The organism is Bacillus cereus group sp. MS39 (assembly GCF_040448665.1).
In the GTDB taxonomy this organism is placed as follows: Bacteria; Bacillota; Bacilli; order Bacillales; family Bacillaceae_G; genus Bacillus_A; species Bacillus_A wiedmannii.
On the sequence record NZ_CP123058.1, the window covers coordinates 3,911,787 to 4,834,532 of the forward strand.

Sequence of the window (922,746 nt, forward strand, 5' to 3'; positions counted from 1 at the left end):
AAAAAGGCGTATGATATACAACTGCTTCTGGTTGATGGAATGCCCCTATCATATTTTTACCTAACGGGTGATTAATTGCTACTTTCCCACCTACTGCGCTATCGTGAGCTAATAAAGTCGTTGGAACTTGAACGAAGCGAATTCCACGCATAAACGACGCAGCAACAAAACCAGCTAAATCTCCAATCATCCCGCCTCCAAGTGCAATAATTAAAGAATTTCTATCTAATTTATTTTCAAGAGCTGACGTATGAGCCGCATAGAAATTTTCAAAAGACTTCTCTTTTTCGCCACTCGGTACGACAAATGAAAATACTTTTTGCTTTATTTGCAATGCATCTACAACTGTCTGTAAATGTAAAGTTGCAACAACTTCATCTGAAATGATCATGATGTTTGATACAGATGGCTGCATGTTTTGAATGATTGTTGTCAAATGTGACAACAATTCTTTTCCTACATGTACATCATATTCTTTTGATTTCGTTTGAATATGTATGTTTCCCATTAAAATCCCCTCGCATATTCATTATGTTTCTCAATATTTTCACGAATAAGGTCCATACGATCTAATCCGAATTGTTCTATTAAAGCTGTCGCTAATTCCCAAGCCACAACCGCTTCTGCAACGACACTAGCTGCTGGCACAGCACAACTATCTGAACGTTCAATGCTCGCTGTAAAAGGCTCTTTCGTTTCAATATCTACACTTTGAAGAGGTTTATATAGTGTAGGGATCGGTTTCATCACACCGCGCACAACAATTGGCATTCCAGTCGTCATACCGCCTTCTAATCCACCTGCATTATTTGTTCTTCGTGTATATCCATGTTCCTCATTCCACAGAATTTCATCATGAACTTCACTTCCCGGTCTATGCGCTGCTTCAAAACCAATTCCAATCTCGACGCCTTTAAAAGCATTAATGCTCATAATTGCAGCTGCTAATTTTGCATCCAGTTTTCGATCATAATGTACATAGCTACCGACCCCAATTGGCATTCCTTCCACAATCACTTCAACGATTCCACCTATTGAATCACCATTTGCTTTCGCATCATCAATTGCTTTCATCATTTGGTTACCTGCTTCTTCATCTAAGCAACGTACAGGTGATGCTTCTGTAATACTTTTTAATTCTTCAATTGAACTATACGTAATTTCCTGAGCCTCAACACCACCAATTTCAATTACATGGCCCGCCACTGTAATACCAAGTTCTGCTAACACTTTTTTAGCAACCGCACCAGCAGCAACACGCACTGTCGTTTCGCGTGCTGAAGAACGCTCCAATACATTTCTCATATCTCTATGACCATATTTAATCGCACCATTTAAATCAGCATGCCCAGGTCTTGGTTTTGTTACTTTCCTTTTCATTTCTTTTTCTTCTTGTTCCGTTAAAGGCTCTGCGCCCATAATTTTTGTCCAATGTGCAAAATCACGATTTTCAACAACAAGTGCAATTGGAGAACCTAATGTCTCTCCATGTCTAACACCACTTACAATTTGCACTTGATCTGTTTCAATTTGCATGCGTCTACCACGCCCATGCCCCTTTTGCCTTCTAGCTAACTCTTCATTTATATCATCCGCTACTAAAGGCAGTCCTGCCGGAACACCTTCTATAATCGTTGTAAGTTGTGGACCATGAGATTCACCAGCTGTAATATATCGCATACGTTATTCCTCTTTTCGTATATGTATTTATCTCGCTATATTAAGCAATGATATTATCTTTCCTTACTCTAAAAATATGAAAGAATTTATATATTTGATCAGCCATTCGCTTATTCTCCAATAGGCCTTTTACTTTACATATCAATATATCATAACAGCTCTAACTTCGTAACTAATTGCAACAAAAAAAGTGCAAGAAGAATACCCCTATTCTCCTTGCACTTTCTACTATTATCACAGTGATTAAAGCGTTTACAAATTATTTCAAAATAATTAGTAAATCCATTCATTCATTAATTTTGAGTAGTCAACTAATTCTTCTTCCTTAAAGAAAATAGCAATCTCGCGCTCTGCACTTTCTAACGAATCAGAACCATGGATAATGTTTTTCGCAACAGTTACACCGAAATCTCCACGAATTGTTCCAGGAGCTGCTTCATGTGGTCTTGTTTTACCCATCATGTTACGAGCTGTATCTACTACACCTTCACCTTGCCATACCATTGCGAATACAGGTCCAGATGTAATAAAGTCTACTAATTCACCAAAGAAAGGTTTCTCTGTGTGCTCAGCATAGTGTTGTCCAGCAATTTCCGGAGTGACTTGCATTAATTTTGCACCAACTAATTGAAAGCCTTTTTTCTCAAAACGAGCTACGATTTCCCCAATGAAGGCACGTTGTACACCGTCTGGTTTTACCATTAGAAATGTTTTTTCCATAAAAAATCTCTCCACTTCTGAATTATGTATGTAATTGTATATCCCCACACACATATTAACACCCTTATCACAATTGCGCAATAGTTTTGAAATAGAGAGATTATTTTATTTTTTAGAAAAAACACTAAAATTTTCGTTTCCCAATATACTTTGCTACATTTTGTAATGCATACTTCGCTTGTCCACGCGGAAGTGGTTTTATGATTTCTAATGCTTTATGTAAATAACGTTCACTAAACGCAAATGCTTGATCAATAGCGTCACTATTTTTTACAGCCTCAATAATTTCTTTCATTTCGTCCGCTGTTGTATTTTCATGTACAGATGTGATTTTCTTACGAAGCACGGGATCTTCCATAGCGTATAGGGCAGGAAGCGTAATATTCCCTTGTAACAAATCACCACCAGCAGGTTTTCCAAGCTTCTCTTCTGTGGAAACGAAGTCTAAAATATCATCAATAATTTGATACGACATTCCTACAAAATACCCATACCAAAATAGTCGATTTACCGTATCACGATTAGCGCCAGCAGCAATTGCTCCTAGTTGACAACTCGCAGCAATTAATAATGCTGTTTTTCGCTTTATTCTTCTTAAATACGTTCGTAAATTTTGGTCATAATTGTACTTATCTTTAATTTGTTCAATTTCACCTTTACACACTTCTAGAATGGTATGCGATAGCGCCTGATGCGCCTCTGGAATTTCGATATTTGTTATACATTCAAGAGACTTAGCGAACAAATAGTCCCCTGTATACATTGCAATACGATCTCCCCATTTCGCATTCACAGTTGCACTACCACGTCGTAAAAATGCAGCATCAATAACATCATCGTGAACAAGAGAAGCCATATGAATAAGTTCTAACGCAACAGCTACATGCTTAATTGCATCTAACTTATAATCTCCAAATTTTCCCGCAAGCAACACAAATACAGGACGAATTCGCTTCCCACCAGCTTCAATAAGTTGTAATGCCGCCTCTTCTACCAATGGCTGTTCAGAAGCAACTGTCTTTTTTAATTCTTTTTCTATCACATTAATATCCGATCGTAAAAAAGAGTACATAAGTTGTAACTTCATATTGTTCACCTTAACCTAAAACTTCTTTTTTCTTTTTTCTTTTTTCTTTTTTCTTTTTTCTTTTTTCTATTTTGATTCTGGTTTCATACCCAAATGCATCGCTGCTACCCCAAAAGTAAACGGCTTCACTTGTACACGTTCAAGTCCAGCTTCTTCAAACATATGAGCCAATTCTTTCATACCCGGGAATGTACTAGCAGATTCTTGCAGCCATGAATATTCTTTAAAACTTTTCGCAAATAACTTTCCAAATAACGGCATGATATATTTAAAGTATAAAATATATCCTTGTCGAAAACCAATCATTGTTGGTTGAGATGTTTCTAAACAAATTACTTTTCCACCTGGTTTTACTACACGCGTCATTTCTTTTAATACGTGCATATAATCCGGTACGTTACGTAAACCAAATCCAATCGTTACATAATCAAATGTGTTATCTTCAAATGGAAGTTCCATTGCATTCCCGTGTAAAAGTTCTACTTGTTTTAATTGTAACGCCTCTACCTTTTGCTTACCGACAGATAACATATTTTCACTGAAGTCTAAACCAACAACCTTGCCCTGTTCACCTACCGCTCCAGCTAGCGCGATTGTCCAGTCCGCTGTCCCGCAGCATACATCAAGAGCTTTGCTACCTGGTTTTACATCCATAATGCGCATCGTCTCTTTACGCCACGCTTTATGTCTTTGAAAACTAATGACAGAATTCATCACATCGTATTTATCAGAGATTTTCTCAAATACATCATGTACTCTTTCTTCTTTTGATTGTTGCATGCTCGTACCTTCTTCCAATGTAAAATTGCTTATGTCTTCGATTTATCTCTTAACACAGAGTTTATTTCGCTTATATCTGTGTGGTTTTCCAAATATTGATTTTCTTTCTTTCTGAGTGCCATCATCCATCCATGAATAACTGTTTCTACCTCCGCTTTATCCTTCATAATCCCTTGAACTGCTTGAAAAACAGGTGAATGTTGTTTATCAGCGTGCAGTTCACATTCTTTTTGAAGACGGTTTTTTCCTAGTACATACGTTATAAATGGCTTCCAATGCGATACATGAAAATGATCACATGTTTTTTGCAAGAGTGCAGACTCAATCGTTACTACACTTTCCATTATGTCATCCATCGTTTCATGCGCTTTTTGATATAACATTATTTTGTGTTCATTAATTTCTTTAATTCCTTCAGCAAGCGCGCGAATTAAAACAATATCACGATTCATAGACAGTAAGTAATAATATAACCCACTATAGTAATCACCAGCAAGTACTGTTAACTGGCGACGTTTATGCGATTCAACCGCTTCTTCCCCTGCTTTATTTGATACTCTTTCATGTGTATCAAGCGCAATTTGCACAAGCATAATCGTTACTACATAATGCTCAATTTGTTCTATATGTAAATTTTCACTTTTTAAAGCACCATATAACAATGCTATTTTTTCTTCATCAATAAATGGTTCTTCAATATAGTTTATAAAATAAGGATGGCGTAATTTCTCCATCAATTTCTCTCTTATACCCGCATACCCTCCGTAGATGTCACACACAAAAATCACCCTTGTTTTCTAATTCATAAAACTTATTATAACACATACATTCTATTTTCTATAACCAAAACTTGGCTACTCTTTCCAAACTTCCACCGAACTAAATAACATCTTCCATTCTTTTTAGTAGTCTTTCTATTCTCACTCTGCCTTGCTAAAACTATATCATTTATTTACATAAAAAAAAAAGAAAAGCAGTTTCCTACTTTTCTTTACCTTGTTTTAATAAAAGATAAAATTTCACTACGTGCCGCTGCATCATTTTCTAACACACCACGTACTGCTGTTGTTACAGTTTTCGCGCCCGGCTTTTTCACACCACGCATCGTCATGCACATATGTTCCGCTTCTACTACTACCATTACACCATGCGGCTCTAGTACTTCCATAATAGAGTTCGCTACTGTTGATGTAATACGTTCTTGCAGTTGTGGACGACGTGCAATTGTATCTACAGTTCGAGCTAATTTACTTAACCCTGTCACTTTTCCGCCTTGCGGAATATATGCAACGTGAGCAACTCCATAGAATGGAACTAAATGATGCTCACACATCGAATAAAACGGTATATCTTTTACTAGTACAAGCTCCTCGTGATCTTCTCCGAACACTTTATGCAAATGTTCTTTCGGATCTTCATGCATACCCGCGAACACTTCTGCGTACATTTTTGCCACACGCTTTGGTGTATCAAGTACTCCCTCACGATTTGGGTCATCTCCGATTGCCTCTAAAATAAGGCGTACTGCATGTTCAATTTGTTCTAAATTAACTTTTGCCATCCGCTAGCCCTCCCGAAAACCTAAAAGTGATACGAACACATTCTAGCATATTTATGTTTTTAAAAGCAAAAAGAAGAGTTCCCAAAAAGGAAACTCTTCTTCCCTGTTAATATGTAAGGATTATTTAACCGCATCTTTTAACGCTTTACCAGGTTTGAATGCAGGTACTTTACTTGCAGCGATTTCAATCTCCTCACCTGTTTGTGGGTTACGACCTTTACGAGCCGCACGCTCACGAACTTCGAAGTTACCGAATCCGATCAGTTGTACTTTATCACCTTGTTTTAAAGCTTCTAAGATAGAATCAAAAACAGCGTCTACTGCTTTTGTTGCGTCCTTTTTAGAAAGGGAACTTGCTTCTGCAACAGCATTGATTAAATCTGTCTTGTTCATGCCATTCACCTCCTCCCAAAGATAAGACTGTATAATGATCATAAAATGAGTCTTACTTTCATTTGTAGGCAATTTTTACAAATTCTATACTACAAAGATGTAGATAAATCATTATCAACGCCTATATTATACGATTCTCCTTTATAATTCAATATTTTTAAGGAAATTGTTACTCTTAAAATGTGAAAATCTGATGAAACTTGACAATTTACAACAATATATTAGATAATGACTGTTTATTTTGCTATTCTATACGCGAAAATCAAAAAAAAATCCCTCTACGATGAGAGGGATTTTTTTCTTATAATATAATCGCAATTAATCCGCCAGATCCTTCATTAATAATTCTTTCTAGCGTTTCTTTTAATTTATATCTCGCATTTTCTGGCATTAAAGATAGTTTCGCTTGAATACCTTCTCGAACAATAGAGCTAAGTGAACGTCCGAATATATCAGAATTCCAAATTGATAATGGGTCATCTTCAAAATCCTGCATTAAATAACGAACTAATTCTTCACTTTGCTTTTCAGTACCAATGATTGGCTCAAACGTTGACTCCACATCTACTTTAATCATATGAATAGACGGAGCTACAGCTTTTAATTTCACACCAAACCTTGAACCGTGACGAATAATTTCTGGCTCATCTAAGCTCATGTCAGCTAACGCAGGCGCTGCTACACCATATCCTGTTTGCTTTACCATACGCAGGGCATCCGCCACTTGATCGTATTCTATTTTCGCATGAGATAAATCGAGCATAAGCTTTAATAAATGATCTTTCCCTCGAATTTCTACTCCTACTACTTCTTTTAAAATTTGATCATATAATTCATCTGGTGCATATAAATCAATCTCTGCTACACCTTGCCCCATATCAATGCCAGCTAAGCTCGCTCGATCAATAAATTCATACTGACTAAACTGCCAAACGACACGGTCCACATCACGAAGACGTTTTATATCCTTCACAGTCTCTTGAACAGCTTCTTGATAACTTTGGCGTAACCAATGCCCTTCATTTAACACCATCACCCAGCTCGGAAGGTTAACATTCACTTCTAAAACCGGGAACTCAAATAAAGCCTCTCGAAGCACATTGTACACATCTGTTTCCCTTAAACTTTCTACACTCATCGCAATGACTGGGATATCATATTCTTCAGATAAACTTTGGCGCAATTGCTCTGTATCTGGATGATACGGCTGTACAGTGTTGATGATCATAATGAAAGGTTTTCCGACTTCTTTTAACTCATTTACTACGCGTTCTTCTGCTTCTATATAATCTCTTCTTGGAATTTCACCAATCGTTCCATCTGTTGTAATTACAACACCAATTGTGGAATGTTCTTGAATTACTTTACGTGTTCCGATTTCTGCAGCTTCATGGAATGGAATAGGTTCTTCATACCAAGGAGTATTAATCATGCGCGGGCCATTCTCATCTTCATAGCCTTTTGCTCCTGGAACCGTATATCCAACGCAATCTACCAATCGAATATTCACTTCAAGACCTTCATCTACTTCGATAGAAACCGCTTGGTTTGGAACAAACTTCGGTTCCGTCGTCATGATTGTACGACCAGCAGCACTTTGAGGCAGTTCATCCTGCGCCCTTTGACGGTCAGACTCATTCTCAATATTAGGAATAACTACAAGTTCCATAAATTTTTTAATGAATGTTGATTTCCCTGTTCGAACAGCTCCTACAACTCCAAAATAAATATCACCGCCTGTGCGTTCCGCAATATCTTTAAAAATATCTACCTTTTCCAAGTGATTCCCTCCCTCAATATTTTTGGGAATAATTCCACATTTATAGTCAACTAATACCTTCTCTAACGTTGCCTATAATATCTGATATAATATAATGGTATTCTAGAAGTTCGGACAATATATCATATAATTTTGTCCAATTTCATATGACTATTAAAAAATACCTTTTGTTTGCATCGCAAGTTGTGTAACATAAAAAACCTTTCTTCTAGAACTTATTCACTAAAAGAAAGGTTCATGACTTATGATTTTAAAAAAATTGGTTCTCCATTCTTTACCGTATACGGTAAAGAATACGCAGGTACAAATGGAGAATCTTTCGAAAGTATATTCCGAATATCTTCCCCCTCCTTAAATTGCCCTTCATTTTTTTTCAACGCTTCATATAAGTCGATTCGATAATCAACATAAATTTCTCCCTTTTCATTGATTACAAAAGGAAGCCCTTTACCAGAATACGGACTTGTCACTTGCGGCACATCTTTATATCCTAGTTTTTTGAAATCTAATTCATACACACCATCTGAAATTACCTTTTTAAAAGGCGGATATTGATGTTCATCCCGATACATCCTAAGCTTTAATGATAATTCCTGGATTTGTTCAGCCATCCTAACATCAATTAACTTTACTGTTGGGTTTGTTTCAACGTCTATTAATACGTATTGGTATACTCCTCCGCTTTCATACGCATTTCCTGGCGCTTCTTGTATGTAACGCGGAGCAATCTTTTGAAAATCGATTGGATACTTTTGATAAATAGGCGTACTCATATCCCGCGTCTTAATTGGCAATATCCCCTCATTTTGCTCCTTAAATGTCACTACAGCTTTTTGAACAACCTGTATCTGATCTTCATAAGGAACGGCATTTTGTTTCATATTTTCTTTCGGATACAGACATCCTGTTAAAAGGCTCATACAACAAAATATTAAAATAATATGGACTTTTTTCACTAGCAATCACCTTTTCATACTAATATAACTTGCTCCGTATGTAGCATTTTCGAGACCATTCCCTTTACTGCTGTACAGGTCCACTAAATACAACAAGAAAAATAACAATTCCTGACACAATCATAAGGGTGTACGCTACTAACGCTGTAATCCCTTTCAAAAATTTATTCTTTATTTTGTATCTACTTAGTAAAATAAAACTTACTGCAAAAAACATAAATCCAATTGCTCCTAAAGCAAACCACATTTTTATGAGCCCTTCTGACATATACACACCCCTTTTTATTAATCTATTTTTATACTATTTTAACAAATTAAAATCTTTAAACAAATACAAAAAGAACATTTTACTACAAATTACGAATATATAATTTTAATCAACAGGTTTTTTCGCATCTTCCACTAATCTAAATAAAAATAAAACCGAAGCGAGTGTATCTCTCGCTTCGGTTGACCAAATATGCCCAAAACAGCTCTATTCCCATACTTTCATGGCTATCATATGCAATCTACAAACTCTTTGTTTCTTATATTTATTTTTTAAACATTTTGCTTAACGAGCCAAAATCTGCGGGCATATTATTGTTAATGATCGCTTTTACAATTTGATCCTCTTGTTCTTTCGGCACTTCACGTCCTGCCATAAGAGCCACTTGATGAATCAATTGACGAAGCACAGTCTCATCACGTAAATTCGCATTCTGTACAGATGATGCTAATTTAAAAATATCTTCTTTATTCACTTTCGCTTCTTTTTCAATGTTATTAAAAATGTTATTATCCATTCTTTTCACCCTCTCCTCAAGTTACTCTTCATCCTATGCAAAATTAAAAAAATGGTGAAAAGACCCATAAAAATAAAAAGCGACAGAAGTACAAATGTACTTCTGTCGCTTTTCTTTAAAGTAAGTCAGGTATAGCTTCCACTTCATGTTTTCGAACACGTCCCATTAATGAGCCTACTGCATCTTTCACATTATTCCCATTGAATAGCACGTCATATAAGGCAGCTGTAATCGGCATTTCAACTTCCATTTTCTCTGCTAATTCGTGAGCAGCTTTCGTTGTTCTTACACCTTCTACAACCATACCCATGCTTTCTAACACCTCTTCTAAAGAGTGTCCTTTTCCAAGCATATTTCCAGCGCGCCAATTTCGGCTATGAACACTTGTACAAGTTACAATTAAGTCTCCCATACCAGTTAGACCAGCAAACGTTAATGGATTTCCGCCCATTTTTCTTCCTAAACGAGCAATCTCCGTTAAACCACGTGTCATTAATGCCGCTTTCGCATTATCACCTAATCCAAGTCCATCAGTTATCCCAGCAGCTAATGCGATAATATTTTTTAACGCACCACCAAGCTCAACTCCAACGATATCTGGATTTGTGTATACACGGAAGTAACTATTCATAAACAAATCTTGTACTTCCTCAGCCGCTTCCATACGCTTTGCTGCAGACGTAACCGTCGTCTCTTGACGTAAACCGACTTCTTCAGCATGACTCGGTCCAGACAGTACAACAACGTCTTTAATCAAGCCCTCTGGAATTTCTTCCTCAATCACTTCCGAAATACGTTTTGACGTACCAGGTTCAATCCCTTTACTTGCATGAATCCAAGTAGTCGGACCCGCTACATATTTCTTCATATCTTGTAATACCTCTCTATACGCTTTCGTTGGTACTACAAGAAGTACTACATTTACATCTACTAATGCTTCTTCTAAAGAAGAGTAGGCTGCGATTGTGCTTGGCAATGTAATTCCTGGAAGGTATCGACTATTCTCATGTTTTGTATTAATCTCATCCATAAGTTCAGAACGATTTCCCCAAATACGTACATCATGTCCATTGTCAGCTAATACCATCGCTAACGCTGTTCCCCAGCTACCTGCTCCAACTACTGTGATTTTTGTCATAAAATCACATCCTCTCCATTAGTCTCTTGCTCTAGCGATAATGTGAATCGGCGTTCCTACAAAACCGAACGCTTCACGTAAACGATTCTTTAAGAAGCGCTCATATGAAAAGTGCATTAATTCTGTATCGTTTACAAATATAACAAATGTTGGTGGTTTTACCGCAACCTGTGTCGCATAGAAGATTTTCAGACGGCTACCATTATGAGTTGGTGTTGGATTCATCGCTACCGCATCCATAATTACATCATTTAATACGTTCGTTTGAATACGGATACTATGGCTTTCATTTACTTCATTAATAACTGGTAATAATGTTTGTGTACGTTTTTTCGTTTTCGCAGATAAGAATACAATCGGTGCGTACTCTAAAAATTGGAAATGAGCACGGATGTTTTCTTCAAATGCTTTCATTGTTTTTTCATCTTTTTTCACTGCATCCCATTTGTTTACGACGATAATAACAGCACGTCCTGAATCATGAGCATATCCAGCAATTTTTTTATCCTGTTCAATAATTCCTTCTTCTCCGTCTAAAACGACTAAAACAACGTCAGAACGTTCAATCGCTCTAAGCGCACGAAGTACACTATACTTTTCTGTGCTTTCGTATACTTTCCCTTTTTTACGCATACCAGCTGTATCGATGATTACATAATCTTGACCATCTTTACTATATGGTGTATCAACAGCATCACGTGTCGTTCCCGCTATATTACTTACAATTACACGTTCTTGACCAAGAAGTGCATTTACAAGTGATGATTTCCCTACATTTGGACGTCCAATTAAAGAGAAACGGATTGTTTCATCATCATACGCTTCTTCTTCAATCTTTGGAAAATGATTTGCAGCTTCATCTAACAAATCACCAAGTCCTAAACCGTGTGTACCTGAAATCGGGAATGGCTCGCCAAATCCTAATGCATAAAAATCATAAATATCACTACGCATTTCTGGATTATCAACCTTATTTACCGCAAGTACAATTGGTTTTTTAGAACGATATAAAATTTTAGCAACTTCTTCATCTGCTGCAGTTACACCATCGCGACCATTCGTCATAAAAATGATAACATCTGCTTCATCAATCGCTACTTCCGCTTGTTGACGAATTTGTGTCAAGAACGGCTCGTCTCCAATATCAATTCCACCTGTATCAATAATGTTAAATTCATGATTTAACCATTCTCCCGCACTATAAATACGGTCTCGTGTTATACCTGGTATATCTTCTACGATTGAAACTCTTTCTCCAACAATTCTATTGAAAATAGTAGATTTTCCTACGTTCGGGCGGCCTACTATTGCTATTACTGGTTTCGGCATATACTTTCATCCTTTCAACTTGCTTCTGTTTATTATGTAAAAAACCCTTCTTTGTGCAAGAAGGGATTTGCATTCCAGAATATTTCTCAGCGTATCAAAACACCTCACATTATACCACACGTTACTAATGTTTCACAATAATATATACATTCTCTTGTAAGCGATGCGCAATACCATCTAAAATTGCCTCTAAATTATTTGCAACAAATTCTAACTCATCTGTCGATTCACAAGTAAACAAAGGGGCACCACCAGCAAATTTCTCCGGCGTTGTTGTAATAACCGCGAGAATTACACTTTCTAACATCATCTTTTATCTCCCCTTCCTTTCGGGGCTTCCGATGACATATGAACAGCACTTTCTAACGTCGGCACATTCCCTATGACACCTATCGCTTTCTCTGCATCTTGATCTTGTGGCAAGACAAAAATCCCAACCCTACCATCTTCTAAATCACGCTTTGCCAACGGCACAAGCGCTGGCGTACCAGAATCTCTATAAATCCCTAAAGCAACAGAAACATCATGTAAAATAGCTTGTCGTTGTCCTAAGTTTGAGATTGTCACCATCGCATCAATTGTTTTCGGCCTTAAAATAAAGCCCATTCCATATTTCATAATTTCCTCTTGCCTTGCTGGCAATCCAATATTCATAATGTAAATATTATCAATATACAGCCCCGCTCCTTCAAAACGAAGTGGAACATGCTCGATATCAACAAGATCATGTAACCTTCTGCCAGACATTAATTTTTTCGCGATAATAAATGCGATTATAGCCATAATTACTCCAGCAATCCACGAATGGAATCCTATATACGCAAACGTCGTTGCAAACGACGTTAACATCGCCAAATAGTTTCGACTTTCAAAAACTAACGCAATCCCTTCAATATATGTATTTCCACGCGGTACGAGCTCATATCCATCTAATTGTTGAAGGGTATTTCTTTCCATATTACGCACATCACGAAACTGTGTTGCTGCTAATGTAAGAAATGTAATAGCAGAAAAATCTTTTTTCAAAATTGACGGAATCGCAATCGCTCCTAAAGCCGCTGCAATTAACCCCATCGCAACGTGAATAATTTTCCCGTGGAGCCTCGTCGGATATTGACGCGTATCCGTCCGGAGCATTAGCACTCTCGTTACTGTCCCCGCTATTACTCCGCATAAAATGGCCGGTGTATATTCAGTCATGTATTACCCTCGCCTTTCTTTTACGTGCTTTCCTCTTGAACTGTTCCATGTATACTGATGCTTTTGCAATCCAAAACAAAATTGCCATGAAAAATGTAGCAACGGCGACGATATCAAAAAACGCTAAACTTCCGTAATCATAAGGGAAATGTAGTTTTCGAAAAATAAGTGTCACTAACAATTCCCCCTGTAACATTCCTATATAAAGAGAACATAATCGCAATATGCGATCCTCATGCAATAAAACCGATGCATACACAAGAGCACCACTTACCAAAAACAACCTGTCCACCACAATCCAAATCGGATCATATACTTCTAACAAATGAAAACTTGTATATAACATTGCAATAATAAGTGCCGAAAGTAAGCTATATAATTTTTTCCAAATAGAATATAGTGCGATTCCTATAAAAGCAACAATACAAAGCAAAAGTGCATTTACTGATACCGTGAATGAAGCAATCGTTACATGTAACGGAGAGCAAATAATAAAAATCAATATACAAGTGCTTATCTTCCACCGCATAGAGTCCTTTTTCATAAAAAAAGTTACAACAATCCACCCTATCCAAGCTAAAAAATAAAAAGTACTCCCTTCCATCATTTCACCTCCTATGTTTTCCATTATGGGAACTTTTTATGAAAGTTAATCCACTTTCTTCGCGCATAGTTTTTTCATATAACAGCAACACTTTTAATAAGGAGGTGCTATTCATTATGGGTAAAGATCGTCAAGAACGAAAACTAAGAGAATCACGTCGCGTTGAATCTGATCGTGACCAATCACTACAATATCCGGGTGCAACTGGACTGGATACACCAGAGCAAGCCCGAAAACAAAATCAGCACTAATGAACACAAAAAGACGGTTTCGATATTGTACGAAACCGTCTTTTACATAATTATTTTAATGATTTTTACTTATATCAAAATAACATTTAACATCCGAATTTTTCTATGGTTTATTTTTATCTCTACCTATTTTTCCTTTGCGAAATTAAACCCTCCCCAATAATTCAGTAGCAAACTATCTACATTTTCCAGCCTCTTTTTCAGTCGCAACTTGCACAAGATAGTGTTTATATAGAAATAATTTTGTTTTGATAGAATATTAATTCCATTCCTCACCTTATATTACTAAAACGAACAAAAACAAAAAAATCAACCAAACGGTTGATTTTTTTATCTTCTACTATAATGCGTCGTATCAATACCACGCTGTGTTAACCAATGATACGTTTCGCCCTTTACAACAAGAGGTACAGCCTGTAACTCTTCTATCGTCTTTGCACCAAGAGCTGTCATAATAAATTTCAAATCTGTATGTAAAAGATCAATTTCATCCACTAACTTCTCGATACCATCTTGCATTAAAATACGTAAAAAGTATCCAGCAAACGCAGTTGTATTCGCCCCTAATGCGATTGCTTTCGCTACGTCAAGCGCTGTTTGTATACCCCCAGATGCAATAAAAGAGAGGTTATTATTTGTAGAGGTTGCTTCAATAATCGAGGTTGCTGTTCGTATGCCCCAGTTATTAAAATAAGAAAGCATTCGCTGTCTTCTTTCATTTTCAACAGCAGCAAAATTTGTACCACCTTGTCCACCAATATCAATTGCCGTTACACCTATGCTCGCTAACTGTTGTACGGTTTCCTTACTCATCCCAAATCCAACTTCTTTCACAATGACAGGAACTTTACTATTTAATACAATTTTCTCAATGCGCTGAAGTACACCAGTAAAGTCACGGTCTCCTTCTGGCATCGTTAACTCTTGTATGACATTTAAATGAATTTGCAATGCACTCGCTTCAATCATATCAACGGCACGCTCTGCTTGTTCGATGGTTGCCTCACTACCTAAATTAGCAAAGAAAACACCATTTGGGTTTACCTTTCTGATAATCGTATAAGAAGCAGCCTCACTTTCATCTTTTAACGCCGCCATTTGCGACCCTACAGCCATAGCAAGATTATGATGTTTCGCTACATATGCTAATTGCTCATTAATATGTAACGTTTTCTCTCCCCCACCACCAGTCATCGCATTGATAAAAATCGGCGAACTTAGTGAAAGTTCGCCGATTTTTGTTTCACATGTTATTGTGTCATAACTTGAATTTGGCAATCCTTGATGCACAAAATCAATATCATGAAAGCCATGCGTACGAGACTGACCAGTAGAAAGAGCGTATTCAATATGATCTAATTTACGTTTTGCCCTTACCACTTGTACCCCTCTTTATTTCTTTAATTTTTTCAGTTGTTCACCAATAATATCACTTAATTGGAAAGTAGCAGAATCAGCATTTGGTTCATACTGACTGTAATCCTCAATTACATTATTTTCCTCAAGCGTTTCTTTTATACTTAAAGAAATACGTTTCTCTGCAACATGGACTTCAAGCACTTTCACTTTTACTTCTTGTCCCATTTCCAATACTTCATTTGGATTTTTCACGTGACGATTTGCAATTTGAGATACATGCACAAGACCTTCAACGCCAGGTAAAATTTCAACGAATGCACCGAATGTAACAAGACGTTTTACTACTCCCTCACGAATATCTCCAGCTTTTATTTCGCCAGCAACATTCTCCCAAGGTCCTGGCTGTGCTGCTTTAATTGATAAAGAAATACGTTGTGTATCAGCATCAACAGATAATACCTTTACCTTTACCTTTTGACCTTGCTCTAATACTTCAGAAGGTTGCTCTACACGTTCGTGTGAAATTTGTGAAATATGAACTAAACCGTCTACACCACCAACGTTAACGAAAGCACCAAAATCCGTTAATCGTTGCACTGTTCCTTCAACAACGTCTCCCTCTTTTAATGAAGAAATCGCTTCTTTTTTCTTAGAATCTAGTTCTAATTCTACTACTGCTTTATGCGAAAGGATTACACGATTTTTTTCGCGGTCTAATTCAACAATTTTCACGGCTAATGTTTTGCCTTTATAGTCAGTAAAATCTTCTACATAATGTACTTCTACAAGTGAAGCTGGGATAAAACCACGAACACCAAGGTCCACAACTAATCCACCATTCACGATATCTTTTACAGTAACATCAAACACATGACCAGAAGTAAATTTCTCTTGTAATTCTACCCATGCTTTTTCTGCATCAACAGCACGTTTAGATAAGACAAGATCATCTTCTTCTAATTTAATAATTTTTAATTCTAGTATTTGATCTAATTCTACAACATCGCTTGCTTTTTCAATATGAACGTTAGCTAATTCACTAATTGGAATTACGCCATCTGTTTTGTATCCAACATTTACAAGCACTTGTTTCTCTTCAACTTTCGTTACAGAACCTGTAACAACGTCACCAACTTGTAATTCTTTTGAATCCATAACTTCTTCATTCATTTTCTCTACCATGGAAATACCTCCCTACAGAATTGACAAAGCATTTTTTATGTATATACGAAATGAAAACATATGTTTTCATTTGCATGTTTAAGAATTTATCATCACATACTCAGTTTTCATACATTTCACTAGAAAATATATTAAACCTATATAAATAGTATACAGCAAAATCATCTTGAAGAAAGTATGTTTTGAAATATAATAGCGAATATATTCTGAAAGTTTTATCCTTCTTTTACTAACTTCTTACAAATCCGATCATTTGTCAAGGAAAGAGACTCACAATTCACGCATCCTTTACATTTCTATATAAACAAAAAAAAGAAAGAGGTTATCCCCTTTCTTTATTTCGCAAACACTCCTGAAACAATACTCATAATTTTTTGGACAACTTCTTCAATTGATAAAGAAGTTGTATCTAATTCCAATGCATCATCAGCTTTCTTTAGAGGAGAAACCTCGCGTTCTGAGTCTAATTTATCACGCTGAGCAATTTCTTTTTTTAACTGCTCTAAATTAGAATCGAAACCTTTATTTATATTTTCTAAATGTCTTCTTTCTGCTCTTTCTTCAACAGAAGCAAGCATAAAGATCTTCACTTCAGCATCTGGTAACACATGTGTACCAATATCACGGCCATCCATTACAACGCCGCCTTTTTCCGCTAACTCTTGTTGACGACGTACCATTTCTTCACGAACAAGGCGATGTTTCGCTACAATAGATACTCGATTCGTCACCTCAGGTGTACGAATTACTTCAGAAACATCTTGTCCATTTAAAAATACAAGTTGTGTATTTTCTCCTTGCTGAAACTCAATATTTACATTCTTTACAACTTCCATTAACTTCTCTTCATTTTCAATGTCCACTTTTTGTTCAAGGGCTGCATATGTAATCGTGCGGTACATTGCGCCTGTATCAATATAAACGTAAGAAAGTTTCTTTGCCACAACTTTTGCAACCGTACTTTTTCCAGCAGCTGCTGGACCATCTATAGCAATTGAAATTCGTTTATCCATTGTAACACCTCATTTTTTCACTTATAAAACAAAACGAAAAGCAGGTATTCTCCTGCTTCTTCTCATTTGCTTCACGTCATTAAATCCTCAATTATTGTAGCATAATCCTCCATAGAAGAAAATGAAAACTACCTATTCACCTGTAAGATTTCTGCTTTGTTTTTTACCATGACACCTTCATAATAAACAATTTTAGATAAATATTTCACTGATGACTTATGTATAAATAACAATTGCACAACAGAAAGACAAATGAATTGTATTACTAATATACGAATAAAAATTTTCTCCATCTTTTTCAATGTAATTGCTCCCTCCTATCCTACATTTACACATTTCGTTTCGTGATTTTATACATCGTATATATAGCAGCTAACTTTATTGTCATTTTCGAGGCATACTTTTATACATTTCCATTGTCGAATTTACTCAAAACATGTTATGTTCTAAATGTATTTTTCAACTTGAAAGGGGTATAAGCATTGAAAAGAATCCTAGTTTTACACACAGGTGGAACAATTGCAATGGAGGAAGATAAAGAAACTGGGGTCGTACAACCAGGTGAAAAAAATCCTCTTTTAAAATTTATTCCTGATTTAGAAGGCGATGTTGATTTAATCGTTGAAGACGTGTTCCATCTACCATCTCCTCATATGACACCGAGCGAAATGTTACAATTACAAGTCATCATTGATGAAAGAGTAAAACAAGACAACATTCATGGCGTAGTCATTACGCATGGTACGGATACATTAGAAGAAACAGCCTATTTCTTAGATTTAACAGTGCAAGCAACTATTCCAATCGTTGTAACAGGTGCAATGCGTTCTAGTAATGAATTAGGTGCTGATGGTCTATATAACTTCTTATCGGCTGTAAAAGTAGCTAGCTGTAGTGAAGCTGCTGAAAAAGGTGTTTTAGTCGTATTAAACGACGAAATCCATTGCGCTACAAATGTAACGAAAACACATACAAGTAACGTGGCAACATTCCAGAGTCCACAGTATGGACCAATTGGTATGGTAACAAAGCGCGGCGTTGTATTCCATCACGCTTTAGTACACCATGAAACATATTCAGTAAATAAGGTTTCTAAAAACGTAGTTGTTCTAAAAGCATACGCTGGTATGGACGATACATTGTTAGCAGCAATTGAAAACCTTCCAGTAGATGGGATTGTTATTGAAGCACTTGGACAAGGTAATTTACCTCCAAGAACACTTCCTAGTCTAGAACGATTAATCGACAAAGGAATTCCTGTCGTATTAGTTTCTCGCTGTTTCAATGGCATCGTGCAAGATGTATATTCATATGAAGGTGGCGGCAAACAATTAAAAGATATGGGTATTGTATTCACATACGGTTTAAATGCTCAAAAAGCACGTATTAAATTATTAGTTGCATTAGAAAATACAAATTCTCATGAAACAATCCAAAATATGTTTATGCACAATTAAAAAGAAGCTGTCGAAGTTTATTTCGACAGCTTCTTTTTATATTTCCCTTGACGCAATGGTTTGCGCAATCGCATCCCCATGAAATCGACCGTTCTCAATAAATATTTCATTTGCATTATTTCCAGCAGCAATTACACCTGCAATGAAAATATTTTCAGCGTTCGTTTCCATTGTATCCTCTGCATAAATCGGACGTCCTGTTTCTTCATCAATCCGAACACCCATCTTCGTTAAGAAACTATGATCAGGATGGTAACCAGTCATCGCAAATACAAAATCATTTTGGATTGTATATGCCTCATCATCGACTGTAAACGTTACTGTATGTTCAGTAATTTCTTTCACGTGAGCCCTGAAATGCATTTGAATTGTGCCGCTTCGTACTAACGCCTCAAACTCCGGCAAAATCCACGGCTTAATGCTTGGTGAATACTCACTTCCGCGATATAAAACCGTTACACGCGCACCGGTTTTAACAAGTTCTAACGCAGCATCTATACTCGAGTTTTTCCCACCTATAACTACTACATCTCGATCAAAATAAGGATGTCCCTCTTTAAAATAGTGAGCTACTTTCTTCAGTTCCTCGCCGGGAACATTCATATAATTTGGATTGTCATAATATCCAGTTGCTACAACAACATATTTCGCTATATATATTTCTTTACTTCCGTCACGCTTTGTTGTCTCAACATGAAAAACTTCTCCATCTTTTTGTACTTTCTCCACTCGCTCAAAAGCATTTACACGTACAGATTTACGCTTTACTACTTCACGATAATACGCAAGCGCTTGATTTCGAACTGGCTTACGATTTTCTGTAATAAAAGCTACATCACCAATTTCTAATTTTTCACTAGAAGAGAAAAATGTTTGATGAGTTGGATAATTATAAATCGCATTTACAATGTTTCCTTTTTCAATTACTAACGGATTTATCCCTACCTTTTGCAACGAAATTGCTGCTGCTAATCCGCACGGACCGCCTCCAATTATGATAGCTGTTTCTTTCTGCATACTCAGCTCACTCCTAGTCTTCTACCAATACGCTAATTATAAAAACAAGAAAAAACCTACTTACAGCAGTAGGCACCTATCTTTATTGTATTCATTTTTCATATATTTGTCATCTAAACGAAACGTACATCCGATAGACATCTGCTAAAAACTGCTGAAATTTAATACCTTGTTTCCCTAATACATTTTCAGGATCAATCTTTCTAGCTGGGTCAAGTGTTTTATGTGATACGATATCTTTCTTCGGATTCAAGCCGAAGTTTTGACATAAATACGCATGATACCACGTAAAACGGGTATATGCTTCCCAAAAGTTAACATCACCGCCATAACAAAGTTCCACTCCAATGGCAGCCTTATTAGCATCATAACCATATAAGTCATTATCTGTCGGCACACCATATCGAACGTGATAGGCAACTTCATTTATAGGAACAATTTCCAATATTGTTTTATCATCTATAAATGTATGTGCCGAAGCTTTCGGTTGTATTTCATTAAAATAATCCCGATTTCCTATCGCATTGCTACCAGGGTTCCCCGTATCATGACTTACAATAAACCTTACTTTAGAAAGAGGAATTCCCGGTCGTGAACTTCCATACCCAATATAGTTACGCTCTATAGGAAACATCGCCATTACTACCAACTCCCGCTTCAGAAGATTACCTTACTTCTTTATATATGTATTCGGTAGCAATGTCCTTATCGCATATTTCTTACGCGAAGAGAAAATCGAAAATATTTGATGTGAACACCATAAATAATAAAATACTTACAGCAACTCCATAAAAACCGTAAAACCAAACACAATCTTCTTTCGTATCTAAACCGAAAAATTTATTTACAGATTGTAATAATGTGCCGCGCTTACTTTGTTTGTTTCTTAATACTTCCACTCGTTCTACAACATCTGCTGGCATCATAAATCTTTGGTCTACTGTCATTTTCATCATTTATCTCTCCTTAAAATCATTTCCGTTTTGTTTATCTAAGGAGAGTATAGCACGTTTGTTCGTGTAGAACAAGCGTTCTTTTTTGTTTTTATTTTATTTTTCAACAATCCAAGTAAGAATTGAGATTACAAAAGCGATAATCGGCCCTACTACAACTGCACCAAATATTAAAAACAGTAGTCCTTCTCCGAACATCCGAACGTTACTTGTTTTTCGGGCTTTCATCGTTCTTGAGAGTTCTCCCTCTAACCTCTTAACCTTTTCTTCTAATTGTTCTACTCGTTCCATCATTTCATTTTCCATATACAACACCTCAAACTAATACTTCAACAAAAAAACGTGATTCCCTCGAAAGGAATCACGTTTTCTCACGATATAATATTATACCCAACCTCTGAAGCGACTTGCTTCAGCCATTTTACGAACACCGACCATATACGCAGCTAAGCGCATGTTCACTTTACGAACTTGTGCTGTTTCATAAATAGAATCAAATGATCTTACCATTACTTTTTCTAAACGTTGTTCTACTTCTTCTTCAGTCCAGTAGTAACCTTGGTTATTTTGTACCCACTCAAAGTAAGATACTGTTACACCGCCAGCACTTGCTAATACGTCTGGAACAAGTAAAATTCCGCGATCTGTTAAAATTTTAGTTGCTTCTAATGTTGTTGGACCATTTGCAGCTTCAACAACGATTTTTGCTTTAATATTATTAGCATTTTCTTCTGTAATTTGGTTCTCAATTGCAGCTGGAACTAAAATGTCGCAATCAAGTTCTAACAATTCTTTGTTTGAAATTGTATTATTAAATAGTTTTGTTACTGTACCGAAGCTATCACGACGGTCTAATAAATAATCAATATCTAATCCGTTTGGATCATGCAATGCACCGTAAGCATCCGAGATTGCAATAACTTTCGCGCCTGCATCATGCATAAATTTAGCTAAGAAGCTACCAGCATTACCGAATCCTTGAACAACAACGCGTGCACCTTTAATATCAATGTCGCGTTTTTTTGCAGCTTCGCGAATACAGATTGTTACACCTTTCGCCGTTGCTGTTTCACGTCCATGTGATCCACCTAACACAAGTGGCTTACCTGTAATAAATCCCGGTGAATTAAATTCATCAATACGGCTATATTCATCCATCATCCATGCCATGATTTGAGAGTTTGTGAATACATCTGGAGCTGGAATATCTTTCGTCGGTCCTACGATTTGGCTAATTGCTCGTACATAACCGCGGCTTAATCTTTCTAACTCACGGAATGACATTTCACGTGGGTCACAGATAATTCCACCTTTACCTCCACCGTATGGTAAATCAACAATACCACATTTTAAACTCATCCAGATTGAAAGTGCTTTCACTTCATTTTCTGTTACATTCGGATGGAAGCGAATTCCACCTTTCGTTGGACCAACAGCATCATTATGTTGTGCACGATATCCTGTAAATATTTTAACAGTCCCGTCATCCATACGAACTGGTATTTTCACTGTCATCATACGAATTGGTTCTTTTAATAATTCATATACTTCGTTTGGATAACCCAATTTTTCTAATGCTTCACTAATAACAATTTGTGTCGAATTCAATAGTTCAAAATGTTGTTCCCTTTGTTGTTGTGTTTTTGTTTGAGTTCCCTTTTCGGCTACCATAGTAAGTAAACCCCCTGTAATTTCACTTGTTTAGTAAACCTTCATTGCCTAGTATACACCGTTAAATTTGGAATGCAATAGAAAACGCTAACAAATATATACAAACTATTTCCTGTTGCAAGCGTTTTCACTATCATTATAGTCCTTTTATTGCTTTTAGAAAAGTAAAATACTTAAATATTTAAATATTTTTTATTTTACCTATATATAACAACTTAAGAAGATATTTTTAAGTATAGTAAAGAGCGCCCAAATATTTATGATTCCCGCTATACCATTAATCGTTTTGACATTTTCAGACCAACATTTTAGGTTTCTCCAAATAAAAAACAAAACCTTAGCTTTGTTATATTAGCTAAGGTTTTGTTTTTTCACAAAGTAATTGTGTATTTGTTCAATTGCTTGAGAAGCCATTAATTCTTTACCATACTCCATTAGACGATAAATAGTTGCTGTAGACGGATTACCATATTCCGCTAAAATAGCTATAAAATTTGCCTTCAGTAATTGAACTTGCTCCTCTTCTTCCATCCAAAGATAGAAACGCTCATCCCACGTATATAGTTTTCCGCCAGTTACATCAAGGTTATATAAACGATTCGACAGGTTAATTACGTCATCTAGTGTAGCAAACTCATAAAGTATATGCTCGCTTTCATCTAGAGTCACTTGCATTTCAATAAACTCGTCACGGAACTCATCATCTGTATCCACATCTTGATGTTCTTTCGTTACAATTACGACCATTCCTTGCGCTTGTAGAGAAAATACTTCAACTGCAATCGGGCCATCCGCTTCAAACCCTAGTTCCTTATTTGCTTCTTGCATCATATCACGAAATAATTGCTGTACTTTCGGTGCATTTCTCCACAAATCTTCTTTCGTTAACCCTCGTTCAGATAAATCATCAAATGTTAAGAAAATTTTTATCTTATTGTAATTTAATCGTTCCAGCCTCATCTCATACCCTCCCTACGTAACCAATGAATATAATTTTTATTATATGAAATAGAAAATAGATGGTTCTTTTCGAACAACTATTCTAACATTTTTAACCAATCATCCCATTCTTCTTTCGTATCACCAATTAGGCATGTTTGAATGTTCAACTGATCTCGAGCACCTATTTCTCCTATAAATCCAACAGAAAGTTTCTCACTTTTTTCTTGCAACAAATTCATGTCTTTCATCGCGTTCTTAAGTTCTCGTTCCTCATCAAAAGAGATTACTACATATGTAGGTTGTATTTGCTCAACAGCTAACAAAATACCATCTTCCACTAAGCTTGACCTAATATATATCACCTCATATCCTTTTAAACGTAAATACGTTGAGAAAACAAACCCTTTCAACATATTATTTTCTAACACGACAACTTTGTGTATAGAAGAAAATGATGATGCATTATGATACACCATTCCTAGACGAGTTTGTAAAAATGATACGACATATTGGAATTGCACCATTGTAACTTCATTATTATTTTTTAACGTTAACAATTTATTTGACACTTGAAGAACAATACTTGCTATGACTTTTTCTGTTGCATAAATACTGAAAGCCTCGTTTAACAATGCAGAAGTTGTAATTTCATCAAATTTTAACAAAGCTTGCAGTAAATCGTCCACTAAAACAACTTCTCTATCGTAATGTATTTCTTTTTGAACATTACTCTGCAAACGATTCTCTTCTAATAATTGAACTGCTTGTCCAATCATCATGCCGGAAGAAACCTTGTCCATTAACCATTTCAAAATTTGAATATGCTCTTCTGTATATAATCGATGCCCCGCATGATTCCGCTTTGGGGCAATAATTTGATATCGTCTTTCCCATGCACGAAGCGTACTCGGCTGAATTCCAATTATATTCGAAACAGCTTTTATGTTATATTTCCCGTTTAGAGTTGGCATCATTTCCCTCCGCACAACGTAATAATATGTGTTTGAGCAGGTGCTCGGAAGCGAAGTGGAATCAACGTTGTTCCATACCCATTACTAACAAAAAGAGTCATATTTGAATGCTTATATACGCCACCTTTTAAATATTTTTTAGATGGGAATAATCGAATCTGTCCTCCATGTGTATGTCCACTTAACACAAGTGAAATTTGTTCTTTTCCAGACATTTTATTTATTATATCAGGGTTATGACTAATTAATATGCGAAAACCATCTTCTTTGCAATCAGCCAACGCTAAATCTAAACGATCACGCTTCAAACCAACATCATCTACACCGAGTAAACAAATTTTTTCTCCTAGTTCAGACTCAAATACAACTCTTGTATTATCTAAAACTTTCACATTATTTTCTAATAACAAAGCATCTAATTCATGATATTCAATCTCATAATCATTATTTCCCCACACAAAATATACAGGAGCTATCGCTCTTAACTTTTGTATATTTGCAGAAATTTTCGAAAAAGGGACACCTCTTTCCGCTAAATCACCGCCAATAATCACAAGGTCTACTTTTCCTTTTACTTGTTCAATTAATGAACTTGAAATGACCCTTCTATGAATATCAGAAATAAAAAACACCTTTACTTTTTGAAAACTTTTCGGAAATTCTTCAAAAAGTAAAGTATGTTCTAACACAGTATTACGCATCGCTTCTGTATACATTACAAGAAGAAATATAATACCAATACATATGAGAGCACTTAATAAGATAATCCATATCATATATTTTTTACTCCCTTCCTCATAAAGATAATCCTCCGTTTTTATAGTAGGTATGTTACTAGCTATCCTGCTTTGCGGACTTATCTTTTATCGGAATTTTTATTTCTTGACCTACATTCACGTCATCTTCTTGTAAATCATTATACTTTTTAATCACTTCAATCCCAGTTTCATCTGAAAAATATTGCTTCGCTATACTTTCTAAAGTTTCTCCTTCTTTTACCGTATGCGTTACTACTTTCTCAGATGTTGCCTCAGACTCAGATTTAGCTGAATCAAAGAAAATGACCTCAAACGCACTTTTCCCAGCGTTATTACCATCACTTTTCACCTGAATATATTTATCTGTATACCATAAGATACTAATTGGTAGTAATATGAATAGAAATGTTAAAACTCGGACAAAAATATGATTCATTTTAAACTTTTCTTTTTTCTCTTTATTTCTATGAATTTCACTACGCGGCGGTAAACTTTCTTTTTCTTCCACTCGCTCAACTTCTAATTCCTCTTCGAAATCAGGAATTCGTTTTCTCATGTTGTTCACCACCACCTTCCATTTATTTTCTTAATTGGAGTCCCATTATAAAATCAACAAGAAAGTGTGCAAAGATTGTTATAAACAAATTTCCTGTCCATTCAAATACATAACCAAAGACAAAACTAATGAAACAGACGAAACAAAACAAAAATGGCTTTGTTATATACCGAATATGTAACACTGCAAATACTAAACTCGCTATTACAATTCCAAAGTGAGTCTGCACTACACCTCTAAATAAAAATTCTTCTGCAAAGCCGATAATGAACGTAATAACGAGTAGGTGCATAACTGACATTCCTTGAAACATCCTATCGTTAATACCACCATCATCAAACCAAGACTCTGGAAATACTCGCATTGCAACATAATCTAATAACACAATACCAATCGCCAACAAGCCGCCTATTATAAGTATAGATACCGGTTCCCACTTCCACAGACTATACACCGATTTTATATCTCGGAATAATATATATGCTAGTAAACAACCGATACCGATAATAATGAACTGTGTGATATACAGATTCAGCCTTATTTCTTTCGGACTCATATCTTCAATATTATGCCTTTGAATGTTCATCATTCCCCCATCTTTTCTAGACCGAAAAGCTTTTGTAACTCTGTTTCCCAATTATAGTCGAAATCCGATTGTTGCGCTTGTCTTTTTTTATAATCTGTTTTTGTAATACCACAATAGTCACAGCAATTTTTCAACTCGTTCTCTTTTCTATAACCGAACTGTTGTAACAAATATTCACGCCTACATTCTTTCACTTGTATCCACGATTTCATGTTTTCTAGCTCACTATATTTATTACGTATCCTTATTTCTACTTCAGCTATTAATCTGTTCATAATTTCATCTGACAAGCTCTCTAATTTTAATTTTCGCTGTTGTATGATTCCAAGCTGTTCAAGATGATAGCGGATAAAACGCCAATATTGTTCATTAAATCTTGCTGCATTATAACAAATTTCTTCTACCTCTTCTATTGGTAATTCTTTCGTTTGAAACATTCTTTCTTGTAGTAAAGAGAATAAAAATTGTATTTGCGACTGACTTGGCAATTCATCTTCAATTATTGAAATTGGTAAATCGTGATCTAACGGACTACATAGTAAGATAGCTATACTCGGTTCACCATCTCTTCCAGCTCTTCCGATTTCTTGTAAATAGGAAGCTATATTAGTCGGATAATGAAAATGAATAATATAGCTCGTATTCGACTTATTTACTCCCATACCAAAAGCACTTGTACATATTACAAGCTGCAACTGGTCATTCATAAACTGCTGTTGAATTAACATACGCTCTTCATGTTCCATACCACCATGATAAAAAGCGACACCAGTCACGCCTTTTCCTCTTAAATACTCCGTTAAACGTTCTGTCCACGCTCTGCTTGAACAATATACAATCCCTGGCCCTTGTAAATACATCACCTGGTCCAAAAGCGCTTCTTTCTTCTCTTCTATCGTCTCCACAAATTGTACTTCCATAGCAATATTTGGACGATCAATAGAGTATACATGCTGCGTCACTTTCTTCAAATCTAAACTCTCTGCTATATCTCGGAGTACATCTTTTGTCGCTGTTGCCGTTAATGCTAGCACGGTAGGAGACCCGATATTTTCAATGACTACATTTAGTTTTTTATAGTCTGGCCTAAAATCATAACCCCATTGTGAAATACAATGAGCCTCATCCACGACAAATAATGAAATATGAACTTTCTTCAATTCTCTTATTAACACTTCCGACTGCAACATCTCTGGTGAAACAAAAATAAATTTATATGAAGCTAATTTTTTCATCGCTTCTCTTTTTTCATGTAATGTCCGAAAACTATTAAATGCTATTACTCGGTTTTTCACAACATACTTTAATTGTGTAACCTGATCTTCCATCAAAGATAATAATGGTGATACAACAAGCACGGTTCCTTCTTGCATTAGCCCTGGAAGTTGATAGCACATAGACTTCCCTCTTCCAGTCGGGAGCATTGCTATAACATCTTTTCCTTCTAATAAATCTGTAATTACCCCTTTTTGCCCTGTACGAAATTCAGAATATCCAAACCATCTATATAAATATTCCTCAAGCTTCATTTATACCCTCCATCCGCGCCAATACAAGACGAACTTCAAAATAAGAGATACCCTCTCCAACCGCTTGTTTCAACTCACGCAACTTACGTGTTTGTAATGCCTCAATTACTTTTGTTACTTTATCTATTTTATCTTTTTCCATAAACATCTCGATTGAAAACTCTTTTTCCCGCAAAGCAATTTCAACAAAATGATCTTCTATCGTTGCAACCTTTAAATTTCTAATTGTCGCTATTTCATCTAAAGAGCGTCCTTGTCTCCAAAAATTATATGTTTTTTTCGTTGATAAACTAAATAATTCAGCTCTCTCATTTGGATAAGAGATAATCTCAGCTAATAGCGGAAATTCATTTTCTTTATCGTGAACTTCTTGTATAAAGAAGTGAATTGTACCCCAAAATAAAAAATACACCCGGAATATATCTTGTTTCGTAATTTCCGCTAATTGCTGCAATGTACAACCGATACGTTCATATCCTGTTAATCTATATGTTACAATCGTCGCTTCTACCACATCACCTTTTCCTAAAAGATTATGTATTTCTTTCCATAATCTTTTAGCCAATTCACTTCGCCTATATGGTATACCTGTTAAAAAACGTTTTACCCACATCATTATTTCTGTATCTTGTTGAATGGGAATAAACTTCGTATTATTCTGTTGTAAATTAGATATAGTTTGAATAATTAATGATAATCGTTTCCAAAATGTTTCACCTAATTCACCATAGTGTAAACCATGTAAATGCGTGGGAAAAGCATACACTTCCTCCCATGTATGTAACTGCATTTTACCTTTAGATGTTAACAAATATGTATTTTCATGTATTTCTCGAATCAAATCTGCTTGCAACAACTTTGCAACTTCACGATCATAGTCTGTTCTATTTAACGATTTATATATTCCAAACAAAAATGAAATTCGGAACATATTTCCATCTTGTAACGTTTGCGAAGATCGTTTTCCTTTTAATAAATAATAAATAGAAGAAACGGTCCTTTCACCATTCAATTGTTTTAAACAATACAATAAAGTATATTGTAGTTGCATTACCGCTTCCACCTTTCAATCTAGCTTAATTACTTTTTAGTACGATTGCACCATTCTATGTTACTCATTAAACTTATCATATCGGCACTATGTACTTGTATATAGTATATTGTACCAAACGAAATAACATTTACGTATTTTGAAAATCTTATGACATAATGCAAAAATTAGTTGACACTCTAATTGATAAGGATTATCATTATAATTTTATGTTGAAAAGTTTTAAAAACCGTTTTACAATAAGGTTATAATTTTTATGGCGAGCTTTTCACATACATATTATCAGGAGGGAAAAAAGATGGCAAAATATACAATCGTTGATAAAGATACTTGTATCGCATGTGGTGCTTGCGGCGCTGCTGCACCAGACATTTATGATTATGATGATGAAGGTATTGCATTTGTAACGTTAGACGATAACCAAGGTATCGTTGAAATTCCAGATGTATTAATTGAAGATATGATGGATGCATTCGAAGGTTGTCCAACTGACTCAATTAAAGTTGCTGATGAATCATTTGATGGCGACTCTTTAAAATTCGAATAGTCTTTTATTAACTTCAAAAAATATCCCTCATTAATATGAGGGATATTTTTTGTTTTCTATTTTCATTCTACTTAATAAAAAAACACTAGTAGTTCCATACTACTAGTGGTTTTATTTTATATTTTATGCATTTTTCATTTTTGCAAACACCCATACTTTCAGGCGTGAGAATAACGCTACAAATACAATTGTCACAACAATTCCTTTAATTAAATTAAATGGTAAGATTGCCGTTACAACCGTTGTTCTTATAGCCTCGCTAGACATAGCTGGTGAATTTAAAAACCAAGTGTAAGCTGGGAATATAATGATGTAATTTAATACACTCATAATGAGCGCCATTGTAATTGTCCCTAGCATTAATCCTGTCGTTAAACTCTTAACAGTACGATACTTTCTAAATAAGAAAGCTGCCGGTCCAATAAATAAACATCCTGCAATAAAGTTAGCAATTTCTCCAACTGGCACTCCCGTTAAACTCCCTTGAATTCCGTAATGTAAAATATTCTTTATCGCCTCTACAATTATACCTGCAACTGGCCCGAAAATAATTGCTGCAATTAGAGCTGGTACATCACTAAAATCAATTTTTAAAAATGGCGGAAGCCCTGGAAACGGGAAATCCAACATCATCAGTAAATATGCAATACTACTTAGCATCGCTACACTCACCATCTGCACTACACTGTTTTTTTGTTTCATCTTTCTCTCTCCTTTTCCATCGATCATCTCATGGAAAGTGGAAAGGTTCTGCTATGCCTACTTTTTCATAGAACGAAAAAACCCTTTGTGTTTTACACAAAGGGAGAATTTAAGGCACATCAAACAGACGTTCAAATCCATATCTTTTTTGAACGCTTGAACCTCCATCTTCTCCCATCCAGACTATACTGTCGGCTTTGGAATCACACCAAATCCTGCCTTAACGGCTCGCGGGCTTAGAACAAAATCACATATAGTTCATCACCGCCGGTCGGGATTTTCACCCTGCCCCGAAGATAGACCGATATTCTATTTTCCACTTTATTATACAACAACATAATCGTATTGTGAACAAAAAAAGCGTAACTTATTAAAAATAAGTTATTAATTTTATATAATCAAAACCAATCACTATATTTTACAATACACCCCAGATTTTTTAGTATTCGGCATTTCCCCTATGAATCCCCTAGTCATATATAATGAAAAGTGATAAGATGTTGAATTGTTAAGATAAGAACATTTTCTGGATTATGGAGGAAATGTCATGAAAAAAGAAAAGAGACACTCTATTCGAGAAGCAATGAAAAAAAACTTAAGAAAAGAATACTTTTACTTAAAAAAAGAATTACTTTTCTACTGTCCAATTGATTTAGGCACATTCTCAAGCGAGACATACTATGCTGCTTTCGATGAAGATGGCATCAGTATTTATCAGTATGATAAAAAAACAGAGAGTAAATTAAAACTGTGTGAGCGTCACCCATGGAAGAGTTGGAATAAAGTGAAGGTGGATCATTATTTGACAACTTCTCAATTTATTTTTCAAGGTGAGCGAAACTGGATATTATCCCTTTTCCAAAAAGGAAAAGAAGCTCAAAAAATAATTGAAGAGCACACATCTTTACAAACTGAAGTTGTTTCCCGCTCTTTCTTAAAAAAACTTCCAGGATTCCGTTCTAATGCACCGTTGAATAAATACATCGGCAGCATTTGCTACACTGCACTTATTGCATTTTTATTAAAATGGATGATTCCATTTCAAGCACCACAAATCGCCCTGTACTCCATTTCAATCGGTTGTATGCTTCTTGGTTTACTTTGTTTGACAATCGGTTTAATTGAACCGACTATTGTACTATTTCGAACGAACGAAAAAACAAGAACGAAAGTATTTTACTTATATAGCTACTTAGCTATTTCTGGATTTATATGTGTCTTTATTTTTTGGTAAAAAAAAGAGCTAGTTTAACTAGCTCTTTTTTTACTTTACGTATAATTGTTGATTTGGATAAATCCGATCTTGCTGCAGTCCATTTTTATCTTTAACTTCCTTAACTGACATACTAAATTTCCGTGCAATACTAACTAAAGTGTCCCCTTTTTGGACGACATATAAGGATGAGGAAACAACTTCATTTCTCTGTTCATTTAGAACAAGCAATGGATTCATCGCATTCTTTTTCGCCATCGTCCATCTTCCTTGATGAACTTCTAAATGTAAGTGTGCACCTCTCGATTCTCCTGTATTTCCTACTTCTCCAATTATTTCTCCTTTTGAAATATAATCCCCTTGAACTACATATCTCTTATTTAAATGCGCATACACGGCCTCATATTCTCCATGTTTAATAAATACAACGTTTCCATAACTACTTGAATAATAAGACTTTGTTACCTTACCTTCTTGAATAGCTGCCACAGGCGTGCCAATCGGTGCCGCTATATCTATACCGTAGTGTTTTCCATGCCTTGTCCCAAAATAATCACTTATCTGCCCTTCAACAGGCCATGTCCATTGATTTCCCTCTGCGTACACATGTAATTGAGATAAAAACAATACCGTCAATAACATGACGCCACATTTTAACACTTTCATATACATCCTCCGTTTTCTAATTAACACCATACCTTCTCTTATTTTGGTATATTACAGAAAAAAGTATACAAAAAAAAAGAAAGTGAATCACTCCACTTCCTTCTCGTTTTTATCACGAAAAACGATTGCACTGCGATTATACTCCACATCTTTTACTTGTAATCGAGCGTTTATTACTCTAGCTACCGCAAACAAATAATCAGATAATCTATTTACATACTTTAGAACAACTTCATTTATTTCCCCTTCTTTTTGCAAGGACACTACACATCGTTCTGCTCGCCTTACAACTGTACGCGCAATATGAATAGCAGCTGCGGCTTCGCTTCCACCTGGTAAAATAAAACGCTCTAACGGCGGTGCTTCTTCTATATACGAATCAATCCTTCTTTCTAAGCTTTCAACCATTTCAACCGTTACTTTATAAGGAATTTTCCCCTCTACTATCGCCAAGTCTCCCCCGCAATCAAATAGTTCATGTTGAATATTTTCAAGTTCATTGTAAATATCTCCAAAAGATCCGCCTTGTAGCTTAGTCATTGCATATCCAATATGAGAATTCGCCTCATCTATCGTGCCATATGCTTCAACTCGGATATTATCTTTATCCACTCTGCCGCCTATTACACTTGTTGTCCCTTTATCTCCTGTTTTCGTATATAATTTCATCGCTTCACGACACCCCTCTTGCTATTCTTCATTCGACTAAGATAGAAAAAAAGTTCTACTGTTATTTATTTAATTGATTTTACAAAAAAATAAAAAACAGTAGAACTTTATTCATTATCAACTTTAAAAACGTATATCTAAATTATACGATTCGGTAAATATACAGAGAATGTAGTTCCCTCTCCAACAACACTTGAAACAGCAATTTTACCATCATGGCCTTGCACAATATTTTTTGCAATCGCAAGCCCGAGCCCCGTTCCACCTTTTTTCCCACGTGTTCTTGCTTTATCAGCTTTGTAGAAACGATCAAATAAAAATGGAATATCTTCTTCTGGAATACCAGCGCCCGAATCTTGTACTTCAAAAGTAAGACCATTATTTTTCGTATTAATTACAAGCGTTACATGTCCGCCTGCATTCGTATGACGAATTGCGTTATCAATTAAATTCGTCAATACTTGTTCCATACGATCTGCATCAAACGGGTATTGTTCAATTGGATTCTGGAAATCAACCGTTAATGCGACTTCTTTATCCTTTGCAATTCCTTGGAATTTACGACCTATTTTTTCAACGAAAGGATGAATATCAACTTCACCTATATGTAACTCTACATTACCACTTTCCATACGCGCTAAATCTAATAGTTCATTTACAAGTTTACCTAAACGAACAGATTCATCATAAATGATTTGAACGAACTCATTAATTTCTTCTTTCGTTTGCACAATATCATCTAAAATCGCTTCACTATACCCTTGAAGCATTACCATCGGTGTACGAAGTTCATGTGATACGTTTGCAATAAAGTCTTGACGCATCTTCTCAAGACGGCGTTCTTCCGTCATATCACGTAATACAGCTACAGCGCCACGAATTTTCGTTTGGTTGTAAAGCGGCGTCATAAGAACTACATAGTTCCCTTTTTGTAAATTAATTTCAACCACTTGTTGTTGTTCACTTTCTACAACGAGATGGAATAGTTCAACAAGTTCAGAAGGTAGTTTTTTACTGAGCTCTACTTCCTTTTCCTCTTGCCAAACTTGTAAGAAATGTTCAGCCGGCGGATTAATTACAACGACTTCACCTTCTTGATTTAACGTAATAACCCCATCTGCCATACTACTTAAAATACTTGCTAACTGTTCTTTTTCTTGCTGCAAGGCATTCATATTAAACTTCAACTGTTTCCCCATTTGATTTAAGGCCGTTGCAAGCTCACCAATCTCATCCTGAGATACCATAGGTGCTTTCGCATCAAACTTCCCACGCGCGACCTCAAAAGCAACCTCACGCATTTTACGGAGTGGTGCTGTAATTCGAGTAGATAAGAAGAATGCAAAGAACGTTGTTAATATAATCGCAATCCCTGCTGATAAGAATATAAAATCAGTCGTTCTCTCCATACCTTGTATCGGTACTTGTAAAGATTCGTATACGAACACTGCACTTTGATTTTTTGAATGCACTGGTTTTCCGACAATCATAATATCATTTTCAGTGTTTTTATTCTTTCTACTATTAGAGGCTTTTCTAATGTTATTCTTAATTTCTTTTTTGTCTGTAAAAACAGCCGCTAATTCTTTATCTTCTTTCAAATCATCCATTGTAAGAGTGACTAACCCTTCTTGTTTCGGCGAAGAAGATATTTCTTTACCATCTTCTACAATAATAATCCTTGAAAGGGGATCAGAGAATTTGTACGCGATATTCTCAATCGTTTTTACATCGGCACCTTCTTCAATTAACTCTGAAACACTTGTTGCAACTTTTTGAAGCCTAGCTTCACTCATATCAACATAATATGTTCTAAAAAACTGTGAAAGTAAAATCGCAACAAATCCAAGAACAAACGAAACGAGAAGTAATATAGTCATCCATAACTTCCCTACTACACTTCTCCAAAGCATCAGTCGTTCACAACCTCAAATTTGTAACCTACGCCCCAAACGGTAACAATCATCTTCGCAGCATCTGGTGATTTTTTGCTTAACTTCTCACGTAAACGCTTTACATGCGTATCAACTGTACGTAAATCTCCGAAGAATTCATATTGCCATACTTCTTTTAACAATTGCTCACGATCAAATACCTTATCAGGCGCTTTCGCTAAGAATAATAGTAATTCGTACTCTTTCGGTGTTAAGTTTACTTCATTACCATCTGCTGTAACACGGTGTGCATCATTATCAATTGTTAAATGAGGGAACACAGTAACATCTTTTGTCGTTGTATCTTGTGTAAAGAACGTTGTTGGTACAGAACGGCGTAAGACCGCTTTCACACGAAGCACTACTTCACGTGGGCTAAATGGTTTCACAATATAATCATCAGTTCCTACCTCAAACCCTTGTACTCGGTTTACTTCTTCACCCTTCGCTGTCAACATAATAATTGGCGTCGCTTTTTTCTCACGAACCCCTTTACACACTTCAATACCATCTTTACCTGGCATCATAAGATCTAATAGGATTAAATCGTAATCATTTTGTAACGCCATTTCTAAAGCTGTATCACCATTGTCCGCTTCTTCAATTGTGTATTGTTCTCTTTCTAAATACATTTTCAACAAACGACGAATACGATCCTCATCGTCTACAATTAAAATTCTTGATTCATTTTCCATTTCTACCCGTTGTGTACTTTTACCACAACGGTTTACACCTACCCTTCTACACTAGTATGTTGCGCTATTCTCGTTTATTTAAGCAATCTTCTAAATGTTTCACTTCCCATATTATGCTTCACAAGAATAATAAAGTTTGTTCAATTTTTTTCCAAAACTATGTATTTTTTTTGAACAGGATATAATGTCCTCGACATCATTTTACAAAATCAACCGCTACTTTGTCATGTTTTTCTCAAAAAAGAAGAAAAATTGACAAAAATAAAATAGGAAAGTGACATTCACTCTCCTATTTTATTTCTCTATGCGTATGAATGTAAACCCGCGATAATTAAGTTTACTACAATAAAGTTAAACATAATGATTGCAAAACCAATTACCGCTAACCACGCTGACTTCTCTCCGTGCCACCCTTTTGATAAGCGTAAATGTAATACCGCCGCATAAAAGAGCCAAGTAATAAGCGCCCAAACCTCTTTTGGATCCCAACCCCAAAAACGTGTCCACGCTATTTGAGCCCAAATCATGGCAAAAATTAATGCACCTAATGTGAAAACCGGGAATCCAATTGCAATAGAACGATATCCGATTTCATCCAGTAAATCACTATTTGTATTCTTTACTAACGGCTGAAGTGCTGCCGATACTCGTTTGCGTAAAACAAGTCTTAATACGATATAAAGTAATGTCCCAACTAACACAGACCAAATTACTGTATTTAATTTTTTCGCATTTACAATCGCCGGAACTTCAACTGTCGGCTCTAATTTATTTTCTGTCAATAACTTTCCTTCGTGCGGTCCCACTAAAGCCGGAAGATTGTACTTCATTTCCACTTGTTGTTCATTTTTATCAACCCATTGAAACTTCGCTTCATATTTCATACTAGAAAATACCGTTGTCACTCCAATAAAACCAACTGTACAAACAAGTGTGAACACTACCGTTTCTAACCAAAATGTACGTTTGCTTCTCGTTGATTGATCTACATTCTTCAATAAATACATAACGCCCGTAATAAAACTAATTGCTAAAATTGCTTGTCCTGCTGCTGCAGTCGTCACGTGAATATGCAACCAATTACTTTTTAAAGAAGGAATAAGCGGAGATATTTCCCTCGGAAACATACTTGCATAGGCAATTAATAAAAGTGCAACTGGTAATGCAAAAAGTCCGATTATACTTACGCGATACATAAAATACATGACAATAAATGCTCCGACAAGCATCATGCCAAAAAATGTACCGAATTCAAAAAAGTTACTAACTGGTGCATGTCCTGATGCAATCCATCTTGTAACAAAATATACTGTTTGTGCAATAAACCCTAAAATTGTAATCGTTATTCCTATATTTGCCCATTTATGACCTTTTTCTTTAATTGCTCCCCCGAAAAATAGAGTTGCAATTAAATATAAAATAAATGCGGTAAAGAGAAAGTTACTACTTATTTGCACCATATCGTTTCCCCACCTTAACTAATTTTTTTATCCACTACTTTATCGCTTGGCTGCGGAATTGCCGTACCTTCTAGTACTCTTTCAATATCTTTCTTTAAACCGAACCAATTTTTATTCGTGTGTCCTGCAATCCACCATTCATCATTAACGCGTTGTATCCAAATACGACGATGATTCCAATACATCCCTTGAATGACACCAACCATAAATATAAATCCTCCAATACCGAGAATCCAAAGCGTTAAATCTTTCCTTACAGTAAGTGCTGTTGCATTTTGCATTTCCACACCTGCAAACGACATTTTATATTTATTATTTCCATCAGGTTCTATATTTTGCTGAATACCAACAAAACTCACTTCACCATCTGGTGTTTCAGGCGTAAACATTTTAAACACAAATGCAGGGTTGTTTGGTAATTTCGTTTTCGTATTTGGTCTTCCATTCTCGTCAAAATAAAAATCTGGGAAATAGCTTAATAGTTCTAAAGAATAACCTTTTCCTAAATCATATTTTTCTGTAGGGTTCGTTAAATCAACTTTGATCGGTCCCCACTTTTGATTATTTTCTTTGTTTTGCAGGTTAAAGGACATACTTTTAAATTCATTTTCTTTATAATCCACTTGATAAACAGCAAATTGATCAAATTTCAGCGGTTCATTCACTCGAATTTCCGATTCTTTTACTTTTTCTAATTTCGGTTTTTGTCCTGCTATATTTTCGCCGACCGCTTTATATAATACAGCATTCGTTTGGAAGTTTTTCGCAATCACTTTATCGCCTACACGATCAATCGCTTCATCAAAAACTTCCTTGTCCTTACTTTTATCATAAACTTCCTTAATAAATTTCTCGTTTTTTAAATAGTATTGACCATCCGTTCCTGGTATTTCTTTCGTTTCACCGTCACGTAACCAAAGGGCTTCGTCTACGTACATACTCGGTAAAAAACGGAGCATTGCACCGAATAAAAAGATAATGAGACCAATATGATTCACATATGGACCCCAGCGTGAAAACCGTCCCTTTTCCGCCAAAATATTTCCGTCTTCCACTTTCACGTTATAGTTTCTTTTCTTTAAATTCTTTTGCACTCTTTCAAAATCACCATCTTGCGGTGTACCAGTACCGTATAATCTTTGTCTCTTTAAAAAGCTAGTGTGTCTTTTCACCCCTTGCTTCTTTAAAGCTTTATAAAGTGGAATGACACGGTCTAAGCTACATATCACAAGTGAAATACCAATTGAAGCAATTAAAATCATATACCACCATGAACCGTATAAATTATTAAATCCTAATTGATAGTATAGTTGCCCTAAAAATCCGTATTCTTGCTTATAATATTCAGCTGGTGCAATTCCTGGAGTTATGTACATTTCTTGCGGAAAAATAGTTCCTATTGCTGATGCAGCTAAAGTGATTACAATGAGCCATACACCCACTTTTACAGAAGAGAAAAAGCTCCAAATTTTATCGACTATCGTTTTTGTTTGTGTGAGAGATCTCCGAGCACTCCCCTCATAACGCATATCCAATAGTTTTATATTTTCATTGCTTTCAAATGGTTTCCCACATGCTTCACAAAAAACAGTTCCTATCGGATTCACATGTCCACATTCACACTTAATTTCTTTCAACACTCTCACCGCCCCTATATCTATATGTACTATTGTATATTCTACCCTCAAGTTACCGCAATACTCAGAATTTTTAAATCAGAGGCACTATAAGGATGCACCTCATATGTAAAGGCTTTCTTTATTACGGAGTAATTTTCTTTAAATACTCTTCCAATTGTTCTATCGTTTGTTCACCTTTAATCTCTTGAATCACCTTACCATCCTTATCAATCAAGAAGCTTGTTGGTAACGGTATTACTCCATACGTTTTTATAATTTCTCCACCTTTATCAATTGCGACTGGGAACTTAAGATCGTATTGTTTCACAAAATTCTTAACAGCAATATCCGTTTCATCTGCATCTAACGCAATAATTTCAACGCCTTTTTCTTTATACTTTGGATATAATTCGTTCATATAAGGCATTTCTTTTTCACACGGTTTACACCAAGTGCCCCAAAAGTTTAAAAATACACCTTTTCCCTTTAAATCTTTTAATTCAATTTTCTTTCCTTCTAAATCTGTTACAACAAAATTAGGTGCTTCTTTTCCGATTTGCATTTTCTCTTCTTTAGTGAAATATCCTTGATAAAGTGTAAATCCTACAGCACCGCATAAAATGAGTAGAATCATAACGCGAAATAATAAGCGATTTTTTTTCATATTGTCTCCCCTCTCTTCGACGAGTGATAAATATATGTATTTTTTAATAAATCACCAGCGGAGCATTCCACTGGTGAAAGTTTCACACTATCGATTAGCGCGGCTTTGTAGAAGCCAATGCACGTAATTGTTTCACCTCATGTGGTGACAATTCTCTCGCATCACCAGGGCGCAAGCTACCCACTTCTAAAAAGGCGTAGCGTTCACGCTTTAGTTTCACTACTTTACAATCTAACGCTTCAAACATGCGGCGTACTTGACGATTACGTCCTTCATGAATCGTTAATTGTACAATCGCAGTCTCTTTACGCTTGTCCCAAGAAATAATTTTCACTTGTGCTGGTGCTGTTTTCCCATCTTCTAATGCAACACCTCGTTCTAACATGCGAATTTTCTCACCTGTTAATGGCCCTTTAATTTTTGCAACATACGTTTTTTCAACTTTATATCTTGGATGCATTAATACATTTGCAAATTCCCCATCATTTGTCATCAATAATACGCCAGACGTATCATAATCTAAGCGTCCGATTGGGAATAAACGTTGTCTAATTTCAGGGAAAAAGTCTGTTACAACACTTCTTCCTTTATCATCTGATACACTTGAAATTACGCCAGTTGGTTTATATAGTAAAAAATAAACAGGTTCTTCTTTTTCAAGAGGGATGTTATTTACTTCTACTTTATCTTGAGGAGTTACTTTCGTTCCTAACTCCTTCACTATTTTTCCATTCACTTTTACTTTTCCTTGCTGAATTAATTCCTCAGCCTTTCTTCTCGATGCAATACCTGCTTGCGCAATCACTTTTTGTAATCGTTCCATTTCTTTTTTTCACCTCGAATTTATCTTACCTTACATTAGAAAGACTTGGCAACCGCATACGCTTGACGGCTATTCGCTTCATCTTACTTAAACAACATAGCGATGATAATAAACATATAAAGGGCAAATCATGTTTTTACCTTTTATTATTGTCCATACTCTTCATATTGCTCACAATAAAAGTTCATCATTTTGTCAAAAATACCGCATAAAAAAACCACTATTAAGCAACACCTTAATAGTGGTCGTATACGTATTATAAGCGAAATAGCATAAAAAATGAATAGCCGCCTTACTTAAACATTAAAGAAACAAACACAATTGAACAAATAATCCCGATTAAATCGGCAAAAAGTCCTACTTTTAATGCATCTCCCATTTTTCTAATTCCAACAGCTCCGAAGTATACTGTTAAAATATAAAAAGTCGTATCTGTACTCCCTTGCATCGTAGAAGCCAATCTTCCAATAAACGAGTCTGGCCCATATGTGGCAATTAAATCGGTCGTAATACTTAAACCAGCAGAGCCTGAAATAGGGCGTATAAGTGCTAGTGGAACAATTTCTGCTGGGACATGAATTAAATCTAACATCGGCTTCATTACTGATATCATTGCATCTAACGCTCCAGATGCCCGAAAAATCGAAATAGATACAAGCATTCCAACCATAAACGGTAAAATAGAGATCGCAATTTGAATCCCTTCTTTTCCCCCCTCAACGAACGATTCATACGTCGGCACTTTCTTTATCGTGCCATATAAAAGGATAAAACCGATTACACAAGGGATTACCCATAATGATATCGTATTGACAATACTCATTTTTTCCGCCCCTTCCTACTCCTTCTTCGGTAAAAATAGCGGTCAATCCAAATCGCTCCGATCATAGAGAGTACTTGTGCAATGAATGTTACCCCAACAATTTCAGTAGGATTCGCTGATTCATACGTCATTCGAATCGAAATGACAGTAGTAGGAATTAAAGTAATCGCTGATGTATTTAATGCGAGAAACGTCACCATAGAACGGCTCGCCGAATCCTTCCCTCCATTTAACTCTTTCAATTGTTCCATCGCTTTAATACCAAGAGGGGTTGCTGCATTCCCTAATCCAAAAAAGTTCGCCATCATATTCGATAAAATAAATCCCATTGACGGATGATCTTTCGGTATTTCTGGAAACAACCTTTTTACTATCGGCATAAAAAGTGACACTAACTTTTTTAACAACCCTGCTTCCTCTGCAATTTTCATTAAACCGAGCCAAAATACTAATACACTAATAAGTCCTATACAAATTGTTACTGCATCTTTTGCTCCGTCAAATACGGCTTTATTTATTGCTTCCATCGTTCCATTTATCATGGCATATACAATCCCTATGACTGCCATCGCTACCCATACGAGATTAACCATCGCTCCCAACACCTATCATATGAGAAAAAATTTCTTTCACATTATTCCAATACATTCCCGTTGTAGCTACTAACTTTCGTTTACTATAAAATAAATTCCGTTCTCCAACTTTCTCATTGCCAACATAAATTTCCGTCTTCCCAACCTTTACTCCATCTTTAAGTTTTGCACTTTTATCGAGTTCAACTTTTAATACGACATTCTTTCTTTCCTGCTCAGTTAATGGCACCGCAAAACTATTTTTCGTATATACATGGTTGGCATATTTCTTTTCAGTTATTTCAGCAAGAGCTCCTTGTCCTACAACGTTCGTTTGCTTGAAACGTTCAAAACCTTTATCAAATAAATTCATATGATCATCCCAATCGCTAGAAGCGCTCAAAGTTACGACAATTAGATCTAGTCCATCTTTTGATGCTGTTGTAACAAGTGTCCGTCCTGCTTTCTTCGTAAAACCTGTTTTTCCTCCTGTCGCAAATTCATAATAAGATGTCACGAGTTTATGTTTGTTTTTCCACGGATAATCCCACGAATCTGATTTATACGTTTTTGTCCCAAAAATCTTCTTAAAGGTTTCATTCCCCATTGCATACTTTGTTAAAAGTGCCATATCATAGGCTGATGAATAATGGGATCCATCTCCATCCAAACCATGTGGGTTTGAAAAGTGAGTATCTTTCATTCCAATTTGTTTCGCCTTTTCATTCATTAAATATACGAACCCTTCTATACTTCCTCCTACATTTTCAGCAATTACTTGTGCTGCATCATTACCAGATCTAAGCATGAGTCCGTATACTAAATCCTCTAACTTCACTTTCTGTCCAGGTTTTAAATAAATTGCTGATCCTTCTACTCTCACCGCTTCATTACTAACCGATACCATTTCTTTCATTTTTCCTGATTCAGCAGCTAACAAGGCTGTCATAATTTTTGTTATACTAGCAATTTTTTGTGGCTCATGTTCTGCTTTTCCGTATAATACACGACCGGACTGTTGCTCCATTAATACAGCATTTCGAGCACTGACATTACTGTTCATCTTTGCATATGTAGGAATTGGTATAACGCTTGCGTACATAATAAGAAGCGTGATTATTACACAAATTCGTCTCATATTTCCCCCCACGTCCTTTTGGCACTTTTTGTACAAGTGTATGCTTGGCCTTTTAAAATATGAACGAAATCTCTTTCTCCTTCTAATAAAAAAGACGCAGAGAACCTGCGTCTAATACGGTGTCCATTCAATTTGTTTCGCACTTTCAAATCTTTTTTCTACATCAGGCCAATTTACAACATTCCACCAGTTTTTAATATATTCATCTTTTCGATTTTGGTATTGTAAATAATACGCATGTTCCCACACGTCTAGCACGAGGAGCGGTATCGTATCCCATTGTGTAAATAATTGATGAAGTGTACTCTGCAAAATTTCTAATCTTCCAGATCGTGGTACCCAAACGAGAAGCGCCCAGCCTGATCCTTCCACTTTAGAAGCTGCTTCTGTGAAATGTTTTTGAAAACGTAAAAAACTCCCAAAATCTTGTTCAATCTGTTGTGAAAGAGCCCCTCTTGGACTTCCGCCACCATCTTTTTTCATGTTATTCCAAAATATCGTGTGTAAGTAATGACCTGATCCATGAAAAGCCGCTTCTCTTTCCCAATGCTTAATTAAATCAAATTGATTTGTTTTTCTCGCTTCTTCCATCATTTTCTCTGCCTTATTTAATCCTTCCACGTAACTGCGATGATGTTTATCATGGTGTAACATCATAATTTCTCTAGAAATATACGGTTCTAACGCATTATACGGATAAGGTAATGGTGGAAGTGTATGCCCTCCAATTGGAACAGCTCGTTCACTATCCCCTCTTTCATATAGTTCATATTCCTCTTCTCCTTGCACGAATACTTCCTGCAAATGATGCTGAATATGTTCTACATCATCACTTATTTCATACATAAACTCTGCATCTGTATCATACTCATGCTCTTTCATACGATCTAATAACGTTTGAATTTTATAGGCAAGCATATGGACATCATACACTTCCATTGCACGGCTATCTAATACGTGAAGAACACTTTCACACCAGCTTTCTACTTCATGAAAGTAATCTGTAAATACACCTTGCTGACTCATGTTACACCTCCTTAATGCTATCCCCATAAATATATTCAAAGGAAATCCCTTATATAACTTTACAAAAGGAAAAGAAGCTAAGTCCCCTTAGCTTCTTTTTCGCAATTAATATTTGTGTAACATCTTTGTTTGGTAATCCGTCTCATAATATTCTAGTTCTTCACGCATCAATTGAAATTTTCCTTCTAAACTCTTCATCACTTGCTCTATAGATGCTGGTGGCGTTTGTTGAAAAACGATGGAGTTTTTCCCTGTATAGGCAGACCGACTATTTTCATACCAATGATCACCCTTTGGTGAGAAAAACTCTGCAATTACTTGATGATAAATTTTATATAAAATTTTCTCAGCTGCTGTTTTTCGAAATGGCTGGCTATTTAACAAAACAAAACATGCATCATGTCCTTCTTCACAAAAAACGAGAAGACGTCTTATTGATGCTAATAACCCTTTATAATATTGCTCGTTCCCTGCTGGTTTTTCTTCTAATAAAGAAGGCAACGTATGATAATTTACATAATTGGTTATCAAAGTAATAACGTCTTCTAAAAACATAGAAACTTGTTCTGTTTGATTTTCAACCATTAGATTAGACATTTTTCCCTCTCCTTTGCCATTTCACGCTATTTCTACTCTTTTATTTTTATGTAATTCAGCTAATATTTCTTGTACTTTCACCACTGTTTCCTCATCAAAATATTGTTGGAATGCTTCTATATTATTTAAATATAAACGTTTTTGCATGCGATGCTCATTCTCTTTCAGTAAACAACATATCGCTACAATATCCCGTAAATATATGTCTTGTTCTTCTACTTTACATACTGGATTTCCTTCAAAAGGAGTAATTTCTTGTAAAACTTCTTCAAAATATCGAACGTATAAAACGGAAAAAGTTCTCTCTTTATTATTTAATATATATGTCACTTCAGATCTATTAAAGAAATCTTCTGATGTATTAGGTTTCGCTTTCTCTAACTCATATCCCGCATAACCTATTATAATCATCTACTTCCCCTCTCTTCCTTCTTTCAATTCATTTTAACTTAACTTTCTGATAAACGAAATACTCTTTTAAATATAACCCATATAAAAAATAGCTTCCCTATACAGGAATTTACCTTTTTATTTTTCTTGAAGTTTGTCATAATAATATTATTGTCTCAGTTTTCTTATACAAGGAGAGTTGTATTTATGTCGTTTTCATGGAAACGTTTCTTACAAATCGGGAAAATTATCTTCCCATTTGTTGTATTAACAATTGTATTCTTTCAAGCAAAAAAAGAATTAGCAGGCATTTCTTTTTTAGAAGCAATCAATACAATTAAAAACATTCCAACCGGAGGAGTCTTTTTAGCAATTACACTTGGTGCATTTGCCGTATCAACAATGTTCTTTTATGACTATGTTATGCTTCGTTATTTAAAAGCTGATATACCAGTCCAAAAGATTTTTCGTATCTCATGGATTGCTAATACTTTAAATGGATTTATTGGGTTTGGTGGTCTCGTTGGAGCTGGTGTACGCACAATGCTTTATCGTCCATACATAAAAGAAAATGGCAAACTTATTAAAAGTATCGCCTGGATGACAACTGCTTTTATTAACGGACTCGCAATTCTTTCTTTCCTCGGTCTTATTGGAATATTAGACACAAGTTTTATTTTGCATGAAAAACCGTGGCTATGGCCTGTTCTTATTTTCTTCGCCCTTTTCGTCCCTATATACATTGGCTTTTCTAAACTAAAAAATAGAAAACCAAAGCAAACCGAAGGGCAAGAAGAAGGGGAAGAAGAAAAAAATCCAACTGTTTTATACTCATTAGTTTCATTAGTTGAGTGGGTATCTGCCGGTATTGTTATGTACGTCATACTAATATTATTTGGTATCGATATCGAATTTCAAAAGTTTTTAGGTGTGTATGTAATTGCTGCTTTAGCTGGTGTTGTTAGTCTTGTTCCTGGTGGACTTGGTTCATTTGATCTTGTCTTTTTAACTGGGCTCGGACAATACGGCATTGATACAGGCGTATTACTACCTGCTATGTTATTATATCGCCTCGTCTATTACATTTTACCTTTCTGCCTTGGTCTTATTTTTGCAGCTTTTGAAATGACAGGCGTGGCCATTAAAAAGTTTGAAGATAAACCTTTTATTGCGCCTGCATTAGAAACAACTGGTGTTATATGGACTTTGCAGCGTGATTTTCTAGGAAAACTAGGTTCATGGGCCTCTGCTGCTTTAACAGTATTTGCTGGATTAATGGTTATTTTATCAACCATTCTACCGACAAGTATAAACAGAGCACACGCCTTACATATTCTAGCTCCAAAACATCTTATTCAATTTTCTTTTAGCTTATCACTAACATTTGGTATTCTCCTCCTGATCCTTTCGCGAGGGATATATTATGGAACAAAGCGTTCTTACTATATGACGATTGTTTCTTTAATCGGAGCAGCCATCTTTAATACGCTAAAAGGGATTGATATTGAAGAGACGTTTATTTTATTAATCGTACTCGCTGTATTATATATGCTTCGTAAAAGATTTGTACGCGAGAAAATGGAAGTCTCACTTTCTGATATGGTAAAAGTTTTTATATTCTTACTCATAACTTTATATTTATATAAAAACTTAGGTATTTTATTTGCAGGTGCAAAAGAAGCTTTTAAACCTGATTTTGTCGTTCGTAATATTACGCAAGTGAAACGAAGTGCATTAGCAGCTGCCTTTTTCGTTCCTACATTTTTACTGATTGGCTCACTCATTGCCAATCGTTATCGAAATGAATTTCCCGGGCAACCAGCTAATGATAAAAGGTTGCAAAACTTTTTAGATGAACACGATGGTAATGTACTTAGTCATTTAGGATTTTTAGGAGATAAACAATTTTTCTTCAGTAGTGATGGGAAAGCGCTCCTTCTCTTCTCTATAACTGGAAAACGTCTCGTTGTGCTAGGTGATCCAATTGGGGATCCTTCCTCCTACCGTACTGTGTTACAAGAGTTTTTAACTGAGGCTGATCGATTTGGATACATTTGTGTATTCTACCAAATAGAAAGTAAATGGATGAGTTTATATCATGATTTTGGTTACAACTTCTTTAAACTTGGTGAAGAAGCTGTCGTTGATTTGAACACATTTACAATAACAGGAAAAAAACGAGCCGGTATGCGAGCGACTTTCAACCGTTTCGAACGAGAAGGCTATACATTCTCTATTCATCAGCCACCATTCTCAAACGAATTATTTGAAGAGTTAAGAAAAGTTTCAGATGCGTGGCTCGGCGGAAAAAAAGAGAAAGGTTTTTCACTCGGATACTTTGATCGTGAATATATTAGCCGAGCACCTATCGCTACATTATGTGATGCTGATGGAAAAATCATTGCATTTACAACCTTTATGCCCGTATATCAAGACGGATCATTGTCTGTTGATTTAATGCGCTATTATCCAGATGCACCTAGCGGCATTATGGATGCAATTTTCATCCACCTATTCCAGTGGGCAAAAGAAAATGAATACCACTCCTTTAATATTGGTATGGCACCACTTTCAAATGTAGGTTTATCGACACAATCTTTTTGGTCCGAACGAGTTGCTGCTGCCATCTTTAATAATGTTCGTTATACGTATAGCTTCAGCGGGCTACGTCATTTTAAAGAAAAATATAAACCAGCATGGAGCGGTAAATATTTAGCATTTAGAAAGAATCATTCTTTACCAATTACAATGCTCTCTGTAACAAAATTAATAGGAAAAAGAAAAAACAGCTAAACATTTAGCTGTTTTTTCTTTTTTGAACTTGTACAATAAATTCTTTTTCATATTTCTTACCATTTATATAGAAATCTCCCCATATTTTATACGTTCCTTCTATAGGAAATGTAATACGGTATTGTAATTGCTCATCTGTATCAACAGGTATTGCGTATAAAAAGTTTTCTCTCGTTTCGTCCACGATATAGAGCGCTTCCACTTCTCCTCTCTCTGAATGTAATTTCAATTTCTCACCCTTTTTCGCTTGGAATTGAAATGTTAACGTCGCTGGTTCATTCGGATGCAATGCACCAAATAATAGAGAAACTTCATACTCCCCTATTTTTTTTGTAAGCACACTATCGATTGGAAATTTTACTTTTTTCTTATTTTTCTCCTCTATTTCTCTCCCAAAATCTTTCTTCGCAAATGATTTCACAGACTTGTTTTTGTCTTCATATAAAAATATTGTATATCTTTCATCTTTCGCTATTTTGGAAGATACCTTATATGATCCATTCCCTGCAAATGTAGGTTTCATTTGTTGTACATGTTTTAATTGTCCGTCTACAATAACTGCCCGAATTTGATCATTCACACCACGAACTTCGTTATTTTTATTATTTAGCAATTGAAACAAAATATCTACTTTCTCATTTCCTTTTCCATTTGACACATCCCATTTCACTTCCTGAACATCACCTACAGTCTCTGTAGTTTCCTGATACTTTTTTATGTAAAATCCGCCTACTACAATAAATAGCAAAGCAACAAGTCCAATGACAAGATTTTTCAAAACATCACCTACCATTTTTATTGTCTCTGTTCATACAAAACTTCTTACATATATATTCTAGATTATGATTTATGAAATCCTCCTGCTTTGCACATATTACAAATAATTAAAAGATTTTAATTGAAAGGATTGATAGTGTATAATGCAAATGATATTGATTTCTATCAATACATTATAAGGAGGGCTTTTCATGAGTGTACATATTGAAGCAAAACAAGGCGAAATTGCTGAATCTATTCTATTACCTGGTGATCCATTACGTGCAAAATATATCGCTGAAACATTTCTAGAGGACGTTACTTGCTATAATAACGTGCGTGGTATGTTAGGTTTCACTGGAACTTATAAAGGAAAACGCGTATCTGTTCAAGGTACAGGTATGGGTGTTCCTTCTATTTCTATTTATGTAAACGAATTAATCCAAAGCTACGGAGTTAAAAATTTAATTCGCGTTGGAACTTGCGGTGCGATTCAAAAAGACGTAAAAGTACGTGACGTTATTATTGCAATGACAGCTTGTACGGATTCTAATATGAACCGTTTAACATTCCCAGGTTTTGATTTTGCCCCAGCTGCAAACTTTGACCTTTTAAAGAAAGCTTACGATGCTGGAACTGAAAAAGGCTTACACGTTCGTGTTGGTAATGTTTTAACAGCAGATGTATTTTACCGCGAAAGCATGGACATGGTTAAAAAACTTGGAGATTATGGTGTACTAGCAGTAGAAATGGAAACAACTGCTCTTTATACATTAGCAGCGAAATACGGTGTAAATGCGTTATCTGTATTAACAGTAAGCGATCACATTTTCACTGGTGAAGAAACAACATCTGAAGAGCGTCAAACTACATTTAACGAAATGATTGAAATCGCTTTAGATGCAGCAATTCAACAATAATACATTAAAGAACTCGTCATACGTCTGTCGAGTTCTTTTTATGTGACTTTTTATTAAAAACTACTTTCAGAAGAGACAGATTTTCTCCTCTACTTTTTTGTAACGTTTGTTATAATTAAGAAATCATTTACAGTATTTCTCACAAGAGGTGACGCAGTGAAAAACAGAAGTATAGTCTTTAAACTATTTTTATTAACATCAACATTATTTACAATCATATTCCTCCTTTTTTTCTTAGGACAATCTCTATTTTTAGAGAAATTTTACATTAATAAAAAAGTAAAAACAGTTCAAACTGCTTTTGAGAAGTTCGTAAATACTTACGAAGAAAGTGGTAAAACTTATGAGGAAATTCGAAAACTAAAACAAGAATTTCATGATAAAACAAATGCTGAAATGCAGTTTTTAAATACGAACGGCATTATTAAAAGTGACAATAATTTCTACATTGATGTAATTAATCCTAAAAATAATAAAGCATATTCCATTCCACTCAATAATGTTTTAACGCCAGAAGAATATAATAAATTCGAAAACTTAGGATTGAAAAAAGATGGGATGATAAACGTCGTCGGTTTTGTACAAGATTCCACCATAACACCACTAGAATTGACAACAAACTATAATCGATGGCAAAACGAAAATGTCAACTCAGATTTTCAATCCATTAATGGAAACCCTGCTAAAAATAGACTTACAAGCCGATCCAAAACTGTGACTCAAATTGAGTTTACTGGTATCGTATCTAAGTTACAGCTTCCATCCAAAGCAGATGTTCGTCTTGCAAATGATTTTGAAACATTACAAGCCGTTCAATATTTTGCAGAGATTATTAGAAATGGCACTGCTAACTCACACCAATTAAACACTTATATAATAGATGGTGGAGAGAATATAAAAAATAGTATCTTTGTAAAACCTATTGTGGAAAATGGAAAAATTACAGAATACGCTTTTGCGATAGCATCTTTACAACCTGTTAATGAAGCGATGCTCGTTTTAAAGGATTATTATGTTTATGCCTTAATCATCGTATTTCTCGTAATTATTTTATTATCTTTCTACTACTCAAAAATCATTGTGAAACCATTAATTAAAATGAATCGCGTTACAAAAAAAATGGCCAATTTTGATTTTAGTGAAAAATTACCTGTGACAGCAGACGATGAAATTGGCGGGCTTTCCGGTAGTATTAATACGTTATCTGTAAACTTAAAAGACCGAATCGATCGATTAAATGTTGCCAATACAAAATTACAACAAGATATTGAACGTGAACGTCAATTAGAGAAAACGCGAAAAGAATTCATTTCTGGTGTATCACACGAATTAAAAACACCACTTAGTGTAATTAGAAGTTTCGCAGAAGGAATTAAAGATGGCGTTAGTAAAGATACGATGTATTACACAGATGTTATTTTAGAAGAAACAGAAAACATGAACAGACTTATTGTTGAAATGTTAGAATTAGCAAAACTAGAATCTGGTACGTACAAACTAGATATGACGACATTCTCAATCGGTGAATTAATTCAACAAGTCTATACAAAGTTATTATTTAGCATGGAGGAAAAGCATTTACAAGTGAACGTAGATGTAGACTCTTCTATATTCGTTAAAGCGAATCGTAGTCGTATTGAGCAAGTCGTTGTGAACTTACTTAGCAATGCAATTCGCTATACGCCAGATGGAGAAAAAATACATGTCTCCGTTATAGAACTGGAAGATATAGTAAAAGTCAAAATCGAAAACACAGGAAACCCTATCCCTGAAGAAAGTCTTGAAAAAATTTGGGATCGTTTCTACCGTTTAGATGCATCTCGTAGCCGTCATACTGGAGGTACCGGTCTCGGGTTATCTATTGTAAAAAACATTTTAGACCTCCACCATGCCGAGTACGGTGTATATAACACGACTAATAGTGTTGTATTCTACTTTAATTTACAAAAAGTAAAAGAAGTCAAATAATTTGTCTTAATTTCACTAGGAGTTCACATGAAATTCACACTCTCCCTTTATAGTAGGAAACAAGTTAATCCTTTCCTTTACACACATAAAAGAGGAGAGTGCGTGAAATGAAACAAGCAGGACAACCTATTCAAAATGAAAAACAATTAGAAACTATCAAAAATATACTTTTACAATCTTCGAAACGTGATGGCTTATTATTCGTATTAGCTGTAAATTCTGGCTTAAAAGTAAGTGAAATCTTACAATTAAAAGTTAGTGATGTAATCGATGAACATGAAAATGTTCGCCATTCCATTTTATTTTACAATGAAAAAGTAAAGAAACATAAATGGTTTGCTGTAAATGAAGACTTGCAGCACGCGATCGAAGACTACATGAAAGAACGTAAAACTTGGAAACGTAATGAACCATTATTAAAGTCTCAAAAAGGAACAAAATCTATTACGAGACAACATGCATGGTACATTTTAAACAAAGCTGCAAAAGAAGTTGGATTAGAAGGGATTAGCTCACATACACTTCGAAAAACTTGGGGATATTGTGCATACAAATCAGGTGTTGATATCGCATTTTTACAACACTTCTTTGATCATAGTACTCCATCAAAAACTTTAAAGTATATCGGTATTGCTTAATAACTCTTATACATAAAAAAGGTTACCATTTATAAATGGTAACCTTTTTTATGTTTCACATTCTCTTTTCTTGTCTCTCCTATATTGTAGTGGTACTCTAATAGTAAGGGGGAGAAATTATGAACACATTAACAATTGAATTACCGAAAGAAACGGCTGAAAAACTTGATTTATTAAAACAAGCTTATGAAAAGAAAACAGGTGCTTCCATTTCTGAGAGTACTCTTGTTCAAACACTTATCTCAAAAGAGTTTATCCAAGCGATAACTCCTTTTGATTTACAACAATTCGTCACTGGAAAAGAACAGCATTAATTGCTGTTCTTTTTTTTGATATTTTATTAGGAGTTTACTAGCATTCTCCCCCGAAAAACTTCTTTGCTTCAGCCAAACCTTTTATCAAGAATCTTCCTACCCGTTAATGTCTCATAAAAAGTTTATTATTTATTTTTCGGAAAACTATTGACAATGATAATGATAACCATTATCATTTATTACGAAGCCAACAATTGATGAATCAACCAAACGCTCAGTAACATTGTTACCCCTCTTTTTCATATAGAAAGGCACTGTACATTCCCCCTGTTTGTACAGTGCCTTTCTTGTTTATTATCATTCAAACAAATTTAATTGCTCAGGCTTCGGCTCACCATATGTAATGTTCATCATTTTCATAAGCTGTTTCGCATTATCCGCTGCATCTCCGCCCGAATTATTGTTAAATAGTACATATATGTCCTTTGTCTTCTTTTTTAATTGCTCTAGTCTTTCTACCCATTCTTCTAATTCTTTATTGTTGTAGCGATATAAGCAACGAACCGCTCTCCAATTTTCCCCTTTATCAAGCCACCCATGAACATTCCTACCATGAAAACGTATTAACACCATCTCTGCATTCGTTACTTCTAATACGAGCGGTACCGAACCTATCCCGGCCTGCGGCTCATCGCAAATGGTATGAATCCATTTCTCATGTTCTAGAAACTGTATCGTCTTATCTTTCATTTCGGGATAAAACCATGTTTGATTTCGAAATTCTATGGCACACGGTAAACCTTCCATTTTTTCTTTCGTATATCGAAGAAAATCCACATTTTTCTTTTTACAATCAAACCATGGTGGATATTGAAATAAAATCATTTTTAATTTATCAGCTTCTATTAAAGGCAGAATAGATTGTTTGTACACATCAAACATCTCATCAAACGTAGAAAAAGGGATTTCACCTTTCATATGTCCTGTCATTCCTTGATATGCTTTTACTATAAAAGCAAAATCTTTCGGTGTTTCCATTGCCCATTTTGTATAGTTTCGTGCAGGTTGCATCGCATAAAACGAACTATCCACTTCCACTATAGGAAAATACTCACTATATGTTCGTAATTTATTTCTATTTTCATAGGGATCTATATATAAAGAATCATGATCTCCCCACCCTGTCACTCCAATGAAAAGCAAATATATCCCTCCCTTTTTAACTTCACCTTCTATTCATTCTACTCACTTCCCGAACACTTCAGCTAATCAATTTTATTAAGTAGCCCCTTCTTTCAGAGTATCCGTATAAAAATATGATATACTAGATGGAAGAATTTTTAAATTGAGGGGTTATTTATTTATGCTTCCAAACGATGATATTGTATCTCATGAAAAACGAATAGAAGAATTAGAAAATAAAGTACGTTTTTATGAAGAACTTGTGAATCAATTACCACATCATTTCACATACAAAAATCCACATATTGGTTTACAAATAAAGAAAACGAGAACGACTCATTCCATTCAAAACATAAAAAAAGAAAATAAAGAGGCTGATTTTCAACTTACTTGCGATTCATTATTTTTATTTGAGCAACTTGAAACATACTTCATTCATATTTTTGATGCTTTTTCACATCATGTAACCTTTGTTGATGCTAAAGGAAATATCACTTTATGTAACCAAGCTGCAGCAGATGATTTTGGTGTAGTACGAAATGATATAATCGGAAAGCCAATTCAACAATTACTACAATTGCCAGAAGAAAAAATTAAAGCTCTTGAAACATTAAGGACGGGAACAGAAATATATAATGAAGAAGTTTTAGACAAAAACTATGGCATTTTAAATAACCGAATTATTCGTGATTATAACGGAGAGATTTTTAGAGTTATTAGTGTCTTTCATTATTTAAACACAGAACGTGATGCAGAGAAATTTTCTTTAGCAGGGCGAATTGCAGCTGGGATTGCACATGAAGTACGTAATCCTCTTACAACCGTACGAGGTTATTTACAATTTTTACAAGAAACTGTTTCTCCATCTAATAAAGAATTATTTAAAAACTTACTTATTCCCGAATTAGACCGCGCAAATAGTATTATTACAAAATTTTTAGCTATTTCAAAAACACGCGAATTTACAAGAGAACCGTTTCCTATTAATACATTTTTACGTGAGTATATTCAACAGTTACTAGCTAGTGAAGTCTTTTTACATAATATTTCAATTGATTATAATTTTTCTACCGAATTAGATGATGTATTAGTCCATATTGATCGTCATGAACTTGTACAAGTTTTTTTAAACCTATTTCAGAATGCTGTCGATGCTCAAGGTGAAAAAAAACTTTCTATCCAAATTACTAGTTATCGTCTAGATAATTTTGTTCGTATTACTTTCACTGATAATGGAATTGGTATTCCAACAGCCATTCAAGAGTATATCTTTGATCCATTCTTCTCAACAAAAGATTCGGGCACAGGACTGGGCTTGTCAGTAACGAAGAAAATTATTCAAAATCATAACGGTACATTAAAAATGACCAGTAATCAAGATGGTACAACTTTCACTATTTCAATTCCAATTTTACCTAAAACAACCCTTGAAAGATTAAATGACTACAAATGAGGTACTCCTCCACAAACTGCATGCCAATTGTTAAATACCTACAACAATTAGCATGCAGTTTTTTATGTTGAATTTTTCGTCTTTACATTATATAAACTTTCTCTTTATCTTACTTATTTTTGCTAAGAGGGCCGATTTCTTATTTTTTTAGAAATGGTAGTTTGTCCATCACGAATTTAGTATAAATTTCATTTTAATATATAGTAACGACTATTGATTCTATGAAAGAAAGGAATGAAAAGAGGAACAATAAAAATAAAGGAAAAGTATTTTATGGTAATGATTGTTGCGAAGTCAGAGCTTGTAGTTATATTAACATCTCTAAGTCCGAACTTACAGAATTCGTTAGACTTCTTCAATCTCTTGGCCAAGCTATTCAAGCTGTCTTTCAAAACCCTTCTCAAAATAATATCGATAACTTGATTGCTGCCCTAAATAACCTACAAAAATTCCTCAATTGCTTAGATTTATCTCCAGCACAAAAACAAATTGGAAATTCTATTATCGCTAATCTATTAACTATTTTAAAAACAAAACCTTTCTCATGCGGAGCATTGTACGTTGAGCTACAAAGCTTGCTTAATTATTTATTGTATATCGCTAAGTTATTCAAAGTAGATTGCTGCACTATCGACAAACTAGTTAAACTCATAACAGAGATCCAAACTATCCTAGTTCAATACGGGTCAGGTTGCCTTGGAGGAGGAGCAACAGGAGCTACTGGGGCTACTGGACCTCAAGGTGCTACTGGTGCTCAAGGACCAGCTGGCGCTACTGGTGCTCAAGGTCCGGCTGGCGCTCAAGGTGCTACTGGCGCAACAGGTGCCGCGGGTACTCCAATTCCTGTAACTATCGCAGCTATCGGAAACTCAAATCCACAAACTATATCCCCTGGAACAAACATCCAATTCAATCAAGTTTTTGAATTAACTAATATCTCTTTCAACGATACTTCAGATACTTTAACAATTTTAGAAACAGGCGTATATGATATTAGTTTCTCAGCGTCTACAACTTTCCCAGGATCTTCACCATTCGGATTCGGTATTTCATTCAATGGCCAACCACCTAATCGTAACTTCTCAACTAACGTTATCGGTAGTGCTGTTTCTTTCTCTACAATCGTTACTTTACAAGCTGGTACAACGATTGCTGTACAGCCTACAGCAAACACTATTTCTATTCCTAACACAGGCGATACGACTGCAACACTATCCGTATTCCGAATTTACTAATTTTCAATCAATAAGTATATTTATAATAATATGTATCGTTTAACCGTGCATTAAATCTCTCTTTATATAGAAAGGAGCACTTATTTGGGAGGATAAGTGCTCCTTCTTTACGTTTCTTTACCTCAAATTTACTCTATCTTAATCCTCATTTTGTATGATAAATAGTGAAGTCAAAGATATGAAAGAGGGATGAAAATGAGAGTTATGTCACTAATACGCATTTGGTTTTCTCTTATGGTATGCATTATTTTATGTGTAGGATTTTTTTTAACTCTAAAATATTCCACTATATCAAAAGCAGAGAGAAAAACTGTTCCATACAAACTTTTGTATACAAAACAAAGCAACATCCCTTATTCCAATACCACAAAGAATGAAAAAAAGGTTATAAACGGAATGCTTATTACGAAAGCTTCTAGTTCCGAAGCGTTACTTCAAATTGCTGAAACGATTAAAGATCAGTATACAAATAAAAAAATCGATGAAATCACACTTTCTATCCACAATGAAAACAATGGTAATTACGAAGAAGAATTACTTTACGAGCCTATTAGTAAAGGAAAAATAATCGTCACATACGATTCTCAATCCTTTGGCAGTACAAATGTTACACTTAACGAGTAATACTATTTATCCCAATTGATATGGGCTAACAACTCGTAGAGATAGATACAGCTCCTCCCACCGATTAAAAGTTCACTTAATTTCTCATACGAAAAAGAGGCGAATTTCGTTATTCGCCTCTTTCTTTTACCAAAATGAAGGAATCCATTCTTTCACTTTATCAATCCACTCTTGTTGCTCTTCTTTTCTTTGCTGTTCCTCTTCTTTTCTTCTCTTCTCTTCTTCTTTTCTTCGTTTTTCCTCTTCTATTGTATTCAATTGTTTTTTATAATCAGCCTCAGATATGAGCGATAACTGGAATGCTTTTTGAGCTGGATTGGCATTCGCTTTTTTCATAATATCCCGGAACATTGTCGTCGTAATTTGACTCCCCCCTGGAACATAATGATCGCTATCTGTTTTATCAAACCCTACCCAAATCGCACCTACTAAATCTGGTGTGTATCCAACAAACCATGAATCCTTTGCACCGGTGCTTGGTCCATTTACAATTTGAGTAGTTCCTGTCTTACCAGCCGTATCAACATTATTAACTTTCGCCTTTTCGCCCGTTCCCTTTTCGACAACACCTTTTAATAAATATGTCATCTTTTGAGCAATTTTCTCGCTCGTCACTCGTGTCTCTTTCTTATACCACTTTCCAATTGTTTCACCTTCAGCATTTTGTATCTCTCTAATCGCATGAGCTTCCACTTGGACACCATCATTTGCAAATGTACTGTATGCTTGAGCCATTACAAATGGAGAGGTCCCAACATGCATCCCGCCTAAAGCAATTGGATACGTACGATCTTCTGGCACTAATGGAATACTAAATCGCTCTAAAGATTTCAATCCTTTATCCAATCCAATTTGTTCCAATAGCCAAACAGCCGAAACATTGTACGACTTTGCCACGGCTTCATACATTGTCACATCACCGTGAAAAGTGTGATCACTATTTTGCGGTTTATATTCTTTAATATTAAATGGTTCATCTTTTAATATATCGTATACTTCATACCCTTGCTCTAAAGCTGGTACATATACAGCCAGAGGCTTTAACGTTGAGCCAGGTTGTCTTTTTAATTGGGTTGCATGGTTAAACTGTAAAAACTGATACGGTCCTCTACCTCCAACTAAAGCTGGTACACCACCTGTTTTTGGATTCATAAGAACTACACCCGTTTGCATAAGCTGGTCTGAGCCATTATCTTTGAAATAACTCTCATTATTCACAACGTCTTCTACAGCCTGTTGTTTTTTCGGATCAAGCTCTGTGTAAATACGATAACCACCTGCTAAAATTTCATTTTGTGTTAATTCGTACTTGTCCATAGCTTCCCTAACAATATAATCTACATATTGAGAGTATTTCCCCTTGTATTTATCATCCACACCACGTTTTAGCACAAGACCGCTCTCTTTTTCTTTATTATACTGTTCGTCAGAAATATATCCTTGCTCTTTCATTAAACTTAATACAACATTACGTCGTTCGATTGACTTATTAAAGTTTTTATATGGTGAATACGCAGACGGTGCTTTAATCAAGCCAGCAATCGTTGCAGCCTCTGAAACCGTTAAATCTTTTACATCTTTATCAAAATAAGATTTAGCTGCCCTTTTTATACCCCAAGCACCTTCACCAAAATAAATTTGGTTCATATACATTTCAATAATTTCATCTTTCGTATACGTACGCTCTATTTTTTTTGTTAAAAAATATTCCTTTATTTTTCGAGAGTATGTGCGGTCTTGTGTCAGAAATACATTTTTCGCAAGTTGTTGTGTAATTGTACTTCCTCCTGCTACAACTTCTCCTGCTGTAATATTTTTAAAAACTGCACTTATAATTCCACTATAGTAAATACCGTGATGGTTAAAAAACTCCTTATCTTCTACTGCAACAATTGCCTGAACCATAATGTCAGGAATATCTTTCCTTTTAACACCTTCTGTTTTAGAAGAAGCTAATTTAGTCGCAACTTCATTATTTGCATCATAAATTAAGGTCGGTTGCGGAACAGCTTGTTTTAATTCAGATATGTCTTGAATGGAAATTATTATATTTATAGCAACAAATAGAGTAGCGAGTAAACTCCCTAATACAATTAATGAATTACGAAATTTCTTCCTCTTGTTGAACCACTCCTGCATTTTTTTTAAGTGAGTGTTCTTCAATTTCATTCGTTCACTTCCTTCGTTTGTTTACACTCTTCTTTTCAAAAGGAAGAATATACCTCCTTTTAAATTTATTATAATAACGTAGTCGTTCCTATAGTGTAAAGCTTTTCTTTCACATTCATACTTTTTGCAAGAAAAGGACATTCTACAAGTAAGATATTCATTATTGATTATTAATATTATTAATACAACAATGAGAGTTATGTTAAGTTTTTGTAAACTTTTCGATAAAATGTTTTAAAAAACGACAGTTTTTTGTTAGAATTGATTAGCCAATATATTTTACATATATTACTTTTGTGGGGGTAACTAATAATGGTATTTAAATCAAAAAAAGATAAATTTTCTGAAATGTTAATGAATGTTTCAGAAAATTTAAAAGAAGGCGCGCAGTTTTTCGTGGAGTATAAAATTAAAAATGCTAGCGATTTAAAAGAGTTTTCTATGCGCATGAAAGAGTATGAGTCAAAAGGTGACTCATTTATTCACGAAATCATTATGGAGCTAAACAAAGCGTTTATTACTCCAATTGAACGTGAGGACATCCTACAACTTGCAATGAGTATGGATGATGTATTAGACGGATTAGATCATAGTGCTGGTCTATTCGAAATGTATTCTATTACAGAAGCTGATGAATACATGATTAAATTCGTTGAAGCAATTAATCAATGTGCGATTGAGATTGCAAATTCTGTTGAACTACTGTCTAAAAAGAAGTTAGTCGACATTCGTACGAACGCGATTAAGATTAAGGATTACGAATCACAATGTGATGATATTCGCCGTCATGCAATTAAGCACTTATTCTCTCGTGAGAAAGATCCGATTAAGATTATTCAATACAAAGAGATTTACGAAGAGCTTGAAGAAGTAGCGGATAGCTGCCAAAGCGTTGCAAACGTATTAGAAACAATTATTATGAAGAACGCGTAAGGAGTTTGATCATGGATACACTCTTGATACTGACCGTTTTAGTAGTCATTTGCGCTTTAGCTTTTGACTTTATCAATGGATTTCACGATACAGCAAACGCTATTGCAACGGCTGTTTCAACGAAAGCTCTAAAGCCTAGACATGCAATTATTATGGCAGCTATTATGAACTTTTTAGGTGCGATGACATTTACAGGTGTAGCAAAAACGATTACAAAAGATATCGTTGATCCATTTGCCTTGCAAAATGGTTCGCTTGTAATTTTAGCTGCTTTGCTTGCGGCAATAGCTTGGAATTTAATTACTTGGTACTACGGTATTCCAAGTAGTTCTTCGCATGCAATTATCGGCTCAATCGCAGGTGCAGCTATCGCTGCTGCCGGTATTAGCTCGTTAAATCTTAAAGGGTTCATAAAAATTCTTGAAGCTTTAATCATTTCACCGATTATCGCTTTTGTTATTGGTTATATCGTATACAGTATTTTTAAAGTGGTCTTTAAAAACTTTAATTTAACGAAAACGAACAAAAACTTCCGTTTATTCCAAATTTTCACTGCAGCATTACAAGCTTATACACATGGTACGAATGATGCACAAAAAGCAATGGGAATCATTACGATGGCTCTTATGGCCAATAACTATCATACTTCTGACGACATCCCGTTCTGGGTACAATTATGTTGTGCAATCGCAATGGGTCTTGGTACTTCTGTTGGCGGATGGAAAATTATTAAAACTGTCGGTGGACAAATTATGAAAATTCGTCCTGTAAATGGTGTAGCTGCTGATTTATCATCATCACTTGTTATTTTCGGCGCAACATTCATTCACTTACCGGTTAGTACAACGCACGTTATCTCTTCTTCTATTTTAGGGGTTGGTGCTTCACATCGTGTGAAAGGTGTAAAATGGGGAACTGCAAAACGCATGTTAATTACATGGGTTATTACACTTCCTATTTCAGCTTCGTTAGCTGCATTATTTTTCGCTTTATTACACTTAATCTTTTAATTAAAAGTCGTCTTCCTTATTTTTCTAGGAAGACGACTTTTTTGTGAACAAACCTTTTTCTTATTAAAAAGCGTGTATAATAATTGGTGGATAAGTTATATAGAGGAGTTGGCAATTTTGGAATACATCATGTTACTTTTCATCGGGTTAATCGCCGGGACAGTCGGGAGTCTAGTCGGGCTTGGTGGCGGAATTATTATTGTTCCGTTATTAATCGGATTACACAGTCTATCACCACAACTTGCAGTAGGAACTTCAATGGTAACAGTCGTTTTTACAGGACTATCTTCCACCCTTACTTATATGAAGCATAAACGAGTAGATTACAAAAGTGGACTTATTTTATTTATCGGGAGTGGCCCTGGTGGTATCATCGGCTCGTGGGCAAACAAATTTTTAAACCAAGATACATTTTCTTTATATTTTGGGATTTTCCTTATTTTTGTCTCCATTCTTCTTATGTTACGAGACAAATTAAACCCCCTTTCTTTATCAAATATGACGGTAATTAAGCGTTCTTTTACAGATAACGAAGGAAACACTGTACACTATCAATTTCCACCGCTTCTCGCAATCTTTATCGCCTTTATAGTTGGTTTTATATCTGGATTATTTGGAATTGGCGGCGGTGCCTTACTTGTTCCAGCAATGATGCTACTTTTTGCATTCCCAGCACATATTGCTGTAGCAACTTCGATGTTTATCGTATTTTTATCAGCAATTGTAAGTTCTGCAACTCACATCTCCCTTGGAAATGTCAGCTGGGTTTACGCATTAATTCTTATTCCTGGTGCATGGATTGGCGGGAAAATCGGGGCTTATATTAATACAAAATTAAGTGGTAATGCCGTAATTAATTTATTACGTATCACATTAATTATTCTCGGAACTAGATTAATCATTACTTCTTTTTTATAACGCGTTCTTTTTAGAATGCGTTTTTCTTATACACATGAATATAAAAATCCTCCTAAGAGAACAAATAAAATTAAACAAACACATAATAACATATAGTTGGAAATATGTACTTTCTTCAAGTTGACCACTCCTATAACTGCGACTGTTATCTTTATGATAGCGAAAAAATAATTCCCTTGCAGTTACAAAGTGCTAACAATGCAAAATCATTTATTACAAATTTTATCCTTATATTTCATTTCTTTGTATATTCTATCGTTTTAATAAAAAAAGATGTCATATTGACATCTTTTTTAGTGAAGAAGTGACCATCCCATAAAATCCTCATGTACTTGGCACGCCCTCTTATCGTTTCGATCATATAATTCAGCATAACTATCTGTTTCTTCATCATAAGCCATCGTATAAATAATTTGGCCGTCTACTTCAACGGATAACACGACTCCACCTTTCATCTCTTCTACATGAATGATAGCATTCGCCGGAATTCTCATATCCGTCATTTTTATCGCATCTAACAATATACTAAACCCCCTACAGCGTATTCATTGCTAGTACTATTACACACTAAATAGTATACTACTGTAATAGCATATATTTCGTCAATGAAATTGCTATTTAAAAGCATATTGTCTTTATACATATACGCTAAAATAGAAGAAATAGAAATGTTTAAATGGGGGGCTAACATTGATTCTACACAAAGGAGATGTACTATTCCGTCAAGGCGAGGACGGTCCTTTATATTTTATAAAAACAGGTTTATTAAAAGTAGTACGGATAGAAAAAGATGGAACACCATTTCTATTCAACATTATCGTTCCAGGTGAAACGATACCTCACCATTCTTTAATTTCACCGAAGGAATATCACGGTACAGCAATCGCTTTAATGAAAACAGAAGTTGAACCTATAATTAGTAATGAATGGTACGATCAACTTCAGGCAAATCCTGCATCATATGCAAATATTGCTATGCAACTACAATCAAAATTAAGAATGATGCAACAGCGTATCGATCAATTGACAACCGTCTCTCCGAAAGAACGTCTACATCGTTTACAAGAATGGTTCACACTATATTTAGGTGACATTCCTATATATGAAATATTAACACAAACTGAAATCGGTCAACTCATAGGTATACGCCGTGAAACGGTAAATCGGCTGTTACGAGAACAAATAAAAAACGAGGTAAAATAATACCTCGTTTTTTACTTATTTCAAACTTCATCTATTGTAAGCTTGCTGCTGGACCGAAAAATTCATAATGAATATGCTCTTGTTCCACACCTAAATTAGTTAGTGCAGCATTTATATGCTTCATAAATGGTACGGGACCACAGAAATAAAATTCTGCTTCAGTTGTCGGAATAATAGTTTGTAACCATTCAGCTTCAATGAAACCTTCTTTATCAAAGTTCTTCATTTCCAAATCTTTTTCAGTTGGTGCAGAATAGCAAGTGTATGCTTTAACTTGTTCGTATTCATTATCTACTGCCTCAACGTGTTCTTTCATTGCATGTGTATTACTATTTATCGCTGCATGAACAAAACATACATTACGTTTTGAGTTTTGTTCAATTAATGTATTTAGCATACTCATCATTGGTGTAATACCTACTCCACCACTAATTAGCACAACTGGTAATGTTGAATCCATATTTAATACGAAATCTCCTGCTGGTGCACTTACTGGTAACATATCCCCTTCTGCTACATGATCGTGTAAGTAGTTAGATACTTTACCGTCCGTTGTATCTACACCTTTTTCTTTCTTTACACTAATACGATAATATTCTTTTCCAGGAGCATCTGATAAACTATATTGACGATTATGTGTATACGTTTCACCTTCTATATTTATTTGAATCGTTACATATTGTCCTGGGATGAATGAAGAAACTTGCCCTCCATCTTCAGGTTTTAAATAAAATGATGTAATAACGTCGCTTTCCGTAACTTTTTTAACAACCACAAAGTTACGGAAATCTTTCCATCCACCTTCTTTATGTGCCGCTTCTTCATACATCTCTGCTTCAATGCTAATGAATGCATCAGCAATGACACCATAAGCTTCTCCCCATGCATTTAAAACTTCATCAGGTGCACCTGCAACCTCTTTAATTGCACGTAGTAAACATGTACCTACAATCGGGTAATGCTCTGCTTTAATACCTAAACTTCTATGCTTATGACCAATTTGTTTTACAACCGGAATAATAGCTTCTAAATTATCAATATACGTTGCAGCTGCATAAACAGCATTCGCTAGCGCTTGTTGTTGTCTTCCCTTTTTCTGATTTGTATGGTTGAAAATATTTAATAACTCCGGATGTTCCGAAAATAAAATTTGATAAAATCTCGTTGTAATTTCAACGCCTTTTTCTTGTAATAATGGTACTGTTGACTTTACGACTTCAATTGTTTTTGCACTTAACATTGTATCCCACTCCTCTATTTCCTTAACTGTTTTTAGTTTAACTGAATTGTATAGTACATATTGTGATTTTAATCACTATTAACACGGTGTTTTTGTGAATAATATATGAACATTGCACTTACAAAAGAAAATAAGCCAACTAGAATTTCTAGCTAGCTTATTATTTGGACTGTATAGCTTGTTCAATTACCCTTATATCTTTTCCATCTCCAAACTCTGTATACCCCCAGATGTTCGTTTCACCTCTATATTTATTTACTATAATATCTAAGTCATGGTATACACGATGTGCATAAACTACATACTCAATATTTTGAAGTTCCACACCTTTTTTTACAATTTCATAGCTTCTATTTACATCACGTTTTATTTTTTCATTCTTTATTTCTGTATGTATATTTTTTAAAGATGATTCTTGTTGTTGAAACCATTGTTTAAATTGGTTCCAGTCCCCTTCTGTATAATTCTCTGCTTTACCGTAATTTAAGAAATTATTATAACTTTCATGCGTCATACGAATAAAATCTAGCACTTTTGTCTCTTCTTGCACATCTTCTATTTGAGCTATTGTACTTACCTCAGCAGGCTTATTCGCATAATGTAATAGCAATTTCATAAGACTATAGCTCGCAATGATCATTACGATAATAATCCCGAATACAATTAACAATTTCTTCATATACAGAACTCCTTCTCTACTAAAGATATTACAATGTATGACTATACTTGTAACATTCTCTCGTAGAAATATAATTCCTGTATAAATTCTTCCTATCATTTCGACAATATTTTTCTATACATTTCTCGTTGGTAAATGTTCTTGTAAAACAATGTACCCTTCATAAGCTGTGTAACCGAGTATAGCCATTAATCCGATATAACAAGCAAAGACTGTCCATTTTGTTTTCATATCAACTTTATAATAGTTTTCCTGTTGTCTCTTTTCTGTTTCCCATTCCTGTAATTTTCTTTCTGACATTTCAAATGCTTCTCTTATATGAATTGTATGCGTTTCTTTTTCATCTTCATATGGAACGTAATCAAGCGGCTCAAACTTTGGTAAAAGATGCTCTAACACTTCAATCTTTTGAAGTTCTCCTACTTTTAATTCTTTCTCTCTTTCTTTTTGCCTTAATATATTTATTTCATGTTGCATCATATATATATTTCGATGCACCGCACCTGTTTCTTTTAACTCCTCTTCAAGTCTTGCAACATATTCTTTCATTCCATCAATTCTATATCCTAATTCCTTAATTGGCTCATCTCTCTTTATTACTCTATATAATTCCATACAGCCGATAATAAAAATAAATCCTCCCAAAATACTTTTAAAGTAAATGGCATAACAGAGCAATACAATAAGACCCGCTCCCCAAATCTTTGTACTTACAACTGAGATAATTCGTCCACCATCTAATGGAGAAACCGGAATCAAGTTAAAGAAGTTAATCATACTTCCAAGTAAAATAATTAATGCCCAAAATGGCTCTTTCGTTATTATATAAAGTGGAATCGCAGGTAAAAATGACAACAATCCGAAAAGAGGTCCCATGAAGGCGATGTAAGCTTCATCTTTTGCATTTTTCGGCATCTCTTTCATCCCAATAAGAGCGCCCATAAATGGAATAAATATTGCTGGCGATGTTGGTATACCTTTTCTTTTCGCAGCCCATAAATGGCCCATTTCATGAATAAACAACAAATAAATGAGCGCTACCCCAAATTTCCAACCATATATAACCGCGTATGCTCCAAGTGATAGAAACATACTAAATACCGTTGAAAACTTTGCTAGTTTAAAAATTGCAAATACCCACTTTAACTTAGAAAGTAAAAATAGCCCTATTGCAACAATAATTCCCCATAATCCTTTTTTATTATTTTTCATATTCCTCTCCTTTATCTCTCATTAATGAATCATATTTATTCATCAAAACTATTCTTTTCTCTATTATGACATATTTTTTTCTATCGTTAGAAATAATGTTTATTTAATCCATTTTTAGCCAAAAATATAAATATAAGGAGGTGTTTGCAAATGAATTTACAATCTCTCATAATAGGCGCTCTATCGTTTTTAGCTTCAACTCTTATTTTTTATACCGTTAGTTACGTATTATTATTAGATTTGTTGCCCAATCACGTATTTATTGCCCTTGTCATCCTTTCCGCTCTTATGATTTCTTTTCTTATTACACGAAAATCAATGAATGAGCCCTCTGCAAAAGCAAAGTAATAGAGAGGGGGGTTTCCCCTCTCTATTATCATTTCCTAGGAAAGGCCATATAAACTTTACTAATTACCTTCATCCCGATCCGTAAGGGCTAATTAAAGTTTCATTTTATCTTTGTAAATCCATTTTTTCACCATACTCTTTAACAATTTGAATGATATTTTGAAAAACACCTATTTTTTCTTTTTTGCTATTTAATATTTTCAAATCATAATTTTCATAATATGTTTCTAATGACTTTAATTGTGATTCTGAAGCATCTTTTACCGGAACAGTAGCATGCAATTCATATTGTTTATACCCTTCCTTTACCTTTTCACCTGAAATTTTTTCACTCTCTTTTGCTCCAATTAATTTTTGAACTTTTTCTGGGAAAACGACTTGTAAATAATACTCTTGTTCCTTCTCTAACTTGTTGTATAGTGATTGTGAAATCGTATACCGCACCGTATAATTCACTTTTTGATCGCCTGCTTTAATATGAAACGCAGTAATCTGCAAATCTTTTTTTGTTACTTCCGTTAAAGGACCTACCTGCATCTCATCTTCTTTTTGTTCTAAAATATTTGGAAATATAGCCAAAAGCTTTTCTGTATCTTTTTTATTCAGCATATACATAGCTTTTTTATATTGTATCCATCCTCTTCTGTCTTCTCCTCTTAGCCATGCATAATATGTTTCTTTTTTTCCACCCCTATTAATTTGTATTTCATATTCCGGTTCACCAAAACTACCTGTTACTTCTTGTTTTTCCGTTTTATCTATAATGTCTATTACTAACTTAGCTTCTGATTCCTGTAACTTTTTCTCTTTATGTTTTTTTGGTATAACGGTTACCCCTATCGTTTCTTTCACTTCATTCACCGTCTCTTCCACTTTTTTTGTTTCTTTTTTTTGCTCTACTTGACCACAAGACGCTAGTAACATAGCAAATAACAATAATACATATTTCCTTTTCAACTTAATCCTCCTTTTACAATAAGAAATTCTTATACTCTTCATATAAAAAACAAAAACGTGACACACTATAAAATACGCTATACTAAGTATTGAAAGGAGGTCTTTTTCATGTCCATTAATTTTCACGATGCAAATAATAAATACACATACGCACAGCGAAACGCCCATATTTCTTGGGGAGAAATGATAAAAAGTATTACAAATATACAAAACAAGCAAATAATTGATATCGGCTGTGGTGGCGGGATTTATACGAAAGAACTTGCTCTTATGGGGGCCAAAAATGTCATTGGACTTGATTTTTCAAAAGAAATATTACAAGCTGCAAAAGAAAATTGTAGCGGCTTTCCAAATATTTCATTCATTCACGGTGATGCACATAGCGTCCCATATCCTAATGATACATTCGACATTGTTATTTCGCGCGCAGTGATTCATCATTTACAAGACATTCCTACATTTCTACGTGAAGCTTCTCGTATATTAAAGAAAAACGGTGTACTTATTGTACAAGACCGAACTATTGAAGATTGTACAATTCCTGGAAGCCCCGAACACATTCGTGGATATTTTTTCTCTACCTTTCCAAAACTCATTGAAATAGAATCAAAAAGGCGGCCAAAAACCACCACGATACAGCAAGAATTACAAAAACATTTTCTTCACGTGTTCCCCTCTCAAACACAATGGGAAGTACGAAAAATACATGATTCTGTAGAAGCATTGCTACAAGATTTATCACCTCGAACAGGTCGATCCATTCTATATGAATTAACAGATCATGAACTTTCTCAACTTCTACAACAGATCCAGACCGCATTACAAAGTATCTCTCCTATTATCGAAAGAGATCGGTGGACAATTTGGAGCGCCATGAAATTGTAAGGAAGGAAGCCTCACAACATAATGTGAGGCTTCCTTCTTTCATAATCTAATTTTGCAACACTCTTGATATCCTCCACTTCTGGCCTGTGCACTTCCACACTTCGGACATACTAAATATCTAGACTGATTTGTCAACAAACTACCTTTTTGAAAGAGTAAAACTTCTGCTTGTTTAAACGAACGCGAATAATATAACCACATAAAACCAATTATAGCAATAATGCCAAATAATACTCCCATCGCAAGCATTCCAGTCACCTCTTTTGGTTTGTTCTTTCCAGCAAGTGGATTGTTGTATTATTCTCTGTAAATTCAAACAATACCTTCTTTACTCCTATAAATATCAACTTTCTCTATAAGTTTTACAATTCTCTACAACTTTTTACTCCCGTTTTACAATTCACCATTCCCTTTACAATAACGAATATCACATTCGATATTTCCATATATAAATACATCTTTCAAAAAAATGTTGACTTTCAAAAAAAAACATGTGACAATACTGTCAGAATACTTGAATAAAAATTCATTGACGAGAACGAGTACGTTATAGGACTGTCCCCCAGAGAGTTGGCGATTTGCTGAAAGCCAACGTTCAGTGCGTAACCGAAAATCATCTCCGAGAAGTAGAACCGAATGTTACAGTAAGTTCTTACCGGCTGTCCCCCGTTACAAGGAACACGTATCATGTTGTACGTTGTAAAGCCGTATACATATAGACTCATTTCTACATGTATAAATTAGGGTGGTATCGCGGGTAAATATAACTCGTCCCTTTCTTTAGGGACGAGTTTTTGTGTTCTTACAAATGAATTTAAAAAAGGAGGAAAAACAATGAACACTGTATCAAAAAAACATATTTTTTTCACGGGTCTTATGCTATTTTCTTTATTTTTTGGGGCAGGTAATTTAATTTTCCCTCCCATGCTTGGACAAAATGCAGGTGAAAACTTTTGGCCGGCAATGATTGGATTTTTACTAACAGGAGTCGGTTTACCATTATTAACTGTTATTGCAATTTCTTTATCAGGAAGCGGCATGCAACAACTCGCAAGTCATGTTCACCCATTATTCGGAATTTTCTTTACTGTAGTTGTATACATCGCAATCGGTCCTTCTATGGGAATTCCACGCGTTGCAAATGTCGCTTATGAAATGGGTGTTAGTTCTTTCTTACCAGAAACAATTCGTTCTAGTAACCTAGCACTATTTTTATACACAGTCGTCTTCTTCGCTATCGTATTTTGGCTTAGTTTAAATCCATCTAAACTTGTCGATCGCATCGGAAATATTTTAACACCTATTTTATTACTCTCTATTTTCTTACTATTTGTTAAAAGTGTATTTACACCACTCGGGCAATCAGGACCAGCGATGCAAGAGTATCAAACTTCTCCAATATTCAAAGGCTTTATGGAAGGATACTTAACGATGGATACCATTTCTGCGCTTGCATTTGGAATTATCGTTGTAAATGCCATTCGCTCTAAAGGTGTGAGTGATCGTAAATCCATTGCCATCGCAACAGCGAAAGCAGGACTTATTGCCGCTACTGGTCTCGTACTTGTATATGGTGCACTTGGCTGGCTCGGTGCAACTAGCGTCTCGCTCGGATATGCACAAAATGGCGGACAATTACTTACTGTTATCGTACAGCAATTATTCGGTCCATACGGTTTACTTCTATTATCTCTAATCGTTACACTCGCTTGTCTAACGACTTGTGTTGGACTTGTATCTGCGTGTAGTCAATATTTCTCAACATTATTGACTAAATTTTCATACAAAATGTTCGCGATTATTATTTGTGCGTTAGGATTATTAGTTGCCAACTTAGGTTTAACGAAAATTATTGCCATCTCTGTTCCAATTCTACTTGTTGTATATCCAGTTGCAATTGTACTCGTTCTACTATCGTTACTTCATAAATATTTCGGTGGATATCGCTCTGTTTATGTAGGTGCTTTAATTGGAGCAGCAATCGTAAGCGTATTTGACGGATTAAAACAAGGTGGCATTTCAGTTTCATTTATCACACCATATTTTGAATTTATCCCTTTATATAATGAAGGAATTGGCTGGCTAATACCAGCATTAGCCGGGGCTATTATCGGCCTTACAATCGCTAAGTTAAGCGGTGCGAAAAAAGTTCCCTTAATAACCGATTCCCGCGAAGTAAAAGCATCCTAAAAAACTCCCGAAAGGGAGTTTTTTACTTTTGATAAGCAGTATGATTAAAACTGCTTATTTTATATGCTTTCGTATAATATTCGATATTTGTATCCACTGTTTCTACTTTGACAACATCGTAGCAATCTTCTTGCTTTACTAAAAATAAATAGTACTCTTCTGTCGCCTCAACAATTGCAATTTTATCTGTTTCAACATTATATTGTTCACAAAGCGCTTGTAATGCGTTCACATAATCCCCTAATTTTTTAGACTTATCCATGCCAAATATCGTTTGAACTAACATACACTCTCTCCCCTTTGTATGTACTGTTAACAGTTTAATGATAACGCTTACATTTATTGACGTCAATAAAAAAATTTGGCGTAAACTAATAATCAGTGGGATAGCCCCCCACTGATTAAAGTTTCACTTTATCATTTCGTCAATTGATGTCTAAACGCATAAATAACCGCCTGTGTCCGGTCACTGACATTTAGCTTATTTAAAATATTACTCACATGTGTCTTTACTGTTTTGAGGGCAATAAACAATTCATCTGCAATCTCTTGATTACTTTTCCCCTCTGCAATTAATAACAAAATTTCAGACTCTCTTTCTGTTAACTCCTCGTGCAAAGGTTGTTCTTTCTTCTGACGCATACGAGACATCATTTTACCAGTAACTTTTGGCTCTAATACCGTTTCTCCATCATAAGTAGCTCGTACAGCGTCTGCTATATCACTTGCTCTTGATGTTTTTAATAAATAACTTGTCGCTCCAGCCTCAATAACAGGGTACAATTTCTCATCATCTAAAAAGCTCGTTACAACTACAATTTTCGCTTCTGGCCATTCCTGAATAATAGCACGTGTTGCTTCAACCCCATCCATCTCGTCCATGACAAGATCCATCAAAATAATATCTGGTCTTAATTGCAGTGCTAACTCTGAACCTTTTCTTCCATTTTCAGCTTCTCCAACTACTTCGATATCTGGCTGCGTTGATAAATATGCTGATACACCCATTCGAACCATTTCATGATCATCAACAAGTAACACTTTTATCATGATTCTCCCCCTCTCTCAATCATAATCGGTACTTTTACTTCTATTTGCGTCCCTTTAGCCGGGAAACTAAGTACTTTTAATGTCCCACCAATTTCATGAACACGCTCTTGCATTGATCTTAAACCATATGAACCAGCCTTATTCACTCCAACTTCAAATCCAACGCCATCATCAATAATTTTTAGAATTGCATATTGATCAATTTTCCGAAGACGTACTTCCGTTTTCTTCGCTTTCGCATGTCGTAAAGTATTGGATAAAGCTTCTTGCACAATACGAAATAAATGATCTTCTACACCTTTTTTCAATTCTATTGGCTCGATTAGCCATTCAATTTTCATATGTTGCTTTCGCGATAATTCCGTCAATAATTCCTCTATACCTTGTGTCAGTTTCTTACCTTCTAATTGTACAGGCCGTAAATGAAGAAGCAATGCTCTCATTTCTGATTGCGCATTTACAACCATATTTTCAACGAGCTGCAACTGCTTGTTTGTCGTTTCTGGAATTTCAGCTACTTGTTCATTAATAGCCGACATCATCATCGACATTGCAAAAAGCTGCTGACTTACAGAATCATGCAGCTCCCTCGCCAATCGATGCCTTTCTTGGGATATCGCTTCTTGTCTCATCTCTTCATTCCAATGAGCTCGTTCATTCGTTACTTTTTGAAAGAGTCCAGCTTGCTCCTCTAATCGACGAGCAAGACCGATTACTTTTCGTTCTACTTCATGAAATTCATCATCTGCAGTAAACGAAACATCGCTCGGAAAATTCCCTCGCTCCACTTCAAATAGAAAAGTATTTAATCCTTGTATACGCTGCTCTATATAGTAACCGATTGCATACCCTACAATTCCCCCGATAAGTAAACTTGTAGTCATAATAAACAAGCCAATTGGAACAGAAGCGATGGATTCCTTCCATAATAAATCATACACTTGTTGCTCGCTTTTCCATACATATACAATTGTACAAATGAGTGCGATACTAACAGAAGACAACATAGAATAACGAATATACATCCACGAAATATTTTTTTGTTTCTTCATTATACTTTCCTCACTTCCGTATCGCCTACGACAAGCGAAGAAATAATTTTAATACGACGAGGAGCTTCTTTATACTGCTCTGTTCTAAATGTAACATTACGATTAAATCCTGTCTCTTCATGTCCTGGCAGGAGCACACGTCCGACAATAACAGAATGATTTAAAGACAGCTCAATATCATATGGCACGTATAAACGAATATTACCAACGATACCTCGGATAACAATTACCGTTTCTCCTTCTGGAATCATAGCAGTTGTTAAATCTATTTCCACATCACAAGCACCATATTGAACATTAATATCCTCAAGTTCATAAATATGATCCATCATTCGCACATTACCTACAAACATGTTTTTTAAATATGGTTCTGTACGATAAATTTGCTTCTCTTCATCTATATATCCTTGTTCTTTAATTTCAACCTTCATTGCTTTTTTCTGATGTCCTTGTTGAATCAATTGATAACCAATTAAAGCTAAACAAGCAAAGACGACAAGAACAAATGCTGCTGATGAAAATAAGAAGAATAAAAATACGATACCACCAACAAATAAAAAGACATTTCCCCTTACATAACGATTTTTCTTACGATAATGCCTTCCAAACATAAGCATAATAAATGCAAAAATGAGACCACCTGGTTCAAAATGTCCAAGTATCATATCAAGAAAAAGACCGAATCCAAATATGATGAGGAGCATCCCCATTAATTGTGTTTTTGAAAATTGTTTCTTCATTTCAGCTCCCCCCTTCTTGTTACATATACATAGAAGAAAAGGCATTGCTTTCCAACACCTTTTCTCCTATCACTATATCATAAGCCTGTTTTATAATATACTACTATTATTTTGTTAACTCTTTCGTTAACGATACATCATTCTTCTCTTTCATTTCACGCTCAAGCTTTGCAATCTTCATATCAAATGTGTCACGTTCATGCTCCTCATTTATACGAGATTCTAAGTCGCGAATATGATCTTCAATTTCTTCAAAGCGTAAGAACGGATTATTTTCATCCATTTTATGCATCGCTGTATTCATACGACGATTTGCATGTGCCATATTTTCACGTGCCATTAATTCCATACGTTTTGCGTGCATTTCTTTTAATTTATTTTTCATCTCAGCAAGACGACGCTCTAACTCATCAATTTGATCTACAACACCTGCATACATTTCTTCTAATCGAGTTACTTGCCCTTCATAATACGCTACTTCTTGTAACGCACGCTCATGTAGTTGTAATTCGCCTGCTTCTTGAGCGACGATCGCTTGCTTTGATCTTTTATTAACGAAATAACGTGCTTGCTCAAGCTCACGAGCGAAATTAGATTTTAATGTTTTATGGCGCTCAATTAACTTCTCAATTTTTGTTATTTCACGCTCACTATCGCGTAAATATTGGTTTAACATCGTGATTGGATTTTTTCTTTCTTTCTCATCTAACACATTATGAAAATCTGCTAAAATTGCATCGCGTACACGTCCGAATAAAGATTGTTTCATTATAATCTTCCTCTCTTCTACTTTATCAATTTGATTTGGTTTTTATTAATTTTTTATTAGTTTTTCATTAACTTGTTCCACTCATCTTCAAAGTTGCTATATGGTTTAGAACTTTCTGTTGCAGAATCAACAACTACATTTTTTTCTTTTTTCCACTCACGGTATCCGTAGTATAAAACTACTAATGCTGCGATACCGATTAATGCTGGGGAATGAGAAAGGGCGATGGACAAGCCGATCAAACCAACAATACCCCAAGCTAACTTTCCAAAAAATGATTGTGCTCGCACAAATGATTTATAGCTCCAGTACACAACTCCTGCTCCAATTGCGAATCCTATAATACCAGCAAGACTGCCAAGAGCAATTAAAGCTAAAATACCAGCCGCGATAAACGCTAGAAATTGTTTCATCTTGTGCTTGCCTCCCTTCGATTTGATACTCTTATCTTAACTATTTTTTCACTTTTCCATAACGAGCTTAAGAACCGTTTTCGACTCAGACTTAAGACTGAGTTGCATTCAGCCTTTTGTAAAAATATGCGGTAGGATAGGATGATTCACTCTTTTATCGCAAAAAAAGCCGTACAGAGAACATTCTCTGTACGGCTTTCGTTATTATTCATAAACTTCATTTTAAATTATGCTGTTTTGTGATACTCTTTCTTTCCCGCTACTTTAGAAAACTTCGGGAAACCAATTAATATAGAAATAATTCCACATACTCCAACTAAAATCGGATAAAACGCATATGGTAACAATTCAATCGGAGATAACGCCGCAAATCCTGCTGCCGTTAACATTTGCGCACCATACGGAATTAATCCTTGCACACAGCATGAGAAAAGATCTAATACACTCGCTGATTTACGAGGATCAATTTCATATTGATCTGCAATGTTTTTCGCAAGCGGACCTGTAAAGATAATAGAAATCGTATTATTTGCTGTACACATATTCGTCATACTCACTAAGCCAGCGATACCGAACTCTGCTCCTTTTTTTGAACGAATGTTACGCGTTAAAATATTCATTAAATATTGAATGCCACCATTATATTGAATCAGTTCGACCATACCGCCAATTAAAATAGCAAGTAATACTAACTCCATCATACCGCCCATTCCAGCCGTTACACTTTTAAAGAAACTCTCTAATGTGTAACTCCCATCTAAAAGACCGATAACGCCAGATAGTACAGTTCCACCAGTTAACACAATAAGTACATTCCAACCAAGTAATGCTGTAATAAGTACTCCTGCATACGGTAAAATCTTTATCCAGTCAAAGCTATGCGCTTTAATCTGCGTGTCGCTTCCTAAAGTAACGATTACTAATAGTACAATTGTAATAATAGCTGCTGGTAATACAATTAAAAAGTTCGTTTTAAACTTATCTTTCATTTCCGTTCCTTGTGAACGTACAGCTGCGATTGTTGTATCTGAAATAAATGATAAATTATCACCAAACATCGCCCCGCCAACAACAGTAGCCATCGTAAGTGCAATTGAGATATCAGTTTGTCCACTAATACCTACAGCAATTGGTGCTAATGCAGCAATTGTTCCCATTGAAGTTCCCATTGCTAATGAAATAAATGCCCCTATAACAAAAATTCCAGCTACGATAAATCCTTGCGGTAAAATGGATAACGCTAAGTTAACTGTAGAATCAACGCCACCCATCCCTTTTGCCGTTTCAGAAAACGCTCCTGCCAGTACAAAAATTAAAACCATAATCATAATATCCGGGTTCCCTGCACCTTTAGCGAATCGTTCTACTTTTACATTAAAACTTTCTTTACGATTCATTGCTAAAGCGACTCCTACAGCAATTGAAATTGCTACAAGTATCGGCAATTTATAGAAATCACCTGTAATAATTCCAGAACCAATAAATAGCGCCAAAAATATCCCAAGTGGTAATAAAGCCAAACCATTTCCTCTCGTTTCTTTCAAAGTACCATCTCTCCCTAGTTTCAACCTTTTTCTAATGAATAACAAAAGACCTCTTCCAATGAGAAGAGGTCTTATACATCTATAAGGAACGCTCTTCTCATCTTTCAAGCACAATGCTTGCTGGATTTGGCACAGCACTCTGAAATCGAGTCCGCTGCCGAGGCATCGTAGGGCCAGTCCCTCCGCCTCTCTTTATAAGAAGGTTTCATATTTATTTTTTAATAATAATTTCTTCCCTAACTTTACTCGCTTACAAAACAAAAGTCAATTATTTTTTGTATAGATTTTTTTGGTAATTATACAAAAATTTGAATACAACAATCATTTTAACTTTTTGATTTCTTCTTCCAATATTGAAATCCAATAAAATTCGCTATTTTTTATTGCATCTATTATCCATTTCGTAGTGTACCAAGCTAACTCATACTCTTCTTTTGTAACATCGCCACTTTTATAAGCATCCTCTAGCTCATCTTCATCCAATATATACATTTTACCGTTCGGTAATAACACTACATCTAAATATAAATCATCAAAATACGGTAAACCACGTTCATCTATTTCATATTCTTTCGCCACATCGATATAATATTGCACTAATTTTTTCTGATCATCTAACATAGCTGTAATCGCAAAATTTTTCCCGTCTATGAAATATTGAATCCACGTATATTGATTCCCTGCGATACAAAGTTCTTTACCATTATATTCTTTACAACTAGGTTCTCTTACCTTTTTTATTTCTAATATTCCTAGCATTCCTTCTTCCACTTGCTTAACCACATAATCCTTCTCTATTAGTCGCTTCCACGAAGAACCGTCACCATATTTACGTTTCATTACGTCCGCTCCCCTTCTATATAGAAAAGCCCCCACATATTATGTGAGAGCTTGTTCAAATTATAATTAAGCTGCTTGACCTTTTTCAGAAATCTCTTTCAAATAAGCTTGTCCTTTTTCAGCGTCATACTGACCTTCCCACTTAGACATAACTACAGCTGCTAAAGAGTTACCTACAACGTTAACTGCTGTACGAGCCATATCTAAAATACGGTCAATACCAGCGATAAAGGCTAAACCTTCAGCTGGAATACCTACTGTACCAAGTGTCGCTAATAATACAACGAATGATACGCCCGGTACACCCGCAATACCTTTTGATGTAACCATTAATACGAGTAATAATGTAATTTGTTGTGTAATGGATAAATCAATACCGTACATTTGCGCTAAGAAAATAGCTGCAATTGCTTGATATAAAGTTGATCCATCTAAGTTAAATGAATAACCTGTCGGAATAACGAAAGATGTAATTGCCTTCGGACAACCGAACTTCTCCATTTTCTCCATGATTTTCGGTAAAACTGTTTCTGAACTTGCTGTAGAGTATGCTAAGATCAGTTCGTCTTTTAAAATCTTAAAGAATTGGAAAATGTTAATTCCAAATATTTTCGCTGTAAGTCCTAGTATGACTACAACGAAGAAAATCATCGCACCATATACAACTATGACTAATTTCCCTAATGGAATTAATGAAGATAAACCAAACGTCGAAACTGTTACACCAATTAATGCGAATACACCAAACGGTGCAAATTTCATAACTTGGTTAGTCACGTAAAACATCGCATCTGCTACACCTTGGAAAAATTGCAGAACCGGTCTTCCTCTTTCACCAATCGCCGCAACTCCTAAACCAAATAGTACAGAGAAGAAGATAATCGCAAGCATATCGCCCTCAACCAATGATTTCATAATATTCGTTGGAACGATATTCACAAATGTATCTGCAAACGAATGACTTTGTACTTGAGCTGTTGTTTCTGCATATTTAGAAATATCAGTCTTTGTTAATTGATCCATATTCACGCCTTTTCCTGGTTGGAAAATATTCGCTACCAGTAGACCAACAACAATTGCAATTGTTGTAATAATTTCAAAATAAAGAATTGTTTTCCCGCCTAATCGGCCTAGTTTTTTAACATCGCCAACACCAGCAACTCCAACAACAATACTTGCTACAACAATCGGCACAACGATCATTTTAATTAATCGGATAAAAATATCACCAATTGGTTTTAGGTACCCTACAACTGTGCTATCGCCATAAAAAATTGCCCCCACCGCGATACCTAGGGCAAGTCCAATTAAAATTTGCCATGCAAGTCCTATTCTTTTCATATTTGTTGTAACCCCCTCTTCGATGTGTCACTCTACCTCTCATTCTATATCTATAAAACTTGAAATTAAGAGTATTACATATTATTCGACAATTCACTACATTTTGTCCCTGTTAAAAATCATAAATCAAAAAATTAAATCTGACAACAAAATAACTTTTCCTGAACACAAATAATTTTCTTGACAAAAATAAAACCCATGTCAGAAAACCTAACATGAGAACGATTCCTCACTAGTATTTTAGTGGGTTTTCAACTTGATTTTCACTATATAAAATCACGATTGTTTCCCTTTATTTTACAGATAAAATCTAGAATACAGCTTTGTTGCACAAACTAAAAAAATAAAATCACCATTACAAATACTGTTGAAAAATGATAAATTCCGACAAAACTTAGCAACTTTATAAAATTTTCTTTACATTATGGTTACAACGATAGACACTCTTCTTCTTATGATATATAACATTCATAGGGAAAGGAGCCAGACAACCATGAAAAAGAAATTTGCAGCGTTTAGTGTTTTAGCAGCAGGAACACTTTTTGTTTCTCCGTTACTTTCACCCGTATACGCTGAAACGAATCAAGATAAATTATCTAATATTCAATCTGAATTAGAAGGAAAACAAAATGACTTACAAAATAAATCAGCTGAGAAAGAACAAATAGAAAAAGAAATTCAAGAATTACAAAAGAAAATTGATGACTTAACTACTTCTATTAATAAAAACGAAGCTGAATTAAACGATACAAAAAAAGAAATTAGTAAAACACAACAAATAATTACTGAAAAAAAGAAACATATAGAGCAATTACAAACAAACATAGATACGCGTCAGGAAGTTATTAAACAACGTTTACAATCTATGCAAGAAAAACCTCGTACAAACATCATTACAGAGGTATTAACAAATTCTACAAACATTGCTGATCTTGTTGATAATATGTACTCTGTAAGTTTAATTTTAAACAATGATACAGATATTGTGAAAAAACAAACAAATGACCAAAATGCTGTGGCGAAAGAAAAAGAGGCTGTTGAGAAAAAAGAGCAACAACTGAAAGAATCCGAGCAAAAATTAGAACAAAAACAGCAAGAATTACAAAATAACCAACAACAGCAGCAAACCTTTATTAGCGATCTACATACGAAAGTAGCAAAAGTAGATTCAGAGATTGAAGGATTAGAAGAATCTAAAGGCATTTTAGAAAATCAGCGTCAAGCTGTTCAAAAAGCAATTGAAGAAGAAAAACGTGCCGAAGAGGCTCGTAAAGCTGAAGAAGCTCGCAAGGCGGAAGAAGCTCGTAAACAAGCTACTACATCTGCTCAAACAGCTCAAGCAGCTCCAACACCACACGATACAAATATTGGTGGGTTTATTAAGCCAGCAGCTGGATCAAAAACTTCTGGGTTTGGCGTGCGCTCTATAGATAACCATAAAGGAATCGATATCGCAGCTTCAGGAACCGTTCCAATTATTGCCGCTGCTGATGGCGTTGTTATCCGCTCGGAATTATCATCTAGTTACGGAAACGTTGTGTACTTATCTCACCGTATAAACGGAAAAACATATACGACAGTATATGCTCATATGAGTAGCCGTTCTGTATCAAATGGACAAACCGTAAAACAAGGTACTCAACTTGGATTTATGGGTAATACTGGCCAATCATACGGACAACATTTACACTTCGAACTTCACCTTGGAGAATGGAATGTCGGCAAGACAAATGCAGTTGATCCATCTCCTTATATCGGATTATAGAAAAAAACTCGGTGCACACCGAGTTTTTTCTTTACTTTTCACACACTATAGGCATTCCACATAGACTACAACTAAATGCCTATATTTTACGAGGTGAATCATATGAATACACAATTACAACAGAAAATAGAAGAAGCTAGAGAAACTTACATTGGCCGGTTATTTACATTTGGCGGCTCAGCACTATTTTTAATCGGATCATTCATTGCAGTCGTCACAGCCTATAAAGCGTATAATCGTTTAGTGAATACACCTACAACATAATAAAAAGACGGAGAAATCTCCGTCTTTTTATTATGCAAACATTTTAAATACGCCTATCGCATTTAAGAATACAATAATTACCGTTACTGGAATAACATAACGAAGCAAGAAGAACCAAATATTAAATAATGTTTTCCCTTTCGTTTCCGTAACTTCTAATTCTTTCATTAACATTTCTTTACTCATTTTATTTGGTACGAATAGCGAAATGGCTAATACTCCGAGCGGCAGTAATACATTACTTACCGAAAAATCAACGAAATCAAAAAATGTCTTACCAAATATTTTCACATCACTCATAATTCCAAACGATAATGCTGACGGGATTCCAACTGCAAAAATAAGAATACCAATTAATAATGATGCTGACGGACGCTTTTTCTCATTATCTTTCGCAACAGATGCTACTACAATTTCAAGCATGGAAATCGCAGATGTTAAAGTTGCAAAGAAAAATAAAACTAAAAACATAATGAAGAAAAATTGTCCAAATGGTATTTTCGCAAATACTGCTGGAAGGACGATAAACAGTAGTCCTGGTCCTTCAGTCGGCTTAACGCCTAATGCGAAAATCGCCGGGAAAATTGCTAATCCTGCAAGTACTGTAATAAAAACAGTTAAACTTACAATAGATGTTGCTGATTTAGCTAAATGTTCTTCTTTCTTCAAGTACGAACTATACGTGACCATTACTGAGGCACCTACTGTTAGTGAGAAGAACGATTGTCCCATCGCGTATAAAATCGTATCTGCTGTCAGCTTTGAAAAATCTGGTTTTAAGAAGAACTCTACCCCAGCAAAAGCACCATCGAGTGTTAACGCACGAATAATGATTGCAATAAACAAAATAAATAATAGCGGCATCATATACTTACTTGCCTTTTCTATTCCCTTCTCTACACCTTTACTTACTACAAAAATAGTACAAAGCATAAAGATAAATTGCGCTCCAATCGCACTTACTGGATTTGAAATCGTTTCACCAAATAATTTTCCATAATCAACAACACCATTCCAAAAGCTTCCTGTAACACTATAGTATAAGTACAATAAAATCCATCCACCTACAACACTATAAAAAGAGAGTACACTAAAACAAGTTACAACTCCCATACGACCAATCCAAGGATATAATTTACTATTTGGTACTAGTACTTTATAAGCTGTAACTGCCTCTTTTTGGGTGCTACGTCCAATGACAAATTCCGCTATTAGAAGGGGCATACCTATAAATAAAGTTAATAGTAAAAATACAAGGAAGAATGCGCCTCCCCCACCATTACCTGCAACATACGGAAATTTCCATATGGCACCAAGACCTACTGCGGCTCCGGCTGCTGCGAGTACAAAGCCTATTTTCGACGTCCATTGCTGTGTTTGTTTCATCATAAATTCTCCTTTTCTGAATATTTAAACTTTTGTTAATTATACACTTTCATTTCATACTCGCACACCTCCTTTAGAAAATAAAAAAGTCCCCTACACGCAAATATGCATGTAGAGGACGATATATGTAATGTAAATACCGTGGTACCACCTCAATTGGATTGATAAATCCCACTTGTTCAAGTACAGGAAAATTCCGATACTCTATCCTTTTAACGGCGGAACCCGGGTTGCCTACTACAATGTTCAACATACCTCTCGCAAGCCCATTCTGTATATTTTATCGTACCGGGCTCACACCTTCTCCCAGCTCTCTGAACGTATCAAATATACATACTCTTCTTGCTCATCGATTTCATTTATTGAAGTTACTTGTGATTATAAATTATATTTTTATAGTTGTAAAGTACAATTTATTCATTATCCTATATGAACTCTTCTCTCTAATTCTTGTAAAAACAATTCTCTTTTTTGTTCATTTTGAACATATATCGACTTTAATACTTCTTGCAACAATATATTTCTCTCTCTTTTCTCTATTTGTAATTCTTTCACTTTTATTCTAACTTCGTATAAAAAATCAAGATACGATCCATACGCCTCATCATATTTATTTGCGATATCATCACGAATTTTTTTTGCCAGTTTCGGACTTGCTCCTCCAGTAGAAACAGCCACATTCAATAATCCACGATGAATCGCCGCCGGAAAATGAACATTGCCACTTTCCGGGTTCGTAATAACATTTACTAATTGATTCTCTGTGCTATCTTCAGCAATTTGTTCATTTAATAAGGCATCACTACTCGCTGCAACAACTAAAAAAGCACCTTGAATATCACTTTTTTCATACTCCCTTTGATACCAACGAATTTGCTTTTCTTCCACTAGTTTCACTAAATTCGCATTCAATTCAGGACTTATCACAACTATATCCGCACCTTGTTTTAGTAAAGGAATAATTTTGAATCCCGCGACTTTTCCTCCACCAATGACAACAACACGTTTCTTCTCAACTCGCACTGTAAGTGGATACATATTGATCTCCCTTCAATAATTTCTTCGTTTTCTGAATTAACATATATTGAAATGCTTCATTCTTTCCTAAATACGGACTTATTTTTATCTCATCCAACTCATATTGGCGCACTTCTTTTTCAATATGTTTCATAAGTAAACCTGTAAATAATAAGTAAGGCAGTACAACGATATTCTTTTCTTTTCGTTCAACAACTTCCTTTAACTTCTCCTCAAATTTCGGCTCGGCAGCCGCTAAATAACAAACCTCTACTTTTTTAATTTTCTCTTCATGTTGAAATAAAGAAGCAATCCAGTTTATATCTCTTAATACTTCAGGATCACTACTCCCTCTTGCAACGAGAAGTAGCGTCACTTCATTCTTATCTTCCTGTTCAATGCCACTTCCGCTATACACCGATTTCACAAGTGTTTCTGATACACCAAACGGGTTACCGTAGTTCACTTTAACATTCGAAAATTGATTATTTAACTTTTCCAATTCAAACGGTATATCTTTTTTCACATGACCTGCCGCTAATAAAAAAACTGGAATAACAATAATCTCTGTAGCACCACGCTTCACACATGTACGGAACCCTTCATCAATCGTTGGACTCGCTAACTCTAAAAAACAAACTTCTTGAATACTTGCCTCTACACGGTTCATGCATGACGTAATAAATGCAACCGCTTCTTCTTTAGCTGCTTTCAAACGACTTCCATGGCATATATATAAGATGGCTTTCATTTTATAACACTCCACTTACTTGATAGGTACTTTCTGTCTGTTTCTCAAACCAATGGATTTTTTCTCTAAAACGGACCACTTCTCCAATTACAATCATGCTCGGATTTTGAATTTGTTCTTTTTTTGCAACATCCACAATTGTTCCTAACGTCCCAACAACTGTGCGCTGCATTGATGTCGTTCCCCGTTCAATAATAGCAGCAGGTGTACTTTTGTCTTTTCCATGCTTCATCAGTTGTTCACTTATGTAGGGTAAATTGCTAACCCCCATATATACAGCTAAAGTCTCTACACCTTTCGCTAAATTTTCCCACTTCACTTCTTCTTCAGCACCTTCTTTCCTATGCCCTGTCACAATAGCAAAACTTGCACTTGCATCACGATGTGTCACTGGAATGCCAGCATAAGCAGGAGCAGCTATTCCAGCTGAAATACCAGGAACGATTTCAAATGGTACACCTTGCTTTGCTAGCGCTTCAGCTTCTTCTCCTCCTCTACCAAATACAAATGGATCGCCGCCCTTAAGTCTCGTTACAACTTTTCCCTTTTTCGCATATTTAATAAGAAACGTGTTAATCGTCTCTTGCTTCATCGTGTGATAATTTGGTAGTTTTCCGCAATAAATTAAATCTGCTTCAGGCTTTGCGTATGAAAGTAACTCTTTATTCACGAGACGGTCGTATAAAATAACGTCTGCCTTCTCAATACATTTCAACCCTTTCACAGTAATTAACTCTGGATCACCAGGACCTGCACCAACGATATAAACCTTCCCCATCATCTCTCCTCATTTCTACTATTAAAGTGAAACTTCCATCCTTATATACGAATGGAAGTTTTCATTATTTCTTATTACCTTTTCCCTACTCATGAATAACAAATGCTGCACCTTTTCGAATCTTCTTTTTTTCAAATAGGGAAATCTCCTTTACTTCTGGTAACGGTAAAAAATGCTTTTCAAGCTCTATCTCCGCGAGCTTAAATGCCTGTTCTTCACTTTGAGCAACAACAACAATCGGAACAATACTATTTACTAACACAGCTTCAAATCGATATAAGTCCATATTGTCCCTCCTAAGACGCTATTACTTCTTCTAACACGGTATTTAACGCTATTTGTAATGTCTCTATACCAACACGACCGACAAAATCATAAAACGTTTCAGCTGGTAATTTATTCTCTTTGAAATAACTTATAAATGATGCAAGTACTTCAGGTAGATCCTCGCCATCTATTTTCCCTTTTAACTTTTGATTGTAAGCACCGCCATCTAACAACGTTCCACCTACGTATATTTCAAATGCTTCAACAATTCCTTTTTCCTTCGTTTTCATTTTCACCCCTTGTAATCCAATGTCAGCAATTTGACGTTGCCCACATGAATTCGGGCATCCTACCATATGAATACGAACTGGAACATCGAGTGCAATTTGTGTATCTAAGTACTCTGCGATTTTGCGTAATCTTTCTTTCGTTTCTACTAAAGCAAGATTGCAATATTCAATACCGGTACAGGAAACCGCATGACCAATAAATGATTTCGGACTTGCTGATATCGCTTCAAACAACGGCTCATTTAGTAAACCTTTTACATTTTTCGGCAGAATATTCGGAATAATGAAGTTTTGCGAATTACATGTACGAATCTGTCCATTTCCATACTGCTTAGCAATTCTTGCAATCTCAAACATTTCTTCTGCATGTAGACGTCCTACCGGCACATTAAAACCTACATATTTTAGTCCATCTTGTTTTTGATCTTGAACACCATAAAAGTATCCCGCATTCCATCCTTTGAGAGCACTTTCTCCTTTACTTTGCAATGGTCCTATATACTCTATTAGTTTCTCTTTAAATTTCTCTGCTCCCCAGTCTGCAACTAGAAATTTCAAACGAGCTAAATGACGTTTTTCACGGTATCCAAAATCACGGAATATCGTAGCAATCGCAATCGCTACCGTCTTCACTTCTTCTGGTAAAACGAATACATCTAATTCATCAGCTAAATATGGACGAGCTGATAATCCACCACCTACTTTTATATGAAAACCAACTTTTTTCTCACCATCTATTTCTTTCGTAGCAGGTGTAAATGCAACACAGTTAATCTCTGCGTTTGCTGAGTTATAAATGTTAGAACTAATAGACATTTTAAATTTACGTGGTAAGTTAGAAAACTCTTCATTATGTTGGAAATAGTCATATACCTCTTTCACAATACCAGTTGTATCAAACAGTTCATTTGCATCAATACCAGCAAGTGGATTCCCTGTAATATTACGCGTTATATCACCACAAGCCCCAGCTGAAGATAACCCAACTCTTGCTAATCTTTTAAAAACATCTGGAATTTGATGAATTTCTAACCAATGAAACTGAATCGCCTGTCTTGTCGTAATATCTATTACGTCACGCCCATAATCCTCAGCGATAGAAGCAAGCACTTCTGCCTGTGCATTCGTAATAATCCCTGAAGGAATATTTACACGCATCATAAAATATCCAGCTTCTTTCGGTCTTTGTAAATATAACCCTGCCCATTTGAATGCGTCCCACTCTTCTTTTGGAATAGATTCGAAGCCATTTTCTGCATAGTAAGGAATATCATTAAAGATTTCCAATCCATCTTTTTTTAATTTATTTTTCTCAGTCTGATTTAATTTTTCATTGTTAGCCCATACTTTTTCATAACTCATTTTTTATCCCCCTATATAAAGTGAAACTTTAATCAGTGGGGAGTGTTCATCCCCCACTGATTATTAGTTGAACCAATCGGGCATTAATGGGCAGTTCATCTCCCACCTAACTTCTTTGCCCTAGCCAAATTTTGAGATGGGAGTTCTACTTCCCGGCAAATAGCGGGGTAAAACTACGCTCTTGTAAGTACTTCACGATTTGTTCTGCACATTCTTCAATAGAATACTTGTGCGTTTCTACAATTAACTCTGCTTTCTCTGGCTCCTCATACGGTGAATCAACACCAGTAAACTCTTTAATATCACCCTGTCTTGCCTTTTTGTATAACCCTTTTGGATCACGTTTTTCACACTCTTCAATTGGACATTTTACAAACACTTCTATAAACTCATCTGCTGCTAATAGATCTCTTACTTGTTTTCGGTCTACTCGAAACGGTGAAATAAACGCTGTAAGAACAACAGTACCTTGATCTACAAATAGCTTCGCCACTTCACCAATCCGTCTTATGTTTTCCATACGATCACTTTCAGAAAAACCTAAGTCTTTATTTAAACCGTGGCGTACATTATCTCCATCTAGTACATAGTTTCCAATATTCTTTTCAAATAGTTTACGAGCAACCGCGTTCGCCACCGTAGATTTACCTGAAGCTGATAGACCAGTAAACCAAACTACAAAACTATGATGCCCATTTCTTACTCTTCTCTCATCTTTTGAAACAGATGCTGTATGCCAAGTAATATTCGTATCCATGTCATTCTCTCCCTATTCTGTTACTACTTCTTTTTTCAAACCTTTAATTAGCACTTCCACTACTTCTTTACGACTAAATGTACTCGGCGGAACCTCACCGTTTCTTAATAGTTCTCTTACTTTCGTACCTGATAAAATGACATGATCCTCTTTTCCATGTGGGCATGTTTTCGTCGAAGCCATCGCTTCACATTTCGTGCAGTAAAAGCTATGTTCAAAAAATAACGGTGTAATCCCTAACTCTTCCACTGTAAAGTTTGTAAAAATTTCTTGTGCTTCATAAGTCCCGTAATAATCTCCTACTCCTGCATGATCGCGCCCTACGATAAAGTGGGTGCATCCAAAATTCTTTCTGACTAATGCATGGAATATCGCTTCCCTCGGTCCTGCGTAACGCATTGCTGCAGGAAATACACCTAAAAAGACACGATCTTTCGGATAATAGTTTTGAAGTAATACTTCATAGCTTTCCATCCTTACATCAGCAGGAATATCGTCCGACTTCGTTTCCCCAACGAGTGGATTTAAAAAGAGACCATCTACAATTTCAAGGGCAGATTTTTGAATGTATTCATGGGCACGATGTACCGGATTTCTCGTTTGAAATCCAACCACTGTTTTCCAACCACGTTTTTTAAATTCTTCTCTCGTTTCAATTGGATCTAAATGATAAGAAGGAAACGGATTATTTTCAAAGCGTTTTGTAAGAATAATGGCTCCCCCGACATAAACGTTCGGTCGTTCATATAATTTTTTCACTCCTGGATGAGCCTCATCCGTCGTTTTATACACAAGTAACGCTTCTTTTTCCTTGTCAGGTACAAAAATATCTTCTATTTGAATGACACCATATACATTTTCAGCATTAACAAGTTTTACTTCCTCTCCAGCTTTCAGACTCTCTGCTACTTCTTCTGTTACTGGTAATGTAATCGGTATACTCCATACGCTCCCGTTTGCTAAGCGAAGCGTTTCTACGACCGAATCATAATCTTTCTTTCCTAAAAAACCAGTAAGTGGGCTATATGCCCCTGTCGCTAATAGCTCTAAATCACTTAACGCAATGTTGTCTAGTTCAATTTCTTTTTCGATTTGTGATACGTCGTATGTCTCGTCTATACGATTTATTAATTCGTTTCTTGTACTCATTTTCTATTTCCTCTCTTAGCTTTATTTTCAAACTCATCTTATTGGTAATGAAGACCACATTCTGTTTTCACTTTCCCAGACCACCTACCATCTCTCGAATCGCCACCCTCACCTACAGGTAACGTACATTTCTCACACCCAATACTTGGATATCCAACATCATGTAGCGGGTTATACGGCAAGCTATGTTTGTATACATATCGCCACACTTCTTTCCACGTCCAATGAATAAGTGGACAAACTTTAATAGATTGAAAGCGATGATCTTGATTTATAAACTTTGTATGCTTACGCGTTTCTGATTGTTCCCTCCTTAAGCCCGATATCCACGCTTTTTCCGCTGCTAATGATTTTTCTAACGGTAAAATTTTTCTAATTTTACAACAAAGGTTCGGATTATTTTCCCATAATTTCTCACCATGCAACTTCGCTTGTTCATCAAGCGTAAGTTCCGGCTGTTTTTCTATAATATTTAATAAAGGAAATCGTTTCCGCACTTTTTGAATTAATTCATACGTTTCTTGAAAATGAACATTCGTATCTAAAAATACAACTTTAGCAGATGGATTTACTTGGTTTATAAGATGCAGCAATACCATCCCTTCCACTCCGAAGCTACATGCGTATACAATTTCACTTTTATATTCTTTATAAGCCCAACTTAATACTGATAGCGCGCCTTTCGTTTCATCTTCTTCTGAAAATGAAACATTATTTTCTTCCCACGTTTCATACGTCAACATGTTCTTTCCCCCTGTAAAAGCAAAAAGACGGTTTTAACCTAATATAATAGGTTAAAACCGCCTCTAGTTTTTCTAGTCAGCGCTTTTTACTTTAAACGTACCTTTTCACTTTTCTCTAATTGAATGACTTTCCCATCTTGCACAACAATTGTAATTGAACCATATTTCATATCAGCAAGCATCGCTTGAATTTTCTCAGATACTTCCTCAAAATGTTCCCGTACACTCACGCGAACAGCCCCCCTTTTTATTCATAAAAAAAATCTTTCCCATTTCGAAAAGACTGTTCGGTAATATATTTTACCTTATCTTTCAAAATGGATTCCATTTTGCTGGATTTAGCACCTTGCTTTCTATAAGCAGGTTGCCGAGCTTCTTCGGGCCAGTTCCCTCCGCTTCTCTTGATAAGCTTTGTATTTGTATTTTATCACAATTCTGATTTTTTTCAATCCTAGTTTTCCGATATATTTTAATTATTTTATAAAAAAGGAATTGCCCATCCGAACAACTCCTTTTCTCTATTTAAACAAGTTCTTTAATACGTATGCGATCGTTCCCAATAATATTTTCATATGTTTCACGTTCTACAACAATTTGTGATGTGCCGCCTTTCGCGAAGACGACAGCTGGTCTACGAATCCGATTATAATTATTCGCCATCGAGTACCCGTATGCCCCTGTACAAGAAATTGCTAGTAAATCGGCAGAAGCAACTTTCGGTAGAGCAATATCCCAAATTAACATATCTCCACTCTCACAGCACTTCCCAGCAATCGAAACAAGTTCCTCATTCTCATCATTCCCTCGATTCGCTAACATCGCTTCATAACGAGCGTTATATAAAGCAGGTCTTAAATTATCAGTCATCCCACCATCCACTGATACATATTTCCGAATACCAGGAATGTCTTTCACAGATCCGACTGTATAAATTGTCGTTCCAGCATCCCCTACAATACTACGGCCTGGTTCAACCCATATTTCTGGCAGGGGATAATTACATACTGTAAATTGTTCCCTCACAGCACTTGTTACAGCTCGCACATATGTCTCAAGAGTTAATGGTGTATCTGACTCTGTGTAGCGTATTCCGAATCCTCCGCCTACATTTAGCACTTTTACTACATAGTTTGTTCGCTCTCTCACTTGTTCTAAAAATTGACGAAGAACTTCAATCGCTCGCACAAAGCCGGCCGTTTCAAATATTTGTGATCCGATATGTGAATGAATTCCTAACACATTGTAATTTGATTTTTGTAAAGCAATCTCAATCACTTGCATCGCTTGACCATTTGACACGCCAAATCCAAATTTCGAATCATCTTGGCCTGTTGTAATATATTCATGTGTGTGCGCCTCTACTCCGGGCGTTACACGAATTAATATGTTCACAAATTTCCCATGTTGCACTGCTAAATCATGCAAAATTTCTAATTCCAAGAAATTATCTACGACAAAACAACCAATATTCGCCTGAAGAGCCATCACAATTTCTTCTTCTGTTTTATTATTGCCGTGAAAATGAATGCGTGATGCCGGAAATCCTGCTTGCAGCGCAGTATATAATTCTCCTCCAGAAACAACATCTAATGACATATTCTCTTCACGAGCTACTCGGCACATCTCCATGCACAAGAACGCCTTGCTTGCATATGCTACTTGATAAGAGAAACCACTTTCTTTAAACGCACGATGAAACGCGCGACACTTTCCTCGAATTGACTCTTCATCGTATACATAAAGTGGTGTTCCGTATTGTTTTGCTAGCTGCGTCGTATCGCACCCTCCAATTTCTAAGTGTCCTTGCCCATTGATTCGGCTTGTGCCGTGTAAATACATTTGAATTCCTCCCTTATTTCCTCTAAAACTCATAACCCCAATCTTCTATTCATTGCAGCACGCTTTTAGATAGACAAAAAACGCGCGGAACAATGTTCACACGCGTTTCTTATTAGGAAAAATATATATTGAAAAAATAAACGAGTTGTTATCTCCTCAAAATAAGAAACCGCATCAACATCTCCAAATAGCTCTCCATAAAATAAATATTATGACAGTACTACATTTATTCAATGCAGTCCCAATATATGAATAAGATGGTTATTCGTATATTTCGGCAATAGTCCCTTTCAACCTATGATCACAGATTCCATTAAATCTCCCATAGCTTACTCTTTCCTATCGCGGCCTCTACCTTTGAGAGTAGATGAGGTAAGTCTATTTAATTTTCAAACATCTAATTGTTGCTATTAACAATACCAAAGGACCATTTTATTTGTCAAACAATTTTTTATATTGTTTTTTTACAGTTTAATTTCGTATCATTTGGTAAGCGCTTTACTGAAATCTTTGACACTTCCCATTCCCCTTCTTCATTATTAAATGTAATCGTTACCTTCTCAAATGGTGGAGCAATTTTCCCAGCAACTCGTTCATACTTCGTTACTTCAATACTTGCTTGAAATAAATATGTACCGCTATACACTTTTTTTAAACTAATAATTTTAGGACATTGATAAGGCTTCAAGCTCCCATATTGTTTTTCAATTGCTTTATTTATTTTCGGAAATAAAACAGAATAAAGGGCATCTTCCATAAGAGGTGCATCATATTGGGCTACCGACACACTCGGTGAAGCAAAAAGTATAACACTACTGCATACTATAAAATATAATAATTTTCGCATTATAACCTCCGTATTATTACACGATTCTTTCTGCGCACGATAATTATCATACATAGAAACTCCGTTTTATTGTCTCCCACTGCCCTTTTTCTACTCAATTATTATAAAAAAGTCCACAACTCTCTTTTATTTTCGTATAATGATACTCATAGTATAATAAACATAATAACAAAGGACTGTTCGTATATATAAAATGAGGCGCTAATCAAACCGGCTCACAAGAACTGTCATGCTTTTTAGGAGAGGAGTATATTATGCTACAACATCTGTTTCCAAAACTGCGATTTGCACTCGTTGCAGTCGTTTTATTATGGATAAAAACATATATTGTGTACAAGCTAGCATTTGATATTAAAATTGATAACTTCTTTGAAGAATTTATGCTTTTTATTAATCCACTAGCTGCGTTACTTTTATTTTTCGGTTTTGCTTTACTTGCATCTAAACACCGAAACCGCATTATAGTTGGAATCAGTTTTATACTGTCCTTTATTTTATTTGGAAATGCAATGTTTTATGGGTTTTATAACGATTTCGTTACGTTCCCAGTTTTATTTCAAACAAATAATATGGCTGATTTAGGGACAAGTATAAAAGAACTCTTTACGTACAAAACATTACTTTTATTTGCAGATGCAATTATTTTAATGTTTCTTTCACGTAAATTCCCAGCATTTTGCGACAAGACGCCACTTTCTCGCTCTGAGAAGCGAACTTTCTTTAGCGGTGTAACAGCTCTATTAGCATTACAAATTGTCGTTTCAGTTATTTATAAGCCACAAATGTTCTCACGCTCATTTGATCGTCAAACTGTCGTGAAAAATTTAGGTTTATACACATATCATCTATTTGATATTACACTTCAATCTAAATCTTCGGCTGAACGTGTATTTGCAAGTGGTGACGGGTTCTCTGAAATTAAAAACTATACAGACTCAAAAGATAAGCAAGTTGATAAAAACTTATTTGGAGCTGCAAAAGGTAAAAATGTAATTTTGATTTCAATGGAATCTACACAAAGTTTTGTTATTAATAAAAAAATAAATGGAAAAGAAATCACTCCATTTTTAAATGAATTTATTAAAGATAGTTTTTATTTCGATAACTTCTATCATCAAACGGGACAAGGTAAAACTTCTGATGCTGAATTTATCGTTGAAAATTCACTTTATCCGCTAGACCGCGGTTCTGTATTCTTTACTCACGCAACAAATGAATATACAGCTACACCAGAACAATTAAAAAAATACGGATATTCTTCTGCTGTCTTCCATTCAAACGATAAAACGTTTTGGAATCGTGATGTAATGTATCCTGCACTTGGATATGATCGTTACTTTAATTTAAATGATTACGTAGGCACAGAACAAATGTCTGTCGGTTGGGGATTAAAAGATAAAGGGTTCTTTGAACAATCAATTCCAAAGCTAAAATCTTTACCACAACCGTTCTATACAAAATTTATTACTTTAACAAATCATTTTCCATTTCTTCTAAATCCAGAAGATCAATATGTTGATGAGTTTAATTCGGAAAGTGGTGTTGTAAACCGCTACTTCCCAACCGTTCGTTACACGGATGAAGCTCTTAAACTATTTATTAAACAATTAAAAGAGGAAGGACTGTATGATAATTCCGTTATTGTCATTTATGGAGATCATTACGGTATTTCTGAAAACCATAATGCAGCTATGGCTCAGTTCCTTGGGAAAGACGCTATTACACCGTTTGATTCTATGCAATTACAACGCGTCCCTCTCATTATTCATGTACCTGGTCAAGAAGGAAAAGTCATTTCTAAAGTATCTGGTCAAATTGATATTAAACCGACGCTACTTCATTTACTTGGTATTAAAACAAATCAATCAGTTGAATTTGGGACTGACCTATTTATTAAAGAAGAAGATCCACTTATGGTAATGCGTGATGGTAGCTTCGTTTCGGAAAACTATGTTTATACAAAAAACATGTGCTATAAACGAAATACAGGTGAAGAAGCGGACATTTCATTATGTCAACCAAATATTGAAAAAGCAAAAACTGAATTGAAACTCTCCGACAAACTCATTTATGGAGACTTATTACGTTTCGACCCTAACAATCGTTATAAAACCGGAACAATGACAACGAAATTTGAATAGCGCCAGAAGCAACTTTTATAAAAGTTGCTTCTTTTTTTACTTATTTTTCAAATCATTCCGCTATGAAATCTTTCACAAATTGGGAATTTTTTTCGTATGAGGAAGAAATTTATGGTATGATAAAATAAGTAAAATTTCATAAACTAATTAAGAATTTATTACAGAAAGCAAGGGATCAGATTTTGTATAGAGCAGCTATTCCAAACTTATTTACGCTCGGAAATTTATATAGTGGATTCTTGTCAATCGGCTATGCATCTTTAGGATATTATAAATCAGCTGCTATTTTAGTACTTATCGGGATGATGTTAGATAGTCTTGATGGGCGTGTTGCTCGTTTATTACGTGTTGATTCACAAATGGGAAAAGAGCTTGACTCGCTGGCGGATGTCGTAACATTTGGTGCAGCACCTGCTGTTCTCATGTATTACACATCTTTCTCCAATTACGGAATCATCGGACTATACATAGCGGGACTATTCCCTCTTTTCGGAGCATACCGTTTAGCAAGATTTAATGTAACACCATCTTCTACTTCAATGAAATATTTCACTGGGGTACCGATTACAGCAGCGGGAGGGCTTGTTGCTTTCTTAACATTATTTTCACATACCATTCCCAAAATCGTTCTTATTACAGTATTTGTAACGTTCGCATTTTTAATGGTGAGCCGCATTCGTATCCCAAGTTTAAAAGATGTACCAATTCCACGATATAGCATCATTATTACACTATTTCTAGTCGGAATCATTATCACAATGTACCAAACAGGGTTCGGTAATTTTTCTGTTTTCTTATTCATTGCTATTCCACTATATATTTTGTATATGCTATCTCAATTTCTTAGACAAAGACCATCTAAAAGAGCAAATAAAGAAAAATAAGAAACCTTCCGATTCCGGAAGGTTTCTTTTTATTTTGTAACTACTACTTTTTGATTTACAGGTGTTACAGGCTCTTCACCGTTTAATACGGCTAAAATATTTCTTACTGCCATTTCAGCCATCGCATCACGAGTTTCGAATGTTGCATTTCCTACGTGAGGAGCAAGTACTACATTCTTTAATCCTTTTAACTCTTCTGTAATTTTCGGTTCAAATTCAAACACGTCAAGAGCTGCTCCTTCAATTTCATTCGTTTTTAATGCATGAGCAAGTGCCGCTTCATTCATAATTGGTCCACGTGAAGCATTTACAATATACGCTGTTTTCTTCATCATTTTAAACTGTTCATCATCAATCATATGATGCAATTTCGGATTATAAGCACAGTTAATTGTAATAAAGTCTGCTGTTTGTAATAATTCTTCCAATGTTACATATGTTGCTTCCAGTTCACTTTCAGCTTCAGGCTTTCGATTTGGACCTGTATATAAAACATTCATTCCAAACGCTTTCGCACGCTTTGCAACTGCCTTTCCGATTTCTCCAAGGCCAATAATTCCAATTGTTTTACCATGTACTTCACGGCCTAAGAAAAATAATGGCGCCCATCCATTAAATCCAGTTGTACGACATAATGTATCGCCTTCAGGAATTCTACGTGCAGCTGCTAAAAGAAGTGCAAATGTTAATTCTGCTGTCGCTTCAGTTGATACTTTCGGTGTATTCGTTACCGCAATCCCTTTTTCTCCGGCATACGAGTAATCAATATTATCGTAACCAGCACCGTAGTTTGCAACAATCTTCAAATTAGGTGCCGCATCAATAACTTCTTTTGTCACCTTTGTAGAAAGTAGACTTAACAATGCATCTTTATCTTTTACACGATCTGTTAATTCATCTAAAGAAATTAACGCATCTTTATCGTACATTTCTACATCATGATCCTTTAATAGTTCTAATCCGATTGCTGGAATTTTCCCTGCTACTAATATTTTTGCCACTACTAACACCTCTTCTATAAAAAATAAGATATCTCTTATCTTTCATTGTAAGAAATCCACCTATAAAAACCAAGGAATTTGATCATAGTTTTGAAAATCGACATTTTTTACCCATAAGAAAAGAGGAGATTCATCTCTCCCCTTTTCTTACGCTTTCTCTTGCGATTCTTGTCCAAGCTTTGCATCGATCGTTCCTTCTGCAACTGTATCGCTAATTTGTTCCTCAATAACTGATTGAGATGTAGCATTCGTTTCAGAAGTATAAGCTTGTTGCTGTGCATCTTGTACATTTTGTTTATTTTGTTGTTTCGCCATTTCTTACCCTCCTTTTTATTCTTTCTTATTTTGAACAAAAAGGGTGGTTTTCATCAAAAAATCGTGATCATTTTGAAATTGTTACTTCTTCTTCCAGTAATCTCATCGTTCTTACTCGTTTCGTAAATGTAGCTACGTGAGAAATATCATGATTACGTAACGTCTTTATATTCTCTGCCACATATTTTCCTAAATCATTCGGATAATGAGCATCTGAGGAGAGAGTAACCGGAACGCCATGCTTAGCTAGTACTTGTAAATATAGCGGACTCGGACACATTTCGCGCACAGGATAGCGATAGTACAATCCCGCATTTATTTCCGTTGCCGTATTTGTTTCTACTAACGCACGCGCAATTTCCTTATAATAAGAAAGTTGTTCATTTTCATCTAACCGATAATTAAATACTTTTATGTTATCAAGATGAGCTATAATATCAAATAAATTAGAGCGAACTGCACACTCAACCGTTTTGAAAAACGTATCATATAAAGCATATAAGTCATGTTCCTTAAAATATTCTTTCGTATCTGGATTATCAAATCCCCATCCATTTAAAAAATGAACAGAGCCAATTACATAATCAAAATCTCCTAATGCGAGTAAAGATTGTAATTCTTGTTCACCACCAATAAAATAATCCGCTTCAATTCCAAGTTTTAGCGTCACGCCTCGTTTACTCCATCGTTCTTTCGCCTCTTCAATTGCCTTTGTAAAATCATGCAGTGACGTTACCCTTACTTGGTCTAACCATCCCTTCTGTAAACGACCAAGCCCTGAATTACTTATATCGACATATCTTTCATAGTATTCTTTCGCTTCATAAAAACGGTATAAATGATCGACAATACCAACTTCTTTTATACCTTTTCGCAAAGCTTCTTCTAAATATAAATCAATCCATTTCGTTGTAAATGGCCCTTCTTTCACACGTCTTTGCAGGCGTTCTTGTGTTTTCACAAGCCATTCCATAGAATGTTTTTCTTCTTTAAGTGGTTCATAATGTTGTAACACTTCATTTATTTTAGCTAGCCATCCTATTGAATATGGCCCTTCTTCTAAATGAATGTGATAATCCACCTTCATCTACATTTCCCCCTTATAACGTATCTATTTCACTTCTGTCCCCTACTCGCGAAAGCTTCCCATTTCTTTCTGTCACTTCCTCCATAACATCTTCTAATGATATATTTTTTTCAGCTAATAAAACAAAGCAGTGATACAATACATCAACCATTTCTTTCACTAATTCTTCTTTGTCATTATTTTTAGATGCGATAATTACTTCCGTGCATTCTTCACCAATTTTCTTTAAAATTTTATCTTCTCCTTTTGAAAATAAATAATTTGTATACGATTCAGGAAGTGGATTTCCCTTTCGTTCTTCAATTGTTTCAAATAGTAATTTAAAGGCATTTTCCATATGTATCCCCCTATATAATTTGGTAGTGAAAACATGTTTTCTCTCCTGTATGACAAGCAGGTCCCACTTGCTTTACGACAACAACAATTGCATCTTGATCACAATCTAAATAAAGAGATTGCACATATTGGACATTTCCTGATGTTTCTCCTTTATTCCATAACGATTGTCTTGAACGAGAATAAAACCATGTTCTTTTCGTTTCTAGCGTTTTTTCATATGCTCCTTCATTCATATAAGCTAGCATTAAAACTTCTTTTGTCCCTTCTTCAATTACAACTGCTGGTAATAATCCTTTTGAAAAGTTAGGTTTCATAACCGCACCTCAACATTTGCATTTCTTAATTTTCTCTTTACGTCCTGCACTGTCGCCTCACCATAATGAAAGATGGATGCCGCAAGTGCTGCATCAACTGTTGTCTTTTGAAAAACTTCTATAATGTGATCAACGTGACCACATCCGCCTGACGCGATGACTGGTACGGAAACGCTTTTTGAAATTTCTTCTGTTAAACGAAGATCATACCCGTTTTTCGTTCCATCTGCATCCATACTCGTTAACAAAATTTCGCCTGCCCCTAGCTCGGCAACGCGTTTTGCCCACCCGATTGCATCCATACCCGTATCAACTCTTCCGCCGTTCACATAAACATTCCACTTTTCTTCTGCTACTTTTCTAGCATCAATTGCTACGACAATACATTGTGAGCCAAAGTGTTCTGCCCCTTCTTCAATTAGCTTTGGATTTCGCACTGTCGCTGAGTTGATTGAAACTTTATCCGCTCCAGCTCTTAGTAAATTGTACATATCTTTAACACTTGAAATCCCCCCGCCAACTGTAAGAGGAATAAATACTTTCGAAGCTGTTTTTTCTACAACATCTATAATTGTTTTTCGTCCTTCATGCGTTGCTGTAATATCTAAAAATACAATCTCATCTGCTCCCGCTTCATTATATAAAGCGGCTATTTCAACAGGATCACCGACGTCTTGTAACCCTATAAAATTTACACCCTTTACGACTCGGCCCTCTTTCACATCTAGACATGGAATAATGCGTTTCGCTAACATAACTTTGTTACCTCTAACACTTCTTCTAAATCAATCGTTTTCTCATAAAGAGCCTTACCAATTATGACGCCGTATATATTCATATCATTTAATTTTTTCACATCTTGAATAGATGCCACTCCTCCAGAAGCAATAAGACGAATGCTCACGCTTTTTTGTAGTAACTCCAATTGCTCTAAATTCGGTCCTGCAAGTGTCCCGTCTTTCGAAATGTCTGTAAACACAATCGTTTGAACACCTACATTCTCCATTTGCTTTGCTAAATAAATGTAAGAAATTTCAGACACATCAAGCCAGCCTCTCGTTGCTACGAAACCATTTTTCGCATCAATTCCAACAATGATTTTCTCTTTATATAGAAGAACTGCTTCTTCTAAAAATTCCTTATCATAAAGAGCAGCTGTTCCTAAAATCACTTTATCTACACCTACTGACAATAACTTCTCTACCGCTACAAGTGATCGAATTCCTCCTCCAACTTGCACAGGAATACGTACTGCCTTGCAAATTCTTTCAATAACGAGCAAATTTACTGACTCGCCAGCAATTGCGCCATCTAAATCAACAATGTGCAACTTTTTCGCTCCCAATTTTTCGAATATAATCGCTTGCGCAACCGGATCTTCATTCATTACTGTTTCTTTACTAAACTCTCCTTGATAAAGTCTAACGCATCGCCCCTCTTTTAAATCGATAGCTGGGAAGATTTCCATGCCTCTACCACCCCTTTGAAATTTTTCAACATTTGCATTCCAATGTCACCGCTTTTTTCAGGATGAAACTGTGCGCCGTATATATTTCCTTTTGCTACAAAACCAGGTACTTTCACTCCATATTCACTTATCCCATACACAATTTCATTTGGACAATCTGCATAATAAGAGTGAACATAATATACGAAAGAACCGTCCTCTACTCCATTCCAAAGTGCTATTTCTCCCTCTTTCTTTAACTCATTCCATCCCATATGTGGAATTTTATAAGGAACCTTTAACTTTCGAATAACACCTGGCAATAAACTTAATCCGTTACAGTCTTGTAGTTCCTCACTTTTTTCAAATAAAAGCTGCATCCCTAGGCAAATGCCCAGAAGCGGTTTTCCTGAACGCCCGACTTCTTTTAACACACGCACTAAATTTTTTTCTTCCAATACATCCATCGCTTTCGGAAATGCACCTACTCCTGGTAAGATTACTCCATCACTTCTAAAAATCTTTTCTTTATCACCCGTTACGATGTACTCTGCTCCAATATATTGTAATGCTTGTTCCACACTGCGAATATTTCCCATTCCATAATCTATAATAGCAATCAATTACAACATCCCTTTCGTGGAATTTACACCAGTAATGCTGGCATTTCTTTCGACTGCTTCTCTAAGCGCTCTACCAAACGCTTTAAATAACGCTTCAACTTTGTGATGTGTATTGCTTCCGTATAAAATGCGAGCGTGTAATGTAATATTGGCAGCATGAGCAACTGCTCTAAAAAACTCTTCTGTTAGTTCTGTATCAAAATCCCCTAGCTTCGGATTCGTTAATTCTCCTTGAAATACAATATATGAGCGCCCGCTAATATCAATTGCGACAAAACCTAAAGATTCATCCATCGGTACATATGCGGAGCCATAACGGTTAATCCCCTCTTTATTTTGCAATGCTTCTTTCAAACAATTTCCGAGTACAATTCCAACATCTTCAACTGTATGATGCGAATCAACGAATACGTCGCCTTCCGCCTCCACTTGTAAACCGAATCTTCCATGCCTTGCAAATAAAGTTAGCATATGATCAAAAAATCCAACTCCCGTTTGTACAGAAACGTTCTTGCCTTCATCAAGCTGCAAACTTAATTTGATTTTTGTTTCTGTCGTCTCACGTATTTGACTGCACTCACGCATTATTCTTCCTCCTCAAATCTTATTTGAATTGCTCTCGCATGCGCATGTAATCCTTCTTTATTGGCAAGTTCTACAATATGATGTTGTACATCTCTTAACGCTTCCTCCGTATAAGACAGAAAGCTTGATTTTTTCACGAAATCATCGACTGATAACGGTGAGAAAAACCTTGCCGTTCCACTTGTCGGTAACACGTGATTCGGTCCTGCTAAATAATCACCGAGTGGTTCCGGTGCATATGGACCAAGAAAGATAGATCCTGCATGTTTCACATAAGCTAGAGCATTCATCGGTTCTTTTATATGTAACTCTAAATGTTCTGGAGCGATTTCATTCGATAATTGTAGCGCCTCATCTAAAGAAGGAACGATAAAGATAGCTCCATTTCTATTTATCGATTCACGTGCAATTTCGCTTCTTGGTAATGTTTCTAACTGTCTTTCTATCTCTCTTTCTACTTCTTTTGCTAACTCTATATTCGTTGTAATACAAATTGCTGTTGCTCTCTCGTCATGTTCTGCTTGTGATAATAAATCAGCAGAGATATATTTTGCATTACCGGTTTCATCAGCAATAACTACAATTTCTGACGGTCCAGCAATCATATCGATATTTACTATTCCGTATACTTCTCGTTTCGCCAGAGCAACGTACAAATTTCCTGGTCCAACTATTTTATCCACTTTTGGAATCGATTCCGTCCCATATGCTAAAGCAGCAATTGCTTGCGCACCACCTATCGTATAAATTTCATCTACCCCTGCAAGGCTTGCAGCAACTAAAATATGGGGATCAATCCCCCCTTGCCTTGGTGGTGTTACCATTACAATCTTTTTCACACCAGCGAGTTTTGCTGGCAATACATTCATTAATACTGACGAAGGATACGAAGCAGTTCCGCCCGGCACATATACCCCTATATTTTCTAACGGCCGAATGATTTGCCCTCTAATAATGCCTTCACTCGTGCAATCGAATATGGATTGCCTTTTTTGCTTTTCGTGATAAGAAATAATGTTTTTCTTCGCCTCTTGTAACGCTTCTAAAAATGAATTCTCTACAAACATACCTGCTCGTTTTATTTCTTCCTCACTTACACGAAACTCTTTAATCTCCACACCATCAAACTTTTTTGTATAAAAAGATAGAGCCTCATCCTTACTCTTCCTTACCTTTCGAACGATTTCGCTTACACTTCTTTGAACAGTTTCTTCTATTATATTAGCGTTTTCTCGTAGCAATTTTATTTTCGATAACGCCTTTTGAAAATCTTCAAAAACTATCTCCATTACAAGTCCCCCTATTTTCCTGACAAAATTTCTTGCTCCATCATATTTACAATACTGAATATTTCGTCTTTTTTAGTTTTTAATGCAGCCTTATTTACAATCATTCGAGCAGATATAGAACACATTTCCTCAAATACAATGAGCCCATTTTCTTGTAATGTTTTTCCTGTTTCCACAATATCAACAATCGCATCTGCCAATCCAAGAATAGGAGCGATTTCTACAGAACCTTCTATTTTTATAATTTCTACATCCTCCCCTTTATCATGAAAATAGTTAGAAGTAATATGTGGATATTTCGTCGCAATGCGTTTCTTCCGGTAGCTCTTCGGATTATAAGTAGGAATAGAAGCAACACAAAACTTACACACACCTACTCCTAAATCTAACATTTCATAAATATCTTTCTCGTTTTCCATTAAAATATCTTTTCCAACGACCCCAATATCAGCTACTCCATGTTCTACATAAGTAGCAACATCTACTGCTTTCACTAAAATAAATGAGATATCTGTATCTTTACTTTGAAAGACAAGCTTTCGTCCTTTATTTTTGAGCTCCGAACAATCAATTCCAATCTGCTCAAAGAGCGGAATCACATGTTTTTCTAATCTTCCTTTCGTTAACGCAATTTGAATGTTACGCATGGATTTTCTCCTTCTTTCTGGACTATCCATTTCTCTTTCCATACATATTCCACTAATGATTCGTTCTTTGCCTCAACGACCGTTACTATTTGGTTTTTTCTTGCAAATTGAAAGGTGTCTTTTACATTAGAGAATAAGGATAGCTCTACTTTTTTCCCGTCCTTTTGAAGTAAATTTCGTAATCTTTCCGCTTCTGCTAATCTATTTAACTCATAATGAATAATAATATCTATTCCCTTTCGTTCATATGGTTCTTGTTGCTCTTGCAGTGCCTTCACAATTTGATTGACTTGCACCGCGAGTCCAACAGCTGGCAGCATCTCTCCAAAATTTCCAATTAACTCATCATATCTTCCGCCACTAACAATTTCTTCTCCTATTTCATATATATACCCTTTGAAAATAACTCCCGTATAGTAATCTAAATGTTGGATCATACCTAAATCAATTGATATGTAAGATCCATACCCTAGTTTTTCAATTGCTTCATATATTTCTTTCACTCTTGCAATCGCCATTTTCATTTCATTACTTGAGGCGAGTTTTTCTGCTTCCTCAATCACTTCTAAATTCCCAAATAGCCTTGGTAATTTCTCAAGTAATCTTACTGTTTCATCACATCGATCTAATTTCTTTTCTCTAATAAAATTTGATAGAGCCGCATAATTTTTACTTTCAATGTATGTCCTAAGTACTCTCTCTTCTTCCTCATGAATGGAGAGTTTTTTTACAATACATTTATATAACTGCACTTGCCCAATCTCTATTGTAAAAGATTGCACCTTCACCTTTTGAAGTGATTGAATGACGCTTATGACGCATTCAATTTCAGCTCTTACATTATCAATCCCTATAATTTCAATACCACTTTGTACAATTTCATTATATTTTCCAGTAAGGGACTCATTCGCCCGAAATACATTCCCGCCATACGTCAGTTTAAGCGGCGTATCCCACCTCTGCGTTCCCATCACTCTCGCTAAAGGAATTGTCATATCTGGACGTAACACGATAATCCGTCCCTTTTCATCAAAAAATTTATACATCTTTTCTTCATCTATCGGTCTATTTTGAAAGGCAAAAACATCATAAAATTCAATTGTAGGTGTCCTTATTTCCTCATAACCTCGCCCTAAAAAAGTACGTCTTAATTTTTGCTCCACTTCTTCAATTAACGTACATTCTTCGAATAAATAGTCTCTCGTTCCATTTGGGTTTGCCCGTTTCCATTTTGTCATCTAAATTCTCACACCTTTCCCTTTCTAATGTATGCCCATTTCATTCACCTAAACCGAAAATAAAAAGAGCCTTGTAGACAAAATACCTACAAGGCTCTTTAGTAGAGTGTAGGTACAACGGGAATAACCCTTGTGCCTACACGTTTTCACGCTAGGTTCAAGGGCTTTATGTATGATGATGTAGTTGTGTAAGCATTTTAATAGATTGCATGATATTCATAATACTTACTCCCTTTCTCCTCTGATTTTTACATAGTATATAATACTTCATTCTGAATGTAAATATTTTTTGAACATTCCGTTTTTTAAATATAAAGCTACTTTCCTTTCATACTCTACAATTTCTTGATGATATTGCATCGTAATACTAATTTCGTCTAGACCATTTAATAATTTCTCTTTCCACATTTTCTCGATTGTAAAATAAAATCTGTGCGTACTTGTTTTAATTACCTCATTCTCTAAATCTACTTCTATTTGTTCTCTCGCATCCGTTTTGGCAAGTTGTTCTCGCATTTCTTTATCCATTACAATTGGTAACATACCATTTTTCATACAATTCATATAAAAAATATCCGCAAACCCGCCGGCGATAATAACGCGAAAACCATAATCAGCAAGCGCCCACGGAGCATGTTCTCTTGAAGAACCACAACCAAAATTATCACCTGTAATTAATATACTTGCTCCTTTTCTATTTTGTGCATTAAGCGAAAAATTAGGGTTTTCATGGCGGTTATTATCATAACGCCATTCATCGAATAAATATTTTCCAAATCCCGTCCTTTCAATTCTCTTTAAGTATTGCTTCGGAATAATTTGATCTGTATCAATGTTATTATTCATCAGTACTGCAGCAGTACCTTTATGAATACGAAATGGCTCCATCATAACTCTCCTTTCTAGTATCAACAAAATGACCGTATAACGCAGCTGCTGCCGCCATTGCTGGGCTAACTAAATGTGTTCGTGCCCCTTTTCCTTGTCTTCCTTCAAAATTACGATTTGAAGTCGAAGCACAATGTTCTCCTTCAGGTACTTGATCTGGATTCATTCCAAGACACATTGAACATCCAGGTTCTCTCCATTCAAATCCAGCTTCTTCAAATATGTGATGTAGCCCTTTTTGCATCGCAGCTTCTCTTACTCTTTTCGATCCAGGCACAACGAGCGCTCGCACACCTTCTTTTACCTTTCTCCCTTTCACAACAGATGCAGCAATTTCTAAATCAGAAAGCCTGGAATTTGTACAAGATCCAATGAAAACATGCTGAACAGGAATGTCATACGTGCTTTGTCCAGGGCTTAATCCCATATAAGAAAATGCTCTTTCGTCATTTGCATCCTGCTTTTCTGGCAATTTTTCATCAATACGAACACCCATACTCGGATTTGTTCCCCATGTAACGTACGGTGCTAAATCCGTCACATCTATCGAAATATGCAAATCATAAATTGCATCTGAATCTGTATAAAGTTCAGACCATTTCTTCTCGAATGTTTCAAAGTCTTTCGGTGCATATTTACGTCCTTTTACATAAGCAAATGTTTTTTCATCTGGTGCTATAATACCAGCCTTTGCTCCTCCTTCAATTGCCATATTACAAAGCGTCATTCTCTCTTCCATCTCCATAGCCTCAATCGTCTCTCCGTAAAATTCCATTACATACCCAGTTCCAACTGCTACACCGTACTTTGAAAGGAAATGCAAAATAATATCTTTTGCGTAAACACCTTTCTGTAATTTTCCTTTTAACTCAATACCCATCGCTTTCGGCTTTCGTTGCCATAACGTTTGCGTTGCCAATACGTGCTCCACTTCACTCGTACCAATGCCAAATGCTAGCGCGCCAAACGCACCATGCGTTGCTGTATGACTATCACCACAAACAATTGTTTTTCCTGGTTGTGTAAGTCCGAGTTCTGGTCCGATAACATGAACAATCCCTTGCTCTTCATCTCCGATATCCGCTAACGGCACCTGAAATTGTTTACAATTTTCCCGGAGTGTATCTAGTTGCTGCTTCGCAATACGATCTGTAATATTCCAAACATCTTTCGTCGGAATATTATGATCCATCGTTGCGAATGTTAAATCAGATCTGCGAACCGTTCGATTTGTAAGCCGCAAGCCTTCAAAGGCTTGCGGTGACGTTACCTCATGAACAAGATGAAGATCGATATATAATAAATCTAATCCATTTTCGTTTGTCGTAACTACGTGTCTTTCCCAAAGTTTATCTAGCAGCCTTTTTCCCATTATCTCCCTCTCCCTACTAACGCTTGCTCTTCCATCTCTTGTATAACTGCCTTCGTAAATGAAGTTGTCGTTTCAGTTCCCCCGATATCTGCTGTACATTTCCCTAATTTAAGGACTGCTGAAATTGCTTCTTCAATTGCACACCCTTCTCTCGTTAATCCGAACGATTGCCCAAGCATCATTGCAACAGAGCGCATCATTGCAATTGGATTTGCCTTATTTTTCCCCGCAATATCCGGTGCTGATCCGTGAATAGGCTCGTATAATGAAGGTCCCTTTTCCGCATGACTTGCTGATGGAAGCATTCCTAATGATCCCGCTAATACTGAAGCCTCGTCACTCAAAATATCCCCAAATAAATTTTCCGTTACAATTACATCAAACCGTCCTGGATTCCGAATTAACTCCATCGCAGCTGCATCTACTAAAATATGTTCTAGTTCAACGTCTGGATAACGAAGTGCTGCTTCGTCCGTAACAGTTCTCCATAGTTTACTAGATTCTAAAACATTCGCCTTATCAATAGATGTTACTTTCTTCTTCCGCTTACTCGCTAATTGAAAGGCATAAGAAACGATCCGTTCAATTTCATGACGATGATACGTAAGTGTATCTGTTGCTACTTCGTCCGTTCGTTCTTTCGGATAAGAAAAATAAATTCCGCCTGTTAATTCACGAACGACAACGAAATCAATTTCATCAGCGTTTTTTAATGGCGATAAATGTGCCGTTGCGCTTTCTACCGTTACAGGGCGAACATTTGCAAATACTCCAAGTCCTTTTCTTAGAGCTAATAATCCTTTCTCCGGTCTTTCTTTCGCGCTATCCCACCTTGGTCCACCAACCGCTCCAAGTAAAACCGCATCACTTGCTAAACAAGCGGCAAGCGTTCGTTGCGGTAATGGTTGCCCATTTAAATCGATAGCACTCCCGCCAAAATACTCATCTTGCAAATGAAAATGATGCCCATATAACCTCTCTACCATATGCAATACTTCCTTCGCACTTTCCATAACTTCCGGGCCAACACCATCACCAGCTAAACAAACGATACGTTTTTCCAATTTCAACACTCCTTTTAACTGAATTTTCAGAACTTTATTTTGATAGGTGAGGAAAGCTTCTCTCACCTATCAAACACTTATTTCACAAGCTGGATAAAAGATTTCAATTTCCCTGCTGCATGGACATATGCTCTCGCCGAAGCTTCCAATACGTCTTGTGCAACACCAAAACCTGATACTTGATGCGTTCCTTCTTTTAATTCAACATGAACATGAGCCAGTGCATCTTGACCTTGTGTAATAGATTGTATGCGATAATCCGCCAATTCACATTCTAATCCTAAAATTCTTTGGATTGCATTATAAATCGCTTCAATACTACCAGAACCAGTGGCTGCATCTTCGTATACATTTCCTTCTTCGTCTTTTAGCACAACTGTCGCGCATTGTGTACTATTTGAGACAAAATGTACTTGTAGTTGCGTAATGTTATATTGCTGAGCCGCAAATGCTGATTCCCCAAGCATAAGTGCACGTAAATCTTCCTCAGTAATTTCCTTCTTACGATCAGCTAATTTTTTAAAGGCTTCAAACACCGCATCTCGTTCTTCCTTTGTAAATTCATAGCCAAGCTCTTTCATTTTTTCTGTAAACGCGTGACGTCCAGAATGTTTTCCAAGTACGAATAGATTTTGAGATTCGCCTATTAGCGCTGGTTCAATAATTTCATATGTTGTCACTTCTTTTAAAACACCATCTTGATGAATTCCGGATTCATGAGCAAATGCATTCGCTCCAACAATCGCTTTATTTTTCGGTACAACCATACCTGTTAATCTGCTTACTAATGTACTCGTCGCTTTAATCTCTTTTAACGTCATAGAAGACTCCGCTTTATAGAGATCTTTTCTAATATGAAGAGCAACTGCGACCTCTTCTAGCGCCGCATTACCTGCTCTTTCTCCAATTCCATTAATTGTTCCTTCTACTTGCAACGCTCCGCCTTCAACCGCAGCTAATGAATTTGCTACTGCCATCCCAAGATCATCGTGACAATGACAAGAGAAAATTGCTTTTTCATATGAAGGAACGGATTCTTGTAAGTATTTAAAAAGAGAATAATATTCTTCTGGATTCGTATATCCAACTGTATCTGGAATATTAATTACATTCGCTCCTGCACGAATCGCAACTTCAACTGCTTCAGCTAAAAAATCTCTTGCTGTTCTTGTCGCATCTTCTGCAGAAAATTGTACTGTCGGAAATAATGATTTCCCGAGTGTAACCGAGCGGTGAATACTATCTAATACATCTTCTTTTGACATACAAAGTTTATATTTCATATGAATATCACTTGTAGCTAAAAATACGTGTAGACGAGGAGATACAGCACCTTTCACCGCTTCATATGCTCTTCGAATATCACTTTCTTTCGCTCTAGCTAAACTCATAACTGTAGCATTTTGAATGGTATTTGCGATGCGTTTTACCGATTGAAAATCCCCTTCGGAAGCTGCTGCAAAACCAGCTTCCATGACATGAATACCTAGTCTCTCTAATTGCCTTGCAATTTGCAATTTCTCTTGTTCATTTAAATTTACTCCTGGTGATTGTTCGCCATCACGTAGCGTCGTATCCATGAACAAAATCTGCTTCATATTATTTGACCCCTGCCTTTACTCGCGGCTGTACAAACGGCATCATTTCACGTAATTTACGTCCAACTACTTCAATTTCGTGTTCATTCTCTTTCTCATTTGTCGCATGGAAATTTGGTTTTCCTGCTTTATGCTCTGCAATCCAGCCTCTTGCAAATGTACCATCTTGAATTTCTGCTAGCACTGCACCCATCGCTTTCTTCGTAACTTCCGTTACAACGCGTGGTCCTGATACGAAGTCGCCCCACTGCGCTGTATCTGAAACTGAATATCTCATATTTTCAAGTCCGCCTTCATACATAAGGTCAACGATTAGTTTTAGTTCATGTAAACATTCAAAATATGCAAGTTCCGGTTGATAACCAGCATCAACTAACGTTTCAAATCCAGCTTTTACTAGCGCAGTTACTCCGCCGCAAAGCACAGCTTGCTCTCCAAATAAATCTGTTTCTGTTTCTTCTTTAAATGTCGTTTCTAATACACCAGCTCTCATCGCTCCAATTCCATCGGCATAAGAAAGTGCCTTTTCAGTCGCAACTCCTGTTGCATCTTGGTATACTGCAAATAATGCAGGAACAGCTCCGCCTTCAGCAAATGTACGGCGCACAAGATGACCTGGCCCTTTTGGCGCTACTAGAAATACATCTACATTAGCTGGTGGTTTCACTTGATCAAAGTGAACATTAAATCCGTGTGCAAAAACGAGAGAATTTCCTGCCTTTAAATTTGGCGCAATTTCCGCTTCATATACTTCTGGCTGGAGTTCATCTGGTAGTAGAATCATTACTACATCAGCTTTTTCCGCTGCTTCTGCTACTGTATATACAGAAAAACCATCTTCTTTCGCTTTATCCCAAGACTTCCCTTTTCTTAAACCTACTACTACATCAAATCCGTTATCACGTAAGTTTTGCGCATGCGCATGACCTTGCGAACCATATCCAATGATTGCTACTTTCTTTTCTTTTAATACATTTACCGTTACATCTTTCTCATAATAAACTTTTGTCATTTTCATTTCCCCCTATATTTAAATGATTATTGAATTAACATAACTTGCTTATCTTGTTTTTTCATACTACGCGTAAATGCTGTTACACCTGTTCTAGCAATCTCTTTCAAACCATACGGACGAAGTAATTCAATTAATGCTTCTACTTTCTCCTGCGTACCAGTTACTTGCACAACTATGGAATCCTTCCCAACATCTATTACAGCGGCTCGAAACGGTTCAATTAAACTATATAATTCTGCTCTTGCTACTGATGTTGCTACTTTAATAAGTGCAAGTTCTCTTGCGATCATCGCTTCTTCTGTAATATCTGATACTTTCAGAACATCAATTTGCTTATGAAGTTGTTTAATTAACTGTTCCACTTGCTGTTCATTTTCAACGTGTACAACAATCGTCATCCGCGATATGTCTGATGATTCCGTATGACCTACTGAAATACTTTCAATATTAAAATGTCTTCGTGTCATAACACCCGTAATTCGGTTTAACACACCACTTTGATTTCGAACTGTCGCTGTAACAATTCTCTTCACCTTTTTTCCACTCCCTCCATTTGGTGAACACCTTTCCCTGGCGCAACCATCGGCATTACCTTTTCTGATTGAAGTACACGGCAATCAATTACGACTGGTTCTTGTAATTTAATCGCCTGCTGTATTTGCTTCTTTGCAAGAAGTGGATCATCTATACGAACTCCTTTTATGCCATACGCATTCGCAAGAGCGACGAAATCTGGTTGACACGACAGTAAAGAGTGCGAGTATCTTTGATTATAAAATTCATCTTGCCATTGTCTTACCATTCCTAAAGCTTCATTATTTAAAATAAATACTTTAACAGGCAATGAGTGTTCTTTTAACACACTTAATTCTTGCAAGGTCATTTGAAATCCAGCGTCACCTACAATTGCAATAACTAGTTCCTCAGGCTTTGCAATTTGCGCACCAATTGCTGCTGGAAATCCGAAGCCCATCGTTCCTAATCCTCCTGAAGTTACCCATTTATCAGGAGTTTTGAGCGGATAATATTGGGCTGCCCACATTTGATGTTGCCCAACATCTGTTGTTACAATCGCTTCTCCTTTCGTAATTTCATATAACATGTCAATTGCGTATTGAGGCTTAATACTTTCCGAATTCCTTTTATAAGATAGTGGATACTTTTCTTTTCTACTCTTTAATAAAGAGAGCCACTTATGATGATTTTCTTTCCTTCCTTCTGGTTGAAGTAATACTTCCAGCGCTCGCTTAGCACTTGAAACAATTGGAATTTCAGTCGGCACATTTTTTCCGATTTCTGCTGGATCAATATCAATATGCGCAACAGTCGCCTTTTTAGCAAAATAAGCTAAATTCCCAGTAAGACGATCGTCGAATCTTGCACCTATATTAATAAGTAAGTCGCATTCATATAACGCCATATTGGCTGTGTAAGAACCGTGCATTCCTCCCATCCCTAGAAAAAGTTCATCATCTGGCGGAAACCCACCAAGACCAAGTAATGTATGCACAACAGGAATTTCATATTTACGAGCAAAACTTGTTAACTCTTTCGAAGCCTTCGCATGCAATACACCTGCTCCAGCTAAAATTAACGGCTTGTTTGCAGCCTTAATTGCTTGTAATAATTTGTTTATTTGGAGTAAATTCGGTTCATAATTAGGGTTGTATCCTGGTAAATCCATTTGTACGTCATTACATCGTTCTCCTTGCTCTACTACCATATCTTTCGGAAGGTCAATAACGACTGGGCCTGGTCTTCCTGTTCTAGCAATATGAAATGCTTCTTTAATAATTCGAGGTAAATCTGAAGCCTTTCGCACTTGATAGTTATGTTTTGTCACTGGCATCGTAAGCCCCATAATATCCGCTTCTTGGAAAGCATCACTTCCAATTAACGTCGTTGCTACTTGCCCTGTAAATACAACAAGTGGTAATGAATCAATCATCGCATCTGCTAAACCGGTAATAACATTTGTAGCACCTGGCCCACTCGTTGCAATGACAACCCCTGGATTGCCAGTAATTCTGGCATACCCTTCCGCGGCGTGAATAGCTCCTTGCTCATGCCTTGTTAAAATATGCGGAATTTCACAGTCATAGAGTGCATCATAAAGAGGTAAAACAGCACCACCAGGATAACCGAAAATCACTTCTACTCCTTCCTTTTCTAACGCTTCTAACAATAGCTGTGCACCAGTTGCCAGTTTCTCTTCCGTTTTTGAAGACATTGTTCTTATAAGCCCCCTTTTTGAAAACTTTTATCAATAAAAAAAATCCTACGTCCACACTCCAGCTATGTGCTGAAGGGACGAAAGATTTCGCGGTACCACCCTTCTTCGCAAGAATACTCTTGCCTCAGTGACCCATAAATGAGTCTAGCTAATAACGGAGCTACCGTCTAAGCCTAGACAAATGCTTCAGCTTAGCACTCAAGGGCGATGTTCGTCGACGTGAACCATCGGTTTTCAGCAACCACCGACTCTCTGTGAGGCTTCACAATCAACTACTCCTCCCTCTCAACGCTTTCTTATGTTATAAAAAGTTGCTATCCAACTTTATTTTCTTCGTAAATCTTCTCTCCATCTTCTATAACTAACTTTCGGAATTCTTCTAATAAACGATTCGTATGTGGACCTGTTTGCCCTAAACCAATCGTTCTACCATCTACTGTCGTAACAGCAATTACTTCAGCAGCCGTTCCTGTTAAAAATACTTCATCAGCTACATATACATCATGTCTTGTAAATAACTCTTCTCTAACGTCATATCCAAGTTTTTCACCGATTTCTAATATAGCGTTTCGTGTAATGCCTTCTAACGCTCCAGCAGAACTTGGTGGTGTAATTAATTTATTTCCTTTTACAATAAACACGTTATCTCCTGAGCCTTCAGCTACGTATCCTTGATCATTTAACATAAGTGCTTCTTGTACTCCAGCTAATTTCGCTTCAATACGAACTAAAATATTGTTTAAGTAATTTAAAGATTTTACTTGAGGCGACAAAACATCTGGACGGTTTCGGCGCGTTGCAACTGTTACAACCGGAATCCCCTTTTCATAGTATTCTTGCGGGAATAAAGATAGTTGTTCTGCAATTACTACTACATTCGGTTTCTTACAAGAATCAGGATCTAATCCAAGATTTCCTGCTCCTCTCGATACAATAAGGCGAATGTATCCATTAGATAATTTATTTTGTCGAATCGTCTCAACAACAATATTCGTTACTTCATCTAAAGAATATGGAATTTCTAACATAATGGATTTTGCTGATTCATATAACCGGACAAGATGCTCTCTCAAACGGAAAACATTACCGCTATAAACTCTAATTCCTTCAAATACTCCATCGCCATATAAATAACCATGATCATATACTGAAACTTTTGCCTCGTCTTTTGGAACAAATTCTCCATTTAAGAAAATCCATTGCTCGTTCACTGGAAAGCGCCTCCTATGTTCTATGAATTTTTTATTGTTTCCTAGTTTACTCTCCTTTCTAAATAAATCAAGTGAATTTTTAGAAAATTTATAATTTTTAATCGTACGTACATCTTTGATTATATTGATTTAACAGCATTGTTAACGTTTACAAAAAGTCAAAAAATTTTTTTCGCCAATTTTCACTAAAAAAAATATTTGTTTAAAAGAAGGATTTTCATCAATTGATACGAATCTATTGTATTCAATAAACGGACGTCCGTTTTTATAAATTCGGGAATATATAACGACTTTTGCTGAAAAAGGGGGAAAATAATAAAAATAACGCTGTCTAAAAATAACATTCATATTTTTCATTTCGTAATCATAATCCTATTTTTAAAAAACAATTTGTCAAAATGAAGGAGGAAAACAATATGGCGTGTGTACAAATTAAAGGAACGAGACAAGAGGTAGTAGAAATGCTTCAACTATTTGATCTAATGGATACGAAAGGTTTTTGTAAATTCGATAATTATGTAGAGGTAGAACCAAATAATAAAGAACATAATAATTTTATTGCTTCAATTGACATTCACTCAAATACTTCTTCCAGCCAAGATACTTTAAACGATCAATTCGTAAGTCAAATGCTTACTGGTGTATATAACGACTAAACAAAGATTTACTTCCTACCGTCTTTTCATAAATATATGCAGTGGACTTGAGCATACTAGCAACTAGATGGTAGGAGGTGAGAATTATGGCTAGAATTGTTGTTGAAAACTCATTAACAGATGTTCAACAAGCTCTTCAGCAACAGGGACATGAAGTTGTTACCCTGGGTTCCGAACATGATGCACAAGGGTGCGATTGTTGTATTGTAACTGGGCAAGATTCTAATATGATGGGTATTGCAGATGCATCAATTAAGGGATCGGTAATTACAGCTCATGGTTTAACAACAGATGAAATTTGTCAGCAAGTTGAGAGCCGCACTTAAATTTAATATACAAAAAGAAAGAGGACTCCTTTTGAAAAGGAGTCCTCTTTTTTATATTCACCTAACGGGAAAGTAACATATACTGGATGAAAGCCCTACCTCTCTCTCATCATTACGGTTCCACTGACCGCTCCTTGATTCACTAGTATACATATAAAGCCTACAATAATAATTTATAGGGTTTGTTCACAAAAGTTGTTGGTAAGACTACCCGATCTTTCGCAAACTTTTCGTATTATATTTATAAGGTTTATTTACTTTACACTAGCTGTAACCGAGACACGAATTAAAATTTTAACACCAATACAATAACTTGTCAACATTTTTTACAAATTAAAAACAGACAGTAACGGTTTGTCTGTTTTAGAATGGAGCTTTTTCTTTTATTACATATACAACAAAACCGCTTACTAACATACATAAGCCAACTACTAAGTTTTTGATATTAATCATAAATTCCTCTCCCTTATTCCACACATCATATATATTTACAGTTCAATTATTCCGATCATCATAAAGCGCACTTTTTCTAATATATCACAATTCCTAAAAAATGCAAGTTCACTTTTGGCGACCATTTACAAATTTATCTACAGTGCTTGGTACAGTATTTAAAGCCTTCTCAATTAAATGTGTACTACTATTGAGGTGTAATACTTGCACACCGTTAGAACCAACTACTAAAAAAGCAACTGGGCTAATGGAAACCCCAGCCCCGCTTCCGCCTCCAAACGGATGGCTTTGCTTGTTCTCTTTATGCTGCCCTTGTCCGTTATTATGCTTTTCGGAAATAAAATCACCTTTAAAGTCACTTCCGCCGGCACCAAAACCAAAAGCCACTTGAGATACTGTTAATACTACATTTCCATCAGCCGTTGAAACTGGACTTCCAACAATCGTATTTACATCTACCATCTCTTTTAAATTTGTCATTGCTGTTTTCATTAAATTTTCAATTGGATGTTCCATTATGTATTGCACCCTTTCCTCATTATTCTTTTTTATACTTTCCAAAATAGAGGAAGTCATACTAACTTTTCCTATTTCAAAAAAACAATTCCACTCTTCTAAATGGAATTACGCCTTGTACTCGCTCGGATAAAGTGAAACTTTAATCAGCAGGGCTTTGTTCATCACCCACTGATTATTAGCCTTCAGCAATCAGGCGTTTGCGGGCCACAAATAGCGGGATAAAAAAGAACAAGAGATGCATACTACTATTGAACCTTGTTATGAAAGGAGTCATGACTTTGACTGAGAAATTTGATGAGTATAAAAAAAGAGATAGAATAGATAGTGATTATAGTGACTACAAAGAAGAATATGCAGCTGAGGTTGCACCACAGCGCATTGATTATGATTACGATGAGAAAGATAATAAAGATGATGTAAGATCGTCCGCCGCTGGATCAACGGCTGGCTTTATCGCTCTTGCCTTATCTATCTTATCACTATTTACCTTCCCAACATTATTTGGTCTTGTTTCTGTATTACTAGGGATCTACGCTTATAATCGCGGAGCTACTGTAACTGGTGGTATCGCTGCGATTGTCGGCGGAATTGCAGCACTCATTGCAATTTTATTCCGAGTAGCGCTTATCGGTTTATTGTTCTCCCTTTTTTAAAAAGAAAAAGGTATCTCGCTTATGCGGGATACCTTATCCTGTAAATACATCTTCCGATGGATATTTAATTTTTTGTTTTGCTGGTCGTGCTAAAGAAAAGACAAGTGTTAACGGTCCGATTAATCCACAAAACATAACAAACATAATAATACATTTTCCAAACGCTGATAACTTTGCAGTAATCCCCATCGTTAACCCTACTGTGCCGAACGCTGAAATTGTTTCAAATAGTAACTGAATAAAGCTGAAGTTTTCTGTAAGCATTAATACAAATACCGCTGCAAAAATGAGTATTTGACTGGCAACAGCAATCGCTAACGCTCTCGTTACTGTCGACATTTTAATTGTGCGCTGAAATAAAACGATTTCCTCTTTTTTTCTAAAGAAAGAAAGGACAGATGTAACTAAAATAACAAACGTTGTTAATTTAATCCCTCCACCCGTTGATACACTTCCTGCACCAATAAACATTAAAACCATCGTAAATAATATAGATGATTCTTCCATTCCCCCGTAGTCAACTGTATTAAATCCAGCAGTACGAGGAGTAATACCTTGGAAGAAAGAAGCCCATAACTTTTCATTTAAAGGTAAATTCCCTAACGTCTTCACATTATTATATTCCAATACAAAAATCACAATCATCGCTATAACATTTAGCGCTACTGTTCCGACAATCATGATTTTGGAATGAAGTGATAATTTTCGAAAGCTACGACTATACCATATATCAATTAATACTGTAAAACCGAGACCTCCTATTACGATTAATGAGCAAATCCCAATATTAATAATAGGATCTCCTACATACCTTGTTAAATTATCCGGCCATAGAGCAAATCCAGCATTATTATAAGATGCAATAACGTGAAAAATGCTATAATATACACCTTTTCCAAAACCAAACTCTGGAATAAAGCGAAACGATAAAAAAATGACTCCAATAAGCTCAATACAAATAGAAAATATAAAGACACGTTTTACTAATTTTACAAGACCACCTATATTTGTCTGATTAAATGCCTCTCCGATTAATAATCGATGGCGTAATCCGATTTTTTTACCTAATACCCAAACAATTAAAATGGCAATTGTCATAAGACCTAAACCACCCGTTTGAATTAAAAACATAATAACAATCTCGCCAAACATCGTAAACGTACTTGCAGTATCTACTACTCCCAATCCCGTTACAGTTGCTGCTGATGTTGCCGTAAAGAAAGCATCTACCCAGCTAATATGTACTTTCGTTGCAAATGGTAACTTTAATAACAAACCGCCAACCACAATTAAGCAGAAAAAACCTAGTGCTAATATTTGTGGTGGATTTAATCGTATAAAACGATTATACAGCCCTTGTCTTTTTGTTACTTCCATATTCACTAACTCCCTTTTCCCCTCATAACTAAAGGCTTATAAGAAACCTTACATAGCGGGATAAACCTTATATTCTTATAATATAGTTGAGCATAATCCTTTTTTTTAAAGATTTCAACTTTTATTTATACTCGAACTCCACTTCATTTTATGACAAGAAACTTTCTATTATATTTATTCGTACTCTACAACTCTCGCAACAATCATTTTATATGTATCATTTCTCAAATTCTCATACCTTTCACTCTATGTTCACATCAAGGTCACATCCAACTTTTATAGTATATGTATCGGAGCTGTTCCTCCCTAATTTATAAGACATTCCCAGTGTCTTGAACAGCTTTCCATCCTAATTAAATTGACATAAATTGTCCCCTTCCTTTGACCATCTCATATGCGATGGTCTTATTTTTTTATTTACTCTATCTTCTACTTAAAACTCCCTCTCTCTTTCACTCTATGTTCACACCAGGGTCACATCCAACTTTTATAGTATATGTATCGAAGTTGTTCCTCCCTAATTTATAAGACATTCCCCAGTGTCTTGAACAGCTTTCCATCCTAATTAAATTGACATAAATTGTCCCCTTCCTTTGACCATCTCATATGCGATGGTCTTATTTTTTTATTTACTCTATCTTCTATTTAAAACTCCCTCTCTCTTTCACTCTATGTTCACACCAGGGTCACATCCAACTTTTATAGTATATGTATCGAAGTTGTTCCTCCCTAATTTATAAGACATTCCCCAGTGTCTTGAACAACTTCCATCCCTAATTAAATTGACATAAATTGTCCCCTTCCTTAGGCCATCATTTGTGATGGTCTTATTTTTTTGTTTACTTTATCCTTTATGTAAAACTCCCTCTCTCTTTCACTCTATGTTCACACCAAGGTCACATCCAACTTTTATAGTATATGTATCGAAGTTGTTCCTCCCTAATTTATAAGACATTCCCCAGTGTCTTGAACAACTTCCATCCCTAATTAAATTGACATAAATTGTCCCCTTCCCTAGACCATCCTATGTGATGGTCTACTTTGTTTTCTAACTAGATTCCCCAACTTTTTTGCTTACTTTAGCAAAAGCAATCTATATTTAAATACATATTTTTATACAAAATATTCAGAAAATACTGTCAAAATAGGTAGTTTTTTTGTACAATTAATGTAGAAAGTAATTTTACAAAAATAAAGGGGGGGTTTTATTGAAACAAACAAAAGCAATCTTAATCGCATTATTTCTCGGTTTAGTTGTCGGACTCACTTTAAATTTAGCTGCACCATCCATTTTTGAACCATTAAATCAATATGTGTTCAATCCACTTGGTCAATTGTTTATTCGCCTCATTAAAATGCTAGTTGTTCCTGTTGTATTCATTTCTATCGTGCTTGGTTCTGCTGGGCTTGGAGACCCGAAACAACTTGGAAGAATCGGCTTAAAATCAATTTCATTCTTTCTTGTAACTACAGCCGTTGCCATCTCTATTGCAGTTACATTTGCACTGATTATACAACCAGGATCTGGCGGTAACTTTAAAACCGAAGGGCTTAAATATGAAGGGGCAAAAACCGAAACATCTTTCGTCGATACATTGCTAAATATCGTACCAGATAACCCAGCAAAAGCGATGGCTGATGGAAACATGTTACAAATTATTGCTTTTGCCGTATTAATCGGACTCGGTATAGCTATTTTAGGAAAACGGGTTCAAGGTATCCATTCATTACTTGAACAGGGCAACGAATTAATGATGTATCTTGTTAATCTCGTTATGAAATTAGCTCCAATCGGAACATTTGGATTGCTCGCTTCATCCGTTGGTAAAATGGGTCTTGCAGGCGTCGCTGCGATGTTCAAGTATATGATTGTCGTTATGCTAGTACTTATTATTCACGGCGTCTTCGTGTATGGCGGATTATTAAAGGTATTAGCAAAAGAAAGTATTGTCCGTTTCTTTAAACATTTCGGACCGGTAATGGCAATTGGGTTTAGTACATCTAGCTCTAATGCATCTCTTCCATTTGCAATGAAAACAGCACAAGAAAAACTGGGTGTTCCAAAAGCGATAAGTTCTTTTGTACAACCACTAGGTGCAACGATTAATATGGATGGCACTGCCATTATGCAAGGTGTAGCAACTGTATTTATCGCTCAAGTATACGGAGTTGAGCTTACTATGTCCCAATTAGCTGTCGTCGTATTAACTGCTGTACTAGCTAGTATCGGTACTGCTGGTGTACCAGGTGTTGGACTTGTAATGCTTACGATGGTTTTAAATCAAGTAAATCTACCCGTAGAAGGTATTGCCTTAATTATCGGTATTGATCGCATTTTAGATATGTCACGAACAGCTGTAAATATTTCCGGTGATGCAATTTGCGCAATGATCGTCGCAAAATCAGAAGAAAAATATAATACGGATCAATCCGCAGCATCTTAAATCAAAAAAGGAGTGAATTATTTCACTCCTTTTTTGATTTACTTCCTTTTTTCGAACGATATTCTTTTCCTTTGTTATCATTACCAGTCTCAAATTCCGCACTAAACTCTTGCTGAAATTGCCCTGATTTTGGTGAGCCTTGATTTCCGCTTCCTTTACTACCATTTCGATTTGTCATATTTCTGCCCCCTTCCTTTATTAATAGTATGTTACATATTTTCTTTTTTATAATCTTTTACATACGAAAGAAGACCTTCCTCACATAGGGAAGGTCTTCTCCTTTATTACGTAAGCGTTTTCTTACTTGTAATGAATTAAATAAGTTTTTTAGAAATTGATATCATTATATTCATTTCTTCTTCTGAAAGCGCGGAGAATCTTTTTTGTAAATATTTCTTTTTCTCCCCTTCCATTTTCGCAACTAAATCTTTTCCTTGCTCTGTAATCTCTAAATATACAACTCTGCGATCTGATGTAGAACGCGAACGGGTTACAAAGCCTTTATTAATTAATTTTTCTGTAACAGCTGTAATATGACTATTCGACACATTTAACTCATTAGCTACACGTGATACCATTTCTTTATTCGTACGGTTCAATATTCTAAGGACGATGAACTCATTCCACGGTATGTAACCACCAAATATTTTTCCAATATCATTACGCAACGTGCGAAACATAGCAAAAACATTTGTCGATAGTTCTTCCATTAATTGCTCTCGATTTTGAGACAATTTTGACAGCCCCTTTTACTTCATTTAGTTAAATAAAAACCTTATTAATAATTTTACATGAAATCTTACTTTTTGTCACCTTATTTCCCCATAATTCGTAGTTTTTTAATATACATTTCATGATACAATAAAGTTGATTTTCCAGAAAAAGGAGATGGAATAGTGAGTGAAGAAGACAAATTTTCTAATCTCAATCTAAAAGATAAGACTTTGATTATCGGTTTTGTTATTCTGTTGCTCATTATAATTTTTGCATTTATATTCTTTGTATATGTAGGAATCTTTCATATTACAGGTATAGAGTATAGATCACGCACTGCTTTACTTCTATTTTTTTTATTAATCACTTTCTTAGACGGTATTACATTCTTTATCTTCGGTTTCCTCAAGGCATTGCTATATCCAATGACAAAAAACATGCCAAATTGGCTGGCTATTACTCTTTTTGCAATCATTGAAATTACGCTAGTTTGGTTCGTCATTCATACTGCCGACGGTTGGATAGAGAGTGTTCAACTGTCCAACATTGCTGAATTATGTGTCGTACTATTCCTTTTCCTATTAAATCAATTATTAAGTGACAAGAAGGAGTAAGAATACAAGCTTTTCTATATAAAAATTGGTACAATGAAAACAAATCATACTAAAGAGGTGTTACTTATGAACTTACAACAATGGGCTGATAAAGGTATGTCTTTTGATACATATGTGAATGAAATGAAAGTAAATCAATACGAGCTACTGCACATTTACAATAACTTTTTAATTCCAAATGAATTACTTCCTGTATTAGAAGAACGCCAAAATGATGGCTGGCGTGTTATCGTATTAACAGCTGATTGGTGTGGTGACGCTCTTTTATGCGTACCTGTTATGAAACGAATTTCTGAAGTTGCAAATATTGATATGAGATTATTAATTCGCGATGAAAACTTAGAATTAATGGATCAATATTTAACAAATGGAACAGCACGTGCCATTCCAATTTTTATTTTCATTGATAAAGATGGAAATGAACAAGCCGTTTGGGGACCACGCGCTCCAAAAGTACAAGAGTTAGTAACTTCAATGCGCGCTACATTACCTGAAAAAGAAGATCCAACATTCGAAGAAAAACAAAAAGAAATGTACGCTAATTTCCGTGCTACATTAGCGGATGATACTTCTCTTTGGGAACATGTAATGGAAAGCATGATGGAAAAAGTAATAAAATAAAAAAACTGCCGAACTCGGCAGTTTTTTTATTACATAATGAAGAAATAGAATACCGCAGCTAAAATGAAACGGTAGTAAGCGAACGGTGTTAGTTTTACACGACCTAATAATTTTAAGAATGAAACAATTGCAAGCATCGCAACAACGAATGCTGTAATAAATCCTGTTGCAAATAACGGAATATCAGCCGCACTTAATATATCCCAGCTTTTAATTAAATCTAAACCACTTGCAGCTACCATCATTGGTACTGCTAAAATAAATGTATATTCAGCCGCCGCTGTATGTGACACGCGAGCTAATAAACCACCACTTATTGTAGAACCAGAACGAGAAAATCCTGGCCAAAGCGCTAAACATTGGAACATCCCAATTGTAAATGCTTGCTTATATGTGATTTCATCTAATGTTCTTGCTGTACTTGGTTTCGAAAACTTCTCAGCAACAATCATTAAAATACCACCAGCCACTAAACTGATGACAACTGGGCCTGGCCCAAATAAAACTTCTTTAATCGCACTATGGAACAATACGCCAAGTATGCCAGCAGGAATCATCCCGATAATAATATGTAATAAATTTAACGATGGTCCATCTGTTACTTTCCCTATACCTACTAAAGACCATAGACGCTTCCAAAATATAACAACAACTGCTAAAATCGATCCCAATTGAATAACAACTTCGAAAACTTTCGCTCTCTCGTCGTCAAATCCAAGTAAATGACCTGTTAAAATCATATGTCCTGTTGATGAAACTGGTAAAAACTCTGTTAACCCTTCAACAGCACCCATGATTATTCCAATTAACCAATCAGCCACGAGTAGTGCCTCCTTAATAACGAATATGTAATTTTTCACACCTTATCATAATACCTTATCCCCTTTTAAAGTGCATCTTTTTTTTATTGATTGTACATGTTGTATGCGCGTATTTCTTTTCTATTTGTTGATTAAATTGTATGATAGTAAGAGTTTGTTTTTTTAGCGGAAAGGGGATTTTATGAAGGAAACTAATTCATTCTCACAAAAATTAAAGCAATTTGTATTACTATTTTTCCCGATTTTCGTAACGCAAATGTCATTATTTGCAATGAGTTTTTTCGATACGACAATGTCAGGGCACGCAAGTCCTATTGATTTAGCTGGTGTTGCTATCGGAACAAGTATATGGCTTCCCGTTAGTACCGGATTAACAGGAATTTTAATGGCTACTACTCCAATTGTTGCGCAGCTCGTTGGATCAAAGAAAAAAGAGGATGTTCCCCAAGTTGTCATACAAGCAGTATATTTAGCAATTTGTGCTAGTTTCGTGGTCATCCTTATCGGTTTCTTCGCTGTTTCACCTATTTTAAACGGCATGCGCCTGGAAGAACCTGTGGAACGTATTGCAGCACAATTTTTAAGTATTATTGCAATTGGAATTATCCCTTTATTTACTTACACTGTTTTGCGCGGGTTTATTGATGCATTAGGAAAAACTCGCACAACGATGATTATTACATTACTATCATTACCAATTAACGTAATATTAAATTATGTATTAATTTTCGGTCATTTCGGTTTTCCAAAACTCGGTGGTGTTGGAGCGGCAATTGCTTCTGCAGCAACCTATTGGTGCATTTTAATTATTACCGTTATTATTATTCGTACGAAAGAGCCTTTCGCATCTTTCAATATATTTAAACAATTATATCGTCCTTCTCTTTCAAGTTGGACTGAATTCTTAAAACTTGGCGTCCCTATCGGATTTGCTATCTTTTTTGAAACGAGTATTTTTGCTGCAGTGACACTTATGATGAGTAATTTTAGTACGACAACAATCGCAGCTCATCAAGCAGCTATGAACTTCGCTTCCTTGTTATATATGACTCCTTTAAGTTTAGCAATGGCAATGACCATCGCTGTTGGATTTGAAGTTGGAGCAAAGCGATACAATAACGCAAAACAATATGGATTTATCGGGATTGGCTTAGCACTTGCATTCGCCCTATTATATTCAATTCTTCTCTACTTCTTTGATGATGCAATTGCTTCAATTTATACGACAGATGCAAATGTTCACCATTTAGCAAAAGAATTTCTTATATTTGCGATTTTATTTCAAATTTCAGATGCAATTGCAACTCCTGTACAAGGGGCACTACGTGGTTATAAAGACGTAAATGTTTCCTTAATTATGACATTAATCGCTTATTGGGTAATAGGTCTCCCTCTCGGTTACATATTAGCAACTTACACTGACTGGGCAGCAAAAGGATATTGGATCGGTCTTATTATCGGTCTAGCATTTGGCGCCACCTTCCTTCTTGTCCGTCTCTTTCAAGTTCAAAGAAAATATACAACAGAAAACCGCCACTCACGATAGAGGGACGGTTTTCTTTATGCATATTTTTTCTTTGAACGTATAACATAATGAAAAAGAAAGGTGGATACATATGGACGAAAAAGAAAAAAAGCAATCATTCGATGAAGAATTCGCCCCTGAAATTTCACCTGGATATCGGCAAGATGTACATAAGACACCTAAATATAAAAACACCTCGTTTTTAATGGGCATTACCATTTTTGCCGCTGTGTTACTCGTACTCATCATTTTCGTTTATTTTTGATGGAGGGTGGTCTATTATATGAAGAAACAAAATTCCAATCGTTCAAAAAGAACTGTGCAAACAGAAAAAGGGTATGCAGGTGATTCTGTTCTTACTCAAAAACAAGTCGAGCAAGGAAATTTATATATTGCTCAAAAAGAACTTGGTCAACAAAATGAAAACCTTTAGAATCCCTCAAAGAACTGGGGGATTTTTTTATCCGCTATTTGTAGCACTGATTCATGTTTCACTTTATTGTACATACTGTTTTTGTTCTAACACCTTAAATATATTATTAACCTTTACAATTTTCATTTCATAATTCAATTTCATTTCGCTTCTCTTACCATTTTCAGTACCCGCAACGTACGCTGCAGTTTGATAACGAAAACTTTCATCCGTCACTTCACGTATGTCCTCGTTTATAAATTTATACTCTAAATCCCGAAACCGATTTGGATAATAATTTCCTATTAATTGTTCATATCCTCTATTTACAAATAGTTCTTCACCTTTTCGTTTCACATCTTCTTTATTATTAAGCTCAAACACTGATAATTGCTCTGTCACAAAATGTTCTCCTACCTTTTTCATTTCATTATGAGTTAAAGTTTCTATACTTTTGTTCTTTAATTCATTATTTAATCCGTACTGATCAATCGGTTTAAAGCTAGCAAAAACCTCTTCTTTATATGACCAAAACAATCCAAAAGCGATACATAGAGAAATGATGAATAGTCTTTTCTTCGTGATACTCCCGCCCTTCTTCATAATGATAGTTATATTTTAACATATAGAAAGAAAATTCTGATATCATAAAGTGGAATAACTTAACTTAGAAATGAGGAACAATTATGGACTCTTACAAACAGTATATAAAAGAAGCTTTGCCTAATCTTTCTATACATTCATATAAACAAAATGAAGAAGGATGGGATAATGTAGCGGTTATAGTAAATGAGGAGCTACTGTTTCGTTTCCCGCGAAAACAAGAATATGCAATGCGAATTCCTTTAGAAAAAGAACTGTGCATAATTCTCTCTCATTTGCTACAAGAAATCGAGGTTCCAAAGTATCACCTATTATATAAAAATGATGCTGATACTTTTCCACTTTGTAGTTACTATACTCTCATTCATGGTGAACCTTTTAAAAAAGAAATAGTTACCAAGCTAGAGAAAAAAGAACTTGAAGTAATTATTACACAATTAGCGACTTTCCTTACGGCTCTACATAGTATTCCTTTAAAGCGTGTGAAGGCATTAGAATTCCCTATAGAAAAAACACTCACCTACTGGAAAGAGCTACAAACAAAATTAACCCAATATCTTACTAACAGTCTTACTTCATACCAGAAATCAGCGTTAAATTTTTTATTCGAAAAATTCTTTACATGTATGGATACATCCACTTTTCAAAATACAATTATTCACGCTGACTTTACACATCATCACATTTTATTTGATCACCAAAATAAAACCATTTCAGGTATTATCGATTTTGGTGATGCTCAAATTGGAGATCCCGCCTTTGATTTTGCTGGGCTATATTATGATTTCGGACATGAATTTACTACATCAGTATATGAACAATACAGTAGGCTTAGTTCACACCATGATCCATTACTCATTCACCGCATCACGACCTTTTATCAATACAGTCCTTTACTACATAATATGATTTATAACTTTGAAACAAAGAATGAACTTAAATTCCTAGAAGGTACTGAACAACTGAAAGTAATACTACAGGGATGACATTAAATTCTCTCCCGATATTCTCTCTCTTCATACATCATTAACTTTTTATCCATTTCAACAATGATTTGATACAGTTGAAACGCTTGTAAAATTTGCAGTTGAATTCCAAAAGGAGCATTCTGTTCTTTTAACCATTGAAATACTTTCGTTTCATCTTCCATTGATTATTCCTCCCTTTATTAAAATCTGCTACAAATATACGTTAAATGATGAAAAGCTTTTCATGTCAATAACAAAAAAGGATGCAAAATTGCATCCTTTAATGTACGATATTTTTCTTCTGCTTCGCTTCTTTCTTTACTTCTTCCCTTTGGCATTCACTACGAAACGCACAACTCATACACTCAGAACGAAAATGACGCTCTGTATAATGCTCAGGTTGTTGCAACATTTCTTTCATTCTAGATAAATCAGCCATGCCAGTTATAATATCTTCCTGTTTCGGAATGTACTCATACTTAGTTCCTTCTATTAAATTAATAACTTCAATTTTTCCTGGAAGAATATCGAAAGCTTTATAACTGAATACTGTCATTAACTTTTGACAAAGAGCAAGCATTTCCTCATCCGCATCGACAACATACTTTTTAATTACAAACGACTCAGTACTCCACTCACCAACTTCTAATGTCAATGACATGTGGACACCTAACTCTTCCATATATGTTTGAAATTTTTCATATAAAAATAACGGCGGTGTCTGACTATCATCTCTTTCAACAAACTGTAATAAGTGATCCGTTAACTTCGCTAACACAATATAATACTCCGTCTTTGAAGCAAACATATTAATCCTTACCTTTTTCCAATACTTTTCTATTAATATTAAAAGTACGATTTTCGTTTGTTGGCCCGCAGGTAGTGTGTAATATTCATTAATAATTCGATTCACAATCATTTGTGCGATTTGTTGCCATTCAAATGAAGAAGGTTCTCTTCTTTTTATATGACGGAAATAAAATTTATGCGGACAACGCATAAAATCATACAAATGATAATCTGTCATCGTTTTGATTGCGATTTTCTCATGCACTTGCTCTTCATCTCCCTTCTGCCATTAAGAAAGGTGTTTTACAAATTCAGCTCCAAACTGTAAACATTTTTCTACATCTTCATCTTCTGGCGTTAATTCTACTTTTAGTCCTTCTAACACAACTGCAGCTCCGCGCTCTTGTAGCTTTTCTATTAAAATGTCAACCGCCACGCCGTATTTCGGATAAGCCGAATCACATGATCCGAATACTGCCGCTTTTTTCCCGGTTAAATCAATAGAATCCATTGCATCATAAAAATCTAAGAAATCATCAGGAAGGTCACCATCTCCCCAAGTGTAAGCACCTAAAATAATTCCATCATACTGTTCTAGTATAGAAGCTTCTGGTGAATCCATAATATCGATAACTTCAATTTCATTTTCTGTTTCACGAATTGCACCCGCAATATGATCAGCCATTTCCTCTGTATTTCCACTCATACTTGCAAAAATCATTACTAACTTACTCAACTGAATCTCTCCTTTTACCTTGTATCTCTTTTTCTGTTGGAAGCGTACTCTTCTCATCTACATATTCAGAACGAATTACATTTCGTTGCCATTCCATATGCTGATCAACATCTTTATTTTTATCTTTTAATCCCCTCCGCAGAAGGTGAAATTTTTTTCTCATTAACATTTCTCATCCATCCTATTGATAATAATTATCAATTTCAACTACCCTTAGATTAATTGACAGTGATTATCAATGTCAATAACTATTTTTTAAAAAATGATTAAAATGTACAAGCTTGTCCGTTAGCTATTCATATACTATAAATGAGCATAGTTCTTTCTCAGCCCTCTCTGACGGAAAGAAATAAAAGCAACTGCGATAGAGCGCAGTTGCCTTTTTTTATACTTTTCTATGATTTTAGTAGTCTTATCGCTGTCTCTAAAAATAATTCCACTCCATAAATTAAAGCTGATTCATCTACATCAAATTTCGGATGATGATGCGGATAACAAGTATCTACCTTTTCATTCCCCGTCCCCAATTTAATGAAGCAACCCGGTGCCTTTCTTAAATATGCTGAAAAATCTTCTCCTCCCATAGAAGGTTCAAGCTTCACAATGCGCTCATTCCCAAACAAATGTAGTGCACTTTCTTCTACTACTTTCGTAATATATTCATCATTAATAACCGGATCATATCCGTATCGATACGTATATGTATACTTTCCTCCATGTGCCTTTGTAATTCCTTTCACGATTTGCTCAATTTTCTCTTCTGCTTCTATTCTTAACACTTGATTAAAAGAACGCACAGTCCCCATTAAAGTTGCTGCATTAGGAATAATATTATCAGCCATTCCCCCATGAAACTGCGTAACTGAAACAACTCTTTGCATGAAAGCACTTGTATTTCTTGATACGATATGTTGTAAATTTGTAATAATCTGCGCTCCGATAGCAATAGGATCTATCGTTTCTTCTGGCCTCGCCGCATGCCCTCCTTTCCCTTGAATTTCAACTGTAAATACGTCTGGTGCCGCCATCATCGGTCCATATGCAATTCCGATTTTCCCGCTCTCCAATCCAGACATAACATGTAAACCTATTACATAATCAACACCATCCATCACGCCTGCCTCAACCATTTCTTGTCCCCCGCCAGGATATACCTCTTCTGCGTGCTGAAAGAAGAGACGAATCTCACCTACGAAATCTTCCTTTATATTTGATAGCACCTCTGCTGTACTTAACAAAATAGCTGCGTGAGCATCATGCCCACATGCATGCATCATTCCTTTATTCACAGACGTATAAGATTTCCTTGTCTCCTCTTGAATTGGTAAAGCATCTATATCAGCTCGAATCGCAACTACTTTCCCTTGTCCCGTCCCTCTTTTAATTGCTAGTACACTATATTCCGTCGGTCTCGTTACTTCTAAAGAAGAAAACGAGCATAATGTTTCATATATAAATTGTGAAGTTTCTTTTTCATGAAATGATAATTCCGGATATTTATGAAAATGCTGTCTCCATTTAATAATGTTTTCTTCTGAAATAAGATCCTTCCACATCCTCTTCATCAGAAATTCCTCCTCTTATGAAACTTTAACAATTCATACATTAACTATGAAAAACTCAAACAAATATTACATTTCTATACATTCTCCCAGACCACTTTTATACATTCACACAATCCACTTCCTATTTACATGTCAAACCCGTTACAAATTCATGCTGAATGTAATATAATTGCTAAGTTAGGGATTTTCTTTTTTAGTATTTAGTGCTAATATCAGAAAAGAGCCTTTTGACTTATTTTTACCTAAAATGTGGAATTTTGTTTTTTTCACAATAATGTAGGACATGATACCTACAAAGAGCTATCATTTCATTAAGAGAGGGAAAGACATGGAAAGATTAAAAGAGATATGGTCTCGACCACTCACACAATGGGTTGCAAAGACGGTTTATTACCTTGCAATTTTATTTGCATTGCTTTGGTTGTATGGATTCCATGATACAAACACAAGTACATTTATTTACAACGAATTTTAGGGTGGGAACGTTATGAAGTTATTAGAACAAATTGAAAAGTGGGCTATTGAAACGCCTGATCAAACTGCTTTTGTTTGGCGAGATGCGAAAATTACGTACAAACAATTAAAGGAAGATTCTGATGCGTTAGCACATTGGATTTCTTCTGCGTATCCAGATGATCGTTCACCAATTATGGTGTATGGTCATATGCAACCTGAAATGATTATTAACTTTTTAGGATGTGTAAAAGCTGGACATGCTTATATTCCTGTAGATTTATCTATCCCAGCTGATCGTGTACAACGTATCGCTGAAAATTCTGGTGCGAAACTACTTTTATCAGGAACTGAAGTAACTGTAACTGATTTACCAGTTCGCATTGTAAGTGAAGACAACTTAAAAGATATTTTCTTTACTCATAAAGGGAACACTCCAAATCCTGAACATGCGGTAAAAGGTGATGAGAACTTCTACATTATTTACACATCAGGAAGCACAGGTAATCCGAAAGGGGTTCAGATTACTTATAACTGCCTTGTAAGTTTTACAAAATGGGCTGTAGAAGATTTCAACTTACAAACAGGGCAAGTATTCTTAAACCAAGCACCTTTCTCATTCGATTTATCTGTCATGGATATTTACCCATCATTAGTAACAGGTGGTACACTTTGGGCAATCGATAAAGATATGATTGCACGTCCAAAAGACTTGTTTGCTTCTTTAGAGCAATCGGATATACAAGTATGGACTTCGACACCATCTTTCGCAGAGATGTGTTTAATGGAAGCATCTTTCTCTGAGAGTATGCTACCGAACATGAAAACATTCTTATTCTGCGGTGAAGTGTTACCAAATGAAGTAGCTAGAAAATTAATTGAGCGTTTCCCGAAAGCGACAATTATGAATACGTACGGTCCAACAGAAGCTACTGTCGCTGTAACAGGTATTCACGTTACAGAAGAAGTGCTTGATCAATACAAATCACTTCCAGTTGGCTACTGTAAATCAGATTGCCGCCTTCTTATTATGAAAGAAGATGGTACGATTGCACCTGATGGTGAAAAAGGTGAAATCGTAATTGTCGGTCCAAGCGTAAGCGTTGGATATTTAGGAAGCCCTGAATTAACAGAAAAAGCATTTACTATGATTGACGGTGAGCGCGCCTATAAAACAGGTGATGCTGGCTATGTTGAAAATGGTCTTCTATTCTATAATGGTCGTCTTGATTTCCAAATTAAGCTGCATGGTTATCGAATGGAATTAGAAGAAATTGAGCATCACCTTCGTGCGTGTTCTTACGTAGAAGGAGCAGTTATCGTTCCAATTAAAAAAGGTGAGAAATACGATTATTTATTAGCGGTTGTTGTTCCTGGGGAACATTCATTTGAAAAAGAATTCAAACTAACATCTGCAATTAAAAAAGAACTCAATGAGCGATTACCAAACTACATGATTCCACGTAAATTCATGTATCAATCTTCTATTCCAATGACACCAAATGGAAAGGTAGATCGCAAAAAATTATTGAGTGAGGTTACAGCATGACCGCATATGGATCATTTTATTTTTTCGCTATAGTGGGCATTTTATTAATACCTACTATCATAGCTGGATTAAAAGGTAAAATGTTGCGTAAATATAATGCCGTTTTAACATTAGTCATGATTGCTATTATCTTCTCGGATAAACCGAAGCAAGCGATTATGTTAGCCGCATTTATTATTTGGCAATATGCCCTAATTAAAGGCTATTTAATTTTAAGAAAACAAAATAATAGTACATTCATGTTTTGTATAGCTGTTATTTTATCGATTTTGCCACTTATTTTGGCAAAAATCGCACCATTTGTGCCTGAATTACATTTTATTGTTTTCGCAGGTATGTCTTACGTAACATTTAGAGCAGTACAAATGGTCTTTGAAGTTCGTGATAATTTAATTAAAGAACTTTCCTTCTTTAATTTCTGGGAATTCGTTTTATTCTTCCCTGCGATTTCAAGTGGACCTATCGATCGTTACCGTAGATTCCAAAAAGATATCCAAAAGCCACCTAGCGCTGAGGAATATCAAAAGTTACTATATACAGGGCTTAACCGTATTTTCCAAGGTTTTCTGTATAAATTTATAATTGCGCACTTGATAACAACATATCTTGTAAAGGCAGTATTCGCCAATCAAGATACACTTTTATCTAATGCGATTTTTATGTACGCTACTAGCATGCAATTATTCTTTGACTTTGCAGGTTATAGTGCATTCGTAATTGGTATCAGTTACATGATGGGAATTAAAACTCCTGAAAACTTTAATAAGCCATTCCTTAGTCGTAACATTAAAGACTTCTGGAACCGCTGGCACATGAGTTTATCATTCTGGTTCCGTGATTTTATTTACATGCGTTTCGTCTTTTTTGCAACGAAGAAAAAGTTAATTAAAAACCGCTACACAATTTCGTATATCGGTGCATTTTTAAACTTCTTCATCATGGGAATTTGGCACATCCAAGGAAGCGCTGTTGCGCAGTATGTTATTTATGGTCTATATCATGCCGCACTGTTTATTTTATTCGATATTTTCGAGCGAAAAAACAAGAAGCATAAGTTTTGGCCAAACAATAAATTTACACATGTCCTTGCGATTGTAATTACGTTCCACGTTGTATGTTTCGGTTTCCTAATTTTCTCTGGACACCTTAACAGATACTTTTAATGCACCCTTCTTATACTAGTAAGAAGTTGCACATATAATATATTTCGGATATAAAGGAGATTTTAAAAATGGCAGAATTTAAAGATCAAGTATTAGATATTTTAGAAGAAGTATGTGAAAACGATATTGTGAAAGAAAACTTAGATGTTCAATTATTTGAAGAAGGTATTCTTGATTCTTTCGCTGTAGTATCTTTATTAGTTGAATTCCAAGAGCGTTTAGATATTGAAGTTTCTATTTCTGATTTTGACCGTGACGAGTGGGCTACACCAAACATGGTTATTAAGAAGTTGGAAGAAATCCGATGAACAAAGCAAAATTTGGTCCGATGCTTTTAGCATTGGCCCTTTTTGCTGTATTCTTACTTATTCCAACGCGCTTCCTACTTCCACTTTTAAGTGATGAAAAAGTAGAACAAGCTGCCACTTCTTTAAAAGAAGAAAAGATTCAAAGTATGATATTACAGCAAAAGATGTTAGCAGACCCGAAATACCTTCCGATGTACGGTTCATCGGAATTCGCACGTATGGATGCTTTCCATCCATCAAATTATTTCAAAGTAAAGCCTGAAGGGTTCACACCATTCCTACTTGGACGCGGAGGAACACAAGACCTTGTACATGTGTTAAACTTTGCATCTACTATGGATCAATTGAAGGATAAAAAAATGGTATTCGTTCTTTCTCCTCAATGGTTTGTACCACAAGGTATTGATGAAACACACTTTGCACCTAACTTTTCAAAACAACAAGGCTATCACTTGCTTTTCAATGATGACTTAAAGCCTGAAATGAAAAAGCAAATTGCAAAACGTTTATTAAACTTTGAAATCGTCAAGAAAGAAACTTTACTAAAAATTTCGCTTGAAGGTATCGTTTATGATGATACAAAGCATAAAGTAAAAGCACTTGCTGCTAAACCTTTCGCTTATATTTATCGTAACATTTTAGATCGTAAAGATTTATTTACAGCAATGTTTGATATTAAACCGCATAAAGAAAAACTTGACCCTTCATTAAAACAAATGAATTGGGACGAGGCTCGTAAACATGCAGATCAAACTGGTGCAGTAGAATCAGGTTCTAACGAATATGGTATCGAAGATGATTACTTCAACAGCAAAATCAAGAAGAAATTAAAGCAACGTGAAGGCTACTTAAAAAATGATGCTTATGATCAATCGCCAGAATATGAAGATTTACAAATTGTACTTGATTTATTAAAACAATCTGGTGCAAAACCACTCTTCATTTCTGTTCCTGTAAAAGGTCCTTGGTACGATTACGCTGGCTTCCCGAAAGAACGTCGCGAATTGTACTACAAGAAAGTTCATGAGCAAATTGAGAAAGCTGGCTATCCAATTGCCGACTTCTCAAATCATGAGTATGATAAATACTTCTTAAAAGATCATATGCACTTAGGTTGGAAAGGCTGGGTTTATATCGATGAGGCCATCCAACAATTTTATAAAGCAAACTAATGAAAAGACCACTTGAATTATTCAAGTGGTCTTTTTCTATAAATATTTTGTAATTGTTCGATTACGTTCTCTGCTTCTTTCATAACTCGCTCCACTACATGCTGAGCTGATTCTATTCGTGCTAATGATGACGCTTGCCCTGCCCAAAGCGACATGTATTCTCCTTTATTTTGTTTTGCTGCTTCTTGGCGTATTTTAGAGGTTAATACATTTTGCACTGGATACATCGGAAGCCCTTCTTCTTTCCCTTCATGTCTCTCTATAAATTCATTACGAATACCCCGCGCATATTTCCCGGAAAACGCACGGGTCACAGTTGTACTCGTATCTGTACTATGTAAAACTGCTTCTTTATACACATCATGCGTAATACTTTCTTCACTCGTTAAAAAGGCCGATCCCATTTGAACAGCTTCTGCCCCCAGTGAAAATGCCGCAACAAGCCCTTGTCCGTTCATTACACCACCTGCTGCAACAATTGGGATATGCGGGACTGCTGCTACTAACTGCGGAATTAATGCAAACGTCCCAATCATAGCGTCCTGTTCTTTCCCAATAAACGTTCCTCTATGCCCTCCTGCCTCACTACCTTGACCAACAATAATGTCTACTCCTAATTCAGCAAGCACCCTCGCCTCTCTCACATGAGTAGCTGTTCCTATGACTTTTATTCCTCTTCTTTTTAAGTCATCTATTTCTTCTTTTTCTAACGTTTGAAATGCAAAGCTAACGACTGGTACGTTTTCTTCTACTAACACTTGTAATTGTTCTTTATAGCTTTTAGGAAGCTTTATCGTCTCTTCTTCCTCTATACCGAATTCTCTATTCACTCCGCTAAGTAATACCTTTGCCAAGTTTAATTTCTCTTCTTCTATCTGTATCTCTTTCGTTAGCAGTAAATTAACACCGAAAGGCTTATCAGTTCGTTCCCTTATTTTATTAATTGCTTCACGAATTTGCTCAGGGCTCATATAGCCTGCTCCAAGCGTTCCTAGTCCTCCGCTATTACTTACAGCTGCAACAAGCTCAGGCGTCGTAATCGCACCTGCCATACCTGCTTGAATGATGGGATACTTAATTTGTAATAGATCTATTACGCGACTTGTAAACATCATTTCTCCTCCTATTCCCCTTATATCTTCTTTATTTGACAAACTTTCCCCTTCTTTTACAAGGGTTGAACTTCATAGGAAGCGAATATATTAAAAGGGAAGGAGGCTAAAAACAATGATATATCCAAATGCGTTACAACAAGGTGATACAGTAATGGTTATTGCACCGTCCGGCCCACCAACAATTGAAAATGTATTAAAAGGGGTAACCCTATTACAAGAAATGGGTTTATCTGTAGTAATCGGGAAGAGTGTTTATGAGAAATATGGATATTTAGCTGGAAGTGATCAAGTTCGGCTCGATGATATACATGAAGCATTTACAAATAATGAAGTAAAGGCCATTTTCTGTGCACGAGGTGGTTACGGAAGTGCTCGTCTCCTCCCTCACATTCAATATGAAATCATTCAGCAGAATCCAAAAATCTTTTGGGGATATAGCGATATTACAGCTTTACATACGGCCTTTTCACGTTATGCAAAGCTTGTTACTTTTCATGGTCCAATGGTTGAAGAACTAGGTAAAGGTGTAGATTCTCTTTCTTTATCTTCTTTCAATCAACTATTCCATCCGTATTCAACCATCTTATCTGCTTCAGAATGTATCGTACCTACCTCTCCATGTACAGTTACAGGCACATTGGCGGGAGGAAATTTAACTGTATTAACAAGTATAATTGGCTCACCCTATGAGATAAATACGGCTAATAAACTTTTATTGCTTGAAGACATTGGGGAAGAACCGTATCGCATTGACCGTATGTTAAATCAGCTACTTTTATCTGGCAAGTTTAATGAATGTAGCGGTATTATTTTTACAAGTTGTCACGACTGCACTCCTTCTAAACCATCTCAATCATTGCAAACAATACTATATGAATATTTCGCACCATATCATATACCTGTTCTATTCGGTTTATCGATTGGACATATAAGCCCAAACATCGGGATTCCTCTTGGAGCTACAGCGACAATAAATACAAATAATAAAACACTCTCTATTTCTTCTGGCGTAGCCAATCCGTATTCAAATTAAAAAGGAAAAGCGATTCCGCTTTTCCTTTTATTTATAATAATTAAAAATTCGTCCAGATGCGATATCTGCAACTTCTTCTGGAATAAATGTTTTACTTATATCAGTGCCAACATTTAATACTGCTGTAGCATCTTTCTCAATGCTACCAAATAATTCTTTTCCACGTATCGTAATAAGGGGCGTTCCTTCTGGCAACACGTCTTTTACAAATTCCATTTGCGTAAAGAACGGAACAATCCATCTACCCTCTCCTTGGAAATGACGCAAACGAAGTATTCCTTCTGTTGCCCCGTCCTCTGCTTCTAGTGAACCAGCAACATAAAACTCAGTAGATAAGAGCAATTCATAAAATTCCTTTTGCTTCTGTTTATCGTCCCCTGCTACAACAAGTACTTCTTCTATTCTCTTTACCGGAATTTGCTCCATATGATGCCACCCCTATTTCAAAATGATTGTACTTAAATTATACGAAATATTCTTATTTTTTTCTACATAATTCGCAATTATTTTCTTAAAATAATTTTAATGCTTCTTTTGTCGTCACAATCGTAGCAAACTCTTCATGTAAATTTACAAGTGTCATATTGTGAATATCCTCTGCATTATACTCTTTACCATCTAGACCTTTACGGTTAAAAGTAGCCGTTGCATCACTCACTAAATACGTTGTAAATCCTAAATTTCCTGCCATTCGTGTCGTAGTCTCCACACAATGATTTGTCGTTAATCCTACAACCACTACTGCATTACATTTGTTCTCTCTTAATTGCTCTTCTAAATTTGTCCCAATGAACGCGCTGTTAACGAATTTCTGAATAACCACTTCACCTGGTAGTGGTTGCACCTCTTCTTTAAAGTTTACCGTTTCCGCTCCCTCATAAAACATCGACTGAGCATTTTCTTTATTTACATGTTGAATATGAAAAACTGGTCGTTTCCTTTTTCTCCATTCTTCTAATAACATTCTCATGTTTTCTTCAGCAAAAAGATTATTTCTCTGGCCCCAATATGGTAACCGAAACGCCTTTTGTACATCAATTATAATAAGTGCTATTTGATTAATCATCATTTTCTCCTTCATTTGGCTGTAATTGAAACAGAAAACCAAGTTGTTGCGACGCAGTGATAAAACAAATATAAGCGCAAAGCTCTACAATTTCTTTTTCCGTCCAATATTGTTTCAATGCATGAAACATATTATCATCTATTGCCTTTTTATCATGGACAAATGTATGTGCAAAAGTAACTGCTACACTCATTTCTTCTACCTTTTGCATATCATCAGGTCTTCCCTTTGCCATACAGTACGGACATTCATTCCCGTACGCTAATGTTCTTCTTACTTGCTCCTTTAGCTCTGCCGACAGAGTTCCTTTACTATACAGTGTATTCTCTACCATACTCCATGAATGTAATAGATCTGGATTATGCCCTAATAACTTTTGAAACTTTGTAACTCCTACATTTGATAATGAAATTCTCTCCATCATTTCCCCTCCTATTTCCTTCTTTTTTATTGTAAAATAAATAAAGTTCACTTTACATTTCATATGAATCTTAATTTATATTTTTTCTTTACAAAAATTATTATTTTACTGGAGGTATATTTACAAATGCAACTAGATCGTGTTGATCGAAAAATTTTAAATGAATTATATAATGATAGTCGCCTTTCCATGCGTGAATTGGCGAAACGAGTAAACTTATCTGCTCCGTCTACTGCAGAACGTGTTCGTAAACTTGAAAGTGAAGGCGTTATTCAAAAATACACAATCGATATCGATTATAAAAAAGCAGGACTTGTTTTAGATTGTATTTTAGAAATCACTTTAAAAAATGGTGATACAACACGTATGCAACAGTTTATTCAGTCTTATCCATCTGCAAGTTTTTGTTACCGAGTAACAGGAAGCTTATGCTACATTGTAAAAATTTCTGTTCCTTCACTCGTTGAACTTGAAGACTTTATCAATGATGTTTCTTCATATGCAACGACAGTTTCTCATATCGTATTATCAGAAGTATCTCTTACTCCTGATATCGAACACATCTTCCCAGAAGATTAATTTATTTTTATTCATAAAATACAAAAAAACCCCTTACAATAAGAATAAAAATGATATATTATGTATTAAAATACATAAAGTTCGAGAAAGGGGCTTTACATTGAAAATCTGGTTTTATGAAAAAACAGCACAATTAGATGATTTACTTGGCATTTGGGATAATGTTCCCACTATCCCTCGAATTGGTGAAAAAGTGGAGATTTTAAAAACAGTCCGCACTGTTACAGATATTAAATATGTAAAGAACGGTAATAATTTTCGTGTAGAAATTATTACAAATTAAAAAGTAGCTCCTAAGGAGCTACTTTTTAATTATCTATCAAGTGCTTTCTTTATAACGATTTTATCTTCTTCTACAGATACTGTTACATAATCATTTTCTTCTAATCGAAGCTTATTTACTGCTTCATCTGGTAGCTCTACAGCCATCAGTCTATCTGTTACGATCACTTGACTATACACTTCATTTTCTTGTAATGCACTCACCACTTTTTCCTCATTTATAAAGCGTACTGTTGGCACACCTACTTCTTTTACTGTACGCCATTGCTTCCAAACGTAAGGAATTAACCAAAGTAATCCAACAACTGTCAGACCAATACCGATCCATAAATTACTTTGCGCTTGTAATTCAAGAATTGAAATTGCACTACTCTCTTCTCCACCGACAAATTGCATACTTGTTGCAATCAAATTATTTAGAGCGTGTACAGCGATATTCGTCCATATATTTTTCGTCTTTATGTATAAAAGACACATTACAATACCAAACATAAATGCACCAATAACATCAAAATGTCCTAAACCAAAAATAAGTGAAGATATGATTACAGCTTTTTTAATTCCCCATTTATGAGCCATTCGCTGTAAAAAGAAGCCCCTAAAAATAACCTCTTCCATAATAGGTGCTAATACACATGCTGAAATGAAAGTAAATATCGTCATATATATGTTACTCGTATTAATAACATTTACGTCTTCTAACATGGTAACTAAGAAATTCGGTAACGTATGTGCTAATATGTAAAATTGAATATGAGATATACCAACTGAAAAAATCATTCCCATTATCGTTGCTAATACAATTAATCCCCACGGTAAACGTCCTGGCTTATCAAAAAAACTGTTAAACACAACATTATTTTTATTTGTTTTTACGTATAACCAAAATAATGGAAATACAAAAAATACAGTTATTTGTGAAATAACCTCTAGCGCATTCTCAGAAACATTTGCTAGATCTAATGGAATCATCGTAAGGAACAACCCTATAATCATCCATCCCAAAAAACTGCGTAGTCTTATGCGTGAAAATGCATAATGCATGTAGAACACCCCCAAAGATAATAAAAACAAATGGTCTGATAACTAAATTATAATTTGGATATAGTCGAAATTCCTCCTATTTTTCTCAATTACTTTCAAACAACATATCTCTTAAAATACCATATCACTGTTCTTCAAGCTGCCATTTAAGAGGAGGTTATGTAATAAAAAATCCCCGTTTCTACAAGCGGGGATTTCTTTTATTATAATACGTCACGTTTTTGGAATAATGCACTTGATGCTATTAGCAATACAACAAAGTATGCAGCTACAAGTAATAATGAAGTTGTAAATGTAAATTCTGTAAATGTAGGTTCCATTCCGCCACTTACTAATTTATTGCTATCGTACACACTTAAATTTAAATGGAAAAACACTACAAATTTCGCTACACCTTTTGCAAACATCATTAATACCATATTAATTGGTCCTTGTAAAAAGAAGAGGAACATCGTAATAATCAATGGTAATACAGACTTTCTAAATACGTTTGCTAAGAAAAATGCAAGCGTCGCAAAGAAGAACGGTGAAAGTACTTGATATAAAGTAGATTTCATTACGATTCCTACCGTTAATTCTGTTTTACTACCATCCATTACAATTCCGCCAATAATCATTGTAATTAACGTGCTAGCAAATATGATAAATACTATAGTAAGTAGCACTGTAATATATTTAGAGAATAAAACTGTAATTCGTTTTCTTGGACGGATTAATAACTGCTTAATTGTGCCTTTTTGGAACTCATCAGTAATCATACGAGAAGCAATCGTAATTCCAAAAATTGTTGCAAACAAAGTAATTAAACCAATCTCTGAACTTGCAAAATCTAAATATGATCCTTTAAATTCACTTCCGTCTCCCCATTTCAGCATCGCTAAAACTCCCAAAATCTCCAATATTGCAATTACACCAATTAAAATATACATACCTTTTTTCGCATGTAACTTTAAAAATTCATTTTGAATTAATTTAAACATTACGCTTTCACTCCCCCTGTAATCGCTAAGAACTCATCCTCTAACGTTTTATTTTGAACAGTAACTCCGTATACAAGCACATCGTCATTTACAAGTTTTTTTACAAGTTGTGGGATTTCTTCTTTCATTACAGATACTGCAATTATATTTCCTTGCGCCTTACCTTTAATGATTTCATTTGCTTTCTGTACTTGATCTACTTCAAACGCTACAACTACTGTCTCATCGTGTTTCGCTTGTTCATGTAAGTTGTACTCTTGCACAAACTCACCTTGCTTAATAATAACGACGCGATCACACATGAGTTCAATTTCACTTAATAAGTGACTTGATACGATTACAGCAATATTCTCTTCTTTCGCTAAACGTTGTAAATAATCACGAATTTGGCGAATACCAGCTGGATCTAATCCATTTGTCGGCTCATCTAAAATTAAGATTTTTGGCTGATGAAGTAATGCCTGTGCAATTCCTAAACGTTGTTTCATACCAAGTGAATATGTTTTCACCTTTTTATGAATTGCATGCTCTAATTCAACAAGCTTTACAATCTCAGCAATGCGCTCTTTACTAATTGGTGTAATTGCCATATTCGCAAAATGCTTTAAGTTTTGCATTCCAGTCATATAATCATATAGTTCAGGATTTTCTACAATCGCTCCAATTTGCTCTAGCGCCTTTTCACGCTCCGTGCGAATACTATGACCACAAATTGTAATATCGCCCTCTGTCATTGATATAAGACCTGTCATCATACGAATTGTCGTCGTTTTACCACTACCGTTCGGTCCAAGAAACCCGTACACTTCCCCTTCGCGAACTTCAAATGATAAACCGCGGATAATTTCCGTTCCACCAATCTTTTTTCGAACATTCTCTAACTTTACTACTACGTTTCCCAATGTCGATTCCTCCTTTAGACTTCTAGTTTTTTATCGATTATGCGACCTGTTATATAAACAAGTAGAACAAATATACCGATTGAAAAAGTAAGACTATATAAATTCATAAGTCTTTCTGGATATAGTATGAGATTCATATCCGCTGATTCATCTATATAAACTAATTTTTTAATAAAAGTAGGTATAGGCGCAAGTCGGCCCAGCATTTCATATATCAGATTGATTACTTTCGTTACTAGTAAAAATAGGAAGAAAATAATTACGTACTCCATTTTTTTCTTTTTCAAAGAAAATACTTTCACACCAGCTACTGTAAAAAGTAAGACTAACAATATACTTGATAAATTAAATACATATAACACGCTACTAAATAACTGCTTTACCATATCTAGCGTAAGTGTACTTTCGGTAAATAACAATTCATGGAGTTCTGTACCTTTTATTACTTTCATCGAGATACTATAGAAAAACATAGCACCTATTACTTCAAAACACATTAAGCTAATTGCTGCATATGACAATATTGCTAAAACAATTTTTTTACCAGATATCGGTGTTAACCGAAATAATTTACTTTCAGTCATTTTCCCAAACGCAGACATCGCCTGCAGAAATACTAATACCGCAAAAATTAAATAAACTAAGAATACTAAAGCAATTGTAATCATTTGCCTTACTTCTCCTGATTCTTGTTTAATATAATTCCCCATACTTACAAAAGCGACAGCTGCAATAAATATGAATGACAATAACGAAATGAAAATTTGTTTTTTATTCGCATTGTACATATATATTAAACTGGCCTTCATCTACTAAACACCTCCTTAAACAAATCCGTAACAGCTTTTCCTCGTTGGAAACGTAATTCTTCTACATTTTCATGCAGTACACTTTCACCATCTTTTAAAAAGATTACTTCGTCAAAAATATTTTCCACTTCTCCAATTAAATGTGTTGCAATTAAAATCGTACAATCTTCGCGATAAAACTGTAAAATAAGTTCTAATACGTGTTCTCTAGAAACAAGATCAATTCCGCCAAGCGGTTCATCTAGTACGTATAACTTTGCTTTCCTCGAAAATGTTAAAATAATTTGTAGCTTTTCAACCATACCTTTTGATAAAGCTGTAATTTTTTCTTCTAACGGTATTTTAAATTCCGCAATCGTATCTACCGCTTTTTGAATGTCGAAGTCTTTATAAAAATCTCGATAGAAGAATAAAGAATCTTTTACCGTCATCCAATCATCAAATACTGGTTTATCCGACATAAAAGAAACAATTTCTTTCGTTTCTAATCCTACTTTTTTACCAGCGATTGTAATACTGCCTTTAGAAGGATGCTGCAGACCGGCAATCATTTTCAATAACGTCGTTTTCCCACTCCCGTTATCTCCAACGAGTCCTATAATTTTCCCTTCCGTAATCTCTATGTTTAATTCACGAATCACTGCTTTTAATCCGTATCTCTTCCATAAGTTTTCTATTTTTAATAACTCTGTCATTCGCTCTCCTCCCTCTTCTCATGTAATGAAGAACGAAGGATTGTAAGAATTTCTTCTTCTGAAAAACCTAAATTGTCCATTCCATCTATAAAAGAATGAAGTAATTCTTTCGCCATCTCTTTTCGCAGCTCCATAATTTTCTCCCCTTCATTCGTTACATATCGTCCCATTCCTCTACGCGTTACAACAACCCCATCCCGTTCTAGCTCTTGAAATGTACGCTGAATCGTATTTGGATTTACTTGTAATTCACTCGCTAATTCACGTACAGAGGGAATTTTATCACCAGGCAATAAATGTCCTGTTACGATTTCTTTTTTTATGTATTCCATTACCTGAATGTAAATTGGTGTATTTGGAGAAAACTCTATTTTCATTTCTTCCCTCCTTTTGTATCGGTGTACTAGTTAAATAATACACCGATACAAAAGGCTTGTAAATACCCATTTAATTACAAAAAAGTTCTATCCAGCTAATGGATAGAACTTTTTTAACGAAAATCGTTATATGAAAATAATAGTGTTATGTAAACAAATCCATAAAGAAAAGCTGTCTTATCAATGAATAAGACAGCTTTTCTTTATGATCGTATATTAAAAATTAAACACGAAGTCATCGTCAGATAACTTTTCAACGTTCGTTGCTTTTACGTAACCATTCCCTTTTACAGAGAAGAAATCATGGTTTTTCGTATCTGTACGTAAACCATTTAAAACGATTGGGTTAATTTCTTCTTCTTCAAACTTCGGCTCAAGTCCTAAGTTCATAAGTCCTTTATTCGCATTGTAACGAACGAAACGATTTACATCCTCTACAAGACCGATAGAAGTGTAAATTTCTTCTGTGTATGCCATTTCAATTTCATATAGTTCCATTAATAACTCTTGTGTTTCTTTTTGCACTTCTTGTTGATCTTCTGCAGAAAGTTCTGCGAAGAGTTGTTGTGCTAAAATACCGACGAATACGCCGTGGATTGACTCATCACGAATTATTAGGTTAATAATCTCACCACTTGCCGTCAATTTACCTTGACCTGCTAAGTAAAGTGGGTAGAAGAATCCACTATAGAATAAGTAACTTTCTAAAAATACACTTGCTACCATCGCCATGTATAACTCTTTTTTCGTTACTTCAGGCTTTAATAAACGACGATAATAACTAGTAACAATACCAGCCTTTTTCTCAAGTAATGGATGTTTATCTACCCATTCAAAAATATCATCGATTTCTTCTTCAGTAGCTAACGTTGTGAAAATATGACTGTAACTCTTCGCATGTACTTCTTCCATAGCTCCCATGAAAGCTAATACACTTTTCGCTTGTAAATTTTCAAGATGAACAAGTACAAGTGGCATCCCTTCGCCACCTTGTTTCGTATCTAAAAGTGTTAAACCACCTAATACACGCTTATAAGCAATTTGCTCTTCTTTTGATAATTGCGCCCAAGTATTTTTGTCAGAAGACACTGCGATTTCTTCTTCTGTCCAAAACTGAGCGATGTTTTGCTTCCAAAACATTAAACTAAAATCATCTTCTTTTTTGTTCCAGTTTACCGCACGCATTCAATCGCCCCTTCTCTAAATAAACATGAAAAATTGATAACTAAGCATGAGCAGGGTTCAGAAAACCCTGCTCATCATGTCTCACTTTTTATATTAAACGGTACAAGCCACGCACTCTTCCACGCTTAATTTACGTGTTCTCGTATAATACAGACTCTTTAAGCCTTTTTTATGTGCATAGATGTAGTAACGTGCTAATTCACGTGTTGAAATATCACTATTAACGTAAAGAATTGTACTAATTCCTTGGTCAATATGTTCTTGAATTTCTGCGATTAAATCAATTAATTTAAACTGATTCATATCGTAAGAAGATTTATAGTACCAGAACGTATCTTTTGATAAATACGGCATTGGATAATATGTTGTCGCATTCGCATATGTTCTTGATTCGATTTGACTTACGATTGGCATTACGCTTGAAGTTGCATTTTGAACGTAACTGATAGATTGTGTTGGAGCAATAGCAAGACGGTAGGAATTATATAATCCATTCTTCTTCACTTGCTCTTTTAAACTTGTCCAATCTTCTTTTGTTGGAATATGAATTCCTTCAAATAATTGCTGAACTTTTTCAGTTACTGGGCTGTAATCTGTCGTTTCATACTTTTCAAAGTATGTGCCGTTCGCATAATCAGACTTATCGAAGTCTTTAAATGTTTCGCCTTTTTCTTTAGCGATTTCCATACTTTTCTCAATAGAGTAGTAATTTAACATCATAAAGAATGTACGAGCGAACTCTTTCGCTTCTGCACTTTCATATGCGATTTTGTTTTTTGATAAATATCCGTGTAAGTTCATTGCGCCAAGTCCAACTGAATGAAGCTCATCATTTGCTTTTTTCACAGTTGGTGCATTCGGAATGATCGTCATATCAGAAACAGCTGTTAAAGCTTCCATTCCCGCATGAACGGCTTCACGAATTTCTTTATTTTCCATTACATTCACGATATTTAACGATCCTAAATTACAGTTAATATCACGACGGATAATATCATCTGTACCATAATCATTTATTTCAGAAGTTTCTTGAAGCTGGAAGATTTCTGTACATAAGTTCGACATCTTCACAGTTCCAATATCCTTCAATGGATGTTGATTATTTGCATTTGATTTAAACATTAAGTATGGGTAACCAGACTCAAGCTGAATCATAGCGATTTTAATAAGCATATCACGTGCACTAATATCTAGCGGCTTCTTCTTCACTTTCGGATTGCTCATTAATTCATCGTACATTTCATCGATATCAATATCATCTAAATGCTTTCCGTATTCTTTATACACCGTATAAGGCGCGAAAACATGGAAAGGTTCGTTTTTCTCAGCTAGCTCAAAGAACTTACTTGGCACGATAATTCCGATTGATAGAGACTGAATACGGCTCTTCTCATCAGCATTTATTTTTTTGGTCAACTCGTCTTCATATTTCTATGAAGGTTGGACTATATCATCAACCTGTAACTGGTTGCCTTGCACTTCGACTGGTACCTATTTCCAGCCTACTCTACTAGCTTTCGTCTAATGACGTGCGTTCGATAGTCTCTACACCTTCTTGAAAGTATTGATAATTAGGAAAGTTATTGGATAGTACTCTATATTTTATCGTATTAGCAGGCACATTAAACGCTCGGCCGGCTTCCGCTAAAGACTCATAGTAAATGTCATTTATAACAATTGGCTTTTTTTGTTTTTCTCTTCCAGAATTATATTGGTTTTTTTGAGCTTTACTTATCTTCATACATGTTTCTTTTGTATGTTTTTTACCTTTACGAGACCTAGACATTTTTTCTTTTGTTTCATCAGTATGTTTTCTACCGTGAAATCGTTTAGTAATCTTAGATCTCATATTCTCCATATGTTGAGGTTTATCATACCAATAATTATTAGGACCAGTATTAATTTCAGAAAGAAATTTTTTTACTTCCTTTGAGTGAGTTTTCCCATACATATGGTTCTTTTCCCCACTCAACGCCCCACCTCTAGCGATGGGATGTCCGTTGTAGCAATACTGTTTCCCATAATATTGACTTAGTAAACTTTGCTCTATCTTATGAAGAATGTTCTTATCATCTGGTAACTCGATTATCCCTTTAAACTCAAATTTATTCTCACCATATAAATTCCAGGCTGCTTGTAAATGTTTACTATGATGCCGATTAGCATTCAATTGATTTCTATGAGTTTTAAATCGTACTTTAAAATTATTAGAACTACCAATATAAAACTTCCTATTTTCCTTATTAATTATCAAATAAATTCCACAGTTCATGGAATCTCGCCTCCGGTGAATATAAGATTCCACTTCACCCAAGTAACATTTCTTTCAAGCTTGGCACGGTATTACCTGCTATCCATGTACATGGACCGTAGGCTCTCTTAGTCAGCTTCTTCGCGGGTTCTTTTTCTTTTACCCCTTATTCAACTGATACCGTTAGCCGCTACTGCGACACCCTATTGGTTAGGTTCACAAGGTTTTCTCATACACATTACTGCGTAGAGGGACTACCAATTAATCCAAGAATTCAATAATATCCCAATGGAAAATGTTTAAGTATACTGCGCCGGCACCTTTTCGTTGCCCAAGTTGATTCGCATATGAAAACGAATCTTCAAGTAATTTCATAACAGGTACTACACCACTTGCAGCGTTATCGATACCTTTAATTTGCTCACCGCGTGCACGTAGCTTAGACAAGTTTAAAGCTACTCCACCGCCGATTTTTGATAATTGCATTGCAGTATTAATGTTAAAGCCGATTGAATTTAAGCTATCATCCATCTCTAACAAGAAACAAGACACCATTTCTCCTCTTCTGCTTCGTCCCGCATTTAAAAAGGTTGGTGTCGCTGGTTGGTAGTTTTGTTTTACAATCATGCTTGCGAAGTGTTTTGCCTTCGCAACATCACCGCGTCCTAAGTATAATGAAACAATTGCTACACGATCTTCATAGCTTTCTAAGTATTGTTTTTGATCATTTGTTTTTAACGCATAATCTTTGTAGAACTTAGATGCCGCCATATAGGATTGGAACTCGAAGTTTTCACCATAAGCGATGTTATATACCTCTTCTACTTCCTCCAAGCTATACTCGTCCAGAACGTTGTAATAGTAATCATATTCTTTCATATACTCCATTCGCTCTGCCACGCTATTAAAATGAACGGTATTTTCTCTAGCTTCTTCCATAAAGACTTCTAATGCCTCTTTATCTTTATGAAGCTGATAAAAACCGTCCTGCATTTGCGTGATTTCATTATTCAGTTCAATGTGTCGCAATCTCCCGCACCCTTTCCTTAAAATATTCTACATCATTATTTGTTCCTGATAACTCAAATTTTGATACAATAGGCACTTCATATTTAGCAGAAATTTTGTCAGCACTTGCACCGAACATGTCTCCCCAGTTACGATTGCCGCTTGCAGATACGCCTTTTAATTTTTCATTATTGCGCTCTAAAAATTCTAAAACACGTTCTGGTACATTGCCAAAACCTGTTGTATACGTAATTAAAACAAAGTCTTCATCTATTACTAGATCTTCACCAATTTGAACGGCCGGCATATTTAATTTGTGAATGAAACGCTTCACGTTTCCTGTCATAGAATCATATGCAACTATCATTTCCGACCCTCCCTCTCCAATCTATACTCTCTGTATGTTGTTTCTTGTTTTCTCTATATATTGTATTACGTTTCAAAATAAGACACAAGATATATGTATAAATTCTTTCTTTTTTTAAATTTTACTTTTCGACAAGACAGTCGATTTTTTTCAATACAATGACTATGAAACAACATTCTAAAACTCATGTCAATAAAGTGCTTTTCAAAAAAGTTGTCAACGAATTTAACCTTATTTTTAAAAAAGTTACCAATATATTTTGTCATAAAACGGCAAATGCTGGAGGAATATATTTCTCCAGCATCACGCAAAAAAGAACAGACATGAAACGATAATCTGTTCTAAAAAACGATTACATTTATCAGTTTTACTTTATTAAATATTATACATATACTTTCGGTTCGCGTTACATACTAAAAGATAACTATTATAGAAAAAGATTATTATTATGGAAATTCAACTTATTTATGAAAAGATTATTCTGAGTGCTCAATGCGCAAAATATCTTTTACAAATATATGATGTGGATTTTCATCTTTATCAATCATTGTACATACAGGAGCTTCTTCATCAAAGTACACAATCATTCCTTCTACGTACTGATATGTATGTTGAACTTGTATGGTTACTTTAATTTCTATAGCCTCTTCATATGCTCTTTTTATTTTCTGAAGCATTTTTGCCGAACACTTTCGTTTCTCTGGATACATGACCATCCCCATAAACCTATTGCCAGCTCTATCTTTCCACATATAATCCCAATGCGGTAATATGCCTTGTTTAAAATCGCCCATAATTCTCCTCCCTATATTCTTCTAGTTACGAACGTGGCGTTTCTGAATATGTATAAATTACTTGTCCGCCGCGCTGTGCGTTCCCAATAATATGTTTAAAATCTTCTCGACTTACTACAACTTCTCTGAACGTATAAAATACATCTTTCGTAACAACATACTCCTTTATTTCACCATTTTTCAGCTGATCCAAAATTGCATTTGCTAATTCTTTATCCATGTATTTCACCTCTATGCAATATTTTATTTTATCGTATATTCTATAGGTCAACAACTGTAAAATTATCCAGGTGCTATACCTTCATTTCATTTTCATTATTTCGCAAACGATATCACTTTACTATATGTCCACTAAATATCATATACTAACATAGCTACTTCTCTATATCAAACATTTCGACATTCAATTATGCAAAGTTCTATACCACTATGTTACACTATATAAATAAAACTAGGAGGGATACTATGATTCGGAAAGCAAAAAAGACAGATGCGAAGGCAATTGCACCTTTATTATATAACGCTCTGCACGAAATTGCTGAAAAAATCACAGGCAGCACAGTTGAGACAGAAGTATTACTAGGACTTGAAACATGGTTCTCAAAAGAGAGAAATCGACTGAGCTATGAAAACTGTTTTGTATATGTACAAGACGGGGTTGCAGTTGGGGTTATTGTCGCTTATCACGGTAGTGAAGCAACAAGTCTTGATGCACCAATTGTACATTACTTAAGAGAATTACATAAAGATGAATCAATTACATTAGAAAAAGAAGCTGAACTTGATGAATATTACATTGATACATTATCAGTTTCAAGTGCATATGGCGGAAAAGGAATCGGTTCTCAATTAATTGAAGCTGCTGAAATCCATGCAACTGAAAAGGAGCATGAAAAAATCGCATTACTTGTTAATTTAGAAAACAAACGTGCCTATTCACTATATGAAAAACTAGGTTATAAAAAAGATAAAATCGTTATGCTTGTAGGCGAACCTTATGCACATCTCGTAAAAACATTAAACATCAAAATTTCTATATCTTAAAAAGAAAGCACACGATTTATATATAAATCGTGTGCTTTTATGTTAATTTTGTATTTAATATATTTCCATCCATCGCTTCGTGGAATGTATAGGTTGTACATCCCCATGGCTTCCTATGTAAAATAGGAGCACCAGACCATCCCATCGCTCTCAGCTCCGCACCAACCATTGCATTAATGTAATTATGACCTACAAGAGCAATACTTCCATGTACGAGAGCATAACGGTGTAATAAGTAAGCCGCTTGCCTCGCCCTCTCTCTTACTTCCTTATAAGACTCAACACCTTTATGGTAACCAAGTATCCATAATGTTCGCCCGATAAACATCCATACGTTAGGTTTACATTTCAACCATGTTGGAGCATAAAAATTCGTCGAAATTTCAGCTTCCCTAAAAAGAGAATTTTGCATAAAAGATAAAGAATTCATTAATTCAGCTGCTGACTGTATAGCACACCTTTGATCACTCGTTACAATCAACTTTGCTGCTTCAATCGCTTCCATTGTTTCCATTGGTATAGGTGCTTTTTCTGTTATAGCATGTAAGTCATATCCTTTCATCCATTCATGAAAGGATGTAACCGTCATTGGTTCTATAGTACGATCTAAGCGGCCATGACGAATAAAAGAAATCTTCATTCTTTCCACTCTCCATTCATCACTTACGAACTCTATTATGTACTATTTTTAAATATCATACCACGCAAAAAAAGAAAGTTATACACCTTTACTTATCCCCGCCACTCTCATGTGTGACCCCAGCATGTATACCATCCATCCCATCAAAATATGTAGTCGTTTCATGATGACGAATCTTTTTTAAATTTATATAAGAAAATACAAATAAAGTTAATGCTATAACACTCCCCACAAATTCAAACATCATTTTACCGCCTCTAATTTCCCCCACTTTAGTAGGTTATTGTATATTTTTCATTATACCCCTATATAAAGATGCACGCATTAAACCGTTCTTTTTTTCTAATAACTTGGGGTTCTTGCATATTTTCTTACAAAATGTGAATATTTTTCGAATTTTTACTTTGGAAACATTTACAAACTAGACAATATGGTTCAAAATAAGAGGAAATAAAAAAAAACCAAAATTATTCTTTTTTTGGAAAACTGTAACAAGGAGAGTTGCTTATGCAGATCGCAGAAACTGGAGATATCATTGAATTTAAAGGTGGAATGCAAGGCCGTGTTCAAAAAGTAAATCAAAACTCCGTTATTGTAGATATAACAATTATGGAAAATTTTAGAGAACTAGATATGGAACCTCTTACAGTTGTAAGTCATAAAAACTATACTGTCATTAATCAAAATGCATAATATAATAGAAAGAAAGGATCTGTATATCATACAGATCCTTTCTTTCTATTATATATTAACGATTATCAATTGTTTCTGGATATAGATCATGGTTCATCATGCGGTAGTCTGCCATTTGTTCATACTTCGTGCCTGGGCGACCGTAGTTGCAGTAAGGATCAATTGAAATCCCTCCACGTGGTGTGAATTTCCCCCATACCTCAATGTAACGCGGATCCATTAATTTAATTAAATCATTCATAATAACGTTCATGCAATCTTCGTGGAAGTCACCATGATTGCGGAAACTAAATAAATATAGCTTTAAAGATTTACTCTCTACCATTCTTTGTTCTGGAATGTAGCTAATATAAATTGTTGCAAAATCTGGTTGTCCTGTTTTCGGACATAAGCTTGTAAATTCAGGACAATTGAATTTCACAAAATAATCACGGTTTGGATGATTATTATCAAATACCTCTAAAATTTCTGGGCTATATTCAAATAAATATTTTGTATTTTGATTTCCTAATAATGTTACATCTTTTAAATCTTCATCTAATCTTCCTGCCATTTTAAACATCCCTTCTCATTATACTCCGCGTTTATTTCCCCATACTAACGCATGAAGCTGCGGCAATACTTTTGCATTATTCATCTCTTTACAATTTACAGCTTTATCGATCAGCCACTCATACTTATCTAATAATTTTTTAATCAACATCGTATCATCCACCGTTTTTGTATCATCATTTCCTACTTGTAAGAAAAATGGCACATCTGGATAACGTTCGTGCATATTAACTGCATACTCAAAGTCATAATCGTCAAATACTACTACCTTTAAACTAATATCTTTTCCTGCTAGTTTCTGAATAACAGCATCTAACTTCTGAAAATCAGTATTCATTGCCGAACTTGGTGGTTTTGGAGAAATCGTTATCTCATCAATTTGAAGTAACCAATCTTGCCATTTACTCCCTTGCGTTTCGATTGCTGTTCGCATTCCATTCTCTTTTAATATAGAAAGAAGAAACTCAATATTTTTCAGCAATGCTGGATTTCCACCTGAAATCGTAACATGAGAAAAATTTTCGCCACCAATTTCTACAAGCTCGTTCCAAACGTCCTCTGCTGTCATCTGTCTAATTTGATCTTTAGCCGATCCATCCCACGTAAAAGCAGAATCACACCAAGCACAACTATAATCACAACCAGCCGTACGAATAAACATCGTCTTTTGTCCTACAACCATTCCTTCACCTTGAATAGTCGGACCAAATATTTCTAAGACAGGGATTTTACTCATCAAGCATCCACTCCCGTCTTACTTCCGCATAACTAGTCGGCGTCTCAAATAGACGAACAAATTCAACGCGAGCTCCTTTATATTCGTTCGCACGATTATCTTTTAGTAATGCTTCTGCCATCTTTTCATAAATCCAAACGACCATGTTTTCAGCAGTCGTATTCATTGCTGGTAACGTTTCGTTTAAATAACGATGGTCTAAATAAATTTCTATTTCATTCTTCCAAATTTCTTTTATATCTCCAAAGTCAATCGCAAGACCTATTTCATTTACATATCCACTAATCCCAAATACAACTTTATATGTGTGACCATGTAAGTTTTTACATTTCCCCTCATAACAGTGTAAATGGTGTGCTGCATCAAATGTAAATTCCTTGCTGACCATTACTCTTTTATTATGATATTTGAGCTGTTTACGCTGAATATCCTTGTCCATTTTTTGCAAATTTTCTACGATGCGAAATCCAAAGAAATTATCCATTAGTTATTTGCTCCTTCGCGTTCTTGTAGGTACGTATCTAATCCTGCTTTACGAAGCTGACATGCTGGACATTCACCGCAACCATCACCAATGATTCCGTTATAACATGTTAATGTTTTTTCTCGAACAAACTCGAATGCTCCAAGTTCATCTGATAATTTCCATGTTTCCGCTTTATCAATCCACATAAGTGGTGTATGAATTACGAACGGATAATCCATGGATAAATTTAAAGTAACGTTTAACGATTTCACAAACACGTCACGGCAATCTGGATAACCACTAAAATCAGTTTCACATACACCCGTTACAATATGACGTGCTCCAACTTGTTTTGCTAATACAGCAGCAAATGATAGGAATAGTAAATTTCGTCCATCTACAAACGTCGATGGCAATTCACCTTCTTCATGTGTAATCTCCATATCCGTTCTCGTTAACGCATTTGGAGCAAGTTGATTTAATAGACTCATATCTAGCACCGTATGTTTAATTCCTAGCTCTTTCGCAATTTCCGCTGCACAATCAATTTCTAGTTTATGACGTTGATTGTAATTAAACGTTACAGCTTCTACTTCTGCAAACTGCTTTATTGCCCAAAATAAACATGTCGTACTATCTTGTCCTCCACTAAAAACAACAACTGCCTTTTCTTTTTTCATTTCACTCATTCTCCTTCTCTACTACGAATAAGAAGAAAGAACGTTCTTGAACTGTCACAATAAAAAAACAAAACAATACCTAAAGATATTGTTGTTTCCATAGTTTTTTATAGAGGGAGTTCGCGAACCTCTCCCGTGCAATGCACGGAATTCCTTCTTTCATTGACAAAGCTTATTGTAACATATTGTATACTACCAGCAAAAATTTCTGATTTTTCCGCTATTTTTCCATTTCATTTCTTTCATTTTATAGTATGATGAATTTAATGCGAGAAGAGAAGAGAGGAGGCACACCACTGAAACCCTTTATTATTTATCTCTTTTTAAATATATTATTCATCCTTGTTACAATGCTCGTATACCATTTATTTTGGAATCAAAAAGGGAAACGTTCTCCTAAATTAAATTCAGCTATATTTATTGTATTATGTTGCCTCGTTACTATACTGTGTATCACTTTCGCAGCAAAAACAAATTATGGATTTCAATTTGATATGCGTCATATCGTATTAATTGTCGGTACATTAACCGGAGGTCCTATTGCTGGTGGATCTATATTAGTTGTATTAAATATATACCGCTTCTTATTAGGAGGAATAGGTGTTTTCCCATCGGTTATCGGTTCTATCCTTCTATTTATTGTCCTATTATTTACATACAAATTTTTCAACCGAACTTCTAATCGTATAAAAATAGCACTTGCTATTATCTACAGTCTCACATACGGATTTAGTTGGATACCTTTCTTCCTTTCAAAGGTTACAAACAAGGCCGATTATATACCACATATTATTGTGTATGAGTTATGTACGATACTTGGTACGATCCTTATTTTATATTTACTACACATATTACAAACTCAAGTTCGTCTCCAAAATGAACTTATGAATGCTGAAAAATTTCATTTAATTGGTGAAATGGCAGCGTCTATCTCTCATGAAATTCGCAATCCATTAACTTCAACGAAAGGATTTTTGCAACTTTTACAATCAGATACATGTACTGAGCAGGAGCGAAAATTATATATCGACATAGCCATCAACGGAATCGAACAAGCAAACCACGTTCTTACAGATTATTTAACCTTTGCAAAACCAAGTATTGAAAAAGAACAAAGATTACAGTTAGAAGAAGAACTACTACATGCATTATCGTTAATTACACCGCTTGCTAATTTAGCAAATGTGCGTACGCATTATATAAAGCAAAGCACTTCTTTTTTTATCGCGGGAGAAAAACAAAAACTAAATCAATGCTTGTTAAATATTTTAAAAAACTGCATTGAGGCCATGCCAAAAGGCGGTGATCTTTATTTCACATTAGTTCCTGATCATAAGCATATTCAGTTGTATATAAAAGATACAGGAATCGGTATGGATACCGAACAAGTGAAACGTCTTGGCTCTCCTTTCTACTCAACGAAAGAAAAAGGAACTGGTCTTGGAATGATGGTCGTGTTCAGTGTTGTTCAAGCTATGAACGGAAAAATCGATATTATAAGCGAAAAAGGTACAGGTACAACCTTCTTATTAACTTTTCCACTCATACAAAAAACGTGATGAAATAATCATCACGTTTTTTCTGTTCCTTCAACTAATTCAGCAAAGGCTTTCACTTTGCCATGTGGTTTTTGATTTTCTTTACGTGCTTTCCAAGCGCGCTCTTCTTCTTTCTTTTTCTTGGACATACTTTTCAACTCCTTCTTTTCTTTCTCCATGTAGTATTCCAAAATAAGAAAGAAAACTATGCACGTATCAAAAAAGAAGTGGTCTCCCACTTCTTCCTACTTATCGCTGTAAAATTGCATGTTTCGCCTCTTTTAACTGCGTAAGATGTCTTTGTTCATGCAATTCAAGAAATTGAACCCACTGATACAAATTCAACTCATTAAAAATAGGATGCTTTAATCCATTTTCAAATAGATCTTTTTCATCTATAACACTATGAAGCGCGTGTAATAGTTCTTGTCGTGAATGTTCTAGCAATTGAATTCCTTGCTGTTTTTTCATTAACGTTTCTGTTGGTTCCATTTGCTGAGGAGCTTCTCGTTTATGTGTGCGATCAAGCGTAAGTTGGAGGTCTTTAAATGGAGTCGTGTTTCTTTCATTTTTTTGTAAAGCATATACAAGGGCAGATGTAACTGATTGTTCAACTAAATGCAAGTGATGCAAAATTTGAATAATACTCCATTTATCACGGCGTGGCTTTACATTCACTTCTGTATCATTTAACATTTCAATTTCTGATAATAGCGTGCTTCGAGTAGACTGTAATGAGTTCACCAAACTTTCTAAACTCACATCCATATTAGATTGAAGCATACTTCTTTCCCCCCTTTTTGTTGGTGAAAAGAGGTGCTCCTTATTAGAAACACCTCTTTAGTATTCTGAATTTTCTTTTATTATCTCATCATTTTCTCGTTATGTCGATGTTAAACATGTGAAAAAAAGCGCATGTTTTTTACAATTTTGTGTCGTCAATCGCATGTAGCCACGCTTCAATTTCTGTAATGACACTTTTCACACAACCTTCAGCAAATGGTGATGTTAAATTTGCAACTTCTACTAATTCCAAGAATGATTTACTTCCACCTTGTTGACACAGATTCACATAATCTTCCCATGCCTCTTGTCTATTATCTCTTGCACGTTTCCAAAATTGCAGTGCGCAAATTTGTGCTAATGTGTAGTCGATATAGTAGAACGGCGAGCTATAAATATGTCCTTGACGTTGCCAGAATCCACCGCGCTCTAAATAATCATTATCTTCATAATCACGATGCGGCAAATACTTTTTCTCTATATTACGCCATGCTGTCTTACGCTCTTCTGGTGATGCTTCTGGATTTTCATATACATAATGTTGGTATTCATCAACAGATACACCATACGGTAAAAACAGAAGTGCTGAACTTAAGTGAGAGAAATAATATTTATCTGCATCTTCTTCAAAGAATGACTTCATCCATGGCCATGTAAAGAATTCCATACTCATAGAATGAATTTCACATGCTTCATACGTTGGCCAATTGTATTCTGGAATTTCAAACTTTCGACTTTCATATACTTGGAAAGCATGACCAGCTTCATGTGTTAATACATCAATGTCGCCAGATGTTCCGTTGAAGTTTGAGAAAATAAATGGCGCTTTATAATTCTCAATATATGTACAATATCCGCCACCAGCTTTTCCTTTTTTCGCAACTAAATCTAATAAATCATTATCTAGCATGAAATTGAAAAATTCATCCGTTTCAGTCGATAACTCTTTATACATCGTTTTCCCATGATTAACAATCCAATCCGCATCTCCTTTTGGAGTTGGATTACCAGTAGCAAACTCAAAGTTTTCGTCGTAATATGCTAACTTCTCTACACCGATACGTGCTTGTTGTCGCTTTCTTAATTCCGTTGTAACGGGAACGATATAATCAAGTACTTGCTGACGATAATTCGCCACCATTTCCGCATTATAATCTGTACGGTACATTCTTGCATATCCAAGTTCAACAAAGTTTTTGAAACCTAAAGATTTGGCGATTTTCGTTCTCACTTTAACAAGCTCATCATAAATACGATCTAACTCTTCCTCATTCTCAGCTAAAAATCCGTAATATGCTTCACTTGCTACTTTACGTTCATTTCTTTCTTTCCCTTGCATAAATGGAATCAGTTGCGATAACGTTCTTTCTTCTCCTGCAAAGTCAATTTTTGCAGATGCTAATAACTGCGTATATTGTGAAGACAATTTATTCTCTAATTGTAAATCTTTCACAACTTCATCAGAGTATGTTTTCAAATCACACTCCGCTAAAGCAAATAATTGCTTTCCATAATACGCTTCTAATTCTTCACGGAATGGAGAATGAATTAACGCATTATAATACTTTGTACCATATCCTTGTACAACTGGAGAGAATTCATCAAAGAAATCTTGCTCTTCCTTATAAAAAGCATCTGTCGTATCAACAGAATGACGAATGTAACAAAGATTCCCCATTGTACCGAAGTCGTTGCGAATTTCGTTAATTGAATTGATGACTTGTTTTTGTTCTTCTACAGTTTTTGCATTATCAAACTTCTCTAAAGCAACAGTAAACTTTTCTTTTAATTCTTCAATATTTGGCCGTTTATATTCATAGTCTTTAAATGACATGAACGAGCCTCCTCTCCATTATGTGCATCCTTACTATAATTCAATGCTTACTTACAAATCTCCTCTTATTCTTCAACAAAATACGGCAGATGCTGTCATAATTACATGTAAACAAAAGAGCCTTGGATTTCTTTATCCAAAGCTCTTTTGGAACATACTATTATTTTTCATATTTCCCAATCTTTTTTAATAGAGCAAGTAATTCATCCTTTTCCTCTTTCGTTAACATTTCAAAAGACTGATGTATAACTTGCTCATGCCCTGGAAAAATAGAAGCAATAAAGCTCTCTCCAGATTCAGTTAGTTGTGCATAAATAACACGTCTGTCATTCGGGCACGGAATTCTCTTTACTAGCCCCTTTTTCTCTAGCTTATCTACAACATATGTAATGCTGCCACTAGCTATTAAAATACGCTCACCAATTTGCTGAAGTGGTTGACCGCCTTTATGATATAACAGTTCTAATACAGCAAATTCAGTTGGATTTAACCCGTTACTTTGTATAGATTTATTTGTAGTATCCATAACAGATCGATGTACACGAGATAATGCAATAAATACTTTTAAAGATTGAGAAATATCTTCTCGTTCATTATTTGATGTCATACAACTTTCAACCCTTCACTTAAATTCTCAGTAATAAAAAGAAAAAACAACTTAGTACTTCATGTAAATTCCGAATGAGTATTCACTCATTCATTTCCTCTCCCCAAATATATTATGAATGATTCTTGAATAAAAACATGACAATTTTAACATAGTTTATATATAATGATAATAAAAAAGAAGGAGTACCAAATTTGAAAGTCAAATTCCACAGCATAGTTTTATATATGGTGCTTGTTATCCTACCAACGATAGGAATTGGTGCTACATTTTATTCATATCATTCGTATAAAATGGAGCAGGAAAACAAACTATCTGCTCACACGGTTCTCTTTTTATATAGAGACTATTTAGATCATCACCTTGGTGAAGCAATTTCCGCATTAGAAATGCTCTCAAAGGTCGTAGGAACCGAGACTGGAAATATAAATGGAGTTAAACAAATTGTACATGATACAGATGGAAACGATACACGTTTTTCTGGTTTATATTACGCTACATCAGAAGGCATCATTACAATCGCATCCGAAGGCGACCGACCACCTGTTGATGTCTCAGATCGCAAATATATTCAAGACGTATTGCAAACGAAGAAAACAACTGTATCATCAGCCATTACAGATCGTGTTCTTGGACATCAAGCTATTATGATTGCTTCTCCCATTTTCAATAAACAGAAGGAAATCTCAGGCTTATTGTTAGCAAGTTTACGCTTTGACTACATTTCAGCATCTTTAAATGCCATTAAGCCACAATATCATTTTGAAGTAACTGATAAACATGATGTAGTTTTTCTCACCGATGATAATAACGAAACAAGTGATGCGCATTCTAATATGCTTACTACCCCACTCCAAAGATTAAATTGGAAGGTCTCTGTTTCTCCATTGCCTATCCATCAAAAAACTTTATATCAGTGGGTTGCAATAGAGTGTATAGCTACTTTATTTTTAATGTCTATTTTATTTTTACTTGCTCAATATATGTTGTTAAAACGTCAAACAAAACTGGAAAGACAACAAAATGAACTACAAAAAATTGAATTAGTTGGAACTTTTGCAGCTAGTACAGCCCACGAAATCCGTAATCCTCTTACCGGAATTAAAGGGCTCGTCGCTCTATTAAAAGAGAAATATAAAGATGAACAAGATCAGTTTTATTTTTCCGTCATCGAACAAGAAATAGAACGGATTAATGAAATTGTAAGCGAATTTCTTATTCTTGGAAAGCCAACTGCTATCATTGAACAAACATATGATGTGAGAACCATTCTAAATGAGGTAGCATTAATTATTCAATCTGAGGCGAATCTACATAACATTGTATTCCATTTACATTTGCCAGACCATTCTGTTCATATCCGTTGCTCAAAAGACCATATGAAACAAGTGGTTTTAAACATTACAAAAAATGCAATTGAAGCCATGAATTCTGGTGACACACTGATCATTTCCGTAACAAACAATGAAACACACGCACAATTGCAAATTACAGATACTGGAAAAGGTATTCCAAAACATATTCAAAAACACCTCTTTCATCCGTTCTTTACTAATAAAGATACTGGAACCGGTCTTGGACTTGTCATATGTAAACGAATTGTAGAGATGTACAATGGGCATATTTTTATTGACAGTATAGAAAACGAAGGAACGACAGTTCATATCGAAATTCCGTTACACCTAGTATAATTATCCTTATCCCAAAAGGGTAATTATACTTATTTCATAAAACCAGCCACAAGCATTCGCCAAAAATTACTTGATTTCCCTTCATATCCAATTTGAAAAATAGGTACCTTTATAATTGATAACCATTTTGGTGTTTGTTTTTCTTTATAACGCTGGTACTGTAAAATAAGCTTGTCCAATTCTTGACTCACTTGAATTGTCTCCATACTATTTAACCCACTTGTTAAACCTAATTGAATCATTTCTTCACGTTTCATATGAATATCACGTGAAAGCTTTTCTAATGTGTACTTCCTTTTTACAGTAAACATTCATATCCCCCTTATTATACTTCCATGCTCTCAACTTTACTTCTCCATTGGCCTTTTAACTACTTAATCATATTTGAAGAATCAGAAAATTTAACATTTTCTCCCTGTAATTTACAAATCTTTACCCTCACTTTGAGAATTATTACAAATTATTCTATCTTTGTAAATACATTCGCAATAATAGACATTTTTTTCATCTTCTTTTTTTACAAATACCAATTAAATAGCGGATTCTCTATTTTCCATATACTTTTCTTCGACATTTTTTGTTTAATTTTTATAAAAACGCAAAACATAATGATGATTGATAAAGTGAAATTTAATCATTGGGGATTTTGTCCTTCCTCACTGCTCGCAAATAGCGGGATAAAATAGAAAGGAAATATTTATATGCGCAAATATACGATTGCATTGCTTATATTTACTATGTTCTTACCATCCTTCTTGTTTCCTGTTCAAGCAAAGGCCCATACAAACAAAGTCGCTATTGTCATTGATGACTTTGGCAATAATATGAAGGGGACTGATAAAATGTTATCACTTCCTATTCCACTGACTGTTGCCGTTATGCCTTTTCTCCCTTCCACAAAGGAAGATGCGATAGCGGCTCATAAGAAGGGGCACGAAGTTATTATACATATGCCAATGGAACCTATTAAAGGTAAAAAAGAATGGCTTGGACCAAAAGCAATTACAACTGATTTAAGCGACGAAGAAATAAATAACCGACTCGAACAAGCGATTCAAGAAGTACCGCATGCAATTGGCATGAACAATCATATGGGATCAAAAGTGACCGCGGACGAAAGAATTGTACGACTTATACTTGCAGCTTGTAAAAAACACGGTTTATTTTATTTAGATAGTAAAACAAATCCTAAGAGTGTTGTCCCAAAAATCGGGAAAGAATTAGGAGTGCCTATTATTGAAAATCAATTATTTTTTGATGATGTGTATACAGCGGCACATATTTCAAAACAAGCCCAATTACTTATTAAAAAACTTCAAGAAAAACCGATTATGGTAGCTATTGGACACGTTGGACCTCCAGGTGAAATTACATCACGTGTTATAGAAACTTCTATTCCTAAAATTCGCGAACATGCAGATTTTATTTTTTTATCTGATTTAGTATTATCTCCACCTCCTGTTTCAAAATAAGATTCATTACTCGCACTAAAAAAGGTACCAATCTGCATATAGCAAATTGGTACCTTTCCTTTTCACCTTAAATATAATCTACATGACTCACCCTGAATCCTTTTTTCTCTATTTTTTCAATTAATTGCTTTAATCTTTTTTCATTTAACTCATCTGCTATATTTACGATAACGCGGCGAATATATTGATCACCGTTATCTAGCGTAAATAATCCACCGATATTAAATGCTTTCAACAATGTCCCAAGTTCTTTAATCGTTCCCTTACAATCTTGTGTTGCAATTGTTAATATATAACCACCCGTCCGCATACCGAATGAATCTTCGATAACATCAAATATATTGGAATGCGTTAAGATACCGACAAATTCATTATAGTCATTTAGCACAGCTAAAAATGGAAGTCGACGAATAACATAAAATGCTCTAAAAAAAGAATCCTTTTCAAAAATAAATGCAGAGGAATCTCCCAGCATATGTTCCGTACTTAATTTCTCTAATCCGCTATTACACTTCTTTTCTAAAAGATCTACTTTATAAATAATCCCTATGAATTTCTTTTCATCTTCTGCTAATACAGGGATTGCTCGAAATCCCGTTTCATTCATAATGTGCAAAGCCTCTTCACCTGAATCGTTCATTTTGCAAAATGTTACTTGCTGTTTTGGCAGAAAATGATATTTAACTCGCAAAATATGTTCCTCCTTACATGTCAACATGTAATCTATATATAATAAGGAGACCTATATTTTATGAGTGAAATTATTTTTAAAACGCTTTCATTTTTTATTGACTTGTAACGACATCACAAACATTTTATATAACAGAGCTCTTTGCACCTTTTATCATTAACAACTTTACATGGTAATTCATTAAATATTCTATACCCTCTAGCCATTTTTTCGCTTCTTCTGGAGTTTTCCCCCACACAATCATGCCATAATTATGAACAAGAACTACTCCTCCACCTTCAATAAAATTCGGTACATTACTTTCTAATAAATCAGCAAATTTCTTCTCATCTTCTACAATGGGAATTGTCATTTCTGTTATACCTTCTTTTCCAAAAACACGTTCCACGCTACGTTTATCGAATGTTACTTCTCCTTCTTCTCCATATAACTCTGATATTAAATGGCTATCTACAGTCTGCACTTGTAAAATACATTCTGCACTACTTTTTTTATAAATATCCGCATGCATAAACGATTCTGCAGCTGGTTTTTCTTCATTTTCAAATACTGGCTCACACATACAATTAACAACAATAAAGTCTTCTTCTGAAAATAACCCTTTATCTCTTCCCTCAACGTTTATTAAAAAAGTTAACGGCTCTTTTGACGTACAGAGTGATAAACTAATTTTTGTACCATAAAACCAATCACGAAGTGCCAATTCAGATTTCACATCTTTTAATTCATTCCATTTCTTTAGAAAAAATAACATTTCGTCACCCCCGGCATAATATTTATATAATGTTCGAATCCTTTCTATGTAAAAGGAGTATTTTTTGATTATTCTAAAAATTTAATTGAATTATCACATGAGAACGCCTTTTTGTCAATATAGTTTCACAGCTCTTCTTTAAAATGGGCCATTCATATATCTATACTTCTGTCTATTACCTATTTCATTTTGTACATAAAAAATACGTTATTCTTTTTAAATCAAAGAATAACGTATTTTCTCATCTTTTATTTCTTTATTGCATTATATAAAAACTGTGCATATTGTTCACGTGTTACGAAATCATCACCTAAAAAGTTTCCTTTTCCATCACCTTTTGATATATTATTATCCGCTAAAGCTTTCACATAGCCTTCTGACCAATGACCCTTTGGTACATCTTTAAACTCTATTACTTCTTCAGCTACTTTTTCATTTACAACCTTTTGAATCACAGAACCAGTGAAGAAAATACCTGTATCATTAAATGGATCTTTCACTCCAAATTCATATACTTTCTCACCTGGTGTACTCCATTTCACTACACCATTACTATGCGTACCACCATCACTCTTCAGACGGATTTTTGTAGATACCTCACCGTCTTTTTCGTATATAGGTACTTTTACTTCTTTATTTACTTCTGTATCCTCTAGAAAGACTTTTTGGTTTTGAACATTAATATAAGCTTTCTTACTTAGTTCTATTACTGGTCTAACATCGCGGATTTCATTTGCAACAAAACTTAAATATACTAACTTATTCAACTTACTAACTGGCGATAAGTCTGAAATATAATTTGCTTCTAAATCAAGTTTTTGTAAGTTTACTAGATTTGATAATGGAGTAATATCCTTTAACTCATTATTAGGTAAATCTAATTCTGTAAGCTGAGTCATTTTAGCAAGTGGTGTCACATCTTCTATTTGATTTTTCCCGATAAATAATTTATTTAATTGCTTCATTTGATCAATACCCGATAAATCTTTAACTTTATTACGCGTTAATACTAAGTCTTTTAAAGGTAATGAATATAACGGTTTAATATCTTCAATTTGATTACCTGCTAAAGTTAAGTATGTTACATTTTTCAACGTGCTTAATGGAGCAACATTCGTAATTTTATTATTTGCTAAATTCAAGTAATCTAGTTGTTCCATTTTCGCTAATGCTGTTACGTCTTCTATTTGGTTGCCTGATAGATATAAACTTTTTACATTTTTCATTTCAATGAGTGGTGCAACGTTTGTAATTTTATTATTACTCAAATCAAGAGATGCTAAATTATCCATCTTAACAAGTGGTGTTACATCTGAAAATTCCTTACCACGTAAAGCTAAATGATTTAATTGCTTTAAATTCGCAAAGAACGACGGATCTGTTATCTTCGCATTCGCAACTGTTAAAGATTTTAAATTTGGCATATATTTTAATGCACTATAATCAAGAATCTCATTCGTGTTTAAAAACAAGTCCTTTACTTGTAATAACTCCTCTTTCGTAATTGGTGTATTTAAATCTTTTCTATTAAATACTTTTTTATTAACAAGTTCTCTTAATTTGTTATCTGTTATCATATTTTGACTTTCAACTGGATGATCCGTTTCCGTATTGCCTGAATTAGAGTTATCATCTGGTTTCTCTGTTTCTTTGTCACCTACAATTGGATCTTTAATTTCAAATTGAACTTGATATTTGTGATCATATCCGATGGCCGGAATAAGTATATGCATATTATGCTTCTTCTCAAACTCACCAATTTCAAATTGGACTACTTTCGTTCCATTTTTCCTCTTATCTTCTGATAAAACTTTCACATCTTGAAATACACCAGGTTGGTTTTTATCCTCTATTCTAAGATATTGAAAATAATCGCTATCTTGTATTGTTACAGTAACGATTTTTTTCCCATCTTCAATTGCTACTTTAGGATTTTTTATGTACTGAGAAACCATAGATGGCTCATCTTGTTGATCCTTATATATTTTAATCTCAGTATCGTATGTACGTTCACTAGCTGCTGCCACCGACTGGTTTGCTTCAGCTTTTAGTGCTGCTAATGCTGGAGTAGTATGTAGCAAATGGAATTGCTAATGTTGTGGCTACTACTAGCGCCTTAATATAACTTTTTCAAAATAATATCCCCTATCATACATAATTTTTATAATTGATAAATGTTATCAATTATCTACAAATAAATGATAATATTACATTAAGTTTATATTTCCAAAGATAAAAAATAAAAAAACCCTTTAATCAAAGGGCCTTTTTACCTAGCGTATGAAGAATTTCACTTTTTTCTTTTTCATTAATAAAACCAATTTTTTGCAAAATATTTGCATACAATACAAGTTTATTATATATCCGTTCTGACATGCTTCTCCCTTCTTTCCTTCGACCAACTTTTTTTGTATTGGTAAATTATATGAAAGAGATGAGAAAATGTGTCCACTTTTTGCATACATACAAATCTTTTATCCCGCTATTTGCGGACAGTAAAACTCCCACCTCAAAAACAGGTGGGAGTTCAATTTATTTAACAAATTGTCCATTGAATATTATGCTTTTTGACTTCCTCTTCAAAACTATAGGGCATTTTCTTATCACAAATTACATGTTGAATACGTGAAAATGCTGCTATTCGGTAATTTCCTTTTACCCCTACTTTTGTATGATCACATAAAATATATGTTTTCTCCGCTAATTTCAGCATCGCTTCTGACAGTTTCGCCTTTTCTAATTCAAAACTAGAAACCCCAAAACCAGGTAATAATCCATCAATTGAAACGAATGCTTTATGAAAATGAAATTGCTGGATTACTTGCTGCGAAATAGACCCTGACACACGTGAATGCTTTGGAGAGACTTTTCCACCAATAAATAAAACTTCACCGTGAAACATCTTTTTATTAATAGAAGAAATTAATTGTGTAGCGACTGGAAATGAACTTGTTACAATCGTTAAATTTTTACGATGAACAAGATATGGCACCATTTGAAGTGGTGTACTTCCATCATCAATCGCAATCACATCTCCATCTTCCACAAACGTTGCTGCTTTATACCCAATTCTCTTCTTCTCTTCTATATGCAGCATCTCTCGTTCTAACATTGGTGCCTCTATTCCAGCTCCCGGAAGTTGGACGGCTCCGCCATACACTTTCTTCAACTTCTTTTCACGATCCAATTCTTCTAAATAACGACGAATCGTCTCTGTTGATACAGCAAACTCTCTCGCTAACTCTGAAACTTTTACTTTCCCTTTAAACTCTACCTTCTCAAGAATGGTTCGCTTTCTTTCTTCACCTACTACAGACATAGATTCACCCCATTGATTTCTACCTCATACACTGCCTTACTTATACAAAGTTATGACCTTCTTTTTCAGTGAAAACTTCTTCATGAATATGAATATCACGCTTTTTTAGTTCATCAAAAATAATTTGTGGATTTACAAAAGCTTCCTCAGGTGTCACAACACCAACTTTGTTTACACTCCCTTTTGCGATTAACTCTGTAGCAATCCCAAATGGAATACCGACGTTTCTCGTATAAGCTCTTAATTTTTCCCATCCTACAACAGAACCATCAGATAACGGGTGTGTATGATATAATACGTGCCTTTGTTTCTCATTATTTTTCATACCTATTACTTCTACATGAAGCGCATAACCGTAAATTTCTGTTTCTTGCCCTTCTTTCGATTGCAATAAATACTTCGAAATACAATCCATAATGCCAATTTCTTTCCCATTTATGTCAACCCGATCATTACGCAATATACCATAATCATATAAAGCACGTACGAGCTGCATATTTTGCTTTGGCCAAGTTCCTCTCGTCTCTATCAGTTTGACCCCTTTATTTTCTAGTGCTTTTGCTAACGTAATCGTTTCAGAATGCGGTATTATATACTGCGTTTCCTTACCATAAGGCGCCGGTAATTCAATTTCTCTCGGACGCGCAAACGGCGGTACTTGCTTAAACTCACCATCTTCATATACTGTACGCGATGGTAAATGTGGATCATATTCATATGTCGTTGTTTCTGTAATTGATGCAGAAAAAGCAATTGGACGGTACGAGCCATGACTTACACGTACTGACTCTACAGTATCTAGCTGATTTGCTGCATGCATTGCCATCATTTGCGTTACACCTGGCGTCATACCAAAACCAGGTAAACACGTTTTTTCATTTTGAGCAAATATAGAATGAGATTCATTTTCTTCACCAAATCCATTCAAATTCACACCGTGACAACCTGCTTCTGCAATACATCGAGTAGACAATCCATTTAACTTAATTGTCGTACCGTCCATTACAATGTCATAACCTTTCATTTTTGCAACCGTATCCTCGTGATTCGTTACATCTACTTTCACAAAATCAACACGAGGATCGTTGAGCCATTCTACTACTTTCAGGCCCTCTTCTTCATTAAAATCAGCTACTGTAATCGCCTCAAAAGATGAAAATTGCACTAAATCTAAAATTGCTTCACGACAAATTTTACCTGCTCCACCTAAGCAAAATACTTTCAACCTATAACAACTCCTTTAGCGATACTATCAACTAAGCGATTGATATCTGCCTCATGTACATCACCGATATTTCCAATGCGGAATGTATCTACTTTTGAAATTTTACCTGGATAAATAACAAACCCATCACACTTTAATTCATTATATAACTGCCCAAAATCGAACCCCTCTTCTGGATAAATGAAGGATGTAATAATAGGCGATTGGTATTTTTCATCTACTAGTGGCTTAAATCCGATTTCTCTCATTCTATTCACTAATATTTTTTGATTGTTATAATATCGATTGTAACGTGCTTCTACTCCGCCCTCTTTTTCTAATTCAAGTAGTGCTTGATAAAAAGCGTGTACAACATGTGTAGGTGACGTAAAACGCCATTTCCCATTTTGATGTTCCATCGTTTCCCACTGATCAAATAAGTCTAATGATAATGAACGTGCCTGCCCTTTACATTTCACCAATTCATCGCGCTTCGCAATAACAAAGCCAAATCCAGGAACCCCTTGAATACATTTATTCGCACTACTAATTAGAAAGTCAATTTGCAACTCAGCGATATCTATTTCAATACCACCAAAACTACTCATTGCATCAACCAGTGTTACTTTTCCGTATTGCTTCCCTAATTTACATACATCTACAATTGGATTGATAATACCTGTTGTTGTTTCACAATGAACAACTGCAATATGTGTAATCTCTTTATCTCGTTGCAATATCTTTTCTACTGCTGCAATATTAGTGGGCTCCCACTCTTCTGTTTGACTGACCACCACATCTATATGTAACATCTCTGCCATTTGTACAATTCGCTTACCATACGCACCATTTGTACATACGAGCAGCTTTCCATTTTTAGGAACGACAGATCCAATCACTGCTTCAACTGAAAACGTACCGCTTCCTTGCATGAGAACAGTTGTATATGTCTCTTTTTCCTTCGTTGCTAACGATACAAGCTTAGCTCTTACCTCTTGTACCATTTTGTTATATTCAGCATCCCACGTACACCAATCGTATAACATAACTTCTTTTACTGTTTTGGTTGTTGTTAATGGTCCAGGTGTTAATAATAAATAGTGATTTTCAGTCATGATCCTATTCCCCTTTTATGAAATAATAAGTTCTTGTTTCTCGATATGTTCCATTACGTTTTCGAGTTCCTGCATCGTTTCTATCGTAAAGTGCGCCCCATTTTCAACGAAACGATTGCGAACTACTTCTATTTTTTCACGAAGTTCTACCGGATCCATATTCTCCACTTCCTCTTCAGTTAAGCCGAGTTCGCTACTGCCGAGAATTACACCCACTGTCCACATACCAGCATTTCTTCCCTCTTTCATATCTGATACTGTGTCTCCAACTTTTATCATATGATTCATTGGATATACACCAAGCTCCATCCCATTTTTATAGCACATCCACGGATACGGACGACCTGCTGGAACATCATCTGGTGTTACAAGAAAATCAGGTTTATACCCTTGTAGTGCTGCTTCTTTTGCTACAATATCCATCATTTCTCTCGTATAACCAGTCGTTGAACCAATTTTAATTCCTCTTTCACGTAAAGAAGCAATCACTTCTTTTACTCCATTAATCGGAGACGCATAGCGCGGTAAAATAGCGAAGAGAATCTTTTCGAATTCTTCATACATCTCCTGAATGTCTGCTTCTGTTGGTAATTGTCCGAAAATACGATTCCACTCACTCGCAATACGAGGCATCTCTGTTAATGCCCTAACATGATCAATTTTCAATAATCCCATTGGCTTACGGGCTTCTTCTGCAGTAATTGCCACACCACGTTTATGGAAAATCTCCATAAATACTTCCAGTGGTGCAAAACATCCGTAATCAACTGTTGTACCTGCCCAATCAAAAATAACTGCTTCTACTTTCATCTAATCCATCACCCTTCTTATTTATCTTTTTTGCCATTGTGACGTTCGGTTACGAAGTGCTTTCGTTCCCCATTCATATACAACTCTCACTACAATATTTGTAACAACAATAAGTACACTCATTGCAGCTGCTGGTGCTACATTTCCTGCATCATCCATATTTACAATTGATACGGCAGCTAGTTTAAAATCAGCTGCATACAGGAATACAACTGCTGAGACAGTTACCATTGAATTTACGAAGTAGTACATTACCATTTCTAAAATGGCTGGTAAACACATCGGTACCGTAACTCGAAAGAATGTTTTATAAAACGGTATCCCCATCGACTGTGAAACAAGTTCAAACTCTCGATCTAATTTCTTTAAAGCTGTCGTTGCCGTAACAAATGTTACAGAATAAAAATGAATGATATTGACTAGTACTAGCACAGCAATTGTTCCGTATAGAGAATGGAACGGGTTCGTTACGGAAAGTCCAAAGATTTGTATGGTTGGTTGACTAAAGAAGAAGACGTAGCCTAACCCAAGTACTAAACCTGGTATCGCTAAAGGGACGATAGAGAAAAAGTAACCTACTTTTCGGAAAAATTGTAGCTGATCTATTTTCTCAATCGCATAAGCGAACATAAATGTTAAAACCGCTCCAATAGCCGCAGTAATTGCTGAAACAATTACGCTATTTTTAAATGCTTCCAATCCATCTCCTGTTAAACTGGAAAAATTAAAATGCTCAAATGTAAAGCTCATATTATATGGCCATACTTTCACACTTGCAGCAATACCAACTGCCACAAATAATAGAATGATCATAAGCGTTACTACGCTACAATATACGAATGAAATAACATCTCGTTTCTTATTATTTATTATTCTGTAAGGTACTGATTTGGAAGATAAGAGATTCGCCTGCTTTCTTTGCGTAATGCGATCAACTGCAAAGGCAAATATAGCTGGGATTAATAAAATCATTCCGACAGTTGCACCCATCGGCATATTTTGCTGCCCAATTACTTGCTTATATACGTCAGTAGCAAGTACATTATATTGCCCACCAACAATTTTTGGTGCCCCAAAGTCAGTGAAACTAAGTGTAAACACAACGAACATCGCACTAATTAATCCGTACTTTACACTAGGTAAAGTAACAGTGAAAAATTGCTTTGTTTTACTCGCTCCTAACATATTAGAAGCTTCATATAAACGATAATCAGAGCCTTGAAAAGCAATTAATAATATAAGAAATGCTTGCGGAAATGTATACATGACTTCAGCCATTACAATTCCTACTGGTCCATATAAAGGGATTTGTATCCCTTCAAACAAACCAAACATTCCTTTCGTTACTAACCCTTGATTACCAAATAAATATGTAAGTGCGATACCATGCATCATCGTTGGTGCGAATAATGGTAACAACGCAATATATTGGAATACACGCTTTCCAAACACATTCGTACGAGCGATCGCATAGGCGTAAGCGAAAGCAAGTGTCACTGCAATAATTGTTGTCGCACCCGAAATCCATATCGTATTTTGTAATGATTGAACTAGCGTTGGTGTTGTGAAATATTTACTGAAATTCGCAACACCAATGAAAGCTCCATCTTTATCATAAAAAGCTTGTGTAAACAATTGTAATAGAGGTAATACAAGCATGATCAAAAACGCGAGAAGCATACCAATAATTAATAGTCTTTGTATCCACTCTTCTTTACCGATACGTCTCTTAATCTTTTTTTTCGTACTTTCTACCTTAAAATCTTCTAACATCTCCATCTAGACAATGACCTTCTTTCCATATGACAACATATGATTTTCTGAGAAAGAGATTTGAATCGGCTTTCCTTTTCTAATTGCGGTTGCTTCTACTTCTGATGCCAATATATCCACTACAATTTTCTCGTTATAAAGATGTGTTTTTTCTTCTACGACCCGCACTTCCGTCCGATATACAGATCCGCGAAATTCCATACTTTCCACAACCGTTTTAATACCATCCTTTTGTACAACTGTTACATGCTCAGGACGAATTGCATGTTCTTCATTGTTTTTCGAAAAGAAATTAATAGAACCAATAAAATCTGCCACAAATGGATTGGCTGGTCTTTGATAAATCTCCTCTGGTGTGCCAATCTGCATAATTTCCGCATGATTCATTACAACAATTTTATCGGCCATCGTTAATGCCTCTTCTTGATCATGCGTAACCATAATAGTTGTTACTCCTACTTTTTCTTGCAAATCACGCATTTCTCTACGTAACTTTTCACGCACTTTTGCATCTAAAGCAGATAATGGCTCATCGAGTAACAAAATATCCGGAGACAGAGCGAGCGCACGTGCAAGTGCTACTCGCTGCTGTTGTCCACCAGACATTTGAGCAGGATATTTATCTTTTACATTCAGCAAATCTACAAGTTCTAACACCTCTAGCGCTTTCTCTTTTACTTCTGCTTTTCCATATTTTTTTGTCTTTAAGCCATATTCAATGTTTTCAAGTGCTGTTAAATTCGGAAATAATGCATATGATTGAAACACCATTCCGAAATTCCTCTTTCCAGGAGGTAATGCTGTAATATCTTTTCCCTCCACAGCTATACTACCTGTTGTTGCCTCTTCTAGCCCTGCTAAAATTCGAAGCAATGTTGTTTTCCCACAACCACTTGGGCCTAATAAACATACAAACTCATTTTTTTTCACAGTAAAAGAAATATCTTTTAACGCTGTAAATGCATCAAACTGTTTTTGAATGTGTTGAATTGATAAATATTCGCTCATTTTTTCTCTCTCCCACTCACTTACTTTTTCGGTTCTGCTTTTTGGCCAAACTCTTTTTCCCATTTTTCTAAAATTTTGTCACGATTTTCTGCTGCCCATTTAAAGTCATTCTTTTTGTATAACTTTTCTGTCACATCTTTAGGGAATCCATCTGGAAGTTTATAATCATTTTTAATTGTCGCAAATCCATTTTTCTCGAAGTATAACTTCATTACATCATCAGTAATTGCCCAATCTAAAAATGCTTGCGCTAATTTTTCATTTTTTGCATTATCTTTTTTAATAAGTGCGTTCGCTTCTACTTCCCAACCTAATCCTTCTTTCGGCAATACAACTTCAACTGGTGCACCTTTTTGTTTCTCTTTCAAAGCACTATAAACCATTGATACGCCAACTGGATATTCACCTGCGCCTGCTAATTTCGCTGGTTTTGAACCTGAATGAGTATAAGTTGCTATATTATCATGAAGTTTCTTCATGTAATCCCAGCCTTTATCTTCACCCATAATTTGTAACCATGCAGAAACTGTTAAAAATCCTGTTCCAGAAGAAGCTGGATGTGGCATAACAAGCGTTCCTTTATATTCTGGTTTCGTTAAGTCTTCGTATGATTCTGGCATCGGTAAATTTTTCTTCTTTAATTCTTCTTTATTTATAGCAATCCCCGTCATAAATGCCGTATTACCTACCCATTTTTCTGGTTGCTTATCATCTTTAAATTGCGGAAGAACACGATCCGCTCCTTTTGGAGAGTATCCTTTTAACATATCTTTTTTATCTAAAGCTAATAGACTAGACGCTGCTGTTCCCCATACAACATCTGCTTGTGTATTTTTTCCTTCAGCTAGCAATTTCGCTGTAATAACCCCAGTTGAATCACGAACAATGTTCAGTTTCACATCTGGATACTTCTGTTTAAAAGAATCAAGGTAAATTGGTACAAGTTCTTCTTCAATCGCTGTGTAAACAGTTAATGATCCAGATAATTTATCATCCTTTACTTTTGCCCCAGCACTCTCTTCTTTCTTTGCACCACACCCCATTAATAACGAAAATACCATTCCAGTTGCTACAGCTTTAAAGATTGTTTTTTTCACTGTCTCTCTCTCCTTTTATAAATCTTATGTACAACTCTAATATAAACAACTAGTGTAAAAGCAGTATTAAACCAACATTAATCTTTTGTTTGTTGTTTGTTTTTGTGTAATACGTTGCTACTTCTATGTTTTTTCGCATTTTTCTGCCAATAATGAACACTAAATTTACAAATAATTAAAAAAACCTTTATAATCCCACAAAAAAATGAGGCGTTTGTAAAAAACGCCTCATTTTTGTTTACCTTTTTTTGAATTACGATTTGCATACTTCGCGCTATTTTCTCCTTCATACTCTAATGCAAATTCTGCATCTGGTAAGCTTTCTTTCGGAGTTTTATTATTGTTGATTGCCGCATTTTGTTTCACTTTTCTTTTTACCAATACATTCACCTGCTCTCAAGAATTCACTTTCTACTCTAGTTTAAAACAACATTAAATAATTATTACTGGCAAGTGTTAACAAGTACATAAGGCCGCTAGATGGAAATACTACCTATGAAGAAAGCATTAGAAAAGGGGCGATTATTTTGAAGAAGAAAGATAAAATTCAGTCACCAATTTTAGATGAAACGCTCCCGCATCAAATGAATTTCCCATCTTTTAAAGGAACAGGAAAGAAGATGCAACAACCTTTCATAAATCAATATGACGTCGTAATCGGAGACAGTAAATATGATTCCGAGAATAGTCCACTTCACAATTGGACTGATGAAGTAGACCCTGCCATTATGGCTGGAGAAGAATGGATTCATCCTACAAATGATATTGGGTGGATTTCAGAAGAAAATCAAGAGTTGCTAAAAAAAGAAGTGGATAATAAGAATGAGGCTTTTATGCATCCGCAATTTGGCATTAACGACTAAAAAACCATTCTACCTCACATAGGTAGAATGGTTTCATACTATCCAATAATAATTCTCTCTTTCGGGTATTTATAGCGAGGTGGCTGTTCTCTTCCCCCACTAGCCAGTATAAATGTTAAAATACCGACACGCCCAATAAACATAAGTACAATGAGTACAAGTTTACCAACAGTTGTTAAATCTGGCGTAATACCTGTCGATAGCCCTGTCGTTCCGAAAGCAGAACACACTTCAACAATTAAACTCATAAGCGGTACATTTTCCGTAATAGATAAAATAAAGAGTGCTGTGGCACATAATAAAATCCCCATTGTCATAACGACAGATGCTTTTAGCACGTCTTCTTCATGTAACTGACGTTTGAAGACTCTAACCGTTCTTCCGCCTCTTGCAAAATTGTATAACGATAATATACTAACAGCGAATGTTGTTGTACGTATTCCGCCCCCAACCGAACTTGGAGATGCCCCTATAAACATTAATATACTCATAAATAAAAGCGTCGGTTGTGACAATTCACGTATATCCATTGTAGCCAGTCCACCGCTTCGCGTCGTCACAGATTGGAATAATGTATAGAAAACTGTTTCATGCCATGACTTTCCTGCTAAAAATTGATTTCGTTCTAGTAAAAAAATCATAATGGTTCCAACGATAACGAGGGCAAAAAATGTTGTTGTCGTCAATTTTGTAAATAACGAAAAACGAAATAGTTGCTGTCTCTTTTTACTAAGGAATTGCTTTACTTCCATTAATACAGGGAAACCAATTGCCCCTAAAATAATGAGTAACATATGAATCATTTGCACAATATAATCTTTCTTATACGGAATTAGCGATTGTCCTGTTAAATCAAATCCGCCGTTCGTGGTTGCACTAACAGCGGCAAAGAAACCGTGAAAATAAGCTTCTTGCCAAGTTGGAAAATAAAGTAGAAATCTTGTACCTAATAGTATCGCTCCAATAAGTTCTATCGAAATAATTACAATTAAAATAGAACGCATCAATTCTACAAGGCCTGATAAATTCCCTTGATTATGGTCTGCCATAATGAGTCTTCTTCTCTGCAAACCGATCTTTTTCCCCGTTATAATCCAAACAAACGTACCAAGTGCCATAATTCCTAAGCCGCCTAATTGTAAAATAAGGGCTAACATAATAATTCCTGCCGTAGTAAATGTATCTGAAATCGTAACAACAGACAGTCCCGTAACACTTACCGCACTAACAGATGTAAAGAGGGCATCGATAAATGTCCATTTCACACCAGACTTCGTAACAAACGGGAAACTAAGCAATATCACCGATACAACTACTGCTAATAAATAAAATAAAACAATGAGTTGTACAGGACGTAATTTTTGTAAAAACTTTTTTATATCTCTCATTCCATCACTTCGCTACCTTTTTTTCTATCGATTAAATAAAGAAAAATCTTCACTTTCTTTATTTGTAAATAACTGCTCAAATAATTTGGCAAATACCATTCCATACACAGTTCCATTACCTCCATATGGCAATGCGTAAAATAAATTATGTATCTTTTTGTCTTCTTTTAAAATAGGGAGACCATCATGACTACCGCCAAATGCTGCCGCCCAATAGTACTCTGCCTGTATATTCTTATACTGCGGGAACATCTCTTTTACAATGTTAATAAGGATATCACGCTTATGCAATAATTTCGTATCACCAATTGTTTGAATTTGCATCGCTTCATCTAATCCGCCTACAATAATACGATTTTGATACGTTCGAAAATATAAGTAAGGCCGTGCTGTTTCCCAAATTAATGATCGTTCATGCCAGCCTTCAAATGAATCTACCTTATTTGTCACCACTGCATATGATGTTTCCACTGTTGTATTTTTTTCTTTCTTTCCGAAAAGTGCTTCATAACCTGTCGCCATAATAATATTCTTTGCTACAATTTGATTTCCTGTTTTCGTGTAACAAATTAAATCATTTTGGCGTTTTTTTATATGTATGGCCTCTGTATGCTCAAGTATAGTAGCTCCCATTTGATTTGCTTTATGCAAAAGGCTATGCGCTAATAAATACGGATTCACTTCGGCATCACCATGCGTATATAACGCTGCTTGTTTTATAAATGAATACTTCTTCTTCATATGTGAATCGGTAAAATATTCAACCGGGAATCCATAATGGCGTAACGTATTATATTCTTCTTGTAAAAACGATACATCCTCATTTCTACTTGCATAATACAAACTACTTCGCGGAATAAACTGAGGATCAATATCGAGAGTCGGTACAACTTGCTCCATTGTTCGTAGCGCTTCGTAACAAAGCTTATATGCTCGTACCCCCTTTTTTTCACCAAATGTATGGATAAGTGAGGTTAGCGATTTATCATGAAGAAATTGTAGTAAACCTGTATTAGCAGCTGTGCTACCACATGCGATTGCTCGTTTTTCAATGAGCGTAACACGCATTCCAATTTTCGCTAACGAATACGCTATATGAGCACCTGCTTCTCCGCTTCCGACTACAAGCACATCACATATCATATCATTTTCTAATGATGGATAACAAGGTATAGAAACTCCTGTATTCCAAAACAACTTACCAGTCATAAGTTTCATAATTATACTCCTAAAATATAAATTTCTCCTTTCTATCTTTTGTTATTTCCCATAAAAAAATCCAACTAACATACGCTAGTTGGACTTTTTATTTTTAATTAGAACGCTCCTCAAGCCAATTTCCAACCGTCGGATATGTTTGTTTTACCGCTGTTCCACCGTAAACGATCGACATATGTCCCGTTGGTAAACATACATATTGTTGATCTGTGCTAGAAATATGGTCTAGCAAAGCTTCTACTTGGCATGGCAGGGCGATATGATCACGTTTCGCAGAAATATTCAAGACATTCGCCTTAATATTTGCAAGGTCTACCTTTTGTCCACGAATAACGAGTTCACCTTTCACTAATTTATTATTTTGATAAAAATCACGAATCCATTGTCTATACGATTCACCCGGGAATGGAATACCGTCACCAACCCACTTTTGAACTAATTTCCAGCTTTCGACGAAGCGCTCATTTTCTGAACGATCAAGTAAAGCGACATATGGACCTACAAAGTTTGTAATTGGTTTTAACATCTTATTTCCGAAATCAATCATTTCTGGCGGAATATTTCCGAATGTATCAACCGCTTTATCTAAATTGAAGTATTTCTCATCTAATAAAGGACCGTATAATCCTGTTTCAGAGAAATCAAAAGGACTTGTCATAAAGATTAAGTTGCGAATTGGCATGTGCGGATGAAGTGCTGCATAAATAGAAGTTAGCGTTCCACCCATGCAATAACCAAGTAAAGAAATCTCGTCCGATTTCGCAGTTCTCATTACTTTCTTCACTGCTTTTGCAATATAATCAAACACGAAATCATCAAATTTCAAATGACTATCTTCTAAACCAAATGTGCCCCAATCAAGCATATACACATCAAAACCACGATCTACTAAATATTCCACTAAACTATTTCCTGGAGTTAAATCCATAATATACGGTTTATTAATAAGCGCGTATATTAATAAGATTGGAACTCTCTGTGTTTTTTCTTGTTTTGGAATGTAACGATACAGCTTCGTTTTATTCTTCGTCCAAATAACTTCTTTTGGTGTTAAACCAACTTGTGGTTCTGGTTCGCGCAATAAAACTTCGCTCGCTCTTTTCACACGGCGATATGCTTTACGATATTCTTCTGGGTACAACTCCAATTGCTTTTCCCATTCCGTTACGAATGTAGTCATTTTTCTATCTCCTTTTCGGTCGATTTATTTCTAAAAAAAGAAGTGCATTCCTGCTATGGATATGCACTTTTTTCTCGCTTCATTACATGTATAATCCACCGTTAATGTTTAATTGCTGACCTGTGATATATGCACCGTCACGGCATAGGTATACTACACCTTTTGCAATTTCATCAGCTTGACCAAAACGTTTTTTCGGGATTTTCGCAACGATTTTTTGACGTACTTCTTCTGGTACTTCTGCTACCATTTCAGTATCAATAAATCCTGGGCAAATTGCGTTTACAGTTACATTTGTTTTTGCAAGCTCTAATGCTAATGATTTTGTAAATCCTAACATACCTGCTTTTGCTGCAGAGTAGTTTGTTTGTCCAAATCCACCAGCTTGGCCAATAATAGAAGAAATACTAATGATTCTTCCTTCTTCTGCTTCCGATATGTATGGCAGTACCGCGCTTGTTGTATTAAATACACTGCTCAAGTTCACGTCAATTACGCGCTCCCAATCTTCACGATTTAATTTTTTGAATGTACGATCTCTTGTAATACCAGCATTATTAACAAGAATATCAACTTTACCAAAATGATTCACAGCTTCTTCTACAAGTCGGTTTGCATCTTCTACTTTCGAAACATCCGCTTGAACTGCATAAACGTCATGTCCTTCTTTTCCTAATTCATTTACTAAGTTTTCAGCTGCTTCTTTACTGCTGTTATAGTTAATAACTACTTTTGCTCCCTCTTGTGCTAATGCTACTGTAATTGCTTTTCCAATTCCTTTTGCCCCACCTGTTACGATTGCTACTTTGCCATTTAATTGAACCATTTCTTTTCCCCCTTAAATGAATTTGTGAACGATTGTTATGAATCATTTTGGTACTCATATGAATAGAGTCCATATATTAATTATGTTTCGTTGTTTATACATGAAAAAGAGATTCTCCCTTTCCCTTTTACACGTTATAAACAAACGCTATTATCATTTTTTATTTTCCGGCTTATTCGCAGGTTTTACTTCTTCTTTTGCAGGTACTTGTAGTTTCGCTAGTACTGCATTTTGCTTTTCTAGTAACTCTAAAATTTGATCAACTTTCGTTTCTAGCGTGCGAATATCTTGTTTTACTTTCGTAACATCACGCTTTAATGTAGGAGCTTGTCCTAATGAATCCACTTTCTCTTCTAGAATTTCCTCAATGTTATCAACTTTATTTTCTAAATTGATAACAAGCGTAGCTACTCTAGCGATATCCTCTCTCGTCGGCACATTCACCTGTTCTAAATAATTTTTTGTCGTATCATTTAATGCTTTTTGATAAAACAAATTCAAATCTAGAACGCTGCCCATCCAAGCAGAATATTCTTCTGTTTTAATTGTTTCATTGAGCGCTTTTCCCCAAAATGTTTCGGTTTGTTCATAAGCATTTTTCCATGCTTGCAATGGATCGAATTTTTGATCAATCACTTCGCCTACACTCCCTTTTTCGTTTTTGAAACAATTCAACCTATTCACTATTTTCTAATATTCTGAATAAAACTTCAAGTCTATATTTTATTTTTCTTTATTTTCCAATAAATGTGTTGACATTAAAAACAGATAGGTGTAAATTGCACTTATAAGCAAAAAAATTCCATCTAACTGATTCATGAGGTGATGCACAATCATGCTACATAATGAACCAGAACACCCAGAAAGTTTGGAAAAAAACCAAGCGAAACAACCAAACTCCATGCCCAAAAACTTCTTAGTTCCTTTCTTACTTCTCTGTCTAAAAGACTGGAGTCTTCATGGTTACAAACTCATTCAAATGCTAATGGACATCGGCTTTTCTTCTGTTGACCAAGGTAATGTGTATAGAACATTGCGCAAGTTAGAAAAAGAAAATCTCATTTCTTCCACTTGGGATACAAGTGAAGGCGGGCCAGCGAAACGAATTTATTCTTTAACAGAATATGGAGAGCAATATTTAACAACATGTGCAACTTCTTTTGAACATTATCAAAATATGTTGCGGACGTTTTTTACGTTATACACCAATGCGTTCTTTCCATTTTCTACTTCTCCAGAAAAGGATGAAAAGGATTCTTCATCTTCACCTGGTGGTACAGCAGAGTAATCTGCGTTCACAATATGTAAAAAAACATTTGGAGGTCAAACAATGGAAACTAAGCCATACGAATTAGTCGATGCATTTTGGAAAAACTGGTCTCAATCTCTTTCCCTCTTCTCTTCAGCTGGGAAACAATTAGAGCAACTTACTTTAGAAACTTTAAAACAACAACAAGACGCTTTGCATAAATTAACATCAGGAGTAGATGAACTAGAAAAAGAACTACAACAATTCACTGCTCAGTTCAATAACCAATATACAGATTACGTGAAGCAATTAACTGGAAACTCCTTAAATGATCAAATTAACGAGTGGCAAGGGAAATGGAATGAACTTTCTAATCAAATGCACCAACTGACTGTTTCTCCTACGAAAACATCTTTGTCTATTCTTACTCAAACTAGCGGTCAATTTGAAGAAACAACAAAACAATTTATTGAACAACAACAATTACAACGTGAAGAGGTTCAAAAACAGTTAGAAGTTTTTTTGGGAGAGTTCAAGTCCAAACAACTAGAACTCGCAAAGCAGTTCGAGGAAAACTCAAAAAATTTATTTACTTCCATCAAGTAAGAAAAATGTGGGAGCTAACTGCAGCACAAACAAAACTCTTTCTTCCTCCTACTACATCAAGATGGCTAGCATTTTTCGATATGGAAAAGAAGGAGGCAAAAATGAATCCATTCCAAGAAGCACAAACTGTTCCGGAGCTTCGTTATGATGAGATTCAAGTCGGTGATCAAGCATCCCTTACAAAAACTATTACGGATGAGGACGTTATTAATTTTGCAAAATTAACTGGAGATGTGAATCCTATTCATATTTTAGATTCTTTTGCAAAAACGACAATGTTTAAAGAACGTATTGCTCATGGCATGCTCGTTTCCAGTTTCATTTCGACGATTCTTGGAACGAAACTCCCTGGCAAAAACACGATTTATTTATCTCAAAACGTTTCATTCCGTGCTCCTGTCAAAATCGGTGATACACTTCGCGTTGTGGCAGAAGTCATTAAAAAACGAGACGATAAAAAAATCATTACGTTGCAAACAAACATATATAATCAATCCGGTGATATTGTCGTGGAAGGTACAGCGACAATACTGAAAAAAGAGTAGCAAATTTGCTACTCTTTTTTCTATCCAATAACTTCTAATCACACCGATTACTTCCGCGTATGAGTACGTCGTTTCCACATAAAATAACGTTACCAGTTTAGATAAGTATTTAGCTGAATTGGACTACTCATAAGGATGTGTATCAACATGGTAAAAACAAACAAATTACTAGTTCCAGGTGCAGAACAAGCGCTTGAACAATTTAAATATGAAATCGCACAAGAATTCGGTGTTAGCTTAGGTTCTAATACAGCATCTCGTTCTAACGGTTCAGTTGGCGGTGAAGTAACGAAACGACTAGTCGCTTTAGCTCAACAACAATTACGTGGATAATACAATAACCTATGGCTTAGAGGCAGATATTCTCTGCCTCTTTCTATTTTTAACATACATAATCGTGCTTTTTCACATACTAGTAAGAGCAAACTGAAAGGAACGATATGTGACATGAAACGGATTAATATTAGCATGAGTCCTCCCCGTGTTCTTACTTTGTCTTTTATTATGTTATCAGTTATCGGTACATGCTTATTAAAACTACCAATTGCTACAACAACTTCTATTTCATGGATCGACGCTTTATTTACAACAGTTTCTGCTTGTACTGTTACTGGGCTTGGTGTTGTAGACACCGGAAAAGTATTTACTTTGTTTGGACAGTGTGTCATTTTAACGCTTATACAAGTAGGCGGACTTGGCATTATGAGCTTTGCCGTTTTAATTGCGATTATGCTCGGCAGAAAAATTGGTCTTCAAAACCGAATTTTACTGCAACAAGCGTTAAACCAAACGAACATTGGTGGCGTCATTCGTCTTGCCAAAGCATTATTTTTATTCTCTTTTACAGTCGAATGTATCGCTACTTTGATTCTTTCTTTTGAATGGGTACCAAAATACGGGATTTCTAAAGGGATCTATTATAGCTTTTTTCATTCGATCTCTGCTTTTAACAATGCTGGTTTTTCTGTGTGGAGCGATAATTTAATGTCCCATTCTCATAGCATTCTTGTCAATCTCGTTATCTCCTCCCTCATTATTTTAGGTGGGATTGGTTTTACAGTAATCGTAGATATAAAAAGAAAGAAAAATTTTAAAAACCTTACATTACACTCAAAACTTATGCTCTCTTCTACTCTAATCGTCAATATTATTGCGACTGTTTTTATTTTTATATTCGAGTTCCACAATTCCCTTTCTATGAGAGGATTTACCCCATTTGAAGAAGGAATGGCCGCTTATTTCCAGGCGGTTTCAACTCGTACTGCCGGGTTTAATACTGTTGATATTTCTGCATTATCAAAGCCTTCCCTACTATTAATGATGCTCCTTATGTTTATTGGCGCTGGTAGTGCTTCAACCGGTGGTGGAATTAAGTTAACAACATTTTTAATCATGTTTTTTGGGGTATTTAAATTTTTACAAGAACAAGATGATATTGTCGTGTTTAAAAAATCTATTAAAGATACTCTCATTGTCAAAGCATTAACCATCACTATTATTTCCATTTCATTTATCTTTTTTGCTATTTTAATTTTAAGTATTACTGAGCGAGTTCCTCTATTGATGAGTGCTTTCGAAGTATTTTCAGCATTTGGGACTGTCGGTCTCAGTATGAATTTCACACCACACTTAACTATGATCGGAAAAGCCATTATCATCTTTATGATGTTTTTTGGGAAAATGGGACCTTTAACATTGGCTTTTTCATTTGCACGTAAAAAGAACCGAAAAATAAAATATCCGAATGAAGATATTTTAACAGGTTGACAACCGTATACATTATCCATATAATGAGAGTACAATAGCATATCTCCAAAGGGGAGTAGCGTCCAAGAATATTTCTTGGAAACAAAGTCGTCATTACGTAGAACTTAGTTCTTCCGGCTTTGTTGGCATTTTCATTACATATGTCTAGCAAGACCTTTGCCTATTAACGGCAGAGGTCTTTTTTGTATTAATTTCCAAATCCTTCCAAAGTTAATAGGCAGGAGTATGGGGAAACTAAATAGTGGGGAAATTCTTCACTTATTTAGTACTTATAGAAATGAGAGGAGAATGTACATGGATGTATCATTATTATTGGAGTATGGTTGGGTATTACTCATCCTAATTGCACTAGAGGGGATTTTAGCGGCTGATAACGCTCTCGTTCTTGCAATTATGGTAAAACATTTACCAGAAGAAAAACGAAAGAAAGCACTATTTTACGGATTAGCGGGGGCATTTGTTTTCCGTTTCGGATCGTTATTTATGATCTCGTTCTTAGTCGACGTATGGCAAGTGCAAGCAATCGGTGCCATTTACCTTATGTTTATCGCTGGTAATCACTTATTTAAAACGTATGTTAAAAAGAATACGGATGAAGAAACAGAAGAAAAAGAAGCAAAGAAAAAACAAGAGAACTTTTGGTGGACTGTATTTAAAGTTGAGGTTGCTGATATCGCCTTCGCAGTTGATTCAATTTTAGCTGCAGTTGCATTAGCAATGACTTTACCAAAAACAGGATTAGGTACAATTGGTAGTCTTGATACTGGGCAATTCGTTGTTATCTTTGTAGGTGGACTTATCGGGTTAATCATTATGAGATTTGCAGCAACTGCTTTCGTACAAATCTTAAAACGTAAACCAGGACTTGAAACTGCAGCATTCTTAATTGTAGGTTGGGTTGGTGTGAAACTAGCAGTTTATACATTAGCACACCCTGCATTAAATGTAATTCCGCATTCATTCCCAGAATCTACACTATGGAAGCTTACATTCTGGATTGTATTAGTGGGAATCGCAGTTGGCGGTTGGTTCTTCTCGAAAGAAGTAGAAGTAAAAGTAGAAAAGAATTTAGACGAAAAAGCGCTGTAATTACAGCGCTTTTTCTTTTTCCCTTCCCCCCCTCAATGTCCAGAAAAAATTCTATTATACTACCATTTGTAAGCGTTTTCTCGATGTATGTATGTCCTTTTTGTGAAACATTGCACAAACTTATTGAAACTGAGAACAATTCCATGTACTTTATTCATATAAGGAGTATTTATAGATGATGTACTAAAGGAGCGTATTACTCATGCTAGAACAAGGATTAGATTATGTTGTCAAACTGGCTAAGAGCAAAAAACAAATGCTAGATACAAACCCGATGCAATATTTCATTCGTGCCGCACTTGCGGGTATTTATATCGGTTTTATTATTGTACTATGTTTTAAATTAGGTAACTTTTTTCACATTGCAGATTCACCAGCAACTTATTTAGCTGCTTCTATGTTTTTCGGAATTGCCCTCGTACTTATTATATATGGCGGTGCTGAATTGTTTACTGGAAACACAATGTACTTTACTGTAGCAACTTTAAGAAAAGAAACAACGATTTCTGATACACTTCGTAACTGGATCGCTTGTTATGCAGGGAATTTAGCTGGAGCTTTATTCTTTGCCTTACTATTTTATGCAACTGGAATTTTCGAAGCAATTGATCACGGCCATTTCATGAATAAAGTAGTAGAAGGAAAAATGAATACACCTACAATACAATTATTCTTTAAAGCAATTTTATGTAACTGGCTTGTATGTCTTGCGTGTTTCTTACCTTCTCAAGTTAAAGGTGATACAGCAAAAATTATGATGATGATGCTACTCGTTTTCACATTCTTCTTATCTGGTTACGAGCATAGCATTGCAAACTTATCACTGTTTGCTCTATCTTTAGTTTCACCGCATCCGGAGACAATTTCTTTTGCAGGTGCTATTCATAACTTAATTCCAGTTACAATCGGTAACATTATTGGCGGGTCCGTCTTTGTCGGTATGGTATACCATTACTTAACAAAGAAAGGACCTGACGTGAAACAAGAAGAAACTGAATTAGTAGCAGCTCAACAAGAAGAAATCATTCCGTTACAAGCACATATGAAACATTAAAAACTCCAAAGTTTCACTTTGGAGTTTTTAGCTCCCCACATATTTAACAACAAGGTGCGGATTAATTTCTCCTTCTTCCTTTCCCTTATTAATTCTCTGTTTCATCTTGTGCATACCGATGACATCATTCGTATGAAGGTGAATTTCATTTACATATAACCCCTCTTTACAAAAAGCCTCTACAAAATCTAATCCATTTCTTTCCCCCCATCCCATATTAAAATCAAGGGAAAGAATATTCACATCATAATCCCGAACCATTTGCAAGGCACATTCTACTGTAGTGGCGGGCACATACCCGTACGGACAACTTCTTTGATCATCCATATATACATTCATGTTCTATCCCCTCTCTATTTTGTATACGTGACCAACATGTAACATATTGCCCCAAGGCTAATAAAAGGACCGAACGGAATTTGGCTCCTCATTTTCATACGTTTTAATACTATACCAACTCCAAAGAAACAAAGACTAAAGCAAGATGCTAAAAATAAGATCATAAAAATCCCTTTCAGTCCCACTATAAATCCAAGTAACGAAAGTAATTTTATATCCCCTCCACCAAGCCCTTCTGGATATATCTTTTGCATGCAATATAACAAAATGAATATAACGCCACTACCAACTATACTATCTGTCCAAGTCACTAATGGCACAAAAACACATTCTAAAATGAGTAAACAGGCAAACCAAGCTAAAATACGATTGGGGATTAACATATATATGTAATCTGTAACTGAAATAATAAGAAGTAGCGAAAAAAGCGATAAAATGATGATAAGCTCTCGTTCCACCCCAATCATATATACAGTAAGAAGAAATATCATTCCTGTTACAAGTTCAAATACTACGTACAAAATTGAAATTTTCCTCTTACAATTCGTACAACGTCCTCTTTGTATACAAAAAGAAATGATTGGAATCAATTCTTTTGGCTTTAGCACATACTTACAATAATGACAATGTGAACGCGGGGTAATGATAGACTCACCTAGCGGCACTCTCATTGCAATTAACATAAAAAAAGAACCAAACACCATCCCCACTAACAATGCATATAAATAAGTGAACATCCCTTCCTCTCCTTTCCAGAAGAACATAGCAAAAAAAGGAGAGAACTTCTACTTCATATTATTTCTATTCTATTAAAAAAGCAGGCCATTTTCCGGCCTGCTTTCCCCTCTTTTATACGATGAAATATACTGCTTTTAATGGTCCGTGTACTCCGACAACAAGATTCATTTCAATATCTGCCGAGTTACTAGGTCCTGTAATAAAGTTAATACAAGATGCTACTGCCTCGCCATTTTCTACACGTGTGTTCATATCCTGAACTGCTTGTGTAATACGAGGCACAAGTGTTTCACGTGGAATAATAGCAAAGTATACAGTCGGTAAAAAGTGTAAAGAACGACCTTGGCCTTTATGACTTTGTACAACAATCGTACCAGATTCAGCTAAAGTATAATCACTAAATGCGATTCCAATATTCGCTCTTTCTGCGATACGCATATTCTCTTCTTTTTTCTCAGGATCCCATACATTCACTTCAACATTTTGCTTTGGAAGCTCTTCTTTAAATAAAGAAGTCAATCCATAAGAATCAAAACGTTCGTCTGCCGATAACATAATAGGTCCCCCACCGTTTTCCACGATTACTTTTTGAATATCTTCACGTAAACGGTCGTTTGTCGTTTCCACTACAGTTGTATGAATGTTTGTACATTGATTTTTAAATACTTCTAACAATTCTTCTTTTGAATAATCTTTTAGCGTTTCTACATTCACATTACTTTTCCATGCTGGACGCTTTACGCCTTCTGTTTTCCGCTCACGTCCAAGTTCTTTTGCAATATTATCTAGAAAGGACTCACGGTTTTGAATTAATCCTGTCATTATTTGTCCCCGCCTTTCTTATGATCTTTATACCAATCACGGAATCGTTCTTTACTTGGAGCCGGGAATTCACGAATATCTGTCCAGTTTTTAAGTGGCCCAACACCTTTTGATACACGGTTGCCCGATGTAAATGGACTCATTGCTGCTGGCGCCATTTTTGATCCCATTTTATATAAAGCTGCTGAAGATGCACCCATACTAAACATTTTCATTGCTAATTTTTCTGCAAGTGGTGCACGTCCTTCTTGCTCAACAATTACTTGACGATGTTTTAATAATAAATCATGCAATGGTATTTTTACTGGACAAGCTTCTGTACACGCTCCGCATAAACTAGAGGCATATGGAAGCTCTTTGTAATCATCGTATCCACCTAAAAGTGGTGTTAATACCGCACCGATTGGTCCTGAGTATATAGAACCATACGAATGTCCACCAACGTGACGATATACAGGACATACGTTAACACAAGCAGCACAACGAATACATTGCAATACTGAGCGGAATTCAGATCCAAGAATTTGAGAGCGGCCATTATCAACAACAACTAAGTGGAATTCTTCTGGTCCATCTACTTCCTCTTCTTGAATTGGTCCCGCTACAGTTACATAACTTGTTAATTTTTGCCCTACTGCACTACGACATAGTAAACCAACTAAAACATCTAATTCTTCCATTGTCGGAACCATACGTTCCATACCCATTACTGCAATTTGAGTTTTCGGAATCGACATAACAAGATCGGCATTACCTTCGTTCGTTACTAAACAAAGAGAGCCAGTATTTGCAACTGCAAAGTTACAACCTGTCACACCAATTTCTGCATCCATAAATTTCTCACGAAGTTGTTTACGAACAAACTTTGTCATTTCATATGGATCATCAGAATTTTCATAGCCAAGCTTTTCTTTAAATACATCACGAATTTGCGTTCTGTTTTTATGAAGTGCGGGCGCAATAATATGTGAAGGTGGATCGTTATCTACTTGCAAGATATACTCTCCTAAGTCACTTTCTAACACTTCACAACCAATCTCTTCAAGGGCATGATTCATACTAATTTCTTCAGTTACCATTGATTTTGATTTTACAACTTTCTTCGCTTGTTTCTTTTTTGCAACGTCTTGAATATACTTTGCTGCTTCCTCTTTCGTTTTCGCAAAGTACACATGTCCGCCTCTTTTTGATACATTTTCACTTAACTGCATTAAGTAATAATCAAGGTTTTCTAACGTATGTTGGCGAATTTGTTCACCTAGTTCACGCCACTCTTCCCAGTTTCCTAATTCTTCCGCTGCTTTTAAGCGATTCGTATATAAGCGCGTTTGCGCAGAAGATACTGCTCCGCGCATAAAAGAATCTTGAATTCCATCGCCAACGCGATCATTAAATTTTTTCTCACTGATTTTCATAGACATAGCTTATGTTCCCCCTTCATGAGCGACTATTTAGTACCTCAGCAATATGCATTACTTTTATTTCTTTTCCTAAACGCTCAATACGTCCGCCAATGTTTAACAAACACCCACAATCTGCACCGATTAAATAATCAGCACCTGTTTCCATTGCACTATCTACCTTTTCATCTACCATTTGCTCAGAAATTGGAGTCATCTTCACTGAAAACGTTCCCCCAAACCCACAACAATTTTGTTCGTTTGGCAGTTCTCTCACAGTTAATCCTTTTACGTTTGATAATAAAATTCCTGGTGCCTCTTTTACTCCAAGCAGGCGTGTCATATGACAAGATTTATGAATAGTAGCTATCCCTGGTAAGCTTGCACCAACATCTGTCACTTTTAAAACATCTACAATAAATTGTGTAAATTCATATGTTTTATCAGCAACCTTTTGTGCACGTTTAGCCCACTTCGGATCATCTTTAAAAACATGCGGATACTCATGAAACATTGTCGCACAAGAACCAGATGGTGTAACGATATATTCTGCATCTTCGAAAGTTTCAATCATATGTTTCATCGCTTCTTTTGCTGCTTCTACATGGCCGCTATTATAAGCAGGCTGACCACAACAAACTTGTGCTTCTGGAAATTCAATTTCACAACCTAAACGCTCCAACACTTCAACTGTTGCTTTGCCGACGTTTGTTTCAAACATATCGACTAAACAAGTAACAAATAAAGTAACTTTCATAATTATTACTCCCCCTTTTTACAACTCCACCAACAAACATATGGTCATCAGATGACTGAGAAAAGAAGAAGTAGGCTCAACCATGGCCTATCCTCTCCCTCTTCTAAAGAAAACGCTTACTTAATCTTTCTCTATTTTATCAAAAAATTTGATTTTTAAAAGATTAAATTACGAATTTATATCGTTTTTACCTGTGACAATATGTTCTACATTTGTTAAATGATCTAGCATTGCTTGCTGCGCTAATTCTACATCTTGCTTTAACACTGCATCATATATAACTTGATGCTCTTCTATAAGTCGTTCTGATGTTGTTTGTTCACCATATAAAATAATGCGTCTTGATTCACCAATCGTTTCAGCAATCATCTCTGAAACGTGATTCATGAGTTCAATCAAAATGTTGTTATGCGAAGACTCCGCAATTCCCATATGGAACTGAAAATCTGCTTTTTCGCCAGCCTTTTCATCTCCAATGCTCTTTGCCATTTCATCTAACCAATGCTTCATATTTTGCAAATTATCTTCCGTACGTTTTGCCGCAGCTGCTCGAACTGCCCCCACTTCAAGCACCTTTCGTACTTCTAATAAGTTTAAAATATCTTCTTTCTTCATTAATAATTTATTGTTTAATGATTTTGTTAATGAAGAAGAATCGAAATTCTTCACATATGTACCTTCTCCTTGTTTCATCTCAATTAAGCCCATTGCTCTTAGCGCACTTAGCGCTTCACGAACAGCAGATCTACCAACTTGAAACTGCTCAGCTAATTGATGTACAGGAAGTAGTTTGTCACCAGGTTTTAACGTACCATTTTTAATCATTGTTAAAATAGCTTCAGATACTTCTTCGTAAATCTTTTTCGGTTTAATAGATTTGTACTCCAGTTAAATCACCTCAGTATCTTCCAAACAACAATTGAAACGATTTATAAGAACTTTGCATCATAACTATTTTAGAACGAATTGGTAAGAAGTACAAATGTTTTGTTCATAAAATCGTCAAATTTTTAATATTTATTTGATATTAATTTATATTTATTCCTCTATTCGTTTGCACTCATGAAGAAAAGCATGTCCTTCACGTTAGAACATGCTTTCTTCAACTTGTATTTTCAATTTAAAACTAACCGTCGTTCCATGCCCTTTTTCACTTTCAATTCGCCACTGTCCATCATGTATATGAACAATTTGTCTGACAATGGCAAGGCCTAAACCTGTTCCCCCATGTTGACGACTTCTCGCTTTATCAACGCGATAAAAACGTTCACCAAGATTTTCTAAATGCTCTGTTTCAATACCGATTCCTGTATCTTTTATGTTTAATTCACAGTAATCATCTATCTGCCTGAGTGTTATCATAATATCCCCGTTTTGATTTGTATACCGTATCGCATTATCTAACACGTTATGAAGCACTTGTTGCATGCGATCCTCATCAATCATTACAATGATTTCTGGATTTAAATTTGTTGAAATACGAATTTTCTTTTCTATAAACTTAATCTCATACGTATCTAACACATCTTCAATCAGTTGTGAAAAAACGATAGGTTGTTTCTTTAACGGAAAATGTTCACCTTCTAATTGTGCTAAATCTAATAAATCATGAACGAGACGCTGCATACGACCCGCTTCTTTATGAATGAGCTGTGTTACTTTTTCCTGCTGTGGTCCCTTCGCTACACCATCTAAAATAGCTTCACTATATCCTTTTATATAACTAAGCGGTGTTCTTAGTTCATGCGAAACGTTAGCTAAAAATTCCTTACGCTTTACGTCTTCTGTCTCTAAAGAATTTGCCATTTTATTAAATGCTTTTCCTAATCGTCCAATTTCATCTTCGGAAGAAATTGTAATCCGTTCTGAGAAATCTCCCGTAGCCAAATGATTGGCAACTCGTTCCATTTGCGAAAGCGGTCTCGTAATAGCAATAATAATCTTTCTACCAATCCATATTGTCAGTAAAGTCATAGCAAGTGCTAACGGTGCTAAAATAAGGCCCATATCATATATTAAGTCTTTTATACTTTTTAAAGGAATATAAGAATATACAATGCCAACTAACTTTTTATTTTCTAAAACAGGGATGACAACCCCCATAATATTTCGGTCAAAATGTTCCTCATACCCTATCTTTGTCACAGTTTTTCCATCTAATAATGCTTGCCTGTCCCCTTCACTTATAAGAGAGTGATGATGCACATCAAAAGGTAAACACGCGCTTAAATCACGCGGATTAGATACGAAAAGAACATCTGAACTCGATATTTGATCAAATGCCCTTACTTTCTCTTCAAAAGTTGCTATTCCTTCACGCTTATCATATTGCGCAGCAAGACGCTTCCCTTCCATTACTAATGAATCTTTTAAATTATCAACGTATAGTTTTTCATACGAGTATAAAGATACAAAATAAAGAAAGGAAACTGTTACACATACTGCACATACTACTGTAAGCCAAAGCTTCTGTACCATCGTAAACATACGTTACACCTCAAATTTATAGCCTACACCCCAAACCGTTTGAATGTAGTTTCCACTTTCTCCAAGCTTCAAACGCATCGTTTTCACGTGCGTATCCACTGTTCTTGTACTTCCGGCATAATCATATCCCCATACCTTTTCCAGCAATTGTTCCCGGCTAAATACTTGTCCCGTATGTTGGCAAAGAAAATAGAGTAAATCAAACTCTTTTACTGTAAGAGAAATCGGCTCACCATCAGCCTCAATCTTCCTACTTTTTTCATTAATAAGTATCGGTCCAAACTGAATCTCCTCTTGTTGCTCTTGCTTTGTATAACGTCTTAACACAGCTTCCATACGAGCAATTAGTTCTCCAGGACTAAAAGGCTTTACAATATAATCATCTGCTCCCATACGCAAGCCGTTCACCCTATTCCACTCTTCACCTTTTGCTGTTAAAAATATAATTGGTACATCTGACGTTTTTCTAATTTCTTTACAAACTGAAAGTCCATCCATCTCTGGCATCATAATATCTAATACAACGAAATCATAATGATCAGTCTCTAATTTTTTTAGAGCCTCTTTTCCATTTTCAGCTTCTCCCCACTCGTATCCGAAATTATCTAAGTACATTCCAACAAGCTGCCTCATATCACTTTCATCATCTACAACTAGCACCCTATATTTACTCATTGTCCTTACCTTCCCTCTCTATGAGTTGAAACGGCCCTTTTCCGACTTTAATTGTTTGTTTTATTTTCAAACTCTTCATATCCATGACGCACACTTCATCACTATCATAGCTTGCTACGTATCCTTCTGCTCCGCTCTTCAAAAATGCAAATGGATTCGATCCTACTTCTACAGAAGCCACCTCTTTATACGTGCTAACATCAAACTTTCTAAGCGTATTCGAACCGTGACTTAATGCATATACATACTTATTATCCTTCGTTATATTCACAGGCATAAACGGAGCATGTAAAGAACGTACCATTTCTCCGCTCTTCAATGAATACACTAATACTTTTTCATTGACTTGATTTCCATCACCATGTCCGCCAATCCATATTTCTTTCCCATCTGGGCTAATTGTCGCTCCCGTTGATGCTGGGGGAATCATAAAGGATTGTATCACTTCTTTTTTCTTTATATCAATGGTCGTTAGCTTCGTATCATAAAAGTTTAATACCGATAACTGGTTATCGTGCTCTACCATCGTAATTGGTCCTTTTCCTGTTGATACACTCCCTGTCTCTTTCCCTTTTATCGTAAAGAACCTTACCTTTTGGGCAGTTTGATCGGCAGCAAATAATTGTTTTTTATCCTCGGATACAATCACATTTACAATGCCTTTTCCCGTTTTATATTTGTCCACTTGCCTTCCTTCTGCTAGTGAATATACATACATGTACTCTAACTGCTTGCCATATACAAGTATGTCCTCACCGTTTGGAAGTAGTGCAACTCCTGCCATTGGTTCATTAAGTTCCCATGTCGTAATTAACTTTTTATTTTTTTCATCAACAAAACTAATACTACCTTCTTTTATATTCGTTGTTATAATAACACTTTTATCTTTAGCAATCGGTGTATATGAACTTCCTTGACACCCTACTAATAGAAATAAAAAACAGAGAAGAAAAACATACTTTCTCAAAAGATTCCCTCCATCTTCGGATGATTTCGTTATAATTGTAAAATAACAAATAAATGTGTGGAAAGTGTGAAATTTTCCTTTCTTACTTCATTTACATATATAATGTACAACAAATAGAATTTGAGGTGTGCAAATTATGCTTTTTCCTGATTTAGCGAATAAAATTGTACGAGAAGTACGCAGATTAATTAAAGAAAATATCATTATCATTAATATACAAGGCGTTATTATCGCAAGTACAGATGTAGAAAGAATCGGCCAATTTCATGAAGGTGCACTCCGATGCGCGAAACAAAAGAAAACTGTCATTATTACAAAAGCAGATGAACGACGTTTGCAAGGCGTAAAGGCGGGTATGAACCTCCCCTTACTATTTCATGACGAAGTAATTGGTGTCATTGGAATTACAGGCGAACCTGAAAACATTTCGCAATACGGAGAAATATTACGTAAAATGACCGAACTACTCATTCACGAAAACTACTTTTTAGAACAACTAGAACTTGAACACCGTTCTTATGAAGCATTTGTCTTTGATTGGCTTCAAAATACAGACTGGTCTCCAAGCTTTCTCGATCGCGCAAAAACACTTGGTATTGATTTATATAAGAAGAAACAACTTATTTTGTTCTCTATCGATCAAAATGACACGATGCTTCAGCGTAAGATTTGGCAACACGTACGCAATCTATTAACAAAGGAGCATCTATTTGTTCGCTGGGGAAATGATCGATTCATTTTATTTACAGCCACAAACTCCAAAGAGCAAACGTATCAATTTTTAAAAAGATTAAAGCAAGACTGTGAAACTTTGTTTTCTATTCCTTTATATATTGGGATTGGACAATCCGTTACACCAAGCAATATGAACTTATCGTACGAACAAGCATTACAAGCTCTTTCCGTATCACTTGAAACGAAAAAAATTGTATTTAATGAAGATTTACGTTTAGAAATGTGCTTACAAGATATTTCTGGTGAAACGCGGGAACAGTTTCTAAGGCGCACCATCGAAAACTTACTATCATCTCCTGAGCTTATGCACACTTTACGCTTATTTATTGATTATAACCAATCCTATAAACAAACAGCTGAACAATTACATATACACATTAACACATTGCATTACAGACTTAAAAAGATTGAGGAGCATACAGGACTTGACCCGAAACAATTCAAAGACTTAAACATTTTATACTTCTCGCTCCTCTTATTAGATAATCACACAAAAAAGAATGATAAAAAAGATTAATCTTTAGATGATTATACATAGAAAGAATCCCCCAACTTTTTTATCATTATAATGAAAGCACTGTTACAACGTTTTTTATTATGATCAAATACGTTAACAGTTTGAGGGGGATTTCCAATGTTAGAAAAGCAAATTATTCATTCATTCGTATCCATTGTTGGCGAAGATAATGTAGATACATCCAATATGGGGCGTTTAACGTATAGTTATGATGCCACTCCAAACTTCCAAGCAATGCCTGATGCAGTCGTTGCTCCTCGTAATACAAATGAAGTAGCTGAAGTGTTAAAAATATGTAACACTCACAAAATTCCTGTATATGTTCGTGGTTCTGGAACAAACCTTTGCGCGGGGACATGTCCACTTGAAGGCGGTATCGTCCTTATCTTCCGCCATATGAATAACATTTTAGAAATTGATGAAGAGAATTTAACAATTACTGTACAAGCTGGTGTAATTACACTTGATATTATTAAAGCGGTAGAAGAAAAAGGTTTATTTTATCCACCAGATCCAAGCTCGATGAAAATTTCTACAATCGGCGGTAACATTAATGAAAACTCAGGTGGATTACGCGGATTAAAATATGGCGTAACACGTGATTATGTGATGGGTCTTGAACTTGTCTTACCAAATGGCGATATTATTCGTACTGGCGGTAAATTAGCAAAAGATGTAGCTGGTTACGATTTAACTCGTTTATTTATCGGTTCTGAAGGAACACTTGGCGTCGTAACAGAAGCAATATTAAAACTTGTTCCTATGCCTGAAACGAAGAAAACGATGCTTGCACTATATGAAGATATTAATGAAGCTGCACGTGCTGTTTCTTCTATTATTGCAAATAAAATCATTCCAGCGACACTTGAGTTTTTAGACCAGCCGACAATTGAAGTAGTAGAAGAGTTTGCACAAATCGGTTTACCAACTGATGTAAAAGCAATTTTATTAATCGAACAAGACGGTCCACCTGAAGTTGTCAATCGAGATATTGAAAAAATGGCTAACGTTTGCCGCTCCATGAATGCAGTCGATGTTCGCATTGCAAAAGATGAAGCGGAAGCAGATGCACTTCGGACAGCTCGCCGTAGTGCACTATCAGCACTTGCAAGATTAAAACCTACTACAATATTAGAAGATGCAACGGTACCACGCTCACAAATAGCTCCGATGGTTGAAGCTATTAATGCGATTGCAAAAAAATATAATATTCCTATTTGTACGTTTGGGCATGCTGGCGACGGCAACCTACACCCAACTTGTATGACAGATGCTCGTAATGAAGAAGAAATGCACCGAGCTGAACAAGCTTTTGCTGAAATATTTGCGAAAGCAATTGAACTTGGTGGCACAATTACTGGTGAACATGGTGTTGGTGCGATGAAAGCTCCTTATTTAGAAATGAAATTAGGTAAAGAAGGTATTGCTGCCATGCAAGGAATTAAACAAGCCTTCGATCCAAATAACATTATGAACCCTGGCAAGATGTTCGCGAAAGACACTCGCAAAAGAGTGGTGGTTGAGCGATGACAACATTAAATAAAGAAAACATTCAAAAAGAATTTAAAGAAAGATTAAGTGAAGATGAACTACTAAACTGTATGCGATGCGGTTTCTGTTTACCTACTTGTCCTACTTACATTCAATCTGGATATAAAGAATCACATTCACCACGAGGACGTATTGCATTAATGAAAGCGGTCGTTGACGGTTTAATTGAACCAGATGAAGATGTTGAAAATACCTTGAATGTTTGCCTCGGCTGCCGTGCTTGTGAACCTGTTTGTCCATCAGGTGTAAATTACGGACATTTATTAGAAGAAGCTCGTGATATTATAAATCAAAACAAGAAGTTCTCGGTGCCAGTGAGAGCCGTTCGTAAAGTCGTTTTTGAAGGGCTCTTCCCCCATCAAAATCGAATGAGAACATTAACAGGATTAATCGGATTTTACCAACGTTCTGGTTTACAAACGCTAACACATAAAATGGGTATTATGAAGTTATTCCCTGAAACACTTGCAACAATGGATCTCGTTTTACCAAAAGTCCCTAAAATGAAAGCAATGAAAGATCGTCCTGCATTTTTACCTGCTGAGAGTACAAAAAAGAAACAAGTTGCATTCTTCACAGGCTGTTTAATGGATACGATGTTTTTAGAAACAAATAACGCAACGATGAAACTTCTTCAGTTAGCTGGTTGTGATATCGTTATTCCGAAAACACAAAGTTGCTGCGGTGCATTACATGGGCATGCTGGTGAAAAGAGCGGAGCGAAAGAATTAGCAAAACGAAATATAAAAGCATTCGAGGATTTAAATATCGACTATATTATTACGAATGCAGGTGGTTGCGGAGCTTACCTCGTAGACTACGATTATCTTTTAAAAGATGATCCACAGTGGGCTGAACGCGCAAAGCAGTTTGTTTCTAAAATTAAAGATATTACTGCTATTCTAGTAGAACTAGATTTCCATAAACGAAATGACTTACGACTTCCATCGCAAATTATTACGTATCAAGACTCTTGTCATTTACGCAATGTTATGCGAACATCTTCAGAACCTCGTATGTTACTAGAAGCAATTCAAGGCGCAACATATCGTGAAATGAAAGATGCGGATCGCTGCTGTGGTTCTGCTGGTATTTACAATATTGTTCATTCAGAACTATCCATGGAATTTCTAGATTATAAAATGGACCGTGTACATGAAACAGAAGCAGCAACTATTGTTACTGCAAATCCAGGTTGTCTACTACAAATGAAATTAGGCATTGAACGAGAAGGAATTTCTCATAAAATGAGAGGAATTCACATTGTAGATTTATTATTAGAAGCAATTGAAACCAACTCGTAATAACTCGTAACATACGTAATAATAGGAAAACGGCTATCTCCTTCGTCTATGTAAAGAGATAGCCGCTTTTTTGTCCGCTACAAGATTAAGAATATGTTACTTTATTATAAAAAAGAACAACAGAAACATTACAGTTTTGTAAAAATCAATCCATTATATTCCTCAAAAAAACGCTCAAATCATTGATACAATAGGATTCTTCATTTTCAATATAGGTACATTTATCCAAAAACCCCCTCTTAAAACGAAGTATAAAAATGCTGAAAATTCCTTTTATACTCTATGTTTCTCTTATTTTTCCCCTTTTCTTCAATTAGGATAAATTAGGTAATTTTAAAGTCTATGAATTTTTTTCCATCTTTTTTCTCACAAATTGTATGCTACGATGAATTTGTCAGTCAGACAGGCTGTCAAAACAAATCGTGTGAAAACAAATTAAAACTTTATATAGGGGGACACACATCATGAAAAAACGTGTTTTATTATCTGTAGCTGCTGCAACAGCTCTTACTTTAGGAGTATCATCTTTAGATGCACAAGCTGCAACAGTACAACCATCTAACGCAAAGGTTCAAAATATTCAGCATTCAAAAGTGATGATGAAGCAAATGAGCCAACAAGAATTACAAGCATTCTTACAATCTATGGGCGTTGAGTCATTAGCACAATGGCAACAAGGAAATTTCCAACCAAACTGCTTCATTCCTGGTCAACAACCAACTGAAAATGTTGTAACTGAGCAACCAACAGCTAAGCCAGAAACTCAAAAGCCTGCTGAGCAAAAACCAGTTGAGCAAAAGCCTGCTGAAGAAGTTCAAAAACCAGAAGCTCAAAAACCTGCTGAAAACAACAATACTCAAAAACCTGCTGAACAAAAACCTGCTGAGCAAAAGCCTGCTGAAGAAGCAAAATCTTTAAGCGAATTCGAACAACGTGTTGTTGAATTAACAAACGCTGAACGTGCAAAACAAGGCTTACCAGCACTAAAAATCGATACTGAATTAAGCAAAGTAGCACGTGTTAAATCTGAAGATATGCAGAAGAATAACTACTTTGATCATAACAGCCCTACATACGGGTCTCCGTTTGACATGATGAAGAAATTTGGTATTTCTTATACATCTGCCGGTGAAAACATCGCTCAAGGCCAACGTACACCTGAAGAAGTAGTACAAGCTTGGATGAACAGTGCTGGACACCGTGCAAACATCTTAAATAACGGCTTCACTCACATCGGTGTTGGCTATGTAGAAAGCGGCAACTACTGGACACAACAATTTATTACGAAGTAAATAGATTAAAAGAGTCTTCTCATAATGAGAAGACTCTTTTTTATGTTTCATAACTTTCTATTATGTATGAGTATAAAATGTAAAACATGAACAAAATAGAACCACTACTTATTACACTAAGTAATACATAAAACCCCCACTTCAAGTTCAAAAATAATGAAAATAATATACTACATGCCATTATTTGAAAAATCCGCCTACTCACTAAACGGATCTTTTGTAATTTGATTGGGTCTTTTTCCGTACTCTGAACTTGTTTAAACAACTTACTAAGCATAAAAAGAAACATACTAATTCCAATTGTTAGTCCTGTTTGAAAGGATATCATACTTCCAAAATTAATAAAGAGAATGAGCATATGGATAAACAACATAAATAAAGTAATCGTCTTTAGAAATCCACTTATAATGACATGCTCGCCTTCATTCAACTTATATATATTATGTGAAATAATATACATCAATCCATGTAAAAAAATAAGAAAAAAAGGAATAAATGCTATAACAACTTGTTTGCTCATAAAATCGTTCGGCCCACCATTTTCATCCCAATGTACAGCCATCTCATTTGGTAAATATGGATAGAGGCATAGAGTAACTAAAAGACAAACGAAAAATATTCCTAGTATATATTTATATTTGACCAAGCAATTCTCACCTCTCTTTTCTCTTAACGGCTTCGCTTCTTTTAGAGAAATTCCTGCAAGAATCTACTTTTCTCAAATTTAAACTTACACTTTACGCCTTCATTCTTTGAAATTCTTTCATTGTATGATTTAATTTTGCAGGGAATGGTACATCCACTTCGATCTCTTCTTTCGTAATGGGATGTAAGAAGTTTATCTTCATCGCATGTAATGCTTGCCCAGACATATATTGCGTTTGTCCACCATATAATACATCCCCAACTAATGGATTACCATTATAGCTCATATGAACACGAATTTGATGGGTTCTACCCGTTTCTAATTGTAACGTTACGAACGTAACATTTTGGTTTTTAAAATACTTCTCTACTTTATAAAATGTGATGGCTTGATCTCCCTTTGGAGAAACACGTCGTCTCGTCGCATGATGGCGATCTCTTCCAATAGCTGCGTCAATTGTTCCTTGCTTACCTTTTACTTTCCCTTCCACAAGCGCCGCATATGTTCTTTTAATTTTTCGTTCCATTAATAAACGATCCATAATTGCACCAGCAATTCTATGCTTAGCAAACACGACACCACCTGTCGTATCTTTATCTAACCGATGAATATGACGAACCTTCGTCTCTAAACCTTGCATTTGAAAATGAAAGGCAACAAGGTTTGCAAGTGTTCCCGTTCCACCTTTTTCCGCAGGATGCGTATCCATCTTCTCAGGCTTATTTACGATGAGTACGTGATCGTCTTCATATACTACATCTAATTCACCATATTCAGGCTCTACATCGTATTCTTCTTCCATAAACATATGTACTTGTAACTTATCGCCTTCTTTTAAAAGCTCATTCCATCTTCTCTGTTCTCCGTTAACGGTAATACCTTTTTCCATACGAAGCTGATGTAACAACTTTTTCGGTATTTCCCATTCTATTTTTAATAACGAATCAATACTTATGCCATTCCATTTCGCTGGAACAGTAATTTCACACCATTCGCCCTTCTTCTTCGTTTCCATACTGTATCACCTTATTTCTATTGATTCTCTCATTGTAACGGAAAATACAATTTGATGCACCGTCAAAAATAGAGGACAGTCTTATAGTAGACTGTCCTCCTCACGCTCTACGCCGTTTCATTTCCTGCAATACTTCTTCCGCTTTTTGCTCATACGATAAATCTTTAAAGAAATCCGCCAATCTTTTATAATCATTATACGTATCTAATAAGTCATCAATTTTTTCTACTTTCATCACTTGTTGTTTTTGCTTCATTTTTACTGGATAACGATAGCCCGATACTTCTTGTATTTTGTAATACTCATCCTCTACTTGAATGACCTTTACAAGTTCCTCCTCTTCCGCATCCATCGTATACCCATCAAAATCTCTAAGTAATTCATAAATGATATGAGTCCATTCATCTTTTGGATAAAATCCTTTTTCTAATCGATAACCGACAATGCGATACATATGCCCATCGTTTTCTGCAAACTGTACTGTATCATTTAGCTTAAACTTAAAATAACGAAACATTGCCTTCACCTACTTATATGTAATGTTCTTATCACATACTATTTGCAAAATGTAGGCCTTGCTATTCATAAAAAAATACTCATCTATAAGATGAGTATTTTTTACGATGATTTTTCTCTTTTCTTTCGAAATGGTAACCACCAGTTCCAATCTCCAAACAGTTTCATTAAACTTGGTACAAGCATAAGACGAATAATTGTTGCATCAAGGAATATTGCTAATGCAACACCAAGCCCCATTTGCCGTACTGGTAAAATATCAGTAAAGGCAAACGCACCAGTTACAACAATCATAATTAATGCAGCTGATGTAATGATTCTACTTGTTGACACAAGTCCTTCTAACGTCGCTTGATCGTTATCTCCTGTTTCTTCATACAGTTCATGAATACGTGAAATAAGAAAGACTTCATAATCCATGCTAAGCCCAAATACGAGACCGAAAATGAAGATTGGTAAGACAAATAGAACAGGACTCGCATCTAAACCAAAATGCCCACCTTCAAATAACCAAACAACAATTCCTATTGTTGCACTTAAACTAAGTATATTCATAATAATCGCCTTAATCGGAATGAGTATAGACCGGAATGCAAATAATAATATAACAAAGGTCGATCCAAATATAACAGACATACCAATTGCAACTTTATCTTTAATTTCATCTTCTAACTCTTGTTGGAACGTCGTCATCCCGCCTAAATAATACGTTACATCTGTTTCTTTATAATTTTGTTTAAAATCACGAACCCACTGTTTAGCAGTTTCAGTACGTGGTTTTGTTTTCAAAAAGATTTCTATCGTCGTCTTATTTCCTTTCGTATACGCTTCAAATATAGGAGCTAGTTTCGCCGCTTCTGGCGACTCTAACATTCCAGCAACTTGATCTGCTTTCATACGAGTTAACCCGTCGTATAAGCTTCTAACTTCATATACTTTCTTATCATCTTTTAAGTTTTGAACGACTTCTTCTATCTTTTGTAAACTTTCTTTTTCTTTCATATCTTTTTTCGTCTCTACCACTAACGTAACATCAGCATGTTTTTTTGCAGTATTATTAAATGCCTCTTCGTACTTCTCATATGCAATTCTTGTATCACTTTGTTTAGGTAGAGCTTCTACGTCAGGGAACTGCAAATTAGCTGTACGTAACGGTAATAAGCAAATAACAATAAACGTTGTAACAATAATAATCATTGCGATTGGATGTTTCATTACAAATTGCGCAAATTTACGCCACGCCTTTGCCGGCGTATGTGCTACTTGATTCTTTTTTAATATTCGTTTCCCAATTAATGATAATAGCGCTGGAAGAAGTGTGAGTGAGAATAAAATACTCATAATCACAACAATCATTCCGCTAATTGCGACAGACTGAATATAATCGATCTTAAAGAAAAACAAGCCGGATAATCCAACAAATACACATAATCCTGAAAATACGATAGCGCGCCCTGCTGTTTGATATGTAATTGCTATCGCTTCTTTTACCGTTCGCTTTGCAACTTCCTCTCGAAAGCGATTTACAAATAATAGCGCAAAATCAATAGATAGCGCAAGTCCAATCATCGGTGCAACATTTAACACAAAGATAGATAGTTCCTTATCGCTACCTATAAAGTATAATATGCCCATCGTACTAATAACACTAAGTGCCCCATTTACAATTGGTAAAATAGATGCCAAAAGGCTACCAAATGAAAATAGTAATACGAGAAATGCAATTGGTAATCCAATCATCTCTGCTACTTTTAAATCATTTTGCGTTCTTTCATTAATCTCTTGATTAATTTTTGGAAACCCTGTAGGCGTTACTTTTAATGCTGCATTACTTTCCTTTTCGATTTTATCAGCAAATTGCAATGTCTTTTCCATTCGTTCTTTATTTGTTTTCCCGGAAAATAAAATTGTCGCATAGCCGATATCATCTTGTAACATTTCTTTATTTTGCACTGGGTGATGGAAAGATTCATATGTCTCTTTCTCTTTTACATTCTTTACAATTCCCTCTACTTGCTTTTGAAATTCCTCATGTGAAGCACCCTTATTTTTTTCAAAAACGAGTAGAAGTGTGTCTTGAGACCTCTTAAAATCTTTATCTAAAATTTCTTTCGTTTTTTGATAGTCCCCTTCCGTTTGGAAACCATCACCGCCCAATACTCCCGGCAGCTTTGGAGCGAAAATACCGAGCGCGATCGCAACCAATAGTAACGCTACAATTACTGTATAACGAAACTGATACAAAAAAGCTCCTAATTTCCCCCACTTATCTACTTTATGTACATTTGTTTTCACACATTTTCACCTACTTTAAATAATTCAATTGTCATTTATACTGTATCACATCTTCGTACAAACAAAAAACGTCTGGAAACACTATAATGATAGTTTTTCCAGACGTTTTTTATCTCTCTTTATTAAGTCCCAATCTCTTGGTAAGTAAACGATGGCAGTAAATCGCCATAATTAACAAAATACCACCTACGCAATAACCAGCTAAAATATCAGTTGGATAATGTACATTTAAAATAACTCTACTTAATCCAATCGATACAATTACAATTCCCATCAAAATCGTTATAACATATTTTCCAGTTACACTCTTCAAATTTGCCGCAATAATATAAGTAAGAAACCCGAATGTCATAATAGATAACATTGCATGTCCACTAGGGAAGCTATACCCAAGCGCATCCAACGTTTCATTTAACGATGGGCGCTCCCTTTTCACAATTTCTTTTATCCCTTTATTAACAAGATGTGTTATTAAAATGCCCATTGGATACACGATCATCGCAGCATAATAACGTTTTCTCCAAAAAACAAGTAAACTTATAGCCAGCGTAGTTACGATCCCGATAGCAGAACCTAATTTTGTATAGTGTGAGAAAAATGTAAGCGAACCTTCTGTTTGTAATCCTTTTACTAATGCTCGGACATATGTATCCATCACTGTAACGCCACCCGCATGTACGCGCCAAGCAACAATGCCAAATACAGCAAGTAATAAAACGATACATACTACCTCATATTGATGCAACTTCTTTTTCAAGCGATTTCCTCCTACTATGAAAAAATGCGATTTCTATTTTAGAAACCGCATTTCCTTACTTATTTACCTTTTGTTTTTAACTCTGTCCAGTAACGATCATAGTCTTTTAACTTATCGTCTACATCAACAAGCCATTCTGTACGATCTAATTCTTCTTTCGTTAAGAAGATCATGTGGTTTTCACGATATTCTTTACTATGAAGAGGATGAGCTTTTTCATTTGGATTACTGTATCCAATTGACTCGTAGTTTTTCACACTTACTTTCTCATCTAATAAGTAGTTCATAAACTTCTCTGCAAGCTCTTTGTTTTTCGCACCTTTTGGAATCGCTAACGTATCAGCCCAAATTGTGCCGCCTTCTTTTGGTACAACATACTCTACATCTTTATTATCTTTTGCGATAAATGCTGCATCTCCAGACCAAACTGTTCCGATCCAAGCATCTTCTGTAATGAATTTTTGTTTAATATTATCTGTATCAAATGCTAATAAGTTTGGAAGTAGCTTCTGTAAATCATTCGCAGCTGTCTTTAACTGTGCATCGTCTTTCGTGCTGTTTGAGAATCCATGCTTCTTAAGACCCATTCCTAACACTTCACGAGAATCATTTAATAAAGTTACATGCCCTTTATATTTCTCATTCCATAAATCAGCCCAGCTTGTAGGTGCTTCTTTCACATACTTTTTATTGTATGCAATTCCTGTTACGCCCCAAGTATATACTAAAGAATATTTATTCTCTGGGTCAAACGCAGGTGTTTTGAAATTAGAAATCATATTTTCGATATTTGGGATATTCTTTTTATCTAACGGCGCTAATAAATCCATTTTTGCCATTGTTTTAACCATGTAATCAGATGGCTGAATTAAATCATACTTCGCGCCACCAGCTTGTAATTTCGCAAGCATTTCTTCGTTACTTGCGTACTTATCATAGTTAACTTTCACGTTATATTTCTTTTCAAAATCTCTTAGCACTTGCTCATCAAAATTATCAGCCCAGCTATAAATATTTAACTCTTCTTTCTTTTCACCACAACCAGCAAGTACACCAGCAACAAGGCTAAAGCTAATTGCTGCGCCGGCTAATCTTTTCATTAATTTCATCGATTTATTACCCCCTCGTACTTTCTATATCGTTCGTATTATAAAGGAAGGTGTCCTCCAGAGTTTTCTTCACCATCTGCACCTTTGTTACGGAAGATTTCAGATAGAACCATTAATCCTACGATAGCCACAATTAAAATTGTAGAAAGTGCATTAATTTCTGGTGATACTCCGCGCTTAACCATACTGTAAATGTATAATGGCAATGTTGTTGATCCTGGTCCTGATACGAAGAAACTAATTACAAAATCATCAATTGATAATGTGAATGTTAATAATGCGGCTGAAATAACTCCTGGTGCAATTGCTGGGAACGTTACATAACGAAACGTTTGCCACGGCGTTGCTCCTAAATCATTCGCAGCCTCTTCTAAATCACGCCCCATACCAGAAAGACGTGCTGCTAAAATAACGACAACAAATGAAATACTAAATGTAATGTGCGCAATAATAATTGTTGTCTTGCCAAGCTCCATACCTAATTGACTAAATAAGATAAGTAAAGATAACCCCATTAAAATATCAGGAATTAATATTGGTAAATACACAAGACCGTTAATAGCCCCTTCATAACGATATTTATAACGATGTAATGCAATGGCGAAAATCACACCAAGAACTGTCGTTACAATCGTCGTTACGATCGCAATCGTCATACTATTTACAAACGCATCAATAACATCTTGCTTTTGAAATAAATCTGTATACCAATGGAATGTAAAACCTTCCCATTCCGCATTAATGCGAGAATCATTGAAGGAATATACCATTAAAACCATCATTGGAAAATACAAGAACAATAAAATTAACCAAGAATAAGAAACTAAAAACTTCTTCATCTTTGCTTATTCCCCTCCGTTCCCATCATATTTATATACTTTCGTTGCACGATAATATAAGTAAATTAACAGAACAGAGAATAGAACAACAATCATAGATAACGCAGATCCAAACGGCCAGTCACGCGCTCCTAAGAATTGATTTTGAATTACGTTTCCGATTAATGCTACTTTCGATCCACCCATAACGTCTGATACAACAAACATTCCGATAGAAGAAACAAACACTAAAATAGAACCAGTAGCAATTCCTGACATTGTCATTGGTACTGTTACATTCCAAAATGCCTTTGCTGGTGTTGCTCCTAAATCATAAGCTGCTTCTAGCTTACGTTTATCAAGCTGCTCAATCGCTGCATACACCGGTAAAATCATAAATGGTAATAAAGAATAGACCATTCCGAGTATTACAGAAGGTGTATTATATAGTAAATTTAAAGGTTCACTAATAATACCTAGTTTCAACAGCAATGTGTTTACAAGACCTTGTGAACGTAAAATAACAATCCATGCGTATGAACGAACAAGGAAGTTAATCCAAAACGGGATCGTTGCCAATAATAAAAGAATGGAACGGTATTTACGATCAACAATTGTAATTGTATAAGCAAATGGATAACCAATTACTAAACAGATTACTGTTGTAATAACTGCAATCTTAACAGTTTCCCATAACGTTCCCATGTATAGTGGATCAAACACACGAGCTATATTCTCTAACGTAAATTGCATTTCCACTGTTCCGTATGCTCCGCGTTGCATAAAGGCAAATGCCAATACAAACAGAAGGGGAATTAGGAAGAAGATTAACAGCCACGCAACTGTAGGTAGTGCGAGTAATTTCCCTTTTTTCAATTTAAGGTCACCTCGTCCTCTTGCTCCCAGCCTACGTATACATTATCTCCAATGCTCCACTGCGCTGCTTCTTCAGCAGTTTGATATGCCATTAGTAATTCTGATGTTTTCTCGTCACGTACATACAGCTTTTCCATATTTCCAACAAACTCAACGTCTTCAATATGTCCAAGATGGTATTCTTTTAAAATCGGCTCTTCAACCGAACGTACTTTTACGTTTTCAGGGCGAATTGCTACATAGCCTTCCCCATTTTTCACAATATTATTTTCACCGATAAATGTCGCAACGAACATTGTTTTCGGCTTATTGTAAATTTCTTTCGGCGTTCCAATTTGCTCAATATGTCCTTTATTCATAACGACAATACGATCACTCATGCTCATCGCTTCTTCTTGATCGTGCGTTACGTATATGAATGTAATTCCTAAATTACGTTGTAAGTTTTTCAATTCACGTTGCAAATCTTTTCTTAACTTAAAGTCTAACGCCCCAAGTGGCTCATCTAGTAATAATACACGCGGGTTATTTACAATCGCTCTCGCAATTGCTACACGCTGCTGCTGTCCACCAGAAAGCTTTGCAGGTTTACGATTACGGAACTCAAGTAACTGCGTTAAAAGCATTGCCTCTTCAGCACGCTCTTTCTGCTCTGCTGCCGGTACTTTCTGCATTTTCATACCGAAACAAATATTTTTCTCCACATTCATATGTGGGAATAGCGCATAATGTTGGAACACTAAGTTCATATGACGCTTATATGGTGGCAAATCGTTAATCTTTTCATCATCTAATAAAAGATTCCCTTTAGTTGGTGTTTCAAAGCCTGCGATCATGCGAAGTAACGTTGTTTTCCCGCAACCACTCGGCCCTAAAATCGTTAAAAATTCCCCTTCTTTAATGTCTAAAGAAAGAGGTGGGATAATCACTTGATTTCCAAAATGTTTTTCTACTGCTTCAACTTTAATAATCTTTTTCATTTTCCCGTCCTATCTACCTTAAATTTTAATTTTTATATTCATGAATAAATATTTATGTTCTATAGACTATTTTTTGTTTCGATCCAAACAAAAATGGTTGTTTAGCGTTCTCTTCTATTCTTTATGTAGTATGTTTGATTCATTTTTGCATGATACATATGTCGAACAGAAAAACCCCTTCCATTACGAAGGGGCTATTATCATACGGCTACGCCTACTGATAAACACCATCATCATTTTAACAACTTTCGTATGAATTTTAAAGCACTTTTTGTAGAAGAGTAACGAATTTTCATATCAAATGCCGTAGATTGGGCTAAAATGCTTTTATAATGTGAAAAAGTCCGAAAACTTTCTTCCCCATGATAACTACCTAATCCACTACTTCCAACACCACCAAAAGGTAAATATGGCGTTGCAAGATGATAGACAACATCATTAATACAGCCTCCACCATATGAAATATTACTTGTCACTTTCTTTTGTACTTCTTTATCTTCAGAAAATACATATAACGCTAACGGCTTCGGATGTTGCTGAATTGTGCCAATTACCTCTTCTATGTTGTCGTATTCTATAATTGGTAAAATCGGACCAAAAATTTCATCTTCCATAACAGTACTTTGCCATGTAACATTCGTTAACACTGTTGGTTCTATATGTAAAGTTTCTTTTTTATAGTTCCCGCCGATTACCGTTTTACCATCTTTCAAAAATGAACATAAACGTTCAAAATGACGTTCAGTCACAATTCGTACATAATTGTCATTGTTTAGTGGATCTTCTCCATACTGCTCCGCAATCTCGTGTCGTAATGCCTCGATTAACTGTTCTCTCACCGAAGCATGCACATACATATAATCAGGTGCTACACACGTCTGCCCTGCATTTAAAAATTTCCCCCACACAATTCTTCTTGCTGTTACATCTATTTTTGCATCTTTATGTACAATACATGGGCTTTTTCCGCCAAGTTCTAACGCGAGTGGTGTCAACCGTTTCGCAGCTGCTTCCATCACAACTTTTCCAACACCGACACTACCTGTAAAGAACATATAATCAAACGGTTCCTTTAACAATTCCGTACTCTCTTCTACACCGCCTTCTACTACCGCTACAAGCTCTTCTTGGAATAATTCCTCTAACATTCTCGTAAGCACTTTGGAAACGTTCGGCGTTAGCTCTGACGGCTTTAAAACGATTGTATTTCCAGCCGCCAACGCTCCTACAAGAGGTGCGATTGCTAATTGAAATGGATAGTTCCACGGTGCAATAATAAGTGTCACACCGTACGGTTCAGGTACGACTTTCCCCTTTGATCCAAAATGAGTGAGTGCTGTTCGAACTCGCTTCGGTTTACTCCACGATGAAATATGCTTCAATTGAAAAGAAATTTCTTTTAATACATATCCAACTTCCGTTGTAAACGACTCATGAACTGACTTATTTAAATCTAATTTCAATGCCTGAAATATTTCTTCTTCAAAGCGCTGAATGCCTTTATAAAGCTTCTTCAAATTATTCTTTCTCACTTCTATGCTTCTCGTATGGCCGTTATAAAAATATGCCTTTTGTTTATTTACAATAGAAGAAACACTCATTCATTCACCTTCTCCCACTATTTTTATCCAATTCTTTCATTATTTATATAGACTTCATATATAATAAATTTCTATTCGTAAAGTTACATTATATATAATTTTTTCTTGTATATAAAATTCATTGCTCACAAAAAAACTACCGAAAGAAAATCTTTCGGTAGTTTTACTGTATTAACGATATAAACGAACAGCACCTGCAGAATTATCATCGGCTTGTCCTACTACTTCAAACTTCAGGCCAAGATTCGGTAAAATACGTCCTGCATCTGGAATCTGTTTATTAATATACGTTTTCGAATCATCAAACTTCGGTACGCCTGCTAAGCCATTATACGTATACGTTCCGCGCGTTGGAGATACAACTTTCCAAGCTGGCGTTTTATCGAATGAGAACGCTGCATCAGCGATTTGGAATCGTGTACTACTTGCTACTGTTGGTTTACCATTTAAAGTTCCAACAATTGCTTCTGGATGAGAATCAACTACGCCAAGGAAACCATGTCCTGGATGTAAACCAACCCAGTTATCTGTATAAGCTGAGTCTGCATACCATACAACCATACCTGTGTTGTATTCTGGACCGCGAGCATATTTCAATGCGTTATCCGAACCAGCATAGTTTCTCCACTCTACATAATAGTTATGTTTTTTCTTCTCTGTTCCATTAGATACGGCGAATCCATCTAATTTGAACTGCGGTGTACCTTCTGCATCATCAGAGAATACTACTTTACCGTCTACATTTAGTGATGCATTATCAAGTAGGAAACCGTTTAATGCTAAACCACCATCTGTAATGTACTCAAATGTTAATTTTACTTTCTTACCTTTGAATTGACTTAAATCGTATGATTTGTCAATCCATTTTCCATTTGTTGAATGTGCATTTCCACTATTTGCTTTCTCACCAAGTTTTTCGATTAATGTTTGTTGACCATCTTCTGTTACAGCATGTACTTCAAGAAAATCATACTCTGCTTCAATTTCATACAATGACTTGAAATCAAATTTCGCAGTCGTTGCATTTGTTAAATCGAACAGTGGCGTCTCCATTTTTGTGTGAAGATTGTCACCTTTTGTGCTGTAGTAATACTGCTTACCAAATGCTGGAGCAATTGTTTTTATATCTTTATCTGGCAAGTTAACACGAATCATACCTGGGCGGTTAGATTTCGTAACACTTTGGTCTAAATATGTTGCTAGACCGATACCTTTATTTAATTTCTCGTAATCTACTTCTACGATATTTGCCCAGTTACCACCGATTGTTTTTTGGAAAAACTCTTTATTTTGTGGTGAGAAACTCGTTGGCGTTGTTCCTGCAATGTTACCAGCCCAGCTTCCGCCACTCATAACAGACCAAGCTTGAATTGGTTCACCGTCACCAGTATAGTCTGTATCATACTCATCTGGAAGACCTAAATCATGACCATATTCATGTGCGAATACACCAACTGCGCCATCTTCTGGTTCAATTGTGTAGTCGAATGCTGCGATCTTTCCGCCCCAATATGGAACTTTCGCTTGTGTGCCTTCGATTGGGAATGGTTTTGGTCCAACAGTCCAGCGATGTGACCAAATTGCATCGTCACCTAATTTACCGCCACCTGCTTCTTGTCCAACACCCGCATGGATAATCATTAAGTGATCGATTAAACCGTCCGGTTGTTTTTGATTTCCATCGCCATTTACATCATATTGATCGAATTGGTCAAACTCTGATAAATCAATACCGCTATCTACAGCTGCTTTTAATGCATCTTTTACTAAATCACGTGGTCCTTTTGGCCCTTTATTATCATGACCTGTCGCACCATCTGCACCGTAATCAGCAGCTTTACCAGGAACTGTTAACCATTTTGTAACTGTTCCGTCTACTGTATAACTACCGCCAGATTGCTCTTCGTAATATTGTTTAAACGTTTCGATTTTGCTGCCATCCTCTAATGCGAATGGCTCATTACCGAATAACATTTTTTCATAATGTTCTTTGTTAAAATCGTCAGTATACATATAACCAGGTTCTTTATCAATATTGTTATGTTTAAAGTCAGCGTACTCTACAAGTAAAACGAGTACTTTATCTTTACGAACTTCACCGTTATATTCTTTTCCCTTTGCTGGAGAAGTTGGTACTTTACCATTTAGACCACCCTTAACTGGGCCTGTCGCTGCAGGTGTTCCTGTTGCTGGTTTGTCTAACTTTTCTTTCGTATCAGCTTTCGCATCTTTCACTTTCTTTAAAAAGTCAGATGCTTCTTTCGTAAGTGGGTCCCCATTTGATACTTCTTTCCCAGGATTTTCACCCTTTTTGTTCTCTACGTATTTTTCGACGGCTTTCTTTGTTTCTGTCTCTGAAGCCTTCGAATCAATTACCCCACGGTTTTTTAGCGCATTTGCTAAACGTTCTTCTGGAATTAAATGATCATCGACTGGACTCGTAGCTGTCTTATTCACAGGTGTTTCAGCATATGCAGACTGGCCACCCGCTCCGAATGAAAGACCTAACACAGCTGTCAAAGCGATTGATGACAAAACTTTGAACGGTTTCTTGTTCATCCCTTATTTCCTCCCCTAATAAAAAATATGTATTACAAATTGAATTTTATTAAAAATTCAATATTTTTTCAATATTTAGTTATATTATGTAATTTTTTTAACATATTTGTAAAAATTCCATAGTTAGCATACGAATATATCACAATTCAACAATGTTTTCTGAAAATATTGAAAATATTTGTCAGAAACTTTATAATCGCCATAGAGGGAATTTAATGGGGATTTTATCTTTGTTTTATCTACAAAATATTTGATAATTCACTATATAAAACACAAAATGAGATTGCATTATCATCTATTCTGTAGCAGCAGTTATGACCGATAATTAGGGAGGAATTACATTTGTACAAAGATAAGACTGACGCACTGGACCAAGAATGGATTGATTTAATACTTGAAGCTCTAGACGCTGGTATCGCCCTGCAAGATATCGAACATTTTTTCCAACGTATGAAGCCATCCAGTCAGGCTCAATAGGCTTGTTCTTTTTAACGAAGTTTATGTTATAATAATGACATCATAAGACGACTACATATTGATAGAAAGGTGCGCAAATATGATTGGAGAACGTATAAAACGCCTTCGCTTACAAAAAGGTATTTCATTAACTGAGCTTGCCGAAAAAGCTGGTGTTGCTAAATCTTACATTAGTTCTATAGAACGAAATTTACAAAAAAACCCTTCCATTCAGTTTCTTGAAAAGATCGCAGCAGTTCTACAAATTCCAGTTGACACTCTACTTCATGATGAAACAACAAAGGAAAATCATTTAGACTCCGAATGGACACAACTCGTTAAAGATGCGATGAGCTCCGGCGTCTCCAAAGAACAATTTCGTGAATTTCTTGAATTTACAAAATGGAAGCAAGATCAAAAATAATAAATAGAAAGAAGTGCTTACAATTGGCACTTCTTTTTTCTTTATAAAAAAAAGCGGGGGATACCCGCTTTTTTATTATTTTTCTTCTCCAGCTTCTTGGTTAGCATTGAATGTCCATTCTAAGTTCAATGAATCACCTTGGAAGATATTTTGTTCTTTCCCATTATCTACAAATTCAAATTGTACCCACAGATAATCCTCTGTGCCTGCTTCTAATCCACCCTTTTCTCCCCACTCAGGAGCAAAGATATCCTTCGCTAAAAGATCTGGATCAGCATTTTGTAAATCAGCTAAAGTTGTTTCATATACAGGCTCACTTTGTTTATCCCAGTTCCAAAGGAATTTTACTTTAACGTGCTTACCAAAGTCTTCACCAGCATTATCACCTTTTGCATCTTTTACAGTATACTTTGTCGCTAGTTTAACATCTTTAATTGTTAATGAACCGCTATTCTTTAATAAGAACTCTTTCTTAATAGAGTCCCCTGGTTTTAAATCTTTAATATCTACAAGCGTTTTAGGGTCTAATGTAAGATCTAACGTCCCAGCTGCAAATGTATTGTTTGATACTTCTTTATCGCTAAAGTAAGCGAATGTTCCTCCACCAATTAAAGATAACCCCAATGCTGCTGATGCAACTCCCATACCTAATTTCTTTTTCAGACTCACAATCAATTCCCCCTAGCTGTTTTTTGTATTTTTATATTGTTATCTCTTATTTCGAAATAAGAGGTGTAACTAAAAATAGATTGGTCTAAATAACATTTGTTCTTTTTTAAAAACCTTAAGTTCATTATAACGAACGACACTATATAAATACAACACATATTTATTAATATTTTCAGTTATTTTTATTTCTCAGTATTATTCTGATTTTTCTGAAGTTTATTTTTTATATTGATACATAGACAATAAGTGTGAAGGAAAATACTCCCTCACACTCCTATATATCATCCTTTTTCATGAATTCCCTACTCAGACTTTTTAACTGTTTCTACTTGTTTCTGCTCTTCTACTTTTTTCTGTTCTTCTTCTTTTTTCTGATCCTCTGCTTTCTTCTGCTCTTCTACTTTTTTCTGTTCTTCTTCTTTTTTCTGATCCTCTGCTTTCTTCTGCTCTTCTACTTTTTTCTGTTCTTCGGCTTTCTTTTGCTCTTCTACTTTTTTCTGTTCTTCTACTTTTTTCTGTTCTTCCGCTTTCTTCTGTTCTTCTACTTTTTTCTGTTCTTCCGCTTTTTTCTGCTCTTCTGCTTTTTTCTCTGCATCTATCGCATCTTTTAATTGTTTATCAAGAGCCTGAATTTGTTCATCAATCGCTTGTAAACTAATTTCTTTCTCAATATAATCACGCTTATCTTTTATACTATGAAAGCCTTCATTCACATATAAAGCTACTTGCTGAATTGACTTACTTTTATTCACTTTTAATTCTTCCTGTATTTGATTGTAAGGACCCTCTATTTCAGTATATACATTTTGCAAGGCTTCCTTCTCAGAAACAATTTTCTCACGCCCTTGTTTCCATATAGTAATTGCCTGTTCTATTTCTTTAATAGAAGTTACTGCTAATTTCTCCTTCATCGCCCCATACTCATGTTCAATAAACTGTTTATGTTGCTCAGCCTGCTCTTTAAACGTATTTACTGTTTTCGGAAATATAATCGCTGTAGAAAGAGCGGCTTCCACTTTCGTTTCATGAATAAATGCAGCTTCTGTATACGTCATTATTTGAGAGCCTAAATAAAACGTAATGGAGCACATACAAGGCAATATAAGCATCTTTTTTAATTTGCGAGGTGTTTTCAGCATCTTAATCTCTCCCATCGAACAATATGTTCTTTATACAGAACGTTAACTTTATTATAATAAAGAACGATACAAAATGATAGCTGTATACTAGAAAAATAGAAAAAGGGCTATCCATATGATAGCCCTTTTTAATATTATCTTGCTTCACCTTCTGTTTGTTGTGCATCAAACGTCCAAGTTAAATTTAGTTTATCGCCTTGGAATTCATTTTGGTCTTTTTTATTATCAACAAACTCGAATTTCACTGTGAATTTATCAGACTTACCTGCAGAAATACCTTTTTCATCCCAGAACCAAGCAGCTAAATCATTATCTACCGCTGTAAGTGTGTCACCCTTCAATTTATCTAGCGTTGTTTCTTTTACGATTGTTTCATGCTTGTCTACATTTTTTAAGAATGTTACTTTAATATGTTTACCAAAATCATCTTTATTGTCGCCCTTCGCATCTTCTACCTTATAATCTGTTTTCAATAGAACCTTTTTAATATCTAAAGATCCTTTATTTTCTAGTTTAAAATCTCTTTTAATTGTATCGCCAGGTTTTAAATTCGATACATTAACAACTGTTGATGGATTTAATGCTAAATCCAGTGTACCAGCCGCAAATGTATTGTTTGACACTTCTTTATCACTGAAAAATGCAAATGTTCCTCCGCCAACTAATGCAGCTCCTAATACAGCTGATGCGATACCCATTCCTATTTTTTTCTTTAAAGTCATGTCCATATCCCCTTAATCTATATATTTGTTAACTTCCTAAACGGAAAGTATAACCAAACGAACTAGACGGATTGTTCTACTTTTTTCTCTTTCTTTTCTCCGTCAATGCTGCGAATCGCACCAAAAATAGAAATCGCAGAATAGCCTAATAAAAAGATTCCTGGAATAATAAGAAGCAATGCAGCTCCAGCCTTTGAACTAGCATAATTTAATGCATATCCTGCATAAGGAACTGTAATATCTGCATATTTTCCAATTACATTCTCCGCGCGTACTGGTTCTAAATCAGGACCGTTGTTGTTATCACCTTTTGTTTCATACATTACTTTTCCATTTGTATCTTTCACACCGATAATACGGTGAGTGATAATTTTTTCATCTTTCTCTTTAAAGGTAATCACATCACCTTTTTGATATTTAGAACCATCTTTCGTCGGTTCTATCGCAATGATTGATCCTGTTAAAAACGTCGGTTCCATTGATCCTGATAGCACGGATTTAAATTGATATCCCATCACTGTTGGATCTCCGCCACTCGCTTTTGACGAAATAACTACAAAAGCTAAAAAAACCATTAATGCAAATAAAACAAATGAGATAACGTTGCTAATAATCTTCCAAACGAATTTCATCATCTCTCTCCCTCTCCGTTGTTTTATATTATTTGAAGTATATAATATCCACTTCGTTCTTTAACAAGAACACAACTAAATAATATAACGAACAAAAAATAAATGCAATAAGAAAATTTACAATTATTAGTTATTTATTAGCGAATAGATGAAAACAAAAAAGACTGTGACAAAATCTATTCACAGCCTTTATACTAATAATTTATTTTTCTTCTGATTTCATTCCTTGTGTATTTCGGCGTATCACTACATATAAAATGAAGCCAAATAATACAATGGCACCTATCCCAATACTTATCATTTTCACATTTGATTCTTTTACTTCTGGCTCAACCGTATCTTTTTTAGGCATTGCAAAAGTAACATCTTCTTTAGAAAGAACATTTACCGTCGCAATTGTTTGATTATTTTTCGTAATATCAACTGCCCCAACTACCTCACCACGATGAATTCCTTTATGATACAAAGAATCTTTATCTAATGATGCCGCACGGAAAGTCGTCCTCACATTTTTCCCTTCATCTTTCTTAAGCATAAGTTCTGCACTTTGTTCCAGTTCGCTATCAATATCTTTATTTAAATATGTTGTCTTTTGGTGCCAACTATGTTTATCTAGTACAGTTTGCTTCACAAATTGACCAAAAGAATATTCCGCCATCTGCTTCAAATCTTCATAAATTTCAGGTCTTTGAGAAGCCATTACTACATTTATAATACGATTTCCATCCTTCTCATTTAATAAAACGAGTGTATTGCGGGCTTCATTTGTAAAACCCGTCTTACCACCAATGCTATATGGATTTTCAAAATAAGTAGACTTATTAAAAATAGAAACCGTCTGGCTAGATGTCGTAACCGTCGTCCTTTTCGTATTCATCGCTTGTAAAATCTCAGGATACTTTTGTACACCTCTCGTAATCATAGCCATATCATACGGCGTCGTATAATGGTTCGGATCATGCAATCCATTTGGCGTTACAAAGTGGCTATCTGTAGCCCCTAATTGCTTTGCTTTCTCATTCATCATATGAGCGAACTTCTCAACATTTCCGCCAATACGCTCCGCAATCGCATACGACACATCATTCGCACTCAGCACCATTAGAATCATAAGCGCAGTATTTCTATTAATCGTCTCACCAGGTTGAAACTCAATTTGATAATTACTCTTCTCCTGATCTAATGCTAATTGTGAAAACGTAAATTGATCCTCTGGCTTCGTATGCTCCATAAGTAAAATCGCTGTTAATACTTTCGTCATACTAGCCGGAAATGCACGATGATGTGCGTTTTTGTCATACAAAACATCACCAGTTTTCCCATCAATCGTAGCTGCAAACTGACTAAAAACATTTGGTCCTTCCGCAGGTGGTGGTGCCACTTGTTCTGGATTCACTCCAATATTCGTCTCAGCACGTAACGTCATAGGTGTCAAAAAAAATAAACAAATAACGGTAATAAAAGCCAAAATTTTCTTAAAATTTACCATATGACTCTCCCTTTTCACTATACTCTCACAGTTAAAAAACTGAATCTACCAATCTATATGTAATTTGTATTAAATTGGAAGAATATTCACTGTTTTTTACTATATCATACTTTTACGATGAAGAACATAAATATACAATAAAAAATAAGAAGGAATTACTCTTTCTTATCCTTCTCATCAATCAATGAATCTATTAAATTTTGACTAGCTTCTTCAGGCGTGATCTCATCTGTCATCCCCATAAACGACCAACCTTTAGAATCGACCCACTCAACAAACTCTTGTAAAAACTCATCATGCGTAACATCCACATCAAGAATTGAGCCATTAATCGAAATCGTTCTATTTCTAGATACGCGCATCTTGAACGTTTTTCTTACCATTACAATTATTCTCCCTCTACTTCTGAATATTTATGAAATAATCTTGTATCTCTGTTATACATGATTTTAAGTAAATTGTAAAAAGGATATATTGGCCAATTTGCATATTAAAACTGAAAACCTATCACCCTGCAAAAAGATTAAACGATATGTAAATGATCATAAATGACCTAATAGATGCACATAAAAATAAAACAAATTACATTTTATCACACAAAATACAAATGACTTTCGTACAATGAAATGGAATATACTAGAAGAAATCTTAAAATGAGGAGGAACCCCATGGCGCGTTGTACATATTGTAAAACGAAGTGGACAATAAAAGATGTATGGTCGATACTCGTGACATTCGAAAAAGATTGCCCGTATTGTCTCAGAAGACAATATCTATCAAAGAAAACATTGAACGCTATGCCAGAACTTATAAGCTTACCTTTACATTTCTTATTTCCTTTTCTAGTTGATTTGAGTGATGAGGGGCCTTTGGATTGGTATCGGAAGTCATAACACCTCAGTATCTTCTATTTATTACATATAAAAACATACATACTAATACACCTCTAAAATAAAAACTATTTTCTATTACACTACCTCTTTAAAAACTTACTACACAAAAAAAATATTGTAAATTTTCAGTTAATTATGTATAATTGCTTTAACATAATGATTAAAATTACAAATACATAATTATTTTTGAAGATCCCGTAGCTCAGCAGGGAGAGCGCCACCTTGACAGGGTGGAGGTCGCTGGTTCGAACCCAGTCGGGATCATATGAAAAACCCCTTGATAGTCAAGGGGTTTTCTTTATGTAGCAGATCTTTGTCTTTTTTTAAAAGGTAAATTCTTTGCTTCTTGGTCAAGATTTGGTCAATAACTCTCTTTTGGTCAACGGTTGCTTCTCTACTCATTCACTTCCGCATAAACTTCATTCATCATATCTTCCATAATAAAGTTTTTGAATTCCTCGTTCTCTAAAATCTTCATAAAGAATTTTTCGTTACTACTCATACGATCAATTACGAAATCCATGAATGATTTTTCGAAAGCAAATTTGAAATTGTCTTTTGTATTGTTTTTCGCTTTTTGTTGAATATCTTCACTGTTTAACATGTCTTCTTTTACTTGGTCACGTGAAAGAAAATCAGTTTCCGTAAACTCTGTGCCAAACCGTTCATTTAACTTCTCTAAAATAGATGATAAACGAACCTTCTCATCTTCCACTGCACCACCTGTACCATGTGAAGTTGGCTTTAAATTTACGCCTCCTGTTTTCTCTAGTTCAATGCTGCCTTCAAACACCTTCTGATTACGATAATATTGAAGTGCAACATCATCTGCCATATATACGTCTTTATCTTTACTACTGCGCGGTAGCTTACGTAATAGATAGTTTAAATAAATATAAAGCTTGTGCAAATCAACATCAATGAACATCGCAATTTGTAAAATAAATGCATATGTACGTACGAACTTCGTTACCGATGCTTTAAACGCTTCTTTTTCTTCCTCATTTAATCGCTTAAAGCGTTCTACACCTTTATCAATCCATGCATTAAGTTCCGTTTGTGCCTTCGTTGACTTTTTGAATCCACCTTTTATCTCCAGCTCATTTACAGCTTGCACTTCTTCCTCTGTAAAAACTTGATACGGCTCTAGTTCTGCTTGTAAGTCATATAAAATGTTCGGATCCGTCACTTCCTCCAAACCTGTCGTTTCATAATAAGGTTGGAACGAAGCTTTAATATCTTCTGTATCATTAACAAAGTCGAGTACAAACGTATCTTCTTTTCCTGGACAAGTACGATTTAAGCGAGATAAAGTTTGAACCGCTTTAATCCCGCTAAGAGGCTTATCTACGTACATCGTATGCAGCAATGGCTCATCAAAACCTGTTTGATATTTTTCTGCCACAAGTAACACTTTATACTCATCTGAATTGAACTTATCAGGTAATTCCTTTTCACTAAATCCGTTCATATCTGGCTCTGAATACGGTATTTCACCATCTTTGACAATACCCGAGAAGGCAACAACCGTTTTTAAATCATCATAGCCCATTTTATCGATGTACCTGTCAAAAGCGATTTTATAACGTACCGCATGCAAACGACTTGCTGTTACGACCATTGCCTTGGCACGACCACCGATTTTATGACGAGTAAAGTTACGATAATGCTCAATAATGATTTCTGTCTTTTGCGCAATATTATGTGGATGAAGCGACACATATTGAGCAAGCTTTTTCGTCGCTTGTTTTTGTGAAACTAATGGATCGTCATCAACCTGCTTCGCAATTTTATAAAATGTCTTATATGCTGTGTAATTACTTAACACATCTAAAATAAAGCCTTCTTCAATGGCTTGGCGCATTGTATATTCATGGAAGGCATGTGGCTTGCCGTCTGTACCGATCGTACCGAACTTTTCAAGTGTTTTCGGCTTTGGTGTTGCCGTAAAAGCAAAGAATGAAACGTTATCCTGCTTCCCGCTTTTCATAATCGTTTCAACGATTTGTTCATCTAAGTTGTCCATATTTTCTTCCGCAATCCGGTCTTCCTCGTATGCATCCTCTAACGTCTTATCTGATAAAATATTCGTTAATGCCGTCGAAGCTTTCCCGCCTTGTGAAGAATGCGCTTCATCGATAATAACCGCATACTTTTTACGGTCAAAATCCGATACCTTCTCCATAATGAACGGGAACTTTTGCAGCGTTGTAATAATAATGCGTGTCTCACCTGTAATCGCTTGAGCGAGCTGATTCGAATCTTTGTTAATACGCTCAACCATACCAGCTTTATGTTCTAGCTGATACACAGCATCTTGCAACTGCTTATCTAAAACACGACGGTCTGTAATAACAATTACACTACTAAACACCGCATTATTTTCTTCATCATGCAGCTTTGCTAAACGGTGCGCTAACCAAGAGATAGAGTTTGTCTTCCCACTCCCAGCACTATGTTGAATGAGATAATTTTGACCGACTGATTTCGCTTGTACATCTTCCTCAAGCTTACGCACAACATCTAATTGATGAAAACGTGGGAAAATCAACATTTTACGCTCACCAATCGTTTCACCATTTGAATCTAAAATATCATCCTTCTTCACAAAGACAAAACGGAATAAAATATCTAGCAAACTATCAGGAACTAATATCTCTTCCCATAAATAATGCGTACGGTAGTTATTGTAAACAGTTGGATTCCCTTTCCCGCCATTATTCCCATTATTAAATGGCAAGAAATATGTTTTTTCCCTTTTCAACTCAGTTGTCATAAACACTTCATCTGGATCAACTGCAAAATACACGACAACACGCTCATTGAATGTAAACAACTGCTCTTTTGGATCCCGATCCCTTTTTAACTGCTTCACTGCATGCTCAACCGTTTGGCCTGTCAATGGATTTTTCAGCTCCATCACAACAAGCGGTAAACCATTGATAAATAGTACCATATCTAAACTATTATTATGTTTATCGCTATAATACACTTGGCGGCTTACTGTGAATCTATTTTTGCGATACAACTCATTCATTAACTGATTCATCCTGGTTGGCGGCTTGTTATAAATAAGCTTTAGTGTTACACCACGGTCTTTAATCCCGTGGCGTAAACAATAGATCAATCCTTGCTTTTTCAGTTGGTCACAAATGCGATTTATCACCTTCTGCTTATACTCTGAACCATACGATTTCTCTAACGCTCGAAGTGCTTTTTCTTGTGTATCTTCTAAAAACGCAAAAAGTTGCTCAACATCAAGCGCATATTGCTTAAATAGACGACTTGCTTCCCCTTCAAGCATACGTTTCGTATACCCGTTCGCTATGAACGAATCTTCAATATTCGTCTCAAACCCTTTTTCCGTTGCATCAATCGCCATACCATCACCTCATTACGATTCTACTTCAAAATCACGCACATCGATCTTACCTGTAACCGCCTCGTAGATTAGGGATTGGCGGTAGTCTTTTAGTTTTTGGATTTGAACTTTTACTGTTTCTATTAGAGAATCTAAGTTTTCTACTTGTTCATCTATATACTTTGCAATTTCTTTTTGTTCACACAATGGAGGCAAAATAATAGGGAATTTTTTTATATCTGCTTGAAACAAATGAGGCACACCCATACCGTCCTTAATTTGATTAATAATATCTTGAATATAAGTTGAAGATAAGTAATAGTAGAAATAAATACTATCAATTAATTCCTTAGGTCTTAAAACAGCAATAGAACTATTTACAGTTGCTTTAGAAGGTAATTCTCGAACAACATTCGTAATTCCTAATGTACTACCATCTTTAGCTAATAGTACATCTCCTTTTTCTAACATAATCTCTGGAGATTCTAAATAACGTTCTTCCGTGATGTAATTGACATTTTTAAAATCAATATTTCTACCTTTTAAATTAGGTGTAGACAAGAAAATGTACCCTTCATCTACATATTCCTCGGCTTTTAAACCTTTCCAACCTAATCTTGCCTTAACTCTTGCTATAAAATCCAGACGAGTTTTTTCCCAATGCTCAGGTATTTCACCAATCCATTCCACTCCTGAATCTTTCATTTTCACATTTGGATTTAAGCCTTTTGTTACAGCTTCGGTAATCATTGATTGGCGTTTTTCTTCGAAAATCTGTATCATTTTTTCTAAATTTCCGATTGAACTATTTAGCAATTGAACTTTAGCTTCAATATACCCTACTATAGACTTTTGCTCTTGCAAGCTTGGTAACAGTGCAAATAAGTTCCCCATATCTCCCCATCTGAAATCTGTTGATCTTTCTCGGATTCCTTTAGCTAACGATTCCACATATCCACTATTTGACATAACCCTTAATGTGTATGTGAGATAAGGTAGATGAATTTCACTATCATTTATTGCTTCACACACTGTATAAACTGGTGAACCTTTCCCTTCCGAATCTGATATACCTATCGCACCTGCGAATGCGTCCATTTGATGAACAACTAAGTTACCTTTAGAAATATGTTGGTATCCTATTTCTTTCAGTGAAAAAGTAAATCCATCTTGTCTTCTATTCTTCCTTAATGTAACTTGTCCATCTCTAAATGCTGTAATTACTTCATCGGTTAGTTTAGGAGTTTTATTCAATCTCTTTACTAAAAATTTTATTTTCCTCACTTTCCAATGTGATGGTAATTCTCCTATCCAAGGTAATTCACTATTCATATATGTTTGATATCTATTTGCCATTGTTAATCCAGCACCCTTTTCATTTGATCAAAGATTAACTCCTGTAAGCTTTTTATTTCTTCCATAATTTCAGACGAACTACGAAGCTCTGTGTATTTATAGAACTGACGTGTAAACGGAATTTCATAACCCACTTTTGTTTTTGTTTCATCAATCCATGCATCTGATACATGTGGTTTTACTTCACGCTCGAAGTATTCATAAATTCCCTCTTTTAACGGTACGTTTTCTGTATCACGTAAGTCTGTATCTGGTTCGGTATCTGTTTTATTTTTCATACAAATATCCGCTGTTTCATCCTTCTCAGAAAGACCGGCTAATATTACTTTTAATACTGATGCACCAATTGCTACATCTGCCTTTTTAAATTCATCTTTTAATAATTTTGTGAACTCATCGCGATTTTTAAATAACTGCTGACTTTCTAAACTACGTAAAACGTCAATGATTTTCTCTTGTTGAGCTTTACCAGCTTCTATTTCAGCTAATCCGTTGTCACCTTTTTTCTTAGATTTTGCAAGGTTTTGGAACGCTTTTTGTTCTGCTACACACTGAATGCGTTCTTCAGAGATAAGGAAGTTTAAACGTAATGGACGTTCCACTGTGATTTTTCGGTAACCAAAGTCTTCGTTATCAAAGATTTTAGCGTACTCACCTTCTTTAAAGTTTCCGTACAAACGAACAATTTCATCAATTTGTTCTTGCGAAATTTCATTACGTTTACTACCCATACTCTTTTTCATTTTTTTCGAGAAGCCTACTGCATTCACAAGCTGTACTTTTCCTTTGCGAATAGCAGCCTTATTGTTTGTTAAAATCCAGATATACGTAGCAATACCTGTGTTGTAGAATAAGTCGTTTGGCATAGCGATAATGCCTTCTACTAAGTCATTTTCAAGTACATAGCGACGAATCTCACTTTCACCTGAACCTGCATCACCTGCGAATAATGGAGAACCGTTCATAATAATTGCGAGTCTAGATCCTTGTGGATTTTCCACTGTTACTGGTTTCATTTTTGAGATTAAATGAAGTAAGAATAATAGTTGTCCATCACTTGTACGAGGTGTACCTGGACCGAAACGTCCAGCATATCCTTGTTCTTCATGTTCCGCTTTAATCGGCTTTTCGTATGATTTCCAATCTACACCGTACGGAGGATTTGAGATTAAGTAGTCGAATTTATCCCCTTTAAACTGATCGTTTGATAACGTGTTTCCTTGACGAACGTTTTTAGCATCTGCCCCTTTAATAAGGATATCTGCCTTACAAATGGCATAAGATTCATCGTTAATCTCTTGAGCGAAAAATTCAAGATCAGCTGTTGGATTTAGCTCTATTAAATACTCCTGTGCAACAGAACCCATTCCACCTGTTCCAGCAGCACAGTCATATAATGTTTGTGTTAGACCATGCTTCGTTAAAATGTCATTGTCTTGCATGAATAATAGACTAACCATTAAGCGTACAACTTCACGAGGCGTGTAATGATCCCCTGCTTCGGCGTGCTCTGAGAAACGGCGAATTAATTCTTCAAAGATATAACCCATTTCCACGTTTGAAACGACTTCTGGATGTATATCAAGCTCACTAAAGCGTTTAATCGTTAAGTATAAAAGATTATTATTATCTAATTTATCGATTTGGCGGTCAAAGTCAAAGTGATCCATAATATCACGAGCTGTTTTCGAAAATCCGTTAATATAATCACGTAAGTTATCTGCGATGTTATCTGCATCACTTAGTAATTTCGTGAAGTTATAGTTACTTACATTATGGAAATTTTGCTTTGCAATACGATTTAAAATCGGCTCACGAGCATCTTCATTCATTGCTTTAAAATTTTCAAAGTTAGATAGTACTTCATCTTTTGTACTATCTAACACGCAATCAAAGCGGCGTAAAACGGCTAAAGGTAAAATTACCTTCCCGTAATCTTCTGGTTTATATGGTCCACGCAAAACTTCTGCAATTGACCAAATGAAACTTACTTTATCTTGGAAGTTGATCATTATATATATCTCCTCTTTATTATATAGTCCTAGTGTCTTCACAAAGACATGGAATCAATGACTTACGTATGTCCATTATATTTTAACAAAAAACGTCTACAAATGTTGCTGCTTTTAAATATGAAGATGTTTTTATTATCATAAACTTGACGACTTAGTAATATCACAAAAATTCGATAATAACTATACACTTAATTCCTATGCAACAGATTTCAACCAAAAATTAGATGTAAGAGCTAATACATTTCACCATATCAATGCTATTTAATATTATGAGTGATATTAAAATTCTACTTTGTTAGCGCACAAGTCTTCCAAGCCTTCTTTACTGTATTAAAAAAAGAAGAACCTTGAAAAAATCAAGGTTCTTCTTTTGCTCTAACGGCTACCCAAAATAATTATTTCTTTAACATTGCCCTATCGTTCATACTTTGGTCATATCTTTATTCTATTTTCCTTAGCAATAATCACCTTTACTTTAGCGTCTAACAATTCTCCATAGATAAGAAATAAAATAACTTTGTTTAATATGAAAAAATGAGTACCAAAAACTCATCTCTTCTAAGAGAAATTGAGCCAATTTAATCTAAATTAATTTCTACATAATACTTATCATCCTCACCAAACAGCATTTTACCAAATTTAATTGCTGTATCTTTCTGCATACTCGGCAGTAAATGGCTATATGTATCGAGTGTAATTCTTACATCAGCATGACCCAAACGTTCTGATACAATCTTAGGATTTACTCCTTGTAACAGCAGCAGTGTCGCGTGAGTATGACGCATATCATGAAATCTAATCTTTGGAATTTTAGCTTTTTTGATTATAGAATTGAAGCTCCTCCGAATATTACTTTTATTGGTCGGTGTACCTAGCTCAGTACATACAACTAGATCCCAGTTATTGTAGACTTCTGATCCTCCCTCTAACTTTTCTGATTCTATTAGCTTCCGATGCTTTTTTAATTGAATAATAGTTTCCTCTGGCAAATCTACTGTCCTTGATCCTGATTTCGTTTTGGTATACGGCAAAATTTCTTTTCCGTCACTACTTAAAGTTTGTGTAATTCGTATACAACCTGTTTCAAAATCAACATCTCTCCAACGAAGTCCTAATATTTCCCCCTGCCTCATTCCTGTTGTCAACGCTAACAAAAAAGCAACATAGTATCTGCTATGGCTTTGAGCATGCTTTAGAAAAGTTTGCACTTCTTTTACATCCCAAACTTTTATTTCTTTCTTCTCTGCTTTGGGTCTATCAACTAAAGAAGCTGGATTTTTAGAAATGAGTCCCCATCGCTCTGCTTTTTTTAAAGAGTCATTTATTAATGTATGTACTTTTTGTATATTTTCATCAGATAATGCCTTCTCTTTAGTTAGTTGATTATACAGCTTTTGAATTGCCATTGGTGTAAGTTGAAGAAGCTCTACATTCCCTATCGCAGGTACGATATGCTTTTCTACAAGCCATCTATATGTTTGCAACGTTTGTTTCTTTACTTTAGTTTGCTTATCTTCAAGCCACTGATTTAATAAGTATTCTCCATAAAGCATCTTTGTCGGAGCAATATATGTTCCTGTCATTAATGAATGTTCAAGTTCATGAAGCGCTTTAAGAGCCTCCTGCTTTGTTTTAAATCCACGTTTTTTTAATTGTCTAGGTTTACCGTCTTCTTTTTTTCCATGTGTCAAAACAAAATACCAAGTTTTTGTCTTATCATCTTTTTTTACCGTTCTACCTGCCATTTCATATTCCTCCTGTTTTACAAGAAATTAAAAACAGCGACTATTAGCCGCTGTCCTTTTTGTAAGATATTAATTTTGCTATTTATACTCTTCTATTTGAATTTGCACTTTAGCAAACACATAATTTTGAATACACATCTTGGGTATTCTATACGATTTTCCAACTTTAAAAGATTTAATTTGTCCGGATTTTAATAATTCGTATGCCTTATTTCGTCCTATATCCAACATTTCCATTAGATCCTCAATAGGAACTACATCATCATATGCATCAAACATAAAATATTCCCCCTTTTTTATTTACCTCAAACTAATAATATACAATTCAAATTCTTGTATTTACTCTATTGTTTATTGAAAATTAAATTTAATTACCTTTTACTTGTTGGCCTTATTTTCATTTACTTTCTACTACTTTGTATAATAAATGATTTATATTAAACTTCTGTTTTTCACATTATAATCGTTGCTCAGTGTTGCCTATATAGATAATATATGTATAAGAAAACCGTTGGAACTTCAAGGGAACTGGTTGGGAATTTTTATTTTTTAATAAAACAAAACCTTCCTTCTTAAGGTAGAAAAAACGGAGATTCCCGCATTCCCAAAGTTCCTTTGTTCCCAGAGTGAATTATGCTATCTTTGTAAACCCATTATATAAAAAGAAGTTTAGTTGATTTATTATTAAGTTATACACCTATTAAAATTTAATAACACGGAGCTGATGAATAGGATGAAAAGTAATAGCAAACTCTCCCACTACTTTATTGATAAGTACATAGAAAAGATTAATCTCAAAGACTTCCCAAATGAGATTCGGGATAATCGTCGGCACTTAAATCGTGTCCTCAAGAGGGAAAACTTAGGTGTTGATTCGTCTGGCAACACAGTACTGTATAATCCTACTGTTCAAGAGAATATAAATTACGAAACTGATGAGTCTGAGGAGATCATAGAAACAAAACTCTCCAATTTTTTTATTGTTCCTACCCACAGACTCTATATAAAAAATGGCGACAACATACAAGAAGATGGTATAGGTGTAAAGGTATATACGCAGATCAGTAAGAAAAAATATAAATGTATTCACCTGAATCTCAATAATGAAATGATTGAGAAGGGATTTTGGATAAACTCCTCTTACTTAGATCATGATTTATACCTTTATAATAAATCCTTTCAACATTACTTGAAAATGGCCATTAAACTTTCAACAAGAATACTTTCCAAAAGTGAGTTTAAAATATTTGATGGAGAATGGTGGTTAGAAAATCGATTTGCAGATGTTACAATTTCTGATTTTGAAGACTACGCTGAATCTAGATATACACGTATACTTGACCATCCCTCAAAAACAAATGGAGCATTGAAGCCATACCATGATGATTTGGATAGTGAAGAGTCTCTTAAAGAAACCGACAAAGTTATCAAAAAAGATACTTTTTACTTTCTACGCGCATTATTAGAGCTTGTTAAGGAGCTGGACTTGCTACAAATCTTCACTATTCCCGAAAATAGCGAAGAAAATGTAGGCTGGGAAGATGACCAAAAATACTATTTACCTTACAAGAAAACATGGGAATGGATTGACAACTGGTTGCAAGCTTCAAAGTATCCTATCTCTGTAAAACAGAAAGAACTTGACATCTTTCTACATGAAGAGAAAATTATCGAAATTGAGGTAGAAAAAAGTAGCGGCAGGAAAAGGGCCGACTGTAATGTTACCTTATATCCCAAACATAAAGAACGGGTGTTCAAAATTTCAAAGGCCCGTATTACCGAATATATTAATGCATACTCCAATTTATAAATCGTAAAAAATACAAAGATAGCTATTAAGCCGTCTTTGTATTTTTTTAATTTCTTAGTAACAGTACTTTGACTTAAATAATATACCCCCTCCGCTTACTATGTCTGTACGATGTAGCATACTGCGCTATTGGGGAAATTGAGTGAGGTATTGTTAAATGATTGATATGATGTATATAAGTTATAAACTGACGAAACCCGAGTATAATAACCTTTTTAGACAATTACAAACTTATTTAAAAGAGTATAGAACCTCTCAGCAACTTCGCAAAGACTCTTCGGATAAGGGCGCTTACATTTCTAACGCACTATCCAAATTCGGATTTCAGGAAATACGATTAAGAAGTAATAAGTGGGGATACAGATCTATTGAAATTAGACTACGCCCTCAATTATTAATCGATCCCAACGGTTATTATAGATTGACAAAGTTATCAGAATTTAAAATGGTTCAAACTAATTTTAATTATGTACTTAGAGATATATTATCATTAAATGTCCCCGATTTTTTTGAATGGAAAGCGAAGAGAATTGAACCAGCAATAGACTTAAATGTTGACGAAGTTTTAATATCTAAGTATTTGTTCTTATTCAAAAAGGGAAGTATACCTGACTATTTTCTTGACAATAAACAAACTCAAAAACATTGGAATTCTAACACTAATGTGTACTTGATGTCTAAGCATAAAGCAGTCAACTGGTATAACCGATACGAGACTCTACTACTTAAAGAACAGAAAGCAAATAAGAACTTTTTAGATTTTTCAGAGACTAGGGGGATTTTACGCTTCGAGACCCAAGCCAGAAATAGCGATGAATTTGTCATTGATGTGTTGAATCAGCAACGTTGCAAAAAGGAAATCATGAAGTTTTATAAGCAAATTGTTGGAAAAGGTGACTATTATAAATTGGAGAATGCTATAGAACTAGTAAATCAAAAGGTAGACACTGGCCATATGCAGATGTCATTAAAAATGATATTAAGATTGATTGATAAATGCGGCAGTATTGTTATGGCAAAGAATAGCTATATACAAGGAAAGGATATTCATAAGGCAGCAGACGCGTTTAGTAAACGAATTAATCTATTAAGAAATCTAGGAATAAATCCAGTTACATTACCGTCAGATTGGGAGATTTCCTATCTCGAAAACTTACATGATAAAATTGAGGAGAGATTAGATGAAGAAGAAACATCTTGTATTTCACTCTAATCACTCCTCTCTAATAAAAGACGATATCATTCATGAAGGAGATAAAAATCACTAGAAAAACAATCGTTATTTTAGTTCTTTCTAAATGCTCATTTTTACTCTTTCGTGCTGTTATCGTCTACTTTTCCATTATTATATTTTTCGTGTTTTCAAAATAAAGTCTAGTGTTAGAATTAGTTTTTCACTCGTAATTACAGAAAACACATTTGTAAAATGTATATTCACTTATCTTTCGTACCAATTATGTGTAGAATAATTTTTATTACTTCAATTGCAACCTCACTTGGTTTAGAACACATCCTCTTCACCTCTACTTTCAATGTTATACCTTATCAATAATCTGATGGTAAAAGCATAGTTGCATATTCTCCATTGTCTACCAGCCATACATTACAGTTAATCACCCCCTTAGAATTCAACTTAAATTTGTATTCCAATTGCAAAGGTGAAGACTCCTGTGTATTACAGACAAGTTGATGTTCATGATCTGATCGCAACTCAAATACTTGCAAGTAGTCCCGTCGATCTCCAGCGGCTTTTCGACAATCAATAATAAGCCATAAAAATTGTTGCAATTCTAATGGAATTATATTCTGTACCGCTTTTGTAGCAAAACGGCTCTGATTTACATCAAACATATATGTCCTACCTCCCTTTTATTTAAATAACATGGGCAAATTATATTTCTTCTTACATATGACCTTTTTCTTTAAGTGAAATAAAACTCTCCTCACAAACAATAAGATGGTCTAACACATCTATACCTACAACTTTTCCTGCTTCCATAAGTCGTTTTGTAACGTCAAGATCTTCTCTGCTTGGAGTAGGATCATTGCTAGGGTGGTTATGCGCAACAATAATTGAAGCTGCATTTGAAATTATTGCTGGTTTCAGAACTTCACGTGGATGTACAATACTAGAATTCAAACTACCAATATGACAAACATTGATAGCAGTAGGCTGATTTTTAATATCCAGACAGAGTACAATAAAATACTCTCGATCAGCCCCATCTAGAAATTGCTTAAACAACAAACTTGCATCTTCGGGAGATTTCACTCTTCTTTCTTTGTAAAGAAGGCTGCTCTCTTTTACCATTTTTAGTTTTACGATTTCAACTCGTTTTGCTGGTTGATTTATACCAACAGGTGATTCTAGCACTCCTTGCTTTCCTGTTCTACTCTCACGATATATCATTTTTTATTCCTCCAGTCATAAGAAAAAGGGCTGCTCTTCATCTGAAAAGCAACCCTTTTTACATTAATTCATATAAATAATATATATTTATTAAATCGGAGTTTACCGCATCACTTTCACAGTGTGTTTAACCTTTCCCTGTTAAGGCTACTCAATTCTAATCCTCCCTCTTCACACTCATTCATTTCCAAATACAAAATAGGGGACAGTCACAGGATTTATTAGGGTATCCCCCATGTTCTTATAGTTTCAATTGTTACTAACAGTAAGTTAATTCATAAAACCTTTCGAGTCAATTCGATCTTTATCTAACATCACACATCATGCCTTAATTCCCTTAGGAATAAGGACAATCAAGGGATATTACACTTGCTTACTCTTAAATTTCCCATTACAAGAAAACCATAGAACCATATATTAATGTATGCTGAAAGTTCATTTTGTCTTTGACTCTAAAATGAGGAATTATGATTATCTATGGATTCAATCCACCCTAAAATGAATTTCTTAAGTTGATGGGCATGCATCAGTCCCCCCCTGTAGTAAACATTCCATACATTAGTAATGAAATTTTTATCAAAGAGCATTGGGGGGAAGTTCACAAGTGGTTATTTCAACAGGACTATTTCATTATGACTGATTAGGTGATAAAATTAATTTCCAGGAAAAAATTGATAAAAATCTAGGAGATATCATAAATACAAACATATAAAGACATCTACTAAGTTAATAGATGTCTTTAGCTATATAAGAGGTGCTGAATGGAATATAAAATTGATGAAATTTCTAAATTATTATTGAAGAATTTTTTCTTTAATAAGAAGACTTTTGCACGTCAAACTGTTAATGAGGATGGTAAACCTATATATTTGAGAAAGCGTAATAAAATTACAGCCGCGGTGTTAACAGATATGTTGAAAAATCGTAAAAGTATAATGGCTTATCAACAAGTACGCCACGCTTTGAAATGGATTTGTCTCGATTTAGATATTGCAAAAAAATATTTGAATGATGACTATGATTTTTTCGGCGATAGTGAATCGAAGGACGCATTATTTGAAGTATATAAAAATGTTATAGAGGTATTAGAAGATAACGAGATCCACTATCTTTCTGAGTTTTCAGGCAACAGAGGCGTTCATATTTGGATTGCATTTGATACATATGTTACTAAAAATATTGGGTATGAGATTGTAAAAAGAATTGCGGATTTAGCACTTGAAAAGTCGGATATGTCTGTCAGAGATCGAATTTTAATAGATAAATATCCGAAGAATGGAGATTCTAAATCAAATTCAATAGGTTTAGGCGTGAAGATACCACTATCCTATCATATAAAAAGCAGTCGATACTCTTTTATGTTTCATAGCTTAGCAGAGGTTAGGGCAATTACCGAATTAACGGAAGAGTTGTTGAATCAACAAATTGGGATTTTGAAAAAATTAAAAGAAAATGCACCATATGACATTATTCGAAAATTAGAAATTAAAATAGAAGATACGACAAAAGAAGATTTTGTTAGAACCGACACAGTAATAAAAGATGAGGTTACATTAGCAGATGTTGTAAGCACTTTGAAAAAGAGTATTTATTTTGAGGACCTTTTTAATAAACCTTTAGTTGATTGGAATGAGAGAGACCGAGTTCTATTAGTTGCTACACTATGTAGAGTGAGAAGCCCTCAAAATGAAGACTTAGGATATAATCTTTTGAAACAATTTTTCGCTTCAGAAACAGAGATATATGATGAAGCATTAACAATTCAGAAGCTGGATAAGCTCAAGAATTTGTACCCGCCTACTATAGTAAATTTGAAAAAGGTGTTCGGGAAACATTGTCCTTATTGTGAAGCAGAAAATATAAAAAATGTGATTGAGCTTTTGAATAAAAGCTTCGATATAGAAGTTAAGAGTAGAGAAAAACAAGATACACGAAATATTATTGAGGCAGAGAGGCGTTATCTTCATCAAAATGATGAGGTACCTTTAAGTTTTATTGAAGCGGATTTACTCAATTTGAATGATTTAGAAGTAGAAGAAAATCTTAAACAAATTGAAGATGGTGAATATAAAGAACCTGTTGAGTTTTACAAATATATTCGTTTGGAGAACGAGGACAAGCAAAGAAGTTTATATAGTTTAGGTGCTAAGGATCGAGTTATTACAACTAGTTTAGCTTTCAAATTAAATAGCTTTATGTATAGCGATTTTTCAATGAATAGTTACGGATATCGATTGAACTATTCAAGCCAGCCATATATTTTCGAAAACTGGAGTAAATCTTGGCTGGAATATGTTTACAATATCGAATCTAATTTGAATGATGGTAGTTATGATGATTACTATTTAATCAAGTTAGATATACAATCTTTCTACGACTCTATTAATCACATCCATCTAAGGGAAATATTAGCAGAGAAAGTGAAAGAAAATTTTAACGAAGAAAATGTATCAAAGCTTATTAACATTATTGACTACTTAATTAATACAACTGCGCAAATTGTAGGCAATCGAGATAAGGGATTACCTCAAGGTCCTGCATATGCACGAATATTAGCAGAATTATATTTGACAATGCTGGACGCTAAAATAGAGCAACAATTAGACTTAGATTTTGAATGTTATTATAGATATGTGGATGATATCATCTTGATAGTTAAAAATAAAGAAAAAGCACAAAGCATAAAAGAAAAAGTTTTAGAAAAGATTGCTGCGTTAAAACTTTCTGTCAATACTAATTCTGATAAGTATTTAGAAGGCTACGTTAGAGATTTAAAATACAGTGTTATTACAAAAAGTTTTGAGAAATATTTTATTGATGGGCTAGACAAGGAATTTGTCAGCCAAGAAATTTTGGATATTTCAGGACAAATGTTGGAAAATATTTTAAAAGATGATCTTAACGATGTAGATGTTAAGCAGCTGCCATTTTATCTTACACATTTAATTGATGATGAGGTTGTAGAGAGTAAAAAAAGAGAAATACAAGAATATGTTTTGAATACCCCATATGGCAGAGGGAGTATATTCAAACATTATTATAATAATTTAATGTTAAGAAACAAAAATACGTATCTATATTTAGAATTATTAATTAATTTGAAAGGATTGTCTCGGAGTAACATAATCACAGCATTAATTCACAAAAATGATCATGTAGATAAAAAACAACTAAAAACACTTATAGAATCATATTTAAAATTAGGTGATTTAGAGTCTTATGAAAGGAAAGAGCTTATAAGACTAATATTATTTTCAAAAATTAACATTGACGAAAGTTTATTAAATCAGCAAGATAAAGAATATTTAATTCTTAATATAAAGTTTGTAGAGTCATTCTATTTATCGTCTAATTTAGAAACTGCTTGTCTACAGAGGTTTCAATATTTAAATAGGCAAAAAAATATAGATGTTATTTCGATTTTAGATGCTTACTTAAAGAAAGTAGATAAAATTCATAATTTAGATGATTTTATCACCACACTTGAAGCTATCTTAAATACGGACAATGAAGAAACCTTTATTACAGAAAGTGAGCAAGAATTAGCAAATCTTATTTGTTTTATAACTCTATATACTCAAACTACGGATAGAGCGTTGCAAGGAATGTGGAAGCGTTTCTTAAAGTCCAATTTTGAAAATATATCAATGAAAGATTGGTACAAATACGAACGTAATATATCTTTTGATAAAATGAATGACCAGGTAGTAAGCTTTTTTATTACAAATGTAAGTCAAGGAATATCTTTCAATCCTGACGAGGAACTAAGTGACTACGAAAAGTTATTTGCTTATTACTTAATAGCTTTTTTATTTAAAGAAAAAACAACATCAAATGTTATCTCAGAAGATTTGAAAAAGTCATTAAAAAGCTTAATTAGTGACAAAAATTTAAAATTTTTAGAATGGTGTTTGGACGATAACAGTCGATATTATCCTGATAATGGATTAATTGCTAGCAGAAATATTTATTATAATAATCGGATAGTATTGCGAAATGATACGAAGCTATTAGTACGTGGAGAAAAAACAATATTTGATGCAACGCCAACAAATGAAATTTATGAAGAAACATGGTTTAGTGGCAAAAACTATGCGTATCAGATATTAGAAATACCTAGGAATGCTTCTTTGAATGATATTAGAGGAAAACTAAAAGGTTTGAATTTAATTCAAGCAATTAAAAAAGTTTATTTTTACTTAAATATGGTTGATAAAGAATCCGTGAATTATTTTGAATTAGGTACCTTAAGCGATGTAAATGATGACATTAAATTTAAGTATTCTAAATTTGATAAACAGATTATTTTAAATGAAACAATTGATTTCCCTAATGAACCAAAGAGAATGAAAGAAGAAATTGTTAATCTATTAAAAGATAGTAGTTTGATTGATACTAATGCAGATTCATACATATATGATTCAACAAAATTTGAGGAAGAATTTGTTCCGGTTTTACAAGGGAAAAATAAAATTAATTTAGTTGATTATATTCTAATCTTAGGGAAATATCTAACTGAGAATTTAGACAATAATGAAATTGATGCTATAAAAATTGAGGATGCAAAGATAAGGGCTATTGAAGAATACTTAAAATTAATGCTTCGTAGGAAAGCTAAGGCTATGGACGTTATTTCGGTGTATAGCACGTTATGTAGAAATAATACAAATCGATTAATCGCTTTTAAGCAACAGGAAATTAGAAAAGAGAATGCTTTAGAGTTTATAGATGATATTATTGCCTCTATAAAATTTGATCAATTTACTAGTTTGCAAGGCTTCTTGAGCTATCTGCAAAAAGGATACAAGCAAATTGAAACTTTGGAGAAAAGTTCAGGTATAAAAAGTAAAATATTTGTAAGAATCAATCGTTTTGAAGAACAGACAAATCAATCGGACATGGTAAGGGTTAACGACAAGAGTATTGAGATAGATCATTTAAAAGTTATACGACCATTTGATGAGATGGATTTAGGGGGAACATTTGAACAACTTATTAAATCTCAAATTAAGGAATTAAGGGTAAAATATTTGTTGTATACTGACGGAGTACAATTTATTATTGCTGTACCCAGAATTTTAGAGAAAATTGGAGAAAAGATAGAAAGTATCACAGAAGCATTTGAAGATGGAAAGGATAGAGCACTGGCTGCTTTAAAGAGTTTACGTTGCTTTGACCAAGCTAGAGAAGTCGTTAGTGAACAGAATGATATCTCACTAAATGAAGCGGAAATTAAGCTATTCAGTTTTTTGAGAAATTTTGAAAATCATGAAATGGAGCCAATGGTCAAACTAATCTCTAAGTATACGGTAATGAAACACGACAAGATCAAAAAGTTTACATTTGAGATTAAAGATTTTATGGAAGAAAGTTCAACATGTGTACTACCATTAAAAAAGCAGACAGACGATAATGGCTTTACACTTATTATTAATTCTAAAAGTAGAGATATAGGTTTTGATAGAAACAGCCCTTACTTAGACAGGTTGTGGAATGACTATAAAAAAATTTGTGAAGGTCATACTATAAAAACTTTGATTACTGTGTCTGATATTGGTTGCGGGGGAACACAATGGACTAGAATTTTTAAGGGGTATTTATCAGATAATAAGAATGATCCTGAAGCATTTGAAGAGATAACTTCAGAAAAATTTATTGAGATGCTTCTTAAGATAGAAAAATTTATTGTTAAAAATGTGATTTATACTGACAGATATAAAAGTAACATAGAAGAAGAAATTAAAACTTTTTATAAGAGTCATGAATGTGAAATTCCTGAAATAATATTTGAAGGAGAACTTTTAGAAGTCACAAAACACTGTTTTGCAAATGCTTTTGATGTGCACAAAGATAAAGCAGATGTAAAAAAGATTTTAAGCAAAGAGTTTTATGCCAATCTTCCTGTATACCATAAAGCAAAATGTAAGTTTAATAGTACTGTAGAAAATTTAGAAGTAGAGCAAACGAGTAATCTTTTGGTTGCTAGATATAAAAGTATGCCTAAGGCACATTTAGTACCATTAACAGTTGATAATGCAATATTCAGATACAGAAAAGATCGGAAATAGACTTTTTATCGTTGTAGTCCTCCGTTTATATGAATGCTACAATGAGGTGATTCTTACGTGAACTTGTTAAAAGGACACGAGTAATTGTATGTAGGATATGATTCATTTTTTGGTTCTGGTACAAAAGAGACATAGAACCTACATGTGGCCTGTTCAATAACAAATTATGATGCAATTCCAAACAACTTATATATGAATTTGACTTCATTTGGGGCAGACTTCACCCGTTGGTGAAGTTGTCCTTTTTTCATCATATGCATTACTTCAATGCCACTTAATATAGAAGTGGCTGTTTCATGCGATTTGAATCCCAACATAGAACGCACATGTTTCTTTAATGAAACGATGATTTTGTTCCACTATATTGTTAAGGTACCGTATTCGTCTAATTTTGACGCCTTCGTTTTTAATTAATTCCATTTATTCTTCATTTTTAGCTCCATAGTTATTCCTGATAATTCCTCCATATTTTTCTGTTAATTGTATTTATAATCAGTAATAGATATAAATGAGTTGAAAAGAGGAGGATTCTCTTTTCAACTCATTTAAGCTACCTCTTTTTCTACTATATCTATTTTATTATCTTCCACCTTCATAAATTAAGTTTAAAATATAATAGGGCAGCATCTGGAAATATTCTTAGTTTGGTAAATCTGCATTTCCCTGATACTACCCCATATTTAGGTATCCCCCTTATTGGTCTAATAATTTTTCAGTAACTTTCATAAAAATTTCATTATCCTTATATTTATTTCGATATGCATTTATGAGGAACCTATTCATTCCAGCAAATTCAGATTTTGCTTCTAACCTTTCTTGCAAAGCATCTGTATATTCGTCAATGAGGTTTTTATTTTTCTTTAGTTGTTCGTTAATAGCTTCACTTTTCACGTTGTCTGGTAAATCAATAAGTAAAGTAGAAGTACTTATTACATTTAGCATCATGCCTATAAGCCTTTTTATCTCATTAACATTTCTAAGACGGTCTACTTTTAAATCCGGTCTATCTAGCCCATAAACCTCTACAGATTTTTCACCTTTATCAGTAGTACCAATGATAAATCCCTCATAAGTATATTCCAAATGCAACTCTGGATTTTCTTCACATGGGTTTATTAATAAGGAGGCCTCAAAACTTATATCATCTGAACTTTTAAACGCATAATTTGAGCCAGCTATTAATGGGAATTTATTACCTTTATTCCCTTGAGAATTACATATTAGACATGCCCATAATAAATTTCCCCACTCAGACGCTAACCAATAGTAACCTTTATGCTCTCTATTTTCAGTCACCTTTTTTGGGGCCGCCAGTGTTCTATATGCCCAGATGCATTTTTTATAAAAACACTTTCGCAATATGCGCATTTTCCATGAAATAATTCTTTTAATGCCCTTTTCACTTCATTACATGAATAAATAGTAAAATCAAAATCTTTTAGATTCTTTTCTTCTATCTCTACATGGTTAATTACTGGAGCCCTTCCTCCTTGAGAATTTAAGTTATCATTTATTAAAACAGACGGTTCTTGTACTCTAGAACGCTTAATTTTAATCATTTCAATCATTACATATTATTGATTTTATATATGGCTAATAAATTCAAATTACATACTCGATGTTTTAAAACTTATAAGAAACTAAATAAAATTTGGTCAAGATTCTGGTCAAGAAATTTCATTTTTTTACGTTACAGGATTTGCACAAGAAAATATAGAATACTCTATAAACCCTTGATACAACTAGCTTTACGATCGATATTCCCGAAACGTAAAACACATGTTTCTTATCTTGACAGGGTGGAGGTCGTGAGTTCGAGCCTCTCCGGGGTCATAATTTTAGCCCCCTTGATAATCAGGGGGGCTTTATTTTGTAAATATATGTTTATTGTTAAAACTATTTTTTTACTTACTGGTCATGATTTTGTAAATAACTGCTTTTTGATCAACGATTAGATTTTTCTGTGAAAATAATATATTTTACTAGTTCTTACTTAACTTGTTATTATTAAATTTCTGGTTTTCCCTTTACATTTACTACAATAAACTCTTTCTTCTAGCTCTTCCATTAGTTAATCACCCTATAATATTATAAAGGAAGAATTCTAAGATATGTAAAATTTGGTACAAGGATATCTTTAATTTTCTCTTCTTTAATTGTTACAAGAATTTAGATTAGTATCAAAAAATCGATGTTGATATGCTACGTTTCATAATTCAATTTGATATCATATAATATTACTCAAACCCCTACTCTGTATTTTCACAAAATACATCCCGAAAAGTTTACCTTTTTATATGTATGATGAGTTGGACACCTTCTAATAAATACTTATTTTTACACGAGGGAAGGCTTTAGAAAAAGGATTAATTAAAGGATACATAAAAATACGCCCACATTACTTAGAAAGGTTTTATTTCTCTTTAATCATTTACATAAAGTCAGACTAAAATTTATAAGTTACCTAACTTCTTCTAAAAGATACATTGCTTCGATTCGAGAGGATAGTTTTCGGTTCAATTCATACTCGGATTCCCAAACGATTGTGTTTGTGCTACATCAAAATGTCTTTTTTCAAATTCATCTTTCTTACAAGTGAAAATCACCTGTTTGCCAATGCCTTTTGCATATCCCGCTTTATGATGAGTTAAATCGGCGATGACAAACTCTGCCCTTTCAATTTCATAAAATATCTCAGGAACAATTTGATTATTATGTTCTTTAGAGTCAATGATAATTGGCTTAAACCCATTTGTTTCGATAACTTTACAAAGTTGTTTTCTTAATCCCTTTAATTCATCATTAAATGACATTGCAACAAATACCCTATTTCCATAATTAGGTATTTTGATATTTAATTGTCTTAAGACCTTTTTAACCCTTAAAGCAATGCCACTCCAAATCTCATACTCTTCCATATTCTTTGCTTTATAAACCATAGTTACAAAGTATGTGAAAGGATCTAATTCTTTGAACAATTTTAGAACATCTTGATAATCATACAAATACATTGTTTCCTCATAATCTCCATCTCTATCGTAACTCTTATACGGATAAGAGGGTATCCTTTCGATATATATATTTAAGCCATTTATTAAAGGGAGGACTTCATCAAATGTACTCCTATCACACTCAAACTTATGATCCTCAAGTGCTTCTTCAACAGTTTTACCATCCTGCACATGTAGACCCGCTAGGATATCAGCTTCAATAGCTTTTAAATGCATATTTAAAAGCTATTGTTCATTTGCAACTCCATTATAAAATATTTGTAATAACTCTTTGTTTTCACTGTAATGTAATAATTTCTCTTTTAGTTGAAGCAATTATAACACCCCTTGATAATGAATTTTTTTACAATACACTCTTAGATTCATAAGTAATTATGTAAAATACTTTCTTTTTTAATATAGCTTTTTTTTAGCAACATTATATAAATTGCATATTCATTACCGGTTATTATTATCAAACTTCCTCAATTTATCATTATATATTTTAGGGATAAACTTATCATAGATAGAAACTACCCTCCAATTGGATACTTTTCATCTCTATTTAATTTATATTAATCGCTAAATAGTTTTTTAGAAAAAATCGTAAAACGCACATTAAATAAGGAAGTAATTTAAAATATTAACAGCATAAAGGCTTCTTTTCTTTAAATTCAGGCTACTATTTATGACATAAGGTTAATTTTTACAATATTTTATATAAACCTAAAGAAATCGTATTTACTTCGTTTATCTTTCAAATCATAGAATGGATTATGTTTAAACTTGGCCAGTACAACTTCTGAATGTAGTTTTACATATAGCCTTTGAGTATCAATTTCTACAGAAACATAATCTACATTTTCTTTAAATAAATCAGAATACTCAGTATGCTTCTTCGAAGGAAATCTATACTTCATTATGTCATTATATTTTGGTTGAAAATATCTTATCAAAGCAGCTTCAGTAAAATTTATCTCTTGTTTCTTTTGAATTAATTCATACGGCCTTTCCGACATTTCAAATTGTTTCATAAAAATCTCAGCACTTTTTTGATCATCCGGTTCTACAGGAGAAATAAAACATAGAGTGTTTCTAGTAAAGTCCCAAGATGATAAAAAAATACTTTTATCATCTTCCTTCTCTGCATAAATTTTTTGTAAAGTTGAATGAGACTTTAATCTATCATAAACCGTCCTCTCACCATCCTTACCAAAAGAACGTCCTATATATACTACTTCACAATCCATTACATTTCCATTTGAAATCAAGCACAGAAATGAATTAGCCTTAAATACATAATTTCCTAAAACATCTCTAATTTCTATATCATCTTTATTCGGACTTAATACTACATCTAATTCTAGTTTTTTTAAGTTATTAATTATCCTAAACTCAATTTCATTATCTACTCTTTCATCGATAATCCTAATTTTTAAAGTGATATATTCTTTATTTATACTTATACTATCTTGAACAAAAATTGTTTTAGGTACTTTGACCACCATATAAATATGCATTTTAGGTATTAGATTGTACTTACTTTCAAGCTGCAATAATTTTTTGAAATCATAATGACGAAAAAACATTCCATATGATTCCACCATTGAAATCCCAAAGTTTGAGCCAACATTTAATGCAGGTTTATCTTCCATTGTACCTCTCCCCATCTCTTTAATTCATTTCACATTGTCTTGCTGTATGCTACTTCTCTTCTTTATATAACAAAAATTAAATATTACGCTACAACATTAAATTTGCTATTGGTAAGAACATTCTATAACTTTATTATATCAAGATATAGGTTATCTGCATAATTTCCATATGTTAATTTAGACTCTATTTCTCTAGGTTATTTTTTGAAATCGAACTTCTAATTTTGAAATGTGTATATAGAAAATTCTTTTTACTTTAGTGTCTTTTACAAGTATATCAATAACAATAAATGATATATTTATCCGCTTATTAATTCGAAAACACTTTAAATTCCCAGTGCTTCATAAATTGTACAATTAAAATAGCCTTTTAAATTATAATTATTTTCCATTTTCCCTTTATAGGTAACAAACTCTTTTAAAAAAAGAAAAATACCTCCTAAATTTGCATACTAAATATGCAAATTTCAAAGATATTTTTTAGTACCACTATTGAGACCACTCCAACATAAGAAAGAAGCCTTTATTTTCCTTATTTATCTTTCAAGCGAAACATCCATTTCCAACAATCATGGAATTTAGTATCTCTTAAATATCTTGTCTCAGTTATTCCTACTGAGACATTGTCTAGCCCTCGAATCATTATAAATAAAGCCCCAAAAAATTGAATATAGCTATTACCAAAATTGTTAATGTCAAAGATTTTATATGCAATAAATAATCCAAAGAAAAATTCCGCCCCGCCATAACCAAACCTTAAGTTACACCTTACCCAAAAAATCAAAGCAGATAAAACTATAAGTAATATTAGGGTCCCCCAAACATTTATGTAAGAAATTATTGCCGTATAAAACTTTCCAACAAAAAACATACTTATCCCAAAAAACAACAAAAATAAAATATTAAACAGCAGTTTATTTCGTGATTTTTGCTCTATTTTTTTTACTGCTTTGTCTATATGAATATTTGAAGACTTACTCTCTTCATTCGAATCTTTTTCAGACATAGTTTCTTTTTGGTTACCTACTAAATTAACCTCTTCTTCTATTTTGTTGCTAAGAGTGTGGTAGTGGTCAACTTGCTCTTTTAACTCCTGTAAGCCTATAACTGACATTCCATACAATTGAGCGATTTTCTTCAAGTTTTTATCCTCAGTTACAAGTATGGATTCCTCGCCATTATCTGTTAATTCTTTCATGATACTTAATATTTGCCATTCAGCAAAACTTATATCTCCCGCTCCTTCAATTATAGGAGCCTCTGGTTTTAAAGGAATTAAAGATACAATTCTGTTTTGTATTGAGTTAGTAAGTAGGTTATTTATCATTCTCCAATCTTCACTTTTATTAGCTAAATTTCTTAGTTCCAGCAATACTGTACTAGGTACAGAAACTTTTATATCCTCCAATCTAGTCCCTAATATAGATGGATATCTAAAAATTATATTTGTATCTAATACAAGGTGTGTATTTTGCAAATAATAATTATCAATACTCATTAATTTTACTCCCTAAAATAATCTTTTTTCATATTATTCTACCAATTTATCAGGATTAATTGCAATAGAATTTTTGATATTTGGAGAAAAATTCTATTACTATTAATTCTGAATTGTTCTTTTTCAAATCCATGAATATTTGCACATTAAAAATTGATTCACAAACAATTACTTATTCGTATTCAGACATAATAAATATTTAATATTATTTCGAGAGCACAGTACATAAAAGGTACCTTTGTCTATTTTTCCTTTTTAAATTATACAGTTACTATGGATTACTTAATAGATTAATTTTACATTTAGCTCCACTCCCCGTTTCCATTTAAATAGCAAAATAAAAACCAGCAACTTTAAGGTCGCTGGCTTATCTCTTATTCATATTCGAAAAAACAATTACAATTGCTCCAAGTACATAATGCCCCGCTACCATCCACATACTCCGATCAAAGATCATAAGCGATAACCAAAGCGATATATTAATAGCAGCAAATAATACATATAAAATGAAGTCTCTTTTTTGTAGCGCCTCTCTATTCATCAAAATATAAATTGCACCGATAGGAGGCAGGATGAAGCAAAGGAAAAAAACAAACATTTTTCTTAACGACCATGGATATGAAGTTACTGTCTGCATATGAGTCTCCTTTTCACTTTATAGTACATGTAACATCGGTCTTACTATTCTATATTCGTCACTATAAGGCTCCTTTATGATTAAAGGGGAGTGAGGACCTTTTTCTTCTTCTATCACTGTGAATAGTTCTGTTTTTTCTTGTAATATATTGGATTCACTATTTTTAGTAGGTTTTTTACTTGTTTCAAGTTTCTTTGTTACTTCTCCGAGCCTTTGCCCAACTTCTTCTGCTTTGGCAGGTTCATTCGTTACGTAGTATTTCTGGCCCTCCCATACTAACATAGGTGGCACTTGTTCTCGTTTGTTACATATTATATAAGTAATACTAGCTATAAGTAGTAGGCATGTTAATAAAAAGAAGATAGTTTTTTTATTCATATACTATTCTCCCTATCTATCATTTTATTAAATTATATAATATCGATTATATGTAGTAAATGGATTATGTGGGAAATTTCGGATTTTAAACCAAAAAGAAAAACCTTACTACAGTAAGGTTCCATTTTTAAATTCTATAGTGACTGATTTATTAAAACGATCATTACGATAATCGCTATAAACATAACAACTAAACAGCCGATCATTTTATAAAAGCCTCTTTTCGTTAACGTCCCACCTTGAACGTCTTTACGAATAAATAAGAATACGGCTAAAAATAATACAAGCCCAATGCCAAAAGCATACATCATTTGCATATGTTAATCTTCCTTTCTCTCTTCCATCTTAATATCTTTTCGCTAAAACAACAAATGAGATAAAAACTGTACTCATCGTAAGTGCCATCAGTATGTTCAATAGTTCAGTAGCAGATAGTGTAAGTATTTTTAAGTTTAAGCCGATAGAGAAAAGAAGGTAATATGCTGTTAATGCAAAAAAGCTGAAGAACATTCCTTTATAACGAATAAGTTTCATTCGCTCATCTTTTTCTTTAAATTGCGGGTGTAAGTAACTTAAGCAAAAACACATAATCATCATCGCAAGCAATGTATACGTTGGAGCCGGTGGTGCAGAATGCGTCATTATGCCCGCTAATACCATGGTTCCACTCATAATAAAGAAAATAATTCCCATAATTAAAAAGTACTTTTGTGAATAATTCATTCCGATTCCTCCTCTTCTTTTCCTTCATAAATAAATACATGTTCTATCGTTGTCTGAAATGTTTTCGCTATTTCAAATGCTAACGGAAGTGATGGATCGTATTTCCCCTTTTCAATTGAAATGATGGTTTGTCTGGAAACTCCAAGTTTCTCAGCCAATTTTTCTTGAGATAGTCCAAATTTTTTTCGGTATTCGACCATTTTATTTTCCAAGGAAATTTCTCCCTCCTCCCTTATATCGAGTATATATGTAAAGGAAACTTTACGTCAAGTTTCCTTTACATTCATTTTGTTTATTTTTCGTTCTATTTATATAGAAGAAACTTTTTCATTTTCAGCACGTCTATTTTGAAATGAAACATGGAACACTGTAATGAACCGTTACTATATCTCCTCCTCTCTTTTTTTAAAATTTAATATCTCCCTATTTGTTTTATCCTTTTAAAATATTTCATTTATCTCTTTATTCCACGAAATGCGTTATTGGTTTTACGGTGTTTTTCGGCATATTTATAGAAACTAACTGTTTATGAAGCATTTTTTATGTTTAGCAACTTTTTTTGTAGAAATCCTTCACTTTCCTTTCAATATTTAACACTATCTAAATAAAGTTTACGATAAATTCATAATTTTTTATTTTTTATACTATATTCCGTTATATTGTTGTATAATATCAATGAAAGCGCTTATTATTTCAATATACATAATTCGAACTCTTTTTTACCGAAACATTCTAACTATTATATTTATATTTACATGCAACAATTTTAGTTATTTGTATAGGTATACCAAATATATCCACCCCATTTTTCTGTAGAATTACTTTATAACATGAAAGATTAACTTGGGTGATAAGTTATTGTGAATGTTTTTTTACAAAACAGATAAGTAATAGTGTTTGGTATTATGTAAATTATTGTAATAACATAAGAGTAAAGAAAACATTTACATTGATTATTGGTTCATCAATTATTGAAAAGAGCAAAATGCACCTTTTGTATGGAAAAAGGATTATATGCATTGGGAGGTTTAAACAAATGACGAGGAAGAATACAACGACAAACCCTTGGGCCAAGTTCCATGGTCCGAACCTTGGTTATGTTATTGAGCAGTATGATCTTTACGTAACTGGAGCAGGTTCTGTTGATCCGGAATTACAAGAGCTTTTTGAAATTTTTGGAGCTCCTTCGTTTCAAGATGATGTCGTAACAGGGGACAACACAGCAACACATTTTTCTCCTCAAAACACAGGGAACATTGAAAAAATTCTTAAAGTCGTTCAGCTTGTTGAACAAATTCGTTCATTCGGGCATACGTTGGCTCACATCAATCCGATGGAAGATGCTGCTAATGGACAATCTCTTCTTGAGAAAGCAATGAACGAACTGAGCGACGCTGACTTGAAAGCGATTCCAGCAAAAACAGTATGGCAAGATGCGCCAGAAGGTATTCACACTGCACTTGATGTAATTCATAGATTAAAAGACGTTTATACAAAATCTTTAGCTTATGAATTTTCTCATATACAAGATAGTGAAGAACGCGCGTGGTTACATCAAATGGTGGAATCAAATTCATTGCGTCAACCACTATCAAATAAAAAACGAACTGCTCTTTTAAAACGTTTAACAGCTGTTGAAGGTTTCGAGCAATTCTTGCATAAAACATTCGTTGGGCAAAAGCGTTTCTCTATCGAGGGCGTTGATATGCTTGTACCTGTTCTAGATGAAATTGTTCTCGAAGGTGCAAAGGGCGGCGTAGAAGATGTCATGATTGGTATGGCTCACCGCGGTCGTCTAAGCGTACTTGCACACGTATTAGAAAAACCATATAGTCACATGTTTGCTGAGTTCAAACATGCAAAAATAGAAGGCGCAGTGGCAAATTCTGGATGGACTGGCGACGTGAAATACCATTTAGGTAGAGAACAAGTCGTTAGTAACGAAGAAGTTAGCACTCGCGTTACATTAGCAAATAACCCAAGTCACCTTGAGTTCGTTAACCCTGTTGTAGAAGGTTTTGCACGTGCGGCTCAAGAGAATCGTAAAAAATCTGGTCTTCCAGAACAAGATACTTCAAAATCATTCGTAATTTTAGTTCATGGTGATGCTGCATTCCCTGGTCAAGGTATTGTATCTGAAACGTTGAACTTAAGCAGATTGAACGCGTACCAAACAGGCGGAACAATTCATGTTATCGCAAACAATGCAGTTGGCTTTACGACTGATAGCTATGATTCTCGTTCTACGAAATATTCAAGTGACCTTGCAAAAGGTTTCGATATTCCGATTGTTCACGTGAACGCTGATGATCCAGAAGCTTGTCTTGCTGCTGCTAACCTTGCGATTCAATATCGTATATTGTTCAAAAAAGACTTCTTAATCGATTTAATTGGTTACCGCCGCTACGGTCATAACGAAATGGATGACCCAGCAGTTACGCAACCACAAGTGTACAAAAAGATTAAAAATCATCCAACTGTAAGAGCGATTTATGCAGATCAATTACAAGCTGCTGGTGTTCTAAATGCAGATGAGGTTGAAACAATGACTCAGTTTATACAAGAGCAATTAAAATCTGACTATGCACAAGTACCGCCAGCTGATACGAGCGCTGCAACAATTGACGTTAAAGTGCCAGATGTTGTTGCAAAAGGCATTCAGCCAATTGATACTGGTGTTGAGATTGACTCACTTCGTGCAATTAATGAAGGTCTACTATCTTGGCCAGAAGGCTTTAACGTATATCCGAAAGTGAAGAAAATTCTTGAACGCCGTAAAGACGCTCTTGAAGAGAACGGTAAAATTGAATGGGCACTTGCTGAGTCATTAGCATTCGCTTCTATTTTACAAGAAGGTACGCCAATTCGTTTAACTGGTCAAGATTCACAGCGTGGTACATTCGCGCACCGTCATATCGTATTACACGATACTGATACAAATGAAACATATTCACCATTACATCGCTTACCAAACATTAATGCATCCTTCTCTGTTCATAACAGTCCGTTATCAGAAGCTGCTGTTGTTGGTTACGAGTATGGTTATAACGTATTCGCTCCAGAAACTCTTGTTATGTGGGAAGCTCAATATGGTGACTTCTCAAATACTGCGCAAGCATTATTTGATCAATATGTTTCAGCAGGAAGAGCAAAATGGGGTCAAAAATCTGGTTTAGTTCTTCTATTACCGCACGGTTATGAAGGTCAAGGACCAGAGCATTCTAGTGCACGTCCAGAGCGATTCTTACAGTTAGCTGCTGAGAATAACTGGACAGTGGCAAACTTAACGAGCGCGGCACAATACTTCCATATTTTACGTCGTCAAGCATCTATCTTAGGAACAGAAGCTGTTCGACCATTAGTATTGATGACGCCAAAGAGTTTATTACGTCACCCACTTACGCTTTCAACTGCTAGTCAGTTAAGCGAAGGACGTTTCCAACCTGCTCTAGAACAAGAAAACCTTGGCATGAAACCAACTAAAGTAAAACGTCTTGTTTTAAGCACAGGTAAAATGGCGATTGACTTAGCAGCAGAAATTGAGTCTGGTAAACATGAGTATAACTTAGATGAAGTTCATGTCGTTCGTATTGAACAGCTGTACCCATTCCCTGCTGAGAAAGTTCAATCTATTATTAAACGCTTTAAAAACTTAGAAGAAATTATTTGGGTTCAAGAAGAACCTCGTAATATGGGCGCATGGCATTACATGGCTCCAATTCTGTTCGAACTTGCTGGAGATAAAGTGAAAACAGGTTACATTGGACGCCCAGATCGCTCTAGCCCATCTGGCGGCGATCCATTCGCTCACAAAGCTGAGCAAGAACTAATTGTTGCACACGCTTTAGATGTGAAGTATAACTTCCGTCAAGATAAACAAGAAATTGAAGTTTTCAGCAACTGAAAGTAACAATGAAGGTTTCTAGCTTGTTCCCCGGGCAGATCTTCTGCCCAGGGGCAGGCTAACAAATGGAGATTACCGAAGACAAAAGAAGAAAAAACACACCGTTAGGCAAATAAGGGGAGGACATTTAAAATGATCGAAATTAAAGTACCTGAGCTTGCAGAATCTATTACTGAAGGAACTATCTCACAATGGCTTATCAACGTAGGCGACAAAGTTGAGAAAGGTGGCAGCGTTGTTGAGCTTGAAACTGATAAAGTCAATGTAGAAATCATTGCAGAAGATTCAGGTATTGTATCGAAGTTACTAGGCGAACCTGGGGATACAGTTGAAGTTGGCGCAACTATCGCAATTTTAGATGCAAACGGAGCACCAGTTGCAGTAGGTACACCTGCACCGGCTGCTGAACAGCCAAAACAAGAAACAACTGAGGCACCGAAAGCTGCGGCTCCAAATGCTGAGCAAGCTGCAACTTTACAAGGTTTACCAAATACGAACCGTCCTATCGCATCACCAGCAGCTAGAAAAATGGCTCGTGAATTAGGAATCGACTTAAACGACGTACGTAGCACAGATCCACTTGGACGTGTGAGACCACACGATGTACAAGCTCATGCTGCAGCTCCAAAAGAAGCACCAGCTGCTCCAAAAAGTCCAGCTCCTGCTCCAGTTGCAAAAACGGAATTCGAAAAACCAGTTGAGCGCGTGAAAATGTCCCGCCGCCGTCAAACAATTGCAAAACGTCTTGTAGAAGTTCAACAAACATCTGCAATGTTAACAACATTTAACGAAGTTGATATGACTGCAATCATGGAATTACGTAAAGAGCGTAAAGACGCTTTCGAGAAAAAACATGATGTACGTCTTGGTTTCATGTCATTCTTCACAAAAGCAGTTGTTGCAGCATTAAAACAATTCCCATTATTAAATGCTGAAATTCAAGGCGATGAGCTTATCATTAAAAAATTCTATGATATCGGTATTGCAGTAGCAGCTCCAGATGGATTAGTTGTTCCAGTTGTACGCGATGCTAACCAATTAAACTTCGCTGAAATCGAAAGCGAAATTCGTAATTTAGGTATGAAAGCACGCGATAACAAACTTTCATTAAAAGAGTTACAAGGTGGTACATTCACAATTACAAACGGTGGTGTATTCGGTTCTCTAATGTCAACACCAATTCTAAACAGCCCACAAGTAGGTATTTTAGGAATGCACAAAATCCAAGTACGTCCAGTTGCAATTGATGCAGAACGTATGGAAAACCGTCCAATGATGTACATCGCTTTATCTTACGATCACCGTATTGTTGATGGTAAAGAAGCAGTTAGCTTCCTTGTTGCTGTTAAAGATATGCTTGAAGATCCAAAATCATTATTATTAGAAGGTTGATAGATTAATAATCTATTACAGGCTGTAGAATGAATTATTCTACAGCCTTTTTTTATTGCGTTCATATGGGACAAATTTCATAACATAAGCTAATAATGTATGCCTAAAACGTAAGGAGGATTAAAATGAATAACCTTCCAATTGATGCAAAACTTAAAGCAAATAAGGATACTTTTTTCCTCCCCGACTCAAACGGGGGTGTCTATTTTCGAAATAATGCCAGTTCATTTCGTATGGACGGTGATGGAATTTACAACTGGATTGAAAAATTAATGCCAATGTTTAACGGGAATTATTCTTTAGCAGAAATAACCGATGGTCTCCCTCTCCCCTATCAAAATCGTGTATTTGAAATTGGAGAGATTTTATATGAAAATGGTTTCGTTCGGGATGTAAGTCAAGATGCACCTCATGAATTAAATAGCGCATTACTTGATAGATACGCTTCACAAATTGAATTTTTAGAAGCTGATTCTCATTCAGGCGCTCTAAAATTCGAAACGTATCGCGCGGCAAACGTCCTTATAATTGGTTCTGGAGATATGCTTACTTCCTTAGTTTCTTCTTTATTAGAATCAGGATTACCTACCTTTCATTACCTTGTTACAGATTATGAGGAAACAAATTACGATCGCATTCATGAGCTAGTAGAACTTGCACATGAAGTTGATGATCATGTCCTTGTTCAGGAAATAGATACGACAATTGATCGTCCCCTGCATGAAGTGTTCGAGCCTTTCGACTGGATTTTGTATGTTTCTCAAAATGGAGATATTGAAGGCCTAAGAGCAGTTCACACGATTTGTAGAGAAGTAGGAAAGAACTTCATACCTGCCGTCTGTTTATCAGCACTTGGTATAGCCGGCCCTATCGTAACAGCTAATCGTGAAGAATGCTGGGAATCCGCATGGCACCGGCTACATGAAACGACTTTACAAAATGAACATTCATCAGCATCATTTTCACCACTCCCATCTGCAATGTTAGCAAATATAATCGTATTTGAATTACTTAAGCATGTCGCTGATGATTCTTACCGAGAAAAAGAACCACAATTCTTTTTATTAAATTACGAAACACTCGAAGGAGCATGGCATCCTTTTATAAAACATCCTCTCGCAACTGATGAAAGTTTTACAATTGATACGATAGAAAATCTTTCTGAACAACTTGAACAGCGGTCCAACCAACATACCTCAACTGATTTATTCCGCTTTTTCGACTCATTAACTTCTAAAGAAGCTGGTTTATTCCATGTATGGGATGAAAAAGATTCATATCAATTACCGTTATCACAATGCCATATTCAAGTAGCTACCCCACTATCAGATGGTCCTGCTTCCCTCCTGCCTCTTATGACTTGTGGTGGTTTGACTCATAATGAAGCGCGCCGAGAAGCTGGTTTAGCAGGAATTGAAACATATGTAGCAGAAATTATGCACCGACTTATTCCGGAACATAACGATATCGGTATCGGTGCTGGAGAAACGATGACAGAAGGTGTATACCGGGCACTGCAACAACATTTAAATAACAAATTGTATGAGCGGCAGTCACATATGCTAGAAGAAATTACGACGATTGATTTAACTGCAATTCATGATAAACATTGTAGATTTTATTACGATGCTCTCTCTACAATTCATGAAACACCTAAAATAGCAGTAAGCGAAGAGATTCTCAGCTTTCCTGTCGTTTGGGTCGGTATAAATGATCGCTGGTACGGTGCATCTAATATTAATATGACGTTAGCCTTACGAAACGCACTACAACTATCACTTCTTCATATTCAAAATGAAGAGACTCCTTACAGAGCTAATATCTTGCCTGAATCCTCTATTATTTTATATGACACGGATTCTTTTAGAGTGGAAATACAAGCGGAAGAAGAAGTTCCAGGTGTGCAATCTGTGCAGCTTGCCTTGCAACATTTAGAAGAACATAATTTTTATCCATTCGTGTTTGATTTAGCCATTGAATCATTTTTGAAAGAAAACTTAGATGGTGTGTACGGTGTATTAATTGCAAAGGAGGACAGTCTATGACTCAAAATATATTGCTTATAGGAGATGGCTTACTTGCAAACTATGTACATGATCAACTATGCAAACAATATTCTATCATTCGCCAACATAACCTTACAGAAGAACTCCCTGAAAATATTCATCTCGCTCTCGTATTACATGATGGCTCTCCTTCTACTATTCATCATGATGCCGAGCTAATGTTTCGGTCGAATCATATTCCATGGCTACGTGCATTCACTTCATTTGGTGAAGGTATTATCGGTCCTTACATTCATCCTCTTGCAACTGGCTGTTCCAACTGCTCTGATGGACGCCGATTTATCGCTGGATTTGATCAACAAGAAATGTGGGCACTACAGCGGAAATATGCGTTAAAGGCAGATAATGTAACAAGGCGTGATGTACGTGCCACCCAAAATGGTATGTTACAAATGTGCCATCTTATTCGTGCAGAAACAGAGAAAATATTAACTCTTAACCATTCTTCTTTAGAAAATGAACTCATTTTACTAAACTTACAAACACTGCAATGTACGCGGCATTCTTTTCTTCCCGATCCGCTCTGCCCTGTATGTAGCAATTTGCCTGATGATACGGCAGATGCAGCTGCGATTTCGTTACAACCGAGCTTAAAAACAAGCGAAGCAGCATATCGCTGTCGTTCCATTCATGAACTAAACACATTTTTAACGAGAGATTATTTAGATTATCGCGTCGGTATGTTGAACGGAAAAATGCAGCATTCTTTATTACCATTTGCTGACGTTATTATAAACATGCCATTAATGTTTGGAAACGAAGGTGTTGCAGGCCGAACTCATTCATTTGCAATGAGTGAAGCGACTGCTATTTTAGAAGGTTTAGAACGATATTGTGGTATGTCACCTCGAGGAAAAAAGACAAATGTACACGGCAGTTTTCGTGAGTTAGAGGATCATGCACTTAATCCCCTCTTGCTCGGTGTACATACAAATGAACATTATAATCGTAATAGTTTTCCGTTTAAACCGTTTGATCCTGACTATGAACAAAACTGGGTATGGGGCTACTCTTTATTACAAAACCGGCCACTTTTAGTTCCTGAATCAATTGCTTATTATAGTCTCGGTCATCGAGATGCTTTCGTGTATGAAACATCAAATGGATGTGCAATTGGTGGTAGTTTAGAAGAAGCAATTTTTCACGGCATTTTAGAAATTGTAGAGCGTGACGCCTTTTTGCTCACTTGGTATGCCGAATTACCTCTCCCCCGCCTTGATCTTAGTTCAGCAAATGATACGGAATTACAATTAATGATTCAGCGGCTGTACACGATTACTGGGTATGAATTACATGCTTTTAACGCAACGATGGAACACGGTATCCCAAGCTTATGGGTAATTGCGAAAAATACGCGTGAAAATGGAATGAACGTTGTTTGTGCGGGAGGCTCTCATTTAGACCCTGTCCGCGCTTTAAAGAGTGCCATCCATGAAATAGCAGGCATGTTACTAATAGCAGACGATGAACTCGAACAAAAAAGAGAGCATTACGAAAACTGCTTACACGATCCTTATCTCGTTAATAAAATGGAAGACCATAGTATGCTGTACGGATTGAAAGAAGCAGAAGAACGTCTTCACTTTCTTTTACGTGACGATGCCCCGGTGCAGTCGTTCCAAGAAATGAATGCATTACAATCAGTTGATCTAGATTTAACATCCGATCTTCATCAACTTTTAAACCGTCTGCAGCAATCTGGACTTGATGTAATCGTTGTAGATCAAACAGTACCTCTTATAGAAAAAAACGGATTACATTGTGTAAAAGTCATTATTCCAGGCATGTTACCGATGACGTTCGGCCACCATCTTACTCGGGTTACAGGACTAGATAGAGTATATACTGTGCCGATGACACTTGGATATACAAACGAACCTTTAACGAATGAACAATTAAATCCACATCCGCATCCGTTTCCATAGTAAAGGAGGGGATTCTATGCAGCTAGATACTTTTTTACATCATCTCCATTTTTCAATTGATGAAATTATGCCAAATCATGAAGTGGACTGGGAAGATGCACCGCTTCCTTATAAATTATATCGAAATGTACCTGTCATCCCTCTCCCTTTAGAAATACCATTCTCTGTACCTAACTCTTCTACTACACCAACTTTGAAGGAAATTGGTCATTACCTTTGGTACTCATTCGGTTTAACCCAGTTATGCCAACTAAATAGCGAAAAAATTTTATTCCGAAGATCTATCCCTTCAGGCGGCGCTTTATATCCAAATGAATTGTATATATATTTAAAGATTGACGATTATCCAGACGGCATTTACCATTACGATGCCGCGCATCACCGGCTTGTTTTACTTCGTGAAGGAAATTTCGATTCTTATCTTTCGGAAGCACTTGGCAATCGTTGTAACATACAGTCTTGTTTTGGTGCTGCATTTGTATCCACTATGTTTTGGAAAAACTACTTTAAATACAATAACTTTTCATATCGACTTCAAGGGTTAGATAGTGGTGTTCTCATCGGCCAATTACTTGCATGTGCCAAACAATTCGGTTACACAAATGGCGTATATTTTCAGTTTCTAGACCGTGCAATCAATCATTTACTCGGACTATCAGAAAGCGAAGAAAGTGTGTATGCTGTTGTTCCTTTAAGTACAGAACCGCAAACTAATTGGTTTCACAATGATTACCGTGAAAATAAAACAGTTACTTCTCATGAGTTGTTACAGCAAATTCCGCCGTTAGCACACGAATATTTCGTTCGATCAAAGCAAGTATATAAACATCCTATGATAACAAAAATAAATGAAGCTTCTATGATCGAATCGACAGCACACTTCCACACACTACATCATGAAGAGCACTATCAACATCATGCCCACGCTGTACAGTTGCCACAAGTAGAACGGTTATCGTATGATTTCTTACAACTTTGTAAAGAACGGTATTCCCCTGATGCTGACTTCACTTTAACGAAATGGGATGCAACAGGGCTCGCTACTTTACTACAAGAAGCGAGCCTCGCCTTCCCTTATTACAACGACCTTGATGGTCAGTATGTAAATGAAAATACGCGCGTCTCCTTATATGGATGTTTTTATAACGTAAAAGATATAGAAAACGGCGCTTATTCTTATAACAGCAAAAATCATTCCATACAACCACTTCGATACGGAGACCTTCGTTATCCCCTTCAATCTAGTATGACGATGGATAACGTGAATCTTTTTCAAGTACCGCTTTGCCTACATGTAGTCGGAAAGAAAGATTACTATACAAATGCATTAGGCTATAGAGGATACCGTATTCACCAAATGGAAGCTGGTATACTCGTTCATAAACTCGTTTTTGCTGCGACCGCGATGGGGATGGGCGGGCATCCATTACTAAGTTTTGATACAAATTCATGTGATCAGTTATACGGGATAGATACTGGAAATGAAACGTCTCTTATTCAAATTCCTGTTGGGGCGTATCGAGCGCGGAATTGGTTAAAAGGGGATTTGCGTAATTAGAAGCACGCCGGTGGACGGCGTGCTTTTTTTAAAGGACTTAATTTATAAAAAGCGAAATGAGTATATATTCTTACATAAAAGGAGAGTTTAACTTGAGCATTTTACAACGATTAATCCAGCAAGCAAAAAACCCTCGCGGGACAATTGGTTCTTCCATGCTTTGTATTATGAACAGTGCACATACGGGGCTAACAAATTGGGCATTACAGAAATTACATATAAAGAAAGATGCAATCATATTAGATATCGGTTGTGGCGGAGGTAAAACGATACACACTCTTTCAAAACGAACTCCACTTGGGAAAATATATGGGATTGATTACTCCAATCAAGCTGTAAAAAATTCTCTACAGACGAATATAAAGGATGTTCAAAAACAAAAAGTCATTGTTCAACAAGCAAGCGTTTCTTCTATTCCCTATCATACGAACTTCTTCGATCTCATTACCGCTTTTCAAACACACTACTTTTGGCCTGATGTGGAACAAGATATAAAAGAAGTATTTCGCGTCCTACAACCGAACGGATCCTTTTTATTAGTGGCTGAAACTTTCAAAATTCAATATCATATGGAAAAATGTAAAACGAATGAAGAATTAATAAACCTATTTTATAAAACAGGATTTAAAAGTGTGAAATGTTACGAAGAAAGAGGATGCCTTTGTGTAATAGGAAACAAATAAAAAAGCAGACCCTTTGAGGTCTGCTTTTTTACTAGATTAACTTAAAAATACTCTTAATTTGTCTCGCGAATAACCAATTTTTCGTACCGTAGTTATCATTTAAACTATCTAAATTGATAGATTGTCCATTAGCAAACTTTAATTCTAACGTTGTATTTTTGTCATTTGTTTTTAAGTTGCTATGTGTAATTTCTTCATACTTTAATTTTTCGATTTCAACATATTCATCTTTCTCTTGCCCAATCACGACATGATCTTGGAAGAAGAACAATACTTCTACTTTCTTACCGAAACAAAATACATTTTTCGTATAAATTAATGTCGCATTATCAAGTCCGACGCATACTTCTTTCATCTCTTCTACAACGTTTCCAAAGTCTTCTTCTTGTCTTGCATTTGATTCAGCAATCCATTCTTCGATTGTTTTCATATTAATTGCCATACTGTACCCCCTGGTTCGTCCATTGCTTTATTTAAAAATAAATACTATATGAAAATATAAGCGATAAGCACTATGTTTTCAAGGGTGAACGGTATATTCGAAATAAAGTGAAACTTTAATTAGTGGAGGTTTTCTTCATCCCCCACTGATTATCAGCCCTCACTAATCGGGCTCTTACTGCCCGCAAATAGCGGGATAAAGTTACATTTCAAAGTAATATACTAGGAGCATCGATTTCATTATATTTTAAACGTTTGAACGAGGCATTCTTCATCATCGATTAACTGTGTTTTCTCATCAAATTCGATATTTAACTCCCTATATACTTTCTTCCAAAAAGAAACTGCTGGTACATTTTTCACAAGTTCGATAACGAAATATTGCCCTCGTTTCTCTTTTAGTACATTCTCAATAACTTGTTTACCGATTCCTTTCCCCTTGTACTGATTCAATATGAAAATGTCATTTATGCCAAAGTCATTTTCTTTTTTCAAATATGGACGTTCCAATAGTAATAAAAAACCTACAATATCATTATCACTTTTAATAAAATACGGAGTGATTCCGTCATTTCCCCAAAACATATGCAAATCTTCGTATTCAAAAAATCCATTTGCCCCAATCTTTATATTAGGAGTGAATGTAGAGAGATCATGAAGATATAGTGCGTACAAATTACGTAATATTTCTTTTTCAGATTCTTGAACAGTTTGAAGTGCTACAAACATTTTTAATGATCCCCTTCCCTATATGTAACTGTTTCTTCCTCTTTATTATTCGCTAAAAAAGTTTACCTACCTTTGCAAAAAAAATAGCACTTAAAAAGTGCTATTCTGCTCTCCTTGCCGCTTGCTGAATTGGATCCCAAACGCTGTTATATGGTGGTGCGTAACTTAAGTCGACATCTTCTAAATCGTGAATGCTCATTTTATTGAAAAGTGCCATTGCGATCACATCAATTCGTTTATCTACACCTTCTTCTCCAATTACTTGTCCACCTAATAATTGTTTCGTGTCAGAACGATATAATAATTTCAAGTAAAGTGGTTTCGCATTTGGATAATAGCCCGCCATATTTGTGGAGTCTACTTTGACTGTTTTATACGGAATATGTAGCCCTTTTGCTTCTTTTTCATTTAAACCTGTTCTTGCGAGCGTCAAATCCATAAATTTAATAATACCTGTACCTAACGTACCTTTAAATGCTCTTCGTTTATCAAGCATATTCAGTCCAGCGAGTCGGCCTTGTTTATTAGCAGTCGTTCCGAGCGGGATATGATCATGAATTTCCTTTATAACGTGGTAATGTGTTGCGCAATCACCAGCTGCATATACGTCCTGCACATTCGTTTGCATATATGCATTTACTTCGATTGCCCCTTTATAATTTGTACGTATATTTGTTCCTTCAAGAAAATCAGTATTTGGCTTCACTCCAACCGATACTAAAACAAGATCTGCTTTATACGTCCCTTTATCCGTTTCAATTTGTTCCACTCTTTCATTTCCTTTAAATGCTTTCACATTTTCATTCGTTAAAATTTCAATATTGTGTTTATCTGCTTCTTTATGTATATATTCAGCCATATCTGCATCATAAATCGTACCGATATGATCATTTCGCTCAATCATTCTTACTTTCTTACCAAGTTCGACGAATGTTTCTGCCATCTCCAGTCCAATCGCACCGCCGCCAATAATCGTTACATCTTCAACTTTACTCGTTTCTAGCGTTTTTAATATGCGCTCAGCATCCGGAATTGTTTTTAAAAGATGAACGCCTTGCAAATCTCGACCTTCCCATTCTGGCATAACAGGACGCACTCCAGTCGCAATTAATAATCGATCGTACGGAAATTCAAAAACATCTTTCGTCTTCGTATGCTCTGCGTACACCGTTTTCTTTTCCGTATCTACTTTCGTTACTTCATGACGCACTTTCGCATCAATTCCGTATTTATCACGAAACGTCTTTACATTACGCGCGATTAATTTTTCCGTTGAAGTGATAGCACCACTAATGACATACGGTAATCCACACTGCGCGTACGAATAAATTTCACCTTTTTCTAACGTTACAACATTTGCATTTTCATCGTTTCTAACAATTTGCATAGCTGCACTCATACCAGCTGCATCTCCGCCAATAATGACATAGTTCACTTTACCACTCCTTCTTTTTTACATACTCTTTACGTTTTCCATATTTTTTAGAAATAACACCTACTTCCATTGTAAAGAAAGAGAATTTCAACTTCAAATTTGGTGCACAAACCTATGCCTTAATAGGTAAGTGTCGTGTCTTATAAACAACATGTTTAATATGCTATAACAGTAACTATTGAAAGTAGGTGAAACATACATGTGCGCCGGCCTTCTCGCTCAAACTCCAGAGGAACCGAAAGAACCAAAACCCGCCTTGTCGCTTGATCAAGAATTTTCTATTAACGCAACTATTTATAGTGCTCGTGCTTGGTTATCTAATGATGAAACTTTCCCACAAACGATTTGGAAAGGCTCTCACTTCGCTTCAGCATCACACGCTGGCAAGTCCATCTTACCAATCGGTACTGTAAAAATTTTGAACTTATCCGATGATACAATAACAGTTACTGCATCATCAGAATCAGATGATACTCTCAAAATAGTCGTACCCCCTCATTCTGAAGGTGTGTTAACATCTAGCGCATTATCTGATGTGCAAGCAAGTACATCAGGAGGAGCAAGTAAAGTCACATTCCTCTTTCATATCTTTTTCTCAAGGGATCCTGGTTCAGATAAAAAACCATAAAAAGGTACAGTTATGCACTGTACCTTTTTTCACGTGTTCTATTCTCTTGATTTGATGAGTTCAACATTATAAGATTCAATATCCGTTAGCTTTCCTGTAAAATACGGATTCTCTCTATACCAAGACTGTTTTGAAAAATACGCTTGCATATCTTTCGTTTGAAACATATGTCCATGTCTTGCGTATATTTCGTTTCTCGCTATTTTCAATTGTTCTTTCGATAAATATGCTAAGTCCGTACTCGTTAATTTTCGACTATCACTATCAGGAAAGATAAAACCATTATATACATACCGAGTCGTAGGTGGCGGAGTAACATTGTAAACAACGTTTTTTTCTGTACCTTTCTTTTCGAATGGAAGATTATAAGACGAAAGTGCCGTTACCGTTTCTACCTTCGTCGTTTCCCTTCCGTTTTCTCCATTTCGTTCTAAATAAATTGTCGCACTTCCATCAGTTGCTACAGGCCCCCACGTAATTTCTTCTCCAGCCAGCGCTGTAACTGGCTTTTGATTCACATACAATGTTGCACCAGGCGCGTTCGTTTGGACAGTAATATATTGAGCTTGCAACGTTAAATCTATCGTTACGTTATTTTGATCTTGTTTCATAAGTACAACCTTTTCTTCACGTGATAGTTTCACATAATCATTTTTATATTCTGATTGAAACACTTGAGTTCCTGGAAGAAACGGTCCATATTGCTTCTCGAACTTTTTGTCATCTGTCTTATCAATTTCCTTTCCGTTCATTTTTAAAGTTGTACCTTTTTCATTTGTAAGCAACGTCGTATAATACGTCTTCGCTTTCAATTTATATCGATCAAATAAAAAGAAATACTTTCCGTCTTTCGTTAACGAAAAATCTGCTCTTTCAATTCCGTTCCCTTGTTTTTCACCTATCCTCAAATTTCCTTTCAATTCATTCACGTAGGATGGATTTTCTTTTATATATGAAAATAAAGGCGTTAAACTCTCTCTCGTTACAGTAACTGATGGATCATCTGCTGTGATGATTTCAGCTAACTTCTCCCCGTCCTTCTCTTGTAAAATCGTAATCATCCGGTCTACTTGTGCCACCTGCTTATAATACGATGATCCGTACAAATACAGTCCCACACTCGCTATAACAAATAGCGTTAACAACGTAATGCCAATCTTTGCACCGCCGCTCATGTTCTTCTTTACTACTGGACTTCCCCTCTTCATCCCGCAGTTTTGACAAAATTGCACACCGTCTTCAAGCTGAGTCCCACACTTTGTACATACATTCATCCATTCAACCACCTTTTCTTTAGAGGCCAGTTAATCCCTGTGTAAAGGTTTGAATTATCGTGTTTATGTAAGACCAAAACACGATAAACGTTGCAATTCCGATGAAAACATTTGCGATAAAAAGAGTGTAAACAAGATCTAATCCACCGTTATCTAGTTTTACTGTAGCTACAATTATACTAATTCCCATATATGTTGTAGCTAGCCCTAATAAGATTGGTAAGAAGAAGATTAATAAAAAACTAAATAGAAAAGAAAGCACTAATATAGCAATTGCCGGAGTTGCTATCGTTCCCCATATTCCAAATACTTCAAGAAACGAAAAAGATGATTTCATCATCTTCCCACTTACAAAAATAATAAATCCGACAAATAAAGTTAAAATTAGTAAAAATAAAAAGACCGTTACAGAGTCCAAAAAGAATGTAGGAGTAGGTATATCTGGTGCAAATGTTTTCGTAACAGCTGCTGCAGCACTCATCATTCTATAAAAAAGACATGCTCCTAAAAAACAAATAAGAACAAGACTTACAATTCCATTTCGCACTTCAATATTCCCACTTTTCATAATGGCCGATGGTGATTTAAAAGCATTTTTAAAGAACTGAAAATAGCCACTTGCAAATCGCTTCGCTTGCTCTACCGTTTCATTTGGTCGAGCTTCCTTTGCTGGTGCTACGCGTGCCTGTTGCTCACCTTCTTCCTGTGCACCACTCGCTACTGCTCCCTCTGTTAACGAATGTCCACAATTCCCGCAAAACTTTGCCTCTGTTGTATTTTCCGTATGACACGCCGGACATTTCATTCTCTCATCCCTCCTTTAAGCATATACCTTATAGGGTGTTACAAATTCAATATATGACTTTGTACATAAAACATGACTACAAGAAAAAGATTATGAAATCCTTCTTTCAAATGAAAATATATGTGCTAGCAATCTTGAAAAAAAATGCTATTATGAAACAGAATAAATAATATTTTTAACAGATTGGATGAAAAACAATGGAATTTGTAAACTCAATTTTTCAAATACTCCTTACAAGCATAATCCAATTATTTTCTTTAATTGGCGTTATCATTGTAATTGGATTTCTATTAGGCTATTTAGAAGCATTAACACGCATGTATTGGTCGAGAGCTTTCGGAAGAAAAGGATTCCTTTTAACGGCGTGGATCGGTGTTCCTATTCATGAACTTGGACATGCCATTATGTGTGTACTTTTTCGTCATAAAATTGTAGCAACGCAGTTTTTCCCAACAGATACAAGTCAAGGTGCTTTAGGCTACGTACAACATCAATACAATCAAAAAAGTGTATATCAACGAATTGGGAACTTCTTCATTGGAATCGGTCCTATTATTTCCGGTATTACTGCGTTAATCCTTTTAATGCGCTATTTCGTACCAAATTCATATTTCTTATTTAATACAACTCTCGAAAAAACAATCGCTTCTACTTCTATTAATGTAGAAATGGTTCAAAACATGCTCTTATCGACGTTTGTATTATTGAACAGCTTATTTACAATAAGTAATTTATTGAATCCTTCCTTTTGGCTATTTTTATTTATCGCCATTTGTATTTCTGCACATATCGCTTTAAGTAAACCAGATATTAAAGGATCAATAGACGGTGTTATCGTCATGTTTATCGTATTATTTTTATTCAACATAATCGCAGGACTATTTCAGTACGACAGTAACCAGCTCATTGGAAAAGTGATGAAGTATAATATGTACCTCATTGCGTTTTCTAGTGTGGCTCTGCTGTTCTCTTGTCTTTCTACACTTGTTAGTTTTGGATTTTATAAAATAAGAGGAGGGCGTTCGTTTTGAACGCCCTCCTCTCATCACTTATTGTTCTTATAATCACAATGCTCAACCGGAACGCGAGCATGTCCTTCTTCATCTGTACACCATGACTGCGACTGGAAGGCAAGAAAAATACCGATCCATGATTCTTCCTTTTCGAAGTGAATGAGTATACCTCCGTCTTGCCATATACCATTATCACCTTTCCATTTCTCTACATTCCCTTGGTTCATATGAATATCGTGTATACCGTTTCCTGGTTCGAAATGGAAGTAAGAATCGGGTGTATTTTCTTCTGGTCCCCATCTTTCACCGAACGCGTAAATAATTGCTTTTTCTTCTATTGCTCGTTTTATATAACGTTCTATTTTTTCATTTAAATCATTATCCACTCCTGCTTTTTCAGCAGGTAAAGGAATCATTTGTTTCGATTCAAATACATTACCTCTTACGTAGTCTAAAGCTACTTTCGGTTCATTGTTTTTTATTTCTGTAAAACCGAATGGTAATGTCGGTATAATATGAATCGCCTCTGACCGAATATCGTTACTCGCAAAATATAAAACTTCTGACGGATAACTTTGCGATTTCACATTAATTGCAATACGATAATCTACTTCTGCTTCGCCTTGTAAATGAACTTGATAATGAGGTGTTTTCCCTTTTCCAATCTTTGATTGTATAACTGTACCTTTTAACACGCCGTAGTTTTTTAGGGGCATACATTTCATCTCCTATTCATTTAGTAGAAGCTTTTCATATTTAAAACATTATCCAATCATAAAGAAAATCCTCCTATGTTAGGAGGATTTTTAATTTCTCAACATATACCAAACAATAACCTCTACCACTACTAGCAAAATTGCACCAAAGATCATTAACGTCGTCTTCTTTAATAGTTCATTTTCACGATAAGGAATGTTACATAAATACGCCCCTAGTGTAATCCGTGACGGGCAAGCGATTGTCGCTACTGACGATGCGGTGTTTTGCAGTGTTGTGACGTATTGCCACGGAAGCGCTACGTTTTGCGCAGTTTGCATTTGTAGTTTTATAAACATCGCATTTGATCCGGCGTTACTACCTGTTAAAAAGCCGCCGATTCCGCCGATAAACGGGGCAACGAAAACGAAAAACGTTCCAAATGTTTCACCAGCTGTTTTTGCCAGTAATGAATGCATGCCAGATGCACCCATTAGTTCTGAAATGGCGATAAACATCGTCGTTGTAATCGCAAAAGGAATCCATTGTTTTATCGTTTGCGAGAGTGATTGTTTAATAATATGAGATGGTATACGGAAGAAGATAATAGTAAATAAGCATGTCATACCGAGCCAAAATCCTGGTGAATATAGTAGCTCTAGCTTGTAAGAGTATGATTTCAAATCAAGAACGGCATATGATCTGAATACATCATGTAATGCTGGTACGAGGCGAGAAAGTAAAATACAAACAGTTAAGAATATATAAGGGCTAATAATTTTTATAATAGATACTTCTCTCTCCGTTGCTGCAGCATGCTCTGTTATTAGATTTTGCGCATTTTTTCCTTTTAATTTAATGATAAGAAAGCCAAATGTAATGGTAACGATAGAACTTAATATACCTGCTAGTTCCACACTTACATATGCGTTAGAAAGATAAATTCCGAGAGAAAATAATAGAAAGAAACCGCATCCTTCCTTCCACTTTTCAATAACCGCCTGCCAACCGCCAACAACGTGTAAAGAAAGAATGATGAAATAAGCAAACATCGGAATGCTTAGTAGTGCCGTATTCGTGCCAAGTGTTGTAAGCGGCATATTTATAAGCTGCGAACCGATAATCGTACCAGTTGCCATTGCGCCCCATGAACTAGCTAGTAAACCAATAAATGAAAGTAGTACAGCTTGAAACGGTTTATAGCCTAATGATAGAAAGATAGGTGCTGCAACCATGAAGCCAATTCCGAATCCACTTACTGATTCGATTAGCGGACAAATACCAAAACACATAAGGAGCATTTGTAATAAACGATCGTGCGTCACTTCTTCTAAAAAACGCGCTACTTGATCGATGTACCCCCTTTTGTTCATGAGGTGAAATAAAAAAATACCGAAAAACAACACGTACCCGACAATAAAACAAATTAACCAACCTTTAATCGTTGCGTGCACAGTTTCACTTATCCCTAGTTGAAACGTTGGCGAGAGTAAAACGATTCCAACAGACACAACGTAAGCGATTAAAGAGGACCTTAATGACGTTTGTTTAAATAAAAATAAACAAATGAAAATCATCATAATTGGGATAAGTGCCAACAATATGGCCATGTTATCATCTCTTTTCATTAAAAATACAATTTTTAACTATTATATAACAGATGTCATAAATTTCAATTGTTTTTGCAACAGATTCAAAAAAGGAGCCAAATGGCTCCTTTCACTCCCATTTTCTTTTATCCTGAAAAACGCTCTGCTGTCCGACTATTTTATCTAACACAACAAACACAATATAAGCACATATTACTTGCAATACAACATTTCCAAATTTCATTAATTCAAATGAATGGATCCAGCGAAATAATTCGTTTAATAATACAATTGAAACGATACTAAATAGTTCTATACTAATCGAAAATATACATATTTCTAAAATAGATTGCTCTTGAATGCGATTTAAGTTGGAAAAGATGAATACATATCCTATAAATAGAGCCATCAATTCTATTTTCGTCATGCTAATGAGCCAAGCGTATAGTGGTACAGTTAAAAGAAGATATAGTAGTTTCCGTCTTAGCATGCTTTCTCACCCTCTAAGTTATATGTATTTTCTGTATATTTTAACATTTATTACGTAAAACAAAAAGAAGAGACTTATGCCTCTTCTTTTTGTTTTGTTGCCTGTATTAATTCACATATTTCTTCTCGCTTTTCATTTTCTAACAGCTCGATGACTTTACTTCCAACGACTACTCCATCACATATTGTAATCATTTCTTCTACATGTTCCTTCGTTGAAATACCGAACCCTGCCACTACCGGTAAATGTGTATGTGATTTTACTTTTTCTAAGTAACTATGAATCTCACCTTTAAAGTTTTGACGTACTCCTGTTACGCCCGCTACTGTAACAGCGTAAACGAACCCTTCTGATTCACTCGTAATTTTTTCAATTCGCTCAATTGGGCTCGTTACTGTAACGAGTGGAATTAGCGCAATGTTTGCCTCTCGAAGTAACGGGGCAATAATATTTTGCTCTTCATACGGTAAGTCTGGAACGATGATGCCATCTACACCTGCTTCTATACAGTTTTCGATGAATCGTTCTTTTCCGAATGCGAGTACCGGATTTAAATATGTCATGAGTACAAACGGAATTTGTACTTCTTTCCTTACCTCTATTAATGCTTGAAAAATACCTTTTACTGTTACACCGCTATCTAACGCTCGTTTCCCTGCTCTTTGAATCGTTGGACCGTCTGCGACTGGATCTGAAAACGGAATGCCGATTTCAACGATACTCGCTCCTGCTTCGTCTAGAAAACGAATTCTTTCTTTTAATTTTTCAAGGCCACCATCTCCGCCCATTACGTACGGAATAAATGCTTTCTTACCATTTTCAAACGCTGCTTTAATTTTTTCTACTCCCATTTTTTACACCTCTTCCATATAACGTTTTATACTCTCTACATCTTTATCCCCGCGGCCAGATAAACAAATGACAAGTCCTTCGTCTTTATTCATTTGCGGCGCTAATTTTAATGCGTATGCGACAGCATGTGAGCTTTCTAACGCCGGAATAATCCCTTCTTTTTTCGTTAATAATTGAAATGCTTCTAACGCTTCTGCGTCTGTTATCGAATGATAAGAAACGCGGCCAATATCTTTTAGCAAGCTATGTTCTGGCCCAACACCTGGATAATCGAGTCCCGCTGAAATAGAATGCGCTTCTTGAATTTGTCCTTCTTCATTTTGCAGAAGGTACATCATCGATCCGTGTAAAACACCAACGCCTCCTTTCGTTAAAGTCGCTGCGTGCTTTTCTGTGTGAACACCTTTTCCAGCTGCTTCTACGCCGTAAAGAGCGACTTCTTCATCGTGTACGAACGGATAAAACATGCCCATCGCATTACTACCACCACCAATACATGCAACGACTGCCTCTGGTAATTTCCCTTCTAACGCTTCATATTGTTTTTTCGTTTCTTTCCCAATTACACTTTGGAAATCACGAACAATTTTCGGGAATGGATGTGGTCCAAGAACGGATCCCATAATGTAGTGTGTATCGTGTACATGTGAAACCCAGTAGCGAAGCGCCTCGTTTACCGCATCTTTTAATGTACCGCTACCTGCCGCTACGCTTTCTACTTTAGCTCCGAGTAATTCCATTCGGAACACATTTAATTTTTGACGTCTCACATCTTCTTCTCCCATAAAGATGACGCATTCTAATCCGAGTAGGGCACATACAGTAGCGGTTGCCACTCCGTGTTGTCCTGCCCCTGTTTCAGCGACAACTTTTTTCTTGCCCATTCGTACTGCAAGTAGTGCCTGACCGATTGTATTGTTAATTTTATGAGCTCCTGTATGGTTCAAATCTTCACGTTTTAAATAAATCTTTGCACCGCCGCAATACTTCGTCATATTTTCAGCGAAATAAAGCGGTGTTTCTCTTCCGACGTACGTTTTTAAATAATGATTTAATTCCTTTTGAAACGCTTCATCTTGTATCGCTTCTTTATATGCTTCTTCTAGCTCTAATACAGATTGCATTAACGTTTCTGGAACGTATCGTCCTCCGTATATACCGTAGTGACCTTTTTCATCTGGATATGCGTAGTTCATTTGGAACACTCCTTCGCTTTTATAATAAATTGTTTTATTTTCTTTAGATCTTTCTTTCCTTCTGTCTCCACTCCGCTACTTACATCGACCATGTATGGCTGAATCGTTCGAATCGCTTCTTCTATATTAAAAGCGTTTAATCCACCAGCTAATATCGTTTTCTCTCGCAATTTTTTTGACATATGTGCGAGTAACTCCCATGAAAATTGCTTTCCATTTCCTCCGTGAAACTTTTCTTTCGGGCTATCAAACAATATATAATCCGTTTCATATGTCTGAGCATTTTTCATATCACTCTCTGAAGTTACCCCAAGTGATTTTATAGACGGAATATTCAATCTTCTGATTTGATGATTGTCTTCATCCCCATGTAGTTGCACATGCGTTAACCCACATTCATCTGCAATTTTCTCGATCACTTCTACTGATTCATTTACGAAAACACCAACCTTTAACACGTTTGTTGGAAGCTCCTGAATGATTTCTTTCGCTAGCACTGGAGTGATTTTTCGCTTACTTTCTGCAAAAACAAATCCGAGTGCATCAGCTCCGTATTCGCAAGCACGTTTTGCCGTTTCAACATCAGTGATGCCGCAAATTTTCACTTTCATATGTTCACCTTACAGTCTTCAAAAAAGGTATAAATAGAAGATGATGTCATAAGTGCCTCTCCAACTAACACACCTTTTGCTCCAGCTTTTTTAACACGGATAATATCTTCCTTCGAATGAATCCCACTTTCACTAATCCAAAGTAATCTCTCCTCGTTTAATCGTTTTCCAAGCTTTTCTGTTTGGCTTAAATCGACTTCGAATGTTTTTAAATTACGGTTGTTAATGCCGATAACGTGCGGATTTAATTGGATTGCAATTTCTAATTCCTGCTCATCATGAACTTCAACAATTGCTTCTAATCCTTTTTCTAGTACGTAGCTGTACAGCTCTTTTAATTTTTCTTTCGTTAACGCCGCTACAATTAATAAAATAATATCTGCTCCAGCTTCATACGCCCTATCAATTTGAATCTTATCAATTATGAAATCTTTACATAAAAGCGGAATGTTACTTTCTGCTCTTGCCGTTTGTAAATCGTGAAACGACCCTTTAAAAAATTGACCGTCTGTTAAAACAGATACTGCTCCTGCGCCGCATTCTTCATATATTTTCACTTGTTTTTGTACATCAACGTGTAAATTAATATCTCCTTTTGATGGTGATGCTCGCTTTACTTCTGCAATGACAGTAAACTGCTGTAATGCTTCTACAAGTGAATATGTCTTTCTACTTTCTTTTAATGGTGTATACGTTTCATATAATGCCGCAACTTCCTTTTTCTTTTGGTCTACAATTTTATCTAAAATCGTCCCCACGTTAATTCACCCTTTCTAATTTTTCATTACTTGCTGCAATTAATAAGTTTAGTTTGGCTAATGCTTTTCCAGAGTCAATGCTATATGCCGCTAGTGTAATTCCTTCTTCAATCGTTTCTGCTTTTCCATTTGCAAAAAGGGCTAGACCTGCATTTAATAAAACTGTATCGCGGTAAACATTCTTTTCTCCGCTTAATACTCCGAGCGTAATCTTTGCATTTTCTTTCGAATCCCCGCCTCTAATCTCTTCGTTTTTCACTATTGAGAAACCATATTTCTTAGGTTCAATACTCGTTTCTACTATTTCATTATCTTTCAAAATGACAACATAATTCTCTCCTTGTAATGATGCTTCATCTAAAAACCCACTTCCGTTTACGACAAGCGCTTGTTTTCTGCCTAGTTTCTGTAATACTTGCGCAACTGGTAGTAACATATCTCGTTTATAAATGCCGACAAATTGTGTTTCTAAATTTACCGGATTTGTTAAAGGACCAATTAAGTTAAAAATCGTCGGCACATTCAATTCTTTTCTTATTTTCATAATGCGTCTTAATGCTGGATGCATCGCTGGTGCGAATAAAAATGCGATGCCGACATGCTCTAATAAATAATCAATTTCGTTTGGCGTACTGCTAATATTTACACCGAGTTCTTCTAATAAATCTGCACTTCCTGTTTTACTAGAAACAGCTCGATTACCATGTTTTGCAACCTTTACGCCAGCTCCTGCCAGTACAAATGCCGATGTTGTACTAATATTAAACGTTTGGGCACCGTCACCACCTGTCCCGCAATTGTCCATTGCTCCTTGTATATGGTTCGAAAACGGTAATGCCTTTTCACGAAGAGCTCGAACAAGGCCGTATATTTCTTCTGCCGTTTCACCTTTCGCTTTCAGTAATACTAAGAAAGCTGCAATTTCACTCTCCAATATGTTTTCATTTAATAAAAGAAGCCCTGCTCTATACATCTCCTCTTCTGTTAAATGTTGTCCCTCCACTAATTTACGAAGATAGTTATTCATACTCTTTCCTCCTCCTTCACTTCTGTTAAAAAGGCACGTATTAACTTTCCACCTTCTTCTGTCGCGATTGATTCCGGGTGAAACTGTAATCCGAATAGCGGATAATAATTGTGACGAACTGCCATAATTTCTCCATCGTCCATCGCTGTCGCTAGTATGTCAAAACACTCTGGCAAGCTCGTTTGCGCTGCAACAAGGGAATGGTAGCGCATCGCCGTTAATGGCTGTGTTACATATGAAAAGATTGAAGTTCCATTATGTTTTACACGTGATGTTTTACCGTGTTTAATGCGTTCTGCTCTTACAATGTCTCCTCCAAATGCTGATATAATTGCTTGATGACCAAGGCAAATCCCTAATATGGGAACGTTCTTATAAAAATGACGAATCACTTCGATACAAATGCCAGCATCCTCTGGTTTTCCTGGTCCTGGTGAAAGCACAATTCCTGTTGGATTCATCCCCTCTAACTGTTCTATCGTTATTTGATCATTTCTTACGACTACAATATCTTCTTCGTATTCACCTAACAGTTGATACAAGTTATATGTGAATGAATCATAATTATCAATTAGTACAATCATTTCATTACCTCCAATAGCGCTCTCGCTTTATTTAACGTTTCTTCATATTCAGCTACTGGGTCTGAATCATAAACAATTCCCGCTCCTGCCTGAACATATGCTTTTTCATCCTTTACGACCATCGTTCGAATGGCGAGCGCCATATCAAGATTCCCTGAAAAACTAACGTATCCAACTGCACCTGCGTATACATTTCTTTTTTCATTCTCTAGCTCATTTATAATTTCCATCGCTCTAATTTTCGGAGCGCCTGACACTGTTCCTGCTGGTAGACAATACGCTAATGCATCAAATCCGCTCATCTGTTTTCGCAATGTTCCGTAAACTTCAGATACAATGTGCATAACGTGAGAATATTTTTCTACTTTCATATATTTATCTATCGTCACAGATCCAATTTCACTTACTCTGCCAATATCATTCCGCCCAAGATCCACAAGCATCATGTGCTCCGCTCGTTCTTTCTCATTTTCTAACAGTTCTTTCTCAATTTCCGCATCTTCCTGCTTCGTTTTCCCTCTCGGCCTCGTACCGGCAATTGGGTTCGTCATCACTTTATCGTCTCTTACTGATAACAAACTTTCTGGCGAGGAACCGAGTACAACATAGTCTTGAAAATCGATATAGAACATATATGGTGATGGATTGGCGATCCGAAGTTTTCGGTATAACGCGAATGGATCACCGATACATTCACTTTGCAAACGCTGTGACAGTACGACTTGGAATATGTCCCCGGCTCTTATATGTTCTTTCGCCGTTTCTACCATCACGCGAAATTCTTTTTCAGTTATTGAAGAAGTAAATGATAATGTTGATCTTATTTCAGTTACTTCAGATTCTTCTCCCTGTAATACTTCCTCTTTGTATACTTGCAATCTTTCATATACTTCTTCATAAGAAGCTGAATCGTCTTCCCTGCATACATATACAAATGATAATTTTTGGCGTAAGTGGTCATACACGATAAACTCACGGTACAGTAAAAGGTGTACTTCCGGAATATTCAATGGATCGTGTAAATCTGCTCCAATGTTTTCATATTGCCGAATGACGTCATAACCAATATAACCAACTGCTCCTCCGCAAAACGGGAATGGACTGTCTACTTGAGCTGACGCGATTTCTTCTTCTAACACTTGTAGTACGTTACTTTGCAGCTTTTCTGTTTGGCCGTAAATCGTTCGTTCTACTTCCGTACCAACACTTTTCACTTCACCATATGGATTACATCCTAAGTAAGAATAGCGTCCTTTATCTTGATGAAGCTGCGAACTTTCTAATAAAAACTTTTTCTTTCCTTTCATACGTCTATATAAAGAAATTGGCGTAATGCTATCTCCTTCTTCTTCAGCGATTACTAAAAATGCTCTTCCCTGTTCTTTTTGCTTCATAAATTCCTCTTTTGTCATCATGCCTTTCACCTCAATCTGAAAAATAAAAAAGTCCCCTACATATCGAAAATATGTAGAGGACGATAATTTTACCGTGGTACCACCTCATGTTGGACGCAAAAGCATCCCGCTTTGTTCAGGTACAAAATATATACCTTATCCTTGTAACGGCGGAACCCGGGTTGCCTACTGAAAATAATTGTTCAGCATACCTCTCGTAAGCCCATTCCGTATATGGCACCGCACCGGGCTCCCACCTATCCCCGGCTCTCTGTAACGTCTCCAATATACGTACTCTTCTTACTTAAACGATTTCATTTATTTAATTTTTTGTACACAAAAAGGGAGTACTCATCCTATAGAAAGGACGGGTACTCCCGTGGTGCCACCTTAATTCGTTACAAATGTAACGCACTTTACCGTATCAAAAACAATACGTGTCTCTTGTATCGATGAGATCATGTCGCCAAAGCCTACTTCTTTCGTTTCGGTTTGGAAGCTCCGAAGTCCATTCCACATCAATCCCATACTGATTCGCACCAACCATCAGCTCTCTGACATGTTCATCATGTGTACTCTTCTTCATCAACGCTTGCATTTTTTTAAGTTGCACTCATTATAGACCTAACTTTTTTCATAAGTCAATACTTTTAAAAGAATTTTATTTTTCTCTCCTTTCAATATTATATTGACAAAACAACCTCTTTTTATGTAAATATAATAAATACTCTATTAAAAATAAGGTTTTTTGCATGAATATTATATATTAAAAAAGTAAAACAATGTCAAAAAACGCTTACATTTCTGAAAATTCGTATTTCTGTATGGATTTTTCAGAATAATCATGATAGATTATAAATATGCATAACGCATCAAAAGACATGACAAAAGGAAGGGGAACTACATGAGTACGCAGATGTTAACTTTAACTTCTATCTCTATTTACATGCTCGGGATGTTAGTAATTGGCTATTTCGCCTATAAACGAACGTCCAACTTAACAGATTATATGCTTGGCGGGCGTACATTAGGCCCCGCAGTAACAGCATTAAGCGCTGGAGCATCCGATATGAGTGGTTGGCTTTTAATGGGCTTACCCGGTGCAATGTTTAGCGTTGGATTAAGTAGTAGTTGGATTGCGATCGGCCTGACACTAGGCGCATACGCAAACTGGCTATATGTCGCTCCTCGCTTACGTACCTACTCTGAAATTGCAAATAACTCTATTACTATCCCAGAATTTTTGGAACACCGTTTCCACGACAAATCTCACATGCTACGTTTAGTATCCGGACTTGTTATTATGATTTTCTTTACTTTCTATGTAGCTTCAGGATTAGTTTCAGGCGCTGTATTATTTGAAAATTCATTTGGCATGAACTATCATGTTGGATTATTCATTGTTGCAGGCGTTGTTGTCGCTTACACATTATTTGGTGGTTTCTTAGCAGTAAGTTGGACAGACTTCGTGCAAGGAATCATTATGGTAGTCGCTCTTATTCTTGTTCCTATCGTAACAATTATGAATTCGAACGGACTTGGACCTGCATTTGATACAATTCAATCTGTAGATCCAACACGTTTAGATATTTTTAAAGGTGCCTCTACTTTAGGAATGATTTCTTTATTCGCATGGGGCCTTGGTTATGTTGGACAACCTCATATTATCGTACGCTTTATGGCAATTTCCTCTGTAAAAGAAATTAAAAGCGCACGAAGAATTGGTATGAGCTGGATGATTTTCTCTGTTGTCGGAGCTATGTTTACTGGTCTTATCGGTATTGCTTACTATTCACAACAAGGGTTGACATTATCTAACCCAGAAACAATTTTCCTTGAACTAGGAAAAATTTTATTCCATCCACTTATTACTGGATTTTTATTAGCCGCTATTTTAGCAGCTATTATGAGTACAATTTCATCTCAGTTACTCGTTACTTCTAGTGCTATAACAGAAGATTTATATCGTACATTCTTTAAACGTTCTGCTTCTGATAAAGAACTTGTATTTGTCGGTCGTATGGCTGTACTTGTTATCGCATTAGTCGGATGCGCTTTAGCGTTTAAACAAAATGATACGATTTTAGCTCTTGTTGGATACGCTTGGGCTGGATTTGGTTCTTCATTCGGACCTGCTATTTTATTAAGCTTATATTGGAAACGTATGACGAAGTGGGGCGCACTTGCTGGTATGATTTCTGGTGCGGCTACAGTAATTATTTGGACCCAATTCAAATTCTTAAAAGAATTCTTATATGAAATGATTCCTGGTTTCACTATTAGTTTACTAGTAATCGTTATTGTTAGTTTACTAACGCAACCTTCAAAAGAAGTTGAAGAGCAATTTGAGAATTTCGAAAAACAACATAGTCATAATCTATAAGGGAAAAGCTCTGCTGTTATCGTATCAGCAGAGCTTTCTTTTTATGAAAGTTCGACAATCTTCTACTCGAATTTAACAATTTCTTTATGTTTCGTTAAATTAAACATAACACTACTCCTTTATAGTATTACTATCAGCACTTATACAGAAAGGGGACTCCAACATGTTAGCAGCTTTCCAGCAACAACAAACACGAAAATTTTCACCTATTACAAATACTTCTGCGTCTTGTTTGAACATACAACCTAACCCACCTAAAATTTCAATCGCTCCTTCTGTTATTTCAGTCATTGGTGTTCATATGGAAAAAAATAAGTTGAAAGTAAGAACTGGACAAAGCACTGAGTTATCAGCTTCCGTTTTGCCAGTGCAAGCAACGAATAAAGAACTTATTTGGACAAATATGAATGCTGATGTTGTCACAATGTATCCAAAAGGTAATACGGTAACGATTACTGGAAAAAGTGCCGGAAGAGCAGTCGTAATTGTCACAACTACTGAAGGAAAGTTCCGTGACCTATGTATTATTCATGTACAACCTTATATGACAAATCCAAAGTAAAAGAGTGGCTTCCTAGCCACTCTTTTACTTGATTTCAATGTGTGAATTTTTACTTGTAACAAGATTGATGAATTGGTCTTTATCTTTAGGAGAAATAACTTCTGTTTTATGTGCGCCATAAACAATTTCAAGTCGATCCAATGACAATGCATGAGCAGCTATTGGATTTTTCGTATTTGAAATTTGTTTTATATCTCGTATAAATATGCTTTTTTTAACGAGACCTGATCTAATTGTAATTGTTTCTTCTCCGACGATGTATTTTGTCGAAAACCAACTCCACATAAATAATATTGCTAACGGAAGTGTAAAAAATAAAAGAAAATACTCTTTTCCTGCAAATAGAGGAGCAACACACGCTCCAATGACAACGAAAAAAATCGGATATAACCATATATCTTTTTTTGATGGAAATTCCATTAAACTTCCCTTCCTCCCCTATATTTCTGTAAAACAAAAAGAGAAGTATCACAACTTCTCTTTTCTCCTCTAACATTATAATTCCTGTGTATACGCAGGCTCATTTACTACATTTTTTGCTGTTCGTTTTTGTTGCTGTAGTAAGAAAACAGATACACCAAACAATACGAGCATGCTACCGATAATTTGCATGGCATTTAGTCTTTCACCGAGTAAGAAGAACGCTAATATAGATGCTCCAACTGGTTCACCTAAAATACTCATCGAAATTGTTGTTGCATTTACGTAGTTTAATAACCAATTATTAATGACGTGTGACACTGTCGGCACAACCGCAAGTAAAAGAAAAACGGTCCAATCCCACTTCGTATAACCTGTAAAAGGTACTTGCAATACTATATTATAAATCCCCATAAAAATACCGGCGAATGCAAAAACTGTAAAGCTATAAATCCAGTGTGATACTTTCTTTACTGTTGTTTGCCCGATAAATAAATAACCGACAACCGCTATGACACTTAAAAAGGATAATATATCTCCATAAATCGCTTGTTCACTTAGCCCTAAATCTCCCCACCCAATACACATTACGCCTAGTATCGCTATTCCCATTGTCGCAATGGCTGAGTATGTTGTTCTTTCTTTAAATAAGAAAAAACCTCCAACTAAAGATACGATTGGTTGAAGCGCTAAAATAATCGTCGAACTAGCAACTGTCGTATGCTTTAAAGATTCAAACCACAAAAGAAAATGAAGCGCTAAAAAGAAACCAGATCCAATTAAAAATCCCCAATCTTTTATTTGAATCTTACTAAACTCTTCACGTTTTTTCCAAACGATAGGCAGCATAATAAGTACGATAATCCATAATCGATACATACTTAATATTGAAGATGGTGCTGAGGACATCTTTACAAAAACTGCTGCGAATGAAATGGCTATAATGGAAATTGCTAATGGTAGTGCGATTGATCTTTCCTGTTTCAAATTCCGTCTCCCCTCTCACCTGTCAAAAATCCCACTTCATTATATCCGTTTTCTTTCATAACTTAAATACTAATTTTTTAGATTCTTCGTACCATTATGGTAAAATAGAAACGAAAGCACCTATTAGTGAATATTTCTTTCTTTTTCACTACAAGCGTCGCTCTTACAATCATTACAGTAAATTTTTATTTAGGGGGATCTACATGAATCAAACAATAGGGAGAATTGAAGAAATTTCATTTTATAGCGCATCACTTCAAGAAGATGTTACACTTCTCGTTTACTTACCAGTAAATTACACACCACTGCACAAACATACAGTTGTAATTGCACAAGATGGTAGAGATTATTTTCAGCTTGGTAAAGCGCACCGTGTAATTGAGCGCCTTCGTGAAACTGAAGAAATTGACCGTACAATTATTGTCGGTATTCCATATAAAAATGTACACGATCGTAAAGAAAAATATTTCCCAAATGAAGTGAAAAACGCTGCGTATATTCGTTTCCTTGCTCATGAACTTGCACCATATATCGATGAAAATTATCCAACGTACCAAATGGGAAAAGGTCGTGTGTTAATTGGTGATTCTCTTGGCGGGACAGTTTCCTTCATGACTGCACTTATGTATCCGCATACATTCGGTAAAGTCGTTATGCAATCACCATTTGTGGATGAAACAGTGATGAGCTTAGCAAAAGACTTTAAAAATCCGGAGGCGCTAGACCTTTATCACGTCATTGGGACAGAAGAAACAGCTGTAAAACGCACTGATGGACAAGTATCCGATTTCGTACAACCGAACCGTGAGCTCAATACGCTTCTGACAGATAGAAATTTCATCACACATTACGAAGAATTCGAAGGTAACCACACGTGGAAATATTGGCAAACTGATTTACCGAAAGCTTTCTCTCATATTCTATCAATGAAATAATAGAGAGCAGTATTCAGAATAATTTGATATAATAGATTAAGAGAGTTATTTTCTCAAAATCTAACTAGACTTACAAAGGGAGGAATTGGAACATGAAATTAGGCATTGTAATTTTTCCATCTAAAATGATTCAAGATAAAGCGAACGGATTGCGTAAACGTTATGATCCGCACTACGCATTAGTTCCGCCACATATTACATTGAAAACACCCTTTGAGACGCAAGATGAACAATTAGAATCGATTGTAAAAGAGTTACATACAATCGCAAGTAAAACGAACCCTTTCACCCTTCATGTCGGAAAAGTTGGTTCATTCGCACCTGTTAATAATGTTCTTTATTTTAAAGTAGAAAAAACACCTGAACTTACTTTCTTAAATGAGGAGATGCATAGCGAATTCTTTATACAAGAACGCGAGTACGCTTTCGTACCTCATTTAACAATCGGACAAGGCTTATCCGATGCAGAGCATGCTGATGTATTAGGTCGATTACGTATGAAAGATTTCTATTATGAACAACCAATTGATCGCTTCCATCTTCTATATCAATTAGAAAACGGAACGTGGACTGTATACGAAACATTCCACCTTGGAAAGGGGAACAACTAATTTGCACGCACAGATCGTACAAACGGACGAACAACTAAGAGATGCATTCTCTGTACGTAAGCAAGTATTTGTGAATGAGCAACAAGTTTCTGCTGACGAAGAGTATGATGAGTTTGAAGAAACTTCAACACACGTTGTTATATATGATAATGATGTTCCAGTTGGTGCTGGTCGTTTTCGCATACTGGATGGAATAGGAAAAATGGAACGCATTTGCGTACTAGCTTCCCATCGTAAAAAAGGCATTGGAAAAATTGTTATGGATGCACTTGAAGCGTATGCGAATGAAAACTCGCTACCAAAATTAAAGCTGCATGCCCAAACACATGCTGAAGATTTCTATAAGAAACTTGGATATGTAACGCATTCTGATGTATTCATGGAAGCAAATATTCCTCACATCGTTATGATAAAAGAATTGTAATTTGAAAACAGGAGGTATCCCCTCCTGTTTTTTACATTGCTATTTTCTTTTTCTTCCGCTAAAGTTAAATGTTGATGCTATAGTTTTGAAGGTGAATATATGACACAAGAAAAATTTTCACAAAAATCATTAACGCACGCTGACATTCCGCGTGCAACATATCATATTCCGAAAACATCTACCCATTTAATTATGGAAGAAGATGCAGATGCGGCGTATTTTCGCGCTCTCGAACAACAAAATGTTTTTTTAAATGAAAAACAATTAGAGGCTGTGCGAACGACAGAAGGCCCTGTCCTTACATTGGCTGGTGCCGGAAGCGGGAAAACATCTGTTTTAACAACCCGCGTAGGTTATTTAGTAAATGTAAAACAAGTTCATCCACGAAATATTTTATTGCTTACATTTACACAAAAAGCAGCTGAAGAAATCCGAAACCGTGTAGCAAATTTACCAGGTATGAATCGTGCTGCAAGTAGCTACGTTGTTGCTGGTACATTCCACTCTGTCTTTTTAAAATTGCTTCGTAGTCAAGGATATAATCAGCAAATTTTAGCAAACGAAAAACATAAACAAATTATGATAAAGAAAATCTTGAAAGAATTGCGTCTAAAAGACGATTATGATGCTGAAACAATGCTCGCCATGATTTCACTTGAGAAAAACAAATTGAATCGTCCGAAAGATGTAAAAGCAAAAACACCCGTTGAACAAGAATTTAAAGAAGTATACGAGCGTTTTGAAGAAGTAAAACAACGATATAATTATATTGATTTCGATGACATCTTATTAGAAACATATTATATGTTAGAAAATAACGTTCCTTTGCTTACCCAATTACAACAACGTTTCCACTATATTGAAGTAGATGAGTTCCAAGATACATCGTATGCACAATATGAAATTGTAAAATTGTTAGCCACGCCAAGAAATAATTTATTTATCGCAGGTGATGACGATCAGGCGATATATGGCTGGCGAGGAGCAAGTCACCAAATTATTTTATCTTTTCCAAAAGAATTTGATAACACTACGATTATCGCACTTAATACGAATTATCGATCCAATCCTTTTATCGTCGGGCTTGGAAATGAAGTTATCAAACTAAACCAGGAGCGTTTTGATAAAGAGCTCTATTCTGTGCGTGAAGAAGGTGTACAACCTTTTTACGCAAGACCTGCTACGACTCTTGATGAAGCAAATCAAATTTTGCAGCTCATTCAAGAAAAAGTAGATAGCGGCGAACGCAACTTTAAAGATTTTTGTTTACTGTATCGCACACATTCTGTAAGCCGTTCGTTACTTGATCAGCTTACAATTCACAAAATCCCGTTTATTAAGCACGGGGCGAGTCAATCATTTTATGAACATTCTTTAATTAAGCCTGTATTAGATCATTTAAGACTGGTGATTGAACCGTTTCGACTAGAATCACTTTCAAATATATTGCCAACGATGTATATCGGGCGTGATGATTGTATTTCATTTATTGAACGTGAACAATGGAAATATGGCGAGGGGCGGTTCCCTTCTCTTCTTCATTTCTTATTATTAAATCCGAGCTTGAAACCTTTTCAAGTAAAAAAGGTAAATGAGCGTATCGATTTTATTAAATTTATAAAAGAATTAGAACCGAAAAAAGCATTAAAAGAAATTATTCATGGTAAAGGAAAGTATTTAGAGTACTTACAAAGTAACGATCGTTCTTCCTTTACGATGCATAAAGATATACAAGAAGAAATGTTAGAAGAATTAATGGAGTCAGCAACTCGTTTCACCGATATTCCAGCATACTTACAATTTATTGATGAAGCAATTCAAGGTCAAAAAGAAATGGAAGCATTAAAAACAATGCCGGAAAAAAATGCTGTTTCGCTTATGTCTATTCATAACGCAAAAGGCCTTGAATTTCCATGCGTCTTTTTACTTGGAGCGAGCGATGGTATTCTTCCCCATACTTCTTCTTTAAAAGATGCAAATGATCGTGTTACAGAGACTTCTGAAGCTTTAGAAGAAGAACGTCGACTACTTTATGTCGCAATTACACGTGCGAAAGAAGAACTTTACATTTCCTCTCCGCAATTTTTTAGAGGAAAAAAATTAGATATATCTCGTTTTTTATATACTGCGCGAAAAGATTTACCTGAAAAGACATCCACTAAATAAGGATGTCTTTTTTTATATTGCATTATGTACATCCCTACTATATAAATTCCCTGCTTTTATCGTAAGAATTAACGTAATATCAACCATATCTCATTCATATTGTAATAGTGTATGTCAGAACTCACGATAAGGAGTGAACATAATGAGCTGCAATTGTAACGAAGACCATCATCACCATGATTGTGATTTCAACTGTGTATCGAATGTCGTTCGTTTTATACATGAATTACAAGAATGCGCAACTACAACATGTGGATCCGGTTGCGAAGTTCCATTTTTAGGTGCACATAACAATGCATCAGTAGCGAATACACGTCCTTTTATTTTATACACAAAGACTGGAGAACCTTTTGAAGCATTTGCACCATCTTCAAGCCTTACTAGTTGCCGATCTCCCATTTTCCGCGTAGAAAGTATAGATGATGATGACTGTGCTGTACTCCGTGTATTGACTGTAGTTTTAGGTGATGGTACCTCTGTACCACCTGGTGACGACCCAATCTGTACGTTTTTAGCTGTACCAAATGCAAGGCTAGTGTCGACATCTACTTGTATTACTGTTGATTTAAGTTGTTTCTGCGCTATTCAATGCTTACGTGATGTTTCTATATAAAACTAAATATTAATTTAAGCATGGATTGGGTGGCAGAGTTTTCTGCCACCCAATCCATGCTTAAAAGCTATTATTATGTATTTTTCATAAAATTGGGAACTTGTCTAGAACATAGAACCTGTCCTTTTCATTAACTGAAAGTAGAAACAGATAAAGGAGTGAAAAACATGTTCTCTTCTGATTGCGAATTTACTAAAATCGATTGCGAGGCGAAACCAGCTAGTACACTACCTGCCTTCGGTTTTGCTTTCAACGCGTCTGCACCTCAGTTCGCTTCACTATTCACACCATTACTATTACCTAGCGTAAGTCCAAACCCAAATATTACTGTTCCTGTAATAAATGATACAGTAAGTGTTGGAGATGGCATTCGAATTCTACGAGCTGGTATTTATCAAATCAGTTATACATTAACAATTAGTCTTGATAACTCACCTGTTGCACCAGAAGCTGGTCGTTTCTTCTTATCATTGGGTACGCCAGCTAACATTATTCCTGGATCAGGTACAGCAGTTCGTTCTAACGTTATTGGTACTGGTGAAGTAGACGTATCCAGTGGTGTTATTCTTATTAACTTAAATCCTGGTGATTTAATTCAAATTGTACCAGTTGAGTTAATTGGAACTGTAGATATTCGTGCTGCAGCATTAACAGTTGCACAAATTAGCTAGTAAAAAGCGGTATTTCTTCATTAGAAATACCGCTTTTTATATTTATAATAAAAAACACTCACAGTAATATGAGTGTTTCATTCTTCATAATGTTTTATTGTGTTCTTCTTTTTCCCGCAATTACATCCCTTTTTCTTCACAAACCCTTGTTGTTGTAATTGTTCTTGGTATGCCTGTTGTTGTGCTTGGTGTTGTTGCTGTATATGATACCATTGCTGCAGGTCATATGAATTTTGCCTTGGACTATTACTCACAGCAAACATCTCCTCTACTGTCAATTCTGTCTATTCACTATATGAACAACTCTTTATTTCCGTTCCCTCATTCTTTTAAACTCCGCTTTTTCTCGTATTATGAAAATATATTATTCTCCCATAAAATATCCTGTAATCGTTTCAATGATTGCTGCTGCTCCTGCAATAGCTAATAATGCAAGTAACGGCTCTGCAACGATAGGGATCCAATTATATAAAACTAATAAAAAAGCACTAACCCATACACCTGTACACCAATAGCAGCTTAATAATTCGCCAATCCACTTTCTTAATCCTTTACCTTTTACTTTTGTAAAAGTTGATACACTTCCATCCGGCTCTGTAATCTCTACTTCGTCAATAAACGGTCTTCGCAAAAAAGCTGTAATTTTATCATAAACAATTAAACGGGTTAGCCTAAAGGCAGCTAACGCAAAAATAAAAAATAAAAGCCAGCTTGTAAACAGCATGATTCCACCTTCCCTTATCTTCTTTCGCCTATTTAAAAAAAAAGCTCTTGAGATTGTGACCAAATCTCCTCGACTCCAATATCTTATTAATGTAAATACAAACAAGAAGATAAGGAGTGACATTAATGAGTTGTAACGAAAATAAACACCATAGCTCTTCTCATTGTGTAGTTGACGTTGTAAAATTCATCAATGAATTACAAGATTGTTCTACAACAACGTGTGGATCTGGTTGTGAAATTCCATTTTTAGGTGCACACAACACTGCATCGGTAGCAAATACACGCCCTTTTATTTTATACACAAAAGCTGGAGCACCATTTGAAGCATTTGCACCATCTGCAAGCCTTACTAGCTGCCGATCTCCAATTTTCCGTGTGGAAAGCGTAGATGACGATAGCTGTGCTGTACTACGTGTGTTAACTGTAGTATTAGGTGATACTTCCCCTGTACCACCTAATGATGACCCAATTTGTACGTTTTTAGCTGTACCAAATGCAAGACTAGTATCGACATCTACTTGCATTACTGTAGATTTAAGCTGTTTCTGTGCGATTCAGTGCTTACGCGACGTTTCTATCTAATAAATGAAGTAAACTAAAAAACTATTGGGGTGGTAGAAGCTTTCTACCACCTTTACATATTTAAAAACCTGCCATACTAATCGATTGGATATCATCTATAGACAACTTAATATCTCGCATACTATTTGGCGGCATAATAGCTACAATTCCATTACGATACGATATAATTGATCCAACATATGAGACTGTAGCTGTTTTTATTCTGCACCTTATTTTCGGAATATAATGAGGGCGGTTTAATAAAAAATGAATCTTCTCTTCATTATTCATATCCTTAAATGATTTATTATACGGGACAGTTTTCACTGGCTCATGCTGTTCTTTCTGTTCTTGCTGCTCTTGTACTTGTTCCTCTTCTTCTATTTTTTCTTCTACTTGTTGCTCTTCTTGTTGCTCTATTACCTCTTCCACAGCACTACTTACAATATTTTCGTTTCTATTACTTTCCTCTTTTCGATCTTCATTTTCAAAGTTTGTTAAGATAATTCTTTTTATTTTCGGTGCAGCAAGTTCCAAATTTACTTGCGCAATATATAACAACGGTTTTCCAACTGTTGAACTTTTATTTTTATTCTTCACACTCGTCCCTCCCACTTCCATACGTAGCTGAATAAATTGTGTACTATTATAGTTATATTCATAACGTGGTAAGAACTTTCGTTAAAAATTGTTCTTTCTAAGAACAAATAAAAAGGACAATCTCAACATTTAGAGATTGTCCTTTAAAAATTAATATTATATTTATCCTAGGATATGATACCCTGAATCAACGTGAATGTTTTCTCCTGTTACGCCTCGTGCTAAATCACTGAATAAGAATACTGCCGTATCCCCAACTTCTTCTGGAGTTGTTGTACGACGAAGTGGTGCGCGCTCCTCAATTTCTCTTAAAATTGAGTTAAAGTCGCCTACGCCTTTTGCAGATAACGTACGAATTGGTCCTGCAGAAATAGCGTTAACGCGAATGCCGTGTTGGCCTAAATCGTTAGCTAAATATTTTACGCTCGCTTCTAATGAAGCTTTCGCAACACCCATAACGTTATAGTTTTTCACAACGCGCTCGCCGCCAAGGTATGTTAACGTTAAAATATTTCCGCCTTCTGTCATTACTTTCTTCGCTTCTCTTGCTACAGCTGTTAAAGAGAATGCACTAATATTTTGTGCAAGTAAAAATCCATCGCGAGAAGTATCTACAAATTCACCTTTTAAATCATCACGATTTGCAAAAGCAATACAGTGTGCAACACCGTGAATTGTACCAACCTCTTGCTTGATTGTTTCAAAGCAAGCTGTAAGTTCTTCATCATTTGTTACATCACAAGGTAATACAAGTGATTCTTGCCCTTCTAATGTTTCCGCTAATTCACGAACGTTTCTTTCTAAACGTTCTCCTGCATATGTGAATATTAATTTTGCACCTGCATTATGCAAAGAGCGAGCAATTCCCCACGCAATACTTCTTTGGTTCGCAACGCCCATAACAACAAATGTTTTCCCTTGTAATAGTTCCATGATATATCCTCCCAGAATTGCTTATACTTGTTATTAGTACCTGATACTATAATTATAGTACCATAAAACCTCTTAAAGGCAAACAAAAAAGTCATTAACTTAAATTTTGTTAATGACTTTTTGTTTCTATAAAAAACCGCTCTAATCCTTCTTCCCAAGAAGGCATTTGTGAAAAACCATTTAATCGTAGCATGTTATGTTGGAAAACAGAATATTTCGGTCTCGCTGCCGCCGATCCAAATTCTTCGGTTGAAACAGGTAATACATTCACTTTCATATTTGCATCCGAGAATATTTTTTTTGCAAATTCAAACCAAGAACATGAACCTCTATTTGATACATGATACGTACCGTATAAAGAAGTGTGAATGAGCTTATTAATCATCACATTTAAATCCGCCACATAAGTAGGAGAACCAATTTGATCCGCTACAACAGATAATTCTGCTCTTTCTTTTCCTAACCGCATCATCGTTTTCACAAAATTGTTTCCATACTTACCATATAACCACGATGTTCGAACGATAAAATATTTATTATGTAACTCTTTGACAAACTGCTCTCCCGCATACTTAGAAGCCCCGTATACATTTATCGGTGATGGATTATGAAACTCATGATAGCCATCTGGTCTGTCACCTTGAAATACATAATCGGTACTAATATAAACTAATTTCGCCCCTACTAATTGTGAAGCAACCGCTACATTTCGAGCCCCTATTGCATTTATTACATAAGCAAGATCTTGTTCTTTCTCGGCATGATCAACCTTCGTATACGCTGCACAATGAATAATTATGTGTGGCCTTATTTCTTGTACCACTTGCTGCATTCGGGATATATTTGTTATATCTAGTAACTTTTTATCAAATGGATATATGTCATATTCTTCAGGATTTAACTCTTCTTGTAGTTGCTTTCCCAATTGACCATTTGCTCCCGTTATGATAATCCGTTCTTTCATTTATATGCCCCTTATTTTTCTTTTAATGGTTTCCACCATTCTATATGATGTTCATACCATTCCACCGTTTCTTTTAGCCCCTGTTCAAACGTATACTGCGGTTCCCACCCGAGCTCATTCTTCATCTTTTGTGCATCAATCGCATAACGACGATCATGCCCTAAACGGTCTGTAACATACGCAATATCTTCTTTCGTTTTTCCTAAGAGAGAAATAATTTGTTCCACAACATCTACATTGGTTTTTTCATTATTTCCACCTATATTATATACTTCTCCTATACGTCCCTTATGCAGAACAACATCAATCGCACTACAATGATCCGTTACATGTAACCAATCTCTTACATTTAATCCATCGCCATATAACGGTAATTTTTTCCCTTCCAGCGCATTCGTAACCATTAATGGAATTAGTTTTTCAGGATATTGATACGGCCCATAGTTATTGGAGCAACGCGTTACTAAAACTGGTAATTGATATGTTTTATAATAAGATAAAGCTATCATGTCGGCGCTCGCTTTACTTGAAGAATATGGACTATTTGGAGCTAATGGAGTTTCCTCGGTAAATCGACCTGTTTTCCCTAAAGAGCCGTACACCTCATCTGTTGATATTTGCACGAGTTTAATATGTGGATATTTTTTTACTAATTCTAATAATGTGACTGTCCCAATTACATTTGTATCATAAAAAGGAATCGGATTTTCAATACTACGGTCCACATGTGATTCAGCTGCGAAATTTACAATCACATGGACGTCTCGCTCTTTTATGACATGCTCTAGCAGCTCTCCATTTTGAATTTCCCCTTTTACAAAAGAGTAATTCGGATGATCTTGAAGAGACTGTACATTATTTAAGTTTCCACTATATGTTAATGCATCGTAATTAATAATTTTATATGTTTCATAGCTTTGTAACATGTAATGAACAAAGTTACTTCCAATAAATCCAGCCCCACCTGTTACTAATATATTCATAAACAACTCTCCTACTCAAAAGCTATCTTCACATTCCTGAAGCAACGGTAATATTCGATCTTTGTCAGACAAAATAGGACTTGTTACCGGCCATGGAATTGCTAAATCTTTATCTTCCCAAAGTACCCCTGAGTCATGATCGGCACTATAATACTCATCTACTTTATACATAACAATAGTATGCGGCACAAGTGTACAAAAACCATGTGCAAATCCTTTCGGCACTAACAATTGCCGATGATTATCCGCGCTTAAAATATATCCTCTCCACTGTTTAAACGTTGGTGAATCTTTTCGCAAATCAACGATAACGTCATAGATTGCTCCTTGCATAGCTTGAATAAGTTTCGTTTGTGCTTTTGGATTTTTTTGAAAGTGTAGTCCCCGAATCGTTCCCGCTTCTGCTGAATAAGAAACATTATCCTGCACAAACGAATACGTAACCCCTAATGCTTCTAGCACCTTCTTATTATAACTTTCAGTAAAAAAGCCACGCTCATCTCCAAATAACCTCGGTTCTAACAATTTTGCGTCGGTAAAGTTTGTTTCTACAACTTTCATATTCTCACCTATTCTCCGTTAAACTGTTTACCAAAGTTTATATCCCGCGCTAACGTATTCGCCTTTTGAAGAGAAATATGAGTTCCCGCATCAGTCCACCAACCGCTCATTTCATTATAAGTAAGTACCCCTCGTTTTAAATACCAATTATTAATATCAGTAATCTCAAGTTCTCCCCTTGCAGAAGGTTTTAATTCTTTTATATAAGAAAAAACTTTCGAATCATACAAATAAATTCCTGTAACTGCATAGGAACTTTTCGGCTCTTTCGGTTTTTCTTCAATTTCAATTATTTTTCGGTTTTGAATATTCGCTACACCAAATCTCTCCGGATCATCTACAGATTGCAGCAGTACTTTCGCACCTTCTTTTTGATTTGCAAACTCTTCAACATACGGACGAATGTCATCAGAAAAGATATTATCCCCTAATATAACTACCATGCGATCATTCCCAACGAAATCCTCACAAAGCCCTAATGCTTGTGCAATTCCGCCAGCCTTATCTTGCACACGATACGTAAAGGACACGCCAAACTCTTGACCGCTCCCTAAAAAACTAACAACATCCCCCATATGCTCTTTACCTGTAATAATCATAATATCTGTAATCTCGCATTGTTTTAGCTTATATACCGCATGATAAATCATTGGGTAACGTCCAACAGGAAGCAAATGTTTATTTGTTACTTTCGTTATTGGATATAATCTAGATCCAGTTCCACCTGCTAAAATAATTCCTTTCATCCTGCATCTCTCCCTTATGATGGAGATAGTATATCTTTGTAATGTTCTACAAACACTTTCCGATACTTCTCATATGTATCCGCATCAAACTCATCCCCGTTGTAATGTATACACCATAAATTTGCTTGATTAGGGATACCAATTAAATAACCCGCCTTTTGAAACTCTAAAGACTGCGACACATCATAAAAGTGGAATCCTTGAAACAAGTCTTCTCGCCATGGAATATCATATTGTGTGGCCATTAATAATCCATCAATTGCCTGAACTGACATAAATGATTGATTCTTATAAAACAGCTGATCCAAATTTAATAATTGATAATTCTGTCTCCTGTACTCAATCACTTTCCCTACCAAATTTTTTCCTTCCCACCATATCCCGTTGCTCGGTAAAAATTGAGCACCAGCTACGCCAATTAAACCAAGTTTTTCATTATCTTTAAAAAGAGAAATGAGTGTATAAAACATCTCTCGATTAATAAGATAAGTATCTTGATGTATATAAACCTTATACTTCGCGGGATATGAAAGTGCTCGGTTATATGCACTTGCCATACTTTTCGCATCTCGTATCGGAAAAATTTGTACGACATAACCAGGGGGAACAAAAAGGTTTTGTATTTGTCTCTCGCATTGTTCAAATAGCTCTTCATTATTTATACAAACAACGACTAATATTGTATGATCCTTCATCTTGTAGCCCCTCTATTCGTCTTGATTTACATCTGACATATAGTGCTCCACAAATATCTTTCTGTACTTTTCATAGTTGGTCATATTCACATCAATATGATAATGAATGCACCACGCATCACGCTGTACAGGAACCCCAACTGTATAGCCAGCTTTTCTAAATTCAAATGATTGAGATACATCATAAAAATCAAACCCATCAAACAAGTCTTCCCGCCACGGAATATCGTATTGCGTTGCCATTAATAATCCATCAATACATTCTACAGGCATAAATGTTTTTGACTCATGGTACGGCTTTTCTTGACTTGCCATATAATATAAATCATTCATATAACCAATTACTTTCCCAACAACTCCTCTGCCTACATTCCATGTTCCATTTGGAGGAACATATTGGGCTCCAACCATACCGATCATTCCAAGATGTTCATGTTCCTGAAACAATTGAAGTAATCCATATAAAAATCCTACATTTACAATGAAAACATCTTGATGTATATACACTTTATATTTTGCTGGATGCGAAATTGCTTGATTATATCCGCTCGTCATACTTTTCGCATTCCGAATCGGCATAAACTGTATCGTATATCCTGGAGGAACTGGCAATTGTAATATATGTCGCGCACATTGTGCATACATTTTCCGATCATTTATACACGTAACAAATAATATTGTTTTATCTGCCGTACTCATAATTGTGATTTTTCTGCTTCAATAATATATTGAAATACAACCGTCTCAGCCATGAAGCCACTTCCAAGACGATATTTTTTACAAATTCCATATAACTCCTCGATAAGCGGTTCATACATTTTATGATCAACATATACACGATCTACTTTACTAATCGAATAACCTGCTTTTAAAAACATTCGTAGCATTTCATTAAATGTAAAGAAACGAATATGTGTTTTATCTAATAGACCATATTCTGTATACGTCCAGTTTCCAGCGAGTAAGGGAGCTAATACTGAAATGTGAGAAATGTTCGGTATACTAGCCAAAATTACACCATTTTGCTTTATATATGGTTTTACTTTTTCTATTACAGCCCACGGATCAAATAAATGCTCTAATACGTCCCCAAATATAACGCAATCAAATTGCTCCTCCTCATACGGCATATCCATTGTTTCTATATCACCTAAAATAACATGATCTAGTTTTTCTTTTGCTTTTTCTGCCGCCTCTGGGAATGCCTCAATTCCAGATACACGTGTGCCATTTTCTTTTATGGCAGCTCCCAATGCACCACTCGAGCAACCGATATCAAGAACTTCTTTCCATTCCTTTTTTATATGCTTTAATAAATTCGGATTCACTGCATTATAATAATGCCCAGACTTTTCTTCATATAAAGAATTTTTTGGGGAATTCATTTCACACACTCCTTATGCAAATTGAATTTGAAATATAAACTTCATATGAAGTCTATAGATGTAACCAGTACTGGTTACATTACCGATACTTTACTATATAACCAATCTATTAGAGTTAGAATCGTAATAAAAACGCAACCTATAACTATTTATATTGTTCATCAAAAACACTCCGAAAATATTTGCGATTGTATTCAATTGCAGCATTATTCGGAACATAAGAAGCTGCTAATTCATTGTAATAATAAGCTTTATCTTGCTCGCCTAACTTGCTATAACAAATACACATTTGTAAATAGGGAATCCATGTGTAGCTAGCTGGACTGTGAAAAGGACTCTCTGTTGCCATTGTCACTTCTGTTGCAAGTTTAAACCAAAAAATTGCCTCATTATATTTTTGTTGATCCATATATATATATCCTATTCTTGTACAATTCTCTCCTCTAGGGACATCATACCGAAATGACTTTACACAAGATTCAACTGCCTTCTCCCACATTCCAAGCTTTGCATAGCAATCTCCTAATTTACCACATGCATAAATTTTCTCTTCATACCAACCTTCGTCTTGATTAAGAAATGTTTCATATAGCAGAACTGCATCATCATATTTTTGATTATCCATAGATTCATTCGCGTAATAAAACAAATCTCTCGGACTCAATTCCTCTCCAGCTGCCACGGCATCTTGAAAAATCTTCAAATTGCGGTTCGTTACTTTCTTTTCTTTTTTATGCGTAATCGCAACATTACTATTAAAAATCTCACCAAAAATAGCTAAATACTCATGCACCTTTCCAAACCATTGAAATTCTTTTTCACGCTTTACAAGCCGATATCTTTTTGTACAGTATAAAGGTTTCCCATTAGAATCCATTACAAGATGATAAGGCATCGAAACAGCATCCACATTAGAATCTAATTCTTTTTTTAATAGCTTCAATGCCTCTTGAGCATCTTCTAATAACACATCATCAGCATCTAGCCATAATATATATTCTTGCGTTGCTTTTGAAAAAGAAAAATTTCTAGCTGCCGCAAAATCATTAATCCATGGAAAGTCATATATGTTAGAGGTATATTGAGCTACAATTTCTTTCGTTCGATCAATGGAACCTGTATCAACTATAATAATTTCATCAACGATTTTTTCTACTGCGTCTAAACATCGACCGATTGTATCTTCCTCATCTCGAACAATCATACATAAACTAATTGTAATTCCTTGCTTGTTCAACATAATCACCCTCTTCCAAATCAATCATATGTTATACATACAATAAACTTTCCACTTTTTTAACTTGCACAAGCAGTTTAAGATTTCTTTTCAATAATTCAAATGTCCGTGTCATTTTCTTCCGGTTTTGCATCTACTATATAATGAACGCTTTATGGAGGTGAATTTATGTCAAATAATAATTATTCAGATGGATTAAATCCCGATGAATCTTTATCAGCTAGTGCATTTGACCCTAATCTTGTAGGACCAACATTACCACCAATACCACCGTTTACCCTTCCTACCGGGCCGACTGGACCGACTGGACCGACTGGGCCGACTGGGCCAACTGTACCAACTGGACCAACTGGACCGACTGGACCAACTGGACCAACTGGGCCGACTGGACCGACTGGACCGACTGGACCGACTGGACCGACTGGGCCAACTGGACCGACTGGACCGACTGGACCGACTGGGCTAACTGGACCGACTGGACCGACTGGGCCAACTGGACCGACTGGACCGACTGGACCGACTGGACCGACTGGACCGACTGGACCGACTGGACCGACTGGGCCAACTGGTGCGACTGGTGCTACCGGACCGACTGGACCAACTGGGCCGACTGGGCCAACTGGGCCGACTGGGCCAACTGGACCTTCTGGCTTAGGACTTCCAGCAGGATTGTATGCCTTTAACTCAGCTACAGTTTCTTTGGCTCTTGGGATTAATGATCCAGTACCATTTAATACCGTTGGATCTCAGTTTGGTACGGCAATTTCTCAAATGGATGCCGATACTTTCGTAATTAGTGAAACTGGCTTCTATAAAATTACTGTTATTGCTTATACAGCGGCAGTAAGTTTATTAGGAAGTCTTGGGATTCAAGTTAATGGAGTTAATGTACCGGGTGCGGGCACAAGCTTAATTTCACTTGGAGCTCCTATCGTTATCCAAGCCATTACACAAATTACTACAACACCATCACTAGTTGAAGCAGTTGTTACAGGAATTGGATTATCGCTAGCTCTTGGTACAAGTGCATCAATTATCATTGAGAAAATCGCTTAATTTTGTACGTAGCAGTAAGACTGATATCAGTTTTACTGCTTTTTCATTGTTAAATTCAATCATTAAATCTTTCTTTTCTACATAGTCATAATGTTGTATGACATTCCGCAGGAGGCACTTATATGGAAAATAAATCAGCTGTTCAGCTTTATCTTGAGCTATTAAAGAAAACAATTTTATTTGAAATATGGTTAGAATACGAACCATACTTACCTGCTTCGTTACATATATCTAAAGAGCTATCATATGAACCAGTTACAGTTCCGCTTCCTTTATTTCTTAAGCAATACGTAGAAAATCACAATTTGAAAATCGTTGATCCTAACGTTTCAAAAAGTGAGCGTCAAGGTGGTAAGGATTGGCCAAGAGCAGCACACAGTATGGTTGGCCGAAAACGTATGAATCAATTACATGAGGCTATGGAAACTGTTGTAAGGGAAAATATAGAAGGTGATTTTATTGAAACTGGTGTATGGCGCGGAGGATCATGCATTTTTATGAATGGTTTTTTACAAGCAAACAACATTACGGATCGTACTGTATGGGTTGCCGATTCGTTTGAAGGTCTGCCAGCACCTAACTTAGAACAATATCCGAAAGATTACGGTGATTATTTGCACACATTCGATTACTTACGAGTTTCTTTAGAAACAGTGCAAGAAAACTTTAGAAAATACGATTTATTAAATGATCAGGTGAAATTTTTAAAGGGTTGGTTTAAAGATACCTTGCCTTCAGCACCGGTAGAAAAAATTGCAATTGCTCGCCTTGATGGTGATATGTATGAATCAACGATGGATAGCCTTGTAAACTTATACGATAAAGTTTCAACAGGCGGCTATATTATTATTGATGATTACGGATTGGTAACATGCGCAGAGGCTGTAACAGATTTCAGAAATGAAAGAAACTTAAAAGCTCCTATTACTAAGATTGATGATTTCGGTATTTATTGGCGAAAAGAATAGAATACAATTTTATTTTTTGAGGGGTTCTATTACACTACTTATTCATAAGAACTAATTGTGTAAAGTTCCCCTCACTATAAATGATTAACTTATATATACAATAGAAATCCCCTACTTTACTACAAGGACGGAGTGAATGTATGAACGAAAACGAGAAAAAAATCACATTAATTCCACCCCCAGAACTCGTTCAATATGTAGGTGGTAATTTTGAAGAAGTTGGAAAAGAATTTATGCAGTATTTTATTGAAATTGGCAATTTAAAATCAAATGAAACAGTGTTAGATGTAGGCTGTGGCATTGGCCGAATGGCGGTTCCATTAATGAATTATTTAAGCGATGAAGGTACTTATTATGGCTTTGACTTATTCAATACGGGAATTACATGGTGCAAAAATAACATTTCTACACGCCGTAACAATTTCCATTTTGAACATGTCGATATATATAATCAATTCTACAATCCCGATGGAAAAGAAGATGCTTCCCAATACAAGTTTCCATATGAAGATGAATCATTCGATTTTATTTTTTTAACGTCTGTATTTACCCATCTCCTTCCGAAAGAATTAGAACATTACGTATGCGAGATTGCACGAGTTCTGAAAAAAGATGGGAGATGTTTTATTACTTTCTTTTTAATTAACCCTGAATCATCCTATTACTTAAATGCAGGACTAAGTACGTTAGGTTTTTATCATCAAATTGACAATTGTTATGTTCTAAATAAAGATATCCCTAATTTCGCAGTTGCCTATCCTGAGGAAGATATTCGTGCCCTATTAAATAAACATGGGCTAGAAATACAGTCCCCCCCTCATTATGGTTCATGGTGTAGCAGAACTGAACACACAAGTTATCAAGATATTATTCTTACACAAAAAACTTCTGAAAGGTAGTTGTATATGAATAATATAAAAAATCCGCCTCTCGTTTCTATCCTTATTCCCACCTATAATCGACCACATTATTTTAAAATTGCTTTAGAAAGTGCATTAGCGCAAACGTATTCAAATATTGAAATTATTGTAGGGGACGATAGTACAAATAATGAAACAGAAAAATTAATATACAGACATTATTTACATAAGCATAAACATATAACATACATTCGAAATGCCTCTACTCTAGGACAATTTCATAACGCCCTCATGCTCTTAGAACAGTCAAATGGAGAGTACATAAATTTCTTAATGGACGATGATACATTTTATAATAATAAAATCGAAAAAATGATGTTTCATTTTCAACAAGACTTAAATAAGAATCTCGCGCTTATCACATCCTATCGCACTTGGATTGATGATAATGGAGATATAATTGAACAACATCCCTCCATGAAAAAATTATATGATGAAGATACTCTACTAAATGGGAAAGATTTTGGAAACCGTATGCTTCTAGCAGGACAAAATATTATCGGTGAGCCTACAATCGTACTCTTTAGAAAAAACCTATTAACGGAACCTTTCGGCACTTTAAATGGCAGAAAATATGGTTGTAGTGTTGATATGGCCTCTTGGATAAGTTTACTTTCAAAAGGCGATGCGATGTATATAACTGAGCCCTTAAGTTCATTCCGTCTTCATACTGGACAGCAAGTACGTCACAAATTCCTTGAGGGCTGTGAAGATTTTTCTCAGCTCGTTTTAACCTCGAAAAAGTATGGTTTCTTACAAGACGCCAAATATTATAAAAAAGGTTTGATAAGAGCTTACGGATGGTATAAAAATGCGACCAAATTTTACGATCTATTTCCAAACCTCATTCCAGATAAAAATACACATGCACGACTTTCTTATTGTTTAAATATCATTACAAAAGAGCTCCGTGCAATATAGTCCATCACAAGGGAGGAGCTATTCCTTCCTCGTGATGTATGACTTCCTACAAATAGTGGAATAAATGTATGAATAGTCTGCTTGTATATTATTTTTTTCATGACATGATCCATTATACTTACTAGGCGATAGAAAGGAATACATACATTGAAAGATCCAAATTCTCAATATCAAATAGACTACGTATTACTATTCATCTTATTTGCCATTGGGACTGTTAGTTGCTTTGCAATTGCAAGTGCACAAGCCTCTTTACCACCATTTTTGCAAAATGTAAATTTTGTATTAAAGCAAATCCAATGGTACTTCATTGGATTTATAGCCATCGGTTTTATTATGATTATCGATTTCGATCGTTATCAAAAAATTGCTTGGTATTTATATAGCTTTGCATTGGTACTACTAATTGGACTAGAACTTCAAGTACCAGGTGCCGTTACAATAAAAGGTGCGACCGCTTGGTACAGGCTTCCAGGCATCGGAAATTTCCAGCCTTCTGAAATTATGAAATTGTTTTTAATTATCGTCACCGGACGAATTATAGCAAATCACAATGAGAAATATTTTTTCCGAACAATACACGACGATTTTTTATTACTCGGAAAAATATGTGCAACAAGTTTGCCACCCCTACTACTTGTTGCAAAGGAACCTGATTTAGGAAACACAATGGTAATTTCAGCTATGCTCGCAGCAATGATACTAGTTTCTGGTATACGTTGGCGTTTTATTTTCGGATTAGTTTCTGGTATTTTTGTAGCTGGCGTTACATTAACGTATATTTTTTTTACTCATACAAAATTCTTTAAAGCACACATTTTACAAGAATATCAACTAAATCGCTTCTACGGCTGGTTAGCGCCATACAAATATGATGCGCAAGGCTATCAATTAAGACAAGCTTTCTTAGCTACTGGATCAGGGGAAATGCAAGGAAAAGGTTGGGAAAATGGACAAGTATACTTTCCAGAACCACATACAGATTTTATTTTCACCAATGTCGCTGAGCAATTCGGCTTCTTAGGTGCAAGTGTCATTATTTCACTTTTTTTCCTACTTATTTTCCGCATGATTCATATCGCTTTAGAAAGTAATGACCCTTTCGGTAGTTACATCTGTGCTGGTACAATCGGAATGTTTACCTTTCAAGTATTTCAAAATATCGGGATGACCATCGGATTACTACCTATTACAGGAATTACATTACCCCTTATGAGCTACGGAGGAAGTTCCTTACTCACATACATGATAGCGATTGGATTCGTTTTAAATGTTCGCTCAAGAACGAAAATCTTTATGTTTAAATGACGAGCAAAAACAGTATATTTTTATCTCTATCCTTTTTTAGATATACTAATGAAAAATATGGTGGAGGTTTAAATATGAAATTTGACATTATAGGGGATATTCATGGATGCTTTCAAGAGTTTCAAGATTTAACGACGAAACTCGGATACAACTGGAATAGTGACCTGCCGTTTCACCCTGACCAACGTAAGCTTGCTTTTGTTGGTGATATTACAGATCGCGGCCCTCATTCATTACGTATGATTGAAATTGTATGGGAACTTGTCATAAATAAAAAAGTAGCTTATTACGCTCCGGGAAATCACTGTAATAAACTATACCGTTTTTTCCTTGGGCGTAATGTGACAATCGCTCATGGACTCGAAACAACTGTTGCCGAATATGAAGCACTGCCTTCTCATAAACAAAACATTATAAAAGAAAAATTCATCACACTTTATGAGCAATCCCCTTTATATCACGTACTCGATGAGAAAAGGTTAATTGTATGTCACGCTGGAATTCGGCAAGATTACATAGGAAGACAAGATAAAAAAGTACAGACCTTTGTATTATATGGCGATATTACAGGAGAAAAACATGCTGACGGCTCTCCTGTCCGTCGCGACTGGGCACAAGAATATAAAGGAAAAGCTTGGATTGTATATGGACATACACCCGTTAAAGAACCTCGCTTCGTAAATCATACAGTCAATATTGACACTGGCGCTGTATTTGGTGGCAAACTAACCGGACTACGTTATCCTGAGATGGAGACCGTTTCCGTCCCTTCCTCCCTGTCTTTTGTCCATGAGAAATTCCGCCCAATTTCATAACGACCCTTATTTAGATATCATTCACAAATTACGAGGATTACCGTATCATTTAGGAGGCTCTCCTATAAAAACTAGGTAAAGTAATTAAAAAAAGATGCAATAAAGTGCATCTTTTTTTAATTACACGGCATATACTGTCGCAGGAGGTGACAGAATGAAGAAAAAATCTTTTAAACAAAAAAGAAAATGCCCGCCTTTTTATCTGCCCATGTACGGAATTAACAACTGGTGCAGCATTCGAGCTGCAGCTTTAGAAGAACTGGACGGACAAGGGGCTTCCCCCAAAAACAAAGCTAAACCAAAATATGTCTCTTTAGAAAATGCTGTAATGAGCCGCATAATCGATAATAGAAAAACAAAGATGCAGCAAAAAAATAAACCTCTCTCTACTCACACTGAACAGGTTGTGCCTTCTGAGCAAACAGAGAAAAATACAGAAGAAGACATCCCTGTAGCAATAAATAAAAAAGCAGAATCAGAAATTCCAGCTGCTATTATAAATCAAGTGAAAAAAATAAGAGAAGCATTAGCACCATCCAATGATATACAAACAGAAAAAACGATCATAATTCAAACTCCTACACCTGAAAATACAAAAGTAAAAAAAGGGGGACGATATGCACATGCAGAGGGGCTTCACTCTAATGCAGAGGGTACAGCTTCACATGCAGAAGGACTTCTTACACACGCAAAAGCTTCTTTCTCTCATGCGGAAGGATCAAAAACGAAAGCAACTGGACATAGTTCCCATAGTGAAGGAAGTGAAACGACAGCAGGTGGCTCTTATTCTCATGCGGAAGGTAAACATACAATTGCTTTAGGCGAAGCAGCACATGCAGAAGGAACCGCGACTATCGCTAACGGATTCTCTTCTCATGCGGAAGGTAATCATACATCAACAGCTCATTTTGCAGGTAGCCATATTATGGGGCGCTTCGGCACAGCAGAAGAATCTTATTCTTGGTTTATTGCAAACGGCACAAATGAAACCGATCATAATATCGGTGCAAAGTGGCTTGCTCATAATGGGGAAATGTATATTGATGGCGCTTCTTACAATGCAAGTGGAACTGATTTTGCACAAATGTTTGAAACAACAGACAATCATTTTATTGATGTAGGTTATTTCGTTACATTTAGTAGCGAAGAAAAAATTCGGATCGCTACTTCAAACGATTCATTCATTTTAGGAATATCTAGTGCAACCCCCGCCCTTATAGGAAATAGCGGTGCTTTAAGTTGGCAAAAACGCTATAAAACAGATAACTTTGGAAAACGCCAATATGTACGTACGGAATCGCAAGACATACAACCTCTTTTAAATACAGAATGGGATCCAACTTGCAAATATATAGCAAGAAAAGATCGTACCGAGTGGCTTCCTGTCGGGTTAATTGGACAAATGTTAGTACGCGATGACGGTACTTGCGAAACGCATGGATATTGTCGTCCAAATAACGATGGCATTGCTACAAAATCCGAAAGTGGCTTTTTCGTTATAAAGCGCACGGGTGAAAATCAAATTTTAATATTATTCCGCTAAGAAAAAAGGGAACAAAATTCTTCGTTACATAAGAATTTTGTTCCCTTTTTAAGTATGCCTTAATACCTCTTCCATATCGCTTGGAATCGTTGTAGTGAAAGACATTTCCTTCTCTAAAATAGGATGATAAAACGTCAAAGATGTACTATGAAGTGCTTGACGTTTTATCACATCTCTTCTTCCTCCATATAAATCATCACCAAGTAACGGATGGCCTATATGAGCCATATGTACACGAATTTGATGCGTTCTTCCGGTCTCAAGCTCAAGTGATACATGTGTCTTATGATTGGCGCTATCCATCACTCTAAAATGAGTAACTGCTCTTTGCCCATTTTCACAAACGGTTCGCTCAATAATGCTATCCGATTTCCGTCCAATCGGTGCATCAATCGTTCCTTCTCGTTCTATCATCTCACCGTGAACAATTGCTTCATATGTCCTTTTCACAGCTTTTTGTTGATGCTGTTTCGATAAAAGATGATGCACGAAACGATTTTTTGCAATAAGCATAAGCCCTGAAGTATCACGATCTAATCTTGTTACGATATGCACCGTACTTGCAAGATGCTGCTTATCATAATGAGATAAGAGCGCATTCGCAACACTACCTGCCGGATGTTCTCTAGACGGAATCGTTGACATGTTCGCCTCTTTGTTTATGACAAGAACCGCATCATCTTCATATACAATACATAAAGGGATATCTTCTTTAATCATCCCTTCACTTCTTTCTTCCACTGGAAAAAAGACACGTAATTCTTCACCAGCTTGCAACTGATGACGAACACTGGCATGTTGATTATTTACTTCAATAGCTCCGCCGCGAAATTTTATATCCGTTAAGGCGGCTTTAGAAATCCCTTTTGTTTTTAAAAATTCTCTAACTAAAGTTCCCTCTTCAGCCGATTCTATATCCCATTTCAATGTAAATCTGTTCAAATATATAAACCCTTTCTATTTATCTGCAACAAACGAGTCACGAACTCGTTTCCAGAACGGGAACGGACGGAAACGAACAAATCGTACTTTCTCGTTTGCAACGCGATACTGGATTGATTTCACATCTTGATGAACCATCGTTAAATGGTCCACCGTAATTTGTAAGTTCATTCCTGCAGCCGGCTTCAACACACATGTATGATGCTTCGGCAATACGAGTGGCGAGCCTACAGTACGAAACACACGGTTATTAATAGATGCCATTTCTGCAATTTGAATCGCTTCAATAGAAGGGTGAATAATCGCTCCGCCAAGCGCCTTATTATACGCAGTACTTCCCGAAGGAGTAGAAATACAAAGGCCATCCCCGCGGAACGTTTCAAAGTACTCTCCGCGTATTTCCACTTCTGTTACTAATGTACCTTCCGCACTTTTAACAGTTGCTTCATTCATCGCCAAATACTGTGACTCTTTACTCCCATTCACATAGCGAATAATCACTTCTAAAAGCGGATATTCCACCACTTGGAATGGTGTTTTAGCAATTGCAATTACTAATTTCTCTACTTCTGTCGGTAACCAATCTGCATAGAAACCTAAATGCCCTGTATGTACACCAACAAATGCTGTTTCATCCAATCGATTATAATAACGATGAAATGCATATAAAAGCGTTCCATCTCCCCCAACAGAAATTACAATATCGGGTTCCTTTTCATCCATTATAAATCCAAAATCTAGCAAGTATTCTTTCATCGTGCTTGCCAGTGTATCTGATGATTGATCTCCCTTTGACATAATTGTAAATTTCATCGCCCAACACCCTTTAGTTTATGATTCGGAATCTTTCGTTTCTTGTTTTCTTGAAAAAGCTTTCTGCGCTTCTTGAATCTCAAGACGAATAGAAGACATTTCTTCATCTAATAAAAACGCCGCTTCCGCTGCGCGTTGCAAGCGTATTTTAATATCTTCAGGAAAACGTCCACTATATTTATAATTTAAAGAATGCTCAATTGTTGCCCAAAAATTCATTGCTAACGTGCGTATTTGGATTTCTACCAATACTTTTTTTTCTCCCTGAATCGTTTGAACGGGGTAACTAATGACAACGTGATAAGAGCGATAGCCGCTATCTTTCTTTTGCGTGACATAATCACGTTCTTCCACGATTTCAAAGTCATTTCGTTTTCGAAGATATTCTACAACAGGCTTAATCTCATCAACAAATTGACACATCATTCGAAGGCCCGCGATGTCTTGCATATCTTCTCTCAGCCGGTCTAACGGTACATTTCTCTTCTCCGCTTTATCAATAATACTAGCAACCGACTTTACCCTTCCTGTTACAAACTCAATTGGAGAATGCTCTGTTAACATTGCAAATTGAGTACGCATTCCTTTTAGTTTCACTTTCAGCTCTGCCACCGCTTGATGGTAAGGTGCTAAAAATTCTTCCCAATTTCGATTCATTTCAACCACCACCAAAATCAATCCATTTGCTTATAGAAATACTTTTTCTACAGCAGTTACTAGTTCTTCTCCGTAATTTGCATTACCTTCAATATTTTCAACTAAATATTCTACTTCTTCTTTTAAATTTTCTAATTCCATTTCAACGTCGTTCACACGAACGAACATTACTATATCGTTATTCATCGCTTCATGCATTGATTCCCAGCATGTGTGCGGAATACTTACATAAATGAAAGATGATTCGTTTTCTAAAATATATAAAAATGATAAATTGTCTGAGTCTACAAGTACGTGATTACGCGCACTTAGCTCCTTTACCTCTATTTCATTATTTTCCGCACAAAAAATAAGCGCATTCTCTCTCTTTTCTACGCTCTTAACTTGAATTTTATTTTGCATGCTCTAACTCCTCCATCTCAACTTCCTGTCTTACTTAACAGTATTATTGTATCATAACATGGACGCAAACAAATAAAACATTGAACCAAATTTATGAAAAAGCGATAATGTGTAAAGAATTATTTTTTAAAAGGAGCGCACATACAATGACACAAGAAATTGAAATTGAATTTAAAAATATTGTTACAGAAGAAGAATTCGATACATTATGTAAATCATTCTCTATTGAGGTATTTACGAAACAGGTGAATCACTACTTTGAAACACCGGGCTTCTCGTTAAAAGAAGCTGGCTCTGCACTTCGTATTCGTCATAAAGGAGAAACTTATACATTAACATTGAAACAACCTGCAGAAGTCGGCTTGTTAGAAACGCATCAAATCGTAACAGAAGACGAAGCAAGAATGATGATGAAAACAAACGTAATCATTCCAGGGGCTGTAATGGATCAACTACACAAATTACAAATTCCTGTTTCCACTTTAACTTATATGGGTAGTTTAACAACTGAAAGAGCCGAAACACTATTTGAAGGCGGAACGCTTGTCTTTGATCATAGTTTCTATTACAATCACGATGATTATGAAATTGAATTTGAAGTGCAAGATGAAGAAACAGGAAAAGCTGCGTTTATTCATTTATTAAAACAGCACGACATACCAATCCGTCATACAAATAATAAAGTAAAACGCTTTTTCCTTGCCAAACAAAACAAAGCACGCTAAAGTGAAAATTCCACTAGTGAATACGTTCTACTAGTGGATATATCTCACTTTTTAAAAGGAAAAGATTCTTTTACATTTGAAAAATAAGCAAAGAACGTTATGAAGGCTGTTTATTTGCCCTCTGGAACATTCCATTGCTACAATAGATATACATTTCATGGAAAAAGGAGTTTATAAAGGATGAGCAAGCAACCGATGACACCATTTGAAGCAATTGGCGGTGAACAATGCATTGCAATATTAGTAGACACGTTTTATTCCTATGTCAGTAAACACCCTGACCTATCTCCCATCTTCCCAGATGATTTAACAGAAACCGCTAGGAAGCAGAAACAATTTTTAACGCAATATTTAGGTGGTCCTAATTTGTACACTGAAGAACATGGTCACCCTATGTTAAGAGCACGCCATCTTCCGTTTGAGATTACTCCAAAACGAGCAGAGGCTTGGCTATCATGTATGGAGCAAGCAATGGATGACACAGGAGTGCACGGTCATATAAGAGAGTTCGTTTTTGAACGTTTAGCGTTAACTGCTCAGCATATGGTTAATACTCCAAACGAAACAGGTGAAGTGTAATGGATAAGCAGGAAGCAACGCATATAAATATGCCATCTCCTTCCGCATGTGAGCATAAGTCTGTAGAAGCATATTTATTTATTGATCCACTTTGTAAAGATTGCTGGGAAATTGAGCCCTTTATTATTAAACTATGGCTTGAATACGGGAAATACTTCTCTATTCGTCATATCGTAACTGGAAAAGTGGACGGAACGAACGCTTCCTCACACAAATGGAATAAACCTGCTAATATTCGATTTGTGTGGGAAAAGACAACAAGTTTACAAGGTTTTTCATGTGATGGAAAGGTACATATGCAAGAAGCATCGTCAACACCATATTTAGTTTCGATGGCAATTAAGGCAGCGGAGTTACAGGGCCGAAAAGCAGGTTCGAAGTTTTTGCGAAAACTCCAAGAATACATTTTCCTTGAAAATGTATCAAACCCTGACTGTGAATTATTACTTGCATGTGCAAGAGATAGCGATATTGATGTAGAAGAATTTAAAAAAGACCTACATTCCGCTAGCGCAAAAAAAGCTTTCCAATGTGACTTAAAATTTACAAATGAGATGCATATTACAGAAATACCTTCTCTCGTATTCTTTCATGCGAATTCAGATGAAGAAGGTATTAAAATCGCTGGAACTTATTCCTACGACGTATACGTACAATTATTGAAAGAACTTGTAAAATGTGAAATTGAGCCAGAACCATTACCACCTTTAGAAGTGTTACTAGAAGCAACGCAATTTATATCTTCAAAAGAAGTAGCATTTATATATGACTGCTCGCAGCAAGAGATCGAGCGTGAACTGAAAAAATTACAACTGAAACGAAAAGTACAAATGATTGACGTAAAATGTGAGCGTTATTGGAAATGGATAGCAAAAGAAAAAGACCTGGTGTAAAACACCAGGTCTTCTTCTTTACGGCTTATAAAAATATTAAAGGGGATGGGAGAAATTTTCACGTTCAAACAAAGGGGTATATGTTTGTATGTGAATTCGTTCACGCTTATTATATTACAAGATTCGACGTCAGATGACAACCCCTTTTGTCGAATTTCACACTTTTGTCACATTCTAAACGTTTTCATTTCTGAATAAGCTATAAAAAAGCTATTTTGGAGGTGTTCTGTATGAAAAAAACGTATATTTTACTTATCTTACTAGCTGTCATCGTTTCTTTTTTCTTGTACATCCTCTCTCTACTACAAGCTTTTCCTAAAATTATTGCCTTCCCTCTTTTATTTGGAGTCATTGTCATCGCTCTCTCTTATTTCAACCATAAAAAACGATTTAAAGGTTTTAACTACAAAAATCACCTGTAAAAATGCCTTCTAATTTAGAAAAAAGAAAGAAATTCACCTTATTTTTTCGACAAATATCGACAAAAATATTTAAAACAAAAAAAGACGAGGTAAATTCCTCGTCTTTACAATTAATTCTCTTCAAATAATAGTGCTTCTAATTCATTTAATTTCTCTTCAAATACTTGTAGCGCTTCTTTTACCGGTTCTGGAGATGCCATATCTACTCCAGCTTTTTTCAGCACTTCAATTGGATAATCTGAGCTTCCTGCTTTTAAGAACTCATTAATGTAACGTTCTACTGCTGGTTGCCCCTCTTCTAAAATTTGTTTAGATAAAGCCGTTGCTGCACTAAATCCTGTTGCGTATTGGTATACGTAATAGTTGTAGTAGAAGTGCGGAATACGAGACCACTCTAAACCAATTTCTTCATCGATTACTAAAGCATCACCGAAATATTTCTTATTTAAATCATAGTAGATCTCCGTTAACATGTCTGGCGTAACCGCATGTCCTTCTTGTACTTTCTTATGAATAATATGCTCAAACTCTGCGAACATCGTTTGACGGAATACAGTACCACGGAATCCTTCTAAATAATGATTTAATAAGTATAGACGCTCTTTCTTATCTTCTGTCGTTTTTAATAAATAATCGTTTAGAAGTGCTTCATTACAAGTTGATGCTACTTCCGCAACGAAGATTGAATAATCACCGTATACGTGCGGCTGCGTCTTTCTTGTATAGTAACTATGCACGGAATGACCGAACTCATGAGCAAGTGTATATAAATTATTTACATTATCATGCCAGTTCATTAAAATATACGGATTTGTTCCATAGGCACCAGATGAATATGCTCCGCTTCGCTTTCCTTTATTCTCATACACATCTACCCAGCGATTTTCATATGCTTCTTTTAAAATGTCAACATACTCATCACCAAGTACGTTTAAAGACTTTAATAACATGTCTTGTGCTTCTTCATACTTCACGTTCATTTTCACTTCTGGTACAAGTGGTGTATATAAATCATACATATGAAGCTCATCAAGTCCTAGTGCACGCTTACGAATATCAATGTAACGATGTAGCAAGTGTAAATTATCATTTACAGATTCAACAAGTTGATCATACACCGCTTCAGGAATATTATTATTACTTAATGCCGCTTGACGTGCAGAATCGTATTTACGAACACGCGCATTGAAATTATTACGTTTCACAGCTCCGCTTAACGTGCTTGCAAATGTGTTCTTATATTTCCCGTACGTTTCATATACAGCTTTGAATGCATCTTCGCGCACACGACGATCATCACTTTCTAAAAACTGAATGTAACGACCATGTGTAATTTCCACTTCTTCTCCATCCTCACCTTTAATAGATGGGAATTTCAAATCCGCATTATTCAACATACCAAATGTATTACTTGACGCACTCATTACTTCAGATGCTTCTGCTAATAGAGCCTCTTCCGCTTCAGATAATACGTGCGGGCGTTGACGCGTAATTTCTTCTAATGCATGTTCATATACACTTAAGTCTCTATTTTCTGTCAAGAATGTTTGCAGTGTATCTTCTGCAATCGATAAAATTTCAGGCACAATATATGCTGTGCTACTAGATACTTGTGAATATAAATTTGTTGCGCGGTCATTTAACGCTTGATACACAGAGTTTGTTGTATCTTGATCGTAACGCATATGTGCATATGTATATAGCTTACCTAATCGCATTGAAATTTCGTCTTCATATTGCAATGCCTCAAGCAAATTGTCCGCAGAGTCACCAAGTTTCCCTTTAAATTCAGTTAACTTCGGTAATAGCCCTTTAATAGCTTGGAATTCTTTTTCCCATTCTGCATCTGTTTGGAAAATATCTTCTAATCGCCATGTGTTTGATTCTTCAATCTCACTGCGATTTGGTAATGTTTTTGTTGTGTTTTGTTCAGACATCCTTTAAGCCCTCCTTTAAATATCTCTACTTACATACAATTCGATTTTTCTTATGTAATTCCTTCACGATCAGTCTTTATTATATCCCCTTTTCCTTCTCTCATGTTGTACTTTGCCTCAAATAAAGATAAGGCATACGTTAAGCAAATTTCATCATATTTTATAACTTCCTCCTCTGTTTTTAACATAACTACTTCTCTTTTTTTCCGGTACTTATAAGTCCCTACTTTCTGCAATACACCTGCATAACATAAAAATGTCATATATTCAGCAACTGCTACTTTCCATATATGCCGTGAAAAGTACGGGAGCATGCGCCTTTTCGTATACGTTTTCACATAACTACATACATATTGAAGAGAAATACAATCCCCTACCGTAAGCTCACCTATACACTTTATATATAGAAAAGCTTGCCATATAAATGGATTTGTTTGAAAAGCAAATGAGGACGGGAGTGGCACACCGATTTCAGAAGGAAAATTCGCTGGGGTACATTTACATTGATATAAAAGGCGTAATAGTGACTTATGATTGTAATTCCAAATCGGCAGAGCATTTTGCCGAAAATAGCTCTTTCGCTTTTTCCATTCCTCACCTAATGTTTCTTTTCGGAAAGAGACGGGAGAAAAGAGCATTTCAAAAGTAGTCGTTTCAGTTGGTAAATAGATAATATGTGAGAAAGAGACGCTTGTAGAAAATGAAGTGAGAAACGCGCATTTCATAAATGATTTTTGTTTCGAACAGAAGAAAATAAGAAATGGCTGAGGATAAGATTGTAAGGAGAAAGCCATAAGTGAGGAGAATTTCATCCAATATGCTGATTGCCTCTTCAATTGATTTCCACCAATGATCCAAATGACCTGTATACCAGCTCGCCAATACGAATAGGTTCGTTTGTACAGCTGCTCTATAGAGAGATTGGCGCATTGGTATTCAATCGCAATTGTTCTCCCTGCTCTCTCTATGAAAATATCTGGTCGTTGCTGAATTTCTGGAAGATAGTGCTCTATATACACAGGAAAGTTTTGACGTTTGAACCACCTATATAACAATTCTTTACCGTGCATATGATACATAGATTCTGCTTCATAAAAGGCAAGACACGCGTCCATTTTCTTATGAGCAAAATGCCAACTTTTTTGTTTCCCTAATTTCATTTGCACTTCCTTCCCGCAAGCTATGCAAAAGAAGATTTCCATTTTACGCATACGATGTAACAGCTCTTCATCATGATGATAGAGTAGATGAATTTTTTCTCCATTTTCTCTTTTGGCGATAAACATCGGAATCACACCCTTTCAGCTCCTTATATTCTACAATTTATTACAAATTCCTTTTAAAAAAGAGATGTCCCAATTTCGGACATCTCTTTTTATAATAAAGGTGATAATAATCGATACGTCGATTCAACAATTCGTCTATGAAGACGCCTTTTATGAAAACGATCGACATGAATTTCACTTGATTCTTCTATATCCTCTTTATAATCTTGAACAAGTTTTCGAATGCTGTCTGTATCATATAAAAAGGCATTTACTTCAAAGTTCAAATGAAAACTTCTCATATCCATATTAGCAGTCCCAATTGAAGCTAAATCAGAATCGACAATGACAACTTTACTATGAAGAAAGCCTTTTTCGTATTCATATATCTTTACCCCTGCATCTAATAGCTCTGGGAAGTACGATCTCGATGCGTAAAAGACGGTGCGCTTATCAGGCTTACTCGGCATTAACAAACGGACATCAATACCAGCAAGTGCAGCTACCTTTAATGCGGATAAAATATCATCATCTGGAATGAAATACGGCGTCGCAATCCAAATTGATTTCCGTGCAGATGAAATCATGGCAAAGTATAAATGTTTAATTGTTTCCCATTTATTATCTGGTCCACCTGCAACGAGCTGTACGCCTCCCCAATGATCACCCTCAACTGCTTTCGCTTGTAAATATTCAGGGGCCAGCACAGCCTCACCAGTCATATAAAACCAATCTTGAAGGAAAATAAGTTGCAAGCTTTGAACAGCTTCACCACGCAAATATAAATGCGTGTCTCGCCAAAAACCGAAATATTTATCCTTCCCTAAATATTCATCACCAATATTTAATCCACCGACAAATCCTTCATTTCCATCAATAATAACGATTTTCCGGTGGTTTCGATAATTAATCTTATCGTTTAAAATCGGAAAGCGCACAGGGAAAAACGGAATCATTTCTACTCCTGCATCATTCAATTCTTCAATATATGAATTCGATAATCTAAAACTTCCAACCGCATCATATAAAAAACGAACGACAACACCTTCTTTTGATTTCTGTATTAAAATATCTTTAATTTCTGTTCCAAGCTTATCATCACGCACAATGTAATATTCCATATGAATGTGGTGTTTCGCTCGTTTTAATCCATCTAAAATGGCCTGAAACGTTTCATCTCCATTTGTTAATGTTCTCGTTTCAGTTTGAAATGAAATATTTAAAGCGCCTAAGCGGTCCGCTAAACGAAATAACAGCTCTTGGTGCTTATGATTGCGCAAAATCCGTTCTTCGTAATCTTCATGCCCTTTATATTGTAAAAATGCTTGTTCATCGAGCAACGCCTTCTTTTGGAACATTCTCTTCCTCCGAAAGTTCTGTCCAAATAATAAATAAGCGAAGAATCCAAATACCGGAAAAATACCTAACACAATGAGCCATGTAAGTGTTTTAGACGGATGACGGTTCTCTAAGAAAATAACGCAGCCAATTAAAAATGCAGATACCGTAAATAAAATACTAATAATACCTAAAATCGAAACATCTTTTATACCAATTACATCCGAATAAAATGCTACATCAATAAACATACGTAACGAAACAAATAACGCGAACAATAGTAAAACAAAGAAAATCAACTTTAACGTATTTTTCATCTCTTACCTCCTTACTAAGAAAGCTTTCCTATTCTTCATATAAAAAGCCGATTTCATACTACAGAAATCGGCCTACGTTTTAGCAGGAAAATTATTGCGAATTGTTTCAAGCGCATGCTCTTTCACAATTTGTTTCCCATACTCACTTACACGATGAATTGTTAAAGTTGATTCTTCTCCGTATTCTAAAACAATACTTAAAATACGATCAATTTCTTCTTCATCATGTAGCACTTCATCGAATTCCACATATACATAATAGCGGTTCTCAAATGAATACAGCTCATCTTTTATATCTTCAAAGATAAGACGGTGGCTTAATGAAATGACATCTTCAAAATCATTAAATTTAATTAAAAATCCAAACGTACCATCTTCGTTAAAGTTTGTTCCTGCTTGTTTCTCTACCTCTTCCACTAATTCTTGCTGGAATAATGATTCAATGCCTTCATCTAGAGGAATGTCTATAATTTTATCTACACCTATTGGTAGTTCTAGCTTTTGTCCATCCTTTGAAAGCTCTGCTTTCGTTACAAGTACTTCAATCCCTTTATCGACTGCTTGCACTTGAATCCATAACGGTCCATCAATAAAGAAATCATCATGATCACGAGCTTCGTCCATCATCTCCCAAAAGAGCTCTTCACTTCGTTCGCGGTCATACCAAATTTCTTCACGATTAAACCCTCTATCCTCTATATCAATGTACGTAATAAAAAATTTCATCGTATGGTCATTAATTCTTTCAATATCCAAAATACAACTCTCCCTTCCTGCTTAGAATTGTTATGAAGGGATTCCCCACTCATATGACAAATCAATAGATTCTTGTACTCTCATTTTATGATAAGATTCTCCAGAATGGAAATAAAATCGATTTATTTTACAAAAATAGTTATATGCCTATCTTTATTCGACCATCTACACAAATATATCATTATAGCGATTTCTCACTCATGAAAAATTTGGACATACATTTCCACCCTCCCCCGTACACTGTAATAAAGTGAAACTTTTATTAGAGAAGATTATTTAGTCTCTCTCTTCACCACATACATACAGTTCGCTTATTAAAACATCATAAATGGAGGCAGACGAATGGACTTAGAGTTTTTAACATCTGTACTAATGATTGTCGGTATCGATGTTGTATTAGGTGGTGACAACGCAATCGTCATCGCACTAGCTAGCCGAAATTTACCTGAATCGAAACGAAATAAAGCCATTTTGATTGGTACTCTTTTAGCAATCGTACTAAGAATTATCCTTACTATACTAGCTGTCTATTTACTCGACATTCCATTTCTACAACTTATCGGGGGCGTTTTACTTACATTAATTGCAGTAAATTTACTAACTGATAATAGCAACGATCTTTCTGCTATTCAGGGGAAAACAACTTTATTTCAAGCTGTGCGTACAATTGTATTCGCGGATCTCGTTATGGGGTTTGACAACGTTATTGCCATTGCAGGTGCAGCTCACGGAAGATTTTTACTCGTAATAATCGGCTTACTCATTTCTATCCCGATTATTATTTGGGGCAGCAAACTTATTTTAATACTTATGGAACGCTTTCCATTCCTCATTTATTGCGGAGCAGCGATTCTCGCCTATACAGCAGGAAAAATGGTTACACATGAAGACAGGCTTGCAACGTTCTTTCATAATAATCCAAATTTCACCACAAGCATGCCTTTCTTATTCATTTTCACTGTTCTATGCATCGGTATTATCGTGCAACAAGTTCGATTACGAAATGTGAAACATTAAAAAAAACCTTCTACTATATAATAGGTAGAAGGTTTTCATGTTATTATAATTAATTTACAAGACGCTGTGCTTCACGTAATTGAAACGTTCTTACTGTACGTGGTAAGAAACGGCGGATTTCGTCTTCATTGTAACCTACTTGAAGGCGCTTCTCGTCAATCATAATTGGACGACGTAAAATCCCTGGATAGTCACGAATCATCTTATATAAATCTTGAAGTGGTAAAGACTCTAAGTTTACATTTAATTCTTGGAAAACTTTCGAACGAGTAGAAATAATCTCATCCGTTCCGCTTTCTGTCATACGTAAAATCTCTTTAATTTCCTCAATCGTTAATGGATCTGAGAAAATATTACGTTCTGTATAAGGAATATGATTTTCCTCTAGCCATAATTTCGCCTTTCTACAAGACGTACAGCTTGGAGAACTATATAATGTTACCATACAAAGCTCACTCTCCTTAAAGAGTACAAATTCTGTACTAATTACAGTTTAAATTTCTAAATTCAGCAATTTTTTACGATACCTTGTCTTATAACAAAGTGCAAAAAATCTCATTTCATGTAAGCAACAACTTTGAGCAAACAACAATTACTTTTAATAAGTAACTTCTATAATCATTATACAATAGATTTTGCAAGAAATATACAGTAAATTTCCTTCTAATTGAGAAAACTCTTCCGTGTATTCCACTGCTATGTAACATGATCAAACTCACTTCAGCTGTAATTTAACAATAACCTTCAACCCTCTTAATACTGGCTTGTCATAGATTTTTCATGTGATATACAGTTATTTCCCCATAATCTTCTCTATAAAAAAGAGAACGTTTTCTTACCTTTTCTTCATAAATCAATTAAGAAATGTAAGACTATAAAAGTGAGAATCAAAAGGAACACTTGTTCTTATTTTAACAAACATCCTCATCCATGTCTATACGATTTCTAAAATAAATCAATTATTTTTCTGACATTTCTTTCTTTTTTATCTTTTATCTCATACAATAAACATACAGACAGGCAAAGGGGGAATTTGCAAATGATTGCTTTTTTTATTGATTTTGTCACTGTTGCTGCCCTCATCATCGGAATCACAGCATTGATTGGTGTCATTACAAATAGCATTGGTGAAAAACTCTTTGGCGGAAAAGAAAAAATGAAGTTTGTTAATAAAAGCTTGGATGTCCAATCCGGCTGGAACCAAGTTGGCGGGAAAGGTATTTATAAGAAACGTACGTATTAAAAAAAGCAGGCGGTTAGCCTGCTTTTTTTATTTTTCTACAGATGCCCACTTAAAGCTTAATTCGCCGCCATATTTGTGGATATATACATCTTTAATTGTTTCTCTTTCTAATATAGATCTACCTCGTTGGAATACTGGTGCAATTGCTGCATCCTCAAATAAGATTTTTTCCGCTTTTAACAGGTCATTCCAACGTCCTTTTACATCTGAACCTTCTTGCTTTGCCTTTTTAATAAGGCCATCATACTGGGCATTAGAATAACTCATTTTATTTTGTGAACCATCTGTTATAAACATATCAAGGAATGTGATTGCATCAGGGAAATCAGGTCCCCATCCAGTAAATGAAATATCAAACTGTCCACTATCTTCAAGTTTTAATTTTTGTGCAAATGGTTGCATCTTAATCGTTACTGTTAAACCTGGTAAATTCTTTTCTAATTCTCCCTTTACATACTCACCAATTTTCTTAGATTCTTCATTATCAAAGTTTAAAAATTCTAGTTCTATTTTATCCTTACCTAATTCTTTCTTTCCTGCTTCCCAGAATTTTTTAGCTTCCTTCACATCTACTTTTGAAAGTTTTCCATTTTCTTTTCTGAAATCCTGCTTATCTGGTCCCTTAACAAAATCAGATGGTACTAAACCATAAGCTCCCTTAGAACCATTGTTTAAAATAACCTCACCAATACCATCTCGATCGTATGCACTAGAAATAGCCTTACGAATATTTTTGTTAGCTAACGCTGGATTTTTTTGATTAAAACGCAAGAAGAACACAGTTGGATCATTAATTGTTTTAAAATCTTTTTGCCCTTTATACTTATCAACTAATTCCGCTGATAAACCAACTCTGTCAATCGCATTCGTATTATATAAATTAACAGCTGCTCCTGTATCTTTTACAACATTAAAATTAACTTCTTCTAATTTCACTTCTTTTTGATCCCAATAACCTGGATTTTTCTTTAGTTGGAAACTTTGTTCATGCTTCCATTCATTTAATACAAATGGACCGTTATACAACGTTGTATTTGCTTCCAAACCAAATTTTTCTCCCTGTTCTTTCATATACTTCTCATTTAATGGGAAAAATAGTGGATACACCGTTAAATCAAGAAAATATGGAACTGGGTTATCCAATTCAACTTCTAATGTATAATCATCTATCGCTTTTACACCTAATTGATCCGGTGATAGCTCTCTTTTATTAATTTTCTCTGCATTTTTCACATCTAACATAATATATCCTGATTTCGCTGCCGTATCCGGGTTAACAGCTCTTTGCCATGCATATACAAAATCTTTTGCTGTTACAGGATCACCATTCGACCATTTAGCGTCTTCACGCAATTTAAATGTATATTTTTTACCATCTTCAGATTTCGTATGGGATTTCGCTACACCTGGAACTAACTTATCGCCTTTCCCAAGTCGATATAGCCCTTCCATTGTATTATTCATAACTTTTGAAGAAGCAGCATCCGAGGCAAGTGTTGTATCCATTGTCGGAATTTCAGACACTTCTGTTAGATTAATAACTTGCTTCGCACCGCTTTTCCCGCTATCCCCTTTTGCGTTCGCTTGCGGTTCATCTTTTTGATAGCTACATGCCCCTAACATCATGCTCATTGCTACTGTTGATGCTACAAAAACTGGTATCTTTTTTTTCATACTTCCACCCTCCAAAAAATGTTAGCCCTTTCATTATCAAACAGAAAGAAATATATATATGTTCTAATAATTCATATTATACACACAAATATATTTTTTGTATATTTATATTTCTATTTTATTAAAATTTTCTGTTAAAAAATGTATCCATGTAAACGTTTTATATTACTATTTTTCCTCGCTAAAGTGTCGATAATGACTATTTTTATATTTTTCTAAATTATCAGAGAAAAATAAATTTTATATTTCATAATACTTTGTGCATAATTATCCTTCTCTTTTTAACATAAAATTGCAGGCCCTTCATATTAAAAATATGTAGGCTCAAATGGGTGCAAAGGATAAGAAAGTATGTTACGATACACCTTGCTAAAAATAGATATCGGTAAAGAGGGGACGGACATGACAGCAATTCAGGCAAAAAACGGGCCAACAGAGAAATTAAGTTTATTCTTATTAACATGGCCTATTTTTCTAGAAGTTTTTCTATTTATGTTAATGGGGATCGCTGATACTTTCATGTTAAGTGCATTATCAGACGATGCTGTATCTGGGGTTGGTGCAGCGAATCAATATCTCCATATCGCTATTTTGGTACTAGAAGTCATCGGGAACGGCGCAGCTATCGTCGTATCTCAATACCTCGGTTCCAAACGTTTTATGGAAGCATCTAAAATATCAGCTTTAGCCGTCACATTAAATTTAGTGGTCGGACTCGTTATAAGCGCTGGTTTTCTTTTATTTTCAAAACATATGATGATGGCAATGAACTTACAAGGCGATGTACTCATGTATGCACAAAACTATTTATCCATCGTCGGGGGAGCTATTTTCCTTCAAGCTATTATTAATTCATTAGCCGCAATTATCCGCGTACACGGCTTCACAAAGCAAGCGATGTTTATTTCACTTGGAATGAATATTATTCATATCGCTGGAAACTATGTACTCATTTTCGGGAAATTTGGTTTCCCAGAACTCGGTGTACAAGGGGCTGCCATTTCTTCTGCTGTCAGCAGATTAATCGCTCTTATCGTTTTCTTCTGGTTACTGTACCGCGTTATGGAATACCGTGTGAAAATACAATATTACTTCACCTTATCAAAAGAATACATCGGGAAAATTTTAAAAATCGGGATTCCCTCTGCATTTGAGCAAGTTATGTATCAAGCTTGCCAAATTGTCTTTCTGTATTATGCAACGTACTTAGGAACGGAATCATTAGCGGCTAGACAATACGCTACGAATATTTCTATGTTCACTTATTTATTCGCTATTGCAATCGGTATGGGAACAGCAATTATTATCGGGCGCCTCGTTGGCGGTGGTGAAAAAGATGAAGCATATGAACGCGTATGGAAAAGTGTGAAATGGGCAATTGGCGTCACTTTATGTATGGTCGCTCTCGTTATTACATTCCGCACACAATTAATGGGACTATTTACAGATAATCCGCACATTATTACATTAGGTGCATCAGTTCTTTTACTAAGTATACTACTTGAAACGGGACGCACGATGAACATCGTTATTATCAATTCACTTCGTGCAGCTGGTGATGCAAAATATCCTGTTTTAATCGGCGCATTCTCTATGGTGTTAATGAGTTTACCACTCGGTTATTTTTTCGCCTTCCATTTAGATATGGGGCTCGTTGGTATTTGGCTAGCCATTGCTATCGATGAATGGACACGTGCCATTATTATGTTCTTCCGCTGGAAAAGTAGAGCGTGGGAGCGTTATGCACTTGTTAAACCTGAAGAAAAAGAAGAGATTGTTTCTGTTCAGGCGCAATAATACTCGTTTGATTAAGGTGTAGTCTTTAGTAAATGAAACTTATATGAGCGATGCTTTAAATAAATCGACTTACCGAGAAATGTTGACAACTCTTTTATATAGTAGAAAAAAGCCAATCTTCCATAACGGAAGATTGGCTTTTTTATTATTGATAAATCTCTTTATATTTCTTATACTCTGCTTCAGAGCATAGTACGAAATGTCCTGGGCGAATTTCACGCATTGTCGGTGCTTCACTAGCATAATCATGCTGAGATGGATCGTATACGATACGTTTACGATTGCGCTCATAATCTGGATCTGGAAGCGGAATTGCTGATAATAGTGATTTCGTATATGGATGAATTGGATTCGCATATAACTCTTCACTTGTTGTTAGCTCAACGATTTGACCACGGTACATTACGCCAATGCGGTCACTAATGTATTTTACCATTGATAAATCATGGGCAATGAATAAGTATGTTAAACCTTTTTCCTTTTGTAACTTTTTCAGTAAGTTTACAACTTGCGCCTGGATTGATACGTCAAGTGCTGAGATTGGCTCATCGGCAATGATAAATTCAGGCTCTACAGCAAGTGCGCGGGCGATACCGATACGTTGACGTTGTCCACCTGAGAATTCATGCGGGAAACGGTTTGCGTGCTCTTTATTTAAACCAACTGTGATTAATAATTCATGAACACGGTCCATACGCTCTTTTTTACCTTTTGCTAGTCCGTGAATATCAATACCTTCTGCAATAATATCCCCTACTGTCATACGAGGGTTTAATGATGCATATGGATCTTGGAAAATCATTTGCATTTTACGGTTGAATTTCTTCAGCTCTGCACGTGATTTTTTACCATGTACATTTTCACCATCGAACAACACTTCACCAGCAGTTGCATCATATAAACGAATAATCGTTCTTCCAGTTGTCGATTTACCACAACCTGATTCTCCTACAAGACCAAATGTTTCTCCGCGGTAAATATCAAATGAAATATCATTAACCGCTTTGACAACACCACCACTCACGTCGAAGTGCTGTTTTACATTTTTTACTTCAATTAATTTCTCACGTTGTTTAGTCATGTTGTTCACCTGCTTTCATTTGAAGAATGCGTTTTTCAACGACTGCCGGTGGTTTTACTTCTGGAGCTTGCTCGTGAAGTAACCAAGTTGCCGCATAGTGTGTATCACTTACTTTAAATAAAGGTGGGTCCATTTCAAAATCAATTTTCAATGCCTGTGGATTACGTGGTGCAAAAGCATCTCCCTTTGGCGGCTTTAATAAATCTGGAGGCGTTCCAGGGATTGCGTATAACTCTTCTTCTGAACCATCTAAACTTGGCATAGATGCGATTAAGCCCCAAGTGTATGGATGTTTTGGATTGTAGAAAATTTCATCAACCGTTCCAATTTCAACAACTTTACCTGCGTACATAACTGCTACGCGGTCCGCAACGTTTGCCACTACACCTAAGTCATGTGTAATGAAAATGATTGCCGCTTCTGTTTTTTGCTGAATGTCCTTCATAAGCTCTAAAATTTGCGCCTGAATTGTAACGTCTAGCGCTGTTGTCGGCTCATCGGCAATTAATAATTTCGGGTTACAAGCTAACGCCATCGCAATAACTACACGCTGTCTCATACCACCTGAGAATTGGTGAGGATATTGTTTTAAACGCGCTTCTGGATTCGGAATACCTACAAGGTCGATTAATTCTAACGCAACTTTACGTGCGTCTGCTTTACTCATCCCTTGGTGTTTAATAAGACCTTCCATAATTTGATTCCCAATTGTCATCGTTGGATTTAATGATGTCATTGGATCTTGGAAAATCATCGCGATATCTTTCCCGCGCACTTGCTGCATTTCTTTTTCTGTCAGTTTCGTTAAGTCACGACCTTCAAATACGATTTCACCGTTTTTAATACGCCCTGGAGGATTCGGAATTAATCCCATTAACGCTTTAGAAGTAACTGATTTACCAGAACCAGATTCTCCTACAATCGCTAATGTTTCTCCTTTTTTCAAATCAAAAGTAACACCGCGTACAGCTTGTACTTCACCTGCATGTGTATCAAAGGAGACTTGCAAATCTTTTACCTCTAGCAATGTTTTCATTTTTACTTCTCCCCTCTTTTACTTACGCATTTTTGGATCTAACGCGTCGCGTAATCCGTCTGCCATTAAGTTGAATGCTAAGATTAACATACTGATGACAACCGCTGGGATGAACATCATATGTGGATACGTTTGAATTGATTTATAACCATCGTTTACAAGAGAACCAAGTGATGCGAATGGTGGCTGAATACCTAAACCGATGAAGCTTAAGAACGCCTCACCAAACACTGCTGTTGGAATTGTAAACATTGTCATTACGATAATTGGTCCCATTACGTTCGGGATTAAGTGTTTTACAATTAATTGTGTATTTGTTGCACCTAATGTACGAGATGCTAATACATATTCTTGATTTTTTAATTTCAGGATTTGTCCACGAACGATACGTGACATCCCTATCCAACCTGTAATCGCCATTGCTAGTGTAATTGACCATATACCAGATCCCATAATGATTACCATTAAAATAACGATGATTAAGTATGGAATACCGTTAATAATCTCCATAACACGTTGCATAATATTATCTACTCTACCGCCATAGAACGCTGAAATACCTCCATAAGCAACCCCAATTACTAAGTCAATCGCCGCTGCTAAAAGAGCGATATATAATGATACACGCGTACCTTCCCATGTTCTTGTCCATAAATCGCGGCCAAGATCATCTGTACCAAACCAGAAATACTCTTTAATATCACGTTTTTCATATTGGTCAACACCATATTGATCTGTACCGTCAAATGGTAGCCAATGAACATTTTCAATAACAGGAATTTTCGGTGGTAATTTCGCACGACCTAAGTCTTGCTCTTTATAAGAATGCTTACTTACCATCGGTCCTAAGATTGCTAGTAATATAATAAGCGCTAATAAAACGAAACCGAACATTGCTCCTTTATGTTGGAACAAACGTCTTCTTACATCTTGCCAAAACGTTAAGCTTGGACGGGCAATGACTTCATTATCAACATTATTTTGATTGGCTTGTTGAAATAAATCTGGAGATAATTTTTGTACATCTTTCATCATTTTTTCCCTCCCGCTAAACGAATACGAGGATCAATAATTCCGTATAAAATATCGACAATGAAAATAACTAAGATGAAAATCGCACTATAGAAAATTGTAGTTCCCATAATAACTGTATAGTCATTCACTGTAATAGATTTAACGAACTGTTCCCCTAGTCCTGGTACAGCATAAATTTGCTCAATAACTAATGTCCCTGTAATTAAACCTGCAACCATTGGTCCTAAAATTGTTACTACTGGAATTAACGCGTTACGAAGTGCGTGTTTAATAATGATAACACCTTGGCTAATTCCTTTCGCTTTCGCTGTTAAAATGTAATCAGCTTGCATAACTTCAATTAACTCTGCACGAGCAAAACGTGCGATTGTTGCGATAACTGCCATCGATAAAGCGATTGTAGGCATTACGGTAAACTCTGGTCCTTTCCAGAATGCTACTGGGAACCACCCAAGTTTTACCCCTACGAAATATTGTAGTAATGCGGCGAATACGAACGATGGTACCGACATCCCGAGTACGGAAATAATTGTCGCCCCATAATCGACCCACGTATTGTTACGAAGTGCCGCAACGATTCCTAAAATTAAACCGATAAATGTTCCTAATATAATCGCTTGTAAACCAAGTTGTGCTGATGGTCCAATGCGATCCACGATCATATCTGTTACTGGACGGTTATCATATTGGAATGATACCCCTAAATCACCTTTTGCTAAGTTACCTAAGTAACGTGCATATTGAACTGGTACTGGATCATTTAAGCCATATTTTTCAAGAATGATTTCTTTTTGTGCCGGTGATAGTTTCTCCTGGTTTTTAAGCGGAGAACCCGGAAGTAATTTCATCAAAAAGAAAGTCAGTGTAGTAATTAAAAATAATGTCAAAGCCATGTACACGAAACGTTTTAATACATAACGTCCCATAGTCAAGCACCTCCCCGTTTTTCTCAAAAGCAATAAGATAGTTTAAAATATTCTTACTTTTATTTTTTTAAAATAAGAGCATATGCCCATCATAGGCATATACCCTTATTCATGATGGAAACCATTTTTAGTTTTTTAGTTCAACCCACTTATAGCTAAATTCTCCGCCATATTTATGTTCTAATAGGCCAGTAATTGAGCCACGTTGTAAATAAGCTTTTCCTGGTTGATATACTGGAGCAATCGCTGCATCTTCAAGCAGTTGTTTTTCTGCTTGTAATAATGCATCCCAGCGAGCTTGTACATCAACTTCTGTTTTCGCTTTTTTAATTAAATCGTCATACGCTGCATTTGCGTAATTTACTTTGTTTTGCGCATTACCTGTCGTATACATTTCAAGGAATGACATTGGATCCATATAATCTGGACTCCATCCCGCGTATGACATTGCGTAATCTCCACTTGCTTCAAGTTTTAATTTTTGTGCAAATGGCTGCATTTTTGTTGAAACTGTTAAACCTGGTAAGTTCTTTTCAAATTGGCCTTTTAAATACTCTCCGATTTTTTTAGCATCATCAGTATCAAAGTTTAATAGCTCTAACTCTACTTTGTCTACACCAAGTTCTTTTTTACCAGCTTCCCAGTATTTTTGAGCTTCTTTAATATCCTCTTTGATAAGCTTTCCGTTTTCTTCACGGAAGTCTTTTCCATTCGGACCTTTTGCTAAGCCTTTCGGAACAAAACCATATATCCCCTCTGAACCATCGTTTAAGATAACTTTCCCGATATTTTCACGCTCAAAGGACATTGCAATTGCTTTTCGGATATTTTTATTTGCTAAAAATTTATTCTTTTCATTTAAGCGAATAAATTGTGTAGATGGTCTCTTAATCGTTTTAAAGTCAGCATCTGATTTGTATTTGTCTACAAACTCTGATGTTAAGACTACACGATCAATGGCTTTCGTTTCATATAAATTTATAGCAGTTGAACGATCCTTAACAATATTGAAGTTTATTTCCTCAAGTTTTACTTCTTTATTTTCCCAATACGTTGGATTTTTCTTAAGTTGGAAACTTTGTTCATGCTTCCATTCATTTAATACGAATGGACCATTATACAGTGTCGTATTGGATTCTAATCCAAATTTTGCTCCTTGTTCTGTTACAAACTTCTCATTCAAAGGATACAATGTTGGATAGACTGTTAAACTTACAAAATAAGGAACAGGGTTATCTAATTCCACTTCAAGTGTATGATCATCAATTGCCTTTACACCAAGTTCTTCAACTGGTAATTCTTTTTTGTTAACTTTCTCCGCATTTTTAACATCAAATAGTATGTAAGCAAACTTGGCACCCGTGTTTGAATCTACAGCTCTTCGCCAAGAATAAACGAAGTCTTTCGCTGTTACAGGTTCACCATTAGACCATTTCGCATCTTCACGTAACTTAAATACATACTTTTTGCCATCTTCTGATTTCTCATAAGATTTAGCGACACCTGGAACAAGCTTATCGTCTTTCCCCAGACGATATAATCCTTCCATTGTGTTATTCATGATGTTAGAAGATGCTGCATCTGTTGATAACGTCGTATCCATAGTTGGGATTTCAGCTGTCTCGGTTAGATTTAACACTTGCTTGTTTGAGGATTTTTCTTTTGCGCCTGCTTTATTATCCTCTTTTTGGTAACTACAAGCTCCTAACATACTGACAGTCAACGTCGATGCAAGTAATAACGGTATCTTTTTCTTCATGTTGTGTTGCCTCCCCTAATTGCACTTCCTGTACCCTCACTTGTAAAAATGTAGAATTGAAAGAATAATCTCCAAGTTTCTACAATTTTCATTATACATATAATATAACAATTGTGAATATAGTTTTTTGTTTTTTTGTTAAAATTTTTAATAAAATGTTTATTTTTTTATTTTTTTGTAAAGGGATACGTTAACATTGCTACCATCATCTTGAAATCAGACCTTTAATTGCGTATAATTTTCAAAAAATTAATTCTAGTACATATTATAGCTTTTATAGTATAATAATTCTAGTAATATTTTGACGGAGGGGAACATTTTGAATAAAGTTTTTTTTCATACTTGTATACTAATTTCCATAGCGATAATCGCTTCTAGTATTGGCGCATTCCTCGTTTCATCGCAATTTTTGTTGAATTTTGTCAATATATCGTTTTATGTCGCACTATTTTTTATTCTTATAGGCGGTTTTTTATTCATATTTCAAAATGGATTTTTTAACGTAACAATTTACGCCTTCCAAAGAGTATTTGGTACGAACAAAAAAATTGAGTCTTTAATTGAAGAAGTAGAGGAACCTGCCGATAAGAAAGAACGTATTTATAAAACATATTCATTCAAATGGACGTATCCAATTTGCATTACCGGTATCGTTCTTGGGTTGTTCTCGACCCTCATTAGTTTTACTATTTTGATGTAGTTTGCAAACACTATCCCATATGATATAATAATCAGCAAAACATTTTGTTATAAAACTTTAGTTCTTTCATATTAAAAGAGCTTAGGTAACAATAAATAAATTTATATGTATGCGATGATAAAGAAGAGTACATATTGAGGCAATTTCAGAGAGCTTGTGGCTGGTGTGAACAAGTAATTGCGCAGTATGGAATGGGCTTTTGAGCACCAAACCGAACCGAAGGTAGTAGGCTTTGGCGTTATATCCAAACGTTATTATGGATTAGAGAGATTTCACAGTAGTGAAATAATTAGGGTGGTACCGCGGTCCATTCGTCCCTATAGTTTTTGGGATGAATGGGCTTTTTTGTTTGCCTTCTCTTCCCCATCACGCATTCAAATTTAGGAGGAATTACTTATGTCAGTTATCTTTTCTGGTATTCAGCCGAGTGGAACGATTACACTTGGAAACTATTTAGGAGCTATGAAGCAATTTACGGAGCTTCAAAATGAACACGACTGTTATTTCTGTATTGTAAACCAACATGCGATTACAGTACCTCAAGATCCCGTACAACTTCGTAAAAACATTCGCAGTCTTGCTGCACTTTATGTAGCATGTGGCATCGATCCTGAAAAAGCTACTTTATTTGTACAATCAGAAGTACCAGCACACGCTCAACTAGGATGGATTATGCAATCAGTTGCTTACGTTGGAGAATTAGAGCGTATGACGCAATATAAAGATAAATCTTCTGGTAGAGATTCAGTTCCAGCTGGATTACTAACGTATCCACCATTAATGGCTGCTGATATTTTACTTTACAACACTGAAATCGTACCTGTTGGTGATGATCAAAAACAACATATGGAATTAACACGCGACCTAGCAGAGCGTTTTAACAAACGCTTCCGTGAAGTGTTCACTGTTCCTGAAATTCGTATTCCAAAAGTAGGAGCTCGCGTTATGTCATTAACAGAACCTACGAAAAAAATGAGCAAATCTGATCCGAATCCAAAAGCAATGATCAGTATGCTTGATGAACCAAAAACAATTGAAAAGAAAATTAAAAGTGCTGTAACTGATTCTGAAGGTATCGTGAAATTTGATAAAGAAAACAAACCTGGCATCTCTAACTTATTAACAATCTACTCTTCATTCTCTGGAAAAACAGTTGAAGAAATTGAAGCAATGTACGAAGGAAAAGGATACGGCGATTTCAAAGGCGACCTAGCACAAGTAGTCGTAGAAGCAATTCGTCCAATCCAAGACAAATATAACGAACTAATCAACTCACCAGAACTAGACGAAATTCTAGACAAAGGTGCAGAAAAAGCAAACCGCGTTGCATTCAAACAACTACGCAAAGTAGAAAACGCAATGGGACTAAGCAGAAAACGTAGGTAACTTATAAAGCGGAGGCAGCTCGTTCAGCTCTGACTGGCTAAGGTTCTTTCGCATAGAAGACGCTTTTTGTCTTCTTATGCGGAAGGTTCTTAGACGCGAAGGGCTAGGAGCCGGAGCTAAGTTACAACAAATTAAAAAAACCGCCAATTGGCGGTTTTTTAATTTACCTTTTGCTCGTTTTCCATTTCCCATAACTTTTCAAAAAATGGCTGTCCTTTTACGAGACGCTCGCATAATTGTTCGTGCTTCTCAGACCAGCCTGTTTTCGCTTCATCATACAGTTTAGCCCAAATATCTTCAAATTCCATATGTTGAACCATTCCGTATGCTGATGGATCCCACTCTGTGAACCAATAGCGAATTTCTGCTGTGTTTTTCGTTGTATGTAATTGATCTAACGCCATAAATAATAATTGTTTCAGCTGTCTTTCTTTACGAGTTAAGCCATTCATAATGAAAGGTGATGGTGATAAAATATGATGTTCTTTTTCCATTTCTTCTACTTGGAACTCATACTTTTCTGCTTGTACATTTTCTACCATCTCATATACCATCTGCTCTTGGCGCGGTATAAGTCTGCTCTTTCGAATTGGTACATTGTAACCAATTGTGTCGATCGCAATAATTCCTTTTCCATCTGTAACAACAAAGCAATACTCCTGCTGCAAACGTTCATGATTTTTACGAATATATGCCTTATGATGTACGTCTTCCAACAATTTTTGCGGAAGCTCTAACAATTCGTCCTCGATGTAATGATATAATGTGGCATCTACTTTTAATAATGGCACTTGATCTAATAGCTCAATCGTATCATCTTTCCGCCATTCGTAAAAATGACAAACGTTATACCCATTCTCTTCACCTTCAAACCAATTTACCCATACATCATGTAGATATAACATTCACTACCCCTCACTTCACTACTGTTTGTATCAATCATTATGTTCAATTTTTCTTAACTTTATTCCACCTAAGGAAATATATTCTAATTATTATTTTTTCTTCTATTAATACTAAAAAAAAACAGGAAATAGAGCTCCTGTTTTTTATATATGAAATGTATTTGCTTTATTCAATATTTCTTTTGCATCTATAGATAATAAAGAAAGTGTATCTTCTCCTTCCAATGTTACACAATCTTTGACAATATGAAATCCAAGCGCATAGCCAAGCATCTTTGGATAAGAGTGAAATCCATTTAATAAGATGTCGTGCTCCCTTGTTCCTCGTTTTATACTTATTCTTTCATGTACAACATTTTTCCAATAATAAATAGCCTCTTCTTTTGAAAGATACATCGTCCACGGTGCATTGTTTTTTTCTGAATATCTTTCCGTTACCGCTTGCTCAGCTAGCCCTTCCATAATCATCGTATCAAGTAATGTATATTCTGTTTCTTTCGTCTCAATTTGATGTAACCTGCATATGTGATGATATTCATGCGCCAATAACACCTTTAATTCTTCCACCGAATTCCGTCCACATACGAATAAGAAAATAACGTGACGCATAGATAATCCCGCCCTACCGTTATACTCTTCTTGTATAGTTCGATTATAGGAATCTGATAATAAAATAAAGACAGGGACATCTGGACCTTTTAACCAGGTTTTCAGTTTCTCATACTCCGTACGTAACTCTTTCCAAACTTCCTTTTCCTCTAACTCTTTAATTTCTCGTTCTCCTCGCATAACAGGGCGATACATACCTTTAGAAATTAAAAAGCGATACAACCTTTCTTTTGGCAGCGGGATATACTTCGTAAACTTCTCACACAGCTTTTCTGGCCGTCCATAATATAGATGTAACCACTCAGCAGTTTCAACAATCCCCATCTTTATCCCTCCTTTTTCTTATGTATATGCAAAAGGAGAAAAAGACGTAAAAATAAATAAGGAGTTTTTTCGCAATATATTGCGAAAAAACTCCTTATTTTATCTATTATTTATACGATTTAAATACTAATACTGCGTTATGACCACCGAATCCTAATGAATTACTTAACACCGCGTTTACTTCTTGATGTCTCGCATTATTCGGTACGTAATCTAAGTCACATTCTGGATCTGGTGTCTCATAGTTTATTGTTGGAGGGATTACTCCGTCTGTAATTGATTTAATAGAGAAGATTGCTTCAACAGCACCAGCTGCTCCTAATAAGTGACCTGTCATTGATTTCGTTGAGCTGATTGCTACTTTGTACGCATGCTCACCGAACGTTTCTTTAATTGCCATCGTTTCATACTTTTCATTCGCATCCGTACTTGTACCGTGCGCATTAATGTAATCAATATCTTCTGGCTGTAGACCTGCATCTGCTAAAGCTTGACGCATTGCACGCACGCCGCCTTCACCGCCAGGAGCCGGCATTGTAATATGGAATGCATCACCAGTTGCACCGTAACCAGCGATTTCCGCATAAATGTGAGCACCACGAGCTAATGCGTGCTCTAATTCTTCAAGAATTAAAATACCTGAACCTTCACCCATTACGAAACCACTACGGTTTTTATCAAACGGACGGCAAGCTGTTGCTGGATCTTCATTAAATGTTAATGCTTTCGCTGAACTAAATCCTGCAAATGCCATACTTGTTAACGGCGCTTCAGCTCCGCCTGTTATCATCGCATCAGCATCACCACGCTGAATTGCTTTAAATGCATCACCAATTGAGTTTGCACCAGATGCACAAGCCGTTACAGAACAAGTGTTAATTCCTTTTGCTCCTGTTGCGATCGATACTTGACCTGCTGCCATATCTGGAATCATCATCGGTACGAAGAATGGGCTCACGCGGCGCGGACCTTTCTCAGTAAAAATCTTAAATTGTTCTTCGTATGTTTCCATACCGCCAATACCAGAACCAATCCATACACCAATTCGAGGTCCGTTTTCTTCTGTAATTTCAAGCTTTGCATCTGCAACTGCCATTTTCGCTGCTGCTACTGCATATTGTGTAAAGCGATCCATACGGCGCGCTTCTTTTTTATCAATATATTTCTCGACTTCAAAGTCGTTAATTTCTGCTGCTACTTTTGCTGGAAACAGTTCCGGATCAATTCTTGTAAGTCGTCCGATTCCAGATACACCCTTTTTAATGTTTTCCCACGCTGTTTCAACATCTGTTCCGATCGGTGTAACAGCTCCTAGTCCTGTAATTACGACCCTCTTTTTCTCCATACAAAATACACTCCTTTTTTTCTCTCAGTCCTTATTTACCCCAACGAAGAGCAACTGCTCCCCATGTTAATCCGCCGCCGAAACCAACAAGTATAATTAAATCACCATCTTGAATACGTCCATTTTGCAATTCCTCTACCATTGCAATTGGAATTGAAGAAGCTGATGTATTACCAAACTTTTCAATTGTCATACTCATTTTTTCTTGTGGTAAATTTAATCTCTCTCTTGCAGATTCCATAATACGAATATTCGCTTGATGTGGTACTAAAAAATCCACATCCTCTTTCGTAAGTCCCGCTTTTTCTAACACGCGAAGACAGGAATCACCAAGTTGGCGAACAGCAAATTTAAAGACTTCTCTGCCGTTCATCATAACATACTCGTCTTGATAAAGATGCTTACCGCCGCTTCCGTCTGCTCCTAATTCGAAAGATAGAACGCCTCTTCCTTCTGAAACAGCCCCCATTACGATTGCACCAGCTCCGTCTCCAAATAGTACTGCTGTATTTCGATCATTCCAGTCTACAATTTTAGATAGTTTATCACTACCAACTACTAATACATTTTTATAAGTTCCCGTTTGAATAAATTGCTGCGCTGTAATCATTCCGTACATAAAACCAGCACACGCTGCACTTAAATCCATTGCGGCTGCGTGTTTTGCGCCAATGGCTTCTTGAATGACACAAGCTACTGCTGGGAATGCGCGATCTGGTGTTACTGTTGCCACTAAAATCAGATCGATATCCTCTCCGCTAATCCCGGCATCTTCAAGTGCTTTTTTAGAAGCCTCTACCGCCATATATGAAGTATCTATTGTATCATCGGCAATGCGTCTTTCTGCAATTCCCGTTCTCGTACGAATCCATTCATCAGATGTATCTACGATTTTCTCTAAATCGTGATTTGTGACTACTTTTTCTGGCACATATCTTCCGATCCCTAAAATGCCCACGTTCACATCGCAGCCCTCCGTTTTATATCAATTATTATGACTTGGTACTAATTTTAAAACATAAATGTATTTTTGTCTAGAATATATTTCAGCTAAACCATAAATCCAGCATTATTCACTTTATTGTTTATTAAAAGAAACAGAAACATACCTTTCCTGTTTCTTTTGAAATATAAAAAGGCCCGAACCGCTTCTATCCACGGTTCGAGCCTCTCTTCCCTTCCAAAAAAGAAAATTTTATTCTTTATCTGCTTTCCCAAGCTCATATGCTTCGTTCATAACTTTCATCAATAACTCTAATACTGGTTGTGCTTTCTCCATATCAAGCGCAATTCCATTCGAATCTAAGATGGCCTTTGCTTCTGGTAAATGCTTCATTGCGATTTGTAAAAATTGCATGCTTTTCTCATTCATATTATGTTCTTCCTCTCCATTAAAACTTTCACATACATAGTGTAACACGCTCGCTATCCTTCGTATAACTCTTTATATTTTTTCATATGTGCCAATTGTTTATTTAAACCGTATTCTAACGGGGTATTTCTTTTTATCGAAATAACCTCGACAGCATCATTTCGTTCTTCCTCATTCTTTTTATTCACTTTATCCGTTGCACGTAAAAGGTTCATACCTATTTTCCATAATGACTTTTTACCACTAAGTAAATTGTATATGCCGAGATGCTCCTCGTTCATTCCATTTTCCCATAAGTATTCACATACATCTTCCACGTACAATAGATCACTTCCATTTTCCTCACTCGCATAATAGCACTCTTTCTCATCCAGTTCTGATAAAATGAGCTGATGATACATCATAAAAGATGGTTGCCATGGCCCATATAATGTAGGAACTCGAAATACACTATATGGTGCCTCTCCTTTTTTCAATCCTTCTTCCACTTTCAAAAATAAACGTTTATTTTCAGATTCATCTGCGTTTCCTACTTCAATAGAAGAAATTAGATTTAACTTCACTTTCTGCTCTGCACACATTCTTATAATCCGCTTTAAATACTGTAATATAACTCTTTCATTCCGAAAACCACTTTGTTGATTTGGCTCATACAAGCAAAAGTAAACCGTATCGAACTTCTCTCCTTCTACTGATCTCCATCCATCTTCATCTCTTATCGAATAATACGTAAATAACGCATTTCGTCCAATCAACAATAACTTCTCTTCATTAATTTTTGTCATATTCTCGAATTCATCAAAATCAAGACCGTACACTTCTACTTCTTCTGCAATCATTTTATTCACAAGGTGATAACCTACAAACGTAAGTGCACCTATAATTAGCACGCGCTCCATACCACCAACCCTTTCTCCTTGAAACAAATAGCTCCTCATTTATGTATATGGGAGCTTCACAATTCTTCTTCATATTTTTTAAAGAAATCAGTCGTTTGCCTAACCATTTTATATTTCACATCTTGCAGATGGAATAAGACAGAAGTATCGCATTGATTGAATTGCCTCATTTTCTCATATTTACGTAACAACTGTTTTCTTCCTCTTTTTTCTTGTGTTGATACGAAAACTTTAACAGGTACACAAGACGGAAGAAGCGTAAATGATTTCTTATTTATTTTGGATTCTAATTCTTCTTCTTTGGAATCATACGCCAAACTTAATTCCTTCACTAATCTTTTGTAAAAAAACTTATGCTCTTTTTCAAACTCCACATATTCTGGTAAATCTAAACACGGATTTAACATAACGACAGAGCGTATACATTCAGGGTATTTGTTCATCATTTCAAGTGCTACAAGTGCACCCATACCATCTGCCATAATGTGCATTTTCGCATTTAATGTCTCTTTTCTCAAAACAACATCATATAAACGTTTTGCTAGACGAACAGATTGGTCGTTTCCCCAATGTCTTCCGTATAAATTAGAGGAAAAGACCGTGTAGCCTTCCTCAATAAGGCCATGTAAAAAATAAGATCTACCTGCATGCTGTGTCCATAAACTTGTACCATTCTCAATAAAGTAGTTATAATCACCGAGAAGCATAACAGAAAATCCATTTGGCTTCTCCGGTAAATAAATGACACATGGTTCTTTTTCTAAATAAAAAAAACGTTCCGTAATACTCATTTTTCCCCCGCCTTATTTTCTAAACGTATAAAAGTACTCTTCTATAATGTATGAACGGAATGCAAATTTGCGTTGAAAAATCTACAAATATTTTTCTATATTCTTTTTTCAATTGTGTTACAATAAGGACAGATTGAACGAATAGAGGTGTAAAATATGCGTTTCATTTGGGCATTAATTTGGTCGTTCGCGCTTGTACATATGATGAGCTACGTAATCGGCTCTATGACTGGCGGTACATACGATTTTAACCAAGCGTCTATTTTCTCAGTTGTTCTTGCGGTATTTGTACTAGCAATTTCAGCTACAATTCCAAACGAGCCAGTAGAACAACACTAAAAAAAGAGTCCGGATTTTATCCGAACTCTTTTTTATTTTACTTTATATGAACGACTAATTCGTTATTTTCTACATCAACAACTACGTGACTGTTATCAGTAATTGTTCCTGCAATTAATTCTCTCGCTAATTTCGTCTCAACTTGACGCTGTACATATCGTTTTAATGGACGAGCTCCGTACATCGGATCAAAGCCAGCTTCTACAACAAATTCTCTCGCTGCGTCTGTTAATTCTACTGTAATATGACGGTCAGCTAAACGCCCTTGTAATTCTTTTACAATTTTATCAACAATACCTTTAATTTCATTCGTTGTAAGAGGTTTGAATAAAATAATTTCATCGACACGGTTTAAAAACTCTGGTCGGAAATGTCCTCTTAATTGCCCCATTACAAGTTCTCTTGATTCCTCTTTAATTGAGCCATCTGCTTCTAATCCATCTAACAAATGAGCAGATCCAATATTTGAAGTCATAATAATAACCGTGTTTTTAAAGTCTACTGTACGTCCTTGAGAATCTGTAATGCGTCCATCATCTAACATTTGTAATAAAATGTTGAATACTTCTGGATGTGCTTTTTCGATTTCGTCTAACAAAATAACTGAATACGGTTTACGTCTTACCGCTTCTGTTAATTGACCGCCCTCTTCATACCCAACATATCCAGGAGGCGCACCAATTAAGCGTGACACAGCGTGTTTCTCCATATACTCAGACATGTCGATACGAATCATTTGCTCTTCACTATCGAATAAAGACTGTGCTAACGTTTTTGCAAGTTCTGTTTTACCAACACCTGTCGGTCCTAAAAAGATGAAGGAACCAATTGGACGGTTCGGGTCTTTAATACCAGCGCGTGCACGAAGAACTGCGTCTGATACTAAGCTTACCGCTTCCTCTTGTCCGATGACACGCTCTGATAAAATTTGCTCTAAGCGTAGTAATTTCTCGCGTTCACCTTCAACGAGTTTTGCGACAGGAATACCAGTCCAGCGTGAAACAATATCAGCAATCTCTTCTTCACTTACTTCCTCACGTAATAAGCGATTCTCTTGTTTATTATGTGCACCCATTTCTTCCGCTTCTTTTAACTCTTTTTCGATAGCTGGAATTTTCCCGTGACGAAGTTCAGCTGCTTTATTTAAATCGTAATTTCCTTCTGCTTCTTCTAACTCACGGCGCAAGCGCTCTAAATGTTCACGTAAGTCACGCACTTTATGAATGTCTTCTTTTTCTTTCTCCCATTTCGCTCTCATACCACTTGCAACTTCTTTTAAATCCGATAATTCACGTTGCAACGTTTTCAGGCGTTCTTGGCTACCAAAGTCCTTCTCTTTTCCAAGAGCCGCTTCTTCAATTTCCAGCTGCATAATGCGGCGCGTTACTTCATCTAATTCTGTCGGCATAGAATCAATCTCTGTTCGAATCGTTGCGCACGCTTCGTCAACAAGATCAATCGCTTTATCTGGTAAGAAACGATCCGAAATATATCGATCTGATAAAACGGATGCTGCTACAATCGCGCGGTCATGAATATTTACACCATGATAAATTTCAAAGCGCTCTTTTAAACCACGTAAAATGGAAATTGTATCTTCAACAGTTGGTTCTTCTGCTAATACTTGTTGGAAACGTCTTTCTAGCGCTGGATCTTTCTCAATATATTTACGATACTCATCTAACGTTGTCGCCCCGATACAATGCAGTTCACCACGCGCAAGCATCGGTTTTAACATATTTCCTGCGTCCATCGCACCTTCTGTTTTACCAGCGCCGACGATTGTGTGAAGTTCATCAATGAATAATAAAATGCGACCTTCACTCTTTTTAATTTCATTTAATACAGCTTGCAGACGCTCTTCAAACTCACCACGGAATTTCGCTCCAGCTACAAGCGCACTCATATCTAATGCGAAGATTGTTCTATCTTTTAATCCTTCTGGTACATCCTTCTTCACAATACGCTGTGCTAATCCTTCAACGATTGCTGTTTTACCAACACCGGGTTCACCAATTAAAACCGGGTTGTTTTTCGTTTTACGTGAAAGAATGCGGATTACACGTCGAATTTCACTATCGCGACCGATAACAGGATCAATTTTCCCTGCTCTCACTTCCGCCACTAAATCACGACCATATTTTTCTAACGCTTCATAAGTTGCTTCTGGATTTTGACTAGTCACTCTTTGATTCCCCCGAACTGTCATTAAAGACTGTAATAAGTTATCTTTTGTAATGTGAAATCTTGTAAGTAATTGATTTATATCGCCTTTTTCTTCTGAAAAAGCAAGCAATACATGTTCAACTGAAATGTAGTCATCTTGCAATTTCTCTGCTTCTTTTCCTGCTCTTACAAGTAGTTGTTGCAGAGCACTTGTTATATATAATTTTCCTACTTCTGCACCGCTTCCCGTTACAGAAGGTTTTTTCTTAATTAAACTTTCGACGCCTTGCTTTAACGCTTCTATATCGACATTCATTTTTTGAAAAATACGCACTGCTAACCCATCTTGCTCTTCTAATAATGTAAACAAGAGATGAACAGTATCTACTTCTTGATGATGATGAGATACCGCTAAAGATTGGGCACTCATAATCGCCTCTTGTGTTTTTGTTGTCATTTGATTTAAGTCCATCTTTACAGTCCTCCAAATGTTTGACTTTCTTTGACCTTTGATTTGATTATACGCCAACTGACTTTTTTATACAATAATTTTGCTTATGTATTTTCAAACTTATTATTGGAAAAAGAAAAAGGGAACATTCATTATACAACTGAAAAATATACGCAATGCATAACGACAAAAAAGCCGCAATAATGATTGCGGCTCCTGTTACGGTTTTCTTTTATATGTCCACTGACGGTTATGATTCGCGTTATCTGGAAACTTTTCACCCGCAGTTAATTTCACCATTTGCGGATCTTTTACCATACTTCCTGTTTCACCAATTTCTACGTAAATGCCATCGTTTGGCGCTTTTTGTCCAGAACGAAACCTGCGATTTTGTCCCATTTCCATTCTCCTTCCATGACGTCTTTGCCTCATTAGTATATCCATTTTAAAAGAAAGCTTTTCTGTCATGTTTAGGAAACAAGTACTACATTTCGTTCTTGTACATATACATGAATGATACAAGCTTAGGAAGGGATTTCTTTCCTATTTGTAGAAAAAAAAGAAACCAACCTACTATAGGCCAGCTTCAAAGGAGAGTCAAACATATACGAGAAGATTACATGTTCATTATAAGCCTCATCACACGAGCAATGTAACCCTTTTCACAATTTGTACATAATGAAAGAAACATTGTTTGAACTTTCTAAAAAGATGTTGACTTTTCTTAATTTCCAGCGAGAAATAGTAGACACCACAGCACTTTGCGACGTAAGATGGATATATAGTGAACTTTCCATCTTTGGTGTTCTCACCCAGTTTAACCTCTTATTTCTGCATATTAAAAACGGAAATATAGATAGAAACAAAAAAATTATTATAAGAGGTGAAATTATGAATAAACAGCATTTAATCGCATTAGACTTAGACGGCACTTTATTAACAGACAACAAAATAATTTCCACTCGAACAAAACATACAATTGCAAAAGCAAAGGAACAAGGACATATTGTCGTTATTTCAACAGGACGTCCATTCCGTGCTAGTTTTGATTACTATAAAGAACTTGGTCTTAACACACCAATCGTAAACTTTAATGGCGCTTACGTACATCATCCTCTTGATTCAAAGTGGGGAACACATCACTCTCCTCTTGAGCTAGCAACAGCCCAAGAAATTGTCCGAGCTTGCTTTGATTTTGGTGTGAAAAATATATACGCTGAAGTAATGGACGATGTGTATGTTCGTGAAATTGATGAAGATAAAAAACATATTTTCGAATTCGGTTCTCCAAATATTTTTACAGGAGACTTATTAAATATTTTAAACGATCATCCAACCTGCTTATTAATTGACGCACATGACGAGCATTCCAGTGCAATTCGTCAACATTTAACTGATATGCATGCTGAAGTAATCGACCATAGAAAATGGGGCGCACCTTGGCCGATTATTGAAATCGTAAAAAACGGGTTAAATAAAGCTGTCGGATTACAAAAAATTTCTAGTCATTACAACATTCCACAAGAGCGAATTATCGCTTTCGGTGATGAAGATAACGACTTTGAAATGATTGAATTTGCTGGTCATGGCATCGCAATGGGTAATGCAATTCCTGAATTAAAATCACTCGCAAATCATACGACATTAACGAATGAAGAAGATGGTATTGCGCTATATTTAGAAGAGGTTCTTGGATTATAATCTAAAAATTCCCTGCTTATAGTTTCTCGCCAAACGCTCATACTATTATTAGACGCCGGATTATCGCGTCGATTGTTTTCAGCTAAATAAAGGGGGTTTTTCGAATGGGTAAAAAGAACAAATCAAAACGTTTTATCCAACAAGGAGCCGATGCTGTTATGAAGCATGATGCAAGATTCCCGTACAGAGGTACATTAGCTGAGGCAGAAAAAGCGAGAAGTAACTCTTCTTTTGGAGGGGTTTAAATGGGGAACTTACTATTCCAACAAGCTAGAGATGCCGTTGCAAATGCCGTATCTTGTTCAAGCGGTACTGAGCAACAAGATCTCGTATATAGGGCAAAAAACGCTTTGCACTCTGCTTATGCAAACTCTTCAACAGCTGAAAAGGTTCAGCTACGCGAAATGCAAGAGCAGTTACAAAACATTACGAATTTACATTAAAAAAGAGGACCAGCTTTGGTCCTCTTTAATCTTTTCGAAACAAGCCAAACACCCCAACCGTCTGTAATACGTTTGTAAATGCACCTGGGTCCACTTGCCTAATAACCCTTTCTAATTCATATAACTCATAACGCGTAATAACAATCATTAACATTTCCTTATTTTCATTTGTATAAGCGCCTGTTGCTGGTATAGTTGTAATCCCCCTCACTAAGCGAGAATGAATCGCCTTTCGTACATCTGCCCCATTCTTCGTAACGATTAGTGCTGTAATTTTCACATGACGCGTATGAATCGCATCGATAATTCGCGTTGACACATACAAAGTCACCAAAGTATATAATGCTTTCTCCCATCCATACACATAGCCAGCCGCAATAATGATCAGTGCATTAAAGAAGAAAAAATACGTACCGACAGGCTTATCTTTAATCTTTGATAAAATCATGGCGATTATATCTAAACCACCTGTAGAAGCCCCCCACTTCAACGCAATCCCTACCCCAATCGCCGAAATAATCCCACCAAAAATCGCATTTAATATAATATCGTTCGAAACTGCTCTAACCGGGATAATTTCTAGAAACAAAGTCATAAATATGACGCAAAGAAAACTAAAGAAAGTAAAGGCCTTTCCAACCTTTTTCCATGCTAAAATAACGACGGGAATATTAAACAAACTAAACAATACCCCCGTTGATATGTGAATAGATAAAAAGTCACCTAATATTTGCGATAACAATTGGGACAATCCAGCAAAGCCACTCGCGTACACTTTCGCTGGCGTTAAAAATAAATTCATTCCAATCGCGTTTAACAAACCTGCGACGATTACAACGATTAACTTCTTTATAAGTTCGGTATAATTCAACTTCAAATCCATTTCGAATCCACCTTTATTATTCATGAATGCACTGCTATACATAGTCTTTACGAAAAAGGAAATGATAAACGTACAACGTTTAGAAATGGAGTTGATACATATGCCACATACGAGTGATAACGACAAAAAAGCACGCGATAATAATGCAAAGCGTACACAAAAAAATGAGCAAGAACAAAAAAATATTCAGCAAGGTAAGCGTTCCTATTCTAAAAAGACCGATCACCTTTGATTCCATCGTACATCAACAATATTGTTGATGTACTTTTTTTACATTTTACAGGGAAAAAACATTAAAAATTCACTTCATGTTCACTTCTATATTCTACAATAGCGATAACATATTCGGATGAGGTGTTGGCATGAGAGGGAAATACATTTTCATTATTACTGCACTAATAAGTATATTAATGCTAGCTGCTTGTGGACAAAAAAACAGCTCAGCTACAGTCGCTACAGCAACAGACTCAACCATTAAGAAGAGCGACTTCGAAAAACAGTTGAAAGATCGTTACGGAAAAGACATGCTATACGAAATGATGGCACAAGACGTTATCACGAAAAAATATAAAGTATCTGACGATGATGTAGATAAAGAAGTACAAAAAGCGAAAAAGCAATACGGCGATCAATTCACAGCTGTACTAGAAAACAATCGTTTAAAAGATGAAGCTGATTTCAAAAATCAAATTAAGTTCAAACTTGCTATGAATGAAGCAATTAAGAAAAGTGTTACAGAAAAAGACGTGAAAGACCACTATAAACCAGAAATTAAAGCGAGTCATATTTTAGTAAGTGACGAAAATGAAGCGAAAGAAATAAAGAAAAAATTAGATGCTGGCGCTTCATTTGAAGAATTAGCAAAACAAGAATCACAAGATCTACTATCAAAAGATAAAGGTGGAGACCTTGGATACTTCAATTCAGGCAGAATGGCGCCTGAATTTGAAACAGCTGCCTACAAACTAAAAGTCGGACAAATTAGCAATCCCGTTAAATCACCAAACGGCTATCACATTATTAAATTAACTGATAAAAAAGATTTAAAGCCTTATGATGAAGTGAAAGACTCTATTCGTAAAAACTTAGAAGCAGAACGTATTGCCGATCCTACATTCAGTCACAAGTTAATACAAAAGGAATTAAAAAAAGCAAATATTAAAATAAATGATAGTGAATTAAACGATACATTTTCTCTTATATTTGAGCAGGGAAACTAAAAAAAGCATGGTCTTATTTAAAAAGATAAGACTGTGCTTTTTTAATCTTTCATCAATACTTTCAACTTTTTCTTTAAGCTTTTATAATGCCAATTGATATGATCTAATTCTACCTCCACTTCAATTAACGTATCTATTAAGTCTTCTTTAGACTGCTGCGAGTTCATAATATTTTCAAGCAATCGCTCGAATTTTTCAGTGCTCTCATATATATCATGTAAATCAACCGCTGCTATTTCACGTTCTTTTTCTGGGGATAATACTGAAAGCCGGTTTATTAATTGTTCTAGTACATTATCTTGCACTCTCGTACCTTCCTTTCAATATCTCATCTATTCTCTCTTGATCTCTTGTAACTAAAAGTGTGCAAAATTCATCAGAAACTATTAAAACATTTCATTACACTTACTTTGTCTATGAACCTACTACACTGAACTAGACAAAAAAATTAAGGTCAAGTAGACTACAACTAATATCTTTCATTTAACCCCGAATCTATTAATACCCATCATTTGACCTCAATGAAATAGAATATAACGGACACTATTAAAAAAGATAATCCAAATATCAATAGACGGACCAGTATAGAAATTGATGATAGAGGCGTAAAATACAATGCATAGAGAACAGCAAATGGAATTAAAAACATAGCTAATGAATACACCTTACTCCTAATAATAAGCCCAATAAACTTTACTCCGAAAAAGGCCATTACTATGATTCCATACATCCATATTAGTCGTTCATCGAATTCAGTCACTATATCACCCCTCATGAATCTCTTCTCAAAACCTATAGACATCTAATCTTCAGCTAATTGACCTTAACTTTCCTACTGTCACCATAATAGATAGAAGGAATGCGTTATTTAAAATAAAAAAGTGTATCCAAAAATCAAACTATTTGTTTAGATTTTGAGATACACCGAATCGGCTTTACTTTTCTTTTTCAAAAATACCAGCTAAGATGAAACTAATCCCTAGAAAAATTACAATTATCGTGTTAATTGCGTAACCCAAGAACGACATATATGAAGTAAAACTTACTAGAATTGTATATATGAGACTTACTACTAATACTATTGTAGCCAGATAGTTTTTCCTTTTCAACATAATCACCAATAATGCTACAATAAAAACAACATTATATATACTAATCATTGTATGTGTCGTCTCCATTTTATTAATCTATCTCCTTCTTTTCTTAGAATTAATTTTTTTCGGCTCATAATCTTTATATCCTTTTTTATACCCTTTATAATATCCATCTACAAAAGTCACCGCATCCGGAATCATTCCTATCACGCCAACAGCTTTACTACCAGCAAACAATGCTCCTTTAGCAGCTGATTTCGCTGCATTTTTTATTATTTGCTGTTTGGCAACACGCTGTCCGGGAGATAAGTTTGCAATTTGGTTTTTCGATTTATTTTTAGATGTTTTCCATCCATAAATTGTACCTGCACCAAAAGTTAATACCTTATTCGCTACATTTCCAAACCCAACAAATCCTGCATAACTATTTCTTACCGCAATTACTCCAGACTTAACTCCCTTAAAATGTGCATACGCTGTACGATTATTATAATATGGCATTGGTGTCGTCCCCCAAGGCCGATATGCCCAATGCCCATCCGGATCCACCATCATCACCGGATTATTATCACCATACGTATACCCATTCTGCGTTACTGGATCATCTTCATCACCTGGATCAGGATCCACCGACAAGAACACACCATGGTCTGGATTATAGTATCTCGCAATTAAGTAATACATACCAATCTCTTTATCATACATGTATCCTGCATATCCAAATGGATTATCTGCTGCGATACCTTTCGCTTCGCTCTTTAGGACGTTCCCCCATGCATCATATTCATAGCTTGCGACTATTTGTCCGTCCTTGTCGGTCATTGCTATTACGTCACCGCGCGGGTTGTAGTGGTAGTATACCGATTGATCTTGGATTTTCATTGCTAGGCGGACACCGTCTTTGTTGTAAACGGCGGTGCCGTTTCCGCCAGTCCATTCATCGGTATAGAAGTAACAATTAATGCAACTACCATAAGCTATATGAAGTACCTATACCACTTTTTCTTAACTTGCTTCTTTTCCATACATTCACCCCTAATTCGCATCGGTTTTATTCTTACAATTAACAATTTAAAGAATTTTCTAAGGGGCTTCAACATAAAAACGACAATATCGTAACATTTTTCAAAAATGTATATTTTCCGACAATTTACCATTTTATATTCCTTTTTCCTTATAAATACAGTAAAATATTTGTAGATTAAACGTTTTATTACACCTTATTTACTTTTTATCTACTTTATAATAAAAAAGAACTATCTCTTCTCTTAAAAATTTAGAGAAAAAATAGTTCTTTTTTCATTCACTTTATTTCTTAAAGTAAGTCCAACCTTCTTCTTGGTAAACCTTCTCTTCTTTCATCAACTTACCAAGTGCACGCTTAAATGCAGCCTTACTCATATTGAAACGTTCTTTAATGTCTTCTGGGTTGCTCTTATCCCAAAACGGCATCGCTCCGCCTCGTTCTTCCATATATGCATAAAGTACTGCAGCATCATCTTCCATTCCTTCTTCTTTACGAGGAAGAAGTGAAATATTAATTGTACCGTCATCTTTCACGTCAATAATACGACCTGTTACACGTTCACCGATGCGGACTTGTTCTTTTCTTTCAGTATGGTGTAAGAAAGCACGGAAATGCTCATCAGTTAGTATGAATGAACCAACTTGAAGTGAACGATACACACGTCCATTGACGTTTTTATTACGCATAGATGGCGTCGCATCTACGATAATTTCTTGCATATCACTGTCTCTTGCCGGAAGAGCGATAAGGCGATCACGATTCGTTAATTTTAACGTACAATATAATTCGTCTCCAACCTCTGGCCATACTGGCATATAAATCGGGAACTCATCAGCTGGGATTAGTATATCTTTTGATACACCAATATTAACAAACACACCTAAACTAGGAATAACTTCTACAACCTTTACCCAGTTCCAATCAAAAGTTGTAATAAGCGGCTCCTTCATTGTTGCTGAAATACGATTTTGGTGATCAAGGTATAAGAATACATCAATCGTATCGCCTTCTGCAATTTCTCCAACTAATTCGTTTTTATGTAAGAAGATTTCTTCTTCTTCATTCCCAACCATATAGCCGATTTCCGTTTCGCGTAAAACAGTTACCTGTTCAATCGATCCTAATTGTAAATACATATTTTTTAATTCCCTTCTATATATATAATTAACTTTTTTATATTTTTTATCATTCCAAACAAAAGTTAATTATAACACGATTTTTCCTTTATTTGTCCAACTGCCCAAAATTCACTATAATTAAATAAAGACTTTATCTATAGGACTATATTACCCTACAGATGATCCGTCAAAACACTTAAGTTGCAACACTCTATCTAATCGATGTATTTTCCGCTATACTTTAATATGTATATTACATAGCCTATTTAGGTGCATGAAAAGATAGAAATTTATTTGGAGGTGCTAACTATGGCAAAAGATAGTTCTTTTGACATCGTTTCGAAAGTAGAATTACCTGAAGTAACAAACGCAATTAACATCGCATTAAAGGAAATCCAAAACCGATATGACTTTAAAGGAAGTAAAAGTGATATTAAATTAGAAAAAGAAGTACTAGTTTTAACTTCTGACGATGAGTTCAAATTAGACCAAGTAAAAGACGTTCTAATTTCTAAACTTGTAAAACGTAACGTTCCAATTAAAAACTTGGATTACGGAAAAGTTGAAGCTGCGACTGGTAACACTGTTCGCCAACGCGCAACACTTCAACAAGGTATCGATAAAGATAACGCGAAAAAAATTAACAACATCATTAAAGAAATGAAATTAAAAGTAAAAACACAAGTACAAGATGACCAAGTACGTGTTACAGCGAAAAGCCGTGATGACTTACAAGCAGTTATCGCAGCAGTTCGCAGTGCTGACTTACCGATTGACGTACAATTTATTAACTACCGCTAAAAAGAAAAACATCCTCTGTGTAGAGGATGTTTTTCTTTTTAGCGGTAGAGAAAATATTACAAAGTCTAAGATTACGAGCAATCGGATAGTTAGAATGAGTATTTAATTATTATGCATAAATGAAGAAGGTCCTTTTAATAATCGGCGCAAAAACCTCCCTCCCCACTCAAATGTAACAAATTATGAGTATAAGAATATTTTCCACCCTTTCATGTAATGTAAAATTAGTAAGGAATTTATTTTATGAAAAAATGTTAATTAAACAAGAGTTAGAAGTGGTTATTTGAAGAAATTAATACTATGTTTTTTATTAACTACATTCTGTCTATATATTGCAGGGTGTTCTAATAATATAACTACACCCGAGGATACACCTAAAACTTCAACACCTGCGAAGTGTAAATACATCAACAAAGCTTGGTATAAGAAACCTATAAAATGTAATAATTGATGATATAAGTTATAAAAAAGACACCGTAAGGTGCCTTTTTTTATAGAAATTAATAAGATATTCATCAGAAATTATGAATCATTTTTTATTTTGTTTTTCAAAATATTTTTCTTTAACCATTTTTATTAGATTTTCTTTTTCTGTTAGTTCAAAGATAAATAATGCTTTTTTCATGTTGTCAGCCACATCTTCTTCATTATATTGTTCTAGCTTTAGCAAATTCCAAGCTTTTCCATAATATAATTCACCTAATAAATATAAAGTATTTAGATTAATAGCTAATTTAATACCCATATCATTGTATTTTATTGCCTCTTCATGTTGATTGGCAAGACCTAAAATTTTCGCTAAATTAAAAATGATTTTTAATTTAATCTCTTTATCTCTAGGAAAATCTAACTTATTAAAATTAGCTAAACACCTTCTTAATATAGTAATACTCTTTTCATACTCTTTATTTGCCCAATGAAATATAGCCATCGACTGCATAATATCTATTTCTCTTTCTGATAAAAAATCAACATTCGTTACAGTTAGTTTTAGTGCACTATTTAAAAGATTTAAAGCAGTTTTTATTGATTTATTTACATGAAATATAGCAATGGCTTCATGCCATATTAGAAATTGTTTATCTTCTTTTAACTGGAAATTATTTTCGTTTTTCTCTTGTTTCACTATTTCGTAAAGTTCATTATATTGTTTTTGCTTTGTACAATCTCTCATTACATATTTTACATTTTCTACATATTTTAGTTTTTTATTTTGCGTTAGTGCGAAAATATTATTTGGATCAATACCAAGTCTTTCAGATAACTGATATAACAATATACTAGATGGATAAATCGTACCTTTTTCTATTTTGCTAATTTGACTTTGCGAACATATTCCATGACACAATTCGGATTGTGATATATTCTTTTTCATTCTAAGTTCTTTAATGGTAATACCCAAATCGTAAAATCCCATTTTTCCTCCCCAAATATAGCCCTCAATGAGTATCAGAATATTTTTTCATCCTTTAATGTAATGTAAAATTAGTATAGTTGCAATTATTGTTTGTTCTATAGGTCTTTTCACTTCTTTGTTCAGCTGCATTTTGAGGCGAGAGTCTCCCTTTACAAAAATAGTAGAATACAATGAAAACGAACTGTCACCTCACTCATAAGAAGAAAATGATTTAGCGAAACTAATCCTTCTATAGAGACTAATACATATCCATCATAAGGAACTTCTTCTCTTTTTTTATCGGTTCTCACACAAAAACAGGCTAGGGAGATAGTCTTCTCCTTAGCCTGTCCCCTCTCATTAGAGGAGTTTTCGTACTTATTAAGAACAACACATCCGTTACTCATTTCCGTCTCTTTTTAACCGCAATTAAAAACGCAATAAATAATACGTTCACACCGACTATTAAGGAGATAAATAACCAATTCACACCTGTTTCTCCGCTAATTTTATACACATTTGATTCTTCGCGCTTTAAAATAAGATAAAACTTTCCGTTTTCTTCTCTTATAATTTCATCTTCTAACAATCCTCGTAACTCTTGTTTTTCGCCAATTGCACTTACAGGTAAAGCAACTTTTTGTGTTTCTTTCGTATTATTAATCGCTACTAATGTTACTTCATCTTTATACTTTCGTTTCAGTACACTCATTCCATCTTTATCGTATAAAAGCTCAAACGTTCCATGGCGTAAAGATGGTCTCGCTTGTCTAAGCTCACCGAGTTTCGTTATGTGCTGCACAAATTTTTCATCTGATTTGAAATCCATTAATCGTCTATTATCCGGGGTATCCCCTCCATCTAATGCAATTTCAGTCCCGTAATAAAAATTCGGAATACCAGGTGATGTTAATAAATATGTAAGAGCTAGTTTCAAACGAGATGGTGGATAATTCATATTCTCTTTTGCAATACGGGCAAATCTTTTTGTATCTTGATTATCTAAAAATGTAATGGATTCCCCTTCTTTTTTACTCACATCATATAAAGGTTTCACCGATACATCCGCTTTGGAAAACGATTCTACTATTTTTTCGTTATATTCACTATCTTCTTTTGTTATAACACGAAAATCTTTCTTTATCACTTGCATATCTTTTTGCACGTCATTCCAGAAAGAACGCGGCTTTTTTTCACTATGTATTACATAACTTCCATCTAAATCGACTTCTTTGATCCACCATTTCATCGCGTCGATGACTTGCTTTTCGTTTTCCCCAAGTGGAAATTGAAGTACAACCTTCATTCCTTTTGCGTGCGCTTCATGTACAAGTTCTTTCACATCATTTCCTGTTCCGAAATGTTCATTTACCTTTTGAAAATTACGCACGTCTACCCCATCATACTTTCCACTTTCAAAAAGCGGAGAAAGCATAACAGCGGTAAAGCCCATTTCTTTTATGTAATCCAGTCTTTTTATAATCCCTCTTATATCTCCGCCCTGATATCCTTCTAAATTGCCAACTTCTAACTGTTTGTCATTTTTCGGTTCTCCATTATTGAAGCGATCAATCATAATGGAATATATGACTTCGTCTCGCCACTCTCTTTTTTCATCTGCAAACGTATGTATTGGCACAAACAAAACGACAGCTAAACAAAAACAAATAAATAGTTTCCTAGTCCGTATTTTCCTCACACGCATCCCCCATGTTTTTTAATCGTAAGAATATTATACCAATTTTTAGGGCGAATCACATACGTTGATTTCATTCCCTCAAAATACTTCATGTTAGATTTTCTAACATGAAGTATAAAGTTTTCTGAATTTTTAGTTGATTTTTCATTTCATTTCGAATATGATATGAAACATAACAAATCGATGTTATTTTTTCTAACATAATAGGAGGAGAGAGAATGAATACAGGAGATACGGTTTTTATGTTTGTAACGACAGTAATGGTCATGTTAATGACACCAGGATTGGCACTTTTTTATGGGGGCATGGTTCGCAGTAAAAACGTACTCAGCACGACAATGCATAGTTATAGTGCGATGGCTATCGTTTCGATTCAGTGGATTGTGATCGGCTATTCTTTATCATTCGGACCAGATTGGCACGGGCTTATCGGCAATCTCGATTGGTTCGGTTTAAACGGAGTTACCTACGCACCAAATCCAGACTATTCATCCACTATTCCTCACAATTTATTTATGATGTTCCAACTCATGTTCGCTATTTTAACTCCCGCTTTAATTTCAGGTGCATTCGCCGAAAGAATGCGATTTTCAGCTTTCCTTATTTTCATCCTTCTATGGACAACAATTGTTTACAATCCTGTCGCTCATTGGGTATGGGGCGTTGGCGGGTGGCTAAGAGAACTTGGCGCGTTAGACTTCGCTGGTGGTAATGTCGTTCATATTACATCCGGCGTTGCTGGTCTTGTATTAGCTATTTTCCTTGGAAAACGAAAAAATATAAACGGTTCTTCCCCTCATCATTTACCATTTACGATGTTAGGCGCAGGCTTACTATGGTTCGGCTGGTTCGGTTTTAACGTCGGTAGCGCATTATCTTTAAACGACGTAGCTTTAACTGCATTTATTAATACAAATATAGCCGCTGCTGCCTCTGCATTAACTTGGATGCTTTCAGAATGGTTCTTCCAATCAAAACCGACTGCAATGGGGGCTGCTTGTGGTGTAGTTTCTGGTCTAGTCGCTATTACACCAGCTTGCGGGTTCGTTACACCTTTCTCCGCCCTTCTTATCGGAGCAATTGGCGGCGTATTATGCTTCGGAGCAGTCTTTTTCTTAAAAACAAAATTCGGATACGACGATACACTTGATGCATTCGGATGCCACGGTATCGGCGGAACTTGGGGCGGTATTGCAACAGGACTCTTTGCAACTACTACTGTAAATGCTGATGGCGCTAACGGATTATTTTACGGAAACGCAGCTTTACTATTTAAACAACTTGTCGCAATCGGAGCAACATATGCATTCACAATTTTAATGACATACGCCATTATTAAAGCGATCAACTACTTCCTCCCTGTTCGGGTAGATGAGCACGAAGAACATATGGGACTTGATATTTCGATGCACGGTGAGAAGGCTTATGAGTATACTGAGCGAGTGAATTAAAAAAGAGATGCAGTCTATTAGTAGTAGATTGCATCTCTTTTTATTATACTGTCGGTGGTATACCCTAGTTGGTATATTCATGAATATATCAACGATTATTCGGATATATCGACGATTTTTTCATTATATCGACATTTCGACACAGAATATCGATTTACCAACAAATTCCGACATGACGAAAATGAAAAACACCCCGTGTAAAGCTTATTTTACACATAAAAAGACGACCGAAATCCGGTCGTCTTTTTCTATTTATTTCGGAGCGTTTCCAACGTACTGCGTGATATCAACATTTAACGCTTGTGCTAAACGCATTCCGTACTCTTGATCTGCACGGAAGAAGTTACAAACAGCTAGTAATTTCGTGCGCTCATTTACGTCTTTTAAGTCATTTGTTAAGTTTGCAATTAAGTTGACTTGCTCTTCTTTAGAGAATGAACGGTAACGCTCACCTGCTTGTTTGAAGTCGTTTGGTTTGTCAATTTTTTCACGAGATACATAGCCTTCTACTTTCATAGTTGAATCGCGGTAAGCTTTGTCTTCAACTGGATTTTCAGCATGACGGCTCGGTTCGTAGTTGATTGTAGATGGGTTTTGATTGATTTGCATCGCACCATCACGTTGTTGGTTATGAACAGCTGCGTACGGGCAGTTTACAGGAATTTGTAAGTAGTTCGCACCAAGACGGTAACGCTGTGTATCTGGATAAGAGAATAAACGACCTTGTAATAATTTATCTTCAGATGGTTCAATACCATTTACAGTTGCACTTGGAGAGAACGCCACTTGTTCTACTTCAGCGAAGAAGTTTTTCGGGTTACGATTTAACGTCATCGTCCCTACTTCAATTAATGGGAAGCGATCTTCCGGCCATACTTTCGTCGGATCTAGTGGATCAAAGTCTAAAGAATCCGTTTCATCTAGTTGCATCACTTGCACGTGTAAATCCCACTTCGGATAATTTCCTTTTTCGATTGCATCGAACAAGTCACGAGTTGCATGGTTGAAGTCTTTTCCTTGTACTTCTTGCACCTCTTTTGCACTTAAGTTACGTACACTTTGCTGTGGTTTCCAGTGATATTTAATGTAGACGATTTTACCTTCTGCATTAATCCATTTAAATGAATGGACACCGAAACCTTCCATTTCACGATAGCTTGCTGGTGTACCGTAATCAGAAAATACCCACGTCATCATATGTGTAGATTCCGGACTTAACGTCATGAAATCCCAGTAACGATCTGGTGTTTGAACATTTGTATCAGGTGCTGGTTTTAAAGAATGCACCATATCAGGGAATTTAATTGCATCACGAATGAAGAAGACCGGTAAATGGTTACCTACGATATCGTAATTTCCTTCTTCTGTATAAAATTTAACAGCGAACCCGCGTGGGTCACGAGCTGTTTCTGGAGAACCTTGACCATGAATAACCGTTGAGAAACGAACAAATACAGGCGTTTCAGTTCCTTCATTTTGTAAAAATGCTGCTTTCGTATATTGCTTCATGCTGTTTTTCGTTACGAACACACCGTGAGCACCTGCACCACGTGCATGCACAACACGCTCTGGAATACGTTCACGATCAAAGTGCGCAAGTTTTTCTACTAAATGATAGTCTTCTAATAATACCGGTCCACGGCGACCAGCTGTACGAGAATTTTGGTTGTCTCCAACTGGAGCACCTTGGTTTGTTGTTAAGCGATTATTTGGATTCATCTAGGGGGATCCTCCTCTTTCTTTCATAGTAATTATTATTTATTTAAAATTATTATAAACTAATTATTATTCAAAACTAAATTCTTGTCAACCATTTCCTTCATTTTTTTGGAAACAATTTCAGCTAAGCAATCGATGAATACAGATTGTGAATTCGGCATATTTGGTCTAAAATATGCGACATTTAATTCATCAGTTACAACTTTACACTCATAATCGTTGTCATATAAAACTTCTAAATGCTCTGCCACAAAGCCAACTGGGCAATATATGAAAGATTCATATCTACGCTCTTCAAATAAATCTCTCGTTAAATCTTGCACATCCGGACCAATCCATGGGTCAGGCGTATTTCCAGCACTTTGCCAACCCGTTGTATAGTTTTGAATATTGGCAGCCTCCGCAATTAAATCTGCTGTATGCTGCAATTGCTCCACATAAGGGTCCCCTGCTGCAATAATTTTTTCTGGTAAACTATGTGCTGAAAAAATTACGACTGCTTTCTCTTTATCTTCAATCTTTGTAAATGTTTCTTTTATTTGATCTACCCAATACGAAATAAACTTCGGTTCATCGTACCATTGTTCAATCGGTTCAATAACAGGACCACCGATTTCTTTCGAAAGACGAATAGCACGGTCATTATATGCTTTAATGCTAAATGTAGAATAATGCGGTGCTAATACGATACTAATCGCTTGCTCAATTCCATCGCGCTTCATCTCTTCTACTGCATCTTCTATAAATGGGGCTATATGTTTTAATCCTAAGTAACAAGTAAATTCATACTCTGTAAATATATTATTCATAGAATCTGTTAATTTATGCGCTTGCTCTTTCGTAATTTTTGCAAGTGGTGAAATTCCGCCAATTGCTTTATAGCGCCCGATTAAGTCTTGGAGTGCTTCTTCTGAAGGTTTATGCCCGTGGCGAATATGTGTATAGTACGCTTCTACATCATCTAATGATTCTGGCGTTCCATACGCCATTACTAGTAAACCTATTTTTTTCTTCGTCATCTATATAACACCTCAATTTTATAAAGTGAAACTTTAATCAGTGGGGGTTCTTCATCCCCCACTGATTATTAGCCCTCACCAATCGGACTTTTATGGGCAGTTGATCCCCCACCTAAATTCTTTGCTTTCGCTGAATTTTGAGGTGGGGATCTTACTGCCCATTAAAGCGGGATAAATGAGAATATTTTTCAAGAACATTTGTTTCCAATTATAACAACTAATAATAAGTACGTCAAAATAATTATTCTAAATAAGTATTATTTCTAATATGATTTTGAATTTTATATGACAATTTATTTAATAAAAAGCGACTTACATAAAAGTAAGTCGCTTTTCTTCTATTCTTTAATATTTACCCCATATTCTTTAAACCAAACGTGAATTTGCGCTAAGTGAGCTAAAAGTTGCGGCCCAGTCATTAATTGACCGAACCAAGGCGATTGAAATGCACTACCGCCTGACTCAATTAATCCGCTCAGCTGTTCTTTATCAAATAGTTCGTGCAAAATTGAGCCTTTATCCGTTAATAAATTTTGTAGCCATACTGTTACTGCTTTCGTATAGTGCGGATTATGCGTTTTCGGATATGGGCTCTTCTTTCTATATAAGATGTCATTTGGAAGTAACCCTTCTAACGCTTTGCGCAATAGACCTTTTTCGCGGTTTTTATACATTTTCATTTCCCAAGGAATATTCCACGCATATTCGACAAGTCGGTGATCCGCAAATGGAACGCGTACTTCTAAGCTTGCGCCCATACTCATACGGTCTTTTCTGTCTAATAATGTTGTCATAAACCATACCATGTTTAAATAAAATAGTTGTCGTCTCTTTGCTTCAATTGGGTTTTCTCCCTCTAAAATAGGAACTTCTTGAATAGATTCTTCATAACGCTGTTGTACATATTGTTGTAAATTTAATTTACTTCTCCATTCTTTCTTTAGCAGTTGTTCACGCGCTTCTGTAGAGCGCATCCACGGAAATGCACTCGATTGCAAATCATCTTCTCTATAAAACCACGGATAACCACCAAATATTTCGTCTGCACATTCCCCAGATAAACCGACGACAAAATCTTGTTTAATTTCGCGACAAAACCATAATAATGACGAATCGATATCTGCCATACCAGGCAAATCACGAACGATTACTGCTTCTGTTAAATACTGTGCTAATTGTTCATTTGAAATGACGCAGCGATGATGGATTGTTTGAAACGTCTCCGTCATCAAATGAATAAATGGTGCATCTGAATTCGGCTGGAACGCATTCGCTTTAAAGTATTTATCATTATCTTCGTAATCAACAGAATATGTGTGTAATTGCCCTTTTCCTGACCTTGCATATTCTTTCGCAGCAATTGCTGTAATCGCACTCGAATCTACACCGCCTGATAGAAAAGTACATAGTGGTACATCAGAAACGAGCTGCCTTGTAATCGCATCTTGTAATAAAAAGCGTGTTTTCTCTACTGTTTCTTCAAAGGAGTCTTCATGTTTTTTGCTTTCTACATTCCAATATCTCCATATACATAAACCGTTCTTTGAAAATGTCATCGCATGCCCTGGACGTAATTCTTTTATACCAGCATAAATGCCATGACCAGGTGTTCTAGACGGTCCAAGACCGAATATTTCGGATAACCCTTCTAACGTTACTTCTGCCTTCACATCTGGATGCGCTAATATCGCTTTTAACTCTGAACCAAATAGTAATCGCCCACTATCATATTTATAAAATAGCGGTTTTACACCTAGTCGATCTCGTGCAATAAATACTTGTTCCTTCTGTTCATCCCATACAGCAAACGCATATATACCGTTTAAATGATCGACACATTCTTCTTTCCATTCAATATACGACGCTAATAGCACCTCTGTATCAGAATGACCTTTGAACGTATATCCTCTCCTTAATAATTCCTTTCGAATATCTTCTGTATTATACAATTCACCGTTATAGCAAATTGCATAATTCGTTTCATCTTTTAAACAAGTCATCGGTTGTTTACCACCCTCAGGATCAACAACGATTAACCGTTTATGCCCAAATGCGACATTGCCTTTAATCCAAACTTTATTATCATCCGGGCCACGCTTTGCTAACGTCTCAGCCATCTTCGTAACGACGTCCCGTTCTCCTTCTAATGAGCGTTTATAATCCACCCATCCTGTAATCCCGCACATACGAATCATCCTTCCATCTTATTTCTTTTCCTAAACGAGCAGTAATCCACACCTTAGAGGTGCGGATCAAAAAAATGAAAAACTTGACGATAACGTACTATCCACATACGGAATAGCATTTTCACTCAGTAAAACGTGTGTTATTGTATGCCCACCTATGTCTAGGTGTGTCTAGTTATAAAGAATGCCCGAACTGTCTATAACAGAAATAACTACTTTTTATAAAGGAGAAATCATATATGATACAACGTAACCATATTTTATATAACCAGCCACGCGCTCATACAGTCGGTAATGTAGAATATATAAACAATGAATGGGTATTCTTTGATGATGAAAATGATGAAGCTTTTTTATTAGAAGATATTGTCGAAGATGGCTTTGAGATTTTATATAACAACAACTGGCTACCAGCTCGTTTCTATGAACAAGATGTACTACAAATCGCCAACGAACAGCACCATTTGCAAAACGGAGAAATGATACGAATTCGAAAAAAATTACTTCTTAGCTATACGGAATGGCTTGAGGAATTACCTGACTCTGTCTTTACATTATTAACCGAATCATTGCAATCCCTTCATTACTCTTTATATGATTGCATGTATTGTCATAATTATTTATCTTTCCTACCGAAAGAGGAAGCATGCGAAGGGGTAAATATTCTTTTATTTGATAACGAAGAGATGATTTGTACATTGCAGCACCATTTTGTTCGTCACGCTACGTCAAATAAAAACATGTTTCGTTTTACGAAAGTAAACGGAGAAGAGTTGCATATCGATGCAACATAAAGTAAAAAAAACCACCTTATCTCCCAAGTCTTTGAGATTATTAGGTGGTTTTATTTTTTATTAGAATACTTGCCAGCCAATCGGTAATTTCAGTCCAAGGTAAAATACTGCTACTAGTGCAACAATAAATAGTCCCCAAACTGCCCCTGTTGCTTTGTTCTTGCTCATTTTTACAAGAACCATTTCCATTCCACCGATAACTAAAATACCAGCTACCATTTTTAAACCATACCACATGTGCATGTTACTTGTTGCAGTCTTCATAATACCCATGTACAACATGAAACCTGTCACAATAATGATAATGTACATAAGACGAAGCCCCATATGTACACCTTTACCTTTTCTTCCTGCTGAATAAAGTGAATACGCAACGAAGAATAAAATTAAACCTAACGCCCATGCTGTAATATGCATATGTACCATCGTATCCCCTACCTCCTCTTTTCACACTTTTTCACTCTATATGATAACATGTTCATTTATTTTCAGGAAATGTTTCGCTTTTTTACATTTAAATGATATAATATTTAGAGTATTTACAAACTTCTTGTAATAACAAAAGGGGGAACAATCATGATTCAAACTAAGGATATTATCGAACTTACAGACACATACGGGGCAAATAACTATCACCCACTTCCAATCGTTATTTCTAAAGCAGAAGGCGTTTGGGTAGAAGATCCTGAAGGAAACCGCTATATGGACTTATTAAGTGCATATTCTGCAGTAAACCAAGGTCATCGTCACCCAAAAATTATTAACGCTTTAATTGACCAAGCTAATCGTGTTACGTTAACTTCTCGTGCTTTCCATAGCGATCAATTAGGTCCTTGGTACGAAAAAGTTGCGAAACTAACTAATAAAGAAATGGTACTTCCAATGAATACAGGTGCAGAAGCTGTTGAAACTGCAATTAAAACAGCTCGCCGCTGGGCTTATGATGTGAAGAAAGTAGAAGCAAACCGTGCTGAAATCATCGTTTGCGAAGATAACTTCCACGGCCGTACAATGGGTGCTGTTTCTATGTCTTCAAACGAAGAGTACAAGCGTGGATTCGGTCCAATGCTTCCTGGCATTATCGTAATTCCTTACGGTGATTTAGAAGCGTTAAAAGCCGCAATTACACCAAATACAGCTGCATTCATTTTAGAGCCAATCCAAGGTGAAGCAGGAATTAACATCCCACCAGCTGGTTTCTTAAAAGAAGCTCTTGAAGTATGTAAAAAAGAAAACGTTTTATTTGTAGCAGATGAAATCCAAACAGGTTTAGGCCGTACTGGTAAAGTATTTGCTTGTGATTGGGACAATGTAACTCCTGACATGTACATACTTGGTAAAGCACTTGGCGGCGGCGTATTCCCAATCTCTTGCGTAGCAGCAAACCGCGACATTTTAGGCGTATTCGAGCCAGGTTCTCACGGTTCTACATTCGGTGGTAACCCACTTGCATGTGCTGTTTCTATCGCCGCTCTTGAAGTGTTAGAAGAAGAAAAATTAACAGAGCGTTCTCTTCAATTAGGTGAAAAATTAGTTGGGCAATTAAAAGAGATTGATAACCCAATGATCACTGACATTCGTGGTAAAGGCTTATTCATCGGTATCGAATTAAACGAGCCAGCTCGTCCTTACTGTGAACAACTAAAAGCAGCTGGTCTATTATGTAAAGAAACACACGAAAATGTAATTCGTATCGCACCACCTCTAGTAATCTCTGAAGAAGATTTGGAGTGGGCGTTCCAAAAAATTAAAGCGGTATTATCATAATAATAGAGAGGTTGTCCTACATGTTGGGACAACCTCTTTCTTTTTATATTGATTTATACTAAAATGAAATTTTAATTTTCTGTATTTTCATTTTAGAAAGCAGGTGCGATATGTTATTACGATATGGTAAACATATTAACTATTTAGCTACATCTTTTATTTTAGTTACATTCTTTGGCTTCCTAATTTCCGTAACATTGCTTAGCCACTACTCCACTTCTACTACATTCACACTACTGAAAGCATCATTTTGGACTGCTGTTATTCTTACTATCATTGGTTTTGGACGAGAAAAAAGCGCACTTACGGTTATACTATTTGGTATTTGTACACTTGCATTCGTTGGTCTTTACACTTTTTCGGTTATCGATTACCTCTATCATCCAAGACCATAGAAAAGAGCTATCTTTTCACAAGATAGCTCTTTTTTCATTTCACTACATTTCGCAAAGTACCAATTCCTTCTACTGTAATGACCACTTCATCACCCGCATGCAAAAACTTCGGTGGTGTGAAACCTTTTCCGACACCAGCCGGCGTTCCTGTTGCAATAATATCGCCTGGCTCTAACGTCATTCCTTTACTTATCGTTGAAATGATTTCTTCTATTGAAAAAATCATTTTATTTGTATTTGAAGTTTGTCTTACTTCCCCATTTACTACCGTTTCAATGTGTAACGCATTTGGCGTTTCAACCATTGATTTATGAATTAGATACGGTCCCATCGGACAAAATGTATCGAAACTTTTTCCAAGAAAAAATTGTTTATGCTTCCTTTGAATGTCGCGAGCAGTTATATCATTTATAATGGTATAACCAAAAACATGCTCAAGCGCTTTTTCTTTTTTTATTTGTTTCCCTCGCTTACCAATAATGATAGCTAGTTCTCCTTCATAGTCTAGTTCATTCGTTGCGTGGGGATGACTATTAATTTTTTCATTCATTCCAATAACTGTCGTTGGCGCTTTCGTAAAGATCATTATATTTTCTGGAATTGACTCTACTCCGCCCATTTCTATCGCATGCTCACGATAGTTCTTTCCAACACAAAGAATATTCTTCCTTGGCCTTGGAATTGGTGCTAATATTTTCACCTCAGTTAACGGATAATACGCCGCCCCTTCATTTTCCTTCGCCCAATTTACAATATCACATATTTTTTCAAAGCATGTGGTCCCTCTTTCAATACACTCTAACATTGTAATCGGAATCGTAACCTTTTCCCCTTTTTGTCTTTGCGCTTCTCTTACATGCAATACCTTTTCTTCCTCTTCATCCACAATACCTACAAATACCTTTTCATCTTTTTTCGCCGTTACCAAACGCAATATTTCCACTCTCCATCCTAAAACTCATGACCTTTAATTGTATTCGCATCCGTAAGAAAAAAACCTTCTCATGCACGCTAATTTTTACAATATTCTTCTCATATTCTATTCGTTACTCCTTTATATTTGGCATAAAATGTAGAAATTTTACTTTTTTTAGCGAAGGTGTTTCTTTTTTATGGTTTTTTTGTATAATATGTACTACATATATACTAAAAATTTCATTTAGAGATGGAGCCGATTTCAATGTTTGAGCAAGCGATTGAAAAAAAACGTGAAAAAATGATTTATTTTGCTGAACGCTACGGAATGACTTCTCAAAAAACAGTGGATTGTAGCCAAGAACTGGACAGGCTCTTAAATGTAATTTGGCATGTACATACGGATTTTCACCCTAATCAAACACTCAATACACACACGCAATAACGTGTGTGTTTCTTTTATAAAAAAAAAACACATTTTATTGAAAACGCCCATACAATAGTAGAAAAGAAAATTTTAAAAACGAAAGGTGTTTTGTATGCCAGCTATGGTCGGACATATTCGTATCGTCAATATTGGATCAAGTGGTATTTTTCATATTGGAGATGTATTTGCGATTAGGCCTATTAGTTATTCACGCGCTTTTGCTGGGGCCGGCTCTTTTAATGTTGGAGATAACGTTTCTGTCTACAATTATCAAAGCGCAACGACTGTCAATGATTCAGATGTAATTGATCAAGCGATAATTGGTTCAACTTAGAGGAGGCGATTGCATTGAATTTTTATGTAAACCAAAGCATCATCATTAATAGCATTAAAATTGATAGCATTACAACCTCTTCTGTATTCCAAATTGGTACTGCAGGAAGTATTAAAGCTCTATCTAAATTCTCAAATAGCGGTGGATTTACAGAGCCCCTTCGCCCATTGCAGGCGAAAGGACAAATTATTTCTATCAAACCATCAACTAGTTCTTCTTAAGACATCCTTGTCATAAATATATAGCAGGAATATTTTTACCCTCCCTACTGAAAAGGAGGTTTCACAAAATGAATCAAGATATATATACTTACTTACACCAACTTCAACAAGCTCTTCAAGCACAACAAGCAACCATCCTTAACCTAGAAGATCAAGTTCGCCAACTCCAAGAAGAGCTTAACGAATTAAAAAATCGCCCCTCCTCTTCTGTAGGAAAAGTGGAATACAAATTCGATCAATTAAAAGTAGAAAATTTAAATGGTACTTTAAATATCGGTTTAAATCCGTTTTCAGCAAAAGGACAGCAAATTGAAGATTTCCAAGTGGATACAGAAACATTAAAAGTAAATCCTGAAACAGATACAAACCCAGATTTTTACCAAGGCATCCTTCAAGAAATGCATCGTTACTTAGATGAAGAAGCATATAATCGAATTCTCCATTTTGAACAAGAAGAGAGAACGCCGCTTGATGAAATGTATCGACAAATGATGGTTGATGACATAAAAAAACAGATGGAGCATAGACTTCCTTATTATTTATCACAAACGCAATCCTATGAAGGAATTTCAACAGATCCAGATTATTTACGAGATATCATTATTCAAGCGATGAAACATGATATCGACAAAGCTTTCCTCTCTTTTATTCAACACATACCGGGCAATTTCCGAAAGGAGTAAGTATGTATGAATCTTAACGTTGTAAATCGCGAATTAAAAGTTGGCCAGATTAAAATGAACGGCGTATCGTCGTCCGCACTCTTTTTAATTGGGGATGCAAATTTCCTCATACTATCTTCTATTCTTGATACACCATTTGAAACTGTTACAGAGGGTCCATTTGTACCATTAGTCACAGATGTCCCTCCTACTCCAGGTTAAGGAGACTGAGAAACTATGTTACATCATGTGTCTGTTGTCCAAAATGTTTCTATTATTTCTTTAGGGATTAGTGCCGTATTTCAAGTTGGAGATGCCAATCAAATGGAATTAAAAAGTAGAGCTCTTGCCGTCCATAGGGAAATTCCTTGTTATATAAAAGACGAAGGTCGCTTAGACGCATTTGAAATCTTTACAGATGAACACATCACAATCCCAAAACGAACGACAGATGTAAAATTAAACATTGTAAATGAATGCCCTTTTATTGAAGTAAACAATGTTGAATTGCGAACACTTTTAAATTCTGGTTGCTTTCAAATTGGAAATGTTGATTATGTTTTTAATAACTCTCGTATTATGCAAATCCGCCAATATATTACGGATGAACCTTCCGCACAATAATTCATATAGTAATTAAAAAGCTTAGTAAAGTAGGTGGGTAGTATGCCTTCTGTTGTTGGAAATCTCGTCGTTCAAAACAGTAATGGTTCGTTCAATTTAGGGGATTTTTATAACGTGTCTCCGAAAGAAAACACGAAAGCGTATAATGGATCTGGAGCTTCCAATGTTGGATTTGTCGTGAACACTTTTAGCGGCGTTAGCGCAACAAATACGTTTGATTCTGATGTGGCCGATCAAGATCAGATCGGAACAGCGTAAAAAAAGTAGGAGATATTCTCCTACTTTTTTCTTTTATCTCATTCAAGATTATCAAAAAACTCCACTGTTTACTGTTTCATTTTATTTAAATGATAATCCGCTCTCCTCCAAAGCCTTTCTAAGCTTTGGCAAAGATGCTGGACCCATACCATGTAGTTTTAAAATCTCTTTTTCACTGTATTTTGAGAGTTCTTCTACAGTGTGAATTCCATGATGTTGTAACGCATTTCGTGCTGGTGATGACAGAAGTGAAAGAAATCCTGTTTTAGGTTTCTTTTCTTTCTCACAATCTGGGCAAGTTGGACAATCGCTACTTTTATAGTATTCATGTCCTTTTTCACACGTTCTTAACGTTTTTTCCATTGCCATTTTCAAGTCCCTCTATTCCTCAACTTTGACAACATGATTGCCATCAAAGAAGTATAAGCATTTCTCTTTCACAGGATGTTGCAAGCTTTTTTCAAGCGCCTTTGCATATAACGAAAGCTGTACTTTATATCGATCTTCTAAAATCGGTTTCGCTTGATCGAATCCGCCTGGGAACTTCCCTTCAATCGTATCCGTTTTAAAGTCGATTAAAGTGATACCATCTTCCTCTTCAATCATGCAGTCGATAACCCCTTGGACAAGTATCGTTTCGTCACTCTTACCTTGCCAATCTTGATACGCCTCTTCTGCTGCAAGCATCATCGTAAATGGTACTTCACGCTCAACACTTTCCGCCGCTAATACCCTCTTACCTAGGTCACTGTCAAAGAATGAAATCACTTTTTCAATTGCTACTTCTTCAGCTTGTTCGAATGTTAATAATTCCCTATTTACCATTCCGGCAATTTGCTCTTGAAGAACTTCAATCGTAATTGGTTTCTTCAAATCTACATGTTGCATAACAGCATGGACTGCTGTCCCACGCTCTGCGTACGTCAATCCTTTTTTCTCCATAAAACGAGGACGCGTTTTAATTGGTGCACGCAGTTTTTTAATAAAGGCATTATCGCTACCTTCTTCTGATTGGTAGTTTCTCTTTATTTCTGTAACAGACTGTTTCGCACGGTGAGATGTTGCTTCCTCATATCCGTACTTCCACATTAATCTGTCGTACACTTCTTCTTTCCGTTCACTTTGTAGCGGAACAGCTTTTTTCTCACGAAGTGCTTCTAACAATTCTTGTTTCTCTTCTTGAACCGGTTCCGGTGCAAGTAACGTTTTGCCGTCAACAACTTCCACTTTCCAGTTCGTGTCATATTCATAAATTTCACCTGGAATGCTTCCTTGTCCTAATTCAAGAAGCATTTCACTGTCACGATGTCTATATAATGAAGGTGCAATCCAGTCTAAATAACAAGAAGCTCCGGCACGTATATGGTCTGGTAATAACCATTCACTATGCTCCCTTGCATCGAGCCATTTTTCCATTTCTTTATTGGCATCTTTAACCGTTCCAATTAAAATTAACTTCTCTTTCGCACGCGTTAACGCTACGTATAACACGCGCATTTCTTCCGCGATTAATTCCATTTTCATTTTACGCTTAATTGCTAGTTGCGATAATGTCGTATATTTAATTCGTTTACGAGGATCGATAAATTGTGAACCGAAACCGAAGTCTTTATGCAGTAAGAAACGTTTCATTAAATCTTGTGTATTAAAACGACGACCTAGTCCCGCTACAAATACGACTGGGAACTCAAGTCCTTTACTTTTATGAATCGTCATAATACGAACGACATCTTCTTGTTCACCTAAAGCTCTCGCAGTTCCCATATCATCACCGCGTTCTAAAATACGCTCAATAAAGCGTAAGAAGCGGAATAATCCTCTAAACGATGTTGCTTCATATTGTCTTGCACGGTCATAAAGTACACGCAGGTTTGCTTGCCTTTGCTTTCCGGCTGGTAAACCGCCAACAAAGTCGTAATAACCTGTCTCACCGTACACTTTCCAAATTAAATCAGAAAGTGACTGTTGACGCGCGAATTCACGCCATCCTTGCAGTAAGTTATAGAACCACTCTAATTTATCATGTAGTTCTTGCTCTTCTTCAAGTGGTGCCCCTTTTAAGAATGTGCTCATTACTTCATAAAACGAACCTTTCTTCCCGTGAGCACGAAGCGTCGCAAGTTCCTCATCATTTAACCCAACGATTGGTGAACGAAGTACGGCGGCAAGCGGAATATCTTGCATCGGATTATCGATCACGCGGAAGACGTTCATCATAATATTTACTTCTGTCGCTTCAAAGTAACCAGTCGCAAGATCAGCGTATACTGGAATTCCTTGCAGCTTTAACTCTTCCATAATTTGCGGCGCCCATGGCATGGAGCGAAGTAAAATAACGAAGTCGCGGTATTGTACTTGTCGCATTTCATTCGTTTTGCGATCATAGACGGTATATCCTGAATCAACCATAGCCTTTATTCGCTGCGCCATAAGGCGAGCTTCAAGCTGTGCTTTTTCGACTTCTGCACCTTCTTCTCCGTCTATTACCTCTTCTTCCGTTTGCTGAATGCATAGTAGTTCTGCCGCTACATCTTCACCTTCTGGATAGGTAGCACCTAACTTTAATTCAGCGTCAGCATCGTAATCAATTTCTCCGACTTCTTCACCCATAATTTGTTTGAAAATAAAGTTCGTACCTGCTAACACTTCATGACGACTACGGAAGTTTTTCGCTAAATCGATTTTCATTCCGCCGTCTAATCCTTCTTGCGTAAAGCGTTTATACTTTCCTAGGAACAGGCCTGGTTCTGCTAGTCGGAAACGATAGATCGACTGCTTCACGTCACCTACCATGAACAAGTTCCCTTCACTCTCAGAATCTTTCGTTACGAATTTAATAATGGATTCCTGCACAAAGTTCGTATCTTGATATTCATCAACTAGTACTTCAGCAAATTTATTACGATATTGAAGTGCTACTGCTGATGGCTTCATTTCACCACTTTCACTTTGTTCACTTAAAATTTGTAAGCAGAAATGCTCTAAATCTGTGAAATCGACCATTCCTTTATCCCGCTTCATCGCTTGGAAACGCTCTGTAAATACTTTTACAAGCTGTACGAGTTTTTCTAATACAGGATGCATATCTTGAAAATCTCGTAAGAAACTTTCAGGTCTGCGGCTAAATAACTCTTCTTGTAATTTCTTCACTTCATCTTTCGCTTTATTACGAAGAGAGTCCACTTGTTTTACAACATCCTCGTTGTAATCACTTTTCTTAATGCGCTTTAACGTTTGCCACGATACATTTTGCATCGCTTCATACACACTTGTCCATGACTCACGAGCAGCTGATGACAACGTTCCAAGTAAAACTGCATCAGCTTGCAGTGTTTCAACGCGGGGTGCCGGACCGTCAGGAAGCATTGCGAGTTCAGTCGCTTTACGAATATGTGCCTCTGCTGTTTCAAGCTGGAATTTCACATCTTCTAATAAGTAAGAAGCATACACTAAATCTTCAATTGTCTTTCCTTCCACGTCGTATGCTTCTACTAATTTATCGAGCCATTTTTCCGGATTTGGATGCGCTCTTGATTCTGTATGAAGCGCTAAAATCATACGCTGTAAGTCATCATCACTACGGTCACTCGTATAACGATCAACGAGTTCAAAGAAAATACTATTATCTTCGATTCCATACTCTTCTTCTAATATGTCATCTAGCACTTCTTCTTTTAATAATTCGTTTTCTGTTTGATTCGCAATGCGGAAACGAGGATCCACATCAAGCATGTAATAGTATCCTCTAATTACTTGTAAACAAAAGGAATGGATTGTCGAAATAGAAGCTTTATTTAATAAGCTAAGCTGCTTTCTTACGTGCTGCGATCCTGGCTCATCAATTAATACTTTTTCTAGCGCTTCCCCAATTCTGTTTTTCATCTCTTGCGCCGCTGCATTCGTAAATGTTACAACGAGCAGGCGGTCGACATCGACTGGGTTTTCTTCATTTATAATCTTTTTAATAATACGTTCAACTAATACTGCTGTTTTCCCTGATCCAGCTGCTGCTGCGACTAATATATCACGTCCGTTCGCTACAACCGCTTTCCACTGGTCATCCGTCCACTGACTACCTTCTGGTTTTTTAGGCCAATTTTCAATCATTCTCCGCCAACCTCCTCTCTAATTTTCTCCATCGCTTCGCTATCTTTCATATCTTTTAGCGTACGGAACTGGTTATCTTCAAGTGATTCATCGAACTGACAAACAGATTTGAAGTTACAGAACGTACACGCCGCTTTATTCCCCTTCTTATAAGGAGCAATATCAATAACGCCTTCTGTAATGTCTTTTCCGATATTTTCAAACGTATGGTGTACGTATTTTTGCAGTACGTTAAACTCTTGTTCACTTGCAATGCTTGAACGCGCACTAAAGCTACCGTCTTTTTTCAAACCAGCAGAAATAATATCAGAGCTTCCTGTTGAAAGTTTGTTATCCATTAAACGAACAACATCAGCATCTCCTAGTACGAGTCCTTTCATTTTAAATTTCTTTAAAATCTCTTTCTCAATTTCTGCTTCAGATGCGTCACCCTTCATCTCAACGATCGGGTTATGAATATGGAAGTACAGTACACCAGCCGGTGATGCAGTACCTCCCTTTTTCATCCACGTATGTGCATTTGAAGTAACAACATCTAAATACGTTAACATTTGAAGTGCTAATCCGTAATACACTTCTGTTAAGTCTAACGCTTTTGAGCTTGATTTATAGTCAATAATACGTAGGAACGTCCCGTTTTCATCTTCTGCCTTATCAACACGGTCAATACGGCCAACTACTTCCATCTTCACGCCATTTGGTAATGAGAATTCCATCGGCGGAAGCGATCCTGTACCGCCCATACCGAATGGCACTTCTAAATCAACTGGTACGAAACCACTTGACTTCGCATGTTCACGAAGAATGATTGATGTACGGAAAATGATTTGTTGTAGTTTTTGTTTTAAATAGAAATGACGATTTGAACTTAATAAAATTTGTCTTTGTAATAACGGTGCAATCTCTTCTATTACTACAGCCGAAAGATGCTCACACTCTTTTATTGATAAATCCGCCCAAGTACGGTTTTCACGTAATAGCCTGTCTGCAATTCTCTTCAGCGCTGCATGGAATAGTTCCCCGATATCTGGCGCATCCAATTTGAAAATGTCACGCTCTCTTAACGATAAACCGTGCTGCGCGAAATGAGCATATGCGCAACGGTTAAATAGTTCCATACGAGATACGCTTCCTTTTATTTTATCTCCATATAAATCTCTACTTACAACTGTACTTAGCTTTTGCGCACGATTTCGGTAGAATAAACTTGATAATACGCGGCTACTTTTTTGTTTCCATTCATCTGAAGTTACGTAGAAGTTATATACATCCCACCAAAAATCTAAATTCCCTTCAAATCCATATCGCTTCCACGTTTGAAGTTGCTGCATAACATATGACAACGTTACTTCTGGCGTTGCTACGTATGAAATTTGTTCCGAACGTGATAAATCATTTACGTCATTTGTAATAAATGTATCTTTCACATCAGGGAACATTCTTTTTATTTTCTTAATAAAGCTAGACGCAAGTAACGTCTTCCCTTCCTCATCTGCAAGCGGGCATGAAATATATAATTTCTCAGTTGCTCTCGTTACCATTTGGTACATAACGAACTGTTCTTCTAATAAGGTTTGTCTCGTCGTTGGTGCTAATTCGATACCTGCAACACTAAGAACATCTCTTTCCTCATCAGAAAGCATCCCTTCATCCATCGGTGCTGCCGGAATAACTCCTTCATTCACGCCAATGACAAATGTTGCTTTCACATTTGACAATCTAGAACGATCAATATTAGCAATTAACACTTGGTCTAATGACGGCGGAATGTTTGCAAATTGAAGCGCCTCAAGACCTGTCGACATAACGTCTGTGAACATAGAAAGTGACATTTTCTCTTCGCCAAGCATCTCAACGAACGTATCAAGAAGACTCATTACTTCTTCCCATACTTGCTCATGATCTGTCGCAAATAAGAAATCTCCGCTCTCTTCTGCACGAATACGTAATGCTTCTAGTTTTTTCGGAACGTCTAGCTCTTCTAAAAATAAATAAACAGCTTCGCACATTTGCATAACTGTTCCCGCTCGCTTCAGCCTTTTTTGCATACGAATAACAGGCGTTCTTACAACGTCGCGCAGTCGATTTATTCTCTCTTCCATTTCACGTTCACTGTCTGTAATCATCTCGTCTGTATCGTCAAGAGAACGATAGCGGCGATACATCCACGGATCCTCAGAAGTCCATCTCTTCCCTTGTACACCGTACGCTAAACAGTAGTTTTCAAACTCATCCATCTCTTCGCGCATCGTTTCTTTTCTTACGTCTAATGGATATAAAAGCTCTGTTTTCACGCAGCGGAACACTGCATCATAACGCCAATTTCCGCTAATAATCTCGAGTGCAGAACGAATGCATTCTACTAGCGGATGATGTGACATCGGGCGTTTTTCATCGATGAAATGCGGGATATTATAATCTGTAAATAGCGTTCGCATCACATCGTAATAACTTTCTCCGTTACGAAGAAGGACTGCAATATCTCGGTAACGATAGTCTTCATCTGCCACAAGTCTACGAATTTCACGGGCAACACCTTCTACTTCAGCTCGTAAATTCGCTGCTGTACTAATCGTTACACTTGCTTCTCCGTGAAACTTTTCATTTGGACGTGCTTCGTAATGCGTTTCTAAATGCGCTAATGCTTGCGAATGAAAACGCGGTTGTTCCATAAGTGGAATTGTTTTTTCAATTTCTATCTTCTCTTCACGCGCCACTTGCTTTATTTTTTCATACGTTAACGTCGTTTCATAAAATAAATCTAGTTCATTTACTGGCTGTGCTAACGTTTTTTCATCTATCGTTAACGTGATCGTAACTCGCGCACCGCAAATCATAAGCTGTCTTACAATTTCTAGTTCTTGCGGTGAAAATGAATGAAATCCATCTATATAAATTTCAGCCCCATTTACATATTCAGACTGTGGAAGCTTTTCGACTAGCAATTGTAGGTAGTCTTCTGAATCCAAATATTTTCCGATTAAAGCACGTTCAAAATCATCATATAATAGTTGTAAATCATACACTTTATTCGCTAATAGCTTTTGTTCTGCACTGCTACTATGCGCATCTAATTGTTGCCACATTTCATATACGTTAGATGGCGTCACGTTGTAACGTTTAAACTCCGCAATCATACTGCCAAGATGTTCAAAGAAACCGTTTTGCTCCGCTGCTTTTTGGAACACCGATAATCCATCTTTACGAGACTCTACAATTTTACGAAGTAACATATGTACGCCCGCTTCATCAATGTGAAGACGACTCGCTCCACCAACTTCTTGCAGTACCTTCCACGCTAATCGTGAAAAACTAAAAACTTGTGCCCGAATAGAACCTCTTACATCCTCACTACCAATTAACGCCTGCTGCGTTTGGAATGTCATCTGTTCTGGCACAAGATATAATATTGTTTTCCCTCTTGGGCGTTGCTTTAACTCTTCCTGCACTTCGTGTAAACAAAGTGTACTTTTTCCACTTCCCGCTCTACCAATTACAAATCGAAGTGACATGTAACCCCACCTTTCACTTACATAACGAACGTTAGTTTGCTACTATAATTGTATTATAGTACACGAAAAAAGACAAACAGAGTAGTTTGTCTTTTTCTATACTTCTACCTATTATATCAACCTTTTGAAAAATTCGTTTGCACCTCTTGAATTGGCCAATATCGTAAATCAACTTTACCGACAACTGTATCAGCTTTTACAAATCCAAAGTGTCTACTATCCCAGCTCCCGAGGCGATTATCACCTACTACAAAAATATATCCAGGCGGCACCGAATTTTCTTTCGTTAACTCTTCTAGTTTAAAATCACCCGTTAGTTGTCGTCCATTTATCTCTTTCTTATATGTCTCTAAATAAGGTTCATCCACGAATTGTCCGTTTATATACAGTTTATCATGCTTATATTCAATTTGATCCCCAGGTAAACCGATAATTCGTTTTACGTAGTCCTCTTTTTTATTCGCATGAAATACAACAACATCAAACCTGTTCAAGTCCCCTACTTGATAACTCACCTTATTTACAACGAGCATATTGCCATCTTGCAATGTCGGCATCATTGACTTCCCCTCTACAACGTACGTTGAAAAGAAAAACGTTCGAAAAAATACAGCTAATAATACACCAATTAAAATTGTTCGTATCCACTCTATGCCTTCTTTTTTCAAAGTTTTCTTCATCAGCTTCTCCCCTTATCCTTTAATAATGAAGCCTGCATTTATAAAGTGAAACTGAATCGGCGGGAGTTTTGTTCATCCCACTCCTTATCAGCCGCACCAATCCAGCATTTACGAGCAACAAGGCTCTCACCTATCCAACCGAATTTTGAGGTGGGAGTTTTACTACCCTCAAATAGCTGAATAAAGAAGACTATTCTTAATGTAGTTCTAACTTTACTTCGATTTTCTTACCGACATACCATAAAATAAAAATACCAATTGCTACAATGACTGATTTCACCGGATTATGAATAAATGACATTAAATCATGACCGATATACGTTAAAATAAAAATCATCACAAGCTTTCCGAACGCGAGCGCAAGTCCAAACTGCTTTACACTAATGCGAGATAAACCAGCAACAACATTTATAAGCGCAGACGGTGTAAACGGAAAACAAAATATGACGAAAATTGGCGCAAACCCTTTCCTTTCAATCCACCCCATTGCCTTTCGTACTCTCTCATGCTTATTTACAAAAGAAAAGAAACGACTTCGGCCAAAATGGCGGATAATGAAAAAGACAAGTAAGGCGCCCATTACTGATCCAAGCCAAGAATAAAGAAAACCGAGCCAAAACCCAAATGCAACAGCATTCGCCAGTACAAATACGATGAGTGGCAATGCCGGAATCAACGCTTCTATCATCGGTAAACCAATACCAAGAAGTGGTCCGAACGCTTTATAGCTTTCAACAATATGATCCATATTTTCTGGTGAAAAATACTCTTTGATTGTCTGAAAATCCATTCTACACTTTACCCCTTTACTCTAAGTACTACCTCTACTGTATCATTGCTTATATGAAAGAGGAAATGGTAGATACGACATATGGAGATGTAATTATTAAGTTTCCATATCTTTCATTAGAATTCCTTCATTATTACGCTATGATAATCTTTCAATATTCGACAATATTTAGAAAGGAATAATATACATAGTGACACTCAGTACTTTTCAAAAATAAATTCGCTGTGCATAATGCTGTTTTTATATCAACAATACACCCTATAAATAAAAAAGAGGTTAACCCGAGTAGCTATTCAGCTACTTTTGGGTCAAACTCTTTTTGAATTTCAATATAATTTTAATAATAAAATTTAATGATTCTTTTTATCTTTAAGAAAAAGAATTACAGCAATTATTACTAGAACAATAACTATGGTATCTAAAACATATGATACCGTTTTACTTAAACTTATTAATTCCACACTCATAATCCCTGCATACAAGCTTACAAATATCATTAATAAATCGTATGTCTTTTTTAATTTTAAGTAACGAATTACAAAAAATACTGAAAAACTAAAGAAGAAAATCGTACTGATGATAGTCATATTTCACTCCTATATCATTATTCAAAACAAGCAGAATAAATACTTCCTAAAGCAAAGAAATCTAGCAACGCTTGTTTAGCTTCTGGTCCCGCTGCACTTGCTGCTTTTTTCATATTTAATACCCACTTTCTATTTTTTATTCTATAATTCGAAATCGATATAATCTCTTTTAATATTATATTATATAAAAATATATATTAAAAAACTCAATACTATTTTTTAAACTACTTCTAAAATCCTTTTTTACACATCCTCTTCTCTAACAACATACACTCTCTCATAAGCTGGTCTTAATGTCGATTCATCCCTTTGATCAATCTCTTTAAAACAAGGGTTTCCTTGTTTTTTTCTACGATCTTCATATTCAGTACGCAATTTCGCTGTACGATTTTGTTGATTTTCAAAACTACTTTTTGATATTTCTAATTTCACAGCAAAACCATTTATAAATCTAACAATAACATTTCCATCTTTTAACTCTTTATTACTTTCAATATAAAAATGAGACAACCAAGCGCACTCTTTTCTAGAGTAAGAATACGTAGGGAAAAAATAAAGTTGATCTGCCGGACTAATCGCAATCGGTGCTTTATGTGTAATATGAGTTAACTCTTTCGTTCCTTCTTTTCTACCTAAGAAACTAGAGCCATGCTTGCGGCAACTTCTTTCTATAATATCTAGGGGCCTTTGAAATACGAAAAAAGAATCTTCCATCTCAACAACTCGTGTAACAATTTTCTTCTCACTTAGAATAACAGGAAGTAAGGCCATTGTATTTTTATTTACCACATAGTTTTCAACATAGCGTTCTACTTTACTTTCCATATTCTACTGTCTCCTTTTTTCTTTTTATATTAGCAGCTGCATATATAATTCTAGCACCTATGAAAAGGAAATGGTTTTCAGATTCCGCTTTTTTACAATAATTTATCATTTATCAAACATCTTTTAAATTATAAAATAACAATATATTGTTTCCGTAATAAAAACCTATATAAAATGTATTTATACTACCGATAAATATTTACAACTACTTCCTCATTTCGCATCATTACGACAATTAACTTTGCTATAATTAAAAGGAAAATCCAATAAATGGAGGTCCACTATGGAAGAAAAAGAAATGCAACCAACAATTCAAATGAAAAATAGCAGCATTGTGATCGTGAAAAATTCAGCTAGTATTATATTCGGTTTGTTTTTCATTCTACTATTCTTCGCAAAGCCTTTTCGTAAATCGAAATGCTCTGAATGTAAGAAACGTGAGAAGAAAAAGATTGGAAAAGAAGAGTAAAAGGCCTTCCATTTTGGAAAGCCTTTTACTCTTCTTCGTCCTCAAAAAAACCGACTATTTTTTCTTATTCATCTAAAACGGGCGAATGAGATTTCTTCAATCGTATTGTGTAGATCTTCTTTATTCCCACTACGAACATCGAGTATGACTTCATTTGTATACTTTTCCCCCAAATATAATCATTATGCTCGTATATTACAACAAAAAAAAGGATGGCAGCAGCCATCCTTTTTTCCATAATGAACTATAAAATTATAGTTTGATTACGTTTTTAGCTTGAGGTCCACGGTTACCATCTTCGATTTCGAAGCTAACTTTTTGACCTTCTTCTAGAGATTTGAAACCTTCAGTTTCGATTGCAGAGAAATGTACGAATACATCGTTTTCGCCTGGAACTTCGATGAAACCGAATCCTTTTTCGTTGTTAAACCATTTTACTTGTCCTGTTACTGCCATAATTATTTCCTCCTAAAGAAAACACAATTTATTTTAGTCTTCCTGTATAAAAAAAGAATCCACACATTATCAAACACGAAACATAAACTAGTTCTCACATACTTTTTCTCGTTCGTTTTTCGGCACTTGATAATATATGGATTGCTTAATTTAACTATTCAACTGACTTCATCATAGCATACTTAAAATGAAATGTACAATCTTTTTTGAAAATAACTGACAAATTAAATTGATTGTACATTCGTAAATAATTGATTTTAGTATGTGCGGATTTCACTATGAAGTGAACACAAACATCATTTGAATACGATTACATCCCTTGTTCTGAAGTGTTACAATATAATTGTACAGTCGTTATATTGGAGGGGATTATATGTCAAACTACACCAACGAGGAAAAGCTTACAGGGGGAAATGTATCAAATGTGTATCGTTCTGAAAATACTGTTCGGCGAGAATTAAAGCCAGGTAGTGCAAAAATTCATACATTATTACAGCACTTAGAAAACAAAGGGTTTCATCATGCTCCAAAGTTTTTAGGTGTAGATGAAAAAGATAGAGAGATTTTATCCTTTATTGAAGGAGACGCTGGGAATTATCCTTTAAAAGAATATATGCGATCTAATGATGTTTTAAAGGAAATAGCAAAGATGCTCCGCCTTTATCATGATGCGGTAAGTGACTTTCCCTTATCAGATGAATGGCAACCGATGGATCTTACTCCAAATAACATTGAGGTTATTTGCCATAACGATTTTGCTATATATAACATTATTTTTCATGACGAGAAACCAGTAGGTATTATTGATTTCGATGTTGCTGCTCCTGGTCCGAGAATTTGGGATATCGCTTATACGCTTTATACTTGTGTACCTTTAAGTAGAGTGTATTATACAGAATCGGGTGAGGCAGTTCATTATGAATCGGCACAACATGCTAGCCGTATGAAAGAAAGAGTGAAATTGTTTGTCCAGTCCTACGGTAAAAGTATGGACGAAGATTACTTAGGAATAGTGTTACTACGATTAGAAGCATTATGTACATATATGAAAAGAAAAGCACAAGAAGGCGACTTGAATTTCCAGAGAATGATTGATGAAGGACATTTAGAGCATTATGAGAAAGATATGAAGTTTATTCGCGATCATAGAGCTGAGTGGATTTGATACTATCGTCTTTTTTGTCGGTAAGTCAATATATTCGAAAAACCGTTGATGTATTTCCATTTACTCTCGAATCGTTCCGAAAATAACAAGGGCACCCTTTAAAAAGGTGCCCCTTCCTTTTATTTCGTAAACTGTGCTTCTTCTGTAGATCCTTTTAGCGCTGTCGTTGATGAAGTACCACCTGTAATAACTTGAGCTACTTCATCAAAGTAACCTGTTCCTACTTCGCGTTGGTGACGAGTTGCAGAGTATCCGTGTTTTTCTGCTGCGAATTCTGCTTGTTGTAGTTCAGAGTACGCTGCCATGCCGCGCTCTTTATAGCCACGTGCTAATTCAAACATGCCGTAGTTTAACGAGTGGAATCCAGCTAGTGTTACGAACTGGAACTTATAACCGTAAGATGCGATTTCTTTTTGGAAGCTTGCAATTGTTTTTTCATCTAATTTTTGTTTCCAGTTAAATGAAGGTGAACAGTTATATGCAAGCAATTTCCCTGGATGCTCTTTATGAATTGCGTCCGCAAATCGTTTTGCATCTTCTAAATTTGGTTCAGATGTTTCGCACCAAACGAGATCTGCATAAGGAGCGTATGCTAAACCACGTGCAATTGCTTGATCAAGACCTGCTTTCGTACGGTAAAATCCTTCTGGAGTTCTTTCACCTGTAATAAATGCTTTATCAACTGGATCAATATCGCTCGTAATTAAATCTGCTGCATCCGCGTCTGTTCTTGCAACAATAATTGTCGGCACTCCCATTACGTCTGCTGCAAGGCGTGCCGAGATTAAATTACGCACCGCTGTTTGCGTTGGTAATAATACTTTTCCGCCTAAATGGCCGCATTTTTTCTCTGAAGATAATTGATCTTCAAAGTGCACACCTGATGCACCCGCTTCAATCATACCTTTCATCAGTTCAAATACGTTTAATTGTCCGCCAAATCCTGCTTCTGCATCTGCTACAATCGGTACGAAATAATCTGTATCATCGCTTCCTTCCATATGCTGAATTTGATCCGCACGTTGAAGCGTTTGATTGATTCGTTTTACTACAGCAGGTACGCTGTTCGCTGGATATAGACTTTGGTCTGGATACATATGTCCAGAAAGGTTCGCATCTGCAGCGACTTGCCATCCACTTAAATAAATTGCTTTTAGCCCAGCTTTCACTTGTTGCATCGCTTGGTTTCCTGTTAATGCGCCAAGTGCGTTAATATAATCTTCCGTATGAAGCGATGACCAAAGCTTTTCAGCACCGCGGCGCGCTAATGTATGTTCAATATCAATTGACCCGCGCAAGCGAATTACATCTTCTGCCGAATATGGGCGTGTAATCCCTTTCCAGCGCGTATCTAGTTCCCAACTCTCTTGTAATTTCTCGATTCTTTCGTTTTTCAATTGTTCCATCCCCTTTTCATTTTTTATAAAATTTCATAACCCGGTAGTGTTAAAAATGGTACGAATTCATCATTTCGAACGAGATTTGTAAACAACGTTGTCGCCTCTTGGAATCTCCCTTTCTTAAAGGCTTCTTTACCAATCTCTCTTTCTATTTTTGCTAATTCTTCTTCTTTTAGCTCTTCCATCAATTCAAGCGTAATATTACGGCCGTCATTTAGCTTTCCACCTTCATGACGAATCCATTGCCATACTTGTGCCCTAGAAATTTCCGCTGTTGCCGCATCTTCCATTAAGTTATAAATTGGTGCTGCTCCCCGTCCGCTTAACCAAGATGCAATATATTGAATACCTACGCTAATATTTAGGCGAATCCCCTCTTCTGTAATCGTTCCCATCGGTACTTCTAATAAATCCTTTTCTGTAACATGTATTTCTTCACGTTTTCTAAAAATTTGATTCGGTGTTTTCATAATGTGATTAAATACTTCCATCGCGACTGGTACAAGTCCCGGGTGGGCAACCCAAGTCCCGTCATGACCGTCTAAAGCTTCGCGCTCTTTATCTGCACGCACTTTTTCGAAAGCTGCTTCATTCGCTTCTGGATTGTTTTTAATTGGAATTTGTGCTGCCATTCCTCCAATAGCTGGTGCATTACGGCGGTGACACGTTTGAATGACTTTCAAAGAATACGCGCGCATAAACGGCGCCGTCATCGTGACTTGCGCTCTATCTGGAAGTAAACATTTATTATGATTACGGAAACTCTTTAGAAAGCTGAAAATATAATCCCATCTTCCGCAATTTAATCCAGCAGAATGATCTTTAAGCTCATACAAAATTTCATCCATTTCAAACGAAGCGTGAATCGTTTCCAGTAACACCGTCGCTTTAATCGTTCCGTTTGGAATACCGATATATTTTTGAGCAAATACGAAAACATCATTCCATAACCTTGCTTCTAAATGGCTTTCCATTTTCGGTAAATAAAAGTATGGACCGCTTCCTTTTGCTAAGAGAGCTTTCGCATTATGGAAAAAATAAAGTCCGAAATCTACTAAGCTACCAGACATATTCTTCCCATCAACTTGCATATGTTTTTCTTCTAAATGCCATCCTCTTGGACGCACAATTAATACTGCTGTTTTACTATTTAAACGATATTCTTTTCCATTTTCATTTTTATGTGAAATCGTTCCCTGCACTGCATCTCGTAAGTTTATTTGACCTTCAATCGCATTTTCCCAAGTTGGTGAATTCGAATCTTCGAAATCTGCCATAAAAAGATGCGCTCCTGAATTTAAAGCGTTAATAACCATCTTTCTATCCACTGGTCCAGTAATCTCTACGCGGCGATCCTCTAAATCTTTTGGCAATTGAGCAATTGTCCAATCCGCTTCACGTATGCGCTTTGTTTCTTCTAAAAACTTCGGAAACTCTCCTGCATCAATTCTCTTTTGTTTCTCCGCGCGCTTTTGTAAAAGTTCTATGCGGCGCTTATTAAAATTTTCATGTAGTTCCTTTAAAAAACTAAGCGCCTCAGGTGTCAATATTTCGTTGTACGCTGGTAACATGTCTCCGGGCAATGTAACCCGTGAAGTTTGCGTCGACATATTAGCATCCCCTTCTTAAACTGTTTTATAACAGATTTGATTTTATGTTTTATATTATATAACAAATCTTCAGAAAAGGAAGTTTTTTTTGAAAATTCATTTCGTTTTTTTTCAAAATACCTTTCTTTCGCACTTTATCCCATACAAAAAAGGCCACTGTTATACAACAATGACCTTTTTGTATTATTTTTCAAATATCACTTTACTAGTTAAACCTTATTGCTGTCTTTGTTCCATATCATGCAAAATTGCTTTGTATAAAAACTGTGCGTATTGCTCTCTTTTTACTTTCATGGATAGGCCGAATTTATTATCTCCGATTCCCGCTGTAATACCATTTGTTTGTATTGCACTAATTGCATTCTTTGCCCATGAATTTGCTGAAACATCATTAAGCGTATGAGATCCCTTCGCCTGTAAATCAAAAGCATTCGTAAGCACTTGCGCCATTTTCACACGAGTTAACGTTGCTTTCGGTCTAAAGTTTCCATGCTTGTCTCCCATAAAAATTTCTAGTTCCGTTAAAGCTAATATCTCTTCAATAAAGTTTGTTGAGTTTTCATCGATATCCCCATATGGGTTTTCATATTCCTCTTGTTCTTCTATATCAAATACACGATAAATTAAAGCTGCAACTTGTTCACGTGTTACGTCATCACCAAAACCGAAAATTCCATCCCCATATCCAAAAATAATTTCGTTTGCCGATAAATTATGAATTGCCTCTTCTGACCAATGTCCTTTTGGTACATCTTTAAATACAATTGGATTTGTATTTTGTAATGGTGCACTTTCCGCTTTTACAGGGGCCACATTCGTCCCTGCAAATATACCGCCTACCATTGTCGCAATCATCATTACACCCAATATTTTTTCTTCATTGTCCTCTCTGCTTTATACCTCCTTCTTTCTTATTTCAAAAAGGAAGCTGTCACATCTAAGGTACTATATATTAAAAATTCTACAATCTCTTTGTGAACTCCTTTACATTTTTAAATTTCACTTTATTGACACAAAAAGACGCAAATAGTATATATATGTGTCTTTTCAATATCATTTTGTTCAAATTATAAAGTAGCACTTTCCTTCATCGATAATTCCTTCTCTGTTCCCTTGCGAAAAGTAAATGCCATTCCTACAAATATAAGAACAATCCCTACTACTTGCATACTAGTCGGTCTAAACCCGGTAAAGACTGTATCTAATAATATTGCAACCGCAGGATCTAAAAACACTAATACAGAAATTAATCTCGTCGATAAACCTCTTAAACTGTCAAAAAATAAGTAATATACAAATCCCGTATGTATAAGTCCTGTTGCTGTAATCATCATCCAGTTCATCTCTGTTAACCCTTGAAACTTGCCAAAATCTACGAATGGTAGCAATAAAAATATACCTAAAAACGTTTGTAAAAATGTCATCGCATATGCGCTCGTATGCTGAATTCCTTTTCCTAATAAAGTGGTAAAAGCATAAAATAACGCTGCAAGAAGTGCCCATACCATTCCAGATGACATTAATTTCTCTAACGACATACTACCGTCTACTCCAGCTACTAAAACGGTACCGATAAAACAAATGACAATGGACATAACCGCAAATACTGTAAGTCTCTCTTTAAATACAATACTACCAATCATTAATACGATAATGGGTGCAAGATGGTACACTGAAATCGCAATTGTAATCGACATAACTTCAAACGCTTTAAATAAAAATACCCAGTTAAAAACGAGAAATACGCCGCATGCTAATATTTGCATTACTTCTTTTTTATTCCATTTCTCACTTTTATACTGTCCTGTTACGAGCCAACACAATGCTAAAAATATAGTCGCACAAATGCAACGAACGAATACTAATTCAAAAGACGGTAAGCCTGTTTGAGTAGAAAAAAATCCAATTGATCCGAAAATAGACATCGAAAGGATCATTTTTATAGCCGGCATTGATTTTTTATTGAACACCCTTTCTCTCCTCCTATAAACTATCTTTTACAAATGAAAAATCTCCAAAACATTACGTATTATTATATATTACAATCGGAAAATTGTAAAAAATTAGAATATATTAAGTGATAGGTGCACAAAATTCCCATAAAAAAATCATCCTTTGTTATATAGGATGATTTTTTTATTTATTGAGTGGAATTTTTCTATATTAAAACTTAAATATACTACTACTTTTGAAGAGTAAATTGGGCAACTATTTGTTTTAATCCTCCTGCTGCATTATGCATCTGTTCAATTGAAACCGAGATCTCTTGAACAGATTTTTCTTGCTGTTGAATAGACTCTTTTACCCTATCAGTGCGGTCAGATGATCTTTGGGATATTTGAGCCATGTCTTCTGCAGAAGCCGAAATCTCTTCACTACTCGCTGCAATTTCATCTGTAGACATAGATACCGTTTGAATTTGCTCAGATACTTGCTGTACTTTTTCTGTAATTTTTCCAAATACTTTTTCTGTATGCATTACTACTTGTGTACCTGCCTGTACCTCCTTATCTACTTTCCCCATCATATGTACCGTATGGTTCGTTGTTCCCATAACTTGAGTAATAAGCTTCTCAATTTGTTTTGCAGAATCACTAGATTGTTCTGCTAATTTTCTTACTTCATCTGCCACAATTGCAAATCCTCTACCACTTTCCCCAGCACGGGCAGCCTCAATTGCGGCGTTTAATGCTAATAAGTTAATTTGAGAGGTAATACCTTGCATAACATCAATGATTTTAACAATTTCTTCTGATTGTTCTTTCATAGTCTCTACTTGTTTCACACCGTTATGTACTGAATTTTGGATTGTATCCATCTGTTGAATCATTTGTTTCATTAATTTGTTACCACTCTCTGCATCTAATGCTGATTGAGCAGACAATTCATTTACAGAGGATGATGTATTCACTATACTCTGCATTCCTTGTGTCAACTCTTCCATCGCACCCGCAGTTTGCTCCATTGCCTGCATTTGGCCCTCTGCGCCATTTGCAACTTCTTCAATATCTATAGTGATTTTCTTCGCTGCACCACTAGATACTTCCGATGCAGATACTACTCCGTCTGCATGTTGGAATAAAAGCTGAATATTATTCTCTACTTCTTGCATATTTGTTCTTAGCCCTGCAATCATTTCGTTAAAATCACTTACTAATACACCTAATTCATCCTTAGCATTATACTCACCATGTACAGTTAAATCTCCTTCTTTTGCTCTTTCCATCATACGACTAACCGTTTGTAAAGGAGCAACTATAAGCTTGCTAATAATATAACTTACTATACATATAATGACTGTAGTAACTACTACAAGAATGATAAAAGTAATAACGGACCGATCTATCATTTTTTGAGAATCTTTAAATACTTGGTCAGCTAAATTTGAAACATACGCTTCTAGATCTACAGCATAACTAGCTAACTCTACTCCCTTCGGTTTTAATTCCTTATGAAATTCGTTTACCATTTGAGATTCATTTGTTACCTTCGCTTTATCAAACAACTTCTTATATGTCTCCATATAACTTGGCAAAGATTCCTTCATCTTCTGAAACAGCTCATCCTCTTGCTTACTTAAATTGAAGCCATCATCATATTCTTTTAATAAAGAATCATATTTTTCAAGATCCTTTTCAATATTCCCAATAATCCCCTCTTTATTTGTCTCCTCATTTGGTGACGCTGTAATTAATTCTAGTAAGTTATACTCTAGTGAATTTTGTGTACGAAGCATTCCTTCTAATAAAACTACAGAATGTTGATAATCATCTACTACAACCTCTGTATCATGCTTAATCTTGTTAATAGAATTAATTGCTACACAGCTCATAATTACCATACCTAAAACTGCTAATGAAATAAGCGATAATAATTTATATTTCACTTTTAAATTTTGTAAAAAATACATTTTTCCACCTTTATTCCTTTATATATAGATTTTTAGAATTTTATAGCTTATTATTTACAAAATCACAATAAAAAGCAATGATAAATATTCCCAATATCAGACTTATATCTCTATAAAGAAAGAAGTAGCATAATAGCTACTTCTTTTTGCTTTGTTTCTCATATTGTTCAAACGTATGAATTCTTTCGAAAATTGGTGGATGTGTGTATAAGAAAAACTTCACTAACGCAGGCGGATTTACTTGGCTTAAACTCGTTTTTGATAAATATTGAAACGTTTTTACACCAGATGCCCCATCTTTCGTCATATTTAAAGCATATTGATCTGCCGCTCGTTCTTCTATACGAGAAACATAGTTTGTTGCTGGCTGTGATGCAAAAGAGAGTACTGAAGAAATTAAGAAAAATAAAGGTAAAATTGAGAAACATGCTACTTTTGAAATTTGCAGCGTATCTCCCCATTTTCGAATACACATATTTATAATACGACTAATGAAATACATCCCTATAAACGATAGCAACACATAACTCGCTACGCCCCAATATATATGTTTCATAACATAATGCCCCATTTCATGGGCCATTATAAATAAAATCTCTTTATCTTTTAATTGCTTAAGCGTTGTATCCCACATTACAATACGAGCGTTAGGGCCAATTCCTGTTACATATGCATTTAATGCATTCGTTTTTTCCGACATATTTACTTCATATACATGTTTAGCTGGAATATCAGCTTTTTCTGCTATCGCTAAAATCTTCGTTTCTAATTCTTTATTTTTCAGCGTCGAGAAGTCATTATAAAGTGGATCAATAACGACCGGCTGTATAAATGTTAAAAAGATTGTAAATGGAACAGAGAGTGCCCACCCTGCTAGCCACCATCGCTTCGGGAATTTACGGATAAGCCATAACAGAACGGTAACTACGATTAGCATCGTCGCATAACTCTCCCAAAAACCGATAATGTGATCTTTTATCCAGCTTTGTGTACTTTGCGTTGAAATGCCGTAATCAACTGACACTTTTCGGCTAATCCATTGCATCGGCAGGGCTAGAACTGTTGTGAGTAGTGATAAATAAAAGAAATAAATCGCGACTTGCAGGACACTTATTTTCGTCGTTTCCTTCGACCATTTCTCAAACTTTCTTGAAACACCGAGCACAAGTACAAATAATAAAATAATCCATTCAAGAGGCGTCGCTAAAAAGTACAGTAAATTTTTCACGCGCGAATAATCTTGGCTTAGCGTAAGCTCTCTTGCATTCATAAACGTTTCTGGATCTGCCTTTGTTCCTTTATACATGTCCGGAATCAGTTCATGATTCCATCCAAATAAATACCAATATATAAGCAACGCAAACCCAACGTACAAAAAAAGCGACCACCCAATAACCTTCCTCACGCTATTCCCTCCTCTATGCTGCCTGTCTATTATTATTGTAAGTTCGTACATGCTAAATTAGAACAAGCTTATTACGCGAATTGCTCGAGATCCTTTTATTTACATAAAAAAACTCTTCTACGAAAAGAAGAGTTTTACCTACCTTTAGACACTTTCTTCGGTTCATACTCTGGGATAAGAAACGTACTTACAACCCAACATATTAAACCAGCGCCTTTTATATAGCGTATATATTCATAGTCTTGAAAAAATAAAGTCGTTACAATAAGCGTAAAAAATCCAATTAAAACTAGTACGTATCCTATTTGCTTCTTACATAACATAACGTGCCCCCCTTAAGGAAGTACATCCACTAATAAACTAAAATCTTGTAAAGAAAAAGTACTATATTTCATAATACCTTGTACAGCTAAAAGTAAAATAAGACCGGTCACACACATATAATTAATGCTTTCTTCACTCTTTTTTTCAGCAACTATTCCGCCGCTTATACATAATATTCCTAACAAATGGAGCGCTAAATACATAAAGAAATAAGCTTCCTCCCAGCGAAGAATAACATTAACTGTCGTTATCAGCACAATACTAAGCAAAATCAAATAAAAAAACTTATTTGATGATATTGTTTCATTCATATAATTTTATACATCCCTTTCAAATTTAGAATTAATGATGTTTCAAAGCTATAAAGTAAATGATTGTTTTCATACTATAAAACAAAAGGAAAGCCACTATTACTTTCTCGAATACTTTATGAACCCACATATACTTCTCTTCATTTTTTCTGAAGATGCGCTTCATCATTTCTTCTACAATTAGACCAAATATTAGTAAAACCCCTAACACAATAAGAAGAGAAATAATATTTTCTTTTACATGAGTACTAGAAAATAAGTAATACTCTGGAAACACAATCGTATCTACTACAGGTTGCACCCAATGACAAACGCTTTTATCACACATATCTGTAATAGACGTAGAATCTATAATGTCTTTCAATATTTTTTCAATCGTCTTCTTCATCTCATTTACTCCCCACTACGTCTGAAAAGCTTTTTTCCTGCTCTACATATATAGCTGGCATTTCTTTACTCCAATATTTGCGGTTAACAAATAAGAAGATGAGTACTAAGTTTAATCCTGTTATAAAAATAATAAGTCCTGGGAAAAAGGTCGTATAATTTGAGAAATCTGCAAAACTCATTATTTCTTCTTTATTTATTAAATAAGAAGCGCCGATTACAAATGCATTGTTTAACATGTGAATAGCAATTGGCATAAGTAAACTATTCGTACGAATATATACGATTGATAGTACAACGCTAAATACTACTGCGCCTAGGAAATCAACATGTAACAACGCAAACAACATCGCTACTACAATAATCGCTATACTCGTTCCCCATTTTGCTGCAAAGCGTTGCAGTAAAAATCCACGAAAAACAAATTCACCAATAATTGGCGCAATGAATACGACCATAATAAATTGATATACATATCCCCCTGTACTATCTATAATCGGTTCACGTAATGCGTTCATAATAAATTCCGGTGTAATCCACGCAAAGCTATACATGTACAAAATAAGATACCCGTAACTAAACACGCATAACATAATCGTAATGTATAAAACTTGCACCAGGTTAAATGTTTCATTTTTATTAACAAATAATGAAAATGAAACACGGTGTTTTCTATATTCATAAAAAATCCATATAATCGGAAGGATGTAGAATATAAGAATATTTATAAAAGTAGAATTTTGCATATGAAATGTATTTTCTATCAATTCATTACTGACTCTTGCAACTAAAGTTAATAGTGCAAATACAATTAAAAAATATCTAGCTCGCATCGTTTGAAACGGATTCACACTCATCTCCTCCCCTATGTTCTTTTATCATATCATTTGATTCTTAATTTTTTGCGAAAGAAAACCTTAAAATTTCCTTAAAAATTCCATAAATTATAGAAAGATGATATGATATTCGAGGAAATTAGGAGGGATTTTTTATGTACCAAGCAAATATTTTGCTCGTTGATGATGAAACAGCAATTTTACAATTACTAACTACCATTCTTGAAAAAGAAGGTTTTTCTCATATTACAACTGCAACATCCGCTGAAATAGCTTTATCTCTCACCGCGCAAAACGATTACGATTTAATTATTTTAGATGTCATGCTTCCTGGACAATCTGGTTTTGATATTTGTCCAATCATTCGCGAAAAAACAGATTGCCCTATCTTCTTCCTCACAGCCAAAACATCTGATTTAGATAAAATATCTGGATTTTCACACGGTGCAGATGATTATATTACGAAGCCATTTAATCCACTTGAAGTAGTCGCTCGTATGAAAGCACAACTCCGAAGACATATAAAACAAGCAGTACCACACGAACAAAAAGCAAACTTCAGTTCATTTGGTAGATTTGAAATTGATCGATATTCCGCAGAACTTACAGTAAATGGACATGTTGTCGAATGTTCCGCCCAGCTATTTCAGCTATTACTCTTCTTTTGCGAGAATCCGAACTACGTATTTTCGAAAGAAGAAATATACGAAAAAGTTTGGGGAGCACCTGCCTATAATGGCGATGATAATACCGTTATGGTTCACATTCGAAAACTACGTGAAAAAATTGAACAAGACCCTAGTAAACCAGAATATATAAAAACCGTTCGCGGACTTGGCTATAAGTTCATTACAAAGTAAGGTGACGATATGAATTTTAATAAACGACTTATTATCCAGTTTATCCTGCAACACGTATTTGTTTTAGTTACATTACTGCTTGCTGTAGTAGCTGCTTTCACTTATTTAATTTTCCTTGTTACTAGTACTTCATACGAACCGAATATTCCAGATGCTGATAATTTTATGATTGCAAGATATATCTCTTCAGAAGATGGCGATATTTCGTTAAAAGCTGAAGTAAAAGACCTAATTAAAGAAAAAAATGATTGGATTCAAGTTGTAGAGGAAAATGGAAAAGTTCTCTATCACTTTAATACGCCCAGTGACGTACCGACATCTTATACGAGAACATCTTTATTCTCGTATATACAGAATCATATAGAAAGCCCTTATACATTTACATATTGGGAAATTGAATTAGAAGAAAAGAACGTACTTGTTATATACGGTGGTATGTTAAAAAGCAATGTATTACTGAAAACAATACAGAAAGAGCACCCGTCTGTATCTACGGATTCGTTCATATTAACAGAAGAGGAAAAACAGTTACTTTCTAAAGAAAAAGCAGCACTTCAAATCTTTAATAGTGATGGCGAAGAAGTATTCTCCTATCCAGATGGAAAGAAAAAAACGTTTTCTGTCATACAAGCTGCTCTTAGCGAAAAGGAACCGTGGAATCATAAAGAAAACACGTCTAGCTTTTACGACACAAATAGCAATCATCTTCTTGTTGTAACTGCAAAAAATGAGTACTACTACCCAGATGATGAAATAGACGATGTATTTACTAAAAAGTTTCTAATCGGATGCGGATTAATCCTTCTTATCGTATTTGTTTATTTAGTCATTCTTTCTATTTGGTACGGTAATAAATTCGGAAAACCGTTACTCCATGCGATGCGCTGGCTTAAAAACATCGCTGGTGGAAAGTACGAAGAACCTGTTAGTAAAAAAGGGAAACCTGTCAGGTTCCGGCGATCTGGTAAAGAAAAATGGTCATTCCGCTTATTTAGTGATGTGACAAATTCACTAGAGCACCTTTCTATTACACTCAAAAAAAATGATGCGATGAGGCAAGTACTGCAGCAAACACGTGAAGAATGGATTACCGGTCTCACACATGATTTAAAAACACCACTTAGTTCTATATATGGCTACGCATTATTACTAGAATCACAGCAATACAACTGGACTGATCGCGACATTCAACAATTCGGCAGCGTTATGAAAGAGAAATCTCAATATATGACGACATTAATCGATGACTTAAGCTTAACGTATCAATTAAAAAATAACAGTCTTCCTGCGCAGCACGTAAACATTGAAATGAATCAATTCGTCCAAAAAGTCTTATTACAATTTATTAATAATCCGACACTTCAAAATCAAAATATTGAATTCGTACCAAGCTCAAACAAAATTCAATATTTCATTGAAGAAAAATGGTTCCAGCGTATTATCGAAAACTTACTAGTAAACGCGGTAAAACATAATAATGAAACGACTAATGTCATAGTAAAACTTTCGCAAAACGCTACTTCATTCACACTCTCTATTTCAGATAACGGAAAAGGGATGGATGATAAAACGAAAGAGCTTCTATTTGAACGATATTACAGAGGAACAAATACAGAAGAAAGCAACATCGGAACGGGACTTGGCCTCGCCATTACGAAACAGCTCGTTCATGCTCATAACGGAACGATTTCTATCGATAGCGAACTTGGAAAAGGAACAACGATTATACTTGTGTTTCCGTTTCGTTCGTAGAAAAGACGCTAAGTGGCGTCTTTTCTTTTTTCATTTCTAGGGAGCATCGGTAAATGAAATTATATCGGCGATTTTCTGAATATATCGGCGTAACTCAAAATATATGAGCGATTTTCAAGTTATATCGATTTACCGACAAAAATCGGCAAATATAGCAACCTATATGATAAGAGCAGCTGTTTCATATTTCGTAAAAACAACGATTCAACAATCGGGGTTTTTACGAATTAAAAAAGCGAACCACTCAGTGGCTCGCTTTTCTTTCTATTATTTCTTCTTCACTGGTATCCAAAGTTCAATTTGAGCGAACTCGCTTTTATCTGCATGGGAACGCTCATCGTATAGTTCAAATTCATTAACGCCGCAATGCTCGTATCCTGAATGCGGGAACCATTCTGAGAATACTGCATTCCACGTTTGGTGAATAGACGATATCATTTCTTCATGAGGAACTTTCGGTGTTGTAAATACGGCATATGTTGCTGCTGGGAAAGTACGCTTTGCAACTTCATTTGGTACATTTTCAAAGCCTGTAACTTCCATTCCGATAATATAAGTGAAATCGCCCGTTTCTAAATTAAAATCAGTACATAATCCAAGCTCTACCCATTGGCTCGTATCTTTACGATTCGGAATCGTCGTTCCAAGGTCTTTTTGTAAATATTCTTGCCAAAATGCTGGGATGTCTTGATGGTTTTTCCCTTCTTTACTTGTCGTCTTCAGTTCATAACCCGCCATTAAAAATTCTGGTTTATTTACAATACGATATTCCATTTGTATGCCTCCTAAATACGGATTTAATTTTCTTTGCTTTACATTCACGCTGTAATACATCGGTGTTTCAATTTCTTGTTTTCGATATTCACTCGGTGTCATTTGAAATATTTTTTTAAAGGCTCTCGTGAACGTTTCGTGAGATTGAAAGCCATGCTCAAATGCGATATCAATAACTTTTTCATCCGTATGAGAAAGTTGATAAGCTGCCCGGGCTAACCTCCTCTTTCGAACATACTCCATTACTGTATCACCTACTAATGCTTGGAATACACGATGAAAATGCGACTCGGAAAAACCTGCAATGCGAGCTAAATTACGCAGCGTCTGTTTTTCCATTACATCTTCCTCAATATAATCAATTGACCTTTGAATTTGTGTTTCATAGCTTTCCATCTCTGTTCACCCGCCTTATATGTATTATGATAAAAGAGAATCCTATCCAATTCTTGACGTTTTTTACTATAATTCCAAAAACAAATGTAACTTTTTTATATGTATTTCGTTGTTATGTATGAAGGGAGGGAAATGTAGTGAAACGCAAACAATCATTAGAAGACATTTACTCCGAGCATATGCAAGATTTATCCCACTTTAATGGGCAGTAAGACCCCCACCTCAAAATGCAGCGAAAGCAAAGAATTTAGGTGGGGGATCAACTGCCCATAAAAGTCCGATTGGTTCAACTAATAATCAGTGGGGGATGAAGAAAACCCCCACTGATTAAAGTTTCACTTTATTTCGCTATCTTCTCTCCCTAACCGGAGATTCTCACTGTGCTGAAGATCTCATGCAGGAAACCTTTTACCGAATGCTCGTCCATATTGACTATTATAAAGGAGAAGAAATTAGGCCGTGGTTATTTACAATTGCCTACAACGCCTTTATCGATTGGTATCGAAAAGAAAAAAAATATAAAACAACTACAGTGGAAGAATTCCATTTACCAAACGTGCCAAGTACAGAGCATGCTTATTTCGTAAAACATGAGATTGCTAGTTGGTTAAACAGCTTATCTTCTCTTCCCCTTGAAAGACGAAATGTCCTGCTACTACGAGATTACTACGGATTCTCGTATAAGGAAATAGCAGAAATGACTGGTCTCTCACTAGCGAAAGTGAAAATTGAATTACACAGGGGACGAAAAGAAACGAAAAGCATAAAGGAGTGATCAGGATGGGTTGTACAGAGTTTAAAAAACTGTGGGAGAAATACGAAAATGGAACGCTCACGCATGATGAACAAGAGCAGTTAGAAAGTCATATTGAGACATGTGAAGAGTGTGAAGTGTACTTAGATGAGTTGCTTTCGAAGAGTGAACCGATAAAGAAAAGACTACCGCCACAAAATCTGAAAGTCCCATTTTGGAAAATAAAATGGAAACAGCGTTGGCAAACCGTTAGTTTTGTCCTTGCCGTTTGTATAGCAATCTATTTTGTTGGCCATTTTTCATCTTCTTTTTACTTCTATAATATGAAAAAATTAGCTGAAGTAGATGAGATTCCAGCACTCGCACTAGAAGCGACAATGCCAAATAGTCGTTCCGCTGGAGGCAGTACAAAGATTAAACCGTTTTTCCGTACAGAAAATGAAATGGATTTATATAAAACGGTCGGCAAAAAAGAATTTCCAATTGGGACAGTAACAACGCGTAGTTTCTTATCATCTGTAGCTATCACAAATCAACCTTGGGCAAACAGAGCCTATTCAAAAAAACTTTCCTTTGTTCATCCAAAAATCAAGGAAGAAGCTTCTTTGAAAGAATCATCTAAAAAAGTTTGGGATACACTTGGAAAGATACACGAGGGAACAGTTGCAGAAGTAGCGCTATCTTTTGACAAACCTTATACGTTACAAGAAGTTGAATCAATTCTCTATAGCGCATTTGAAGCACAAGAAATGCCGCCAACTCCTTTATGGTACGCTTTAGACACAGGACAAGAAAGAATAAATGAAGACGATTTTATCTTGCACAGCGGAGAGATTATCGGATTTCGAGAACATATAGACCTTCCTGATAGTGAAGCAGAGCAACCGAAAACAAAAGAAAGTGAAGTAATCGAAATGATGCGCATTCTTTCTGAACATAAAAAAATTGTGAGTGAAGCTACTCGGACTCGTGAAAAAGATCTGAACTTAGATAAGCGCTATCAGTACGTAAAAGATAACGGCGTTAAAGTATACGGCATGGTCATTACTGGCCCGTCTAAAGAGTTATTAAAATTGCAAAACTCACCACACGTTCGTTATGCGATTCTTGGAGATATTGAGGTTTGGAATTGGTTTGATCAGTGATGTGAAAAAGAAGAGCATCTTGAAGTGATGCTCTTCTTTTTAATCCGAAATCACTTTCACATACATCCCTCTCACCGCTTTTTCATAAGCGACCTCACTCATCCGTCTTATTTCTTCCGACACAACAGACGATCGAACAACTTCACCTTCCCGAAGTAATGGAGGATCAATGAGACGGACTTTATTTTTCTGATACAAATCATAGTCGTTTCTATCTTCTTTTACTTTTACATTCGGATGAACTTTGCTTAATAAACTATGTACTTCTGGATCGCTACATTGCTGCAATTTCGAAATTAGCTCATCATCTTCAAGAAGAAAATCATCTGCATGAATAACCTCTTTATGAAAAGCTAGCTTTAACGTCTTAGCTAACATATCATTTCCGTAAATATTCATTGGTTTCATAAAGAAATCGATTACTTCTTTGTAATACGTTTCTGTAAACCATTCAGCTATTTCGATATTTTGAAGGACCATTTTCCCATCTACAGCGATGACATCCTCTAAAAAACTGTGAACTTCTTCTAAAGAAATATACCCATATGTATACATATCTCGTAACGTATAATCCACTCTGTCTGCACATAATTCTGGCGCGGACCTTTCGAGTAACGTCCACTTCGAATCATCTAACAAAATATCTTCATAGTTATAACCATGCTTCGCAAGGATCGCTGGAATTTCTGAGTTTTTCACAACAGAACTAAATATCTCTTCATGATAACTTTCATTTCTATTCTCAAAAACGTAATCAATCACATGAGAAAAAGCAGTATGCGATACGTCGTGCAGTAAACCAGCAATTTGTTCCTCCACTGAACCACCGAGTTTCTTAATTAACAACATAACGCCAACAGAATGATCAAAGCGCGTTACATTCCATTTCTCATTTATTAAGTAGCTTGCGCCATTTTGATGAATACCTTTCAGCCTTTGCACAGACTTACTTACAATTAATTCTTCTACTACTGGATCCACTTCAAATTCTCCGTATAGTACATCTGATATAATCACTTATAATCCCCCTTTATTTCAGCCTTGTTTTATAATCGTACCTCTTTTATGAAATCGACATCAACACAAATTATAAATCTGAATATTTTTATATCAATTATTAATGTTGTATATTATACATGTCTGTTATTTGTTTTAATTCATTTGTTTTTATTGAATGCTCCTTATGTGGAGCCTTTTTTTATTTATAAAAATAGAGAGCCATTAGCTCTCTATTACATACACTTATTCAAACGTAACCTCCACCTGCACAATCTCAGATCTACTTCCAAGTCGAAGCGGTGGTCCCCAGAATCCGAAACCAGACGAAACAATCGCGTGGAATGCACCTTTTTGTGCGTATCCCCAGTCTAATTCGTACATTCTTCTCGTTACAATATGATTCGGTGCCATTTGTCCGCGGTGCGTGTGGCCGGATAATAATAAATCGACGCCAGCATCCGCTGCTTGTTTCAACTCAAATGGTTGGTGATCCATTGCAATAACAGGCATGGATTTATCCACTGTACTCATTAAACTTTCAAAGCTTTGGCGATCTCGCTCTGTTTTATCTCTTCTTCCAACGAGATAAAAATCATCTTCAATTGTAATTACTTCATCTAATAAAATACGAATATCAATCTTATCCATCTCTTGTAAAAATTCAGGAACCGCTCGTCCGTAATATTCGTGGTTTCCTAACACACCATATACGCCTAGTGGAGCTGTCATTTGTTTCATAATATGTCCCATATTTTTTTGAATGAACACACCTGGATGATCATCTATAATATCACCTGGCAGTAAAATAATATCAGGCTCCATTTCATTTACATGACGGACAAGTCTTTTTAAATGCGAAACGCCAGATAATTTACCGAAATGCATATCAGAAGCCATCGCAATGCGTAAACTTTTACGTCCCTCTACTTTTTTCGGTATGTGCACCTCGTATTTTCTTACTACCGGGCTATATGCGTTAAATACCCCATATGCAAAAATAAAGATAAACGCAAGTAACACGGCCGCCCCTGTCCAAATAATTGCCGCTTCTTTCTCCACTGAAAACTGTAAAAGAAAGACCATAATATTAGCTAAAGGCAACAACATAAGCGCGTATTGTATGACCGCAAACCAAATCGAACCTATCGTTCGTAAAAATGGCAAGAACTTAAACACTTGCACGAGAATGTACGCATATGAAATAAAACCGACTACGAAAGCGTAATATCCCCAAGATTCCCAGCCAAATACCGCATGAAGCCAAACCCAGCCGTTCCAGCCTATGTAAAGCATAAGTAGTGTGTATACAAGTAACATAGTAAATATATTGAAATAACGAAGATTTTTCACAGCCAGCCTCCTTATTGATTTCTTCTATTATAACTTGTTATGCACTTATAACGTAAATATTAAGCACTTCAATCTTCCCAATAAAAACATTGGTAAACATATCGTCTTAAAATTTTTAGGAACGGCTGTAATGGGCATTTTAGAGTCTTAAGTGTTGGATGAAATTCTATTATCTTTATCCTTCAAAACTCACCTATGCAATTATGCATATGCATTCATTCTGTATTATTTTCATGTTACGATATAAATGTAATACGACATATATCGACAAAGATAAAAGGAAGTGATTGCATGAAACGTTCTAAAACATACTTAAAATGTTTAGCATTATCCGCTGTTTTTGCTAGTAGCGCTGTAACTCTTTCAACACCTGCTGCTTATGCTCAAACAACATCACAAGTTGTAACAGATATCGGACAAAACGCAAAAACACATACGAGCTATAATACATTTAATAATGATCAAGCTGATAATATGACAATGTCTTTAAAGGTAACTTTTATCGATGATCCAAGCGCAGATAAACAGATTGCCGTTATTAATACAACTGGTAGTTTTCTAAAAGCAAATCCTACTATAAGTGATGCACCTATTGATAACTACCCAATCCCTGGTGCTAGTGCAACATTACGTTATCCTTCACAATATGATGTTGCATTTAACCTTCAAGATAACAGCGCTCGTTTCTTTAACGTAGCACCTACAAATGCTGTAGAAGAAACGACTGTAACATCTAGTGTATCTTATCAACTTGGTGGTTCTGTTAAAGCTTCTGTAACGCCTAATGGCCCTAGCGGTGAGGCTAGTGCAACTGGTCAAGTAACTTGGTCTGACTCTGTAAGCTATAAACAAACTAGTTATAAAACAAATTTAATTGACCAAACAAACAAAAACGTAAAATGGAACGTATTCTTTAACGGATATAACAATCAAAACTGGGGTATTTACACACGTGATTCCTATCATTCTTTATATGGAAACCAACTGTTCATGTACTCTCGCACATACCTATATGAATCTGATGCAAAAGGTAATTTAATACCGATGGATCAACTTCCAGCATTAACAAATAGTGGATTTTCTCCTGGTATGATCGCTGTCGTTATCTCTGAAAAAAATACAAATCAATCTAACTTACAAGTCGCTTATACAAAACACGCCGACGATTACCAACTTCGTCCAGGCTACACATTCGGAACTGCAAACTGGGTTGGAAACAACATAAAAGACGTTGATCAAAAAACATTTAATAAATCGTTCACACTAGATTGGAAGAATAAGAAATTAGTTGAGAAAAAGTAAAGAAAACCGAACCGCCATTTAGATGGTGGTTCGGTTTTTGTTTAAATTACAAACTCTTTCACTTCGTTCGAGTGAACACATATAGAATTACTCGTTTGAATATTAAATTATACTTATAAAGGAAATGCACCTTTAACTGTTATTTTGTTCTAACAGTTAAAGGTGCATTTGAGAACTTAATCTACCATTCTTCAGTTTCTTATATTAATTAACTACAACCAATTCCGTAAAAACCTCTCGTCTATTCTAAACATAAAAAATAAGCGTCAAACTTATTAATATTAATAAGTTTGACGCTTACCCTTCATTATAATTTTATATACTTCACCTTACTTACTCCAAGAAAATGTTAAATCCCATTGTTGTTTTCTATAATTTATTGGACTCATCTTTTCAAATCTTTGATCTTGAATATAAAAAACTATCTTCTGTGTATTTACTTTTGGATTGAATAAAAAATCTCTCAAATCGATATACTCTTCATTTGCAAATACAGCTCCTTCTATAATAGAAAGGGTCTTTGTTCCTTGGTCTACATCTATGTTTAAAATGCATTGATATAGAATCTCATCATCATTTAACACTAAGTACGCTTTTATAAAGACATCCATATTCTCTAATTCAAATAGACTTTTAACACGAGACGGTCGGACCCAAGTCTCGTCTTGATACTCTATACTCTCATGCCCGTAATCCCATTCCCAGATTGGCGCAACAGAAAAGTCCTCAAGACTTAACTCTTCTATCGGTTTCCCACTAGATGAATCCATTGTTGACTCCAACTCTTTAACTACTTGAGGAATAAGATTGCTAAAGTACATATTTCTCTCATCTATTGTAGATTCCTTAATAAGGGGATATAAATAAAATGTACTCATAGTTTTTAAACCATTACTCGCTCTTAATTCTAATTCCATTTCTATAGAAAAAGTCCTTATTGATAAATAATCAATTTGAATATTTCCATTAAGAATCTCAAAAGATTGCCCCTCAATATTTAGCTTCGATTCTTGAAAACTAAATTCTTTATAATAGTAACTATAATCCTTATGAATAAAATCTGGATATTTATTTAAATATATATCTAAAAAAACATCTTCTACAAGCAATTTATATGTTGGACAAATAATTTCTAACTCTAACTTTCTACTTTTTGCTTCTAGTACAACAAAATTATTATATATTGTACATAATACTTTCGGTATTAAAATTTTTTGTTCATCTAACATAAGCATTGATGTTTGTCTTCTTATCATGTATAACCTCCTAATTCATATCACACATTGAACTACTTACTTAAAGTATCCATGTTTATTTGAATAGTGAACCCCTTGTACAAAAGCTTTCTTGTACTGCGGGTACTTTGTATCATAAAATTTATAAGTCTTCTTTAAAATTTTTCTATACGCTTTTGGATTATTCTCTTTTAAATTTTTATAGTACTTTGTACTATGTTTCCTACTCGACTGTGCAAAGCTCCTCATTTCTTTATGCAATTGTTTATGGACATTAGTTGGAACCTTAACTAATGGTTGTTTAGAATGTCCACCTATATATTTAGGAAAGGCATGATGCCTGTGACTTTTGACTTGTTTAGCTACTTGACGCACAGCTTTAGCGCCATATTTAAACCTACCACCGCCAATAGCCCCCATAGCGGCTGCTTTAGCAATTCCCCTTGCGCTTTTACCTGATCTGTAAGCACCATATCCATCATAAACTGCAAAACCAGCATTAACCACTAACCAAAAAGCATGACCATCTGGATCTACTGACATAACAGGGTTATTCCCTGCATATGTATAACCATTTTGTGTGACTGGGTCATCCTCATCACCCGGATCAGGATCCACCGATAAGAACACACCATGGTCTGGATTATAGTATCTTGCAATTAAGTAATACATACCAATTTCTTTATCATACATATATCCCGCATACCCAAATGGATTGTCTGCTGCGATACCTTTTACTTCACTTTTTAATACGTTACCCCACGAATCATATTCATACGTGGCTACAACTTCTTTATTTTGATCTGTCATCGCAACTACATCACCACGAGGATTATAGTGATAGTATAACGTTTGTCCTTGCGATTTCATAGCCATGCGTAAACCATTTACGGAATATACATATTGGCGGAGTACCTTTCCACTACCATCTGTCTCATATAATGGGTTAATACTATCTCCATCATAGAAATAACGTGTTACTTGACCATTTACACTCTTTTCAATACGACGATTATCCTCATCATACTTATAAGTTGCAAATGCATTGCTCTCACCTTGTTTTGTAATCGCTACAAGCTGGTCATCTTCATTCCATGTATACTTGTACTTTCCATCTGATGTACGATTACCATTCGCATCATACGTTAACGATTCGTTTCCGAATTTTACAAGCTGATTTCCATCATTGAATGTTGCCGCTATAGATTTTGTTTCTTTTCCATTCTCTACAACTTTCACACTTGTACGGTTTCCAAATCCATCATATGTGTATGATTTACTTGTTCCATTTGGTAGTGCTTCATTTAATAGTTGGTTAATCGGGTCATAGACAAAGTTTGTTTCTGTTATTTTCCCGCCCGCACCTTCATGTTTAATCTTCGTACGGTTACCCGCTTGGTCATATTCATATCGTTCAGAAAGAAGAATACTGTTTGATGTACCTACTACTAAATCTTTAATTTTGTTCGCATGGTCATAGTTAAAAGTAGAACCTGAACCATTTCCGGCTGTATACGTACGAACATTTCCTTGATCGTCATAATCAAAGCGATACGTTTGAGAACCGTCTGTCACACGAATGTTTTGATCTAACGTGTTGTAGTCATACGATACTTTATTTGTGTATCCGCCTTGCGTAATTGTTTGTTCTTTTAGTTTTTCTGTCTTACTGTTTGCTTTGTCGTGGTATGCCCAATCAATTTTTCCGCCTCGGCTATCTGTTGCACTTGTGACACGGTCAGCCTTATCGTATGTTTTCGTACGTTCTACACCGTTGACATGGTCTTTCACTTTCGTAACTTGTCCATTCGGATCATGTTCGAATGTAAATGAATCTTTTCCATTACGCTTTTCACCAATGACGCGATCTGCTGTATCATATACCGATTCTAGAATCGAGCCATTTGGCATTTGTGTTTTAATCTTGTTTGCATTTTCATCGTACGTATTTTCAATACGACGGTTTAATGCATCGATATACACTGTATTTTTATTATCTACATCATATTCATATTTGTGTGTTTGCGTTTTCCCACCAAACATGACAGATTTCTCTGTTGTATTTCCATTATGATCATAACGATAATTTACAGAGGTACCATTTTTTAAGGTAACCTTCGTTAATAGATTATCTTTGTTGTAATCATATAGTTTTGTATTGCCTTTTTCATCGGTTTCGCTCTTTTTATTTCCTGATGCATCGTATGCAAAGGTATTTTTTTGCCCATCTTCATCATACGCTGCGATAACATTTCCATCGTTGTCGTACTCGTTTTTAATAAGAGCGTTACCTTCTAGTACACGAATATTATCGAACCAAACTTTTCCTTTATTCTCTCTTCTAAATAGAAGGTAGACTTCCATACGCTTAATTGGTTTAGTGGCAGGAATGACAACTGCACTACGATTCCAATCATTTGTACCACTTGGGAATTTTGCCTGATAGTTCGTACCACTACCATCTTGATAATACACATCTGCCCAAATAGAATAATCTCGTGAGAGCTTATCTGATGCAGTATTTTCTACATTCTGAGATTTAGACATCCCTGTTAATGTAATTGTTTCTGCTTTTTGTTGGTTTAAATGTATATGCGCACCATAGCCTACATCTGAACCACCATATTGGCTACGTTCTAATACAATAGACGAATCTCCTGTAAAGCTTTCCTCATGGGAAGTATCTTTCGGATCACAACTTGATCCATTGCCTCGAATCCATCCTGGAATACAACCTTTCTCCGTCATATTCTCTACACTACTATTTTCAATTGGATTAAAGCTTGAAGACACTTCTCCTTTTTCAAGTTGCATCTTATCAAACCATGCAGAACCACTTGAATCTGCTCGATTATAATCAACTTGTAGATATATTCTAACTTTTTTCGTTTGGCCTGTCGTCTTAAAAGTTACTTGGCGATTCGTCCAATCTTTCTCGCCTTCTATCCTGTTATGACGCGTATCAAACCAATTATTTCCACCATCAAGAGGATTTCCATCTTCTTTTAACAACTGAACATTAAAGAATGCACCAGCATGTGTTAATGATGTTTTCATCATCCCACTTAATGTATATGTTGTATTTGGTTCTACTACAATATCTTGAATCGCACTATGATATCCCCAGCCAGTATTTTGCGCCTGTACAATCATTCGTAATGATGAAGATCCGCCCAATCCACCTGGCGCAAAGATTGTATCTTTTCTCAATGCTCCTTGGCTATTACCCTTTTCTTCAGTCCATCTCTGCGTATCATTCATCTCAAAACTTGGATTTTGAATTAGGTTTTCACCTGTCCCTAACTCTCTCGTTGTTTCAATTGGATTTCCAAACTGATCATACTGCATGAAAGATGATGTATTTGCTGCTTGGTCAGTTTCAGAAACTTCTGTATTTGCAGCTTTATAGGCAACTGTTGTTTCACGATTTTCGTTATCTGTCGCTTTTATAATTCCGTTGTCTTTATTGTATTCAAACTTCTCAGTTCCCATTTCATCAGTAACAGAAGTTACATTCCCATTACCGTCATAGGTCGCTGTTTCTGTTTGATTTTTAGGAGTTGTTGTTTTTACTAAATTGTTTGCATTATATTCATACGATGTCGTTAAATTCAGTCGTCCCACATCTTCAACTGTTTTCACTGGATTTCCAGCATCGTTATACGTATAAACAGTCTTACGTCCTTTAGGGTTCGTTAACGTAACTTCCTTCGAACCTGTATTATATGCTAATGTCGTAGCTTTACCTAATGGGTCCGTTACTTTTACTAATCTATCATTCTCATATGCATACGATGTTTTATATGGTTTAGCATCTGTATGTTGTGGATCATAAATAGATGTTAGTACCCCATTATCATATCCGTATTTATATACTTTTCCTTCTGGTGTTGTAGAAGAAACGAGTAAATCTCCATCATACTTAAATGTAATCGTCTTGTTATCTGGACCGATTACTCTTGCTGCTTTTTTATTATTACCATCATATTGTACGACTAACTCTTTACCAGAAGCATTCTTTACTTTTGATAAACGGGATTCACCATCATATTCATACGTCGTCGTGTTTCCATATTTATCTTTTGTATACTCAATACGCCCCTGTGCATCACCAGATTTATAGAATGTAACAGTTTGATCTTTATCTTTTATTTCATATCCGCCTGATACTTGCTTAATCTCTAAATATATACCAGTAGGAGCTTGATACTTATTGTCTCCAGTTTTAGTAAATGTAACATTTGCTCCGTTGGCAGAAATTAACAGTAAGTTTCCATTTCCGTCGGCCCAAATTCTTTCCTCTAATCCACTCGACCAACCCGTACCAAATAGACCTACCTTTTTACTTTGGCTATTATACGTTCTTTCTACTGATACGTCCGGTCCGCGCCCTGATAATGTAATATCTTTCTCACTCATGATAAAGTTACCATTTGTAGCATTGACTTGTCCGTTTAAAACGGGAATAGATGCCCAGTAATCAAACATCCCCATAAATCCAAAGTCTTGGGAGAATTTAGGTACAAATTCATGAGAAATTTCACTTTCAGCATGCCCCGCTGTACTATACGCTGTTACACGGAACCAATAGTTTTGCGCACCTGCATAGATTCCACCAGAATTCTTATACACAGGTGATGGATCAACTGCTAATTCTGCCCCTTTTTTATCATGATGAAGTAAATATTGACCTTTTGCGATTTCATCTTTCGTTGGCCAAATCTTCTCATTTTGCGTTGTCCAATTCGTTTTATTTCCGACATCGAACGCTTCATAATCTTTTCCGTTATAAATCCAAACTTTATATCCAGATGCTTCAGGAACCGGGTCCCATTTCAATGTCACATATCCTGTTGCCTTATCGGTCGCATTAATGTAAGCTGAACCATCTGGCTTTTTCACTTGCTCTAATGGAATAAATGGAACTACTTCATCTGAAAGCGGGCTATCGCCAAATGGATATGTCGCAACAATACGAATCCAATAACCACGTCTCCAACTATAATCTCCATAGGGACTACCTGCTAAATGAGCATTTTTATAAATTGGCCCTGGATTAACTGGTGCTTCTCCACCACTACTTGTACCATCTGTATGGAACTCAAATTCCCCTTGTGCAATTTCTGCTGGCGTCGGGAAGATTTTTTTATCTTTTGTCGTCCAACTAGTCACATTCCCAACAGGAATATATTCATAATCATACCCATTAAAAATAGCAACTTTATAACCTGTTGCTCCTGGAACTGCATCCCATTGTAGATTGAAGTGACCTGAACCACTACCACTACCATTTGAGTAAGTTTGTACTCTTGGCTTATTCGGTTTTGCGTAAGAATATTTCACTTCTAAGTACGGTGCATTTGCTCCGTTTTCAGCTGCAATAAATTTCTTCCAATGGTTTTGTCCATTTCCGTTTGCATGTAGCTTAAAGCCGTTATTTTGTTTTGTGCCTTCCACCCATGCTTTTACTGTATTTGTTACGTTAAATTTTGCCCATTGTCCTCTTGTTACATCAGCATGCGCAATATTTGCAGAGTTCGGTTTATTATTCCAGTTCACTCCACCAACATTCCAGCCACCTGTAACTTCATCTAACCAAACACCATTTGGTTGATTCGCATAATAATGCCAAACTGTATAGGCATGGAATGTAGCACCTTCAATCTTTGCACCTTTTAAATTTGAAACATTCGGTTTAACAAATGCAAAGTTTGTTCCAGATGACCCATCATAATACCCTACTTTTAACGTGTAAGCATTTTGACCGGAATCCCAAAGTTTTCCTCCTGAATAGTTTACAGTTGGATAGGCACTTGCAGCGTACGCATTTTCAAAGTTACCTAGTTCAACAGAAGGATCCACATATACCGGATATTTTCGCTCTGGTGCTTGTAACCACTGCGGGTCTGCGGTAACAGTTAATGTATATGTTTTTTCATCTTTCTTCTCAAGATTGTAACGAACCGCATCTGACGTTACAGCCTCACCTGATTGTTGATCCACATTTGAATCATTCATATACGGTTTCGGTAATGTGAAGACTTTTTCTTTTTTCTCATTTTGGAAGTCGATTGAACCATCTTCCTGTATATTCGGTGTTAAATCTGTTTCTAATGCAAAAGTAAAAATGTGATGTCCTGTATATTCACGTAATACAAAATCTTCTTTTACGTTTTCATTAAACGTCGTACTCTTTAAATCAATATTCGGGAAAATCCCTTTATACCAGACTGTATTATTTTCATGTGTTGCAGTAACTGGTGACGGCTTCACTTCACCTTTTTCACCATTTGCACTCATTAATTTGTACTGAATCGTATGATCTTTTACTTTAAATTGAACGTACTTTCCATCTTGTGCTGTTTTCTCGAACTCTGGTTCTAATGTTGTATTTTCTGTTACAATTTTTTCATTTGGTGCTTCTACTAATTTCGGTGAAACCTCTTCTAACTTTCCATCTTTCTCAACATGAATTGGTTCCGTATATACCTTTTTCGTATACGTACCATCATTATTATCGAAAACTTTTTCTGTTTCCGTTCTTTCTTCTACAATCTCAGTCGGATTTGCTTGTGCTTTAGCTTTAGCCTTATCCTTCTTTAACTGATCTGGATGTGGAGCTGGTAACTCCTTTTCCTTTTCCTCTTTCTTTTCTGTTTCTGGCCTTTGTTCTGAATTTGGAGATGGTGTAAACGGTGGTGCCGTTTCTGCCAATCCATTCAGTGGTATGGAGGTAACAATTAATGCAACTACGATAAGTTGGATTAAGTACCTATACCATTTCTTTGCTTCCATAAACTCACCTCGCTGAAATATTTTTAACATATATAATGTTACATATCACAATGTAAACAAACGAAAGAGTAAAGTAAATATAGTTTTAAAGTTTTGAAGATTTCGTGCACAAAATCCGACAATTTACCGACAATATTATAATTGTTATTCACAGAAAATTAATTTTATATTATAATATTTCATTTATCTTGGTATAGATTTAAATAAAGTTTATCGAGCCCCTTATTAAAAGAGGCAATACTTTCTCCACCTCTATCCCATTAATAAACCCCTCAACAAAAAAAGCACACAATCTATTCACAAAAGTGAACGTTGTGCGCCTTCATTTCTCATTCCGTTTCATTTATTTCTTCAACTTATCCGTCTTCGCAATAAATTGTGCTGCTTCTGCGCGGCTTACCGCTTTATCTGGAGCCCAGTCATTATCTGTTCCAACTGAAATGTTTTCTTGGATTAAAATATTGGCATACTTCGCACCCCAATGATTGTTTAAGTCAGCAAATTTTTTTGATAGTTTCATATTTTCATTTGTTTACTTTTTATAAGTTTTAAAAATAACATAGTATGTATCAGCTGCTTTTATATAAATATACGCAACGCAACTACTTAATCGATAATCATTATCAATTAAGCGCAAAAATATCATCTCCTGCACAAATATGCCTTTCGTTCATTTTTAAATAGTAAATAATGAGCCGTATGAACCTTTCTCTCTAAATAATCAATAGAATACGAGCTTGATGGATCGACTAAATCACCTATCGCACCTGAAAGATGATCAATGACTTGCTGCAGTATTTCTAAGTTTTTCTTCTCACTTTCAGCGTTCATTTCATCCATAATGTCACAAATAAGATATTGAACTCTCCGTAAACGTAATTCCTTTTGCTCCACGTATATCTCCTCCTTATTAGTCATATTACGGTTTAAATATATGGGGTTATAGCTTAACCAATTCTAAAAAATACAAAGGCAACCATCTTCATAAAGATGGTTGCCCCTATTTTTAAACTTGCATCGCTTTTTCTTTTAACGCTCTTCTTAACAATTTACCCGTCGTATTCTTCGGCAATTCTGTTAAAAATTCGATACTCATTGGCACTTTATATTTTGCTAAATGTAACGTGCAATAATGCATAAGTTCCTCTTCTGTTACGTTAGCTTGTTTCAAAACGACGTATGCTCGTACTGCTTCTCCTAAGTTTTCATCAGGAACGCCAATTACGACAACTTCTGCTACAGATTCGTGTGTATATAATACTTCCTCTACTTCACGAGGGTATACGTTATAACCGCCAACTAAGACGATATCTTTTTTACGATCAACAATATAGAAGTAACCTTCTTCATCCATTTTCGCTAAGTCACCTGTATATAGCCATCCGTCTTTCAATGTCGCTGCTGTGTCTTCTGGAGCGTTATAATATCCTTTCATAACGTTAGGCCCGCGAACAATTAATTCACCGACTGCGCCAACAGGTACTTCTTCCCCAAGTTCGTTCACAATTTTGTTTTCTACATGCCAAATATTTGTGCCTATTGATCCTGGTTTACGCGGACGATCTAGCGGGTTAAAGCAAGTAACTGGTGATGCTTCTGATAAACCGTATCCTTCTGAAACAATAACGTCAAAACGTTTTTCAAAGTTTTGCAGAAGAGCAACTGGCATTGACGCACCACCTGAAATACAAAGACGAAGCGTCTTCACATCTTCTGCGCTTGCTTCTTCAAATAAATATAAATAATTGTACATCGTCGGTACACCAGCAAAAATCGTTGGCTCGTACGTGCGACAAATACGGAATACTTCTTTCGGACTAAATTTCGGTAACATTAAAATAGTTGCTCCATTCACAATCGGTGCATTTACCGCCACTGTTAAGCAAAATACATGGAACATTGGCAAAGCCGCAACGACGCGATCATCAGCAGTATATTGTAAATACGACGCCACATCGCTCGCATTACTATATAAGTTTTTATGTGTTAACATCGCACCTTTCGGTTTTCCAGTTGTACCTGAAGTGTATAGAATAACCGCTACATCTTCTTCATCTAATTCTGGGCCTTCAAAAGTTAAATCTCCAGCCCCTATCATTCTCGTAAACGTTTTCATTTTTTCGGTTTCTGTATGGTTAAAATCTGATGAGGTTTCGCATATGATGATGTTTTCAAGTGAAGGAAGTCTTGTTGTAAGAGATTGTATAACAGGTAGAAGGACGTCGAGTACGATGATTGTTTTTACATCTCCATTTTGTAAAATGTAATGCATTTCGTCTGCTGTATAAATTGGATTAACTGGAATAACAGTTGCTCCAGCTTTCATTGTTCCGTATAAACCGACCAAAAAATGTGGTGAGTTTCCAACAACTAATGCGACATTGTCCCCTTTTCCAATGCCCATTTCTGCTAAATTGCTAGAAAACCTTGTGACCATTTTGTTTAATTGGTCATACGAGACCGACTGATCCATAAATATATAAGCCGGTTTATCCCCCTTCTTTTTCGCCGTTTCAGCCAAAGATTGAACGAGATTCACACAAACCCCACCTTTATAAAATTTAGAATATTTAAAAATTCTAAATTAATTATATTAAAAGAAAATTAAAGTAGCAAGTGATATTCCATTAACTGCATATACAACGATCACCTCCTGTTGATTCACTTTGGAAAGATAAGGGGATTCTATTCACCTACACATTATGAAACTAAGGCTAAAATCATTTCAGGATAATATGCACTCATCTTTTCGCTAAGTTTTTCTAGTTCCTCTTTATTCAAGCTCGTATGCTCCCCATACAAGTTGAATGCATCCGCTCCATTTTCATGAAAAAACAATGTAACATATAATGTCGGTAACCCATTATTGGCCTCATCTATCGACAAGACAAGATCTGGTGTTTTATTAACAGTGCTGAATGTTTCATTTCTTTTCCACTTCTTATTTTGAAACATGTCTTGTATATCATGTATCTTTCGTTTGTTATCTGTATGCGTAAAATATATAATATTATCCTTCCCTGGCTTTCCAATCGATAAAAGTGTGCGACTTGAGGAAGTTTCATCGTTACAAGCTGTCATTCCGATGACGAAGCTGAGCAATAATACAACGTACATTAGCCTTCTCATTTCAATTCGCCTCCTTTTGAATATATATATTCCTTTATAAGGGGCAAATGTCCTGTGATTTTATGGTATATGAAATTATATCGGCGATTTTTCGAATATATCTACCGTAACTCGAAATATATCAACGATTTTTAAAATATATTGACTTACCGACAAAACATGACAATCTACGCAAAAAGAAAGAGGCTGTCCGTTAAGGCAGCCTCCCTTATTTTTAGAAGAATAAATGTAAGAAATCTTCTGTTGTAATGTTACCGAAGTAGCGTGCGATATCTACGCCTTCTAAAGCTACAGTGAATGCATCTTTATCAAATTGTACGCCTGTTAGACGTTCTTCAATGTCATGCACATCTAGTGAACCGAAGAAGTCACCGTAAATTTTACATTCTGTTACAGTTCCTTTTTTCACTTCAAGACGAACGTCAACTTGTCCAACTGGGAAGCGGTGTGAATGTTGTAAGTTGAACTTCGGAGATTTTCCGTAGTTCCAATCCCAATTTTGGTAACGTTCTTCAGAAAGTTTATGGATCTCTTTCCAATCCTCTTCTGTTAATTCATACGTTGGGATTTCTGTTTCTCCTTCGAAAATTGTTTCTAGAAGAAGTTGTCTAAACTCTTCTGTCGTCATTTCTTCGTTTAGGAACTCTGTAATGTTCGCAACGCGGCTACGGATTGACTTAATTCCTTTTGATTGGATCTTATCCATTTTTACTTTTAACGCTGATACGACGTGATCGATTTCAGAATCAAATAGTAACGTACCGTGACTGAACATACGACCTTTCGTTGAGAACTGCGCGTTACCTGAAATTTTTCTACCTTCAGCTAAAATGTCGTTACGACCACTTAGTTCTGCATTTACTCCTAATTTACCGAGCGCTTTCGTTACAGGCTCTGTGAATTTTTTGAAGTTGCTGAAACTGTCTCCGTCATCTTTCGTAATAAAGCTAAAGTTTAAGTTTCCTAAATCATGATATACTGCGCCTCCGCCTGATAGACGACGAACGACATGAATTCCTTGTTCTTTTACGTAATCTGCATTAATTTCTTCTACTGTGTTTTGGTTTTTACCAATGATAATGGAAGGCTCGTTAATGTAGAACAGTAAATATGTTTCATTAATATCTAAATTCTTCACACAATATTCTTCAATTGCTAAGTTTATTCTAGGATCTGTAATCCCATTATTATTAATAAATAACATCGTATCACCTCATGAGTTCCAAATGTAACCACTATGCGCTAGCGTAATATGGCCACTGAAAATTTGTTTTGCTTCTGTTACTAAATCAGATGGATTGCCTGTATGCGGTAAGTGCGTTAATAAAAGTTCTTTTACATTTGCATCTTTCGCAATACTTGCTACTTCTGTACTATTCATATGCCCTGCTTTTGCAGCTTCTTGATGTGCATACATATTACACTCACAAATGAAAAGATCAGCATCTTTTGTGAATGGAATAAATTCAGGAATATAACTTGAATCAGCACTGTATACTACAGCGTCACTACCAGCTGTAATACGCATCGCAAAGCATGTAACAGGATGAACAGTTTTTAAGAATGAAATCGAGAACGGTCCGATTTGAAGTGTTTCTTCTGGATTGTACGCGATTGCTTTCGTATGTGGTTCATGCGTTAAAGAATGGAATCCATTCTCGTCAAACGTATGACCGTATATTGGTAATTCCGGTAGTTGCCCCTTTGTCGCACTCGTAATTAATCTCGCATATTGCAATACCCCAATGTCTGCAACATGATCGTGATGATAGTGCGAAAGTACAACTGCATCTATATCAGACGGTGTTATATATTTTTGAATCTGTGCTAGTACACCACTACCACAGTCGACAAGTAAACGAAAACCATCGTGTTCAAACAAATACCCCGACGTTGCTTCTCCCGCTTCTGGAAAGCCGCCCCAAAAGCCGACAACAGTCATTTTCATATGTATCCATCCTTTCTAAAACCGAGTAGGAATGCATGTTTCACTTACATTCTACATTGTTAACTATAATCCATTTCCTAAACTTTTTCATTATTTTTCAATTTTGTTATAAAACAGTTGTTGACTTTCGCTTTTTGTACTAATACAATAATAGTAAGAAATGGAAATGGAGGGATTGACATGATCGATCAACCAATGGAGTTTTTCAGAAATTTACCGACGAAAACTTGTGCACATTGCGGGAAAGAAATTGATGAGCAACACGAAGCATACCATAACAAATGTGATGACTGCGTTCACGAAGAATAGTAGTTTATGAACATAAAAAACCTAGCAGACATAGTCTACTAGGCTAATAACATCGTATTCTTCTTCATCGTTGAACCTTTCACCAAGAGCTCCAGTTCAAACTCATACAATTCTTTTTGTCGATAATTTTTCGTATGGATTTTATCCATCATCAGGTCGACAACTTTTCGGGCCATCTCATCGATTGGCTGTTCAATTGTCGTAATACCTGGCTCTGTAATTTGTGATAATATTTGATTATCAAAACCGATAACAGCGAGATCATCTGGAATGCTCCAGTCATGGCGTTTTGCCTCTGAAATGATTCCAGCTGCAACCTCGTCGCCTCCTGCCAAAATCGCGGTAGGATTTTTTTTGTCCTTTAATACTTCATGGAATATTCTCTTCCCATCGTCCCAAGAGAAAGCGTTTTCAAGAAAATCGATCGCTTCTACTTGGCGGCTCTTCTCAGTTATTGCACGTAAAAAGCCCATTTTTCGCTGCTGGCTAACCACTTTGGTTTCGTTACCACGACAAAAAATAAGATTACGATATCCTTGTTCTAACACATGCTTAGCAGCTATGTATGCTCCTTGCGCATGATCAAACTTCACTGTTGGAACATTTGCTTCCTCAATATATTCATTACATAACACGATTGGACCGTGCTGTAAGTATGGCTCTACATCTTCCCACGGATTTTCTAGTGAACATAGAATAATCCCATCTACTTGTTTCGTAGATAATAATTGTAAATACTCCATCTCTTTTTCCGGTAAATATCTTGTTTGACAAATAATCAGTTTATATTTATGTTCAGAAGCAGCAATCTCGATTGCTTCAATAAATCTACTGAAGAAAGGATTTGTAATCCTTGGAACTAGCACCGCAATTGTTTCCGTCTTTTGTTTACGAAGCCTTCTCGCCGCAGAATTAGGAACGAAACCTAAATGCTTCATTGCTAATTGAACCCTTTTTTTCTTCTCATCTGAAACATATGGATGATTATTAATCACCCTAGAAACCGTTGTCCTTGATAACCCCGCTAATTTCGCCACGTCCTCTATAGTCGACACGAAATCCTCCCCCTTTGCATGAAAACGTTTTCTTAAACTGATTATATAGTATATTATTGGAAACTGCAATATGGGTTGTTATGATTTTACTATATTAATATTATACATAGGGAAAAGTCTGTTAATGGGAGGAGCAATCATACTGCTTTTAGACTAAAAAAGATGAACATAGCATAACGTATATACATCTTCTTACTAATCCTTTATTCAATATAAAGCCCCATCAATACGTCATCTCCATATGTTCCATCTTCATATTTAATTTGCTTTCTTTGTCTTCCTTCTTCTACAAACCCCATACGTTTATACACCTTAATCGCCCTATCATTAATAGAAACTACACCTAAGCAAATTTTCTCTAAACCTTCCTGTCCTTTAGCCCAACTAATAAGAAATTCAATTAGTTTCGTACCAATTCCTTGATTACAGCACGCCTCTCTAATCCCCATTCCCATTGTACCTGCATGTCGTAGGCGTTCTAGTTCGTAGCGTTTGAAAAGTAAAAAGCCAACCACCTTACTATCTACTTCATAAACTATATAAAGATTCCCTTTTTCATTGCTTTTCCGTATCTTTTCTTTTTCTGCATCAATATCATTTGGTAATTTCTTTGGAGATACTATGAAAAACTTTGTAGTACTTTCCGATAATATAATTTCTTTTCTAATATTCATTATTGCTTCTGCATCAGTCTCTTTTGCTAATCGTATCATTGAATCACCTCGTACTTTTTCTTTTAAAAAATAATATTAAAACTATAAAACGCCCAATATGCAATATTACATATTGAGAATCTTTTTACTCTTGATATAATATTCATACATCAAAATAAAAGGAATGTATGCAATGAATCCAATCTTAACAGCTGCAAAACAACTATTACATAAAGAAGAAAAGATTTTATCTACTTTAAAATGTTCACTTACTGGCTATATTATTACGCATAAAGTCCCGCATCCTGGCATGTTACTTGCTACTAATAGAAGACTTCTCTTTTTTAGCCAACATAAAAACACGTTCATTGCCGAATTTGATTATGAAAAAATTCTATCCATAGAAACGAAGAGAAGAATCTTTGACAAAAAAATAATATTTTACTATGAAGATGAATATATAACGCTTGGATACATTACAAGTTCGAATGTTGAAGAGTTCATAGACTTACTTCAAAGAAAATGTAAGACTAGCACGGACTTATAATCAGCAGGGATTCCCCCTGCTGATTCATTATTTTAACTCCTCCCACTTCGTCCAAACTTCTCTCCCGTTTATATGGTACATATTATCCTCTCGATCCATAAATCCGTGCACAATAAACTCACGTCTAATCGTACAGAAATCATCATGATATTGTTTTATAAATGTATTAATTTCTTTTTCCGTATATTGATTTTCAGCGTTTAACTTGCTAATTAAATGCTCTAACAATACTAGTTTTTTCTTCTTTTGACCTGGAATCGATTTTAGGCGGTCCTCTTTATCGAAAAAGTTACGAATGGTTGTATCACGAAATTTCATTTCACTTTCAGTCATTTTGTTGTCCTCCATCGGTTTTTATGCCATAAAATTTATCGTTTATCTTTACTATCCTTCTTCATTCTTTTACTTATAACATCCATAAGGTAATACCCGCTAATTAGCACATAGTAAACTAAAAGTATTCCTAGTGCATCTTTCATATTTATATATTTTTCTTTATGAAACAAGATAGGTGAAAGGGCGTAAACAAGAAAGATGATTAGCGGATTTACGATAAAATAATAAGTAAGATTTCCTTTCATCATATCAACTCCTATGTACTATACTTCTGTTCAAATGGTTGCAATTCCTGTCCTTTTATTTAGCCCTACATTAAAATAAAAAAAGCACCAAAAAGGTGCTTTTTTCTACGCTTCAACTGATTGATTTTCCGCAATATTTCTAAATTGTCTTTTGTGCATCCAAGTTAAGGATGCGATTGTTCCAAGTGATAATACCACGATGAAAATCATGAGTATTCCTACGTTTTGCCACATGAAGTTAAAGTCTCCACTTGATACGACTGCTTTCAATCCTGATACAGAATATGTCATCGGTAACCAAGCATTGAATGGTTGTAAAAACTTCGGAATCAATTCTAGTGGGAATGTTCCAGCACTTGTTGTAAGCTGAATGATTAATGTGATGATGGCGATGAAACGCCCTGCATCACCGAATGCTGTTACTAAACATTGAATTAATGCGATAAACGCTAAACTTGTAACGATGCTAAAGAGTATAAAATACGGCATACTTTGTACTTCTACACCTAATCCGAACAGTAATATGACATCAGCTACTACTGCTTGAATAATACCGACTGATAGTAAAACGCCAAACTTACTAATAAACCAGCTAAACCCCGATTTTGGAACACCAACTGTGTCACGTAATGGATATACGATAGATAATAATAATGCCCCAACAAATAAACCGAGTGATAAGAAATACGGTGTAAATCCAGTCCCGTAGTTTGGAACTTCCGCCATTTTCTCCGTCTTCACTTTTACAGGGCTTGCAAACATATCATACGTTTTATCCGTTCCTTTTACTTCACCCGTTTTCTCTGCCCCTTCGCCAAGTTTCTCAGCAAGTTCACCTGAACCGTCGTTTACTTTTACAAGGCCATCCGTTACTTTTCCGGAACCGTCTGCTAGTTTATTAACGCCGTCGATTAGCTGGGTTGAGCCGGTTGACATTTTATTTAGGCCACCATTTAGATCGCCCAGACCTGTTGTTACTTGATTTGAACCATCTGCTAATTTGGTTACTCCTACTGATAATGTACCTAAACCACCTGTTACTTGACTTGAACCGTCCGCTAATTGATTTATTCCACCTGCCATTTGGTTTGCTCCTACAGATAACGTACCTAAACCGCCTGTTACTTGGTTTGAGCCATCTGCTAATTGATTTGCTCCTGCAGATAATTGACCTAATCCAGCTGTCACTTTTCCGGATCCGCTTTGTAATTGCGTTACTCCATCAATTAATTGAACTGATCCATCTTTTAATTTATCAGCACCTATTTTTGCTTTATCTAATCCTTCACCAAACCCATGAAACTTACTAACAAATTCATTTTGTGCGTTCGTTAATTTTTCAACACCACCTGCCAGAGTTTTCACCCCTGCTGGATTTGGTAATTTGTTTTGCAATCCATTTGTTGTTTGATGTATTTCGCCTGTTAATTGTTTTACTTCTTCATTTAATTTATTTGTTCCACCTGCTACTCCGGCAGCTTTTTGCTGAACTGTCGCTGTACTTTTTACAGCACTTGTTACGAATGGCTGTAACTGCTCTTGATATTCTTTTGGTAAACTTTCAATTTGCTTTTGTAAATTCGCTACCTCTTGCGCTGCATTTTTTGCATCTCCTGCTGTTGATTGTGTAAGTTCATTTAACTGATTTACATTCGCCCCAGCTCCATCTATTTTCTCATTTACTGTATTCAATATAGAAGGAACTTTCGACTGCATTTCCTCTAAGCCTACAGCAGACTTTTGTACGTTACTATTTAACTCTTGCAATCCCTTTTGAATTTCTTGAGACCCTTTTTCTAATTGACTTTGCCCTTCAGCAAGTTTTCCCATACCATTTGATAGGTCAGTTGTTCCTGTTTGTAATTCACCAGATTTACTTACTAGTTTGTTCAAGCCACCAGTCACTTTCTCAGATCCATCACGCAATTCACCCGTTTTGCTATTTAACGTATTTAAACCGTTCGTTACTTTTCCGGATCCGTCCACTAATTTTCCTATACCTGTCTGCATTTCACCTGTTCTGCCATTTAGCGTATTTAAACCGTCTGTTACTTTTCCGGATCCATCTTGTAATTTCCCTATACCCGTTTTGCTATTTAATGTATTTAAACCTGCTGTTACTTTTCCAGACCCATCTACTAACTTATTAGATCCATCTGCTAATTTCCCAACTCCATCCTTCATCTCCCCAGACTTTCCTTGAAGTGTATGAAGGCCATCTGTCACTTTACTTGAACCATCGTGCAATTCACTTGATCCGTCATGTAGTTTATTTGCTCCTTCCGCCCCATCTGCTAATCCTTTTGAGACGTCTTGAATGGAATCAAACATTTTCTCTGCATATGTTTTCGTTAACGTACTTGATACTTCACCTTTAATTTTTTCAATCGCTGTTCCACCAATTTGTGAAGATAAGAAGTTTAAGCTTTCGTTTGGAATATATTCTAAGTTTAATGGTTTTGGATCATCTTTTAATAACGTTGTAGCGTTACTTGAAAAGTCATTTGGAATGCGTACTAACATGTAATACTTTCTACCTTCCATTCCTTTTTTCGCTTCTTTTTCACTTACAAACTCCCATTTGAAACTTGTATTATCTTTTAAATTATCAACGAGCCCTTTTCCAACCTCAATTGGTTTCCCATCAAATACTGCACCTTTATCTAAATTAACTACCGCAACTGGTAAATCATCTAACTGTTTATACGGATCCCAAAAGGCCCATAAAAACATACCTGCATATAAAATTGGTACGAATAAAACCGCGATAATTGGAATTAATATTTTTTTACTTTTTATAATTTCAGTAAACTCTTTACGAAGTAACTGATTCCATTTCATCATTTCTCCCCCTTTATTAAAATGACCAAAATGTTCATTTAGTCATTTTTACCCAAACAAAAAGGCTATACTTATTCATACATATGCCTTATCCCCGAATTTATACTATGCAACTGTTCCTTACTATGAAGTAAATATTTCTATTATCCCTCCTAAAATAAATATATGACCATTTCGTTCAAGTGGTCACTTTTTATAATAATAAAAGGATTATCTTAGTTTGACAATCCTTTTAATAAATAAAGTTCAAATAATTCTGCAATTTCTTCTTTTTCTAGCGGTTTATGATTTTTTTCCCAATCAAAAATAAGCGATACGTATAAGCGAAGCATAATAAATGCTGTAATTTCTGGATCACATTTGCTAATTTCACCTTTATCAATCGCAATCTTTAAATACGATTGAATAACAGAAACGATTTCCACATCTACTTGTTGCATCACTTCTTGTACTTCTTTCGTTCCCATGTCGCGCTCTTCTTGAATTAATTTAATCATGAGCTGATGTTCTTTTCTGAATTCTAATATGCTATATAATGCTCTATGTACATTTTCAAAAAATGAAACATCTGAACGAATTGCATTTTCTGCAACTTGTTTCATTTCTGTAATTAAATTAGAAATAATCTCACCAAATAGCTCTTCTTTATTTTTGAAAAAAGTATAAATCGTTCCTTTTCCTACATTCGCTAACTTCGCTACTTGATCCATCGTTGTTGCTTTATAACCGAACGCTGAAAAAGACTTTGTTGCAGCTTCAATAATAGAACGTTTTCGATCTATCGCCACATCGTCACCTCCAAAAATGACCAATTGGATAATATAGTCAATCAGTACATCTTTGATATTACCACACGCTTACATTCTAGACAAGTTCTCTTTTTTATTATTTCCAGTATAAAAAAATTCCAGTCAGTGTATATCATACTGTCCATAGTTTATCAGAAGAAAAGAGAAAAGGAAAAGGTGTTCTTAAGATATACAATTAAACCTTACTTAACAACAACAAATTTCCCTTTTTTCAAATAATCAAATAAAAAAACAAGAAAATCTTTACATTTAATAGTAATATAGAAAATAGACAAGTTTATCAAAATAGTGGAGGCTTTTTCAGTCATGATGCGTGCGCTTCGTTTAAATATAAAGCAAGCTTTTTGTAGTCGTATTTCTTTAATTATTATGTTTAGTGGATTCGTTCTTATTTGTATTTATCACTATTACTATGTAATTCGTTATTTAGGAGACGCAGCGAGTGGACCTATTTCAACAGATATAAAATGGATCGGATTTCGCGACAATGAAATGGATGTTTATTTATTATTAATGCCAGTTATTGCGAGTTTCCCCTTTAGTACAAGTTACAATTCGGATAAGTCAGATGGTTTTAAACCGTTTGTAAGTAAGGGGATTTCTTTATTTCCTTATTCAGTAATGAAATATATCGTTACGTTTTTTTGCGGAGGATTTCTTTATACATTTCCATTCATCTTATCGTTATTATTTTGCAAATTAACCATTCCAGACGGAACACCTACGATTGGTTCAGGCATCATAAATGCTGATGGAATGTTCGCAAACCTATATTTCGATGCGCCTCTCACTTACATTACTGTATATATCGGAATTAATTTTTTATTTGCAGGTTTAATGGCCCTTTTAGGACTTGCTGCATCTGTATGGTCACAAAAGGACTATATGGCAATTCTCTTTCCATTTGCAGTTGCCTCCATTCCTTACGTCCTGCTAAATACAATATTTCCTTCAATAGGCGGAGCACCTATTCATTTATATGATCCGAAACAACCATTGCAAGGCATGTCACCGTATATTTTAACGATGCAATGTGCTTTCTTCCTTCTCGTTAGCTTATTTATGTATATACAAGGAGTAAAGCGGGATAGAAAAAAATATAGAAGAAGACTGCAAAAAAGAGATCGGTGTAGAAAAGCGCTTCAAGCAATTTCGGACTAAATAATTGAACGAATAAGAGAGTAATTCCCTAAGTTAGCTTAGAGAATTACTCTCTTATTCTCATTTACATTTATCAATCGTATAATCATCTCCCCTTTACGGCGTACCTGCCAATCCCCATAAAATAACGACCGCCGCAAAATAAATCGCTTTAATACCTACAACTGAACATAATAAAATAATTGCATATGTACTTAATTCTCTTCTTGCACCTATTAAAGTAAAAATGACTGCCAAACTAAACGTTACATAGGACGATGCTGTATGTATTAAGTTATATGTAATATCCAAATTTTGAGTAAGTCCTGTTACCTCCGCTACAAATTGGAGCATGACGATTGTACAAAACAAAATTGCAAGCTGATTCATTAATTTTCCATTTAACCACGCTTGCATCTTTAACCTCCTCATTACAAAAAGCTGAATTTTTAATTAATTTTAACATGATTTTTACAGAAAAAGAACGCTCAGTATATCTCTAAGCGTTCTTTCATGACTATTTAAGAAGCTTTCTTCAAATCAATTTGAGCAAGTACTGGATCGTGGTCACTTACACGTCCATGTTCTTTCATAATGTTTGAGTTTAAGTGTACTGGATCTACAATTGTGTGTGGTGCGATGTTGTTTGTTACTAAAATATGATCTAACACTTGTGCATTTCCTTCATGAATGTACGTGTAGCGGTTCTCTTTCGGCACTGTGTTTAACATATTTTTCAAGATTGTTCCTTCTAGTGCTTTTAGTGGTTTAGCAAACTCAAAATCGTTCATATCTCCTAACACAACAACTGGTGCATTCGTGTTCTTTTTCTGAATTCCTTGTACGAATTGATTTACTTCTTGCGCTAACTGAATTCGTTTTTCTTCACTCTTTAATACGAGCGGCTGCACTTTTCCAAATGGCGTTGCATCTCCTATTTTTGAGTTTAAGTGATTTGCAACGACAACAACGTTTTGTCCTTGGAACGTAAATTCTGCTGCAAGCGGTTTACGTGTACTTTCAAATAATGGATTTTCGTCTCCAATGCGAACGACATTTTTATCAAGTAACTTCGGTACTGCTGCTAATTTCACGCGTGATGGGTTGTAGAAGAAACCGACGCGAATATTCGCTCCTGGTGCTCCTCCGTCTAGATTATTATTCGGAGCAATTTCTACATACTCATACTTTGGTCCACGAATTTCTAGAACTGCATCAATGATACGTTTTGCACTTAAAGAAGCATCTGTTGTACCGTCATTAATCGTTCCGTTATTATCTTGCATTTCCTCTACACCGATAATATCTGGCATTTTTAAGTTGTATTTAATAGAATACGCTAACGCTTTTACTTTTTCATCTGTTGTTTCTTTTTTATTCGCCGAGAAGTTTTCAATGTTATATGTAGCAACTGTTAACTTATCAAGACGAGGCTGAATATTCGCGCCTACTTGCTTAAATCCACCTTCCACTACAGATGGTAATTCCGTTATTGGCGAAATGCGGAACGAACCGTAATCATATCCGACTACCCCTGTTATATCTCCAGTGAAAGTATCTCCTACTTTTGCTACATAATCACGAGGTACTTTTACAGAAAGACGCTCTGGGTTTAATTGATTTTCATCTAATACAGGTGTGCCGTATTTCGTTACGACTTTATTTCCGCCATTTTTTACTGTTACATATAAATTTCCGTTTTTCTGAGGTGCAATAATTTTTGGCGTTGGCATCGTAACGCGCATACCTTCTATACTTTCATAAAAGTCGATTGCATCTTCATTTGGATCAAATAAACCGAATGCATCATTATCGATAATTTGATCAGGGATTTTCACACCGTTTTCTCCAAGTACAATCGGTGCTGGTAAAGGTTGATCTTTTGCGATTACAGCAACGCGGCTCGCTTTAATTTCCGTCGTCGTTAAATCTGTGTCAAACCTTTCTGCATACCCAGGTCCAACATATTCTTCTACTTCTCCATCAACTTGAATAAGATCTCCTACCGCTACATTCGCATCTTTTTTGTATACGTACATACCTTCTGACGTAGCTGGATCATTATCCGGCTGGTTATCTTCTATATAAAAACCATTTTTATCAAGTGCTGTTACAACGCCTTCCACATTGTATACTTTCTTCCCTTTGTAAGGAGAAATATGTGATTTCCCTTGAATATCATGAATACGAACTGGTTCATTGTTTACGATAATAAATGAAAATGTTGAAACCGCTGAAGAAGTAAGCCCTTCTTTCTCTGCGATTGCTTTAATTACACTATTTTCATTCACCACAATTTGTCCGTTATAACGAACGCTCTTATTTGTAGGGTTAGAGCCATCTAACGTATAGTAGATTGTTGCTCCTTCTGTATTCGTTGTTAATGTTACCGCTGTCCCCTTCGCAACTTCTCCACTACCAGGCGAAGCTACTACATCGCTAACACGGTTTTGTCCTTCCCCTTGAAACTTATGAGCTGTTACCGATTTTAAACCTGGGCTACTAAAATATAATTCAAGCGTCCCTGTTAAACTAACTTTCTTCCCGATATTTTCAGGATGATCTTTCACGTTTACTGCCGCTCTCACATCACCCTTTGGTAACTGAACAGGCATGATTTTGTCTGGATTCGTTTCAGTTGGCGAATCCGCAATTGCTACGTTTGTATCATCAAACTTAGCAGGATCTTTCGTGTATTTAGAAGGACTTTGCGTATATCCAACGATGTATCCTTCCACTGTCCCCTTCGTTTTCCCTTGCTGCTTAAATACTTGAATTGCTTTTTCTACTGACATAGAAGTATTTTCTTCTGCCTGCGCTAAAGTTCCAGTAAATGAAAGCAATAGCAATAATGATAAAAAGACACTTAACAATTTCTTCACAGCCATTTTCCTCTCCCTATTTCATATTTTCTCAGCATTTCTATCATAACAAATGATTCGTTATATAGAATGCTATTTCGACAAGTTTTACAAAAAATTTATTTAATTTACAAGCTTTCAAACTATAATACAAAATAATAATTTTACACCTTCTACGAATGCGACCTATAATAGTAGAGAGAGAAAACAGAAAATATCGAAATTTCATTGGCATATAAAATGGATTCATTTGAATAGGAGTGATTGGATGGAAGTGCAAACAGAAACATACCGCGCAGCTATGAATGGAACATTAGAACGTCATTTTTCAGATATGATTGCCGTTATACCAACTAGAATTACGATTGAACAGTTAAAACAGCGGCTAGAGACTATCTCTACTAAAGTGGATGAATTAAAAATTGTTTACAGTGATGAGACAAGCCTTATTGTTGAGTTACATATGGATGAAACAATCATACCGTATGAACTGCATATTGATGAAACGAGCGATCCAGAAGAATATAAAATGTACAATAGACAAGATTCTACAATCGTAGATCGTAATTTTGAAGATGCTGCTTATGGCACTGAAATTTTCACTCGTACGCTATTTGTAGGCGATGTGCTGGACTGCTTTTTCCAGCAGTTACAGTTTTTATGGAACCTCGCTCCAGACTTGTTATTTGTAATCGATTCAAGTGCAGCAATGAAAGTAATATCTAGAAGCTATATTGAATATCACGTTGAAAATGAATTATTACCTGACATTCCTGACTTGTACGTTATTCATTCTGTTTATGAAGACGATAAAGACGGTGAGCCTACGCAATATTGGTTTCATACACATGGCCTTTTAAGAGCAGGCGTAACGGAAATAGAATTAATTATTCCAAATCGCATTTCTTCCTACTACGGCATTGGTGACCTCTTTCAAACATTTGCTAATAATACCGTTGAGAATGGCCAAGTCCCTATGAATGAGCCTATCGTGATCGCGCATAGTCAGCAAGGTTCTATACATACAGTAGCTGTTCCATGGGAGAAAGGCTTATCTTATATTGGGCATAAAACGAGTATAGATCAATTATCTTCAATTGAGAATGAAGAAGTGAAGCTACAACCAATAGATGCACAAAACACATTCTTAGGCGGGATGGATGACCGAGATGAATACCATCAATCGCCATCTGTTCTCTTGTTCAAATTTGATACTTCAGAAGAATGTATCGAAAGCTTTTTCAAAGAACACGAGGAAGCTACAGGGCTCATGTTTTATAAAACAAATAGTGAAACGGCTCGTATGGCTTACAATGCGAAGAATACTTTCGGGTATTTCAGCAACATTTTTCAAATTGAACAATCAAATGAAGATTTTCGTTTTCTCGCTAAGTTTGGTGTTTCCTATGAAGAGGGGAAAAGCGAACATATGTGGTTTGAAATGCAACATATTACAGAAGACCTTATTCAAGGAATACTCATTAATGAACCATATTTTATAGAAGATATGAGCGAAGGAAATTCTTATCATTTAGATTTTGATAACTTAACAGAATGGGTTATTTATGCTGGTGATGCTGTTATAAAGCCAAATAACTTATATATGTTTATTGGCGAATAAATATTTTATATAACAAACAAAACGCCTTCAATACGATTGAAGGCGTTTCTTATATTTTATTGTGCGATTAATTCAGCATCCATTACTTTCTCCAAATGAGATAATACACGCTTTGCAGCCCTCTCACCTTGATCAATACAGTCTGGAAGACCAGAACCAGCGTAAGAACTACCTGCCAAGTATATACCTGGCAACTCTTTCTCCATAAATGTTGTGAGTTTCTTCATTCGCTCGTTATGGCCTACTGTATATTGGGGCATTGCTTCTTTCCAGCGACTTACGACTGTAAACTCTGGATCCTCCGTAATATCCATCGTCTTTCGTAAGTCTTCTAGTACAAGCCTAACAAGTTCCTCTTCTGTTTGTTCTACAACCGCTTCATCACCAGGGCGTCCAACGTAACAACGAAGAAGTGTTTTTCCTTCTGGCGTTGTATGTGGCCATTTTTTATGTGTCCACGTACATGCTGTAATTGTGTAATCGCTATTTCGAGATACGACAAATCCTGTTCCATCGATATCGCGCTGAATGGCTGATTTCGAAAAAGCCATTGCTACATTCGCAACTGATGTGGACGGAATGTTGCGGAAGAAACGAAACTGCTTGTACTGTGCAAACATAGATGGCAATACTTTATGTGAGCTTGCCACTACGACCGCGTCCGCTTCTATTTCTTTTCCGTTACTAAGAGTAATCGTGTAAGCATCACCAAGTTTTGCAACTTTTTCAATGCGAGTTCCCTTTATTATCATACCTTCATGTATCTTTGCTTCGAGAGATTCTACGATAGATTCTAAACCTGTTTTCACTGTTTGGAAGATTCCCTTTTTCGGTTCAGATTTCTCTTTTTTCGGAGCAAGTGTACGCATACCGAGTGAAATACTGCGATGTTTCTGCTCAATTTGATACATTTGGGGGAATGTTGACATTAAGCTCATTTCATCGATATCCCCTGCATAAATACCCGATAGTAATGGTTCTATTAAATTTTCAACCACTTCGTTGCCGAGGCGATGTCTGAAAAACTGCCCGAGTGATTGGTCAGATACTGGTTTTGATCTCGGCATTAACAGATCAAAACCAGCTCTTAGTTTACCAATTGGGGAGAACAGCCTGGAAAATAGAAACGGCGTAATTTGCGTTGGAATTCCCATCATCGATCCGCTCGGCATTTTATGTAACCGATTGTTTACGAGGATAAATGATTGACCGGCCTTATTATTTACAATTTCATCGCCAAGACCTAATTCTCGCGCCAGTCTAGAGGCACTTTCTTTTCGTGCTAAGAAAGAATCCGGTCCGCGTTCAATTGTAAATCCATCTTTTCGAACGGTTTGAATTTTCCCGCCAAGTTTACCCGATGCTTCTATCAGTAATGTATCGATCGGCAAGTTCTTGTCATGAATATCTTTTTGTAAGTTATACATTGTTGTTAATCCTGTGATGCCACCGCCGATAATTACAACTTTTTTCCTCAAGCAGGCTCCCCCTTTCTTCTTACATTACAGATTCTTTTTTCTTTAATACAACATCTGTTAAAGAGTCGATAAATGCGTCCGATGCATTTGGCATTTCTGGACGATAATATTTCGCGCCAATTTCATCTGTCACAACTTTACACTCAAAGTCATTGTCATATAAAACTTCTAAATGCTCCGCAACAAATCCAACTGGTGCGTATACGAATGAACTGTATCCATACTTTTCATTTAGTTCTCTCGTTAAATCTTGTACATCTGGACCAATCCAAGGATCTGGCGTGTTTCCTGCGCTTTGCCAACCTACTGCATAGTTCGCTACTCCAGCACCTCTTGCAATATAATCCGCTGTTTCATTTAATTGATCTGGATATGGATCGCCCATTGCAATAATTTTCTCTGGTAAGCTATGAGCAGATACGATTAATACTGCTTTTTCACGCTCTGTGTCTGACATACCGTTATATATACCTTTCACTGCATCAACCCAGTACTGGATGAATTTCGGTTCTTTATACCAGCTATCAATGCCGTGAATTGTTAAGTTTCCAAGTTTCTCAGCTTCTTCTTGTGCTCGTCCTACATACGATTTCACGCTAAATGTAGAATAGTGCGGCGCAAGAACAAGTGCGATTGCATCTTGTATACCGTCGTTATGCATATCCTTCACTGCATCTTCAATGAACGGTTCGATATGTTTTAAACCAAGATACATATGGTACTCTACTTCATCTTGTACTTCATTTAAACGCTGTTCTAACTTTTTAGCTTGCTCTAATGTAATAGTAGCTAAAGGAGAAATGCCACCAATTGCACGGTAACGCTCTGTTAAATCTTCTAGCATTTCAGGACTTGGCTTTCTTCCTCTACGAATATGTGTATAGTAACGTTCAATATCTTCTTCTTTATATGGCGTTCCGTATGCCATTACAAGCAAACCAATTTTCTTTTTCATACAGCTATTCTCCTTTACTTCGCTAACTGTTCTTTAGAGTATTCATGAATAAATGTAGTTAATTGTTTTAATGTATCTGGATTTACCTCTGGGAATACACCGTGACCTAAGTTAAAGATATAACCTGGCTCTTTCATCCCTTGATCTAAAATAGCTTTTACATGTTCTTCAATAACAGACCAAGGTGCTAGTAAGAATGAAGGATCCATATTTCCTTGTACCGCCTTATGAACACCGCGTGCACGTGCTTCTTCAATCGGTAAACGCCAGTCTAAACCTACAACATCAAGAGGTAAGTCATGCCATTCATTCACTAAGTGCGCAGCTCCTACGCCGTGCATAATCATTGGAACACCCATCGTACGAACTTCTGCAAAAATACGCTCCATCGCTGGTTTAATAAATATGCGGTAATCTGCTACATTCACTGTGCCAACCCAAGAATCGAAAATTTGAACTGCTTTTGCTCCTGCGTTAATTTGCGCTTTTAAATATGTAATAACCATATCTGCTAGCTTATCCATTAATGCGAACCAAGCTTTCGGCTCTGCATACATGAACGCTTTCGTATTATGATAATTACGAGATGGACCGCCTTCAATCATATAGCTCGCTAATGTAAATGGAGCTCCTGAAAAACCGATTAACGGTACGTCTAACATTTCTGTCGTTAATAAACGAATCGTATCTAATATGTACGGTACGTCATCTTCTGGATTGATTTCCCCTAGTTTTTCTACGTCTTGTAAAGAACGAATTGGATTATCAATAACTGGGCCAATACCTGATTTAATTTCTACATCCACACCAATTGCAGGTAGTGGTGACATAATATCTTTATAAAGAATTGCTGCGTCTACGTTATATTGATCGACTGGCAACTTTGTAACGTAAGCACATAACTCTGGATTATGTGTAATTTCAAATAAAGAATACTTTTCTTTTATCTTTCTATATTCCGGCTGCGAACGACCTGCTTGACGCATATACCATGCTGGTACATAATCAGTACGTTCCCCCCTACATGCTTTTAAAAATGTCTCATTTATAGTTCTTACCAAGACCCTTGCTCCCTTCCTTGCCAATGCTTTTGCTCTAAATACGTTCTATTCCGATATTTATCTTTTTTTACTATACAGCTTGTAAAAACAAAATGCATAACATTATGTACGTTGTTCATGAAATTGACACAAACATTCGTAAAACCGCTTACTATTTTCACAACATTCTTATTATAGCACAGAGAAAAACTATGGTTTAGCTACTTTTGACTTTTCTCCTTCACGTTTCGTTTGTGTGTTATATGGTACAACGTAAAAACTCGGTTTTGAAAAGATGTTAACGAACTTTTCCTCATATTCTCCGGCACCATTTACAGTGCCTACATGCGTATGAACTCCGTTTTCCACTCTATAAATACGATACATAATTCTTTCATCTGGAAGTGGTGTCCAGCTTAATTTTGCTTTAAATAAACCGAAAGGGCTAAACGCTAATTTCATTTTCACATCTTCAATCTTGCGCAGCCGAATCGGAGCACCGATTGTTTCCACACCTTCTGGTTTCATAAACTGCTCTTTCTGTTCTACATTTGCCTTCGTTAAAATTTTCTTAAACAATTTCGTTGCTGACGCACTTTCTCCTTGCAACTGATGCTCTTTATCCGTACGGTCATAACCAATCCAAACAGCACCTACTAAATTTGGCGTATAGCCAACGAACCACATATCTCTAGCTCCATTATCGTCATTCGGTAAGGAAGTTGTACCTGTTTTCCCAGCTAATGCACCGCTATATATGCCTGCTTTCGCTGTCCCTTCCTTCACAACCCCTTCTAACATTTTCGTCATATACCATGCCGTTTGTTTCGAGAAAATTTTCGTTTCTACTTTTGGCGATTCTCCAATAACTGCGCCGTGTCTATTTAACACTTTATCAATCACGTGCGGCTCAATAATAGCGCCATTTGCTAAAAATGCACGATACATTTTCACAAGATCAAATGTTGAAACACCATTTTTCAGCCCGCCAAGTGCTGTACTTAAACCAGCATCGGCAATATGAACATTTCCTTTCTCTAAATATTGCTTTCCTTCTTCTACCCCTAACTCATTTAATAAAGAAACTGCCGGCACATTTGCTGACTCTAAAATCGCATCGTACATCGTCATTTCTTTCGAATACGCATGGTTATAATTTCGGGGTTCATAGCCTTCAAATGAATTTCTTTCATTCGTCAATAAAGAATACGGATTATACTTTTTCGTTTCGAGTGCTGGTGCATAGACGATAAGTGGTTTTAGCACAGAACCGGGCTGTCTTTTTGCGAAAATACGATTAAAGCCTCTCGGGACGTACTTTCTTCCGCCAATCGCCGCTTTAATTCCGCCCGTACGATTATCCATTAATAAAAAAGCACCTTGCGCCCCCTCTTCTTTACCAGGGAAATTCCTTGCATCTTGAAACTGGTTATACGCTACCTTTTGAATCTTTTCATCCATCGGTACGACAAACGTATATCCTCCGCGCAGTACTTCTTGATGAGACAATCCGTATAAACGAGCTGCTTCATCTATAACCATATCAATATACGGCATATATGCGAGTTCATTCTCGTCTAAGTTTTTATATAAAGCAATTGTCTTTCCTTGATAACGTACACTATCTTCGGCAGTCAAATAGCCTTGTTTATGCATAAGTGACAATACGAGATCACGGCGCTCCTTACTTTTCTCTGGAGAGAAATAAGGTGAATATCCGTTTGGTGACTTCGGAAGACCTGCAAGCATTGCTCCTTCTTCTACGGTTAGATCTTCTACATTTTTATTAAAATACAACTTTGCTGCTGCTTGAATACCGTAAGCCCCATGCCCAAAATAAATATGATTCATATACATTTCAAGAATTTGTTGCTTCGTATATTTTTGCTCTAATTGAAGCGAAATTGCGACTTCCTTCAATTTACGCGTAACTGTTTTTTCACGAGTTAAAAAGACGTTTTTCGCTAGTTGCTGTGTAATGGTACTACCGCCTTCGACCTTCTCTCCAGCTAACGTATCTTTATAAAGAGCACGGAATATAGACGGGTAATCAATTCCTTGATGCTCATAAAAACGAGAATCTTCCACCGCAATAAACGCCTGCTGGACATGCTTTGGAATTTGCTCTACTGGTACGAGATCTCTATTTTCTACATATAATTTCGTAATCTCTTTCCCTTTCTGGTCAACGATACGTGATGAAGAGTGGAAAACGAGCTGCTTTTCATCCATCATATAGCCACCAGCTAACACAATAAGTTTATAAAGTACAATCGCTAATACTAGCGTTGCGAATCCACCTAATAAAGTCCACTTTACTTTCTTCATACATCGGCCTTCTTTCCAAATGATGGTACATTTATTATTTGAAAAAGAAGTATCTTTATGTATATAATCTTCGAAGTTTTTTAAGAGAGTTGATATAATAGAAACAAATAATTAAGGGGGCATTAAAATGAAGGCTATTATTTCATACGAAACACCTCTAGAACAAGCACATTTCACTGCAAAAAATAATGAAAAAGATATGTTTTATAAAGAAAATACAGAAGAATCAGTAGAATCAGCGCTTCAATATGACGTACTAGACGCTGTTGGCGAATTTAAAGGACAACCTGGCTATATCGTTTGTAACAACATTTCTGTAACAGACGAAGGTCGCCCAGTATTTGAAAACCGATTTAAAAACCGAGCAGGCCTTATTGAAAACGAACCCGGCTTCCAAGCAATCCGTGTTCTACGCCCATTAAGTAACGATACATATGTCATCTTAACGATGTGGGAAACGGAACAAAACTTTAAAGATTGGACAGAATCACGTTCATTCGAAAACGCTCATAAAAAACGCCCTGCACAAGCAGAAGGACAAGCTCAGGCGCATCCACATGCGGAACAGCAGAAAAGTATTTTCTCTCGTCCGTCATTTGTGACTACTTTTGATGTGTTAGTTTAAGTTTTTGAGTTCGGAGTTTGAAGACCACGGTATGTGAAATTATATCAACGATTTTCCGAATATATCTATCATATCTTTGAATATATCAACGATTTTTTCAATATATCGACGATTCGACAAAGAATATCGACTTATCGACAAATGACGACATAAAAAAGGAAACACCGTTACACGCCGGTGCTTCCTTTTTCTTTGTACCAATTATATATACGAAGCGCATCTTCTTTTTGCATATGCTTCACTTTGTAACGATGCCCCGCTACCGATACCACTGCTGTACATAGCTCGTCTTTCTTTTGAAAATATGATTGATTGTATCCTACTGCTTGAACATGTCTTCTTCGCATAATTCCTGTATATTTCGCAAGACCACGGTATACCATGACTAACTGATTGTCTCGTATCATATATCCGCCACTTGTATACCGAGCGTATGCAAGCAACGTAAATATGATAAATAGTGGTATTAAAGTGAACAACGCAATATTTTGTTTGAAATATATACTCGTACCGATGATCGGCAGTGCGAGCACAGCACTTGTAATCCAGCCCATTATTACGTAACGACGTAATGCAGCCTTCGGTAAATGAACGATTTCCTCTTCCATTTCATACGGTAACTGCAAATATGTAAGTAACTGCTGGACATCTTTCTTTTTCATAAAAGGATGTAACATAACTTCATTTCCAGCTGCTTCTATACTTTGAATGACTTCCACTTCGACAGAGCAATAACCGAAAGGCTGGCGGAGAATTCCTTCTTTCACAGTGATCGCTTGAATACGGTGTAATTTTAAAACAAACTCTTTCTTATCAAATAACCCTTGTACGATACGAATTTCATTTCCTTTTCGCTCTATTTTAAAGTTCGCATATTTTAACGCATAGCCAGCTGTTGAAATGACCCACGAAACCGCCATTAAAATCGCGGCCATAACGATTAATTCATATACACCGTTATCCATCACATACGCTTCCACTTTATTTATGAGCCATTCTGGAAGAAATTGATTAAACTCTGTGTAAATAAGAAGTAATCCTGAAAACACTAATCCGAATCTACCAGACGTAATGGAAGCTGCTAAAATTTCTTTCATCGTTAACTGATAAATCGTCTTACTTTCTTCTGCCATGGGTACTTCTTCACTCGCAGCGCTTCTTTTTTTATTTAATAAAGCAATCAGTTCCTTCGCTTCCTCTTCTCTAATGCCAGCTAACATCACTTCTGGCTCACTACCCCCGCCGGCTACTTCTATGTTTAGTTTCGTCAGGCCAAGTACTTGATAAATGATGTTAGAAGACGTACTAATATTTTGCACACGTTCTTTATTTAAGTAACTTTCTTTCTTAACGAACACACCGTGCTTTATATGTAAAATATTATTTTCAACCCAGTACACTTTGAAATACCATTTTATAGCTGAGAAAATTGCCATAATAAATAATATGGCCAAAAGAACAAGATGTAAGAAATACCAAGGTTTTACTTCACCATCTGAACGAAATAAAACAAGAAAAATAAAAGGCAACAAAGTCGCAATTCGAATACCTAATAAAATTGTGATCGGATGTTGCCTCTTATACATCCTCATCACTCACTTTCGCAAGTTCTCCAATTTGTCTTTTCAGCTGCTCTGCTTCTTCCTTCGTTAAACCTGGAATACTATGAGAAGTTGCCGCTGTTGAAATATGTAATTCCGCTAAATTATACTTTCTCATAATCGGGCCTTGTTCAATCGTTACGTGCTGCACACGAATCATCGGAATGAGTACGCGTTTTACAACGAACATTCCCTTTTGAATCTCAATCTCTTCTTCATTTAATCTGTAACTATAATAACGTTGACGTAAATTTGGAAACACAAAATAATCAAGCGGGATAAATGTAATAGCTCCTGTTACTAGCAAGCCAAACAACCAGCCCCACCAGTTAAAATTGATCATAAAAAAGAAATACGCAATTACGACTGCTAGTATAACTGCCGCCCCAATGAAAGCGTGGATTCGCCACACTTTCAGCATATCAGAATGAATCTCCCTTTCTAACGGCTGCATCTCATCACTCCAATTATATGAATGTATTAATTATATATTAGTTGGTATATACATATTTGTAAAATTATCCCGCGTTAACGGGCAGTAAAACTCCCCAAAAATTTCAGCTGGAGCAAAGAAGTTAGGTGGGCGTCGGGCTGCCCGTAAACGTCCGATTGGTGAGAGCTAATAATCAGTGGGGATGAATCCCCCACTGATTAAAGTTTCACTTTATAGTTTCCTACATCGTATCAATCATTTCCTTAAAATTCCCTTCATTAATCGCATACACATGAAACTGAATGTAGTCTATTTCATTCGTATTCGGACGGGCATATGGCAAAATAGTAAATTTAGAAGCTGATCTTCCTAACATATCTACAATCATTAGAGAAACGTCAATATATTCGAAATCCACACGGAATACTACCGCTTCCCCTGTAAATTCATAATCTTTAATCGCATCATAAGATTTATTCGCACTAATTAACATTACTTTTAATAGTTGGTTCAAATTTTCTGGTTTAAAATTAATCATATACACAGCTCCTTTTTTAATAAAACACTATGAAAACAGTGTAATCTTATACTTTCATAGCTTTACACATCAATTATATAAAAAATAAAGCTAGTTTTTTATATATTTTTTGATATAATTACATACGGGAAACGGGAAGAATTTTGTCTTCCCTTGTGTTTTTATTTGCATCTAGTACTTTTGCTAGATGCTTTTTTTATGCTAAAAAAGGTACCCTCATATACTTTGAGGATACCTTTTTCATCGATTTAGTGCATTTCAATAATCGTACCATCTTCGAATACTTTGAATACGCCAGTAAATCCTGATCCAGCTGCGCCTTCTATTTTATATGTCGTACGCACTCTAATTTTATAATATTTCTTTCCATTTTCTACTTGTGTATCTTCTAGCGTGTAATCATATTCTTCTTTATATTCATTTTTGATATATTCTTTAGCTTTCTCAAAAGTAAATGCATTTTGATTCTTTCCTGCCTCAGTTTTTCCGTTCTTTTCTGTTACTACCTTTTGATTTTTTTCTGCCTCAGTTTTTCCGTTCTTTTCTGTTGCTACCTTTTGATTTTTTTCTGTCTCAGTTTTTTCGTTCTTTTCTGTTGCTACCTTTTGATTTGTTACTACATTTGTTTTTTCGTTCTTTTCTGTTGCTACTTTTTGATTCGTTACTACATTTGTTTTTTGTGCCCTCGCTGCTGCTTCATTCTTTGCAGTTTTTTCTTCTTCATTCATTTTAGTAACTAATCCTACCGCTTTTTTATTATATTCTTCAAGGTTCTTATTATCTTTTGTTTCTGCAACTAGCTTATTTAATATCTCTTTCGCTTCTGCATAATTTTTCTTACTTAATAACTCTTCACTTTTCGTCAGTTGCTCGCTATACTTCTTTTTTTGCTCTAAGATGGCTAGTAATGCTGTTCGTTCTTCCTTTGCTTGTTTTACAAGCGCAGCATTTCCATTCTTCATGTTCTCTACTTTTTCAAATGACTTGATTGATTCTTCTATCTTTGTTTCTTCTTTTAACTTCACTGCTTCAATCATTACTTTCGTTTGTTCTACAAGCACCATTACATCTGAATCTTCTTTTTTCTCATCTAGCGCTTTTTCAAATGATGATAAAGCATTTTTATATTCTTTATTCGTTAACGCGGTCTTTCCTTCATCCATTGCTTTGTCAAAATTCCCATTACTACATCCAGCTAACATTAAAAACGTAAGTCCAATTACCATTAATAACTTTTTCATTTTTTCTCCTCCTATATATCCCTAAAACAATAACAGCATATGTATAAAAGTCTGTGTAGTAATTAGAATGAAAGTAAAGATGTACTGTATGTGGGAAAGGAAGTACATTTCATTTACTATCATTACTTAAAACTCCTAAATAGTTGGTAGTTGGTTTTCTTCTTTTAAAGACAGAAAGGAATTTTAATAATGTGCGTAAAGCTCTCACCAGGCTCTTTACTACACACACTCTTATACACATAGAAAAACTATTTTTAGGTTGCTATTTTTTTAGCTTTACATATTCTCGGTTGTTTGGCTACGAACCTCATTCCGTAACATACCGAAAAACAAAAGAAAACAAACCGTAACATAAGTTACCGTTTGTAACTTTCTTGTAACACAAATGTAACATAAGGTTTTTGAATATACAATAGTTTTTTACATTATTTTCCCCTATCTACATTTTAAGGTGTTAATACAGTGCTAAAACGAGTTTCATCTCCCACCTGCTATTGAACTATCATCCTTTGAACACTTTAGGAAAAAGCCCTCTTTCTTAAAGTACTCAAATTAATTACATAGATAACTCTTTTTTCACCCAAACATTACGAAGGCCTTTAACCTTTTATTTTCACATTAAATATATATAGCTATTTTTTGATATAACCATATTAAGAAAATAGGACGAAATTTTTCTTCCTTTTTGTTTCTATTTGCATCGAGTTCTTTTGCTAAATGTTTTTTATGCCAAATAAAAAAGGTATCCTCCAATACTTTGAGGATACCTTTTCATTTTTATTATCTCTGCTGTTTTCTACCTAATACGAGCAATCCAAAACTCATCATAATAAGAAGTGCTCCCATATATGGTTCCACAGGCATTTTCTGTCCTGTCTTCGGTAATTCTTTTTCAGGCTTCTCTGGATCCGTCGTTTCTGGTTTTTCTGGATCCGTTGTTTCTGGTTTTTCTGGATCCGTTGTTTCTGGCTTCTCTGGATCCGTTGTTTCTGGTTTTTCTGGATCCGTTGTTTCTGGTTTTTCTGGATCCGTCGTTTCTGGTTTCTCTGGGCCTGGTGGTGCTAAAGAAGTCAATTTGTTTAATACTTCTAATTGAACTGGACTTATCATTCCTTTTGTAATTTCAAATGGAATTGGATTAGTTAATTTTTCATAACCCTTTGGTGCTTCTACTTCTACAAGTGTGTAGTGACCTACAGATAAGTCTGAGACTTTCGCTTTTCCTTCTTTATCTGTTGTTACTTTCGTTACTACTTTTCCTTTTTCGTCATGAACTTCAAACACTGCCCCTGATAATACATTCTTACTTTCAGCAGCCATTTTTGTAATTTCTACTGAACCTTTGTCTAACTGTTCATTCTCTACTTTTAGTAATAAAACTTCTGTCAGACCTTTTTTGATTTCGAATGATACTGGTTCTGTTAGTTTTTTGTAACCTGGTAAACTCTCCGTTTCTACTAATTTGTATTTTCCTACTGATAGATCTGAAACTTTCGCTTTTCCTTCTTTATCTGTTGTCACTTTCGTTACTACTTTTCCTTGCTCATCTTGTACTTCAAAGACTACGCCTTCTAATACTTTTTGGCTATCTTTATCTACTTTTGTTACTTCTACATTTCCCTTGTCTAACATTTCATTTTCTACTGTTAAAGCAAGAGATTTCGTCATACCTTTTTCAATTTGGAAAGTAATTGGATCTACCAATTGCTTATATCCTTTTGGTGCTTTTACTTCTACTAGCTTGTATGTGCCAACTGATAAATTAGTAACTTGTGCGTGTCCTTTTTTATCTGTCGTTATTTTAGCGACTACTTGTCCTGCTGCATCTTGAATCTCAAATACTGCATCAGCTAAAGCATCTTTCGTTTCTTTGTCTACTTTTGTAATTTCTACATTTCCTACATCCACTAATTCATTTTCTACAGTCAATTGTAATGCTGTAACTCTACCCTTTTCAATTTCGAATGAAATTGGCTTTTCTAGTGGTTTGTATCCTGCCGGTGTTTCTACTTCTACTAACTCATACTTTCCAATAGATAAATCTGAAACGTTTGCTTTTCCTTCTTTATCCGTTTTTACTTTCGCAACTACTTTTCCTTTTGAATCACGTACTTCAAATACAACATTTTCTAATGGTGCTTTACTGTCTTTATCTATTTTTGTGATTTCTACATTCCCCGTATCTACCATTTCATTTTCTACAGTGAACGCTAAAGATTTTGTCATACCTTTTGTAATTTCAAATGGTACAGGCTTTTCTAATTTTTTGTAGCCTGGTAAACTCTCTACTTCTACTAGCTTGTACTTTCCTACTGATAAATCTGCAACTGTTGCTTTTCCAGCTTTATCTGTCGTTACTTTCGTTACTACCTTGCCTTTGTCGTCTTGAACTTCAAAGACTACACCTGCTAATACTTTTTGACTATCTTTATCTACTTTTGTAATTTCTACTGAACCTTTATCTACCATTTCATTTTCTATTTTTAATGATAGAACTTCTGTCATTCCTTTTTTAATTTCAAACGATACTGGTTCTGTTAATTGTTTGTAACCTGGTAAGCTTTCTTTCTCTACTAATTTGTACTTTCCTACAGATAAGTCTGAGATTTTTGCTTTACCATTTTTATCTGTTTTTACTTCCGTTACTACTTTGCCTTTTTCATCTTGTACTTCGAAAACTACGCCTTCTAATACTTTTTGACTATCTTTATCTACTTTTGTAATTTCTACTGAACCTTTATCTACTAGTTCATTCTCTACTTTTAATGATAAGACTTCTGTCATACCTTTTTTGATTTCGAATGATACTGGCTCTGTTAGCTTTTTGTAGCCTGGTAAATTTTCTGCTTCTACTAGTTTGTAATTCCCTACAGATAGATCTGAAATTTTCGCTTTTCCTTCTTTATCTGTTGTTACTTTTGTTACTACTTTGCCTGCTTCATCTTGGATTTCAAAGACTACGCCTTCTAATAACGCGCCACTTTCTTTGTCCACTTTTGTAATTTCTACTGAACCTTTATCTACTAGTTCATTCTCTACTTTTAGTGATAAAACTTCTGTCATACCTTTTTTGATTTCGAATGATACTGGCTTCGCTAGTTTTTTATATCCTGGTAAGCTTTCTACCTCTACTAGCTTATATTTTCCTACTGATAAATCAGCAATTTTTGCTTTTCCTTCTTTATCTGTCGTTACTTTTGTTACTACTTTGCCTTTTTCATCTTGCACTTCGAATGTTACGCCCGCTAATACTGCGCCACTTTCTTTGTCTACTTTTGTAATCTCTACTGAACCTTTATCTAACAGTTCGTTCTCTACTTTCAATGATAAAACTTTCGTCATACCTTTTTTGATTTCGAATAATACTGGCTCTGTTAATTTTTTGTAACCCGGTAAGCTTTCTTTTTCTACTAATTTGTACTTTCCTACTGATAAGTCTGAGATTTTTGCTTTTCCTTCTTTATCTGTCGTTACTTCTGTTACTACTTTGCCTTGTTCGTCTTGTACTTCGAAGACTACACCTGCTAATGCTTTTTGACTATCTTTATCTACTTTTGTGATTTCTACTGAACCTTTATCTACTAGTTCATTCTCTACTTTTAATGATAAGACTTCTGTCATACCTTTTTTGATTTCGAATGATACTGGCTCTGTTAGCTTTTTGTAGCCTGGTAAGCTTTCTACTTCTACTAGTTTGTAATTCCCTACAGATAGATCTGAAATTTTCGCTTTTCCTTCTTTATCTGTTGTTACTTTTGTTACTACTTTGCCTGCTTCATCTTGGATTTCAAAGACTACGCCTTCTAATACTTTTTGACTATCTTTATCTACTTTTGTAATTTCTACTGAACCTTTATCTACTAGTTCATTCTCTACTTTTAGTGATAAAACTTCTGTCATACCTTTTTTGATTTCGAATGATACTGGCTTCGCTAGTTTTTTATATCCTGGTAAGCTTTCTACCTCTACTAGCTTATATTTTCCTACTGATAAATCAGCAATTTTTGCTTTTCCTTCTTTATCTGTCGTTACTTTTGTTACTACTTTGCCTTTTTCATCTTGCACTTCAAATGTTACGCCTTCTAATAACGCGCCTCTTTCTTTGTCCACTTTTGTAATTTCTACTGAACCTTTATCTAACAGTTCGTTCTCTACTTTCAATGATAAAACTTTCGTCATACCTTTTTTGATTTCGAATGATACTGGCTCTGTTAATTTTTTGTAACCCGGTAAGCTTTCTTTTTCTACTAATTTGTACTTTCCTACAGATAAGTCTGAGATTTTTGCTTTTCCTTCTTTATCTGTCGTTACTTCTGTTACTACTTTGCCTTGTTCGTCTTGTACTTCGAAGACTACACCTGCTAATGCTTTTTGACTATCTTTATCTACTTTTGTGATTTCTACATTTCCCTTGTCTAACATTTCGTTTTCTACTGTTAAAGCAAGAGATTTTGTCATGCCTTTTTCAATTTGGAAAGTAATCGGATCTACTAATTGCTTATATCCTTTTGGTGCTTTTACTTCTACTAACTTGTATGTTCCAACTGATAAATTAGTAACTTGTGCGTGTCCTTTTTTATCTGTCGTTATTTTAGCGACTACTTGTCCTGCTGCATCTTGAATCTCAAATACTGCATCAGCTAAAGCATCTTTCGTTTCTTTGTCTACTTTTGTAATTTCTACATTTCCTACATCCACTAATTCATTTTCTACAGTCAATTGTAATGCTGTAACTCTACCCTTTTCAATTTCGAATGAAATTGGCTTTTCTAGTGGTTTGTATCCTGCCGGTGTTTCTACTTCTACCAACTCATACTTTCCAATAGATAAATCTGAAACGTTTGCTTTTCCTTCTTTATCCGTTTTTACTTTCGCAACTACTTTTCCTTTTGAATCACGTACTTCAAATACAACATTTTCTAATGGTGCTTTACTATCTTTATCTATTTTTGTTATCTCGACACTCCCTGTATCCACCATTTCATTTTCTACTTTTAATGATAGGACTTCGGTCATGCCTTTTTTAATTTCAAATGATACTGGTTTTTCTAACTTTTTATAACCAGGTAAACTTTCTACCTCTACTAATTCATACTTTCCTACTGATAAATCTGAAACATTTGCTTTTCCTTCTTTATCTGTCGTTACTTTTTTAACTTCGTTACCTTTCTCATCTTGGACAACGAACGTTACTCCCGCTAACGGTGCTTTATTATCTTTGTCTATCTTTGTTATTTCTACATTCCCCGTATCTACCATTTCATTTTCTATTTTTAATGATAAGACCTCGGTCATGCCTTTTGTAATTTCAAACGATACTGGCTCTATTAATTTCTTATAACCTGGTAAACTTTCTTTTTCTACTAATTTATACTTTCCTACTGATAAATCATCAATTGTTGCTTTTCCATCTTTATCTGTTGTTACTTCTTTGACTACTTTATCTTTTTCATCTCGTACTTCGAAGACTACGCCTTTTAATGCTTTCTGGCTGTCTTTATCTACTTTTGTGATTTCTACTGAACCTTTATCTAACTGTTCATTCTCTACTTTTAATGATAGGACTTTCGTCATACCTTTTGTAATTTCAAATGATACTGGATCTGTTAGTTTCTTATAACCTGGTAAGCTTTTCGTCTCTACTAATTTGTACTTTCCTACTGAAAGATCTGAAACGGTTGCTTTTCCTTCTTTATCTGTTGTTACCTCTTTGACTACTTTATCTTTTTCATCTCGTACTTCGAAAACTACGCCTTTTAATGCTTTCTGGCTATCTTTATCCACTTTTGTAATTTCTACTGAACCGTTTTCTAACTGTTCATTCTCTACTTTTAATGATAGGACTTTCGTCATACCTTTTGTAATTTCAAACGATACTGGCTCTGTTAGTTTCTTGTAACCTGGTAAGCTTTTCGTCTCTACTAATTTGTACTTTCCTACTGAAAGATCTGAAACGTTTGCCTTTCCTTCTTTATCCGTCGTTACTTTTCTTACTACTTCACCTTTCTCATTTTGGACTTCGAATTCGACATCCGCTAATGCTGAACCGTTTTCTTTGTCCACCTTTGTAATTTCTACATTACCTTTATCTGTCATTGCATTTTCTACTGTTATTGGGAATATGCCGTCCCCTGTTACATTTACTTCGAATTCTGTTTCTTTTAATTGGTATCCTTCAGGCGCTTTCGTTTCTTTTAAAATATATTTTCCTGGCGCTAACGGTTGAGAAATTGCCTTACCATCTTTATCTGTAATAATATGCTCAACTACTACATCGTCTTTTACTATATCAAACTCTGCATTTGCTAATGGTTTTTCACCATTTTCCGAATCAATTTTCTTTAATTCAATTTGACCCTTTTGCAAAGTATTTTTGACTTCAATGGCTTTTGTTTCACCAGCTTGAAGTGTAACCTCTACTGGAATTGTTAATTTTTGATATCCTTCTGGCGCTACTGTTTCATAAATTTTATACGTCCCAGGAGCTAAAGTTTGAGGTACTGAAAAACCGTTTTCGTCCGTTATCAATTTTGCAACAACTTCATTTGCACTATTTTGAACTTCAAATTCAGCACCTTTTAACCCTTTGTTCGGATTCTCAGCATCTATTTTACGAATCGATACTGTACCTTCTTTTGGAGCTTCAGGCGGCGTAACAGTTACTTCTTTCGATGTTAATGTTTTATCATCAAAATGTAATTCCGCTTTATTAGGAATCTTCTTATCTACGTAAGAAGATAAATCTGCATTAGCTTTAATTTTCGCCTTAATGCTGAGGTTAATTACCTGGTCTTCATATGACTTATAGTCAAAATTCTCACCAAACGTAAATGTTACTTCACTCTTTTGTTTATCTATATTTAACGTTCCTTTAGAAGTAATATCTTGACCATTTTGATCATATACTTTTGCCTCTAATACTTCTAAAACATCCTCTAAATCATCACTAATTACCATTGACGTATAATTAGACGGATTTTTCGGTATATGTGTACCAACTTGGTATTGAATAGCTTGATCCATTTGTGTTAACTGCTGATTCTCTACAAGCTTATCATTCTCATCAACTATATTTTTTTCAATGCTAGGTGGATTATCGTCACCTGAACCGGTTCCTCCCCCACCACTTACAAATACTTCTCCAACTTTTTCTTCAGTTACAATATTTTTACCTTCTAATTTCACTATATTTTTATGAGGCTTTGCAGCAGGATTAGTAATCTTTGTTTTATATCTTAAAATATAACCTTTTGAACTGTCTGGAAATTCAATTGTAAATCCAGTTTTCGTTGCATTAATTTTAATTTTAGATAAATCTGCTGGCTTAACATTTGTTGGTGCATAGCCATCTTCAAATACAGCCTCTTCTAATACTAAGCTATCTGTAATTAATTCATGCCCAGGTCCTAATGTGTCTGTTAATTTAAGATCTTGCATTTCTGTTCCAGTTGCATTTACATATACAAGCCAATCAGCAATGGACGGATCTTCTTGATTATAAGAACCCCATTTCAATAAATTATCTGTATTGGGATGTGGCTTCGGTCTCTCTGTCGTATTATTTACACTTACTTCTTTATTAACGATTTGACCATCAACGTTAAATTCTAATGGAATTTCTTTGACACCATCATATGCTTCTAGCCCAAAGTAGAATTCTACGAATAAAGAACCTTTAATGTTATTCTTTCCTTCTACGTAATCACCCATAGTACATGTCAATAGACCCTTTTTCATCTCACATGTACCAACTGTTTTTCCTTCAGCATCTTTTAAAGGAAAACTCATATTCATAAGATCTTTTCTGAATTCTTTTGGCATATCAATTGTGAATTGATCTCCACTTTTTATTTTTTCTTTAGCTGACCACTTCACTTCTACTTTCATGCCATCTGAGGCTTGATATGGTTCAGACGTTGTACCATCAGTACGGGAGATATTAATCTCGTCCACTGGATTTTTTATCACAGCGGCTTGAATAACTGGAGCCCACACATTTAGCACTGAAAATAATACTAGAAAAACTAATGAAACCATCGAAATATACCTTTTAGTACTTTTCATTTGCATAATTCCCTCCTATTTTTTATATTTATATAACAAAAAAAGACCGTCCGGTTGCATCAAAAATGTGCAACCAGACGATCTTAGTAACCAATATGTATTACCGTAGACTCTAAGCTTTGCGGCCTATCCTTTCGAATAGTGTGCTAAAAATATTTTTTATTCTTTTTTTGTTTCATTTTCCTCTTAAACCAAATATTACTATACCGTCTGGACGGTTATAATTCAATACTCTATGAAATTGTTCTATTTTTCTAATAAAAAAATAATTCACCAGTGCATTAAATAAGCAATGGTGAATTATTTTACATTATATAGTTCGTATATTCTATTTATATGAATTACAAATAAGAGCTTGAATCACTTTCTCTCTTAATTCGGGGCTTAGTCTTCCAACCCCTAAATATTCCGAATACCATAATCCATCTGCCGCTAATCTAATAATTGTGGCACAAACTGAATCTATCTCATCATTTTCTATTTTATGTTGCAGTTGCTGAAATGATTGTTGTAACGGTTCAAGTAATTCAGGTTTTAGCATTAATGCTGCCATCATACTACTACCCAGCTCTTCTACTCTTCTCTCATTACTTAATCTTTCCTCTACAAAAGAACGTACCCACCTTCCTTTCTTCTCTAAGTCTTCCGCTACTTTATTGTGAATAGCGTCTTGATACTCCTCCGTCCCTTTGAGTATCATGCCCTCTATTAAAGCTTCTTTATTTGCAAAGTGATACAACAATCCACCTTTACTTATCCCCGCCTCTTTTGCTACCGCTTCTAAAGTTAACTTAGCAACCCCTTTACATTGCACAATTTGAGAAGCAGCTTCTAAAATCTTTTGCCGTGTGATACTTGTACTCATTCCTTTTTAAAACCCCATTTCTACTAAATTTATATAAATACGTACCTTATTTTTAATATCGCTGAGTAATAATAAATATTTTCTTTATACAACAAAAGCTTCATTGCCTTTGAATTGTTCATTGCTTCTTCTATTAAAAATTTCCATATCATTCAATATGATAACATTAAATACCGAAAGTTGACTATACATCTATACTTTTATATTCATTGAAAATATATCCATAAACACGAAATGTATAAAAATTGATTATCCTTATATATCTAATCTATAATTTAAAGAGGTTTATATTTTCATAAAAATAAAGTGGAATTTTATAAGGCTGATTCCATTGGAAAAATTCTCTATTAGTTATTTAATATGCTTACTGGTTTTTTCTATCATTGTGAACGTTTTATAGTATACACTAGTTCCAAATTATGCTGACTCCTGGGGACCGATTTGGGTATCTATTATTATGTTTTCAATTCTTGGAAGCATCCCTTTTCTTATCGGTTGTTTATTTGGTGAATTTTGTTATAGAAAAATAAAAAGAAGTCACGAATTAAAGATCGGAATTCCTTTATTTATATTGTTAGGTATTTCTTACAATCATTTATTCTTTATGTGGTTTAACGACAGAGATTTTTTATCCTTTTATTTAGAAGCTTTTCTGGATACTGGCCTTCCTATTACTGTATCATCTTTACTGTTTTATCTTGTAAGACGGCGTTAATTCTTTATTCACTACATAAAAAAATGTTATTACTCCTGTTACATTGAGTAATAACATTTTTATTTTAAGCTATTTAACAAATTTGTTTCCAACTAGCATCCTTCACATCTTCACTAGTCGGCTTTCTAACTGATTTCACAAAACATTCCTCGCAAGCACCAAATGCAATGAAATTTTTCTGTGCTTGTCTTAACGAGACTTCATTCGCCCCGTCTTCCGTAAAAGACGAGCCATTCTATTTAATCCTCACTTAATCTCTTCTTATACCAATCCTGCATTCTCTCCGCATCTGCTACTCTCGTATGCTCTAGTTTATAATTGGATGATGCGTTAGAGAACTTATACGTACATAAATCCGCTCGGCGCTGGAAATATGATTGTGTCTTTTCCATTGATTGGACGTGCCTTCTTCTAACAAGCCCTGTATATTTGCCGACGCTGCGATATACAAGCGTAATTTGCTCTCCGTTTACACTGTAACCATTTGTTTTAAATGTTGCGTATCCAAGTGTAAAGATGAGGATTGCTAGCGGAATTAATGCCCACATGATGTAATACTTTTCAAAGTATATACTTATTCCAGTAAGCGGGATTGCTAGCATAGCGAAGAATATAAAACTATCAATGAGATAGCGGCGTAATGCTGCTTTTGGTAGTGAAATAATGTTTTTATTCAGTTCATATGGTAGTTGTAAATGTGCGAGTAACTGTTGTACGCGATCTTTTCGAATGATAGGATGCAACGTAACTTTTTCTTTCTCGTCCCCCAGTCCTTTACTTTGAATCACTTCTACTTGTACAGCACAATAACCGAATGGCTGACGCAAAATACTTTCTTTTATCGTAATACCTTGAATACGGTGCAATTTTAGTACAAGCTCTTTCTTTTCAAGCAAACCTTGCGAAATGCGGACTTCGTCATTCCTTCGATTCACTGTGAAATCTCCATGTTTTAGCGCATAACCGATTGTCGATATAATCCACGAAAGGACGATCAAAATGGCTACCATGAAAATCCAGCCATATATATCATGTTCCATTACATACGACTTTACGCCATTCTCTATCCATTTTGGAATGTACTCATCTACTTGGTGGTACACGAAAAAGATTAATGAGAATAATAGTCCAAACTGACCAGATGTAACAGATGCTAATAAAATTTCTTTCCAAGTTAATTTGTATTCTGTCGCTTGTTTTTCTTCTGTAACGATTTCTTTTTCGACTACTTTTTCTGATGTATCTTCTGCTTTCACTTCTGGAGTTGGCTCATTTAGCATTGCAATAAGCTCTGTTGCCTCTTCTACTGTAATACCAGCTAAGCTAACTTCTGCATCATCGCCTCCGCCAGCTGTTTCAATCTGAATTTTCTTTAAACCGAGCATTTGATATAACACGTTAGAACTTGTGTTAATCGTTTGAACACGTTCTTTATTTAAATAGCTCTCCTTCTTCACAAAGAGCCCTTGTTTCACATGTAATACGTTATTTTCAACCCAATATGTTGTGTAGTACCATTTTTCAAACGCTGAAAAAACGGTGAGTAAACCGAATCCAGCGGGAATTAAATACCAAAACGGGAATTTTCCGTTTAAGCTAAACATGAAAATAATGAGTGGTATAAAGTCTGTTATTTTTAATTCTAATAACATCGTAATGGGATGCTGCCTCTTATACATCCTCATCACTCACTTTCGCTAATTCTGCGATTTTCGTTTTCAACATTTCCGCTTCATACATCGTTAAGCCTGGGATGCTGTGAGAAGTTGCCGCCGTTGAAATGTGTAATTCTGCTAAGCCATATTTTCTCATAATCGGCCCTTGTTCAATCGTCACGTGTTGTACACGAATCATCGGCACTAATACGCGCTTTACGACGAAAAGACCGTGCTGAATTTCAAGCTCTTCTTCATTTAATTGATAACTGTAATAACGTTGACGTAGTTTCGGGAATAAGAAGTACGAAAATGGTGCGAACGCAACTGTTAGCCCAATCATCACATACAAAATCCACGCCCACCAATCAAACTTTATCATGAGGAAAAGGTAAGCTAAAATAACGAGGATACCAATCCCTTCTTCAATGACAGCACGAACTTTCCACACCTTGACCATGTCAGGGTGAATTTCATTCTTCAATGGATCCATGTAACCACTCCAAATCTAGTAATCTAATATATGAATACTCTCAAATTATATTTTACATAACTTTACAGGGAATTGAAATTCAATCTTCTTTCTTCTCAGGAATAAAATATCCGAACCACAGTAGCCAAATGAAACCGATTAGCTTCATCCAACTTCCATCCGCTTGAAAAGCTTCTATCATGCCTGGAATTTTATACACTCCAATGAACCCAAGAAAACCGAGCCACCAGTTTTTTTGCATTTTCACTTTTATTCCTCCTTCATTACGTTTTTCACATTTTGAATCCAAATTTCTTTATACTTTAACTGGAATCCCATCAGCATGTAATTACTCATATTATCGATTACGAGCGCTAACGTATGAGCATTTTCTTCCGTTGCATGTTGTGACACAACGTCAAGTTCTACACCTTTCTTCAATAAATCGTGGAAACCATTTAAGAAATCTTCTTGTATTTCAAATAAGCGTTTCTGATACTTTTCATTTCGCGCCGCAGTTACGATGAATTCATTTATAACACGTAATATTCCTTCTTGGCCTTCATACTCAGAGAGCATATGTAAACCATCGGCAATTAATTTTTCTGCAAAGTTTTCTTTCGTATATTGTTCTTTATTGAAATAACTCACGAAATGATACCCAGAAAAAATTTCTTCAAATAAAAAATCAACTAACGCTTCTTTAGAAGAAAAATGATAATAAATAGCCGGTTTTGAAATACCTACCTCTTTCGCGATCATGGAAAGGCTCATTTTCTCAATGCCGTGCTCTGCCATGAGTTTAAATGATGCCTCTACAATGTTTTGCGATGTTTGTAAATTCTTTGTCATACTGTACCTCACTTATTTTTACTTACCGGTCGGTAAGTAAATTATAAAATGAAACGAAATGATTTGCAAGTTAGTTAGCGTTCCAGGAGGAATTTATTGGTAAATAAAGAAAAGTATAAAGTAAAAGCAACATATAACAATAAGGAGGATATTCCTATGGGACTTGGCGGTAAAGGCGGTAGTGGTGGCACTGGTGGCGGTGAAGCTGGACAAGACGGTAAGAGCGTTAGTAGTGGGTATATAGTACTCATTGTGCTCTTTATCGTATTGATTGTAGTCGGAGTTGGCTATAACGGCATTAACTTCTAAAAAAAGCATCCTACATTACACATGTAGGATGCTTTCTTTCTAATTTCTATTAAGTATTCGCATACGATAACAATTCATCGTCACTTCTCCGAGCCTTTGCAGTAATTGATAGTTCGCATATGCGCCGACCGGGGCACCGATTATTGGTACGAGCTGAAGCATTTTTGCTAAATCGATATAGTCTCGGTACTCTGTTTGGAACTTTTCCCAGTCCATATGATTTTCTTCTTCTGTATCCCACGTTTCGATTGCTTTCCATATCTCTTTTCGGTGATCGTCACTTGAAAAGGCAAGTTGAAAAACGTGAAGGATAAAAAGGCGCTCTTCTTTGTTACTTGTATCAAATCCGTACAATGTTGCGGCATCGAATAAAAATTTAATTTTAATGCCGAGTAAAAGCGGAAAATCAGCAAGGCCAAGGAGAATACCGCCAGCTCCCGTCCCTGCTCCTTCTGCCGCTGCTATTTTTTTGTACTCATCCATTTTTTTACGTACTTCGCCGTCTCTTCTTTGCAATGACCAGTTCGTCTCTTTTAATTTCGGCTTTATAAAGTTTGATCCAGCACTAATCGTTTGCACCATCATCCGAATCGTTTCCGTTAATACTTTTTGCACTTTCGCCGGAATAAGCTGTTGCACTTTCGTCTGCACTTTCTTAGAGAACCGTGTCATCATAGAAGAATCTTTCATGAATGTAGCTTTCCACTGCTCCAATTCTTTTATAACCTTCTCTTCGTATGTAATCATAGGTTCATTCCCTTCAATTTAAACGCTCAATACGTTTCGCCCCGTATTGATAAACGAAACCGATACTAAATACTATGCTTACGACTAGTAAAATTCCCGTCATCATGAAATCTTTCTTCGCAAGGGCGAATATAACTGTAAATACAACGCTGCCGGTAATAAGGATCGCATTTAATAAGACAAGAAAATCTTTCTTCTTCTCTTCTCCCCCTACCGGATACAAATCAAGCCAAATCTTCATGCGGTGATGCTTCCATAAAGTTAATAGCTGATAACCGATTAAGTATAGGAAAATAAGGCTTACGATAAATCGTCCATATAAAAACGGAATGAAGTAAAGAATAACTCCTCCAAGCGCGAGCAGGCGCACATATAAGCCGAAATAGTTACCAGATCGTAAAAACGTTCTCGTATATAAGTATAAATATGTACGCTTCTCACCAATCATCGAAAGAATGAAATCAAGCCATTTTCTACGTGCTACTCTTTCTTTTAATGCTGGTACATCAACGAACATGTTCGCGATGCGGTACAGCAGCATCATCTTCTTACCTTCTTCAGAAATTAAGTACTCCCAGTTTAGCGGCTTTCCCTTCACCATTTGATGCAGTACTACAAGGTATAACACCATGAGAAGGACGATTCCGCCAACAAAAATAACGGAAGTACGCTCTACAAGGAAGTACACAAATAAACCGTTTAAAATAAAACGAATGAACCAATCAGCTCTTTGTATATTTTGATCTGTTAAAAATGATTTTTCCCATGCGACGAATAAGTTCCACGCTTTTACAATGACAAACGCGAGTACAATCCATATGTAAGCCGCTCCTGTTTGCTTCATTTGCTGGAAGTATAACGGGGCAAGCGCTGCCGCTACGATTGCGATTATGTATAACTGAATCATAAACGTAAAGAGAAATGCCTTTGTAAAGTACGGTTTTAACTTTTCTTCAACTGGCAGCAAGTAAACGAGATCTGCTTCTTTTAATAACGTTTGAATGGATCCGGCCGTTAATACGAGTCCGAGCAACACTGCCATAACAAGCGCTGTCGGAAATGAAGGTGTTAACGTTTGTAACCATTGCTGATAATAATACGCTCCTGCGCCGATGATAAATACGAAAATAAATTTCAAATGATCATTAAATACGTATTTACTATATGTACGAACTTCTTTTAGAAAGTGACGAAATCGTTCTTTCCATAATGCTGTGCTATTCATAATCTTCTTCCTTCGTTAATGCAATATAAATATCATCTAACGTTGCACCTGGCATATTAAACTGTGATTGCAGTTCAGATAATGTTCCCTTCGCTCTTACTTCGCCTTGATGCAAAATAATAAACGAATCACAATAACGCTCTGCCGTCGCTAAAATATGTGTACTCATTAAAATACCTGCACCGCTCTTTTTCATTTGATCCATCATTTGAAGGAGTGATTGAATCGCTAACGGATCAAGCCCAACGAAAGGTTCGTCCACAATGTAAAGAGATGGTTCCACTAAAAAGGCACTCATAATCATTACTTTTTGTTTCATCCCTTTTGAGAAATGAGATGGAAACCATTTTAAACGATTTTTCATGCGAAATTCTTGTAATAGTTGTCCTACACGTTCTTCATATTGTTGTTCATCGACACCGTACGCCATCGCTGTTAATTTCAAATGTTCTTCTAGCGTTAGCTCATCATATAATACTGGTGTTTCTGGGATGAACGAAAAACTAGAACGGTACGCTGTCATATCATCACGAATTGTTTTCCCGTTAATTGTGACAGTTCCTTTTTTCGGTTCCATTAAACCGATAATATGTTTAATTGTCGTACTCTTCCCGGCTCCATTTAAACCGATTAAGCCGACAAGTTCGCCTTTATTCACAGAGAACGAAACATCTTTTAGTACAGGTCGTTTCGTATATCCTCCTGTAACATTTTCTACACGCAATAACTCGCTCATACGACACCACTTTCTTCATTAGTATTCATTCTATATTCATCTTACCAAAAATAGCGCTGTACTACATAGTATCGATGCCCTCAAAAAAAAATTTAAATTTGTTAGCATATATTTTTACGAAAGCGGACATCATAATTAGTGAAGAAGGAACACATTGAAAAAGCAACCACCAATTGATGAGTACAACAACATAGTGAAGTCATCATGAAATGGGGTGTCCATGTTGGACAAAGAAATTTACACATAACCAGATCATTTGTTTCATTTTCGAAACGGGGTGTCTCCGAAAGAGCATATACTGTTTTAAAAAATAAACAATTTCCTTTTATAAAGATTGCAATTCATTTCACTTGAAAATGGGGTGTCTACGGCAGAAACTTTAGCCGATTTACCGTGCATTTCTTAAATAAATGAGGTGTCTGCGAAACGTAAATTACGATAATGCTTTTTCAATCCCTCTTCAGAAAACAGGAAGCTGAGTCAGCTTCCTGTTTTTCGTGTTTGTTCTCTTATATAATTATGGTAAAATACGGCTAAGGCTACTTGAAAGGATGAGATCAATGAACCATACAGCGGACAATTGTATTTTTTGTAAAATTATTGATGGGCAAATCCCTTGCTCAAAAGTATACGAAGATGAACATGTGCTTGCATTTTTAGATATTAGTCAAGTAACAAAAGGACATACTCTTGTTATTCCAAAAGTTCACAAACAAGACATTTTTGCGTTAACGCCAGAAATCGCATCACACATTTTTTCTGTCGTTCCGAAAATCGCAAATGCGATTAAAGCAGAGTTTAATCCAGTTGGCTTTAACCTACTTAACAATAACGGTGAAAAAGCTGGACAAACTGTGTTCCACTTCCACCTTCATTTAATTCCACGCTACGGTGAAAACGATGGTTTCGGTGCTGTTTGGAAATCACATCAAAATGAATACACAATGGAAAATTTACAAAACATCGCAAGTACAATTGCAAATAGTGTGGAATAGTGACACTATAATAAGAAGTAATACATAACAAGCCACTTTTCTAAAGTCATTACATATTGCACGGCTTGTTTCTCCACTCAAGATACCAGGGACTGTGCACTGCACACTTTTCTTTCCCTTGTCTTAAAGATATGCATATTTCTTCACATCATGAATACGAACAAAAAATAAGGAGGTTTCCTTTTATGTCAAAAGCTAAATCCTTTATTACAGGTGTCATTTGCGGCGGAGCAGTTGCTGGATTAGCCGTTCTTTTCTCTACTCCTTCTTCTGGTAAAGCTATGCGCGGTAAGCTAAAAGAAAAAGGAACTGATATTAAAAAGACTTTAGCTGATATTACAGCTGATACAAAATTATTAAAACGTCAAATCGTTGAAACTGCTTCGGAAGGTAAAGAAGTGTTTCAAGAATTAAAAGAAGATATGCAAGACACGCTTTCTAACTGGAAGCAAGATATTTCTCAAAACAAACGACATATTGAGCAAGAAATTTTGGACATTCAAAAATCAATTGAGAAACTACAAGAAGCTGTTCCGGAAAAAGCGTAAACAAATTCCTGCTTAGTTTTTTGCATATAACAAATATTTTTTATATAAATTGACCTTAACACGGCATATCACACAGATATGCCGTGTTTTTATGCATTTACAATATATGTTATCACTTAACATGTAAGGACAACACATGTACTCACGACTCATAAAACGCTTCCATAGTTATGCATGATTTGTATAGAATGTCATTTTTCCGAAAAATTTTCACAATTCTCACAAAAAGACTTTATTAATTTTTACTTTACTGGCATAATAGATAGTAATGAAAAAGAATGTTAAAGTGGGTGAGTAAATGAAAAGTGGAGAAAAAGATTACTCGGTAAAAGAAGCGATGATTTTCAGCCAACGCATTGCTCAATTATCGAAAGCGTTATGGAAATGTGTAGAGAAAGATTGGCAACAGTGGATTAAGCCTTACGATTTAAACATTAATGAGCATCATATTTTATCAATCGCTTATCATTTAAAAGGGGCTTCTATTTCTGAGATTGCTAAGTTTGGAGTTATGCACGTATCAACGGCGTTTAACTTCTCGAAAAAGCTGGAAGAACGCGGCTATCTTGTATTCTCAAAAAAAGAAGATGATAAACGAAATACGTACATTGAGATTACAGACAAAGGGGAAGAATTACTACTTCGCTTAATGGAGGAGTATGATCCTGAAAATAACTCTGTATTTAATGGGGCTCTTGCACTTCGTAATTTCTATGGTAAGTTCCCAGAAAATATCGAACTTATCGCTATCTTGCGCAACATTTACGGACAAGACTTCATCGATATTTTTGAGAAATCATTAGAGAATATTGAGGAGAATTTTACGGAATCCGATCAGAAGTTAGTTAAGAAGTAATCTATTTATTTTTTCGCAATCATGCTTAAGAATTCATTCATAAGCGGCTTAAATAAACCTTGTTTTGCTAGCGCTTCCGCAGTTTCGTGTACTTCGAGCTGATGTGGAAGCGCTTTTTCAAATTGATCTAACAGCGCATCGAACAAAAGAAGCCCTTCTGCTTTCTCCACTACATATTGCTCGTTCAGTATTTCACAAAGATGTAGTATACGTTCAATATCTTTTTTACGAGCTTTTTTCTTTATGATCAAAGAATAAAATGGACACTTTTCTTCATCAATCATTTTAAATAGTAGGTCTACGTAGTATTCAGCTTGTTCTAATCTTCTAACAACGTCCATTTTCTCCCTCACTTTCTAACACAAAGTCTTCTATTTCTGAATTTTATAACACGAACAAAATATCGTATGATACAATATATAAAGTATATGTATTTTAGCCAAAAGGAGGTCTCGCCTCATGACACTTATAACAGTTGTTTTTGTCGCATTCGCACTTCTTGTTATATTTTACACGAATTTCATGACACATACACTGTGTGAACGAAAACAAATAGCTGCGAGCCGCCAACCCGGTGTCTTTCGGGTTATTAATGTATGTATAACAATTTTATTAATTTCTAGTTATATAGAAATTATATTTCATGGAAAGTGAGGAAGGAAAGCCCTTTCCTCACTTTTTTCCTCTATAAGCAAATTATACCTACTATAACCAATAAAATAAACAGTACAAGTAATAAAATAAGTTGAGAATTCATCCCCATCCCCTCCTCTTTTCTATATATGCGGCATGCGCCCAATAGGCTACACCTTCAAAATCTGACACACACTGGTTAATTTTTCTTTATCAATATGAAATCGAGTCGAAATATGATATATTAAATTTTGTACATATTGCTTATACTATGAAATAAATGACACGCATCTTAACTTTATCCTCAGCCTCGGTAAGCCCTGTTAAGCGCGCTTTACCAACGAAAAAAGCAAAAGTATCAGTGAGACTTAATCGGGCTCTTATGAACCAAAATTCATTGGTGTGGGATAAATTAAAAATACATAATAGTAGGAGTGTTTATCGAATGAAGAAAGCTATGCTTGCCTTAGCCGCAACAAGTGTAATCGCATTATCAGCATGTGGAACATCATCATCAGACAAAATCGTTACATCTAAAGCTGGTGACATTACAAAAGACGAGTTCTACAATCAAATGAAGACACAAGCTGGTAAACAAGTATTAAACAACATGGTTATGGAAAAAGTACTTATTAAAAACTACAAAGTTGAAGACAAAGAAGTAGACAAAAAGTTCGATGAGATGAAAAAACAATACGGTGATCAATTCGATACACTATTAAAACAACAAGGTATTAAAGAAGAAACTTTAAAAACTGGTGTGCGTGCTCAATTAGCGCAAGAAAAAGCTATCGAGAAAACAATCACTGATAAAGAACTAAAAGAAAGCTACAAACCTGAAATTAAAGCAAGCCACATTCTTGTAAAAGATGAAGCGACTGCTAAAAAGGTTAAAGAAGAACTTGGACAAGGTAAATCTTTCGAAGAGTTAGCGAAACAATACTCTGAAGATACTGGTTCAAAAGAAAAAGGTGGAGACTTAGGATTCTTCGAACATGGTAAAATGGTTAAAGAATTCGAAGATGCTGCTTATAAACTGAAAAAAGATGAAGTAAGCGAACCTGTAAAAACACAATTCGGTTACCACATCATTAAAGTTACAGACATTAAAGAGCCAGAAAAATCATTTGAGCAATCAAAAGCTGACCTGAAAAAAGAGTTAGTTGCGAAGAAAGCACAAGATGGCGAATTCATGAACGATCTTATGATGAAAGAAATCAAAAAAGCTGACGTAAAAGTTGACGATAAAGATTTAAAAGATCTTTTCAAAGAGCAAAAAGCTGACGCTAAGAAAGACGAAAAGAAATAATGAATTGAAAAAAGCTTGGGCTTAGGCCCGAGCTTTTTTGTATACTCTCTTCTCTCGATAAATGAAATTATAAGGTTAATTCTCAAATAGATTAACCTTGGTCCTAAATATAGCAGTGATTTTTCAATTATATCGACTCACCAGTAAAAACTGACAGTGATTGCGATCCCCTCTTCAAAAACACAAAAAAACCTTGATCCACGTAGCACGGAACCAAGGTTTATCTTATTATCATTGATTAAATGATAAAATTATGTTAAATTAGTACAGAAACACGCTTTCTAAAATGAAAGGAACGTATTTATCCGTATCTTAATTGTACACCAAAACACATCTTCAGTCAACCTCTATTTTTCACTTTTAAAGGAGTGCTTACCGTATGAACAAAAAACTTGATTTAGAGCAAAAAAGATTGGATACCGTAATAGAAACAATTACGGAGCAAATTGATAAACTGGAAAACGAAACTGGCAGACGCCGGGCAGAAGTAATCCATATTCGTAAACACTTCTGGGATGACGTGAAAGTGAATACTGATACTTTTGATGATTATCTTGAAACAGTTATCAACTTAAGACAACAAGCTCAGTCACTAGCTGTCACACAAATTACCCATAAGCACACCTTTAATCGACTTGCCGCATTAAGACGCATGCATAAAGCACCTTACTTCGGACGAATTGATTTCAAAGAAGAAGGAGAATCTGCTGCGGAGAAAATTTATATCGGCGTAGCTACACTTACTGATGCAAGCGGAGAAAACTTTCTTATATATGACTGGCGCGCACCCATTTCGAGTGTGTACTACGATTATCCACCAGGACCAGCCGAATATAGTACACCAGGAGGCGTAATCCACGGTAATGTGGAGAAGAAATTACAATACATTATTCAAAATGGCGAGATTGATTCTATGTTCGATACGAGCCTTACAATTGGTGATGAAATCTTGCAACAAGCGCTCGGAAAAGGTACGAACAAACACATGCAAAGCATCGTTGCTACAATTCAGCGCGAGCAAAATGAAATTATTCGTCACGATGAAGGCCGACTCCTTATCGTGCAAGGAGCTGCTGGTAGCGGTAAAACGTCAGCTGCGCTGCAACGAATCGCCTACTTACTATATAAATATCGTGAATGGTTAAAAGCAGATCAAATTATTCTCTTCTCCCCTAACTCTATGTTCAATAGCTACGTTTCTAACGTACTACCTGAACTCGGTGAAGAAAATATGCAGCAAGTGACATTCCAAGAATATTTAAATCATAGACTAAGTAAGTCATTTGACGTTGAAGATCCTTATGAGCAATTAGAATACATGCTAACTGAAACGAATAATCCTACCTATAAAACGAGAAATGCGAGCATCCGATTTAAAGCATCCACTCAATTTTTCGAGATGATTAGAGCGTACAGACAATCTCTTGAATCATCAGGCATGCTATTTAGAGGAATGAAATTTAGAGGAAAACTGATTGTCTCTGCGAAAGAAATTACAGCGCAATTTTATAATACTGACTCCTCCCTCCGCTTCCATAGCCGAATTGAAAAGTTAACGGATTGGCTAAATAAGCAAATAGATGCACTTGAAAAAGCAGAACTGAAAAAGCCTTGGGTAGAAGAAGAAATTGAACTACTTAGTAAAGATGAATATCAAAAGGCTTATAAATACTTGCAGAAAAAGGGCGAGTTTGACGACAACTCCTTTCATGATTTTGAGAAAGAAACGAAAGTACTTGGACGTATGATTGTCCGTAAAAAATTGAAGCCACTTCGTAAAGGTGTTCAAACATTGCGCTTTATCAATTTCACAGGCATATATAAACAACTCTTCACAGATGCATCATGGGTTACTGGAGAAAAACCGAAAGAATGGGATGACATTTGCTCATTAACGGTAAACATGTTAGATGAAGGAAAGCTATATTACGAAGATGCGACTCCATTTTTACTTTTAAAAGAATTAATTGAAGGCTTCCAAACGAATAGATCGATTAAACACGTACTCGTAGACGAAGCGCAAGATTATTCGCCGTTTCAGTTCGAGTTTTTAAAACGTCTCTTCCCTGCCGCAAAAATGACTGTACTCGGGGACTTTAACCAAGCGATATTTGCCCATGCGAGTGAAGCAGTGAATTTCAATACACTTACTAGCTTATACGGACCAGATGAAACGAACGGTATCAACTTAACTCGTAGCTATCGCTCAACAAAACCGATTATTGAATTTACACGTGCTCTCGTACCGGAAGGAAAGGACATTCACGCCTTTGAACGTGACGGCGAAAAACCTACAGTGACGAAAGTATCGAATGATAGCGAACTGCACGAACATATTACTGCCAAAGTTGCTGAACTACAAAAACAACAGCACAATACGATCGCAATTATATGTAAATCTGCAGCTGAAAGTGCGGCTGCATATGAGGCACTTAGTCATATCGATAATATTAAACTCGTGAAGAGTAGCTCAGCCGAGTATGAGCAAGGCATTGTCGTGATTCCTGCTTACTTAGCGAAGGGTATCGAATTTGACGCTGTTATTATTTACGATGCATCTCAAGATGTGTATAGTGATGAAAGTCTACGCAGATTGTTCTACACTGCTTGTACGCGTGCGATGCATGAATTACAGCTATATAGCGTTGGTGAGGTTAGTCCTTTTATACTTGGGGCTAATTCGGAGAGTTTTGAGCTTATAACGAAAACACCTTGATGATTCAAGGTGTTTCTTTTTTATGCAGGATTTACACCTTAAAAGTAGAATATATCAGTTTAGAAAAAGCTAAGGAGTGACAAGATGAACCATTATTTTATTGCTATTTATGACGGCGTATTTCCTACCGAAAAATTACATACCATTTTACAATCTAATCCTACTTTTACCGACCTAAACGTCCGCCCTCTCGCAATCTCATCACCAAGACCTTTCACATTATTAGTTGGCGCAGAACACAATGCACTCACAACTGGTATTACAGATACATATCATCTATTAACGAAAGAGTTACAAAAACTAGAAGAACAAGAAAAGTACTATTACGTATACGATTATAAAATTAGAAAGACTATCGACAATCCTACCGAAAAATGCTTTCCATTAGCCACAATCCATATAAGTGTTACGAAATTCCATAAGATGATTCAAAAAGTAAAAGACTTAAAACGCCCAGTATTTGCAGGTTATCACATCACTTCTCATGATGCAGACATACTTACAATTGATGTACTTCTATCTTCACCTTTATTAGATCCTAGCACTTCCGAAAAAAATGTGGAAGAATACGCTTATTTACAACAACTAACTGAATCGATATCTCGTTCTGAATTATGTATTTCTATTAAAGAGAGTGTACTTATTTAAACACGAAAAGAGGGTTATTTATGATAACCCTCTCCTACTATCTATTTACGTTTGTACTTGATCATAATAATGAATTCTTTTAGCATCAAGGTGTTTTTCTCATTCTAAACGGCATATCTTTACGTCGATATACACTCAGCACAATCCCCATTATAAATGCATGAAATAAAGTTGGTATCAATCCGTAGCTAATAAAAGGTAATGATATAGAAGTACGCGGTAATAATCCTAAAATCATGCCAACGTTATAAATGAAATGAACTACAAAAAGAGTCACTCCGCCAACGAGAAGCAATTTACCATAACCATCATTTATTTTATAAGCTATGTTCATTATTCTTACTGCAAAAAGAGAAAGAATCAGGACAAGAACTAGCGCAAGCACATATCCATAATAGTAAGTCAAACTCGCGAATACAAAATCAGTATGGGCAGCAGGGATAGACTTTATATTTCCATATGTACCAAACCAGCCTGCTGAAGACATCGCCTCTTGTAAACGTAAATCCCATTGATCATGCGCTGGGTTTATAAATCCTAAAATTCTAGCTATCCGGTATTCTTTTACGGCAGACCAAGAAAATAGATCCCTAATAATAAAGGGTAAAACTGGTAATATTGTAATAAGCCATGCCGTTTTCTTTCCTAGCTTACTCCACCAAAGCATAACGAATACCATCGTAATATAGATGAAAATTGGTAAAAGAATTGATATAGTTGAAAATAGATATAAAGAAAATACGTACAACATAAGAAGATGCATAAACTTTAACCTACTATTATTGAAAAAAGAAGCCCAAGCTAGAAAGAAGAATGGTATCGTCATTAAACAGTCAATTTTGATGGGGCCAATTTTTATTATTGCTTCCCCAATCACGTAACCAGTCGGAAAACATTTTATCATTAACAAGATAAGTACACCGATTGTATAAAACAGCCACCCGAGCCTCTCTAACTTCCGATAATCAAGTAGCATGATCCCAACAGCTGTTGCAATGCCGAGAATAACAGAAATTAATTTGTTCATTAGTAAATCGTTTGTATGCCCAAGAGCGATTATTGGCAAAAACCCTAACCCCATAGCAGCCACTAATAAAATAAGTAAAAACCAATCCACCTTTGGCTTATGCAGTTTATTAAGTTCTTGCCCTAGTTTAATCGGACTTCCCATTTGTTCTACAGCTTTATTTTCAGCAATTTCCTCACTTAATCCTTTTTCTACCCATGTGTTCTTTGCCTGTTTTAAGTGAAAATCTAGTTCAGTTGCTACAAAGCCCTTTGCTTCTTTTGATTTAATATGATTCGTAACTTCGCTTACAAAACGTTCCCCTTTTTTATTCAATTTCGCCTCACTCCTGTACTAAGCCTTTTAATATAAATTGTGCCTTCGTAGCATTTTTTTCTGCCTTTCGCAGCATCTTTCTTCCTTTATCATTTAATTGATAATATTTAGCTCCCGCGTGATCCCAGCTTGATTGGATAAAACGATTCTGTTCTAGACGATGTAATACGGTATATAAAAACCCTTCATTTCCTTCGAATTTCCGAATCCCTCTCCCTCGTAGTAGCTGTGACAATTCGTATCCTGTTTTTTCATTACTGAGGAGTTGTAAAATCGCTAAAGAAATGTCCTCTTCTTTTTCGTTTGACGCATTGATTTTTTCGCGCACCCGCTTTCGATGCTGATCAGAAAAACTCAAGTGTTGAAACGTTGTGTTCTCCATTGATTTTCGCAAGCCTTTTAATCGATCTTCCATTTGATTATTCCTCCAATCCTTTCTTCAATAGTTCCTTCGCTTTTTTCAGTCTCGTTTTTATCGTGTTTTCCTTCACTTCTATTACCGTAGCAATCTCTTTAATTGATAATTCTTCATAATAAAATAGATAAATGACTTCTCGGTATTTTATCGGTAAATTCATTACCGCAGAAGCGAGCTCACGGTCCTCCGCATTTTGAATGACAGTTTGTTCGACACTATCATTTTGAACCCCCATATAAGCAGATTCATCCTCTGTCACGATCACCTTTTTGTTATACCAACTTTTTATATAGTCCTTACATTGATTAATCGCAATTCTCCATAACCATGTTTTCACATTCGACTTCCCTTTGTATGTATGAAGAGATTTATAACATTTCACAAATATATCTTGCGTTACATCCTTCGCAACCTCTTTATTGTTCACATATGAATACACAAGCTGCAGGACTTCTTGTCCATACTTGTTCATAATTTCATCAATAAGGAGTTCCTTATCTTCTATTTCAAACGCTTCTATCGTTAATTCATCCACAGCATTTCCTCCTTCCCATATATTAGACGACGTACTGTATGGAAAAGTTTTATAAATTTATAAAAAAATACAGATGGCAATGTCCGTACCGTTTTGTTTAACCTTTATTTCAAGTACTCTTGATTTCATAAAATCCATGTAGCCCTTTAAACTCTGCATAGGAGGCAGCCACTTATTTATAAGTACTACTCCATCTCCATCTAAAGTTCAAGCTCATTTTCACTTCCAAATAATATTTTTAATCGTACTTATACTATATCTCTAACTTAAATCCACTTTCTCATGGTATAATTTCATTTATCTATACATTCGAATATCATAATACAAAACATATACTATACGGAGGCCAAAACTAATAATGCCAAAGAAAAAAATCATAACTTTACTAACCACCCTAACATTAGCTTGCGGATGCACAGTAGCACTAGATTCTCCCAACCAAACTAGTACTGCTTCTCTAAAAACGGAGACTTTCACAGGATATGTTATTTCAATTGACACTGTATACATACTCGTTGCAGATACCCCTACAAAAAAGGAAGCACTTTCCTACTCCGAGGTGGAAGCAATGAAATTTATTCCAAATAAACTATTAAAACTTCCTATCGAAAAAAATAGGAATTATCAATTGGGGGATAAACTCGTTATATCTTTCGGCGCAACGACTAAATCTACACCTCCAATTGCAAATGATGCTACGATTGAAAAAATACCTAATGAATAGCAACCTTAGGAACTCTCGATTTCATCAATTACAACTCCCTTTTTAAAATAATATTTTTTGCGAAATCATTCCCTCAGCAAATTACATATAATAAACCGAATAGTCATTACACTACATTCACCTAAAAAGCGTCTTCCTCACAAGGCGCTCTTTCATTTTGCAATAAGGATTTTGCCTTCGTTTTCTATAGTCAATATTCCCCTCACCGCTAAATGAAAAAGAGAACTCATTTCACCGAGTCCTCCTTCTTCCTAATACTCACTTAAAGAATCTAATATCTCATGGCCATACAAAGAGGGCTTCATAATATCAAAACCGATAAATTCTTCATACTTTTTATCCGAAAAATAAAATACGATATTATGAAATAACACTTTTTGCAAATGATTTTCCTGAGAAACTCGAAATGAGTATATGTAGTTATTATCATTTGAAGTTTCCTTTTTATATATTTTACTCCTATTTGTTAATCCTTTTAATTTACTTGCATTTTCTCCAAAAAACTCAATCCCAACTATACGATCAAATTGATCTATATCTAAATTCAATTTCGGATTTTCTTCCAATTCTTCAGTCGATTCAATCTCAATTTCTGAAGTAAATGGAATTACATACAGATATGCCATCTGGATTTCAGGGTCATAGGTAATTAATTTTTTCATGATACACCTCATATTGGTATCTTATTTTTTCATTAAATTTATCTTTATAAACTAAATATTAGGTTTTTGGGTTATAAAATACAAGTATAGTATTTGAAGTTCTATACATAACACAGCTGCTTTTTCTAGTTCTGCTGTGTATTTCATTTGAACGTTGTTATCAGTATCCCTATTTTTTTAATTATGTTTGTTTATTTAACAAGGAACAAATTGTAAGGAGAATTATAAGTTACTTTTTAATCATTTTTGAAAATGGCATTCCGAAAGTTGAATTAACAAAATCTGATGCTACATTCTTGATGGAACAACTTAATGAAATTAAAGAAAAGAAACGTAACTCAAATGAAAACCTTAGCTTGTAGGCACCTCACAAACAAGTTGTATATGACAAACCACACTTTACACAATAACCAACCATTTAAAACTAGGGCTTTTCATCCATATGTCTTGTTCCCTATTTTAAAACATAATACAATTAATACGTAACTTAATAAGCTATAACTAGTAGGTGTGGTAATCATCTCTTCCATTTTGAAAAAAGGGGGAGGTGATAATATGATCGCGATGTTTGTAATTAAATTAGTGTATGGTATCCTAACCGGAGCTGGCGTTGTCATCGGTAGAAGATACGTCGGTCCATGGCTAATTTCTGTATACAAAAAAGCGAGAACCACCCTGCTTCGTGGAAAAGGTAAGGGCGGTTCTCGGCTAAAACGTTAATGTAATTGTCTTATAACCGCACCTACTACCACCACAATAGCAAGTTAGGTTACACAAGGCAGAAGTTTCTCAGGCTTCTGTCTTCTTTATTTTATGCAAAATTCATACTAAATACTCTATCATCATTGTAACACATTTTATTTATTTTTAGTCAAGATGAAAAACACCTGAAGGGCTTCCCTCCAGGTGTTTCTCTATTTTATGCTAATGCAGCTGCCTGTTCTTGTTGATCTACAGGAATGACAGCGTCTGTTAATGCTTTTTCTAATTCAGCTGTGTATTTCATTTGCTCTTCTTTGCTCCAGCCTAGTTTCGCAGCCATGTAGTTAATTACTGCTTCTTTCCACTCATATACCCAGTGGATGTTGAAGAATACAGCGCCTCTACGGCGTACGAAGAAGTCAACTGGTTTTGCTGTCATTTCGTAATCCATTGCGTATACAAGTGGGATTAGAACGTCAAGCGGCATGTTGTATTCTTTCGCTTCGTCTTTATGTTTTTTCGCTAAGTCGAACAGTACGTCAACGTTAGAGCCGTAGAATTTCGCGAATTCTTCTGCTTGTGCTGTCGTTAAACCGTGTTTCGTACCTTCGCCTGCTTTTTTCGCAACGAATGCTGGGAATCCGTGTGAACCATCTACATGTCCACCAGAGATTGGCATATGTTTCGTGTCGCTCTTCGGATATGCACTATGACCTTCTTTTTGTAGTAAGTTCGTTACGTAGTCTACTACCATTTCAGCCATTTTGCGGTATCCTGTTAATTTACCACCTGCGATTGTAATTAAACCAGATTCAGAAGTCCAAATTTCATCTTTACGAGAAATTTCAGATGCGTTTTTACCTTCTTCGTAAATTAACGGACGTACACCAGCCCAGCTTGACTCCACATCTTTTTCTGTAATTTTCACACTTGGGAACATGTAGTTAATCGCGTTAATGATGTATGTGCGATCTTCTGTTGTCATGTGTGGTACAGCTGCATCTTTATCATAGAACGTATCTGTTGTACCTACGTATGTTTTTCCTCCGCGAGGAATCGCGAACACCATACGTTTATCTGGTGTATCAAAGTAAATCGCTTGCCCTAATGGGAAACGTTTTTGGTCAATGACTAAGTGAACACCTTTTGATAATTGAAGTACTTTCCCTTTTTTCGAGTTATCTTTTTCACGAAGTGTATCTACCCAAGGACCAGCTGCGTTTACAATTTTCTTACCGTAAACTTCGTACACTTCTCCGTCTAGTAAATCGATTACACGTACACCGCATACTTTCCCATCTTTATATAAGAAACTGTCTACTTTTGCGTAGTTAACAGCTTTCGCACCATGCTCAATTGCTTCTTTCATTACTTCAATTGTAAGACGCGCATCGTCTGTACGATATTCTACGTAGTAACCGCCACCTTTTAATCCTTCTTTTTTCACAAGAGGCTCTTTGTTTAATGTTTCTTCACGGTTAAACATCTTTCTGCGCTCGCTTCGTTTTACACCTGCTAAGAAGTCGTATACACGAAGACCAATTGATGTACTGAATGATCCGAACGTACCGCCTGTATGGAACGGAAGTAACATCCACTCTGGTGTTGTTACATGGGGACCGTTCTCATATACGATCGCACGCTCTTTCCCCACCTCTGCTACCATTTTCACTTCAAGTTGTTTTAAATAACGTAGACCACCGTGTACAAGCTTCGTTGAACGACTTGATGTACCTGCTGCAAAGTCCTGCATTTCAAACACAATTGTTGATAACCCGCGTGTTGCCCCATCTAATGCAATACCAGAACCAGTAATACCTCCACCAATTACGATCACATCTAACTCTTGTTTATTTACTCCGTTTAATACGTCTTTACGTTGTTTACTTGAAAATTTCATGGTAATTCCTCCCTTTGATAACGAAAAAAGAGACCACGAACTCCGCTATAGATTTCGCCTCTATAGCGTGTTGTGGTCTCTCCAAATCTCCTACCGAATTATTAACTTGTCACCATTATAACACTGTTTATGATTATTTGAAAGCTTTTGTTGCTTCAATTGCTTTTTTCCATCCAGCATATAACTCTTCGCTTGTTTCCGCTTCCATCGTTGGTTCAAAGCGTTTGTCCATATGCCACTGTTCTTTAATTTCATCTTGGTTTTTCCAATACCCAACCGCAAGACCAGCTAAGTACGCTGCACCTAAAGCTGTCGTTTCATTGATCACCGGACGCTCTACAGGAACGTCTAAAATATCACTTTGGAACTTCATTAAGAAGTTATTTTTAACTGCTCCGCCATCAACGCGTAATGTTTTCAGTTCAATACCTGAATCTGCTTCCATTGCGCATAGTACATCTTTCGTTTGGTACGCTAAAGATTCTAGTGTTGCACGAATGAAATGCTCTTTCGTCGTACCGCGCGTTACACCAAACATAGCGCCGCGTACTTCACTATCCCAGTACGGTGTACCTAAACCTACGAATGCTGGTACAACATATACACCGTCAGTTGATTCAACGCGAGAAGCATATACCTCACTCTCACTTGCATCTTTAAACATGCGCATTCCGTCACGTAACCACTGAATTGCAGAACCTGCTACGAAAATACTTCCTTCTAATGCGTAGTTTACTTTACCATCTATACCCCATGCAATTGTTGTTAATAGGCCGTGCTCAGAAGCTACTGCTTTTTCACCTGTGTTCATTAACATGAAGCAACCAGTTCCGTACGTGTTCTTCGCCATACCTTCACCGAAACAAGCTTGTCCAAATAATGCTGCTTGTTGGTCACCAGCTACACCTGCAATCGGTATATTTTGACCGAAGAAGTGATAATCAATTGTTTCTCCATATATTTCAGATGATGGACGTACTTCTGGAAGCATGCTCTTTGGTACTGTTAACATGTCTAGAAGCTCATCATCCCACTGTAAGTCGTGAATATTAAACATTAATGTACGTGATGCATTTGAGTAATCCGTTACGTGCGCTTTACCGCCAGACAATTTCCATACAAGCCACGTATCAATCGTTCCGAATAATAGATCGCCGTTTTCTGCTTTTTCTCTTGCACCTTCAACGTTATCTAAAATCCATTTTACTTTCGTACCAGAGAAGTATGCGTCAATTAAAAGACCTGTTTTTTCGCGAACCATTTCGCTATAACCTTTTTCTTTTAGCTCATCACAAATTTCAACTGTTTGACGAGATTGCCATACGATTGCGTTGTAAATTGGTTTTCCAGTCGTTTTATCCCACACAACCGCTGTTTCACGTTGGTTCGTAATACCGATACCAGCGATTTGTTCTGGTTTTACATCAGCTTCGCTTAAGCAAGTTGCGATAACTGCTAAAATAGATCCCCAAATTTCTTGTGCATTATGCTCTACCCAACCTGGCTTTGGAAAATGTTGTGTAAACTCTTTTTGAGCTGAATGAACAATTTCACCTTTTTTATTGAACAGAATTGCGCGTGAGCTAGTTGTTCCTTGGTCTAAAGAAAGAATATATTTTTTCATATCGGTTTCCCCCTATGCTACTTTTCTACTATTTGTATTGCTTTCACTTTTTTTACTTGTCATATAAGAGATTGCTAGTACAATCACAGTTGCAATAATCACATAAATAAGTGCTGCATTTTGTTTTCCTTCAAATACAACTTGATGGAATAATCCTGCAAGTGATCCACCTAAAATTGGACCAACTACTGGAATCCATGCATACTTCCAATTTGAACCGCCTTTTCCTGCAATCGGAAGGAAGAAGTGTGCGATACGCGGACCTAAATCACGAGCCGGGTTGATCGCGTATCCTGTCGTTCCACCTAATGATAAACCAATACTTACAATTAAGAAACCTACGATAAATGGATTTAAACCATCTGCAAATTTATTTGCTCCAATTGCTAATATACCAAATACTAAAACGAATGTTCCAATCATTTCACTTAAAAGGTTTGCAAATGTGTTCGGAATTGCTGGACCTGTTGCAAATACACCTAATTTTGTTCCTGGATCTTCTGTTTCTTTCCAGTGTGGTAAGTAATGTAAATATACAAGAACTGCCCCGATAATTGCCCCAATCATTTGTGCTGCGATATAACCTGGTACGTCACTCCATGGGAACGCTCCCTTAAATGCTAATCCTATCGTTAAAGCCGGATTCAAATGTGCCCCACTAATTGATCCAACTGCATACGCTGCCATAGCAACTGCTAAGCCCCAGCCCATTGTAATAACAATCCAACCAGAATCTTTCGCAAACGATTTCTTTAAACTTACACCAGCGCAAACGCCGCCACCAAGTAAGATTAACAACGCAGTCCCTACTAACTCTCCTAAAAATGCTGACATAGTATCCCTCCACAATCAATTTAAACGCTTCCAAATGTGATAGAGGTAAAATGAATGGCCATTCGTTTTTGTCAAAAGAAAAAGACCCACAGCTTTGCACGCTTCTATATAAATTTATATAGAAACAATGAAATGTGGATCTCTTCTTTTCTCCGTCACGTTTATTAACTTATCTATAATGTTAACCTTTCATGAAAGCGGTGTCAACAGAATTTTTTCACATTTTCGTCACTTTTTTTGGTAATGTTTCCATAGTTCTTTCTTCGATGTCGTAATCGCTGTCGCACCAGCATTTAAAGCTCTTTCAACATCTTCTACAGTACGAATGAAGCCACCTGCTAAAATCGGTACACCTGTACGCTCTTTCACTTCAGCAATCACATCCGTTAACGCTCCAGGAAGCACCTCTATATAATCCGGCTTCGTCTTTTCTAGCAAATTACAGCTCTTTTCCATCGCGCTAGAATCAATTAAAAAGATGCGCTGAATTGAGACGACACCCTTTTGCTTCGCCTTCATAATTACGCTCGCCTTTGTTGACAATAACCCGTACGGTTTATATTCTTGGCATAAAAACTCCGTCGCATGCCCATCACTTTGTAATCCATGGATCAAATCAACATGTAAAAACACCTTTTTCCCATGCTGCTTCGCAAGTGACACAACACTCTTCAATTGACCAACATGAATATCTAAAATAACAATATACTCATACGAACTATGTAATAGCTTCTCCAAATCTTTAATTTGCCTCACTGCCGGCAAAATCTTCTGTTCATGAAATTCCATTCTAAATGTCCCCTTCTTTATGTCATCCTATCCTTTATAGTACACAATTTAAGTGAAAAGAACAGCTAGTGTCAGGGATTTCTTTCATTATCTATATATTTTCTTCAACTTATCAGAAGCCGTGCCACCTATAACCATTAATATGAGGGGTAAAAAATTCATTACATACGGTGCATCCGCTACAAGTGTAATGCTCGCTCCTGCAAACTTATTTAACATCCATACAGCGATTTTTGCAATAAACAAAAATACGCCCATCATAAATAAACTATCGAAAAACACCTTCCATTTTGGATATGCTAACTGTTTGCTATCGTTAATTACTTTTTGCGTCAACTCTTCATCGCTCCTTAGTAGTTCATCAATCGTAATACCGAACAGATCGCTTAAATGAATAATAATTTCAATGCTCGGATAGTTCTTTCCCGTCTCCCATTTCGAAACAGACTGCCTACTTACATGAATCTTTTCAGCCAAATCATTTTGCGACCAATTTCGTTTTTCTCTTTCTTGTTTTAAGCGTTCACTAAAAATCATACTGTGTTTATCACCTCTCTACGTCCAGTATGGTCAAATAACTGATGAAGAGTAAAGCGAGTTGTCGTTGCGTTAGCTGTGCAACTTTTACGTTACAGGTTGTAATGGCGCTATGTAGTGTGTATATTTCATATGCTATGCTCCTATAATAATTTCCCGAACAATAATCGTGCTTCTTAACATTGTCGCTTTGTGTCGGTAAGTCGATATATTGAAAAATCGTTGATATATTTTAGGAAATAAAAAAGTGGATAACAATACGTTATCCACTCTCCCCTAATTATAATAAAACCGAATCTTTATCACTATTCTGATTACCCTCCTTATCATTCTCCAAAAAGAAAATCGTTTTGTTCATTTCTCAACTTATACTAATATGGATAGTGCCAGGGAAATTAACGAAGAAATACAATTAGAACGAACAAAAAACCCTGTAAAATTTCTTACAGAGTTTTTTGCCAACTATTTATTGTTTTGCATAACGAATACGAACATTATCATCCATATGATAAATTTGTAATGTATTTCCATCATAGTTTTGTAATTTATACATCATACTATCATTTGTTAACTTTACTTCTTGACCGTCTTTAAATGCTTTTGTTACTTTTAAGGATAACTGGAATGACGGAACATCTACCGCATATGTCCCTGTTAAGTAGTTATCTTTATTCGGATAAGAACCGTTCGCATAGGACTCAAATGTTTTATCACCTTTTAATACTAACGTAGTTTTTATGCCACTACCGTAATCAATACCCCAATTACCAATAATCTCAGTACCATCTTTGATGTTTTTCTCCATGTTTCCATAATTAATTCCTAACTCTTCACTTGTACCAACTGTACCTACAAATACCCCCGTTTTAGCTTGGCTTTTATCTGTTTGAGCCTGACTATCAGTAGTTGGGTTTGCCTGTGTAGAACTACTTGTTGTACTAGTAGATTTTTCTGTGGCTGTATCACCTTTTATTTCGGATCTTAACTTATCGAATGTTGGTTTCCAAATACGTTTTGCTTCTTCTAGTTTTGTATTTGCTTTATTTAAGATTTCCTTATCGGTCTCTAAGCTGAAGCCTTTATCGTTGAATAACTTCTCTATTTCACCGAATGTTTCTCTTAGTTTACCTGTCGCTCTTTCAATCTCTTTTTGGTCTTCTTTATGTTTTTGCGGTGCGTAAATCTTCTCTATCTTATCAAATACTTTATAGATGTCTTTAATACTATCTAATACCTCAGCTTTTGATTTACTTCCATTTCTCAAATCTCTTACAGAAGCGTCATAGTAATCAAATCGTCTTAACATATCCTGTTCAATATCTAATAAATATTGTGCATAATCTTCATCTAAAACTCGAACCTTTTGAACATCTTTATTTTCTTCTTTCGAATTAGTTGATTTTTCTTTCGTTTCAGCAGCCTTAGATTTACTCGTTTCTTCTGTCTTTTCTTCTTTATTTGCCGAATCTTTTACTGTAACACAACCACTTAATAATATGGCAACTGGAACTGCAGCAGCTATTAGTTTTTTCACTTTCATACCTCATACCCCTTTAAGTCATTTATTCTTAGTTAGTTTTGCTGCCGATACTCTTCGCTGCTTCTTCAAACAGTTTTGAGCCTTCTTGTGCTTTACTTAATGATTGATGCATTTTACTCTCGTCTTCTTGGTCTAATGCATCAAAAAGAAGTTGAAAACAATCCGCATACAGTTCCATCGATTGCTTTATCTTCGCTTGTTCTCCCTGTAATTCAGGAGGCGCTTGTAGATTCTTCAGTTTCGTTGTAGTTGCCTTTGCTCCACCTAAACTCAGTTGTACTTCACTTTTCTTTTGTTTGTATGATTTTACGTCTGAATCTGCTATTCCTTCAATTAATTTCATTGTATCTTCAATTTGAGTGGCACTGTTTATAATATCTGCCTTGTATCTTTCAACATCTGAACCAGTTACCTTACCAGTTGAAGAATTAGAAGAAGTAGAATTATTTGAAGAAGAACTTTGTTGACTACTTGATGAACTACTGTTTGTATCTTCACCTTTCGCTACAGATAAGCTATCCTCTTTCTTGCTATCAGTTGACTTACTCTCTTTTTCAGCAGCCTTACTCTCTTTCTCTACCTTTTGCGTTTCTTCTTTCTTTGGTTCGGCTTTCTTACTATCAGTTTCAATTGTAATACAACCACTCAATAACATAACTGGTAACGCTAAACTTACTAATTTCTTTGCTTTCATGATTACTAATACCCCTTTATTTGTAAAATTCAGTGCAAACAAGTTAATATACTTAACTAATAAATTCCCCCCGAATAATTTATTAGAATCTACTATCCATAGACTTCCTGTATATTCATAATCTTTCCATATATATCATTTTATAGAGAATTACATATTTGGTCAAAGGGATTTATGAAGTCTTCACAGGGAAATTTACTAAACGAAAAGAAATTTTATTCACAAAGAAAAGAAGCTAACAATAAATTGTTAACTTCTCAGCTGAAAGTAAAATATTATCTTTCCTTATCTTCTAATATCTAGGTTGTGATTGAATATTTGTAAGATGAGTATCAAACATATCAATTATTTCAAGAAATCTATCAGCTTCACGGAAAACATGGTCTGCTAATAATGGATGAATGATACTCTTTATTTTACATTGCTCAATTAAATCACGTGCTGTTTTCTTAAAATCCCGAAGAGATGCAACCGACACACGATTTTGATCTAAAAATTGATCTAAAAGTGGGACTGTTTGAGATTGTGGTTTCATAGATTCTAAGTCAATTGCTTGATACATCAATTCATCAAAATCATTGCTAAAATTCCGCGCTGTGTCTACAAGCTTTCTTTCCGATGGATCAAGAAGATGACCAATAAATTTAGCATGGTCTGCCATAATCCTTAAAAAGAAAACATTTTCTTTAATAATAGCATCAGGAAGAGCATCTAATTTACCTTCATTTAATTGTATTAAACGTTTTCTAAAATAATCAGCTTCCCTACTCGTATGGTCAACTAACAATGGAAAGTTATTTTGTCCTGGCAATTTACATGTGAGAATTAATCCTAAAATTTTTCGTTTAAATCCCCAAATATTAGTTGCGGCTTGTTGTACTTCTGAATTAAATCTTTTTATTTGCTCAGGATCTGTTTCATTTGTATAGGAATGTGCAATTTGTTCGATATGTTCAAACAATCGATAAAATTGATTAGCCTCTTCGATTAGTTGAGTATCCTCACATCTAAACCCTAAGCGAAGAAAAAAAGAATGCTCCTTCATGATTCTAGACCAAAAACGAATTTCATTTAATGAACGCTCAACAAACATTACAGATGTAACACCTGTATCAGGATGTAATGTTGTTTCATCCCTATGCATTGTTAATCCCCCCAGTAAATAATGCGCTAGTTCCATTCTTATGAGTAAAAAAATATATAAATGCCATCAATAAAAGTTCATGATGAATATTGTATACATGTAAAATTCAACTTGTATAAGCTTTGCTTGATGAACATATACTGCTCCTCCAGCAAAAAAAGGCTACCAGCTAGATGTAAAGTTCTACTAGTTGGTAGCCTTTCAAAATTTCTATTAAAGCAATACCGAATCCTTATCAGTATCCTGATTCCGTTTCTCTCGCTCTTCTTCTAAACGCTTCATATACACTTCGCCTTCTTTTTCGATAAACTCATTATCCATATCTTGCTCTTTTTTTGAAGTATATAAAACCATGTAGCCACTTAATACGATCCCGACGATTACAAGATACACCCACCATGGTAAAGTTTCCACTGTACTTCATTCCTTTCCTTAGACAAGCCTTATTAGTTTCACTGTATGAGGAAAGAAGTGGATTTATGCTTAAAATTTATTGTGGATTCTTCGCGAAGAACGCTTGTACATATTCCATAAACTCTATTGGTTCCTGGCGAAACGGTGCATGGTATCCTTTTTCAATGATATGGAACGTACTATTCGCAAATAGCTCGTGATACAGTTCACCATTTTTCCAAGAAACGCTCTTATCGTGTCGTCCCCATATAATTAAAGTCGGCACCTTAATTTTATCGGCTTCCATCGCAATGCGGCGCTCTCTCATTTTCGTCAGTTGATCATAATGCTCTTTATCATCGCGACTATTTTTCACTGCATTTTTATTATAATCTGTAATCTCTGTTACAGTTTGTAAGTCCGTTGATAGCGGCGGCACTTCATAGCTTTCTTTTTGCTGGAAAGACTCGATCCCTGTAGAATCCGCTAAAACGAGATGCGTTACTGCATCCGGATATAAATACGCTAAATTGAGAGACATCTCTCCGCCCATCGAATGACCAAGTACTGCGAATTGATCGTATCCGAGTTTCTTCATTAACTTATAATATAAATTCACTTGCGCAGGAAACGAATACTGAAAATCAACTGGCTTAGAAGAACGTCCAAATCCTAAAATATCAACCGCAATAATCGTATGGTCTCGTGCAAGTTCCGGATAAATATCACTAAACCCATCTGAAGAACCACCAAATCCGTGAAGCATAAGTAAAGGCGGCTTCCCCTCACCAATTTGCTTAAAATAAATCGTCTGTCCATCAATTTGTGCCATACTCTCTTTCGTATGCAGCTTCATCATAACAGTATCCTTCACTTCTCCAACCTTCGCAATCGGCTTATCAACGAAGTTACATACGATAAGTAAAACAAGCACAATACCGCTAATGAAATAAAACTTAAACCGTTTCAACATTCCCGTCTCCTTTCTCTTGTTGCTATTTAAAGTTTTTACATTTTTTGGTTATTTTATGATTATTTTTAATTGTAACTATAACAGTTACAATTATACTAAAAAAATATTACTCACTGCCATTGTTAAAGATTACTTTGTAACTATTATAGTTACATATAAAAAGTAAGTCAATTATTTTATTCAATATACTTATAAAGCGAAAATAAAAAAACAAGTATTTTTAGCTATCAGCCAAAAATACTTGCTCTCCTACTTATTACCTCTACTTTTACTCTTTAATAAATTCCTTTGTACTTCTCACTGTATCGATTGGACGAACTAATTTTTCGATTTCTTCACGTTTTGGCTCTAGGAATGGAGGTAATGATAACTTTTCGCCAAGTGTTTCGTATGGCTCATCTCCCATAAATCCTGGGCCGTCTGTTGCAAATTCAAATAAAATTTGTGGTGCAACTCTTGCGTATAATGACTCGAAGAAGTGACGGTCTACATAGCCAGATGAAGGAAGTCCAACGCTACCGATTCTCTCAATCCACTCTTCTAATACAGCGCGATTTTCTACGCGGAATGCAGCATGGTGCACTGTACCAAAACCTTGTCTTGCTTCTGGAAGAACTGTATTATGTTCTACAATGACAGAAGCACCATTTCCACCTTCGTTTACTTCAAATAAATAGAATTCTCCTTCTTGCGCAACCTCTTTAAATAATAGAACTTTTTCTAACACTTCTTTAAAGAAACTAAAGTTCGCGATTCGAATAAATACAGGTCCTAAACCAGTAATTGCATATTCTAATGGAACTGGCCCGTTTTGCCACGGTGTACCTGATTCGATCCCTTTATCTAATTCATCAGATATTAATTGATAGTGTTGATCATCGAAATCAACGAAAGAAAGAGTTTTCTTACCAAATTGCTCTTTAATGCCTGTATGCTCCACTTCAAGACGGTCAAAGCGTTTTACCCAATACTCTAATGCTGCATCAGTTGGAACACGGAATGAAGTTTTTGAAATTTCATTTGTACCGTGTACTCCTTTTGGAATACCTGGGAAGTCAAAGAATGTCATATCTGTTCCTGCACTACCTTTATCATCTGCAAAGAATAAATGATACGTTTGAATATCATCCTGGTTTACTGTTTTTTTAACTAAACGCATTCCTAAAACATGAGTGAAAAATTCATAGTTCTTTTCTGCACTACTTGTAATCGCTGTAACGTGGTGAATTCCTTTTAATTGGTTCATTTTATATTCCTCCAGTGGTTTTAAGTTTTATATTTTCTCTACTATTACTTCTCTTCAATAGGTGCTAAATTCGCTTCAATTTCTGCACGCTGTTCTTCTAGAAACGGTGGTAAATCCAGTTTTTCTCCTAAATGTTCCACATCTCCATCAACTGTAAATCCTGGTCCATCTGTCGCAATTTCAAATAGGATTCCGTTTGATTCGCGGAAATATAAGCTTTTAAAATAGAAACGGTCGATGATTCCTGAAGACTGGAAGCCCCTTTGTATCACCTGTTCTTCCCAATAAGCAAGCTCTGCATCATTTTTCACACGAATTGCTAGGTGGTGAATGCTACCGCGGCCCGGCTTTTCAGTAGGACCATCTAAATATTTCACAACGATTTCTCCAAAAGCTTCTCCTTTAATGGACTGAAAAATCGCTTCTTCGTCATTTCGGCTAAACTCTGTATAACCAAACATCTCTGTAAGTGTACTCGCCATTTTATCAAGTCTACGAACTGTCATTTCCACAGAACCCATTCCTTGGATTTGATGCTTTGCAGGAACTTCTGATTTCTCCCAAGTTTCCCAGTGCTCTACTTTTTCTCCGTTTGAAACGAGTAGTACGAGGCGAAGACCTTCAGCATCCTCAAATTGCAAAGCAGGACGATTTGCATATGTTGTCATTTCACTATGTTTCACATCAAATTCCTCAAATCGTGCTTTCCAGTAATGCAAGCTATCCTCTGAAGGAACAAGTAACCCAATTCGAGTAATCGCATTCGTACCACGGTATGTTTTTCCTACTAAAGGAATTTCGAAAAACGATAGCTCCGTACCTGGACTTCCGGTTTTATCTCCGTAAAATAAGTGATACATTGACGGATCATCTTGGTTTACTGTCATTTTCACACGACGTAAACCAAGTACATTTTTATAAAAGTGATTATTTTCATTTGCATTTTTCGTGACCATTGAAATGTGATGATGCCCTTTAATTTCATACATTGATAATTCCTCCGCTTCATTTTACTAGTCAAGTGATAATTAAAAAATAATATGCTTCTTAGCTTTTCAATTTATTCTCATTATATTTTTGTAAATTCATCTTAGTTTTTACTGAATAAGTTACTTCGTTTTTTAATCGAAAGCAAGTGAGTGTATGTTTTTCATATGACTCAATCGCTTTCGTTACTATCACTTTACATATCAAGTGATAAAAAAGCAAGTAATTCATCTCAAATTCGAGATATTTTTTTGTTAAATAACATTTAGGGTGTAAAATCATTAATTTCTGGATAGCGTCACTATCAAACTAAAGACTTATAGCTCCCCATGCCCATCAAGCTAACAAGAATACACTACCCCAAAACGATAAAAATGAACTTCGTTGCTATAAAAGATAATTTTTTGTTCCGAGGGAATTATAGAATTTTATATCTTTACAATTATTTATGGGGAGTTAATTCATTTTTTCAAGAATAAGTAATTTCTTAAATAAAAGGTCACGTACCTCTTCCTTATGATAATTAATTTTTGGTGATTGATAAGAAATTTAATGAATGATTAGTCGAATATGCTTTCGTAAATCTTAAATGTAGTTTTTGGATAATGTTTGGTCAAGTTGATACTAATACCCTCGATAAACGAAAGAAAATTAAGAGTATTCCGAGAAAAAGCAATTAAAAAACACTCTTAATTTATTTAATTGAGTTATCCTTTCATACAAAAATCTGATTATTCATGTAATTGGCATTCCATTAAAACGCTCATTTACAGAAGAACGTTATTCAAGTGAAGCCCTCTATAATTCAATTACAACACCTTGAAAGTTTCTGATACTATCCTGATCACACTTTTTATATTTAATGTTTTAAGGAAAAAAGCTATACTATAAGCGAAACTAAAAATCAGAAAGGAAATACCAGAACATGGAAAATTACTTGCTATTTATCCTTACAGCACTCCTTATTATAATGATGCCTGGTCCCGGTTTTGCTTTAGTTACAAAAAACACTATCTCTCATGGTAGAAATGGTGGGATAAAGACCGTCTTAGGAACGGTATCTGGAATGATGATTCATACAATAATGGCTACACTAGGACTCTCTGCTATCTTAATGAAATTTGCTATGCTATTTACATTAATAAAATATGCTGGGGCATTTTATTTAATTTATTTAGCTGTAAAGTCAATTAAAAGTGCCTTTTCTAAAAAAGAAGATATGTCAGGTTCAGTGGAAATAAACTCTAAGGATATTGGAACGGTTAAAAGTTTTAGACAAGGATTTACCACGGCAATCTTAAACCCAAAAACGGCTGTATTTTTCCTTAGTTTTCTACCCCAATTTATTGTGAGTAATCAAAGTCATTTCTTCCAATTTCTTTTGTTGGGATTCACATTTACGACTTTGACAGCAATATGGTATTTACTTTATATCTCTCTAATACGTCAATTAAGAACTTTTTTAAGAAAAGAAAAGGTGAACCGTACAATAGAGGGTATTACTGGCACAGTATTATTAGTATTTGGAGTTAGGCTATTTTTCCAAAAATAAATATGTAATAGAGAGAGTTTAAAACTTTCGGTTTTTCCAATAAATGAAGCAATATAAAAAGTATGGCTTTCAAACGGTAAAAAGTTAACAAACGGGTGCGTTTGTGGAGTAAGCTTCAATAAAATAACCAAACTTTTTATAAAAAAGTGAATCGATTATATTAAATAAGAACATGTTTTGATTAACATGTTCTTTATATTTGCCTCTATATCATGATGGTTGTTTTTTGGCCGCGATGGTATTATTACGGAAAACGATCCAATCGAACAAGAAAAACGTATTAAATACAATGATTTAATCACCAATTCTGTAATTTTTCAAAATGTAGTAGATATCACTATAATTTTATGGCAACTAAAAAAGAAGGTTATCGCTTTTCACGCCAAGATTTAGAAAGGCTAAGTCCTTATATGACTATGCATATAAAACGCTTTGGGGATTATGTAATTGATTTACAGAAAATCCCCCAACCAATAGAAGAAGCAATCCCTTTATAAACTCAATAGGTCAAAGTTGGAAAAAAGGAAGTCTATGACCTATTTTTACACGTATCTCGGCTGTACCCCATATTGATATAAAGGCGTTATCCTTTACTATGATTTCTCAGAAAGAATAACGCCTTTTTCTTTTTAGGGGGTATTTTGTCTAGTTAGCTTAATAGCGATGTGGTTCTACCCCTTATAAATGTTACAAAAATCTTTCAAATAGCTCTAACTTGCACAATGCTTCCCGTTAATATAATACGCTGATTCTGTGAAAACCGTAAATACAACCTCTACTTCTGGAAGCCCAAAATCCATTACATATGTAGTAATGGCCTTGGCAAATCGATCACGAATTTCCTGTCCACGCTCGAACCATTTCACTTCAATAAGAGGAAACGCTTCTATTTCTTCTCCATTGAATACAAACGTAGAACTTGGTAGTTCCAACGTAAAATTATCCGTACCACACTCACAAATCTCTGCGAGCTCTTCTACTAATGGCTTGCTTATGTGTTTTAATTGTTCAGTAGTAATTCCACGAAACACAACATGCGGCATGTGAATCCCTCCGTTAGCTAGTTTTATATTTGCTCACATCATAGCACAATTTATTTTGCTACACTAGAATCTATTGATACATTTCAATGACATTCTTAAGAATGATCCTATGTTATTGAAGCAATACAAGTATTGTAACTATTTAAAACATGTGAGAGCTCGGTAATTGGGTAAATAAAAAATGCCTTATCATTCCCCCTGTAAGGAGGCATGAGAGGATCTCTATTAGGAAAAGGATGGTGCGCTTATATATTTAAAAAAGAAAGGACACCCTAAAGTGCCTTCCTCCGACTTGATAACCACTTTAATTTTAATAACATTGAATATTATTTTACCACGTTAAGTAATGTTGGTCGTTGAGAAAGTCAAATACGTAGTGTTCATATATAGTGACCCCTAAGATCAAACAAGATTTAATACAGTTTTTTGGTTGATCCAAAAACAAACGAGAAATCTAAAACCGCGCCAGAATAGGAATGTATGAAAAAATGCATAGGTCCATAGAACGAAAAAAGGAGGTTCAGAAGCTGGCGTGAAAATTCAATTAGAGTATGAACTGATTTCTGGAGAATTTTTAGAAACAGCTGTAAGAGATGGAACAAGTAGCGATTGCCGTTATGGACAGGAACGTACGCAAACATTAGAGCCAGGGGAACTTTCTTTTCGTGATCTTGGCTATTTTTCTATTTATGATTTAGAAAAAATTGCGGATCGAAAAGCATTTTATGTGTCACGTATTCGCTGGAATACACAAGTCTATCAAAAAGAGAAAGGTGGAAAATGGAATCTTCTCGATTTAGAAAAATTGACGAAAGACCTACCTGAAGGACAAATACTAGAATTACCGGAAATCTATATAGGGCTTCACCAAAAACATAAAACACGCCTTGTCATATATCGTCTAACACAAACTGAGTGGGCGAAACGTTTGGAACATCACAAGAAAGCGAAAAAGAAGATGCCGAAATATGCAAGTCGTATCAACCTTCTTATTACGAACGTATCTAGTAAACACCTTCCACACAATGAAGTGTATGAACTGTATTCTTTACGGTGGCAAATTGAAATTATATTTAAAACATGGAAGTCTATTTTTAAAATTCATGAAGTGAAACCTGTGAAACTGGAACGATTTCAATGTCATTTATATGGGCAATTAATTGGTTTGTGTTTGGTAGCTAGCATTACATATCGAATGAGAAGGCTTATATGGGAGAAAAAACAAAAAGAGGTTAGTGAGTATAAGTGTACATATATCGTCAAAATTTACTTCTCTAGTATACACGACGTGCTTTTCACAACCTTTCAACATCCTGTATCAGTGCTAACCAGGCTCTTCCAGGATCTTGTCAAAAACGGACGAAAAGCACGAAGGTATAAGTGTCGTACACCGTTCGATATCCTTAGTATCACTCAAGAATGTACGAAAAGACTTCACAAAGCCGTATAAAAAATACGAAATCCAGAGAGTCTTATTTGAGTATGTCCAAAACGGCACTCTTCTACTCCCTATTGTAAAAAAATGAGTCCAATGCCAAAAGGCATCGGACTCATTTTTTTAAACTTGATGGCTATGGTCCTATTGGGCGGCTTTTTTTATGTTCGTTTAATTATGCTTGATATGCCATGCTATCTGGAAATTCCTCGTTCTTTCTAAGACATCGCACAATCCTAGTACACGCACAATTAAAATAATGTTCTCTCATATTTAATGAATCCACTGGAGCTTGCTCTAGGTCATAAAACATTCGTTCCTTTTTATTATAGTGCATCTTACCTATTTTAGCGGGTGATTCAGAAGGATAGTATTGATAAACAACTATCTCTTCATCCTCAAATTCTTTAGTCATTAATAAACATATTGCCATAAATAAGGGCCCCTTTATTTATATTGAATTTCATGTTTGAAGTTGTCTGAGAAAAATGATTTCCTGATTTCTAGTTTGAAGTTGTTGAAAATGACTAGTCTTCTTTTAAAAATTCAATGTTGATTCTATCAACTTCAATTTCAACATGCTTGTTAAAGTATTCACTGTGTTCCGGGAATATTTCATCTTCGTCTGTAATAATAGTCCCTGCATCAATAAACCCACGATTTAATATTCCACTAATACGATATTCGAAAGAATTATCAATTCTCTTTAAATTTTTCACTCCATCTATTCCTTCATTTATTTCAATACTATCAAAAACTGTAATGTCGAGAATAACAGGATAATTTTTTCCTTCTTCAATTTTATATGGACAAACAGTGGAGAATCCCGTAAACACTACACCGTTAATATTTATTGTAACCTCCTCTTCGATTAACTTATTGGTTTTTTCTACATACGCCATGTATTTCATATTTTTTCCTCCTATTATTAATCAGCAGGGTTTATAGATTAATAATCTACGTTTCAATAATACTCTTCTTGGCAGGGTAAAGATGTTACTGTAAATGAAGTCTATTAACCTAGTAACAGTATGAAAAAGAAACCAGCTCTTTATTTGAGCTAATTTTTTTATATCTTTGTTTGTTGCGCTATACTCCGTATGTCATTTCTTCCAAAAATTCTCCGCCATTTCTCAGGCATATTACTATCCTAGAAATCGCACAATTAAAATAATGATTTCTTGTTCCGATTGATTCTTCTGGAACAGGTTCTAAATCATAAAACATTTCCTCTTTTTTATGAAAATACATTTTCCCAACTTTTTCTGGTGATTCAGATGGATAATATTGATATACAACTATCTCTGCATCTTCAAATTCTTTATTCATTGTTATATGGATTCCCATAGTGTATCTCCTCCATTTTTATTCTGCATCTATATCAGATATCTTCCAAGGGCGACCGGATCTTAAAGTTGCATTATGTGCTGTTTTATAATCAGTTTTAAAAATCCCTTCAAATCGAGATTCGAATATTTCATGTCTAATTAACTCCATATCATTTGATAAAAAATCATGTTCTTTAAAAGATTCTTCTTCAATTATTTCCTTTTAACTATTTCATTTCATTTTTAATAAAAAAACAGCCTCACTAAGCGTATTAACACTTAATGAGGCCACTTTATTCACACTATTAATTATGGAACGTCGGTTTATAGAACGAACGATTATCAAGAGCAAAGACACGTTCAGTGTATTCGCCTGGTTTTGTGCGTCCTAATGCGCGGTCCATCATGTTCATTTTTGCATCTAAGTTATCGATGTAGTGCAGAATTTCTGCTTCTTTTACTAACGGTGGTTTTGGGCTACCCCATTCTGCTTTTCCGTGGTGAGAAAGGACGATGTGTTGAAGAATTAATACTTCTTCTGCATCGATTTGTAGCTCGTCTGCTGCTTTACCAATTTCGTTCACCATAATAGAAATGTGGCCTAATAAATTTCCTTCTAACGTGTATGTTGTAGAAATTGGGCCAGATAATTCGATTACTTTACCAAGGTCATGTAAAATAACGCCTGCATATAGTAAGTCTTTATCTAACGATGGGTATAAAGCCGCAATAGCTTTCGCTAAATCAAGCATCGATACAACGTGATAAGCTAGTCCCGATACGAACTCGTGATGGTTCTTTGTCGCTGCTGGATATTCTAAAAATTCGTTTTGATGCTTATTTAACAAATGTCTTGTTAGACGTTGAATGTTCGGGTTTCTCATTTCAAATATGTATTGCGTAATTTTTTCAACCATATCTTCTTTTTTCACTGGTGCTTTTTCTACGAAATCCGATATGTCCGTTACTTCATTTTCATTCGCAACACGGATTTGTTTCACACGTAATTGAATACGTCCTTTGTAGTTTAAAATATCACCAGCTACTTTAACGATTGTTTCTGCTACATATTGTTTCTCAACTTCTGGCGATACGTCCCATAGCTTCGCTTCAATATCTCCACTTGGATCTTGTAAGATTACTGTTAAAAATGGTTTCCCATTGCTTGCTAAACCTTTTGTCGCTGTTTTAATTAACAAGAAAACATCGACTTGTTCACCAACTTCATATTCTGCAATTTTCTTTTTCATTCGAATTCCTCCACCATATCAGTTACTTTTAGTATAGCACACTACAACTCATTTTCTTTACGCTTATGCGTTAATTTTATAATCTGTTTTTCTGTAAAATATGTTAGCAAATGTGCATGACATGTAAAGAAGATGACTTGTCTATCTTGCGCAATTTCCTTTATTAGTTCAATCGTACGATTCGTCCTTACCGCATCAAAATGCACGAAACTATCATCAATAATAAACGGATAATCATGCTCAAATGTTTTCGCTAATGCAAACCGTAACGATAAATATAACTGCTCTGCTGTCGCTTGGCTTAGTTCATGACTGTAAAAACGCATACCGTCGTTACGTTCCACAATAAAAGGTTCCGCCTCTGACGGTGAAAAGATTTTACTATATCGTCCGCCTGTTAAATAGACGAAATACTCTTCTGATTTTTGTAAAATACGAGGAAGGTGTACCTCATGATAATATTGCTTCGTTTTCGTTAACACTGTCTTTGCCGCCGCATAAGCAGCCCATTTCTTCACTTGTTCACGCACTTGCGCTTTTTTCATTTCCCATTCGTGCATTAAATCGCCGTACGTACTGCCTTCTTCTAAATTCGCAATTTCCATACGATGTTTCGCAATACGCTCTGTCAGTTCTTTTTCTTTTGCCAGACAGTTTTGCGCGGCCGTCATTTCTTGCTTTAATTTTTCATCATAACCGTCAGCTTCATAATGTTCAGCTAATGATAAACTCGTTAAACGCTGTTCTAATAGATCAATTTGTGGTAATAAACGCCCTACTTGTTTCTCAGCATCTTCACGTTTTTCCGCCAGTTTACCTGCCTCTAAAAACATCTCTTCATCTGTAGAATATGCGATATGCCATAATCCATCTCTTTCTACTAATAGTTGTTTCAATTGCTCTTGCGTGAACTCGTATTCTTCTTGCCATTCCGCTAATTTCTCTTTTAGCTGCTTACAAGTTTGGCGCTTCTCTTTCTCATTTTGCATACGACTTTGTGCCTCGTGCAGCTTACTATATTCTGCGCTACCGATAACAGTTTCTAGTTTATGTTCAAATTGCGAAATCATTTCATATAATGAAGATTTTCGCGCGCCTTGCTTCTCTAATTCGCGATATAATTGCTGCATTTTTTCCATACGCTCAAACGCCGGTAATATGTGCGCATACGTATAAAACTCAGGGAACGTATAGCGCATTTTATACACATTTACTTGTTCGCTAATGCGGAACGTTTCTCGCTCCCATTCCTCATACGATGAAACGACTTTATCATATGCGCGCTCCATTTGCTGTAACTTATATGACTCACGCTCAAATAATTTACGTATCTCTTCATCTTTTTCTAATTGATAACGAACTGACATTGCTTCTTCACTTTGTCTCCCGCCAGCACTTTGCTGAAGAGTAAGAAGCTCTTCTTGTAATCCACTTGACGGATCTTTATATAAAACGAGGGCAAGAACGATCCCTACAAAAATAATGACACTAATAAATAAGAGTAGGCGGTTGTCCATAAATAAGCTTGTGAATAAAACGACTGTGTTAATAAGAAGTAACAGAAGACAAACTCTTTGCCACTGTTTTTTCTTTTGCACTGCCGCTCCTGCCTTCTCTTCATACTTGCGCTTCATTCTCTCTGCGCCCATACCGATAAACGCCGCATCTTGGAATGACTTTTCTTTCTCAACTAGCGTATTTCGTTCTTCATCCGCTAACATTTGTTGCTTAACCTGTTTTATGTTTTCTTCTTGTTCTTCTAATTGCTCCTGCGCTACTTTAAAACGCTCATCCAGCTGTGTTTTTTGCGTTTCTAGTTCGCGCGCCTTTTGCACCGTTTGCGTAATTAACTCTTTCGTTGCCAAACTCATATCAAACGAAAGAACTGTTTCTTTTTCAAAAGTAGCACCGATTTGTTGCTCTAGTTCTGCCAGTTCTTCTTTTATATTCGTAATTGTTCCTGTCATATCACGCATTTCTTGGCGTGCATTTTCGTAAGACATATGCTGCATACGAAGTTCTTCTACATAACTTTCTTTTTGTAAAAACTCTTCATCTATTTGAATCGATTCCATTTCCGATTGCACATTCTCTATTTTTTTCTGGAGCGAATCAACTTGTAATTGGAGCGGCTCCATCTTCGCCTTAATCGCTTCATAGCGCGCCATCCCGTTTACAGGAAATTGTCCGCTCTCATTTTCTAACACTTTCTCATACGCACGCTTTTCAATAACGAGAGGCTCAAGCGCAGCTAATATTTCATAATCTTGCTTTCGCTTTTCTGCACTCTCTTTTTCCACGCGAACAAAAGCTAGCTTCTCTTCACTTTCTTTTAACTGCTCCACTTGCTTTTCATACGTGCCAATTTTCCCTTGCCACTCTTTCATCTTCTCTTCAAGCTTCTTCATCTCTTGCAGTGACACGTTAATTTCTGGTTTTCGCCCACTCGGCTTAAAACGCTGATCCATTTCTTTCTCTAGCTTTTTATCTAGCTGTAATAACGCATCGCTTCCGACTGCACTTGCCGAAAATAAATAATTTCCGATATCCGCTTCGCCTAGCTGATGAATATTTTGAAGACCGTGCATATCAAATGAAAAGACAGATTCAAATAAACTTTCATTCATCCCGCTTAATATATCGTTTAAAATTTCCTCGCCGCCCGTTTTCCCGTCTTCAAAATAAACGGTCACCTCGCCAGCTGCCGTCTTTGGCAATCGCTCAATTTTCAAACGGCCGTACTTCTCTGTTTGCACAGTCATCGCACCGCCATACTTGCCGCCTTCTTTCGGCTCATAACGGCGCTGTCCCCTCGTCGGAAAACCGAATAAAATACTTTTCATAAATGAGCGAATTGTCGATTTCCCCGCTTCATTTTCACCGTACAACACCGTCAGCAATGACAGATCCATTTCCACATTCTCTAATTTTCCGTACCCATAAATATGGAGTTTTTCAATTCTCATTTCTTATCCCTCTCTTGCTGGAATAATTGCTCTAAAATAATATTTTCTGCTTCTTTTTGAATCTCTTTCTTCTCTTCTTCTGTAAAAGATTCAATACTATTACGCGCTACAGGAGATGTCCAAATCGTGCGTAACACACCGTCCATATTAGTGAAAGCTTCTAGCTCTTTTAGCACACTACCGACGAAATGATTTTCTTCTTTCAAACGCTCGATTTCCGCAAAAGAAACCGTCTCATTTTTCCACTTCATCGCATATACGAAGTCTTTTCGCTCTTCGCCCGCTGCTAAAATATGAAAAATCTCTTCCACACGTTTTTCATCACGTAAATAAGGAGAAAGTGGGCCTTGTCCTGTAAATACGACAGTAAGTAGCGTCCCTTCCTCTTCTCTTCGGTATTCATTCATCGCACTCGATACGTTCGTCATAAGTTCATCAACAGTTTCAAGTCCATCAATATTCACTTCAATTTCATCCCATACAACATCTGCCGTATGGAAAAATGAACATTGCGATCCTTGTTTCGTAAGTTCAATCAGATATGCACCCTTCTCGCCCGTTTCCTTACGATGACGTCCTTGTATATTCCCTGGATAAATAATGTACGGCTCTTCTGATAAAATCTCACGTTTATGTATATGGCCAAGAGCCCAATAATCAAACTGCTTTTCTTTTAGCTCACGAATTTGAAACGGTGCATAGCGATTATGCTCTGCATCCCCTTCAACACTTCCGTGAAGCATGCCAATATGAAAAGGCGCATCACTCATTTTCGTATACTGCGCTGTCATATTATCCGTTACCGCTTGCTGCAAATAACTAAACCCGTAAATAGAAGCTAACAACTCACCATTTTTATAAAACGACTTCTCTTCTACATAAGGCTCCGTAAACACATGAACATTTTCCGGAAACTCAATTGCTGCCCAGCTTCCCCCTAAATGATCGTGGTTACCGTGAATAATAAAAACAGGGATATCGTACTCCGACAGTCTCTTCATTTGCTCGCGCACAAACACTTGCGCCCTCAAACTTCTCGTCTCCGCATCATACAAATCCCCGGCTAGTAATACGAAATCAACGCGCTCTTGAATCGCTTTATCAACAATACGTTCGAACGATTCAAACGTACTTTGTTTCATTCTTTCCCAAACAGACTGCGGTACATTCATTTCCATCCCTTTAAACGGACTATCCAAATGCAAATCAGCCGCATGTATAAACTTCACTTGTTTCACAAATAACGATCCTTTCTATATTTCAAAAGTTTCATTTTATCCGCATGAGCACAAACAATACATGCTCAATTGGTGAAAACTAGTAATAAGCAGGAAATAAAAAACTCCCCACTGATTAAAGTTTCACTTTACCCCGTATTAACGGGCAGTAAGCCTAAGAAGTCAGTCTGAAAGCAAACTGCCCGTAAATACCCGATTGGTTCCACTAATAACTAGTGGGGATGAAAAGACTCCCCACTAGTTAAAGTGTCACTTTATTGTAACACGCAATGTCATATATTTCTTTGCATATTCTAGTGATTTATGCCAAAATAGTTATAAGATTCTGATTTTTATCATTGGAGGGAATTTTCATGGGAGTATACGTTCTAACAGTCTTTGAAAAAGATGGTTCTAAAGCATTAGACAAATCATTCGAGGCGGCAACTGAAAAAGAAGCGAAAGCAAAAGGTGAATCTATTTTACAAGAAAAAGGATTGCACGAAAAAACACATCGCTGTACATCTTCTGCAGGTAAGCTCGTTTTATTCCAGCGCTAAAAAAAGAAGCGTCATCCGCTTCTTTTTACTCTACTATATCTTCGTCACACCACGTAAACACCACATCTAGAATGCGATTACCGATACGTACGCGCTTATTCCATTTTCCTGTTTGGATCTGATGTTGCAATTCTGCTTTCATCTTTTCCGTCCAGTCGTGAATCGTTTCACTACCGTTGTACGGATATATGCTTGGAAACTCTTCCTGCAGTAGATGCAAGCTCTCTGCATCAAAATGAAAATGGAAGAAGTAGTTTGCTGTAAGCGATGGTTCTTGCAATCGTAAAAAATGATCATCAACTTGCTTTCTATTTCTATAGAAAGTAAAGATATTCACTTTACCGCTCGTAATTTGGTCAATTTGAATTTCGTGCTTCTCTATAATCACGTCTTGCCCACCTCGTTATATACTATCCTTAGTATATATGTCTTTTGCAACAAAGTTAACCATTTTCGCGCGAAATTCATTTCCTTCATTATATTACCTGTACCTCCATATGCAATCAGAACAAATAAAAACAAAGTTGAAGGGGAGCGATCACATGTATTTCGGAAGCAAAGGTTGGTATGTAAAAGAACTTAAAAAATTAGGTATCCGTACTTATGAAGGTAAAAAACTAGAATCGTATCGTACGCATGTATTATCTAGTTTACTTGAGAGAATGAAGAAAGCTTCGGCTTAATAGGTTTAGGAAGCAACTACGGTTGCTTCCTTTTTATTTATTAAATAAAAAGGAAATCATAATACCTTATTCTACCTCTATCGTTATACCCCCTTGATAGAAACCACCCGTTATCAACTGAATCTCTATTACCAAATACTCTTCCAAATAATCATTCGTATATATTTTAAATTCGCCAAACTTATTAACCCGCCCACTTCCAACAAGCATATCACCACTCGTTATGACAATGATTGAATAAGGCTCTGCACAGCCCGATACATAATTAGCACCATATTTCACAAAACCTATCTTTATTTCCTTATGAACTTTAGTAACTGAATCTATACATTTCTTATTACGCAACTTATCCTCTCTCTCTTCAGCCCTCGAAAGCACTCGATTCCTGCTAACCTTTTCTGAAGAGAAAGCAACATTTCCAAGCCAATTAAACTTATCAAATTTAGTAATAGGTAGAAACATCTACGTTAACTCCCCCATTCTTCCAACACGTTCAAGGTTGCGATAAAAGAAAACAGTTTTACTTTTTCATTCAATTTCGCACTGTTAATTTGTATTGAACACATAGAATACTGTTTTTTACCCCAGATGCTATGAAAACACTACACAAAAGGAACCACACTCCATTCAATATAAATCCGCCTTCAAATATGTTAATAATAATTATGTTGCCAATGATTAAGAGAATCCATGAAATAGAATACTGTTTTCCATTTGTAATATATAAAATTTTATCCTTATTACAGGCTATAATTCCCCCACCTTGCCAAACACCAATAGCAAAAGAAAAAAGCGTAACTGCCAGTAACTCTGCTTGTAAATCTCTAGTCATTGGTTGCGGCGCCGTATAAGTAATAATCCCTATCATCATGAGAAAAGTAATAATATGTATCCAGTTTAATTTTGTTTGTTTGCTTTGCAGCCAAATAAAGAAAATTACTACAGAAATTAAAAACAAAGTTGCCATTTAATTATTCTTCTTCCTTTCCCACATTAAAAACGTCTGTGTAATGCAATTAGAGCGTTCTTAAATCTCTCATACTTTCTAAAGCATAACATGAGAAAGAAATAAAAAAATCGTACAAAAGGGCAAGCCTATAATGTACGATTGGGCATATATAATGTTTTAAAAATGAATTAATTTCCTTTCAATAGATACAGCTACTGCTTCTGACCTTGAATTAACACCTAATTTATTGTATATATTTGTTAAATACGCTTTTACCGTTCGCTCAGCTATTCCCATATCGAATGCAATTTCTTTATTCTTATTTCCACGCGCAATAGCTTTCAACACAAACAATTCTTTTTCTGTTAAGTTATTTTCTTCAACCATATTAGCATGTATTTCTTTCCTTTTATAATTCACTATCTTTTCCATAATATTGGGTTGTAGTAATATCTCACCTCGAATAGCCGCTTCCAATGTTCGAAACAAATTCTCACGATCCGTATCTTTTAGCAAATATCCTTTTGCTCCTAGCTCAATTCCCTTTAACATTAATTCATCTTCGTTATAAGTAGTTAATATAATAATCGGCGTATGATTTTGTTTTTTATTTAAAGCTTCAATTGTTTCTAAACCACTCATTTTAGGCATATTTAAATCCATTAAAATAACATCAGGTTCCTTTTTTTCTATGAAAGAAAGGGCTTCTTCTCCATTTGCAGCCTCACCTATAATTTGAAATGAATCACTCGTTTCTAATATTAATTTCAGACCTTCTCTTACAACGAAATGATCATCCACAATTAATACGTTATACTTCATGGCTATCTCCTTCATTATTGATAGGTACTTGAATATACACTTTCGTACCCTTCATCTTTTCACTCAATATATGTATTTCTCCATTCATCAATCGAACACGCTCATTTAAGCCAATTAAGCCGTAATGTCCAGGACTCTTACCGATATCTCCAGTGTCAAAACCAATTCCATTATCTTCAACTTCAATAGTAAGTTTTTCAAGATCATCGATATATTCAACTTTTAAATTTACCTCTGTTGCCTGCGAATGTTTTGCGATATTCGTTAAACATTCACTAATTACATATAAACAATGTTCCTTTACTAAGCTTGAAATATGCGGAGGGCTTTGAATAGTAAATCTCACGTGTATAGACGTAGCCTCAGAAAAACGTTGAACTTCTTCCTCTACTGCTTTATTAAATGAATTGGTAGTATGACGCAAATCATCAATAACCAGCCTTGCATCATGTAAAGTTTGTCTCGCTCTTATCATAGTTTGTTTCATAATCTCTTGAGATCGCACTGTATTCCCTTTTTGCATATGGGCATCTATTGCTTCCAATTGCATAATTAAGCTCGCTACACCTTGCGCTAACGTATCATGTAAATCTCTTGCCATTCGCTGTCTTTCATTAGCTAATGTCAATTCTTCTACTCTCATATATGCAGACTCTAACTCTTGAAGGTAGCTCTGTATACGATTCCGTGCATCATATTGCTGCTTATTAATATAAGAAAAAGGAATAATAATTGCTAACACTAACAGAAACATAGAGATAAGAATAGCTAATTTATTCACACCATAATTTATACTAATTGCAGTACAAAATATTGCATACATAAGAGTAAAAACTGCTATTACTTTAAATATATTGTGATAAACATATAGACTTTGGGCAATTAAAATAGGGGTTAATCCAACAAAAATTGCTATCGAAGCATTTGATGCAATGAATGCTGCCAAAAACACAATGAACAGTTGTACAAAAAAGAAATATAACAATTGCCTATTCCTTAATGAACTAGCATACCAATGAAAAACAGTATGAATAACAATGACCATTGTAAAGAAGAAATTATCCATCGAGAGAATATTATTACGAAATTCTAAAAGCAATGAAGCTATATATACGAGTGTAATCCATAAAACAATAAACCTTCTCGGAATAAATACCGCTTCCAATACATTTTTATCCAAATCAATATTTGAATTTATTTTTTTCATATTCGACCTCCACCATTATATTATACAAGATGCAGCTTACATTTTGATAAAGTGAAACTTTAATCATTGGGGCTTTTGTCCATCCCCATTAGTTATTAGCCCTCACCAATTGTGCTTTTATGGACAGCCCGACCCCCACAAATAGCGGGATAAGTTACTGATTCCGCCTCATCCTCATTACCAAATATAAATATGAAATATTGCATATCGAAATGCATTGATGTCTTTGTAAGCGCTTACTATAATGGGATTATACAGATTTATTACATCTTACTACTAAAGGAGGCAATCATATGGAAATCGCAATGGCAGTTTTAAACTTTGTAGGTGGAGTAATTCCATTAGTTCAAGAGCTTTTAAAAGCATTCATGTAAGGTTATCATTCAGCAATCATTTATAAGAATTCTCATACAAATGATCTGTATTTCAAAAACAAATTGATACACAGATCATTTGTGTGAGAAGACTTTATACGAGAACTATGTAACCTAGCAGAACAATAATGATGCATCTATCTCAAGTTGGAAAAAGACGCTCACAAAAGCGTCTTTTTCTTATATTACTATGTATTCAGGAGAAATCGATTTTATCAAATGGATAAACGACGACTTTCTGTTCCCCTTTATTTTTTACTAATGAAATAACCACCCAAACCAAAAATGCTATAATAAACCCAATCAAACTAAGGGGCACATTCATCTTGCACGGAAAACACATTCAATTTCACAAGTTTGGCAACCCAAAAGATGTATTACAAGTGGAATATAAAAATATAGAATCATTAAAAGAGAATGAAGTTCTCGTTCGCATGTTAGTTAGACCAATTAATCCATCTGACTTAATTCCTGTTACCGGAGCGTATGCCCATAGAATTCCGTTACCTAACATACCTGATTATGAAGGCGTTGGTATTGTAGAAGATGTGATTGGAAGGCTTAAAAATAAATATGACAACGGCACATTAGGTAAGAAAAAATCAAAAAACGCTCAAGTGTTACTAGATAGTTTAATACCAATTGGAATGCTCCTTGGCTGTATAATCGGTTTGATTTTCGGCATGTTTTTCCCAGATTATTCACTTCTTGCAGTGAGTTTAGGAGCTGCAATCGGCTATTTATTTGGCTTTTTTGCTTATGAATTTTATAGCAAGGCAGGAAACAATTATTCATAATCCAAGAACAGAAGCGACCTTGGAATAAGCAAGGACAAAAAAATCCCCTCAAAGCATAAGCTTCGAGGGGTGAGCCTGTTGTTTATTTACTTATATACGTACAGCTGTACCACTTACAGCAACCATTAACATTCCATCACGAACAACTTCATAATCTACATCAATACCAACGATAGCGTTCGCACCTTTTTGTTTTGCAAGTTCTTTCATTTCATCCATTGCGATATCACGAGCTTCTTTTAGCTTGCTTTCGTAAGAACCAGCACGACCACCGACAACATCACGAACAGAAGCGAATAAATCGCGGACAATATTTGCACCCATAATAGCTTCACCATTTACAATATCGATATACTCAATAATTTCTTTACCTTGAATTCCAGACGTTGTTGTTACAATCATGACTGACACTCTCCTAATAAGTTGTAGTTTGAATAAGCTTTCTTATGTCTTTATTATGACATGGAAAAAGTATCTAATCTATTGAATTACCTTACAGGAGTGTGACAATTTTGTAAGAATAAAGCGCCTATTCTATTTAATAAAGCGCTTTAACATTTGGATACATAAACGATTCTCTATTTTCTTTCCAATCCTTTTCTACTTCTTTAAAAGTTGGTCGCCCTAATTCTTCCTTGTTTTTCTGTTTACGAAACCATTTCTTTACATACTTCTCTCCATTTTTGTTTTGAACTGTACAAAGGAAACTGTTACTACTATCCTTTACTATTTTTACAATCACGAAAAGACACCTCTTCCCTTTTAAATAACATAATAGAACTTGATCTTTTACTATAAGCCCTTCCTCTCTTATAGTCATACGACTCCTCGGTCGCGCCAAAGTTGTAAGATCAAAAAACGATATTCACTATGTTTACATTTTGCATAATTGATATGTGAAGTAAATATTATTTAAAGAAATCAGAGTTATAAGCATTATGCTTATCAAATATTTTATAAATTTCTAACTTATCATCTAATTTTGCATCTACTAAAATTAATATATTTCCATCGTAAATGTATTCTTCATATTTCTTAGCGTGTTCTTCAGGAATTCCTAATCCGATAAATGCTCCTATTAAACTTCCAGCTCCTCCGCCAATACCGGCTCCTCCGATAGCTGCTGCGATAGGTCCTGCCGCTACGATTGGACCCATTCCAGAAATGGCAAGTATACCAAGACCTGTTAATAAACCTCCGAGTCCGCCTGCTACTCCTCCTGCCACAAGCCCTGTCGCTGAAAAGATATCCGCTTTATGTGCAGTTTCATGATTCACTTTTTCACCCGATTTTTCTTCCAGATGTTCAATTTCCTTTTGATCCTTTGCAATAGCTGAAATATTATCAGCTGGATATCCTTTATCTTTTAATTCATTAATAACGAATGCCGCATCATCGATTTTTCTAAAAACACCTACTATTTTTCTATCTACATTCATAACTATTAACCTCCTAAAGTTTTATATAATGTATCTTTATCTTTCTTCATTTCTGTATACACTAATCTTCTTATTAACATAACCATTTATGAAAAAAGCGAATAGTAAAAGCATTACAAGCGAACTACTTAACAAGTAAATTAAATCAAATGTAATATCAATCATCATTTCATTCATGTATACCAGACTCCTTTTTATTTAAAGTAAAAGTATATTTTTATAGACTAGAAATCTTATCATTCCTCTTCAGTCAATCTCTTTGTAGTATATGTATACCCTTCGTAACGCTTTCTAAACGTAAAAAACTATAATTATATTTTTTTACGTTTATATGTTTAACATTTTTTAAAACGGGTATGTTTATATTGTTATGCTTACTATATGGAAAGGAATATTTCGATGAATGCAATCCAATCTACTACTATTCTTTATAATGAAACACCTACAATAACGCAGATTCATCATTTTTATGCTTTAATGACAACATTTCAAACGAATGTATTTATAAGTAAACATGGAACACTTACTTCTATTAAAAACTTAAGCACATTAGTATCCTTTTTCCTTACTGTAAAAAAGAGAGAGCTTGTATTATTTATCTTTGAAGGAATAGATGCAAAAAAAGCTTTAAGAACACTCTTTCCTTCTTAAAAGTTATATGATCCCCCTATTCCCTCGATTGTTACTTTTCATATATAGTTTTATATTTCAAAATGATTTCCTCTATGAAAAATGAGCCCCCTAATACAATAGGGGGATTTCTAGTTTGGCCTTATGAAAACTGATATAATATATATTACGTTTTTCATTCTTTACAATAGAAAACTTTGAATAACCTTGAAGGTAGGAATTTTTAATGAAATCGAAAGCAAAATTTAGTATTCGCTACAAAATTATGGCTGGTTATTTAGTTATCATTTTGTTCTTACTTATTTCTTTCATTATGCTAAACAATGAGATTTCTAGTTTACAAAAATCTCGTAATTTTATTATTGATCACGATTTTAAAGTTCTTAATTTAACGAATCAAGTGGAGAAAGAATTGCTAACAATTGAAAATAAAGCGAAAGGATTTATCACTTCTAATGATGCAAATTACGTTCAATCCCTTAACGCTGCGGAAAAGGATTACGAAAAACATTATCAAGATCTTTTTGCTCTATTAGAGGATAACCCCTCTCAGCAAGAAAAATTAAAACAGATTAATGAAAACATTACTAGTTGGATTAATAAAGAGATTCATCCACTCATTACGAATAGTAATAATAATAACGTACAAGCAATCGATACGACTCAAATTCAATCATTACAATCGCAGGTAACTAACTTCCGCAGCACTGAGGAGCAACTAACGAAAAAAAGAGCTGCACAATTAGATACTGAAAATAGTAAATTAGAGCTTTGGTTATACAGTTTATTGTTCTTACTTTCTTGTATTTCTATTATCGTTTCACTCTATATTTCGAATTCCATTACAAAAACGATTAAAAATGTAATTCAAGCTATTACATCCATTTCTTCTAAAGAAAAAATTACGGAAAGAATTCATGTAAATACACATGATGAAATAAAAGATCTTGCTCATACAACAAATCACCTACTAGACGAAATATCGAAAAGAGAATGGTTACAAACTGAGCTTGCAGAATTAATTTTAATGTATCAAGGTGTATCTTCTATTGAGATGTTCGGTAACAAAATTTTGAGTGGAATTATACAAAAAACGCAAACTTCTTGCGGTGCATTCTATGTACGTGAAGAAGTTGAAGAAACTGTCTACTATGTGAAGAAAGCTTCTTTCGCTGATCAAGGTGCTGATATTGGAAAACAATCTATTAAAATGGGGGAAGGTTTAATTGGGCAATGTGCTTTAGAAAAACAAAGCTTTATTCTTCGAGAAATACCAGAAGAATTTCGTTATGTCACTAGCGGCTTATTAGAAATACGTCCTCAAAATCTACTAGTCGTCCCTATCTTATTTGAAGATAAAGTGATTGCAGTAATGGAGTTAGTAAGTGTAACTGAGATCTCAGACTTACATCAAGATTTAATCCAACAAACTGTTGATAATCTAGGTTTAACAATCCATAGTATTATGGGACGTATGCGAATTCAAACTCTTTTACATGAATCACAAGCAATGACAGAAGAGTTACAAGTTCAATCAGAAGAATTGCAAACGCAAGCGGAAGAACTACAAATGCAAGCCGAAGAATTACGAACAACGAATGAACAATTAGAGTCTAGAACTGAAGAGGCTGAGCAAAAGACAGCTGACTTACAAATTACTAAATTAGAATTAGAAGAAAAAGCAAGCGAGTTGTTACGTAGCTCAAAATACAAATCAGAATTCCTAGCAAATATGTCACATGAATTACGTACACCATTAAATAGTATTTTACTATTATCTGAAATGTTAAGAGAAAATCATGATAATCATTTATCCGATGATGAAATTGAATTAGCAACCGTCATTCATTCATCAGGGAAAGATTTACTTACTTTAATTAATGACATACTAGATTTATCTAAAGTAGAAGCCGGAAAACTAGACGTCATTTTTGAAGCAACGAACATAAGTGATATGGCGGCAAGTATGCACCAAAACTTCTTACATATCGCTGCACAAAAAAATGTTGAATTTACTGTTGAAGATAGTGATACGATTCCTGATTTGTTTTACACAGATGCAAAACGGATTGAACAAATTATTAAAAACTTATTATCCAATGCATTTAAATTCACGGAAAAAGGATCTGTCTCTTTACATTTCGATTCAATAGAAACAAGCAACTTGAGTCATGATATGCAGTCTATAAGTAAGGACTGGATAACAATTTCAGTAAAAGATACTGGTATTGGTATCGCTAAAGAACAGCATCAACTTATTTTCGAAGCCTTTCAACAGGCAGATGGCGCAACGATTCGGAAGTATGGTGGTACAGGCTTAGGTTTATCTATTTGTAAAGAGTTTGCTAGATTGTTAGGTGGTTGGATTACGTTACAGAGTCATGTAGGAGAAGGCAGTACTTTCACGGTATACATTCCTAACCTTCCAAATGGATTAAATGAAATCCAAGTATCCAATTTAGAAGTCGCAGCAACAGTAGATGAAGTTATTCCTGCTGAAGTTGTTGAGGAAACTATCGTTATCCCAGAAACTAATAACGTCTTCCAAGAGAAAACCATTTTAATTGTCGATGATGATCATCGAAATATATTTGCGTTACAAAATGCATTAAAAAAACAACATGCTAACATTATTACTGCACAAAACGGCATAGAGTGTTTAGAAATACTAAAAAGTAATACAAATATCGACCTTATTTTAATGGATATTATGATGCCAAATATGGACGGTTATGAAACGATGGAACATATCCGAATGAATTTAGGGTTACATGAAATACCTATTATTGCATTAACTGCTAAAGCAATGCCAAATGATAAAGAAAAATGTTTATCTGCTGGCGCTTCAGATTATATAAGTAAACCATTAAATTTACATCAACTCTATTCAGTAATGAGTGTATGGTTAATAAAATAAGTGAGGTTTAATTTAAGTGGAAAATAAGTATTATAATTTTGATCCATCCGTCGATATGGATAAGCGCACGAACTTAGAAATTGAATTACTATTGGAAGCGGTATTTAAACTATCTGGCTTCGATTTTCGCCAATATGCTCGTACATCTATTTATAGAAGAATTTGTAATCGAATGCAGATTTCTCATATCCCTACCATTTCAAAATTAATTGAAAAAGTAATTCATGAGGAAGGGGTTTTAGAACAGTTATTAAATGATTTCTCCATTAATGTAACTGAAATGTTCCGTAACCCTAACTTTTTTAAAGCGCTAAGAGAGCATGTGATTCCTGAATTAAAAAAGTATCCTGAAATTAGAATTTGGCACGCTGGATGCGCAACTGGTGAAGAAGTATTATCAATGTCCATCTTACTTCACGAAGAAGGATTAAGTGAAAAAGCTGTTATTTACGCAACAGATATGAATACAAATGTGTTAGAAAAAGCAAAACAAGGCATCCTTCCGTTAAATAAAATGCAAACTTATACGAAAAACTATTTACAAGCTGGCGGTACACAAGCATTTTCTAACTATTATTCAACAGATAATCGCTTTGCTTATTTTAATCCATCTCTTTTACAAAACATTATTTTTGCGCAGCATAATCTAGTAACCGATCAATCTTTTAACGAATTTCATATTATACTTTGCCGTAACGTTTTAATTTACTTTACAGGTAAACTTCAAAACCAAGTACAGCAACTATTTTATGAAAGTTTAGGTCACAATGGATTCCTATGTTTAGGAAATAAAGAAACTCTTCGTTTCTCAAATATAATGCCGCATTATATCCAATTTAATCCTAACGAACAAATTTATCAAAAAATACAATAAAAGCGTATGAAATCCTTTGTTTGGATTTCATACGCTTTTTATTTCGCATTCGTTTGTATCATAATTAGACACATATCATCTGATTGTGCTTTCTTCTGTTCTTCCTTGTAAAACCCTTCTATCTCTTCTTCTAAATCTCCCCATTTTCTTTCTGTAAAAGTGCGTAATTTCTCTTCAGACTCAAATTCATCATTTGCAATTGCTTCAAGTACACCATCTGTAAACAATAATATTTGAGCGTTCTTCTCAAAAGGTATAACTGTCTTCTGAACTTTTATTTCATCAAAAAATCCTACTGCACAACTCCCGCGATCTAGTTCAACTACATTTGTTTCATCAACTAAAACGTATCCAGAAGGATGTCCTGCATTTACATATTCAATTGTTCTCTTTTCTGTATCCACTACTAAGTATATCGCTGTAAAATAATATGGAATGTTGTCATTCTCATTATGTAAAAGAGTCATATATTTATTTAAGTCTTTAATAACGAGTTCTGGATCGATTAAACATTTAATCGTTTCACGTAATACAGACGAAATAAACATACAAACTAATGAAGCAGATACACCATGTCCCATCACATCTAATAATATAATACCGTAGCGATTTTCATCGATTTTATACCAATAATACATATCTCCAGCTAGTTTAAATGAAGGTAAGTAACTTGCTTCAATTTTTATATGCTCTTCTCTTAATGGGCTACTTAATAAGTTTCTTTGTACTTGTGTAGCTAAATCTAGTTCATTTCGAAGATTTTCTTCTTGTTCTTTATGCCAATTTAATTCCGATTTCAAGCGTAATGCTACACGCATACGCGCTAACAATTCAACTTTATTTATAGGTTTCGTAATATAATCCATTGCCCCCATATCAAGAGCCTCAGCTAATTTATTCGCATCTTCTAAAGCTGTTACAAAAATAATAGGAATATCTTTAAACTTCTCCTCTTTTTGTAATCGCCTACAAACTTCAAGTCCATCAATTTCAGGCATCATGATATCTAATAAAATTAAATCTATTTCATTATGCCTGGAAGAATCTTTTCCAAAATGAATGTATTCGAAAAGCTCTTGTGCAGAATTCAGCGATACAAGATCCTGATATCCGGCTTGTTTTAAAATTTTTTCAATTACAAAGATATTAACCGGATTATCATCGACAATTAAAATGGACACAAGTTATTTCCCCTTTTCGTATTTAAAATGTAAATCTATTATCATTTTCTATTTTTCTAGTATTACATACTCAGTTATAAAATGAAAATTTCCTACTCAAACATATTTTTTATACAGAAAAAGAACAAACCCCCAGAAATGAGAGTTTGTTCTTTCACTCTATAAATTTCCACTTTTAATTTAGCACCATTGCTTTATCATTTAAAAGACGATCCAATTCTTCCATATGATTTGTTTCATCTGCAATCATATCTTCTAACTTTACAACTAACTCTGTCATATTTAATTTCGCTGCCTGTTCTTTTCTCGTTTCATAACGCTTAATTGTTTCATATTCTGATTGTCTAGCGTATTCTAACATTTCTCTAACATCTTCTACTTGTTTCACTGGTAAAGGGATTGTAGTAGGTGTACCACCTAGCGTCTTAATTTTCTCCGCTAAATATAGGGCATGTCCTTGTTCATCACTAATTTCAGATTCAAAGAAAGGTTTTAACACTTGTCTATATATACCAGAAACTGTAGCTGCATTATGGTTATACATAATAATTGCTGAGTATTCTCCTGCTAAGTCTTCATTCAATCCTTCGATTAGTTCTTTCACATCGTGTGACATTTTCATATCTCCTCCTATACTTAATAACTACCCCTTTTCTCATGTTTTAAACATAATTATTTAAAATTTTTATGTATCTAAAAACGCCGCTTGCTTCAATTTACTTATCGCTTGTCTTTTAATACGAGAAACGTGCATTTGTGAAATACCTAACCGTTCCCCTGTATCCTTTTGATTTAAATTTTCTCCAAATATATAATGAATAACACTCTTTTCTGTCTCATTTAATACGTTAAAAATATCCTCTAAAATGAGACGTCTTTCTGTCTGTTCATATCCTTGCTCTACTTCACCTACAGATTCAATTCTCGCTACCGAACTTCCATCAGATGAATTTTCTACTACATCATCTAAGGAAGATACTCGATAATTATTTTTAGCATCCATAATTTCTAGAACTTCCTCTTCTGATAGTCCTAAATGATCCGCAATCTCTATAATCTTCGGTGAACGTTGCAGGTGATCTGTTAGCTCCTCTATCGCAAGTTTAATTTTCCCGCCCAAATCTTTAATTCGCCTCGGAACATGAATGCCCCATGTTTTATCACGTAAATACTTCTTTATTTCTCCTACTATCGTAGGTATTGCAAACGGCTCAAAAGCATTCCCTATCGAATAATCATACCTTCTTATTGCGCCTAAGAGCCCTAACATCCCTACTTGTATAATATCCTCATGCATCGGCCCGCCTTTCGAATAGCGATATGCAATGGAATATACGAGATTTTTATAATGGTCAACTAACCTTTCCTGTGCTTCATCACATTGGTTTTGTTGAAATTCTGCAATTAGTTTAATAACGTCTTCTTTAGTAAGAATTGTAGGTTGAGATTGGATTTCCATCATTCTCCACCTGCTCTCTTTGTATATATTTTGTCATTAAAACTGTCATGCCCTCATCATGCATGATTTGTATATCATCCATTAACGTATTTATTAAATATAAACCTAAACCATTTTCCGGCAAGTTCTCTACTGGTTTATTAATATCATACGGACCAACTTTACTTTTTAAGGTGCTAAAATCAAAACTAACCCCATTATCCGCAACCATAATTTCTAATCGATCTTCATATAGACCAAAGACCATTGTAATCTCTCCAACGTCTTCTTTATATGCATGTTGTACAATGTTTGTACATGCTTCACTAATAGCAATTTTCATATCTTCTATATCGTCATAAGCAAAGCCCATTCGATTCGCAACACCAGCCATTGTTAAACGAATAATAGCGACATATTCTGCCTTTGCAGGAATTTTCATTTCTATCTTTTCAAATCTCTCCATCATCCCTAGTCACCTTCTTTCTACTTTTTCAAAATCGGAATTCAAATTTAATATTTCTGTTAACCCTGTAATATCAAATAATCTCTTTAACCTTTTAGATACACCAATAAACTCTAGTTTTCCATCATTTTTCTTAACTGCTTTTAATAAAGCTATAAAAACGCCTAAACCAGTACTATCCATATACTCTACCTTATTAAAATCTACTACGATATACACCTCTTTCTCGCTTGCAATAGGCATAATCTTATTTTTTAAATCTGATGCCGTATACGCATCAATTTCACCATTAAGTTGTACCGTATAACCTAAATCATTTTGCAAAATATTTATTGCCAAATTCATCATTTCCGCCCCCTTATCTCAAACTTTTACTATTTAATTACCCATAAAAATTAGTTTTAAACATATTTTTTTATTTTTATTATAAATAAAGTGAAACTTTAATCAGTGGGGGTTTTGTTCATCCCCCACTGATTATTAGTTGAACCAATCGGACTTTTACGGACAGTTGATCCCCCACCTAACTTCTTTGCTTCCGCTGAATTTTGAGGTGGGGGTCTTACTGCCCGTTAAAGCGGGATAAATTTTCCACATCTTTCTCAGCTTAACACATAAAAAATACTAACAAATGTTTAAACCTTATAAATTTGTGTATGTATTATGTATAAACATTATTTTTAGGGGGATCTATCTATGGAAGAGCACAACTTTAAAAAGGGAGATTTCGTTCAATTTTCTTATCGACACGATCATGCTACAAAATTAATTGGTTCCATTATTAACATACTAACGAATACAATTGTAGTGGATATAGGTAATAGCGAGGACTTATCTCATATAGAACCAAGGCAGGTCGTAAGAATAAATAATTGTAAGAAAGTAACGATGGTTTAATACATAATAGAAAGTGTAATTTTCATGAGTGGGGAATTCTTTATTCCCCACTCATTCGTATGCAGATTACATAAAAAAAGCATCCAAATTATTTTAATTGGATGCTTTTTTATGTATTTTTATCAGTTCATTAACTTTATAGCTATATATAATAAACTTAAGATTACTATTCATTATCATACTTACGCTTTCCGTAGCATTCTAGAGAAGAATGTAACGATTAAAATAAAGACGATTGCACCTAATAACGCTGGAAGAACAAAAATGCCTCCCCATTCAGGACCCCAATGACCAAATAACGCACTACCTACCCAAGATCCAATTAAACCAGCAATCACATTACCAACTATACCTAAAGGAAAGTCTTTTCCTGTAATCATTCCAGCTAACGCCCCAATAAGTCCACCTACAATACACGTAATAATAAGTCCCACAATTAGACCTCCTATATATTTTTATAATGGATTTATCAAGCTTTGGCGTTTAACCAAAGCTTGATAAACATGTATTATTCTTTGTTATCCAATCCATCACTTATCTTTTGTTTCACTTTTCCGACTTTTTCTTTTACAGTTCCCTTCGTCTTCTCCCACTTCCCTTCATTTTTTAACTCTCTATCTTCTGTAATTTCACCAATTCCTTCTTTTACTTGTCCTTTTTTCTTTTCAACTTTACCAGTAATTTGTTCTTTTAGCCCGTTCTCACTCATATTTACAATCTCCTTTTCGTAATAGATTTATAGATTTAAAGGGTATACGTGCATCTTCTTTCTTGTAACCATTCACCGACTCTTTCTAAATCCTTAACGAATAACAAGATTTTCCCTTCATCCAGCTTTTCTTCGTAGAAGTTCGCTTCTTCCTCATTAAGCCCTAACTCCTGCATCTTATTTCTTAACTGATCTCCCGTTTTTTGAAAGACATTCATAATGCTTGTTCCAAGTCCTTCCTCTTTTATACCAATTGTATTCACGTCTGCATTGTCTGCGATTCTATCTGTCCTTTCTTTCTCATGTGTTAATACGTAAATATCTTTTTGGTCTATTCCTTTCTTCACTAGATCATTCGCTGCGTTCATGACCTCTTTCTCCGTAATAAATTCATATACAAAAGGTTTACTATACTTCGTTTCCATCTTTAACTTCCTCCTTTAAAATGAATTATTTGTTATATTATATGTAGTACACCCATTTTCGAAATGTTAAACATAAAATATGAAAAAAGTTATGTGAATTTTGATTTTAATAGAGAATGAACAACATAATTCACCACTTTAAAACATCTTCTCCTTACAATAATCACCTTAAATAACAGAAAATTGTTATAATTAAACATAAGGAGGGATACTATGAAAAAAATCATATCTATATGCGCTCTAACCACTCTATCGTTCACTTTAATAGGTTGTACAAGCACCTCGGCTACAGATAGTTAAGCAAGAACATACAAAAAATACCTTTCAATTAAATTCCGCTAATATTACAGACATTGAAATACTCCAAACAACAAATCATACTACTTCCAAATCTCAAGCAGATAACGAAGAAATGATACAATCTATCGTTTCAGCAGTTCAAAATGGAACACCTAAAACAATCACTTTAGATCAAAAAAAGAGAGAATCTGCACATTCTACTATAACCGTTACATATAAAGATGACGCAAAAAAAGAATTTCTTGTTTGGGTTGATAATAAGGAGCAAATTACAATTGCTAAAGATGAGAAGAAAGATAAAGTAAAAGGTGTGACGGTGAACATTAAAGATGCTAAAATGATGAAAGATTTTTTTAAAACTCTAATATAGTTGATGTTAAAACAAAAGAGCAGGATATAATCCTACTCTTTTGTTTAATCACGTCCAATAAATGGACTTTTACAAAATCTATTTAAGGTCTAATTTTGCTAAATCATGTTGTAAAACATTATTTCCTTCTTGTGGGTTAAATACGATTGCACTAAGACCAAAAACATTCGTAACAACATCTCTATCTTTCGAACGAATGATTCTTACTTCATAAGCAAAAACTCCTGGAGGAAGAGCTGCTGAACGAAAAGTAACATATCGATTAGGTGCCAATGTTTGTGTTGAAGGGTCTACTAATGGTAACAATACCGGAGAACCCGATGACCAATCAAACATTTCAACAGTTACTGTATGAGTATCATCTGGATCAACATTCATAGCTTCCACAGTAAGAAACAACGTAGCGGAATGTCTACGTAATACACCCGTTGACAAAGTTTCATTGTGATGTTTATGACATTTTCCAGGAGGATGACCATAGCCATAACTCATATCAATTCCCCCCCTTTCATTTACAATTAAGGACAAGTATTCCTTATAATATATAATGCTAGTATTATTTTAATGAAAGGTATAAAAGCGGATTTCCATCTGTATTTTTGGATATTTTATTTTTCACTTATTCCCTCTTAATGAATAATATAGATTCTCCTATTTTGCCATTGAACTCTTTCTAAGAATAAATGAATCTATTTTGAAAAGGACCTGCTCCATTCATTCGTAAAAGCATAAAGTAAATTGAATCCGTTAAAACACATGAGTGAACCTTTAGTTTTCCCCTCCTATTAAAAGGAGGAACTATGATGGGCTTTGGTGGTAGTTGTGGCGGCTGTGGCTTCGCCGGAGGATTTGCTTTATTAGTTGTATTGTTTATTTTATTAATCATCGTTGGAGCTGCTTGCTTCTGCTAAAAAACTATCGAAAAGACACTCATGTGAGTGTCTTTTCTTCATAAAAAAATCCCCCCTCAATGTGCAGAAGCCATGCCTATCAACTTAAGAATTCAGAATTACCCCAAAACGAGAAAATGAGCTTTTTTGTTACAAGTTAGCACAAAATTTCGTTCTGGAGGTACGATAAAATTTTAGCTCGATGACAATGGGACTGAACCCCTAATACTTTATATTAATAATGACTCTTTTCATGAAACAAAAATCAGTTATCAGTCTAAACCATTTTTTAGATCTAACAATAACAAGTGTGCTTCTTTACCTTTCAGATAGTCTCTATTATTCTAATTTCTTCATTTCTTTCAGCCGTTCTATATCCTTTTCTGAAGCATTTTCTATTTTATACAGTTCATAGCTACCCTTTATCTCATCTATCACTACAAATTCAACTTCATTTCGAACATAGCTTTTAGTTTTCCCCTTTTTATAACCAATAACATTATCTAATATAGTTTCTCCACTATCTTTTTTATATAAATTATAGCTAACAGGTGGACGGCCAATTACATACTTATTATCAGAAAATCCGACTATATCATCCCTCCCTAATCCTGTCGAAACACTCCAGACAAAAATAATCTGAAATATAGAATAAACAACAATACCGCATAAGAAAAAAAATACGATTAATTTTTTAAAAATTTTTAAAGGTATCCTGCCCAAAAAACATTCCCTCCCATTTCACCTCGAGATAGCAAGAACAAAACTTGAATTTTGTACGCTAAGGAACCGAATTTTTTAGATTGTTGAACTCAATCCCCCGTCAGTGCCATAAGAAAAAGAGCTACCGCAGTAACCCTATTGCTTATAATACACGTCATTGGGAGAAGCTATGGATGAATAAAGTCAATCTATGAAATTTCCCACAATCTTTTAACTCCCACCAATTGCTGTCCATTGAATTCCATCCTATATATATCTGGTTTTGATGTCTGTAGTAAAAAATTCAAATCATACTTACTGTCATAATACCCCATCATCAAAGTCATTATCGCTCCATGAGTGCCTAATACTACTTTCTGTCCTCGATAGGTGTTTAATAATTCTTTTAAGACTTTTATAGCACGTTTCTGACAGTCGACATTAGACTCTCCTCCCATTAAAGCAAAGTCGGGGTCTAAGAATGACTTTTTTATTAAAGGGAATAATTCTTTATCCGACATTCGTTCCTCTTCAGCAATAAAAATTCTCTCTTTTAAGTCCTCAAATACTAAAACTTCTTGTCCTATTTGCTTCGCTAACTGCTGAACAGTTAGAATTGAACGATTGTATGGACTTGAGATAACAACGTCGATTCCCTCACCTTGTAATGCATCTGTTATTCGTTGAACATCTAATTTTCCTTTTTCAGTTAATCCTCTTGTTTTTTCTTTTCCAAACTTTGGTGAATCCCCGTGTCTCACCATATATATGAAAGTTTTCATAATTACCTCCATTTTTTCAGTTTTCTGTATAATCGCCCCCCTATATTAGCATATATATCCAATACAGTCTCCTTAAAAATAACAGAAAACTACGAATTCGAAATAGACCATTATCGTAATGTAAAACAGGAGCGATTAGAGTGCCAACTATATAGAAAGATAATCACTATTTTCCTATGTTCCTCTACAATGTTTAAAATGCACCAAATTCTTTTACAAAAGAAAAAAAGAATTAAGTGAATATAAAGCGATAGGGATGATTACCACAAAACTTAACCTAGTAAAATAATATTCGAATGGAAATTCATACGTACTATGAAACGTAAAATGTTTCAACTCGAAGTAAGGCACCTTACATTTGTCTTTTCTTTATATGTAAAAAAAAGCCCACCTATTTCCGTAGGCGGGCCTTATCTTTATTACACAATAAGAAAGTATACTCTCTTTTCCTCTGAATTTTTATGTAATTATACATATCCATGAAAATAGATAAAGTTGTTATTACAATATATTTTCCACATTCAACTTAGTTATCATTAGCATGTTTTTCTACAAAATCAAGAATTCTAGCATTAACCTCGTTAGAGAACTCACCATTGATTGCGTGAGATGCATTTTTCCAGTTCACTATATCGATATCTTTCACATATTTTTTCCCAGTTTCAACTGCTTTTACCGAATTGTGCATTGTACTTTTTTCAGCCATTAATGCAAGCACTGGAATATTGATATTTTTTAAGTCTTCTTTACTAAATAGATCAGGTGCTGGTGTTTTCAATTTATAATTACGCATACCCGACTCGATTAACTTAGCGATAGGCTCATCGTCATTTATTTCTGCTCCCCCAGAAACATAGCTTAACATCTTTTCTCTTATAAACTTAGGTACAATAGGAACGGAGGCTGGAATAGATGCTAGAATCATCTTTATGGATATTTGCGCAAATACAAAGACTGGGTCCAATAAACTAGCCGTCGCAATATGCTCAGGATTATATCTAGCCAAGTTCATTGTTGTCCACCCTCCAATGGAGACACCCACGATATGCACTTTTTCTAAACCTAATCCTTCAATTACTTCATTTAACCATTCTGCTTGTTGTTTTTGGTTTTCGATCACCTTCGTTTGCACACTCATTCCAGGTTCACCGAGTAAATCTATTGTGTAAACAGGCCTTTTCTCCCTTAACCCTTCTAAATTTGGTACCCACATTGGAGTAGATGCACCACGTCCAGGGAGTAAAAGTATTGGTTCCTTATGTTTATTTTCCTCTTTAGTAAAATAATAAGTACGAATTGTGCCATATGTAGTTTCTATATCTTTCGTATCGTTAGGTTCTGGAAGAAGTGCCATTGATTCATCGTAGGCAATTTGAAAATCTTCTTTCCCTTTTTCAGATGTAAAGTGACCAATCTTATTATCATCTCTCTTCATTTGAATTCCTCCTTTCTACAAATATATGGATGAACTTTATCTATATATTCATGGGAATCATCCATTGAAGATTTAACTTCTTTAGGTCAAAACTGTCATTTGGAAAAAAGAAAAAGACACCCTAAGGTGCCTTCTTCCGACTTGAACCATCTTAATTTTAATAATATGTATTGGACTCCCATCCAACTATTATTTTACCACATTAAATTGTTTTGTTTATTGAGAAATACAATAGTTTATGTATGCCGGTCTTCTGTATTAGATATTTTTGTAATCCATACAATGATTAACAAGGGAACAAGCTATTAATTAAAGGTAAAACCACATGCTAAACCGGTATAACATACCAATAAAATTCACATTGTATATCTTATATATTACGTAGGAACCGAAAAAAAGGTATTAGTTCATAATTATGGTGAAGAAGAAGCCATAGTGGTAGTTCTAGTGAGGTTTTTACTAAATTAAGGTACGTACTTTTTCAAATTATATATACAATGAAATTAAACCAGATATAACAATCAATGGAAGAATTACTGCGAGTTTATTTTTTAGAGGGACACGTTTGTCTGGGACGCCTGGGTGGATAACAAAAGCAAGTAAAACAATTGCTCCAATAATACCTAAAAGTATATGAATGATAATCATCCTCCTAAGGAATATTATTATCATTAAGTATATCACACTCAAAAAATAAAAAGGTATTAAAAACCAATTAAAACTAAATATACCAAAAATAAATTGAAACTATAATCAGTGTTTTTTCCTTCCCCACTGATTATTAGCCTTCACGAATTGGGCTTTACGGTTAATAAATAGCAGGATAAAAGTAGAAAAAGTAAAAGAGGAGTGAAACTTCACTCCTCTTTTTTACTTGCGGATTTCAACACGCATTAGATCGCTACTAGAATTTTGCTTCTCTAAGCTTATCTCTATTTTAAGATTGTTTTTATTAATATCAAATGTACCTGTGCGTGTATTAGAAGCCACTATGTTATCAATCTCTGTACTCAAATCTAAGTTTGGATTTATCATAGTGATCCACTTTTTCCCTAACTCTAGTAACACCTTATTACCTTGACCTCTATCAATTACAAAATTAACAGTATAGTTATTTTCATCATCGCCCCTGACAGTGAAATTCCCATAAAATTCTGGAATCCCCTCTAATACCGGAGAGAATAAAACGACCTCTGAACCTGGAACGCCTATCGCTGCATACTTTAATTCCGCATTATATTTTGTGTTGATTTGAGTAACAAAATGTTGTGCTTCCTTAGATACAGATCTTTTCAGTACAGATGAGCTCTCCATCCAACCTTCATAATAATAAATATCATCGTCTGCTAACTCTTGCGGGATAACAGTAGGCTTTGACTCAGGCTCTTTTTCTGGTTTTTCAAATTTAATAATTGCATTGTATAAGAATTGTGCATACTGCTCACGAGTTACAATTTTGTAAGGTTCAAACTTATTATCACCCGTGCCAGCAGCAATTTTATTTTCTTGTAATGCGCTGATAGCATTTGTTGCCCAGTAATTTTTATTTACATCTTTAAAAGTGGTAGTAGATGTTGCTTTTAAATGAAAAGCATTTGTTAATACAGCAGCCAATTGTTCACGCGTTAAAATACTATCTGGACCAAATCTTCCATCACCAAATCCACTTATAATACCAGCTTTACTAAGAGTTAAAATCTCTTTTTCAAACATATGATTTTTCACATCTGTGTAAGGGTTTGGTAAGTTAGGTTCATCCGTTGGCTTCAAGTAGGCATATAACATTCTAGCTACTTGTCCGCGTGTAATACTATCACCAAAACCAAATATTCCATTTCCATAACCCGATACAATATTTTTCTCTTGCAAATCCATAATCGCTTTATAAGATCAGTGATTTTCAGGAACATCTTTAAATCCTGTTGTGTTTTCTGCTTGCACATTTGTTAGAGGCGCTAGTGTTGTTGATGCGATAACTGTCCCCGCCAAGATTAGTTGTTTAAAATTCATAATTGAATCCCCTTATCCTTAAAATAAAATGTTCATAAAGAATATTGCACACATCTTTTTCCATATTAACATATAAAAACCTTAATTTAGGTTTATTTTGGATATTTTAAGTATATTATTCCATTTGGTATTGTTCGCAAAATAAAAATCATAATAACTTGTTTCCAATGCGCATTCTTTCCCTTTATCCATTTTAAAAAGATACCATTTACGAACTCAAAAAATCCCCTCAAAGCATCAGCTTTAAGGGGATTTCTCCTATCATCTTCTCTCTTCATACAACCGATTTGCTTTATATGAGCAAACAAAATACATACATGTCACAACAGGGATAAACGTCCAAAACAGTCCTCTCATTAATGCAAATGGCGTTTCAAATAAGAATGACCATAGAAATGATACGCCTTGCTTATCCCATAATCCTGGCGTCAAGTATAGTTCTTTCGGATTTACAAATGCTTCTACATTAATCGTATTATTATACATAAATAGAAATAATATCGGCAAATAACAGATCGCTAATTCTAAAAAGGTTTTAGATAGACGTTTATACTTCCCTGCTCGTGACATTTGATCTGAAAAAATGTCATCTTCACTTTCTTCATTTATCTTTTTAAAATAGTACGTACCTGACCACCGATTACCAGCTATATGCTCCCAGCCACTATCTTCAAATAATGTGCAGTAATTAATAAATTCACTTTTTCTACTAAATACTCTATGGTCTATTCTAATCGTCGCATCTTCCGGCTCTGTATATCTAAATGTATAACCAAATGTATTGCTTTCTAGTTGATAGCCTTTCCAAGCCATCTCTTCTAACCATTTTTCCTCTTTCTCAAAGTCTAAAAAGAATTTCAATCTCCACATCATCGTTTCCCCCTAACTATACGTGTAATAAACTCTTTGTAACCTCAATAATGTGTTGCATTCTCATAAAGTCTAAGTGCAATACTTCTTTCCCACGTTCCGTAATGACATACACTTTTCTTCGTTTATCTTCACTTTTTACCGATTCTATTAACCCTTGTTTTAATAAATTTTCAACCGCACCATACAATGTACCCGCTGCGATTTTCACTTGATGATTACTCAGTTCCTCCACCTTTTGCATAATTAAATAACCATGAGCTGGCTCTAATAAAGCTAAAAGAACGTAATAGGTTGTTTCCGTTAATGGTAAATTTTTATCTCTATTCATAAAGACCTCCAATGTAACGATAAATATATAGCTAAACTATATAGTTCAACTGTACAGTTTCATTTTATACAGTTAGACTGTATATGTCAAATACAGGAATAATTTTATAACCCATAACAAAAAACGCTATCTTTTTAAAAGATAGCGTTTTTCATATTATCATTGCTTATTCTTCGCCTTCATTTGTTCTTCGTAAACAAACTTCGCGGTCATAAAATCGTTAGGAAAATCTTTTAATGCATTCTTCATCACGTTCAATTCTTCTTGTGATTTAATTTCAATGCTATTTAAGAAATCAAATGCTTTTGATTGTTCATCCGTAACAAAGTTTTGCGTCATATAGTCATCTTGGAAGTCTTGCTTCGCTTTTTCTTTCACTTTGTTCATTGCATCTGTTTTATTTATACTTTTCACAGGGTTTGCGAATGCGCCTGTAGGCTGTTCTGGTTTCGGCTCTTCTTTCGTTTCCGGCTGTGGAGCTGGGGCTGGTTGTTGCTTAGGTTGTTCTTGTTGAACTGGCTGTTGTACTACTTCTTGCTCTTTTTTCGCTAATTCATCTTTTAACTTCTTAACTTGTGCATCAAGAGATTTTTTTTCAGTTTCTAATACACTCATATCACTTTTTAACTTTTGCATTTCTTCATAATGTTCATCTACTAATTTATTGTATTCTTTCTCAGTGTACATTTTTTCACTAGTTGATGTCGTTTTTCCCTTCGCAATAACTACATTAATAATTACAAGTAACACTATGATTCCTATTAACGCAGCTAAAATCTTCTTTTTGTTCATTATTAATCCTCCAAAATGTAAAATTACCAAAGTTATCATAACAGATGCAGCTATGTTCCTTTGTCATATTTTGTCGAACTAAAATAATAAAAAAGCATCTAAAACAGATGCTTTTTCCCATTCTCACTACATAAACGTAATCGTCACTAAAGAATATCCTTCTTTTGCATTATACGGCTCAGCTTTATAAGAAACACGGTTCGCCCCTTGCGGATAACCGATTTCTCCAATTACTTTTTTCACATCTTGCAATGCGCCATCCATTGATTGTTTATAAAGGATTTCGATCTTTGGTGACTTTTCGTTATAACGTTGCTGCATTTTATTTTTGAACTCATTATAGTTATTTACGATGTATTCATTTCCTAAATAATTTAACTTTGTATCTTTTAATATTTGCTGATATGCAGGGATTTTCGTACCACCTGCCGCAATTTTATTTGTTAATGTACTATAATAATTTGTTGTAGCTTGCGGATAATCACTTCTGTTCCACTCATGATTTCTTGCGATTTGCTCATCTGATAAGTTGAAATAGGAATACGTTACACGGCCCTGCTCATCTGGCACTGGATCATCGAATGTTGTATCAAGGTGATACCATTTGTTTTCGATTTTCACCAAGTTCCAAGCGTGAGGCTGACCGTCTCCAGTTCCTACTACAAAATGATTCTCAATTCCAGCTTCTTTTAATAATTGATAGGTTAATAGTGCGTAACCTTGGCAAACCGCAGAACGATTTACGAGTGCTTCATATGCTGTATAAGCTTTATAAGACGTATCGTAAGAAATATGCTTTACGACATAATCATGAATTGCCTTCACTTTTTCATGATCATCCATTCCTACTTGCGTAATAGAAGAAACGATCGCCTTTGCTTGCTTCATTACATATTCCGTTTGTTCTTTCGTTTCACGATATGTAATCTTTAACGTAAACGTATAATTTCCAGGTGATCCAGAAATGCCATATGAAACATTCGATCTATTATAATTTGTATACTCATTTTTACTTGCGACTTCTTTATAGGCGTTGAAAAGTGTCTTCATTACTTCTTCCTGATTACTATTTTTCGTTTTATATGGAAGTGTAATATTCGTTTCGTACGCATTAATACGCTTTTGCACTTCATCTTTAAATGCTGCTAATAATGCCGCATCCCCTGTATCTTGCACCGCAACTTCAGGCTTTTTATATTTCAAAGTATTATATAAAAACTGTGCATACTGTTCACGTGTTACCGTTTTAGATGGCTCAAATTTTCCTTCGCCTGTACCAGAAACAATTCCGGTTGACTGCACTGCGCTAATAGCGTTTTCACCCCAAAAACCATTTGGAACATCATTAAATGTATGCTTTTGTTTCGCAGAAAGATGGAAAGCGTTTGTAAGAATTTGTGCCATTTCTGCGCGATTCACAGGAGCTTTCGGTCTAAAATTCCCTTTCTCATCCCCTTTAAATACCCCTGCATTCGTTAACATTAAAATTTCCTCAGGAAACATCGTAGAGTTCTGATTAATATCACCATAAGGATTATTAAACTTAGATCCGTCTTTTAATATGTAAAGAGTATTATTATTACTAAACGTTCCGCCTTGTTTATTCGGTAGCATAACTCGATACACTAAAGCAGCTACTTGCTCCCTCGTCGCAACATCTCCAAAACCAAACTTTCCATTTCCATAACCGGAAATAATATTTTTACTCGCTAAATCTTTAATCGCGGGATACGACCAATGCGATGTAGGCACATCAGAAAAAATACCCGCCTCAGCAGCTTTCACATCACTGCCATTCGTATATAATAAAGCGCCACCAATAAGTGTTAATGATGTAATTGATTTTAATAGTTTTGTGTACATAATTCCTTCTCCCAATACGTTCTCTATTTTATATTTTGTCGAAAAATCTAAAAGAATATGACAAAACATATTATACTATTAAAATTTTTTGAAGGATATATTAAGTTTTGAAATATGCAAAAACTCATATTGTTATAAAAATTCATAGTGATATTATGTTGTTTTACTTGCGAATATATAAAGGGCTATGGTGTCTTATGTCGAAAACATCATTTATAACCAAGTTGCTTTACTTCTATTGTAAAGGAGATAGAGAATACGCCAATATAAATATCAACCTAAAGAGGTGTTAGTAACATGAAAAATAAAAGATGTGATAATTGCGATTCTACTAATTTTAAAGAGGGGCGAATTGGAAGCGCTTATCATGCGTATGTTTATGAGGATGCACCGAGTAGGTTCTTTTCAGGAGGGAAAAATTCCAAACTATTAACCACATTCTGTTTAGAATGCGGTGAGGTCAAATCATTCAGAGTTGAAAAACCGGATAAATTCAAAGAATAAAATGTATTCCAGAAGATGTTGTTACTAACATGAAAATAGCATTCTTTATATTTGAGCTAATAGAAAAAGAATATTATCTAAAAATGATTCAGATAAACTTAATTGATAAAGAAAAGGCATTCTTATGAATGCCTTTTCTCTCTTATATATGCTCTTCTTAATTTAGTTTGTGATAAACCACTGACATTTAATTATGAAAAAGTACCAATAACAAAAAAAGTTAAAAATAATGATACATATCCAAGATACATAAAACGTTTATCGTGTGTTTTAAAATATAACGTAATACACAGTAAAGTGACCAGTAAAAAAACTGCTGTAGACACTATGAACATGAATGTTCCTCCTAAAAAGCTAATTTATTATTCTTTGTCAGTTAAGTATATCTAATTTTTCTAATATTAATGAAAGAATATTTCTTTGATCTACTACAATTGCAGCTTTTCCAGTAGAACCTGATCGCAACTTCTTTTTCCCTTTATTTTCAATTGTTCCTTCTACAACAAAGAATGTAGTATCTTTATTCTTGCTAATAATAGGATCATGATAGATTTGAACTACATTTCCATAATAAGTTTCCGTCGTTCCCACTTCAAAAGTATATTTAATTTTATCGCCCGATTTAATTTTATTAATCTCTTCTGAATTAATATATAATAATACCCTATTCGTATTTTCATCAGGTGATATTGATAATACCTCTTTATCTTGTTCAATCGTGTCCCCTACTTTAATACGATTCGGCATTTCAATTACACCATCTTTCGGTGCAATAATTACAGTTTGTTCATAACTCAAATTCATATTATTGATATCTTGTTGCAACAAAGACAATTGTTTTTTCTTTTCATCAATCTCCTTCGAAATATCTGAGACTTTAGAAGTTCTAAGACTTTCAACAGAATCTTGGATATTAGACTCTTGAGTTCTTATATTCTCATTGATAACCTTTTTCTCCAATGCTATTTCCTGGGTCCTATTTTTTATTTGCTCTTGTTTTATTAAAATACTCTTTAGATTCCCCTCAATCTCAGAATCTAATTGATTAACCTTATTCATATTTGCTTCAGTTTCTTGATTAATATTTTCATCCTTAATAATCTTATTTTGTTTAAGAAGCCCCTCTTTTTCAATTTTTAAGATATTATTTTGATTTTTTATAGCTTCAATTTCAAATTCCAGATTATTTATAACCTCATCTTTTACATGATTTAGGCCTTGAAGGCGAAAGTTAAAATCAGCAATCTTATTTTTATTTTCATTATTTAATAAGTCTTTTTGCTTTAAATAGCTATCTAATTCATTTTTAATACTTCCTTCAACATCTACAGGCAATTTTGATTGGTTCTTTTCAATAACATCTTTAAGAATGTTTAAATCCTTAATTTCCGCATCCAATTTATCTCTATTTTCTTCTAAGTGTTTTTTTTCCTGCTCTAACTGTTTATTAGTTATACCTATTAAAGGATCTCCCCTATGTACTTTTTCGCCTTGTTTAATCTTAATATCATTAATTTCTCCTGATACTTTTGGTTTAACAGCTACTGCAGCCGTAGAAGATTGGATAGTAGCAGACCCTTTAGTTGAGATATCTATTTTACTAAAATAAGACCAAATCAAAGCACTAACTATTATAGCTAGTACTAGATAGATAAATAGCTTAATAAATTTCGGGGGATTTTTCTCAAGCATTTCAACGCTATCAGTCAGCTCTGTTATGTCTCTTATTGGTTGTGACATTTATGTATACTCCTCTTATGCTCCTTTTTATCGGGTGATCTCTAATAATTCTTGTGGTAGCTGATTATTCCACAACACTCTATATAAACCATCTTTATTTATTAATTCTCCATGCTTGCCTTCCTCAACAATTTCTCCTTTGCTCATTACAAATATGTTATCACAATGCATAATTGTACTTAATCGATGAGCAATTGTTATGGTTGTTAGTTTACCTGCTCTATATTCCTTTAAGTTTTCAATTATTTTTCTCTCACTAGTCGAATCCAGATGACTTGTAGCCTCATCTAAAATAAGTACATCTGCTTCTTTTAATAGAGCACGGGCAATTGATAACCGTTGCCGTTGACCACCAGATACATTAGAAGCATTTTCTTCTAATAATGTGTCATATCGGAGTGGCAAGGAACTAATGAATTCATGGGCATCGGCCAATATACATGCCTCTATTATTTTGTCCATTGTTACCTCTCTGTTCAAACCAAATACCAAATTGTCAAAAATACTACCACTAAAGAAAAAAGATTCCTGAGCAACATAAGCTATTTTATTTCTTAAACCTGTCCTATTCATATCTTTAATATGATAGTTATCATAATAAATGTTACCTTCGTTTACGTCATAATATCTCATTAATAATTTAGCAATTGTTGTTTTACCTGAACCACTTTCCCCTACAAACCCAACACTATATCCAATTGGGATTTCAAAACTTAAATTATTAAATATATTTTGCCTAGTTCCATATTTAAAAGTTATATTATCCAATCTAATTTTGTGATGAAAAGAAGTAGGTGAAAGTTTTTTATCTTCTTGATCATTTTTTTCTAAATCTAAATCTAAAATCTCAGTCAATCTTTTTGAAGCAACAAAAGCAGATTGTAATGTTGGCTGTAAATCTACTAGGTTTTTTATAGGATCTAAGAAATACACTAATAGTGCATTATATGCAACTAGCTGACCTATTGTCATTTCCCCGTTTAATATAGCAATAGCTCCAACCCATAAAATTACAACACCTCCTACTAATTCCACAATTGTTTTAATAGATTCTTGACTATTTGTAATTAAAAACCGTTTAAAGAATTTCTGCAAAAGACTTATCAATCTTTTTTCAGTTTGAAATTCTGCTTCTTTTTCAGCATTATAGGATTTTATTGTTGATATCCCATTTAGCGATTCTACAATATAAGAAGTTAATTCAGCATTACTTTCCATTTCTTGACGATTAATTTTTTCATAAGAGCTTTGAAACATCCAAATAATAAGGATGTATATAGGTACGTGTAATGCTGTAATGAAAAATAAAGTAGAACTTTGTGTATACAACAAAATAGAACCAGCTATTACCATGATCGTATCAATCATCACAGTTAAAGTTGTTGTCGCAAGTGCCTCCCTAATTTTAGCAGCATCTTGGAACCTCGAAATAATTTCACCAACTTTTCTTGTTTCAAAAAAGTTCATAGGTAAGGATAAAACATGTTTATAGTAACCAAACATTAACTTTATATCTAACCGACGACTCAAATATAAAATTAAATGCGACCTAAACAACTCTAAAAGAACTTTAAAAATGTATAATACGATGATCCCAATAGAAAGATATGTTAGCGTATGCTTTAAATTCTCAGTAACAATATTATCAATTACAATTTTGAAATAAAAAGCACCCAAAACTCCAAATATGGTTATTAAAATTGATGAAAGAAAAATAGGAATTAAGAGACTTTGTTGATTTTTTAAAAGAAACATAAATCTACTGAATGTATTTTTCTCTTCATCTCTTGATTGAAAAGATTCATTAGGTATTAAAAGAACTAAAACGCCTGTCCAAATCTCATTAAATTCCTTAATATCATATTTAATAATCCCTTCTCCAGGATCAGCAACAATCACTTTACCCTTTTTGGTGATTTCTAAAATAACAACATAATGTAATAACTTCCCATCAATTATGACATGCGCAATAGCGGGTAATGGAATCTCTTTTAAAGATTCTACATTTCCCCTTACTCCTTTGGCAGAAAAACCTAACTTTTCAGCCGCTTGAATTAAACCATAAACATTCGTTCCATTTCTATCAGTTCCAGCATATTCTCTGATTTTGGAGATAGGTATATGTAATCCATAATGTTTAGAAACAGTAGAAATGCATGCTGCACCACAATCTTTAATATCGTGTTGTCTCACCCAATGATATTTTTTAAATAAAGACATACTTATTTAAACAACCTCTCATATTTAACTTTTAAATGCATTCTCTCCCACATATGTTAATAAACACAGGAGTGTCAAACTTATTGTACTTAAAGATAACAATAAAATTTGTTAGCCTTTCAAAAATTCCATATCGAAAGGCTTTTTATAAAGAAGAAAAGATTGTACTATTAAGCGCATACAATCTTTTCCTCTTTATAAAAATGTTTATTTTTTCTTCTTTTTCTTTTTTGCTTGACTCTCTTCGTAAGCATCCCACAGTCCAGCACCAGCTCCAACAACTAGTAAGCCACCTGCTACTATTACAGGACCAAGTCCACCATTTGTATCGTACAACTCTTCTTCAGTTAGACTTTTGTACTTTTCTAAAGTAATCGTTTTCATTTTAAGCACTCCTTACTACCTCTTATTTGAAAATCTTTTTACCAACCCATTTTCCGCCTACATAACCTGCTCCAACAACTCCAGCTCCAGCTGTTATTGCACCAGCTACTTTTGTAAAACCAGCAACCCCAGCAATTGCTAAAGGAACCACTCCACCATCAATGTTTTTTAATTCCTCATTACTTAATACTGCTAAATTAGGCATTTCTTTTTTTAATACTGAATTCATAATAATATCTCCTATTCTTAATTTAATTATATTACATTTAAGTAATATGGATTTTATATTAATACACCTTTTAATAAAAATCTACACTTTTTTGAAAAAATTCTTTTTTCTTGATTAAATTCCATTATTTTACTTTAGAATACAACAGAACCCACCCACTTACCTACAATGTAACCAATATAAATAAGCAGAGCTCCTGTTAAGATATAAAAACAAGATTTAAAATACATACTCCTTTCAATCGCATCACCAATTTGATGAAACATGTTTGACATAAAGAAAACACCACCTTTTTATAATTATTAGAGTAGAACACACAGCGATGTTATCAGAAAACAACTAATCAATACAATACTTATTGGGATAATTATATATAAAATAATAACAGCGTTCACAAAAATTTAAAATTTATGAAATGAATTACTCTATAGTTAATATTTAGAATTCAAAAGGTTTATTAGGTAAAAAACACGTTATATTACAACTAATTATTTCTATTTAATAAATCCCCTAACCCTTATGATAACGCTTGAGCATATCTTTCTATAAAGTTGAGGAATAATAGGCTTATTAAATGATGTATCCTCTCACCAATCTAATTTACATGATCTTCAAAAAATCAAAAATTGTTATATAATGGAACTAAGCCGTAATCAATATGGTTTCCCCGTTATGAATAATGAGATAATTTATGTATCCCCTGTACTCGCTTTAACAAAAAAGAGAACTTGTAGTGATTTCCACAAGTTCTTTTTGCCTTTTTATGGAGCATCATTTTAAAAACTAAAAATAAAAGAACCTCAATAAATGAGGTTCAAAGAATCTACTATTTTAAATTACCTTCGTAAAAAGCAACTCCATTTTGAACATGTTTTAAATACCACGTAATCGTCCCGCCACAAACATTTTCATTAAAACTATTAGCATATACTCCATTTGAGTAATAAAGAGTTCTTTTGAATTTACCATTAGAATACTCATAAGGAATTGAGCATGTTGCTTGCTTCGGAGAGCTCACAGCTTTTTGCGTATCAGCTGAAGCCGCTCCAATTCCTCCTGTTAATGCAATACCAGTTGCCAATAGCCCTACTACTAATTTCTTGAACATAATAAATCCCCCTTTAATAGTTTTTATAGCTTACAACTTAAATGTATCACTTTTTTAATTTTGTAAATATATTGAATATATAGAAATATTTATTTGTTTTTTGGTAATATTAGGATTTTATTTTATCAAATGGAAAATAGAGGAGTTTAGGAAAGTATGTAACAATGCATAATAAATCAATCAGATATTATGATATACTCACAAAGAGCTGATACAAAATTTCTTTAGATTGGAAAACTAAATTCTTATCTACCTAAAAGGAAGGCGCCTAATGGCGTCTTTTCTTTATTTTCAAAAGGACCTGCTCAATTCATTCTTTAAAACATAAGTTAAAGTGAACCCGTTAAAATCTATGGAATGAACCCTAGTTTTCCCCTCTTATCTAAAGGAGGCACTATTGTTATGGGATATGGTGGTAGTTGCGGCGAAGGCTGCGGTTTCGCTGGAGGATTTGCTTTATTAGTTGTATTATTTATTCTCTTAATCATTATCGGATGCAGTTGTTTCTGCTAAAAAACTATTAGAAAAGGTACCTATATATAGGTACCTTTTCTTTATGTGCCTTATTCATTATCTAGTTCCAAACTTTTATCACGATTGGATTCGTTTTTTTCATTTTCCGCATTCATCATACCTCAAATATGAATCGATTTCAGACATGAGCTTTTAACGAAAAAAATTTGGAACCATTTTTTCCCACAAAGGAAATACCTTTTTGAAAACCTCTACTATAGAAGGATCAAATTGTGTACCAGATCCTTCTATAATACGTCTATAAGCTTCTTCAGGAGATAGGGCCGAACGATATGCTCTTGACATTGCATCGAATGCATCTGCTATTGCAACAATTCTTGCGCATAATGGTATTTGATTTCCTTTTAGTTTTTGAGGATAGCCCTTTCCATCCCATCTTTCATGATGAGAAAGAATTATGTCTTCACTACCTTTTATTAAAGATATATTTTTAAAAACTTCTAATCCTAATTGTGGGTGTGTCTTAATAATATTATATTCTTCTTCTGTAAGAGAAGATGCTTTCTTTAAAACTTCATCCGGAATACCTATTTTCCCTATATCATGTAATAAACAAATAAAATGAAATTGTTTTAAAGAATTATCATCATATTCATTTGTTTCTTTAGCAAGAATAGTAGCATAATTGGCTACACGTTCACTATGTCCTTTCGTATATTGATCCTTTAATTCCATTATTCTCATTATTGATAAAGCTGTTTCTTTCATTTGTTTTTCATAGGATGCTTTGATTTTTTGTACTAAAAATTTTAATGAAAGAAATACAAAAAATGACGTAACAAAAATTGTTAGAAACAATAATACTAATGATATTGGATAGTTAATGTCAAAATAATAAATGGCAATTAAAAATCTACATATCATACAAATAGATACCCATAAAAGATAATGAATACTTAAAAATAAAGGTGCAGAAATTACTAAGAAGCACTCTAAATAAGGGATATGTAAAGAAGCATCTGGATTACGTATAAACATAAGATCATATGCCAAAAGATAAATAATACTTACTCCAAGAAAAATATATTTTGTAAACATTTGTTTATTCATTTTTTGTAAACACTTATTATATAAAATAAATGAAATAAAAATACGAGTTCAAATAAAAGTTTCTGTAGTGAAAAATCCTTTCTAAGAATAAAATATTGATAAATATTATCAAACAAAAGAATACTACAGGGAACCAATAGAAACATTTTTATCGGCTCTTTCGTTTCAATATTTTTAATCCCTTTAATCATTTTACACACCGCCAAACCTTTTTAATAAAAAAATAAGTTCATATAGATATTATTAATAATATCCAAGAATAGAAAATAGTGCAAAAAACACCCTTTCTCATAACCTATAAATGGGGTACCGCCATGATAGAAATGTATAAAAAAATGAATAGGGTTATAGAAAAAGGCGAATTCCTTTTGAAAGTAGGAATTCGCCTTTTTCTTACTACGGATAACAAATTTTATGTAAATAAAACATATGCAGAAACTTCACGTACAATGGCTTTCACCAATTCTTTTCGAAGCTCAAACAAAAACTCTATAGGTATATCACCCTTACAATATACAGTTAATTCTATTCTTTCATATTAGTACAATCTCACCAATATAAAAAAAGGCTCCATTGCTGGAGCACTCAAAAATAAAATAAGTAAATGAATTAAAACAAATAACAGACAATTTAACTATATAGATTAAATATAAATAAATCTATATATATTTAATATTAAATATTTAAACCTGTTTATTGATGCTATAATAGGCTTACTCGATGATTGTTATATTTTTTCATAGTTTTTAAGCAATATAATACCTTCTTAACACCAAGTGTACAAAGAGAAGACATCTTAATCGATGTCTTCTTTTCTTATATAATAACAACACAATAAAGTGAAACTTTAATCAGTGGGGGTTTTCTTCATCCCCCACTGATTATTAGTTGAACCAATCGGACTTTTATGGGCAGTTGATCCCCCACCTAACTTCTTTGCTTTCGCTGAATTTTGAGGTGGGGGTCTTACTGCCCATTAAAGCGGGATAAAATTAAGATGGTTCAAGCCGCAGGATAGCACCTTGATACAACAGTAAAGAATACATCATCACGGTGTCAGCAAGCAAAAGTGTATTCTGCATTTCTGAAAACAGTAGATGGCAGATTGTGACCTGCTGAATCTGCTAAGAAAGAATATACAAGAACATCCTTAACATCATCTTTATTTCCACTAATAATAACATCAAGAAAATCTTCTATTTGGAATTCTGGAGTAAATAACACAATCTTAGTTGTTCTGTTTGGTTCTAAAGAAACAAAAGTACGAGAGATTTCAACTAATTCATTTTGAGTTGGGAAAGAAGTGTTTGGACTTCTCTTAACAGTTACCGTTACATTACTAGTATGGCAGCGTGAATCATTGTTTAACATAATGTTGAGAGCAGTTGGAATAATCCCATTTTCAGAAACTGGAACTCGAAACACTCCAGTAGATTTATGAGCCATATAATCACATCCTTTCAAAATAAAATATATTTACAATATATTAGATGCAAGAAACGTTCGTTTTGATAGGGACAAATTATATGATTAATATATCTATAATAACCCTCGGTATTACTAAGACAATGATTTAAAAGATTAACAAATATCGTGAGACCCAATCGAATGTATATTAAAAGGAAAAAGAATAAGGTGTCTAAAAGATTCCCTATTTCGAGCCAATAATGAGACATTATGTTAATCTTATATGTATAGCTGCACAAAATTGAAAAACTTAAGGAGACAGATCAATTTTATGAGAAAATCATTCCTATTACTTACTTTAATTCTAGTATTAGTCAGTGTTACGGCTGCTTGCACACAAGATAAAAAAGATAGTGCCGTTAAAAATGGTCCAATAGAAGAACCAACCGCAAAAAATGAAAATGAAGAATTAATAAATTTTGAAGAAAAAGAAGATATGAGCCGCTTGGAACAAGGTATTTTATTAGTTGGTGAGAGTGTTAAGGGAGGCTATTACTTGACCGCCGTTAAAAGTGCATATTTAAATGATAGCAACGATTCTATCGTTGTTAATGTCTCTGTAAAAAATGTACGAGGTCAAACGATTGGACTATCAGAATTAAAATATAACTTAAAAGATGAAAAAGACGGAAAGGCCTATGAAGGAAAGATGCTTGATCAAAACCCTTCTGATATACAAGTTAAACCAAATGAAACGGTAGAATTAAAAATAGCTTTTGAAGTACCAAGTACCGCAGATGAATATATGTTTTATATTGAAAGCTCTTTAGATCCTCTAGGAGCACACTGGAAAATCGATAAGCTGCAATCACAAAAAAGCTAAGTCTAAAATACAATTTGATTGAAGAAATCTCTCAAATAAGCAAAAAGTACCGAAAGAAGTCTTCTACATATCAACTATATAAAAGTCCCTCCGCCTTCAGACAGAGGGACTTTCTAATTCCTATTTCAAACTACCCGCAATCTCCGTAAAGATAACTCCAAGCGCATGCGCACCTGCATCAGGATATCCTAAGCTTCTTTCGCCAACTGTACCAGCGCGGCCCATGCGAGCTACGATTTCTTTCGTATACTCTGCTCCTTTAACCGCTGCTTCTGCTCCTTTTTCAAAGGCAGTTTTCATGTCTTCTTCGTTTGAAGCGCTAGCTAACCAAGAGTCTACACATGGAGCAAGTGCGTCAACAAGTGTTTTATCACCAACTACTGCTCCTCTGCCGAACGATCTTTCACCGATAGATTGTATACCTTGCAGTGCTGCTTGCAACACTTCAGCGAATTCTTTCACTGTTAACTCACGCTTCTCGCCTGCTGCTTTACTAGCTGCGCGGAATGCTCCGCCCCAAATTGGACCAGATGCGCCGCCGCAATGTTCCATAATAATCATCGAACAACCGTCAAGGAACGATCCGATAGTAACATTTTCTTGATCTACAATCGAATGCCACTCACGTTTTAATTGCTTAAATCCTTTTGCCACACTCATTCCGAAGTCTCCGTCACCAGCGTGCGTATCTAACTCACAGAACGGTACTTCGTTTTTAATAATAACGTCGCTCATTTTATCAACGAGATAGATCATGTTGTTTAATGTAATGACATTATTTTTAATAACAGCGTGCTCTTCCGCTGTTTCTATTTCGAAGGAAACTTCTTTCTCTTCTACATCTTCAAGTACATTCACGTACTCTACACTTTCAACTGGTCCATCTACTTTAAACGCTGGTGTATTACATTCTTTAGATAGTAATGTTTTTAGCTCATCATCTAATTTCATTACTGTTAAAGACATACCGGCCATATCAATACTCGTCATATAATTACCAACGAATACTCTATTAATTTTAATGTTTCTAGCAGCTAATTCTCTCGTAACTGCATTGTTAAATAAGTAAAGTTCTTGCAGTGGTGTTCCGCCAAAACCGTTAACTAGAAGCGCAATTTCTTCGCCATCTTTTACTCCTAAATCTTTTACAAGATCATTTGTCATACGGTTAGCTAGTTCATCTGCTGACAACATTTTTTCACGTTTAATTCCTGGTTCGCCGTGAATACCTACGCCGTATTCCATTTCATCTTCCGCAAGTGTGAAAGTAGGTGATCCGCTCGCTGGAACTGTACAAGAAGTTAACGCTAAACCAATTGTACGCACGTTAGCCGCTGCTTTTTCTGCGACAGCTTTCACCGCTCCTAAATCCATACCTGCTTCCGCTGCTGCGCCGGCAATTTTATGAACGAGAATAACCCCCGCAACGCCGCGGCGTCCTACTGTATACAAACTATCTTCTACCGCAATATCATCGTCCACTTTTACGTAGTCGACTTCAATTCCATCTTCCGTCGCTAAATGCGCACCGTTTTTGAAATTCATAATATCGCCGCTATAATTTTTAATAATTAACAATGTACCTTTTTTACTAGCTGTCTCTTTAATCGCTTGGTATACCTGAATTTGTGAAGGCGAAGCAAACACATCTCCGCACACTGCCGCATCTAACATTCCTTTTCCGACTAGACCTGCATGTGCTGGCTCATGACCACTACCACCGCCACTAATTAACGTTACTTTATTTTCGTTCATTTCTTTTTTCTTAATAACTTTATATTTTTTCAAAAGCTCAAGCTCTGGGTGAGCCATAACCATTCCGTTGCACATTTCCATTACTAATGTTTCTGGTTTGTTTATAATCTTTTTCATTGTGCTTCTCCCTCAATTCCTTTAATATATTGTGATATATTTGAAATCTTCTTCTTACTACTCATATTAAAATGAAAGCGTTTTATAGTAAACGGACAAAATGGACAATCTGTCTAAAGACACCGCTCTCATTTGTAGGTAGGATTTTCATATTACTAACATTCTAGGGATGATTCAGATGACCTCTTCTATAATTTCTAAAAAGATAATCGCGAATTCATTGAAATATTTAATGGAAACAGAGTCATTTCATAAAATATCAGTGAGCGATATTATGTTACACTGTCAAATGCGTAGGCAAACTTTTTATTATCATTTTAAAGATAAATTTGAACTATTAAGCTGGATTTATAGAGAAGAAACGAAAGAAAACATTATCGACTTTCTCGACTATGAAACGTGGGAAAACATTTTCGATTTATTATTTGATTACTTTTATGAAAATCAAAAATTTTACCGAAATGCTTTTAAAGTCATTGAGCAAAACTCGTTTAATCACTATTTATTTGAGCATACGAAAAACTTATATATGAAGATTATTGATGAACTATCTATGAGCTGTGGATTCAGCCTTTCTGATGAGACAAAAAATACGATTGCCTCCTTTTATAGTCACGGCTTCGTTGGAACGATAAAAGATTGGATTGAAAGCAAATGCGAAGTAGATCCGTCCATTATGTCTTCTCTCATGAAAAATATGATAAACAATCAATTATTACTATTACTAGAGCAATCAGCAAAGTAATTAAAGGGTGGCAAAAGCAATGAAAAAGATTATGAATGATGTAGAAAATATTGTTCAAGATATGATGCATGGCTTTTATTTTGAACATAACGAAAAAGTAAATTACGATGAAATACATAACATCATTTATGTAAAAAATATAGAAAAACTGAAGCAAAACGTTGTTATCATAAGCGGCGGTGGTAGCGGACATGAACCTGCTGATATTGGGTATGTAGGAAAAGGTATGCTTACGGCAGCAGTAAACGGCAATATTTTCACTCCGCCTACAGTGGAACAGATTGTAGCTGCAACCCGCCTCATGCCAAAAGATAAGAGTATTTTATTCATCATCAAAAACTTTAAAGATGACGTAGCAAATTTTTTAGCGGCTAAACAAATCGCTAAAGAAGAAGGAAGACGAATTGACCATATCATCGTAAATGATGACGTTTCAATTGAAGATGATGCTTCGTTTAATAAAAGAAGACGCGGCGTCGCTGGTACTGTTTTCGTTCAAAAAATACTTGGTGCGGCCGCTCTTGAAGGCCATTCTTTAGAAGAATTAACAATGCTTGGGCAATCTGTCATCAAAAACTTACACACATTAGGAGTCGCACTTTCACCTGCAAACGATCCAGTGAAAGGAAAAGATTCATTCACATTAAACGACGATGAAGTTTTTTATGGCGTTGGTATCCATGGTGAAAAAGGTTACCGTAAAGAAGCACTATCCTCTTCTGAAATATTAGCGATCGAACTAATGAACAAACTAAAAAGCATTTATCGCTGGAGAAAAGGTGAAAACTTCGCCATCTTCATTAATGGACTCGGCGCAACACCATTAATGGAACAATACATTTTCGCAAATGATATTCGCCGTTTATGTGAGCTTGAAGGATTACAAATTACATTCGTAAAAGTTGGTACACTGCTAACTTCTTTAGATATGAAAGGTGTTTCTCTCAGTTTGCTTAAGGTAGAGGATTTGGATTGGGTGAAGTGGTTGAAAGAAAGTACGGAAACTGCTAGTTGGTAATACAAATAGGATGGCTTCAATGGGCCATCCTATTTTTGTACGTAATTCAGCTATTTAAAAAATTCCGCCCTCAATATTACAGCAAATTTATATCAAAAATGTAAATCCTCATTTCCTTCGTATTTTCCTTTATTAAGTCTTTTTCTTATGAATAATTCTGCAACAATTAAATTGGGTACCCACGCTAACCAAGCAATAATAGCGTAACTAAGTTCAAACCGCTCTATTCCAAATAGAACGATAAACAACGGTAGCCAAATTCTTAATGTAACTGCTCCAAAGGTTAAAGAATAATTTCTAATCATCCAATTCCGATGGTCTTTAATTTTTTTATTCTTAACTCTATGTAACGCTTGATATGCTGATGTTAGCCAAAATACGGATAACAAACCGAAACCTAGCTTCGCTACCAATCCTCCCGTAGCATAAAAGGATAGATATAGTCCAGAAACGCCTCCTAATAATATACCAACCATATAGATTCTCCCAACTATTCGATGACGGTTGATATTCCTTTCTCTAAATTTAGTCGATAATGTAAAAGGACCAATTACTAATGCTACTATACTAGTTGTAATATGTATAAATAACATCATATACCAGAATTCACTTAATTTAGATCCAAACATAAGCTTCGCTTTTACAAGTCCTGTTTGAAATCCATCCATAATAAAATATTGGACAACAACATAACCAGATACTAAAAGAGCAAAAAAAGTAAATACAAACCAAATTTTCCTGTTCAAATTTTACTGCCTCCTTATTACATTAAGGAATTAGATTATACATTACTGTTCATTCTAGAGAAAAATAGAAAAGCCTTCTTCATACATAAAAACCCTCAAGTATATCGTTCTATACTTGAGGGTTTATTCATTTATTCCTTCTCATCTCTCATTTTCTTAAATCAATAGTTAGCTCATCTGTAATCTGCTCAAGATGAAAAAATCTTTTTATATAATGGGTATCAGACCATTTCTCTTCTCCACCAATAATAAATAATTCTTGCGCATCATACATAAATGAAAAGCTTGGATAAAAACTGTCAGCCTTTATTTCAATCTCACTAGTACGATTACTGATCATCTTACAGTCTGCTGAATAGCTTAATAACGTATAGAGCGAATCTTGTACTGATTGGAAGAAATACGAGAATCATTTTATAAACGAGATAGCACAAGAACATAATCACCTCACTAAAGGATGACAGGTCTTCCAAATAAAGCTGGATGATAAATTAACATCGCACCTACAAATGAACACACTAAACAAAAAATAGCCTCGTATTTTATGACTAGAGAGGTGTTAGTATCAAGCTTTTTTTTCTCTCTTTTACATATCATTTTAAATAAAACTCTATATATTAAATACCCAACAATCGCCCCGAGGGTATTCGTAAATAAATCATCAATATCTGTAATTCTATTATTTAGTAATTGATTTAACTCAATTGCCAATGAAAAAAAGAATCCTGCACATACGGTGTGTTTCATTTTTCTAAACTGCGACCAAATAGTCGGTAATAAAAAACCGAACGGCATAAACAGTACAATGTTTAAAAGATACGTAGTACTACCTGCCGTATCAAATAGAGTCAAGTTAATTTGACTGACACGAATCCACGTTTCATATCTACTTATATCCCATACAGTCGCAATTTGCGTCACCCCATATACTAGCGAAAGATAGAATAGAAAAACATATACCCATAGAAAATGCCGAATAGATACAGTTCTTTTCGCTTTAAAATAAAATCCAATTTGAAACATAATACAAAAAATAATAGTAAAAAAATAAGTATACAAATAACTAATCAAAACTTCTGTATGCATGTAGAATCCCCTAACTTTACATTTTCATCTATGACTTTGTCGTTTTTAGCCTTCTTCTTGATGTAACTCATTTATAGGATAGGAAAAACTTTTAAAATAAAAAGTGGGGTAAACATAAAATTTTTCTTAAATCTTCAGTTTGGTTTTATTATTACTCTTCTTAGGAATCCGCCATTGATAGCTAGGCAACAACATGCTTAAACGTAACAAGATTATCATTTTTGCACGTAATCCTCTTAGCACTTTAACCGATGAATCATATATAAAATCATGTGAATCATTTTTTCAGTTAAAACATGAAATTAAGAAATATATGACGTACTATAATCACTCTTGCTATCAATAGAATTTAAAGAAGATGACTCCTGTTTGCATACAGAAATCATCTTTTTTAGAATGTCCTTTACAAAGGGTACAGATTAAGAGCATCTTATGCCTATTCAAGGGGATCAACTATGCCTTCTTCCCTTAAAATCACTAAAACCTATTTACAAATCTATAAAAGTAGATATAATATCCTTATGGAACCTTTATTAATTTATAAAGCATTGTCAAATGAAACAAGATGTCAAATTTTATCCTGGTTGAAAAATCCAGAAAACCATTTCGATGAAAAACCTTATCTAGAACAAGACCTTAACTTTCAAGTTGGCGTATGTGTAGGAGATATCCAGCTTAAAACTGGCTTAGCCCAATCGGTTATTTCTAGTTATTTATTAACTATGAAAAAAGCAGGCTTACTAGAGTCTGACCGAATTGGAAAATGGACCTACTATCGTCGAAATGAAAAAACAATACGAGAGTTTTCTGAATACGTCCAAAACGAATTATAAAATGAAAGCTAATGATCAATCAGCATACTAATTGATTATTAGCTTTCACACATTCTGCTTTTTTACAGGTATCCAATTACTTTTTTTATAAATTGCACTGCCTATAAAAGCAAGAAACATCGAAAGGAGAAATTTTTTTAACATATCATATCTAGTTATTTAGATATCTGTTATTGTATTTTAAATTACATACTCCTGATAATGTTGGCATCCAATCATGCTTATAATAATGCTTCTTTGTTAATGAATTTACTTTCAAAATAATGATACGAATGGAGAGTTTAATAAATGAAAAAAGTAAATCCTTTACTTATTCTGACACTCGCAATAGGTGTGTTCGGAATTATTACTACCGAGATGGGTATTGTCGGCGTATTACCACAAATCACTGAAAAATTCGGAATTTCAACTACAAAAGCTGGCTTTTTAGTAAGTATATTTGCACTAGTTGTTGCTATTTCTGGTCCGTTCTTAATTCTGCTCGTCTCTAGTATTAATCGCAAAATAATTTTATTAACAGCAATTTTCATATTTGTTATTGCAAATTTAATCTACGCTTATACAACACAATTTGAAATCATGCTTATTTTTCGTATTTTACCGGCAGCGCTTCATCCACTCTTCTTTTCAATCGCTCTTGTAACAGCTGCTAAACTTGTCCCTCCAGAAAAGAGCGGTCAAGCGGTTACAAAAGTTTTCATGGGAATTACTGTTGGCTTTGCTTTAGGTGTACCACTAACCTCTTACCTTGCAGACCAATTTTCACTCGAAATTGCTTTCTTATTCGGAGCATTCGTTAACACTGTTGCATTCATTGGAATACTACTCCTACTTCCTTCTATGCCTGTTAAAGAAAAGATGTCTTTCGGCAAACAAATTCGTATACTCGGCAAACCAGGATTATGGTTAAATATTTTAACCGTCACATTCCTTTTTGCAGCCATGTTTTCCGTATACAGTTACTTCGCTGAGTACCTTGCAAAAGTAACTTCCATGAATGGATCTCTCATCAGTATCATGCTATTCATATTTGGTATAGTTATGATTTTAGGTAATCATTTATTTGGTGGTCTCCTACAAAAAAGCATAATAAACACTGTAATATCATTCCCTATTCTATATTCTATTGTTTACATATTGGTTTATTATTTAGGTTCCTACCTTGTTCCAATGATTTTTATAGTATTCATTTGGGGAATCGTGCATGCTGGTGGATTAATTGTTGGTCAAACATGGTTAATAAGTGAAGCTAAAGAAGCACCTGAATTTGGTAACAGTCTATTCGTTTCGTTCTCAAATCTCGGAATTACTTTAGGAACCATTATTGGAGGCTGGTTCATTTCAAACTTAGGTATTCACCAGCTTATTTGGAGCGGATTTATATTCACACTACTCTCATTTCTATTAATTATAATAAAACTAAAATTTTTCAATTCTAATAGCCAGGCTTCATTATCAAGCTAGTACATTGTCAGTTCCAAATTCGATAAAAAACATTATAAATTCTTCTTATACGATTTTATTAACTAAAAAGTATAATGCTCAAAGCCTTTAGCCATAATTACGACTAAAGGCTTTTTTGTATATAAAGTGAAACTTTAATCAGTGGGGGTTTTTCATCCCCCACTGATTATCAGCCCTCACCAATCGGACTTTTATGAGCAGTTGATCCCCCACCTAACTTCTTTGCTTTCGCTGAATTTCGAGGTGGGGATCTTACTGCCCATTAAAGCGGGATAAAAATAATTCTAAAAGGAGCTAATTTTATGGAACATAATCAAAATGGAGTACTTGCTTTAATTGTTTTGTTTTTAGGATTAGTGTTTTTTGTTAGTGGAATGGTTTATCATTTATGGGGTTCTTTTTAATAGTATGATTGTAATCACTCATAAAAACCCTCAAGTATATCGTTCCTTTATTAATTTCAACGTTTAGACAGATACATAATTCCAAAACTAAACCGTTTATTACAATTATCGATATGGAACATTTCCAAAAACAACTTAACATGGTAAAATAATATTCGGACGGGAGTCCAATATTATTAAAATTAAGATGGTTCAAGTCGGAGAAAGGCACCTTAGGGTGTCTTTTCTTTATTTTCAAAAGGACCTGCTCAATTATTGTGTAAAAAACATAAAGTAAGTTGAATCCATTAAAATACATGAGTGACCCCTTGTTTTCCCCTCTTATTAAAGGAGGAACTATTATGGGATTTGGTGGTAGTTGTAGTAGTAATTGTGGCGGCGGCTTTGCTTTACTAGTTGTATTGTTTATTTTATTGATCATTGTTGGAGCTTCTTGCTTCTGCTAAAAAACTATCGGAAAAGACACTCTTATATGGGTGTCTTTTCTTTGTAATAAAAAGCTCTCTATAAAGGAAGGTTTTTTAGCTTTTACATCCAAATTAGTTATTTACACAGCACTTTATTCCTTCGCATCCCTCATACTGTAATAACCTAAATTAATAATAATTAAGAAATACCCACCCATAATTCCAGCTGCAAATGTCCACATGTACTCACGGTGTTCAATTTCATACATAATAATCGCACCGAGTATGGCGGCTGCAAACCGATTCATCATGCCAAGCATTGGTGCTTTTTCTTTTTTTACGATACTATCTCCGAACTTTTCGATACGCCTTCCTAAAATCCAGGCGCAGTACATACTTACTAAAAGGCCAATGCTTATCCCTACAAACTGGGCTGAGAAAGGTGTCATCAACCATCCCAATAACATCACGCCTAGCAAACAATATATTTGTATATTGAATGATCTTAATGCCATACGAATCATGTTATGCTCCTTATCTTTCTTATTAATCCCATCTTTCGGACTTCAAGCTTTCTGATAGATCCTTTTTAAAATGGGGGAATTTGATTTTGCTCACCATTAAATAAGCGAGTACGCATGTGCCAAATGCCACGGAAACTGGGTTATTTAGGAGGCATAAAATAAGAAGACACATTGCCGCAAATGGGATGGGCATTCCGATGAATGTTGGGAGTTTGCTTTGTTGTGTATTAAATCTAGCAAGCCGCAGCATTCCGCAAATACTATAAACAAGCGCACATACCATCCCGATAGATTGCAAATCTTTTAAAGCAACACTATATGCAAGAATAGACGGTGCCACACCAAAGGTCACTAAATCTGCAAAGGAGTCTAACTCTCCGCCTATTTCCGAAACAGAATCTAGTTTCCGAGCAACCATGCCATCGAAAAGATCAAATACCATACCTGTAATAATGAATAGAACTGCACCATACATATCGTGAACGAAAACAGCGTGAATAGCCAAAAGCCCACACACAAAGTTTGCTATCGTCATCATATTTGGTATGTAACTCATCACACGCTTCTCCTCCTTTCTACTCATTACCTCATCTAAGTTCTTACTCATTACAATCAAGATCCTTCTGTTTTTCTTCCAATATCACTTTATTTATTTTCGTTAACGTATCCGTCATTTGCTCTAAAGCACCGATATCGATTTTTGAAAAGTATTTCTCAATTAATACATCATCTAACTCAGACAACTGCTCCATATACTTACTACCGTTTGGACCAAGTGTAAGGAAATACTCCCTTTTATTATTAGGATTTACTTGTTTTGAAATCATCTTCTGCTTTTCCAATTTCGATAAAACTTGGCTCACAGCGCTTTTCGATATATTAAAAGTAGTCGCAATGTGATTCGCTGTCGTGTTTTCATTTAAATGAATATGAAATAACATACTCTCTTGCTGTCCTGTAAGACCGTACTCATCTTTCAACTCCTGAAATAGTAAAATGTAGAATTCATTATAAGCTCGGTTCATTTCATTAATTATTTCTTTATACGTTCTAGTCATAGCACTCTTCCTCCATGCTGTTATTTTGTTTCATTCAATAGTTAAGTTCACTTAACTTAACTATATTATACCGTTATGTTTGTGTAAAGGGAAATCGATTTCCATGCTTTATTCACAATAAAAAAAAGAAGACATCCATTAAGATGTCTCCTTTTCATACTTAAGACTCCAAACTCTCACCATTCGTCTTAATTACTTCCTTATACCAATCAAAACTTTTCTTCTTCGATCTTTTTAATGAACCTTTTCCTTCATTATCTTTATCAACGTATATATATCCGTAACGTTTCTTCATTTCACCAGTAGAAGCACTTACAAGGTCAATTGGACCCCAGCTTGTATAACCGATAATATCTACTCCATCTTGGATGGCTTCTGACATTTCAATCATATGCTTCTCAAGGTAATCAATACGGTATGCATCATTCACTTCGTCTTCACCATTTAACTGATCGATTGCACCAAGGCCATTTTCAACGACAAATAAAGGTTTTTGGTAACGATCATAAAGTTGGTTCGCTGTAATACGGAAGCCTTTCGGATCAATCGTCCATCCCCACTCTGATTTTTCAAGATATGGATTTTCAACTGAACCGAATACATTTCCGCTCGTTATACTTTTTAATACTTCTGGATCTGTACTTGTTGCTCGGCTTGAATAGTAGCTAAAACCAATATAATCAACTGTATGCTCTTTTAAAATTTCCTCGTCTTCTTTTTCCATTTCAATTGTTACATTATTATCTGTAAAGAAGCGTTTTGCGTATCCAGGATATGCTCCTCTTGCTTGTACATCAATGAAGAAAAATGATTCACGGTCTTGTTCCATCGCACGAAGTACGTCGTCTGGATTACATGTGTACGGATACGTTGCACCTGCCGCAAGCATACAACCGATTTTTGCATCTGGAATGATTTCATGACATGCTTTTACAGCTAACGCACTTGCGACAAGTTGGTGATGCGCTGCTTGATACTGAATTTGTTTTTTATTATCACCTTCTTTAAATGCTAGACCTGCTCCCATGAAAGGTAAATGTAAAAGCATATTAATTTCATTAAACGTCATCCAATATTTCACTTTCTCTTTATATCTATTAAAAATTGTTTTTGCGTACGTCTCGAAGAAATTTACAAGCTTTCTACTTCTCCAGCTTCCATACTTTTCTACTAAATGCACAGGCACATCGAAGTGAGCCATCGTAACGACTGGTTCAATACCGTGCTTTAACAGTTCATCAAACAAATTATCATAAAACTGTAATCCTGCTTCATTTGGCTTTTCATCTTCACCACTTGGGAAAATACGCGTCCAAGCAATCGATACACGTAACGCTTTAAATCCCATTTCTGCAAACAGTGCAATATCTTCTTTATAACGATGATAAAAATCAATTGCTTCATGTGACGGGTAAAACTCTCCTTCTACCGGTGTAAAGGAATGAATATTTCCTTTCATAATATCCCAACGATTTTCACCAGTTGGTAATAGATCCACCGTCGTTAATCCTTTTCCGTCTTCTACATATGCGCCTTCAACTTGATTGGCTGCAGTTGCTCCACCCCATAAAAAACCTTTTGGAAAATTAACTTTAGACATATAGAAAAACTCCTTTATATAAGAATGAACGAGGAAAGGCATTGTAAGTTTTAAAGAATACCTTTCTTCGTTTGAACCTGTATGAAATGTAACTACTATTTAACTCCTAACTTTAGTAAAGAATCTCCTGCTTGAATCTTTTCTATCTCCGTTTTTTTGATGCTATATTTATCATAATTTGTAACAACAACTGGTGTTGTCACAATGTAACCCGCCTTTTGAATTTCAGCTATATTAAACTCAATAAGTAATTGCCCTTTTTCTACTCTCACTCCTTGTTCAATATGAGAAGAGAAAAATTCGCCATTTAATTTCACAGTATCCATTCCAATATGGATTAATATTTCAGCACCTGAATCCGCCGTAATTCCTATCGCATGATTCGTCGGGAATAGCGCAGAAATCGTACCTGAAACTGGTGAAAACAACTTTCCTTCTGAAGGCTCAATCGCAACTCCTTCACCTAACGCACCTGATGCAAATGCAGCATCGTCAATATTTTGAAGCGACATAACGGCGCCATGGAAAGGACTAAAAATTATTTCATCATCGTTTGATGCAGCGATTTTATTACTTGTTTCCTCTGTTTCTGTAGATGTTTTCTTTTTCGTAAAACCAAATAAGTAAGTTAGAATAAAACCTACTACTAAAGAAACAACCATCGAAACAATTGCGCCCCAAAATCCAGCTGTAATCCCATCTTTTGGACTAATAAATGTCGGAAGCGTAAATATACCAAGTCCGCCTGTCATATAAGCTTGTGTACCAAATACGCCAAGTATTGCGCCGCCAACTCCTCCAGCAATACAGCTCATAATAAACGGCTTTTTAAGCGGAAGTGTAATACCATAAATCGCTGGCTCTGTAACACCGAAAATACCTGAAATAAAAGCTGGAATACTAAGTGTTTTTAATTTCTTGTCTTTCGTTTTCATCCAAACACCAAGCACCGCACCAATTTGAGCAAATGAAGCAGCAAATATAAGCGCTAGTATCGGATCCACACCGTTTACTGCTAAATTGTTATAGCCAATCGGAACGACGCCCCAATGAAGGCCAAATATGACAAGTACTTGCCAGAAAGCACCGAGTAAAGCACCCGCTACTAATGGGCTTGCATGATACACCCAAAGCGTTGCCTGTCCTAAAAACTGCCCTGCCCACGTCGCAATTGGGCCAATAACGAGAAATGTAACTGGTACAACGATTAGTAACGTTAAGAATGGTAGTACAAATGTTTTCACAACATCCGGAATCACTTGCTTTAAAGACTGTTCTACTCTCGCTCCAAAATAAGCAGCGAGAATAATCGGAATAACAGATGATGCATAGTTCATTAAAATAACTGGTATGCCTAAAAACGTAATATGAATTGGTGATTCAAACATCGTTCCTGCAAATAACGTATATAATGGCTCACTTGCTTTTAAACCGGATAAAGCCGGATAGACTAACGCTCCCCCAATTGCCATACCGATGAATGGTGATCCCCCGAATTTTTTACTTGCTGTATATCCTAAGAAGATCGGGAAGAAGTAAAATAACGAATCGCCTACCGCATTTAATATTTGATACGTTCCTGACTGTGTACTTAACCAGCCTAACGCTACAAATAATGCATTAAATCCTTTAATCATCCCAGTTGCAGCTAACACTCCTAAAATAGGAGTGAAAATGCTAGAAAGAATATCTATAAGACTACTCTTCTTCTTATCACTCGCGTCTTCTTCCTCTGTCTCTTGAAATCCTCCGGCAACAATAACCGCTTTATAAACGTCGGATACATGGTTACCAATTACAACTTGATATTGCCCGCCGCTTTTCATAACCGTCACAATATCTTCCATACCTTTCAGTACTTCCGTATTTGCTTTCCCCTCATCTTTTAACTGAAATCGTAAGCGAGTTATACAATGTACAACGCTATTTATGTTTTCTCTTCCTCCAACATGTTTCAATATGTCTTTTGCCAACTGTTCATACTTCATAATCGTTCCCCCTCCTTACAATCATCCCATTTATTATTTTTATAAAAGAAAAAACCTAAACTAACCATAACGACGTGATACATACGAATCACTCCATTACAAGTCAATTTAGGTTTTGCCTGCCAAACCAGTAACAATCCCGTTTATTCAATTACATAATTCATTGCGTTTCGTTACACGATGAATGTGCAACGTTACGTACACTTTTTCATCTTTTGAAAGATGACTATTATGTGCTTTTCGTAAATACGCTTCAATTTTTTCTGTACAACAATACGCCTCTTCATACTTACTTTTCACTTGCTCGTATAAAAAATCATCATCGGCCGAGTTCAATTCCTTCTGCATTAAACGCTGCGCAAAATATCGTAAATGCGTTACAAAACGACTATAATTAAATGAATTTTCATCTAAGTTCATCTTATAGTGGTACTTTACAACATTTAAAATATCTTGGACTATTTTCGTCATCGCTACCGTTTGTTGCATCGCCGGCTCTCCTTGCTGCGCATTAACGAAATGTAGTGCAATTGACCCTGCCTCATCTTCAGAAAGTCTAAACCCAGTCTCTTCTTCAATTATGTTCAAAGCTTGTAGACCAATTTCAAACTCTTTCTGATAGAACCTCTTAATCTCCCAAAGCAAAGTATTTTTAAGATCCATTCCTTCTTTATGCCGAGTTAAGGCGAAACTTAAGTGATCCGTTAATGTAAGATAAATATAATCACTTAAAGTCCCCGGCAAAGCTGTCTTAGCAAACTGAATAATTCTCTCTGTAAGCTCTAAATTTTCTACAGGAATTTCAGTTAGCAACCTAGCAAGTTTCTCTGATAATTCTTTTGTCTCTAACACAAAGGTTTTTTCTACCTTAGATTCATCAATCGTATCGCCAACTTTTTTCTGAAATCCCAAACCTCTGCCCATCAGTACAACTTCTGTCTCATTATCCTTCATCGTACAAACAACATTGTTATTTAAGATTTTATGGATTCTCATATTGTTCCGCCTTCTTCTTCTTAAAGTCACAAAAGGTATAAAAAAAACCTAAACTGATTCCAAAAGCCACACTACACCCGTAGCCTCTAGATCAATTTAGGTTTTGCCTGCCGAACAGTAACAATCCTTTTACTTATTAACTTACCTTTATTATACACAAAGAGTAAGCGGTTGCAATGATAAATTATTGAATATTTTTTTACAAAGAAAAATACTAACAATCGATCAGCTGTTGCTTACATCCATTACAAGTTATGTACACAATTATATTTTACAATTACCGTAGATAACTTACATATTTCACCATGTTTATCATCCTGAATAATCAAACATAACCATTAATAAAATTCCATATAGACCCAGTAATGGTTAAAATGTTATAATAAAACTACCCTACATAGTTACTCATATTCATACTGAGGAACTAGCGTCTTATTAAGCAATGCGCATAACTCAAATAAAAAAGACACTTTACAGTGTCTTTTTTATTTATTTTCATAAGAATTATCTCTTTTATTAACAAAATCTATTAAACAACAAAGGAGAATATCGAATGGAGAATACTGTATCGAGAGAACTACGTAACATCCGTATATGCCTTATCATCTTGATCATTGTCATTGCATTTTGGGATCGTGAGAAACCTGTAGAAATTACTGACCATGGTAGTGACCCTATCGTAAACACCAGCAATATGACCCCAGTTGGCGATAATACATTTGCCTATAAAGACGAATCTAATCAAATTAAAATATTTAAATTTAACCCAGATACAAATGAAATAAAGCTAATAAAAGAGTTTTATGCTAACGAATATTAATGAAATTACATTGTACAAAAGGCAACTCAAGGTGTCTTTTTTATTTTCAAAAGGACCTGCTCATGTTTATACTTCAAAACATAAAGTAAATGGAATCCGTTAAAAAACATGAGTGACCCTTTGTTTTCCCCTCTTATTAAAGGAGGAACTATTATGGGATTTGGTGGTAGTTGCGGTGGAAGCTGCGGTTTTTCTGGAGGATTTGCACTATTAGTTGTATTGTTTATTTTATTAATCATCGTTGGAGCTTCTTGCTTCTGCTAAAAAACTATTGGAAAAGACACTCTTATATGGGTGTCTTTTCTTTGTAAACTAAAAAGCATGAGAATGAAAGCCTTTGGTCGTAATTACGACTAAAGGCTTTTTCTATATAAAAAATGAAACATAGTAAAAACAATATAATTATTTATATTGTTTTTCACTTTACAAACTATACCCAAAAAGTTGGATAGCTCCTTTTACTACTCATATTATTAATAAATAAAGCAATAACTACAATAATAAGAGAACCAACTAAAACTGGCGTTACTAAATAACTCCAACTATATGCTCCTAAAATAACGATAATTGGATCGGCCCCTGCCGGAGGGTGTGTTGTTCTTGTTAACATCATAATAGCAATCGACATACCAACTGCTAAAGCAATTGTCCAATATTCATTCCCAAACAAATGATATATTGATAGACCAATGAAAGTTGAAATCAAATGTCCTCCAATAATATTACGTGGCTGAGATAGCGGTGCATTCCAAACTCCAAACGCTAATACACAACTCGCTCCAAATGGAGCCATTAGCAATTCTGTAGAAGTTATACTCGTTAAATATGTTAAGGTGAGAATCGTTAAAAATCCCCCCAATAATCCCGTTAAAGAGTCCTTTATATTTACTTGTAATGGACTTCTTCCTTTCCCTTTCATTTTTGCAAAATACCTTACACTTATTGGTTGAGCCTCTTTCTGCTTAGCTGCTGTTATATTATCCATCATTCGCCTCCCTTATTTATCAATAATTATATCCCGAACAAAATAACCAGTCAATTCACACTTTAGGGGTTAGTTTAAAAATACAGAAAAAAAGAATCAACTGTTATAAGTTGATTCCCTAAACTTCTCCAGATTTTCGATCCTGGAATTTTGCTACCTTTTTCCGGTTCCCACATATTTTCATAGAACACCATTTTCGCTTTCCACTTTTATCTATAAATAATAAAACACAGTCAGGGTTTGAACACCTTTTAAGAGAAATAAGCTCATTTTCTGCTATTAACGTTAAAGCATCAAATGCAATTAACGATACAAGTACATCCTCAATTTCTCCAACTGGGATAGGCACTAGACGCTGTGCAATGACTTTATATGTAAATGGTGCTTTCTCAATTTGTTTTTCTAAATACGTAATAAAATCATTTGAAATTTCGTGCTGATCAGCAATTGCCTCAAACTGTTTTCTCAGTATTTCTCTTACCTCTAATATGCTAGATGTAACTTGATTCATGCGCTCTTGAATCCCTATAAGTGTTTTTTCATTCCAAAAAGGCAGATTAACCTTTATTACATATAGCCATTCTAATACATCTTCATCCGTTATTAATAAATCATAACGTTGTCCACGCCTAACTAGCTCTGTATTTACTAAATCTAATGAGAGATTTCCAGATATAAGCGGGAATTGTTTTGTTTCCTGCATGTACTCATCACCTACTCTTTAAACAATCATATTCCAAATTAATACAGAAGTACAACTTTTTTATAAACTATAAAGTATGAAGATCAAAACCTTTAGCCATAATTACGACTAAAGGATTTTTTGTATATAACTAAAAAGGAGCTGAATGTATGGAACATAATAAAAATGGAATGCTTGCTTTAATCGTTTTGTTTGTAGGACTAGCTTTTTTTGTTTTCGGCATGGTTTATCATTTATGGGGAACGGTTTAAAATTAAATAGTAATCCATTTAGAAGAAATTCAGACGCAATATCCTGAACCTCATCTCATTAAGCACCAATAATCATTTACCTAGTTATGAAACCCCTCATTATGCTTCAGGGGTTTCCACTTTAAAACAATTATAAAAAAAGGCCCCACCAATGGGGCGCTCAAAAAATAATATAAGTAAATGAATTAAAACAAATAACAGACAACTAAAATATATAAGATTAACATCATATAATCTACATATATGCAGAATTGCATAAGATTATTTATTATTACATGCTATACTAAAACAGGAGTCGACAATCGTTATTTTCTTCTTATTTTTAAAGCAATATGATATATACCTTCTTATCGCATTTGGATTGTACAAGCAAAAGAAGACATCATAATTGATGTCTTCTTTTCTTATATTTTTAAGAATTTTTTTGCGAAGATGCTCTCCAATCACGAAAAGATGTTGGGCGTCCAGAATGAGCTCTTTGCTTTGCAGCAGCAACAGCTGGTTTTTCTTCAATAGTCGTTGGTTTCTCTTCCACAATCGCTGATTTTTCTTCAAGAGTAGTCACAGCAGTTTGTATTTTTTCCAACTGCTCTTTTAAAGCTTGCTGTTCAATCTTTAAATCCGTAAGTAAGCGTAAAATCATTTCAGAATTAGCCATACAGATCCTCCTTCCCCCAATACACAGAATAAAATACAATATGTAAACGACCCAATACCGGTGACAAAATAAGGTTGTCAACTCTTATAAAATCCCAAGTATCTTTTATTTTTCAAAAGGACCTGCTCAAGTTTATCCGTAAAAACATAAAGTAAATTAAATCCATTAATTAATGGTCTTTATGGAAGGAGGAGTTAATATGGGCTATGGCGGTAGTTGTGGTGGAGGCTGTGGTTTCGGCGGCGGATTTGCTTTACTTGTTGTACTCTTTATTTTATTAATCATCGTTGGAGCTAGTTGTTGGGGCGGCGGATTCGGCTGCTAAGGGGAGGCACTCTTGAGAGTGTCTTTTTTTTGTGTTTTTGGATGTACACCCCCTCCCTATCCGTAGTTTACCAGCGCTAAAGAAAACACTGTTCTTGTTATCTTCCCCCTCAAAAATCGCACATTTTAAAATTGACATAACACTTCATGCACCATATACTGTTAACAACAGTATACTGTCATTAACAGTATAAATCCTAATTCATTCTAGGAGGTCTATTCATGAAACATACAGGAAGACATACAGGTGCATTTCTTTTGTTATTTTTGGCAGAAGGTGATAACTATGGCGGGCAATTATTACAAAAGTGCGAGGAAGAACTTCCAGTCAATCCAATCGATAGTGCCATTTTATATCGTACGCTAAAAAAATTAGAGAACGAAGGTGCAATTGCATCTTACGTAAGTACAGATCATCAAGACAAACCGAGAAAGATGTACAAAATTACGCCTGCTGGAAAAGGACAATTGGCAGATTTCCAAATGGATATTGAAGAAAAAATGAAGAACTTATCCTTTTTCATAGACAAATATAAAGACTTAAAGGAATCCAATCATGATTAACGGCGTGATCCTTTACACTTTAGCCATTATTCTTACGGGGATTTCTTTTATGAAAGACCGCAATAAAACGAAAGAAGCTCTAATGAAGTCGTGGAAAATGTTTCGCAATCTTCTACCTGCGATGCTCTCCATCATGCTTTTCGTTGGCTTATCGCTTTCTATATTAACGCCGTCTTTCATCTCTTCTATTATTGGGGAGCAATCTGGATTCATCGGTATTATTTATTCAGCGATACTCGGCTCCGTTGCACTTATTCCAAGCTTCGTCGTATTTCCTCTCGGTAATACGTTAGTCCAACACGGCGCAGGCCTTCCTCAAGTTGCGGCACTTATGTCTACATTCATGTCAGTAGGAATTACAACATTACCGATGGAACAAAAGATATTCGGGCGAAGCTTTGCTTACGCGCGTAATGCATCTGCTTTGCTCATGTCTCTCCTATTCTCCTATATCATTTGGGTGGTGATGGTATGAAGGAACTAAAAAAATATCGCTTCTTTTTCATTCTATTACTGGGGCTCTTTGTATTAACTTTTATAAATCAATCTTTAGGATGGAGCGCATTACAATTAACAGGGAATAGCATTTTAGATATGTTGTTTCTCCTCCCTCCAGTCCTACTATTTGTAGGGTTACTTGATCAGTGGGTGAAGAAAGAAACGCTCATGAAATATATGGGCGGAAATTCCGGCATATATGGAATCCTATTTTCTTTATTATTAGGCGGCATTGCAGCTGGTCCTCTCTACGTTGCCTTTCCAATTGCAGCACTACTCCTAAAAAAAGGCGCAAGCATTCGGTACATCGTATTTTTCTTAGGCGTTTGGACAACTGCGAAATTGCCAATTCTCGTGTATGAATTTTCTTCATTTGGAACTACTTTTACACTCATTCATATTGGTTTCGGGCTAGTATTCTTTTATATAATGGGGCTTCTTTTTGAGAGGTTTTATGATCAGGGGCAGTTGTTAAGGTATGATGTTACGGAGGAAATGTAAAAAGACATCTTTATCTCTTAAAGATGTCTTTTTATATAAACCTTAATTCTCGTTCTGTAAAACCCTCGCTGTCTTTACTCCCTTTTTCTCTTCTTTTAAAAACAACGATACGATAAAAGCAACAATAATAAAGACCAACCCTAATGTAAACGCACCTTGGAATCCTGATGTTAAACCGTTTAACTTCTCTACTGGGTCCATTGGATTTGCGGAGCTTTCCATATAGCTAGTTGTTCCTGAAGACATTTTCGAAATGAAGATAGCTGTACCAATTGCGCCAGCTACTTGTTGCAACGTATTAAACAGTGCTGTTCCGTGCGGATATAAATCTGGTGTTAATTGATTTAATCCGTATGTTTGTGCTGTCATAACAAACATGAGTCCAACCATTAATACGCTATGCATGACAATAATTTGTAACATTGATGTATTAGGAGTAATGCCTTTAAATAAGAACATCGCAATCCCTACTAACACAATACCAGGAACGATAATAACTTTCGGACTAAATTTATCAAACAGTTTACCTGCGATTGGTCCCATTATGGCGCTAATAATACTTCCTGGAAGCATGATAATTCCTGATTTAAAAGCTGTAACGAGTAAAACTGTTTGCAGGAACATCGGTAATAAAGTCATCGTTGAAAATAACGACATCATCACAATAACGATTAATCCAACTGATAATGTAAACATCGGAACTTTAAATGCACGTAATTCTAAAATTGGATTTTCAATTTTTAATTGTCGAACAGCAAAAATACATAATGAGATAAGCCCAACAAGTAAAGTGCCATACACTTTCGCATCAGACCATCCTAAATCACCTGATGCACTAAAGCTATACACAAGTCCGCCAAATCCTAATGTCGATAAAAGGATAGATGGATAATCTACTTTTGGCCTTGTTAACTCTGAAACATTTTGAATGTACTTCATTCCAATCATAATTGAAATGATCACGATCGGAATAACAATATAGAATAACCAGCGCCAATTTAATGAATCCACAATTACTCCAGATAATGTAGGACCAATTGCTGGAGCAGACATCATCACAAGTGCGATTAATCCCATTGTGGCACCACGTTTTTCAGGCGGACAAATAAGTAAAATCGTATTCATTAATAACGGTGAAATTAACCCCGTCGCTACAGCTTGGACGATACGGCCAACTAATAAAATAGAAAATGTCGGTGCAAATCCCGCAATTAATGTACCAACTAAAAACGTTACCATCGCAATCAAAAACATTTGTCTCGTTGTAAGCCATTGCTGAAGTAACGCTGTAATCGGGACTAAAACCCCAACTACTAACATGTAAGCTGTAGAAAGCCATTGAATTGTTGATGCTGTTACGCCAAATTCTTTCATTAATACTGTTAACGCATTACCAAGTAATGTTTCGTTTAATAATGCAACCATTGCCCCTAAAAGTAATGCAATTAAAATGGGGGTATGTTTCAAATTAGAAGTATCAACTTTGCCACTTGTAGGGCTCTTAGTTGTCATATTCATTTGCAGATTCTCCTCCTATTTCTTACTTAAAAAGCTTTAAATAAACCGGAACACATGTAATATAATATACATATGTAGATTAAAAAGGGAGAATCAATTTTCAGCCATTGTATACTTAATCTACAAAAAAGGAGAATTGTAGATGAACGATAGTGAAAAACAACTTGATTTACGCATTAGACGTACACATAAATTATTGTGGGATTCCTTATTTGAATTAATGACGCAATTAAAACAGAAATATAGTACTATCACGATTAACCAAATTTGTGATCGTGCGATGGTACACCGAACAACCTTTTACAAACACTTTGAAGATAAAGATGCTTTATTAGCATTTGGATTTAAACGATACAGCAAGATAATTGCTGGAATACCGGTTTCAGATCGATTAAGTAAACCATTTCAAGTAATGGAACAATTTCTACATCATGAAGAAATCGGTAAAATATTAGAGACGCAAATGTCTGATGAACAATTTATTAGCCGGACACAGTATTTAAGTCACGAAACGAGAAAACAAGAAATAGAAGCGTTAAATCAACTTTGCAAAAACCATACGATGCCAAATGATTTAATCATTGAATTTTATTCAGGGGCAATCACCTCATTAAGCACGTGGTGGTTTAAAAATGAAAGAAGCGTTTCTGCAGCAGAAATGGATAGGTATCTCCACCAACTTATTAATCGGGATATTTTTCAGTTTGAAGAGGAATAACTTCACCATCAAAAAAAGGCTGTTTTATAAACAGCCTTTTTTTGATGGAATAAAACGTCGATAAATTTAAGTAACAAATATTCAGAATTAATATTAAAATATAAAATGGGGATAGGGGTATGGGATTTAAAATTTTATACATAACGAGGGAATAGAAATGAAACTACAATTAAAAGCAGATTTAGGACTACTACTGGTTACATTCTTTTGGGGTGCATCCATCTTACTTACCAAGATTGGACTTGAAGGCATAGAAGAATACAATTTAATCGCATTACGATTTATTATTGCCTTTCTTTTATCAGGTTTAATATTTTACAAACATTTATTCAAAGTCGATTTTAAAACTGTAAAATATGCATTTATACTCGCTTCTGTCTTATTTATCGTTTACATTTTCGCGACGTTCGGCACAAAGTATACGAGTGTTTCTAATGCAGGTTTCTTACTATGTCTCACAGTCATTTTCATTCCGATATTATCAGCTATATTTTTAAAACACATTCCGGAAAAGAAAGTTATAGTAGGAATCTTTTTAACGATAATAGGAATCGGCTTATTAACATTAACGAGCGAATTCAAGATCGGTAATGGCGATATATTTTGCATACTGTCAGCCTTATTTTATGCCATTCACGTCATCATTACCGGAAGCGTAACAAAACATGTGAACTCCATTGCACTTGGAGTCATACAACTCGGTTTCGTCGGTCTATTTAGTCTTATATTTTCATTCATTATCGAAACACCAAAGCTTCCTAGCACAACCAACTCATGGCTCATCATCTTAGCCTTAAGCATATTTTGCACAGCAATCGCATTCATCGTGCAAGTGATCGCCCAGCAATACACAACGCCCACACATACAGGCCTTATCTTTTCATTAGAACCTGTTTTTTCAGCAGGCTTTGCTTTCGTTTTCACAGGTGAAACACTTACCGGAAAAGGATACTTAGGCGCGACACTTATCTTAGTAAGTGTGTTGATTGCTGAGGTGGATTTTAAGGGATTGTTACGGGTTGGGGTTAGGAGGAATGTAGAGTAGGTATTTCTCTAAGGTAGATAAACATACCCCAAAAATATTCGTTTGTATTATTTTCACCCTCTTACCTTAATTGTTTTAGATGCTATCTTTAAATAAGGTAGCATCTAAAAAATGTTACAAGGAATTATTATATTTATGTAGCCTGCATAGTTAACCTTTTCTACATTACTTACTTCACATAGTCATACAGATTTTTCGCTAACAATAAACAAGTTACTGTAATGAAAAGAGCACGAACATACCCGCTTCCTTTTTTTATAGCAAATTTGGAGCCGACGATTCCTCCAGCAATTTGAGCAATCCCCATTATAAAACCATACACATAGTTTACTTGCCCTACATACATAAACATTAACAATGCACCAACGTTACTTCCTAAATTAAGAAACTTCGCAGTACCTGCTGCTTTTAAAAAATCATACCCAATAAATAAAAGAGAAAACATTAAAAATGAACCTGTACCAGGACCTAGAAATCCATCATAAAAACCAATAACAAAAATAAAAAAGGTAAAAATAATGACGTGTCGACCAGACAATTTTTTATGAGTGGAAATACTTCCCCAATCCTTCTTGAATATCGTATAAATAGCGACCGCACCAAGCATGATCAGCATTAATGGCTTCAGTACTTCTGGGTTCATTAAATGAACGGTCCATGCCCCTATTATAGAAGCTATGAAAGTGAGCGGAAATAATTTAAAAGCCGATTTTAAATCAAGATTACCAGAACGATAAAACACAATATTACTAGTTGCACTCCCCATTGTTGATGCTAATTTATTCGTGGCTACTGCACTTGCTGGATTCAATCCTGTAAATAATAAAGCTGGTAAGGCGATTAATCCACCACCACCTACAACTGAATCAATAAATGCAGCTACAAATCCAAAAACAATCAAAATCATTAATATAGATGGGTCTAAATAAAAATCCATATTAGTAGCCTCCCCTTAGTCACTATTGTAATAGTAACTACCAATTTGCTAAATGTAAAGAGTTATTGTAACGTTAAAATATAAAAGCAAACATCGGAGGACAAAAAAAGTGGACTACATAGTGCAACAGCTTAAAAAAATTGGTTTTAATGAATATGAAGCTAAATCTTATGTATCTCTTGTTAAACAAGGGCCTGTCACAGCCTATCAAGTGAGTAAGGATTCGGGTGTCCCAAGAGCGCGAATTTACGAGATTTTAGGTAACCTTGTAGAAAAAGGAATTGTCATGAAAGAAGAAATAAATGACACCACTCGCTATTCACCTCTACCTGTTGAAATCTTTTTGCAGAAGGCTCAATCAGAATGGCAGTCTACTTATGAAGGAATTAGTGATTCATTAAAGAAGTTAGAAACTTCCGAGGAAAAAACGGATAATCGAGTCATTACTTTAAAAGACAATAAAACAATCATTAGCTATTGTCAGACTTTAATAAAAAAAGCAGAACAACGTATTGTCATTTCGATGTGGGATGAAATGTACGAAGCGTTAAAAGAGGAACTATCTGAAGTAGCTGATAAAGTTACAGTACAAGGCATTACCCTACATGTTGAAAATCCCATTAAAAATTTAGAAGCCCATCGTATCACACCCTATACAGAAACTCTGTCTACAGAACATTGGTTTATTTTATCGATAGATTCTAAAGAGATGATTTATGGACCATCAATTGAAGAGCGTAATATTGCTTTTTATACAGATGACCCCGTTCATATATACCTATTAGAGGATTATGTATGGCATGATGTTTTAGTGAATCGACTTGTCCGGCGTAGCCAAGATGACTTGCAGCAATGGATTACTGCGGAGAGAAGATCTTTCTTTATGGGAAAATAAGAAATATATTGAAAGAATCAAAAAAATAAAGCATAAGTTAATGAAATGGAAAACTTATGCTTTATTTGCAAAGTCATACTCAAATCTTTCAACTATTTCCCCTCCACAAACCGCCCAAACTCCTTCAAAAATCTTAGGCTAAAACTCCCCACAGGCCCATTCCGATGCTTCGCCACATGAATCTCCGTCATCTCTTTCTGTCTCGTTTCCTTATCATAATAATCTTCACGATACATAAGCATAATGACATCCGCATCTTGCTCGATTTGTCCTGTCTCTCTTAAATCAGATAAAAGAGGTCGCTTATCTTGCCGTGACTCTACGGAACGAGATAATTGCGACAATGCTACTACACAAACATTTAATTCACGTGCTAATACCTTAAGCTTACGAGAAATTTCACTAATCTCTTGAAATCGATTGCCCTTATGCTTCGGATCGCCTGTAATAAGCTGCAAGTAATCTACAATAATTAAAATCTTTTTATCACCGTGCTTCCTCTTTAACTTACGAGTTTGCATCCAAATATCTTGCACAGTAACACCTGCATTATCGTATATCTCAAGAGGTAACTCACCAATCTCCGCAAACGCCTTACTCACCTTTTCCCAGTCCTCTATCGTAAAACGATGCTTCGGATTTTTCAGCCTACCTCCTGACACTTCGCCCGCGCAAGACGCCATCCTTTTCAGCAATTGCTTACTACTCATCTCTAACGAAAACAGCCCAACTGCTGATCCAGACTTCGCCGCATGCAGTGCAATATTTAATGCAAACGCCGTCTTCCCCATAGAAGGACGCGCTCCAAGGACGACAAAATCCCCTTCCTGCAATCCGCACGTCATCTTATTTAGCGATGTATAACCAGTCTCAATACCAGTATTCTCTTTCGTATCTTGATGAAGCTCCTCATATAGCCCAACTAAAGCATCCTTCAAATCAAACTCACATACACAGTCCTTTTCCTCTAACTCACAAAGTCCCGTAATCGTCTCACCAATAACTTTCTCATTCTTCTCCGCAATAAGACGCTCTCCCATCTTGTGCCCGAGAACACCCGCCTGATACATTTTCCAGGCACCTCGAACAAGCCCCTCATAATAAGAGAAGTTGGCAGTTGTAGGCACACCATCCATCAACCCTATAAAATACTCCATTCCCCCGATCCCCTCTAAAAACTTCGGATCTACCCTAGAAATGAACGTCACAAGATCAATCGGTTGCCCCTCTTCTTCCATTTTTCGCATTAACTGAAATATAGACTTGTGCACTGGCATAGAAAAATACTGCTCCGTCAAACGGCACTCCTTAATAAGCTCTCCATCAAGTAATAGAGAACCTAACACCGTCTTTTCCGCCTCCACATTTTGAATACTCATGGACGCCACCCGCGCTCCGCTAAAAAGCGCTGCAACTCTTCCTCAGACGGCGCATTCTTCTCCCACTCCTCACACCTCGCCAAAAACTCCTCCGTCTCCCCCGTACTAACAGACGACTCCTTCTTCCGAAACTTAGCCGTATCCGCCTCAACCTCACACACTTTCGTAAACCCTTTCCCGTGCCAGCCTCTCAAAATGCCCTTCACATAAGCAACCGTCCGCTTATTATTCTCAAACGCAATTTGAAGAGCCTTCAGCACAAGCTCCTCTGACAAATCTTCCATCCACGCACTCAGTTCCTCCACAGTATGCGGAGACAAACTACCGAAATGTTGCTCATAAAAGGAAAACACACGACTTCCCGTTTCTTCCTCTATAACCTCTTCTTCCTCTGTCTCCTCACAAACTGGATCAATATCATCCACAGCCAAATCACTCGGCATACCGAAATGCGCTAAAAGCATCGGAACATTCAGCTCCTCCTCTACGCACTTCTGAAGAAACATATGTACAAACTCCTTATTTTTCACACCCTTAAGCTCACGAAGCACACACTTCTCCACATTCGTATTCGTCACCGGATTATAACGAAGCCAATTCAAAACGAATAACTCCCGCGTCTCCGCATCATAAAGAATCTTCCCATAATCAATGAAGCGCTGCACAAGCTTATCAACAGTCTCCCGATTATAACCAGTCTCCATCTCAGCTAACCGCTTCGGAAAAGGAAAAATCCCGCACTGCGTCGTCTTCGAACAAGTTAACAAATACACATAAAAATACCGCTCCTCCGGCGTCAAATCCAAAACAAAATCATCCTGCCAAAAATTCACCTGCACATTACGATACACCGCCATCCTAATTCCTCCCGTCTCCGTTCAAAATGTAAAAGCCCCTTCATAATATATATGGGAGACTGGCCGGGTTTTTGGCGTGTTATTTCAAAATTTTTTTCGACTCCTACTACGGTGTTTGTTGGTGTTTTTGTTTTGTTATGTTTTTTCTTAGTGATTTATTACTTGGTAGGGGCTTGTAAGGGGCTTATGAGGGGCTAGTTATCGGTTACTTCGATTAGAAATACACGATCCGAGAAGCCACCTCGTTCTTCTGCTTTCTTTTTTCGGATGTTGTTGATTTCTTCTAGTGTTGTGCCTTCGTGTTCGGCTAGGGCGTTTATTAGTTCTAGTAGGTCGGATAGTTCTTCGAGTTTATCGGGTTTTGTTTTGCTTCGATGTATTCTGTTATTTCTTCTTCTGTTTTCTTGCAGATTTCTTTTATGTATTCGTCTTCGTGTAGGATTCTTGTTGTTGGTGTTTTTCCGTTGGATTTTATTATTTGTGGGATTTTGTTTCGGATTAGTTTGTTGTAGGTTGGCATGGGATTTCCTCCGTTTGGTTTTTCTTCTATTATAATGGAAAAGCAGTTTAACTAGGTGTTAAACTGCTGAATTGCTTCTTTACTTATGGTACAATCTAACGTATAGATTTAAAGAACAGTTTTCATTATAAAAAATCTCATGCAGTTTCCAAATCACCAAATTTTTATTGCCTCATCAGCTAGTGATTTTTGTCTCTCTTCAATGGTTTCCGTATTCCAATAACGATATTGGGTAATTTGCTTAGTTATTTCTATACTACTTTTACGGTACATTTCTATCTTTTTATCAAACAACTTATTTAGAATTTTTTTATTATATTCATTACCCAATAAAGTAAGATTGCCTAGACGCCATAAATATTCTTCCTGTACATCCTCACTAATATCCCAATCACCTATTGCTACAGGCAATATATGTTCTATATGAACATTATTATTATTAGAAATCTCTATTTCATTACTCATATACAACTTGTTTAGTTTCTTATATATATATCTTATTATTGGCTTTGTTTTTAAGGCTACTGTTGCAAAATGTATTTGGAACTCCTCATCATTTATTTTCATTTTATTTATTTTAGTAATTACCTCTTTAGTGGATAATTCATCATTTGAAATTGAATACGCCAAACCAGCAAAAAACACTTCATATTTATTAGCCACATTCTTAGCGATAATAATATTCCTAAAAATGAGATTTTCAATTTCTTGTGCTACTTGTAATATTTGCTTCTCGTTAAACTGTCTGTTATACATAGCCAATATAACAGGATAAAATGAACTAGCATTAAAATTTTTCAAATTACTTATTACATCATTTAAAGCACTGTCATTAAAGATACTAATATCATCTTTTTGGCTAATTGCACTATATACATAAGCTAGCTTCTCTAACTCATTCATTAATTGTAAGCATTTACTTTCAGAATTAATTTTCAATCTCATTTTTTTATATAATGATTGGGAGCGAACAAATTCCTCTTTGGAGTTCCAATAATGACGAATAAATTTAGTAGCATCTGTACCATCTAAATTTACCAACATACTTTCCCATTTATTTTTCACACTATTAATCTGTTTTTTAGAATTTTTAAAAATATGGTTTTTTAATAAATCTGCAGTTTCTAATCCTTTTCCTCTTGCATTTAAAGATTCAAAAATAATAAACGCTTCCTCTAAAGAACTTGTTTCAACGTACATTACCTTAAAATTATTAATAAAGTTTTCGTAAAAATCCCTAACAACCTCTATTTTATCCTGCGTGCTCATCCCAAAAACTTCATCACTCATTTTCCCCATCAAATATTCAAAAGCAAACTCCAAGCGTTTTTGAGATTTTGATTTTGCCGTTAATGTTTGTTGAACCATATCTACTATTTGAATTCTTTGAATAAAAAACTCATTATCATTATCAGAAATCTTTAATTTTAGCCTGTTACTTTCTTGAGACCATCTACCGATATACTTTATTCGTATATCCTCCGAAATCTCTCTAGCAATTGCTAAACTACTATCCTTATTAAAGAAATCTGTAAATATTTTATTAAAAACACTTAATAAGACTACTGAAGTTGTTGTTCTTTGCTGTCCATCAATAATATATTTAACCTTATCTTCTATATCATCATGAACAACAATTTGTCCAAAAAAATGTTCCTCTTCTTCATTATTCCTTAGATTTTTTAGATCCATCCAAAAATCTTCAATTTGATTTTCTTCCCATGAATATTCTCTTTGATAATCTGGAATATGATACTCTCCATCTTGTAAAAAAGAACCTATAGATTTGAAATTGAAATTTTTGATCGACATTGATAATATCCCCCTATAAATTTAAAATAAGACTTATTCTTTAATTAGTTCACTAAGCTTTTCTATAAAAATATTTAACTATTTATTATCACACTAATTTTATATTCCCATTAAATTCTCTCCTTGATCTCTTACATCTTCTTATAAAAACCGCTCTCCATATCGTGCTCAAAGAAATCACTTAACTTACACAAATAAGCAATATAACCTGATATTCCCTTTCAAAAATTAAGAGAAATATGTTCTTTAGCATATCGAAATACCTCTTGTTCGCCATACCATAATCACCTTTTATTCCCAGTCATCGTAAAGAGATCTCCTAATAATCCAGCACTTTCAGATACTTCAATAGTTAATAGCGTTCATTATTAAAGAAGATTTACTTCTCTCATATGAATTATCTTTAATATATTAATTAAGTTCCTTCTGATATTTCTTACTAAATTCTTGTAATACCTTCTTTACACCCCTTGTTTATTTTTCTTTATAATAATCATATCATCTTATTATTAAATAACAGTACTTTTCTTACTTATCTCATATAATTAATATATTAAATTTCCCTACTTCTTTTTTAATAACTATCTTCAAACCATTCCCCATGTTCTTTGACATAAAAAAGACCCTATCCAGTTTATCTTTGAATAGGGATCTCTTTCACGAATTCACTTTATTTACAAATAAAAAGAAGTACCGAAGAGCCAATTTAAATATGTAGAAGAAATGAATGCATTTGCTTGTCCGATGGGATGTATTTTAGAGTAGGTGACAACGGATCGTGAAGGATATCGTCGATATAAATTGAATCCAGAAGACTGCGCTGTTTGTCCGCTACGTGAGTTGTTCTTTTCAAAGGAACAAAAACAAAAAGTTATCACTCATCATATATGGGAGAGAGAAAGATATCGTTAGAAAAAACAAGCTAACAGCTACAGAGAAAAAGTTGTATAAAGTACGCTATTCAACTATAGAGCGAAGCTTTGCGGACGCCAAAGAACTGCATGGCTATCGATATGCTCGGTTTCGGGGGCTGAAGTCTGTCCAAATGCAGGCTTATCTCACTGCAACTTGTCAAAATATGAAAAAAATAGCCCTCCATTTGACCAAAAAGGATCTGGTGGATGGCTATTTTTCTAAATTCTATTATTTTATGTTGTTTTCATTCCCTAAAATAAAAAAGATTACAGAGTGTTGGGAACTCTAAAGGATTTCCCGACACTCTGTAAAAAGAAGAGAATACTTTTTTCTTTTAAACTACAGCAGCTTGTCTTTGATGACATCTCTCGATAATACTTGTTAATATCTGTTTAATTTCCTCCTTTTCATCAGAATCTCTAGCTAACCAATTATTTATCAACATATCTTCTAAAGAATTTATATGTTCCTTAGATTCACCAAAAAAAATACTTTTTGCTGCCAAAGCTATCTTCTGCTTATAATTAATTGCTTCATTAATTGCTTTCTTATCTTCTTCCTCTCTAACTAGTAACATTATATATTCTTCATCCCAAATAATTTGTTCTGGTATTTCTAATGGTAAAAAGTTAACATTATCCTTGTAATATTCTAAGTATTTCTGTTGAAGCTCGAGCTTTTGATCACTTCTGCCCCCGCCTTTATTACCATCCACGATAAACCTAACATCACAATTAGTGACTTCCTTTATTATACTTTGAAGGTTATCTACGTTTATTTCATTGAGAGGCAATGTTTTAATGTCAATAATATCTACATTCGGTCTTTGATCCCCATCAAAAACAATGAAACTATCAAATAGATTTTTTTGAGAGTATACAGGAATATAATGACTTTTGATAGCCTCTGCACCACCTGGATAGTATATAAGTTCTACCATTGATAGATAATCCGTCCCCATTTTTTCTAAAACCGCTTTTAATATTTTTGTTGCAAGTGCATCCTCTGTTTGAATAATATAATTACCTGGAAGAGCTTGTCCTAGAGTTACAAAAGCTTCTTTTGGATAACACCCATCATAAACATTGATTTTATTAGTAACTTGATTAAGTTCAAACTTCTTTATTGCTTCTTTTGGCATATTTTCTACAAAGGTCGAAGAATGCGTTGAAATGACTACTTGGTGCTTCTTTTCAAGTGATAATTTTAAAAGAAGATATTTAAGCCGTTTTTGAGCACCAGGGTGCAAAGACACTTCTGGTTCATCTAATAATATTAAACTACCGCATTCAGCCTTCAATAATTCATGAACTAATTTAACAATTGCTATTTCTCCGCTCCCCGCATGAGCTTCAGAATACATAAATGTACTTCTATCAAGGATAATAGAAGTACCCCATGTTTTAAAAAGTTTATGTTCTACAATCTTACCAGAGCTATATGTTCTTCCTAGAATAAAGGAAATACATTCTAACTCATTTTGATTTAATTCATAAACATTTTGATTTTGTTGTTTACCATTAGATTTATAAATAACATCATTATCTAATACATTTTTAAGCATCCTTGACTGATATCTAATATAATCCTGCTTCTTTTTTGAAGCTAAGTTTGCCCCTAATTCCCCAAAATAAAAGAATTTATCAAAAGCACTTAATTCAGAGCGAAAATCCAGATATAATACATTTTTTTCAATAGGACTATTTCTAGTAGTACTCTGTTGCATCCCGTAAGATTTGACGGGTCTGCTTGTTTCCCAATAGTCAGGTTGATTACCTCTAATCATACGATGATACAACACTTCTTTGGTGGATCCACCTTTTTTATACTCATAAAAGAAACAATGTCTTCTTTTATCTATGCCAAATTCTGCAATAGGATCTACATTGGTGGAAAACCAAAAGTCACTTATATTTTTCCCCTTTGGAGCACCATAAAGAGCCTGTAAAGCTGAACTTTTACCACACCCATTTTTCCCAACAAGTACGGTTACTGGGGATCCAAAAGTTAATTTTGTATCTGGAACAAAATTTTTATAAAATGGAAAGGTTAATTTACCTATGTAATTATCGTATGCACCTTTACTAAAAGCTTGAGCGATACTCCCTATCACTTTTATTTCATCTGATATATCTAAATTCATATTACTAACTCCCGTTATTTTTTATATTCATTTTACAACTTCAAACAAATTCCATCAATTTTTTCATTCTTATAACATTTAAAATTCATTATATAATAATTAACATAAAATAAATCATAAAAAATTAATGTTATTTTATGATCTTTCATATACTAATTAACTAGAATACTACCTTTCCTAATGACCATAAAAACATAATAAGATATTCTAATATTCTCTATGATATAATTTTTATACAGACATCATTAGTATGAATAGGAGGTTAACTACAATGAAAGGTAACAAAGGTGAATGGAGCGAAATATACACATTTTTAAAACTTTTAGGAGAGGGCGCTCTCTATGCTGGGGATGAGAATTTAGAAAAAATTGAAGATGTTTATTATCCACTAGTTTCCATTGTTCGAGAAGAGAATGATCAAAAATATTTTTATGAACATGATTCATCAATTAAAGTAATTGATGAACATAATAATATATTGCTGGAATTAGAGAAAGAAGACTTTATACAAAAATCCTATGAATTATTAGAAAGCTTAAAAGCAGTCAAAGGGAGATCCTTCGAATTCCATACTATCGAAAGTTTTTTAAACTCTATTCATATAGCAAAACTAAAATCTGATTCTAGTAACAAAAGAGATATTACACTTAAAGTACACGATTTAAACACAAATACAAAACCTACATTAGGGTTTAGTATTAAATCCAGAATAGGCGGAAGTCCTACATTACTTAATTCTGGAGAATCCACAAACTTTATCTATAAAATTTGTACAAATAATAGCAGTACCTCTTTTAACGATATTATGGAGAACGTAAATAGAATAAACACTCGCTCTAAGATTAAAGATAGAGTAAAATATTTAATTGAAAATGGGTACGGACTAGAATTTAGCCGTATTGAAAGTGAGAATTTCCAGTTGAATTTACAGCTGATAGACTCTAGCTTACCTCATATTCTCTCTAAAGCAATCCTGTACTATTATAATGGACAAGGTGTATTATTAAGAGATTTAATTAACCTACTGGAAAGTGAAAATCCAATGCTTTTCAATCAAGAAAGAAATCATAGATTTTATGAATATAAAATAAAGAATTTTTTAACAGATGTCGCTTTAGGAATGACTCCACAAAAAGAATGGAATGGGCATTACGATGCCACTGGAGGATATATTATTGTAAAAGAAGATGGCGAAATTGTTTGTTACCATATTTATAATAGACTACAATTCCAAGAGTATTTAATTAACCATACATTATTAGACACTCCTTCAAGTTCTAGATATAAATTCGGTGAAGTATATCTAGATAACAACGAGCTCTATTTGAAACTTAATCTTCAAATACGCTTTAAATAAATAAACAAATAAATAAAGAAAGAAGATAGTGAATCGATTATTTTCTCATCCACTATCTTCTTTCTTTATTATTTCCATAAGTACAATAATAAAATTCTCTTTTTACGTCATCTAATTCAAAGAGAAATTTCACACAGTAAAATCACCAATCATTTGTTTATTTTTATGATATCTTGATCAAGATTTTTCTAAAGAATCTAATGCTTCAACTATTTTATCTGCAATCTCCTCGATTACAGGAATTGTAACTGAATTTCCAAACTGCTTATATCTTTGAGCATCACTCATTTTTTCAGGAAAACTAAAAGTATCTTCACCTGAAGCATTTTTAAATGCGTAACCAACAAATCCTTGCAATTTCCCCCACTCATTTGGTGTCATAATTCGAACCCCTTCAGAATTAAGAGGTGATTTTTTAGACTTAACTAATTTCCCTACTATATCTGGTTTATAATCATAAATTAGATTACGTTCCTTTCCAGATCCCCCCGTAGCTAAGAGTGCATTAGAAACTGGATTTTCAATTTCTGGTAAATTAACTATAGAATATCCAAATCCATTTCCCTTTTTACCTTGAGCTTCTTTATGCTTTTTTAATGTTTCTAAATACCCTTCTGACAAATAGTATTTTTCTCCAACATTGTCTTCTAATACATCTTTTACACTGTCATAGATCTTTTTTCTATATCTACTTTTCGGAAGTGTAAATAAAGGCATAGATTCAATTTTGTCTCTGTAAAGCCTTTGATTAAAACCTACCATATATATACGTGGTCTATTTTGGGGAACCCCAAAATTTCTAGAATTAAGTAAAAAACTTCGAGGGTCATATATTAATTCCCCATTCTCTCCTTTTTCAACGCCAATAACTTTGTAGTCTAATTCTATTACCAATGTTTCAAGAATAGTTTTAAAAGTTTCGCCTTTTTTATGTCGAATTAATCCTTCCACATTTTCAAGTAGAAAAGCTTTTGGGCGTGTCCTTTCAATTATATCCGCTACATCAAAAAATAGAGTACCTCTTGTTTTATCTCGAAAACCTTCTTTTTTTCCAGCTGTACTAAACGCCTGACAAGGAAACCCTCCTAATAATACATCATATGTTAGTTTCTCTACTTTTTCTTTAAATTCAGCACTTGTCACATCATTTTTAGGGTTTTCTGAATAAAGGTGTTCATATGTTTGACAAGCATACTGATCAATTTCAGCTGACAATACGTTTTCAAATCTCCCTGTTAGTTCAAAACCCCTTCTGATACCACCAATACCAGCAAAAAGGTCTAATGTTTTATATTTCATCCGTAATACCTCCGGAAGTTATTATTAATTTTATTATTGATCATTTATGATAATATTAATTCATCGACTCTAAAACGATTAATTATCCAAATTAGTATTCTAACATAAATTACGTAAAAGGAGTGTAAAAATGTCTCAGTATAAATATACCAGCATTGATTTATTTTCAGGTCCAGGTGGACTTACAACAGGATTAAAGCTAGCAGGAATCAAACCCCTTATAGCTGTAGAAATTAATAATGAAACTGCAGAAACATATGCAGCAAATCATCACGTGGATCTTCTCAAATTAGAAGAATATTTACAACATAAAAATACATATGAACATATCTTTAAACCCAGCGACAAATCTGTATTAATTCTTGGAGATGTTCGAGAAGTTACAGATAATTTAATTAGAGAAATTTTATTAAAACGTTTTTCAAAAGAGAGTGTAGATGTAATAACAGGAGGACCGCCTTGCGAAAGTTATTCCATGGCTGGTAAACGTCAAAAAAATGATGAACGTGATCATCTTTATAAACACCTTTCTCGAATTGCAAAAGTAGTAGATGCATCAATACTTTTATTTGAAAATGTAAAAGGTATCCTATCTAAAAAAACAGAAAACCAACAAACTTTTTTCTCTCAAGTTTGTGAGGAATTTGAAAAAACCCAAAATGATGTTTCATTCAGAGTAACATCCTCCCATAAAAAAGATGTACTCCTTAATTGTGCAAATTATGGTGTACCTCAAAATAGAGAGCGCGTATTCATTGTCGGCGTAAACAACAAATACGAAAACACTTATTTTTCCTATCCTCAACAAACACACGGTAGTGATTATTTGATGCCTGTAGTTACTGTTGGACAAGCAATTTTAGACTTACCTGATGTTAATGTTCTAGAAGAAAACGAAGTCTATGAACAAGATAATAATTACATTGAAAATATAGATGATCCTTCACGTAAAAACTTTTTAAAGTTTGTCCGAGGCATATCTCCTTTTTCTTTAACAGAAAATCCCTACGATGGACAAAATCTGGATTCACATAAAGCTAGTAAACATCTCGATAAAATAATTAAAAGAATGTCCTTGATTCATCAAGGTGAAGGTATGAAAAAAGCAGGCGAAAGACTTATTAAAGAGGGAAAACAAGAACTAAGAGATCAATATTTCCCCAAAAAATTATACGCAGCTAGATACAGACGACTAAAAGAGAATACACCATCCTTTACTGTAACATCGCATTGTTTTGACGAAATTATTCATCCTATAAAAAACAGAGCACTAACTCCGCGTGAAGCTGCTAGGTTACAGTCATTTCCAGATTGGTATGTTTTTAAAGGCCCTTATGTAATCTTCCATTCAGATCCGAAACAAGATAGATATGAGCAAATTGGAGATGCTGTTCCACCTTTAGTTGGCTATCATTTAGGATTAGAAATAGTGAATACATTGAATGAGATAGAGAAAAATTCAACTTCTCTTATTTTCAACTAAAAATAAGAGAAGTATTATATAAACTGCATTTGAAATTACAATGCAGTTTATATGGCTTTGTTAAACTTTTATGCTGCAATACGTATTACACCTTTACAAAACCGATAATTATAACCATATGTTTTGAGAATTAATTAGTGTTTATTCGCTCGTTATACCCCCATACCACCCATAACTATCCTCCAAAAATATCCTACTCTCCCCACTCCCCTTATAAAAACTCTCCCAACCTCTCTCCCTCAAAATCCCCTTCCAACTCTCACTCTCCACCATCTTCTTAATAACACCATCCCAATAAGCAACCTCTTCCTCCGTCATATCTTTCGGGCCCATGATTCCTTTCCAGTGCTGGAATATGACGTCGATGCCTTGTTCTTTCCATGTTGGGATTTCTGGTAGGCGGTCTAGTCGTTTTGGTGCGGATACGGCTAGTATTTTTATTTTGCCGGCTTTGTATTGTTTTTCGGCTTCGGATAGGGTCATGGTTGCGGCGCCTATTTGTTTGTTCGTTAGGGCGTTTATGATTTTTTCTTTGTTTTCGTAGACGAAGAATTGTAGTTCGGCTGGGTTTATGCCGAATGCTTTGCTTACTTGTACGAAGGATAGGTGATCGTCGTTTCCTAGGCCGGGGGCAACACCGATTTTGAAGTTTTTCTTGTCTTGTTTTAGTTGTTCCATTAGTTGTTTTGCGTTTTCTATGTTTGAGTCTTTTGATACGACAACGACTTCCCAATCTGATGCTAGTAGCGCGAGCGGGGTGAAGTCTTTATATGTTAGTTTACTGTGGCCTAGTAGGTTGTTCGTTATGAGTAAGCTTGAGTTAATCGCCAGTATGTGTCCGCCTTTTTGTTTCGTATATTTCCATCCGACATCACCGCTGCCACCTACTTTGTTTGTGACAGTGATTGGTTTTGTGAAGATTTTTTCTTCTGTGAGCGTTTTTTGCATCGCTCGTGCTGTTAAGTCCCATCCGGCTCCTTGAACGTTCGGCGCAACGATTTCTACTTTGTCGATGTTCACTTTATTCGTATGGGATTTTTCAGAGGAACAACCAGCTATTACTCCTGTCATGATCCATATATATAGTAATAATCGGTTTTTCATAGTCCTCGCCCTATTCGATATTTTCGTTCTGGTCGTCCGATAATGCCGTATGTGTACTCTACTGTGCATTCGTTTGTCGCCACTAAATATTCTAAGTATCTTCTTGCGGTTGTTCTGGAAGCACCCATTTGCTCTCCCATTTCTTCTATTGTAATGCCCTCTTCGAATCCTTTTATAATGTCTTTTACTTTTTGCAGTGTTAACGGATCAACGCCTGTCGGTAAGTTTTTTACGTCTTGTGTTTGCGAAGTACCGAAAAAGTTATCTATGAGTGCTTGATTCACTTCATTGTTACTATGTAATAATTGCTTCTTTCTCTTATAGTCTTCAATTGTGCGAACAAATTTTTCTAATGTGACCGGTTTTATAAGGTAGTTGCTTACGCCATTTCGAATTGCTTTTTCTAACATATGGTTTTCGTTCGCCGCTGTCACCATAATGACGTCAACGTTTGGAAAATCAGCATGAATTTTCGGCAATAAGTCGGTTCCGATTCCATCTGGTAAATAATTATCTAATAGAAGCAAATCGATTTCTTCCCTTTGTAGTAGTTCCATCGTTTCTTTCGCGTTCAATGCTTTTCCAATCACTTTTACGTCCTTTATTTTTGATAAAAACTCCTCCTGAATTTGCGCGACGCGAAAATCATCTTCTGCAATTGCAACCTTCAACATATGCCCATCCTCCTGTTTGTCATGTACTTTCTTTCAATGTTTTCGGAAGGTAAATTGTAAAAATCGCTCCCCCATTTTTCTCGTTTTGAATTTCAATTGTTCCTCCTAGTAGATCTACCATTTCTTTCACGTTTGCTAGCCCGTAACCACGATCGTTGCCTTTCGTTGAAAATCCTTTTTGAAAAATGGTCGTGATTTTTTCTGCCAGTATCCCTGCTCCACTATCTATCACTTCAAACACAATATCGTGTCCAATATCCGTAACAAAGAAGGAAACATTCTTCTCCTCTTGCTCACTCACCGCATCAAATGCATTATCGATTATGTTTCCAAGTATCGTAATAAGGTGCGAAACTTTTATATGCTCTGGTAATGGATGAAGCGCACTATCTCCTTCAATATGAAAATCAATTTTCTTCTCAGATGCAGTTCCGAGTTTTCCTAATAAAATAGCTTGTACTTTCGCATCATGAATTTGATGGAATAAAATATGGTTTTGGCTTTGATGAATGTTAGATTCTTGTTGGATAAATTCAATCGCTTCTCTGTAGTGCCCTAACTGAAGTAACCCTGATAAGACGAAGAGCTTATTTGTAAATTCATGCGTTTGAGCACGTAAGTCCTCTGAATACTTTCTTACCTCAGATATTGTATTCACAAGGTTTTGCAGTTCTGTTTTATCTCTAAAACTACATACAACTCCTACCGTACTGTTATTTTCGAGTATCGGCGTCATGTTTAAAATAAACACTTTATCTTGAAACGCGATTTCTTGATCGTTTTCTAAAACTCTCTCCATATGAAATTCCGGTAAAGCTTTTGAAATGTGCTGCTGCATATAATCATCATTTGCATGTAGCATCTCTTCTGCCGACGTATTCATCATCGTAATAAAACCGTTTTGATCAATGGCGATAATTCCTTCTTTTATAGATAGTAATATCGCGCTTCGTTCCCGGTATAACGCCGCAATTTCATTCGGTTCCAGACCAAGTGTATCTTTCCTGATGCTACGTGCTAAAAGTATCCCACCAACAATTCCAACTAGTAACACCGCTAAAGAAAAAAGTATAATTTCTTTCGTTCTACTCAATATGTTAGATTCAATGCCTTTTATTAGAAACTCCACTGTCACAACGCCTACGACTTGATCGTAGTCTCCGTTATGAACAATAATCGGTGCCTTTGCCATTAAAGCCGGACCGCTTTCCCCATTTCCTTCGAGCGTATAGTATCCTCCAAAAGTAAGTGCTTCATAGTTATATGGATTGTTACTCTTTGTACCAATTAACTCCGAATTAGAATGGGAATACATAACCCCAAAGCGATCTTCTATAATGACATAATCTGCACCAGCTTGCTCACGAACTTGTTCCGCAATGGATTGGATCGTACTTTTATGCTCGTTATTTTGAAAAGCATCTTTTATAGCTGGCATAAAAGAAAGCGACTTCGCTGTTTGCAGTGCTAGCTGCTCCACTTGGCGCTTCGTATCAACGGACTGAATGTAAACAAATATTCCTGCTAACAGGAGAACGACAAATAAAATTAACGTAATAATTAAGCTTACTATTTTCGTTTGTAATGACACTTTGCGTGATTTCTTCATGCTTCATATCCTTTGATAAAATATTCAAAACTATCAATCTCCTTTTTCTATTATTATGACAAAACTAATAATGAAGCAACTATTAAAACTCTCCATGTACATAAAGTACAAAAAGAATAAAATTGTCATAATATTGAGATTTAATTCTATAGACAGTACAATTCAACTACGATGAACACGCTTTCATAATTATCATTTTATTTATAAGCAAGAGGAGGAATTAGTATGGCTCAAGCAAAATCTAATCGAGTCGCCGGCAATATTTTCAAAGGTTCTGTCGGCAATTTAATTGAATGGTACGACTGGTACGTTTACTCTGCTTTCGCCGTTTATTTTTCAGCAGAGTTCTTTCCTAAAGGAGATCCAACGAGTCAGTTACTGAACACAGCGGCTATTTTCGCAGTTGGATTTTTAATGCGCCCTATCGGGAGTTTATTAATGGGACACTATGCAGATCGGCACGGACGCCGGGCAGCATTAACGCTTTCGATTACAGTTATGGCCGGTGGTTCTTTAATTATCGCCTGTACACCTAGTTACGAAAGCATTGGGATTATGGCACCAATTATTTTAGTTCTTGCTCGTTTACTGCAAGGGTTATCACTTGGCGGAGAGTACGGAACTTCCGCAACATATTTATCTGAAATGGCTAGTAGTGGACGCCGTGGTTTTTATTCAAGCTTCCAATATGTAACGCTCGTTGCTGGACAGATGGTTGCGTTAGGCGTTCAAATTGTTCTTCAGCAATTGCTAAGCGAGCCCGATATGAAAGCTTGGGGTTGGCGTATTCCATTCATTATTGGGGCGATGGGAGCAGTAGCTGTATTATGGCTTCGCCGCACAATGGATGAATCGGAGCAGTTCTCAAACATAAAATCACAAAAACGCGAAAGCGCAGGAACCGTTCGCGCACTTATGAAACACCCGAAAGCAGTATTAACAGTAGTCGGTCTAACATTAGGAGGCACTGTCGCATTCTATACGTACACAACATATTTACAAAAGTTCATGGTAAACACAGTCGGTCTCCCGAAAGAAGTTGTAAGCTGGATTAACTTTGTCGCACTACTTATTTTCGTCGTACTTCAACCAATTGCGGGGCTACTATCCGATAAAATTGGACGCCGCCCACTATTAATGGCTTTCGGTATTCTCGGAACGTTACTAACAGCGCCGATCTTCTTCTTCATGGAAAAAACGACAGAACCAATCGTCGCATTCTTACTCATGATGGTCGGTCTTATTATCGTTACTGGTTACACATCAATTAACGCAATTGTAAAAGCAGAACTCTTCCCAACTGAAATTCGCGCACTTGGCGTAGGTTTACCATATGCCCTAACAGTTGCGATATTCGGCGGAACAGCTGAGTTCATCGCATTATGGCTAAAAAGTATCGGAATGGAGTCACTATTCTATTTCTACGTAGCTGGATGTATCGCGATAAGCTTTATTACGTATTGGCGTATGGATGAGTCATCGAAGACTTCGCAGATTGAGGCGGAGCTTGGTGGGGATAAATTAGTTAACAATAAATCTAGTTAAAATTATGTATTCTATTATCTTCGTTTATCTGAAAAAGCATAATTCATTAATATGCAATTTAAAAACCTCTACTTATATGTAGAGGTTTTTGTATGACGAAAAAACACGTAGTTCCATTGTTATTTTACAAACCCCAAATTCTTCCTCATCTTAAAGTGGAACAAATTTATTACTTAGAGTGTCTAATAAGTGTATTTCTAATATGAGCTGTCCAGATTGGATACAACATATCCCGTTTGACATCTATTTTTATGTATTATAAAAAAATGAAAGGACTTATTATTCCCAAAAGTAAAAAACATGTATTGTAATACTTTCACAGGTGAACCATTACAAGTAGAAACAAAAAAGAAACAGCCCAAACCGTGACTTATCAATCATATAAACGTTTTGGATGTAATTTAACCTGTGAAAATTTAGCTGCAGTAGTATTGTTACCCTATGCCATCTTTAATTGCATTGGTATTTAGAATACCTAGACAAAATCCATATATTCTTGAAAGAGGTTGAAAATTTATGTTCGTTTTAAACAAGTTCTTTAACATTTTACATTACAAAAAGATTGTGCCTGTAGTATTACTTTCATGTGTATCACTTATAGGATGTTCCAATAGTAACACTCAATCTGAACCACCTAAACAAACGAATCAAGCTAATCAAATTAAACAAGAAAATACAGGTAACCAATCTTTCGCTAAACTTGAAAAAGAATATGATGCTAAGCTTGGTATTTATGCACTGGACACAGGTACGAATCAAACTATTGCTTATCATTCAGATGATCGTTTTGCGTTTGCATCTACATCTAAATCATTAGCTGTGGGCGCTCTTTTACGCAAGAACTCATTAGAAGCTCTTGATCAAAGGATTACGTATACTCATGAAGATCTTTCTAATTATAATCCAATTACTGAAAAGCATGTTGATACAGGAATGACGTTAAAAGAACTCGCAGATGCTTCTGTTCGATATAGTGACAGCACAGCACATAATTTGATTCTTAAACAGTTAGGAGGTCCCTCTGAATTTGAAAAAATCTTGAGAGAAATGGGAGATACTGTTACTACTTCAGAACGATTTGAACCTGAATTAAATGAAGTGCATCCAGGAGAAACACATGATACCAGTACACCAGAAGCAATAGCTAAGACACTTCAATCATTTACATTAGGAACTGCACTTCCAATAGAAAAACGTGAACTATTAGTAGATTGGATGAAGAGAAATACAACTGGAGATAAATTGATTCGTGCTGGCGTACCAAAAGGATGGGAAGTAGCTGATAAAACAGGCGCGGGATCTTACGGAACAAGAAATGATATCGCAATTATTTGGCCACCAAATAAAAATCCGATTGTTCTTGCTATACTTTCTAATCATGATAAAGAAGATGCTAAATACGATGATAAACTTATTGCAGACGCAACCAAAGTCGTGTTAAATACCTTAAAAGCTACGGAATAAAGGATAATAGGTTAAAAGTTTTCTATTTTGGCGGGTGTTTTCTCTAGTAGGAGTTGTACCGTATTTTCATCAACTAAAAATTTAATAGTGTCTCAAAAACGAAATTTGGTGCTCCCCCTAAAGCACCTGGACTATAATAGCCAATTAAAAAAATGCAAACAAAACGACCCTTAATCAGTCGTTTTGTTTGCATTTCCTTTTTCTAAAACCACAGAAAAGATAAGTACTATAGTTAACAGCATAATAAACCTTACTTCACTTCCGTCACTTACAAAAAATGAATACAAAGTATAAATTAAAATTAATATTCCATAAATAATTTTGTGCAATGTACTCCCTCCTTTTTGCCGTATATATTTTAGTATAAAAATTTGATTCAAGTCCTATATCCAAATGAAAATAAAAATCACCTGTGATATACACAAAGTACTTTTCTCTTGTTAATTTATCTATTTCACTATATTTATCTATTTTCTTTTTATAACTCAAACTTCTTCGAATCGTATTTTTCTAGAATTTGCTACAATTCATTTTGTTCATATGGAATATGCTTATCTGTCTGTACATCTTCAACATTTGCTCCACCTGCTAATAATCTCCTGTACATAAAAGAGTGCCCTGTTAATACTGTTTTAATCATTTTGTATTGCCCTCCTTTTGTTTGATTACTTGTATCATAAAATAAGTATCTGAAGTTGATATGTAGTCTATCTAGAGTGTATGTAAATTTAGAAAATCTCTAATAAAATGTTTGTATTGTAACGTTACCACCAAAACTATTGCCCTAAACACCATGATTTGAAGAGATAGGCCCCCATGTTCTAGTCTCAATTCCTCCTACAGTTCTATATTCAGTAGAACTAGTTAATTCCTATAATATAAAAAGAGCACCACTTTTTGGATGCTCCTCGTTATAACTATATATTATTTAATTTCCTTCTTTTGCTGGTACCATTTTTCCTTCTTGAGAATCCGTGCCCTCTGTTCTTTCAACAGTTTTTGCATGCTCTGGTTTTTCAGGGGCTCCCATTTCAAATCCAGGTTGAGAATCTGTACCTTCTTTTGTTGGTACCATTTTTCCTTCTTGAGAACCTGTACCCTCTGTTCTTTCAACAGTTTTTGCGTTTCCTTTAGGAGTTGCTGGCACTGCATCTTTAGGTAAATCAAAGTTTTGTGAGAAAGACGTTGTTCCATCTGCACTCTGTGTAATTACTTGATTTGAACTATTTTCATTTGACTTTAAATTGTCCATTTTCGCATCATCTGCACCTCCCGCTACTAATCCTGTACTTAAAAGTGCTCCTGCTAATAATGTTTTAAACATCTTTCATTACCTCCTGTTTATTTGTAATATTCATCAAAAAAGTATCTAGAGTTAATGTTTTAGTCATTATCTTTATCTACTTGCTTTTTGATTACATTTAGCATAAGACAAGAATCTATAGTTGATATGGACTGTATCTGGAGATTATGTAAAGAAAAATAGATGATCCATTGTATATCCTAATGGATGCTTAGACAAGATTGAAACTTTATATGAGTTTGAACAATTGAGTTCCCCTTTGTTTTTGGGTGTGAGGTTTTTAGCTGGAGTGGAGTGAGGGACTAACCTTTTCTAATATAAAAGCAAACTTTTTATTATTAGTTTACATTCATTCCCCCTTAAATATTGACCTCTCAACAATTCCCTTAATATCCTCAATTTATATAACAGCAGATTTACAATATTAAATATCTATCAATATGATTTATTCTATTGATAGATATTTAATTAATTTTACACTTCAACTAAGGCTTACAAATATCTCGTATGACTTATCTCAAAATCCTTATCGATGTTAAAGTTATTCATTTTTAAGACTAGAAACAAATTAATATTGTGAATTCACATTTTAGGGGTACTACCCCATCGCTATCAAGCTAAGCTTATGCAAAATCAATTTCAGGCGAGATTGTTTCTTTTTTCTAAAGGGCAAGTGTAGATGATTGAAAGATTTGCATACGAAATAAACCCTAACGGGTTTCACTTTTTTGAATTAAGCGGCTTGATTATCAGACATGGTACAATTGTAAACGACACCTAATATATCAAAGACTGTTTTCTTCTCATATCGATGAGATTTTCTCCCGTTTTGCTGTAGGAGATTGAACAGGCGAAGTAACACCTTTGATAGCTCTTGGGTGTTTTTTTGTATAGTTTGGAATAGAAGAAGAAAATAGTCTTTAATCATATATATGGCTTTATACTCACTAAGCTCTCGTTTTTTCTTTATAAGGAGCAATTGGCGCATTTGAAACATGATAGAAGAACAGAGTAGAATGGCAATCAATTGACCATATAAATGGCATTCCAATCGTTCTGGTTTTATCTTTTTACAATGATGAATTTGAAAGAATGACTTCCACGTTTTAAATAAAATTTCGATTTGCCAACGCAAAGAATACCAGTCATGTACCTGTCCCGTCGGGACAATATCTGTAGGGGTGTTTGTCATATATACATTGATACCACTGAGTCGTTTACTACGAGGAGAATACTTCATTCCTTTCTTTTTTTCTCTTACAGCTTGATCTTGTAATCGTTTTTGTTGCTGTTGTTTTGTTAATCGATGAACAATTACACGAGCTGGCACTTTATCAATCATTCCTACATAAGCATTAGCTATTTCACATGTTTGTCCTGGTTGAAGGGAGTTCATTACCGTCTCCATATCTATCTGTATATACTCTGTACCTTTCTTAATTCTTCCATCTTGAAAATAATCAGGGTTAGGATTTTTTTGATACATACGTGTATTCGACTTGATACGAGAGATATAGTAGGCCTCTTTATCTTGTATATATTGAAGGTCTTTTAAATGAAAATAACCTAAATCTCGGATACATAAATCATTCGCTGTCACAGTTGGGGCACACAGAGAGCCGTAAGTGCGATCATGTTGTTTACCTGGACCTGTATGAATATGAAGGAACTGTCCACTTAACAAATCATACTCAAGTTGAATTTTTATCCCAGCCGTATGGCTGCATCCTCCTGCACCTGGATAAACTGATGAAAATACATCCGGGAGTTGAAATGCAGTTGAATCTAAAATACGAATACGCTTGAAAACAGAAGTGTATGGAGAAGAAATCGGCATAGATGCGGCCAGTTTTTTGCTTAGTAGTTCGGCTAGTAGGTGTTGTAAAAGTTGGACGGCAGCCTTATTAAACCGTTGATTCAGTCCCTCAGGACTGATGAGTACTTCTGTTGATGCTTCTAAACAGCTAGATAACTGAGTTAAAGAAGTCATAGCTACATTTTGGCTCAACCATACACATAAAGCGACTAAATCTTTTGCTTGGTACTTACTGGTTCGTTGTACAAAGCCAACGTCTCTAGCAAGATCCCGTAAGGTATTTGGAGATAAAAAACTTTGAATCTCTTGAGCAAATAGTTGTAATTCGTCAGACACAGAAACAGACATAAAAAACGCCATCCTTTCCTATGATTCTACAGAAAGAATAGCGTATTTTTTCATTTTAGGGGATACTTCAAAATCTCAGATTGATAGGTATATAGCATTTCTGTTAAGTCAATTACAGGAACCAAAATTAATTACTTATTTTTCATTTCCACTAAAATTTTTGATATTGCTATCCATAAATTTATAAACATTAAAGTTCCGAAAATATCAGCAACAACTACATAATGTCCTATAAATAGGTTTTCAAAGTGAAATAATGGAGTGTTATAAATGGCTATTAATAAAGATATAATCATCGAAAACAGAAAAATTTTTTTCTTAGTTATCATATAACTGCAAAACAAGAACGTATAATAAGCCCAAAATTGTGCAGCATACCAAGCATGAGATAGCCGAATACCTGCTTTTGTATGCAGAGTTGTTAAAACCAGTACGAATAATACAAGTAATGCAATTAATGGAGCAAATTTAACGAATTGTAAAAGGTTTAAATAGCGCTTGTTTGAACTTGGATGGTTTACTCCATACTTAAATACCCATTTCTTTATATAATGAATAAAAAATATAAAACCCACATTAATAATTAACAAAAAAAACATCATTATTATTCCTTCTTTTCCAATGTATTAATCAACTAAAAAGTTAATTGATAGTTTATTTAAACTTATCTTTATTAAACTCTTTTTTTGGGTAATCTTCAAGTTTGTTTAAGTGGAATGGGCATTTTTTTCGAGTATTTGGGGGAGTGGCCATTGTCATCAACCTAAGAAAACAGGTCACCCCAAAAACGATAAATAAGCTTTTTCGTTACAAGAAAGCCTAAAAATTTCGTTCTGGGGGTGTCAATTTTATCGTTTTGGGATATTTGCTTTTCTTAGCTCCATGGTGATGTATGGTGACCCCATATAGAAGGTTTCTTCATTATGTACGAAGTTGATTTTTAATTTTTAGAATATTAATATTGTTTAGAATCTGTATATGTATTATTATAAATAATGGTATATTAGTAAATTTTTGATACAGATTCTATTCAATCTCTAAAAATATGATTCTTGGAGGCGTTGTTGTGCGTAAAAAATGGAAAATCGGGCTAATGAGTACGCTTCTTGCCTGTACTACCTTCACATCTGTAGCATTTGCAGCAGAAAAGCCAGTCGATCAACCCAAATGGGAGGAATGGCTAAATGGACATGCAAAAAGATTAAATGAACCCACTTCCCAAACAACAGAAGATTTATCTTTTCTAAAAGAGGCCGTACAGGACAAGCGTATTGTTGTACTTGGGGAAAGTACGCATGGTGCGAAGGAAATGAATCAATCCAAAATACGTATGATTAAGTACTTACATGAGGAAATGGGATATGATGTGATTGCATTTGAAACAGGGCTTGGGGAAGCAGCAGCTGTTCAGCAAAATTTTGATCACTTAACCGCTACGGAAGCGATGAAACAATCTTTATACCCTGTATGGCAAACTGAGGAACTTGAACAATTATTTACCTATATGAAAGAACAAAAAGAAAAAGGAAAGCCACTCACATTAGCTGGTTTTGATATGAATTTGTTTTATAATTCTTCATTCCGCTCCTATGCAAAAGAATGGTTGCAAAAATTAAATCCTGAAGTCGCATCTGAATTTGATACAGCAGTGTCAGAGTTAATTGAACTAGATAGGTATTACAGTAAATATGAAGGTACGTATCCTTATGATCGATTTAAAGCAGAAATACAGCCCGTAATTAACAAGTTTGAAAAGGTTAGAACATTTATTCAGAATCATAAATCTGAATTGACTCAAGTTGCACCTCATGCTGCGTATGATGTGAATTTCCTTGAGAAAGCAATCAGTATACGGATTGATGCGATTAAAACGCATTTAGATGCAGATATGAAAGTCAGAGGTGGCATCCCCTCACCTAACCTGACAGACTATTCTTTTTACATCCGAGATCGAAAAATGGCACAAAACTTCGCATGGCTCACTGAAATGCAGTATAAAAACAAAAAAATCATTGTGTGGGGACATAATTATCATATTCGAAAACAAAATTCGAAAATGATATTAGACTGGACGAAGGCGCAACAATACAATTATGTTGGCCCAAATATGATGGATTATCTTCCGCAGCGCATTAAAGACCAAATGTACACGATTGGTGTATTTGCGTATAGTGGAAGCAGTTGGGATGATGTCAATGAAGATGTTATTCCTGTACATAATGAACATGAAGAACAAAGCGTTGAAAAAATCATCAGCACGGTGGGAAGTCCCCATGTTTTTGTTAACCTAAGGGGAGAAAGTAACCGACCAGAAACTTCATGGATGTTTACTCCTACTGCAGCAAGTTATTGGGGGAAAAAAGAAAGAGAAGAAATCATGATTCCCACAGAACAATATGATGGCATTCTTTGGTTAGAAAAGACATCGCCTTCTGTACTGAAATAAATACAAGAGCATCCTTACAATATAAGGATGCTCTTTTTCTTGTCATGATTGTACGTAAACAACATTCGATTGGATTCATTCCCTATAGAAAATACTAACGATCAAACAATATATTCATTATAGGGGTAGCGTCACATCGCCATCAAACTAAAATTTTATAGTACCCCCAGAACGAAATTTTGTGCTAACTTGAAACAAAAAAACTCATTTTTTCGTTTCGGGGTAATTCTGAATTCTTAAGTTGATGGGTATGGGGTAAGACCACATGCCCATCAAGCTAAAATTTTATAGTACCCCAGAACGAAATTTTGTACTAACTTGTAACAAAAAAGCTCATTTTTTCGTTTTGGGGTATATGCTTTTCTTTTTTTGATATGGCGATGGGGTCACCATATCAAAAAAGAAAATTGTGCTATAGACATATTTTTCGACCACTTCCTGTTCGTTAAGGGACTCGTTATTTTTTTACAGTTTTTTATTATGAAATTCTAAATAACTAATTATAATAGGTGAAAAAAACGATCAATAGCTGGGGTACGGAAAGGATTCGAATTTACATTCTTTCTCAATACATATTATGGATAAATAAAGTAAAATATGGGTTGGGGTTATGTCTCCTGTTGTGTTAATCCTAACAATAACTACGGGTACATAATATGCTTTCATACCTTTGACTAATTTTGTTATAGAAGGGATGGAGATTTAAATGGCTCAAATTGTTGGTATTGATAGATACCTTTGTACTGGGGCTTTAATCGATATGCGTGAGGGCCTTTCCCTAAGTCTTGTCAGGAAGTAAGGAACAGTAAGCAAACACTTATACAATATGAATAGAGGAGAGGAATGCCTTATGAAAATACGTAGTCAAATTACTTGTGCAAGTCTGGCCCTTTTAATAGCTGGAAGTTCCCTGTTATATACAACACCAACCTCAATTGTAAAAGCAGAGCCCACTCAAAATGTATCTAGTTCGTTACAAACAAATACTCAACGAGATCGTACTTCCGTCAAGCAAGCAATGCGGGATACATTGCAACTTGGATACCCGGGAATACTTGCTAAAACTTCTGAGGGTGGAAGAACGTGGGGTTATGCCGCTGGGATAGCGGATCTGAGAACCAAGAAACCAATGAAAACAGATTTTCGCTTTCGCATTGGCAGTGTGACGAAGACGTTCACCGCAACAGTTGTACTTCAATTAGCTGGAGAGAACCGCCTGAATCTAAACGACTCCATCGAAAAATGGTTGCCTGGTGTCATTCAAGGAAATGGATATGATGGTAACCAGATTACTATCCGGCAGATATTGAACCATACAAGTGGTATCGCTGAATACTCAAGGTCAAAAGACGCTGATTTTACGGATACAAAAAAATCGTATACGGCTGAAGAGTTAGTGAAGATGGGGATTTCTTTGCCCCCAGACTTTGACCCAGGAAAGGGCTGGTCTTATTCAAACACAGGATACGTATTACTGGGTATTCTTATTGAAAAAGTAACCAGAAACAGCTATGCGGAAGAGATTGAAAATCGGATTATTGAACCACTTGAATTGTCGAATACATTCCTACCTGGCAATTCAAGCGTTATTCCAGGCACCAACCATGCCCGTGGATATGACCAACCAGACGGAGCAAGTGAGCTAAAAGACGTTACTTATTATAACCCAAGTGCAGGTAGCTCTGCTGGAGATATGATTTCTACTGCTGACGACTTAAACAAATTCTTCTCTTACTTGCTCGGTGGCAAATTACTGAAAGAACAGCAACTAAAACAAATGCTTACTACAGTTCCTACAGGAAAAGAAGGAATCGATGGATATGGTCTTGGAATCTATGAAACTAAGCTTCCAAGCGGTGTCTCGATATGGGGACACACAGGTGGCATTCTAGGGTTTACTACTCTTGTTGGAGGTAAACTTGGAGGCAAGCATACGTTGGTCGTCAATTGGAATAGTTTGGGTAGAACTGACAGTCCTAATCCTTTTAAAAATATTTTACTTGCTGAATTTAGCAAGTAGGAAAAAAGGAAAAATTCATCGTAGTTTTCATAGTTAAAAACATACTTTTCTGGTTCAAAAGCCCCAACTTATTTTTAAGAAAAATTTGGGGCTTTTTTTGTTTTGGTGGCGTTTATTCTTCTTAAGTTGATAGCGATGGGGACGGCCCCTCTAACCCTTTAACTGAAAGAAAACTTGTTTAATATTGCCTCAGTACCAAGTATGACCGTGTTAAGCTCATTCCCTCGGCTATCTTGTCCCCTTCTGAAATAGAGACTGCGTAAAAAATTCTTGCTGTTCACGCGAGCAATCACCTGACTGCGACTTCTCGGCAAATTGCAGCATTGCGCTAAGCCGCTAATCCAATTAGCGATTTCTTGATGTGGAAGTAACTCTTTGTCAATCATCGTATCCACGATGTTTACCAACCGCTCATCATCCTCATCGCTAAAAATGTGTCTACCATTATGAAGCATGCCAGAAATAGCGACAAGAACCTCACGCAGCATTGCGACGCTGCTCTCCTCGCACTGCACCAGCTCAACAAAAACATCCGCACCATGAGACGTGCTGTGAGCCCAGCCTCCTACTGAAAGGTAACCTCGCAGATCCTTCTCCTCTTTATAATAACGGAGCATCACATGCATTAATTGCTCAATTTCCGCTTGATTAAAAAATGGATTCTGTCTGTGGCGTTGCACAATCAAAGCGATAGGTAAGGCAGAGAACGTCCTTGTAAAAACTGACTGATCATCCTCGCTACCAATACCATAGAACAAATGGTTCTCATCAGTCAGAACAGTTAAGAGGCTTCGTAACTCCTCTTCACAGAATCTATTCTCTTCCTTAATCCACATATAAAACATCGAATAAATCAGGTTATCCCGTAATTCTGGCTGAGGATCTCCAATATATTGAAGTAACAAAGGTAAGAAATCTTGATGCTGCTCACCTTCGTGTAACTGATACTCATCCTTCTCAATTCTTTGTAAATCCAGCATCAATTTAATCCTTGTATCGCTCATTTCCCCATCTCCTTCAACATTAACATAATCTCCTCTATAACAACTTCGGGCTCATCATGATGAATATAATGTCCACTTCGACTAGCAATCCGGTACTTGCTTGACGTTGATAGCCATTGGAATTCTGCTTGGAGTTTTTGCTCAATTTTCAATATTTCTTGAGATGGCCATCCCTCTTCAACATTGTCAGGTAAACCTCTTGTAATAATTGCAAGAGGGAGGTTACTTTGATTTGAATGATCAACGATTTGCTTATAACTTTGTATTTTATCAATCTTCTCACTATTCAACATAGGATTCTCGTAATATTCCCTATTTCTTGCAAGCAGATTTTCGGGTAGAACCTTTTCATAGGCAAGTTCTTTATATTCCGGTGCAGCGTCAACCAAAACCATACCACAGATGTTCAGTGGATAAAGGCTGGCAGAGTCCCTATACTTTCATGGTTTCCAAATTTAGATGGTGCCGAACCACAAAATTAGCACTATTCTTTAATAAAAAATCCTACTCATTTTTTAATGAGTAGGATTTTTTATTAAAGAGCTATTTCGTATTAATTTGTGCCATCATTTAATATGCTATTTTTAAATGATTTCCAAATTTGATAACTTATTATATAAATTTCTAAATTCTATACAGCACTATCAATTAAACAATTATTAGATATATCTTCTATCTAAAACATCGTATTATCATTAGCTGCTTCACTTGGAATCTCTTGAATTACATCCCAGTGTTCAACGATCTTTCCATCCTTGATACGAAATATATCCACTATAGCAACTCCCTTATCTTGAGAATTAGTACGAGAATGCACATGAAGAGCAACTGTATCCCCTTCAGCTACTACACGTTTAATCTCTGCAGAGGAATTAGGATTTTTAACAAAATCCTCCTTAAAGAAATCCATGAAGGCTTTTCTTCCATCAGCAACAAAAGGATTATGTTGCTTATAATCTTCGCTAACATATTTAGGGATAATATCGATATTATGTTTGTTAAAAACTTCATTATAGAAATCAACTACCATCTTTTTATTCTTTTCATTTTCTTTTACTTCTTTTGATACAGAAGCGACATTTTCGCTCTTTATTGAGTTCCCCTTGTTATTACCGGTGGAAGCTTGAAATATCAAAGTGGACACAATTCCTAAAATAAACACAGAAATAATTATTACTATTAAACTTTTCTCTAATTTCATATATACCTACCTCTTCTAATCATATAAATTATATTCCATTACATTTTTGGGAAGTAAAACCCTTCCCAAAAATGTAATGTCAGGGGTAATGTTAGGAAATTTCATTTATCCTAACACTCCCCCCTATACAAGGCATATTAGAAACGATTAACTCTAACTTAATACCTCATTAACAGTTGCACTGTCCACAATTTGAATAAACTTCTTAACTTTATCGTTCTCATCAAACTCATAAAGGTGACAAAAATCTGCTACAAATGACTTCCCTGTAGCTTTATATGTTCCACTATATTTTCCATACACGATAACAGTATCGTTATTAAAAGTATAAATTTCATCTTTAGCACTATAGTCATCCCATTCCGTACCAAGACGTTCATGTACGTTTTTCACTACTTCATCTGGACCTATATAAGTACCTGCATATGGAAACCCAGCAGCTTCTGTCCAAGATACATTTTCACTTAAATACGTTTTGAACGCATCCAATTTTCCTTCGCCAGTTAACACATACGTTTCATGTAATAGTTTTTGATATTTATTCATAACATTAACCCCAAGGCATTTCTTTTTTTACAACTTTTGCACTTAATTCTAATACACCTTTATTTGCATAGCCTGGATATGCTGCTTCAAGTTTTGCCACAAAATCTTTTGAAGTTTCACTTTCCTCAGAAGCTTGAACCGCAGTTCTTAGATAATCCATTGTCGCAGTAAGCGCTTGATTATTTAGGGATTTTTCGATTGACCCATGGCTAGGTACAATTATGTCAGCATGTAATGCTTGTAACACTTTCAAGTTCTCAATCCATGCCTCCATAGCCGCTTTTGAGCTAGTATCCGCTAAGAATACATGTATTTCGTTAAAGACATCAATACCACCAATTAATACTTTTAGTTCTTTATTAAATAGGCTTGTTCTATAATGATCTAAGCCTACTAGTTCAAATGTTAACCCTTGAAAATCAATTGTTTTTTCTTTAAACACTTGGGGTAATACCACGTTACTTGGCGCGTTTTCTCCAAGGGCATCTTTCCAAACTTTTAATTTCCCTAGTACAGAATGAACGATATGTTCAACAGTAGTCTCTGTAGCATACGCTATAGCTTCTGGGTAAGCAGCTTTAATATTTTCTAATCCAAAGTAGTAATCAGGATCCCCATGAGTAATAAAGATTTTATCTAAAGATAAGTCGTTTTTTTTCAGATACTCAACAATTTCTTTCGAATCAGACTGAGTAAATTTTGAGTTTATTAAAAATGCATGTCCTGCTTTCTCAACTAAGGTTGCTGTGACCATAAAGCTTTTTTCGTCCGAACTAAACACCGTTAATTTCACATCTTTTTGATTTGTATCGATTGTTTTAAACATAGTATGTTATTCTCCTTTTGTTAAAGTTATTAACTAATTATCATATTTTTATCTTGTTCCGATAAAATCTCCCACTCCCATTTATCTGAAAGTGTAATAGTACTGGCGAATATTCCGGAGATGAATGTCAGGTGGCCTAAGATAACATGTTTGCTACTATATCCTAAATTTTCTTAATATAAATTTTTAAAACGCGCTTCAATTTTATCCGGCGTCATTACGCCACCACCAATAGGGATAATTTGATTATCCTTTTGTAAAAGTAATGAAGGATAACTATTAACACCAAGCTGTCGAACTTTATTGAAATCATTTTGGACATCTATTATTGTTTCTTGAGCGTTTAAACGTTCTAATACTTGTTCAGGGTCCAAACCATGCTCGATTGCAATCTTACGATATGTTTCAGGATCACTCAGACTTTGGCCCTCATAATAAAACGCTTTTTGCATAGCCGAAGTGAATTCTAATAAACGGTCTGGCGCTAATGAGCGTAAGGCTGAAAAGCCAATTGCAGCATCTTTCGAATTCATTTTAAAAGTCCCTTCCTCCACCAGTTTTTGATATGAAGGACCAAATTCAGCACCTGTAAGTTGATTAATTCTTTTATTTCCTTCTTCTATATATGAGAAGTTTTTCATTGGTAAATTATCTAAAAATAACCCTCCACATAAAACCATTAATGGCACTTCAGTGTGGTTTTTGTAAAATCCTTTAATACTTTCTGAAAAACCATAGCACCATCCACAATATGCGTCCCATACGTAAATAAGGTTATCTTGTTTCTTCTCCATTTAAATCTCCTACCTTTCTTTTTATTATCCAGCTCAACTAAATTTTTGGTTTATATAAGTACATCTTTTTATACCTTGTTCTTTTTTTAGATACCTTACTATATTTCCCCAAAACTAATATTTCCAAAGAAAGATCAACCAAGGTTTTTAACAAAAGATAACGCTGCACCTTATTGCCCCGTAACAGAAAATACTAAAGCTTGGAATATGCATTGATTTGAATGCGTTAGTAACTGTCTACACCGGGTGGCAACGTATGGAACACCATCCTTAATTAAATATATAAATCATATTTTTTAGCTGATATTAGTTGTAACTAAATCAATTACATCTTTATGTAACCATTTTAGTTACAACTAATATAGAAGTCAATTCTTTTTTCCGAAAACATTAAATTTCTACATTATAACGAAATCCTGTGTTAACTTGTAACAAAAAAAGAGGAGCCACCTCCTCTTAATAAACACTATTTAATTTGTTCCTTATACTCATGGTTAACAACTACATACCATTTTCCTGTATCAAATTTTTCTTTATTAATCACGTAAACTTTACTTTCTCTCCTTACCTCCCCTGGTTTTAATTCCTTAGTAATAGTAGAGGTTTCGCCTTTTTCAACCCCATAACTACTAGCTGCCCACACATCACTTTGGTAAGTATTATCATTTTCATCCACTAAATCCACTGATGGTAAAACGGCTAATTTCATCGATTCGTTTGTGATATTTTTTCCTTCTGCTTCTACAACAATAAAGACATGTCCATCTTCAGGTTTTTGGAATCCTATACTCTCTTTACCAACCTTATCTCTTTCTACAACTCTTTTTACAGTTACATCAAATTTAGGTGTATGAAAATCCTTGTTTACAGCATACTCTTTTTCTTTTATTTTTGATTTCTCTTTTGTTTGTTCTGTATTTTTCTGCTTTGTATTCTCTTTCGTTTTCGCCTCATCAGTTGTTTGCACTTTCTTTTCTTCTTGTTTAGAATTGGTTTCTTTAGATTCTGAAGAAGTTTTGTCGGATGTATTGCCGCAACCAGATAAATTGAATACTAAAGCGCCACCTAAAATACATGTAGTAAATTTTTTCAACATCTCTTTTTATCCCCCAATAACACGATATGTAAATTCCTTACTTATCATAGCAAAAAATACAATCTTAAATTGTTGCATCTTGTCGAATGATTAAGAATGATCAATTGTTTTTATTGCATATAAAAAAACATGATCTTGATGTAGTACGAAGATCATGTTTTACGTTGATGTTATTTATATAATACTTTATCCACATTATACTTTGCTTGAAACTCGTTAATCATATATGTTTCGTAAATTTCTCTTTCCATCGGATCTTCTACAATGCATACATCAATACGATACACTTCATCACGATGATTTTTTAATACGTTGTCTTACTTTACGTGCTTTCCCAACAAAAAGAAGTTCGTCATTAAAATTATAGTTAAAAAATAAGAGGAATTATATGATAGTAGATGCAAATATAGACAGTCGCTGATCATTAGTCTACAACTAATCCCACTCTTTACAAAAATATATCAACGATTATCCAATTATATCGATCACAACTCCGAATATATCGACGATTCGACACAACATATCGACTTACCGACAAATTTCGTGAAAACTATAACCAAAACCACCAACCAATCCCACACCGGCACCCACGCTCCCTACAAAAGAAAGAAACACCTTCAATTTGTCGTTTACATCTACATACTACAGACTGGGTGTTCTATCCTTGTCTCACTTTATTGGGTCACTCCAAAGTATGCCAATTCAATCGGTGCATTCTTACTCATGATGATCGGTGCTACACTTCCATTAACGCAATTGTAAAAGCCGAACTCTTCCCAACTGAAATTCGCGCACTTGGCGTAGGTTTACCATATGCGCTAACCGTTGCGATATTCGGCGGAACAGCTGAGTTCATCGCATTATGGCTAAAGAGTATCGGAATGGAGTCACTATTCTACTTCTATGTAGCTGGATGTATCGCGATAAGCTTTATTTCGTATTGGCGTATGGATGAGTCATCGAAGAATTCGCAGATTGAGGCAGAGCTTGGTGGTGGGGATAAATTAATTAATAATAAATCTAGTTAAAATTATGCATTCTATAATTTTCGTTTATCTGAAAAAGTATAATTCATTAATATGCAATTTAAAAACCTCTACTAATATGTAGAGGTTTTTAAACTTTATAATAGAAAAGATATTCAATTGTAAAGAATAGTATCCTTGTACCAGAAGTATATGTATAGCTTGGGCTGATTTTTTCCTACTCTCTATTTTTAATAAATATAAAATAGAAACCATTTTAATATTCCAAAGAAAAATTCCCTATACAAACCTTTAATTGATACAATAATCTATGGATAAAATTAATATTTTATTTATATTAAAAAATCGAAAAGAGGTGGGGCTTTGAACAAGTGAGCTATATTATCTTTAATATGTGTACCTTACGCTCTCTTAACTATAGTAAATGAAAATACATTAGAAATAGGTGGATCAGCAAATGTCTTTTGGAAAGTTGGTTTATTTGCACCACTTATAGGTGTTTTATTTTCAGCTGGAGCCAGTAAAACTTACCAACGCGTTATGCTTGCAATATTTAATTTAAGTTACTATTTTGTACTCTACATCTATATGATATACACTTTTTAAAATACTCTTATACTCGTTTTATGAACATATATTTTGGAGAGAAAATCATGAAAAACAAAACATACTATTTATCAATAATTTTCACAAGTCTTGTTTTTTTATTTTTATTTACAAAAGCTTTAGGATTTATCTTCTGGATAAATGGTGCACCAATAGACAAATGGGTAGCTTTGGTTGGTTTATTTACTATTCCGATTTTTACCTACTACTCTTTTACAGGACAAAATTTTAAAAAAACACAAAAAACGGTAACCATAGTTATAATAATAGTTCAAATCATATGGCTAAAATGGGCCATTAATCAATCCAAATATTATGTACATGTTAACAGTAATAACATTCTCCCATCTCCATATATAATTCAGGAGACTCCAAATTCAGATACTCCTATTTCTCTTGGTCAAAGACTTTTAACTAACTATACTTTTTATAAATCAATTCATTCATATCTATATGTAAGAGAAAATGTCACAGAAAGTGATCGAGGGATTGTTGATTGGATAAAACATTTTGATAGCGAAATAAAAGAAGAAGGCGACGGGCGCATCTATATAGAAACTTATAAGGGGAAGTTATTTTTCAAGTAAATTGTAAAAGGGAGAACTCAATTTGAAATCTCCCTTTTACATTCTATCATTTAATATCTACTCTCCAAATATAACAATATCAATAGAGTAGATACAACAATTTTTGGAGCTTACAGCATAAGATACAATTCCCTTAGGAATCTATACGCTTTATTATCTTTTATTCTATTTTTGCACTAGAACCTTCTTTTTTGCTTTGCTCTTTGAGATATGCTTTTTCTTCTTTTGGAGTAGCTAATCTTTTGGCTTTCCCCGTACTTTCCCCACCTGCTTGCTCCAACATATAATTATGTTCCTCAACCGCCTGAGAAAAATCTCCTTTTTCCCAACGCTTTAAAATCTCAACATATTTTTCTTTTTCGAGTATTTTATCACTTTGATCTAACAAGTGACGGAGCTTTTTAATATTCTCAGGAGACATTACGATAAACCCAATCTTTGTATCAGCTATTACTTTTTGATGCAGCATTTTGTGCATAGAGTCGATTATGACACCCTCAGAGTTGACCAAATCGTCAATTTCCTCACCTTTGGCAACAACTATTCTCTCTTGTGCTTGCTTATTGTCACTTCCAGAATTGAAAAACATTCCCACCATATATCCTATAAATATACTAAATACCACAACACTGACTACAATCATTGAAAACTTTGTCCACCTATTCATTTGTTGAATCACCCCTTTTCAAGAAATCAATCCATTTGCAATATAGCCCCTATAAAGCACTTTAATATTTGCACTTTATAGTAATTAGAGCATAAACTTAACCACTATTTTATATTTTGTATCTTTTACTAGAAAATTACAATAATTTCCATCTTTTTTCTCTTCTACCGATAAACAACTTATGTTTTCAATCAATTTGATAACATTGATTTATAAGGACAGATTCAGATAATGAGTGTTTGCCCCATCGCTATCAACTAAAAAAACAGGTCCCCCCCAAAACAGTAAAAATAAATAGATTGCTTCTCAATTTAAGTATATTTTAAGTGTTAATATTTGCCTAATAATATTATAATTTATATATCAAAAATATAATTGAGGGTTATAACTGTTGTGCCTTTAAAACGGACAAACGGGAACAAATTATTTTTAATGATTATGATGTTACGTTATTGCAAAGATTAATAGAGTTAAAAAGTATGCCACAAGTTACATTGAAAGATGCTTGCAAATTACTCTTAAAAGAAGTATTGAGAGAATTAAAAAACACAGTAGAATTACAACAAAAGCAATTACAAAATCAAAATGAACAGATAGCCCAATTAACAAACTTATTGGAATCGCAACAAAAGTTATTAACTCATTCTAATGCTATAGAAAAACAACAGGTTACTGATCGTGATAAAGCTGTTATGACTGTTATGCGAGAACTTCAAGAAGTAAAACAGATGGTTGCGGCAAGTAATGAAAAGAAATGGTATCAATTTTGGAAGTGATTTGCTGAGTCATAGCGTTTATGCCGTGAAAGTTCTTTGATGATGAGGGTTCGGAGGCTCGTGGTCAAGGGAATCGTGGAATAAAAAGCGAGGACGGACCCCAGGACAGGGCAAAAACCAAGGTCTTCGCCAAGATTTGTGGTTTTATTGTTAGAAAAGGCGAATAAGAATATAGCATACATACAATAAGGGAATGCAGTATAGATCAGTCTATAAGCATTCCCTTGTTATTCTTTTGGTTTTAAAAATTGGGATTTTAAGTAATTAAATGAATTTGAAATGGTATTATTTACAATGTATAAAGTGTTTAGAAGGAGAATGAAAATGAAGATATTACGGAGTAAAACTACTTGTTTTGGAATAGGAATGAATATTATTTTTTGTATAGCAATATATATATATATTGCTTATTATAATGATTTTATTTATTTGGATTCTGGTAATTTACATAGAAGTCTTGGAGATGATATTACATATATTTTATATGCTTTATTAGTTCCTTTGGGTGGTTCTATTATATTTTCGTATATTGCTTTAGGTAAAAAAGAATATAGTAAAGGGGTATTAATTTTTAACTTATGTTTTTCGATATTTTTTATAATTTTTATTGGAATTTGGTTTGTTTGTCTTTTGATTTCGTTTTAATATGTGGTTTTTAGGGGTGGTTATTTTGGTTTTAGGATTCTTTAGATAGAGAATTAATATAGAAAGATAAAAAGGAAATGCAGTATAGATCAGTCTACAAGCATTCCCTTGTTATTCTTTTGGTTTTAAAAATTTAGAGATTTTAAGTAATTAAATGAATTTGAATAAGAAAATAAAAAAGAGTAACTTTTTATTAAAAGGTGAAGTGACCCCTAAAAGTTAGACACGGTTATTTCATTAGGCAGCTTGATCAAAATGAGTCCGGTATTGTACCGGGCTCATTTTTAATTTTGCCTTAATCCGTTTCGTATTATAATAATCTATATATTTTTCTAATTCTATTTTAAAATGCTCTACACTTTCAAATTCTTTTATGTAGAGGAACTCCGACTTCATAATCCCAAAGAAATTCTCTATTACTACGTTGTCGTAACAGTTACCTTTTCGAGACATACTCTGTACAATAGCTCTTGATTCAAGTGTACGGACGTATTGTCTCATTTGATAATGCCATCCTTGATCCGAATGCATCAGTAGCTGGTGGATTTCAAGTAAACGTTCCAATGCTTTCTCTAACATCTCTGAAACAAGTGAATACGTCGGTCTAGAACCAATTGTATAGGTAATAATTTCACCATTATACAAATCTAATACAGGTGATACATACAGTTTTTCCCCAAACAATTTAAACTCTGTGATGTCTGTTACCCATTTTTGATTCGGTGCATCTGTATGAAAATTACGCTCTAAAATATTAGGTGCAATTCTACCGACTTTTCCTTTATAGGATTTATATTTCTTCATGCGCACAACGCACTTTAAGCCAAGCTCTTTCATAATGCGTTGCACCTTCTTGTGATTCACTTTCTGACCACGATTCGTTAATTCATCACGAATGCGACGGTAACCATAATGACCTTCATTCTCCTCATAAATCGCTTTAATCTCAGCTTTCAAATCGGCGTCTACATCTGGGCGATTCATTTTTTTTACTAAATCATAATACGTGCTTCGTGGAATACCAGCTAGCTCCACGAGTGCCTTCACCGAATATTTATGCCTTAATTCATAGACTACTTGCGCTTTATCTTGTTTTGTGATTTTTCCTTGTTTTGAACTAAGGCATTCAACTTTTTTAAGTACTCATTTTCCATTTCAAGCTGTTGAATACGTGCTTCAAGTGCTTCGACTGACCCTTCAGCTAAAGCTTGTTTTAATTGTTTATTTGAATCTTTTTTCATGGATGAACGCCCCTTTTTCTTAGATTGAAGGGCATCAATTCCTTGTGTTTCCAGTTGTTTTTTCCAAACAGAAATCGTTGAAGGGGCAGGAATGTTAAAGATAGCTGCCGTCTCAAATAAGGACATACCGTTTTCAATCATAAAGTTTAGTACGTCTAGTTTAAATTGTTGTGTGTAATTTGTACATCGTTTTAGAAAAGCTTCCACACCATTTTGCTTATATTGGTTTACCCAATTCAAAATGATTGTGCCACTTATACCGATCGCTCTACCCATTTCTCGATAACTTTCATTTCCGTTCAAATAACGTAGAACGATTTGTATTTTTTCATCAGCTGTAAATTTAGCCATAGAAAAACTGCACCTCCAATTGTTAGACTGTGTCTAACAATTGGGGTGCAGTTCATTATTTTAAAATAAAAGGTCTTTTTTATGAACATATATGTATTAAGATTTATATTTTTTTACTGTACAAGGAATAGTTACAATGTACAAATCTATAGCATAGATTGTAACCCAGATACCTTTACCTTCAGCTTCTAACTTTTTATCTAGTTGAGACAAATGCTCTGAAACTTTTCTTTTTCCCCATCTTCTAGGAAACCATTGAAAAACCTTAGGAACATTATATTTTTTATTATACCAAGTATTCAATCTCCAAAAAATGAAAAAAACCAAAACAATAATTATGATACGAAAAATATCAGAATATGAAATTCCTAAAACCATATTATATTTTCTCCATTTCCACTAAAACTCAGATAATTTACTTCTTAATTCTAATTCATCCTCTGTTTCGAAACCCTTAAATAATAAATGAATTATTTGATTATGATTAAAAAACACATTATATTCTTTTGATAAATTACCATGAGGATATGAACAAGAAACATAATCCCATAATTTATTATCAGCTTGTTGTTGCTTTCTTCCATAAATCATAAGAGGTTGATTAATTTCTTCTATACTTATCATAGCAAAAAATACAATCTTAAATTGTTGCATCTTGTCGAATGATTAAGAATAATCATTTTTTTATTACATATAAAAACATGATCTTGATGTAGTACCAAGATTATGTTTTACGTTGATGTTATTTATAAAACACTTTATTCACATTATACTTCGCTTGAAATTCGTTAATCATATATGTTTCGTAAGTTCCTCTTTCCATCGGATTTTCTACAATACATACATCAATACGATACACTTCATCACGATGATTTTTAATACGTTGTCTTACTTTATGTGCTTTCCCAACCAAAAGAAGTTCGTCATTAAAATTATAGTTGAAAAATAAAGGGAATTATATGATAGGAGATACAAATATAGACAGTCGCTGACCATTAATCTACAACCAATCCCACACCACGTCCCACTAAAAAGAAAAAAGCACCAGGTCCCCCCGATGCTTTCCCCCACTCTAAAACAAATGACAAGCCACCTGATGCCCTTTCGCAATCTCTACCATCTTCGGTACTTCCTGCGCGCATTTTTCAGTGGCGAATTTACAGCGCGTTCTGAATTTGCAGCCGGACGGTGAGTTTAGTGGGCTCGGTACTTCTCCCTCTAGGATGATCCGTTCTTTGCCAGTGTTTGTTGGATCTGGTTCTGGCATAGATGAGAGTAGTGCTTGTGTGTATGGATGTGCCGGTTTTGTGTATAGGTCTTCACTGTCGGCAATTTCTACTATGTTTCCTAAGTACATGACTCCGATTCGGTCTGATATGTGTCTTACCATGGATAAGTCATGTGCGATGAATAAGTATGTGACTCCTGTTTCTTCTTGGATGTCTTGCAGCATGTTTACGACTTGCGCTTGGACGGAGACATCTAGTGCTGAGATTGGTTCGTCACATAGGATGAAATCTGGTTTTACAGATAGTGCGCGCGCGATGCTGATGCGCTGTCTTTGTCCTCCGCTAAATTCGTGCGGATAGCGATATAAGTGTTCTTCTTTTAAACCTACCTTTTTTAGAAGATCTAATATGATTTCTTTTTGTTCTTCTTTTTCGTAAGAGGCGTGAATGTTCATTGGTTCGCTAATAATTTGGAATACATTCATTGCCGGGTTTAATGATGCGTATGGATCTTGGAAAATGATTTGCATTCGTTTTCTATATTCTTTTAGTTCACTTTCCTTTAAACTTGCGATGTCTGTTCCGTCGAATAAAACGTTACCTGAAGTGACATCGTGTAAACGAATGATGCTTCTTCCTGTCGTTGATTTTCCGCAGCCCGATTCTCCTACTAACCCGAATGTTTCACCCTTTTTAATAGTAAAGCTTAAGTCATCGACTGCTTTTAATTGTTCCGTTTTTCTGCCGAATAGTCCCTTTTTAATAGGAAAGTATTTTTTTAAGTTCCGAACTTCAATTAAGTTGTCTTCATGCATGTGATTCACCTACTGTCTTATCGTTTAACCAACACATGGAACGTCTTTCGTTTCCGATTTCAAAATATGGTGGACGTTCTTTTTCACAAATGTCCATCGCATGCGGGCAACGCTCTGCGAATGGGCAACCTTGTGGTGGGTTTAATAAGTTTGGTGTTACACCTTGAATAGGAGCGAGTCTTTCTTTTACGCCGTTCGCTATTTTTGGCAGAGAGTTTAATAGGCCTTTCGTATATGGATGATTCGGCGATTGGAAAATATCAAGTACAGGTCCTTCTTCCATAATAAGCCCGCCGTACATAACGATGACACGCGTACAGTTTTGCGCGACAATTCCTAAGTCATGCGTAATAAGAAGTAACGCCATATTCGTTTCGTTCTTTAAGTTTTTCATTAAATCTAGTATTTGTGCTTGTATCGTTACATCAAGCGCTGTCGTCGGTTCATCCGCAATGAGAAGGTCTGGGTTACAAGACATCGCCATTGCGATCATAACTCGCTGCTTCATACCGCCGCTTAGTTCATGCGGATATTGTTTTACCCTTTCTTCTGGTGAAGAAAGACCGACTTGTTTTAACAAGTTGACTGCGATTTTCTCTGCTTCTTTCTTTTTCACTTTTTGATGCCGTATAATTACTTCCGTCATTTGCTTTCCAATTTTCACGACCGGATTTAGCGCAGACATTGGATCTTGGGAGATAAGTGAAATTTGATTTCCTCTAATAGAGCGTAATTCTTTCTCGGATTTAGAAAGGATATTTTCATTATGAAAAAGGATCTCCCCTTCCTTCACTTTCCCTGGTGATGTAACGAGAGACATAACAGACTTCGCCATCACACTCTTTCCGCTTCCAGACTCCCCAACGATACCAACTACTTCTCCTTTATTTAAACGAAATGTAACGCCGCGAACTGCTTCTACTTCTCCGCTTTCTATGAAAAAAGAAGTCTTTAAATTATTCACTTCTAATAGTTTTTCAGACACGCTTCTCACTCCTTTCACTTAACATTTTAGTTTTCATTTCCAGCTCCTTTTGGCGCGAAAGCTTTCTTCAATACTTCACCAATTACGTTAAAACTAAGTACCGTTAAAAGGATAAGGAATCCTGGGAAGAGCGTTAAATACCAAGCTTCACCAATATATCCTTGCGCATTGTTTAGCATACTGCCCCAAGAAGAATCTGGTTCTCTAATACCTAAACCTAAGAAACTAAGTGATGATTCCATTAAAATCGATGTCGCAATTGTTAATGTCGCGGCGATAATAATGGTTGATAAAATGTTAGGAATGATATGTCTTACAATAATCATAAGTGATTTTTGTCCTGATACTTTTGCATATAAAACGTACTCACGCTCTTTTACGGATAACGTTTCTGCCCTTACAATACGAGCGGTGTCCATCCATGTTAGTAATCCAATAATAAGAACTAATGTCGTAATTCCTGGTTTTAAATAAGCATTTAATAGTAACATTAAGAAGAATGATGGAATTGACATAAGTACTTCCACAATTCGCATTAAGAAGTTGTCTAACTTTCCGCCAAAATATCCACTAATTGTTCCGACTGCGGTTCCGATTGTAATAGATACAACCATTGCAAGAAAACCGACCGCAAGCGAAACGCGTCCGCCATATAATGCCCTCGTTAAGTAATCCCTTCCGTAATCATCCGTGCCGAAAGGATGACTCATACTCGGTTCTTGTAAACGATCTGGAATCGACATTTTGCTAGGATCGTATGGCGATACGAATGCAAAAATGGATGCGATCGTTAAAACCGCAAGTATAATAACTCCCATTAGTACAAACTTATTTTTCGTAAAACTACTTTTTATCGTTTGAAATCTCCTATTATTCATTCCAAATCACCCCCTCATTCGAATGCGCGGATCTACTACGCCATATAAAATATCAGCAATTAAGTTACCGAGAATTAACATGAATGATGATAATAATGTAATTGCCATGATAATCGGATAATCAAATCTAAAAATAGCATTTACCCCGAGCGAACCAAGACCTGGCCATGAGAATACTGTTTCCGTAATAAACGCTCCGCCTACTAAACTTGGAATAGATAATCCGAAAATTGTAATGATCGGTATTAATACGTTTCGAAGTACGTGATTAAATAAAACGGTCTTCTTTGAAGCACCGTACGCATATTGAATTTGTACGTAATCTTCTTCTAATTGCTGGATTGTACTGGAGCGAATATATCTCATATAAACAGAGACGTTTTGGAACGCAAGCACCATACAAGGTAAAATGCCGTGCTGCACAATATCCAAGAAGGAATCTTGACCGACTGTACGCATACCCATACTCGGAAGAAGATTCAACTTTAAAGAGAATAAGTAGATTAATAATAACGCGAACCAAAAGACTGGCATTGAGATTCCCACATAAGAGATAAAGTTCACAATGCGATCAAAGATAGAATTCTTTTTCACACCTGTAAGTAGTCCAAGCGGGATTGCGATTACAAATGAGACGAGTAAAGACGATCCCATTAAGCCGATTGTCGCAGGTAACCTTTCTACAATAAGATCTAGAACAGGACGATGGTTTTGAAGTGAATAACCAAAGTTCCCTGTTAAAATATTTTTTAACCATAAAATATACTGCATATAAATTGGTTGATCTAGCCCTAAACTTGTGCGAATACGCTCAACATCAATTGGACTCATATTCGGCGTGACAAAGTTTCGAACAGGATCGCCCGGTGCTAGTTTTATTAATAGAAAAGAAATAATAGAAATAACAAATAAAAGCGGAATTGCATTTAAAAGCCTCTTCCCAATTACTTTATACACAAACTTCCCCCCTCAAGGTAAAGTGAAACTTTCATTAGCCTACATCAATTAGGCTTTAACTTGATAAAGAAGCTGATTTCCACCAGCTTCTTTACAGTTTCTTATTTCACTTCATAAATCTTAGATAAATCTTCAAACATTGTAACTGGAATTGCTTTTGCTTCTTTCAATCCATCAAACTTTTTATCTACTGCAATAACTGCTTTCGGATATGCGATTGGTAGATAAGGTAAGTCTTCTCTAGCTGTCTCTTGAATTTTATGGTATAGTTCTGCTCGTTTCGTTTTATCTGTTTCAACTGCAGCTTCTTCCCATAACTTATCGAAATCAGCGTTTTTATAACGTGCATAATTGTATTCAGCATTACTTAAGAATAAGCTCTTATATGAATCTGGCTCAGGCCCCATTATGTAACCACCGAATGTAATATCATATTCTTTATTCTCTTTATCTAAGCTTTTATCACTTGCTGCACTAGCATCTAATGCATTTAGTTCAACTTCTAAGCCAACTTCTTGTAATTTTTGTTGCGTATAAAGCGCTAAGCTTTCCATAATTTTATTATTCGTTACATACATAACGCGTACTTTTTCTTTATCTTTCACGCCAGCTTTCGCTAATAAATCTTTCGCTTCTTTTTTATCATACTTATACTCTTTAATGTCTTTTGCATAATACATAGCGTCTGGCGTTAAGATTGAATTTGCTGGTTCTGCAAATTGACTCGAAACGAATGCAGAGTTAATCATTTCTTTCTTATCTAACGCATACGCGATTGCTTGGCGCACTTCTTTTTTCTTCATTAGATCTGTATTTTGGTTATAAGATAAGTAGAATAATCTACCTTCAGGGAATGTCACCATTGAGAAGTTCCCAGTGCTATCTAATTTCTTAAAGTCTTGCGGCTCAATCATCTTCATGTTGATTTGACCATTTTGCAGTGAAACATTTGCTGTATTACGGTCTTTTACAACGCGGTATACGATAGAGTCTAATTTCGCTTTACCGCCGACATAATCATCGAATCGATCTAATGCAACGTACTCATCTGATTTATACTCTTTAAACTTAAATGGACCTGATCCTACAGGCTGTAAGTTTTTCTTACTCTTCGCTAAATCTGCTTCCCCTTCAAATACATGTTTCGGAATTGGGAAGAAATCATTCATCACACCTTCAAAAGATGCACTTACTTGTGGTAATACGAATTGAGTCGTTAGCTCATCCACTTTTTTCACCTCAAGCGGCTTTCCTTTAAAAATAAAGTTTTCACGGCTTGAACTATTTTGCTTCTCATCTAAAATAGATTGGAATGTAAATGCAATATCGTCTGATGTAATCTTCTTACCGTCATGCCATTTCAAATTATCCTTTAGTTTTAAAGTCCATGTTAATTGATCCTCTGAAGGCGTAAAGCTCTCAGCAAGAACAAATTTTTTCTTACCGTCTTCCATATGATACAGCGGTGCATATAAAGCTTGCTGCACAGTTAACGACACACGATCATTCGCATAAAGCGGATTCATCGTATCCGGGTTATCGCTAACACCAATCGTTAACGCTCCTCCATCTTTCGGAGTCCCTGATTTACTAGTTCCTGCTTGCTTCGAATCTTTTTCCCCTGAACAAGCAGCTAATGCAATAAATAATAGTAGGACAAATGGTAATACAAACAACTTCTTCTTCATATTTCGACCCCTCTCGACTATTTACACCTATAAGAAAACTCGGAATTAATACCGAGTTTTCTTATAGGTTTTAAATTACCACTACCCGTATGTATTGTCAAACTTTTTCGCAAATGTAGAAAGTTTGAAATCTATTCATGCATTCTTGCCATAAAATATATGTATAAGGATAATAAAATAAAAAAACCACGAATAGATTACCTCACAAAATGAGTTAAAAAACTATCAACTTACAGAAAACCCCTCTAAAATGATTGTTATATATGATCGAAAATGTAGAATGAGATTGAAGATAAAAAATATTTTCAGGAGGTTATCATGACATTTGATGAATTGAAAAAAAATAAACCAACAACCTCATGGGTTGAGTATGATGAAGATGGGGAATTTTTCACTGAAGAAAATATAAGTGGAACAAATAAGGTTCTTGACACTTACATTAACAATTTACAGCAATTAGGTGAGAATCCAACCGAAGCTGAAGTAATGCAAGTTGTTAAAGAGGTAGTTATGAAATTAAATGAACTAAATATCGAACATGACCATTTTATCGAAACAATGGAAAGAGAAGATCTCTATGAATTTATCGATGCAGCTGCACGAATAGCTGGCTTAGAATCTGAGGAAGATATAACAGAAGAATGGCGGGAATGGTAAAAAGCTGCATTTACTCCTCCATAAAAATTTGTCCCTTATTCTCCAATTGGAAAATAAGGGACAAACAAAGACAATCTACTCAGCTCCCTTAAGGTTTTAATAGTTTAATATTTGATTTTCAGGTTTGCCTTCACAAATTCCTGTTAACACTGATAATAAGAAAAACAGGCCGTAAAACGGGCGATCAATTTGATCATATAGGTCATACGCTTCGCCAAGTGGAACATCCGAATCATGTGGTTGTTCACCCTGTAACAATTACTAACAGCGCGTAGAAAACCTTTGGGTAAATAAGAAGCAAATCAATGATTAAAAGATTGTAACCCCTACTATAAGAAATACTATTATTACTAAAGGAAGAATGATAATCATAAAGGATATTATTATTGTTAATAATGCTTTCCATGCTGAAAATTGGTGTGCTTCTCCTAAACATTTTAAAGAAATAATGATTGTCCAAATTCCAATAACTATATCAATTATGGCAAAAATAAGAAACAAAATCGTTAAAGTTATGCTACTCTCCATTTTCGGTGTCTCACTCGTAAAGTTTTCTATCCCAAACAAGAAAAATGAAGGCAGCCAAACTAATATAAGAGAGTAAACGTAAGGGATATAAGAATAGGCAACTGCGTAACGTGTTTTTTCAAATGTACCTTGTCCACCAAGTTTTTTTGCCACCCAATTAAATAACGCTGGTAGCAAAAAATAATAAATTAAGAAAGCAACGAAGGTACCGAATATAACCATTGAGATTATTGAAACTGGACTACTTATTGAATCCCCCACATTTTTAGAAGATGCTCGATCTAAAGTCTGTACGAATGAGCCTAATAAAATGAGTAAAAACACATTCTTAGGTTTGGATATAAAAATTTCTTTCATTGTATCACGTGGTTTTGTCCAAATGGAGAACCAAGGATTAAGTGCACGTTTAAATTGATTTTCTGGAGTTTCCATATAAAAAACATTCCCCTTTCTTAAAACATATCAAATATAAATCCCTAATTATCCCATTTATGTACATATAAATATTAAAGCATAAATAGTCGATTATTTAAATGTAAATATTCAATCATTTAATTTCATCTGAAACTTAGGGGGAGTGCTCCTTAACAATTCCCTCCATATTGCCTTGCATTTTTAACTATGGGCTGAGTAGTTACTTTCATTTTTGAGTACCTCGCATTCTTTAATACACGGGATAAACAGTTATAATCTTATCATTAATAAGAACAAACCTAATTTCCATTCCTTCAGATGTTTTACTAGAATATAATCTTCCACTTATACATCTTTTATTGCTATAAGTCTCGTGAATGGCTTCCATAAGAAGAATGCGATTATATACTTGAAATGCAACAAATCCTCTTTAAAAGCCTATACGTACTTTCCCTCCATCTTCTATATGCTTCCGTAAATAATAATACTTATGGAGTTCTATAATCATATAAAACAAACCAAACGAAAACACTGTGCATGCACACATAAATACAATTGCCCCCATCTGTTGTGTTGCGATGCTAAGAATTATATTAGCGATTAACTGCCCCAATCCCGCTGCAATAGCTGCTACTTTTACACCACCAGTTCCTTTCGATGATTTTGATTTTTTTCTTGGTTCCTGAAGTTTTTCAATATGATTTTTATAAAAATAATACAAAGCAAAACCATACAAACCAAATGAAAGAATAAAATAGATGGGAGTTTGTAATTGTAACACTTCATAAGCATATTTTTGAGTTATAACCAATAATCCGACTGAACATATGATGCCATATACTCCTCGAAATAGAGTGTATTGTAATTGTCGTTTCCGAGGATTGATAGCAATCCATATCGCCCACAAATTCAAAAAAATAACTGGAGGAGTTACTATATATACATAAAGTAATCGAAAAGGATTCGCAAAAGCAGGCAAAAGAACGAACACGTCTGCCCCCAAAAGGACAAGACCAATTACGTGGAATCTTATTTCATTTACAGGATAAAGAGCCATATAATGTGCAAAAGCTTTCTTATTAAAATCTATACTTTTTTTCATGTTAATTAAACCACCCCGCTACTGTTGACCATGCCTTTTTCATTTCCTCTTTAATACTATCATCTTCACCATCACCATCTAAATCAACATCCCATTTTACACCTTTTGTGAAATATTATTCCCTTCTCGAAAAGAAGATCAACCCATTAATAAGATCTAGACTTATCAAAAATCTCAAAACCCTGGAGACTTTGCCAGTATCGAATCTATTAGGACTCACACCATGCGCAAAACCTTCGGCTATTGGTTCTATGAACAAAAGACATTGCAATGTTGCAAGAAATCTTGAATCATAGCACACCACAGATTTTCACTTAAATATATTGGTATCACTAAATAAGAAAAAAGTAATATCTTAGTTACATTTCAAATTTTCAAAATAAAAAGGGCATATCCCTTTCGGAATTGCCCTTTACCTTAAGAGTATATGTCAGCTTATTATTTATTTCTTTTCACAAAATGATGAATCCCTTCAAAGATTACTTCTTTTAGAGCTTCTGCATAATCCGAATAACCTTGTTTCCCTGCAATTATTTCCAATAATCCCCTTACATTCCCATCAAGTATTATAGTAACTCCTGGCGTTAGTTCACCAGTTTCTTCATTCTTAAATGTTTCTTTTATCATAATTAATTTATTTTCTTCAATGACCTAATCCTCTCTAACTAAATAGCTTTTATTCTTATCTTCCCAGTATCTATATTCATAGGGTACTTGTTCATCAAATCGCTGTAAATAACCTCTCCAGTTATTCGGAATATATTCTTCAAAAGATATTGATTCCGGATAATTAGAATAAAAAATTAAACGCTCAAAATCTATTAGGAAACATGGATTATAATCATAATAGGCTTCTTCTCTATTAGTTCTTAGTTCCCTTAAAAATTCTAACCTAATATCTTCTGTAAATCTTTTATATTTTTCTATTCTTTCCAAAAAGTTAGCTATTGTAGTCTCGTTTAAAATACTAATGCCTTTTCTTTCTTCTGGATATTCACTAGGAGAATAACCAGCTTGATTATAATCTAAACACCATAAATCCGATTCATTTATATACCAATTGAGCTTATTTTTATATTTTACACCCACTATAATATTTTCGGCGTATAAAGGCTTAATCATTTAACTCGTTCTCCTCTCTTACTTAATAAGTTTAGCATTTCGTCCATATTCTACCAACCACCGACTAGTGGGGTCAGGTAATTCGTATGCAATACCTTCAAATCCATATTTATCAAAAGTACCCTTGTCAACAATCTTAGGAGCTGTTCTACCTTCGTTAAATGGATTAGTTTTATAATCCTTCTGAATAAAAACAGCCTATGTAGTTATACAGGTTCTTCAACCATAAGTAGTTGTTTTCTTCCGTAAATTACAACCTTTTTTGTCCCTCCTTTTAAGAGAACAATAGAACCATTTGGTAAAAACTTTTCTTTAGAAAATTGCATAATTCCCCATCCTTGCTTTATCTAAATGTAATTCTATATTCATGATGTTGCTTCTCCCTTTTCTTTTCCGCATTCTTTACTGACTATAGGAGAACCACGATTATATACTTAAAATTCAATACAGACTCTTTAAATGGTTTCATGTGTTCTACCCCCATCTTCTATATGCTTCCCTAAATAATAATACCTATGGAATTCCATAATGAAATGAAACAACATAAACGAAAGCATGGAATATACACACATTAATACAATTGCTACCATCTTTTGTGTTGCAAAACCAAGACTGATATTAGCAATGAGTTGACCCAATCCTACAAAAGCCAATACTCCGAAACCAGAGTTTTTTTTCGATGACTTTGATTTTTTGATTGGTCCCTGAAGTTTTCTAATATGATTTTTATAATACTGATTCAAAGCAAAAATATACAAACCAACTGAAAAAACAAAATAGATGGGAGTTTGTAATCCTAACATTCCATATGCAAACTTTTGGGTTATAACTAATAATCCTACTGAACATACGATGCCAAATACCCCACGAAATAGAGTATATTGTAATTGTCGCTTCCTAGGATTTATAACAATCCATATTGCCCATACATTTAAAAAAGCAATTGGTGGAACTATTATGTACATATATATCGGTTGAACAGGATTCGCAAAAGCAGGCAAAAGCACAAATATATCTGCTATCCCAATCACAAGAGTAATTATAGTCGATCTTATACCACTTACAGCGTAAAGAGCCATATAATATTCAAAAGCTTTCTTATTAAAATCTATACTTCTTTTCATGTTAATTAAACCACCCCGCTACTGTTGACTAAGTTTTTTTCGCACCCGTTTTCACCATATCTTCTAGCTTAACTACTGTTCCAATTGGTAATAGTTTCATTGATAATTTTTCCTTCTAAATATTAAATGAATTTTGCGAATTATAAATCTACTTTTTTCTTATTGTCTATACGTTTATAGATATACTCTACTGTAAAGTATGCAATAACATTGCAAATTAGCAGCAAACCTATAAGTAAAAGTTTATCCTCTAACCGCATAGTAGAAGAAGCCCCAATTAACAACATAAACATAATACATACAGTAAAAGTCAGAATTCTATTTATTGTACGCATATCTTAATTACTCCAGTCTTATATTAATCCCGTTTTTTTGTAAATTTATCATAAAATTTCTCTTGCGCCCACCGTCCGAATTTTAAAAAACATATTAAACCCGCTCCCAAAAGAATGAGAACGATAGTTCCTAACAACTTTTCCCACCAATTGTTGGATGGAGTAATCATTAACCCTATAATAGATACGGATATTACGACATAAACTAAAATATATAATGGTTTATACGATGGTGTTTTCATATCATTTTTTCTCCTCAGGTTTTTCACATTTAAAACTACTTCCCACAGTAACCCCCTCTAAAACAGGAACTGTTATACCAGTTTCTTTTCCAACGCTACCTTTCAAACCTATTGCGCCCAATCACAAGAGTAATTATAGTCGATCTTATATCATTTACACCATAAAGAGCCATATAATATTCAAAAGCTTTCTTATTAAAATCTAGACTTTTTCTCATGTTAATTAAACCACCCTGCTATTGTTCCAATCGTTAAAAGTTTCATAGCTATTTATTCTCCTTTTTTCTAAATTTATCCATAATATTATGAGCAACTATATTCCATAGTAAAGAAAGTACGGTAACAAAAAGTACAGCTAAACAAAAATAAATCCTATCCTTCCATGTATCATGTACAATCATGCCCAGTATAATCATTATTAACGCACCAACACATATAACTATTTTTGAAAATTTTTGCATTCTATTATCTCGATTCCTTCCCAAACTTAAATGAAACCCCTGCGGAATCTATAACCATACCCACCTATTATAATCTTACCTTTGACACTTATATCATAATTACCTAATACAGGTATATAATCAGGTATCTTAATTTTAGTAATTTCCGCTTCATATGTTTGCAATACTATCAACGTTTCAAATGTCCTTTATACATTCCTTATTTAACCCCCAAGTATTAAAATATGAATATTATAAAAATTAACTATCTACTTCCCATCAAAATTATGGTAACCCTATTAAGCCTGGGGTTACTCCTTCTACCTTTGCCCATTCAAACGAGCACTCAACTAACATTTGATTCTTACACTTAATTTTTAATAAACCTTCTTCTTCTATCGTATTTATTTCAAAATAATCAATTATATTTTCTGTCCCTAAACCTTTTATTGTTAAATTATGAATAGTAAAGAAAGATATCTCTACATAAATTACATCCCACTTATTCCATCGCTTTGGCTTGTTTTCAACATTTTCCTTTGTCATCAATTGAATAACTAAAGTCGGACCATCTCTTTTAAGACGCACATCTAATAACTCTGATTCTTCCAACTTTGGTATTTTCCCAAAAATACTAATTAACGCTTGTGGATTTAAAAATTTAAATTGATCAATCATTTTTATACTCCCTATTTATTATTTCTCTTCTCAAAATAATAATGATCCTCCATACCATCTACCTGTCCTGTTCGTGTATTGTATTCAGGTCTTACATTATGATGCGGTGGATGATCTCCAACTCCACCTTCTCCAAACTTATGACCCTCTGAATGATCTTGAATTATAATTTTTTGACCTTTTACTTCATATGTTAATTCTCGAGTTATAATAGGCTGTTGATTATCATTTAATATCCTTTTACCATTACTATCTGTTAATGGTACCATTTTTTTACTAATCGGGTATTGAAATCTAGGTATATTTAATTGTCTTTTAAACTAGCTCCCCTAGATTCATGAGAATTTTTCCCCTCAATCTTCTTAACTTTGAGATAATATTAAAAAGACTTATGCGTAATTCACATAAGTCTTACTTTTGTTACTCATAATTAATTATTATTTGTCTTCGCATTCACATAAGCTAGAAAACATTTCTTAAAATGATGAACCAATAATGCACCACTCTAAAAAAGAGAATTGATATCTATTAAATATAATAATCAGAATTTCCTTCCATTTTCATTAAAAATTCTTCTAAAGAATCCGCTATTTTCTCATCTTCAGAGTAAATAGGACATTGACCTAATTCATTTTCCGGCTTAAATTTAATTGTTAAAAAGCTAATCTCTGATACTTCAAAAAATACTAGTGATTCTTCATCATCGACATCGTCCAAATTAGGATTATATTCATAAATATCTTGTCTTAAACGAAAATCTACAACAGAAAATTGGTCCATGAATCTGTTAATAAGAGTCTTATTAGTCTTTAAAAATCCATAGCCAATTTCCTCATAGAAACGTTTTAGTTCTTTGGGGAATTGCATTTTCAACAAATCTTCTGCTTCTGCTATCTCTTCTTTTGGTAAAGGATAAAAAATAGGTGTTTGATTAGATTTAACACTCTTGTCTGCCACAACATATTCTTTCAAAAAGTTAAACATAATTTTTACTACCTCCTTACTAAAGAAGAGTTGGTTTCAATGCTTCCTCAAGCATTGTATTGAAATCATTATATGTTTCCATTACTGTACCAGATGGTTTATCAAGTTCTAAGTAAGTACCTTCGGATATGTTTTTACAAAACCATGCTATATCTGAATCTCCAAGGAAAAGGTACTCTTGTTGCCACTCATTCTCATACCAAATCTTATTATTTTCTAAAAGTCCATAAACTGTTTCATCTCTTTCTGTTTCTAGTAAAGAAGGGTCAACTCCATAAATTATCAGACCATCAAATTCGAAGCCATTTACAGTTCTAAGAAATTCCTCATACTCATTAGGTAAATCAATATTAAAGCTTTCTTTAACACGTTCTCTTAATCTTTGAACTTCAGTATCTTTTGCTGGTTTATTCAGTTTGAGGTTAAAACTTTTCATTGTTTTTTCAACTTCTAAAAGCGTATCTTTCCACATATAAAAACCTTCTTTCTCAATTTATTCCCCTTTAGGATAAATATTATATTTTGGTATAGGCCAATCTATATCAATACTATCTCCATGAGTTAAGTCTTTAGTTAGTGTTTTTTGTGTATTAGTAATAGCCTTATGATATGGATGATTTTGTACTAAAGTTAAATTTTCAAAGTCATTTGTCCCCCCATCATCTAAGGGGAGGTTATGATGTACTTGCCACCCTGATGGATTTTTTCCTTTTTTCATATTTTCTATTTCAAAATCTGGTATACCCGCTTTCTTAAGTTCAAGAATCTTCTCAGGATTAGTTGCCAAACTGTAAAGGAATTCCTTTTTTACAGTATTTTGAAAAACCTTTCTAAGTTTTGCAGCTTCTTCTCGAGTTCTCTTAGAGTAAGTAATTTCATCAACTTTAACATCTTTAAGAATTACATCTTCTCCATATAATTTACCAACAAAAACGTCACCATCCGTAGTCCTCTTAGTATATTGATAAGGTGATAGCTTATCCTTAGCTGTTTGATAAGTATCAATAAAGCTAGATTTTAAAGAACTTCCCCCAATACCAGCATAAGCAAAACGGTTTCCAATGTTTAAATTAAAATTATTTAATACGTTTATTGCATTTCTATATTTAGCAGAATTAGTTACTCTGGACATACCTTTTGTTAGATTTGCAGTAGTTGCTACCTTCGATACTTTACTTAATCCTTTATCACCAATGAGACCTAGCCCAATTTGAGTTAATGCATAACTTCCCCACTTTGCCCGACTTTCTGCGTCTCCATTTATTACATCATTAATAAATGAATCCGATAATGCATTATACATCGTACTAAGGGTATCAATAGGGTGCAAAGCAGCGTTCCCCATGTTTTCCCACGTTTCCCACTCTCCTAAAGCTTTTATTCCGTCTATTGTATCGCTAACTGCTTGTCCCGTACCATCTACAATACCGTCCCAAATTTTTTCACCAGTAGATTTTTCAGGTAGCTTACCACACATTTCACCTTCTTCAATTGAATTGGCAGCTTGTCTTGCCCTCTCTTCTGTAATTGCTTGAATTGAAGTTGTCCATTCCATATTCAACCCCTGTGTACTAAATGTACCACTTGCAGGACTAAAACCTTTTCCACTTTGTACCTCTGCTAAACCTTGTGCGATACTAGCAGCTAGTTGAAGTGCTGTATCATAATTACTACTAGAAGTATAATTAAATTCATATAGATGTTCTAGTTTTTCTTCATGTTTTTTTCGAACCTGTTTTCACCATATCTTTAATACTATTCTAAATCACCATCCCCTTTTACACCTTCTGTGAAATATTATTCCCTTCTCGAAAAGAAGATCAACCCATTAATACGATCTAGAGGCTTATCAAAAATTTCAAAAAGCCAAAGATTTTGCCGGTATCGAATCTATTAGGACTCACACCATGCGCAAAAGCTTTGGCTATTGGTTCTATAAACAAAAGATGTTGCTATGTTACAAGAAATTTTAAATCACAGCACACTACAAATTACACTTAAATATATTGGTATCAATAAGGAAGAAAAGGATAATGTCCTTGATACACTCCTTATCTAATTTTTAAAAGTAACTTTATTGAAAAATATAACAGTAAATTCAAACTATATATTAAAAAAAGTAAAAGCGGACTCATAAGAGCCAACTTTTACTTTTTATTTTTTAATATATCTTATGAAAGATTTAAAATTAATTCTGCTAAACTATCACAAATAACTTCGAAGCTTCTGCTTTCATAATCTTCTAATTTCACTTGTCCATTTTCATTATCTACAACTACCAAGAGACCATTAAATTCCATACCAATAGGAATATTATTCAGTTGATTATCATGTGCGCCTCGGTATCCTTGTAAAGATACATAAAAATCATGTAGTTCAATTCCTGGTATAACAGGATTTAATTCAACATCATAACCTAAATAATTACCTCCTAAGTCTAAAAACCAATAAGAATTATAATATTCTTTAATTGAATTATGTAATTCTATCCCCAAATCTTTTTCTATATCAGCAAAATCATGAATTATATTTTTCTCTAAAGGTTTCCAGAATACGTACCCCTCTGTATCTGGTTCTCCTTCATAGATAAAAGCCTCTGCTTCTTCTATCCATAAAGATTTTGGCAATGAATTATTACAATCTTGCCACTCTCTAATTATTTTATCAAAACAATTTTTCATTTCATTTTTCATTTTTTTATTTACCGCCTAATGTATGATGTTCAATACATTTCTGAAGCATTTCTACATATCCTGCATCTTTTCCCCCATGCTCCAATCGCTTTTTCTGCGTTATGAATCTCTCCAAAACCAGGATGTAGTGGCAGCGGAACACCAACAGCTTGACCACCACCACCACCAATATGGTGATGAACTAATTTAGTTCCACGTAATCCTGTAAAATCATATTGTGGAAATTCCCCTCTAAATCCTTAAAGATTTAGAGGGGAATTTCCCTATCACATAAGTAATATCATTTCTTATTAAATTTACTGTGTACCAGTTCAAAGAGTTTATTTGCACCAAGTGAAATTGCGCCAATAATAAGAACACCAATAATAAAATAAATCTTTTTAAATAAGTTGTAAGGAGATAAAATAGCAACTACAAGTAGTATTATAATAGAAAATAGCTTTTTGTTTAGAACGGATACTTCTGTCTGCCACAACATATTCTTTCAAAAATGAAACATAATTTTTAATACCTTCTATTAAAGAAGAGTTATTTTTAACGCTTCCTCAAGCATTGTATTAAAATCATTATATGTGTTCATTACCGTACCTGATGGTTTATCAAGTTCTAAATAAGTACCGTCTAATAAGCTCTTACAAAACCACGCAATATTTGAATCGCCAAAGAAAAGATACTCTTTTTGAAATTCATTTTCATACCAAATCTCATTGGTTTCTATAAGCCCGCAAATTGATTCGTCCCTTTCTGTATCTAACAAATAAGAGTCAACTCCATAAAGTACTAGCCCGTTAAAATCTAATCCATTTACAGTTTTAAGAAACTCCTCATATTCACTCGGTAGGTCAACATTAAAACTCTTTTTCATGCGTTCTCTTAATTTCTTAACTTCACTATCTGTTGCTGGTGTATTCAGTTTATCATTAAAACTTTTCTCTATTTTTTCAATTTCTAAAATCAGATTTTTCCACATATAAAAATCCCTTTCTAAGTTTATTTATTCTCCCTTAGGATAGATGTTATGTTTTGGTATAGGCCAGCTTACGTCTACACTATCTCCCTCTTGTAAGTGTCTAGTTAACGTACGTTGTGTATTAGTTATAGCTTTATGATATGGATGATTTTGTATTAATGTTAAATTTCCAAAGTCGTTTGTTCCTCCATCATCTAAAGGAAGGTTATGATGTACTTGCCACCCTTTTGGATTGTTTCCTCTTTTCATCCTTTCTATATCAGCATCTGTTATTCCCGCTTTTTTGAGTTCTTTCAGTTTAACAGGATCATTTACCAATGCATTAAGAAAATCTTTTCTCACACTCCTATCAAATTCCTTCCGAAGTTGTTCAGCTTCTTCTCGAGTTCTCTTAGAGTAAGTAATTTCATCAACTTTAACATCTTTAAGAATTACATCTTCTCCATATAATTTACCAACAAAAACGTCACCATCCATAGTCCTCTTAGTATATTGATAAGGTGATAGCTTATCCTTAGCTGTTTGATAAGTATCAATAAAGCTAGATTTTAAAGAACTTCCCCCAATACCAGCATAAGCAAAACGGTTTCCAATGTTTAAATTAAAATTATTTAATACGTTTATTGCATTTCTATATTTAGCAGAATTAGTTACTCTGGACATACCTTTTGTTAGATTTGCAGTAGTTGCTACCTTCGATACTTTACTTAATCCTTTATCACCAATAAGTCCTAATCCAACTTGTGTTAAAGCATAACTTCCCCATTTAGCACGACTTTCAGCATCTCCATTTATTACATCATTAATAAATGAATCTGACAATACATTATACATCGTACTGAGGGTATCAATAGGGTGCAAAGCAGCGTTCCCCATGTTTTCCCACGTTTCCCAATCTCCTAAAGCTTTTATTCCGTCTATTGTATCGCTAACTGCTTGTCCCGTACCATCTACAATACCGTCCCAAATTTTTTCACCAGTAGATTTTTCAGGTAGCTTCCCACACATTTCACCTTTTTCAATTGAATTGGCAGCTTGTCGTGCCCTCTCTTCTGTAATCGCTTGAATTGAAGTTGTCCACTCCATATTCAACCCTTGCGTACTAAATGTACCACTTGCAGGACTAAAGCCTTTTCCACTTTGTACCTCTGCTAAACCTTGTGCGATACTAGCAGCTAGTTGAAGTGCTGTATCATAATTACTACTAGAAGTATAATTAAATTCATATAGATGTTCTAATTTTTCTTGCAGTTTTTGCCTCATGACAGTAAAAAGATTTACCATAGCGTCCATACCTGGAATTGGCATAGTTTGATTGAGTGCTTCTGTACTTGCTATCATTCGGTCAATTTCCCGAATTTGTTCTAATATTTCTTGTTCAATTACATCTGTGGAAGCGACTTGTGATTGAAATTGACTTGGAAAAGCATCGTTCTGACGAATTAACTCTTCACACAGATAAATGATGCCTTGCGCTAAAGGACGAAAGGTTTGTACAAAAAATGATTTTGCACTGCTATAAGTTTGTCCTTGTAGAACAGTATCAATTGCAAAAGCGTCAATCGACTGAATGGCTTGTTCCATACCTTGAATGGTAGCGGTACATACAGCATTCATGCTTTGAGTTTGGCTTTGTACTTCTCCCAAATACATATTTAAACTCATGCATTGACCTCCCTTGCTAATTGTTGTTGTTGATAGGAAAGATCGTTTTCTAAATCACTAAGGTCTCGTCTTTCTTTAAGCAACGTTTCTTTTTTGTTTTCCAATTCAAATGTGACTTTTCGTTCAATATGTTGTGCATCTTGATACGTATTCATAAAAAACTGAGACATTTCTCTATCACCATGCCAAGTTCCTAAAATTCGATCAAACAAACGACGATTTCGACTTCTACATTCATAAAAATCTGCTTCCGCTTGTTCCTGAGCTTGAATCGCGAATTGATTTCGGTCCTGTTCTTCAAATACATTTCGTAACTTTAGATTTAACTCTTTAATTTTGTTTTCAATATCTCGACCCATCTTTTTCCTCCTACTATTTTACTTTACGTAGGTTGTCACATTAGCGAAAAGTGTTGTGAAGTTCGTTATCCATTCTCTCAAATTCATTAGATACCGAATGAATATTATCAACCGCTTGTTGAAAGGCATCGGAAAATTGTTTCGTCAAGTCTAAAACTTGCTGATTCGCTTCTTGTGCTTTGAAATTAACAGACAACGTTGTACGCGTCGCCTTTGTTATAGAACGACTGGTTGCACTTTGAATCCTATCAGAGGCTGATCCCATTTTCGTAGCAATTTGCGTTGCTGTTTGTAAATTACTTTGAAATTGTCCCATTCTTTCAAACCCTTTCTATAAGTTTTCCAAATGCATCAAAGAAATCTCATTAAATATATATCCCTATCAATATCACTCGCTCTAGGCATGCAATCAAATGAGCCATACACTATAAGCTGTATGGCTCATTTGAAATGCTTGTTATATAGAGTAAAACAATTTTTATTTCAAACCGAAATTACGTGATAATTCTTCATCATGAGAAGCAACAGCCTCTGCAGTTTTATTCAGTTGCATATTAATTTCTTGCAATAGCTGTGCAAAGTTTTGTACTTTTGGCTTTAATTCATTGAACTGTTGGTCAAAACCTTCAAAAGCACGCCCTTCCCATTCTCCTCTTAATTCATTTTGTAGGTTTTGTAGTTGACTTAAAATGTCCTCAATTTGATTTGCACCTTGTCCATATCGAGCCGCTTTCGATTTAAGCTCCTCTGGTGACATGCGAATTTGTCCAGCCATTTTCATTTCCCCTTTAATACATAATGAGCAAAATATAAATTGGTTAATTTTACTAAATATATTATAATATTTTATTATGAATTTTAAAATATTTTATCTTTCTATTGAATATTAGAATATTAATATTCAATTCTAATCATGAAATACTCTACTCTTTCTTGCTTTACAAGATTTTACGCAAAAAAAGACCACCAAAAGGCAGTCTCTCAAAACTCAATCCTATTCCCCACGCCACTCTCCACCGCTTTCTCATACAAATACTTCGCAACGATAATATCCACTACCGCCAAACCAACCGATTTAAAAACAGTAATCTCTTCATCGTTCTCTCTACCAGCTCTTTCACCACTTATAATTTGACCAAGCTCGGCGTAAATGTTGCTTGCCTCAAATAAACCTTCTTGTATCGGAACTTGAAGGTCACCTGTTTCTTCTAGTGCTGCTTCTTTTGATTCGACTACTACTTTGTTTGCGCTTGCGATGGCGTGGGATGGTAGTTCTTGCATGTTCGGTCTGAATGAGCCGACGGCGTTTATGTGGACGCCTTTTTGTAGTTTTTCTGAGAAGACCGGTGTGGATGCGTTCGTAGTTGTGACGATGATGTCTGCTTCGCTTATTGCTTCATTTGCATTTGTGTGAACATAAGCTGGTTTATTGAATCTCTCTTGTATATATTGCGCAAATGCATACGCTTTTTCTTCTGTTCGATTGTATAAAATGACTTTTTCGATATCTCTTACCGCAAATACAGCTTCAGCAATTCCCTTCGCCTGTTCTCCTGTCCCGATTATGCATAAAGTTTTGGCGTTATGACGAGCTAAATGTTTCGTCGCTACTCCTGATAGGGCGCCTGTTCGAATCATTGTTAAGTAGGATCCTTCTAAAAGTGCGAGCGGTTCTCCCGTTTGAAAGTCTGATAGCATCACAATCCCGTTTATCGTTTTCTTTCCTATCTTTTTGTTCTCGGGGACTACTGTTACTACTTTTAAGCCAAGTGCCTCAAGCCCTTCCGCTACGGAAGGCATAATTAATGCCGTATTTTGCTCGTTCGCAAATGGTAATGAGCCGCGAATCGGCGTGATCGTTCTTTCTGCGGAAAATTCTTTTAAAGCAAGCGCCGCGTATTCAATGACTTCGTTCATATTTACTAAGTTTCGTTGTTCGTTCGCGCTTATGACTAGCATATCTTTCCACCTCCTCCTTCTATCCTAACAAAAATCCCCGATTCAAATCATCTCTCGGATCTACAACGAACTGATGAAACCCTGTAATAAATGCATGACCCGTTACTTTCGGAACGACAGCTTCATATGTATCTACCACTGTTACCGACAATACTTCTCCCTCGAATTTCCCGTCAGTAATGCATTCGTGGACGAAAATTCCTCCCTTCTGTAAAGCATCTCTTTCAAAAAGAGTTGCGATTCTTGCGGAAGTTCCCGTGCCACAAGGAGAACGATCTACTTGCCCATCAGCGAAAATTGTTACATTTCGTAAAGTTGCATCTTTTTCTTTCGGTTCATCTGAGAAAATAACGCCGTATATTCCTTTTAAATCTTCTTCCAGTGGGTGCTTTACTTCCATTTGACTCTCAATATAGCGTTTAATTTTACCGCCCCACGTTTGAATAGCAGGTAAATCTTTAAAATCCACTTTTAAACCGAATTCTTTACTATCCACAACAGCGTAAAAAGCCCCGCCAAACGCGATATCTACTTGAAATTCATAGTTATCTATTTTAATAGGAACGTCTTTTTTGTATACAAATGAAGGGACATTCTCAAATGATACGGACTCTACTTCGCTCCCGTTATATTTTGCGTACGCAACCACTTCCCCAGCAGGGCTATCAATAATGAACTTTTGTTTCTCACCTGTCACTTCAAACATACCTGTTTCAATTCCGACTGTAATAACAGCGATAATGCCATGACCACACATCGTACTCCAACCTTCATTATGCATAAATAATACGCCAAAATCAGCGTGAGCACTTGCAGGCGGAGTAATAATACAACCGTACATACCATGATGTCCTCTCGGTTCATACATAAGAACTTCGCGAAGATGGTCCAAATTCTCCATACAGTATGCGCGTCTTTCTAGCTGCGTTTCTCCTTTTATTTCTGGCACGCCACCTGTAATAATTCGAAGCGGTTCCCCAGCTACGTGAGCATCAATTGTCGTGTACACTTTACTAACCTTCATTTCTATCTCTCCCCTATATGTTGATACTATTTTTATTGCAAATATCATGCCAACGCATAGGGTATAAATTTGTATACATTGTAAAAAAAAGCATACACTACTGTCTATTTTTTTATACAGTAGACAGTGAGTGACTCTTAGCCCGCACAAAACAAAAAAGCCATAACGTCACTACTTGAGCAAAGTTATGGTTCCTTTTTAAATTATTTTGCGGGATTTGAGCCAATATCAAATTTATATTTCACTCGGTAATTTTTCCCACTCACTTAAATACATGACATCTTGTTTTACGTTTTTCTTTTCAGGAAGTAAGCATAGAAACTCTAAAGAATTACCGTCAGGATCATAAAAATAAAGATTCGCAGTAGGTGTCCACGTCTGAACCATAGGCTCAGACGGTTCAAGACCGAAAGCAGCTCTTGGTTTTATTCCTTTATTAAGAAGCCATTCTCTTGCATGAATGATTTCTTCATAATTAACCTTGAATGCAAAGTGACTTTTATGGAATTCCTCTTCTGATACCTCCCAAATGCCCAGCATTTGTTCCTTCTTATTATCTTTATCAAACCAAAAGAATGCTACACGTCGTTCTTCAATTGTACGAGCATGAAATAATCCAAGTTTAGTATAAAATTCTTTTGCTACTTCTAAATTTCTTGTTTTAACATGTGTTTCATATAAAGTACCTGGAAACAAAGCATATTCCCCCTTTATATTTTTAGAAATTCTTACTATGAAGCCTATTTTTATAAACTAAAAATAGAAGTGATATCATATTCTTCTTACATGTTTTTCAAATTTGTAGCACTAATGCTGAATAAAAAAGAAAATTCTCTCCCCCCTCCACATATACTGTTCAAAAGCAAAAAGGAAGTGATCTAATGTACTACGGAACAAAAGGCTGGTACGTAGCTGAATTAAAAAAATTAGGTGTGCGCTATCATGAAGGACGAAAACTAGAAAGTTACCGCGGACACGTTTTACGCAATTTATTACTTGTACAACAAGAGAAATTAAAAGAACAGTAATATACTAATGTAACGATATCTACGATTCTCGGAATATATCAGCGATTTTTTAAATTTATCGACGATTCGCCATGGAATATCGACTTACCGACAAATTTCGCTAATTCATCTATCTAAACTACCAACCAATCACACATCAATATCAAACAAAAAAGGTCACCCAAACGGGTGACCTTCCTTTCTTATTCACAAACAAGAATTTGTCTAGTAAATGATCCTTTTCTTGTAACACAGCGATCTGTAATTTCAAATCCTGCTTCATGGATCATGTCGTCCATTGTTTCCATCGTTACAACGACTACCTTTTTAGCGATGCGGCGCGCACTTGAAAGAATAGAGAACTGGTCTTCTGGTGTTGCATGCGTAAATAAGTCGTACGGCATATCGATAATTGCAACATCGTAGTTCTCAGTAATTTCCTCGATTGGACCTTTTGTTACTGTTCCTTCAAACCCGAAATGTGCAATGTTTTTTCTCGTTCCAAGAACTACAAGTGGGTTTATATCTCTACCAACGATGTTAATCCCCATAGAAAGTGCTTCTACTACTACTGTTCCAATACCACAGCACGGGTCAATTGCTCGTACTCCCTCTGGATTTGGTACAGCGATATTTGCAACCGATCTCGCAACACGTGTGCTAAGAGATGTCGAATAACTATGCGGTTTTTTTATGTGATGATACCAAACTGGTTCACTTTCTACATAATGTCCGAAGTACCAGCGTCCTCCAAGAGGAACAATCCCGAATACACGCTCTGGATTACGGACATCCGCTTCTCCTTCAATATGCATGCCGAGGTCTCGTTCAATGAGACGTCTTTCCCCATATTCAATTTTATTTTCTCCAACCAGGTCATTGATTTTAACGAAGATAACTTTAAACGACGCTCCCGCCAAATCAATTTGTTCCACTTGTTTTAAAATACTTTCTAAGTCGTCTCCTTCATACATAACCTCAACGCGCTCTTTAATAAATGCACTTCTACTCGGGTCAATTTTGACATCACTTTTCAAAATATTAACGTGAGACTCCATTCCAAAGAACGAGCGCATTTCCAAATAACATAAAGCACGCTCCTCCTCACGAAATGCATACGTATATATACATGCAGGTGTTGTACTATGATTACTCAATCTATTATCATCCTTTATCGTTTAAAATTATTATGATTACAATTATTCGAATATCTTTTTACGTAAAATTAAATGATATCACATGCCGGAAATAAAGAGAAACCTTTCTAAATCCTTTCACAAATAAAAGAGACTGCCTATTGGCAATCTCTTTATTTTTATTAACAGAAAGAAGTTACATTCTGAACTTGTTCTTCCTAGTAATCTAGCATACCACCATCAGTTGCTTCTCCTAATGTATCATTTGAAATTGTCCTTAACGTATACATTCCCTTCCTCTAAAGGAAGTTTTTTCTGATCAACCCGTTTCGCTTTTCCCGTTTCAAGATCGGTTTGGAAAGTTGAAAAATACCACATTCCTTCTCCATTATCATAATTCCCAATAAGAAACTTCCCTTTATCTAAAGCTTTAAAACAAGTTCCTGCAATACCAAAATCATCTTCATTAATTTTCACTTCGAGCACTTTCCCTTTATGAATGTAAAAAGCTTTCGCTGTTGAAAAATTAGAAGACTCACGTTGCAGTGCTACGAAAAAATCTGGTGTACCTTTACTTACAAATCCATTTTTTCTAGACGTATTAAATACAAACTCTCCAATTTTCGCCTCTTGCAAATATAATGTCGCGCTTGTAGATTGTAAGGCAAGCTGATATTCACCTTTATATATTTGATCCCCTTCTTGTGCACCAACCCAAGGCTCTTTTTGCGTTTCATGTTGTTCATTATTCGAAAAAACATGCAAAGTATACGCTTCTCCCTCAGTAGAATTCATTGAAACAGTGTAGCGACTTTGCACTTGTGGATTTATTTGTGATCCTTGTATTTTTCTACTCTCTTTTTTATTCCCCTCGGTATCCTCTACCTTCGTCACTACTTTTTCATCTGAACCTTCTTGAGCACATCCACTTAACGCTAAACTTACGACGATACTACCCATCAATAATTTCTTCATCTTGCCCCCCTAAATGAAAAGCTGATTAAAAATAATATTTTTAATCAGCCCTCTCTATTTTCTATGAAATTATTCTTCAATTAAATGAGACATTACATATGCATATACTAACGCTTCTGTATGTGCAATCGAACTTTCATGTGTACGCTCAAATGCATGAGAAGAATCAATACCCGCTCCAATTAATGCATGTTTCACATCAAATCCAGCGTGAATCGCAGCTGATGCATCCGATCCATAGTATGGATAAATATCTACTTTATATTCAATATTGTTCGTTTTCGCAAGCTCTACTAAATGTTTACGCAGTGCATAATGATACGGACCGCTAGAGTCTTTTGCACAAATAGATACTGTATATTCGTCAGATGCTTGACCATCACCTAACGCTCCCATATCAACCGCTAAATACTCAACCGTTTCTTCTGGAATGTTAGAGTTACCACCGTATCCAATCTCTTCATTATTAGAAATTAAGAAATGCGTTGTATATGGTAATGTTACGTTTTCGTCTTGTAATCTCTTAATTAATTTTAATAAAATCGCAACACTTACTTTGTCATCTAAATGACGTGATTTTATGTATCCATTCTCTGTAATTTGAACGCGCGGATCGAATGAAACGAAGTCTCCTACTTCAATTCCTAATTCACGTACTTCATCAGCTGAAAAGACACGCTCATCAATACGAACCTCAATATTTTTCTCGTCGCGTTTCGCTTCACCTGCATCTTTATATACATGCACAGATGTTTGATGCATTAAAATCGTTCCTGTATAAGTCTTACCGCTTGATGTTTCAATTTCGCAATATTCCCCCTCTACAGAGTTCCAGCGAAATCCGCCAATCATAGAAAGACTTAGACGACCGTCAGGCTTAATTTCTTTCACCATCGCCCCTAACGTATCAACGTGTGCCGTTAATAAACGGTGCTGTGCATCATTTTTCCCTTTTACCGTTAAAATAAGAGCGCCTTTATTGTTACGCTTCGTTTCTACGTTCCACTCACTTACATAGTTTTCAATAAAACGAATGATTTTCTCTGTATTTCCAGACGGACTCGGAATAGAGACAAGCTCCTTAATAAGTTCCATCGTTTCTTTCGTATGATGTGCCATTGTCGTTTCCTCCTCATTTTCTCTACTATTCAGTATACCGAATTTACTATAAATCCTCTACTCATATAGCTTAATTTTCTAAATTGTATTAAAATTCACTTTAACAAAAAAACATAGCGTTATTCATAAACACTATGCTTTCTATCAAACTATTCTTCTGAAACATCCAACAAATAAATGCCTCTTTCAAATCCACCGCGCTCTATTTCTTTTTGCTTACGAAGACGTTCTACATCTTCAATTGTTGCACCTTCTGCACGCGCTAATGAAATGATCACTTCCAGTGCATCCGCAAGAGAATCTAGCGCATGTTCACGTTCTTTCATAGAAGCAAATTCACGAATTTCTTCCGTTCCAATTTTCGCTAAAGCTTGTATGTATGCTTGTCCTGTTAATTTTTGTGCTGTATATGTTTTTCCAGACATTAAAATCTTCTCTGGAACACGATCTCTTACTAACTTGTTATATGCTGACATCATTCAACCTCCTATATTTAATAACATCCGAGCTCTGCTTTATAGAAAAACCATTTTTTCTTCACGCACGCACTAAGCATATCAATTCCTGATCCATGTGCCCTTACGTGCGGAAAGAAATAGTGCTCTGATTCTTCTTCCTTACTATATAAAGTTTGGTACTCAGCTGGAATTGCTTCTTTTTTCACATCTTTTTCTTTCGTCACCTCGCCAGAAAACGCAACGCTTGGATGTCCTTCAAAAAACAAAGCAGTTCGCACCGCCATAGATGGTGTACTATGTAAAGCATAATATGCTATTACAATCATGCCGATCACACCGATAATTTTCTTCATACATTACTCCTAAAAAAAAAGTGCTAACACAATTATACTAAAATGTGTTAGCACTTTCTCCCCTTTACCTTAAATTAACCGGCAGTAAAACTACCATTAATTCAAATTTCACTTTATTCCCCTTTAAATGCAGGCAAACGTTTTTCTAAAAATGCAGCAATGCCTTCTTTATGATCCGCTGTTTGTCTCATCGCATATTGGCCGCGCTTTTCAAGTTGCAATGTTTGTTCTAAATTAGAACGATTTACTTCACATAAAATTTGCTTCGTTTGAATCATCGCTTTAATCGGCTTTTGTGACCATTCGCTAATTTTTTGCTTCACAGCCGTTTGGAAATCCTCACCGATTACTTCATCAATTAAACCGATATCAAGCGCTTCTGTTGCTGATAATTTCTTTCCTTCCCAAATAATTTGCTTCGTCATATTTTCACCGACGCGCTTTTGAAGGAAGAAATGGCCGCCACCATCTGGAATTAAAGCGATTCCAATAAAGTTCATCGCAATAACGGATGATATATCTGCCATCACATAGTCAGCTGTTAACGCAATACTTAACCCAAGACCAGCAGTAGGTCCATGAATCGCACTAATCACAAGCTTCGGCATCGTATATAAAGTTACAACAACTTCAGAAATAGTATTCATAATACCATCAAACTTGCTTTCATCATTACTTGAAAGCATCGATTTAATATCTCCACCCGCAGAAAAACCGCGGCCGTTCCCGCATAGCACCACAATATGCGCTGAACTCTCCGCAACTTCTTTCAGTTTTTGTAATAGCTCTTTTAACGTTGGTTCATCTAATGCATTTAACACCTCTGGGCGATTGACCATAACCGTTGCAACGTGCCCTTCATATTTCACAATGACAGATTCTGTTTTACTTGTTACTTCCATTATATATACCCCTCTTTTCTACATAAAGATTATACTTATATAATTATAGAAAGCAGGTGAAAAACCCTTCTTTTTTTCTTAATTTTCTGTCTAATAATCTCGTAATTTGTATATAGCCTCGTATAAAACATACCATTCCGTTAAAAAATATAGCAATTAAAGTCGGTTTATCCATACTTTCCATCTATTTACCATTACAATGAAATGGTGTATTCTTAAGTTTGATATAAAAAATCAAATATAGAAATTCATTTTTCTTCCTTCTGAAAAAAGGAATTCTCAAAATTCATATACATTTTTATAATATCACGTTCCTAATCTAGAATGTTACTATAATGCTAAGATTAACAAACTTCAATGACCACAAAACATTGTGATATAAAGATGTTGAATACAATAAAAAAACACTCTCATACGAGGGTGTTTTTTTATATAGCCTCAGCTTTTACAAACTGTAATTTATCTTTCTGCTCATTACTCGCCATCGTTACTAACGTATTTTCAATATGAGCAGGCACTTGTTCTAGCGTCACACTCGCACCTACTTTATCCGATTGCTCAACAAAGTTTAACAATGCCATCGCTCCTGATACATCCATATAGCGCACATCTTTCATACGTAAAACAACTGGAGACTTTACGTCTTGTAAAGTATGAAAAACACGATCCACTGTTAGGAAAGAAAGTGGACCTTTAATTTTATACGTCGCTTCCTTTTCTTTTACAATAGAAGCTTTACGTTCTTTACATTTCACCATGTATATCATGAACGAAAGAATAATACCGAATGCAACAGCGATCATTAAATCAAACTTCACTGTGACAACCATCGTTACAAGCATAACAATGACATCACCTTTTGGTGCTACATGCATTTTCTTCATGCTTTCCCAATCAAACATGCCAATACCAGTTAAAATTAAAATACCTGATAATACAGCAAGCGGAATGTATTGTACGACCGATCCAAGTCCCATAATGAAAATAAATAATATAACACTATGCATACATGCCGAAAGCGCTGTTTTACCACCGCTTCTTATATTAACGATAGATCGTACAGTCGCCCCTGCCCCTGCTAATCCGCCAAACAACCCGCTCATCATATTACCGATACCTTGTCCGACCAGTTCTTTATTACTTTTATGACGTGTACCCGTCACATTATCCATTACGACCGATGTTAACAACGAGTCAATCGATCCTAATAAAGCAATACTAAGCGCTGGTAAAATAAGTTCTGCGATGCCTGTTCCACTTAAAGATGGAATATGAAGCGTCGGCATCGCTTCTGGAATCGTCCCAATCTTCTCAATCATCTTATTTAATGATAAGTTTCCGATAATCGGCAACTTCACTGTAAGCCCTTCTAACGCAGAAGAAAATAAAGGAAGCAAAGCCGTCACACCAACTAATGCAACTAAACTAGATGGAATGGCTTTAATCCATTTTCCAGAAACAATCATTACAATAATCGTTAATACTACGAGTAGAAAACTATTTTGCACATGCTTTATTTCACCTAAAATAATAATTAATGCGATACCGTTCATAAATCCTGAAACGACAGGATACGGAATATATCGCACGTAAGAGCCAAGCTTACATACACCGAATAAAATTTGAAACAGTCCCGCCATCATAAAGGCTATAAAACTCGCCTCTAACCCGTGCGTCGCAATTACCCCTGTCGCAATTACCGTAATCGGTCCAGTTGGCCCGGTAACCTGCCCCGGTGTCCCGCCAAATAAAGCCGCAAATAAACCTGCAAAAATCGCACCATACAATCCGACTAGTGCTCCCTCAGACGTTCCTGTTGCAGCAATACCAAATGCAATGGCAAGTGGCAACGCAACAATCGCAACAGTAAAACCTGCTAAACATTCCTTTGCTATTTTTTGAAACATATAATAACCACCTTCATATAAAGTGAAACTTTAATCAGTGGGTGTGTTCCTCCCCCACTGATTATTAGTTGAACCAATCGGGCTTTTACGGGCAGTTGATCTCCCACCTAACTTCCTCGCATTCGTCGAAATTTAAGGTGGGAATCTTACTGCCCGTTAATGCGGGATTAAGTCCACGTTCCATTGTACACCTAAAAGAATATATTCGTTAGCCCACTTTTTACAGTATCGTGACGTAAACGCATTCAATTATAAGCATCTCCTTACCTTTGGAAACTATTATAACTATGTTATAATGAACAAATTAAATCTTTTATTATATATTTGGAGGCACTATGCTAACTTTTGAAGAAAAATTATCGATTATTGAATCTTTCCCTGAATTAGAAAGAAAAAACGTATCATTAAAACGCGTGAACTTTCACTTTGAAGAAAGTCGTTTAGATAAAAAGAACGTTGTTTATCACTTACATCCAAATGGAAACGGCTTTGTATATGCAAACTTCATTAAAGGTTATAAAACAGATGATAAAGGCATGATTAACATCCGTGAGTTTTCAGAAGAAGAACTGCGTTCATTAATTGAAAAAGTAATTGAACGTCTATCACAGGAGCCAGAAGAAATTGTTACACCAATGGAACCTGCTGCAGAAGAAGAATGGAAGAACGAAGACGGTCACATCCTAACTCTTATTCAAGAGGATGATATGTGGAACGTGTACGCCGGTGTAAACTTAGACGGTACATTCAACTCTTATCCAGAAGCTGCGGAATACCTTGATGAAGAAGGATTTTCACGTAAGTAATACGATTTAAGGAGGCCGTCCCATTTTTTAGGGATGGTCTCTCTTATTAATAAGTAGACTTTTTGGATCGTCCCCCTAAATTTATAGCATCAAAACTTCTTATTCTCACTATCCCCTATCAAAATTTGAATTTGACAACTATACGTCTCCGCATTAAAAATATCACTAACTAACTCCACTTCAATAAAACTCTCTACTTCTATATTATTTTCTTTTATGTATTTAATTATGGTATTTCGACGTTCTTCCTCATTTTCTTTACTATACGCTAACGTTATATATTTTCCGCTCGGTAATACTTGTATATTTTGTATTTCTTCCATATGTACATCATCTCGTACTTTATTAAAAACATACTTCGGTTCTACATCCCAATTTGCATTTACGTTGTAGAGAATCCCCATCTCCATTTCCATCTTCTCTTCATAATCTTGCACGATTTTCTCTAAATCGGAATAATACAGTAACTCCTGTAAACTCCCTACTTCTTTACAAGGCGCAACAACGACATAACGCTGTTCAAAAAATTCAATAGATATTTCATCATTCTTTAATATTTCCTGTGAACTCACTACTTTCGCATGTAAGTCATCAATCGTTTCCATTACCTCTTTCATTTTCTTTATATGCTCTTCCGCTTCTTCTCTCTTCAATTGTAAAAATCGTAGCAATTTATCCGTATTACATTCCTTAAAAATCTCTTGGAGCTCTACTATGCTGGTGTTCAACTCTCTACAGCTTTTTATAATATCAATGTGAATAAATTGATCTATAGAATAATATCTATACCCCGTTGATTCATCAACATGTTTTGGAATAAGAATCCCCATCTTATGATAGTATCTTAGCGCTTTTATCGTAATATCCTTTATTTTTGCAACTTCTCCAATAGAAAATAATTTTTTCATTTGCATCTCTTCCCTTATATTTTTTTCGTATGCAACTATTGACTCTCCCCTAAGAGGAGACCTTACTATTTATAATAAGTCATTTACATTGATAAAGGGAGTATACAATTATGAACACAGTAAACTATAGAAATCTTGTTAAAGAAGACTATGAGCCTATAAAACATTTAATTGGTGAAGCATTTGGGTTTAACAAATTCATTGCCGATAAAAAATTTTTAAACTCAATATTAAACTTTTATCTACACAATTGTATTTTAGAAAGTTCCTTCAGTAAAGTAGCTGAAAAAGATAATAAAGTGATCGGTGTCATTTTAGGCGATTCTGAAAAAGATAAAAACCGTTTAAAGAGATTCCATAATACCGTTAGCTTTGCCTTTCATACGCTAAAGCTATTCATAACGAATAAAGAGAATAGAGAATTTTTAAAAGCATTTATACAAGTACAAAAAACCTATAAAGAACTCATTCAAGGAAAAGAAGATCAATTTCAAGGCTGTATACAATTATTTATCGTATCCGAAGAATCGAGAGGTCTTGGAGTTGGGAAGTCTTTACTAAGTCATTTATTCCAATACATGAAAAAAGAAGATGTAACATCTTTATATTTATATACAGATAATGAATGCAACTATGAATTTTATGACAGACAAAACTTCCAGCGCATACAAGAAAAAGCAGTTAATTTTGGACCAAAAGAAGAAGATTTCAACGTATTTTTGTACCGCTATAACTTTAACTAATCGTAATATATACACTTCAGCGCTCTTTGCTAATTAGCAAAGAGCTATATTAAGTATGATCAAATAAAAAACTTCCGCTATTATTCGTTCAAGTCAATTCAAATAGAGGGAACTCACTTTAAAAGGAGCGCACAACATGGAATGGATTCACGAGTTATTTCAGCAATATGGATATTATGTAGTACTTGTCGGTTTACTTTTAGAATATATTGCGCTTCCGTTTCCAGGAGAGCCTACATTAGCCTATGCAGGATTTTTATCACACCAAGGTGATTTGAGCCTACCAATTTTAATTATGTTATCTTTTATTGGGACAAGTGTAGGTATGACATTCCAATACTTTTTAGGAAATAAACTAGGCATGCCCTTCATTCAGAAGTACGGAAAATATGTATTTTTAACACAAAAAAAAATTGATGTAACAAAAATGTGGTTCGATACATACGGCTACTTTCTAATCTTTATCGCCTTTTTCATCCCAGGCGTCCGTCATTTCACAGGATACTTTGCAGGAATTATTAACTTACCATTTCGCCGTTTTGCGATGACAATTTATTCAGGGGCTCTATTTTGGGTATCCTTCTTCTTAATCGGTGGTTATTGGTTAGGTGAAAATTTAGAAGAGATCTTCCAAATACTTGGGCAACACATATGGAAAATTCTCTTCGGTATAATTATCATTACACTACTCACCCGATTTCGTAAAAATATAAAGCATATGATTTTAAAACGTATTAATTAAAACAATACTTAATAAGTAAAGTTCTGCTTAGCTACGTACGAAAATAAAAAAGCGAAGACCTATAGTCTCCGCTTTTTTTACATGCATTTTGTTTCCAAACGAACTCTCATGTTCATTAGTTTTTCTGACGTCTAAACAACATCGCTCCGAAAAGTAATAAGAACATACCTGCCATAACAGAAGTAGCTTCTGTTGATACTCCACCTGTTTGAGGAAGAAGTTTTGATTTCTTATTATTTTCTTCACTCGATGATACCTCAGATTTATTTTGTACTTCTACTTTACTGTGTACCTCTTGCTTGTTTTGTACTTCTACTTTTTCTTGTACTTTTTCTTGTACTTTTTCTTGTACTTTTTCTTCTTCTGGTGTTACATGAATTTCCGGCTTCTCCGTAACTTCTGGCTTCTCTAACTCTTTTTGCTCTTCTGTCACCTTTGGCGTTTCCGGTTTTTCTTCTTTTATTTCTTCTGTTGTTTCTTCTTCAACTTTTTCTTCTTCTGGTGTTACATGAATTTCCGGCTTCTCCGTAACTTCTGGCTTCTCTAACTCTTTTTGCTCTTCTGTTACTTTTGGTGTTTCCGGTTTTTCTTCTTTTATTTCTTCTGTTGTTTCTTCTTCAACTTTTTCTTCTTCTGGTTTTACATGAATTTCCGGCTTCTCCGTAACTTCTGGCTTCTCCAGCTCTTTCGGCTCTTCTGTCACTTTTGGTGTTTCCGGTTTTTCTTCTTTTATTTCTTCTATTGTTTCTTCTTCAACTTGCTCTTCTTCTGGTTTTACATGAATTTCCGGCTTCTCCGTAACTTCTGGCTTCTCTAACTCTTTTTGCTCTTCTGTTACCTTTGGTGTTTCCGGCTTTTCTTCTTTTATTTCTTCTGTTGTTCCTTCTTCAACTTGCTCTTCCTCTGGTTTTACATGAATTTCCGGCTTCTCCGTAACTTCTGGCTTCTCTAACTCTTTTTGCTCTTCTGTTACTTTTGGTGTTTCCGGTTTTTCTTCTTTTATTTCTTCTGTTGTTTCTTCTTCAACTTTTTCTTCTTCAACTTTTTCTTCTTCTGGTTTTACATGAATTTCCGGCTTCTCCGTAACTTCTGGCTTCTCCAGCTCTTTCGGCTCTTCTGTCACTTTTGGTGTTTCCGGTTTTTCTTCTTTTATTTCTTCTATTGTTTCTTCTTCAACTTGCTCTTCTTCTGGTTTTACATGAATTTCCGGCTTCTCCGTAACTTCTGGCTTCTCTAGCTCTTTCGGCTCTTCTGTTACTTTTGGTTCTTCCGGTTTTTCTTCTTTTATTTCTTCTGTTGTTTCTTCTTCAACTTTTTCTTCTTCTGGTTTTACATGAATTTCCGGCTTCTCCGTAACTTCTGGCTTCTCTAACTCTTTTTGCTCTTCTGTCACTTTTGGTGTTTCCGGTTTTTCTTCTTTTATTTCTTCTATTATCTCTTCTTCAACTTGCTCTTCTTCTGGTTTCACATGAATTTCCGGCTTCTCCGTAACTTCTGGCTTCTCTAACTCTTTCGGCTCTTCTGTTACATTTGGTGTTTCTGGGGTAGTTGGAGCTTCCAGTTCTTCTATCAATTCTTCTTTACCTTGTTCTTCTACTTCTGTTACTTCGTGGATTTTTATATTTGTAATATCATATCCGTTAACTTTCGATTGATATCCTGATACTGGTTGTTCTTTCACTTCATACGTATAAGCTTTTCCGGCATTATCAACTGCTGGTAACTTTCCAAACTCATATTTCCAATCATTTGCTGCCGTAACTTCTTTCGTTGTAATGACTTTACCATTTTGTAGTAAATCTACTTTAATCGTTTTTGGGCGATCGTTTACTTTGTCGCCTTCCCACGTTTTCGTTCCTGCAACAGATATAGTTTTCAACTTATTTGGAACCATAAGTTTTATTCCGTTTGTAGCATCCTTCTTAATTGTAAAAGGAGTTTTTGCTTGTGAATCAAACTCTACATAGTTCGGGGCAGAAATTTCTTGTACGTAATAATTACCTGGAGCAAGGTTTGGCGCTTCAACTATTCCGTCTTGATTTGTTGTATAGGAATCACCAATTTGCTGACCTGACTCTGTAAACAATTTAAAAGAAACACCTGGAATAAACTTATTCTCGTCTCCTTCAATATGTTTAACAATCTGCAACGTTCCTTTCGCAGGTAAAACCCCTTCAGCCCCGCCGCCAAACGATATATTTTCAACCTTTACACTATTAGATTCAGAAATAGGTTTCTCATATAAAATTTGATAATCAAGCTTGTAGTCATTCTGTAGATGTTTCAACTTTTTCCCGCTATCAGTAATCGTTGATGTATAGAAAATAGTAAACGACGTAGCGTTCGCCATATGTCTATAAATTACAACTTCAAATGAGTTATCACTTGTAAGCTTAATGTATCCATAACCTCGGTCTTGAAATTGTTTAAGAGACAAATACTCTTTATTATTGATAGTAATAGTAAAACTATCTTTATTTAGCGTTTGTCCTTCTTGTAACGTATCTTTTAAAACGATATTGTCATGTAAATATTGTTTCTTTAAATTTATATTTAAAAACCAACGCACTTCATTACTTTTGTCTGGCTGAATATCACCAGACTTATAGAAAAAGATCCCCGGTTCTGTACCCTCTCCTTTTGGATGCGTAATACTTACCGTTTGTTTTTCTAAATCTGTCCCTAAATTCGTTTGTACATCTTTCGTCTTTCCTGCTTCAACATTCGTACCTTGAACAGTGAAATTAAAGTTCCCTCTAATATTCTCAAGCTTCTCTACCGTATCATTAAATGTACAAACTACATTATTTGCATTAATTTGGCACGTGCCAAAAACACGCCCTGCCTCATCCTTTAACGCAATTGTGCCACTATAACCTTTTAATTCTGGAGGAAGTGCTAACGTTAATGTATCCCCAGACTTCATCTTCTTTCCGGGTTTTTCACTAAAGTTTACATGTATCGTAGTCTTTTCTCCATAACTTAATTTCGTCTTTTCAAATGCAAAACTATCAACAAATCCTGTTGCGTTTAATTCTTGAGCATGCCCTATGATGGGCGTAAAAACTTGTCCAATGATAACAGTAAAAATAAAACAAATTACAGATATTCTTTTTAAATATGTACTCATAAAACCTCCAATGTTAATTGTTAAACTTTTTAGCTGTGAGATCTATTCCACCCAAAATACCCCTTAAACTAAGGGGGTACGGACTAAAGATTATTTGCAGCATCAAACCATCGTTAGTTCTACAACATAAAGTAATAAACAATACAATTCATTCACTATATTGTGTTCATTCCTACTTTTTTTCGGGCAGCCAACAATAAATACTATTCCTAATAAAAACACATTACAAGACTGTTCATTTACATATTAATTTGTTACTATATTCATGCTACCAAAATATACTTAATGACCACTTTATTCATACAGTCATCTGATGACTGACCTTCTTTATCTTTCAGCGATAATTCTCCTATAATAAATTTATTCCACTCTTACTAAATTTATTATTTTAACATCTATACAATCCACCTGAAAAATTCAAAAAACCCTTATTTAAAGCGGATTACATACATTTATAAGTAAAATGTAAACCCCCTAAAAAATATTTTTATATAATAATAAAGGGGAGTTTAAATAGAAGATACACACCATTTTTTCAATCGTTTTCAAAAAAATAAAGCTATCTTTTCTTATTAAAAAAGATAGCTTTATCTGTATAGACGACTGCTCTACTCCCTATTGTTTTGCGCCTTTCAACGACTCCCTCAGGACAAATTTTTGTAATTTTCCACTCGCATTACGAGGCAGTTCATCCACAAATAAATAGTGACGAGGACGTTTATAATCTGCTAATTCATCACTTTCTTTACAATATATTTCCAAACCCTCTTCTGTAATCGTTTCATCTTTCTTTACAACAACTGCCACAACACGTTCTCCCCATAATTCATCTGGCTCACCAAGCACGGCAACATCTAATACACCAGGATGACTATGAAGGAAATCTTCAATTTCACGAGGATAAATATTAACGCCGCCACTAATTACCATGTCATCCACACGATCTGCGACGAATAAATAGCCATCTTTATCGAAGTAACCTAAATCACCAGAGTGATACCATCCTTTATACATCGATTTTGCATTTGCTTCTTCTCGGTTATGATAACCAGCCATCATAGTTGGGCCGCGTAAAATAATCTCTCCAACTTCATAAGGAGGTAATACATCATCCGGTTCTGCCGGTGCATCATCGTTTGGTTTTACAATGCGAATTTCATGACTAAAGCACGGTGTTCCCGCTGAACCTGCTTTCGTAATTTGATCTTCTTCTACGAGAAACGCCACAACTGGCCCCATTTCTGTCATTCCGTAAATTTGTACAAGATCAATATAAAGACGTTCTTTACATTCCTTCACTAATGCTGGCGCCATCGCCGCTCCACCATATATACCAATCTTCATCGACGTTAAATCGTACTGTGTTAAATCTTTTTGCAGTAACATATTCCACATCGTCGGTGCTGCAAAAAACGTCGTAATCTTCTCTTCTTGAATCGTATGTAATACTCTATCCGTATCAAAATGATGCAAAATAACATTCTTTCCGCCAACTTGAATACGCGGAATGATTCCAGCATTTAACTCGCCGCAATGATATAAAGGTGCTACAACAAGTCCGGCACTATCTCTATTATATTTTAAGAAATAAGTACAAATCATACTATGCTCAGTCATTTCACGATGACGATGCAATACGCCTTTCGGATGACCTGTCGTACCGCTCGTATACAGCATAGAACAATAATCCATTTCATCAATTTCGATATCTATTTTCTCAGAAGATGCTACATTCACTTTTTCATGATAAGAACTAGCATAGGAAGGTGTATCGTCTTCTACGTACCAAAAAGACGAATTTGGAAAATCGCGTTCAATAATAGCAACAGTTGATTCAACCGCTTTTTCAAAGACTACTACTTTCGAGGCTGCATCTTGAAGGATATACGATAATTCTTTTGCTTTTAAACGGAAGTTAATCGGGTTAAAGATTGCCCCAATTTTCGCACAGGCTAAGTAAACGTTTACAAATTCACGGCAATTATATAAGTAGACAGATACAGTATCTCCCTTTCTTACTCCTTCTTTCAACAGAGCTTGCGCTGTTTTATTTATTTGCTCATCCCACTGTTTATATGTCCAGCGAATATTTTTTTCCGGCTCTACTAACGCCTCTTTATTCGGATACTTACCAACCGCTAAATCAAATATTCTCCCTATCGTCATGTACATGCCAACAATTTCCCCCTTTTCTCTTTCATAAATCTATCATTTCGTCCATAAGTAGACATTGTCCTCTAATGATTTGACTAATTTTTCTGATTATTATCGACATAGTTTTACAAACAGTGTGGTCTATTGGTAAATGAAATTATAGCAACTTACTCACAACAATATAAAAAAGAGGCTATTCCAAATCGGAACAACCTCTTTCTTCTTATACAAATAGCTCTTCTAAAATTTTCAGTTTGTCTTCTGTATATTTTACGAAGCCATCGTTATATGATTTTGGATCTTTCGGATTTGCGAAGTGCGTAATTGCACCTGTCTTCGGATGAACAAATTTACTTGATGCACCACAGCCAAGTCCGATAATCGATTGAACTTCTTCCATAATAACAATGTTATAAATACTTTCTTGCGTCGGCATTGCATAACCAACGTTCTCTAAGTTACCTAAAATATTCTTTTGACGATATAGGTAATATGGTACGTAATTATGCTTTTGCGTCCACTCTTCTGCTTCGTGCATCATCGCTGTAATTTCTTCGCGACCTGCTACTTTATATTTACGTTTGTTTTGCGTCATTTCAGAAGCACGTTTAAATGATAACGTATGAACTGTTAATGATTCTGGCATTAACTTTTCTGTTTCATCTAACGTATGCTTGAAGATATCTAGCCCTTCACCAGGAAGACCAATAATTAAGTCCATATTAATATTGTTCATTCCCATTTCACGAGCTAAGTGATACTTCTCAATTGTTTCTTCTACAGTATGATGACGCCCAATTGCTTTTAGTGTCTCTTGATGGTATGACTGCGGATTAATACTAATACGGTCAATATTCCATTTATTTAACACTTCTAGTTTTGCTGGCGTAATTGTATCGGGGCGACCTGCCTCAACTGTTACTTCACGCACATTTTTCACATCTGGGAACGCTTCATACATTTCTTCATACAGCATATCCATCTCTTCTGCTGTAATACTTGTCGGTGTACCGCCGCCGTAATAAATCGTCGTAACTGTTACACCTTTTTCTTTTAAAAACTTACCAATTTCACGAACTTCATAATGTAAACCACCTAAGAATGAATCAACAGAGCCTTGGCGTCCGTTAATTGCATACGCCGGGAATGTACAATATGCACATTTTGTTGGGCAGAATGGAATACCGATATAAATACTTACTTCCTCTTTCAAACGGTATAAATCCGGAACTACCGCTAATTGGCAATCCACAATACGCTGAAGAAGTTCAATTTTCTCTTCATGAATTAAATAGCTTTCACGAAGTTCTTGGTGTGCTTCTTCTTTTGACATACCACTTTGAAGCATTTTATGAAGGAGTTTCGTCGGACGAACTCCCGTTAAAATGCCCCAGCTTTGTTCAAGACCAGTTAACTGCTGAAGAACAGAAAGATATACATAAGAAACAACGTGCTTCACTTGCTTCATACGCTCTTTTTCATCTGTGAAAGCAGATAAATCTTTTGCGAATGTTTCTTCATACACATTTCCAGTAGCAACATCTGTTAAACGAGCAGATGCTTTCACATTATCCTCAATGTGTATATCAACAATAAGATTTGCTTCCTCTTGTTCAAATCCAATCGTACTATCTTCAAAAAATAAGCCGCCAATATTTTGCAGCGGACGTAAAAAACGATCATCTTGTAGCGTTTTAATTGAAATTAACAACATTATCACCTTTTCATTTGCAAACTCTCTTTAGTTTACTTGAAGGGCGTTTGCAGGTCAATACAGAAGGTTTTACCTTATTTCTTCTATTTAAAAACTTAAAGGCAGAAGAGATGACATTTCTCTTCTGCCTTTTATAAATCTATTAGCTATTTTTAGTCATAAATCTTAAACGCATTCCTAATAACACAAGAATTACACCTATAAATGGAAGGTAATTTGTATTATGTCCTGTAGCTGGCAGTTTTTGATCATTGGAACTGCCTTGCTCTTTTTCTGGTAAGTTAGGCTTTCCTACTTCTTCACCCGGCTTCTCTGTTTCTTCACCTGGCTTCTCTGTTTCTTCACCTGGCTTCTCTGTTTCTCCGCCCGGTTTCTCTGTTTCTTCGCCTGGCTTTTCTGTTTCTTCGCCTGGTTTTTCTGTCTCTTCACCTGGTTTTTCTGTCTCTCCACCCGGTTTTTCTGTCTCTCCACCCGGTTTTTCTGTCTCTTCACCTGGCTTCTCTGTTTCTCCACCTGGTTTTTCTGTCTCTTCACCTGATGTTCCTGTTTCTTCACCTGGTTTTTCTGTCTCTCCACCCGGTTTTTCTGTCTCTTCACCTGGCTTCTCTGTTTCTCCACCTGGTTTTTCTGTCTCTTCACCTGGTGTTCCTGTTTCTTCACCTGGTTTTTCTGTCTCTTCACCTGGCTTTTCTGTTTCTTCACCTGGTGTTCCTGTTTCTTCACCTGGTGTTCCTGTTTCTTCACCTGGTTTTTCTGTTTCTTCACCTGGCTTTTCTGTTTCTTCGCCTGGTGTTCCTGTTTCTTCACCTGGTTTTTCTGTTTCTTCACCTGGCTTTTCTGTTTCTTCGCCTGGTTTTTCTGGACCTTTTTCTTGTTCTTTTTCATTTGTAATTTCAAGATTTTTAACTTCTACTTTTTCATTAGAAATCTTAAATTTAATTTCCTTATCAGATAATTTATATCCTTCTGGTGCATGAACTTCTTTTAAAATGTAATCTCCAGGTTCTAACTTCTTAGAAATTGCTTTACCATTCTTATTTGTTGTTAATGTGTCTATTTTTGTTCCATCTTTCCAAATTTCAAACACTGCGCCAGCTAATGTTTTACCTGTATCATTAGCATCTACTTTTGTAATTTCTAATTGACCTGTAATTTCTTCTTTCACTTTTTCATTCAATACTTCTCGTTTCGCTACTTCATTTGCTACAACGTTTACTTCTACTGTAACTTCTATCGCTTTGTAGCCTTCTGGCGCTTTCGTTTCTTCTAACGTATACTTACCTGGCACTAAGTTTTCGAATTTCACAATGCCGTCTTTATTCGTTGTTTTCGCCTCTCCAACTACTTGACCAGTTTCATTCTTCAGCTTAAATTCTGCACCTTCTAGAACTTTTCCACTCTCTGCATCCTTTTTGATTACTTGTAAGCTTCCTAGTTCTTTTGCGTTTTCTACTTGTACTTGTACTACTTTGTTTGCTTCCACAACGACTTCAATTTCTTCTTTTAATAATGTATATCCTTGTGGTGCTTTCGTTTCTTTTAATGTGTATGTTCCTGGCTCTAATTTCTTAGAGGTTACTTTACCTGTTTTATCTGTTCGTAACGTCTCTACTTTTTTACCATCTTTGTACACTTCAAATTCTGCATCTGATAATACTTTCGCTTTATCTTCTGCATCCACTTTTACGATTTCAAATTGACCTGTAGCTTTTTCAACAATTTTTTTATTCAACACATCTACAGTCACTGTTTTATTAGCAGCTACATCAACATGAACTAAACTAGATGTTAGTTCGTAACCTTTTGGTGCTTCAACTTCTTTTAATGTATATGTTCCAACTGGAAGTTGTGTTGATAAAGCTTCACCTTTACCATCTGTAATAATTGTTTCGATAACGTTCCCATCTTTATCTATAACATCAAATTTTGCACCTGGTAAAAGTTGACCAGATTCACTATCTTTTTTCAATAATTTAAATTGACCATTCTCTACTTTTTTCGTATTCTTCATAACAAATTCAATTATGTTTGTATTATCAATTGTTACTTTTACTGGTGTATCAACTTTTATATATCCTTCTGGTGCACTAATTTCTTTTACAAAATAATCACCAAATGGTAAATCTTTAACTTCCGCAATACCCTTTTCGTTTGTTGTAACAGTAGCCACAACATTATTATCTTTGTCTATAACATCAAATTTCGCATCTTTTAAAACAATGTTTTCATCGTTTTCATCAACTTTTTTAATTTGTAAATTTCCTTTTTCAGCAGCCGGCTTTTTCCACTTTGGCCAGTTAAATTTAAAATTATGAACCTCAAATCCATCTCTTTGGTGTAACCCACCAACAAAGGCTTGTCCGTTAATAGAGCCACCTTTTGTCTCTACAACTGCATTAGGCGCAAATACACTTCCTACTACACCATATCCTTTAGTTGTTATCTTTGTAGCATTAGGGAACACCCAAATGACTTTACTAGCTAACTCGGTAAAAAAGGAATTAGGATCATATGCTTGAGATGTATTAACTAATGTGAACCCGCCCTTATCTGTTGTATCATACAAGATTGCACCGCCACCAAAACTCACTTCTTCTGCATCTGAATGAATAACAATAAAGTCTTTATTACTTACATTCGGAAGATAAACATCACTTACATTAAATGTTTTCTTTCCATTTTGGCCTGAAGAAACATAAATATTAGGGTTATTTACATCTTCACCGATTCCAAAAGTCATACCAGGTTTTGGTTTATCAGTATGTAATTGGCCCGCATCCTCAATTACACTATCAACGTCTTTTCTAAACTCTTTAAATTTAGCATCAATCTCCGCTTGCTCTTTATAAGAGATACGGTCATATGATGATTTCATTGCACCTTCTGGGTCACCATCTTTTGTCATCGCCACTGTTCCATCTTGAATAATTACTTGTCCTGTTCCCGCTTTCGTAAATTGACCACCTAGTAATAATGCTGGATATCCTTCCTCTACCCATGTTGCTCCAGCTAAGTTATGTGCTCCTGTTGCAGCCGCTAAGACTGTATAACTTGATGCGTTCATATTTTTTTGAATAGCCATCGCACCTTCAATATCCGCACTCGTTGCACTATGATCTCCAAAAATGATTGCATTGTAATAAGATACATCACCTAAACCTTTTAATTCTGGTGTAGCTGCCTCTGCTTTATATGGTAAATGGATTAGAAAATTCATACATACTAGCAACACTACTATAAAACTACTACTTAATTTTTTTATTTTTTGATTAAATGATTTCCTCAAAAAATTCATTCCCCCTTTTAAATTTCCTAAAGCTACAAAGAGAAGTACATTTCATATGTACCAAGCCTTACTCACATTAACTTAAAATAATCCATTTAAATAAAACAAAGACACTCTAAAACTAATTAGTAAAATTACTACAATTCATTTTTGAAACAATACGTGAACTAAACTATCATGCGGAAATGTTTTTACGTATGGGAGCTCAATGAAATTAACCTGAAGAATATTTCATGTGGTGTAACTATTTTGGCAACATCACCCACTTTACAACAGTTTTCTAAATGATTCAAGTTAATTGTATGAATTTCAGACACAATTTATCCGGTAAAACGTTTTCATTTTTCGAATAAAACTAATAAAAAACGTAGCTGAAAAGCTACGTTTTTCTTTCATCGTTTCGGTGTATTTTTATGATTCTTCAAAAACGGAAGTGGGAATTGCTTGCGGAAATGTTCTTTAATCATATACTCAACACCGTTCTCACTATTTGAACGTGTAATCCAGTCTGCTGCTTGTTTTAACTCTATGGGTGCATTCCCCATCGCTACCCCGAGCCCTACATTTTCAATTACTTCTAGATCTTCTAAACTATCCCCAATCGCAACCATTTCGTTTAGCGAAATATTTAAATGCTCTCCAAGCAATTGTAATCCACGTAATTTTGATACATTTTGCGGCAAAATTTCTATTCGTTTTGAATCACAATCAATATACTCTATATCTTGGAATGCTTTTCGTAATGTATTTAGCCCTCGTTCTTTTTCACCTTTACTTTGGAAAATAACATCAATTTTTGGTGCCGCTACTGGATGATCACGGAGCGCATCACCTAACGAGTCTACAAACTGAACTGGATAAAATAACGGATCTGCGCTTGATAATACAGTACGCGCAATTAAGTTTGGTGTATTTCTCTCACGATTTCCGATTGAAAACCGTTCATGAGAAATGCGGACGTTACAATCGAAGTGCTCTAACACCTGCACAATGTTAAACGTCTTCTCTTCCGATAATCTTCTTTGAACGTACGGCTTATCTAACGTTGCTGAAATGAAAGCACCGCCATGCGTCACTAATATAGAATCTAATTTCAACGCCTTTGCAACTTTATGAGCGGACTGAAAATTACGGCTCGTAAACAATGTAACGTATACATCTTTTCTTTTCACAAATTCAATTGTTTCTCGTAATCCTTTTGCAATTTTTCCGTTGTTATATAGTAGTGTCCCATCTATATTAAGAGCTAGTAAGCGATAAATCATGTCGCACTCCCCCTCTTCGCTGTTGTACTCTATCCATAATTTATGAAATAAATGTAGCAAATAGAACGAGTTAGAATTACTACTGAAAATTTGGTTTACTATATACATATACACTCAGTAAAGGAGATAGTACAATGCAAGCACCACCTTCCTTTTATGAAGGCGATACGTTAGAAATCGCAAAGAAATTACTCGGACAAAAACTTGTACATATTGTAGACGGAGTAAAACGAAGCGGAATCATTGTAGAAGTAGAAGCATACAAAGGTCCCGATGATAAAGCCGCACATAGTTATGGCGGCAGACGAACGGACCGCACAGAAGTCATGTTTGGCGCACCGGGACATGCTTACGTATATTTAATTTACGGTATGTATCATTGTTTTAACGTCATTACAGCGCCAGTTGGCACCCCACAAGGCGTTCTCATTCGAGCCCTTGAACCGGTAGATGGAATAGAAGAAATAAAACTAGCGCGCTACAACAAAACCGACATTACAAAAGCGCAGTATAAAAATTTAACGAATGGCCCTGGCAAACTATGCCGTGCCCTCGGAATTACGTTAGAAGAACGAGGCGTATCCTTACAAAGTGACACATTGCATATTGAACTCGTCCCAGAAGAAGAAGAACACATATCATCACAATATAAAATAACAGCAGGACCTCGTATTAACATCGACTATGCAGAAGAAGCTGTACATTATCCGTGGCGTTTTTATTACGAGGGGAATCCGTTCGTTTCAAAAAAATAACGATATCAACGATTTTTCGAATATATCTATCGTAACTTACAATATATCAACGATTTTTCAAATATATCTACCATAACTCAAAATATATCAACGATTCGACAAGGAATATCGACTTACCGACAAATAATGACATTATAAATAAAAGAAGACTGTTCCACAATGGAACAGTCTCTCCCTTTTACTCCGCGCCTTCCGCAGTCGCAATATTATCCTCTAAGTTCTCTCTTGATAATTCAGCCGCCATAAAATCAGCTGTTTCTGGAAGTGCTAAATGCATATGAGCTTTTTGACAAATTTGGATCGTACAGTTTTCAACAACATAGTCGAAAACATGTCCGCCTCCACTTCTTTCATCGTCAATGTAATGTAAGTGGAAACCAGCTACACCAATACCTTGCGCATAATCTGGCGTCCAAAATCCAGCTAGCGTACCTTCTGTATGTTTAAATGAAAAGATTGGCTGAGATTTCGTCACTTCAACGAGCGGTGTATACGGTTTTTCTTGTCTTGGAACAGTTCTCGTTCTTACTTCACGGAACGTACCGTCCATTCGAATAGCGTAAAATAAGTTTTTACTTGGCATTAATTCATGTAATAATGCCTCAACTTCTTCACGATTCATTGGATGCTCTACTGTATAACTCATTTCTTTTTCAAAAAACGTTACAGTCGCAAACGGTGTTGTTTCTTCCGGTTCTACTTTTTCTGCTGAACCGTCTGAACGTAAATGATAAAATTCATTATCGAATGCAATCATTTCACCATCTAGTTGATCAAATGTGCCGATGCCGAAATCACCACGTTCTTTTAGTTCCTCAAAACTAATCACACCATCATATATACCATCTAATAGCGCAAGCATTGTAGATGTTTGATATACTTCGTTATTCGTTTTCGTTCTTTTTGCATCAATATCAATTAATTGCGCAACAGTCATCTCAACCATGCCTCCATTAGTTTAATTGGTTTGGTAATAATTTTTCGCTTAATTTAATGTTGTCACGGTAATCGATTGGAATATCAATAATGACAGGGCCGTCTGCTTCTAACGCTTCTCTCAATACACCTTCTAATTCATCTGGTGTATTGACACGAAGACCTAACGCCCCGAAACTTTCCGCATATTTCACAAGATCAACATCGCCAAACTCTGTAGCTGATGTTCTACCGTATTTCATCATTTGTTGGAACGCAACCATATCGTACGTACCATCTCTCCATACGAGATGTACAACCGGAGCATTTAAACGTACCGCTGTTTCTAATTCCATCGAAGAGAATAAGAAACCACCATCACCTGACACGGAAACAACTTTCTTGCCCGGTTCAACTAAAGTAGCGGCAATTGCCCAAGGAAGTGCAACACCTAACGTTTGCATACCGTTACTAAATAATAATCTACGTGGTTCATAAGAACGGAAACATCTTGCCATCCAAATAGAATGTGAACCGATGTCACATGTAACAGTTGTATCGTCACTAATTAAAGAACGAAGTGTACGAATCACTTGAAGCGGATGCGTAACACCTTCTGAAGCACGTTTTGGAACTTCTGCTTGCTCTGATAATTTCGCGCGTAATCGTTCTAACACTGCTTCTGATTTCGTACTTAATACAAGTTTCGGTAATTTCTCCGCGATGCTATTTACTGTTAAAGCAATATCACCAATTAATTCGCGCTCTGGTTGGTAATCATGGTCGATATCTGCTTGATGGTCATCAAGATGGATAATCGTTCTGTCTCCAAGTTTATTCCAGAATTTCGGATCATACTCAATTGGGTCATAACCGATCGAAATAACAAGGTCTGCTTCTTCTAGTAAAATATCACCTGGTTGGTTACGGAATAATCCAACACGGCCGAAGAAATGATCTTCTAACTCACGCGAAATTGCACCAGCTGCTTGATATGTTTCAACGACAGGAAGTTCTGTATCCGCAATTAATTCACGAACGGCTTTCGTCACTTCATTTGTGCTCGCTCTCATACCGAGTAAAATAACTGGTAATTTCGCCGATTTTATTTTTTCTACTACATATGTAATTTCATGTGTGGGAGCGATTCCAAGCTGTGGCTTAGAAAGCGCACCGATAGACTCTACAGTCGTTTCCGCTGTCATAACATCTTGCGGAAGACTTACTAAAGTAGCTCCTGGATTTGTGGAAGTCGCACTTCGGAATGCATTACTTAATGCTTCTGGCACATTATCAGGATGCTCTACTTCTACGCTATATTTTGTGATTGGTTCGAATAGTGCAGCATTATCCATAGATTGATGCGTACGTTTTAATCGATCCGTACGTGGAACTGCACCAGCTAAAGCAACAACGGGATCACTCTCCGCATTCGCAGTAACAAGACCTGTCGCTAAATTCGATGTCCCTGGTCCTGAAGTTACAAGACATACGCCCGGTTTCCCTGTTAATCTACCAATCGCAGCTGCCATAAATGCTGCGTTTTGTTCATGACGACAAACAATTAACTCTGGTCCTCTTTCTTGCAGTACATCAAATACAGAGTCAATCTTCGCCCCTGGAATACCGAAAACATGTGTAACACCTTGTTTAATTAAACAATCAACAACAAGATCTGCTCCTTTTGTTTTTGTCTTCACGTCGTTTGCTTTTACACCTGTACTCAAACTAATCACCCTTTATTTCATAATGTGTGTAATAAAGATTTTTAATTTCACCTAGTTAATTAACGTGGTGAAGTATTGTTTATCATTATATTACAAATGCATTATTTTTCCAACAATATGAATTTGACAGTTTTTTAACAATAAATAAAGAATCCGCTTACAACCCTTTATTTATCCTAAAATAATATTTTTATATCTCATCTAAAAATGCACAAAAAACTTTCATCTCATCACAGTATTAAAAACATTACAGTACCTTGCAAAGAACACTAGCAAATGATATATTTGTAAATATTGGAATACCCATTAATTGGAACGAGCTTTGTAATTCGTATCCCCCTTTCAAAATATAGCATTCTCAACTTTAATTCATCATTTTATAAAGGAAAGTGATTGTTATGAAGAAAAATGAATTTTTGGAACAACTTAGTTCTTCCCTGCGGAATATGCCTAATGTAGAAAAGAAAGATATTATCTCAGAGTACGAAACTCATTTTATCAGTGGTAAACAAGATGGAAAATCTGAAGAAGAAATTGCTAGAAAACTAGGAAGCCCTAAAACGATCGCGAAAGAACTTACTGTTTCCTATGCAATACATAACGCTGATAATAAACGAAGCTTTAAAAATATGATAACCGCACTATTTTCTGTTATGAGTTTAAGTGTTTTAAACTTTACCTTTATCATTATCGCCTTTTTCGTACTACTCTTTTTATTACCGATTCTTCTAGCACTTATCATTGCCACTCCATTATTAATTGTTTCACCTATTTTATTAATAGGATTAGGATTTTTTACAGGGTTTCATCAAATTAGTTATTCCGATGTTTACAATGTGTTCATCGCTTTTTGCAGCGGTTTACTCATATCCGTCATATCTTACCAAATGGTAAAACATCTATACGCAACTTTAGTAAAGTATTTGAAATGGAATATAGCTATTTTACAGAGATAATAATGAATATAAAAGGAGATTAAAATGAAGAAGTATACTTTATATCTACTCATGTTACTTACAATTTTATTGCTACCAGCTTGTTCCAACAGTGCGCAACCTAAGGAAGAAAACGATGTGCAATCTATTAAAGATGTAACGATAAAAATTCCAGAAACGATATTCACTTCCTCAAAAAAGAATGAAACGATTAACGAAGACGAAATGAAACAAAATATAAAAACTTATTTAGATTATAGCGGAGAGTTAGACGAAAACATCGTTCCACTTTCATCATCTATGTCTGACGAGAATGTCACCGAATCCGACCGAGAGAAATTAAAACAACTAGTAGATTTAGCGCAACAAAATGATGCGAATTTCCATGATTTTATTAGTAACAATACGATCCCTGATGATTACAAACAGCCTTCGAAGGAAATTCATGATTTTATTTCAGCGTCTACGGCACTTTCAGTAGAACTAGAGCAAGAATTAGATAAACTCGCGCAAGATGGTAACTTATTCAAAACTGACTTTTCTTTTACAAAACGCTTTGAGCAAGTTAATGGTAGGAAGCAAAAAGAAATTGAAAAGTTTTTGAAGGAAAAGAACATTGATACTGAGTATTTCAAGAAATAATGATATATACAAATAGAAACCACAAAAAAGACGCCCCATACAAGGGGCGTCTTCCACTATTACGCTTGTTGTTGCGCGTTATATAAATCTTCAAGTGGCTTCATGATAATTTTGTTAACGTCAGTGATAACGATGTTTAAACGTTGTTCAGTTTCCATTAACTTTGTGATTTTAGCATCTTGTTGAATACGAGCTACAACTTCTTGTGCTTTTTGGTTATCTTCTTCACTGATTTCTTGACCTTGCATCATTTTTTGTTGTAGGCCAAGTTGCATTGTACGGAACTCATCGAATAAGTTCTTTGAAGCCGCATCACCTTGTACTGCTGCGTAGCTTGCTTTTAATGTTTGGAAATCTTCGTTTTCAGCGATTGCTTTTTGTAATTCATATGCAACATCATGAATGTTTTTTGTCATTTTATTTTTCCTCCTTTAGAAGGCTAGCGCTTTTCGCTCACACTGCCTTTTAAGTGCATTTACATACGCACCTCTTCTTACCATATCAAACTATGCAAGAGATGTGAAGAAATTTCACTTTTATTTCTATGTACTTATCTTTACTACATAAGGAACAACAGTAATAGCCCTTGCACGAGTCCAATCATCCCGCCTAATAGTGCTCCTAAATACGTAATCATTTTTAATTCATTTTTGGTAATGGATAGAACTAAATCTTCTAGTCTCTCTGTTGAAAATGTAGATACTTCTTGCTGGACAATTTCCGCAAGATGTAGATTGTTTAATATACTTTCTACGTTTTCTGTCCCCCACTTCAAGCCTTTCGTTACTGCACTTGGGACTACCTTTTCAATAATTGTTTCTCGAACTGGCTCACATACTTGCTGCACAGATTGATTTAAAAACTTACTCACTGTTTCTTCAACTTTAACTGCTGACAATATGGAGCTTACAATCATTTCTTTTTCTACAAACGTTTCTACTTCTTTTACATCTCTTCCTTTTAACTTTTCCCACTCTTTTTGCAGTACATCAGTTAAAAGTTGCTTTGTGCCATCTTGCCCTAAAAACTTAATAACTTCTGGCTGCACACGATCCACTACACTTACATTCCCTAAAAACATTCCGACTAAGTTAAGTAGCGTTCCCCTAGAAGCAAAGAAATCATCAATCATTTTTGAAAGACGTGCTTTCCCTTCTTCACTTTCAAAAAAACGAATTCCTCGATTTAAAATAAACGCCGAGACATTTGGGATTGTATTCTCTATTTTTTCATGAACAGAATGAGGTAAAGCCTGTTCCCATGTATATGTATAATACTCTGCTAAAAATGCCTCTATTTTTTCTGTAATTACATGCTCAATTTTCTCGGTCGCCTCTTTTTCTACATGTACTAAATTCCATTTTTCTAACATATGTCGTAACGACTGTTCATTCGTAATTACTTTATCCACTTCTACTTGTGTCCATTGAATTAAACCTTTTTGAAACTCTTCATTTGTTAATTTCTTTCCGATTCCTTCTGGCGTTAACAAATGCTCGACAACCATTTTCCCTAATTGAACAGCAAGTTCATCGCGGCGCTTCGGAATTAACCCTGGTGTAAATGGAACTTGAAACTTTCCAATATAAATAGGGCGATGAGGACGAAATAACATTTTTATCGCTAAATGATTTGTGAATCCTCCAATAATCGCTCCGAGCCCTGTCGTCGTTAACATACTTAACCATATATTCATTACAATCAACCTTTCGCTTCTCCAAAACTATAGCATATCATCATACGGACAAAAGTATAATGGTATAAAAACGTATTTGCAATATATAGCTATGCCTATTATGCCAACATTTTGTTAGTAAAGGAGTGATTTCGTTGGTTCTCGGTATTTTAACTTCTCACCCTCATTATGAGCAAATGTATTACACCGAAATCGCTAAACGCGCTCGGCTTTATCATAATGTCGTTGCCCAGTTTACGCCATTTGGTATTGATCCTAAAACAGACCTTGTCTCTGGTCTTATTTATGATACAGATACAGGAAAATGGAAAGAGCAAATATTCCCTATTCCTTCTTATATTTACGATCGTTCTTCTTTTAACGAGGAAACAGACTTCAACAAAGCAAAATCAATTATTCACTCATTACACAACCGTCCTACCACTACCTTTTTAAATAACACACTCATTGACTTAAGCGAACTTCATGATTTATTTCTCACGAATAAAAAATTATCTCCTTATATACCAAAATTTGAAATAGCAACGATACAAAACATTTTCAAACTGTTATTAAAAACAAAAGATATTATTATACGGCCTACTAACACACATTCCAATGAAAGTCTGTACCGGATCACTTATAAAAACAAAACGTTTCATATCGATACGATAAATGATGACTATCATACTTCTACTCCAATCAAACGGACAGATGAATTTATATCTTGGTACAAATCTAACATACGATCAGCACGTTACATCATCCATACAATGCTGCAACCACCAAATCAATTAACATACCCGCTCCATATTCGAACCATTTTGCAAAAAAATAAAGAACAAAAGTGGAATGCTATCGGCCAATTTATACAAAAAAGCTCATTTCCGAATCAACTTTTACTTTCGGCAACGGATGATTCCTCGTTGCATTCATTTTCAAAAATTAAATACGTATTATCTAGTACAGGTGTACAATTATTACAGGACGCTTTACATGACATTATAAATGAAGTGTTCCAAACATTAGACGAATCTTATTCTTCGTTATTCGAGCTAGAGCTTTCCACCATTATGGATCAAAAAGGGGCAATTTGGCTTATGTATGTCAACACGATCCCCCCGTACGAACATTACATTCGTCATAGTGATGCATTAGCCGAAAAAATATATCACGGACCACTAAATTTTAGTCGCTTCACACCATAATGAAAGGAGGTAACACCATTTTGAAAGAGCACATATATACATTAAACATTTCAGATGAGCATCCAAATAGTATTACTTTACCTTACATTTTTTCCATTACACCACCAATTTCATCCCTTTCCTTCGGCGTACGCCATGTTGCAAGTGAAGAGGTGAAAATTCATTATTCCTTTACTCGCGAAATCATTATCGGAAAACAAATTGCAGAGAAACTTTTACTTCCTCATTCCACTACTATCCATGCATTCACGCAAAATGAAACCATTATTTTCGGACCATTAATCGGGATTTTTACAACTGGTTTTAACGATGACTCTTCTAATCCTTTAGGAAACCGTTCAACTTCTCTCAGCGAGTTACTAACGCCGCCATTCACCTTGCGACCATTTGTATTCGTTTTTGGTGTGCAACATATAAACTGGGAAGACGAAACAATTGAAGGATATTTCTTTCAAGAGAAACAGTGGATTAAGAAAAAAGTCCCTTTACCGAATGTCATTTACGATCGATTACCAAATCGTAAAGCCGAAAATTATAAACCGATCGTAAGAGCAAAAAGAAAGTTAGAGCATGACTACTCCATTCCTTGGTTTAACCCAGGCTTTTTCAATAAATGGGAAGTGCATCAACTTCTTGTGAAAGATGAATCCATTATGCCTTTATTACCAAACACAGAAACATTTCAACACTTCGAACAAGTAGAACGATTTCTCGGTACGTATAAATCTGTTTACATGAAACCGATTCACGGCAGCTTCGGTAGAAATATTCATCAACTATTTTATTCTCAAACAGAGAATTGCTACTACTGCCGTTATCGCGAAAATGAAGAAAATAAACTAAGAAAGTACCAATCATTAGAAACGCTTCTGAACCATGTGTTAAAAGGACATGATTTAAAAAAATTTATCGTACAACAAGGTATTTCCTTACTTCGCTTCGATGGGCAACCTGTTGATTTTCGCATTCATACAAATAAAAATCATTTCGGCCAATGGATGGTCAGTGCAATCGTTGCAAAAATTGCTGGCAAAGGTAGCTTAACAACGCATGTAAATAGCGGTGGCGATACAAAATTACTGCAAGAACTTTTTCCAGATTCAACGAAACAAATTCAAATTGAAAATAAATTAAAACATACGGCCTTACAAATCAGTTACGCGCTCGATGAACAAGTAACCGGAAATATTGGAGAAATCGGTTTTGATATCGGTTTAGACACACAGGAAAACCCGTGGCTCTTTGAAGCAAACTCTAAACCTGGGCGAACTGTATTCCAAGATGAAAAGTTAAAAGAACAAAGTGAACTGACGCGCCAATTATTTTACGAATATGCCATCTACTTAACTGAACATTCTTTGCGCGATGCAAAAGAAAAAATGTCTCAAATAAAATCCGGAACTCCATCAAACACCGAACATATCCCATCCCCTATGATTCACTTACAAATACAAAAACAAAAACTTCCACCTCATTCATAAGGTGGAAGTTTTCTATTTACACAAGTTTCACTACAACCTCTGTTTCCACATTACACATCCCGCAATAAAAAACATGATTGCAGTACTCTTGTGAATTACTATGTGTTAACCCATCTACTGCACTTAATAATTCTTGATCCATATACGCACTATAATCGTCTATGTAATCTACAGTTTTTCCATAATCTTGGAGTATACCTTGGCAATTTTGACAAGAATATGTTTGTGATTCTAATGCGTTGCAAAGCGGGCAAATTCCCATCACGATTCCTCCATACGTTATCATTTACAAGCAGATTGAAGAGAGCATCTAGCCGTGCATAGGAGCGTCCTGTCCCCCCTACTTAAAATAGAACTATAAAGTTGCTACCGATTTAATTGTAATAAGTCATAAATAAGAAGTTAATGATTTGCCCCCAAATAACAGGATACAAAAAGAAAAACATATTTCATATCGCTCTTAGTTTAGCCTTCTTTCTAAAAAATACAACGATTACTCTTATTTCATAATTTACGAAATCACTAAGATTTTTTTACAAAATTTACAAATTATTATTTCGTATATCTTTCTAGGTAACATCCATACTATGAGTACAAACTTAATTACCGATGGATTAGCGCCAAACGGGGCGATAATCTGGTTCAAATCCAGCTAGTCCAACCAAAAAAAATTTTTATAACTCTAAGGAGGATATATTCCTATGGCAAACCAAAGTTCTTACAATCAATTAGTAGTACCAGGAGCAACAGCTGCAATCGATCAAATGAAGTACGAAATCGCTCAAGAATTTGGTGTACAATTAGGAGCAGATTCTACGGCTCGTGCTAACGGTTCTGTTGGTGGAGAAATTACAAAACGTCTAGTTGCAATGGCTGAGCAAAGCCTTGGCGGATTCCAAAAATAAATATATATGGCAAAAAGGTCTCAAGGCATATGCCTTGAGACCTTCCTTAATTTACTGCAACATTTGTAAAAACTTCTTCGTGCGTTCTTCTTTTGGATTTGTAAATACATCTTCTGGTGTACCTTGTTCGACAACGACACCGCCATCCATGAAAATAACACGGTTCGCAATTTGATGCGCAAAACGCATTTCGTGCGTTACAATAACCATCGTCATGCCTTCTTTAGCAAGTTCTTTCATGACTTTCAGAACTTCTTGAACGAGTTCAGGATCGAGTGCTGACGTCGGTTCATCAAATAGTAATACTTCCGGCTCCATCGCAAGCGCGCGAGCAATTCCAACGCGCTGTTGTTGTCCGCCTGATAATTGGAACGGATATAAGTCTACTTTATCCGCAAGACCAACTTTTTCAAGGAAATAGTTTGCTTTTTTCTTCGCTTCTTCTTTCCCCATCTTTTTCACTGTAACGAGCCCTTCCATTACATTTTGAAGTGCTGTTAAATGCGGAAATAGATTATGGTGCTGGAATACCATACCTGTTTGCGTACGAAGATTGACAATATCTTTCTTCGATACTTTTTGAGAGAAGTCGAGCTCTTTATTACCGATGCGAATATTACCAGCGTTCGGCGTTTCTAACACGTTGAGACAACGCAGGAATGTCGTTTTACCAGATCCCGATGGCCCGATAATAACAACAACCTCCCCCTTCTCAACTGATAAATCTATATGCTTTAGTACGGTATTATCTCCGAAACTTTTTTGTAAATGTTGAATTGAAATCATAAAAACAAAAACTCCTTTTATGAAAGGGTTATTTTAGAGTGTAACGTTCTGAACGTTTTTCTAATATTTGTTGCACAATAGATAATAAGAAGCAAATTGCCCAATAAATTAGACCTGCTTCGAAATAAACAATTAAAAACTCATAGTTCATTGCCGCAATTTCCTGCGCTTTTCGGAACATTTCTGTTACTAAAATTAACGATGCTAATGAAGTATCCTTCACTAAACTAATAAATGTATTCGAAAGCGGCGGAATAGATACTCGCGTTGCCTGCGGTAAAATAACACGTTTTAATGCTTGCGGGTATGTCATCCCAATTGTGTAAGCTGCTTCCCACTGTCCTTTCGGGATTGAAAGGATAGAAGCACGAATAATTTCAGATGCATACGCACCAACATTTAACGAAAATCCAATAACTGCTGCTGTATATGGCTCAACTTCAATATTAAGAGTTGGAAGACCATAGAAAATAATAAATAACTGTACAAGAAGTGGCGTTCCGCGAATGATAGATACATAGATACGAGCAATCCATTGTAAAATACGACTACCTGAAATACGTGCAAGCGCCGTTAACGTCGCAAGTATAATCCCGATAATAAATGTAATAAGCGTTAATGGAATTGTCGTAAATACAGCTTCCTTCAGCATAGGCATGAAGGAAGACTGCATAATATCTATCCAAGTAGACAATCGATCTGAAACCAACGCACTACTTAGATACATTTTCACCGAACCATTTTTTCGCTATTTTATCGTACGTACCATCTTTTTTCATATCTTCTAACGCTTTATTTACTTCTTGTACTAGCTTGTCGCTACCTTTACGGAATAAGAATCCACTCTGTGACGCTTCTTTTTCTGTATCTACAATTTTAATTTTTGCATCTTTTTTCGTTTCTAAATAATTTAACACTGATAATTTATCATTAATTGTGAAATCAACACGGCCAGTGTTTAATAATTCTGCAGCTTGGCTAAAGCCTTCTACATTCGTGATTTCTGCACCATTTTTCTTAGCAATATCTGCATAGTTACTTGTTAAAGATTGTGCTGCTTTTAATCCTTTTACATCAGCAAATGTAGCAGGTTTATCTTTATCCTTCGCAATAACTAATACCGCTGAAGATGAAACATATGGGCTAGAGAAGTCATATTTCTTTTGACGATCTTCACGAATACCAACTTCATTCGCAACCATGTCGAAACGTTTTGCATCTAGACCAGCAAGTAAGCTATCCCATTGTGTTTCTTTAAATACAGGTTTTACTCCTAAACGTTTTGCAACTTCTTCTGCTAATTCAACGTCAAATCCAGTTAATTTATTACTTGAATCGTGGAATGTGAACGGTGGATATGTACCTTCTGTTCCAATTACAAGTTCACCACTTTGTTTTATCTTTTGTAACGCATCTTGATTAGCTGTATCTTTTTTCTCTTCTTTACCGCAGCCCGCTACAATCCCGATTGCTAATGTAGTTACTGCAAGTACTGAAAATAATTTTTTCATGATGGTAATCCTCCAAGTATTCTGATAGGAATTTAAAAACTATATTGATTGTATGCAATCTTGAACAATTTTTCAATGAAAATGTTCTTATTTAGTTTATCCTTTTTCTTCATAATCAAACAAAAGGGGAAAATAACGCTACATACAAAAAATAAGTAACATTTTTTAATATAGCATTTATAAAGAAAAAGGTAAAACAATACTTCTTATTTAACAGCCCTGATTCACTAAAAAAGAACTTGTGAAAATCACAAGTTCTCCTCCATACATATTAAGCGCTCTGGTTTCCTTCCATTTGCGTTTTGTACATATCGTAATAACGCCCGCGCTTTTTCATTAGTTCATCATGAGAGCCTTTTTCTAAAATCGTTCCTCTATCAAGCACAATAATTTGATCTGCGCTTTTAATTGTTGAAAGACGGTGAGCAATAATAAATGTCGTTCTTCCTTTTTTCACAACTTCTAACGCTTGTTGGATCATCGCCTCTGTTTCTGTATCAATACTAGACGTTGCTTCATCTAAAATTAAAATGGCTGGATCAAAAGCGAGTGCTCTAGCAAACGAAATAAGCTGACGTTCTCCGGTTGAAAGTGTGCTTCCTTTCTCCGTAATTTCTTCATCTATATTGTTCGCAAACCGTTCAGCACCAACATCACGCAATGCTTTTACGATGCGATCTTCTGAAATTTTTTCATTCTCTAAGCTTACATTAGAAGCGACCGTCCCGCTAAATAAAAACGGATCTTGCAGTACGATTCCCATATGTTCACGCGTTGCTTGTTTTGGCATCTCTTTTACGTCGTGACCGTCAATTGTAAGCTTTCCTTTTTCAAACTCATAAAACTGAAAGAGTACATTCATAATGGAACTTTTTCCTGATCCAGTATGACCGACAAGTGCCACTGTCTCGCCTTGTTTCGCTTCAAAAGAAATATTTTTTAACACTTCATCTTTTCCATTATAAGAAAACGACACATTATCAAATTTCACGTTTCCTTGTAAGCGAGGCATACGTTCTTCTTCTACTGCTTCCCCTTTTTCCTCTAACAATTCAAAAACACGTTCTGATGCAACACGCGATTGTTCTAAGTTAGCAAGCTGATTTACCATATTTGTAATTGGTGAGAACAATCGTGTTAAATAATCAACGAACGCATACAGTATCCCTAAAGAAATGACGCCTGTAGCACTTAATGAAGCGCCACCGAAATACCAAATCACACCTGTGAAAGCGATATTTCTTAATACAGACACTAGATTATGAGAAGTTGCGGCATTTAAATTCAAAATTTTATTTTGATACTTAAAATAATCGCCATTTAATTCTTCAAACTCTTTTTTCGTTTCACGCTCTTGACGGAACGCTTGAATAATCGGCATACCTTGAATGGATTCATTCACTGTTCCGTTAATATCAGATAAACGTGAGCGCATTTTATGATTGTATACAGACGCATACTTTCTATAAAGAATTGCCCAAACGATTAAAATCGGGATGATAAGTAAACATAACGTCGCCAATTTTACGTCGAGTAAAAATAGCGCAGCGAATATCCCGATAATATAAATGATACTAGAAACGAATGTCGCAAGTACCGTTACGTATAGATCACGAATGGCTTCCGTATCATTCGTTACACGCGAAACAATTTTCCCTGCTGGTAAATGATCGAAATAACGAATCGGCAACGTTTGAATATGAGAAAAGACATCTTCCCTCATAATTTGAATAATTTTGTTCGCTGCCTTCTGTAAGAAAAATTGCTTTCCATATGCAAATAAGGAAACGACTACTAATAAAGCGAAATACCCACCACCAAGTAATAATAGACGGTTTATTTCTGGTTTATAAAACGCAAACACTTCTTCTTTCGTTAATGCTTTCGCTTTATACACTTGCACTGCCTTACCATTTTGGACGGTAATCATATCATCTTTTACAGTACGTGACCCTTCAGCATTCACTTTATTCGGTACAAAGTAATATTGAAAACCGACTTGCATCACGCGTACTTCTTTTCCTTTTTTCTCACCTTGTTCAAAGCGATCACTTCGCTTATAAAAGGTACCATTATACGGAACAGCCTCTTCACTCTTTTCTGTTTCATACCAAGGTTTCTCTATTCCAACGATATGATCGTCAATCATCGTTTTCGCGACGAAAGGACCAGCAAGTTCTGCGATGACGAAAATAAATAACATTAGCATCGCTGCAAAAATCGTCCCTTTTACTTTCATCGCATATTGGAACAATCGTTTTGATACGCTCATATTTTCACCCCACTATCCGCACTTTCACTTTCCCCTTGTTGTCTTTCAAACTGCTCCGCATACCAGCCTCCGCTTTTAATAAGCTGATCATGCGTACCTTCTTCCATAACTTCGCCTTCATCCATAACGAGAATCCAATCCGCATGTTGTACGGCAGATAAACGGTGCGTCGTAATTATCGTCGTCTTTCCGCTTCTCTCTGTTCTTATATTCTCAATAATCGCAGCTTCCGTACGAGCATCAACAGCTGATAAAGAATCGTCCAAAATTAAAATTTCCGGATTTTGAATAACCGCTCGCGCAATCGAAATCCTTTGTTTTTGCCCTCCTGATAAAGAAACACCTTTCTCTCCAACGAGCGTTTCTAACCCTTCTGGTAAAAACTCTAAATCCTTTTTAAACGCCGCAATTTCAATTGCTTTCTCGAGTTCTTCTTCCGTCGCTTCTCGGTTTCCGAATAAAATATTTTCCCTTGCTGTTTTTGAGAACAAAATATGTTCCTGAGGTACATACCCAATCCACCCGAGTACATTTTCATTCGTTATTTTATTTAACGTCACATCAGAGACTGCAATATCCCCATCTCCAAGCGGATATTGACGAAGAAGCTGACGTACAAGCGTCGTTTTTCCGCTTCCTGTTTTTCCAACAACCCCAAGCGTTTCTCCTTGTTTTAAGGTAAACGAAACCTTCTTTAAATTTGTTTCAGTTGATGAAGGATATGAAAAGGTAACTTCATCAAACTGAATATAATTCGGCTCTTGTACAAGCTTTGGATTTTTTGGATTCTTTACATCTGGTTCATACGCTAACGTTTCATTTACTCGGTCTAACGAAGCGTTTCCTCTTTGCATAACATTAATTAATTCACCAATTGCAAACATCGGCCAAATCATCATCCCTAAATACACGTTAAAAGAAACGAGTTCACCAAGTGTCACCTTCGATTGAAATACAAGATATGCGCCATACACTAAACCAATTAAATAACTAAGGCCAACAAGCATTTTCACAGTTGGCTGGAATAATGCATCAATTCTGGCTACCTTCATATTTTTTTCGTAGACGTCATCTCCTAACTGATGAAATCTTTCTTGATCTGCATTTTCTTGTACGTATGCACGAATAACGCGCACACCAGCGATTGATTCTAATACTTTATCGTTCATATCACCGAACGCATCTTGCGCAACTGTAAATCTTTCATGCAATTTCTTTCCATATATATTCATCGCATACGCCATAATTGGAAGCGGTATAAGTGCCGCAAATGTAAGCTCCCAACTAATTGTAAATCCCATCATAAAGACAATTGTAAGCATATATAAACTCGAATCCACGAGCGTTAATATACCGAAACCAGCCGTCATAGCAATTGCTTTTAAATCATTCGTTGCTCTCGCCATTAAATCGCCAGTACGATTTTTTTGATAAAACGTCGGTGTCATTTTAAGTAAATGCCCCATAAATTTAGAGCGCATCGTCTTCTCCAGTACGAATGCACCGCCAAACAATTGATGTTGCCAAACGAATGTGAGGCCATATCCAACTATCGTAACCCCTATTAAAATAAGAATAGATTGCATAATTGCTTCGTTCGTTAACGTTCCTGTTTTTATATTATCAATCGTAACCCCTAACACTTTCGGGGGAATGACTTCAACTATATTCACAATTAAAAGAGCTCCAATGGCGATACTATATCTCTTCCAATGCTCTTGAAAAAACCATTTTAACTTTAGTAATACTGATAACAATGTAACCTCTCCCTTCTCGTTCTCGTTTCACTCTCATGTCTTTATCCACTATCCAGACCCATCATATTTACATTTCGTAACCCATACAATCTCATCACATTTTTCCACCTTCCAAAGTTTGTTTTATCGTAACCATACAACGTATGGAAACAAGCAAATTAGACAAAAAAAAGCATACCGCCGCTTGACGATATGCACAAAAATGCATAAAAAGCGTACGTTACGATATACGCAACGTACGCTTTTTATAAGACAAAGATGCCTTATATATCCGTACGGGTTGCGTAATGATATGAATGTTTTCTGCCATTTAACAGAGCTAAACTCATTACATTTACGATTACAATCATTACGCACACCCCCTTCATTTATTTTCCATTTATAATCTTACAACTTTATTGAGTATTCTGTCAATTGTTTTTTCACAAACTGAATAAAAATATACGCTACATCCGTTTGAAATAAGAGAATCTTCTGTAAGAAAGGGCATACAAAATAAAAAAAGAATAAGAAATCGTTTTCACAAACATTTCATTTGAAAAATGTTATCAAACACCCTACAATCACCTTATACTCACTCTTACAAGTTGCTATTTTAGGAGGACTAATCATGACAACTAGCAATACGTACAAATTTTATTTAGACGGAGAATGGAGAGAAAGCTCTTCAGGAGCAACAATCGAAATTCCATCTCCATACTTACACGAAGTAATTGGACAAGTACAAGCAATTACTCGCGGAGAAGTAGATGAAGCAATGGCATCTGCAAAAGAAGCTCAAAAATCATGGGCGGAAGCTTCTCTACAAGATCGCGCAAAATATTTATATAAATGGGCTGATGAGCTCGTAAATATGCAAGATGAAATTGCCGATATCATTATGAAAGAAGTCGGTAAAGGATATAAAGATGCGAAAAAAGAAGTTGTTCGTACAGCTGACTTCATTCGTTACACAATCGAAGAAGCTCTACATATGCACGGAGAAAGCATGATGGGCGATAGCTTCCCTGGCGGAACGAAATCTAAACTTGCGATCATCCAACGCGCACCACTTGGTGTTGTATTAGCAATCGCACCATTTAACTACCCAGTAAACTTATCTGCTGCAAAACTTGCACCAGCATTAATTATGGGTAACGCTGTTATTTTCAAACCAGCAACTCAAGGTGCAATTAGTGGTATTAAAATGGTTGAAGCACTTCATAAAGCTGGCCTTCCAAAAGGTCTTGTAAACGTAGCGACAGGACGCGGTTCTGTAATTGGTGACTACTTAGTAGAACACGAAGGCATCAATATGGTATCGTTCACAGGTGGTACAAACACAGGTAAACATTTAGCGAAAAAAGCTGCAATGATTCCACTTGTATTAGAACTTGGTGGTAAAGACCCTGGTATCGTTCGCGAAGATGCTGACTTACAAGATGCTGCAAACCATATCGTAAGCGGTGCATTCTCTTACTCTGGTCAACGTTGTACAGCTATTAAACGTGTACTTGTACACGAAAACGTAGCGGACGAGCTTGTTAGCTTATTAAAAGCGCAAGTAGCTGAGCTATCAGTTGGATCTCCAGAACAAGACAGCACAATCGTTCCATTAATCGACGACAAGTCTGCTGACTTCGTTCAAAGCTTAGTTGACGACGCTGTTGAAAAAGGTGCAACAATCGTTATCGGTAACAAACGTGAGCGTAACTTAATTTACCCAACATTAATCGACCACGTAACAGAAGAAATGAAAGTTGCTTGGGAAGAGCCATTCGGCCCAATCCTTCCAATCATCCGTGTTTCTTCAGATGAACAAGCAATTGAAATTGCTAACAAATCAGAGTTCGGCTTGCAAGCAAGTGTCTTCACAAAAGACATTAACAAAGCATTTGCAATTGCTAACAAAATCGAAACTGGTTCTGTTCAAATTAACGGGCGCACAGAGCGCGGTCCTGACCACTTCCCATTCATCGGTGTAAAAGGTTCAGGTATGGGCGCACAAGGTATTCGTAAGAGCCTTGAGTCTATGACACGCGAAAAAGTAACAGTATTAAACTTAGTTTAATCTTATATGTAGAAGCTGATCTAGTTTTAGATCAGCTTCTTTTTATTTCACAATTTGTTTTTCCATAGGTAAATTCACACCTTCTACAGAAATTTGATACCCTAGCCAACGCTCAGCAATATGTTCAAATGATAAAATAGAGCCTGTTGTAAAAAAGCGATGCTTCGGATTCAAATTGTCAGACAAAATTCCTTTATGCTGTAAAATGGTGCTTAACTCTATCGCTGTTTCTTCTGCAGAACTAATAATCGTTACAGCCTCTCCTAACTCCTTTTTTATATAGGATTCTAAAAGTGGATAATGCGTACACCCAAGAATTAACGTATCTATATCTTCTTTCGTTAATGGCAGTAAAGCTTGTTTCACTTGCTGCATGACGTATGCTGTGTCTTCTAATTGATTTTCTACAACTGTAGCTAAAGTCGGACATGCATGACTATGCACTTCCAAATATGTATCCAGCTCGTGTAATGCTTGTTCGTACATATTAGATTTTATCGTACCTACAGTTCCAATTACTCCAATTCTCCCTTTCTTTGTCACTTTAATTGCAGCTCTTGCTCCCGGATGTATAACACCAATAACCGGGATGGGAAGTGCTTCTTGCAACGCGGTCAATGCTGCAGCTGCACCAGTATTACATGCTACAACTAGAGCTTTTAATGGAAACTGCTTGAGGAACTCAACCATTTCAAATATGAAAGATTGTACCTCCTCTACACTTCTCGGCCCATACGGACAACGCTTATTATCACCAATATAATAAATGCTCTCTTTAGGCAATTGTCTTATAATTTCACTCGCAACTGTTAATCCCCCAACTCCCGAATCTAGCACACCTATTACTGAATTTTTATGACATGTAGACATATACTTCATCCCCTTCTCAATCTTCTAGCACCAATAATGTTTATTATATTATGAAAATTCGATATTACATAATAATCCCTATCCCTTTTAATCACAAACTCTTCTCTATAATCTGATTATTACTATATCCATTGACGTATAAAAATACATTTGTTACTCTTAACTACGTTAATTTAATATTTAAATCCTCATTCGTATCTCGGTGAGGTAGAGGTTGCAATCATTAAGAGTATCGTTTCAGGAGATGTAGTGGCATTGATGAAGGAATGAGAAAGGAATGATTGCCGAAGTAAGCCCGTGTCCACCATGCACGCTTGCTGGGTCTGCATTTAATAAGTGCAGAACTGTCACAAACGAAACGTTTCGTTTGTGGAGAGCTATCGAGAGGTATGTCGTGGGTTTCTTATAAGATAGAAAGCATGTAGCGGCAAATTACGTGCTTTTTTTGTTTTGTTTGGGACTTCTCTTCTCTACTAAGAAGACATACATATCTCCTCGCTTGACTTGGTTATACTAACTTTGGAGGTATTTTCTATGCAACAAAAAAAATGGGGCTTTTGGGTACTAACAGCTTTCGTTGTCGGTAACATGGTTGGCGCTGGTATTTTCATGGTGCCAAGTACGTTGGCACAAACAGCAAGCCCTCTCGGTGTCACTTTAGCTTGGTTAACAACAGGGTTTGGTGTATTAATGCTAGCTCTTGTTTTCGGTAATTTAGCAATTCGTCGTCCTGATTTAACGACAGGACCACAAAGTCATGCATATGCTTTATTCTCATCACCAAAAAAGAAAAAAATGGCTGGTTTCAGTATGGTATGGGGATATTGGGTTGCAAACTGGGCAAGTAACGTTGCCATCATTACATCTTTCGCGGGATATTTATCACTCTTCTTCCCAATTATGAAAGATACACGACTACTATTTTCAATCGGCTCGTTCGATATAGAAGTTGGAAAACTAATTACATTTACTATTTGTTCCATCTTACTTTGGGGAACTCACATTATATTAACAAACGGTGTAAGCGGAGCTGGAAAGCTAAACTTCTTAGCAACAACAACGAAAGTAACAGGATTCCTTTTATTCATCGTCGTTACGTTATTTGCATTCGAGGCTTCTAAGTTTGGACAATGGTACACGCCGATGATCGATAAATCAGGTGTATCACACGGCCTTCTTTCACAAGTAAATTTAGCCGCTCTTACAACGCTTTGGGCATTTATCGGAATTGAATCAGCAGTACTTTTATCAAACCGTGCTACCTCTCCTAAAACAGTAAAACGTGCAACGGTGGCTGGATTACTTATTACAGTTGCCATTTACTTAGGAATTACGATTTTAACAATGGGTGTACTTCACGTTGATAAATTACAAGCTTCGGAACGTCCATTAGCAGACGCATTGAATGCTGCGATGGGTCATGGCGGCGGGAAACTGATGGCATTACTTGCTCTTACTTCCCTATTCGGTTCTATCTTGGGCTGGATTTTATTAAGCTCAGAAGTACCATATCAAGCTGCAAAAGAAGGTTTCTTCCCTTCCTTCTTTACGAAAACAAATAAAAAAGGAAGTCCAATTTATTCATTACGATTAACAAACATTATGTCGCAAGTGTTCTTATTCTCAACATTATCAGGAACCATTGCGGAAGCTTATACATTCGTTATTACCGTATCAACACTAGCCTACCTCATTCCATATCTCGTTTCACCAATCTTCCAGTTAAAACTAGTCGCAACTGGTGAAACATATAAAAATGAAATGCGGGCAAGAATTACAGATGGCATAGTCGCAGTAATCGCACTTTGCTACGCACTATGGGTTATTAAAACCGGCGCATCCGATATAAAAACGTTCCTTCTCGGAATTGGTTTATTCGTAATCGGCTTTGCTTTCTATCCATTAATGAATCGTGATGAGAAAAAAAATAACGAAAAGAAAAACGGGCAAATTGCATAACGCAATTTGCTCGTTTTTTCTTTTATAAAACATATATAATAGAACAAAGAGGTGAAAAACATGTCAATCGAATCACTATGGAGCAGCCGCTTCCAACAACATATTCAAAATATCATTACATACTTTGCACGTATGATTAACGGTTTACTATATAGCTTTATCTTCGTTGCCTGTATAGGTGCTTACTATTACGCAAAGTTTCTTAAGACAGCTCCTTCTAAAGGACTATCTTTATTACTTATTACAATCGTCCTAACAGCGATTATAACGAGATGCCCGATCCGTACATTTATTCAAAAACCTGATGCTGTCTATTTGCTTGCATTAGAAGAGAAACTAACATCTTATTTTAAAAAATCTCTTCTATATAATTACATCATTCAGCTTTTCCCATTATTATTTACGTTCCTTATTCTCGTTCCACTTGCCCTGCAATCATTACAATTAACTGTACCTTTTTTATGTACAATCTTTATTGTTTTAATGATTACGAAAGCTTGGAATATATATACACATTGGATGTGGCGTGATAGTCATGAAAAAAACATATGGTTCATTATTCGTATCGCTTGTAACGCCCTAATCATTTACATGCTGTTTTACTCGGCACATGTTCTCATATTAGGCGGATTGCTCTTACTACTTGCTTTCCTACTTCTATACACGAAAAAACAGCCTACCAAACGAATACCATGGGATTACATAATTGAGCAAGAAGAAAAAATGGACGTTCGTTTTTATCAATTTGCTAGCATTTTCACCGATGTTCCGCAACTGAATAAGCAAGTAAATAAAAGAAAATGGCTTACAAATTGGATTGAACCTTTATTACATAAAAAACGAGCAACTTTCTTCTATTTACATACACTAGCATTTTTACGTGGGAATGATTATTTCGGTATATATATTCGTTTAGGATTGATCGGTGCCTTCGCCTTATATTTTATACCAAACATATACGTAAAAGGCGCTATCGCTTACATCGTCCTATATATGATTTCTATGCAGCTCCGTTCCCTGTGGAAATATTTTTCGGGAAATATTATAGTAGCATTATATCCCATTGATACTGAGAAACGAATGAATCAATTTCTTCGCTTAATCTTTATATTACTAAGCATTCAACTCATTGTATTTTCAATTGTTATACTCATTGCTACAGGACAATTTTTACATAGCCTTATCATTATGATTATCGGGTTACTCTGGATCAAATTTATTATTGTACCAAAAACGAAGCAACGAATTTCTGCATTTTAACGAAAAAAATAAAAAAGCCAAGGAGAAAATAAATTATCTCCTTGGCTTTTTTATTTTTCTTCCCCAAACAAGAATTACTGAAACAACCGATATTTTATGATTTTTACATACAAAAACGATAATACATGTTTACGTCCTAATAAAAAGGGTATGTATTAAATTAACAGGGCAAAGGAACTGGAGGGAATGAAAAAATATGAATTAAAGTTTCACTTTATAAAAGGCATTGCCCAAGGACGATTCTGGAACCGATAATATAATGTAAGGAGCGGATTAGAATGAGTAAAAAAATTGCTACTTTAATAACAGATTATTTCGAGGACACAGAATACACAGAGCCAGCAGAAGCTTTTAAACAAAAGGGATATGAATTAACAACTATTGAAGCAGAAAAAGGTAAAACAGTACACGGTAAACAAGGAAAAAGTGAAGTTGTAATTGATAAAAGTATCGATGATGTTTCTCCAGAGAACTTTGATGCCCTCTTCATACCAGGCGGATTTTCCCCAGATATACTTCGTGCAGATGAACGTTTCGTTCGCTTTAGCAAAGCATTTATGGATGCGAAAAAACCTGTTTTCGCTATTTGTCACGGACCTCAGCTACTTATCACTGCACAAACACTTGAAGGACGCGATGTAACTGGATATAAATCCATTGCAGTCGATTTGAGAAATGCCGATGGAAATTTTCATGATAAAGAAGTGGTTGTATGCCAAAATCAGCTAGTAACAAGTAGACAACCGGAGGACATCCCAGCGTTTATTGAAGAATCATTGCGTATACTAGGATAGTTATTAGAGGTTAGCCAAAATAGCTGTTTAGCTACTTTGGTTAACCTTTTTATTTGTATGAAAAACAAAAAGAATCTCATTTTCAATGATTTTTTGAGACGCCCCCTTTTCTCGCTCCAAAATTTCTAATCACTTTTCATAGGCATTTCTCATATAGTGAAAATGACTATATAATTCCTATCCATAAGTTAAATAATAATTTTACACATATATAAATAAAAAAGATGGGAGCCTAGCTATGAACAATAATCCACCTTCAACGCCCCCAAATCCAACGGAAACGAATAATAATGAAGTGAGCTTACAAACGTTACGCGTCATTGGGCTTATTGTACTGATTAGTGGCTACATATTAGTAGCTCTTTCTGAAGTAGGAACGTTAAAAAATCTTTTGCTACAGCCTAGTACTACTCCAAATTTAGCTGAAGTTGATCCGTTTTAAAAAGAAAAAACATACCCTTCTTCTTTAAAAAATGTAATAATTGATTCATTTTGCGAAGTTATGGATACAGCCATCCCCGCATTAAATACGGGGATGGCTGTAATGATTAAATGACTTCTTCTAAATGGTTCTTCAAGTTCTCTAAATACTTCTCAACAGTAGGATTCTTCACCACATCATAACAAGCAAAACTCTTTAACGGACTCATACCGAGAAACTTCTGCACGCGATGTAAATGACTAAGCGTTGATTCTAAACTTTCTCCTTCAAAGAACTTAGTCTTATCCCCGAATGCTTTTTCAGGTGCATTCCAAGTTGTAGAAAACATATACTGCTTCTCTTTTAGTAAACCACCTGTTCCATATTCATCTGCACCTTTAAAGAACAAGCCGTATTCATATACTTCATCCATATACGTTTTAAATAATCCCGGTACACTAAACCAGTAAATTGGTGTTTGATACACTACAACATCTGCCCATAAAAACTTCTCTTGCTCTTCTTTAATACTATATCCATCCTGAATCGTTGTCGTTTTTACATGATGCTTCTCGCTTAATACAGTTATCATATAATCAACTAACGTTTTATTTAATCTGCCTTCCTTTGTACCGTATTTTTCATGTCCATTTATAATGAATATATTTTTCATCGCTTTTCTCTCCCTTATTTTACTCCTCGGCTATTAACCCCAGTTGCTGTTTCAGCGTAAGATTATCTTCTAAATGCCAGTCTTCCGTTATCTTTCCGTCTTTCACATGTAACATATCAATTGCAAAAAAATTGATTTTCTTATCATTATGCGTTCCTGTAAAAGAAAGACGAGCTGTTACTTTATCACCGACGACTAATAAATCTTCAATCTCGCAATGTATATTAGGAACGACTTTACGAAAATTTTGTGCCGCAAACTTTAATCCTTCCGTTCCTTGTGGTCGCCCTTTCGGCAATGTATTATCGGAAAAATCTTCAGAAACAGTTTGCAGAATAAGTTCCTCCTTACCTGTATCCCAAAATGCATAAAAACGCTGCGCTGCATGAACCATTTCGTTCGCTTCCTTTTTACTTAGTGAGGGATCAATTGTCATTGCTTTTGGCTTTGGCATTTCTTTTAATAACTGGACTTCCGTTTTTTCTTCCACACCGCATGCTACAAGTACAATACAAACAACAAACAAACTAAAGAACCCAAACAACTTTTTTATCCCCATGAAAATCACCTCCTCATACAAACCCTTTGTATTTCGTATTGCTATTGTATATGCACTAACTTCCTTTATGGAAGTAGTGATATTTTTTTCATATAGTTACCAAAAGTATAGTTTTGTGATACTATAAAGCAAATTCATCGAAAAAAATTTTATGGAGGCTAGTTCCATGAACAATATAGATCCAGTTGTATTAACGAAAGGTTTACCAGGCATACCTTGTCCTATCGCTAAAACACTTGACGTAATTAGTACAAAATGGACGTTTTTAATCATTCGCGACCTTCTTATCGAAGGAACATTACGCTTTAGTGATTTACAAAAATCAATGGACGGGATTAGTCCGAAAACATTATCACTTCGCCTAAAAGAATTGGAAGCACAAGGAATTATAACGCGAAAAGTATATCCAGAGGTTCCGCCTCGCGTAGAGTACACGTTAACGGATAAAGGAAAGCAATTAGAGGGGATATTTATTGAATTAAAGCGTTTTGGATTAAGTTTATAAACGAAAAGCCCCTTACCATAAAAATAGTAAGAGGCTTTTCGTTATTCACTACATTACTTCGCAAAACTTTGAGCTAGCTGTTTCTCTCTCCACATAAATGTAATGCCGAGACCAACTATTAAAACAACTCCTGAAAATGCATATGGATAATGAATATTCATATCAAATAATATTCCGCCCATCGCTGGTCCTGCAATATTTCCTAAACTCGTATAAGTCGAGTTCATACCAGCAACGAATCCTTGCTCTTTTCCAGCTGCTTTTGATAAAAACGTCGTTAAAGCTGGACGAAGCAAATCAAATGCAAGGAAAATGAAACAAGTAACGAGAAGTACAATCCAATAATTAAAGACTACAGTTGAAACGAAAGCTAATACTGCACCTACAATTAAACATATTTGAATTAACACTTTTTCACCGAACATATCAACCAATTTACCAAACATAAATACTTGCACAACTACCCCAAAGATGGAGCTAATTGTAATAATTGCTGCAATATCTTTCGGTGTAAAACCAAACTTATGATCAGAAAACAGGCTAAAAACAGTTTCATACGCCGATAAACCGAAAGCGAGTACAAATACGATAATAAATGCAATTGCATACATTGGATGTAATGATTTCTTTAAATCACCAATAAAGCTTGATTCTTTCGTGTTAGCAGAAATCTCTGCAAGTTCTTCTTTCGTTAACGGTTCTTTTAAAATAAAGATCGAAATTACACATGCTATAAAGGCAATTGCTGCTGCAACGAAAAACGGCACACGTATACCATACTCTGCAATAAATCCACCAATTCCAGGTCCTATAATAAAACCAGTACTAATCGCCGCTGATAAATATCCCATCGCCTTTGGACGTTCCTGCATAGATGTAATATCCGCAACATATGCCGTAACACCAGGCATAATAAACGCGGCACTAATTCCGCCTAACACCCGTGCTGCATAAAGCATCCACACATCTTTTCCTAATCCAAAAAGAAGTTCTGAAACACCAAAAATAAATAATCCAATGATGATCATTTTCTTCCTACCGTAAAGATCGACCCACCGGCCTGTAATAGGTGACGTAATGAGCTGAGCCATTGCGAATACTGCAACGAGATATCCCATCGTCTTCCCTGTTAAACTCATGTCATTCATAAAGGACGGCATAACCGGAATGATTAATCCAATCCCTAAAAAAGCGATAAATATATTACTCAAAAGAATGACCAATACCATCTTTTGTTCTTTTATCGGTTTCTTCACTTTTTAACACCTCTTCCCGTAAGTTCCTCAAAAAAATAATGCCCAAGAAGCTTTTTCTTTATCCTGCTATTTGTGGGCTAATCATGAGTAGAGATGCCCCCACTCATTAGAATTTCACTCTATCCTTCCACACATACATACGCATTAGGTGAATGACTATCATTCAGTTTTCCTCAAAAATGAACCTACCTTTTCAGACAGGTTCATCTTACTACCTCTTTATATGTAGTGCATGTGTTAAAAAATCTAGTACTTCTGCCTTTTGTAGCTCGACTTGCTCCTCATCTTTATGATCATATAAATAAACTTGTTCCGCTGCAGATTCAACAAGAGCGATAAATAACTTAGCCGTTCTTTCCGCGTGAACCGAATCACGAATTTCACCAGCTTCTTTCGCCGCACTTAAAAACTCGCTTAGCCACATATAAAGAGGCTCATACACAGCTTCCCATTCTTTTATATGTTCTGTAGATGCAAGACCCGCATACATTAAAGCTTGTATTTCACGATATTCCGCTATAAAGTGAAACACCGCATCTATTACTTGCGTCACTTTACTTGAGAAAGGCGCATCATTTTGCACTTTTTCTTTCACTGCAAGTATCATCTTTTCAACCATTACTTCTGCTATTGCAGGCATAACAGATAACTTAGAAGGAAAATATAAATAGAAAGTTCCTTGTGCAATGCCAGCCAATTTCACGATATCAGAAATCTTCGTTTTTTCAACGCCCTTTTCCTGAAACACTTCAATAGCTGCATAGACAATTTTTTCTTTTTTATTCATCATCTAAACCCTTTCACACACATATTGAATGACTGTCACTCATTTTATAAGATAATCGATTGTACTGTCAATGATAGTGAACTCTAAGAGGAAATCATTTTTTAATAATAAAAATCTCCTAATAAACCATTAGGAGATAAAATACAATATATCTTTAAGAAAGAGCCTTTAATCCTGTCACTCCGCATACAATAAGAGCCACACTAATGATACGTGCTTTACTTTTCGACTCACCAAACAGGAACATGTTTAATAAAACGGCACCTGCTGTTCCAATACCAATCCAAACCGCATAAGCGACACTTACTTGTAAAAATAAGAAAGATGTATACAAGAATGCGAAGGATGTAGCAAATCCACCTATATAAATTGCACCATTTGCTAACGTTTTATCTTTACTATACATTTTAAGACCAATCACACCGACTATTTCACTAATTGCAGCACAAAATACGAAAAACCAACCCATCTTTAAGCAGCTCCTTCCACAGTTTTTTCTTTATTATCAGCTAGCTTTAAACCGATAACGCCAGCTACAACCATCACGATAAAGAATAACTTCCCTACACTGAAACTTCCACCGAAAAGGAATACATCCATTAAAAAAGTACCTACCGTACCAGCTCCGGCAAAGATGGCATATACAGTTCCTGTCGCAAGATGTTCACACGCTTTAGAAAGAAAGTGAAAATCAACAGCGATAACGCCTAAAATAATAATCCAATGCCACCAAGTATCGGCCGTATTAAAACCAAACACCCAAAAAATTTCAAAGATACATGTTAATATGACATATAACCAAGCTCTATTTTTCATACCTCTCACCTCTTATGACTGACTATCAGTCATTTTTGTTTTAAAAAAATATGATCTTTCATCAATACTATATATAAACAACTATCATCCTCATTTACCATTTATATTTGTTCCGTTTTTAAACTAACTACATCCTTCCAAAGAAGAAATGACTGAATGTCATTCATATATATTGTACATGAATATTTTAAAAACTGTCAATACCGAAAGATTATTTGAAATTTCTTTCATCCGATTTGTATATTTCCTAATAACCTGTCAATACTGCTAGTAACATAATATTTTCTCCACTCCCCCTTGGAGAGATCCCTTGAATAGAGCAGTTAGCTTTTGCTAGCTGCTCTTTTTTATTTGCCGGCACACTATGAGATCAAATCCATTTTTATCATAAATAATTAAGGGTCGGATTATGTTTTCTATTTACTTTCCAAAGAGGCCTTATATGCAATAATTTTATTCTCCAGCATCTTTTCTGTAATTACTAAGTTTTCTCTTTGAATCTGAATAGATTTCCTATGATCTTCTAGGAGCTGTAAACGAGCTTCTGTTGTATGCTCCCCTTCTAAATATAACCTAGCATATTCTCTTATTTTCGCTATTGGCATTTGCGTTTGTTTTAATTTCATGACAAAATGCAACCACTTTATATGTGACTCTTCATACATTCGATTCCCATTTGTATCGCGATTTGCAATTAATATATTTTCCTTTTCATAATAACGTAGTGTATGTGTACTCACTCCTATTAATTTAGCCGCCTCGCTAATTGTGTACATACTCTAACTCCCTCCACGTGCTTATCCTCATATATTTTATAGCCTTATCAAATTCATAAAAAACATTTGACTTAGAGTATACTCTAACAAATAAAATCTAACCATAATATATTTATTTGAACTTAGGGGGATTTTATATGAAATACACTGTTATTACTGGTGCGAGTTCTGGAATTGGCTATGAATCGGCTTTAGCCTTTGCAGCTCGCGGAAAGAACTTAATACTTGTAGCTCGAAGACAAGAAGAATTAGACGGATTAAAATTAAAAATTAACGAAATGAATCCAGAATTGGATGTTGTTATTCGAAGAACGGATTTATCTATCACGGAAAATGTTTATAAGCTGTATGAAAGCCTACAAGCCTTTCAAATTGAAACGTGGATTAACAACGCCGGTTTTGGTAATTTCGCCTCCATTGCTGAACAAAATTTAAATAAAATAGAAACGATGTTACATGTAAATATAGAAGCACTAACAATACTCTCCTCTCTTTTTGTTCGAGATTATTCAATGGTTGATGGCACACAACTTATTAACGTTTCATCAGGCGGTGGATACACAATCGTTGCTGATGCTGTTACGTATTGCGCTACGAAATTCTATGTAAGTGCATTTACAGAAGGTTTATCTCACGAATTGAAACAACAAGGTGCAAAACTGCAAGCAAAGGTTTTAGCACCTGGTGCAACTGAAACAGAGTTTGCAAAACGTTCATTTGATATTGATGAATTCCAATACGATAATGTTGTACCGAAATTCCACACCGCAAAACAAATGGCACAATTTATGCTTGATCTTTACGAAAGCGATAGAGTTGTAGGGCTTGTCGATGGTTCTACTTATAACTATGAGCTTAAAAATCCCATTTTTAATTTTGCGGTAAGAAAAACGAATTCAAGTTCTTAAATTCCCCTAAAATATAGATGCTCACTATTACGTAAATAATAGTGGGCCTTTTTTCTCTGAAAATTTCACCCAACATATCGAATCATCGCCACCTCATCACAATAATCCACCTTTGGACAATGTCTACAATCGATCCATACTTTCTCTGGTAACGCATCTCTATTCACAAAATCAAACCCGCACTTTTGAAAAAATTCCGTTTCATATGTTAAAGAAATGACTCTATTCACTTTTATTTTCGCTGCCTCATTTATTACATGGTTCACTAACATACGCCCGATTCCTTTCCCTGCGTATGTATGCGAGACGGCTAACGACCGGACTTCTGCAAGGTCCTCCCCTAACACATGTAAACCAGCAACCCCAACAATCTCATCGCTTTCTTTCACAACATATAAACATTGTAAATATTGATAGAGAGATAAAAGAGAACGTGGTAAAACTACTCCTTCTTTTGCATAAGCTTCAATAAGACTATAAATTTCTTTCACATCACTCGTAACCGCATTAAAGATTTTCATATTATATCCCCTTGTCCCCGATATTAATATTTATAACCTAAATTGAATTTTAATACATAATTTTATATAATAATACATCTCTCTTTTCTCCCCGTCAATCACTTTATACAAACAAAAAACCAAGCAATCTAATCGATGCTCGGTTCCTCATTTCGTATCGGCAATACCGTCGAATATTTAATTTCACGAAGTGCTAAACTCGTCTGTATCCTTGTAATACCAAGCTTATTCAGCTTTCGAATAAACTGCTCCAGCTCTTTACGATCACGATTTGCAACTTTTAATAAATAATCATACTCTCCTGTTAAACAGTGACACTCTAACACTTCAGGCATCATTTCTAATTCTTTTTCCAACACCTCAAGTTTATCCGATTGATGAATATTCGTACTCATAAAAATGAAGCATAACAAATCAAAACCAAGCTTTTCTTGATTTAAAATAGCTACTTGCTTATCAATGAACCCTTCTCCATCTAATCTTTTTATTCTTGCATGCATAGCAGCTGGTGATAAATTAACGCGTCGCGCAAGCTCAGCATTACTTACTTGAGACTCCTTCTGCAATATATCTAAAATTTGTACATCTAAATCATCCAACACCTTAATAACAGACGACTCCATTACAATTCCCCCTTTTTCCTACCGATGATTATTCGAAAAAACACCTTACAATTTATATAAAACTGAATATCATTCCGTAAATATCATTCGAAACAAAACATTTTATCAACTTTTATCCATTATACAAAATAATATATTACACAATAAAGAAAAATGCTAAAATTATTTACAATTCACATTGATTACAACAAAGGGGATTTTAATATGCCTTATTTTTATGTCTTTTTACTATTATTAACGAGCTTATTATGGGGAGGAAATTTCGTTGTTGGAAAATCGCTCGTTGATCACGCGTCTCCGATGACACTTACAAGTTTAAGATGGATGATTGCGATTGTTTGTTTATTACCAATCGTATGGTTTAAAGAAAAGAAAATCATTCCACCTCGCGCGGCAATACTTCCGTTAGTACTAATGGGGATTTCAGGGGTCGCTCTTTTTAACATCTTTCAATTTCTAGCACTAGAAAAAACATCCGCAACGAATGTAGGGCTTATTTCTACATTAAATGCGATTTCAATTGCATTATTTTCTGTTTTATTTCTAAAAGAAAAAGTAAATACACTTCAAATCCTATCCATGGTTCTTTCATTCTTTGGGGTTATTCTTGTCCTATTAAAAGGTAACTTTGCACTTTTATTTTCACTACATTTTAATAGCGGCGATTTATGGATGATTGCGGCTGTTTGTATTTGGGGAATGTATTCTGTTTGTAGTAAATGGGCAACAAAAACAACTACACCACTTATGGCAACACTATACTCTGGTATTTTCGGCGTTATTCTATTACTGCCATTTAACATAGGAAGCTTCACCGTTTCCAATATTAATACTTCTTTCCTAACATCACTTTTATATACTGGGCTTATTTCCACAGTTCTTTGTATGGTGTTTTGGAATATTGGCGTGCAAAAATTAGGAGCGACTACATCCGGTATTTTTCTAAACTTCAATCCGATTTTCACAGCTATTTTAGCATTCCTTTTCCTCGGAGAAGAACTAACGTGGATACAAATTTTCGGGACAATAATCGTTGTGACGGGATGTTATTTATTTTCTCATTTCAAAACGGTTACTGTTCAGCCAACTAGAGCTTTATTGCGAAAACATTATTAATGAAAAAACATCGTCATCCGAGTGGCGATGTTTTTATTTACTCTTCATTTCTTTTATATACTGCTTTTCCTCTTCTGGTGATAAACGTTCCGTCGCCTTGCCAGTATCTCCACCTTGAAGGCTCCATAAAAAGTTGTGCTCCTCAACAGTTTGAGAAAAATCTCCTTTTTCCCATCTATTTATAATAGAGAATAACTTCATTTTATATTGAAAACCTGTACTATTTTCAATATCTCTTTTTACATTAAAAATTTCCTTTTCTGTCATTTCTAAAAATCCCCATTTTTCAGAGGATTTTACTTTTTGGTGCACCATTTTATGCATAGTAGAAATAATTTCACCTTCACTAGCTTGTGGAGATTCTTCTGCAACTTTCTTCTCTTTTTCGTTTTCCGCTTGCTGGGTTTGAATATTTTTATTCTCTTTTTCCACATATGCAAGCAATTTCTTTCCGCCAACTATAGACGAGATGATTACTATAATTGTAATACATATTCCTACAATCCATTTAAAAAGCATTAGCTCTTCATCGCTTCCTTAACAATATGACTATCTACATACTGCTTAAACTTCACGATTTTTCCGTTCTCCAGTTGCCATACATGAACAAACTCTGCTTCAAATGATTTTCCCGTTTCTTTATAAACTCCTGAATAAACACCTTCAGCAATAATTACATCTTTTCCGTTTACTTCATGGCACATATTTACACTCGCCTTAAAATCATCCCATTCTGATCCTAATCGGCTAAATACATTTTCCATTATTGCTTCTACACCTATATAAGTTCCCCCGTACGGGAATCCTTCTGCCTCTGTCCATTCTACTTTTTCAGAGAGGGCTTCTACTAAATGTTTTGCATTTGAAGAAGCTGATCCTTCATACGTGCTTCGAATAATTTCTAAATTTGATTTAGGCATATTACTTCCTCCCGTTTTATTTATTTTTTGCACAAGTTGTAACATTTACAGTTACAACTTGTGCAAAAAAATATTTATATTGTTTTATTCTTAATCCATCAGTTGTAATCATTATAGTTACAATCATAATTCAAGTCAAGTCAACAATTTATAAATAAATTTACTTCGCTTTCATTACTTTCTCTTTTACGAAACGATCTACATATCCTTCTGCTTTTACAACGAATAAATACACACCCATTGTTAATAATGCAAGATCTAATTCATATCCTGGATTCTTTCCATCTCCTAATAAACCTGCTGCTCCATTTACCTTTACGATAGCTCCAGCTAAAATAAGAGCGAATAATAGTCCTACATATCTTACGCCTAAACCGATAATTAATAATATACCACCAACTAATTCAACTGTTGCTACGCCGTATGCAAGACCACCTGGTAAGCCGATGCTTGTAAACCATCCTGCTACGTTATCGATACCTGATTGAAACTTCGCTAAACCGTGCGCAAAGAATGTCACTCCTAACACGATACGAATAATTAAATTCCCAATATATTGGTTCATTTTGAACTCTCCTTTTTGTTTTGTTATGGTGAACTTTTATTTACAAGTCAAAACAATACGGTATTTCATTTCATTCGTCAAATACTTTTTTTAAGAAAACAAAAAACATTATCCCTTTTACGGATAATGTTTTCCTACAGAATAGTGCTAATTCAAGCTTTTACTCTATTGCACAAAAAAGTTGAAACATTTTTCCAGCGCCAACATACGGCAATAAAGACAAGTCCTCTTCTATAACCATCCCAACAACATTCACTTTCTCATCTTTAAGCAAATCATGTGTGGCAACTTGCATCTCTCCTGCATATCTACCGTACAATTCATTATCAATTGTAATGCTGCCTTTCTTTCTTGCAATTGTATGCATTGGCTGTAACACCACTTTATTTTCTTCTCGTGATTCTACAGAGCGAATGACATCACGGGCTGGATCTAGTCTATTTGTATGCACTTGTTCTACCATTTTTAACACTTCACTTTTCTCTATCAATGGCTTGTACCGCAGCGGAATAATTCCTCTACTCGCACTCGCTATCTCTTGTACACTTTCTACACTTCCGCTTATATCCCCGATTAACACCTTATCGACACCACAATCTTGTACAAGTTCTAAGTACGCTTCAAGCGGGCGCATATTGCGGTGCTTTTCTAACGTTGGTAAGCCTTCATATAACGGACCACGTTTTTCATCATCTCCCGGAATAAATGCCATCGTTTTTATTCCGCACTCATGTAAGTATTCGTTTTGTTTTTGTAAAAAGGACTTTGCTAGTCCTGTCTCTGGACGCGGATAAAAATTATGCCATGCTTCTACATTCTCTACTCGTATACTTTCTGCAAGTAACTCTTTCCAAAATGACTTTGTAATCGTACTCGCATTTAAAGCCACTTTCATCTTATGAGATACGCGCGCAATTTCTTTCGGCGTAATGCCATAATCCATTCGTAAACCAGTAATACCCCATTCTACTAACTCTTCCACATTTTCGTACGTCATTCCTAAATGGTGTAGCGATTTTGGAGAAACATCGACCATTAATTCCATTTCATTTTCAAGAGCCTGCTTCCCAAGTATTTGAATTAACTCTTTATACGTATTTGGATCATCTTCTGGTATATGAAGTGATGTAAAAATAGATGAAAATCCATTTTTCTTCGCTACTTTTAGCCACTCTTCTTGTTTCGTTACTCGTTCTTTTGCAAGATAAATTGAAACTCCGATCATATGAATCTCCCTTTCTATGAATAGAAAAAGAGAAAGGAATCCCTTTCTCTATATGTTTTCTGCCATTTCTTCTTTGAATCCGAAGAAGTACGTAAAGATGAATCCGAAAGTATATGCTACTACTAATCCAAGGAAATATAATAAATATTTATTATCAGCAATTAACGGAATTAATGATAATCCTGATACGCCGATTCCAAGTGCGGCTGTTTTCATAACGGCTTGGAATGCACCGCCGACAGCTGCACCGAGACAAGCTGTAAGAAACGGTTTCCCAAGTGGTAATGTAACACCGTATAATAACGGTTCGCCAATTCCTAAAAATCCAACTGGTAATGCACCTTTAATTACGTTACGCAGTCGTTTATTTTTTGTTTTTACAAAAATCGCAATCGCTGCTCCTACTTGCCCAGCTCCAGCCATTGCAAGTACTGGTAATAAAGGTGTTACGTGCGTTTGATTAATAAACTCCATATGAATCGGTGTTAAACCATGATGCAATCCGACCATCACGAGCGGTAAAAATGTTCCCGCAAGTACTGCTCCTGCAAACGCGCCGCCAATATTTAAAATCCCATTAATTCCGCTTGTAATTCCTTCAGATAAGAAACCTGCTACCGGCTGAATGGCTAACATCGTTACGATACTTACGACTAATACAGTAATAAGCGGCGTTACAATAATATCAACTGCATTTGGCACTGCTTTTCGAACTTGTCTTTCCACTACAACCATAAGCCATGCTGCAAAAATAACTGCAAATAATCCGCCCCGTCCGGGTACGAGTGCTTCACCGAATAATTTTACGTTCGCCATCGCTGGGTTAAAAATTAAAATACCAGCAATCGCCCCAAGAACCGGTGTCCCGCCAAACTCTTTCGCTGTATTCCAGCCGACTAAAATCCCTAAGAATGTAAAGATACCGCCACCAATGAGTAGTAACATTTGTAGCCATGTTGCATTCGGATCAGCACCTGCGTTTTTCGCAAAGTTAGCAACCCCGTTTATAATTCCTGACGCAACAAGACCCGGAATTAACGGAATGAAAATACTTCCTATTTTTCTTAAAAAGTTTTTCACTGGTGTATTATTTTTCTTCTTAATCTCTGATTTCATCTCTTGCCCGAGATCTTCAAGATGATGATCTGCCACCTCACCAATTCGCAGTCCTGTTAAACCTTCCATTTCAGCTGCTACTTTATTTACTGTCCCTGGTCCAACAACAACTTGAAGTGTCTCATCTTCAATAACACCCATAACCCCTTCAACCTTTTTCAAAAGGTCCATATTCACTTTACTTTCATCATGAAGCGTTAATCGCAGTCTCGTCATACAATGAGCAATACCACGAATATTTTTTACTCCCCCAAGTTGCTCTGAAATTTCTTTGGCCATTCTCTCTTCTTTCTTCATAATAGAATCCCCCTCCCTATTATTTTATAGTGCCTTCTTCACAAACCCTTTCGCTTCTTTTAATTTCTCCAGTGCTTCCCCATACTCACACTGCAATAACACCATAACAATCGCGGCTTTCACATTACGTTCTGCTTTTTCGTAATACTCTGCTGCTACTTCATAACTAACACCTGTTGCTTCCACAATAATTCGTTTTGATCGTTCTACTAACTTTTCATTTGTAGACTGAACATCTACCATTAAGTTTTTATACACTTTCCCTACACCAATCATAGAAGCTGTTGAAATCATATTGAGTACTAATTTTTGCGCTGTACCAGCTTTCAAACGCGTTGAGCCTGTTAAAATTTCGGCGCCTGTTTCTACTTCCACATTTAGCTTTGCATATTTACTTATTTCAGCATTTTTATTACAAGAAATACTCGCCGTGCTCGCTCCCACGCTAGCCGCGTACTTCAATCCGCCAATGACATAAGGAGTTCGACCACTTGCCGCAATTCCAATTACAGTATCTTTCTCGTTTAATCCGATACTTTTTAAATCTTCTTCCGCGAACTCTTCACGGTCTTCGGCACCTTCCACCGCTTTAGTAAACGCTTTCAATCCTCCTGCTATAAACCCCTGTACCATTTTATTATCTGTGCCAAATGTCGGCGGACATTCCACTGCGTCTAAAATACCTAAACGACCACTTGTACCAGCCCCAATGTAAATGAGTCGCCCTTCTCTTTCAAATGATTGAATTACAGTTTGCACAACCTGTTCAATCTGTTCTATCTCTTCTTCAACTGCTAACGCAACAGTTCGATCTTCTTCATTCATGCTTTGCAAAACTTCTTTTATACTCATCTCATCTAAATTCATCGTCTTTTCATTACGGTGTTCTGTCGATAAATTTTCTAACATATTACCACCTACTTTGAAATTTAATTTCATACTTTTATTATAACTTCAAGAAATTTAAAATCAATATGACTGTATTATTTTATGAAATTTAATTTCTTTTCATGACGAATTTATCCCACTTTAACTGGCAGTAAGACCCCCACCTCAAATTCAGCGAAAGCAAAGAAGATAGGTGGGGGATCAACTGCCTGTAAAAGTCCGATTGGTTCAACTAATAATAAGTGGGGGATGCCCCCCCACTTATTAAAGTTTCACTTTATGTCAGTACGCAAAAAAAGATGGGTTTCCCCATCTTCTCATTTTAACTTCCGTAACCGCAAGGCTTCTTCTCTTGTCTCCATAAATCGATCCAGCACTTTATTACCAATACGATTAAAAGTAATCACATATAAAGCATCAATCATATTCAGCTGTGTCATTCTCGAAGCAATACTCGCAATACGATGATCTTGTTCTACATCTGGCATACAAAGACGAATATCCGCCTCTTTATATAACGGTGATGATTGATCGAGCTTGGTAATCGCAATAACTGTTGCACCTTGTCTCTTCGCATATTGCGCCATTTCAAGTACATCTTTCGTACGACCAGATGTTGAAATCGCCACAAATATATCGCCCTCTTTTAAATTTGTCACAAGCGGCAACATCATATGAAAATCAGATAGCATCATTGCAGTAAATCCGAGCCTTGTAAATTTATAAGCCCCGTCCATCGCTGGAGTAGCTGATCCGCCTACTCCGTAAAATATAATTTTATCCGCATTTACAATAAGGTCTGCTGCTTTTTCCAGCTCCTTCTTATCTATAGCCGTAACGCTCGCCTCAATTGCAGCTTTATTCACATATGTAACTTTATTAAACAAGTCATACGGTCCATCTTCCGTATTCATCACTGAAAAATCGTTAATATTATAATCAGCAATCGTTAATTCGCGAACGAGTGCGATTTTAAATGCTTTAAAACTTCCGATTCCAATCGACTTACAAAAGCGAACAACGCTCGCCTCACTTGCGCCTGCATTCGTTGACACTTCTTTCGTCGTTAAGTTCGGAACAATCTCTGCATTCTCCATTATGTACATGGCAACCTTCTTTTCAGCTGGTGAAAATTGATCCATATTACTTTCAATTTTAAATAGTAATGTAGAAGCTTTCACTATTTAACCTCCACTTCTTACGGTTGCGTATCTTCTCTACTATCATTTGTATCATATAGATAAAAAGCATCATTACCAGGTGGATGATGAACAATTACAGTTCGCTCCCCTTTTTTATATGATGTTATTTCACCTTCAGATCGCTGCTTTTCCCATCCACCTATCCAAATTGCAAAGTCAGGTACAAAAGCAGTGTACTTATAGTCCTTCGGGTTTTCGTCTTCTACATAGGAAGAAAAAATAGAAACCGGAAAACCTTTCACTTTTGATTCTTTCCATGCAGTAAATGGTATACATAATGCAATAAGTATGATTACACCGATAACCTTCCCCTTCGTAATCCTCACACATTTTCTCTCCTCGACTTATCATATACGTAGATTTTACCATAATTACAACCTATTCACGCTATATGACTATTGCTTTTTTCCAATAAAAAAGAGCTTACCTACATCAGATAAGCTCTTCTTCTCTATACAAAATACTTCTTCAAAAGTGGCGGCGTAATAATCGTCGTTAATATAACAACAATTACAATCGCTGTGAAATTTTCTTTCGCTAATAAATTCGCCGCAAGTCCATTCGCTGCGATGATAAGCGCCACTTCTCCGCGCGATACCATTCCCGCACCGATACTAATAGAAGATTGAAGGTTGAATCCTGTTAGTCTTGCTCCTAAACCTGATCCGATTAACTTTGTAAAAATCGCAATAAGCGTCATAATGATAATGAACCAAAGCTGGCTTCCGATACCTTGAAATGTAATTTCCATTCCGATACTTACGAAGAACACTGGTACAAATATCGCATAAGCAATTGGCTCAATCTTATGTTCTACCTCATGCTTGTATTCTGTTTGAGAAATCGCAATCCCTGCTGCAAATGCTCCAATAATACCGGCGATTCCCATCATTTCACTGTAATACGAAAAAGAGAAACAAATAATAAGTGCTGCACTAATTAATGCTTCTGTTACGCGAAGTGGTACGAGCATCTTCATAATCCATGGAACCACTTTCCAGGAGATGAAAACGATACTTACAAAAAAGATAATTTTCTTTGCAATGACAAGCGTTACATTTACATCTTGTGTACCTAAAAAACTCATCACAAATGCTAATAAAATAACAACAATTACATCATCAAATACAGCTGCCCCTAAAATCGTCGTACTTTCTCTCGTATTCATTTTCCCTAAATCTCTTAATGTTTGAACAGAAATACTAACCGAAGTGGCACAAAGTAATAACCCTAAAAAGATCGCATGCGACTGTAACATTCCAAACGCAAGTCCTGCTAAATACCCACCAAGGAATGGGAAAATAATCCCTCCCATCGCTACTGCGAATGCAGATTTCAAATTCCGATTTAACTCTTCTAAATCCGTTTCAAGCCCCGCCATAAACATAAGTAGTAAAACACCAATTTCACTCAGTTCATCAATCAATTCAGAACTATTAATAATACCAAGCACAGCCGGACCGATAATAATACCAACAATTAACTTACCAAGTACAGAGGGCTGGCCGAGTCTTACACTAATATCACCAGCTAATTTCGTACAAAGTAAAATGACGACAAGTTCAAAATAAAATAACATAACATCTTCTCCTACTTTATAAAGTAAAACTTTTATGAGCGTTTTTGTCACTCTGTTAACCCTCGTCCATTCCTGCCAGTAGTTTCCCCTATTCATAAGCATTTTATTTGTCATATTTTTATTTGACAAAATATTCTGAATTATATTAAGATTAATCCAGCAATTTTAAAAAACTAGACACCATAACTGTACCTCCATTTACTTACGTACTCTTTTCTAGTGGGCTCATACTATATTCGCAGTTATGGAAATGAAAAAACGGGGGGAGAGTCCAAAGTGAAGTCATTATTACGAAAAAAAGCGCTTAGTACTGAATCACCACGGCAGTTAGATAGAACATTAACTGCACTTGATTTAACGTTTTTAGGAATTGGCGCCGTAATTGGGACAGGGATCTTTGTATTAACAGGTATTGTCGCAGCGAAACATTCTGGTCCTGGTATTATGTTATCATTCCTTATTGCTGCATTTACTTGTGCTTGTGTAGCCTTTTGTTATGCTGAATTTGCTTCTTCTATTCCTGTCTCAGGAAGTGTGTACACTTACGCATATATGACAGTCGGAGAAGTCGTCGCCTTCATCGTCGGCTGGTGTTTAATGCTCGAATATTTACTTGCAGTCGCGGCAGTAGCTGTCGGTTGGTCTGGTTATTTACAATCTTTACTACAAGGATTTAACATCCATCTGCCCACCATAATAGCCTCGGCCCCTGGCGTAGGAAAAGGCGGTATTATCGATTTACCGGCTGTTTGTATTTTACTACTCATTACGGGACTTTTAAGTTTCGGTATACGCGAAAGCGCACGCATTAATAATATTATGGTTCTTATCAAGTTAGCTGTTATTATCGCCTTTATCGTAGCAGGGGCAAAATATGTAAAACCTGAAAATTGGACTCCGTTCATTCCATTCGGATACGACGGTATCATTACTGGGGCTGCCACTGTATTCTTCGCCTTCTTAGGCTTTGATGCAATCGCAACCGCTGCAGAAGAAACGAAAAAACCACAGCGTGATTTACCAATTGGCATTATCGGTTCCCTTCTTATTTGTACTGTTTTATACATGATTGTATCTTTCGTTTTAACAGGTATGGTTCCGTATACACAATTAGATGTTTCTGATCCGGTTGCGTTTGCCTTACATTTCGTTGGCGAAGATACAATTGCAGGACTACTCGCTGTTGGAGCGATGACTGGAATGACAACCGTTCTCTTAGTCGTTATGTATGGACAAGTTCGCGTTTCGTATGCAATGAGCCGCGACGGTTTACTTCCAAAAGCGTTAGCACGTGTGAATAAAAGAGTAAAAATCCCTTTATTAAACACGTGGATTACTGGCGTTGTGTCAGCTTTATTAGCAGGACTTTTAGACTTACATTTACTAGCGAATTTAGTAAACATCGGTACGTTAACAGCATTCACATTCGTTTGCTGCGCTGTACTTATTTTACGAAAAACACATCCTGATTTAAAACGTGGATTCCGCGCACCTTTCGTACCTGTATTACCAGTTGTCGCCATTCTTTGCTGTTTATATTTGATGATTAATTTGTCTAAAACGACATGGATTAGCTTTATAGCTTGGCTTATAGTTGGCTTATGTTTCTATTTCTTCTACTCTAGAAAACATAGTCATTTAGCTACTGAAAAAACAAATGATGAAGAGAAAAAAGCATAACAAAATAGCTCGCCAATAAAACGGTGAGCTATCTTTCTGTATTATTATATTTTTTCGTTAACGATTGTAAAATGAAAAATATGCCGATGCAAGCTGTAAACGATGCCCAATTTCCTATCGGTGTAGCGTATTTAAAAACGCCAATACCTACAAGCAATAGGAAAATAATCACCTGATATATAAGCTTCCACTTTTGCATATATTCCCTCCTTTACTTCGTTCCCTTCTTTTTCTTCTTCCATGCATTTAAACTATCAAAGAAGAAATTAATAAATAACGTGCCTAAACCCGCTAATAAAAACGTCATTAAAAATAGAACCCATATACTTTTCTCTTTTAAGAAATAATATCCTACAAGGAGCACAACCGCGATCCATACATATTCAAGAATTCTTTTTAGCTTTTTCTCTTCCAAATTATTCGCTCCTTCATTCTATGCTACTTTTAGTATAACAAAAAAGAAGCCTATCATGATAAGCTTCTTTTTCTTCTCTCTTATTTGTTCATACTTTTTTCAACGAGTGAAATCGCATATTCTATCGTACGATTCATCGTTTCTACTTGTGCATCTTTTACTTTCGCATCTTTTAATACAGCTTCTGCCACTGTAATTTTTTGACTCAATGATTTCACTGAACCATCCGTTACATTTGCAGCTTGCGCTTTTTTCACCACTGTTTTTGCAGATTCAATATTGATTTGTAATTTTTCTTTCGGTGTTTTAGGTTGTTCTTCTGCCACCTTTGATTGTACAAATGCTACATTAGCTGTTTTTAATTCGTTATACGTTTGAACGATTTGCTCTCCAGTACTTCCTACATTTTCAAATGCTTGCTTTGCATTGTTATAGCTTTTCTCTAGTTCTTGAAATGCTTCTTTTGAATATTGACCTGGTTTGTCACCAAACTCATATTTACCAGCTAACACTTCTTTCACTTTCCCAAGCTCTTCATATAACGTGTTTACTTGCTCTAACTTCGTGCGGTTAGAAAACTCATTGTACGCTGCTAATACTTCTGAAGAACTTAACGCTTTACTATATAATCTTGCAAGCGCGATTTGTCCATTTAACGGAATACCGCCATTTCCATTACTATCTGGGTCAGCTCCAAATGCAAATGGTACGTTTGGATGATACACTTTTCCTTGAGCTGGTTGGCTATTTACTTTTTTACCATCTACGTAAATAGCTACTTCACTTCCGTTATATGTTCCTGTTAAGTGATATGTTTTGTTTGCTTCTAGCTGAACTCCAACACGCTTATAACTACCACCAATATGAGCCCACAATTCAACATATCCACTTCCTGTAGATTCAAATCCAATTCCGCCACTCTCTGTATTTTGTAAAATACCTTGTCCACGAATTTCATTCATTGAAAATACAGTTTCTAACGTAAATGTATTTGCTGCTTTCTCTTTTTGTGCTGCTGAAAACGGAAGGTATCCAAATGTATTTGCTTGTCCATTCAATTTCATTACATTTGTTTTTAAAGCTTTATCGTATGCAATAGATACATTCCCTTTCACATCGCCTTTCGTCCCAAACAATGAGTTATCTTTAAACGTGCCATCTAAGAAATTCACATCAAAGACATCTGACTTTGGTACTTTTACATTCGGGTCAATATTATCTTTTTTCGTAGTGATTTCTGCTGTTAACGGTTGTGCGCTTTCATTACCAAATGAATCAATCGCAACGACTTCAAGTGTATATGTTTTCCCGTCATCTAATCCTGCCAGTGTAAACGTAAGATCTTTTGGCACTGGGTCACGATAAAACTCTGAGAATGCTAACAACTTGTTTTTAATTTCTCCTGTTTGCTTATCTCTAGCTTGTACACGATAAGAATGGACAAGTAGGTTATCCAGTGCTTGCGGGAATGTCACCGTTGCCGCATTTTCTGTTACATTTGATACCGCAAGCTTTGCATCTTTAGCAAAGTAAGGCTTTTCTTTATCACGATCTTCTACATGTGTAAATGTATCTTTCTTTGCTGGTAATTTAATTTTCCAAGGCTTGCCTGTCCAAGAATTCGTATGGAAATCACGACGATTAATTGTTACCTCTTTATCATCTACTTCTACTAATAAACCCTGGCTTAACGTACTAGCTCCTGGCGGGATATTCCCTTGTACTTTACCACCTTCAACCTCCATATAACTTACTGAAGATGTACCAACTGATGTAAAGTCTTTTTGATGAATTGATCTTGGATCGTCTAACGGGTAATGCGAATGACCTGAAAACGTGATAACCTGCGGGTATCCTTTTAACACCTCATTAATTTTCGCACTATCTTTCGTTCCCCACTCTTGACTACCGTATACTGTATCTTTAATATGTTGGTGTAAAAATACGAAAATTGGTTTTTCTGGATCATCTTTTTGTGCCTTTGCCATTTCTTCTTTTAACCAATTAATTTGCTTGTCCGAATAATATCCATGAGTTGTCCCATCCTCTGGAGACATAACAAGGAAGTGATACCCTTTCACCACTTTATGATAGTAAATCGATTCCATTCCTGTTTTTTCTAAGAAACGCTTCTGCGCTCCCTCTACAGATAAACCGTTCCAATAATCATGGTTACCAAGAGAATTCATTCGTACTGCATCTTTATTTGCATTTTCATTATACACTTGCATGAAACGATCATATTGCTGCAGTGATCCTGAATCAGTAAAATCTCCCACAATTACGAACGCATCTTGTTTAGGTGCAAGTGTATTAAGTTGCTCGATTGCTCGTTTCCAGCGAAACGTATCATCCGTTCCACTATTTTTAATATGTACATCACTTACGACTGGAAAAACTATTTTCTTTTCACTTGGTGCCTTTTCTTGCTTTTTCTCTTCCGCTTTGACTGATGTACTCCACGGAAATGATACGAATGCTAATACAAAAACCATTAATAACCCAATAAGACCTTTTACTTTTCGTAAAGCTGTTCTTTCCACTTGAATCCTCCTCATAATAATTGATTCATTACAAGGGCTATTTTATCTAAAACATATTAATGTCGTTTAAATAACAAATAAATTTTATTAGATTTTTGTAAATATACAGTTAATTAAAAGTTAAGTCCAACATTCCTCGTACTATTGTATACAACCACCTTTTGTCTAAAAGAGTCTGATCATTCTTTTCCTATGACTATTCACATATAATCTTTTCTATAACACTAATGATAAGTTAAGGTTTAAGCCTATTAGACAATCTTAATTTTAAAAATTTTCTTCTTTTCTTAACACATCGGCCATGCTTCTACATTTAATAGTAGTAAAAGACAACTTAAAAAGGAGGGGTTGTATTGAAGAACAAAAAAAATATTGGCTGTTTCGCTCCTTTATCTATCATTTGCCCAAACCCTTGTCCACCGCCCCCTCCTCCAAATCCAAGTTGTGAGCGAGTAACAAATGAATTTGCAGGGAATTTCCTCATAACTAACAACACCATTCCCTCTATCAAAGATGCACTACAATCAATGATACTGTGGCAAAGTGATGGGATACTACTTATATCAGGTACTGTCTCGGTTTACAATAGTACTAGCAGCACAGAGGCAATTACAATTGAAATCGTTGGAGCAGTAACTAATATTTTCACTGTCTTTCCTGGCAATACTATATCTTACACAGGAAAAGACTTACAATCTGTCAGTATTATTAATATACAAAGTGATCCTTCACTATATTTAGAAGGCAAGTACTGTTGCCAATTTACATGTTGCTTATAGAATACCAATTTCATTACTTTCTCAATTTAAAAAAGCATACCATTTACGGTATGCTTTTTTTATGAAATCGGATAACGTACAGTAATACAAAACTCTCCTTGATTAACAGTTGTTCCTGTCGTAGTAATTCGAACAGTCGTAAAATATCGTACAGTGAAAGTACCACTACTTTGTGGCTGTACAGTAATTGTATCAACTACTGTAGCACCTACTAAAAAATCCACTGTAATCGGGTTCGCACCTACATCATATTTCACGTAACCTGAACCATATACTTCTTGCGTGATGTTATTTGTATATACAATTTGAGTACCAGCACCTGTAATAGACCAGTCTGTACATACTTGATCTTGTACAAGCGTTTTATTCGAACAACAAGACAAACTGGAACTTCTCATTCCCATTTCGATCCTCTCCTATTCTGCTATGAAAGTGGATAACGTGTTGTAATACAAAATTCTCCTTGATACGTTCCAGCAGGTGTTGCAGGTAACACAACTTGTATACTATCAAAGCGGCGATACGTAAAAGCAATACTCGTTCCTGGGTTTAATGTTTGTGTATCAATTGTAGCCCCAGCAGAATCCAGTGCTTCTACAGTAATCGGACCTGGTCCAACATCATATTTAACAAAACCAGTACCCACTACGTTTTGGTTAATATTATTTGTATAGAGAACATTATCAATTGCTGCCGCAACTACAGTAGCAGACCACGGACTACACACTTTATCTTGCACATAATTTTTATCTGGACAGCAAGTTAATGCTGACCCTGAGCACTCACAAGACATAGTTGTTTCCCCTCTCTCGTTTATATTCCCTATATGTGTATGTCCCTCAGAGTCTTTTGCCTGTACTATTCATCTATTTTCACAAAATGTGCAAATTCCAATACCAATGACTAGATAGATTCCGATCTATTTCGTTTTTTCATAAATTTATAGATTAAGATACCACCGACAATAATAACAACGACTGCTAATATCGGTAACATATATTGACCAACAACATCTGCTGCTTTTGCCCAATGCGGACCTAATTTCATTCCAAAATAAATATACAAAGTCGTTAATGGGAACATTGCTACAAATGTATATATGCTAAATTTCCATATGTTCATTTTCGCCATACCACACGGAACAGAAATAAGTGTTCGAACTCCCGGTACAAAACGTCCAACAAACGCTACAACTGGCCCATATTTCTCAAAGAAATCATCTGCTTTTTGAATTTGTTCTTCTTTTATAAAGAAGTATTTCCCATACTTTATTAATAGGGGGCGACCACCGTAATAACCGAGTGCGTATAACGTTAATGGTCCTGTCGTTCCGCCAAGTGTCCCTGCTAATACAGCTAACCAAAAATTCATATCACCCTCGTATACCCAATACCCAACCATGGGCAAAACTACCTCTGCTGGAATAAATTCAAACGTTAATGCTAACACAACTCCAAAATAAGAAAACTGCTTTAAAAACTCAATTATATCTAAAATAATTTGCTCCATATTTTTAACTCCTATCCTACGTTTACGTTATGCTTTTCTTGTAATTGAACTGGTGCCATTTTTACAATTCGGTTCAAAATGAATAACACAATTCCAATATCATCTAAAATACCGATAAACGGCAGGAAGTCTGGAATTAAATCAAGCGGCATCGCAACATACCCAACTAAAAAAGCAACAGATAAAATTTTCTTCTTTATTGAAACCTCTTTTGAAGTAAAAAAGTCAAATAGGAATGGAACGAAACGACGGACATGAAATACAACTCTTAATCTACTAATAAGTTTTTTCATTTTTATTTCTCCTCTCTTTGTATACAAAAAGGACCCTACCAAATATGGTAAGGGTCCTAAAAAAGACAATAAGGGGCCTTTACCATTGCTGGTAAAGGTCTCACTAACAACGAAACGTTGCCAATAAAGCCGAGGGTTTCTCCCTGTAATGACGACTTTACTGTAATAAGTTACTCCCCTTTATATACACAATTTTATACAATCACATTAAAATATTTGGAGGGGCTTGTCAATATTTTTTTCATCCACCATTCAAGTTATTGCACTATAAATAATACTATGCTGTATTCTCCGCTGAAACAATTTGGACTTTAAAACGATCTGGATCATAGAAAGTTACCCTTATTTCTTCACCACATCGTTCTTCTAAAAATGCTACTTGATAAAACTCTAACTTTTTCTTTATCCGCTCAATGTTTGTAGTTCTTAAAAATATTTCCTTCACTGATGATGTGACGGTCTCTCTATATTCTCCCAGTCCCCTGTTTACAACAAAACAAATTCTCGTTGAACCGATATCATACCAAACACCTGTTACACGTAATTGTGGTCTTTCCTTGCTTGGCTTAAAGCCTAGAATCCCTTCGTAAAAGTATAATGTTTCCTTTAAATTTTTAGATTCTAATACAATGCATGTTGTAATCCTTTCCATCCGCACTCCTCCTGTCTCTATTAGTTTTCTATATGTGTCATAAATCTTAATTATGTACGAATACAATACGTAGTGATGAATATTTCATTAATAAAGGAGGCTTATAACATGGATAAATACATGAAATCCTACATACCTTATCATGGTCCAAACGATCCTTGTCCTCCAATTGGGAAAAAATATTACTCAACTCCCCCCCACTTATATATGGGCTTTCAACCAGCTAATTTACCCCAATTCCCACCAAAAGAAGCTTTAAGAAAAGGGACTCTATGGCCAGCATTTTATGATTACTATGAAAATCCTTACAAAAAAGGACGGTGAATAAAAACGTGACACAAACATTGCCTAATGAATATTACAAATGGATTGAAGAACTGCAAGAACTAGACTTTGTCTTAGTTGAACTTACCCTCTATTTAGATACGCATCCCGACGATACTGCCGCTATAAATCAATTCAATGATTTTTCTTATAAACGAAGAGTACTACAACAAAAAATTGAAGAAAAATACGGACCACTTCAGCAGTTTGGAAATAGTTATTCTAACGCCCCATGGGAATGGAGCAAAGGACCGTGGCCATGGCAAATATAAAGGAGAGAAACTATGTGGATTTATGAAAAGAAATTACAATATCCTGTTAAAGTAAGTACTTGTAATCCCGCACTCGCAAGATTATTAGTTGAACAATATGGTGGTGCGGATGGTGAATTAGCCGCTGCTCTTCGCTACTTAAATCAGCGTTACACGATTCCTGACAAAGTCGTTGGCTTACTAACTGATATCGGTACAGAAGAATTCGCACACCTAGAAATGATCGCTACAATGATTTATAAATTAACAAAAGATGCAACACCTGAACAAATGAAAGCTGCTGGATTAGACGCACAGTACGCTAATCATGATAGCGCTTTGTTTTATCATAATGCTGGTGGTGTTCCTTTTACTGCTACTTATATTCAAGCAAAAGGAGATCCTATCGCAGATTTATATGAAGATATTGCTGCTGAAGAAAAAGCAAGAGCAACTTATCAATGGCTCATTGATTTATCTGACGATCCCGACATAAATGATAGCTTGCGCTTTTTACGTGAACGAGAAATTGTCCATTCACAACGTTTCCGAGAAGCAGTTGAAATTTTAAAAGAAGAACGTGATAAAAAAATATTTTTTTAAAACACGTATCCTAGCGATATGTGTTTTTTTACGTTAAAGATTAAATCCTTCTTATTAAACATACAAATAGTATATTTATTCGATTTAATGCATTATTTTTTAATATTTTCAAAATTCCCTATTGCTTTCTAGTCATCAGACCTTTAAAATAGTAACAGTTACTCGACAAATTATTTGAATTTTCGACAAAAACACTCATTAGGAGGATTTTCTTTATATGCGTACAACTTTAAAACCAGCGCAAATACTTTCGATTAGTTTATTACTATTCGCAGTTTTCTTCGGTGCTGGTAATATGATTTTTCCGCCCCTTCTCGGTCTTTCTTCTGGAGAAAATATGTGGATTTCCATTACAGGATTCATTATTACAGACGTCGGTTTATCTTTACTAGCTATCGTCGCTGTTGCCCTTGCCGGTGGTAGTTTCAACACTTTAGCAAGCCGTGTTCATCCAAAATTCGCAGCAATATTCGCTATCATTATTTATCTTTCAATCGGCCCACTATTTGTTATTCCACGAACTGGATCTGTATCTTACGAAATTGGGATTGCACCACTTTTCCCAGACCAATGGTACTCTATGTTAATCTTTAGTGCGATTTTCTTTACAGTCGTTTACTTCTTATCATTAAATCCATCAAAATTAGTAGATCATATTGGAAAAATATTAACGCCAATTTTACTTGGAATTATTGCAATTATGGCAACAAAAGCGATTCTTTCACCAGGAACGTTTGCAGAACCTGTTGGTGACTATAAAGAAATTCCATTTTTCAAAGGATTTCTTGAAGGATTTTTAACGTTAGATGCAATCGGTGCTCTCGTATTATCAACGATTGTTGTAAATGCAATTCGCCAAAATGGTATACAAGAGAAGAAATCTATTGCGAAATATACAATTATTTGTGGGAGCATTGCAGCCCTATTCTTAACAATTGTTTATTTCTTACTCGGTTATATCGGCGCTTCAAACGGAAACTTGGGACAATTCGAGAACGGTGGTCAACTATTAGCTACTGTTATGTACCAATTCTTTGGGACAAGCGGTAATGTTTTATTAAGTATCGCCATTATCTTCGCTTGTTTAACGACTGCAATCGGCGTTGTAAGTGCATTCGCAAACTATTTCGCAACAGTACTAACAAATGTTTCCTACAAAAAACTCGTACTATACGTTTGTATCTTTAGCTTCGTTATTTCAAACTTAGGTTTAAGTTTATTAATAAAAATTACATTACCTGTATTAATTATTTTATATCCAATTACGATTATTTTAATTTTCGTATCATTTATAGATAAATATACGAAACGTAAACCTTCTGTCTACATCGGAGCAATGATCGCAGCATTCCTTATTAGCTGTATTCATGCACTTGATAATGTGGGAATGATTCCAAGTTTTATTGCTAATATCGTACACACAATTCCTTTTTACAACTTAGGAATCGGCTGGATTATTCCGGCAATCATTGGTGGTATAATTGGATACTTTATTCCACAAACAGAAGCTAAAGGTGAAGTTTCTACAAAATAAAGAAAAGAAGCAAGCAGTAATTGTGCTTGCTTCTTTTTTATTTTCACATCGTATGTTTAAAAGTAAATAACTCTTCTTTTGACTGCACAGCAGATTGTTCCTCTTCTACTACGTCCTTCTTTATCTCTCCCCCTAACCTTACTTTCATCATTGCCTCTTCGATACTTTTTACAATCATATTTCCTGAAAAAATAGTCAGTCCAAAAAATGTAATGGGAACGAGAGGAATCCACGGATGCACTGTTAATGATCTAAAATAGACCCCAATTAAACCTGACCATTCATGTGTGTAAGAGTCTATTTCTTCTATCGGTCCTAAAAACTTAACCGTTCCGCCGAAGAATATTTCCAGTAATCCTAAGTGCAGTAAAATAGTCAGAGTCTGCGTAAACTGCTGAAAAAATACAAGTATAAACGTCATATAGAGATGCGGAAAAATATGTTTTATAACAATGTGCCTTCTCGATCCACCCAGTATGCACGCAGCTTCAATAAATTCTTCGGTTCTCAATTTACGGACTTCCTTCGCAACATACAATGCAATAACTGGCATCACAAGCATTACAAGTAATAAAACTTGAAACGAAGCCCTTTCAAAAAAGGTTGTTGTTTCCTCTCCACTCCCAAATGCATTTGCAAAGTGAAGAAAGAAATACGCAATCATAACTGTTGGAATAACTGTAAAACTATCAAAAAAAGCCTCGATTTTTGAAAAACCTCTTTTTACATATGTTCCAAGCATAACACCGAAAAACACACCTATCACCATTCTAAGTGCCGCAATTAAAATAGATATACCAATTGTCCACTTCGCGCCTTCAATGACTAAATGTAACAGGTCGTATCCTTTTCGGTCTGTCCCGAGTAAAAATTGTAATGAAGGTGAGAAGGGTGGCACTTCTGGATTTCCAGCCGCATCATATTGCAACGTAACTTTTTTAATCTGTCCATCATTCCATATCGTATTTCCGATGCTCAAAAGAACTAATAGGAGAAGAAACCCAATGCTTATCCAAAATCTTTTATCGCGTTTTATATACGTCCACATATTATAGTCTCTCCTTCATCGCAGCTGGAATGAGATAATGAAACAATTTAAACAAAATAAAAATCGGAATATAAATAAGCAGCACACTAACGATGAAAACCTCAACCCTAATACTCTCATACGATTTCAAAAACATAAAAATACCACCCGTATTAAAAATCCATTCTATAATATATAAATTAGATAACATAAAAAAGATATTCGTTTTCGCAAAGAAAAGTGTACTAAGCAACACATTTCGTAAAATATGACGATTTAAAATATGAAAGCGCCCCAGCCCTTTCGCCTTAGCAAATAATACATAATCTTTTTCTAGCTCATTTTCGAAACGAAGCACTAACATTTTTACAAACAGAATCGTAGTCGGTATACTCAAACAAAATATCGGCAATCCTCTAATCGACTCGCCTCCGATTGACGCAATTTGAAAAGGTAAAAAGCCTGTTTGTTTAAAAACCCATACAACTAAAATTTGCGATAACAAAATAAGTAAAATGTCTGGAATAGATTCTAGGAAGATAAGAAATGATTTAATACGATGTTGTATACGAGGTGAACTACTCATAATGACATAAACAATACAAAATGCTACAAATAATGAAATGAAAAAAGCAGCTAAAAATATAACAATTGTTTCTTTATAATGAACAAACAACTGCGGAAATAAAAATTTATCTCCCACATATTTAAAATTGGAGATGTCCATTAAATTCACAAACACTTCTTGTAAACTCTTTATGTACTGTGATGCATGCAGCTCAAATCCATAAAATAGTTTCGGCAATGTCCCTAAACAAATAATACCCAAAATCGAAATAAGAAATTGAATCGTCACTTCCATCCCATTCAGAAAAACTTTTTTGACCACGTTTTCCCTTCTCTCTATATATAATTTACCTTCTAATTTTATTCTTAATTTTCTGAATTGTAAATATTTATATAAAAAATCACTAGGTTATGATCCTAGTGATTCTTTATGCGCATGCCCTTCTCTTTTCGCAAACGGCATATACAAAATAAAACATCCAATAAGCGCTGCGAGTTCTAATGAAATAATATAGTAAGGGTGCGGCCCTAACATATCAAGTAATGAAGCAGTTTCTGGCTTACGAGCTAAAAACATATAATTACCGCCTGTTTTGTAATTCACAAACGAAACAATTGGAATCAATATGTTTAAAAATATCATTGTGCGTTTAATAGATTGTACTGTCGGACGATATCCTTCCACCCATGTCATAAAGAGTGGTGCCCAAATGAGCAATATATGCGCGATAAAATATTCAATGAAACGAAAATGCGGAAAAGCATATTGCAAGTTTGGTGTTAAAATAGCTTGTGATGCACCGATAATTCCTGTAAAAAATACAATCTCATATATTCGGTAACTTTTCGTTACAATCATAATCGATGCTAACAATAAACTAATCGTACATAACTCAAATGGTAATGAAGTGCCTAGTTCAAAAATCCCCGCTTTCCATTCCCACATATGGAGCCCAATTTCACTCCCAATAAATAAAAATGCAATCGCATATCGAACCGTTATATTCCACTCACTTTGCCGTAATACATCTTGGTATTGATACAGAAAAAATATCGCCACCAACATAATAAATAATATAAGGACGTGTTGCCTTGAGTATGGAATAAATGGTTTTAATGGATGCGCACTAAAATAAGCTTCCATCTTCCCTCCTCCTCTCTTTCATACAATATTATTGTAAGAAAGAAACGACGAGTCAATTCATTTGCTTACACTAGGACAAGATCTACCTTACATTTACATATTCATACCTTACAAAACTGTAAGGTTATTGTAAGCTAAAACGATTTGTCAGATTCTTCACCTCTTCTATACTTAATGTAGATACTAAAACGAGCGAAAAGGTGATAAATAGATGAAGAAGAAAAATAAAGTGTTAATTACTAGTGTAGTAGCAATCGGTATTGCAGCTGGATCATATTTTGCATTTGCTGGCGGTAGTTCAGAAGTAGCAATGGCATATAGCGGTTATAAAGTAACAGAAAAACAAATTGAAAACGCGCAAAAATTTGGCGGTGAAGTCATTCCAAACGGCATCGAAACAATTTCATTTGATCCAACAAAAGGTACGTACGAATTAGCTGTAAAAAAAGGTGACGAAGTAAAAAAAGGACAGCTTCTATTTAAATATAATGATCCTACTGCGAAACAAGGTGTAACAGAAGCAGAAATGCAAAAGAAAATCGCACAAAAAGAAGTAACATTGTTCCAAAAACAGATTGATGCAGCGAAACAAAAATTACAAAAAGATAAAAATGCAGGCCTTCCTGCTGAAGCATTAAAAGCTTCAGAAATCGAAGTGCAACAATTAGAATCGCAACTTGAAATGAAAAAGTTTGAAGTTGAAAAATCTGATGAAATGATTAAAGCAGCAAAAGAGAGAGTAAGCAATCTTTCTGTAACAAGTCCTGCTGATGGCGTAATTGATGATATCGTGAAAACTGCTGATGAAAAAACAGGTATGAGCGGCATTACACTTCGCCACGCTGGGCCATTTAAAGTAAAAGGTCAACTTTCTGAATATGAGCTTGCTAGTATGAAAGTCGGGCAAGAAGTAACTGTTTCATCAAAAACGGTCGCTGGTAAGACTTGGACAGGAAAAGTAACAGAAATCGGTTCTACACCATTAAAGAGCATGGATGAAAACAAAACAGTTTCTAACTATCAATTCACTGTCACATTAGATAATAGTGAAGAATTACAAAACGGCTTCCACGTTTACGTAACAAGTAAATCTGGCGAAGCAACTGGTACGATTGTTCCGAAAAGCAGCATCGTGAAAAAAGGTGACAAAAATGTTGTCTTCGTTGTAAAAGACGGTAAAGCGAAAGAACAAGCTGTTACTGTTGAATTCGAGACTGATAGCGAAGCAAAAGTTTCTGGAGTGAAAAAAGGAGAGCAAATTATCTCTAAACCTGAAAAAGACTTAAAAGATGGTATGGAGGTCGTCGCCCGATGATTAACTTAAAAGGCATCACGAAATCTTTCCAAAATGGTGCAGAATCCGTTCAAATATTACACGGCATTGACGTAACACTGAACCAAGGAGAATTCACTTCTATTATGGGACCATCTGGTTCTGGTAAATCAACACTAATGAACATTATCGGTTGCTTAGATAAACCAACGACAGGTGCGTATGAACTAGCTGGTCAAAATATTTCAAACATGTCTGAGACAGAACTTGCACGCGTTCGTAATAAAGAGATTGGGTTCGTATTCCAAAACTTCATGTTATTACCAAGACTTACAGCACTTCAAAATGTAGAGCTACCTCTTATTTACGCTGGAGTCGATAAAAAAGAAAGACGCGAGCGCTCATTAGCCGCTTTAACAAAAGTAGGTTTAGCTGATCGTGCTACTCACCTACCGAACGAATTATCAGGTGGACAAAAACAGCGTGTCGCAGTCGCACGTGCAATCGTAAATAATCCAAAGTTCATTTTAGCCGATGAACCGACAGGAGCACTTGATACGAAAACAAGTACACAAATTATGGATCTCTTTTACGAATTAAACAAACAAGGCTCAACAATCATTATGATTACCCATGATCGTGAAATTGGGGAAGCTGCAGCAAGGCAAATTGTAATTCGTGACGGAAACATCGTCCAAGATTGGAGAGGTTAATTTTGAACACGAGTGAAAATATACGCATGGCCCTTTCCTCTATCTTTGCCCACAAAATGCGTTCTATCTTAACGATGCTAGGTATTATTATCGGTATTAGTGCCATCATTACTATCATTTCAATGGGTGATGGTACTAACGCAAAGTTTAAAAAAGAGTTAGGCCAAGGAAAAGATAATGAAGTAACGATTTACTACAACAATCCTGATTATGGAACGGATAGTGCCAAAATCACACCTGATATGCTAAACCGTCTTCAAACCGTACCAGGCGTTAAAGATGTGTATCCAGATGTAAGTATGAAAGTAAAAGCATCTGCTGGTTCAAAAGATGTAAATCTTGATTTAAAAGGTGGAACAGGCGCCTTTATGACAGATTCGAAAATAAAATTAGTTCACGGTCGTGAATTAAACGACAGCGAATTAAACCAAGCAATCCCTGCTGTTATATTAAATGAAGAAGCTTTCAACAAATTATTTAGTGGTTGGGAATCAAATCAATACACAGATATAAAAGGAAAGCCGTATAAAATAGTCGGTGTATACGAAACGAAAAATGAGTTCGGAATGGCTATGCCTGAAGGTTACACATCACTTGAAAACGCGCCTGTCATTTCAGGAGTAAATGAGTATGACTCTGTAAGATTAACGATGACCTCTCCAACAGAACGTAAAAGTGTAGAAAAACAAGCCGTTTCTGTTTTAAACGAAATGAAAGCTCCTAAATTTGAGCACAAATTCGAAGCACAAGATTTAGGTGAATTTACGAAGCAATTAGACGAATCCATTGGCATGATGAAAATGGTATTCGGTGGTATTGCTGCTATCTCCTTACTTGTTGGTGGTATCGGCGTAATGAACATCATGCTTGTATCTGTAACAGAACGTACACGTGAGATTGGTATTCGTAAAGCACTTGGTGCAACGCGCGGTAAAGTATTAACACAATTCTTAATTGAATCTTGTATTTTAACAGGACTCGGTGGTTTCATCGGATTCATGCTCGGTATCTTCTTCGCTTGGATCGTCTCAATCTTTGCTGGATGGCCACTCGTTGTCTCAAAAGAACTTGGACTTCTTGCAGTAGGTATCTCAATGTTAATCGGTATTATATTCGGTTTACTTCCAGCTAACAAAGCTGCAAAACTGGATCCAATTGAATGTTTACGATATGAATAAATAAAAAGCGTAGGATTTTACACTCCTACGCTTTTTATTTATCCCGCTTTAATGGGCAGTAAGACCCCCCACCTCAAAATTCAGCGAAAGCAAAGAATTTAGGTGGGGGATCAACTGCCCATTAAAGCCCAATTGGTTCAACTAATAATCAGTGGGGGAGGAAGAATCCCCCCCACTGATTAAAGTTTCACTTTATCTATTAAATCGTGTTTCTTCTATTATATATGTTTCACGTTATCAACATCTTTAATTATTTTAACCTACTAAAGCTATTATAGAATCCTATTATTGCAAAAATAATATGTGACAGACTAAAATCAAGGCGTAATTTTTTCCATACCTCGACTTATTTTGTAACAATTATAACGATATTTCATTAAATTTCACCTCATTTCAATCTCTCCACAGCGAAAATAGTTATTTTTACATAACTAATCACCTGTTCTAACAGCAAAATACGCCATTTTTGTAACGACTACGAAATTATTACGTAATAATACTGAAACATTGTTAACCTATTAGAAATTGAAATACTCCCCTTTTTATGCATCTTATGCTCAAACCTCCCCTAAAAACTATAAGAAAGCGCTTTTAGGATATTACTGGAATTATTACAGAATATTAACGCCCCGTTACGAAAGCTTTGTAATTCTATGTTTTTCGCAAATAAGAAAATAATGGTTGCTATAATGAGGTCAACGAAAACAAATGCAATGGAGGCTATTATGAAAAAATTTATGGGTATAGCAACAGCAGCGGTTTTTGGTCTTGGGATTTTCACAACATCTGCTAAAGCAGAAACAATCGTAACGACTGATGTACTAAATGTACGAGAAAACCCAACTACTGAATCACAAGTTGTCGGAAAGTTATTAGATGGATATAAAGTTAACGTTTTACATACAGAAAACGGATGGTCAAAAGTGAAATTGAATAGCGGTAAAGAAGCTTTCATTAGCGCTGACTATACAAAAGACACTTACTACGTAACAGCAAACGTATTAAACGTACGTGCTGGTGCAAACACAGACTCAGAAATTCTTGGTAAATTGAAACAAGATGATGTAATTGAAACAACACACCAAGTACAAAATGACTGGATTCAATTTGAATATAACGGAAAAACAGCTTATGTTCACGTTCCTTACTTAACAGGTAAAGCTCCAGTTAAAGTTCAGCCAGCAGTTAAAGTTGAAAAAACAACTAAAGTTCAAGATACAGCTAAAGTTCGTGAAGCAGTTAAAGCCGGTGAGGTAGCTGAAACTCAAGCAAAAGCTAAAGCACAAGAAGCAACTAAAGCTCGTGAAGCAGCTGAGGCTCAAGCAGAAGCTAAAGCACAAGAAGCGGCTAAAGCTCGTGAAGCAGCTAAAGCTCAGGCAGAAGCTAAAGCTCAGGCAGAAGCTGAGGCTCAAGCAGAAGCTAAGGCCGGGGAAGCAGCTAAAGCTCGTGAAGCAGCTAAAGCCGAGGCAGCAGCTGAAGCTCAAGCAGCGGCTAAAGCTCAAGAAGCAGCTAAAGCTCGTGAAGCAGCTAAAGCCGAGGCAGCAGCTGAAGCTCAAGCAGCGGCTAAAGCTCAAGAAGCAGCTGAAGCTCGTGAAGCGGCTAAAGCTCAAAAACCAGCTACACAACAACCTGTTGCAAAAGAAACTGAAACAAGTGCACCATCATCTTCTCGTGAGTTACGTGTTGTAGCAACAGCTTACACAGCAGATCCACTTGAAAATGGTTATAAAGCAGGCGACCAAGTAAAATCAGCTTTAGGTCATAACTTAACAGCAAATCCAAATATGAAACTTATTGCAGTTGACCCAAGTGTAATTCCATTAGGTTCAAAAGTATGGGTTGAAGGTTACGGAGTAGCAATCGCTGGTGATACTGGTGGAGCTATTAAAGGAAATAAAATTGACGTTTTAATGCCTGATAAAGGTACATCAAGTAACTGGGGACGTAAAACAGTTACAGTTAAAGTATTAAACTAGTTCGTATAAAAAAGGTCAGTCTCATTGAGGCTGACCTTTTTTTGCGTTCCTTCTAAAGGAAAATATACTCTACCTGAAATTATATCCACGATTTTTCAAATATATCTATCGTAACCTACAATATATCCACGATTTTCCGAATATATCTATCGTAACTTATACTATATCAACGATTCGACAAGGAATATCGATTTACCGACAAACTTTGACATTGAAAAGTACTTTATGATAAAAAGGCTGCCCAAAATTCGGACAGCCCCCTATACTTCCCTATTCCACACAAGTAAACTGCGTCCAAGCTCCTACATAATCTAATAAGAATAACTCTTCTTCCGCAATTGTACCGACAATATTTTTCCGTTCATCTATCGGCATTTCTTTTAGAATGATTTGCAGTTCACCTTTATACTTACCGAATGAGTTGTTTCCAATTACAACTTGCCCTCTTTCCTGTCGTACACTTTCGCGCACTGGGAAGTCATAGTCTTTATACTTTTTACGCACTTCTGTAGAACGTACCATATATTCTGTTATATCGCCGCGTCTTACGTGTAATTCTTGCAGTGTCGCTTTCTTTTCTACTTCAGTCGCTTCTTCCACAAAGTGTACTTTCAGCTGTAACATGTAACGATTTAAGTTTCCTAGTTTCTCTAACTCTTCTTCATTCGCATAAGCATTTCCGATAATCACATCATCAATAAGCCCTGTTGCCCATAAATGTTTCGCTTGTACTTCAATCGGTAAGTTACGATGTTGTTCTAACGTACATAATCCGTCATTAATATCCCATGGACCGATGTCGGCTGCATGGGACGTAATAAAGGCTGCCGTGCGAATGCCATGCTTTTTAAAGCGTTCACTACAGCGAATGAAATAATCATATGGAAGACCAGTGAATTTTTGTGGATAGAAGTTATGACAGCCAATTAAAGCTGGTTTATTCGCCTGGTGCGAAAGGATATTCTCTAAGTATGCAATATCGTTACTTACGTTTAGCTCAATTTTTAAGCCATACGGATTATTCGTCATTTTCGCTTCTGTTAATCCGTCAAATCCTAGATCTAAACGAATACCGTCTGCACCTAACTCTGCAAAGAATGATAGATCACTATAGCTAATACCAAGTTGATCGAATACTGCCGGAGCTACATCTAAAATAACTTCCATATTGTTATCTTTTGCATGATTAATAATTTCTTTAAATTCAGCTACAATTTCTTCTTTTGGACGATTCACAGATAATAGACATGTGAATATTCTTGAAAAACCGTGGCGTGCCGCTGCCGAAATGTATGCCATATCTTGTTCTTTCGTTGAATGCTCTGGATAAAGTGAAATTCCTAATTTACGCTCCATGCTTTTGCATCTCCTTCACACGTTGTATTAATGCCATGCTCGTAAATCTATATTTTGCAGATAAACATGTGGCACATAAAATCGTTGGTACAATAATTACGTACGGTGATTGTAAGCTTAGCATTACATATGCACCCATTGAACTACCGATAAATAAAATTGATATGAGTAGTAACACTAATAAAGATTTACTTTGTACCCATTTTGAATAATGTGCAATACACTGCCCCGCTACAAATGTAATTAAGATGATAATTGCTCCGAGCATTCTGTTTTCTCCTCTCCTGCTAATTGCTGTTTCTCATACATTTTGAAGAATGGATAGTAAATAACGAATGAGATCACAAAGTTAACAAGTACAAGTACACCAGCCATAATTGTCCAGTCTGTACTAATAATCGCTGCAATTGGTGCTAACATCGTAAATGGCAGTTTCGCCATCATGAGCGGAATCATGCCTGAAACAACTGCAAAATATGATACTGTCGTTGTCACTAACGGTGTAATAACGAATGGAATAATTAAGATTGGGTTCATTACAATTGGTGCCCCGAAAATAATTGGTTCGTTAATATTGAATAAACCTGGTACGAATGATAATCTACCTAACTCTTTTAGGAACTTAGATTTAGAGAACATAAACATAATAACTAAAGCTAACGTTGAGCCTGATCCACCGATCCATACGAACCATTGAATAAATTGCTCTGTAAATAAGTTTGGTAATTGATGTGCATTTCCTGTAGCTGTGAATACTTCCATATTTTCAAGAATTGCTGAATCCCACATTGGACGAATAATTGGTCCTAAAATCGCAGGGCCATGTATACCGAATGACCAGAAGAACACGATTAAGAATACTGTTAATAAACCGCCGAATAAATTATTTCCTACTAATACTGATTTTAGTGGTGCGATTAAATATGTGATTGTTGTATTTACATCGAATTTTAAACCGTAACGAATACCCCAGAATAAAAGAATAACGACTAAAGTTGGAATTAATGCTGCAAACGAGTTTGCAACTGCTGGTGGTACACTGTCTGGTAATTTAATCGAGATATTATGCTTAATCATAAAGTGATAAATTTCTACTGCAATTAAAGCTGTAACAATTGCGCCGAATAAAGACGTTGCACTTAATGTTCCTACTGAAATGTATCTTCCTGCATCAATAACACCTGGTACAGCTTTCGTAATTTGAATTGGTTCAACTGATGCTAGTAAAAAGGCGAGTACAGATAACAACCCTGCACTTAACTGATTGAGCTGATAAAAGTTTGCGAGTGAAGCTCCTACCCCAAATGCTGCGTATAACGCCATTAAACCTACTGTAAACCGGAATGGAATATCTAAAATATGGCGAAATGGTGCAATCCATTCCATATATGCATCAATTGGTAAATTTAAAAAGATAACGAAAAATGATCCGACAATCGTTAACGGCAATGTAGAAATAACTCCGTTTCGAATTGCTAATAAATGTCGTTGTCCTGCAATCTTTTGCGTTGTTGGCATAATCTTTTGTTCCATAAAACTCATAAAACCATTCATCAATACCCCTCCTCTTTCTCTTTACTACGCAAGGACAAAAAGTTATAACATTATAATGTTTATATTTAAAAAAATATAATTATGCTAAAACTAATTGTTCTGCTTGTTTCAGTACTTTTAAACCGTCACACATGCCATAATCTCTTTGTTCTATTATTGCAACCGGTATATCGTATGATTTCGCAAGAAACTGTACCGCTGGAAACAAATACTTCACTTGTGGTCCGATTAAAACAACATCAGCATTTTTTATTTCCAGTTTCACAAGTTCTGAATCAACTGCTTTAATTTTATAATCCTTCCCTTGTTTCTTTGCCTCTTCTTGCATTTTTCTTACAACCATACTCGTTGACATGCCTGCTGCACAACATAATAAAATGTACATCTTATACTGTCACTTTCTCTTCTACTCGTTTATGAAGAGTAATAAATTCTTCAGCAAGTTCTTTCACTGTAATTGCATTCATTAAATGATCTTGTGCATGCACTAACAGTAAACTGATTTCTGCATGATTTCCTCTTGCTTCTTCTTGAATTAAGTCTGTTTGAATGCGATGAGCTGCCGAAATCTCTTCACTAGCAAGTGTCATCTTTTCGCTCGCATTCTCAAAATCTCCTTGTCTTGCAAAAGCAATTGCTTCAAGCGCCGCGCTTCTCGCATTGCCACCATGTAAAATTAACGCAAATGGAGTTTGCATATCAGTCATTTTAAATTCCCCCAAGCTATCTTTTTTCTATATTGTTATCTTATTATGAAAACGCATACAATTAAACATAAAAAACTTCCGTTGTGTAACGGAAGTTTTTATATACTTTTTCAAAACGATAGTAAAATCTCTTGAAATTCTTCAATCATTCCAGCCTGAGTTAATTTCTCTATCGTATGCTGACTAGACATAATATCATATAAAAAATCATAAAGCTTTTGTAAATCTTCATTATTATTGCGCTTTACACTAAATAAAATAATAACTTGTACTTTCTTATCTCCCCAGTCAACCGCTTTATTAAGTGTACAAAACATCAAAAATGTTTTCTCACTTAATAACTGCATCGGATGTGGAATTGCAACTAAATTCCCAACGGCTGTCGGAGATGTATTCTCTCTTTCCATAACAGAATCATAAAATTTTTCTGGTACATAGTTTTTCTCAGCAGCTTTCTCACATAAGAATTGGATAACCTCTTCCTTCGTAGAAGCGCTATGATTTAAAAAGATCAAATCTTCCTTTATATACTGCTGCACACTAGTATTCACATGCGTAAACAACTGCTGACCGATTGACTTAATCTCTTTATCATCAAATATTGAGTTCACTTTTATAACAGGCACAGGCAAACCACTCGGTATATGAATCGTACTAATGATACAATCTATTTTATCTTTATAAAGGTCTTCCACTTTCAATTGATAATAACCTGTAATCCCTACAATCTCTAATTTATCTCGGAACTGTGATAGAATTTTATATTTCAATAGCTGGGCGCTTCCTTGACCAGTCGCACAAACTAGTAAACATCTTTTCTTTTGATTCTGTTCCTGTAAACGACTCATCGCTCCCCCGAAGTGAATCGCTATATAACCAATTTCACTTTCCGGAATCGATTCTCCCGTATAATAACCAATTATATCTCCAACGAGAACCGCAATTTCAAAAGCATACGGATAATTCTTTTTCACTTCTGCCAAAAGAGGATTTCTCGTATTTAACTTATACTTCAAACGGTTTAATAACGTTTTTAAATGAACACCAAATCCAAATAATAATTCTTCATCATAATAAAAAATAAGATTCCGTTCTTCCGCTACTTTAAAAAGAATATGTTGCATAAATGCATATAGATCTTTCCCTAATAGTTCTTCCACATTTTCATAACGATCTCTCGCTGTAACAGCAGTACTCAATAAATGCATCGTCACATATAAAACTTCTTCTTCTGGAAATGAAAGATGCAACTCTTTCTCTAAATCTCCTACAATCTGTTTCGCAATTGTATATTCTTTCTTTATGATAAGTTCTGATTGCTCCGCATTCAGCCCTTTCATATAATGTTGATTTTCACAACGCCTTATTGCAATTGCAATATGAATGACTAAATTATCAATTTCAATATCTGATAAATATATCGTTCCTCCCTCGATATACTTTAATATAACCGAACGGATAAGTGGGATATGAGGTAACGATAAATATGTATCCCTCTGCTCAAATTGCTCATGAAACGGAGTATGATCATAGCGCGGTAAACCATATTGTGATAAACAAGACCGAATATGAAACTCCTCTCCCACAATACGTATACCATAATACGGTCTCTTTTCAATTTGTAATTGATAGCGACCACATATATCTGTCACATCTTTCATAATTAAATTTACAGTCGATTTACTCACATAAATCTCCTCTGCTAACTGTGAAAGCTTCACATACCCTTCTGTCGTTACAATACGTTGCAGAATGTACGCTATCCTTTCTTCATAAGAAGTTGGGATCTTTTCCGTCTGTTTTTGAAATAAACCCACGCAAAACTCTTCAAACTTCTTCGTTTGTATAATTTCTAGTTCGTATCCAGTCCCTCTTTGCGATTCAATTTTCGCCCCGTTTTCTTCCAATATATCATTTAATAATTTTATATCTTTTTGAATCGTCTTCGTTGATACATGTAAACGGCTCGCTAAAAAAGCTCGATTTAACATCGACTTCTCTTCTAAAAACTCCTCTAAAATAGAAATTAATCGCTGATGCACTTTTGTCATAGCTCTTCCTCTCACAATTTATATATAAAAAGGAAAAAGCTGCTGAAGTCAGTAGTTTTTTCCTTTTTCATTTTATCTATTTCTTTAATGTAAATCCGAATTTATCCCATGCTTGTAAATAATCTAATAAGAAAATTTCTTCTTCTACAATTCGGCCAACTACATTTGTTTTTCCTGTGTTCACCATATCTTTTAACGCAATTTGTAATTCACCTTTATATTGACCATACTGTTCATTATCAATTAAAAGATCACCGCGTTTAATTTCGCGTGTATTATGCGGTTTGAACTCTTCTTTCTTATATTTCACACGACTTTGTGTCGAGCGAATCATATATTCAGATACATCTCCACGATAAAAATGAGGCTCGTCTAATACGATAATTTTTTCTAGTTCTGTTGTTGTATCATATAATCCTATATCAAATGTTTGTTTCTCTTTATTTAATGCACCTAGTGCTTGTAATTCTTCTGCTGATGCATACGCGTTCGCAATAATAACATCATCAATTAACTCTGTCGCAAATAAATGCTTCGCTTGTGTTGTCATCGGTAATTCACGATGCTGCTCTAACGTACATAACCCTTCTGTTACTGGCCAAGGTCCGTACGTTGCATCAAAGGATGAAATAAACGCAGCCGTTCTCATACCGTAATCTTTAAATTGTTTCGAGCATTTAATGAAATGATCGTATGATAATCCTGAATAACGATGCGGATAAAAATTATGGCAACCAATTAAATTTTCACGGTTTGGTCTATGGCTCATAATGTTATCTACATATTTCGTACCGTTACTCATATTAATTTCAATTTTTAAGCCGTATGGATTGTAAGTCATAATCGATTCTTCTAAACCAGAGAAACCGACATCTAAACGAATACCGTACGCTCCTAACTCATGGAAGAAAGATAAATCATTATATGAAATACCTAATTGTGTAAAAACAGACGGACTAATATCAACTAATACTTGGAACCCTAATGCATTTGCATGAGAGATTGTTTCTTTAAACTCTTCTATAATTTTCTCTTTTTCTCCATCTACAGACAATAAGCATGTGAATACACGAGTAAATCCGTATTTACTTGCTAATGTTAAATATTCCTTATCTTTCTCTACTGTTGAATGTTCTGGATAAATAGAAATACCTAATCGTCTCATATGTACACGCCTCTTTCTTCATTGTTTTGTAAACCTTTTCAAATATGTGTAGTGAAAAAGTATATATCCCCTTCTCATTCACTACTTTTTGAATCCGCTTTCTTTAAAGAAAAAACAACTTCTATCATTCATAACAACTACAAGTCTATACATCTATACTTTACAACTTTTTTTCATAGTTGTGTAGCTTTTACACAAATTTGTCAGTTTTTCCACCTCGAAAATTGTTATACGTTTTCAAGGCACCTTCCTTGACTGTTACATTGACCAATACATATACTCGAAAGAAAAGAGAAAATTTTATATAGGGGATGAATATATGGGAGAAGCAATACTCGTAAAACGAGAATCGTTATGGACGAAAGAGTTTGTCGCTTTAATTTTTGCAAACTTATGTATGTTTTTAGGGTTTCAAATGTTAATTCCTACTTTACCTGTTTATGTGAAAGAAATTGGCGGCACAAGTTCCAATATCGGATTTGTTGTCGGCATGTTTACCGTGGCGGCACTTTTTGTTAGACCGCTAACTGGAAATGCCTTGCAAAAATTTAATAAAAAAATCATTTTAATGATCGGTACTGCTATTTGTTTACTCGCTATGGGCAGTTATCTTTTCGCTTCAACCGTCTTCCTATTGCTTGCCGTTCGAATTTTACACGGGGCTGGTTTTGGTATTACAACGACTACATATGGAACTGTCGTTTCAGATTTAATTCCACAAGCTCGCCGCGGAGAAGGCATGGGATATTTCGGTCTTTCTGGAACGATTGCAATGGCGCTCGGTCCACTTATCGGACTTTGGCTCATGCAAACATATAACTTCACGATTCTTTTTTTATGTGCACTTTCATGTACAATTGTTTCATTAATATTAACGAAACTACTTCAAATCAAAAAATCGCCGCAACCACCACAGCAAACATCTGGTACTTTTCTCGATGGATTTATTGAGCGCAAAGCTTTACTTCCTTCATTATTAATATTATGTATTACATTAATGTACGGCGGAATCGGAAGCTTTATTACATTATTTGCTACGGAAGTCGGAATTGCTGATATAAGCCTCTTCTTCTTATTTAATGCACTTGCAATCGCTGTCACTCGTCCGTTTTCTGGAAAGTTATACGATGCGAAAGGTCATGCATTTGTTATTATTCCAGGAGTTATCATTACGTTTACAGGTATTATTTTACTGTCGTATACAACTACAATTCCGAGTTTAATTATTGCAGCAGCATGCTACGGAAGTGGTTTTGGAGCGATTCAACCTGCACTACAAGCATGGATGATTGACCGAGTAGCACCGCACCGACGAGGAGTTGCAACAGCTACATTCTTCTCCGCATTTGACCTTGGAATTGGTGCTGGCGCGATTATTTTTGGATTCATTGCACATTTTACAAACTACGCAACTGTATATCGTTATTCCTCTCTATTACTTATTGCTTTCCTGTTCATTTACATTACAAGTATAAGAAAGAAAAAGCATGGAGATAAAAACAGAGAAAAAGCTGCTGGATAATTTCAGTGGCTTTTTTTATCGTATTTTTGCTGTTATAAAACCACATGCATTTTCCTACATATTTTTTTAACTTTCATCAAAAAATATACGATGAACTCGCAGACGCTTTCCTTCATATCCACCTGAACAATACTATTCTAAAAAGTGTGATTTATTTACAAAATTAAGATTTATACAAGATGAAAACCAATAAAATACAGCTGTTTCTTTAAAGAATTGTAAACTTTTTGTCCCTTTGTAAAGTTAGTGTAAATTTTACTAGCAAACCGTTTACAGTGCCTCAAGGTTTAGTTAATAATTACAGCGTACATGAAATTTAAGGAGTGGAGTGCGTGGAATATAATGTTCAAGATATGATCTTCCAGTTCATTGGTGGATTAGGTATTTTCTTATTCGGGATTAAATACATGGGCGATGGACTGCAACAAGCAGCTGGTGATCGTCTTCGCGATATTTTAGATCGCTTTACAACAAACCCACTTATGGGTGTACTAGCAGGTATGTTAGTTACTGTATTAATCCAATCAAGTTCAGGAACAACCGCTTTAACAGTCGGACTTGTAAGTGCCGGATTTATGACATTAAGACAAGCAATCGGTGTTATTATGGGTGCGAACATCGGAACGACAGTTACTGCATTTATTATCGGAATTAAAATTGGAGAATATGCGCTCCCAGTTATGGCAATTGGAGCGATTTTACTATTCTTCTTTAAAAATAAAAAAGTACATTCTGTAGGTCAAGTTGTATTCGGTTTTGGTATGTTATTCTTCGGTTTAGAATTAATGAGCGCAGGTATGAAACCTCTTCGCTCTTTAGAGTCATTCCAAGAGTTAATGGTTAGCATGAGTGACAATCCAATTTTAGGAATTATTGTCGGTACAGTGTTCACTTTAATTGTACAAAGCTCAAGCGCAACAATCGGTATTTTACAAGAACTATTCGGTCAAGGTGCTATTGATTTACAAGCTTCTCTTCCTGTATTGTTCGGTGATAACATCGGTACAACAATTACAGCAGTATTAGCAGCAATCGGTACTTCAATTGCCGCAAGACGTGCAGCATTAGTTCACGTTATCTTTAATATTATCGGTACCATTATCTTTACAATTTTATTAGTACCATTTACAAGTTTAATCCAATATTTCCAAACGTCATTAAACTTAAATCCAGAAATGACAATTGCATTTGCACATGGAACATTTAACGTAACAAATACAATCATTCAGTTCCCATTTATTGCAGTATTAGCATGGATCGTAACAAAAATCATTCGTGGTGAAGATTCATCTATTAACTTCAAACCGCAACATTTAAATCCAATCTTTATTGAGCAATCTCCAGCTATTGCTTTAACTGAAGCTCAAAAAGAGGTTGTACGTATGGCTGAATTTTCATTACACGGCTTAAAAGAAGCGAATCAATATTTAAATACACAAGACAAAAAGCATGAAAACATGGCTACTCAATTAGAAGGAGCTATTAACAATTTAGATAAAAAAATTACCGAGTATTTAGTTTTACTATCGGAAAAGCCGCTTTCACCTTCAGACTCTGAAAAACATTCCGTTTTAGCAGGTGTTGTTGGAGATATTGAACGTGTTGGTGATCATGTAGAAAACCTAGTAGAACTTGTAGATTTCCAAATTTCAAACCGTGTTTCCCTATCAGACGAAGCACTAGCTGAACTAAATGAAATGCTTGAATTAACAATTTCAACATTACAAGACGCAGTTGAAGCTTTAACAAACTTCGATACTGAACTAGCACAAACGGTTATTGCAAAAGAACGTAAAATCGACCAAATGGAACGTGTTCTTCGTAAACGTCACGTATTACGTCTAAACGAACGTAGCTGTTCAGGTGATGCAAGTATCATCTTCGTTGATATGGTAAGTAACTTAGAGCGTATCGGTGATCACGCTGTAAATATTGCTGATGGTGTTTTAGGTGAACAAGGTAAAATCAATTTAAAACAATCATTATAATAGAAAAGAGACGCTAACTTAAGCGTCTCTTTTCTTATTTCATATTTACAACAGTTCTTCCTTTTAACTTTCCTTGCAATATAAGTATAAACTTTTCATCTAACTCTTCTAATGTACATTCTTCTGTATAAGATAGTAGCTCTTTATTTTCCCATTCACTTGCTAAAAGCGTCCACACATCTCTTCTCACATCCACTGGGCATTGCACAGAATCGATTCCTAAAAGGCTTATGCCTCGCAAAATAAACGGATATACCGTTGTTTGCAATTCTTGTCCTGCCACATTACCGCACGTCGTTACACAACCACCATACTTTACCGTTTTTAAAGCGGTTTCTAGCATATGTCCACCTACAGTATCGATAACCCCGGCGTATATCCCTTTTAACATTGGTCTTCCTGATTCATCATTCAACTCCGTACGATGAATCACTTGTTTCGCTCCTAGACGTAGTAGCATCTCTTCTTCTTCCATTTTCCCTGTCGCTCCTACTACGTTAAATCCTAGCTTACTTAAAATACTAACCGCTACACTCCCTACGCCGCCTGTTGCACCCGTTACTAAAACATCTCCCATACTAGGCGTTATGCCTGCTCCAATAAGCTTATATACTGATAAAGCAGCTGTAAAACCTGCTGTCCCGTACATCATACTTTCCTTTAATGACATCCCCTCTGGTAAAGGGATGATCCAAGATGCTGGCACGCGAATATACTCTCCGAAACCACCAGAAGTATTCATACCTAAATCATATCCCGTTACAATAACTTGGTCTCCTACCTTAATGGTTTCATCTGCACTACTCACAACCACTCCTGCTGCATCAATCCCTGGCGTATGAGGATATGTTCTCGTAACACCTTTATTACCCGTGGCTGAAAGAGCATCTTTATAATTTAATGAAGAATAATGAACCTGTATTAATACGTCTCCCTCAGGTAAACTACTTACTTCTCTCTCTACAACGTTTCTTACAAACTGCTTACTTTCTGTTTCGTTCACAACGATTGCTCGGAATGATGTATGATTCATTATGCTCTCTCCTTTATCCGTAAATTTCTTCTTTATTATATAGAAGAAATAAGTAAACCTACTCATTTCTTCTTGGCTATATTTCAACAAATCTTACTTCTCTATTACTTTCTCACAATACATATTTTCATTTCTACTAAAACAACTTATACTTATTCTACATCTTAAAAATAAAATATAGAAAATCTGACTTTTTATAAATATATTGAATTTTTACGAAATGTAAATGATTTGTAATGTTTTTTTCGTCAAATTTCATTATAATAAGTGGATATGAGTGTCGTATTTCAATCCAAATGAAGGAGTACAAGAAATGGAGCAAAACCCATCTTTGCAAGAAAATACACGCAGTAAACCGAAAAAAGGTAAGAAAAAAACAAAAATTATTATAAGCGTTATTCTATTCTTTTTAATAATAGGTGGCGGTTATACTTGGTTTTTAGTAAATAAAGCATCTTCTGCTGTTCGAAATGCCGCACACGATTTAGCACGCGGTGATAAATCTGATTTACGTGATAAAGCTGTAAAACCTATCGCAAATAATGTCTCTGTCTTAGTCATGGGTGTTGATGAAAGCGATGTCCGCGGGAAAGAATATGGTGAAGCTATAAGAACGGATGCACTATTACTTGCAACGTTTAATAAAGATAGCAAAACTGTAAAACTATTAAGCATTCCACGAGATACATATACTTATATTCCAGTGGAAAAGAAAAAAGATAAAATTACACACGCTCATGCATACGGTTCTACTAAAAACGGAAAAGATGGTGGACCACAAGCAAGTATTGATGCAGTTGAAAAATTAATGAATGTTCCTGTCGATTACTTTGTAAAGTTTAACTTCAAATCATTTATGAAAATTGTCGATGATTTAGGCGGGATTGAAGTCGATGTACCAGTTGAATTTACTGAACAAGATAGCAATGATAATGCTGATGCAATTCATCTGAAAAAAGGTGTTCAAAAGCTAAATAGTGAAGAAGCTCTTGCTCTTGCTAGAACGCGCCACATCGATAGTGATGCAATGCGTGGACAACGTCAACAACTCGTTATTGAAGCCATTTTAAAGAAACTAACAAGCGTTGGATCTGTAACAAAAGTTGGTAACATCATTGATGATATTAACGGACAATTTGTTACTAACTTAACATTCGATGATATGCTTTCATTCTACAAGTACGGATCGGACTCGGAAATTGAGAAATTACAAATTCAAGGTGAAGACTGCTATATGGAAAAAGGTGACGATACATGTAGCAAATCTGCTGGTGGCGGCCGAACGTATTACTACAATCCAGATAAAAAAGAATTAGCAACTGTTACAAACGAACTTCGTACTCACCTTGGATTACCTGCATATACAAAAACAGACTCTGATTCAAAGAAAACAAGCACAGAGAAAACAAAAGAATCTAAGTCGGAAAATTCAAGTGAACGCGAATCAAGTAACAACGAATCTAAAAATAAGAATAAAAATAGCAGTGAAGAAACAGAAACATCGTCTAACGACAATGAATAAAAAAGAAGCAGTTCTCTATGGAGGTAGAGTACTGCTTCTTTTTATTTCTCTATAATTAAAAATCAGAACTTTCTAACTATCTTTTTTAATATTTTTAAATTATAATAAATAGTAGCAATCTATTCCAATTATCAGGGGGCTCATACATATGAAAGCTGCAGTAAAACATAACATCTCAGATTTTAAAGACTACTTAAAATCAAACGATATATACATGGAAGAAAATATAGATGAAAATGATGGTTCTGTTCATTTTTCAGTAGGATTAGAGACAGAAGCTGGCGCAAAAATCCAACTAATCGCTGCTTTCCAAAACGAACATCCTACTGTGGATATATACTGCTTCAATGTTGCTCACGTACCTGATGCAACATCAACAAATGATATTTTGCATGTCATCAATGAATTAAACACATCTTACCGATTTGCAAAATTCACGTTAAATAAGCAAAATGCAATTGATATTTCAGCATCACTTGCATTCTCAGAACCAAATTTCAATCCAGCACTTGTCTTTGAACATACGAGAATGCTATATAAATTAGCAAATGACGAATATAAAAACTTAATGAAAGTTATTTGGGCATAAATAAAAGGATGGGCTGCAAGCAGCGCCATCCTTTTATTTCGATAACATATCAATCCACATCTTAACAGCAGTGCCTACAATCAAAATCGATAACATATATTGCAATGCTTTTTGATTGATCCTCTTCCCAACTCGTGCTCCAAGCGGCGCAGCAAAGATACTTGCAATCGCAATAATAAGAGCTGGAATTACAACTACTTGCCCAGTTATCACTTTTCCAGTCGTAATCCCTATTGAGGAAATAAACGTAATAGCGATAGATGTTGCTATTGTTGTACGTATCGGCAATTTTAAAATAACTAGCATAATAGGAACTAATAAGAAAGAACCTCCAGCACCTATAATGCCTGATGCGCCTCCTACAATAAACGCTAACAAGCTTGCTAACCATTTATTATATGTCACTTCACCACTATTATTTCGTTTCGGTACGAACATCATAATAGCAGCTATTGTTGCTAACGCTGCATAAACAACATTGACCGTATGTTCCGCTAATACGTTAGCACCAAAACTCCCTATGAAGCTTCCTACTAATATACTAGCTCCCATATACACAACTAGCGTTTTATCCATATCATTACTTTTCTGATAGGTCCATGCCCCTGCAAAAGTTGCAAAGAATACTTGAACCGCTGTAATACCACTTACTTCATGTGACGTATAACTAGTAAATCCTAGCAATACCGGAATGTATAAGATCATCGGATAATTAATAATCGCACCGCCAATTCCAACCATTCCTGATATAAACGATCCTATAAACCCAATTATAAAAAGTAATACGACTAAGCTCATCTTACATCCCCTCCCTTCTAAAAAGAAGGTGAATTAAATGAATAAGTTTACATTCCCATCCGAAGCATCTGCTAAATAAGCTCCTACTCCTGCAAACTCTACCCCTTCCATAATCTCTTCCTCTTTTAACCCTAATAAATCTACTGTCATTTGACAAGCTACAAGTTTAATCCCCTGTTCTTTCGCCAAATCGATTAAATCTGGTAAAGGCATAGCATTATGTTTTTTCATAATACCTTTAATCATCTTTTGTCCCATACCCGCAAAATTCATTTTCGATAATCCCATCTTGTCTGCACCACGCGGCATCATTTTTCCAAATACTTTTTCTATGAAAGTTTTCTTCACCTTCACATGCTCATCTTTCCTTAAAGCATTTAAGCCCCAAAAAGTATGAAAAATAGTTACCTCTTGATCATACGCCGCTGCACCATTTGCAATAATATAAGCAGCCATCGCCTTATCATAATCTCCGCTAAATAAAACAATTGTTGTTTTCTTCTGTTGCTCCATGTTGTGCTCCCTCCAATTACCTATAGGGGTATTTTATTATTTATAAAAAGGCTCAAATCATTTATCTCTGTACTATACGACTTTCCCTTCCCACGCTAACATACCACCTACCATATTGATTGCTTGAAAACCGTAGCTCTCTAAAAACTGAACTGCTCTTGCACTTCTTCCGCCAGAGCGACAAACGATAATATATTCTTTATGCTTATCCAACTCATGCATTCGAAACTCTAGTAGTCCTAACCTAATAGGAAGCACTCCCTTAATTTTCCCTTCCGCCACTTCTTCTACTTCACGAACATCGATTACATGTAACTCTTCATTTCGTAATAATCTTTCCTCTACTTCTTTCGCTGTTATTTCTTTCATCTTGATATTCCTTTCTTACAAAGCGTTCATACCACCTGAAACATTGATAACGTGCTGAAACCCTAATTTTTTTAATACTTTTGCAGCCTGCTTACTTCTCATACCGCTCTGACAAATAACGATTACTTCTTTATTTTTATCTAACTGATTTGCCTTACTCGCTAGCTCATTTAGCGGGATATTTTGAAATCCTTTCATATGATTTCCTCTATATTCACCTACTGTGCGAACATCGATAAATTGTTTTCCCTTTTTTCCTGCTATACTCTTTAATTCTTTCCCACTTATATTTTGAACACCTTTTACCGGTAAAAAACGTGAAATAACAAATCCTGCAGCCAGTACAATAAAGAGCGTACTTAATATTGTATTCATATAACCAACCTCTCTACATTTATAAACATGCTACGCCTTCTTAATCCAAAACTTTAGCACATCAGCTTCTTCTACATGCTTTACGATGTCATGACCACCTTTATTTGCCCACGCCGGAATATCCTTAATTGACCCTTTATCCGTTACATGTACTTCTAACACTTCTCCAGTTTGTAAAGTATCCATCGCTTTCTTCGTTCTTACAATCGGCATCGGACATGCTAAACCTTTCGCATCTAATACTTGTTTTACATTCATCATCTATTCCTCCATTTTTTATTTATTTCTTATTCGTGAACTGCACAACGATTTGGACCAATCTCCATTTCACGCTCTTTATCTACACTCGGATGAATCTTCCCCATATTCGTTTGACGAATTTCTTCGTAAGCATTCGGCTGAGGTGGTAAATTCTCCGTTACAACTTTACGAAACTCTTCCTGATCCTCAATATTTAGCCCTGCATTATACGTAAATAAATCTTTTAACTTTGCACTCACAACACCATTCTCATCCATTTCACTTATTTTTGAATAATGAGCTGGTAACACAATTAATTGTTGAGATAGTACTTTATATCGATCATATAAAGTTTCTCGTAAATCACTCACCCAATCCTCAGCCTTTCCAGCAAGATCAGGACGCCCGATTGAATCTACAAATAAAATATCGCCTGATAATAAATAGGAATCATCTACAATAAATGATGTACTTCCAATCGTATGCCCCGGTGAGTATAATGCGTCAATTTCAATTTTAGTACCCCCCACCGTAATAATTGATCCTTCAACGAGCGGTTTATATGAGAAAACAACTTCCTCCGCATCTTTTGGCGGTAACCAATACGTACCACCTACTCTTTCAGCTAACTTACGTCCGCCAGAAATATGGTCTGCATGTAAATGTGTATCCATTACATTCGTAATCGTAACGCCATGCTCTTTCGCAAACTCTTCATATGCTTCAACTGTTCTGACTGCATCAATAACTGCTGCCTCACCGTTTGAAACGACCATATAAGATAAACAGCCTTTTCCAAGGCGGTTAAATTGATATATACTCCCTCCGTCCTGTACATCTCCTACTTTTAACGGCTTCACATATTCACTCCAAGCTTTCATACCGCCAGCTAAATAATAAATATTTTCTAACCCGGCCTCTGTTAATTGCTCTGCCACAAATATAGAAGACCCTTCTTTTGCACATACTACTAAAACATCTTTATCTTTAGGTAATTCACTTACAATATGATCTACACCATCTAACAAATCAAAATACGGTTTATTTATAGAAGAAATTTGTCTCCCTTCAATTTTCCAATCTTCATAATCCGTCTCATTACGAACATCTAAAATAAACAACTCTCCGAACAAAACTTTCTCTGCAACATCTTTTGCTTGTAGCGGTTTAACACTCATCTAATTACCCCCATAGGTATATTTTTATTTAAAAAATTTTATTTTTCCACATTCCCTTGCCACTCTAACATACCTGGAATGACATTTTTCACATTTGAATACCCTTTCTCGTTCAACATTTGGCAAGCTACATCACTACGGTTACCAGTTCGGCAAATAACATAAATTTGTTTCGTCTTATCTAATCCTGCGCTTGCTAGTTCACCTAATGGCACCGAAATGGCCGATGGAATATGACCAAAGGCGAATTCCGCCGCTTCACGAACATCTACTACAGTACACTCTTCACCACTTAATACTATATCTTGCAAATCCGCATTCGTAATCGTATGAGGATATTTCACTACTTCATTCATTTCATGCTCGTGTGCTTTTCTAACGTAATGCATCAATAGATCTCCTTCGTGTTTCGTCCCGATGTACTGATGACCTACTTTACTCGCCCAACTTTGTATATCTACAGTAGACCCTTTATCTGTTGCCTGAACTTCAATCACTTGCCCTGATGTCAAACCTTCCATCGCCTTCTTCGTCTTCACAATCGGCATCGGACAGGCCAAACCTTTACAATCTAAACTCATATCCACTTTTATACTCATAGTCGATTCCTCCATAATTTATATACTCATACCTGTAGGGGTATATTAAAATGTTTTTGAAAATCTGTCAACACTTATGTTTGACAGATTATCGGCTTTTTACAAGTAATTGAACAGCTTCTTTAATTAACTCTTCATTTGAACCATTACCGCTTTCAAACTGCTCACGCAAACATTGCTCTAAATTTGTTCCCACAACAAGTCCAATTGTACGATCAAGTGCAGAACGAGATGCCGTTAACTGTGTAATAACCTCTCGGCAATCTTTTCCCTCTTCCATCATGCGAAGTACACCACGAACTTGACCTTCAATACGTTTCAATCTATTTTTCATATCTTGATTATATTCCACTGTAGACCACCTCCGTATTTATAACGATATTATACATTACTTTGTAACTTTGTATAACATCATATACCCTCAAGGGTATATTGTAAAGCATTTTATTTTTTTGAACCTTTCTAACGTATAGTAAAAATGCAAAAGCCACTGATTTTATTGACTTTTGCATTTCTCAACTACACTGTATTATTATCTTACTTCTTATAAACTCTTTGTAAAACTATAATCCATTTCTCCACCTAACGCTTCAGGTGTATCACCAGTTTCTCTAAAATCATGTGTATATATTTTTTCAAATGAACCGAAATCTACTTGCTTATAAAATTCAAAACAAGGGAAACCATCATGCTCTCCTTGAACATCAATACTGCCGTCCTTTTTCACACATACATTTAATACATAATCCACAGGAGGTGCATATACATTTAATGGATTACTTGCACTCGCACTCATTTTGAATTGCACACCGTCAGAATTCCATGTGATATTAGTACACACAATATTTTCTGTACTTGCTTTCCCTGTTCTTTTACTCACAGAACCATCTGGACTTGTAACCTTCTCGGTCGTAATACCCGTGTTCGCATATGAAAACACTTCTTCTTTATAGAAATCAACTACTACCTCTTGCTCAACTCTAGAGCGCATCGTATTTACCGCATGTGGTGTAAATTCACGCGAATCACCTTCGAATTGAATTATTTTTCCTGTTTCCATATCCTTCTTAGCTTCTGTCCAAGAAATTGGAATAAAGACACTGGCTCTAATTTTTACGATATTAGTCATAAGAAACACCTCTATAATTTTATTTTAGATACTGAATACTATTAAATAAAACAAACCATAATTTCAATCCTAAAACCAATAGATTTCTCTTTTACTTTTCTACTTCCTTCTAAAAAATAGTGCTATATTTACGTTTAGACTGTCATTTTAAAGTTATATTCCATCTCTCCAGCTAGTGCTGCTGGAGTATCATTTGTTTCTCTAAAATCATGTGTATATATTAATTCAAACGAACCAAAATCTACTTGTTTATAAAATTCATAGCAAGGAAAACCATCATGTACACCTTCAACATGCACAGTACCACTTTTATTAACTCGTATAGCCAACAAATAATCAGCTGCAGGTGCTGCCGCATTTAACGGATTACTGGCACTTGCTCTCATTTCAAATGAAACTTCATCCTCGCCCCATACGATATTAGTACATACAATATTTTCTGTACTTGTTTCTCCCTTTTGATACTCAATTGAGCCATCTGGATTTGTAATCTTCACTGTGACGATACAAGCATCTGCATATGTGAAAATTTCTCTTTTATAAAAATCAATATTCACTTCTTGTTCTAATCTTGAACGCTTTGCGTTCACAGCGTATGGTGTAAACTCACGTGCATCTCCAGCATATTCAAACGATCTTCCTGTTGCAGGATCCTTAATAGGTTCCAGCGATGCATATGGTGCAAAGACACTCCCTCTAACTTTTACGATATTGACCATATGAAACCTCCATTGATTCTATATTATATAAATCATTATTTGTTCTACCAACACAATATAGTCAATTTGATTGACTATATTGTGTATAGTACAATAAGTATTATATATAGTCAACTTAATTGACTACAAGTGCGGAGGTTATATACATGAATCAAACATTTAACGAGTTAGATCTTACTTCACTTTTATCATTATCCTTTAGTACATTAATTACTGAGCTACATGACAGATTAAGTGAATTGGGATTTGAAGATATTAGACCAGCACATGGTTTTATGTTCAAACGCATCCTTCCTAATGGAGCAACTGGTATAGAGTTAGCTGAATATTTAGGGATTTCCAAACAAGCTATAAGTAAAATGGTCGATTCTCTTGAGAATAGTGGCTACGTTACACGTAAAATACACCCTACTGATAAAAGGGGTAAAATCATTGTTTTAACCGAACGTGGTTTAGCAGTAATGAAAGCAAAAGAAGAAATAGTAGCTGAAATAGAGCAGCGATGGATTAAAAATATAGGTGCAGCAAGAATGCAAATGCTTAAAGAAGATTTAACGACATTCGTCACTAAAGAAAATACAGAGAAATTATCATCAAATATACGACCTGTCTGGTAAACAAAAAACGAATCCATTTTGATTCAACTTCTTCAAAATGGATTCGTTTTTCTATAGCTGTATTAAAAATCATTAATTTCTTTAAATTTTATTCTACTGAATATATTTTTTTACGCGTTATATAATTCCATAACTCTCTTCACAACCAACTCCGCAGTATTCTCCCCCGGTGGCATCAATAAATTCGTAACCGGTCCATATACAACTGTATTTAACTCGACTTCATACCCACCATATACATATTCCTCTTCGCTTGGTAAATAACCAACATATCCGTTCATATATCCACCAAAGAAAGCTAATTCATTTTGAAGACGATCTTTCACTTCTAATGCCGTTTCTGAAAAAGGTTCCATCGGTATACCAGAGAACATACCATCATTAATTTGGAACAGTTGAACTTCTAAATCAATACGTAACTGCCGAATACCTTGCTTATATTTCTCTAAAACGATAGTAAGCCATTCATCCGTATTCACGCCCCACTGCTTCTCGGCGAACCGAGCCATTCTTCTTATCTCATCAATTTCAGGGATATCCTTCAACTTCATTTGCATCGCACTTGAAATAGTTCTTAATTTTACAATCGGGCTATAAGAAACTGCTGGCAACATCGTTAATACATGTCCACTAAGCATGTAAGCCATTTGTGTTAATGCTTCCCTTGAACCACGATACTTCGCATTTACATTACCAGCAGCTCCTTGCACAATAATAACAGGGCAGTTTACGATTTTCTCAAGAATCTCCCTTGTCATTCCAGGATAATCCGCTGATAATACATCGCTATCACCTTTTAAAACATTCGGATGCGCAGTACAAAATACTACAATACCAGATAGCTCCTTCGTTTCAGCATTTCTTATCGCTAACATGCCAATTCGTTTATCTACAACACCCTCTATATTTGTTCCCATCTTCGCTCTTCCATCAGATGTTCTCTCTCTTCGGTTGACACCGATATCACCTGTCGTAACACCCCATCCAACTTCGCACAACTTCAAATTGTTATTCGCAGTAACAGCACCTTGCACTACATTATTTACTAAAATCGTTTTATACGACTTTACTAAAGGTTGCTCACCAACAGTTTCCGGACCAGAGTGTGTATGTGTATAAACAACTGTTATTCGCTCAAATGGCACATGAAGCCTACTCGCTACTCGCTCACGAATCATATTCGTATCTTCTACTAACATCCCAATATTATCAATACTTATAAACACCGTTTTCACTTCATCTTTTTCAAATACAAAAATCGTCCCATAAATATGCTCTTCAATATTATTTATTCCTGTCTCTCTATGGTATCCGACAAAATCAATACCTACAGGCGGTGTAATATCAACCTTACAAACCCCTATTTTGCTCATTTGAATCGCTCCATTTCTCTATATAACTCCCTTTTTTCAAGAATAGCATATTTGACTTTGTTCCAAATAAAAAAGAACGGACAAGGATTTCAACTGAATTCTTTATCTGTTCTTTAAATAATTTTATTAATCGATTAGAAGTATACAGCCACTACCCTTTTAAATTTTTAGATATCTTATGTATCTTCTTTAATGCTTTAATAGCTCTAACCTTTGAAGTAACGACCTCTTCCAATACGGAATTTGTTTCTTTTCTTTTTCTTTCCATTTCCTCATATAGTTCTTCGTATTCTTCTTTCCACTGATTAAACTCTTCGATCTTCCTTTCAATTCGACCGGAAGCCCCAAAGGTGACTAAATTTTTAATAAAACCCACTTAAAATCCCATCCCTCTATTAATCTATTAATCAAACTAAACAAATGTAATTCATATCATATATTTTAACAAATATCTGGGATTAGGAAGATAAATTTTATTCGAAAAACAAATAATAAAAGGACATTACATGAAATATAATACCTTTTACTTAACTAGATTTGTTAATTCAATTAAAAAGCCGCTGATCCCAGCGGCTTCTCCTCACACATACTTCCGATGCACCATCTTCCCATCATAAGAAAACACAACGCCCTTACTCTCCACAATGGACTCCATATGCACCGTTCTTCCCCACAGCTGATGAAGATATGGTAATACCTTTTCTAAGTATTTTAAATCAAGCTCGATTCCTTCGTAACTATGTTTAATGTATAATTCTCCGTTCTTTAAGTAGTCTCCGTCTTCTACTACTAAGTACGGGAAGCCACCATTTGTACGCATATTTACGAGCTGATCACGTACATGTTCCCACTCTTTATCTATTACTTTATATTCTTTTCCTTGGCGCTGGAATAAGTACATATCTTCTCTCATTACGAGGTCTTTATTTAAGTAGTTTCTTAAGAACGATACGTCCCATTCAATTTCGCGTACTTCAAAGATTTTATCACGACCAGACCCTGGTTTTACACCGCGTCGCTTCATTTCTTCTGTCGGGTTATTGTAGCGTTCTTCAATATCTTCGAACATTTTAATACCGAGGTAGTATGGGTTAATGCTTGTTTTTGATGGTTGAACTACACCTGCATTAAGCTTTGCGAATTCAATCGCTTCAGAAGATGTTAAGTCCATTTCACGGAGTATGCGTTGATGCCAGTACGAAGCCCAACCTTCGTTCATGATCTTCGTTTCAAGCTGCGGCCAGAAATATAACATTTCCTCGCGCATCATCGTTAATATATCGCGCTGCCAATCTTCTAGCTCACGGCTATATTCTTCAATAAAGAGTAGTAAATCTTTCTCTGGTTGCGGCGGAATTTTCTTCTTTTTATGCATATTAGGTCGTTCTCTCTTTTTGTTTCGATCATCTAAATTCCATAAATCATCGTACTGTGATATCCTTTTCTTTTCTACATCCTCTTCTAAATCTTCAATACTCCACGCAAGTTTCGGACGCATAAGCGATGGATCAATATGCTCTTGAATAGCAAGTACGGCATCCAAAAATGTCTCTACTTCTGCCTTTCCATACTTATGCTCATATGCTTTCACACGTTCAGCTGTTGCAGACATACTTTCTACCATATCTCGCTTCGTATTTGAAAAACGAATATTATTTTTAAAGAAGTCACAGTGTGCTAAAACGTGCGCTACAATTAATTTATTTTGAATTAACGAGTTCGTATCTAATAAAAAGGCATAACATGGATCAGAGTTAATAACGAGTTCGTATATTTTACTAAGACCTAAATCGTATTGTAATTTCATTCTGAAAAATTGTTTTCCAAAACTCCAATGTGAAAACCTCGTCGGCATCCCATATGCACCAAATGTATAAATAATTTCTGCTGGACATATTTCATAACGCATCGGATAAAAATCAAGCCCAAATCCAGTCGCAATTTCCGTAATTTCCGCAATCGCATATTGCAGTGCTTTATCGTCACTTGCTCTCATTATTTTCCCTCCTTACACTTTCCCTTAAGAAAGTGTATGATTGGAAACAAGCTTTCATGAGGATTGATTGCATAATAAAAAGACATCCTCATAAAAACGAGAATGTCTCATCTATTAACCTTCAATAATCTCCATCTTCTCCGTAATCGGTGTACGAGCTTTTCCTTCTGGTGCTTTATCGAAATAGCCAATGTGAAGAATTCCAACGATGCGTTGACCTCTTGTTAAACCAAGTCCTTCTATAAATAATGGATTGTAGTTTAATCCGCCTGATTTCCAAACACAACCTAATCCGCGTTCCCAAGCAAGCAGTTGGAAGTTTTGCATAAATGCACATGTTGCAGCGTAATCTTCGTCGCGTTGAATTTGACGTGGATCTTCATTAATATAAACAACAATTTGTGCAGGCGTGCTTAAGAAACGATCTGATAAAATTTTGCCGCGTTTCGCTCTTTCTTCTTCTGTGAAAGAGTTTAATACTGCATCTACTAATTTTTTGCGACCTTCTCCAATGTATAATTTACAATTCCATGGTTCACGGTGTTTATGATTCGGTGCCCACGTTGCGTCGTTTAATAGTTCAATTAATAACTCTTTATCTACAGCTTTATCTGTGAATGTACGTACAGAGCGTCTTTCTTTAATCACATTTGCGATGGAAGTATATGTAGTCATATTTTTCTCTCCCTTATTTTCATCTATATGTATACATTTGTTATTGATATTGATTTTCAATTTCGATTATACCTTAGTTTTTTACTATTAATCAATGTTTTATGTTGGAAAACTTCCAAAAACGTCATTTTATACTGTGAATAAAAAAACTTCATTTGTTCACAAGTATTTCACATTTTATGGAAATGATATGTGTACAGTTTTCCACATTATCCATCTAGGAGGAATTTATATGTACAAAAAAATCGTAGTAAGTATGACTATGGCAGCATTATTATGCGGGATATCTACCTTCCCTGCTTCTGCTTCCGCTACCACGCCAAAAGAAGTAACATTGCACCATCATCATAAGCCTATTTCAGAAGAAGAAATGCAGTCGCTCGAAAAACTCGGCTATAACAAACATGAAATTTGGAAAGCTGCTCACATTGCAAGAATGAGTAAAAAAGAAATAAAAGACGTTTTAGCTTACTATAAACAAAATAAATCTTGGGAGAAAACAGCCCAGCATTTCGGTGTAGATCCAAGTAAGTTGAAAAAGCATCATATGAATAAAGAGACGAAAAAAGCACTGCTGCAAGAATTAGCAAATATGCAAAAATCTACACCAGACGGACTAAAACAAAAAATGAAAGATTATAATATCGGATTACGTCAGCTCACGGTATTAACAATCATCTCTCAAAAAAGTAATACCCCTCTTGATGATGTACTAAAAATGAAAAAAGACGGTATGGATATTAAACAAATCGCGGAAAAATTAAATGTTAAAAGAGAAGATATACGAGCAGAGATGATTAAATTAGTGAAGTCTATTAAAGAGAAGCAAACAAATTAACACGCAAAAAAGGAAGAGGTATTCACTGCTCTTCCTTTTCTTTATGAACTTTCAACTTTGAAGTATAAATTCCCGTATTTCCCAAAAACTAACATAAACAAATGATGTAGTAAGGGGTGAGAAAATGTTTCGTTTATCGTCTAAAAAGAAGAAAAAAACAATCTGTTCCATTCCAGAGTTTGTCCTCACTATGAAAGAATCTAGTGATTTCGTTTCCTATAACATCGTAGAAGATGGGACACTATGTTTGTTTTATTATAAATCTACAGCTGAATCACTCCTCATTAATCGATTCATTTTAACACCTATAAAAAGAGAATTAGATCGCATTGAAAATATAAGTGACATAGCAAATATCGTTACACTCGAAGGGATCATCACCAATCCTTCTATTGATGATATTCGTGAAAAATTATTAGTTGGGTATGTACTCATACAGATAAAAAACGATTCTCAAGCAGCAGAATATGCACTTATTCGTGCTGAAAGTTCAGTTTTAGGTACACGATTATATAACGATACCGAAAATGAATATAGTGTAATCGGTCCAAAAGTCGGGTTTGTTGAAAATATTGATACAAATACACACTTACTTCGCCGAAATATAGTAACAGAGCAATTGGTTTTCAAAGAAGTTATAGTTGGCTCTATATCAAAAACAAAGGTGATAGTTGCTTACATCGAAGGCATTACAAATGAACAACACATCAATACTGCAATGCAGCGCTTACAAGATGTTGACTTTGATGTTCCTTTTGATGCAACTATGATTGAACAGTTTATTAGCGATAATAGTAACTCACCCTTCCCTGTTTTACTACCTACAGAGCGGTTAGACCGCTCTGTGTACGCATTACTGAATGGAGGGGTTGTCATTTTAACAGACGGTTCACCTTACGCATTAGCTGGACCAGCGACGTTACTTGATTTCTTCGTCTCGCCAGAAGATTATTATTTACCATGGATAGCAGGCTCATTTCTTCGAATGGTTCGCTTTTTCGGAGCAGCATTCTCGCTATTTTCATCAGCTATTTATACAGCTGTATTAACGTATCACTATCAAATGATTCCTGTGGATTTACTAGGTCCGATTATTTTTTCAAGAGCTAATGTACCCTTTCCGCCCATTTTAGAAGCACTTTTTTTAGAAATCACAATCGAATTGCTCCGTGAAGCTGGAGCACGATTACCTACAAAAGTTGGACAAACAATCGGCATCGTTGGCGGGATTGTAATTGGCCAAGCATCTGTTCAAGCTGCTTTAACGAGTAACATTTTATTAATTGCAGTTGCTTTATCAGCACTCGCTTCTTTTACAACACCAACTGTAAAAATGTCTTCTACTATCCGGATACTACGATTTCCACTTATTCTTTTAGCTGGTGCATTTGGGGGCTTAGGTCTTATTGTAGGATTCGTACTCATATTAGCTCATTTAATTCGCTTAAAATCACTTGGATCACCTTATTTATTACCTCTATATCCATTTCGCGGTTTAGGGACAGCAGAAGGACTCCTTCGCCTTCCATTTAGTCAAACTGCAGAACGCGCTTCTTTTCTAAGGCCCAAAAAGAAATGGCGCTATGACCCGAACAAAGCGAAAGAAAAACGCGACGGTGAGGAAAAATGAAAAATATTTTATTATGCTTTTCCATTATCATTTTAATTGTTCAATCTGGTTGTACAGAAGCATATATAGTTGATACACAGCGAATGATTCACGTAGGTGGATTCGATATAATAAAAGATAAAAAATTTCGCGGAACCATTTTATATCCCGATTACACAAAGGGCGTACAATCTAAACCAGAAACTCAATCAACTCATGCAGGTACAATTGAAACAATCTCTTCCCTTCTAAACGCCAAATCTCCACATACGATCGCTGTAGGTCAAATGCGTGTTGTCCTATTTGGAAAAGCATTTGGTGAACATGGACTTGGAGATGTTATTAACAACTTACAACGTGATCCTAACATTGGCCGTGATGTGCAGCTAGCACTTGTAGATGGTTCAGCAGAAGAATTACTGAAACATGTCAGAATAAATGGATCACTTTATTTATCTGATTTATTGGAGCAAAATATAAAAAACGAGACAATCCCGCGGACAGCTTTAAATATTTTTTTATATAACTTCTATTCATCTGGATGCGATCCATTTCTTCCTTACATTCAAGTATCAGAAGACAAATCTGCTTCCATTAAAGGGCTAGCTTTTTTAAAAAAGGATAAAGTGGTTATGTATACAGATAAGAAAAGGTCTTTTTTATTTAAATTACTCATTAATCCAACGAAAAATGGGCGTTACGAAGTCCCAATACGTCAAGGTAAACATAAAGGATTAATTGCTACTCAAAACATATCTGGAAAAAGTGTATGTTCTCTTTCACCAAACGGTGATATTCCGAAAGTTAACATACACTTAAAATTAAATGGACTCATAAAAAATGCTCCCAGCTGGCTTGATTTATCGAAGAGCAAAAATGTAACTTACGTAAAAAGACATGTAGAAAAAGCGCTTGAAAAGGATTTAAACGAATTAATACAAACATTCCAAGAAAATGAAATCGATCCAATTGGTATACGTGAAGAAATTCGTAGTCACTCAAGAAAATGGAGCATGAAACAAATTCAGAACATGTATCCTAACGTAGACGTTGCTGTCAATGTAAAGATTAATGTCGTACAATCTGGTATCGGAGAATAGTGAGGTGCTATCATGGCTGAACAAGATAAAACACATACTGTTTCCCCTTATTTCACATTCCTTCTATTACACTCTCTTCAAATTGGAGTAGGTGTGCTAGGATACCAAAGGATTATTGCACAATTTGCCGGTTATGATGCTTGGATTTCTCTTATCATCGCTGGCATTGCAACTCATATCGTACTATTTTGCATGCTTAAAATGTTAGAAAAAGATAATGATTTAATGAATATTCATACGACATGTTTCGGAAAGTGGATTGGAAAATTTTTTTCTGTATGCTTTGCCGCATATCTTTTATTATTTTGCCTTACTGTTCTTCGTTCATATATTGAAGTGATTCAAGTTTGGGTCTTTCCTACAATTAAACCGTGGAAATTAACCTTACTATTTTTACTTGTAGCTTATTACATAATTAGAGGTGGCTTGCGGTCTGTAACAGGAATATGTTTTTGGGGAGTTATCATACCGATTTTCGTCCTATTTTTCTTAGTTTTCCCAATGAAATATGCACATGTCCGTAACATTTTCCCAATTCTTACTCATTCACCTTTAGAAATTCTAAATGCAACGAAAGCATCTGCATTAGAATTTCTTGGATTTGAAGCGATTCTTATTTTTTATCCGTTTATTAAAAAAGGAAAATCGATAAATAAATGGGCACATGGTGGTATTGCTTTTTCAACTGTTTTATACGTAGTACTGGCAATTGTTTCCCTTATGTACTATAGTCAAGGGCAGCTACACCATACCATTTGGCCAACATTAACGATGCTAAAAATCATAAAGGTTCCTTTTATCCAAAGGTTTGAGTACATCATTATTTTCCTATGGTATCTCATCATTTTACCTAATCTTTGTTTAACAATTTGGTCTTCTTGTTGCATTACTAAAAGATCGTTTCACATACCGTTTAAAATTACACTGCCATTGTTTATCGCAGTCATATTTATTTCATCTTTATTTTTCACAAACCGAGAAAGTATCAATGTATTAAATACCGTGCTGTCTCAGGCTGGCTTATATATTGTATACGCTTATATCCCGATTTTATTTTTATTCCATTCACTACGATGGCATTTCAAAAATCAGTCGAAAAAATCTTCAACCGATACACCATAATCTCTGATACAATTTGATTAATACATTTGTAAAGGGGACAAGCGTATGAAGAAATATGTATTTTCTTTACTTGCAGTACTGAGTTTAATTCTTGTTGGATGCGGAGCTACTAGTACAAATGAAAAAAAATCACCTGAATCAAAAGAAGAGCATGACCACGCATCGCATACTCAACAAGCTGACATTCAAGAAAAAACAAAAGGAGTCGACACACTTCCTACCTTCCTAGACAAGCTTGATCCACAAATGAAAGATATATACACTGTCGCTGGGCAAAATGCAGAGCTATTAGATTGGATTCCATGTTACTGCGGTTGCGGTGAGAGTGTAGGACATAAAAATAATAAAAATTGCTTTATTCGTGAAATTAAAAAGAATGGTGAAGTTGTTTGGGATTCCCATGCAACGACTTGCGTCAATTGCCTAGAAATCGCAGTTGAATCTGCTTCCATGAAACAAAAAGGAAAATCAACGCTGGAAATTCGCAACTATATTGACAATAAGTATAAAGAAGGATACGGAAAACCAACACCTACGCCAATGCCAAAAGCTTAAAAACGAGGATACACCTCGTTTTTTCGTTTCATTCACTTTTTTTCTTAACAAATTCTTTCAAGTGTATTTCTCCTTACTTGTCACACACTATATATAACTCCTCAGTAAGGAGGGTACACAGTGCAAACATATAACGACTATGACAAAGCTCTCTATTACACATATAGCTGTAATTGGGATAAATTACTCGTTCTTATGGTTCAAACGAACGATCAACTATTTTCTAAGCGTATTGAACATTTTTTACACGCTTATCAATACAGTAAAGAAATGCCAGAAGTTGATAAACAATTGCAGCTCCTATTTCAATATATTGACCATGCATCCCAAAAGTCACATATAGAAGAAGTAGAACAAATTCAAATGTAAAATATAGCGCTATTCTCTTCAGGAGAATGGCGCTTTTTTAAATATTGATATCAATAAAAGTTTCCTCTTATAAAACTTTTATTGATAAACATATTTTTTCTTTCTTTTCTGTGCTACTTCATACTATAATTTAGTATGTAACTATTATAAGAGAGGTATAAAATATGGGACGAGAAAAAAAGCAAGAATATGCTTTACTTACCGCATGGGGAGCTTCTTTTGTCGCTACACTAGGAAGTCTTTATTTTTCCGAAATCATGAAATTTGAGCCTTGTGTACTTTGTTGGTATCAACGTATTTTTATGTATCCATTCGTTTTATGGCTTGGTATCGCTGTAGCAAAGAAAGATTATCGCATCGCAAGTTATTCTTTACCAATTGCAAGTATCGGTGCTTGTATTTCTTTATATCACTATGCAATTCAAAAAGTCGCAGCATTTTCAGCTGCTGGGGCAGCTTGCGGCCGTGTACCTTGCACCGGAGAATTCATAAACTGGTTTGGTTTTATTACAATCCCGTTTTTAGCACTTATCGGCTTTATTACAATCGCTGTATGTAGTTTTATTGTAATAAAAAACAAATAAGGAGATGAAACAATGAAAAAAATGCTTATATTTGGTGGTATTATTATCGCTCTGTTTGCAGCAATTTTCGCTGTCACACAAATGGAAGAAAAAAATGCTACTAGCCAAAAAATTGATAATGCTACTGAAAGTAAGACAAATGGCCCTGACTACTATACAAACAAAATCTCTCTTTCAGATCTTCAAAAGAATTTAAAAGAGAAAAAAGAAGAAACAGTATACTTTTATCAAACATCTTGCGTTCATTGTCAAAAGCTATCTCCTGTCGTAGTACCAATGGCTAAAGACTTGAACGTTGATATGAAAGTTATGGATATTGAAAAACTAGATGTTCCTTGGGATGAATATAAAATTAAAGGAACTCCAACAATCATTCACTTTAAAGATGGCAAAGAAGTAAGCCGTATTAGTGGTGAACAACCGGAAGACAAATTAAAAGAATGGCTTGAGCAAACGAAAAAATAACGAGAAAAGGAAACTCCTTCTACACATGAAATGGGCGTAAAATCCCAAACTAATGTATAAGGAGGGGGTTTTATGCCAGAAGTGAAATGTTCTGTTTCCAATTGCTCATTTTGGGGACAAGGTAACTTTTGTCAAGCAAGTGCAATCGTTGTTCAACCAGATGCTCAAGAGGCTGGTTCAAATGCAAATGATTCGTATACAGGCGCGGTTTTAACAAACGAGACGCTAGAAAGTTCTGTAACAACAAGTGTAGAAACTTGTTGTCATACATTTAAGCCAAAATATTAAATAAAAAAAGCATACGATTACTCGTGTGCTTTTTTACATTCCTCTCCAAAAATCATGCATCATAAAAAAGTACAAAATAACGAGAACAACTGTCCCACATAAGGTAATGCGCCGATATATACTCTTCTCTCCTTCTCTTGCTTTCACAAATGCCCAAATAAATCCGAAGAACAATATTAAATCAACATATGGAACATAAAAAGAAAAAACGAGAAACGCATACAAATACACGATAAATAAACAGGTCGTTACTAAGAAAATTTTAAAAGCAAATTCACTTTTCATAATGTAACCGCCCCCCTATCTGTACTGTATTATATTCAGCAAAATACAATAGTTGCAGTTAAACTCGAAGTAGAAATAAGCTACCGTCTATAATACGGTAGCTTATTACGGAATATTATATTTCCGTTTATATATATTACTTAAAGTCGAAGTAGGAATTTGCTCATAACGAATTTTTTCTCCTGTTTCATCCACAATATACAAATTGTTTCCTATATAATATATTCCATCTTTTCGTTTTGAATACACTGCATATCTTTCGTTTGGCAATAACGTTTTCACTTTCGTTAACTGTCCATTTGGTTCTTGCCAATATATATCGGCACGGTCTACTAACGTAAGCACGCCAATTTGCTCTTCTTCCACTTTACGACCATTCCAACTTACAACACGGTAACCAAGCTTATTCGCTTCATATTCGGGGCTCGTATGAAAACGGGAAATGATTACTTTTGTTTGTAACTGGACTCGATCATATAACCACTGTATATCCCTGTCATGCATGCGAATACAGCCATTCGATTCGCGGCTTCCAATCGTCCATTCCCGATTCGTTCCATGAATGGCATACTCCTTCTTATCCAAACCTAACCAACGCGTACCGAGAGGATTATTCGGTGCACCCCCAGCTATTTTTTTTCGATGATATTCTTTATTTTTAAATTTAGTTATAATACAAAAATTACCTTCAGGCGTAGGTGTACGGTCTCTTCCAGTTGTTACGGGGAATGTCTTTGTATAATTTCCATTTTCAAAAAAAGATAATTGGTTTGTCGTAAGATTCACTAATATTAAATGATCTGTATCAGCAAAAGCACTAACCGGTAGGATGAAAAATAATAGTATGACGAAACATAACTTTTTCATCTATATCCCTCCCCTAGCGCTCAATATAATAATTGGAATTAACTTTACTTTGCTCTTATCAATGAAAACTATCCATTTACAATAACGCCTCCATTTACATGTATCATTTGCCCGGTAACATAGGATGAATCCCCAGACGCTAAGTATACGTATGCTGGCGCTAATTCATATGGTTGACCAGGTCTTTGCATCGGAACATTGCTCCCAAACTGAGAGACTTTCTTCTCATCAAAACTCGATGGGATAAGTGGCGTCCAAATTGGTCCCGGTGCAACACCATTTACACGAATCCCTTTTTGCACTAATGACTGAGAAAGTGATCTTGTAAAAGCTACGATTGCTCCTTTCGTTGCGGAATAATCAATTAATGTTTCATTTCCTTCATATGCAACGATAGATGCCGTATTTATAATGACATCCCCTTGCTTTAAATGAGAAAGTGCTGCTTTCGTAACGTGAAAATAAGAAAAAATATTAATGCGAAACGTCTTTTCTAGCTGTTCTGCTGTAATATACTCTAATCCTTGCTGTGGATATTGTTGTGCGACATTATTTACTAAGACATTCAAACTACCTAGCTGCCGAACGGTCTCTTCTACAATATCTTTACAATGTTGTTCATTACTTAAATCACCCGGCAACAATACACACTTTACCCCCTCTTTCTCAACATATTGTTTCGTCTCATTTGCATCTTCCTCCTCATCTAAATACGCAATCGCAATATTTGCTCCCTCTTTCGCAAAAGCGATGGAAACAGCGCGTCCAATCCCACTGTCTCCTCCTGTAATTAATATATTTTTTCCTTTTAACTTTTCACTTCCTTTATAATTTGGATCTTCAAACTGCGGAAGTGGATTCATTAATGATTCAATACCAGGCTGTTTATTTTGATGTTGCGCAGGCATTGTTACAAAGTTTTTTTGCTGCGGCATATCTTCTTTCAACTCCTTTTCCTTATAATATGCGCACAATAAAAACTGAAATTCACACATCGTTTTACGATTAATATTCGAATTTAAGACACAAAATATAAATTGTTGTAAACTTTTTATGCAAAACTATTGCAAAATAATTAAAAAACGAATATTATATATAACTGTTGTGAAAATTATTCGTAAACAGAAAGGATGTTTATATGTTTAACCTTTCAAAACATAAAACTTCTATTAAAACTGAAATTATGGCAGGTATTATTACCTTCTTAACAATGGCATATATCATTGTCGTAAACCCTGTCATCCTTGGGGATGCAGGAGTTCCATTTGAACAAGCATTTACAGCAACAATTATCGCTGCTGTTGTCGGAACATTATTTATGGCGATCTTTACAAACTTACCAATCGCAATTGCACCAGGTATGGGATTAAATGCTTACTTCTCTTACTCTGTTGTAAAAGCTCATGAAGGCATGACTTTCGCAATTGCATTCTCTGCTGTATTCGTAGCAGGTATGATTTTAATTTTGTTATCATTCACATCTTTCCGTACAAAATTAATGGAAGCAATTCCTGAAAACTTAAAACATGCAATTACTGCTGGTATCGGTCTTTTCATCGCCTTTATCGGTTTACGTTTAACAGGTATCGTTACAAAAAATGAAGCAAACTTAGTTGGACTTGGTGATCTTCACTCTGCTCCAGTACTACTAGCATTAGCTGGACTTGGAATTACAATTGTCCTTATGTCTTTAAATGTAAATGGTGCACTATTTATTGGAATGCTATTAACTGGTATTATCGCTTACTTCACAGGACAATTAACATTCTCAAACGGTGTTACATCAATGCCTGGATTACCAGAAGGAATTATCGTTTCTAATCCAATTACTGCTGTTTCTGATGTAATTAACTACGGATTGTACGGCGTTGTATTTTCATTCTTCCTTGTTACATTATTCGATACAACAGGTACATTACTTGGTGTAGCTCAGCAAGGTGGATTTATGAAAGATGGAAAGCTTCCAAAAGCTGGACGAGCTCTTCTATCTGACTCATTCTCAGCAACAATCGGTTCTATGTTCGGAACAACACCATCAACAGCTTACATTGAATCATCTGCTGGTGTTGCAGCTGGTGGTCGTACTGGTTTAACAACTGTTACAGTAGCTGTTCTATTTGCACTAGCAGCATTCTTCGGACCATTAGTAAGTGCCGTTTCTGGTGTATCAGCTATTACTGCACCATCATTAATTATCGTTGGTAGTCTTATGATGGGATCAGTTCGCCACATCGATTGGGACGCATTTGATGAAGCATTCCCAGCATTCTTAGTAATCTTAAGCATGCCACTTACATCAAGTATCGCAACAGGTATCGCACTTGGATTTATTTCATACCCAATTATGAAAGTGGCAAAAGGTAAATTCCGTTCTGTTCACCCACTTGTGTATGTATTCGGAATCTTGTTCGCTTATCAATTGATTTTCTTACCACATTAAAATCCCTCATACAGAGGGATTTTTTATTTATAAAAGGAAAGTAGAGCATCGAAATTAGATGCTCTACTTTCCTTCTATAACAATCATACGAATTACTTTTAACACTTCTCATTTACTTGTAATTCTTTACTGTACTTTTGAATGAAAATATTGATGAAATAACCATTACCATCCCTACACTCAACCCAATAAGCTGATCCAATAGCATTTCATCATGAATGAACCAGCACAGTAAAAATACACCGCCAAAAATAAGCAACATAGTAAATCCAGTATGTCTAAGCTCTTTATATACATTTTCCATCTGTATCACCACTCCACATACTTTTATCCATATTACACCACATATCCATCAAGCAAACATATTGTCCTCTGGCAGTATGCAGCTACCTTTTGATCATGTGTAACAACTAGCACCGTTTTTCCTTGTTTATGAACCTCTTTTAAAATGCTCATAATTTTTTCTCCATTTTCTTGATCGAGAGCACCAGTCGGTTCATCAGCAAGTATAATTTTTGTATCTTGTGCTAATGCCCTCGCTATCGCTGTCCTTTGCTGTTCTCCTCCAGATAATTCGTGGGGATACTTATTAATATGTCTCTCCAGCCCTACCATCTCAAGCATTTCTTTTGATATTTGTATACGTTTCTTATGAGAAATTTTTCTATATATAAGCGGGAGCATTACATTTTCAATAACTGTATAATCATCTAGTAGCGAAAAGTTTTGAAACACAAATCCAACTTCCTTATTTCTATACTTATGATAGTTTGACTTTAATGTACTCGTATCCATGCCATCTAAAAAATACTTTCCAGTAGAGGGGTTATCAATTAAGCCAATAATATTAAGTAAGGTTGATTTCCCTGAACCAGATGGTCCCATAATGGCTATCATTTCGCCTTTTTCTATTGTAAGATTAATATCTTTTAAAGCACTAAAATTACTCTTTCCGTATCCCTTAGCCACATTTGCGAGCTGAATCATCTATAACACCTCTTTCATATATGTATTTTTTATTTTTAGTACATTGAAATAAATGATTGCATATATAACGAGGATCATTACAAGTGATAAAGCACCTATAACAACCAATGATTCTATAGAGACTTTTAACGTTCCAAAGAAAGATAACATACTATTTTCTAGCCCTTTCTGAATTTCAATTACTCCGCTATTCTCCCATTGAAAATACATAATTCCTATACATATAGATAAAACGAATAACAACATATACTCAATAACAAACGGAAGACATAGTTGAAAAGTACTTGCTCCTAATGCTGATTTAATAGAAATATTTTTACGTTCCATATAAAGCGTGGCCATTGATGTTAATAAAATAGATATAAATGAAAAAGATAAGACTGTACCGCTTAATAATAAGGGATATGACATATTATCACTACCTTGCTTTTCATTTTCTAATAATTTATCCGGATTTGTAACATAATACGAATACCCCTTACCTTCTGTTACCTTTAATACTTTCTTTTGAAATTCATTTATATTTATCTTCTCATTTGTTTCTATAATTAACCCATTGTATAAAAGGTCTACACTATAGAACTCTATTTCTTCTGTTCCAATTGGTAAAATCGCCATGTCATCTAATAATGTAATACGATTATCTGATATTTCACCGCTTCGAGGATATGTAAATGCTGAATTTTTTTCTAAAAAGCCAATTACTTTTAGTTTCATTTTTCCAGATGGTATGATATCACCAATAGATGCCTTTCCTCTATAATTAGCCCCTAATATAACAGGTCTACTATCAAATACTGATTTATGAAATTCCGATTCCTCAAAATATCTTCCTTGTGAAATTCGTATATGAAAGTATTTATTAATATCTTTATCAACAATAAGAGTCTTTATCGTTCCATTTTCTTTTTTTAAACTAAGTGAATAGTTACGGAACAGATAATTAGTTTTATTTGTTATTGGTATCGTATTCGATAACCCTTGAATGAAATGTTGATAATCACTTTTCGCTTTTTCTTCGCTAAACAATGTTATATCTTGCGTCGCATAAAGTTCATAGAAATTTTTATGCGTCGATAAATTATTTGCTACCGTCATCATTTTTCGATATCCCGAAAGATTACTAACAAATTCTATTGCTGAAGAAAATGCAATAATTAAAGAAATTACTATAATCAAACTTGGTAACAATCGTTTTTTCACAGACCGTATAGAATCAAATATAAAAAACATGAAGACCTCCTACGTTCTTAAGTGTTTTCCGGGATATATATTTATAATGTGCTTGATTGGAATTACAGTAACAAAAATTGTAAGAAAAATTATAAAAACAACATTGCATATCAATACATATAGTGTTAACGGTTTTACTAAGTATGTCTCAAAATAAGTATGAATTGTTCCCGAAAATATTTCTAACGTAATAAAAACTAAGAACATCGCTGCTAGAGAAATAAACAAAATTTGAATATATAGTTCGCAGTAAATAGATATATTAGAAGCACCTACTGCTTTTTTTAATGAAATCTCTCTTTCTTTTTTATAAATCCAAAATAAAACCGCAGAAATGCCAGAAACAATCGCAACAAGAATGAATTTATAATAATACTTATTTGCTGAATCTATATGTGTCACATGTAGTTCCTGAAGATCTCGTTCATTCAGTATTTGAACATCTCCCGAAAGCACTTCTTTACTCCTATCCATAAACTTTTTTATTTCTTTATGAATAGATGATGTAGGATTAACAACTGTTAATTGTAATTGTTTACTCGCGATAATACCTTTTTTAGATATAGTAGGTAAGTTTTGAAGTGGAACGTATATTCCTGCTACACCGACGTCACTGTCTTTTCTCGATATAGTTCCTATTTTTTTATATGTATCATCAAATTCATATAGCTCCTCTACATTCGTTTGATCGCCAACAACCATATCGCTTACATTTTCACGATGAAAATATTGTCCTTCAGAAATATATGGCTTCCAATAATAATCATCTTTTAGGTTCACAGCTATGATCTTTGTTGCCCCTGAACTATTTAATGCTTTTAAATGCTCTACGTAAATATCACTTCTAACAAAAGTATCTTGTATGAAAGGAATTACCTCTTCCAATTCAGTTGCATTCGCTATCGGAACAGTTAAAATTTGATTCTTCTCTGGAAAACCGATTTGAAAAGCAGATATAAAGTTTCGTTTAGACTCTGTTAAAAGTGCGGCTATTGATATAGAAAGAAAAGAAATAAAAAATGCCATAAGAAGAATGACTGAAAACAGTTTATTGTTTTTTATATTTTTAAAAGCTAAATACATGTCTCTGCTCCTTTTAGATAAGAAGGAGATGATAAACATCCCCTTCTCCTTATCCAAATATTTATAAAGACAACTGTTTAATGCTTTTTACCACTGTAATCGTAAGTTACCATTACTATCAAAAGTACCTTTGTGTGTATCTTCTTGATAGTCATTATTCTCATTAGCATAATGCTCAGAGTATAGTCCTTTTTGCACCAAAGGCGTTATATGCACCATTACTCACAGTTGCGTTTAATGCTCTTCCAGATTCATGGGATCCTAATTTGTCTGAAGCGCTTTCAATATATGAATTATTTCCATTTGATTTAATAAAAGAAATTGCTACTGAACAACGAGATGCATTTTGATTCGTAGTAGTTTGAGCTCTGTAGGATAGTAGGTTACCGCTTTTGTGACCGCTTAGAGTTGGATAGAATGCATTTGTTGAGATTGATGTTGCTAATATTACTAAAGTCGTAATTGAAAAAACTTTTCCTTTCATTAACAATCACCTCATAAATTTAATAGTTTAGTAGCGCTACATCATCATAATATCCTTCAAATAAATTCTCCTCAATAAGAAACCCGATGTTTTACAAACTCTTTAAACACTTAAACATTAATACATTTTTAAAAAGTAACGTATAAGTAGCAATATAAAAAGGCTGCGGAGAAAATCTTCTCCACAGCCTCATACTTATTTTTGTAAAAACGACTGTAAATCTGCAAACTGTCTCTTTGCATCTTCATAGCCTTGCTCATATAAATTTTGTAGTTTTGCTGTATCTTTTTCCATACGATCTACTTGAAGCGGCACTTCCGGACGAATAACAAATAAATTCCCAGCTTGTTCTTCTTTTTCAATGTAGTGAAGTGTTTCATTATACACTTCATAACGATTCAACATCGTGTTAACAAGGTTCGGATATTTTTTATAAGCTTTCGATGCAATCCAGCCAAATTTTGATTTTTTCTTCGCATAACCATGGTTTCTCGTCAAGATAACGACTGATTTTTCAAACCCATCTTCCTGTGCTTTACGAACTGGAATCGGATCAGAAATCCCGCCATCTAACAATTGCTTACCTCGGTAATTTACTACTGGTGCAATGAAAGGTAATGAACTAGATGCTTGTAATAAATTTAGTGCATCATCATTCGTTCCTTCTTTTTCAAAATAAATAGACCTTCCTGTTTCACAATCCGTCGTCCCTACAAGGAAACGCTCTGGGCTATTAAAGTATGTTTCAAAATCAAACGGTACATGCTTTTCTGGAATCTCATGAAAAATGAAATCCATATCAAATAGCTGACGTTTTCTCCATAAGTTTTTATATGATAAATATTGTGGGTGTGATGCATAATCAATATTGACCGTTTTATTTCTATTTCTTTGTCTGGAAAGATACGACGCTGCATGACAAGCACCAGCTGATACACCGATTACATATGGAAAATATAAATCTTGTTCCATAAAGTATTCTAATATCCCACCCGTATATACACCACGCATACCGCCGCCTTCTAATACTAACCCCGTATTTTCAAGCATGTTATTCTCTCCTCTTTATATATTGACTCTTTAATTATTCACCATGTTAAGTATCTTTTTCTATTATATATGAGTTCTTTTAGAAATTATATTCAAAAGTCTTGAAATGAAGGAGTTTTTTCTTCCAATTATATTTCCAAATGACCGGAGACATCCTTTATAAACCTTTGAATAAAATCTTGCTCTTCTTTCGTATATCCATCTAAAAGTAACAGCCACTTTTCTTCAGCTTGTTTATGCAATTTATCATGAGCTTTATATATTTCATTTCCGCTTTCCGTTAAGCGGAAGAAAATTTCTTTTTGATTATCTAACATTTGCATCTTCTCAACGAATTGCTTTTGAAACAACTTTGTACAAATTTTAGAGATTGCCCCCTTCGTCATTCCCATTTCTGTCGTAATAGCAGTTACATTCATCAGAGCATTTTTTCCGATACACTCGATCACATGTAGTTCAGATAAAGACATACCATTTATACCTGTTTCACGAAGAAACTTCTCATTTTGCCCTTTCAAATGTTCTTCTTTTTTATGCAAAAGTGTACGAATGTCCGAAAGTATTTCCACTTGTTTCATTGTACGTTCCAATCCGTTCGCCCCCCTAGGTTTCCAAAGAAACAATTTAACTATATACCATTTTAAAATCATTTTTTCATATTTACAAGTGAGAAAATTATGTTAAAATAAATTTAGTTTCCTAGGAAACTAAATTATAAGGAGGTTAACATGATGAAAAAATCCAAACTAAATTTCATTTTATATGTTGTCTGTATGAGTGCCTTACTCGGTTCCTTCGCTCAAAATATTTACACACCTATTTTGCCTATGATTCAAGATTCTTTTCACACTTCTCTTTATCTTATAAATTTAACAGTTTCACTTTTCACATTCGTTCTTGCAATTATGCAGCTCATATATGGACCTTTAATTGATACAAAAGGGAGAAAATCTATCCTTATCCCTAGTTTAATCATTAGTACAATTGGTTCAATCGGATGTGCTTTTTCGGCGAACATTTATTTATTTCTATTTTTTAGAACTGTTCAAGCTATAGGAATAGCGGCTATACCTGTAGTCGCAGCAACAATTATAGGCGATTTATTTGAAGGAAAAGAACGCGGAGAAGCAATGAGCCTTTATCAAATGTTACTTGCTCTCGCACCTGCGATTGGCCCTCTCATTGGTGGTTATCTCGGCAGTATAAATGGCCACGTATCCGTATTTCTGTTTTTATCTACACTTGGCATTCTCTTATTCATTATAAACATTTCACTACTTCCAGAAACAAAACCAACTGTAATTAAGCAACCGCAAGCAAAAAAGAAGTACTGGTTTATCTTAAAAAATAAAACTGGATTTTCTATTACTCTTATTGGCTTTATTCAATTTTGTATTTACTTTTGCTTCCTCGTTTTTTTACCGAGTATTTTAACAAATTTATTTCACTTAACTATAAGTAAAATTGGTCTTATATTTGTACCAATGTCCCTTTCCATCATGTTAGGAAGTTATTGCTACAAGTTTTTGCAAAAACGCCTCACGACAAAGCAAGCTTTATTCACTACTAGTTTCTTCAATATTATATGTGTCACTTTATTCTCTTTCACATATAGCATCAACATCCCATTCATCATTATCGGCACCTCTTTATACGGTTTTAGCATGGGACTTTCTATGCCAACTCACACTACTTTATTAACGGAAGAATTCGTACAAGAACGCGCAACAGCCATCGGTATGTACAACTTCATCCGCTATCTCGGTATGGGCACAGGGCCACTTGTAGGTGGATTTCTTGTATTTAATCAAAATTACTTTTGGATTTTCTTCCTAGGTGCAATTACATTTCTATTTATCATTTTATGCGCAATGAAAATGATATGTTTTCAGGCTGTACAAAAAGCAAAATAGAGACCTATAGATGGTCTCTATTCTAAACTCTTTGATCTGCAACGATATGAATATCAATATACTTCGTTTCTCTCATAATTTCATTTACAATTGAACCTTTTCGTATTTCTTCCCAACGTGTTCTTGCCGATTGTCCGAGTAAAATTTGTGTTACTTGTAGTCTTTTCGCGACTTCAATAATAACATCCGCTGGCTTTCTTCCTTTTGCCTCTTCTAAAACAAAACTCGCATCAAATTGATTCGTTAGCAACTTCCACTCTTCAATCGTTTGCTTTTTCCCTGCTGAAAGTGAATCTATATTTTCCCGCTCTACATTTAAGACATACAATTCAGCATTTAACCGATCTGCCATACGCCAACCTCTTCGTATTAACTTCTCTGCTGTTGAACTGTATTGTACACAAACAAGAATTTTTTCTTTTACACCAATCGGTTCTATAACGGTTTGGCTAATTTTCTCGTCCATATCATCTGCCACTTCACGAAGCGATAATTCTCTTAGTGCCCCTAAATTATTAAGCGTAAAGAAATTTTGTAAGCTTTGCTCTATTTTTTCTTCCTTATATATCTTCCCGTCTATTAATCTCTTCCTTAATACTTCCGGCGTTGCATCAACGAGCTGAATTTCATTTGCTTTTTGTAAAATAAAATCTGGAATACGCTCTCTTACTTTTACATTAGTAATTTGAGCTACAATGTCATGTACGCTTTCTAAATGTTGAATATTAAACGCTGATAATACGGATATACCAGCATCTAGCAATTCCTGTACATCCATATAACGTTTCTTATTTTTAGATCCAGGAATATTACTATGCGCAAGTTCATCCACAACAACTACTTGTGGTGCACGTTTTATAATTCCTTCTACATCGAGTTCATAAAATACTTTCCCTTTATAATCTATTTCTTTTAAAGGAATTTTTTCTAAATCAGCAATTGCTTCTTCTGTCTCTTTTCTTCCATGCGTTTCAATTAAACCAATTACAATATCCATACCGTCTTTTTTCATCTCTCTTGCATCAAAGAGCATTTTATAACTTTTCCCTACTCCTGGAGCTGCTCCTACATATAGCTTTAACTTCCCGCGGTTTTGCTGACGAATATATTCTAAATACTCTTCTGGTGTTCGCCTTTGAAACGTCGGTTTATAGTCATCCGCATACAACACATTCACAACCTTTCTTTCGAAACAACGCTACCTCAATCCGTTAGATTGAGGTAGCACTGTTACTATTTCATTAGTTTCTTTAATTCTAAATTTAACTTTAGGACGTTCACGCGGTTTTCTCCAAATAAGCCAAGTGCCGCACCTTCCGTTTGATCTTTAATCAATTGATTTAACGTTTCTTTCGGAATTTTCGTTATTTTCGAGATACGCTCTACCTGTACAGAAGCTGCCTTCGGACTAATATCAGGATCAAGCCCTGAACCTGAATTTGTCACTAAATCGATCGGCACTTCTGTAACTGGAACAGCCCGGTTTTGTTTCTTCCACTCTTCAATACTTTTCTCTACTCGTTTCTCTAAATCTGGATTAGACGGTGCATAGTTATTTGAACCAGATGCTTCTGCCTTATATTCAATACTAGAAACACGCCCATGAAAATAACGTGGATCTGTGAAATTTTGACCGATTAATGTAGAACCAATCACTTCATTTTTATCATTATATATTAGACTTCCATCCGCATTATCCTTCATTACTGCTTGTGCAATACCAGTAACAATAAGCGGGTATACAAGGCCGCACAACACTAAAAATGTAAAAGTAATGCGGACAATTGGTGATAGTATACTTTGTTTCTTCGCCATCTTTTTCCCCTCTTCCTTATATAAACAAGCCGACAATTATATCAATTACTTTAATTCCAATGAACGGTACAATAACCCCACCAAGTCCATAAATAAGTAGGTTTCGGCCAAGTAGTGCATTCGAACTCATCGGTTTATATGCGATACCTTTCATCGCTAACGGAATGAGTAACGGAATAATAACAGCATTAAATATTAGTGCTGATAAAATCGCTGACAGTGGTGATGTTAGTTTCATAATGTTTAATGCTTCCATTTGCGGAATCGCAAGTGTAAACATCGCTGGAATGATTGCAAAATATTTTGCGATATCATTCGCAATACTAAACGTCGTTAACGCACCACGCGTCATTAACAATTGCTTACCGATTCCTACAACCTCAATAATTTTTGTCGGGTTCGAATCTAAATCAATCATATTCGCTGCTTCTTTCGCAGCTGTCGTACCACTATTCATTGCTAATCCAACGTCAGCCTGCGCTAGTGCCGGCGCATCATTTGTACCATCACCTGTCATCGCTACAAGTTTCCCTTTATCTTGCTCTGCTTTAATAACCGCAATTTTATCTTCTGGTTTACACTCAGCAACGAATTCATCTACCCCTGCTTCTTTTGCAATTGTCGCTGCTGTTAATGGGTTATCGCCTGTACACATAACTGTTTTAATCCCCATTTGACGCAATTGTTCAAAACGCTCACGCATACCAGGTTTTACTGTATCCTTTAAATAAATTAAACCGTAAATACGATTATCCACTGCAACTACAAGTGGTGTCCCGCCCTCTTTTGAAATGAAATCTGCTTTTTGATTTACATCTTTCGGAATCGTTCCACCTTGTGACTGAACCCATTCAATAACGCTACCTACAGCACCTTTCCTCACTTTCGTTCCGTCCTGTAAATCAACACCACTCATTCTCGTTTCTGCTTTAAATGGAACAAATTCACCTTGTTCTGCAATTTCTCGATTATATGATATAGACTTCGTTTTTACATATTCTATAACTGATCGACCTTCTGGTGTTTCATCTAAAACTGAACTAATCGCAGCCCATTTTCCTACTTGCTCAATCGTTTCATTTCCTACAGGAAGTAATGTATGTGCCATTCGGTTCCCGAAAGTAATCGTACCTGTTTTATCTAAAATAATTGTATTAATATCACCTGCAGCTTCTACTGCTTTACCCGACATCGCTAACACATTGAACTTTGTCACCCGGTCCATCCCAGCAATACCAATTGCTGATAACAACCCACCAATTGTCGTTGGAATTAAACAAACTAACAATGCGACAAGTACAGCTGTATCAATTTGAAACCCTAAATAGTTTGTAAAGATCGGCAACGTCACAACAACGATTAAGAAAATAAGCGTTAAGCTCGTTAATACTGTATTTAAAGCAATTTCATTCGGCGTTTTTTGACGAGCAGCGCCTTCTACTAACGAAATCATTTTATCAATAAATGATTCACCAGGATTACTCGTAATGACAATTGTAATCTCATCACTTACGACCATCGTTCCGCCTGTTACGGAACAAAAATCACCGCCCGCTTCTTTTATTACAGGAGCTGATTCACCTGTAATCGCAGATTCATCTACAGAAGCTAACCCTTTCATTACTTCACCATCACTTGGGATCATCTCACCTTGCTTTACAATAACAACGTCACCTTTTCTCAAATCAGTTGCTGAAACTTGAACAATGTCCCCATTTTCTTTCACCACATTTGCAAACACATCTTTCTTCGACTGTTTTAAAGAATCGGCTTGCGCTTTCCCCCGCCCTTCTGCTAACGCCTCTGCAAAGTTAGCAAATAAAACTGTAAATAAGAGAATGAGAGAAACTGTTATATTAAACCACCCTGGTACACTACTAGCACTACTTGGAAGAAACGATAAAATGAACGTAATGATAAATCCAATTTCCACAACGAACATAATCGGATTCTTTATCATGACTTTCGGATTCAATTTCGCAAAAGATTGTTTCATCGCATGTGTTACGATATCACGATCCATCGTTTTCGCTTGTCTAACCTCATCTTCTATAGCATGTATTTGTGACTGATTTACTTGTTTTTCTTTTACTACTACCGGTCTCATCATTTACCCTCCATTACTTCAATGTAAGAAATTCTGCAATTGGGCCAAGTACTAACATCGGGAAGAATGTTAACGCACCGACAATTACAATCGTTCCGATGAAGATGCCACCAAATAAACCATTATCTGTACGGAACGTTCCGACTGTTTCTGGTACTACCGTCTTCTCTTTCAACGAAGCTGCCACAGCTAACATCGTAATTAAACTGAAATAGCGTCCTAAAAACATAACTAAACCAGTTGTAATATTCCAAAACGGTGTATTATCTGCTAAACCTTCAAATCCAGATCCGTTATTCGCAGCTGACGATGTGTATTCATATACAACTTGCGTTAAACCGTGGAAACCGGAATGTGAGATAGCATCTGTTCCTAAACTTGTTGAAAGAGCTAATGCTGAAAATCCTAAAATAAGCAATGGATGGAATAAAATCGTTACCGCAATTAATTTCATTTCCTTACCTTCAATTTTCTTACCTAAAAACTCCGGTGTCCGTCCAACCATTAAGCCAGATATAAATACTGCAATAATGGCATACATAATAATGTTTACAAAACCTGCTCCAACACCGCCATATACTGTGTTTAACATCATATTTACGAGTGGAACTAGACCGCCAATTGGTGTTAATGTATCATGCATCGTATTAACAGCCCCTGTTTCAGCAGCTGTCGTTACAGTCGCATAAAGAGAAGAAAATACTGTTCCAAATCGGACTTCTTTTCCTTCTGTACTTCCTTGTACATGTTCGATACCCATTCCATTTAACGCTGGATTTCCATGTAATTCCGATGTCGTAATCGTTATAAATCCAAGTAAAAACACCATAAATAGTGATACGAAAAGGATACGACCTTGTTTTTTATTCCCTACCATTCGTCCGTACGTAAATGGAAGTGCTGTTGGCAATAGCATCATAAGCATCATTTGCAAAATATTACTCATTTGTCCTGGATTTTCAAAAGGATGTGTAGAGTTTGCTCCGAAAAATCCACCGCCGTTATTCCCAAGTTCCTTAATGGAAACAAATGATGCAACTGGCCCGCGTAATATACTTTGCTTTGCCCCATCAATCGTTTGTGCCGTAACTGCACCGTCTAACGTTTGTGGTACACCGAGTGTGACAAAGACTAGCGCCGCAATAAATGCGATAGGAAGAAATACTCTCGTTAGTGCTCTCGTAAAATCAACGAAAAAGTTACCGAGTTCTTTTCCAGCGAGCCCTCTTATAAATGCCATAACGAGTGCTAACGTCGTTGCCGGTGCTGCAAACATTAAAAATGTAATTCCGATTAATTGTGATAAATAAGATAAACCATTTTCACCGCTATAATGCTGTAAGTTTGTATCAGCCATAAAACTAATTGCTGTATTAAAAGCAAGCGTAGGCTCCATTCCTTCAATGTGTGCTGGATTTAATGGCAATACTCCTTGTAGTCTGAAAATGAAATATACGACAACAATCATAAATCCATTTAATAAAACTAATGACAATGCGTACTGTTTCCACGTTTGATTGTATTCTTTTACACCCGTAATTTTAAAAATAAGTTTTTCAAAAGGCCCGAATACTTTATCTAGCTTTTGACTACCTTGAAAGGCTTTCTCTAAATATATCCCCATTGGCTTTGCCACAAGAATAAACAACAGCATGGTAATAACAACTGCGACCCAAATCATAATGAATGATTCCCCCTAATTAAAACTTCTCTGGATTTAATAATGCATACACTAAGTACACCGTAATTGCTGCAACAATAACCGATAAGGCAATCATCATGATTGCTTCCCTTCTTTCACAACTTTATCTGACCAACTTGCAAGACTTGCCATCGATGCGACTAACACAACAAAAATCCCGATCATTACAACATCTAACATAACTACCCCTCACCTTTTGTTAAAATTTACCATTTAGTTATCAAAAAAAGAACACTAAGCTCTACTTAGTGTTCGAAATGAACAACACAAAGTAAACCTCCTCTCTAAACGCTTACGAGGTTAGCTGTCGGATTCGGGCCTAAAGAGTAGCCCTACTTTCAAAACTGAAAGATTCACCCCAAGTGACGATGCACAAAATTGGTTCCCCCGCTCCATTTCTGGAACTCAGCGATTTTAGGTTTTTTTGGAAATTTTATGAATGATTTATGAGAGTAAATATACTCCTCTATATTTCACTTGTAAAGAGGCAAATTACTGAAAATAAGAAAATATCCGTCTGTTTAAACGCTTACATTGAGTATTATTAATATTCTTTCATCTGTTTTCTCGTCTTTTCTTTCTTTTTCACATAAATGATCTTTTAAATACGAAATAAAAAGAGCGAATGACATGAAGTGCATAGCTTGTTGCACTTAGCATTCGCTCTTTTTTATTCACTATTTATTCTCCTCGTAAAAAAGCACGTAAATTTCTCCCGCGAATATAAACTTGTGACAATTCTGCATGTAGTTGCTCATATTCGATAACATCTGTTTTTAAATATAAAGCGTCTTTCGATGGCAATATAATATAGGGCCTTGGAAAAATAGGATCAAGCATCACCAATTCTTGAACTCGCTCTACCGATACCGCCCAACGATTCGCTATATCTCCTAATAACAACACCTTCATCTTCTTCTCCCCCGCCCTATTCAAAAAATAAAAAAGAAATATTATCACAATTTGTAAACACGACAAATGTAGCTCCAATTGTTTCATAGAGCCTCGCTGGATATCGTTTATTCCTTGTAACAACAGTAATAGGTGCTTGAAAAGAAAAGCGAATGTGTTCTGTAAAGAAACTAATAATTGGAAGCTCATCCCCTAGTAAAATCACCTTCTTAATACACTCACAAATACTAGTAAAATCCTGCTCCTTACTACAACTATACGTCCAATCAAACCCACAATTCCTCACTTCAGCCGCTATCTCTTCATTTGCTGTAAAAATAATTAACTCATGTTGAAATGCTACTAAATCTATTAAACTATTTACCTTGCTTTCTTCTCCAACACAAATAAGTGTTAGTTCCATGTACCTCATCCTCCTTAGCATAAAAGAACTCAAACATAGATTGATATTCCCCTATACTAATCAGATCGATGAAGTGATGTATCCATCATGGCACCGTCCTCTCTCAAGACGCTTACGAAGTTAGCTGTCGGATTCGGGCTTTGAGAGTAGCCCTACTTTCAAAATTGAAAGATTCACCCCTAGTGACACTGCACAAATTGGTTCCTCCGCTCCATACAATCGGACTCAGCGTTTACAAAAAAATATATTCTGGCTGATATATTACTCCTGTATTTGGAAAAAGTAAACAGAAAAAAAGCCAGTTATAAAACTGACTTTTTACTTACCTAAGCACGCGTTTTATTCAATTTATATGCAAAATGATTCGTCGGTCCATGACCACTACCAATATTCAACGGCTCTTCAATTGCTATACTAATAAATCGTTTTGCTTCTTGAACTGCCTCTTCAATCGAGTAGCCTTTCGCAAGTCCTGCTGTAACCGCTGAAGCAAATGTGCACCCGCTTCCGTGCGTTTGCTTTGAAGGAATTCGTTCACTTCTAAATTCGATAAACGTTTTCCCATCAAAGAGTAAATCAATTACTTCATTACCTTGATACTCTGCATGGCCGCCCTTCATAAGTACGTATTTCGCACCTAATTCATGCAGTACTTTCGCAGCTTCCTTACTATCTTCAACATTATGAATTTCCATCCCAGTTAACACTTCTGCTTCAGGAACATTCGGCGTTACAACTGTTGCTACTGGTAATAAATATTCCTTTAATGCTTGTACTGCTTCTTGTTGTAATAATGATGCACCGCCCTTAGCAATCATAACAGGATCTAGTACAATATTATTCCACCCAAATTTATTAATATGTTCTGCTACAATTTGAATAATTTCACTGCTAAATAACATTCCTAGTTTCACAGCATCTGGTGTTAAATCCGTACCAATTGAATTCAGCTGTTCCGTAATACCTTCTAACGGAACTGGATATACCCCTTGAACGCCCAGCGTATTTTGAGCAGTAATTGCCGTAATAGCCGTCATCCCATACACACCAAGCTCTTGGAATGTTTTTAAATCTGCTTGAATGCCGGCACCGCCTCCACTATCAGATCCTGCAATTGTTAAAGCTTTATTTACTTTCATCCCACTCATCCTTTTCTATCCAAAATAGCGATGATAAATTGTTTTTGCTTCGCTTATATCTTTCGTTCCATGTACTAGTACACGTCCATCTTTGAAAGCAACTAATCTCTTTTCTTCAACTGAAAATGATAATAAATATGGATTTACATTTAAATCATTTACGCGATCTTTCAGCAGCTCTTTGTATCGTTCAAAATCCATTTCTTCTTTATGAGGTGGCCTAATTTGAACTGTATTTCTCCCGCATAAAACTGCTGTTTTCGATGTGTTTTCTTTATTTAAATACGGGTATATCGCACTCTCTCCGCACGAAGGACAATTATGCTTACGAAGCTTTTGCACATTCATACATGAATATTCATTCTTCCACACATCAAACGACACAAGTCCATCTCGAAGTGATTCATAATCTTCCACTAACAATTTAAGAGCTTCCGTTACTTGATGAGAAACGACGAGAGATACAGCAGGTGATATAATGCCCGCTGTATCACATGTCGCCCCGCCAAGCGGAATCGATTGTAATAAACAAGATAAACATGGCGTTTTACTAGGGAGAATTGTGTAAGAAAGGCCGTAACTCCCTACACATGCTCCGTAAATCCATGGAATAGAATGTTTTTGCGCTATATCATTCACAATAAAACGTGTTTCGAAATTATCAGTTGCATCAATCATTACATCTACGTTTGTAACAAGCTCTTCTAATTCCTCAGCTGTTACATCTTGAACGAGAGCCTCTACTCTTACTTCACGATTGATCTCTGCTAGACGTTTTTTTGCCGCTACAGCCTTCGGAAGATTATTTTCTACATCACTCTCTGCGTACAATTGTTGCCTTTGTAAATTACTCCAATCGACATAATCTCGGTCAACAATCGTTACTGTGCCAACACCTGCTCTTACAAACATCTCTGCATTTGCACTACCTAATGCACCTGCACCGATAATGAGTACATGCTTTTCTCTTATCTTTCGTTGCCCATCTTCTCCAATTGGAGAAAATAATTCTTGGCGAGAATATCGATTATTCAACTACGCTCATTCCTTCTAAAGGACTGCTTGCTGTTGCACAACGTTTACGTGCAATACGCCCCGCTTCAAATCCTAACCGTCCTGCTTCAATACTTAATTTCATTGCTTGTGCCATTTTTATTGGATCTTTTGCTCCCGATACAGCCGTATTTAATAACACACCATCCGCTCCTAATTCCATCGCAAATGCCGCATCAGCCGGGCTACCGATACCAGCGTCAACGATAACTGGCACTGTCGCTTGTTCAATAATGAAACTTAAATTTAATGGATTTACAATACCAAGCCCTGAACCGATTGGTGATGCTCCTGGCATAATTGCATGCACACCTAGTTCTTGTAATTTACGTGCTAATACAACATCATCAGATGTATACGGAAGAACGATAAACCCTTCTTCTAGTAACATTTCAGATGCCTTTAACGTTTCTACTGGATCAGGTAATAACGTTCTATCATCACCAATAACTTCTACTTTGATCATATCGCAAAGCCCCGAAGCTTTTGCTAATTTTGCAATACGAACAGCTTCTTCAGCATTTTTTGCTCCAGCCGTATTCGGTAATAACTTATATTTTTTCACATCAAGTTTCTCTAATAAATTAGGCTGCTTTGCATCAAATATATCCATACGACGTACTGCGAACGTTAAAACCTCAGCCTCAGATACATCAATTGCCTTTTGCTGTACATCAAAATCAGGGAATTTCCCTGTTCCTAATAAAAGTCTAGAATGAAATGAAAATGGTCCAATGTTTAACATAATCAACCGCCTCCTACGAAAGTTACAATCTCAATTTGGTCTCCATCAAAAACAGATGTATCTGTATGATCATCTTTTTGTAAAATATCTTTATTACGCTCTACTACTACAATTCTGTTATCTAACTCTAAATGTGTAAGTAGCTCAGCCACTGTTTTTACACTCTCTGGCACTTCCATTTGATTACCATTAATTTTTAAATTCAAACTTCCATCCCCTTTCTAAACCGGTTTAGAAAGCAATGAATCTAGCAAGTGATTCTCCTGCTTTCCTTCTATTAAATCAGCCATATACTGACCAGAAACCGGGCTTAATAAAATGCCATTTCGATAATGTCCAGTACAAGCATATAAACCTTTTATTTCTTCATGCTCTCCCATATAAGGAGCTTCATGATTTGATTGTGGCCTTAATCCTGCCCATGTGCTTTCCCACTCTGCTTCTTTTAAAGCTGGCAATATTGTATAAGCACGCTCTAATATAGAAGTAATACTTTCTGGTTGCACTGTTTTATTAAACGTATGAGGCTTCATCGTTGCTCCAATTACGTAACGTCCACCACGCTTTGGGGCAATGTAAAATCTTTCTTGGAAAATAGGCGCCTTTAAAAGTGGTTTTCTACTTCTTACCGCTACTACTTCTCCTTTAACTGGATATGTACCCCATTCGCGGTGAAAATAACCTAGTAACTTCGTGCTCCATGAACCACCCGCAATCACAACCTTCTCGCACGCGATAATACCTTCGCCTGTAACAATCCCAGTCACTTTATTATTTTCAATACGAATATCAAACACTTCTGTCTGTTCATATATATCAGCACCCGAGAATGACGCGGAATGTGCGAATGCTTTCGTAAGCTCTGGTGCAATAACATGACCGTCTTTTGGATAATATACAGCACCTATAATTGACTCAGATAGAAACGGCTCTTTCTCTCGTAAAAGGTCGCCTGTTAGAAAATAAGAATCTTCACCTGTTTTCTGCTGCCAATCCATAATGTGAAGAATTCTTTCCTTCTCATCTTCATTTTGGGCAATGCGATAAATGCCTTTCTCTTCATACCCAATATCGATGCCTGTTTTTTCACGTAAAACTTCTGCAAGTTGTGGAAATATAGCACGGCTTTCTCTAGCAAGTTCAAATAGTGGGTCATACGCATCCCATTCTGCCTGAACCCCAAGTAAACCAGCGGCTGCTTTCGAGGCTTCAGATGCAATTCTTTGCTTCTCTACAATCGCTACTTTATGTCCTCTTTCTGCTAGAAAATGTGCAACTGAACTACCAATTACACCTCCGCCAATAATCGCTACATCATACTTCTTACACATGTTTTTCCGCCCACTTTCTTATTGATTCCTTATAAGATTTTGCTTTGCTATATGGATTACTACTACTTATAATCCCAGACATAACAGCAATACCACTGACACCGTTAGTAAGAACATCCCCTGTGTTTTCCGTGGTGATTCCTCCAATTGCTGTAATCGGTATGGATAAACACTTTGCAATGTCTGAAACTTCTTCAAGCCCTCTCGCTGGCACACCTTTTTTACAATCTGTCGGAAATACATGACCATAGACGAGTGAATCCGCTCCATTCTTAAATGCATCGATTGCCTCTTCTAAGGAATGCACAGAATAACCGACATGCAAATAAGAAAACTTTTCTTTCACTGACCTTACATTTGCGCTTCGATATCCTAGCTGCACGCGCGGAATGTTTAATAAAATAGCAATATCAATTCGATCATTTATCACTATTTTCGATGCCGTAAAGCCTTTCTTCAAAAGACTTTCCACACCTTCATACAATTCCTTCGTACTTTTCTCACGTTCACGAATATGCAAATAATCAATCTCACTTTCAATTTGCATCGCTACATTCACTAACTCTTCGAATGACATGTGACCATTTGAGATTACATGAAGCTCATTTTTCATATTCATTCGCCTACTTTAAAATGTTTTCGAATAATTCCTCAGCCGGAATGATTTCTTTCGTCATTCCTTTATCTTTCAGCCATTTATTTTGTTTCTCCCATGACTCTTTTGAATCCGATAAGAATGGCTCATCTTTCGTTTCCATCTTCTCTAATAAAATTTTCATACTTTCTTTTTCAACTTCTGGTACAAGCGGGAAGTTTTCTTTTTCTTGATGATTTAATAAAATATTTAATGCTTCATCCGGATTTTTCTTCATGAAATCATAGCCTTTTTTCGTACCACGTAAGAAGGCTTGCAACGCTTCTTTATCTTTTTTCAACGTTTTATCACCTGTTACCAATACAAGCTCATGATAGTTTGGTACACCGTAATCAGCTGGATTAAAGTATGCTGGTTCATGACCTTCATGACGCATAACAGGTACTTCATGGTTAATATATGCCCCTGTTACCGCATCCACTTTTTTCGTAATTAGTGCCGGTACTAAATCAAAGCCAACATCGACTACTTTCACTGTATCTGGATTACCACCAGCTTCTTTTACCATCGTTTTTAAATACATCTCACTTAAAGGTGTTCCAGAATAGCCAACTGTTTTCCCCTCTAAATCTTTTGGCGATTGAATACCTGCTGATTTCAGCGATACAACATGATTTAATGGTGAACGTACGATAGCTCCAATTGATTTCACTGGAATTTGTTCATTTGCTTTTGCCATGACAACGTCTGGCTGATAATATAAGCCAACCGTTACTTTTCCTGCAGCTGCTAAAGTTAATGGGTCAGTCGGATTGGAAGGGAATTTAATATTCACCTTTACTCCTTCTTCTTTAAAGTAGCCTTTTTCAATCGCCGCATAAATAAAGCTATGTACCGCATTTGGGTACCAATCAAGCATGACCGTTATTTCTTTTTCTTTTTTATTCTTATCTGATGCAGAATTACTAGAACATCCAGTAATCATTGCAACTAATAATGTCAACACAAAGATGCGTTTTAAAAATTTCATGAATACTTCCTCCAACTAATAAATTTCTTTTCTAATACTGAGATAAGTATGACGAAGAAAATAGCTAATAATGATAACAATACAATGGGTGCAAATACACCTGCTCCGTCTAACTGCGTCATCATTCTTTTACTGAAATATCCAAGCCCAGCTTGTGCACCGAGCCATTCACCGATTGCTGCCCCAATTACACTAAGCGGAACTGCAATTTTTAAAGCTGAGAAAAAATAAGGAAGAGCAGACGGCAATTTTAATTTAAGAAAAACATCTTTTTTCGTTGCCCCATACGTAACTAATAGCTCCTCCCATTCTTTTTTCGTACTGCGTAGTCCATCATACGTATTGACCGCAATTGGGAAAAACGTAATTAAAACAGTAACAACAACCTTACTCCAGATCGTATATCCAAACCATAAAACAAAGAGCGGAGCAAGCGCTGTAATCGGAATCGTTTGTGAGGCAACTAATAGTGGATAAAATGCTCTCTCCATCCAATTACTCGCATTCATTAACATCGCTAGCCCTACCCCAAGTACGATAGAAATAGCCACCCCTATTAAAACGACGGATAAGGTTGCCGGCAAATGAACCGTAAATAATATATCTTTTAGTTTCCAGATCTTCATCACAATTGCAGACGGTGACGGTAAAATGTACATTTCGTCTACGATTCTTGCGCCTACTTCCCAAAAGGCAAGTAAAATACTAGTAAGTGTAAGGGCAGGTAATAGCTCCTTCAACCGGTTCATCATACGAGTACCTGCCTTTGTAACATACTAAGAAGCTCATCTTTAAGCGCTAACACTTCAGGCTTATATAAATCTTTTCTTGTTCGATTACGTTCAAGTGGTACGACCCTCTCGGTTAAAGTAGTTATCGGTTGCTGCTCTACTACTAAAATTCGATTAGAAAGAAACAACGCTTCTTCCACATCATGAGTGATAAATAAAATTGTTTTTTCCCACTCTTTCCATTGTTCAAACAGCCATTCTTGCAAAGATGCCTTCGTTAAAGCGTCCAACGCGCTAAACGGTTCATCTAACAACAATATCTCCCCGCCTGTTAATAAAGTTCGAATAAAAGATACGCGTTGTCTCATACCACCAGATAAATCTTTCGGATATTTTGTCTCATACCCTTGTAAGCCAAATTTATGTAACAGTTCCTTTGCCTTTATTTGTGCTTCTTTCTTCTGTACACCTTGGCACTCTAGCGGTAGGGCAGCATTCTCAATAATCGTTCTCCATGGCAGGAGCATATCTTTTTGGGGCATATACCCTACAGGATGGCTCTTTATTTCTGTCAGCTCTATCTGTCCCGTACTTGCTTCTTCTAAACCTGTAATAAGGCGAAATAGAGTACTTTTGCCGCATCCACTCGGTCCAATAATACTTACAAACTCTTTATCTTGTATAGAAGCATTTAATTCATTGATGATTGGCTTCTCATCATAATGAAAAGAAACATTATGAAACTGTAGTATGTTCTTGCTCCTCAAATCCCCACATCTCCTTACGATAGGACATATCCCAGAATAAATATTCAAATCGACTGGAATATAGGAATATCTCCTCTAATCGATCTAGCTCTTTGTCAGACTTTCCAACTGCCATTTCATTTAATAAATCGATTAACCAAATACAAAGGCTACCGTATTCTTCCGAACTATATCCTTGAATCCACTCACCAAAGAACTCATGATCTCTTGCTCCAGGAATATCGTTTAAACGCTTTCCAATTTCCCAGTAGCTCCACATACATGGAAGAAGTGCTGCTATTAATTCCGCAAGTGTGCCATTTTGAGATACAGACATCATGTAATTTGTATAGGCTAAATTTTTAGCAGATGGTTTTGCAGATTCTATCTCCTCTATAGAAATACCAAGTCTTTTTGCATATTGTTTATGGATCGTCATTTCTCCATTTAATATGCCATCAATTTGTTCAGCAAATTTCCCCATTACTTGTGGATTCGTTGCTTTTACAACACCAATCGCATATAGCTTTGCATAATCTAACAAATATAAATAATCTTGAATAATATAATACTGAAACTTATCTTTTTCTAATGTGCCATCTCCCATACCTACTACAAACGGATGATTATGACTCATCTCCCAAACTGGTTGTACAGTTTCTAATAATCTATCGCAAAATTTCATTTCGCTATCCCCTTTCAATTTATATATCTAAATAAAAAACCACTTCTAAATAAGAAGTGGTTACAGCAAATAAAATTATAATTTATTCGTTGCTCCACTTCCCTTCGCTAGTATTACCTAGATCAGGTCTGTAAGGGTTAAGGATTATTCCTCTCTCAGCACAACAAGCACCCCTAGTGGTTTCAATATGAAATTTTCAAACAAAAAAGCCCCGTTTCTATACGCAAAGAAACGGGGACTCATTATTAGTGTCCGTATTGCTTCCCTACGCTAGCATAATCTAGATCAGGTAATGAAAAGGATCAAAGGCTTACGGCCTACTCTCAGCTGGCAACACCAGCTCTCCTAGCAAACTATGAAATTAACACTGTCAGTATAACACCGTAATAAGACATCATCAACTATTTTAATTTTCTCAATTGTCAACAAAATAACAAAACTATATAATACTTATATTCTATGTTAGAAATTATTATCCTAATTAATTAGATAAAAAGGAATCATTATCCTCAAAAAATTTATTTTTATATTGATTTCATATTACATTTATGTGAATACACCCACTATATTATATCTTTATACTATAATAAAATTACAACTATACAACTAGAGGAGGTCTCTATTATATGAATATGAAAGCTACTGCTTTAACAGCAACTACTGTCGCAATTGCCTCTTTACTTCCTTCTATGGGAGAAACAAATGTACAAACAGCCAACGCTGAACAATTATCTAATGTGAAAACTGGATATGTCAAAGTCGATCAAGTAGCCTTACATACAAAAGATAACGCAAATAGCTCATCAATTGATACAATTCGCTTTAATACGAAAGTAAACATACTTGAAACAACTAATGGCTGGTATAAAGTATCTGTTAATAATAAAGTAGGTTACGTACAAAAAGATGCTATTCTACTAAAAAACAAACTTCAATCTAATAATCAATACATCGTTAATGCCAATGCATTAAACGTTCGTTCTGAACCTAATTTAGAATCTTCAATTTTAGATGTATTACCAAATGGAAAATTCGTTACCATTCAAGAAGAACAAGGCGAGTGGTATAAAATTTTACATAATGGCAAAACAGGTTACGTACAAAAAGCATTCGTGTCTAATGGTTCACAACCTTTAGTAAAAGGCATCACAGTTCAAAATAATACGAAATACACAGTTGCAACACCTAAACTTAATGTACGTGGCAACGCTAGTACAAGTAGTGCACTACTTGGTTCATTACAAAATGGTACACAAATACAAGTAGTGGAAACTGTAGGAACTTGGTATAAAATTCGTTTTGGCACAGGATACGGATACGTAGCAAAACATTATGTGATGCAAAATCAATCACAAGCTCAAACGGCTCAAACTACTTCCATTCCAGCAGTTTTCAAATTCCCTACTCAAGGAAGAATTAGCTCAACCTTTGATATACGCTGGGAACAAATGCATTATGGTATAGATATTGCAGCTCAAGGTAATGTCTCTATCCAGGCGGCGGCGGCAGGTAAAGTTGTGAAATCATATTATTCAGCTAGCTATGGCAATGTTGTGTTCATCGCCCATCAAATAAACGGGAAATTATATACGACAGTCTATGCTCACATGAAAGATCGCACTGTACAAGCTGGTGATCAAGTACAAGCTGGACAATTAGTAGGTCATATGGGCAACACAGGTCATTCATACGGGCAACATCTTCATTTTGAGTTACACAATGGAGAATGGAATTTTGAAAAAACAAATGCAGTAAACCCACTGCCATATTTAGTTAGGTAAATTGTATGCAACGCAATATCAATATACCTCTCTTAATTGAATATTTAGCCTTTTTAGGTTTAATCTGTTGTTTAATCATTTACAATACAAACACTGTATTTTTATCTATTATCATTGCTTTTGTGGCTTTAGAAATTATGATGGAATCCTTTCAAGTACAACTAAAACAAAAAATTGCCCATATATATAATGCCATCTTTCTATTAAGTGCCCTAATAACAAATATTATTAGTATTGGTTTTTATTTATCTACCGTATTTCCTGTATTCTTTATGGCTGTTTTATTATTCATAGCTAGATACATTCATGTCCCTACTAACAAAAAACACGAACAAAAAGCTTAGAAAGAGGAGACACTGTGTACCGATCTTTCAAAGATAATCCGCTAAAATATATATTGAATTTATACACAAAAATAAATACTTTTTTTGGTATACAAGGAAGTAATACGGCACAATTTCTCCTTTATGGAATGTTATTTCTCGTCTTAATTGCGTTCTCCTTGCTTTACTAATAAAAAAAGGATCTCACATAAACTTGAGATCCTTTTTAATTTATATAAATTTTTTATATAGAAAATGCTTTTTATCCACAAGCATATTTTTCATAAATAAAGCTAAGATTATATTTTTTCTCTAAGCTCATTCTTTGTTCATCATCACACCAATAGAACAGAATATCATGAATTGTTGCATAACGCTTATTTTTAAGAAATAGTTTAAAGAATGATGGTAAACAATCATGTAATTGTATAAATATATAATTGCGTAATATTTCTTCTTTATATTCAATGCCCTTACAAATATACAGCAATTCTTCACAATAATATGCATGTTGTGGAACTTGAATCATTTCGAAAAATGGCACATATGATAATAACTTCCCGATAAAATGATCATATCGATCCATTATTCCTATCGTCATATGCTCCATCATTTCTTTCATTACATATAAATAATCATCTACATGAGTAGTTTTCAATGGGTCTAATCGATCTGAAATTTGAGAAAGTACAGCTCTTTGACAAGCTAACACCGCTTGACTAGGTCCATAATATGATAGGAAGTCTGTACACTTATGATATTTTCGTAATAAGTCATGTGTGTATAAGTCATACACAAACGTATTACAATACATCGCTAGGCTCATCATATCACTATTTAATTGCTCTTTTGATAGTAATTTAGCTCTCTTACACATATAAAAGAATGTAAATTCTAATACTTCTTTATGAGATAATAGATGTTTACAATCCGTTATACATTTCTCATTAAATTTAACCCTATCCCAAATTTCTACATCCCCATCAGTCAATTCACCAATACGATATTTAATAATTAAATAGTTTAAAGCAACCGCTTGCGTCAAAAGATCCCACGTTTCATATTCCAATGAAGTGTGAACAAACTCAGCAAGTCCCTGAGTTATCATAAAAGTATTTGCTTCTTCATACCAACCAATCTCTTGGCATAAGCGAAGAATACGTACTAGAGTTGGAATTTCATCTTTATGAAACTGCGGCAAATTCTTTACTTTATCCATTCCATATACGATAAATGCCGCTAAATTTTCTTCTTTATAAAATTCTTTTTCTTTCCACACTAATATAGTTCGTTCTTTCCCTTCGCCTTTTGGATGACAAGGTACAAGCAAAGAAAATAATTCAGCGAAATTATTTGGTTCTATATATGTATCTGTAACCAAATTCCAATTTGGATCGCGCTGTACAGCCCTCATATAATTCCCCTTCCCTTTTGTCTACATAGGAAATATTAATCCATTATCACATCATTAACGATGAATATTGTTATATTCGAAATCTTTCATAATGCTTATATCTATCAGTATATCATTTTTTCTCTTATTAAAAATTAAGAATGACAAATTCAAAAAAAAATGTCGAAATTACTAACCATATATTTATTATATAATGTCTCAGATACATCATGCTAACATATTAGTTTAATCCATATATACTAGAATAATGCATCTGATTTTTATACGTAACTTATCCCACTAATAAAAATCTCTCTTCATTCCGTATGCTCCGAGATTTCACTTAAAGCGAATCCCGCTTGATCATCTGCCAATTCTCTTATAGCTAAATCGCCTAGTGCTAGCATCCCAACGAGTTGACCACCCTCAACTACTGGTAATCGTCTAATTTGATACTGTGCCATTAACTCTGTAGCTTTTTCAATAGAATCATCTGGAGAAACTGAAACAATGTTTGTTGTCATTACATTTGTAATTTTATTAGATCCAGGATGTTTCTCAGCAATCCCACGAACAACTAAATCTCGGTCCGTAACAAGCCCAACAACTTGCTCATTTTCAACAACTGGAATCAATCCAATCGATTCTTCTTTCATCTTTACAGCAGCCTCATATACATTGTCTAGCGGTGTGCAATGTACAACATGAGTACTCATAAAGTCTCTCACTCGTGTCATTTTTGTCTCCTCCTTTTTATACATACCATAGCTTTTCCTAAATCCCTTTATTTATTTCAGGAAAATCAGTTGATAAAGGAGGATTCCACAAAATAAAAAAGAGCCAGCATATTGCTGACTCTTTTTTTATGACCCGTACGGGATTCGAACCCGTGTTACCGCCGTGAAAGGGCGGTGTCTTAACCACTTGACCAACGGGCCATGGCTCCGCAGGTAGGACTCGAACCTACGACCGATCGGTTAACAGCCGATAGCTCTACCACTGAGCTACTGCGGAATAATATATGGTGGGCCTAAATGGACTCGAACCATCGACCTCACGCTTATCAGGCGTGCGCTCTAACCAGCTGAGCTATAGGCCCATACACTTTTACAGGGGCAGTAGGAATCGAACCCACACTGGAGGTTTTGGAGACCTCAGTTCTACCTTTAAACTATGCCCCTAAAGGATGCCGACTAGAGGACTTGAACCCCCAACCTACTGATTACAAGTCAGTTGCTCTACCAATTGAGCTAAGTCGGCATAAAAAAATGGTGGCTCGGGACGGAATCGAACCGCCGACACGAGGATTTTCAGTCCTCTGCTCTACCGACTGAGCTACCGAGCCAACATAAATGGCGGTCCCGACCGGGGTCGAACCGGCGATCTCCTGCGTGACAGGCAGGCATGTTAACCACTACACCACGGGACCATTTGGTTGCGGGGACAGGATTTGAACCTGCGACCTTCGGGTTATGAGCCCGACGAGCTACCGTGCTGCTCCACCCCGCGACAATATAATGTTTTTTAAAAAAATGGAGGAGGTAGAGGGATTCGAACCCCCGCGCGACTCTCGCCGCCTGTCGGTTTTCAAGACCGATCCCTTCAGCCGAACTTGGGTATACCTCCATGAAGGAAAAAATAAAAATTTTATTATTATATGTATCTAAACCATTTAAAAAGAAAATGGAGGAGGTAGAGGGATTCGAACCCCCGCGCGATTCTCACCGCCTGTCGGTTTTCAAGACCGATCCCTTCAGCCGAACTTGGGTATACCTCCGAGAAATATAATAAATAAAGTGGAGCCTAGCGGGATCGAACCGCTGACCTCCTGCGTGCAAGGCAGGCGCTCTCCCAGCTGAGCTAAGGCCCCATGTTTTTGGGAATATCGGGAAGACAGGATTTGAACCTGCGACCCCCTGGTCCCAAACCAGGTGCTCTACCAAGCTGAGCCACTTCCCGTTAATAAAAGCGCGCCCGAGAGGAGTCGAACCCCTAACCTCTTGATCCGTAGTCAAACGCTCTATCCAATTGAGCTACGGGCGCATATGGTGCCGAGGGCGGGGGTCGAACCCGCACGGTGGTCACCCACCGCAGGATTTTAAGTCCTGTGCGTCTGCCTGTTCCGCCACCCCGGCATGTCATATTGAAAATTGGAGCGGAAGACGGGATTCGAACCCGCGACCCCAACCTTGGCAAGGTTGTATTCTACCACTGAACTACTTCCGCAAGACATGTTTGAGTTATTTTATTAAAAGTGCGGGTGAAGGGAGTCGAACCCCCACGCCAAAGGCGCTAGATCCTAAGTCTAGTGCGTCTGCCAATTCCGCCACACCCGCATATTTTGTTAAAATGGTGAGCCATGAAGGATTCGAACCTTCGACCCTCTGATTAAAAGTCAGATGCTCTACCAACTGAGCTAATGGCTCTTAATGGCTGGGCTAGCTGGATTCGAACCAGCGCATGACGGAGTCAAAGTCCGTTGCCTTACCGCTTGGCTATAGCCCATTAATTAAGAATGGTGGAGGGGGGCAGATTCGAACTGCCGAACCCGAAGGAGCGGATTTACAGTCCGCCGCGTTTAGCCACTTCGCTACCCCTCCGACATATATGGTGGAGGATGACGGGATCGAACCGCCGACCCCCTGCTTGTAAGGCAGGTGCTCTCCCAGCTGAGCTAATCCTCCATTTTGCCTGGCAACGTCCTACTCTCACAGGGACAAGGTCCCAACTACCATCGGCGCTAGAGAGCTTAACTTCCGTGTTCGGTATGGGAACGGGTGTGACCTCTCTGCCATCATTACCAGACTATATTCATTTAAGACAAGAATCATTTTAACTTATTTAACTTTTAAAGTCAACAAGTTTTTTATATTCTTTCAAAACTAGATAACATTGCTTCATATTATATGGTTAAGTCCTCGATCTATTAGTATTCGTCAGCTCCACATGTCACCATGCTTCCACCTCGAACCTATCAACCTGATCATCTTTCAGGGATCTTACTAGCTTACGCTATGGGAAATCTCATCTTGAGGGGGGCTTCATGCTTAGATGCTTTCAGCACTTATCCCTTCCGCACATAGCTACCCAGCTATGCCCTTGGCAGAACAACTGGTACACCAGCGGTGCGTCCATCCCGGTCCTCTCGTACTAAGGACAGCTCCTCTCAAATTTCCTACGCCCACGACGGATAGGGACCGAACTGTCTCACGACGTTCTGAACCCAGCTCGCGTACCGCTTTAATGGGCGAACAGCCCAACCCTTGGGACCGACTACAGCCCCAGGATGCGATGAGCCGACATCGAGGTGCCAAACCTCCCCGTCGATGTGGACTCTTGGGGGAGATAAGCCTGTTATCCCCGGGGTAGCTTTTATCCGTTGAGCGATGGCCCTTCCATGCGGAACCACCGGATCACTAAGCCCGACTTTCGTCCCTGCTCGACTTGTAGGTCTCGCAGTCAAGCTCCCTTATGCCTTTGCACTCTACGAATGATTTCCAACCATTCTGAGGGAACCTTTGGGCGCCTCCGTTACACTTTAGGAGGCGACCGCCCCAGTCAAACTGCCCACCTGACACTGTCTCCCGGGTCGATAAGACCCGTAGGTTAGAATTTCAATACATTCAGGGCGGTATCCCACCAGCGCCTCCACCGAAGCTAGCGCTCCGGTTTCAATGGCTCCCGCCTATCCTGTACAAAATGTACCAAAATTCAATATCAGGCTACAGTAAAGCTCCACGGGGTCTTTCCGTCCTGTCGCGGGTAACCTGCATCTTCACAGGTACTATAATTTCACCGAGTCTCTGGTTGAGACAGTGCCCAAATCGTTACACCTTTCGTGCGGGTCGGAACTTACCCGACAAGGAATTTCGCTACCTTAGGACCGTTATAGTTACGGCCGCCGTTTACTGGGGCTTCAGTTCAGAGCTTCGCTTACGCTAACCCCTCTCCTTAACCTTCCAGCACCGGGCAGGTGTCAGCCCCTATACTTCGCCTTACGGCTTCGCAGAGACCTGTGTTTTTGCTAAACAGTCGCTTGGGCCTATTCACTGCGGCTTTCCGTTAAGAAAGCACCCCTTCTCCCGAAGTTACGGGGTCATTTTGCCGAGTTCCTTAACCAGAGTTCTCTCGCACACCTTAGGATTCTCTCCTCGCCTACCTGTGTCGGTTTGCGGTACAGGCACCTTTTATCTCGCTAGAAGCTTTTCTTGGCAGCGGGGAATCAAAGACTTCGCTCCATAAGGAGCTTCCCCATCACAGCTCAGCCTTCACGATAAGCGGATTTGCCTACTTATCAGCCTAACTGCTTGGACGTGCACAACCAATCGCACGCTTCTTCTATCCTTCTGCGTCCCTCCATTGCTCAAACGATAAAGAGGTGGTACAGGAATATCAACCTGTTGTCCATCGCCTACGCCTGTCGGCCTCGGCTTAGGTCCTGACTAACCCTGAGCGGACGAGCCTTCCTCAGGAAACCTTAGGCATTCGGTGGACGGGATTCTCACCCGTCTTTCGCTACTCATACCGGCATTCTCACTTCTAAGCGCTCCACCAGTCCTTCCGGTCTGACTTCACTGCACTTAGAACGCTCCCCTACCACTGATACCATTGGTATCAATTCGCAGCTTCGGTGGTGTATTTAGCCCCGGTACATTTTCGGCGCAGAGTCACTCGACTAGTGAGCTATTACGCACTCTTTAAATGGTGGCTGCTTCTAAGCCAACATCCTAGTTGTCTAAGCAACTCCACATCCTTTTCCACTTAATACACACTTTGGGACCTTAGCTGGCGATCTGGGCTGTTTCCCTCTTGACTACGGATCTTATCACTCGCAGTCTGACTCCTAAGGATAAGTCATTGGCATTCGGAGTTTGACTGAATTCGGTAATCCGATGAGGACCCCTAGTTCAATCAGTGCTCTACCTCCAAGACTCTTACACTTAAGGCTAGCCCTAAAGCTATTTCGGGGAGAACCAGCTATCTCCAGGTTCGATTGGAATTTCTCCGCTACCCACACCTCATCCCCGCACTTTTCAACGTGCGTGGGTTCGGGCCTCCATTCAGTGTTACCTGAACTTCACCCTGGACATGGGTAGATCACCTGGTTTCGGGTCTACGACCACGTACTAAACGCCCTATTCAGACTCGCTTTCGCTGCGGCTCCGCCTCTTCAGCTTAACCTCGCACGGGATCGTAACTCGCCGGTTCATTCTACAAAAGGCACGCCATCACCCATTAACGGGCTCTGACTATTTGTAGGCACACGGTTTCAGGATCTCTTTCACTCCCCTTCCGGGGTGCTTTTCACCTTTCCCTCACGGTACTGGTTCACTATCGATCACTAGGGAGTATTTAGCCTTGGGAGATGGTCCTCCCAGATTCCGACGGAATTTCACGTGTTCCGCCGTACTCAGGATACATTCAAGAGAGAACGAAGTTTCGACTACGGGGTTGTTACCCTCTACGACGGACCTTTCCAGGTCGCTTCGTCTACCTCGTTCCTTTGTAACTCCGTATAGAATGTCCTACAACCCCAAGAGGCAAGCCTCTTGGTTTGGGCTATGTTCCGTTTCGCTCGCCGCTACTCAGGAAATCGCATTTGCTTTCTCTTCCTCCAGGTACTTAGATGTTTCAGTTCCCTGGGTCTGTCTTCCTTACCCTATGTATTCAGGTAAGGATACCATACCATTACGTATGGTGGGTTTCCCCATTCGGAAATCTTCGGATCAAAGCTTACTTACAGCTCCCCGAAGCATATCGGCGTTAGTCCCGTCCTTCATCGACTCCTAGTGTCAAGGCATCCACCGTGCGCCCTTTCTAACTTAACCAAACTAAAATTAAAAAAATATGAGCTACACTGTTATCTAGTTTTCAAAGAACATACATTTATATATGAGAGATAGTTCTCTCAAAACTGAACAAAACGAAACACGGAAACTTATATTGATGAACAGCGTTCATCAATTCTCCATAGAAAGGAGGTGATCCAGCCGCACCTTCCGATACGGCTACCTTGTTACGACTTCACCCCAATCATCTGTCCCACCTTAGGCGGCTGGCTCCATAAAGGTTACCCCACCGACTTCGGGTGTTACAAACTCTCGTGGTGTGACGGGCGGTGTGTACAAGGCCCGGGAACGTATTCACCGCGGCATGCTGATCCGCGATTACTAGCGATTCCAGCTTCATGTAGGCGAGTTGCAGCCTACAATCCGAACTGAGAACGGTTTTATGAGATTAGCTCCACCTCGCGGTCTTGCAGCTCTTTGTACCGTCCATTGTAGCACGTGTGTAGCCCAGGTCATAAGGGGCATGATGATTTGACGTCATCCCCACCTTCCTCCGGTTTGTCACCGGCAGTCACCTTAGAGTGCCCAACTTAATGATGGCAACTAAGATCAAGGGTTGCGCTCGTTGCGGGACTTAACCCAACATCTCACGACACGAGCTGACGACAACCATGCACCACCTGTCACTCTGCTCCCGAAGGAGAAGCCCTATCTCTAGGGTTTTCAGAGGATGTCAAGACCTGGTAAGGTTCTTCGCGTTGCTTCGAATTAAACCACATGCTCCACCGCTTGTGCGGGCCCCCGTCAATTCCTTTGAGTTTCAGCCTTGCGGCCGTACTCCCCAGGCGGAGTGCTTAATGCGTTAACTTCAGCACTAAAGGGCGGAAACCCTCTAACACTTAGCACTCATCGTTTACGGCGTGGACTACCAGGGTATCTAATCCTGTTTGCTCCCCACGCTTTCGCGCCTCAGTGTCAGTTACAGACCAGAAAGTCGCCTTCGCCACTGGTGTTCCTCCATATCTCTACGCATTTCACCGCTACACATGGAATTCCACTTTCCTCTTCTGCACTCAAGTCTCCCAGTTTCCAATGACCCTCCACGGTTGAGCCGTGGGCTTTCACATCAGACTTAAGAAACCACCTGCGCGCGCTTTACGCCCAATAATTCCGGATAACGCTTGCCACCTACGTATTACCGCGGCTGCTGGCACGTAGTTAGCCGTGGCTTTCTGGTTAGGTACCGTCAAGGTGCCAGCTTATTCAACTAGCACTTGTTCTTCCCTAACAACAGAGTTTTACGACCCGAAAGCCTTCATCACTCACGCGGCGTTGCTCCGTCAGACTTTCGTCCATTGCGGAAGATTCCCTACTGCTGCCTCCCGTAGGAGTCTGGGCCGTGTCTCAGTCCCAGTGTGGCCGATCACCCTCTCAGGTCGGCTACGCATCGTTGCCTTGGTGAGCCGTTACCTCACCAACTAGCTAATGCGACGCGGGTCCATCCATAAGTGACAGCCGAAGCCGCCTTTCAATTTCGAACCATGCAGTTCAAAATGTTATCCGGTATTAGCCCCGGTTTCCCGGAGTTATCCCAGTCTTATGGGCAGGTTACCCACGTGTTACTCACCCGTCCGCCGCTAACTTCTTGAGAGCAAGCTCTCAATCCATTCGCTCGACTTGCATGTATTAGGCACGCCGCCAGCGTTCATCCTGAGCCAGGATCAAACTCTCCAATAAAGTTAGTTTGTCTAGCATCTAAAAATAAAAATTGACGTTTCACGTTGTTTGTTTCGTTCAGTTTTCAAAGAACTTGTCTGCCACTCCAAAAGCGACTTCATCATATTAACATCTTCGTTTTTTGATGTCAACTACGTTTTAAAATTTCTTTTTTGTCGTTTTCTGCGTTTCCGCATCAGCGACGTTTATTAATATACCATCATGATTTTTAAATAACAAGTGTTTTTTAAAAAAAAACAAAAAAATATCCATCCTACTTTCTTCTATATAGAGACGCCTCATCCCATCTACGGAAAACAGCTATTTAAATTGTATACCAATACACTCTAGTTAACCAAACTGTATTTCATAACCCCTTCCTAGATTTTCATTCTCTTCTATATTAACGTCCTGATCATTTGCTTCTCTATAGACTAACAATATAAAAACAAATCAATCCAAACTAAAAAATAGATTCACCACTTCCTACATAAAGCAAACATGCCGACTTTTAGTTTTGTTCCTCCACACAAACTATTAATTGAACGAATCGGTTGTTTAACAGACAGCTCGATTAGGTAATAGTCTTATCGCTCGGCGAATAGCAGAATAAATAACGAAATTCCAACAAAAACATTAACTTAAGATTATTGTTAGAATTTTTTTACATTTAATTAATGAAAAATATCCATTTTTTGTTATATAGTAAGAAAGTGCCCACAAAACTATAAATACTAATGGAGGAATTATCTTATGGATAGGTTAACAAAGTTTTCATTAAAAAACCGAGCCGCTATTATTATCATGGTTTTTCTCATTTCCATACTCGGCGTTTATTCTGGTTCTAAATTGCCGATGGAGTTTTTGCCAAGCATCGATAATCCCGCAATAACTGTCACGACATTATCTCAAGGGCTTGATGCTGAAACGATGACCAAGGAAGTAACTGATCCCCTCGAAAAACAATTTCGTAATTTAGAACATATTGATGGCATCACTTCCTCCACACACGAAGGATTATCACGTATCGACATTACATATACATCCAAAGCAGATATGAAAGACGCAGCACGTGAAGTCGAAAAAACCATTAATACAATTAAATTACCTAAAGATGCAACGAAACCCGTAGTTAGCCAACTAAATACTTCTATGATTCCACTCGCTCAAATTGCTATCCAGAAGCAAAACGGATTTTCAAAAGCAGATGAAAAACAAATTGAAAAAGAAATCGTACCACAACTCGAAAGCATTGATGGTGTTGCCAACGTTATGTTTTTCGGAAAATCAACCTCTGAATTATCTATCATACTAGACCCAAACCAATTAAAAGATAAAAACGTAACAACAGAACAAATATTAAAGGTTTTACAAGGAAAGGAAACTTCCACTCCAGCTGGAGCAATTACCGTTAATAAAGAAGAATATAATCTTCGTGTCATTGGGGATATAAAAAATGTAGATGATATGAAAAACATAACCGTTGCACCTCAAGTAAAATTACAAGATGTTGCTCAAATTGAACTTAAACAACACTACGATACAATCTCGCATATAAACGGAGAAGAAGGAACCGGATTAATCATCATGAAAGAGCCAAGTAAAAATGCAGTTGCAATCGGAAAGGAAATTGATAAGAAAATCAAAGATATAAGTAAACAATATAAAGATCAGTTTTCTATTAAACTTTTAGCCTCAACTCATGAGCAAGTTGAAAATGCTGTTACTAGTATGGGCAAAGAAGTAATTCTTGGAGCAATTGCTGCAACTCTAATTATCTTAATCTTTTTGCGTAACTTCCGAACGACACTCATCGCCGTTGTCAGTATTCCATTATCTATTTTATTAACACTCTTTTTACTACACCAATCTAACATCACACTTAACACCTTAACGCTTGGTGGTTTAGCAGTTGCAGTTGGACGTCTCGTTGATGATAGTATCGTTGTCATCGAGAATATTTTCCGTCGTTTACAAAAAGAATCTTTCTCTAAAGATATTATTCTCGATGCAACGAAAGAGGTCGCCGTCGCAATTACTTCTTCTACTTTAACAACAGTCGCTGTTTTCTTACCTATCGGCCTCGTATCAGGAGTAATCGGAAAATTAATGTTACCTATGGTATTAGCAGTTGTATATTCTATACTATCATCCTTAATCGTTGCACTAACAGTTGTTCCACTTATGGCGTTTTTACTACTCAAAAAAACAAAACACAAAAAGCCAAGTTCTTCACCACGATATGTCGCTACATTAAAGTGGGCTCTTTCGCATAAATTCATTATTCTACTTACCGCCTTTTTATTATTCGCAGGATCAATTGCAGCCTATGTATTACTACCGAAAGCGAACATAAAATCTGAAGACGACACAATGTTATCTATTAATATGACTTTCCCAGCTGATTACGCTCCTGAAACGCAAAAACAAAAAGCCTTCGATTTCGAAAAGAAATTACTTTCTAATTCGGATGTAACAGATGTTATTTTACGAATGGGATCTAGCGCAGAAGATGCACAATGGGGACAAACGACAAAAAATAATCTTGCCAGTATATTTGTAGTCTTCAAGAAAGGCTCTGATATTGATCAATATATTAAAGAGTTAAAGAAAGAACATAAAGCTTTTGAGCCTGCTGAACTAGATTATATAAAAACAAGTTATTCAAGCTCTGGTGGTGGCAACAATTTGCAATTTAACGTAACAGCAACTAACGAAACGATTTTAAAAGAGGCTGCTACTATCGCCGAAACAAAACTAAAAGATATGGCTGCTCTCTCTAAAGTAAAAACAAATTTAGAAGACTCTAAGAAAGAATGGCAAATCCATGTTGATCAAACAAAGGCCGAACAACTAGGCTTAACACCAGCATTAGCAGCACAACAAGTAGCATTCCTTATGAAGAAATCACCTATTGGTGAAGTTTCAATTAATAATGAAAAAACAACTATTATAATAGAACACAAAAAAGAAAACATTACTAAACAAGAAGACATTTTAAACACAAACATACTATCACCTATCAATGGACCAATTCCTTTAAAAGACATTGCAACTATTTCAGAAAAGCAACTTCAAACAGAAGTCTTCCATAAAGACGGAAAAGAAACGATTCAAATTACTGCCGAGGCCTCAAATGAAGATTTAAGTAAAGTAAGCGCAGAAGTAAACGAAACGATAGCTAACTTAGACTTACCTAGCGGCGCAAAAGTAACTATTGCAGGTGCAACTGAATCTATGCAAGAGAACTTCAAAGATTTATTCAAAATTATGGGGATTGCAATCGGGATTGTATATTTAATTATGGTTATCACCTTCGGACAGGCGCGGGCTCCTTTTGCAATTTTGTTCTCCCTGCCATTAGCTGCTGTTGGCGGTATTTTAGGATTAATCATTTCAGGAACACCCGTTGATGTAAATTCCTTGATCGGCGCATTAATGTTAATCGGGATTGTCGTTACAAACGCTATTGTATTAATAGAAAGAGTGCAACAAAATCGGGAACATGGAATGGAAACAAGAGATGCCTTACTAGAAGCAGGATCCACTAGATTACGTCCAATTATTATGACAGCTATAACGACAATCGTCGCTATGCTACCACTCCTATTCGGCCAATCCCAAGCAGGAAGTATGGTATCAAAAAGTTTGGCAGTCGTTGTCATCGGTGGTTTAGCAGTTTCAACAGTTCTTACATTAGTAGTTGTTCCAGTTATGTATGAACTATTAGATAAAATCGGAAGAAAAAGACGCTCTCGCAGAAAAATAAGCACTTCTACAGAAACACCTGATATTTAAAGAAAAAGCGTTATCTTCACGAATGAAGATAACGCTTTTTTCTCTACCTACACATATAATCCATCATTTTTTCCGCATATTGCTCTAGAGGTTTACTAGAATCCACAATAAGATATTCACTATTTAAAGGTCTTTTACTACCATCTAACCACTTTTTAAAGGCTACTTCCGAATCCACTCTTCCAATCTGACTGACCATACGCTTACGTGTTTGTAGCCTATTATTAATCTCTTCCATATCATTAAGATAACATTCAATATATTTATATTTTACACCGTGTTTATTAGACAGTTTCATTCCTTTTTCAACCATCCCTTCATATAGACATGGACTATCCAATATAACACTATGCTCTTGTTCTAAATAAGAATCAATCAATGACCATTCAACATCGTATGATACTCCGCCAACAATTGTCGATTCAACCCCTTTCATTTCTAATGATTGTAACAATGCCGATTTCAAAACGTCGTGATCTACAATTACAGCACCTGTTAACTTCGCTATATACTTAGAAACTGTCGATTTTCCCGATCCAGGAAAACCTGACATTTGCAGAAAAAACAAATTAACTTCCCCTCTCATCCGTACCTATTCATCTATATAATCAATTACAAATTCAACAATCATTACATCCATTCCTTCTATATTAAAATACAAAAAGAACTCCCTACTTATAAGTAGAGAGTTCCTCTTTATAATTTATGCCGCTTTTACTTTCTTCGTCGTTTTACTTTTTCTTTTCGTTCCTGTAAAACGTTTGTGCAAGATAGATGCTACCAAGCGTGAAATAACGTTGAATAGTAATACCATAATAATTAATACAGCTGCAGATTTTGTCGCAATCAACTTTGCATCCGGAATAACTCCTTCAGAATTTAACTTCCAAATGTGAACCGCTAACGTTTCAGCTGGTCTAAATGGATTTAAAGGATGCGCAGGACTTGAGAAGTCCGCTGCTGAATTTAAAATCGGGGATGTTAAACCCGCTGTATAAATTAACGCTGCCGCTTCACCAAATATACGACCCGCCGCTAAAATAATACCAGTAATAATTTGCGGTAATGACGACGGAATAATAATACGAGCGATTGTTTGCCATTTCGTTGCACCTAATCCAAGACTCGCCTCTTTTACATTATGAGGCACTTCTGAAATCGCATTTTCACAAACACGTGTTAAACCTGGTAAGTTTAAAATCGTTAAAGCAAGGGCACCACCCATTACTGTATATCCCCAACCTGTCATAGTAACGAACACTAGCAAACCGAATAGACCAACAACAATAGATGGTAAAGACGCCATTGTCTCGATACATAAACGAACAAAGTTTAAGAAACGTCCTTGTTTTGCATACTCTGCTAAATATATCCCAGCACCTAATCCAAGAGGAATAGATATAACAAGCGTTATAACAAGCATGTAGAAGGAATTGAATAACTGCGGACCAATCCCACCACCAGCTCTTGTATTACTTGGTTCTCCAAACAAGAAATTAGGATCCCAAAATCCCCATCCCTTTTGCAGAATTTCAAACACTAAGAATACTAGAAGAGCTACAACTAAAGCTGCAACTGCATAAAAGATACCTGTCCAAACTTTATTTACCGTTCTTGCGTTCATTATTATCGCTCACCTCTTTGCCCAATCGCTCGAATTACTAAAATAAACAGGAATGAAATAACAAGTAAAATCATCGCTAAACTCCATAGCGCATTGTTCCAAGCAGTTCCGTTTAATGTATTTGTCATGTCCATTGTCAAAATACCAGTTAACGTTGCTGTCGGACTATATATTCCTTCTGGTAATTTAATTGTGTTTCCAATTACCATTTGAACCGCTAACGCTTCACCAAAAGCACGTGCTAAACCTAAAACAACACCTGTTAAAATCCCTTTTTTCGCAGCAGGAACAATCACTCGGCTAATCGCTTGCCATTTCGTTGATCCTAGACCATAAGAAGCTTCTAAATAATCAAATGGAACAGAGCGTATTGCATCAGAAGCGATACTAGCAATAGTAGGCAAAATCATAATACTTAATACAACGATACCTGCAATTAAACTAAAGCCCACTCCCCCGAACGAATCACGTAATAGCGGCACTAAAATCGTAACCCCTAATAATCCGTATACAACCGAAGGAATACCAACTAATAATTCTAAAACAGGCTTCAATACTTTATTCCCAAACTTCGGCGAAATTAAATTCATGAATATAGCAAGAGCTATAGCAATTGGCGCACTAATAATAACCGCACCTAACGAAACCACTGTTGAACCTACAATGAAAATCAAAGCCCCAAAGGTTCCTTCGTCAGCATTTGGATTCCATTTTGTCGATGTTAACATCTCAGTAAATGAGATACCGCTTTGTGTAAAAGATTGAATACCTTTACCGCAAATAAACGCAATAATAGCTAATGTAATTAAAACAATAAAAATACCACAAAACGTAACAAGCGATCTTCCTATATATTCACTTTTTACGTAATTAATTTGTTTTTTCCCCTTCATCACAGGTCAGACCCCACTTCATAGATTGAAATGAACAGGACTGGCCTTGCAGCCAGCCCCATAAAACTTTCTTATTTATTTAATTTAGACATAGGAATGTAACCCATATCTTCTACTTGCTTTTCAAAATCCTTACCTTTTACATAGTCAATGTAAGCTTTCGTTGCTTCTTTTGCCTCACCTTTTGTTACCATGTACTCGTAAGACCAGAATGGATATTTACCCGACGAAATGTTTTCAACTTTTGGTTCAGCACCATCAATTTTCACTGTTTGTAGCGCACCTTTTTTATCGCCAACCATGTAAGACATCGCTAAATAACTTACTGAACCTGGAGTAGAGTTAATCGCTTGCTCTACTGCACCGTTAGAATCTTGTGTTGTACCAGTTCCATCATTAATTTTCGCTTCTTTCATAACTGTCTTTTCAAACGTAGCACGTGTACCAGATGAAGCCGGACGGTTAATTACGTTGATTTTTTCATCTTTCCCCCCTACCTCTTTCCAGTTTGTTACTTTTCCAGTGAAGATATCTTGTACTTGTTTTACTGTTAAGTTATCAACTTTTACATCTTTATTTACGACAAGTGCGAATGCAATACCCGCTACCTTGTTATCTACTAATTCTTTCGCTTTTTCAGCATCTTTTATTTTATCTCCAGACGGAACATCTGAATTACCAATTTGTACTGCACCCGATGCTACTTGGTTAATCCCAGTTCCACTACCGCCACCTTGAACTTGAATAGAAACTTTCGAATTTTTTTCCATGAATTTCTTTCCAGCTTCCTCCGCAAGAGGTAGAAGAGCCGTAGAACCAGCTGCTGCAATCGTGCCTGATAATTCTTGTTTTGTATTATCGCTTCCTTTAGCACTTTCTTTACTAGCTGTATCTTCCGCTTTCCCACATCCAACCAACGCTCCTGCTACCACTAAAGCCGCTAAAGAAAATTTAATACCTTTTTTCATAACCATGTCTTGTACCCCCATTTGGATTATCACTTTTCGAATTCATTTTCTTTCGAACACAAATTCATTGTAGGACAGCAATATTATGTGAGTGTTAAGCAATCTTTAATTTTAAGTAAATAACGATAATAACCCTTAAAAGCTAGGAATCCCAAGATTTATAGTTAAAGAACCCAACAAAATCCACACTAATTAAGCTGTAATGTAAATTTATTCTTAACAATGTAAACTCAATGTAAATGTTTTTGGCTCTTTTCCCCTTTTAGTTAAAAATACATTTACAAATCCTTTGTATTTTTTAACTTTTACACTCTTACTTCATTTACATTAAATAAAATTTCAGTAATATTTTTTAGTACAACTAAATAAATTGGAACAATTCTAAAAATAAATGAATATTTTTAAAGTACCAATTGACAGCATCATCCAATGTAGTCTACTATATTACTAACAAAAAGTTTACCTAAGGAAACTTTTTAAACTTAAACTAACAATATAGAGATGAGGTAACTTTTATGGTATCGGCTAATACAAAACCACTTTCCGAATTTAAGACAGGAGAGTTTGTACAAATTGAGAAGATACAATTAGAAGGAACTATGAAACGACGTTTATTAGATTTAGGATTTATCCCTGGGGCAACGATTAAAGTATTACAACGCAGTCCACTTGGAGATCCTGTCGCTTATCAAGTAAGCAACACCACTATTGCACTACGCAAGGAAGAAAGTTCCCTTATTTTCGGGGTATTAATAGGAGATGATTTCAGATGAGCAAACATCGCATTGCTTTAGCTGGCAACCCGAATACCGGGAAAAGTACATTATTTAATACTTTAACAGGCTTAAAACAGCATACTGGAAACTGGACAGGAAAAACTGTTTTAAAAGCTGAAGGGGAATATGAACATAACGGAAGTAAATATACATTAATTGATTTACCTGGAACTTACTCACTATATTCAAATTCTGCGGACGAAGAAGTAGCGAGGGATTATATTATATTTGAAAAACCAGAAGTAACTGTAGTTGTTATAGACGCAACTGCTATGGAGAGAAATTTAAATTTAGCACTCCAAGTGATGGAAATGACGAGCAACGTAGTCATTTGTATTAACTTAATTGATGAAGCTGAGAAAAAAGGCATCGTTATTGATGAAAAAAAATTAGCCAAATCACTCGGTGTACCTGTAGTTAAGATTTCTGCTCGTAACCGAGTAGGCATTGGACATTTGCTAAATGTGATCGCTAAAGTAGCAAATAAAAAACTAATTCCAACACCAATTAAAATTTCTTACAGCGAAAAAATCGAAAGCATGATTCAGGAATTAGAACCGCAAATTTATAAAGTGTTCGGTGATGCGTATCCAGCACGTTGGATTGCGTTACGTATATTAGATGGAGATAAAAATTTCTTAACTACACTTCAAAAACACCATAATGAACCACTTGTAAGGGAGGTCGTAATAAATGGAATCTCACTCAGCCAGTAAAGCTCTTCCATTGGACTATATTATTCAACATGCACAAGCACTATCAAAAGACGATATACGAGATGATATTGTCGGAGATATTTATCGAACATCTGCAAGCATATGTAAAGAGTCTGTTCAATATACAAATACTGATAAATTGTATCGTTCTGAAAAACTAGATAAAATTTTCACATCTCCCATCTGGGGATTCCCAATTATGCTCGGTATTTTATCTATTATTTTTTATCTTACAATTGCAGGCGCTAACGTACCCTCTGATATGATTGCTGAGTTCTTCGGATGGGCCGAAGGGTATTTAACATCTTGGTTCCAGGCAGCACATGCACCCGAATGGTTACATGGCATTTTAATACTTGGTTTATTCCGCGGTATCGGTGCTGTTATTAGCGTTATGTTACCACCTATGGCAATCTTTTTCCCTATGTTCGCACTATTAGAAAACTACGGATACTTACCACGTGTCGCTTTTAATATGGACCGCTTATTCAAACGCTCCGGTGCACACGGCAAACAATCTTTAACAATGGCAATGGGGTTTGGTTGTAATGCAGCCGCTATTATGTCAACACGTATTATTGAATCACCACGTGAACGAATGCTTGCAATTTTAACAAACAACTTCGTTCCTTGTAACGGTCGCTGGCCTATGTTAATTTTAATGGCTTCATTATTTATGGCTGCTGGTTATACAGGTAGTATGCAAACATTAGTTACTGCAGGTGTCGTAGTTGGAATGGTTGTAATTGGTGTTATTATGACATTAACTGTTTCTTGGGTACTATCAAAAACAGCTTTAAAAGGCGTGCCAACTCACTACACTCTTGAGTTACCACCGTACCGTAAGCCAAAAGTTTGGAATACAATTGTACGTGCAACACTCGATAAATCAATTTATGTTTTAAAACGAGCTATCGTTGTAGCTGCCCCTGCGGCTGCATTAACTTGGTTACTTGCTAATATTTTCATCGGTGACACGAGCTTACTTATGTATTTTGTAAACTTCCTAGATCCGTTCGCTAAAATGTTAGGACTTGATGGATTTATTTTAGCTGCATTCATTCTTGGACTACCAGCGAATGAAATTGTTATCCCGATTTTATTAATGTCTTACTTATCAACCGGAGCTTTAACTGAAATAGATGATTTTAACCAAATTAAAAATCTATTCTTAGAAAATGGTTGGACTTGGTTAACAGCGTTAAACACAATGTTGTTCTCACTTCTTCATTTCCCATGTGGAACAACACTGGTTAACATATATAAAGAAACAAAAAGTGCAAAATGGACATTCTTATCGTTTGCAATCCCTACCGTTATCGCTATTGTTGTGACATTCCTCTCTACACAATTGGTACATTGGTTAGGGCTTGTATAAAAGCAAAGCATACATAGAAGGTATCCCCCTTCATTTGCTTTGCACGAAAGAAACCTGAATTTATTCAGGTTTCTTTTTTTGTATATCAGTATTCCAAGGTTGTGCTCCATACGTTGTGATTTTTTTATGTATGTAGTATATGGCCCCCGGAAGAATTGCCATTAATATTGTGCAACTAATTCCTAATCCAGTAAACACCTTCCATCACCTTACTTTACTCTTTTTGGTAAAGCTGAACCTGAATGCTCAATTGTCGGATGAACATGAACAGTAATCTCAGCATTACTAAAGTAATTTTCACCTTGATCCCAATTCTTATCTATCTTCTTCCATTCTTTATAATTATGCCGCTTATATACTTCCCCTAACTCTAATACATCTACCTTATATTTTTTTTGAACAAGCTTAATCGATTTTTGAATGCGCTTCTCCATTTCCTCCGTGATGTTTTTCTTTAATCGCTTTTCGTTCATAATTTGTTTATGATCACTAAAATGCAACTCAGCCAATGTTCCTTCCAAAAACAAGTGAATATCGAACTTCGGTTTTGTAGCATTTTCTGTAGATACTTTAATCTTTCGACGCATTTTATGAATTTCATATGTAATAAGCTGGTCTTTTTTACGAATGGTAAAGAATCCTCCAATTTTCTTACCTATTATATAATTTATTCCAAATGTTTCTTCTCCATTCAAACTACCTACACACTTATTATCCTTCCCGCGAAACAACGCTGCCCCGTTCATTTGTACCCCTTGCTTTGTTAATTCAAGAATAGGTAATACGAAGCTTCGGTTGGAAATCATCTTTTCCTGAACTTCACCAATTCTTGCAGCCTCAATCATTTGAGCATTTTTCGGAGGATGTTCAGCTAACATATCAATATACTGCGCCGGTAAATTTTCAGGTTTAGCGCTCTGCTTCAAAATAGCTTCTGCATTTTTCTTAGAAACGAACAAACGTATATTTCTTCTCATCTCATGATCACGAATATATACATCTAACGTATTTTGTAAAACATATGGATTCGACAATAAATCTTTAGAGAAAATTATCACTTGTATGTGCGGAAAGAATAGTGAGCGACTAATTTTTTTGGCAATAATTCGTATTTGCTCAAAGACACTATCTGCCTTCGCACTCACATTAATATAATTTTCGCTATATCCACCACCTTGTCCACCTTGTTGCGACAATTTACTGGGGAGTACCATCTGATACGTCCCTTTCATAATTGGATTCGCTTTCTTTTTTTTCACAATATCATAGGCTGCACCTACTACAAATCCTCTTTCTTCTATTTCTTCTAACTCAGAGCACCCACTTATAGATCCAACTAAAACTATAAGCATTATGATTTTAAGAAGGTGTTTCATTTCTACCATTCCTTCTTTTTATTTTATATACAATAAAAACTAACAAAGGTGCTAACACGACAAAGCCCATATCTATCCAAGCTAAATAAGTTCCGTAATTTGACAAGTCCTTCAAACTACTAGGTATCATATTCAGCATAAAAATAATCGGGGCACTTACGAAAATAAAAATATGTTTCTTCACTTTCGGAAACATAGCACAAAACAATAAAGATGCGACGTCATAATACATTGCTGTCGTGTTATAAATAGTAATAATCCAAGTAGTGAAAAAAATTGCATCAAATCTTTCTAAAAACCCTCCTCCAATTTCAATTTCTTTCCCTAATTCAATTGTTGGATACGTCAATCCACGGGTTGTCATATAAGTAAAAACACTAATACAAGTTACATAAATTAAAATGTATGACAACACGTTTACCATCACCGCTTTTGCAACTGCCATCGGTGCCTTTTTCACTGACTTATCGTTCAACATCACAGCATAAAACAGAGCTACCTCAAATCCGATAAATGTGAAAATAGAGTTTTTAACTCCTACAGCATATTGACTGACGTCCGTTTGAAAAGCTGGTAGTAAATTATTTATCTCCATTAAATTTATATTCAATAAAGAAAGCAGCACTATCGCAATTAAAACTATAGGTAAAAACAAAACGTTTAGCCTTACTAAAGCTGCTCTCGATCCTGCTATTCCATAAATAACAACTAATAGGAAAAAGAAAGACAATAGTTGCACTGGTGTATCACTAAACAAATACGTTTGTGAAATAATTGCAATCATTCGCGATTCATATGCTGTCAAAGCAGCAAACGTTAATACTAAAATGCTACTAATTGTGTATGCAACAGGCTTCGTCAAATGTGCACTCGTATATTGAACAAAGTTTTGTTTTGGGAATAAAATAGCTACCCTCGTTACAAACCACCCTAAAACCGCACAGACTAATCCACCCAAAAGCAAAATAATCCAACCGTCCGAAAATAAAGTTTGCGTAGCAATATCTCGCGGCATAGATAATGCACCTATACCGATAATTGTTGACGATACCGCAAAACCAAGTTCCCGAGATCCAATTTCTTCATCCCCATATTCAAATGGTTTCAATTACTCTCGCTCCTTTGGACGTATTGTAGAATCTTTCGTTTGTAAGTACTCTGGTCTTTCTTTCAACATTGATTTTGGCAAGCGGATCATTTCTTCTTCCCAATCTTTATAAAATGCAGGAGCAATAGGCGTTGTATATGGCACCCCAACACTCTTTAAATTCGTAATATGAATCGCAAGTGCAATAAGAGCTAAAATGATTCCGTACAACCCAAAAGCAGTCGCTGCTAATACAAAGACAAAAAGTAAAATTCGAAACGTAATTGTTATGCTATATACAGGAAGTGAAAATGTAGCAATTGCAGTAACTGCAATAATAATTACTAAAAACGGATTTACAATCCCTGCGTTCACCGCAGCTTCTCCAATTACAAGACCACCTACAATCCCAATTGTTTGCCCCATCGGTTTTGGCAACCTAATTCCCGCTTCTCGTATTAACTCCATCGTTAATGCCATCATTAACGTTTCTATATATGCAGGAAACGGTACCCCTTCTCTCGCTCCCGCAATAGAATAAGCTAGTTTAGATGGAATAAGCCCTTGGTGGTATGAAACTAGCGCTACATACGTCGCTGGTAATAAAACCGCCATAATACCAGAGACCATTCGCAAAATCCTCAATAACGTCCCAATCACCCAGCGCTCGTAATGATCCTCTACAGATTGAAAAATATCAACAAATACTAGCGGAGCTATAAGGGCAAACGGTGATCCGTCCACCAAAATAGCTGCCTTTCCTTTCGCTAACGAGGCCACAATATTATCAGGCCTTTCTGTATTCAAAAACTGCGGAAACGGTGACAAATTATTATCTTGAATTAATTGCTCAATCGTACCCGTCTCAAAAACGACATCTGTCTCTATTGATTGAAGACGCCGATCTAGCTCTTTCACAATATAAGGGTTAATAATATCTTCTATATATACTAAGGTTACTTCTTTCTGCGATCGCTTCCCCATAATATAAGATTGGAACCTCAACTTTGGATCGCGCAAACCACGTCGGATTAACATTTTATTCACATTAATATCTTCATTTAATCCAATCCTCGGTCCACGTATTAAGTCTTCTGTTACTGGCGGTTCTAAACTTCTTTTTTCCCAAGCTCTACTATTAATCACGATAGCGGTTTGAATATTATCAATTAATATAACTGTATCTCCTGCTAAAATCGCATTTATAATATCCGGAAACGTCGTCTTCTTACCAACTTCTGCAATAGAAATAAAACGATCCAATAACGTTTGAACAACAGCCTCTTCTTTTTGTACTTCTTCATATTGAAGTGTATGAACTACATATTTATAAACATTATCCTTATCTGTTAACCCACATAAAAAAATAACAGCACAGCGTGTAAAACTACCAGCGAGGGCAACTTCCCTAATTGTTAAATCATTAGGCGAACCTAACTTATCCCTAATTTCTTTCATAACTTCAAATAAGTTACCTTTTAACTCTAACAAGTCCCCCACCTAACTTCCTTTTCAACAAGTTTTTAGTTAGATTTCGCTAATAGAAGAAAATATATACAAAAAAAGAGCTATCTCTTTTTAAAGATAGCTCTAGCACACGGATTACTTTTCTACTATTATATTGTCTGCTTTTATAGACACATTTTTCGTAAATCCACTAACGATAAACATCACAATCATATTCATTAACAATGCGACTATTCCTACATTTAAATCTTTTATATATTGAGGGAAATCAGGAAACATCGTAGCTATAGTTGAACCAGATAAAGTAATATATGCGACCACTAACAACCCAATCCCCATTCCTGCAATTGCACCTTGCTTCGTAATAACTTGACGTGGAAACAAACTACATACAAGTGCAGGGAAAAGTTGTGTCACTATACTGTATCCCATTAAAAGAAGAGCTCCTATTGTTTCTCCTCCTTTAAATGTAAACAATACTGCAACAAGTGTTACTACAGGCACAAATAATTTTGCTGCTTTAGCAACTTGTCTATCTGAAGCAGACGGGACCATTGTTCGGTAAATATTTTTCGCTAACAACGTAGATGCCGCCATAACAAGCATGGAACCTGGAACTAATGCTGTTAATACTCCCGCACTACCAATAATACCAATAAACCAAGGATCAAAAGTTTGAAGAGCCAGACGGAATAACGAAAGGTCTACATCCCCTCCCTTTAATCCAGGAACTTGCAGTATAGCTGCAAACCCTGCAAAGAACACGAAAAGTAAAACTAAAGAATACAGTGGCATAATGGCCGCATTTTTACGAAATACTTTTTCATTTTTTGCCGAGAAAGCAGAAGCGAATGTATGGGGCCACATATAGAAACCGAGAGCTGTTAATACAATAGTAGAAACAAACCAAGAAATGCTCATTCCTTCATCAGGTAAAGATAACAATCCTGGTTTTGCTGCTTCTACAGCTTCAAACATCGGCTGAAATCCTCCGTAATAATGGTACGGTAAATATATACCCAAAAACATAACGATAAACAGTATCATAATATCCTTCAAAGCGGCCGTCCAAGCAGAGCCGTGTATACCTGAAACAATTACATATATCGTTATAACAATTGCGCCAATCCACACTGCGATAACTGGTGACACCCTTCCGTACGACGCTTCCGAAACGATAATTCCTAATCCTTTTAACTGTAAAACGAGGTAGGGGATAATCGAAATAACTCCAATGATAGAAACGATAATGCCAAGTGTCTGACTCCTATATTTCTTCACAAAAAAATCTGGCTGCGAAACAAGATTATGCTCTTTCGCATACTTCCAAATTGGCGGCAATAAAAAGTAAGATAAAATATAAGCTAATGCACCATAACCTAAAATATAGAAAGTAGGTGCTCCTTTACTATACGCCCATCCACTTCCACCTAAAAATGTAAACGTCGTATAAATTTCACCTGCCATAAGAAGAAAAACAAAAATAGTGCCAAATCCTCTTCCTCCAACTGACCATTGCTCTAAATTCATATCTTTTCCATGTTGTGCTCGAATTCCTAAAAATAGTGCGAGAAACAAAAATAAAATAATGATAAGTAATGCGGTCATTTTACATCCCCCTTATTAGCAGGATCAAATACGTACACAATCCCCATACAAAGAGACGTAATGAGCACTGATAATAATACCCAAAATAATAAAAATGGCATCCCTAATATGTAAGGAGTAACTGAATTAGCAAATACGGGTCCAACAACTAAACAAAAAACTGGAATAAGCGCTAATACGTGTATTTTCTTCATCTCATTCTCCTTTACTTATGAAATTCATAATCGATGATACAAAGACTTCCACGCCAATCGGTAATGCATCTTCATCAATCGTAAAACGAGGATGATGGTGAGGATATATAATTCCTTTCTCTTTATTTCCTGCTCCGATAAAAAAGAATGTCCCTGGCGCCTTTTGTAAAAACGCTGAAAAATCTTCTCCAGCCATCGTCGGCTGTAAACGAGTAACTCGTTCCCTTCCATAAAGCTGTAATGCTGTTTGCTCAATAATCTCTGTAACTTCATAATCATTTACTACTGGACGATATCCATATTCATAAGAAAACGTATATTTCGCTCCGTAAGCTTCTGTCACGTGCTTTACAATCTGTTCAATCCTTTTCACTGTTTCTTCTCGCAACTCATGTCTTAAACTCCGCACTGTCCCTTCAATCTCCGCTTGTTCTGGAATCACATTATGGGTTGTCCCAGCATGAAATTGCGTAACAGATACTACAAGGGAGTCCAACGGATTCGTGAGGCGAGATACAATTTGCTGCATTTGTGCAACAACTTGTGTGCCGATTGCAATACTATCAACCGTTTCATGAGGGATTCCAGCATGTCCACCTTTTCCTTCTATCGTAATTTTAAAAACATCTGGGGCAGCCATTGCAGGACCATAAATTACACCTACTTTCCCAACCTCTAACGACGCCCAAAGGTGAGCACCAATAATATAATCCACACCTTCCATTACACCTGCTGCGACCATTTCCTCTGCACCACCAGGAAAGTTTTCTTCAGCATGTTGGAATAGAAAACGAATCTCCCCTTTAATCTTTTCTCTTTCTTCTACTAACTTATGTACAACTCCAAGTAATATCGCTATATGTCCATCATGACCACATGCATGCATCACACCTGGGTATGTAGAAATAAAATCAAACTCATTTTCTTCATGAATAGGAAGAGCATCCATATCAGCTCGAACCGCAACTATTTTACCAGGTTGCTTACCAATCAACCTTGCCATTACACTATATTTAGTAGGTCTTGATACTTCTAAACATGGGATTTTCCGAAGTATATCGAATACAAACTGTGATGTTTTTTCTTCTTGAAAAGATAACTCTGGATATTTATGAAAATGCCTTCTCCACTCAATTAATTGATTTTTCGATAAAACCAGTTCCTTCGCAACATCCATTTCTCTTCTCCCCTTCTTCACCAAGTTAAATGTTATTATAACGTGAATTGTTAAATTTTAAAAGAATCTTCTGAATTTTCCGTTATAATAACTTAAAAATAAAAAGCCATCAAAAAGATGGCTTTTTCATTATTATAAAATAGTAATCGCTTGTTTCCCCATTTGCTCCCACGCCTTCTCAAACTCTGCTCGTGGAACAGCGAAACGTGGATTATTTTTTAGAGGATCATTTACATATACAAAGTTTTGATCGTATCCAACCACTACTACACTATGCTCAAAATATGTAATTTTCACTTCACCAGAACTTGTATTCCATGTTTCAAAACTACTTTCAGCTAGCGGCTTAAACGTTGTATTAATAATAACCCATACTGGAGAACCAGAACTAATTACCTTATATAGATCTTTCACGTCTCTATCTGTTAAATTAATTACTTTTTCAGGAACATATTTTTCTGCTAAATTAAAGATTGGTTTATTGTATACACCATATCCTGGTTCAGCTTTCGTATAAATATTTCCAACGAATCCCTCATAAGGATTTCCACGCAAACCATTTTGTTCAAATGGAACACGATGAATTTCACTAGCAAGTTGCATCTTATCTACTTGTACACCTTTATATTGTAACAACATAGCTAAGCTTGTCACTTCACATCCACGAGGTAATTCTGGTAACTGATTTATAAACGGAACATTTTCAATCATAGCCGCTTCTTTCATTTCAGATAGAAAGTCTAAGCGTAGCACTTGTGCCTTTTGTATAATCTTATCTTTCCCTATAAAAAACGCGGCAGCAAATATAATTCCAAAAACAAAAAGATATTTTAACTTTTTCATTTTAAACAAAACTCCATTAATTATTATTTTACAGACATACCTCCTATCATTGTACCTTTCTTCTTACTAGTTTGCTAGAAAGATTCTGTGAATTATTGTTCACACTTTTATCGTTTTAAAATTCTAATTATTTTTAATAAAAAGAAAAAACAATATACTTTTCTGAATTTTTTTGCTAAAATCAAAATAATTAACATAGTGAAGATATTACCTTGTTAATAAACATTCTTAGAGTATTTAGTCATAGTTCGTATTTTTACATACTCCATTCGTTTCATAATAAATAAGCCGAGTATGTGTCACATCCCCCACTAATGATTAAAAACTCGGAATGAAAAGCTGTCTATACATACAAGAAAATAACGGGGTGAGGGCATATGAATCAACAAGTAGAACAAACAGATTTAAAACGAACAATGAAAAGTAGACACCTATTTATGATTGCACTTGGTGGTGTTATCGGAACCGGCCTATTTATGGGCTCTGGTCAAATCGTCCATAACGCTGGTCCTGGTGGTGCTATTCTTGCATTTTTAGTCGGTGGATTTGTTATGTATTTAACGATGTTATGTCTTGGTGAATTATCTGTTGCTATGCCAGAAGCAGGTTCATTCCAAAGCTATGCAAGCAAATTTATTTCACCTGGTTTTGGGTTTGTTGTCGGTTGGATGTATTGGTTAAATTGGGCGGTTACAGTTGGAGTAGAGTTAACAACTGTAAGTATTTTAATGAAACGCTGGTTTCCAGACGTTTCTTCGTGGATTTGGTGTGTTACATTTGCAGCAGCACTCTTCCTTGTAAACGCTTTATCAGCAAAAGCATATGCAGAAGCAGAATTTTGGTTCGCAAGTGTAAAAGTCGCAACTATTGTTGTTTTCATCGTACTCGGTGGTGCAGTTATGTTCGGTCTACTAGACTTTAACGGAAAACCAGCTCCAATGCTTCACAATTTCACTGAAAATGGCGGATTATTTCCAAATGGTGCATTAGCTGTTCTTCTTACGATGATTACAGTAAATTACTCCTTCCAAGGAACAGAATTAATCGGAATTGCTTCGGGAGAAAGTGAAAATCCCGAAAAAACAATCCCTAAAGCAATCAAAAATACCATTTGGCGAACTCTCTTCTTCTTCGTCCTAGCAATATCAGTTGTTGTAGGTTTACTCCCGTGGCAAGAAGCTAATCTAGTCGAAAGTCCATTTGTACTTGTATTTGATGTGGCTGGTGTTCCATATGCAGCAGACATTATGAACTTTGTTATTATTACAGCGGTATTATCCGTAGCCAACTCTGGCCTATATGCAAATTCTCGTATGCTTTGGGCGATGGCAAAACAAGGAATGGCAAGTCCAGCTTTTACGAAGTTAACTAAAAAAGGTGTGCCACTAAACGCATTAATTTTCAGTCTGATCTTTGCAAGTTTGTCTCTATTAACAAGTATATTTGCGGCAGATACTGTCTTTTTAGTTTTAACATCTATTGCAGCTATGGCTGCTGTCGTAGTTTGGATGTCAATCGCAGCTTCGCAGTTTTTCTTCCGTAGAAACTTCTTAAAAAACGGCGGGGACATTAATGATTTAAAATATCGCACACCACTTTATCCAATAGTTCCAATCGTAGCATTCTCACTCAATTTCATTACATTTGTTAGTTTAGCTTTCATTCCAGATCAGAGAATCGCTCTTTATTGCGGTATTCCATTTATGATCATTTGTTACATTTTATATCAAGTTAAATATAAAAAAATTGTCACACTTGAACAACAAATAAATATAAAACAAGAAATAAACTAAATATACAAAATATTCAGCTATCTTCCTTATAATAAGATAGCTTTTTTCTATTTATTGGATATCTTGGTATAACTTTATTTATCTTAAAATTTTCACAATCACGTTTTTCATTGGAAAATAGTTTACAATGTTATCAAGTTACAAATGATATTCACCTTAAAAAGTGTGCATTTGTGTCTATTTTTTAACAATATCACAAAAACTATTGCCATCTATAAATTAATAGGTTTATATTGTTTTATTGGCATAGTTTCAATCCAAGGAGAAAGGAGATTTTCAATCGTGCAACTAAAGAAAACGTTTTGGAAGCTGGCTTCGCTTCTTCCGTTATCATTACTTCTGTTCCTCGGCGGCTGTGATAAGAAACTCGCAGTATTAAATCCGCAAGGACCTGTTGCAAAAGCACAGTATGATTTAATTGTTTGGTCATTCTTGCTTATGTCATTAATTATCGCAATTGTATTCATCTTGTTTACAGTCATCTTGATTCGTTATCGTGAAAAACCAGAGAATATGGACTACGAGCCACCTGAACAACACGGTAACACATTATTAGAAATTATTTGGACGCTTGTTCCTGTTATTATCGTTATCGCATTATCGATTCCAACAGTAAAAGCAACTTATGCTTCGGAAGAGGTTCCGGCAGAGTCCAAACATATTAAACCAGTTGAGATTTATGTTACATCTGCAAACTGGAAATGGTTATTCAGTTACCCAGAGGAAAAAATTGAAACCGTTAACTATTTAAACATCCCAGCCGGTGTACCAATTCAATTCAAACTGACTTCTGTCGGTCCAATGAATGCTTTCTGGGTACCAGAACTTGGTGGTATGAAGTACACTATGGATGGCATGATTATGGATCTTTATTTACAAGCTGATAAGCCTGGTTCTTACCTAGGCCGTAGTGCGAACTTCTCTGGTGAAGGATTCACACATATGGAGTTCGAAGTTGAAGCAAAAACTAAAGAGAAATATGACAAGTGGGTTAAAGAAGTACAACAAACTGCTCCTAAACTAACAGAAGATAAGTACAACGAAATTGTTAAACCTGGTGTAGTTGGTCGTATGACATTCTCTAGTCACCACTTAAGTTATGTAGATCCAAAATCACTTGAATATTGTGATTACAACTACTACAAAAACAAAAAATAATAGCTATTATTCCAACAGATTGGAGTGAACACAGTGAAGCTTGATGAATTCTTTGTCACAGGTGACCCGATTATTTACGGTGCAGACGCTTCTATCGTTCTTGTGACATTAGCAATCATTTTCGTACTAACAAAGTATAAAAAATGGAAATGGCTTTGGGACGAATGGTTAACAACTGTTGACCATAAAAAAATTGGGGCCATGTATATTATTTCTGCGGTTATCATGTTATTCCGTGGTGGTATGGACGGTTTAATGATCCGTGCACAGTTAACATTCCCAGAAACAACTTATTTAAATGCTGAACATTATAACGGAATCTTCACAACACACGGTACAGTTATGATTCTTTTCATGGCGATGCCATTCGTTATGGGATTAATGAACCTTGTAGTACCATTACAAATTGGTGCTCGTGACGTTGCATATCCGTTCTTAAATGCTTTAAGTTTCTGGTTATTCTTTGTCGGAGCAATGTTATTCAACATCGCTTTCGTAATCGGTGGTTCTCCAGACGCTGGGTGGACTTCTTACTTCCCAATGGCAGGTACAGAGTTTACTTCTGGTGTAGGAAATAACTACTACGCAATTGCATTACAGATTTCAGGTCTCGGTACGCTAATGACCGGTATTAACTTCCTTGTTACTATCTTAAAAATGCGTACACCTGGTATGACTTTAATGAGAATGCCAATGTTTACTTGGTCAATCTTAATTACAACAGTTATCATTATTTTCGCTTTCCCAGTATTAACAGTTGCTCTTGCATTAATGACATTTGACCGTCTATTCGATGCTCACTTCTTTACGATGGCGAGCGGCGGTATGCCAATGTTATGGGCCAACCTATTCTGGGTATGGGGTCACCCTGAAGTATATATCGTTATTTTACCGGCATTCGGTATTTTCTCTGAAATCATTAGTACATTCTCACGTAAACGTCTATTCGGTTACAGTGCGATGGTATACTCAATGGTTGCAATTTCTTTACTAAGTTTCGTCGTATGGCTTCATCACTTCTTCACGATGGGTGCAGGTCCAGCGGTTAACTCATTCTTCTCGATTTCGACAATGGCGATTTCGATTCCAACCGGGGTTAAGATCTTTAACTGGTTGTTTACACTGTATAAAGGACGTATTCGTTTTACAGTTCCAATGCTTTGGTCATTGGCATTTATTCCAAACTTCGTAGTCGGTGGGGTTACAGGGGTTATGCTTGGTATGGCAGCAGCTGATTATCAGTACCATAACAGCTACTTCCTAATTGCTCACTTCCACTACGTATTAATCGCAGGTACAGTATTCGCTATGCTTGCTGGATTCACATTCTGGTATCCAAAAATGACTGGTCATATGTTAAACGAACGCCTAGGTAAATGGACATTCTGGATCTTTATGAGCGGATTCAATATCTGTTTCTTCCCAATGTACTTCTTAGGTTTAGACGGTATGACTCGTCGTATGTACACTTACTCTGAAAGTCTTGGATGGGGATGGTTAAACCAAATTGCATCTGTTGGTGCGGTAATGATGGGTATTGGTTTCCTAATTCTTTGCTACAACGTAATTTGGAGTGCACGTCACGGTGAACGTGACACAACTGGAGATCCATGGGATGGTCGTACACTTGAATGGGCAACTCAATCTCCTGTACAACATTACAACTTCGCGAAGCTTCCTGAAATTAAAGAAGCTGATGCTTTCTGGTACATGAAAAAACGCGGAGAAACAGTTACACCAGCAGCAGAAGATTTAAAACCAATTCACATGCCAAGTAACTCTGGTGTGCCTATTATTGCGTCTTTATTCTTCGGTCTTGCAGGTTTCGCATTAGTATTTAGCTGGTTCTGGCTTGCAGCAATCGGCGGCGTTGGTATTTTAGCTTGCTTAATCTATCGTTCATTCGATTATGACGATGGTTACTACGTAAGTGTTGATGAAATTAAAGAAACAGAACATATAGCATGAGAGGTGAAATGACATGGCGGCTTTAGATAAAAGCTTACCTTTGGAATATCAATCCGAACAAAGCAGATTGAATATCCTAGGATTCTGGATTTTTCTTGGGGCTGAAATTATGCTGTTCGCAACACTTTTCGCCTCTTATCTAGTCCTTGCTGGTCGTACGGCAGATGGCCCAACTCCAGCGCAACTGTTTGAACTTAAAACGCTTTTAATTCAAACATTACTACTTTTAACAAGTAGTTTCACATGTGGTATCGTAATTCACGAAATGCGTAAGCACAACCAAAAAGCAATGCTTGGATGGTTCATCCTTACATTACTTTTAGGTGCAGGTTTCCTATTCTTTGAAATCGAAGAGTTCATTATGTACATCGGTGAAGGCGCAACAATTCAAACAAGTGCTTTCCTATCTGCATTCTTCGTTCTTCTTGGAACGCACGGAGCCCACGTAACAGGCGGTATCATTTGGGCAACTTGTGTTATTATCCAAATTTTAAAACGAGGTTTAACACCAGTTACAGCTCGTAAAGTATTCATTATCAGCTTATACTGGCATTTCCTTGATCTTGTTTGGGTCTTTATTTACACACTAGTTTACTTGAACGGGATGGTGGCGTAAATGGGTCAAAATAACAACCAAGCAAACGGGCATGCGCATAGCGGATTCCCTTGGTCACACGTTTTCGGATTTATTTTATCGCTTGCACTAACGTTCCTAGCGCTATACGTGGCACTTTACACAAGCCTGCCACTTTCAACGATCTTAACAACTATTATCGTAATGGCTGTTGCGCAAGCGTTGTTACAATTAATCATGTTCATGCACTTAAAAGAAGGAGAAGGAAGAGTTCAAATTCTTACAATGATATACAGTTTCTTCGTTGCAACTGCAACAGTTGGTTTAACTGTATGGATCTTCTTCTCAATGTAATGTACATGAAAAGACTGCTGAGATTCCTCAGCAGTCTTTTTTTATCCCCATTAACGAGCAGTAAGACCCCCACGGATTAAAGTTTCACTTTATCCCCTCCCCTATTACATCCACATTACGGAATTAACAACAGAATCATGAAAAATATACTTATTATGACAAATGTTAAGAAAACTCTTTCTTTATGAAATCGAATCCATATGCGTTGCTTTTCTACCTATTATATGGCTAAATAGTTACTATATTTATTTGAAGGGAGAGAACGCAATGGAACATCACACTTCTGTTCTATCACTTATGGTTGTCGTTGCAATCGCGTTTTTCGTTCCCCTTTTGTTACAACGCTTTAAATTAAAAGCACTTCCTGTCGTTGTTGCAGAAATCATCGCAGGAATCTTTGTAGGTAAAAGTGGATTTAACATCATTGAGCCAGATATGTGGCTTCAAGTCTTATCAACACTAGGATTTATCTTCCTAATGTTCTTAAGTGGTCTAGAAATTGACTTTTCGATCTTTAAACAAAAAGGGAAAAAGAATACGACAAACGAACCAAACACATTCCAAGCAGCAAGCATTATCTTCTTATTTATTTTCATCTTATCTTATGCTCTATCATTACTATTCGTATGGCTAGGATTCGTAGATAATGCAATGTTTATGACTTTAATTATTTCAACTATTTCTTTAGGTGTTGTTGTACCAACATTAAAAGAGAATAACTTAGGAAAAACGGCAATCGGACAAATCATTTTATTAGTTGCTGTTATTGCAGATTTAGTTACAATGATTTTACTCGCTGTATTCGTCGGATTAAATTCCGAAAGCGGCCAAAGCATGTGGCTCCTTCTTCTTCTATTCGGTGCTGGTATTGTTATTTACTTCGTTGCAAAACGCTTTAAAAACATTCCATACTTAGATAGCTTAAAAGCTGGTAGTGTACAAATTGATACACGAGCTGTTTTTGCACTCATCTTAATATTAGTCGGGTTATCTGAATCTGTTGGAGCTGAAAATATTTTAGGTGCCTTCTTAGCGGGTGTACTTGTATCGTTATTATCACCAAATGAAGATATGGTTGAAAAACTGGATTCCATCGGCTACGGTTTCTTCATCCCTATTTTCTTCGTAATGGTTGGTGTAAATTTAGAGGTTTGGTCTATTTTCAAAGAACCTTCTAGTATGCTCATGATCCCAATTTTAATTGTGGGACTCTTTATTTCAAAACTGTTACCATCACTCGTCTTACGAAAATGGTATCCACGTAATATCGTACTGGGAAGTGCCATCTTATTAACATCGACACTTTCTTTAGTTATTGCAGCTGCACAAATTGGTGAAAAACTAGGAATCATCAGTCCAAGTTTATCTGCTTCCCTTATTTTAAGCGCAGTTATTACTTGTATTTTCGCACCTATATTATTTAAAAAGATGTTCCCGAAAGTAGAAACACCAAAACCAAAAGTTTCTATTATTGGTGCGAGCAGAATTACACTTCCATTATCACTTGATTTAAAACGAGAAGATTATGACGTGACACTATATATGATGCGTCAAAATAAAATAAATGATGAGGAAGCGAAATCGCATGACTTCCCTATCGTGAAATTAGATGACATCACAATTGCATCATTAACTGAACAAACAGCGTTTCATGCAGACCGCGTTGTTGTTGCAACAAGCGATGATGAACAAAACTTATTATTAGCAGAACATGCAAAAGAGCTAGGTGTTGAACATGTTATTGCAAGTGTAGAAGATCCACTTCTACAAGAAAAAGCAACGCAAGAACATATCGCCGTATTCTCAACAATTAACTCTACACGTATTCTATTACGTGCACTAATTGATAAACCGAGTCTCGTTCGCTTAATTACAACAGCAAACGAAACAGTCCGTGAAGTGGAACTACGGAGTAATAAATATAACGGCGTTGCACTTCGTCGCCTTCCATTTTTAGGCGATGTACTCGTCATTCAAATTTATCGTGGGAATAAAGCATTAATCCCACATGGTGATACAAGCCTACAACACGGCGATACATTACTTGTAACTGGCTCAAAAGAACACATCGATACACTAAAAAGCATATTAGAATAGAAAAATGCCCCTCACATAATTGAGGGGCATTTTTTTTCATTTTATATGGTAAAATGTTACTATCATATATTATGAGGATGGATCACATTATGTCTATTGTAACTTTAGCTCTCTTATTATTAGCGGAAGTACTCGTTGCCATTATTCTCATCGGTGTTAGCATTGAAATTTGTAGTTACGGATGGAAAAAATCAAATGGAATAAAATACTCTTGCCTCCTACTTTCACTCCTTCTCGGAACTGCTAGCATACTCGGACTTTTCGCCGCACCTGCCTATTTCTTTATACAACTAACAGAAAAAGCCTTATAGGAAAGGATGTTAATATGATTACTGTGAAAAATATTGATGGATCTGAAACTTACGTATTACGTCAAAAAATTTTACGCCCGAGTCAAACGTTAACAGATTGTAAATACTCTTCCGACTATGAAACAGATACCTTTCACTTAGGCGCATTTATAAACGATGAACTTATTAGTATCGCTTCCTTCTCAAAAGAAATATACCCTGACTTACCAGCAGGTATGCATTATCGTCTACGAGGAATGGCAACATTACCTGAGTTTCGCAATAACCGTGCTGGAAGCTCATTAATTCAGAAGGCGGAACAAATCTTGCAAGAACGTCAAGCAAATATTTTATGGTGTAATGGCCGAGTTACTGTAGCTGACTATTACAAGCGCTTAGGCTTTCAAGAACATGGTGAGATATTTGAAATTGAACCGATTGGCCTTCATAAAGTACTGTATAAAAAGATATAAGAAAAGCTTTCCGCAATATGGGAAAGCTTTTCTTATATTTCAATCTTCACTTTTTATTTTTTTCATATATATGTATATAAACAAACTAGGAACTAAAAAACAAGCAAACATAATAAGCCCTGTCATACTAATTTCCTTTATCGAAATATCTGGTGTTACAATAATACAAATAGCTAAAATCCCAATAACAATACCTACTGGAATGAATAATAACTTCATAAAATAACTGCGCGATACTCCCCCTGTATGCTCATACACTTCCACTGAATTTTTCAGATTTAAAAAGTTTATAACTATTATCCCGCCCATAAATACCATTAATAAATCCGAAACACTTTCATATCCTGCACCTTGCAAAACGTAGCGATAAAAAACAATACCTAGTATGATAATATTTTGTAAGATAAAAACTAATCTAATATGTTTTAGCCCCTCAATCATTAAACGTTCATCTTTCACGATTTTCATCCCCTCACTCCTTGTCCTCCCAAAACAAATCATTCAATGTTTTATCTACCGCATAACAAATTTTTAAACATAAATCTAAAGACGGGTTGTATTTCCCCTTCTCAATTAAACTAATCGTTTGCCTTGTAACGCCTACTTTTTCTGCTAATTGTTGCTGTGTTAAATCTAACTGAACACGCGCGACTTTTATTTTACTTACAGCCATTCATGTTCCTCCTCTACTCTTAGTGTAACATATATATTCCATTAAGTAATTTATAATTTACGTAATTGATTTAAGTTTCACTTTATTATACACAAAAAAGGAGCCTCTCATAAGAAGCCCCCTCTCCTATATCTATATTATAAGAATAAATGACATCCAAATAAAATTGTAAATAAGTATAGTAACGGATGTACTTCCATCCCTTTCCCTTTCACAATTTTTAAGACTGGATACACTAAAAATCCAATCGCAATTCCATTCGCAATACTAGACGTTAACGGAATACCAACGAAAATTAAAAATGCTGGTAATGCATCTTCAAATTCATTCCAATTAATATCACGAAGACTTTGTGCCATTAAACTACCTACAATAATTAATGAAGGAGCTGTAATAGCGGCTACACTTGATAGAGAAGCAATTACAGGGCTGAAGAATGCCGTTATAATCGTTAGACCGACAACTACAATACCTGTTAATCCTGTTTTACCACCCGCGGCAATACCAGCTGACGATTCAATCGTCGCTGCTGTTGGGCTTGTTCCAAAGATAGAGCCTGTAGTCCCGCCGATTGCATCTGCAATAAACGCTTTACCAAAACGTTTCTCTGTATTATCTGTAATTAAACCTGCTTGTTTAATTAAACCGAGTAATGCACCTGTTGTATCAAATAACAGTACAAGTAAAAATGAGAATACAACGCCATATAATCCGTATTCAATTACATCTGAAAAGGCGTTGATTGGATTTGAAACGATAATACCCTCTGGTAAATGAGGCATCGCAACAATTTTATCCGTGAACTTCAGTTGCCCTGTAAAGAAGGCGATAACTCCTGTCACAATCATACTAATAAATAATGCACCGCTCACACGCAATGCCATTAATACCGCCGCTAATATTAAACCAATTAGAGTTAAAATAACAGCTGGAGAATGGAAGTCACCAATCGTAACTAAGTTAGATGGATGATCAACGATAATTCCAGATAGACGTAATCCAATAAAAGCAATAAATAACCCAATTCCACCTGCAATCGCATGTTTTAAACTGTCAGGAATTGCGACAATTAGCTTTTGCCTAAATGAAGTGAAAGATAATAAAAGAAAAATAATACCTGTTACAAATACTGCTGAAAACGCAATGACATATGTAATCCCCTCTGCCTGTTGAACAACAGAATAAGCAAAATACGCATTCATTCCCATAGCTGGAGCAATAACAATTGGATAGTTAGCTAAAAACGCCATACATAGCGTCCCTACAACCGTCGCAATAATAGTTGCCGTAAAAGCTTGATCAAATGGTACACCTGCATCAGATAATATTTTCGGATTGATGACAAGAATATACGCAAATGTAAAAAAAGTTGTGATGCCAGCTAAAAGCTCTTGCTTCACAGAAGTGTTATATTTTTGTAATTGAAACATGGTTATGTACCCTTCCTACATCTGAATTATTATCACACACTCTTTTCTTACTAGTATGTGAGAAAATATAATACTTAATCTTAACAATCAATAAAAAGAAGAGTCAATATATTCACTAATAGTTCGAATTTTAAGTTTAAGTCTGACAAGTACAGATGTAGTACAGCTCGTCACGATTATTTTTGTAGCATAACAGATAAAAATGTTTTATAATTTGAAATAGTTAAATATTTAGGTAGCTCATTCTACAAGGGGGATTCTTCTTATGCAGCACACAAACAAATCTGGAACTTTAAACCGTGGTTTAAAAGAACGACACATTACTTTAATGTCACTCGGTTCAGCTATTGGCGTTGGACTATTTTTAGGATCTGCTTCTGCTATTAAGCTAGCTGGCCCTTCTATTCTACTAGGTTATATGATCGCTGGACTCGTTATTTTTTTCATTATGCGAGCACTCGGAGAAATGGCAATTGAACAACCTGTTGCCGGTTCTTTTAGTAAATATGCTTATGATTACCTTGGACCACTAGCTGGCTATATTACCGGTTGGAACTACTGGTTCCTATGGGTTGTTACTTGCATGGCTGAAATTACGGCAGCTGGCATTTACATGCAGTACTGGTTCCCAGATATCCCACGCTGGACTTGGGCTTTACTCGCTCTATTATTAATGAGTGCTTTTAACTTCTTATCCGTAAAAGTATTTGGGGAACTTGAATTTTGGTTCGCTCTCATCAAAATTGTCACAATTATCTGTATGATAATTGTTGGAGCTGGTATTATTTTATTCGGATTCGGAAACGGCGGTATCGCTACCGGCATTTCAAACCTTTGGTCACATGGTGGCTGGTTCCCAAATGGTTTTTCTGGGTTACTGCTCTCTTTACAAATGGTGTTATTCGCTTATTTAGGCGTTGAATTAATCGGTGTTACAGCGGGTGAAGCTCAAAATCCGAAAAAAACACTCGCAAAAGCAATCGATAACGTATTTTGGAGAATATTACTGTTCTACGTTGGGGCTCTATTCGTTATGATGGCAATTTATCCATGGAACGAACTTGGTGAGAAAGGAAGTCCATTTGTATTAACATTCCAGCAAATCGGTATCGCAAAAGCAGCAGGTATTATTAACTTTGTCGTATTAACAGCAGCTCTTTCTTCTTGTAATGGCGGTCTATTTAGTACAGGCCGTATGCTATTTACATTGGCACAGCAAAAGAAAGCACCTGAAAGATTCGGTCGTTTAAATAAAAACGGTATTCCGAGTCAAGGAATTGTAGCAACTGCTATCGTTTTACTCATTGGCGTTATATTAAACTATCTCGTACCTGCAAAGGTATTTACATGGCTTACTAGTATTTCAACTTTCGGGGCAATTTGGACTTGGGGGATTATATTAGTCGCTCAAATTAAATTCCGTAAAGGATTATCAACTGAGAAAAAAGACAAGCTAACGTATAAAATGCCTTTACATCCATTAAGCTCTTACTTCTCACTTGGCTTCCTTGCACTTGTACTATGTATAATGGCGTATTCAGAAGATACACGAATTGCATTAATCGTTGGCCCAATTTGGCTTATTGGCTTAGCTATCGTGTATTATATGAAAGGATTTCATAAGATTGATGAAACACCTAATTCAAAGATTAGTTAAACAAGCTATCCCTTCCTTATTAATTGGAAGGGATTTTTTATTGTCTATATAAATATTTCTCAACAAAATTCACGGTATTTTTACAATTTTTTAATATTTTTTACGTTTTCCGTCTTTATTTTTTCAGAAAAATAAATTACATTATTAAAGCACATATATTTATTATTAGGGGGATTCTTCTATGAAGAATAAAAAGTGGATTACATTTTCTTTAGCAACAGCAATTACACTTAGTATGGGGAGTTCGTTCATACCGTCTACTTATGCAGAAAGCTCTGTAGACCCAGCTCCTGAAATTGCTGCAAAGGTTGTAAATCAAAATAGCGGGAAGAAAGTATTATTCGATAATACACACGGTCAAACGGCCGGGACAGCTGACTGGGTTATCGATGGTGGCTTTTCTGATTTCGGAAACGGCATTGCCCAAAATGGATATCATGTAAAAGAACTTCGTAAATCAACACCTATTACGTACGAAGATTTAAAAGACTACAATGTTTTTATCGTTCCAGAAGCTAATATTCCTTACAAGAAATCTGAACAAGATGCAATGTTACAATATGTGAAAAGTGGCGGAAGTATTTTCTTTATTGCCGACCATTATAATGCAGATCGTAATAAAAATCGTTGGGACTCTTCTGAAGTATTTAATGGATATAGACGTGGTGCTTGGGATAATCCAGCAAAAGGAATGTCTAACGAGGAAACAAATTCACAAGCTATGCAAGGAGTAGAAAGCTCTGATTGGCTATCTGACAACTTCGGTATTCGCTTCCGCTATAATGCTATTGGTGATGTTTCAGCTAAAAACATTGTATCACCGGCACAATCATTCGGAATTACAGAAGGGGTTTCATCTGTAGCAATGCATGCTGGTTCTACTCTAGCAATTACAAACCCAAAACTAGCAAAAGGCCTTGTGTATCTTCCAGAAAACCCATCAAAATGGAATAACGCTGTTGATAGCGGTGTTTATAACAGCGGTGGTGTTGCAGAGGGTCCTTATGCCGCTATCTCAAAAGTAGGTCTTGGAAAAGCTGCTTTTATTGGGGACTCTTCTCCTGTTGAAGATGCTACGCCAAAATACGTCCGTGAAGACTCTGGTCAAACAAAGAAAACTTACGATGGCTACAAGGAAGAAAACGATGCTATCTTACTAGAGAATATCGTAAATTGGTTATCGAAAAAAGAGACATTTACAAGTTTAGATCAAGTTAATGGTTTACAACTTGATCTACCTACTGCTTTACAAACATTCGAACAACCAAGCTTATCAACAGAACCACAACCTGAACCTTGGAGCGCGCCAAATGCAGGTTATCAATGGTTTAATACAAATACTTTCAAACCAGGTTCATATGGTTATAACGGTGCGGTAACAGCAAGCGACTACGTAGTTACACACCCTAGCACTCTACCAAACAATGAAGTGTTCCAAATAAAAATTCAAGTAAATAACTTATTACCAAACACAACATACAATAATTACTCTTTAGGTATATTTACTACTGGCGGTACACAAGTAGCAAAGGTTCAAAATACAAATGGTACTTGGCCATCTACTTTTGGATATAGTAGTGCATTCTCTTTCACAACAAACAGCTTAGGTACTGCTGAGAAAATTGTGAACGTACAAATCGATTCAAATACAGCTGGACAAGCAACGCTTCGTCTACGCCAAAATACGACAGCGAAATACAATGAAGCTGTAATAATTAATAAGAAATAATGAAAAAGGCAATCCGGATATGGATTGCCTTCTTTTTACTTCTCTTCTTTTGAGAAAAACATTCTTGAAATAACGATACCTATACTACCTACTATTAAGAATAACACTGCCCTGATCATCATCGATACTTCTGGTAAGTCCAGAAGGAATAGCTTCCCTATCGTTACGACTAACACGACTAAGCCGGCATACAATATTTCATTCATATTTTTATTCCGTCCAAGCCAAACGGAAAATAATGCATATACCATCCATAATAATGATACCGATACGCTTATTATACTTCCATCTGTAGAAAGCACTTCACCGACTCTAGTAATTACAATAAATACGATAACCATAAACCAATAGAGCGTTATAGAATAAACATATTTTCCAAAACTCATTAACACATCTTTCGCTTGCTTCATGCAGTAATAAAATGTACCTATTAAAATAATATGAGCAACGAACCCAGCTGAAATGAAATGATCAAACGGACTAAAAATAGTTTGTATCATTCCAATCGCGTAAACCGTCGCACTAACATACAATTTTATCTGTTGTTTTACTTTAATAGCAGTCACCATACCGAGGAAACCTTGTAATAATAATACAATCGCTGCATTCACTAGACTATACTCATATAAAATCGCTAAACTAAATGCACCCATTGCGAAACCAAATAAAAGATTTGTAAATGTAGAATGTCTATTCTTCCTATATTCAAGCACGAACATAGTAGCGTGCACGAGTGCACTAATCATTAATCCCCATGTTGTAAATTCAGGTATTTTTGAAATGGCTAATATAAAGAGAACTGCATTCGCACTAAATATCGCCAAGCGTGGCTCTACTATAAAACTTCTCTCCGTAAACATATGCCAAAATAATAGTAAGTGAATTAAACCATAAGCAACTGTTAACTGTATTTGCAAATCCTCTACTAACATTGACATAATAGCAAAGAAGACAAAAAGGACAATAGCAGCAACAGCATAAGAAATCATATATAAATACTGATAACGATTTTTCAACGCATACCATAATAAGCTAAGTGTCAGTATCGTCTCATATCCAAAGAAAATATACGGATTAGGAGTCGTACTATTTAATAAGAAGGGTACGAAGAAAGCTCCTACCGCTACGAAGATAGTAAGATATTCCGATTGATACCTCTTTGCTACATAAATACCTAAAATGACCCATGCAATATTACATACAAACGCGACACTTGCTGGAATAAATCCATATAAATAATGTGCCGCAAATGTCGTTAAAACTATACCTGTAATACTGCCTCCCGCTAATACTAACCCTAACGCTTGCCGCTCTCGTTTAATTTGAATATCACCTATATAATAAAAACAGATTGATAGGACAATACCAAACACAATTCGTATTGCAGGTGTTAATAACCCAGCATCTACCCCTGCTTTAAATAACCAGATTACTCCAAGTAACATAATGCCAACAAATATGCGTGGTAACCAAGTTTGGCAAAAATTAATAATATTAAATGGTTCTGGTTTAAAAGCAGATATATCCACTTGTTTTACCTCACGTTCTTGCACAGGCTCTTTTATTGTAACTACTTCTTCTTTTTGTTTTTCCTCCATTACCGTTTCAATATATTCTTTCTTTTCCTTACTAACATGTTGCTGAGCATTTTCTACTTCTATTTCTCTTTGTTTTGCTTTCAATTCAAAAAGCGCTTCTTGGATTGTTTCAATTGCCGTTTCAAGCGCTTCTATTTTCTTATTTAAATCCTCCTTCATACGCTCCCCCCTCATCACCTATTCAAAACCTATATATTACCAATTATCTTTATCATACTCTTAGTCTATTCATTTTCAATACTATTTTTCCAAAAAAAGAAAGGTGTTTTCCGAAATAGGAAAACACCTTTTTACTCATTTATTCTTATTTAGAACGCTACTCACGATAACGCCTATACAAACACCTATAATAGCTGGAACAATCCACCCAACACCTTCTGTATAAAACGGAATATATTTCAATATTGGCGTCCACTGATTCATCATCACATTTTTATTGAAAATATCAATTGCACTAAATACCGCTACAATCCCAACTGTTACTGCGTATACGTATGCATACTTTCCAATATACTTATGGAATAACCCTAAAATAATAAGCGTTAATGCAACTGGATAAATAAACCCAAGAATCGGTACTGATACTTTTAAAATTTGTGTTAATCCTAAATTAGCTAAAATCATACTAACAAAACTCAATATAAATGCCCAAACTTTATACGCTACTTTCGGAAATACACTTGCGAAAAATTGACTACAAGACGTAACAAGTCCGATTGACACACATAAACACGCGATCGTAAAAATAAGACCTAATAAAACGACTCCGCCTTGTCCAAATAATGTAGTCATCACTTGCGCTAACACGTTCGCCCCATTATCAAATGTACCTAACGAACCGCTAATTGAACCAACATATCCAAGTATGACATAAATAATAGATAATAATAGTCCTGCACCAATTCCAGCAATACTCATATATTTCGCTAAACCTTTATCATCTTCAACACCTTTTGCACGAAGAGCATTTGCAATAACAATCCCAAAAATTAAAGCGGCTAGCGCATCCATCGTTAAATATCCATCTAAAAAGCCTTGGAACATAGGAGCTTGTCCATAGTTTCCAGCAGCCTCTTTCACACTGCCTACTGATGTAAACATACTCTTTATAAAAATAAGGGCAATCATACCTAATAATAACGGTGTTAAAACTTTTCCGAACAACCCCATTAATTTAGACGGTGATAAGCTTAACCAGTACACAATACTAAAGAAAATAACAGTGTAACATAATACAACTACACTTCCCGCTTCTGGGAACAACTGACCTGGCCCCATTTCAAAAGCTAAACTTCCTGCACGTGGTATACCAAGACCTGGTCCAATAAATAAATACACGATACACGGAAAAATAATGGCGAATGAAGAATGAACCCGACCCGCTAGCGTTTGAAAACTTCCTGCTTTCGCAATAGCAATAACTCCCAATATAGGAAGACCTGTTGCTGATATAATAAACCCTACTAATGAAATCCACACATGTTCTCCCGCTTCATACCCAAGGAAAGGTGGGAATATAAGATTCCCCGCTCCAAAGAACATCGAGAATAACATAAGGCTAATCAGTAAAATTTCTTTTTTCTGTAACAATTTCATTTGTTTCTCCTTCTTTAATTTCATCTTTTATGAAATCAATTTCACATATAAAAAAAGTGCAATAATCCGCTTCCTAACAAAGAAAACATAGTCCATAGTCTATCACAAAAGAAACACCCATTCTATAGCTATCTCTCTTTTCCAATTTCTTCTGAAAAATCAACCTTTATTGACTTATAATAGTTAATAAGGTAAAATATTAAATGTACAAAATTATTAACTTTGTTTTTGTTTGTGTCAGGAGGAAAATAACATGGAATCAACGATACAACTAGAAAGAGAACAACAAAGAAAAAAGAAACATCCTCCAGGTTTATACTTACTCTTCTTTACAGAAATGTGGGAAAGATTTAGTTACTATGGATTACGAGGATTATTAACATTATATTTAACGACAGCTTTAGTAAGCGGTGGTCTTGGGTTTAGTCCCGCATGGGCACTCTCTATTTACGGATTTTATACTGGAGCCTGTTATTTCACACCAATGATTGGTGGATACTTAACAGACCGTTTTCTAGGTAGACGAAAAGCAATCACAATTGGTGGTATAACAATGGCAATCGGTAACCTTACACTATTTGCCTTGCAAAACCAATTAGGCCTATACCTCGGATTAGCGCTTATTATTATTGGTAATGGATTCTTCAAACCGAACATCTCTACACTGGTTGGAGAATTATACGAAGAGAATGATCCAAAACGTGATAGTGCATTTACCATTTTCTATATGGGTATTAACGTCGGGTCATTTTTAGCTCCACTCGTTTGCGGATTTTTATCAGAAAATTTATTCAAAACAACAGTTGATGGCGTTGTACATTACGGATTCCGTTACGGTTTCTTAGCCGCTTCAATCGGAATGATCATTGGACAAATTTTATTTACAACACTATCAAATCGCTTCCTTGGTGATATTGGTAAAAAACCAACTCGCGATTTGCAAACAGCTGCTGGACAACCATCAGTAGGAGATACACCGTTAACAAAAAAAGAAAAACAACGTACCGCAGTTATCGTCATTTTAACATGCTTCGTTGTCTTCTTCTGGGCTGGCTTTGAACAAGCTGGTAGCTCATTAACATTATATACAAACAAATTTGTAGACCGCTCTGTGTTCGGATGGGAAGTTCCAACATCTTGGTTCCAATCGGTCAATCCATTATTTATTATTTTACTTGCCCCAGTCATTTCAGCATTATGGGCAAAACTTGCAACTCGTAAGCGCGGGGATTTAAAAATCCCAACTAAAATGGGACTTGGTATGATCCTACTCGGTATCGGTTATATCATTCTTGTTATCGCTACATTAAAAACAGGTAGTGATGAACATAACATTACAGAAAAAGCAAACTTACTATTTATCGTCTTTACGTATCTTTTCCATACGTTAGGTGAGCTATTCTTATCACCTGTTGGACTATCAATGGTTAGTTCGCTCGCTCCAGTAAAACTAGCATCTTTACTAATGGGCGTATGGTTAGCAAGTTCAGGTATCGCCAACATTTTAGGTGGACAACTTGCAAGCTTCACAACTTCACTTGGATATGCTGAAGTATTTACAGTTATTGGCGCTGTAGCAATCGTTTTAGGTTGTGTTTTATTACTAATTTCCAAAAAGTTAGTGAAGTGGATGGATTAAAAAAAGATGAGGGATTTCCCCTCATCTTTTTTTATGCATTCTTACCTTTTTCTATCGCTTGTTCGTACAGCTCTTTATGTTCTTTATATTCACTTGGAACAAAATTCTTATAGAAGAATGCAAGCCAACTGTCTCCTTTTTTATATCCTTCTTCTCGAATGTCAGCCGCTTTTTTATTCGATTTGAATCCTTCAACAAACCATTTTTTTAACGATTCATTCTTTTCATATTTAGCAGGTACCTTTAAATCATAGTTTTCAAACGCATACTTATAGCCAGCCTTTTCTACTGCCTTTTTTGTAGACTTATACCCTTTTTCATAGGCTGTTTCATATGCCTTCACGTATACTTCTTTCTCTCTATTTCCAGGATTCTTTTCAGCTAGTTCTTTCCCTGTCTTTTCCCCTAATTCAGCTTGCTCTTTTTCAATGTTTTCTGTTCTTTCTTTATTCCCTACTTTGAACCCGTCTGCAAAGTTTACCTTAAACTCTGGAGCAACTTGACTATCGTCCATCGTCTCTTGTGCTAAACCTTGTTCTTTTCCTTTTTCAAAATACGTTTTTTTCTGCTCTTCTAAAGACCATGCGGCTGCATAAGTCGCTTTAAACGCTTGTTTATATGCATCAGATTTTCCAGCTACATGCACTTCTGCATCATTTTTTCCTGCTTTAAAATCAGTTTCTCCATTCTTTTGACCTTCAAGTTGACCTTTTTCCATATCAGCTTTTCTCTGTTCCTCGGCTACACGTTGTCTCTCTTCTTCAGCTTTACGCTGTGCTTCTGCAGTACGTTGTTTTTCAGCCTCAGCGTTGCGCTGTGCTTCTGCAGCACGTTGTTTTTCAGCCTCAGTATTGCGCTGTGCTTCTGCTTGTCTCTCAGCTTCTACAGTACTATTATTATTCTGGCTAGGAGCTGGGCTCGTTGCACCACTACTAGAAGCTGGTTTATTGTGATAATGATATTCCCCGTACTGTAATCCCCATTTCTCACAATTTGTACGACACGTATGTCCGCCATTAGCATCTGTACGCCCTGGATGCGCATAAGCTGAAATTGGAGCTACCAATAACGCTATACTCGTTGTTAAAAGAAGTTTCTTCACCTGTTGTCTCACTCTTGTTCCTCCCAAAATCTTGAATTCTAACTTCATTATACATAAATAGAAAAATACTTGAATACCAACTAAAATATTCTATTATTTCTCAACATTAGTAAAAAAGAAGGTCAACTCTTTAAAGAGTTGACCTTCTTTTTTACTTCTTCGCCTTTGTTCCTACTAAATCACCAGCAACAACATAACGTTTAGAATTATCTTTCACTGATACACATGTAATAAGCGTTATCTCATCTTTCCCATGATCCTCTACAACTTCCCATTTATCAGGAGTTACTTCAGATACACCAGTAACCGCATACTCATATTCATTTTCATTGTCATACAAATAAATTTTATCGCCTTTTTTTAGAGACGCTATGTCACTAAATAAAACACCTTTTTTAGACATGTTATGTCCTGCTAATGCATAGTTCCCTTTTCCCATTACTTGATTTTCTTTTACTGTTGCTGCACCTGATAATAAGTTTTTCTCAGTAGAAGATTTTAAAACAGGAATTTCTAATGAAACACTCGGGATCGAAATACGACCAATTACTTGTTTCTTATCTAATGATGCATTCGCTACTTCTGCCAAGTCTGGCTGATTAATTTTCGAAGCATCTACAAATTCCGTCTCATGTTTTTCATAATCCATCTTTTGAACAGCCTGTACATTTTCAGTCTGTTTCTTTTCAGCCTGATATCCATCATAAAATGGCTTTCCGATTAACACGCCACCTACAACAAATAGCAGAATTGCTACTATACTATAAATTCTTTGCTTATTCATATACAATTCCTTTCCCCTACAAAATCTTACTCTATATAAAATGATAAGATAATATTGCTATATGTACAAGTATTAGCTGAAAAGAAACCTTCTTGCCGGGGCAAGAAGGTTTCTTTTTAAGCTAATTTATTTCTGTATAGTGATACGTGGAATACTGTCACTTGAGTCAAATAAATCAAATATACAACATATAAAGGATACGCTGGAATATACAAATTTGCTACAGGTGTAAATATTAATAATCCTAGTGCACAAGGTAATACAAACCACAATGATACAAATGTTGTTCGACATGCTCTATCTGTAATATCCTTCTCACGTTCATCCTCTTGGGGAAATAATAAAGGATACAATCGCAATGATGATTTTTTATATTTCTTCTTATGCAATCTTTTAAAAAACGCTAATATGATAGCTACAATAAATAGTAATACAACAGGTGTCAAACTCATTGTTATTTTAGATGACAAATTCTCATTTTCAATAATATCAGCAAACTGTATATAAAAATCATAAAACTCTACAAATGCCCAGCATGCCAATACACTGTAAAATAAATTTATGATATATGAAGCAATAATTCTATTCATCCTCTTTCCCCTCCTTATTTAAAACAAACACATCTTCCATCTTTAACTCGAATACATCACAAATCGTCAATGCTAGTAACAATGAAGGAACGTAATCCCCTTTTTCAATTGCAGCGATCGTTTGTCTCGTCACTCCTACCTTTTCTGCTAATACACTTTGCGTAAAATTAAAGCGAGCTCTTAATTCTTTCACCTTATTGCAAATGGTCAAATTTACCACCTCTTACCATCATTGTATGCTATCCTTAACAAAATGTAAACTCAGCTTAACATTATTTTCACAAAAAAATCCAACTTTACGTTTTGTAAAGTTGGATTACGTTTTAGTTTAAAATTGTAACTTTAACATTTTTTCTGCCCCAATTACTAGACGAAGCTTTATCCGGCATTAAAACATCGATTTTGTGACCTTTAATCGCGCCACCAGTATCTGCTGCAATTGCTTGTCCATAACCTTCAACATATACAGTAGAACCTAATGGAATAACACTTGGATCTACAGCAATTAATTTCATTCCTGGGTTTGCAGTTAGATTATAGCCTCCCCATGCAGAATAAACTTGTTGTCCTGGCGCATAGCCATTTTCAGCTGGATCTGCTGTATAAGCTGTTGCATGTACATAGATTTCTCTTCCACCAGCAGTTGGCTTCGAAGGTTGTGCAGGTTCTACCTTCGAATTATTATTAGCAGCAGGTTCAGCTGGTTTATTAGCTTTCTCTTGCTTTTGTTTTTCAGCAATTTCTGCTTGTGCTTTCACTAAAGCTTCTCGCTCAGCCTTTGCAGCCGCTTCTGCTTTCGCACGCTCTTCTGCTGCAATTCTTGCTGCTTCTTGCTCACGAGCAATCGTTTCTTGTACTGCCTTCATATTTGACTCAATTTTAGCTTTTTCTTCTGCTGCTAAATTAAGTTGGCTTGCAATCTGATTATATTTAGCTTGAACTGTTTGTAAGTTATCTTGACGCTTTTTCAAGTTATCCTGCAACTCAGCTTGTGCTTTTGCTAATTTTTGTTTGTCTACTACTAAAGATGCTTCTTTTTCATCAATTGTTTTCTTATCCTCTTCAATTTGACGAAGATCTTGTTCTTGTAGACGTAAAATTTCTTTATCAGCTTCTAGAATAGTAGAAACTGCGTTCATACGTTGTAAGAAATCTGCAAAGTTTTTTGACTCTACTACAACTTCCACTACTAAACTTGTATTTGAACTGTTTTGAACAGAAACCATACGTTTTCTCATAATATCCTTACGAGCAAGGACTTTATCCTCTAAAACGACAATTTCATTCTTTTTTTGCTCAATCTGCTTATGTGTTTCATCAATTTTACGTTGAATAGCAGCTTGATCCTCTTTATTTTTTGCAATTGTATTATTTAAATTATGTAGTTCGTTTTCGATACCTTGAATTTCTTTACTAACAGCTTGCTTCTCTTGCTCTTTCTTTTGCATATCTGCATCGTTTTGCTGCAATTGCTGTTGCATGTTGTTAAGTTTCTCGTCGTTTGACTCTGCTTTTACAGCGACTGTACTAGAAAGACCGATAATTCCTGCTAATACTAGACTACTGATTCGCTTAAAATAGTTCATAATCCGACTCCCTTCTTATACAGTTATACATGATTTATTTTACAGTTTGTTTACAATACCATTAAATACAGTTTATTTTTCATGACGAAAAAAAGGGAATTATGCATAAAATGTAATAGATTCTTAAATATTTAACAATTCCTATATTTAAAAATTATAAAAGATGCTAAAATCCAAATATAGAGAAAATATAACTTCTAAAGGCGGTTGAAATAAATATATGTTTACTCAAAAAAAATCACTTCTACATAAAATTGATCAATTAGAAAATCGTATACAAGAACTAGAAGCAGAATTAAAACAAAAAGATACTGAAAAACAAGTGATCATTTCTTCTATTCACGACCGTGTGCAAAACGTCGTTCAAGAGCATCAACTTGTAAATAATCAACACCATACACTTCAAAATTTAGTTCAACAATTAAACTCATGTTTCGAAAATGTTTCAACTCGTACTACACATTCCAATGAATTGAATAACGAAATGTTACAAAAAGAACAAAGCTTAATTCAATCTATTGAAGAAATTATTGACTGTTCTAATGAAGGAAAAGAATCTGTTCACCGTTTACTTATTGTAATTAACAAATTAGGTGAACAATCTCAGCGTACGTCTAACAGTATGAATCATTTAAGTGAACGTTCAAAAGAAATCGAGCAAATTGTAGAAGTCATTCAAAACATTGCAGCACAAACGAATTTACTTGCTTTAAATGCGAGTATTGAAGCTGCGCGCGCTGGAGAGCACGGTAAAGGATTCGCTGTCGTTGCTAATGAAGTAAGAAAGCTAGCGGAAAGTACAGCGGAAAGTACAAAAAACATCGGCAACTTAACGAAAAAAATTCAAGAAGAAATTGAAAAAGCATACGATAACACAAAAGATAATTTACATTTAGTCGATGAAGGTGTAGAAATGAGTGCCGATACAAACGCTAGAATTGAAAATATTTTAATTATGATTCAAACGTTACAAAATGGTGCTACAAATGTTATTAAAGCTATCGAAAACCAAAAATCTTGTAATGATGATATATTACGAGAATTCGCTAATACACAACAAATGTTCCAAAAATTAAATACTACTATTATGAACCATATTCATGATGCCGAAAAAGTCGATGTTCAATTGACTAAAGGTCTTCAAGAAACAGCGGCTTCTCATTAATAATAAAAACCCCTTATAGCGCGCTATAAGGGGTTTTTATTATATTTTGAATATTTATTTCTTCTCAATATTCATCCGTATCTTTGTTATAATGAACAAGTTGTTTCTTTCGACTAATAAACAAGGAGGTTTTTATGGAACAATTTAATTACATTTTAAAATATTTAATTCTTGGTCTGTTCCAAGGACTAACAGAACCAATTCCGATTTCTTCAAGCGGTCACCTCGTTTTAGCACAGCATTTGCTAGGACTAAAAATAGAAGGGTTTAGCTTCGAACTACTTGTTAATTCAGCTTCATTATTAGCTGTATTACTTATTTATAGAAATGATTTAATTCGTCTAACGAAGAATGGTCTATCTTATATATTTACAAGAGCAGAAGACGCAAAATCAGATTTCTTCTTTATTATTTATCTTGTTATTGCGACCATTCCAGCAGGTGTTATTGGTGTTTTATTTAAAGATTACATCGATCAGTACTTAAAAGGTGTGAAGATGGTTGGGATTTCCCTCCTTATTACTGCTGTCGGCCTTTGGATTATTAGAAACTTGCGTGGGCGTAAAAATGATGGCGACCTTTCTATGAAAGATGCAATCATCGTCGGATTAGCACAAGCTTGCGCACTAATTCCTGGAATAAGCCGATCAGGTGCAACAATCGTAGCAGCGATGCTACTTGGTATGAAGCAAGAAACAGCCCTTCGTTTCTCATTCTTACTATATATCCCTGTTAGCTTAGGTGGTTTATTACTAAGTATTACAGACATTGCAAAAGATCCAAATCTAGACACATTATTCGTACCATATGTCGTTGCATTTATCGCAACATTTATTATGACGTATATTTCGTTAAAATGGTTTATGAACATTATGGCAAAAGGAAATTTAAAATATTTCTCTTTCTATTGCATTATCGTAGGTGTACTTACTCTTATTTTCTTATAAAGTGAAACTTACAAAGCGAAAAGCGAGTCATTCTATTAAACTAGGATGACTCGCTTTTTTATATCTTTGCCCCTCTTATGCGTATACTTTCTTTTCTTGACAATACAAACGAATAACATGTTTATTTTGTTGAAATACATCATGCGTTAGGCGGATAATAATAAAATTTCGTTTTGTTTGATCATCATGAACAAAGATCTGTTCTCCCTCTTGAAAGCGCCACGCACTTTCAAAAGTTGTAATATGATCCCCACTTACAGAAAAAAGCTCATATCGCATATCTTGTACCCTCTCTCAACTTATGATAATCATAATATCCTTATATTAAATTTAGTATAGCTTAATTCCGTTGAGATTTGTAATTTTTTCTATTTCGAAATATTTTAATTTTGTTTTTAGACTCTTTTAACGTTATAATGATAAACGAATTTTCATTGAAAGGAGCTTCATTTTGACTGCATATTTATTTCCAGTAAAAACAGCATTTATTTTATTTCCTATTTTAGCAATGTTTCTATTAATCCCTTTTTTAATATTTAATTATCGTAAATACGGTTATTTAAATAAATGGCGTTCATTTATTTTATATTCATTATTACTTTACTTATTAAATGCCTATTTCCTTGTGATTTTGCCGTTACCACAAACGTATGATACTTGTAGCCTACAACCGGCTAATACGCAACATATGCAACTATCACCATTTTATTTCATACAAGAGATTAGTAATCATACCTCGGCGATTTTAACGAAGCCAGCTACCTACTTCTATTTATTAAAGGAATCTGCGTTTTTACAAGTTGCTTTTAACGTTCTACTAACCGTTCCGTTCGGTATGTACTTACGTTATTACTTCCGACGTAGCTTCTTACAAACAGTGTGCATTTCTTTTTGCCTTTCACTGTTCTTTGAGTTAACACAAGTAACTGGATTATATGGTATTTATAATTGTGCCTATCGCTTATTTGATATTGACGATTTGTTTTTAAACACGCTAGGCGGCGTAATTGGTTTTATCATTGCACCAATATTTACGTACTTCCTTCCGAAAACAAGTGAATTAGATATTCATATTGATTTAGAAACGAAACCAGTTGGATTTATTCGTCGTCTCATCGCTATGCAAATTGATTGGATTTTCTTATCTATCGTTGTACCTTTCATTAAAAATAAAGGAAATTCACTATTTATTGCTAACATCCAATCTTATACAAATGTATACGAACTCCTTTTCATTACATGTTCAATCTTAATTTACTTTATTATCATTCCATACTTTACAAATGGAAGAACAATAGGAAAAGCGTTGCTTCGGATTTATATTAAAGGACAAGCAGAGCATATTACACTAAAAGAATTATTCATTCGTTACGGGATATTCTATTTCATTTTAGGCGGAATCAATTATATTCTTTCGAGTAGCTCTATCTTAAATCATACAGAGCCTTTAGTATTACTAGTTATACTATTATTCCAATTTGTAATTAACGGTCTATTTATTATTCATGTTTTATTACATGTATTTAGTCGTGATAAATTACTATTTTACGAGCGTATTAGTCAAACAAGAAATGCGATCATACTAAAAAAAGCTGACAAGTAATACTTTGTCAGCTTTTTTTCATAATCGTAAATAATTTTTCTGTGTAAGGGTTTGAAAACATTTCTGCTTCATCTAATAACTTCCTCACCTTTAGAAACGAATGCAATTCTGGATATATACTTTGTAATTTTTCGTACGTTAACGTATGCATTTTCCCCCAATGCGGGCGTCCCTCATACTTTAGAAAAATTTTCTCCACCTCACCAAAATAAGCCGCATACTTCATACCTTTATACATATGAACAGCAATATACGCTGAATCCCTTCCATACGCTGGACTGAGCCATATATCATCCCTTTTCACATAACGGCATTCAATTGGGAAGTGCACTTTATACTTTTTCTTTTCAATAAGGTTTGAAATTTCTTCTACAACGGTCCGCATATACTTTGAAGGAACGCTATACTCCATTTCATAAAATGGAACCGCACGCGACGTAGCAAATACTTCATAACTCGGACCAACTATCTTTGTATTCGGTACAGCTTTAGCCGATAATCGACTTACTCCTTTACTTATAGAAGGAAACCATTTACATCCTTTAGATAGCAAAGAAAACATCTTATTTTCAAGCAACTCTACCTTTAGTTTATGCCATTTCAAGTCACCTTTTTTACCCGTTGTTTCGTTTGTAAATTTCACTTGTACTTCATCTGAATAAGGAAAAACAAAAAACTCAAAATGGCGATTCTTCTTATATTCTTCTAATTTGTTCATTACAGTAGATAGTGACTGTTTTTCACTTTCATACACAAGTGAATACGCCCCGATAACTTTCAATTTTATCTTTACAATGATACCTAGCATCCCAAGCGACAACTGAAAGGCTCTCCAATATTCCACATTCACAGTTTCCGAACAAACTATACTCTCACCTGTAGATAAAACTGCGGTAATCTCTATAACTTGTGTTGATAAACTTCCAAAGGTAATACCCGTTCCATGAGTCCCTGTACTAATCGCTCCTGCAATCGATTGCAAATCAATATCCCCTAAATTTTCTTGGGCATAACCTTTTTCTTCAAGCAACTTCCCTAAATCATGTAACTTTGTTCCTGCCCATACTTCGGCAACCATCTTCTCTGCATCCATATCCAAAATACCTTTCAATTCATCTAAAGAAACTAAAATTTCTTCCGTTTGCACAAGAGGTGTAAACGAGTGTCCTGAACCGACAACACGAATTTTCTTCCCTTTTTTTCGAGCAAGCCCTACAACTTCTACTACATCTTGTATACTTTCTGGATACATCGTATAATGCGGCGTTCCTTCTACATTCCCTGTCCAATTTCTCCATTTTTGTCCCTTTATAGAAAGCATTGGCCATCCCCCCGATATGTTGAATACTCCCCAACAATCTCTCCTTCTTTCACACGATATAAAAAAGGAAAACGCTCACATAACTCTCCAGCTTTACTATGGCGAAACAAGATAGAATCTCCTATCTCTACTCGTTCCTCACCGTTATAAAAAATCGGTGTTTGCACTTCGCCAGCGCCTTCTAAAGCTAATAGTTTGGCACCATTTGGTCTCCAAATCTCAGGTTCTTTATCTTTCCCGATTGCACCTGAGGCAATATATCCACCACCTAAACAAGTGTAAATAAACGGGGCTGGTTTACGCACAACTGGTAAAGCAAATCCGACAGCTGGATGAAATTGCACCTCTTTATAATAATCAAACAGCTTCGGGGCATAAAAAGCAGAACCTATTGTAATCTCTGAAACTGAATTATCTTGCCCAGTTGTTTTTATACTTCCTGTTCCTCCCCCATTTACAAACCTTAGTTCAATACCTAGGTTTTGTATTTCTTTTACGATATGTCCTCTTCTTCCTTTAACTTCTAACACTGACTTCTTCTTTAAATACGAAATCACTTTACTTTTCACTCGTTGATTTGGTATGTTGTCTCCTACCCCAGCAATTTGGGCTTCATATCCCATTACACCATCTAGTATTAAACATGATGATTCTTTTACCCTTCTCACTATTTTCAAAGCACTTTGCACATCTTTTACTGGTGATCTTTTGACCCCAAAATGAAATTGAAAAAAATGACTACTCATATCAATATCCAAACAAACACGAAAACAACCATTAGACTTCTCAGCAATTTTTTCTAAATAAACAACATGCTCTTCACAATCCACCATACAAGTTATAATAAGCCCTTTCTTGGTTAGTAAACTTATTTCATGTAAAGCTCTTTCATCATAAACAGGATATCCGAGCAATAAATCATTGAATCCTTGTTCAATTAAAAACAAAGCCTCTCTAGGTGAAAAACACATAATACCTTGAAATCGATCATTTGTAGCTAAAATCTTTTGCATAACTGGAACAGAACGTAACGATTTACTCGCTATACGAATCTTCTTATTCCCACTTAATTCTATAATCGATTGAATATTTCTATCTAAAGCCACTTCATCCAAAAATGCACACGGTAATGGAACCTCTTTAAAAATTCCTCGATCCACATTTTTCTCTCCTCTTTTCAATATGTCTTATACATATTGGAAAGAAAGTTGAAATTTCCTCTACAAAATAAAAAAGTTTCTTCCTATTAAGAAGAAACTTTTTTAGGACTATTTCATAGAAATAGTCGCCTCTACTGGATAATGATCAGAGTAATCATTATATGTATATTTTTTAAGCCATGATGTAACAGTCCACTGTGGAGATTTCGGTTGTAATACTTTATTCTCTATAAATGACGGATTCGCATGGTCTTTACTTGCGATAATATAATCTAAATACTCGGCAGGGCTATCAGGGAAATTATATTTTGCTATACTGTTTGTTGTCGCATCCCAAGTTGCTGTATGTCCTGTATAAGATGGAATAGAAGCGTGTAATGTTTTGAACATGGATGCGTACTCTGAGTCACTATTGTTCTCTGCATTTATTTTATTCACGTTCATATCACCACCAAATAGGACGTACTCGTCATTTGGTATATTCTTATTTTTAATAAAGTCTTGAATTTCTTTTAACTGATTTGTACGTACAGATGCAGGTGAAGTTTTTCCGCACATACTATCTTCAGCCTGCAAATGCGTCCCGATTACATGAACGAAACGATCATTTTTCTTAATTTTCGTGTATACAAATCCTTTATTCGATAAATTATCTGGCCCGCATCCTTTTGCAAATACATATTGAATCTTTTCAACAATCGGCCATTTACTCACGATTGCAACGCCCCCATCTTCAGGAGTTGAAGATGAATAGCTACCTAACGTTTTATCCCATTCATTTCCGTTACTACGACCTAATACCGCTGTTTGATTTGGATATTCTTTCTTCAAATTCCCTAACAAACGATCTGATGCGCTATTATCAAACACTTCATTTAATATAACAACGTCTTGATTCTTTATATAATCTGCCGCCCCAATTAAATCAGCACGCTCACTTTGTCCCCAGTTCGGATATAAATTTGTTGATAGCATGTACACATTATGTGTCATCACTTTCAAAGTATTATTTTGATTTGTAGACGTTTCTGCTTGAGCTGAAGATCCTCCGTATAAAACTCCTAAACCAATCCCAAAGCTAAGTACACCTTTTAGCAATTTTCCTTTCACGTTTCATACCTCCATGTATTAGTTATAAAAAGGCCAAATACTCTATTGTGAGATTTGACCTTTTTTTAATACTTAACGATCTCCGTACGTATCAAACCAAAGCTGAATGTATCCGGCAGTAACACGTTGTGCATCCATTAATCGCTTACCTGTCATTGGTGTAACTTCAGCGCGCCATTTATCTGCATATTCTTGTGATACAGCTGCTTTTACGAACCAATCTTTCGTATTATCATTTACAATGCCAGCGTAATCCTGTTTCGCTGCTACTGCCGCTCCGTGAATCCACTCTTCTGGATTTGTACCTTTCCAGTTCCAATATCCATTTCCATCCGTTACTTTATAATTATCTTTTATCGTATCTACAAAGTTTTCATATTTAGAATGGAATCCTTGTGGGTACGAAAGATTTGTAAAGTTTGCCGCATGCATCGGTTGGTTTACATCTCCTAAATAATGAAGAGATAATCCTAAATAGAAGAATGCTTGTTTCATATCTTTATTTTTATATGATTCACCAGCTAATTTAAAATATTTAGCGCCAGTTTCTTTTGCCTGCTTTGCAAATGGAATATATGTTTTTCCATTGTCTGGATCATAGAAATGTGAAGCAAATGTGCTATTATCATAATAAGGATTTTCATAGTCAGCAGCATAAATACCATTTTCTAATTCCGTACGCCATTCATTTAATTGTGCAACTCGATCTTGTTTTACAAGTGTTGTATTGCGAGACATAATATCAATGGCGCGGTTTACAATCCATAAATGAGAGTTTACGCCTTCCTTATGTTTATCTTCAGCAGACCAGCGATGAACTATTTTTATTTTACTTCCCCCATCGTTTTCATGAGCAAATGCAACACTTTGTAACGGCGCTACTAATGTAATAGCTGCTGCTAAAGCAAGTACTTTCTTTTTCATCTGAAATCCTCCATTTTATAATTGAATTATTGTAAACTTTTGTTAGGATCCTATGATATCGTCCGGTTAACCTATGACTAGAATATCCCACCTTTCATGAAATTTCTATCAATAAATTAAAATATGCAAATGTTCATATCATTATAACTTTATACTTAGTGAATATAATGAATAAATGCACTTATATTGTAATAAAGTATTGTTAAGCTACTACGAATGATTGTCTAAACTAATGTAAAAAAAGAGTAAAGCATCCACATGCTTTACTCTTTTTTTCTATTCGATAATATACTTGGTAGTTGTACATTAACTGCCAACTTATGAATAAATCCAAACACTAATCCAATCCCAATAAAGATATATAAGATTGTAAATACCTTTCCGAAATCAGTTTGCGGACTAAAATTCCCATCACCGACAGTCGTCAACGTGACCACACTAAAATATAAAGCGTCAAGAGGACGTAATCCTTCAACTGTACTATAAAAAATCGTACCAGATGTTAATGTTAAAAATGTTAATACGAATAATACTTGAAATTCTTTATCTTTCCACGCTCGTAAACAAGCTTTTAGCATTCGTTTCAATGTCAACATAAATGAAAGCATTAGACTTCCCCTTCCAAACAAAATACCTGTAGTTAAAGGAAAGTCTATCACCTTTCTGTATAGAAAAAAAGTAGCCCTCTTCTATTTCTAGAAAAGAGCTACTTTTTACTATTCTCTATTATTTAGGTGAAACAAGAATTTTCACTTGTGTTTTATCTTTTACAAGTGCTTCAAATCCTTCTTCAACAACTTGATCCACTGTAATTTTTTTCGTAATTAATTTCTCTGCTTGAATTTGGCCAGAGCTAATCAATTTAATAACAGCTGGGAAGATATGACGGTATCCAAGAATACCGATAACTTCTTTTTCTTTTAGTACAAGGTTGTTTGGCGTAATTGTCGCATCTTTTTCCCACACACTAACAATTACAGTTTGTCCTTCAAAGCTTGTACTTTCAATCGCTTGACGAAGTACTACTTCGACACCTGTTACTTCAAAGCTCACATTTACACCTAAACCATTTGTTAAGTTACGAATTTCTGCTAGTACATCTTGAGTAGCTGGATTTAATACATAATCCGCACCTGCTAATTTTGCTAACTCTTGACGTTCTTTAGAAAGTTCTACTGCAATCACAGGAGTTGCTCCTGCTGCTTTAGCTGCTTGAATGACAAGAAGTCCAATTGGACCACAACCAAATACTGCTACAGCTTCCCCTTCTTTTAATTTACTTTGACGTACTGCATGAACTGCTACCGCTGCTGGTTCTACAAGTGCACCTTGTTCATACGTCATTTCATCAGGAATATGGTGGACCATATCTTCTGGTACTACTGTATATTCAGAGAAACCGCCGCCGTCTCCGCCAAGACCGTGGAAAACAAGTTGTTCACAAACATTGTAATGTCCATGTTTACAAGCTTCACATTTACCACAAGAATAAATTGGTTCTACAACGACGCGATCTCCCACTTTATGAGAAGTAACGCCTTCACCGATTTCAACTACCTCACCACTAAACTCATGACCTAAAATAACCGGTGCTTTTACGTGTGTTAATGGGTGCTCTTCTGTTGGAATAAAAATAGGTCCTGCTAAATATTCATGCAAGTCTGTTCCGCAGATACCACACCATTTCACTTTAATCTTAACTGCTCCTGGTCTTACAGTTGGTTCTGGTACTTCTTCTACTCGTACATCGCGTTGATTATGCCAAAGTAATGCTTTCATTTTATACATCCCTCTCTACGTATATACTTAACCTGGTGAAGTTTACAAATCTATTATAATACTTCTATCCATATATTTCAAAAAAACAATCTCATTTCCACTAAATTTTAACAAATAACGTTCAATATTTTGTCACTTTGTACTTTTTTCCACATCTGTGAATGCTAATTTCATTGCGGTTGAAATTAGCATTATGCCATAATAGCATAGGAGAGGTGAATATCGCTTGAAATATTTTATTTACTTTATTGTTATCGTAGCGTTTCTAGATACATTTTCACAATTACCTATTATGAGTACGTTCGCTCAAAGTCTTGGAGGATCTCCCCTTATTATTGGGCTAGTTGTCGGTATGTACTCATTCGCTAATATGATCGGTAATATTATTGCTGGCGCTGCTGTCGATAAATTTGGTGCAAAAAAAATACTTTATATAAGCATGGGACTTACGAGTTTCATAGTCTTGTTATACACCGTTGTTCAAAGTGGTGGACAACTATTAGTTGTGCGCTTTATGCACGGCTTTAGTGACGGATTTTTAATTCCTGCTGCCTTTACGTTTTTATCAAAACAAACAAATTCAGCAAGACAAGGTAAGGCAATGGCTCTATCTGGTGCTGCTGTTGGAACAGCGGCAATTGTAGGACCGGCTTTCAGTGGAATTATGAAAGCAACTGCTGGTATAGAGTGGGTGTTCATTACCATTTCTATTTTAATGGTCCTTGGTACAATCGTATCTCTATTCTTCTTACCAAATAACGTATCAAGAAAAGATACTTCAAGAACACAAATGATGAACAAAGAGGATATGATTGAACTATTGAAATCAGAACCGTTATTGCAAGCATATATTGGTGCTTTCACGCTAATGTTTTCACAAGGAATTGTCACTTATATGCTACCAGTGAAAGTTGAGGCATTAGCACTTAAAGCATCTACAACAGGCATGATGTTAAGTGTATTCGGCATTACCGCCATCCTCTTCTTCTTGCTGCCAACAAACCGTATTTATGATCGATTTAATCGTTCAAAACTCATGCTAATTGGTATTGCAGTAATGGCATTCGCGTTATCTTTACTTGGATTATTCGCAACAAAAGGTATGCTCTTTATCGTTATGATGATTTATGGCATTGGATTCGCTATCCTTTTCCCATCGATAAATGCATTACTTGTTGAAAATACGACAGATGATAAGCGCGGAAAAGCATTCGGATTGTTTTATGCTTTCTTCTCATTAGGAGTTGTTGCTGGATCCTTTACAGTTGGTGCAATCGGGGCATCCCCTAGCGTCAGCTTCGTTATCGGAACTGCATTCTTATTAACATTCGCTGGAATGATTTATGTAAGAAGCAAAATAAAAAGTAAAGAAAAAAGCAAAGTAAAAAGCAAAGTAAAAAAGACAATGATGGGTTAATTCCATCATTGTCTTTCTATGTATAGCCTTTTAATTTATAATTTCAACATATGCTGGATTCGCAGTTATATAATTTCCAGATTTTAATTTATACATTTTCGAACCATTCACAGTTAATGTTTCTACAACAGTAAACACATCTCCCTGTTTCACAGTCCCTGCTTTTGCATTCCAATCAGGTTGGTTATAATAGTATAATTCAGGTGCCTTTACACGAAGTAAGAATGTTTTCTTTTGTAAATTAAATGATTTTACTAATCCATTTACATGTCCTCTTGCAAGCTGCTCTCTGAAATCCGCATTGGCAAGCTTTGCAGCATCCTCAGCTCGATCAATAAATCCATTTTCAGTCAATATTGCAGGCATATTTGTCTCTCTTAACACATGAAAATTACTTGTTTTCATTCCTCGATCAACAAAATCAGTTGTTTTCATAATTTCTTGATGAATCAATTGGTGATACGTTGTAGTAGGAGCACCTACATTCGGATAACTGTAATCCTCATAGCCTGTTCCTCCACCACTATTGATATGCACAGATAAGAAGAAGTTTGCTCCCCACTGATTAGCATCATTCGTTCTTTGTGCTAATGTAGGATACACATCACTTGTACGGCTCATTCTAATCTCATGACCTGTATACTCAGAATTTAAAATATTACGAATTCGCAAAGCAATATCTAATGTTAAATCCTTCTCTTTCAAACCATTTCCAATAGCACCTGTATCTGTTCCCCCATGCCCTGGATCTAGATAAATTTTAACTGTTTCTGCACTCGCATTTGTACTTGGCACAATAAAAAACATACAAGTTAAACATAATAAAAAGATACTACTTTTCATAACAAACGATACATTTTTCCATGCTTTCAATTACTTTACTCTCCCTTTACTTGCAAATTAAAAATTTACTACGTGCTACTTTTCTTTTTCCGAAAGAATATTACATTAAACTACTAAACTATTATCTTATTAATTCCCTATGAATTTTACTTAAAACAAAAACTAAAAGCAATATATAATTTTATTTTTTTTAAATAATTAAATTTCGACACCTTAAATTAGTAAAACCTTGAAAAATATGTATTTACTTTTTTTCCAATTAGAACATTTACCATATTAAAATAATTAATTCCCATCCGATATACTGAAAGTTCTTCGAGTCAATTCTCATAAAAAACAAAGAAATCCTTTCGACAATTTCCTCGGAAATACTTCTTTTCCCCACATAATTTGATACACTACACATAGATAAATTAATACCTTAATGTACAAAGAAAAAGCACATCCTTCGAATGAAGAATGTGCTTTTATTTTATCTCGCTATTTGCGGACAGTAAGAATCCCGCCTCGAAATTCGACGAATACGAGGAAGTGTGTGCTAATAATCATTGGGGATGAACACCTCCGACTGATTAAATTTCCATTTTATTAACGCTTAATCCAAACAGCACCTGCAGACTTATCATCCGCTTGTCCAACAACTTGGAATTTAAGTCCAAGGTTTGGAACTTTTCTTCCTGCATCTGCAATTTGTTTGTTACTATATACTTTTGAATCATCAAATGTTGTAACACCTTGTAATCCAGAATAGTTAAACTGTCCACGTGTTAATGAATTTGCACTCCATGCTGGTGTTTGATCAAATGAAAATGCAGCATCTGCAATTTGCATACCTGTATTACCGTAAGTTGGTCTTCCGTTTAAATTGCCAACAAATGCCTCTGGATGCGAATCCACAACACCAATGAATCCTTCACCTGGATGCACCCCAACCCAGTTATCTTTGAAGCTATCATCTGCATACCAAACGACAAGACCTGTATTATACACTGGACCTTTTCCTGCTTTTAATCCATTATCTGATCCCGCATAGTTTCTCCACTCTAAGTAGTAATAATGAGCCTTCTTTTCTGTCCCATCAGAAACAACAAAACCATTTAAATTCATTTTAGCCTGTCCTTCTGTATCATCAGAAAATACAACTTGTCCATCAACAGTTACATTTACATTATCCATCGCGAAACCTTTATATGTTACAGCCGGATCTGTAATATAATCGAATTGCAGTTTCACTTTCTTCCCTTTAAATTGACTTAAATCATATGATTTATCCATCCATTTTCCATCTGTTGTATCTTTATCTTCTTGGACTACTTTTTCTCCAAGTCTATCAATTAATGTTTTCGTTCCATCTTCTGTTACTGCATGCACTTCGACAAAATCGCACTCTGCTTCTAACTCATAATTTGCTTTATAATCGAATTTTGCATTTGTTCCTTTTGTTAAATCAAAGAATGGTGTCTCTAGTGTTGTATGCATATCATCTCCTCTTGTACTATAATATGCATGCTTTCCAAACTCCGGTTTAATCGTTTCAACACTTTTACCTGGTAAGTTAACACGTACAACGCCTGGACGATTGGATTTCGTAACACTTTGATCAATATATGTAGGAACTCCTACTCCACGCTTAATTTTATCGTAATCTACTTCTAAAATTTTTGCCCAGTTGCCACCCATATTCTTTTGTAAGAAGTCTTTATTTTGTGGTGAGAAACTAGTTGGCTCTGTTCCTGCAATTTTCCCTGTCCAACTACCTCCACTCATTAATGACCACGCTTCGACAGGTGAACCAGTTCCAGTATATTTCGTATCATATTCATCTGGTAAGCCAAGATCATGTCCAAATTCATGCGCAAATACACCTACTGCTCCATCTTCTGGTTCAATTGTATAATCATGCGCCGCTACTTTTCCACCAAAGTAATCTACCTTTGATTTTGTACCTTCAACCGCTACTGGATCTATTGCTAATTTTGAACGATGTGACCAAATTGCATCATCGCCTAATTTACCGCCACCAGCTTCTTGACCGACACCAGCATGGATTACCATTAAATGATCAATTACACCATCAGGTTCATTTTGATTTCCATCACCATTTGTATCATATCTATCAAATTGATCAAATTGAGATAAATCTAACCCTTTCTCAGCGGCTGCATGTAAAGCTTCTTTCACTAAATCACGTGCCCCTTTTGGTCCTTTATTATCGTGACCACTACTACCATCAGCACCGTAGTCAGACGCTTTTCCTGGAACAGTTAGCCATTCCGTTACATATCCATCTGTCGTATAACTACCGCCAGATTGCTCTTCATAATATTGTTTAAATGTTTTTACTTTCGAACCATCAAATAACGTGTACGGTTCATTACCAAATAACATTTTTTGATAATGCTCTCTACTAAAGTCATTCGAATACATATACCCTGGTGTTTGATCAATATTATTATGTTTATAATCACTAAATTCAACGAGTAATACTAATACTTTATCAGTTCGAATAGATCCCTTATAAGGCGCTTGCTTTGCTTTAGAAGTTGGGACTTGTCCATTCAATTGCTTTTTATTTGGTTCTGGTTTTTGCTCAGGACTCACCTTTTTTTCAGGTTTCTTTACTTTCTCCTTTTCCTCCATTTTCTTCTCTTTTACTTTTTTCACGAAATCAGATGCCTCTTTAGCAGTATCCGCTGGAAGAATTTCTTTATTTGCCTGATCGCCTTGTTTCTTTTCAATATACTTTTCTACAGCTTTTTTCGTTTCTTCTTTAGAAGATGCTGGATTTATTGTTCCTCTTTCCTTCAGCGCTTCCGCCAAACGATCTTCTTGAATTAAATTGTAATCAATTGGTGTTGTAGATACATTGTCTTTCTCTTTTGCTGGCGTTTCTGCGTATGCTAGCGGAGCACTCATTACAGATGTGCATCCGATAATTGCCGCAATTGCTAATGATGATAACACTTTAAATGGCGCTTTTCTTCTCATTCTATTTCTCTCCTTTTATAAAACTTAAAATTCAGATAAATAAGTGCATTTAAATCAAAAGCTCTCCTTTCTGCCCTCCCTATATACAGTGAAACTTTAATCAGTGGGGAGTTTGTCCATCCCCACTGATTATTAGCCCACACCAATCGGGCAGTTACGGGCAGTTGATTTCCCACCTAACTTCTTTGCTCTAGCTGAATTTTGAGGTGGGAATCTTACTGACCGTTAATGCGGGACAAAAAGGCATAATTCTATAAACGTTAAACTTTCTGTTATAGAATCATGCCCTCCAGTTTTCTGGTCAGACCCTCTATCTTCTTATATCAAAATATAAAAAATAAAGAGTGATTTGTATATATTAAATAGTTTATATAACAAATTTAAAAGACAATATGCAAAATTGCATGAAAATTCTTTTAAATAAAAAAAGAACCCTAGTCAATTAAACTAGGATTCTTGATTTTCTATTATTTCTCTTGTGTTTTTTCCCAATCAGCTAAGAACTTCTCAATTCCTTGATCTGTTAATGGGTGCTTCACTAATGAAGCAATTACGTTTGCTGGGATTGTTGCAATATGTGAACCGTTTAATGCTGCTTCTGTTACGTGAACACTGTGACGTACAGATGCTGCAATGATTTCTGTTTCAATGCCGTGAATTGCAAAGATTTCTGCGATTTGGCGGATTAAGTCCATACCGTTATGACCGATATCATCTAAGCGACCTAAGAATGGTGATACATATGTTGCACCAGCACGAGCTGCAAGTAATGCTTGAACTGCTGAGAATACTAATGTAACGTTTGTACGAATTCCTAAATCAGAGAATGCTTTTACTGCTTTTAAACCTTCTGTTGTCATTGGTACTTTTACAACAACGTTTGGAGCAATCTTCGCTAATTCTTTTCCTTCTTCAATCATTTTATCAGCTTCTAAGCTAATTACTTCTGCGCTTACAGGTCCTTCTATAAAGCTGCAAATTTCACGAATACGCTCATGGAAATCTACGCCTTCTTTTGCTACAAGTGATGGGTTTGTCGTTACTCCAGCTACTACGCCTAATGCATTTGCCTCTTTAATTTCGTTAATGTTTGCTGTATCAATAAAGAATTTCATTTGTTATTCTTCCTTCCTAATTTTCAATTTATATTTATTTGTTTTTCTTAATAAGCTCTAATTCAATCGGAATAGATTTGTCCACTTTTTTACCTTGCGTGATTTCTTTTGCTGTTTGCATCGCCTTCTCCCCGATTAATTCCGGTTTTTGAGCAACTGTTGCAGCCATACGCCCATCTTTAACCGCTTTTACAGCATCTTCTGTTGCATCAAACCCAACAACGACTACATCCGTTTTTCCAGCAGACTTCAATGCTTCAAGTGCCCCTAATGCCATTTCATCGTTATGCGCAAACACGGCTTTAATATCACCATTTGCTTGCAAAATGTTTTCCATAACAGATAATCCTTTTGCTCTATCAAAATCAGCTGCTTGTTTTGCAACTACTTTTAAAGATTTATCAGCTACGTTATGGAATCCTTTCCCGCGCTCACGAGCAGCAGAAGAGCCAGGTATTCCTTCTAATTCAGCAACATTTGCTCCCCCGCCAACTAATTCACGAATGTAATCACTAGCCATTTGACCACCTTCAATATTATTAGAGGCAATGTGAGAAACAACTTTACCTGAATTTGCAACGCGGTCTACTGTAATAACAGGGACATTCGCGGCGTTTGCCGCACTTACTGCTGAAGCAACAGCATCTGAATCGGTTGGATTAATAACAACTACATCGACACCTTTTTGAATTAAATCTTCAACATCGTTCGTTTGCTTTGCTGCATCATTTTGTGCATCAACAGCAATCAATTCGATGCCACTATCTTTCGCTTTCTTTTCTGCACCTTTTTTCAAAGTTACAAAGAAGGGATTATTTAAAGTTGAAACAGAGAATCCAACTTTAATAGTTTTATTTCGACCTTTATCGCTAGAATCCTTTGCCCATTCTGGTGGTTCCATTGAACAACCAGCAGTAATGACCATAATACATGCAACGAGTATAAGTAACCATTTCTTCATGAACTGTCCCTCCATTACGCTTCTTTTCGACGATCAATTAATACAGCTAGTAAGATTACAAGTCCTTTTACAACTTGTTGGAAGAAAGAAGATACACCTAATAAATTTAAACCGTTATTTAGTACACCGATAATAAGTACCCCGATGAATGTACCAACAATCCAACCTCTTCCCCCAGAAAGACTTGTTCCACCTAATACAACTGCTGCAATTGCATCTAGTTCGTAAGAAGTACCTGCAGTCGGCTGTGCAGAATCTAGTCTTGATGTTAAGACAATACCTGCAAGCGCTGCCAAAATTCCGGAAAGACCATAAATCATTACTTTAATTCTCGTAACATTAATACCTGATAATGCTGCTGCTTCTTCATTTCCACCAATTGCAAATGTACGGCGACCAAATGTCGTTTTCTTCAAAATGAAGTACAGTACTGCGAAAGCGACCATCATTGTAACAGCTGGTACCGGAATACCGAGAAAATAACCGCGGCCAAACATTTGGAACATTAAATGATCACCAAGACCAGTGATCGGACGTCCGTCCATATAAACAAGCGTCAACCCGCGAAAAATAGTCATTGTTGCTAAAGTTGCAATAAATGGAGCTACTTTTCCCTTCGCTATGATGATACCGTTTACAATTCCCATTACAAGACCAGCTAATAATCCAACTGCCATCGCAAGGAACGGGTCCATACCACTTGCCATCATTCCAGCAACAAGTGCACTTGATAATGCTAAAATAGAACCTACCGATAAGTCAATACCCCCTGTTAAAATTACAAAGGTCATTCCGAATGCAATAAGCGCATTAATCGATACTTGACGCAGTATATTAAATAAATTTGGAATCTCAATAAATGCTGGATTTAAAGCTGTAATTACGACGATAATTAATACTAAACCGATTAAAGAACCGAGTTGTTGTAATACATTCCCCTTCTTAGCCATCCTTACTCTCCCCCTGTAGCTAGTGCCATAATAGACTCTTGTGATGCCTCACCTTTCTCTAAAATGCCGCCGACCTTCCCTTCATGAATAACAAGAACGCGATCACTCATTCCTAAAACTTCTGGAAGCTCAGATGATACCATAATAACGGCATCGCCTTGCTCAGTAAGCTTATTCATAATAGAGTAAATTTCTTTTTTCGCTCCAACATCTACACCCCTTGTTGGCTCATCTAAAATGAGTAACTGCGGGTGGATACCTAGCCATTTTGCAATAACAACCTTTTGCTGATTTCCACCAGAAAGAGATTTCACCGTTTGCTCTCCACTAGCTGCTTTTACATTAAGAAGTTTCATCATATCCGCTGTAAACTGTTGTTCTAGTTCGTTACTAAGGACACTTCCCTTTGAAAGACTTTCTAAATTCGGTAAAGCTAAATTTTCTCGAATTGAGAAATCTAACACTAACCCTTCAGATTTTCTATCCTCTGTAATGAAAGCTATTCTTTGTCTAATCGCATCTATCGGACTATCAATCTTTACTTCTTGTCCATTTATAAAAATTTGGCCAGAATCTAAAGGTTCGTATCCAAATATCGCTTTCATAATATCTGTACGGCCAGCTCCCATCAAGCCAGCAACACCAAGGATCTCACCTTTTCTCACTTGAAACGAAACATTTTCAAACTTCCCTTTTTTCGTTCCGTTACGCATCTCAAAAATGACATCGCCAATTTGACTATTTCGCTCTGGGTAACGTTCACCAATGCTACGCCCCACCATCATACTCACTACTTCATCAAATGATGTTTCCGGAATAAGTCTCTTTCCTACGTATTCCCCATCACGTAAAATCGTAATGGCATCACATATTGAAAAAATTTCTTCCATTCGGTGTGAGATATAAACGAACGAAACACCTTCTTTACGTAATTTATTAATGACAGTAAACAACGTTTCAATTTCGCGTTCTGTTAATGCAGCTGTAGGTTCATCCATAATAATAACGCTCGCGTTTGTCATTAACGCTTTCGCAATTTCGATAATTTGCTGTTGTCCAACCGATAACTCTCCTGCAAACATAGCGCCTTTTACATGTAACCCTAACTCCGCTAGTTGCTGCTGCGCAATCGCGTTCATTTGACGCGTACGCAAAATACCTGTCTTCCCATACATTAACTCTTTACCGAGAAACATATTTTCAGCTACTGTTAAATTCGATAATATGTTCAATTCTTGATGTATAAATGCAATACCGTACTCTTCTGCTTCTTTCGCATTTTTAAAAGTTCGTTCTTGTCCATCAATCGTGATTGTTCCACCATCTTTTTTGTATACACCTGTTAAAATTTTCATGAGCGTTGATTTGCCCGCTCCATTTTCCCCCATCAATGCATGGACTTCCCCTGTTTCAATCATAAACTGTGCATTCTTCAAAACAGGATTACCATTGAACGCCTTTGAAATATTTTTCATTTCAATACGCATTCCCATCACTTCCTTTTATTAAAAAATCACGCCCGCATGTAAAATTACATTGGCATAAGGAGTAGCCTCTCCTGTACGAATAATCGCCTTCGCTTTCTTCGTGTGCTCTTTAAATTGTTCATGCGATACATATTCAAACGCTGGCTCTATTAATTTCAGCTCGATTTCTTTATTTACTTCCGCATTATTGTTAATGACTTCTTCTGCTAACGTTACTTTTTCAATTGCCATATCATCAGATACCACTTGCAATACGTCTAAAAAGCTAGGTTTTCCAATCTCAACAGCTAAATCAATTCGTTTTACTCCGTCAGGAATTGGTAGCCCACAGTCTGCGATTACAATCGTATCTGTATGTCCAAGTGAAGCAAGGACTGATGCAATCTCACTGTTTAATACACCGTGCTTTTTCATCCGACAATCACCTGCACTTCACGTACTCTATCTCTCGTTGGCATACCGCCCTGTGCTCCAAGTTTCGTTACAGAAAGACCACCAGCAATATTCGCAAAACGAATTGCTTTTTGAAGTGTTTCTCCTTCAGAAAGCGCAACTGCTAATGCACCATTGAATGTATCACCAGCTCCAGTCGTATCTACTACATCAACAGCAATGCTAGGAACATGTACAATCTCCTTACCATTATGGAAACGAACACCGTTAGAACCTTCTGTCATCAATAGTTTATTTGGATATTTAGCCAGTAAATCTTCAATTGGCGATATGAAATCATCTAATACGATGCGGCACTCATGTTCATTTGGTGTAATATAAGTTGCTTTTTCTAAAATATCTTCTGATAACACTTGTGCTGGCGCTGGATTTAACATAACCGGGATTTTGTGTTCCTCACAAATAGCTAATACGTATTTTACTGTTTCAAGTGGAATCTCTAGTTGAAGAACAACCATATCTGCTTTTATAAGAAGATCTTTTGAACGATCTACAACCGACTCATTTACAAGAGCATTCGCCCCTTGCACAACAACAATACTGTTATCCTCTTCTGCTAAAACGATATGAGCAATTCCTGTCGCCGTATCTGTAACCGGTACCACATAGTCGATAAAAACGCGTTCGTTCTCTAAATTGTTCTTAACTACAGTTCCATAATTATCATTTCCAACCGCTCCAACCATCGCTACATTTGCGCCTAATCTAGCTGCAGCAACTGCCTGGTTGGCTCCTTTCCCTCCTGGGATTGTATGAAATGCTTCACCAATTACTGTTTCTCCTGCTTTCGGACGTTTTTTTGAAACAGCCACTAAGTCCATTGAAATACTACCTACCACTGCAATATTTGGCATCTGTTTCATCTCCTTACTTTGTTGTATTTCGTTCTATAATTTCAATCGGTAAACGATAGTGTTTCTCTTCTAATACGTTTCCTTCCATCTGCTCTAATAACAGCTCTGTTGCAATTTTCCCCATTTCATAAATTGGCTGTGCAACAGTTGTAATAGATGGATACATCATTTCTGTTAAAGAAATTCCATCGAATCCGATAATTTGTAAATCATCTGGAATAGAAATCCCCTTTTGGAGTGCAGCCTTTACAATACCTATTGCGATTAAATCATTTCCAGCAACAATTCCATCAATATGTGGGTATTCTTCTAATAATTCCACTGCTACACGCTCACTATTAGCTGGATCAAATGTACTCTCTGCAATCATATAAGAAAGATTATTTTGCGTAATAACGTCTACAAAACCTTCAAAACGTTCATTAGCCGTGCTTACGTCACGCGGTCCGCGAATATGCGCAATATGTTTACAGCCTTTATCTATTAATAGATTTGTCGCTGCCTGACTCCCTGCATAGTTATCTGCATATACAGTAGGGATACGCTCATTAAACATACGGTCAATTGCAACAACTGGAACAGACAACTTCATGTAATTAACACTATTTTGTGGATTCGTTGCTACAATAAATCCATCCACATTATTTTGCCTAAGTACATCAATATATTGCTTTTCTTTCTCTAAACTCTCATCAGAGTTACAAAGGACAACTGTGTATCCTTGCTTATGCGCTACATCTTCTACGGCACGTGCAACTTCTGGAAAGAATGGATTCACGATATTTGGAACAACTAAGCCAATTAAACGAGATTTTTTATTATACAATGAACGCGCTACTGTACTAGGTTTATAATCTAGCATCTCAATCGCTCGTTCTACTTTCTTTAATGTATCTTCATGAACATATCCATTTTTATTTAACACTCTGGAAACGGTAGCAACAGATACTCCTGCTAATTTTGCAACGTCTTTAATCGTACTCATTCTCTTCCCTCTCCATTTCATGTAACCGTTTACAGAAAATAATATAACGTATTTCTAGAAATACGTCAATCATTTCTCACGAAAAAGCTTTTAAGGTTATACTCAAAAAAAGCACCGCCATAAGGCGATGCTTTTTCATTACGAATATGATACAGTTTGTTCTTTTTCCTCTGTAGCTGGCTCTTCAGCATCTTTTTTACGATCTGACAGTTTAATCTTCTGTAAGAAAATCGTAAAGATAGCGCCTACTACGATAAATACTAATCCTGTTAAGAATACAGTATGAAGTGAGTCTATTAAAGAGTTTTTCAAGATTGGTACAATGCTGTTAGCGAATGCTTCTGGCATTTGTTTTAATGCTTCTGGACTAAATAGCATCGAATATAAACCTTGTGGATCTGTGTGAATCATATCTTTAAATTTCGTTACCATTTGACCCGCTTCTTTCGGGAACGTATCTAATACAGGTACTAATTTATTTGTTAATGTTGTACCTGAAGTGTTATTCATGATTGACCCTAAAATTGTAATACCAAATGTTCCACCGATTTGACGGAAGAACTGACTTGATGATGTTACGACTCCAAGATCTTTTTTCGGGAAACTTTCTTGTAACGCTAATGTTAATGTCGGCATAACAAGACCCATTCCTAAACCGATAATACTCATATAGAAAGTAGCAGTAAGTTTAGTCGTGTGCATATCCATCGTTGTTAATAACCAGAAACCACCAGCCATAATAAGCATCCCTGTAATAATTTGTGGTTTCACACCAACTTTTAATACAAGTTGACCACCGATAATACTCATCACTATCATTGTAATCATCATCGGTGTCATGATTGTTCCTGATTCAGCAGCACTTACTCCTACAATTCCTTGCATGAAGAATGGTACGAACATAATCGCACCGAACATTCCGATACTCATAAAGAAACCAATCGCATTCAGTATTGTAAACGTGCGATTTTTAAAGAAATGCATCGGTAAAATCGGTTCTTCTGCTTTCGTTTCAACGATAACAAAGCTAATAATACCAATTAGAGCTAATGCAAATAAACCGATAATTTGCCAAGAATCCCATGGATAATCTTTTCCGCCAAACGTTAATGCAAGTAATAAACTTACAACACCGAGAATCATCGTAAAGATTCCAGCAATATCAATTTTGATCGGTCCTGTTTGTTTATGTGACTTTAATCCCATTGCAATAAAGATTGTTGCTAAAATACCAACTGGTAAGTTAATGTAGAATACCCATCTCCAGTTCACTGCGTCTACAATCCAGCCACCCACTTGTGGTCCAATTACAGAAGCAAGACCGTATAACGCACCAAAAATACCTTGCCATTTCGCACGTTCTTTTCCCGTAAACATATCTCCGATAATAATCATAGCCATTGGCATCATAATACCGCCACCAAGACCTTGAATACCACGGAAAATAATTAATTCTGTCATACCATTTGCCATACCACATAACGCCGAACCAACCATAAAGATAACTAGTCCTGTAATATATACGTTACGACGGCCAAGTAAATCCGCTAATTTACCTGCAATTGGTACAACTGTCGTTGATGTTAACATATAAGCTGTTGTTAACCACGTCATTAAACTTAATCCGCCTAGTTCACCGACGATACGCGGCATTGCTGTACCAACAATGGTTCCATCTAATGCAGCAAATAGCATCGCGATTATTAAACCAATTAACAGCAACTTTCTATTTATGTTTTCTTGTTGCTCCATGTAATCTCCTCAATTCCTCTTAGTTATTCTCTTTTTTCTCTTGTGTCCCGCAAATAATTGTTTCTAATTTCTCAAAGAGGCGTAACAAATCTTCTCTTTCTTGTAATTCTAAATGTGAGAAATATTTTGCAATATGCTCATTACGAGCGGTCATTGCCTCTTCTACTCTAGCTTTCCCCTTTTTTGTTAACTCAATGATGACAACACGACGGTCATCTTTGTCGTGATAGCGTTCTACAAGCTCTTGGTCAATTAGGCGATCAATCATCACTGTAATTGCACTAGGCTTTACATACATCTTTTTTGCTAATTTTGTCGCTCTTGAAGCACCGTAATGATCTAAAATCTTTAAAATATAAAACTGCGGTGGTGTAAGTCCTGTTGCTTGCATTTGTTCTAATAACTCCGTCTGCATTTTCTTTCCAATCGAAAAGGCAAGAGCTTGAATTTTATCGATATGCGTCATATCATTTGGCATGTTATCCACCTCTTATTTAAGCGATAAAATATTTAACGTATTTAAATATTAATCCCACAAACAAAATCCGTCAACACTTTTTATTTATAAAAACGTTTACATTTCTGTCACAAAGTTGTATAATTTTCGACGAAGTTAATATTGACAGTCACGGAGAATCGGAGTATACGGCTATGAATCATAAAAAAGGAAACTTTTTTATATTTCATGGCCTTTTTATATTCTCTCTGACTTACAACATTTCGAATTCATTAGGGGAGGATTTTCATTTTATGTTTTTCACACAATTATTTAAGCCTGCGCCCCACGCGGAACGCTTACCAGCTGATCGCGTTGATAGCGAATACCGTAAATTACGTTTACAAGTATTCTTAGGTATCTTCATCGGCTACGCAGGTTACTACTTTGTTCGAAAAAACTTTTCACTAGCGATGCCATACTTAATCGAACAAGGCTTTAGTAAAGGGGAACTTGGGGTTATCCTTTCAGCAGTATCTATCGCTTACGGATTAAGTAAATTTCTTATGGGTATCGTATCCGACCGTTGTAATCCTCGCTACTTTTTAGCAGCTGGGCTATTTTTATCAGGTATCATTAATATTATTTTCGGCTCATTTTCTTTCATTACAACGAGCATTATACTTATGTTTGTCCTTCAGTTTTTAAATGGATGGGTACAAGGTATGGGATGGCCTCCTTGTGGTCGTACGATGGTTCACTGGTTCTCTATTAGTGAACGTGGTACAAAAATGTCTATTTGGAACGTTGCTCATAATGTCGGTGGCGCGCTTATGCCTTCTCTTGTGACATTAGGCTTATACTTCTTCGCAAATGACTGGAAGAGTATTTTTTACTTCCCAGGTATTCTTTCAATTTTAGTTGGTATTTATGTATTAATTACGATGAGAGATACACCTCAATCTTGTGGATTACCTTCTATCGAAGAACATACTGGAGAATATCCATCAGATGAAAAAGTAAAAGATCGAGAACGCGAACTTTCAGTAAAAGAAATTTTATTTAAATACGTACTAAACAATAAATTTTTATGGTACATCGCTATCGCGAACGTTTTCGTTTATTTCGTACGTTACGGCGTTGTAGACTGGGCTCCTACTTATTTAGTAGAGGAAAAAAGTTTCACTCATAGTAGCTCTCGTACAGCTTACGCTCTATATGAATGGGCTGGTATTCCAGGTACACTTCTTTGCGGATGGATGAGTGATAAACTATTTAAAGGGCGCCGCGCACCTGCTGGTATTTTATTTATGGTTGGTGTATTTATCGCCGTTCTTGTTTACTGGCTAAATCCTCCTGGTAATCCAATGGTTGATAGTATCGCACTTGTCGCGATTGGATTTTTAATTTACGGACCTGTTATGTTAATCGGCCTACACGCACTAGACTTAGCACCAAAAAAAGCTGCTGGAACTGCAGCTGGTTTAACTGGGTTCTTCGGTTACCTAGGTGGAGCTACTTTTGCTAGCGCAGCTATGGGCTTTATCGTTGATGCATTCGGATGGGATGGCGGATTCATCTTATTACTTGTATCTTGTGTACTTGCAATGTTCTTCCTTGCTCTTACTTTAAAGACAGGATCTGCAAAACAAAAACAAGCTTAAGTACTAATATTATTCTTATCAAAAAAAGAGAGACTGTTCTTTCCAGAACACCTCTCTTTTTTCTACATATAATACTTTTTTCTTACAAAAGATTTATTTCCCTCTCACATATATGTTAGCGTTTTCAACTAACTTCAATCCCTTATATAACAGCATTCAATCTCTGTATAAAAAGATTTTTGAATATTTTCTCAACTTATGCTTGTCAAACATTGTCAATTTATATTAAAATAACAACAACATACAAAATATTTAGTCTTTTCAGAAAAGATGGAGGGATAGCCATGAAGAATCCACTTCTTCGCATTGAAAACTTACAGACTTCCTTTCGCATACAAGATCACTATCATGCCGCAGTTGATGATGTTTCGTTAACTGTCCATGAAAATGAAATTGTCGCGATAGTTGGTGAATCAGGTTGCGGAAAAAGTGCACTTGCCCTTTCTATTATGCGACTGCATAATGAAGCAAATACAAAATTACAAGGGCAGCTTAACTATAGAGATAAGGATCTACTAACTATGTCAGCCGCAGAAATGAATAAAGTACGCGGATCAAACATCGGTATGATTTTCCAAGAACCTCTTACAGCACTCGATCCTCTTATGACAGTTGGAAAGCAAATCGAAGAAAACTTAGACTACCACACAAGCCTTTCAAAAGTTGAAAAAAAAGAACGCACCTTAGAACTACTTCATCAAGTTGGTATTCCAAAACCAGAACTTACATATAAACAATACCCACACGAATTATCTGGCGGAATGAGACAAAGAATTGTTATCGCAATTGCAATTGCTTGTAACCCAGCACTCATTATTGCGGATGAGCCAACAACGGCTCTTGACGTAACCATCCAAGCACAAATTTTAGACTTACTAAAATCTATTCAAGAACAAACGAAAATGGGCATCATTTTAATTACTCATGATTTAAGTGTTGTCGCAGAAACAGCCGATCGTATCGTCGTTATGTACGCCGGACAAGTTGTAGAGACAGGAAAAGTTGAAGAGATTTTTAACAACCCTCTTCACCCATATACTCGTTCTCTATTAAACTCCATTCCATCTGCGTATGGTGAAAAAGAAAAATTGCATGTAATTCAAGGGGTCGTTCCTTCGTTAGCGAAGCTTCCTCGCACAGGTTGTCGCTTCCAAGCTCGAATTCCATGGATTAGACCTGATCAACACGAGGAAAATCCAATTTTACATGAAGTAAAACCAGACCATTGGGTACGTTGTACTTGCTACAAGCATTTCAACTTCCAAGATAAGAAAGGAGATGACGTAGCTCATGGCACTGCTTAAAGTAGAAGATTTAAAAGTACATTTTCCAATTAAAGGTGGTTTCTTCGGCCGCACATTAGATTACGTGCGTGCTGTCGATGGTGTAAGTTTTGAATTACAGCCGGGTGAAACATACGGGATCGTTGGTGAATCAGGAAGTGGCAAATCAACAACGGGTAAAGCAATTATGCATTTAACGAAAGCAACAGAGGGTAGCATTCATTTTAATAATAGAGATTTAACAAAATTAAGTCGCTCTGAGCTACGTGAACAACGAAAAGATATTCAAATGATTTTCCAAGATCCTTATTCATCATTAAATCCGAAGAAACGTGTTCTCGACATTATTGCTGAGCCTCTTCGAAATTTTGAGAAGCTCTCACCTGATGAAGAACGTAGAGCGGTTCAAGAATATCTTGATAAAGTTGGTCTAAATCCAGAGTCAATTTATAAATATCCACATGAATTTTCCGGCGGGCAAAGGCAGCGGATTGGTATTGCACGCGCTCTTACATTAAAACCGAAGCTTATTATTGCTGATGAGCCAGTATCTGCGCTTGACGTCTCTGTACAAGCACAAGTATTAAACTTCTTGCAAGATTTACAAGCTGAGCTCGGACTAACATACTTATTCATTAGTCATGATTTAGGTGTAATTCGTCATATGTGTGATCGTATCGGTGTTATGTATCGCGGACGCATTGTCGAAGAAGCAACTAGTGCAGAAATTTATAGTAATCCGCAACATATTTATACAAAGCGCCTAATATCAGCAATTCCTGATATTCGTCCTGAAAACAGAGAGAGACAGCGTAAGCTCCGTCAACAAGTAAGCTCTGAATACGAGAAATCATACGAAAATTATTTCAATGAAAACGGTCGTGCTTATGACTTAAAAGCAATCTCGCCAACGCACCGGGTGGCATTACCATAAGGGAGTGATAAAACATGTGGAAGTTTATATTACGGAGATTTTTAGTGATGATCCCGCAATTATTCGTGTTAAGTGTACTTGTCTTTCTATTAGCTAAGGCAATGCCAGGCGATGCCTTAACCGGCAGAGCAATGAATCCAAAAGCGGATCCAAAAGTGATTGAAGAACAACGTGAAAAGCTTGGATTAAATGACCCAGTTGCAACACAATATGTTCGCTGGATTAAAAATGCAGCCCAAGGTGACTTTGGTATTTCCTATGCACATAAAATGAAAGTAACCGATTTAATTGGAGAACGACTTGGAAATACAGTATCTTTAGCACTTGTTATTCTTATTCTTACTTATTTAATTGCCATACCACTAGGAGTTATAAGTGGGCGGTGGAATGATACATGGGCTGATCGACTCATTACCCTTTACAACTATCTAGGTTTTGCTACACCACTATTTATATTTGCATTAATTATGCTCTTCCTATTCGGATTTAAGTTTGCAATATTCCCAACCGGCGGTAGCGTTGATCCTCAAGTTGCAACAGGTACATTTGCTTACTATTTAAGCAAATTGAATCACATGCTATTACCAGCTTTATCTGGTGCATTAATTGCGACAGTTGGTACGGTTCAATATTTACGAAGCGAAATTATTGATACGAAACATAAAGATTTTGTGCGTACAGTAAGAGCAAAGGGTGTTCCAGAATCCAAAATCTATTCTAGACATATTTTACGAAATTCATTCTTACCAATTGCAGCGTTCTTAGGTTATGAAATTACAGGATTAGTTGGCGGTGCTATCTTCTTAGAAAGCATTTTTAGCTATCCGGGAATTGGACAACTATTTATACAATCTATCTCTCAACGTGATTTTAGTGTAATAACTGCACTCGTTATGTTTACTGGATTTGCAACGTTACTTGGAACTCTCCTTTCAGATATTATTCTAAGCATCGTCGATCCACGTATTCGTATTGATTAAAGAAAGGAGATGACGTTATGTTAGCAAACCCTGAAAAACAAACTGAAGTTATTAAATTCGAAAAAAGCCCTTCTGGTTTCTCTATTATGTGGCGAGAACTTCGTAAAGATAAATTAGCAATGTTTTCACTTGTTTTCCTAGCAATCTTATTACTAGCAGTCTACGCAACATCTTTTATTATGAAACAAGAAGATATTGTACGAGTTGATTTATTCGCTATTTATGCTCCTCCCTCTGCTGAACATTGGTTAGGAACAGATTATGGAGGACGCGATATTTTCGGCCAACTTATTATTGGTACGCGTAACTCATTTACAATTGGATTAGCGATTACTATTCTTTCTTGTTTAATTGGCCTTTCCATTGGATTAATTGCCGGTTATTTTGGAGGAGCAATTGATAATATCATTATGCGCATTATCGATTTTGTAATGGTTTTACCATTTTTAATGCTTGTAATTGTATTTATTACACTTGTTCCTACATTCAATATCTTCACTTTCATTTTAATTATGAGCGTGTTCTTATGGACAGGAAAGGCAAGATTAATTCGCTCAAAAGTATTAACTGAAAAAGAACTCGATTATGTCTCTGCATCAAAAACTTTAGGTACACCAAACTGGAAGATCATTCTTTTCCAAGTACTACCTAACTTAAGTTCGATTATCATTGTTAGTGTTACATTAAACCTTGCTGGAAACATCGGTATTGAATCTGGTCTAACCTTCTTAGGGTTTGGTCTACCAGAAAGTACACCAAGCCTTGGTACACTTGTTAGTTATGCTAGAAATCCAGATGTATTACAAGAAAAATGGTGGATTTGGTTACCCGCATCAATCATGATTTTAACATTGATGCTGTGTATAAATTTTATTGGTCAAGCGCTACGCCGTTCGGCCGACGCAAGACAAAGAAAAGGATAAGGGGTGGAAGAAATGACAAATAAGCCAAAGTTTTTCAAAGTATTAAGTACACTTGCAGTTTCAACATTACTACTTTCAGCATGTGGGGGCAGTGGTGGTAGTGAAAAAACGAGCAGCACAAAAAAAGTAGATACAAATAAATTTAGTGCATCTGTTAAAAATGATAAAAAGGAAGTTAAAGATGGTTCATTAACATATGGTCTTGTTTCTAACACACCATTTGAAGGACTTTTGAACTTCGCTGTATATGAAGGAGATCCTGATAACCAGGTCATTACAATTTTCGATGAATCTTTATTATCAAATGACGAAAACTGGGAATACACGAATGATGGTGCTGCTACATATGAAATTTCTAAAGATAAAAAGACAATTACACTAAAAATCAAAGATAATGTAAAATGGCATGATGGAAACCCTGTTACTGCTGAGGATTTAGAATACTCTTATCTAGTAATTGGTAGCAAACAATATGCTGGTTCTCGCTATGACACTCAAATGCAAATGATTGAAGGTATGGAAGATTACCACAATGGAAAAGCCGAAAAAATTTCAGGTATCAAGGTAACGGATCCAAAAACAATTTCGATTACGTTTAAAGAACCGAATCCTTCAGTGAAAACTGGACTTTGGGCATATCCTCTTCATAAGAAATATTTAGGAGATGTACCAATCGATAAATTAGCAGAGTCTGATAAAATCCGTAAAAACCCAATTGGTTTCGGACCTTTTAAAGTGAAGAAAATTACTCCTGGAGAATCCGTTGAATTTGAACGTTTTGATGACTATTATGGCGGAAAACCAAAGCTGAAAAGCATGGTTTTAAAAGTTGTTAACCCTTCCGTTGTTAACGCGTCCTTAAAAAATGGTGATATTGACATTGCTGAAGTAAGTGCAGATCAGTATCCAAATGTAAGTAAATTAAAAAATGCACAATTAGTCGGTAAAACCGATTTATACTATAGCTATATCGGCTTTAAGTTAGGCCATATGGATAAAGAAAAAGAAGAAGTAGTGATGGATAAGGAAAAATTTAAAGATGTTCGTGTACGTCAAGCAATGGCTTATGCTATTGATCGAAAAGAAATTGGTGAAAAATTATATCATGGCCTACGTTATCCGGCTAACTCACCAATTCCACCATCTCTACCAAAATATCATAACAATAAAATTGGTGCCTATGATAAAGATGTAGAGAAAGCTAAAAAATTATTAGATGAAGCTGGCTATAAAGATACGAACGGAGATGGATTCCGTGAAGACCCGAATGGTAAAGAATTTAAAGCTAATTTCTTATCAATGAGTGGTAGCGATGTAAGTGAACCACTTGCAAAATTCTTTATTCAATCTTGGAAAGACATCGGCCTAAAAGTAGAGCTTCTTGATGGTCGCTTGCATGAATTCAACTCATTCTACGATATGATTAAAAAAGATGATCCAAAAGTTGATATTTTCTCTGCAGCTTGGGGAACTGCATCTGATCCAGATCCTTCTGGTATTTGGGCTAAAAATGCAGCGTTCAATTACACACGTTGGTCTAGCGACAAAAACACAGAATTATTAAAAGAAGGTATTTCTCCAAAAGCAGCCGATGAAAAGTACCGTAAAGATGTATACGATAAATGGCAAAAATTAGTTCACGATGAAGTACCATTAATTCCACTTCATTATAAATTTGACTTAAAAGGTGTAAATAATCGCGTAAAAGATTATAAATATACACCAGAGGATCAATACAAATGGGGTAACGTTAGCGTAACAAGCGATAAAGCAGAAACAGAGAAATAAGAAAATAGCTCCTAGCACTGAGGTACATGCTAGGAGCTATTTTTTATTTATAACCCTTCTCTTGCTATTTATAACAACCAATTCCTTCCCTACTCTAAGATTAAAAGATTTGATGAATCATCTTTATTACAACAGCTAACGTAACAGATGCCGCAAATCCCCCTAAACAAATTAAGCTTACCCCTTGACTATATGATAAATTTTGAAATGATTTCATTGCTTCCATCCTCCCTATCTCCCCTTTGATACTCTTATTTTACCAATGGGAAAAATTTCATAACATCGATTTTTCTGACAACAAACTTACAAATTTGTAAGTTAACGATTTCCCTTTAAACTTATATATCTAGTATGTCCGCACTCTCCCTCTTTATACGCAAAAAAAGACCTCGAATTATATCAAGGTCTTGCTTACACTACAAAAGATCTCATTCAATTTACTTTATAATCATCACCGGGCATTTTACACGCTTTGCTATTTTATGACTGACACTACCAAGCACCATCTCTTGCAGTGTATTTAATCCTCTACTTCCAGCGATAACAAGATCTATATCCCCTGTATTCACATATTGAACGAGCGTATCTCCAGGATCGCCATGTAATATCGTAATTTTGTAGGAAATGTTCTCTTTCTTTAATAAACTTTCAATCTCTTTTAATTTATCTTTTCGACTAGCCGATATTGTTTCTAAATCTGTTTGACCTTGTATAATATCTGATTTTGCCGTTCTATTATCTACTACGTACACAACTTCAACATTTGTTTCTTCGCTACATTTCGCAATATATGTTGCATGTTCCGCTGCTCGAAGTGCATGTTCAGAACCGTCACATGCTAATATAATTTGTTTGTACATATGCTGAATCCCCTTTTCGTTATCCTACCCGTATTATATAATAAAGCCCCCTAAAAAGGAGGCTTCTAACTAGCAATTCTTTTATTATAAATAGCTAAGTTTGAAATAATCTTCGAGCTTCGTTCATTTAATCCCGTTATACTTACTTTCACGCCACTTTGTTCATACTTCATGATAACTTTATCAATTGCTGCTACCGCTGAATCATCCCATACGTGTGCGTGAGTAAAATTCAACTCAATTTCTTTTATATCTTCCTCAAATGCAAAATTATTTATAAAGTCTGCTGTAGATGCAAAGAAAAGTTGACCATGAATTTCGTATATTTTCTTATTTTCAATATATAAATGTTTCACGTGAATCTTTGCCATATTGAATGCAAATAAAACCGCACTAATTACTGTTCCGATAATTACACCTAATGCTAAATTATGTGTAATTAGGACAATCACAACTGTTACGATCATAACAAATGCGTTTCCTTTCGGTACTTTATGAATCGTTGTTACAGAGTTCCAATCAAATGTTCCAATTGAAACCATGATCATAACTGCAACTAAAGCTGCCATCGGAATATGAACAACATAATCACCTAAAACGAATAGTAATACGATTAAAAACCCGCCTGCTACAAATGTCGATAAACGACCTCGTCCACCTGATTTAATATTAATAACAGATTGTCCAATCATTGCACATCCTGCCATTCCTCCGAAGAAACCAGCGACAATGTTTGCAATACCTTGTCCACGTGCTTCTTTATGTTTATTACTTTCCGTATGCGTCATATCATCTAAAACTGAAGCTGTTAATAATGACTCTAGTAAACCGATAATTGCAAGCATAACTGCGTACGGTAAAATAATCCCTAATGTCTCAAGTGTAAACGGTACAGTAGGAATGCTAAAGAACGGTAATTCTTTCGGTAAACTTCCCATATCCCCGACTGTTTTTAACTGTAATCCGCTCATAAGTGCAATACTTGTCACAATAATAATGGAAATAAGTGTAGACGGTACAGCCGTCGTAATACGTGGAAATACATATATAATTACAAGTCCTAATGCGACAAATGCATACATTTGCCAAGCTGCATTTTTAAAATGTGGCAATTGCGCTGTAAAAACTAAAATTCCAAGTGAATTTAAAAAACCACTCATAACAGATTTAGGAATAAACTTCATAAATGAGCTCAGTTTGAACACGCCAAAAATAATTTGGACAATACCGGTTAATATCGTTGTAGCAAATAAATACTGCAAACCATGATCTTTAACAAGCGTCACCATTAATAATGCCATTGCACCTGTTGCAGCTGAAATCATCCCAGTTCTTCCGCCAACAAATGAAATGGTAACTGCAATACAAAAGGCTGCGTATAACCCAACGGTCGGATCCACGCCTGCAATAACTGAGAAAGCAATCGCTTCAGGAATTAACGCTAAAGCAACGACAATTCCTGATAGCACATCCCCTTTCACGTTGGAGAACCAGTCATTTTTTATCGTTTGAAACAAAATACCACTCCTCTACTCTTTTATCCCGTATTAACGGGCAGTAAGACCCCCACCTCAAAATTCAGCGGAAGCAAAGAAGTTGGGTGGGGATCAACTGCCCATAAAAGCCCGATTGGTTCAACTAATAATCAGTGGGGGATGAACCCCCCCCACTGATTAAAGTTTCACTTTATCATTTGATTTTCTCCATAAGAAAATCTAAGCCGACTGCACGAAGGATATTATATAACGAGTAGAGATATTTTTGCTATGTAAAAGTTTCCTAAAGAAAAGACGCTACCTTCATAGCGTCTTCTCTCATTTTATTAATGTCCACCGTGACCTTGACCACTTTCTTGCACAATCTCTAACCTCTCATCCAATATACCTTGTGTTTCAAATGAAATATCACTCGTACTTCCTAATAAGAAGCCGTGGTTATACGGTCCAAGCGTTGGATCATCTTTAAACTTCGGTTGAATACTAGCAAGGAAGTCATACACTGGTTGTGAAGCTTTACCTTCTTCTAATAATACAACAGGTGCGTGTTTACCCATATGAGAAAAAGGTGCCCCAGCAACTGCTAAATCTGGTGTTTTGCTTGAAACAAATGATAAACCGTGACCTGGTTTTGTGAACCCCCAGCCAAATTTCGTCTTTTCATCTTTAAACCTCGCAAATGCAACCGAATTTTCTGTTGGGGTCTCACCACTAATACGCGTTACTTTCCCGTATTTACTTAACTCTTTTTCTACTGCTTTTGAAACAATTTTTTCTGGTCCTAATACATATATATTCGCTTTATCTTTTCTCATCTTTAATGCCTCTATTGTCGCTTCTGGCACTTTATTTTTTTCAGTATATAAAAGCGGTTCTGGCATGTGAGAAATCCAATTTACAGCTGGTGTTGTATATAAACGTCCTTCTTCTTCAGACGAACCGATAATAACACTATTCGGGTAGCTTCCTGTTATATCGGCATATTCTTTATCCACTTCTTTAGCAAATGTAGCTGGATCCGTTTCTTTTATTTGCTTTACTTTATATTCTTTTAATTGCTCAAGGGTAGATTCACCTATATCCCCCATCACCATAATTTGTGTTCCATCTTTCGTTCCGAGCGGATTTAATCGTTTTATTTCTTTTAACGTCACTTCGGGTACCTTTTCTTTTTCTATAAATAAAATCGGCCCGTTATTCGGATGGTGAATAAGATCCGCACTCGCAATACCTAATTGCCACTCGTTTACTGGTACTAAAATAATAGCGCCTGGCTGATTCTCTTTATGCGTTGCTGGCCATATCGTTTGCGAAGTTAATACTGCCATTTGCAGAGGATCGTTTGTGTTTAATCTCGTTACATTTTTTAAGCTTGTCGTTAATAAATCATTCGATGCACCTTCGTTCATTTCTTTAGGCGCAGTTACCTCCTGATTCATTTTCATTTCCTTTTGCTCTGTTTTCTTCTCTTTTGTAGATTCATGATTTTTATGATCTGTATTCGTTTGTCCACACGCCGCAAGACCAACCGCCGCAATTATTGTTATCCCAAAAATTCGGGTCATCTGTTTCACTATACCGCCTCCATTTGAATCGTTTTCGAGCCAATATGATTACCTAAAATGGAATTTCAACTTTACAATAACAAGCAATTCTGAAGAAATTATGCAGATGCATGATAATCTGCACCATTTCTTCATGATTTTGACTTACAATTTAAGTAATAACTACAAATGCGGAGGTACTCTATGGTCGATATACTACTCGTAGATGATGAGCCGAGAATGCTTGAATTATTAACGCTTTATCTTACTCCAATCGGATACAATTGCGTATGTGCAGTATCTGGGGAAGAAGCTATTTCACATATAGAAAATCGAAACTTCAAATTTGTTTTACTCGATATTATGATGCCAAAGATGGATGGGTGGGAAACGTGCAAAAGAATTCGATCCTTTAGTAACGTTCCTATCATTATGGTAACGGCCCGTGATCAAACGGTAGATGTCATCCAAGGGTTAAAACTTGGAGCGGATGATTATGTAACCAAACCTTTCCATGAAGAAGAGCTTTTCGCAAGAATTGAAGCTGTTTTAAGGCGAACGAATCAACACGCGCAAATCCAATATCACGGCATTTTATGGGATGAGGCAAAGCATTTCGTTTCTGTCTATAATGAAGAACTTCTTCTCACTCCAATCGAATTTTCCTTACTCGGGTTATTTTTACGTCATGTGAACTACGTGTTAAGCCGCGATCAGCTCATTGAACGAATTTGGGGATTAAATACAAATACAGAAGATAGAACAGTCGATTCACATATTCGTAATTTGCGTGATAAATTACGAAAATTAAATTTCCCTATTGATCACCATTTGAAAACTGTTTACGGAGTCGGCTATCGATGGGTTGATACTGTAGATTAAGGAGCAAAACGATGAAGCGAATATCTATTCAACTCGGATTTTATTTTTTAATTGTTACACTTTTAATCGAAAGTGTTCTATTTGTCTTGCTTTATTATAGCCTTGTCAACAATAGAGTAAACGAAGAAATGACAGCTTTATTAAAGCGCGGAAATAGTCACCGAGATGTCCTTGAAAAGTATTTTGATAAGCAAACAATCTCCCATGTTGCACTAATGGAATCCGAAGCCGAAACCACTGTCGTTATTACAAATGCAAATAAAGAAGTACTGGCTAAATCCAACGAAATAAATACTACTATAAAAAAGCATATTGAAAAAATGCAAACACGGACAGATCATGACGGAGCAATTATAGAGAATCATTGGAAAACATCTAATTATATATGTACAGTTAGCCCCATTGTAGTGGCTGAAAAAACGGAAGGCTACGTATATATGTTTCTCGGAACAGAATCAATTGAGGAAATGGTTAACGGGCTAACAAGACAATTCATTATTGCCGGAGTCATTACGTTTCTATTAACAGTCATCACTATCTTTCTATTATCACGGTTGTTAACAAAACCATTGTTACACATGAAACATGCCACTGAAAAAATGAGTAAAGGCGATTTATCTGTTTCATTAACGACTACTCGAAATGATGAAATTGGTGAACTAACCTCATCCATTCAAACGCTCGCTAATGATTTACATTATATGAAAACAGAGCGAAGTGAATTTCTAGCAAGTGTTGCTCACGAATTACGAACACCGTTAACATACGTAAGAGGTTACGCTGACATTGCTTTAAAAGAAACCACATCTCCTGAGCAACGTTTGCGATATTTATCTATTATAAAAGATGAGTCTGATTATATTACGAACTTAGTTCAAGATTTATTTTCACTTGCACAAATGGAACAACATAACTTTTCTATTCAAGTAAAGGAAGTACACTTACACACCTTCCTTACTCGCATAGCCGAAAAAGTAAATACCATATATAAAGAAAGATACATTAAAGTCTCTTTCTCTTGTCCTCCTTCACTGCTAGTAAACTTAGATGAACAGCGATTTGAACAAGTTATAATAAACATTTTAAATAACGCTTATAGACATTCAAAAGAACATTCTCATATAAACATTTCTGTTACAGAAGAACATAAAAGTATCTCCATTACAATTGAAGATGAAGGCGAAGGTATTCCGCCTGAAGACCTCCCTCACATTTTCGACCGTTTTTATCGAGTTGATAAAGCAAGATCACGAGCTACAGGCGGAACTGGTTTAGGGCTATCTATCGTGAAAGAAATTGTAGAACTACACGGCGGGAATATTACTGTAACGAGCGAAGTCGATCATGGGTCTTGCTTTATCATTTCATTGCCATCTATATAGAAATACAACTATCATCAATTAACAAGTTCAGTTTTGATTTACAAAATCACATCATAATTAGCATATGAAAACGCCCAGAGTTCAAAAACTCTAGGCGTCTTTTATTTTCTTATTGAATTAAATTCTCCTTTAACTTAAATAAAATTAAAGACAAAACTTAAATAAATTTCTAAACATATTCATTTCACACTCTTTATTCTAAAAAGAATCTTTAATTCTACTTAAAGTAACACACTTTATATTTGTAATGGTTTATAAGCCAATGCTTTATCTATAATTTCTCTGGCAGTTAATTCTTCATCACTCCAGAAAATATAATCACTTATTTTAGGGTCAATAACAGACGATTTAACCATGTCCAACCAAATTGCCAGCTCCCATTCTTCTCCTTCTGTATCCATAAGTTTTTGAACCAAGGTAACTAACTCTTCTCTATTTAACTCTCCTAACTTTATATTTTTATGATTAATAGCTCTTTTTACAATGTATTCTGCACCGTAGTCAGCAAAAAATAATTCTTTTGCACGTGGATAAGGAACACTCTTTTCAAATACAGTCAGTTTATGTTCAAAATCTTCTCCAAAATCTTGTAACTCTTGAATTTCTAAAACTAATTTTAATAGTTTCTTTTCATCCAATTCCTCACTCCCTTTATTCAAGACAACCACCTCAGTAATCTAAGTACATTTCTTCATAATTTCCATATTCATTTCAACATAAAATTACAATTTCCCTTTTGAATTATCGAAATTAATATGTTATCCCTTATGTTAATTGATATGTTAAAGACAGATAAATATTGATATAACTAGGAATAAGAATAGACCAAATCAGATGTGATTTGGTCTATTCATTGGTAGGTTATTCACTTTACCTCATAATATAAATTTACAAATTGCCCAAAACGTTTCGTATCCGTTAAAGTTAAATTAATTTCCGGGTTCTTGTCTTGAAACAACGGAACTCCAGAACCTAATATATGCGGTGTAATCGTAACGATATATTCATCAATTAGATTATTCTTAAAGAATTCTCTCAGTAGCTCTCCTCCACCGACCATCCATATTTTAGATCCTTCTTGTGCTTTTAACCTTTTTGTAAACTCCACTACATCTTCATTTACAAACTCCACGTTTCCGTCTGAACCTTTTTCTGAACGAGAAAAAACATAACATGCTTTATCTAAGTACGGGAATGTTTCCGTATGCTCTACTACATAATCGTATGTTTTCTTTCCCATAATTATTGTATCAATCGTTTCGTACATTTCTGTATAACCGTTATCTCCCTCTCCTTCCGTTTCCATTAACCACTCTAAATCATCATTTTCTTTCGCAATATATCCATCTAAGCTCGCCGCAATAAATAAAACTATTTCACGTGACATATTTTTTCCTCCTTATATCTCATCTTGATAACATATGATGTAAACAATATACTAACAATAAAACATGACACTTTATGTCATGTTAAAAAGAAAAAGGTGATACATTTGTCAAAAGCTAAACGCTTATTAGATATTCTTATATTTGCTTCTGCCAAAAAGACATTTACAGCTCAAGAAATAGCTGATGAATTTAATATCTCCGTTCGTACTGTCCATAGATACATTTTAGATTTAAGTGATATGGGATTACCCATTTACGCAGAACAAGGTCGTAACGGAGGCTATAAAGTATTAACGAATAGAATCATTCCACCTATCTTATTTACGGAAGAAGAAGCAGTCTCCATCTTTTTTGCTTTTCAATCTTTAAGTTACTATCGAGACTTACCTTTTAACACAGAGATCAATTCCGTTACACATAAACTGTATAGCTCCCTACAACATGATGCGAAAGCGAAAGTTGATAAAATACATTCTTATATCGCCTTTTGGAATCCGAAGAGAACAATTGATACACCACTTTTAAACGAAGTGTTAACCGCGGCTATTGAAAATAAAAATTTACACTTTCAATACGAATCTAAATCGGGGATAAAAACAAAACATGTTCATCCTATCGGTGTATATGCTCATGACGGGCTATGGTACTTACCATCCTACGACTTTAGTAGAAAAAAAATATTACTGTATCGCGTCGATCGTATTCTCTCCATATTATCGATGGAAGAAAATGAAAGTACGTTCATGAATTTAGAAGAATGGTTTGACTCTAGCTCTAACATCATAAACATTCCTACCCAGTTACATGTCTTATTAACGACAGAAGGTGTGCGCCAATGTAAAAGCGTGCCTTACCTTGAAGAATTCGTTGTAGTAAATGAAGACGGGACAGGATATATACATTCAACAATTGATAAAGGTGAAATTAACTTTATTACTCCTTTATTTTATAGACTTGGAAAAGATGCAAGAGTTTTAGAACCGAAAGAATTGATAGCTGGTTTACGTATACGTGCGAAAGAAGTTTTACATATGTATGGAGACGAAAAAAGCTGCTAAACATAAGCAGCTTTTTGGTTCAGTTTTTCCTATTGTTTTTACTATTGACGAATATCAAACCACCAACGATGTTTCGCATTCATATTTTCAGTGTCACCAGTCCCTCTGTATTTGAAAGCATCCAAAAAGATTGAATCTAGTTTATCCTCATCTACAAAATAACCTAAATTAACCTTCACCGTTTGTCCTGGTCGGATACTGCCAATATTGTAAAAGCTTTTCCCGTCTCCGTGAGGTTCTAAATAATCAACTTCGCCCGTCATAATATTTTTCTCAGCAATTCCATCTTCTTTAGCGTAGTTCCATGCATTACCTTCAGATTTAAGCAGTTTTATAGATGGATGCATATAAATTTCTTCTGTCGCCTGCTTATCTATATTTTTCACTGTTGTTGTTAGATAAACAAATTTAGGATGAACTAATTTTGACTCTACTAATTGATCAATTGAATCTTTACCATTTCCAATTTTATATTTATCCCTTCTATATGGTATCAATTGACCAGCTTGATCCAAAGCCTGATTCCTGCTTAGTATTCCTAAGCCCATTTCATTAAAGTTCTCTTGTTTAAAATCTTTAATTGAATCAAAAACTTCAACTTTTTCTATCACATATTCAATTTGGCTGTTATCCATAGATATCGTTACTGAAACCTTTTGCCCTATATGAAATAGTCGTTTGCTATCTTTTTTCAAAGGAATTACCTTAGTTGTTTTACCTTCTTGGCTAAAATACTTTTTATCATAATCGCTTATATATGATGACTTTTCTTTTGACGTGGGCTCAAGTGAAATGCTCCCTAGCACATCTATCATTTGTTCTTCGTTTATATCGTTTCCAATATAACTTTGTAACATAATTCCCTCTTCCTCAAAATAGAGAAAAATCACTCTATTAAACATTAAATCTTTATTACCAGTTTCTCTATGGACAATTACTGCCTTCTTACCATTTATCTCTTTTTCTTCATAACTTTTCGAGTACAGAGTTGGAAAATCTGAATTCCCTCCTACTCTCCAAAGAGCAAATGAAAATCCCCCCATTGCATAGTTATCTTTAAAGGAATATTTCATAGCACTGTCATCAATTGCTTCCATATTTTCTGGCAATTTACCAATCTTCAACTTATACCACTTGTCACTCTTTTTCGAGTCATTGTTTGTTACTGAAACATTTACTTCGTAATTTTGTTTTTGGACAATCATATTATAGACTTTCACTGCCCCAAAAACGGTTGTCGGCATGCCGATCAATAAGCAAGCAGCAGCGATTAACATACGATGTTTTTTACGCTTTTTCTGCGGTTGTCCATCTTTCAGCTTCATTTCCTCCATCAACAATTTCTTTTTGTGCATATATGTATGTGAAAATTCATGCTGTTCTTCGAGTTTATCAAAATCATCTAAAGCAATTTTTTCTGCAAGTTCATATATTTCTTTGGAGTTCTTTGAATTCGTCATGTTGTATACCTCCTATCATATTTTGAACTCGTTTTCGAGCGCGTTCAAACTGCTTACGGACATTGGCCTCCGTTATCCCCATGACACTTGAAATTTCTTGATACGTTAAGTTATAGAAGACTTTGTACTTAAACACCTGTCTGTTCGATTCATTTAACTCTTTTAGCAATGTATCAATTTGAACCTCAGACATTTTACGTTTTTCCCAATCTTCAATATTTTCATCTACTGCTTCTGTTGATTCTCTTTCATATTCTTCTAAGAATGTTTCATGTCGTTTATTTTTCCGATAACTATCAATCGCCTTGTTTTTCGCGACCCTCAAAATGTAGCGTTTAAGCTCTTCAGTGCTCAAGCTATGGAGCTTTTCCAAGTTCTTATAAAGAGTAATAAACGTCTCTTGAACCGCATCTTCAGCCTGCTGAATATTATTTAAAATAGAATAAGCCACATAATAAATTTTTTGTTCGTACAACTCATATAGCTCTTCCATCTTTTCATAATCGTTGTTTGTAACTTTCATATAATTCCTCCTCTCACTCTATATAACGAATGAGCGCTATACTTTGTGACACTGCAAAATCTTTTTATAGATAAAATTTAATAATAGAATAAATAAAAGCCCAATTTCTCTATTGTAACTGAGAAATTGAGCTTTTTGTTTATTGTAATTTTCCTGACTGCCCCGTTAAAAACAACTCTCTTACGCCTTTTCAGTAAGCAGCATTTGCTCTATCGCTTCTTTTAACAAATTCTTTGTCTCTTCCAAGTTATAATTCTTCTTTTCTCCTAGCTGTACCGTATAAAACTCGGCAAACGAGCGCTCTTTATATCTTGGTATGACATGCATATGGTAATGTGTTAACTCGTTAAAGATTCCACCATTTTGGCAAATTGTAATTCCGTCAGGTTTATATAATGCCTTAATCGATTTTGTAATCAGCTTAGAAGCATCCATAATGGATTTTGCTACAACATCATCTAATTCGTCTACTTCTACAACATGTTGCTTTGGCACAATTAAAGTATGTCCTGGATAGAAAGGTTCATGATCTAAAAAACATGTTACATAGTCATCTTCATATATTTTATATATAATTTCTTCTTCGTTGGCTAATTTACACCCTAAACATTCCATCATATTTCCCCCTTTATTAAAAACATAAAAACGTGAGAGCCGTATTCTCACGTTTTTATGTTTCATTTTATTAGTTCAATTGTTTCCGTAACCTTTATACTATCTTTTACAGATTGAACAATCGTACAATTTTTCACTGCAAGTTGCAGCGCCTTGTCCAACTGCTCTTCTGTAATGTTTTGTGCTTTGATTTTATAGTGCAAATGAACACTTTCAACTGGTTTTGATACAGCTTCACTTCTACCAATTTCAGTCTCAATTGTAAACGTATCGTATGTAATACGTTTCTTTTCTAAAATTGTTCGGAAGACAATTGCACTACATCCTGCGATAGAAGAAATGAGTAATTGTAACGGTGAATACCCGTTTTCTTTTCCAATCGCTAATTGACCATACGATAAATCTGCTTCTATATCATCGTGTTTGATTGTTAGTTTCATTTGTTTTTTCCATCTCCACTTTCATCGGTTTCTTCCGTTTCTTACTCATATAATAATATATATAGCAGAAAATGATAAATGGAATACCACAGTATAACGCCATTCTTTGTTCAGGAATAAACGCTAAACTAATAACAACGATGCTATTTGTAATTAAAGCCAAAATTGGAACAATCGGGTATAGTGGTGTTCTATACTTTAAGTCCTCTAACTTTCCTCCGCCTTTTATATACTGACTTCTAAAGCGAAGTTGCGATAAAGCAATAATGATCCAACTTGAAACAGCCGATAAACCAGCTATCGATAATAAGTACATGTATACTGTATCTTCTGCAAGGAAACTTGTGAATAGAGATAATCCAGCTACCGCAATCGTTACGACTAACGCTGTAATTGGAATACCACGCTTATTTACTTTCTGGAAAGATGTTGGTGCCATTCCTTCATTTGCAAGTGACCATAATATACGAGTTGCCGCATATAAGCCTGAATTCGCTACAGATAGTAACGCTGTAATAATAACGAAGTTCATAATATCAGCTGCGTATGGAATACCGATTTTATCAAATACAACTACAAATGGACTTTCAATTACCCCTGCTTCTTTCCAAGAAATTAATCCTACTAAAATCGTCATTGTTAAAATGAAGAATAACATAATGCGCCATACTGTATTACGGATCGCACGTGGAATTGTTTTTTCTGGATTTTCACTTTCTCCCGCTGCAATCCCGATTAACTCTGTTCCTTGGAACGAGAAGTTAACTGTAATCATTGTAAGTAATACGGCAGCTAGTCCATTCGGGAATAACCCGCCATCGCTTACAAAGTTAGAGAAAAGAGGTGCCGCTTCTTTTCCATCGTATGGTAAAAACCCTAATAATGCACTACCACCAAGAACAACAAACGCAAGAATTGTAACTACTTTAATACTAGAGAACCAAAACTCTAATTCAGCATAACTCTTCGCTGAGATAGCGTTTGAAGCATATAAAATAACGCCGAATACGAGACACCATACCCAAACATCAACATTTGGAAACCATCTTTTCATCATTAAACCGATTGACGTTAACTCTAAACCTACTGTCACTGCCCAGCCAAGCCAATATAGCCAGCCGATCATAAAGCCCGTTCCTGGTCCAATAAACTTCGTCGCATACTTTTGGAAAGATCCTGAAACTGGCATTGCTACCGTTAACTCTCCAAGACAAAGCATTGTTAAATACATAATAAATCCGCCCACTAAATATGAAAGGATGGCTCCCCCTGGTCCAGCCTGATTAATGGTGTAACCTGAACCTAAGAAAAAACCAGTCCCGATTACACCACCTAGTGCGATCATAAATAAATGTCTACTCTTCATCGTACGATGTAATTTCTCATTCGTTGGTTGCTGCATCTAAATCCTCCCCCTACCGATACCCCTATATCTTGTTAAAATTTTCTGATAATAAAAATATACACGAAAGCGGTTACAATTTCTATATAAAATTAAAACTTTTCTGATAAAATAATATAAAAAATCTAATTATTGCAAGATTTAGATTCTATTTAGAGGAAAATAAGGAGAAACAAGGAAAAACCCTTACATATATTGTAAGAGTCAACGAAGTTCTAATCTTCGCGATAAAATTGATAAACTATAATTTACGATAAAGTACATACAAGCTACTACTATAAACGTTGGAATCGTATAATTTACATTCTGTCCGCTAATAATTTGGGCATTATGCATAAGCTCTGGCAGTGATATAACAACTGCTAATGATGTATCTTTCAGCAATGAAATAAACTGACTGACAAGTGGCGGGACCATTCTTCTTAATGCTTGTGGTAAAATAATATGCCACAGCGCTTGAACATACGTTAATCCTGAAGATCTTGCGGCCTCAATCTGTCCTTTTTCAATAGATAATAAACCACTTCGAACAATTTCAGATATCATCGCTGCTTCAAATATTGTTAAAGCAACAATTACGGCCGTTATAATTTCTAATTTCAAGCCTGCTTCTGGAAGTGCAAAATACGTGAAAAATATAATTAAAAGTAGTGGTAAGTTTCGAATCACTTCAACGATAATCCCTAATATTTGTGAGACGACAGGTATTTTCATGTAGCGCAATATCCCTATTACACTACCAATAATAAAACTAAGTACAATCGCAACGAGCGCTACCTCTAACGTTATAAGCAATCCTTTTAATAAAAATAGAATATGATCACCTGTTATGGCTCCCTTAAAATCCATTTACACCGCCTCCTTTGCTAAGCGTTTTTCTAAATAACGCACTAGCATACTGAGCGGAATTGTTAATATTAAATAAAACATCCCGACAAATATATAAACGTCGAACGTAACAAATGTCTTCGTTGAAATTAAATCTCCTTGATACATCAAATCGGTACCAGCGATAATTCCGAGTATGGAAGAGTTTTTTACTAAATTGAGAAATTGATTTCCTAGAGGAGGGATTACGATTTTCATCGCCTGGGGTAAAACAACATAATACATCGCCTGTACATACGTTAACCCTGAAGACCGTGCTGCTTCCATTTGTCCTTTCGCGACTGATAAAATGCCTGCCCGAATGACTTCCGCAATAAAAGCTGCAGTATACACAGTAAGCGTAACTGTTCCTGCTACAAAACCATTTAAAGTAATTCCTATTACAGGTAAAGCGAAATAAAATATAAATGCAATTAATACGAGTGGAATATTTCTTACAAACTCTACAAAAGCCGTTCCCAACCAATTTAAAATACGAATAGGCGCAATGCGCATTACAGCCAAAATTACTCCCAAAATAAAGCTGCCTATTAACGCAATTACACTAGACATAACTGTATACTTAAAGCCCTCTAAATACATATCAATGTTATTCGTCAATATAGAAAAATCAGGCACATATTCTCCCCTCTTTCTTTACAAGAAGAGGATGAGCATCCCTCATCCTCTTACTATTTATCAATGGGAATAAGGCTCCATTAATTAAAATATCACTTTACTTCTCTTGTTTTTGGCCAATCCATTTTTCATACAGTTTGTCGTACTCCCCACTAGCCTTCATATCTTTTAGCAAGCTATTAATCTCTTTCGTTAAATCATCCGCACCTTTTTGCACCGCAATTCCGTACGGCTCATCCGTGAAAATTTTCCCTACAACTTCATAATTCGAATCTTGTTTTGCCATGCCGTAAAGAATTGCATTATCTGTCGTTAATACATCGCCTTTCCCTGCTTTTAACGCTGTAAATGCCTCACTGTAATTTTCAAATTCTAATACAGTCGATTCTGGTGATTTTTGACGAATATTATTTGTAGACGTTGAACCTTTTACCGCTAACACTTTCACACCCTTTTTCACATCATCAATACTTTTAATATCGCTTCCTTTTTTCACAAGTAACGATTGCCCTGCTTTAAAATATACATCTGAGAAATCAACCTCTTTTTTACGTTCTTCCGTAATTGTCATCGTCGCGATAATTGCATCAATATCACCATTTTTCAGTAGTGGAATACGCGTTTTAGACGTTACTTCTTTTAATTCTAATTTCTTTTCATCTCCAAGGATTTTTTTCGCAAGCGCCTTTGCGATATCAACATCAAACCCTTCTACCTGTCCTGTCGAAGGATTTTTCAAGCCAAATAAGTTCGTATCATTCTTCACCCCAACTACTAGTTTCCCGCGCTTTTTAATTTGCTCAACAGCCCCGCCTTGTTTCGTATTCGTTTCTTTCGTCTCATCTTTTTTACTTCCGCATCCAGCAACAACAAGTATGAATAAACATGAAAATACGATTAACGTAAACAACTTTTTCATTTTAAGCATAAAACTCCCCCTTTAATGATTTAACACTCTTCTTAAAAATAGACGAGCTCTTTCTTGTTCAGGACTTGCAAAAAATTGCGTCGGTGTTGTATCTTCAATAATTTGACCATCATCCATAAACAAAATCCGATCTGCCACTTCTCGCGCAAATCCCATTTCATGCGTGACAACGACCATTGTCATTCCTTCTTTAGCTAGTGTTTTCATAACATCAAGTACTTCCCCAATCATCTCCGGATCAAGAGCAGACGTAGGCTCATCAAATAGCATAATTTCCGGCTGCATTGCGAGCCCCCTAGCAATTGCTACCCTTTGCTGTTGTCCTCCGGATAATTGATGGGGGTATACACTAGCCTTCTCCGGAATTCCTACTTTCTCTAAATAAAACATCGCTGTTTTCTCAGCTTCCTCTTTTGAAACTTTATTTACTTTAATCGGTGCTAGTGTAATATTTTGAAGAACCGTTTTATGTGGATATAAATAAAAATGTTGAAAGACCATTCCAATATTTCGGCGTAATTCATTCATATCTGTTTTTGCATTGTGTACTTCCGTATCTTGTACAATTAACGCTCCATCTGTAATTGTCTCTAACTGATTTATACACCGTAGCAACGTACTTTTTCCTGATCCGGACGGCCCAACAACTACTACCACTTCACCTTTTTTCACTTGTACATTAATATCTTTTAAAACTTGAAAGGTACCATAATATTTATTTACATTACGAAACTCTATCAACATACTCCCCCCTTCCCTTAACAAAGCATGTACATTCTTTTTATATTCAAAAATAGGCAAAAAAATAACTTCCAGCCTCATTTTATCCATAAAAAAAGCAAAGGGATTTCCCTTTGCTTCTTCATTTCTATTCTATTAAGATACTTCTTCTTTCTTATCTTTTCCGTATTCATGCTCCCAGAAATCAGCATTTTTAATTCCTAATGGCCCTGGATCGAATACTGGATCTTTTCCTTCTTTTTTCTGCTTTTCATAATCCTTTAATGCGACTAATGCAGGTTTTTGTAATAATAAAATCGCAATGATATTTACCCATGCCATAATTCCTACACCGATGTCACCTAAAGCCCACGCCGTTGCTGCTGTTTTTATACAGCCGTAGAATACAGCTCCTAAAAATACAAACTTTAGTATCATAGACAGCCAAGGACGGTCTTTATCACGATTTAAGTACGCGATATTCGTTTCTGCAATGTAGTAATACGCCATAATTGTTGTAAATGCAAAGAATAGTAACGAGATTGCAACGAAACCGTTTCCAAATCCAGGGAAAACAGATTCTACCGCTGCCTGTGTATATCCCGGTCCTGGCTGAGCACCATTTAATTTATTTACGATAAAGCTTTTTCCGCTTGCATCAAATACGTTATACATGCCTGTAATAATCATCATAAATGCTGTTGCTGAACAAACAAATAATGTATCAATGTAAACGGAAAATGCTTGCACTAAACCTTGTTTAGCTGGATGTGATACTTCCGCAGCAGCTGCTGCATGTGGTCCAGTTCCTTGCCCTGCTTCATTGGAATAAATACCACGTTTTACTCCCCAAGAAATTGCTAAACCGATAATACCACCGAAAGCCGCTTCTAATGCAAAAGCACTCCTTATAATTAGCATAAATGCTTCTGGCAACTTTTCAATATTCATAGCAACAATAACGCAAGCTACTAAAATATAACCAACTGCCATAAACGGTACGACAACTTGTGCAACGTTAACGATTCGCTTTACCCCACCGAAGATGATAATAGCTAATACAACAACTAATAAAGCCCCTGATACGGTAGTGTTAATTCCAAAAGCTGTTTCTAAACTTACAGCAATACTATTTGCTTGCACACCTGGCAGTAAAAGCCCCGTTGCAAGAATTGTCGCTGCAACGAATACTAATGCATACCATTTCACACCTAAACCTTTTTCAATGTAATAAGCAGGTCCACCACGAAACTGCCCTTGATGTTTCGTCTTATATATTTGTGCTAATGTAGATTCTACATAAGCTGATCCTGCTCCTAAAAAGGCCACTGCCCACATCCAAAATACAGCTCCTGGTCCACCGAATGCAACCGCTGTTGCTACCCCAGCTATATTCCCTGTCCCAACGCGCCCTGATAACGAAAGTGCTAACGCTTGGAATGAAGAAACACCAGCCTCTGATTTTTCTCCTTGAAATGTCAGCTTCACCATTTCTCCTACATGCCTTACTTGTAAAAACCTCGTTCGAATGGAAAAATATAACCCTACTCCTAAACATAAATAAACAAGTGCTGGACTCCAAACAATATTATTTATCCAATTTACGATAGCTTCCAATATTCCCCCTCCTTCTTTATAAAGAATATTCTGAATATATATAAAATTATAAGTGTATACCGAATCTATAACAATATTATTTTAATAAAACAAACATATTTTTGTATAAAAAAACAAAGTATATATTGTTTTATATACTTTGTTTTGAACTGAATGTATTATATATTCACAATCGCTTCTTTTTTTATAATTCTTTCATGAAGTTGTTCAGCTAATTCTCTGAAATGATCTGGCATATCTTTCCCTTTAAACTTCTTCTGGAGCGTCCCGTACAAACCTATATCGCGTAAACGTAAAAATAATGGTAATGATTCATACCAACTATCCGCAAGCTTATGTTCATATTCGTACCCTTTTCTTAACACTTGTAACTGTTTACGAGCGAATGTCGTCTTCTCCTCCACTGTCCAAGGTGTAAAAAGAACAGAGTAATAAAGAACCATCGCTAAATCATGTATAAAGTAATTATAAGCCGCATCATCAAAATCAAAGATTGTTAGCTCTTTACCATCATAATGAAAATTACCGGGATGGATATCACCGTGCATAAGGCCGAACGTTTCTCTTTCAATTGGAAGAGCCTTTATTTCATCCATTAATACCGCTGCAATCTTTTTCACTTGATCATCTTCTAATTCATTAACAATCCCACTTTCGTCTTCTTCCCACGTATCACGATAGTCTGTTTTAGGATAGTTCATTGTTAGGCGATGCAGTTGGCCAATCGCTTTTCCCCATGCTTCAAAGTAAGTCTCTCCCCAATAAGGAGATTCTTCTCCTTTTACTTGCTCACCTTTTGCATATCTAAATAAGGAAGCGAAAAAGAAAGTTTCATCCTCTGCTCTAATTTCTTCTACAAGATTTTGAGACGTTGAATAAAGAGGTCCTGCTACCTTTGCCCCATTCTCCGCAACATATCGTAAAAAATCTAGTTCAGCTTCGACTCCCTTTTTAGAACGATGAGAAGAGTGAGTTAAACGTAATACGTAATCTTCACCACGATCACCCTTCGCCTTAAAAATATAATTTTCAAAATCTCCAAGCGGCTTCTCTTCCACTGTTACATAAAATGCCTTTGCTGCTCTTGCTAAAATCTCTTTTGTAAAAACTCGTTCTACAGCTATTTCCATATATATCCCTCCTATATATCTTCTTAATTCGACATAAATGTTAAAAGTACTGCTATGAAATTGAATAGTGCGTGGGCAATCATAGCTGATAAAATAGAATTTGTTTTCTCATATAACCATGCAAATACTACCCCACTCAAAAAGTTCACCGGTAATGTGTTATATGTGGGAATATGGACAACGGTAAATATGATAGAACTTATAAACATACCGCCCCACATGCCATACCTATCACGAAAAAATGTATAAAAAACACCTCGATATAAAATCTCTTCATAGATCGGTGATATAATGGCCGCTCCAATTACCGCGATACAGAATGAATATATTGATTTATCATTTTGGACCGCCTCCGTCTTACTATTTTCAAAAGAAATACCCATTTTCTCCATTATCACTAATACAGCAACACTAGCTACAAGTAAGAAAATAACCGCTCCAACTGTCCATAAAAGATTTTTCCATGAAAGCTTCCGAATTCCAATGTCTTTCCACGACAATTTATATCTTTTTATACAAAAAAGATAAACTACAGTAGTAAATATCACTGCCATTATAAATCCCATTAATACTCCAGCATATAATGCGTTCCCTATTACTTTTAAAGCATAGTCATAAAAAAGAGATTCAACCGTTACTGGAACAATAATAAATACAAACACAAATAAATATAAAATTTCTTTCCATCCCCACATACTTTTCAAAATTATATACACCATCCCTCTACTCCGTGTTTCCTTAAGTATAAAAGATGACGTAACGTAACTTTCAAGCTTATTTTTTTCAAATAATCCAAGCATAATTTTCTCTCAAAACACAAAAAAGGTTGATTCACTAAATCAACCCTTACACTATTAAAAATTTTATTTCTCAATTCTTCATCAATTTATTCTTATATATAACATTTATCTTTATCTCTCTTCACCTTTTGTCTGCATTGAATTGAAAGTCCAATTTAATTTTAATGAATCTCCTTGAAATACATTTTGCTCTTCATTGCTATCTACAAATGTGAACATTACATAGAAAGTATCATCATCACCAGGAGCAAGTCCATTTCCTTCTCGGTCTACAACACCTTTTTGTACAAGATCAGGAATACTTCCGTTTTGCGTAGCTACCTTTAATTCAGATAATGTAGTAGACCAAATTGGAACCTCATTTTTATCCAAATTCCATAAGAAATCGACACGGATATGATCACCAAAATCAGCACTTCCATTATCTCCTTTAGCATCGATTACACTATAATCTGTAAAAAGTTTCACGTCTCCTATCGCTAAAGTTCCTTTGTTAACTAATTGAAAACCGCGTTCCATTTCATCACCTGGTTTAATATTGTCGACATTAATAACAACTTCAGGATTAACACTCAAATCTAAAGTACCCGCTGCAAACGTGTTTTGTGATACTTCCTTATCACTAAAATACGCATATGTCCCCCCGCCAATTAAAGATAAACCAAGCCCTGCAGTTACAACACCCATACCAAGTTTTTTCTTAATACCCATTTCACAAGTCCCCCTATTTTTAAAGTTCAAACTCCAAACCTTATTTCCATCCCACAAACAATACTAATTAACCAACTACCTTGTCCCATATCAAAAGCGAACTAACTTTAAACTAGTTGCTTCATGTACCCAAACAACTATTACTTTTAAAATAACCGGTAATGTTCCTGTAAATCATTACCGGTTATTTTTTAGCCAATCTCATTTCATTTACTATTCATTGTCTGATTGCTTTATTTACCCTAGAAGTTTGCCCACTTATTTTTTAGGTTCTAAACCAATAGAGCGTAAGATTTTATCTAACGTCACTGGCCCTACATTTTCTTTCGGTTTTTGATTTTCTTTAGCATCTGGACCCTTTTTCAAGAAGTTTTTCTCAATAAAACGAATATCCGTTTCATCTACAACACCATCTTGATTTATATCTCCATCTTTTACAGATACTTTTCCTTTTCCATATGACAGAGCTGCTATTCTAGCATCTTGAATATCCACCATTTTATCGCCGTTTACATCACCTGCAAGGTTATCATCCATGTCAGCTCTAAAGTTTTGTCCCACTAATTCTCCATCCTGCATTTTCCCTATTTTTGTTGTTAATTTACTATTTAAATGACCTGGCATTTCTACGAAAATATCATATTCTTTATCGCTTACAGGGACACTACGAATTTCAAATTGTCCGTTATCATCAATCGTTCCTGTATATTTCTTTCCCTCCTTACCAACTGCATACACTTTTGCTCCTAGCTTTGTATAGTCTTTCTTACCTAAATACCCCTCTTCATTTAAGAAAGCTTCCGGACCAATATATCCTGTAACCGTTGAATGTTTCGAGACAATAGCAAAAGATTTATCTTTAAACACAGGAATCTCAGTGCCTTCTGATGCACCAGCTTTTGTATAAGTGAACTTATCTGCTGCAAATGCAGTTAAATCATTAAAATATTCATCACTCGTCATCTCGAATGTAACATCTAAAAATGGTGTATCACCATCTAATCCTTTAAATTCTTTTCCTTCCAATGACGCGCCAACTTTCACTTTGTTTTCCCAAGCTCCTTCTTCACTTACCTTCGGATCTTCTAATTTAAGGTCCAGTCCATGTTGTTTTACATATTCTGCAAGTGCTGGATTTGGTTTCACATCTGTAAATTTAAACAACTGTTTACTATAAGGAATCTCAAATGTACCTGACATAAGTTTTTTCACATTATTAAGATTTAAAGTTAACGTAATTTTTTCTCCTAGTTTAATTTTATCCTTGTCATAGCTTGGGACAGCGTATTCCGTTCCCTCTTTAACAAAGACATAATCTTTAAATCCATTTGCCATATTCCCTGCAGTGGCAAGATCATATCCAAATAACCTTAAATTAAGTGGCTCATTTATTTCCTCTGGAAGTACTCCAAATTTAAAATCACCATTTGCTTGAATTGTATTCAACCAACCTGATGGAAAGGCTGAGTTTTGATAATATACAATTTGATTCGCTTTTTGATCATACTGCAAGCCTTTTGCCTTTAATGCATCTACTGTAGAATCATAAATATTACCATGCACCCATAATGCACGTTGGCCGTCTTCTTCTTTAAACATGGAATCATTGACTTCGTGTATACCAGGTTGTACATCCTTAAATTTCATTTCAGGTATTACATTATCAATGATAATGCTATCGCCTTTTGTATACGATTTTCCTTCTTTATCATATCCAACGAAGTCCAATTCGTAATCTCCATCAGGCAACATAACAGGCTTATCCCCAATTGGGTGAGCTGGATCTCCTGTGAATGGAAATACATACCCTCCCATACCAGAAAACATCATATATTCAACATTCGGTGTTAGACTACTTGCATTAAGTGTACCAACGACTCCTAATGCCTTCCCTGTCTTTCGGTCCTTCACAACTGCATCAATAGTTTCAAGAGGACTATTTAATTTAAATGCCAACGGCGAACTTGGTCTTTCCATAAATGGATGGAATTTAGATGTATCTGTTGCCATTGCATCTCTCAATAAATCTACAGACGCAATCCCTTTTTCTGTGAATTTAACTGCAAATGGTACTTGATATACTTCTTTTTCATTGTTTTTATTTGTAATATGAATATAGCCTTCATATCTACCAAATTCAGCGTTTTCTGGAATGATAATTTCAGGGCTAATTTCCTCTAATGTACCAGGAGCTACTTTAATAGAATCTGATACGTTTAGCTTCACACCATTCTTCGCTGCATCTTGCACACCTACACTTGTAGGTGAAAATTCTACTTCTAATTTAAACTCTTTCCCATCTGTTTTACTGCTGTTCTTAATTAAGACTTTTCGACTATCTTTAATAGGCCCACTTTCAAGTTGATTTTTATACCCAAATGCAATAGAACCTGTTTTTTCTTCAATTTCTACTTCTTCATCATCTACAACGTTTGATGTTTTATCGATAACCTCAATAGATGTATCTGCATGAACTGCACGATATGCATCAATTCTTCCTGATCCCACCTCAAATACAGAACGCTCTTCTTTTAAATCAACTGCGGTATTCATAAGTGCCTCTTTTACTTCAAATGGACTATAATTTGGATGTTCTTGTAAAATCAGTGCCGCAACCCCTGCAGTATGAGGAGTTGCCATAGATGTACCTGACATACGTCCATACGCTAACGGATAATTTTCTCCATCCTTTGGATCATTAATATATTCAGGAACAGTTGAGAAGATAGACACACCTGGTGCTATAATATCTGGCTTAATATCATCTGTTTTAGTTGCAGGACCACGGGAGCTGAAATCAGCTAAGTGATCTCCCTCTGTTTTTATATTACTAAGTTCTCCAAACGCTAACGACACATCTCCTTGTACAGCTTTTGCTTGTAATTTCTCACCATCTACTTTTGTTAAGCGGAACGATGGAATAGATGAAGTACTTTCCCCAAGATAACTTGTAATTTCCCCATCTACATTGTTATATACAATTACTGCCTTTGCGCCTGCATCCTTAGCATTTTTAATTTTTTCATCAAATGTAATCTCACCTCGTTGGATAAGAACTAACTTCCCTTTTACATCTTTCCCTGTAAAATCACCTAATTTCCCAGGCCCCGCATATACAACCGATAAGGATTGTCCTTTCAAATCTTCAATCTTATCAGTAAAGCTTTTTCCAAGTAGCATCATCTTATCTACATGTACATCACCTGCATCGGCGGAAAACGTTGGAATAGTCATTGCAGCATCACTGGCTCCAACTGTAATGGGAAGTGCTGCTGCACTAGGTGATCCAATGGTACCTTCTTCCGGACCACTATTACCAGCTGCTACTACTGTAACAACACCTGCTAACATCGCATTATTCACTGCGACAGAAGTAGGATATAAAGGATCATTAATAGACGCTCCTAGTGATAAATTGATAACATCCATATCGTCTTTCACTGCTTTATCAATCGCAGCAAGAATACCGCTTGTTTGTCCACTTCCATATGGACCTAATACGCGATATGAATATAAGTCTACATCTGGAGCAACACCCTTCACTGCATAATCCACACTATTCTGTTTGTCTGCAGCAATTGTCCCAGCTACATGCGTACCATGGGATGTATAATATGCACTTCCCTCATAAATCTCAGGATATCCCCCAGAATTTTGCCAATCCTTATACGTTGTCTCCATTGGATCAGCATCATTATTAACAAAGTCCCATCCTTTTATTGAGTTCGGATCTATTTTGCTTGGATCCTCACCTTGTTTTGCACGATATCCTTTATATGCATCTTTCAAATCCGGGTGGTTGTAATCAATACCAGTGTCCAGTACACCTACCTTAATTCCTTTACCTGTTATTTTTTCATCATGCAGCTTGTCCACACCAATTTGCGGTACACTATCTGCCATTTTCGGTTCAACAGCAGTCTTAGCTGTTTCTTTCGGCAAATCAATTTTAACCTCATGATCTTCCCATACGCGCTTAACGATACCGGTACGAACTAAGTCCTCAATCATATTCGCTGGTAAAGAAATCGCTACACCATTAAAAGCATTCTTATATTCTCTTGTTATTTTTGCAGATTTTACATTTGTCCCTTTCTCTTTATTCTTTTGAAGCTGTTCAAGCTCTGCTTTAAATCCTTTATGTGATGCCTCTACCTTTTGTTCCGCATTTGAAAGAGCTACTTTTTTCCCTTTAGCCGCTTGTTTTAATACCTCAATTTTGCTAGGTGCTTGCTTAAATTCTATAATGACATTCACATTATTAGGACTTGCTGTATTGATACCTGGCGAAATAACAAAACCTGGTTTAGTATCTAACGTTTTTAAGGCATTACGTTGTTCCTTGGTAAGACCTTTTAAGATAGCATTTGCATCATCAATTCCAGTTAAAGTAGACGTATTTACCTCTTCCGCTAATACGTTATATGGAATTCCTTGAGACAATAACATTCCAACTGTTAACGTTCCAATAAGAATCTTTCCAAATTTCCCTCGTTTCATATTGCATCTCCCCATTATTCATATTATTTTTTGAAACAAATTGATTCTTACATTCCTACTTAGCGTTGGAAAATCTATCAATCTTAATCTTTTGTATCATGAAAGATTTCCAACACTACTACCATCCCCATACCTTATATAGCTAATCACTCACTTTACTCTTTCTATAGGAGCCCCCCATCATTTATTTCCAACAAAAGATTTTCACACAATGAATTATTAATAGGATTAAAATATAATTCTATTTTTATTATTTCACATTTTGATTATTCCGAAAATTAATCAAAAGGAGTATCTTTTCTCTAAGGATTCTATGCCTACATAGTACAAAAGAACTATCTTGTCATTTATTCTTTGTAATACAGAATAAAGCAACACGATAGTTCTTTGATAGATTTCTTATTTAATCCAACGGAACCAATTGATTTCGAACTGCATAAATCACTGCTTGCGATCGACTTTTCACATTTAGTTTTTTAAAAATTTTATTGATGTGAATTTTAACTGTTTTATCACTAATATATAGAACTTCAGCAATTTCTTTATTACTAAGTCCTTTTACTAGTTCAAATAGAATTTCCTTTTCCCGTTCCGTCAGTTCATTTTCATTTGATTCTACTTTCATCTTTTGCTGATGGTATGTAATTAATTTTTTAGTCATACGCGGATGAATAACTGAATCGCCTCGATATAACATTCGAATTGCTGCTACTACCTGCTCTGATGAGGAATCCTTCAATAAATAACCATCAGCACCGGCCTGGAGTGCATCCATTAAATACTCATCATGTTCATACATTGTAAACACAAGTACTCTGCAACTTGGATATTTTTTTTTCACTAACTCTGTAGCTTCAATCCCATTTTTCCCTGGAAGATTAATATCCATCAAAATACAATCTGGTCGGCATTCTTCTACTTTTCCCAATACTCCATCCCCAGAGCTAGCTTCTCCAACCACTTTCATATCAGATTCATCCTCTAGTATGCTCCGAATTGCGTCCCGTAAAAAAGCATGATCATCTACTACTAATATTTTAATCATTTTACGCACCCCTTGTTTGTGAATCTGGAATTAACAGTGTAATTTCTGTCCCTTGCCCTACAGAACTATCAATCTGTAAAGTAGCCCCTAATTGTTCAGCTTGTTCATTCATATGTAATATACCATAATGTGGCTCATTCTTCGTTTTAACCATAGACTCAAATAGTGAAAAACCAACACCATTATCCTTGACCCTTAAAAGTACGTGCTCACTTTGATAGCTGAGTAAAACATCAGTCTTTTCTGCTTGTGCATGTTTTACGATGTTTTGCAAACTCTCTTGTAATGTATCAAAAATAACTCTTTCTTTTGAAAAACTAAGCGCACGTGCATGACCTCTTTCATGATATGTAATATCTAGTTCATATTCTTGTTTTAAAGATTTTATTTTACTTGCTATCGCCTGCTTAAGCCCTAATTGTTGTGTCGGATATGGTTTTAAAGCATAAATAGAATAGCGAACTTCTCCTAGGCTCCCTCTTAAATCTTTTATACTTTTCTCTACTACTTGCTGCATATCTATTGGTTTATCACGGTATTTTTTCTGCGCAGATTCTAGCTGGAATATCACCCCAGCTAATGTTTGTGCAATACCATCGTGAATTTCTCGTGCGATTCTATTTCTTTCTTCTAAGATCATTCTTTTTTTCTGTTCAGAAATCAATATCCTTGTTTTAACAACGTTAGCTAATTGGTTAGAAAATGTAGCTAACGACTGTACATCTTCCGGAAAGAAACCCGCATTTCTACTTTTCCCTGCAACAAACATTCCGACTAATTCACCATTTACTATAAGAGGAAAATATACAAGTGAGCGTATAACACTATCAAATATTTCATCTCCAGGAGCCGTACCAATTTTCCAATCATTAAATACAAGATTTTTAGAAAGTTCCTCAAATGCCCTAAACTTTTCTGAATCATCAGATATATCTGAGCGCACTTTCCCATCTTTTAATAGAATATTCCAGTTCCCATCATCTTTTGTCCATATTACATATGCTTGTATGCCAAAAAACCCTTTCAGTGCTTGTTTAATATGTTTCAAGTTTCCTCCGGTTAATCCTCGACTAATTTCGGTCGTAATAAGAAATAACTCATATAATCGTTCCTTCTCCATCCTTATCCGTACCGAAAAAGAACTAATAACGGAAGTTGCTACAAGTGGAAAAAAGAAAAACAGTACTGTAATCTCGTTTACTTCCACACTATATGTACTAATTAATACGTGCATCAGTGCCGCATAAGAGAAACCAAAAGTTTCGCAAAGAAATACCGTTACAGTTTTTTTATACCACTGATAGATTGAGTATGGCTGCGGAAGGAGTATCATTAATAAATCGTAAAAGCGGTTGTTTAAAAAACAAAAAAACACGCAAAATAATAACAAAGATATTAAATTTTCATACAGAGCTGACATAACTATCTTATTAATTAATATGGACATACATTTGTTTGAAAACCATTCGGCCAAGATTAAACTAAGTGCATGCTGAGTACTATTAAATAACATCCTTTGTATCGGTGAACGACGATGCAGGTGAATAATTAGCGTTACGAGTACAATAGCAATAATAGTTATATGAATTCCAAACTGCCAACTCATAGCGTAAATGATCGGAAAGGTAAGCGAGCTAGTTCCTCTCCAAAATCGTACAGGAAAATACTCTGCAATCCCCATAAATAGTAACAACAATATTAGTATTGTTGGATGAGAAGGGATTTTAATTTCAAGTAAAGATATAGTTATAGTAACCAAACCAAGAAAAGAAATAAAATAAAGATAAGTACTAGCAATCTTTTCTCTCATAAAGATAGAATTTACCTCCTTCAAAACAACCCCTTCTTTCTTTATAAAACTTCATTTTCTCTATTATCCAATAAAAAACCGGCACTGGCAAAATGGAAGAACCTCCACTAGCCAATCACCGGCTGTGTACTGTACCTAAAAAGGCAAGACACAATACTAGTATTATAAATCGCTTTTCTTAAATTTCCTATTCATCGAATGATGTAATTATGCATACCGCTAGGTTTACCCCCTTATAGTACAAAAGATATATATTAATATCGCAAATATATACGTTCTTTCCATTCCCCTACTTTTCTAAATAATCCAAGCATAATTTTCTCACAAAAAGCAAAAATTAACAGAAGTAATTTTATTCTAAAAGAGGTGGAAATTATGACAGAGCACAAAGAACAACAAGAGAATAAGAACCAAAAGCATATGTTTCCATCACTTCCGGAGAACATTAATTACATTGAAAATAAACTTTCTCATTCTGATGATATAAAAAAATTAGATCTCCCTTTTCAAAACGGAAAAGGAACAATCTTATATATCGAATCTTTAGCCGACCCAAATTTAATCCACCAATTAGCTCTTGAGCCTTTATTAACTAGGTCGGATTTGTCTTTAGATAAAGCTTTTTCCACATTAAATATGAAAAAAGAAACAAATTTAAATTATGGTGTGCAGCTTTTATTACAAGGTAAATCCTTATATTTTCATGAACACGTCGACAGCTTTTGTATTTTCGAAACAGCTCTATCTTTAAAGAGAGATATAACAGAACCTGATAATGAAGGCATTGTACGTGGACCGCATACTGGTTTTGTAGAAGATTTAGCAACCAATTTAGCTTCTATTCGTAAACTCATAAAAAGTCCAAATGTCGTCGTTAAATATTTCACACTCGGGGAAGAAATGCACACGAAAGTGGCAATTACTTATATGCAAAGTATAGCTAATGACGATTTAGTTGCAGAAGTAAAAAGAAGGTTAGAAATGATCAAGACAGATGCCCTTATGCCTCCAGGATACATACAAGAATTTATAGAGGATACGTCTTTCTCACCCTTTCCGCAACAATTAAATACAGAGCGTCCAGATAGAGTCGCAGCAAATTTAATGGAAGGACGAGTTGCTATTTTATCTGATGGAGATCCAACTGCACTTATCGTTCCAGTTACGTTATTTGCTTTCTATCAATCACCAGATGATTATAATAACCGCTGGATTGTCGGTTCTTTCATCCGAATGATTCGCTTAGTCAGTTTCTTGATTGCCTTTCTCTTACCAGCTATATATATCGCAACAGTAGCCTTTCATCCTGATGTATTGCCGCTCGAACTTGTGTATACAATTAAAGCTTCATTAGAAAAAGTACCGCTTCCTCCTATTTTTGAAGCTCTCTTAATGGAATTAATCTTTGAATTGTTACGAGAAGCTGGTATTCGCTTGCCAAGCCGCGTTGGACAAACAATCGGTATTGTAGGTGGTTTAGTAATTGGTGATGCAATTGTAAAAGCTGGACTCGTTTCTTACACAATGATCATCGTTGTAGCTTTAACTGCAATCTCATCTTTTCTCGTTCCATCAAACGATATGAGTTCAGCAGTTCGAATTCTTCGTTTTCCATTAATGCTCCTTGCTGCCATATTTGGATATGTAGGCATCTCATTCGGTCTCATTATAACTTTCGTTCATTTATGCCAGTTACATTCATTTCATACACCATATCTTTCTCCCGTTGCCCCGATGCGGATAAAAGACATGAAAGATTCTTTCGTAAGACTACCAATTTGGTCATTTTGGGAACGACCACATGATCCAAAACCGAAAAAAATGCAACGACAACATGTAACGAGAGAGGATGAGGACGGTGACAAACACGCAAAGTAAAATCTCGCTAGTTCAATTTACCTTTTTCGTTATTCAATGCCAAATTGGAGTTGGTATACTTTCTTTACCAAACCGTCTTCACCCCATTGCCAAAGGCGGTGGTTGGATTTCTGCTCTCATCGCTGGTCTTGCAATTCAACTTATTATTTTACTTATGTGGCTTTTCTTAAAACGATTTCCTGATGCAGATATGTATGAAAGTGTTTGTATGCTATTTGGGAATAAGTTTGGAAAACTATTAGGTTTTGCTTATGTTTTTTATTTTACCCTTATCGGTATGACGGTTATGTTAAATGCTTGTAATGTCATTAAAGTTTGGATATTACAAGCAACTCCTTGGTATGCCATTCTCATACTATTTACAATAGCTTGTTGCTACGTAGCCTATAATACATTTAAAGTGATTGTACGATTTTATGTCATGGCTTCTATTCTTATTATCCCCATGGCACTTTTAATTGCACTTGGGCTCTCGCGGGCTGATTTTTCTTATATTTTCCCCATTACAGAGGCTGGATGGTGGAATATTATTCAAGCATCGAAAGAAACAATTACAGCCATGTATGGGTTTGAAATCTTTCTCATTGCATTTCCTAAAGTAAATGGGACTGCTGTTGCAAAACTAAAGGCCATTTCTATCGCTAATGGACTTGTAACTCTTTTTTATACTTTTACTGTTTGGATTTGCTTTATCGTATTTAGTCCAAAACAAATTGAACTTATTCCAGAGCCAGTTGCTTACTTATTACGCTCCTTACATATCGGGATTATAGACCGGACTGATTTACTATTCATTCCAATATGGATGATAACAGTTGTGGCTTCTATTGCGAGTTATTATTGCGCTGCTTCAATCGGAATTGGACATATCTTCAATCTTGCTAATCATAAAAAAGCTGTTCCAATCGTTGGTATTATTGCTTTTAGTATAGCCTTATTTATAGATACACCTGAAGAATTAAAAGTAATTGCAACTTTCACTGATAAGTTCACCTATATTTTCATCGTTGTCCTCCCTCTTTTATTTCTACTTTATTCAGTAATAAGAAAGAAGAAAGGAGAACAGTATGTTCAAAAAAAGAGTTAAATTACTTTTTATATTATGTACTAGTTCCCTCCTTTCTGGCTGTTGGGATCAAGAACCATTAAGGGAGGCAAGGTTAGCTTATAGTATTGGATCTGATATTACGGAAGAGAATAAACTCCAGCAAACTATCGAGCTCGTAAAAAGTTCAAGCGGAGAGCAATCTTCATTCGAAAATGAAATACATTCAGCAACCGGGCATAACATAAGGGATACAAGCGATGCCCTAAAAAAAAATGTGACTGGGAATATTCGCTATTTCAAATATGGTGTTCAATTACTAGGAACCAAAATTCTAAAAAAAGGTATACTACCCTATTTAGATGTCAGCTTTCGTGACCCAACAAACCCAACTGCTTTAGTAAAACTTATTGCAGTAGATGGTGAAACATCCGAGATACTTGAAAAAAAGAAAGTAGGAAATTTACTAATTGGAGATTTTCTAAAGAAAAAAGTGAAAAGCTTAGAAGATATGAGTGTATTTCCAAAAGAAACTTTAGAAACAGCTGCTACAAAAATGCTAGATCCCGGTAAAGACTTTACCCTCCCCTCTATAAAAATAAAAGGAAAAGAAGTAATTACAAACGGGTTAGCTTTATTTAATAATGATAAATTAACTGGGCATTTACCTTTGAAACACTCTGTTTTATTCGTGTTATTAACCGGAAAAATGGGAACAAGTGCCCGTATAACCCAAAAACTTACTAGCGATGAATCAGAGAAGACATCTGATTATTTAACAATGGAAATTAGCAATCGAAAATTAAAACGAGATTTAAAAATAACAACGGATAAAAAAGGAAATGTTTATGCTCACATTAAGCTTCAATTAAAAGTTATAGCGCTTGAAGCTCCGAGAGATAATCTTTACAAAATGGATGAAAGAGCCAAACTAAACAAAGAATTGTCTAAACAGCTTACGAAAGAGGCTAAAAAGATAACGAAAAAGTTACAAAAAGCAAATTGTGATGCTTTCGGGATTGGCAGACATCTTATCGCTTATCATCCTGACTTATGGAAGAAAAAAAATTGGAATAAAGATTATGCAAAAGTAAAATTCAAACCTGAGGTAGAAGTAAGCATTTTGTATAGTGGTGTCTTAAAATAAAAGGTTGTATGCCACGCGGGCATACAACCTTTTATTTCGTATATCGATAGACAATTGATTCATATGGTCTTAAGTTAAGTTTTGTAATATCCTTGCTGGAATCTTTATAATTCGACAGTAGTATTTCTTGTTTCATTCCATCTAATTGAACATGAGCTGGTACAAAGTACATTATTTCTTCTCCATAGAAGTTATTGATAACAAGTAATACCTCATCATTTATAGTACGTGTATATGCCCAAACCTTAAGATGATTTTCATCTAAAATAGCATATTCTCCTTCTGTAATTACATCATACGTTTTTCTAAGTTCTATTAACTTTTTATAATGATAAAATACAGACTCTTTATCTTCTAATGCCTTCTCTACGTTTATTTCTGTAAAGTTTTCAGCCACTGAAATCCAAGGTGTACTTGTTGTAAAACCGCTGTTTATCTCTTCATTCCACTGCATCGGAGTACGGGAATTGTCACGAGATTTTTGTTTTAAAATCCCGATAATCTCTTCTTTTGATAATCCTTCTTCTAGCTTTATATCGTATATATTTAACGATTCCACATCACGATATTGCTCAATGGACTCGAATTTAGGATTCGTCATACCGATTTCTTCGCCTTGATAAATGTAAGGTGTGCCTTGCAACATATGCATAGCTGTCGCTAACATTTTCGCAGATTCATTTCGGTACTTTCCATCATCACCGAAGCGTGACACTATGCGAGGTTGGTCATGATTACACCAGAACAACGCATTCCATCCTCCGCCCTTTTGCATTTCAATTTGCCAATTAGACATAATCTCTTTTAATTTAATGAAATCAAAATCAGCTTGCGTCCACTTATCTCCATTCGGATAATCTACTTTTAAATGATGGAAACTAAACGTCATACTTAATTCATTACGCTCAGGGTTTGAATATTTAATACAATTATCAATTGTCGTAGATGACATTTCTCCAACTGTAATTACATCTTTCCCTTCAAAAACATTTCGGTTCATCTCTTGTAAATATTCATGAACGCGCGGGCCATCTGTATAATATTTACGCCCATCGCTTGTCGCCGTACTTCCGTCATCATTTAAGAACTGTTGATCTTTTGAAATTAAATTAATAACATCTAATCGGAATCCCGTTACCCCTTTATCAAGCCAAAAACGCATCATATCATATACTTCTTCACGAAGTTTTTTATTTTCCCAATTTAAATCAGCTTGCGTCTCATCAAATAAATGTAAAAAATATTGCTCTGTCTTCTCATCATATTTCCAAGCAGACCCGCCAAACTTAGATTGCCAATTATTTTTTTCATCACGCCAAATATAGTAATTACGATATGGACTATTTTTATCTTCCTTCGCTTCCTTAAACCACTTATGCTCCGTCGAACTATGATTTACAACGATATCCAGCATAATTTCAATATTACGTGCCCTTGCTTCTTCTAAAAGCTCTTCAAACTCTTCCATCGTTCCATAAGATGGATCAATACTGTAGTAATCACTTACATCGTATCCATTATCATTTTGTGGTGATTGGTATATCGGTGTTAACCAAATATAATCTACTCCGAGTTCTTTTAAATAATCTAGTTTTTCTGTAACCCCTTTTATATCACCAGTTTCTTTATTGTAATAGCTATTAAAGCTCTTCGGATAAATTTGATAAACTACACTTTTATGCAAATCCTTCATGTTTAACTTCCTCCTACTTCTGTTTTACTCGTTTTGCAAATAACCATGTTAACGTAAACGGGATTACAACTGCGATAATCATTCCTACAATAAATATTGGAATCGATTTCGGAATGATAGAAATAAATGCTGGTAATCCGCCAATTCCGATAGCAGGTGCTAATACACCATTTAACGTAATAAATATAGCTGCAATAGCCGATCCTATAATTGCTGCATAGAATGGGAATTTATTTCGTAAGTTTACACCAAACATAGCTGGCTCTGTAATACCGAAATATGCTGAAATTGCTGATGTAGATGCCATGCTTTTATCATTTTGATTTTTAGAAATCCAGAACATCGCAAGTGCCGCACTACCTTGCGCAATGTTAGAAAGAGCAATCATTGGCCAAATGAATGTACCACCGTGCTGTGCAATTAATTGTAAGTCGATAGCAATAAACATATGATGCATACCTGTAATTACAAGCGGTGCATATAATGCTCCAAACAATACTGCTCCAACTACTGGTACTGTTTCATATACACCTACTAATCCAACTGTTAATAAATCTCCAATATGACGTGTAACTGGACCAATAATTCCTAATGCTAACACACCTGTTACGACAATCGTTGTAATTGGTACAACTAATAATTGAATTGCATTTGGTACATGTTTCTTTAAGAAGATTTCTACTTTACTTAGTACGAATGCTGCTACTAAGACCGGCAAGATTTGACCTTGATACCCTACCTTTTCAATTTGAAATAATCCTAAAATATCGAAGTACTCAATCTTTTGTCCATCTAAACCAGTTGCTGCTTTACCATAATCCCACGCGTTTAATAAGGCTGGATGCACAAGCATTAATCCCATAACAATCCCTAATATCGGACTACCACCAAAACGCTTCGTTGCTGACCAACCGACAAGTGCTGGTAAGAATACGAATGCTGTATTCGCCATCATATTAATTAAATCCCAAAGCCCACTTAAGTTTGGATATACATCTAATAAATTTTTACCTTCAAAAAATAAGTCCTTCGCTCCTAATAGATTGTTAATTCCCATTAGTAAACCAGCTGTTACGATCGCTGGTAATATCGGCATAAATACATCTGAAAATACTTTTACAAACTTTTGAACTGGGTTTAACTTTTGGTTTCCAGAGTCTTTCACGTCAGCTACTGTCGCTTCCTTCATACCTGCAAGCGTTATCAATTCTGCATATACTCGATCAACATCTCCTGGACCAATTACAATTTGAAATACTCCAGCGTTATGAAACGCTCCCTTCACTAATGAAACAGACTGCAATTTATCGTTATCTATTTTACTTTCATCTTTTAAAGCGATACGGAGCCTCGTTACACAGTGCGCAGCTTGTTCAATATTGTCTTTCCCACCAATATACTGCAACACTTCCTCTGCTGTTTGACGATAGTCTTTCCCCATATTCCCGTCCCTCTTTTCTTTTTTTGATACCGTTTACAATTACATATTAACTCGTATATATAAGTTAGTCAACACTCGTATATACGAGTTTGTGATTTTTTTATAAAAAAAGAGATGAAACGTTATTTCGTTCCATCTCCTTATTTTCTCCGCGCCACATCCGAAAAATGAAAAATATCTAAACGATGGCGTGATTCTGTATATTCGAACTGACTTCCATCATAAAAATGCGTAAAGTTTTTCACAACGACAACATAGTCTGTTCCATTTAAATCTAAATACTCTCTATCGTCCTCTGTACATGGCTGCACTTCAATTACCCTCTGTGAGTAACTAATATGAAGACCTAATTCTTTCTCAATGTATTTATAAATGGATTCCGCTGCAATTTTACTCGTTAATCCAGGAATATATTCCGATACAAAATGATTAATATCCAAAATTACTTTTTCTCCATCAATATTTCGTACTCGTTTAATATGATCTATTTCTGTTTTCTCTTTCACATTTAATAGCTTCGCAACTTCTTTTGTCGCTTTTACTTTCTCCATTTCCACGACTTCTGTAATACAATGGCGTCCTAAACGTTCATTTTCTTCTTGGAAACTTACAATACCACCAAAGTTGAATTCAATGTTTTTTCGCTTTAAAACAAAAACACCTTTTCCATGTATTTTTTGAACATATCCACGCTCTTGTAATAAATCTACAGCTTTTCTTACCGTACCGCGGCTTGCTTCATACTGCTTCATTAATTCAGTTTCGGATGGGATTTTGCATCCCTCTTTTAATTGCTTATTATCAATAGACTTACTGATTTCTGTATAAATTTGTTCATACTTACTCATCATCTACAATAGCCCCTTGTCACCTTCTAATTCTATATGTATTATACCATGCTACACTCTTCTGCCAATCTCTCACTTATTTTCCAGTATAGGAAAAATACAGGAAAATATTTAATCTCTAAAACGTATTTTTATAAAAATTTTTATATTTTTCTTTTCATTCAAAAAAACATGTAGTATACTAACTTCAAAATCAGAGGAGAAAGGGAGCAAAGAACTATGCTTACTTATACAACAATTGTAGTTACATTTGCACAAAAACATCATCATCATACGTAACCCTTGAAACCTAGCGGAAAAATTACGCGTAGGTACAAGGGTTATTCCCGTTGTACCTACGTTAGGCGAAGAGCCATGTAGGTATTTTTTATCTACATGGCTCTTTTTTTATTGCCAAAAAGCTAGTAAAAAATGATGTTTAAGCAAAACTTACTACAAAGGAGTTAACAAAAATGGAAACGAAAAAATGGGGATTATGGATTTTAACAGCTTTTGTAATCGGAAATATGGTTGGCGGTGGCGTATTTATGCTCCCAGCAAATTTAGCACACGTATCAGGTCCAATGGGTTCTACACTCGCATGGAGTATTACAGGCCTTGGCGTATTTATGATTGCACTCGTATTTGGAAATTTAGCAATCCGAAAACCAGAATTAAAAGCTGGACCACAAAGTTATGCTCAAGCGATGTTCCCTTCAAAAAAAGCGGGTAAAGTTGCAGGATATAGTATGGCATGGGGCTATTGGGCTGCGAACTGGGCTGCAACCGCATCTGTTATTATTTCCTTTGCTGGATATTTATCAACATTCTTTCCAGTGTTACAAAGTAAGCAAATTCTTTTTTCAACGAACGGATTTTCACTAGAACTCGGAAAAGGACTAACTTTCCTCGTATGTAGCCTTATGTTATGGGGAATTCAATATATTCTTTCTCAAAATATTGACCGAGCTGGAAATATGAATCTTCTTGCTACCATTGCAAAAATTATTGGATTTACAATGTTTATTGTAATCACATTATTTATTTTCAATGCCTCTAATTTCGGAGACGGTCAAACATTTATGAATGAAGCAGGACAATCAATTTCGTTAGGTGGACAAATCAATTCAGCTGCTATCGCAACACTTTGGGCATTTATCGGTATTGAATCTGCTGTAATGCTTTCTAACCGCGCAAAATCTCAGCGCGATGTAAAAAAAGCTACCATTTTCGGGTTGATTATCGCTCTTCTTATTTACATGTCAATTACTTTACTTACAATGGGAGCTCTCTCGCAAGATGCTTTAAAAGAATCTCAAAAACCATTAGTAGACGCATTAAATTTAGCAATTGGCAATAAAGGCGCCTATATAATGGCTTTACTTGCACTTGTATCTTTATTTGGATCTACAGTTGGCTGGATCGTTGTTAGTTCAGAAGTACCTTACCAAGCAGCAAAGAATGGACTTTTCCCTAAGTTTTTTGCGAAAACAAATAAAAAAGGTAGTCCTTCAAAATCATTATTTATTACAAATGTGATGACGCAAATTTTCTTATTCTCAACGATTTCTGGTACCGTGTCAGAAGCGTATAATTTCGCTATCGTTGTAGCAACATTAGCTTATTTAATTCCATACCTTGTTTCTACGCTGTACCAATTCAAATTGGTTATTACAGGAGAAACGTATGATATAATGCCTGGCTCTCGAATAAAGGATGCGATCATTACTACATTAGCATTTGTATACTCTATTTGGGTTATCAAAACCGGAACTGCTGATTTAAAAACGTTCTTCTTAGGAATTGGATTGTTCGTATTAGGTCTTATTCTTTATCCAGTACTAATGAAAAACTCACAAAAAACGAATTAAAAAAAGAGAAGCTACCAGCTTCTCTTTTTTATTAAAAATCTGTAATTAACTTTTCTTTTAACTCTCCTACAGATAAAGGTTTCGCATAATAAAATCCTTGGACGTAATCACAGCCCATAGATTGTAATAAACTTTCTTGCTCTACTGTTTCTACCCCTTCAGCAACTACTGCTAAATTTAAGCTATGGGCAATTTCAATAACAGATTTTACAATCGTTCGCTCTGGCTGTGCATGATCATAATGAAATTCACGAATAAAATTACGATCAATTTTTACTATATCTAGTGGTAATTGTTTTAAATAATATAAGGAAGAATAGCCCGTTCCGAAGTCATCTAAAGCAATTAAAATACCCATATTTCTTAATTCTTGTAATGTAGCAATAATATAATCAAAATGGCGAACAGCGATACTTTCCGTTACTTCCAAAATTAAACGATTCGGTGGAAAGCCAGTTCTCCTTAAAATGCTACGTACAGATAAAATAAAACGCTTTTGCATTAATTGTTGTATGGATAAATTAACAGATAACTTTAGTCCTTCTTCGTAATCTGGCAATGTTTTAAACAAGCGACATGACTTTTCTAATACCCAGTCTCCTAATTTTATAATAAGTCCAGATTCTTCAGCTACTGGAATAAATTCGCCTGGCGAAATAGACCCTTCTTCTGTCGAACAACGTGCTAAAGCCTCAATACCGGTATATTTCTTCGTTTTCAAATCAATAATAGGCTGCAGTACCACATCTAATTCTTCATCACGAATTGCCTTTTGCAAAGCGAATTCAATTTTCATTCTACGATTTATTTTTGCACGTAACTCATCTGTAAAGAAACACGCGGCATTTCTGCCTTGTTCTTTCGCACTATACATGGCTAAATCCGAATTTTTCAATAGAGTTTCTACATCTTGTCCGTCTTGCGGATATGAACACAGTCCTAGACTAGCTGAAATGTATACTTCATGACCTTCAAGCATAAATGGTGCCTGAAAACACGACAACACAGATGTCGCTAACTGCCTCATTTCATCTTGTTTATGATTTTTTGTTAACAGCACAAATTCGTCGCCACCCAGCCTAGCCAGAACGTCTTTCTCTCCTAGCACATAATGCAACCGTGAAGCAACTTCGCTTAAAAGTAAATCCCCTATCATATGACCTAGCGTATCGTTTACTAATTTAAAACGATCCAAATCAAAGTAAATCATACCAAATTCTTTTTTTCCTGCAATCATCTCGTTTACAGTCGTTATTAGCTGCAATCGGTTCGGTAAACTCGTTAAAGCATCATGATACGCAAGCTCCCTATAACGACTTTCACTTAACCGCAACCTCTGTTCTGCTTCTTTCCTACTACTAATATCATTTCGGATCGCGATAAATTGATACGGCTCTCCTTTTTCATTTAAAAACGGAACAATTGTTGTTTTAACCCAATAATACGTCCCATCTTTTGCTTGATTTCGAATCTCACCTCTCCATACTTTTCCGTTCAAAATACGCTTCCATAGAATTTGAAAAAATGTTTTCGGGTGATATCCTGAATTTAAAATACGATGATCTTTTCCTATTAACTCTTCTCGTGTATATTTGGAGATTTTACAAAACTTATCATTTACATATGTAATAAGACCATTTCGGTCTGTAATCGCAACAATTGAAGACTCATCTAATGCTAACTTTAAATCTCGCAATGAAGAGTCATATAATGCATGACCTCTTTGTTCTAGCATGCGCATCTCTCCTTGCTTCCTATCTGACTAAAACACAACTTGTTTCTCTTCATAGAAATAGAGATATTTCATTTCTTAATAATAGCTATTTGCATTCATCACATTTTGAAATATGCCGATTAAAATAACATAATATTATTTGTAATAAAAAGCAATATAATACCATTTCAATTATAAACAGTAGTTTCTTATCGCTATAATTAGCTTACTTTATTATAATTCATTCTCTTACATTCCTTTATAGCTAGCTCTATACAATGCCTATTCCCTATTAATCCCGCTCATATCTAACCTCTTTACTTTACTAGCGAAATAGAATTTCGAGCACACTATACAACTATTCACGGATAATAATATAAAAGTTAAAATTAGTATATATGTTTTTGAATTACAATAACAAAATATTAACATATTTTCACCTTTATTTTGGAAATATTTTATAAATACTTTATTAAACTAAAAAAAGAGGAAAGCCTCTTTTTTAGTTTAATACGGATATGGTATTTGCTGATACCCCGGATATGGAGTTGGATATGGTGCTGGGTATGGCGCTGGATAAGTTACTGGGTACGGTGCTGGATAGTAGCCTCCACTTGCTGCACCCGTTAATGCGCCAGCTGTAAGTCCACCTAACACGCCTCCAGCAAAACTTCCTGGGAAAAATCCGCCGCCCCATGAGCCGCCACCCCAGCCCCATCCGCCTCCGTGATGGTGGTGATGATCATAGTGATTGTGCCCTCCATGATGGTGATGTCCGCCGTTATGGTTGTGCCCTCCATGAGGATGATGATTACGATAATACAATCCGTTATTTTCTATATAATTCATGTTTCCCCTCTCCTTTTCCATTTTCTCATCTTAATAGGTATTGTATGGATAGTACGGACCTTGTTAGTAACCTATATAATTAAGAAGAATCCGCGTAATAAAGATAACTATATCCTGGTCTTCATCATGCACCTGCTACAAATCCATGATATGGTTATCCCCTTTCCTATATAAAGGGCAAGGGTTTTGTCCCTCCTACACTGTTTATTAACCAGCAAATAGCTGGATAATAACGTCACAGTATAATGTATGTAGGACAAATGCGGAAAGCATGGGGAAAATGTCTATATTTTGTAAAAAAAACAAAACACTTTATAATAAGAATGTCGGATTATACCTTTTTATATAAGAAGTCTATACTTAAGAAAGATTAGAGGAATTTTATAGAAATGAAGAAGCCTATCGTTCAATTACTATCAATATTTGTAATTATATCTATCGTTCTTTTCCTATTAAATACATCATTTATTTCGTTATATACATTTGTCGGCGCTCTCTGGTCCATCACAATCATAGGAATTTCATTCGTTATTTTCATCGAAAATAGGTCTCCTCAAAGCACCTTAGCGTGGTTTTTAGTATTAGCACTTCTTCCCGTTATAGGGGTGCTTTTATACTCTATTTTCGGTCGTAGCCGTTGGAGAAGGAAAAAACATCTCCATCGTTCAGAAGAACAAAGAAAATTATTCCGTGAAATATTAGAAGGAAGACGACTAGAATTAGCACTCACAGTCCCCTTACATGAACGTTCTGTACATTTAACAGAAGTCGTACAAAAATTTGGAGGCGGGCCTGCCGCAGATAGAACGACGACAAAACTTTTAACAAATGGAGATCAAACATTCTCAGAAATTTTGCAAGCTATCGAGCAAGCAAAACATCACATACATATTCAATACTATATTTATAAATCTGATGAGATTGGTACGAAAGTTCGAGATGCTTTAATAAAAAAAGCAAAATCTGGTGTTATTGTACGCTTTCTTTATGATGGACTCGGAAGTAATACGTTAAGAAGACGCTTTTTAAAACCTATGAAAGAAGCTGGTATTGAAATTGTAGAATTTGACCCTATTTTTTCAGCTTGGTTACTTGAAACTGTCAATTATCGTAACCATCGAAAAATCGTTATTGTAGATGGAGAAATCGGTTTTACTGGTGGACTCAACGTCGGTGATGAATATCTTGGCCGTTCAAAAAAATTTCCCGTTTGGCGTGATAGTCATTTAAAAATAGAAGGAAAAGCGTTATATAAATTACAAGCAATTTTTCTAGAAGATTGGCTCTATGCCTCTAGTGGATTGAATACTTATTCTTGGGATCAATTTATGAATAGACAATACTTCCCAGGTAAAGAAATTTCAAGTGCAGAAGGTGCTGTGCAAATTGTAGCCAGCGGGCCTAGCTCAGATGATAAAAGCATTCGCAATACATTATTAGCTGTTATGGGATCTGCAAAAAAATCGATTTGGATCGCTACACCTTACTTTATTCCAGATCAAGAAACTTTAACATTATTACGTTTAAGTGCAATATCTGGCATAGATGTACGCATTTTATATCCTGGTAAAAGTGATAGTATTATTAGTGATCAAGCATCTCAGTCCTACTTCACTCCGCTTTTAAAAGCTGGTGCTTCCATTTATAGTTATAAAGATGGTTTTATGCATGCAAAAATTGTACTCGTTGATGATAAGATCGCGACAATTGGAACGGCAAATATGGACGTACGCAGCTTTGAGTTAAATTATGAACTTATTAGCGTACTATATGAATCAGAAACCGTTCATGATATTAAACATGATTTTGAAGACGACTTTAAGCATTCCACTGAAATTAAATGGAACGCATTCCAAAAAAGAAGTATCAAAAAACGAATATTAGAGTCTTTCATGCGACTCATTTCTCCTTTACTGTAAGCAATCAATGTAATATTGATTGCTTTTTCTTTTCCATTTCTCCTCTCTCCTTTTCTTTGCATACCATATTAAAACAAGTTATCATAAGATGTATTACTTTATGAAAATAATGTTAGGTGGGAAATACATGTTAGAACAATTTCATATACATGCTGATTTAAAACAACAGCTCTCAACCATTCACGAAAAAAATAAACAAGAAGCTGGTGAAAATGCACATTTAATTGGAAAGAAAATATATAAAGCATCTGATAACAGCATTATTGAAGATGCTATTACAGCGCTTCTTCTTGGCAAAAACATTCTATTAAAAGGGCCGACTGGTAGTGGTAAAACAGTACTAGCTGAAACTCTTTCTTCTTTATTCCAAAAACCAATGCATAGCATTAACTGTTCTGTTGACCTAGATGTAGAAGGTATTTTAGGATACAACACACTACAAACGAAAGATGGCGCATCTGAAGTTACATTCGTTAACGGCCCTCTTATGAAAGCAATGAAGAACGGTCATTTCCTATATATTGATGAAATCAATATGGCAAAACCTGAAACGTTACCACTTCTTCACGGTGCATTAGATTACCGCAAAATGATTACAAATCCATTTACACAAGAGGTTGTATATGGCGATGACGAGTATCGTGTAATTGCAGCAATTAATGAAGGTTACGTTGGAACAAGTGAACTAAACGAAGCATTAAAAAACCGTTTCGTTATTATTGAAGTTCCATACATTCAAGGTGACACATTAAAAGAACTATTACTATCTGAATCAAAATTAAATGATGTTGCAACAATTGAAAAGTTCGTTGCATTTGCAAGCGACCTTATGCCATTAGCTCGTGATGGACGTGTAAGTGAAGAAGCAGCAAGTATTCGTGGCATTATCGACGCATGTGATTTAGGTGTATATATTCCTGTTATGCGTGCAATTGAACGTAGTATTATCGCAAAATTAAACGATGAAACAGAACAAATGACTGTCCGTGAATTAGCAGAAAGTTATTTCTTTGAGGGATAATTCATGAGACAAATTTTTAGTGACAAAAAAATTGATGCGTCGCTGTTTCTACAAATGGAAAACTTAATGTATGCTCTTCTAAAAGAAGAAGATGCCTACCTTGAGTATGGCTATAAAGCATACTACGACGAAATTGAAAAAAAGGTTGTCATTAGTCACTTTTGGGATGATCGAAAAGAAGAGGATACAGTAATCGGATTAAAAAGCGAAGTGTTTTTAAAAGCACTTGGTAATAAACATTACTCGGACATGACTTTAATTCGTTCTTATGCGATTGAATTACAAGAATCACCCTTAAAAAAGTTTTTAACACAATTATTTGTTCTATTAGAAGATTTACGTGTTGAGGAAATCGTAAAAAACTTACGCCCTGGCACAAAGCATGTTTTTAAAAGAAGAAAAGAAATGTATCGCAATTACTTTGGTTCACAAAATGAAATCAATCGTGTTCGTAACTATCACGGTGATCGTCTATTTTGTCTCTGCTATCTTTCAATAACGAGCGATAAATATGAAATGTTTAATAATGAATATTTCGAGCAAATTGAAGCAATTTTGCATGAAACATTCCAAGCTCGTAATACAGAAGACATTATGTATATCGTTGAAAAAATTCGCTATCGTTTAGAAGGACTTCTTGAAAGTGATATGCTTAATAATTATTTCGGACATGCTCCGCTTTATTTATCTGTCATTGCAGACGAAAAGAACTGTCGCGTCGAAGATTTAGCAAATGATGATACGCAGCTCATAGATGACGATGAAAATAAGAACAAAATGGATGAAAGTTTCTCCACATGGCATCGTGAAAATAAAAACAATGAAAACGAGAACTTTTTACGCTTTGAATTAGAAAGCGGAACAAAAACAAACATGATGGGCGATACTGCTCGCGAATCAGAAGATGGCGACCAAGCACTTGGTTCTGTACAAGGTACTTCTCAAAAGAGTACACAATCCAACTTTGATGGCGCTGATACAGAAGAAGCAAGAGCTTCACACGCTTCTAGCCAAAATGATGGTGCATACGGTAAGTATAACGTTGGTGCTTCTCATACATTTAAAGAAGCTCGCAAATCAAATCCTGATGAAAAAAAGGATTACCAAGCTATCAAATCAGTCGTTAATAAAGATGTAAAAGAATTAAAGAAAATTATCGAAAAAACGATTGAAAATAAAACGAATGCAAATAGTGATAAATATTACGGAAGACTTCGTAAGAAATTCCTTCGTATTTATACTGAAAAGCAGCCACGGATGTTTTATAAAAAAGGACAAGAATCACAAGAACTTGACGTTGCATTCCAATTACTAGTGGACTGCTCTGGTTCTATGTATAACAAGATGGAAGAAACGAAAAAGAGTGTGGTCCTATTCCATGAAGCGTTGAAATCTTTAAAAATCCCGCACGCTATTAGCGGATTTTGGGAAGATGCTTCTAGTGCTAAGCCTGAAGATAAGCCGAACGTTATCCATGAAGTTGTAACGTATAAAAACTCAACGTTACCAAACGTCGGTCCAGAAATTATGCAGCTTCGCGAAGAAGAAGATAACCGCGACGGATATATTATTCGTATCGTTTCTGAAAAACTTGCAAAAAGACCAGAAAAACATAAATTCTTACTTGTCTTTACAGACGGTGAGCCTTCTGCGCTAGACTATCAACAAGACGGTATTTTAGATACGCATGAAGCTGTCAAACTTGCTCGTAAAAGTGGTATGGAAGTAATCGGAATCTTCATCGAAGAAGGCGAAGCGAAAGAAGCCACTTATCAATTAATGAAGAACATTTATAACCATCACTTCTTAGTTGCAAATCATGCTGAAGATTTACGTCTGAAGATTAAACCACTATTGAAAAAGTTACTACTGAAGACGATTGAATAGAAAAACAGGAGCGTTTTCGCTCCTGTTTTTTCTTTCAATCACTTTGTTTCTGATTGAAACTTATATGGAATGGCTACTTCTAATAATGCCTCGAATCCGCCATCGTAGAATGGGAATCGTTCATTTGCGATCGTTCGATTCACCCACTCTATTGCAGAAATTTCTTCTTCATCTCCCGCAATCAGTTCACCTTTTACTACATTTGCTCGGAATGTAAAAAGTATCGCATGATTCCCTGATTCTTCAAAGAATTTTTCATTGATCGCAACAAGTCCACTTGCCAGAACCGTTAAACCTGTCTCTTCTTTTACTTCCCTTACTAGAGCTTCCTCTAACGTTTCACCCTTTTCAACAGCCCCGCCTGGCAATGACCAAACGTTTTGTTCTACATTATGTACCATTAATATTTTATCTGTTTCTTCATCATGTATTAGTGCGTATACGACGTCAACTCTTTGCATGTTCCTTTTCTCCTTCAATTAACTCATCCATTGTAAATAAAGAATGTAGCTGTAAGCCATCTTTTAATAAGTTTACTTTTCCCTCTTTCGTTCGTTCAATCACGCCTAGAACATGATGGACTTTCGCACCTAGTTCTCTTAAATCTTTCGTACTTAATAATATTTGACCACCTGTCGTGATAACATCTTCAATAACACAAACATTCTTCCCAGTAATATCAACACCCTCTGCCAACTTACATGTGCCATACTTCTTCGCTTCTTTCCTTTCAAATACAACAGGTATACCTGTTTGTAAAGATAATGCTGTTGCTACTGGAATTCCGCCCATCTCTAAACCTGCGAGTACTTCTGTCTCAGGAGGAATGAGCTCTTTCAATTGTTTAGCAATTTCTAATAACAGTACTGGATTAGATTCAAATAAGTACTTATCAAAGTATTGATTTGATACTTGTCCTGATCGAAGCTTAAATGTTCCCGTTAAACGCGACGTATTGTAAATTCCCTTTGCTAACTCCCATTTCTCTATTCTCTGTCTCCCCTTTACACACAAATTAACTCATTCTATCATATTTGTATTTTTTTGCATATTCCTAAAATACGAATAAAAAAGGTCGATTCCTAAGAATCGACCCTTCCTATTAATTCATCACTAACTCAGCTGTGAGCTTTTTTTTTAACTTAGCCAACATGTCCGTTGTCATTTTGTCTAAATCGTATTCTGCTTTAAAGCCCCACTCTTTCATTGCTGCTGTTGCATCAATAGAGTTTGGCCAGCTATCAGCGATTGTTTGACGAGCAGGATCTACAGCGTAATCCATTGTAAACGTCGGAATGTGTTTACGAATTGATGCTGCGATTTGCTCTGGCTCAAAGCTCATTGCTGTAATATTGAACGCGTTTCTATGCACAAGTTTACTTGGATCAGCTTCCATTAATGAAATGATCGCTTGTAAAGCATCTGGCATATACATCATATCCATGTATGTTCCTTCTGCAATGTATGAGGTGTATGCGCCTTTTTTAATCGCCTCATAATAAATTTCAACTGCATAGTCAGTTGTTCCGCCTCCTGGAGGAGCTACGTAAGAAATTAAACCTGGGAAACGTACACCGCGCGTATCAACGCCAAACTTTTGATGATAATAATCACATAGTAATTCTCCTGCTACTTTGTTTACCCCATACATCGTAGTAGGACGCTGAATTGTATCTTGTGGCGTATTATCTTTCGGCGTTGATGGACCGAATGCACCGATAGAACTTGGCGTGAAAAACTTACAGTTTAATTCACGAGCTGCTTCTAATGCATTTACAAGTCCGCCCATATTTAAATTCCAAGCAAATAACGGATTTTTTTCTGCTGTTGCTGAAAGTAAAGCTGCTAAATGAATAATTGTATCTACTTCATTACGCTTTGCGATATCATGTAGTTTTTGTCCATCTGTTACATCTAACGTTTCAAATGGACCAGACGTTACTACTTCACTATCTGTTTCACGAATATCTGTTGCAATAACATTTGATGCACCGTATACATCACGAAGTTTCATTACTAGTTCAGAACCAATTTGCCCTAAAGAACCGGTTACTAGAATTTTTTTCATTTTCCCCACTCCTCATTTGCAAGCTATTCAAAAGATGTCGTTACTTAAATAATGCCCATTTCTTTCCCTACTTTTTCATACTTACGAATTGCTTCATCTAACATTTCTTTCGTATGAGCTGCTGTAGGCATATTACGAACGCGTCCTGTTCCTTTAGCTACAGTTGGGAACACGATAGATTTTGCATATACGCCTTCTTCATTTAGACGTTTACTAAATTCTTGTGTTAATACTTCGTCACCAATAATACAAGGTGTAATTGGCGTTTCACTTTCTCCAATGTTAAAGCCAAGTTCTTTTAACCCTTGTTTTAAATAGCGGCCATTTTCCCATAAACGATCATGTAACTCTGTGCTTTCCATTAAAATTTCAATTGATCGCATACATGCAGCTGCATCAGCTGGTGTTAATGCTGTAGAGAATAAGAATGGACGTGAACGAACTTTTAACCAGTCAATTAAGTTTTGTTTCCCTGCTACATATCCACCAATTACCCCAATTGCTTTTGATAATGTACCAATTTGGAAATCAACTTTATCAGATAGACCGAAATGCTTTACAGTTCCTGCACCTTTTCCAAGTACACCTGAACCGTGTGCATCATCTACGTATGTCATTAAATCTAATTCTTCTGCAATCTCAACAATCTCTGGTAATTTTGCAACATCTCCATCCATTGAGAAGACACCGTCTGTAATTACCATTAATTTATTGTAAAGACCTGATTCTTTCGCCGCGATTGCTTTTTGGCGTAAATCTTCCATATCAGAATGTTTGTAAACAATAATTTTTGCCTTTGATAGACGACTACCATCAATGATAGAAGCATGGTTTAATTCGTCTGAAAGAATCGCATCATTTTTATCCATAACGGCTGAAATCGCTGCCATATTACAGTTAAATCCTGATTGGTAAGCAATTGCTGCTTCTGTATGTTTAAACTTTGCAATTGTCTCTTCTAATTTAATATGCAAATCTAAAGTACCGTTAATTGTACGAACAGCTCCTGCTCCAACACCGTACTTATGAATTGCACCAATTGCTGCTTCTTGCAAACGGCTATCTGTTGCTAACCCAAGATAGTTGTTTGAAGATAAGTTAATATATTCTTTTCCGCCAATTGTAATGATCGGTCCATTTGAACTCTCAAGCGGATCAATTACGTTATAAAGCCCCTTTGCTTTTAAATCCTCTAAATTTTCTTCTAAAAATTTCGCAAGTGTTTTACTAGACATTGTGAAGCCTCCCATCGTTCATGTAAGCGGATTATTGTCTTAATAGTTCTAATAATCCCTCTACTAGCTTAACACGTTTTCAGAATTTATTATAGAAAAATAGTTTAAAGTAACCGCTTACAATTCTAGATTATATATGATTCATTACAAGAAATCTATCATTTACTTTTCATATTTGATAGAATAAAAAAAATATTTAAGGGGGCTTCAATCATGGCATTTACTGAATCTGATGTATATAATAACGAAGCATTTTTTAAACAATATATGAAACGAAGATACCGAGAAAATAGCCCAAATGAGTCACTTGAAAAACCAGCCTTCTTTCAACTCATTGATGATGTGAAAGGAAAACAAATCCTTGATTTAGGCTGCGGAGACGCTAAATTCGGTGAGGAGTTATTAGAAAAAGGCTGCCACTCTTACACTGGTATTGAAGGCTCCGAACTTATGTATGAAAAAGCTAAAAAACAGCTAGAAAATAAAAATGGCTCCGTCCATTTTTTAAACCTTAAAGACTACACATACCCTCCTGCTACTTTTGATTTAGTAACATCTAGACTCGCCTTACATTATATTGAACATCTTGATATCATTTTTCAAAATGTGTTTCAAACTTTAAAAACAAATGGAACCTTTACCTTTAGCGTTCAACATCCCGTTATTACCTCTTCATTTGAAAGCTTACAAATGAGTGGTAAAAGAACTAGCTGGCTCGTCGATGATTATTTTAAACTAGGCAAACGGGTTGAACCATGGATTGACCAGGATGTTATTAAATATCATCGCACAACAGAAGAGTATTTCACATTGTTACAACAAGCCGGATTTACAATTACATCCTTAAAAGAAGCTACACCAAATCAAACTTATTTTCAGAGCGAAGAAGAATATGAACGACGTTTACGAATTCCCCTCTTCCTCTTATTCTCTTGCGAAAAATAAAAAAGACGATGAATCCTCATCGTCTTTTTTCATTAACTCATTGCCTGAGCAACCTCTTTACGTACACGTCTTCCTTTTCCATGCGGAATACAAAGTGGTGTCCCAAATAATGGATCCGTACTGATTTGACACTCCATTCGGAATACATCACGTACTAGCTTCTCATCTACTACTTCTTCCGGCTTACCTTGTGCATATATTTGTTTATCTTGAATGGCTACAATATTGTCTGCATAGCGGCATGCTAAATTTAAATCGTGTAATACCATAACAATTGTTCTTTGTTCTGTTTCATTTAATTCAAATAATAAATCTAGCACTTCAATTTGGTGAGTCATATCTAAATATGTAGTAGGCTCATCCAGTAAAATGATATCTGTATCTTGTGCAAGCGTCATTGCAATCCAAGCACGTTGACGTTGTCCACCTGAAAGAGCATGCACATCACGCTCAGCAAATTCTGTCATACCTGTTGCTGCGAGTGCTTTTTGTACCATTTCCTCATCTTTTTCTGACCATTGCTTCAACCATGTTTGATATGGATAACGCCCTTGCTTTACAAGCTGCAATACTGTAAGTCCTTCTGGCGCTTGCGGTCCTTGCGGCAAAATTGCCATTTGACGAGCAATTTGCTTCGTTTGCATACTTTGAATGGCTTGATTATCTAGCAAAATGTCACCAGTTGTTGGCTTTAATAATCTAGCTAGTGAACGTAATAAAGTTGATTTTCCACAACCGTTAGAACCGATAAAGATTGTAATTTCGCCTTTTGGAATTTCTAAATTCAACTCATCAATAATAATTGCTTCACCATAAGACAGCGTCAAACGTTTCGTCTCCAATGCTTTTTGCATATTCATCTCCCTTTATGAATTCCGACTTTTATAAAGTAAATAAATAAAATAAGGTGCACCAATTGCTGATGTAAATACCCCTGCTGGAATTTCAAGTGGGGTAAAAACTGTACGCCCGATTAAATCTGCAGCAAGTACTAAAATTGCACCAACAATAGCCGCAACTGGGAGTAATGCACCGTATAAAGAACCAACTAGTCTTCGTGAAATATGAGGTGCCATTAAACCGACAAATCCAATTCCTCCGGCAAAGGCAACTGCTCCGCCAATTAAAGCTGTACTAAGTAATAACATGAATACGCGTGACTTCGTTAAAGGAACACCAAGTCCTACCGCAATATCATCCCCTAGCTCTTGCGCATTTAAATGCCTAGCAGCTATAAATGATATTACCGTTAAGATGAGAACCCACGGCGCAAGTACCATAACATTTTGCCATGAAGAACCGTAAACAGTACCTGTAATCCATACATTCGCTTGACTCGCTTGATAAATAGGCGCTAACAACATAAACAAAGTCGTTGCCGCTTTCGTTAACGCCCAAAAACCAACACCAATTAAAACGAGACTAATCGGTGATAATCCGTCATTTCTCCATGCAAATAAATATACAAAAAGCGCTACAATCGTTGCCCCAGCAAAGGCTGCGAGCGGCATATAATGAATGCTTACGGTTAGCGCATTGTTTTTATCACTAAATATAGCTAAAAAGAGTACAACTGCGACACTTGCACCACCTGTAATTCCGATGATATCTGGAGAAGCAAGTGGATTTCGAACGAGCCCTTGTAAAATACAGCCTGCTATAGCAAGCGCGATTCCTACAAGAATGGCAATTAAAATACGTGGCATACGAAACTTATTTACAACCATATTTGACATTGCGTCGCCATTTCCGATAATCGCTTGCCATACGTCATAAGGAGCGATCTTCATATCCCCCATGCCTGCACTCGCAAAAAACAATCCTATTAAAACAACTAATAAACTTACTAAGACGATACAAGCTCGTTTATACATTAAAAATGAGAATCCGTCTTTTCCTATTCGAAACGGGATATACTTCTTCATTTGCTAAGCCCTCTCTTACGTGCAATATAAATAAAGAATGGAGCCCCGATAAATGCTGTCATAACCCCTACTGGTACTTCTTGTGGCATAATGACATATCTTGCTGCTATATCAGCCAAGATTAATAATATTGCCCCTAATAATCCGCTATACGGCACTCTCCATCTGTGGTCGACTCCAACAAGAAATCTAGCAAAGTGCGGAGTAACAATTCCTATAAACCCAATGGGACCAGCAACCGCAACTGAACCACCAGACAACAGTACAATAATAAGTAACACGAATGATTTCATTAAAATTGTTCGTTGTCCAAGTCCTTTCGCAACATCTTCCCCCATCATTAACGTATTTACTTTCCCCGCCATCATAAGAGATGCAATCCAGCCTATTAATAAATACGGGAATACAGATTGTAAAATTTCTAACTTTCTCCCTTGCACAGATCCGGCAAGCCAAAATAATACTTCTTCAAGCGCCTTTTCATTTAAAACAAGTAATCCTTGTGTTAATGATGAAAATAATGCACTAATTGCCACCCCTGCTAAAGTTAACTTAAGAGGCGTCGTCCCCTCTTTTCCTAAAGAACTAGAAGCAAATACAAGTACAGCTGCAACTGCTGCCCCTAAAAAGGCAATCCACGTGAAAGCTGATAATGATGTTACGGAAAAAATAACAATTGCTACAACTATGAAGAAAGCAGCACCTGAATTTAATCCAATAAAATCTGGAGAAGCAAGTGGATTCTTCGTTAAAGTTTGCATAAGACAACCTGCAATGGCTAAACTAGCACCAACACTAGCTGCAATTAATGCCCTTGGTAGACGCACATTTTGAATAATAATATGTTCATTGGAACCATTAAAATGAAAAAAAGCATCTAACGCTAATTTCCAACTCGTATTTGTATATCCGAAAATAATACTTCCCCAAATACAAGTAATTACTGCAATGATTCCAACAAATAACCCAATCCATTTTGCTTGATTTGTTTTTAATAACATGCAGCGTTTCCCCTTCAATGTATAATGATACGTTGTAAGTGTATTTCAACTTAATTCTCATTGTCAACGATAATGAGAACTATTTTCATTGATATGTATTGACAATCAAAAGATAAAAGCTTAATATCATGCTTGCTATTGAAAAAACTTCTCAGTATGTAGGGGGTACATAATGAAATTCGTGCAAAAGAAATCGTTTACAGTATTTGTATTTTTACTAGCCTTTTCACTACTTTTAAGTGCTTGTGGAAAATCAAATACGAAAGAAGAAACAAAAGAAGATACGAAAAAAGAAATGATTACGGTTGAACATGCAATGGGTAAAACAGAAGTTCCTGCGAATCCAAAACGTGTAGTTATTTTAACAAATGAAGGAACTGAAGCTTTACTTGAACTAGGTGTGAAACCAGTTGGGGCTGTAAAATCTTGGACTGGTGATCCATGGTATCCACATATTAAAGATAAAATGAAAGATGTAAAAGTTGTTGGTGATGAAGGACAAGTGAATGTGGAAACAATCGCTTCTTTAAAACCAGACTTAATTATCGGTAACAAAATGCGTCACGAAAAAGTGTATGAGCAACTAACAGCGATTGCACCTACTGTGTTCTCTGAGACGCTACGTGGTGAATGGAAAGACAACTTCAAATTTTATGCGAAAGCATTAAATAAAGAAAAAGAAGGTCAAAAGGTTTTAGCTGATTACAATAAAAGTATGAAAGATTTAAAAGCCAAACTAGGTGATAAAGTAAATCAAGAAATCTCTATGGTTCGCTTCATGCCTGGTGATGTTCGTATTTATCATGGCGATACATTCTCTGGTGTTATTTTAAAAGAACTTGGATTTAAACGTCCTGGAGATCAAAACAAAGATGATTTCGCAGAACGCAATGTATCTAAAGAGCGTATTTCTGCAATGGATGGTGATGTATTATTCTACTTCACATTCGATAAAGGCAACGAGAAAAAAGGCTCTGAATTAGAAAAAGAATATATCAATGATCCTCTATTTAAAAACTTAAATGCAGTAAAGAATGAAAAAGCATACAAAGTTGACGACGTTATTTGGAATACAGCTGGTGGTGTAATGGCTGCTAACCTACTACTAGATGACATTGAAAAACGCTTTGTTAAATAATACACCTCTAACCAGCTCCCTTCTATGGAGCTGGTTTTTTCATTTCACTGAAGTGTCACATTATTTCATTTTGTATTTTTATTCCCAATATGTTATATTATAAAAGTAAATAGAATATATTTTCTCTATATCAGAATAAATGTTTTAATCTAAATTTTCTGATTAATCATTATTTTATTTTCTTTTAGAATTCAATTATTACATTTGAAAACGCTTATCATCTCGTTTTCAGGGCAAAATACAGTAACGGTTGAAGAAAAATAGAACTTTTCTAGAAATTTTCTTTCTATTTCCATATAATTCTATTGACTTCTAAATATTTTGTGAATTAAAATAATTACATAAATATCCGTTATACAGGATTAGGGGGAAACAAAAATGGATGCAGCTTTAAAATTAGAAAAAGCTGGAGAACAACAATCACCAAAAAAACATCCACCAGGATTATATTTGTTGTTCTTAACAGAAATGTGGGAAAGATTTAGTTATTATGGAATGCGTGGCCTTTTAGTCCTTTATTTAACAACTGCTGCCGTTAGTGGCGGATTAGGATTTGATAAGGCAGTCGCAGTGCAATTATATGGTACTTTTACAGCAGCAGTATATTTCATGCCAATTATAGGCGGATGGCTAACTGATCATTATATTACAAGACGTCATGCCATTACTCTCGGCGGAATTATTATGGCGATTGGTAACTTTGTACTATTCTCCATGAATACAAAAACAGGACTATTCCTTGGATTAGTACTATTAGTTATTGGTAATGGATTCTTCAAACCAAATATTTCTACACTGTTAGGTGAATTGTATGACGAAAATGATTCACGTCGTGACAGTGCATTTACTATCTTCTATATGGGTATTAACGTAGGTGCTTTCTTCGCTCCACTTATTTGTGGATTTTTAGCAGAAGATTTCTTTAAAACAAGCGTTGATGGCGTTATGGTTATGGGATATAAATATGGATTCTTAGCAGCTTGTATCGGTATGATTATTGGACAAATTGTTTTCAACTTATTAGCTCCTCGCTACCTTGGTACAGCAGGAACAACAGTTGTTGGTAAAAAAACAAAAAATCAACCTGCAATCGAAAAGAAACCTTTAACAAAACAAGAAAAAAATCGCACTTGGGCAATTGTAATTTTAACTTGTTTCGTTGTATTCTTCTGGGCAGGCTTTGAACAAGCTGGTAGTTCTTTAACACTTTATACAGATAAATTTGTTGATCGTACAATTTTCGGATGGGAAGTTCCAACATCTTGGTTCCAATCCGTTAATCCAGCATTCATCGTACTACTTGCACCATTCGTATCTATGCTATGGTTAAAACTTTCTAAATCAAAACGTGGCGATTTAAAAGTACCAACAAAAATGGCATTTGGTATGATTTTACTAGGTATAGGTTACCTTGTTTTAACATTAGCGGTTCTAAAAACTGGAAGTACTGAAGCTGATATAACTGTTAAAGCAAACTTATTATTCATCGTTATCACTTATATGTTCCATACAATTGGCGAACTATTCTTATCACCAATCGGTCTATCAATGGTAAGTGCAATTGCACCTGTTAAATTAGCATCATTACTAATGGGTGTATGGTTAGCTGGTTCAGGTATGGCTAACTGGTTAGCTGGTAAGCTTGCTTCCTTTACACAATCATTAGGTTATCTTGAAGTATTTGCAAGTATCGGTATTATCGTTATCGTCCTAGGAGTTGTACTTCTTCTCTGCTCTAAAAAAGTTGCAAGTATGATGGAATAACACAAAAAAGACGCTTCTAAACATTTAGAAGCGTCTTTTCTATTACTTCTCCTCTAAAGCCGTCACGTTCACGTGAACGCTTTCTCCAGGATTAGATACATCATACACTTGAGCAACTCCACTCTGCTCGTCACAGCTCTCAATCCATACTGGTACGCCCTCATATGTAACGTCAATGCTACTTGAAGAAGATAAGATTTGTTTCACACGTTTTACATCCATACTACTATTCCTCCTTTTACTTACTACACTCCTTTCTATCTTTTCTTTTCCCTTTAGAATATATTCCATACAGTAGCATGTTAATTGGTAGCCTTTTCTTCCTTACATGCTAATATTTACTCTCGTATTACCTTTCTGACAAATAAAAAAAGACGTATATTCCACACGTCTTTTTCCATAATATTCAAATTTTAAGAAAATAATGTTTTTACAACTTCACTTACTTTATCATTATGAATTTGATAATACACTTCTAGTCCTCGTCTTTCAAAGCGTACTACTTTATTTTGTTTTAATTTCGTTAAATGTTGCGAAACCGTTGATTGTGGAATTTCTAACACTTCCTGTAATTGTGTTACATTACAAGTGCCACGTTGCATTAGTTCCATTACTAGACGTAGACGCAACGGATGCGCTAACGCTCTTAACATTTGTACATCTTCTTCTGAAATACGACATTCGAATTGATTTTGGCTCATAAAGTTCCCCTCATTTTCGTTTTTATTTTCTTTTTATTTATTTATATATCTGTTCTTATATTTCCTGTTACGACATAACTTTATCAACCTATAAAGCTGAAAATTTTTTCCACCTTTATCAGCAAAAAATTCAGGAAAAATTCCTTACTGATTTTGAATATTATACTATATGATATAATGAAAAAGCAAAAGTAAGGGCTATGAATACTTTGCTTACAAACGTTGTTTTATCAAGCTTTTTGTTATATTTTCACCTCACTGCAACGTACAGTAATGATATTGTAAAATACCGTCTATAATTGATAACCTATCGTAACGTATTTGGGTTATATTTAACCTCTTTGTTATGCTAAAAGGAATTTTCAGTAAAAAAGATAATGTAATATTAAAAATTGACTTATTGTTGTTTTAATTCGTATTGTACTTGCTCAGACTGTTATTCAAAACTTCCTATTAAATGCATTTGCCTTCTCTTTCTTACTAGATCAACTCAGACCAGCATGTGACCCCTATCAAATTTCAACATCATATATACTTAATGCAAAGACGTCATCTAACATATAAGATTAATGATATACGAACAAAGAAAACAATATAGAAATAACTTCAAAAAGCAAACTCAAATAGATTTGAGTTTGTTTTTTGTCTACTTTATGAACAAAGCATTTCTTTTAATACTATTATGGAATAATTATACTTTTTTACGTTGACAATAGTGTTGAAGGAGAATATACTAAGCATGTAAGTTGATTGTGAATTGTTTCACAAATAATGTGAATTTCTTCACATAAAATAGATAGGAGTTGTCATTATTATGAGTACTTGGACACAAATTTATGACCCATTAAACAATATTTGGTTATCTGCACTAATCGCAGCACTTCCAATTTTCTGCTTCATCATTTGTTTAATGGGACTAAAAATGAAAAGTTACATGGCTGGTCTTTACAGTGTGATTGTCGCTATTATTCTTGCTATATTCGTTTATAAAATGCCAGCAACCGTAGCTGTAGCATCTGCCGGATTCGGTGTTTTATCTGGATTTTATCCAATTTGTACTATCGTTATCGCAGCAATTTTCCTTTACAAATTAACTGTTAAAACAGAGCAATTCAACATCATTCGTGATAGTATTTCAAGCATTACAAATGATCAACGTTTACAAGTATTATTAATCGCTTATTCTTTCGGTGCTTTCTTAGAAGGCGCAGCTGGTTTAGGGGTTCCAGTTGCTATTACAGCTGCATTACTTGTAGGTATGGGCTTTAATCCATTAAAAGCAGCAGGTATTTGTTTAGTAGCTAACATCGCTGGTGGTGCTATGGGTGCTATGGGTATCCCAGTCACAGTACCAGCACAATTAACTGAGTTAGACGCATTAACTATCGGTCGTCAAACTGTTCTTATTTTACCATTCATTAGTATTGTTTTACCTTTCTTACTTGTATCAATGGTTGATGGAATTAAAGGTATTAAAGAGACTTGGCAAGGTATTCTTGTAAGTGGTGTTTCTTTCGCGGTTACTCAGTTCCTTGTAACTTACTTCTTAGGTGCAGAACTTACTAATATTTTCGCAGCCGTTGTAAGTATGATCTCTCTTGCATTATTCTTACGTGTTTGGCAGCCAAAATCTTCTACTCAAGAAGAAAAACAAGAAGAAAAAGTATCTCATACATTTAATCAAATTTTATATGCTTGGTCTCCATTCGTATTCTTAACTGCATTCGTAACAATCTTTAATTTAAAACCAATTAAAGCTTTATTTGCTCCGGATGGCGCACTAGCAAACTTAGTATTTAACATTCAATTCCCTGGTCTTCATAACGCTGTTATGAAAACTACACCTATTACAAAAGCTGATACACCTTTCGCAGCTGTTTTCAAATTTGATGTATTCTCATCTACAACTACTGCAATCGTATTAGCAATTATCGTTTCACTTATCGTATACCGTGTAAAAGGTAAAATGGTTAAAGAATTAATGGTTGAAACAATACAAGAACTAAAAGCTCCAGTATATACAATCTGTAGCGTTATCGCTTTAGCTTACGTAGAGAACTACTCTGGTATGTCATCTACACTTGGACTTGCATTCTCTTCTACTGGTAATGCATTCCCTGTTCTTTCCCCGATCTTAGGATGGATTGGCGTATTCATTACAGGTTCAGTAGTATCAAGTGGTTCATTATTTGCACCGCTTCAAGCAGTAACTGCAGATCAATTAAACATCGTTCCTTCTACTCTTGTTGCATTAAACGTAGTAGGTGGTACAATGGCAAAAATGGTTTCACCACAATCTGTAGCAGTTGCTTGTGCCGCAGTTGGACTAGTTGGTAAAGAATCTGTCCTATTTAAAACAGCAATGAAATACAGTTTAATCTTCTTAGCTATCATTAGCTTACTTCAATTAAACGCTGTATTTAATATCTTTTAAAAATAAAACACCGATCCAAATGGATCGGTGTTTTTTCACATTACATCTTCTTATTCTTTAATAAAGAAGCACCAGCAATTTCAGGATGCGTCATTTCGAATGGATCCAAAATAATATCCAATTCTTCTTCTGTCAGTACACCATGTTCTAAACATAACTCCCTAACAGATTTCCCTGTTTCAATTGCTTCACGCGCAATACGAGATGCTGCTTCGTAACCAATATGAGGGTTAACTGCCGTAATAATTCCAACACTTTTCTCAACATATTGCTTCAGCAATTCTTCATTTGCTGTAATTCCTTCAATACAATATTCACGGAATACACGGAATCCGTTATTCATAATACTTATAGATTGAATTAAATTAAATACGAGTACAGGCTCCATTACATTTAACTCTAATTGTCCTGCTTCTGATGCTAAACAAATTGTATGATCATTACCAATTACTTGGAAAGCAACTTGATTAATTACTTCTGCCATAACAGGATTTACTTTACCTGGCATAATAGATGAACCTGGTTGACGAGCTGGTAATTGAATTTCCGCCAATCCAACACGTGGACCAGATGCCATAATGCGAAGATCGTTTGCAATTTTAGACATGTTCATCATACATACTTTTAATGCCGCAGATACTTCTGTGTATGCATCTGTGTTTTGCGTTGCATCAACTAAATGCTCTGCACCAACAAGTGGGAATCCGCTAAATGTTCGCAAGTGTTTAACCACTTGTTCAATGTAGGTAGGGTTTGCATTTAATCCCGTACCAACAGCTGTCGCCCCCATGTTCACTTCATATAAATGTTGGCGAGACTGTTTAATTCTTTTTATATCACGCGCAAGCACTCGGCTATACGCTTCAAATTCTTGTCCAAGACGAATCGGAACAGCATCTTGTAAATGTGTACGTCCCATTTTAATGACGTGATCGAACTCTTTTGCTTTTGCACGGAAAGCAGAATGAAGTTCTTCCATTGTAATAAGAAGTTCTTCTAACATCATAAGAGTTGCAATATGAATTCCCGTCGGAAACGCATCATTTGTTGATTGAGCCATGTTTACATGAGTGTTTGGGCTAATTTTTGCATACTCGCCTTTTTCATATCCCATACGTTCTAACGCTCGATTAGCGATTACTTCATTTGTATTCATATTAATAGAAGTTCCAGCACCGCCTTGGATTGGATCCACGATAAATTGATCGTGGTATTTTCCATCAACAATTTCTTGCGCTGCTTCTGCAATTTCATGTCCAATGTCTTTCGCTAAGTAACCAGTATCCATATTTGCAAGAGCCGCCGCTTTTTTCACAATTGCCATTGCCGTAATGAGTGACGGATGAATGCGATATCCTGTAATCGGGAAGTTTTCTACAGCACGTAATGTTTGTACCCCATAATAAGCTACACTCGGTACTTCCTTTTCACCTAAAAAATCTTTTTCTATCCGTATATCCTTCGTTGCTATCATTTTCATCACCTATACTTTTCATTCTAAATCCCTATCTAAAAAATTCGCCCTCTAAAAATACGAGTATCATTCAGAAGAATTTTTCAGTATCCACCTTCACTATATAGCACCTTTTTTGAAAGCGCAAACATTTATTTTTCTATATATACTTTTTATAAAAATTTATAGAAAATCATTCTTCTACCTTCTTTATTTCCACTCGTTTAATTTGATGCATATCCTTTTCAAGGACTTTAAAAGAAAAGCCGTGTTTTTCAATAATATCTCCTTCAGCAACGATTTGCTTTTGTACCATAATCCAGCCACCAATTGTATCTACATCATCAGCGATCAAGTGTATACCAAATAAATCATTTACTTCACTAATAAGCACCTTTCCCTCTACGATCTTACACCCTTCACTTATATGCTCTATAGGCGGGTGTTCATCTTCATCGTATTCATCTCGGATTTCTCCAACAATTTCTTCTAAAATATCCTCTAGTGTAACAATACCCGCTGTACCGCCATATTCATCATATAATACAGCTAATGGAATTCGTTTTCTTTGCATTTGTAATAACAAATCATGTATAGGAATATTTTCTAGCACTTCAATAACTGGCCTTGTATATGGCGTAATTGAGCACTCCTCATCTCGATTACCGTCCATATAACGAATAAATAAATCCTTTACATTAACCATCCCAATGATTTCATCTTTATCTTCACCAAATACGGGGTATCTCGTGTACTTCTCTTGTGCGATTATTTTAATATGTGTTTCAAATGGTTCGTCCTCATATAAACCTACAACTTCCGTACGAGGTACCATAATTTCCTTTGCGACTCTATTATCGAATTCAAAAATATTATTTACATATTTAAATTCCCTTTGATTAATCTCTCCGCTCTCATAACTCTCGGATAAGATTAATCGTAATTCTTCCTCCGAATGAGCAACTTCATGTTCAGAAGCCGGATGTAATCCGAATAACCCTGTCACAAGCCTTGCAGAACCATTTAAAGCCCAAATAAACGGATACATTACTCGATAAAAGTAAATAATTGGCTTCGATAATAATAAGCTAACTTGCTCTGCCCTTTGTATAGCGAGCGTCTTCGGAGCAAGTTCACCAATGACAACATGTAAAAATGTAATCACTGCAAAGGCAATAATAAATGAAACTGTACTTGCAATTGCAGGAGATAAATGTAGTTTTAAAAACAACGGCTCGAGTAAATGTTTTATAGTTGGCTCTCCTAACCACCCAAGCCCTAAAGCAGTAATTGTAATACCTAACTGACACGCTGATAAATACTCATCTAAATTCGAAGTTACTTTTTTAGCTGCCAATGCTCCTCGTCGTTTTTCACTAACGAGTTGATCAATACGACTGCTACGCACCTTAATAATTGCAAACTCAACAGCTACAAAAAAACCTGTTAATGCAATAAGGATGGCTACCATCAATAATTTTATAATATCCACATATACCCTTTAGCTTTCTTAGCTAAAGTTACACCTCCTTTTAAAAAGAAGTTTCACTTTAGTTTCTTCATTTACGCAAAAGCAACCCTATATAAAATTCACCAATTTCAAACCTCATACAATTCTAAAGGTAGGCCGTCAGGGTCTTGAAAAAAGACGAATTTTTTTCCGGTTATTTCATCCATACGTATCGCTTCAGTCTCCACACCGCATTGTTTTAAATGGTTTACAGCCTCTCCTATATTTGTAACAGCAAATGCTAAATGTCTAAGTCCAGCCGCTTCTGGGAAACTTGGGCGCTCAGGTGGATTTGGAAATGAAAATAATTCAATTTGATACTCTTCCCCTACACATAAATCTAACTTATAAGAATCTCGTTCCTTTCTATATACTTCATTTATCGCTTTAAACCCCAATATCCGAGTATAAAAATCTTTTGACACTTCATAATTCGAACAAATAATTGCAACGTGATGCACTCTACTTATATTCATGACTTCTCTATTCCTTTCTTTACCAAAGATGCATATTCTCCCTTGAAATGAAAAACATATATAGCAGAATATCTCTTTTAGGGGGCTTACTATGAAATTTATTACTTTTTTCGTGGGACTTATCGTTGTTTTCTTCCTTGCTTATATTGCTAGCAACAATAAGAAACATATTAAATTTAAACCAATTTTCATCATGCTTATTATACAGTTGATTTTAACCTATTTATTATTAAATACAGAAATCGGTCTCATACTTATTCGGGTCATTTCCAGTCTGTTTACAAAACTACTCGAGTATGCTGCTGATGGTATAAACTTCGTATTTGGCGGTCTTGCCAATAAAGGTGAAATGTCATTTTTCCTTACTGTCTTATTACCAATTGTCTTCATTTCTGTTTTAATTGGTATATTACAGCATTTTAAAATATTACCATTCTTTATTCATTGGATCGGTTACTTCCTTAGTAAAATAAATGGTCTTGGGAAATTAGAATCTTATAACGCTATCGCATCTGCCATTGTAGGCCAATCAGAAGTTTTTATCACGGTTAAAAAACAATTAGCTCAAATTCCAAAACACCGTCTTTATACACTTTGTGCATCTGCCATGTCAACCGTATCTATGTCCATCGTAGGTGCCTATATGACGATGATTGAACCTAAATATGTAGTAACCGCACTCGTTCTCAATTTATTTAGTGGTTTTATTATCGTACTCATCATTAACCCTTACGACGTGAAAGATGAAGAAGATATTTTAGAAATTAAAGGCGAAAAGCAAAGCTTTTTTGAAATGCTTGGAGAATACATTCTAGATGGCTTTCGCGTAGCCATCGTTGTCGGCGCTATGCTTATCGGATTCGTCGCATTAATTAGTTGCATTAATGACCTATTCCTCATTATATTCGGCATTACTTTCCAGCAATTAATCGGCTACGTATTTGCGCCTGTTGCATTCCTTATCGGTGTACCTAGTTCTGAAATTGTCACAGCTGGTAGCATTATGGCAACGAAGCTTGTAACGAATGAGTTTGTAGCAATGATGGACCTTAATAAAATTTCTAATACCCTTTCTCCTCGTACAGTTGGTATTATTTCTGTTTTCCTCGTCTCTTTTGCCAACTTCTCTTCTATCGGTATTATTTCAGGTGCGGTAAAAGGATTAAACGAAGAACAAGGAAACGTCGTTGCCAGATTTGGCCTTAAATTACTATATGGAGCTACTCTCGTTAGCATTTTATCTGCAATTATCGTAAGCATTATGTTGTAATTAGGTAAAATTTTATCATTTTCTTATCCCTATCTTTTGTATACAATAACGAATAGATGTCTTATAAAGTGAAACTTTACTCAGAGGGGGCTATCCCCCTCTGAGTATTAGTTGAACCAATCGGGCTTTTACGGGCAGTTAACTCCCACCTAACTTCCTTGCATTCGCTGGACTTTGAGGTGGGAGTTTTACTGCCCGTTAATGCAGGATAAATAATCAAGACATCTATTTTTTATACATGTACAATCGCTTTTATTTAGCGTACAATATTTTTTATGTGTTTGAATGCGCTTCTAGATGTATACACTTTGATAGTTTTAAAGGAGAAAAATGATGAAATCCGATGATATGAACAAAGACACCCGATCCAAAAAAGGACGCTCAAAGAAAAAACGCCTACTCTGGTTCCTTCTTATTCCATTACTGATTATAGCACTTGGAGCAGGAGGCTATTCCTTCCATATATACAGTAAAGCGAAATCTGTGTTAAGTAATGCCTACTCTGAACTGGGCCGCGGGGATAAATCCAGCAAACGTGAAAAAGCCGTGAAACCTATGACTGACAACATTTCTGTACTTATTATGGGTGTTGATGAAAGTGATATTAGGGACAAGAATTACGGAAAAGCAACTCGTACGGATGCGCTATTACTTGCAACAATTAATAAAAACGATAAATCTGTTAAACTTGTGAGTATTCCACGTGACTCACGTGTCTACATTAAATCACGTGATAAATACGATAAAATTACACATGCGCACGTATTCGGTGGTGTGGACAGCACAATTGATACCGTGGAGAAATTTTTAGATGTTCCAGTTGATTACTATGTAAAATTTAACTTTAAATCATTTATCAAAATTGTCGATTCTCTTGGTGGTATTACTGTCGATGTTCCAGTTGAGTTTACAGAACAAAATAGTAAAGACGAAGCAGATGCAATTCACCTCAAAAAAGGACGCCAACATTTAAATGGAGAAGAGGCATTAGCACTAGCTAGAACTCGTCATATCGATAGTGATTACATGCGCGGCCAACGACAACAGCTTGTTTTAGAAGCTATTGCTGAAAAAGCACTATCTCTTAATTCCATTAATAAAATCGGTGGTCTACTAGACGCTGTCGATAAAGATTTAAAAACAAATTTAACTTTTGATGATATGATGACAATTGCCAAAAATTCAATGGATTCCAATCTAAAAATGGACAAAATGCAAGTAGAAGGTACTGATAAATATATAGGTGGTATTTATTATTACGTTCCAAATGAAAAAAGCGTCAATAATATTTCGACAACACTACAAGAACATCTCGGTGTTACGAATAAAAATGAACATAAAAAATTATAATAAAAAGGCTGCTAGATCTTTCTAGACAGCCTTTTTATTATAATTTTCAACATATTTCTCGTACATATTGTGACAAAAAGAGACAATTGTTACAACAGTGTAACGTTTTTTATAAAAACATTACACACATAGTGGAAATAATAGTATACTAGTACGTACATAATGTTATTTTCATCATTTTTATACAAAAAATGTAATACATATATTTATACAAAAATTTCTGGGGGGAAATAAATGAAGCTAAGTAAAATACTGATTGGTTCTGCAATTACTGGAGGCATATTACTTTGTGTAGGGGGTGTTGGTGGATATCAATATGTATCCAAACTAAATAATCAATTAAATACTACTGCATTACCAAATACTACATTTGAAGGTATTTCTCTCGATGGAAAAAATAAAAAAGATATTCAAAAAATTATTAATCAAAAGGTAACTGAATTAGATCAAAAATCTCTTACCTACATATTCCAAAATGATAAACAAACTTACACATGGAAAGATTTAGGTATAAATTATAAAGAAAAAGATATTATCGACAAAATCTTTAAAGAACAAGAAGGAAATGCAATAAATCGTTACCAAATGCGGAAGCAGGCCGAAAACGGTGAATTAAAACGTGACTATAAATTAACAGCTCAATTAAATACAACTGCTTATGAAAGCTTTATGAAGGATAAATATAATGACACATTAAAAAATCCTGTTAATGCCGAATTAAGTGTTGAAGGCTCTACAGTAAATATTAGCCAAAGTCAAAATGGAGAAAAAATTGATAAAGGAAAGTTAACTGATTTAACGAAACAGGCCATCACTTCTGGCTCATCGGACGTTACATTACCAGTTACACTATTAAAACCTGAGCGTTCTACAGAAGATATACAGAAAATGGGGATTAAAGAAGTAATTGCTGAATATTCAACTCCTATGGCTGGCCGTAATGGAAATCAATCCTATAACGTAAATAAGTCAGCTAATACTTTAAGTGGAGTGATTGTCGCACCTGATGAAACGTTTAGTTTTAATGGCCGCGTTGGTGTAACAGATGCTGCACATGGTTATAAATCCGCAGCCGTATATTCACAAGGTAAGGTTATACAAAGTGCAGGCGGAGGCGTTTGCCAAGTTAGTAGCACATTATATAGCGCAGCTTTAAGGGCAGATTTAGGAATTGTTTCTCGAAGCAATCATTCTATGCCCGTAAATTATTTACCACTTGGGCAAGATGCAGCAGTGGCAGATTATGGTCCGGATTTAAAATTTAAAAACAATACAGGCAATCATATTTATATTCAAGCATTTTCAAATGGAGGCAGTATTACTACTCGTATTTTCGGAACAAATACTGGTAAAAATGTTGAAGTGTCTTCTCAAGTAATTAGCAGGACTAATGATAAAATAACAGCAGTTACATATAAAAAAGTAACACAAAACGGTGAAGTACTATCTAATGGACAAATTTCAAAAAGCGTATATAAAAGCGCTCCAAAACAATAAGACACTATCAAACGAATAAATTAAAAAAACAAAAAAGGCGTGATCTACTCACGCCTTTTTCTTTTGCAATAATAGTAAAAAAGCTTCAAGATGGTCTTTCGTTTCTTCTAAAGACCACATGCGATTTCCTTGCTTCGCAGCTAATACGCACGCCTCTTCCCAAGCGTTCTTTTTCTTCATATATAATAATTCATCGCGTAATTTCAAAACAATTTCTTCATCTTCTTGCTCTATAAACTCTTCCATCACGCCTACTATTTCATCCTCATGGATACTTAACGTACAATACGATTTGAGAAAATATTGTAATGTCGTATACATATTTACTCCCCCTTCTTATTTATCAGATGGATAAGAAGTAATGATCTTATATCCTAAATCTCCTGACTTATCTCTCGCCAAAACAGTAACAGTTTTTACTAACTTGTCTTTTACATTCATATTTTTCTTTATTACCGTTTTTCCAACTGGGAATGAATGAGTTGTATTTAATACGAGACGAGCCTCTTTAGAATTTTTTAACCAATCTTGAATTTCCTTATCATGCTGCTTCAAACTATCTTTTACAGCTTTCGTCGCTGTTTCCTTATCATAGTATGTACTTGCCGCTGATACTTTATCTGTCTTCAAGCGATTCTTCAAATCCTCTTCTGATTTTCCTACATGTCTTTCAATTGTATGACCATTTTTAGGTGGCCCTTCCATTTCATCTAAAATATTATCACTAATTTTTTCTACTGATGTCGATTGATTCCCTGTTTGTTTCTCTGTTTTTTGTTCTTTTCCTGCACATCCACTTAAGATCAGCATTAATGCCAATAAACTACTCAAGAAAAGACTACTTATTCGTTTCATCATATCACCTCTTCCATGATTATTATCGTAACTTCACTAAAAGTCAATTTCACAACGAAAAAACATATACATTTTTAAAATTCCTCATCAATTTTGCCATATTACCACCCTAATTTCATTAAACTACTATTTTGGACCCTCTCTGAAATATACCCCTATGTTTTTTAATTATTTCCCGACTTTAATCACCACTTAAAAACACCGAACAAACCTTTTAAATAAAGGATTTGTTCGGTGTTTTCCAAACTAGAATAATATACCCCTTATTTTATATACCCAATACCCATATAAGGTATACACACGGTATTTTATCAACAGTTTCCTACATTATGTAAATTTGCACTTGCCTACACAATAGAAATATGGTGTAATGCAAAAAAAGATAAAGGATTTTAAACAATGGCTGAAACAATTCAAAACTTCTTAACAGACTATTATTCAATCGCAATTCCACTTAGTATCTTAATTAACGTCATCATCAGTCTTTTAGGTTTTATCCCTAGTATTTTTTTGACCGCTATTAACATACAGCTATTTGGTGTAACGAATGGAACTATTATTTCGATCACTGGTGAGGCATTAGGGGCTATTATCTCGTTTTATATTTATCGTATAGGCCTTCAGAAATTCACTCACAACAAAGTAAATAAGTATCCAAAGGTAGAACGCCTACTTTATGTAGAAGGTAGAGAGGCCTTTCTACTCGTTCTATCGTTTCGATTCATACCCTTCATCCCATCTAGTATCGTTACTTTATTTGCCGCTCTAGGCAAAATGTCATTACTCTCTTTCAGTATTGCCAGCACAATAGGTAAAATACCGGCTTTGTTAATCGAAGTATATTCTGCCTATCATGTCATGAATGGAACGAATGAAGCGAAGTGGATTGTAACAATTGCGGGCGCTATTGGATTGTTTTATTTGTGGAAAAAATGGAGAAAAAAATAAAGAAGGAGCATAGGCTCCTTCTTTATTTTTGAAGTATTTTATTAATAATACTCTCTTAAACCCTTAGTTTACACCAACAGCACTAAATGATTGCTTCACTGCTGCTACTTCCGCAGAAGTCGCACCATATAAATCAGCTGCAGCTTGTACTGCACCAGCACGAGCTTGGCTAAATGTAGTAGATTGCGTGAAATATTGTGTGTTTGCGCGGTAATAAATTGCACCTAACTTATCTTTACCAATACCAGTTACAGTTACACCAGAATGTGTACCGCCATTTGCTAATAAATAAGCTTGTTTGTTAATGATACCACTGTTCGTATGAACTCCACCGTTATCACTTGAACCAGTGTAACGCTTAGAATAATGGTCTGGGTCACCATATTTCGCTGGATCACTCATAGAACGAAGCGCATCTCCTGCTTTACCAGGCGTATAAATATCTTCACCAATCTCCCAATCTGGGTTTCGGTTATCATAGAATTCTACTAAAGTACCAAAAATATCAGAAATTGCTTCATTTAGCGCTCCTGATTCATTTTGATAAATTAAATCTGAGCTGTTTTCCGTAACAGCATGCGTTAATTCGTGACCAATTACATCAATTCCACCAGATAATGAAGTAAACGTTACACCATCACCATCTCCGTATACCATTTGTGAGCCATTCCAGAACGCATTATTATACTTACTTCCGTAATGAACTGTCGATTTTAACGGAGCTCCTGCATCATTAATAGAGTTTCTATTAAATGTAGCTTTATAATAATCATATGTTCTACCCGCATAATAATGAGCATCTACTGCCGCTGCATCATAAGCTGCATTGAAAACATTATCCGCATCTGCCCATAATGTTCCTGGTAATGTTGAGCGGTTTTTCGCATCATATGTGAAAATCGTTGCTCCGCGCGTATTATCTTGTAAGTAGTAAGACGATCCAGATAACGTTGTATTAAGCGACTTTGTATCTCCTAATACACCTTTACCAGTTCCTACTTTATTCGTTCCTGTTACAGGCTTTACAACCGCCTTTGCTTCTTGTTTAGGAGCTTCTTGCTTAACCGGTGACTTATCTTCATTTGCTACATGATCAAGTTTATTATATTTATTTAATACTTTACCGCTTTCTGCTTCAATGAAATAGTAGTAGTTTCCTGGGCTTGGATCTAAGAAGTTTAGATTCACAACGTATGCATATGTTGTTTCTTCACCATTTTGATATACATATAAGTCCGCTTTTGGTTCTACCTCATATTTCGGTTTTACACCTAAATCTTGCTGCGCGATTTCAATTGCTTTTGCGCCTTCGATCTTATTTTTATTCTTCAACTTTTCCTTTTTGTCTAAATCAGGCGCAACTGTTCCAGACAATACTTTTAAAGAACCATCTTTACTTACGTGAGCTACTTGAGTAGATCCCCATACAGGTACTCCTTCATATACTTGTTGCATACGTACTACTGTTGCATCAGTTACAGCATCTTTTTTCACTTGTTTCACTTTGAAAGAATCTTGCGCACTCTTTTCCCCTAGTTTGTAATCACCTTTTGCCGCGTTTAAGTAATCAAACACAACAGATTCTGCTTTCTTACCAGTCGCTCCAGTTAAATCACCAGAAATAAACTCAGGTGATTGCACCGTTTCATTGTACTTCTTCGTAGAGAGCACATTTTTAGAATCCGCAAATGCAGAGCCTGTCCCTCCAAACGTTGTAACTGCCATTCCTGCCGCTAACACTAACGCTAAACTTTTCTTTTTCATGAATCTTCCCCCTAATAAATTATTTTTTGAAAAAGAGTAGTTTTATCGTAGCACTATGTTTCCACTATTAATATACTAAAAATTCAAATAATTATTTTCTCAAGTTTTGTAGAATTTTGAGGAACAAATATTGAAAAAACCCCTTTCCAATTGGAAAGGGGTTTCTCAATATTATAAATTTACTTCTTGCGATGCATTAGCATCTAATGCATAAGTATCTGGTTTATTCGTATATTGTACTCCACCAACAATTGTAAGCACTACTGCCAATGTTAAAATTCCAGCTATTACTTTTTTCATTTTCCATCCTCCTTATGATTTTCTAACATTTCAATAACTAATTTATAATATTGATTACTTTGTTCAAATTTTAATGATTGAGCAAAATATTCTGCAAGTTCTATATATACTTTCTTTAATTCAATTTTATTTCCTGCTGATTTATAAAAAGGTATCGCTTCTAATTCTAAAAATTCTTTATATTCTTTCGCTTCTCCAAAATACTTATATTGAAGCATAAGGATCAAATACAATTTTGTATTAAAACGCTCTTCACGTTTAGCAGCAGTAACGCCTTTATTAATCCATTCTTTCGCTTCTTCAAACTGCTCTAATTTAATACAAGATAGTGCCATTTCATATACTGTATCTATATAATTTAAATCTACTTGTTTTTGAAGTTGTAAACTCTCTAAATAGTGCTCTTTTGCTTGCTGATATTTTTTCTTTTTGTAATATATATTCCCCATATTACTTAGAGTAATAGACATAAGAACATCTTTATCTGCAAAAGCCTCCGCTTCCCTCAATATATTCTCATACATTGTTAAAGCTTCTTCATATTGCCCTTGTTCTGCATAACTCAATGCAATGAGAATTTGACAATTTATCACATTTCGAAATTTATACTCACTCCTAAATGCCTCTAATGCGATATTCGCAAAATGTAAAGTAAGATGCTGAATTTCCAAATGACTATAAGTAAGTGCAATATTATAATAAATTCCTGTCTCATGATATCCAAGTTCTTTAGCCATGATCTCTGTCTCAAGTAAATCCTCTAATCCTTTTTTCCACTTATATTGTAAACAGCATAATAATCCCTTACTATACGTATATAATAACTTCTGAAAAGGTGAAAATTTCTTATATGCCTTCTTAAGCTTCTCTAATTCTTCTGCGATTGCCGGCAATTCTCTTTTCATCAGTAAATAGCGTATATTAAGTAATTTATAATAATTTATGATTTCAAAATCTTGAACACTTTGCATATCCTCTTCCAGTTCGTTACGTATGCGTTCAATCTGTGCCTTATCCAAACGGATTAGTGCATTCAACCATTCATCTAGCTTCCCCTTCACATCTTCTTCTACATCTCTCAAATCCGTCACGGCAATTTCTAACCTTGTGCAGAGCAATTGTAGAATTTCTTCTGATGCCTCGATCTTTCCATTTTCGATTTTACTTAAGTATGAGACAGAACAAATGCCCTGACATAATTCTTCTTGTGTCATTTTTTGCTGTAGCCGTTTATAAAAGACTTGTTTGCCTATTTTTTCTAATGTTTGTTGCATTGTCCTCCTCCATTCTCATTACCCCCATTACTCTAATAATACATAAAATCTTGAGAAATATAAATTGATAAATGTTAATTTTCTAAAAAATATGCAATATTTCATTTTTTTTCCTCTTGACTCTACTTCCATATCCATTCTTTGCTACGAACGATTAAAAATTGGTATACTATAACCAAATTATGGAGGTGTTTTCGCGATGACTTATTATAAAGACGATAGCTATGCCTTACATACAGATTTATATCAAATTAATATGGCTTATACATATTGGAAAGATGGTATTCATAATCGCCGCTCGGTGTTTGATTTATACTTTCGAAAGCTTCCATTCGAGAACGGTTATGCTGTTTTTGCTGGCCTTGAAAAGATTGTAGAGTACATAGAAAACTTCAGCTTTACCGAAAGCGATATCGCTTATTTAGCAGAATTACAATTTGAAGAAGAATTCCTTCAGTATTTACAAAATATGAAATTCACTGGGACCGTTCGAAGTATGCAAGAAGGTGAAGTTGTATTTAATAACGAGCCTTTATTACGTGTTGATGCACCGCTCGGCGAAGCACAAATTATTGAAACTGCCCTGTTAAACATTGTGAATTACCAAACATTAATTGCAACAAAAGCTGCTCGTATGAAGCATGCTGCAAATAACGATGAACTTTTAGAATTCGGCACAAGACGTGCCCACGAGTTTGATGCTGCTCTTTGGGGCACACGCGCTGCCTTTATTGGTGGTTTCTCATCTACGAGTAACGTACGGGCTGGGAAGCGCTTCGGAATACCTGTAGCAGGCACACACGCTCACTCTTTCGTTCAAGCATATCGCGATGAATATGTCGCGTTTAAAAAATACGCTGAAACTCATAAAAAATGTGTCTTTCTCGTTGATACATACGACACTTTAAAATCAGGTGTTCCAAATGCGATTCGCGTCGCGAAAGAGTTTGGGGATCGTATCGATTTTTATGGAATTCGCCTTGATAGTGGTGATATGGCTTATTTATCTAAAAAGGCAAGAAAACTACTAGATGAAGCTGGGTTTACAAATACAAAAATTATTGCTTCTAGCGATTTAGATGAATACACAATTATGCACTTGAAATCTCAAGGCGCAAAAATTGATGTATGGGGCGTTGGAACAAAATTAATTACGTCCTTTGAACAACCAGCGTTAGGGGCTGTCTATAAACTAGTTGCGATTGAAGATACTGATGGAAAGTTAAATGATACAATTAAAATTTCATCTAACCCTGAAAAAATTACCACTCCAGGACTGAAACGAATTTATCGCATTATCAATCGAGTTAACGATCATGCAGAAGGCGATTATATTGCATTAGATTCTGAAGAGCCAGGAAAAGAAGAACGTTTAAAAATGTTTCATCCTGTTCACACGTATATAAGTAAATTTGTAACAAACTTTGAAGCACGCGAACTGCATAAAGACATTTTCATTAACGGCGAAAGAACATATGAATTACCAGATATATTAGATATTCAAAAATATAACGAACAGAGTCTCGCACTATTTTGGGAAGAATATATGCGAACTTTAAATCCCGAAGAGTACCCTGTCGATTTAAGTCAAGAATGTTGGGATCATAAAATGAATTACATTCAAACTGTTCGAGAACAAGTTGAAAAAAATATACAAAAATAAAACAGAGAAGCTTTTCCTTCTCTGTTTTTTCAATACGATATGTATCTTTGTGGAAAATATATTAAAATAGTACGACAAATATTTTTTATTTGTAAATTTTAATATTACGTTATTTGTTTATAAAATAATATTTGTTATTATTTTATTGAGTCAATTTCAACAAAATAACCTAAAAAAGAGGACGCAGGTTGCGTCCTCTTTTTATAAATCTTTCACTCGTAGTACACGCATTGCATTTAACACTGCAAGTAGTGTCACACCAACATCTGAGAAGACAGCTTCCCACATTGTTGCAATACCAAAAGCACCAAGTAATAAAACTAATCCTTTTACCCCTAATGCAAAGATGATATTCTGCCATACAATGCGTCGTGTGCGTTTTGCAATATTTAAGGCTGTTGCAATTTTTGAAGGCTCATCAGTCATAATAACGATGTCTGCCGCCTCAATCGCTGCATCTGATCCTAAACCACCCATCGCAATACCAACATCTGCTCTTGCTAATACCGGTGTGTCATTAATACCATCACCAACAAAAGCAACTTTTTCTTTTCCGTTCTTCGCCGCATCAATTTTTTCAATCTCTTCGACTTTTTGTTGCGGTAATAGTTCTGCGTGAACTTCATCTAAACCTAATTCTTTACCAACAGCTTCACCAACGGATTTTGCATCACCCGTTAACATGACTGTCTTCTTAATACCTAGTTCTTTTAATTTTTGAATTGCTTGTTTTGAATCTTCTTTTACCTCATCAGAGATAACGATATAACCTGCATATTCCCCATCTACAGCAACGTGAACTAATGTACCTACCGTTTCTGGTTGCTTAAATGTAATGTTTTCTTTTTTCATTAATTTAGCATTACCTGCAAAAATTTCTTTTCCTTGTACTTTTACGACTGTACCGTGACCAGAAATTTCGCTATACTCATCGATTATTTTTTCATCAATTGATTTTCCGTATGCCTTTCGAATAGATTGTGCAATTGGATGATTAGAATACACTTCAGCAAATGTTGCATATTCTAATAATTCTTCATTTGTAATACCTTCGCTTGGTTCCATTTTTGTAACTTTGAAGACACCTTTTGTTAATGTTCCTGTTTTATCAAAAACAATATATTTCACATCATTTAAAGCTTCTAAATAGTTACTTCCTTTTATTAACACACCACTTTTAGATGCACCACCAATTCCTCCAAAGAATCCAAGAGGAATTGATACAACTAACGCACATGGACAAGAGATTACTAAGAACACTAAAGCTCTATAAATCCATTCTGAGAATGTAGCTCCTTCTAAAATAAGTGGTGGAATAAACGCCATGATCGCTGCTGTAATAACTACAACTGGAGTGTAGTAACGCGCGAACTTCGTAATAAAGTTTTCTGTTGGCGCTTTTTTACTGCTTGCATTTTGAACTAAATCTAAAATTTTTGATACAGTTGATTCACCAAATTCTTTTGTCACTTCAATTGTTAATACACCATTTTGGTTCACAAAACCACTTAATACATCATTTCCAACTTCGACTTCACGTGGTACAGATTCACCGGTCAATGCTGAAGTATCTACCATTGATGTTCCTTCAACTACTTTTCCGTCTAATGGTACTTTCTCACCAGGCTTCACGATAATATAATCGCCGATTTGTACATCTTCTGGTGATACTTGTTTCGTTTCATTTCCAACCTTCACATTCGCATAATCAGGACGGATATCCATTAATGAAGTAATTGACTTTCGGGAGCGATTGACCGCAATACTTTGGAATAGTTCCCCTACTTGATAGAATAGCATTACCGCAACAGCTTCTGAATATTGTTGAATCGCAAAAGCCCCTAGTGTTGCAATTGCCATTAAGAAGTTCTCATCGAACACTTGGCCGCGAGTTATGTTTCTTACCGCTCTCCAAACGATATCTCCGCCTATTAATAAATACGCAAGGACGAATAACGGAATTGTTATCATTTGTGGTAAGCCCGCTAATGCAGCAATTGCTGTCAAAATTCCGCCGACCACTAATCGTCCTACCATCTTTTTCACATTTGCTTCACCATGGTCGTGACTATGTCCGTGGTCATGCCCACCTTTTTCTTCACGAACAACTTTCACATCTGGTTCTAACTTTTGAACGATATTTGTTATATTTGCTACAGTCGCTTCTAATTCTCTTTTATTCGCTACTTCAACTCTTAATTTCTTTGATACGAAATCAACAGTTGCTGCTGAAATAGACGGCATTTCCTTCACTTTATTTTCAATCTTCATCGCACAGTTCGCGCAATCTAAACCTTCTAATATAAACACTTCTTTTGCTACTTTTGTGTTGTTTTCTTCTTGCACTTTAATGTGCGGTTCTAATTTTGTAACGAGTTGTTTTGCTTCTGTAACAACTTCGCTTTCTGTATTTTGTGCTGTTTCTAAAACCATTGTTTTTGTCGCGAAATTTACAGAGCAAGAATTTACTCCTTCTATATTCCCAACGCCTTTTTCAATTTTCATTGCACAGTTCGCACAATCTAAACCTTCTAACACCAGTTTCTTTTTCACTAATGCTTCAGCCATCGTTCTCCCTCCTCGCGTTCTTTTTATTCTTCCTCGTTTACGTGTTCAAACGCTTGCTCGAAGATATGAATTACGTGCTGGTCAGCTAACGAATAATAAACGACCTTTCCTTCTTTACGATTCTTTACAAGTTTCGCTTGCTTTAACACACGAAGCTGATGCGAAATAGATGATTGTGTCATTCCTAATAAATAAGCTAAATCACAAACACACATTTCAGCTTCAAATAATGCATGTAATATTCTCGTCCGTGTACGATCACCTAATACTTTAAATAATTCTGCTACTTTACTTAAACTTTCATCAGTTGGAATTGTTTGTTTTACTTGATCAACAACTTCTTCATGAATTATCGTTTGAGAACATGTCTCTTGTGGTGTTTCTACTTTATTTACAGCCATTATAGCTCACCTCTTCATTTGAACATATGAACAATTATTCATATATCTTATACTCTTATTATATGAGCGTCCATTCATATGTGTCAATGAAATCTCATACATTTTTCCGAACATTTTGTTCACATTTTAATAAGGCGTACCCATATTTTCCGCATCCATTACATTCTCATACAAAAAAGGATGTACATTTTGCCCAAAAGAAAAAAGCCTTGCGCGCTCCCTAGACGCACAAGGCTTACTATACTTATATCCCTTTTAATTAGCTTGTTCTAAATTATCCTGCGAACTTCCATCGTCTTTTAAATGACTATGTTTTTTCGAATAAACAAAGTATACAACTACTCCGATTGCTAACCAAACACCGAAGTATATCCATGTTTTTAATGGTAAATTTACCATTAAGAATAGACAACATGCAACTGAAATAATCGGTAAGATCGGTACAAGTGGTACCATAAATCCACGTTGTAATTTCGGATGCGTTTTACGAAGAATGATAACAGTTACACCAACCATGGCGAATGTTAATAACGCTCCAATATTCGCTAAATTCGACAATTCTTTTAAATCGATAAATCCAGCAATTAAAGCACTACCAATTCCTGTTAACCAAACTGAAAATGTTGGCGCTTCAGTCTTCTTGTTAATTTTCGCGAAAGATTTTGGCAATAAACCGTCACGGCTCATTGCGAAGAATACACGAGTTGTTGCATAAATGTAAGCGAAAATTACAGCCATAATACCAATTACAGCTCCAATTGCGATTATACCTGCTACTTTGTCTTGTCCTACAACTTCTAACACATATGCCATAGCTTCTGGTACATCTAATTCTTTATAAGAAACCATACCTGTCATAACGAGACAAACTACAACATAAATGATTGTACAAATAACTAACGAAGCAATAATACCAATCGGTAGATCACGTTGCGGATTTTTTACTTCTTCAGCAGAAGTTGCTAATGCATCAAATCCTAAGAAAGCAAAGAATACTGCTGCTCCCCCTGCGAACACTCCACTTAAACCGTACGGTGCAAATGGTATCCAGTTTTCTGGTTTCACGTAGAATACACCAACTGCAATGAATAAAACAACAATACCAATTTTAATTAATACCATTATGTTATTCACACGCTTACTTTCTTTTGTACCTCGTGATAATAACCAAGTTATCACTAACGTAACGATAACTGCTGGTAAGTTTACCATACCACCTTGCGATGGAATCGTTAACAAGGCTTTAGGAATTTCAAGTCCTAATCCGCTCACTAAATTATGGAAATAACCCGTCCATCCTCCGGCTACTGCGGCAGTCGTTACGACATATACGGATAACAATGTCCATCCCATTAAATGGGCAACAAACTCACCAATTGTTGCATATGAATATGTGTACACACTACCTGACACAGGAAGTGTAGATGCAACTTCTGCGTAACATAAAGCTGCAAATCCACAAACAATTGCTGCAATCATGAATGAGAAAATAACTGCTGGACCAGCATCTCTTGCTGCTACTAATCCAGTTAATACTAGAACTCCTGTACCAATTATCGCACCAATCCCTAGCATTGTTAGGTCAAATGCCCCTAGCGTTTTCGTTAAAGTTTTACTTTTACTTTCCCCTAACAATTGCGTAACGGATTTCTTTTTAAATAGGTTGGCCACGATGTATGCCCCCTTTTGCCAAGAAGAGCTAAGAGATCTTCACTCTTAGCTCTTATCATGTTGGTTTATATATTGTTCGATTTTATTTTGTATAATGCTGCTATTAGCAAGATACTGTTTCTGCTTCTAATAATTCTTTAGCACCTTTGTACTCTACACCGTGAGCTTCTGCAACTGCTTCGAATGTTACATAGCCGTCTAATGTGTTAATACCTTTTAGTAATGCAGCGTTTCCTAGGCAAGCTTCTTTGTAGCCTTTGTTAGCAATTTGTACTGCATATGGTACTGTTACGTTTGTTAATGCAAGAGTTGATGTACGTGGAACCGCACCTGGCATGTTTGCAACTGCATAATGAACAACGCCGTGTTTTTCGTAAGTTGGGTTATCATGAGTTGTAATACGGTCAGTTGTTTCGAAAATACCACCTTGGTCAATCGCGATATCTACAACAACAGAACCTGGTTCCATTGATTGAATCATTTCTTCTGTTACAAGTTTTGGCGCTTTTGCACCTGGGATTAATACTGCACCGATTACAAGATCAGACTCTTTTACAGCTTCTGCAATATTGTAAGGATTAGACATTAAAGTTTTTACTTGGTTTCCGAAAATGTCATCTAATTGACGAAGACGTTCTGCACTTAAGTCGATGATTGTTACATCCGCACCTAGTCCAACTGCAATTTTAGCAGCATTTGTACCAGCTTGTCCACCACCGATGATTGTTACTTTACCACGTTTAACCCCTGGAACACCTGCAAGTAAAATACCTTTACCGCCTTTGTTTTTCTCAAGGAATTGTGCACCAATTTGTGCAGCCATACGACCAGCTACTTCACTCATAGGTGCAAGTAATGGTAGAGAACGGTTTTCTAATTGTACTGTTTCATATGCAATAGAAACAACTTTCTTTTCGATTAATGCTTTTGTTAATTCTGGTTCTGGAGCTAAGTGTAAGTATGTGAATAAGATTAAACCTTCGCTGAAGTGTTTGTATTCGCTTTCAACTGGTTCCTTAACTTTCATAACCATTTCCATATTCCAAGCTTCTTCAGCTGTATCAACAATTTTTGCTCCCGCTTCAACATACTGAGCATCTGTGAAACCAGATCCTAAACCTGCACCCTTTTGAATGAATACTTCGTGATTGTTACGAATTAAATGTACAACACCTGCTGGTGTCATTGCCACACGGTTTTCGTTGTTTTTAATTTCTGCTGGTACCCCAATACGCATAATGAAATGCCCCCTTATAATTAACAGAAAAAAGAGATTCTTTTTTCTTTTTGTAATAATTAATAACTTATGTCCTTATTCTAGCATAACTTAAAAGTTATGAAAACGCTAACATACCTTTTTTTTAAAGTTTATATATTTAGAATAGTGTAAATATATGGAACATTGATTCTATTAGCATCTTCGTGCCATTTCATTATCTATCACTCTATTTTTATTATACGCCCTAAAAATAAGAAGCAATCATTTATTATTCGACAATAATTTAACAATGTAAGAAACCTAAGTATCGACGTATACATATACACTTATTACTGTACACAATACTTTAGAGATATATTCTTTTCCTAAAAAAACAGCTGCAGGCATTTAGCCAGCAGCTGGGTAACTTATAAATAACTTGGAAAATAAATCATCTGTTGTTTCAGTAATTTTATCAAACAAATCACTTTCTTCCGCTTCTTGCTCTTTTAACATCTTAATTGTTTCACGTGCATCTTCAGGATAATCGGTAATGATACCATCTACGTTTAATTTATAATATCCCTTTAAACTTTCCATATCATTTACTGTCCATACGTAAATTGGCTTATTTAATTTCCTTGCTTCTTTTACTAATTTTTTATTTAACATGTATTCTTCTGCTACATAAAAATCAGCTTTCACATTCTTTAAGTTAGCTCTACTTGCATACAGTATATATCCTACTTTTATATTGGGATTTGCACGTTTAAACTCTTTAATAAGCGGATAGTGTAACGTTTGAATGACACATTGCTTCTCAAATTCATTATCTTTAATCACTTTTAATACTTTGTTTACGAAATCTTTTTCACCACCATGAAGCTTCACTTCAATATTAAGTTTGATTTTGTCCTTTGACAGCTTAATAATCTCATCAAGTGTACTTATTTGTCCTGAAAACCCATCTTGACTAAGAGTAAGCTGTCTTAACTCGTCCATCGTTAAATCTGACACATGAACATTAGCATTAGCAAGACGTTTTAGCTTCAAATCATGTATAACTGCTAGTTCACCGTCTTTCGTTTGCAGTACATCAATTTCAGCATAGTCTGCTTTCGCATCAATAGCCCCCTGCACAGCTTCTTTCGTATTCTCTACACCTTTTGAAATATAACCACGATGAGCCATAATAATTGGTTCTTTATATGTGTTTGTAATAAAGGTCACAATGAAGGCAACAACCATTCCCGCAGTAATAATTCCTACAATATATACGCCAATAAATTTCCAACGATGTTTTTGGAAGAAACATTTATCTGCTTTCGTTTTCGAATAATCTAATCCTTCTTCTAATAAAACATCTTCAACTGGAACCTTTTGTAAGTACAATCGCGTAATCGCCATAATATAAAATGGTGTCACGATAAAGCTAAATAAATACAATGTACTCGTTAAAAACACAGACATTGTTGATTCCGCTAATAATGCAAATGTCCCTGCTGGGTTTGTAAATTCATATACTCCCCACAGACAAAGTAAATAAATTCCTATAAATAAAAGAAAGACAATTCCTACAGATATGAAAAAACCTACTAAAAAGAATAATACTTTAAAAAAGCTTTCTTTTACTAAGTTTGCACTTTTTCGTGCTGCGGTGCGGAACGGCTTTTCCTCTAAAACAATAATAGGTAAAACAAAGATCCAACGAAGATTTAAATAGGCAACTACAGCAAAGAAAGTATAATATCCAACTTGACCCATTGTTGTCTTAAATAGTTCACCTGTAATAAAATTAGGAATTTGAATCTCAGGAATCAATGCAGATTTATACCCCGTACTTAATAGTGGTAATAACACAACTGCGTACAAAACAAATCCTGGTAAGCAATATGTAAAAAGGGAAGGTAAATACGTTACTGTTTTATACAAAATCGGACGTAATCTCACCTTTTGCCTTTTATGAGCAAAGTACGAAATAATAATAAGCACCGCAAATTCCGTAAAGATAAGAAACAGTGCTAACAATGATAAAATTACGATTGCCATTATGCCGTATGGCGTCTTTAAAAACGCTAATAATTCATCATTCGTCGCATTTGCATAACCACCAAAATACAATAACTTATTAAAAATGATCCCAAATAGCGGGACAAATACAATCGCTGCTAATAATTTATAAGCAAGTTGAAAGGTTAATACATTCCAAAAAGCAAATCTAACTGTTTGAAAGGAATGTCCAATTACTCCTGGTATAGATAGTCTTTTACGGTGTTGCATATATTCCTCCACATTCTAAAACGATATTTGAGATGGATTCCACATTTCCATTTCTAATCCATCTTTTTAATAATAATATATTCCGCTTAACATGAACACTCTTATACATACAATGAAAAAAGTGATGGTTACTCCCCATCACTTTTTTCATCTACTCTATTTTTTCTCTAACCCTTGTCCAAATGCTTTCAAGAAGCTAAAACCGAATGTAATGGCTCTATTGATATCTGGATCTTTTAACACTTTAAAGAAATCCATCACTTTTGTTTTTTTGCCACTATTTAATTCATCTGTTGCAAATTGTAATCCAGTGACTAAACTCGATGTGATTTGCTTCGTTACTTCTGGGTCAACTGAGGATAGTGCTTCCCCCGCTCCCATCATATTGTTAAGTGCATTTTTAACTGGTTCACGATTTAATTGCTCCACAGCGATCTTTGAAACATCTTCCTTCGCAGCAAGTAAACTAATCGCCGCATCTAATATACCAGCCTTTTGCAACTGTGCTAAAAGCTGCATTGTTTCTTCTACTGCTTCACGATTATTAGATAGCTCATTTAGAAGTTCATCTGCTAATTGCTGCTTCTGTTCTTCCTCTGTTACAACTTTCTTTTTAATTAACGTAATTTCTTTCGCCACTATCTCCGCCCCCTAGTCCACAAGTGATACGTATTGTTTTCTTTGCCACTTTTGCTCGATTTCAACACCATTTTGCGGATTACGCTTTTTATCTCGCGGGTTCGAAGATGGTAACGGGCGGTCTCCTTTTTCACGTAACACACGCATTTTCACCATCGTTTGTTTATACGCCGGTGTACACGTATAAATGTCTGTTGCCGTCCCAGTTAAAATATTAATCGCTTCTTCATTTACTGTTGCATGCATCGGTAAATATAGCTCTTTCCCCGTTACACGATCTGTAATAAGCGCTTGTACTTTAATTTTCCCAAATGGTGATGCTAATTCCACAAGACCACCATCTTTCACATTGCGCTCTATAGCAAGTTCCGGTGAAATTTCAACGAATACTTCAGATACTTTAGATAAAATACCAGCCGACTTATTCGTCATATTCCCTTCATGGAAATGCTCGAGCATGCGTCCATTATTTAAAAGTAAATCATACTCATCTGGTGCTACAACCGGTGGTACCCATTCATCTAATGATAAACGAGCAAGTTTATCTGGGAAGTTAAATCCGTCTACATATAATAGCGGTGTATCGCTACCATCATGACTACCCCAACATAAACTATTCCATCCTTCTAGACGGTCATACGTCGCTTGAGAGTATAACGGTGCAAGTGATGCGATTTCGTCCATAATTTCACTTGGACTTTCGTAATTCCAATCCCCACCCAGTGCACGAGCAACTTTTTGCAAAATCCACCAATCTGGTTTGGAATCACCAAGCGGTTTCAATACTTCATATAATCTTTGAATACGGCGCTCTGTATTCGTAAACGTTCCTTCTTTTTCTAAGCTTGGTGCTGCCGGTAAAATAACATCAGCAAAACGAGCTGTTTTTGATAAGAACATATCTTGAACGACAAGAAAATCTAAATTCGCTAAAATATGTTGCACATGGTTCGCATTTGAATCGACTAAAGCCATTTCCTCACCCATGACATACATACCGCGTAGTTTTCCTTCTTCCGCTGCAAGTAACATTGCAATATTATTTAATCCTGGCGCTTTCGGAATAGTTGTACCATATGCTTTTTCAAACTTAGCACGAAGCGTATCATCTGATACTGCTTGATAACCTGGAAGCCAGTTTGGTAATGTTGCCATATCACAAGCACCTTGTACGTTATTATGTCCTCTTAATGGATATGCACCTGCACCAGGACGACGGTAGTTACCCGTAACAAGTAGTAAATTTGAAATTGCTGCTGATGTCGTACTTCCTCCTGTATTTTGAGTTACACCCATTCCCCAAAGTATACAAGTACCATCTGCTTCATATACCATACGAGCCATTTCTTTCAGATTTTCTTTCGAAATCCCTGTAATTTTCTCTGTATAGTCCAGCGTATATTTCTCTAGCATTTTGCTATATTCATCAAAATTCTTTACGTTTTCAGCTAAAAACTTTTTATCGTGCCAATCTTGATCAATAATATATTTCGTAATACCAGCAAGCCATACGTAATCCGTTCCTTGGCTCGGATGAATAAATAAATCCGCACGCTCTGCCATTTCATGTTTACGGAGGTCTGCTACAATTAGTTTTTGCTCGTGTAATTTATGAGCACGTTTTACACGCGTCGCAAGTACAGGATGTCCTTCTGTTGGATTCGCACCAACGATAATGACAAGTCCTGCTTCAGCTATATCTTTCACTGTTCCAGCATCCCCGCCCATACCGACAGTTTTAAATAAACCATCTGTCGCTGGCGACTGACAGTAACGAGAACAGTTGTCTACATTATTCGTTCCATATATTTGTCGAGCTAGTTTTTGCATAAGGTAATTTTCTTCATTCGTTACTTTCGATGAAGAAATGAATCCAAATGCATCGCTGCCATATTCAGATTTAATATGCTGCATGTTAGAAGCAACAACTTCTAATGCTTCTTCCCATGAAGCTTCAACAAACATATCTCCTTGGCGAATTAATGGCTTCGTAATTCGATCTTCACTATTTACAAAGTCCCATCCAAATTTACCTTTTACACATGTGGAAATACCATTAACAGGTGCATCTGAAACAGGTTGTACTTTCAAAATTTGACGATCTTTCGTCCATACTTCGAATGAACAACCGACACCACAAAATGTACAAACTGTTTTTGTTTTATTAACTTTCGTCTTACGCATCGCAGCCTCTACTTCTGAAACTGCCAAAATACTACTATATCCAGGCTCTACATCCTTTACAAAATCAATCATCGGATCTAACACATCTGGCTTTAATCCTGTCATGAATCCAGCTTCACCTAACATTGATTTTTCCATTAACGCATTACATGGACATACTGTTACACATTGCCCACAACTCACACAAGATGAGTCATTTATGCTTACACCATGATCCCATATAACACGTGGACGATCTAAGTTCCAGTCTATCGATATAGTTTCATTAACCTGTAAGTTTTGACATACTTCTACACACTGTCCACAAGCAATGCATTGATTTGGATCATACCGATAAAACGGATGTGACATATCCACTTCACAAGCACTTACTTTCGGCTCATACGGATATTTCTGTTCTTCGATTCCCATCATATGTACCGTGTTATGGACTTTACAGTTACCATTATTGTTATCACAAACGGTACAATACAATAAATGATTCTCTAATATTCGATCCATTGCCTCAGTCTGTGCCTCTTTTGCACGCTGGGACTGTCTTTCGATATGCATACCGTTCTCTAATTTCGTTGAACAAGCACGTAATAACTTCCCATTTACTTCTACAATACACGTATCACAAGTTTGAATTGGATCTACTTCTGGTACATGACAAATTTGAGGATGTTCCAAATTACTCTCGTTAAATAATTGTAGTATCGTCTTTTCACCCGATGTGGAAAATTCTTTACCATCCACGGTTACACGGACTGTCTGTTCTGCCATAGTTTCCCCTCTCCTTACAACCAACTGTACAACACAATTATGAATCCGTTTTCAAAATCGCATTACTGTACATATTTTTGAAACGCTCTGCCCGAATACTTTTCTTATGAAGTCGATTCTAGATGTTATAAGGTATAACTACGAAAGCTTGAAAATATCACTATTCTACGGTTCTATTATATCGTACATATACAATAATAACCAAAATAATCTGTGATTTCCTTGCTAATAGGTGTTTTTATTTCCCCATTGTTTTATGATAAATATGGGAGAGAAATACATATAAAAGGGGAATTTAATATGGGGCCTACGCAAGAGACTTATACAATTGTACGCTATCAATCTGGTACATTTTCAAAACAACTGGATGAGATTGTTACAGAATCTCCTATTACTATTAAATTAAATGGTGAAGAATATGTAACAGTTGTATGCACACCAAATTATATTGAAGATATGGTAATTGGTTTTTTAATTTCTGAAGGAATTATTGCTTCCTATAAAGATGTTGAAGAACTATGGGTGCAAAAAGATAACGGAATTGTCCATGTAACATCATCAAAAGTAAATCCACTCTATCAAACTTTATATAATAAACGATACATCACTTCTTGCTGCGGAAAAGGTAGACAAGGTTTCATTTTCGTTAACGATGCAGCAAAAGCAAAAGATTTACATGATATACATGTAAAAATTACTCCTGAAGAATGCTTTTACTTAATGAATACTTTACAACAATCTTCCACTACCTTTCGCCAAACCGGCGGGGTTCACAATACCGCGCTATGTGATCGAAATAATATCCTCCTATCAAGAATGGATATCGGAAGACATAATGCATTAGATAAAATATATGGCCATTGTTTGCGCAACGATATATCTGTTAAAGGAAAAATCATTGCATTTAGTGGGCGTATTTCATCCGAAATTTTACTCAAAGTTTCAAAAATCGGATGTGAAATGGTTCTATCTAAATCCGCTCCAACAAAATTAGCATTACAACTCGCTCATGATTTAGGCATTACAGTCGTAGGATTTATTAGAAACGAATCTTGCAATATTTACACACATCCACATCGAATTGATGGTTATCAATCGAATAACTAAAATAACTCCTCGGTTGAGGAGTTATTTTAGTTATAAAAATGTAATATATTAAAGACTTGAATAGTTAATAAAGTTAATATATAATTTCATTACATATTAAAAACAAAACATTGTAGCATATATCTTTTCATTCTTTTACAAATTAAAAGAGACTGCTAACAAAACGCATACACAATCTTATAGAAGTAATGGATTTATTTTATTTGAAATCGACCAAGGAGGTTATAACTATGGAAATTCGCTTATTAACGACAGAGGACGCAGAAATATATTTAAAAGTTTGTATGGAAGGTTTAACGAAGAACCCGGAAGCTTTTAGCTCTTCTTATGAAGATGTTCTTAAACATGAGGATCCTGTAGCTGCTATGGCAAAACGATTAAGCAATCCGGATAAGTATACTCTAGGGGTCTTCAAAGATAACGATTTAATCGGCATTTCTACTTTAGAAACAAAGCCTTTCATTAAACAAGAACATAAAGCAAAAATCGGTTCCGTTTTTGTTTCCCCAAAAGCGCGTGGCCTTGGAGCAGGACGAGCTCTAATTAAAGCAATTATTGAAAATGCCGATAAACTACATGTAGAACAACTTATGCTCGATGTTGTAGTTGGTAACGATGCTGCAAAAAAATTATATGAGTCATTAGGCTTCCAAACTTACGGCGTACAAGAACGTTCTTTAAAACATAACGGTCAATATTGGGACGAGGAACATATGGTTCTGTTCTTAAATGATTAATACTTCAATATAGTTTTCCAAAAGCACCTTTTGATTAAAAAAGGTGCTTTTTTCATTACAACAATGTAATCTTCATGTCACCTTTATCGATCGTACCAAACCTTTCCATTCATTATACTAAAAGTATAAAGTGAGGCACCAATTATGAAATGAACGTATAGCATTCAATTGATAGATAGAGGAGAATGTGACATGAAACAAAACAAACGAGCTATGCTTTTAATATTTACTACAGCAATTGTAACTTCTGGGTTAGCCATTTTACCTTGGTTTATTATATAGAACTATTCCCCTAATAACGAAAAAAGCTTATTGCTTCTTAAGAAGCAATAAGCTTTTTTATATTATAAAATCCCCAAAATTTTATTTACACAACTTATAATAATAACCATAGATACGGCAATGCACATGACAACCGTATTACGATCTTGCTTTTCTTTTTTTGAAATTTCTTCTTTTGGATTCATGTGTATGATCTCCTTTTAAAAAAAGTGTGAGATAGGAAATTTTTCTTATCCGATGCGAGGTGAATACGAAAACCCTCTCTATCTCACATACACAATAGAATGGAATTGTCATTTTATAAATAAAATGACATGACGTTATGTCGCAACATAGGGTATTTTGTGTCGCTACGTTTTCTATTATAAGAAATAGTTGTGCAAAACTAGTGCATTTTTTATGTCAATTACTCTGAGCGAAAAATAACTCTTCCACTCAATCACATAAAAAGAGTTTTTTATTATTTTCATGTAAACTATACAAGTAGAATGAACAGTTTGGGGTGCACAATATTATGGTTAAAATTTTATTAGTAGACGATGAAGAACGCATGTTACGATTATTAGATTTGTTCTTAAGTCCTCGTGGCTATTTTTGTATGAAAGCTACCTCTGGCCTTGAAGCACTAAAGTTAATAGAACAAAAAGACTTCGATATTATTTTGTTAGATGTTATGATGCCGAATATGGATGGATGGGATACTTGCTATCAAATCCGTCAAATTTCCAACGTTCCAATTATTATGCTAACAGCCCGCAATCAAAGTTACGATATGGTGAAAGGTCTCACTATGGGCGCAGATGACTATATTACAAAACCATTTGATGAGCATGTATTAGTCGCAAGAATCGAAGCTATATTACGTCGTACAAAGAAAGATGGATTTGTTAGCTTCAATGGTATCGAGTGGGATAAAACGAAACATACTGTCACAGTTTATAATGAAAAAATCTCCCTGACACCTATCGAGTTTTCGTTACTTGGATTATTTTTACAAAACACAAACCGTGCTTATAGCCGAGATGATTTAATCGAAAAAATTTGGGGTTATGAAACAGACATTGAATATAGAACAATCGATTCACATATTCGTAATATCCGCGATAAATTACGCAAAAAAGGATTTCCTGTTGAAGATTACTTAGAAACTGTCTATAAAGTCGGATATAAATGGAAAAGTGAATAATTACTTCGGTCAGTGGACAATAGTATACCACTGACCCTTTATATGAAATAAGGTATGGTGAGAAAATGAGTAAACTTTCACTTAAAGTTGGGACATACTTTTTAATATTAGCTTTATGTATTGAAACAATTGCTTTTGTATCTTTTTACAAAAGCATTTCAACAATGCGCATTGAGGAAGAAACACTTGCTCTTTTAGAGAAAGGAAATCGCTATAGTAAAATTATTAAAAAACGCGCGAAGTGGGATGTATATTCTAAAGAAAAGAAACTCATGGAAAGCGCTGAACACAGTAAACGGCCTAAACGTGCTATGTACCCCGAGTTTGATATCAACACTGCGGCTGAACACTTAGTTGAATCAGAATTAATTGCTAACTCTGATATAGCTATCATTATAACGGACAATAACGGCAAAATTATTTCTACCTCAGAACCTGTAACAAAAGAAATGCAAAAACAACTTACTTGTAAAACAGAGACTATCCCAGAAGGTGGATTAATCAATGAAAAAAACTGGAAAAAATCAAAATTCATCTCAACAGTAAGCCCGCTGGAACTTCAAGGATTTCAAGGTAAGTTGTATATGTTATTAAAGACATCTTTCTTAGAAAATATGTTACTTAAACTCATGAATCAATTTCTTATCATTAGTGTTTTGACAATTATTTTAACGACTATTTCTGTCTTTGTTTTTTCTCGTGTTATTACAGAACCGCTTATAAAAATGAAGAGGGCAACAGAAAAAATGTCAAAATTAAATACACCAATTCAATTAGGTATTAAACGGAATGATGAACTTGGAAGTTTAGCAAAAACGATTGAAGATTTATCTAGTGAACTGACTTATATGAAAAAAGAACGCAATGAATTTCTCGCTAGTGTTGCCCATGAACTATTAACTCCATTAACCTATATGAAAGGTTATGCGAAGGTAGCAAAGAGAGACTCTTTAACGAAAGAAGAGCGTGAAGAATACTTACAAATCATTGAGGATGAAACAGATAGTGTAACCGATCTCGTCCAAGATTTATTTATGCTGGTGCAATTAGAACAACATCAGTTTGTTATAAAAAAACAAAAAGTGATTCTTCAACCATTTTTAGAACGAATGGTTGAAAAAACAAAAACAACATTAACTAACAAACAAATGCAACTCCATGTATATTGCAAAGATGATTTAGAAGTTTGCATAGACGAAAGACGTATGGAACAAGTTATGTTAAATTTATTACACAATGCTTATCAACATTCGCCAGAAAACACATCTATTACGATACGTGTACTCACGGAAACAGATTATTTTACAATAAATGTAGACGATGAGGGAGAAGGTATTCCTGAAGAAGATATCCCGCATATTTTTGATCGTTTTTATCGTGTTGATAAATCGAGAACGAGAGCTACTGGAGGAAAAGGTATTGGGCTAGCTGTTGCAAAAGAAATTGTAGAATTGCATAACGGTTCCATTCTAGTAACAAGCCAATTAGGAGTAGGAACAAACTTTAGAATCGAGCTACCTTTTGAATAAGATGCGTGTGAAAACACCAGTAGTAGTAAACACTACTGGTGTTATTTTGTTCATAAAATCAGCTCATATAAGCTAAGCTTTTGAAATTATTCTTATTTCAATATAAAATAAAGGTACATTTGCAAAGATTTGGAGGGTGATACAATTGGATATCCATGTATTAACAAAAGACGAAGCGGAAATTTACTTAGAACTTCGTGTAGAAGGGTTAAAGCAAAACCCTGAAGCTTTCAGCTCTTCTTATGAAGATATTATTAATAAAGAGTGTGCGATTGAATATAAAGCACAAAAATTAGCACAAGATGAAAACTATACGCTAGGTGCATTTAAAGATGGACAATTAATCGGGGTTGCAACACTGGAAACGAAACCATATGTAAAACAAGAACATAAAGCTAAAATCGGTTCTGTATATGTTTCTCCAAAAGCACGCGGACTTGGAGCAGGAAAAGCACTTATTAAAGAATGTCTTGAACTTGCTAAATCTTTAGAGGTGGAACAAGTTATGCTTGATGTTGTTGTTGGCAACGATGGTGCGAAGAAACTTTATGAATCATTAGGTTTTAAAACATTCGGTGTACAAGAACGTTCACTGAAATATAACGGACAGTATTGGGACGAAGAGCATATGGTCTTATTCTTAGATGAAAATAAATAATAAAAAACATCCTCATGCCTGGAGGATGTTTTTTACTTTCTTGTATACCATGCCTTATGTAATAATTGAATCGCTTTCGCAATTTCGTCTTCTGATAAAATTGCAAACCCAAGTAAAACTACATTTTCAGGCGCAGTACCGTCTTTATAGTACGTAGAAACAGGATATATTTTAATACTATATTTTGCAGCTTCTTTAATGAGTTCTTCTTCTCGCATTCCATTATGCACTTGTAATAAAATGTGTAATCCAGAATCTTCTCCGATCACTTCAACACGATTAGAGAAATACTTCTCTATTTCAAAAACAAGTCGATCCCTCTTTTTTCGGTAAACGACACGCATTTTATGAATATGTTTTTCCCAATAGCCTTCATTTAAAAACCTTCTTATCACTTCTTGGTCCATTCTTGAAACACTTTGCGTATAAAATAAATATTCCTTTTGATACTTTTTAATTAAATTCTTCGGTAATACGATATAACTCATCCGTAATGAGGGCAACAAAGCTTTTGATAGCGTCCCCATATAAATAACTTTCCCATCTGTATCTAATCCTTGTAGTGCCGGAATTGGCTTTCCTGAATAACGGAATTCACTATCGTAATCATCTTCAATAATATACCTGTCTTCTTCTTTCTTTGCCCATTGTAAAAGCTGCGTCCTTCTCGTAATAGGCATAATCATTCCATATGGGAACTGATGAGAAGGAGTTACAAATACAACATTTGCATCGCTATTTTCTAACTCTGCTATACAAATTCCGTCTCTATCTAAAGACAACATTTGAACCTTCTTTTCTCCCTGTTCAAAAACAACCATTTTCCTGTGATAACCTGGGTTTTCAACTGCATAATTGCTTCCCTTTAACAATTGAAACAGTAGCTTTACTAATATTTGTGTACCCGCCCCTAATACGATCTGGCTAGCTGAACAACGCACACCTCTAGATTCATACAAATAGTTCGCAATTTCCTCCCTTAAGCTCAATTCCCCTTGAGGGTGTCCAAGAAAAAGTAACTCATTATTATGTGGCTGCCATACATCATTTATAAGCTTGCGGTACGTAGTGAACGGAAAAGTATCCGTATCAACCCCTGTTTGGGTGAAATCAAATTTATAGTTCTCCTCCCGAAACGATACTTCTTCTACTTTCGCTTCGCTTCTTTCTACATAAATCATTTGTTCAATTTTACATACGAAATAACCTTTTCTCGATGCCGATTCAATATAACCTTCTGCAAGTAATTGCTCGTAAGCCGCTTCTACTGTATTCTTACTCACTTGTAAATAGCTCGCCAGCTTTCTTTTAGCAGGTAATTTTGTAAAAGCCGGAATCGTTCCATCTTTAATCTCTTTTTTTATATACTCATACAATTGCACATACAATGCTATTTTACTTTTCGTATTTAAATTAGGCGTTAATTCTAACATAATATCTGACCCCTTAATAAAACTAAAATCTGATACTTTTTACAGTACCAGAAGTTATATATAATTCCTTGTATCATGTCACACATAAAAAATCAAATACTCGAGAGGGGATGCATGATTATGAACAACAATAGACGGATTGGACTCATTATGATTATTACAGGAGCTACCTTATGGGGATTATCTGGCCCGATGATTCAGTGGCTATTTCAACATACTAACGTATCATCAATTGATTTTTTAACAATTCGCTTGTTGCTTGCGGGAATATTTATTTTATCTTTCTTGCTTATAAAGAAACAAAACATATTTCAAATTTGGAAACATCCTAGACATTCTATACAACTTATTATTTTCTCTATTCTCGGCATGCTCGGTGCGCAATACGCCTTTATTGAAACAGTTCATATTAGTAACGCGGTTACAGCGACATTATTTCAATTTCTTGGCCCTGTTCTTATTACCATTTATGTCGCATTTGGACAAAGAAAATTCCCTGCTTCTATGCAACTACTTGCAATTATAACTGCCCTAACAGGAACGTACTTTATTATTACAAACGGTTCAATTGAAAATATTGTTTTATCGAAAGAAGCCATTATTTTCGGCCTATTAACAGCAATTGGCTTTGCATTTTATACCCTTCATCCAGCTTCTCTTATTAAAGAATGCGGAACAACTGTAGTAATTGGCTGGGGGATGTTAATCGGTGGCATTGCCCTGCTTATTTGTAATCGCTCGTTTGAATGGAATCAGCTTTCACAAACTTTTACACAAAAAACTTTTTCTATGCTTATTCTTATCATCATAAGTGGCACTCTTTCTTTCCTCCTTTATATCGGTAGTCTGAAATATTTAGCAGCAACAGAAACAAGCATTTTATCTAGCATTGAACCACTTGTAGCTGCCATCGTTTCAATCGCTTGGCTGAATGAATCCTTTGGAGCCTATCAATTATTAGGCGGCGTATGTATCGTTCTTTCTGTTATTTTCTTAACGATGCCGCAAAAAGAGAATGAACCTACCTTTTCAACTGAACAAATATAAAAAATGTCAAAAGAGGTCGTACAAAACTTACGACCTCTTTTGACGTTTTAAAGGAATTGTCCCGCTTTCTAGCAAATACAATTACACTAACAATAAAAATTAGGAGTGTGACACCATGAAAAAAATTGGAACTATGCTACTTTTCTCTTTTCTCATCGCTGGATGCACACAAGCGCAACCTGATTCAGAAGCACCTAAAAAAGAAGCCATCGCCACGTCATCCACTCAAGTTAATGCACCTTCCTTCTTTCATCTTAGCGTTTTAAAAGATGTAAATTGGGAAGAAACCCCCTCCTTCATACAAGAAAAAATACCTTTAAAAGGCATCGAAGAAAAAATTGCAATGGCTGATAGCCCTATTATCGTAAATGAAAAAAATGAAATAATGTGGTACTTTTTAGATCCTGAAATGCCAACTGGAAAACTATCTATTATTGCACTAAAACAAGGATCAGTAACTCCAACACCAGTACTCTTTCAACAAGAAACTTCCAAACCAACTTGGACTACTTCAAATACAATTGATTCCACTACAAACGAACTTCCTCTCACTATGTCACTACCTTCACCTGGATTATGGGTATTAAATATATATGTGAATGAAAAATATTATGATCAGTTTGTAATTACTGCTGAGTAAAGTGACAAAACTAAAACACTTTCTTACAACAATGTAATTTCTACGTCATGTACTTCGATAGTTGAAGTATCTCTCTTCTCTTATACTTAAAATAAGAAATGACACGAGGAGAGATGAGAGATGAAAAAAATGATAGAAGTGATTGTAGCAGTAACTGAGGTTTTAGTAAATGGTAAACAAGTTGCAATGGAATTAAATAAATAGTGAAGAAACACAAATAAATAATTTTACACTTCTTCATTATTTTGATTTCTTATCTCAAAAAAGCAGTGCCTTTTTAGGCACTGCTTTTAGCTATTAATAACTTGGTATTTTCATAATTTGCGCCACACCTGAATCAATGGCTGCTTTCGCTACAGCTTCCGCAACACTTGGAACAACTCTTTTATCTAACGGATTCGGGATTACATAATTCGCATTACGTTCTTCGTCCGTAATGATGTTAGCGATCCCATATGCTGCCGCTAATTTCATCTCTTCTGTAATATCAGTCGCGCGCACATCTAACGCACCACGGAATATCCCTGGGAACGCCAATACATTATTTACTTGATTCGCATAATCTGAGCGCCCGGTTCCTACTACAGCTGCCCCAGCCTTTAATGCATCCTCTGGGAAGATTTCTGGAATTGGATTCGCCATAGCAAACACAATTGCTTTCTCATTCATCGTTTGTACAAGTTCTTTCGTTAATACGTTAGGAGCAGATACGCCAATAAAAATATCAGCTTGATGAATCGCTTCTTTTAACGTTCCACGCACATATTCTCGATTTGTCTTTTTGGAAACTTCAATTTGTGCTTCGTTCATCCATGATTCACCTTCACAAACAATACCTTCTAAGCTAACTAACGTAATGCGCTTTGCACCAGCTTTTAATAATAATTTTCCAATTGCAATTCCTGCCGAACCCGCACCGTTAATAACAATTTTCACATTATCCATTTGTTTGCTAACAACTTTTAATGCATTAATAACAGCTGCTAAGACGACAATAGCTGTTCCATGTTGATCATCATGGAATACAGGAATATTCGTTTCTGCTTTTAATCGCTTTTCAATTTCAAAACAGCGTGGTGCCGCAATGTCTTCTAAGTTAATTCCTGCAAACGTAGGCTCTAAATTTTTCACAAGGGTAACGATTTCATCCACATCAGTCGTACCTAAACATAATGGGAAAGCATCTACATTCGCAAATTTCTTAAATAAAATACTCTTTCCTTCCATAACAGGCATAGCTGCTTTCGGTCCAATGTTCCCTAAACCAAGTACTGCTGTTCCATCTGAGACAACTGCCACCATATTACCACGTGCTGTATAGTCATACACTGTTTCTTCATCTGCTGCAATTGCTTTGCAAGACTCCGCTACACCTGGTGTATATGTCAGGCTTAAATCATCCGCTGAATTCACTTCTACTTTACTTGTAATTTCAATTTTCCCTACTAATTCTTTATGCAATAACAATGATCTTTCATTAATTTGATTTTCTAACATACTTATATTCTCCCCTTAATTTGACAAGCTAGCTATATGAATATAGCTAGCTTGTTTGATCATGAAAACATTTTTAATAAAATTGTCGCTGTTACAACCATTGCTGCCCCGCCTAAACGTGTTGAAATTTGCGCAAACGGCATTAATTCCATACGATTTGAAGCTGATAAAATAGCAACATCTCCAGTTCCACCTAAACCACTATGACATCCCGTTACAATTGCTGATTCAACTGGATACATTTTCATCACTTTCCCTACAAGAAAACCTGATGCTACCATTGTAAGAACAACTGATGCGCACACAACAACATATCCTACTGAAAGAACTGCTGCTACGTCTTTTAGCGGAATATATAGCAATCCTAATCCAACCATTAACGGCCAAGTTAAATTCTTTGAAATAAATTTATATAAATGGAATGCTCCTTGCTCCATTTTTGCTGGCATTAATTTAAAGTATTTCACAAGTGCTGCTGAGAAAATCATAATGATTGCCCCAGGAATACCGATGAACTTAGAAGCAAATCCTCCGAAGATGAAGAACGTACACGCAATTAATAAACCTGCTCCCATTAATGAGAAGTCAATTGGCTTCTCTGTATTTTGTTCTTTTAATAACTCTGCTTGATTGTCTGTTTTTACTAATACACCGTTACCACTAAGCTCCGGTTTCTTCTCACCTAAACGCTTCATATACCCTGCACTTACGATTGCGAACATATTTCCAATAATAGCTGCTGGAATAAGCTGTGATACAAACGTTGCTGATGATTCATTTAAAATATCACTATAAGCTAGCGATAATGGTAAAATCCCTTCCCCAATACCACCACTCACAATTGGTACGATGATGAAGAAGAATGTTTGCTTCATTTCAAATCCAAATAGTGAACCAACCAATAATCCTACTGCTACAGAAGCTAACGTCCCTACTACTAAAGGAATAAACATACGAACGAAACCTTGTACTAACACTTTACGGTTCATTCCTAAAATACTTCCGACTACTAAACAAGAAATATATAAATATAAAAAGTTCGATTTTTTCATTAACATAGTCGCAGCTTCCATTGAAGCTGGATTCATCCAGTTAAAAAATACAAGTAATGATGGAATAAATAACGAAAGTATTGCCGGACCGCCGATATTTTTTAAAATTGGAATTCTCATCCCAATGTCGCCTAAGAAAATACCCATGATCATAATAACTGCAAATCCACCAATCATATCTGCTGGCAATTTATTATATACAGATGCCCCATAAATAATAGCAGCCAATACTACATATAACGGTAAAGGTATAACACCGATTTTTACATTCATAATTTTAGAAGCGAAAGATTCTCTTTGTACTTCATTTCCTTCAGAAAATGATACCGCTTCCACATTCTTTTGAATTCCCATATGGCACCCCCTTGTTTTCTTAATAACAATATTAAAACGCTTTCAATAGTAAAAATAGTTTTTGTAAGTTTTGTAATTGATTTTGTAATTAAAAAAAGTATAAGCGACTTATAATAAGTCGCTTATACGTAAAACTCTATTTTATTTTGGTCAATACATCTTAATTTACTCACTGGTCTTCCTACATGTTGATACACCATTTCGTTTTCTAATACTCCAATGCTAGTCAAAAACATTACATATTTTCGAATAGAAACCCTTGAAACACCAACTAATTGCGCCATTTCCTCTGTTGTAAATGCTCGTCCATTCAGCGACTCGATCTTCTGCCAAATTAATTGCATCGTTTGCTTCGTTAATCCTTTCGGAAGCTCTTTAGTGACAGTAGGCTCTCTTTTTTCTTTTTGCAAAATTAACGAATCTAATTCCGATTGACTAATTTTTTTTTGTTCTTTCATGAAAGTAAGCTTTTCTCGATATATAGTTAACGCCTTTTTAAATCGTTCAAATGTAAATGGTTTAATTAAATAATCTACTACACCATATTGTAATGCTTTTTTAATGCTCCCCATATCATGTACAGCTGAAATCATCATAATATCGATTTCTTTTTCTTGGTTCCGAATATACATTAAAAGCTCAAATCCAGTCTCTTCAGGCATAAAAATATCAAGTAATACTAAATCTACTCGTGATTCCTCTAATACTTCTATCGCTTCTTTAACGGAGTTAACTGCTTGAACAAGTTCAAACCCTCCTACTTGCTCTAAATAATGCGTATTTAACATTGCTACCATCGGGTCATCTTCTACAATTAAAACTTTAATCATATTTGCCTCTCATCCCTACCTTTAGGTATTTCAATTGTTATCGTTGTTCCCTTTCCTACTAATGAATGCATATGAATTTCCCCATTTATTCGCTGTATACTTTCTTTTACAAGATACAAACCATAACCACGGTTATCTCCCTTTGTGGAATAACCTTTCGTAAATAATGCCCCTATTTCTTCTTCTGGTATACCTTTCCCCGTATCTTGTACTGTAATGATTAATGTATCCCCATATTGTATCTCAAGTTCAACTTGCTTCTTTTCACAATTCGTCACTGCCTCTAATGCATTATCAATTAAATTTCCGACAATCGTAATTAGTTCATGAATAATACTTTCATCATCTATTTCCGGCATGTAAGAATCTTCACTTATGATTAATTTTATATTTTTCTCTCTAGCATAGCTAAGTTTCCCAAGTAAAAAACCAGCAAATACTGGACTTTTTATTCTCTCCATAACCCCACCAATTTCATATTGATGCTCTGATACCATACCGCTTATATACTTCTGTAATTCTTCATACTGCTTCATGTGTGTAAGTCCTAATACGACATGCATTTTATTCATAAATTCATGCGATTGTGCCCGTAATGCTTCCGCATATAGTCTAATACCAGTTAATTCTTCTGCTAATTTTCTAACCTCTGTTTTATCACGAAATGTTGCAATTGCACCAACTATTTCTCCTTTTACATATAAAGGAACACGATTCGTCACAATCGTAATTCCATAAATATTTTGTTCTTCGTTTAATTGTACCTCTCCCGTTTGTAATACTTCTTTTATACGTGAATTAGGCATATACAATTCAACATCTTTACCGATAAAATCTTCTTCAAGTCCACTTTTCTTAAACAATCGTTTTGCCTCATTATTTATTAAAGTTACATTAGCTTCTTTATCTACAGCAATAATACCTTCCTTTACAGATTGTAGCATCGTATTTCTTTCTTCAAGAATTTTCGCTATCCTGTGAGGTTCAAGACCAAATAAACTTTTCTTTATATGTCTAGCTAATAATATTGCTCCTATAATTCCGACTAGTACTCCAACTCCGACACCAATGTAAATGATATATCTACTTTCCTTAACTCTCTCTTTTACATTATCTGCTGAAATACCAACTGCCACCGCTCCAAGTTGTTCACCTGTTTCAGAAAATACAGGTACAAACACTCGCATTGAAATACCTAAAGTTCCTTCTGCCAGCGATACATGTTCCTTTCCTTTCAATGCAGGCCCTTCATCTCCCCCAATAAAATGATGGCCTATTTTTTGAGGATTTGGATGTGATTTTCTTATTCCATTCATGTCCATAACTACAATAAATTGAACACCTGTGTTTTTTAATATTCTATTTGTATACGTTTGGATTGCAGAAGTATCTGCTTTCCCAATCAAACCATCGATTACAATTGAATCATTCGCCACAATGTGTGCAATTGTTTTTGCTTTCTCTGCTTGGCTATCCTCCGTCGTCCGTTCTACATTATGACTAATTAATATATCTGTCACAAGTAAAGAAAAAATTACAACTGTACAAACTAACAATGTAATCGTTTTCCATAAATTCCATAGTCTTTTTCTTTTTTTCATCCCGTTAATGACTCCCCTAATTGCTGAATAGAAAAATAAGTAAGGTGAAAATAATATCCCCTTACTTATCTGCTGTTATTATACTTTAAATTTACTAGTCATGGCTTGTAGTTCTTCGGCCATCCCAGCTAAGTTTTGCGAAGCTGAACTAATTTCTTCCATTGAATTCACTTGTTCTTCTGTTGAAGCAGCAACACTTTGCATACTAGCTGTATTTTCTTCTGCAGCCGCTGCAATTTCATCAATAGCATTTGTCACTTCATTTGCATCTCCAGCAATTCTCTTCGTTGTTTCTACCATTTGATTAACTTGAGAAACAATATGTGTAGTAGAACTTAAAATTTCCGTAAAACTTGCTTTCGTTTTTGTTACAACATCAAGGCCTTGTTGAACTTCTCCATTCACATTATCCATCGCCTTAACAGTATGTTCAATATCCGCCTTAATTTCTGCAATTAAATTTGCAATCTCTCCAGATGATTCTCCTGATTGCTCCGCTAATTTTCTAACCTCATCAGCTACAATAGCAAACCCTCGGCCCTGTTCACCTGCTCTTGCCGCTTCAATAGCCGCATTTAAAGCTAATAAGTTCGTTTGAGTAGCGATGTTTTGAATCGCTTCAGAAATAGCTCCTACCTGCTTTGATTTCTCATCAAGAAGTTTAATAATAGCATCTGACTCGGATACCGATCTAGAAATAGACTGCATTTGTTTTGCTGTTTGTTCAACCAATTCTTCCCCTTCTTCAGCTCTTTCTCTCGCATGTAATGAGGAGATAGAAATTGATTCCGCGCTTCCAGTTACATCTTGAATTGCTGTATTTACTTGTTGTAATGTAGCCGCACCTTCTTCAACACCTTGACTTTGTGATTCAGCCCCACCTGATACTTGTTCCATTGCAATTGTAATTTGATCTGTCGCATCATTTGCTTGCTGTACGCTCGCTGTTAACTCTTCAGCCGATGCAGCGACATGCTCTGCTGAAAAACTAATTTGAGTAATCACATCTTGTAAAGAGGCAGACATTTCATTAAATGAATTCCCTAATTTCCCTATGTCATCCTTGGAATGGATTGTAATTTTCTCTGTCAAATCTCCCTTACTAATTTTATGTGCCGAGTCAGCTATTTTTCTTAATGGTCTTGTAATAGACTTTGTAATGAAATAAATTAATACACTACCACATACAATAGCGATAGCAATGACAATCAAAGTCTTATAAAACACTGGATTCGCAGCTTGAGTAATTTCTTCGTCGAACATAACTCCAACTACTTTCCATCCTGTTTTCTCATTTGTTGCAAAGATTAAATTCTTTTTATCACCTTGTTCTGTATAAGACACATTTCCTTGTTTTTCTTCATAAATTGGTTTAATCCACGGATCAGTAACTTTTGCACCTGGTTTTCTAGATGGATGACTAACAATTTGCTTATTTTGATCTAGAATAACTGCATAACCTTTTTCACCAATGTTAATCATTTTGGAAATTTTTAAGATGTTATCTAAATTTAAGTTAATTCCTATAACACCTTTACCATCTTTTACTTCTTTAGCAATTGTCACTACCATATTTTTAGTAGATGCTGATTGATATGGTGCAGTAACAATTACTTTCCCTTTATTTTCATGTGCTTCTTTATACCAAGATCTATCTGTTGGATTATACCCATCAGCCATTTGGATAAATGGTTCTCTTATAAACTTTCCCGTCTGTGTTCCAATATAAATACCTTCTACTTCTGGATGGAGTTTTATATATTGAGCTAACTTCGTTCTTACTATTTCTTCTTGTCCGTTTGGATATGTATCCTCTGTTAAGACGTCTGCAAAGTACGCCACATCAACAAATTTCTCTTCTATATTTTGAGAAATAACAGTATTTAAAACAGAAATATTTTCCTTTGCTTTACCTGTAATTTGTTGTTCAAAATTTGTTTTGGCAGTTTGATATGAAACACCACCGATAATAAGTCCTGGTATAGTTAAAATAAGAAAAAATGAAATGATTAATTTTTTCTTGATACTCATACATTTAACCCAGTTAAATATTTTTTGCATAATAAGCCTCCTTTATGTAATGTGAATACTTGTGTAATTTTATACAATTAACATATATAAAACAATATATAATGATAACATGTAATTTTTTTGTCAATTATGCGTTTTTTCATATTCACTACTTCTAAAGATTTAATCATAAAAAATAAGAGAACTTCAGCTTATATAATAAGCTGAAGTTCTCTTATTTCTTAACAAAAACTCCCCTTACAATTATTTACATCTATTTCTTTACTAATTCATTTAGAGCTTTTCACATAACTAATTGCCTGACTCCCCATTTGTACCCATGCCTTTTCAAAGTTTTCTCTTGGCACTTTTACATCTAGGCTATCCTCGAGAGGATCTCGAATATATACAAATTCCTTATCATATCCAATAAGCACTACACAATGTTCATTATACGTAATAGAAACATCTCCACTATTTGTTTCCCATGTAGTAAATTCATCTTCATCTAATGGCTCAAATGTTGCATTTGTAATCATGACTACCGGCTGTCCTGATTTTACACTCTTATAAAGTTCTTCTATACTCTTTCCTGTTAAGTCCACAGATTTGTTAGGTAAATACTTTTTCGCTAATTGAAAGAGTGGTCCATGATATACACCATATCCAGATTCAGAAAACGTATAAATATTTCCTACAAATCCTTCATTCGGATTCCCACGTACACCATCTTTCATAAAATCAACTTTCTTTATTTCATTTGCTAATTTCATCTTATCCACTGTAATACCTGCGTATTGTAACATCATCGCTAAGCTCGTCACTTCACAGCCTCTATCTAACTCTGGTAATTGCTGAATTAAAGGAACATTTGATAAGATAATCTTTTCATCATTATTACTAAATTCCGCTTCTTTTCCATTTTGTATATTGAAGAATGTTAACTTCTCCATATACTTTGTAATTCCATTTGTATATACATTCCATACTGCTATAGCTAGTAAAGCCATACATATATACCACTTCCATCTCCTTATCACTCTCACGCCCTTTTTAGTTCGTTAAATAAGAATAAAACGCGTCAGCATCCGTGCGAATCACCGGTACAAAATTTAGTTCTTTTCCTTTTTCAGGCTGATTTTTTTTAATTTTTTCTGCTAATTCTTGAACGTTCATATTCGTTTTATCCATATTAAGCTCATCTGCCATTTGTAACACTTTTTGTTCATTAATTTCGCTTAATACTTGATATATATCTTTACCATACAAATCAATATGATATTTTTTTGCTTCTTCCTGCACTTTTTGTTCGTACACTTCTTGCACTAACGTTTCTATCTCTTTTCCTTTTTGGGAAATACCTAACTTCCCTGCTTCCTCTCTTACTTTCGTTCCATAGATTTCTTCCTCAATGTCTTCTATTTCTTTTCCATTTGTCGAAATGCCTAATTTATCCGCTTCATCATTAATTTTAATCGTATTAATTTGATTAATTAAATTTACAATCGTTGTATTCTCTATAGATATGCCTAGCTTTAACGCTTCTTGCTTCACTTTTGTTTCATAGATTTCTTCTGTAAGAGTTCCAACATCTTTTCCTTCAATTGAAATGCCTAACTGTTCTGCTTCCCTTCCTACTTCTGTTTCATGGATTTCTTTTTCTAGCGTAATTTGTTCTTTTCCTTCCGTTTCAATACCTAGATTCTCCGCCTTTTCTTCTGTATGCACCGCATGTATCTTTCCATTATTTAATTGCTCTTTACTGCGTTGCGTGTAATCTGTCTTTCCTTTTGATGTTTCAGAAGGAGAGGCACCCCCTAGTATGCTTAAGCTCATTACTCCAATAGTGAATACCGTCATCATTTTCTTTTTCAAAATTAATTCCTCCCTCTTACACTTTCTTTTTCATCATTCCCTATACATAATTGAAATAACATTTTGATCGATATAATCTGCTCAAATACATTTTTATAATCGCTCTTTATGCGACGAACTTTCTGTATATAATACATGTTATAAATAGTTTCTTAACTTTCCCTTAAAAAAGACGACCTTGTAAAAAACAAGATCGCCTTCTAACTCATATTCTTTGATTTTTAGGTAGGTTCACTTCAAAACAAGTCCCCTCTCCCCATTTGCTCTCTACTGATATTTTCCCGTAATGCTTTTCTACAATCCAATTCGCGATTGAAAGGCCTAATCCCGCTCCTTCTGACGCACTTCTCGCTTTATCTCCTTGATAAAAACGATTAAATAATTTTGGGATGTCCTCATCTTCCACTCCTATCCCGTCATCTTTCACTCGTATACGAATCGAGCTATTCGTTTGCGTACAATCGATTTGTATATGCCCACCTTCATTCGTATACTTCATCGCATTATCTAACAATATGACCATCATTTGATGGATTCTCTCTCTATCACCCATAAATGATACGTCATGCTCCACTTTCAATATCATCTCTTTTTCTTGATAGGAAGCAATTTCCTTATATGGATCTACTATTTCTTCTAACAATTTATCCATTTCAAATGTTTTCTTATCCATCTCAATTTGATTAGAATCCGAACGTGCTAACAATAATAAATTAGTTACAAGCTTAGATAATCGTCGACACTCCTTTGAAATCGTAGAAATATCCATCGCTTTTTCTTCTATTGTCGCAGATGGTGACTGGAATAACACATCCGTTTTTGATTGAATAACCGCAAGTGGCGTTCTTAATTCATGTGATGCATCAGAAACAAACTGTTGCTGTTTTTCCCATGAATTTTGAATGGGTACGAGTGCTCTACCAGCTAAGAAAAAGCCAATTCCTATTGCACATAGACTTCCTATGCTACAGCCAATAACGAGAATTAAAAATAAAGTATTTAGCATCTCTTCTTCAGCTGTTATATCGCGTACAATTTGAACTATTTTTGTATCTTGTTGAAATGCAAACGTTCTAAAATATTGCCCTTGCACTTCTATATCTTGCAAAGTTCCTAATTTCTTTGGAGAAAACTTTTCCAAATTATCTTCAAAGATAAAACGGCGTTTGCCGTTTTCAATACCTATCTCCACTGTGTTTCCAAGCCAAGTTAACTCCATTATCCTTGGATCCCCAATCGGAGGATATCCCCTGATTTTTTTAGGTAGTTTTTTATCATCTGAATTCTTTCTATGCTGAACGGATTTTCCTATCGATTTATCTACTTCATTATAAATACGATTATATGTGTATGAATAAATGATACTGCCTAATACACCTATCAAGATAATAAATACTAATGAATTCAATATAGTCAATCGAATACGTGTTTTCTGAAACATGCTTCCCTTTTTCATTGTTCTTTTAATATATATCCAATACCTCGAACAGTTTGAATATCTTTCTGATAACCGAATGGCTCTAATTTTTTACGTAAATGATGTACATATACTTCTACAATTGCTACTGTCGTATCTGAATCAAATCCCCAAACACGATCAAAAATTTGTTCACGCATTAAAATCTTTCCGCTATTTTGAACAAGGTACTCTAGAAGCTCATATTGTTTTAATGTTAACTTCATACTTTGTCCATCTACTTGAACGTCTTTATCTTTTCCGAACAGTTCAATCCCTTTATAACGAATAGTCTGCTTTGTTGTTAAACTACCACTTCTTCGTAACAACGCACGAATTCTTGCTTTTAATTCTGGAGCCTGAAACGGCTTAACAATATAGTCATCTCCACCAAAATCTAAGCCTTTCA

General features: G+C 35.5%; 907 protein-coding genes, 21 tRNA genes, 3 rRNA genes, 32 pseudogenes, 12 riboswitches and 6 other annotated features (2 of these 981 running past the window's edge). Of the genes and pseudogenes, 285 read left to right on the forward strand and 678 right to left on the reverse strand.

All coding sequences use genetic code 11. The features are described from left to right. The 17 genes from aroB to QEP67_RS20330 all read right to left on the reverse strand — a co-directional run. On the reverse strand, positions 1 to 508 hold the 5' portion of the coding sequence (aroB, locus tag QEP67_RS20250) for a 3-dehydroquinate synthase (RefSeq protein WP_000526814.1). Its footprint begins 578 nt before the window's first position; the window shows 508 of its 1,086 coding nt (coding positions 1–508); the start codon lies at positions 506 to 508; its stop codon lies beyond the left edge, outside the window. After that, positions 508 to 1,680, reverse strand: coding sequence for a chorismate synthase (gene aroC / locus QEP67_RS20255; RefSeq protein WP_001269357.1), 1,173 nt, complete (start codon positions 1,678 to 1,680; stop codon positions 508 to 510). The genes aroB and aroC overlap by 1 nt, the downstream gene beginning before the upstream one ends. Before the next feature lie 273 nt (positions 1,681 to 1,953). Continuing rightward, the gene (ndk, locus tag QEP67_RS20260) at positions 1,954 to 2,400 is read right to left on the reverse strand and encodes a nucleoside-diphosphate kinase (protein WP_000415885.1); all 447 of its coding nucleotides are present in this window, start codon (positions 2,398 to 2,400) and stop codon (positions 1,954 to 1,956) included. Positions 2,401 to 2,524: 124 nt separating this feature from the next. Further along, the gene (hepT, locus tag QEP67_RS20265) at positions 2,525 to 3,487 is read right to left on the reverse strand and encodes a heptaprenyl diphosphate synthase component II (RefSeq protein WP_000776074.1); all 963 of its coding nucleotides are present in this window, start codon (positions 3,485 to 3,487) and stop codon (positions 2,525 to 2,527) included. 66 nt (positions 3,488 to 3,553) lie between these two features. After that, the gene (gene menG, locus QEP67_RS20270; RefSeq protein WP_001187665.1) at positions 3,554 to 4,267 is read right to left on the reverse strand and encodes a 2-heptaprenyl-1,4-naphthoquinone methyltransferase; all 714 of its coding nucleotides are present in this window, start codon (positions 4,265 to 4,267) and stop codon (positions 3,554 to 3,556) included. A 29-nt stretch (positions 4,268 to 4,296) separates the two neighbouring features. Further along, positions 4,297 to 5,046 carry a heptaprenyl diphosphate synthase component 1 gene (locus tag QEP67_RS20275; protein WP_002108646.1) on the reverse strand — a complete coding sequence of 250 codons (750 nt, stop codon included), beginning with the start codon at positions 5,044 to 5,046 and terminating at the stop codon, positions 4,297 to 4,299. 212 nt (positions 5,047 to 5,258) lie between these two features. Next, the gene (folE, locus tag QEP67_RS20280) at positions 5,259 to 5,828 is read right to left on the reverse strand and encodes a GTP cyclohydrolase I FolE (RefSeq protein WP_061673442.1); all 570 of its coding nucleotides are present in this window, start codon (positions 5,826 to 5,828) and stop codon (positions 5,259 to 5,261) included. 120 nt (positions 5,829 to 5,948) lie between these two features. Then, positions 5,949 to 6,221, reverse strand: coding sequence for an HU family DNA-binding protein (locus QEP67_RS20285; protein ID WP_001043860.1), 273 nt, complete (start codon positions 6,219 to 6,221; stop codon positions 5,949 to 5,951). A gap of 301 nt (positions 6,222 to 6,522) precedes the next feature. Continuing rightward, complete coding sequence (spoIVA, locus tag QEP67_RS20290) at positions 6,523 to 8,001, reverse strand: stage IV sporulation protein A (protein WP_000416519.1); 1,479 nt, start codon at positions 7,999 to 8,001, stop codon at positions 6,523 to 6,525. 242 nt (positions 8,002 to 8,243) lie between these two features. Next, entirely contained in the window at positions 8,244 to 8,957 is a 714-nt protein-coding gene (locus QEP67_RS20295) for a hypothetical protein (RefSeq protein ID WP_000755477.1), read from the reverse strand. Positions 8,958 to 9,021: 64 nt separating this feature from the next. Further along, positions 9,022 to 9,225: a DUF2768 domain-containing protein gene (locus tag QEP67_RS20300; protein WP_001288995.1), complete on the reverse strand. Its 204-nt coding sequence runs from the start codon at positions 9,223 to 9,225 to the stop codon at positions 9,022 to 9,024. A 265-nt stretch (positions 9,226 to 9,490) separates the two neighbouring features. Continuing rightward, entirely contained in the window at positions 9,491 to 9,742 is a 252-nt protein-coding gene (locus QEP67_RS20305; RefSeq protein WP_000369753.1) for a stage VI sporulation protein F, read from the reverse strand. A 115-nt stretch (positions 9,743 to 9,857) separates the two neighbouring features. Further along, on the reverse strand, positions 9,858 to 10,880 hold the full coding sequence (locus QEP67_RS20310) for an NAD(P)H-dependent glycerol-3-phosphate dehydrogenase (RefSeq protein WP_000161770.1): 1,023 nt from the start codon (positions 10,878 to 10,880) through the stop codon (positions 9,858 to 9,860). 18 nt (positions 10,881 to 10,898) lie between these two features. Next, positions 10,899 to 12,209 (reverse strand): ribosome-associated GTPase EngA, encoded by a 1,311-nt coding sequence (gene engA, locus QEP67_RS20315; RefSeq protein ID WP_001125888.1) that lies wholly within the window; start codon positions 12,207 to 12,209, stop codon positions 10,899 to 10,901. 124 nt (positions 12,210 to 12,333) lie between these two features. Further along, on the reverse strand, positions 12,334 to 12,519 hold the full coding sequence (locus QEP67_RS20320; RefSeq protein ID WP_000979052.1) for a hypothetical protein: 186 nt from the start codon (positions 12,517 to 12,519) through the stop codon (positions 12,334 to 12,336). Beyond that, positions 12,516 to 13,409, reverse strand: coding sequence for a YIEGIA family protein (locus tag QEP67_RS20325; RefSeq protein WP_000141603.1), 894 nt, complete (start codon positions 13,407 to 13,409; stop codon positions 12,516 to 12,518). Before QEP67_RS20325 ends, QEP67_RS20320 begins: the two co-directional genes overlap by 4 nt. Next, entirely contained in the window at positions 13,402 to 14,013 is a 612-nt protein-coding gene (locus QEP67_RS20330) for a hypothetical protein (protein WP_000399215.1), read from the reverse strand. Before QEP67_RS20330 ends, QEP67_RS20325 begins: the two co-directional genes overlap by 8 nt. A 116-nt stretch (positions 14,014 to 14,129) precedes the next feature. Between QEP67_RS20330 and QEP67_RS20335 the strand changes: the two genes are divergently transcribed. Further along, a complete protein-coding gene (locus QEP67_RS20335) occupies positions 14,130 to 14,264 on the forward strand; it encodes a YpzI family protein (RefSeq protein ID WP_000513900.1) in 135 nt (44 codons plus the stop codon). Between the two features lie 330 nt (positions 14,265 to 14,594). Here QEP67_RS20335 and QEP67_RS20340 read toward each other — a convergent pair whose 3' ends face one another. The 4 genes from QEP67_RS20340 to QEP67_RS20355 all read right to left on the reverse strand — a co-directional run bounded on the left by QEP67_RS20340 (position 14,595) and on the right by QEP67_RS20355 (position 18,120). After that, positions 14,595 to 15,644 carry a type 2 isopentenyl-diphosphate Delta-isomerase gene (locus QEP67_RS20340; RefSeq protein WP_000251027.1) on the reverse strand — a complete coding sequence of 350 codons (1,050 nt, stop codon included), beginning with the start codon at positions 15,642 to 15,644 and terminating at the stop codon, positions 14,595 to 14,597. Positions 15,645 to 15,656: 12 nt separating this feature from the next. Continuing rightward, complete coding sequence (gene rpsA / locus QEP67_RS20345; protein WP_000229549.1) at positions 15,657 to 16,805, reverse strand: 30S ribosomal protein S1; 1,149 nt, start codon at positions 16,803 to 16,805, stop codon at positions 15,657 to 15,659. A gap of 335 nt (positions 16,806 to 17,140) precedes the next feature. Continuing rightward, positions 17,141 to 17,818, reverse strand: coding sequence for a (d)CMP kinase (gene cmk, locus QEP67_RS20350; RefSeq protein ID WP_000361262.1), 678 nt, complete (start codon positions 17,816 to 17,818; stop codon positions 17,141 to 17,143). Between the two features lie 128 nt (positions 17,819 to 17,946). Further along, entirely contained in the window at positions 17,947 to 18,120 is a 174-nt protein-coding gene (locus QEP67_RS20355) for a YpfB family protein (protein WP_000738047.1), read from the reverse strand. 180 nt (positions 18,121 to 18,300) lie between these two features. On the opposite strand from QEP67_RS20355, the gene ansA reads away from it, so the two are divergent. Continuing rightward, entirely contained in the window at positions 18,301 to 19,275 is a 975-nt protein-coding gene (gene ansA / locus QEP67_RS20360) for an asparaginase (protein ID WP_000822014.1), read from the forward strand. 36 nt (positions 19,276 to 19,311) lie between these two features. Here the strand turns inward: ansA and QEP67_RS20365 are convergent, their stop codons facing one another. The 12 genes from QEP67_RS20365 to QEP67_RS20420 form a co-directional block, all read right to left on the reverse strand. Beyond that, positions 19,312 to 20,292 carry a YpdA family putative bacillithiol disulfide reductase gene (locus tag QEP67_RS20365; RefSeq protein WP_001168483.1) on the reverse strand — a complete coding sequence of 327 codons (981 nt, stop codon included), beginning with the start codon at positions 20,290 to 20,292 and terminating at the stop codon, positions 19,312 to 19,314. A gap of 109 nt (positions 20,293 to 20,401) precedes the next feature. After that, entirely contained in the window at positions 20,402 to 20,932 is a 531-nt protein-coding gene (locus tag QEP67_RS20370; protein WP_001240648.1) for an N-acetylmuramoyl-L-alanine amidase, read from the reverse strand. A gap of 79 nt (positions 20,933 to 21,011) precedes the next feature. After that, complete coding sequence (locus QEP67_RS20375) at positions 21,012 to 21,248, reverse strand: DUF3961 domain-containing protein (RefSeq protein ID WP_001983018.1); 237 nt, start codon at positions 21,246 to 21,248, stop codon at positions 21,012 to 21,014. A 93-nt stretch (positions 21,249 to 21,341) separates the two neighbouring features. Then, complete coding sequence (locus QEP67_RS20380) at positions 21,342 to 21,551, reverse strand: hypothetical protein (protein ID WP_000426773.1); 210 nt, start codon at positions 21,549 to 21,551, stop codon at positions 21,342 to 21,344. A 78-nt stretch (positions 21,552 to 21,629) separates the two neighbouring features. Beyond that, positions 21,630 to 22,916 carry an NAD-specific glutamate dehydrogenase gene (gudB, locus tag QEP67_RS20385; protein WP_000225171.1) on the reverse strand — a complete coding sequence of 429 codons (1,287 nt, stop codon included), beginning with the start codon at positions 22,914 to 22,916 and terminating at the stop codon, positions 21,630 to 21,632. Positions 22,917 to 23,267: 351 nt separating this feature from the next. Continuing rightward, the gene (locus QEP67_RS20390; RefSeq protein WP_001235390.1) at positions 23,268 to 23,876 is read right to left on the reverse strand and encodes a genetic competence negative regulator; all 609 of its coding nucleotides are present in this window, start codon (positions 23,874 to 23,876) and stop codon (positions 23,268 to 23,270) included. 77 nt (positions 23,877 to 23,953) lie between these two features. Beyond that, complete coding sequence (locus tag QEP67_RS20395) at positions 23,954 to 24,829, reverse strand: MerR family transcriptional regulator (protein WP_001142642.1); 876 nt, start codon at positions 24,827 to 24,829, stop codon at positions 23,954 to 23,956. Next, positions 24,829 to 25,605, reverse strand: coding sequence for a metallophosphoesterase (locus tag QEP67_RS20400; RefSeq protein WP_000637806.1), 777 nt, complete (start codon positions 25,603 to 25,605; stop codon positions 24,829 to 24,831). The genes QEP67_RS20395 and QEP67_RS20400 overlap by 1 nt, the downstream gene beginning before the upstream one ends. Positions 25,606 to 25,663: 58 nt before the next feature. Continuing rightward, entirely contained in the window at positions 25,664 to 26,143 is a 480-nt protein-coding gene (locus QEP67_RS20405; protein ID WP_001231545.1) for a LysM peptidoglycan-binding domain-containing protein, read from the reverse strand. Positions 26,144 to 26,165: 22 nt separating this feature from the next. Continuing rightward, positions 26,166 to 26,729 (reverse strand): CPBP family glutamic-type intramembrane protease, encoded by a 564-nt coding sequence (locus QEP67_RS20410; RefSeq protein ID WP_001025766.1) that lies wholly within the window; start codon positions 26,727 to 26,729, stop codon positions 26,166 to 26,168. Further along, entirely contained in the window at positions 26,729 to 28,258 is a 1,530-nt protein-coding gene (locus QEP67_RS20415) for a RecQ family ATP-dependent DNA helicase (protein WP_000763005.1), read from the reverse strand. The genes QEP67_RS20410 and QEP67_RS20415 overlap by 1 nt, the downstream gene beginning before the upstream one ends. Next, the gene (locus QEP67_RS20420; protein ID WP_001176985.1) at positions 28,248 to 29,309 is read right to left on the reverse strand and encodes a helix-turn-helix domain-containing protein; all 1,062 of its coding nucleotides are present in this window, start codon (positions 29,307 to 29,309) and stop codon (positions 28,248 to 28,250) included. Before QEP67_RS20420 ends, QEP67_RS20415 begins: the two co-directional genes overlap by 11 nt. A 298-nt stretch (positions 29,310 to 29,607) precedes the next feature. On the opposite strand from QEP67_RS20420, the gene QEP67_RS20425 reads away from it, so the two are divergent. Next, positions 29,608 to 29,856: a ferredoxin gene (locus tag QEP67_RS20425; protein WP_001151994.1), complete on the forward strand. Its 249-nt coding sequence runs from the start codon at positions 29,608 to 29,610 to the stop codon at positions 29,854 to 29,856. Between the two features lie 123 nt (positions 29,857 to 29,979). On the opposite strand, the gene QEP67_RS20430 is transcribed toward QEP67_RS20425, so the two are convergent. Then, complete coding sequence (locus QEP67_RS20430; protein ID WP_000810851.1) at positions 29,980 to 30,558, reverse strand: ECF transporter S component; 579 nt, start codon at positions 30,556 to 30,558, stop codon at positions 29,980 to 29,982. 162 nt (positions 30,559 to 30,720) lie between these two features. Next, positions 30,721 to 30,860: riboswitch (FMN riboswitch) on the reverse strand. Between the two features lie 245 nt (positions 30,861 to 31,105). Between QEP67_RS20430 and QEP67_RS20435 the strand changes: the two genes are divergently transcribed. Further along, positions 31,106 to 31,792 (forward strand): hypothetical protein, encoded by a 687-nt coding sequence (locus tag QEP67_RS20435; protein ID WP_000711800.1) that lies wholly within the window; start codon positions 31,106 to 31,108, stop codon positions 31,790 to 31,792. A 30-nt stretch (positions 31,793 to 31,822) separates the two neighbouring features. Here QEP67_RS20435 and QEP67_RS20440 read toward each other — a convergent pair whose 3' ends face one another. The 14 genes from QEP67_RS20440 to QEP67_RS20505 all read right to left on the reverse strand — a co-directional run bounded on the left by QEP67_RS20440 (position 31,823) and on the right by QEP67_RS20505 (position 44,868). Further along, a complete protein-coding gene (locus QEP67_RS20440) occupies positions 31,823 to 32,437 on the reverse strand; it encodes a peptidoglycan DD-metalloendopeptidase family protein (protein WP_000866129.1) in 615 nt (204 codons plus the stop codon). 87 nt (positions 32,438 to 32,524) lie between these two features. Then, entirely contained in the window at positions 32,525 to 33,106 is a 582-nt protein-coding gene (locus QEP67_RS20445) for a cob(I)yrinic acid a,c-diamide adenosyltransferase (RefSeq protein WP_000781282.1), read from the reverse strand. A gap of 137 nt (positions 33,107 to 33,243) precedes the next feature. Further along, positions 33,244 to 35,019, reverse strand: coding sequence for a sensor histidine kinase ResE (gene resE, locus QEP67_RS20450; RefSeq protein WP_000964666.1), 1,776 nt, complete (start codon positions 35,017 to 35,019; stop codon positions 33,244 to 33,246). Beyond that, a complete protein-coding gene (gene resD, locus QEP67_RS20455) occupies positions 35,019 to 35,735 on the reverse strand; it encodes a DNA-binding response regulator ResD (RefSeq protein ID WP_000426862.1) in 717 nt (238 codons plus the stop codon). The genes resE and resD overlap by 1 nt, the downstream gene beginning before the upstream one ends. A gap of 302 nt (positions 35,736 to 36,037) precedes the next feature. Beyond that, on the reverse strand, positions 36,038 to 37,195 hold the full coding sequence (gene resC, locus QEP67_RS20460; RefSeq protein WP_000250073.1) for a cytochrome c biogenesis protein ResC: 1,158 nt from the start codon (positions 37,193 to 37,195) through the stop codon (positions 36,038 to 36,040). Positions 37,196 to 37,209: 14 nt separating this feature from the next. After that, positions 37,210 to 38,835, reverse strand: coding sequence for a cytochrome c biogenesis protein ResB (gene resB, locus QEP67_RS20465; protein ID WP_000910545.1), 1,626 nt, complete (start codon positions 38,833 to 38,835; stop codon positions 37,210 to 37,212). Positions 38,836 to 38,956: 121 nt separating this feature from the next. Next, positions 38,957 to 39,478, reverse strand: coding sequence for a thiol-disulfide oxidoreductase ResA (locus QEP67_RS20470; protein WP_000742211.1), 522 nt, complete (start codon positions 39,476 to 39,478; stop codon positions 38,957 to 38,959). Positions 39,479 to 39,572: 94 nt separating this feature from the next. Next, entirely contained in the window at positions 39,573 to 40,301 is a 729-nt protein-coding gene (rluB, locus tag QEP67_RS20475; RefSeq protein WP_000440552.1) for a 23S rRNA pseudouridine(2605) synthase RluB, read from the reverse strand. 292 nt (positions 40,302 to 40,593) lie between these two features. Beyond that, entirely contained in the window at positions 40,594 to 41,124 is a 531-nt protein-coding gene (gene spmB, locus QEP67_RS20480; protein ID WP_000029511.1) for a spore maturation protein SpmB, read from the reverse strand. Next, positions 41,121 to 41,717: a spore maturation protein SpmA gene (gene spmA / locus QEP67_RS20485; RefSeq protein ID WP_000247806.1), complete on the reverse strand. Its 597-nt coding sequence runs from the start codon at positions 41,715 to 41,717 to the stop codon at positions 41,121 to 41,123. The genes spmB and spmA overlap by 4 nt, the downstream gene beginning before the upstream one ends. After that, on the reverse strand, positions 41,710 to 42,834 hold the full coding sequence (gene dacB / locus QEP67_RS20490) for a D-alanyl-D-alanine carboxypeptidase DacB (protein ID WP_001252621.1): 1,125 nt from the start codon (positions 42,832 to 42,834) through the stop codon (positions 41,710 to 41,712). Before dacB ends, spmA begins: the two co-directional genes overlap by 8 nt. 111 nt (positions 42,835 to 42,945) lie before the next feature. Further along, entirely contained in the window at positions 42,946 to 43,860 is a 915-nt protein-coding gene (locus tag QEP67_RS20495; protein WP_000082674.1) for a superoxide dismutase, read from the reverse strand. Positions 43,861 to 43,965: 105 nt separating this feature from the next. After that, complete coding sequence (locus QEP67_RS20500) at positions 43,966 to 44,457, reverse strand: YpuI family protein (protein ID WP_000067569.1); 492 nt, start codon at positions 44,455 to 44,457, stop codon at positions 43,966 to 43,968. Between the two features lie 21 nt (positions 44,458 to 44,478). Beyond that, the gene (locus QEP67_RS20505) at positions 44,479 to 44,868 is read right to left on the reverse strand and encodes a hypothetical protein (RefSeq protein ID WP_000583791.1); all 390 of its coding nucleotides are present in this window, start codon (positions 44,866 to 44,868) and stop codon (positions 44,479 to 44,481) included. A 186-nt stretch (positions 44,869 to 45,054) separates the two neighbouring features. On the opposite strand from QEP67_RS20505, the gene mprF reads away from it, so the two are divergent. Then, positions 45,055 to 47,640, forward strand: coding sequence for a bifunctional lysylphosphatidylglycerol flippase/synthetase MprF (gene mprF / locus QEP67_RS20510; protein ID WP_000010865.1), 2,586 nt, complete (start codon positions 45,055 to 45,057; stop codon positions 47,638 to 47,640). 4 nt (positions 47,641 to 47,644) lie between these two features. Here the strand turns inward: mprF and QEP67_RS20515 are convergent, their stop codons facing one another. Next, on the reverse strand, positions 47,645 to 48,433 hold the full coding sequence (locus QEP67_RS20515) for a hypothetical protein (RefSeq protein WP_046958911.1): 789 nt from the start codon (positions 48,431 to 48,433) through the stop codon (positions 47,645 to 47,647). 175 nt (positions 48,434 to 48,608) lie between these two features. On the opposite strand from QEP67_RS20515, the gene deoD reads away from it, so the two are divergent. From deoD to QEP67_RS20535, 4 genes are all read left to right on the forward strand, one after another. Further along, positions 48,609 to 49,316 carry a purine-nucleoside phosphorylase gene (gene deoD, locus QEP67_RS20520; RefSeq protein ID WP_000110707.1) on the forward strand — a complete coding sequence of 236 codons (708 nt, stop codon included), beginning with the start codon at positions 48,609 to 48,611 and terminating at the stop codon, positions 49,314 to 49,316. Between the two features lie 156 nt (positions 49,317 to 49,472). Next, positions 49,473 to 51,284, forward strand: coding sequence for a HAMP domain-containing sensor histidine kinase (locus tag QEP67_RS20525; protein ID WP_353706388.1), 1,812 nt, complete (start codon positions 49,473 to 49,475; stop codon positions 51,282 to 51,284). A 107-nt stretch (positions 51,285 to 51,391) separates the two neighbouring features. Beyond that, entirely contained in the window at positions 51,392 to 51,922 is a 531-nt protein-coding gene (locus QEP67_RS20530) for a tyrosine-type recombinase/integrase (protein ID WP_000806231.1), read from the forward strand. Between the two features lie 119 nt (positions 51,923 to 52,041). Further along, complete coding sequence (locus QEP67_RS20535; RefSeq protein WP_001094861.1) at positions 52,042 to 52,236, forward strand: DUF3924 domain-containing protein; 195 nt, start codon at positions 52,042 to 52,044, stop codon at positions 52,234 to 52,236. Positions 52,237 to 52,533: 297 nt separating this feature from the next. Here QEP67_RS20535 and QEP67_RS20540 read toward each other — a convergent pair whose 3' ends face one another. Further along, entirely contained in the window at positions 52,534 to 53,379 is an 846-nt protein-coding gene (locus tag QEP67_RS20540) for a DUF72 domain-containing protein (RefSeq protein WP_000897337.1), read from the reverse strand. A 160-nt stretch (positions 53,380 to 53,539) separates the two neighbouring features. Here QEP67_RS20540 and QEP67_RS20545 point away from each other — a divergent pair, with 160 nt between their 5' ends. The 3 genes from QEP67_RS20545 (at position 53,540) to QEP67_RS20555 (ending at position 56,670) form a co-directional block, all read left to right on the forward strand. Next, positions 53,540 to 54,811 carry an ATP-binding protein gene (locus tag QEP67_RS20545; RefSeq protein ID WP_000937262.1) on the forward strand — a complete coding sequence of 424 codons (1,272 nt, stop codon included), beginning with the start codon at positions 53,540 to 53,542 and terminating at the stop codon, positions 54,809 to 54,811. A 221-nt stretch (positions 54,812 to 55,032) separates the two neighbouring features. Next, positions 55,033 to 56,046, forward strand: coding sequence for a Gly-Xaa-Xaa repeat protein (locus QEP67_RS20550; RefSeq protein WP_353706389.1), 1,014 nt, complete (start codon positions 55,033 to 55,035; stop codon positions 56,044 to 56,046). Positions 56,047 to 56,241: 195 nt separating this feature from the next. After that, a complete protein-coding gene (locus tag QEP67_RS20555) occupies positions 56,242 to 56,670 on the forward strand; it encodes a hypothetical protein (RefSeq protein WP_353706390.1) in 429 nt (142 codons plus the stop codon). Between the two features lie 126 nt (positions 56,671 to 56,796). Here QEP67_RS20555 and QEP67_RS20560 read toward each other — a convergent pair whose 3' ends face one another. Further along, positions 56,797 to 58,839 (reverse strand): PBP1A family penicillin-binding protein, encoded by a 2,043-nt coding sequence (locus tag QEP67_RS20560; protein ID WP_000769264.1) that lies wholly within the window; start codon positions 58,837 to 58,839, stop codon positions 56,797 to 56,799. Positions 58,840 to 59,151: 312 nt separating this feature from the next. On the opposite strand from QEP67_RS20560, the gene QEP67_RS20565 reads away from it, so the two are divergent. The 3 genes from QEP67_RS20565 to QEP67_RS20575 all read left to right on the forward strand — a co-directional run bounded on the left by QEP67_RS20565 (position 59,152) and on the right by QEP67_RS20575 (position 61,700). Then, on the forward strand, positions 59,152 to 59,772 hold the full coding sequence (locus QEP67_RS20565; protein WP_000231446.1) for a DUF47 domain-containing protein: 621 nt from the start codon (positions 59,152 to 59,154) through the stop codon (positions 59,770 to 59,772). Between the two features lie 11 nt (positions 59,773 to 59,783). Next, positions 59,784 to 60,782, forward strand: coding sequence for an inorganic phosphate transporter (locus QEP67_RS20570; RefSeq protein WP_000380278.1), 999 nt, complete (start codon positions 59,784 to 59,786; stop codon positions 60,780 to 60,782). 117 nt (positions 60,783 to 60,899) lie between these two features. Further along, on the forward strand, positions 60,900 to 61,700 hold the full coding sequence (locus QEP67_RS20575) for a sulfite exporter TauE/SafE family protein (RefSeq protein WP_000455764.1): 801 nt from the start codon (positions 60,900 to 60,902) through the stop codon (positions 61,698 to 61,700). 293 nt (positions 61,701 to 61,993) lie between these two features. Here QEP67_RS20575 and QEP67_RS20580 read toward each other — a convergent pair whose 3' ends face one another. Continuing rightward, complete coding sequence (locus QEP67_RS20580) at positions 61,994 to 62,221, reverse strand: hypothetical protein (protein ID WP_000882907.1); 228 nt, start codon at positions 62,219 to 62,221, stop codon at positions 61,994 to 61,996. Between the two features lie 169 nt (positions 62,222 to 62,390). On the opposite strand from QEP67_RS20580, the gene QEP67_RS20585 reads away from it, so the two are divergent. Next, positions 62,391 to 62,903, forward strand: coding sequence for a Crp/Fnr family transcriptional regulator (locus QEP67_RS20585; RefSeq protein ID WP_000600578.1), 513 nt, complete (start codon positions 62,391 to 62,393; stop codon positions 62,901 to 62,903). 31 nt (positions 62,904 to 62,934) lie between these two features. Here QEP67_RS20585 and hmpA read toward each other — a convergent pair whose 3' ends face one another. The 3 genes from hmpA to QEP67_RS20600 form a co-directional block, all read right to left on the reverse strand. Continuing rightward, on the reverse strand, positions 62,935 to 64,143 hold the full coding sequence (hmpA, locus tag QEP67_RS20590) for an NO-inducible flavohemoprotein (RefSeq protein WP_353706391.1): 1,209 nt from the start codon (positions 64,141 to 64,143) through the stop codon (positions 62,935 to 62,937). A gap of 160 nt (positions 64,144 to 64,303) precedes the next feature. Then, positions 64,304 to 64,822: a hypothetical protein gene (locus QEP67_RS20595; protein WP_000734814.1), complete on the reverse strand. Its 519-nt coding sequence runs from the start codon at positions 64,820 to 64,822 to the stop codon at positions 64,304 to 64,306. A 114-nt stretch (positions 64,823 to 64,936) separates the two neighbouring features. Further along, positions 64,937 to 66,034, reverse strand: coding sequence for a site-2 protease family protein (locus tag QEP67_RS20600; RefSeq protein WP_000794473.1), 1,098 nt, complete (start codon positions 66,032 to 66,034; stop codon positions 64,937 to 64,939). 150 nt (positions 66,035 to 66,184) lie between these two features. Here QEP67_RS20600 and QEP67_RS20605 point away from each other — a divergent pair, with 150 nt between their 5' ends. Further along, positions 66,185 to 66,382, forward strand: coding sequence for a hypothetical protein (locus QEP67_RS20605; RefSeq protein WP_001053356.1), 198 nt, complete (start codon positions 66,185 to 66,187; stop codon positions 66,380 to 66,382). A 105-nt stretch (positions 66,383 to 66,487) separates the two neighbouring features. Here the strand turns inward: QEP67_RS20605 and QEP67_RS20610 are convergent, their stop codons facing one another. Continuing rightward, positions 66,488 to 67,339: a hypothetical protein gene (locus tag QEP67_RS20610; RefSeq protein WP_353706392.1), complete on the reverse strand. Its 852-nt coding sequence runs from the start codon at positions 67,337 to 67,339 to the stop codon at positions 66,488 to 66,490. A gap of 108 nt (positions 67,340 to 67,447) precedes the next feature. Between QEP67_RS20610 and QEP67_RS20615 the strand changes: the two genes are divergently transcribed. Next, the gene (locus QEP67_RS20615; protein ID WP_061673451.1) at positions 67,448 to 68,224 is read left to right on the forward strand and encodes a class I SAM-dependent methyltransferase; all 777 of its coding nucleotides are present in this window, start codon (positions 67,448 to 67,450) and stop codon (positions 68,222 to 68,224) included. Positions 68,225 to 68,263: 39 nt separating this feature from the next. On the opposite strand, the gene QEP67_RS20620 is transcribed toward QEP67_RS20615, so the two are convergent. After that, entirely contained in the window at positions 68,264 to 68,473 is a 210-nt protein-coding gene (locus tag QEP67_RS20620) for a hypothetical protein (protein ID WP_000880630.1), read from the reverse strand. Positions 68,474 to 68,744: 271 nt separating this feature from the next. Then, positions 68,745 to 69,003 (forward strand) — a binding site (T-box leader). Between the two features lie 55 nt (positions 69,004 to 69,058). Here QEP67_RS20620 and brnQ (QEP67_RS20625) point away from each other — a divergent pair. Further along, positions 69,059 to 70,414, forward strand: coding sequence for a branched-chain amino acid transport system II carrier protein (brnQ, locus tag QEP67_RS20625; protein ID WP_001099180.1), 1,356 nt, complete (start codon positions 69,059 to 69,061; stop codon positions 70,412 to 70,414). 22 nt (positions 70,415 to 70,436) lie between these two features. Here brnQ (QEP67_RS20625) and QEP67_RS20630 read toward each other — a convergent pair whose 3' ends face one another. From QEP67_RS20630 to gltP, 9 genes are all read right to left on the reverse strand, one after another. After that, positions 70,437 to 70,733 (reverse strand): DUF3922 domain-containing protein, encoded by a 297-nt coding sequence (locus QEP67_RS20630; RefSeq protein WP_116329309.1) that lies wholly within the window; start codon positions 70,731 to 70,733, stop codon positions 70,437 to 70,439. 98 nt (positions 70,734 to 70,831) lie between these two features. Continuing rightward, the gene (locus tag QEP67_RS20635; RefSeq protein WP_000598709.1) at positions 70,832 to 71,464 is read right to left on the reverse strand and encodes a response regulator transcription factor; all 633 of its coding nucleotides are present in this window, start codon (positions 71,462 to 71,464) and stop codon (positions 70,832 to 70,834) included. Then, positions 71,461 to 72,516: a sensor histidine kinase gene (locus QEP67_RS20640; RefSeq protein ID WP_000744323.1), complete on the reverse strand. Its 1,056-nt coding sequence runs from the start codon at positions 72,514 to 72,516 to the stop codon at positions 71,461 to 71,463. The genes QEP67_RS20635 and QEP67_RS20640 overlap by 4 nt, the downstream gene beginning before the upstream one ends. Further along, positions 72,516 to 73,256 (reverse strand): cell wall-active antibiotics response protein LiaF, encoded by a 741-nt coding sequence (gene liaF, locus QEP67_RS20645; RefSeq protein WP_353706393.1) that lies wholly within the window; start codon positions 73,254 to 73,256, stop codon positions 72,516 to 72,518. Before liaF ends, QEP67_RS20640 begins: the two co-directional genes overlap by 1 nt. Positions 73,257 to 73,362: 106 nt before the next feature. Then, entirely contained in the window at positions 73,363 to 74,025 is a 663-nt protein-coding gene (locus QEP67_RS20650; protein WP_353706394.1) for a PspA/IM30 family protein, read from the reverse strand. Positions 74,026 to 74,081: 56 nt separating this feature from the next. After that, positions 74,082 to 74,438: a hypothetical protein gene (locus QEP67_RS20655; RefSeq protein ID WP_000808635.1), complete on the reverse strand. Its 357-nt coding sequence runs from the start codon at positions 74,436 to 74,438 to the stop codon at positions 74,082 to 74,084. 227 nt (positions 74,439 to 74,665) lie between these two features. Further along, on the reverse strand, positions 74,666 to 75,982 hold the full coding sequence (locus QEP67_RS20660; RefSeq protein WP_000665482.1) for a Na+/H+ antiporter NhaC family protein: 1,317 nt from the start codon (positions 75,980 to 75,982) through the stop codon (positions 74,666 to 74,668). 94 nt (positions 75,983 to 76,076) lie between these two features. Next, positions 76,077 to 76,183: riboswitch (SAM riboswitch) on the reverse strand. Positions 76,184 to 76,303: 120 nt separating this feature from the next. After that, positions 76,304 to 76,822, reverse strand: coding sequence for a DUF402 domain-containing protein (locus QEP67_RS20665; RefSeq protein WP_353706395.1), 519 nt, complete (start codon positions 76,820 to 76,822; stop codon positions 76,304 to 76,306). A 66-nt stretch (positions 76,823 to 76,888) separates the two neighbouring features. Next, entirely contained in the window at positions 76,889 to 78,163 is a 1,275-nt protein-coding gene (gltP, locus tag QEP67_RS20670) for a glutamate/aspartate:proton symporter GltP (protein WP_000821144.1), read from the reverse strand. Between the two features lie 493 nt (positions 78,164 to 78,656). Here gltP and QEP67_RS20675 point away from each other — a divergent pair, with 493 nt between their 5' ends. Further along, positions 78,657 to 79,928 (forward strand): M23 family metallopeptidase, encoded by a 1,272-nt coding sequence (locus QEP67_RS20675; RefSeq protein WP_000726103.1) that lies wholly within the window; start codon positions 78,657 to 78,659, stop codon positions 79,926 to 79,928. 102 nt (positions 79,929 to 80,030) lie between these two features. After that, the gene (locus QEP67_RS20680) at positions 80,031 to 80,192 is read left to right on the forward strand and encodes a hypothetical protein (RefSeq protein ID WP_001096004.1); all 162 of its coding nucleotides are present in this window, start codon (positions 80,031 to 80,033) and stop codon (positions 80,190 to 80,192) included. A gap of 30 nt (positions 80,193 to 80,222) precedes the next feature. On the opposite strand, the gene QEP67_RS20685 is transcribed toward QEP67_RS20680, so the two are convergent. The 12 genes from QEP67_RS20685 to QEP67_RS20740 all read right to left on the reverse strand — a co-directional run bounded on the left by QEP67_RS20685 (position 80,223) and on the right by QEP67_RS20740 (position 91,378). Beyond that, positions 80,223 to 81,578, reverse strand: coding sequence for a sodium-dependent transporter (locus QEP67_RS20685; RefSeq protein WP_000815082.1), 1,356 nt, complete (start codon positions 81,576 to 81,578; stop codon positions 80,223 to 80,225). Positions 81,579 to 81,689: 111 nt separating this feature from the next. Then, positions 81,690 to 81,937, reverse strand: a binding site (T-box leader). 61 nt (positions 81,938 to 81,998) lie between these two features. Beyond that, positions 81,999 to 82,616: an NAD(P)-binding protein gene (locus QEP67_RS20690; RefSeq protein ID WP_353706396.1), complete on the reverse strand. Its 618-nt coding sequence runs from the start codon at positions 82,614 to 82,616 to the stop codon at positions 81,999 to 82,001. After that, complete coding sequence (locus QEP67_RS20695) at positions 82,591 to 83,346, reverse strand: sirohydrochlorin chelatase (protein ID WP_074651075.1); 756 nt, start codon at positions 83,344 to 83,346, stop codon at positions 82,591 to 82,593. Before QEP67_RS20695 ends, QEP67_RS20690 begins: the two co-directional genes overlap by 26 nt. A 1-nt stretch (position 83,347) precedes the next feature. Beyond that, entirely contained in the window at positions 83,348 to 84,124 is a 777-nt protein-coding gene (gene cobA / locus QEP67_RS20700) for a uroporphyrinogen-III C-methyltransferase (protein ID WP_000521292.1), read from the reverse strand. Positions 84,125 to 84,209: 85 nt separating this feature from the next. Continuing rightward, a complete protein-coding gene (locus QEP67_RS20705) occupies positions 84,210 to 84,410 on the reverse strand; it encodes a DUF3906 family protein (protein ID WP_000366913.1) in 201 nt (66 codons plus the stop codon). Positions 84,411 to 84,420: 10 nt separating this feature from the next. Next, a complete protein-coding gene (locus tag QEP67_RS20710) occupies positions 84,421 to 86,043 on the reverse strand; it encodes a nitrite/sulfite reductase (protein ID WP_353706397.1) in 1,623 nt (540 codons plus the stop codon). 145 nt (positions 86,044 to 86,188) lie between these two features. Then, entirely contained in the window at positions 86,189 to 86,800 is a 612-nt protein-coding gene (gene cysC / locus QEP67_RS20715; protein ID WP_000380518.1) for an adenylyl-sulfate kinase, read from the reverse strand. Positions 86,801 to 86,812: 12 nt separating this feature from the next. Next, positions 86,813 to 87,949 (reverse strand): sulfate adenylyltransferase, encoded by a 1,137-nt coding sequence (sat, locus tag QEP67_RS20720; RefSeq protein WP_046955252.1) that lies wholly within the window; start codon positions 87,947 to 87,949, stop codon positions 86,813 to 86,815. Positions 87,950 to 87,987: 38 nt separating this feature from the next. Further along, positions 87,988 to 88,692 carry a phosphoadenylyl-sulfate reductase gene (locus QEP67_RS20725; protein ID WP_048566773.1) on the reverse strand — a complete coding sequence of 235 codons (705 nt, stop codon included), beginning with the start codon at positions 88,690 to 88,692 and terminating at the stop codon, positions 87,988 to 87,990. An 86-nt stretch (positions 88,693 to 88,778) separates the two neighbouring features. Then, the gene (locus QEP67_RS20730; protein ID WP_000116163.1) at positions 88,779 to 88,922 is read right to left on the reverse strand and encodes a YezD family protein; all 144 of its coding nucleotides are present in this window, start codon (positions 88,920 to 88,922) and stop codon (positions 88,779 to 88,781) included. A 72-nt stretch (positions 88,923 to 88,994) separates the two neighbouring features. Beyond that, a riboswitch (SAM riboswitch) is annotated at positions 88,995 to 89,103 on the reverse strand. A 111-nt stretch (positions 89,104 to 89,214) separates the two neighbouring features. After that, positions 89,215 to 90,531, reverse strand: coding sequence for a diaminopimelate decarboxylase (gene lysA / locus QEP67_RS20735; RefSeq protein WP_353706398.1), 1,317 nt, complete (start codon positions 90,529 to 90,531; stop codon positions 89,215 to 89,217). Positions 90,532 to 90,711: 180 nt separating this feature from the next. After that, positions 90,712 to 90,893, reverse strand: a riboswitch (Lysine riboswitch). Between the two features lie 89 nt (positions 90,894 to 90,982). Further along, positions 90,983 to 91,378 carry a DUF3888 domain-containing protein gene (locus tag QEP67_RS20740; RefSeq protein WP_001228833.1) on the reverse strand — a complete coding sequence of 132 codons (396 nt, stop codon included), beginning with the start codon at positions 91,376 to 91,378 and terminating at the stop codon, positions 90,983 to 90,985. A 254-nt stretch (positions 91,379 to 91,632) separates the two neighbouring features. Here QEP67_RS20740 and QEP67_RS20745 point away from each other — a divergent pair, with 254 nt between their 5' ends. Beyond that, complete coding sequence (locus tag QEP67_RS20745; protein ID WP_000939068.1) at positions 91,633 to 93,519, forward strand: LTA synthase family protein; 1,887 nt, start codon at positions 91,633 to 91,635, stop codon at positions 93,517 to 93,519. A 182-nt stretch (positions 93,520 to 93,701) separates the two neighbouring features. Continuing rightward, positions 93,702 to 94,403: a CDP-diacylglycerol--serine O-phosphatidyltransferase gene (pssA, locus tag QEP67_RS20750; RefSeq protein WP_000285422.1), complete on the forward strand. Its 702-nt coding sequence runs from the start codon at positions 93,702 to 93,704 to the stop codon at positions 94,401 to 94,403. Between the two features lie 29 nt (positions 94,404 to 94,432). On the opposite strand, the gene QEP67_RS20755 is transcribed toward pssA (QEP67_RS20750), so the two are convergent. From QEP67_RS20755 to QEP67_RS20855, 21 genes are all read right to left on the reverse strand, one after another. After that, positions 94,433 to 95,404, reverse strand: coding sequence for an NAD(P)-dependent oxidoreductase (locus QEP67_RS20755; protein WP_001062817.1), 972 nt, complete (start codon positions 95,402 to 95,404; stop codon positions 94,433 to 94,435). A gap of 147 nt (positions 95,405 to 95,551) precedes the next feature. Continuing rightward, positions 95,552 to 95,719 (reverse strand): DUF4025 domain-containing protein, encoded by a 168-nt coding sequence (locus QEP67_RS20760; protein WP_001118875.1) that lies wholly within the window; start codon positions 95,717 to 95,719, stop codon positions 95,552 to 95,554. Between the two features lie 67 nt (positions 95,720 to 95,786). Continuing rightward, positions 95,787 to 96,806 (reverse strand): histidinol phosphate phosphatase domain-containing protein, encoded by a 1,020-nt coding sequence (locus tag QEP67_RS20765; RefSeq protein ID WP_064473259.1) that lies wholly within the window; start codon positions 96,804 to 96,806, stop codon positions 95,787 to 95,789. 13 nt (positions 96,807 to 96,819) lie between these two features. Beyond that, the gene (gene hisI / locus QEP67_RS20770; protein ID WP_000426349.1) at positions 96,820 to 97,143 is read right to left on the reverse strand and encodes a phosphoribosyl-ATP pyrophosphatase; all 324 of its coding nucleotides are present in this window, start codon (positions 97,141 to 97,143) and stop codon (positions 96,820 to 96,822) included. Positions 97,144 to 97,153: 10 nt separating this feature from the next. Continuing rightward, on the reverse strand, positions 97,154 to 97,459 hold the full coding sequence (gene hisI / locus QEP67_RS20775; protein WP_000803982.1) for a phosphoribosyl-AMP cyclohydrolase: 306 nt from the start codon (positions 97,457 to 97,459) through the stop codon (positions 97,154 to 97,156). Next, positions 97,456 to 98,214, reverse strand: coding sequence for an imidazoleglycerol phosphate synthase cyclase subunit (hisF, locus tag QEP67_RS20780; protein ID WP_000880103.1), 759 nt, complete (start codon positions 98,212 to 98,214; stop codon positions 97,456 to 97,458). Before hisF ends, hisI (QEP67_RS20775) begins: the two co-directional genes overlap by 4 nt. After that, complete coding sequence (hisA, locus tag QEP67_RS20785) at positions 98,208 to 98,927, reverse strand: 1-(5-phosphoribosyl)-5-[(5-phosphoribosylamino)methylideneamino]imidazole-4-carboxamide isomerase (RefSeq protein WP_000402305.1); 720 nt, start codon at positions 98,925 to 98,927, stop codon at positions 98,208 to 98,210. The genes hisF and hisA overlap by 7 nt, the downstream gene beginning before the upstream one ends. Continuing rightward, positions 98,900 to 99,529, reverse strand: coding sequence for an imidazole glycerol phosphate synthase subunit HisH (gene hisH, locus QEP67_RS20790; RefSeq protein WP_000560363.1), 630 nt, complete (start codon positions 99,527 to 99,529; stop codon positions 98,900 to 98,902). Before hisH ends, hisA begins: the two co-directional genes overlap by 28 nt. Further along, positions 99,530 to 100,114, reverse strand: coding sequence for an imidazoleglycerol-phosphate dehydratase HisB (gene hisB, locus QEP67_RS20795; protein WP_001206366.1), 585 nt, complete (start codon positions 100,112 to 100,114; stop codon positions 99,530 to 99,532). Beyond that, positions 100,114 to 101,403 (reverse strand): histidinol dehydrogenase, encoded by a 1,290-nt coding sequence (gene hisD / locus QEP67_RS20800; protein ID WP_353706399.1) that lies wholly within the window; start codon positions 101,401 to 101,403, stop codon positions 100,114 to 100,116. The genes hisB and hisD overlap by 1 nt, the downstream gene beginning before the upstream one ends. A gap of 11 nt (positions 101,404 to 101,414) precedes the next feature. Beyond that, positions 101,415 to 102,050, reverse strand: a complete 636-nt coding sequence (gene hisG, locus QEP67_RS20805; RefSeq protein ID WP_353706400.1) for an ATP phosphoribosyltransferase — start codon at positions 102,048 to 102,050, stop codon at positions 101,415 to 101,417. Beyond that, positions 102,026 to 103,288 (reverse strand): ATP phosphoribosyltransferase regulatory subunit, encoded by a 1,263-nt coding sequence (locus tag QEP67_RS20810; protein ID WP_048566770.1) that lies wholly within the window; start codon positions 103,286 to 103,288, stop codon positions 102,026 to 102,028. The genes hisG and QEP67_RS20810 overlap by 25 nt, the downstream gene beginning before the upstream one ends. 267 nt (positions 103,289 to 103,555) lie before the next feature. Continuing rightward, positions 103,556 to 104,176, reverse strand: coding sequence for a 3-isopropylmalate dehydratase small subunit (gene leuD, locus QEP67_RS20815; protein WP_000433213.1), 621 nt, complete (start codon positions 104,174 to 104,176; stop codon positions 103,556 to 103,558). Further along, positions 104,154 to 105,548: a 3-isopropylmalate dehydratase large subunit gene (gene leuC / locus QEP67_RS20820; RefSeq protein WP_000520134.1), complete on the reverse strand. Its 1,395-nt coding sequence runs from the start codon at positions 105,546 to 105,548 to the stop codon at positions 104,154 to 104,156. The genes leuD and leuC overlap by 23 nt, the downstream gene beginning before the upstream one ends. Continuing rightward, positions 105,548 to 106,612, reverse strand: a complete 1,065-nt coding sequence (gene leuB, locus QEP67_RS20825) for a 3-isopropylmalate dehydrogenase (RefSeq protein ID WP_064459954.1) — start codon at positions 106,610 to 106,612, stop codon at positions 105,548 to 105,550. The genes leuC and leuB overlap by 1 nt, the downstream gene beginning before the upstream one ends. Before the next feature lie 77 nt (positions 106,613 to 106,689). Continuing rightward, on the reverse strand, positions 106,690 to 108,210 hold the full coding sequence (gene leuA, locus QEP67_RS20830; RefSeq protein ID WP_000809580.1) for a 2-isopropylmalate synthase: 1,521 nt from the start codon (positions 108,208 to 108,210) through the stop codon (positions 106,690 to 106,692). Between the two features lies 1 nt (position 108,211). After that, the gene (gene ilvC / locus QEP67_RS20835) at positions 108,212 to 109,228 is read right to left on the reverse strand and encodes a ketol-acid reductoisomerase (RefSeq protein WP_353706401.1); all 1,017 of its coding nucleotides are present in this window, start codon (positions 109,226 to 109,228) and stop codon (positions 108,212 to 108,214) included. A gap of 20 nt (positions 109,229 to 109,248) precedes the next feature. Continuing rightward, the gene (gene ilvN / locus QEP67_RS20840) at positions 109,249 to 109,758 is read right to left on the reverse strand and encodes an acetolactate synthase small subunit (protein WP_000822948.1); all 510 of its coding nucleotides are present in this window, start codon (positions 109,756 to 109,758) and stop codon (positions 109,249 to 109,251) included. Continuing rightward, the gene (gene ilvB / locus QEP67_RS20845; RefSeq protein ID WP_000095842.1) at positions 109,755 to 111,455 is read right to left on the reverse strand and encodes an acetolactate synthase large subunit; all 1,701 of its coding nucleotides are present in this window, start codon (positions 111,453 to 111,455) and stop codon (positions 109,755 to 109,757) included. Before ilvB ends, ilvN begins: the two co-directional genes overlap by 4 nt. A gap of 73 nt (positions 111,456 to 111,528) precedes the next feature. Continuing rightward, positions 111,529 to 111,756, reverse strand: a binding site (T-box leader). A gap of 16 nt (positions 111,757 to 111,772) precedes the next feature. Then, a complete protein-coding gene (gene ilvE, locus QEP67_RS20850; RefSeq protein ID WP_064459956.1) occupies positions 111,773 to 112,669 on the reverse strand; it encodes a branched-chain-amino-acid transaminase in 897 nt (298 codons plus the stop codon). Positions 112,670 to 112,810: 141 nt separating this feature from the next. Next, complete coding sequence (locus QEP67_RS20855) at positions 112,811 to 113,026, reverse strand: hypothetical protein (RefSeq protein WP_016136600.1); 216 nt, start codon at positions 113,024 to 113,026, stop codon at positions 112,811 to 112,813. Between the two features lie 59 nt (positions 113,027 to 113,085). Here QEP67_RS20855 and QEP67_RS20860 point away from each other — a divergent pair, with 59 nt between their 5' ends. Both QEP67_RS20860 and QEP67_RS20865 read left to right on the forward strand, forming a co-directional pair. Then, complete coding sequence (locus QEP67_RS20860; protein WP_000752505.1) at positions 113,086 to 113,325, forward strand: DUF3911 family protein; 240 nt, start codon at positions 113,086 to 113,088, stop codon at positions 113,323 to 113,325. Positions 113,326 to 113,411: 86 nt separating this feature from the next. Next, positions 113,412 to 113,651, forward strand: coding sequence for a YkuS family protein (locus tag QEP67_RS20865; protein ID WP_353706402.1), 240 nt, complete (start codon positions 113,412 to 113,414; stop codon positions 113,649 to 113,651). A gap of 363 nt (positions 113,652 to 114,014) precedes the next feature. Here the strand turns inward: QEP67_RS20865 and QEP67_RS20870 are convergent, their stop codons facing one another. Together QEP67_RS20870 and ytfJ are read right to left on the reverse strand one after the other, a co-directional pair. Next, the gene (locus tag QEP67_RS20870) at positions 114,015 to 114,104 is read right to left on the reverse strand and encodes a hypothetical protein (RefSeq protein ID WP_000608225.1); all 90 of its coding nucleotides are present in this window, start codon (positions 114,102 to 114,104) and stop codon (positions 114,015 to 114,017) included. A 108-nt stretch (positions 114,105 to 114,212) separates the two neighbouring features. After that, positions 114,213 to 114,680, reverse strand: coding sequence for a GerW family sporulation protein (ytfJ, locus tag QEP67_RS20875; protein ID WP_002096773.1), 468 nt, complete (start codon positions 114,678 to 114,680; stop codon positions 114,213 to 114,215). A 203-nt stretch (positions 114,681 to 114,883) separates the two neighbouring features. Between ytfJ and QEP67_RS20880 the strand changes: the two genes are divergently transcribed. After that, positions 114,884 to 115,276, forward strand: coding sequence for an imidazole glycerol phosphate synthase (locus tag QEP67_RS20880; RefSeq protein ID WP_074651135.1), 393 nt, complete (start codon positions 114,884 to 114,886; stop codon positions 115,274 to 115,276). 33 nt (positions 115,277 to 115,309) lie between these two features. On the opposite strand, the gene QEP67_RS20885 is transcribed toward QEP67_RS20880, so the two are convergent. After that, positions 115,310 to 116,653 (reverse strand): TrkH family potassium uptake protein, encoded by a 1,344-nt coding sequence (locus QEP67_RS20885; RefSeq protein ID WP_000454120.1) that lies wholly within the window; start codon positions 116,651 to 116,653, stop codon positions 115,310 to 115,312. Between the two features lie 1,208 nt (positions 116,654 to 117,861). Here QEP67_RS20885 and QEP67_RS20890 point away from each other — a divergent pair. Beyond that, positions 117,862 to 119,097: a dicarboxylate/amino acid:cation symporter gene (locus QEP67_RS20890; protein WP_000814822.1), complete on the forward strand. Its 1,236-nt coding sequence runs from the start codon at positions 117,862 to 117,864 to the stop codon at positions 119,095 to 119,097. Between the two features lie 22 nt (positions 119,098 to 119,119). Here QEP67_RS20890 and QEP67_RS20895 read toward each other — a convergent pair whose 3' ends face one another. Then, entirely contained in the window at positions 119,120 to 119,275 is a 156-nt protein-coding gene (locus QEP67_RS20895; protein ID WP_000184931.1) for a hypothetical protein, read from the reverse strand. Between the two features lie 136 nt (positions 119,276 to 119,411). Continuing rightward, on the reverse strand, positions 119,412 to 119,831 hold the full coding sequence (locus QEP67_RS20900) for a MarR family transcriptional regulator (protein WP_000081443.1): 420 nt from the start codon (positions 119,829 to 119,831) through the stop codon (positions 119,412 to 119,414). 162 nt (positions 119,832 to 119,993) lie between these two features. Between QEP67_RS20900 and QEP67_RS20905 the strand changes: the two genes are divergently transcribed. Together QEP67_RS20905 and QEP67_RS20910 are read left to right on the forward strand one after the other, a co-directional pair. Continuing rightward, complete coding sequence (locus QEP67_RS20905) at positions 119,994 to 120,425, forward strand: YrvL family regulatory protein (RefSeq protein ID WP_353706403.1); 432 nt, start codon at positions 119,994 to 119,996, stop codon at positions 120,423 to 120,425. Positions 120,426 to 120,458: 33 nt separating this feature from the next. After that, complete coding sequence (locus QEP67_RS20910; RefSeq protein ID WP_074651557.1) at positions 120,459 to 121,046, forward strand: thioredoxin family protein; 588 nt, start codon at positions 120,459 to 120,461, stop codon at positions 121,044 to 121,046. Positions 121,047 to 121,075: 29 nt separating this feature from the next. Here QEP67_RS20910 and uppP read toward each other — a convergent pair whose 3' ends face one another. Then, a complete protein-coding gene (uppP, locus tag QEP67_RS20915) occupies positions 121,076 to 121,867 on the reverse strand; it encodes a bacitracin resistance undecaprenyl-diphosphatase (protein ID WP_000796242.1) in 792 nt (263 codons plus the stop codon). Between the two features lie 181 nt (positions 121,868 to 122,048). Between uppP and QEP67_RS20920 the strand changes: the two genes are divergently transcribed. From QEP67_RS20920 to QEP67_RS20930, 3 genes are all read left to right on the forward strand, one after another. After that, complete coding sequence (locus tag QEP67_RS20920; protein WP_000665398.1) at positions 122,049 to 123,413, forward strand: MATE family efflux transporter; 1,365 nt, start codon at positions 122,049 to 122,051, stop codon at positions 123,411 to 123,413. A 70-nt stretch (positions 123,414 to 123,483) separates the two neighbouring features. Beyond that, positions 123,484 to 123,657, forward strand: coding sequence for a hypothetical protein (locus QEP67_RS20925; RefSeq protein WP_000343561.1), 174 nt, complete (start codon positions 123,484 to 123,486; stop codon positions 123,655 to 123,657). Between the two features lie 18 nt (positions 123,658 to 123,675). After that, positions 123,676 to 123,825, forward strand: coding sequence for a hypothetical protein (locus QEP67_RS20930; RefSeq protein WP_000744624.1), 150 nt, complete (start codon positions 123,676 to 123,678; stop codon positions 123,823 to 123,825). A 63-nt stretch (positions 123,826 to 123,888) separates the two neighbouring features. On the opposite strand, the gene QEP67_RS20935 is transcribed toward QEP67_RS20930, so the two are convergent. After that, positions 123,889 to 124,407, reverse strand: a complete 519-nt coding sequence (locus QEP67_RS20935) for a hypothetical protein (RefSeq protein WP_000715248.1) — start codon at positions 124,405 to 124,407, stop codon at positions 123,889 to 123,891. Positions 124,408 to 124,490: 83 nt separating this feature from the next. Between QEP67_RS20935 and QEP67_RS20940 the strand changes: the two genes are divergently transcribed. Next, the gene (locus QEP67_RS20940) at positions 124,491 to 125,393 is read left to right on the forward strand and encodes an aminoglycoside phosphotransferase family protein (protein ID WP_000379014.1); all 903 of its coding nucleotides are present in this window, start codon (positions 124,491 to 124,493) and stop codon (positions 125,391 to 125,393) included. A gap of 2 nt (positions 125,394 to 125,395) precedes the next feature. On the opposite strand, the gene QEP67_RS20945 is transcribed toward QEP67_RS20940, so the two are convergent. The 5 genes from QEP67_RS20945 to QEP67_RS20965 all read right to left on the reverse strand — a co-directional run bounded on the left by QEP67_RS20945 (position 125,396) and on the right by QEP67_RS20965 (position 128,465). Further along, positions 125,396 to 125,557: a hypothetical protein gene (locus QEP67_RS20945; RefSeq protein ID WP_000389250.1), complete on the reverse strand. Its 162-nt coding sequence runs from the start codon at positions 125,555 to 125,557 to the stop codon at positions 125,396 to 125,398. Between the two features lie 98 nt (positions 125,558 to 125,655). Beyond that, the gene (locus tag QEP67_RS20950) at positions 125,656 to 126,429 is read right to left on the reverse strand and encodes a hypothetical protein (RefSeq protein WP_000544551.1); all 774 of its coding nucleotides are present in this window, start codon (positions 126,427 to 126,429) and stop codon (positions 125,656 to 125,658) included. Positions 126,430 to 126,453: 24 nt separating this feature from the next. Further along, positions 126,454 to 126,900: a flavodoxin gene (locus QEP67_RS20955; RefSeq protein ID WP_000041146.1), complete on the reverse strand. Its 447-nt coding sequence runs from the start codon at positions 126,898 to 126,900 to the stop codon at positions 126,454 to 126,456. Further along, positions 126,893 to 127,069: a hypothetical protein gene (locus tag QEP67_RS20960; protein WP_016088748.1), complete on the reverse strand. Its 177-nt coding sequence runs from the start codon at positions 127,067 to 127,069 to the stop codon at positions 126,893 to 126,895. Before QEP67_RS20960 ends, QEP67_RS20955 begins: the two co-directional genes overlap by 8 nt. A 226-nt stretch (positions 127,070 to 127,295) precedes the next feature. Next, on the reverse strand, positions 127,296 to 128,465 hold the full coding sequence (locus QEP67_RS20965; RefSeq protein WP_000827669.1) for an amidohydrolase: 1,170 nt from the start codon (positions 128,463 to 128,465) through the stop codon (positions 127,296 to 127,298). Positions 128,466 to 128,793: 328 nt separating this feature from the next. Between QEP67_RS20965 and QEP67_RS20970 the strand changes: the two genes are divergently transcribed. The 5 genes from QEP67_RS20970 to dltD all read left to right on the forward strand — a co-directional run bounded on the left by QEP67_RS20970 (position 128,794) and on the right by dltD (position 133,110). Next, positions 128,794 to 128,940 (forward strand): teichoic acid D-Ala incorporation-associated protein DltX, encoded by a 147-nt coding sequence (locus QEP67_RS20970; RefSeq protein ID WP_000440293.1) that lies wholly within the window; start codon positions 128,794 to 128,796, stop codon positions 128,938 to 128,940. 12 nt (positions 128,941 to 128,952) lie between these two features. Further along, positions 128,953 to 130,467: a D-alanine--poly(phosphoribitol) ligase subunit DltA gene (dltA, locus tag QEP67_RS20975; protein ID WP_000770515.1), complete on the forward strand. Its 1,515-nt coding sequence runs from the start codon at positions 128,953 to 128,955 to the stop codon at positions 130,465 to 130,467. Then, the gene (gene dltB, locus QEP67_RS20980) at positions 130,464 to 131,630 is read left to right on the forward strand and encodes a D-alanyl-lipoteichoic acid biosynthesis protein DltB (protein WP_000127922.1); all 1,167 of its coding nucleotides are present in this window, start codon (positions 130,464 to 130,466) and stop codon (positions 131,628 to 131,630) included. The genes dltA and dltB overlap by 4 nt, the downstream gene beginning before the upstream one ends. A 68-nt stretch (positions 131,631 to 131,698) precedes the next feature. Next, positions 131,699 to 131,938, forward strand: coding sequence for a D-alanine--poly(phosphoribitol) ligase subunit DltC (gene dltC, locus QEP67_RS20985; protein WP_000807307.1), 240 nt, complete (start codon positions 131,699 to 131,701; stop codon positions 131,936 to 131,938). Continuing rightward, positions 131,935 to 133,110, forward strand: a complete 1,176-nt coding sequence (gene dltD / locus QEP67_RS20990) for a D-alanyl-lipoteichoic acid biosynthesis protein DltD (protein ID WP_001030275.1) — start codon at positions 131,935 to 131,937, stop codon at positions 133,108 to 133,110. The genes dltC and dltD overlap by 4 nt, the downstream gene beginning before the upstream one ends. A gap of 17 nt (positions 133,111 to 133,127) precedes the next feature. On the opposite strand, the gene QEP67_RS20995 is transcribed toward dltD, so the two are convergent. Then, the gene (locus QEP67_RS20995; protein ID WP_000495247.1) at positions 133,128 to 134,222 is read right to left on the reverse strand and encodes a nitronate monooxygenase; all 1,095 of its coding nucleotides are present in this window, start codon (positions 134,220 to 134,222) and stop codon (positions 133,128 to 133,130) included. Between the two features lie 115 nt (positions 134,223 to 134,337). Here QEP67_RS20995 and QEP67_RS21000 point away from each other — a divergent pair, with 115 nt between their 5' ends. Next, positions 134,338 to 135,258, forward strand: a complete 921-nt coding sequence (locus tag QEP67_RS21000; RefSeq protein WP_000640097.1) for an LD-carboxypeptidase — start codon at positions 134,338 to 134,340, stop codon at positions 135,256 to 135,258. A 27-nt stretch (positions 135,259 to 135,285) separates the two neighbouring features. Here QEP67_RS21000 and QEP67_RS21005 read toward each other — a convergent pair whose 3' ends face one another. The 3 genes from QEP67_RS21005 to QEP67_RS21015 all read right to left on the reverse strand — a co-directional run bounded on the left by QEP67_RS21005 (position 135,286) and on the right by QEP67_RS21015 (position 136,808). Continuing rightward, the gene (locus QEP67_RS21005) at positions 135,286 to 135,684 is read right to left on the reverse strand and encodes an SseB family protein (RefSeq protein ID WP_000435201.1); all 399 of its coding nucleotides are present in this window, start codon (positions 135,682 to 135,684) and stop codon (positions 135,286 to 135,288) included. 85 nt (positions 135,685 to 135,769) lie between these two features. Further along, complete coding sequence (locus QEP67_RS21010) at positions 135,770 to 136,324, reverse strand: cysteine hydrolase family protein (RefSeq protein WP_000609835.1); 555 nt, start codon at positions 136,322 to 136,324, stop codon at positions 135,770 to 135,772. Next, a complete protein-coding gene (locus tag QEP67_RS21015) occupies positions 136,317 to 136,808 on the reverse strand; it encodes a carboxymuconolactone decarboxylase family protein (protein ID WP_074651553.1) in 492 nt (163 codons plus the stop codon). Before QEP67_RS21015 ends, QEP67_RS21010 begins: the two co-directional genes overlap by 8 nt. Before the next feature lie 63 nt (positions 136,809 to 136,871). On the opposite strand from QEP67_RS21015, the gene QEP67_RS21020 reads away from it, so the two are divergent. Then, entirely contained in the window at positions 136,872 to 137,324 is a 453-nt protein-coding gene (locus tag QEP67_RS21020; protein WP_001175492.1) for an Lrp/AsnC family transcriptional regulator, read from the forward strand. A gap of 100 nt (positions 137,325 to 137,424) precedes the next feature. Then, positions 137,425 to 137,607, forward strand: a complete 183-nt coding sequence (locus QEP67_RS21025) for a DUF3913 family protein (protein ID WP_000707107.1) — start codon at positions 137,425 to 137,427, stop codon at positions 137,605 to 137,607. Positions 137,608 to 137,636: 29 nt separating this feature from the next. Here the strand turns inward: QEP67_RS21025 and QEP67_RS21030 are convergent, their stop codons facing one another. The 13 genes and pseudogenes from QEP67_RS21030 to QEP67_RS21090 form a co-directional block, all read right to left on the reverse strand. Further along, a complete protein-coding gene (locus QEP67_RS21030) occupies positions 137,637 to 138,650 on the reverse strand; it encodes a CPBP family intramembrane glutamic endopeptidase (RefSeq protein ID WP_353706404.1) in 1,014 nt (337 codons plus the stop codon). A gap of 203 nt (positions 138,651 to 138,853) precedes the next feature. Further along, on the reverse strand, positions 138,854 to 139,630 hold the full coding sequence (locus tag QEP67_RS21035) for an ABC transporter permease (RefSeq protein ID WP_353706405.1): 777 nt from the start codon (positions 139,628 to 139,630) through the stop codon (positions 138,854 to 138,856). Further along, complete coding sequence (locus QEP67_RS21040; RefSeq protein WP_000528796.1) at positions 139,630 to 140,532, reverse strand: ABC transporter ATP-binding protein; 903 nt, start codon at positions 140,530 to 140,532, stop codon at positions 139,630 to 139,632. The genes QEP67_RS21035 and QEP67_RS21040 overlap by 1 nt, the downstream gene beginning before the upstream one ends. A 14-nt stretch (positions 140,533 to 140,546) precedes the next feature. Next, positions 140,547 to 141,341 carry a hypothetical protein gene (locus tag QEP67_RS21045; protein ID WP_000647931.1) on the reverse strand — a complete coding sequence of 265 codons (795 nt, stop codon included), beginning with the start codon at positions 141,339 to 141,341 and terminating at the stop codon, positions 140,547 to 140,549. Then, complete coding sequence (locus QEP67_RS21050; RefSeq protein WP_000137729.1) at positions 141,338 to 142,036, reverse strand: ABC transporter ATP-binding protein; 699 nt, start codon at positions 142,034 to 142,036, stop codon at positions 141,338 to 141,340. Before QEP67_RS21050 ends, QEP67_RS21045 begins: the two co-directional genes overlap by 4 nt. Beyond that, positions 142,033 to 142,413: a GntR family transcriptional regulator gene (locus QEP67_RS21055; RefSeq protein ID WP_000687513.1), complete on the reverse strand. Its 381-nt coding sequence runs from the start codon at positions 142,411 to 142,413 to the stop codon at positions 142,033 to 142,035. The genes QEP67_RS21050 and QEP67_RS21055 overlap by 4 nt, the downstream gene beginning before the upstream one ends. A gap of 216 nt (positions 142,414 to 142,629) precedes the next feature. Further along, complete coding sequence (gene nrdF, locus QEP67_RS21060; protein WP_001203009.1) at positions 142,630 to 143,598, reverse strand: class 1b ribonucleoside-diphosphate reductase subunit beta; 969 nt, start codon at positions 143,596 to 143,598, stop codon at positions 142,630 to 142,632. A gap of 93 nt (positions 143,599 to 143,691) precedes the next feature. After that, positions 143,692 to 145,011, reverse strand: a pseudogene (locus QEP67_RS21065) (ribonucleoside-diphosphate reductase subunit alpha); the annotation flags it as partial. Positions 145,012 to 145,108: 97 nt separating this feature from the next. Then, a complete protein-coding gene (locus QEP67_RS21070; protein ID WP_000995589.1) occupies positions 145,109 to 145,870 on the reverse strand; it encodes a group I intron GIY-YIG endonuclease in 762 nt (253 codons plus the stop codon). Positions 145,871 to 146,113: 243 nt separating this feature from the next. After that, a pseudogene (locus QEP67_RS21075) lies at positions 146,114 to 146,878 on the reverse strand (ribonucleotide reductase N-terminal alpha domain-containing protein); the annotation flags it as partial. After that, positions 146,865 to 147,224 carry a class Ib ribonucleoside-diphosphate reductase assembly flavoprotein NrdI gene (nrdI, locus tag QEP67_RS21080; RefSeq protein WP_000634376.1) on the reverse strand — a complete coding sequence of 120 codons (360 nt, stop codon included), beginning with the start codon at positions 147,222 to 147,224 and terminating at the stop codon, positions 146,865 to 146,867. The gene nrdI and the pseudogene QEP67_RS21075, both read right to left, overlap by 14 nt. Before the next feature lie 476 nt (positions 147,225 to 147,700). Beyond that, positions 147,701 to 148,018, reverse strand: a complete 318-nt coding sequence (locus QEP67_RS21085) for a hypothetical protein (protein ID WP_000502194.1) — start codon at positions 148,016 to 148,018, stop codon at positions 147,701 to 147,703. Positions 148,019 to 148,043: 25 nt separating this feature from the next. Further along, positions 148,044 to 148,238, reverse strand: coding sequence for a hypothetical protein (locus tag QEP67_RS21090; RefSeq protein ID WP_000356682.1), 195 nt, complete (start codon positions 148,236 to 148,238; stop codon positions 148,044 to 148,046). A 245-nt stretch (positions 148,239 to 148,483) separates the two neighbouring features. Between QEP67_RS21090 and QEP67_RS21095 the strand changes: the two genes are divergently transcribed. Further along, a complete protein-coding gene (locus tag QEP67_RS21095; RefSeq protein ID WP_000619525.1) occupies positions 148,484 to 149,062 on the forward strand; it encodes a GNAT family N-acetyltransferase in 579 nt (192 codons plus the stop codon). Positions 149,063 to 149,099: 37 nt separating this feature from the next. Here the strand turns inward: QEP67_RS21095 and QEP67_RS21100 are convergent, their stop codons facing one another. Both QEP67_RS21100 and QEP67_RS21105 read right to left on the reverse strand, forming a co-directional pair. Then, a complete protein-coding gene (locus QEP67_RS21100) occupies positions 149,100 to 149,702 on the reverse strand; it encodes a hypothetical protein (protein ID WP_000703107.1) in 603 nt (200 codons plus the stop codon). An 88-nt stretch (positions 149,703 to 149,790) separates the two neighbouring features. After that, positions 149,791 to 149,949: a hypothetical protein gene (locus tag QEP67_RS21105; protein WP_000971066.1), complete on the reverse strand. Its 159-nt coding sequence runs from the start codon at positions 149,947 to 149,949 to the stop codon at positions 149,791 to 149,793. Between the two features lie 260 nt (positions 149,950 to 150,209). Here QEP67_RS21105 and QEP67_RS21110 point away from each other — a divergent pair, with 260 nt between their 5' ends. After that, positions 150,210 to 150,395, forward strand: a complete 186-nt coding sequence (locus tag QEP67_RS21110; RefSeq protein ID WP_001165081.1) for a DUF2187 family protein — start codon at positions 150,210 to 150,212, stop codon at positions 150,393 to 150,395. 55 nt (positions 150,396 to 150,450) lie between these two features. On the opposite strand, the gene queF is transcribed toward QEP67_RS21110, so the two are convergent. The 4 genes from queF to queC are packed head-to-tail and all read right to left on the reverse strand — an operon-like array spanning position 150,451 to position 152,829. Continuing rightward, positions 150,451 to 150,948, reverse strand: coding sequence for a preQ(1) synthase (queF, locus tag QEP67_RS21115; protein ID WP_000918895.1), 498 nt, complete (start codon positions 150,946 to 150,948; stop codon positions 150,451 to 150,453). An 18-nt stretch (positions 150,949 to 150,966) separates the two neighbouring features. Then, positions 150,967 to 151,683 (reverse strand): 7-carboxy-7-deazaguanine synthase QueE, encoded by a 717-nt coding sequence (gene queE, locus QEP67_RS21120; protein WP_000036277.1) that lies wholly within the window; start codon positions 151,681 to 151,683, stop codon positions 150,967 to 150,969. Next, entirely contained in the window at positions 151,676 to 152,167 is a 492-nt protein-coding gene (gene queD / locus QEP67_RS21125; protein ID WP_000368411.1) for a 6-carboxytetrahydropterin synthase QueD, read from the reverse strand. The genes queE and queD overlap by 8 nt, the downstream gene beginning before the upstream one ends. Continuing rightward, on the reverse strand, positions 152,167 to 152,829 hold the full coding sequence (gene queC / locus QEP67_RS21130; protein ID WP_000711606.1) for a 7-cyano-7-deazaguanine synthase QueC: 663 nt from the start codon (positions 152,827 to 152,829) through the stop codon (positions 152,167 to 152,169). Before queC ends, queD begins: the two co-directional genes overlap by 1 nt. A gap of 93 nt (positions 152,830 to 152,922) precedes the next feature. Continuing rightward, positions 152,923 to 152,966: riboswitch (PreQ1 riboswitch) on the reverse strand. Between the two features lie 213 nt (positions 152,967 to 153,179). Here queC and kinB point away from each other — a divergent pair. Beyond that, a complete protein-coding gene (gene kinB / locus QEP67_RS21135; protein WP_033658886.1) occupies positions 153,180 to 154,388 on the forward strand; it encodes a sporulation sensor histidine kinase KinB in 1,209 nt (402 codons plus the stop codon). An 11-nt stretch (positions 154,389 to 154,399) separates the two neighbouring features. Here the strand turns inward: kinB and QEP67_RS21140 are convergent, their stop codons facing one another. From QEP67_RS21140 to QEP67_RS21155, 4 genes are all read right to left on the reverse strand, one after another. After that, positions 154,400 to 154,516, reverse strand: a complete 117-nt coding sequence (locus QEP67_RS21140; protein WP_000038254.1) for a DUF6254 family protein — start codon at positions 154,514 to 154,516, stop codon at positions 154,400 to 154,402. A gap of 100 nt (positions 154,517 to 154,616) precedes the next feature. Beyond that, positions 154,617 to 155,150, reverse strand: coding sequence for a DinB family protein (locus QEP67_RS21145; RefSeq protein ID WP_000941972.1), 534 nt, complete (start codon positions 155,148 to 155,150; stop codon positions 154,617 to 154,619). Between the two features lie 139 nt (positions 155,151 to 155,289). After that, entirely contained in the window at positions 155,290 to 156,984 is a 1,695-nt protein-coding gene (locus QEP67_RS21150) for a M3 family oligoendopeptidase (RefSeq protein ID WP_061673470.1), read from the reverse strand. Positions 156,985 to 157,144: 160 nt separating this feature from the next. After that, positions 157,145 to 157,591 carry a MarR family transcriptional regulator gene (locus tag QEP67_RS21155; RefSeq protein WP_000203344.1) on the reverse strand — a complete coding sequence of 149 codons (447 nt, stop codon included), beginning with the start codon at positions 157,589 to 157,591 and terminating at the stop codon, positions 157,145 to 157,147. 194 nt (positions 157,592 to 157,785) lie between these two features. Here QEP67_RS21155 and QEP67_RS21160 point away from each other — a divergent pair, with 194 nt between their 5' ends. Continuing rightward, a complete protein-coding gene (locus QEP67_RS21160) occupies positions 157,786 to 159,282 on the forward strand; it encodes a DUF3149 domain-containing protein (protein ID WP_353706406.1) in 1,497 nt (498 codons plus the stop codon). Positions 159,283 to 159,311: 29 nt separating this feature from the next. Here QEP67_RS21160 and QEP67_RS21165 read toward each other — a convergent pair whose 3' ends face one another. Further along, positions 159,312 to 159,593 carry an aspartyl-phosphate phosphatase Spo0E family protein gene (locus QEP67_RS21165; RefSeq protein ID WP_000495533.1) on the reverse strand — a complete coding sequence of 94 codons (282 nt, stop codon included), beginning with the start codon at positions 159,591 to 159,593 and terminating at the stop codon, positions 159,312 to 159,314. A gap of 390 nt (positions 159,594 to 159,983) precedes the next feature. On the opposite strand from QEP67_RS21165, the gene QEP67_RS21170 reads away from it, so the two are divergent. Beyond that, on the forward strand, positions 159,984 to 160,754 hold the full coding sequence (locus tag QEP67_RS21170; RefSeq protein ID WP_048567067.1) for a divergent polysaccharide deacetylase family protein: 771 nt from the start codon (positions 159,984 to 159,986) through the stop codon (positions 160,752 to 160,754). Between the two features lie 67 nt (positions 160,755 to 160,821). On the opposite strand, the gene cbpA is transcribed toward QEP67_RS21170, so the two are convergent. From cbpA to QEP67_RS21225, 11 genes and pseudogenes are all read right to left on the reverse strand, one after another. Further along, positions 160,822 to 161,445 carry a cyclic di-AMP binding protein CbpA gene (gene cbpA, locus QEP67_RS21175; RefSeq protein ID WP_001264215.1) on the reverse strand — a complete coding sequence of 208 codons (624 nt, stop codon included), beginning with the start codon at positions 161,443 to 161,445 and terminating at the stop codon, positions 160,822 to 160,824. A 124-nt stretch (positions 161,446 to 161,569) separates the two neighbouring features. Further along, positions 161,570 to 162,199: a class II aldolase/adducin family protein gene (locus tag QEP67_RS21180; RefSeq protein WP_000895986.1), complete on the reverse strand. Its 630-nt coding sequence runs from the start codon at positions 162,197 to 162,199 to the stop codon at positions 161,570 to 161,572. Positions 162,200 to 162,447: 248 nt separating this feature from the next. Further along, positions 162,448 to 164,320 (reverse strand): annotated as a pseudogene (locus QEP67_RS21185) (leucine-rich repeat domain-containing protein). Between the two features lie 415 nt (positions 164,321 to 164,735). After that, complete coding sequence (locus QEP67_RS21190; protein ID WP_000117658.1) at positions 164,736 to 165,518, reverse strand: DeoR/GlpR family DNA-binding transcription regulator; 783 nt, start codon at positions 165,516 to 165,518, stop codon at positions 164,736 to 164,738. 40 nt (positions 165,519 to 165,558) lie between these two features. Beyond that, positions 165,559 to 166,743 carry a saccharopine dehydrogenase C-terminal domain-containing protein gene (locus QEP67_RS21195; RefSeq protein WP_064448967.1) on the reverse strand — a complete coding sequence of 395 codons (1,185 nt, stop codon included), beginning with the start codon at positions 166,741 to 166,743 and terminating at the stop codon, positions 165,559 to 165,561. Then, complete coding sequence (gene phnW, locus QEP67_RS21200) at positions 166,740 to 167,837, reverse strand: 2-aminoethylphosphonate--pyruvate transaminase (protein ID WP_000138234.1); 1,098 nt, start codon at positions 167,835 to 167,837, stop codon at positions 166,740 to 166,742. The genes QEP67_RS21195 and phnW overlap by 4 nt, the downstream gene beginning before the upstream one ends. A gap of 15 nt (positions 167,838 to 167,852) precedes the next feature. Then, a complete protein-coding gene (gene phnX, locus QEP67_RS21205; protein ID WP_000861862.1) occupies positions 167,853 to 168,647 on the reverse strand; it encodes a phosphonoacetaldehyde hydrolase in 795 nt (264 codons plus the stop codon). A 21-nt stretch (positions 168,648 to 168,668) separates the two neighbouring features. Further along, positions 168,669 to 170,426 carry a putative 2-aminoethylphosphonate ABC transporter permease subunit gene (locus tag QEP67_RS21210; protein WP_000425409.1) on the reverse strand — a complete coding sequence of 586 codons (1,758 nt, stop codon included), beginning with the start codon at positions 170,424 to 170,426 and terminating at the stop codon, positions 168,669 to 168,671. Beyond that, entirely contained in the window at positions 170,427 to 171,428 is a 1,002-nt protein-coding gene (locus QEP67_RS21215) for a putative 2-aminoethylphosphonate ABC transporter ATP-binding protein (RefSeq protein ID WP_000006174.1), read from the reverse strand. 20 nt (positions 171,429 to 171,448) lie between these two features. Continuing rightward, positions 171,449 to 172,525, reverse strand: coding sequence for a putative 2-aminoethylphosphonate ABC transporter substrate-binding protein (locus QEP67_RS21220; RefSeq protein ID WP_000750909.1), 1,077 nt, complete (start codon positions 172,523 to 172,525; stop codon positions 171,449 to 171,451). 228 nt (positions 172,526 to 172,753) lie between these two features. Continuing rightward, positions 172,754 to 172,906 carry a hypothetical protein gene (locus QEP67_RS21225; RefSeq protein ID WP_000240799.1) on the reverse strand — a complete coding sequence of 51 codons (153 nt, stop codon included), beginning with the start codon at positions 172,904 to 172,906 and terminating at the stop codon, positions 172,754 to 172,756. A 146-nt stretch (positions 172,907 to 173,052) separates the two neighbouring features. Between QEP67_RS21225 and QEP67_RS21230 the strand changes: the two genes are divergently transcribed. Next, the gene (locus QEP67_RS21230; protein WP_000725963.1) at positions 173,053 to 173,388 is read left to right on the forward strand and encodes a DUF3905 domain-containing protein; all 336 of its coding nucleotides are present in this window, start codon (positions 173,053 to 173,055) and stop codon (positions 173,386 to 173,388) included. Positions 173,389 to 173,426: 38 nt separating this feature from the next. On the opposite strand, the gene QEP67_RS21235 is transcribed toward QEP67_RS21230, so the two are convergent. The 5 genes from QEP67_RS21235 to phaR form a co-directional block, all read right to left on the reverse strand. Further along, positions 173,427 to 174,776, reverse strand: a complete 1,350-nt coding sequence (locus QEP67_RS21235; RefSeq protein WP_001204695.1) for a TrkH family potassium uptake protein — start codon at positions 174,774 to 174,776, stop codon at positions 173,427 to 173,429. Positions 174,777 to 174,800: 24 nt separating this feature from the next. After that, positions 174,801 to 175,994, reverse strand: a complete 1,194-nt coding sequence (locus QEP67_RS21240; RefSeq protein WP_000772559.1) for an FAD-dependent oxidoreductase — start codon at positions 175,992 to 175,994, stop codon at positions 174,801 to 174,803. 94 nt (positions 175,995 to 176,088) lie between these two features. Beyond that, a complete protein-coding gene (gene phaC, locus QEP67_RS21245; RefSeq protein ID WP_353706407.1) occupies positions 176,089 to 177,174 on the reverse strand; it encodes a class III poly(R)-hydroxyalkanoic acid synthase subunit PhaC in 1,086 nt (361 codons plus the stop codon). Between the two features lie 82 nt (positions 177,175 to 177,256). Beyond that, on the reverse strand, positions 177,257 to 178,000 hold the full coding sequence (locus QEP67_RS21250; RefSeq protein WP_000250411.1) for an acetoacetyl-CoA reductase: 744 nt from the start codon (positions 177,998 to 178,000) through the stop codon (positions 177,257 to 177,259). A gap of 153 nt (positions 178,001 to 178,153) precedes the next feature. Continuing rightward, a complete protein-coding gene (phaR, locus tag QEP67_RS21255) occupies positions 178,154 to 178,636 on the reverse strand; it encodes a polyhydroxyalkanoic acid synthase subunit PhaR (protein ID WP_000566954.1) in 483 nt (160 codons plus the stop codon). A gap of 199 nt (positions 178,637 to 178,835) precedes the next feature. On the opposite strand from phaR, the gene phaQ reads away from it, so the two are divergent. The 7 genes from phaQ (at position 178,836) to QEP67_RS21290 (ending at position 184,310) form a co-directional block, all read left to right on the forward strand. Continuing rightward, the gene (gene phaQ / locus QEP67_RS21260) at positions 178,836 to 179,288 is read left to right on the forward strand and encodes a poly-beta-hydroxybutyrate-responsive repressor (protein WP_000903018.1); all 453 of its coding nucleotides are present in this window, start codon (positions 178,836 to 178,838) and stop codon (positions 179,286 to 179,288) included. A gap of 42 nt (positions 179,289 to 179,330) precedes the next feature. Beyond that, positions 179,331 to 179,855, forward strand: coding sequence for a polyhydroxyalkanoic acid inclusion protein PhaP (gene phaP, locus QEP67_RS21265; protein WP_000448583.1), 525 nt, complete (start codon positions 179,331 to 179,333; stop codon positions 179,853 to 179,855). A 101-nt stretch (positions 179,856 to 179,956) separates the two neighbouring features. After that, positions 179,957 to 180,400 carry a MaoC family dehydratase gene (locus QEP67_RS21270; protein WP_001067917.1) on the forward strand — a complete coding sequence of 148 codons (444 nt, stop codon included), beginning with the start codon at positions 179,957 to 179,959 and terminating at the stop codon, positions 180,398 to 180,400. A gap of 147 nt (positions 180,401 to 180,547) precedes the next feature. Then, a complete protein-coding gene (locus tag QEP67_RS21275) occupies positions 180,548 to 180,733 on the forward strand; it encodes an alpha/beta-type small acid-soluble spore protein (RefSeq protein WP_000241212.1) in 186 nt (61 codons plus the stop codon). 114 nt (positions 180,734 to 180,847) lie between these two features. Further along, positions 180,848 to 182,167, forward strand: a complete 1,320-nt coding sequence (locus tag QEP67_RS21280) for a TrkH family potassium uptake protein (RefSeq protein WP_000822344.1) — start codon at positions 180,848 to 180,850, stop codon at positions 182,165 to 182,167. Between the two features lie 38 nt (positions 182,168 to 182,205). Next, positions 182,206 to 182,370, forward strand: a riboswitch (yybP-ykoY riboswitch). A 91-nt stretch (positions 182,371 to 182,461) separates the two neighbouring features. Beyond that, positions 182,462 to 183,256 carry a TerC family protein gene (locus tag QEP67_RS21285; protein ID WP_000383317.1) on the forward strand — a complete coding sequence of 265 codons (795 nt, stop codon included), beginning with the start codon at positions 182,462 to 182,464 and terminating at the stop codon, positions 183,254 to 183,256. Between the two features lie 202 nt (positions 183,257 to 183,458). Next, positions 183,459 to 184,310 (forward strand): formate/nitrite transporter family protein, encoded by an 852-nt coding sequence (locus QEP67_RS21290; RefSeq protein WP_048567060.1) that lies wholly within the window; start codon positions 183,459 to 183,461, stop codon positions 184,308 to 184,310. 27 nt (positions 184,311 to 184,337) lie between these two features. On the opposite strand, the gene QEP67_RS21295 is transcribed toward QEP67_RS21290, so the two are convergent. The 9 genes from QEP67_RS21295 to QEP67_RS21335 all read right to left on the reverse strand — a co-directional run bounded on the left by QEP67_RS21295 (position 184,338) and on the right by QEP67_RS21335 (position 192,495). After that, positions 184,338 to 184,649 (reverse strand): cyclic-phosphate processing receiver domain-containing protein, encoded by a 312-nt coding sequence (locus QEP67_RS21295; protein ID WP_048567059.1) that lies wholly within the window; start codon positions 184,647 to 184,649, stop codon positions 184,338 to 184,340. A 14-nt stretch (positions 184,650 to 184,663) separates the two neighbouring features. Further along, positions 184,664 to 185,386 carry an A24 family peptidase gene (locus tag QEP67_RS21300; protein ID WP_000495731.1) on the reverse strand — a complete coding sequence of 241 codons (723 nt, stop codon included), beginning with the start codon at positions 185,384 to 185,386 and terminating at the stop codon, positions 184,664 to 184,666. 112 nt (positions 185,387 to 185,498) lie between these two features. After that, the gene (locus tag QEP67_RS21305) at positions 185,499 to 186,209 is read right to left on the reverse strand and encodes a lactate utilization protein C (protein ID WP_000147203.1); all 711 of its coding nucleotides are present in this window, start codon (positions 186,207 to 186,209) and stop codon (positions 185,499 to 185,501) included. Then, complete coding sequence (locus tag QEP67_RS21310; RefSeq protein WP_000061936.1) at positions 186,209 to 187,630, reverse strand: LutB/LldF family L-lactate oxidation iron-sulfur protein; 1,422 nt, start codon at positions 187,628 to 187,630, stop codon at positions 186,209 to 186,211. The genes QEP67_RS21305 and QEP67_RS21310 overlap by 1 nt, the downstream gene beginning before the upstream one ends. Before the next feature lie 16 nt (positions 187,631 to 187,646). Further along, the gene (locus QEP67_RS21315; protein ID WP_000869144.1) at positions 187,647 to 188,366 is read right to left on the reverse strand and encodes a (Fe-S)-binding protein; all 720 of its coding nucleotides are present in this window, start codon (positions 188,364 to 188,366) and stop codon (positions 187,647 to 187,649) included. Between the two features lie 168 nt (positions 188,367 to 188,534). Then, positions 188,535 to 189,191: a FadR/GntR family transcriptional regulator gene (locus tag QEP67_RS21320; protein WP_000594433.1), complete on the reverse strand. Its 657-nt coding sequence runs from the start codon at positions 189,189 to 189,191 to the stop codon at positions 188,535 to 188,537. Between the two features lie 261 nt (positions 189,192 to 189,452). After that, complete coding sequence (locus QEP67_RS21325; protein WP_000494800.1) at positions 189,453 to 190,853, reverse strand: ATP-binding protein; 1,401 nt, start codon at positions 190,851 to 190,853, stop codon at positions 189,453 to 189,455. Between the two features lie 3 nt (positions 190,854 to 190,856). Further along, positions 190,857 to 191,528: a response regulator transcription factor gene (locus QEP67_RS21330; RefSeq protein ID WP_000049878.1), complete on the reverse strand. Its 672-nt coding sequence runs from the start codon at positions 191,526 to 191,528 to the stop codon at positions 190,857 to 190,859. Continuing rightward, entirely contained in the window at positions 191,521 to 192,495 is a 975-nt protein-coding gene (locus tag QEP67_RS21335) for a YVTN family beta-propeller repeat-containing protein (RefSeq protein ID WP_064473636.1), read from the reverse strand. Before QEP67_RS21335 ends, QEP67_RS21330 begins: the two co-directional genes overlap by 8 nt. Positions 192,496 to 192,631: 136 nt before the next feature. Here QEP67_RS21335 and QEP67_RS21340 point away from each other — a divergent pair, with 136 nt between their 5' ends. From QEP67_RS21340 to QEP67_RS21355, 4 genes are all read left to right on the forward strand, one after another. Further along, complete coding sequence (locus QEP67_RS21340; RefSeq protein ID WP_000898633.1) at positions 192,632 to 193,747, forward strand: sugar diacid recognition domain-containing protein; 1,116 nt, start codon at positions 192,632 to 192,634, stop codon at positions 193,745 to 193,747. A 117-nt stretch (positions 193,748 to 193,864) separates the two neighbouring features. Then, entirely contained in the window at positions 193,865 to 195,277 is a 1,413-nt protein-coding gene (glcD, locus tag QEP67_RS21345) for a glycolate oxidase subunit GlcD (RefSeq protein WP_000890764.1), read from the forward strand. Then, on the forward strand, positions 195,274 to 196,602 hold the full coding sequence (locus tag QEP67_RS21350) for a (Fe-S)-binding protein (protein WP_046958241.1): 1,329 nt from the start codon (positions 195,274 to 195,276) through the stop codon (positions 196,600 to 196,602). Before glcD ends, QEP67_RS21350 begins: the two co-directional genes overlap by 4 nt. Before the next feature lie 464 nt (positions 196,603 to 197,066). Next, the gene (locus QEP67_RS21355) at positions 197,067 to 197,894 is read left to right on the forward strand and encodes a CAP domain-containing protein (RefSeq protein ID WP_048567055.1); all 828 of its coding nucleotides are present in this window, start codon (positions 197,067 to 197,069) and stop codon (positions 197,892 to 197,894) included. Positions 197,895 to 197,934: 40 nt separating this feature from the next. Here QEP67_RS21355 and QEP67_RS21360 read toward each other — a convergent pair whose 3' ends face one another. The 11 genes from QEP67_RS21360 to inhA1 form a co-directional block, all read right to left on the reverse strand. Next, complete coding sequence (locus QEP67_RS21360; protein ID WP_048567054.1) at positions 197,935 to 198,540, reverse strand: DUF1648 domain-containing protein; 606 nt, start codon at positions 198,538 to 198,540, stop codon at positions 197,935 to 197,937. A gap of 91 nt (positions 198,541 to 198,631) precedes the next feature. Continuing rightward, positions 198,632 to 199,555, reverse strand: coding sequence for an RluA family pseudouridine synthase (locus QEP67_RS21365; protein ID WP_000448333.1), 924 nt, complete (start codon positions 199,553 to 199,555; stop codon positions 198,632 to 198,634). A 100-nt stretch (positions 199,556 to 199,655) separates the two neighbouring features. Further along, positions 199,656 to 200,072: a hypothetical protein gene (locus QEP67_RS21370; protein WP_000490295.1), complete on the reverse strand. Its 417-nt coding sequence runs from the start codon at positions 200,070 to 200,072 to the stop codon at positions 199,656 to 199,658. 101 nt (positions 200,073 to 200,173) lie between these two features. After that, positions 200,174 to 202,366 carry an MMPL family transporter gene (locus QEP67_RS21375; protein ID WP_353706408.1) on the reverse strand — a complete coding sequence of 731 codons (2,193 nt, stop codon included), beginning with the start codon at positions 202,364 to 202,366 and terminating at the stop codon, positions 200,174 to 200,176. A 109-nt stretch (positions 202,367 to 202,475) separates the two neighbouring features. Further along, positions 202,476 to 203,123: a phosphatase PAP2 family protein gene (locus QEP67_RS21380; RefSeq protein WP_000727812.1), complete on the reverse strand. Its 648-nt coding sequence runs from the start codon at positions 203,121 to 203,123 to the stop codon at positions 202,476 to 202,478. 59 nt (positions 203,124 to 203,182) lie between these two features. Then, entirely contained in the window at positions 203,183 to 204,232 is a 1,050-nt protein-coding gene (potD, locus tag QEP67_RS21385) for a spermidine/putrescine ABC transporter substrate-binding protein PotD (protein ID WP_000772503.1), read from the reverse strand. Positions 204,233 to 204,270: 38 nt separating this feature from the next. Continuing rightward, entirely contained in the window at positions 204,271 to 205,071 is an 801-nt protein-coding gene (gene potC / locus QEP67_RS21390; RefSeq protein ID WP_000714199.1) for a spermidine/putrescine ABC transporter permease PotC, read from the reverse strand. Between the two features lie 6 nt (positions 205,072 to 205,077). Beyond that, positions 205,078 to 205,926, reverse strand: coding sequence for a spermidine/putrescine ABC transporter permease PotB (gene potB / locus QEP67_RS21395; protein WP_000715495.1), 849 nt, complete (start codon positions 205,924 to 205,926; stop codon positions 205,078 to 205,080). Beyond that, the gene (gene potA / locus QEP67_RS21400; protein ID WP_353706409.1) at positions 205,923 to 206,906 is read right to left on the reverse strand and encodes a spermidine/putrescine ABC transporter ATP-binding protein PotA; all 984 of its coding nucleotides are present in this window, start codon (positions 206,904 to 206,906) and stop codon (positions 205,923 to 205,925) included. Before potA ends, potB begins: the two co-directional genes overlap by 4 nt. A 233-nt stretch (positions 206,907 to 207,139) precedes the next feature. Then, the gene (locus QEP67_RS21405) at positions 207,140 to 208,507 is read right to left on the reverse strand and encodes an aldehyde dehydrogenase (RefSeq protein ID WP_064473101.1); all 1,368 of its coding nucleotides are present in this window, start codon (positions 208,505 to 208,507) and stop codon (positions 207,140 to 207,142) included. A 171-nt stretch (positions 208,508 to 208,678) separates the two neighbouring features. Then, on the reverse strand, positions 208,679 to 211,066 hold the full coding sequence (inhA1, locus tag QEP67_RS21410) for a M6 family metalloprotease immune inhibitor InhA1 (RefSeq protein WP_001035922.1): 2,388 nt from the start codon (positions 211,064 to 211,066) through the stop codon (positions 208,679 to 208,681). A gap of 342 nt (positions 211,067 to 211,408) precedes the next feature. Here inhA1 and QEP67_RS21415 point away from each other — a divergent pair, with 342 nt between their 5' ends. After that, the gene (locus tag QEP67_RS21415) at positions 211,409 to 211,543 is read left to right on the forward strand and encodes an anti-repressor SinI family protein (protein WP_000276217.1); all 135 of its coding nucleotides are present in this window, start codon (positions 211,409 to 211,411) and stop codon (positions 211,541 to 211,543) included. A 79-nt stretch (positions 211,544 to 211,622) separates the two neighbouring features. Then, positions 211,623 to 211,946 (forward strand): helix-turn-helix domain-containing protein, encoded by a 324-nt coding sequence (locus QEP67_RS21420; RefSeq protein ID WP_000578882.1) that lies wholly within the window; start codon positions 211,623 to 211,625, stop codon positions 211,944 to 211,946. A 75-nt stretch (positions 211,947 to 212,021) separates the two neighbouring features. Here QEP67_RS21420 and calY read toward each other — a convergent pair whose 3' ends face one another. The 6 genes from calY to QEP67_RS21450 all read right to left on the reverse strand — a co-directional run bounded on the left by calY (position 212,022) and on the right by QEP67_RS21450 (position 216,980). Beyond that, positions 212,022 to 212,615, reverse strand: a complete 594-nt coding sequence (gene calY / locus QEP67_RS21425) for a biofilm matrix protein CalY (protein ID WP_000053728.1) — start codon at positions 212,613 to 212,615, stop codon at positions 212,022 to 212,024. Positions 212,616 to 212,917: 302 nt separating this feature from the next. After that, complete coding sequence (locus tag QEP67_RS21430) at positions 212,918 to 213,754, reverse strand: DUF4047 domain-containing protein (RefSeq protein ID WP_353706410.1); 837 nt, start codon at positions 213,752 to 213,754, stop codon at positions 212,918 to 212,920. A 134-nt stretch (positions 213,755 to 213,888) separates the two neighbouring features. Then, positions 213,889 to 214,476 (reverse strand): CalY family protein, encoded by a 588-nt coding sequence (locus QEP67_RS21435; protein WP_000172829.1) that lies wholly within the window; start codon positions 214,474 to 214,476, stop codon positions 213,889 to 213,891. A gap of 62 nt (positions 214,477 to 214,538) precedes the next feature. After that, on the reverse strand, positions 214,539 to 215,108 hold the full coding sequence (gene sipW / locus QEP67_RS21440) for a signal peptidase I SipW (protein ID WP_033658782.1): 570 nt from the start codon (positions 215,106 to 215,108) through the stop codon (positions 214,539 to 214,541). 202 nt (positions 215,109 to 215,310) lie between these two features. Continuing rightward, positions 215,311 to 216,597 carry a D-alanyl-D-alanine carboxypeptidase family protein gene (locus tag QEP67_RS21445; protein WP_000245998.1) on the reverse strand — a complete coding sequence of 429 codons (1,287 nt, stop codon included), beginning with the start codon at positions 216,595 to 216,597 and terminating at the stop codon, positions 215,311 to 215,313. 155 nt (positions 216,598 to 216,752) lie between these two features. After that, positions 216,753 to 216,980, reverse strand: coding sequence for a hypothetical protein (locus QEP67_RS21450; protein ID WP_000251865.1), 228 nt, complete (start codon positions 216,978 to 216,980; stop codon positions 216,753 to 216,755). A 285-nt stretch (positions 216,981 to 217,265) separates the two neighbouring features. Here QEP67_RS21450 and QEP67_RS21455 point away from each other — a divergent pair, with 285 nt between their 5' ends. Both QEP67_RS21455 and QEP67_RS21460 read left to right on the forward strand, forming a co-directional pair. Next, positions 217,266 to 217,490, forward strand: coding sequence for a hypothetical protein (locus tag QEP67_RS21455; protein ID WP_000090231.1), 225 nt, complete (start codon positions 217,266 to 217,268; stop codon positions 217,488 to 217,490). Positions 217,491 to 217,681: 191 nt separating this feature from the next. Then, positions 217,682 to 217,754: transfer RNA gene (locus QEP67_RS21460), tRNA-Val, on the forward strand. Positions 217,755 to 217,884: 130 nt separating this feature from the next. On the opposite strand, the gene QEP67_RS21465 is transcribed toward QEP67_RS21460, so the two are convergent. The 5 genes from QEP67_RS21465 to QEP67_RS21485 all read right to left on the reverse strand — a co-directional run bounded on the left by QEP67_RS21465 (position 217,885) and on the right by QEP67_RS21485 (position 226,246). Next, positions 217,885 to 220,872, reverse strand: a complete 2,988-nt coding sequence (locus QEP67_RS21465; protein ID WP_353706411.1) for a type I restriction endonuclease — start codon at positions 220,870 to 220,872, stop codon at positions 217,885 to 217,887. A 12-nt stretch (positions 220,873 to 220,884) separates the two neighbouring features. Further along, the gene (locus QEP67_RS21470) at positions 220,885 to 222,207 is read right to left on the reverse strand and encodes a restriction endonuclease subunit S (RefSeq protein ID WP_353706412.1); all 1,323 of its coding nucleotides are present in this window, start codon (positions 222,205 to 222,207) and stop codon (positions 220,885 to 220,887) included. A 2-nt stretch (positions 222,208 to 222,209) separates the two neighbouring features. Next, positions 222,210 to 224,219, reverse strand: a complete 2,010-nt coding sequence (locus QEP67_RS21475; protein ID WP_353706413.1) for a class I SAM-dependent DNA methyltransferase — start codon at positions 224,217 to 224,219, stop codon at positions 222,210 to 222,212. 581 nt (positions 224,220 to 224,800) lie between these two features. Beyond that, positions 224,801 to 225,967, reverse strand: a complete 1,167-nt coding sequence (locus QEP67_RS21480) for a tyrosine-type recombinase/integrase (RefSeq protein WP_353706414.1) — start codon at positions 225,965 to 225,967, stop codon at positions 224,801 to 224,803. A 78-nt stretch (positions 225,968 to 226,045) separates the two neighbouring features. Continuing rightward, positions 226,046 to 226,246 carry a helix-turn-helix domain-containing protein gene (locus tag QEP67_RS21485; protein WP_353706415.1) on the reverse strand — a complete coding sequence of 67 codons (201 nt, stop codon included), beginning with the start codon at positions 226,244 to 226,246 and terminating at the stop codon, positions 226,046 to 226,048. Positions 226,247 to 226,700: 454 nt separating this feature from the next. On the opposite strand from QEP67_RS21485, the gene QEP67_RS21490 reads away from it, so the two are divergent. Further along, positions 226,701 to 227,777 (forward strand): hypothetical protein, encoded by a 1,077-nt coding sequence (locus QEP67_RS21490; protein WP_353706416.1) that lies wholly within the window; start codon positions 226,701 to 226,703, stop codon positions 227,775 to 227,777. A gap of 157 nt (positions 227,778 to 227,934) precedes the next feature. Beyond that, positions 227,935 to 228,990, forward strand: a complete 1,056-nt coding sequence (locus tag QEP67_RS21495) for a hypothetical protein (protein ID WP_353706417.1) — start codon at positions 227,935 to 227,937, stop codon at positions 228,988 to 228,990. Positions 228,991 to 229,322: 332 nt separating this feature from the next. On the opposite strand, the gene QEP67_RS21500 is transcribed toward QEP67_RS21495, so the two are convergent. Together QEP67_RS21500 and radC are read right to left on the reverse strand one after the other, a co-directional pair. Continuing rightward, positions 229,323 to 229,628, reverse strand: a complete 306-nt coding sequence (locus QEP67_RS21500; protein ID WP_353706418.1) for a DUF960 family protein — start codon at positions 229,626 to 229,628, stop codon at positions 229,323 to 229,325. 52 nt (positions 229,629 to 229,680) lie between these two features. Continuing rightward, positions 229,681 to 230,187: a DNA repair protein RadC gene (radC, locus tag QEP67_RS21505; RefSeq protein WP_353706419.1), complete on the reverse strand. Its 507-nt coding sequence runs from the start codon at positions 230,185 to 230,187 to the stop codon at positions 229,681 to 229,683. Positions 230,188 to 230,948: 761 nt separating this feature from the next. On the opposite strand from radC, the gene QEP67_RS21510 reads away from it, so the two are divergent. Continuing rightward, positions 230,949 to 236,255: a reverse transcriptase domain-containing protein gene (locus QEP67_RS21510; protein WP_353706420.1), complete on the forward strand. Its 5,307-nt coding sequence runs from the start codon at positions 230,949 to 230,951 to the stop codon at positions 236,253 to 236,255. A 164-nt stretch (positions 236,256 to 236,419) separates the two neighbouring features. Here the strand turns inward: QEP67_RS21510 and QEP67_RS21515 are convergent. The 11 genes and pseudogenes from QEP67_RS21515 to QEP67_RS21565 all read right to left on the reverse strand — a co-directional run. Beyond that, a pseudogene (locus QEP67_RS21515) lies at positions 236,420 to 236,657 on the reverse strand (DDE-type integrase/transposase/recombinase); the annotation flags it as partial. 291 nt (positions 236,658 to 236,948) lie between these two features. After that, positions 236,949 to 237,551, reverse strand: a complete 603-nt coding sequence (locus QEP67_RS21520) for a hypothetical protein (RefSeq protein ID WP_353706421.1) — start codon at positions 237,549 to 237,551, stop codon at positions 236,949 to 236,951. Next, the gene (locus tag QEP67_RS21525) at positions 237,548 to 237,814 is read right to left on the reverse strand and encodes a hypothetical protein (protein ID WP_353706422.1); all 267 of its coding nucleotides are present in this window, start codon (positions 237,812 to 237,814) and stop codon (positions 237,548 to 237,550) included. The genes QEP67_RS21520 and QEP67_RS21525 overlap by 4 nt, the downstream gene beginning before the upstream one ends. A 957-nt stretch (positions 237,815 to 238,771) precedes the next feature. Beyond that, positions 238,772 to 239,437 carry a hypothetical protein gene (locus QEP67_RS21530; protein ID WP_353706423.1) on the reverse strand — a complete coding sequence of 222 codons (666 nt, stop codon included), beginning with the start codon at positions 239,435 to 239,437 and terminating at the stop codon, positions 238,772 to 238,774. Positions 239,438 to 239,961: 524 nt separating this feature from the next. Beyond that, positions 239,962 to 240,900 (reverse strand): hypothetical protein, encoded by a 939-nt coding sequence (locus tag QEP67_RS21535; RefSeq protein ID WP_000389677.1) that lies wholly within the window; start codon positions 240,898 to 240,900, stop codon positions 239,962 to 239,964. A gap of 532 nt (positions 240,901 to 241,432) precedes the next feature. Next, on the reverse strand, positions 241,433 to 242,398 hold the full coding sequence (locus tag QEP67_RS21540; RefSeq protein ID WP_000020838.1) for a PIN domain-containing protein: 966 nt from the start codon (positions 242,396 to 242,398) through the stop codon (positions 241,433 to 241,435). 367 nt (positions 242,399 to 242,765) lie between these two features. Further along, complete coding sequence (locus QEP67_RS21545; RefSeq protein ID WP_001195374.1) at positions 242,766 to 243,035, reverse strand: hypothetical protein; 270 nt, start codon at positions 243,033 to 243,035, stop codon at positions 242,766 to 242,768. Between the two features lie 18 nt (positions 243,036 to 243,053). Then, positions 243,054 to 243,413 (reverse strand): hypothetical protein, encoded by a 360-nt coding sequence (locus QEP67_RS21550; RefSeq protein WP_016088827.1) that lies wholly within the window; start codon positions 243,411 to 243,413, stop codon positions 243,054 to 243,056. A 134-nt stretch (positions 243,414 to 243,547) separates the two neighbouring features. Then, positions 243,548 to 243,730, reverse strand: a complete 183-nt coding sequence (locus QEP67_RS21555; RefSeq protein ID WP_001178300.1) for a DUF3976 domain-containing protein — start codon at positions 243,728 to 243,730, stop codon at positions 243,548 to 243,550. A 28-nt stretch (positions 243,731 to 243,758) separates the two neighbouring features. Then, complete coding sequence (locus QEP67_RS21560; RefSeq protein WP_001109891.1) at positions 243,759 to 244,136, reverse strand: hypothetical protein; 378 nt, start codon at positions 244,134 to 244,136, stop codon at positions 243,759 to 243,761. Continuing rightward, entirely contained in the window at positions 244,133 to 244,348 is a 216-nt protein-coding gene (locus QEP67_RS21565) for a helix-turn-helix transcriptional regulator (RefSeq protein WP_000428505.1), read from the reverse strand. Before QEP67_RS21565 ends, QEP67_RS21560 begins: the two co-directional genes overlap by 4 nt. A gap of 824 nt (positions 244,349 to 245,172) precedes the next feature. Here QEP67_RS21565 and odhA point away from each other — a divergent pair. The 6 genes from odhA to QEP67_RS21595 all read left to right on the forward strand — a co-directional run bounded on the left by odhA (position 245,173) and on the right by QEP67_RS21595 (position 255,664). Next, positions 245,173 to 248,040, forward strand: coding sequence for a 2-oxoglutarate dehydrogenase E1 component (gene odhA / locus QEP67_RS21570; protein ID WP_000197131.1), 2,868 nt, complete (start codon positions 245,173 to 245,175; stop codon positions 248,038 to 248,040). A 132-nt stretch (positions 248,041 to 248,172) separates the two neighbouring features. Further along, positions 248,173 to 249,432 carry a 2-oxoglutarate dehydrogenase complex dihydrolipoyllysine-residue succinyltransferase gene (gene odhB / locus QEP67_RS21575; RefSeq protein WP_000569890.1) on the forward strand — a complete coding sequence of 420 codons (1,260 nt, stop codon included), beginning with the start codon at positions 248,173 to 248,175 and terminating at the stop codon, positions 249,430 to 249,432. A gap of 125 nt (positions 249,433 to 249,557) precedes the next feature. Beyond that, positions 249,558 to 251,477 (forward strand): putative thiazole-containing bacteriocin maturation protein, encoded by a 1,920-nt coding sequence (locus QEP67_RS21580; protein WP_001061543.1) that lies wholly within the window; start codon positions 249,558 to 249,560, stop codon positions 251,475 to 251,477. After that, positions 251,474 to 253,423, forward strand: coding sequence for a TOMM precursor leader peptide-binding protein (locus tag QEP67_RS21585; protein WP_000192999.1), 1,950 nt, complete (start codon positions 251,474 to 251,476; stop codon positions 253,421 to 253,423). The genes QEP67_RS21580 and QEP67_RS21585 overlap by 4 nt, the downstream gene beginning before the upstream one ends. A 16-nt stretch (positions 253,424 to 253,439) precedes the next feature. Further along, entirely contained in the window at positions 253,440 to 254,981 is a 1,542-nt protein-coding gene (locus QEP67_RS21590) for a SagB family peptide dehydrogenase (RefSeq protein ID WP_001175527.1), read from the forward strand. A gap of 92 nt (positions 254,982 to 255,073) precedes the next feature. Next, complete coding sequence (locus tag QEP67_RS21595; RefSeq protein WP_064056813.1) at positions 255,074 to 255,664, forward strand: class I SAM-dependent methyltransferase; 591 nt, start codon at positions 255,074 to 255,076, stop codon at positions 255,662 to 255,664. A 31-nt stretch (positions 255,665 to 255,695) separates the two neighbouring features. On the opposite strand, the gene QEP67_RS21600 is transcribed toward QEP67_RS21595, so the two are convergent. The 3 genes from QEP67_RS21600 to QEP67_RS21610 all read right to left on the reverse strand — a co-directional run bounded on the left by QEP67_RS21600 (position 255,696) and on the right by QEP67_RS21610 (position 258,269). Next, entirely contained in the window at positions 255,696 to 256,106 is a 411-nt protein-coding gene (locus QEP67_RS21600; RefSeq protein WP_000996803.1) for a DUF3908 family protein, read from the reverse strand. Between the two features lie 239 nt (positions 256,107 to 256,345). Then, positions 256,346 to 256,834 carry a GNAT family N-acetyltransferase gene (locus QEP67_RS21605; protein WP_048567045.1) on the reverse strand — a complete coding sequence of 163 codons (489 nt, stop codon included), beginning with the start codon at positions 256,832 to 256,834 and terminating at the stop codon, positions 256,346 to 256,348. 100 nt (positions 256,835 to 256,934) lie between these two features. Next, positions 256,935 to 258,269, reverse strand: coding sequence for a CoA-disulfide reductase (locus tag QEP67_RS21610; protein ID WP_048567044.1), 1,335 nt, complete (start codon positions 258,267 to 258,269; stop codon positions 256,935 to 256,937). A gap of 199 nt (positions 258,270 to 258,468) precedes the next feature. Here QEP67_RS21610 and QEP67_RS21615 point away from each other — a divergent pair, with 199 nt between their 5' ends. Then, positions 258,469 to 258,897 (forward strand): hypothetical protein, encoded by a 429-nt coding sequence (locus QEP67_RS21615; protein WP_048567043.1) that lies wholly within the window; start codon positions 258,469 to 258,471, stop codon positions 258,895 to 258,897. Positions 258,898 to 258,935: 38 nt separating this feature from the next. Here the strand turns inward: QEP67_RS21615 and QEP67_RS21620 are convergent, their stop codons facing one another. Together QEP67_RS21620 and QEP67_RS21625 are read right to left on the reverse strand one after the other, a co-directional pair. After that, positions 258,936 to 260,171, reverse strand: coding sequence for a YARHG domain-containing protein (locus tag QEP67_RS21620; RefSeq protein ID WP_064473092.1), 1,236 nt, complete (start codon positions 260,169 to 260,171; stop codon positions 258,936 to 258,938). 19 nt (positions 260,172 to 260,190) lie between these two features. Continuing rightward, positions 260,191 to 260,976, reverse strand: a complete 786-nt coding sequence (locus QEP67_RS21625; protein WP_353706424.1) for a zinc ribbon domain-containing protein — start codon at positions 260,974 to 260,976, stop codon at positions 260,191 to 260,193. A gap of 197 nt (positions 260,977 to 261,173) precedes the next feature. On the opposite strand from QEP67_RS21625, the gene QEP67_RS21630 reads away from it, so the two are divergent. Beyond that, a complete protein-coding gene (locus QEP67_RS21630; protein ID WP_353706425.1) occupies positions 261,174 to 262,007 on the forward strand; it encodes a hypothetical protein in 834 nt (277 codons plus the stop codon). A 14-nt stretch (positions 262,008 to 262,021) separates the two neighbouring features. Here the strand turns inward: QEP67_RS21630 and QEP67_RS21635 are convergent, their stop codons facing one another. The 10 genes from QEP67_RS21635 to trpE form a co-directional block, all read right to left on the reverse strand. Then, entirely contained in the window at positions 262,022 to 262,705 is a 684-nt protein-coding gene (locus QEP67_RS21635) for a YukJ family protein (RefSeq protein ID WP_353706426.1), read from the reverse strand. Between the two features lie 90 nt (positions 262,706 to 262,795). Next, the gene (locus tag QEP67_RS21640) at positions 262,796 to 264,295 is read right to left on the reverse strand and encodes an L-lactate permease (RefSeq protein ID WP_353706427.1); all 1,500 of its coding nucleotides are present in this window, start codon (positions 264,293 to 264,295) and stop codon (positions 262,796 to 262,798) included. A 109-nt stretch (positions 264,296 to 264,404) separates the two neighbouring features. After that, positions 264,405 to 264,764: a DUF4029 domain-containing protein gene (locus QEP67_RS21645; protein ID WP_064056819.1), complete on the reverse strand. Its 360-nt coding sequence runs from the start codon at positions 264,762 to 264,764 to the stop codon at positions 264,405 to 264,407. Between the two features lie 74 nt (positions 264,765 to 264,838). Continuing rightward, entirely contained in the window at positions 264,839 to 265,615 is a 777-nt protein-coding gene (trpA, locus tag QEP67_RS21650; protein ID WP_000537832.1) for a tryptophan synthase subunit alpha, read from the reverse strand. Positions 265,616 to 265,618: 3 nt separating this feature from the next. Next, positions 265,619 to 266,812 carry a tryptophan synthase subunit beta gene (trpB, locus tag QEP67_RS21655; protein ID WP_001104997.1) on the reverse strand — a complete coding sequence of 398 codons (1,194 nt, stop codon included), beginning with the start codon at positions 266,810 to 266,812 and terminating at the stop codon, positions 265,619 to 265,621. Further along, complete coding sequence (locus QEP67_RS21660; RefSeq protein WP_000865138.1) at positions 266,809 to 267,423, reverse strand: phosphoribosylanthranilate isomerase; 615 nt, start codon at positions 267,421 to 267,423, stop codon at positions 266,809 to 266,811. Before QEP67_RS21660 ends, trpB begins: the two co-directional genes overlap by 4 nt. Next, positions 267,420 to 268,181, reverse strand: coding sequence for an indole-3-glycerol phosphate synthase TrpC (trpC, locus tag QEP67_RS21665; RefSeq protein ID WP_048567036.1), 762 nt, complete (start codon positions 268,179 to 268,181; stop codon positions 267,420 to 267,422). The genes QEP67_RS21660 and trpC overlap by 4 nt, the downstream gene beginning before the upstream one ends. Before the next feature lies 1 nt (position 268,182). Further along, on the reverse strand, positions 268,183 to 269,208 hold the full coding sequence (gene trpD, locus QEP67_RS21670) for an anthranilate phosphoribosyltransferase (protein ID WP_046957046.1): 1,026 nt from the start codon (positions 269,206 to 269,208) through the stop codon (positions 268,183 to 268,185). Beyond that, complete coding sequence (locus QEP67_RS21675; RefSeq protein WP_000636339.1) at positions 269,205 to 269,792, reverse strand: aminodeoxychorismate/anthranilate synthase component II; 588 nt, start codon at positions 269,790 to 269,792, stop codon at positions 269,205 to 269,207. Before QEP67_RS21675 ends, trpD begins: the two co-directional genes overlap by 4 nt. Continuing rightward, on the reverse strand, positions 269,789 to 271,207 hold the full coding sequence (gene trpE, locus QEP67_RS21680; protein WP_064448929.1) for an anthranilate synthase component I: 1,419 nt from the start codon (positions 271,205 to 271,207) through the stop codon (positions 269,789 to 269,791). The genes QEP67_RS21675 and trpE overlap by 4 nt, the downstream gene beginning before the upstream one ends. Before the next feature lie 52 nt (positions 271,208 to 271,259). Continuing rightward, positions 271,260 to 271,504: a binding site (T-box leader), on the reverse strand. 42 nt (positions 271,505 to 271,546) lie between these two features. Continuing rightward, positions 271,547 to 271,784: a binding site (T-box leader), on the reverse strand. A gap of 306 nt (positions 271,785 to 272,090) precedes the next feature. Here trpE and putP point away from each other — a divergent pair. Next, entirely contained in the window at positions 272,091 to 273,569 is a 1,479-nt protein-coding gene (gene putP / locus QEP67_RS21685; RefSeq protein ID WP_000107204.1) for a sodium/proline symporter PutP, read from the forward strand. 163 nt (positions 273,570 to 273,732) lie between these two features. Further along, positions 273,733 to 274,131, forward strand: a complete 399-nt coding sequence (locus QEP67_RS21690; protein WP_000878724.1) for an Ig-like domain-containing protein — start codon at positions 273,733 to 273,735, stop codon at positions 274,129 to 274,131. 24 nt (positions 274,132 to 274,155) lie between these two features. Here the strand turns inward: QEP67_RS21690 and QEP67_RS21695 are convergent, their stop codons facing one another. Continuing rightward, entirely contained in the window at positions 274,156 to 274,551 is a 396-nt protein-coding gene (locus QEP67_RS21695; protein ID WP_000395645.1) for a PH domain-containing protein, read from the reverse strand. Positions 274,552 to 274,626: 75 nt separating this feature from the next. After that, positions 274,627 to 275,538 carry a DMT family transporter gene (locus QEP67_RS21700; protein ID WP_000808244.1) on the reverse strand — a complete coding sequence of 304 codons (912 nt, stop codon included), beginning with the start codon at positions 275,536 to 275,538 and terminating at the stop codon, positions 274,627 to 274,629. Positions 275,539 to 275,741: 203 nt separating this feature from the next. Here QEP67_RS21700 and QEP67_RS21705 point away from each other — a divergent pair, with 203 nt between their 5' ends. The 6 genes from QEP67_RS21705 to exsF all read left to right on the forward strand — a co-directional run bounded on the left by QEP67_RS21705 (position 275,742) and on the right by exsF (position 280,958). Further along, entirely contained in the window at positions 275,742 to 276,473 is a 732-nt protein-coding gene (locus QEP67_RS21705; RefSeq protein WP_001076851.1) for an alpha/beta hydrolase-fold protein, read from the forward strand. A gap of 92 nt (positions 276,474 to 276,565) precedes the next feature. Continuing rightward, positions 276,566 to 277,084, forward strand: coding sequence for a YjcG family protein (locus tag QEP67_RS21710; protein ID WP_000765870.1), 519 nt, complete (start codon positions 276,566 to 276,568; stop codon positions 277,082 to 277,084). A gap of 1 nt (position 277,085) precedes the next feature. Continuing rightward, a complete protein-coding gene (locus QEP67_RS21715; RefSeq protein ID WP_046957039.1) occupies positions 277,086 to 277,508 on the forward strand; it encodes a GNAT family N-acetyltransferase in 423 nt (140 codons plus the stop codon). 99 nt (positions 277,509 to 277,607) lie between these two features. Further along, positions 277,608 to 279,674: an ATP-dependent helicase gene (locus QEP67_RS21720; RefSeq protein WP_000191181.1), complete on the forward strand. Its 2,067-nt coding sequence runs from the start codon at positions 277,608 to 277,610 to the stop codon at positions 279,672 to 279,674. 142 nt (positions 279,675 to 279,816) lie between these two features. After that, positions 279,817 to 280,287: a spore coat protein CotY gene (cotY, locus tag QEP67_RS21725; protein WP_001277699.1), complete on the forward strand. Its 471-nt coding sequence runs from the start codon at positions 279,817 to 279,819 to the stop codon at positions 280,285 to 280,287. A gap of 167 nt (positions 280,288 to 280,454) precedes the next feature. Then, the gene (gene exsF, locus QEP67_RS21730) at positions 280,455 to 280,958 is read left to right on the forward strand and encodes an exosporium protein ExsF (RefSeq protein WP_000492937.1); all 504 of its coding nucleotides are present in this window, start codon (positions 280,455 to 280,457) and stop codon (positions 280,956 to 280,958) included. A 77-nt stretch (positions 280,959 to 281,035) separates the two neighbouring features. On the opposite strand, the gene QEP67_RS21735 is transcribed toward exsF, so the two are convergent. Both QEP67_RS21735 and QEP67_RS21740 read right to left on the reverse strand, forming a co-directional pair. Beyond that, positions 281,036 to 281,221: a hypothetical protein gene (locus tag QEP67_RS21735; RefSeq protein WP_033657682.1), complete on the reverse strand. Its 186-nt coding sequence runs from the start codon at positions 281,219 to 281,221 to the stop codon at positions 281,036 to 281,038. 101 nt (positions 281,222 to 281,322) lie between these two features. Next, positions 281,323 to 281,682 carry a DUF1360 domain-containing protein gene (locus QEP67_RS21740; RefSeq protein ID WP_000899666.1) on the reverse strand — a complete coding sequence of 120 codons (360 nt, stop codon included), beginning with the start codon at positions 281,680 to 281,682 and terminating at the stop codon, positions 281,323 to 281,325. 125 nt (positions 281,683 to 281,807) lie between these two features. Between QEP67_RS21740 and exsY the strand changes: the two genes are divergently transcribed. Then, complete coding sequence (exsY, locus tag QEP67_RS21745; protein WP_001277746.1) at positions 281,808 to 282,266, forward strand: exosporium assembly protein ExsY; 459 nt, start codon at positions 281,808 to 281,810, stop codon at positions 282,264 to 282,266. Positions 282,267 to 282,326: 60 nt separating this feature from the next. Here exsY and QEP67_RS21750 read toward each other — a convergent pair whose 3' ends face one another. From QEP67_RS21750 to QEP67_RS21795, 10 genes are all read right to left on the reverse strand, one after another. After that, on the reverse strand, positions 282,327 to 282,866 hold the full coding sequence (locus QEP67_RS21750; protein ID WP_081252619.1) for a spore coat CotO family protein: 540 nt from the start codon (positions 282,864 to 282,866) through the stop codon (positions 282,327 to 282,329). Between the two features lie 141 nt (positions 282,867 to 283,007). Continuing rightward, positions 283,008 to 283,778 carry an enoyl-ACP reductase FabI gene (fabI, locus tag QEP67_RS21755; RefSeq protein WP_000421887.1) on the reverse strand — a complete coding sequence of 257 codons (771 nt, stop codon included), beginning with the start codon at positions 283,776 to 283,778 and terminating at the stop codon, positions 283,008 to 283,010. A gap of 109 nt (positions 283,779 to 283,887) precedes the next feature. Next, positions 283,888 to 284,742 (reverse strand): dTDP-4-dehydrorhamnose reductase, encoded by an 855-nt coding sequence (gene rfbD / locus QEP67_RS21760; RefSeq protein ID WP_000664403.1) that lies wholly within the window; start codon positions 284,740 to 284,742, stop codon positions 283,888 to 283,890. Between the two features lie 11 nt (positions 284,743 to 284,753). Continuing rightward, positions 284,754 to 285,725 carry a dTDP-glucose 4,6-dehydratase gene (gene rfbB, locus QEP67_RS21765; protein WP_064471072.1) on the reverse strand — a complete coding sequence of 324 codons (972 nt, stop codon included), beginning with the start codon at positions 285,723 to 285,725 and terminating at the stop codon, positions 284,754 to 284,756. A gap of 15 nt (positions 285,726 to 285,740) precedes the next feature. Beyond that, on the reverse strand, positions 285,741 to 286,286 hold the full coding sequence (gene rfbC / locus QEP67_RS21770) for a dTDP-4-dehydrorhamnose 3,5-epimerase (RefSeq protein WP_000869422.1): 546 nt from the start codon (positions 286,284 to 286,286) through the stop codon (positions 285,741 to 285,743). 8 nt (positions 286,287 to 286,294) lie between these two features. Beyond that, positions 286,295 to 287,032, reverse strand: coding sequence for a sugar phosphate nucleotidyltransferase (locus tag QEP67_RS21775; RefSeq protein WP_000676175.1), 738 nt, complete (start codon positions 287,030 to 287,032; stop codon positions 286,295 to 286,297). A gap of 14 nt (positions 287,033 to 287,046) precedes the next feature. Beyond that, on the reverse strand, positions 287,047 to 287,727 hold the full coding sequence (locus QEP67_RS21780) for a glycosyltransferase family protein (RefSeq protein WP_000651509.1): 681 nt from the start codon (positions 287,725 to 287,727) through the stop codon (positions 287,047 to 287,049). A gap of 12 nt (positions 287,728 to 287,739) precedes the next feature. Further along, positions 287,740 to 288,426 (reverse strand): glycosyltransferase family protein, encoded by a 687-nt coding sequence (locus tag QEP67_RS21785; RefSeq protein ID WP_000100683.1) that lies wholly within the window; start codon positions 288,424 to 288,426, stop codon positions 287,740 to 287,742. Beyond that, a complete protein-coding gene (locus tag QEP67_RS21790) occupies positions 288,423 to 289,112 on the reverse strand; it encodes a class I SAM-dependent methyltransferase (protein WP_001087861.1) in 690 nt (229 codons plus the stop codon). The genes QEP67_RS21785 and QEP67_RS21790 overlap by 4 nt, the downstream gene beginning before the upstream one ends. A gap of 145 nt (positions 289,113 to 289,257) precedes the next feature. Then, positions 289,258 to 290,352, reverse strand: a complete 1,095-nt coding sequence (locus QEP67_RS21795; RefSeq protein WP_048567033.1) for a glycosyltransferase family 2 protein — start codon at positions 290,350 to 290,352, stop codon at positions 289,258 to 289,260. A 165-nt stretch (positions 290,353 to 290,517) separates the two neighbouring features. Here QEP67_RS21795 and QEP67_RS21800 point away from each other — a divergent pair, with 165 nt between their 5' ends. From QEP67_RS21800 to QEP67_RS21830, 7 genes are all read left to right on the forward strand, one after another. Continuing rightward, complete coding sequence (locus tag QEP67_RS21800; RefSeq protein WP_048567032.1) at positions 290,518 to 291,405, forward strand: collagen-like triple helix repeat-containing protein; 888 nt, start codon at positions 290,518 to 290,520, stop codon at positions 291,403 to 291,405. Positions 291,406 to 291,527: 122 nt separating this feature from the next. Then, positions 291,528 to 292,373 (forward strand): TylF/MycF family methyltransferase, encoded by an 846-nt coding sequence (locus QEP67_RS21805; RefSeq protein ID WP_000428854.1) that lies wholly within the window; start codon positions 291,528 to 291,530, stop codon positions 292,371 to 292,373. A gap of 140 nt (positions 292,374 to 292,513) precedes the next feature. Next, a complete protein-coding gene (locus tag QEP67_RS21810) occupies positions 292,514 to 293,272 on the forward strand; it encodes a class I SAM-dependent methyltransferase (protein ID WP_048567031.1) in 759 nt (252 codons plus the stop codon). Between the two features lie 6 nt (positions 293,273 to 293,278). After that, a complete protein-coding gene (locus QEP67_RS21815) occupies positions 293,279 to 294,214 on the forward strand; it encodes a glycosyltransferase family 2 protein (protein WP_353706428.1) in 936 nt (311 codons plus the stop codon). Positions 294,215 to 294,361: 147 nt separating this feature from the next. Beyond that, positions 294,362 to 295,522 (forward strand): FtsW/RodA/SpoVE family cell cycle protein, encoded by a 1,161-nt coding sequence (locus tag QEP67_RS21820; protein WP_000654711.1) that lies wholly within the window; start codon positions 294,362 to 294,364, stop codon positions 295,520 to 295,522. A 74-nt stretch (positions 295,523 to 295,596) separates the two neighbouring features. Beyond that, positions 295,597 to 296,337 carry a bis(5'-nucleosyl)-tetraphosphatase PrpE gene (gene prpE / locus QEP67_RS21825; RefSeq protein ID WP_000667005.1) on the forward strand — a complete coding sequence of 247 codons (741 nt, stop codon included), beginning with the start codon at positions 295,597 to 295,599 and terminating at the stop codon, positions 296,335 to 296,337. A gap of 154 nt (positions 296,338 to 296,491) precedes the next feature. Further along, on the forward strand, positions 296,492 to 297,880 hold the full coding sequence (locus QEP67_RS21830) for a peptidase G2 autoproteolytic cleavage domain-containing protein (protein ID WP_000730329.1): 1,389 nt from the start codon (positions 296,492 to 296,494) through the stop codon (positions 297,878 to 297,880). 48 nt (positions 297,881 to 297,928) lie between these two features. Here the strand turns inward: QEP67_RS21830 and QEP67_RS21835 are convergent, their stop codons facing one another. From QEP67_RS21835 to QEP67_RS21850, 4 genes are read right to left on the reverse strand one after another with little or no spacing between them, the layout of a single operon-like run. After that, positions 297,929 to 298,822, reverse strand: coding sequence for an RluA family pseudouridine synthase (locus QEP67_RS21835; protein ID WP_001079117.1), 894 nt, complete (start codon positions 298,820 to 298,822; stop codon positions 297,929 to 297,931). 15 nt (positions 298,823 to 298,837) lie between these two features. Further along, the gene (locus tag QEP67_RS21840) at positions 298,838 to 299,635 is read right to left on the reverse strand and encodes an NAD kinase (protein WP_000673190.1); all 798 of its coding nucleotides are present in this window, start codon (positions 299,633 to 299,635) and stop codon (positions 298,838 to 298,840) included. An 18-nt stretch (positions 299,636 to 299,653) separates the two neighbouring features. Next, positions 299,654 to 300,292, reverse strand: coding sequence for a GTP pyrophosphokinase family protein (locus QEP67_RS21845; protein ID WP_001081480.1), 639 nt, complete (start codon positions 300,290 to 300,292; stop codon positions 299,654 to 299,656). A gap of 30 nt (positions 300,293 to 300,322) precedes the next feature. Further along, positions 300,323 to 300,694 (reverse strand): hypothetical protein, encoded by a 372-nt coding sequence (locus tag QEP67_RS21850; protein ID WP_001179998.1) that lies wholly within the window; start codon positions 300,692 to 300,694, stop codon positions 300,323 to 300,325. A gap of 146 nt (positions 300,695 to 300,840) precedes the next feature. Here QEP67_RS21850 and QEP67_RS21855 point away from each other — a divergent pair, with 146 nt between their 5' ends. The 4 genes from QEP67_RS21855 to QEP67_RS21870 all read left to right on the forward strand — a co-directional run bounded on the left by QEP67_RS21855 (position 300,841) and on the right by QEP67_RS21870 (position 303,313). Next, positions 300,841 to 301,419, forward strand: a complete 579-nt coding sequence (locus tag QEP67_RS21855; RefSeq protein ID WP_000191103.1) for a CYTH domain-containing protein — start codon at positions 300,841 to 300,843, stop codon at positions 301,417 to 301,419. Between the two features lie 180 nt (positions 301,420 to 301,599). Next, positions 301,600 to 301,998: a hypothetical protein gene (locus QEP67_RS21860; RefSeq protein WP_000043382.1), complete on the forward strand. Its 399-nt coding sequence runs from the start codon at positions 301,600 to 301,602 to the stop codon at positions 301,996 to 301,998. Further along, positions 301,998 to 302,891 (forward strand): ClpXP adapter SpxH family protein, encoded by an 894-nt coding sequence (locus QEP67_RS21865; RefSeq protein WP_000360672.1) that lies wholly within the window; start codon positions 301,998 to 302,000, stop codon positions 302,889 to 302,891. Before QEP67_RS21860 ends, QEP67_RS21865 begins: the two co-directional genes overlap by 1 nt. 230 nt (positions 302,892 to 303,121) lie before the next feature. Next, on the forward strand, positions 303,122 to 303,313 hold the full coding sequence (locus tag QEP67_RS21870) for a hypothetical protein (RefSeq protein WP_002108703.1): 192 nt from the start codon (positions 303,122 to 303,124) through the stop codon (positions 303,311 to 303,313). 110 nt (positions 303,314 to 303,423) lie between these two features. Here the strand turns inward: QEP67_RS21870 and pepF are convergent, their stop codons facing one another. From pepF to mecA, 4 genes are all read right to left on the reverse strand, one after another. Continuing rightward, positions 303,424 to 305,250: an oligoendopeptidase F gene (pepF, locus tag QEP67_RS21875; protein ID WP_000003404.1), complete on the reverse strand. Its 1,827-nt coding sequence runs from the start codon at positions 305,248 to 305,250 to the stop codon at positions 303,424 to 303,426. 50 nt (positions 305,251 to 305,300) lie between these two features. Beyond that, positions 305,301 to 306,545, reverse strand: a complete 1,245-nt coding sequence (locus QEP67_RS21880) for a competence protein CoiA family protein (RefSeq protein ID WP_048567030.1) — start codon at positions 306,543 to 306,545, stop codon at positions 305,301 to 305,303. Positions 306,546 to 306,625: 80 nt separating this feature from the next. Then, positions 306,626 to 308,170 (reverse strand): cardiolipin synthase, encoded by a 1,545-nt coding sequence (locus QEP67_RS21885; protein ID WP_000799209.1) that lies wholly within the window; start codon positions 308,168 to 308,170, stop codon positions 306,626 to 306,628. Positions 308,171 to 308,242: 72 nt separating this feature from the next. Next, positions 308,243 to 308,926 (reverse strand): adaptor protein MecA, encoded by a 684-nt coding sequence (mecA, locus tag QEP67_RS21890; RefSeq protein ID WP_000350721.1) that lies wholly within the window; start codon positions 308,924 to 308,926, stop codon positions 308,243 to 308,245. A gap of 342 nt (positions 308,927 to 309,268) precedes the next feature. Between mecA and QEP67_RS21895 the strand changes: the two genes are divergently transcribed. Continuing rightward, the gene (locus QEP67_RS21895) at positions 309,269 to 309,943 is read left to right on the forward strand and encodes a TerC family protein (RefSeq protein ID WP_000362605.1); all 675 of its coding nucleotides are present in this window, start codon (positions 309,269 to 309,271) and stop codon (positions 309,941 to 309,943) included. A gap of 49 nt (positions 309,944 to 309,992) precedes the next feature. Here QEP67_RS21895 and spx read toward each other — a convergent pair whose 3' ends face one another. Next, entirely contained in the window at positions 309,993 to 310,388 is a 396-nt protein-coding gene (gene spx / locus QEP67_RS21900) for a transcriptional regulator Spx (protein WP_000258267.1), read from the reverse strand. A gap of 594 nt (positions 310,389 to 310,982) precedes the next feature. Here spx and QEP67_RS21905 point away from each other — a divergent pair. Then, on the forward strand, positions 310,983 to 311,186 hold the full coding sequence (locus QEP67_RS21905; RefSeq protein ID WP_000559978.1) for a hypothetical protein: 204 nt from the start codon (positions 310,983 to 310,985) through the stop codon (positions 311,184 to 311,186). Positions 311,187 to 311,213: 27 nt separating this feature from the next. On the opposite strand, the gene QEP67_RS21910 is transcribed toward QEP67_RS21905, so the two are convergent. Continuing rightward, positions 311,214 to 312,860, reverse strand: coding sequence for a peptide ABC transporter substrate-binding protein (locus QEP67_RS21910; RefSeq protein WP_000727246.1), 1,647 nt, complete (start codon positions 312,858 to 312,860; stop codon positions 311,214 to 311,216). A 351-nt stretch (positions 312,861 to 313,211) separates the two neighbouring features. On the opposite strand from QEP67_RS21910, the gene QEP67_RS21915 reads away from it, so the two are divergent. Next, positions 313,212 to 314,657, forward strand: a complete 1,446-nt coding sequence (locus QEP67_RS21915; protein ID WP_002108704.1) for an MATE family efflux transporter — start codon at positions 313,212 to 313,214, stop codon at positions 314,655 to 314,657. Between the two features lie 145 nt (positions 314,658 to 314,802). Here QEP67_RS21915 and QEP67_RS21920 read toward each other — a convergent pair whose 3' ends face one another. From QEP67_RS21920 to QEP67_RS21940, 5 genes are all read right to left on the reverse strand, one after another. Beyond that, a complete protein-coding gene (locus QEP67_RS21920) occupies positions 314,803 to 315,738 on the reverse strand; it encodes an ATP-binding cassette domain-containing protein (RefSeq protein WP_000166340.1) in 936 nt (311 codons plus the stop codon). Further along, on the reverse strand, positions 315,731 to 316,774 hold the full coding sequence (locus QEP67_RS21925; protein ID WP_000854346.1) for an ABC transporter ATP-binding protein: 1,044 nt from the start codon (positions 316,772 to 316,774) through the stop codon (positions 315,731 to 315,733). Before QEP67_RS21925 ends, QEP67_RS21920 begins: the two co-directional genes overlap by 8 nt. 18 nt (positions 316,775 to 316,792) lie before the next feature. Then, positions 316,793 to 317,809, reverse strand: coding sequence for an oligopeptide ABC transporter permease (gene opp3C / locus QEP67_RS21930; protein WP_000974096.1), 1,017 nt, complete (start codon positions 317,807 to 317,809; stop codon positions 316,793 to 316,795). Further along, the gene (opp3b, locus tag QEP67_RS21935; RefSeq protein WP_000534165.1) at positions 317,806 to 318,735 is read right to left on the reverse strand and encodes an oligopeptide ABC transporter permease; all 930 of its coding nucleotides are present in this window, start codon (positions 318,733 to 318,735) and stop codon (positions 317,806 to 317,808) included. The genes opp3C and opp3b overlap by 4 nt, the downstream gene beginning before the upstream one ends. Before the next feature lie 127 nt (positions 318,736 to 318,862). Then, complete coding sequence (locus QEP67_RS21940) at positions 318,863 to 320,494, reverse strand: peptide ABC transporter substrate-binding protein (protein WP_000727226.1); 1,632 nt, start codon at positions 320,492 to 320,494, stop codon at positions 318,863 to 318,865. Between the two features lie 319 nt (positions 320,495 to 320,813). Between QEP67_RS21940 and QEP67_RS21945 the strand changes: the two genes are divergently transcribed. Together QEP67_RS21945 and trpS are read left to right on the forward strand one after the other, a co-directional pair. Beyond that, the gene (locus QEP67_RS21945) at positions 320,814 to 321,194 is read left to right on the forward strand and encodes a DUF3899 domain-containing protein (protein WP_001045005.1); all 381 of its coding nucleotides are present in this window, start codon (positions 320,814 to 320,816) and stop codon (positions 321,192 to 321,194) included. A gap of 105 nt (positions 321,195 to 321,299) precedes the next feature. After that, positions 321,300 to 321,516, forward strand: a binding site (T-box leader). Between the two features lie 74 nt (positions 321,517 to 321,590). Continuing rightward, positions 321,591 to 322,580, forward strand: coding sequence for a tryptophan--tRNA ligase (trpS, locus tag QEP67_RS21950; RefSeq protein ID WP_000110999.1), 990 nt, complete (start codon positions 321,591 to 321,593; stop codon positions 322,578 to 322,580). Between the two features lie 158 nt (positions 322,581 to 322,738). Here trpS and QEP67_RS21955 read toward each other — a convergent pair whose 3' ends face one another. The 7 genes from QEP67_RS21955 to QEP67_RS21985 all read right to left on the reverse strand — a co-directional run bounded on the left by QEP67_RS21955 (position 322,739) and on the right by QEP67_RS21985 (position 328,825). Beyond that, positions 322,739 to 323,485, reverse strand: coding sequence for a YjbA family protein (locus tag QEP67_RS21955; protein ID WP_000966116.1), 747 nt, complete (start codon positions 323,483 to 323,485; stop codon positions 322,739 to 322,741). 144 nt (positions 323,486 to 323,629) lie between these two features. After that, positions 323,630 to 324,418, reverse strand: coding sequence for a DUF2268 domain-containing putative Zn-dependent protease (locus tag QEP67_RS21960; protein ID WP_000513286.1), 789 nt, complete (start codon positions 324,416 to 324,418; stop codon positions 323,630 to 323,632). 106 nt (positions 324,419 to 324,524) lie between these two features. After that, positions 324,525 to 325,763, reverse strand: a complete 1,239-nt coding sequence (fabF, locus tag QEP67_RS21965; RefSeq protein ID WP_000412644.1) for a beta-ketoacyl-ACP synthase II — start codon at positions 325,761 to 325,763, stop codon at positions 324,525 to 324,527. Between the two features lie 31 nt (positions 325,764 to 325,794). Then, positions 325,795 to 326,727: a beta-ketoacyl-ACP synthase III gene (gene fabH, locus QEP67_RS21970; protein ID WP_001100551.1), complete on the reverse strand. Its 933-nt coding sequence runs from the start codon at positions 326,725 to 326,727 to the stop codon at positions 325,795 to 325,797. A gap of 231 nt (positions 326,728 to 326,958) precedes the next feature. Further along, positions 326,959 to 327,135 (reverse strand): ComZ family protein, encoded by a 177-nt coding sequence (locus QEP67_RS21975; RefSeq protein WP_001003337.1) that lies wholly within the window; start codon positions 327,133 to 327,135, stop codon positions 326,959 to 326,961. A 53-nt stretch (positions 327,136 to 327,188) separates the two neighbouring features. Further along, positions 327,189 to 328,061, reverse strand: a complete 873-nt coding sequence (locus QEP67_RS21980; protein WP_000486168.1) for an NAD(P)-dependent oxidoreductase — start codon at positions 328,059 to 328,061, stop codon at positions 327,189 to 327,191. A gap of 29 nt (positions 328,062 to 328,090) precedes the next feature. Then, a complete protein-coding gene (locus QEP67_RS21985; RefSeq protein ID WP_000028707.1) occupies positions 328,091 to 328,825 on the reverse strand; it encodes a hydrolase in 735 nt (244 codons plus the stop codon). Between the two features lie 156 nt (positions 328,826 to 328,981). Between QEP67_RS21985 and QEP67_RS21990 the strand changes: the two genes are divergently transcribed. Next, entirely contained in the window at positions 328,982 to 329,164 is a 183-nt protein-coding gene (locus tag QEP67_RS21990; protein ID WP_001211110.1) for a YjzD family protein, read from the forward strand. Between the two features lie 37 nt (positions 329,165 to 329,201). On the opposite strand, the gene clpB is transcribed toward QEP67_RS21990, so the two are convergent. Next, on the reverse strand, positions 329,202 to 331,802 hold the full coding sequence (clpB, locus tag QEP67_RS21995) for an ATP-dependent chaperone ClpB (RefSeq protein WP_353706429.1): 2,601 nt from the start codon (positions 331,800 to 331,802) through the stop codon (positions 329,202 to 329,204). Between the two features lie 198 nt (positions 331,803 to 332,000). Further along, positions 332,001 to 332,180, reverse strand: coding sequence for a YjzC family protein (locus tag QEP67_RS22000; protein WP_000531420.1), 180 nt, complete (start codon positions 332,178 to 332,180; stop codon positions 332,001 to 332,003). A 492-nt stretch (positions 332,181 to 332,672) separates the two neighbouring features. Here QEP67_RS22000 and QEP67_RS22005 point away from each other — a divergent pair, with 492 nt between their 5' ends. The 3 genes from QEP67_RS22005 to QEP67_RS22015 all read left to right on the forward strand — a co-directional run bounded on the left by QEP67_RS22005 (position 332,673) and on the right by QEP67_RS22015 (position 333,925). Then, complete coding sequence (locus QEP67_RS22005) at positions 332,673 to 333,482, forward strand: Cof-type HAD-IIB family hydrolase (protein WP_001041224.1); 810 nt, start codon at positions 332,673 to 332,675, stop codon at positions 333,480 to 333,482. Between the two features lie 104 nt (positions 333,483 to 333,586). Next, the gene (locus QEP67_RS22010; protein WP_000516816.1) at positions 333,587 to 333,727 is read left to right on the forward strand and encodes a hypothetical protein; all 141 of its coding nucleotides are present in this window, start codon (positions 333,587 to 333,589) and stop codon (positions 333,725 to 333,727) included. After that, positions 333,728 to 333,925: a DUF3813 domain-containing protein gene (locus tag QEP67_RS22015; RefSeq protein ID WP_000527398.1), complete on the forward strand. Its 198-nt coding sequence runs from the start codon at positions 333,728 to 333,730 to the stop codon at positions 333,923 to 333,925. Between the two features lie 25 nt (positions 333,926 to 333,950). On the opposite strand, the gene QEP67_RS22020 is transcribed toward QEP67_RS22015, so the two are convergent. Then, positions 333,951 to 334,808 (reverse strand): YitT family protein, encoded by an 858-nt coding sequence (locus QEP67_RS22020; RefSeq protein WP_000364451.1) that lies wholly within the window; start codon positions 334,806 to 334,808, stop codon positions 333,951 to 333,953. 100 nt (positions 334,809 to 334,908) lie between these two features. Here QEP67_RS22020 and QEP67_RS22025 point away from each other — a divergent pair, with 100 nt between their 5' ends. Both QEP67_RS22025 and prsA (QEP67_RS22030) read left to right on the forward strand, forming a co-directional pair. Beyond that, positions 334,909 to 335,040, forward strand: coding sequence for a DUF3941 domain-containing protein (locus QEP67_RS22025; RefSeq protein ID WP_001120852.1), 132 nt, complete (start codon positions 334,909 to 334,911; stop codon positions 335,038 to 335,040). Between the two features lie 130 nt (positions 335,041 to 335,170). Beyond that, positions 335,171 to 336,028 (forward strand): peptidylprolyl isomerase PrsA, encoded by an 858-nt coding sequence (prsA, locus tag QEP67_RS22030; protein ID WP_064449372.1) that lies wholly within the window; start codon positions 335,171 to 335,173, stop codon positions 336,026 to 336,028. 41 nt (positions 336,029 to 336,069) lie between these two features. Here the strand turns inward: prsA (QEP67_RS22030) and QEP67_RS22035 are convergent, their stop codons facing one another. The 3 genes and pseudogenes from QEP67_RS22035 to QEP67_RS22045 all read right to left on the reverse strand — a co-directional run bounded on the left by QEP67_RS22035 (position 336,070) and on the right by QEP67_RS22045 (position 339,285). Next, on the reverse strand, positions 336,070 to 336,333 hold the full coding sequence (locus tag QEP67_RS22035; RefSeq protein ID WP_064471077.1) for a hypothetical protein: 264 nt from the start codon (positions 336,331 to 336,333) through the stop codon (positions 336,070 to 336,072). 882 nt (positions 336,334 to 337,215) lie between these two features. Beyond that, positions 337,216 to 338,034, reverse strand: a pseudogene (locus QEP67_RS22040) (RHS repeat-associated core domain-containing protein); the annotation flags it as partial. 396 nt (positions 338,035 to 338,430) lie between these two features. After that, positions 338,431 to 339,285 carry a S1-like domain-containing RNA-binding protein gene (locus QEP67_RS22045; protein ID WP_000281279.1) on the reverse strand — a complete coding sequence of 285 codons (855 nt, stop codon included), beginning with the start codon at positions 339,283 to 339,285 and terminating at the stop codon, positions 338,431 to 338,433. Positions 339,286 to 339,576: 291 nt separating this feature from the next. Here QEP67_RS22045 and QEP67_RS22050 point away from each other — a divergent pair, with 291 nt between their 5' ends. Continuing rightward, positions 339,577 to 340,068: a YajQ family cyclic di-GMP-binding protein gene (locus QEP67_RS22050; RefSeq protein WP_001040146.1), complete on the forward strand. Its 492-nt coding sequence runs from the start codon at positions 339,577 to 339,579 to the stop codon at positions 340,066 to 340,068. Between the two features lie 529 nt (positions 340,069 to 340,597). Here the strand turns inward: QEP67_RS22050 and QEP67_RS22055 are convergent. Continuing rightward, positions 340,598 to 341,485, reverse strand: coding sequence for a helix-turn-helix domain-containing protein (locus tag QEP67_RS22055; protein WP_199713465.1), 888 nt, complete (start codon positions 341,483 to 341,485; stop codon positions 340,598 to 340,600). Positions 341,486 to 341,867: 382 nt separating this feature from the next. Then, a complete protein-coding gene (locus QEP67_RS22060) occupies positions 341,868 to 343,163 on the reverse strand; it encodes an alpha-amylase family glycosyl hydrolase (RefSeq protein ID WP_064471081.1) in 1,296 nt (431 codons plus the stop codon). 218 nt (positions 343,164 to 343,381) lie between these two features. Here QEP67_RS22060 and QEP67_RS22065 point away from each other — a divergent pair, with 218 nt between their 5' ends. Then, positions 343,382 to 344,614: an ammonium transporter gene (locus QEP67_RS22065; protein WP_064459980.1), complete on the forward strand. Its 1,233-nt coding sequence runs from the start codon at positions 343,382 to 343,384 to the stop codon at positions 344,612 to 344,614. Between the two features lie 252 nt (positions 344,615 to 344,866). Here the strand turns inward: QEP67_RS22065 and katB are convergent, their stop codons facing one another. The 3 genes from katB to asnB all read right to left on the reverse strand — a co-directional run bounded on the left by katB (position 344,867) and on the right by asnB (position 349,538). Next, positions 344,867 to 346,333 carry a catalase KatB gene (katB, locus tag QEP67_RS22070; RefSeq protein WP_353706430.1) on the reverse strand — a complete coding sequence of 489 codons (1,467 nt, stop codon included), beginning with the start codon at positions 346,331 to 346,333 and terminating at the stop codon, positions 344,867 to 344,869. Positions 346,334 to 346,392: 59 nt separating this feature from the next. Further along, a complete protein-coding gene (hemH, locus tag QEP67_RS22075; protein WP_098237583.1) occupies positions 346,393 to 347,352 on the reverse strand; it encodes a ferrochelatase in 960 nt (319 codons plus the stop codon). Between the two features lie 338 nt (positions 347,353 to 347,690). Next, positions 347,691 to 349,538 (reverse strand): asparagine synthase (glutamine-hydrolyzing), encoded by a 1,848-nt coding sequence (asnB, locus tag QEP67_RS22080; RefSeq protein ID WP_353706431.1) that lies wholly within the window; start codon positions 349,536 to 349,538, stop codon positions 347,691 to 347,693. Positions 349,539 to 349,777: 239 nt separating this feature from the next. Between asnB and QEP67_RS22085 the strand changes: the two genes are divergently transcribed. Beyond that, a complete protein-coding gene (locus tag QEP67_RS22085; protein ID WP_000616070.1) occupies positions 349,778 to 350,332 on the forward strand; it encodes a DUF2777 domain-containing protein in 555 nt (184 codons plus the stop codon). 60 nt (positions 350,333 to 350,392) lie between these two features. Here QEP67_RS22085 and QEP67_RS22090 read toward each other — a convergent pair whose 3' ends face one another. After that, entirely contained in the window at positions 350,393 to 350,758 is a 366-nt protein-coding gene (locus tag QEP67_RS22090; protein WP_000233492.1) for a YisL family protein, read from the reverse strand. A gap of 150 nt (positions 350,759 to 350,908) precedes the next feature. Between QEP67_RS22090 and rocD the strand changes: the two genes are divergently transcribed. Next, positions 350,909 to 352,099 (forward strand): ornithine aminotransferase, encoded by a 1,191-nt coding sequence (rocD, locus tag QEP67_RS22095; protein ID WP_000616651.1) that lies wholly within the window; start codon positions 350,909 to 350,911, stop codon positions 352,097 to 352,099. A 110-nt stretch (positions 352,100 to 352,209) separates the two neighbouring features. After that, positions 352,210 to 352,494 carry a hypothetical protein gene (locus QEP67_RS22100; RefSeq protein ID WP_000926860.1) on the forward strand — a complete coding sequence of 95 codons (285 nt, stop codon included), beginning with the start codon at positions 352,210 to 352,212 and terminating at the stop codon, positions 352,492 to 352,494. Positions 352,495 to 352,528: 34 nt separating this feature from the next. Here QEP67_RS22100 and QEP67_RS22105 read toward each other — a convergent pair whose 3' ends face one another. Continuing rightward, positions 352,529 to 353,428, reverse strand: coding sequence for a fumarylacetoacetate hydrolase family protein (locus QEP67_RS22105; protein WP_001241719.1), 900 nt, complete (start codon positions 353,426 to 353,428; stop codon positions 352,529 to 352,531). 246 nt (positions 353,429 to 353,674) lie between these two features. On the opposite strand from QEP67_RS22105, the gene QEP67_RS22110 reads away from it, so the two are divergent. From QEP67_RS22110 to gerPF, 7 genes are all read left to right on the forward strand, one after another. Beyond that, positions 353,675 to 353,854, forward strand: a complete 180-nt coding sequence (locus QEP67_RS22110) for an aspartyl-phosphate phosphatase Spo0E family protein (RefSeq protein WP_000462847.1) — start codon at positions 353,675 to 353,677, stop codon at positions 353,852 to 353,854. Between the two features lie 94 nt (positions 353,855 to 353,948). Then, the gene (gerPA, locus tag QEP67_RS22115) at positions 353,949 to 354,170 is read left to right on the forward strand and encodes a spore germination protein GerPA (RefSeq protein ID WP_001111187.1); all 222 of its coding nucleotides are present in this window, start codon (positions 353,949 to 353,951) and stop codon (positions 354,168 to 354,170) included. Positions 354,171 to 354,184: 14 nt separating this feature from the next. Next, positions 354,185 to 354,391 carry a spore germination protein GerPB gene (gene gerPB, locus QEP67_RS22120; RefSeq protein ID WP_001012506.1) on the forward strand — a complete coding sequence of 69 codons (207 nt, stop codon included), beginning with the start codon at positions 354,185 to 354,187 and terminating at the stop codon, positions 354,389 to 354,391. A 68-nt stretch (positions 354,392 to 354,459) separates the two neighbouring features. Continuing rightward, the gene (gene gerPC, locus QEP67_RS22125) at positions 354,460 to 355,074 is read left to right on the forward strand and encodes a spore germination protein GerPC (RefSeq protein ID WP_001070746.1); all 615 of its coding nucleotides are present in this window, start codon (positions 354,460 to 354,462) and stop codon (positions 355,072 to 355,074) included. A 6-nt stretch (positions 355,075 to 355,080) separates the two neighbouring features. Continuing rightward, a complete protein-coding gene (gene gerPD / locus QEP67_RS22130) occupies positions 355,081 to 355,275 on the forward strand; it encodes a spore germination protein GerPD (RefSeq protein WP_001052804.1) in 195 nt (64 codons plus the stop codon). A gap of 15 nt (positions 355,276 to 355,290) precedes the next feature. Beyond that, the gene (locus QEP67_RS22135; protein ID WP_000902337.1) at positions 355,291 to 355,677 is read left to right on the forward strand and encodes a spore germination protein GerPE; all 387 of its coding nucleotides are present in this window, start codon (positions 355,291 to 355,293) and stop codon (positions 355,675 to 355,677) included. Between the two features lie 42 nt (positions 355,678 to 355,719). Then, on the forward strand, positions 355,720 to 355,935 hold the full coding sequence (gerPF, locus tag QEP67_RS22140; RefSeq protein WP_001141570.1) for a spore germination protein GerPF: 216 nt from the start codon (positions 355,720 to 355,722) through the stop codon (positions 355,933 to 355,935). Between the two features lie 81 nt (positions 355,936 to 356,016). On the opposite strand, the gene QEP67_RS22145 is transcribed toward gerPF, so the two are convergent. The 7 genes from QEP67_RS22145 to QEP67_RS22175 all read right to left on the reverse strand — a co-directional run bounded on the left by QEP67_RS22145 (position 356,017) and on the right by QEP67_RS22175 (position 366,436). After that, the gene (locus tag QEP67_RS22145; protein WP_064459982.1) at positions 356,017 to 356,304 is read right to left on the reverse strand and encodes an RNA polymerase alpha subunit C-terminal domain-containing protein; all 288 of its coding nucleotides are present in this window, start codon (positions 356,302 to 356,304) and stop codon (positions 356,017 to 356,019) included. A gap of 12 nt (positions 356,305 to 356,316) precedes the next feature. Next, positions 356,317 to 360,042: a helicase-exonuclease AddAB subunit AddA gene (gene addA / locus QEP67_RS22150; RefSeq protein ID WP_064459983.1), complete on the reverse strand. Its 3,726-nt coding sequence runs from the start codon at positions 360,040 to 360,042 to the stop codon at positions 356,317 to 356,319. Next, positions 360,039 to 363,554: a helicase-exonuclease AddAB subunit AddB gene (gene addB, locus QEP67_RS22155; RefSeq protein ID WP_000058580.1), complete on the reverse strand. Its 3,516-nt coding sequence runs from the start codon at positions 363,552 to 363,554 to the stop codon at positions 360,039 to 360,041. The genes addA and addB overlap by 4 nt, the downstream gene beginning before the upstream one ends. 116 nt (positions 363,555 to 363,670) lie before the next feature. After that, entirely contained in the window at positions 363,671 to 364,234 is a 564-nt protein-coding gene (gene lepB, locus QEP67_RS22160) for a signal peptidase I (RefSeq protein WP_000751908.1), read from the reverse strand. 196 nt (positions 364,235 to 364,430) lie between these two features. Then, positions 364,431 to 365,024, reverse strand: a complete 594-nt coding sequence (locus QEP67_RS22165) for a TVP38/TMEM64 family protein (protein WP_000347517.1) — start codon at positions 365,022 to 365,024, stop codon at positions 364,431 to 364,433. Between the two features lie 350 nt (positions 365,025 to 365,374). Beyond that, positions 365,375 to 365,611: a hypothetical protein gene (locus tag QEP67_RS22170; protein WP_000152648.1), complete on the reverse strand. Its 237-nt coding sequence runs from the start codon at positions 365,609 to 365,611 to the stop codon at positions 365,375 to 365,377. A gap of 243 nt (positions 365,612 to 365,854) precedes the next feature. Further along, the gene (locus QEP67_RS22175) at positions 365,855 to 366,436 is read right to left on the reverse strand and encodes a competence protein ComK (RefSeq protein ID WP_000444426.1); all 582 of its coding nucleotides are present in this window, start codon (positions 366,434 to 366,436) and stop codon (positions 365,855 to 365,857) included. Positions 366,437 to 366,719: 283 nt separating this feature from the next. On the opposite strand from QEP67_RS22175, the gene QEP67_RS22180 reads away from it, so the two are divergent. After that, positions 366,720 to 366,905, forward strand: a complete 186-nt coding sequence (locus tag QEP67_RS22180) for a hypothetical protein (RefSeq protein WP_000391438.1) — start codon at positions 366,720 to 366,722, stop codon at positions 366,903 to 366,905. 252 nt (positions 366,906 to 367,157) lie between these two features. Here the strand turns inward: QEP67_RS22180 and cspA are convergent, their stop codons facing one another. Next, positions 367,158 to 367,361, reverse strand: coding sequence for an RNA chaperone/antiterminator CspA (cspA, locus tag QEP67_RS22185; protein WP_000301521.1), 204 nt, complete (start codon positions 367,359 to 367,361; stop codon positions 367,158 to 367,160). A 373-nt stretch (positions 367,362 to 367,734) separates the two neighbouring features. On the opposite strand from cspA, the gene QEP67_RS22190 reads away from it, so the two are divergent. Beyond that, complete coding sequence (locus QEP67_RS22190) at positions 367,735 to 368,526, forward strand: phosphotransferase (RefSeq protein ID WP_000074028.1); 792 nt, start codon at positions 367,735 to 367,737, stop codon at positions 368,524 to 368,526. 119 nt (positions 368,527 to 368,645) lie between these two features. On the opposite strand, the gene aceA is transcribed toward QEP67_RS22190, so the two are convergent. The 10 genes from aceA to QEP67_RS22240 all read right to left on the reverse strand — a co-directional run bounded on the left by aceA (position 368,646) and on the right by QEP67_RS22240 (position 378,724). Next, positions 368,646 to 369,923, reverse strand: coding sequence for an isocitrate lyase (aceA, locus tag QEP67_RS22195; RefSeq protein ID WP_000787360.1), 1,278 nt, complete (start codon positions 369,921 to 369,923; stop codon positions 368,646 to 368,648). Between the two features lie 23 nt (positions 369,924 to 369,946). Then, complete coding sequence (gene aceB / locus QEP67_RS22200) at positions 369,947 to 371,536, reverse strand: malate synthase A (RefSeq protein ID WP_000107297.1); 1,590 nt, start codon at positions 371,534 to 371,536, stop codon at positions 369,947 to 369,949. A gap of 216 nt (positions 371,537 to 371,752) precedes the next feature. Next, the gene (locus tag QEP67_RS22205; RefSeq protein WP_353706635.1) at positions 371,753 to 372,394 is read right to left on the reverse strand and encodes an S-layer homology domain-containing protein; all 642 of its coding nucleotides are present in this window, start codon (positions 372,392 to 372,394) and stop codon (positions 371,753 to 371,755) included. A gap of 209 nt (positions 372,395 to 372,603) precedes the next feature. Next, entirely contained in the window at positions 372,604 to 373,506 is a 903-nt protein-coding gene (locus QEP67_RS22210) for a DMT family transporter (RefSeq protein WP_081253853.1), read from the reverse strand. Between the two features lie 212 nt (positions 373,507 to 373,718). Beyond that, positions 373,719 to 375,446, reverse strand: coding sequence for a methyl-accepting chemotaxis protein (locus QEP67_RS22215; protein ID WP_048567021.1), 1,728 nt, complete (start codon positions 375,444 to 375,446; stop codon positions 373,719 to 373,721). A 136-nt stretch (positions 375,447 to 375,582) separates the two neighbouring features. Then, positions 375,583 to 376,851, reverse strand: coding sequence for a M48 family metallopeptidase (locus tag QEP67_RS22220; RefSeq protein ID WP_048567020.1), 1,269 nt, complete (start codon positions 376,849 to 376,851; stop codon positions 375,583 to 375,585). Between the two features lie 134 nt (positions 376,852 to 376,985). Then, entirely contained in the window at positions 376,986 to 377,174 is a 189-nt protein-coding gene (locus QEP67_RS22225; RefSeq protein ID WP_000882301.1) for a hypothetical protein, read from the reverse strand. A gap of 12 nt (positions 377,175 to 377,186) precedes the next feature. Further along, the gene (locus QEP67_RS22230) at positions 377,187 to 377,486 is read right to left on the reverse strand and encodes a hypothetical protein (RefSeq protein ID WP_001006045.1); all 300 of its coding nucleotides are present in this window, start codon (positions 377,484 to 377,486) and stop codon (positions 377,187 to 377,189) included. A gap of 31 nt (positions 377,487 to 377,517) precedes the next feature. After that, the gene (locus QEP67_RS22235) at positions 377,518 to 377,874 is read right to left on the reverse strand and encodes a hypothetical protein (RefSeq protein ID WP_000750876.1); all 357 of its coding nucleotides are present in this window, start codon (positions 377,872 to 377,874) and stop codon (positions 377,518 to 377,520) included. A gap of 1 nt (position 377,875) precedes the next feature. Then, positions 377,876 to 378,724 (reverse strand): type II CAAX endopeptidase family protein, encoded by an 849-nt coding sequence (locus QEP67_RS22240; RefSeq protein WP_001067969.1) that lies wholly within the window; start codon positions 378,722 to 378,724, stop codon positions 377,876 to 377,878. 140 nt (positions 378,725 to 378,864) lie between these two features. Here QEP67_RS22240 and QEP67_RS22245 point away from each other — a divergent pair, with 140 nt between their 5' ends. Continuing rightward, on the forward strand, positions 378,865 to 379,569 hold the full coding sequence (locus QEP67_RS22245) for a response regulator transcription factor (protein ID WP_000283856.1): 705 nt from the start codon (positions 378,865 to 378,867) through the stop codon (positions 379,567 to 379,569). A gap of 9 nt (positions 379,570 to 379,578) precedes the next feature. After that, positions 379,579 to 381,321: a HAMP domain-containing sensor histidine kinase gene (locus QEP67_RS22250; protein ID WP_001010431.1), complete on the forward strand. Its 1,743-nt coding sequence runs from the start codon at positions 379,579 to 379,581 to the stop codon at positions 381,319 to 381,321. Positions 381,322 to 381,588: 267 nt separating this feature from the next. On the opposite strand, the gene QEP67_RS22255 is transcribed toward QEP67_RS22250, so the two are convergent. Then, entirely contained in the window at positions 381,589 to 382,491 is a 903-nt protein-coding gene (locus tag QEP67_RS22255; RefSeq protein ID WP_000446839.1) for an AraC family transcriptional regulator, read from the reverse strand. 340 nt (positions 382,492 to 382,831) lie between these two features. Here QEP67_RS22255 and QEP67_RS22260 point away from each other — a divergent pair. Next, positions 382,832 to 383,266, forward strand: a pseudogene (locus QEP67_RS22260) (RNA polymerase sigma factor); the annotation flags it as partial. A gap of 5 nt (positions 383,267 to 383,271) precedes the next feature. Beyond that, the gene (locus QEP67_RS22265; RefSeq protein ID WP_048567019.1) at positions 383,272 to 384,390 is read left to right on the forward strand and encodes an anti-sigma factor; all 1,119 of its coding nucleotides are present in this window, start codon (positions 383,272 to 383,274) and stop codon (positions 384,388 to 384,390) included. Between the two features lie 39 nt (positions 384,391 to 384,429). Here QEP67_RS22265 and QEP67_RS22270 read toward each other — a convergent pair whose 3' ends face one another. Both QEP67_RS22270 and QEP67_RS22275 read right to left on the reverse strand, forming a co-directional pair. Beyond that, positions 384,430 to 385,407 (reverse strand): HD domain-containing protein, encoded by a 978-nt coding sequence (locus QEP67_RS22270; protein ID WP_000587040.1) that lies wholly within the window; start codon positions 385,405 to 385,407, stop codon positions 384,430 to 384,432. Between the two features lie 225 nt (positions 385,408 to 385,632). Next, on the reverse strand, positions 385,633 to 386,739 hold the full coding sequence (locus QEP67_RS22275; RefSeq protein ID WP_000793645.1) for a metallophosphoesterase: 1,107 nt from the start codon (positions 386,737 to 386,739) through the stop codon (positions 385,633 to 385,635). Between the two features lie 34 nt (positions 386,740 to 386,773). Here QEP67_RS22275 and QEP67_RS22280 point away from each other — a divergent pair. Both QEP67_RS22280 and cytK2 read left to right on the forward strand, forming a co-directional pair. Further along, positions 386,774 to 386,887, forward strand: a pseudogene (locus tag QEP67_RS22280) (TetR family transcriptional regulator); the annotation flags it as partial. 143 nt (positions 386,888 to 387,030) lie between these two features. Then, complete coding sequence (gene cytK2 / locus QEP67_RS22285) at positions 387,031 to 388,041, forward strand: beta-channel forming cytolysin CytK2 (RefSeq protein WP_000830631.1); 1,011 nt, start codon at positions 387,031 to 387,033, stop codon at positions 388,039 to 388,041. A 329-nt stretch (positions 388,042 to 388,370) separates the two neighbouring features. Here the strand turns inward: cytK2 and QEP67_RS22290 are convergent, their stop codons facing one another. The 8 genes and pseudogenes from QEP67_RS22290 to QEP67_RS22325 form a co-directional block, all read right to left on the reverse strand. After that, positions 388,371 to 389,297 carry a hypothetical protein gene (locus QEP67_RS22290; protein ID WP_000621202.1) on the reverse strand — a complete coding sequence of 309 codons (927 nt, stop codon included), beginning with the start codon at positions 389,295 to 389,297 and terminating at the stop codon, positions 388,371 to 388,373. 36 nt (positions 389,298 to 389,333) lie between these two features. Continuing rightward, complete coding sequence (locus tag QEP67_RS22295) at positions 389,334 to 396,071, reverse strand: DNRLRE domain-containing protein (RefSeq protein WP_000387555.1); 6,738 nt, start codon at positions 396,069 to 396,071, stop codon at positions 389,334 to 389,336. 343 nt (positions 396,072 to 396,414) lie between these two features. Next, a pseudogene (locus QEP67_RS22300) lies at positions 396,415 to 396,600 on the reverse strand (S-layer homology domain-containing protein); the annotation flags it as partial. Between the two features lie 113 nt (positions 396,601 to 396,713). Continuing rightward, the gene (locus tag QEP67_RS22305; protein ID WP_000435469.1) at positions 396,714 to 396,965 is read right to left on the reverse strand and encodes a hypothetical protein; all 252 of its coding nucleotides are present in this window, start codon (positions 396,963 to 396,965) and stop codon (positions 396,714 to 396,716) included. A 112-nt stretch (positions 396,966 to 397,077) separates the two neighbouring features. Then, positions 397,078 to 398,610, reverse strand: a complete 1,533-nt coding sequence (locus QEP67_RS22310) for a fatty acid--CoA ligase family protein (RefSeq protein WP_001055157.1) — start codon at positions 398,608 to 398,610, stop codon at positions 397,078 to 397,080. A gap of 161 nt (positions 398,611 to 398,771) precedes the next feature. After that, positions 398,772 to 399,200, reverse strand: coding sequence for a hypothetical protein (locus QEP67_RS22315; protein WP_048567018.1), 429 nt, complete (start codon positions 399,198 to 399,200; stop codon positions 398,772 to 398,774). Between the two features lie 214 nt (positions 399,201 to 399,414). Beyond that, the gene (locus tag QEP67_RS22320; RefSeq protein ID WP_048567017.1) at positions 399,415 to 400,404 is read right to left on the reverse strand and encodes a lipoate--protein ligase; all 990 of its coding nucleotides are present in this window, start codon (positions 400,402 to 400,404) and stop codon (positions 399,415 to 399,417) included. A gap of 9 nt (positions 400,405 to 400,413) precedes the next feature. Continuing rightward, positions 400,414 to 401,148: an MBL fold metallo-hydrolase gene (locus QEP67_RS22325; RefSeq protein WP_064459986.1), complete on the reverse strand. Its 735-nt coding sequence runs from the start codon at positions 401,146 to 401,148 to the stop codon at positions 400,414 to 400,416. Between the two features lie 180 nt (positions 401,149 to 401,328). Here QEP67_RS22325 and yhfH point away from each other — a divergent pair, with 180 nt between their 5' ends. Further along, entirely contained in the window at positions 401,329 to 401,457 is a 129-nt protein-coding gene (gene yhfH, locus QEP67_RS22330) for a protein YhfH (protein WP_000567010.1), read from the forward strand. Positions 401,458 to 401,495: 38 nt separating this feature from the next. Here yhfH and QEP67_RS22335 read toward each other — a convergent pair whose 3' ends face one another. Continuing rightward, on the reverse strand, positions 401,496 to 402,512 hold the full coding sequence (locus tag QEP67_RS22335; RefSeq protein ID WP_000103725.1) for a LacI family DNA-binding transcriptional regulator: 1,017 nt from the start codon (positions 402,510 to 402,512) through the stop codon (positions 401,496 to 401,498). A gap of 203 nt (positions 402,513 to 402,715) precedes the next feature. Next, positions 402,716 to 403,225: a GNAT family N-acetyltransferase gene (locus QEP67_RS22340; protein ID WP_048567015.1), complete on the reverse strand. Its 510-nt coding sequence runs from the start codon at positions 403,223 to 403,225 to the stop codon at positions 402,716 to 402,718. A 133-nt stretch (positions 403,226 to 403,358) separates the two neighbouring features. On the opposite strand from QEP67_RS22340, the gene QEP67_RS22345 reads away from it, so the two are divergent. After that, positions 403,359 to 403,712 carry a PH domain-containing protein gene (locus tag QEP67_RS22345; RefSeq protein ID WP_001068215.1) on the forward strand — a complete coding sequence of 118 codons (354 nt, stop codon included), beginning with the start codon at positions 403,359 to 403,361 and terminating at the stop codon, positions 403,710 to 403,712. Positions 403,713 to 403,739: 27 nt separating this feature from the next. Here the strand turns inward: QEP67_RS22345 and QEP67_RS22350 are convergent, their stop codons facing one another. From QEP67_RS22350 to QEP67_RS22365, 4 genes are all read right to left on the reverse strand, one after another. Continuing rightward, complete coding sequence (locus QEP67_RS22350) at positions 403,740 to 404,045, reverse strand: DUF2087 domain-containing protein (protein WP_000140288.1); 306 nt, start codon at positions 404,043 to 404,045, stop codon at positions 403,740 to 403,742. Positions 404,046 to 404,080: 35 nt separating this feature from the next. Continuing rightward, positions 404,081 to 404,296, reverse strand: coding sequence for a hypothetical protein (locus QEP67_RS22355; protein ID WP_002108716.1), 216 nt, complete (start codon positions 404,294 to 404,296; stop codon positions 404,081 to 404,083). Positions 404,297 to 404,398: 102 nt separating this feature from the next. Further along, complete coding sequence (locus tag QEP67_RS22360; protein WP_000871871.1) at positions 404,399 to 407,134, reverse strand: YhgE/Pip domain-containing protein; 2,736 nt, start codon at positions 407,132 to 407,134, stop codon at positions 404,399 to 404,401. A gap of 215 nt (positions 407,135 to 407,349) precedes the next feature. After that, the gene (locus tag QEP67_RS22365) at positions 407,350 to 407,922 is read right to left on the reverse strand and encodes a TetR/AcrR family transcriptional regulator (protein ID WP_000963376.1); all 573 of its coding nucleotides are present in this window, start codon (positions 407,920 to 407,922) and stop codon (positions 407,350 to 407,352) included. A gap of 327 nt (positions 407,923 to 408,249) precedes the next feature. Here QEP67_RS22365 and QEP67_RS22370 point away from each other — a divergent pair, with 327 nt between their 5' ends. Next, positions 408,250 to 409,104, forward strand: coding sequence for a hypothetical protein (locus tag QEP67_RS22370; RefSeq protein ID WP_000984168.1), 855 nt, complete (start codon positions 408,250 to 408,252; stop codon positions 409,102 to 409,104). Positions 409,105 to 409,200: 96 nt separating this feature from the next. Here QEP67_RS22370 and QEP67_RS22375 read toward each other — a convergent pair whose 3' ends face one another. Then, on the reverse strand, positions 409,201 to 409,500 hold the full coding sequence (locus QEP67_RS22375) for a hypothetical protein (protein WP_001149501.1): 300 nt from the start codon (positions 409,498 to 409,500) through the stop codon (positions 409,201 to 409,203). Positions 409,501 to 409,604: 104 nt separating this feature from the next. Beyond that, positions 409,605 to 411,971: a DUF6359 domain-containing protein gene (locus QEP67_RS22380; protein ID WP_000279297.1), complete on the reverse strand. Its 2,367-nt coding sequence runs from the start codon at positions 411,969 to 411,971 to the stop codon at positions 409,605 to 409,607. 241 nt (positions 411,972 to 412,212) lie between these two features. On the opposite strand from QEP67_RS22380, the gene QEP67_RS22385 reads away from it, so the two are divergent. Further along, positions 412,213 to 413,565, forward strand: coding sequence for a DUF4026 domain-containing protein (locus QEP67_RS22385; protein WP_000453741.1), 1,353 nt, complete (start codon positions 412,213 to 412,215; stop codon positions 413,563 to 413,565). A gap of 56 nt (positions 413,566 to 413,621) precedes the next feature. Here QEP67_RS22385 and hemY read toward each other — a convergent pair whose 3' ends face one another. The 4 genes from hemY to QEP67_RS22405 all read right to left on the reverse strand — a co-directional run bounded on the left by hemY (position 413,622) and on the right by QEP67_RS22405 (position 419,366). Then, entirely contained in the window at positions 413,622 to 415,043 is a 1,422-nt protein-coding gene (hemY, locus tag QEP67_RS22390; RefSeq protein ID WP_001228086.1) for a protoporphyrinogen oxidase, read from the reverse strand. A gap of 19 nt (positions 415,044 to 415,062) precedes the next feature. Then, positions 415,063 to 415,998, reverse strand: a complete 936-nt coding sequence (gene hemH, locus QEP67_RS22395; protein ID WP_000726802.1) for a ferrochelatase — start codon at positions 415,996 to 415,998, stop codon at positions 415,063 to 415,065. Positions 415,999 to 416,012: 14 nt separating this feature from the next. Then, entirely contained in the window at positions 416,013 to 417,059 is a 1,047-nt protein-coding gene (hemE, locus tag QEP67_RS22400) for a uroporphyrinogen decarboxylase (protein ID WP_000252602.1), read from the reverse strand. 189 nt (positions 417,060 to 417,248) lie between these two features. Next, entirely contained in the window at positions 417,249 to 419,366 is a 2,118-nt protein-coding gene (locus QEP67_RS22405; RefSeq protein ID WP_000756245.1) for a PBP1A family penicillin-binding protein, read from the reverse strand. A 127-nt stretch (positions 419,367 to 419,493) separates the two neighbouring features. Here QEP67_RS22405 and hmoB point away from each other — a divergent pair, with 127 nt between their 5' ends. Beyond that, on the forward strand, positions 419,494 to 419,991 hold the full coding sequence (gene hmoB / locus QEP67_RS22410; RefSeq protein WP_000644083.1) for a heme-degrading monooxygenase HmoB: 498 nt from the start codon (positions 419,494 to 419,496) through the stop codon (positions 419,989 to 419,991). A 167-nt stretch (positions 419,992 to 420,158) separates the two neighbouring features. Here the strand turns inward: hmoB and QEP67_RS22415 are convergent, their stop codons facing one another. The 6 genes from QEP67_RS22415 to QEP67_RS22440 all read right to left on the reverse strand — a co-directional run bounded on the left by QEP67_RS22415 (position 420,159) and on the right by QEP67_RS22440 (position 432,733). Beyond that, entirely contained in the window at positions 420,159 to 421,577 is a 1,419-nt protein-coding gene (locus tag QEP67_RS22415; RefSeq protein WP_000278138.1) for a PH domain-containing protein, read from the reverse strand. Beyond that, positions 421,570 to 422,046 carry a PH domain-containing protein gene (locus QEP67_RS22420; RefSeq protein WP_088091237.1) on the reverse strand — a complete coding sequence of 159 codons (477 nt, stop codon included), beginning with the start codon at positions 422,044 to 422,046 and terminating at the stop codon, positions 421,570 to 421,572. Before QEP67_RS22420 ends, QEP67_RS22415 begins: the two co-directional genes overlap by 8 nt. A 220-nt stretch (positions 422,047 to 422,266) precedes the next feature. Further along, a complete protein-coding gene (locus QEP67_RS22425; protein ID WP_000606811.1) occupies positions 422,267 to 422,563 on the reverse strand; it encodes a hypothetical protein in 297 nt (98 codons plus the stop codon). 248 nt (positions 422,564 to 422,811) lie between these two features. Continuing rightward, the gene (locus QEP67_RS22430) at positions 422,812 to 423,804 is read right to left on the reverse strand and encodes a hypothetical protein (protein WP_353706432.1); all 993 of its coding nucleotides are present in this window, start codon (positions 423,802 to 423,804) and stop codon (positions 422,812 to 422,814) included. Positions 423,805 to 424,584: 780 nt separating this feature from the next. After that, positions 424,585 to 431,874 (reverse strand): SpaA isopeptide-forming pilin-related protein, encoded by a 7,290-nt coding sequence (locus QEP67_RS22435; protein WP_353706433.1) that lies wholly within the window; start codon positions 431,872 to 431,874, stop codon positions 424,585 to 424,587. Positions 431,875 to 431,933: 59 nt separating this feature from the next. Further along, positions 431,934 to 432,026: riboswitch (cyclic di-GMP riboswitch) on the reverse strand. Between the two features lie 170 nt (positions 432,027 to 432,196). Then, a complete protein-coding gene (locus QEP67_RS22440; RefSeq protein ID WP_000107849.1) occupies positions 432,197 to 432,733 on the reverse strand; it encodes a TetR/AcrR family transcriptional regulator in 537 nt (178 codons plus the stop codon). Positions 432,734 to 433,172: 439 nt separating this feature from the next. Here QEP67_RS22440 and QEP67_RS22445 point away from each other — a divergent pair, with 439 nt between their 5' ends. After that, on the forward strand, positions 433,173 to 433,448 hold the full coding sequence (locus QEP67_RS22445) for a hypothetical protein (RefSeq protein ID WP_239661039.1): 276 nt from the start codon (positions 433,173 to 433,175) through the stop codon (positions 433,446 to 433,448). A 73-nt stretch (positions 433,449 to 433,521) separates the two neighbouring features. Here the strand turns inward: QEP67_RS22445 and QEP67_RS22450 are convergent. The 5 genes and pseudogenes from QEP67_RS22450 to QEP67_RS22470 all read right to left on the reverse strand — a co-directional run. Then, positions 433,522 to 433,671, reverse strand: a pseudogene (locus QEP67_RS22450) (CPCC family cysteine-rich protein); the annotation flags it as partial. A 16-nt stretch (positions 433,672 to 433,687) separates the two neighbouring features. Then, the gene (locus tag QEP67_RS22455) at positions 433,688 to 435,127 is read right to left on the reverse strand and encodes a PH domain-containing protein (protein WP_000278229.1); all 1,440 of its coding nucleotides are present in this window, start codon (positions 435,125 to 435,127) and stop codon (positions 433,688 to 433,690) included. Then, on the reverse strand, positions 435,120 to 435,596 hold the full coding sequence (locus QEP67_RS22460) for a PH domain-containing protein (protein ID WP_000371356.1): 477 nt from the start codon (positions 435,594 to 435,596) through the stop codon (positions 435,120 to 435,122). Before QEP67_RS22460 ends, QEP67_RS22455 begins: the two co-directional genes overlap by 8 nt. A 79-nt stretch (positions 435,597 to 435,675) precedes the next feature. Then, positions 435,676 to 435,843: a hypothetical protein gene (locus tag QEP67_RS22465; protein ID WP_000783815.1), complete on the reverse strand. Its 168-nt coding sequence runs from the start codon at positions 435,841 to 435,843 to the stop codon at positions 435,676 to 435,678. Between the two features lie 2 nt (positions 435,844 to 435,845). After that, entirely contained in the window at positions 435,846 to 436,427 is a 582-nt protein-coding gene (locus QEP67_RS22470) for a TetR/AcrR family transcriptional regulator (RefSeq protein ID WP_000164863.1), read from the reverse strand. A gap of 156 nt (positions 436,428 to 436,583) precedes the next feature. On the opposite strand from QEP67_RS22470, the gene QEP67_RS22475 reads away from it, so the two are divergent. Continuing rightward, complete coding sequence (locus QEP67_RS22475) at positions 436,584 to 436,736, forward strand: sporulation protein YjcZ (RefSeq protein ID WP_075310498.1); 153 nt, start codon at positions 436,584 to 436,586, stop codon at positions 436,734 to 436,736. Positions 436,737 to 436,775: 39 nt separating this feature from the next. On the opposite strand, the gene ecsC is transcribed toward QEP67_RS22475, so the two are convergent. The 3 genes from ecsC to ecsA are packed head-to-tail and all read right to left on the reverse strand — an operon-like array spanning position 436,776 to position 439,444. After that, positions 436,776 to 437,483: an ecs operon protein EcsC gene (ecsC, locus tag QEP67_RS22480; protein ID WP_048567007.1), complete on the reverse strand. Its 708-nt coding sequence runs from the start codon at positions 437,481 to 437,483 to the stop codon at positions 436,776 to 436,778. A 13-nt stretch (positions 437,484 to 437,496) separates the two neighbouring features. After that, positions 437,497 to 438,708 (reverse strand): ABC transporter permease EcsB, encoded by a 1,212-nt coding sequence (ecsB, locus tag QEP67_RS22485; protein ID WP_353706434.1) that lies wholly within the window; start codon positions 438,706 to 438,708, stop codon positions 437,497 to 437,499. Further along, entirely contained in the window at positions 438,701 to 439,444 is a 744-nt protein-coding gene (gene ecsA, locus QEP67_RS22490; RefSeq protein ID WP_001292607.1) for an ABC transporter ATP-binding protein EcsA, read from the reverse strand. The genes ecsB and ecsA overlap by 8 nt, the downstream gene beginning before the upstream one ends. A 560-nt stretch (positions 439,445 to 440,004) precedes the next feature. Here ecsA and QEP67_RS22495 point away from each other — a divergent pair. The 3 genes from QEP67_RS22495 (at position 440,005) to QEP67_RS22505 (ending at position 441,843) form a co-directional block, all read left to right on the forward strand. Next, the gene (locus QEP67_RS22495; RefSeq protein WP_001016839.1) at positions 440,005 to 440,439 is read left to right on the forward strand and encodes an HIT family protein; all 435 of its coding nucleotides are present in this window, start codon (positions 440,005 to 440,007) and stop codon (positions 440,437 to 440,439) included. A gap of 185 nt (positions 440,440 to 440,624) precedes the next feature. Next, on the forward strand, positions 440,625 to 440,987 hold the full coding sequence (locus tag QEP67_RS22500) for a YtxH domain-containing protein (protein WP_000030297.1): 363 nt from the start codon (positions 440,625 to 440,627) through the stop codon (positions 440,985 to 440,987). A gap of 298 nt (positions 440,988 to 441,285) precedes the next feature. After that, positions 441,286 to 441,843, forward strand: coding sequence for an HTH-type transcriptional regulator Hpr (locus QEP67_RS22505; RefSeq protein WP_000834920.1), 558 nt, complete (start codon positions 441,286 to 441,288; stop codon positions 441,841 to 441,843). 5 nt (positions 441,844 to 441,848) lie between these two features. On the opposite strand, the gene QEP67_RS22510 is transcribed toward QEP67_RS22505, so the two are convergent. Further along, on the reverse strand, positions 441,849 to 442,184 hold the full coding sequence (locus QEP67_RS22510) for a DUF1878 family protein (RefSeq protein ID WP_000383646.1): 336 nt from the start codon (positions 442,182 to 442,184) through the stop codon (positions 441,849 to 441,851). Between the two features lie 118 nt (positions 442,185 to 442,302). Here QEP67_RS22510 and QEP67_RS22515 point away from each other — a divergent pair, with 118 nt between their 5' ends. Further along, a complete protein-coding gene (locus QEP67_RS22515) occupies positions 442,303 to 442,497 on the forward strand; it encodes a hypothetical protein (protein WP_000172690.1) in 195 nt (64 codons plus the stop codon). Between the two features lie 31 nt (positions 442,498 to 442,528). Here the strand turns inward: QEP67_RS22515 and QEP67_RS22520 are convergent, their stop codons facing one another. Next, a complete protein-coding gene (locus QEP67_RS22520) occupies positions 442,529 to 442,642 on the reverse strand; it encodes a hypothetical protein (protein ID WP_002007073.1) in 114 nt (37 codons plus the stop codon). Between the two features lie 279 nt (positions 442,643 to 442,921). On the opposite strand from QEP67_RS22520, the gene prsA (QEP67_RS22525) reads away from it, so the two are divergent. The 3 genes from prsA (QEP67_RS22525) (at position 442,922) to QEP67_RS22535 (ending at position 447,149) form a co-directional block, all read left to right on the forward strand. Further along, the gene (prsA, locus tag QEP67_RS22525; RefSeq protein ID WP_000710056.1) at positions 442,922 to 443,785 is read left to right on the forward strand and encodes a peptidylprolyl isomerase PrsA; all 864 of its coding nucleotides are present in this window, start codon (positions 442,922 to 442,924) and stop codon (positions 443,783 to 443,785) included. 379 nt (positions 443,786 to 444,164) lie between these two features. Further along, complete coding sequence (helD, locus tag QEP67_RS22530) at positions 444,165 to 446,501, forward strand: RNA polymerase recycling motor HelD (protein ID WP_064473047.1); 2,337 nt, start codon at positions 444,165 to 444,167, stop codon at positions 446,499 to 446,501. A gap of 84 nt (positions 446,502 to 446,585) precedes the next feature. Continuing rightward, positions 446,586 to 447,149 (forward strand): hypothetical protein, encoded by a 564-nt coding sequence (locus QEP67_RS22535; RefSeq protein WP_001017112.1) that lies wholly within the window; start codon positions 446,586 to 446,588, stop codon positions 447,147 to 447,149. 85 nt (positions 447,150 to 447,234) lie between these two features. Here the strand turns inward: QEP67_RS22535 and QEP67_RS22540 are convergent, their stop codons facing one another. From QEP67_RS22540 to QEP67_RS22550, 3 genes are read right to left on the reverse strand one after another with little or no spacing between them, the layout of a single operon-like run. Further along, the gene (locus QEP67_RS22540) at positions 447,235 to 448,491 is read right to left on the reverse strand and encodes an FtsW/RodA/SpoVE family cell cycle protein (RefSeq protein ID WP_001034642.1); all 1,257 of its coding nucleotides are present in this window, start codon (positions 448,489 to 448,491) and stop codon (positions 447,235 to 447,237) included. Between the two features lie 7 nt (positions 448,492 to 448,498). Beyond that, positions 448,499 to 448,906 carry a PadR family transcriptional regulator gene (locus QEP67_RS22545; RefSeq protein ID WP_000390181.1) on the reverse strand — a complete coding sequence of 136 codons (408 nt, stop codon included), beginning with the start codon at positions 448,904 to 448,906 and terminating at the stop codon, positions 448,499 to 448,501. A gap of 4 nt (positions 448,907 to 448,910) precedes the next feature. Further along, positions 448,911 to 449,444, reverse strand: a complete 534-nt coding sequence (locus QEP67_RS22550) for a sigma-70 family RNA polymerase sigma factor (protein ID WP_000344014.1) — start codon at positions 449,442 to 449,444, stop codon at positions 448,911 to 448,913. Between the two features lie 358 nt (positions 449,445 to 449,802). Here QEP67_RS22550 and QEP67_RS22555 point away from each other — a divergent pair, with 358 nt between their 5' ends. Then, entirely contained in the window at positions 449,803 to 450,168 is a 366-nt protein-coding gene (locus QEP67_RS22555) for a DUF3221 domain-containing protein (RefSeq protein ID WP_001124850.1), read from the forward strand. A gap of 251 nt (positions 450,169 to 450,419) precedes the next feature. On the opposite strand, the gene QEP67_RS22560 is transcribed toward QEP67_RS22555, so the two are convergent. Next, positions 450,420 to 450,830, reverse strand: coding sequence for a DUF2283 domain-containing protein (locus QEP67_RS22560; RefSeq protein WP_000734000.1), 411 nt, complete (start codon positions 450,828 to 450,830; stop codon positions 450,420 to 450,422). Between the two features lie 555 nt (positions 450,831 to 451,385). Between QEP67_RS22560 and QEP67_RS22565 the strand changes: the two genes are divergently transcribed. Then, entirely contained in the window at positions 451,386 to 451,550 is a 165-nt protein-coding gene (locus QEP67_RS22565; RefSeq protein WP_000561154.1) for a hypothetical protein, read from the forward strand. A gap of 199 nt (positions 451,551 to 451,749) precedes the next feature. On the opposite strand, the gene glpD is transcribed toward QEP67_RS22565, so the two are convergent. The 12 genes from glpD to QEP67_RS22625 form a co-directional block, all read right to left on the reverse strand. Continuing rightward, entirely contained in the window at positions 451,750 to 453,432 is a 1,683-nt protein-coding gene (gene glpD / locus QEP67_RS22570; RefSeq protein ID WP_000672821.1) for an aerobic glycerol-3-phosphate dehydrogenase, read from the reverse strand. A 133-nt stretch (positions 453,433 to 453,565) separates the two neighbouring features. Next, a complete protein-coding gene (gene glpK, locus QEP67_RS22575) occupies positions 453,566 to 455,056 on the reverse strand; it encodes a glycerol kinase GlpK (RefSeq protein WP_000759998.1) in 1,491 nt (496 codons plus the stop codon). A 12-nt stretch (positions 455,057 to 455,068) separates the two neighbouring features. Then, entirely contained in the window at positions 455,069 to 455,890 is an 822-nt protein-coding gene (gene glpF / locus QEP67_RS22580; RefSeq protein WP_001272204.1) for a glycerol uptake facilitator protein GlpF, read from the reverse strand. Between the two features lie 228 nt (positions 455,891 to 456,118). Further along, a complete protein-coding gene (gene glpP, locus QEP67_RS22585; RefSeq protein ID WP_000394290.1) occupies positions 456,119 to 456,679 on the reverse strand; it encodes a glycerol uptake operon antiterminator GlpP in 561 nt (186 codons plus the stop codon). Positions 456,680 to 456,766: 87 nt separating this feature from the next. Beyond that, a complete protein-coding gene (locus QEP67_RS22590; protein WP_000577673.1) occupies positions 456,767 to 457,216 on the reverse strand; it encodes a helix-turn-helix transcriptional regulator in 450 nt (149 codons plus the stop codon). A 466-nt stretch (positions 457,217 to 457,682) separates the two neighbouring features. Next, positions 457,683 to 458,756, reverse strand: coding sequence for a DUF3994 domain-containing protein (locus QEP67_RS22595; RefSeq protein ID WP_064056317.1), 1,074 nt, complete (start codon positions 458,754 to 458,756; stop codon positions 457,683 to 457,685). A 28-nt stretch (positions 458,757 to 458,784) separates the two neighbouring features. Continuing rightward, positions 458,785 to 459,450: a hypothetical protein gene (locus tag QEP67_RS22600; protein WP_064056318.1), complete on the reverse strand. Its 666-nt coding sequence runs from the start codon at positions 459,448 to 459,450 to the stop codon at positions 458,785 to 458,787. A 292-nt stretch (positions 459,451 to 459,742) separates the two neighbouring features. Then, on the reverse strand, positions 459,743 to 460,594 hold the full coding sequence (locus QEP67_RS22605) for a DUF2935 domain-containing protein (RefSeq protein ID WP_064448980.1): 852 nt from the start codon (positions 460,592 to 460,594) through the stop codon (positions 459,743 to 459,745). A 213-nt stretch (positions 460,595 to 460,807) separates the two neighbouring features. Further along, positions 460,808 to 461,008: a sporulation YhaL family protein gene (locus tag QEP67_RS22610; RefSeq protein WP_000449224.1), complete on the reverse strand. Its 201-nt coding sequence runs from the start codon at positions 461,006 to 461,008 to the stop codon at positions 460,808 to 460,810. A 76-nt stretch (positions 461,009 to 461,084) separates the two neighbouring features. Further along, positions 461,085 to 461,957, reverse strand: a complete 873-nt coding sequence (locus tag QEP67_RS22615; RefSeq protein ID WP_064449017.1) for an alpha/beta hydrolase — start codon at positions 461,955 to 461,957, stop codon at positions 461,085 to 461,087. A 271-nt stretch (positions 461,958 to 462,228) separates the two neighbouring features. After that, positions 462,229 to 463,206: a ring-cleaving dioxygenase gene (locus QEP67_RS22620; protein ID WP_016089023.1), complete on the reverse strand. Its 978-nt coding sequence runs from the start codon at positions 463,204 to 463,206 to the stop codon at positions 462,229 to 462,231. Between the two features lie 44 nt (positions 463,207 to 463,250). Continuing rightward, positions 463,251 to 464,195: a ring-cleaving dioxygenase gene (locus QEP67_RS22625; RefSeq protein ID WP_353706435.1), complete on the reverse strand. Its 945-nt coding sequence runs from the start codon at positions 464,193 to 464,195 to the stop codon at positions 463,251 to 463,253. A 923-nt stretch (positions 464,196 to 465,118) separates the two neighbouring features. Here QEP67_RS22625 and QEP67_RS22630 point away from each other — a divergent pair. Beyond that, the gene (locus tag QEP67_RS22630) at positions 465,119 to 465,745 is read left to right on the forward strand and encodes a LysE family translocator (protein ID WP_000432978.1); all 627 of its coding nucleotides are present in this window, start codon (positions 465,119 to 465,121) and stop codon (positions 465,743 to 465,745) included. A 216-nt stretch (positions 465,746 to 465,961) separates the two neighbouring features. Continuing rightward, a pseudogene (locus QEP67_RS22635) lies at positions 465,962 to 466,242 on the forward strand (Tn3 family transposase); the annotation flags it as partial. A 213-nt stretch (positions 466,243 to 466,455) separates the two neighbouring features. On the opposite strand, the gene QEP67_RS22640 reads toward QEP67_RS22635, so the two are convergent. Further along, positions 466,456 to 466,788 (reverse strand): DUF1904 family protein, encoded by a 333-nt coding sequence (locus QEP67_RS22640; RefSeq protein ID WP_001120954.1) that lies wholly within the window; start codon positions 466,786 to 466,788, stop codon positions 466,456 to 466,458. A 514-nt stretch (positions 466,789 to 467,302) separates the two neighbouring features. Here QEP67_RS22640 and QEP67_RS22645 point away from each other — a divergent pair. Next, positions 467,303 to 468,238, forward strand: a pseudogene (locus tag QEP67_RS22645) (IS4 family transposase); the annotation flags it as partial. 160 nt (positions 468,239 to 468,398) lie between these two features. Here QEP67_RS22645 and QEP67_RS22650 read toward each other — a convergent pair. The 6 genes from QEP67_RS22650 to QEP67_RS22675 form a co-directional block, all read right to left on the reverse strand. Continuing rightward, on the reverse strand, positions 468,399 to 468,656 hold the full coding sequence (locus tag QEP67_RS22650) for a hypothetical protein (protein WP_000952060.1): 258 nt from the start codon (positions 468,654 to 468,656) through the stop codon (positions 468,399 to 468,401). A 94-nt stretch (positions 468,657 to 468,750) separates the two neighbouring features. Next, positions 468,751 to 469,134: a hypothetical protein gene (locus tag QEP67_RS22655; RefSeq protein WP_353706436.1), complete on the reverse strand. Its 384-nt coding sequence runs from the start codon at positions 469,132 to 469,134 to the stop codon at positions 468,751 to 468,753. 178 nt (positions 469,135 to 469,312) lie between these two features. After that, positions 469,313 to 469,570, reverse strand: a complete 258-nt coding sequence (locus QEP67_RS22660; protein WP_000511218.1) for a hypothetical protein — start codon at positions 469,568 to 469,570, stop codon at positions 469,313 to 469,315. Positions 469,571 to 469,856: 286 nt separating this feature from the next. Then, positions 469,857 to 470,801 carry a 3'-5' exoribonuclease YhaM gene (gene yhaM / locus QEP67_RS22665; RefSeq protein WP_000726645.1) on the reverse strand — a complete coding sequence of 315 codons (945 nt, stop codon included), beginning with the start codon at positions 470,799 to 470,801 and terminating at the stop codon, positions 469,857 to 469,859. A gap of 41 nt (positions 470,802 to 470,842) precedes the next feature. Continuing rightward, positions 470,843 to 473,767 (reverse strand): AAA family ATPase, encoded by a 2,925-nt coding sequence (locus QEP67_RS22670; RefSeq protein WP_353706437.1) that lies wholly within the window; start codon positions 473,765 to 473,767, stop codon positions 470,843 to 470,845. Beyond that, positions 473,764 to 475,005 carry a DNA repair exonuclease gene (locus tag QEP67_RS22675; protein ID WP_064473040.1) on the reverse strand — a complete coding sequence of 414 codons (1,242 nt, stop codon included), beginning with the start codon at positions 475,003 to 475,005 and terminating at the stop codon, positions 473,764 to 473,766. Before QEP67_RS22675 ends, QEP67_RS22670 begins: the two co-directional genes overlap by 4 nt. Positions 475,006 to 475,358: 353 nt before the next feature. On the opposite strand from QEP67_RS22675, the gene QEP67_RS22680 reads away from it, so the two are divergent. Next, entirely contained in the window at positions 475,359 to 475,544 is a 186-nt protein-coding gene (locus QEP67_RS22680) for a YhzD family protein (RefSeq protein WP_053446012.1), read from the forward strand. 25 nt (positions 475,545 to 475,569) lie between these two features. On the opposite strand, the gene QEP67_RS22685 is transcribed toward QEP67_RS22680, so the two are convergent. Next, positions 475,570 to 475,932, reverse strand: a complete 363-nt coding sequence (locus QEP67_RS22685; RefSeq protein ID WP_000582795.1) for a hypothetical protein — start codon at positions 475,930 to 475,932, stop codon at positions 475,570 to 475,572. A gap of 154 nt (positions 475,933 to 476,086) precedes the next feature. On the opposite strand from QEP67_RS22685, the gene QEP67_RS22690 reads away from it, so the two are divergent. Further along, positions 476,087 to 476,227, forward strand: a complete 141-nt coding sequence (locus QEP67_RS22690; RefSeq protein WP_000273536.1) for a YflJ family protein — start codon at positions 476,087 to 476,089, stop codon at positions 476,225 to 476,227. Between the two features lie 66 nt (positions 476,228 to 476,293). On the opposite strand, the gene QEP67_RS22695 is transcribed toward QEP67_RS22690, so the two are convergent. The 4 genes from QEP67_RS22695 to QEP67_RS22710 form a co-directional block, all read right to left on the reverse strand. Then, on the reverse strand, positions 476,294 to 476,689 hold the full coding sequence (locus QEP67_RS22695; RefSeq protein WP_000479664.1) for a hypothetical protein: 396 nt from the start codon (positions 476,687 to 476,689) through the stop codon (positions 476,294 to 476,296). Positions 476,690 to 476,759: 70 nt separating this feature from the next. Continuing rightward, positions 476,760 to 477,194, reverse strand: a complete 435-nt coding sequence (locus tag QEP67_RS22700) for a hypothetical protein (protein WP_000212319.1) — start codon at positions 477,192 to 477,194, stop codon at positions 476,760 to 476,762. A 159-nt stretch (positions 477,195 to 477,353) separates the two neighbouring features. Beyond that, entirely contained in the window at positions 477,354 to 477,998 is a 645-nt protein-coding gene (locus tag QEP67_RS22705; RefSeq protein ID WP_000876843.1) for a response regulator, read from the reverse strand. Next, positions 477,988 to 479,205, reverse strand: a complete 1,218-nt coding sequence (locus tag QEP67_RS22710) for a sensor histidine kinase (protein WP_000723583.1) — start codon at positions 479,203 to 479,205, stop codon at positions 477,988 to 477,990. The genes QEP67_RS22705 and QEP67_RS22710 overlap by 11 nt, the downstream gene beginning before the upstream one ends. Before the next feature lie 192 nt (positions 479,206 to 479,397). Here QEP67_RS22710 and QEP67_RS22715 point away from each other — a divergent pair. The 3 genes and pseudogenes from QEP67_RS22715 to QEP67_RS22725 all read left to right on the forward strand — a co-directional run bounded on the left by QEP67_RS22715 (position 479,398) and on the right by QEP67_RS22725 (position 480,376). Beyond that, positions 479,398 to 479,579 (forward strand): annotated as a pseudogene (locus QEP67_RS22715) (hypothetical protein). A gap of 326 nt (positions 479,580 to 479,905) precedes the next feature. Continuing rightward, positions 479,906 to 480,130: pseudogene (locus tag QEP67_RS22720) on the forward strand (alcohol dehydrogenase); the annotation flags it as partial. Then, positions 480,116 to 480,376: a hypothetical protein gene (locus QEP67_RS22725; RefSeq protein WP_241033911.1), complete on the forward strand. Its 261-nt coding sequence runs from the start codon at positions 480,116 to 480,118 to the stop codon at positions 480,374 to 480,376. The pseudogene QEP67_RS22720 and the gene QEP67_RS22725, both read left to right, overlap by 15 nt. 90 nt (positions 480,377 to 480,466) lie before the next feature. Here QEP67_RS22725 and QEP67_RS22730 read toward each other — a convergent pair whose 3' ends face one another. From QEP67_RS22730 to QEP67_RS22745, 4 genes are all read right to left on the reverse strand, one after another. Then, a complete protein-coding gene (locus QEP67_RS22730) occupies positions 480,467 to 480,778 on the reverse strand; it encodes a heavy metal-binding domain-containing protein (protein ID WP_000637510.1) in 312 nt (103 codons plus the stop codon). A 136-nt stretch (positions 480,779 to 480,914) separates the two neighbouring features. Beyond that, positions 480,915 to 481,118, reverse strand: coding sequence for a DUF4028 family protein (locus tag QEP67_RS22735; RefSeq protein ID WP_000635880.1), 204 nt, complete (start codon positions 481,116 to 481,118; stop codon positions 480,915 to 480,917). 166 nt (positions 481,119 to 481,284) lie between these two features. Further along, positions 481,285 to 481,815 (reverse strand): general stress protein, encoded by a 531-nt coding sequence (locus QEP67_RS22740; RefSeq protein WP_001100079.1) that lies wholly within the window; start codon positions 481,813 to 481,815, stop codon positions 481,285 to 481,287. Between the two features lie 36 nt (positions 481,816 to 481,851). Continuing rightward, the gene (locus QEP67_RS22745; protein ID WP_001004565.1) at positions 481,852 to 481,992 is read right to left on the reverse strand and encodes a hypothetical protein; all 141 of its coding nucleotides are present in this window, start codon (positions 481,990 to 481,992) and stop codon (positions 481,852 to 481,854) included. A 222-nt stretch (positions 481,993 to 482,214) separates the two neighbouring features. On the opposite strand from QEP67_RS22745, the gene QEP67_RS22750 reads away from it, so the two are divergent. The 3 genes from QEP67_RS22750 to QEP67_RS22760 all read left to right on the forward strand — a co-directional run bounded on the left by QEP67_RS22750 (position 482,215) and on the right by QEP67_RS22760 (position 486,236). Then, positions 482,215 to 482,466, forward strand: coding sequence for a hypothetical protein (locus QEP67_RS22750; RefSeq protein WP_000991708.1), 252 nt, complete (start codon positions 482,215 to 482,217; stop codon positions 482,464 to 482,466). A 205-nt stretch (positions 482,467 to 482,671) separates the two neighbouring features. Further along, a complete protein-coding gene (locus QEP67_RS22755; RefSeq protein ID WP_353706438.1) occupies positions 482,672 to 485,362 on the forward strand; it encodes an ATP-binding protein in 2,691 nt (896 codons plus the stop codon). Between the two features lie 16 nt (positions 485,363 to 485,378). Then, the gene (locus QEP67_RS22760; RefSeq protein WP_000429028.1) at positions 485,379 to 486,236 is read left to right on the forward strand and encodes a protein-glutamate O-methyltransferase CheR; all 858 of its coding nucleotides are present in this window, start codon (positions 485,379 to 485,381) and stop codon (positions 486,234 to 486,236) included. 38 nt (positions 486,237 to 486,274) lie between these two features. On the opposite strand, the gene QEP67_RS22765 is transcribed toward QEP67_RS22760, so the two are convergent. The 5 genes from QEP67_RS22765 to rsbV form a co-directional block, all read right to left on the reverse strand. Continuing rightward, a complete protein-coding gene (locus tag QEP67_RS22765) occupies positions 486,275 to 487,417 on the reverse strand; it encodes a fused response regulator/phosphatase (protein WP_000025528.1) in 1,143 nt (380 codons plus the stop codon). A 175-nt stretch (positions 487,418 to 487,592) separates the two neighbouring features. Continuing rightward, entirely contained in the window at positions 487,593 to 488,033 is a 441-nt protein-coding gene (locus QEP67_RS22770) for a ferritin-like domain-containing protein (protein WP_000017756.1), read from the reverse strand. A gap of 69 nt (positions 488,034 to 488,102) precedes the next feature. Continuing rightward, complete coding sequence (gene sigB / locus QEP67_RS22775) at positions 488,103 to 488,879, reverse strand: RNA polymerase sigma factor SigB (protein ID WP_016089043.1); 777 nt, start codon at positions 488,877 to 488,879, stop codon at positions 488,103 to 488,105. Further along, entirely contained in the window at positions 488,842 to 489,324 is a 483-nt protein-coding gene (gene rsbW / locus QEP67_RS22780; protein WP_016133818.1) for an anti-sigma B factor RsbW, read from the reverse strand. The genes sigB and rsbW overlap by 38 nt, the downstream gene beginning before the upstream one ends. Positions 489,325 to 489,330: 6 nt before the next feature. Further along, positions 489,331 to 489,669 (reverse strand): anti sigma b factor antagonist RsbV, encoded by a 339-nt coding sequence (gene rsbV, locus QEP67_RS22785; protein WP_016089045.1) that lies wholly within the window; start codon positions 489,667 to 489,669, stop codon positions 489,331 to 489,333. A 348-nt stretch (positions 489,670 to 490,017) separates the two neighbouring features. Here rsbV and QEP67_RS22790 point away from each other — a divergent pair, with 348 nt between their 5' ends. Continuing rightward, complete coding sequence (locus QEP67_RS22790) at positions 490,018 to 490,218, forward strand: methyltransferase (protein WP_000390991.1); 201 nt, start codon at positions 490,018 to 490,020, stop codon at positions 490,216 to 490,218. 182 nt (positions 490,219 to 490,400) lie between these two features. On the opposite strand, the gene QEP67_RS22795 is transcribed toward QEP67_RS22790, so the two are convergent. From QEP67_RS22795 to QEP67_RS22805, 3 genes are all read right to left on the reverse strand, one after another. After that, complete coding sequence (locus QEP67_RS22795; RefSeq protein ID WP_000522903.1) at positions 490,401 to 490,652, reverse strand: GlsB/YeaQ/YmgE family stress response membrane protein; 252 nt, start codon at positions 490,650 to 490,652, stop codon at positions 490,401 to 490,403. 74 nt (positions 490,653 to 490,726) lie between these two features. Continuing rightward, on the reverse strand, positions 490,727 to 490,927 hold the full coding sequence (locus QEP67_RS22800; RefSeq protein WP_001293463.1) for a CsbD family protein: 201 nt from the start codon (positions 490,925 to 490,927) through the stop codon (positions 490,727 to 490,729). A gap of 35 nt (positions 490,928 to 490,962) precedes the next feature. Beyond that, complete coding sequence (locus QEP67_RS22805; RefSeq protein ID WP_000448813.1) at positions 490,963 to 491,352, reverse strand: general stress protein; 390 nt, start codon at positions 491,350 to 491,352, stop codon at positions 490,963 to 490,965. Between the two features lie 213 nt (positions 491,353 to 491,565). Between QEP67_RS22805 and QEP67_RS22810 the strand changes: the two are divergent. Next, positions 491,566 to 492,022 (forward strand): annotated as a pseudogene (locus QEP67_RS22810) (hypothetical protein). 78 nt (positions 492,023 to 492,100) lie between these two features. Here the strand turns inward: QEP67_RS22810 and QEP67_RS22815 are convergent. Then, complete coding sequence (locus tag QEP67_RS22815; protein ID WP_000120201.1) at positions 492,101 to 492,514, reverse strand: hypothetical protein; 414 nt, start codon at positions 492,512 to 492,514, stop codon at positions 492,101 to 492,103. Between the two features lie 311 nt (positions 492,515 to 492,825). Between QEP67_RS22815 and QEP67_RS22820 the strand changes: the two genes are divergently transcribed. After that, a complete protein-coding gene (locus tag QEP67_RS22820; protein WP_000505670.1) occupies positions 492,826 to 492,933 on the forward strand; it encodes a YjcZ family sporulation protein in 108 nt (35 codons plus the stop codon). A 318-nt stretch (positions 492,934 to 493,251) separates the two neighbouring features. Here QEP67_RS22820 and QEP67_RS22825 read toward each other — a convergent pair whose 3' ends face one another. After that, a complete protein-coding gene (locus QEP67_RS22825) occupies positions 493,252 to 493,635 on the reverse strand; it encodes a hypothetical protein (protein WP_002108735.1) in 384 nt (127 codons plus the stop codon). A gap of 188 nt (positions 493,636 to 493,823) precedes the next feature. Further along, on the reverse strand, positions 493,824 to 494,396 hold the full coding sequence (locus QEP67_RS22830; RefSeq protein ID WP_000846737.1) for a histidine phosphatase family protein: 573 nt from the start codon (positions 494,394 to 494,396) through the stop codon (positions 493,824 to 493,826). Positions 494,397 to 494,492: 96 nt separating this feature from the next. Between QEP67_RS22830 and QEP67_RS22835 the strand changes: the two are divergent. Then, positions 494,493 to 494,658, forward strand: a pseudogene (locus tag QEP67_RS22835) (IS4 family transposase); the annotation flags it as partial. 264 nt (positions 494,659 to 494,922) lie between these two features. Here QEP67_RS22835 and QEP67_RS22840 read toward each other — a convergent pair. The 6 genes and pseudogenes from QEP67_RS22840 to QEP67_RS22865 all read right to left on the reverse strand — a co-directional run bounded on the left by QEP67_RS22840 (position 494,923) and on the right by QEP67_RS22865 (position 501,697). Beyond that, a complete protein-coding gene (locus QEP67_RS22840) occupies positions 494,923 to 495,831 on the reverse strand; it encodes an alpha/beta hydrolase (protein WP_061672072.1) in 909 nt (302 codons plus the stop codon). Positions 495,832 to 496,701: 870 nt separating this feature from the next. After that, a pseudogene (locus tag QEP67_RS22845) lies at positions 496,702 to 497,841 on the reverse strand (S-layer homology domain-containing protein). 261 nt (positions 497,842 to 498,102) lie between these two features. Further along, positions 498,103 to 498,714 carry a DUF2812 domain-containing protein gene (locus tag QEP67_RS22850; RefSeq protein ID WP_002108737.1) on the reverse strand — a complete coding sequence of 204 codons (612 nt, stop codon included), beginning with the start codon at positions 498,712 to 498,714 and terminating at the stop codon, positions 498,103 to 498,105. A 13-nt stretch (positions 498,715 to 498,727) separates the two neighbouring features. Further along, positions 498,728 to 499,042, reverse strand: coding sequence for a PadR family transcriptional regulator (locus QEP67_RS22855; protein ID WP_001078066.1), 315 nt, complete (start codon positions 499,040 to 499,042; stop codon positions 498,728 to 498,730). Between the two features lie 159 nt (positions 499,043 to 499,201). Further along, on the reverse strand, positions 499,202 to 499,834 hold the full coding sequence (locus QEP67_RS22860) for a hypothetical protein (RefSeq protein WP_048566980.1): 633 nt from the start codon (positions 499,832 to 499,834) through the stop codon (positions 499,202 to 499,204). Between the two features lie 126 nt (positions 499,835 to 499,960). Next, on the reverse strand, positions 499,961 to 501,697 hold the full coding sequence (locus QEP67_RS22865; RefSeq protein WP_353706439.1) for an S-layer homology domain-containing protein: 1,737 nt from the start codon (positions 501,695 to 501,697) through the stop codon (positions 499,961 to 499,963). Between the two features lie 297 nt (positions 501,698 to 501,994). On the opposite strand from QEP67_RS22865, the gene QEP67_RS22870 reads away from it, so the two are divergent. Next, positions 501,995 to 502,201 (forward strand): hypothetical protein, encoded by a 207-nt coding sequence (locus QEP67_RS22870; protein ID WP_000792079.1) that lies wholly within the window; start codon positions 501,995 to 501,997, stop codon positions 502,199 to 502,201. A gap of 191 nt (positions 502,202 to 502,392) precedes the next feature. On the opposite strand, the gene QEP67_RS22875 is transcribed toward QEP67_RS22870, so the two are convergent. From QEP67_RS22875 to QEP67_RS22905, 7 genes are all read right to left on the reverse strand, one after another. Next, positions 502,393 to 502,536: a hypothetical protein gene (locus tag QEP67_RS22875; protein ID WP_000471229.1), complete on the reverse strand. Its 144-nt coding sequence runs from the start codon at positions 502,534 to 502,536 to the stop codon at positions 502,393 to 502,395. A gap of 37 nt (positions 502,537 to 502,573) precedes the next feature. Next, on the reverse strand, positions 502,574 to 503,941 hold the full coding sequence (locus QEP67_RS22880; RefSeq protein ID WP_016089057.1) for an HlyD family secretion protein: 1,368 nt from the start codon (positions 503,939 to 503,941) through the stop codon (positions 502,574 to 502,576). 27 nt (positions 503,942 to 503,968) lie between these two features. After that, on the reverse strand, positions 503,969 to 506,161 hold the full coding sequence (locus QEP67_RS22885) for a peptidase domain-containing ABC transporter (protein ID WP_000051679.1): 2,193 nt from the start codon (positions 506,159 to 506,161) through the stop codon (positions 503,969 to 503,971). 207 nt (positions 506,162 to 506,368) lie between these two features. Then, positions 506,369 to 506,545 carry a class IIb bacteriocin, lactobin A/cerein 7B family gene (locus QEP67_RS22890; protein WP_000849668.1) on the reverse strand — a complete coding sequence of 59 codons (177 nt, stop codon included), beginning with the start codon at positions 506,543 to 506,545 and terminating at the stop codon, positions 506,369 to 506,371. A 22-nt stretch (positions 506,546 to 506,567) separates the two neighbouring features. Then, positions 506,568 to 506,774 carry a class IIb bacteriocin, lactobin A/cerein 7B family gene (locus tag QEP67_RS22895; protein WP_001089632.1) on the reverse strand — a complete coding sequence of 69 codons (207 nt, stop codon included), beginning with the start codon at positions 506,772 to 506,774 and terminating at the stop codon, positions 506,568 to 506,570. A gap of 134 nt (positions 506,775 to 506,908) precedes the next feature. Beyond that, positions 506,909 to 507,049: a hypothetical protein gene (locus QEP67_RS22900; protein WP_000069043.1), complete on the reverse strand. Its 141-nt coding sequence runs from the start codon at positions 507,047 to 507,049 to the stop codon at positions 506,909 to 506,911. 551 nt (positions 507,050 to 507,600) lie between these two features. Further along, positions 507,601 to 507,882, reverse strand: a complete 282-nt coding sequence (locus QEP67_RS22905) for an LCI fold-containing protein (protein ID WP_000473837.1) — start codon at positions 507,880 to 507,882, stop codon at positions 507,601 to 507,603. Positions 507,883 to 508,284: 402 nt separating this feature from the next. Here QEP67_RS22905 and QEP67_RS22910 point away from each other — a divergent pair, with 402 nt between their 5' ends. Next, a complete protein-coding gene (locus tag QEP67_RS22910; protein ID WP_000540371.1) occupies positions 508,285 to 508,395 on the forward strand; it encodes a YjcZ family sporulation protein in 111 nt (36 codons plus the stop codon). Positions 508,396 to 508,548: 153 nt separating this feature from the next. Here the strand turns inward: QEP67_RS22910 and QEP67_RS22915 are convergent, their stop codons facing one another. The 3 genes and pseudogenes from QEP67_RS22915 to QEP67_RS22925 all read right to left on the reverse strand — a co-directional run bounded on the left by QEP67_RS22915 (position 508,549) and on the right by QEP67_RS22925 (position 510,912). Beyond that, entirely contained in the window at positions 508,549 to 509,124 is a 576-nt protein-coding gene (locus tag QEP67_RS22915; RefSeq protein ID WP_353706636.1) for an HD-GYP domain-containing protein, read from the reverse strand. Positions 509,125 to 509,232: 108 nt separating this feature from the next. After that, positions 509,233 to 509,657, reverse strand: a pseudogene (locus QEP67_RS22920) (HD-GYP domain-containing protein); the annotation flags it as partial. An 865-nt stretch (positions 509,658 to 510,522) separates the two neighbouring features. Further along, positions 510,523 to 510,912 (reverse strand): hypothetical protein, encoded by a 390-nt coding sequence (locus QEP67_RS22925; protein WP_029437700.1) that lies wholly within the window; start codon positions 510,910 to 510,912, stop codon positions 510,523 to 510,525. A gap of 292 nt (positions 510,913 to 511,204) precedes the next feature. Between QEP67_RS22925 and QEP67_RS22930 the strand changes: the two genes are divergently transcribed. Next, positions 511,205 to 511,756, forward strand: a complete 552-nt coding sequence (locus QEP67_RS22930) for a DUF4352 domain-containing protein (RefSeq protein ID WP_001231998.1) — start codon at positions 511,205 to 511,207, stop codon at positions 511,754 to 511,756. Positions 511,757 to 511,876: 120 nt separating this feature from the next. Here QEP67_RS22930 and dhaK read toward each other — a convergent pair whose 3' ends face one another. Beyond that, positions 511,877 to 513,628 (reverse strand): dihydroxyacetone kinase subunit DhaK, encoded by a 1,752-nt coding sequence (gene dhaK, locus QEP67_RS22935; protein WP_000720738.1) that lies wholly within the window; start codon positions 513,626 to 513,628, stop codon positions 511,877 to 511,879. Between the two features lie 178 nt (positions 513,629 to 513,806). Here dhaK and dhaS point away from each other — a divergent pair, with 178 nt between their 5' ends. Together dhaS and dhaQ are read left to right on the forward strand one after the other, a co-directional pair. After that, positions 513,807 to 514,373: a dihydroxyacetone kinase transcriptional activator DhaS gene (gene dhaS, locus QEP67_RS22940; RefSeq protein ID WP_000204216.1), complete on the forward strand. Its 567-nt coding sequence runs from the start codon at positions 513,807 to 513,809 to the stop codon at positions 514,371 to 514,373. A gap of 19 nt (positions 514,374 to 514,392) precedes the next feature. Continuing rightward, positions 514,393 to 515,391 (forward strand): DhaKLM operon coactivator DhaQ, encoded by a 999-nt coding sequence (gene dhaQ, locus QEP67_RS22945; RefSeq protein WP_074651607.1) that lies wholly within the window; start codon positions 514,393 to 514,395, stop codon positions 515,389 to 515,391. A gap of 92 nt (positions 515,392 to 515,483) precedes the next feature. Here dhaQ and QEP67_RS22950 read toward each other — a convergent pair whose 3' ends face one another. The 3 genes and pseudogenes from QEP67_RS22950 to QEP67_RS22960 all read right to left on the reverse strand — a co-directional run bounded on the left by QEP67_RS22950 (position 515,484) and on the right by QEP67_RS22960 (position 517,223). Further along, entirely contained in the window at positions 515,484 to 516,137 is a 654-nt protein-coding gene (locus QEP67_RS22950) for a DUF2306 domain-containing protein (protein WP_001080298.1), read from the reverse strand. A gap of 148 nt (positions 516,138 to 516,285) precedes the next feature. Further along, a pseudogene (locus tag QEP67_RS22955) lies at positions 516,286 to 516,540 on the reverse strand (hypothetical protein); the annotation flags it as partial. A gap of 47 nt (positions 516,541 to 516,587) precedes the next feature. Beyond that, entirely contained in the window at positions 516,588 to 517,223 is a 636-nt protein-coding gene (locus tag QEP67_RS22960) for a VanZ family protein (protein ID WP_088321269.1), read from the reverse strand. Between the two features lie 244 nt (positions 517,224 to 517,467). On the opposite strand from QEP67_RS22960, the pseudogene QEP67_RS22965 reads away from it, so the two are divergent. From QEP67_RS22965 to QEP67_RS22980, 4 genes and pseudogenes are all read left to right on the forward strand, one after another. After that, a pseudogene (locus QEP67_RS22965) lies at positions 517,468 to 517,569 on the forward strand (TetR family transcriptional regulator); the annotation flags it as partial. A 175-nt stretch (positions 517,570 to 517,744) separates the two neighbouring features. Next, positions 517,745 to 518,056: a helix-turn-helix transcriptional regulator gene (locus QEP67_RS22970; protein ID WP_000433539.1), complete on the forward strand. Its 312-nt coding sequence runs from the start codon at positions 517,745 to 517,747 to the stop codon at positions 518,054 to 518,056. 288 nt (positions 518,057 to 518,344) lie between these two features. After that, the gene (locus tag QEP67_RS22975) at positions 518,345 to 519,520 is read left to right on the forward strand and encodes an MFS transporter (protein ID WP_353706440.1); all 1,176 of its coding nucleotides are present in this window, start codon (positions 518,345 to 518,347) and stop codon (positions 519,518 to 519,520) included. Between the two features lie 745 nt (positions 519,521 to 520,265). After that, positions 520,266 to 520,370, forward strand: a complete 105-nt coding sequence (locus QEP67_RS22980) for a YjcZ family sporulation protein (RefSeq protein ID WP_075310385.1) — start codon at positions 520,266 to 520,268, stop codon at positions 520,368 to 520,370. 113 nt (positions 520,371 to 520,483) lie between these two features. On the opposite strand, the gene QEP67_RS22985 is transcribed toward QEP67_RS22980, so the two are convergent. The 6 genes from QEP67_RS22985 to licT form a co-directional block, all read right to left on the reverse strand. Next, positions 520,484 to 520,855, reverse strand: a complete 372-nt coding sequence (locus QEP67_RS22985; protein ID WP_064056335.1) for an ATP synthase subunit I — start codon at positions 520,853 to 520,855, stop codon at positions 520,484 to 520,486. Between the two features lie 22 nt (positions 520,856 to 520,877). Next, on the reverse strand, positions 520,878 to 521,462 hold the full coding sequence (pssA, locus tag QEP67_RS22990; RefSeq protein WP_074651610.1) for a CDP-diacylglycerol--serine O-phosphatidyltransferase: 585 nt from the start codon (positions 521,460 to 521,462) through the stop codon (positions 520,878 to 520,880). Further along, positions 521,455 to 521,913 (reverse strand): MarR family winged helix-turn-helix transcriptional regulator, encoded by a 459-nt coding sequence (locus QEP67_RS22995; protein ID WP_000198930.1) that lies wholly within the window; start codon positions 521,911 to 521,913, stop codon positions 521,455 to 521,457. Before QEP67_RS22995 ends, pssA (QEP67_RS22990) begins: the two co-directional genes overlap by 8 nt. A 160-nt stretch (positions 521,914 to 522,073) precedes the next feature. Further along, positions 522,074 to 523,513, reverse strand: a complete 1,440-nt coding sequence (locus QEP67_RS23000) for a 6-phospho-beta-glucosidase (protein ID WP_000049021.1) — start codon at positions 523,511 to 523,513, stop codon at positions 522,074 to 522,076. A gap of 95 nt (positions 523,514 to 523,608) precedes the next feature. Next, positions 523,609 to 525,501 (reverse strand): beta-glucoside-specific PTS transporter subunit IIABC, encoded by a 1,893-nt coding sequence (locus QEP67_RS23005; RefSeq protein ID WP_000873087.1) that lies wholly within the window; start codon positions 525,499 to 525,501, stop codon positions 523,609 to 523,611. 147 nt (positions 525,502 to 525,648) lie between these two features. Continuing rightward, positions 525,649 to 526,497 (reverse strand): BglG family transcription antiterminator LicT, encoded by an 849-nt coding sequence (licT, locus tag QEP67_RS23010; protein ID WP_064471006.1) that lies wholly within the window; start codon positions 526,495 to 526,497, stop codon positions 525,649 to 525,651. A 553-nt stretch (positions 526,498 to 527,050) separates the two neighbouring features. Here licT and QEP67_RS23015 point away from each other — a divergent pair. Continuing rightward, positions 527,051 to 527,317, forward strand: a complete 267-nt coding sequence (locus QEP67_RS23015) for a YmzC family protein (RefSeq protein WP_000432378.1) — start codon at positions 527,051 to 527,053, stop codon at positions 527,315 to 527,317. A gap of 153 nt (positions 527,318 to 527,470) precedes the next feature. After that, the gene (locus tag QEP67_RS23020; RefSeq protein WP_000505686.1) at positions 527,471 to 527,581 is read left to right on the forward strand and encodes a YjcZ family sporulation protein; all 111 of its coding nucleotides are present in this window, start codon (positions 527,471 to 527,473) and stop codon (positions 527,579 to 527,581) included. A gap of 166 nt (positions 527,582 to 527,747) precedes the next feature. Here QEP67_RS23020 and QEP67_RS23025 read toward each other — a convergent pair whose 3' ends face one another. The 3 genes from QEP67_RS23025 to QEP67_RS23035 form a co-directional block, all read right to left on the reverse strand. After that, positions 527,748 to 528,302, reverse strand: coding sequence for an HPP family protein (locus QEP67_RS23025; protein ID WP_000368837.1), 555 nt, complete (start codon positions 528,300 to 528,302; stop codon positions 527,748 to 527,750). Between the two features lie 118 nt (positions 528,303 to 528,420). Next, entirely contained in the window at positions 528,421 to 529,005 is a 585-nt protein-coding gene (locus tag QEP67_RS23030; RefSeq protein ID WP_061672079.1) for a CGNR zinc finger domain-containing protein, read from the reverse strand. A 663-nt stretch (positions 529,006 to 529,668) separates the two neighbouring features. Beyond that, on the reverse strand, positions 529,669 to 529,914 hold the full coding sequence (locus tag QEP67_RS23035; RefSeq protein ID WP_142311684.1) for a hypothetical protein: 246 nt from the start codon (positions 529,912 to 529,914) through the stop codon (positions 529,669 to 529,671). Positions 529,915 to 530,113: 199 nt separating this feature from the next. On the opposite strand from QEP67_RS23035, the gene QEP67_RS23040 reads away from it, so the two are divergent. The 4 genes from QEP67_RS23040 (at position 530,114) to QEP67_RS23055 (ending at position 531,801) form a co-directional block, all read left to right on the forward strand. Continuing rightward, positions 530,114 to 530,239, forward strand: a complete 126-nt coding sequence (locus QEP67_RS23040) for a YjcZ family sporulation protein (RefSeq protein WP_000540377.1) — start codon at positions 530,114 to 530,116, stop codon at positions 530,237 to 530,239. A gap of 221 nt (positions 530,240 to 530,460) precedes the next feature. Next, positions 530,461 to 530,802 (forward strand): PadR family transcriptional regulator, encoded by a 342-nt coding sequence (locus QEP67_RS23045; RefSeq protein WP_000683183.1) that lies wholly within the window; start codon positions 530,461 to 530,463, stop codon positions 530,800 to 530,802. Beyond that, positions 530,795 to 531,277 carry a hypothetical protein gene (locus QEP67_RS23050; protein WP_000606992.1) on the forward strand — a complete coding sequence of 161 codons (483 nt, stop codon included), beginning with the start codon at positions 530,795 to 530,797 and terminating at the stop codon, positions 531,275 to 531,277. Before QEP67_RS23045 ends, QEP67_RS23050 begins: the two co-directional genes overlap by 8 nt. Beyond that, complete coding sequence (locus QEP67_RS23055) at positions 531,274 to 531,801, forward strand: permease (protein ID WP_000661295.1); 528 nt, start codon at positions 531,274 to 531,276, stop codon at positions 531,799 to 531,801. The genes QEP67_RS23050 and QEP67_RS23055 overlap by 4 nt, the downstream gene beginning before the upstream one ends. Positions 531,802 to 531,843: 42 nt before the next feature. On the opposite strand, the gene QEP67_RS23060 is transcribed toward QEP67_RS23055, so the two are convergent. Then, positions 531,844 to 533,319, reverse strand: coding sequence for an MDR family MFS transporter (locus tag QEP67_RS23060; protein WP_080483120.1), 1,476 nt, complete (start codon positions 533,317 to 533,319; stop codon positions 531,844 to 531,846). Between the two features lie 142 nt (positions 533,320 to 533,461). Between QEP67_RS23060 and QEP67_RS23065 the strand changes: the two genes are divergently transcribed. Further along, positions 533,462 to 534,037, forward strand: a complete 576-nt coding sequence (locus tag QEP67_RS23065) for a TetR/AcrR family transcriptional regulator (RefSeq protein ID WP_000999966.1) — start codon at positions 533,462 to 533,464, stop codon at positions 534,035 to 534,037. A gap of 157 nt (positions 534,038 to 534,194) precedes the next feature. After that, positions 534,195 to 535,082 carry a DMT family transporter gene (locus QEP67_RS23070; protein WP_000776038.1) on the forward strand — a complete coding sequence of 296 codons (888 nt, stop codon included), beginning with the start codon at positions 534,195 to 534,197 and terminating at the stop codon, positions 535,080 to 535,082. A 169-nt stretch (positions 535,083 to 535,251) separates the two neighbouring features. Here the strand turns inward: QEP67_RS23070 and QEP67_RS23075 are convergent, their stop codons facing one another. Beyond that, positions 535,252 to 536,019 (reverse strand): TSUP family transporter, encoded by a 768-nt coding sequence (locus tag QEP67_RS23075; protein ID WP_353706441.1) that lies wholly within the window; start codon positions 536,017 to 536,019, stop codon positions 535,252 to 535,254. A 109-nt stretch (positions 536,020 to 536,128) separates the two neighbouring features. Between QEP67_RS23075 and QEP67_RS23080 the strand changes: the two genes are divergently transcribed. Beyond that, positions 536,129 to 536,914, forward strand: coding sequence for a helix-turn-helix domain-containing protein (locus QEP67_RS23080; RefSeq protein WP_353706442.1), 786 nt, complete (start codon positions 536,129 to 536,131; stop codon positions 536,912 to 536,914). 92 nt (positions 536,915 to 537,006) lie between these two features. Here QEP67_RS23080 and dnaB read toward each other — a convergent pair whose 3' ends face one another. From dnaB to QEP67_RS23100, 4 genes and pseudogenes are all read right to left on the reverse strand, one after another. Then, a complete protein-coding gene (gene dnaB, locus QEP67_RS23085) occupies positions 537,007 to 538,293 on the reverse strand; it encodes a replicative DNA helicase (protein WP_064471004.1) in 1,287 nt (428 codons plus the stop codon). Continuing rightward, positions 538,290 to 539,150, reverse strand: coding sequence for a DnaD domain protein (locus tag QEP67_RS23090; protein ID WP_064471003.1), 861 nt, complete (start codon positions 539,148 to 539,150; stop codon positions 538,290 to 538,292). Before QEP67_RS23090 ends, dnaB begins: the two co-directional genes overlap by 4 nt. A gap of 194 nt (positions 539,151 to 539,344) precedes the next feature. Beyond that, a pseudogene (locus QEP67_RS23095) lies at positions 539,345 to 539,670 on the reverse strand (nucleoside triphosphate pyrophosphohydrolase). Positions 539,671 to 539,823: 153 nt separating this feature from the next. Further along, positions 539,824 to 541,482, reverse strand: coding sequence for a DUF262 domain-containing protein (locus tag QEP67_RS23100; protein ID WP_064460006.1), 1,659 nt, complete (start codon positions 541,480 to 541,482; stop codon positions 539,824 to 539,826). Positions 541,483 to 542,166: 684 nt separating this feature from the next. On the opposite strand from QEP67_RS23100, the pseudogene QEP67_RS23105 reads away from it, so the two are divergent. Continuing rightward, a pseudogene (locus tag QEP67_RS23105) lies at positions 542,167 to 542,614 on the forward strand (transposase); the annotation flags it as partial. Between the two features lie 117 nt (positions 542,615 to 542,731). On the opposite strand, the gene QEP67_RS23110 reads toward QEP67_RS23105, so the two are convergent. Beyond that, a complete protein-coding gene (locus QEP67_RS23110) occupies positions 542,732 to 544,540 on the reverse strand; it encodes an AAA family ATPase (protein WP_064460005.1) in 1,809 nt (602 codons plus the stop codon). 271 nt (positions 544,541 to 544,811) lie between these two features. Here QEP67_RS23110 and QEP67_RS23115 point away from each other — a divergent pair, with 271 nt between their 5' ends. After that, complete coding sequence (locus tag QEP67_RS23115) at positions 544,812 to 545,897, forward strand: HpaII family restriction endonuclease (protein WP_254661058.1); 1,086 nt, start codon at positions 544,812 to 544,814, stop codon at positions 545,895 to 545,897. Between the two features lie 177 nt (positions 545,898 to 546,074). Here QEP67_RS23115 and QEP67_RS23120 read toward each other — a convergent pair whose 3' ends face one another. Next, positions 546,075 to 547,196 carry a DNA cytosine methyltransferase gene (locus tag QEP67_RS23120; protein WP_064460003.1) on the reverse strand — a complete coding sequence of 374 codons (1,122 nt, stop codon included), beginning with the start codon at positions 547,194 to 547,196 and terminating at the stop codon, positions 546,075 to 546,077. A 130-nt stretch (positions 547,197 to 547,326) separates the two neighbouring features. On the opposite strand from QEP67_RS23120, the gene QEP67_RS23125 reads away from it, so the two are divergent. Beyond that, positions 547,327 to 548,679 carry a DNA cytosine methyltransferase gene (locus QEP67_RS23125; RefSeq protein ID WP_064460002.1) on the forward strand — a complete coding sequence of 451 codons (1,353 nt, stop codon included), beginning with the start codon at positions 547,327 to 547,329 and terminating at the stop codon, positions 548,677 to 548,679. A 141-nt stretch (positions 548,680 to 548,820) separates the two neighbouring features. Here QEP67_RS23125 and QEP67_RS23130 read toward each other — a convergent pair whose 3' ends face one another. From QEP67_RS23130 to QEP67_RS23140, 3 genes are read right to left on the reverse strand one after another with little or no spacing between them, the layout of a single operon-like run. After that, a complete protein-coding gene (locus QEP67_RS23130; protein ID WP_353706443.1) occupies positions 548,821 to 549,783 on the reverse strand; it encodes a tripartite tricarboxylate transporter substrate-binding protein in 963 nt (320 codons plus the stop codon). Beyond that, positions 549,780 to 550,457, reverse strand: coding sequence for a response regulator (locus QEP67_RS23135; RefSeq protein ID WP_048561559.1), 678 nt, complete (start codon positions 550,455 to 550,457; stop codon positions 549,780 to 549,782). The genes QEP67_RS23130 and QEP67_RS23135 overlap by 4 nt, the downstream gene beginning before the upstream one ends. A 19-nt stretch (positions 550,458 to 550,476) precedes the next feature. Next, positions 550,477 to 552,066, reverse strand: a complete 1,590-nt coding sequence (locus QEP67_RS23140) for a sensor histidine kinase (RefSeq protein WP_353706444.1) — start codon at positions 552,064 to 552,066, stop codon at positions 550,477 to 550,479. Positions 552,067 to 552,291: 225 nt separating this feature from the next. Here QEP67_RS23140 and QEP67_RS23145 point away from each other — a divergent pair, with 225 nt between their 5' ends. Together QEP67_RS23145 and blaIII are read left to right on the forward strand one after the other, a co-directional pair. Beyond that, positions 552,292 to 553,611, forward strand: a complete 1,320-nt coding sequence (locus tag QEP67_RS23145) for an MFS transporter (protein ID WP_353706445.1) — start codon at positions 552,292 to 552,294, stop codon at positions 553,609 to 553,611. A 516-nt stretch (positions 553,612 to 554,127) separates the two neighbouring features. Beyond that, the gene (gene blaIII, locus QEP67_RS23150) at positions 554,128 to 555,075 is read left to right on the forward strand and encodes a class A beta-lactamase BlaIII (RefSeq protein ID WP_000497834.1); all 948 of its coding nucleotides are present in this window, start codon (positions 554,128 to 554,130) and stop codon (positions 555,073 to 555,075) included. Positions 555,076 to 555,245: 170 nt separating this feature from the next. Here the strand turns inward: blaIII and QEP67_RS23155 are convergent, their stop codons facing one another. The 4 genes from QEP67_RS23155 to QEP67_RS23170 form a co-directional block, all read right to left on the reverse strand. Beyond that, entirely contained in the window at positions 555,246 to 555,404 is a 159-nt protein-coding gene (locus tag QEP67_RS23155; RefSeq protein ID WP_000548946.1) for a hypothetical protein, read from the reverse strand. Between the two features lie 599 nt (positions 555,405 to 556,003). Beyond that, positions 556,004 to 556,399 carry a hypothetical protein gene (locus tag QEP67_RS23160; protein WP_000477315.1) on the reverse strand — a complete coding sequence of 132 codons (396 nt, stop codon included), beginning with the start codon at positions 556,397 to 556,399 and terminating at the stop codon, positions 556,004 to 556,006. 712 nt (positions 556,400 to 557,111) lie between these two features. Then, complete coding sequence (locus QEP67_RS23165) at positions 557,112 to 558,542, reverse strand: IS4 family transposase (protein WP_000116993.1); 1,431 nt, start codon at positions 558,540 to 558,542, stop codon at positions 557,112 to 557,114. A 131-nt stretch (positions 558,543 to 558,673) separates the two neighbouring features. After that, the gene (locus QEP67_RS23170; protein WP_064460033.1) at positions 558,674 to 559,144 is read right to left on the reverse strand and encodes a hypothetical protein; all 471 of its coding nucleotides are present in this window, start codon (positions 559,142 to 559,144) and stop codon (positions 558,674 to 558,676) included. 464 nt (positions 559,145 to 559,608) lie between these two features. On the opposite strand from QEP67_RS23170, the gene QEP67_RS23175 reads away from it, so the two are divergent. Both QEP67_RS23175 and QEP67_RS23180 read left to right on the forward strand, forming a co-directional pair. Beyond that, complete coding sequence (locus tag QEP67_RS23175) at positions 559,609 to 560,988, forward strand: erythromycin esterase family protein (RefSeq protein WP_001228151.1); 1,380 nt, start codon at positions 559,609 to 559,611, stop codon at positions 560,986 to 560,988. Between the two features lie 850 nt (positions 560,989 to 561,838). After that, the gene (locus tag QEP67_RS23180) at positions 561,839 to 563,008 is read left to right on the forward strand and encodes a serine hydrolase domain-containing protein (protein ID WP_000702511.1); all 1,170 of its coding nucleotides are present in this window, start codon (positions 561,839 to 561,841) and stop codon (positions 563,006 to 563,008) included. A 158-nt stretch (positions 563,009 to 563,166) separates the two neighbouring features. Here QEP67_RS23180 and QEP67_RS23185 read toward each other — a convergent pair whose 3' ends face one another. The 8 genes and pseudogenes from QEP67_RS23185 to QEP67_RS23220 all read right to left on the reverse strand — a co-directional run. Beyond that, positions 563,167 to 564,012, reverse strand: a complete 846-nt coding sequence (locus QEP67_RS23185) for a DUF2785 domain-containing protein (protein ID WP_001285738.1) — start codon at positions 564,010 to 564,012, stop codon at positions 563,167 to 563,169. After that, a pseudogene (locus QEP67_RS23190) lies at positions 564,009 to 564,437 on the reverse strand (alpha/beta hydrolase); the annotation flags it as partial. The gene QEP67_RS23185 and the pseudogene QEP67_RS23190, both read right to left, overlap by 4 nt. Positions 564,438 to 564,688: 251 nt before the next feature. Next, complete coding sequence (locus QEP67_RS23195) at positions 564,689 to 565,213, reverse strand: ester cyclase (protein ID WP_000764219.1); 525 nt, start codon at positions 565,211 to 565,213, stop codon at positions 564,689 to 564,691. 153 nt (positions 565,214 to 565,366) lie between these two features. Further along, on the reverse strand, positions 565,367 to 565,759 hold the full coding sequence (locus QEP67_RS23200; protein ID WP_064472791.1) for a nuclear transport factor 2 family protein: 393 nt from the start codon (positions 565,757 to 565,759) through the stop codon (positions 565,367 to 565,369). Positions 565,760 to 565,763: 4 nt separating this feature from the next. Further along, the gene (locus tag QEP67_RS23205) at positions 565,764 to 566,585 is read right to left on the reverse strand and encodes an MBL fold metallo-hydrolase (protein ID WP_353706446.1); all 822 of its coding nucleotides are present in this window, start codon (positions 566,583 to 566,585) and stop codon (positions 565,764 to 565,766) included. Positions 566,586 to 566,758: 173 nt separating this feature from the next. Further along, complete coding sequence (locus tag QEP67_RS23210; RefSeq protein WP_048566944.1) at positions 566,759 to 567,379, reverse strand: DsbA family protein; 621 nt, start codon at positions 567,377 to 567,379, stop codon at positions 566,759 to 566,761. A gap of 466 nt (positions 567,380 to 567,845) precedes the next feature. Beyond that, positions 567,846 to 568,475 carry a hypothetical protein gene (locus QEP67_RS23215; RefSeq protein WP_048566943.1) on the reverse strand — a complete coding sequence of 210 codons (630 nt, stop codon included), beginning with the start codon at positions 568,473 to 568,475 and terminating at the stop codon, positions 567,846 to 567,848. 170 nt (positions 568,476 to 568,645) lie between these two features. Then, positions 568,646 to 568,853: pseudogene (locus QEP67_RS23220) on the reverse strand (nucleotide excision repair endonuclease); the annotation flags it as partial. Between the two features lie 327 nt (positions 568,854 to 569,180). Here QEP67_RS23220 and QEP67_RS23225 point away from each other — a divergent pair. From QEP67_RS23225 to QEP67_RS23235, 3 genes and pseudogenes are all read left to right on the forward strand, one after another. Beyond that, a pseudogene (locus QEP67_RS23225) lies at positions 569,181 to 569,503 on the forward strand (alpha-ketoglutarate transporter); the annotation flags it as partial. A 336-nt stretch (positions 569,504 to 569,839) separates the two neighbouring features. Further along, positions 569,840 to 570,067: a hypothetical protein gene (locus QEP67_RS23230; protein WP_306549699.1), complete on the forward strand. Its 228-nt coding sequence runs from the start codon at positions 569,840 to 569,842 to the stop codon at positions 570,065 to 570,067. Between the two features lie 47 nt (positions 570,068 to 570,114). Continuing rightward, positions 570,115 to 570,654: a hypothetical protein gene (locus QEP67_RS23235; RefSeq protein ID WP_353706447.1), complete on the forward strand. Its 540-nt coding sequence runs from the start codon at positions 570,115 to 570,117 to the stop codon at positions 570,652 to 570,654. Between the two features lie 160 nt (positions 570,655 to 570,814). Here the strand turns inward: QEP67_RS23235 and QEP67_RS23240 are convergent, their stop codons facing one another. Further along, positions 570,815 to 571,321, reverse strand: coding sequence for a DUF6241 domain-containing protein (locus QEP67_RS23240; protein ID WP_001082946.1), 507 nt, complete (start codon positions 571,319 to 571,321; stop codon positions 570,815 to 570,817). A 371-nt stretch (positions 571,322 to 571,692) separates the two neighbouring features. Here QEP67_RS23240 and QEP67_RS23245 point away from each other — a divergent pair, with 371 nt between their 5' ends. Both QEP67_RS23245 and QEP67_RS23250 read left to right on the forward strand, forming a co-directional pair. Then, positions 571,693 to 572,097, forward strand: a complete 405-nt coding sequence (locus QEP67_RS23245) for a DUF3967 domain-containing protein (RefSeq protein WP_033658791.1) — start codon at positions 571,693 to 571,695, stop codon at positions 572,095 to 572,097. 324 nt (positions 572,098 to 572,421) lie between these two features. After that, positions 572,422 to 572,742 (forward strand): hypothetical protein, encoded by a 321-nt coding sequence (locus QEP67_RS23250; protein WP_000698744.1) that lies wholly within the window; start codon positions 572,422 to 572,424, stop codon positions 572,740 to 572,742. A 237-nt stretch (positions 572,743 to 572,979) separates the two neighbouring features. On the opposite strand, the gene QEP67_RS23255 is transcribed toward QEP67_RS23250, so the two are convergent. From QEP67_RS23255 to QEP67_RS23295, 9 genes and pseudogenes are all read right to left on the reverse strand, one after another. Beyond that, positions 572,980 to 574,334, reverse strand: a protein-coding gene (locus tag QEP67_RS23255; RefSeq protein WP_087947110.1) for an IS3 family transposase whose coding sequence is annotated in 2 segments (ribosomal slippage) — positions 572,980 to 573,881 and positions 573,881 to 574,334 — 1,356 coding nt in all. Because the reading frame shifts where the segments join, the coding sequence is not laid out codon by codon here. Positions 574,335 to 574,430: 96 nt separating this feature from the next. Further along, positions 574,431 to 574,712, reverse strand: a complete 282-nt coding sequence (locus tag QEP67_RS23260; protein ID WP_000242739.1) for a hypothetical protein — start codon at positions 574,710 to 574,712, stop codon at positions 574,431 to 574,433. A 21-nt stretch (positions 574,713 to 574,733) separates the two neighbouring features. Then, a complete protein-coding gene (locus tag QEP67_RS23265) occupies positions 574,734 to 574,988 on the reverse strand; it encodes a DUF4176 domain-containing protein (RefSeq protein WP_096001675.1) in 255 nt (84 codons plus the stop codon). A gap of 88 nt (positions 574,989 to 575,076) precedes the next feature. Beyond that, a pseudogene (locus QEP67_RS23270) lies at positions 575,077 to 575,283 on the reverse strand (nucleotide excision repair endonuclease); the annotation flags it as partial. Between the two features lie 123 nt (positions 575,284 to 575,406). Next, entirely contained in the window at positions 575,407 to 576,378 is a 972-nt protein-coding gene (locus tag QEP67_RS23275) for an ABC transporter ATP-binding protein (RefSeq protein WP_048566942.1), read from the reverse strand. After that, positions 576,371 to 577,363, reverse strand: coding sequence for an ABC transporter ATP-binding protein (locus QEP67_RS23280; RefSeq protein WP_048566941.1), 993 nt, complete (start codon positions 577,361 to 577,363; stop codon positions 576,371 to 576,373). Before QEP67_RS23280 ends, QEP67_RS23275 begins: the two co-directional genes overlap by 8 nt. A gap of 26 nt (positions 577,364 to 577,389) precedes the next feature. After that, on the reverse strand, positions 577,390 to 578,241 hold the full coding sequence (locus tag QEP67_RS23285; RefSeq protein ID WP_001065305.1) for an ABC transporter permease: 852 nt from the start codon (positions 578,239 to 578,241) through the stop codon (positions 577,390 to 577,392). A gap of 6 nt (positions 578,242 to 578,247) precedes the next feature. After that, positions 578,248 to 579,198 carry an ABC transporter permease gene (locus QEP67_RS23290; RefSeq protein WP_048566940.1) on the reverse strand — a complete coding sequence of 317 codons (951 nt, stop codon included), beginning with the start codon at positions 579,196 to 579,198 and terminating at the stop codon, positions 578,248 to 578,250. Between the two features lie 101 nt (positions 579,199 to 579,299). Further along, on the reverse strand, positions 579,300 to 580,886 hold the full coding sequence (locus tag QEP67_RS23295; RefSeq protein WP_000727698.1) for an ABC transporter substrate-binding protein: 1,587 nt from the start codon (positions 580,884 to 580,886) through the stop codon (positions 579,300 to 579,302). Positions 580,887 to 581,204: 318 nt separating this feature from the next. On the opposite strand from QEP67_RS23295, the gene QEP67_RS23300 reads away from it, so the two are divergent. Next, positions 581,205 to 581,543, forward strand: coding sequence for a hypothetical protein (locus tag QEP67_RS23300; protein WP_353706448.1), 339 nt, complete (start codon positions 581,205 to 581,207; stop codon positions 581,541 to 581,543). A 96-nt stretch (positions 581,544 to 581,639) separates the two neighbouring features. On the opposite strand, the gene QEP67_RS23305 is transcribed toward QEP67_RS23300, so the two are convergent. From QEP67_RS23305 to QEP67_RS23315, 3 genes are all read right to left on the reverse strand, one after another. Continuing rightward, positions 581,640 to 581,801 (reverse strand): hypothetical protein, encoded by a 162-nt coding sequence (locus tag QEP67_RS23305; protein WP_082179957.1) that lies wholly within the window; start codon positions 581,799 to 581,801, stop codon positions 581,640 to 581,642. 51 nt (positions 581,802 to 581,852) lie between these two features. Continuing rightward, positions 581,853 to 582,503, reverse strand: coding sequence for a Yip1 family protein (locus QEP67_RS23310; RefSeq protein WP_000449732.1), 651 nt, complete (start codon positions 582,501 to 582,503; stop codon positions 581,853 to 581,855). Positions 582,504 to 582,915: 412 nt separating this feature from the next. Beyond that, complete coding sequence (locus QEP67_RS23315; protein ID WP_064469151.1) at positions 582,916 to 583,587, reverse strand: hypothetical protein; 672 nt, start codon at positions 583,585 to 583,587, stop codon at positions 582,916 to 582,918. A 115-nt stretch (positions 583,588 to 583,702) separates the two neighbouring features. On the opposite strand from QEP67_RS23315, the pseudogene QEP67_RS23320 reads away from it, so the two are divergent. After that, positions 583,703 to 583,927: pseudogene (locus tag QEP67_RS23320) on the forward strand (integrase); the annotation flags it as partial. A 98-nt stretch (positions 583,928 to 584,025) separates the two neighbouring features. Here QEP67_RS23320 and QEP67_RS23325 read toward each other — a convergent pair. From QEP67_RS23325 to QEP67_RS23370, 10 genes and pseudogenes are all read right to left on the reverse strand, one after another. After that, a complete protein-coding gene (locus QEP67_RS23325) occupies positions 584,026 to 584,235 on the reverse strand; it encodes a hypothetical protein (protein WP_043308071.1) in 210 nt (69 codons plus the stop codon). Positions 584,236 to 584,238: 3 nt separating this feature from the next. Next, on the reverse strand, positions 584,239 to 584,709 hold the full coding sequence (locus QEP67_RS23330) for a hypothetical protein (RefSeq protein ID WP_000595042.1): 471 nt from the start codon (positions 584,707 to 584,709) through the stop codon (positions 584,239 to 584,241). A gap of 178 nt (positions 584,710 to 584,887) precedes the next feature. Beyond that, positions 584,888 to 585,035, reverse strand: a pseudogene (locus QEP67_RS23335) (DUF4176 domain-containing protein); the annotation flags it as partial. Positions 585,036 to 585,164: 129 nt separating this feature from the next. Continuing rightward, positions 585,165 to 585,833, reverse strand: coding sequence for a hypothetical protein (locus QEP67_RS23340; protein ID WP_000830449.1), 669 nt, complete (start codon positions 585,831 to 585,833; stop codon positions 585,165 to 585,167). A gap of 358 nt (positions 585,834 to 586,191) precedes the next feature. Beyond that, complete coding sequence (locus tag QEP67_RS23345; RefSeq protein WP_000856866.1) at positions 586,192 to 586,410, reverse strand: hypothetical protein; 219 nt, start codon at positions 586,408 to 586,410, stop codon at positions 586,192 to 586,194. 725 nt (positions 586,411 to 587,135) lie between these two features. Continuing rightward, the gene (locus QEP67_RS23350; RefSeq protein WP_000566923.1) at positions 587,136 to 587,528 is read right to left on the reverse strand and encodes an immunity 50 family protein; all 393 of its coding nucleotides are present in this window, start codon (positions 587,526 to 587,528) and stop codon (positions 587,136 to 587,138) included. Between the two features lie 11 nt (positions 587,529 to 587,539). Beyond that, on the reverse strand, positions 587,540 to 587,797 hold the full coding sequence (locus tag QEP67_RS23355; protein ID WP_000249015.1) for an HNH/endonuclease VII fold putative polymorphic toxin: 258 nt from the start codon (positions 587,795 to 587,797) through the stop codon (positions 587,540 to 587,542). Positions 587,798 to 588,056: 259 nt separating this feature from the next. Further along, positions 588,057 to 588,512: an SMI1/KNR4 family protein gene (locus tag QEP67_RS23360; RefSeq protein ID WP_353706449.1), complete on the reverse strand. Its 456-nt coding sequence runs from the start codon at positions 588,510 to 588,512 to the stop codon at positions 588,057 to 588,059. 19 nt (positions 588,513 to 588,531) lie between these two features. Continuing rightward, positions 588,532 to 588,984 carry a YrhA family protein gene (locus tag QEP67_RS23365; protein ID WP_000265347.1) on the reverse strand — a complete coding sequence of 151 codons (453 nt, stop codon included), beginning with the start codon at positions 588,982 to 588,984 and terminating at the stop codon, positions 588,532 to 588,534. A 21-nt stretch (positions 588,985 to 589,005) separates the two neighbouring features. Then, positions 589,006 to 590,244, reverse strand: a pseudogene (locus QEP67_RS23370) (HNH endonuclease signature motif containing protein); the annotation flags it as partial. Between the two features lie 65 nt (positions 590,245 to 590,309). Between QEP67_RS23370 and QEP67_RS23375 the strand changes: the two are divergent. Then, positions 590,310 to 590,571 (forward strand): annotated as a pseudogene (locus QEP67_RS23375) (tyrosine-type recombinase/integrase); the annotation flags it as partial. 112 nt (positions 590,572 to 590,683) lie between these two features. On the opposite strand, the gene QEP67_RS23380 reads toward QEP67_RS23375, so the two are convergent. The 11 genes and pseudogenes from QEP67_RS23380 to QEP67_RS23430 all read right to left on the reverse strand — a co-directional run bounded on the left by QEP67_RS23380 (position 590,684) and on the right by QEP67_RS23430 (position 597,878). After that, the gene (locus QEP67_RS23380; protein WP_000787241.1) at positions 590,684 to 591,205 is read right to left on the reverse strand and encodes a SecY-interacting protein Syd; all 522 of its coding nucleotides are present in this window, start codon (positions 591,203 to 591,205) and stop codon (positions 590,684 to 590,686) included. Between the two features lie 29 nt (positions 591,206 to 591,234). After that, positions 591,235 to 591,381, reverse strand: a pseudogene (locus QEP67_RS23385) (hypothetical protein); the annotation flags it as partial. Between the two features lie 104 nt (positions 591,382 to 591,485). After that, positions 591,486 to 591,683: a hypothetical protein gene (locus QEP67_RS23390; RefSeq protein ID WP_000964632.1), complete on the reverse strand. Its 198-nt coding sequence runs from the start codon at positions 591,681 to 591,683 to the stop codon at positions 591,486 to 591,488. A gap of 39 nt (positions 591,684 to 591,722) precedes the next feature. Continuing rightward, on the reverse strand, positions 591,723 to 592,175 hold the full coding sequence (locus QEP67_RS23395) for a YrhA family protein (RefSeq protein WP_000265785.1): 453 nt from the start codon (positions 592,173 to 592,175) through the stop codon (positions 591,723 to 591,725). 24 nt (positions 592,176 to 592,199) lie between these two features. Continuing rightward, on the reverse strand, positions 592,200 to 593,840 hold the full coding sequence (locus tag QEP67_RS23400; RefSeq protein ID WP_048566937.1) for a T7SS effector LXG polymorphic toxin: 1,641 nt from the start codon (positions 593,838 to 593,840) through the stop codon (positions 592,200 to 592,202). After that, entirely contained in the window at positions 593,837 to 594,199 is a 363-nt protein-coding gene (locus tag QEP67_RS23405) for a DUF3958 family protein (RefSeq protein ID WP_000532191.1), read from the reverse strand. The genes QEP67_RS23400 and QEP67_RS23405 overlap by 4 nt, the downstream gene beginning before the upstream one ends. A gap of 40 nt (positions 594,200 to 594,239) precedes the next feature. Continuing rightward, positions 594,240 to 594,515, reverse strand: coding sequence for a TIGR04197 family type VII secretion effector (locus QEP67_RS23410; protein ID WP_000529668.1), 276 nt, complete (start codon positions 594,513 to 594,515; stop codon positions 594,240 to 594,242). A 162-nt stretch (positions 594,516 to 594,677) separates the two neighbouring features. After that, positions 594,678 to 594,974, reverse strand: coding sequence for a WXG100 family type VII secretion target (locus QEP67_RS23415; protein ID WP_000918588.1), 297 nt, complete (start codon positions 594,972 to 594,974; stop codon positions 594,678 to 594,680). A gap of 206 nt (positions 594,975 to 595,180) precedes the next feature. Next, positions 595,181 to 596,158 carry an ornithine cyclodeaminase family protein gene (locus QEP67_RS23420; RefSeq protein ID WP_000960313.1) on the reverse strand — a complete coding sequence of 326 codons (978 nt, stop codon included), beginning with the start codon at positions 596,156 to 596,158 and terminating at the stop codon, positions 595,181 to 595,183. A gap of 19 nt (positions 596,159 to 596,177) precedes the next feature. Further along, positions 596,178 to 597,230 (reverse strand): proline racemase family protein, encoded by a 1,053-nt coding sequence (locus QEP67_RS23425; protein ID WP_096001673.1) that lies wholly within the window; start codon positions 597,228 to 597,230, stop codon positions 596,178 to 596,180. 186 nt (positions 597,231 to 597,416) lie between these two features. Continuing rightward, complete coding sequence (locus QEP67_RS23430) at positions 597,417 to 597,878, reverse strand: VOC family protein (protein WP_000483913.1); 462 nt, start codon at positions 597,876 to 597,878, stop codon at positions 597,417 to 597,419. A gap of 185 nt (positions 597,879 to 598,063) precedes the next feature. Between QEP67_RS23430 and QEP67_RS23435 the strand changes: the two genes are divergently transcribed. Further along, positions 598,064 to 598,210 carry a YflJ family protein gene (locus tag QEP67_RS23435; protein ID WP_000291377.1) on the forward strand — a complete coding sequence of 49 codons (147 nt, stop codon included), beginning with the start codon at positions 598,064 to 598,066 and terminating at the stop codon, positions 598,208 to 598,210. A 182-nt stretch (positions 598,211 to 598,392) separates the two neighbouring features. On the opposite strand, the gene QEP67_RS23440 is transcribed toward QEP67_RS23435, so the two are convergent. The 7 genes from QEP67_RS23440 to QEP67_RS23470 all read right to left on the reverse strand — a co-directional run bounded on the left by QEP67_RS23440 (position 598,393) and on the right by QEP67_RS23470 (position 605,039). Beyond that, positions 598,393 to 599,346 carry a methyltransferase domain-containing protein gene (locus tag QEP67_RS23440; RefSeq protein ID WP_000065005.1) on the reverse strand — a complete coding sequence of 318 codons (954 nt, stop codon included), beginning with the start codon at positions 599,344 to 599,346 and terminating at the stop codon, positions 598,393 to 598,395. 240 nt (positions 599,347 to 599,586) lie between these two features. Beyond that, positions 599,587 to 600,300 carry a hypothetical protein gene (locus QEP67_RS23445; protein ID WP_000735154.1) on the reverse strand — a complete coding sequence of 238 codons (714 nt, stop codon included), beginning with the start codon at positions 600,298 to 600,300 and terminating at the stop codon, positions 599,587 to 599,589. Between the two features lie 69 nt (positions 600,301 to 600,369). After that, positions 600,370 to 601,419 carry a M42 family metallopeptidase gene (locus QEP67_RS23450; RefSeq protein WP_048566933.1) on the reverse strand — a complete coding sequence of 350 codons (1,050 nt, stop codon included), beginning with the start codon at positions 601,417 to 601,419 and terminating at the stop codon, positions 600,370 to 600,372. Between the two features lie 149 nt (positions 601,420 to 601,568). After that, a complete protein-coding gene (locus QEP67_RS23455) occupies positions 601,569 to 601,895 on the reverse strand; it encodes a nucleoside triphosphate pyrophosphohydrolase (RefSeq protein WP_001277353.1) in 327 nt (108 codons plus the stop codon). Between the two features lie 17 nt (positions 601,896 to 601,912). Further along, positions 601,913 to 602,230 (reverse strand): hypothetical protein, encoded by a 318-nt coding sequence (locus QEP67_RS23460; RefSeq protein ID WP_000720146.1) that lies wholly within the window; start codon positions 602,228 to 602,230, stop codon positions 601,913 to 601,915. Positions 602,231 to 602,343: 113 nt separating this feature from the next. Further along, complete coding sequence (locus QEP67_RS23465) at positions 602,344 to 603,132, reverse strand: enoyl-CoA hydratase (RefSeq protein ID WP_000454176.1); 789 nt, start codon at positions 603,130 to 603,132, stop codon at positions 602,344 to 602,346. 428 nt (positions 603,133 to 603,560) lie between these two features. Further along, positions 603,561 to 605,039: a SulP family inorganic anion transporter gene (locus tag QEP67_RS23470; protein ID WP_000486647.1), complete on the reverse strand. Its 1,479-nt coding sequence runs from the start codon at positions 605,037 to 605,039 to the stop codon at positions 603,561 to 603,563. Between the two features lie 335 nt (positions 605,040 to 605,374). Here QEP67_RS23470 and QEP67_RS23475 point away from each other — a divergent pair, with 335 nt between their 5' ends. Continuing rightward, on the forward strand, positions 605,375 to 605,845 hold the full coding sequence (locus tag QEP67_RS23475; RefSeq protein WP_000955002.1) for a hypothetical protein: 471 nt from the start codon (positions 605,375 to 605,377) through the stop codon (positions 605,843 to 605,845). An 89-nt stretch (positions 605,846 to 605,934) separates the two neighbouring features. Here the strand turns inward: QEP67_RS23475 and QEP67_RS23480 are convergent, their stop codons facing one another. Continuing rightward, positions 605,935 to 606,753: a helix-turn-helix domain-containing protein gene (locus tag QEP67_RS23480; protein ID WP_071743471.1), complete on the reverse strand. Its 819-nt coding sequence runs from the start codon at positions 606,751 to 606,753 to the stop codon at positions 605,935 to 605,937. A gap of 110 nt (positions 606,754 to 606,863) precedes the next feature. Here QEP67_RS23480 and QEP67_RS23485 point away from each other — a divergent pair, with 110 nt between their 5' ends. Both QEP67_RS23485 and QEP67_RS23490 read left to right on the forward strand, forming a co-directional pair. Then, entirely contained in the window at positions 606,864 to 607,496 is a 633-nt protein-coding gene (locus tag QEP67_RS23485; RefSeq protein ID WP_064472778.1) for a GNAT family N-acetyltransferase, read from the forward strand. A gap of 136 nt (positions 607,497 to 607,632) precedes the next feature. Beyond that, positions 607,633 to 608,238, forward strand: a complete 606-nt coding sequence (locus QEP67_RS23490) for a DedA family protein (protein WP_151035288.1) — start codon at positions 607,633 to 607,635, stop codon at positions 608,236 to 608,238. A 115-nt stretch (positions 608,239 to 608,353) separates the two neighbouring features. On the opposite strand, the gene QEP67_RS23495 is transcribed toward QEP67_RS23490, so the two are convergent. From QEP67_RS23495 to QEP67_RS23515, 5 genes are all read right to left on the reverse strand, one after another. Beyond that, positions 608,354 to 611,368 (reverse strand): Cna B-type domain-containing protein, encoded by a 3,015-nt coding sequence (locus QEP67_RS23495; protein ID WP_353706450.1) that lies wholly within the window; start codon positions 611,366 to 611,368, stop codon positions 608,354 to 608,356. 615 nt (positions 611,369 to 611,983) lie between these two features. After that, positions 611,984 to 613,540: a fatty acid--CoA ligase gene (locus tag QEP67_RS23500; RefSeq protein WP_088091194.1), complete on the reverse strand. Its 1,557-nt coding sequence runs from the start codon at positions 613,538 to 613,540 to the stop codon at positions 611,984 to 611,986. Positions 613,541 to 613,745: 205 nt separating this feature from the next. Further along, positions 613,746 to 615,236 carry a coproporphyrinogen III oxidase gene (locus QEP67_RS23505; protein WP_002108762.1) on the reverse strand — a complete coding sequence of 497 codons (1,491 nt, stop codon included), beginning with the start codon at positions 615,234 to 615,236 and terminating at the stop codon, positions 613,746 to 613,748. A 142-nt stretch (positions 615,237 to 615,378) separates the two neighbouring features. Next, the gene (locus tag QEP67_RS23510) at positions 615,379 to 618,522 is read right to left on the reverse strand and encodes a SpaA isopeptide-forming pilin-related protein (RefSeq protein WP_353706451.1); all 3,144 of its coding nucleotides are present in this window, start codon (positions 618,520 to 618,522) and stop codon (positions 615,379 to 615,381) included. A 392-nt stretch (positions 618,523 to 618,914) separates the two neighbouring features. Continuing rightward, positions 618,915 to 619,787 carry a Cof-type HAD-IIB family hydrolase gene (locus QEP67_RS23515; RefSeq protein ID WP_000640400.1) on the reverse strand — a complete coding sequence of 291 codons (873 nt, stop codon included), beginning with the start codon at positions 619,785 to 619,787 and terminating at the stop codon, positions 618,915 to 618,917. A 134-nt stretch (positions 619,788 to 619,921) separates the two neighbouring features. On the opposite strand from QEP67_RS23515, the gene QEP67_RS23520 reads away from it, so the two are divergent. After that, positions 619,922 to 620,542, forward strand: coding sequence for a DNA-3-methyladenine glycosylase (locus QEP67_RS23520; RefSeq protein WP_001148770.1), 621 nt, complete (start codon positions 619,922 to 619,924; stop codon positions 620,540 to 620,542). A gap of 178 nt (positions 620,543 to 620,720) precedes the next feature. Here QEP67_RS23520 and alsD read toward each other — a convergent pair whose 3' ends face one another. After that, complete coding sequence (alsD, locus tag QEP67_RS23525) at positions 620,721 to 621,479, reverse strand: alpha-acetolactate decarboxylase (protein ID WP_000215038.1); 759 nt, start codon at positions 621,477 to 621,479, stop codon at positions 620,721 to 620,723. Positions 621,480 to 621,495: 16 nt separating this feature from the next. After that, on the reverse strand, positions 621,496 to 623,184 hold the full coding sequence (gene alsS, locus QEP67_RS23530; RefSeq protein WP_000103528.1) for an acetolactate synthase AlsS: 1,689 nt from the start codon (positions 623,182 to 623,184) through the stop codon (positions 621,496 to 621,498). Between the two features lie 398 nt (positions 623,185 to 623,582). Between alsS and QEP67_RS23535 the strand changes: the two genes are divergently transcribed. Beyond that, entirely contained in the window at positions 623,583 to 624,140 is a 558-nt protein-coding gene (locus QEP67_RS23535; protein WP_000739180.1) for a DUF1700 domain-containing protein, read from the forward strand. Positions 624,141 to 624,164: 24 nt separating this feature from the next. Beyond that, the gene (locus QEP67_RS23540) at positions 624,165 to 624,761 is read left to right on the forward strand and encodes an NDxxF motif lipoprotein (RefSeq protein WP_000760957.1); all 597 of its coding nucleotides are present in this window, start codon (positions 624,165 to 624,167) and stop codon (positions 624,759 to 624,761) included. Between the two features lie 59 nt (positions 624,762 to 624,820). On the opposite strand, the gene QEP67_RS23545 is transcribed toward QEP67_RS23540, so the two are convergent. Together QEP67_RS23545 and QEP67_RS23550 are read right to left on the reverse strand one after the other, a co-directional pair. After that, positions 624,821 to 625,177 (reverse strand): YlbF/YmcA family competence regulator, encoded by a 357-nt coding sequence (locus QEP67_RS23545; RefSeq protein ID WP_000164618.1) that lies wholly within the window; start codon positions 625,175 to 625,177, stop codon positions 624,821 to 624,823. Positions 625,178 to 625,320: 143 nt separating this feature from the next. Beyond that, positions 625,321 to 626,457 (reverse strand): DUF445 family protein, encoded by a 1,137-nt coding sequence (locus QEP67_RS23550; protein WP_033658906.1) that lies wholly within the window; start codon positions 626,455 to 626,457, stop codon positions 625,321 to 625,323. A 134-nt stretch (positions 626,458 to 626,591) separates the two neighbouring features. On the opposite strand from QEP67_RS23550, the gene QEP67_RS23555 reads away from it, so the two are divergent. Beyond that, positions 626,592 to 627,644: a YheC/YheD family protein gene (locus QEP67_RS23555; RefSeq protein ID WP_000242703.1), complete on the forward strand. Its 1,053-nt coding sequence runs from the start codon at positions 626,592 to 626,594 to the stop codon at positions 627,642 to 627,644. 20 nt (positions 627,645 to 627,664) lie between these two features. Beyond that, positions 627,665 to 629,125, forward strand: a complete 1,461-nt coding sequence (locus QEP67_RS23560; protein WP_000658066.1) for a YheC/YheD family protein — start codon at positions 627,665 to 627,667, stop codon at positions 629,123 to 629,125. Between the two features lie 16 nt (positions 629,126 to 629,141). Here QEP67_RS23560 and QEP67_RS23565 read toward each other — a convergent pair whose 3' ends face one another. Further along, a complete protein-coding gene (locus tag QEP67_RS23565) occupies positions 629,142 to 629,387 on the reverse strand; it encodes a hypothetical protein (protein WP_000510463.1) in 246 nt (81 codons plus the stop codon). A gap of 439 nt (positions 629,388 to 629,826) precedes the next feature. Here QEP67_RS23565 and sasP point away from each other — a divergent pair, with 439 nt between their 5' ends. Beyond that, positions 629,827 to 630,030: a small acid-soluble spore protein, SasP family gene (sasP, locus tag QEP67_RS23570; RefSeq protein WP_000013349.1), complete on the forward strand. Its 204-nt coding sequence runs from the start codon at positions 629,827 to 629,829 to the stop codon at positions 630,028 to 630,030. A 51-nt stretch (positions 630,031 to 630,081) separates the two neighbouring features. Here the strand turns inward: sasP and QEP67_RS23575 are convergent, their stop codons facing one another. The 5 genes from QEP67_RS23575 to QEP67_RS23595 all read right to left on the reverse strand — a co-directional run bounded on the left by QEP67_RS23575 (position 630,082) and on the right by QEP67_RS23595 (position 636,356). Beyond that, positions 630,082 to 630,816 (reverse strand): amino acid ABC transporter ATP-binding protein, encoded by a 735-nt coding sequence (locus QEP67_RS23575; RefSeq protein ID WP_000623593.1) that lies wholly within the window; start codon positions 630,814 to 630,816, stop codon positions 630,082 to 630,084. Positions 630,817 to 630,844: 28 nt separating this feature from the next. Then, positions 630,845 to 631,543, reverse strand: a complete 699-nt coding sequence (locus QEP67_RS23580) for an amino acid ABC transporter permease (protein WP_033657688.1) — start codon at positions 631,541 to 631,543, stop codon at positions 630,845 to 630,847. Further along, positions 631,530 to 632,327, reverse strand: a complete 798-nt coding sequence (locus QEP67_RS23585; protein ID WP_000732834.1) for an amino acid ABC transporter substrate-binding protein — start codon at positions 632,325 to 632,327, stop codon at positions 631,530 to 631,532. The genes QEP67_RS23580 and QEP67_RS23585 overlap by 14 nt, the downstream gene beginning before the upstream one ends. A 271-nt stretch (positions 632,328 to 632,598) precedes the next feature. Beyond that, positions 632,599 to 634,599, reverse strand: coding sequence for an ABC transporter ATP-binding protein (locus QEP67_RS23590; RefSeq protein ID WP_000116611.1), 2,001 nt, complete (start codon positions 634,597 to 634,599; stop codon positions 632,599 to 632,601). Continuing rightward, positions 634,596 to 636,356 (reverse strand): ABC transporter transmembrane domain-containing protein, encoded by a 1,761-nt coding sequence (locus QEP67_RS23595; RefSeq protein ID WP_000953780.1) that lies wholly within the window; start codon positions 636,354 to 636,356, stop codon positions 634,596 to 634,598. The genes QEP67_RS23590 and QEP67_RS23595 overlap by 4 nt, the downstream gene beginning before the upstream one ends. A gap of 610 nt (positions 636,357 to 636,966) precedes the next feature. Here QEP67_RS23595 and gapN point away from each other — a divergent pair. Further along, positions 636,967 to 638,406 carry an NADP-dependent glyceraldehyde-3-phosphate dehydrogenase gene (gapN, locus tag QEP67_RS23600; RefSeq protein ID WP_353706452.1) on the forward strand — a complete coding sequence of 480 codons (1,440 nt, stop codon included), beginning with the start codon at positions 636,967 to 636,969 and terminating at the stop codon, positions 638,404 to 638,406. A 42-nt stretch (positions 638,407 to 638,448) separates the two neighbouring features. Here gapN and racE read toward each other — a convergent pair whose 3' ends face one another. Beyond that, positions 638,449 to 639,276 (reverse strand): glutamate racemase, encoded by an 828-nt coding sequence (racE, locus tag QEP67_RS23605; RefSeq protein WP_000102055.1) that lies wholly within the window; start codon positions 639,274 to 639,276, stop codon positions 638,449 to 638,451. A 200-nt stretch (positions 639,277 to 639,476) separates the two neighbouring features. Next, positions 639,477 to 639,664, forward strand: a riboswitch (Lysine riboswitch). Between the two features lie 146 nt (positions 639,665 to 639,810). Between racE and QEP67_RS23610 the strand changes: the two genes are divergently transcribed. The 4 genes from QEP67_RS23610 to QEP67_RS23625 all read left to right on the forward strand — a co-directional run bounded on the left by QEP67_RS23610 (position 639,811) and on the right by QEP67_RS23625 (position 643,731). Beyond that, positions 639,811 to 641,235, forward strand: coding sequence for an amino acid permease (locus tag QEP67_RS23610; RefSeq protein WP_001186278.1), 1,425 nt, complete (start codon positions 639,811 to 639,813; stop codon positions 641,233 to 641,235). A 60-nt stretch (positions 641,236 to 641,295) separates the two neighbouring features. Further along, on the forward strand, positions 641,296 to 642,495 hold the full coding sequence (locus QEP67_RS23615) for an ABC transporter permease (RefSeq protein WP_000021394.1): 1,200 nt from the start codon (positions 641,296 to 641,298) through the stop codon (positions 642,493 to 642,495). Positions 642,496 to 642,773: 278 nt separating this feature from the next. Beyond that, on the forward strand, positions 642,774 to 643,289 hold the full coding sequence (locus QEP67_RS23620) for a type 1 glutamine amidotransferase domain-containing protein (protein ID WP_000037555.1): 516 nt from the start codon (positions 642,774 to 642,776) through the stop codon (positions 643,287 to 643,289). A 238-nt stretch (positions 643,290 to 643,527) separates the two neighbouring features. Then, a complete protein-coding gene (locus tag QEP67_RS23625) occupies positions 643,528 to 643,731 on the forward strand; it encodes a hypothetical protein (RefSeq protein ID WP_001063864.1) in 204 nt (67 codons plus the stop codon). Between the two features lie 106 nt (positions 643,732 to 643,837). Here the strand turns inward: QEP67_RS23625 and QEP67_RS23630 are convergent, their stop codons facing one another. Both QEP67_RS23630 and QEP67_RS23635 read right to left on the reverse strand, forming a co-directional pair. After that, positions 643,838 to 644,383, reverse strand: coding sequence for an NAD(P)H-dependent oxidoreductase (locus QEP67_RS23630; RefSeq protein WP_000789171.1), 546 nt, complete (start codon positions 644,381 to 644,383; stop codon positions 643,838 to 643,840). A gap of 19 nt (positions 644,384 to 644,402) precedes the next feature. Continuing rightward, entirely contained in the window at positions 644,403 to 644,942 is a 540-nt protein-coding gene (locus tag QEP67_RS23635) for an ester cyclase (protein WP_000511550.1), read from the reverse strand. A 166-nt stretch (positions 644,943 to 645,108) separates the two neighbouring features. On the opposite strand from QEP67_RS23635, the gene QEP67_RS23640 reads away from it, so the two are divergent. After that, positions 645,109 to 645,447 carry a helix-turn-helix domain-containing protein gene (locus QEP67_RS23640; protein WP_001059473.1) on the forward strand — a complete coding sequence of 113 codons (339 nt, stop codon included), beginning with the start codon at positions 645,109 to 645,111 and terminating at the stop codon, positions 645,445 to 645,447. A gap of 53 nt (positions 645,448 to 645,500) precedes the next feature. Here QEP67_RS23640 and QEP67_RS23645 read toward each other — a convergent pair whose 3' ends face one another. The 5 genes from QEP67_RS23645 to QEP67_RS23665 form a co-directional block, all read right to left on the reverse strand. Then, positions 645,501 to 646,703, reverse strand: coding sequence for an MFS transporter (locus QEP67_RS23645; RefSeq protein WP_000742967.1), 1,203 nt, complete (start codon positions 646,701 to 646,703; stop codon positions 645,501 to 645,503). Positions 646,704 to 646,914: 211 nt separating this feature from the next. Next, the gene (locus QEP67_RS23650; protein ID WP_002108767.1) at positions 646,915 to 647,493 is read right to left on the reverse strand and encodes a TetR family transcriptional regulator; all 579 of its coding nucleotides are present in this window, start codon (positions 647,491 to 647,493) and stop codon (positions 646,915 to 646,917) included. Between the two features lie 151 nt (positions 647,494 to 647,644). Further along, positions 647,645 to 647,959, reverse strand: coding sequence for a multidrug efflux SMR transporter (locus tag QEP67_RS23655; protein WP_000539670.1), 315 nt, complete (start codon positions 647,957 to 647,959; stop codon positions 647,645 to 647,647). A 2-nt stretch (positions 647,960 to 647,961) separates the two neighbouring features. Beyond that, positions 647,962 to 648,306, reverse strand: coding sequence for an SMR family transporter (locus QEP67_RS23660; RefSeq protein ID WP_341057498.1), 345 nt, complete (start codon positions 648,304 to 648,306; stop codon positions 647,962 to 647,964). Positions 648,307 to 648,722: 416 nt separating this feature from the next. After that, complete coding sequence (locus QEP67_RS23665; RefSeq protein WP_000288053.1) at positions 648,723 to 649,082, reverse strand: MerR family transcriptional regulator; 360 nt, start codon at positions 649,080 to 649,082, stop codon at positions 648,723 to 648,725. Positions 649,083 to 649,219: 137 nt separating this feature from the next. Between QEP67_RS23665 and QEP67_RS23670 the strand changes: the two genes are divergently transcribed. Next, complete coding sequence (locus QEP67_RS23670; protein ID WP_000878086.1) at positions 649,220 to 649,990, forward strand: SDR family NAD(P)-dependent oxidoreductase; 771 nt, start codon at positions 649,220 to 649,222, stop codon at positions 649,988 to 649,990. Positions 649,991 to 650,055: 65 nt separating this feature from the next. Here the strand turns inward: QEP67_RS23670 and QEP67_RS23675 are convergent, their stop codons facing one another. Then, positions 650,056 to 650,511: an N-acetyltransferase gene (locus QEP67_RS23675; RefSeq protein WP_000689148.1), complete on the reverse strand. Its 456-nt coding sequence runs from the start codon at positions 650,509 to 650,511 to the stop codon at positions 650,056 to 650,058. Positions 650,512 to 650,639: 128 nt separating this feature from the next. After that, positions 650,640 to 651,134 (reverse strand): Lrp/AsnC family transcriptional regulator, encoded by a 495-nt coding sequence (locus QEP67_RS23680; protein WP_000446108.1) that lies wholly within the window; start codon positions 651,132 to 651,134, stop codon positions 650,640 to 650,642. Positions 651,135 to 651,338: 204 nt separating this feature from the next. On the opposite strand from QEP67_RS23680, the gene QEP67_RS23685 reads away from it, so the two are divergent. Beyond that, positions 651,339 to 652,250 carry a DMT family transporter gene (locus tag QEP67_RS23685; RefSeq protein WP_001146271.1) on the forward strand — a complete coding sequence of 304 codons (912 nt, stop codon included), beginning with the start codon at positions 651,339 to 651,341 and terminating at the stop codon, positions 652,248 to 652,250. 33 nt (positions 652,251 to 652,283) lie between these two features. On the opposite strand, the gene QEP67_RS23690 is transcribed toward QEP67_RS23685, so the two are convergent. The 9 genes from QEP67_RS23690 to QEP67_RS23730 form a co-directional block, all read right to left on the reverse strand. Beyond that, on the reverse strand, positions 652,284 to 652,769 hold the full coding sequence (locus tag QEP67_RS23690) for a PRK06770 family protein (protein WP_000897985.1): 486 nt from the start codon (positions 652,767 to 652,769) through the stop codon (positions 652,284 to 652,286). Further along, a complete protein-coding gene (locus tag QEP67_RS23695) occupies positions 652,769 to 653,170 on the reverse strand; it encodes a nuclear transport factor 2 family protein (protein WP_001126714.1) in 402 nt (133 codons plus the stop codon). The genes QEP67_RS23690 and QEP67_RS23695 overlap by 1 nt, the downstream gene beginning before the upstream one ends. A 160-nt stretch (positions 653,171 to 653,330) precedes the next feature. Further along, positions 653,331 to 653,735: a DoxX family protein gene (locus QEP67_RS23700; protein WP_001077753.1), complete on the reverse strand. Its 405-nt coding sequence runs from the start codon at positions 653,733 to 653,735 to the stop codon at positions 653,331 to 653,333. A gap of 160 nt (positions 653,736 to 653,895) precedes the next feature. Further along, the gene (locus tag QEP67_RS23705) at positions 653,896 to 654,960 is read right to left on the reverse strand and encodes a MupG family TIM beta-alpha barrel fold protein (protein WP_000580610.1); all 1,065 of its coding nucleotides are present in this window, start codon (positions 654,958 to 654,960) and stop codon (positions 653,896 to 653,898) included. 48 nt (positions 654,961 to 655,008) lie between these two features. Further along, positions 655,009 to 656,373: a PTS transporter subunit EIIC gene (locus QEP67_RS23710; RefSeq protein ID WP_325805617.1), complete on the reverse strand. Its 1,365-nt coding sequence runs from the start codon at positions 656,371 to 656,373 to the stop codon at positions 655,009 to 655,011. Between the two features lie 24 nt (positions 656,374 to 656,397). Continuing rightward, positions 656,398 to 657,282 carry an N-acetylmuramic acid 6-phosphate etherase gene (murQ, locus tag QEP67_RS23715; protein ID WP_341057493.1) on the reverse strand — a complete coding sequence of 295 codons (885 nt, stop codon included), beginning with the start codon at positions 657,280 to 657,282 and terminating at the stop codon, positions 656,398 to 656,400. 296 nt (positions 657,283 to 657,578) lie between these two features. Then, positions 657,579 to 658,442 (reverse strand): MurR/RpiR family transcriptional regulator, encoded by an 864-nt coding sequence (locus QEP67_RS23720; protein WP_000648158.1) that lies wholly within the window; start codon positions 658,440 to 658,442, stop codon positions 657,579 to 657,581. A gap of 17 nt (positions 658,443 to 658,459) precedes the next feature. Further along, positions 658,460 to 658,789, reverse strand: coding sequence for a hypothetical protein (locus QEP67_RS23725; RefSeq protein ID WP_001223249.1), 330 nt, complete (start codon positions 658,787 to 658,789; stop codon positions 658,460 to 658,462). 125 nt (positions 658,790 to 658,914) lie between these two features. Next, entirely contained in the window at positions 658,915 to 660,138 is a 1,224-nt protein-coding gene (locus QEP67_RS23730) for a cation:proton antiporter (protein ID WP_050552266.1), read from the reverse strand. Between the two features lie 180 nt (positions 660,139 to 660,318). On the opposite strand from QEP67_RS23730, the gene QEP67_RS23735 reads away from it, so the two are divergent. After that, positions 660,319 to 661,722 (forward strand): amino acid permease, encoded by a 1,404-nt coding sequence (locus tag QEP67_RS23735; protein WP_000838725.1) that lies wholly within the window; start codon positions 660,319 to 660,321, stop codon positions 661,720 to 661,722. Between the two features lie 28 nt (positions 661,723 to 661,750). On the opposite strand, the gene QEP67_RS23740 is transcribed toward QEP67_RS23735, so the two are convergent. From QEP67_RS23740 to QEP67_RS23750, 3 genes are all read right to left on the reverse strand, one after another. Then, complete coding sequence (locus QEP67_RS23740) at positions 661,751 to 661,921, reverse strand: hypothetical protein (RefSeq protein WP_001174844.1); 171 nt, start codon at positions 661,919 to 661,921, stop codon at positions 661,751 to 661,753. A gap of 12 nt (positions 661,922 to 661,933) precedes the next feature. Next, positions 661,934 to 662,137 (reverse strand): hypothetical protein, encoded by a 204-nt coding sequence (locus tag QEP67_RS23745; RefSeq protein WP_000391504.1) that lies wholly within the window; start codon positions 662,135 to 662,137, stop codon positions 661,934 to 661,936. Between the two features lie 80 nt (positions 662,138 to 662,217). After that, positions 662,218 to 664,680, reverse strand: coding sequence for an FN3 and LamG domain-containing metallophosphoesterase family protein (locus QEP67_RS23750; protein WP_353706453.1), 2,463 nt, complete (start codon positions 664,678 to 664,680; stop codon positions 662,218 to 662,220). A 353-nt stretch (positions 664,681 to 665,033) separates the two neighbouring features. On the opposite strand from QEP67_RS23750, the gene QEP67_RS23755 reads away from it, so the two are divergent. Further along, the gene (locus QEP67_RS23755; protein ID WP_000791328.1) at positions 665,034 to 665,459 is read left to right on the forward strand and encodes an S-Ena type endospore appendage; all 426 of its coding nucleotides are present in this window, start codon (positions 665,034 to 665,036) and stop codon (positions 665,457 to 665,459) included. 59 nt (positions 665,460 to 665,518) lie between these two features. Here the strand turns inward: QEP67_RS23755 and QEP67_RS23760 are convergent, their stop codons facing one another. From QEP67_RS23760 to QEP67_RS23780, 5 genes are all read right to left on the reverse strand, one after another. Beyond that, positions 665,519 to 665,863 (reverse strand): S-Ena type endospore appendage, encoded by a 345-nt coding sequence (locus tag QEP67_RS23760; RefSeq protein ID WP_000525819.1) that lies wholly within the window; start codon positions 665,861 to 665,863, stop codon positions 665,519 to 665,521. Positions 665,864 to 665,883: 20 nt separating this feature from the next. Beyond that, a complete protein-coding gene (locus tag QEP67_RS23765; protein WP_001277534.1) occupies positions 665,884 to 666,252 on the reverse strand; it encodes a DUF3992 domain-containing protein in 369 nt (122 codons plus the stop codon). Between the two features lie 110 nt (positions 666,253 to 666,362). Then, complete coding sequence (locus QEP67_RS23770; protein WP_000435008.1) at positions 666,363 to 666,968, reverse strand: DedA family protein; 606 nt, start codon at positions 666,966 to 666,968, stop codon at positions 666,363 to 666,365. Between the two features lie 11 nt (positions 666,969 to 666,979). Then, on the reverse strand, positions 666,980 to 667,261 hold the full coding sequence (locus QEP67_RS23775) for a DUF1232 domain-containing protein (protein ID WP_000733852.1): 282 nt from the start codon (positions 667,259 to 667,261) through the stop codon (positions 666,980 to 666,982). A 277-nt stretch (positions 667,262 to 667,538) separates the two neighbouring features. Beyond that, positions 667,539 to 667,913 (reverse strand): VOC family protein, encoded by a 375-nt coding sequence (locus tag QEP67_RS23780; protein ID WP_000439799.1) that lies wholly within the window; start codon positions 667,911 to 667,913, stop codon positions 667,539 to 667,541. Positions 667,914 to 668,021: 108 nt separating this feature from the next. On the opposite strand from QEP67_RS23780, the gene QEP67_RS23785 reads away from it, so the two are divergent. The 4 genes from QEP67_RS23785 to brnQ (QEP67_RS23800) all read left to right on the forward strand — a co-directional run bounded on the left by QEP67_RS23785 (position 668,022) and on the right by brnQ (QEP67_RS23800) (position 670,625). Beyond that, positions 668,022 to 668,237 (forward strand): spore coat associated protein CotJA, encoded by a 216-nt coding sequence (locus QEP67_RS23785; protein WP_000362186.1) that lies wholly within the window; start codon positions 668,022 to 668,024, stop codon positions 668,235 to 668,237. An 8-nt stretch (positions 668,238 to 668,245) separates the two neighbouring features. Continuing rightward, a complete protein-coding gene (locus tag QEP67_RS23790) occupies positions 668,246 to 668,509 on the forward strand; it encodes a spore coat protein CotJB (RefSeq protein ID WP_000194957.1) in 264 nt (87 codons plus the stop codon). Between the two features lie 12 nt (positions 668,510 to 668,521). Further along, positions 668,522 to 669,091, forward strand: coding sequence for a spore coat protein CotJC (gene cotJC / locus QEP67_RS23795; protein ID WP_000265289.1), 570 nt, complete (start codon positions 668,522 to 668,524; stop codon positions 669,089 to 669,091). A gap of 217 nt (positions 669,092 to 669,308) precedes the next feature. Next, the gene (gene brnQ, locus QEP67_RS23800; RefSeq protein ID WP_001260894.1) at positions 669,309 to 670,625 is read left to right on the forward strand and encodes a branched-chain amino acid transport system II carrier protein; all 1,317 of its coding nucleotides are present in this window, start codon (positions 669,309 to 669,311) and stop codon (positions 670,623 to 670,625) included. 43 nt (positions 670,626 to 670,668) lie between these two features. Here the strand turns inward: brnQ (QEP67_RS23800) and QEP67_RS23805 are convergent, their stop codons facing one another. The 3 genes from QEP67_RS23805 to QEP67_RS23815 all read right to left on the reverse strand — a co-directional run bounded on the left by QEP67_RS23805 (position 670,669) and on the right by QEP67_RS23815 (position 673,363). Next, positions 670,669 to 671,673: an ABC transporter permease subunit gene (locus QEP67_RS23805; protein ID WP_064472441.1), complete on the reverse strand. Its 1,005-nt coding sequence runs from the start codon at positions 671,671 to 671,673 to the stop codon at positions 670,669 to 670,671. Between the two features lies 1 nt (position 671,674). Then, positions 671,675 to 672,541, reverse strand: a complete 867-nt coding sequence (locus tag QEP67_RS23810; RefSeq protein WP_000239679.1) for an ABC transporter permease subunit — start codon at positions 672,539 to 672,541, stop codon at positions 671,675 to 671,677. A gap of 87 nt (positions 672,542 to 672,628) precedes the next feature. Beyond that, positions 672,629 to 673,363, reverse strand: coding sequence for a TIGR02206 family membrane protein (locus tag QEP67_RS23815; RefSeq protein ID WP_000388706.1), 735 nt, complete (start codon positions 673,361 to 673,363; stop codon positions 672,629 to 672,631). A gap of 211 nt (positions 673,364 to 673,574) precedes the next feature. Here QEP67_RS23815 and QEP67_RS23820 point away from each other — a divergent pair, with 211 nt between their 5' ends. The 4 genes from QEP67_RS23820 to entC all read left to right on the forward strand — a co-directional run bounded on the left by QEP67_RS23820 (position 673,575) and on the right by entC (position 678,503). Continuing rightward, the gene (locus QEP67_RS23820; protein ID WP_061672633.1) at positions 673,575 to 674,678 is read left to right on the forward strand and encodes an efflux RND transporter periplasmic adaptor subunit; all 1,104 of its coding nucleotides are present in this window, start codon (positions 673,575 to 673,577) and stop codon (positions 674,676 to 674,678) included. Next, positions 674,675 to 675,349, forward strand: coding sequence for an ABC transporter ATP-binding protein (locus tag QEP67_RS23825; protein ID WP_000609098.1), 675 nt, complete (start codon positions 674,675 to 674,677; stop codon positions 675,347 to 675,349). Before QEP67_RS23820 ends, QEP67_RS23825 begins: the two co-directional genes overlap by 4 nt. A 2-nt stretch (positions 675,350 to 675,351) precedes the next feature. After that, complete coding sequence (locus QEP67_RS23830) at positions 675,352 to 676,527, forward strand: ABC transporter permease (RefSeq protein WP_001097717.1); 1,176 nt, start codon at positions 675,352 to 675,354, stop codon at positions 676,525 to 676,527. Positions 676,528 to 677,129: 602 nt separating this feature from the next. Further along, positions 677,130 to 678,503, forward strand: coding sequence for a cell wall-binding protein EntC (gene entC, locus QEP67_RS23835; RefSeq protein ID WP_353706637.1), 1,374 nt, complete (start codon positions 677,130 to 677,132; stop codon positions 678,501 to 678,503). 270 nt (positions 678,504 to 678,773) lie between these two features. Here the strand turns inward: entC and QEP67_RS23840 are convergent, their stop codons facing one another. The 7 genes from QEP67_RS23840 to QEP67_RS23870 all read right to left on the reverse strand — a co-directional run bounded on the left by QEP67_RS23840 (position 678,774) and on the right by QEP67_RS23870 (position 685,336). Beyond that, a complete protein-coding gene (locus tag QEP67_RS23840; protein WP_000440087.1) occupies positions 678,774 to 679,859 on the reverse strand; it encodes a MupG family TIM beta-alpha barrel fold protein in 1,086 nt (361 codons plus the stop codon). Continuing rightward, on the reverse strand, positions 679,849 to 680,127 hold the full coding sequence (locus QEP67_RS23845; protein WP_000900028.1) for a hypothetical protein: 279 nt from the start codon (positions 680,125 to 680,127) through the stop codon (positions 679,849 to 679,851). The genes QEP67_RS23840 and QEP67_RS23845 overlap by 11 nt, the downstream gene beginning before the upstream one ends. Next, positions 680,103 to 681,413 carry a PTS sugar transporter subunit IIC gene (locus tag QEP67_RS23850; RefSeq protein ID WP_001013048.1) on the reverse strand — a complete coding sequence of 437 codons (1,311 nt, stop codon included), beginning with the start codon at positions 681,411 to 681,413 and terminating at the stop codon, positions 680,103 to 680,105. Before QEP67_RS23850 ends, QEP67_RS23845 begins: the two co-directional genes overlap by 25 nt. A gap of 79 nt (positions 681,414 to 681,492) precedes the next feature. Continuing rightward, positions 681,493 to 681,798, reverse strand: coding sequence for a PTS sugar transporter subunit IIB (locus QEP67_RS23855; protein ID WP_000275638.1), 306 nt, complete (start codon positions 681,796 to 681,798; stop codon positions 681,493 to 681,495). A gap of 1 nt (position 681,799) precedes the next feature. After that, positions 681,800 to 682,120: a PTS lactose/cellobiose transporter subunit IIA gene (locus QEP67_RS23860; RefSeq protein WP_000131328.1), complete on the reverse strand. Its 321-nt coding sequence runs from the start codon at positions 682,118 to 682,120 to the stop codon at positions 681,800 to 681,802. 110 nt (positions 682,121 to 682,230) lie between these two features. Then, positions 682,231 to 684,171 carry a BglG family transcription antiterminator gene (locus tag QEP67_RS23865; protein WP_048567154.1) on the reverse strand — a complete coding sequence of 647 codons (1,941 nt, stop codon included), beginning with the start codon at positions 684,169 to 684,171 and terminating at the stop codon, positions 682,231 to 682,233. A gap of 76 nt (positions 684,172 to 684,247) precedes the next feature. After that, the gene (locus QEP67_RS23870) at positions 684,248 to 685,336 is read right to left on the reverse strand and encodes a DUF871 domain-containing protein (protein ID WP_001253361.1); all 1,089 of its coding nucleotides are present in this window, start codon (positions 685,334 to 685,336) and stop codon (positions 684,248 to 684,250) included. Between the two features lie 319 nt (positions 685,337 to 685,655). Here QEP67_RS23870 and QEP67_RS23875 point away from each other — a divergent pair, with 319 nt between their 5' ends. Together QEP67_RS23875 and QEP67_RS23880 are read left to right on the forward strand one after the other, a co-directional pair. Next, the gene (locus tag QEP67_RS23875; protein WP_000503278.1) at positions 685,656 to 686,858 is read left to right on the forward strand and encodes an MFS transporter; all 1,203 of its coding nucleotides are present in this window, start codon (positions 685,656 to 685,658) and stop codon (positions 686,856 to 686,858) included. A gap of 332 nt (positions 686,859 to 687,190) precedes the next feature. Further along, positions 687,191 to 688,846 (forward strand): Na/Pi cotransporter family protein, encoded by a 1,656-nt coding sequence (locus QEP67_RS23880; protein WP_000456268.1) that lies wholly within the window; start codon positions 687,191 to 687,193, stop codon positions 688,844 to 688,846. A gap of 34 nt (positions 688,847 to 688,880) precedes the next feature. Here the strand turns inward: QEP67_RS23880 and QEP67_RS23885 are convergent, their stop codons facing one another. Beyond that, positions 688,881 to 689,879, reverse strand: coding sequence for a YhdH/YhfP family quinone oxidoreductase (locus QEP67_RS23885; protein ID WP_001016994.1), 999 nt, complete (start codon positions 689,877 to 689,879; stop codon positions 688,881 to 688,883). A gap of 313 nt (positions 689,880 to 690,192) precedes the next feature. Between QEP67_RS23885 and QEP67_RS23890 the strand changes: the two genes are divergently transcribed. Both QEP67_RS23890 and QEP67_RS23895 read left to right on the forward strand, forming a co-directional pair. Continuing rightward, positions 690,193 to 691,401 carry an LCP family protein gene (locus QEP67_RS23890; RefSeq protein WP_002108773.1) on the forward strand — a complete coding sequence of 403 codons (1,209 nt, stop codon included), beginning with the start codon at positions 690,193 to 690,195 and terminating at the stop codon, positions 691,399 to 691,401. A 148-nt stretch (positions 691,402 to 691,549) separates the two neighbouring features. Further along, on the forward strand, positions 691,550 to 691,990 hold the full coding sequence (locus QEP67_RS23895; protein ID WP_000642361.1) for a hypothetical protein: 441 nt from the start codon (positions 691,550 to 691,552) through the stop codon (positions 691,988 to 691,990). Between the two features lie 33 nt (positions 691,991 to 692,023). On the opposite strand, the gene QEP67_RS23900 is transcribed toward QEP67_RS23895, so the two are convergent. The 10 genes from QEP67_RS23900 to QEP67_RS23945 form a co-directional block, all read right to left on the reverse strand. Next, positions 692,024 to 692,788, reverse strand: coding sequence for a sulfite exporter TauE/SafE family protein (locus QEP67_RS23900; protein ID WP_064459738.1), 765 nt, complete (start codon positions 692,786 to 692,788; stop codon positions 692,024 to 692,026). 33 nt (positions 692,789 to 692,821) lie between these two features. Then, a complete protein-coding gene (locus tag QEP67_RS23905) occupies positions 692,822 to 693,301 on the reverse strand; it encodes a DsrE/DsrF/DrsH-like family protein (protein WP_000437733.1) in 480 nt (159 codons plus the stop codon). 72 nt (positions 693,302 to 693,373) lie between these two features. Beyond that, positions 693,374 to 693,670: a rhodanese-like domain-containing protein gene (locus QEP67_RS23910; protein WP_000659147.1), complete on the reverse strand. Its 297-nt coding sequence runs from the start codon at positions 693,668 to 693,670 to the stop codon at positions 693,374 to 693,376. Between the two features lie 15 nt (positions 693,671 to 693,685). Beyond that, positions 693,686 to 694,045: a rhodanese-like domain-containing protein gene (locus QEP67_RS23915; protein WP_001092309.1), complete on the reverse strand. Its 360-nt coding sequence runs from the start codon at positions 694,043 to 694,045 to the stop codon at positions 693,686 to 693,688. Between the two features lie 30 nt (positions 694,046 to 694,075). Next, positions 694,076 to 694,306, reverse strand: coding sequence for a sulfurtransferase TusA family protein (locus tag QEP67_RS23920; protein ID WP_002108774.1), 231 nt, complete (start codon positions 694,304 to 694,306; stop codon positions 694,076 to 694,078). 26 nt (positions 694,307 to 694,332) lie between these two features. Then, complete coding sequence (locus QEP67_RS23925; protein ID WP_000114058.1) at positions 694,333 to 695,463, reverse strand: MBL fold metallo-hydrolase; 1,131 nt, start codon at positions 695,461 to 695,463, stop codon at positions 694,333 to 694,335. A 38-nt stretch (positions 695,464 to 695,501) separates the two neighbouring features. Then, the gene (locus QEP67_RS23930; protein WP_151035281.1) at positions 695,502 to 696,077 is read right to left on the reverse strand and encodes a sulfurtransferase TusA family protein; all 576 of its coding nucleotides are present in this window, start codon (positions 696,075 to 696,077) and stop codon (positions 695,502 to 695,504) included. Positions 696,078 to 696,150: 73 nt separating this feature from the next. Then, positions 696,151 to 696,414 (reverse strand): metal-sensitive transcriptional regulator, encoded by a 264-nt coding sequence (locus QEP67_RS23935; protein WP_000456206.1) that lies wholly within the window; start codon positions 696,412 to 696,414, stop codon positions 696,151 to 696,153. A gap of 192 nt (positions 696,415 to 696,606) precedes the next feature. Continuing rightward, positions 696,607 to 697,191, reverse strand: coding sequence for a DUF3238 domain-containing protein (locus tag QEP67_RS23940; RefSeq protein ID WP_000182091.1), 585 nt, complete (start codon positions 697,189 to 697,191; stop codon positions 696,607 to 696,609). A gap of 134 nt (positions 697,192 to 697,325) precedes the next feature. Then, positions 697,326 to 697,910, reverse strand: a complete 585-nt coding sequence (locus QEP67_RS23945; RefSeq protein WP_000247274.1) for a DUF3238 domain-containing protein — start codon at positions 697,908 to 697,910, stop codon at positions 697,326 to 697,328. A gap of 146 nt (positions 697,911 to 698,056) precedes the next feature. Here QEP67_RS23945 and QEP67_RS23950 point away from each other — a divergent pair, with 146 nt between their 5' ends. Beyond that, positions 698,057 to 698,527: a MarR family transcriptional regulator gene (locus tag QEP67_RS23950; RefSeq protein ID WP_001076793.1), complete on the forward strand. Its 471-nt coding sequence runs from the start codon at positions 698,057 to 698,059 to the stop codon at positions 698,525 to 698,527. A gap of 110 nt (positions 698,528 to 698,637) precedes the next feature. Here the strand turns inward: QEP67_RS23950 and QEP67_RS23955 are convergent, their stop codons facing one another. From QEP67_RS23955 to QEP67_RS23970, 4 genes are all read right to left on the reverse strand, one after another. After that, positions 698,638 to 699,900: a neutral/alkaline non-lysosomal ceramidase N-terminal domain-containing protein gene (locus QEP67_RS23955; RefSeq protein WP_000034539.1), complete on the reverse strand. Its 1,263-nt coding sequence runs from the start codon at positions 699,898 to 699,900 to the stop codon at positions 698,638 to 698,640. Between the two features lie 151 nt (positions 699,901 to 700,051). Next, entirely contained in the window at positions 700,052 to 700,276 is a 225-nt protein-coding gene (locus QEP67_RS23960; protein WP_048567158.1) for a hypothetical protein, read from the reverse strand. 204 nt (positions 700,277 to 700,480) lie between these two features. After that, the gene (gene spoVR, locus QEP67_RS23965; RefSeq protein ID WP_001202707.1) at positions 700,481 to 701,896 is read right to left on the reverse strand and encodes a stage V sporulation protein SpoVR; all 1,416 of its coding nucleotides are present in this window, start codon (positions 701,894 to 701,896) and stop codon (positions 700,481 to 700,483) included. Positions 701,897 to 702,010: 114 nt separating this feature from the next. Beyond that, positions 702,011 to 702,571: a nitroreductase gene (locus QEP67_RS23970; RefSeq protein ID WP_000214807.1), complete on the reverse strand. Its 561-nt coding sequence runs from the start codon at positions 702,569 to 702,571 to the stop codon at positions 702,011 to 702,013. A gap of 232 nt (positions 702,572 to 702,803) precedes the next feature. Here QEP67_RS23970 and QEP67_RS23975 point away from each other — a divergent pair, with 232 nt between their 5' ends. The 9 genes from QEP67_RS23975 (at position 702,804) to QEP67_RS24015 (ending at position 709,501) form a co-directional block, all read left to right on the forward strand. Then, positions 702,804 to 703,409: a hypothetical protein gene (locus QEP67_RS23975; protein ID WP_048567160.1), complete on the forward strand. Its 606-nt coding sequence runs from the start codon at positions 702,804 to 702,806 to the stop codon at positions 703,407 to 703,409. A 124-nt stretch (positions 703,410 to 703,533) separates the two neighbouring features. Beyond that, positions 703,534 to 705,039 (forward strand): spore germination protein, encoded by a 1,506-nt coding sequence (locus QEP67_RS23980; RefSeq protein WP_000489317.1) that lies wholly within the window; start codon positions 703,534 to 703,536, stop codon positions 705,037 to 705,039. Beyond that, positions 705,036 to 706,118 carry a Ger(x)C family spore germination protein gene (locus QEP67_RS23985; RefSeq protein WP_000789838.1) on the forward strand — a complete coding sequence of 361 codons (1,083 nt, stop codon included), beginning with the start codon at positions 705,036 to 705,038 and terminating at the stop codon, positions 706,116 to 706,118. The genes QEP67_RS23980 and QEP67_RS23985 overlap by 4 nt, the downstream gene beginning before the upstream one ends. 12 nt (positions 706,119 to 706,130) lie before the next feature. Further along, complete coding sequence (locus QEP67_RS23990) at positions 706,131 to 707,240, forward strand: GerAB/ArcD/ProY family transporter (protein WP_000840371.1); 1,110 nt, start codon at positions 706,131 to 706,133, stop codon at positions 707,238 to 707,240. Positions 707,241 to 707,285: 45 nt separating this feature from the next. Beyond that, entirely contained in the window at positions 707,286 to 707,795 is a 510-nt protein-coding gene (locus tag QEP67_RS23995; protein WP_048567161.1) for a PCYCGC domain-containing protein, read from the forward strand. A 120-nt stretch (positions 707,796 to 707,915) separates the two neighbouring features. Next, complete coding sequence (locus tag QEP67_RS24000; protein ID WP_001195461.1) at positions 707,916 to 708,164, forward strand: YhdB family protein; 249 nt, start codon at positions 707,916 to 707,918, stop codon at positions 708,162 to 708,164. Between the two features lie 164 nt (positions 708,165 to 708,328). Beyond that, positions 708,329 to 708,748 carry a disulfide oxidoreductase gene (locus QEP67_RS24005; protein ID WP_000532271.1) on the forward strand — a complete coding sequence of 140 codons (420 nt, stop codon included), beginning with the start codon at positions 708,329 to 708,331 and terminating at the stop codon, positions 708,746 to 708,748. A 12-nt stretch (positions 708,749 to 708,760) separates the two neighbouring features. Continuing rightward, positions 708,761 to 709,213 (forward strand): thioredoxin family protein, encoded by a 453-nt coding sequence (locus tag QEP67_RS24010; RefSeq protein ID WP_000738444.1) that lies wholly within the window; start codon positions 708,761 to 708,763, stop codon positions 709,211 to 709,213. Between the two features lie 72 nt (positions 709,214 to 709,285). After that, positions 709,286 to 709,501: a DUF1540 domain-containing protein gene (locus QEP67_RS24015; RefSeq protein WP_001115401.1), complete on the forward strand. Its 216-nt coding sequence runs from the start codon at positions 709,286 to 709,288 to the stop codon at positions 709,499 to 709,501. A 33-nt stretch (positions 709,502 to 709,534) separates the two neighbouring features. Here the strand turns inward: QEP67_RS24015 and QEP67_RS24020 are convergent, their stop codons facing one another. The 3 genes from QEP67_RS24020 to QEP67_RS24030 form a co-directional block, all read right to left on the reverse strand. Then, positions 709,535 to 709,786, reverse strand: a complete 252-nt coding sequence (locus QEP67_RS24020; protein WP_000834191.1) for a hypothetical protein — start codon at positions 709,784 to 709,786, stop codon at positions 709,535 to 709,537. Between the two features lie 105 nt (positions 709,787 to 709,891). Further along, on the reverse strand, positions 709,892 to 710,653 hold the full coding sequence (locus tag QEP67_RS24025; RefSeq protein WP_000732017.1) for a L,D-transpeptidase: 762 nt from the start codon (positions 710,651 to 710,653) through the stop codon (positions 709,892 to 709,894). Positions 710,654 to 710,721: 68 nt separating this feature from the next. After that, on the reverse strand, positions 710,722 to 711,588 hold the full coding sequence (locus tag QEP67_RS24030) for an SDR family oxidoreductase (protein ID WP_001136271.1): 867 nt from the start codon (positions 711,586 to 711,588) through the stop codon (positions 710,722 to 710,724). Between the two features lie 203 nt (positions 711,589 to 711,791). Between QEP67_RS24030 and QEP67_RS24035 the strand changes: the two genes are divergently transcribed. Beyond that, positions 711,792 to 713,093 carry an NCS2 family permease gene (locus QEP67_RS24035; protein ID WP_000482732.1) on the forward strand — a complete coding sequence of 434 codons (1,302 nt, stop codon included), beginning with the start codon at positions 711,792 to 711,794 and terminating at the stop codon, positions 713,091 to 713,093. 98 nt (positions 713,094 to 713,191) lie between these two features. Here the strand turns inward: QEP67_RS24035 and QEP67_RS24040 are convergent. The 7 genes and pseudogenes from QEP67_RS24040 to QEP67_RS24070 all read right to left on the reverse strand — a co-directional run bounded on the left by QEP67_RS24040 (position 713,192) and on the right by QEP67_RS24070 (position 718,520). Next, a pseudogene (locus tag QEP67_RS24040) lies at positions 713,192 to 713,397 on the reverse strand (hypothetical protein). 32 nt (positions 713,398 to 713,429) lie between these two features. Next, positions 713,430 to 714,080, reverse strand: a complete 651-nt coding sequence (locus QEP67_RS24045; RefSeq protein WP_000615291.1) for an ABC transporter ATP-binding protein — start codon at positions 714,078 to 714,080, stop codon at positions 713,430 to 713,432. Beyond that, positions 714,081 to 715,313, reverse strand: a complete 1,233-nt coding sequence (locus tag QEP67_RS24050) for an ABC transporter permease (protein ID WP_000465077.1) — start codon at positions 715,311 to 715,313, stop codon at positions 714,081 to 714,083. Positions 715,314 to 715,322: 9 nt separating this feature from the next. After that, entirely contained in the window at positions 715,323 to 716,396 is a 1,074-nt protein-coding gene (locus tag QEP67_RS24055) for an ABC transporter permease (RefSeq protein ID WP_000280214.1), read from the reverse strand. 87 nt (positions 716,397 to 716,483) lie between these two features. Continuing rightward, a pseudogene (locus tag QEP67_RS24060) lies at positions 716,484 to 716,880 on the reverse strand (hypothetical protein). 195 nt (positions 716,881 to 717,075) lie between these two features. Next, positions 717,076 to 717,930, reverse strand: a complete 855-nt coding sequence (locus QEP67_RS24065; RefSeq protein WP_000892701.1) for a patatin family protein — start codon at positions 717,928 to 717,930, stop codon at positions 717,076 to 717,078. Positions 717,931 to 718,058: 128 nt separating this feature from the next. Next, the gene (locus QEP67_RS24070; RefSeq protein WP_000442576.1) at positions 718,059 to 718,520 is read right to left on the reverse strand and encodes a MarR family transcriptional regulator; all 462 of its coding nucleotides are present in this window, start codon (positions 718,518 to 718,520) and stop codon (positions 718,059 to 718,061) included. A gap of 141 nt (positions 718,521 to 718,661) precedes the next feature. Here QEP67_RS24070 and QEP67_RS24075 point away from each other — a divergent pair, with 141 nt between their 5' ends. Further along, on the forward strand, positions 718,662 to 719,843 hold the full coding sequence (locus QEP67_RS24075) for an MFS transporter (protein WP_000748714.1): 1,182 nt from the start codon (positions 718,662 to 718,664) through the stop codon (positions 719,841 to 719,843). Between the two features lie 22 nt (positions 719,844 to 719,865). Here the strand turns inward: QEP67_RS24075 and kdpDN are convergent, their stop codons facing one another. The 18 genes from kdpDN to tenA form a co-directional block, all read right to left on the reverse strand. After that, a complete protein-coding gene (gene kdpDN, locus QEP67_RS24080; RefSeq protein ID WP_074651424.1) occupies positions 719,866 to 721,020 on the reverse strand; it encodes a KdpD-like non-kinase potassium sensor in 1,155 nt (384 codons plus the stop codon). A 56-nt stretch (positions 721,021 to 721,076) separates the two neighbouring features. Beyond that, positions 721,077 to 721,658, reverse strand: a complete 582-nt coding sequence (gene kdpC, locus QEP67_RS24085; RefSeq protein ID WP_001085571.1) for a K(+)-transporting ATPase subunit C — start codon at positions 721,656 to 721,658, stop codon at positions 721,077 to 721,079. Between the two features lie 16 nt (positions 721,659 to 721,674). Then, the gene (gene kdpB / locus QEP67_RS24090; protein ID WP_001248010.1) at positions 721,675 to 723,765 is read right to left on the reverse strand and encodes a potassium-transporting ATPase subunit KdpB; all 2,091 of its coding nucleotides are present in this window, start codon (positions 723,763 to 723,765) and stop codon (positions 721,675 to 721,677) included. A gap of 13 nt (positions 723,766 to 723,778) precedes the next feature. Then, the gene (gene kdpA, locus QEP67_RS24095; RefSeq protein ID WP_000638336.1) at positions 723,779 to 725,446 is read right to left on the reverse strand and encodes a potassium-transporting ATPase subunit KdpA; all 1,668 of its coding nucleotides are present in this window, start codon (positions 725,444 to 725,446) and stop codon (positions 723,779 to 723,781) included. A gap of 19 nt (positions 725,447 to 725,465) precedes the next feature. Then, a complete protein-coding gene (kdpF, locus tag QEP67_RS24100; protein WP_000972378.1) occupies positions 725,466 to 725,546 on the reverse strand; it encodes a K(+)-transporting ATPase subunit F in 81 nt (26 codons plus the stop codon). Continuing rightward, on the reverse strand, positions 725,543 to 725,647 hold the full coding sequence (locus tag QEP67_RS24105; protein ID WP_000887889.1) for a SipW-dependent-type signal peptide-containing protein: 105 nt from the start codon (positions 725,645 to 725,647) through the stop codon (positions 725,543 to 725,545). Before QEP67_RS24105 ends, kdpF begins: the two co-directional genes overlap by 4 nt. 95 nt (positions 725,648 to 725,742) lie before the next feature. Next, positions 725,743 to 725,888: riboswitch (cyclic di-AMP (ydaO/yuaA leader) on the reverse strand. Between the two features lie 260 nt (positions 725,889 to 726,148). Continuing rightward, positions 726,149 to 726,379: a hypothetical protein gene (locus tag QEP67_RS24110; protein WP_000866307.1), complete on the reverse strand. Its 231-nt coding sequence runs from the start codon at positions 726,377 to 726,379 to the stop codon at positions 726,149 to 726,151. A gap of 16 nt (positions 726,380 to 726,395) precedes the next feature. Continuing rightward, complete coding sequence (locus QEP67_RS24115; protein WP_000424073.1) at positions 726,396 to 726,782, reverse strand: hypothetical protein; 387 nt, start codon at positions 726,780 to 726,782, stop codon at positions 726,396 to 726,398. Between the two features lie 93 nt (positions 726,783 to 726,875). Continuing rightward, a riboswitch (cyclic di-AMP (ydaO/yuaA leader) is annotated at positions 726,876 to 727,023 on the reverse strand. A gap of 85 nt (positions 727,024 to 727,108) precedes the next feature. Further along, positions 727,109 to 727,930: a bifunctional hydroxymethylpyrimidine kinase/phosphomethylpyrimidine kinase gene (gene thiD, locus QEP67_RS24120; protein ID WP_074651422.1), complete on the reverse strand. Its 822-nt coding sequence runs from the start codon at positions 727,928 to 727,930 to the stop codon at positions 727,109 to 727,111. Between the two features lie 6 nt (positions 727,931 to 727,936). Then, a complete protein-coding gene (gene thiF / locus QEP67_RS24125; protein ID WP_001065412.1) occupies positions 727,937 to 728,956 on the reverse strand; it encodes a thiazole biosynthesis adenylyltransferase ThiF in 1,020 nt (339 codons plus the stop codon). Beyond that, positions 728,949 to 729,719, reverse strand: a complete 771-nt coding sequence (gene thiG / locus QEP67_RS24130; protein ID WP_000931990.1) for a thiazole synthase — start codon at positions 729,717 to 729,719, stop codon at positions 728,949 to 728,951. The genes thiF and thiG overlap by 8 nt, the downstream gene beginning before the upstream one ends. 2 nt (positions 729,720 to 729,721) lie before the next feature. Continuing rightward, positions 729,722 to 729,925, reverse strand: a complete 204-nt coding sequence (gene thiS / locus QEP67_RS24135) for a sulfur carrier protein ThiS (RefSeq protein ID WP_001049512.1) — start codon at positions 729,923 to 729,925, stop codon at positions 729,722 to 729,724. Between the two features lie 15 nt (positions 729,926 to 729,940). Beyond that, a complete protein-coding gene (gene thiO / locus QEP67_RS24140; RefSeq protein ID WP_000335192.1) occupies positions 729,941 to 731,050 on the reverse strand; it encodes a glycine oxidase ThiO in 1,110 nt (369 codons plus the stop codon). Further along, complete coding sequence (gene tenI / locus QEP67_RS24145) at positions 731,043 to 731,663, reverse strand: thiazole tautomerase TenI (protein WP_000787184.1); 621 nt, start codon at positions 731,661 to 731,663, stop codon at positions 731,043 to 731,045. Before tenI ends, thiO begins: the two co-directional genes overlap by 8 nt. A 10-nt stretch (positions 731,664 to 731,673) precedes the next feature. After that, positions 731,674 to 732,675 carry an ABC transporter substrate-binding protein gene (locus QEP67_RS24150; protein WP_000670445.1) on the reverse strand — a complete coding sequence of 334 codons (1,002 nt, stop codon included), beginning with the start codon at positions 732,673 to 732,675 and terminating at the stop codon, positions 731,674 to 731,676. Continuing rightward, on the reverse strand, positions 732,672 to 733,424 hold the full coding sequence (locus QEP67_RS24155; RefSeq protein ID WP_033658907.1) for an ABC transporter permease: 753 nt from the start codon (positions 733,422 to 733,424) through the stop codon (positions 732,672 to 732,674). Before QEP67_RS24155 ends, QEP67_RS24150 begins: the two co-directional genes overlap by 4 nt. Further along, on the reverse strand, positions 733,424 to 734,173 hold the full coding sequence (locus tag QEP67_RS24160) for an ABC transporter ATP-binding protein (protein ID WP_151035280.1): 750 nt from the start codon (positions 734,171 to 734,173) through the stop codon (positions 733,424 to 733,426). The genes QEP67_RS24155 and QEP67_RS24160 overlap by 1 nt, the downstream gene beginning before the upstream one ends. After that, positions 734,142 to 734,837: a thiaminase II gene (gene tenA / locus QEP67_RS24165; protein ID WP_000666832.1), complete on the reverse strand. Its 696-nt coding sequence runs from the start codon at positions 734,835 to 734,837 to the stop codon at positions 734,142 to 734,144. The genes QEP67_RS24160 and tenA overlap by 32 nt, the downstream gene beginning before the upstream one ends. 82 nt (positions 734,838 to 734,919) lie before the next feature. Continuing rightward, a riboswitch (TPP riboswitch) is annotated at positions 734,920 to 735,022 on the reverse strand. 60 nt (positions 735,023 to 735,082) lie between these two features. Beyond that, positions 735,083 to 735,194: riboswitch (TPP riboswitch) on the reverse strand. Between the two features lie 269 nt (positions 735,195 to 735,463). On the opposite strand from tenA, the gene QEP67_RS24170 reads away from it, so the two are divergent. Together QEP67_RS24170 and QEP67_RS24175 are read left to right on the forward strand one after the other, a co-directional pair. Further along, positions 735,464 to 736,618, forward strand: coding sequence for an SH3 domain-containing protein (locus QEP67_RS24170; protein ID WP_048545817.1), 1,155 nt, complete (start codon positions 735,464 to 735,466; stop codon positions 736,616 to 736,618). Between the two features lie 5 nt (positions 736,619 to 736,623). Continuing rightward, entirely contained in the window at positions 736,624 to 736,962 is a 339-nt protein-coding gene (locus QEP67_RS24175) for a hypothetical protein (protein ID WP_001189485.1), read from the forward strand. A 241-nt stretch (positions 736,963 to 737,203) separates the two neighbouring features. Here the strand turns inward: QEP67_RS24175 and QEP67_RS24180 are convergent, their stop codons facing one another. The 25 genes from QEP67_RS24180 to QEP67_RS24300 form a co-directional block, all read right to left on the reverse strand. After that, positions 737,204 to 738,355 (reverse strand): DUF3965 domain-containing protein, encoded by a 1,152-nt coding sequence (locus QEP67_RS24180; protein WP_001203048.1) that lies wholly within the window; start codon positions 738,353 to 738,355, stop codon positions 737,204 to 737,206. Between the two features lie 296 nt (positions 738,356 to 738,651). Continuing rightward, positions 738,652 to 739,071, reverse strand: coding sequence for a CBS domain-containing protein (locus tag QEP67_RS24185; RefSeq protein WP_000199000.1), 420 nt, complete (start codon positions 739,069 to 739,071; stop codon positions 738,652 to 738,654). Between the two features lie 129 nt (positions 739,072 to 739,200). Next, positions 739,201 to 739,272, reverse strand: a tRNA-Glu gene (locus QEP67_RS24190). A gap of 1 nt (position 739,273) precedes the next feature. Continuing rightward, positions 739,274 to 739,348: transfer RNA gene (locus QEP67_RS24195), tRNA-Asn, on the reverse strand. 8 nt (positions 739,349 to 739,356) lie between these two features. Continuing rightward, positions 739,357 to 739,433, reverse strand: a tRNA-Ile gene (locus tag QEP67_RS24200). An 11-nt stretch (positions 739,434 to 739,444) separates the two neighbouring features. Beyond that, positions 739,445 to 739,515, reverse strand: a tRNA-Trp gene (locus tag QEP67_RS24205). Positions 739,516 to 739,521: 6 nt separating this feature from the next. Beyond that, positions 739,522 to 739,594, reverse strand: a tRNA-Thr gene (locus tag QEP67_RS24210). A gap of 9 nt (positions 739,595 to 739,603) precedes the next feature. Then, positions 739,604 to 739,679, reverse strand: a tRNA-Phe gene (locus tag QEP67_RS24215). Positions 739,680 to 739,687: 8 nt separating this feature from the next. Further along, positions 739,688 to 739,763: transfer RNA gene (locus QEP67_RS24220), tRNA-Asp, on the reverse strand. A gap of 3 nt (positions 739,764 to 739,766) precedes the next feature. After that, positions 739,767 to 739,843 (reverse strand) — tRNA-Met (locus QEP67_RS24225). Positions 739,844 to 739,867: 24 nt separating this feature from the next. Continuing rightward, positions 739,868 to 739,960 (reverse strand) — tRNA-Ser (locus QEP67_RS24230). Positions 739,961 to 740,018: 58 nt separating this feature from the next. Beyond that, positions 740,019 to 740,111, reverse strand: a tRNA-Ser gene (locus tag QEP67_RS24235). A 20-nt stretch (positions 740,112 to 740,131) separates the two neighbouring features. Then, positions 740,132 to 740,204: transfer RNA gene (locus QEP67_RS24240), tRNA-Ala, on the reverse strand. 15 nt (positions 740,205 to 740,219) lie between these two features. Next, a tRNA-Pro gene (locus QEP67_RS24245) sits at positions 740,220 to 740,293 on the reverse strand. Positions 740,294 to 740,303: 10 nt separating this feature from the next. Beyond that, positions 740,304 to 740,377: transfer RNA gene (locus QEP67_RS24250), tRNA-Arg, on the reverse strand. Between the two features lie 3 nt (positions 740,378 to 740,380). Then, positions 740,381 to 740,469, reverse strand: a tRNA-Leu gene (locus QEP67_RS24255). Between the two features lie 16 nt (positions 740,470 to 740,485). After that, a tRNA-Gly gene (locus tag QEP67_RS24260) sits at positions 740,486 to 740,560 on the reverse strand. 29 nt (positions 740,561 to 740,589) lie between these two features. Then, a tRNA-Leu gene (locus tag QEP67_RS24265) sits at positions 740,590 to 740,670 on the reverse strand. 14 nt (positions 740,671 to 740,684) lie between these two features. After that, positions 740,685 to 740,760 (reverse strand) — tRNA-Lys (locus QEP67_RS24270). A gap of 4 nt (positions 740,761 to 740,764) precedes the next feature. Next, positions 740,765 to 740,839 (reverse strand) — tRNA-Gln (locus QEP67_RS24275). A gap of 11 nt (positions 740,840 to 740,850) precedes the next feature. Beyond that, a tRNA-Tyr gene (locus QEP67_RS24280) sits at positions 740,851 to 740,934 on the reverse strand. Between the two features lie 8 nt (positions 740,935 to 740,942). Next, positions 740,943 to 741,018 (reverse strand) — tRNA-Val (locus QEP67_RS24285). 5 nt (positions 741,019 to 741,023) lie between these two features. Then, positions 741,024 to 741,139, reverse strand: a 5S ribosomal RNA gene (gene rrf / locus QEP67_RS24290). Between the two features lie 101 nt (positions 741,140 to 741,240). Next, positions 741,241 to 744,162 (reverse strand): 23S ribosomal RNA (locus QEP67_RS24295). 146 nt (positions 744,163 to 744,308) lie between these two features. Next, positions 744,309 to 745,860 (reverse strand): 16S ribosomal RNA (locus QEP67_RS24300). Together the 16S, 23S and 5S rRNA genes with 20 tRNA genes alongside form the textbook arrangement of a ribosomal RNA operon. Positions 745,861 to 746,592: 732 nt before the next feature. Between QEP67_RS24300 and QEP67_RS24305 the strand changes: the two genes are divergently transcribed. Further along, positions 746,593 to 749,637 carry an efflux RND transporter permease subunit gene (locus QEP67_RS24305; RefSeq protein WP_064472319.1) on the forward strand — a complete coding sequence of 1,015 codons (3,045 nt, stop codon included), beginning with the start codon at positions 746,593 to 746,595 and terminating at the stop codon, positions 749,635 to 749,637. 43 nt (positions 749,638 to 749,680) lie between these two features. Here the strand turns inward: QEP67_RS24305 and QEP67_RS24310 are convergent, their stop codons facing one another. From QEP67_RS24310 to QEP67_RS24325, 4 genes are all read right to left on the reverse strand, one after another. Continuing rightward, positions 749,681 to 750,205 (reverse strand): AAA family ATPase, encoded by a 525-nt coding sequence (locus QEP67_RS24310; RefSeq protein ID WP_000465764.1) that lies wholly within the window; start codon positions 750,203 to 750,205, stop codon positions 749,681 to 749,683. A 135-nt stretch (positions 750,206 to 750,340) separates the two neighbouring features. Beyond that, a complete protein-coding gene (gene pstA, locus QEP67_RS24315) occupies positions 750,341 to 751,261 on the reverse strand; it encodes a phosphate ABC transporter permease PstA (RefSeq protein ID WP_000994145.1) in 921 nt (306 codons plus the stop codon). A 2-nt stretch (positions 751,262 to 751,263) separates the two neighbouring features. Further along, positions 751,264 to 752,154, reverse strand: a complete 891-nt coding sequence (pstC, locus tag QEP67_RS24320; protein ID WP_000676673.1) for a phosphate ABC transporter permease subunit PstC — start codon at positions 752,152 to 752,154, stop codon at positions 751,264 to 751,266. 71 nt (positions 752,155 to 752,225) lie between these two features. Further along, a complete protein-coding gene (locus QEP67_RS24325) occupies positions 752,226 to 753,128 on the reverse strand; it encodes a phosphate ABC transporter substrate-binding protein PstS family protein (RefSeq protein WP_000245104.1) in 903 nt (300 codons plus the stop codon). Positions 753,129 to 753,637: 509 nt separating this feature from the next. Here QEP67_RS24325 and QEP67_RS24330 point away from each other — a divergent pair. Genes QEP67_RS24330 through QEP67_RS24340 form a run of 3 tightly spaced genes read left to right on the forward strand, consistent with a single transcriptional unit; the run spans position 753,638 to position 755,992 of the window. After that, positions 753,638 to 753,895: a FeoA family protein gene (locus QEP67_RS24330; RefSeq protein WP_000252989.1), complete on the forward strand. Its 258-nt coding sequence runs from the start codon at positions 753,638 to 753,640 to the stop codon at positions 753,893 to 753,895. Next, positions 753,892 to 754,614 (forward strand): FeoB small GTPase domain-containing protein, encoded by a 723-nt coding sequence (locus QEP67_RS24335; protein WP_000033853.1) that lies wholly within the window; start codon positions 753,892 to 753,894, stop codon positions 754,612 to 754,614. The genes QEP67_RS24330 and QEP67_RS24335 overlap by 4 nt, the downstream gene beginning before the upstream one ends. Then, positions 754,592 to 755,992: a nucleoside recognition domain-containing protein gene (locus QEP67_RS24340; RefSeq protein WP_000443584.1), complete on the forward strand. Its 1,401-nt coding sequence runs from the start codon at positions 754,592 to 754,594 to the stop codon at positions 755,990 to 755,992. Before QEP67_RS24335 ends, QEP67_RS24340 begins: the two co-directional genes overlap by 23 nt. A 209-nt stretch (positions 755,993 to 756,201) precedes the next feature. Here QEP67_RS24340 and QEP67_RS24345 read toward each other — a convergent pair whose 3' ends face one another. The 7 genes from QEP67_RS24345 to QEP67_RS24375 all read right to left on the reverse strand — a co-directional run bounded on the left by QEP67_RS24345 (position 756,202) and on the right by QEP67_RS24375 (position 763,744). Beyond that, entirely contained in the window at positions 756,202 to 757,368 is a 1,167-nt protein-coding gene (locus QEP67_RS24345; RefSeq protein WP_353706454.1) for a Ger(x)C family spore germination protein, read from the reverse strand. Further along, positions 757,352 to 758,476, reverse strand: a complete 1,125-nt coding sequence (gerLB, locus tag QEP67_RS24350; protein WP_000802033.1) for a spore germination protein GerLB — start codon at positions 758,474 to 758,476, stop codon at positions 757,352 to 757,354. Before gerLB ends, QEP67_RS24345 begins: the two co-directional genes overlap by 17 nt. After that, positions 758,477 to 759,955: a spore germination protein GerLA gene (gerLA, locus tag QEP67_RS24355; RefSeq protein WP_151035278.1), complete on the reverse strand. Its 1,479-nt coding sequence runs from the start codon at positions 759,953 to 759,955 to the stop codon at positions 758,477 to 758,479. Between the two features lie 102 nt (positions 759,956 to 760,057). Further along, positions 760,058 to 761,530: a sodium:solute symporter gene (locus QEP67_RS24360; RefSeq protein ID WP_353706455.1), complete on the reverse strand. Its 1,473-nt coding sequence runs from the start codon at positions 761,528 to 761,530 to the stop codon at positions 760,058 to 760,060. Next, complete coding sequence (locus tag QEP67_RS24365; RefSeq protein ID WP_000719859.1) at positions 761,527 to 761,724, reverse strand: DUF3311 domain-containing protein; 198 nt, start codon at positions 761,722 to 761,724, stop codon at positions 761,527 to 761,529. Before QEP67_RS24365 ends, QEP67_RS24360 begins: the two co-directional genes overlap by 4 nt. A gap of 1 nt (position 761,725) precedes the next feature. Then, positions 761,726 to 762,901 (reverse strand): amidohydrolase, encoded by a 1,176-nt coding sequence (locus QEP67_RS24370; RefSeq protein WP_000382107.1) that lies wholly within the window; start codon positions 762,899 to 762,901, stop codon positions 761,726 to 761,728. A gap of 132 nt (positions 762,902 to 763,033) precedes the next feature. Next, complete coding sequence (locus tag QEP67_RS24375) at positions 763,034 to 763,744, reverse strand: C39 family peptidase (protein WP_002108792.1); 711 nt, start codon at positions 763,742 to 763,744, stop codon at positions 763,034 to 763,036. 377 nt (positions 763,745 to 764,121) lie between these two features. Between QEP67_RS24375 and QEP67_RS24380 the strand changes: the two genes are divergently transcribed. The 8 genes from QEP67_RS24380 to QEP67_RS24415 all read left to right on the forward strand — a co-directional run bounded on the left by QEP67_RS24380 (position 764,122) and on the right by QEP67_RS24415 (position 772,451). Then, on the forward strand, positions 764,122 to 765,537 hold the full coding sequence (locus QEP67_RS24380) for an amino acid permease (RefSeq protein ID WP_001076075.1): 1,416 nt from the start codon (positions 764,122 to 764,124) through the stop codon (positions 765,535 to 765,537). A 282-nt stretch (positions 765,538 to 765,819) separates the two neighbouring features. Next, complete coding sequence (locus QEP67_RS24385; protein WP_046957295.1) at positions 765,820 to 766,695, forward strand: cytochrome aa3 quinol oxidase subunit II; 876 nt, start codon at positions 765,820 to 765,822, stop codon at positions 766,693 to 766,695. A 33-nt stretch (positions 766,696 to 766,728) separates the two neighbouring features. Continuing rightward, on the forward strand, positions 766,729 to 768,663 hold the full coding sequence (gene qoxB, locus QEP67_RS24390) for a cytochrome aa3 quinol oxidase subunit I (protein WP_048562936.1): 1,935 nt from the start codon (positions 766,729 to 766,731) through the stop codon (positions 768,661 to 768,663). Positions 768,664 to 768,676: 13 nt separating this feature from the next. After that, a complete protein-coding gene (gene qoxC, locus QEP67_RS24395) occupies positions 768,677 to 769,279 on the forward strand; it encodes a cytochrome aa3 quinol oxidase subunit III (protein ID WP_000729314.1) in 603 nt (200 codons plus the stop codon). Continuing rightward, entirely contained in the window at positions 769,280 to 769,591 is a 312-nt protein-coding gene (gene qoxD, locus QEP67_RS24400) for a cytochrome aa3 quinol oxidase subunit IV (RefSeq protein ID WP_000531383.1), read from the forward strand. A gap of 267 nt (positions 769,592 to 769,858) precedes the next feature. Next, positions 769,859 to 771,688, forward strand: coding sequence for a monovalent cation:proton antiporter family protein (locus tag QEP67_RS24405; protein ID WP_000399985.1), 1,830 nt, complete (start codon positions 769,859 to 769,861; stop codon positions 771,686 to 771,688). Positions 771,689 to 771,741: 53 nt separating this feature from the next. After that, positions 771,742 to 771,999, forward strand: coding sequence for a DUF4022 family protein (locus QEP67_RS24410; RefSeq protein ID WP_071743379.1), 258 nt, complete (start codon positions 771,742 to 771,744; stop codon positions 771,997 to 771,999). A 14-nt stretch (positions 772,000 to 772,013) separates the two neighbouring features. Then, entirely contained in the window at positions 772,014 to 772,451 is a 438-nt protein-coding gene (locus QEP67_RS24415; RefSeq protein WP_000633763.1) for a GNAT family N-acetyltransferase, read from the forward strand. A gap of 39 nt (positions 772,452 to 772,490) precedes the next feature. On the opposite strand, the gene QEP67_RS24420 is transcribed toward QEP67_RS24415, so the two are convergent. The 3 genes from QEP67_RS24420 to QEP67_RS24430 all read right to left on the reverse strand — a co-directional run bounded on the left by QEP67_RS24420 (position 772,491) and on the right by QEP67_RS24430 (position 774,554). Then, positions 772,491 to 772,919, reverse strand: a complete 429-nt coding sequence (locus tag QEP67_RS24420; RefSeq protein ID WP_000706642.1) for a hypothetical protein — start codon at positions 772,917 to 772,919, stop codon at positions 772,491 to 772,493. Positions 772,920 to 772,923: 4 nt separating this feature from the next. Continuing rightward, positions 772,924 to 773,124, reverse strand: a complete 201-nt coding sequence (locus QEP67_RS24425; protein ID WP_000301180.1) for a helix-turn-helix transcriptional regulator — start codon at positions 773,122 to 773,124, stop codon at positions 772,924 to 772,926. 137 nt (positions 773,125 to 773,261) lie between these two features. Further along, entirely contained in the window at positions 773,262 to 774,554 is a 1,293-nt protein-coding gene (locus QEP67_RS24430; RefSeq protein WP_000487208.1) for an NCS2 family permease, read from the reverse strand. Positions 774,555 to 774,819: 265 nt separating this feature from the next. Between QEP67_RS24430 and QEP67_RS24435 the strand changes: the two genes are divergently transcribed. Further along, entirely contained in the window at positions 774,820 to 776,211 is a 1,392-nt protein-coding gene (locus QEP67_RS24435) for an amino acid permease (protein WP_001164902.1), read from the forward strand. A gap of 181 nt (positions 776,212 to 776,392) precedes the next feature. Next, on the forward strand, positions 776,393 to 777,940 hold the full coding sequence (locus QEP67_RS24440; protein WP_000791529.1) for a hypothetical protein: 1,548 nt from the start codon (positions 776,393 to 776,395) through the stop codon (positions 777,938 to 777,940). A gap of 35 nt (positions 777,941 to 777,975) precedes the next feature. On the opposite strand, the gene QEP67_RS24445 is transcribed toward QEP67_RS24440, so the two are convergent. Both QEP67_RS24445 and brnQ (QEP67_RS24450) read right to left on the reverse strand, forming a co-directional pair. After that, positions 777,976 to 779,697 carry a DUF2339 domain-containing protein gene (locus tag QEP67_RS24445; protein ID WP_000656723.1) on the reverse strand — a complete coding sequence of 574 codons (1,722 nt, stop codon included), beginning with the start codon at positions 779,695 to 779,697 and terminating at the stop codon, positions 777,976 to 777,978. Positions 779,698 to 779,832: 135 nt separating this feature from the next. Next, a complete protein-coding gene (gene brnQ, locus QEP67_RS24450; protein ID WP_000771675.1) occupies positions 779,833 to 781,134 on the reverse strand; it encodes a branched-chain amino acid transport system II carrier protein in 1,302 nt (433 codons plus the stop codon). A gap of 253 nt (positions 781,135 to 781,387) precedes the next feature. Between brnQ (QEP67_RS24450) and QEP67_RS24455 the strand changes: the two genes are divergently transcribed. Next, positions 781,388 to 782,773: a peptide MFS transporter gene (locus QEP67_RS24455; RefSeq protein ID WP_000446271.1), complete on the forward strand. Its 1,386-nt coding sequence runs from the start codon at positions 781,388 to 781,390 to the stop codon at positions 782,771 to 782,773. Positions 782,774 to 782,804: 31 nt separating this feature from the next. Here the strand turns inward: QEP67_RS24455 and QEP67_RS24460 are convergent, their stop codons facing one another. From QEP67_RS24460 to QEP67_RS24480, 5 genes are all read right to left on the reverse strand, one after another. Beyond that, positions 782,805 to 783,887, reverse strand: a complete 1,083-nt coding sequence (locus QEP67_RS24460) for a YHYH domain-containing protein (protein ID WP_001249822.1) — start codon at positions 783,885 to 783,887, stop codon at positions 782,805 to 782,807. 139 nt (positions 783,888 to 784,026) lie between these two features. Next, the gene (locus tag QEP67_RS24465; RefSeq protein WP_002108795.1) at positions 784,027 to 784,659 is read right to left on the reverse strand and encodes a class A sortase; all 633 of its coding nucleotides are present in this window, start codon (positions 784,657 to 784,659) and stop codon (positions 784,027 to 784,029) included. A 116-nt stretch (positions 784,660 to 784,775) separates the two neighbouring features. Then, positions 784,776 to 785,249: a hypothetical protein gene (locus QEP67_RS24470; RefSeq protein ID WP_001079775.1), complete on the reverse strand. Its 474-nt coding sequence runs from the start codon at positions 785,247 to 785,249 to the stop codon at positions 784,776 to 784,778. Next, entirely contained in the window at positions 785,242 to 785,460 is a 219-nt protein-coding gene (locus tag QEP67_RS24475; RefSeq protein WP_000150858.1) for a helix-turn-helix transcriptional regulator, read from the reverse strand. The genes QEP67_RS24470 and QEP67_RS24475 overlap by 8 nt, the downstream gene beginning before the upstream one ends. Before the next feature lie 112 nt (positions 785,461 to 785,572). Beyond that, positions 785,573 to 786,835 carry a 3D domain-containing protein gene (locus QEP67_RS24480; RefSeq protein WP_001105801.1) on the reverse strand — a complete coding sequence of 421 codons (1,263 nt, stop codon included), beginning with the start codon at positions 786,833 to 786,835 and terminating at the stop codon, positions 785,573 to 785,575. Positions 786,836 to 787,055: 220 nt separating this feature from the next. Here QEP67_RS24480 and QEP67_RS24485 point away from each other — a divergent pair, with 220 nt between their 5' ends. Together QEP67_RS24485 and QEP67_RS24490 are read left to right on the forward strand one after the other, a co-directional pair. After that, entirely contained in the window at positions 787,056 to 788,000 is a 945-nt protein-coding gene (locus QEP67_RS24485) for a methyl-accepting chemotaxis protein (RefSeq protein WP_000495002.1), read from the forward strand. Positions 788,001 to 788,134: 134 nt separating this feature from the next. Next, complete coding sequence (locus QEP67_RS24490) at positions 788,135 to 788,947, forward strand: undecaprenyl-diphosphate phosphatase (protein ID WP_151035276.1); 813 nt, start codon at positions 788,135 to 788,137, stop codon at positions 788,945 to 788,947. 75 nt (positions 788,948 to 789,022) lie between these two features. On the opposite strand, the gene QEP67_RS24495 is transcribed toward QEP67_RS24490, so the two are convergent. Beyond that, positions 789,023 to 789,226 (reverse strand): hypothetical protein, encoded by a 204-nt coding sequence (locus QEP67_RS24495; RefSeq protein WP_001268332.1) that lies wholly within the window; start codon positions 789,224 to 789,226, stop codon positions 789,023 to 789,025. 172 nt (positions 789,227 to 789,398) lie between these two features. Between QEP67_RS24495 and QEP67_RS24500 the strand changes: the two genes are divergently transcribed. Continuing rightward, positions 789,399 to 790,550, forward strand: coding sequence for a VanZ family protein (locus tag QEP67_RS24500; protein WP_000128051.1), 1,152 nt, complete (start codon positions 789,399 to 789,401; stop codon positions 790,548 to 790,550). Positions 790,551 to 790,557: 7 nt separating this feature from the next. Here QEP67_RS24500 and QEP67_RS24505 read toward each other — a convergent pair whose 3' ends face one another. The 6 genes from QEP67_RS24505 to bdhA form a co-directional block, all read right to left on the reverse strand. After that, positions 790,558 to 791,871, reverse strand: a complete 1,314-nt coding sequence (locus QEP67_RS24505) for a D-arabinono-1,4-lactone oxidase (protein ID WP_000948941.1) — start codon at positions 791,869 to 791,871, stop codon at positions 790,558 to 790,560. Next, entirely contained in the window at positions 791,859 to 793,031 is a 1,173-nt protein-coding gene (locus tag QEP67_RS24510) for an amino acid deaminase/aldolase (protein WP_000373767.1), read from the reverse strand. The genes QEP67_RS24505 and QEP67_RS24510 overlap by 13 nt, the downstream gene beginning before the upstream one ends. 108 nt (positions 793,032 to 793,139) lie before the next feature. After that, positions 793,140 to 794,141 (reverse strand): sphingomyelinase C, encoded by a 1,002-nt coding sequence (sph, locus tag QEP67_RS24515; RefSeq protein ID WP_000676775.1) that lies wholly within the window; start codon positions 794,139 to 794,141, stop codon positions 793,140 to 793,142. A gap of 72 nt (positions 794,142 to 794,213) precedes the next feature. Beyond that, positions 794,214 to 795,065, reverse strand: a complete 852-nt coding sequence (gene cerA, locus QEP67_RS24520; protein ID WP_000731008.1) for a phospholipase CerA — start codon at positions 795,063 to 795,065, stop codon at positions 794,214 to 794,216. 263 nt (positions 795,066 to 795,328) lie between these two features. Then, positions 795,329 to 795,673, reverse strand: a complete 345-nt coding sequence (locus QEP67_RS24525; RefSeq protein WP_000948239.1) for a potassium channel family protein — start codon at positions 795,671 to 795,673, stop codon at positions 795,329 to 795,331. Positions 795,674 to 795,791: 118 nt separating this feature from the next. After that, entirely contained in the window at positions 795,792 to 796,844 is a 1,053-nt protein-coding gene (bdhA, locus tag QEP67_RS24530) for a (R,R)-butanediol dehydrogenase (RefSeq protein ID WP_000645832.1), read from the reverse strand. A 226-nt stretch (positions 796,845 to 797,070) separates the two neighbouring features. Between bdhA and QEP67_RS24535 the strand changes: the two genes are divergently transcribed. Then, entirely contained in the window at positions 797,071 to 798,261 is a 1,191-nt protein-coding gene (locus QEP67_RS24535; protein WP_353706456.1) for an MFS transporter, read from the forward strand. 30 nt (positions 798,262 to 798,291) lie between these two features. Here the strand turns inward: QEP67_RS24535 and QEP67_RS24540 are convergent, their stop codons facing one another. The 11 genes from QEP67_RS24540 to QEP67_RS24590 form a co-directional block, all read right to left on the reverse strand. Next, the gene (locus QEP67_RS24540; RefSeq protein ID WP_000649234.1) at positions 798,292 to 799,134 is read right to left on the reverse strand and encodes an N-acetylmuramoyl-L-alanine amidase; all 843 of its coding nucleotides are present in this window, start codon (positions 799,132 to 799,134) and stop codon (positions 798,292 to 798,294) included. Between the two features lie 558 nt (positions 799,135 to 799,692). Further along, a complete protein-coding gene (gene inhA2 / locus QEP67_RS24545) occupies positions 799,693 to 802,092 on the reverse strand; it encodes a M6 family metalloprotease immune inhibitor InhA2 (RefSeq protein WP_001252965.1) in 2,400 nt (799 codons plus the stop codon). A 467-nt stretch (positions 802,093 to 802,559) separates the two neighbouring features. After that, positions 802,560 to 803,207: a fructose-6-phosphate aldolase gene (gene fsa, locus QEP67_RS24550; protein WP_000667669.1), complete on the reverse strand. Its 648-nt coding sequence runs from the start codon at positions 803,205 to 803,207 to the stop codon at positions 802,560 to 802,562. Positions 803,208 to 803,241: 34 nt separating this feature from the next. Beyond that, positions 803,242 to 804,168 (reverse strand): ribose ABC transporter substrate-binding protein RbsB, encoded by a 927-nt coding sequence (gene rbsB / locus QEP67_RS24555; RefSeq protein WP_000758981.1) that lies wholly within the window; start codon positions 804,166 to 804,168, stop codon positions 803,242 to 803,244. Between the two features lie 14 nt (positions 804,169 to 804,182). Next, a complete protein-coding gene (rbsC, locus tag QEP67_RS24560) occupies positions 804,183 to 805,118 on the reverse strand; it encodes a ribose ABC transporter permease (RefSeq protein ID WP_001074645.1) in 936 nt (311 codons plus the stop codon). A gap of 2 nt (positions 805,119 to 805,120) precedes the next feature. Beyond that, positions 805,121 to 806,605: a ribose ABC transporter ATP-binding protein RbsA gene (gene rbsA / locus QEP67_RS24565; RefSeq protein WP_001217678.1), complete on the reverse strand. Its 1,485-nt coding sequence runs from the start codon at positions 806,603 to 806,605 to the stop codon at positions 805,121 to 805,123. A gap of 18 nt (positions 806,606 to 806,623) precedes the next feature. Continuing rightward, on the reverse strand, positions 806,624 to 807,019 hold the full coding sequence (gene rbsD, locus QEP67_RS24570) for a D-ribose pyranase (protein WP_000716164.1): 396 nt from the start codon (positions 807,017 to 807,019) through the stop codon (positions 806,624 to 806,626). After that, entirely contained in the window at positions 807,016 to 807,912 is an 897-nt protein-coding gene (gene rbsK / locus QEP67_RS24575) for a ribokinase (RefSeq protein WP_001132877.1), read from the reverse strand. Before rbsK ends, rbsD begins: the two co-directional genes overlap by 4 nt. 13 nt (positions 807,913 to 807,925) lie before the next feature. Beyond that, complete coding sequence (gene rbsR / locus QEP67_RS24580; RefSeq protein ID WP_000104030.1) at positions 807,926 to 808,897, reverse strand: ribose operon transcriptional repressor RbsR; 972 nt, start codon at positions 808,895 to 808,897, stop codon at positions 807,926 to 807,928. Positions 808,898 to 809,035: 138 nt separating this feature from the next. Next, a complete protein-coding gene (locus QEP67_RS24585) occupies positions 809,036 to 810,649 on the reverse strand; it encodes an MDR family MFS transporter (protein WP_000437638.1) in 1,614 nt (537 codons plus the stop codon). 19 nt (positions 810,650 to 810,668) lie between these two features. Continuing rightward, positions 810,669 to 811,127 carry a MarR family transcriptional regulator gene (locus QEP67_RS24590; RefSeq protein WP_001132358.1) on the reverse strand — a complete coding sequence of 153 codons (459 nt, stop codon included), beginning with the start codon at positions 811,125 to 811,127 and terminating at the stop codon, positions 810,669 to 810,671. 272 nt (positions 811,128 to 811,399) lie between these two features. Between QEP67_RS24590 and glpT the strand changes: the two genes are divergently transcribed. The 6 genes from glpT to opp4A all read left to right on the forward strand — a co-directional run bounded on the left by glpT (position 811,400) and on the right by opp4A (position 818,657). Further along, positions 811,400 to 812,749: a glycerol-3-phosphate transporter gene (gene glpT / locus QEP67_RS24595; RefSeq protein ID WP_000466390.1), complete on the forward strand. Its 1,350-nt coding sequence runs from the start codon at positions 811,400 to 811,402 to the stop codon at positions 812,747 to 812,749. Positions 812,750 to 813,033: 284 nt separating this feature from the next. Continuing rightward, complete coding sequence (locus QEP67_RS24600; protein ID WP_000795363.1) at positions 813,034 to 814,053, forward strand: ABC transporter ATP-binding protein; 1,020 nt, start codon at positions 813,034 to 813,036, stop codon at positions 814,051 to 814,053. Then, positions 814,040 to 814,966 (forward strand): ATP-binding cassette domain-containing protein, encoded by a 927-nt coding sequence (locus QEP67_RS24605; RefSeq protein WP_001196372.1) that lies wholly within the window; start codon positions 814,040 to 814,042, stop codon positions 814,964 to 814,966. The genes QEP67_RS24600 and QEP67_RS24605 overlap by 14 nt, the downstream gene beginning before the upstream one ends. Before the next feature lie 14 nt (positions 814,967 to 814,980). Then, positions 814,981 to 815,946, forward strand: coding sequence for an oligopeptide ABC transporter permease (gene opp4B / locus QEP67_RS24610; RefSeq protein WP_000265438.1), 966 nt, complete (start codon positions 814,981 to 814,983; stop codon positions 815,944 to 815,946). Between the two features lie 17 nt (positions 815,947 to 815,963). Then, entirely contained in the window at positions 815,964 to 816,869 is a 906-nt protein-coding gene (locus tag QEP67_RS24615) for an ABC transporter permease (RefSeq protein WP_064459679.1), read from the forward strand. A gap of 12 nt (positions 816,870 to 816,881) precedes the next feature. Then, positions 816,882 to 818,657 carry an oligopeptide ABC transporter substrate-binding protein gene (gene opp4A / locus QEP67_RS24620; protein WP_000182629.1) on the forward strand — a complete coding sequence of 592 codons (1,776 nt, stop codon included), beginning with the start codon at positions 816,882 to 816,884 and terminating at the stop codon, positions 818,655 to 818,657. 100 nt (positions 818,658 to 818,757) lie between these two features. On the opposite strand, the gene QEP67_RS24625 is transcribed toward opp4A, so the two are convergent. The 4 genes from QEP67_RS24625 to QEP67_RS24640 all read right to left on the reverse strand — a co-directional run bounded on the left by QEP67_RS24625 (position 818,758) and on the right by QEP67_RS24640 (position 822,587). After that, entirely contained in the window at positions 818,758 to 818,883 is a 126-nt protein-coding gene (locus QEP67_RS24625; protein ID WP_082181333.1) for a DUF4027 family protein, read from the reverse strand. A 211-nt stretch (positions 818,884 to 819,094) separates the two neighbouring features. Then, positions 819,095 to 819,517 (reverse strand): universal stress protein, encoded by a 423-nt coding sequence (locus tag QEP67_RS24630; protein ID WP_048567094.1) that lies wholly within the window; start codon positions 819,515 to 819,517, stop codon positions 819,095 to 819,097. Between the two features lie 65 nt (positions 819,518 to 819,582). Next, positions 819,583 to 821,034 carry a SulP family inorganic anion transporter gene (locus QEP67_RS24635; RefSeq protein WP_151035275.1) on the reverse strand — a complete coding sequence of 484 codons (1,452 nt, stop codon included), beginning with the start codon at positions 821,032 to 821,034 and terminating at the stop codon, positions 819,583 to 819,585. 305 nt (positions 821,035 to 821,339) lie between these two features. Further along, positions 821,340 to 822,587 carry a hypothetical protein gene (locus QEP67_RS24640; RefSeq protein WP_000812210.1) on the reverse strand — a complete coding sequence of 416 codons (1,248 nt, stop codon included), beginning with the start codon at positions 822,585 to 822,587 and terminating at the stop codon, positions 821,340 to 821,342. A 174-nt stretch (positions 822,588 to 822,761) separates the two neighbouring features. On the opposite strand from QEP67_RS24640, the gene QEP67_RS24645 reads away from it, so the two are divergent. Next, entirely contained in the window at positions 822,762 to 823,439 is a 678-nt protein-coding gene (locus QEP67_RS24645) for a response regulator transcription factor (protein WP_000227656.1), read from the forward strand. 11 nt (positions 823,440 to 823,450) lie between these two features. Then, positions 823,451 to 824,821, forward strand: a complete 1,371-nt coding sequence (locus QEP67_RS24650) for a HAMP domain-containing sensor histidine kinase (protein WP_000822571.1) — start codon at positions 823,451 to 823,453, stop codon at positions 824,819 to 824,821. 236 nt (positions 824,822 to 825,057) lie between these two features. On the opposite strand, the gene QEP67_RS24655 is transcribed toward QEP67_RS24650, so the two are convergent. After that, positions 825,058 to 825,480, reverse strand: coding sequence for a hypothetical protein (locus QEP67_RS24655; protein WP_001032608.1), 423 nt, complete (start codon positions 825,478 to 825,480; stop codon positions 825,058 to 825,060). 206 nt (positions 825,481 to 825,686) lie between these two features. Next, positions 825,687 to 826,208: a dihydrofolate reductase family protein gene (locus QEP67_RS24660; protein WP_048567099.1), complete on the reverse strand. Its 522-nt coding sequence runs from the start codon at positions 826,206 to 826,208 to the stop codon at positions 825,687 to 825,689. A 48-nt stretch (positions 826,209 to 826,256) separates the two neighbouring features. Here QEP67_RS24660 and QEP67_RS24665 point away from each other — a divergent pair, with 48 nt between their 5' ends. Further along, entirely contained in the window at positions 826,257 to 827,267 is a 1,011-nt protein-coding gene (locus QEP67_RS24665; protein ID WP_141669025.1) for a YafY family protein, read from the forward strand. Between the two features lie 41 nt (positions 827,268 to 827,308). Here QEP67_RS24665 and QEP67_RS24670 read toward each other — a convergent pair whose 3' ends face one another. The 16 genes from QEP67_RS24670 to QEP67_RS24745 form a co-directional block, all read right to left on the reverse strand. Then, entirely contained in the window at positions 827,309 to 828,727 is a 1,419-nt protein-coding gene (locus QEP67_RS24670) for a hypothetical protein (protein WP_064472326.1), read from the reverse strand. Further along, positions 828,693 to 829,250, reverse strand: coding sequence for an RNA polymerase sigma factor (locus QEP67_RS24675; protein WP_000869278.1), 558 nt, complete (start codon positions 829,248 to 829,250; stop codon positions 828,693 to 828,695). The genes QEP67_RS24670 and QEP67_RS24675 overlap by 35 nt, the downstream gene beginning before the upstream one ends. A gap of 180 nt (positions 829,251 to 829,430) precedes the next feature. Further along, a complete protein-coding gene (locus tag QEP67_RS24680) occupies positions 829,431 to 829,865 on the reverse strand; it encodes an HIT family protein (RefSeq protein ID WP_000388966.1) in 435 nt (144 codons plus the stop codon). 62 nt (positions 829,866 to 829,927) lie between these two features. Beyond that, positions 829,928 to 830,305, reverse strand: coding sequence for an OsmC family protein (locus QEP67_RS24685; RefSeq protein WP_000778833.1), 378 nt, complete (start codon positions 830,303 to 830,305; stop codon positions 829,928 to 829,930). Beyond that, positions 830,280 to 831,707 carry an amino acid permease gene (locus QEP67_RS24690; RefSeq protein ID WP_001187117.1) on the reverse strand — a complete coding sequence of 476 codons (1,428 nt, stop codon included), beginning with the start codon at positions 831,705 to 831,707 and terminating at the stop codon, positions 830,280 to 830,282. Before QEP67_RS24690 ends, QEP67_RS24685 begins: the two co-directional genes overlap by 26 nt. A 204-nt stretch (positions 831,708 to 831,911) precedes the next feature. Continuing rightward, on the reverse strand, positions 831,912 to 832,556 hold the full coding sequence (locus QEP67_RS24695) for an amino acid ABC transporter permease (RefSeq protein WP_000345969.1): 645 nt from the start codon (positions 832,554 to 832,556) through the stop codon (positions 831,912 to 831,914). Further along, positions 832,557 to 833,213: an amino acid ABC transporter permease gene (locus QEP67_RS24700; protein WP_001112679.1), complete on the reverse strand. Its 657-nt coding sequence runs from the start codon at positions 833,211 to 833,213 to the stop codon at positions 832,557 to 832,559. 97 nt (positions 833,214 to 833,310) lie between these two features. Next, positions 833,311 to 834,141 carry a glutamine ABC transporter substrate-binding protein GlnH gene (gene glnH / locus QEP67_RS24705; RefSeq protein WP_341057445.1) on the reverse strand — a complete coding sequence of 277 codons (831 nt, stop codon included), beginning with the start codon at positions 834,139 to 834,141 and terminating at the stop codon, positions 833,311 to 833,313. A 12-nt stretch (positions 834,142 to 834,153) separates the two neighbouring features. Then, the gene (locus QEP67_RS24710) at positions 834,154 to 834,972 is read right to left on the reverse strand and encodes an amino acid ABC transporter ATP-binding protein (RefSeq protein WP_074651408.1); all 819 of its coding nucleotides are present in this window, start codon (positions 834,970 to 834,972) and stop codon (positions 834,154 to 834,156) included. A gap of 45 nt (positions 834,973 to 835,017) precedes the next feature. After that, positions 835,018 to 836,478: an alanine/glycine:cation symporter family protein gene (locus QEP67_RS24715; protein WP_000387483.1), complete on the reverse strand. Its 1,461-nt coding sequence runs from the start codon at positions 836,476 to 836,478 to the stop codon at positions 835,018 to 835,020. A gap of 158 nt (positions 836,479 to 836,636) precedes the next feature. Beyond that, the gene (locus QEP67_RS24720) at positions 836,637 to 837,608 is read right to left on the reverse strand and encodes a phosphotransferase (RefSeq protein ID WP_000401625.1); all 972 of its coding nucleotides are present in this window, start codon (positions 837,606 to 837,608) and stop codon (positions 836,637 to 836,639) included. A gap of 23 nt (positions 837,609 to 837,631) precedes the next feature. After that, positions 837,632 to 838,318 (reverse strand): type II CAAX endopeptidase family protein, encoded by a 687-nt coding sequence (locus QEP67_RS24725; protein WP_033658909.1) that lies wholly within the window; start codon positions 838,316 to 838,318, stop codon positions 837,632 to 837,634. A gap of 201 nt (positions 838,319 to 838,519) precedes the next feature. Beyond that, positions 838,520 to 839,119 carry a TasA family protein gene (locus QEP67_RS24730; protein ID WP_000511544.1) on the reverse strand — a complete coding sequence of 200 codons (600 nt, stop codon included), beginning with the start codon at positions 839,117 to 839,119 and terminating at the stop codon, positions 838,520 to 838,522. A 258-nt stretch (positions 839,120 to 839,377) separates the two neighbouring features. Beyond that, the gene (locus QEP67_RS24735; RefSeq protein ID WP_353706457.1) at positions 839,378 to 843,619 is read right to left on the reverse strand and encodes a S8 family serine peptidase; all 4,242 of its coding nucleotides are present in this window, start codon (positions 843,617 to 843,619) and stop codon (positions 839,378 to 839,380) included. A 403-nt stretch (positions 843,620 to 844,022) separates the two neighbouring features. Continuing rightward, a complete protein-coding gene (locus QEP67_RS24740) occupies positions 844,023 to 844,664 on the reverse strand; it encodes a response regulator transcription factor (RefSeq protein ID WP_000590676.1) in 642 nt (213 codons plus the stop codon). A gap of 1 nt (position 844,665) precedes the next feature. After that, on the reverse strand, positions 844,666 to 846,498 hold the full coding sequence (locus tag QEP67_RS24745; RefSeq protein ID WP_002108805.1) for a GAF domain-containing sensor histidine kinase: 1,833 nt from the start codon (positions 846,496 to 846,498) through the stop codon (positions 844,666 to 844,668). A 351-nt stretch (positions 846,499 to 846,849) separates the two neighbouring features. On the opposite strand from QEP67_RS24745, the gene gerKA reads away from it, so the two are divergent. The 3 genes from gerKA to gerKC are packed head-to-tail and all read left to right on the forward strand — an operon-like array spanning position 846,850 to position 850,544. Beyond that, on the forward strand, positions 846,850 to 848,352 hold the full coding sequence (gerKA, locus tag QEP67_RS24750; RefSeq protein ID WP_000134755.1) for a spore germination protein GerKA: 1,503 nt from the start codon (positions 846,850 to 846,852) through the stop codon (positions 848,350 to 848,352). Continuing rightward, on the forward strand, positions 848,333 to 849,439 hold the full coding sequence (locus QEP67_RS24755) for a GerAB/ArcD/ProY family transporter (protein ID WP_000185778.1): 1,107 nt from the start codon (positions 848,333 to 848,335) through the stop codon (positions 849,437 to 849,439). The genes gerKA and QEP67_RS24755 overlap by 20 nt, the downstream gene beginning before the upstream one ends. Next, a complete protein-coding gene (gene gerKC, locus QEP67_RS24760; RefSeq protein WP_000474032.1) occupies positions 849,420 to 850,544 on the forward strand; it encodes a spore germination protein GerKC in 1,125 nt (374 codons plus the stop codon). The genes QEP67_RS24755 and gerKC overlap by 20 nt, the downstream gene beginning before the upstream one ends. A 31-nt stretch (positions 850,545 to 850,575) precedes the next feature. On the opposite strand, the gene treC is transcribed toward gerKC, so the two are convergent. The 3 genes from treC to treR all read right to left on the reverse strand — a co-directional run bounded on the left by treC (position 850,576) and on the right by treR (position 854,529). Further along, complete coding sequence (gene treC / locus QEP67_RS24765; RefSeq protein ID WP_353706458.1) at positions 850,576 to 852,237, reverse strand: alpha,alpha-phosphotrehalase; 1,662 nt, start codon at positions 852,235 to 852,237, stop codon at positions 850,576 to 850,578. Positions 852,238 to 852,250: 13 nt separating this feature from the next. After that, positions 852,251 to 853,678: a PTS system trehalose-specific EIIBC component gene (gene treP / locus QEP67_RS24770; RefSeq protein ID WP_000513961.1), complete on the reverse strand. Its 1,428-nt coding sequence runs from the start codon at positions 853,676 to 853,678 to the stop codon at positions 852,251 to 852,253. Between the two features lie 140 nt (positions 853,679 to 853,818). After that, positions 853,819 to 854,529 carry a trehalose operon repressor gene (gene treR, locus QEP67_RS24775; protein ID WP_000987246.1) on the reverse strand — a complete coding sequence of 237 codons (711 nt, stop codon included), beginning with the start codon at positions 854,527 to 854,529 and terminating at the stop codon, positions 853,819 to 853,821. Between the two features lie 449 nt (positions 854,530 to 854,978). Here treR and QEP67_RS24780 point away from each other — a divergent pair, with 449 nt between their 5' ends. Further along, positions 854,979 to 856,376 carry an amino acid permease gene (locus tag QEP67_RS24780; RefSeq protein ID WP_000448429.1) on the forward strand — a complete coding sequence of 466 codons (1,398 nt, stop codon included), beginning with the start codon at positions 854,979 to 854,981 and terminating at the stop codon, positions 856,374 to 856,376. Between the two features lie 31 nt (positions 856,377 to 856,407). Here QEP67_RS24780 and QEP67_RS24785 read toward each other — a convergent pair whose 3' ends face one another. Beyond that, positions 856,408 to 858,111 (reverse strand): EAL domain-containing protein, encoded by a 1,704-nt coding sequence (locus QEP67_RS24785; RefSeq protein ID WP_000893360.1) that lies wholly within the window; start codon positions 858,109 to 858,111, stop codon positions 856,408 to 856,410. Positions 858,112 to 858,597: 486 nt separating this feature from the next. Continuing rightward, a complete protein-coding gene (locus QEP67_RS24790; RefSeq protein ID WP_001106408.1) occupies positions 858,598 to 858,939 on the reverse strand; it encodes a hypothetical protein in 342 nt (113 codons plus the stop codon). 389 nt (positions 858,940 to 859,328) lie between these two features. Between QEP67_RS24790 and QEP67_RS24795 the strand changes: the two genes are divergently transcribed. From QEP67_RS24795 to QEP67_RS24805, 3 genes are all read left to right on the forward strand, one after another. Further along, on the forward strand, positions 859,329 to 860,858 hold the full coding sequence (locus tag QEP67_RS24795; RefSeq protein ID WP_000743057.1) for a cardiolipin synthase: 1,530 nt from the start codon (positions 859,329 to 859,331) through the stop codon (positions 860,856 to 860,858). A 127-nt stretch (positions 860,859 to 860,985) separates the two neighbouring features. Then, the gene (locus QEP67_RS24800; RefSeq protein ID WP_000892965.1) at positions 860,986 to 861,879 is read left to right on the forward strand and encodes a MoxR family ATPase; all 894 of its coding nucleotides are present in this window, start codon (positions 860,986 to 860,988) and stop codon (positions 861,877 to 861,879) included. A gap of 3 nt (positions 861,880 to 861,882) precedes the next feature. Continuing rightward, positions 861,883 to 863,766, forward strand: a complete 1,884-nt coding sequence (locus tag QEP67_RS24805) for a VWA domain-containing protein (RefSeq protein WP_001248882.1) — start codon at positions 861,883 to 861,885, stop codon at positions 863,764 to 863,766. Positions 863,767 to 863,804: 38 nt separating this feature from the next. On the opposite strand, the gene QEP67_RS24810 is transcribed toward QEP67_RS24805, so the two are convergent. The 4 genes from QEP67_RS24810 to QEP67_RS24825 form a co-directional block, all read right to left on the reverse strand. Next, entirely contained in the window at positions 863,805 to 864,227 is a 423-nt protein-coding gene (locus QEP67_RS24810; RefSeq protein ID WP_001189955.1) for an NUDIX hydrolase, read from the reverse strand. Further along, the gene (gene pyrE, locus QEP67_RS24815) at positions 864,214 to 864,756 is read right to left on the reverse strand and encodes an orotate phosphoribosyltransferase (protein ID WP_033658910.1); all 543 of its coding nucleotides are present in this window, start codon (positions 864,754 to 864,756) and stop codon (positions 864,214 to 864,216) included. Before pyrE ends, QEP67_RS24810 begins: the two co-directional genes overlap by 14 nt. A gap of 112 nt (positions 864,757 to 864,868) precedes the next feature. Beyond that, positions 864,869 to 865,834, reverse strand: coding sequence for an L-threonine 3-dehydrogenase (locus QEP67_RS24820; protein ID WP_000723125.1), 966 nt, complete (start codon positions 865,832 to 865,834; stop codon positions 864,869 to 864,871). A 44-nt stretch (positions 865,835 to 865,878) separates the two neighbouring features. Further along, positions 865,879 to 867,069 (reverse strand): glycine C-acetyltransferase, encoded by a 1,191-nt coding sequence (locus QEP67_RS24825; protein WP_048567109.1) that lies wholly within the window; start codon positions 867,067 to 867,069, stop codon positions 865,879 to 865,881. Positions 867,070 to 867,282: 213 nt separating this feature from the next. On the opposite strand from QEP67_RS24825, the gene QEP67_RS24830 reads away from it, so the two are divergent. After that, positions 867,283 to 868,014 (forward strand): class I SAM-dependent methyltransferase, encoded by a 732-nt coding sequence (locus QEP67_RS24830; RefSeq protein WP_000885956.1) that lies wholly within the window; start codon positions 867,283 to 867,285, stop codon positions 868,012 to 868,014. Between the two features lie 32 nt (positions 868,015 to 868,046). On the opposite strand, the gene QEP67_RS24835 is transcribed toward QEP67_RS24830, so the two are convergent. From QEP67_RS24835 to QEP67_RS24845, 3 genes are read right to left on the reverse strand one after another with little or no spacing between them, the layout of a single operon-like run. Further along, a complete protein-coding gene (locus QEP67_RS24835; protein ID WP_001167944.1) occupies positions 868,047 to 868,868 on the reverse strand; it encodes an ABC transporter ATP-binding protein in 822 nt (273 codons plus the stop codon). Between the two features lie 12 nt (positions 868,869 to 868,880). Further along, positions 868,881 to 869,939: an iron ABC transporter permease gene (locus tag QEP67_RS24840; RefSeq protein ID WP_000760037.1), complete on the reverse strand. Its 1,059-nt coding sequence runs from the start codon at positions 869,937 to 869,939 to the stop codon at positions 868,881 to 868,883. After that, positions 869,936 to 870,940, reverse strand: coding sequence for an iron ABC transporter permease (locus QEP67_RS24845; protein ID WP_000925209.1), 1,005 nt, complete (start codon positions 870,938 to 870,940; stop codon positions 869,936 to 869,938). Before QEP67_RS24845 ends, QEP67_RS24840 begins: the two co-directional genes overlap by 4 nt. Positions 870,941 to 871,112: 172 nt before the next feature. Between QEP67_RS24845 and QEP67_RS24850 the strand changes: the two genes are divergently transcribed. Continuing rightward, entirely contained in the window at positions 871,113 to 872,078 is a 966-nt protein-coding gene (locus QEP67_RS24850; protein ID WP_000673898.1) for an iron-siderophore ABC transporter substrate-binding protein, read from the forward strand. Between the two features lie 378 nt (positions 872,079 to 872,456). Beyond that, a complete protein-coding gene (locus QEP67_RS24855) occupies positions 872,457 to 873,842 on the forward strand; it encodes a peptide MFS transporter (protein ID WP_000338334.1) in 1,386 nt (461 codons plus the stop codon). 42 nt (positions 873,843 to 873,884) lie between these two features. Here the strand turns inward: QEP67_RS24855 and QEP67_RS24860 are convergent, their stop codons facing one another. Next, positions 873,885 to 874,064 (reverse strand): acid-soluble spore protein H, encoded by a 180-nt coding sequence (locus QEP67_RS24860; RefSeq protein WP_000382688.1) that lies wholly within the window; start codon positions 874,062 to 874,064, stop codon positions 873,885 to 873,887. A 191-nt stretch (positions 874,065 to 874,255) separates the two neighbouring features. After that, complete coding sequence (locus QEP67_RS24865) at positions 874,256 to 874,543, reverse strand: metalloregulator ArsR/SmtB family transcription factor (protein ID WP_000081429.1); 288 nt, start codon at positions 874,541 to 874,543, stop codon at positions 874,256 to 874,258. A gap of 814 nt (positions 874,544 to 875,357) precedes the next feature. On the opposite strand from QEP67_RS24865, the gene QEP67_RS24870 reads away from it, so the two are divergent. Further along, positions 875,358 to 876,977: a lactate permease LctP family transporter gene (locus tag QEP67_RS24870; RefSeq protein WP_000109126.1), complete on the forward strand. Its 1,620-nt coding sequence runs from the start codon at positions 875,358 to 875,360 to the stop codon at positions 876,975 to 876,977. Between the two features lie 40 nt (positions 876,978 to 877,017). Here the strand turns inward: QEP67_RS24870 and aspA are convergent, their stop codons facing one another. The 3 genes from aspA to QEP67_RS24885 form a co-directional block, all read right to left on the reverse strand. Further along, the gene (aspA, locus tag QEP67_RS24875; protein ID WP_000562162.1) at positions 877,018 to 878,451 is read right to left on the reverse strand and encodes an aspartate ammonia-lyase; all 1,434 of its coding nucleotides are present in this window, start codon (positions 878,449 to 878,451) and stop codon (positions 877,018 to 877,020) included. 172 nt (positions 878,452 to 878,623) lie between these two features. Next, the gene (locus tag QEP67_RS24880) at positions 878,624 to 879,922 is read right to left on the reverse strand and encodes a hemolysin family protein (protein WP_000351385.1); all 1,299 of its coding nucleotides are present in this window, start codon (positions 879,920 to 879,922) and stop codon (positions 878,624 to 878,626) included. 107 nt (positions 879,923 to 880,029) lie between these two features. After that, a complete protein-coding gene (locus tag QEP67_RS24885; RefSeq protein ID WP_048567112.1) occupies positions 880,030 to 880,416 on the reverse strand; it encodes a VOC family protein in 387 nt (128 codons plus the stop codon). Positions 880,417 to 880,507: 91 nt separating this feature from the next. Here QEP67_RS24885 and QEP67_RS24890 point away from each other — a divergent pair, with 91 nt between their 5' ends. The 3 genes from QEP67_RS24890 to QEP67_RS24900 all read left to right on the forward strand — a co-directional run bounded on the left by QEP67_RS24890 (position 880,508) and on the right by QEP67_RS24900 (position 884,533). Then, positions 880,508 to 881,686 (forward strand): nucleoside transporter C-terminal domain-containing protein, encoded by a 1,179-nt coding sequence (locus tag QEP67_RS24890; protein WP_000668859.1) that lies wholly within the window; start codon positions 880,508 to 880,510, stop codon positions 881,684 to 881,686. 330 nt (positions 881,687 to 882,016) lie between these two features. Next, the gene (locus QEP67_RS24895) at positions 882,017 to 883,036 is read left to right on the forward strand and encodes an LCP family protein (protein WP_048567113.1); all 1,020 of its coding nucleotides are present in this window, start codon (positions 882,017 to 882,019) and stop codon (positions 883,034 to 883,036) included. Positions 883,037 to 883,270: 234 nt separating this feature from the next. Continuing rightward, positions 883,271 to 884,533 (forward strand): VanW family protein, encoded by a 1,263-nt coding sequence (locus QEP67_RS24900; protein WP_000777385.1) that lies wholly within the window; start codon positions 883,271 to 883,273, stop codon positions 884,531 to 884,533. A 48-nt stretch (positions 884,534 to 884,581) separates the two neighbouring features. Here the strand turns inward: QEP67_RS24900 and QEP67_RS24905 are convergent, their stop codons facing one another. Together QEP67_RS24905 and QEP67_RS24910 are read right to left on the reverse strand one after the other, a co-directional pair. After that, the gene (locus QEP67_RS24905; protein WP_000288799.1) at positions 884,582 to 884,854 is read right to left on the reverse strand and encodes a hypothetical protein; all 273 of its coding nucleotides are present in this window, start codon (positions 884,852 to 884,854) and stop codon (positions 884,582 to 884,584) included. A 15-nt stretch (positions 884,855 to 884,869) separates the two neighbouring features. Then, on the reverse strand, positions 884,870 to 885,388 hold the full coding sequence (locus QEP67_RS24910; protein ID WP_000822712.1) for an RNase A-like domain-containing lipoprotein: 519 nt from the start codon (positions 885,386 to 885,388) through the stop codon (positions 884,870 to 884,872). A 399-nt stretch (positions 885,389 to 885,787) separates the two neighbouring features. On the opposite strand from QEP67_RS24910, the gene QEP67_RS24915 reads away from it, so the two are divergent. Next, positions 885,788 to 886,336 carry a VTT domain-containing protein gene (locus QEP67_RS24915; RefSeq protein ID WP_000852213.1) on the forward strand — a complete coding sequence of 183 codons (549 nt, stop codon included), beginning with the start codon at positions 885,788 to 885,790 and terminating at the stop codon, positions 886,334 to 886,336. A gap of 63 nt (positions 886,337 to 886,399) precedes the next feature. On the opposite strand, the gene QEP67_RS24920 is transcribed toward QEP67_RS24915, so the two are convergent. The 3 genes from QEP67_RS24920 to QEP67_RS24930 form a co-directional block, all read right to left on the reverse strand. After that, on the reverse strand, positions 886,400 to 888,100 hold the full coding sequence (locus QEP67_RS24920) for a M4 family metallopeptidase (RefSeq protein ID WP_000730359.1): 1,701 nt from the start codon (positions 888,098 to 888,100) through the stop codon (positions 886,400 to 886,402). Positions 888,101 to 888,271: 171 nt separating this feature from the next. After that, positions 888,272 to 888,400, reverse strand: coding sequence for an NprX family peptide pheromone (locus QEP67_RS24925; protein WP_000755493.1), 129 nt, complete (start codon positions 888,398 to 888,400; stop codon positions 888,272 to 888,274). Then, entirely contained in the window at positions 888,397 to 889,674 is a 1,278-nt protein-coding gene (locus QEP67_RS24930) for a tetratricopeptide repeat protein (protein WP_001187950.1), read from the reverse strand. The genes QEP67_RS24925 and QEP67_RS24930 overlap by 4 nt, the downstream gene beginning before the upstream one ends. Before the next feature lie 199 nt (positions 889,675 to 889,873). On the opposite strand from QEP67_RS24930, the gene QEP67_RS24935 reads away from it, so the two are divergent. Next, on the forward strand, positions 889,874 to 891,337 hold the full coding sequence (locus tag QEP67_RS24935) for a nicotinate phosphoribosyltransferase (RefSeq protein ID WP_000222903.1): 1,464 nt from the start codon (positions 889,874 to 889,876) through the stop codon (positions 891,335 to 891,337). A gap of 201 nt (positions 891,338 to 891,538) precedes the next feature. Here QEP67_RS24935 and QEP67_RS24940 read toward each other — a convergent pair whose 3' ends face one another. The 7 genes from QEP67_RS24940 to fdhF all read right to left on the reverse strand — a co-directional run bounded on the left by QEP67_RS24940 (position 891,539) and on the right by fdhF (position 903,043). Next, positions 891,539 to 893,905, reverse strand: coding sequence for a heavy metal translocating P-type ATPase (locus QEP67_RS24940; RefSeq protein WP_048567114.1), 2,367 nt, complete (start codon positions 893,903 to 893,905; stop codon positions 891,539 to 891,541). Positions 893,906 to 893,928: 23 nt separating this feature from the next. Next, positions 893,929 to 894,306 (reverse strand): metalloregulator ArsR/SmtB family transcription factor, encoded by a 378-nt coding sequence (locus tag QEP67_RS24945; RefSeq protein WP_000290207.1) that lies wholly within the window; start codon positions 894,304 to 894,306, stop codon positions 893,929 to 893,931. A gap of 255 nt (positions 894,307 to 894,561) precedes the next feature. Then, complete coding sequence (locus tag QEP67_RS24950) at positions 894,562 to 895,977, reverse strand: amino acid permease (protein ID WP_001284892.1); 1,416 nt, start codon at positions 895,975 to 895,977, stop codon at positions 894,562 to 894,564. A gap of 103 nt (positions 895,978 to 896,080) precedes the next feature. Beyond that, positions 896,081 to 897,214 (reverse strand): alanine dehydrogenase, encoded by a 1,134-nt coding sequence (gene ald / locus QEP67_RS24955; protein ID WP_001219752.1) that lies wholly within the window; start codon positions 897,212 to 897,214, stop codon positions 896,081 to 896,083. Positions 897,215 to 897,583: 369 nt separating this feature from the next. Further along, positions 897,584 to 899,455 carry a glycerophosphodiester phosphodiesterase gene (locus QEP67_RS24960; RefSeq protein ID WP_001164728.1) on the reverse strand — a complete coding sequence of 624 codons (1,872 nt, stop codon included), beginning with the start codon at positions 899,453 to 899,455 and terminating at the stop codon, positions 897,584 to 897,586. A 156-nt stretch (positions 899,456 to 899,611) separates the two neighbouring features. Further along, positions 899,612 to 900,094, reverse strand: coding sequence for a DUF1641 domain-containing protein (locus QEP67_RS24965; RefSeq protein WP_001040518.1), 483 nt, complete (start codon positions 900,092 to 900,094; stop codon positions 899,612 to 899,614). A 12-nt stretch (positions 900,095 to 900,106) separates the two neighbouring features. After that, positions 900,107 to 903,043: a formate dehydrogenase subunit alpha gene (gene fdhF / locus QEP67_RS24970; RefSeq protein WP_000840693.1), complete on the reverse strand. Its 2,937-nt coding sequence runs from the start codon at positions 903,041 to 903,043 to the stop codon at positions 900,107 to 900,109. A gap of 300 nt (positions 903,044 to 903,343) precedes the next feature. On the opposite strand from fdhF, the gene fdhD reads away from it, so the two are divergent. Together fdhD and QEP67_RS24980 are read left to right on the forward strand one after the other, a co-directional pair. Further along, positions 903,344 to 904,150, forward strand: coding sequence for a formate dehydrogenase accessory sulfurtransferase FdhD (gene fdhD / locus QEP67_RS24975; RefSeq protein ID WP_000529227.1), 807 nt, complete (start codon positions 903,344 to 903,346; stop codon positions 904,148 to 904,150). Positions 904,151 to 904,380: 230 nt separating this feature from the next. Continuing rightward, entirely contained in the window at positions 904,381 to 904,887 is a 507-nt protein-coding gene (locus tag QEP67_RS24980) for a GNAT family N-acetyltransferase (protein ID WP_000405878.1), read from the forward strand. A 344-nt stretch (positions 904,888 to 905,231) separates the two neighbouring features. On the opposite strand, the gene QEP67_RS24985 is transcribed toward QEP67_RS24980, so the two are convergent. Then, the gene (locus QEP67_RS24985) at positions 905,232 to 905,354 is read right to left on the reverse strand and encodes a hypothetical protein (RefSeq protein WP_001068388.1); all 123 of its coding nucleotides are present in this window, start codon (positions 905,352 to 905,354) and stop codon (positions 905,232 to 905,234) included. A 329-nt stretch (positions 905,355 to 905,683) separates the two neighbouring features. Here QEP67_RS24985 and QEP67_RS24990 point away from each other — a divergent pair, with 329 nt between their 5' ends. The 3 genes from QEP67_RS24990 to QEP67_RS25000 all read left to right on the forward strand — a co-directional run bounded on the left by QEP67_RS24990 (position 905,684) and on the right by QEP67_RS25000 (position 908,542). Further along, positions 905,684 to 906,355: a response regulator transcription factor gene (locus tag QEP67_RS24990; RefSeq protein WP_000238952.1), complete on the forward strand. Its 672-nt coding sequence runs from the start codon at positions 905,684 to 905,686 to the stop codon at positions 906,353 to 906,355. 65 nt (positions 906,356 to 906,420) lie between these two features. Next, entirely contained in the window at positions 906,421 to 907,884 is a 1,464-nt protein-coding gene (locus QEP67_RS24995) for a HAMP domain-containing sensor histidine kinase (RefSeq protein ID WP_000041034.1), read from the forward strand. Between the two features lie 145 nt (positions 907,885 to 908,029). Continuing rightward, on the forward strand, positions 908,030 to 908,542 hold the full coding sequence (locus QEP67_RS25000; protein ID WP_000351216.1) for a GNAT family N-acetyltransferase: 513 nt from the start codon (positions 908,030 to 908,032) through the stop codon (positions 908,540 to 908,542). Positions 908,543 to 908,574: 32 nt separating this feature from the next. Here the strand turns inward: QEP67_RS25000 and QEP67_RS25005 are convergent, their stop codons facing one another. Then, positions 908,575 to 909,975: a PLP-dependent aminotransferase family protein gene (locus QEP67_RS25005; RefSeq protein WP_061673513.1), complete on the reverse strand. Its 1,401-nt coding sequence runs from the start codon at positions 909,973 to 909,975 to the stop codon at positions 908,575 to 908,577. 120 nt (positions 909,976 to 910,095) lie between these two features. On the opposite strand from QEP67_RS25005, the gene QEP67_RS25010 reads away from it, so the two are divergent. Together QEP67_RS25010 and QEP67_RS25015 are read left to right on the forward strand one after the other, a co-directional pair. Beyond that, positions 910,096 to 911,022 (forward strand): EamA family transporter, encoded by a 927-nt coding sequence (locus QEP67_RS25010; RefSeq protein ID WP_001063914.1) that lies wholly within the window; start codon positions 910,096 to 910,098, stop codon positions 911,020 to 911,022. Positions 911,023 to 911,137: 115 nt separating this feature from the next. Further along, positions 911,138 to 911,662 (forward strand): DUF4871 domain-containing protein, encoded by a 525-nt coding sequence (locus QEP67_RS25015; RefSeq protein WP_000719656.1) that lies wholly within the window; start codon positions 911,138 to 911,140, stop codon positions 911,660 to 911,662. 297 nt (positions 911,663 to 911,959) lie between these two features. Here QEP67_RS25015 and QEP67_RS25020 read toward each other — a convergent pair whose 3' ends face one another. The 9 genes from QEP67_RS25020 to QEP67_RS25060 all read right to left on the reverse strand — a co-directional run. Continuing rightward, complete coding sequence (locus QEP67_RS25020; RefSeq protein ID WP_000892416.1) at positions 911,960 to 913,159, reverse strand: malic enzyme-like NAD(P)-binding protein; 1,200 nt, start codon at positions 913,157 to 913,159, stop codon at positions 911,960 to 911,962. Between the two features lie 59 nt (positions 913,160 to 913,218). Further along, on the reverse strand, positions 913,219 to 914,565 hold the full coding sequence (locus QEP67_RS25025; RefSeq protein ID WP_000512725.1) for a 2-hydroxycarboxylate transporter family protein: 1,347 nt from the start codon (positions 914,563 to 914,565) through the stop codon (positions 913,219 to 913,221). 122 nt (positions 914,566 to 914,687) lie between these two features. Next, on the reverse strand, positions 914,688 to 915,395 hold the full coding sequence (locus tag QEP67_RS25030; RefSeq protein WP_048567119.1) for a response regulator: 708 nt from the start codon (positions 915,393 to 915,395) through the stop codon (positions 914,688 to 914,690). Beyond that, entirely contained in the window at positions 915,392 to 916,996 is a 1,605-nt protein-coding gene (locus tag QEP67_RS25035; RefSeq protein ID WP_016089373.1) for a sensor histidine kinase, read from the reverse strand. Before QEP67_RS25035 ends, QEP67_RS25030 begins: the two co-directional genes overlap by 4 nt. Positions 916,997 to 917,074: 78 nt before the next feature. Then, positions 917,075 to 919,057 (reverse strand): methyl-accepting chemotaxis protein, encoded by a 1,983-nt coding sequence (locus tag QEP67_RS25040; RefSeq protein ID WP_353706459.1) that lies wholly within the window; start codon positions 919,055 to 919,057, stop codon positions 917,075 to 917,077. A gap of 239 nt (positions 919,058 to 919,296) precedes the next feature. After that, positions 919,297 to 920,046, reverse strand: a complete 750-nt coding sequence (locus QEP67_RS25045; protein WP_048567121.1) for a C39 family peptidase — start codon at positions 920,044 to 920,046, stop codon at positions 919,297 to 919,299. 13 nt (positions 920,047 to 920,059) lie between these two features. Beyond that, the gene (locus tag QEP67_RS25050; protein ID WP_000728595.1) at positions 920,060 to 920,881 is read right to left on the reverse strand and encodes a hypothetical protein; all 822 of its coding nucleotides are present in this window, start codon (positions 920,879 to 920,881) and stop codon (positions 920,060 to 920,062) included. Between the two features lie 205 nt (positions 920,882 to 921,086). Then, complete coding sequence (locus tag QEP67_RS25055) at positions 921,087 to 922,322, reverse strand: HAMP domain-containing sensor histidine kinase (RefSeq protein ID WP_000486877.1); 1,236 nt, start codon at positions 922,320 to 922,322, stop codon at positions 921,087 to 921,089. A gap of 11 nt (positions 922,323 to 922,333) precedes the next feature. Next, positions 922,334 to 922,746, reverse strand: the 3' portion of a protein-coding gene (locus tag QEP67_RS25060) for a response regulator transcription factor (protein WP_001238626.1). The gene runs 259 nt beyond the window's last position; 413 of the gene's 672 nt are visible here — the last part of the coding sequence; the start codon falls outside the window, past its right edge; the stop codon is at positions 922,334 to 922,336.

Excerpts from the sequence above, each read along its gene's own strand:
- aroC (WP_001269357.1), bottom strand. The coding sequence starts at position 1,680 with ATGCGATATATTACAGCTGGTGAATCTCATGGTCCACAACTTACAACG.
- ndk (WP_000415885.1), bottom strand. The coding sequence starts at position 2,400 with ATGGAAAAAACATTTCTAATGGTAAAACCAGACGGTGTACAACGTGCC.
- hepT (WP_000776074.1), bottom strand. The coding sequence starts at position 3,487 with ATGAAGTTACAACTTATGTACTCTTTTTTACGATCGGATATTAATGTG.
- menG (WP_001187665.1), bottom strand. The coding sequence starts at position 4,267 with ATGCAACAATCAAAAGAAGAAAGAGTACATGATGTATTTGAGAAAATC.
- folE (WP_061673442.1), bottom strand. The coding sequence starts at position 5,828 with ATGGCAAAAGTTAATTTAGAACAAATTGAACATGCAGTACGCCTTATT.
- QEP67_RS20285 (WP_001043860.1), bottom strand. The coding sequence starts at position 6,221 with ATGAACAAGACAGATTTAATCAATGCTGTTGCAGAAGCAAGTTCCCTT.
- QEP67_RS20300 (WP_001288995.1), bottom strand. The coding sequence starts at position 9,225 with ATGTCAGAAGGGCTCATAAAAATGTGGTTTGCTTTAGGAGCAATTGGA.
- QEP67_RS20305 (WP_000369753.1), bottom strand. The coding sequence starts at position 9,742 with ATGGATAATAACATTTTTAATAACATTGAAAAAGAAGCGAAAGTGAAT.
- QEP67_RS20310 (WP_000161770.1), bottom strand. The coding sequence starts at position 10,880 with ATGACAAAAATCACAGTAGTTGGAGCAGGTAGCTGGGGAACAGCGTTA.
- engA (WP_001125888.1), bottom strand. The coding sequence starts at position 12,209 with ATGCCGAAACCAGTAATAGCAATAGTAGGCCGCCCGAACGTAGGAAAA.
- QEP67_RS20320 (WP_000979052.1), bottom strand. The coding sequence starts at position 12,519 with ATGATGTTAGAAAGTGTAATTCTCGCGGTTATTACAACAACGCCGGAG.
- QEP67_RS20325 (WP_000141603.1), bottom strand. The coding sequence starts at position 13,409 with ATGACTGAATATACACCGGCCATTTTATGCGGAGTAATAGCGGGGACA.
- QEP67_RS20330 (WP_000399215.1), bottom strand. The coding sequence starts at position 14,013 with ATGGAAGGGAGTACTTTTTATTTTTTAGCTTGGATAGGGTGGATTGTT.
- QEP67_RS20335 (WP_000513900.1), top strand. The coding sequence starts at position 14,130 with ATGGGTAAAGATCGTCAAGAACGAAAACTAAGAGAATCACGTCGCGTT.
- rpsA (WP_000229549.1), bottom strand. The coding sequence starts at position 16,805 with ATGGTAGAGAAAATGAATGAAGAAGTTATGGATTCAAAAGAATTACAA.
- cmk (WP_000361262.1), bottom strand. The coding sequence starts at position 17,818 with ATGGATAAACGAATTTCAATTGCTATAGATGGTCCAGCAGCTGCTGGA.
- QEP67_RS20365 (WP_001168483.1), bottom strand. The coding sequence starts at position 20,292 with ATGCAGAAAGAAACAGCTATCATAATTGGAGGCGGTCCGTGCGGATTA.
- QEP67_RS20370 (WP_001240648.1), bottom strand. The coding sequence starts at position 20,932 with ATGGCGATGTTTCCTATAGAGCGTAACTATATTGGGTATGGAAGTTCA.
- QEP67_RS20375 (WP_001983018.1), bottom strand. The coding sequence starts at position 21,248 with ATGATGAAAATGACAGTAGACCAAAGATTTATGATGCCAGCAGATGTT.
- QEP67_RS20380 (WP_000426773.1), bottom strand. The coding sequence starts at position 21,551 with ATGGAAAATGAAATGATGGAACGAGTAGAACAATTAGAAGAAAAGGTT.
- gudB (WP_000225171.1), bottom strand. The coding sequence starts at position 22,916 with ATGGTAGCCGAAAAGGGAACTCAAACAAAAACACAACAACAAAGGGAA.
- QEP67_RS20390 (WP_001235390.1), bottom strand. The coding sequence starts at position 23,876 with ATGAGGCTGGAACGATTAAATTACAATAAGATAAAAATTTTCTTAACA.
- QEP67_RS20395 (WP_001142642.1), bottom strand. The coding sequence starts at position 24,829 with ATGCCAACTCTAAACGGGAAATATAACATAAAAGCTGTTTCGAATATA.
- QEP67_RS20400 (WP_000637806.1), bottom strand. The coding sequence starts at position 25,605 with ATGATATGGATTATCTTATTAAGTGCTCTCATATGTATTGGTATTATA.
- QEP67_RS20405 (WP_001231545.1), bottom strand. The coding sequence starts at position 26,143 with ATGAGAAAACGAATTCCTGATTTCGAAGAGGAATTAGAAGTTGAGCGA.
- QEP67_RS20410 (WP_001025766.1), bottom strand. The coding sequence starts at position 26,729 with ATGAACATTCAAAGGCATAATATTGAAGATATGAGTCCGAAAGAAATA.
- QEP67_RS20415 (WP_000763005.1), bottom strand. The coding sequence starts at position 28,258 with ATGAAGCTTGAGGAATATTTATATAGATGGTTTGGATATTCTGAATTT.
- QEP67_RS20420 (WP_001176985.1), bottom strand. The coding sequence starts at position 29,309 with ATGCAACTACAATATACTTTATTGTATTGTTTAAAACAATTGAATGGT.
- QEP67_RS20425 (WP_001151994.1), top strand. The coding sequence starts at position 29,608 with ATGGCAAAATATACAATCGTTGATAAAGATACTTGTATCGCATGTGGT.
- QEP67_RS20430 (WP_000810851.1), bottom strand. The coding sequence starts at position 30,558 with ATGAAACAAAAAAACAGTGTAGTGCAGATGGTGAGTGTAGCGATGCTA.
- QEP67_RS20435 (WP_000711800.1), top strand. The coding sequence starts at position 31,106 with ATGAAAAAAGAAAAGAGACACTCTATTCGAGAAGCAATGAAAAAAAAC.
- QEP67_RS20440 (WP_000866129.1), bottom strand. The coding sequence starts at position 32,437 with ATGAAAGTGTTAAAATGTGGCGTCATGTTATTGACGGTATTGTTTTTA.
- QEP67_RS20445 (WP_000781282.1), bottom strand. The coding sequence starts at position 33,106 with ATGAAATTATATACGAAAACAGGAGATAAAGGGACAACAAGTGTAATA.
- resE (WP_000964666.1), bottom strand. The coding sequence starts at position 35,019 with ATGCTTTGGAGAAGTGTAGTAGGGAAGTTATGGATGACTATATTACTT.
- resD (WP_000426862.1), bottom strand. The coding sequence starts at position 35,735 with ATGGAAAATGAATCAAGAATTTTAATTGTAGACGATGAGGATCGTATT.
- resC (WP_000250073.1), bottom strand. The coding sequence starts at position 37,195 with ATGGTGCAAATAAGTAGTAACTTTCTCTTTACCGCATTTATTTTATAT.
- QEP67_RS20470 (WP_000742211.1), bottom strand. The coding sequence starts at position 39,478 with ATGAAAAAAAATCGCTTATTATTTCGCGTTATGATTCTACTCATTTTA.
- rluB (WP_000440552.1), bottom strand. The coding sequence starts at position 40,301 with ATGGAACGATTACAAAAAGTGATTGCGCAAGCAGGTATTGCATCGAGA.
- spmB (WP_000029511.1), bottom strand. The coding sequence starts at position 41,124 with ATGAGTATTGTCAATACGATATCATTATGGGTAATCCCTTGTGTAATC.
- spmA (WP_000247806.1), bottom strand. The coding sequence starts at position 41,717 with ATGGTTAATCTCGTATGGGTAGCGATGGCAGTCATAGGGATTGTATAT.
- dacB (WP_001252621.1), bottom strand. The coding sequence starts at position 42,834 with ATGAGACGAATTTGTGTAATAATCACGCTTCTTATTATGTACGCAAGC.
- QEP67_RS20495 (WP_000082674.1), bottom strand. The coding sequence starts at position 43,860 with ATGAGTCAGCAAGGTGTATTTACAGATTACTTTCATGAAGTAGAAAGC.
- QEP67_RS20500 (WP_000067569.1), bottom strand. The coding sequence starts at position 44,457 with ATGTCTAATCTAATGGTTGAAAATCAAACAGAACAAGTTTCTATGTTT.
- QEP67_RS20505 (WP_000583791.1), bottom strand. The coding sequence starts at position 44,868 with ATGATTATAATAGGTTATGCGGGATATGAGTTAGAGAAAGCGAAACCT.
- mprF (WP_000010865.1), top strand. The coding sequence starts at position 45,055 with ATGTCGTTTTCATGGAAACGTTTCTTACAAATCGGGAAAATTATCTTC.
- QEP67_RS20515 (WP_046958911.1), bottom strand. The coding sequence starts at position 48,433 with ATGGTAGGTGATGTTTTGAAAAATCTTGTCATTGGACTTGTTGCTTTG.
- deoD (WP_000110707.1), top strand. The coding sequence starts at position 48,609 with ATGAGTGTACATATTGAAGCAAAACAAGGCGAAATTGCTGAATCTATT.
- QEP67_RS20530 (WP_000806231.1), top strand. The coding sequence starts at position 51,392 with ATGAAACAAGCAGGACAACCTATTCAAAATGAAAAACAATTAGAAACT.
- QEP67_RS20535 (WP_001094861.1), top strand. The coding sequence starts at position 52,042 with ATGAACACATTAACAATTGAATTACCGAAAGAAACGGCTGAAAAACTT.
- QEP67_RS20545 (WP_000937262.1), top strand. The coding sequence starts at position 53,540 with ATGCTTCCAAACGATGATATTGTATCTCATGAAAAACGAATAGAAGAA.
- QEP67_RS20550 (WP_353706389.1), top strand. The coding sequence starts at position 55,033 with ATGAAAGAAAGGAATGAAAAGAGGAACAATAAAAATAAAGGAAAAGTA.
- QEP67_RS20555 (WP_353706390.1), top strand. The coding sequence starts at position 56,242 with ATGAGAGTTATGTCACTAATACGCATTTGGTTTTCTCTTATGGTATGC.
- QEP67_RS20560 (WP_000769264.1), bottom strand. The coding sequence starts at position 58,839 with ATGAAATTGAAGAACACTCACTTAAAAAAAATGCAGGAGTGGTTCAAC.
- QEP67_RS20565 (WP_000231446.1), top strand. The coding sequence starts at position 59,152 with ATGGTATTTAAATCAAAAAAAGATAAATTTTCTGAAATGTTAATGAAT.
- QEP67_RS20570 (WP_000380278.1), top strand. The coding sequence starts at position 59,784 with ATGGATACACTCTTGATACTGACCGTTTTAGTAGTCATTTGCGCTTTA.
- hmpA (WP_353706391.1), bottom strand. The coding sequence starts at position 64,143 with ATGTTAAGTGCAAAAACAATTGAAGTCGTAAAGTCAACAGTACCATTA.
- QEP67_RS20595 (WP_000734814.1), bottom strand. The coding sequence starts at position 64,822 with ATGAAGAAATTGTTAATTGTATTCGGGATTATTATCGTAATGATCATT.
- QEP67_RS20600 (WP_000794473.1), bottom strand. The coding sequence starts at position 66,034 with ATGAAAAATAATAAAAAAGGATTATGGGGAATTATTGTTGCAATAGGG.
- QEP67_RS20605 (WP_001053356.1), top strand. The coding sequence starts at position 66,185 with ATGAATTTACAATCTCTCATAATAGGCGCTCTATCGTTTTTAGCTTCA.
- QEP67_RS20615 (WP_061673451.1), top strand. The coding sequence starts at position 67,448 with ATGTCCATTAATTTTCACGATGCAAATAATAAATACACATACGCACAG.
- QEP67_RS20620 (WP_000880630.1), bottom strand. The coding sequence starts at position 68,473 with ATGCTTGCGATGGGAGTATTATTTGGCATTATTGCTATAATTGGTTTT.
- brnQ (WP_001099180.1), top strand. The coding sequence starts at position 69,059 with ATGAACACTGTATCAAAAAAACATATTTTTTTCACGGGTCTTATGCTA.
- QEP67_RS20635 (WP_000598709.1), bottom strand. The coding sequence starts at position 71,464 with ATGATAAAAGTGTTACTTGTTGATGATCATGAAATGGTTCGAATGGGT.
- QEP67_RS20640 (WP_000744323.1), bottom strand. The coding sequence starts at position 72,516 with ATGAAGAAACAAAAAAATATTTCGTGGATGTATATTCGTTATTCTATG.
- liaF (WP_353706393.1), bottom strand. The coding sequence starts at position 73,256 with ATGAAGAAACAATTTTCAAAAACACAATTAATGGGGATGCTCCTCATC.
- QEP67_RS20650 (WP_353706394.1), bottom strand. The coding sequence starts at position 74,025 with ATGAAACAATCTTTATTCGGACGTGTACGCGATGCAATTTTAGCAGAT.
- QEP67_RS20655 (WP_000808635.1), bottom strand. The coding sequence starts at position 74,438 with ATGAAACAATTTCTAGCGTTTATCGCGGCTGGTATTTTAGCTTTAATT.
- QEP67_RS20665 (WP_353706395.1), bottom strand. The coding sequence starts at position 76,822 with ATGAAACGTAAATATGGTGACGGTTCTTCGTGGAAGCGACTAATAGAG.
- gltP (WP_000821144.1), bottom strand. The coding sequence starts at position 78,163 with ATGAAAAGAATAGGACTTGCATGGCAAATTTTAATTGGACTTGCCCTA.
- QEP67_RS20675 (WP_000726103.1), top strand. The coding sequence starts at position 78,657 with ATGAAAAAGAAATTTGCAGCGTTTAGTGTTTTAGCAGCAGGAACACTT.
- QEP67_RS20680 (WP_001096004.1), top strand. The coding sequence starts at position 80,031 with ATGAATACACAATTACAACAGAAAATAGAAGAAGCTAGAGAAACTTAC.
- QEP67_RS20685 (WP_000815082.1), bottom strand. The coding sequence starts at position 81,578 with ATGAAACAAACACAGCAATGGACGTCGAAAATAGGCTTTGTACTCGCA.
- QEP67_RS20690 (WP_353706396.1), bottom strand. The coding sequence starts at position 82,616 with ATGTATCCACTTACAGTGCGAGTTGAGAAGAAACGTGTTGTTGTCATT.
- QEP67_RS20695 (WP_074651075.1), bottom strand. The coding sequence starts at position 83,346 with ATGAAAGCCATCTTATATATATGCCATGGAAGTCGTTTGAAAGCAGCT.
- cobA (WP_000521292.1), bottom strand. The coding sequence starts at position 84,124 with ATGGGGAAGGTTTATATCGTTGGTGCAGGTCCTGGTGATCCAGAGTTA.
- QEP67_RS20705 (WP_000366913.1), bottom strand. The coding sequence starts at position 84,410 with ATGGACTTATATCGATTTGAAGCTGTGTTAGTAAATAGTATTGTTCCG.
- QEP67_RS20710 (WP_353706397.1), bottom strand. The coding sequence starts at position 86,043 with ATGAGTTATGAAAAAGTATGGGCTAACAATGAAAAATTAAATCAGACT.
- cysC (WP_000380518.1), bottom strand. The coding sequence starts at position 86,800 with ATGGATACGAATATTACTTGGCATACAGCATCTGTTTCAAAAGATGAG.
- sat (WP_046955252.1), bottom strand. The coding sequence starts at position 87,949 with ATGAGTACAAGAAACGAATTAATAAATCGTATAGACGAGACATACGAC.
- QEP67_RS20725 (WP_048566773.1), bottom strand. The coding sequence starts at position 88,692 with ATGTTGACGTATGAAACGTGGGAAGAAAATAATGTTTCATTTTCAGAA.
- lysA (WP_353706398.1), bottom strand. The coding sequence starts at position 90,531 with ATGTATTTACACGGCACAAGCCGAATCAATGGGCAAGGACACTTAGAA.
- QEP67_RS20740 (WP_001228833.1), bottom strand. The coding sequence starts at position 91,378 with ATGCGAAAATTATTATATTTTATAGTATGCAGTAGTGTTATACTTTTT.
- QEP67_RS20745 (WP_000939068.1), top strand. The coding sequence starts at position 91,633 with ATGCTACAACATCTGTTTCCAAAACTGCGATTTGCACTCGTTGCAGTC.
- QEP67_RS20760 (WP_001118875.1), bottom strand. The coding sequence starts at position 95,719 with ATGGCGAAACAACAAAATAAACAAAATGTACAAGATGCACAGCAACAA.
- QEP67_RS20765 (WP_064473259.1), bottom strand. The coding sequence starts at position 96,806 with ATGAAGGTGGATTATCACATTCATTTAGAAGAAGGGCCATATTCAATA.
- hisI (WP_000426349.1), bottom strand. The coding sequence starts at position 97,143 with ATGGAAAATGCCTTTAAATTACTATTTGAAACAATTGAAGAACGAAAG.
- hisI (WP_000803982.1), bottom strand. The coding sequence starts at position 97,459 with ATGAAACCTAACTTTTCAAAAGGATTATTACCAGCAGTTGTAATTGAA.
- hisF (WP_000880103.1), bottom strand. The coding sequence starts at position 98,214 with ATGTTAGCGAAACGCATTATTCCATGTCTAGATGTGAAAGAGGGCCGA.
- hisA (WP_000402305.1), bottom strand. The coding sequence starts at position 98,927 with ATGGAAATCTTCCCAGCTATCGATTTAAAAGAGGGGCGATGCGTTAGA.
- hisB (WP_001206366.1), bottom strand. The coding sequence starts at position 100,114 with ATGCGTGAGTGCAGTCAAATACGTGAGACGACAGAAACAAAAATCAAA.
- hisD (WP_353706399.1), bottom strand. The coding sequence starts at position 101,403 with ATGGAGATAGTTTTTGAAGATTTTCAAAAGGCGTTATCGAAAATAAAA.
- hisG (WP_353706400.1), bottom strand. The coding sequence starts at position 102,050 with ATGCGTAACATTCAAATTGCGTTAACGAAAGGAAGATTAGAAAAACAT.
- QEP67_RS20810 (WP_048566770.1), bottom strand. The coding sequence starts at position 103,288 with ATGACAAAATGGAAACGGGCAAACCCAAATGGAACGAGAGACTATTTA.
- leuD (WP_000433213.1), bottom strand. The coding sequence starts at position 104,176 with ATGGAGCCATTTCGTATTCATAAAGGTACTGCTGCAGTACTGATGAAT.
- leuC (WP_000520134.1), bottom strand. The coding sequence starts at position 105,548 with ATGGGAAAAAGGCTGCTAGATAAACTTTGGGAAAGACACGTAGTTACG.
- leuA (WP_000809580.1), bottom strand. The coding sequence starts at position 108,210 with ATGAAGCAGATTTTGTTCATGGATACGACGCTACGTGATGGCGAACAA.
- ilvC (WP_353706401.1), bottom strand. The coding sequence starts at position 109,228 with ATGAAAATGACAAAAGTTTATTATGAGAAAGATGTAACGGTAAATGTA.
- ilvB (WP_000095842.1), bottom strand. The coding sequence starts at position 111,455 with ATGTCTTCAAAAACGGAAGAGAAACTGGCAACTGGTGCACAGCTATTG.
- QEP67_RS20855 (WP_016136600.1), bottom strand. The coding sequence starts at position 113,026 with ATGAAAAATATGAATGTTATTTTTAGACAGCGTTATTTTTATTATTTT.
- QEP67_RS20860 (WP_000752505.1), top strand. The coding sequence starts at position 113,086 with ATGGCGTGTGTACAAATTAAAGGAACGAGACAAGAGGTAGTAGAAATG.
- QEP67_RS20865 (WP_353706402.1), top strand. The coding sequence starts at position 113,412 with ATGGCTAGAATTGTTGTTGAAAACTCATTAACAGATGTTCAACAAGCT.
- QEP67_RS20870 (WP_000608225.1), bottom strand. The coding sequence starts at position 114,104 with ATGATTAATATCAAAAACTTAGTAGTTGGCTTATGTATGTTAGTAAGC.
- ytfJ (WP_002096773.1), bottom strand. The coding sequence starts at position 114,680 with ATGACTTCCTCTATTTTGGAAAGTATAAAAAAGAATAATGAGGAAAGG.
- QEP67_RS20880 (WP_074651135.1), top strand. The coding sequence starts at position 114,884 with ATGAAAGGAGTCATGACTTTGACTGAGAAATTTGATGAGTATAAAAAA.
- QEP67_RS20885 (WP_000454120.1), bottom strand. The coding sequence starts at position 116,653 with ATGGAAGTAACAAAAAGACAAGGGCTGTATAATCGTTTTATACGATTA.
- QEP67_RS20895 (WP_000184931.1), bottom strand. The coding sequence starts at position 119,275 with ATGACAAATCGAAATGGTAGTAAAGGAAGCGGAAATCAAGGCTCACCA.
- QEP67_RS20910 (WP_074651557.1), top strand. The coding sequence starts at position 120,459 with ATGAAAACAAATCATACTAAAGAGGTGTTACTTATGAACTTACAACAA.
- QEP67_RS20920 (WP_000665398.1), top strand. The coding sequence starts at position 122,049 with ATGAAGGAAACTAATTCATTCTCACAAAAATTAAAGCAATTTGTATTA.
- QEP67_RS20925 (WP_000343561.1), top strand. The coding sequence starts at position 123,484 with ATGGACGAAAAAGAAAAAAAGCAATCATTCGATGAAGAATTCGCCCCT.
- QEP67_RS20930 (WP_000744624.1), top strand. The coding sequence starts at position 123,676 with ATGAAGAAACAAAATTCCAATCGTTCAAAAAGAACTGTGCAAACAGAA.
- QEP67_RS20935 (WP_000715248.1), bottom strand. The coding sequence starts at position 124,407 with ATGAAGAAGGGCGGGAGTATCACGAAGAAAAGACTATTCATCATTTCT.
- QEP67_RS20940 (WP_000379014.1), top strand. The coding sequence starts at position 124,491 with ATGGACTCTTACAAACAGTATATAAAAGAAGCTTTGCCTAATCTTTCT.
- QEP67_RS20945 (WP_000389250.1), bottom strand. The coding sequence starts at position 125,557 with ATGGAAGATGAAACGAAAGTATTTCAATGGTTAAAAGAACAGAATGCT.
- QEP67_RS20960 (WP_016088748.1), bottom strand. The coding sequence starts at position 127,069 with ATGTTAATGAGAAAAAAATTTCACCTTCTGCGGAGGGGATTAAAAGAT.
- QEP67_RS20965 (WP_000827669.1), bottom strand. The coding sequence starts at position 128,465 with ATGAAGAGGATGTGGAAGGATCTTATTTCAGAAGAAAACATTATTAAA.
- QEP67_RS20970 (WP_000440293.1), top strand. The coding sequence starts at position 128,794 with ATGGAAAGATTAAAAGAGATATGGTCTCGACCACTCACACAATGGGTT.
- dltA (WP_000770515.1), top strand. The coding sequence starts at position 128,953 with ATGAAGTTATTAGAACAAATTGAAAAGTGGGCTATTGAAACGCCTGAT.
- dltB (WP_000127922.1), top strand. The coding sequence starts at position 130,464 with ATGACCGCATATGGATCATTTTATTTTTTCGCTATAGTGGGCATTTTA.
- dltC (WP_000807307.1), top strand. The coding sequence starts at position 131,699 with ATGGCAGAATTTAAAGATCAAGTATTAGATATTTTAGAAGAAGTATGT.
- dltD (WP_001030275.1), top strand. The coding sequence starts at position 131,935 with ATGAACAAAGCAAAATTTGGTCCGATGCTTTTAGCATTGGCCCTTTTT.
- QEP67_RS20995 (WP_000495247.1), bottom strand. The coding sequence starts at position 134,222 with ATGTTTACAAGTCGCGTAATAGATCTATTACAAATTAAGTATCCCATC.
- QEP67_RS21000 (WP_000640097.1), top strand. The coding sequence starts at position 134,338 with ATGATATATCCAAATGCGTTACAACAAGGTGATACAGTAATGGTTATT.
- QEP67_RS21005 (WP_000435201.1), bottom strand. The coding sequence starts at position 135,684 with ATGGAGCAAATTCCGGTAAAGAGAATAGAAGAAGTACTTGTTGTAGCA.
- QEP67_RS21010 (WP_000609835.1), bottom strand. The coding sequence starts at position 136,324 with ATGATTAATCAAATAGCACTTATTATAATTGATGTACAAAAGGCGTTT.
- QEP67_RS21015 (WP_074651553.1), bottom strand. The coding sequence starts at position 136,808 with ATGAAATGTAAAGTGAACTTTATTTATTTTACAATAAAAAAGAAGGAA.
- QEP67_RS21020 (WP_001175492.1), top strand. The coding sequence starts at position 136,872 with ATGCAACTAGATCGTGTTGATCGAAAAATTTTAAATGAATTATATAAT.
- QEP67_RS21030 (WP_353706404.1), bottom strand. The coding sequence starts at position 138,650 with ATGCATTATGCATTTTCACGCATAAGACTACGCAGTTTTTTGGGATGG.
- QEP67_RS21035 (WP_353706405.1), bottom strand. The coding sequence starts at position 139,630 with ATGTTTAAATTAATTCAAAATGAATTTTTAAAGTTACATGCGAAAAAA.
- QEP67_RS21045 (WP_000647931.1), bottom strand. The coding sequence starts at position 141,341 with ATGAAGGCCAGTTTAATATATATGTACAATGCGAATAAAAAACAAATT.
- QEP67_RS21050 (WP_000137729.1), bottom strand. The coding sequence starts at position 142,036 with ATGACAGAGTTATTAAAAATAGAAAACTTATGGAAGAGATACGGATTA.
- QEP67_RS21055 (WP_000687513.1), bottom strand. The coding sequence starts at position 142,413 with ATGAAAATAGAGTTTTCTCCAAATACACCAATTTACATTCAGGTAATG.
- nrdF (WP_001203009.1), bottom strand. The coding sequence starts at position 143,598 with ATGCGTGCGGTAAACTGGAACAAAAAAGAAGATGATTTTAGTTTAATG.
- QEP67_RS21070 (WP_000995589.1), bottom strand. The coding sequence starts at position 145,870 with ATGAACTGTGGAATTTATTTGATAATTAATAAGGAAAATAGGAAGTTT.
- nrdI (WP_000634376.1), bottom strand. The coding sequence starts at position 147,224 with ATGATAGTTGCATATGATTCTATGACAGGAAACGTGAAGCGTTTCATT.
- QEP67_RS21085 (WP_000502194.1), bottom strand. The coding sequence starts at position 148,018 with ATGGGCGATTTTAAACAAGGCATATTACCGCATTGGGATTATATGTGG.
- QEP67_RS21090 (WP_000356682.1), bottom strand. The coding sequence starts at position 148,238 with ATGGATAAAGAATTAGCAAATGCAATTTTGGATCAGCTGAAAAATGGT.
- QEP67_RS21095 (WP_000619525.1), top strand. The coding sequence starts at position 148,484 with ATGATTCGGAAAGCAAAAAAGACAGATGCGAAGGCAATTGCACCTTTA.
- QEP67_RS21100 (WP_000703107.1), bottom strand. The coding sequence starts at position 149,702 with ATGAAGATTTCTTTTATTCGTCATGGCCGCTTAGATCGTACTATAGAA.
- QEP67_RS21105 (WP_000971066.1), bottom strand. The coding sequence starts at position 149,949 with ATGATGTTTGAATTTGTGGGGAGTGTTATAGCATTAACTTTATTTGTA.
- QEP67_RS21110 (WP_001165081.1), top strand. The coding sequence starts at position 150,210 with ATGCAGATCGCAGAAACTGGAGATATCATTGAATTTAAAGGTGGAATG.
- queF (WP_000918895.1), bottom strand. The coding sequence starts at position 150,948 with ATGGCAGGAAGATTAGATGAAGATTTAAAAGATGTAACATTATTAGGA.
- queE (WP_000036277.1), bottom strand. The coding sequence starts at position 151,683 with ATGAGTAAAATCCCTGTCTTAGAAATATTTGGTCCGACTATTCAAGGT.
- queD (WP_000368411.1), bottom strand. The coding sequence starts at position 152,167 with ATGGATAATTTCTTTGGATTTCGCATCGTAGAAAATTTGCAAAAAATG.
- queC (WP_000711606.1), bottom strand. The coding sequence starts at position 152,829 with ATGAAAAAAGAAAAGGCAGTTGTTGTTTTTAGTGGAGGACAAGATAGT.
- kinB (WP_033658886.1), top strand. The coding sequence starts at position 153,180 with ATGCTCGTATACCATTTATTTTGGAATCAAAAAGGGAAACGTTCTCCT.
- QEP67_RS21140 (WP_000038254.1), bottom strand. The coding sequence starts at position 154,516 with ATGTCCAAGAAAAAGAAAGAAGAAGAGCGCGCTTGGAAAGCACGTAAA.
- QEP67_RS21145 (WP_000941972.1), bottom strand. The coding sequence starts at position 155,150 with ATGCTTCAATCTAATATGGATGTGAGTTTAGAAAGTTTGGTGAACTCA.
- QEP67_RS21150 (WP_061673470.1), bottom strand. The coding sequence starts at position 156,984 with ATGTCATTTAAAGACTATGAATATAAACGGCCAAATATTGAAGAATTA.
- QEP67_RS21155 (WP_000203344.1), bottom strand. The coding sequence starts at position 157,591 with ATGACATCAAATAATGAACGAGAAGATATTTCTCAATCTTTAAAAGTA.
- QEP67_RS21165 (WP_000495533.1), bottom strand. The coding sequence starts at position 159,593 with ATGTTTACTGTAAAAAGGAAGTACACATTAGAAAAGCTTTCACGTGAT.
- QEP67_RS21170 (WP_048567067.1), top strand. The coding sequence starts at position 159,984 with ATGCGCAAATATACGATTGCATTGCTTATATTTACTATGTTCTTACCA.
- QEP67_RS21180 (WP_000895986.1), bottom strand. The coding sequence starts at position 162,199 with ATGTTATTTTTTCTAAAGAAATGGAATGAATTAAAAGATGTGAAATCT.
- QEP67_RS21190 (WP_000117658.1), bottom strand. The coding sequence starts at position 165,518 with ATGTCTGTAGTAGGTGAAGAAAGAAAGCGAACCATTCTTGAGAAGGTA.
- phnW (WP_000138234.1), bottom strand. The coding sequence starts at position 167,837 with ATGACTGAAAATCACTATTTATTATTAACACCTGGACCATTAACAACA.
- phnX (WP_000861862.1), bottom strand. The coding sequence starts at position 168,647 with ATGAAAGTAGAAGCAGTTATTTTTGATTGGGCAGGTACAACAGTTGAT.
- QEP67_RS21210 (WP_000425409.1), bottom strand. The coding sequence starts at position 170,426 with ATGGAGATGTTAGAAGATTTTAAGGTAGAAAGTACGAAAAAAAAGATT.
- QEP67_RS21215 (WP_000006174.1), bottom strand. The coding sequence starts at position 171,428 with ATGAGCGAATATTTATCAATTCAACACATTCAAAAACAGTTTGATGCA.
- QEP67_RS21235 (WP_001204695.1), bottom strand. The coding sequence starts at position 174,776 with ATGAGAGATATAAAAAAGTTTTTACAAAAATTACGTCCTGTACAACTC.
- QEP67_RS21240 (WP_000772559.1), bottom strand. The coding sequence starts at position 175,994 with ATGAAACTTATGACTGGTAAGTTGTTTTGGAATACAGGAGTTTCTATA.
- phaC (WP_353706407.1), bottom strand. The coding sequence starts at position 177,174 with ATGACTACATTCGTAACGGAATGGGAAAAGCAATTGGAGTTGTACCCA.
- QEP67_RS21250 (WP_000250411.1), bottom strand. The coding sequence starts at position 178,000 with ATGGTTCAATTAAATGGCAAAGTAGCAATCGTAACAGGTGGGGCAAAA.
- phaQ (WP_000903018.1), top strand. The coding sequence starts at position 178,836 with ATGCTACATAATGAACCAGAACACCCAGAAAGTTTGGAAAAAAACCAA.
- phaP (WP_000448583.1), top strand. The coding sequence starts at position 179,331 with ATGGAAACTAAGCCATACGAATTAGTCGATGCATTTTGGAAAAACTGG.
- QEP67_RS21270 (WP_001067917.1), top strand. The coding sequence starts at position 179,957 with ATGAATCCATTCCAAGAAGCACAAACTGTTCCGGAGCTTCGTTATGAT.
- QEP67_RS21275 (WP_000241212.1), top strand. The coding sequence starts at position 180,548 with ATGGTAAAAACAAACAAATTACTAGTTCCAGGTGCAGAACAAGCGCTT.
- QEP67_RS21280 (WP_000822344.1), top strand. The coding sequence starts at position 180,848 with ATGAAACGGATTAATATTAGCATGAGTCCTCCCCGTGTTCTTACTTTG.
- QEP67_RS21285 (WP_000383317.1), top strand. The coding sequence starts at position 182,462 with ATGGATGTATCATTATTATTGGAGTATGGTTGGGTATTACTCATCCTA.
- QEP67_RS21290 (WP_048567060.1), top strand. The coding sequence starts at position 183,459 with ATGCTAGAACAAGGATTAGATTATGTTGTCAAACTGGCTAAGAGCAAA.
- QEP67_RS21295 (WP_048567059.1), bottom strand. The coding sequence starts at position 184,649 with ATGAATGTATATATGGATGATCAAAGAAGTTGTCCGTACGGGTATGTG.
- QEP67_RS21300 (WP_000495731.1), bottom strand. The coding sequence starts at position 185,386 with ATGTTCACTTATTTATATGCATTGTTAGTGGGGATGGTGTTTGGTTCT.
- QEP67_RS21305 (WP_000147203.1), bottom strand. The coding sequence starts at position 186,209 with ATGACAGGATTAATTCAAAACCGTGAGTCCTTTCTAGATAATATTGCA.
- QEP67_RS21310 (WP_000061936.1), bottom strand. The coding sequence starts at position 187,630 with ATGTCTATGAAAATCAGTGAGAAAAAATTTAATGATCGCGTTGGCGAT.
- QEP67_RS21315 (WP_000869144.1), bottom strand. The coding sequence starts at position 188,366 with ATGAAAGTTACTTTATTTGTTACTTGTTTAGTCGATATGTTTGAAACA.
- QEP67_RS21320 (WP_000594433.1), bottom strand. The coding sequence starts at position 189,191 with ATGATTAAAAATGGTACGTTAAAACCTGGTGACAAACTACTTCCTGTA.
- QEP67_RS21325 (WP_000494800.1), bottom strand. The coding sequence starts at position 190,853 with ATGTTTACGATGGTACAGAAGCTTTGGCTTACAGTAGTATGTGCAGTA.
- QEP67_RS21330 (WP_000049878.1), bottom strand. The coding sequence starts at position 191,528 with ATGAGTAAATATAGGGTGCTAGTTGTAGATGATGAAAGTGATATGAGG.
- QEP67_RS21340 (WP_000898633.1), top strand. The coding sequence starts at position 192,632 with ATGCTTTTTCCTGATTTAGCGAATAAAATTGTACGAGAAGTACGCAGA.
- glcD (WP_000890764.1), top strand. The coding sequence starts at position 193,865 with ATGTTAGAAAAGCAAATTATTCATTCATTCGTATCCATTGTTGGCGAA.
- QEP67_RS21350 (WP_046958241.1), top strand. The coding sequence starts at position 195,274 with ATGACAACATTAAATAAAGAAAACATTCAAAAAGAATTTAAAGAAAGA.
- QEP67_RS21355 (WP_048567055.1), top strand. The coding sequence starts at position 197,067 with ATGAAAAAACGTGTTTTATTATCTGTAGCTGCTGCAACAGCTCTTACT.
- QEP67_RS21365 (WP_000448333.1), bottom strand. The coding sequence starts at position 199,555 with ATGGAAACGAAGAAGAAGGGCGAATGGTGTGAAATTACTGTTCCAGCG.
- QEP67_RS21370 (WP_000490295.1), bottom strand. The coding sequence starts at position 200,072 with ATGTTTCGTTATTTTAAGTTTAAGCTAAATGATACAGTACAGTTTGCA.
- potD (WP_000772503.1), bottom strand. The coding sequence starts at position 204,232 with ATGAAATTAATGAAAAGATTAGCCGGCGCAGCAATTAGCTTTAGCCTT.
- potC (WP_000714199.1), bottom strand. The coding sequence starts at position 205,071 with ATGAAGAAGTTTTTAGTTTCTTATTCTTGGTTAATTTTATTGTTCTTG.
- potA (WP_353706409.1), bottom strand. The coding sequence starts at position 206,906 with ATGAAAAAGATTATTAAAGTTGAAGCAGTAGAAAAACATTTTGGAAAT.
- QEP67_RS21405 (WP_064473101.1), bottom strand. The coding sequence starts at position 208,507 with ATGAGTGTTTCTTCTATTGTAAATAAACAAAAGGCATATTTTTATAAC.
- inhA1 (WP_001035922.1), bottom strand. The coding sequence starts at position 211,066 with ATGAACAAGAAACCGTTCAAAGTTTTGTCATCAATCGCTTTGACAGCT.
- QEP67_RS21420 (WP_000578882.1), top strand. The coding sequence starts at position 211,623 with ATGATTGGAGAACGTATAAAACGCCTTCGCTTACAAAAAGGTATTTCA.
- QEP67_RS21430 (WP_353706410.1), bottom strand. The coding sequence starts at position 213,754 with ATGCTGAAAACACCTCGCAAATTAAAAAAGATGCTTATATTGCCTTGT.
- QEP67_RS21435 (WP_000172829.1), bottom strand. The coding sequence starts at position 214,476 with ATGACTTTAAAGAAAAAAATAGGAATGGGTATCGCATCAGCTGTATTA.
- sipW (WP_033658782.1), bottom strand. The coding sequence starts at position 215,108 with ATGAAATTCGTTTGGAAGATTATTAGCAACGTTATCTCATTTGTTTTA.
- QEP67_RS21445 (WP_000245998.1), bottom strand. The coding sequence starts at position 216,597 with ATGGTAAATTTTAAGAAAATTTTGGCTTTTATTACCGTTATTTGTTTA.
- QEP67_RS21450 (WP_000251865.1), bottom strand. The coding sequence starts at position 216,980 with ATGGTAAGAAAAACGTTCAAGATGCGCGTATCTAGAAATAGAACGATT.
- QEP67_RS21455 (WP_000090231.1), top strand. The coding sequence starts at position 217,266 with ATGGCGCGTTGTACATATTGTAAAACGAAGTGGACAATAAAAGATGTA.
- QEP67_RS21465 (WP_353706411.1), bottom strand. The coding sequence starts at position 220,872 with ATGGCGATTGATGCAACGGAAAAAGGGTTTGAGACGAATATTGAAGAT.
- QEP67_RS21470 (WP_353706412.1), bottom strand. The coding sequence starts at position 222,207 with ATGGCAAATAGATATCAAACATATATGAATAGTGAATTACCTTGGATA.
- QEP67_RS21475 (WP_353706413.1), bottom strand. The coding sequence starts at position 224,219 with ATGATCAACTTCCAAGATAAAGTAAGTTTCATTTGGTCAATTGCAGAA.
- QEP67_RS21480 (WP_353706414.1), bottom strand. The coding sequence starts at position 225,967 with ATGGCAGGTAGAACGGTAAAAAAAGATGATAAGACAAAAACTTGGTAT.
- QEP67_RS21485 (WP_353706415.1), bottom strand. The coding sequence starts at position 226,246 with ATGTTTGATGCATATGATGATGTAGTTCCTATTGAGGATCTAATGGAA.
- QEP67_RS21490 (WP_353706416.1), top strand. The coding sequence starts at position 226,701 with ATGAAAAGTAATAGCAAACTCTCCCACTACTTTATTGATAAGTACATA.
- QEP67_RS21495 (WP_353706417.1), top strand. The coding sequence starts at position 227,935 with ATGATTGATATGATGTATATAAGTTATAAACTGACGAAACCCGAGTAT.
- QEP67_RS21500 (WP_353706418.1), bottom strand. The coding sequence starts at position 229,628 with ATGTTTGATGTAAATCAGAGCCGTTTTGCTACAAAAGCGGTACAGAAT.
- radC (WP_353706419.1), bottom strand. The coding sequence starts at position 230,187 with ATGATATATCGTGAGAGTAGAACAGGAAAGCAAGGAGTGCTAGAATCA.
- QEP67_RS21510 (WP_353706420.1), top strand. The coding sequence starts at position 230,949 with ATGGAATATAAAATTGATGAAATTTCTAAATTATTATTGAAGAATTTT.
- QEP67_RS21525 (WP_353706422.1), bottom strand. The coding sequence starts at position 237,814 with ATGATTAAAATTAAGCGTTCTAGAGTACAAGAACCGTCTGTTTTAATA.
- QEP67_RS21535 (WP_000389677.1), bottom strand. The coding sequence starts at position 240,900 with ATGGAAGATAAACCTGCATTAAATGTTGGCTCAAACTTTGGGATTTCA.
- QEP67_RS21540 (WP_000020838.1), bottom strand. The coding sequence starts at position 242,398 with ATGAGTATTGATAATTATTATTTGCAAAATACACACCTTGTATTAGAT.
- QEP67_RS21545 (WP_001195374.1), bottom strand. The coding sequence starts at position 243,035 with ATGCAGACAGTAACTTCATATCCATGGTCGTTAAGAAAAATGTTTGTT.
- QEP67_RS21550 (WP_016088827.1), bottom strand. The coding sequence starts at position 243,413 with ATGAATAAAAAAACTATCTTCTTTTTATTAACATGCCTACTACTTATA.
- QEP67_RS21555 (WP_001178300.1), bottom strand. The coding sequence starts at position 243,730 with ATGCAAATGATGTATGCTTTTGGCATTGGGCTTGTATTATTTTTAGCC.
- QEP67_RS21560 (WP_001109891.1), bottom strand. The coding sequence starts at position 244,136 with ATGAATTATTCACAAAAGTACTTTTTAATTATGGGAATTATTTTCTTT.
- odhA (WP_000197131.1), top strand. The coding sequence starts at position 245,173 with ATGACGAGGAAGAATACAACGACAAACCCTTGGGCCAAGTTCCATGGT.
- odhB (WP_000569890.1), top strand. The coding sequence starts at position 248,173 with ATGATCGAAATTAAAGTACCTGAGCTTGCAGAATCTATTACTGAAGGA.
- QEP67_RS21580 (WP_001061543.1), top strand. The coding sequence starts at position 249,558 with ATGAATAACCTTCCAATTGATGCAAAACTTAAAGCAAATAAGGATACT.
- QEP67_RS21585 (WP_000192999.1), top strand. The coding sequence starts at position 251,474 with ATGACTCAAAATATATTGCTTATAGGAGATGGCTTACTTGCAAACTAT.
- QEP67_RS21590 (WP_001175527.1), top strand. The coding sequence starts at position 253,440 with ATGCAGCTAGATACTTTTTTACATCATCTCCATTTTTCAATTGATGAA.
- QEP67_RS21600 (WP_000996803.1), bottom strand. The coding sequence starts at position 256,106 with ATGGCAATTAATATGAAAACAATCGAAGAATGGATTGCTGAATCAAAT.
- QEP67_RS21605 (WP_048567045.1), bottom strand. The coding sequence starts at position 256,834 with ATGTTTGTAGCACTTCAAACTGTTCAAGAATCTGAAAAAGAAATATTA.
- QEP67_RS21615 (WP_048567043.1), top strand. The coding sequence starts at position 258,469 with ATGTGCGCCGGCCTTCTCGCTCAAACTCCAGAGGAACCGAAAGAACCA.
- QEP67_RS21620 (WP_064473092.1), bottom strand. The coding sequence starts at position 260,171 with ATGAATGTATGTACAAAGTGTGGGACTCAGCTTGAAGACGGTGTGCAA.
- QEP67_RS21625 (WP_353706424.1), bottom strand. The coding sequence starts at position 260,976 with ATGAAATGTCCGGCGTGTCATACGGAAAATACAACAGAGGCAAAGTTT.
- QEP67_RS21630 (WP_353706425.1), top strand. The coding sequence starts at position 261,174 with ATGGAATTTGTAAACTCAATTTTTCAAATACTCCTTACAAGCATAATC.
- QEP67_RS21635 (WP_353706426.1), bottom strand. The coding sequence starts at position 262,705 with ATGCCCCTAAAAAACTACGGCGTGTTAAAAGGTACAGTTATACAATCA.
- QEP67_RS21640 (WP_353706427.1), bottom strand. The coding sequence starts at position 264,295 with ATGGCCATATTGTTGGCACTTATCCCAATTATGATGATTTTCATTTGT.
- QEP67_RS21645 (WP_064056819.1), bottom strand. The coding sequence starts at position 264,764 with ATGCTAAGACGGAAACTACTATATCTTCTTTTAACTGTACCACTATAC.
- trpA (WP_000537832.1), bottom strand. The coding sequence starts at position 265,615 with ATGGGAGTAGAAAAAATTAAAGCAGCGTTTGAAAATGGTAAGAAAGCA.
- trpB (WP_001104997.1), bottom strand. The coding sequence starts at position 266,812 with ATGAACTACGCATATCCAGATGAAAAAGGTCACTACGGTATATACGGA.
- QEP67_RS21660 (WP_000865138.1), bottom strand. The coding sequence starts at position 267,423 with ATGAAAGTGAAAATTTGCGGCATCACTGATGTTGAAACGGCAAAACGT.
- trpD (WP_046957046.1), bottom strand. The coding sequence starts at position 269,208 with ATGAATAACTATCTTCGTAAATTAGTGGAGGGACAACATTTAACAGAA.
- QEP67_RS21675 (WP_000636339.1), bottom strand. The coding sequence starts at position 269,792 with ATGATTGTACTAATTGATAATTATGATTCATTCACATATAACTTGTAT.
- trpE (WP_064448929.1), bottom strand. The coding sequence starts at position 271,207 with ATGATGACAAAAGAGGAATTTATGAAGCAAAAAGAACAGGGAAGAGCA.
- putP (WP_000107204.1), top strand. The coding sequence starts at position 272,091 with ATGAGTACGCAGATGTTAACTTTAACTTCTATCTCTATTTACATGCTC.
- QEP67_RS21690 (WP_000878724.1), top strand. The coding sequence starts at position 273,733 with ATGTTAGCAGCTTTCCAGCAACAACAAACACGAAAATTTTCACCTATT.
- QEP67_RS21695 (WP_000395645.1), bottom strand. The coding sequence starts at position 274,551 with ATGGAATTTCCATCAAAAAAAGATATATGGTTATATCCGATTTTTTTC.
- QEP67_RS21705 (WP_001076851.1), top strand. The coding sequence starts at position 275,742 with ATGAATCAAACAATAGGGAGAATTGAAGAAATTTCATTTTATAGCGCA.
- QEP67_RS21710 (WP_000765870.1), top strand. The coding sequence starts at position 276,566 with ATGAAATTAGGCATTGTAATTTTTCCATCTAAAATGATTCAAGATAAA.
- QEP67_RS21720 (WP_000191181.1), top strand. The coding sequence starts at position 277,608 with ATGACACAAGAAAAATTTTCACAAAAATCATTAACGCACGCTGACATT.
- cotY (WP_001277699.1), top strand. The coding sequence starts at position 279,817 with ATGAGCTGCAATTGTAACGAAGACCATCATCACCATGATTGTGATTTC.
- exsF (WP_000492937.1), top strand. The coding sequence starts at position 280,455 with ATGTTCTCTTCTGATTGCGAATTTACTAAAATCGATTGCGAGGCGAAA.
- QEP67_RS21735 (WP_033657682.1), bottom strand. The coding sequence starts at position 281,221 with ATGTTTGCTGTGAGTAATAGTCCAAGGCAAAATTCATATGACCTGCAG.
- QEP67_RS21740 (WP_000899666.1), bottom strand. The coding sequence starts at position 281,682 with ATGCTGTTTACAAGCTGGCTTTTATTTTTTATTTTTGCGTTAGCTGCC.
- exsY (WP_001277746.1), top strand. The coding sequence starts at position 281,808 with ATGAGTTGTAACGAAAATAAACACCATAGCTCTTCTCATTGTGTAGTT.
- QEP67_RS21750 (WP_081252619.1), bottom strand. The coding sequence starts at position 282,866 with ATGGAAGTGGGAGGGACGAGTGTGAAGAATAAAAATAAAAGTTCAACA.
- fabI (WP_000421887.1), bottom strand. The coding sequence starts at position 283,778 with ATGGAACTATTACAAGGGAAAACATTTGTTGTTATGGGCGTTGCGAAC.
- rfbD (WP_000664403.1), bottom strand. The coding sequence starts at position 284,742 with ATGAAAGAACGGATTATCATAACGGGAGCAAATGGTCAATTGGGAAAG.
- rfbB (WP_064471072.1), bottom strand. The coding sequence starts at position 285,725 with ATGAATATATTAGTAACAGGTGGGGCTGGATTTATTGGAAGTAACTTT.
- rfbC (WP_000869422.1), bottom strand. The coding sequence starts at position 286,286 with ATGAAAGTTGTAGAAACAAACTTTACCGACGCAAAATTGTTAGAACCG.
- QEP67_RS21775 (WP_000676175.1), bottom strand. The coding sequence starts at position 287,032 with ATGAAAGGAATTATTTTAGCAGGTGGAACTGGATCTAGATTATATCCA.
- QEP67_RS21780 (WP_000651509.1), bottom strand. The coding sequence starts at position 287,727 with ATGAAGGATCATACAATATTAGTCGTTGTTTGTATAAATAATGAAGAG.
- QEP67_RS21785 (WP_000100683.1), bottom strand. The coding sequence starts at position 288,426 with ATGAGTACGGCAGATAAAACAATATTATTTGTTACGTGTATAAATGAT.
- QEP67_RS21790 (WP_001087861.1), bottom strand. The coding sequence starts at position 289,112 with ATGAATTCCCCAAAAAATTCTTTATATGAAGAAAAGTCTGGGCATTAT.
- QEP67_RS21795 (WP_048567033.1), bottom strand. The coding sequence starts at position 290,352 with ATGTTGAACAAGCAAGGAATTACAATTAGTTTATGTATGATTGTTCGA.
- QEP67_RS21800 (WP_048567032.1), top strand. The coding sequence starts at position 290,518 with ATGTCAAATAATAATTATTCAGATGGATTAAATCCCGATGAATCTTTA.
- QEP67_RS21805 (WP_000428854.1), top strand. The coding sequence starts at position 291,528 with ATGGAAAATAAATCAGCTGTTCAGCTTTATCTTGAGCTATTAAAGAAA.
- QEP67_RS21810 (WP_048567031.1), top strand. The coding sequence starts at position 292,514 with ATGAACGAAAACGAGAAAAAAATCACATTAATTCCACCCCCAGAACTC.
- QEP67_RS21815 (WP_353706428.1), top strand. The coding sequence starts at position 293,279 with ATGAATAATATAAAAAATCCGCCTCTCGTTTCTATCCTTATTCCCACC.
- prpE (WP_000667005.1), top strand. The coding sequence starts at position 295,597 with ATGAAATTTGACATTATAGGGGATATTCATGGATGCTTTCAAGAGTTT.
- QEP67_RS21830 (WP_000730329.1), top strand. The coding sequence starts at position 296,492 with ATGAAGAAAAAATCTTTTAAACAAAAAAGAAAATGCCCGCCTTTTTAT.
- QEP67_RS21840 (WP_000673190.1), bottom strand. The coding sequence starts at position 299,635 with ATGAAATTTACAATTATGTCAAAGGGAGATCAATCATCAGATACACTG.
- QEP67_RS21845 (WP_001081480.1), bottom strand. The coding sequence starts at position 300,292 with ATGAATCGAAATTGGGAAGAATTTTTAGCACCTTACCATCAAGCGGTG.
- QEP67_RS21850 (WP_001179998.1), bottom strand. The coding sequence starts at position 300,694 with ATGCAAAATAAAATTCAAGTTAAGAGCGTAGAAAAGAGAGAGAATGCG.
- QEP67_RS21855 (WP_000191103.1), top strand. The coding sequence starts at position 300,841 with ATGACACAAGAAATTGAAATTGAATTTAAAAATATTGTTACAGAAGAA.
- QEP67_RS21860 (WP_000043382.1), top strand. The coding sequence starts at position 301,600 with ATGAGCAAGCAACCGATGACACCATTTGAAGCAATTGGCGGTGAACAA.
- QEP67_RS21865 (WP_000360672.1), top strand. The coding sequence starts at position 301,998 with ATGGATAAGCAGGAAGCAACGCATATAAATATGCCATCTCCTTCCGCA.
- QEP67_RS21870 (WP_002108703.1), top strand. The coding sequence starts at position 303,122 with ATGAAAAAAACGTATATTTTACTTATCTTACTAGCTGTCATCGTTTCT.
- pepF (WP_000003404.1), bottom strand. The coding sequence starts at position 305,250 with ATGTCTGAACAAAACACAACAAAAACATTACCAAATCGCAGTGAGATT.
- QEP67_RS21885 (WP_000799209.1), bottom strand. The coding sequence starts at position 308,170 with ATGAAAAATACGTTAAAGTTGATTTTCTTTGTTTTACTATTGTTCGCG.
- QEP67_RS21895 (WP_000362605.1), top strand. The coding sequence starts at position 309,269 with ATGGACTTAGAGTTTTTAACATCTGTACTAATGATTGTCGGTATCGAT.
- spx (WP_000258267.1), bottom strand. The coding sequence starts at position 310,388 with ATGGTAACATTATATAGTTCTCCAAGCTGTACGTCTTGTAGAAAGGCG.
- QEP67_RS21905 (WP_000559978.1), top strand. The coding sequence starts at position 310,983 with ATGATTGCTTTTTTTATTGATTTTGTCACTGTTGCTGCCCTCATCATC.
- QEP67_RS21910 (WP_000727246.1), bottom strand. The coding sequence starts at position 312,860 with ATGAAAAAAAAGATACCAGTTTTTGTAGCATCAACAGTAGCAATGAGC.
- QEP67_RS21915 (WP_002108704.1), top strand. The coding sequence starts at position 313,212 with ATGTTACGATACACCTTGCTAAAAATAGATATCGGTAAAGAGGGGACG.
- QEP67_RS21920 (WP_000166340.1), bottom strand. The coding sequence starts at position 315,738 with ATGACTAAACAACGTGAGAAATTAATTGAAGTAAAAAATGTAAAACAG.
- QEP67_RS21925 (WP_000854346.1), bottom strand. The coding sequence starts at position 316,774 with ATGAAAACATTGCTAGAGGTAAAAGATTTGCAAGTCTCCTTTGATACA.
- opp3C (WP_000974096.1), bottom strand. The coding sequence starts at position 317,809 with ATGATGAAAGATGTACAAAAATTATCTCCAGATTTATTTCAACAAGCC.
- opp3b (WP_000534165.1), bottom strand. The coding sequence starts at position 318,735 with ATGGGACGTTATGTATTAAAACGTTTCGTGTACATGGCTTTGACATTA.
- QEP67_RS21940 (WP_000727226.1), bottom strand. The coding sequence starts at position 320,494 with ATGAAGAAAAAGATACCGTTATTACTTGCATCGACGTTGACTGTCAGT.
- trpS (WP_000110999.1), top strand. The coding sequence starts at position 321,591 with ATGTCAGTTATCTTTTCTGGTATTCAGCCGAGTGGAACGATTACACTT.
- QEP67_RS21955 (WP_000966116.1), bottom strand. The coding sequence starts at position 323,485 with ATGTTATATCTACATGATGTATGGGTAAATTGGTTTGAAGGTGAAGAG.
- QEP67_RS21960 (WP_000513286.1), bottom strand. The coding sequence starts at position 324,418 with ATGGGGATTGTTGAAACTGCTGAGTGGTTACATCTATATTATGGACGG.
- fabF (WP_000412644.1), bottom strand. The coding sequence starts at position 325,763 with ATGGAGAAAAAGAGGGTCGTAATTACAGGACTAGGAGCTGTTACACCG.
- QEP67_RS21975 (WP_001003337.1), bottom strand. The coding sequence starts at position 327,135 with ATGAATGAGAAAAGCATGCAATTTTTACAAATCGCAATGAAGCATTTA.
- QEP67_RS21985 (WP_000028707.1), bottom strand. The coding sequence starts at position 328,825 with ATGAGTATTACGGAACGTTTTTTTTATTTAGAAAAAGAACCATGTGTC.
- QEP67_RS21990 (WP_001211110.1), top strand. The coding sequence starts at position 328,982 with ATGCGTTTCATTTGGGCATTAATTTGGTCGTTCGCGCTTGTACATATG.
- clpB (WP_353706429.1), bottom strand. The coding sequence starts at position 331,802 with ATGGACTTAAATCAAATGACAACAAAAACACAAGAGGCGATTATGAGT.
- QEP67_RS22000 (WP_000531420.1), bottom strand. The coding sequence starts at position 332,180 with ATGGGACAAAATCGCAGGTTTCGTTCTGGACAAAAAGCGCCAAACGAT.
- QEP67_RS22005 (WP_001041224.1), top strand. The coding sequence starts at position 332,673 with ATGAATAAACAGCATTTAATCGCATTAGACTTAGACGGCACTTTATTA.
- QEP67_RS22010 (WP_000516816.1), top strand. The coding sequence starts at position 333,587 with ATGGGTAAAAAGAACAAATCAAAACGTTTTATCCAACAAGGAGCCGAT.
- QEP67_RS22015 (WP_000527398.1), top strand. The coding sequence starts at position 333,728 with ATGGGGAACTTACTATTCCAACAAGCTAGAGATGCCGTTGCAAATGCC.
- QEP67_RS22020 (WP_000364451.1), bottom strand. The coding sequence starts at position 334,808 with ATGGATTTGAAGTTGAATTATACCGAACTTATAAAGAAGTTAATCGTT.
- QEP67_RS22025 (WP_001120852.1), top strand. The coding sequence starts at position 334,909 with ATGCCACATACGAGTGATAACGACAAAAAAGCACGCGATAATAATGCA.
- prsA (WP_064449372.1), top strand. The coding sequence starts at position 335,171 with ATGAGAGGGAAATACATTTTCATTATTACTGCACTAATAAGTATATTA.
- QEP67_RS22045 (WP_000281279.1), bottom strand. The coding sequence starts at position 339,285 with ATGTATTTACAATTAGGATCGATTGAACAGGTAACTGTTTTACGCGAA.
- QEP67_RS22050 (WP_001040146.1), top strand. The coding sequence starts at position 339,577 with ATGGCAAAAGATAGTTCTTTTGACATCGTTTCGAAAGTAGAATTACCT.
- QEP67_RS22055 (WP_199713465.1), bottom strand. The coding sequence starts at position 341,485 with ATGGGATTTTACGATTTGGGTATTACCATTAAAGAACTTAGAATGAAA.
- QEP67_RS22065 (WP_064459980.1), top strand. The coding sequence starts at position 343,382 with ATGAATACAGGAGATACGGTTTTTATGTTTGTAACGACAGTAATGGTC.
- katB (WP_353706430.1), bottom strand. The coding sequence starts at position 346,333 with ATGAATCCAAATAATCGCTTAACAACAAACCAAGGTGCTCCAGTTGGA.
- hemH (WP_098237583.1), bottom strand. The coding sequence starts at position 347,352 with ATGACGAAGAAAAAAATAGGTTTACTAGTAATGGCGTATGGAACGCCA.
- asnB (WP_353706431.1), bottom strand. The coding sequence starts at position 349,538 with ATGTGCGGGATTACAGGATGGGTGGATTATAAACGCTCATTAGAAGGA.
- QEP67_RS22085 (WP_000616070.1), top strand. The coding sequence starts at position 349,778 with ATGATACAACGTAACCATATTTTATATAACCAGCCACGCGCTCATACA.
- QEP67_RS22090 (WP_000233492.1), bottom strand. The coding sequence starts at position 350,758 with ATGGTACATATGCATATTACAGCATGGGCGTTAGGTTTAATTTTATTC.
- rocD (WP_000616651.1), top strand. The coding sequence starts at position 350,909 with ATGATTCAAACTAAGGATATTATCGAACTTACAGACACATACGGGGCA.
- QEP67_RS22100 (WP_000926860.1), top strand. The coding sequence starts at position 352,210 with ATGTTATTACGATATGGTAAACATATTAACTATTTAGCTACATCTTTT.
- QEP67_RS22110 (WP_000462847.1), top strand. The coding sequence starts at position 353,675 with ATGTTTGAGCAAGCGATTGAAAAAAAACGTGAAAAAATGATTTATTTT.
- gerPA (WP_001111187.1), top strand. The coding sequence starts at position 353,949 with ATGCCAGCTATGGTCGGACATATTCGTATCGTCAATATTGGATCAAGT.
- gerPC (WP_001070746.1), top strand. The coding sequence starts at position 354,460 with ATGAATCAAGATATATATACTTACTTACACCAACTTCAACAAGCTCTT.
- gerPD (WP_001052804.1), top strand. The coding sequence starts at position 355,081 with ATGAATCTTAACGTTGTAAATCGCGAATTAAAAGTTGGCCAGATTAAA.
- QEP67_RS22135 (WP_000902337.1), top strand. The coding sequence starts at position 355,291 with ATGTTACATCATGTGTCTGTTGTCCAAAATGTTTCTATTATTTCTTTA.
- gerPF (WP_001141570.1), top strand. The coding sequence starts at position 355,720 with ATGCCTTCTGTTGTTGGAAATCTCGTCGTTCAAAACAGTAATGGTTCG.
- QEP67_RS22145 (WP_064459982.1), bottom strand. The coding sequence starts at position 356,304 with ATGGCAATGGAAAAAACGTTAAGAACGTGTGAAAAAGGACATGAATAC.
- addA (WP_064459983.1), bottom strand. The coding sequence starts at position 360,042 with ATGATTGAAAATTGGCCTAAAAAACCAGAAGGTAGTCAGTGGACGGAT.
- addB (WP_000058580.1), bottom strand. The coding sequence starts at position 363,554 with ATGTCACTTCGATTTGTAATTGGTAGAGCGGGAAGTGGAAAAAGTACA.
- lepB (WP_000751908.1), bottom strand. The coding sequence starts at position 364,234 with ATGAAGAAAACTTTGAAAAAAGAAGGCATAGAGTGGATACGAACAATT.
- QEP67_RS22165 (WP_000347517.1), bottom strand. The coding sequence starts at position 365,024 with ATGGATTTTCAGACAATCAAAGAGTATTTTTCACCAGAAAATATGGAT.
- QEP67_RS22170 (WP_000152648.1), bottom strand. The coding sequence starts at position 365,611 with ATGACTATCATCAGTACGATTTTCTTCTTTAGTTTTTCAGTATTTTTT.
- QEP67_RS22175 (WP_000444426.1), bottom strand. The coding sequence starts at position 366,436 with ATGGAAAGTAAAGTAGAACGCTATGTTGAAAACTATGTGGTAAATAAA.
- QEP67_RS22180 (WP_000391438.1), top strand. The coding sequence starts at position 366,720 with ATGGAAGAAAAAGAAATGCAACCAACAATTCAAATGAAAAATAGCAGC.
- cspA (WP_000301521.1), bottom strand. The coding sequence starts at position 367,361 with ATGGCAGTAACAGGACAAGTAAAATGGTTTAACAACGAAAAAGGATTC.
- QEP67_RS22190 (WP_000074028.1), top strand. The coding sequence starts at position 367,735 with ATGTCAAACTACACCAACGAGGAAAAGCTTACAGGGGGAAATGTATCA.
- aceB (WP_000107297.1), bottom strand. The coding sequence starts at position 371,536 with ATGTCGACGCAAACTTCACGGGTTACATTGCCCGGAGACATGTTACCA.
- QEP67_RS22205 (WP_353706635.1), bottom strand. The coding sequence starts at position 372,394 with ATGATGATTGCGACAATGGTAGGCGGTATATTTGCAGGGACGAATGTG.
- QEP67_RS22215 (WP_048567021.1), bottom strand. The coding sequence starts at position 375,446 with ATGTATTTTTTACAAAATTTAAAAGTGAAATATAAATTATTATCGCTT.
- QEP67_RS22225 (WP_000882301.1), bottom strand. The coding sequence starts at position 377,174 with ATGTTATGTAAGAAGCAAATAGGATACGTACTAGTTTTAATTGGATTT.
- QEP67_RS22230 (WP_001006045.1), bottom strand. The coding sequence starts at position 377,486 with ATGAATGAAACAATATCATCAAATAAGTTTTTTTATTTGATTTTGCTT.
- QEP67_RS22235 (WP_000750876.1), bottom strand. The coding sequence starts at position 377,874 with ATGAAGAAGACGATTGAAAAAATATTGAAAGACATTATAGATTCTACG.
- QEP67_RS22245 (WP_000283856.1), top strand. The coding sequence starts at position 378,865 with ATGTACCAAGCAAATATTTTGCTCGTTGATGATGAAACAGCAATTTTA.
- QEP67_RS22250 (WP_001010431.1), top strand. The coding sequence starts at position 379,579 with ATGAATTTTAATAAACGACTTATTATCCAGTTTATCCTGCAACACGTA.
- QEP67_RS22255 (WP_000446839.1), bottom strand. The coding sequence starts at position 382,491 with ATGGAAAGCTATGAAACACAAATTCAAAGGTCAATTGATTATATTGAG.
- QEP67_RS22265 (WP_048567019.1), top strand. The coding sequence starts at position 383,272 with ATGGGTTGTACAGAGTTTAAAAAACTGTGGGAGAAATACGAAAATGGA.
- cytK2 (WP_000830631.1), top strand. The coding sequence starts at position 387,031 with ATGAAACGTTCTAAAACATACTTAAAATGTTTAGCATTATCCGCTGTT.
- QEP67_RS22290 (WP_000621202.1), bottom strand. The coding sequence starts at position 389,297 with ATGATAAGAAGACAAACATCAATGCTTATGTTAGATGAACAAAAAATT.
- QEP67_RS22295 (WP_000387555.1), bottom strand. The coding sequence starts at position 396,071 with ATGGAAGCAAAGAAATGGTATAGGTACTTAATCCAACTTATCGTAGTT.
- QEP67_RS22315 (WP_048567018.1), bottom strand. The coding sequence starts at position 399,200 with ATGAGAAGGCTAATGTACGTTGTATTATTGCTCAGCTTCGTCATCGGA.
- QEP67_RS22320 (WP_048567017.1), bottom strand. The coding sequence starts at position 400,404 with ATGTTATTTATTAATAATAATGGGATTACAGATCCTAGAATAAACTTA.
- QEP67_RS22325 (WP_064459986.1), bottom strand. The coding sequence starts at position 401,148 with ATGAAAATGACTGTTGTCGGCTTTTGGGGCGGCTTTCCAGAAGCGGGA.
- yhfH (WP_000567010.1), top strand. The coding sequence starts at position 401,329 with ATGATCGATCAACCAATGGAGTTTTTCAGAAATTTACCGACGAAAACT.
- QEP67_RS22340 (WP_048567015.1), bottom strand. The coding sequence starts at position 403,225 with ATGATACGATTAGCAAAAGAGACTGATGCAGAAGCAATAATGAATATT.
- QEP67_RS22345 (WP_001068215.1), top strand. The coding sequence starts at position 403,359 with ATGAATCCAATCTTAACAGCTGCAAAACAACTATTACATAAAGAAGAA.
- QEP67_RS22350 (WP_000140288.1), bottom strand. The coding sequence starts at position 404,045 with ATGACTGAAAGTGAAATGAAATTTCGTGATACAACCATTCGTAACTTT.
- QEP67_RS22355 (WP_002108716.1), bottom strand. The coding sequence starts at position 404,296 with ATGATGAAAGGAAATCTTACTTATTATTTTATCGTAAATCCGCTAATC.
- QEP67_RS22360 (WP_000871871.1), bottom strand. The coding sequence starts at position 407,134 with ATGAAATGGAATCAGTTACTTCGTAAAGAGTTTACTGAAATTATAAAA.
- QEP67_RS22370 (WP_000984168.1), top strand. The coding sequence starts at position 408,250 with ATGATGCGTGCGCTTCGTTTAAATATAAAGCAAGCTTTTTGTAGTCGT.
- QEP67_RS22375 (WP_001149501.1), bottom strand. The coding sequence starts at position 409,500 with ATGCAAGCGTGGTTAAATGGAAAATTAATGAATCAGCTTGCAATTTTG.
- QEP67_RS22380 (WP_000279297.1), bottom strand. The coding sequence starts at position 411,971 with ATGGCTGTGAAGAAATTGTTAAGTGTCTTTTTATCATTATTGCTATTG.
- QEP67_RS22385 (WP_000453741.1), top strand. The coding sequence starts at position 412,213 with ATGGAAGTGCAAACAGAAACATACCGCGCAGCTATGAATGGAACATTA.
- hemH (WP_000726802.1), bottom strand. The coding sequence starts at position 415,998 with ATGAAAAAGAAAATTGGTTTGCTTGTAATGGCATACGGAACGCCATAT.
- QEP67_RS22405 (WP_000756245.1), bottom strand. The coding sequence starts at position 419,366 with ATGAAGAAAGTAAAGTGGACTTTATTAGGTGGATTCGCAACGCTAGTA.
- hmoB (WP_000644083.1), top strand. The coding sequence starts at position 419,494 with ATGAAGGCTATTATTTCATACGAAACACCTCTAGAACAAGCACATTTC.
- QEP67_RS22415 (WP_000278138.1), bottom strand. The coding sequence starts at position 421,577 with ATGTATAAGAGGCAACATCCGATCACAATTTTATTAGGTATTCGAATT.
- QEP67_RS22420 (WP_088091237.1), bottom strand. The coding sequence starts at position 422,046 with ATGCAGCCGTTAGAAAGGGAGATTCATTCTGATATGCTGAAAGTGTGG.
- QEP67_RS22425 (WP_000606811.1), bottom strand. The coding sequence starts at position 422,563 with ATGATTAATTTTAAACCAGAAAATTTGAACCAACTATTAAAAGTAATG.
- QEP67_RS22430 (WP_353706432.1), bottom strand. The coding sequence starts at position 423,804 with ATGAAAAAGTTATTAATGGTAATTGGACTTACGTTTTTAATGTTAGCT.
- QEP67_RS22435 (WP_353706433.1), bottom strand. The coding sequence starts at position 431,874 with ATGCAAATGAAAAGTACTAAAAGGTATATTTCGATGGTTTCATTAGTT.
- QEP67_RS22440 (WP_000107849.1), bottom strand. The coding sequence starts at position 432,733 with ATGAGTACAAGTATCACACGGCAAAAGATTTTAGAAGCTGCTTCTCAA.
- QEP67_RS22455 (WP_000278229.1), bottom strand. The coding sequence starts at position 435,127 with ATGTATAAGAGGCAGCATCCCATTACGATGTTATTAGAATTAAAAATA.
- QEP67_RS22460 (WP_000371356.1), bottom strand. The coding sequence starts at position 435,596 with ATGGATCCATTGAAGAATGAAATTCACCCTGACATGGTCAAGGTGTGG.
- QEP67_RS22470 (WP_000164863.1), bottom strand. The coding sequence starts at position 436,427 with ATGACAAAGAATTTACAAACATCGCAAAACATTGTAGAGGCATCATTT.
- QEP67_RS22475 (WP_075310498.1), top strand. The coding sequence starts at position 436,584 with ATGGGACTTGGCGGTAAAGGCGGTAGTGGTGGCACTGGTGGCGGTGAA.
- ecsC (WP_048567007.1), bottom strand. The coding sequence starts at position 437,483 with ATGATTACATACGAAGAGAAGGTTATAAAAGAATTGGAGCAGTGGAAA.
- ecsB (WP_353706434.1), bottom strand. The coding sequence starts at position 438,708 with ATGAATAGCACAGCATTATGGAAAGAACGATTTCGTCACTTTCTAAAA.
- ecsA (WP_001292607.1), bottom strand. The coding sequence starts at position 439,444 with ATGAGCGAGTTATTGCGTGTAGAAAATGTTACAGGAGGATATACGAAA.
- QEP67_RS22495 (WP_001016839.1), top strand. The coding sequence starts at position 440,005 with ATGAACCATACAGCGGACAATTGTATTTTTTGTAAAATTATTGATGGG.
- QEP67_RS22500 (WP_000030297.1), top strand. The coding sequence starts at position 440,625 with ATGTCAAAAGCTAAATCCTTTATTACAGGTGTCATTTGCGGCGGAGCA.
- QEP67_RS22505 (WP_000834920.1), top strand. The coding sequence starts at position 441,286 with ATGAAAAGTGGAGAAAAAGATTACTCGGTAAAAGAAGCGATGATTTTC.
- QEP67_RS22510 (WP_000383646.1), bottom strand. The coding sequence starts at position 442,184 with ATGGACGTTGTTAGAAGATTAGAACAAGCTGAATACTACGTAGACCTA.
- QEP67_RS22515 (WP_000172690.1), top strand. The coding sequence starts at position 442,303 with ATGACACTTATAACAGTTGTTTTTGTCGCATTCGCACTTCTTGTTATA.
- prsA (WP_000710056.1), top strand. The coding sequence starts at position 442,922 with ATGAAGAAAGCTATGCTTGCCTTAGCCGCAACAAGTGTAATCGCATTA.
- helD (WP_064473047.1), top strand. The coding sequence starts at position 444,165 with ATGAACAAAAAACTTGATTTAGAGCAAAAAAGATTGGATACCGTAATA.
- QEP67_RS22535 (WP_001017112.1), top strand. The coding sequence starts at position 446,586 with ATGAACCATTATTTTATTGCTATTTATGACGGCGTATTTCCTACCGAA.
- QEP67_RS22545 (WP_000390181.1), bottom strand. The coding sequence starts at position 448,906 with ATGGAAGATCGATTAAAAGGCTTGCGAAAATCAATGGAGAACACAACG.
- QEP67_RS22555 (WP_001124850.1), top strand. The coding sequence starts at position 449,803 with ATGCCAAAGAAAAAAATCATAACTTTACTAACCACCCTAACATTAGCT.
- QEP67_RS22560 (WP_000734000.1), bottom strand. The coding sequence starts at position 450,830 with ATGAAAAAATTAATTACCTATGACCCTGAAATCCAGATGGCATATCTG.
- QEP67_RS22565 (WP_000561154.1), top strand. The coding sequence starts at position 451,386 with ATGATCGCGATGTTTGTAATTAAATTAGTGTATGGTATCCTAACCGGA.
- glpD (WP_000672821.1), bottom strand. The coding sequence starts at position 453,432 with ATGAAATTTTCAAGTAAACAACGTAAAGACGTATTAAACGGAGTAAAT.
- glpK (WP_000759998.1), bottom strand. The coding sequence starts at position 455,056 with ATGAAAAAATATATTCTTTCTTTAGACCAAGGAACAACTAGCTCACGC.
- glpF (WP_001272204.1), bottom strand. The coding sequence starts at position 455,890 with ATGTCAGCATTTTTAGGAGAGTTAGTAGGGACTGCGTTGTTAATCTTA.
- glpP (WP_000394290.1), bottom strand. The coding sequence starts at position 456,679 with ATGGAATTTCATGAACAGAAGATTTTGCCGGCAGTGAGGCAAATTAAA.
- QEP67_RS22590 (WP_000577673.1), bottom strand. The coding sequence starts at position 457,216 with ATGATTTTTAGTGAACGCTTAAAACAAGAAAGAGAAAAACGAAATTGG.
- QEP67_RS22595 (WP_064056317.1), bottom strand. The coding sequence starts at position 458,756 with ATGAAAGTGAAAAAACTAATAGCTGCTGCAGTTCCAGTTGCCATATTA.
- QEP67_RS22600 (WP_064056318.1), bottom strand. The coding sequence starts at position 459,450 with ATGAAAGCAAAGAAATTAGTAAGTTTAGCGTTACCAGTTATGTTATTG.
- QEP67_RS22605 (WP_064448980.1), bottom strand. The coding sequence starts at position 460,594 with ATGCATAGGGATGAAACAACATTACATCCTGATACAGGTGTTACATCT.
- QEP67_RS22620 (WP_016089023.1), bottom strand. The coding sequence starts at position 463,206 with ATGAACCAATTAAAAGGAATTCACCACGTTACAGCGATTACAAGTAGT.
- QEP67_RS22625 (WP_353706435.1), bottom strand. The coding sequence starts at position 464,195 with ATGTATGAAATTAAAGGGCATCATCACATTTCAATGGTCACGAAAAAT.
- QEP67_RS22630 (WP_000432978.1), top strand. The coding sequence starts at position 465,119 with ATGGAAAATTACTTGCTATTTATCCTTACAGCACTCCTTATTATAATG.
- QEP67_RS22640 (WP_001120954.1), bottom strand. The coding sequence starts at position 466,788 with ATGCCGCATGTTGTGTTTCGTGGAATTACTACTGAACAATTAAAACAC.
- QEP67_RS22650 (WP_000952060.1), bottom strand. The coding sequence starts at position 468,656 with ATGGCAATATGTTTATTAATGACTAAAGAATTTGAGGATGAAGAGATA.
- QEP67_RS22655 (WP_353706436.1), bottom strand. The coding sequence starts at position 469,134 with ATGAAATACATGGCGTATGTAGAAAAAACCAATAAGTTAATCGAAGAG.
- QEP67_RS22660 (WP_000511218.1), bottom strand. The coding sequence starts at position 469,570 with ATGGGAATCCATATAACAATGAATAAAGAATTTGAAGATGCAGAGATA.
- yhaM (WP_000726645.1), bottom strand. The coding sequence starts at position 470,801 with ATGAAAAAGAAAATTGCAGAATATGAAGTTGGTGAACAAGTCGATGTT.
- QEP67_RS22670 (WP_353706437.1), bottom strand. The coding sequence starts at position 473,767 with ATGAGAATTGAAAAACTCCATATTTATGGGTACGGAAAATTAGAGAAT.
- QEP67_RS22680 (WP_053446012.1), top strand. The coding sequence starts at position 475,359 with ATGGGAGTATACGTTCTAACAGTCTTTGAAAAAGATGGTTCTAAAGCA.
- QEP67_RS22690 (WP_000273536.1), top strand. The coding sequence starts at position 476,087 with ATGTATTTCGGAAGCAAAGGTTGGTATGTAAAAGAACTTAAAAAATTA.
- QEP67_RS22695 (WP_000479664.1), bottom strand. The coding sequence starts at position 476,689 with ATGTTTCTACCTATTACTAAATTTGATAAGTTTAATTGGCTTGGAAAT.
- QEP67_RS22700 (WP_000212319.1), bottom strand. The coding sequence starts at position 477,194 with ATGGCAACTTTGTTTTTAATTTCTGTAGTAATTTTCTTTATTTGGCTG.
- QEP67_RS22705 (WP_000876843.1), bottom strand. The coding sequence starts at position 477,998 with ATGAAGTATAACGTATTAATTGTGGATGATCATTTCGTTGTAAGAGAA.
- QEP67_RS22710 (WP_000723583.1), bottom strand. The coding sequence starts at position 479,205 with ATGAAAAAAATAAATTCAAATATTGATTTGGATAAAAATGTATTGGAA.
- QEP67_RS22730 (WP_000637510.1), bottom strand. The coding sequence starts at position 480,778 with ATGATTGTAACAACAACGTCTGGAATTCAAGGTAAAGAAATTATTGAG.
- QEP67_RS22740 (WP_001100079.1), bottom strand. The coding sequence starts at position 481,815 with ATGAATGTAGATAGAAAAATAGTAGGTGTTTTTAGAAAAATCGATGAT.
- QEP67_RS22745 (WP_001004565.1), bottom strand. The coding sequence starts at position 481,992 with ATGAATGAAATGATGATTGATATTACATTTGATTTAATTTACTTGTTA.
- QEP67_RS22750 (WP_000991708.1), top strand. The coding sequence starts at position 482,215 with ATGAATGCAATCCAATCTACTACTATTCTTTATAATGAAACACCTACA.
- QEP67_RS22755 (WP_353706438.1), top strand. The coding sequence starts at position 482,672 with ATGAAATCGAAAGCAAAATTTAGTATTCGCTACAAAATTATGGCTGGT.
- QEP67_RS22770 (WP_000017756.1), bottom strand. The coding sequence starts at position 488,033 with ATGTCACACGATGTGAAAGAACTAATCGAAGGATTGAATGAAGACTTA.
- sigB (WP_016089043.1), bottom strand. The coding sequence starts at position 488,879 with ATGATGGAAATCCAATCTCAACCTACAATTCTTACTAAAGAAGACGTT.
- rsbW (WP_016133818.1), bottom strand. The coding sequence starts at position 489,324 with ATGATGGAGAGATTTGAAAAGATAGAAATGAAAATTCCTGCAAAGGCA.
- rsbV (WP_016089045.1), bottom strand. The coding sequence starts at position 489,669 with ATGATGAATTTGGCAATAAATATTTTGCAAAATGATTTAGGTTATACG.
- QEP67_RS22790 (WP_000390991.1), top strand. The coding sequence starts at position 490,018 with ATGGAAGAGCACAACTTTAAAAAGGGAGATTTCGTTCAATTTTCTTAT.
- QEP67_RS22800 (WP_001293463.1), bottom strand. The coding sequence starts at position 490,927 with ATGAGTGAGAACGGGCTAAAAGAACAAATTACTGGTAAAGTTGAAAAG.
- QEP67_RS22805 (WP_000448813.1), bottom strand. The coding sequence starts at position 491,352 with ATGGAAACGAAGTATAGTAAACCTTTTGTATATGAATTTATTACGGAG.
- QEP67_RS22815 (WP_000120201.1), bottom strand. The coding sequence starts at position 492,514 with ATGAGTTATGGCTATGGTCATCCTCCTGGAAAATGTCATAAACATCAC.
- QEP67_RS22820 (WP_000505670.1), top strand. The coding sequence starts at position 492,826 with ATGGGCTTTGGTGGTAGTTGTGGCGGCTGTGGCTTCGCCGGAGGATTT.
- QEP67_RS22830 (WP_000846737.1), bottom strand. The coding sequence starts at position 494,396 with ATGAAAACTTTCATATATATGGTGAGACACGGGGATTCACCAAAGTTT.
- QEP67_RS22840 (WP_061672072.1), bottom strand. The coding sequence starts at position 495,831 with ATGAAGAGAGATGATAATAAGATTGGTCACTTTACATCTGAAAAAGGG.
- QEP67_RS22850 (WP_002108737.1), bottom strand. The coding sequence starts at position 498,714 with ATGATGTGGAGATTGAAATTCTTTTTAGACTTTGAGAAAGAGGAAAAA.
- QEP67_RS22855 (WP_001078066.1), bottom strand. The coding sequence starts at position 499,042 with ATGAATAGAGATAAAAATTTACCATTAACGGAAACAACCTATTACGTT.
- QEP67_RS22860 (WP_048566980.1), bottom strand. The coding sequence starts at position 499,834 with ATGAACAAAAAGAAGATTTTAGCTGCGTTAATAGGAATCATAGTGTTA.
- QEP67_RS22865 (WP_353706439.1), bottom strand. The coding sequence starts at position 501,697 with ATGTACACAAAACTATTAAAATCAATTACATCATTAACACTTATTGGT.
- QEP67_RS22870 (WP_000792079.1), top strand. The coding sequence starts at position 501,995 with ATGAAAAATAAAAGATGTGATAATTGCGATTCTACTAATTTTAAAGAG.
- QEP67_RS22875 (WP_000471229.1), bottom strand. The coding sequence starts at position 502,536 with ATGTTCATAGTGTCTACAGCAGTTTTTTTACTGGTCACTTTACTGTGT.
- QEP67_RS22880 (WP_016089057.1), bottom strand. The coding sequence starts at position 503,941 with ATGTCACAACCAATAAGAGACATAACAGAGCTGACTGATAGCGTTGAA.
- QEP67_RS22885 (WP_000051679.1), bottom strand. The coding sequence starts at position 506,161 with ATGTCTTTATTTAAAAAATATCATTGGGTGAGACAACACGATATTAAA.
- QEP67_RS22890 (WP_000849668.1), bottom strand. The coding sequence starts at position 506,545 with ATGAAAACGATTACTTTAGAAAAGTACAAAAGTCTAACTGAAGAAGAG.
- QEP67_RS22895 (WP_001089632.1), bottom strand. The coding sequence starts at position 506,774 with ATGAATTCAGTATTAAAAAAAGAAATGCCTAATTTAGCAGTATTAAGT.
- QEP67_RS22900 (WP_000069043.1), bottom strand. The coding sequence starts at position 507,049 with ATGTCAAACATGTTTCATCAAATTGGTGATGCGATTGAAAGGAGTATG.
- QEP67_RS22905 (WP_000473837.1), bottom strand. The coding sequence starts at position 507,882 with ATGTTCAAGAAATTAGTAGTAGGGCTATTGGCAACTGGTATTGCATTA.
- QEP67_RS22910 (WP_000540371.1), top strand. The coding sequence starts at position 508,285 with ATGGGATATGGTGGTAGTTGCGGCGAAGGCTGCGGTTTCGCTGGAGGA.
- QEP67_RS22915 (WP_353706636.1), bottom strand. The coding sequence starts at position 509,124 with ATGAAAGAAACAGCTTTATCAATAATGAGAATAATGGAATTAAAGGAT.
- QEP67_RS22925 (WP_029437700.1), bottom strand. The coding sequence starts at position 510,912 with ATGGCTCATAAATCTACTGGAGTGTTTCGAGTTCCAGTTTCTGAAAAT.
- QEP67_RS22930 (WP_001231998.1), top strand. The coding sequence starts at position 511,205 with ATGAGAAAATCATTCCTATTACTTACTTTAATTCTAGTATTAGTCAGT.
- dhaK (WP_000720738.1), bottom strand. The coding sequence starts at position 513,628 with ATGAAAAAGATTATAAACAAACCAGAAACATTAGTAATGGAAATGTGC.
- dhaS (WP_000204216.1), top strand. The coding sequence starts at position 513,807 with ATGACCTCTTCTATAATTTCTAAAAAGATAATCGCGAATTCATTGAAA.
- dhaQ (WP_074651607.1), top strand. The coding sequence starts at position 514,393 with ATGAAAAAGATTATGAATGATGTAGAAAATATTGTTCAAGATATGATG.
- QEP67_RS22960 (WP_088321269.1), bottom strand. The coding sequence starts at position 517,223 with ATGCATACAGAAGTTTTGATTAGTTATTTGTATACTTATTTTTTTACT.
- QEP67_RS22970 (WP_000433539.1), top strand. The coding sequence starts at position 517,745 with ATGGAACCTTTATTAATTTATAAAGCATTGTCAAATGAAACAAGATGT.
- QEP67_RS22975 (WP_353706440.1), top strand. The coding sequence starts at position 518,345 with ATGAAAAAAGTAAATCCTTTACTTATTCTGACACTCGCAATAGGTGTG.
- QEP67_RS22980 (WP_075310385.1), top strand. The coding sequence starts at position 520,266 with ATGGGATTTGGTGGTAGTTGTAGTAGTAATTGTGGCGGCGGCTTTGCT.
- QEP67_RS22985 (WP_064056335.1), bottom strand. The coding sequence starts at position 520,855 with ATGATTCGTATGGCATTAAGATCATTCAATATACAAATATATTGTTTG.
- pssA (WP_074651610.1), bottom strand. The coding sequence starts at position 521,462 with ATGAGTAAGAACTTAGATGAGGTAATGAGTAGAAAGGAGGAGAAGCGT.
- QEP67_RS22995 (WP_000198930.1), bottom strand. The coding sequence starts at position 521,913 with ATGACTAGAACGTATAAAGAAATAATTAATGAAATGAACCGAGCTTAT.
- QEP67_RS23000 (WP_000049021.1), bottom strand. The coding sequence starts at position 523,513 with ATGTCTAAAGTTAATTTTCCAAAAGGTTTTTTATGGGGTGGAGCAACT.
- QEP67_RS23005 (WP_000873087.1), bottom strand. The coding sequence starts at position 525,501 with ATGAAGTATGAACAGTTGGCAAAAGACATATTGAAACATGTTGGAGGA.
- licT (WP_064471006.1), bottom strand. The coding sequence starts at position 526,497 with ATGAGAATCCATAAAATCTTAAATAACAATGTTGTTTGTACGATGAAG.
- QEP67_RS23015 (WP_000432378.1), top strand. The coding sequence starts at position 527,051 with ATGGAGAATACTGTATCGAGAGAACTACGTAACATCCGTATATGCCTT.
- QEP67_RS23020 (WP_000505686.1), top strand. The coding sequence starts at position 527,471 with ATGGGATTTGGTGGTAGTTGCGGTGGAAGCTGCGGTTTTTCTGGAGGA.
- QEP67_RS23025 (WP_000368837.1), bottom strand. The coding sequence starts at position 528,302 with ATGGATAATATAACAGCAGCTAAGCAGAAAGAGGCTCAACCAATAAGT.
- QEP67_RS23030 (WP_061672079.1), bottom strand. The coding sequence starts at position 529,005 with ATGCAGGAAACAAAACAATTCCCGCTTATATCTGGAAATCTCTCATTA.
- QEP67_RS23035 (WP_142311684.1), bottom strand. The coding sequence starts at position 529,914 with ATGGCTAATTCTGAAATGATTTTACGCTTACTTACGGATTTAAAGATT.
- QEP67_RS23040 (WP_000540377.1), top strand. The coding sequence starts at position 530,114 with ATGGGCTATGGCGGTAGTTGTGGTGGAGGCTGTGGTTTCGGCGGCGGA.
- QEP67_RS23045 (WP_000683183.1), top strand. The coding sequence starts at position 530,461 with ATGAAACATACAGGAAGACATACAGGTGCATTTCTTTTGTTATTTTTG.
- QEP67_RS23050 (WP_000606992.1), top strand. The coding sequence starts at position 530,795 with ATGATTAACGGCGTGATCCTTTACACTTTAGCCATTATTCTTACGGGG.
- QEP67_RS23055 (WP_000661295.1), top strand. The coding sequence starts at position 531,274 with ATGAAGGAACTAAAAAAATATCGCTTCTTTTTCATTCTATTACTGGGG.
- QEP67_RS23060 (WP_080483120.1), bottom strand. The coding sequence starts at position 533,319 with ATGAATATGACAACTAAGAGCCCTACAAGTGGCAAAGTTGATACTTCT.
- QEP67_RS23065 (WP_000999966.1), top strand. The coding sequence starts at position 533,462 with ATGAACGATAGTGAAAAACAACTTGATTTACGCATTAGACGTACACAT.
- QEP67_RS23070 (WP_000776038.1), top strand. The coding sequence starts at position 534,195 with ATGAAACTACAATTAAAAGCAGATTTAGGACTACTACTGGTTACATTC.
- QEP67_RS23075 (WP_353706441.1), bottom strand. The coding sequence starts at position 536,019 with ATGGATTTTTATTTAGACCCATCTATATTAATGATTTTGATTGTTTTT.
- dnaB (WP_064471004.1), bottom strand. The coding sequence starts at position 538,293 with ATGAGTATTCAAAATGTGGAGGCGGAAAAGACGGTGTTAGGTTCTCTA.
- QEP67_RS23090 (WP_064471003.1), bottom strand. The coding sequence starts at position 539,150 with ATGGCGGTGTATCGTAATGTGCAGGTGAATTTTTGGCAGGATGATTTT.
- QEP67_RS23100 (WP_064460006.1), bottom strand. The coding sequence starts at position 541,482 with ATGTCGATCAAAAATTTCAATTTCAAATCTATAGGTTCTTTTTTACAA.
- QEP67_RS23110 (WP_064460005.1), bottom strand. The coding sequence starts at position 544,540 with ATGAATTTAGATATATCAGATGAAATAAAAGTGATAGGGAGTATCGCT.
- QEP67_RS23115 (WP_254661058.1), top strand. The coding sequence starts at position 544,812 with ATGAAAGGTAACAAAGGTGAATGGAGCGAAATATACACATTTTTAAAA.
- QEP67_RS23120 (WP_064460003.1), bottom strand. The coding sequence starts at position 547,196 with ATGAAATATAAAACATTAGACCTTTTTGCTGGTATTGGTGGTATCAGA.
- QEP67_RS23125 (WP_064460002.1), top strand. The coding sequence starts at position 547,327 with ATGTCTCAGTATAAATATACCAGCATTGATTTATTTTCAGGTCCAGGT.
- QEP67_RS23130 (WP_353706443.1), bottom strand. The coding sequence starts at position 549,783 with ATGAAAAACCGATTATTACTATATATATGGATCATGACAGGAGTAATA.
- QEP67_RS23135 (WP_048561559.1), bottom strand. The coding sequence starts at position 550,457 with ATGTTGAAGGTTGCAATTGCAGAAGATGATTTTCGCGTCGCGCAAATT.
- QEP67_RS23140 (WP_353706444.1), bottom strand. The coding sequence starts at position 552,066 with ATGAAGAAATCACGCAAAGTGTCATTACAAACGAAAATAGTAAGCTTA.
- QEP67_RS23145 (WP_353706445.1), top strand. The coding sequence starts at position 552,292 with ATGGCTCAAGCAAAATCTAATCGAGTCGCCGGCAATATTTTCAAAGGT.
- blaIII (WP_000497834.1), top strand. The coding sequence starts at position 554,128 with ATGTTCGTTTTAAACAAGTTCTTTAACATTTTACATTACAAAAAGATT.
- QEP67_RS23160 (WP_000477315.1), bottom strand. The coding sequence starts at position 556,399 with ATGTTTAAAACATTATTAGCAGGAGCACTTTTAAGTACAGGATTAGTA.
- QEP67_RS23165 (WP_000116993.1), bottom strand. The coding sequence starts at position 558,542 with ATGTCTGTTTCTGTGTCTGACGAATTACAACTATTTGCTCAAGAGATT.
- QEP67_RS23170 (WP_064460033.1), bottom strand. The coding sequence starts at position 559,144 with ATGATGTTTTTTTTGTTAATTATTAATGTGGGTTTTATATTTTTTATT.
- QEP67_RS23180 (WP_000702511.1), top strand. The coding sequence starts at position 561,839 with ATGAAAATACGTAGTCAAATTACTTGTGCAAGTCTGGCCCTTTTAATA.
- QEP67_RS23185 (WP_001285738.1), bottom strand. The coding sequence starts at position 564,012 with ATGAGCGATACAAGGATTAAATTGATGCTGGATTTACAAAGAATTGAG.
- QEP67_RS23195 (WP_000764219.1), bottom strand. The coding sequence starts at position 565,213 with ATGAAATTAGAGAAAAGTTTAATAGTAATAATTATTTCTGTGTTTATT.
- QEP67_RS23200 (WP_064472791.1), bottom strand. The coding sequence starts at position 565,759 with ATGAATAAATATCAAAAACTATTACATGAAACGTATGTGTTAACTGGC.
- QEP67_RS23205 (WP_353706446.1), bottom strand. The coding sequence starts at position 566,585 with ATGTTTAAAACAATCGATACAAATCAAAAAGATGTGAAATTAACGGTG.
- QEP67_RS23210 (WP_048566944.1), bottom strand. The coding sequence starts at position 567,379 with ATGGAGAAGAAACAAGATAACCTTATTTACGTATGGGACGCATATTGT.
- QEP67_RS23215 (WP_048566943.1), bottom strand. The coding sequence starts at position 568,475 with ATGTTGAAAAAATTTACTACATGTATTTTAGGTGGCGCTTTAGTATTC.
- QEP67_RS23235 (WP_353706447.1), top strand. The coding sequence starts at position 570,115 with ATGAAAAACAAAACATACTATTTATCAATAATTTTCACAAGTCTTGTT.
- QEP67_RS23240 (WP_001082946.1), bottom strand. The coding sequence starts at position 571,321 with ATGAATAGGTGGACAAAGTTTTCAATGATTGTAGTCAGTGTTGTGGTA.
- QEP67_RS23250 (WP_000698744.1), top strand. The coding sequence starts at position 572,422 with ATGAAGATATTACGGAGTAAAACTACTTGTTTTGGAATAGGAATGAAT.
- QEP67_RS23260 (WP_000242739.1), bottom strand. The coding sequence starts at position 574,712 with ATGGTTTTAGGAATTTCATATTCTGATATTTTTCGTATCATAATTATT.
- QEP67_RS23265 (WP_096001675.1), bottom strand. The coding sequence starts at position 574,988 with ATGCAACAATTTAAGATTGTATTTTTTGCTATGATAAGTATAGAAGAA.
- QEP67_RS23275 (WP_048566942.1), bottom strand. The coding sequence starts at position 576,378 with ATGCATGAAGACAACTTAATTGAAGTTCGGAACTTAAAAAAATACTTT.
- QEP67_RS23285 (WP_001065305.1), bottom strand. The coding sequence starts at position 578,241 with ATGAATAATAGGAGATTTCAAACGATAAAAAGTAGTTTTACGAAAAAT.
- QEP67_RS23295 (WP_000727698.1), bottom strand. The coding sequence starts at position 580,886 with ATGAAGAAGAAGTTGTTTGTATTACCATTTGTCCTACTATTATTTATT.
- QEP67_RS23300 (WP_353706448.1), top strand. The coding sequence starts at position 581,205 with ATGACATTTGATGAATTGAAAAAAAATAAACCAACAACCTCATGGGTT.
- QEP67_RS23310 (WP_000449732.1), bottom strand. The coding sequence starts at position 582,503 with ATGGAAACTCCAGAAAATCAATTTAAACGTGCACTTAATCCTTGGTTC.
- QEP67_RS23315 (WP_064469151.1), bottom strand. The coding sequence starts at position 583,587 with ATGAAAAAAAGTATAGATTTTAATAAGAAAGCTTTTGCACATTATATG.
- QEP67_RS23330 (WP_000595042.1), bottom strand. The coding sequence starts at position 584,709 with ATGATTAAGCCTTTATACGCCGAAAATATTATAGTGGGTGTAAAATAT.
- QEP67_RS23340 (WP_000830449.1), bottom strand. The coding sequence starts at position 585,833 with ATGAAAAGAAGTATAGATTTTAATAAGAAAGCTTTTGAATATTATATG.
- QEP67_RS23345 (WP_000856866.1), bottom strand. The coding sequence starts at position 586,410 with ATGAAAACACCATCGTATAAACCATTATATATTTTAGTTTATGTCGTA.
- QEP67_RS23350 (WP_000566923.1), bottom strand. The coding sequence starts at position 587,528 with ATGATTGATCAATTTAAATTTTTAAATCCACAAGCGTTAATTAGTATT.
- QEP67_RS23355 (WP_000249015.1), bottom strand. The coding sequence starts at position 587,797 with ATGGTACCATTAACAGATAGTAATGGTAAAAGGATATTAAATGATAAT.
- QEP67_RS23360 (WP_353706449.1), bottom strand. The coding sequence starts at position 588,512 with ATGTTTAACTTTTTGAAAGAATATGTTGTGGCAGACAAGAGTGTTAAA.
- QEP67_RS23365 (WP_000265347.1), bottom strand. The coding sequence starts at position 588,984 with ATGTGGAAAGATACGCTTTTAGAAGTTGAAAAAACAATGAAAAGTTTT.
- QEP67_RS23380 (WP_000787241.1), bottom strand. The coding sequence starts at position 591,205 with ATGAAAAATGAAATGAAAAATTGTTTTGATAAAATAATTAGAGAGTGG.
- QEP67_RS23390 (WP_000964632.1), bottom strand. The coding sequence starts at position 591,683 with ATGTTGTGGCAGACAGAAGTATCCGTTCTAAACAAAAAGCTATTTTCT.
- QEP67_RS23395 (WP_000265785.1), bottom strand. The coding sequence starts at position 592,175 with ATGTGGAAAAATCTGATTTTAGAAATTGAAAAAATAGAGAAAAGTTTT.
- QEP67_RS23400 (WP_048566937.1), bottom strand. The coding sequence starts at position 593,840 with ATGAGTTTAAATATGTATTTGGGAGAAGTACAAAGCCAAACTCAAAGC.
- QEP67_RS23405 (WP_000532191.1), bottom strand. The coding sequence starts at position 594,199 with ATGGGTCGAGATATTGAAAACAAAATTAAAGAGTTAAATCTAAAGTTA.
- QEP67_RS23410 (WP_000529668.1), bottom strand. The coding sequence starts at position 594,515 with ATGGGACAATTTCAAAGTAATTTACAAACAGCAACGCAAATTGCTACG.
- QEP67_RS23415 (WP_000918588.1), bottom strand. The coding sequence starts at position 594,974 with ATGGCTGGACAAATTCGCATGTCACCAGAGGAGCTTAAATCGAAAGCG.
- QEP67_RS23420 (WP_000960313.1), bottom strand. The coding sequence starts at position 596,158 with ATGCTAGTCATAAGCGCGAACGAACAACGAAACTTAGTAAATATGAAC.
- QEP67_RS23425 (WP_096001673.1), bottom strand. The coding sequence starts at position 597,230 with ATGATATTTGCAATAAAAATAGTATCAACATATAGGGGAGAGATAGAA.
- QEP67_RS23435 (WP_000291377.1), top strand. The coding sequence starts at position 598,064 with ATGTACTACGGAACAAAAGGCTGGTACGTAGCTGAATTAAAAAAATTA.
- QEP67_RS23445 (WP_000735154.1), bottom strand. The coding sequence starts at position 600,300 with ATGAAGAAATTATTGATGGGTAGTATCGTCGTAAGTTTAGCGTTAAGT.
- QEP67_RS23450 (WP_048566933.1), bottom strand. The coding sequence starts at position 601,419 with ATGGCACATCATACGAAAGAAACGATGGAACTTATTAAGGAGCTTGTC.
- QEP67_RS23455 (WP_001277353.1), bottom strand. The coding sequence starts at position 601,895 with ATGTCAGCATATAACAAGTTAGTAAGAGATCGTGTTCCAGAGAAGATT.
- QEP67_RS23460 (WP_000720146.1), bottom strand. The coding sequence starts at position 602,230 with ATGAAGAAAATTATCGGTGTGATCGGCATGATTGTAATAGCATATTAT.
- QEP67_RS23465 (WP_000454176.1), bottom strand. The coding sequence starts at position 603,132 with ATGGAAGTAACAAGTAAAACAGAATCTGTCATTGTGAAATATGAAGGG.
- QEP67_RS23470 (WP_000486647.1), bottom strand. The coding sequence starts at position 605,039 with ATGTTTCAAAAAATAGCAAAGGAATGTTTAGCAGGTTTTACTGTTGCG.
- QEP67_RS23475 (WP_000955002.1), top strand. The coding sequence starts at position 605,375 with ATGCTAACTTTTGAAGAAAAATTATCGATTATTGAATCTTTCCCTGAA.
- QEP67_RS23480 (WP_071743471.1), bottom strand. The coding sequence starts at position 606,753 with ATGAAAAAATTATTTTCTATTGGAGAAGTTGCAAAAATAAAGGATATT.
- QEP67_RS23485 (WP_064472778.1), top strand. The coding sequence starts at position 606,864 with ATGAACACAGTAAACTATAGAAATCTTGTTAAAGAAGACTATGAGCCT.
- QEP67_RS23490 (WP_151035288.1), top strand. The coding sequence starts at position 607,633 with ATGGAATGGATTCACGAGTTATTTCAGCAATATGGATATTATGTAGTA.
- QEP67_RS23495 (WP_353706450.1), bottom strand. The coding sequence starts at position 611,368 with ATGAGTACATATTTAAAAAGAATATCTGTAATTTGTTTTATTTTTACT.
- QEP67_RS23500 (WP_088091194.1), bottom strand. The coding sequence starts at position 613,540 with ATGTACATGACGATAGGGAGAATATTTGATTTAGCGGTTGGTAAGTAT.
- QEP67_RS23505 (WP_002108762.1), bottom strand. The coding sequence starts at position 615,236 with ATGTTGTTAATTTCAATTAAAACGCTACAAGATGATCGTTTTTTACGT.
- QEP67_RS23515 (WP_000640400.1), bottom strand. The coding sequence starts at position 619,787 with ATGATTTATCGCTTACTAGCTCTTAATATAGATGGGACACTACTATAT.
- QEP67_RS23520 (WP_001148770.1), top strand. The coding sequence starts at position 619,922 with ATGCAAGCACCACCTTCCTTTTATGAAGGCGATACGTTAGAAATCGCA.
- alsD (WP_000215038.1), bottom strand. The coding sequence starts at position 621,479 with ATGACTGTTGCGCAATTAATTGATATTGATGCAAAAAGAACGAAAACG.
- QEP67_RS23535 (WP_000739180.1), top strand. The coding sequence starts at position 623,583 with ATGAAGAAAAATGAATTTTTGGAACAACTTAGTTCTTCCCTGCGGAAT.
- QEP67_RS23540 (WP_000760957.1), top strand. The coding sequence starts at position 624,165 with ATGAAGAAGTATACTTTATATCTACTCATGTTACTTACAATTTTATTG.
- QEP67_RS23545 (WP_000164618.1), bottom strand. The coding sequence starts at position 625,177 with ATGACAAAAAACATTCATGATGTTGCATATGAATTACAAAAAGCAATC.
- QEP67_RS23550 (WP_033658906.1), bottom strand. The coding sequence starts at position 626,457 with ATGAATATATGGTTAAGTATGTTAACGACGACAGGGCTCGGAGCGATT.
- QEP67_RS23565 (WP_000510463.1), bottom strand. The coding sequence starts at position 629,387 with ATGGGAATTTGCCCGCTTTGCAACGCATTAGAATCACAAACATATTCT.
- sasP (WP_000013349.1), top strand. The coding sequence starts at position 629,827 with ATGGCAAACCAAAGTTCTTACAATCAATTAGTAGTACCAGGAGCAACA.
- QEP67_RS23575 (WP_000623593.1), bottom strand. The coding sequence starts at position 630,816 with ATGATTTCAATTCAACATTTACAAAAAAGTTTCGGAGATAATACCGTA.
- QEP67_RS23580 (WP_033657688.1), bottom strand. The coding sequence starts at position 631,543 with ATGTATCTAAGTAGTGCGTTGGTTTCAGATCGATTGTCTACTTGGATA.
- QEP67_RS23585 (WP_000732834.1), bottom strand. The coding sequence starts at position 632,327 with ATGAAAAAATTATTTTCAGTACTTGCAGTAACTACATTAGCAATCGGG.
- QEP67_RS23590 (WP_000116611.1), bottom strand. The coding sequence starts at position 634,599 with ATGAGCGTATCAAAACGATTGTTCCAATATGCGATGAAAGTAAAAGGG.
- gapN (WP_353706452.1), top strand. The coding sequence starts at position 636,967 with ATGACAACTAGCAATACGTACAAATTTTATTTAGACGGAGAATGGAGA.
- racE (WP_000102055.1), bottom strand. The coding sequence starts at position 639,276 with ATGTCTACATGTCATAAAAATTCAGTAATAGGTGTGCTAGATTCGGGA.
- QEP67_RS23610 (WP_001186278.1), top strand. The coding sequence starts at position 639,811 with ATGCAACAAAAAAAATGGGGCTTTTGGGTACTAACAGCTTTCGTTGTC.
- QEP67_RS23615 (WP_000021394.1), top strand. The coding sequence starts at position 641,296 with ATGTCAATCGAATCACTATGGAGCAGCCGCTTCCAACAACATATTCAA.
- QEP67_RS23620 (WP_000037555.1), top strand. The coding sequence starts at position 642,774 with ATGAGTAAAAAAATTGCTACTTTAATAACAGATTATTTCGAGGACACA.
- QEP67_RS23625 (WP_001063864.1), top strand. The coding sequence starts at position 643,528 with ATGAACAATAATCCACCTTCAACGCCCCCAAATCCAACGGAAACGAAT.
- QEP67_RS23630 (WP_000789171.1), bottom strand. The coding sequence starts at position 644,383 with ATGAAAAATATATTCATTATAAATGGACATGAAAAATACGGTACAAAG.
- QEP67_RS23635 (WP_000511550.1), bottom strand. The coding sequence starts at position 644,942 with ATGGGGATAAAAAAGTTGTTTGGGTTCTTTAGTTTGTTTGTTGTTTGT.
- QEP67_RS23640 (WP_001059473.1), top strand. The coding sequence starts at position 645,109 with ATGAACAATATAGATCCAGTTGTATTAACGAAAGGTTTACCAGGCATA.
- QEP67_RS23650 (WP_002108767.1), bottom strand. The coding sequence starts at position 647,493 with ATGATGAATAAAAAAGAAAAAATTGTCTATGCAGCTATTGAAGTGTTT.
- QEP67_RS23655 (WP_000539670.1), bottom strand. The coding sequence starts at position 647,959 with ATGGGTTGGTTTTTCGTATTTTGTGCTGCAATTAGTGAAATAGTCGGT.
- QEP67_RS23660 (WP_341057498.1), bottom strand. The coding sequence starts at position 648,306 with ATGAAAAATAGAGCTTGGTTATATGTCATATTAACATGTATCTTTGAA.
- QEP67_RS23665 (WP_000288053.1), bottom strand. The coding sequence starts at position 649,082 with ATGTACACAATTAGCGAGGCGGCTAAATTAATAGGAGTGAGTACACAT.
- QEP67_RS23670 (WP_000878086.1), top strand. The coding sequence starts at position 649,220 with ATGAAATACACTGTTATTACTGGTGCGAGTTCTGGAATTGGCTATGAA.
- QEP67_RS23675 (WP_000689148.1), bottom strand. The coding sequence starts at position 650,511 with ATGAAAATCTTTAATGCGGTTACGAGTGATGTGAAAGAAATTTATAGT.
- QEP67_RS23680 (WP_000446108.1), bottom strand. The coding sequence starts at position 651,134 with ATGGAGTCGTCTGTTATTAAGGTGTTGGATGATTTAGATGTACAAATT.
- QEP67_RS23685 (WP_001146271.1), top strand. The coding sequence starts at position 651,339 with ATGCCTTATTTTTATGTCTTTTTACTATTATTAACGAGCTTATTATGG.
- QEP67_RS23690 (WP_000897985.1), bottom strand. The coding sequence starts at position 652,769 with ATGCTTTTTAAATGGATTGTAGGAATATGTATTACAATTATAGTAATC.
- QEP67_RS23695 (WP_001126714.1), bottom strand. The coding sequence starts at position 653,170 with ATGCCTAAATCAAATTTAGAAATTATTCGAAGCACGTATGAAGGATCA.
- QEP67_RS23700 (WP_001077753.1), bottom strand. The coding sequence starts at position 653,735 with ATGAACCAATATATTGGGAATTTAATTATTCGTATCGTGTTAGGAGTG.
- QEP67_RS23705 (WP_000580610.1), bottom strand. The coding sequence starts at position 654,960 with ATGATCGGAGTTTCAATTTATCTTGCAAAAGAACGAGTAACGAAACAA.
- QEP67_RS23710 (WP_325805617.1), bottom strand. The coding sequence starts at position 656,373 with ATGAAGAAAGAAGAGAGAATGGCCAAAGAAATTTCAGAGCAACTTGGG.
- murQ (WP_341057493.1), bottom strand. The coding sequence starts at position 657,282 with ATGTTAGAAAATTTATCGACAGAACACCGTAATGAAAAGACGATGAAT.
- QEP67_RS23730 (WP_050552266.1), bottom strand. The coding sequence starts at position 660,138 with ATGAATAGGGGAAACTACTGGCAGGAATGGACGAGGGTTAACAGAGTG.
- QEP67_RS23740 (WP_001174844.1), bottom strand. The coding sequence starts at position 661,921 with ATGCAAAAGTGGAAGCTTATATATCAGGTGATTATTTTCCTATTGCTT.
- QEP67_RS23760 (WP_000525819.1), bottom strand. The coding sequence starts at position 665,863 with ATGGGAATGAGAAGTTCCAGTTTGTCTTGTTGTTCGAATAAAACGCTT.
- QEP67_RS23765 (WP_001277534.1), bottom strand. The coding sequence starts at position 666,252 with ATGTCTTGTGAGTGCTCAGGGTCAGCATTAACTTGCTGTCCAGATAAA.
- QEP67_RS23770 (WP_000435008.1), bottom strand. The coding sequence starts at position 666,968 with ATGGAGCAAATTATTTTAGATATAATTGAGTTTTTAAAGCAGTTTTCT.
- QEP67_RS23775 (WP_000733852.1), bottom strand. The coding sequence starts at position 667,261 with ATGAAAAAACTTATTAGTAGATTAAGAGTTGTATTTCATGTCCGTCGT.
- QEP67_RS23780 (WP_000439799.1), bottom strand. The coding sequence starts at position 667,913 with ATGGAAAGGATTACAACATGCATTGTATTAGAATCTAAAAATTTAAAG.
- QEP67_RS23785 (WP_000362186.1), top strand. The coding sequence starts at position 668,022 with ATGGATAAATACATGAAATCCTACATACCTTATCATGGTCCAAACGAT.
- cotJC (WP_000265289.1), top strand. The coding sequence starts at position 668,522 with ATGTGGATTTATGAAAAGAAATTACAATATCCTGTTAAAGTAAGTACT.
- brnQ (WP_001260894.1), top strand. The coding sequence starts at position 669,309 with ATGCGTACAACTTTAAAACCAGCGCAAATACTTTCGATTAGTTTATTA.
- QEP67_RS23805 (WP_064472441.1), bottom strand. The coding sequence starts at position 671,673 with ATGTGGACGTATATAAAACGCGATAAAAGATTTTGGATAAGCATTGGG.
- QEP67_RS23815 (WP_000388706.1), bottom strand. The coding sequence starts at position 673,363 with ATGGAAGCTTATTTTAGTGCGCATCCATTAAAACCATTTATTCCATAC.
- QEP67_RS23820 (WP_061672633.1), top strand. The coding sequence starts at position 673,575 with ATGAAGAAGAAAAATAAAGTGTTAATTACTAGTGTAGTAGCAATCGGT.
- QEP67_RS23825 (WP_000609098.1), top strand. The coding sequence starts at position 674,675 with ATGATTAACTTAAAAGGCATCACGAAATCTTTCCAAAATGGTGCAGAA.
- QEP67_RS23840 (WP_000440087.1), bottom strand. The coding sequence starts at position 679,859 with ATGGAGCGTAAATTAGGAATTTCACTTTATCCAGAGCATTCAACGAAA.
- QEP67_RS23845 (WP_000900028.1), bottom strand. The coding sequence starts at position 680,127 with ATGCTCGGAGCAATTATCATCTTAATTACATTTGTAGCGGGGCAGTGT.
- QEP67_RS23850 (WP_001013048.1), bottom strand. The coding sequence starts at position 681,413 with ATGAATGGTTTTATGAGTTTTATGGAACAAAAGATTATGCCAACAACG.
- QEP67_RS23855 (WP_000275638.1), bottom strand. The coding sequence starts at position 681,798 with ATGTACATTTTATTATGTTGTGCAGCAGGCATGTCAACGAGTATGGTT.
- QEP67_RS23860 (WP_000131328.1), bottom strand. The coding sequence starts at position 682,120 with ATGACTGATATGCAAACTCCATTTGCGTTAATTTTACATGGTGGCAAT.
- QEP67_RS23865 (WP_048567154.1), bottom strand. The coding sequence starts at position 684,171 with ATGACAAAAGTGCATCAGCGATTAATTTCTATTTTAGAGGAGTTTTTA.
- QEP67_RS23870 (WP_001253361.1), bottom strand. The coding sequence starts at position 685,336 with ATGAGACGATTAGGTATTTCTATTTATCCAGAACATTCAACAGTAGAG.
- QEP67_RS23875 (WP_000503278.1), top strand. The coding sequence starts at position 685,656 with ATGGGAGAAGCAATACTCGTAAAACGAGAATCGTTATGGACGAAAGAG.
- QEP67_RS23885 (WP_001016994.1), bottom strand. The coding sequence starts at position 689,879 with ATGAATCATACATCATTCCGAGCAATCGTTGTGAACGAAACAGAAAGT.
- QEP67_RS23890 (WP_002108773.1), top strand. The coding sequence starts at position 690,193 with ATGGAGCAAAACCCATCTTTGCAAGAAAATACACGCAGTAAACCGAAA.
- QEP67_RS23895 (WP_000642361.1), top strand. The coding sequence starts at position 691,550 with ATGAAAGCTGCAGTAAAACATAACATCTCAGATTTTAAAGACTACTTA.
- QEP67_RS23900 (WP_064459738.1), bottom strand. The coding sequence starts at position 692,788 with ATGAGCTTAGTCGTATTACTTTTTATAATTGGGTTTATAGGATCGTTT.
- QEP67_RS23905 (WP_000437733.1), bottom strand. The coding sequence starts at position 693,301 with ATGGAGCAACAGAAGAAAACAACAATTGTTTTATTTAGCGGAGATTAT.
- QEP67_RS23910 (WP_000659147.1), bottom strand. The coding sequence starts at position 693,670 with ATGAAAGAAATAACAGCGAAAGAAGTAGAGGAAAGATTATTACGAAAT.
- QEP67_RS23915 (WP_001092309.1), bottom strand. The coding sequence starts at position 694,045 with ATGAATACAATATTAAGTACGCTCTTTATTGTACTGGCTGCAGGATTT.
- QEP67_RS23920 (WP_002108774.1), bottom strand. The coding sequence starts at position 694,306 with ATGATGAATGTAAAACAAGTATTAGATGCGAAAGGTTTAGCATGTCCG.
- QEP67_RS23925 (WP_000114058.1), bottom strand. The coding sequence starts at position 695,463 with ATGAGTGTTAAACCGCTACAAGCAAAAGATGTTGCAGAGAAAGTTTTG.
- QEP67_RS23930 (WP_151035281.1), bottom strand. The coding sequence starts at position 696,077 with ATGGAGGAATCGACTATGAGTATAAAAGTGGATATGAGTTTAGATTGT.
- QEP67_RS23940 (WP_000182091.1), bottom strand. The coding sequence starts at position 697,191 with ATGACTAATATCGTAAAAATTAGAGCCAGTGTCTTTATTCCAATTTCT.
- QEP67_RS23945 (WP_000247274.1), bottom strand. The coding sequence starts at position 697,910 with ATGGTCAATATCGTAAAAGTTAGAGGGAGTGTCTTTGCACCATATGCA.
- QEP67_RS23950 (WP_001076793.1), top strand. The coding sequence starts at position 698,057 with ATGAATCAAACATTTAACGAGTTAGATCTTACTTCACTTTTATCATTA.
- QEP67_RS23955 (WP_000034539.1), bottom strand. The coding sequence starts at position 699,900 with ATGAGCAAAATAGGGGTTTGTAAGGTTGATATTACACCGCCTGTAGGT.
- spoVR (WP_001202707.1), bottom strand. The coding sequence starts at position 701,896 with ATGAGAGCAAGTGACGATAAAGCACTGCAATATGCGATTGCGGAAATT.
- QEP67_RS23970 (WP_000214807.1), bottom strand. The coding sequence starts at position 702,571 with ATGACTACATATACTTCCATCGCAAATGTGATTAAAGAAAGACGCTCT.
- QEP67_RS23975 (WP_048567160.1), top strand. The coding sequence starts at position 702,804 with ATGTACAAAAAAATCGTAGTAAGTATGACTATGGCAGCATTATTATGC.
- QEP67_RS23980 (WP_000489317.1), top strand. The coding sequence starts at position 703,534 with ATGTTTCGTTTATCGTCTAAAAAGAAGAAAAAAACAATCTGTTCCATT.
- QEP67_RS23985 (WP_000789838.1), top strand. The coding sequence starts at position 705,036 with ATGAAAAATATTTTATTATGCTTTTCCATTATCATTTTAATTGTTCAA.
- QEP67_RS23990 (WP_000840371.1), top strand. The coding sequence starts at position 706,131 with ATGGCTGAACAAGATAAAACACATACTGTTTCCCCTTATTTCACATTC.
- QEP67_RS23995 (WP_048567161.1), top strand. The coding sequence starts at position 707,286 with ATGAAGAAATATGTATTTTCTTTACTTGCAGTACTGAGTTTAATTCTT.
- QEP67_RS24005 (WP_000532271.1), top strand. The coding sequence starts at position 708,329 with ATGGGACGAGAAAAAAAGCAAGAATATGCTTTACTTACCGCATGGGGA.
- QEP67_RS24010 (WP_000738444.1), top strand. The coding sequence starts at position 708,761 with ATGAAAAAAATGCTTATATTTGGTGGTATTATTATCGCTCTGTTTGCA.
- QEP67_RS24015 (WP_001115401.1), top strand. The coding sequence starts at position 709,286 with ATGCCAGAAGTGAAATGTTCTGTTTCCAATTGCTCATTTTGGGGACAA.
- QEP67_RS24020 (WP_000834191.1), bottom strand. The coding sequence starts at position 709,786 with ATGAAAAGTGAATTTGCTTTTAAAATTTTCTTAGTAACGACCTGTTTA.
- QEP67_RS24025 (WP_000732017.1), bottom strand. The coding sequence starts at position 710,653 with ATGAAAAAGTTATGTTTCGTCATACTATTATTTTTCATCCTACCGGTT.
- QEP67_RS24030 (WP_001136271.1), bottom strand. The coding sequence starts at position 711,588 with ATGCCGCAGCAAAAAAACTTTGTAACAATGCCTGCGCAACATCAAAAT.
- QEP67_RS24035 (WP_000482732.1), top strand. The coding sequence starts at position 711,792 with ATGTTTAACCTTTCAAAACATAAAACTTCTATTAAAACTGAAATTATG.
- QEP67_RS24045 (WP_000615291.1), bottom strand. The coding sequence starts at position 714,080 with ATGATTCAGCTCGCAAATGTGGCTAAGGGATACGGAAAGAGTAATTTT.
- QEP67_RS24050 (WP_000465077.1), bottom strand. The coding sequence starts at position 715,313 with ATGTTTTTTATATTTGATTCTATACGGTCTGTGAAAAAACGATTGTTA.
- QEP67_RS24055 (WP_000280214.1), bottom strand. The coding sequence starts at position 716,396 with ATGTATTTAGCTTTTAAAAATATAAAAAACAATAAACTGTTTTCAGTC.
- QEP67_RS24065 (WP_000892701.1), bottom strand. The coding sequence starts at position 717,930 with ATGCTTGAAAATACGGGGTTAGTATTAGAAGGCGGCGGTATGCGTGGT.
- QEP67_RS24075 (WP_000748714.1), top strand. The coding sequence starts at position 718,662 with ATGAAAAAATCCAAACTAAATTTCATTTTATATGTTGTCTGTATGAGT.
- kdpC (WP_001085571.1), bottom strand. The coding sequence starts at position 721,658 with ATGGCGAAGAAACAAAGTATACTATCACCAATTGTCCGCATTACTTTT.
- kdpB (WP_001248010.1), bottom strand. The coding sequence starts at position 723,765 with ATGAGACCGGTAGTAGTAAAAGAAAAACAAGTAAATCAGTCACAAATA.
- kdpA (WP_000638336.1), bottom strand. The coding sequence starts at position 725,446 with ATGATTTGGGTCGCAGTTGTTATTACCATGCTGTTGTTTATTCTTGTG.
- kdpF (WP_000972378.1), bottom strand. The coding sequence starts at position 725,546 with ATGATGATTGCCTTATCGGTTATTGTTGCAGCAATTACGGTGTACTTA.
- QEP67_RS24105 (WP_000887889.1), bottom strand. The coding sequence starts at position 725,647 with ATGTTAGATGTTGTAATGATCGGGATTTTTGTTGTGTTAGTCGCATCG.
- QEP67_RS24110 (WP_000866307.1), bottom strand. The coding sequence starts at position 726,379 with ATGAAGGTGTTGTTATTAGGAGATATAGCGAATCGTTGGGCGGTATCG.
- QEP67_RS24115 (WP_000424073.1), bottom strand. The coding sequence starts at position 726,782 with ATGGAACTAACACTTATTTGTGTTGGAGAAGAAAGCAAGGTAAATAGT.
- thiD (WP_074651422.1), bottom strand. The coding sequence starts at position 727,930 with ATGAGTGGGATGAAAGTAAATAAAGCTTTAACAATTGCAGGATCTGAT.
- thiG (WP_000931990.1), bottom strand. The coding sequence starts at position 729,719 with ATGTTAAACATTGGACCATTTTCATTTCATTCTAGACTTTTATTAGGA.
- thiO (WP_000335192.1), bottom strand. The coding sequence starts at position 731,050 with ATGTGTAAGAAGTATGATGTAGCGATTATTGGCGGAGGTGTAATTGGT.
- tenI (WP_000787184.1), bottom strand. The coding sequence starts at position 731,663 with ATGAAAAATGAGCTTCATGTAATCTCAAATGGTCACATGTCATTCGAA.
- QEP67_RS24150 (WP_000670445.1), bottom strand. The coding sequence starts at position 732,675 with ATGAAATTTTTAAAACGCATCTTTGTGTTGACATTATTAGTTGCAATG.
- QEP67_RS24155 (WP_033658907.1), bottom strand. The coding sequence starts at position 733,424 with ATGAACCGGTTGAAGGAGCTATTACCTGCCCTTACACTTACTAGTATT.
- tenA (WP_000666832.1), bottom strand. The coding sequence starts at position 734,837 with ATGAAATTTTGCGATAGATTATTAGAAACTGTACAACCAGTTTGGGAG.
- QEP67_RS24170 (WP_048545817.1), top strand. The coding sequence starts at position 735,464 with ATGAATATGAAAGCTACTGCTTTAACAGCAACTACTGTCGCAATTGCC.
- QEP67_RS24175 (WP_001189485.1), top strand. The coding sequence starts at position 736,624 with ATGCAACGCAATATCAATATACCTCTCTTAATTGAATATTTAGCCTTT.
- QEP67_RS24180 (WP_001203048.1), bottom strand. The coding sequence starts at position 738,355 with ATGAGGGCTGTACAGCGCGATCCAAATTGGAATTTGGTTACAGATACA.
- QEP67_RS24185 (WP_000199000.1), bottom strand. The coding sequence starts at position 739,071 with ATGACACGAGTGAGAGACTTTATGAGTACTCATGTTGTACATTGCACA.
- QEP67_RS24305 (WP_064472319.1), top strand. The coding sequence starts at position 746,593 with ATGGATAGGTTAACAAAGTTTTCATTAAAAAACCGAGCCGCTATTATT.
- pstA (WP_000994145.1), bottom strand. The coding sequence starts at position 751,261 with ATGAACGCAAGAACGGTAAATAAAGTTTGGACAGGTATCTTTTATGCA.
- pstC (WP_000676673.1), bottom strand. The coding sequence starts at position 752,154 with ATGAAGGGGAAAAAACAAATTAATTACGTAAAAAGTGAATATATAGGA.
- QEP67_RS24325 (WP_000245104.1), bottom strand. The coding sequence starts at position 753,128 with ATGGTTATGAAAAAAGGTATTAAATTTTCTTTAGCGGCTTTAGTGGTA.
- QEP67_RS24330 (WP_000252989.1), top strand. The coding sequence starts at position 753,638 with ATGGTATCGGCTAATACAAAACCACTTTCCGAATTTAAGACAGGAGAG.
- QEP67_RS24335 (WP_000033853.1), top strand. The coding sequence starts at position 753,892 with ATGAGCAAACATCGCATTGCTTTAGCTGGCAACCCGAATACCGGGAAA.
- QEP67_RS24340 (WP_000443584.1), top strand. The coding sequence starts at position 754,592 with ATGGAATCTCACTCAGCCAGTAAAGCTCTTCCATTGGACTATATTATT.
- QEP67_RS24345 (WP_353706454.1), bottom strand. The coding sequence starts at position 757,368 with ATGAAACACCTTCTTAAAATCATAATGCTTATAGTTTTAGTTGGATCT.
- QEP67_RS24360 (WP_353706455.1), bottom strand. The coding sequence starts at position 761,530 with ATGACCGCATTACTTATCATTATTTTATTTTTGTTTCTCGCACTATTT.
- QEP67_RS24365 (WP_000719859.1), bottom strand. The coding sequence starts at position 761,724 with ATGAAGAAAATACACGTATTAGCGCTTATTCCAGTTTTTTGTTTAGTT.
- QEP67_RS24370 (WP_000382107.1), bottom strand. The coding sequence starts at position 762,901 with ATGGATGTTGCGAAGGAACTGGTTTTATCGAAAAATCAATTAATTGAG.
- QEP67_RS24375 (WP_002108792.1), bottom strand. The coding sequence starts at position 763,744 with ATGAAAAAGTTAAAATATCTTTTTGTTTTTGGAATTATATTTGCTGCC.
- QEP67_RS24380 (WP_001076075.1), top strand. The coding sequence starts at position 764,122 with ATGAATCAACAAGTAGAACAAACAGATTTAAAACGAACAATGAAAAGT.
- qoxC (WP_000729314.1), top strand. The coding sequence starts at position 768,677 with ATGGCGGCTTTAGATAAAAGCTTACCTTTGGAATATCAATCCGAACAA.
- qoxD (WP_000531383.1), top strand. The coding sequence starts at position 769,280 with ATGGGTCAAAATAACAACCAAGCAAACGGGCATGCGCATAGCGGATTC.
- QEP67_RS24405 (WP_000399985.1), top strand. The coding sequence starts at position 769,859 with ATGGAACATCACACTTCTGTTCTATCACTTATGGTTGTCGTTGCAATC.
- QEP67_RS24410 (WP_071743379.1), top strand. The coding sequence starts at position 771,742 with ATGTTACTATCATATATTATGAGGATGGATCACATTATGTCTATTGTA.
- QEP67_RS24415 (WP_000633763.1), top strand. The coding sequence starts at position 772,014 with ATGATTACTGTGAAAAATATTGATGGATCTGAAACTTACGTATTACGT.
- QEP67_RS24420 (WP_000706642.1), bottom strand. The coding sequence starts at position 772,919 with ATGAAAATCGTGAAAGATGAACGTTTAATGATTGAGGGGCTAAAACAT.
- QEP67_RS24425 (WP_000301180.1), bottom strand. The coding sequence starts at position 773,124 with ATGGCTGTAAGTAAAATAAAAGTCGCGCGTGTTCAGTTAGATTTAACA.
- QEP67_RS24430 (WP_000487208.1), bottom strand. The coding sequence starts at position 774,554 with ATGTTTCAATTACAAAAATATAACACTTCTGTGAAGCAAGAGCTTTTA.
- QEP67_RS24435 (WP_001164902.1), top strand. The coding sequence starts at position 774,820 with ATGCAGCACACAAACAAATCTGGAACTTTAAACCGTGGTTTAAAAGAA.
- QEP67_RS24440 (WP_000791529.1), top strand. The coding sequence starts at position 776,393 with ATGAAGAATAAAAAGTGGATTACATTTTCTTTAGCAACAGCAATTACA.
- QEP67_RS24445 (WP_000656723.1), bottom strand. The coding sequence starts at position 779,697 with ATGAAGGAGGATTTAAATAAGAAAATAGAAGCGCTTGAAACGGCAATT.
- brnQ (WP_000771675.1), bottom strand. The coding sequence starts at position 781,134 with ATGAAATTGTTACAGAAAAAAGAAATTTTACTGATTAGCCTTATGTTA.
- QEP67_RS24455 (WP_000446271.1), top strand. The coding sequence starts at position 781,388 with ATGGAATCAACGATACAACTAGAAAGAGAACAACAAAGAAAAAAGAAA.
- QEP67_RS24465 (WP_002108795.1), bottom strand. The coding sequence starts at position 784,659 with ATGAATAAGCAAAGAATTTATAGTATAGTAGCAATTCTGCTATTTGTT.
- QEP67_RS24470 (WP_001079775.1), bottom strand. The coding sequence starts at position 785,249 with ATGAATAGAATTATTGCTTCATATATCATAAATTTATTTTACAGTGTA.
- QEP67_RS24480 (WP_001105801.1), bottom strand. The coding sequence starts at position 786,835 with ATGAACTATTTTAAGCGAATCAGTAGTCTAGTATTAGCAGGAATTATC.
- QEP67_RS24485 (WP_000495002.1), top strand. The coding sequence starts at position 787,056 with ATGTTTACTCAAAAAAAATCACTTCTACATAAAATTGATCAATTAGAA.
- QEP67_RS24490 (WP_151035276.1), top strand. The coding sequence starts at position 788,135 with ATGGAACAATTTAATTACATTTTAAAATATTTAATTCTTGGTCTGTTC.
- QEP67_RS24495 (WP_001268332.1), bottom strand. The coding sequence starts at position 789,226 with ATGCGATATGAGCTTTTTTCTGTAAGTGGGGATCATATTACAACTTTT.
- QEP67_RS24505 (WP_000948941.1), bottom strand. The coding sequence starts at position 791,871 with ATGCTTTCTATAAAGGGACAAAAATGGAGAAATTGGACAGGGAATGTA.
- cerA (WP_000731008.1), bottom strand. The coding sequence starts at position 795,065 with ATGAAAAAGAAAGTACTTGCTTTAGCAGCAGCTATTACATTAGTAGCG.
- QEP67_RS24525 (WP_000948239.1), bottom strand. The coding sequence starts at position 795,673 with ATGCTTTCATTTATGTTGACATTGAAACGAATGCTAAAAGCTTGTTTA.
- bdhA (WP_000645832.1), bottom strand. The coding sequence starts at position 796,844 with ATGAAAGCATTACTTTGGCATAATCAACGCGATGTACGAGTAGAAGAA.
- inhA2 (WP_001252965.1), bottom strand. The coding sequence starts at position 802,092 with ATGAGAAGAAAAGCGCCATTTAAAGTGTTATCATCATTAGCAATTGCG.
- fsa (WP_000667669.1), bottom strand. The coding sequence starts at position 803,207 with ATGAAATTCTTTATTGATACAGCAAACATTAACGAAATTAAAGAGGCA.
- rbsB (WP_000758981.1), bottom strand. The coding sequence starts at position 804,168 with ATGAAGAAATGGTTACTTATACTCGTTGCATGTATTATGGTCATTACT.
- rbsC (WP_001074645.1), bottom strand. The coding sequence starts at position 805,118 with ATGGCTAAGAAGGGGAATGTATTACAACAACTCGGTTCTTTAATCGGT.
- rbsA (WP_001217678.1), bottom strand. The coding sequence starts at position 806,605 with ATGCGTATTGAAATGAAAAATATTTCAAAGGCGTTCAATGGTAATCCT.
- rbsD (WP_000716164.1), bottom strand. The coding sequence starts at position 807,019 with ATGAAAAAGCACGGTGTATTAAACAGTGAGATTGCATCAGTCCTTGCT.
- rbsK (WP_001132877.1), bottom strand. The coding sequence starts at position 807,912 with ATGCCAAATATTGCAGTGGTAGGTAGTATTTCAATGGACTTAGTGGCT.
- rbsR (WP_000104030.1), bottom strand. The coding sequence starts at position 808,897 with ATGAGTACGATTAAAGACGTTGCAAAATTAGCAGGAGTATCTGTTGCT.
- QEP67_RS24585 (WP_000437638.1), bottom strand. The coding sequence starts at position 810,649 with ATGGAGCAACAAGAAAACATAAATAGAAAGTTGCTGTTAATTGGTTTA.
- QEP67_RS24590 (WP_001132358.1), bottom strand. The coding sequence starts at position 811,127 with ATGCCAAATGATATGACGCATATCGATAAAATTCAAGCTCTTGCCTTT.
- glpT (WP_000466390.1), top strand. The coding sequence starts at position 811,400 with ATGTTTTTCACACAATTATTTAAGCCTGCGCCCCACGCGGAACGCTTA.
- QEP67_RS24600 (WP_000795363.1), top strand. The coding sequence starts at position 813,034 with ATGAAGAATCCACTTCTTCGCATTGAAAACTTACAGACTTCCTTTCGC.
- QEP67_RS24605 (WP_001196372.1), top strand. The coding sequence starts at position 814,040 with ATGGCACTGCTTAAAGTAGAAGATTTAAAAGTACATTTTCCAATTAAA.
- opp4B (WP_000265438.1), top strand. The coding sequence starts at position 814,981 with ATGTGGAAGTTTATATTACGGAGATTTTTAGTGATGATCCCGCAATTA.
- QEP67_RS24615 (WP_064459679.1), top strand. The coding sequence starts at position 815,964 with ATGTTAGCAAACCCTGAAAAACAAACTGAAGTTATTAAATTCGAAAAA.
- opp4A (WP_000182629.1), top strand. The coding sequence starts at position 816,882 with ATGACAAATAAGCCAAAGTTTTTCAAAGTATTAAGTACACTTGCAGTT.
- QEP67_RS24625 (WP_082181333.1), bottom strand. The coding sequence starts at position 818,883 with ATGGAAGCAATGAAATCATTTCAAAATTTATCATATAGTCAAGGGGTA.
- QEP67_RS24630 (WP_048567094.1), bottom strand. The coding sequence starts at position 819,517 with ATGTACAAACAAATTATATTAGCATGTGACGGTTCTGAACATGCACTT.
- QEP67_RS24645 (WP_000227656.1), top strand. The coding sequence starts at position 822,762 with ATGGTCGATATACTACTCGTAGATGATGAGCCGAGAATGCTTGAATTA.
- QEP67_RS24650 (WP_000822571.1), top strand. The coding sequence starts at position 823,451 with ATGAAGCGAATATCTATTCAACTCGGATTTTATTTTTTAATTGTTACA.
- QEP67_RS24660 (WP_048567099.1), bottom strand. The coding sequence starts at position 826,208 with ATGTCACGTGAAATAGTTTTATTTATTGCGGCGAGCTTAGATGGATAT.
- QEP67_RS24670 (WP_064472326.1), bottom strand. The coding sequence starts at position 828,727 with ATGACGAATTCAAAGAACTCCAAAGAAATATATGAACTTGCAGAAAAA.
- QEP67_RS24675 (WP_000869278.1), bottom strand. The coding sequence starts at position 829,250 with ATGAAAGTTACAAACAACGATTATGAAAAGATGGAAGAGCTATATGAG.
- QEP67_RS24680 (WP_000388966.1), bottom strand. The coding sequence starts at position 829,865 with ATGGAATGTTTAGGGTGTAAATTAGCCAACGAAGAAGAAATTATATAT.
- QEP67_RS24685 (WP_000778833.1), bottom strand. The coding sequence starts at position 830,305 with ATGAAACTAACAATCAAACACGATGATATAGAAGCAGATTTATCGTAT.
- QEP67_RS24690 (WP_001187117.1), bottom strand. The coding sequence starts at position 831,707 with ATGCAGCAACCAACGAATGAGAAATTACATCGTACGATGAAGAGTAGA.
- QEP67_RS24695 (WP_000345969.1), bottom strand. The coding sequence starts at position 832,556 with ATGGATTTTAAGGGAGCCATAACAGGTGATCATATTCTATTTTTATTA.
- glnH (WP_341057445.1), bottom strand. The coding sequence starts at position 834,141 with ATGCTTAAAATGAAAAAGTTGTTTACGTTAATCGTATTTTCATGTTTA.
- QEP67_RS24710 (WP_074651408.1), bottom strand. The coding sequence starts at position 834,972 with ATGGATAAAATGAGGCTGGAAGTTATTTTTTTGCCTATTTTTGAATAT.
- QEP67_RS24720 (WP_000401625.1), bottom strand. The coding sequence starts at position 837,608 with ATGGAAATAGCTGTAGAACGAGTTTTTACAAAAGAGATTTTAGCAAGA.
- QEP67_RS24730 (WP_000511544.1), bottom strand. The coding sequence starts at position 839,119 with ATGGGTATTAAGAAAAAACTTGGTATGGGTGTTGTAACTGCAGGGCTT.
- QEP67_RS24735 (WP_353706457.1), bottom strand. The coding sequence starts at position 843,619 with ATGAAACGAGGGAAATTTGGAAAGATTCTTATTGGAACGTTAACAGTT.
- QEP67_RS24740 (WP_000590676.1), bottom strand. The coding sequence starts at position 844,664 with ATGATTAAAATATTAGTAGTAGATGATCATGCTTTTTTACGGGACGCA.
- gerKA (WP_000134755.1), top strand. The coding sequence starts at position 846,850 with ATGACAGAGCACAAAGAACAACAAGAGAATAAGAACCAAAAGCATATG.
- gerKC (WP_000474032.1), top strand. The coding sequence starts at position 849,420 with ATGTTCAAAAAAAGAGTTAAATTACTTTTTATATTATGTACTAGTTCC.
- treC (WP_353706458.1), bottom strand. The coding sequence starts at position 852,237 with ATGAAGGATTTGCATAAAAGTGTAGTTTATCAAATTTATCCGAAGAGC.
- treP (WP_000513961.1), bottom strand. The coding sequence starts at position 853,678 with ATGGGGAAAGACTATCGTCAAACAGCAGAGGAAGTGTTGCAGTATATT.
- treR (WP_000987246.1), bottom strand. The coding sequence starts at position 854,529 with ATGATGAGTAAGTATGAACAAATTTATACAGAAATCAGTAAGTCTATT.
- QEP67_RS24780 (WP_000448429.1), top strand. The coding sequence starts at position 854,979 with ATGGAAACGAAAAAATGGGGATTATGGATTTTAACAGCTTTTGTAATC.
- QEP67_RS24785 (WP_000893360.1), bottom strand. The coding sequence starts at position 858,111 with ATGCTAGAACAAAGAGGTCATGCATTATATGACTCTTCATTGCGAGAT.
- QEP67_RS24790 (WP_001106408.1), bottom strand. The coding sequence starts at position 858,939 with ATGAATTATATAGAAAATAACGGATTGTATTATCGTAATCATCATCCT.
- QEP67_RS24795 (WP_000743057.1), top strand. The coding sequence starts at position 859,329 with ATGAAGAAGCCTATCGTTCAATTACTATCAATATTTGTAATTATATCT.
- QEP67_RS24800 (WP_000892965.1), top strand. The coding sequence starts at position 860,986 with ATGTTAGAACAATTTCATATACATGCTGATTTAAAACAACAGCTCTCA.
- QEP67_RS24805 (WP_001248882.1), top strand. The coding sequence starts at position 861,883 with ATGAGACAAATTTTTAGTGACAAAAAAATTGATGCGTCGCTGTTTCTA.
- QEP67_RS24810 (WP_001189955.1), bottom strand. The coding sequence starts at position 864,227 with ATGCAAAGAGTTGACGTCGTATACGCACTAATACATGATGAAGAAACA.
- QEP67_RS24820 (WP_000723125.1), bottom strand. The coding sequence starts at position 865,834 with ATGAAAAAAATTCTAGTAACCGGTTCTTTAGGGCAAATTGGTTCTGAA.
- QEP67_RS24825 (WP_048567109.1), bottom strand. The coding sequence starts at position 867,069 with ATGTCTAGTAAAACACTTGCGAAATTTTTAGAAGAAAATTTAGAGGAT.
- QEP67_RS24830 (WP_000885956.1), top strand. The coding sequence starts at position 867,283 with ATGGCATTTACTGAATCTGATGTATATAATAACGAAGCATTTTTTAAA.
- QEP67_RS24835 (WP_001167944.1), bottom strand. The coding sequence starts at position 868,868 with ATGCAAAAAGCATTGGAGACGAAACGTTTGACGCTGTCTTATGGTGAA.
- QEP67_RS24840 (WP_000760037.1), bottom strand. The coding sequence starts at position 869,939 with ATGAAGAAGTATATCCCGTTTCGAATAGGAAAAGACGGATTCTCATTT.
- QEP67_RS24845 (WP_000925209.1), bottom strand. The coding sequence starts at position 870,940 with ATGTTATTAAAAACAAATCAAGCAAAATGGATTGGGTTATTTGTTGGA.
- QEP67_RS24850 (WP_000673898.1), top strand. The coding sequence starts at position 871,113 with ATGAAATTCGTGCAAAAGAAATCGTTTACAGTATTTGTATTTTTACTA.
- QEP67_RS24855 (WP_000338334.1), top strand. The coding sequence starts at position 872,457 with ATGGATGCAGCTTTAAAATTAGAAAAAGCTGGAGAACAACAATCACCA.
- QEP67_RS24860 (WP_000382688.1), bottom strand. The coding sequence starts at position 874,064 with ATGGATGTAAAACGTGTGAAACAAATCTTATCTTCTTCAAGTAGCATT.
- QEP67_RS24865 (WP_000081429.1), bottom strand. The coding sequence starts at position 874,543 with ATGAGCCAAAATCAATTCGAATGTCGTATTTCAGAAGAAGATGTACAA.
- QEP67_RS24870 (WP_000109126.1), top strand. The coding sequence starts at position 875,358 with ATGAGTACTTGGACACAAATTTATGACCCATTAAACAATATTTGGTTA.
- aspA (WP_000562162.1), bottom strand. The coding sequence starts at position 878,451 with ATGATAGCAACGAAGGATATACGGATAGAAAAAGATTTTTTAGGTGAA.
- QEP67_RS24885 (WP_048567112.1), bottom strand. The coding sequence starts at position 880,416 with ATGAATATAAGTAGAGTGCATCACGTTGCAATTATTTGTTCGAATTAT.
- QEP67_RS24890 (WP_000668859.1), top strand. The coding sequence starts at position 880,508 with ATGAAATTTATTACTTTTTTCGTGGGACTTATCGTTGTTTTCTTCCTT.
- QEP67_RS24895 (WP_048567113.1), top strand. The coding sequence starts at position 882,017 with ATGATGAAATCCGATGATATGAACAAAGACACCCGATCCAAAAAAGGA.
- QEP67_RS24900 (WP_000777385.1), top strand. The coding sequence starts at position 883,271 with ATGAAGCTAAGTAAAATACTGATTGGTTCTGCAATTACTGGAGGCATA.
- QEP67_RS24905 (WP_000288799.1), bottom strand. The coding sequence starts at position 884,854 with ATGTATACGACATTACAATATTTTCTCAAATCGTATTGTACGTTAAGT.
- QEP67_RS24910 (WP_000822712.1), bottom strand. The coding sequence starts at position 885,388 with ATGAAACGAATAAGTAGTCTTTTCTTGAGTAGTTTATTGGCATTAATG.
- QEP67_RS24915 (WP_000852213.1), top strand. The coding sequence starts at position 885,788 with ATGGCTGAAACAATTCAAAACTTCTTAACAGACTATTATTCAATCGCA.
- QEP67_RS24920 (WP_000730359.1), bottom strand. The coding sequence starts at position 888,100 with ATGAAAAAGAAAAGTTTAGCGTTAGTGTTAGCGGCAGGAATGGCAGTT.
- QEP67_RS24925 (WP_000755493.1), bottom strand. The coding sequence starts at position 888,400 with ATGAAAAAAGTAATAGCTGGAATTTTAACATTGGCAGTAGTGCTTACA.
- QEP67_RS24930 (WP_001187950.1), bottom strand. The coding sequence starts at position 889,674 with ATGCAACAAACATTAGAAAAAATAGGCAAACAAGTCTTTTATAAACGG.
- QEP67_RS24935 (WP_000222903.1), top strand. The coding sequence starts at position 889,874 with ATGACTTATTATAAAGACGATAGCTATGCCTTACATACAGATTTATAT.
- QEP67_RS24940 (WP_048567114.1), bottom strand. The coding sequence starts at position 893,905 with ATGGCTGAAGCATTAGTGAAAAAGAAACTGGTGTTAGAAGGTTTAGAT.
- QEP67_RS24945 (WP_000290207.1), bottom strand. The coding sequence starts at position 894,306 with ATGGCTGTAAATAAAGTAGAAACACCACAAGAGACATGTTCTCAAACG.
- ald (WP_001219752.1), bottom strand. The coding sequence starts at position 897,214 with ATGCGTATTGGGGTACCAGCAGAAATTAAAAACAACGAAAACCGTGTG.
- QEP67_RS24960 (WP_001164728.1), bottom strand. The coding sequence starts at position 899,455 with ATGCAACACCGTAAAAGACTATCTATACCAGGAGTAATTGGACATTCC.
- fdhF (WP_000840693.1), bottom strand. The coding sequence starts at position 903,043 with ATGGCAGAACAGACAGTCCGTGTAACCGTGGATGGTAAAGAATTTTCC.
- fdhD (WP_000529227.1), top strand. The coding sequence starts at position 903,344 with ATGGGGCCTACGCAAGAGACTTATACAATTGTACGCTATCAATCTGGT.
- QEP67_RS24980 (WP_000405878.1), top strand. The coding sequence starts at position 904,381 with ATGGAAATTCGCTTATTAACGACAGAGGACGCAGAAATATATTTAAAA.
- QEP67_RS24985 (WP_001068388.1), bottom strand. The coding sequence starts at position 905,354 with ATGAATCCAAAAGAAGAAATTTCAAAAAAAGAAAAGCAAGATCGTAAT.
- QEP67_RS24990 (WP_000238952.1), top strand. The coding sequence starts at position 905,684 with ATGGTTAAAATTTTATTAGTAGACGATGAAGAACGCATGTTACGATTA.
- QEP67_RS24995 (WP_000041034.1), top strand. The coding sequence starts at position 906,421 with ATGAGTAAACTTTCACTTAAAGTTGGGACATACTTTTTAATATTAGCT.
- QEP67_RS25005 (WP_061673513.1), bottom strand. The coding sequence starts at position 909,975 with ATGTTAGAATTAACGCCTAATTTAAATACGAAAAGTAAAATAGCATTG.
- QEP67_RS25010 (WP_001063914.1), top strand. The coding sequence starts at position 910,096 with ATGAACAACAATAGACGGATTGGACTCATTATGATTATTACAGGAGCT.
- QEP67_RS25015 (WP_000719656.1), top strand. The coding sequence starts at position 911,138 with ATGAAAAAAATTGGAACTATGCTACTTTTCTCTTTTCTCATCGCTGGA.
- QEP67_RS25020 (WP_000892416.1), bottom strand. The coding sequence starts at position 913,159 with ATGTTAGAAAATCAAATTAATGAAAGATCATTGTTATTGCATAAAGAA.
- QEP67_RS25025 (WP_000512725.1), bottom strand. The coding sequence starts at position 914,565 with ATGGGAATTCAAAAGAATGTGGAAGCGGTATCATTTTCTGAAGGAAAT.
- QEP67_RS25030 (WP_048567119.1), bottom strand. The coding sequence starts at position 915,395 with ATGATTAAAGTTTTAATTGTAGAAGATGACCCGATGGTAGCAATGTTA.
- QEP67_RS25035 (WP_016089373.1), bottom strand. The coding sequence starts at position 916,996 with ATGAAAAAAAGAAAAAGACTATGGAATTTATGGAAAACGATTACATTG.
- QEP67_RS25040 (WP_353706459.1), bottom strand. The coding sequence starts at position 919,057 with ATGCAAAAAATATTTAACTGGGTTAAATGTATGAGTATCAAGAAAAAA.
- QEP67_RS25055 (WP_000486877.1), bottom strand. The coding sequence starts at position 922,322 with ATGTTTCAGAAAACACGTATTCGATTGACTATATTGAATTCATTAGTA.